The 922,746-nt window shown below is 46.0% G+C and carries 737 protein-coding genes, 4 tRNA genes, 1 other RNA gene, 1 pseudogene and 1 riboswitch (1 of these 744 cut by a window edge); of the genes and pseudogenes, 365 read left to right on the top strand and 378 right to left on the bottom strand.

Features of this window, described 5'->3' with window-relative positions; all coding sequences use genetic code 11:
* The first annotated feature begins 295 nt into the window (after positions 1 to 295).
* A complete protein-coding gene (locus tag IEY13_RS18115) occupies positions 296 to 3,571 on the top strand; it encodes a SusC/RagA family TonB-linked outer membrane protein (RefSeq protein WP_188954703.1) in 3,276 nt (1,091 codons plus the stop codon).
* Between the two features lie 11 nt (positions 3,572 to 3,582).
* On the top strand, positions 3,583 to 5,592 hold the full coding sequence (locus tag IEY13_RS18110; RefSeq protein ID WP_188954701.1) for a RagB/SusD family nutrient uptake outer membrane protein: 2,010 nt from the start codon (positions 3,583 to 3,585) through the stop codon (positions 5,590 to 5,592).
* 103 nt (positions 5,593 to 5,695) lie between these two features.
* On the opposite strand, the gene IEY13_RS18105 is transcribed toward IEY13_RS18110, so the two are convergent.
* Positions 5,696 to 6,778, bottom strand: coding sequence for an AI-2E family transporter (locus tag IEY13_RS18105; RefSeq protein WP_188954699.1), 1,083 nt, complete (start codon positions 6,776 to 6,778; stop codon positions 5,696 to 5,698).
* Positions 6,779 to 7,439: 661 nt separating this feature from the next.
* Positions 7,440 to 9,827, bottom strand: a complete 2,388-nt coding sequence (locus IEY13_RS18100) for an ABC transporter permease (protein ID WP_188954696.1) — start codon at positions 9,825 to 9,827, stop codon at positions 7,440 to 7,442.
* A 446-nt stretch (positions 9,828 to 10,273) separates the two neighbouring features.
* On the opposite strand from IEY13_RS18100, the gene galA reads away from it, so the two are divergent.
* The 3 genes from galA (at position 10,274) to IEY13_RS18085 (ending at position 16,275) form a co-directional block, all read left to right on the top strand.
* Complete coding sequence (galA, locus tag IEY13_RS18095) at positions 10,274 to 13,045, top strand: beta-galactosidase GalA (protein ID WP_229687908.1); 2,772 nt, start codon at positions 10,274 to 10,276, stop codon at positions 13,043 to 13,045.
* Between the two features lie 128 nt (positions 13,046 to 13,173).
* The gene (locus IEY13_RS18090; protein ID WP_188954694.1) at positions 13,174 to 15,768 is read left to right on the top strand and encodes an alpha-L-arabinofuranosidase family protein; all 2,595 of its coding nucleotides are present in this window, start codon (positions 13,174 to 13,176) and stop codon (positions 15,766 to 15,768) included.
* 78 nt (positions 15,769 to 15,846) lie between these two features.
* The gene (locus IEY13_RS18085) at positions 15,847 to 16,275 is read left to right on the top strand and encodes a hypothetical protein (protein WP_188954692.1); all 429 of its coding nucleotides are present in this window, start codon (positions 15,847 to 15,849) and stop codon (positions 16,273 to 16,275) included.
* Positions 16,276 to 16,348: 73 nt separating this feature from the next.
* Here the strand turns inward: IEY13_RS18085 and IEY13_RS18080 are convergent, their stop codons facing one another.
* Positions 16,349 to 17,098 carry an SDR family oxidoreductase gene (locus tag IEY13_RS18080; RefSeq protein ID WP_188954689.1) on the bottom strand — a complete coding sequence of 250 codons (750 nt, stop codon included), beginning with the start codon at positions 17,096 to 17,098 and terminating at the stop codon, positions 16,349 to 16,351.
* A gap of 60 nt (positions 17,099 to 17,158) precedes the next feature.
* Between IEY13_RS18080 and IEY13_RS18075 the strand changes: the two genes are divergently transcribed.
* Complete coding sequence (locus IEY13_RS18075; RefSeq protein WP_229687907.1) at positions 17,159 to 17,623, top strand: winged helix-turn-helix transcriptional regulator; 465 nt, start codon at positions 17,159 to 17,161, stop codon at positions 17,621 to 17,623.
* Between the two features lie 32 nt (positions 17,624 to 17,655).
* On the opposite strand, the gene IEY13_RS18070 is transcribed toward IEY13_RS18075, so the two are convergent.
* Together IEY13_RS18070 and IEY13_RS18065 are read right to left on the bottom strand one after the other, a co-directional pair.
* Positions 17,656 to 18,417, bottom strand: coding sequence for an SOS response-associated peptidase (locus IEY13_RS18070; protein WP_188954687.1), 762 nt, complete (start codon positions 18,415 to 18,417; stop codon positions 17,656 to 17,658).
* Positions 18,336 to 18,920, bottom strand: a complete 585-nt coding sequence (locus IEY13_RS18065) for a hypothetical protein (protein ID WP_188954686.1) — start codon at positions 18,918 to 18,920, stop codon at positions 18,336 to 18,338. The genes IEY13_RS18070 and IEY13_RS18065 overlap by 82 nt, the downstream gene beginning before the upstream one ends.
* Before the next feature lie 350 nt (positions 18,921 to 19,270).
* Between IEY13_RS18065 and IEY13_RS18060 the strand changes: the two genes are divergently transcribed.
* The 13 genes from IEY13_RS18060 (at position 19,271) to IEY13_RS18000 (ending at position 41,156) form a co-directional block, all read left to right on the top strand.
* Positions 19,271 to 19,480 carry a hypothetical protein gene (locus IEY13_RS18060; protein ID WP_188954684.1) on the top strand — a complete coding sequence of 70 codons (210 nt, stop codon included), beginning with the start codon at positions 19,271 to 19,273 and terminating at the stop codon, positions 19,478 to 19,480.
* A gap of 137 nt (positions 19,481 to 19,617) precedes the next feature.
* Entirely contained in the window at positions 19,618 to 20,058 is a 441-nt protein-coding gene (locus IEY13_RS18055; protein ID WP_188954682.1) for an SRPBCC family protein, read from the top strand.
* A 102-nt stretch (positions 20,059 to 20,160) separates the two neighbouring features.
* On the top strand, positions 20,161 to 22,068 hold the full coding sequence (locus IEY13_RS18050) for a glycoside hydrolase family 43 protein (RefSeq protein WP_188954679.1): 1,908 nt from the start codon (positions 20,161 to 20,163) through the stop codon (positions 22,066 to 22,068).
* Positions 22,069 to 22,376: 308 nt separating this feature from the next.
* Complete coding sequence (locus tag IEY13_RS18045; RefSeq protein WP_188954678.1) at positions 22,377 to 23,549, top strand: glycoside hydrolase family 88/105 protein; 1,173 nt, start codon at positions 22,377 to 22,379, stop codon at positions 23,547 to 23,549.
* 5 nt (positions 23,550 to 23,554) lie between these two features.
* The gene (locus IEY13_RS18040) at positions 23,555 to 25,594 is read left to right on the top strand and encodes a DUF2264 domain-containing protein (protein WP_188954676.1); all 2,040 of its coding nucleotides are present in this window, start codon (positions 23,555 to 23,557) and stop codon (positions 25,592 to 25,594) included.
* A gap of 135 nt (positions 25,595 to 25,729) precedes the next feature.
* Positions 25,730 to 26,596, top strand: coding sequence for a glycoside hydrolase family 16 protein (locus IEY13_RS18035; RefSeq protein WP_188954674.1), 867 nt, complete (start codon positions 25,730 to 25,732; stop codon positions 26,594 to 26,596).
* Positions 26,597 to 26,616: 20 nt separating this feature from the next.
* Complete coding sequence (locus IEY13_RS18030; RefSeq protein WP_188954672.1) at positions 26,617 to 30,735, top strand: hybrid sensor histidine kinase/response regulator transcription factor; 4,119 nt, start codon at positions 26,617 to 26,619, stop codon at positions 30,733 to 30,735.
* A 12-nt stretch (positions 30,736 to 30,747) separates the two neighbouring features.
* Positions 30,748 to 31,350, top strand: coding sequence for an RNA polymerase sigma factor (locus IEY13_RS18025; protein WP_188955039.1), 603 nt, complete (start codon positions 30,748 to 30,750; stop codon positions 31,348 to 31,350).
* 176 nt (positions 31,351 to 31,526) lie between these two features.
* On the top strand, positions 31,527 to 32,531 hold the full coding sequence (locus IEY13_RS18020) for a FecR family protein (RefSeq protein ID WP_188954670.1): 1,005 nt from the start codon (positions 31,527 to 31,529) through the stop codon (positions 32,529 to 32,531).
* A gap of 37 nt (positions 32,532 to 32,568) precedes the next feature.
* Positions 32,569 to 36,204 (top strand): SusC/RagA family TonB-linked outer membrane protein, encoded by a 3,636-nt coding sequence (locus tag IEY13_RS18015; protein WP_188954668.1) that lies wholly within the window; start codon positions 32,569 to 32,571, stop codon positions 36,202 to 36,204.
* A 10-nt stretch (positions 36,205 to 36,214) separates the two neighbouring features.
* Positions 36,215 to 37,639, top strand: a complete 1,425-nt coding sequence (locus tag IEY13_RS18010; protein ID WP_188954666.1) for a RagB/SusD family nutrient uptake outer membrane protein — start codon at positions 36,215 to 36,217, stop codon at positions 37,637 to 37,639.
* Positions 37,640 to 37,730: 91 nt separating this feature from the next.
* Positions 37,731 to 39,701: a TlpA family protein disulfide reductase gene (locus IEY13_RS18005; protein WP_188954664.1), complete on the top strand. Its 1,971-nt coding sequence runs from the start codon at positions 37,731 to 37,733 to the stop codon at positions 39,699 to 39,701.
* An 18-nt stretch (positions 39,702 to 39,719) separates the two neighbouring features.
* Positions 39,720 to 41,156 carry an alpha/beta hydrolase family protein gene (locus IEY13_RS18000; RefSeq protein ID WP_188954662.1) on the top strand — a complete coding sequence of 479 codons (1,437 nt, stop codon included), beginning with the start codon at positions 39,720 to 39,722 and terminating at the stop codon, positions 41,154 to 41,156.
* Positions 41,157 to 41,292: 136 nt separating this feature from the next.
* Here the strand turns inward: IEY13_RS18000 and IEY13_RS17995 are convergent, their stop codons facing one another.
* Positions 41,293 to 43,338 (bottom strand): ATP-binding protein, encoded by a 2,046-nt coding sequence (locus IEY13_RS17995; RefSeq protein WP_188954660.1) that lies wholly within the window; start codon positions 43,336 to 43,338, stop codon positions 41,293 to 41,295.
* A 168-nt stretch (positions 43,339 to 43,506) separates the two neighbouring features.
* Between IEY13_RS17995 and IEY13_RS17990 the strand changes: the two genes are divergently transcribed.
* From IEY13_RS17990 to IEY13_RS17945, 10 genes are all read left to right on the top strand, one after another.
* Complete coding sequence (locus tag IEY13_RS17990; protein WP_188954658.1) at positions 43,507 to 47,568, top strand: hybrid sensor histidine kinase/response regulator transcription factor; 4,062 nt, start codon at positions 43,507 to 43,509, stop codon at positions 47,566 to 47,568.
* Between the two features lie 216 nt (positions 47,569 to 47,784).
* Positions 47,785 to 50,658, top strand: a complete 2,874-nt coding sequence (locus IEY13_RS17985) for a glycoside hydrolase family 31 protein (RefSeq protein ID WP_188954656.1) — start codon at positions 47,785 to 47,787, stop codon at positions 50,656 to 50,658.
* 55 nt (positions 50,659 to 50,713) lie between these two features.
* Positions 50,714 to 53,875, top strand: coding sequence for a SusC/RagA family TonB-linked outer membrane protein (locus IEY13_RS17980; RefSeq protein WP_188954654.1), 3,162 nt, complete (start codon positions 50,714 to 50,716; stop codon positions 53,873 to 53,875).
* Positions 53,876 to 53,888: 13 nt separating this feature from the next.
* Positions 53,889 to 55,517, top strand: coding sequence for a RagB/SusD family nutrient uptake outer membrane protein (locus IEY13_RS17975; RefSeq protein WP_229687905.1), 1,629 nt, complete (start codon positions 53,889 to 53,891; stop codon positions 55,515 to 55,517).
* 31 nt (positions 55,518 to 55,548) lie between these two features.
* The gene (locus IEY13_RS17970; protein ID WP_188954652.1) at positions 55,549 to 56,775 is read left to right on the top strand and encodes a glycan-binding surface protein; all 1,227 of its coding nucleotides are present in this window, start codon (positions 55,549 to 55,551) and stop codon (positions 56,773 to 56,775) included.
* Between the two features lie 16 nt (positions 56,776 to 56,791).
* Positions 56,792 to 58,930, top strand: a complete 2,139-nt coding sequence (locus tag IEY13_RS17965) for a beta propeller repeat protein (protein WP_188954650.1) — start codon at positions 56,792 to 56,794, stop codon at positions 58,928 to 58,930.
* Positions 58,931 to 59,141: 211 nt separating this feature from the next.
* Positions 59,142 to 59,993: an endonuclease/exonuclease/phosphatase family protein gene (locus IEY13_RS17960; protein WP_188954648.1), complete on the top strand. Its 852-nt coding sequence runs from the start codon at positions 59,142 to 59,144 to the stop codon at positions 59,991 to 59,993.
* A gap of 203 nt (positions 59,994 to 60,196) precedes the next feature.
* Positions 60,197 to 61,867: a peptidase domain-containing ABC transporter gene (locus tag IEY13_RS17955; RefSeq protein WP_188954647.1), complete on the top strand. Its 1,671-nt coding sequence runs from the start codon at positions 60,197 to 60,199 to the stop codon at positions 61,865 to 61,867.
* 5 nt (positions 61,868 to 61,872) lie between these two features.
* Positions 61,873 to 63,237 (top strand): HlyD family secretion protein, encoded by a 1,365-nt coding sequence (locus tag IEY13_RS17950; protein WP_188954645.1) that lies wholly within the window; start codon positions 61,873 to 61,875, stop codon positions 63,235 to 63,237.
* A complete protein-coding gene (locus IEY13_RS17945; protein WP_188954643.1) occupies positions 63,238 to 64,632 on the top strand; it encodes a TolC family protein in 1,395 nt (464 codons plus the stop codon).
* Positions 64,633 to 64,731: 99 nt separating this feature from the next.
* On the opposite strand, the gene IEY13_RS17940 is transcribed toward IEY13_RS17945, so the two are convergent.
* The 6 genes from IEY13_RS17940 to IEY13_RS17915 all read right to left on the bottom strand — a co-directional run bounded on the left by IEY13_RS17940 (position 64,732) and on the right by IEY13_RS17915 (position 68,807).
* Positions 64,732 to 65,541 carry a helix-turn-helix domain-containing protein gene (locus IEY13_RS17940; protein WP_188954641.1) on the bottom strand — a complete coding sequence of 270 codons (810 nt, stop codon included), beginning with the start codon at positions 65,539 to 65,541 and terminating at the stop codon, positions 64,732 to 64,734.
* 44 nt (positions 65,542 to 65,585) lie between these two features.
* The gene (locus IEY13_RS17935) at positions 65,586 to 66,557 is read right to left on the bottom strand and encodes an aldo/keto reductase (protein ID WP_188954639.1); all 972 of its coding nucleotides are present in this window, start codon (positions 66,555 to 66,557) and stop codon (positions 65,586 to 65,588) included.
* Between the two features lie 97 nt (positions 66,558 to 66,654).
* Entirely contained in the window at positions 66,655 to 67,020 is a 366-nt protein-coding gene (locus IEY13_RS17930; protein WP_188954637.1) for a rhodanese-like domain-containing protein, read from the bottom strand.
* Positions 67,021 to 67,026: 6 nt separating this feature from the next.
* Positions 67,027 to 67,335, bottom strand: a complete 309-nt coding sequence (locus IEY13_RS17925; protein WP_188954634.1) for a DUF3817 domain-containing protein — start codon at positions 67,333 to 67,335, stop codon at positions 67,027 to 67,029.
* 3 nt (positions 67,336 to 67,338) lie between these two features.
* Positions 67,339 to 67,809, bottom strand: coding sequence for a hypothetical protein (locus tag IEY13_RS17920; RefSeq protein ID WP_188954623.1), 471 nt, complete (start codon positions 67,807 to 67,809; stop codon positions 67,339 to 67,341).
* Between the two features lie 74 nt (positions 67,810 to 67,883).
* Positions 67,884 to 68,807: a helix-turn-helix domain-containing protein gene (locus IEY13_RS17915; protein WP_188954622.1), complete on the bottom strand. Its 924-nt coding sequence runs from the start codon at positions 68,805 to 68,807 to the stop codon at positions 67,884 to 67,886.
* 78 nt (positions 68,808 to 68,885) lie between these two features.
* On the opposite strand from IEY13_RS17915, the gene IEY13_RS17910 reads away from it, so the two are divergent.
* From IEY13_RS17910 to IEY13_RS17900, 3 genes are all read left to right on the top strand, one after another.
* Positions 68,886 to 69,434 (top strand): lipocalin family protein, encoded by a 549-nt coding sequence (locus IEY13_RS17910; protein ID WP_188954619.1) that lies wholly within the window; start codon positions 68,886 to 68,888, stop codon positions 69,432 to 69,434.
* A gap of 151 nt (positions 69,435 to 69,585) precedes the next feature.
* Positions 69,586 to 70,728: a TlpA disulfide reductase family protein gene (locus IEY13_RS17905; protein WP_188954618.1), complete on the top strand. Its 1,143-nt coding sequence runs from the start codon at positions 69,586 to 69,588 to the stop codon at positions 70,726 to 70,728.
* A 9-nt stretch (positions 70,729 to 70,737) separates the two neighbouring features.
* Positions 70,738 to 72,399, top strand: coding sequence for a trypsin-like peptidase domain-containing protein (locus IEY13_RS17900; RefSeq protein WP_188954617.1), 1,662 nt, complete (start codon positions 70,738 to 70,740; stop codon positions 72,397 to 72,399).
* A 176-nt stretch (positions 72,400 to 72,575) separates the two neighbouring features.
* On the opposite strand, the gene IEY13_RS17895 is transcribed toward IEY13_RS17900, so the two are convergent.
* Both IEY13_RS17895 and susR read right to left on the bottom strand, forming a co-directional pair.
* The gene (locus IEY13_RS17895) at positions 72,576 to 74,798 is read right to left on the bottom strand and encodes a glycoside hydrolase family 3 C-terminal domain-containing protein (protein WP_188954615.1); all 2,223 of its coding nucleotides are present in this window, start codon (positions 74,796 to 74,798) and stop codon (positions 72,576 to 72,578) included.
* Between the two features lie 157 nt (positions 74,799 to 74,955).
* Positions 74,956 to 76,587, bottom strand: coding sequence for a SusR family glycan utilization regulator (susR, locus tag IEY13_RS17890; protein WP_188954613.1), 1,632 nt, complete (start codon positions 76,585 to 76,587; stop codon positions 74,956 to 74,958).
* Between the two features lie 125 nt (positions 76,588 to 76,712).
* On the opposite strand from susR, the gene IEY13_RS17885 reads away from it, so the two are divergent.
* Positions 76,713 to 77,099: a hypothetical protein gene (locus tag IEY13_RS17885; protein ID WP_188954611.1), complete on the top strand. Its 387-nt coding sequence runs from the start codon at positions 76,713 to 76,715 to the stop codon at positions 77,097 to 77,099.
* A gap of 121 nt (positions 77,100 to 77,220) precedes the next feature.
* Here the strand turns inward: IEY13_RS17885 and IEY13_RS17880 are convergent, their stop codons facing one another.
* A complete protein-coding gene (locus tag IEY13_RS17880; protein WP_188954610.1) occupies positions 77,221 to 77,595 on the bottom strand; it encodes a hypothetical protein in 375 nt (124 codons plus the stop codon).
* A gap of 126 nt (positions 77,596 to 77,721) precedes the next feature.
* On the opposite strand from IEY13_RS17880, the gene IEY13_RS17875 reads away from it, so the two are divergent.
* Positions 77,722 to 78,735 carry an alpha/beta hydrolase gene (locus tag IEY13_RS17875; protein WP_188954608.1) on the top strand — a complete coding sequence of 338 codons (1,014 nt, stop codon included), beginning with the start codon at positions 77,722 to 77,724 and terminating at the stop codon, positions 78,733 to 78,735.
* A 4-nt stretch (positions 78,736 to 78,739) separates the two neighbouring features.
* Here the strand turns inward: IEY13_RS17875 and IEY13_RS17870 are convergent, their stop codons facing one another.
* Positions 78,740 to 79,468: an ankyrin repeat domain-containing protein gene (locus IEY13_RS17870; protein ID WP_188954606.1), complete on the bottom strand. Its 729-nt coding sequence runs from the start codon at positions 79,466 to 79,468 to the stop codon at positions 78,740 to 78,742.
* 268 nt (positions 79,469 to 79,736) lie between these two features.
* Between IEY13_RS17870 and IEY13_RS17865 the strand changes: the two genes are divergently transcribed.
* Both IEY13_RS17865 and IEY13_RS17860 read left to right on the top strand, forming a co-directional pair.
* Complete coding sequence (locus IEY13_RS17865) at positions 79,737 to 82,712, top strand: SusC/RagA family TonB-linked outer membrane protein (RefSeq protein ID WP_188954604.1); 2,976 nt, start codon at positions 79,737 to 79,739, stop codon at positions 82,710 to 82,712.
* Between the two features lie 21 nt (positions 82,713 to 82,733).
* On the top strand, positions 82,734 to 84,380 hold the full coding sequence (locus IEY13_RS17860; RefSeq protein WP_188954602.1) for a RagB/SusD family nutrient uptake outer membrane protein: 1,647 nt from the start codon (positions 82,734 to 82,736) through the stop codon (positions 84,378 to 84,380).
* Between the two features lie 86 nt (positions 84,381 to 84,466).
* Here the strand turns inward: IEY13_RS17860 and IEY13_RS17855 are convergent, their stop codons facing one another.
* The 5 genes from IEY13_RS17855 to IEY13_RS17835 all read right to left on the bottom strand — a co-directional run bounded on the left by IEY13_RS17855 (position 84,467) and on the right by IEY13_RS17835 (position 91,249).
* On the bottom strand, positions 84,467 to 84,955 hold the full coding sequence (locus IEY13_RS17855; protein WP_188954600.1) for an SRPBCC family protein: 489 nt from the start codon (positions 84,953 to 84,955) through the stop codon (positions 84,467 to 84,469).
* 118 nt (positions 84,956 to 85,073) lie between these two features.
* Positions 85,074 to 88,268, bottom strand: coding sequence for an error-prone DNA polymerase (locus IEY13_RS17850; RefSeq protein WP_188954598.1), 3,195 nt, complete (start codon positions 88,266 to 88,268; stop codon positions 85,074 to 85,076).
* Positions 88,269 to 88,383: 115 nt separating this feature from the next.
* The gene (locus IEY13_RS17845; RefSeq protein ID WP_188954596.1) at positions 88,384 to 88,965 is read right to left on the bottom strand and encodes an LOG family protein; all 582 of its coding nucleotides are present in this window, start codon (positions 88,963 to 88,965) and stop codon (positions 88,384 to 88,386) included.
* 45 nt (positions 88,966 to 89,010) lie between these two features.
* On the bottom strand, positions 89,011 to 90,513 hold the full coding sequence (locus IEY13_RS17840) for a Y-family DNA polymerase (RefSeq protein WP_188954594.1): 1,503 nt from the start codon (positions 90,511 to 90,513) through the stop codon (positions 89,011 to 89,013).
* Position 90,514: 1 nt separating this feature from the next.
* On the bottom strand, positions 90,515 to 91,249 hold the full coding sequence (locus tag IEY13_RS17835; protein WP_188954592.1) for an ImuA family protein: 735 nt from the start codon (positions 91,247 to 91,249) through the stop codon (positions 90,515 to 90,517).
* Positions 91,250 to 91,500: 251 nt separating this feature from the next.
* Here IEY13_RS17835 and IEY13_RS17830 point away from each other — a divergent pair, with 251 nt between their 5' ends.
* Positions 91,501 to 95,070 (top strand): response regulator, encoded by a 3,570-nt coding sequence (locus tag IEY13_RS17830; protein ID WP_188954590.1) that lies wholly within the window; start codon positions 91,501 to 91,503, stop codon positions 95,068 to 95,070.
* 25 nt (positions 95,071 to 95,095) lie between these two features.
* Here the strand turns inward: IEY13_RS17830 and IEY13_RS17825 are convergent, their stop codons facing one another.
* From IEY13_RS17825 to IEY13_RS17815, 3 genes are all read right to left on the bottom strand, one after another.
* The gene (locus tag IEY13_RS17825; RefSeq protein WP_188954588.1) at positions 95,096 to 96,598 is read right to left on the bottom strand and encodes a choice-of-anchor I family protein; all 1,503 of its coding nucleotides are present in this window, start codon (positions 96,596 to 96,598) and stop codon (positions 95,096 to 95,098) included.
* Between the two features lie 71 nt (positions 96,599 to 96,669).
* Positions 96,670 to 97,152 carry a hypothetical protein gene (locus tag IEY13_RS17820; protein ID WP_188954586.1) on the bottom strand — a complete coding sequence of 161 codons (483 nt, stop codon included), beginning with the start codon at positions 97,150 to 97,152 and terminating at the stop codon, positions 96,670 to 96,672.
* Positions 97,153 to 97,216: 64 nt separating this feature from the next.
* Positions 97,217 to 98,107, bottom strand: a complete 891-nt coding sequence (locus IEY13_RS17815; protein ID WP_188954584.1) for a DJ-1/PfpI family protein — start codon at positions 98,105 to 98,107, stop codon at positions 97,217 to 97,219.
* Positions 98,108 to 98,355: 248 nt separating this feature from the next.
* Here IEY13_RS17815 and IEY13_RS17810 point away from each other — a divergent pair, with 248 nt between their 5' ends.
* Entirely contained in the window at positions 98,356 to 98,880 is a 525-nt protein-coding gene (locus tag IEY13_RS17810) for a TetR/AcrR family transcriptional regulator (RefSeq protein WP_188954582.1), read from the top strand.
* A 5-nt stretch (positions 98,881 to 98,885) separates the two neighbouring features.
* Positions 98,886 to 99,290: a nuclear transport factor 2 family protein gene (locus IEY13_RS17805; RefSeq protein WP_188954580.1), complete on the top strand. Its 405-nt coding sequence runs from the start codon at positions 98,886 to 98,888 to the stop codon at positions 99,288 to 99,290.
* A 251-nt stretch (positions 99,291 to 99,541) separates the two neighbouring features.
* Here the strand turns inward: IEY13_RS17805 and IEY13_RS17800 are convergent, their stop codons facing one another.
* The 9 genes from IEY13_RS17800 to IEY13_RS17760 form a co-directional block, all read right to left on the bottom strand.
* Complete coding sequence (locus tag IEY13_RS17800) at positions 99,542 to 100,333, bottom strand: glucose 1-dehydrogenase (RefSeq protein ID WP_188954578.1); 792 nt, start codon at positions 100,331 to 100,333, stop codon at positions 99,542 to 99,544.
* A gap of 303 nt (positions 100,334 to 100,636) precedes the next feature.
* Complete coding sequence (locus tag IEY13_RS17795) at positions 100,637 to 100,822, bottom strand: hypothetical protein (protein ID WP_188954576.1); 186 nt, start codon at positions 100,820 to 100,822, stop codon at positions 100,637 to 100,639.
* Positions 100,819 to 101,073, bottom strand: a complete 255-nt coding sequence (locus IEY13_RS17790) for a hypothetical protein (RefSeq protein ID WP_229687904.1) — start codon at positions 101,071 to 101,073, stop codon at positions 100,819 to 100,821. The genes IEY13_RS17795 and IEY13_RS17790 overlap by 4 nt, the downstream gene beginning before the upstream one ends.
* A complete protein-coding gene (locus IEY13_RS17785) occupies positions 101,060 to 101,467 on the bottom strand; it encodes a DUF5675 family protein (protein WP_188954574.1) in 408 nt (135 codons plus the stop codon). Before IEY13_RS17785 ends, IEY13_RS17790 begins: the two co-directional genes overlap by 14 nt.
* A gap of 12 nt (positions 101,468 to 101,479) precedes the next feature.
* Positions 101,480 to 102,100, bottom strand: a complete 621-nt coding sequence (locus tag IEY13_RS17780) for a hypothetical protein (RefSeq protein WP_188954572.1) — start codon at positions 102,098 to 102,100, stop codon at positions 101,480 to 101,482.
* An 876-nt stretch (positions 102,101 to 102,976) separates the two neighbouring features.
* The gene (locus IEY13_RS17775) at positions 102,977 to 104,236 is read right to left on the bottom strand and encodes a hypothetical protein (protein ID WP_188954570.1); all 1,260 of its coding nucleotides are present in this window, start codon (positions 104,234 to 104,236) and stop codon (positions 102,977 to 102,979) included.
* Between the two features lie 436 nt (positions 104,237 to 104,672).
* Complete coding sequence (locus tag IEY13_RS17770; protein ID WP_188954568.1) at positions 104,673 to 105,872, bottom strand: hypothetical protein; 1,200 nt, start codon at positions 105,870 to 105,872, stop codon at positions 104,673 to 104,675.
* Positions 105,873 to 106,277: 405 nt separating this feature from the next.
* Positions 106,278 to 107,903 carry a chaperonin GroEL gene (gene groL, locus IEY13_RS17765; protein ID WP_188954566.1) on the bottom strand — a complete coding sequence of 542 codons (1,626 nt, stop codon included), beginning with the start codon at positions 107,901 to 107,903 and terminating at the stop codon, positions 106,278 to 106,280.
* Positions 107,904 to 107,943: 40 nt separating this feature from the next.
* A complete protein-coding gene (locus IEY13_RS17760) occupies positions 107,944 to 108,225 on the bottom strand; it encodes a co-chaperone GroES (protein ID WP_188954564.1) in 282 nt (93 codons plus the stop codon).
* A 1,037-nt stretch (positions 108,226 to 109,262) separates the two neighbouring features.
* Between IEY13_RS17760 and IEY13_RS17755 the strand changes: the two genes are divergently transcribed.
* Together IEY13_RS17755 and IEY13_RS17750 are read left to right on the top strand one after the other, a co-directional pair.
* Positions 109,263 to 109,625, top strand: a complete 363-nt coding sequence (locus IEY13_RS17755; protein WP_188954562.1) for a response regulator — start codon at positions 109,263 to 109,265, stop codon at positions 109,623 to 109,625.
* A gap of 589 nt (positions 109,626 to 110,214) precedes the next feature.
* Positions 110,215 to 111,237 carry an LLM class flavin-dependent oxidoreductase gene (locus tag IEY13_RS17750; RefSeq protein WP_188954560.1) on the top strand — a complete coding sequence of 341 codons (1,023 nt, stop codon included), beginning with the start codon at positions 110,215 to 110,217 and terminating at the stop codon, positions 111,235 to 111,237.
* Between the two features lie 43 nt (positions 111,238 to 111,280).
* On the opposite strand, the gene IEY13_RS17745 is transcribed toward IEY13_RS17750, so the two are convergent.
* Positions 111,281 to 111,823 (bottom strand): hypothetical protein, encoded by a 543-nt coding sequence (locus IEY13_RS17745; RefSeq protein ID WP_188954558.1) that lies wholly within the window; start codon positions 111,821 to 111,823, stop codon positions 111,281 to 111,283.
* Between the two features lie 105 nt (positions 111,824 to 111,928).
* On the opposite strand from IEY13_RS17745, the gene IEY13_RS17740 reads away from it, so the two are divergent.
* The gene (locus IEY13_RS17740) at positions 111,929 to 114,259 is read left to right on the top strand and encodes a T9SS type A sorting domain-containing protein (RefSeq protein WP_188954556.1); all 2,331 of its coding nucleotides are present in this window, start codon (positions 111,929 to 111,931) and stop codon (positions 114,257 to 114,259) included.
* Between the two features lie 6 nt (positions 114,260 to 114,265).
* Here IEY13_RS17740 and IEY13_RS17735 read toward each other — a convergent pair whose 3' ends face one another.
* Positions 114,266 to 116,923 carry a S8 family peptidase gene (locus IEY13_RS17735; RefSeq protein ID WP_188954554.1) on the bottom strand — a complete coding sequence of 886 codons (2,658 nt, stop codon included), beginning with the start codon at positions 116,921 to 116,923 and terminating at the stop codon, positions 114,266 to 114,268.
* 95 nt (positions 116,924 to 117,018) lie between these two features.
* Between IEY13_RS17735 and IEY13_RS17730 the strand changes: the two genes are divergently transcribed.
* A complete protein-coding gene (locus tag IEY13_RS17730; RefSeq protein ID WP_188954552.1) occupies positions 117,019 to 117,825 on the top strand; it encodes a M57 family metalloprotease in 807 nt (268 codons plus the stop codon).
* A 146-nt stretch (positions 117,826 to 117,971) separates the two neighbouring features.
* The gene (locus IEY13_RS17725; protein ID WP_188954550.1) at positions 117,972 to 118,595 is read left to right on the top strand and encodes a trimeric intracellular cation channel family protein; all 624 of its coding nucleotides are present in this window, start codon (positions 117,972 to 117,974) and stop codon (positions 118,593 to 118,595) included.
* Here the strand turns inward: IEY13_RS17725 and IEY13_RS17720 are convergent.
* From IEY13_RS17720 to IEY13_RS17685, 8 genes are all read right to left on the bottom strand, one after another.
* Positions 118,576 to 119,043 carry a DUF6265 family protein gene (locus tag IEY13_RS17720; protein ID WP_188954548.1) on the bottom strand — a complete coding sequence of 156 codons (468 nt, stop codon included), beginning with the start codon at positions 119,041 to 119,043 and terminating at the stop codon, positions 118,576 to 118,578. The genes IEY13_RS17725 and IEY13_RS17720 overlap by 20 nt on opposite strands.
* Positions 119,044 to 119,050: 7 nt before the next feature.
* Positions 119,051 to 119,650 carry a DUF4230 domain-containing protein gene (locus tag IEY13_RS17715; RefSeq protein WP_188954547.1) on the bottom strand — a complete coding sequence of 200 codons (600 nt, stop codon included), beginning with the start codon at positions 119,648 to 119,650 and terminating at the stop codon, positions 119,051 to 119,053.
* A 124-nt stretch (positions 119,651 to 119,774) separates the two neighbouring features.
* Positions 119,775 to 119,975 carry a hypothetical protein gene (locus IEY13_RS17710; protein ID WP_188954545.1) on the bottom strand — a complete coding sequence of 67 codons (201 nt, stop codon included), beginning with the start codon at positions 119,973 to 119,975 and terminating at the stop codon, positions 119,775 to 119,777.
* 67 nt (positions 119,976 to 120,042) lie between these two features.
* Positions 120,043 to 120,627, bottom strand: coding sequence for a hypothetical protein (locus IEY13_RS17705; protein WP_188954543.1), 585 nt, complete (start codon positions 120,625 to 120,627; stop codon positions 120,043 to 120,045).
* Between the two features lie 3 nt (positions 120,628 to 120,630).
* Positions 120,631 to 127,146, bottom strand: coding sequence for a SpvB/TcaC N-terminal domain-containing protein (locus IEY13_RS17700; protein ID WP_188954540.1), 6,516 nt, complete (start codon positions 127,144 to 127,146; stop codon positions 120,631 to 120,633).
* Positions 127,147 to 127,196: 50 nt separating this feature from the next.
* The gene (locus IEY13_RS17695) at positions 127,197 to 127,652 is read right to left on the bottom strand and encodes a T9SS type A sorting domain-containing protein (RefSeq protein ID WP_188954538.1); all 456 of its coding nucleotides are present in this window, start codon (positions 127,650 to 127,652) and stop codon (positions 127,197 to 127,199) included.
* A 147-nt stretch (positions 127,653 to 127,799) separates the two neighbouring features.
* Positions 127,800 to 128,552 carry a LytR/AlgR family response regulator transcription factor gene (locus tag IEY13_RS17690; RefSeq protein WP_188954536.1) on the bottom strand — a complete coding sequence of 251 codons (753 nt, stop codon included), beginning with the start codon at positions 128,550 to 128,552 and terminating at the stop codon, positions 127,800 to 127,802.
* On the bottom strand, positions 128,549 to 130,381 hold the full coding sequence (locus IEY13_RS17685; protein WP_188954534.1) for a tetratricopeptide repeat-containing sensor histidine kinase: 1,833 nt from the start codon (positions 130,379 to 130,381) through the stop codon (positions 128,549 to 128,551). The genes IEY13_RS17690 and IEY13_RS17685 overlap by 4 nt, the downstream gene beginning before the upstream one ends.
* Positions 130,382 to 130,529: 148 nt before the next feature.
* On the opposite strand from IEY13_RS17685, the gene IEY13_RS17680 reads away from it, so the two are divergent.
* The 6 genes from IEY13_RS17680 to IEY13_RS17655 all read left to right on the top strand — a co-directional run bounded on the left by IEY13_RS17680 (position 130,530) and on the right by IEY13_RS17655 (position 138,674).
* Positions 130,530 to 131,702 (top strand): vWA domain-containing protein, encoded by a 1,173-nt coding sequence (locus IEY13_RS17680; RefSeq protein ID WP_188954532.1) that lies wholly within the window; start codon positions 130,530 to 130,532, stop codon positions 131,700 to 131,702.
* 427 nt (positions 131,703 to 132,129) lie between these two features.
* A complete protein-coding gene (locus tag IEY13_RS17675) occupies positions 132,130 to 135,165 on the top strand; it encodes a SusC/RagA family TonB-linked outer membrane protein (RefSeq protein WP_188954531.1) in 3,036 nt (1,011 codons plus the stop codon).
* Positions 135,166 to 135,176: 11 nt separating this feature from the next.
* Complete coding sequence (locus IEY13_RS17670) at positions 135,177 to 136,706, top strand: RagB/SusD family nutrient uptake outer membrane protein (RefSeq protein ID WP_188954528.1); 1,530 nt, start codon at positions 135,177 to 135,179, stop codon at positions 136,704 to 136,706.
* Positions 136,707 to 136,734: 28 nt separating this feature from the next.
* The gene (locus tag IEY13_RS17665; RefSeq protein WP_188954526.1) at positions 136,735 to 137,739 is read left to right on the top strand and encodes a TlpA disulfide reductase family protein; all 1,005 of its coding nucleotides are present in this window, start codon (positions 136,735 to 136,737) and stop codon (positions 137,737 to 137,739) included.
* A 129-nt stretch (positions 137,740 to 137,868) separates the two neighbouring features.
* The gene (locus IEY13_RS17660) at positions 137,869 to 138,300 is read left to right on the top strand and encodes a MarR family winged helix-turn-helix transcriptional regulator (RefSeq protein ID WP_188954524.1); all 432 of its coding nucleotides are present in this window, start codon (positions 137,869 to 137,871) and stop codon (positions 138,298 to 138,300) included.
* 17 nt (positions 138,301 to 138,317) lie between these two features.
* Entirely contained in the window at positions 138,318 to 138,674 is a 357-nt protein-coding gene (locus tag IEY13_RS17655; RefSeq protein ID WP_188954523.1) for a GIY-YIG nuclease family protein, read from the top strand.
* Positions 138,675 to 138,751: 77 nt separating this feature from the next.
* Here IEY13_RS17655 and IEY13_RS17650 read toward each other — a convergent pair whose 3' ends face one another.
* Both IEY13_RS17650 and IEY13_RS17645 read right to left on the bottom strand, forming a co-directional pair.
* Entirely contained in the window at positions 138,752 to 140,089 is a 1,338-nt protein-coding gene (locus tag IEY13_RS17650) for an ABC1 kinase family protein (protein ID WP_188954521.1), read from the bottom strand.
* A 7-nt stretch (positions 140,090 to 140,096) separates the two neighbouring features.
* Positions 140,097 to 140,723, bottom strand: coding sequence for a TetR family transcriptional regulator C-terminal domain-containing protein (locus IEY13_RS17645; RefSeq protein WP_188954519.1), 627 nt, complete (start codon positions 140,721 to 140,723; stop codon positions 140,097 to 140,099).
* Between the two features lie 195 nt (positions 140,724 to 140,918).
* On the opposite strand from IEY13_RS17645, the gene IEY13_RS17640 reads away from it, so the two are divergent.
* On the top strand, positions 140,919 to 141,872 hold the full coding sequence (locus tag IEY13_RS17640) for a phytanoyl-CoA dioxygenase family protein (protein ID WP_188954517.1): 954 nt from the start codon (positions 140,919 to 140,921) through the stop codon (positions 141,870 to 141,872).
* 63 nt (positions 141,873 to 141,935) lie between these two features.
* On the opposite strand, the gene IEY13_RS17635 is transcribed toward IEY13_RS17640, so the two are convergent.
* Both IEY13_RS17635 and IEY13_RS17630 read right to left on the bottom strand, forming a co-directional pair.
* Entirely contained in the window at positions 141,936 to 142,328 is a 393-nt protein-coding gene (locus IEY13_RS17635; RefSeq protein WP_188954515.1) for a DoxX family protein, read from the bottom strand.
* 212 nt (positions 142,329 to 142,540) lie between these two features.
* Positions 142,541 to 146,185 (bottom strand): hypothetical protein, encoded by a 3,645-nt coding sequence (locus IEY13_RS17630; protein WP_188954514.1) that lies wholly within the window; start codon positions 146,183 to 146,185, stop codon positions 142,541 to 142,543.
* A gap of 398 nt (positions 146,186 to 146,583) precedes the next feature.
* Here IEY13_RS17630 and IEY13_RS17625 point away from each other — a divergent pair, with 398 nt between their 5' ends.
* The gene (locus IEY13_RS17625; protein ID WP_188954513.1) at positions 146,584 to 147,504 is read left to right on the top strand and encodes a DUF1684 domain-containing protein; all 921 of its coding nucleotides are present in this window, start codon (positions 146,584 to 146,586) and stop codon (positions 147,502 to 147,504) included.
* A 10-nt stretch (positions 147,505 to 147,514) separates the two neighbouring features.
* On the opposite strand, the gene IEY13_RS17620 is transcribed toward IEY13_RS17625, so the two are convergent.
* On the bottom strand, positions 147,515 to 149,440 hold the full coding sequence (locus tag IEY13_RS17620; protein ID WP_188954509.1) for an LTA synthase family protein: 1,926 nt from the start codon (positions 149,438 to 149,440) through the stop codon (positions 147,515 to 147,517).
* Between the two features lie 148 nt (positions 149,441 to 149,588).
* On the bottom strand, positions 149,589 to 150,602 hold the full coding sequence (locus tag IEY13_RS17615; RefSeq protein ID WP_188954507.1) for an alpha/beta fold hydrolase: 1,014 nt from the start codon (positions 150,600 to 150,602) through the stop codon (positions 149,589 to 149,591).
* A 351-nt stretch (positions 150,603 to 150,953) separates the two neighbouring features.
* Between IEY13_RS17615 and IEY13_RS17610 the strand changes: the two genes are divergently transcribed.
* The 7 genes from IEY13_RS17610 (at position 150,954) to IEY13_RS17580 (ending at position 163,317) form a co-directional block, all read left to right on the top strand.
* Positions 150,954 to 151,424, top strand: coding sequence for a GAF domain-containing protein (locus tag IEY13_RS17610; protein WP_188954504.1), 471 nt, complete (start codon positions 150,954 to 150,956; stop codon positions 151,422 to 151,424).
* A 143-nt stretch (positions 151,425 to 151,567) separates the two neighbouring features.
* Entirely contained in the window at positions 151,568 to 153,241 is a 1,674-nt protein-coding gene (locus IEY13_RS17605; RefSeq protein WP_188954501.1) for a GH39 family glycosyl hydrolase, read from the top strand.
* A gap of 202 nt (positions 153,242 to 153,443) precedes the next feature.
* A riboswitch (cobalamin riboswitch) is annotated at positions 153,444 to 153,650 on the top strand.
* A gap of 232 nt (positions 153,651 to 153,882) precedes the next feature.
* Positions 153,883 to 155,355: a PKD-like domain-containing protein gene (locus tag IEY13_RS17600; RefSeq protein ID WP_188954499.1), complete on the top strand. Its 1,473-nt coding sequence runs from the start codon at positions 153,883 to 153,885 to the stop codon at positions 155,353 to 155,355.
* Between the two features lie 50 nt (positions 155,356 to 155,405).
* A complete protein-coding gene (locus tag IEY13_RS17595; RefSeq protein WP_188954497.1) occupies positions 155,406 to 156,335 on the top strand; it encodes a DUF4465 domain-containing protein in 930 nt (309 codons plus the stop codon).
* Between the two features lie 68 nt (positions 156,336 to 156,403).
* Positions 156,404 to 157,927: a hypothetical protein gene (locus IEY13_RS17590; protein WP_188954495.1), complete on the top strand. Its 1,524-nt coding sequence runs from the start codon at positions 156,404 to 156,406 to the stop codon at positions 157,925 to 157,927.
* A 164-nt stretch (positions 157,928 to 158,091) separates the two neighbouring features.
* A complete protein-coding gene (locus tag IEY13_RS17585; RefSeq protein WP_188954493.1) occupies positions 158,092 to 161,322 on the top strand; it encodes a SusC/RagA family TonB-linked outer membrane protein in 3,231 nt (1,076 codons plus the stop codon).
* Between the two features lie 12 nt (positions 161,323 to 161,334).
* Positions 161,335 to 163,317 carry a RagB/SusD family nutrient uptake outer membrane protein gene (locus IEY13_RS17580; protein WP_188954491.1) on the top strand — a complete coding sequence of 661 codons (1,983 nt, stop codon included), beginning with the start codon at positions 161,335 to 161,337 and terminating at the stop codon, positions 163,315 to 163,317.
* Between the two features lie 150 nt (positions 163,318 to 163,467).
* Here IEY13_RS17580 and IEY13_RS17575 read toward each other — a convergent pair whose 3' ends face one another.
* Both IEY13_RS17575 and IEY13_RS17570 read right to left on the bottom strand, forming a co-directional pair.
* Positions 163,468 to 163,926 carry a MaoC family dehydratase gene (locus IEY13_RS17575; RefSeq protein ID WP_188954489.1) on the bottom strand — a complete coding sequence of 153 codons (459 nt, stop codon included), beginning with the start codon at positions 163,924 to 163,926 and terminating at the stop codon, positions 163,468 to 163,470.
* Positions 163,927 to 164,044: 118 nt separating this feature from the next.
* Positions 164,045 to 164,329, bottom strand: a complete 285-nt coding sequence (locus IEY13_RS17570) for a carboxypeptidase-like regulatory domain-containing protein (RefSeq protein WP_188954487.1) — start codon at positions 164,327 to 164,329, stop codon at positions 164,045 to 164,047.
* A gap of 104 nt (positions 164,330 to 164,433) precedes the next feature.
* Here IEY13_RS17570 and IEY13_RS17565 point away from each other — a divergent pair, with 104 nt between their 5' ends.
* Both IEY13_RS17565 and IEY13_RS17560 read left to right on the top strand, forming a co-directional pair.
* Positions 164,434 to 164,607, top strand: coding sequence for a hypothetical protein (locus tag IEY13_RS17565; RefSeq protein WP_188954485.1), 174 nt, complete (start codon positions 164,434 to 164,436; stop codon positions 164,605 to 164,607).
* A 127-nt stretch (positions 164,608 to 164,734) separates the two neighbouring features.
* Entirely contained in the window at positions 164,735 to 165,508 is a 774-nt protein-coding gene (locus IEY13_RS17560; RefSeq protein ID WP_188954482.1) for a class I SAM-dependent methyltransferase, read from the top strand.
* Between the two features lie 94 nt (positions 165,509 to 165,602).
* Here the strand turns inward: IEY13_RS17560 and IEY13_RS17555 are convergent, their stop codons facing one another.
* The gene (locus IEY13_RS17555) at positions 165,603 to 168,782 is read right to left on the bottom strand and encodes a glycoside hydrolase family 2 TIM barrel-domain containing protein (RefSeq protein WP_188954480.1); all 3,180 of its coding nucleotides are present in this window, start codon (positions 168,780 to 168,782) and stop codon (positions 165,603 to 165,605) included.
* A 939-nt stretch (positions 168,783 to 169,721) separates the two neighbouring features.
* Between IEY13_RS17555 and IEY13_RS17550 the strand changes: the two genes are divergently transcribed.
* From IEY13_RS17550 to IEY13_RS17515, 8 genes are read left to right on the top strand one after another with little or no spacing between them, the layout of a single operon-like run.
* Entirely contained in the window at positions 169,722 to 170,192 is a 471-nt protein-coding gene (locus IEY13_RS17550; RefSeq protein WP_188954478.1) for a UCP032817 domain-containing protein, read from the top strand.
* A 2-nt stretch (positions 170,193 to 170,194) separates the two neighbouring features.
* Entirely contained in the window at positions 170,195 to 171,130 is a 936-nt protein-coding gene (locus IEY13_RS17545) for a hypothetical protein (RefSeq protein WP_188954475.1), read from the top strand.
* Between the two features lie 3 nt (positions 171,131 to 171,133).
* On the top strand, positions 171,134 to 173,233 hold the full coding sequence (locus IEY13_RS17540; RefSeq protein ID WP_188954473.1) for a TonB-dependent receptor domain-containing protein: 2,100 nt from the start codon (positions 171,134 to 171,136) through the stop codon (positions 173,231 to 173,233).
* A gap of 12 nt (positions 173,234 to 173,245) precedes the next feature.
* A complete protein-coding gene (locus IEY13_RS17535; RefSeq protein ID WP_188954471.1) occupies positions 173,246 to 174,430 on the top strand; it encodes a DUF4374 domain-containing protein in 1,185 nt (394 codons plus the stop codon).
* A 35-nt stretch (positions 174,431 to 174,465) separates the two neighbouring features.
* On the top strand, positions 174,466 to 176,652 hold the full coding sequence (locus IEY13_RS17530) for an outer membrane beta-barrel protein (protein ID WP_188954469.1): 2,187 nt from the start codon (positions 174,466 to 174,468) through the stop codon (positions 176,650 to 176,652).
* Complete coding sequence (locus tag IEY13_RS17525; RefSeq protein ID WP_188954467.1) at positions 176,649 to 178,079, top strand: ABC transporter permease; 1,431 nt, start codon at positions 176,649 to 176,651, stop codon at positions 178,077 to 178,079. The genes IEY13_RS17530 and IEY13_RS17525 overlap by 4 nt, the downstream gene beginning before the upstream one ends.
* Before the next feature lie 6 nt (positions 178,080 to 178,085).
* Positions 178,086 to 179,510, top strand: a complete 1,425-nt coding sequence (locus IEY13_RS17520) for a DUF3526 domain-containing protein (RefSeq protein WP_188954465.1) — start codon at positions 178,086 to 178,088, stop codon at positions 179,508 to 179,510.
* Positions 179,503 to 180,864, top strand: a complete 1,362-nt coding sequence (locus IEY13_RS17515) for an MATE family efflux transporter (protein WP_188954463.1) — start codon at positions 179,503 to 179,505, stop codon at positions 180,862 to 180,864. The genes IEY13_RS17520 and IEY13_RS17515 overlap by 8 nt, the downstream gene beginning before the upstream one ends.
* On the opposite strand, the gene IEY13_RS17510 is transcribed toward IEY13_RS17515, so the two are convergent.
* Positions 180,821 to 181,426, bottom strand: coding sequence for a class I SAM-dependent methyltransferase (locus tag IEY13_RS17510; RefSeq protein WP_188954461.1), 606 nt, complete (start codon positions 181,424 to 181,426; stop codon positions 180,821 to 180,823). The genes IEY13_RS17515 and IEY13_RS17510 overlap by 44 nt on opposite strands.
* Positions 181,427 to 181,568: 142 nt before the next feature.
* Between IEY13_RS17510 and IEY13_RS17505 the strand changes: the two genes are divergently transcribed.
* Positions 181,569 to 182,696, top strand: a complete 1,128-nt coding sequence (locus IEY13_RS17505) for a hypothetical protein (RefSeq protein ID WP_188954459.1) — start codon at positions 181,569 to 181,571, stop codon at positions 182,694 to 182,696.
* 35 nt (positions 182,697 to 182,731) lie between these two features.
* Here the strand turns inward: IEY13_RS17505 and IEY13_RS17500 are convergent, their stop codons facing one another.
* Positions 182,732 to 184,150 (bottom strand): DNA/RNA non-specific endonuclease, encoded by a 1,419-nt coding sequence (locus IEY13_RS17500; protein WP_188954457.1) that lies wholly within the window; start codon positions 184,148 to 184,150, stop codon positions 182,732 to 182,734.
* Between the two features lie 240 nt (positions 184,151 to 184,390).
* On the opposite strand from IEY13_RS17500, the gene IEY13_RS17495 reads away from it, so the two are divergent.
* Positions 184,391 to 184,705, top strand: coding sequence for a hypothetical protein (locus tag IEY13_RS17495; protein ID WP_188954455.1), 315 nt, complete (start codon positions 184,391 to 184,393; stop codon positions 184,703 to 184,705).
* Between the two features lie 109 nt (positions 184,706 to 184,814).
* Here IEY13_RS17495 and IEY13_RS17490 read toward each other — a convergent pair whose 3' ends face one another.
* Positions 184,815 to 185,261 carry an SRPBCC family protein gene (locus tag IEY13_RS17490; protein WP_188954453.1) on the bottom strand — a complete coding sequence of 149 codons (447 nt, stop codon included), beginning with the start codon at positions 185,259 to 185,261 and terminating at the stop codon, positions 184,815 to 184,817.
* 113 nt (positions 185,262 to 185,374) lie between these two features.
* Between IEY13_RS17490 and IEY13_RS17485 the strand changes: the two genes are divergently transcribed.
* The 6 genes from IEY13_RS17485 (at position 185,375) to IEY13_RS17460 (ending at position 189,981) form a co-directional block, all read left to right on the top strand.
* Entirely contained in the window at positions 185,375 to 186,346 is a 972-nt protein-coding gene (locus IEY13_RS17485; RefSeq protein WP_188954451.1) for a GlxA family transcriptional regulator, read from the top strand.
* Positions 186,347 to 187,215: 869 nt separating this feature from the next.
* The gene (locus tag IEY13_RS17480) at positions 187,216 to 188,007 is read left to right on the top strand and encodes an SDR family oxidoreductase (RefSeq protein ID WP_188954449.1); all 792 of its coding nucleotides are present in this window, start codon (positions 187,216 to 187,218) and stop codon (positions 188,005 to 188,007) included.
* A gap of 11 nt (positions 188,008 to 188,018) precedes the next feature.
* Positions 188,019 to 188,363, top strand: coding sequence for a DoxX family protein (locus tag IEY13_RS17475; protein ID WP_188954447.1), 345 nt, complete (start codon positions 188,019 to 188,021; stop codon positions 188,361 to 188,363).
* Positions 188,364 to 188,376: 13 nt separating this feature from the next.
* On the top strand, positions 188,377 to 189,285 hold the full coding sequence (locus tag IEY13_RS17470; protein ID WP_188954445.1) for a helix-turn-helix domain-containing protein: 909 nt from the start codon (positions 188,377 to 188,379) through the stop codon (positions 189,283 to 189,285).
* A gap of 22 nt (positions 189,286 to 189,307) precedes the next feature.
* Positions 189,308 to 189,730, top strand: coding sequence for an ankyrin repeat domain-containing protein (locus tag IEY13_RS17465; RefSeq protein ID WP_188954443.1), 423 nt, complete (start codon positions 189,308 to 189,310; stop codon positions 189,728 to 189,730).
* Between the two features lie 107 nt (positions 189,731 to 189,837).
* Positions 189,838 to 189,981: a helix-turn-helix transcriptional regulator gene (locus IEY13_RS17460; RefSeq protein WP_229687903.1), complete on the top strand. Its 144-nt coding sequence runs from the start codon at positions 189,838 to 189,840 to the stop codon at positions 189,979 to 189,981.
* A gap of 32 nt (positions 189,982 to 190,013) precedes the next feature.
* Here the strand turns inward: IEY13_RS17460 and IEY13_RS17455 are convergent, their stop codons facing one another.
* Entirely contained in the window at positions 190,014 to 190,823 is an 810-nt protein-coding gene (locus tag IEY13_RS17455) for a DUF6193 family natural product biosynthesis protein (protein WP_188954441.1), read from the bottom strand.
* Between the two features lie 109 nt (positions 190,824 to 190,932).
* Between IEY13_RS17455 and IEY13_RS17450 the strand changes: the two genes are divergently transcribed.
* Both IEY13_RS17450 and IEY13_RS17445 read left to right on the top strand, forming a co-directional pair.
* Positions 190,933 to 191,229 carry a hypothetical protein gene (locus IEY13_RS17450; protein ID WP_188954439.1) on the top strand — a complete coding sequence of 99 codons (297 nt, stop codon included), beginning with the start codon at positions 190,933 to 190,935 and terminating at the stop codon, positions 191,227 to 191,229.
* Positions 191,230 to 191,251: 22 nt separating this feature from the next.
* Positions 191,252 to 191,866 (top strand): pyridoxamine 5'-phosphate oxidase family protein, encoded by a 615-nt coding sequence (locus tag IEY13_RS17445; RefSeq protein WP_188954437.1) that lies wholly within the window; start codon positions 191,252 to 191,254, stop codon positions 191,864 to 191,866.
* A gap of 28 nt (positions 191,867 to 191,894) precedes the next feature.
* On the opposite strand, the gene IEY13_RS17440 is transcribed toward IEY13_RS17445, so the two are convergent.
* Both IEY13_RS17440 and IEY13_RS17435 read right to left on the bottom strand, forming a co-directional pair.
* Positions 191,895 to 192,239, bottom strand: a complete 345-nt coding sequence (locus IEY13_RS17440) for a TfoX/Sxy family protein (protein ID WP_188954435.1) — start codon at positions 192,237 to 192,239, stop codon at positions 191,895 to 191,897.
* 126 nt (positions 192,240 to 192,365) lie between these two features.
* On the bottom strand, positions 192,366 to 192,974 hold the full coding sequence (locus IEY13_RS17435; RefSeq protein ID WP_188954433.1) for a hypothetical protein: 609 nt from the start codon (positions 192,972 to 192,974) through the stop codon (positions 192,366 to 192,368).
* Between the two features lie 160 nt (positions 192,975 to 193,134).
* Between IEY13_RS17435 and IEY13_RS17430 the strand changes: the two genes are divergently transcribed.
* The 8 genes from IEY13_RS17430 to IEY13_RS17395 all read left to right on the top strand — a co-directional run bounded on the left by IEY13_RS17430 (position 193,135) and on the right by IEY13_RS17395 (position 202,056).
* Positions 193,135 to 194,169 carry a sensor histidine kinase gene (locus IEY13_RS17430; protein ID WP_188954430.1) on the top strand — a complete coding sequence of 345 codons (1,035 nt, stop codon included), beginning with the start codon at positions 193,135 to 193,137 and terminating at the stop codon, positions 194,167 to 194,169.
* The gene (locus IEY13_RS17425) at positions 194,147 to 194,884 is read left to right on the top strand and encodes a LytR/AlgR family response regulator transcription factor (RefSeq protein ID WP_188954428.1); all 738 of its coding nucleotides are present in this window, start codon (positions 194,147 to 194,149) and stop codon (positions 194,882 to 194,884) included. Before IEY13_RS17430 ends, IEY13_RS17425 begins: the two co-directional genes overlap by 23 nt.
* A 106-nt stretch (positions 194,885 to 194,990) precedes the next feature.
* Positions 194,991 to 197,360: a TonB-dependent receptor gene (locus IEY13_RS17420; RefSeq protein ID WP_229687902.1), complete on the top strand. Its 2,370-nt coding sequence runs from the start codon at positions 194,991 to 194,993 to the stop codon at positions 197,358 to 197,360.
* Between the two features lie 167 nt (positions 197,361 to 197,527).
* Complete coding sequence (locus IEY13_RS17415) at positions 197,528 to 197,752, top strand: hypothetical protein (RefSeq protein WP_188954426.1); 225 nt, start codon at positions 197,528 to 197,530, stop codon at positions 197,750 to 197,752.
* A 96-nt stretch (positions 197,753 to 197,848) separates the two neighbouring features.
* Positions 197,849 to 199,027: a winged helix-turn-helix domain-containing protein gene (locus IEY13_RS17410; protein WP_188954424.1), complete on the top strand. Its 1,179-nt coding sequence runs from the start codon at positions 197,849 to 197,851 to the stop codon at positions 199,025 to 199,027.
* Between the two features lie 131 nt (positions 199,028 to 199,158).
* Positions 199,159 to 200,019 carry a COG1470 family protein gene (locus IEY13_RS17405; RefSeq protein ID WP_188954422.1) on the top strand — a complete coding sequence of 287 codons (861 nt, stop codon included), beginning with the start codon at positions 199,159 to 199,161 and terminating at the stop codon, positions 200,017 to 200,019.
* Positions 200,020 to 200,072: 53 nt separating this feature from the next.
* A complete protein-coding gene (locus IEY13_RS17400; RefSeq protein ID WP_188954420.1) occupies positions 200,073 to 201,089 on the top strand; it encodes an ABC transporter ATP-binding protein in 1,017 nt (338 codons plus the stop codon).
* Positions 201,034 to 202,056: an ABC transporter permease gene (locus IEY13_RS17395; RefSeq protein WP_188954418.1), complete on the top strand. Its 1,023-nt coding sequence runs from the start codon at positions 201,034 to 201,036 to the stop codon at positions 202,054 to 202,056. Before IEY13_RS17400 ends, IEY13_RS17395 begins: the two co-directional genes overlap by 56 nt.
* Before the next feature lie 62 nt (positions 202,057 to 202,118).
* On the opposite strand, the gene IEY13_RS17390 is transcribed toward IEY13_RS17395, so the two are convergent.
* The 3 genes from IEY13_RS17390 to IEY13_RS17380 all read right to left on the bottom strand — a co-directional run bounded on the left by IEY13_RS17390 (position 202,119) and on the right by IEY13_RS17380 (position 206,298).
* A complete protein-coding gene (locus tag IEY13_RS17390) occupies positions 202,119 to 203,978 on the bottom strand; it encodes a PAS domain S-box protein (protein WP_188954416.1) in 1,860 nt (619 codons plus the stop codon).
* A 277-nt stretch (positions 203,979 to 204,255) separates the two neighbouring features.
* A complete protein-coding gene (locus IEY13_RS17385; RefSeq protein WP_188954414.1) occupies positions 204,256 to 204,726 on the bottom strand; it encodes an Hsp20/alpha crystallin family protein in 471 nt (156 codons plus the stop codon).
* A gap of 150 nt (positions 204,727 to 204,876) precedes the next feature.
* On the bottom strand, positions 204,877 to 206,298 hold the full coding sequence (locus IEY13_RS17380; RefSeq protein WP_188954412.1) for an SDR family oxidoreductase: 1,422 nt from the start codon (positions 206,296 to 206,298) through the stop codon (positions 204,877 to 204,879).
* 305 nt (positions 206,299 to 206,603) lie between these two features.
* On the opposite strand from IEY13_RS17380, the gene IEY13_RS17375 reads away from it, so the two are divergent.
* Complete coding sequence (locus tag IEY13_RS17375; protein ID WP_188954410.1) at positions 206,604 to 207,026, top strand: response regulator; 423 nt, start codon at positions 206,604 to 206,606, stop codon at positions 207,024 to 207,026.
* Between the two features lie 98 nt (positions 207,027 to 207,124).
* Here the strand turns inward: IEY13_RS17375 and IEY13_RS17370 are convergent, their stop codons facing one another.
* Positions 207,125 to 209,089 carry an OmpA family protein gene (locus tag IEY13_RS17370; RefSeq protein ID WP_188954408.1) on the bottom strand — a complete coding sequence of 655 codons (1,965 nt, stop codon included), beginning with the start codon at positions 209,087 to 209,089 and terminating at the stop codon, positions 207,125 to 207,127.
* 225 nt (positions 209,090 to 209,314) lie between these two features.
* Here IEY13_RS17370 and IEY13_RS17365 point away from each other — a divergent pair, with 225 nt between their 5' ends.
* From IEY13_RS17365 to IEY13_RS17295, 15 genes are all read left to right on the top strand, one after another.
* Positions 209,315 to 210,751 carry a T9SS type B sorting domain-containing protein gene (locus tag IEY13_RS17365; protein ID WP_188954406.1) on the top strand — a complete coding sequence of 479 codons (1,437 nt, stop codon included), beginning with the start codon at positions 209,315 to 209,317 and terminating at the stop codon, positions 210,749 to 210,751.
* A 23-nt stretch (positions 210,752 to 210,774) separates the two neighbouring features.
* Entirely contained in the window at positions 210,775 to 211,578 is an 804-nt protein-coding gene (locus IEY13_RS17360) for a polysaccharide biosynthesis/export family protein (protein WP_188954404.1), read from the top strand.
* An 11-nt stretch (positions 211,579 to 211,589) separates the two neighbouring features.
* Positions 211,590 to 213,959, top strand: coding sequence for a GumC family protein (locus tag IEY13_RS17355; protein WP_188954402.1), 2,370 nt, complete (start codon positions 211,590 to 211,592; stop codon positions 213,957 to 213,959).
* An 84-nt stretch (positions 213,960 to 214,043) separates the two neighbouring features.
* Positions 214,044 to 214,571, top strand: a complete 528-nt coding sequence (locus IEY13_RS17350) for a UpxY family transcription antiterminator (RefSeq protein WP_188954400.1) — start codon at positions 214,044 to 214,046, stop codon at positions 214,569 to 214,571.
* A 10-nt stretch (positions 214,572 to 214,581) separates the two neighbouring features.
* The gene (locus IEY13_RS17345; protein ID WP_188954398.1) at positions 214,582 to 215,910 is read left to right on the top strand and encodes a flippase; all 1,329 of its coding nucleotides are present in this window, start codon (positions 214,582 to 214,584) and stop codon (positions 215,908 to 215,910) included.
* Between the two features lie 8 nt (positions 215,911 to 215,918).
* A complete protein-coding gene (locus IEY13_RS17340) occupies positions 215,919 to 216,530 on the top strand; it encodes an acyltransferase (protein ID WP_188954396.1) in 612 nt (203 codons plus the stop codon).
* Positions 216,527 to 217,897, top strand: a complete 1,371-nt coding sequence (locus tag IEY13_RS17335; RefSeq protein WP_188954394.1) for a hypothetical protein — start codon at positions 216,527 to 216,529, stop codon at positions 217,895 to 217,897. The genes IEY13_RS17340 and IEY13_RS17335 overlap by 4 nt, the downstream gene beginning before the upstream one ends.
* Positions 217,894 to 218,649 (top strand): glycosyltransferase family 2 protein, encoded by a 756-nt coding sequence (locus tag IEY13_RS17330; RefSeq protein ID WP_188954392.1) that lies wholly within the window; start codon positions 217,894 to 217,896, stop codon positions 218,647 to 218,649. The genes IEY13_RS17335 and IEY13_RS17330 overlap by 4 nt, the downstream gene beginning before the upstream one ends.
* A 17-nt stretch (positions 218,650 to 218,666) precedes the next feature.
* On the top strand, positions 218,667 to 219,737 hold the full coding sequence (locus IEY13_RS17325; RefSeq protein ID WP_188954390.1) for a glycosyltransferase family 4 protein: 1,071 nt from the start codon (positions 218,667 to 218,669) through the stop codon (positions 219,735 to 219,737).
* On the top strand, positions 219,721 to 220,251 hold the full coding sequence (locus IEY13_RS17320; RefSeq protein ID WP_229687901.1) for a serine acetyltransferase: 531 nt from the start codon (positions 219,721 to 219,723) through the stop codon (positions 220,249 to 220,251). Before IEY13_RS17325 ends, IEY13_RS17320 begins: the two co-directional genes overlap by 17 nt.
* 3 nt (positions 220,252 to 220,254) lie before the next feature.
* Positions 220,255 to 221,331 (top strand): glycosyltransferase family 4 protein, encoded by a 1,077-nt coding sequence (locus tag IEY13_RS17315; protein WP_188954388.1) that lies wholly within the window; start codon positions 220,255 to 220,257, stop codon positions 221,329 to 221,331.
* Between the two features lie 55 nt (positions 221,332 to 221,386).
* Entirely contained in the window at positions 221,387 to 222,172 is a 786-nt protein-coding gene (locus IEY13_RS17310; RefSeq protein ID WP_188954387.1) for a WecB/TagA/CpsF family glycosyltransferase, read from the top strand.
* Positions 222,173 to 222,188: 16 nt separating this feature from the next.
* Complete coding sequence (locus IEY13_RS17305) at positions 222,189 to 223,559, top strand: undecaprenyl-phosphate glucose phosphotransferase (protein WP_188954385.1); 1,371 nt, start codon at positions 222,189 to 222,191, stop codon at positions 223,557 to 223,559.
* The gene (locus IEY13_RS17300; protein WP_188954383.1) at positions 223,549 to 224,199 is read left to right on the top strand and encodes an acyltransferase; all 651 of its coding nucleotides are present in this window, start codon (positions 223,549 to 223,551) and stop codon (positions 224,197 to 224,199) included. Before IEY13_RS17305 ends, IEY13_RS17300 begins: the two co-directional genes overlap by 11 nt.
* Positions 224,200 to 224,351: 152 nt before the next feature.
* Entirely contained in the window at positions 224,352 to 224,885 is a 534-nt protein-coding gene (locus tag IEY13_RS17295) for a YciE/YciF ferroxidase family protein (RefSeq protein ID WP_188954381.1), read from the top strand.
* 120 nt (positions 224,886 to 225,005) lie between these two features.
* Here IEY13_RS17295 and IEY13_RS17290 read toward each other — a convergent pair whose 3' ends face one another.
* Positions 225,006 to 225,704, bottom strand: a complete 699-nt coding sequence (locus IEY13_RS17290; RefSeq protein WP_188954379.1) for a response regulator transcription factor — start codon at positions 225,702 to 225,704, stop codon at positions 225,006 to 225,008.
* On the bottom strand, positions 225,704 to 227,062 hold the full coding sequence (locus IEY13_RS17285) for a sensor histidine kinase (RefSeq protein ID WP_188954377.1): 1,359 nt from the start codon (positions 227,060 to 227,062) through the stop codon (positions 225,704 to 225,706). Before IEY13_RS17285 ends, IEY13_RS17290 begins: the two co-directional genes overlap by 1 nt.
* Before the next feature lie 251 nt (positions 227,063 to 227,313).
* On the opposite strand from IEY13_RS17285, the gene IEY13_RS17280 reads away from it, so the two are divergent.
* On the top strand, positions 227,314 to 228,033 hold the full coding sequence (locus tag IEY13_RS17280; RefSeq protein ID WP_188954375.1) for a peroxiredoxin family protein: 720 nt from the start codon (positions 227,314 to 227,316) through the stop codon (positions 228,031 to 228,033).
* 72 nt (positions 228,034 to 228,105) lie between these two features.
* Here IEY13_RS17280 and IEY13_RS17275 read toward each other — a convergent pair whose 3' ends face one another.
* The 4 genes from IEY13_RS17275 to IEY13_RS17260 all read right to left on the bottom strand — a co-directional run bounded on the left by IEY13_RS17275 (position 228,106) and on the right by IEY13_RS17260 (position 232,621).
* Positions 228,106 to 228,927 (bottom strand): SDR family NAD(P)-dependent oxidoreductase, encoded by an 822-nt coding sequence (locus IEY13_RS17275; RefSeq protein ID WP_188954373.1) that lies wholly within the window; start codon positions 228,925 to 228,927, stop codon positions 228,106 to 228,108.
* 111 nt (positions 228,928 to 229,038) lie between these two features.
* Complete coding sequence (locus tag IEY13_RS17270; RefSeq protein WP_188954371.1) at positions 229,039 to 230,526, bottom strand: L-dopachrome tautomerase-related protein; 1,488 nt, start codon at positions 230,524 to 230,526, stop codon at positions 229,039 to 229,041.
* Positions 230,527 to 230,537: 11 nt separating this feature from the next.
* Complete coding sequence (locus tag IEY13_RS17265; protein ID WP_188954369.1) at positions 230,538 to 231,662, bottom strand: L-dopachrome tautomerase-related protein; 1,125 nt, start codon at positions 231,660 to 231,662, stop codon at positions 230,538 to 230,540.
* Positions 231,663 to 231,685: 23 nt separating this feature from the next.
* Complete coding sequence (locus IEY13_RS17260) at positions 231,686 to 232,621, bottom strand: NADP-dependent oxidoreductase (protein ID WP_188954367.1); 936 nt, start codon at positions 232,619 to 232,621, stop codon at positions 231,686 to 231,688.
* Between the two features lie 83 nt (positions 232,622 to 232,704).
* Between IEY13_RS17260 and IEY13_RS17255 the strand changes: the two genes are divergently transcribed.
* Positions 232,705 to 233,562 carry a helix-turn-helix domain-containing protein gene (locus IEY13_RS17255; RefSeq protein WP_188954366.1) on the top strand — a complete coding sequence of 286 codons (858 nt, stop codon included), beginning with the start codon at positions 232,705 to 232,707 and terminating at the stop codon, positions 233,560 to 233,562.
* A gap of 42 nt (positions 233,563 to 233,604) precedes the next feature.
* Here IEY13_RS17255 and IEY13_RS17250 read toward each other — a convergent pair whose 3' ends face one another.
* The 4 genes from IEY13_RS17250 to IEY13_RS17240 form a co-directional block, all read right to left on the bottom strand.
* A complete protein-coding gene (locus tag IEY13_RS17250) occupies positions 233,605 to 234,093 on the bottom strand; it encodes a hypothetical protein (RefSeq protein WP_188954364.1) in 489 nt (162 codons plus the stop codon).
* A 2-nt stretch (positions 234,094 to 234,095) separates the two neighbouring features.
* Positions 234,096 to 235,352 (bottom strand): AAA family ATPase, encoded by a 1,257-nt coding sequence (locus tag IEY13_RS17245; protein WP_188954362.1) that lies wholly within the window; start codon positions 235,350 to 235,352, stop codon positions 234,096 to 234,098.
* A gap of 229 nt (positions 235,353 to 235,581) precedes the next feature.
* Positions 235,582 to 235,746, bottom strand: coding sequence for a DoxX family protein (locus tag IEY13_RS30510; protein WP_505661241.1), 165 nt, complete (start codon positions 235,744 to 235,746; stop codon positions 235,582 to 235,584).
* The gene (locus IEY13_RS17240; protein ID WP_188954360.1) at positions 235,676 to 235,900 is read right to left on the bottom strand and encodes a hypothetical protein; all 225 of its coding nucleotides are present in this window, start codon (positions 235,898 to 235,900) and stop codon (positions 235,676 to 235,678) included. The genes IEY13_RS30510 and IEY13_RS17240 overlap by 71 nt, the downstream gene beginning before the upstream one ends.
* 186 nt (positions 235,901 to 236,086) lie before the next feature.
* On the opposite strand from IEY13_RS17240, the gene IEY13_RS17235 reads away from it, so the two are divergent.
* Together IEY13_RS17235 and IEY13_RS17230 are read left to right on the top strand one after the other, a co-directional pair.
* Positions 236,087 to 236,476, top strand: coding sequence for a VOC family protein (locus IEY13_RS17235; RefSeq protein ID WP_188954358.1), 390 nt, complete (start codon positions 236,087 to 236,089; stop codon positions 236,474 to 236,476).
* A gap of 39 nt (positions 236,477 to 236,515) precedes the next feature.
* Positions 236,516 to 237,292, top strand: coding sequence for an SDR family NAD(P)-dependent oxidoreductase (locus tag IEY13_RS17230; protein ID WP_188954356.1), 777 nt, complete (start codon positions 236,516 to 236,518; stop codon positions 237,290 to 237,292).
* Between the two features lie 93 nt (positions 237,293 to 237,385).
* Here the strand turns inward: IEY13_RS17230 and IEY13_RS17225 are convergent, their stop codons facing one another.
* Positions 237,386 to 238,555 carry an alpha/beta hydrolase-fold protein gene (locus IEY13_RS17225; protein ID WP_188954354.1) on the bottom strand — a complete coding sequence of 390 codons (1,170 nt, stop codon included), beginning with the start codon at positions 238,553 to 238,555 and terminating at the stop codon, positions 237,386 to 237,388.
* A gap of 80 nt (positions 238,556 to 238,635) precedes the next feature.
* Positions 238,636 to 239,751 carry an alpha/beta hydrolase-fold protein gene (locus IEY13_RS17220; protein WP_188954352.1) on the bottom strand — a complete coding sequence of 372 codons (1,116 nt, stop codon included), beginning with the start codon at positions 239,749 to 239,751 and terminating at the stop codon, positions 238,636 to 238,638.
* 414 nt (positions 239,752 to 240,165) lie between these two features.
* On the opposite strand from IEY13_RS17220, the gene IEY13_RS17215 reads away from it, so the two are divergent.
* Together IEY13_RS17215 and IEY13_RS17210 are read left to right on the top strand one after the other, a co-directional pair.
* Positions 240,166 to 243,285 (top strand): SusC/RagA family TonB-linked outer membrane protein, encoded by a 3,120-nt coding sequence (locus tag IEY13_RS17215; protein WP_188954350.1) that lies wholly within the window; start codon positions 240,166 to 240,168, stop codon positions 243,283 to 243,285.
* A gap of 10 nt (positions 243,286 to 243,295) precedes the next feature.
* Positions 243,296 to 245,254 (top strand): RagB/SusD family nutrient uptake outer membrane protein, encoded by a 1,959-nt coding sequence (locus IEY13_RS17210; protein WP_188954348.1) that lies wholly within the window; start codon positions 243,296 to 243,298, stop codon positions 245,252 to 245,254.
* 134 nt (positions 245,255 to 245,388) lie between these two features.
* Here IEY13_RS17210 and IEY13_RS17205 read toward each other — a convergent pair whose 3' ends face one another.
* The 6 genes from IEY13_RS17205 to IEY13_RS17180 form a co-directional block, all read right to left on the bottom strand.
* Positions 245,389 to 247,881: a glycoside hydrolase family 95 protein gene (locus tag IEY13_RS17205; protein ID WP_188954346.1), complete on the bottom strand. Its 2,493-nt coding sequence runs from the start codon at positions 247,879 to 247,881 to the stop codon at positions 245,389 to 245,391.
* Positions 247,882 to 247,908: 27 nt separating this feature from the next.
* Complete coding sequence (locus tag IEY13_RS17200) at positions 247,909 to 249,015, bottom strand: glycoside hydrolase family 43 protein (RefSeq protein ID WP_188954344.1); 1,107 nt, start codon at positions 249,013 to 249,015, stop codon at positions 247,909 to 247,911.
* 112 nt (positions 249,016 to 249,127) lie between these two features.
* Complete coding sequence (locus IEY13_RS17195) at positions 249,128 to 251,734, bottom strand: beta-glucosidase (RefSeq protein WP_188954342.1); 2,607 nt, start codon at positions 251,732 to 251,734, stop codon at positions 249,128 to 249,130.
* Positions 251,735 to 251,776: 42 nt separating this feature from the next.
* Entirely contained in the window at positions 251,777 to 254,293 is a 2,517-nt protein-coding gene (locus IEY13_RS17190) for a glycoside hydrolase family 9 protein (protein ID WP_188954340.1), read from the bottom strand.
* Positions 254,294 to 254,308: 15 nt separating this feature from the next.
* Entirely contained in the window at positions 254,309 to 255,448 is a 1,140-nt protein-coding gene (locus IEY13_RS17185) for an endo-1,4-beta-xylanase (RefSeq protein WP_188954338.1), read from the bottom strand.
* 12 nt (positions 255,449 to 255,460) lie between these two features.
* Positions 255,461 to 258,013: a glycosyl hydrolase 115 family protein gene (locus IEY13_RS17180; protein WP_188954336.1), complete on the bottom strand. Its 2,553-nt coding sequence runs from the start codon at positions 258,011 to 258,013 to the stop codon at positions 255,461 to 255,463.
* A gap of 293 nt (positions 258,014 to 258,306) precedes the next feature.
* Between IEY13_RS17180 and IEY13_RS17175 the strand changes: the two genes are divergently transcribed.
* Both IEY13_RS17175 and IEY13_RS17170 read left to right on the top strand, forming a co-directional pair.
* Complete coding sequence (locus tag IEY13_RS17175; protein ID WP_188954334.1) at positions 258,307 to 260,220, top strand: alpha/beta hydrolase-fold protein; 1,914 nt, start codon at positions 258,307 to 258,309, stop codon at positions 260,218 to 260,220.
* Positions 260,221 to 260,225: 5 nt separating this feature from the next.
* On the top strand, positions 260,226 to 261,566 hold the full coding sequence (locus IEY13_RS17170; protein WP_188954332.1) for a family 43 glycosylhydrolase: 1,341 nt from the start codon (positions 260,226 to 260,228) through the stop codon (positions 261,564 to 261,566).
* 21 nt (positions 261,567 to 261,587) lie between these two features.
* On the opposite strand, the gene IEY13_RS17165 is transcribed toward IEY13_RS17170, so the two are convergent.
* Both IEY13_RS17165 and IEY13_RS17160 read right to left on the bottom strand, forming a co-directional pair.
* Positions 261,588 to 263,891: an outer membrane beta-barrel family protein gene (locus tag IEY13_RS17165; protein ID WP_188954330.1), complete on the bottom strand. Its 2,304-nt coding sequence runs from the start codon at positions 263,889 to 263,891 to the stop codon at positions 261,588 to 261,590.
* A 79-nt stretch (positions 263,892 to 263,970) separates the two neighbouring features.
* Entirely contained in the window at positions 263,971 to 265,164 is a 1,194-nt protein-coding gene (locus IEY13_RS17160; protein ID WP_188954328.1) for a helix-turn-helix domain-containing protein, read from the bottom strand.
* A 229-nt stretch (positions 265,165 to 265,393) separates the two neighbouring features.
* On the opposite strand from IEY13_RS17160, the gene IEY13_RS17155 reads away from it, so the two are divergent.
* Positions 265,394 to 266,641 (top strand): AAA family ATPase, encoded by a 1,248-nt coding sequence (locus IEY13_RS17155; protein ID WP_188954325.1) that lies wholly within the window; start codon positions 265,394 to 265,396, stop codon positions 266,639 to 266,641.
* On the top strand, positions 266,631 to 267,320 hold the full coding sequence (locus tag IEY13_RS17150; RefSeq protein WP_188954323.1) for an RloB family protein: 690 nt from the start codon (positions 266,631 to 266,633) through the stop codon (positions 267,318 to 267,320). The genes IEY13_RS17155 and IEY13_RS17150 overlap by 11 nt, the downstream gene beginning before the upstream one ends.
* 96 nt (positions 267,321 to 267,416) lie before the next feature.
* Here the strand turns inward: IEY13_RS17150 and IEY13_RS17145 are convergent, their stop codons facing one another.
* From IEY13_RS17145 to IEY13_RS17095, 11 genes are all read right to left on the bottom strand, one after another.
* Positions 267,417 to 270,032 carry a glycoside hydrolase family 31 protein gene (locus tag IEY13_RS17145; protein WP_188954321.1) on the bottom strand — a complete coding sequence of 872 codons (2,616 nt, stop codon included), beginning with the start codon at positions 270,030 to 270,032 and terminating at the stop codon, positions 267,417 to 267,419.
* 12 nt (positions 270,033 to 270,044) lie between these two features.
* Positions 270,045 to 271,982 carry a glycoside hydrolase family 97 protein gene (locus IEY13_RS17140; RefSeq protein WP_229687900.1) on the bottom strand — a complete coding sequence of 646 codons (1,938 nt, stop codon included), beginning with the start codon at positions 271,980 to 271,982 and terminating at the stop codon, positions 270,045 to 270,047.
* A 183-nt stretch (positions 271,983 to 272,165) separates the two neighbouring features.
* Positions 272,166 to 274,202, bottom strand: a complete 2,037-nt coding sequence (locus IEY13_RS17135) for an NPCBM/NEW2 domain-containing protein (protein ID WP_188954319.1) — start codon at positions 274,200 to 274,202, stop codon at positions 272,166 to 272,168.
* 43 nt (positions 274,203 to 274,245) lie between these two features.
* On the bottom strand, positions 274,246 to 275,622 hold the full coding sequence (locus tag IEY13_RS17130; protein ID WP_188954317.1) for a glycoside hydrolase family 43 protein: 1,377 nt from the start codon (positions 275,620 to 275,622) through the stop codon (positions 274,246 to 274,248).
* Between the two features lie 21 nt (positions 275,623 to 275,643).
* Complete coding sequence (locus IEY13_RS17125; protein WP_188954315.1) at positions 275,644 to 277,419, bottom strand: family 43 glycosylhydrolase; 1,776 nt, start codon at positions 277,417 to 277,419, stop codon at positions 275,644 to 275,646.
* Between the two features lie 248 nt (positions 277,420 to 277,667).
* Positions 277,668 to 280,280 (bottom strand): xylan 1,4-beta-xylosidase, encoded by a 2,613-nt coding sequence (gene xyl3A, locus IEY13_RS17120; protein ID WP_188954313.1) that lies wholly within the window; start codon positions 280,278 to 280,280, stop codon positions 277,668 to 277,670.
* Between the two features lie 23 nt (positions 280,281 to 280,303).
* A complete protein-coding gene (locus tag IEY13_RS17115; protein ID WP_188954311.1) occupies positions 280,304 to 281,914 on the bottom strand; it encodes a RagB/SusD family nutrient uptake outer membrane protein in 1,611 nt (536 codons plus the stop codon).
* A 20-nt stretch (positions 281,915 to 281,934) separates the two neighbouring features.
* A complete protein-coding gene (locus tag IEY13_RS17110; protein WP_229687899.1) occupies positions 281,935 to 285,300 on the bottom strand; it encodes a TonB-dependent receptor in 3,366 nt (1,121 codons plus the stop codon).
* A gap of 37 nt (positions 285,301 to 285,337) precedes the next feature.
* Positions 285,338 to 286,435: a FecR family protein gene (locus IEY13_RS17105; protein WP_188954309.1), complete on the bottom strand. Its 1,098-nt coding sequence runs from the start codon at positions 286,433 to 286,435 to the stop codon at positions 285,338 to 285,340.
* Positions 286,436 to 286,505: 70 nt separating this feature from the next.
* A complete protein-coding gene (locus tag IEY13_RS17100; protein ID WP_188954307.1) occupies positions 286,506 to 287,081 on the bottom strand; it encodes an NAD(P)H-dependent oxidoreductase in 576 nt (191 codons plus the stop codon).
* Positions 287,082 to 287,144: 63 nt separating this feature from the next.
* Entirely contained in the window at positions 287,145 to 287,966 is an 822-nt protein-coding gene (locus IEY13_RS17095) for a helix-turn-helix domain-containing protein (protein ID WP_188954305.1), read from the bottom strand.
* Positions 287,967 to 288,307: 341 nt separating this feature from the next.
* Here IEY13_RS17095 and IEY13_RS17090 point away from each other — a divergent pair, with 341 nt between their 5' ends.
* On the top strand, positions 288,308 to 288,763 hold the full coding sequence (locus IEY13_RS17090) for a hypothetical protein (RefSeq protein ID WP_188954303.1): 456 nt from the start codon (positions 288,308 to 288,310) through the stop codon (positions 288,761 to 288,763).
* 103 nt (positions 288,764 to 288,866) lie between these two features.
* Here IEY13_RS17090 and IEY13_RS17085 read toward each other — a convergent pair whose 3' ends face one another.
* Positions 288,867 to 289,607: an SDR family oxidoreductase gene (locus IEY13_RS17085; protein ID WP_188954301.1), complete on the bottom strand. Its 741-nt coding sequence runs from the start codon at positions 289,605 to 289,607 to the stop codon at positions 288,867 to 288,869.
* A 141-nt stretch (positions 289,608 to 289,748) separates the two neighbouring features.
* On the opposite strand from IEY13_RS17085, the gene IEY13_RS17080 reads away from it, so the two are divergent.
* Positions 289,749 to 291,254 carry an aminotransferase-like domain-containing protein gene (locus IEY13_RS17080; RefSeq protein WP_188954299.1) on the top strand — a complete coding sequence of 502 codons (1,506 nt, stop codon included), beginning with the start codon at positions 289,749 to 289,751 and terminating at the stop codon, positions 291,252 to 291,254.
* Between the two features lie 173 nt (positions 291,255 to 291,427).
* Here IEY13_RS17080 and IEY13_RS17075 read toward each other — a convergent pair whose 3' ends face one another.
* The 9 genes from IEY13_RS17075 to IEY13_RS17035 all read right to left on the bottom strand — a co-directional run bounded on the left by IEY13_RS17075 (position 291,428) and on the right by IEY13_RS17035 (position 304,081).
* Positions 291,428 to 292,294: a DUF6615 family protein gene (locus IEY13_RS17075; protein WP_188954297.1), complete on the bottom strand. Its 867-nt coding sequence runs from the start codon at positions 292,292 to 292,294 to the stop codon at positions 291,428 to 291,430.
* Positions 292,295 to 292,454: 160 nt separating this feature from the next.
* On the bottom strand, positions 292,455 to 294,068 hold the full coding sequence (locus IEY13_RS17070; protein ID WP_188954295.1) for a DndE family protein: 1,614 nt from the start codon (positions 294,066 to 294,068) through the stop codon (positions 292,455 to 292,457).
* Complete coding sequence (locus IEY13_RS17065; protein ID WP_188954293.1) at positions 294,058 to 296,160, bottom strand: DNA sulfur modification protein DndD; 2,103 nt, start codon at positions 296,158 to 296,160, stop codon at positions 294,058 to 294,060. The genes IEY13_RS17070 and IEY13_RS17065 overlap by 11 nt, the downstream gene beginning before the upstream one ends.
* Entirely contained in the window at positions 296,147 to 296,344 is a 198-nt protein-coding gene (locus IEY13_RS17060; RefSeq protein WP_188954291.1) for a hypothetical protein, read from the bottom strand. The genes IEY13_RS17065 and IEY13_RS17060 overlap by 14 nt, the downstream gene beginning before the upstream one ends.
* Positions 296,341 to 298,305, bottom strand: coding sequence for a hypothetical protein (locus IEY13_RS17055; protein WP_188954289.1), 1,965 nt, complete (start codon positions 298,303 to 298,305; stop codon positions 296,341 to 296,343). The genes IEY13_RS17060 and IEY13_RS17055 overlap by 4 nt, the downstream gene beginning before the upstream one ends.
* A gap of 264 nt (positions 298,306 to 298,569) precedes the next feature.
* Positions 298,570 to 299,880 (bottom strand): GntP family permease, encoded by a 1,311-nt coding sequence (locus IEY13_RS17050; RefSeq protein WP_188954287.1) that lies wholly within the window; start codon positions 299,878 to 299,880, stop codon positions 298,570 to 298,572.
* Between the two features lie 15 nt (positions 299,881 to 299,895).
* Positions 299,896 to 300,732 carry a fumarylacetoacetate hydrolase family protein gene (locus IEY13_RS17045; RefSeq protein ID WP_188954285.1) on the bottom strand — a complete coding sequence of 279 codons (837 nt, stop codon included), beginning with the start codon at positions 300,730 to 300,732 and terminating at the stop codon, positions 299,896 to 299,898.
* A gap of 34 nt (positions 300,733 to 300,766) precedes the next feature.
* Positions 300,767 to 302,485 carry an IlvD/Edd family dehydratase gene (locus tag IEY13_RS17040; RefSeq protein WP_188954283.1) on the bottom strand — a complete coding sequence of 573 codons (1,719 nt, stop codon included), beginning with the start codon at positions 302,483 to 302,485 and terminating at the stop codon, positions 300,767 to 300,769.
* A 12-nt stretch (positions 302,486 to 302,497) separates the two neighbouring features.
* Positions 302,498 to 304,081: an aldehyde dehydrogenase (NADP(+)) gene (locus IEY13_RS17035; RefSeq protein WP_188954281.1), complete on the bottom strand. Its 1,584-nt coding sequence runs from the start codon at positions 304,079 to 304,081 to the stop codon at positions 302,498 to 302,500.
* Between the two features lie 141 nt (positions 304,082 to 304,222).
* On the opposite strand from IEY13_RS17035, the gene IEY13_RS17030 reads away from it, so the two are divergent.
* From IEY13_RS17030 to IEY13_RS17010, 5 genes are read left to right on the top strand one after another with little or no spacing between them, the layout of a single operon-like run.
* Positions 304,223 to 305,110 (top strand): AraC family transcriptional regulator, encoded by an 888-nt coding sequence (locus tag IEY13_RS17030; RefSeq protein ID WP_188954280.1) that lies wholly within the window; start codon positions 304,223 to 304,225, stop codon positions 305,108 to 305,110.
* A 9-nt stretch (positions 305,111 to 305,119) separates the two neighbouring features.
* A complete protein-coding gene (locus IEY13_RS17025) occupies positions 305,120 to 306,646 on the top strand; it encodes a gluconokinase (protein WP_188954278.1) in 1,527 nt (508 codons plus the stop codon).
* A gap of 43 nt (positions 306,647 to 306,689) precedes the next feature.
* Positions 306,690 to 307,859: a bile acid:sodium symporter family protein gene (locus IEY13_RS17020; protein WP_229687898.1), complete on the top strand. Its 1,170-nt coding sequence runs from the start codon at positions 306,690 to 306,692 to the stop codon at positions 307,857 to 307,859.
* The gene (locus tag IEY13_RS17015) at positions 307,813 to 308,757 is read left to right on the top strand and encodes an RraA family protein (RefSeq protein WP_188954276.1); all 945 of its coding nucleotides are present in this window, start codon (positions 307,813 to 307,815) and stop codon (positions 308,755 to 308,757) included. The genes IEY13_RS17020 and IEY13_RS17015 overlap by 47 nt, the downstream gene beginning before the upstream one ends.
* A gap of 29 nt (positions 308,758 to 308,786) precedes the next feature.
* Entirely contained in the window at positions 308,787 to 310,067 is a 1,281-nt protein-coding gene (locus IEY13_RS17010) for a mandelate racemase/muconate lactonizing enzyme family protein (RefSeq protein WP_188954274.1), read from the top strand.
* An 84-nt stretch (positions 310,068 to 310,151) separates the two neighbouring features.
* Here IEY13_RS17010 and IEY13_RS17005 read toward each other — a convergent pair whose 3' ends face one another.
* The 3 genes from IEY13_RS17005 to IEY13_RS16995 all read right to left on the bottom strand — a co-directional run bounded on the left by IEY13_RS17005 (position 310,152) and on the right by IEY13_RS16995 (position 315,567).
* Positions 310,152 to 311,717 carry a SusD/RagB family nutrient-binding outer membrane lipoprotein gene (locus IEY13_RS17005; RefSeq protein ID WP_188954272.1) on the bottom strand — a complete coding sequence of 522 codons (1,566 nt, stop codon included), beginning with the start codon at positions 311,715 to 311,717 and terminating at the stop codon, positions 310,152 to 310,154.
* A 10-nt stretch (positions 311,718 to 311,727) separates the two neighbouring features.
* The gene (locus tag IEY13_RS17000; protein ID WP_188954270.1) at positions 311,728 to 314,859 is read right to left on the bottom strand and encodes a SusC/RagA family TonB-linked outer membrane protein; all 3,132 of its coding nucleotides are present in this window, start codon (positions 314,857 to 314,859) and stop codon (positions 311,728 to 311,730) included.
* 120 nt (positions 314,860 to 314,979) lie between these two features.
* Positions 314,980 to 315,567 carry an RNA polymerase sigma factor gene (locus IEY13_RS16995; RefSeq protein WP_188954267.1) on the bottom strand — a complete coding sequence of 196 codons (588 nt, stop codon included), beginning with the start codon at positions 315,565 to 315,567 and terminating at the stop codon, positions 314,980 to 314,982.
* A 158-nt stretch (positions 315,568 to 315,725) separates the two neighbouring features.
* Here IEY13_RS16995 and IEY13_RS16990 point away from each other — a divergent pair, with 158 nt between their 5' ends.
* From IEY13_RS16990 to IEY13_RS16945, 10 genes are all read left to right on the top strand, one after another.
* Positions 315,726 to 319,964: a hybrid sensor histidine kinase/response regulator transcription factor gene (locus tag IEY13_RS16990; protein WP_188954265.1), complete on the top strand. Its 4,239-nt coding sequence runs from the start codon at positions 315,726 to 315,728 to the stop codon at positions 319,962 to 319,964.
* A gap of 121 nt (positions 319,965 to 320,085) precedes the next feature.
* Entirely contained in the window at positions 320,086 to 320,997 is a 912-nt protein-coding gene (locus IEY13_RS16985) for a sialate O-acetylesterase (protein WP_229687897.1), read from the top strand.
* A gap of 32 nt (positions 320,998 to 321,029) precedes the next feature.
* Complete coding sequence (locus IEY13_RS16980) at positions 321,030 to 322,775, top strand: glycoside hydrolase family 43 protein (RefSeq protein WP_229687896.1); 1,746 nt, start codon at positions 321,030 to 321,032, stop codon at positions 322,773 to 322,775.
* A gap of 313 nt (positions 322,776 to 323,088) precedes the next feature.
* On the top strand, positions 323,089 to 326,220 hold the full coding sequence (locus tag IEY13_RS16975; RefSeq protein WP_188954263.1) for a SusC/RagA family TonB-linked outer membrane protein: 3,132 nt from the start codon (positions 323,089 to 323,091) through the stop codon (positions 326,218 to 326,220).
* A gap of 12 nt (positions 326,221 to 326,232) precedes the next feature.
* The gene (locus IEY13_RS16970) at positions 326,233 to 328,128 is read left to right on the top strand and encodes a RagB/SusD family nutrient uptake outer membrane protein (RefSeq protein ID WP_188954261.1); all 1,896 of its coding nucleotides are present in this window, start codon (positions 326,233 to 326,235) and stop codon (positions 328,126 to 328,128) included.
* Between the two features lie 21 nt (positions 328,129 to 328,149).
* On the top strand, positions 328,150 to 331,005 hold the full coding sequence (locus IEY13_RS16965) for a SusC/RagA family TonB-linked outer membrane protein (protein ID WP_188954259.1): 2,856 nt from the start codon (positions 328,150 to 328,152) through the stop codon (positions 331,003 to 331,005).
* Between the two features lie 23 nt (positions 331,006 to 331,028).
* Entirely contained in the window at positions 331,029 to 332,801 is a 1,773-nt protein-coding gene (locus IEY13_RS16960) for a RagB/SusD family nutrient uptake outer membrane protein (protein ID WP_188954257.1), read from the top strand.
* Between the two features lie 32 nt (positions 332,802 to 332,833).
* Positions 332,834 to 333,880: a DUF5627 domain-containing protein gene (locus tag IEY13_RS16955; protein WP_229687895.1), complete on the top strand. Its 1,047-nt coding sequence runs from the start codon at positions 332,834 to 332,836 to the stop codon at positions 333,878 to 333,880.
* A 4-nt stretch (positions 333,881 to 333,884) separates the two neighbouring features.
* On the top strand, positions 333,885 to 335,258 hold the full coding sequence (locus IEY13_RS16950) for a glycoside hydrolase family 43 protein (protein WP_188954255.1): 1,374 nt from the start codon (positions 333,885 to 333,887) through the stop codon (positions 335,256 to 335,258).
* A 240-nt stretch (positions 335,259 to 335,498) separates the two neighbouring features.
* Positions 335,499 to 336,035 carry a hypothetical protein gene (locus tag IEY13_RS16945; RefSeq protein ID WP_188954253.1) on the top strand — a complete coding sequence of 179 codons (537 nt, stop codon included), beginning with the start codon at positions 335,499 to 335,501 and terminating at the stop codon, positions 336,033 to 336,035.
* A gap of 98 nt (positions 336,036 to 336,133) precedes the next feature.
* Here the strand turns inward: IEY13_RS16945 and IEY13_RS16940 are convergent, their stop codons facing one another.
* On the bottom strand, positions 336,134 to 337,621 hold the full coding sequence (locus tag IEY13_RS16940) for a DUF5106 domain-containing protein (protein ID WP_188954251.1): 1,488 nt from the start codon (positions 337,619 to 337,621) through the stop codon (positions 336,134 to 336,136).
* Positions 337,622 to 337,954: 333 nt separating this feature from the next.
* Between IEY13_RS16940 and rbp the strand changes: the two genes are divergently transcribed.
* The gene (gene rbp, locus IEY13_RS16935; RefSeq protein ID WP_188954249.1) at positions 337,955 to 338,251 is read left to right on the top strand and encodes an RNA-binding regulator; all 297 of its coding nucleotides are present in this window, start codon (positions 337,955 to 337,957) and stop codon (positions 338,249 to 338,251) included.
* A gap of 141 nt (positions 338,252 to 338,392) precedes the next feature.
* Positions 338,393 to 338,695, top strand: coding sequence for a hypothetical protein (locus IEY13_RS16930; RefSeq protein WP_188954247.1), 303 nt, complete (start codon positions 338,393 to 338,395; stop codon positions 338,693 to 338,695).
* A gap of 87 nt (positions 338,696 to 338,782) precedes the next feature.
* Here the strand turns inward: IEY13_RS16930 and IEY13_RS16925 are convergent, their stop codons facing one another.
* The 8 genes from IEY13_RS16925 to IEY13_RS16890 form a co-directional block, all read right to left on the bottom strand.
* Positions 338,783 to 339,766, bottom strand: coding sequence for a transketolase family protein (locus IEY13_RS16925; protein ID WP_188954245.1), 984 nt, complete (start codon positions 339,764 to 339,766; stop codon positions 338,783 to 338,785).
* Between the two features lie 20 nt (positions 339,767 to 339,786).
* Complete coding sequence (locus IEY13_RS16920; RefSeq protein WP_188954243.1) at positions 339,787 to 340,644, bottom strand: transketolase; 858 nt, start codon at positions 340,642 to 340,644, stop codon at positions 339,787 to 339,789.
* Positions 340,645 to 340,669: 25 nt separating this feature from the next.
* Complete coding sequence (gene fsa, locus IEY13_RS16915) at positions 340,670 to 341,320, bottom strand: fructose-6-phosphate aldolase (protein ID WP_116734558.1); 651 nt, start codon at positions 341,318 to 341,320, stop codon at positions 340,670 to 340,672.
* A 347-nt stretch (positions 341,321 to 341,667) separates the two neighbouring features.
* Positions 341,668 to 342,867 (bottom strand): glycoside hydrolase, encoded by a 1,200-nt coding sequence (locus tag IEY13_RS16910; protein WP_188954241.1) that lies wholly within the window; start codon positions 342,865 to 342,867, stop codon positions 341,668 to 341,670.
* Positions 342,868 to 343,131: 264 nt separating this feature from the next.
* Positions 343,132 to 345,186, bottom strand: a complete 2,055-nt coding sequence (locus IEY13_RS16905; RefSeq protein WP_188954239.1) for a trypsin-like peptidase domain-containing protein — start codon at positions 345,184 to 345,186, stop codon at positions 343,132 to 343,134.
* 68 nt (positions 345,187 to 345,254) lie between these two features.
* On the bottom strand, positions 345,255 to 346,835 hold the full coding sequence (locus IEY13_RS16900) for a glycoside hydrolase family 43 protein (protein WP_188954237.1): 1,581 nt from the start codon (positions 346,833 to 346,835) through the stop codon (positions 345,255 to 345,257).
* A gap of 36 nt (positions 346,836 to 346,871) precedes the next feature.
* Entirely contained in the window at positions 346,872 to 347,915 is a 1,044-nt protein-coding gene (locus IEY13_RS16895; RefSeq protein WP_188954236.1) for a LacI family DNA-binding transcriptional regulator, read from the bottom strand.
* A 203-nt stretch (positions 347,916 to 348,118) separates the two neighbouring features.
* Positions 348,119 to 349,150 (bottom strand): LacI family DNA-binding transcriptional regulator, encoded by a 1,032-nt coding sequence (locus tag IEY13_RS16890; RefSeq protein WP_188954234.1) that lies wholly within the window; start codon positions 349,148 to 349,150, stop codon positions 348,119 to 348,121.
* A 255-nt stretch (positions 349,151 to 349,405) separates the two neighbouring features.
* On the opposite strand from IEY13_RS16890, the gene IEY13_RS16885 reads away from it, so the two are divergent.
* Positions 349,406 to 353,560 (top strand): hybrid sensor histidine kinase/response regulator transcription factor, encoded by a 4,155-nt coding sequence (locus IEY13_RS16885; protein WP_188954232.1) that lies wholly within the window; start codon positions 349,406 to 349,408, stop codon positions 353,558 to 353,560.
* Positions 353,561 to 353,585: 25 nt separating this feature from the next.
* Here the strand turns inward: IEY13_RS16885 and IEY13_RS16880 are convergent, their stop codons facing one another.
* On the bottom strand, positions 353,586 to 354,659 hold the full coding sequence (locus IEY13_RS16880) for a LacI family DNA-binding transcriptional regulator (RefSeq protein WP_188954230.1): 1,074 nt from the start codon (positions 354,657 to 354,659) through the stop codon (positions 353,586 to 353,588).
* A 1,282-nt stretch (positions 354,660 to 355,941) separates the two neighbouring features.
* On the opposite strand from IEY13_RS16880, the gene IEY13_RS16875 reads away from it, so the two are divergent.
* The 9 genes from IEY13_RS16875 (at position 355,942) to IEY13_RS16835 (ending at position 376,119) form a co-directional block, all read left to right on the top strand.
* A complete protein-coding gene (locus IEY13_RS16875; protein WP_188954228.1) occupies positions 355,942 to 357,261 on the top strand; it encodes a tyrosinase family protein in 1,320 nt (439 codons plus the stop codon).
* A gap of 9 nt (positions 357,262 to 357,270) precedes the next feature.
* Entirely contained in the window at positions 357,271 to 358,272 is a 1,002-nt protein-coding gene (locus tag IEY13_RS16870) for a HEAT repeat domain-containing protein (RefSeq protein WP_188954226.1), read from the top strand.
* Positions 358,273 to 358,294: 22 nt separating this feature from the next.
* On the top strand, positions 358,295 to 359,854 hold the full coding sequence (locus tag IEY13_RS16865; protein ID WP_188954224.1) for an SCO family protein: 1,560 nt from the start codon (positions 358,295 to 358,297) through the stop codon (positions 359,852 to 359,854).
* Positions 359,855 to 359,869: 15 nt separating this feature from the next.
* A complete protein-coding gene (locus IEY13_RS16860) occupies positions 359,870 to 360,853 on the top strand; it encodes a PKD domain-containing protein (RefSeq protein WP_188954222.1) in 984 nt (327 codons plus the stop codon).
* Positions 360,854 to 360,886: 33 nt separating this feature from the next.
* Positions 360,887 to 364,297 (top strand): DUF6603 domain-containing protein, encoded by a 3,411-nt coding sequence (locus tag IEY13_RS16855; protein ID WP_188954220.1) that lies wholly within the window; start codon positions 360,887 to 360,889, stop codon positions 364,295 to 364,297.
* Positions 364,294 to 367,683, top strand: coding sequence for a hypothetical protein (locus IEY13_RS16850; protein WP_188954218.1), 3,390 nt, complete (start codon positions 364,294 to 364,296; stop codon positions 367,681 to 367,683). Before IEY13_RS16855 ends, IEY13_RS16850 begins: the two co-directional genes overlap by 4 nt.
* A gap of 17 nt (positions 367,684 to 367,700) precedes the next feature.
* A complete protein-coding gene (locus IEY13_RS16845; protein WP_188954216.1) occupies positions 367,701 to 373,313 on the top strand; it encodes a hypothetical protein in 5,613 nt (1,870 codons plus the stop codon).
* Between the two features lie 21 nt (positions 373,314 to 373,334).
* Complete coding sequence (locus tag IEY13_RS16840; protein WP_188954214.1) at positions 373,335 to 375,209, top strand: hypothetical protein; 1,875 nt, start codon at positions 373,335 to 373,337, stop codon at positions 375,207 to 375,209.
* A 106-nt stretch (positions 375,210 to 375,315) separates the two neighbouring features.
* Complete coding sequence (locus IEY13_RS16835; protein WP_188954212.1) at positions 375,316 to 376,119, top strand: nuclear transport factor 2 family protein; 804 nt, start codon at positions 375,316 to 375,318, stop codon at positions 376,117 to 376,119.
* Between the two features lie 56 nt (positions 376,120 to 376,175).
* Here IEY13_RS16835 and IEY13_RS16830 read toward each other — a convergent pair whose 3' ends face one another.
* Together IEY13_RS16830 and IEY13_RS16825 are read right to left on the bottom strand one after the other, a co-directional pair.
* Entirely contained in the window at positions 376,176 to 377,159 is a 984-nt protein-coding gene (locus IEY13_RS16830; protein ID WP_188954210.1) for a ParA family protein, read from the bottom strand.
* A complete protein-coding gene (locus tag IEY13_RS16825) occupies positions 377,159 to 378,358 on the bottom strand; it encodes an RNA/DNA-binding domain-containing protein (protein ID WP_188954208.1) in 1,200 nt (399 codons plus the stop codon). The genes IEY13_RS16830 and IEY13_RS16825 overlap by 1 nt, the downstream gene beginning before the upstream one ends.
* Positions 378,359 to 378,461: 103 nt before the next feature.
* On the opposite strand from IEY13_RS16825, the gene IEY13_RS16820 reads away from it, so the two are divergent.
* The 12 genes from IEY13_RS16820 (at position 378,462) to IEY13_RS16765 (ending at position 394,592) form a co-directional block, all read left to right on the top strand.
* Positions 378,462 to 379,445 (top strand): aldo/keto reductase, encoded by a 984-nt coding sequence (locus IEY13_RS16820; RefSeq protein WP_188954206.1) that lies wholly within the window; start codon positions 378,462 to 378,464, stop codon positions 379,443 to 379,445.
* A gap of 149 nt (positions 379,446 to 379,594) precedes the next feature.
* Positions 379,595 to 380,206: an RNA polymerase sigma factor gene (locus tag IEY13_RS16815; RefSeq protein WP_188954204.1), complete on the top strand. Its 612-nt coding sequence runs from the start codon at positions 379,595 to 379,597 to the stop codon at positions 380,204 to 380,206.
* 54 nt (positions 380,207 to 380,260) lie between these two features.
* On the top strand, positions 380,261 to 381,427 hold the full coding sequence (locus tag IEY13_RS16810; RefSeq protein WP_188954202.1) for a FecR family protein: 1,167 nt from the start codon (positions 380,261 to 380,263) through the stop codon (positions 381,425 to 381,427).
* Positions 381,428 to 381,642: 215 nt separating this feature from the next.
* Positions 381,643 to 385,017: a SusC/RagA family TonB-linked outer membrane protein gene (locus tag IEY13_RS16805; protein ID WP_188954200.1), complete on the top strand. Its 3,375-nt coding sequence runs from the start codon at positions 381,643 to 381,645 to the stop codon at positions 385,015 to 385,017.
* A gap of 23 nt (positions 385,018 to 385,040) precedes the next feature.
* Entirely contained in the window at positions 385,041 to 386,438 is a 1,398-nt protein-coding gene (locus IEY13_RS16800; RefSeq protein ID WP_188954197.1) for a RagB/SusD family nutrient uptake outer membrane protein, read from the top strand.
* Positions 386,439 to 386,455: 17 nt separating this feature from the next.
* Entirely contained in the window at positions 386,456 to 387,580 is a 1,125-nt protein-coding gene (locus IEY13_RS16795; RefSeq protein WP_188954195.1) for a TlpA disulfide reductase family protein, read from the top strand.
* A gap of 221 nt (positions 387,581 to 387,801) precedes the next feature.
* Positions 387,802 to 388,005, top strand: coding sequence for a hypothetical protein (locus tag IEY13_RS16790; RefSeq protein WP_188954193.1), 204 nt, complete (start codon positions 387,802 to 387,804; stop codon positions 388,003 to 388,005).
* Between the two features lie 159 nt (positions 388,006 to 388,164).
* Entirely contained in the window at positions 388,165 to 389,523 is a 1,359-nt protein-coding gene (locus IEY13_RS16785; RefSeq protein ID WP_188954191.1) for a glycosyltransferase, read from the top strand.
* A 73-nt stretch (positions 389,524 to 389,596) separates the two neighbouring features.
* A complete protein-coding gene (locus tag IEY13_RS16780) occupies positions 389,597 to 390,202 on the top strand; it encodes a GNAT family N-acetyltransferase (RefSeq protein ID WP_188954189.1) in 606 nt (201 codons plus the stop codon).
* Positions 390,203 to 390,274: 72 nt separating this feature from the next.
* Entirely contained in the window at positions 390,275 to 390,682 is a 408-nt protein-coding gene (locus IEY13_RS16775; RefSeq protein WP_188954187.1) for a hypothetical protein, read from the top strand.
* A gap of 136 nt (positions 390,683 to 390,818) precedes the next feature.
* Complete coding sequence (locus tag IEY13_RS16770) at positions 390,819 to 393,932, top strand: sensor histidine kinase (RefSeq protein WP_188954185.1); 3,114 nt, start codon at positions 390,819 to 390,821, stop codon at positions 393,930 to 393,932.
* 18 nt (positions 393,933 to 393,950) lie between these two features.
* Positions 393,951 to 394,592 (top strand): response regulator, encoded by a 642-nt coding sequence (locus IEY13_RS16765; protein ID WP_188954183.1) that lies wholly within the window; start codon positions 393,951 to 393,953, stop codon positions 394,590 to 394,592.
* A gap of 67 nt (positions 394,593 to 394,659) precedes the next feature.
* Here the strand turns inward: IEY13_RS16765 and IEY13_RS16760 are convergent, their stop codons facing one another.
* Positions 394,660 to 395,121 carry a cupin domain-containing protein gene (locus IEY13_RS16760; protein ID WP_188954181.1) on the bottom strand — a complete coding sequence of 154 codons (462 nt, stop codon included), beginning with the start codon at positions 395,119 to 395,121 and terminating at the stop codon, positions 394,660 to 394,662.
* 58 nt (positions 395,122 to 395,179) lie between these two features.
* Positions 395,180 to 395,410 carry a hypothetical protein gene (locus tag IEY13_RS16755; protein WP_188954179.1) on the bottom strand — a complete coding sequence of 77 codons (231 nt, stop codon included), beginning with the start codon at positions 395,408 to 395,410 and terminating at the stop codon, positions 395,180 to 395,182.
* Between the two features lie 201 nt (positions 395,411 to 395,611).
* Here IEY13_RS16755 and IEY13_RS16750 point away from each other — a divergent pair, with 201 nt between their 5' ends.
* Together IEY13_RS16750 and IEY13_RS16745 are read left to right on the top strand one after the other, a co-directional pair.
* Positions 395,612 to 396,481: a glycoside hydrolase family 16 protein gene (locus tag IEY13_RS16750; RefSeq protein ID WP_188954177.1), complete on the top strand. Its 870-nt coding sequence runs from the start codon at positions 395,612 to 395,614 to the stop codon at positions 396,479 to 396,481.
* Positions 396,482 to 396,657: 176 nt separating this feature from the next.
* Positions 396,658 to 397,317 carry an isochorismatase family protein gene (locus tag IEY13_RS16745; protein WP_188954175.1) on the top strand — a complete coding sequence of 220 codons (660 nt, stop codon included), beginning with the start codon at positions 396,658 to 396,660 and terminating at the stop codon, positions 397,315 to 397,317.
* A 61-nt stretch (positions 397,318 to 397,378) separates the two neighbouring features.
* On the opposite strand, the gene IEY13_RS16740 is transcribed toward IEY13_RS16745, so the two are convergent.
* Positions 397,379 to 397,978, bottom strand: a complete 600-nt coding sequence (locus IEY13_RS16740; RefSeq protein ID WP_188954173.1) for a diheme cytochrome c-553 — start codon at positions 397,976 to 397,978, stop codon at positions 397,379 to 397,381.
* Positions 397,979 to 398,167: 189 nt separating this feature from the next.
* Here IEY13_RS16740 and IEY13_RS16735 point away from each other — a divergent pair, with 189 nt between their 5' ends.
* On the top strand, positions 398,168 to 398,935 hold the full coding sequence (locus tag IEY13_RS16735) for a DUF5602 domain-containing protein (protein ID WP_188954171.1): 768 nt from the start codon (positions 398,168 to 398,170) through the stop codon (positions 398,933 to 398,935).
* Positions 398,936 to 398,945: 10 nt separating this feature from the next.
* The gene (locus IEY13_RS16730) at positions 398,946 to 399,476 is read left to right on the top strand and encodes an isoprenylcysteine carboxylmethyltransferase family protein (protein WP_188954169.1); all 531 of its coding nucleotides are present in this window, start codon (positions 398,946 to 398,948) and stop codon (positions 399,474 to 399,476) included.
* Positions 399,477 to 399,555: 79 nt separating this feature from the next.
* Here the strand turns inward: IEY13_RS16730 and IEY13_RS16725 are convergent, their stop codons facing one another.
* The 3 genes from IEY13_RS16725 to IEY13_RS16715 form a co-directional block, all read right to left on the bottom strand.
* A complete protein-coding gene (locus IEY13_RS16725) occupies positions 399,556 to 400,176 on the bottom strand; it encodes a hypothetical protein (protein WP_188954167.1) in 621 nt (206 codons plus the stop codon).
* 896 nt (positions 400,177 to 401,072) lie between these two features.
* Positions 401,073 to 401,333, bottom strand: a complete 261-nt coding sequence (locus IEY13_RS16720) for a hypothetical protein (protein WP_188954165.1) — start codon at positions 401,331 to 401,333, stop codon at positions 401,073 to 401,075.
* 476 nt (positions 401,334 to 401,809) lie between these two features.
* Positions 401,810 to 402,022 carry a SymE family type I addiction module toxin gene (locus IEY13_RS16715; RefSeq protein WP_188954154.1) on the bottom strand — a complete coding sequence of 71 codons (213 nt, stop codon included), beginning with the start codon at positions 402,020 to 402,022 and terminating at the stop codon, positions 401,810 to 401,812.
* A 686-nt stretch (positions 402,023 to 402,708) separates the two neighbouring features.
* On the opposite strand from IEY13_RS16715, the gene IEY13_RS16710 reads away from it, so the two are divergent.
* Positions 402,709 to 403,620, top strand: a complete 912-nt coding sequence (locus tag IEY13_RS16710; RefSeq protein WP_188954152.1) for a DUF4747 family protein — start codon at positions 402,709 to 402,711, stop codon at positions 403,618 to 403,620.
* On the top strand, positions 403,613 to 404,251 hold the full coding sequence (locus tag IEY13_RS16705) for a hypothetical protein (RefSeq protein WP_188954150.1): 639 nt from the start codon (positions 403,613 to 403,615) through the stop codon (positions 404,249 to 404,251). The genes IEY13_RS16710 and IEY13_RS16705 overlap by 8 nt, the downstream gene beginning before the upstream one ends.
* Before the next feature lie 167 nt (positions 404,252 to 404,418).
* On the opposite strand, the gene drmB is transcribed toward IEY13_RS16705, so the two are convergent.
* The 8 genes from drmB to IEY13_RS16665 all read right to left on the bottom strand — a co-directional run bounded on the left by drmB (position 404,419) and on the right by IEY13_RS16665 (position 419,912).
* Positions 404,419 to 406,626 carry an MrfA Zn-binding domain-containing protein gene (gene drmB / locus IEY13_RS16700; protein ID WP_188954147.1) on the bottom strand — a complete coding sequence of 736 codons (2,208 nt, stop codon included), beginning with the start codon at positions 406,624 to 406,626 and terminating at the stop codon, positions 404,419 to 404,421.
* Between the two features lie 7 nt (positions 406,627 to 406,633).
* A complete protein-coding gene (locus IEY13_RS16695) occupies positions 406,634 to 410,830 on the bottom strand; it encodes a helicase-related protein (protein WP_188954145.1) in 4,197 nt (1,398 codons plus the stop codon).
* Complete coding sequence (locus IEY13_RS16690) at positions 410,827 to 413,262, bottom strand: hypothetical protein (protein WP_188954143.1); 2,436 nt, start codon at positions 413,260 to 413,262, stop codon at positions 410,827 to 410,829. The genes IEY13_RS16695 and IEY13_RS16690 overlap by 4 nt, the downstream gene beginning before the upstream one ends.
* A gap of 16 nt (positions 413,263 to 413,278) precedes the next feature.
* Positions 413,279 to 415,000: a DNA cytosine methyltransferase gene (locus tag IEY13_RS16685; protein ID WP_188954141.1), complete on the bottom strand. Its 1,722-nt coding sequence runs from the start codon at positions 414,998 to 415,000 to the stop codon at positions 413,279 to 413,281.
* Positions 415,000 to 415,506, bottom strand: a complete 507-nt coding sequence (locus IEY13_RS16680) for a hypothetical protein (protein WP_188954139.1) — start codon at positions 415,504 to 415,506, stop codon at positions 415,000 to 415,002. The genes IEY13_RS16685 and IEY13_RS16680 overlap by 1 nt, the downstream gene beginning before the upstream one ends.
* 129 nt (positions 415,507 to 415,635) lie before the next feature.
* Positions 415,636 to 417,750 carry a DUF262 domain-containing protein gene (locus IEY13_RS16675; protein WP_188954138.1) on the bottom strand — a complete coding sequence of 705 codons (2,115 nt, stop codon included), beginning with the start codon at positions 417,748 to 417,750 and terminating at the stop codon, positions 415,636 to 415,638.
* A gap of 405 nt (positions 417,751 to 418,155) precedes the next feature.
* On the bottom strand, positions 418,156 to 418,602 hold the full coding sequence (locus IEY13_RS16670; protein WP_188954136.1) for a hypothetical protein: 447 nt from the start codon (positions 418,600 to 418,602) through the stop codon (positions 418,156 to 418,158).
* A 71-nt stretch (positions 418,603 to 418,673) separates the two neighbouring features.
* Complete coding sequence (locus IEY13_RS16665; protein ID WP_188954134.1) at positions 418,674 to 419,912, bottom strand: serine hydrolase domain-containing protein; 1,239 nt, start codon at positions 419,910 to 419,912, stop codon at positions 418,674 to 418,676.
* A 126-nt stretch (positions 419,913 to 420,038) separates the two neighbouring features.
* Between IEY13_RS16665 and IEY13_RS16660 the strand changes: the two genes are divergently transcribed.
* The 3 genes from IEY13_RS16660 to IEY13_RS16650 all read left to right on the top strand — a co-directional run bounded on the left by IEY13_RS16660 (position 420,039) and on the right by IEY13_RS16650 (position 421,548).
* Positions 420,039 to 420,500: an Lrp/AsnC family transcriptional regulator gene (locus tag IEY13_RS16660; protein ID WP_188954132.1), complete on the top strand. Its 462-nt coding sequence runs from the start codon at positions 420,039 to 420,041 to the stop codon at positions 420,498 to 420,500.
* A 106-nt stretch (positions 420,501 to 420,606) separates the two neighbouring features.
* Entirely contained in the window at positions 420,607 to 421,143 is a 537-nt protein-coding gene (locus IEY13_RS16655) for a hypothetical protein (protein WP_188954130.1), read from the top strand.
* Positions 421,144 to 421,152: 9 nt separating this feature from the next.
* Positions 421,153 to 421,548 (top strand): hypothetical protein, encoded by a 396-nt coding sequence (locus tag IEY13_RS16650; RefSeq protein ID WP_188954128.1) that lies wholly within the window; start codon positions 421,153 to 421,155, stop codon positions 421,546 to 421,548.
* Between the two features lie 94 nt (positions 421,549 to 421,642).
* Here IEY13_RS16650 and IEY13_RS16645 read toward each other — a convergent pair whose 3' ends face one another.
* Positions 421,643 to 422,518: a helix-turn-helix domain-containing protein gene (locus IEY13_RS16645; protein ID WP_188954126.1), complete on the bottom strand. Its 876-nt coding sequence runs from the start codon at positions 422,516 to 422,518 to the stop codon at positions 421,643 to 421,645.
* A 257-nt stretch (positions 422,519 to 422,775) separates the two neighbouring features.
* Between IEY13_RS16645 and IEY13_RS16640 the strand changes: the two genes are divergently transcribed.
* From IEY13_RS16640 to IEY13_RS16630, 3 genes are all read left to right on the top strand, one after another.
* Positions 422,776 to 425,838 (top strand): SusC/RagA family TonB-linked outer membrane protein, encoded by a 3,063-nt coding sequence (locus tag IEY13_RS16640; protein WP_188954124.1) that lies wholly within the window; start codon positions 422,776 to 422,778, stop codon positions 425,836 to 425,838.
* Between the two features lie 33 nt (positions 425,839 to 425,871).
* Positions 425,872 to 427,476 carry a RagB/SusD family nutrient uptake outer membrane protein gene (locus tag IEY13_RS16635; RefSeq protein WP_229687894.1) on the top strand — a complete coding sequence of 535 codons (1,605 nt, stop codon included), beginning with the start codon at positions 425,872 to 425,874 and terminating at the stop codon, positions 427,474 to 427,476.
* A 105-nt stretch (positions 427,477 to 427,581) separates the two neighbouring features.
* Positions 427,582 to 427,944 (top strand): L-rhamnose mutarotase, encoded by a 363-nt coding sequence (locus IEY13_RS16630; protein WP_188954121.1) that lies wholly within the window; start codon positions 427,582 to 427,584, stop codon positions 427,942 to 427,944.
* 51 nt (positions 427,945 to 427,995) lie between these two features.
* Here IEY13_RS16630 and IEY13_RS16625 read toward each other — a convergent pair whose 3' ends face one another.
* Positions 427,996 to 428,907, bottom strand: a complete 912-nt coding sequence (locus IEY13_RS16625; RefSeq protein WP_188954119.1) for a helix-turn-helix domain-containing protein — start codon at positions 428,905 to 428,907, stop codon at positions 427,996 to 427,998.
* 42 nt (positions 428,908 to 428,949) lie between these two features.
* Positions 428,950 to 431,355, bottom strand: coding sequence for a TonB-dependent receptor (locus IEY13_RS16620; protein ID WP_188954117.1), 2,406 nt, complete (start codon positions 431,353 to 431,355; stop codon positions 428,950 to 428,952).
* Positions 431,356 to 431,593: 238 nt separating this feature from the next.
* Between IEY13_RS16620 and IEY13_RS16615 the strand changes: the two genes are divergently transcribed.
* Entirely contained in the window at positions 431,594 to 433,240 is a 1,647-nt protein-coding gene (locus tag IEY13_RS16615) for an alpha-L-fucosidase (protein WP_188954115.1), read from the top strand.
* Between the two features lie 106 nt (positions 433,241 to 433,346).
* Here IEY13_RS16615 and IEY13_RS16610 read toward each other — a convergent pair whose 3' ends face one another.
* The 3 genes from IEY13_RS16610 to IEY13_RS16600 form a co-directional block, all read right to left on the bottom strand.
* Positions 433,347 to 434,327 (bottom strand): MBL fold metallo-hydrolase, encoded by a 981-nt coding sequence (locus tag IEY13_RS16610; RefSeq protein ID WP_188954113.1) that lies wholly within the window; start codon positions 434,325 to 434,327, stop codon positions 433,347 to 433,349.
* 83 nt (positions 434,328 to 434,410) lie between these two features.
* Positions 434,411 to 434,980 carry a Crp/Fnr family transcriptional regulator gene (locus tag IEY13_RS16605; protein WP_188954111.1) on the bottom strand — a complete coding sequence of 190 codons (570 nt, stop codon included), beginning with the start codon at positions 434,978 to 434,980 and terminating at the stop codon, positions 434,411 to 434,413.
* A gap of 33 nt (positions 434,981 to 435,013) precedes the next feature.
* On the bottom strand, positions 435,014 to 435,823 hold the full coding sequence (locus IEY13_RS16600; RefSeq protein WP_188954109.1) for a hypothetical protein: 810 nt from the start codon (positions 435,821 to 435,823) through the stop codon (positions 435,014 to 435,016).
* A gap of 251 nt (positions 435,824 to 436,074) precedes the next feature.
* Here IEY13_RS16600 and IEY13_RS16595 point away from each other — a divergent pair, with 251 nt between their 5' ends.
* Entirely contained in the window at positions 436,075 to 436,320 is a 246-nt protein-coding gene (locus IEY13_RS16595; protein ID WP_188954107.1) for a PAS domain-containing protein, read from the top strand.
* Positions 436,321 to 436,406: 86 nt separating this feature from the next.
* Positions 436,407 to 437,348, top strand: a complete 942-nt coding sequence (locus IEY13_RS16590) for a PAS domain S-box protein (protein WP_188954105.1) — start codon at positions 436,407 to 436,409, stop codon at positions 437,346 to 437,348.
* 40 nt (positions 437,349 to 437,388) lie between these two features.
* Here IEY13_RS16590 and IEY13_RS16585 read toward each other — a convergent pair whose 3' ends face one another.
* The 8 genes from IEY13_RS16585 to IEY13_RS16550 form a co-directional block, all read right to left on the bottom strand.
* Positions 437,389 to 437,727 carry an avidin-fold protein gene (locus IEY13_RS16585; RefSeq protein WP_188954103.1) on the bottom strand — a complete coding sequence of 113 codons (339 nt, stop codon included), beginning with the start codon at positions 437,725 to 437,727 and terminating at the stop codon, positions 437,389 to 437,391.
* A 65-nt stretch (positions 437,728 to 437,792) separates the two neighbouring features.
* Positions 437,793 to 440,762 carry a glycoside hydrolase family 98 domain-containing protein gene (locus IEY13_RS16580; RefSeq protein ID WP_188954101.1) on the bottom strand — a complete coding sequence of 990 codons (2,970 nt, stop codon included), beginning with the start codon at positions 440,760 to 440,762 and terminating at the stop codon, positions 437,793 to 437,795.
* Positions 440,763 to 440,805: 43 nt separating this feature from the next.
* The gene (locus tag IEY13_RS16575; protein ID WP_188954099.1) at positions 440,806 to 442,311 is read right to left on the bottom strand and encodes a carbohydrate-binding protein; all 1,506 of its coding nucleotides are present in this window, start codon (positions 442,309 to 442,311) and stop codon (positions 440,806 to 440,808) included.
* Positions 442,312 to 442,565: 254 nt separating this feature from the next.
* Complete coding sequence (locus IEY13_RS16570; protein WP_188954097.1) at positions 442,566 to 443,483, bottom strand: NAD-dependent epimerase/dehydratase family protein; 918 nt, start codon at positions 443,481 to 443,483, stop codon at positions 442,566 to 442,568.
* A 57-nt stretch (positions 443,484 to 443,540) separates the two neighbouring features.
* Entirely contained in the window at positions 443,541 to 444,128 is a 588-nt protein-coding gene (locus tag IEY13_RS16565) for a Crp/Fnr family transcriptional regulator (RefSeq protein ID WP_188954095.1), read from the bottom strand.
* A 112-nt stretch (positions 444,129 to 444,240) separates the two neighbouring features.
* A complete protein-coding gene (locus IEY13_RS16560; protein ID WP_188954093.1) occupies positions 444,241 to 447,606 on the bottom strand; it encodes a hypothetical protein in 3,366 nt (1,121 codons plus the stop codon).
* Positions 447,607 to 447,728: 122 nt separating this feature from the next.
* The gene (locus IEY13_RS16555) at positions 447,729 to 448,637 is read right to left on the bottom strand and encodes an SMP-30/gluconolactonase/LRE family protein (protein WP_188954091.1); all 909 of its coding nucleotides are present in this window, start codon (positions 448,635 to 448,637) and stop codon (positions 447,729 to 447,731) included.
* 29 nt (positions 448,638 to 448,666) lie between these two features.
* The gene (locus IEY13_RS16550; protein WP_188954089.1) at positions 448,667 to 449,824 is read right to left on the bottom strand and encodes a substrate-binding domain-containing protein; all 1,158 of its coding nucleotides are present in this window, start codon (positions 449,822 to 449,824) and stop codon (positions 448,667 to 448,669) included.
* 209 nt (positions 449,825 to 450,033) lie between these two features.
* Between IEY13_RS16550 and IEY13_RS16545 the strand changes: the two genes are divergently transcribed.
* From IEY13_RS16545 to IEY13_RS16520, 6 genes are all read left to right on the top strand, one after another.
* On the top strand, positions 450,034 to 453,066 hold the full coding sequence (locus IEY13_RS16545) for a SusC/RagA family TonB-linked outer membrane protein (RefSeq protein WP_229687893.1): 3,033 nt from the start codon (positions 450,034 to 450,036) through the stop codon (positions 453,064 to 453,066).
* 35 nt (positions 453,067 to 453,101) lie between these two features.
* Entirely contained in the window at positions 453,102 to 454,586 is a 1,485-nt protein-coding gene (locus tag IEY13_RS16540; protein WP_188954087.1) for a RagB/SusD family nutrient uptake outer membrane protein, read from the top strand.
* A 10-nt stretch (positions 454,587 to 454,596) separates the two neighbouring features.
* A complete protein-coding gene (locus tag IEY13_RS16535) occupies positions 454,597 to 456,870 on the top strand; it encodes an FAD-dependent oxidoreductase (RefSeq protein WP_188954085.1) in 2,274 nt (757 codons plus the stop codon).
* Between the two features lie 95 nt (positions 456,871 to 456,965).
* Positions 456,966 to 458,720, top strand: a complete 1,755-nt coding sequence (locus tag IEY13_RS16530) for a sodium:solute symporter family protein (RefSeq protein ID WP_188954083.1) — start codon at positions 456,966 to 456,968, stop codon at positions 458,718 to 458,720.
* A complete protein-coding gene (locus IEY13_RS16525) occupies positions 458,717 to 461,527 on the top strand; it encodes a sugar-binding domain-containing protein (RefSeq protein WP_188954081.1) in 2,811 nt (936 codons plus the stop codon). The genes IEY13_RS16530 and IEY13_RS16525 overlap by 4 nt, the downstream gene beginning before the upstream one ends.
* A 74-nt stretch (positions 461,528 to 461,601) precedes the next feature.
* Positions 461,602 to 462,699, top strand: coding sequence for a TlpA disulfide reductase family protein (locus IEY13_RS16520; protein ID WP_188954078.1), 1,098 nt, complete (start codon positions 461,602 to 461,604; stop codon positions 462,697 to 462,699).
* Positions 462,700 to 462,797: 98 nt separating this feature from the next.
* On the opposite strand, the gene IEY13_RS16515 is transcribed toward IEY13_RS16520, so the two are convergent.
* The 4 genes from IEY13_RS16515 to IEY13_RS16500 all read right to left on the bottom strand — a co-directional run bounded on the left by IEY13_RS16515 (position 462,798) and on the right by IEY13_RS16500 (position 466,122).
* Positions 462,798 to 464,096, bottom strand: coding sequence for a ComEC/Rec2 family competence protein (locus IEY13_RS16515; protein ID WP_188954076.1), 1,299 nt, complete (start codon positions 464,094 to 464,096; stop codon positions 462,798 to 462,800).
* A 219-nt stretch (positions 464,097 to 464,315) separates the two neighbouring features.
* A complete protein-coding gene (locus IEY13_RS16510; protein WP_188954075.1) occupies positions 464,316 to 465,569 on the bottom strand; it encodes a hypothetical protein in 1,254 nt (417 codons plus the stop codon).
* 61 nt (positions 465,570 to 465,630) lie between these two features.
* Positions 465,631 to 465,701: transfer RNA gene (locus IEY13_RS16505), tRNA-Cys, on the bottom strand.
* Between the two features lie 118 nt (positions 465,702 to 465,819).
* Positions 465,820 to 466,122: a hypothetical protein gene (locus IEY13_RS16500; RefSeq protein WP_188954073.1), complete on the bottom strand. Its 303-nt coding sequence runs from the start codon at positions 466,120 to 466,122 to the stop codon at positions 465,820 to 465,822.
* Positions 466,123 to 466,757: 635 nt separating this feature from the next.
* Here IEY13_RS16500 and IEY13_RS16495 point away from each other — a divergent pair.
* The 4 genes from IEY13_RS16495 (at position 466,758) to IEY13_RS16480 (ending at position 472,257) form a co-directional block, all read left to right on the top strand.
* Positions 466,758 to 467,327, top strand: a complete 570-nt coding sequence (locus IEY13_RS16495) for a hypothetical protein (protein WP_188954071.1) — start codon at positions 466,758 to 466,760, stop codon at positions 467,325 to 467,327.
* A gap of 310 nt (positions 467,328 to 467,637) precedes the next feature.
* Positions 467,638 to 468,459, top strand: coding sequence for an alpha/beta fold hydrolase (locus tag IEY13_RS16490; protein WP_188954069.1), 822 nt, complete (start codon positions 467,638 to 467,640; stop codon positions 468,457 to 468,459).
* 145 nt (positions 468,460 to 468,604) lie between these two features.
* Entirely contained in the window at positions 468,605 to 469,972 is a 1,368-nt protein-coding gene (locus IEY13_RS16485; protein ID WP_188954067.1) for a sigma-54-dependent transcriptional regulator, read from the top strand.
* Positions 469,973 to 470,016: 44 nt separating this feature from the next.
* Positions 470,017 to 472,257, top strand: coding sequence for a tetratricopeptide repeat-containing sensor histidine kinase (locus tag IEY13_RS16480; RefSeq protein ID WP_188954065.1), 2,241 nt, complete (start codon positions 470,017 to 470,019; stop codon positions 472,255 to 472,257).
* Positions 472,258 to 472,259: 2 nt separating this feature from the next.
* On the opposite strand, the gene IEY13_RS16475 is transcribed toward IEY13_RS16480, so the two are convergent.
* Positions 472,260 to 472,841: a PAS domain-containing protein gene (locus tag IEY13_RS16475; RefSeq protein WP_188954063.1), complete on the bottom strand. Its 582-nt coding sequence runs from the start codon at positions 472,839 to 472,841 to the stop codon at positions 472,260 to 472,262.
* Positions 472,831 to 473,172, bottom strand: a complete 342-nt coding sequence (locus IEY13_RS16470; RefSeq protein ID WP_188954061.1) for a hypothetical protein — start codon at positions 473,170 to 473,172, stop codon at positions 472,831 to 472,833. The genes IEY13_RS16475 and IEY13_RS16470 overlap by 11 nt, the downstream gene beginning before the upstream one ends.
* A 179-nt stretch (positions 473,173 to 473,351) precedes the next feature.
* Here IEY13_RS16470 and IEY13_RS16465 point away from each other — a divergent pair, with 179 nt between their 5' ends.
* The 3 genes from IEY13_RS16465 to IEY13_RS16455 all read left to right on the top strand — a co-directional run bounded on the left by IEY13_RS16465 (position 473,352) and on the right by IEY13_RS16455 (position 474,929).
* The gene (locus IEY13_RS16465; RefSeq protein ID WP_188954058.1) at positions 473,352 to 473,720 is read left to right on the top strand and encodes a hypothetical protein; all 369 of its coding nucleotides are present in this window, start codon (positions 473,352 to 473,354) and stop codon (positions 473,718 to 473,720) included.
* Positions 473,721 to 473,841: 121 nt separating this feature from the next.
* Complete coding sequence (locus tag IEY13_RS16460; protein ID WP_188954056.1) at positions 473,842 to 474,558, top strand: glycosyltransferase family 2 protein; 717 nt, start codon at positions 473,842 to 473,844, stop codon at positions 474,556 to 474,558.
* Between the two features lie 8 nt (positions 474,559 to 474,566).
* A complete protein-coding gene (locus tag IEY13_RS16455) occupies positions 474,567 to 474,929 on the top strand; it encodes a DUF2304 domain-containing protein (RefSeq protein ID WP_188954054.1) in 363 nt (120 codons plus the stop codon).
* Here IEY13_RS16455 and IEY13_RS16450 read toward each other — a convergent pair whose 3' ends face one another.
* Positions 474,930 to 476,882: a tetratricopeptide repeat protein gene (locus IEY13_RS16450; protein WP_188954051.1), complete on the bottom strand. Its 1,953-nt coding sequence runs from the start codon at positions 476,880 to 476,882 to the stop codon at positions 474,930 to 474,932.
* Positions 476,883 to 476,996: 114 nt separating this feature from the next.
* Between IEY13_RS16450 and IEY13_RS16445 the strand changes: the two genes are divergently transcribed.
* Positions 476,997 to 478,373 (top strand): T9SS type A sorting domain-containing protein, encoded by a 1,377-nt coding sequence (locus IEY13_RS16445; protein ID WP_188954049.1) that lies wholly within the window; start codon positions 476,997 to 476,999, stop codon positions 478,371 to 478,373.
* Positions 478,374 to 478,402: 29 nt separating this feature from the next.
* Positions 478,403 to 480,706, top strand: coding sequence for a phage tail-like protein (locus tag IEY13_RS30370; RefSeq protein ID WP_308421168.1), 2,304 nt, complete (start codon positions 478,403 to 478,405; stop codon positions 480,704 to 480,706).
* A gap of 69 nt (positions 480,707 to 480,775) precedes the next feature.
* On the opposite strand, the gene IEY13_RS16435 is transcribed toward IEY13_RS30370, so the two are convergent.
* From IEY13_RS16435 to IEY13_RS16415, 5 genes are read right to left on the bottom strand one after another with little or no spacing between them, the layout of a single operon-like run.
* Complete coding sequence (locus IEY13_RS16435; RefSeq protein ID WP_188954047.1) at positions 480,776 to 481,384, bottom strand: phage tail protein; 609 nt, start codon at positions 481,382 to 481,384, stop codon at positions 480,776 to 480,778.
* A gap of 27 nt (positions 481,385 to 481,411) precedes the next feature.
* Positions 481,412 to 482,032 (bottom strand): phage tail protein, encoded by a 621-nt coding sequence (locus IEY13_RS16430; RefSeq protein ID WP_188954045.1) that lies wholly within the window; start codon positions 482,030 to 482,032, stop codon positions 481,412 to 481,414.
* Between the two features lie 34 nt (positions 482,033 to 482,066).
* Positions 482,067 to 482,669, bottom strand: a complete 603-nt coding sequence (locus tag IEY13_RS16425; RefSeq protein ID WP_188954043.1) for a phage tail protein — start codon at positions 482,667 to 482,669, stop codon at positions 482,067 to 482,069.
* A gap of 34 nt (positions 482,670 to 482,703) precedes the next feature.
* Entirely contained in the window at positions 482,704 to 483,630 is a 927-nt protein-coding gene (locus IEY13_RS16420; RefSeq protein ID WP_188954041.1) for a methionyl-tRNA formyltransferase, read from the bottom strand.
* A 2-nt stretch (positions 483,631 to 483,632) separates the two neighbouring features.
* Complete coding sequence (locus IEY13_RS16415; protein ID WP_188954039.1) at positions 483,633 to 484,721, bottom strand: ABC transporter substrate-binding protein; 1,089 nt, start codon at positions 484,719 to 484,721, stop codon at positions 483,633 to 483,635.
* Between the two features lie 238 nt (positions 484,722 to 484,959).
* Here IEY13_RS16415 and cysC point away from each other — a divergent pair, with 238 nt between their 5' ends.
* Entirely contained in the window at positions 484,960 to 485,517 is a 558-nt protein-coding gene (gene cysC, locus IEY13_RS16410) for an adenylyl-sulfate kinase (protein ID WP_188954037.1), read from the top strand.
* Here cysC and IEY13_RS16405 read toward each other — a convergent pair.
* The 3 genes from IEY13_RS16405 to IEY13_RS16395 form a co-directional block, all read right to left on the bottom strand.
* Positions 485,479 to 486,435 carry a sulfotransferase family protein gene (locus IEY13_RS16405; RefSeq protein WP_188954035.1) on the bottom strand — a complete coding sequence of 319 codons (957 nt, stop codon included), beginning with the start codon at positions 486,433 to 486,435 and terminating at the stop codon, positions 485,479 to 485,481. The genes cysC and IEY13_RS16405 overlap by 39 nt on opposite strands.
* A gap of 17 nt (positions 486,436 to 486,452) precedes the next feature.
* On the bottom strand, positions 486,453 to 487,139 hold the full coding sequence (locus IEY13_RS16400) for an aspartyl/asparaginyl beta-hydroxylase domain-containing protein (RefSeq protein WP_188954033.1): 687 nt from the start codon (positions 487,137 to 487,139) through the stop codon (positions 486,453 to 486,455).
* Between the two features lie 68 nt (positions 487,140 to 487,207).
* The gene (locus tag IEY13_RS16395) at positions 487,208 to 488,521 is read right to left on the bottom strand and encodes a hypothetical protein (protein WP_188954031.1); all 1,314 of its coding nucleotides are present in this window, start codon (positions 488,519 to 488,521) and stop codon (positions 487,208 to 487,210) included.
* Positions 488,522 to 488,669: 148 nt separating this feature from the next.
* On the opposite strand from IEY13_RS16395, the gene IEY13_RS16390 reads away from it, so the two are divergent.
* Entirely contained in the window at positions 488,670 to 489,071 is a 402-nt protein-coding gene (locus tag IEY13_RS16390; RefSeq protein WP_188954029.1) for a hypothetical protein, read from the top strand.
* Here IEY13_RS16390 and mobA read toward each other — a convergent pair.
* From mobA to IEY13_RS16360, 6 genes are read right to left on the bottom strand one after another with little or no spacing between them, the layout of a single operon-like run.
* Entirely contained in the window at positions 489,040 to 489,669 is a 630-nt protein-coding gene (gene mobA / locus IEY13_RS16385) for a molybdenum cofactor guanylyltransferase (RefSeq protein ID WP_188954027.1), read from the bottom strand. The genes IEY13_RS16390 and mobA overlap by 32 nt on opposite strands.
* A 6-nt stretch (positions 489,670 to 489,675) precedes the next feature.
* The gene (gene moaCB / locus IEY13_RS16380; protein WP_188954025.1) at positions 489,676 to 490,590 is read right to left on the bottom strand and encodes a bifunctional molybdenum cofactor biosynthesis protein MoaC/MoaB; all 915 of its coding nucleotides are present in this window, start codon (positions 490,588 to 490,590) and stop codon (positions 489,676 to 489,678) included.
* Positions 490,587 to 491,024 (bottom strand): molybdenum cofactor biosynthesis protein MoaE, encoded by a 438-nt coding sequence (locus IEY13_RS16375; RefSeq protein ID WP_188954023.1) that lies wholly within the window; start codon positions 491,022 to 491,024, stop codon positions 490,587 to 490,589. Before IEY13_RS16375 ends, moaCB begins: the two co-directional genes overlap by 4 nt.
* Before the next feature lie 17 nt (positions 491,025 to 491,041).
* A complete protein-coding gene (locus IEY13_RS16370) occupies positions 491,042 to 491,272 on the bottom strand; it encodes a MoaD/ThiS family protein (RefSeq protein WP_188954021.1) in 231 nt (76 codons plus the stop codon).
* A 10-nt stretch (positions 491,273 to 491,282) separates the two neighbouring features.
* Positions 491,283 to 491,798, bottom strand: a complete 516-nt coding sequence (locus IEY13_RS16365; protein WP_188954020.1) for a molybdopterin-binding protein — start codon at positions 491,796 to 491,798, stop codon at positions 491,283 to 491,285.
* A 47-nt stretch (positions 491,799 to 491,845) separates the two neighbouring features.
* Positions 491,846 to 493,042 carry a molybdopterin molybdotransferase MoeA gene (locus tag IEY13_RS16360; protein ID WP_188954018.1) on the bottom strand — a complete coding sequence of 399 codons (1,197 nt, stop codon included), beginning with the start codon at positions 493,040 to 493,042 and terminating at the stop codon, positions 491,846 to 491,848.
* 386 nt (positions 493,043 to 493,428) lie between these two features.
* On the opposite strand from IEY13_RS16360, the gene IEY13_RS16355 reads away from it, so the two are divergent.
* The 6 genes from IEY13_RS16355 to IEY13_RS16330 all read left to right on the top strand — a co-directional run bounded on the left by IEY13_RS16355 (position 493,429) and on the right by IEY13_RS16330 (position 501,687).
* On the top strand, positions 493,429 to 494,739 hold the full coding sequence (locus IEY13_RS16355) for a NarK family nitrate/nitrite MFS transporter (RefSeq protein WP_188954015.1): 1,311 nt from the start codon (positions 493,429 to 493,431) through the stop codon (positions 494,737 to 494,739).
* Between the two features lie 9 nt (positions 494,740 to 494,748).
* Complete coding sequence (locus IEY13_RS16350; RefSeq protein ID WP_188954014.1) at positions 494,749 to 498,246, top strand: nitrate reductase; 3,498 nt, start codon at positions 494,749 to 494,751, stop codon at positions 498,244 to 498,246.
* Positions 498,243 to 499,712, top strand: coding sequence for a rubredoxin (locus tag IEY13_RS16345; RefSeq protein ID WP_188954012.1), 1,470 nt, complete (start codon positions 498,243 to 498,245; stop codon positions 499,710 to 499,712). The genes IEY13_RS16350 and IEY13_RS16345 overlap by 4 nt, the downstream gene beginning before the upstream one ends.
* A gap of 62 nt (positions 499,713 to 499,774) precedes the next feature.
* Positions 499,775 to 500,314: a hypothetical protein gene (locus tag IEY13_RS16340; protein WP_188954010.1), complete on the top strand. Its 540-nt coding sequence runs from the start codon at positions 499,775 to 499,777 to the stop codon at positions 500,312 to 500,314.
* Positions 500,315 to 500,365: 51 nt separating this feature from the next.
* Positions 500,366 to 500,863, top strand: coding sequence for a hypothetical protein (locus IEY13_RS16335; RefSeq protein WP_188954008.1), 498 nt, complete (start codon positions 500,366 to 500,368; stop codon positions 500,861 to 500,863).
* Positions 500,860 to 501,687 (top strand): tetratricopeptide repeat protein, encoded by an 828-nt coding sequence (locus IEY13_RS16330; protein WP_188954006.1) that lies wholly within the window; start codon positions 500,860 to 500,862, stop codon positions 501,685 to 501,687. The genes IEY13_RS16335 and IEY13_RS16330 overlap by 4 nt, the downstream gene beginning before the upstream one ends.
* 117 nt (positions 501,688 to 501,804) lie before the next feature.
* On the opposite strand, the gene IEY13_RS16325 is transcribed toward IEY13_RS16330, so the two are convergent.
* The 4 genes from IEY13_RS16325 to IEY13_RS16310 all read right to left on the bottom strand — a co-directional run bounded on the left by IEY13_RS16325 (position 501,805) and on the right by IEY13_RS16310 (position 505,002).
* Complete coding sequence (locus IEY13_RS16325) at positions 501,805 to 501,993, bottom strand: DUF3606 domain-containing protein (RefSeq protein ID WP_188954004.1); 189 nt, start codon at positions 501,991 to 501,993, stop codon at positions 501,805 to 501,807.
* A gap of 82 nt (positions 501,994 to 502,075) precedes the next feature.
* A complete protein-coding gene (locus tag IEY13_RS16320; RefSeq protein ID WP_188954002.1) occupies positions 502,076 to 503,305 on the bottom strand; it encodes a metallophosphoesterase in 1,230 nt (409 codons plus the stop codon).
* A 26-nt stretch (positions 503,306 to 503,331) separates the two neighbouring features.
* Complete coding sequence (locus IEY13_RS16315) at positions 503,332 to 503,559, bottom strand: hypothetical protein (protein ID WP_188954000.1); 228 nt, start codon at positions 503,557 to 503,559, stop codon at positions 503,332 to 503,334.
* Positions 503,560 to 503,643: 84 nt separating this feature from the next.
* The gene (locus IEY13_RS16310) at positions 503,644 to 505,002 is read right to left on the bottom strand and encodes an MATE family efflux transporter (protein WP_188953998.1); all 1,359 of its coding nucleotides are present in this window, start codon (positions 505,000 to 505,002) and stop codon (positions 503,644 to 503,646) included.
* 97 nt (positions 505,003 to 505,099) lie between these two features.
* Between IEY13_RS16310 and IEY13_RS16305 the strand changes: the two genes are divergently transcribed.
* The 9 genes from IEY13_RS16305 (at position 505,100) to rnpB (ending at position 515,060) form a co-directional block, all read left to right on the top strand.
* A complete protein-coding gene (locus IEY13_RS16305; protein WP_188953996.1) occupies positions 505,100 to 505,921 on the top strand; it encodes a DUF3822 family protein in 822 nt (273 codons plus the stop codon).
* Complete coding sequence (gene rsmD, locus IEY13_RS16300) at positions 505,918 to 506,478, top strand: 16S rRNA (guanine(966)-N(2))-methyltransferase RsmD (protein ID WP_188953994.1); 561 nt, start codon at positions 505,918 to 505,920, stop codon at positions 506,476 to 506,478. Before IEY13_RS16305 ends, rsmD begins: the two co-directional genes overlap by 4 nt.
* A complete protein-coding gene (locus tag IEY13_RS16295; RefSeq protein ID WP_188953992.1) occupies positions 506,456 to 507,025 on the top strand; it encodes a 5-formyltetrahydrofolate cyclo-ligase in 570 nt (189 codons plus the stop codon). The genes rsmD and IEY13_RS16295 overlap by 23 nt, the downstream gene beginning before the upstream one ends.
* A gap of 10 nt (positions 507,026 to 507,035) precedes the next feature.
* Positions 507,036 to 508,094 (top strand): tetraacyldisaccharide 4'-kinase, encoded by a 1,059-nt coding sequence (gene lpxK, locus IEY13_RS16290; RefSeq protein ID WP_229687892.1) that lies wholly within the window; start codon positions 507,036 to 507,038, stop codon positions 508,092 to 508,094.
* Positions 508,091 to 510,787, top strand: a complete 2,697-nt coding sequence (gene rnr, locus IEY13_RS16285; RefSeq protein WP_188953988.1) for a ribonuclease R — start codon at positions 508,091 to 508,093, stop codon at positions 510,785 to 510,787. The genes lpxK and rnr overlap by 4 nt, the downstream gene beginning before the upstream one ends.
* Before the next feature lie 69 nt (positions 510,788 to 510,856).
* Positions 510,857 to 511,822 (top strand): polyprenyl synthetase family protein, encoded by a 966-nt coding sequence (locus tag IEY13_RS16280; RefSeq protein ID WP_188953986.1) that lies wholly within the window; start codon positions 510,857 to 510,859, stop codon positions 511,820 to 511,822.
* A 15-nt stretch (positions 511,823 to 511,837) separates the two neighbouring features.
* Positions 511,838 to 513,562, top strand: coding sequence for an amino acid permease (locus IEY13_RS16275; protein WP_188953985.1), 1,725 nt, complete (start codon positions 511,838 to 511,840; stop codon positions 513,560 to 513,562).
* A gap of 96 nt (positions 513,563 to 513,658) precedes the next feature.
* Positions 513,659 to 514,687, top strand: a complete 1,029-nt coding sequence (locus tag IEY13_RS16270; protein WP_188953983.1) for a Smr/MutS family protein — start codon at positions 513,659 to 513,661, stop codon at positions 514,685 to 514,687.
* Positions 514,688 to 514,712: 25 nt separating this feature from the next.
* An RNA gene (gene rnpB, locus IEY13_RS16265) (RNase P RNA component class A) lies at positions 514,713 to 515,060 on the top strand.
* On the opposite strand, the gene IEY13_RS16260 is transcribed toward rnpB, so the two are convergent.
* Both IEY13_RS16260 and IEY13_RS16255 read right to left on the bottom strand, forming a co-directional pair.
* Positions 515,057 to 517,303 (bottom strand): bifunctional alpha,alpha-trehalose-phosphate synthase (UDP-forming)/trehalose-phosphatase, encoded by a 2,247-nt coding sequence (locus IEY13_RS16260; protein WP_188953981.1) that lies wholly within the window; start codon positions 517,301 to 517,303, stop codon positions 515,057 to 515,059. The genes rnpB and IEY13_RS16260 overlap by 4 nt on opposite strands.
* A 127-nt stretch (positions 517,304 to 517,430) precedes the next feature.
* Complete coding sequence (locus IEY13_RS16255; protein WP_188953979.1) at positions 517,431 to 517,841, bottom strand: NUDIX hydrolase; 411 nt, start codon at positions 517,839 to 517,841, stop codon at positions 517,431 to 517,433.
* Between the two features lie 62 nt (positions 517,842 to 517,903).
* Between IEY13_RS16255 and pyrE the strand changes: the two genes are divergently transcribed.
* Together pyrE and IEY13_RS16245 are read left to right on the top strand one after the other, a co-directional pair.
* Complete coding sequence (gene pyrE / locus IEY13_RS16250; RefSeq protein ID WP_188953977.1) at positions 517,904 to 518,536, top strand: orotate phosphoribosyltransferase; 633 nt, start codon at positions 517,904 to 517,906, stop codon at positions 518,534 to 518,536.
* 95 nt (positions 518,537 to 518,631) lie between these two features.
* Positions 518,632 to 519,042, top strand: a complete 411-nt coding sequence (locus IEY13_RS16245) for a heavy-metal-associated domain-containing protein (RefSeq protein WP_188953974.1) — start codon at positions 518,632 to 518,634, stop codon at positions 519,040 to 519,042.
* Positions 519,043 to 519,125: 83 nt separating this feature from the next.
* Here the strand turns inward: IEY13_RS16245 and IEY13_RS16240 are convergent, their stop codons facing one another.
* Complete coding sequence (locus IEY13_RS16240; protein ID WP_188953972.1) at positions 519,126 to 519,587, bottom strand: LEA/WHy family protein; 462 nt, start codon at positions 519,585 to 519,587, stop codon at positions 519,126 to 519,128.
* Positions 519,588 to 519,785: 198 nt separating this feature from the next.
* Between IEY13_RS16240 and IEY13_RS16235 the strand changes: the two genes are divergently transcribed.
* On the top strand, positions 519,786 to 520,391 hold the full coding sequence (locus tag IEY13_RS16235; RefSeq protein WP_188953970.1) for a WbqC family protein: 606 nt from the start codon (positions 519,786 to 519,788) through the stop codon (positions 520,389 to 520,391).
* 67 nt (positions 520,392 to 520,458) lie between these two features.
* On the top strand, positions 520,459 to 521,499 hold the full coding sequence (locus IEY13_RS16230) for a PorP/SprF family type IX secretion system membrane protein (RefSeq protein WP_188953968.1): 1,041 nt from the start codon (positions 520,459 to 520,461) through the stop codon (positions 521,497 to 521,499).
* Positions 521,500 to 521,550: 51 nt separating this feature from the next.
* Here IEY13_RS16230 and IEY13_RS16225 read toward each other — a convergent pair whose 3' ends face one another.
* From IEY13_RS16225 to IEY13_RS16205, 5 genes are all read right to left on the bottom strand, one after another.
* On the bottom strand, positions 521,551 to 523,605 hold the full coding sequence (locus IEY13_RS16225; RefSeq protein WP_188953966.1) for a M56 family metallopeptidase: 2,055 nt from the start codon (positions 523,603 to 523,605) through the stop codon (positions 521,551 to 521,553).
* A 12-nt stretch (positions 523,606 to 523,617) separates the two neighbouring features.
* Positions 523,618 to 524,007 (bottom strand): BlaI/MecI/CopY family transcriptional regulator, encoded by a 390-nt coding sequence (locus IEY13_RS16220; protein WP_188953964.1) that lies wholly within the window; start codon positions 524,005 to 524,007, stop codon positions 523,618 to 523,620.
* Between the two features lie 114 nt (positions 524,008 to 524,121).
* The gene (locus tag IEY13_RS16215; RefSeq protein ID WP_188953962.1) at positions 524,122 to 526,308 is read right to left on the bottom strand and encodes a sodium-translocating pyrophosphatase; all 2,187 of its coding nucleotides are present in this window, start codon (positions 526,306 to 526,308) and stop codon (positions 524,122 to 524,124) included.
* Between the two features lie 237 nt (positions 526,309 to 526,545).
* Entirely contained in the window at positions 526,546 to 528,048 is a 1,503-nt protein-coding gene (locus tag IEY13_RS16210) for an NAD(P)H-hydrate dehydratase (protein ID WP_188953960.1), read from the bottom strand.
* A gap of 36 nt (positions 528,049 to 528,084) precedes the next feature.
* On the bottom strand, positions 528,085 to 529,245 hold the full coding sequence (locus IEY13_RS16205) for a serine hydrolase domain-containing protein (protein ID WP_188953958.1): 1,161 nt from the start codon (positions 529,243 to 529,245) through the stop codon (positions 528,085 to 528,087).
* 135 nt (positions 529,246 to 529,380) lie between these two features.
* Between IEY13_RS16205 and IEY13_RS16200 the strand changes: the two genes are divergently transcribed.
* Positions 529,381 to 530,547, top strand: a complete 1,167-nt coding sequence (locus IEY13_RS16200) for a putative sugar nucleotidyl transferase (RefSeq protein ID WP_188953956.1) — start codon at positions 529,381 to 529,383, stop codon at positions 530,545 to 530,547.
* A gap of 61 nt (positions 530,548 to 530,608) precedes the next feature.
* Here the strand turns inward: IEY13_RS16200 and IEY13_RS16195 are convergent, their stop codons facing one another.
* The 3 genes from IEY13_RS16195 to IEY13_RS16185 form a co-directional block, all read right to left on the bottom strand.
* On the bottom strand, positions 530,609 to 531,973 hold the full coding sequence (locus IEY13_RS16195) for a DUF3526 domain-containing protein (protein ID WP_188953954.1): 1,365 nt from the start codon (positions 531,971 to 531,973) through the stop codon (positions 530,609 to 530,611).
* Between the two features lie 3 nt (positions 531,974 to 531,976).
* Positions 531,977 to 533,419 carry a DUF3526 domain-containing protein gene (locus IEY13_RS16190; protein WP_229687891.1) on the bottom strand — a complete coding sequence of 481 codons (1,443 nt, stop codon included), beginning with the start codon at positions 533,417 to 533,419 and terminating at the stop codon, positions 531,977 to 531,979.
* Positions 533,420 to 533,488: 69 nt separating this feature from the next.
* Positions 533,489 to 534,193 (bottom strand): ABC transporter ATP-binding protein, encoded by a 705-nt coding sequence (locus IEY13_RS16185; protein ID WP_188953952.1) that lies wholly within the window; start codon positions 534,191 to 534,193, stop codon positions 533,489 to 533,491.
* 186 nt (positions 534,194 to 534,379) lie between these two features.
* Between IEY13_RS16185 and IEY13_RS16180 the strand changes: the two genes are divergently transcribed.
* The 3 genes from IEY13_RS16180 (at position 534,380) to lepA (ending at position 537,554) form a co-directional block, all read left to right on the top strand.
* Complete coding sequence (locus tag IEY13_RS16180) at positions 534,380 to 534,613, top strand: hypothetical protein (protein ID WP_188953951.1); 234 nt, start codon at positions 534,380 to 534,382, stop codon at positions 534,611 to 534,613.
* A 167-nt stretch (positions 534,614 to 534,780) separates the two neighbouring features.
* On the top strand, positions 534,781 to 535,545 hold the full coding sequence (gene tpiA, locus IEY13_RS16175) for a triose-phosphate isomerase (protein ID WP_188953948.1): 765 nt from the start codon (positions 534,781 to 534,783) through the stop codon (positions 535,543 to 535,545).
* 224 nt (positions 535,546 to 535,769) lie between these two features.
* Entirely contained in the window at positions 535,770 to 537,554 is a 1,785-nt protein-coding gene (lepA, locus tag IEY13_RS16170) for a translation elongation factor 4 (RefSeq protein ID WP_188953946.1), read from the top strand.
* 113 nt (positions 537,555 to 537,667) lie between these two features.
* Here lepA and IEY13_RS16165 read toward each other — a convergent pair whose 3' ends face one another.
* The 12 genes from IEY13_RS16165 to IEY13_RS16110 form a co-directional block, all read right to left on the bottom strand.
* Entirely contained in the window at positions 537,668 to 538,183 is a 516-nt protein-coding gene (locus IEY13_RS16165; protein WP_188953944.1) for a DinB family protein, read from the bottom strand.
* A gap of 94 nt (positions 538,184 to 538,277) precedes the next feature.
* Positions 538,278 to 539,327 (bottom strand): hypothetical protein, encoded by a 1,050-nt coding sequence (locus IEY13_RS16160; protein WP_188953942.1) that lies wholly within the window; start codon positions 539,325 to 539,327, stop codon positions 538,278 to 538,280.
* A gap of 62 nt (positions 539,328 to 539,389) precedes the next feature.
* Positions 539,390 to 539,944, bottom strand: coding sequence for a D-glycero-alpha-D-manno-heptose-1,7-bisphosphate 7-phosphatase (locus IEY13_RS16155; protein ID WP_188953940.1), 555 nt, complete (start codon positions 539,942 to 539,944; stop codon positions 539,390 to 539,392).
* Positions 539,941 to 540,633: a nucleotidyltransferase family protein gene (locus IEY13_RS16150; protein WP_188953939.1), complete on the bottom strand. Its 693-nt coding sequence runs from the start codon at positions 540,631 to 540,633 to the stop codon at positions 539,941 to 539,943. Before IEY13_RS16150 ends, IEY13_RS16155 begins: the two co-directional genes overlap by 4 nt.
* Positions 540,630 to 541,211 carry a D-sedoheptulose-7-phosphate isomerase gene (locus IEY13_RS16145; RefSeq protein ID WP_188953937.1) on the bottom strand — a complete coding sequence of 194 codons (582 nt, stop codon included), beginning with the start codon at positions 541,209 to 541,211 and terminating at the stop codon, positions 540,630 to 540,632. Before IEY13_RS16145 ends, IEY13_RS16150 begins: the two co-directional genes overlap by 4 nt.
* 22 nt (positions 541,212 to 541,233) lie before the next feature.
* Entirely contained in the window at positions 541,234 to 542,391 is a 1,158-nt protein-coding gene (locus IEY13_RS16140) for a glycosyltransferase (RefSeq protein ID WP_188953935.1), read from the bottom strand.
* Between the two features lie 8 nt (positions 542,392 to 542,399).
* Positions 542,400 to 543,344: a glycosyltransferase family 2 protein gene (locus tag IEY13_RS16135; protein ID WP_188953933.1), complete on the bottom strand. Its 945-nt coding sequence runs from the start codon at positions 543,342 to 543,344 to the stop codon at positions 542,400 to 542,402.
* Positions 543,345 to 543,362: 18 nt separating this feature from the next.
* Positions 543,363 to 543,872 carry a DUF4199 domain-containing protein gene (locus tag IEY13_RS16130; protein ID WP_188953930.1) on the bottom strand — a complete coding sequence of 170 codons (510 nt, stop codon included), beginning with the start codon at positions 543,870 to 543,872 and terminating at the stop codon, positions 543,363 to 543,365.
* Positions 543,873 to 543,882: 10 nt separating this feature from the next.
* Positions 543,883 to 545,154: a dihydroorotase gene (locus tag IEY13_RS16125; protein ID WP_188953928.1), complete on the bottom strand. Its 1,272-nt coding sequence runs from the start codon at positions 545,152 to 545,154 to the stop codon at positions 543,883 to 543,885.
* 87 nt (positions 545,155 to 545,241) lie between these two features.
* Positions 545,242 to 546,123, bottom strand: a complete 882-nt coding sequence (locus tag IEY13_RS16120; RefSeq protein WP_229687890.1) for an MBL fold metallo-hydrolase — start codon at positions 546,121 to 546,123, stop codon at positions 545,242 to 545,244.
* Positions 546,123 to 546,767, bottom strand: coding sequence for a class I SAM-dependent methyltransferase (locus IEY13_RS16115; protein ID WP_188953926.1), 645 nt, complete (start codon positions 546,765 to 546,767; stop codon positions 546,123 to 546,125). The genes IEY13_RS16120 and IEY13_RS16115 overlap by 1 nt, the downstream gene beginning before the upstream one ends.
* A gap of 81 nt (positions 546,768 to 546,848) precedes the next feature.
* A complete protein-coding gene (locus tag IEY13_RS16110; protein ID WP_188953924.1) occupies positions 546,849 to 548,087 on the bottom strand; it encodes a dicarboxylate/amino acid:cation symporter in 1,239 nt (412 codons plus the stop codon).
* Positions 548,088 to 548,333: 246 nt separating this feature from the next.
* On the opposite strand from IEY13_RS16110, the gene IEY13_RS16105 reads away from it, so the two are divergent.
* The 8 genes from IEY13_RS16105 to IEY13_RS16070 all read left to right on the top strand — a co-directional run bounded on the left by IEY13_RS16105 (position 548,334) and on the right by IEY13_RS16070 (position 559,911).
* Entirely contained in the window at positions 548,334 to 549,731 is a 1,398-nt protein-coding gene (locus tag IEY13_RS16105; RefSeq protein ID WP_188953921.1) for a sensor histidine kinase, read from the top strand.
* 112 nt (positions 549,732 to 549,843) lie between these two features.
* Positions 549,844 to 550,332 carry a MarR family winged helix-turn-helix transcriptional regulator gene (locus tag IEY13_RS16100; protein ID WP_188953919.1) on the top strand — a complete coding sequence of 163 codons (489 nt, stop codon included), beginning with the start codon at positions 549,844 to 549,846 and terminating at the stop codon, positions 550,330 to 550,332.
* An 81-nt stretch (positions 550,333 to 550,413) separates the two neighbouring features.
* Complete coding sequence (hutH, locus tag IEY13_RS16095; protein ID WP_188953917.1) at positions 550,414 to 551,970, top strand: histidine ammonia-lyase; 1,557 nt, start codon at positions 550,414 to 550,416, stop codon at positions 551,968 to 551,970.
* An 11-nt stretch (positions 551,971 to 551,981) separates the two neighbouring features.
* On the top strand, positions 551,982 to 553,646 hold the full coding sequence (gene hutU / locus IEY13_RS16090) for a urocanate hydratase (RefSeq protein ID WP_188953915.1): 1,665 nt from the start codon (positions 551,982 to 551,984) through the stop codon (positions 553,644 to 553,646).
* Positions 553,647 to 553,709: 63 nt separating this feature from the next.
* On the top strand, positions 553,710 to 554,252 hold the full coding sequence (locus IEY13_RS16085; RefSeq protein ID WP_188953913.1) for a GNAT family N-acetyltransferase: 543 nt from the start codon (positions 553,710 to 553,712) through the stop codon (positions 554,250 to 554,252).
* 145 nt (positions 554,253 to 554,397) lie between these two features.
* On the top strand, positions 554,398 to 554,865 hold the full coding sequence (locus IEY13_RS16080; RefSeq protein ID WP_188953911.1) for a hypothetical protein: 468 nt from the start codon (positions 554,398 to 554,400) through the stop codon (positions 554,863 to 554,865).
* Between the two features lie 78 nt (positions 554,866 to 554,943).
* Positions 554,944 to 557,349, top strand: coding sequence for a glycoside hydrolase family 2 TIM barrel-domain containing protein (locus IEY13_RS16075; RefSeq protein ID WP_188953909.1), 2,406 nt, complete (start codon positions 554,944 to 554,946; stop codon positions 557,347 to 557,349).
* Positions 557,350 to 557,559: 210 nt separating this feature from the next.
* Entirely contained in the window at positions 557,560 to 559,911 is a 2,352-nt protein-coding gene (locus IEY13_RS16070) for a TonB-dependent receptor (protein ID WP_188953907.1), read from the top strand.
* A gap of 119 nt (positions 559,912 to 560,030) precedes the next feature.
* Here the strand turns inward: IEY13_RS16070 and IEY13_RS16065 are convergent, their stop codons facing one another.
* Positions 560,031 to 560,918, bottom strand: coding sequence for a hypothetical protein (locus IEY13_RS16065; protein ID WP_188953905.1), 888 nt, complete (start codon positions 560,916 to 560,918; stop codon positions 560,031 to 560,033).
* A 160-nt stretch (positions 560,919 to 561,078) separates the two neighbouring features.
* Between IEY13_RS16065 and IEY13_RS16060 the strand changes: the two genes are divergently transcribed.
* Complete coding sequence (locus IEY13_RS16060) at positions 561,079 to 562,398, top strand: hypothetical protein (protein WP_188953903.1); 1,320 nt, start codon at positions 561,079 to 561,081, stop codon at positions 562,396 to 562,398.
* A gap of 55 nt (positions 562,399 to 562,453) precedes the next feature.
* Here the strand turns inward: IEY13_RS16060 and IEY13_RS16055 are convergent, their stop codons facing one another.
* The 6 genes from IEY13_RS16055 to IEY13_RS16030 all read right to left on the bottom strand — a co-directional run bounded on the left by IEY13_RS16055 (position 562,454) and on the right by IEY13_RS16030 (position 569,813).
* Positions 562,454 to 565,027 (bottom strand): TonB-dependent receptor domain-containing protein, encoded by a 2,574-nt coding sequence (locus tag IEY13_RS16055; RefSeq protein WP_188953901.1) that lies wholly within the window; start codon positions 565,025 to 565,027, stop codon positions 562,454 to 562,456.
* A 141-nt stretch (positions 565,028 to 565,168) separates the two neighbouring features.
* Positions 565,169 to 565,804, bottom strand: coding sequence for a nitroreductase family protein (locus IEY13_RS16050; RefSeq protein WP_188953899.1), 636 nt, complete (start codon positions 565,802 to 565,804; stop codon positions 565,169 to 565,171).
* A 31-nt stretch (positions 565,805 to 565,835) separates the two neighbouring features.
* Positions 565,836 to 566,723: a helix-turn-helix domain-containing protein gene (locus IEY13_RS16045; RefSeq protein WP_188953897.1), complete on the bottom strand. Its 888-nt coding sequence runs from the start codon at positions 566,721 to 566,723 to the stop codon at positions 565,836 to 565,838.
* A gap of 424 nt (positions 566,724 to 567,147) precedes the next feature.
* Positions 567,148 to 567,606 carry an OsmC family protein gene (locus tag IEY13_RS16040; protein ID WP_188953895.1) on the bottom strand — a complete coding sequence of 153 codons (459 nt, stop codon included), beginning with the start codon at positions 567,604 to 567,606 and terminating at the stop codon, positions 567,148 to 567,150.
* A 108-nt stretch (positions 567,607 to 567,714) separates the two neighbouring features.
* Positions 567,715 to 568,584 carry a hypothetical protein gene (locus IEY13_RS16035; RefSeq protein ID WP_188953893.1) on the bottom strand — a complete coding sequence of 290 codons (870 nt, stop codon included), beginning with the start codon at positions 568,582 to 568,584 and terminating at the stop codon, positions 567,715 to 567,717.
* A 59-nt stretch (positions 568,585 to 568,643) separates the two neighbouring features.
* Positions 568,644 to 569,813 (bottom strand): iron-containing alcohol dehydrogenase, encoded by a 1,170-nt coding sequence (locus tag IEY13_RS16030; RefSeq protein WP_188953891.1) that lies wholly within the window; start codon positions 569,811 to 569,813, stop codon positions 568,644 to 568,646.
* Positions 569,814 to 570,006: 193 nt separating this feature from the next.
* Here IEY13_RS16030 and IEY13_RS16025 point away from each other — a divergent pair, with 193 nt between their 5' ends.
* Positions 570,007 to 571,626 carry an ATP-dependent nuclease gene (locus IEY13_RS16025; RefSeq protein WP_188953889.1) on the top strand — a complete coding sequence of 540 codons (1,620 nt, stop codon included), beginning with the start codon at positions 570,007 to 570,009 and terminating at the stop codon, positions 571,624 to 571,626.
* A gap of 151 nt (positions 571,627 to 571,777) precedes the next feature.
* Here the strand turns inward: IEY13_RS16025 and IEY13_RS16020 are convergent, their stop codons facing one another.
* The gene (locus IEY13_RS16020) at positions 571,778 to 573,685 is read right to left on the bottom strand and encodes a hypothetical protein (protein WP_188953887.1); all 1,908 of its coding nucleotides are present in this window, start codon (positions 573,683 to 573,685) and stop codon (positions 571,778 to 571,780) included.
* Between the two features lie 2 nt (positions 573,686 to 573,687).
* Complete coding sequence (locus IEY13_RS16015) at positions 573,688 to 574,911, bottom strand: AAA family ATPase (protein WP_188953885.1); 1,224 nt, start codon at positions 574,909 to 574,911, stop codon at positions 573,688 to 573,690.
* Positions 574,912 to 575,426: 515 nt separating this feature from the next.
* On the opposite strand from IEY13_RS16015, the gene IEY13_RS16010 reads away from it, so the two are divergent.
* Both IEY13_RS16010 and IEY13_RS16005 read left to right on the top strand, forming a co-directional pair.
* The gene (locus IEY13_RS16010; protein ID WP_188953883.1) at positions 575,427 to 575,930 is read left to right on the top strand and encodes a hypothetical protein; all 504 of its coding nucleotides are present in this window, start codon (positions 575,427 to 575,429) and stop codon (positions 575,928 to 575,930) included.
* A 479-nt stretch (positions 575,931 to 576,409) separates the two neighbouring features.
* Positions 576,410 to 577,165, top strand: coding sequence for a hypothetical protein (locus IEY13_RS16005; RefSeq protein ID WP_188953881.1), 756 nt, complete (start codon positions 576,410 to 576,412; stop codon positions 577,163 to 577,165).
* Positions 577,166 to 577,259: 94 nt separating this feature from the next.
* On the opposite strand, the gene IEY13_RS16000 is transcribed toward IEY13_RS16005, so the two are convergent.
* Positions 577,260 to 577,937: a YceI family protein gene (locus IEY13_RS16000; RefSeq protein ID WP_188953880.1), complete on the bottom strand. Its 678-nt coding sequence runs from the start codon at positions 577,935 to 577,937 to the stop codon at positions 577,260 to 577,262.
* 143 nt (positions 577,938 to 578,080) lie between these two features.
* Here IEY13_RS16000 and IEY13_RS15995 point away from each other — a divergent pair, with 143 nt between their 5' ends.
* Both IEY13_RS15995 and IEY13_RS15990 read left to right on the top strand, forming a co-directional pair.
* Positions 578,081 to 578,965, top strand: coding sequence for a helix-turn-helix domain-containing protein (locus IEY13_RS15995; RefSeq protein ID WP_188953878.1), 885 nt, complete (start codon positions 578,081 to 578,083; stop codon positions 578,963 to 578,965).
* Positions 578,966 to 579,848: 883 nt separating this feature from the next.
* On the top strand, positions 579,849 to 580,283 hold the full coding sequence (locus IEY13_RS15990) for a hypothetical protein (protein ID WP_188953875.1): 435 nt from the start codon (positions 579,849 to 579,851) through the stop codon (positions 580,281 to 580,283).
* Positions 580,284 to 580,407: 124 nt separating this feature from the next.
* Here IEY13_RS15990 and IEY13_RS15985 read toward each other — a convergent pair whose 3' ends face one another.
* The 3 genes from IEY13_RS15985 to IEY13_RS15975 all read right to left on the bottom strand — a co-directional run bounded on the left by IEY13_RS15985 (position 580,408) and on the right by IEY13_RS15975 (position 582,745).
* Positions 580,408 to 581,343, bottom strand: coding sequence for an ADP-ribosylglycohydrolase family protein (locus tag IEY13_RS15985; protein ID WP_188953873.1), 936 nt, complete (start codon positions 581,341 to 581,343; stop codon positions 580,408 to 580,410).
* 41 nt (positions 581,344 to 581,384) lie between these two features.
* On the bottom strand, positions 581,385 to 581,795 hold the full coding sequence (locus IEY13_RS15980; protein WP_188953871.1) for a hypothetical protein: 411 nt from the start codon (positions 581,793 to 581,795) through the stop codon (positions 581,385 to 581,387).
* 509 nt (positions 581,796 to 582,304) lie between these two features.
* The gene (locus tag IEY13_RS15975) at positions 582,305 to 582,745 is read right to left on the bottom strand and encodes a hypothetical protein (RefSeq protein ID WP_188953869.1); all 441 of its coding nucleotides are present in this window, start codon (positions 582,743 to 582,745) and stop codon (positions 582,305 to 582,307) included.
* A 391-nt stretch (positions 582,746 to 583,136) separates the two neighbouring features.
* Here IEY13_RS15975 and IEY13_RS15970 point away from each other — a divergent pair, with 391 nt between their 5' ends.
* Together IEY13_RS15970 and IEY13_RS15965 are read left to right on the top strand one after the other, a co-directional pair.
* Positions 583,137 to 585,683: a TonB-dependent receptor gene (locus tag IEY13_RS15970; RefSeq protein WP_188953867.1), complete on the top strand. Its 2,547-nt coding sequence runs from the start codon at positions 583,137 to 583,139 to the stop codon at positions 585,681 to 585,683.
* 147 nt (positions 585,684 to 585,830) lie between these two features.
* Positions 585,831 to 586,790, top strand: a complete 960-nt coding sequence (locus IEY13_RS15965; RefSeq protein ID WP_188953865.1) for a hypothetical protein — start codon at positions 585,831 to 585,833, stop codon at positions 586,788 to 586,790.
* 59 nt (positions 586,791 to 586,849) lie between these two features.
* Here IEY13_RS15965 and IEY13_RS15960 read toward each other — a convergent pair whose 3' ends face one another.
* Together IEY13_RS15960 and IEY13_RS15955 are read right to left on the bottom strand one after the other, a co-directional pair.
* Positions 586,850 to 588,688 (bottom strand): family 2A encapsulin nanocompartment cargo protein cysteine desulfurase, encoded by a 1,839-nt coding sequence (locus IEY13_RS15960; protein WP_188953863.1) that lies wholly within the window; start codon positions 588,686 to 588,688, stop codon positions 586,850 to 586,852.
* Entirely contained in the window at positions 588,672 to 589,592 is a 921-nt protein-coding gene (locus tag IEY13_RS15955) for a family 2A encapsulin nanocompartment shell protein (RefSeq protein WP_188953861.1), read from the bottom strand. The genes IEY13_RS15960 and IEY13_RS15955 overlap by 17 nt, the downstream gene beginning before the upstream one ends.
* 144 nt (positions 589,593 to 589,736) lie before the next feature.
* On the opposite strand from IEY13_RS15955, the gene IEY13_RS15950 reads away from it, so the two are divergent.
* From IEY13_RS15950 to IEY13_RS15905, 10 genes are all read left to right on the top strand, one after another.
* Positions 589,737 to 590,186 carry a DUF4395 domain-containing protein gene (locus tag IEY13_RS15950; protein ID WP_188953860.1) on the top strand — a complete coding sequence of 150 codons (450 nt, stop codon included), beginning with the start codon at positions 589,737 to 589,739 and terminating at the stop codon, positions 590,184 to 590,186.
* A gap of 15 nt (positions 590,187 to 590,201) precedes the next feature.
* On the top strand, positions 590,202 to 591,230 hold the full coding sequence (locus tag IEY13_RS15945) for a methionine ABC transporter ATP-binding protein (RefSeq protein ID WP_188953857.1): 1,029 nt from the start codon (positions 590,202 to 590,204) through the stop codon (positions 591,228 to 591,230).
* Positions 591,223 to 591,876, top strand: coding sequence for a methionine ABC transporter permease MetI (gene metI / locus IEY13_RS15940; protein WP_188953855.1), 654 nt, complete (start codon positions 591,223 to 591,225; stop codon positions 591,874 to 591,876). The genes IEY13_RS15945 and metI overlap by 8 nt, the downstream gene beginning before the upstream one ends.
* A gap of 18 nt (positions 591,877 to 591,894) precedes the next feature.
* Positions 591,895 to 592,701 (top strand): methionine ABC transporter substrate-binding lipoprotein MetQ, encoded by an 807-nt coding sequence (gene metQ, locus IEY13_RS15935; RefSeq protein ID WP_188953853.1) that lies wholly within the window; start codon positions 591,895 to 591,897, stop codon positions 592,699 to 592,701.
* A 70-nt stretch (positions 592,702 to 592,771) separates the two neighbouring features.
* The gene (locus tag IEY13_RS15930) at positions 592,772 to 593,167 is read left to right on the top strand and encodes an acyl-CoA thioesterase (RefSeq protein WP_188953851.1); all 396 of its coding nucleotides are present in this window, start codon (positions 592,772 to 592,774) and stop codon (positions 593,165 to 593,167) included.
* A 103-nt stretch (positions 593,168 to 593,270) separates the two neighbouring features.
* Entirely contained in the window at positions 593,271 to 593,780 is a 510-nt protein-coding gene (locus IEY13_RS15925) for a hypothetical protein (RefSeq protein ID WP_188953849.1), read from the top strand.
* The gene (locus IEY13_RS15920; RefSeq protein ID WP_188953847.1) at positions 593,777 to 594,124 is read left to right on the top strand and encodes a DUF6717 family protein; all 348 of its coding nucleotides are present in this window, start codon (positions 593,777 to 593,779) and stop codon (positions 594,122 to 594,124) included. The genes IEY13_RS15925 and IEY13_RS15920 overlap by 4 nt, the downstream gene beginning before the upstream one ends.
* Positions 594,125 to 594,146: 22 nt before the next feature.
* Entirely contained in the window at positions 594,147 to 594,509 is a 363-nt protein-coding gene (locus IEY13_RS15915; protein WP_188953845.1) for a hypothetical protein, read from the top strand.
* A 21-nt stretch (positions 594,510 to 594,530) separates the two neighbouring features.
* Positions 594,531 to 595,622 (top strand): toxin-antitoxin system YwqK family antitoxin, encoded by a 1,092-nt coding sequence (locus tag IEY13_RS15910; RefSeq protein ID WP_188953843.1) that lies wholly within the window; start codon positions 594,531 to 594,533, stop codon positions 595,620 to 595,622.
* A 218-nt stretch (positions 595,623 to 595,840) separates the two neighbouring features.
* Complete coding sequence (locus IEY13_RS15905; protein ID WP_188953841.1) at positions 595,841 to 597,190, top strand: amidohydrolase family protein; 1,350 nt, start codon at positions 595,841 to 595,843, stop codon at positions 597,188 to 597,190.
* Positions 597,191 to 597,268: 78 nt separating this feature from the next.
* Here the strand turns inward: IEY13_RS15905 and IEY13_RS15900 are convergent, their stop codons facing one another.
* The 6 genes from IEY13_RS15900 to IEY13_RS15875 all read right to left on the bottom strand — a co-directional run bounded on the left by IEY13_RS15900 (position 597,269) and on the right by IEY13_RS15875 (position 604,836).
* Positions 597,269 to 597,838 (bottom strand): DUF6620 family protein, encoded by a 570-nt coding sequence (locus tag IEY13_RS15900; protein ID WP_188953839.1) that lies wholly within the window; start codon positions 597,836 to 597,838, stop codon positions 597,269 to 597,271.
* 25 nt (positions 597,839 to 597,863) lie between these two features.
* Positions 597,864 to 598,760 (bottom strand): hypothetical protein, encoded by an 897-nt coding sequence (locus tag IEY13_RS15895; RefSeq protein ID WP_188953837.1) that lies wholly within the window; start codon positions 598,758 to 598,760, stop codon positions 597,864 to 597,866.
* A gap of 20 nt (positions 598,761 to 598,780) precedes the next feature.
* The gene (locus IEY13_RS15890; RefSeq protein WP_188953835.1) at positions 598,781 to 599,023 is read right to left on the bottom strand and encodes a hypothetical protein; all 243 of its coding nucleotides are present in this window, start codon (positions 599,021 to 599,023) and stop codon (positions 598,781 to 598,783) included.
* Positions 599,024 to 599,025: 2 nt separating this feature from the next.
* Positions 599,026 to 599,994, bottom strand: coding sequence for an SPFH domain-containing protein (locus IEY13_RS15885; protein ID WP_188953833.1), 969 nt, complete (start codon positions 599,992 to 599,994; stop codon positions 599,026 to 599,028).
* Positions 599,995 to 600,083: 89 nt separating this feature from the next.
* A complete protein-coding gene (locus IEY13_RS15880) occupies positions 600,084 to 601,715 on the bottom strand; it encodes a SusD/RagB family nutrient-binding outer membrane lipoprotein (RefSeq protein WP_188953831.1) in 1,632 nt (543 codons plus the stop codon).
* Positions 601,716 to 601,743: 28 nt separating this feature from the next.
* The gene (locus IEY13_RS15875) at positions 601,744 to 604,836 is read right to left on the bottom strand and encodes a SusC/RagA family TonB-linked outer membrane protein (RefSeq protein WP_188953829.1); all 3,093 of its coding nucleotides are present in this window, start codon (positions 604,834 to 604,836) and stop codon (positions 601,744 to 601,746) included.
* Between the two features lie 469 nt (positions 604,837 to 605,305).
* Here IEY13_RS15875 and IEY13_RS15870 point away from each other — a divergent pair, with 469 nt between their 5' ends.
* Positions 605,306 to 607,702: an ABC transporter permease gene (locus IEY13_RS15870; protein WP_188953827.1), complete on the top strand. Its 2,397-nt coding sequence runs from the start codon at positions 605,306 to 605,308 to the stop codon at positions 607,700 to 607,702.
* Between the two features lie 75 nt (positions 607,703 to 607,777).
* Here the strand turns inward: IEY13_RS15870 and IEY13_RS15865 are convergent, their stop codons facing one another.
* A complete protein-coding gene (locus IEY13_RS15865; protein ID WP_229687889.1) occupies positions 607,778 to 609,076 on the bottom strand; it encodes a BamA/TamA family outer membrane protein in 1,299 nt (432 codons plus the stop codon).
* Positions 609,077 to 609,187: 111 nt separating this feature from the next.
* Between IEY13_RS15865 and IEY13_RS15860 the strand changes: the two genes are divergently transcribed.
* From IEY13_RS15860 to eutC, 5 genes are read left to right on the top strand one after another with little or no spacing between them, the layout of a single operon-like run.
* Positions 609,188 to 609,430, top strand: a complete 243-nt coding sequence (locus IEY13_RS15860; protein WP_188953825.1) for a DUF6965 family protein — start codon at positions 609,188 to 609,190, stop codon at positions 609,428 to 609,430.
* Positions 609,431 to 609,486: 56 nt separating this feature from the next.
* Positions 609,487 to 610,002 carry an O-acetyl-ADP-ribose deacetylase gene (locus tag IEY13_RS15855; RefSeq protein WP_188953823.1) on the top strand — a complete coding sequence of 172 codons (516 nt, stop codon included), beginning with the start codon at positions 609,487 to 609,489 and terminating at the stop codon, positions 610,000 to 610,002.
* Between the two features lie 48 nt (positions 610,003 to 610,050).
* On the top strand, positions 610,051 to 611,361 hold the full coding sequence (eat, locus tag IEY13_RS15850) for an ethanolamine permease (RefSeq protein ID WP_188953821.1): 1,311 nt from the start codon (positions 610,051 to 610,053) through the stop codon (positions 611,359 to 611,361).
* Entirely contained in the window at positions 611,358 to 612,734 is a 1,377-nt protein-coding gene (locus tag IEY13_RS15845) for an ethanolamine ammonia-lyase subunit EutB (protein WP_188953818.1), read from the top strand. Before eat ends, IEY13_RS15845 begins: the two co-directional genes overlap by 4 nt.
* Before the next feature lie 9 nt (positions 612,735 to 612,743).
* On the top strand, positions 612,744 to 613,505 hold the full coding sequence (gene eutC, locus IEY13_RS15840; RefSeq protein ID WP_188953816.1) for an ethanolamine ammonia-lyase subunit EutC: 762 nt from the start codon (positions 612,744 to 612,746) through the stop codon (positions 613,503 to 613,505).
* A 5-nt stretch (positions 613,506 to 613,510) separates the two neighbouring features.
* Here the strand turns inward: eutC and egtD are convergent, their stop codons facing one another.
* The 5 genes from egtD to IEY13_RS15815 form a co-directional block, all read right to left on the bottom strand.
* Positions 613,511 to 614,506: an L-histidine N(alpha)-methyltransferase gene (gene egtD / locus IEY13_RS15835; RefSeq protein ID WP_188953814.1), complete on the bottom strand. Its 996-nt coding sequence runs from the start codon at positions 614,504 to 614,506 to the stop codon at positions 613,511 to 613,513.
* A gap of 24 nt (positions 614,507 to 614,530) precedes the next feature.
* Positions 614,531 to 615,682: an ergothioneine biosynthesis protein EgtB gene (egtB, locus tag IEY13_RS15830; RefSeq protein WP_188953812.1), complete on the bottom strand. Its 1,152-nt coding sequence runs from the start codon at positions 615,680 to 615,682 to the stop codon at positions 614,531 to 614,533.
* A 9-nt stretch (positions 615,683 to 615,691) separates the two neighbouring features.
* On the bottom strand, positions 615,692 to 617,269 hold the full coding sequence (locus tag IEY13_RS15825) for an ABC transporter permease/substrate-binding protein (RefSeq protein ID WP_188953810.1): 1,578 nt from the start codon (positions 617,267 to 617,269) through the stop codon (positions 615,692 to 615,694).
* Complete coding sequence (locus IEY13_RS15820; RefSeq protein WP_188953808.1) at positions 617,269 to 618,234, bottom strand: ABC transporter ATP-binding protein; 966 nt, start codon at positions 618,232 to 618,234, stop codon at positions 617,269 to 617,271. The genes IEY13_RS15825 and IEY13_RS15820 overlap by 1 nt, the downstream gene beginning before the upstream one ends.
* Positions 618,235 to 618,309: 75 nt before the next feature.
* The gene (locus tag IEY13_RS15815; RefSeq protein WP_229687888.1) at positions 618,310 to 619,749 is read right to left on the bottom strand and encodes a mercuric reductase; all 1,440 of its coding nucleotides are present in this window, start codon (positions 619,747 to 619,749) and stop codon (positions 618,310 to 618,312) included.
* A 61-nt stretch (positions 619,750 to 619,810) separates the two neighbouring features.
* Between IEY13_RS15815 and IEY13_RS15810 the strand changes: the two genes are divergently transcribed.
* Complete coding sequence (locus tag IEY13_RS15810; protein WP_188953806.1) at positions 619,811 to 620,311, top strand: DinB family protein; 501 nt, start codon at positions 619,811 to 619,813, stop codon at positions 620,309 to 620,311.
* On the opposite strand, the gene IEY13_RS15805 is transcribed toward IEY13_RS15810, so the two are convergent.
* Complete coding sequence (locus tag IEY13_RS15805; RefSeq protein WP_188953804.1) at positions 620,291 to 621,298, bottom strand: App1 family protein phosphatidate phosphatase; 1,008 nt, start codon at positions 621,296 to 621,298, stop codon at positions 620,291 to 620,293. The two genes, IEY13_RS15810 and IEY13_RS15805, sit on opposite strands and share 21 nt — an antisense overlap.
* Positions 621,299 to 621,366: 68 nt before the next feature.
* Here IEY13_RS15805 and IEY13_RS15800 point away from each other — a divergent pair, with 68 nt between their 5' ends.
* The 3 genes from IEY13_RS15800 to IEY13_RS15790 all read left to right on the top strand — a co-directional run bounded on the left by IEY13_RS15800 (position 621,367) and on the right by IEY13_RS15790 (position 624,429).
* Complete coding sequence (locus IEY13_RS15800) at positions 621,367 to 622,254, top strand: diacylglycerol/lipid kinase family protein (RefSeq protein WP_188953802.1); 888 nt, start codon at positions 621,367 to 621,369, stop codon at positions 622,252 to 622,254.
* Positions 622,255 to 622,287: 33 nt separating this feature from the next.
* The gene (locus IEY13_RS15795) at positions 622,288 to 622,731 is read left to right on the top strand and encodes a c-type cytochrome (protein WP_188953800.1); all 444 of its coding nucleotides are present in this window, start codon (positions 622,288 to 622,290) and stop codon (positions 622,729 to 622,731) included.
* Between the two features lie 126 nt (positions 622,732 to 622,857).
* Positions 622,858 to 624,429, top strand: coding sequence for a sensor histidine kinase (locus IEY13_RS15790; protein WP_188953798.1), 1,572 nt, complete (start codon positions 622,858 to 622,860; stop codon positions 624,427 to 624,429).
* On the opposite strand, the gene IEY13_RS15785 is transcribed toward IEY13_RS15790, so the two are convergent.
* The 3 genes from IEY13_RS15785 to gyrA all read right to left on the bottom strand — a co-directional run bounded on the left by IEY13_RS15785 (position 624,416) and on the right by gyrA (position 628,976).
* A complete protein-coding gene (locus tag IEY13_RS15785) occupies positions 624,416 to 624,844 on the bottom strand; it encodes a response regulator (RefSeq protein WP_188953796.1) in 429 nt (142 codons plus the stop codon). The two genes, IEY13_RS15790 and IEY13_RS15785, sit on opposite strands and share 14 nt — an antisense overlap.
* A 189-nt stretch (positions 624,845 to 625,033) precedes the next feature.
* Positions 625,034 to 626,338, bottom strand: a complete 1,305-nt coding sequence (locus tag IEY13_RS15780; protein WP_188953794.1) for a hypothetical protein — start codon at positions 626,336 to 626,338, stop codon at positions 625,034 to 625,036.
* Positions 626,339 to 626,372: 34 nt separating this feature from the next.
* Positions 626,373 to 628,976 (bottom strand): DNA gyrase subunit A, encoded by a 2,604-nt coding sequence (gene gyrA / locus IEY13_RS15775; protein ID WP_188953792.1) that lies wholly within the window; start codon positions 628,974 to 628,976, stop codon positions 626,373 to 626,375.
* A 127-nt stretch (positions 628,977 to 629,103) separates the two neighbouring features.
* Here gyrA and IEY13_RS15770 point away from each other — a divergent pair, with 127 nt between their 5' ends.
* Positions 629,104 to 630,531, top strand: a complete 1,428-nt coding sequence (locus IEY13_RS15770) for a hypothetical protein (protein WP_188953790.1) — start codon at positions 629,104 to 629,106, stop codon at positions 630,529 to 630,531.
* A 49-nt stretch (positions 630,532 to 630,580) separates the two neighbouring features.
* The gene (locus tag IEY13_RS15765; protein WP_188953789.1) at positions 630,581 to 631,915 is read left to right on the top strand and encodes a saccharopine dehydrogenase C-terminal domain-containing protein; all 1,335 of its coding nucleotides are present in this window, start codon (positions 630,581 to 630,583) and stop codon (positions 631,913 to 631,915) included.
* Positions 631,916 to 631,958: 43 nt separating this feature from the next.
* Here IEY13_RS15765 and IEY13_RS15760 read toward each other — a convergent pair whose 3' ends face one another.
* Both IEY13_RS15760 and IEY13_RS15755 read right to left on the bottom strand, forming a co-directional pair.
* Positions 631,959 to 632,651, bottom strand: coding sequence for an SIR2 family NAD-dependent protein deacylase (locus IEY13_RS15760; RefSeq protein ID WP_188953787.1), 693 nt, complete (start codon positions 632,649 to 632,651; stop codon positions 631,959 to 631,961).
* A 33-nt stretch (positions 632,652 to 632,684) separates the two neighbouring features.
* Entirely contained in the window at positions 632,685 to 633,599 is a 915-nt protein-coding gene (locus IEY13_RS15755; RefSeq protein ID WP_188953785.1) for a DUF4349 domain-containing protein, read from the bottom strand.
* 157 nt (positions 633,600 to 633,756) lie between these two features.
* On the opposite strand from IEY13_RS15755, the gene IEY13_RS15750 reads away from it, so the two are divergent.
* Positions 633,757 to 634,959: an ATP-grasp domain-containing protein gene (locus IEY13_RS15750; protein WP_188953783.1), complete on the top strand. Its 1,203-nt coding sequence runs from the start codon at positions 633,757 to 633,759 to the stop codon at positions 634,957 to 634,959.
* On the opposite strand, the gene IEY13_RS15745 is transcribed toward IEY13_RS15750, so the two are convergent.
* Entirely contained in the window at positions 634,956 to 635,354 is a 399-nt protein-coding gene (locus IEY13_RS15745; RefSeq protein ID WP_188953781.1) for a hypothetical protein, read from the bottom strand. The genes IEY13_RS15750 and IEY13_RS15745 overlap by 4 nt on opposite strands.
* A 143-nt stretch (positions 635,355 to 635,497) precedes the next feature.
* On the opposite strand from IEY13_RS15745, the gene IEY13_RS15740 reads away from it, so the two are divergent.
* Genes IEY13_RS15740 through IEY13_RS15730 form a run of 3 tightly spaced genes read left to right on the top strand, consistent with a single transcriptional unit; the run spans position 635,498 to position 640,372 of the window.
* Positions 635,498 to 636,859 (top strand): glycoside hydrolase family 88/105 protein, encoded by a 1,362-nt coding sequence (locus IEY13_RS15740; protein WP_188953779.1) that lies wholly within the window; start codon positions 635,498 to 635,500, stop codon positions 636,857 to 636,859.
* A gap of 9 nt (positions 636,860 to 636,868) precedes the next feature.
* Complete coding sequence (locus IEY13_RS15735) at positions 636,869 to 638,248, top strand: beta-propeller domain-containing protein (RefSeq protein ID WP_188953777.1); 1,380 nt, start codon at positions 636,869 to 636,871, stop codon at positions 638,246 to 638,248.
* 30 nt (positions 638,249 to 638,278) lie between these two features.
* Positions 638,279 to 640,372: a beta-galactosidase gene (locus IEY13_RS15730; protein WP_188953775.1), complete on the top strand. Its 2,094-nt coding sequence runs from the start codon at positions 638,279 to 638,281 to the stop codon at positions 640,370 to 640,372.
* Between the two features lie 48 nt (positions 640,373 to 640,420).
* On the opposite strand, the gene IEY13_RS15725 is transcribed toward IEY13_RS15730, so the two are convergent.
* The 3 genes from IEY13_RS15725 to clpB all read right to left on the bottom strand — a co-directional run bounded on the left by IEY13_RS15725 (position 640,421) and on the right by clpB (position 644,785).
* Positions 640,421 to 640,807 carry an iron chaperone gene (locus IEY13_RS15725; RefSeq protein ID WP_188953773.1) on the bottom strand — a complete coding sequence of 129 codons (387 nt, stop codon included), beginning with the start codon at positions 640,805 to 640,807 and terminating at the stop codon, positions 640,421 to 640,423.
* A gap of 147 nt (positions 640,808 to 640,954) precedes the next feature.
* Positions 640,955 to 641,554 carry a hypothetical protein gene (locus tag IEY13_RS15720; RefSeq protein ID WP_188953771.1) on the bottom strand — a complete coding sequence of 200 codons (600 nt, stop codon included), beginning with the start codon at positions 641,552 to 641,554 and terminating at the stop codon, positions 640,955 to 640,957.
* 639 nt (positions 641,555 to 642,193) lie between these two features.
* Positions 642,194 to 644,785, bottom strand: coding sequence for an ATP-dependent chaperone ClpB (gene clpB / locus IEY13_RS15715; protein ID WP_188953769.1), 2,592 nt, complete (start codon positions 644,783 to 644,785; stop codon positions 642,194 to 642,196).
* 98 nt (positions 644,786 to 644,883) lie between these two features.
* Between clpB and IEY13_RS15710 the strand changes: the two genes are divergently transcribed.
* The gene (locus IEY13_RS15710) at positions 644,884 to 645,921 is read left to right on the top strand and encodes a serine hydrolase domain-containing protein (RefSeq protein WP_188953767.1); all 1,038 of its coding nucleotides are present in this window, start codon (positions 644,884 to 644,886) and stop codon (positions 645,919 to 645,921) included.
* Between the two features lie 20 nt (positions 645,922 to 645,941).
* Here IEY13_RS15710 and IEY13_RS15705 read toward each other — a convergent pair whose 3' ends face one another.
* Both IEY13_RS15705 and IEY13_RS15700 read right to left on the bottom strand, forming a co-directional pair.
* Positions 645,942 to 646,457 carry a UpxY family transcription antiterminator gene (locus IEY13_RS15705; RefSeq protein WP_188953765.1) on the bottom strand — a complete coding sequence of 172 codons (516 nt, stop codon included), beginning with the start codon at positions 646,455 to 646,457 and terminating at the stop codon, positions 645,942 to 645,944.
* Between the two features lie 82 nt (positions 646,458 to 646,539).
* The gene (locus IEY13_RS15700; protein WP_229687887.1) at positions 646,540 to 648,594 is read right to left on the bottom strand and encodes a carboxy terminal-processing peptidase; all 2,055 of its coding nucleotides are present in this window, start codon (positions 648,592 to 648,594) and stop codon (positions 646,540 to 646,542) included.
* 281 nt (positions 648,595 to 648,875) lie between these two features.
* On the opposite strand from IEY13_RS15700, the gene IEY13_RS15695 reads away from it, so the two are divergent.
* From IEY13_RS15695 to IEY13_RS15685, 3 genes are all read left to right on the top strand, one after another.
* Positions 648,876 to 648,952 (top strand) — tRNA-His (locus tag IEY13_RS15695).
* An 87-nt stretch (positions 648,953 to 649,039) separates the two neighbouring features.
* Positions 649,040 to 649,639 carry a DUF445 domain-containing protein gene (locus IEY13_RS15690; protein ID WP_188953762.1) on the top strand — a complete coding sequence of 200 codons (600 nt, stop codon included), beginning with the start codon at positions 649,040 to 649,042 and terminating at the stop codon, positions 649,637 to 649,639.
* Positions 649,640 to 649,726: 87 nt separating this feature from the next.
* Positions 649,727 to 652,417, top strand: a complete 2,691-nt coding sequence (locus IEY13_RS15685) for a TonB-dependent receptor (protein ID WP_188953760.1) — start codon at positions 649,727 to 649,729, stop codon at positions 652,415 to 652,417.
* Positions 652,418 to 652,627: 210 nt separating this feature from the next.
* Here IEY13_RS15685 and IEY13_RS15680 read toward each other — a convergent pair whose 3' ends face one another.
* The 4 genes from IEY13_RS15680 to IEY13_RS15665 form a co-directional block, all read right to left on the bottom strand.
* On the bottom strand, positions 652,628 to 653,389 hold the full coding sequence (locus tag IEY13_RS15680) for a tetratricopeptide repeat protein (protein ID WP_188953758.1): 762 nt from the start codon (positions 653,387 to 653,389) through the stop codon (positions 652,628 to 652,630).
* Positions 653,390 to 653,481: 92 nt separating this feature from the next.
* Entirely contained in the window at positions 653,482 to 653,835 is a 354-nt protein-coding gene (gene folB / locus IEY13_RS15675; RefSeq protein WP_188953756.1) for a dihydroneopterin aldolase, read from the bottom strand.
* Positions 653,836 to 653,929: 94 nt separating this feature from the next.
* Positions 653,930 to 654,883 carry a thioredoxin-disulfide reductase gene (trxB, locus tag IEY13_RS15670; RefSeq protein WP_188953754.1) on the bottom strand — a complete coding sequence of 318 codons (954 nt, stop codon included), beginning with the start codon at positions 654,881 to 654,883 and terminating at the stop codon, positions 653,930 to 653,932.
* 86 nt (positions 654,884 to 654,969) lie between these two features.
* Entirely contained in the window at positions 654,970 to 655,827 is an 858-nt protein-coding gene (locus IEY13_RS15665; RefSeq protein ID WP_076380665.1) for a sigma-70 family RNA polymerase sigma factor, read from the bottom strand.
* Positions 655,828 to 656,118: 291 nt separating this feature from the next.
* Between IEY13_RS15665 and IEY13_RS15660 the strand changes: the two genes are divergently transcribed.
* Complete coding sequence (locus tag IEY13_RS15660) at positions 656,119 to 657,135, top strand: threonine aldolase family protein (RefSeq protein ID WP_188953752.1); 1,017 nt, start codon at positions 656,119 to 656,121, stop codon at positions 657,133 to 657,135.
* A gap of 40 nt (positions 657,136 to 657,175) precedes the next feature.
* Entirely contained in the window at positions 657,176 to 658,831 is a 1,656-nt protein-coding gene (gene pgi / locus IEY13_RS15655; protein WP_188953750.1) for a glucose-6-phosphate isomerase, read from the top strand.
* Positions 658,832 to 658,907: 76 nt separating this feature from the next.
* On the opposite strand, the gene IEY13_RS15650 is transcribed toward pgi, so the two are convergent.
* Positions 658,908 to 659,339, bottom strand: coding sequence for a DUF3276 family protein (locus IEY13_RS15650; RefSeq protein WP_188953748.1), 432 nt, complete (start codon positions 659,337 to 659,339; stop codon positions 658,908 to 658,910).
* Between the two features lie 123 nt (positions 659,340 to 659,462).
* Positions 659,463 to 661,373 carry an ABC transporter ATP-binding protein gene (locus IEY13_RS15645; RefSeq protein ID WP_229687885.1) on the bottom strand — a complete coding sequence of 637 codons (1,911 nt, stop codon included), beginning with the start codon at positions 661,371 to 661,373 and terminating at the stop codon, positions 659,463 to 659,465.
* A 62-nt stretch (positions 661,374 to 661,435) separates the two neighbouring features.
* Between IEY13_RS15645 and IEY13_RS15640 the strand changes: the two genes are divergently transcribed.
* From IEY13_RS15640 to IEY13_RS15625, 4 genes are all read left to right on the top strand, one after another.
* The gene (locus IEY13_RS15640; RefSeq protein ID WP_188953746.1) at positions 661,436 to 661,855 is read left to right on the top strand and encodes an SRPBCC family protein; all 420 of its coding nucleotides are present in this window, start codon (positions 661,436 to 661,438) and stop codon (positions 661,853 to 661,855) included.
* 184 nt (positions 661,856 to 662,039) lie between these two features.
* Positions 662,040 to 663,452 carry an aldehyde dehydrogenase family protein gene (locus tag IEY13_RS15635; RefSeq protein WP_188953744.1) on the top strand — a complete coding sequence of 471 codons (1,413 nt, stop codon included), beginning with the start codon at positions 662,040 to 662,042 and terminating at the stop codon, positions 663,450 to 663,452.
* 73 nt (positions 663,453 to 663,525) lie between these two features.
* A complete protein-coding gene (locus IEY13_RS15630; protein WP_188953742.1) occupies positions 663,526 to 664,329 on the top strand; it encodes an AraC family transcriptional regulator in 804 nt (267 codons plus the stop codon).
* A gap of 58 nt (positions 664,330 to 664,387) precedes the next feature.
* Entirely contained in the window at positions 664,388 to 664,846 is a 459-nt protein-coding gene (locus IEY13_RS15625) for a DUF1569 domain-containing protein (RefSeq protein ID WP_188953740.1), read from the top strand.
* Between the two features lie 55 nt (positions 664,847 to 664,901).
* Here IEY13_RS15625 and IEY13_RS15620 read toward each other — a convergent pair whose 3' ends face one another.
* Positions 664,902 to 665,840, bottom strand: a complete 939-nt coding sequence (locus tag IEY13_RS15620; protein ID WP_188953738.1) for a hypothetical protein — start codon at positions 665,838 to 665,840, stop codon at positions 664,902 to 664,904.
* A 124-nt stretch (positions 665,841 to 665,964) separates the two neighbouring features.
* Here IEY13_RS15620 and IEY13_RS15615 point away from each other — a divergent pair.
* Both IEY13_RS15615 and IEY13_RS15610 read left to right on the top strand, forming a co-directional pair.
* Positions 665,965 to 666,049, top strand: a tRNA-Ser gene (locus IEY13_RS15615).
* A gap of 633 nt (positions 666,050 to 666,682) precedes the next feature.
* Positions 666,683 to 670,456, top strand: a complete 3,774-nt coding sequence (locus tag IEY13_RS15610; protein WP_188953736.1) for an nSTAND3 domain-containing NTPase — start codon at positions 666,683 to 666,685, stop codon at positions 670,454 to 670,456.
* Positions 670,457 to 670,610: 154 nt separating this feature from the next.
* On the opposite strand, the gene IEY13_RS15605 is transcribed toward IEY13_RS15610, so the two are convergent.
* The gene (locus tag IEY13_RS15605; RefSeq protein ID WP_188953734.1) at positions 670,611 to 671,036 is read right to left on the bottom strand and encodes a helix-turn-helix transcriptional regulator; all 426 of its coding nucleotides are present in this window, start codon (positions 671,034 to 671,036) and stop codon (positions 670,611 to 670,613) included.
* Between the two features lie 340 nt (positions 671,037 to 671,376).
* Here IEY13_RS15605 and IEY13_RS15600 point away from each other — a divergent pair, with 340 nt between their 5' ends.
* From IEY13_RS15600 to IEY13_RS15590, 3 genes are all read left to right on the top strand, one after another.
* Positions 671,377 to 671,937 (top strand): RNA polymerase sigma factor, encoded by a 561-nt coding sequence (locus tag IEY13_RS15600; RefSeq protein ID WP_188953732.1) that lies wholly within the window; start codon positions 671,377 to 671,379, stop codon positions 671,935 to 671,937.
* A 290-nt stretch (positions 671,938 to 672,227) separates the two neighbouring features.
* On the top strand, positions 672,228 to 672,590 hold the full coding sequence (locus IEY13_RS15595) for a hypothetical protein (protein ID WP_188953730.1): 363 nt from the start codon (positions 672,228 to 672,230) through the stop codon (positions 672,588 to 672,590).
* A gap of 2 nt (positions 672,591 to 672,592) precedes the next feature.
* Positions 672,593 to 672,805, top strand: a complete 213-nt coding sequence (locus IEY13_RS15590) for a hypothetical protein (protein ID WP_188953728.1) — start codon at positions 672,593 to 672,595, stop codon at positions 672,803 to 672,805.
* A gap of 4 nt (positions 672,806 to 672,809) precedes the next feature.
* Here the strand turns inward: IEY13_RS15590 and IEY13_RS15585 are convergent, their stop codons facing one another.
* The gene (locus IEY13_RS15585) at positions 672,810 to 674,195 is read right to left on the bottom strand and encodes a hypothetical protein (RefSeq protein WP_188953726.1); all 1,386 of its coding nucleotides are present in this window, start codon (positions 674,193 to 674,195) and stop codon (positions 672,810 to 672,812) included.
* An 8-nt stretch (positions 674,196 to 674,203) separates the two neighbouring features.
* Positions 674,204 to 674,992: a hypothetical protein gene (locus tag IEY13_RS15580; RefSeq protein ID WP_188953724.1), complete on the bottom strand. Its 789-nt coding sequence runs from the start codon at positions 674,990 to 674,992 to the stop codon at positions 674,204 to 674,206.
* 321 nt (positions 674,993 to 675,313) lie between these two features.
* On the opposite strand from IEY13_RS15580, the gene IEY13_RS15575 reads away from it, so the two are divergent.
* The 4 genes from IEY13_RS15575 to IEY13_RS15560 all read left to right on the top strand — a co-directional run bounded on the left by IEY13_RS15575 (position 675,314) and on the right by IEY13_RS15560 (position 682,727).
* On the top strand, positions 675,314 to 676,045 hold the full coding sequence (locus IEY13_RS15575; RefSeq protein WP_188953722.1) for an ImuA family protein: 732 nt from the start codon (positions 675,314 to 675,316) through the stop codon (positions 676,043 to 676,045).
* A 2-nt stretch (positions 676,046 to 676,047) separates the two neighbouring features.
* Positions 676,048 to 677,547, top strand: coding sequence for a Y-family DNA polymerase (locus IEY13_RS15570; RefSeq protein ID WP_188953720.1), 1,500 nt, complete (start codon positions 676,048 to 676,050; stop codon positions 677,545 to 677,547).
* Between the two features lie 15 nt (positions 677,548 to 677,562).
* Positions 677,563 to 680,787, top strand: a complete 3,225-nt coding sequence (locus tag IEY13_RS15565; RefSeq protein WP_188953718.1) for an error-prone DNA polymerase — start codon at positions 677,563 to 677,565, stop codon at positions 680,785 to 680,787.
* A gap of 674 nt (positions 680,788 to 681,461) precedes the next feature.
* Positions 681,462 to 682,727, top strand: a complete 1,266-nt coding sequence (locus IEY13_RS15560) for a hypothetical protein (protein ID WP_188953716.1) — start codon at positions 681,462 to 681,464, stop codon at positions 682,725 to 682,727.
* Between the two features lie 35 nt (positions 682,728 to 682,762).
* Here the strand turns inward: IEY13_RS15560 and IEY13_RS15555 are convergent, their stop codons facing one another.
* Positions 682,763 to 683,182 (bottom strand): hypothetical protein, encoded by a 420-nt coding sequence (locus tag IEY13_RS15555; protein ID WP_188953714.1) that lies wholly within the window; start codon positions 683,180 to 683,182, stop codon positions 682,763 to 682,765.
* 475 nt (positions 683,183 to 683,657) lie between these two features.
* Between IEY13_RS15555 and IEY13_RS15550 the strand changes: the two genes are divergently transcribed.
* Genes IEY13_RS15550 through IEY13_RS15535 form a run of 4 tightly spaced genes read left to right on the top strand, consistent with a single transcriptional unit; the run spans position 683,658 to position 685,120 of the window.
* On the top strand, positions 683,658 to 684,278 hold the full coding sequence (locus IEY13_RS15550) for a hypothetical protein (protein ID WP_188953713.1): 621 nt from the start codon (positions 683,658 to 683,660) through the stop codon (positions 684,276 to 684,278).
* 11 nt (positions 684,279 to 684,289) lie between these two features.
* The gene (locus IEY13_RS15545; protein WP_188953711.1) at positions 684,290 to 684,697 is read left to right on the top strand and encodes a DUF5675 family protein; all 408 of its coding nucleotides are present in this window, start codon (positions 684,290 to 684,292) and stop codon (positions 684,695 to 684,697) included.
* A complete protein-coding gene (locus IEY13_RS15540; protein ID WP_229687884.1) occupies positions 684,684 to 684,932 on the top strand; it encodes a hypothetical protein in 249 nt (82 codons plus the stop codon). Before IEY13_RS15545 ends, IEY13_RS15540 begins: the two co-directional genes overlap by 14 nt.
* Before the next feature lie 2 nt (positions 684,933 to 684,934).
* Entirely contained in the window at positions 684,935 to 685,120 is a 186-nt protein-coding gene (locus IEY13_RS15535) for a hypothetical protein (protein WP_188953709.1), read from the top strand.
* 218 nt (positions 685,121 to 685,338) lie between these two features.
* On the opposite strand, the gene IEY13_RS15530 is transcribed toward IEY13_RS15535, so the two are convergent.
* From IEY13_RS15530 to IEY13_RS15520, 3 genes are all read right to left on the bottom strand, one after another.
* Positions 685,339 to 685,740 (bottom strand): pentapeptide repeat-containing protein, encoded by a 402-nt coding sequence (locus IEY13_RS15530; protein ID WP_188953707.1) that lies wholly within the window; start codon positions 685,738 to 685,740, stop codon positions 685,339 to 685,341.
* 89 nt (positions 685,741 to 685,829) lie between these two features.
* Positions 685,830 to 686,153 carry a nuclear transport factor 2-like protein gene (locus tag IEY13_RS15525; RefSeq protein WP_188953705.1) on the bottom strand — a complete coding sequence of 108 codons (324 nt, stop codon included), beginning with the start codon at positions 686,151 to 686,153 and terminating at the stop codon, positions 685,830 to 685,832.
* A 23-nt stretch (positions 686,154 to 686,176) separates the two neighbouring features.
* Entirely contained in the window at positions 686,177 to 686,959 is a 783-nt protein-coding gene (locus IEY13_RS15520) for an SDR family oxidoreductase (RefSeq protein WP_188953703.1), read from the bottom strand.
* Positions 686,960 to 687,105: 146 nt separating this feature from the next.
* Here IEY13_RS15520 and dinB point away from each other — a divergent pair, with 146 nt between their 5' ends.
* A complete protein-coding gene (gene dinB, locus IEY13_RS15515) occupies positions 687,106 to 688,179 on the top strand; it encodes a DNA polymerase IV (protein ID WP_188953701.1) in 1,074 nt (357 codons plus the stop codon).
* A gap of 38 nt (positions 688,180 to 688,217) precedes the next feature.
* Here dinB and IEY13_RS15510 read toward each other — a convergent pair whose 3' ends face one another.
* On the bottom strand, positions 688,218 to 688,940 hold the full coding sequence (locus IEY13_RS15510; RefSeq protein ID WP_188953699.1) for a LytR/AlgR family response regulator transcription factor: 723 nt from the start codon (positions 688,938 to 688,940) through the stop codon (positions 688,218 to 688,220).
* Position 688,941: 1 nt separating this feature from the next.
* Entirely contained in the window at positions 688,942 to 689,688 is a 747-nt protein-coding gene (locus IEY13_RS15505) for a sensor histidine kinase (protein WP_229687883.1), read from the bottom strand.
* A 654-nt stretch (positions 689,689 to 690,342) separates the two neighbouring features.
* Here IEY13_RS15505 and IEY13_RS15500 point away from each other — a divergent pair.
* Positions 690,343 to 692,718 (top strand): TonB-dependent receptor, encoded by a 2,376-nt coding sequence (locus tag IEY13_RS15500; protein WP_188953695.1) that lies wholly within the window; start codon positions 690,343 to 690,345, stop codon positions 692,716 to 692,718.
* A 31-nt stretch (positions 692,719 to 692,749) separates the two neighbouring features.
* On the top strand, positions 692,750 to 693,571 hold the full coding sequence (locus tag IEY13_RS15495; protein WP_188953693.1) for a DUF4249 domain-containing protein: 822 nt from the start codon (positions 692,750 to 692,752) through the stop codon (positions 693,569 to 693,571).
* A 76-nt stretch (positions 693,572 to 693,647) separates the two neighbouring features.
* Here IEY13_RS15495 and IEY13_RS15490 read toward each other — a convergent pair whose 3' ends face one another.
* Both IEY13_RS15490 and IEY13_RS15485 read right to left on the bottom strand, forming a co-directional pair.
* Complete coding sequence (locus IEY13_RS15490) at positions 693,648 to 694,400, bottom strand: LytR/AlgR family response regulator transcription factor (RefSeq protein ID WP_188953691.1); 753 nt, start codon at positions 694,398 to 694,400, stop codon at positions 693,648 to 693,650.
* A 4-nt stretch (positions 694,401 to 694,404) separates the two neighbouring features.
* Positions 694,405 to 695,421: a sensor histidine kinase gene (locus IEY13_RS15485; RefSeq protein WP_188953689.1), complete on the bottom strand. Its 1,017-nt coding sequence runs from the start codon at positions 695,419 to 695,421 to the stop codon at positions 694,405 to 694,407.
* 158 nt (positions 695,422 to 695,579) lie between these two features.
* Between IEY13_RS15485 and IEY13_RS15480 the strand changes: the two genes are divergently transcribed.
* The gene (locus IEY13_RS15480) at positions 695,580 to 696,485 is read left to right on the top strand and encodes a DUF6268 family outer membrane beta-barrel protein (RefSeq protein WP_188953687.1); all 906 of its coding nucleotides are present in this window, start codon (positions 695,580 to 695,582) and stop codon (positions 696,483 to 696,485) included.
* A 144-nt stretch (positions 696,486 to 696,629) separates the two neighbouring features.
* Here IEY13_RS15480 and IEY13_RS15475 read toward each other — a convergent pair whose 3' ends face one another.
* Positions 696,630 to 697,052, bottom strand: coding sequence for a winged helix-turn-helix transcriptional regulator (locus tag IEY13_RS15475; RefSeq protein WP_188953686.1), 423 nt, complete (start codon positions 697,050 to 697,052; stop codon positions 696,630 to 696,632).
* 129 nt (positions 697,053 to 697,181) lie between these two features.
* On the opposite strand from IEY13_RS15475, the gene IEY13_RS15470 reads away from it, so the two are divergent.
* On the top strand, positions 697,182 to 698,291 hold the full coding sequence (locus tag IEY13_RS15470; RefSeq protein WP_188953684.1) for an alkene reductase: 1,110 nt from the start codon (positions 697,182 to 697,184) through the stop codon (positions 698,289 to 698,291).
* Between the two features lie 57 nt (positions 698,292 to 698,348).
* Here the strand turns inward: IEY13_RS15470 and IEY13_RS15465 are convergent, their stop codons facing one another.
* Positions 698,349 to 698,759 carry a winged helix-turn-helix transcriptional regulator gene (locus IEY13_RS15465; RefSeq protein ID WP_188953682.1) on the bottom strand — a complete coding sequence of 137 codons (411 nt, stop codon included), beginning with the start codon at positions 698,757 to 698,759 and terminating at the stop codon, positions 698,349 to 698,351.
* A gap of 100 nt (positions 698,760 to 698,859) precedes the next feature.
* Between IEY13_RS15465 and IEY13_RS15460 the strand changes: the two genes are divergently transcribed.
* From IEY13_RS15460 to IEY13_RS15445, 4 genes are all read left to right on the top strand, one after another.
* Positions 698,860 to 699,297 (top strand): nuclear transport factor 2 family protein, encoded by a 438-nt coding sequence (locus tag IEY13_RS15460; RefSeq protein ID WP_188953680.1) that lies wholly within the window; start codon positions 698,860 to 698,862, stop codon positions 699,295 to 699,297.
* 19 nt (positions 699,298 to 699,316) lie between these two features.
* Positions 699,317 to 700,192 (top strand): NmrA family NAD(P)-binding protein, encoded by an 876-nt coding sequence (locus IEY13_RS15455; RefSeq protein WP_188953678.1) that lies wholly within the window; start codon positions 699,317 to 699,319, stop codon positions 700,190 to 700,192.
* 80 nt (positions 700,193 to 700,272) lie between these two features.
* Positions 700,273 to 701,625, top strand: a complete 1,353-nt coding sequence (locus tag IEY13_RS15450) for a serine hydrolase domain-containing protein (protein ID WP_188953676.1) — start codon at positions 700,273 to 700,275, stop codon at positions 701,623 to 701,625.
* A 33-nt stretch (positions 701,626 to 701,658) separates the two neighbouring features.
* Positions 701,659 to 702,492 carry an alpha/beta hydrolase gene (locus IEY13_RS15445; protein ID WP_188953674.1) on the top strand — a complete coding sequence of 278 codons (834 nt, stop codon included), beginning with the start codon at positions 701,659 to 701,661 and terminating at the stop codon, positions 702,490 to 702,492.
* A 21-nt stretch (positions 702,493 to 702,513) separates the two neighbouring features.
* Here the strand turns inward: IEY13_RS15445 and IEY13_RS15440 are convergent, their stop codons facing one another.
* From IEY13_RS15440 to IEY13_RS15430, 3 genes are all read right to left on the bottom strand, one after another.
* Positions 702,514 to 703,329: an alpha/beta fold hydrolase gene (locus tag IEY13_RS15440; RefSeq protein ID WP_229687882.1), complete on the bottom strand. Its 816-nt coding sequence runs from the start codon at positions 703,327 to 703,329 to the stop codon at positions 702,514 to 702,516.
* Between the two features lie 198 nt (positions 703,330 to 703,527).
* A complete protein-coding gene (locus IEY13_RS15435) occupies positions 703,528 to 704,085 on the bottom strand; it encodes a dihydrofolate reductase family protein (RefSeq protein WP_229687881.1) in 558 nt (185 codons plus the stop codon).
* Positions 704,086 to 704,338: 253 nt separating this feature from the next.
* Entirely contained in the window at positions 704,339 to 704,578 is a 240-nt protein-coding gene (locus tag IEY13_RS15430) for an FUSC family protein (RefSeq protein WP_188953671.1), read from the bottom strand.
* Positions 704,579 to 704,802: 224 nt separating this feature from the next.
* Between IEY13_RS15430 and IEY13_RS15425 the strand changes: the two genes are divergently transcribed.
* From IEY13_RS15425 to IEY13_RS15415, 3 genes are all read left to right on the top strand, one after another.
* Positions 704,803 to 705,825, top strand: a complete 1,023-nt coding sequence (locus IEY13_RS15425) for an LLM class flavin-dependent oxidoreductase (RefSeq protein ID WP_188953669.1) — start codon at positions 704,803 to 704,805, stop codon at positions 705,823 to 705,825.
* A gap of 216 nt (positions 705,826 to 706,041) precedes the next feature.
* Positions 706,042 to 706,629 carry a Crp/Fnr family transcriptional regulator gene (locus IEY13_RS15420; RefSeq protein WP_188953667.1) on the top strand — a complete coding sequence of 196 codons (588 nt, stop codon included), beginning with the start codon at positions 706,042 to 706,044 and terminating at the stop codon, positions 706,627 to 706,629.
* Positions 706,630 to 706,690: 61 nt separating this feature from the next.
* The gene (locus tag IEY13_RS15415) at positions 706,691 to 707,053 is read left to right on the top strand and encodes a DUF4406 domain-containing protein (protein WP_188953665.1); all 363 of its coding nucleotides are present in this window, start codon (positions 706,691 to 706,693) and stop codon (positions 707,051 to 707,053) included.
* A 60-nt stretch (positions 707,054 to 707,113) separates the two neighbouring features.
* On the opposite strand, the gene IEY13_RS15410 is transcribed toward IEY13_RS15415, so the two are convergent.
* The 3 genes from IEY13_RS15410 to IEY13_RS15400 all read right to left on the bottom strand — a co-directional run bounded on the left by IEY13_RS15410 (position 707,114) and on the right by IEY13_RS15400 (position 710,738).
* Positions 707,114 to 708,535: a hypothetical protein gene (locus tag IEY13_RS15410; protein ID WP_188953663.1), complete on the bottom strand. Its 1,422-nt coding sequence runs from the start codon at positions 708,533 to 708,535 to the stop codon at positions 707,114 to 707,116.
* Positions 708,536 to 708,670: 135 nt separating this feature from the next.
* The gene (locus IEY13_RS15405) at positions 708,671 to 710,047 is read right to left on the bottom strand and encodes a hypothetical protein (protein WP_188953661.1); all 1,377 of its coding nucleotides are present in this window, start codon (positions 710,045 to 710,047) and stop codon (positions 708,671 to 708,673) included.
* A gap of 4 nt (positions 710,048 to 710,051) precedes the next feature.
* On the bottom strand, positions 710,052 to 710,738 hold the full coding sequence (locus IEY13_RS15400) for a hypothetical protein (RefSeq protein ID WP_188953659.1): 687 nt from the start codon (positions 710,736 to 710,738) through the stop codon (positions 710,052 to 710,054).
* A gap of 133 nt (positions 710,739 to 710,871) precedes the next feature.
* Here IEY13_RS15400 and IEY13_RS15395 point away from each other — a divergent pair, with 133 nt between their 5' ends.
* From IEY13_RS15395 to IEY13_RS15385, 3 genes are all read left to right on the top strand, one after another.
* Positions 710,872 to 711,252, top strand: a complete 381-nt coding sequence (locus tag IEY13_RS15395; protein WP_188953657.1) for a DoxX family membrane protein — start codon at positions 710,872 to 710,874, stop codon at positions 711,250 to 711,252.
* A gap of 18 nt (positions 711,253 to 711,270) precedes the next feature.
* Positions 711,271 to 711,585 (top strand): ArsR/SmtB family transcription factor, encoded by a 315-nt coding sequence (locus IEY13_RS15390; protein WP_188953655.1) that lies wholly within the window; start codon positions 711,271 to 711,273, stop codon positions 711,583 to 711,585.
* 517 nt (positions 711,586 to 712,102) lie between these two features.
* A complete protein-coding gene (locus tag IEY13_RS15385) occupies positions 712,103 to 712,837 on the top strand; it encodes a helix-turn-helix transcriptional regulator (protein ID WP_188953653.1) in 735 nt (244 codons plus the stop codon).
* 21 nt (positions 712,838 to 712,858) lie between these two features.
* On the opposite strand, the gene IEY13_RS15380 is transcribed toward IEY13_RS15385, so the two are convergent.
* The 3 genes from IEY13_RS15380 to IEY13_RS15370 all read right to left on the bottom strand — a co-directional run bounded on the left by IEY13_RS15380 (position 712,859) and on the right by IEY13_RS15370 (position 716,775).
* Positions 712,859 to 713,227 (bottom strand): hypothetical protein, encoded by a 369-nt coding sequence (locus IEY13_RS15380; protein ID WP_188953651.1) that lies wholly within the window; start codon positions 713,225 to 713,227, stop codon positions 712,859 to 712,861.
* 229 nt (positions 713,228 to 713,456) lie between these two features.
* Positions 713,457 to 715,106, bottom strand: a complete 1,650-nt coding sequence (locus IEY13_RS15375) for a polysaccharide lyase (RefSeq protein ID WP_188953649.1) — start codon at positions 715,104 to 715,106, stop codon at positions 713,457 to 713,459.
* A 241-nt stretch (positions 715,107 to 715,347) separates the two neighbouring features.
* On the bottom strand, positions 715,348 to 716,775 hold the full coding sequence (locus IEY13_RS15370) for a S41 family peptidase (RefSeq protein WP_188953647.1): 1,428 nt from the start codon (positions 716,773 to 716,775) through the stop codon (positions 715,348 to 715,350).
* Positions 716,776 to 716,857: 82 nt separating this feature from the next.
* On the opposite strand from IEY13_RS15370, the gene IEY13_RS15365 reads away from it, so the two are divergent.
* The 4 genes from IEY13_RS15365 to IEY13_RS15350 all read left to right on the top strand — a co-directional run bounded on the left by IEY13_RS15365 (position 716,858) and on the right by IEY13_RS15350 (position 719,837).
* On the top strand, positions 716,858 to 717,307 hold the full coding sequence (locus IEY13_RS15365) for a GNAT family N-acetyltransferase (RefSeq protein ID WP_188953645.1): 450 nt from the start codon (positions 716,858 to 716,860) through the stop codon (positions 717,305 to 717,307).
* 84 nt (positions 717,308 to 717,391) lie between these two features.
* Entirely contained in the window at positions 717,392 to 718,168 is a 777-nt protein-coding gene (locus IEY13_RS15360; protein ID WP_188953643.1) for a 4-hydroxy-tetrahydrodipicolinate reductase, read from the top strand.
* A gap of 105 nt (positions 718,169 to 718,273) precedes the next feature.
* Positions 718,274 to 718,870 (top strand): Crp/Fnr family transcriptional regulator, encoded by a 597-nt coding sequence (locus tag IEY13_RS15355; protein ID WP_188953642.1) that lies wholly within the window; start codon positions 718,274 to 718,276, stop codon positions 718,868 to 718,870.
* A 73-nt stretch (positions 718,871 to 718,943) separates the two neighbouring features.
* Complete coding sequence (locus IEY13_RS15350) at positions 718,944 to 719,837, top strand: DMT family transporter (protein ID WP_188953640.1); 894 nt, start codon at positions 718,944 to 718,946, stop codon at positions 719,835 to 719,837.
* Positions 719,838 to 719,895: 58 nt separating this feature from the next.
* Here IEY13_RS15350 and IEY13_RS15345 read toward each other — a convergent pair whose 3' ends face one another.
* Positions 719,896 to 721,275, bottom strand: a complete 1,380-nt coding sequence (locus IEY13_RS15345; protein WP_188953638.1) for a hypothetical protein — start codon at positions 721,273 to 721,275, stop codon at positions 719,896 to 719,898.
* Between the two features lie 197 nt (positions 721,276 to 721,472).
* On the opposite strand from IEY13_RS15345, the gene IEY13_RS15340 reads away from it, so the two are divergent.
* Both IEY13_RS15340 and IEY13_RS15335 read left to right on the top strand, forming a co-directional pair.
* The gene (locus IEY13_RS15340) at positions 721,473 to 722,255 is read left to right on the top strand and encodes a transglutaminase-like domain-containing protein (RefSeq protein ID WP_188953636.1); all 783 of its coding nucleotides are present in this window, start codon (positions 721,473 to 721,475) and stop codon (positions 722,253 to 722,255) included.
* Positions 722,256 to 722,368: 113 nt separating this feature from the next.
* Entirely contained in the window at positions 722,369 to 723,181 is an 813-nt protein-coding gene (locus IEY13_RS15335; RefSeq protein WP_188953634.1) for an RtcB family protein, read from the top strand.
* Positions 723,182 to 723,277: 96 nt separating this feature from the next.
* Here IEY13_RS15335 and IEY13_RS15330 read toward each other — a convergent pair whose 3' ends face one another.
* The 5 genes from IEY13_RS15330 to IEY13_RS15310 form a co-directional block, all read right to left on the bottom strand.
* Positions 723,278 to 726,586 (bottom strand): gliding motility-associated C-terminal domain-containing protein, encoded by a 3,309-nt coding sequence (locus IEY13_RS15330; protein ID WP_188953632.1) that lies wholly within the window; start codon positions 726,584 to 726,586, stop codon positions 723,278 to 723,280.
* The gene (locus IEY13_RS15325) at positions 726,586 to 735,534 is read right to left on the bottom strand and encodes a DUF8696 domain-containing protein (RefSeq protein ID WP_188953630.1); all 8,949 of its coding nucleotides are present in this window, start codon (positions 735,532 to 735,534) and stop codon (positions 726,586 to 726,588) included. Before IEY13_RS15325 ends, IEY13_RS15330 begins: the two co-directional genes overlap by 1 nt.
* A 127-nt stretch (positions 735,535 to 735,661) precedes the next feature.
* Positions 735,662 to 736,477 carry a helix-turn-helix domain-containing protein gene (locus IEY13_RS15320; protein ID WP_188953628.1) on the bottom strand — a complete coding sequence of 272 codons (816 nt, stop codon included), beginning with the start codon at positions 736,475 to 736,477 and terminating at the stop codon, positions 735,662 to 735,664.
* 227 nt (positions 736,478 to 736,704) lie between these two features.
* Positions 736,705 to 737,508 carry a helix-turn-helix domain-containing protein gene (locus IEY13_RS15315; RefSeq protein ID WP_188953626.1) on the bottom strand — a complete coding sequence of 268 codons (804 nt, stop codon included), beginning with the start codon at positions 737,506 to 737,508 and terminating at the stop codon, positions 736,705 to 736,707.
* A 22-nt stretch (positions 737,509 to 737,530) separates the two neighbouring features.
* Positions 737,531 to 738,559: an SDR family NAD(P)-dependent oxidoreductase gene (locus tag IEY13_RS15310; protein WP_188953624.1), complete on the bottom strand. Its 1,029-nt coding sequence runs from the start codon at positions 738,557 to 738,559 to the stop codon at positions 737,531 to 737,533.
* A gap of 155 nt (positions 738,560 to 738,714) precedes the next feature.
* Between IEY13_RS15310 and IEY13_RS15305 the strand changes: the two genes are divergently transcribed.
* From IEY13_RS15305 to IEY13_RS15295, 3 genes are all read left to right on the top strand, one after another.
* A complete protein-coding gene (locus IEY13_RS15305) occupies positions 738,715 to 739,485 on the top strand; it encodes a hypothetical protein (protein WP_188953622.1) in 771 nt (256 codons plus the stop codon).
* A 221-nt stretch (positions 739,486 to 739,706) separates the two neighbouring features.
* Positions 739,707 to 740,966 carry a DUF1028 domain-containing protein gene (locus IEY13_RS15300; protein WP_188953620.1) on the top strand — a complete coding sequence of 420 codons (1,260 nt, stop codon included), beginning with the start codon at positions 739,707 to 739,709 and terminating at the stop codon, positions 740,964 to 740,966.
* A 33-nt stretch (positions 740,967 to 740,999) separates the two neighbouring features.
* A tRNA-Ser gene (locus IEY13_RS15295) sits at positions 741,000 to 741,084 on the top strand.
* Positions 741,085 to 741,259: 175 nt separating this feature from the next.
* On the opposite strand, the gene IEY13_RS15290 is transcribed toward IEY13_RS15295, so the two are convergent.
* The 5 genes from IEY13_RS15290 to IEY13_RS15270 all read right to left on the bottom strand — a co-directional run bounded on the left by IEY13_RS15290 (position 741,260) and on the right by IEY13_RS15270 (position 745,936).
* Positions 741,260 to 742,147 carry a leucine-rich repeat domain-containing protein gene (locus IEY13_RS15290; RefSeq protein ID WP_188953618.1) on the bottom strand — a complete coding sequence of 296 codons (888 nt, stop codon included), beginning with the start codon at positions 742,145 to 742,147 and terminating at the stop codon, positions 741,260 to 741,262.
* A gap of 346 nt (positions 742,148 to 742,493) precedes the next feature.
* Positions 742,494 to 742,916, bottom strand: a complete 423-nt coding sequence (locus IEY13_RS15285; protein WP_188953616.1) for an SRPBCC family protein — start codon at positions 742,914 to 742,916, stop codon at positions 742,494 to 742,496.
* Between the two features lie 114 nt (positions 742,917 to 743,030).
* Positions 743,031 to 743,726: a LytR/AlgR family response regulator transcription factor gene (locus IEY13_RS15280; protein WP_188953614.1), complete on the bottom strand. Its 696-nt coding sequence runs from the start codon at positions 743,724 to 743,726 to the stop codon at positions 743,031 to 743,033.
* The gene (locus IEY13_RS15275; protein WP_188953612.1) at positions 743,723 to 744,922 is read right to left on the bottom strand and encodes a TlpA disulfide reductase family protein; all 1,200 of its coding nucleotides are present in this window, start codon (positions 744,920 to 744,922) and stop codon (positions 743,723 to 743,725) included. Before IEY13_RS15275 ends, IEY13_RS15280 begins: the two co-directional genes overlap by 4 nt.
* 6 nt (positions 744,923 to 744,928) lie before the next feature.
* Complete coding sequence (locus tag IEY13_RS15270; protein ID WP_188953610.1) at positions 744,929 to 745,936, bottom strand: sensor histidine kinase; 1,008 nt, start codon at positions 745,934 to 745,936, stop codon at positions 744,929 to 744,931.
* A gap of 384 nt (positions 745,937 to 746,320) precedes the next feature.
* Between IEY13_RS15270 and IEY13_RS15265 the strand changes: the two genes are divergently transcribed.
* Entirely contained in the window at positions 746,321 to 746,938 is a 618-nt protein-coding gene (locus IEY13_RS15265; protein WP_229687880.1) for a hypothetical protein, read from the top strand.
* Between the two features lie 4 nt (positions 746,939 to 746,942).
* On the opposite strand, the gene IEY13_RS15260 is transcribed toward IEY13_RS15265, so the two are convergent.
* Complete coding sequence (locus IEY13_RS15260; protein ID WP_188953606.1) at positions 746,943 to 748,238, bottom strand: hypothetical protein; 1,296 nt, start codon at positions 748,236 to 748,238, stop codon at positions 746,943 to 746,945.
* Positions 748,239 to 748,411: 173 nt separating this feature from the next.
* Between IEY13_RS15260 and IEY13_RS15255 the strand changes: the two genes are divergently transcribed.
* The 4 genes from IEY13_RS15255 (at position 748,412) to IEY13_RS15240 (ending at position 751,764) form a co-directional block, all read left to right on the top strand.
* Positions 748,412 to 749,434, top strand: coding sequence for a sensor histidine kinase (locus IEY13_RS15255; RefSeq protein WP_188953603.1), 1,023 nt, complete (start codon positions 748,412 to 748,414; stop codon positions 749,432 to 749,434).
* Complete coding sequence (locus tag IEY13_RS15250; protein WP_188953601.1) at positions 749,428 to 750,147, top strand: LytR/AlgR family response regulator transcription factor; 720 nt, start codon at positions 749,428 to 749,430, stop codon at positions 750,145 to 750,147. Before IEY13_RS15255 ends, IEY13_RS15250 begins: the two co-directional genes overlap by 7 nt.
* Positions 750,148 to 750,307: 160 nt before the next feature.
* Positions 750,308 to 750,736, top strand: a complete 429-nt coding sequence (locus tag IEY13_RS15245) for an HIT family protein (RefSeq protein ID WP_188953599.1) — start codon at positions 750,308 to 750,310, stop codon at positions 750,734 to 750,736.
* Positions 750,737 to 750,792: 56 nt separating this feature from the next.
* Entirely contained in the window at positions 750,793 to 751,764 is a 972-nt protein-coding gene (locus IEY13_RS15240) for an SAM-dependent methyltransferase (protein WP_188953597.1), read from the top strand.
* Positions 751,765 to 751,814: 50 nt separating this feature from the next.
* On the opposite strand, the gene IEY13_RS15235 is transcribed toward IEY13_RS15240, so the two are convergent.
* Together IEY13_RS15235 and IEY13_RS15230 are read right to left on the bottom strand one after the other, a co-directional pair.
* Positions 751,815 to 752,264, bottom strand: coding sequence for a nucleoside deaminase (locus IEY13_RS15235; protein WP_188953595.1), 450 nt, complete (start codon positions 752,262 to 752,264; stop codon positions 751,815 to 751,817).
* 62 nt (positions 752,265 to 752,326) lie between these two features.
* Positions 752,327 to 753,262 (bottom strand): hypothetical protein, encoded by a 936-nt coding sequence (locus IEY13_RS15230; RefSeq protein ID WP_188953593.1) that lies wholly within the window; start codon positions 753,260 to 753,262, stop codon positions 752,327 to 752,329.
* A gap of 174 nt (positions 753,263 to 753,436) precedes the next feature.
* On the opposite strand from IEY13_RS15230, the gene IEY13_RS15225 reads away from it, so the two are divergent.
* Positions 753,437 to 754,138 carry a hypothetical protein gene (locus IEY13_RS15225; RefSeq protein ID WP_188953591.1) on the top strand — a complete coding sequence of 234 codons (702 nt, stop codon included), beginning with the start codon at positions 753,437 to 753,439 and terminating at the stop codon, positions 754,136 to 754,138.
* Here IEY13_RS15225 and IEY13_RS15220 read toward each other — a convergent pair.
* Positions 754,101 to 754,640, bottom strand: coding sequence for a GNAT family N-acetyltransferase (locus tag IEY13_RS15220; RefSeq protein WP_188953589.1), 540 nt, complete (start codon positions 754,638 to 754,640; stop codon positions 754,101 to 754,103). The two genes, IEY13_RS15225 and IEY13_RS15220, sit on opposite strands and share 38 nt — an antisense overlap.
* A gap of 2 nt (positions 754,641 to 754,642) precedes the next feature.
* Positions 754,643 to 755,248, bottom strand: a complete 606-nt coding sequence (locus tag IEY13_RS15215) for an FMN-binding negative transcriptional regulator (RefSeq protein ID WP_188953587.1) — start codon at positions 755,246 to 755,248, stop codon at positions 754,643 to 754,645.
* Positions 755,249 to 755,301: 53 nt separating this feature from the next.
* Here IEY13_RS15215 and IEY13_RS15210 point away from each other — a divergent pair, with 53 nt between their 5' ends.
* The 4 genes from IEY13_RS15210 to IEY13_RS15195 are packed head-to-tail and all read left to right on the top strand — an operon-like array spanning position 755,302 to position 759,287.
* Complete coding sequence (locus IEY13_RS15210) at positions 755,302 to 756,777, top strand: aminotransferase-like domain-containing protein (RefSeq protein ID WP_188953585.1); 1,476 nt, start codon at positions 755,302 to 755,304, stop codon at positions 756,775 to 756,777.
* Between the two features lie 53 nt (positions 756,778 to 756,830).
* Positions 756,831 to 757,484, top strand: coding sequence for a hypothetical protein (locus IEY13_RS15205; protein WP_188953582.1), 654 nt, complete (start codon positions 756,831 to 756,833; stop codon positions 757,482 to 757,484).
* 36 nt (positions 757,485 to 757,520) lie between these two features.
* Positions 757,521 to 758,408 (top strand): subclass B3 metallo-beta-lactamase, encoded by an 888-nt coding sequence (bla, locus tag IEY13_RS15200; RefSeq protein ID WP_188953580.1) that lies wholly within the window; start codon positions 757,521 to 757,523, stop codon positions 758,406 to 758,408.
* Between the two features lie 33 nt (positions 758,409 to 758,441).
* Entirely contained in the window at positions 758,442 to 759,287 is an 846-nt protein-coding gene (locus tag IEY13_RS15195; RefSeq protein ID WP_188953578.1) for an NAD(P)-dependent oxidoreductase, read from the top strand.
* Between the two features lie 71 nt (positions 759,288 to 759,358).
* Here IEY13_RS15195 and abc-f read toward each other — a convergent pair whose 3' ends face one another.
* The 3 genes from abc-f to IEY13_RS15180 form a co-directional block, all read right to left on the bottom strand.
* Positions 759,359 to 760,948 (bottom strand): ribosomal protection-like ABC-F family protein, encoded by a 1,590-nt coding sequence (gene abc-f, locus IEY13_RS15190; RefSeq protein ID WP_188953576.1) that lies wholly within the window; start codon positions 760,946 to 760,948, stop codon positions 759,359 to 759,361.
* Between the two features lie 134 nt (positions 760,949 to 761,082).
* A complete protein-coding gene (locus IEY13_RS15185; protein WP_188953574.1) occupies positions 761,083 to 762,096 on the bottom strand; it encodes a zinc-binding alcohol dehydrogenase family protein in 1,014 nt (337 codons plus the stop codon).
* A gap of 24 nt (positions 762,097 to 762,120) precedes the next feature.
* Positions 762,121 to 763,011 (bottom strand): helix-turn-helix domain-containing protein, encoded by an 891-nt coding sequence (locus tag IEY13_RS15180; RefSeq protein WP_188953572.1) that lies wholly within the window; start codon positions 763,009 to 763,011, stop codon positions 762,121 to 762,123.
* Positions 763,012 to 763,211: 200 nt separating this feature from the next.
* Here IEY13_RS15180 and IEY13_RS15175 point away from each other — a divergent pair, with 200 nt between their 5' ends.
* Both IEY13_RS15175 and IEY13_RS15170 read left to right on the top strand, forming a co-directional pair.
* The gene (locus IEY13_RS15175) at positions 763,212 to 763,826 is read left to right on the top strand and encodes a DUF6773 family protein (RefSeq protein ID WP_188953570.1); all 615 of its coding nucleotides are present in this window, start codon (positions 763,212 to 763,214) and stop codon (positions 763,824 to 763,826) included.
* A gap of 177 nt (positions 763,827 to 764,003) precedes the next feature.
* On the top strand, positions 764,004 to 764,621 hold the full coding sequence (locus IEY13_RS15170) for a hypothetical protein (protein WP_188953568.1): 618 nt from the start codon (positions 764,004 to 764,006) through the stop codon (positions 764,619 to 764,621).
* On the opposite strand, the gene dctA is transcribed toward IEY13_RS15170, so the two are convergent.
* From dctA to IEY13_RS15150, 4 genes are all read right to left on the bottom strand, one after another.
* Positions 764,589 to 765,869 (bottom strand): C4-dicarboxylate transporter DctA, encoded by a 1,281-nt coding sequence (gene dctA / locus IEY13_RS15165; RefSeq protein ID WP_188953566.1) that lies wholly within the window; start codon positions 765,867 to 765,869, stop codon positions 764,589 to 764,591. The two genes, IEY13_RS15170 and dctA, sit on opposite strands and share 33 nt — an antisense overlap.
* Before the next feature lie 18 nt (positions 765,870 to 765,887).
* The gene (locus IEY13_RS15160; RefSeq protein ID WP_188953564.1) at positions 765,888 to 766,664 is read right to left on the bottom strand and encodes a patatin-like phospholipase family protein; all 777 of its coding nucleotides are present in this window, start codon (positions 766,662 to 766,664) and stop codon (positions 765,888 to 765,890) included.
* 161 nt (positions 766,665 to 766,825) lie between these two features.
* Positions 766,826 to 768,451, bottom strand: a complete 1,626-nt coding sequence (locus tag IEY13_RS15155) for a carboxylesterase/lipase family protein (protein WP_188953562.1) — start codon at positions 768,449 to 768,451, stop codon at positions 766,826 to 766,828.
* A gap of 124 nt (positions 768,452 to 768,575) precedes the next feature.
* Positions 768,576 to 769,838 carry a glycoside hydrolase family 27 protein gene (locus tag IEY13_RS15150; RefSeq protein WP_229687878.1) on the bottom strand — a complete coding sequence of 421 codons (1,263 nt, stop codon included), beginning with the start codon at positions 769,836 to 769,838 and terminating at the stop codon, positions 768,576 to 768,578.
* 234 nt (positions 769,839 to 770,072) lie between these two features.
* Between IEY13_RS15150 and IEY13_RS15145 the strand changes: the two genes are divergently transcribed.
* Positions 770,073 to 770,978, top strand: a complete 906-nt coding sequence (locus IEY13_RS15145; RefSeq protein WP_188953560.1) for an alpha/beta fold hydrolase — start codon at positions 770,073 to 770,075, stop codon at positions 770,976 to 770,978.
* 47 nt (positions 770,979 to 771,025) lie between these two features.
* Here IEY13_RS15145 and IEY13_RS15140 read toward each other — a convergent pair whose 3' ends face one another.
* The 3 genes from IEY13_RS15140 to IEY13_RS15130 form a co-directional block, all read right to left on the bottom strand.
* On the bottom strand, positions 771,026 to 772,072 hold the full coding sequence (locus tag IEY13_RS15140; RefSeq protein WP_229687877.1) for an LLM class flavin-dependent oxidoreductase: 1,047 nt from the start codon (positions 772,070 to 772,072) through the stop codon (positions 771,026 to 771,028).
* A 512-nt stretch (positions 772,073 to 772,584) separates the two neighbouring features.
* Positions 772,585 to 773,151: a hypothetical protein gene (locus IEY13_RS15135; RefSeq protein WP_188953558.1), complete on the bottom strand. Its 567-nt coding sequence runs from the start codon at positions 773,149 to 773,151 to the stop codon at positions 772,585 to 772,587.
* A 648-nt stretch (positions 773,152 to 773,799) separates the two neighbouring features.
* Positions 773,800 to 774,120: a hypothetical protein gene (locus tag IEY13_RS15130; protein ID WP_188953556.1), complete on the bottom strand. Its 321-nt coding sequence runs from the start codon at positions 774,118 to 774,120 to the stop codon at positions 773,800 to 773,802.
* 511 nt (positions 774,121 to 774,631) lie between these two features.
* On the opposite strand from IEY13_RS15130, the gene IEY13_RS15125 reads away from it, so the two are divergent.
* A complete protein-coding gene (locus IEY13_RS15125) occupies positions 774,632 to 775,087 on the top strand; it encodes a hypothetical protein (protein WP_188953554.1) in 456 nt (151 codons plus the stop codon).
* 263 nt (positions 775,088 to 775,350) lie between these two features.
* On the opposite strand, the gene IEY13_RS15120 is transcribed toward IEY13_RS15125, so the two are convergent.
* The 9 genes from IEY13_RS15120 to IEY13_RS15080 all read right to left on the bottom strand — a co-directional run bounded on the left by IEY13_RS15120 (position 775,351) and on the right by IEY13_RS15080 (position 797,038).
* The gene (locus IEY13_RS15120; RefSeq protein WP_188953552.1) at positions 775,351 to 775,665 is read right to left on the bottom strand and encodes a hypothetical protein; all 315 of its coding nucleotides are present in this window, start codon (positions 775,663 to 775,665) and stop codon (positions 775,351 to 775,353) included.
* Positions 775,666 to 775,669: 4 nt separating this feature from the next.
* Positions 775,670 to 783,328 (bottom strand): RHS repeat-associated core domain-containing protein, encoded by a 7,659-nt coding sequence (locus IEY13_RS15115; protein WP_188953550.1) that lies wholly within the window; start codon positions 783,326 to 783,328, stop codon positions 775,670 to 775,672.
* Between the two features lie 11 nt (positions 783,329 to 783,339).
* The gene (locus IEY13_RS15110; protein ID WP_188953548.1) at positions 783,340 to 784,185 is read right to left on the bottom strand and encodes a hypothetical protein; all 846 of its coding nucleotides are present in this window, start codon (positions 784,183 to 784,185) and stop codon (positions 783,340 to 783,342) included.
* Positions 784,186 to 784,193: 8 nt separating this feature from the next.
* Positions 784,194 to 791,042: a hypothetical protein gene (locus tag IEY13_RS15105; RefSeq protein ID WP_188953546.1), complete on the bottom strand. Its 6,849-nt coding sequence runs from the start codon at positions 791,040 to 791,042 to the stop codon at positions 784,194 to 784,196.
* A 24-nt stretch (positions 791,043 to 791,066) separates the two neighbouring features.
* On the bottom strand, positions 791,067 to 792,170 hold the full coding sequence (locus IEY13_RS15100; protein WP_188953544.1) for a hypothetical protein: 1,104 nt from the start codon (positions 792,168 to 792,170) through the stop codon (positions 791,067 to 791,069).
* 10 nt (positions 792,171 to 792,180) lie between these two features.
* On the bottom strand, positions 792,181 to 794,595 hold the full coding sequence (locus tag IEY13_RS15095) for an OmpH family outer membrane protein (RefSeq protein WP_188953542.1): 2,415 nt from the start codon (positions 794,593 to 794,595) through the stop codon (positions 792,181 to 792,183).
* A 1,011-nt stretch (positions 794,596 to 795,606) separates the two neighbouring features.
* A complete protein-coding gene (locus IEY13_RS15090) occupies positions 795,607 to 795,891 on the bottom strand; it encodes a hypothetical protein (protein ID WP_188953540.1) in 285 nt (94 codons plus the stop codon).
* Positions 795,892 to 796,007: 116 nt separating this feature from the next.
* The gene (locus tag IEY13_RS15085; protein ID WP_188953538.1) at positions 796,008 to 796,463 is read right to left on the bottom strand and encodes a hypothetical protein; all 456 of its coding nucleotides are present in this window, start codon (positions 796,461 to 796,463) and stop codon (positions 796,008 to 796,010) included.
* A 293-nt stretch (positions 796,464 to 796,756) separates the two neighbouring features.
* On the bottom strand, positions 796,757 to 797,038 hold the full coding sequence (locus IEY13_RS15080) for a hypothetical protein (protein WP_188953536.1): 282 nt from the start codon (positions 797,036 to 797,038) through the stop codon (positions 796,757 to 796,759).
* Between the two features lie 200 nt (positions 797,039 to 797,238).
* On the opposite strand from IEY13_RS15080, the gene IEY13_RS15075 reads away from it, so the two are divergent.
* The gene (locus IEY13_RS15075) at positions 797,239 to 797,568 is read left to right on the top strand and encodes a hypothetical protein (protein ID WP_188953534.1); all 330 of its coding nucleotides are present in this window, start codon (positions 797,239 to 797,241) and stop codon (positions 797,566 to 797,568) included.
* Positions 797,569 to 797,750: 182 nt separating this feature from the next.
* Positions 797,751 to 798,083 (top strand): hypothetical protein, encoded by a 333-nt coding sequence (locus IEY13_RS15070; RefSeq protein ID WP_188953532.1) that lies wholly within the window; start codon positions 797,751 to 797,753, stop codon positions 798,081 to 798,083.
* A gap of 53 nt (positions 798,084 to 798,136) precedes the next feature.
* Here the strand turns inward: IEY13_RS15070 and IEY13_RS15065 are convergent, their stop codons facing one another.
* The 3 genes from IEY13_RS15065 to IEY13_RS15055 all read right to left on the bottom strand — a co-directional run bounded on the left by IEY13_RS15065 (position 798,137) and on the right by IEY13_RS15055 (position 800,911).
* Positions 798,137 to 799,270, bottom strand: coding sequence for a hypothetical protein (locus IEY13_RS15065; RefSeq protein ID WP_188953530.1), 1,134 nt, complete (start codon positions 799,268 to 799,270; stop codon positions 798,137 to 798,139).
* On the bottom strand, positions 799,267 to 799,896 hold the full coding sequence (locus tag IEY13_RS15060) for an ABC transporter ATP-binding protein (RefSeq protein WP_188953528.1): 630 nt from the start codon (positions 799,894 to 799,896) through the stop codon (positions 799,267 to 799,269). Before IEY13_RS15060 ends, IEY13_RS15065 begins: the two co-directional genes overlap by 4 nt.
* A 148-nt stretch (positions 799,897 to 800,044) precedes the next feature.
* On the bottom strand, positions 800,045 to 800,911 hold the full coding sequence (locus IEY13_RS15055) for a DUF4382 domain-containing protein (RefSeq protein WP_188953526.1): 867 nt from the start codon (positions 800,909 to 800,911) through the stop codon (positions 800,045 to 800,047).
* Positions 800,912 to 801,098: 187 nt separating this feature from the next.
* Between IEY13_RS15055 and IEY13_RS15050 the strand changes: the two genes are divergently transcribed.
* Entirely contained in the window at positions 801,099 to 801,566 is a 468-nt protein-coding gene (locus IEY13_RS15050; RefSeq protein ID WP_188953524.1) for a DoxX family protein, read from the top strand.
* 3 nt (positions 801,567 to 801,569) lie between these two features.
* Here the strand turns inward: IEY13_RS15050 and pyrR are convergent, their stop codons facing one another.
* Positions 801,570 to 802,091: a bifunctional pyr operon transcriptional regulator/uracil phosphoribosyltransferase PyrR gene (gene pyrR, locus IEY13_RS15045; protein WP_188953522.1), complete on the bottom strand. Its 522-nt coding sequence runs from the start codon at positions 802,089 to 802,091 to the stop codon at positions 801,570 to 801,572.
* Positions 802,092 to 802,186: 95 nt separating this feature from the next.
* Between pyrR and bamJ the strand changes: the two genes are divergently transcribed.
* Positions 802,187 to 802,936, top strand: coding sequence for a BamJ family beta-barrel-assembly machinery protein (gene bamJ / locus IEY13_RS15040; protein WP_188953520.1), 750 nt, complete (start codon positions 802,187 to 802,189; stop codon positions 802,934 to 802,936).
* A 129-nt stretch (positions 802,937 to 803,065) separates the two neighbouring features.
* Here the strand turns inward: bamJ and pruA are convergent, their stop codons facing one another.
* Positions 803,066 to 804,697 (bottom strand): L-glutamate gamma-semialdehyde dehydrogenase, encoded by a 1,632-nt coding sequence (pruA, locus tag IEY13_RS15035; protein ID WP_188953518.1) that lies wholly within the window; start codon positions 804,695 to 804,697, stop codon positions 803,066 to 803,068.
* 45 nt (positions 804,698 to 804,742) lie between these two features.
* Here pruA and IEY13_RS15030 point away from each other — a divergent pair, with 45 nt between their 5' ends.
* Positions 804,743 to 805,732 carry a hypothetical protein gene (locus IEY13_RS15030; protein WP_188953516.1) on the top strand — a complete coding sequence of 330 codons (990 nt, stop codon included), beginning with the start codon at positions 804,743 to 804,745 and terminating at the stop codon, positions 805,730 to 805,732.
* Positions 805,733 to 805,737: 5 nt separating this feature from the next.
* Here the strand turns inward: IEY13_RS15030 and prfB are convergent.
* The 4 genes from prfB to IEY13_RS15010 form a co-directional block, all read right to left on the bottom strand.
* A protein-coding gene (prfB, locus tag IEY13_RS15025; protein ID WP_188953515.1) for a peptide chain release factor 2 occupies positions 805,738 to 806,830 on the bottom strand; the annotation gives its coding sequence in 2 pieces (ribosomal slippage) (positions 805,738 to 806,781 and positions 806,783 to 806,830; 1,092 coding nt in all).
* A 173-nt stretch (positions 806,831 to 807,003) separates the two neighbouring features.
* Positions 807,004 to 809,463: a TonB-dependent receptor gene (locus IEY13_RS15020; RefSeq protein WP_188953513.1), complete on the bottom strand. Its 2,460-nt coding sequence runs from the start codon at positions 809,461 to 809,463 to the stop codon at positions 807,004 to 807,006.
* A 250-nt stretch (positions 809,464 to 809,713) separates the two neighbouring features.
* Complete coding sequence (locus IEY13_RS15015; RefSeq protein WP_188953512.1) at positions 809,714 to 810,901, bottom strand: prolipoprotein diacylglyceryl transferase; 1,188 nt, start codon at positions 810,899 to 810,901, stop codon at positions 809,714 to 809,716.
* 160 nt (positions 810,902 to 811,061) lie between these two features.
* Entirely contained in the window at positions 811,062 to 811,475 is a 414-nt protein-coding gene (locus IEY13_RS15010; RefSeq protein WP_188953510.1) for a BrxA/BrxB family bacilliredoxin, read from the bottom strand.
* A 237-nt stretch (positions 811,476 to 811,712) separates the two neighbouring features.
* Between IEY13_RS15010 and IEY13_RS15005 the strand changes: the two genes are divergently transcribed.
* The 5 genes and pseudogenes from IEY13_RS15005 to IEY13_RS14985 all read left to right on the top strand — a co-directional run bounded on the left by IEY13_RS15005 (position 811,713) and on the right by IEY13_RS14985 (position 815,101).
* On the top strand, positions 811,713 to 812,129 hold the full coding sequence (locus IEY13_RS15005) for an Hsp20/alpha crystallin family protein (protein ID WP_188953508.1): 417 nt from the start codon (positions 811,713 to 811,715) through the stop codon (positions 812,127 to 812,129).
* Between the two features lie 138 nt (positions 812,130 to 812,267).
* Positions 812,268 to 813,125: a TraB/GumN family protein gene (locus IEY13_RS15000; RefSeq protein ID WP_188953506.1), complete on the top strand. Its 858-nt coding sequence runs from the start codon at positions 812,268 to 812,270 to the stop codon at positions 813,123 to 813,125.
* 8 nt (positions 813,126 to 813,133) lie between these two features.
* Positions 813,134 to 813,541 (top strand): annotated as a pseudogene (locus IEY13_RS14995) (RNA polymerase sigma factor); the annotation flags it as partial.
* Between the two features lie 96 nt (positions 813,542 to 813,637).
* A complete protein-coding gene (locus tag IEY13_RS14990; RefSeq protein ID WP_188953502.1) occupies positions 813,638 to 814,291 on the top strand; it encodes a hypothetical protein in 654 nt (217 codons plus the stop codon).
* Positions 814,292 to 814,333: 42 nt separating this feature from the next.
* A complete protein-coding gene (locus IEY13_RS14985) occupies positions 814,334 to 815,101 on the top strand; it encodes a tetratricopeptide repeat protein (RefSeq protein ID WP_188953499.1) in 768 nt (255 codons plus the stop codon).
* A gap of 35 nt (positions 815,102 to 815,136) precedes the next feature.
* Here IEY13_RS14985 and IEY13_RS14980 read toward each other — a convergent pair whose 3' ends face one another.
* From IEY13_RS14980 to thrS, 5 genes are all read right to left on the bottom strand, one after another.
* Positions 815,137 to 816,564, bottom strand: coding sequence for a type III PLP-dependent enzyme domain-containing protein (locus IEY13_RS14980; protein ID WP_188953497.1), 1,428 nt, complete (start codon positions 816,562 to 816,564; stop codon positions 815,137 to 815,139).
* 132 nt (positions 816,565 to 816,696) lie between these two features.
* Complete coding sequence (gene rplT / locus IEY13_RS14975; RefSeq protein WP_146836414.1) at positions 816,697 to 817,041, bottom strand: 50S ribosomal protein L20; 345 nt, start codon at positions 817,039 to 817,041, stop codon at positions 816,697 to 816,699.
* 47 nt (positions 817,042 to 817,088) lie between these two features.
* On the bottom strand, positions 817,089 to 817,286 hold the full coding sequence (gene rpmI, locus IEY13_RS14970; RefSeq protein WP_146836409.1) for a 50S ribosomal protein L35: 198 nt from the start codon (positions 817,284 to 817,286) through the stop codon (positions 817,089 to 817,091).
* A 255-nt stretch (positions 817,287 to 817,541) separates the two neighbouring features.
* Positions 817,542 to 818,132, bottom strand: a complete 591-nt coding sequence (gene infC, locus IEY13_RS14965) for a translation initiation factor IF-3 (RefSeq protein WP_188953495.1) — start codon at positions 818,130 to 818,132, stop codon at positions 817,542 to 817,544.
* A 48-nt stretch (positions 818,133 to 818,180) separates the two neighbouring features.
* Positions 818,181 to 820,112 (bottom strand): threonine--tRNA ligase, encoded by a 1,932-nt coding sequence (gene thrS / locus IEY13_RS14960; RefSeq protein ID WP_188953493.1) that lies wholly within the window; start codon positions 820,110 to 820,112, stop codon positions 818,181 to 818,183.
* Between the two features lie 101 nt (positions 820,113 to 820,213).
* Here thrS and IEY13_RS14955 point away from each other — a divergent pair, with 101 nt between their 5' ends.
* A complete protein-coding gene (locus IEY13_RS14955; RefSeq protein ID WP_188953491.1) occupies positions 820,214 to 821,257 on the top strand; it encodes a hypothetical protein in 1,044 nt (347 codons plus the stop codon).
* A 151-nt stretch (positions 821,258 to 821,408) separates the two neighbouring features.
* On the opposite strand, the gene IEY13_RS14950 is transcribed toward IEY13_RS14955, so the two are convergent.
* From IEY13_RS14950 to IEY13_RS14870, 17 genes are all read right to left on the bottom strand, one after another.
* Complete coding sequence (locus tag IEY13_RS14950; RefSeq protein WP_188953489.1) at positions 821,409 to 822,689, bottom strand: alpha/beta fold hydrolase; 1,281 nt, start codon at positions 822,687 to 822,689, stop codon at positions 821,409 to 821,411.
* Between the two features lie 218 nt (positions 822,690 to 822,907).
* On the bottom strand, positions 822,908 to 823,519 hold the full coding sequence (locus IEY13_RS14945; RefSeq protein ID WP_188953487.1) for a DUF3347 domain-containing protein: 612 nt from the start codon (positions 823,517 to 823,519) through the stop codon (positions 822,908 to 822,910).
* Positions 823,520 to 823,540: 21 nt separating this feature from the next.
* Positions 823,541 to 824,488, bottom strand: a complete 948-nt coding sequence (locus IEY13_RS14940) for a DUF475 domain-containing protein (RefSeq protein WP_188953484.1) — start codon at positions 824,486 to 824,488, stop codon at positions 823,541 to 823,543.
* A gap of 26 nt (positions 824,489 to 824,514) precedes the next feature.
* On the bottom strand, positions 824,515 to 826,020 hold the full coding sequence (locus tag IEY13_RS14935; RefSeq protein WP_188953482.1) for a helix-hairpin-helix domain-containing protein: 1,506 nt from the start codon (positions 826,018 to 826,020) through the stop codon (positions 824,515 to 824,517).
* Positions 826,021 to 826,039: 19 nt separating this feature from the next.
* Positions 826,040 to 827,449 carry a PP2C family serine/threonine-protein phosphatase gene (locus tag IEY13_RS14930; RefSeq protein WP_188953480.1) on the bottom strand — a complete coding sequence of 470 codons (1,410 nt, stop codon included), beginning with the start codon at positions 827,447 to 827,449 and terminating at the stop codon, positions 826,040 to 826,042.
* 14 nt (positions 827,450 to 827,463) lie between these two features.
* Positions 827,464 to 828,519: a TerY-C metal binding domain-containing protein gene (locus tag IEY13_RS14925; protein ID WP_188953478.1), complete on the bottom strand. Its 1,056-nt coding sequence runs from the start codon at positions 828,517 to 828,519 to the stop codon at positions 827,464 to 827,466.
* A 23-nt stretch (positions 828,520 to 828,542) separates the two neighbouring features.
* Entirely contained in the window at positions 828,543 to 828,860 is a 318-nt protein-coding gene (locus IEY13_RS14920; protein WP_188953476.1) for a hypothetical protein, read from the bottom strand.
* A 38-nt stretch (positions 828,861 to 828,898) separates the two neighbouring features.
* On the bottom strand, positions 828,899 to 829,534 hold the full coding sequence (locus tag IEY13_RS14915; RefSeq protein ID WP_188953474.1) for a vWA domain-containing protein: 636 nt from the start codon (positions 829,532 to 829,534) through the stop codon (positions 828,899 to 828,901).
* A gap of 14 nt (positions 829,535 to 829,548) precedes the next feature.
* Complete coding sequence (locus IEY13_RS14910) at positions 829,549 to 830,187, bottom strand: vWA domain-containing protein (protein ID WP_188953472.1); 639 nt, start codon at positions 830,185 to 830,187, stop codon at positions 829,549 to 829,551.
* A 31-nt stretch (positions 830,188 to 830,218) separates the two neighbouring features.
* Positions 830,219 to 831,178, bottom strand: coding sequence for a hypothetical protein (locus IEY13_RS14905; RefSeq protein WP_188953470.1), 960 nt, complete (start codon positions 831,176 to 831,178; stop codon positions 830,219 to 830,221).
* Between the two features lie 8 nt (positions 831,179 to 831,186).
* Complete coding sequence (locus IEY13_RS14900; protein WP_188953468.1) at positions 831,187 to 832,290, bottom strand: toxic anion resistance protein; 1,104 nt, start codon at positions 832,288 to 832,290, stop codon at positions 831,187 to 831,189.
* A 24-nt stretch (positions 832,291 to 832,314) separates the two neighbouring features.
* Complete coding sequence (locus tag IEY13_RS14895; RefSeq protein ID WP_188953465.1) at positions 832,315 to 832,929, bottom strand: TerD family protein; 615 nt, start codon at positions 832,927 to 832,929, stop codon at positions 832,315 to 832,317.
* A 10-nt stretch (positions 832,930 to 832,939) separates the two neighbouring features.
* Positions 832,940 to 833,494, bottom strand: a complete 555-nt coding sequence (locus IEY13_RS14890; protein WP_188953463.1) for a TerD family protein — start codon at positions 833,492 to 833,494, stop codon at positions 832,940 to 832,942.
* Positions 833,484 to 834,329 (bottom strand): phosphoribosyltransferase family protein, encoded by an 846-nt coding sequence (locus IEY13_RS14885; RefSeq protein WP_229687876.1) that lies wholly within the window; start codon positions 834,327 to 834,329, stop codon positions 833,484 to 833,486. Before IEY13_RS14885 ends, IEY13_RS14890 begins: the two co-directional genes overlap by 11 nt.
* Positions 834,329 to 835,027: an HAD family hydrolase gene (locus tag IEY13_RS14880; protein ID WP_188953461.1), complete on the bottom strand. Its 699-nt coding sequence runs from the start codon at positions 835,025 to 835,027 to the stop codon at positions 834,329 to 834,331. Before IEY13_RS14880 ends, IEY13_RS14885 begins: the two co-directional genes overlap by 1 nt.
* A 23-nt stretch (positions 835,028 to 835,050) precedes the next feature.
* Positions 835,051 to 835,734: a TerD family protein gene (locus tag IEY13_RS14875; protein WP_188953459.1), complete on the bottom strand. Its 684-nt coding sequence runs from the start codon at positions 835,732 to 835,734 to the stop codon at positions 835,051 to 835,053.
* 18 nt (positions 835,735 to 835,752) lie between these two features.
* Positions 835,753 to 836,328, bottom strand: a complete 576-nt coding sequence (locus IEY13_RS14870) for a TerD family protein (protein ID WP_188953457.1) — start codon at positions 836,326 to 836,328, stop codon at positions 835,753 to 835,755.
* A 197-nt stretch (positions 836,329 to 836,525) separates the two neighbouring features.
* Here IEY13_RS14870 and IEY13_RS14865 point away from each other — a divergent pair, with 197 nt between their 5' ends.
* A complete protein-coding gene (locus IEY13_RS14865; protein ID WP_188953455.1) occupies positions 836,526 to 838,469 on the top strand; it encodes an ABC-F family ATP-binding cassette domain-containing protein in 1,944 nt (647 codons plus the stop codon).
* Positions 838,470 to 838,544: 75 nt separating this feature from the next.
* On the opposite strand, the gene IEY13_RS14860 is transcribed toward IEY13_RS14865, so the two are convergent.
* The 3 genes from IEY13_RS14860 to hutI are packed head-to-tail and all read right to left on the bottom strand — an operon-like array spanning position 838,545 to position 842,890.
* On the bottom strand, positions 838,545 to 839,618 hold the full coding sequence (locus IEY13_RS14860; RefSeq protein WP_188953453.1) for an arginase family protein: 1,074 nt from the start codon (positions 839,616 to 839,618) through the stop codon (positions 838,545 to 838,547).
* A gap of 18 nt (positions 839,619 to 839,636) precedes the next feature.
* The gene (locus tag IEY13_RS14855) at positions 839,637 to 841,661 is read right to left on the bottom strand and encodes a site-specific recombinase (RefSeq protein WP_188953451.1); all 2,025 of its coding nucleotides are present in this window, start codon (positions 841,659 to 841,661) and stop codon (positions 839,637 to 839,639) included.
* A complete protein-coding gene (gene hutI / locus IEY13_RS14850) occupies positions 841,652 to 842,890 on the bottom strand; it encodes an imidazolonepropionase (RefSeq protein ID WP_188953449.1) in 1,239 nt (412 codons plus the stop codon). Before hutI ends, IEY13_RS14855 begins: the two co-directional genes overlap by 10 nt.
* A 72-nt stretch (positions 842,891 to 842,962) precedes the next feature.
* Between hutI and IEY13_RS14845 the strand changes: the two genes are divergently transcribed.
* Entirely contained in the window at positions 842,963 to 845,218 is a 2,256-nt protein-coding gene (locus IEY13_RS14845; protein ID WP_188953447.1) for a patatin-like phospholipase family protein, read from the top strand.
* A gap of 24 nt (positions 845,219 to 845,242) precedes the next feature.
* Here the strand turns inward: IEY13_RS14845 and IEY13_RS14840 are convergent, their stop codons facing one another.
* The 3 genes from IEY13_RS14840 to IEY13_RS14830 all read right to left on the bottom strand — a co-directional run bounded on the left by IEY13_RS14840 (position 845,243) and on the right by IEY13_RS14830 (position 847,997).
* Positions 845,243 to 846,484 (bottom strand): DEAD/DEAH box helicase, encoded by a 1,242-nt coding sequence (locus tag IEY13_RS14840; RefSeq protein ID WP_188953445.1) that lies wholly within the window; start codon positions 846,482 to 846,484, stop codon positions 845,243 to 845,245.
* Between the two features lie 81 nt (positions 846,485 to 846,565).
* Positions 846,566 to 846,910: a DUF6686 family protein gene (locus tag IEY13_RS14835; RefSeq protein ID WP_188953443.1), complete on the bottom strand. Its 345-nt coding sequence runs from the start codon at positions 846,908 to 846,910 to the stop codon at positions 846,566 to 846,568.
* Positions 846,911 to 847,007: 97 nt separating this feature from the next.
* Positions 847,008 to 847,997, bottom strand: coding sequence for a helix-turn-helix domain-containing protein (locus IEY13_RS14830; protein WP_188953441.1), 990 nt, complete (start codon positions 847,995 to 847,997; stop codon positions 847,008 to 847,010).
* Positions 847,998 to 848,199: 202 nt separating this feature from the next.
* On the opposite strand from IEY13_RS14830, the gene IEY13_RS14825 reads away from it, so the two are divergent.
* The 6 genes from IEY13_RS14825 to IEY13_RS14800 all read left to right on the top strand — a co-directional run bounded on the left by IEY13_RS14825 (position 848,200) and on the right by IEY13_RS14800 (position 854,619).
* Complete coding sequence (locus IEY13_RS14825) at positions 848,200 to 850,371, top strand: TonB-dependent receptor plug domain-containing protein (RefSeq protein WP_188953439.1); 2,172 nt, start codon at positions 848,200 to 848,202, stop codon at positions 850,369 to 850,371.
* Complete coding sequence (locus IEY13_RS14820; protein ID WP_188953437.1) at positions 850,371 to 851,024, top strand: HmuY family protein; 654 nt, start codon at positions 850,371 to 850,373, stop codon at positions 851,022 to 851,024. Before IEY13_RS14825 ends, IEY13_RS14820 begins: the two co-directional genes overlap by 1 nt.
* Positions 851,025 to 851,140: 116 nt before the next feature.
* On the top strand, positions 851,141 to 851,869 hold the full coding sequence (locus IEY13_RS14815; RefSeq protein ID WP_188953435.1) for an HmuY family protein: 729 nt from the start codon (positions 851,141 to 851,143) through the stop codon (positions 851,867 to 851,869).
* Between the two features lie 24 nt (positions 851,870 to 851,893).
* Positions 851,894 to 852,862: a hypothetical protein gene (locus tag IEY13_RS14810; protein WP_188953432.1), complete on the top strand. Its 969-nt coding sequence runs from the start codon at positions 851,894 to 851,896 to the stop codon at positions 852,860 to 852,862.
* A gap of 125 nt (positions 852,863 to 852,987) precedes the next feature.
* Complete coding sequence (locus tag IEY13_RS14805) at positions 852,988 to 853,584, top strand: hypothetical protein (RefSeq protein ID WP_188953430.1); 597 nt, start codon at positions 852,988 to 852,990, stop codon at positions 853,582 to 853,584.
* 99 nt (positions 853,585 to 853,683) lie between these two features.
* Positions 853,684 to 854,619, top strand: a complete 936-nt coding sequence (locus IEY13_RS14800) for an SGBP N-terminal domain-containing protein (protein WP_188953428.1) — start codon at positions 853,684 to 853,686, stop codon at positions 854,617 to 854,619.
* An 88-nt stretch (positions 854,620 to 854,707) separates the two neighbouring features.
* Here IEY13_RS14800 and IEY13_RS14795 read toward each other — a convergent pair whose 3' ends face one another.
* Complete coding sequence (locus tag IEY13_RS14795) at positions 854,708 to 855,031, bottom strand: hypothetical protein (RefSeq protein WP_188953426.1); 324 nt, start codon at positions 855,029 to 855,031, stop codon at positions 854,708 to 854,710.
* 304 nt (positions 855,032 to 855,335) lie between these two features.
* On the opposite strand from IEY13_RS14795, the gene IEY13_RS14790 reads away from it, so the two are divergent.
* From IEY13_RS14790 to IEY13_RS14740, 11 genes are all read left to right on the top strand, one after another.
* Complete coding sequence (locus IEY13_RS14790; protein WP_188953424.1) at positions 855,336 to 855,734, top strand: response regulator; 399 nt, start codon at positions 855,336 to 855,338, stop codon at positions 855,732 to 855,734.
* Between the two features lie 530 nt (positions 855,735 to 856,264).
* On the top strand, positions 856,265 to 856,648 hold the full coding sequence (locus IEY13_RS14785) for an Imm44 family immunity protein (protein WP_188953422.1): 384 nt from the start codon (positions 856,265 to 856,267) through the stop codon (positions 856,646 to 856,648).
* Between the two features lie 83 nt (positions 856,649 to 856,731).
* Positions 856,732 to 857,115, top strand: a complete 384-nt coding sequence (locus IEY13_RS30505) for an Imm44 family immunity protein (protein ID WP_505661240.1) — start codon at positions 856,732 to 856,734, stop codon at positions 857,113 to 857,115.
* A 52-nt stretch (positions 857,116 to 857,167) separates the two neighbouring features.
* Positions 857,168 to 857,545: an Imm44 family immunity protein gene (locus IEY13_RS14775; protein ID WP_188953418.1), complete on the top strand. Its 378-nt coding sequence runs from the start codon at positions 857,168 to 857,170 to the stop codon at positions 857,543 to 857,545.
* 82 nt (positions 857,546 to 857,627) lie between these two features.
* Positions 857,628 to 858,011, top strand: coding sequence for an Imm44 family immunity protein (locus IEY13_RS14770; RefSeq protein WP_188953416.1), 384 nt, complete (start codon positions 857,628 to 857,630; stop codon positions 858,009 to 858,011).
* A gap of 824 nt (positions 858,012 to 858,835) precedes the next feature.
* Complete coding sequence (locus tag IEY13_RS14765) at positions 858,836 to 860,086, top strand: hypothetical protein (RefSeq protein WP_188953414.1); 1,251 nt, start codon at positions 858,836 to 858,838, stop codon at positions 860,084 to 860,086.
* Positions 860,087 to 860,340: 254 nt separating this feature from the next.
* On the top strand, positions 860,341 to 860,634 hold the full coding sequence (locus IEY13_RS14760; RefSeq protein ID WP_188953412.1) for a hypothetical protein: 294 nt from the start codon (positions 860,341 to 860,343) through the stop codon (positions 860,632 to 860,634).
* A 298-nt stretch (positions 860,635 to 860,932) separates the two neighbouring features.
* Positions 860,933 to 861,553 (top strand): hypothetical protein, encoded by a 621-nt coding sequence (locus tag IEY13_RS14755; protein WP_188953410.1) that lies wholly within the window; start codon positions 860,933 to 860,935, stop codon positions 861,551 to 861,553.
* Positions 861,554 to 861,564: 11 nt separating this feature from the next.
* The gene (locus tag IEY13_RS14750; protein WP_188953408.1) at positions 861,565 to 861,972 is read left to right on the top strand and encodes a DUF5675 family protein; all 408 of its coding nucleotides are present in this window, start codon (positions 861,565 to 861,567) and stop codon (positions 861,970 to 861,972) included.
* Positions 861,959 to 862,207 (top strand): hypothetical protein, encoded by a 249-nt coding sequence (locus IEY13_RS14745; protein ID WP_229687875.1) that lies wholly within the window; start codon positions 861,959 to 861,961, stop codon positions 862,205 to 862,207. The genes IEY13_RS14750 and IEY13_RS14745 overlap by 14 nt, the downstream gene beginning before the upstream one ends.
* 2 nt (positions 862,208 to 862,209) lie before the next feature.
* Entirely contained in the window at positions 862,210 to 862,395 is a 186-nt protein-coding gene (locus IEY13_RS14740) for a hypothetical protein (RefSeq protein WP_188953406.1), read from the top strand.
* Between the two features lie 63 nt (positions 862,396 to 862,458).
* On the opposite strand, the gene IEY13_RS14735 is transcribed toward IEY13_RS14740, so the two are convergent.
* The 4 genes from IEY13_RS14735 to IEY13_RS14720 form a co-directional block, all read right to left on the bottom strand.
* Positions 862,459 to 862,830: a co-chaperone GroES gene (locus IEY13_RS14735; RefSeq protein ID WP_188953404.1), complete on the bottom strand. Its 372-nt coding sequence runs from the start codon at positions 862,828 to 862,830 to the stop codon at positions 862,459 to 862,461.
* A 35-nt stretch (positions 862,831 to 862,865) separates the two neighbouring features.
* Entirely contained in the window at positions 862,866 to 863,687 is an 822-nt protein-coding gene (locus IEY13_RS14730) for a universal stress protein (RefSeq protein ID WP_188953403.1), read from the bottom strand.
* Between the two features lie 68 nt (positions 863,688 to 863,755).
* Positions 863,756 to 863,956, bottom strand: a complete 201-nt coding sequence (locus tag IEY13_RS14725) for a hypothetical protein (protein ID WP_188953401.1) — start codon at positions 863,954 to 863,956, stop codon at positions 863,756 to 863,758.
* A gap of 128 nt (positions 863,957 to 864,084) precedes the next feature.
* Complete coding sequence (locus IEY13_RS14720) at positions 864,085 to 864,303, bottom strand: helix-turn-helix domain-containing protein (protein WP_188953399.1); 219 nt, start codon at positions 864,301 to 864,303, stop codon at positions 864,085 to 864,087.
* A 330-nt stretch (positions 864,304 to 864,633) separates the two neighbouring features.
* On the opposite strand from IEY13_RS14720, the gene IEY13_RS14715 reads away from it, so the two are divergent.
* The gene (locus IEY13_RS14715; RefSeq protein ID WP_188953397.1) at positions 864,634 to 864,852 is read left to right on the top strand and encodes a hypothetical protein; all 219 of its coding nucleotides are present in this window, start codon (positions 864,634 to 864,636) and stop codon (positions 864,850 to 864,852) included.
* A gap of 221 nt (positions 864,853 to 865,073) precedes the next feature.
* On the top strand, positions 865,074 to 867,380 hold the full coding sequence (locus tag IEY13_RS14710) for an ABC transporter permease (protein WP_188953395.1): 2,307 nt from the start codon (positions 865,074 to 865,076) through the stop codon (positions 867,378 to 867,380).
* Between the two features lie 49 nt (positions 867,381 to 867,429).
* Here IEY13_RS14710 and IEY13_RS14705 read toward each other — a convergent pair whose 3' ends face one another.
* Positions 867,430 to 867,816 carry a hypothetical protein gene (locus IEY13_RS14705; protein ID WP_188953393.1) on the bottom strand — a complete coding sequence of 129 codons (387 nt, stop codon included), beginning with the start codon at positions 867,814 to 867,816 and terminating at the stop codon, positions 867,430 to 867,432.
* A gap of 110 nt (positions 867,817 to 867,926) precedes the next feature.
* On the bottom strand, positions 867,927 to 868,388 hold the full coding sequence (locus tag IEY13_RS14700) for a hypothetical protein (protein WP_188953391.1): 462 nt from the start codon (positions 868,386 to 868,388) through the stop codon (positions 867,927 to 867,929).
* Positions 868,389 to 868,565: 177 nt separating this feature from the next.
* On the opposite strand from IEY13_RS14700, the gene IEY13_RS14695 reads away from it, so the two are divergent.
* Positions 868,566 to 868,937, top strand: a complete 372-nt coding sequence (locus IEY13_RS14695; RefSeq protein WP_188953389.1) for a SpoIIAA family protein — start codon at positions 868,566 to 868,568, stop codon at positions 868,935 to 868,937.
* 30 nt (positions 868,938 to 868,967) lie between these two features.
* Here the strand turns inward: IEY13_RS14695 and IEY13_RS14690 are convergent, their stop codons facing one another.
* Positions 868,968 to 870,176: a PepSY-associated TM helix domain-containing protein gene (locus tag IEY13_RS14690; protein WP_188953387.1), complete on the bottom strand. Its 1,209-nt coding sequence runs from the start codon at positions 870,174 to 870,176 to the stop codon at positions 868,968 to 868,970.
* A 73-nt stretch (positions 870,177 to 870,249) separates the two neighbouring features.
* The gene (locus IEY13_RS14685; RefSeq protein WP_188953384.1) at positions 870,250 to 870,981 is read right to left on the bottom strand and encodes a DUF4197 domain-containing protein; all 732 of its coding nucleotides are present in this window, start codon (positions 870,979 to 870,981) and stop codon (positions 870,250 to 870,252) included.
* Between the two features lie 100 nt (positions 870,982 to 871,081).
* Between IEY13_RS14685 and IEY13_RS14680 the strand changes: the two genes are divergently transcribed.
* A complete protein-coding gene (locus IEY13_RS14680; protein WP_188953382.1) occupies positions 871,082 to 871,645 on the top strand; it encodes a GNAT family N-acetyltransferase in 564 nt (187 codons plus the stop codon).
* On the opposite strand, the gene IEY13_RS14675 is transcribed toward IEY13_RS14680, so the two are convergent.
* On the bottom strand, positions 871,642 to 872,475 hold the full coding sequence (locus IEY13_RS14675) for a helix-turn-helix domain-containing protein (protein ID WP_188953380.1): 834 nt from the start codon (positions 872,473 to 872,475) through the stop codon (positions 871,642 to 871,644). The two genes, IEY13_RS14680 and IEY13_RS14675, sit on opposite strands and share 4 nt — an antisense overlap.
* Before the next feature lie 159 nt (positions 872,476 to 872,634).
* The gene (locus tag IEY13_RS14670) at positions 872,635 to 872,940 is read right to left on the bottom strand and encodes a hypothetical protein (RefSeq protein WP_188953378.1); all 306 of its coding nucleotides are present in this window, start codon (positions 872,938 to 872,940) and stop codon (positions 872,635 to 872,637) included.
* A gap of 194 nt (positions 872,941 to 873,134) precedes the next feature.
* Here IEY13_RS14670 and IEY13_RS14665 point away from each other — a divergent pair, with 194 nt between their 5' ends.
* The 5 genes from IEY13_RS14665 (at position 873,135) to IEY13_RS14645 (ending at position 876,481) form a co-directional block, all read left to right on the top strand.
* Positions 873,135 to 874,073, top strand: a complete 939-nt coding sequence (locus tag IEY13_RS14665; protein ID WP_188953377.1) for a ring-cleaving dioxygenase — start codon at positions 873,135 to 873,137, stop codon at positions 874,071 to 874,073.
* Between the two features lie 51 nt (positions 874,074 to 874,124).
* Positions 874,125 to 874,751 (top strand): alpha/beta hydrolase, encoded by a 627-nt coding sequence (locus IEY13_RS14660; RefSeq protein WP_188953375.1) that lies wholly within the window; start codon positions 874,125 to 874,127, stop codon positions 874,749 to 874,751.
* 43 nt (positions 874,752 to 874,794) lie between these two features.
* Positions 874,795 to 875,382 carry a Crp/Fnr family transcriptional regulator gene (locus IEY13_RS14655; protein ID WP_188953373.1) on the top strand — a complete coding sequence of 196 codons (588 nt, stop codon included), beginning with the start codon at positions 874,795 to 874,797 and terminating at the stop codon, positions 875,380 to 875,382.
* A gap of 75 nt (positions 875,383 to 875,457) precedes the next feature.
* The gene (locus IEY13_RS14650; protein WP_188953371.1) at positions 875,458 to 876,174 is read left to right on the top strand and encodes a pirin family protein; all 717 of its coding nucleotides are present in this window, start codon (positions 875,458 to 875,460) and stop codon (positions 876,172 to 876,174) included.
* Between the two features lies 1 nt (position 876,175).
* Positions 876,176 to 876,481 (top strand): hypothetical protein, encoded by a 306-nt coding sequence (locus tag IEY13_RS14645; RefSeq protein WP_188953369.1) that lies wholly within the window; start codon positions 876,176 to 876,178, stop codon positions 876,479 to 876,481.
* Here the strand turns inward: IEY13_RS14645 and IEY13_RS14640 are convergent.
* From IEY13_RS14640 to IEY13_RS14600, 9 genes are all read right to left on the bottom strand, one after another.
* Positions 876,470 to 877,774, bottom strand: a complete 1,305-nt coding sequence (locus IEY13_RS14640) for a sensor histidine kinase (protein WP_188953367.1) — start codon at positions 877,772 to 877,774, stop codon at positions 876,470 to 876,472. The two genes, IEY13_RS14645 and IEY13_RS14640, sit on opposite strands and share 12 nt — an antisense overlap.
* Positions 877,775 to 877,849: 75 nt before the next feature.
* On the bottom strand, positions 877,850 to 878,281 hold the full coding sequence (locus IEY13_RS14635; protein ID WP_188953365.1) for a hypothetical protein: 432 nt from the start codon (positions 878,279 to 878,281) through the stop codon (positions 877,850 to 877,852).
* Between the two features lie 61 nt (positions 878,282 to 878,342).
* A complete protein-coding gene (locus IEY13_RS14630; protein ID WP_188953363.1) occupies positions 878,343 to 880,889 on the bottom strand; it encodes a polynucleotide kinase-phosphatase in 2,547 nt (848 codons plus the stop codon).
* Position 880,890: 1 nt separating this feature from the next.
* Positions 880,891 to 882,297 carry a 3' terminal RNA ribose 2'-O-methyltransferase Hen1 gene (locus IEY13_RS14625; RefSeq protein WP_188953361.1) on the bottom strand — a complete coding sequence of 469 codons (1,407 nt, stop codon included), beginning with the start codon at positions 882,295 to 882,297 and terminating at the stop codon, positions 880,891 to 880,893.
* Between the two features lie 160 nt (positions 882,298 to 882,457).
* Entirely contained in the window at positions 882,458 to 883,189 is a 732-nt protein-coding gene (locus IEY13_RS14620) for a DUF4397 domain-containing protein (protein ID WP_188953359.1), read from the bottom strand.
* Between the two features lie 324 nt (positions 883,190 to 883,513).
* Positions 883,514 to 884,326 carry a ferritin-like domain-containing protein gene (locus IEY13_RS14615; RefSeq protein WP_188953357.1) on the bottom strand — a complete coding sequence of 271 codons (813 nt, stop codon included), beginning with the start codon at positions 884,324 to 884,326 and terminating at the stop codon, positions 883,514 to 883,516.
* 32 nt (positions 884,327 to 884,358) lie between these two features.
* A complete protein-coding gene (locus tag IEY13_RS14610) occupies positions 884,359 to 885,060 on the bottom strand; it encodes a ferritin-like domain-containing protein (RefSeq protein WP_188953355.1) in 702 nt (233 codons plus the stop codon).
* 191 nt (positions 885,061 to 885,251) lie between these two features.
* Complete coding sequence (locus IEY13_RS14605) at positions 885,252 to 886,421, bottom strand: MFS transporter (protein WP_229687874.1); 1,170 nt, start codon at positions 886,419 to 886,421, stop codon at positions 885,252 to 885,254.
* 83 nt (positions 886,422 to 886,504) lie between these two features.
* Positions 886,505 to 887,200: a hypothetical protein gene (locus IEY13_RS14600; RefSeq protein ID WP_188953353.1), complete on the bottom strand. Its 696-nt coding sequence runs from the start codon at positions 887,198 to 887,200 to the stop codon at positions 886,505 to 886,507.
* 249 nt (positions 887,201 to 887,449) lie between these two features.
* Here IEY13_RS14600 and IEY13_RS14595 point away from each other — a divergent pair, with 249 nt between their 5' ends.
* A complete protein-coding gene (locus tag IEY13_RS14595; protein WP_188953351.1) occupies positions 887,450 to 889,219 on the top strand; it encodes a peptidoglycan D,D-transpeptidase FtsI family protein in 1,770 nt (589 codons plus the stop codon).
* A 336-nt stretch (positions 889,220 to 889,555) separates the two neighbouring features.
* On the opposite strand, the gene IEY13_RS14590 is transcribed toward IEY13_RS14595, so the two are convergent.
* A complete protein-coding gene (locus IEY13_RS14590; RefSeq protein ID WP_188953349.1) occupies positions 889,556 to 890,203 on the bottom strand; it encodes a hypothetical protein in 648 nt (215 codons plus the stop codon).
* Positions 890,204 to 890,697: 494 nt separating this feature from the next.
* On the opposite strand from IEY13_RS14590, the gene IEY13_RS14585 reads away from it, so the two are divergent.
* From IEY13_RS14585 to IEY13_RS14575, 3 genes are all read left to right on the top strand, one after another.
* Positions 890,698 to 891,384: a hypothetical protein gene (locus IEY13_RS14585; protein ID WP_188953347.1), complete on the top strand. Its 687-nt coding sequence runs from the start codon at positions 890,698 to 890,700 to the stop codon at positions 891,382 to 891,384.
* Positions 891,385 to 891,478: 94 nt separating this feature from the next.
* Entirely contained in the window at positions 891,479 to 891,862 is a 384-nt protein-coding gene (locus IEY13_RS14580; protein ID WP_188953345.1) for a hypothetical protein, read from the top strand.
* A gap of 136 nt (positions 891,863 to 891,998) precedes the next feature.
* Complete coding sequence (locus tag IEY13_RS14575) at positions 891,999 to 892,523, top strand: hypothetical protein (RefSeq protein ID WP_188953343.1); 525 nt, start codon at positions 891,999 to 892,001, stop codon at positions 892,521 to 892,523.
* Positions 892,524 to 892,599: 76 nt separating this feature from the next.
* On the opposite strand, the gene IEY13_RS14570 is transcribed toward IEY13_RS14575, so the two are convergent.
* The 19 genes from IEY13_RS14570 to IEY13_RS14480 form a co-directional block, all read right to left on the bottom strand.
* A complete protein-coding gene (locus IEY13_RS14570) occupies positions 892,600 to 893,025 on the bottom strand; it encodes a hypothetical protein (RefSeq protein WP_188953341.1) in 426 nt (141 codons plus the stop codon).
* A gap of 160 nt (positions 893,026 to 893,185) precedes the next feature.
* Positions 893,186 to 894,856 (bottom strand): AIPR family protein, encoded by a 1,671-nt coding sequence (locus IEY13_RS14565; RefSeq protein WP_188953339.1) that lies wholly within the window; start codon positions 894,854 to 894,856, stop codon positions 893,186 to 893,188.
* Positions 894,857 to 895,063: 207 nt separating this feature from the next.
* The gene (locus tag IEY13_RS14560) at positions 895,064 to 895,354 is read right to left on the bottom strand and encodes a DNA-binding protein (protein WP_188953337.1); all 291 of its coding nucleotides are present in this window, start codon (positions 895,352 to 895,354) and stop codon (positions 895,064 to 895,066) included.
* Positions 895,355 to 895,508: 154 nt separating this feature from the next.
* Positions 895,509 to 895,691, bottom strand: a complete 183-nt coding sequence (locus tag IEY13_RS14555; RefSeq protein WP_188953335.1) for a hypothetical protein — start codon at positions 895,689 to 895,691, stop codon at positions 895,509 to 895,511.
* Between the two features lie 325 nt (positions 895,692 to 896,016).
* Positions 896,017 to 896,919: a hypothetical protein gene (locus IEY13_RS14550; protein ID WP_188953333.1), complete on the bottom strand. Its 903-nt coding sequence runs from the start codon at positions 896,917 to 896,919 to the stop codon at positions 896,017 to 896,019.
* 11 nt (positions 896,920 to 896,930) lie between these two features.
* A complete protein-coding gene (locus IEY13_RS14545; protein ID WP_188953331.1) occupies positions 896,931 to 897,200 on the bottom strand; it encodes a hypothetical protein in 270 nt (89 codons plus the stop codon).
* 22 nt (positions 897,201 to 897,222) lie between these two features.
* Positions 897,223 to 898,095 (bottom strand): conjugative transposon protein TraN, encoded by an 873-nt coding sequence (gene traN / locus IEY13_RS14540; RefSeq protein ID WP_188953329.1) that lies wholly within the window; start codon positions 898,093 to 898,095, stop codon positions 897,223 to 897,225.
* A 29-nt stretch (positions 898,096 to 898,124) separates the two neighbouring features.
* Complete coding sequence (traM, locus tag IEY13_RS14535) at positions 898,125 to 899,474, bottom strand: conjugative transposon protein TraM (RefSeq protein ID WP_188953327.1); 1,350 nt, start codon at positions 899,472 to 899,474, stop codon at positions 898,125 to 898,127.
* Positions 899,475 to 899,478: 4 nt separating this feature from the next.
* Positions 899,479 to 899,943: a hypothetical protein gene (locus tag IEY13_RS14530; protein ID WP_188953325.1), complete on the bottom strand. Its 465-nt coding sequence runs from the start codon at positions 899,941 to 899,943 to the stop codon at positions 899,479 to 899,481.
* A gap of 18 nt (positions 899,944 to 899,961) precedes the next feature.
* Positions 899,962 to 900,579, bottom strand: a complete 618-nt coding sequence (traK, locus tag IEY13_RS14525) for a conjugative transposon protein TraK (RefSeq protein WP_188953323.1) — start codon at positions 900,577 to 900,579, stop codon at positions 899,962 to 899,964.
* A gap of 11 nt (positions 900,580 to 900,590) precedes the next feature.
* The gene (gene traJ / locus IEY13_RS14520; protein WP_188953321.1) at positions 900,591 to 901,859 is read right to left on the bottom strand and encodes a conjugative transposon protein TraJ; all 1,269 of its coding nucleotides are present in this window, start codon (positions 901,857 to 901,859) and stop codon (positions 900,591 to 900,593) included.
* Positions 901,860 to 901,892: 33 nt separating this feature from the next.
* Positions 901,893 to 902,519 (bottom strand): TerB family tellurite resistance protein, encoded by a 627-nt coding sequence (locus tag IEY13_RS14515; protein ID WP_188953319.1) that lies wholly within the window; start codon positions 902,517 to 902,519, stop codon positions 901,893 to 901,895.
* An 11-nt stretch (positions 902,520 to 902,530) separates the two neighbouring features.
* Entirely contained in the window at positions 902,531 to 902,929 is a 399-nt protein-coding gene (locus tag IEY13_RS14510; protein WP_188953318.1) for a hypothetical protein, read from the bottom strand.
* A 31-nt stretch (positions 902,930 to 902,960) separates the two neighbouring features.
* Positions 902,961 to 903,605, bottom strand: coding sequence for a hypothetical protein (locus IEY13_RS14505; protein WP_188953315.1), 645 nt, complete (start codon positions 903,603 to 903,605; stop codon positions 902,961 to 902,963).
* 13 nt (positions 903,606 to 903,618) lie between these two features.
* Positions 903,619 to 904,302 carry a conjugal transfer protein TraI gene (locus tag IEY13_RS14500; protein ID WP_188953313.1) on the bottom strand — a complete coding sequence of 228 codons (684 nt, stop codon included), beginning with the start codon at positions 904,300 to 904,302 and terminating at the stop codon, positions 903,619 to 903,621.
* A 31-nt stretch (positions 904,303 to 904,333) separates the two neighbouring features.
* On the bottom strand, positions 904,334 to 906,799 hold the full coding sequence (locus IEY13_RS14495) for a TraG family conjugative transposon ATPase (RefSeq protein WP_188953311.1): 2,466 nt from the start codon (positions 906,797 to 906,799) through the stop codon (positions 904,334 to 904,336).
* Between the two features lie 30 nt (positions 906,800 to 906,829).
* On the bottom strand, positions 906,830 to 907,156 hold the full coding sequence (locus IEY13_RS14490; protein WP_188953309.1) for a DUF4133 domain-containing protein: 327 nt from the start codon (positions 907,154 to 907,156) through the stop codon (positions 906,830 to 906,832).
* Between the two features lie 11 nt (positions 907,157 to 907,167).
* The gene (locus tag IEY13_RS14485) at positions 907,168 to 907,464 is read right to left on the bottom strand and encodes a DUF4134 domain-containing protein (protein WP_229687873.1); all 297 of its coding nucleotides are present in this window, start codon (positions 907,462 to 907,464) and stop codon (positions 907,168 to 907,170) included.
* 185 nt (positions 907,465 to 907,649) lie between these two features.
* Positions 907,650 to 908,108 carry a hypothetical protein gene (locus tag IEY13_RS14480; protein ID WP_188953305.1) on the bottom strand — a complete coding sequence of 153 codons (459 nt, stop codon included), beginning with the start codon at positions 908,106 to 908,108 and terminating at the stop codon, positions 907,650 to 907,652.
* Positions 908,109 to 908,416: 308 nt separating this feature from the next.
* Here IEY13_RS14480 and IEY13_RS14475 point away from each other — a divergent pair, with 308 nt between their 5' ends.
* The 3 genes from IEY13_RS14475 to IEY13_RS14465 all read left to right on the top strand — a co-directional run bounded on the left by IEY13_RS14475 (position 908,417) and on the right by IEY13_RS14465 (position 911,553).
* Positions 908,417 to 909,784, top strand: a complete 1,368-nt coding sequence (locus IEY13_RS14475) for a caspase family protein (RefSeq protein WP_188953304.1) — start codon at positions 908,417 to 908,419, stop codon at positions 909,782 to 909,784.
* 78 nt (positions 909,785 to 909,862) lie between these two features.
* A complete protein-coding gene (locus tag IEY13_RS14470) occupies positions 909,863 to 910,735 on the top strand; it encodes a putative phage abortive infection protein (RefSeq protein ID WP_188953302.1) in 873 nt (290 codons plus the stop codon).
* 20 nt (positions 910,736 to 910,755) lie between these two features.
* Positions 910,756 to 911,553 carry a TIGR02391 family protein gene (locus tag IEY13_RS14465; RefSeq protein ID WP_188953300.1) on the top strand — a complete coding sequence of 266 codons (798 nt, stop codon included), beginning with the start codon at positions 910,756 to 910,758 and terminating at the stop codon, positions 911,551 to 911,553.
* Between the two features lie 78 nt (positions 911,554 to 911,631).
* Here the strand turns inward: IEY13_RS14465 and IEY13_RS14460 are convergent, their stop codons facing one another.
* Both IEY13_RS14460 and IEY13_RS14455 read right to left on the bottom strand, forming a co-directional pair.
* A complete protein-coding gene (locus IEY13_RS14460; RefSeq protein WP_188953298.1) occupies positions 911,632 to 913,128 on the bottom strand; it encodes a P-loop NTPase fold protein in 1,497 nt (498 codons plus the stop codon).
* A gap of 21 nt (positions 913,129 to 913,149) precedes the next feature.
* Entirely contained in the window at positions 913,150 to 913,893 is a 744-nt protein-coding gene (locus tag IEY13_RS14455) for an RteC domain-containing protein (RefSeq protein WP_188953296.1), read from the bottom strand.
* A gap of 321 nt (positions 913,894 to 914,214) precedes the next feature.
* On the opposite strand from IEY13_RS14455, the gene IEY13_RS14450 reads away from it, so the two are divergent.
* Positions 914,215 to 914,775, top strand: a complete 561-nt coding sequence (locus IEY13_RS14450) for a hypothetical protein (RefSeq protein ID WP_188953294.1) — start codon at positions 914,215 to 914,217, stop codon at positions 914,773 to 914,775.
* Here the strand turns inward: IEY13_RS14450 and IEY13_RS14445 are convergent.
* Positions 914,767 to 915,738 carry a helix-turn-helix domain-containing protein gene (locus IEY13_RS14445; protein WP_188953292.1) on the bottom strand — a complete coding sequence of 324 codons (972 nt, stop codon included), beginning with the start codon at positions 915,736 to 915,738 and terminating at the stop codon, positions 914,767 to 914,769. The two genes, IEY13_RS14450 and IEY13_RS14445, sit on opposite strands and share 9 nt — an antisense overlap.
* Positions 915,739 to 915,981: 243 nt before the next feature.
* The gene (locus IEY13_RS14440) at positions 915,982 to 916,533 is read right to left on the bottom strand and encodes a hypothetical protein (RefSeq protein ID WP_188953290.1); all 552 of its coding nucleotides are present in this window, start codon (positions 916,531 to 916,533) and stop codon (positions 915,982 to 915,984) included.
* 499 nt (positions 916,534 to 917,032) lie between these two features.
* Here IEY13_RS14440 and IEY13_RS14435 point away from each other — a divergent pair, with 499 nt between their 5' ends.
* The 6 genes from IEY13_RS14435 to IEY13_RS14410 all read left to right on the top strand — a co-directional run.
* A complete protein-coding gene (locus IEY13_RS14435; RefSeq protein ID WP_188953288.1) occupies positions 917,033 to 917,233 on the top strand; it encodes a hypothetical protein in 201 nt (66 codons plus the stop codon).
* 45 nt (positions 917,234 to 917,278) lie between these two features.
* Positions 917,279 to 917,755: a J domain-containing protein gene (locus IEY13_RS14430; protein ID WP_188953286.1), complete on the top strand. Its 477-nt coding sequence runs from the start codon at positions 917,279 to 917,281 to the stop codon at positions 917,753 to 917,755.
* A gap of 47 nt (positions 917,756 to 917,802) precedes the next feature.
* The gene (locus tag IEY13_RS14425; protein ID WP_188953284.1) at positions 917,803 to 918,237 is read left to right on the top strand and encodes a DUF6908 domain-containing protein; all 435 of its coding nucleotides are present in this window, start codon (positions 917,803 to 917,805) and stop codon (positions 918,235 to 918,237) included.
* Between the two features lie 159 nt (positions 918,238 to 918,396).
* Entirely contained in the window at positions 918,397 to 920,949 is a 2,553-nt protein-coding gene (locus tag IEY13_RS14420) for a KAP family P-loop NTPase fold protein (protein WP_188953282.1), read from the top strand.
* A 719-nt stretch (positions 920,950 to 921,668) separates the two neighbouring features.
* Positions 921,669 to 922,064: a plasmid mobilization protein gene (locus IEY13_RS14415; protein ID WP_188953280.1), complete on the top strand. Its 396-nt coding sequence runs from the start codon at positions 921,669 to 921,671 to the stop codon at positions 922,062 to 922,064.
* Positions 922,049 to 922,746: the 5' end (the start) of a relaxase/mobilization nuclease domain-containing protein gene (locus tag IEY13_RS14410; RefSeq protein ID WP_188953278.1), read on the top strand. The gene runs 700 nt beyond the window's last position; 698 of the gene's 1,398 nt are visible here — the first part of the coding sequence; its start codon is at positions 922,049 to 922,051; the stop codon falls past the right edge of the window. The genes IEY13_RS14415 and IEY13_RS14410 overlap by 16 nt, the downstream gene beginning before the upstream one ends.

Genomic DNA, 922,746 nt, shown 5'->3' with positions numbered 1-922,746 from the left:
GGGCACCCTGTTATGTGCTGTAAATTATAGGTTTACCCCCCTTAATTAGCAAATTTACCCCCCACGGATTTACCCCCTTCGCGCCTACTTTGCAGTAGCGCTGCAAGCTGCTCTTTTAAGGGGTGCCTGCAGATTTACCGCCAAAATAATTGCCGTATGTGTTGTATAAGAAGCTTTGCGTATTTACCAAGATTACCTGCGTTGTGTACTTCTGCTGATTATTTGCAATCGGCGTCAATTATTAAACGTCTGTTTAAAAGAGTGTAACCGTTCTTCTGCCATTAAAAAAACAATTATGCTTAAAAATCTGTCCTGTAAACAAAATGGGGCTGCGCTGCTAAAAGCCGGCGGGTTCATTTTGTTTTGCTTTCTGTTAACCCTGCCTCAATTCGTGCTTGCGCAAAACGCAAAAGTGAATGGCAAGGTGTTAGACTCGCTCGGCAACGGAATTGCCGATGTAACGGTACAAGTAAAAGGCAAAACTGCCAATGCAATAACCAACTCGTCTGGTAGTTTCTCTATTCAGGCAACTGCGGGCGCAGTTTTGGTAATTACGCACATAAACTACGCCAGCCAGGAAGTTACCGTTACCGGTAGCGATCTTATTACAGTAAGCCTGAAATCTACCGCATCTGCTTTAAACGATGTGGTGGTAGTAGGGTATGGTTCTATGAAAAAGAAAGACCTTACCGGTTCGGTGGTACAGGTACGTCCGGAGCGCCTGGCCAATGAAAACCCTAACACTGTGCAGGACATCCTGCGCGGTACGCCTGGTTTGCAGGTTGGGTACGACCCCTCCGCAAAAGGTGGTGGTAGCATGCAGATCCGTGGTCAGCGTTCTCTTTATACTGCTGGTGGGCATAACGATCCACTGATTATTCTGGATGGTATGCTGTTTTATGGTGAATTATCGGAGATTAACCCCGATGATATCAGCCAGATTGATGTATTGAAAGATGCATCTGCTGCAGCGGTGTATGGTTCAAGAGCAGCTACCGGTGTTATTATTATCACTACCAAAAAAGGTAAAATTGGCAAGCCGGTGGTAAACATCAGTGCCAACTACGGCGCTACCACTAAAAGTGCTTACCGCGAGGTGTTTGGGCCTGATGCCTATATAAAATACCGTGAAGACTGGTATAAAAAAGATTCCTATGGTATTAACCCTACCACTGGCAATTACGAAGCCTACCAGGCTTCTACCAACGCAGGTAAATATGGCTTTTATGATAACCCGGCAAACCTGGGTAAATACGGCGTAACGCTGGATCAGTGGCGCGCTTATACCCCTAATACCGCCGGCGAATCGGATGCCAGCATTTATGCCAAACGCCTTGGCCTGGAAGCAGATGTGCTGAACAACTACCTGGCGGGTAATACTTTTGACTGGTACAAGCACACCTTCCGCACTGGTATTAACCAGGATTATAATATGAGCATTTCAGGCGCCAGCGACAAAATGAATTATTATATGTCTGCCGGTTACCTGCGTAACGAAGGTGCTGTACAATATGATAATTATAAAGCCGCACGTGCCAACCTGAAACTGGAAGGCAAAGTGAATAAGTTTCTGGAAATTGGTGCCAACATTAACTTCCAGAATCGTAGCGATGGTGCACTTACACCCGGCCTGGGATTAAACTACTGGGATGCAAACCAGATTCGCAATGCGCCGTACAGCCAATACCGCGATGCCAATGGAAGACTGGTACAGTACCCCGTACATGCCGGTCAGCAGAGAGGCGTTAACTACGATTTTGACAGGCAATATCTGGAACTGGAAAAAGGCTTTACCGTACTAAACTCTATGTTCAATGCAAAAGTAAAACTGCCTTTTAACATCACTTACCAGTTTAGCGCATCACCACGTTACCAGTGGTTCTACAACCGCTACTTTATGTCTGCTGCATTACCTAACTCCGCAGCAGTAAACAGAGGGGTTGACCGCGAAACAGCCAAGAACTTTGACTGGTCGCTCAATAACACCATTACCATGGATCAAACCTTTGCCGGAAAGCACCGTGTAACGGTTACCCTGGTACAGGAGGCGGAAGAACGCCAGTATTGGCAGGAGCGCATTGAAGCGCGTAATATTCAGCCATCTGATGCATTGGGTTTTCATAATATTGGCAGTGGTACAAAAGAGAATAATACTATCAGTTCCAACGATACCCGCCAAACGGCTACCGGTTTACTGGCAAGAGCGTTTTATTCTTACGACAGCCGGTATATGTTAACAGCCTCTTTGCGTCGTGACGGTTATTCTGCTTTCGGACAAAACAATCCATACGCAACCTTCCCATCACTGGCTGTTGCGTGGAACTTTACCAATGAAGACTTTTTTAAGTGGAAAAACGTAATGAGCTCCGGTAAGCTGCGCCTCTCATGGGGTGAAAATGGTAACCGTGCGCTGGCCGATCCGTATATTTCACTGGCAAACCTCAGCTCTGGTTTAGGTGCTACTATGGGTTATATTACAGGTGCTACTATGAACGAGGTGAAGTACCTGATTGTAGACCGTATGTCTAACCCCAACTTACAGTGGGAGAAAACACAATCCACCAACCTGGCTTTGGATTATGGTTTCCTGAACGACCGTATTACAGGTTCTCTGGAATTCTATACCATGAAAACGCACGACATGATTATGACGCAGCGTTTGCCCGATATTACCGGATTTCCAAGCATTACCACCAACCTGGGTGAGGTGCAGAACAGAGGTTTTGAATTTTCTATCAGTTCTGCCAATATTCAGAACAGAAATTTCAGATGGAATACGTCACTCAGCCTTTCTTACAACGTAAACAAAGTAAAACACCTGTACTACCAGTTTGAAACCACGCTTGATGCACAGGGTAATATTACAGGAACCAAAGAGATTGATGATCAAACCAACGGCTGGTTTATTGGTCAGCCTGTCAGCGCCATCTGGAGCCACCGTACCAACGGTATCTGGCAAGCAAATGAAGTAGACGAAGCTAAACGTTACAATCAGAAACCAGGCGATCCTAAAGTAGTAAACAGTTATACTGCCGATGATCAGGTAAACGCCAATGGAACCATAACGCCTGTGTATAACAACAACGACAGGCAGTTTCTGGGTCAGACAGCACCTCCGCTTAACTGGCAGTTGCGTAACGATTTTACCGTGTTTAAAAACTGGAATATCGGTGTTAACATCTATTCCTACATGGGGCATAAAAGTCTGGACGGTAACTACCTGAACAACGATAACGGTGGTTCCTTAATCACTTATGGCTTTAATACTTTTGCCAAACCCTACTGGACTCCGGAAAACCCAAGTAATAAGTATGCAAGGCTGGATGCTGTTACACCATCAGGTGCTAACGCAAGCAGACTGTATAACCGCAACTTTATCCGTTTAGAAGGTATTTCATTTGGTTATACATTCCCTAAAGACAAGATTTCTAAATTCGATATATCTAATGTGAAGATATACGGCTCTATACGTAACGTAGCGGTATGGCAAAAAGAGTGGGAGTATGGCGATCCTGAAACAGGCGGCCTGGCAACCCGTATTTTTCAACTGGGTCTGAATGTTAACTTTTAAAATCAAGGGCAATGAATTTATCTAAATATAGCAGCATAAGGTCGTTATCGGTAGTAGCTGTATCAGCCGTTTTGGGCGGGTTACTGTTAGGAGGGTGTAAAAAAAGCTTTCTGGAGCCCGATCCGTTGTCTTTTTTCGAGCCTACCACCACTTTTACCACTGAGCCAGGTTTAAGAGCAGCTTTGGCTATCTGCGACCGCCATCTGCGTTCGTACTGGACCAATACTTCTTCTAATACCAACTCTGTGGTAATAGGTACAGAATACATGATGTCTGATGTAGCTGTTTATGGTAAAAGTGATGTGGATGGTAACAACGTAAATTTCAACTTTGCAGATGGATTAACACCTACAGGTGGTGCAGGAGGTCCGGGAGGAAATGATGGTAACTACATTAATCATTACTGGGATGAAACATATAACGGTATTAAGTATGCCAATACCATTCTTACCTATGCCGATAGAGTAGCGGGTTTAAATGAGACTACCAAAAATCTGTATAAAGGCAGTGCTTACTTTCACCGTGCCTACCGTTACCTGGCGTTGGTTTTTCAGTACGGTAACGTGCCGCTGATTACCAAAATTATTGAGGTGCCCAAGTTGAATTACAAAAGCACTAAAAAGGCTGCCATTCTGGAAATGATTACCAAAGACATGGAGTTGGCGGTAGAGTGGGTGCCTGAGCAGAAAAACATGACTCAGGTAGGTTCTGTAAATAAAGGAGCCTGCCGCATGCTGCTGGCCAAATGTTATCTCGCTACCGGTCAGTGGCAAAAAGCCAAAGACCAGCTGGATATCATTATCAACCAGTCTGGCTATTCCTTAATGCAAAATACTTTTGGCACCTTCTATCCAGGCGGCGAAGCCAGAACCTGGAATGTTACCCGTAACGTAATCTGGGATTTACACCGTTGCGAAAACAAGCTGATACCAGCCAATACAGAGGTAATTATGGGTATGCCTAACCGTGGTGCCCAATCAAACATTGCCTTTGCTACCATGCGTATTTTTGGGCCTTTATACAATTCCGGCAACCTGAAAGCGCCGGATGGTATTAATGGATTAGACCTGTATGCACGCAACAGCAGCAATTACCGGGCTGATCTGGATTTTGGCCGGGCACTGGGCCGCGGTATCGGAACCATCCGTCCTACGCCTTTTGCAGAGCATGCACTGTGGAATGTAAACGGTGTGGAAGATAGCATAGATCTGCGCCATAACGGAGCTTCAGGCAACTGGGTGAATATGACATCGCTGCGTTATATTACCAATACTACTTCTTACCGTGGTCAGAACCTGGTATTAAGACACCCAACAACAAACGCACTTTTATGTGCTGATACCATCCGTAGCTGGTTCAACTGGCCACATTATAAACTGTTTATAACAGATGTGGTAGCAGAAGCTGCTTTGGGTACCAACGCGTATCAGGGTGCTTCTACCGGCAGTGTTGCCGATTGGTACCTGTATCGTTTGGCAGAAGCGTATCTGCTGCGCGCAGAAGCTAAGTTTTATCTGGGTGATGCTACCGCAAAAGATGATGTAAATGAAATAAGAAAAAGAGCAAAGTGTGGCCAGCTATATACTTCCAATGTTACCATTGGCGATATTATGGATGAGCGTGCCCGCGAGCTTTACCTGGAAGAGTGGCGCCGTACCGAGCTGTGCCGTGTTTCTCATTGCCTGGCGTTAAGCGGCAAGCCTGACGAATGGGGTAATGTATACAGCGTAGATACGTACGACAAAGCTTCCGGAACTGACCTGGCTGGTGGTAGCTACTGGTACAAACGTGTTGTGTTGCGTGGCGGGTTGTATAACATAGGTGGCGTAAACTCTAACAACAGGTTGTTAAACTATAAAATAGATAAGCGTAACCTGCTGTGGCCTATTCCTAACGATGTTATTACAGCCAACAACAGAGGCGTGCTGTTTCAAAACTATGGTTATCCCGGATACAATGCTGCTACAGCTATGTGGGATAAGTGGGAAGATGCAGTGGCAGATGAAGATAAAACCAACTAATAGCTGATATAGCTTTTAATAGACATGCCCCGCTGCTGTTTTAGCACGCGGGGCATGTTTGTTTTTATACCATATTATAGCCTGCAGCAACTCTGCAATAGCATCAGGCATCTGCCGGCTGCTGCCTTTTCTTTTTATCATCTTGTTTCTTTTCCTGCCCCATAAGGTAAGCATACGGTTGTAGGGCAGGTACATGATCGCAGATAATTTTAAGCATTCCCATCAGGGGTATCGCCAGTATCATTCCGGGTATACCCCATATAAACTCACCCGCCACCAGCCCCACAATGGTGGCCATAGGGTTAATATTCACTTCTGCACCCACCACCAGTGGTTCCAGCAGGTACGATTGTATAAATTGCACCAGTGCATACGTTACCAGTATACCAATAATCAGATTAGTACCACCGCCCTGCACCAGCGCCATCAACAGGGTTACTGCCGTGCCTGTAAGGTTACCCACAAAAGGTACTATTTCCAACAGGCCACAAAGTATGGCAAAAAACAGGGCATTTTTTACTCCGGCAATGGAAAAGCCAATGCCATACATTACCCACAGCATTGCAATCATCAGCGCCAGCCCGCCCAGGTATTTCTGAATTACCTGCTGTACTTCCTGTATAGTTACTATTGCGGCTGCCTGCGAGCTTTGGGGCACCAGGCGTATAATAAATCCTTTTATCCGCCCCCTGAAGTGCATAAAAAGAAAAATATATACAAACACCAGCAACAGGTTAGTGAGAAAAGAGCCCAACCCGCTTATTATCCCGGTTATTATACTGGCAGCTTTACCCGAAGAGCCAGACTGCTGCTCCTTCAGCATCTGCTGCTGCTTTTCAGGTGAAATGCCATATTCAGTAGCTATATACGTACGCAACTCCTGATAACGCCGCGCTATTTCCTGCTCCAGCTTACCGGCATTTTCCGCAATATCCGATACCTGCCAGCTGATAAACAGCACGATACCCGCCAGCGCCAAAGCCAGCAACAGCATAGAACACAAAATGCTTACAACCGGCGGCCAGCCGTTCCGCTGCAACCACCTGGCAACAGGCAGCAACAACATAGCCAATAGCCCGGCAAAACAAATGGGAACAAAAAAGGGCTTACCTGCCACCAGAATGGCAATCAGCAGCACAGGAATGGCAAGTACAGCAGCGGCTTTGAGTATTTTTATAGATTGCATACTTACCGGGCTTCAATAAGTATACCTGATTTATGGAGCGGTGTAGTAAGTTGTTTTGCGCTGAATATTATCTCCTTTGACGGTATTTCTGTTGCTCTAACGTTTTTTCTGCTAACGTAACTGATAGTTTGGTTACTGTAAACCTGATGCTTGTTAACCGGAATGGAAATTTGGTTAACGAAATTCTCTTTTCGGTTACTGTACATGATAATCTGGTTACTGCGAACGTCGTATTTGTTAACCGAAACGGAAATTTGGTTAACAAACTTTTCATATCCGTTAATGTGAATGATAATTTGGTTTACTTAAACCATTTGTTGGTTGACGGGAACGGGAATTTGGTTAACAAAATTCTCATGTTGGTTACTGTAATTGGTATGTGTGTTAACCAAATTGGAATTTTGGTTAACGAAAATTCCATGTGCAGTAACGGAATTGACGCCTATAGTAACCAGAATGCCGTGTACAGTAACGGAAATACCATGCACAGTAACCGGATTAGTAATTTGAAAACTGTTCAGGCAGCTGAAAGTATTCCTATTTCTGTCTCCGGAACACTGAGGGCTTTTTAATATTCTCCGGTTCTGTTACGGCACAACGAAGGTGTTACCAGTTTTATATTTATTGGCATTTAAACTAACCATGATGCCGGTTACATTCACTACTCCGCCCGCAAACTCTTCAAAGGCGATAAAATCGCTGCCTTAAACGACCGGTACCCCGCCGTAAACACCGCTATCCCCACACTACACAACATCGCCGTTACAAATATCCCCGGCCCTATAGATATCCGGTAACTAAACTCCTGCAGATATCTGTTCATCACCCACCACGCCACAGGCACTGCTATTACAAACGCAATACACAGCAGCACCGCCAGCTCACGCCCAAACATCCAGAGTATATCTGCCAGGTGCGCGCCCAGCACTTTTCTTACGCCAATCTCTTTGTTCTTCTGCGCGGCCATAAAAGCAATCAGGCCATATAACCCCAGGCAGCCTATGAAAATGGCTATTAAAGAGAATATCTGTACAAACCGCAGCATAATGGTATCCAGCTCGTAAAACTTTGCAAGGCGGTCATCTAAAAACTCATATTTATACAGGTGGTTGGGAAAAGTTTCCGACCATATTTTGTCTATGGCCGCGAGGGTATTGTGTGCAGAGGCCATGTTAAGATTGATGGCGCAGTTGCGGTAATATTTCGGGCTTAGCACCAACGCTACCGGTTCCATAGTGCTGCGGAGGGAGTGGTTGTTGAAGTCTTTCACTACGCCGGTAATGGGTGCTGTATACACGTCACCGTTTAGTATGGCTACCTGGCCTATGGCTTCGCGGGCGTTGGTAAAGCCCAGTTTTTTTACCGCATTTTCGTTCAGAATAATGCCGGAGAGGGTATCGTTGCTAAGGAAGTTGCCGCCAGCTATAAAATGCAAACCAAATACAGTAGCGTATTGCTGGTCTACCTCTTTCATGTTAACACTCCAGTTGCGGTTTTTGGCTTCGCCATTCAGGCGTAGGCCGGTATAGTTGTTAGAGGAGGAGGCAGGCGCCTGTACGCAAAGGCTGATGTTTTTTACGCCGCTCAGTTGCTGTATGCGGGTGCGCAACGTGTGCTGCTTGTCTTTATCTGTAGGGGGCAGCGGCACCATTACAATGCCATTTTTGTGAAAACCCATGTCGGCAGTGGTGTTGTAGCGCATCTGGCTCATAATTACCAGACTGCCTATAATCAACATCTGGCTGATGCCAAACTGGGCTATCACCAGCACACGCCGCAGCGGAAAGCCGCCGATATGTTTCTGAGTAAGCTTGCCTTTTAAGGCAGCTACCGGCTGAAAGCGGGTGAGTACAATAGCGGGGTAGAAGCCGGAACAAAAAATAACCACAATCAGCAACAATACCATAAACAACAGCAACGATGGGTGTTGCAGCATGCTTAAGGACATGCGCAGACCAAACAGCCGGTTCATCAGTGGCATACTCAGCTGCGCCAGCCCATAAGCCAGCAGGGCAGCAAAGCAGCAGATAAGTGCTGTTTCTGTCATAAACTGGCGGAACAGTTGTACGCGGGTGCTGCCCAGTACTTTTCTTACACCTACTTCCCGTGCACGTTTCAGGGCCTGGGCGGTGGCCAGGTTTATAAAGTTTACACAGGCAGTAACAATTAGTAAAATACCTATCAGCGATAGGGCCCAAAGGTATTTGCGGTTGGTATAGCCATCATATGTAGTATTAAAATGAATATCAGATAAGGGCTGCAGCACAAACGTACAGGTCTTTACATCTTCTTCATCCATGTATTTTTTTATCAGCAGGGGGTAAGCCTTATTTACCTGCGCAGCGGTGATGCCGGGTTTCAGGCGTACAAAAAAGTTCATGGAGCTGCGTACGCTGCCCCAGCTGCTATCGCTGGATAGCCAGGCGCTTTTCTCGCGCATGCTTGCATACGAAAGGTAAATCTCCTGCTTGCGGTCGGTATTAGAAGGTATGTTCTCCAGTATGCCGGTAATGGTAAAGTTGGTTCTGTTGTCGTAACGTATCACCTTGCCAATGGCATCTTCGGTACCAAAGTATTTCTGCGCCAGTTGCCGGGTAATAACAGCCGTATGGGGGCTGCTGATGACGGTATTTTTATCACCCTTCCAAAGCGGAAAGTGGAATATGTCAAAAAAGGCGGGTTGCGCGTACGCTACGCCGGAGGCTTCTTCAAACTTAATTCCTGCACGGTCAGGCAGGGAAATCAACGCATCCTGGTACGTATTTACCATTGCTGCTTTTTCTGCAAAATCAAATTCATGCGTAAAGGCTTTGCCCAGAGGCTGGGGTACGCCAGACTGGTATTCGGTTACATCGGTAGTGTAAATGCTTACAGTGCGGTAAATGCGGTCCCTGTCGGGATGAAAATTGTCAAACTGCAACTGGTGGCTTACCACAGTATAAATCAGCAATGCACAGGCTATGCCCAGCGATAAGCCGCCTATATTAATGGTGGTGTAGGATGCGTTTTGCTTTAGGTTGCGCCAGGCAATGGCAAAATAGTTTCCCATTATAGTTGCAGTTTTGAGTTTGCTGTTGACTTACAACCGGCAAATCGGCTACCAAATAACAGGGGGCTGATAAACAAAGGGTTAGGGTGAAAGTGCGAGGGGAAGGTGTACGTTTTTGTTACAAACATGTCCGGTTTTATGGCAAAGGCGGGGAAATGCAGGGTTGAAGAATGGGGTATGGTACTGTTGAAAAGGGGAACGAATAAGTGATAGTGTAAACATAGGTTAACAACCATCCCGTTTTTTAAATAGTTGATAATGGGGCAAGGTTAGGCTTTATGTCAGACTGCTCCGTTTTTAACCAGAAACAGAGTATATAAATAAGATCATTGAAACGTAAAAACGGGGGAAGGCAAACGAAAAAAATGATAAAAATTTAGCCGATTGTTGTAGAATATCAGCCGCCTGCCTTTGAATACGGGAAAAAAGCGGAATTTACCGGTACTATGCCTGTTAATATGAATCGCCTTGCCAATGTTGCCCTCCTGTGTATATGCCTTATTTCCTGTGCCTTTGGTCAGGAAAAGCCTGCCGGAAGAGAAAAACTACTGCTGGATGATGATTGGAAATTTGCTTTTGGGCACCCTTCCGACCCCGTGAAAGATTTTGGTTTTGCCACCAGCTATTTTTCTTACCTGGCCAAAGCAGGGTATGGGGATGGACCGGCAGACCCGGCTTTTGACGACAGGCCCTGGCGCCAGCTACAACTGCCACACGATTGGGCGGCAGAGCAGGATGTAGACCCTGCAGGTAGCTTTAGCCATGGTTTTAAAAAAATAGGCCGCGCTTTTCCGGAGCGCTCCATCGGCTGGTACCGCAAAACCTTCCCCATTCCGGCTGCTGATAAAGGCCGCCGTATAGCCATTCTGTTCGATGGCGTTTTCCGCAATGCGCAGGTATTCATCAATGGGCATTATCTGGGCACCGAACCCAGCGGTTATCTGAGCTTTGAATACGATATCACCGATTATCTGGAATATGGCGGCGAAAACGTAATTACTGTACGTGCCGATGCCACTATGGAGGAAGGGTGGTTTTACGAAGGGGCAGGCATTTACCGCCATGTATGGTTGCAGAAATATGCGCCCCTGCATCTGGAACAGAACGGACTGGTAGTAACCACTGCCGTACAGCCACGGCAGGCAGTGGTGCAGGTGGGGCTGGCTATCCGCAACCAGCATACTATTCCGCAGACATACACGCTCAAAACCCGGTTATACAACGCAGCGGGTGCATTGGTGCAGCAAAAAAAAATAGCTGCTGCTAAAGTGGGGGCGTTGGCGGCGGCTCAACAACAGGTTACCCTGCAGGTGCCTCAGCCCAGGCTATGGAGTCCCGATGCTCCGTATTTGTATACACTGGAAACCATTGTGGAGACTAACGGGAAAGAAACCGATAAGCTGAGTACCGCAGTGGGTATCCGTACCATCCGTTTCGATGCCAGAGAAGGATTGTTTATTAACAACAAGGCTGTAAAGCTAAAAGGCACAAATAACCATCAGGATCATGCAGGCGTAGGCGTAGCAGTACCGGATGCTTTGCTGGAATATCGCCTGAAGGCATTAAAGCAAATGGGCGTCAATGCTTACCGTTGCTCGCACCATCCGCCTGCACCGGAGTTACTGGACCTGTGCGATAAACTGGGCATACTGGTGATAGATGAAAACCGGCTGATGGGTACTACCGGCCAGCCAATGAGCGAGCTGAAGCGCATGCTGATACGCGATAGAAATCACCCCTCGGTGTTCTGCTGGTCAATAGGCAATGAAGAATGGCGTATCGAAAACAACCAGATAGGGGCCACCATAGCGCAAACTATGCAGGCTTATGTAAAAAGCATGGATAGTACCCGCCCGGTAACAGCCGGTATCAGCGGTGGCTTCCGCAGCGGCATCAGCAATGTGCTGGAGGTGATGGGGTATAACTATATGGGCAACGGAGATATTGAAGCACACCACCGCCAGTTTCCGCAGCAGCCTGCCATGGGCACAGAAGAGGGGTCTACCTTTTCTACCCGGGGCATTTATACTACCGACACCGCGCAGCAACATATTGCAGCCTACGATAAAAAGCCACGCCCTTCGTTTTTCAGTATTGAAGAGGGGTGGAATTTTTATGCAGACCGGCCTTATCTGGCAGGGCTGTTTATATGGACGGGGTTTGACTATCGCGGAGAGCCTACGCCTTATGGCTGGCCCTCGGTGAATTCTTATTTCGGTATGATGGACATCTGCGGCTTTCCCAAAGACAATTACTATTACCTCAAAAGCTGGTGGCGGGATACACCCGTTATTCATCTGCTGCCACACTGGAACCGTCAGGGGCAGGAGGGCAAACCCACAGATGTATGGGTATACAGCAATTGTGAAGAGGTGGAGCTGCTGCTGAACGGTGTTAGCAAAGGCCGCAAAACCATGAAGCGCAACGGCCATCTGGAATGGCAGCTGCCCTACCAGCCAGGCATGTTACAGGCAGTAGGGTATAACAAAGGGCAGCAAACCATTACAGAAACCATACATACTTCCGGCCAGCCTGCGCGGCTGGCTTTGGAGGCACACAACAGCCAATTAAAAGCAGATGGGAGAGATATAGCTGTACTAACAGTATCTGCCACCGATAATAATGGCTACCCGGTGCCTGATGCGGCTAATGAAGTGGTGTTTACCATAACCGGCCCCGGTAAAATAATAGGCGTGGGCAATGGCAATCCATCCTCTCGGGAAAAAGAGCAGTTTATAGAGGAACAGATAAACCTGCCGTTGAAAGCCGAAGCACGCACAGAAAATAAGCAGGATACCAGCTACCGTTTTCAGGGAAGTTTTGATTTACCCGGCAGTTTTACCGGCGATAGTGTGGTATTCATTTACAAAAGCATAGGCGTTACCCAAACCATCCGCATCAACAACCAGGTAGTTGCCACAGAGTTGCCGCAACAACTAAAAGGCAATCGCTTCAGTATACAAAGGCAGTTGCTTAAACCGGGCAGCAATACCGTGGTAATTACCGGCAGGGCAATTGTTAAAAAACACGATTGGGATGTGGTAAATACCGACCCCGGTATTATTCAACTGGTAATACCCGCAAACCCCTGGCAACGGAAACTGTTTAGTGGAAAAGCACAGGTAATTGTACAAAGTACCGGTGGTACAGGAAGTATTCAGTTGCAGGCGGCTTCACCCGGTTTGCAGAATATAACATTGCATATTTCAGCCCGGTAACTTCGGATAATAAGGCCCTGGAATCCCCTGCAAAACAGGGGGAGTTACAGTTGTGGTTTACTTTCATCCGGAAGAGAATTGTCAATGTTTATAACAGAAGTGTTATCTTGACACCCAATTTGCTTCAGATGAAAAAATTGCTATTATCTATCGGTGCTGCCATTGCGCTTGGGCAATACGCTTTTGCCAGCCCTTACCCGCCGGCCAACGAGCCTGATTCCGTGTATTTGTTCTCTTATGCCACCGGCAAAAACGGTAACCATAACGGGTTGCATTTTGCGTGGAGTGCCGATAAAAACCATTGGTTTCCCATCGGCAATGAGTTTGGTTTTGTAAAAAGTGATTATGGTCGCTGGGGATCGGAAAAAAGGATGATTACGCCTTATCTGATTCCGGGACATGATGGCGGCTGGCAGTGTGTGTGGACGCTCAACGAAACAGAAGCCCGTTTTGCGCACGTAGCCTCGCCCGATCTGGTATACTGGGCCCGGCAGGATTATCCCGGTGTAAACCTGGGCAAACGTTGTAACGGGCCGGTAATTGCCTGGAACAATCAACAGGGTGTATATACCATTACCTACTCAGGTGATGATGGTAAATATTACCAGGTAGTCAGTAAAAACTTTGATACCTACAGTGCTGCACGCGAAGTGCCTGCCTCGGCCTATATCAACAACAGCGTTACTATTGAACTGCCTGGAGGCAAAGGTACCGGACAGGTGTATAAAGTGGCCTGGCCTGTTGCTAACAAACTCATCGAAACCTGGCAGGGCATGCAATACCGCGCCCAGTTAAATGCTGAAACCACTAAACAGGATTCTGTACGTTTTGCCGGCTTAAAGCCCATAGAAGCAGGCTTTACCATTCAGGCAGGCAATAGCAAACCTATCAGCGATCTGTTGCTGGGTATCTTTTTTGAAGACATCAACTATGCGGCAGACGGTGGCCTGTATGCCGAACTGATTCAGAACCGCGATTTTGAATATGTAGTAAGCGATAAGCAGGGAAGGGATACCAGCTGGAACAGCAGGCACTCCTGGAAGGCTAAAGGGGCAGGCGCTTCTTTCCGCATAGATACCCTGCGTCCCATTCACGCCAACAACCCGCACTACGCTGTTTTACAGGGCGCTGATGCCACACTGGTAAACAGCGGCTTTGACGGTATTACCGTTGCCAAAGGCGAGTCTTATAACCTTTCTTTCTTTGCCCGTAGTGAAAAGCGCACCAAAGTTCAGGTGCGCCTGGTTACCGGTGGGCAGGTGTTGGCACAGGCTACCGTAGACGTTTCAGGCGGCAACAAATGGAGCACCGTAAAAGTGAAGTTTACCGCTACAGCTGCCGCAGCATCGGCAGAGCTGGAACTGCAACCGCAGAGTGCCGGCGAAGTAGCATTTGATATGGTATCGCTTTTTCCCGTAAACACTTTTAAAAACAGACCCAACGGTTTACGGAACGATCTGGCTACGGTTATTGCAGATATACACCCACGTTTTGTTCGTTTTCCTGGTGGTTGCGTTGCACATGGCGATGGACTGGATAATATCTACCGCTGGAAGTACACCATAGGCCCGCTGGAAGCGCGTAAACCTATGCGCAACCTCTGGAACTACCACCAGACAGGCGGTCTGGGGTATTTTGAATATTTCCGTTTTTGTGAAGATATTGGTGCAGAGCCATTGCCCGTACAGGCTGCTGGCGTTCCCTGCCAGAACTCTGCTACTTTACCGGGTGTAGGTGGTGGCCAGCAGGGCGGCCTTTCTCCGGAAGAAATGGATGAGTATATTCAGGACATTCTGGATCTGATTGAATATGCCAATGGCGATGTAAATACTACCTGGGGTAAAAAACGCGCGGAAGCAGGACATCCGAAACCTTTTAACCTCAAGTACATAGGCATAGGCAACGAAGACCTGATTTCTGATGTGTTTGAAGCGCGCTTTACACAGATTTACAATGTAGTAAAAGCCAAACACCCCGAAGTGACTATAATAGGTACCGTAGGACCCTTCTCTGAAGGTACAGACTACGTGGAAGGCTGGGATATTGCTAAGAAACTGAAGGTGCCAATGGTAGATGAACACTACTACCAACCTCCGGGATGGTTTATTAATAACCAGGACTACTACGACAGGTACGATCGTAATGCTTCTAAGGTATACCTGGGCGAATATGCAGCACACCTGCCCGGCCGCCCCAATAACCTGGAAACGGCACTGGCAGAAGCGTTATACCTAACAGCGCTGGAGCGTAATGGCGACGTAGTAAGCATGGCTTCTTATGCACCGTTACTGGCTAAAGAAGGCCGTACACAATGGACGCCCGATCTCATTTACTTTAACAATACTACCGTTAAACCAACAGTAGGCTACGAGGTGCAAAAACTGTTTGGGGTAAACGCCGGTACAAAATACCTGCCTGCCACCATCCGTTTATCGGATAACAGAGATGCAGTTGCCAAAAGAGTAGCCATTTCGGTGGTGCAGGATGCTGCCAGTGGTGATGTTATTGTGAAGCTGGTTAACCTGCTGCCGGTGCCTGTAAAAGCTACTACTGCCTTACAGGGCCTTCGCGTGAAAAATACTACAGCGGTAAAAACAGTACTTACCGGCCACCCGGCAGATAAAAATGCCCGCCCGGTTACAGGAACCTGTGCAGTAAATGAGAATTTTGCAGAAGAATTGCCTGCTTACTCCTTTATCGTTATCCGTATTCAGGCGCAGTAGATCAAAGAATATAAGCTGTTCAGGGTGAAAATCTTATCATCCTGAACAGCAAATGATAGAATTCCTATATTTGTTGTTATGGGTAACACTTTTGAAAGCATTTTGACAGACCTTCAACTGTTTGTTGAAGAAACACAACCATCTATTCCACGGGTGCTGACTTCCGGTAAAAACATGGCCAACTGGTCAGACGGTCGTTTAAAAGCCATCAGTCAGCTGGTGATTAATGCCGTAATTATTCCCCGTTCAGAATTTGAAATGCGTCTGGAAAGAATTCAGCATCATATCGAAGGCGATCTGAACAGAGAGTCTGTGGTAAAAACGCTGTCTTACTATTTTGAAGACCAGTCAGCTATGGAAGAAGTAATTAAGCAACTGACTACCTATTATAAAGTGCAGTTGAATGCCGCAGATGTAATTAAAGATATGAGCGGTTATGGTGGTAGCGGCCAGGAAACCATTGGTTTTCTACTCATCACCATTGTAGAAACCCACATTTTACAATAGCTTTTACAGTATAAACAACAAAGCAGAAGGTAGCAACCGCCGCCTTCTGCTTTGTTGTTTGCGGTACTGCTGCTTAGGCAACACCGTTTAAAGCGTGTAGCGCCTGCTCGGGCGATTGTCTGTCCAGCGCAAATATCTGTGCAGTGGCACCTACGTGTATTTCCCATTTATTGTTTTCCAATGCATTTACCAGATCGCCTGCTACCTGTGCAGCAGGTATACCGTTTTCCAGTCCGCCTATTTCTTTAGAAAACTCCGTAGCAACCAGCGGCGGCATTAGTTCAAATACTTTTACAGTACTGTCTTTCAGCGATAAACGTAGTAACCGGGTATAGGCATGTACCGCAGCTTTGCTGGCGCTATAAGTAGGAGTGCGCATACCAGGCGCAATGGCTACAATAGAAGTTACGTTTACTACTGCGGCAGCCTCCTGTTTGCGCAGTTGTGGCAGCAGTTGCTCAGTAAGGCGCACCAGGGAGAGGTAGTTGGTATTCATTTCCAGCGCTGCCTTTTCTGCTACGCCGGTAGCATCGGCCACGCTGGTTTCATAGCTGCTGGCATATCCCGCATTATTAATCAGTATGTTCAGTTGCGGAAACTCGTCAGCCAGTCTGGTAGCCAGCTGTGTGGTTTGTGCGGCATCTGTAACATCATACGCAATAGCAGTTACGTTATTCAGTTTAGCTGCCGCTGCTTCCAGCCGGTTTTTATCGCGGCCCGTGATAATAACATGATTTCCTTTCTCAGAAAGCTGTTGCGCTATTTCAAATCCAATACCCATGCTACCTCCGGTAATCAGTACTGTGTTGTTAGTCGTTTTCATTTGACTTGATTTATCTGTATATTTGTTATTGCAATTTGCAAGAACAAAGTTATAGGGTTCTTGCAAATTGCAATAGCTTTTAACGAAATGTTTTTTGGAGATAGTTTTATGAAACCTATTCAGAAGAGATCGGATTGCCCTGTGAGTAGTGGGCTGGACGTGTTTGGTGACAAGTGGACACTGCTGATACTGCGGGATATGATGTTTTTCGGCAAAACGTCGTTTAGTGAGTTTTTATGTTCCAGCGAAAAAATAGCCTCTAATATATTAACCGACCGCCTGAATCTGTTGCACCAGGAAGGCTTTGTAACCAAGCATCCTGCACCGGAAAACAAAAGCAAGTTTTTGTACACGCTTACAGACAAAGCCATAGATCTGGTGCCCGTGATAACTGAAATATCTTTATGGGGCATCCAGCACACCAACGCCAAAGATGTTATGCAGATTGCAGAAAAAATGAAGAAGAATAAAACACGGGCAATAAAGGAAATACAGGATCAACTGCGTGCTGCAGCCAATCAATAAAGCCGTACAGCCAGCATCGGAGCCGGTGTACATTACACCGCCAGTTCAGGAAGGTTCTGCCAGGTGTAAGGTGCTGTTTTGTCCAGATCATCGGGCCTGGGCTTGCGTGAACGGATAGTATATACCGGGTAATATTCCAGTGCCGCATCGGGCAATTGATAATCCAGCATAGCCTGTATCTGTTCATCGTTCAAATCAGGTTGTAACCATTGCAGCTCCAGGGCCTGCGGTAAAAACAAAGGCATGCGTCCCGTATTAGGCCCATCGTTGTGAATTTGCTTCATTACGTTATTGGCACTGCGGGTAATAATGGTAAACGTGCCAGTCATTTCTCCGGTTTCCACCTCCGGAAAAGGAGAATGGTGAAAGAGGCCGGGCAGGCAAAATACCGGGCGTTCTCTCAGTTGAATGTGGTAAGGTATTTTGTTTTTAAACCCGGCAACCCCCCGGTGCTCATAAATACCCGTTACCGGAATAAGGCAGCGGTTTTGCCGTATCCGCCGCCAGAATGAGCGGTGATCGTTTACTACTTTTTCGCTCTGTGCATTGCACATAAATGACCGGCCTTTTTTTACATCCTCCACCGTACGGAAGTAATCCGGAATAACACCCCATTCAAAAGGTTTTACCACCAGTTGGTTGTTACTGTTTGTAATAACAGGGAAGGGCGCGTAGGCTTGCGCCTGCACATGATCGGAAGTAAAATCGACATTTACCTCCGGATCAATGGTGAGTCCTGGAAAATAATCCTGTAGCTTTCGTATGTTGCTGGTAAAGGAAATGTCGTAGCACATGGTCTGGTTGTTTCAAGAACAGTCAGGCGTTCCTCCCGCTTTCGCTGTCCGTGTTTAAAAGTAACGAAAAGCTCGCCAAAACGTAATTCCAATGTGGCTTTTACCGTAGTGTTGCTTGCGGGACGCCAGTTGGTTTCATTGTCAATATAGGTTTTAGCCGCATTAATAAGTCTTTTGTTATTCTTAAGCTCTTTATCAATACCCTTATCGGTAAAGGCGGCGTATAGCCCATATTCTGAATACGGCTGACACATCTCCTGCAACTTGGCAAGATGTTTTGGATGCTGCATATCAATAATGGCAGCCCATTTATCGCCTGAAATGCTGTTCAGGTGTCTTCTGGCCTGGTCCAGCGTAGGATAATCCGTCAGTAACAGGGGCAGTTTTTCCGAATCAGGAAGCTTGCCCCGGTAATACTGCTGGGCCACCAGATACCGCACCTGTTTGGCGGCAAAGCCGGGTATCATCTCCGGCATAAACTTAACAAGGGGGTTGTAATGCATACGCTCTCAATTTTGAAAAAGATATTGAATGCTAAAACGGTAATCAAAAATACTAATTAAATTAGTTTTTAGCCGCTGAGGCGTGTATTTAGTTGCCTACAGGCTTATCTGCTGTAAACCAGTGTATTAGCAAAAAGGGAGAACTGTAACCGTTACAGCTTTGATTTGCGCGGGGGGAGGAGTTGAAAGGCGTAACCATTGGCAGTAAGCTTCCGGTATCGGGTAGCCCGGCTTTTATTTTATCGGGCCCCTGTATGCAAAAGGTTCTATATCATAAAAGAGCATTATGCCGCAGCATTCTAATGCAGATAGCTGTAAATTGCATGCCCGATTATTCAAAGCAATAGCGTATGTCAGCGAAACTGGAAGCACATTTTGAAAACAGGATTTATTTTTTTGTGATAGAGAAAAAGGAACCGAATGAATTAACCGTAAACCTGTACGGCACCCAATACACGTTTGAAAAAACAGATAAAGGGTGGATGAACAAAAAAGGTAACCGGATGAACATGGTGCCGGGGCTGATAAAAGCCGTGGTTAACACGGCGTATTCGCTGTAGGAAAGGTTCAGGCGATGTAGCTGTAAATGCTAAGGCATATTTTTTCTGTCGCTTTTGCACCCTTTTAATGTCCTTTCTGCACATGCTTCTTCCAACACAACCGGCGTAGGTTTGTTAGTACAATAAACTATGCAGCCATGGAAAGAAAGCAATTCATTACTACTATTCAGGCCAGCCCGGAAAAAATCTGGCAGGTGCTATGGGGTAAAGACACCTATCCGCAGTGGACAAGGGTGTTTTCTGAGGGTTCCAGAGCAGAAACCGACTGGCAAAAGGGCAGTCGCGTACTTTTTCTGGATAATAACGGCGATGGAATGATAGCGCTTATAAGGGATGCGGTGCCTAACGAATATATGTCTATTGAACACCAGGGCGAAATTATAGATGGTAAGGAAGATACAGAGAGCGCAAAGGTGAAAGAATGGGCAGGGGCGCAGGAAAATTACCGGCTTACACCCAACGGAAATAGTACACAGCTGGTGGTGGAAATGGATATGGCACCCGACTTTGAAAAGATGTTTACGGAAATAATGCCAAAGGCACTGGCGCTGGTAAAAGAAATAGCCGAAAAACAATAATGTTAAAAAGCCGCTCTTTCGGGCGGCTTTGTTATTTTGCCCTCTTTAAATGTGGAATTGCCCCCCGTGTTTCCGGGCGGAATAACAGTATTTAGCAATATCATGAAAAAAGCTTTTCTTTCTTTTTGCAGCTTGTTTGCCGCCATCAGCTTGTCGGTGGCACAACCCAAAACCTCCGCTTACCTGTTTGCCTATTTTACCGGTAACAGAATAGAAGAAGAGGCCATCTGTTTTGCATTGAGCAACGATGGATATCATTTTAAAGCCCTTAACTACGGCAAACCAATAATTGCCTCGGAAACCATCAGTTCGTCTGGTGGTGTGCGCGACCCGCATATTCTCCGGGGTGCCGATGGCAAAACCTTTTACATGGTAGCCACAGATATGGTAAGCGGCAAAGGCTGGAACTCTAACCGCGCCATGGTGCTGCTTAAATCCACCGATCTGATTCAGTGGACTTCTTCCGTAGTAAACATTCAAAAACAGTTTCCGGGTAATGAAGATTTGCAGCGGGTATGGGCCCCCCAAAGCATTTACGATAGTAAGGTGGGCAAATACATGATTTACTGGAGTATGAAACATGGCAACGGGCCGGATATTATTTATTATGCCTATGCCAATGACGATTTTACCGGGCTGGCTACCACGCCACGCCAGTTGTTTTTCAGTCCCACCAACAATGCCTGTATAGATGGTGATATTGTGGAAAAAGACGGTAAGTTTTACCTGTTCTTTAAAACAGAAGATAGCTCGCCTGGTATTAAAGTAGCAGTATCTGACAGCCTTACCGGCGGTTATAAACTGCGTGATAAATATGTACAGCAGACCCCGGAAGCGGTGGAAGGTGCAGGTACGTTTAAACTGAATAACAGCAATGAATACATTCTGATGTACGATGTGTATATGAAAGGCCGTTATCAGTTTACTAAAACCACCGATCTGGAGCATTTTTCTGTAATAGATCAGGATGTTACCATGGATTTTCATCCACGCCATGGTACGGTTATGCCCATTACTTCAAAAGAAGCTGACCGCTTAACCCAAAAATGGGGCGCTGAAGCACTTGCTAAAAAGCCTAAAGGCTGGCATAACCCCGTATTACCCGGTTTTTATGCCGATCCCGACATTATTTACTCTAATAAAACAAAACGTTTTTATCTGTATCCTACCAGTGATGGATTTACAGATTGGTCTGGTACGTATTTCAAAACCTTTTCTTCTGCCAACCTTACCGACTGGAAGGATGAAGGCATTATTCTGGATTTGAAAAAAGACGTAAGCTGGGCCAACCGCAACGCATGGGCGCCTTGTATTGCAGAAAAGAAAACAGCAGACGGATACAAATACTATTACTACTACACCGCTGCCCAAAAAGTGGGCGTGGCAGTATCTGATAACCCTGCCGGCCCTTTTGCCGATATAGGTAAACCACTGGTAGCTGATAAGCCGGAAGGTGTTAAAGGCGGTCAGGTTATTGACCCCGATGTATTTACCGATCCGGTGAGTGGTAAAAGCTATTTATACTGGGGTAATGGTTTTATGGCGGTGGCAGAACTGAATGAGGATATGATTTCCTTAAAACCAGGCACCACCAAAGTAATTACACCCGACCACACTTTCCGCGAGGGTACTACCGTATTTCTGAGAAATGGTAAATACTATTTTCTGTGGAGTGAAGATGATACCCGCAGCGTGGACTATAAAGTAAGATATGGTACCTCCGGCACCCCCGATGGTGCTATTCAGGTGCCTGCACAAAACCTGGTAATAGCTAAAGACACAGCTGCCGGTATTTATGCAACCGGGCATAACTCTATTATTCAGATACCTGGTAAAGACGAATGGTATATTGTATACCACCGCTTCCATTATCCGGACGGCATTAAAATGGGACGTGCCGCCGGATATAACAGGGAAGTTTGTATAGACAGATTACTGTTTGATAAAGAAGGTAATATTATTCAGATTATACCTACCCATAAAGGCATTAAGCCGGTTAAAGTAAAATAAGCTTTACACGGGTATATTTTCAGCCAGCTTTTCCGGCATTTTCCAGGTAACCGGCCAGTCCGGTATCCGCGGAAACTGATTGACGAAAAGGCTGGCTGTTTCTTTTCGCAGCAACGCATACCAGTGTTGCTGCCATTATATGGCCGGGAGGTTGTAGATAAGTACCAGACTCATCAGCCGGAAAGGGGGTAAATTCGTAGTTTAACCCCCATTTTGTACGAATTTACCCCGCCATGGTGCGGGTAATCCACTTAGTTTTGTACAGGTTAACATAGGGTTAACTTAGAGCGAGATTAAACAACCAGCCCATGATTCCGATTGATTTGTCAGTTTACAATGCCCGCTTGTACCGGGTGGCCGCTTTTGTATTGTGCCTGGCCAGCTTTTCTGCCTGTAGCACCCATCGCCGGGCTGCACAAACCAACAACTTATCCCGTAAAGAAGTATTGCAACAACTGGAATTGGCCAACGATTATTGGCAACAGCGGAACCCGGAGCCGGGAAAAGCGTTCTGGGATGTGGCAGCTTACCATACCGGCAACATGGCCGCCTGGGAAATAACCGGTAAAAAGGAATATCTGGCGTATTCTGAAAAATGGGCAGAGCATAATTTATGGATGGGCGCCCGTTCCACCAATAAAGCTGCCTGGAAATACAAATACGGCGAAACGGACGATTATGTGCTTTTTGGCGATTGGCAGGTATGTTTTCAAACCTATGCCGATTTGTACCAGGTTAAAAAAGACGAAAAACGCATTGCCCGCGCCCGTGAGGTAATGGAATATGAAATGAGTACCCCAAATAATGATTACTGGTGGTGGGCAGATGGATTATACATGGTAATGCCGGTGATGGTAAAAATGTATCATATTACCGGCAACCAAGAGTATCTGAACAAGTTGTATACTTATTACGCTTATGCCGATTCGGTAATGTATGATAAAGAAGAAGGCCTGTATTACCGCGATGGAAAATATATTTACCCCAAACACAAAAGCGTAAACGGTAAAAAAGACTTCTGGGCCCGTGGTGATGGTTGGGTGCTGGCAGCGCTGGCTAAAACCCTGAAAGACCTGCCCAAAAACGATGCACACCGTCAGTTATATATTGACCGTTATACCCGATTGGCAGAAGCCGTGAAAAATAGTCAGCAGGCTGATGGTCACTGGACACGCAGCATGTTGGATACTGCCCATGCGCCCGGGTACGAAACCAGCGGTACTGCATTTTTTACCTACGGTTTATTATGGGGCATTAACAATGGTTACCTGGATGCGGCTACTTATGCACCGGTAGCCCAAAAAGCATGGCAATACCTTACTAAAGTAGCCCTGCAGCCAGATGGCAAGGTTAGCTATGTACAACCAATTGGCGAAAGAGCAATCCCCGGCCAGGTAGTAGACCGCAATTCTACCACTGGCTTTGGCGTAGGCGCCTTTTTACTGGCAGGCAGTGAAATGTATCGTTACCTTTCTAAATAACAGCCATGAAAAAATATATACTCAGTTGCGGGCTGTTGTTAACAGTGCTGGCAACAAGGGCACAGGATAGTGTTTGGATGCAACACAAGCGTGTGGCCAATCAGCCACTGTTTACCGTTGAAAATCCGGATTATACTGCCAGCCCCTTTACCGGCATGACCCGCAAACACTGGAAAGATGCAGCCCTGTATCTGCTCTCAGGCGCTTTCAGTTATATTGATTCGCCGGACGATCCTATGCAGTTTCCCAAACAGCCGGGTAAAAGCTACCCGCGCAATCAGGGTGGGGTAGTTACTGAAAAGCTGGAAGGTTTATGCCGCACGCTGTTTGTGGCAGCTCCGTTGCTGAAAGAAAACCCGGAGTTGATAGTGCATGGTATTAAAGTGGGAGATTACTACCGCAAACAACTGGTAAAACTAATAACACCCGGTAACGATTCGTATGTAAAACCACGCAGCAGTACCACCGGCCCCACGCAAACATTGGTGGAGTTTGGTGGCCTGGCAGTATCGCTGTTTACTATTCCCGAAGTACTCTGGGAGCCTTTAACGGCAGAGCAAAAAGAAACGCTGGCACGCACCATGATCAGTTATGGCGATGGACCAACCGTGGGATCGAACTGGAAGTTCTTCAACATTTTTGTCCTCAGCTTTTTTAAAGACAAAGGCTATACGGTAAACGAAAAACTGCTGAAAGAATATATAGAAAAAAGTCTGGAGCATTACCGGGGAGATGGCTGGTATAATGATGCGCCTGCCTATGATTACTACAGCATGTGGGCGTTTCAGATGTATGGCACTTTATGGTCTAAGTTCTTTGGCGATAAGTATTATCCTGCTTACGCAAAACAGTTCCGGGCTAACTTCAGCGATCTCAAGGGCAATTATCCTTACATGTTCAGCCGCGTTGGCGAAATGATTATGTGGGGAAGAAGCATAGCCTACCGGATGGGCGCTATTGTGCCTTTTCCGCTGATGGGGCTGGAAAAAGATGCGGCTGTAAATTATGGCTGGATGCGCAGGATTGCATCTGGCGTATTGTTACAGTTTTTACGCAATCCTTCTTTCCTGGAAGATAATATACCTGCCATTGGTTTTTATGGCGCTTTTGAACCTGCCGTACAATCGTATAGTTGCCGGGGCAGTGTGTTCTGGATGGCTAAAGCTTTTCTGGGCTTACTGGTGCCCGGAGAGAGCGATTTCTGGACGGCTACAGAGAACGAAGGTGCCTGGCAGAAGGAGTTGAAGAAAGGGCAGGTGTATAACAAATTACAGGATTCTTCTCATATTCTTATTACCGACTACCCCAATATAGGCGCTGCCGAATTGCGTGCCTGGTGCCATGTAAAAGCAGTAGGTGCATGGGAGCAGTTCCGCAGCAGCGAAAACTACAACCGTTTATCGTACAACAGCGCCTTTCCGTGGCAGGCAGATGGCCCCAGGGGTGAGGTAGCTATGAATTATGTATTCCTGAACGATAAAAAAGAATGGGAGCCGGCACGTTTATTTACGTACAAAAAGTTTGAAAACGGCATTTATTACCGGGATGTGGAAATGGAAACCCGCAAAAATATCCGTTTACAGCTGGCTGACATGCCGCTTCCCAACGGTATACTGCGGGTTGATAAAAACAGCAGCGATGCTGATGCAGCGGTAAGACTGGGGCATTACGCACTGCCTGCGGTAAAAGGTGCCATAAAAACCACTACCCGAAAAGTAAAAGGTTACACGGCAACTATTATCAATAACGGCGTGTACCAGCTGGCTATGGTGCCGCTGAAAGGTTGGACGAAAGCGGAAGCTGTAGCTGCTACCGGCCTGCATCCTGTGGCACAGGAAAGTACGGTAATAAATACTGCAGCTGACTTTAAAGCCAGTCCGAAACCTGACCAGGCCATCTATGTAACTTTGTTGTTGTGGAAGAAAGCCGGGGAGGCATGGACGGATAACGAGCTGCTACCCGTTAAAAAATTAACCGTTTCAGCAGACGCAGGTACAGTAACAGTAATATTGGCAGATAAAAGTGTTAAACAAATAAAATATTAATCCGCTCAGACGGAATTACCCCCTTTATTATCCGGGTTTACCCCTGTTGTGGCAAAATACCCCTCTCTAATTTCGGAAGGCGGCTACAAAAGCGTAGCACATAACAGACCGGAAACCAGGAGATAAAGTTTTTACATGATACAGTGGAGAAGTATTCTGATTGCGATAACCTTTTTACCGGTGGCAGCCTGCCGTATTGCAGGTAACCCGGCCACCACACCCCAAACCCTTACAAAAGAAGATGGGGCGTACCGTTTAGTATGGGCTGATGAGTTTAATAACAACGGGCGCCCCGATTCTTCCAGATGGAAGTATGAGCATGGATTTGTACGCAATAACGAGTTGCAGTGGTACCAGCCGGACAATGCTTTTTGCGAAAACGGTAATCTGGTAATAGAAGCCCGGAGAGAGGATAGGGCGAATCCGGTGTTTGAGACGGGGAGCAAACGCTGGCAGAAAAGCAGGCCGCGTATTGAATATACATCCTCGTGTTTAATTACCGAAGATAAAGCCAGCTGGCAGTATGGCCGTTTTGAAATGAGAGGACGTATAGATATCAGTCAGGGTATATGGCCCGCCTGGTGGACACTGGGGGTAGATAAACCCTGGCCCGCCAATGGTGAAATTGACATAATGGAGTTTTACAAAGGCCGTTTGCTGGCAAACATTGCCTGCCAGGGCGGTAATGGTGGCGCAGAATGGTATAGTAATACTTTTTCTGTGGATTCGCTGGGAGGTAAAACGTGGGCAGAAAAGTTTCATGTGTGGAGAATGGATTGGACAAAAGAATATATTGCACTGTATGTAGATGGTCAGTTGCTGAATAAGGTAACTGCGGAGAAGCTTATAAATAAGAATGGTTCTGATTTTAATCCGTTTCACCAGCCGCACTATATGCTGCTTGATCTTGCCATAGGAGGCATTAACGGCGGCGATCCTTCTGCAACCACATTTCCCAAAAGGTTTGAGATAGACTATGTAAGAGTGTATCAGAAAGAATAATAGTTTAATTGCCTGCTTATATGAAGAATGCTTGCCTGTTACTTGTTGGATACTGTTTACAGACTTTGTTACTGTATGCACAACCCGGTGTGCCGTTAACAGAACTGGGTATTGAGAATGGCATGAGTAACAATTCTGTTACCAGTATTTATCAGGACAGAAGAGGCTTTATCTGGATTGGTACCAATGATGGCCTGAACCGTTACGACGGTTATGCGTTTAAAATTTTCCGCAACACTTTTGGTGATAGCACCTCTCTTTTATCCAACCGCATTAATTGTATTACGGCTGATAAGTCAGAACGGCTGTGGATTGGTACCAAGGAGGGGTTATGTGTGTACAGGCAGGATAGCGCATTATTCCGGTTACCCAAATACCGTGATAAGCTAAGTAACCAGCTGCTTCCTTTTAATATTATTATCAGCGACATTAAAGTACGTACCGATAATGCAGTGTATGTGGCCACCGCCGGACGGGGCCTTGTAGTGTTTGACAATGGCCGCAAAGAAGGGCGGCAGGTACTGTTGAAAGAGCGTAACAAAACCACTGGTAAATACAATGTGCAGGCCATAGCCGGAGAAAATATGGCAGCGGCCTGGCTGTTTGTTACCGGGCAGGGCTTGTGTGTGTATAAAGGTGATAACGTGCTGGTGGTAGATAGCAGCCTGCGTTATGCCAACAGCATGGTGCTGGACCGCAATGGTAGTTTATGGATAGGAGCAGAAAACGGCTTGCACCGGTTTGATATAAGAACAGGCAGGTATACCGCTTTTTACAACGAGGCTTCCGGTGTACTCAACAGCAATGTGGTGATGAGCGTGTTTCTGGACAAAGACCAGCAGTTATGGGTGCAGACTGACGGAGGCGGTATCGCCATACTGGATCCCGCCACAGGTATATGGAACAAAGGCCGGAGCGATACGCTTAACGCCGGTTTGTCCAGCAGGGCTATGACGGTGGTGCAGCAGGACCGCGAGGGGCGTATGTGGATAGGCAGCCTGCGGGGCGGTATTCACTTATGGGATAACAATAAACCGGTGTTTGTAAATAAAAGTCACGACCCGGATGCCAGCAAAGGCCCGGTGAGCGATTTTATGCTGAGTTTTTATGAAGATGCAGAAAAGAATATATGGGTAGGTACCGATGGTAACGGTATCAGTATCTGGAACAGGCAAACCAACCGGTTCAGCCACATGAGTCATTCTGCCGCCCCTGGCTCACTCGGTGCCAACTTTGTAACCGGTATTACCGGCGATAAAGAGGGAAATATATGGGTGGGTACGTTCGGTGGCGGGGTAAACCGTTACAGAGGTAACGGCCGCTTTGAATACTACCCTTTATACAACAGCGAAGCGGAAGATAAAAACGTATGGCGCATTTACCAGGACAAAGATGGGGATGTGTGGGCCAGTACGGTGCGTAATGGCCGGTTATACCTGCTGGATAAGACGTTGAACCGGTTTGTACTGTTTGATAGATTTATTTACGATGTAATTGCCTTGTATGAAGATAAGGCCGGTCAGTTATGGGCTGGTAATTTTAACGAGTTAATACGTATAGAAAAAAAGGCGAAGAAGTATACCCGCTATGTAATTGGTAAACCAGTGCGTGCCATGGCAGAAGATGCCAACAACGATTTGTGGGTAGGAACAGAAGGCGGCGGATTACTGTTGTTCGACCGTAAGAGCGGCACCATTAAAGAAAGACTTACCGAAAAGGAAGGGTTAAGTAATAACGCAGTACTGAATATCCTTACCGACCACGCCCAGCATTTCTGGATAGCTACGTATAATGGTATAGGAGAGTTTGATCCGGTTACCCGGGTGTTTACAAACTACTATCAGGCCGATGGGTTGCCAGGTAACGAATGGAATTATAATGCTGCCCTGAAGCTGCATAACGGAGAACTGCTGTTTGGTGGTATTAACGGCTTTACGGTACTGAACCCTGAGCAGATGAAGGAACGTACTGCCGAAGCTCCCGTATACCTTACCGGTATGCAGGTAAACGGCTCGCCGCTGGATGGCTTCAGGGGATCGCTTACCCTGCCTTTTCACCAGGCTACCATTGCCTTTGATTATGTGGCGCTGGAATACTCTGTACCCGGTAAAATACAATACGCTTATTACCTGGAAGGCTGGGATAAAGACTGGAACTACGTGCATAAACGCCGGTCTGGCAACTACTCCCATTTAACAGAAGGCACTTATCGGTTGCTGGTAAAAGCTACCAACGGGGCAGGCGAATGGGGTAAAGAAACGCAGGTGCTGGAAATTGTGGTGCTGCCGCCCTGGTACCGCAGCTGGTGGGCATATATGTTATATGTACTGGTGGTTTCCGGTGGTATATATCTGGTGCATACCTATAAAAAAAGGCAGGAGTGGTTAAAGTATGAAGTACAGGTTGAAAAAATCAACGCCAGGAATGAAAGAGAACGGGCACAGAAAGAGATATTGATTGCAGAAAAAGAGCGACAGATTGCGGATAACCAGCGGCAGATATCCGAACAGGAAAAAGAACTGGCGCTGAAAGAGAGGGAGATAAACGAGAAGCGCGTATCCTTCTTTACCAATATAGCGCACGAATTCCGGTCGCCTTTAACGTTAATTATAAACCCGGTTCAGTCGCTGCTGAACACAGAAGATTCTGAAGGTATAAGAGATGAGTTGCAGGTAGTACAGCGCAACGCCAAACGTATGCTGGGACTGGTAGATCAGTTGTTGCTTTTCCGCAAAGCGGAAAGCGAAGCAGGTTCACTGGCAGTATCACGCATATCTGTAATAGACCTGTGCAGGGAGGTGTATCAGTATTTTGTGCATGAGGCCAGAAGTAAAAAGCTGGAGTATGTATTTGAAGCCGTGGGGGAGAAGCCGGAGTTATATGCTGACAGGGAGAAGATTGAAGTATCGTTATACAATCTTATCTCCAACGCGCTCAAGTACACGCCTGCCGGCGGCCGCGTGGTGGTGGCGGTAAGGGAAGAGGGGGGATACATTTGCTTATCGGTACAGGATACCGGTTATGGTTTTACACCGGAAATAGGAGCGCGTATTTTTGATAAGTTTTACCGTGCCGAAGGCAACGATATTACTTCCAAACCCGGCTTTGGCATTGGTTTGTATCTGGTAAAATATTTTACAGAGTTACAGCATGGCAGGGTTACCTGGCAAAGCGAATCTGGCAAAGGCTCTTGTTTTACACTAAGTTTCCTTACCGGCAAAGAACATTTTGCTGCTGCAGATATGGTGGTGGAAACTACGCCGGTTACCGCTGCGGCCGTGTTACCTGAAAAACCACAGCCGGTAGCAAAAGCATCTGCCAAACAAGCGGCTTTGCCCGCGCTGGCCAGTAGTAAGCCGGTAATGCTGGTAGTGGATGATGATGCAGAAATGCGCAGGTATATACAGGATATGTTTGCTGAAGAGTGTATTACCTATGAAGCAGAGAATGGTACCATAGGCTTTGAAATGGCCAGACAACTGGTGCCGGATATTATCGTAAGCGATATTGTAATGCCGGGTATATCTGGGGTTACCTTTTGTAAAATGATACGGGCCGAAAGAAGCCTGGCGCATATACCACTGCTGTTGTTAACAGCTACCAGCTCTGCCGATACACAATTGCAGAGTGCCGAGGGGGGAGCCGATGATTATGTAATTAAGCCTTTTTCTGCCGAGTTGCTGCGGGCAAGGGTAGGCGTACTATTACGTAACCGCAGTCAGGTGCAGCAGTATCTGTTTGATGAGGTTACCCATCATATTAATAATGGCCGCATTTCTGCAGAAGATAAAGCACTGATAGAACGTTGTGCAGCTATTATAGAAGAACATCTGGACGATGCGGGCTTTACCATTGAAGTGCTGGCGAAAGAAATGGGTATGAGTACTTCTAATCTGTATAAAAAAATAAAGGCCGCCACCAATTACTCCACCAACGGCTTTGTAAGGTTTGTACGGCTACGGAAAGCTGCCATGTTGCTGATTGACAGTCACCTGAATATTAATGAAATTGCTTTTGTGGTAGGCATCAGTGATATTAAGTATTTCCGGGAGCAGTTTCACCGGCAGTTTGGCGTAAATCCATCGGAGTATATGAAGAAGTACCGGCGTAGCCTGGGCAGGCATTTTAAAATGCAATAGCCGGTATGTACTATCTTTACCCTCCTGGAAAAGAACGATCAACTATTATGGCAGGCTTTCTTAAACGGTGATAAACAATCGTTTGAGGAAATCTATGCCTTTTATTATCGTAATCTGTATGAATATGGAATGCGGAAGCTGGATAATGAAGAGGTGGTAAAAGATGCTATCCAGGACTTGTTTGTAAAACTCTGGCTGCGGCGTGGTACCATCAGCGTTACAGATAATATTAAGTATTATCTGCTGGCTTCCCTTAAACATCTGCTTATTAACGCAGGTATGCAAAAAGCCCGTACTCCTGTAGAAAGTATAGATGAGCCGGGCATTTTTACCCTTCATTTTACCACACAGGATGGTGGCGAACGCGCCAACCAACCCGATCCACGGTTGCTGGATGCCTTAAACCAGCTTACCGGCCGGCAAAAGGAAGTGCTTTATCTCCGCTATTTTGAAGAAATGAGCTATGAGCAGATTGCTGAACTGATGGATATATCGGTTAAAGGTATTTATAAGCTCAATTACCGTGCGCTGGATGCATTGAAAGAGCTGATGCAGTTACCCAAAAAGGATATTTTATTGTTGCTGGCCGCCTGCCGTATCTGGCTTTTTTCATAAGCCCCCTCTCTTATTAAATATCGGCTTTGTAAATCCTATCTTCCTGTGAAATGCCTGGTTAGGTATTGTATTTTAAAATATATACGTGTTTCTTAAAAAAAGTAGAAAAGCCGTGGGGTAAAAAACTTCCCTTTTCTGTTTACAGGTATAAGGGCACGTTTAAAACTGCAAGTTGAGTGGAGAAGTACAACAGTTATACTACCGCTGAGTTTTTAGAAAGCAATGCTTTTATAGCGCATATCCGGCATCCGCATACGCCGGAGGCTGAGCAATGGGCAGAATGGCTGAAAGGCAATCCTGCCAGCGCTGCTGCTTATCTGGAAGCTGCTGCTTACCTGCGCGCCGTATATACTGCGGAGCGTATTGTGCCTTCTGCAGAATCGCAGGCTTTGGTGCTGGAGGGAATAAGAGAAAGTATAGCTGATGCCGAAAGAAAACAAGGGAATATTACCCGCCTGCGTTTTTTAGCAATAGCAGCGGCTGCCTGTGTAACCCTGGTATGTACAGGGGCCTGGTATTTTAACTCCAAAGTAACCGTTACCACCCGGCTGGCCGAAAGAAAGCAAGTGACTTTACCCGATAATAGTGTCGTTACCCTTAACGCCAACTCTACGCTGAGTTATTACCGTGCGTTTACCTGGCATAAGCGGGAAGTATGGTTAACCGGTGAGGGATTGTTTAAAGTAACATCCGGCAGCGTGGCGGCAGGTAAGGCTGGCGAACGTTTTACTGCGTATGTGAGCAATTTACAGGTGCAGGTACTGGGTACTACATTTAATATTAAAGAACGCCGCAAACAGGTAGCCATATCGCTGCTGGAAGGGCGCGTACAGGTAAGCGGCAATGGGCAGCAACAGCCGGTGATACTGAACAAAGGACAGGTGATTAAGTTTGGTGAAGGGGTTGCTGAAACAACCGTGATACCCAAATTGACCAATCAGCCGCAGGCATGGGCAGATGGTAAAATTATTGCCACCGGCATGAGTGTGCAGGATATTATTGACAACTACGAAGATACTTACGGATACCGCATTGTATTAGACAATCCGGAATTCGCCAAAAAGACTATAGACGGTACTATTTCCATAGGAACAGATGATAATCTGTTGTTCATGTTGGCCAACATTCTGAATGCCGATATAGAAAGACAGGGAAACGTGATATACCTGCGATCGAGGTAATCACCTGCCCAAACTGCTGATTTAAAAAGAAAAAAGTATGACAAGAACAACTGTTTATGTACTCCGGTTGTGTATGCTGCTATTGTTTGTTGAAACGGTAGCAACACAGTCAGTAACGGCCCAGGCGCAGCAGGAGAAGAAAATTACCCTGAAGCAGGCACTGGAAGCGGTAGAGAAAAAGTTCGGGACCAAATTTGCTTATGAGCACAGTCTGCTCGACAAAAAATTTACCACCACACAGGCGCTTGAAGGCGCAACGGCAGCGGAAGTATTGAAGAATATTCTGTACCCCAACAATCTTATCTTTTTATATGTAAGCAATAACGCTTATTCCATTGTAAGCAGAAGCGCCAGCTTCTTCAATAATAATAACAACCAACCTGCTGAGGCAGTTAAGGAGGCAGTTACCAGTGCCGGACAACAGAGCCCGGAGAAGTTTACTTTAAGAGGTATGGTTACCGACCTGAATGGTGCAGCTTTACCTTTCGTAGATATATGGGTAAAAGGCACTAACAATGGAGGTCAAACCAATGATAAAGGTGATTTTCTGATTGCCAATGTTGCAGTATCTGATTCTCTGGTGTTTACTTATGTTGGGTTTACACCGCAGCGGGTGGCTGTTAAGGCCATTGACAAAATGGTGGTGCAAATGCTGCCCGATAGCAAAAGTTCTTTAAGCGAAGTAATTGTAGTAAGCACCGGTTTACAGCAATTGCCTAAAGAAAGAGCTACCGGTTCTTTTGCTACCGTCAGTTCAAAAGAACTGGAAAAAATACCGGTTCCTAACGTAATACAGCGTTTGGAAGGTTTGGTGCCTGGTGTTAAGATTAATGTACTGTCTGGTGACCGGAGCTTTATTTATGGAGGTGGTAACACAAAAAGTTTGCAAAGTGTTACCCGTACGGTGGGAACCAACGACTATACTACAACTATCCGGGGTACGGGCACATTAGGTGGAGAAAACTATCCGCTAACAGTAGTGGATGGTGCCATTACAGATTTGGATATCTCTGCTTTTAACCCCAATGATATAGAAAACATTACTTTTCTGAAAGATGCTGCCGCTGCGTCTATATGGGGCGTGCGTGGTGCCAATGGCGTTATTGTTATTACTACCAAAAAAGGACGCGCAAACCAGGTTCCGGCTATTTCTTTTCAGGCAGGGTTTAATATTGCAGAGAGGCCGGATTTGAATTATCTGCGCGTAATGAATGCTGCACAGATGATTGATTACGAAACCGAATTGGTAAACCGTAATCTGTTAACCAGCGCAGCCCTGTCTAACAATGTGTTTAGTTATAACCTTTACCCGCATCAGGGTGGTGCACTTGCCCTGATGTTGAAAGCAGGAACCATTACCCAGGCAGCCTACAACAAGTCTATCGATTCGCTGAAAAGCATCGATAACCGTTCACAAATAGGGCAGTATCTTTTACAGGCATCCAGAAACCAGCAATACAATCTTTCTGTAAGTGGTGGTAACGCCTATTCCAACTATTACTATTCTGCATCCTATAGCAGAGAAGAGCCAAACATTAAAAGAACTATTGGTGAAAGGTTAACACTTACCCTGAATAACAGCTGGAAGTTGTTTAAGGTAGCTACGCTTACTACCAGTTTTAAAGGTTCCTTTTTTAAGTATGCTAATAATGGTATTGATATTAATACATTGTATGGCTTAAGCTCTCCTTATGTGTTAATGCCGTATGAACAACTGGTAGATAATAATGGGAACAGCATTGCCCGAAACAGGTATAATCCGGATTTTATTAATTCATTAATGCCGGGCAGACCTTCCTGGAAATATGATTATCTGCAGGAGCAACGCCTGAGAGATAATGTGCAGAAGGATAATAACTATGTAGTAAACGTTGAATTGAAAGTACCGGTATACAGAGGTCTTTCCGGCTCTGTTATGTATACCAATGAGCGTTCTTTCGGAGAGTTAAGAGAGTATCAGGATCCGCAGTCTTTTCGCATGCGTGAATTGTTAAATCAGTTTACGCCAATAAATTCAGCCACTAACTCACTCAACTTTACCAGTAGCTATGGTGCATTGGGGATCGTAAATACCACAACCAATAACTACGCCGTGCGTGGGCAGTTGGCTTATGACCGTACTATTAACCAGCGTCACCAGATTAACGCTATTGCAGGCACCGAATTAAGACAATCTCAGATAGGTCAGGGTGCTTTCACGTTGTGGGGGTACGATATGGCTACCGGCAATGCTCCGCAGATGAACATTAATAGTTCGTATGAGGGGCTTACCGGTCCTGCAAATTATAATCCGGGAGGCTCTCCAAACCAATCAGACAAAAGACGCCGTTTCCTTTCTTATTTTTCCAATGTAGCTTATACACTGGATGGTAAGTATTCATTATCGGGTAGTTTGCGGTACGATGACTATAATAACTTTGGACTGGACAGAAAGTACCGTGCCACTCCTATGTGGTCTACAGGTGCAAAATGGGATTTGTACAAGGAAAAATTTATGCAGAGCACTACGGGTTGGTTAAGCACCCTTAGTGTAAGAGCTACTTACGGTGTTACCGGGAATATTGGTTCCGGAACACCTTATACCAATCTCTCAGTCAGCCCTTCCGACTGGCAAACCGGTTTACCTTATACCAGCCTTACTGCATTGGCCAATCCTCAGTTAAAATGGGAAAAAACATATGTGACTAACCTGGGGGTTGATTTCGGTTTTTTGAACAATAAACTGGGTGGTTCAGTAGAATATTATGTAAAAAATGGCCGGGATATTCTTTATGACTTACCTATAAACGCTGCTTACTCAGGCAATCTGACTGTATTAAACAGGAATACAGCTTCTATGTATAATAAGGGGGTAGATATGAGTTTGCGTGCTCAGGTGTATAATGATAGCAAATGGACGGTAAGTGTTACAGGTACTTTTGCTTATAATACCAGCAAGATTACTGACGCCAGAATGGATTCTACCCTGTACTCAGCATTCAGCTACAACTACCTGCCCAACGGCATCCGCTTTCTTAACGGATATCCTATGGATAAACTGATGGTTTACAGGAATGCAGGGTTGAGCGCTACCGGCATGACCAGAATTTACAATAAGAATGGTGATACGGTTGCTATTCATCAGGCAGCTTATCTGGCAGATATGAAGTATGCCGGCCGTACAGTTGCTCCTTACTTTGGTAGCTTTAATACATCTGTACGTTACAAACGGCTTACCTTATATGCATTGTTTACTTACCAGTTTGGAAACGTGTTTATGAAACCTGCTATAGGCACTTATTTTTACAGCACTTACAGGCAGGTGTATGATGTAAGCGGCATTATTGCCAACCGCTGGAAGAAGCCGGGTGATGAAGCTATTACAAACGTTCCGGGTATTGGAACGCCCAGCTATTCTTCTTACAGCGTAAGCCGCTTCCAGAATTCTGATGCTAATGTGCTGCCAGCTGATTATATCCGTTTCAGAGAGGTATCGCTTACCTATCAGTTGCCCGAAGCACTGCTTGGTAATATTGCTAAAGGCCTGAGCTTTACAGCAACGGTTCGCAACCTGGGCTTACTGTGGAGGGCGAATAAGGAAGGGTATGATCCTGATTTTCTGGCCTCTCCGGCAAGAACCAGCTCGCTGCCCGCTGCCAGATCGTACAACTTTTCTTTAAATGTTAACTTCTAATCCTGCAAATATGAGAACAATCAATGGTGTAAAACTCGCAGGCTTATCACTGATATTTCTTACCGCCTGTAGCAAGTATACTGATATTAAAACGCAGGGCGCGCTGGTGAATGGCAAACTGGATAACTATTCGCTGCTACTGAATTCTACAAGCAATTTCGCAGCAGGCCCGTCTATTTGCGATTATGCATCGGACGATATACAACTGGTAGATGGAAGCAACCAGCAGAAAGAGCTGGCTGCCAACACGCTGTCGTACGATTATTACATGAATGCTTATACCTGGCAGCCAACCATCTATGCTATTGCCTCCGCAAATTATCAGGACTATACCTGGTCTAATTTGTATAACTCGGTAACCATTGCCAATATTATTGTGAATGAAGTGCCTACTGTAGATGATGCTACACCGGCGCAGCAGGAGCCGGTAATTGCGCAGGCATTGGTGCATAGGGCAGATGCATATTTGTCTTTGGTAAATGTATATTCCAAACCCTATAACCGCACTACTGCCGGTGCAGATTTGGGTGTGCCGTTGGTATTGGTGCAAACCACTACGCAGCCCTTGGTACGTGCATCGGTACAGACTGTTTATGATCAGATTCTCTCTGATCTGAGAAGGGCTATTCCATCATTACCACCTACGCAGAACTTCAGCTTTATACCTTCCAAAGCCTCCGGCTATGGTGTATTGGCCCGGTGCTTTTTCTATATGAATATGTACGACAGTGCGGCCCGTTATGCGGATAGTGCGCTGGCTTATAAAGCTACAGTACTGGATTTAAGTACAGTTACGGATCCTGCTATGTCTTACCCGCAATATTTTAATAACCCGGAGATTCTGCTGGCAAAGCAGGCGCGCGGTTATAGCGGTACCACATACGGTCCGGCCACTTTTCGTTTAAGTGATACGTTGCTGCATGTGCTGGGAGATGATGATCAGCGTTATAATCTATATACTACCACACCCGAAAACATTTCCTTTGATTATACCGATGCAGGTGGCCGCTTCTTTTTTATGGAGGGTAATGTCAGTAACTATAACAACCGGAACGTGGGCGTTACAGTACCTGAAATGATGTTGATTAAAGCAGAGTACTTAGCCCGTACAGGTAGCGCTAATGCAGCTATGGATCTGGTAAATCAGCTACGCATTAAGCGTATCAAACAAGGTAGTTATGTAGCGTTAACTGCTACCAATGCAGATGATGCGCTGGTAAAGGTGATACAGGAAAGACAGCGTGAGTTTTTCTGCCGTATGCTGCGTTGGTGGGATCTGCGTCGACTTAACAGCGAAGCACGTTTCCAGACTACTATTACCAGAAGATTCAATGGAACCACGTATACTTTAGCGCGGAACAGCAACCGGTATGTATTTCCTATATCGGAATATAACCGCAGGCTGAACCCGGAAATAGAACAGAATCCCCGTTAGTTTCCAATATCCTGAAGCCCGTTATCGGGTTGGTTTTCTCATGTAGCCGCCGGTTGTAGTATACGGCCGGCGGTTTTTTATACGAGTTGATATGAAAAGAATTGCAAGTATATTAATGTGTTTCTCTGCGGTGGCGGGGTTGGGTCAGTCGGGCAGGTTTAATATTGAACCGCAGCGTCCGGTGGGTGGTAGTAAAATTACCATCGAATATCATCCGGATACGGTTTTGCAGAAATCGGCTTTTGTAAAAGGTGATATTTACATGTACGATACCTTGTATCGCTGGCATACGTATGACCTGCCTATGAAAAAAGTAAACGATACTACCTGGCAGGCTGAATGGCAGGTGCCGGGCGATGCCGGTTTTACTGCCTACCGTTTTACAGATGGTACTTATTATGATAACAATTACGATAATGGCTTTTTCTGGATGATTTATACGCCGCAAGGGCCTATGGCCGGTGGGGCAGAAGCAGGGTACGGTTTACTGCGTTCTCCTTCTTATGGTTTGTCAGTGCCTGGATATTTTCAAAACTATACCATCAGCGATACAGCTACCTATATGTGGCTGAGCAACGAAATACTGCGTCATGCTGCCAATGCACGTCCGCGGCTGGTGTTGCCGTACCTGCAGGCGGGTCAGCGTTTTAAAGGAGAGGAGTATGCTGCTGCTACCGCACGTAAAGCGGCTAACATACTGGGTACCTATCCTGAGGCAAATGAGAAGCTGCTGCTGAAAGTGATGCTGATGTTGCAACGTTTTGCAAAGGATACTACAGCGGCCGATTCTGTGGCGGCAGTAATATTGAAAAAGTATCCTGATGGTGCCATTGCCAGAATGCGTGCTTATAAAGAAGTGTTTGCCGATCGTAACAGCGAAAATATCCTGAATAAAAGCGTGAAATTTTTACAGAACTATCCTGTTCAGGATTCCCTGTATGATGGTAACATCATGCTGGGTATTGATTACGATAAATTGTACCGTGCTTTGTTTGCCATTGCTATTGCGGGGCAGAAAATGGATACAGTAATACAGTTTATAGGTACTGCACCCGTAGATCGTTTAGGTGAAGTGTATTATAAAGGAGTAGACATTCCTTATGATGCCTGGAAAACGGTGCCTGCTAAACAGGTATATCCACTGGCTGCGGCGGTTATGCAACGGCTGGAGTATTTTAAAACGCATCAGCCACGCAGTCATTGGTACTACACACCACAGGAATGGCCGGTGTATCTGGAAAGTTTGTTTAAATCGGATTTTTATGTTCAGGCGGCTATAGAACTGGAAATGGGCAATGTAGATGCTGCACTGAAATATGCTGCTACGGCGCAACAGTATTATCAATACAGCCGTGCAGTAGTAAATGATGTACAGGTACAGGCACTGGAAAAGAAGGGTGATATACAACAAATGCATGAAGTGCTGATACAGGGTATCCGGTTAAACCAGGCTACAGGAGGCATGATCAGCAGATTAAAGAAAAGCTATCTGGAGAAGCATCCGGGCGCTAATGCTCAGGAAGTGGATAAATACCTGGAATCGTTGAAAGATGCACATACACTGGAATTGATGCGTGAAGAACTGGCGAAAAACAAGCTGAATATACCGGCGGCTGATTTTACATTGCCTGAGATGAATGCAGGTAACGTAAGCCTGTCTTCTCTGAAAGGGAAAGTGGTAGTGCTGGATTTCTGGGCCACCTGGTGTGCGCCTTGCAAGGCAGGCATGGCAGGTATGAAAATGGCTATGGAGAAGTTTGCCAAAGACCCCAACGTAGTATTCTTTTACGTAGATACACAGGAACATGTTGCGGATTATAAAGACAAGGTGAAAGCGTTTCTGAAGCAGATGAACTATAACAACTTCCGTGTACTGTTTGATAATGGTGAAGAAACCTATGCTAAGTATGCCAAACAAATACGTACATCCGGTATACCTTTTAAAGTGGTAATTAACCCTAAGGGAGAGCTGGTATTTGCCAATGTAGGTTATATGGGTAGCCCAACCGGCCTGGCTGATGAAATAAGCATGATGGTAGAAATGGCGCGTAAAGCTGATTAATACAAGCAAAGACAGGATATGAAAAAGATACTTATTACCGCTGTAATGGCAGTTTGTATAATAAATGGCAGGGCTCAACAGCCTCCGGTTAAAAAGGGCAGTAAAAGCAGCAAGCCTGCTACAGCAGATAGCATACACTGGCAGGGGCAGATTGGTGCTAAGCGCATACTGCTTACAGCCGTTCCAAAGCAGGGCGGGTTAAAAGCAGCGTGGTTTACCTCTCCCGAAAACAGTATCTGGCAGCTAAAGGCCGATACCTTGTACAAAAAAGGCGATACGCTTATAGTACAGGGGCCTTTGTACTTCGGTACTTTTTATGTAAAACGTTCCGCAGATGGTAAGGAACTGAATGGTTACCTGCTGAAAGATACGGTACGCAAGCCACTGGTGCTCACCAGCGTTAGCGCTATGCAGCCGTTGGTATTGCCGCAAACGCCTAAGGCTCCGTTTACCTATACCAGCGGGAATGTGCAGTATTACAATGCAGACAGCAGCATCCATTTTGGTGGAACACTAACGATACCTAAGGAGGGTGCAAAGCATCCGGCTGTGGTGATTGTATCCGGTACCGGGCAGCAGGATAGAGATGGAAACATGGCAGGGCATCCTATGTTTGCAGTAATAGCTGATTACTTGTCTCGCAACGGCATTGCGGTGCTGCGGGTAGATGACCGTGGGGTGAATGAAACTACTGGGAACTATTTTAATACCACCACCCGTGAGTTTGCAGCAGATGCACTGGCGGGTATCCGTTACCTGCAGGGGCGTAAGGAAATTGATGCTGCTAAAACCGGGTTGATCGGGCATAGTGAAGGCGGCGCAGCTGCCAGCATAGCCGCCTCAGAATCGAAGGATGTGGCTTTTATTATCAGTTTATCCGGCGTTGGTATTACAGGTATGAAAGCATTGCTGTTGCAGAACGAAGCCATTGTAAACAGCTCGCCTATTACGGCAGTGAATAAGCAACGTTTTAATAAGGTAAATAAAGTTTTGTTTGAGATTGTATATGAAAACGCCAGCGATACCGCATTGGAGCAGCGCATGCGTACAGCTTACCGGCAATGGCAGGCTGACGACAGCGCCTTCATTGCGCCGCTGGATAAAAAACAAACAGATCATTTCTTTTACCCGTTTGAGAGGTACCTGAGCCAGGCTACAGGCCCCTGGTACCGTGGGTTTATGACTTACGAGCCTTCTCAGGTATTTCCGTTGATTAAAGTGCCGGTACTGGCCATTAATGGCGATAGGGACATTATTTCGCTGGCTACTCCTAATCTGGAAGGTTTTCAGCGTTATGTACCTGCAGGCTTGATACAGACCTGGCAGGTGCCGGGCCTTAACCACCTGTACCAGCATTGCGTTACGTGTGCTACCAATGAGTACAGTGAACTGAGCGAAACCTTTGCACCGGAGGTACTTGAACGGATGAAGCAGTTTATTCTTTCTGTGAAATAACCGGGTTAACTGGTATGGCAACAGCCCCTGAAAGCCGCAAATTTTCAGGGGCTGTTTTATCAGGAGTGTACCCCAAAGCGGGCACGCCTAACCTAAAGCAGAAGCCAGGAATACAGGGTAGCCGGGCAGGCGGAGATTATTCTGCCACAGCATTGTCTGGCAGGGTTACGCAAAAGATGCTGCCTTTGCCGGGTTCGCTTTCAAAGCTGATGCGTCCGCCGTGCGCTTCCACAATTTGTTTAGAAATGCTGAGACCCATACCAAAGGATTCTTCCCCATTGGTGCCTCTGCGTTGTGCGCGGGTAAACATATCAAAAACTTTGCCCTGCATCTCGCTGGAGATGCCTAATCCGGTATCAATTACCTGTATTAATACTTCGCCGGGGCGCTTTTCCATACGTACGGTAATAGTGGCGTTGCGGGAGCTGAATTTGATGGCGTTGGTAATAAGGTTGGTGAATACACGCCAGATGCTCTCCTGATTCAACAGCAGGGTGGCAGGTATAGTTTGCAGCTGTAGTTTCTGGGTTTTAGCCTGGGCTTTGTGCATCAGCATTTCTACACAGTAGTGTAGTAGCTGCTCCATATCTACCGGAGACTTTTCCAGGTTCTGCCGGGCATTGGTATGCAGCAGATCGGTTACCAATTGTAATGAATTGTTGCCGGAAGTTTTCAGCATTTCCAGCAGCTGGCGATCACTTTCGCTGCGGTTGGGTTCTTCCAGCATTACATCGGCAATGGCGGTCATGTTATTAATGGGGTTACGCAGGTCGTGCGCTACCATTTTCAGCAGTTTTTTGTTTTCTTCCTGGCTTTGTTTCAGGGCATTAAGTGCGCTGCGCATATGGCCGTTGAAACTGGTAAGCTTTTTAATCTGATAGCGGGAACGTTTCAGGTAATAAAAGATAACCACCGTAAGGCCAATGGCCATTAGCAGAAATACCACAGCAGCTGTCAGCCAGGCGGTTTTTATCTGTCCGTTTTTCTGCAACAGGGTTAGCTGAAAAGCATGCTCCTGATCTTTCATAGACTCTGTTAAGTCGGTATGCTTCAGGGCGCTCCGTACCAGCGCCATAGAATCATCAAACGCGCGGTAGCGTTTCATGTATTCGTAGGCTTTAGGTATATCGCCTTTCTTTTCGTAATATTTCCATTTCAGGTTTATCCATTTGCCAATTACCTGGTCGGCTTCCAGGCTTTTACCGCGTTGGGTAAGTATGTCTTTTTCCAGCTGGGTAAGCAGCGAATCGGCCTGGGCAAACTTTTCCTGTTTTAAAAACAGATCCGTTAATTTATTCCTGGCGGTTTGTGCATCTTCAATAGCACGGCCGGGGCGGTCGTTAATACGGATACTCTCCCGCAGGTGTTTCTCCGCTTCGGCAAAGTTGTGCAGGCTTATATAATTGCCTCCTATATTTCCCTCTACCACACCACGGGCTACGGCTATGTCATTCTCCCGGCCGGTAAAGTACTTTTCCCGGCTGGCAATGCTTTGCAGTGCGTGCTGGTAGTACACAATGGCACTGTCTGGCTGTTTGGCCCTTTCGTAACAGAGTGCAATGGTATTCATTAACCCCTGCGGAATAATAAAGCTCTGGTAAAAATTATCACTGATGGGGCAATGCATAATTTCTTCATACGCTCTTTTGGCAAAGGGTATGGCTTTCAGAAATTCCTCCTGCTGGTAGCATATCTTGGCCAGGCAACCATCAAACTCACTCAGGCTACAGTTGTCCAGTTCCTGCTCGGCAAATTTTCTACCATCAAAATACACCTTAAATGCCTGTACATATTTCTTTTCCAGTAGTAACAGACTGCCTTTCTTTACCTGCGTTTGTGTATACTCAAAGGGGTATTGCTTTTCTGCTCCCTTCAGCACCATTTCCATACTATCCACACATGCCCAGCGGGCGGTAATGTCCCGCTGGTAATCGGTATAATAACTGCCTTTCAGATTGTACTTTTTCCACAGATCGGTGGTGCCGGGGTTGGAGAGCGTAGCGTAAGAAGAATCCAGCCAGTGAATAGCCTGTTGCATTTGTCCTTCTCGTAACCGGCGAGTGGTTTGCTCACAAACACTATCTGCCCATGCCGGATGCCCGGTGGTGGCAGTATTGTGTGAATGACAAGCCTGGAAAACCGGTAGAAAACCAGTTGCCAGGAGCAGGTAAAGAGTTCGCATAGTACGGAATCAAAAACAAGGATACCTGTAAATATAACACCTTTACCGGATATGTATCTCATTATCCGGTAAAAATCAGTCCGTTAGAGCCGGACTTTGTGGTTTAACCGCCAGTAAGTAATTTCATAAGGTTTGTATTATGCCATTACTAACGGGAGAATTCTCAATATGCGATCTGCTATTATTGCCATTATCTGCTGTTGCAGCTACCTTAACACCGTGTATAGCCAACCGGCTGCTGCGGCTATCCGTTTTATGCATGCCGGTATTGAAAACGGGCTTTCTCATAATCAGGTAAATGTTATTTACAAAGATGAGGACGGTTTTGTATGGGTAGGCACCCAGGAGGGGCTGAACCGGTACGATGGTTATGCGTTTACCATATACCGCCACCGGCAGAATGATACATTATCGTTACAGGATGATATGATTACCGGCCTCTACGGCGGCCCGGAACACACGCTATGGGTGTATACGGTAGCAGGCCTGCAGGTAATGAACAGCCGCACCCGCTGCTTTTATGCCGGAACAGATAGCCTGCTGCGTGCCTGGCAGCTGCCGGCAGGTGTAAAAGCAGTAGTGCGTGCAGGCGATGCCTGGTGTTTTATTTATCCGCAGCAGGTATATATACGCAAAGCAGGAAAGGTAACCGCCTATACTCCACAGGAAGCCGCAGTAAAGGGTACGGTGATAGATGGAGCGGCGGTGGATAAAGAAAACCAGCTATGGCTGGTATACCATAACGGCCGTATACAACGTGTGGATGTGGGGGCTGCAAAGCTGCTGCATACCTCGCCGGCCTTGCCTGCACGCCCGCAGAATGCCATTGGCTATTCGTTGTATACCGATAATGCCATGCATTGCTGGCTGTATTGCATGGGCGATAATACGGGATTGCTGGAATACATACCCGCCACACAGAAGAGCCGTTTATACAACACGCGGAGTAGTAACAGCCCCATCAGCAGCGATCTGGTAACCGGGGTAACGGAAAACGAAGGATATATATGGATAAGTACCGACCATGGCGGCGTTAACATCGTAAACCGCCGTACTGGTGTGGTACAGGTGCTCACCAGCCAGGAAGGCGATATACATAGTCTGGCGCAAAACTCTATTACCTGTTTGTACAAAGATGATAATGGTATTGTATGGGTGGGCACTTATAAAAACGGGTTCTGTTATTATAAAAAAGGCGCGTTGCCTTTCAGCCTGTACCGGTATAACCCGCTTACCCGTACCGGACTGCCTTTTAATGATGTAAACAATTTTGTAGAAGACCCTAAAGGAAATATATGGATAGCTACCAACGGCAGCGGGTTACTCTATTTTAACCGTGCGGAGGAAAGTTTTCAAACCTTCCGGCGCGCGCAGGGGCTTAGTGCAGATGTGGTGGTAGGTTTATGTCGCGATGCTGCAGGGCGACTATGGGCCGGCACTTATATGGGCGGGCTGAACAGGATTACGCCACAGGGCATACAGCATTTTACACATGCTGCGGGCGATAGCACCACCCTCTGCGATAACCGGGTGTTTACCGTATTTGAAGATAGCAGGCGCAGACTATGGATAGGCACTATGGCAGGGCTGGATTGTTATAGCGAAGCCAGCGGGCATTTTGTGCATTATGGCAATTACCTGCAGCAGCAGGTGGGGGAGCAATATGTATCGTGTGTGGCAGAAAGCAGTACGGGTGAAATATGGGTGGGCACCACCAAAGGCATTGCTATATTCAACCCGGGTACACAACAGTGGCGTACCCTTACGGTAGCCAATAGCGCATTGGTATTTAATGATATTCATGATATATACCGGGATGCAAAAGGCAATATGTGGATAGCTACAAGGGGAGGGGTAAGTATGATAAGCCAGGACGCGCAGCGTTTTACCAATATTACCACACGCGATGGTTTGCCCGATAATGCCGTGGTAAAAATACTGGGTGACAGTGAAGGGCGTATGTGGATGAGTACTGTACGCGGGCTGGCGCGGGTAACCTGTGTACCGGATGACAAAGGGTGGACGCCGCAGGTAACAGTGTATGATGCGGGAGATGGCTTACAGAGTACGGCCTTTAATAAATATGCTGCTATGCGTGCCCGCTCGGGAGAACTGTTTTTTGGTGGGCCGGGCGGTTTTAATGTAATTGACCCTGTGGCGGTGCGTACGGGGTATGAAACGGTGCCGGTAGCAGTTACCGGTATTACCGCCACTGACCGTAAGGGAAACCTGGAAGCCAACCCTGCCTGGCAGTCAGCCGTAGCGTTGCCTTACCGGCAAAACACCGTCACACTCAGTTTTTCTGCACTGGCCTATGGCAACCCTGCCCATTACCGCTACCGGTACCGGCTGGCGGGGTTGCAGCAGGAGTGGATGGAGCCGCTGGATAAAGGGCGCAGTGTAAGCTTTGCCAGCCTGGAACCCGGCACTTATGTATTTGAGGTAATGGCTGCCGGTAATGATGGGGCATGGAGTAAAGTGCCTGCTCGTGTGCAATTAACCATATTGCCGCCCTTCTGGCGAACGGGTTGGGCGTATCTGCTGTACGTGATGGTGGGCATAGCGGTGCTGGTTATGGCACGCAGCTATATTATCCGCCGTACCCGTGCACGTATGTCGCTGGCTGCCGCCCGGCGGGATGCAGACCGGGTAAGGCAGCTGAATGAAATGAAGATTAAGTTCTTTACCAATATCAGCCACGAATTACGTACCCCTATATCACTCATATTATCTCCACTGGAACATCTGCTGCAGCAGACCGATAAAAAAATGCAGCAGGCACAGGTAGAAATGATGCAGCGTAATGCCAGGCGTTTGCTGCATCTGGTAAACCAGTTGCTCGATTTCCGGAAGATGGAGTTGAGTGAGTTGCATCTGCATCTGGTGGAAGAGAATATCATTCCCTTTCTGGAAAGTACGGTGAATTCATTTCTGGATTTATCGGTACAGAAACATATCCGTCTCTGTTTTCATACCACCCAGCCCCAACTGGTAATGGCGTTTGACCGGGATAAGGTGGAGCGGATACTGTTTAACCTGCTTTCCAATGCGTTTAAGTTTACCGCTGCGGGCGGTACTATTGAAGTGGTAGTAAGTGTGGTTGCCGGTGATGGGGGTAACTGTTTACAAATAGCCGTAAAGGACAATGGTATAGGCATTAGCACAGCGGCGCAGCAGCACATATTTGCTCCTTTTTACCAGGCAGGTCTACCTGCAGGTATGGTAAATCAGGGGGCTGGCATAGGGCTGTCTATTTCCAAAGAGTTTATGCATTTGCATGGCGGGGATATTCAGTTACAAAGCCAGCCAGGGCAGGGCAGTTGTTTTACCCTGCAGTTTCCGGTAAAGGTGCGGGAGGCGGAACTACCTGTTGTAATAGCAGAGGAAAAAGAAGAGGCCGAACCGGCAACGCCCACTCAAAAGCCTGCTCGTGCGCGGGTAACCGTGCTGCTGGTAGAAGACAATGAAGACTTCCGGTTTTATTTAAAGGATAACCTGATGAGCCATTACGAGGTGATAGTGGCGGATAACGGAAAAACAGGCTGGCAAAAAGCATTGCAGGTACATCCGGATATTATTATCAGCGATATCAGTATGCCGGTAATGGATGGTATAACCCTGTGCCGCAAGCTGAAGGCCGATGAACGAACAGCGGGTATACCGGTGTTATTAATGACCGCCCTTACCAATGAGGAGTTTCAGCTAAAAGGGTGGGACACGGGTGCCGATGGTTACCTGGTAAAACCCTTCAGCTGCGAAGTACTGCATTCGCGTATCCGCAACCTGCTGGAGCAGCAGGTACGGATGCAGAAAAAGTGGCAGAAACAGGTAACGGCGGTTCCGGCAGCTATAGCCGTGGAAACACCGGATGAAAAACTGGTGCGGGAGGCGCTGGAGTTGATAGAAAACCATATAGGTGATGCCTCTTTTTCGGTAGAGGAACTAAGCCGGGGGCTACGCATGAGCCGGGTAGGTTTGTACAAACGTTTATATAGCCTTACCGGAAAAGCGCCGCTGGATTTTATACGGAGTGTGCGGGTACAGCGCGCAGCCATGCTCCTGGAAAAGACGGATAAAACCATAGCCGAGATAGCCTATGAGGTAGGTTTTAACGACCCCAAATACTTCTCCCGCTACTTTAAATCCGTATACCAGCTTACCCCTTCAGGGTATATGGCGCAATTCAGAAAGGGGGGAGTAGGGAGTGTGGAGTTGGAAGTTGGGAGTTGATAATGGGTGTTTTAGCGTGGGCTGCCTTTTGAATTTTGGCTTTTACCTTTTGACTTTTGAATTGGGTACCAGTCGATTAGAAAAAACGTCCTCCCCAAACCGGTTAACATTTGACCCCCTATTTATAAACAAACCACGCCGCTGGTTGCCTGAAAAGGCAGGTATTTTAGCAACCGGATACGACAGATTGTAAACAGTTGCCAAATGAATTGCCTGATGAGGAAACATTGCCTGCGTGCCTGGGCTTTTACTGCCTGCCTGGGATGGATACAGTTATATGCACAGGAAAAAGGAACCTGGAAAAAAGACGATCAACAAACAGTATGGGTTACGCCGGTTGCCAATGAAGCTGGCGGGGGCAGGCTGGTACGGGTACAATTATACCAGCCACAGATTGTGCGGGTTACAGTATACCCCGGAACTACCGTTACGCCAGACAGCAGCCTGAGTGTAGTGGCGGCTGCGCAGGTACGAAAAACTTTCACCACCGAAGAAAAAGGAGACAGTATATATATACATGCCGCCCCCCTGCATGTAGCTATAAGCCTGCGCACCGGAAGACTGGCCTACACAACAGGCCGGGGAGGGGTGTTGCAGGAGGTAACGGAAGGAAAGCGTTTTCAGCCACAAGTGGCGGATGGATTACCCTGTTATGCAGTTACCAACCGCTTTGCCGTTCAGCCGGATGATGCCTGGTACGGGCTGGGCCAGCACCAGGACGATCAGTTTAACTACCGCCACCGGCAGGTGCGTTTTTTTCAGAACAATACTTCCGTTGCCGTGCCCTTTCTGCTTTCCCGCAACAACTATGGTGTGCTGTGGGATCATTACGCTTTATCTACCGTAGGTGATATCCGCCCTTTTCGCCCTTTGGGCGATCTGAGGTTGTTTAATGCTGCGGGTAAGGAGGGATGGCTTACACAGACGTATGCCAACAACCCGGCTCGTCCGGAGGAGCTGGTGTACACCAGTGCCGTATCGGATATTAATATTGCCTTCCTGGGTGATTCAAAAGCGGCTTTTCCGGCAGCCTTTCGCCCCGATAAAGGCCTTGTAGTATACACCGGAGCGTTTGCCTCTGGTTTTACGGGGCTGCACAAGTTTGATTTTACCTATGCCGGGTATGTAAAAATGTGGGTGGATGGAAAACTGGTGCTCGATCGCTGGCGCCAGGCCTGGAACCCCGGCGCGGGTGTGGTGGAACTGCCATTGGAGAAGGATAAGAAGTATGATGTACGTATAGAATGGTTACCCGATGGCGGGGAATCGTACTTTACCTGCCGCTGGCTGCCACCCGTACCAGATGAAGAACAGAACCAGTTTGCTTTTACGTCGGAGGCAGCACATGCCATTGACTACTATTTTATTGCCGGTGAAAATATGGATAGTGTAATTGCCGGTTACCGCCGCCTTACCGGTAAGGCAACGCTGATGCCCGAATGGGCGTTTGGCTTCTGGCAAAGCCGCGAGCGGTACCGTACACAGGCAGAGCTGCTGGATGCGGTAAAGGAATTCCGGCGCAGGCGTATTCCGCTGGATAACATTGTGCAGGATTGGAGTTACTGGCGGGAAAAGGAGTGGGGCAGTCAGGATTTTGACCCCGCACGTTTTCCGGAACCGGATAGCATGATAGCACAGCTGCACCGCGATTATAAAACCCAGATAATGATATCGGTATGGCCAAAGTTTTATACCGGCATACCTGCCTACAATCAGTTTGAACGCAAAGGCTGGCTGTATGGGCGTAATGTGGCGGATAGTGTGCGCGACTGGATAGCACAGGGCTATGTAAGCACTTTTTACGATGCTTTTAACGCCAGTGCCCGCAAAGGCTTCTGGAATTTGTTACAGCAGAAAATATATAGCAAAGGCATAGATGCCTGGTGGATGGACGCCAGCGAGCCGGATATATTATCCAATGTGAGTCCGCAAAAACGCATTGCCCAGATGACACCTACCGCGCTGGGGCCGGCGGCGCTATGGCTGAACGCCTACCCGCTGGAAAATGCGCGCGGTATTTATGAAGGGCAGCGTGGCACCGGTGATAATAAACGGGTGCTGTTGCTTACCCGTTCCGGCTATGCTGGTTCGCAACGGTATGGGGCTGTAATATGGAGTGGAGATATAGCCAGCCGGTGGACGGATATGAAAGCACAGATAAGCGCAGGTATCAACTTCAGCATGAGTGGATTGCCATACTGGACAATGGACATTGGTGGCTTTTCAGTAGAAAAACGCTTTGAGCGCCCGAAAGAAGCTGACCAGGAAGAGTGGCGCGAATTGCAGACCCGCTGGTATCAGTTTGGTGCGTTTGTGCCTTTGTTCCGCGTACATGGGCAGTTGCCTTTCAGAGAAATATATAACATAGCGCCGGAAACACATGCAGCTTATCACAGCATGCTATATTACAATAAACTCCGCTACCGTTTACTGCCCTACATCTATTCTCTTGCCGGAAAAGCGTACTGGCAGGATTATACGCTGATGCGTGGGCTGGTAATGGATTTTAGCGCAGATACAGCTGTGAATAATATTGGCGATCAGTTTATGCTGGGGCCTTCTGTACTGGTAAACCCGGTGTATGAATACAAAGCAAGAAAACGCCGTTTGTATCTGCCTGCTGGTACCGGTTGGTATAATTGGTATACCGGACAATACGAAAATGGTGGCAGGCATATAGAAACCGATGCCCCCTATGAAAAAATGCCGCTGTATGTAAAAGCGGGTGCTATACTGCCAACAGGACCTGAACGCCAGTATGTGGCTGAGAAGAAAGTGGATACGTTGCGGGTATATGTATATGGCGGTGCCGATGGCAGTTTTACCCTGTATGAGGATGAGGGGCGCGATTATTCCTACGAGAAAGGAAGCTATAGCGAAATTCCTTTCACCTACCAGGAAAGCAGCCATACCCTTACCATTGGTAAACGAACGGGAAGTTTTACGGGAATGTTGCCAAAGCGTACTGTTCAGGTGGTATATATAGATAAGGCACATCCGCAGGGTATTGCAGATAAAGTAAACATCCTAAAAACCATTGCCTATACCGGGGCTGCCTTACAGGTGCCTCTTATGCATAAAACTTTGTAACACAGTAACCGGCTGCCTGCGGGCAGCTTATTTCAGAAAATACACTCGTTTGCATATGAAAAAAGAAAAGCCAATACGAAAGGCAGCGTGGCTGCTGCTACTGCTTATTAATTCTGTTAACCTGTTGTTGGCACAAGCCGGCAATACCAGCCGCACTATTACCGGCACAGTTACTTCTAAAGGCGTACCGCTTTCTAATGTAACTGTATTTGTTAAAGGGGCCGTTGGTGCTGGTAATGCTACTATCAGCGATGGCAAAGGCGCCTTTTCTATTCGCGCAACCGATGGCAATGTACTGGTGTTTTCCAGTATGGGCTATCTGAGCATAGAAGTGAAGGTAACGCCTGGTATGAGCAGCACTACCGTACAGCTTACGGAAGACCCCGCCACACTTACCGATGTGGTGGTGGTAGGTTATGGCACGCAGAAGAAAACTGACCTTAGCAGTGCGCAGACTACGGTTACCGCCAAAGACATTTCAAGAACGGTAAACACTACGTTTGACCAGGCTTTACAGGGCCGGTCGCCCAACGTATATGTAACCAATAACAGCGGTCAGCCTGGTGCTGCCACGTCAGTGGTTATACGCGGGCTGGGCTCATTAACCGGTTCTACCCAGCCACTCTATGTAATAGATGGCGTACAGTACAAGCCGGATAATATGGCCGATGATCCTAACAACCGTCCGCAGGGTTTTGCCAACCTGCTCAGCTCCCTCAACCCCGATGATATAGAAACCATCAACATTCTGCAGGGGCCTTCTGCTACCAGTATTTATGGTTCAGTAGGTGCCAACGGTGTAGTACTGGTTACTACCAAAAGAGGTAAGGCAGGCGAAACGAAAATTAATCTGAACTCTTTACTAACGTTGCAGGACAGACCTAACCGTATTGAAGTGATGGATTTGCCTGCTTATGCGCGTTATCGTAATGATGTACAGGCGGTAGGCGGCCCCGCTGCTGATCCGGAGTTTAAAGATCCTGCTGTGCTTGGGCCTGGTACCGATTGGCAGCATGAACTTTTCCGCAGAACCTTGCTCAACAAACAAAGTCTTTCGCTGAGTGGCGGTAATGATAAAAGTACTTTTTACCTGTCTGGCGAATACTTTAACCAGGAAGGTATTGCACCTGGCTCTGGTTTTAAAAGAGGTGCCTTCCGCATAAACCTGGATAATAACGCGCGCAAATGGTTGAAGGTTGGTACTAATCTCAGTGTAAGCCTTACCAATGAAAGGGTTAACACCACCAATGCCGGTGTTATTGATCTGGCTATCCGCCAGTCGCCCGCCGTGGCAGTAAAAAATGCAGATGGTAGCTGGGGCGGCCCGGCTGTTACGCAGTTTGCTTTTTCTAACCCTATAGCGCTGGCCAGTATAAACAATGACTATAACAAAGCACTCGCGGCTATCGGTGGTATATATGCCAATGTAAATGTTACGAAAGATTTAGAGGTGCATGCCGATTTCAATGGTAATTATCAGTACCGCAATAATTATATTTTTCACCCCTCTTATAAGTTTGGTGGCTTTGTAAACGCAACCAGCAACTCCAGCCGCACGGCTTCCAATAACTACTGGTGGGGGTTGAACGCCCGTGTGCAGTACAGCAAATGGTTTAACGGACACTTTATACAAGCCATGGTAGCACATGAGGCACAGCGTTATGGCAGTGAAAACCTGCATGGCTACCGTAAAGATTTTGTTACCAATACTGTACAGGAGCTGAGCGGTGGTGATGCAGAGTCTGCAGTAAATAACAGTGCCAAAAGCAGAGGCAGCAGGGAAAGCTATTTTGGCAGGTTGAACTATACGCTGAAAGACCGTTATATACTGCAGGGTACTTACCGCAGGGATGGCTCTTCAGTATTTGGTTCTGAAAACCGCTGGGGTGGCTTCCCTTCTGTGTCAGCTGCCTGGCGTTTAAGTAAAGAAGACTTTTTCAACCAGTCTGTAAAAGCTGTGAACGATGCCAAACTGCGGGTAGAATACGGTGTTACCGGCAACTCCAATGCGCAGGGGTACTTTGCAGTGCTGCAAACCATTCCTACCGCCTTTGGATCCGGCTTTCTATCGCAGAACTTTTCTAACCCTGCTATGCAGTGGGAAGAGGCCAAAACCTTTAACGTAGGGCTGGATGTAAGTTTATGGAACAACCGTGTTCAGATAACCGCTGATGCCTATATCAAGAACATATCCAGACTGCTTACAATAAGCCCATACTCTTATTTTTACGGTGGTGATATTGCCTACTCGCCCGGGTACCTCAGCTGGCCTACCACCAACGGTGGGTCTATGCGTAATAAGGGCATCGGCATTTCCGTTAACACCGTCAACGTAAGCAATAAGCAGTTTGTATGGAAAAGTACGGTGAATTTTTCTATGGACAGAAATAAGATCACAGCCCTTTCGGCTCCCATCAACATCAGCTACAACACTACCCAGGCGCAGTTTACATCACGCGTAGGTGAGCCTGCCAGTATGATGACAGGTTATATAGCGGAAGGATTGTTTCAGAATCTGGCAGATATACGCAGACATCCATCGCAGGCTGCGTCTAAAGCAGTTTCCCCTACACAGGGTAGCTGGGTAGGAGATATTAAGTTTAAAAACCAGAACAACGATAACGTAATTGATGCGGCAGACCGTGTGGTAATTGGTAACCCATGGCCTAAATGGACATTTGGTTTTAACAACGCGTTTAACTACAAAAACTTCGATCTGAATATATTCATTACCGGATCGGTAGGGAACGATCTGTTGAACTACGAGCGTTATATGAATGAGATACCGTTTAACTCCGGCACTTTCGCCAACTATTTTTCTTCCATTACCAACTATGCGCGGCCAACCAGCATAAATGTTAACGACAGCAGCACCGTTACCCTGCGTAACCCCGGCCATAACATACCGCGTATGGCACCCGGCGACCCCAACGGTAACAACCGTATGAGTCAGTGGTTTGTGGAAAGTGGCAGCTACCTGCGTGTAAAAAACATTGCACTGGGCTACAACCTGCCCGCTAAACTGATTAGTCCGCTTACGCTGAAAAGTCTGCGCGTGGCTGTGAACGTACAAAACCTGTTTACCATTACCGGCTATAAAGGCTACGACCCTGAGGTGGGTATGGTAAACTATGGTGGTACTACCATGTCGGGGCTGGATAACGGCCGTTACCCCAACACCCGTATGTATTCTTTTAACCTGATTGCTGAGTTTTAACTGTTTAAAGCGCATGACAATGAAATCATCTATTACCTGTATACTAACGTTGGCTGCTTTGCTGGTAGCCGGCTGTAACAAAGACTTTCTGAATAATCCGCCTATAGACCAGGTTACCTCCGACAACTTTTATAAAACGGATGAGGAGGTAATTGCAGGTACGGCGGCACTGTACAATATCGTATGGTTTGATTATAACGACAAAGCTTTTCTGTCCTTTGGGGAAGCCCGTGGCGGCAACCTTAATTCTAACGACCGTACTGCGTATATTCAGTTTAGCGTACCCTCTACTGATCAGAATACATTACTGGCAGGGTATAAATCGTTTTACAAAATTGTTGCACAGAGTAACCTTACCATGTACAATATAGAAAACGCACAGGGAAGCACTGTAAGTGATGCTGTAAAAAAGCAGGCTTATGCAGAGTGCCGGTTTATGCGTGCCATGGCCTACTACTATCTGGTAAGCAACTGGGGCGCAGTACCTATTATGTACAACCCGCTTACCCAGCTGGGTAAGGTAACGCACCGCAATACTATTGAAGATGTGTGGAAGTTTATTATACGCGATCTGCGTTATGCGGCAGATAACCTGCCGGCTACACCGGCTTACAGCCAGAAAGGCCGCATCAGCAAATACACAGCAGAAGGAGAGCTGGCCAAGATGTACCTTACCAGAAGTGGTTACGGACAAACCGGCACCCGTTTACAAAAAGATCTGGATAGTGCTAAATACTATGCTGCGGATGTATGTAATAACAGCGGCCTGCGGTTGCTGGACAATTATGCTGATCTGTTCAGAAGCGCTACCAACAATGCCTCCAGCGTAAACGACGAAACCCTTTTTGCACTGCTATGGATGGACATAAGAGTGCCGTGGGGGGTAAACAACTCCTTCCAGGCATATATGGCCTTCAGTACCGATATTACCCAAACAGGTGATGGCTGGGGGGCTGCACAGGGCGGTTCTGCCGACCTGGTAAAATATTATGTAGCCAACCCCAACGACTCGCTGCGGCGCAAAGAAACGCTGATGTTTGAGGGAGATTATTATCCCGACCTGAACAAGAAGAACGGTGGCACACGTGTTACCAATAATACTATTGCCAATGTAAAAAAATATATAATCGGATCGCCGGAGGATAACAATAAGAGAGGCGACTTTATGACGGCATATATTAACACCTATATGCTGCGGCTGGCGGAGGTATATCTTATTTATGCAGATGCTATTCTGGGGAATAATGCCACTACTTCCGATGCCGAGGCGCTGAAGTATTACAATGCCGTACGCACACGCGCAGGTATGCCGGAAAAAGCAGCTATTACCTTCGGTGATATTTTTCAGGAGAAACGGGTAGAGCTGGCTTTTGAAGGCAATGCCTGGTATGATATACTACGTTGGTGGTATTTTAACAAAACGGCTGCCAGTAACTATGTACTGGGGCAGGATAAAGCCAATTATACCGTTACGTATAATGCTGGCTCTACCCAGCCACGCAGGTGGACGTTTGCCAGCACGGCGCAGTATTTCGGCTTTACCGATCAAACGGTATACCTGCCCCTGCCGGAAGAAGAGCTGGGCTCTACACCAACGCTATCACAAGCACCGGTAGCTTTTGATTTCAGTGTGCTGCCATAATCTGTTTTATTAACCGGATAAATGATGAATCATGAAACGCATATATTATTCTATACTGATGGTATTATTGCTGGCTGCCGGTCAGTATGCCTGTAAAAAGGAAGAAGGCGCCCCTTTTATAAGCAAAGTTGCGCTGGTAGATTCTCTGAAACGGGATAGCGGCATTACAGCCGTATTGCCCGGTACGCTGCTGCGTATAACGGGTGGTGGGTTTACAGATGTACAACAGGTGTTTTTTAATGATGTGGCTGCGCCTATTAACCCGGCGTTGAACACTTCAACCTCTCTGATAATTCCGGTTCCGGCCAGTACGCCCACCGGAGCAGATGGCACCATAGTGCCCAATATACTGAAGGTGGTAACCCCGAATGGAGTTGCAGAGTACAAGTTTCAGATTCTGGCACCACCGCCAGCGGTTATTGCTACCAGTAACGACAATGCTGCCGCAGGCAAAACCATTGTAATTACCGGTACCAATTTTTATAAGCTCAGCGCAGTAAGCTTTGGTGCTACGGCTGCTACTTCTTATACCTACACGGTTACTGCTATTACTGCTGTGGTACCCGTGTTAAGTGGTGCAGTGCCGCTGATTGTGCGTGGTGAGTATGGAGCAGATACCACCTCATGGACGTTTAACAATGCAGCCCAGCCGGGCGTTGGCTTTATGGCCAATTTTGATGTGGGCAGCAGTTACAGAGGCTGGCAGCAGTGGGGGGGCATCAGTACAGATGGCAGCGCTACGTGGTACAATCAGTTTCCCGGCCATACCGGTGATTTTATTGTAGTAAACCCTTCCAGTGCCATAACACCGGGCAATAACGCGTGGTGGGGCGATAACCGCGCAGTAATGGTTGCCGGAAGCCCCTGGGTGGCTGCTGCCAATGCGGCTGCCCCGGCGGCAAATTATGCCCTCAGATTTGAAATTTCTGTGCCGCCTTCTACGCCATGGACACAGGGTGCTATTATGATTGTGCCTAATGGCAACTTTAATTACATGGCGCGTTATGCACCATCCGAAACGGCACCCAACGGTACCTTTAGTACCAATGGCTGGCAAACGGTGGTAATACCGCTGAGTGCCTTCCGTAAGGGAACGGGTAGTTACAACGCTTCCGGTGAGCCGCCTATATCTATCAGCGATCTTGCAGGTGCCGGTGCCAATGGTTCTTTACAGCTGATGCTGTATAACGATGGGGAGGAAGATATTACCACCTTCCGTGCTGCATTTGATAATGTACGTATTGTTAACATGAATTAAACTATAACAATAGCTGATGCGTGTGCGTATAAGCATATTTTTTTATAACATACTATTGTTGCTGATGGCAGGAAACATGCCTGCTACAGCACAGTCTTATGTTTGGAGGAACGTAAAAACAGGGGCCGGTGGTTTTGTCACCGGCCTTATTTATCATACCAGGGAAAAAGGTTTGTTATATGCCCGTACCGATGTAGGTGGCGCTTACCGGTGGGATACCACTTACCGCAGCTGGGTGGCACTTACAGATGGTTTTAGTAACGAAACGTATTCGGGTATATTAAGCCTGGCAACAGATCCTTCTGATGCCAACCTGGTATATATAGCTACCGGCCTGTATACGCAACCCTGGGCAGGCAAGGCGGCATTGTTTGCCAGTACCAACCGTGGGCAAACCTGGCAGCAATACGATTTACCTTTTCAACTGGGCGGTAATGAAGATGGCAGGCAAACAGGAGAGCGGTTACAGGTTGATCCGCATAACAACCGCATCCTTTATCTGGGCACCAGCAAAGATGGCTTATGGAAGAGTACCGATTATGGCGTTAGCTGGGATAAGCTGAAGGGGTTTCCGGTACCAACGGGTAAAGGCGGAGTAGGCTTTGTATTGCCAGATGAGCAAAGCGGTACGGCAGGCAAGGCTACTCCGGTATTGTATGCCGGATGTTTGCAAACGGGGGCAGGTTTGTACCGCAGCAATAATGCAGGAAAAAGCTGGCAATTAGTGCCGGGACAGCCAACCGGCCTTATGCCCCAGCGGGCAGTGCTGTGTGGCAACGGTAATCTGGTTATCACCTTTTCAGATCAGCCCGGCCCCAACGATATTAAAAAAGGAGCGGTGTTTCAGTTTAATACACATACGGGTATATGGAGGCAGCTGCCCGTACCGGAGGGGATGGGCGGCTATGCAGGTGTTGCAGCCAGTGTTACAGGCGATACTTTGCTGGTAAGTACATTAGACCGTTGGGCACCGCATGATGAGGTATACCTGAGCACAGATGGTGGTAACACCTGGAAAGGATTGCTGGAAAAAGCGGGTTACAACTGTGCTTCATTTCCTTATGCGGCTTCCTTAACCCCACACTGGATTGGTGCGGTGGCTATGAATCCTTTTAATAGTGAAGAAGCATGGTTTGTTACCGGTTATGGTGTATTTCATAACAGCAGCGTGTTTGCCGTTACAAACGGGCCGCTGCAATGGGATTTTGATAATGAAGGATTGGAAGAACTGGTAGTATCTGATCTGGCTTGTCCCCCGCAGGGCGTACCCCTGTTAAGTACCGTGTGGGATCTGGATGGCTTCCGGCACCCAAGTCCTGATGTTTCTCCCCCGGCAGGTACTTTTGCACCTAAGCAGGGAGGTAGTTTTAGTATAGACTTTGCGCAGCAGCAACCAGCCTATGTGGTAAGGGCTTTTCACAATAGTAAAGGAAATTATGGCGCTGTTTCTAAAGATGGCGGTGTCAGCTGGCAAAGCTTCACCGCTTATCCGTCCGGAACCACCGGTGCAGGCACCCTTGCCGTAACTGCTGATGCGGGTGTGCTGGTATGGAGTCCGGCAGCAGCAGAGATGCACCGCTCTGTTAACGGAGGAAACAGCTGGCAGGTTTGCCGGAATGTACCTGCTAAGCTAAAGCCTGTTTGCGACCGTGTAAATGCCGGCAGGGTATACGCTTATGATGCTTTGCAAGGCGTATTCTATTACAGCATGGATACAGCAGCTACCTTTGTACGCAGCAAGGCTGTGGTGCCGCAACTGCCTTCGTATCAGTTGGGGCAGGCTCAACTGAAAGCCACACCAGGCAGGGAAGGGGATATCTGGTGCACGGCAGGGCCCGAAGGTTTACATCATTCTACTGATGGTGGCTTCCGGTTCAGTAAAAACGAAACTATGCAGGAAGCTTATAAAATAGCGTTAGGTAAGCAGGCTCCGGGGGCAGACTACCCTGCTGTTTACGTGGTAGGAAAGGCGTTTGGCCAGTATGGCTTTTTTCGCTCCACCGATGGCGGGCAAAGCTGGTTGCGTATTAACAGTGATAATAACCAGTATCTGGGTATAAGAGCTATAGCAGCAGATGCAAATGTGTTTGGAAGGGTGTATATTGGAACCAGCGGCAGGGGTATTGTATATGGTGATGAATATACCGGCAAATAATCTGGCGGTAACACAGAGATAACATTGGCTGAAGATATTTGCCGGGTTGCCGCACCTGTTGCCTGGAAGATTTTTTAGTAGTCGCTGAAACTACTATCATGCGGGCGTATCTTTTTGACGTTTGTCATTACAGATCGCCCGTTTTTGTGTATGCTGTTAATAATGGCTTAACATTTTACCGGTAACTTGCGTGCACAGAACAGATATGTACATGAACAGAAGAAGTTTGTTTTTAATGGCTGTGGCCACTATGTTGGTTACCCTGGCGGGAGCCCAGCAATACACGGTAGGTACTTATAACCTGCGCTTTGCCAATACGGAAGATAGTGGTAACCTTTGGACGGATCGCGCCCCGATAGTGGCTAACCTGATCCGTTTTCACGAATATGATATTTTAGGTACGCAGGAAGCACTGGAAGGCCAGCTGGAAGATCTGAGCCGTTTATTACCGCAGTATTCGCGGTATGGTGTTGGGCGTAATGATGGTAAAATAGCTGGTGAGCATTCTGCTATCTTTTATAAAACAGATAAGTTTCAATTACTGAATAAAGGCGATTTCTGGCTGTCGCAAACTCCTGATACGCCTTCGCTGGGATGGGATGCCACCTGCTGTAACCGTCTTTGCAGCTGGGTGCAGCTGAAGGATAAGAAAAGTGGGAAAATATTTTATTTCTTTAATGCTCATTACGATCATCAGGGCAAAATTGCGAGAGAAGAAAGCAGCCGTTTGATTCTGCAGAAAATGAAGACTATTGCCGGTAAAACCCCTGCGTTGTTTACGGGCGATTTAAATGGTGGCCATAGTACCGACTGTTACACCATACTGGAAAACTCAGGTTATCTGAAAGATGTGTATCATCAAACTAACAATCGTTATGTAAACAACGGCAGCTTTAACGGTTTTAAAAACAAGATCATCAGCAAAGAACTGATTGATCATGTTTTTGCCACACAGTCTTTTACCGTACAGCAATACGCTGTATTAACGGATACTTATTACGGCAGGTTCCCCTCAGATCATTTTCCTGTAAGAGCGAAGGTTACGTTGGGGAAAAACAAATAAATATATTCCATAATATCAACACAATCTATATGTTAGCGCATCTCCGGATGCGCTTTTTTGTTGTATATTGTTAAAGTATTACAAAATAATCCGTATAAAACAATGGGTTAGAATGAATTCTAATCTCATTCTAATGCCATTCACAGCACTTCTTAAACTGCTGAGATTATTTTGCCGACCATAGAGGAACTATATAAAAAGATATGGCAACAGACAAAATTTCGATCAGTAAATCCTTCAGCCGGTTTTACAACCTTCTCCGGTTAGACAAAAAGGATGTTTCTGCTGTGTACATGCTGGCCATACTGGCTGGTTTGCTGCAGCTTTCCGTACCCCTGGGAGTTCAAACCATTATTAGTTTTGTAATGGCAGGTTCGTTTTCCACTTCCATAGCGGTGCTTATTATTATGGTAGTACTTGGTGTGTTCATTAACGGACTGCTGCAGGTACGCCAGTTACAGGTGATAGAGAAAATGCAGCAGAAGATATTTCTGCGGTACTCGTTTGAGTTCAGCGACCGTTTACCCAAGCTGAACATTGAAAAAATGGACAATTATTACCTGCCGGAACTGGTAAACCGTTTTTTTGATACGGTTTCGTTACAGAAAGGGCTGGAAAAACTGTTGCTGGATTTACCGGCTGCTGTAATTCAGGTAATGTTCGGTTTAATGCTGCTGGCATTTTACCATCCTGTATTTATTGCTTTTGGTGCATTGCTGCTGATTATCGTAATTATCATTCTCCGCACCACTTCACCACGTGGCTTAAGCTCTGCTTTAAAAGCCAGCGATTACAAGTACCATGTAGCGGCCTGGCTGGAAGAAACGGCGCGTGTAATACGCACGTTTAAGTTTGCAAAAAGCACTACCATGCACATTGAAAAAACAGATAAGCTGGTAAGCGGCTATCTGGATTCGCGCACGCAGTACTTCCGCGTATTGCTTACGCAGTTCTGGAGCCTTATCAGTTTTAAGGTAATTATTACCGCCGCAATGCTGATAGTAGGTGCCATGCTACTGGTAAATCAGCAGATTAATATTGGTCAGTTTATCGCTGCCGACATCGTAATTATTACCATTATTGGTTCTGTAGAAAAGATTATTCTGAGTCTGGATAAGGTATATGATGCCCTGGTTTCCGTTGAAAAACTGGGTAAAGTAACCAATGCAGAAATGGAAGAGAGCGGTTCTATTATACTGGCCGATAGTAAAGAAGGGGTAGCAGTATCTTTTGTAAATGCCGGTTTTTCTTACCCCAACGGCAGCAAGGCTTTACAGGATATCTCCTTATCGGTACCTGCTGGCAGCGTAGTGCATGTGGCGGGTAGCAGTGGCTCGGGTAAGAGTACCTTACTGCGCCTGCTTACCGGTAACTATAAAAGCTTTAGTGGCAGTGTGCTGATTGAGGATGTGCCGGTGGGTAATTACCAGTTGGACAGCCTGCGCGCTCAAACCGGTATTCTGCTGAGCAGTCAGGATATTTTCCATGGCACTTTACTGGAGAATATTACCCTGGGTAACAAGATTCCTATGGATGAAATTACCACTCTGGCTAATAAAACAGGGCTGGAGCATTTTGTACGCTCGCATAAAGATGGCTACGATATGGTGCTGGACCCTACGGGTAACCGCCTTTCTAATCATGTAAAGCAGAACATTCTGCTGGTACGGGCACTGCTGGGCAAACACCGGCTGCTGCTGCTGGAAGAACCTTTTGAACACCTGGATACGTCCTGCCGCGAGTGTATGATTGATCTGGTGAAATCGGAATCCAACGCTACCGTATTTATCGCATCGGAAGATGAGCGGCTAAGCTCCCGCTGCGATATTGTTATTGATCTGAATAAAGGAACCATTCAAAAGAATTCTGCCTAGATTTTATGGAGAAGTTTATTGATACCAACATAGAAGAAGCATTGCCGGATACCCGATGGACGGCATTTAAAAGAATATACCGCATACAACACAAAAACAATGTAAAACAGTGGCTGCTGGGGGTACTGATAGTACTTATAGTAGTATTGTTTTTACCCTGGACACAGAATATCCGCGCCAAAGGCACGGTAACCACACTGCGCCAGGAGCACCGTCCGCAGGAGGTGAATACCCTTATTGCCGGCCGCATAGAAAAGTGGTATGTAAAAGAAGGTGATTTTGTAAAGGCGGGTGATACCCTGCTGCAACTGGGGGAGGTGAAGGTAGACTATTTTGATCCGGAACTGTTAGCACGTACCCAGCAGCAGATTGTAGCCAAACAGCAAAGTATTGCCGGCTACAAGGGTAAAGCCGGTACGGCAGAAACGCAGGCAAGGGCCCTGAATGAAGCACGGGAACTGAAACTGCAATCTCTCGATAACAAATTGCAGCAACAGCAGCTGAAGGTAGTGAGTGATAGTACCGACCTGATTGCTGTAGAGAACGAGCTGACGGTATACAAACGTCAGATTGGTGCAGCACAGCTGATGCTGGATAGCGGTTCTATTTCGCTGGTTGATTTTGAAAAGCGTAAAGTGGGTTATCAGAATGCGCTGGCCAAACGCATCAGCAGCGAAAACAAACTGATGCAGAGCCGCCAGGAACTGATTGCCCTGCGTATTGAAAAAAACAGCGTGGTACAGGATTACACAGATAAAATATCCAAAGCGGAAGGTGATAGATTCTCCTCTCTCAGTAGTGTAGCTACTACCGAAGCCGATGTGGCCAAGTTACAGAACGTATATGCCAGTTACGACATCCGTAACAAATTGTACTATATTCTTGCTCCGCAGAACGGCCAGGTTACCAAAGCCCGCAAAGAGGGTATTGGCGAGATGGTGAAGGAAGGCGATATGATTGTGGAAGTAGTACCCAATAATGTACAATACGCGGTGGAAATGTATGTAGAGCCTATGGATTTGCCACTGATGTCTATAGGCCAGAAAGTGCGCTTTGTATTTGACGGTTTTCCCGCGATAGTGTTCAGCGGGTGGCCTTCCAGCAGTTACGGAACTTTTGGGGGCAAAGTGGCTGCCGTAGAAACTTCTGTAAGTTATAACGGCAAGTTTCGTGTGCTGGTACAGGAAGATACTACAGACCGCCATTGGCCGGAGTTACTGCGTATGGGCGGCGGCGCCAGTGGTATTGCACTGCTGAAAGATGTGCCGGTGTATTATGAGTTATGGCGGAACATAAACGGATTCCCGCCTGAGTATTACAAACCCGTACCCGCTACCGACAAGGGCGGCAGTGGCAAAAAGGAGAAATAAATGAAACAATACAGGATATTATTGATACTACTGCTGCTGGCAGTAAGCACGCTTCGCGTAACCGCGCAGCAGCTGTTTACGCCGGAGGCGTTTATTGAATGGGTTAAACAATACCACCCGGTAGCACGACAGGCCGGCTTACAGGTGGAGAAAGCGGAGGCGGAGCTTACGAGCGCCCGTGGCGGATTCGACCCCACGGCGGGCCTGGCTGCCAGCCACAAAACCTTTAACGGCACCAACTATTACTATTATACAAACCCTGAACTAAAGATACCTACACCCATTGGTATTGACGTAAAAACAGGCCTGGAGAACAACGGTGGTACTTATATCACTGATGAAGCATCCAAAGGCAAAACCAGCTATCTGGGGGTGGAAGTGCCCCTGGGTAAGGGTTTACTGATGGATAAGCGACGGGCTGTTTTACGGCAGGCAAAAATATACCGCAGCCAGAGCGAGCAGGAGCGGCTGAGCATGATTAACGATCTGCTTTTTGATGCTTATGTAAGTTACTGGCAATGGGCCGGCGCCTACCAGCAATACAGTATATATACAAAGTATATTGAGGTGGCTGGTAATCGTCTGCGCTTGCTTCGCAATGCTTACGCCAACGGCGATAAGGCTATGATGGACACACTGGAAGCCTATACCCAGATACAGGGCTACCAGATGCAACAGGCAGATGCCCTGCTTAAACTGACCAATGCTTCGCTGGATTTGAGCAACTACCTGTGGCTGAAGAACGACACAGCTGTATTGCTGCCCGAAGACTACCGGCCAGATACGGTGCAGTTTACCGTAGAAAGGCCTATGCCTGGCATGGAAGATCTGGTAAGCCAGGCTATGGCTAAAAACCCCGACCTGCGTATTTACGACTTTAAGTTGCAAAGCCTGGAAGTAGAACGCCGCCTGAAGTTTCAGAGCTTGTTGCCTTACGTTACTGTTAAAGCCAACCTGCTGAACAAGAATTATTATGTGCTGAAAGATGTTAGCGGCACCATGCTGGAGAACAACTATAAATGGGGTATTGATGTAAAAATACCGCTGCTTTTTCGCGAAGGCCGTGGCGAGTACCGGAAAGCAAAACTGAAAATACAGGAAACCCATCTGCAGTTTGATAATAAACGCTGGCAGGTTGCCAACAAAGTACGCTCTTACTACAACGAATATGTGCTGTTGCAACAACAGCTGCAAACCACCGGAAGTATGTACCGCAACTATTCTGCCTTACTGCGTAATGAAGAACTGAAGTTTTCGCAGGGGGAGAGCAGTTTGTTTGTAATAAACAGCCGGGAAAGCAAACTGATTGAGTTATTGCAGAAGCAGAACGAACTGAGGGTAAAATACCTGAAAGCGGCTTATGCAGTAACATGGTCTGCGGGTTTGTTGCAGTAGAAACTGTTTTGTTACCTGAAACGGGCCACTTCAAATTAGTATTGAAGTGGCCCGTTTTGGTTTACAGATGTTCTGCTTATACTAAGCCGTTACTGATTCTTATATATAGTCGGAAGGGGCTTTGCCAAACATCTTTTTAAAAGAATGGGAAAAGTGGGAGAGGCTTTCAAAACCTAAGTCCAGATAAATGGCAGATGGCTTTTTGTGTTTGGTTTCTATCAGGTGTCTGGCTTCCAATAGCCGTTTTTCCTGTAGCCATTGCCGGGGAGAAGTATTGAATGTTTTTTTGAAGTCGCGTTTAAAGGCGGCCAGACTTCTGCCGGTAAGCTGTGCAAACTTCTCTACCGGTATGTTGTAGTGGTAGTTGCTGAGCATAAACTTTTCCAGATTTATTTTGTGGTGTTCAGAGAAGTCGAACAGCAGGTTGCGGAGTTGCGGCATGGTGTGCAACAGCAGCTTTACCCCTTCTTTCACCTTTAGCATGCCCATGGCGGTGGTAAGCTTTTCTTTAGGGTTGCGTACATAGGGTATAATGGATTGGAAATACCCGTGCAGAAAATCGTTAGGTGGAATAAGAATGTTGGGAGAACCAATGTACTTTTCAGTTACCTCAATCTGTTCCTCCAGGGCGATGGTTCTGAGAAAATCCTCCTGTAAGGTAATTACAATGGTTTCATAATCCTCATCGGGCAATGGTGTTTTGGTAATCTGCCCCAGCTGGTTTTTACCCACCAGCAGCATTTGCCCCCGGCGCATAGAAATGGTTTGGTTAGTGGTTTCAAACGTAAACTGTCCCGATACCTGCATTACCAGGGTATTGTGTGCCAGAAAGGCCACGGTATCCCTGCGCATGGTAGAGAGGTAAGAGAAAAAGATAACTCCCGGGATGATTTCGTTTGGATGCGTCATTACATAAAGTTAGAGTAAAGGGGGCTTATACAGCCCCCGTATATCTATCGGTGCAGGTAAGTACTACCCAGTATAGCGCCCGGCGCAAAATGGGTATTCAATGTATTCAGTTCATTTGCGGTGAAGGTAATTTCCATTGCCTGGGTGTTTTCGGGTAAGCGTGCTCTGCGGCTCATGCTTACCAGCGGCATAATATGGTTGCCCTGTGCGTTTACCCAGGCAATAGCCAGTTGAGTGGGGGTATAACCTTTGTCTTTTGCCATTTGTTGTAATACCTCCACCTTCTCCAGGTTCTTTACCAGATTATCGCCCTGAAAACGGGAGAAGTGGTTCTGGTAGGCATCTGCTGCCAGCGGGGCTTTCATATTACCGGTTAGTAAACCCTCTGCGGTATTGGCAAAAGCCACTACACCTATACCCAGTTCTGCTGCGGTAGGTAGCAGGTCGCTTTCTATCTGCCGGTCGGCTAAGGAGTAGCCTATCTCCAATGCGGTTAAGGGGTGAAGGCTATGCGCCTGGCGTAGTTGTGCTGCGGTAATTTCCGACACACCCAGATGGCGCACTTTACCTTCTTTAATAAGGTCGGCAATAGTACCAATGATATCCTCCATGGGAACGCTGTTGTCCATGCGGCAGGGCTGATACAGATCAATATAGTCTGTGCCCAGGCGTACCAGTGAATAGTTGATAAAGTTTTTGATGGCGATAGGGCGGAGGTCTAACCCCAGCATCTGGCTGCCGTAGAAAATGCCACCAAACTTAACGCTGATAAAAGCATCTTCGCGTCTGCCTTTAATGGCTTTGCCTACCAGCAGTTCGTTATGGCCGGCCCCGTAGAAATCACCGGTGTTAAGAAAGTTAATACCGGTGTCCAGTGCCATCTGAATTGTGGCGATGCTTTCGTTTTCGTCGCTGGCCTTACTGCCCCAAACGGGAGACATGCGCATACAGCCCAGTCCCAGTTTAGATACCAGCGGGCCATTATTACCCAATGCTATCTTTGTTATTGTTGTCATAACTGCTGTTTTATGATAACAAAGGTCGTTGGTACCAGTGCAGGCACCATGTTCTTTACGGCTCAAATTACTTGTCTATACGGCTCACTCTGAAGTGCTAATGCTGTTTTACAGAAAGCGCCTCCTGTAAATCTGTCCACGCGCCACCATTGAATACGTGCTTAAAGCCCTTTTCTTTCAGAATATCCGCCACTTTTACGCTGCGTAAACCGTGGGAGCAGCAGGTGATATAGGTTTTGCTGCTGTCCAGTAACCGGTAGTCTTCCCGTATGCGGCCCAGCGATATGTTTACCGCGCCGGGAATGTGTGCTCCGGAAAATTCCTTTTCTGTTCGTACATCCAGTATAATGGCTCCGTTTGCTACCAGTTGCGGCAGACTGGCCGATACTTTGTGTTTACTCCAGGCCGTAATGGCTGCATAGGTCAGTACCAGTAAAACGGCAATAATAAGTATGGTTTTCATGTGTAGTTACAGGGGTAGTTTGCTTAAATAACGTTTGTCCATATAAAAAGTACCAAAGGGTATAAAGCAAGCCAGCAGCAGTTTACCGGTAAAGCCTGTAAACTGCCATTGTCTTTCTATGCCTACGCCAATGGCATTGATTACAAACAATACAAACAAGGCACCATGCACCGGCCCCAGCAGTTGTACCGCTAAGGGGGTGTTGCCAAAATGTTTTAAAGGAACTGCTATGCCTGCCAGCAGTAATAACGAAGTGCCTTCTGCATAAGATAGCAGCCGGAGGCGACCGAGTGATGAAGTGAGATAATGTTTCATATATTATCGGATAAGAGGTCTGTGTGCCAATGGTGAAAAAGGCCAGGGGATTGCTATAACCACAACAACAAAAGCTATCAGGTACCAGGTAAGCAGGGTTTTATGCTTATGCGCATCAGCAGCCTGGCGTTTAGCAAGCGCAGAGCCAAAGGTAACCACCACTACAGCGGCCAGCATTAACAGCGCATGTATCAGCCCAAAGAACAGAAAATCCGGCTGATGCACAGCGGAGGAAGTATGTTGCCGGAAGTAAGCGGTTACGGGGCTTTGAAAGTATAGCACCATGCCCAGCATAAACTGTATGTGTACAATAGTAGCAGTGAGGTGCCGGGCGGTATTGTCTGTTTTACTGAAAGCTGTTTGCATATAACACCCGCGGGCAGCCCGGTAAAGGGTATATACCAGACTTACTACTACCAGCCATCGAAAAAGAGAATGTGCGTAGAGCAGAAAAATAAACCCGGAGAATTGCATGAACCATGTGTTTTGATTACAGGTGCAAAGCTCGTACACGCTGCTTCAAACGGGTAGCACATAGAAATCCATTATCAGGATATTTCAATCTTCTTCCGGTAGGCGCCCGGCGTAAGGCCGGTTTTCTTTTTAAACAGCCGGGTAAAATAAGAAGCATCCCATATACCTATGGCAGCTGCTACCTGTGCCACGCCCGCCTGTGTCTGGCTAAGCAGTATCTGGGCTTCCAGTATCAGTGTATCATCTATCCATGCGGCAGAAGACTTGCCTGTTACTGCTTTCACCGCTTTGTTCAGGTGGTTGGGAGATATGTGCAGCATGGCTGCGTATTCTGCCACACGGTGCTCCTGACGTATTTGTTTGGATAGCTTTTCCAGAAACTGCCGGGTAATATGGGCAGCAGCCGTTTGCCCTAAGGCGGCATGCGGCGGGTAAACTGTTTTTATTTCCAGTAAGGCTGTAAGCAGGTATGCCTGTAAAAGAGATTGCTGTTGCAGACCCTGCTGCTGGTAGGCTGTGTTAAGGCGGCTAAACAAATGTTCCAGATCGGGCTGGCGGGTGGTGGGTATATCAACAAAAGGGGAGCTGTATATACGCAGAAAGTCCAGCTGCTGTTGCAGATCGGTCTGTGCCAGCAGCCCGGCAAAAAACTGGTTGCTGAATATGCAGATGTATCCTTTGTTGTAAATATCCCGGTGCCAGGCATCAAAGGCAATTACCTGCCCCGCAGCTATGGTAAGCATCTGGCCGGACAGCAGGGTGTAGTGCTGATTGTTTACCTGCATATCGGCCCGTCCTTCTGTAAAATATAACAGAATATGGGTAGAAGAGCGGGTGGGGGGTACTGCCCGGTGTACATGCCGGTACATATCCTCAATCCGCATAATCATAAAATCGGCATAGCCGGGTTTTAGGAAGGGGTTCATTTCAGCAGCGGGAATGAACTCCGATATAAAAGCGGGGGTACTGTAAAACGGAATGGTTTCCTGCTGCTGCATGTTATGGTTGTTTTTGTTTCAAAATTACGTAGCTATCAGGCATAGCTTTTGAAATGCTTACAGCTAAACACGAAACTTATGAAAAATGCAAACAAAGTAGCTATAGCTGCTGCGGTAGGTGTGGGAGCATTGATAGTGCTGGGTGCTACCTCCTGTGTGTCTATACCGGAAGGTGCAGCAGCAGTATCGCCTTTTGATAGTGAAAAGTATCTGGGTAAGTGGTATGAGATAGCCCGGCTGGATTTTAAGTATGAGCGCAATCTTACCAATGTTACCGCCACCTATACCCTGAATGAAAACGGCAGTATACGGGTTGATAACCGGGGATTTGATACTACTAAAAACGACTGGAAGCAAAGCATAGGCAAGGCGAAGTTTGTAAAGGGTAAAAATGTTGGGCGTTTGAAGGTATCGTTCTTCGGGCCGTTTTACTCCGGTTATAATGTAATAGCCATAGATCCTGAATACAAGTACGCGCTGGTTATGGGCGATAACCTGAAATACATGTGGCTGTTATCCCGCGAAAAAGACATGCCCCAAGCGGTGAAAGCGGATTATCTGGCAAAAGCAAAGGTAGTGGGGTATGATACAGAAGCACTGGTGTGGACACGGCATGATAAGGAATAGCGGGACAATTTTACTATTCAGTCTGTTTGGCCGGGCCACTTTTGCCCCGGCAGCAGAAATAGATGAAAACCGCTATTTAAAGTTCATTAACAATTGGTTTGTCGGGTTTTTCCCAATTTCATAGCCGGTATAAACCCGAAAAACCAATATCATGAAATGGAATTTGCTGGCGTTGATTGCTTTAGCACCCGCCGTAGCCGGTGCGCAATCTGCCCCCTTTAGTATTACCGGTAAAATAGGAAACCTGGGTAAGCCCTGTAAAGTGTACATTGACTATATGGACAATGGCCAGGGCAAGGAAGATTCTGCCGATGTAGTAAACGGTGTGTTTACCATAAAAGGCACCGTTGCCGGTATTGTATCTTCCCGTATGTCGCTGGACCATGAAGGCAAAGGCAAGCCGTTTTCAATTTACAGCCCCGATGCCGATGTGGTGTACTTCGATTTTGGCCAGGAGAACATGCAGTTTACTTCTGCCGACTCCATCATCAACGCCAAAGTAACGGGTTCCAAGGTATATGATGCGTTTGTAGCCTATAATAAAGAGATTGGCGGTTCTTTTATAGAGATGATCCGCAAGCATAATGCGATATACAAAGAAGCCTCACCGGAAGATAAAAAAGATCCGGCCTTTATAGAGGCGTTGAATAAGGATATGGAAGAGGCACGCCGCACACACGCGGAGAATCAACTGGCATTTGCAAAGGCGCATCCTACCTCTTACTTTGCGCTGGAGGCACTGGTAGATGCTGCGGGTTATAAAATGGATGTAGCAGTAATTGAGCCGTTGTTCAATGCCTTGTCTGACGACCTTAAAAATCTGGACAATGGTAAAGCCATGGCACAGCGTATAGCATCTGTACGTTTGGTAGCTACCGGCAAACCTGCCCCCACATTTACTCAAAACGATATAAACGGTAATCCTCTGGCGCTGAGTTCTCTGAAAGGGAAGGTGGTGCTGCTGGATTTCTGGGCCAGCTGGTGCAGCCCCTGCCGTGCAGAAAACCCGAACATGCTAAAGCAGTATAAGCTGTATAAAGACAAAGGTTTTGAAATACTGAGCGTATCGCTGGATAGTGATAAAAAGCCCTGGTTACAGGCCATTGAAAAAGATGGTTTGCCCTGGTTGCATGTATCTGACCTGAAAGGCTGGAATAATGAAGTAGGCCGTTTATACGGTGTAAGAGGCGTACCTGCCTGTTACCTGATAGATACCGAAGGCAATATTATTGCTACCGATGTAAGAGGCGAGAAACTAAATGCAAAACTGGCTGAAATATTTGCCAACAAATAACAGCCACACATGCCTGTAAAATATTCTTTTCTGCTGCCGGTGTTTACCGCACTGGCACCGCTTTGCAGCGCTCAAACAGCGCCGCAACTGCAAAAGGCGGTGCAGCAGACTGTACAAAAAGTAACCCCTGCGTGTGTAAAGCTGCAATGGTACGATACGCTTACCCACGAAGCCCGTGGCGTAGGCAGTGGCGTAATTGTTACCGCAGAAGGGCATATTCTTACTGCTGCCCATATTACCGACCCCGGCAAAACCTATAAGGTTACGTTTGCCAATGGTAGCGAAGCCATTGCCGTAGCGCTGGGTAAAATTGTGTTTCAGGATGATACGCGTTTGCCGGATGTGGCTATGATGAAAATGGTTACGCCTGGTACCTGGGCGTTTGCGCCTATGGGGCAGAGCGCTGCCCTGCATACGGGCGATCCGTGTGTAAGCATTGCCTGGCCGGAATCGTTAAACCAGCCGAAACCCATGGTGCGTTTTGGAAGGGTGCTGGAAACGGCAACTGAACTGGGGTTTATCAGAACTTCTGCCATTATGGAGCCGGGCGATAGTGGAGGCCCGTTGTTTGATTGCGAGGGTAATGTAATAGGGTTGCATACTGCTATATTGCCTGCGGAAGACTGGAATATGGAAATTCCGGTAAACTGGTACCGGAAATACTGGCAGGCACTGCAAACCGGGGAGTACTTCCGGGAGTGGCCAGCCACCGTTTCTGATACTACTTACAAAGGTGGTAAGGCTACCACCACCTGGGCCAGCCAGCAGCAGGTGGCAAGCCAGGCACATGCTATCTGGGGCATTACCGGTGGCTACTGCCATAATATTACCAGTACTATTGATACCGCCACACGCAGTGTGTATGGCATGTTGCTGAAGATAAAAGGCAAGTCTTATATAATAAGCAAAAGCTCCATGGTAGCGGATAAGCCGGTATTGCAATACAACCGGAAATCGGTGTTGCTGAATGTAATAAAACGCGACCGGGAGAATGATCTGGTGTTGCTGCAATGCAATGCTGTTTTGCCGGGCGGTTACCCTCTTTCATCTGCCGTAGCGGCTAACGATTCCATAGCTGTTGCTGATATGGGCGGCTTTTTAGTTTCTCCACGCACAGATTCCCAAGTGGTAATCAGCGTTACAGGTAGCCAGGCAGTATCTATGCCTAAACAATGGAGTACCGGATACTTTGGTGCTTCTGTTGCCTACCGTAAAGGGCCTGTTACGGTTACACTGGTACGTGGTGGCTCACCTGCTGCTGCAATGAACCTGCAAAAAGGTGATGAAGTAAAGCGTATAAACGGATTAACGCTGGACAGTGCAGCCGCTTATGGCGAACAGATGAGCCGCTACTGGCCAGGTGATACACTTACAGTGGATTATCTGCGTGCAGGAAAAGAATACTCCGGTAAAGCGGTATTAACAGAACGTCCTGTTTTTGCAGCCACTCACCCGGTAGATATGTTTCCGGGTGGTAAAAGCAGCCGCAGGGATGGTTTTAAGCAGGTGTTTATGCACGATGCCATTCTTACCCCCGAACAATGTGGCGGGCCGGTGTATGATATGGGAGGCCACTTCAGAGGGCTGAACATTGCCCGTTATGGCAGAACATCGGTATTTGCCTTACCAGCAGTATTGGTAAATCAGTTTGTTCAGGAAGCGCTTCGCTAAAGCCAGAACCCTGCACATTGTGAAACCGGGGTACAACCGATAAAAGTATAGCACGTGTTCGGTGTAGGTTCGGTACCGGTTCGTACATAAAGCGTTCAAATTACCAATAGCATACAAAAAAGAAACCCCGGCAACGCACTCGCCGGGGTTCTTTTATTAAAGCTGACAGGGATATTCTATTGCAGGGTAAAAGCTACTTTACTTTTTACGTCTGCGGAAGAAGCACCAATTACAGCTTCAAACTCGCCAGCTTCTGCCACCCAGTCGTGTTTGGCAGTATCAAAGAAGCTTAAAGCATTTTTGCCAATGGTAAAGCGTACTGTTTTTTCTTCACCGGGCTCCAGGCTTATTTTTTCAAAGCCTTTTAATTCTTTAACCGGGCGCGGTACAGACGATTTAACATCGCTTATGTACAGCTGTACGGTTTCTGCGCCAGCGCGTTTGCCGGTATTTTTAACGGTAACAGCAAAACTGATGCTGTCGGCCGCAGTTATTGATTTTTTATCAGCCGTTACTTTGCCGTACTGGAAAGTGGTATAGCTTAAGCCGTATCCAAAAGCAAACAGGGGTTTAATCTGCTGCTTTTCGTGCCAGCGGTAGCCGGTAAAAATACCTTCGTTATAAGTCTCTTCTTTCGTACCAGGAAATTCGCCTTTGGCGTGTGCTGCCACATCTTCCAATTTAACAGGGAAGGAGAAAGGCAGTTTGCCGGATGGGTTAACATCACCGGTTAACACGGCTGCCAGTGCATTGCCGGTTTCGGTGCCCAAAAACCAGCCTTGTACAATACCCGCTACTTCGTTAGCCCAGGGCATTGCTACGGCGTTGCCGGATATATTTACTACCACCAGGTTTTTGTTTACTTTGGCCAGTTCGCGTATTACGGTATCTTGTCCGTAAGGCAGGCCCAGACTTTTGCGGTCGTTTCCTTCGCTATCCTGAAAATCGCTTTTGTTTAAGCCGCCTATAAAAATTACTACGTCTGCATTTTTTGCTACGGTGCGGGCTTCCTCCAGCAATTCGGCTTTAGAACGTTTTTCTGCCAGGTTCTGCCCGGTAACCACACCGTTGTAGTTGCCACTGGCATCGCCTACGTAACCGCGGGCAAATACTATCTCTGCCTGTGTGCCTATTCTCTTCTTCAGGCCATCCAGCGGACTTACTTCATATCTGGCTTTAAGAGATGAGCTGCCACCGCCTACTGTCATCATTTTCAATGCATTCTCACCAATAACCGCTATTTTTTTAACGCTACCTACCTGCAAAGGCAGTACGTTGTTTTTGTTTTGTAATAGTACAATACCTTCTGTAGCAATGCGGCGGCCTGCCAGTGCATGCGCTTCTGTGCCAAAGCTGCCGAAAGGTCTGTTTTTATTCATGGTAGTAAGAAAAGACAGGCGCAGAATGCGGCTTACTTTCTCATCCAGCTCTTTGGTGCCAACTTCGCCGGTTTGAATCAGGTGCTGGTAGGGCTTAGCCAGGTAGTACGCATCGTAAGCGTTGCTTTTACCCCAGCTTAAACCGTTTGTCCACGAGCCAAATTCCATATCCAGTCCATTAAAAATAGCCTGTCTGGTATCGTGTACACCACCCCAGTCACTTACTACCACGCCTTCAAACCCCCATTCTTTACGCAGAATATCGTTCAGCAGGTATTGGTTATGGCAGCAATGCTCCCCTTTGTATTTGTTATAAGAGCCCATGATGGCCCAGGCCTGTCCTTCCTGTACAGCGGCCTTAAAGGCAGGCAGATAAATTTCGTATAAGGTGCGGTCATCTACATTCACATTTACACCGTGGCGCTCGGTTTCCTGGTTGTTAAGCGCAAAGTGCTTAACGCAGGCGGCTACACCGTTGCTTTGTACACCTTTAATATAAGGCACCACCATTTTACCGGCCAGGAAGGGATCTTCACCCATGTATTCAAAATTGCGGCCGTTTAAAGGCGTGCGGTACATGTTTACACCAGGGCCCAGTAATATGTTTTTGTTACGGTAACGGGCTTCCTCACCAATGCTGGTACCGTACAGCAGGGCCATATCCTTGTTCCAGGTGGCTGCCAGGCAGGTAAGGGCGGGAAAGGCAATACAGCTGTCGTTTGTCCAGCCGGCTTGCGACCATTCATCCCACAACACCTCGGGGCGTATGCCGTGGGGGCCATCAGTTGTCCAGTTTTCCGGTATTCCCAGGCGGGGTACGCCGGGCGAACTGAACTTAGATTGTGCATGAATCATGGCTATTTTTTCTTCCAGCGTCATGCGGGAGAGGGCGTCAGCTACTCTTTTGGTAATAGGCTGACTGTCGTCGAGATACACGGGAACATCCGTTTTTTGCTGGGCGTAGGCGCCTGGCATCGCAATAGCGAGCAGGGCGGCAAGCGTACTTTTTCTGCTGAACATATTCCGTAATTCTATTAAGTGGCAGTAAAGCTAGCTTGCTGTGTGGCTGGATGTTTTAATTGGGAGTAGAAAGTAGTAGGTTGGGTGTTTAGGTGATTGAAAAATAATGTGTTACGATTTGTAAGGCCGTCAAAAAAGTAGTGAAGCTGTAGTGTTATCAGGCCGTTTTTTCGCCCGAAATACCCGCTTTCATCACTTGTTTTTCAAATTCATCCCGCGGTACGGCAGCTTTGTTACGGGCTTTGGTGCGGTAGTTATAAATGGTGCTAACGGAGTAGCGGAGAAAGTCGGCTATTTTATTGCTATCCGTAATGCCCAGGCGTATCAAGGCAAAAATGCGCAGTTCGGTATTCAGCAGTTCACCGGGTTTCAGCGTTACCTGTTCTTCGGGTAACAGCAGGCTGTTAAAGTGGCGCACAAAATCAGGATACAGGTGCAGAAATATATGATCAAAATGCCGGTACAACTCCTCCAGCTCCGTATCCACCAGGGTGGTACTGCGCAGCATTTCAAATAATTCATCCATTTTTTTGCCGGTAGCCTTCTGGTTTAACGTTTTACGGTAAGTCTCCAGTTTGCTGATGTAGGCAGAGCACAGATCGAAAAAGCGGGCAATGTATTCTTCTTTAATATGATTGGCCTCAGACAGCTGACTGTTTCTTTCCTGCAACTGGGCATTTTTCTGAATAATGTCTTTGTTCAGTAAAGCCAGCTGTTTGCTGCCGGCGTCAATTTCCTCTTTCAGCCGCTGCATTTTTTTCATTTGCCGGTATACATATACTACCGCTGCCAGCAAAAAGAACGACAGAAGGCTTATGGCCAGCAGGTACTGCTGCAGTTGTTGGCGCCTCAGCGTTTCCCTTTCCTGGTAGGCGGTACTTACCACGGTTAAAAACTCAGCCATTTGCCTGCTGCGGAACTGCACCCTGGCAAACAAGGCATCTTCAATTGCGCTGCGGGTGTAGCGGTAGGCGCGGTCAACATCGCCCGTGGCATAGCAGAGCAGGGCCAGGTTTAACAGAGAGGCATGGTCTTTTACGGCAGCCCGGGTGTCAGACAGGGCAGAGAGGGCATAATAATATATCTGTGCAGCTGTATCCCGCCGTTGCCGGTACATACTACCCAACAGGTAAGGCACCATGGGGTGGTACCAGTCGTTCTGTGGTAAGGTATGTAACAACCGGCGTAGTACTGTTTCGGCCCCGGCGGTTTTTCCGCTGTAAATATCCTGTTCTGCTTTCAGCACCTTCCAGGCAGTGCCGGAAGTATCCAGCACCTGAATCAGCGAGTCGCGGTACAGGTGTATCTGCCGCGCGTAAGCATCTGTATAGCCGTTGGTGGCATAGTGCTCGTAAAAACGCATCCAGGCTTCGTAATATTCTGCATATAGATAGGCAGGAAGGTCTTTTTTCTGTATCCCGTTCAGTAACTGTTCCGATTCCCGGTATTTGCCCAGCGAGGAATACAGAATGGCCAGCCGCAGGTGTGCTGATTGTTGTTCAGGCTTGTTATGTGTAGCCTCTGCCAGTTGCAGGCTTTGTTTTACATAGTAAATGGCAGAATCCAGATTGTATTTTGAAAAATTGAGGTACAGCAGTTGCAGCCGGTTAAAGCCGGTGTCAACAGCAGCGTCCCGGATATGGGCAATGCGGCTTTCCCGGTTGTGAATGTATGCTGCTTTGTTGCGGATGGCTTCATCCAGTTCGTGTAAAATGCTGTCACGGCCGGCATCGGCGTACAGGTTACCAGCCTGAAGCGTAAACAGAAGCACCAGCAAACAAGTTTTCAATCCGTTAATTTTCAGCATGGCGGCAAAGATAGAATTACGGGTTATTCCGGCAATACTGACGACGATTAAACAGGAGGGTGATGCCCGTCATTTTACAGGCCCTGAAACTGATGTTAGTTTGCTGTATGAAAGTTAGCAGCATCAACATCAGACATTGGAACAGTGCTTACAGCGATTGGACACGCGCTTTACGTTTTTACAAGGAAGAAACGGTTATTCTGCGGCACCGTTTGCAGGATATTGCTTCTAAAAACACATGGCAGGATATATTGTCGCAAGTAGAACATTTTGAAAATCAGTTTGTGCTGCATACTGAAGCTATTGAAAAACTGCTGCACAACATCCGCCAGAATGTAGTGGCCATTGGCAAAGAAGCGGAGAATTATGTGGGCTTTATCGACAACAAACTATCTGCACAACTTAGTAAACTGGAAGATCAGTACATAACCGAAGAACGTTTATGGCTGGAACTCCGGCAATCATTTCACCGTTTCTGCGCCGAATGGATGTAAAAACGGGAACAGCCTGATGCACCTGTGGGCAACGATTTCGTTGCCCTTTTTTTGGCGTACCGGTCGCTGATCACCGGTTGCAGAACGTGTTCCCGCTAATAAATTCGGTATCGGGTTATTGTCAATGTGCCTGCAAGTGTGCGTCAAACGCTTCTTTCATCACGTTAAACTCTGTCTGTAGTTTTTCCATGTCTTTTTCCAGTGTATAAAAACGTGTATGCCAGTGTGGGTGCCTCAGCGCCTGCACCGGCGTTTTAATTTCCTGCCACAGATCGGTAATGTCGTGTCGCAGCAGTTCCATCAGCTGATCTTTAAACAAAAAGCGCTGATGAAAATATTCTGCCGTTTCCAGGAACGATTTACTGATGTCCTGCTGCAGATAATGGGTTAACCGGCTTTTGAGCAGATTGTTCTCCTGCCTGAGCATATCCAATACTGCCTGCCATTTTCTGATGGCCCCTGTTGCTTCTTCTGTAGGTGTGTGTTGTTGTGTCATATGGAGAAACCCAAAATAACAGCCATTCCCGCCGGATAAAGCTGACCGGCATCAGCCGGTAGCCTGATTCTTGTCAACCTGCTCATATTCCCTTATTTTTAAATCTATTATCAACTGCAATGCCGTATGCGTACAATTACCTTAGCCCGTAAACCATGGTTCCCTGTTTTTAGCATGATGTTCCTTTTATGCCCCGCAGGGGAGGGCAAAGCGCAGTCAACCGCCGGCATTACCCCCATACCAGATACCTCGTATACAAACTACAGTGCCTATATAAAAACCCGCAAGGGTAACCCGGAAATAGTGCCGGTACCCGAACTGAAAAGCAGGGCGGTGAAGGAAAAAAGAGAAGTTACCTATGCCACCACTGGCAGCCGGGTGCTGAAACTGGATGTGTTTTACCCGGCAAAAAAGGCAAAGCAACCCCGCACAGCGGTAATTATTATACATGGCGGTGGCTGGCGCAGTGGCAACCGTACCCAGCACCACCCGCTGGCACAGCACCTGGCTGCACTGGGGTATGTTTGTTTTACGCCGGAATACCGGCTTAGTACCGAGGCTTTGTTTCCCGCAGCTGTGTACGATGTTAAAGCAGCCATCCGCTGGGTAAGAAAGCAGGCAGCGGATTACCGTATTGATACCAGCCGCATTTCCATTATGGGCTTTTCTGCCGGGGGCGAGCTGGCAGCTTTTGCAGGTACTACTGCCGGAGATACGGCTTATGAAGGCAACGGTGGAAATGCAGCAGTCTCTTCCCGTGTAAATGCTATTATTAGCCTGGATGGTACCTTGTCCTTTGTACATCCGGAAAGCGGAGAGGGGGATGATAGCAAAAAGCCTTCCGCAGCCACTTACTGGTTTGGCTATACTAAAAAGGAAAATCCGGAGTTGTGGAAACAAGCTTCGCCGCTTACCCATGCGGGTAAAACCACACCGCCTACACTGTTTATTAACAGCGGGGTAGATCGTATGCACGCCGGCAGAAACGATTATATCAGCATTCTTAACCAGTATGGTACCTATACCGAGGTACATACGTTTGAAAAATCGCCCCACGGCTTTCCATTGTTTCATCCCTGGTTTGAGCCCATGGTAACTTATATAGATGGCTTTTTGCAAAAGGTGTTTCCGGTGCATTAATCTGTTAAGGGGTTACCTGTGCGTTTATCCAGTCTGCCAATGCATGGTTGCCTGCTGTTTGCGCATGGTCTGCCGCAGTATTGCCGTACAGGTCTTTCATCTGCATGTCTGCACCCGCATCCAGCAACAGCTGTATTTTGTTCATACAATCTTCCAATACCCCGGCGCGGCTAAATAAGCCGCTTTGTGCAAGTAACATCAGCGGGGTTTCACCGCTTGTGCTGGCAGCGTTTACATTCAGTCCCAATTGTATACAATAGCTTACCAATGGCAGCGGCTGCAAAATTACGCTGTGCAGCAAAGAGTGTTTTCGTATGCCTTTCTGATGCATATCCAGCCCCAGCGAAAGCAGGTAGCGCAAATCTTCCACTTCTCTAACGCCGTGCAGGCAGGTTTCTCCATAATCACTTTTTACATCTGTATCTGCCCCATACTCAATTAACATCCGCAGGGCTTCTCCGCGGGCATGAAAAATGGGTGTTGAACCTTCATAAGTTTCCCGTACGTTGGGGTTAGCCCCGTGCGTAAGCAGCAACTGTAAAATGGGTAGCTGCTGCCCGCCCGGATGATACAATACGTAAAAAACAATCGGGTTACCCATTTCGTCCTGCATGTTGGGGTTGGCACCTGCTTCCAGCAGTGCCTGTACTTCGGAGGTTGCGTTATAAACGATGGTGTTCCATAGATTTTTTGCATTTCTATGGTGTGCTGCATTTTTTAATACCCTGAGCATAAGTTGTACGGAATAAAATATAAATGCAATAATAAGCTTGTTAATCAATGAGATATTACTCTGAACAAAATGAACAGGAGGCTCATGGCATCGATTGCGTAATACGCTGTTGCACTATAATAGATATTTTATATTTTTCGGGAACAAACGCATTTTCATGCAAACGATTGTCACCCAGGAAGATTGCTTGTTGTACTGCTTTTGATTGTTATGCTTTACTGTCTTGCCTGGCTACCTGAATAGAAATTCACAACAAAACCAATTCGATATGAGAAATGCTATGCCATTGCTGAAGTGCATAATGCTTTCACAACTCCTGCTTTTTGCTGTAGTACACAGGGCCCATGCCCAAAACACCAGAGTAACAGGAACCGTAAAAGACGATAAGGGAACTTTGCTGAGCGGGGTAACCGTGCGGGTTAAAAACGGTAACGGCGTTACGGCCACCAACGGTAGCGGAGCTTACACCCTGGCGGTGCCCGATGTAAACAGTACGCTGTTATTCACCTTTATAGGCTACGATACGCTGGAGCAGCCGCTGAACGGCCGCAGGCAGCTGGATGTTAGCCTGGTACCTTCAGACAGGTCGCTGGAGCAGGTAATTGTGGTAGGGTACGGTTCTGTTCGCAAACGCGATCTTACCGGCTCCGTAATTTCTGTAAAAACAGAAGATATTACCAAAGTGGCCTCTGCCAGCCCTATGGAAGCCTTACAGGGTAAGGTTTCGGGGGTAGATGTGGTACGTACCAGCGGCGGCGCGGGTGCCAATGTAAGGGTAACTGTAAGGGGCAACCGTTCTATTGCAGCAGGTAATAACCCGCTTTATATAGTAGATGGTATACAGTACGCCAACTTTGAAGATATTAACCCCGGCGATATTGCTTCCATGGAGTTTTTAAAAGATGCGGCTTCTACAGCCATTTATGGTTCCCGCGGTGCCAACGGGGTTATAATTATCACCACCCGCAAAGGGGCATCCGGTAAAGTAAGGGTAAACGGAAGCGCGTATTATGGTATAAGCAGCCTGGCCGGTTATCCTAAACCTATGACGGGAACGCAATACGCCGATTTAAAAAGACAGGCTTACCGTACCATTGGTACCTGGAATTCTGTGGCAGATGATAATAAGGTATTTACCAGTGCTGCCGACCTGGAAGCGGTACAAAAAGGTGCGTCGTATTACTGGCCGGATTTACTGGTTGATAAGGGGTCGCAACAAAACTACAGTGTAGGCCTGGCAGCGGGAACAGATAAAACCAAAGTATTCCTTTCGTTTGGTTTTTTCCGCGAAAAAGGTATTTATTATAACGATTATTCCAATCGTTATAACGTGCGCCTGAATGTAGATCAAAGCCTGGCTAAAAACTTTACCGTAGGCTTACAAAGCCAGCTGGCTTATTACGATCAGAACCTGCGTGATGATGGTATATTAAACGTGGGCAACAAAATTATTCCTTACTTCAATCCTTATAACGCAGATGGCAGCCTGGCCCGGTTTCCCGGTAATGGCAACCAGGTAAACCCACTACTCAGTAATGAAGACGGTGCCTTTATTAATCAGAACAATATTACCCGCCTGCTGTCTGTTGCGTATGCTGAGTGGAAGCCGGTTACCGGTCTTAGCCTGCGCTCTAACCTGGGTATTACTACCGCCAGTACCCGTAATGGCAGGTTTGAAAATGCCAATACCCTTAGCCGGGCGTTATCCACCGGTTCTTCTGCTTCTATTACCAACAGTTCCGGTGTAAACGTGCTTTGGGAAAACATTCTTACTTATCAAAAGCAGTTTGGCGAACATAGTTTAACGGCTACCGGTGTAACCAGCTACCAGTCTAACAAACTGGATCAGTCCACCGCTTCCGCCACCGGGCAGTTACTGGCCAATCAGTTGTGGTATGCTTTACAAAACAACCCTGCCAACGTAAAAAACAGCAGCAGTTATGTAGGGCAGCGCCTGATATCGGGTACGGCACGTATTAACTATAGCTACAAAGGCCGTTACCTGTTAACTGCTACCACACGGGCAGATGCTGCTTCTGTACTTTCTCCCCAAAACCGTTGGGCGTACTTTCCATCGGTAGCAGCGGGCTGGCGCATTTCTGATGAAAGCTTTATGAGCACACAGCATGTAATTACCGAACTGAAGCTGAGAGCCAGTTACGGCCTGGCAGGCAATGCGGCTGTAAATCCATACCAAACGCAAAGCGCGCTGATGCTGATACCTTTTGCTTTTAACGATATAACCACACTGGCTTACGGTTTACACCCCACTATCGGAAATACAGATCTGAAATGGGAACTGACCAATTCTGCTAACATAGGTATCGACTTTGGTTTGTGGAAAGACCGGTTAACGGGAAGTCTGGAAGCGTACGATTCCAGAACACGCGATCTGTTGCTGTATATGCAACTGCCCGGTTCTACCGGCGCACAGCGTACACTGGCTAACGTGGGCAAAACCAGTAACAAGGGTTTAGAAGCGCAGATACGGTCGGTTAACATTCAGTCTAACCTGTTTCAGTGGAGCACGCAGGTTACTTTTCAAACCAATAAGGAACGAATTGAGTTTCTGCCCGGTAATACCAACGATATAGCCAACCGCTGGTTTATCGGCCACCCGGTAAACTCGTTTTATGATTACGAGAAAACCGGCATCTGGCAAACCAAAGATGCAGCGCAGGCAGCAACCTATGGGTATAAGCCAGGCGAAATTCGTGTGGCAGACCTGTTGGCAGATGGTAAAATTACCATTGCTGACCGGCGTGTGCTGGGCTCTGCCGTGCCTAAGTATACTATTGGCCTGAATAACGATTTTAAAATAGGTGATTTTGATATTAACATATTTGTGTTTGCACGGCGCGGACAAATGTTTGTATCGCAGTATGCATTGAAGTTTGAACCCAATGGTATTGAAAACGGTGCAGTGGTAGATTACTGGACGCCTGAAAACCCTACCAACGAGTATCCAAGGCCTAATGTAAACATCAGCCGTTCCTCTATGCCATTTGCCACCACACTGGGATATAAAGATGGTTCGTTTGTTAAAATAAGAAATGCCACCATTGGCTACACATTGCCTGCCGGGCTTACCAAAAGAATGCACCTGGGGCGTGTACGGGTGTATGTTAGCGGCCGCAACTTCCTTACTGTTTCTAAAGTTAAAAATTACGATCCGGAAGGGGAGGGCTCGTTCGACAGGCCTCTTACCAAATTATTCCTCGGCGGTATCAACATCGATCTGTAAACACCTTTCTTAATTATTGTTATGAAAAAGAATCCATTCATATATATCGCAGTTTTAGTAAGCTGTTTTACAGTTTGCTCTTGTAATAAAAAGCTGGAAGAATACAACCCCAGCGGCCTTACTGCCAATACGGTGTATACCAAAGCAGTGGGTTTTGAAACGCTGGTAAATGCCGCGTACACCTATAACCGCAGCTGGTATGGTAAAGAAGAAGGTTACCAGGTTTCTGAAATGGGTACCGATATATGGACAAGCGGCACGGGCGATGTGTATACGCAACTTACACAGTACAACAACCTGCAGGCAGATGCTGCGCCTTTGTTATGGTTATGGAATAATATGTATGCCGGCGTTAACCTTTGCAATACCGGTTTGTTTTACCTGCCGCAGGTGACCGACCTGGCAGATGCGCAGAAAAAAATAAGGGAAGCGGAATTGCGCTTTTTGCGTGCTTTTTATTACTGGCATATTGTAGAGCATTGGGGCAGTGTGCATTTTGCCACCGAGCCTACTTTTACTGCCAGCACTATTGCCAACCGTACACCGGTTGAAACCTTTTACAAACAAATACTGGAAGATCTGGCTTTTGCTGTAACCAACCTGCCACCCACTACTACCGATTATGGAAGGGCAACCGTACCGGTGGCAAAAGCCTTTCTGGCCAGAATTTATCTTACCCGTGGCATGAACCAGGAAGCCTTTACTATGGCAGATGATGTAATTAAAAATTACGGATACACACTGGTACCGCGTTATGTGGATTTATGGAATATGGGCAACCTGAAAAATAAGGAAGTAATATGGGCAGTGGATTACTCCACCAACCTCTCTAACAATGATATTGCCATTCCGGATATCTTTCCTACCGGGCATACCAGAGGCTCTAATAACGGGCACCTGATGTTTCTGATGGTGTACGATCAGGTAAATACCCAGGCGCTTACAAGAGATATACCTAACGGTCGCCCTTTTAACCGGTATATGCCTACCAAAGCTTATCTTAACCTGTTTAACCAGACTATAGATTCGCGTTTTGCCGGTTCTTTCCAAACGGTATGGTATGCCAATAAAACAGGGGGCGTTTTTAAAGTAGGAGATACGGTGGCTTATTGCCCCAATGGCATTATTCCCCCTGCGCAAAAGAACCCTAAAACGTACCTGTACGATCTGGATAGTGTATACCTGCCCACCGGTATTCCCCGCCAGCGTAAGTTTTACGCTTCTCTTTCCAAGTTTAAAGATTCTACGCGTACCAGTGTACCGGAAGCACAAAGTGCAAGAGATGTATTCCTTATCCGACTGGCTGAAATGTATCTGATTGCAGCGGAGGCAAAACTGAAACAGAACGATGCTGCTACTGCCGCCACTTACATTAATGTGGTACGCACCAGAGCCGCTTTACCCGGCCAAACCGCTGCCATGCAAATAGGCGCTGCACAGGTAACGCTGGATTTTATACTGGATGAAAGAGCGCGTGAACTGGGAGGGGAACAACTGCGTTGGTTTGATTTAAAGCGTACCAATCAGCTACAGGCACGTATACAGGCTATGAACCCCGATGCTAAGCAGTATTTTCAACCTTATCATACTGTGCGGCCTATACCACAATCGCAGATTGATGCGGTAACTAATAAAGCAGAGTTTACCCAAAATGACGGGTATAACTAACCATAAGTTGTAAAAGAGAAGCCATCTCTCTGCTGTTACAGGCACAGGAGATGGCTTTTTTATTTTTACAGCTACATGGAAAGTGTTTATTGCTGGCTGAAAATCTGATCCAGATTTTCCATTGCAGAAGCAAAGCCTTCCTGAAAGCCCATTTCCACAATGGCTTTAAGCCCCTCTTCGGTTGCAAAAGAAACTTCTATTACTACTTTAGTACCGGCTGCTTCGCCATAAAAGGTGTTTGTCCAGTGCATAGCCGGTATTATATCATTGGTAACGCCGTTTTCATCACTAAACAGGGCAATGCTGTCAAAGCTTTTTCCCGGAACAATGTTTTTAAACTCCACCTTGCACCAGTTTTTATCGCCTTCCGGGCCTGCCATAGCATACAGCCAGGTGCCGCCGTTTACAAACTCCAGTGTTTTTGTTTGTGCCTGGTAAGGTTTGGGTGCCCACCACTGGTCTAACAGTTCCTTTTCTGTCCATGCGCGCCAAACCTGTTCTGGCGTTGCGTTAAAATACCGGGTAACGGTCAGCTTTTTACCAAAGGCATCTTTTTCAATGTTCAGCTTGTTCATCGTTATACTGATTTGGTTTCGTAATAGCATTACTGCAACTATCCGGTTGCGAATATAAAAGAAACCGTTTGGTTGCAAAATTAAATTTCTGCGTTGTTCTTCCGGGCTGTACCGGAAACTAATGAAAGTTACGGCCTCCATAAAAGATACTTTCCTGCCGTACCTGTTTCACCTCCGATGCAGGTGTGGTAGTAGAGGAAGCGGTGGAGCCTGCACTTTCATTACCAGGCACCATTTGGCGTAACAGCTTGTTACCATTATAGCAGCACTTTACTACAATGTGTATCACTTCGCCTTCTTTCTGTACCCGCCCATCTATCAATAGCAGACGCGATTGTACTATCTCTCTCCGGTACTGATTAAACAGTTTCTGAAACACTACCAGGTTTAAGGTGCCGGTTTCATCTTCCAGGGTAATAAAACATACCCCTTCGGCGGTGCCGGGTCTTTGGCGCACCAGTACCAGGCCTGCTACTTTTACAAAAGCGCCATCTGGTAAATCGGGTATGCGGCTGGCGGGCAGTACGCGCAGCATCTGTAGCTTTTCGCGTATAAAGCTTAGGGGGTGCGCTTTCAGGCTCAGGGTAGTGCTGGCATAATCCTGTATTACATGTTCCGCAGGGGTTATTTCAGGTAGTTGAATGTTGTTTTCGTAGCTGCTGTTGCCGGGCTGGGCGGCAAACATATTTACAGGGGTATCCTGTAATGCGGCTACTTCCCACAGGGCTTTGCGGCGGTCCATGCCCATGCTGCGGAAGGCATCTGCATCGGCCAGCTTCTCCAATGCGGTTAAGGGTATGCCGGCATGGTATAATTGGGTAAGGCTGGTATAGGGTTGGGTGCGTGCCTGCACCAGCAGGTTCATTTCTTCTTCTTTTAATCCTTTTACCTGGCGGAAGCCGAGACGCAGTGCACAGTAGTTGCCTGTTTTTTCTTCCAGTGTATTGTTCCAGTGCGAAAGGTTTACGTCAGCGGGCCTTACGGTAACGCCGTGGCTTCTGGCATCAGATACCAGTTGTGCAGGCTGGTAAAAGCCCATAGGCATACTGTTAAGAATAGCGCAGGTAAACACATCCGGATAATAACATTTCAGGTAGCAGGATACGTATACCAGCAGGGCAAAGCTGGCCGCATGGCTTTCCGGAAAGCCGTAGCTGCCAAAGCCTTCCAGCTGTTTAAAAATACGTTCTGCAAAGTCTTTTTCATAACCGTTCTTCAGCATGCCGTTGATCAGTTTATCGCGGAACATGGTTACCTGACCGGTTGCTTTAAATGTGGCCATCGATTTGCGGAGGGCATCTGCTTCAGCCGGGGTAAAGCCGCCAGCTACAATAGCTATTTTCATGGCCTGCTCCTGAAACAGCGGAACGCCTTTGGTTTTAGATAGTATGGCTTCCAGCTCTTTAGAGGGGTAGGTAACTTCTTCCTCATTGTTACGGCGGCGCAGGTAAGGATGCACCATATCGCCTTGTATGGGGCCGGGCCTTACTATAGCCACTTCAATAACCAGATCGTAAAAGGTTTTGGGCCTCAGTCGTGGCAGCATGCTTTGCTGGGCACGGCTTTCAATCTGAAATACACCTATGGTATCTGCATGGCTTATCATTTCATATACCTTAGTATCATCCTGTGGTATGTTGGCCAGTGTAAAGTGCTTATCATGGTGTTGCCGGGCCAGGTCAAAGGCTTTGCGCAAACAGGTAAGCATGCCCAGTGCCAGTACATCAATTTTTAAAAAACGTAATGCATCTATATCGTCTTTGTTCCATTCAATACAGGTGCGGTTTTCCATACGGGCATTCATAATAGGGCACAGATGGCTTAGTTGTCCCTGGGTAATTACAAAGCCGCCGGTATGTTGCCCCAGCTGTCGGGGAAAGCCTTTCAGCTGCGCCGTTAGCTCCAGTATTTTCATCAGATGCTTATCAGCAGGGTGAAAGCCTTGTTCGCTACGTTGGTTACCGGCTCTCCATTCCTCCGTTAATTCCCATGAGCTGGAAGAGAGGCGGGAAAGCGCATCGCCGGATAGGCCCATGGCCTTGCCTACATCGCGTATAGCGCCTTTGGTATGCAGTTGCGTTACGGTGGCCACAATAGCGGCCCGGTCGCGCCCGTATTTCTCATAAATGTATTGTATCACTTCTTCCCGGCGCTCATGTTCAAAATCCACATCAATATCCGGCGGCTCGTTGCGGGCACTGGATATAAACCTTTCAAACAACAAATCAAATTTAGAAGGGTCTACACTGGTAATGCCCAGACAAAAACATACGGTGGAGTTGGCGGCCGAGCCACGGCCCTGGCACAGAATATTACGGCTGCGGGCAAAGCGCACAATATCGTATACGGTAAGAAAGTAAGCCGCAAAATTCATCTCTTCCATAAAGCGGAGTTCGTACCGGATGTTGTGCTGAATTTTATCCGGTACGTTTTCTCCGTAAAAATCCCTTGCTCCTTCCCAGGTAAGCTTTTCCAGCTCCTGCTGCGGGGTGCGGCCACCGGTAGTTATTTCTTCGGGGTATACGTAAGTAAGGCTATCGAGATTAAACTGGCAGGCTTCGGCTATTTCCTGTGTACGCCGCAGTGCATCGGGGTACTGGCGAAACAAACGCTCCATTTCGGCAATGAGTTTAATATGCCTTTCTGCATTGGGGTACAGGCGGTAGCCTGCATTATGAATGGTGCATTTTTCCCGTACGCAGGTAAGTATATCCTGTAACTGCCTTCTGGCAGGGTGGTGGTAATACACATCGTTGGTAGCTACCATGGGTATTTGCAGGCTGGTACCTAATTGCTGCAACCGGTGCAGGCGTTTACCATCCCGGCCCTGATAATTGCGGCTGGCAGCCAGATACAGCTGTTTGCCCAGTGCTTCGCGGTATTCGGTTACTGATTTCTCAAACTGGCTGCACAGCTCATATTGCGGGTTCAGGTCTGCCGGGGCTACAGCTGCAAACAGCAGGTCTGTGGCATGTTCGTATACATCGGCTTTGTATAAAAGGCAATCGCCTTTTTCTGCACGCAGGTTGCCAACGCTCAGCAGGGTACTCAGCTGTTCCCAGCCACGTTGGGTAGTGGGCCATGCCAGCAGATCGGGGCCGTTTTGTAACTGCAGGCGGCAACCGGGCAGCAGACGTATGTTGTTTTCTTTGGCGGCCACATGCGCCCTTACCACACCTGCCAGGGTATTGCGGTCTGTAACCGCTATTGCGCGGTAGCCCAGGCTGGCTGCCTGCTGTACCAGTTCTTCGGGGTGCGATGCGCCCTGTAAAAAGCTGAAATTGGTGGTAACCTGTAAATCTGTGTATCCCATACCTTATCTGTTATTGATAAATAGTACAGGGAGTAAGAAGTAAGTATGAAAGCTAATAAGTTTAGTAAAGGTAGGGTAAACCTGTATACGGTAAAAAATAAAGTGCAGCTTTTGGCTACACTTTCTCTTTCGTAATCCATTTACCGGTGGTGGGGGGGTGGTAGTTGTGCATCATTTGCAGCAGCGTTTCTATATCATCGCTCACCAGCAGCATCTGCTGATTTACCGGTTTCAGAAAGCCTTTGTTTACCATTGTTTGTATCATGGTAATCAAATCGTTATAAAAGCCATCTGTATTTAAAATGCCAATGGGTTTACCATGCAGGCCCAGTTGTGCCCAGGTAAGCATTTCAAAAAACTCTTCCATGGTACCAAAGCCGCCGGGCAGGGTAATCACCCCATCGCAAAGGCTTTCCATTTTCGTTTTTCTTTCGTGCATGGTGTTTACCAGTATCAGCTCTGTAAGGTGGCTGTGGGCAATTTCCTTCTCCTGCAAAAAATGGGGCAGTACACCTATTACTTCGCCCTGGTGCTCCAGTGCACCGTTGGCTACGGCACCCATTAACCCTACATGCGCCCCACCGTATACCAGCCCTATGTTCTTTTGCGCCAGTGTTTTACCCAGTAAAAAGGCCTGCTGTTCAAATACCGCATCAGCCCCAAAGCTGGAGCCGCAGAATACACTGATTCTTTTCATATTGTTGTTTTAAAAAACGGGAATAAGCCGGCAAAACTAACTGATTTAAGAGAAGTAGCCATGCAGGTACCACTGGTGTAGCGACTGGCCGGTGTAATGCCCGCTTCTGAACAGCCAGTACCGCTGCCCGCTGTTATCTTCCACACAATAATAATCGCGGTGTTCGCCCTCCTGCAGCCACCATTCCTGTTCAATTCTTTCCGGCCCGTCTGCTTTTACAATGTTATGTACCACGCCTTTGTAACGGAATAACATGGGCGGATAATCGGGCACGGGGGCAGAAACTATAATGGGTATGGGCTGTGGCAACAGGCGCACCGGGCGTTGCAGTTGCTGTGGCCATGGGCTTTGCGGCTGCTGCCACAGGTGGCTGGCGGGTTGTATACTGCGTTCGGGCCAGTAATGTTCTGCCGGCAGGTACCGTTTAATGGCATCATTACCCAGCTTGCCGGCAATACGGTCCAGCAGTTCTGCTATATGTGTTTGCTGTTGTTTGTTACGGGCACCCCATAACTGTTCCTGTGCAGAAAATACCGGCGCTGTTTCCGGCGCTTCCAGGGTAAACAGTTCAATGCCCGGCCCGGGCTCAAACTGCGGTATTTTCATTTGCAGCAGCTTTAGCAAATGGGGGGCATGGTGGCTGGGGCGAAAGGTGTTTATCTGCAGGGTTGCTACCTTGCCATCACTACGGTACCCTTTAAATACCGCGCAGCGTATACCTGCTTCTGCTTTGGCCAGGCGGGCACACAGCTGTTGCAGCAGGCGGCCGGCAGCAATAGATACAGCAGCTGCTCCGTTTACAGGTTCCGGACAGGGCAGGCGCTCCTGCCAGCTAATGGGTGGCTGAAGGGGCAGCAGCAGTTCCATTTCCAGGCCCAGTGCCCTATCCAGCATGTGCAGTAACTCCTGCCCAAACCGGCGGCGCAGGGCGGCACGCGGCAGCTGCATAAAGCTGCCGGTATGGGTAAGCCCCAGCTTATGTAGTTTTTGTACCAGTGGGGTGCTTATGCGTAGTGCAGCAGGTGGCAGCGGCATCAGGGCCTGTGCCTGTTTACCGGGTTTAACCAGCGTGCTGGTAGCGGCGTAGCGGGAGAGGGCCCAGGCTGCACCGGGCGTATCTGCTATGGCAGCTTTTACATGGTAGCCACCACGGGTAAGCCGTTTCAGTATCTCTTCCAGGTAGGCACGTTCGCCACCCCACAGATGGGGGCAGCCGCTTACATCTAACAGCAGGCCATCGGGTAAATCCAATGCCGCTACGGGGGTAAAACGAATGCACCAGTCGCCCAGCGCCTGTAACCGCTCCTGCGCCATTTCCGGTTGGTGCTCCAGCACTTCCAGTGCAGGTTCTGCGGCGCGGGCATCGGCCACTACCATACCGGTACGTATGCCTCTGGCTTCTGCGGCGGGGCTGGCGGCCGTAATTACCTGGCGGCCCCGCTCCGGCGTTGCTAATACAAAAGCCTGATGCTGCAGGCGCGGATTGCGCAGCGTTATACAATCGGTAAGTAAATGCGAAAACCATATTGCTGCATACCGGCCGGCCATGTTATACAATTTTACGTATGGGTGTAGCGGCTGCACCGGTGGCAGCAGCAGGCATTACTTCCGCAAAGCGGTTATGCCGCCATTCCAGCTGCCACTGGCCGGGTTTACCATTGCGTATTTTATCCAGCTGCACTGTAAAACGTGGAAAGCCAATACCCGGTAACTGATTGTAGCTGCTGCTGGCTGCCGGGTGTATATGCCAGCGGGCAATACTGGCCAGGGTATTCAGTTGCCGGGGCTGCTGCCGTATAATAAAACCGGTTACCTGGCTTTGTTCCACTGCCAGCTGCAGGCGGCGGGAGGCAGTAAAATCCAGTTCGCTCACCTCGGCTATCACCCCCGCCAGCCCTTCGCACTTCAGTGCCTCTTCCATTACCCATATACGCTCTTTTTCTGCAGGCGCCTCTATAAATACTACCTGATGTGGCAGCAGGCCAAAGGGCAGCAAAGCGGGGGGAAACACCTGCCGCCGGGCACTTATCCAGAGGCACAAAGCCTTTTCTGCGGCCAGAAAAGAGGCTATGCCGGTAATAAAACCACAGGTTGCAGCTGTGCTTTCGGGGCTGTTGCTTATAAACTCATGCACGGCGCCCACCGGAAAGGTATGGCCGGGAAAAGCCCTGTTTACCGGGCCCAGCGGCACACGCACGGTATTATCACCGGCAGGTTTGTACCCCTGCAGGGGCAGCAGCGATTTTTGCAGCTGATGGATAATATCGGCTTTTGACTGGGACATCCGGATTTTTGAATACTAATAATATTAGTAAAGGTAAAGGGTTTTTATCATAACCCACCGGATGTTTTATTTACAGCAAAAATCAATATCCCCATCCTTTCCCTTAAGGCGCTTTTAAGCATTTATGTACGGGCTTAGGAATACATTAAACCGGTATGTTTTATTAATGGGCAATTAATTACCGGCATACACAGTCCCTGCAAAGCCTTGCTAACTTTACCACAGCGGGTGTAAATACCTGTTTTGTCAAAATGAAAAACAATGTAACAGATGTTTCGGAGCAGGAGCGGTTAGCGGCACTACGCAGCTATCAGATACTGGATTCTGCATCTGAAACTGACTTCGATTGCTTTACCCAGATGGCTGCACTGTTATGTGATGCGCCGGTAGCTTTTTTATCCCTGGCCGATAAGGACAGAATATGGATGAAATCGAACACGGGTTCAGACATACGCGAGTTGCCCCGTAAAGCTTCTTATTGCGAACATACCATACAGGCAGATGGTTTGTTTTGTGTAGAGAACGTAAAGGAAGATCCACGGTTTATGCATACGCCTTTTGCCAGGGAGGTACCTTATCCTTTTTATGCCGGTTATCCGCTTATTGACAGAAATGGTTTTCGTTTAGGCGCTTTGTGCGTGCTGGATCATGTGCCGCGTAAGCTGAGCGATAAACAGCGGAAGGGCCTGCAGATGCTGGCAGAAAAAGCGGCAGAAGCCATAATGGAGCGCCGGAAGAAAAGTGAAGACCGGTATTTTGAAAGCCTGTTTCTGTTATCGAACGATTTGCTGTGTATTGCCGGGGTAGATGGGTATTTTAAAAGGGTAAACCCGGCTTTTACCACGGTGCTGGGCTGGGAAGAGGAATACCTGCTGGAACATGCTATTATTTCTATGATTCACCCGGAAGATGTAGACAAAACCAAAGCTGAATTTGCGAATATATATGAAGGAAGGCCTACGGTACATTTTACCAACCGGTATATGGCCAGCAACGGCAGTTATGTATATCTGGAATGGGTTACCACTACCGAAAAAGAAACGGGTAATATTTATGCTATTGCCCGCGATGTATCGGCCGAGGTACTGCGCGATCAGAAACTGCGTTCGAGCGAGCAGCGGTTCCGCGATTTTTTTGAAAGCTCTTCGGGGCTTATGTGTACGCACGACCTCAGCGGCCGCTTTTTATCGCTGAATACAGCAGGCGCTGCCACATTGGGTTTTGACAGGGATGAACTGCTGAAGAGTTCTTTGTTTGATATTATACCCGGAGAGCGGCATGAGGCGCTGGGCCTGTACCTGCACGAGATACAGGAGCGTGGACAGGCCAGCGGTATAATGCAAACCATACATAAAAGTGGTTATAAAAAAATATGGCTGTTTCATAACGTACTGGCCTGGACGCCCGAGGGCGATGCTTATGTAATTGGCAATGCTACAGACATTACTACTTCCTATTACCTGGAAGAAGATCTGAAGCGGGTGAAGGAAATGATGGAGCAAAGCAGCAGCCTGGCAGGTGTAGGGGCGTGGGAAGTGAACCTGGTAAAACGTTCTGTTTTCTGGAGCGATGAAATACGCCGTATGCACAAAACGCCGGCTGGTTTTACGCCCGATTTCCAAACCACCCTGCTGTTGTATAAAGAAGGGCCGGGCCGCGATAAAATTATAGCGGCTGCCACCCGTGCCATACAAACCGGGCAAAGCTGGGATATGGAGGCGGAAGCGGTAACCGCCACAGGCGAAGTGTTATGGGTAAGAACCATAGGGCATGCTGAGTTTAAAGATGGGGTTTGCTACCGCATTTACGGTGCATTGCAGAATATTGACAGCCGTAAGCAGATTGAACTGGAAAACGAACGGCAGCGGCGGGAGCTGAGTCGTGCCAAACGCCTGGCAGAAAGCGCCAGCAAAGCCAAATCGGAGTTCCTGGCCAATATGAGCCACGAAATACGTACGCCGTTAAATGGTATTATAGGTTTTACAGATCTGGTGTTGAAAACCCAGCTGAACGAGTCGCAACAGCAATACCTGTCTATTGTAAACCAGAGCGCCAATTCGCTGCTGAGTATTATTAATGATATTCTTGATTTTTCAAAAATAGAAGCCGGCAAGCTGGAGCTGAGCGTAGAGCGGTGCGATATGTTTTTGATGATGAGCCAGGCGGCAGATGTAATAGCCTACCAGGCCCAGCAAAAGAAACTGGAAGTATTGCTGAATGTACAGCCCGATTTGCCCCGGTTTATTTATGCCGATGCCGTACGTTTAAAACAGATACTGGTAAACCTGTTGGGTAATGCGGTGAAGTTTACGGCTAAAGGCGAAATAGAACTGAAGATTTACCCGCTGGAACAATTGCCCGACCATTGCACCCGTTTCCGCTTTGAAGTGCGGGATACCGGTATTGGCATTCATGCCGATAAGCAGCATAAGATATATGAGGCCTTTTTGCAGGAAGATGCTTCTACTACCAAAAAGTACGGCGGTACAGGGCTGGGCCTTACCATCAGCAACCGCCTGCTGGCCTTAATGGGTAGTACGCTGCAACTGGAAAGCGTGCCAGGCAAGGGCAGCACTTTTTACTTTGATATAGTGCTGGAAGCAGAGGCGGGCGAGGTAATGAGCAGTGTTAACCTGGATAATATACGTAACGTATTAATTGTGGATGATAATGCCAGCAACCGCCTTATTTTAAAACAGATGCTGATGCTGAAGCAGGTAGCTTCGCGCGAGGCTGCCAATGGGTTTGAAGCCTTGCAGCTGCTGGCAGCAGGGGAGCAGTTTGATGCCATACTGATGGATTATCATATGCCTTATATGAATGGGCTGGAAACCATACGTAAAATAAAAGAAGCGTTTTTTGAAACAGCAGGCAGTATTCCGTTAATGCTGCTGCACAGCTCTTCTGACGATGAAACCATGGGCAAAGCCTGCCAGGAACTGGGTGTACAGCAGCGGTTGGTAAAACCGGTAAAAATGCAGGATTTGTACCAGGCGCTTGCAGCCCTTACGGCAGATGTGCAGGTAACTGCACGCCCGGCGGTTGTGGTACACGAAAACGAAAAAATACAACAACCATTTAAAGTACTGATAGCGGAAGACAATGCTATTAACATGCTGCTGGCCCGTACGGTAGTGCATCGCATTGCGCCACATGCCTCTATACGGGAGGCTGCTACAGGTACTGAAGCGGTAGCTTTGTATGCACAGGAAGCACCGGATATTATACTGATGGATATACAGATGCCCGAAATGAACGGCTATGAGGCCACTTTAAAAATAAGGCAGCTACAACAGCAGCATACCCCTATTGTAGCACTTACCGCTGCTAATGTTGTGGGCGAGCGGGAGCGTTGCCTGGAAACCGGCATGGATGAGTATGTTACCAAGCCTTTTGTGGAAGAAGAAATAAGAGAAGTGTTTAACCGCCTGCTGATAGCGGAAAAAGAAACCACCGTTGCCGATCCGTTTGAGGGCCACCTGAATATGGAACAATTGCGCATGTATACCGGCGATGATGAAACATTTACCAGAGAGTTGCTGCAGGTAGCATCGGAAGAGCTGGAAAAGGCAGCAGTAAAACTGGTAATTGGCAACAGTAATCAGAATGTAAAGGTGCTGAAAGAAACCGGGCATAAACTGTATGGTACCGCAGTAAGTTCCGGCATGGAAACACTGGCGGTACTGGCCAGAAAAATTGAACAGCTTACACCGGGTGAGGTAGATACTACTGCACAACTGGTGCATGAAGCGCTGGAAGAAATTAACTCGGTAGTGCGGGTAATACAGCATTATGCTGAAAACAAAACCCCGGCTGCTTAGGCCGGGGTTTGCCCTAAAAGGGTTATTAAAGGGTTTTGGCTGAATATACTTTTACCACACCATCATCTTCACTGCTTATAATAAGCAGGCTTTTGCCGGTAGGGCTGTTTTTAGCTGGTACAAACAGTACACCTTCCGGTGCATCGCCACACTTCAGCAATTGCTGAAATACGGGGGCAGCCGGGTTGGTTACATCATATACCGCAACTGCGTCTGCTCTTTCCATACCAATAAAGGCTACTTGCTTATTACCCATCTGGCCAATAGCAATGCCTTCCGGTTCTACACCTTTATCATCGCTGCGGTTATCATCATAATACTTAGCAGCATTACATTTTACTTCCAGTTCGTTTTTGCTGTCAAACACCAGTGCGCCGGTATTGCCATTCCATACGCTGAACGAGCGTGCGCCGAATGAGTACAGTGTTTCATATTTACCATCTCCATTTACATCGCCCAGGGTTTTGGTAACGTTCAGTCTGCCCAGTTTAGGGTCTTTCTGCAGGTTGGCAGCGTCAGGGAATGCAGTGGCATCCAGTGTAAGGTTTTTAATGCGGTCCGCTTCTTTAAAGCCGTCATACTCGCGTACATCGCCTTCGTTAACGGTAAACAGGTAAGGAATGTTGCCGCTTTGTAACACGGCAATTGCATCGGGTTGGTACATGCCTTTAATGTTCCAGTTGGCAAAAGCAACAGCATCATCTTTATCAGATACATCTATAGCATTACCGGCTGCGTTATAATCTTTAAAGCCCAGCGGGAATATATCCGTAGCTTTTTTAGTAGTCAGGTCAATTTTAGCAATGGCGTTGTTTTCCTGTAAGGTAACCCATGCTGTTTTAGAATCGGCCGATACGGTAATGTATTCAGGCTCTATATCACTTGCAAAGGTTGCGTTTTTGCCAAATATGCGCAGGCCCTTTTGCATCAGCGCTTCCTGCTGGGCGGCAAAACCGGCAAAATCAACATTTACCACACTGTAATCGTTGTTTACGCTTATTACCGATACAGAACCTATGGGGTCAATGTTGTAAGCGGCATTGGGTTCCCCTTCATTAGCGGTAAGTATATATTCCCCATTGGGGCTAAAAGTTACCATATCGGGTAAAGCACCGGTAGCAATGGTTTTAATTTCGCTGTAATCGCTTGTTTTGTACACGGTTACTTTACCGGCCGCTTGTTTATCTGCCGCTTCAATGGCAGCAGCCAGTTTGCCATCGTGTATGCTAAGGCTGTTTACAGCACCACCGGTAATGGCAATAGATTTAATTACGCTCATTTTAGCGGGGTCGGCCATATCCAGTACGTCTATCTTGTTTACGCCGCCGTTGTTTACCACAAACAGTCTTTTGGTAGCGGGGTCGTAAGCGCTTATTTCAGCAGCACCGGCTTCGCCAATGTCAATGGAGCCTATTTCGGCAAAAGTGGAAGGATCTTCATTCAGAATAGTTTCGGAAGCACCGTCTTTTTTAGAGCAGGATGCCAGCACCGCCACCAGGGCAAGCGGTAAAAGATATTTTCTTTTCATGTCTTCAGCGCCTTTTTTAAGCGCATGCAAGAGTAGTTTGCCTGTGTAAACGCAATGTAAACAGAAGGTGTCTAAATTGTTAAGCGCAGTTGCTGCAGTTGCTGGGTATAATCGTACTGCAAATCTTCATGCATGCCGCTGATGGCTTTTTCGGCCTTGTTGTATTGCTGCAGGTACATATTGCGTATTACCGTGTTGGCTTTGGGCAGTATGCGGGCTTCCTTCATTTTACTGCAAAAATACAGGGCCAGTTCTGCCTCTACCTGTTTGCTGGCCGCGTACCGCATGTGTTTACCTACCACCCTGGTAACACGGCGCAGGTTTTTTTTCAGTATATACTGGCTGGTGGTGGTAATAGCTGCAAACTCTTCATCTATATCTGCTTTTACAGATTGGATGTAACCATCTATATCATCTGCTTCAAACAGCAGAAAGGTAAGCAGCTCTTTGTTTTCCTGTTTAAACTTTGCCAGCCGCAGACACAACTCAATCAATTCTTTGGCAGGTACATTTTTCAGTTCCGTCTTCAGTTCCTGTATAGCCGCAGTTCTCATGCTGCTAAAATAAGGCTTCCCCCTTATAAGTATAAAAAAGCCCGTTGGTGTAACGGGCTTTTGTTTATGCGGTTATTCTGTAATACGTATTTCTTTCCCAGAAGCGGTGCCGGGCTATGGCGGCAATCAGCTCGTTGGCCAGGGTATCTGTATCTTCTGCCAGTAGTATACCGGGTGGCATTTGTTCTGCACTGCCCTTAACAGGCAGCTGTTTGCAAAAATACGTTGCTTCCAGCACGGGCAGGGCTTGCGCGTGGGCGGCAATGGCTTTACAATGCTTGTATATGTCGTTTAAAAAATGCAGGGCATAAGGCATCTGCTGTAAGGCTTGTACACTTCTTTCTCCGCCGGGTACATACACTGCATCGTAAAATGCGGCGGTGGCATGCTGAAAACTGTGGTCTGCGCCAATAGGCAGGTCGTCTTCGGTTAATATGCTTCCGTGTACCGGGGCAATAATTTCCACAACCGCTCCGGCGGCGGTAAGGGCTTTTTTCATAGCCAGCACCTGTTTGCCGTTTACACCTGCTGCGGCCAGTATGGCTACCCGGCGGCTGCGTATGTGCAGCGGAATGGTATAAATGCTGGTTAATGCCTCATCGCTCAGCAGTGGCTCATCGCCCTCTTCGCCGTTATCGCTTTCGCGCAGGCTAACTACCGGTGCTGTATGCTTTTGCAGTTGCTGTATGCGGCAGGCATAGGCTACACTGTCTGCCAGTTCTTTATTTACTTCTGCCAGCATCTGCAGCATGTTCTCCCGCATAGGGGCAGAGGCGCACTGTTCCAGTCTGCGGCTTAATTCTTCTACAATCTGCTGTTTTTCTGTTGCTGATTCGCTTTTGCAGTACTGTTTGGCCTGGCTGAATTGTTCATAAAATCCGGTATGGATGTTATGAGCAGCCTGTGGTAAGGATAAGGATTTGGCGCGTTTTCGCGCCGGCTTCTTAGATGCCATAAGGTATATTTTTTCAAGGTTGCTATACCAGAATAAAATATCATGCCAGGAGTTTGAGCGTTTAAAATGGGGGACAAAAAATTTGTGAAGGAAGCTTCAGCCGGTTTGGTGGAAATGCCAGGAGGATTGTATAGGGTGGGCAATATACGGACTGGAAATGGTCAACAGCATTAGTTGGAATAAAAACGGACAGACTTGTCTGTTTTTGAAATTAATCTTTACATTTGCTTTCGTAAAGAGCGATGAATATGAGCACTCCTAAAAAAAGAATAATTGAAACAGCATCACTTTTGTTTCATCAGCAGGGTTACAACAGTACCGGTATTAATCAGATCATCAGCGAAGCCAACGTTGCCAAATCGAGTTTTTATGAGCACTTTAAATCAAAGGACGATCTGTGTATTGCTTTCCTGAATGCACGACACGATTATTGGTTTGCTGAATTAAATGCGTATTGTGCAAAATCAAAAAGCACTAAAAAGCGAATATTAAGCGCCTTCGATTTTATTCAACATATGAATGAAAAGGAGAATTTCAGGGGATGCAGTTTTTTAAATACACTGTCTGAAATATCCAGAGAGCAGGGCGCTATACTTGCTGTTATACAGGCACACAAAAACGACCTTAGAGCATTCTTTGAAAAGGAAGTGGGAGAGAAGTTGTTATCAGAACATATCTATCTGTTGTTTGAAAGTTCAATTATAGAAAGCCAGCTTTTTCAATCAAACGAGCTGGTAGAGAAAGCAAAAAAAATTGTAAACACTTTAATTTAAAAAACATGGAACAGAAACATCCTTTGCCTCCATTTACATTGGAAACGGCATTACAGAAAATTCAAATGGCCGAAGATGCCTGGAATAGCAGAAACCCCGAAAAAATAGCATTGGCTTATACCATTGACAGCGAGTGGCGGAATAGAAACGTGTTTGTGAATGGCAGGGAAGAGATTGTGAAATTTTTGACCGGCAAATGGGAAAAAGAGTTTGACTATAAACTTAAAAAGGAATACTGGGCGCATACCGATAACAGAATTGCTGTGAGGTTTGAATATGAGTATAGAAACAAAGAGGGTAAATGGTTTAGAGCTTACGGTAACGAAAACTGGGAGTTTGATGAAAACGGTTTAATGCAAAAGCGGTACGCCAGTATTAATGATCTGGAAATTAATGAGGAAGACCGGTAATTGTAATGGATGAGGAGATGGGAGGTATATTAAAAAAAAATAGGCCTGAGTCTTAGACAAGACAGGCCGTTGCTAACCTATGAAAAACACCTAGTTTATAATAAGGTAATAATAATTTTTTTGTTAGTGAAGCACTATTGCTGTGCTTTCTGATGTAAATGTAGATAAAATTTCCATATTGCCAAACAAAAATTTCATTACTAAGCTTATTTTAAGCTGCTTTTTTGTATATTATATTAACAGGTATGGTTTTACACATTACCATAACTGTTTGATTGTCCTCCGTCAATAGCCAGGGTTTGTCCGTTTACGTAACTGGCATCATCACTTAGCAGAAAACATACTACCCTGGCCACCTCTTCCGGCAGTCCCAGTCTTTTAGATGGGTTGGCCTGTGCGTATTCTGTTTCAGCCGCTTTGGGGTCTGCAGGGTTTACCTGTTTAAACGCGCCTGCTACCATGGGGGTAAGTATAGCACCCGGTGCAATAGCATTGGTGTTAATGCCATAACGTGCATACTCCAGTGCAGCGTTTTTGGTAATGCCCGATACGGCGTGTTTGGTAGCCACATAGGGGGTTTGGTTCATTACCCCTCTTATACCACCTACTGAGGCCACGTTTACAATACGGCCATACTGCTTTTGCTGCATATGCGGTATTACGTGCTTCAGGCCAAAGTATACGCCCATCAGGTTTATATCAATTACCTTTTTAAATACTTCCAGATCGTACTCTGTTAACGGCGCCTGTTTGCCTTCTATACCAGCGTTGTTATATAAGCCGTCTATAGTGCCAAAAGCTTTCAGCGTGGCATTTACATAGCTTTTTACATCTTCTTCGTTACTTACATCGGCTTTAACCGTAATCACCTCCGCATCTGCATATTGCTGCTGAATACCGGCCGCAGCCTGTTTCAGTGCATCTTCATTGTAATCTACCAGGCAAAGCCTTGCACCGCGTGCAGCGGCTTCCAGTGCTGTTGCCAGTCCTAATCCCATACCTGCGCCTGTAATAATAATTGCTTTCTGTGCCAATGGTTTCATAATTCATCTTTTTAATTGATTAGCAATGTGGTTATAACACTAAGGCAAACAAATTGTTTTGCTTATAGGGTAATACAAAGTTACTTTAACAGGGGTAGGGTATATTGGTCAGATGGCGTACATAATTGGTCAGATTGCGGCTTGTTGGGTAAGCGGGCTTTTTATTGCCCATGGCAGCAGCCATCAGACAACCTTATTTTCCAAAGCGGCTGTAACCCAAAAGGGCTTCCTATGTTCTGTTTACATAGTGAAGCCCTTATAACTTGTTTTTGTTTAATAAATAATGGTTTGCTTAACGGCATGTTACCTGAACCACTTGCTCAGCAACTTCTTTATCAGTAAACCTACTATCACACTCACTACCGAGCCAACAGTGGCCAGTATTATAGTTTTAGTAAGGTCGCCACTGTTAAAGCTGGTTGCCACTGTGCAGATAATGCCACCTGTTATACCGGCATTTGCGCCGAAGGTTGGTATCTGCTGGCTCATACTTCATCGGCGGTTTTAGGGTTATCGTCTGTAGTGGTAATGGTAAGCTGGCTAATGGCTCCGGTTATGCTACCTGCCAGTGTAAGGTAACCGGCTATGGTGGTGGCAACCGCGGGTAAGTCCGCCGCATTGGCCATAATAGCACCACCCGTAGCAGCCAGTACCAGGCCTATGTTGCGCAGCTTTTTAAAGAAGGGCGGGGTGGGGGCCTGTGCCCGTTGTACAAAACTGATTAATTTATTTGAGTTCATTTTTTACAATTTGAATGGTTAAAGAATGTTGTTTGTTTAGCGCCGCGTAAACTTGCTGTAGCACCGTGTTAAATGCCATGCGGCTTCTATCGCCACAGCCGGGGCCGGTTAGTTTGCTTACCGGGGCAATGCAGCCTTGCAGTTCACGTATTGCGTTGTTGGCCGGGTGTATCAGAATTAAACTTCTGTTGGGTACATTTTTCAATAACAAACATTTGCCATGGTTGGGGCTAAGCCTTTTTGCCAGCGGATACTCACCCTCGGGTATACAGGATACCCGGGGTTCGTTATCGCGCCATGGAAGTTCAATTGTGTAACACACCAGCTGGTTATCCAGCATCAGCAGGCCATTGGTGCCGTTGCTGTAGTAGGTGCGGTGCAGTTTTATTTCCATAGTATTCAGGTTTTAACCAGCAAATACAATGGTTTCAATAGCTGCCATTTCACCTATTTCTTCCTTACCGTCAAAGTAGCGCGCTGTGTATTCGCGTATTTCGGGTTGCAGTGCTACTGCCAGCGGTCGGGTATCAATAAACGGCGGGGTTTTATCGTGGCCCAGCCTTTCCCATCCATGACTGCCTTTGGGGCGGCTGTATATCACAATGCTTTTCATACCCTGCAGGTTAAAGCCCACATCTACCTGCCCGGGAAAAGCCCGGAGGGTAATGGTAGGGCGCAGATCTTTAGGATCAATAACCGATACCGAACCCACAATACCCAATACCCCGCCCAGTGCTTCTGTGTAATTGACATGTGCTTTTATTTGCTGGGCATATCTGGCAATTATTGCCAGGTCTGTTTTACGGCTTATTTTTTTAGCACTGATAGCTTCTTCCAGCTCGCGCTTTTTAACTTCAACAAGGTCAACCGTAGTTTTGTAGTTGATGGCTGCTGTTTGTATTATGGTTACGCCTGCCGGGTCTACACCCACCTGAGGGCCCACAATAACAATTTTATCGTTTACGTTTCCGCACCATACACCTGCTTCCGCATCTGTTTGAGGAATGAAATATGCATGTTTTTTCATACTATTTAATTTTTTTGAATGTTTGAATAATTGCAGTGGCGGTTTGTTATCCCCTCCGGGGCTTTATCTGTTTTGCTGCGCAGTAACCGGTTAAACAGATGAGCCTTTTGGGGCGAACGGCCGTTCCTTTTTGTTTGCCGCTGTTGACAGTGTAAAATTGCAGCACGCAAAAAAGTTTTCAAAACATGTAATACACATGTAACGCCCTCAAACGCAGTGCTGGTAAGGGAAAATAGTTTTAAGAAACTTTTTTTTCAATGCCCGGAATTAACCGGATATATGTAGTGTGCTGGTTGTTAATTATTTGCAGGCGTGTGTTTTTCGCTGGCGTTACATGTCTGGTACATGTTTTTTTATGAAACCTATATAGACAAGGGGCTGTAGCCGGTGTTTTTTTGAAATTGCCGAATGTATAGTTGAAATATATATCTGTTTTTAACGCTTTTTTGCTTGTAGCAGGACAAAAAAAACTTCTCCGATTGGCGGGGAAGTTGTCGGACGAAAACTTACAACAGTAAAATAGAGTGCTACAACTGTCGAACGAAAATTTACAACTATAAAATGCCGGGCTACAACTGTCTAACGAAAACTTACAACTGTAAAATTCCGTTCTATAACTATCGAACGAAAATTGATAACTGTAAAATCTGGTGCTACAACTGTAGAACGAAAAATTACAGTTATAAAATGCCGGACTACAACTATCGCACGAAAATTTACAACTATAACATACAGCGCTACAGCTGTAAAACCAGTATTTACAGCTGTAGATTGCGGGCTTACAGTTGTAAATTCCCGTTCTACAGTTATAATAATCAGCCTCACACAAGAGTAGTGTGTTTTTAATATCGCTTTTTCGGGTATGGAATATGCCGGTTATTGTTTGGTTTTGGTGTTGGCTTTTCTTTTATTAATAGCAATTGTATCCGTTTTCTTTTTAGACGGTCTTACACCTTTTTCCGGTACTTTTAGCAATTGCGCCATGCACCTGTTAAAGTATGCTTTCAGTTCATCTTTTACCTGCCAGGGTATTTCAATGCTTCTTATTAGTTTTTCAACACTATTAAAAGAAGGTGCAGGCGTATTTTTAGTGGAAATATAGCCTGTTATAACCCGTATAATGTGCGTAGTAATTTCTTCACTGTAAAAACCTGCTTCTATAGATATTCTGGTATGCCAGCAAAGAAAGGCAAGGTCTTTAGCAATTTGTAAACGTATTTTTTCATCAGCCTCATGGTTGCATAGCACCAGAAACTCCTTTTGTTCCTGTAGCCAATCAGTAAAAAAGCTTGCTACATGCCGTTCTTCTGCATTATAACTTTCCCTTACTGCAGTATGGGTGGTTATCCATACTTCTTCGCGGTATTGCTGATGCCAGTTTTTTATCTGCTGGTGTTTGGCGGCTTCATCTGCAAAAGCGTCCAATGCTTTTTTGCCCATTACAGAAATGTATTCTAAAAAAGCCTGGCTGTTTACATTCATGCTAAGTGCAATGCCATACAACTCATCATAGCTGCCTTTGCGCTGGTGCCATAGTTTTACCCTTCCCAGTAATTGAAACGCATATGTAACGCGGTGGTAGGTGTTGTTGCCTTTTCCGGGGTGTTTAATTACTTCCCATGCGGGGTGTAAAAGTGCCTTTAACAGACCGTTTTGGTTGTGCGCCTGTAGTAGTTTATGGTAGGCACGCTTCATGGTAGTAATATATTTCTCAATAATTATATCGGGCATTTTACTGCCGGCAGGGTGCAGTTGTTTAAAATGGGTATCTAAAAAATTATATACCTCAATTATTGCATCTAAAGCAGGCTGGTATACTGTTTTTAGCTCCGGGTGTATTTTAATATACCTGTAAGCTATGTCCAGCAGTGTATTTTCAGCACACCAGCTGCGTTGCAGGGTACTGTTTCCGGTAGCATCAGTGCCATAACATATAAGGCACGAAAATTCGTGAATGAGGTTGTGGCACTGTTGTTTTACATCATTTACCCGGCTTTCCAGTTGCCCGTTTTGAAACAGAAGAGGAATGTTGTCTGGATGCAGATCGTGTTGCAGTAATAGAAACAGATTAGGCAGCGCACCTGTGTATAGTGCATAAGGCTGCTGAGCTGGTTGAGGCAGCAATTCAGTTTTCATGGTATTTTCTTTTATCGTTAGAGTTAAAAAAACGGATTTGGTTGGGGTGCCGCCAGTTTGTTTCCGGGGTGTGGTAGTTGTTTAAGTGGGTTCATAGTTACGGTTTAATATAAATATTTAGTTTATAGAATAACGGAAACCTGCTTATTTACCGGGGTGGGGGAAAAGTGAAACGAATTTAATTTTCCATATTAAAATGAAAAGTTAAAGCATAGGGTATTTATTTACAGATAGCCTGGTTAGCCTCTGTTCATTTTGTTCAGGGTGTTTATTCGTGGATCAGGTGAGATATATTTGATGCGCAGTTGCCTTGGTTGTTAGCTTACATGCACATAACCGAAGCCGCTAATAGGTTTGCGTTAACATATAGATGTAGCCCGGTAAGTTTCTACTGCCGGGCTTTTAAAAACAGAAGAAATGTATCTTATATTATATGCTATTCCCTGAATTTATTTACAATTTCAGTGTGGTCTTTTTTTGCGTTTAACATAGCAAATAATGTAGCAAACTTCTGTGCAAAACTAACCCAGTTGGCAAGTGGTGTATGTTCCTGGCCTGTAAGGGCGCGTAATTCCAGTATAATTCCGTCTGCACGGTGGCCTAAGGTGCTTTCTCCAACTTTATCGTATCCAAACGCAGTTCCTGCATCGTTTCTGGTTTCACTCCATACAAAGTCTGTTCCCGTTAAAAGCTTATTCAGCCATTGTAATACGGTAATATCCTGCTGGTCATCTATGCTTCTTCCGGTAACTGCTGAACCGGGCAACTGGTGTTTAATAAGCTTTGTATCACCTGGCACCTTTGCTGTAGTTAATACATCGTTGATGAAAGCTTGTTTGCTTGCAAAAAAGGAAACTTTAGACACTGCCGCTCCAAGGTCTGTTCTGCTTAAAATACTTACAGGAATTTTAGCAGTCCGGCCGTTCAGGTATTCAACACGGTCAGCTGAATTTGCTAAGTCTGAAATCTGGAGGGCAACCAAAGCTACTACACTTTTATAATTCGCCCCCCTCATACTTATACCTTCAGCCCGCGTAGCAAGGGCTTCGTCTGTTCCTTCGCTTTTATCGTCACCGGCAGGATAAAGTATTTTTATCAATTCGCTGATGCGACTGAGCCTTAAACCACCTGTTACGTGAAAATTACCTTCTATTTCGTCTTCTTCATTTTCAATTGAAATGTTTTGGCCATTAGACCAATTGCCAGGGTGAATAAGGTCGTTAGCAGCATGTGCAGAAACCTCGGCTATTTTTACAGGTATTTGCTCTGGATTGGTAGTTTCGTCTATAGCCTTAACTATATATTCAGGAGTCCATAATCTATCCAATTTACTGTCAGGTGTCAGTTTCCAACCCGCTGCCTGATGCAATGCTTCCCCTTTTGCTAATGCCCTGTAATGTGGATTAGTGCTTTTTCTCTCTTTTATACGCTTACCTACTACCTCAATTTCAAAGCCTACTTTTTTTTGAGTAACGGGTTTGTAAGAAGATGCTTTGGCTGCAAGCAATTGTAGTGGATTATATGGTAATTGGGTTTTATCTTTTTGCTGTTGAATTAATACCAGGGGATTAAGAGATTTTTTTTCTGTTGATGTTTGTGGTGGTGTTTTACTTTCAGCGGTATGATTAGATTTCATACGATTAATTGTTGTTTCTCTAAATATAATGAGTTATTCTCATTGTTTTGGTAATATATACCTTATGTTGTAAGGCAATCGCATTGTGCTGGAAGAAGAGGTAAAATCAATAATTCTACTTACGTATAGCCAAAAAACATATACAGCTGATATTTCCATGTCGTAGCATTATTGTTATACATTCGAGCTCTCAACCTATGAAACCACCGTATTTGTTTTGCTGCATACAAAATAAATTGTTTTGCTATCTACGTAATTCCCCTTTTTTATTAGTGCCTTCCCCGTTTGAAAATCCGTACAAAAAAGGCATAACAGCAATGTTATGCCTTTACCTAAACAAAGAACACATTTACCTGAAACAAAAAGGCCGGCCTATAGGCCAGCCCTGTACAGCTGCTTTTAAGTTTAATAATCCATTGCCGGCATTAGGGGTGCCGCAGCTACTTTTTCTTTGGGCTTATCTGCTACCACACATTCTGTAGTAAGCACCATACCTGCAATAGAAGCGGCATTTTCAATAGCCACCCGGGCTACTTTGGTAGGGTCTATTACACCTGCTTCCAGCAACGGTTCATACACACTGGTGCGGGCGTTAAAGCCGTAGTCGGCTTTACCTTCCCTTACTTTTTGTATTACCACGCTGCCTTCTTCCATGCCGCCGTTGCGTACAATCTGGCGCAGGGGCTCTTCCAGGGCACGCTGCACTATATGTATACCGGTGGTTTCATCTTCATTAACGCCGCGCAGTTCGCTTATGGCTTTCTGCGCGCGTATAAAGGCCACGCCACCACCGGGTATAATACCTTCTTCCACTGCAGCTCTGGTGGCATTCAGCGCATCATCTACCCGGTCTTTTTTCTCTTTCATTTCCACTTCAGTGGCAGCGCCCACATACAACACCGCCACACCACCGCTTAGTTTTGCCAGCCGCTCCCGCAGCTTTTCGCGGTCGTAGTCAGAGTTGCTGTTTTCTATCTGGTTTTTCAGCTGATTCACGCGTGCTGTAATAGCCTCTTTATCCCCGTTACCGCCTATTATGGTAGTATTGTCTTTATCTATTACTACTGAGGCGGCGGTACCAAGGTAGGTTACATCGGCGTTTTCCAGTTTATAACCCTGCTCTTCACTAATAACAGTGCCTTTTGTAAGTACGGCTATATCCTGCAGCATTTCTTTGCGCCTGTCGCCAAAGCCAGGTGCTTTAACCGCTACCACTTTTAATACCCCTCTTATGCGGTTTACCACCAGTGTTGCCAGTGCCTCGCCGTCAATATCTTCCGCAATAATCAGCAGCGGCCTGCCCGTTTGCGATGTTTTTTCCAGAATGCCTACCAGATCTTTCATGGCCGATAGTTTTCTGTCGCATAGCAATATATAAGGCTGCTGCAGTTCTGCCTGCATTTTATCGGTGTTGGTAACAAAGTAGGGTGATATATAACCTTTGTCAAACTGCATACCTTCCACTACTTCCACCGTGGTGGCGGTGCCTCTGGCTTCTTCCACTGTAATAACACCTTCGGTGCCTACTTTGGCAAATGCCTCTGCTATCAGCTTACCAATAGCTTCATCGCTGTTGGCAGATATAGTGGCTACCTGTTCAATTTTTTTATGCGAGGTATCTACCGGTAGCGACTGGCTTTGCAAGCTTTCCACCACTGCCTTTACGGCCTTATCCATACCTCTTTTTATATCCATGGGGTTGGCTCCGGCAGCTACGTTTTTAAGGCCTTCGTTTACCAGTATCTGTGCCAGCACGGTAGCGGTGGTAGTGCCATCGCCTGCAATGTCGGCTGTTTTAGAGGCTACCTGTTTTACCATTTGTGCCCCCATATTTTCAATGGCATCTTCCAGCTCAATTTCTTTGGCTACGCTAACGCCATCCTTGGTTACCGCCGGTGCGCCGTATTTCTTTTCCAATACCACATTGCGCCCTTTGGGGCCTAACGTAACTTTTACAGCATTAGCAAGGGTATCTACCCCTTTTTTCATTTTGCTTCTTGCATCTGTTTCAAAAAAAAGCTGCTTTGACATAATGATTGTTTTTAAAAATGCTACAATAACAATTGCGTTTTTACACTATAGCCAGTATATCAGATTCGCGCATAATAAGCACCTGTTCGCCCTCAAACTGAAATTCGGTGCCTGCGTACTTGCCGTATAAAATACGGTCGCCCTGTTTAACGGTAACAGGCTCATCTTTTTTACCTGGCCCTGCTGCCAGTACAATGCCCCGTTGTGGTTTTTCTTTGGCAGTGTCGGGTATAATAATGCCGCCGGCTGTTTTGTCTTCTGCGGGTGCTGGCTTTACAATAACCCTGTCGTGTAATGGTTTTACCTGATTGTTGTTTGCCATTTTACTTATTTGAAAGATGAAATAAAAACATTGATTAGCTATACAGCCGTGTCCGGACAAACGGCTGTAAAAAATCGCTCTCAAGCCTTGTGCCAGTACAGGTTTCTGTACATTCTGACATTTTGTGGTTTGAAAATTTGTCACCCTCGCTGACGAAAATTCATCCCCCTTTTGCAGACCACTATACTTCTTCAAAAAAAATAAACCGGTGTTTTTTTTTACGCTATCAGCGTTTTGTTGTTGTTGTTGCGTTTGTTATTAGCGGGTCTTCGATTGTGCATTGCCTTACAGGCACCTGCTAAGGCAGGTTGCCAGAGCTGTCTCATAAATACATGAGGCAGCTTTTTGGTTTCTGTTAGCAAAGCTGCTGTTAAGCTGGGGTTTATTACCCGCAGTTAAAGGCTACATGTTTACGTTAGCTTTTTATGTTATAGTTGTTAAGTATGTGTTTGCATCCGGGTAAAGAAAGGGTAACACATAAATGGTAAATACGGGGATGATTATTATGGGTAAATAAACTGAAGGCCTGTACTTTTTTAATAACAGGTAAAGGCATACCCAGCGATGTATGGTATATAAGTTCCTTTGCGCACTGTATTAAATGTTGCACGTCTAGTTGCACGTTGTTTAATGATAGCAGGTTGTTTTGGGCTATAAGGGCTGTGTGTAAATTGCATGTAAACATGTTGGGTTTGCCGGTGTTAAACTGGTACTGTTGTATAAAAGCGTAGGTGTTGCCTGTTAACCCGTTAAAGGGGTTTAGTAGTAGGCTCCGCGTTTGCCTGATTAGCTTTTCAATTTGTAGCATAGCGGTTTATTTGTAATGTGTATCGGCTTGTTGCAAAAGTTATTCCAGGGTAGTTGGGTTGATAAAAAAGAGAGGGGTTAATGGCTGTTCCGGTATTTTTTTTGTTGAAATAAATATTGTGTAAATTTAAACAGTTTTATTTCCTCCGAATAGAGGGAATCAGCGGAGGATACTCGTATAGTTTTAATTATCAGTAGTTAATACCATTTGAGGTAAAATTTTTGATAGTATGGAATCGGGTAAATCTGAAGACGCTCTGGAAGTACTGCTTGCTGACGATGACAGAGAGGATATTATATTTTTTTCTGATGCTATTAATGAGGCATTTGAGGGCATTACTTTGAGAACAGTTGAAAACGGCCTTCTGCTGATGCAGTTGTTACAAAAGTACATGCCAGATATTCTGTTTTTAGATGCGCATATGCCTTGTATGGATGGTAAGGAATGCATAAAATCCATAAGGGCCGATAAAAGGTTTGACGCGTTGCCTGTTATTATTTACAGCGGTATGGACATGCCGGATATAATATCGGGCTTTTACCGGGCCGGTCCCATAATTACGTTATTAAGCCCGCAACAATGGATGAGTTGAAAAGAGCGTTGTCAGAAATATTCAGTATGGCTCTTCAAAGCAAAATTGTATAGATAAATTCCTGAAGCCTGGTAATTGTTTGTCCGTTACATTATTGAGATAGTGAAAAAGGTTACGGGAGGTCTATTAAAAAAAATAGGCCTGAGTCTTAGACAAGACAGGCCGTTGCTAACCTATGAAAAACACCTAGTTTATAATAAGGTAAAATGATCTTTTTGTTGTGAAGCACTATTGCTGTGCTTGCTGATGTAAACTTACGGTAAAATTTATTTACACCAAATTTTTCTGTTGCTTATAAGCTGATTTTAATAGCTGCTATAGCGTTCGCCGATGAAAACCTTTAGGTGGCTATGTCGTATTAAAAAAACATTGAATGAAAAGTAATACCCTTTGGTGTGTATGGCCGCTGTATAACCGGTTACAGGATGCCATAAAAATGAGGATGAATCCAAATGGTTGTGGCAATTCAAAAAAATAGGTAGTGGCGCTCTTATTTTATACCGTGATGTTAAAACAAATCGAAATTTGTCGATATATGGTTATCTTTGTTCCGACAGGTTATTAAAGATCATCAGACAAATCCGGTTAAATGGAAGGAATTCAATCAAATGGCGTAGCCTGGTCGGTATTAGACCTGGCTACCGTGCTGGAAGGGAAAACACCCGCAGATACTTTTCCCAACAGTCTGCGTCTGGCACAGCTGGCCGAGCGGTTGGGGTATACCCGTTACTGGCTGGCAGAACACCATAATATGGTGGGCGTTGCCAGCTCTGCCACATCCATACTTATTGGTTATATAGCAGGCGGTACACAGCATATTCGTGTTGGCAGCGGTGGTATTATGCTGCCTAACCATGCCCCGTTGGCGGTGGCAGAGCAGTTTGGCACCCTGGCATCGTTGTATCCGCAGCGGATAGATCTGGGGCTGGGGCGCGCGCCGGGTACCGATCAGGTTACGGCCCGGGCTTTACGGGGCGAAAATATGCATGCGAGTCATAATTTTCCGGGCGATATACAGAAGCTGCAACGCTTTTTTTCTGCTGATAACAGCAGCGCCCAGGTAAGGGCTATACCGGGCGAGGGGCTGGATATACCTATCTGGATTTTAGGTTCCAGCACCGATAGCGCTATGCTGGCAGCGGCCCTGGGTTTGCCGTATGCTTTTGCCAGCCATTTTGCCCCCACGCATTTTACGCAGGCTATTGAGCTGTACCGCAAAAACTTCCGCCCATCGCAATGGTTACAGCAGCCTTATGTAATGGCATGTGTAAACGTGGTAGCGGCTGATACTGATGAGCAGGCGCGTTACCTGATGACCTCACTGCTGCAGTTTTTTATGGGAGTGGTTACCGGTGAACGCAGAAGATTGCCAGAGCCGGTGGAAAACATGGATGCTATGTGGAACGATCAGCTGGAAGCAGCGGTAAACCATATGCTGGCTTACTCTTTTGTAGGCAGCCCGGCCCGGTTAGAAGAGGAATTGTTTTCGTTTCTGCAGCAAACAGGTGTGCAGGAAATTATGGCTACGGCGCATATTTACAATCAGGAAGCAAGATTACATTCTTACGAGCTGTTTGCACAGGTTATTCAAAACCTGCAGCAACGGTTATAAATTAACTTTATTAAAAGGGGCTGCTTAACAGGCAGCCTCTTTTTTATTTTACAGTGGGTGGTATGTTGTTATGGTGTGTATCCAGCACACCATGCAGCCGGTGCTGGTACAGCATAAAGTTATCTTCGGCCGTGGTAGCCATCGCATCATATTCCGGCTTGCTGCCAAACAGGTCATCTCCCTTCATCTGATGAAATAAGGTAAAGCAGGCACGTTGTACTTCACTACAGCACTCCAGCAGGCCTTCCAGTTCAAAACGGCTACCCGTATATTTCCATTGTAACAAGGCTTTGCGCTGCTCTGTTTTGCTGGTAAGGGCCAGTATAGCATCCAGCTTTCTGCTATCGTTACTATGGCATTGCAGCCAGTTGCGCGTAATTACGCCGGGCAGGCTATCAGCATCTGCATGCAGGCTGTCTAACACACTTACCGGCAGGTATCGGGCCTGTTTTATATAGTATACCATGGTGCCCAGCTTGCCGGTTACCCATTGCAGCGAGTCGGCAGGGGTAAGGTTGTGTTGCTGCGCGTATGTACCTGTAGTTAACAGGCAGCTTAGTAAAAGGCAGGGTAGTAATTGTTTCATATTTCTGTTGCTGTACTTAAAAATAACCCATTACCCGCATTTTAAACCTATACTAAGGTTCGGGTGTTCAATTTGTGGTACTTTCACGCCTGTACCTTATATGTTATGAATAAATCCGTGCTGTTTTTTCCGCTTTTACTGGCTTTGTTTACGCGGTGCCAGGCCCAGAATACCGCTGGCGCCGATGGCTTTATATATGGTAAAATACCTGTTGACTCTACCCGCTGGTACCAGTTAAATACTGCCGGCAGCGGACTGGCGCCTTTGTTTAACGGTATTACCGATGAAGTGGTAAATACCGGCCATGGTAAAGTGCTGGACAGGTGGGAGGCCTGGTACCCCTTGCTGGAGGGTGAGGAGATACATATAGACAGCATTAAGTTTTTTGACGGGGAAGGCAGTAATGCGGATAAGCCTATGACTTTGTGGGTGGTTACGGAAGACTGGCAGCGCATACAGATTGCTACATTTACCGGAGGCACCTACAAACGCTGGGTAGGTCCTTACCCCGAACGTACCGGGGGCAGTAATCAGTTTCAGCTGAACAATACCATTCACAACCCCCGTTATCTGATCATAAATACCTGGTGGGCTTACCCATCTGAAATAGAACTGTATGGCCGCTATAAGCCTGCCACGCAGGTACAAACACCTTATACACGCCGCAACGTGGCTATGAAGCAGGGCTTTGGGGTAAATGCGTTTGAATGGAATGTGGTAAACCCCACCAACCCCATGGTAATTGATGAAACCCGCATGAAAATGCTGAAGGGCTTTGGCGGCTTCAGACATTATATGGACTGGGACAGGATAGAAGCCAGCCAGGGCAGTTATACTTTTAACCCCTGCAACCAGGGCGGCTGGAATTATGATACTATTTATGCACGTTGTAAAGCGGAAGGTATAGAGGTGCTGGGCGATCTGAAACAGATAAGCTCGTGGCTGATGAATACCTGGCCTGCGGACCAGCGTAACTGGGAAAATGTACCGGTTGCGTATAACGCTGATTTTAGTAATCCCGCATCGTATATAGCACAGGCAAGGGCAGGCTTTCAGTACGCAGCGCGTTATGGCCGTAATAAATTGGTACCGGACGAGCTGTTGCATATAAACAGCACCCCACGGTGGACCAACGACCCGCCTAACCAGAAGCGGAAGGGGCTGAATTATGTTACCTATATTGAATGTGATAACGAGCGCAATAAATGGTGGCTGGGCCGTAAGGCATACCAGACCGGCCGGGAATATGCTGCCAACCTTTCTGCCTTTTACGATGGACATAAACATACACTGGGGCAGGATGCGGGGGTTAAAACCGCCGACCCTTCCATGCAGGTAGTAATGGCTGGCCTGGCAGGGCCTGAAACGGATTATGTACGTGGTATGATTGACTGGTGTAAAGAGTTCAGAGGCTATAAAAGCGATGGCCGGGTTAATCTTTGCTGGGATGTAATTAACTATCATTACTACGCAGGCAATGCCACCGGTATGCAGCAGCCTACCCGGGGTGTAGCGCCTGAAATGTCTGAAGCGGCGGTAAGCGCGCAGCGTTTTTTGCAGTTAGCGCACGATTACTGTTACGATATGCCGGTATGGGTTACAGAAGCCGGATATGATATTAACAGCGGCAGCCCTTACCATGCGGTGCCTATAGGCAGTAAAACTACTTACCATACACAGGCCGACTGGATATTGCGCACTACGCTGCTGTATAACCGCCTTGGTATAGAAAGGGTGTTTTTTTACCAGATGTATGATGATAATGCGCAAAACCCATCGCAATACGCATCTTCCGGCCTGGTGAATGATAATTTTACCCGCCGCCCTGCTGCGGACTATCTTACTCAGGTAAAAAAGCTGCTGGGTAATTATACCTATCAGGAAACCATTAGTGCCAGCCCGCTGGCAGACAGGTATAGCCTGAATGGAAAAGATGCTTATGCTTTAATGATGCCCACACAGAATAACAGCACGCTTAGTTACGAGCTGGATATGGGCGATGCTACCGGCGCAGCTATATACACCCCCACCGTTGGTAAAGATACCATGGTGCCCAAACAGGTTACCGTAGCAAACGGCAAACTGTATATACAGGTAACTGAAACACCGGTGTTTGTAATACCTACCGGTAAAAGTGCGGTAAAGGGGGTAGTGGATGGCGTGGTAAGTACTGCCAGAAATCTGCTGGCTGCGTTACAGATATATCCCAACCCCGTAACAGACGATTTGCTGGTGCAGCTGAACAATACCGTTAGCGGCGCTGTACAGATAGGTGTATACGACTTTGCGGGTAAACTGCTTAAAAAAGCTTCTTTTAATAAAACGGCCCGGGCATTTACGGGCAGCTTAGATATGTCTGCCCTGCCGGCAGGTATGTACCTGATTGAGGTGATACAAAACAACGAAAAAGCAGGCAGAAGCATCTGGAAGCAATAGTTGCTTTTACCTGCCGGTAGTTATTAGTATGCGCCTGGTAGCTATATGCTTTTTGCTTTCCTGTATGGTAAGTATATACATGCCTGCCGGTAATGGAGGGGTATACAGCAGTTCCAGCTGGTTGTTGATGTTTTGTGTAAACACACGGCGCCCCTGCATATTAAAAAGTGTTACCGATTTATTGAATGGGTTATTGCTGAGTAGCCGCAATGGCTCTGTAGCAGTTACCGGATTGGGAAATAACAGATAATCATCTGTTTTATTCCAATAGTATACGGTAGAAGAATCGCTGTAAATACGGTGGCCTTGTGTGGTGGTAAGCAGGCAGCGGTAAGTGTTTAACCCGCTGAACAGCGCAGTGTCTCTTATGCTGTATTGCATATTGCCGTTTACTGCATAGGTGTTTAATAGTTGCCAGCCATTGGCATTGTGTTTTTCAAAGCCAATACTATCTATCTGATACAGGCTGCCCAAACGGGCGGTAACTGCTGCGGTAGCAGGCGGCAGCAGATCGGCCACCAGGCTGTAAAAATAACAACCTACCCCCTGGTTACGTATATCAATAGTATAACTTTTGCCTCCTGTATACTGCGTACCTGTTACAGGGGCTATTGCATAAAAGGCACTGGCGCCCCGGGGTGGGTGCAGTATTATATGATTGGCGGTTACAGCGGGTTGTATCTCCTGCATCTGTTTTCCTGCCAGCCTGAATATTTTGTAGTAAGCAGCGCCTGCTTTCTCCGGCCAGTATAACAACAGCGAATCTGCACACTGAAAGCCAACAGCGGGGTATTGCTGATTGCCCAGCAAAAATGTATCTGAGTAAAAAATGCGCTGGCCTATCTGCATACGGGCAACGGCGGCGGTAAGCGTGTCCGGGGCATGCCAGGTAATATAAGGGGCCTGCAAGGTAACATCGGGTTTAATAGTATGCCATTCTTTACTGCCTGTATATTGTATAGATAACTGGCCGGTGCTTTCTGCTCCGTAGTATTCCCAGCTGAAATGCTGTATAACATCTGAGGGCCAGTAGCTGTTACGGTTGGGGGATAGCCAGGTAAACTGCTGTGCGCTATCCCATTGCCATGCAACAGCATAAGGTTGCCTGCTTTGTATTTTATAACCGGTAACCAGTATACGGTAGGTGCCGGCGGCAGGTGTGCTTATGGCAACCTGCTCGGTTACGTTAAGGCTATCCCGTGCCGGTGTAGCGGGTAGTTGCAGAGAGTCTTTATGTGGTGCGTGGTGTAATACCAGTGGCTGCAGGCGTTGGCTGCTACCGGGGGCTATTACTTCTATATCCACATCGTTTACCAGCGCAGTGGCAGCATTGGGTGCAGCCGCTGTATCGTTCCATGCCAGCGTAATACGCAGGTTGCGTGCTGCTGCGGGTACCTGCAACGTAAAAGTATCCGTATGCCCGGCATAGGATATACCTTGTACATACTGGTGTTGCAGAATGGTGCGCACTGCTTTAAACGTATTAAGCGCACCGTAGCCGGAAGTATAATCGGGGCCGGGCTGTAACAGATCTGTAGCGCTGTTAATAAGTGCAGCTTTTACCAGCGCGGCGGCTGGTAGCTGGCCATTGTGTGTAACACGCCAGGCATCCTGCAGCAGTAACACACTGCCTGTTACCAGTGCTGCTGCGCCGGAACTGCCTTCATCGCCATAAGCTACCAGCTGTGGAAATATACGTCCATCATAAGCCGGGCCGCGCGAGCTGGCGGCAGGTACGGCAAACAATGCATCCAGTGCGCCAACGGCAATGCTGTTTTTAGCCATTTTAAAACTGCCGGTGCTGTTGGCAACATAGGGCAGGCCATGGTAGTGGCCGCCCAACGCTGTATCTCTACCGGCATTGCCGGCAGAAAATACGTGCATCAGCACTGTATCCTGCCAGGTGCCTGCATCGTAAGCAGCGGCATCTGCACCGTAATAGTTTTCTATACCCACACCGTAGGAGTGGTTTTGGGCAGTAATGTGAAATTGTTTATAAGCTTCCTCATCGGGTAGCATGCTGGTATAGTCTGCTCCGGATAAGGTGGCTCCGGGGGCTGCCCCCATACCCGTATAATAACTATTACCGGCGCCTGCAATGGTAGTGGCTATTATACCTGCGTGTGCAGAGGTGGTAGCGGCTTGTATGCCGGTGTGTAATATGCGGTTGGCAAAATCTATATCGCTGGTATCAAACATTTGCTCTTTTACAGATACGGTAAGGCCTGTTGCAGAAAGAAACGGGTAAGCTGCATGCGTTTTTTCTATACGGTTGAACACCATATTATAATTGCGTACAACACCTTCTTCCTGCGGTGCGCGTTTACGGCTGTCTGCAAAGCGTACAAAGGGTAGAGGTAGGGTGTGTTGTATAATAAAAGAATCGGTAGCTGTAGTAACATAGAGGCCGTACTTTGATAAACGATTTATAATATGTAAGTGCTTGTTGTGTGCCTGTGCAAACTGTAAAAATGCCGCAGTGTCTGATACGCTTAACAGCCAGGTGGCAGGTGGGGTGTGGGTATAAATGCTTGTGCGCAGCTTGTAGGGTAGTTTGTGAAAGTGAGTAGTATCAATGGTTGTAAGCTTATAAGCAGGGTGTTGTGCCAGTGTGTAAAAACAGGAGTGTAAAAAAAGGAGTGTATAAGTAAAGGCTTTTTTCATCAGGTGTATTTGTTTGATAAAAATAAATAAAAAAACATGTTAAATATTGCAATTGCCGTATTTGTGAAGTAAATTAGTTGAAATATAATCTACATATGAGAAAACACTTGCTCCTCGCGCTGTGCATCGGCGCGTTCGCTACCTCTTGTCAGAAAAAGGACGCTGACAACACCAACACAGACAATGTAAGCACGGCTACGCTTGCAAAAATCAAGACACTGGGTTTTGGAACCGACGGGGTTAGAAAAGTAGAAAACGGTTACCTGGTAGAGGGGGACATTGTACTAACAGATGAGCTGCTTAACGGCAACAACGAAAACAAGTTGCTGCGTGTGGCTACGGATGAACAGTACAGAACTACCAACCTGGTGTCTAAACCAAGAAACATCAGAGTAAAAGTGAGTAACCTGGGCAATGCCTTTATTGTAGGTACAGATACGGCGCTTGCGCGGTATAATGCCCTGGGCCTGGAGCTTACATTTACGCGTATTACCACCGGTACGGCTGATATTAATATTACCGGTTTTTATCAGGGGCCAAGCGGTGGTTATATTACGCTGGGTTCAGCTGGTTTTCCTACCGGTTCGGGCAACCCCTATAACAGTATTCTTATGAATACACACCCTCAGGCGTATGGCAGCAGTCCCAACATATTGTATGTGGGCTCTGTAATACAGCATGAGATAGGCCATTGCATTGGCTTCCGCCATACAGACTTTGCCAACAGAAGCTACAGCTGTGGTGGTGCTGCGGTTAATGAGGGCGCCAGTAACGTAGGTGCTATTCATATACCGGGTACGCCTACCGGCCCCGATCCTAATTCGTGGATGCTGGCTTGTAGCAACGGCGGCAACCGCACTTTCAACGCAAATGATAAAATTGCGTTGTATTACCTGTATTAACAGTTAAGCGCATTTTTTGTATGCTGCTGCCAAAGTCCTTATGGCAGCTGGCACCGTCATGTCCCCCCGGACAGATGTAACAAAGCCCTGGCCCGCAAGCCGGGGCTTTGTGTAAGTGTATATATTTGCCGGTAAATAAACCCGTTTTGAGTTACACGTATATTATTGAAGTGGTAGGTACCATTGCATTTGCAGTGTCCGGAGCCGTTTCGGCCATTAACAGGCGCTACGATTTGCTGGGCGTGCTGATGATGGCATTTGTTACCGCTATTGGCGGAGGAACCCTTAGAGATGTATTGATAGGTAATACCCCGGTTACCTGGCTGCGCGATATGAATACGCCTGCCATTATTCTGGCCACCGGCTTTGCCACCATTTTATTTCGCAGGCACATTAAAAACTTTCAGAATACCCTGTTGATATTCGATGCCCTTGGGTTAGGCTTTTTTACCATCATCGGTATACAAAAAGGACTTGCTATTCAGCTGCACCCGGCCATAGGCGTGGCATTGGGTACTATTACCGGATGTTTTGGCGGCGTGTTAAGAGATGTGCTGCTAAATACCCCACCAGCATTGTTTCATAAAGAAGTTTATGCCACAGCCTGTATTGTGGGAGGGAGTTTTTATTGCATTGCGCTGCGTTTTCTGCCCGCTCAGATGGCAGAATCACTTTCGATAGTACTTATTCTTACCATTCGCATACTGGCCGTAAAACTGCACTGGAAACTGCCCTCAATAGGCCCGGATATTACGGAAGACGGCGCATAGGAAAGCTGCGTGTTTGATAAATGCCTTTCAGTGTTCCTGAGATTTCTGCAACTGCTGAGTCAGGGTTTATCAGTTGGTAGCTGATCTGTTGAGGAAAGTCGTGTGTTTTATTCTCAAATATCAGCTTGCCGGCTGTTATTCCGGCTTGTGTAAACTGTACCGGCTGCTCATTGTTTTGCCCTTGCACCACGGGAATATAATAAAGCCGCCTGTTGCGCCAGACAATGGTGGTTTGTTCCAGTAAAACAGTATCGGTACCTTTTAACCAGTAACTGCGGCCTGCAAAAGTGCTATCGTTAAGCTGCTTCCATTCTTCTGTTTGAATGCGTTTTCCGGCCTGTTGCTGCCAGCTGCCCAGTAGCCAGCGGGCCTGCTGTATGCCGGTTTGTGCAGGCGTTATGCGAAAGCAGCAACAGGTAAGCAGTGTTATGAATAAAACTGGTTTCATGCGTTGGTTATTTTTGGTATTGGGAAGGAGTAGGCATACCCGTAATTTCAATACGCACCGGCAGCCCGGTAAGCTTTTGCAGCTGATACTCCTGATCGGTTAATGCTTTGGTGCTTAATGTGGCTTTAATGGCCGGCAGGTATTGTTCCAGCGCTTTCTGATCCAGGTGTTTAATAATCTCCTTTTCGTCAATATTCACGGCCGGGTTTACAGAGGCGTCTTTTACCTGTTTCAGGCTGGCCATATCCAGGCTTACGTAAGTAATTTGTAAAGGCGCCTGTACCAGTACCGATTCAGCAGTGCGGGTAATGCAGGTGTGAATAGAATCGGAGAGGTCTATATGAAAGCCCATGCGGCCACTTACAGTAGTAATAACAGATTCTTTGGTGGTAAACCACTTCATATAAGTGCGCTCTTTGGTCTGCAGATCGTTCAGGGTAAAATCCTGCTCCCATATAACCAGTTTGTTTACCCCGCGCAGCTGTTGCAGGGTTACATTATACTGACTGGTTTCTGTGCTGTCTGTGCAGCCCTTGCGGGTAAAAAGGTAAAGGGCGGCGGCAGCAAACAGTACTGCCAGCAATAAGTATCTTTTTCTAACGTGCATATGCCTGTCTTAATTCTGTTAAACTACGCAAATATCGTATATCAGCGGCAAGGCACAGGCACCAGTAACAGGGAAAAAAATTCCCCCTTCGTTTGTAAGGGGGAATTTTAACTTATTGGTTCACTTATTTTTTCGGTTTTTCTTTTTCCTCTTCCGGCACTTCATCATCGTCCATTTCTTCTGCCGCCTTTTTTACCAGCGAAGAAACAGGGCCTTCCATATGCTCCTGCGGATCGGTAGTATGCAGCGTTTCCGGATCGGGCTGCACCGCAGCGTCCTTATTATCTTTTTGTTGCTCTTTTTTGTCGTTCAGGTTCTGTGTCATAGGTAACAGCTTTTAGTTCAATACCTATGCTTACAAAACCGTGCCAGTTGCTGTTTTTTAAGTGCCGTTACGGTGCGGTACTATCTGCCGCAGGCCTGCCTTTATACAACAGGTTAAAGCCGGTAAGTAAACGGCTGAACCCGTTGTTCATTTTCCGGTAAAATGCATCATCATATATATCCGGCCAGGGGGCTACCATTTTAAAATCTTTTATGGTATCGCCCTGTGTTTTTATACCACTGAAAGTAGTTGTGCGGTATATGCCCTGCTGCCCCCGGCCCCGGTAAGGGTAATTAATGCTGGCAATAAGCGTATCGCCCCGGAAGTAATAACTACCCAGCATACGGTAGCGGTTGTATATCTCTTCCCGGTTTACGGCTAAATACCGGTTCAATTCATCCTGCTGCTGAAAGCCTATATGCCCTATGCCTATTACCGTGCCGTTGGGCAGAAAAACAAATGGCCGTGATAAAAATGTGCAGGATGTGTTGTTGCTGCAGGCCTGTTGCCAGGCGCTATCCATACAGGTATATACCCCGTTCAGTGCTTCGTTAGCCAGCGGCTTTTGGGGCAGGGATGGTTTTTCCAGATGCCCGAAACTGGTGCATCCGGAAAAAACAATACCTGTTATGGCACTTATAAAACCTCTCATATGCTAATAAAATAAGTAATTAGAGTTAAAGCCTCCGGAATAAAAATACGATTGGGAAGGCAGCTGATGATCGTAAAAATACGCGGTTTGCACTACGTTTCTATGTATCCAGTTTTGAATGTTGTGCAAACGTGTTTCGCTGTTATGGCCGTAAAAAAATGCCTGCCCTTTGTAAATAACCCCACCATACATAGTGCCGCCACGGAGTGTGGTGTTTAATTCGCCCGCAGGGTTATAGGTACCCAGGGTAGGGTGGCCGAAATCAAGGTTAGGATGTTTCTCGCTTTCCTGCGCCTGTCCGGTCATCATACTACCACCCAGTGCCAGTGTAATTTCATCGTTTACTTTATACGTAGCCAGCAGCCCGCCGGTGCGGTAACGGTCTTCACCATCGCCCAGAAAATCTTCATCTACCCTCAGGGTAAAATCTCCTATCAGTAACGAAGGCGCGGCAACGTTTTGTTTGGATGTGCCGGTAAAGTAGTTAACGCTCCATCCGGCGCCGTAAGTAGTATGGCCATCAAAATATCCGGCAGAAGCTCCCCAGTTCCAGTAATTGCTGCTGCCTACACTTTCGCCCAGGCTGCTTACGCCGGAGTTAAAGCCCATACCAACGCTGGCAGAATAAGCAAAATCGCCAATTACGCCGCTTGCATTTAAACTTATGCCGCTGGTAACACCGCTGGAGCCAAAGCCTATCATAGGAGAAACGCTGAGATTGAAATGTTCTGACTGATACAGCGGCATGGCCGGGAATAGCTTGTTTAGTTGCCCCACACCGGCACCAAAGAAGGCGCCGCCCACCGTAGTAATACTGCCGCCACCTAAAAAGCCACCTATGGCACCGGATACAGCACTCATGGCTATCTGCCCGAAATTCATATTGCCTTTGTTCATCACCAGGTCTACGGCTACATTCACAGCAGCGTATATTAACGGCACAAACCATACAATTTCGCCGTTAGGATCGGTATAACGTAAAGGGTTGTTAAGGGCATATGCAAAGCGGTTAAAGCCCTGTGTATTGCCATTGCCCATTACATATGGGTCGGGGCTTAGCATGCGGCCGGTTACAGGGTCGTACAGCCGCGCATTCATGTTAATAAGGTTTATAACCGGTATATGTTCATGTCCGGTATAACCGCGCATTAGCCAGTTGGGTACTGCTGCCACATTTGCATACTGCCATGTTTGGGCATTGCGGTTTCTGCCCCATGCATCAAAATTCTGTTGCGCTGCTATGGTACCGTTTTCGCTGGTAACGGTAAGTATGCTGCCCAGATAATCGGTATATACGGTATAAGCATGGCCGTTAACAATCATAGCGCAGAGGCCATTGCCACCTCCAACGTATACTACTTCATTAACAGTGCCGTTGGCTAAGGTTTGTTTTTCGTAAGCGCCCAGGTACAAACGGGTTTGGGTTTGTGCACCGGCATTCAGTACCATTCTGGTGCGCTCATTATCTACCCCGTAAGTAAAATCGGCTATTGCACCATTCTGTTCCAGATGCAGCGGCCGCTGAAAGCTGGTATACGTAGCCGTAAGCCCTGCCGCAGCTGTATTTACAGCGGAACTGAGCGGGCTTATATAGGCAATGGCATTGGGTTTGGCAGATTGATATACATAAGTACCTACATCGCTTTTCTCCTGTATGTTGCCTTTGGTGGAATTGTTAGTGCCATCATAAGTAATAGAAAACTGCTGGGTGCCGTTTACCGTTGCACTGGTAAGCCGGTCAACAGCATCGTACGTGAAGGTTTCTGTAATACCGGCTATATCATCTCTGCGTGAAGTAAGGTTGCCGTTCTGCGCATGGAAGGTGAAATTCAGATCCTGCACACCGGGTGTATAATAACGTGCCGGCAGGCTTTTGTTATAGGTAATGGTACTGGTGCGCCCATCGGCAAGTGTGTATTGTACCGGTTGCCCTGTTCCGTTAACCGCCTGGGCATTATACAGTACTTTGCTGCCCCAGGTAAGTTGTGTAACCATACCCGCTGTATTGTAGGCGCTTTGTATAGTTACATTGTTGGGGTAGGTTACTGATAACTGTTTGCCGGCGGGGTTATACTGGTACGTGGTAGTAAACGTGCCGGAACCGGGTACTGTTTGTGTTTTTCCGGTAAGACGGCGGTAACCATCGTAGGTATAAGTTTCTGTGCCGGCAGGGCCTGCAATACTCTGGATTTCTTTGTTCAGGTTACTGTTGTTATACGTGTAACTATAAGCACCCTCTTTGGTGGTGCGTACGGAAACGCGTTCCAGATCGTCATAACTGATATGGGTTATATCGCCATTGGCATCTGTTTGCCGGGTAAGGTGGCTGAGTGCATCGTATTCATAAGTAATAGTGCCGGTGTTGGGTTCTGTTTTACTGGTTTCCCGGCCGTAGGCGTCAAAACCGGAGGATGATACTGCCTGGCCGTTAAGTTGTACAGACTGCTCTTTACCCAGGCTGTTGTAGGTATAGGATAAAGTGCCGCCATTGTCTGTGGCATTTACCAGCAGGCCCGTAGCATCGGTAGTGCGGCTGGATGGCTGCCCGGCTGCATTGGTAACCGTTACCGTAGTTTGGCCATTACCAGCCTGATAATACGTGTAGCTGGCAGCACTGTTGGGTGTGGTTACCGTGAGTTGCCGGTTAAGATGATCGTAGCTGGTGGTGGTAAGCTGCGGGGTTTCTGAACTGTAATACGGCAGCGCCTTTTCGGTAACACGGCCTCTGGCATCGTATTTAGTGGTGGTGGTAGCCCATTGGTTGCTCCAGCCCAGCGACTGACTTTTAATTGCTCTTCCATACACATCATACCACACTTTTACATCCGGGGCCACACCGTCCGGAAAATCTGTTAGTGCATAGTATAACTGTGCGCCCGCAACGTCCCAGCCGGTGGAATGCGTAATCTGGTGCCCCAGTGGCGTAGTGGTTTTAGAAAGCACACCAAACCCATTGTACTCATAAACGGTGGTTAATGTGCCCGAAGCAGCATCACCTTCAACTTCTGTAACGGGTTTACCCCAGTATGCGTGGTAGGTAGCCTTTTTAGTACTGATAATACTTCCGGTTTGCATAACATGTTGCTCCGGAAAACGATGCGAGGCATCGAAAGTAATAGTACTGGTAACCGTTGCTTTTCCGGCAACAGCAGAGGTGGTGCCGGTACAGTTGCCATAACTATCGTAACTATAGGTAACCGTAGCGGCAAGCGGTGTTGAGGCCCAGGTGGTTTTAGAGGCCAGCAGCCCACGGTCTGCCGTATAACTCATGGTGGTTTGCTGTGTAATAGCAGCAGCGCCTGAGCGGGTACGGGTTTCCTGTACGGTAACCGGCTGTAAAGGGGTAAGCGCGGGGCCGGCCTGTGTATACGTGGTGCTGGTAGCAATGGTTTCTATGGCTGATACGGAACCGCCGCTCCAGGCGCCTTTGGTTTGTGTTTGACTGGTTATGTTACCATGTGCATCATACACCCATGCCGTTTTCCTGGCAGCAAGTGATTGCATGTCTATAGTAGTGGAATATTCCTGTTCTGTTTTATACCTGCTTAAGGGGTAGTAGCGGGTACTGCCGTTGGCCAGGGTGGTAACCGTGTATTTGTTTTGTACTTCCTGTACCTGCAGGTTATTAATCCACGTTTTGTCAGTAGCTGGCAACATCAGCGCTACGTTCTGGTTCAGCTCGCTGGTGGTTTCTGATTTGCTATCGGTAGTGGTATTGCTTACCGTAACCCCTTTAAAGCCCAGAAAGCCTTTGCTGCGGTGTACAATGGCATCCTGGTACAGATACGAATCGGTTTGCACACCGCCAATACCATTGGGTTTGGTGAGTGATTTTACAACGGTTATAGGCAGGCTTACCGTGTTATACGGGTACCACATAGTGTTGCCCGGGGTGCGCGTGTATACGGTAGTGCCCCCGTTGGCCAGTGTATTGTAGTTAAAGGTGGTTACATTGCCAAAGCCATCTGTTACTGTTTGCAGGCGGCTGGTATTGCCGTTGCCGGCTATGCCGGAAAAGTAACAGACAATGTATCCCGTACCGTTTAAAGATTGTATGATTTCTGTTTTGCCATCGCCATCAAAATCGCCTGTTTCCATAGGCATTCTGAAATTGCTGGCCATTCCGCTCAACCAGGATGTTTTGTAAGTGTATTTGGGATATAGATTTTCTACCTCCTGATAATTATAGTGTACAATATAAGCAGGAGAGCTTTCGCCCGGATCAACAGGTAAACGCATGGGCTGCGGCAATTCCGGGTTTACGCCGTAACAATAAATATCGTTGGAGTAGCCTGCTATCTGTGCATCGGGCCAGGAGTTTACAAACCACGCATAGTCTGATGGGCATAACTCGGTAGTAGAGTAAATATAAGAGGTGCTGTAGGTAAGCCCCTTCATGTAATACACTTCCTGCCGGGGCGAATAGCTGGTTTGTGTGCCGCCGGGTATGGGAATAACTACCGGGTATTCGTATGCGTGCAATATATCGGTAATGCCATCGCCATTGTAATCAGCAGCAATAACGCGGTCGGGCCAGGCACTGGTAAAATTGGTAGTACGTTGCAGTGGCACGTTGCCGGTTAAAAAGCCGGTACCGGTGCTGTAATAAATGGTGGCGGTAGAGCTGCCGTTGTATATGCTTAAAATATCTGTTTTTTTATCGCCGTTAAAATCGCCCAGTTGGTACATGCGTGAAGTGCTGTAGGTAAGCTGCATGGTTTGCAGCAGCTGGCTGGCAGCGTATAAATAACCAGTGGTGGCAGAAACGCGGTATATAGAAAAGATGGTGGAATAGGTATCTTTAATTACCAGCAGTTCCTGTTTGCCATCGCCATCATAGTCAATTGGGTAAATGGCTTTTGCATCTTTCAACTGATCGGTAAGGCCCAGTATTTCGGCATTGGATTCCCCCGCTGTCATATTCACTACAAAGCTTTTATACACATAATCGTATATAGGGGTGCGGCGGTAAATATACCAGCCGTTGAAAATATTAAACCTGCGCTCAATGGTTTCGCCCGATTGATACTGGCGGCCCAGCACATGAATAATATCCACGCTGCCATCCCCATCAAAATCGCCCTGGATAGAGGAGTTGGCATCTTTTAGTGTAAAGTTGTAAGTGCCCATGTAATCGTTGGGTACAGGCAGGGTAGTAGTGGTGCGCGATACAGCAGTGCCGGAGGGTGTAAATTTGTCAACGCTCAGATTATCTACATAATACATCCCATTGTTGTGCCAATCGCCCCTGGAATCCTGAAAGTTGTTCAGGTTTTTACCAATACGCAGCATATCGTCAATACCATCTCCGTCCAGATCGGAATTCATATATACAAAAGGGTGGTTTTCATCATTCCCTTTCAGATAGTTGTTGGCATTGTAGCTGGTTTGTAGTTCGTATTTTGATGTGGCCAGCGCGTAAGGGGAAGATGGAACACCGGCATTGGTAATGAGATTGTAGTAAGAAGAGGTAACGTCTTTAATTTCATTATCCTGCACATTATACTGCAGATTGGCTACCACAAGATCAGACTTACCATCGCCATTAAAATCGCCGGGTGTAAGTGTCCAGTTATGCGATCCGCCCTGTACAGGGTAGTTGCTTTGCAGGGCGGTGGCATTTTCTTCCTGCGACAGCTGTCCGTAATTGAAACGGGTAATAACCGATTGGTTATCGGTACCAAACAATTCTGCGGCGGTAAGGTAGTTGCGGCCCAGCTGCGTATCGTACTGAAAGGTTATTTTCTGCTGCTGCACGTTATTCAGCAGAATACTTATCTGCGATAACAGGCGGGAGTTGATAATCTTATGGCCATTGATGAAAGTGATGTTGGGGTTAGCCTTTGTGGTATAAGTAAACCTTACAATGGTATTGCTGTAAGCTATTTCGTACAGGGCCAGTTCTGCATCGTACCGGGAATAAGTATAATCAATTTTATTGCCGTTTACATCTGTAATGGATGATACCAGCCAGCTTATGTTGGCACCGGCTGCAATTTTATCATCTGCTTTTTTACCGTATTCTACCGTGCTGCCATCTTTACGGGTTACTTTCCACCAGTCCGGATTGCCGGTAGTACCACCGAAAGATTCTATGCGTGCCTGATTTTCTGTCTGGGTTTTGTATTGCGTGGCGTTAGCACCGTTGGTGCCGGATACAGGCATCAGTAACTGCCCGTCTACAAAAAAGTTATCATCAGCCGTCATTTTAAACGGCTCTGTTCTGCCATTGAAAAACCTGCTTTGGTTTACACGGGTAATAAGGCTTAACCCTTCCAGGTTCCAGCCCCATCCGGCTTGTCCGTCTCCTGCCTGCGAGCTGTATGCCAGTGCAAGAGAGGGTTGCATACCTGCAACGCCGGCAGGTACGGGAACAGGTATTTTATACGTGGCTGCTCCGGCTGGCGATACAGAGGCTTCGCCTTTTATGGAGCCTACAGGTTTGCTTTGGTCGGGCTGTGCAAGCAGTACCGTTGCGTGCAGCAGCACGCAACACAACAGGTGTATTTTCTTTCTCATACAGAAGTAAGGCTGGTGCTGGAATAATAAGGTGAGTAGGCGGTTAACGCTTATAGTTTAATTATTTTTTTACGTACAGTAAAGTCTTTATCTGTAACAACAATGTAATACAGGCCGGCAATGAAGGTGCTGATATCTACCGGTACCATACTGCCGCTGGCGTTGTATTGCTTCAGCAGCCTGCCATTGTTATCGAAAAGACGTACCACCGCATTGTTTAGTGGTTTTACAAAGCTAATGCGAAACAAACCGGTGGTAGGGTTGGGGTACAACGCTTCAACCAGTTGCACTTCGGTAGTTTCCTTTGTAGCAGCAGCTGTGTCTGTTGTTTGCGGGCCTGCCAGCCTGCCGCCCGAAGGGGCATTGTTACATACATATTCCCTTTTAATAAGGTTGCCCGCAGCATCGTATGTATACTGCAAACCACATTGACCGGAGGGTATGTTTTGCGCCTGTGAACAGATGGAAAAAAAGAATAGACAAGCAGTGAGTAGAGGTTGCTTCATGGTGTAGGCCGGGTGTTTTAGTTAACAATGTGCTTTTAAGAGAAAGCTAATGTCTGTATTTTTAATGATACAAACCTCAATAAAATATCATGTTTTTTACAAACGGTAGGCAGAAAGGGATAACTGATTGAAAATCATTAAACGTTTTTAAAAGGCTTTCAGCAGTAAATCTTTATAGGCAGGAGACACCTCTATTTCGCTGCCATCGTTCAAACATACGTACCCGCCGCTGCCTTTATGATATGATTTTACGTAATGTATATTGATGATGTGTGATTTATGTACGCGTATAAAAGGATGGGTTAGTATTTCTGCAAAATGTTTGAGAAAGCGGCATACCATTTTTTTATGGCCGCTGGTTAAGTATACATCTGTAAAGTTGCCGTTGCCTTTCAGTCTTACAATTTCTTCCATTCTTACCACATCAAACCCGTCTACTGTAGGCAGTATTACCTGTTGCCGCGCAGGATTGTCTTCCCGCGCATTCTCCATAATAATCTGGTTGCGGTTTAGCAGCTGCTGGTTGTGTAGTTGCTGCTGCACCTTATTTACAGCCACAATCAGTTCTTCAATACTTACAGGTTTTAACAGATAATAGGCTGCACTCTGATTAAGTGCTTTAAGCGAATATTCTGAAAAAGCGGTTACAAAAATAGTTTCAAAACGCAGGTTCTGGCAGCCTTCCAGTACATCAAAGGCATTACCAAAGGGCATTTCCACATCCAGAAATACCAGCTGCGGTGTAAGTTGGTGCAATACTTCAATAGCTTCACGACTGTTGCGTGCAGTGCCGGTAACCTGCACCTGCGGGCAAAATTTCTGCAGATAGCTTTGCAGTGCTGCTATAGCAGCGGCCTCATCTTCTACAATAACGGCAGTAATTTTCTCAAACAGTGTCATATCTTATCTAATAAAACCAGTTGAAGTATAATGCGTGTTCCTGATAGTGCGTCTCCGGTAATTTCTTCCATAATAAGCCGGATATTTACCGGATAAAGATCGTTTAATAACTGTATTCTTTCACGGGTATTATTCAGGCCTCTGCTTTCATGCGCCCGTTGATTCACTGTTTTCAGTCGCTGGCTTTCTGTTAAGCCAATACCATCATCTTCTATTACCACTTTCAGTTCTTTACCGGCTTTGCTGAAATGCACTTTTAGTAAACCTTTGGTGGCCTTGTACCGGAGCCCGTGCCATATGGCATTTTCCAGATGCGGTTGTAACAGCATATTGGGTATTACAACCGCATCTGTATCCAATGCTTCATCTGTGGTAAGCTGCCAGGTAAACCGGTTGCTGAAGCGCAGGTGTTCCAGGTTCAGGTATTCTTCCAGCTGTGCTATTTCTACACTGAGTGGTACAAAGTCTTTATGCGAATGTTCCATTACCGTACGCATTAAACCGGAATAAGTGGTCAGATACTTGTTGGCCGCCAGTTCGTTATTTTCTGCTATGTACTGGTTAACACTGTTGAGGCTGTTGAATATAAAATGCGGATTCATTTCGCGGCGCAGCGATTGCAGGGCTATTTTTTTGTTTTTGGTACGGATGGCGTAGAGGGAGCGGATAATAAAACCCAGCAATACCAGCATGGCTATTACGGAACCTATAAGAATGGCGTTGAGTGTATTTTTTCGTGTAATAAGTTCCTGCTGCAGTTGTTTTTCTTGCTCCAGATCTTTAATACGCCCTTCGGTAAGCTCAAACAAATGTGCATCTACCAGTGAGCTGTCAGTTTGCAGTAAAGTATCCAGATGATTTAAAAAGTACTCGTACCGCGCCAGCACTGCGGTGGGGTTTTGTTGTGCCTTGTAATAAGCTGCCAGTTGTAACAGGCAGTCTTTTGCTGCCAGAGTGTTGCGGTTGCGGAGTGCCAGCTGATAAGCAGCTTCCTGTAACGCATGTGCCTTTTCGGGTTCATGATTGCGGGCGTATAGCCGGGCCAGCTGCTGTAGCTGGTTAATCTGCAGGCCGGTATCGTTCTGGTTTCTGGCTTTTGCCAGTATGGTTTCTGCCAGCTGTATGGCGGTGTCTATTTCGTTTACATTACTAACCGCATCATTCATTTTTTTACTGATGTCGGCAATGTCGCGCGTGTCTTTACTTTTTTCCACCGCCTGTTTAAAGCTGTTTACCGCGGCGGGTGTATTGTTTTGCAGCAACTGGCTTTCTCCCAGTTTTTTATAAGCGTCTACCACCTCCCGGGTTCTGCCTTCTTTTTCAAAAATGCGTATGTTAGACCGGGAGTATTCTATTTGCGCCTGCGGGTTATTGTTGTTGCGCAGGCGGTTGGCATCGTTTTCATTTACCTGTTCCTGGTTTCTGTTGCGTGCCGCCCTGCCTGCCTGCTCGTAGTTGCCAATAGCTTGCTGTAGCTTATTTTGTTGCTCCTGTATTTTGGCCAGTTCGCGGCTGCTGGCGGCAGCCTCATCCGGCATTTTCAGCCGCATATAAATGGCCACGGCTTTTTTCTGGTTTTCTTCTGCGCGGGCATAATCGCCTTTACCGGCCAGTTCTTTTGCCAGCACCTCGTATTGCTTTGCGGTAGCCAGCTCGTTACCGGAAGAGAGGGAGCTGCTTAATGCTTTGGCGGCCTTACTTACCTTCAGCTTTGGGTTGGCTTTTTTTTCAACACTGTAATCAAGTGTGTCTTTCTGCTCCTGTGCAGCAACCTGCCCTGCGGTAAGCATCAGCACAAGTAAAACAGGTATATAACGGCTACGGCCCATGTTCACGTAATTTCTACTGTAAAATACCGGTTTTTGTGTGGCAATTCCCAGTGTTTCACCCTGCCGGAACGGGGTTTTACCCAGTGGGCCGGTAGCGGGCCGGTTTTGAGGATACTTTCACAGGGTAAATATTCAAAAAACGATAGTTATGAAAAAGACGCTATGCACCGGCCTGTTGTTTTGTACTGCCAGCCTGCTGTTTGCCAGATGCGCTTTGCGCGGCAATAATCCGCAGGAGAAGGAACCTGTAATGGCTTATACCGCCACACCTGCTGCGGATAATACCCGGGTGCAGGTGGCCCTGCTCCTGGACACTTCTAATAGTATGGACGGATTGATTGAACAAGCCAAATCGCGGTTATGGAATATTGTAAACACACTAACCACTTTAAAATATAACGGCCAAACGCCCGTAATTGAAATTTCGCTGTATGAATATGGTAATGACGGCCTGGCGCAGAAAGACAATTACATACGCCAGGTAACACCTATGACTACTGATCTTGATTTGATTTCGGAGAAATTGTTTGCCTTGCGCACCAACGGCGGCCAGGAATATTGCGGGGCAGTAATTTCAGAAGCCACCGGCAAGTTAACATGGGGTAAGGGGCAGGCCGATATGAAACTGATGTATATAGCCGGCAATGAACCTTTTAACCAGGGCGGTGTGAATTATAAAGAAGCGGTAAGCGGAGCACTTGCTAAAAACATCTATGTTAATACAATTTATTGCGGGTCAGGTTTGGAAGGCATTGAAGGCTTTTGGAAAGATGGTGCAGAGCGGGGGCAGGGTAAATACTTTACTATAGATTCTGATGTAAAAGTTCGTTTTATTGAAACACCTTATGATAAGCAGATTTCTGATTGCAACGAGCGTATTAACAGTACCTATATTGCTTATGGTGCAGTGGGCAGGCAAAAACAAATGAATCAGTTACAGCAGGATGCCAATGCAAAGCAATTGTCAACCGCCAACGCCGTGGAACGTTCTGTTTCCAAGTCTAAGAAAATATACAAAAACGACAGCTGGGATTTGGTAGATCGCGTAAAAGCAGATTCTACTGCTGTATCTGCTATGCGTACGGAGGAACTGCCTGCGGAACTGAAAGGCAAAACAAAGTCTGAGATAAAAATAATTATCGCTCAGAAAAGTCAGGAACGGGATAGTACCCAAAAACAGATGGCTGTGCTGGCTAAAAAACGCCAGGCTTACATTGATGAAGAAATGAAGAAAACAAAGAATAATGATGATATAGGAGAGGCCATTAAAACATCTATTTACACAGTGGCCAAAGTAAAAGGCTACACGGTAGAACAATAATCAACCCTGAACGCAGGCAACCGGGGGGAGGCCTGAAATTACAAAGCTGTCTCCATCTTTTTTAAAACGTGGGAGACAGCTTTGTTTGTTATAGAAAATGTAAGGAATTCATAATAATATTATCCCGTTCGCTTTGTGAAACCCGATAAGGCTTCTATATTTGTCTACTGTTTATATGGGGTATTATATTGTGTCATCCGAAAAACCAACGTTATGAATGCTCGAAAACTGCTTATGATTACTTACAGTATGCCTGTTTATCAACCGGTTTACTGTTGCTGTTAGCCTTTCTGCTTCGTTTTTTCTTTCCGTTATTGCCTCCATACAAAAGAATAGTGTTTGCATTGCGTCTGTTTTTGTAACAGACTAATCTGCTACGGGTTTCCCGTACCGGCAAACTATTGTACATCAATTTAATTAAACAGATATGAAGCAACATCTGCGGATGTGGTTACTGGCAATGGTATGTTTGCCATGGTATGGTATTTCTCAAAGTGTTCCCTCTACTATTAATTCTGTATTGCACGGCAGGGTAACAGACGCTAAAAGAGGGGTGCCCCTGGAAGGCGTAAGTATTAGTATAAAAAATACAACCCACAATGTACTTACAGGCCCGGATGGACGGTTTAATTTCCGTACCGGGCAAAAGCTGCCGTATACATTGGTGGTAAGCAATATAGGGTACAAAACGCTTACCCTTACTGTTGAAACGGAGGATGTAGCTATACAGCTGGAAGAGGCTGCAGGCCAGCTGGACGATGTGGTGGTAACGGGTGTGGCAGAAGGAACCAGCCGTAAAAAGCTGTCTTTTGCTTTAACCAAAGTAAGCACCGAACAACTGAATACTGTGCCTGCCACAGATGCTTCTCAATCGCTTCGTGGCAAAGTGGCCGGTTTGCAGATTGACCAGGCAGCAGGCAATGCCGGTGCTACTGTATACCTGCGTGGCGCCAAGTCTATCAATGGTAATATTGCGCCACTGCTGGTGATTGATGGTTTTGTAACGGCACTGTCTCTGGCAGATCTGAACCCGCAGGATATAGAATCTATTGAAGTGGTGAAGGGGGCTGCCGCATCTGCATTGTATGGCACCAGGGGAGAAGGGGGCGTAATACAAGTAATTACTAAAAAAGGCAAGGGGCTGAACCGTATCAGCATTACTGTTGACAATGAATACGGTGTTAGTAATGTACAGCGCACACCACCCACCTCGCAATATCATTTTTATAAAGTAAACGCCGATGGTTCTTTTGTATTAAGCTCCGGCAATAACCGCACGCTGGATTTGCAGAGCAACGGATTTTCTCTCAATCAGCATCGTTATACAAAGTATAACGATAATGTCGGCAACATGCTTAGTAATAACCCTTACTATACCAACTTCGTTTCTTTGTCTACTGCGGGTGACAAGTATAGCCTGTATATCTCTTTTCAGAATCAGTCAAAGGGCAGTGTAGCTGGCCCCATTGCATCCGATACACGCAGAACTGCGTTGTTGAACATAGGGTATAAACCCGTTAAAAACCTGGAAGCGGAAGTAACAGTGCAGTACTTTAATACCAATACACCTTCTGCTTCTCTGGCTTCCAGCGGTGCCGGTTCTGTGCTGTACTCCGCTTTGCTGTATGAGCCCTTTATTGACCTTACGGAGCGCCAGGCAGACGGACGTTATGCTTTTAAACCGTATGGTTTTGACATACAAAAGTTTAATGTAGGTAATCCTTTTTATCAGCTCAGCTACCGGGAGTATGCCAGAAGCAACAATAACTATCTGGTAGGTGGTAAGCTGCGGTATCGCTTTTCTCAGAAATTCTCTGCTGAGCTTAACGGCTCATTTCAGAACGAATATGGAGAAGCGGAAGACTATTATCCTGTGGGCTACCAAACCCTTACGCCTGAAATTAACCGCAATAACGGGTATTATGGGCTGAGCAACAGCAGGGTATCTTCTAAAAACGGGCAGATTCAGCTGAACTATAATGACCGGGCAGGTGATTTTGATTTTGGGGTAAATCTGAAATCGGTATATGAGGAAACATTGGTAAAAGACCTGAGTGCTTCTGGTTATAACCTGAGTGCGCCGGTTAAAAGCCTGGATGTGGTAGAGGCAGCTACCCGTTCTTCCTCTTCTTCCTGGAGCCAACTGGTAAACTATGGCTATTTTCTGAACCTGAAAAGCGTATGGAAAAATAAGGTGTTTCTGGATGTGCTGGGCCGTATAGATTTGAGTTCGCGTTTTGGTGCCGATGTAGGCGCTGCATTTTTTCCGCGCGCTTCCGTGGCCTATCGTGTTACGGAAGATGTACACCTGGGTGCTGTTACCGATTTAAAATTGAGGGCTGCCTATGGTAAAGCAGGCAGCCTGCCGGGCTTTGGTGCCAAAGAAAGCCGTGTTACGCTTACCAGTTCGGGCGGTGTAAGTTATACGCGTAAAGACAATACCGACCTTACCCGTGCCGTAACCTCCGAGTTGGAAGTGGGGTTTGATGCGGTGTTGTTTAAGAGAATTAATATTCAGGCCAACTATGCCAGAGCCACCAGTAAGAACGATTTTATACTGGTACCTGCTTTTCCACCTACCAGCGGCACAGCAGGCATCTGGGATAACCTGGGCGAAGTTAAATCCAGCTCTGTTGAACTGGAGATAAACGGTAACCTGGTAAACCGGGGTAAGTTTTCGTGGAATGCAGGGGCAACCTTCAGCCGGGTAAGGAGTAAGATTACTTCTCTGGGAGATGTGCCGGAGTTTACCTCTGGTGATTTTAGAAAGGCGGCTGGCATAAGCCCTTATTCTTATTATGGTTACAGTATCTTAACCAGTTTGTCGCAGTTGGAAACGGATAAGAATGGTTTTGTATCTAATGCTGCAGGAGGCACTTTAAGGCCTGAATATTTTGCAGTAAATAAACTGGGCTTTGTGGTGCTGAAGAGCCAGCAGGGTACCGCAGCCGAAGCGCCGGTATTTTATCAGAATGCCGCTACCGGTAACAACAAAGTAATTGGTGATGCACAGGCTGACTTTCTGGTGGGTTTTACCAATACACTTACGTGGGGGCCTTTATCCTTGTATACGGTGCTTGACTGGAAGCAGGGTGGGCAGAAGTACAACGAAACCGTAAATTATCTCACCTATCAGTATCGTTCTGTATTTACCGATAAAGCTGTTGCTGCGGGGTTGCCCCTGCCTTTTGTTACCGGGGTGTTTAACGCCCAGCAAACCACGGACTACTGGCTGGAAAACAGTGGCTATGTAGCACTGCGCGAAGTATCGCTGGGTTGGCAGCTACCTGTACAGAAACTGCGCGTTGCCAGCGTGGTAAAAGGCGCAAAGCTGAGCTTTATTGCACGTAACCTGTATACGTGGACAAACTTTACCGGTGTAACGCCAGAGGGCTGGGATATTGATTTTTACGCTTATCCCACCTTCCGCACATTCAGTGGCCGGCTTACCCTTAATTTTTAAACCGTATGTACATGAAAAGAATAGTTTTTTTTATACTGACGATATCTCTGTTGGGCAGCTGTAAAAAGACCACGTTTGATGATCCTTCTTCTTTTACCAATGATGAGGCTAATGCCCTTATAAGAGATCTGGGATATAAACTGGTTACCAGCAGCGTACAAACTACGTTTGCTACCACCACCAGTTCGGCAGGTACCCATTTCAGCCTGCTGGCAGACCAGACAACCAACACCAATGGCAACTCTTCGTGGTGGGATTTTGCCAATGAGCCCCGGCTGCGGCTGAACAACAATGCCTCTTACCGCGGTGCTGTTACCTGGAATACCTTTTATAACAACTTTTACCAGGCCAATCTGGATGCTACTATTGCGCTGGATATTATCAACGTGCAAAAAAAGACTATTCTGGATAACCTGGGTAACGACCGTACAAAGGACTGCGAAATAGCCGCTTACTTTTCCAAAGGGGTAGCACAGGGCTATCTGGGGGTAATATTTGACCGTGGATTGATTGTAGATGAAGCCAACCTGAATACGCGCAGCTTCCCGCATTCTTACAAAGCGCTTATTGCCAACAGCCTGCGGCTGATTGATACTTCTATTAAACTGGCGGAAGCCTGGCCATCGCTTAAATTCGATTTCCTTACCGGTGTATCTGTCAGCCGCGAAAACTTTATTCAGCTGGCTAATTCACTGGCAGCACGTATTTTGTCTTCACTGCCGCGGGATAAACAAGAGGCTGCGGCGCTGGGAGCAGAACACTGGAATAAGGTGATTGCTTATGCAGACAAAGGGATTAAAACGGATTATACCATTACCACGGTAACGGGAGGCTACTACAATCAGCTGGTAACTAATCTGGTGCAACGCAATACAGACGGCTCCGGCTGGCTGGCGCCGGATATTAAGATTGCTTACCTGGCAGATAATACCGGTAATACGCCTTCGTTTTATCCGGCAACCGGCGTATTGCCGCCCATTACCTCTAACGACAAGCGTTTTGCGCAATACTTTGGTTATACGGCCAGTTTTGGTATTATGCTGGAATCGCGCGGAAGAGGGCTTTTTACCAACTACTACCGCATACGCTGGTACAACAGCCGCAATACATTGAATACGCCCGGTGCCATCAATCCTTACTTTTTGTATGAAGAGATACGGCTGCTAACGGCGGAAGCTAAATTATGGCTGAAAGATTATACAGGTGCGGCAGCAGCATTAAACAATGCTACTGCCCAGCGTATTGCCAAAGGCGAATTACCGCCGGTTGCAGCTACAGAAGATGCTTTGCGTAAAGCACTGCATTATGAGTATGCTATTGAAATTGATGGTGCCGGCGGAGCTTTTGTGCCATTTACATTTATGCGGCGCAACAACCTGCTGATTGGCGGTACACCTACTGAATATCCGCTGCCACAGTTACAGCTGGAGCTGGCTAAAACCACTGTGTATTCGTTTGGAGGTAAAGCCTTTTTTAATGAGAAGGGAAGTTTTGGAGAGGTAGCTACCGCTGCCAATGAGGGCTGGAAATTATCGGAATAATAAATCTGTTCATGCTTTAATCTGATGTATGCAAAAGTTATTATCTGTTTTAATAGGTGCAACCGCACTATTGTACACTGTAAACCTGCGGGCAAATGATGGTAAGACTGCCGTTAGCATAAAGGGAGAGGCAAGCCTGGCCAATAACAGTAAAATTTACCTGCAGCGCTACTATAATAAGATGTTTTTTGTAATTGACTCTGCTGTAGTAAGAAACGGCTCTTTTTCTTTTACCAGCCGTTTAGAATTGCCAGAGTTGTACGGTGTTACGGATGATACCACCGGAATGTCTTCTTTATTTGTTTTTATTGAGCAGGGGAATGAGCTGTTTATCCGTTACGATACTGCAAGGGGAGGGCGTAATGCTGTAATTACAGGATCGCCGGCTACTGACCGTTACAAAGCCTACCTGCAGAATGCCCGCAATGTGAAAATTGAGGAATATATTAAAGAGCAACCTGCCTCTATTGTATCGGCTTTTGTGTTATACCGCTATTATTCGCCCTCGCTGTCTGCGGAAGATATAGAGCGTTATACCAGCCTGCTGGCTCCCGCTTTATTGCACACCCAGTACGTAAAACTATTGAAGGATTTGCCTGCTACATTACGCGCCAGGGCTATTGGCTCTCAGGCGCCGGATTTTGCGCTGCCTGCGCCGGATGGTAAAATCATCCGGCTTTCTGATCAGTTGGGTAAATATCTGCTGATTGATTTCTGGGCTGCCTGGTGTGGCCCCTGCCGTCGGGAGAACCCTAATGTGGTTAGGGTTTATAATAAGTATAAAGACAAAGGATTTTCTGTACTGGGCGTATCGCTGGATAATAATAAAGATGCATGGGTAAAAGCAATAGCAAAGGATGAACTGGCATGGCCGCAGGTATCTGACCTGCAGTTCTGGAACAGCGAGCCTGCCATGCTCTACGTCATCCGCGGAATACCGGGCAATGTATTGTTAGACCCGTCAGGTAAAATCATAGCCAGAAACCTGAGAGGGGAAGAGCTGGAGAAGAAGATAGCTTCGTTGGTAAACTAATACTGCAAAGCGTGCGTTTCTGTACAGGGAAACGTACGCTTTTACTCAACTAAATAATTTCCGGAAAAATTATTTGCCGCATTACTCAAAACAATACTTTTGCTGTTAAATAGTTGAGTAGTCAAGTATATGTCAACAATAAACGAGTCTTTATTATTGCTCATTAATCTGGCAAAAGCGCAAACAACAGTGTCGCGACGGTTTGACAGGTTGAGTGCCCATGGAATCGGGTTCAGCGATTTTGTGATTTTGTATTTGCTAAACAACGCGGCTGACGGCCGTATGAGAAGGGTAGACCTGGCGGAAAAGACGGGGTTTACTGCATCTGGCGTTACCCGTTTGTTGAGCCCTTTGGAAAAAGTTGGCCTGGTTACAAGAGAAGTGAATGAAAGAGATGCCCGGGTAAGTTACGTGCTGATTACAGCTGCGGGCAAAAGAGTGTATGAGGAAGCGGTGGTAACCGCGGAGTATACGGCAAAAGATATTTTACAGGTTACGAAAACAAAATCACTGAAAGCCATTACAGAACTACTGGCTGATCTTGGAGGCAATATTCAATAATTTATTACGGTAACTACATGGACAAATTGTTACGGAAACAGTTGGCAGAGGCAGCAAAGAATAATAAACCTGTGATGGGGGTGTTAGTACTGAAAAATACTTTAACAGGAAAGCAGTACGTTGAGGGATCGCTGAATACAGATGCGCTGGTGAACAGATTACGTTTTTCGCTAAACAGTGGTTTGTTGAAAAACGAAGCCTTGCAGAATGATTGGAGGGAACTGGGCGAAAGCCGGTTTGTTTTTGAAGTGGTATTTGTTGTAAAAAGGGATGATGGGTTGTATACCAATTATGCAAAAGAAGTACAGAAAGCCACTACAGCAGTAATTGCGCAGGAGATTATAAACGGTGGTCTTTTGTATAATGAAGTGTAATGAAATAGCCGCCTTGCCGGTAAATAAAGAAAAGCTGCATAAAGCAGGTCTGCTTCATGCAGCTGTATAAAATAGGTTTAAACTTTTTCTGCGTGCAAAGTCTGCATCATGCTCTTTATCCGTTCTTCGCTGGTAATAATCTTTGCTTTTAAATCGCTGAGTATAGAATATAAACCAAAGTACGTACGGTTTATATACAGAGAGTGCCGGGAGCCCCTTGCTACCTTGGAATCTCTTACTTCTTTCAGGTTATACAGATAATCCATATAGGCATAGATTTCTGTAAAATAAGACTCATCTCCAAAATCGAATTCCGCTACGGTAAAGGGTAGCGTTAACAGGTTTATCATCTGCTGGAAAAGACCGGAAAAGAAGATGATTTCTTTTTCGGTATCGCTGGGGTGAATCATTTCCAGATTGGTATAGATTTCCTTTCTTCTGGCCTCATCCTTCAATACCTCTTTATTGGTAAGCAGGAAGTAGTTTACATAAAAATCTTCCGGAATTTCTTTAATACAGCCAAAGTCAAATACAGCTACCGTGCCATCGTCACGCATCAGAAAATTGCCAGGATGCGGATCGGCATGTACTTTTTTAAGCGCATGCACCTGAAACTGATAAAAATCCCACAAAGCCTGTCCTATTTTGTCGCGTACTTCCTGTGATGGGTTACGTTCCAGAAACTCCTTAAGATGGTAGCCCGAAAGCCAGTCCATGGTAATAATACGTTCGCTGGAAAGCGCTGGATAATATACGGGAAATACCAGGTTGGCAATAGGGGCGCATTGGGCAGATACTTCCATAGAGCGTTGCAGCTCCAGTTTATAATCTGTTTCTTCCAGCAGTTTGCCTTCTATTTCATCAAAGTATTTATCCATATCCACTTCGTTCATACCTACAATACGTATGGCGAAGGGTTTAACAATACGGAGGTCTGATTTTACACTGTTGGCAACACCCGGGTACTGAATTTTTACGGCCAGTTCTTTATTCCATTTTACTGCCTTGTGTACCTGGCCGATAGAAGCGGCGTTGCGGGCCTGCATTTCAAACTGATCGTACAGTTCGGTGGGAGTTTTACCCAGTGTTTTTACAAAAGTATTTACCACCAACGGGCCGGAGAGGGGTGGGGCGCTGTATTGCGATAAAGCAAAACGTTCGGTATACGCTTTGGGTAACATGCCCTTATCCATACTCAGCATCTGCGCTACTTTTAATGCGCTGCCTTTCAGGTTGCTGAGGGTATCGTATATATCTTCTGCATTATCTGCATGCAACTGCTCCTTACTAACGGAAGGGTCCATCAGTTTGCGGGTATAGTGTTTCAGATAATTGGTGCCTACTTTAAATCCTGTGCTTACAAACCTGCCGGCACGTTCTACTTTGCCGGTAGGAATGTTGGTTTGTTCTTTCATCGTGTGCTTATTTCCCTGCAAACATAAATTTCCCAAAATCTACTATACTGTCCAGCGTGTTAGAACTGGTTAACTGAAAGCTCAGGTTTACTGCTTTTTCAATAGCAGCATCTGTCATTTCAAAACGTTCACTGTGATCTTTAATCCAGTAGCGCAGTACAAACAGGGCCTGTAGCCAGAACCCGTGTACATACTGATCGGAAATGAATTTGCGTTCTTTTATTTCGCCAGTCTGATAACCTTCTTTTACCAGGCTGCGGATATAATCGTAAAATGCTGCCCGGAAAAATTCCAATTTATCAATATGCAGGCCCGGTACCAGGTACTGATCTTTCTGCTGCAGTATGTAGCTTCTGTTTTCGCGCAGTTGCTGCACCCACATAAAATAGAACGTCAGTAACTTTTCCCGGGCGGAGTAATTGCGGTAAGTTTCATCTCCTTTTACTTTTTCCAGCGTAGCTTCAAAAAAGGAGCGCCAGATGTCTTTTTCCAGCGCATCGAAGCTGGAGTAGCTGTCGTAGAATTCAGTTTCCGGTACATTCAGTTGCTGGCAGAAAGCATATACAGAAACGGGGCGTTTTCCGTTTTCCAGCCAATATTTTTTATAAGCCTCGCGTACGGTTTGTTTATCCATGATCAGACAGGTTAATGGTTAAAATTTAACCCTATCAAATTTACCCCATAAACGCAGTATTTGATAGTATTATTTGTATGTGCGGTGTTAAGGAAAGGCTAAATGGACAATGGGCAGGGTGTTTTGAGAAAACAAGTTTACCGGTTGCTTTTTATGGTTTTTCAGTAATTTTCATACCTATAATTAACCTTTGCTATGATTAACTGCTCTTTTCTGCCTGTATTTTACCAGCACCACCTGCACCGGAAAGAACGTAAACCAGCCCCGGAGTTTGACAATTATTCAACAGTGGAAGATATCTGGATGAATCTTTATGGGCTGGGAAAGTTTGAAACTTACCAGTTTGTGTATGAAAAGTGTACCAGCGAAGCTCATTTGCAGGAATGGCTGATACAACTGAAAGGTGCAGCGCAGATAACTGCTTCTGCAAAAGCTTTTGAGGATTGGCTGCAGGGCGCTGATAATAAGGCAGATAATAACCATAGTGCGTCGGCTTTACTTACAGAAGCACAGCACCAGAGCTGGCAAAAGCAGGGTTATTTAAAAATAAGCGATCTGGTTGCGCAGGAGTTGTGCGATGCAGTTGCTGAGCTTATTTGTGATACCATGGAGGTAGATCTTTCCAGACCGGAAACCTGGTATAACCCGCATGCGGGCTGGCACGGCCTTATGCTGCAGTTGTACCAGCATGAAAGTATACAGGCCATAAGAACACATCCTGCTGTTAAACAGGTTTTTGCTGAGTTGTACGGTACCACGCATTTGATTGCCCGGACAGAAAAAGTGAGTTTTAACCCACCTGAAACGGATACCTGGAAATTTGCACATGGAAAACTGCATTGGGATATTGACTTTAATACCGGCGAGTTGTTTTATATACAGGGACTGATTTACCTGAACGATGTACCTGAAAACAGAGGCCCTTTACAGCTGGTGCCTGGTTTTCAACACCGGTTTGAGGATTTTATGAAAACATGGCCGGATTTTCAACGGGCGCATGAAGAAATGCAACGTTTGGTGAACCCTGTACCCGTGCCTGGCAAAAAGGGTGATATTGTGCTGTGGCAACAGACTTTGCCACATGCGGCCAGTGCCAATCATTCTACGGTGCCGCGCTTTGTTCAGTATCTGAGTTTTTCTAAACTGTAATATTTGCTACCGGGCCGGAGTGAAAGGCGGTAACTGTCCACCCCGGCACTCAGTAGCACGTACTTATGCTGCTGCTTTTTGCCAGCTGGCGGTATACAGTTTTCTAAACATAATATAGGTAATACTGATAGCGGTAAACGCCACTACAGCATCAATGGCGGCTGCAAAACCCAATACTGCAATTTTTGAGAAAAAGGCGAATGCAATATCAAAGAAAATGCCTGCAAACACCCATTCTTTTAAACGCAGTAATTTACCCGGGGTAAGCAATACTACCACGCCCGTAAGTTTACATACGCCCAGTATATAGATAAAGTGAGCTGGGTAGCCCAGTTGTTGTGTAATACCCCATACCAGCGGGTTGCGTGTAAGTTCAAAAAAGCCGCTGGCACCAAACCATAAAGAGATAAAAATTGCGCCTGACCAGTAGATTGCTTTTGTAGTTTGTAAGTTCATAACGTTGGTTTTTGTGTTAGTGATAGCACAAAGTTGGCGTAGAACAAGCCGGGCGCAAGCTGCCAGGTTGCCGAAGCGGACAGGATAAGGGGGCAAACGGACATTCTTACGGACTAATCTGATGTAACAATGACCTCCTTTCTATTGTAATAAAAAAGCCCCGAAAACAGGGACGTTTTGGGGCATTGTCTGATCAGAGTGCGTATGCTTATCTACTGGGCATATTTATACTCTGCCGATTTCAGAATTTGTCTGTTATGATCTCTGATATTTTTTAACCGTTGAAAGTTGTCATATTCGTAGTACACGGGTACACTCCTGGCATCAGTAACACTGGTAATGCCGGTGAGAGGTTTTAGTGTATAACTTATCATTTGGGCGCTATAAGGATAAAAGCGCACATCATCTATCTGGCCATTAAGTGTTATTGTGTAGCTGCCATTATTTACCGTTATTTCATTTTGTATAAGCTGCCAGGTGCCTCCGCTTTTTAACCGGTAAGAAAGTATGTATTTTCCGTCACCAACCCCGGTAAGCGTTTTCTGATAGCTGCCATTGAAGGCAAATCTTCCTGTGTAAGCATCTGCAACCAGACCGCTGAAATTGGATTCTTCAAATCCTTCAAACCAGATTTGTGTATAATCTGCATTCTTGACTTCGGCTAACGGTTGCTTTAGGTGATTGCCCCATATATACGATACCGGCATTCCCTGAGCAAAGGATTGACGTAACAGCCGGTTTGTATTGTCGTAATAAAAATTAATACGCTCTTTATACGAGGTGTTTTTTACAAAAACATCATTTTGTATTATAGAAGGTGTGAATGTGGCAAGTGGCGCTGTAATTTCCATGAACTGAATTTGTTTAACCAATGGTTTGTTGGCATAAAACACCTGCAGAACTCCATTATAATAACGGCTGGCACCCTGCGGTGTTACTTTTTCCATATAGGTTTCAACAGGCTCAATTACATGTTTGTCTTGCATTTGTTTAATGCCGGCCACTGTTAAATCTTCCGGATTGTCAGCAATGTTCGTATAATCCTGTGCATATTTAATATGCGAATGCACAACATTACCTTTTGAATCTCCGGTGGTTTTCTTTATTAACTGATAATGTTCATTTACCTTGTCGTATGTGTAAGTTTCGTATTGGTTAAATATCTGATTACCATCATCGTCGTATAAATAGCTGTTTTTTGTGGTTAAAGCATTCCGGTATACGGGGATAGAAAACTGGTGGGCATACATCTGATATACCCTCGCTCCACGAGGTGCAGGCAAATAAGGGCCATAACCCATTTGGAATAAAAACTGCCAGATTCTGCTGGTTCTATCCCGGTTGTAGATATAGAACGTACTGCTTACCGGTTTCAGTCCCCCCTCTTTTTTTCTGAATATTTTTTCCTCAATTAAATCACCGCGCCCACCGCCAATAGAAGGTATGGATGGTATTATACAATTGGGCATACCAGTTTGAGGTAAAACGTTGGAATAGGCTATTATGGTATTAAGGTTAAGATTACCGGTAGCATTATAAGTATACTCTGTGGTACCGTTCAGATCGTTATTTTCACTTTCCGAAATGGTTACATTTTTATAGCCAAAATAAGGAGCATTGGTGCCATTTGAAAACGGGTAAATAGACTGCCCGAAGCGTTTAAAAAAACCATTGCTATAAACGGCAACTTCTGTGTTATGCATTTCCATCCAATGGTCTGTTCCGGCTTGCGATATATAAATCGGAAGGTCGTCTTCATTACCACCAGAGTAGGTGTATTTTTTAATATTGGTTTTACCACTCAAGGGGTCGTAATTCGATATTTTGTTTACGCGCAGCCCTCCGGAATAACGCGTTCTGGTTACATAACTGCTGGTGCTGGACACTTGTTTTATATACACCTGCATCCGTATCTGCAGGCTATTATAAAAATCCTGAGATGCAGGATCTAAAACTACTTTATAAGTTCTTCCACCAACCAGGCGAATGGATGAATCTATGGATGAGGTATTGGTAGTAAATATCCGGATACGCTTCAACACCATATTGTTCTCGTATACCACTGCACTTAATTCATAGTGAGATGGATAGCTTACAGTAGCACTAACCATATTGAAGATGTAAAGTTTTTTGTCGTTCCATCCTGAGGCGGCTGTAAAACTACCATCTGCGTTCATAAACCCGGAAGAGTTCATGATAGCCGATCCTGATGCCTTATAGTAATTCTGAGAGGCATCCTGGTAGGTTGTTACAAGTTCTGTAAAGGGGAATTGATTGGTTTCGTAGGTGAACGTAGTCGTGCCCCCCGTGGGGTGGGTGATGGATGTTAATATTCCTGATTGCATTACGTTTGGGTTAGCCTCACGATTGGCGCCTTCAAAAGAAATTTCCTGCGAATTCAGATTAACAGTTCCTGGAGGCGTTAAGCGGTAATTATATGCTCCATTATAATATCCCCAATGGTCTATAGAGTATGACAGTTTATCAGGAAGTTGTATTTGTTCATTATAGGCATATCTGGTAGTTTTAACGGCTCCGCCAACTGCATCTGTTTCGGTAATGCCATTTAGTTTCAGCCTTTTATCTATAACTCCTGCCGGATAGCCTGGTAGGAACATAAAGGTGGAATTTGATAGGTATCCTGCCTCAGCTGTTGAACTTGAATTGAAATAGGCATTATTAAGTAGCTGAACTTTCCGCTGCAGTTCGTCAGATTTGTTATATATCTCAATGCTGGTTAGTCGTTTGCTGTTATCAAGATCCTGCCGGTCATTGTTATAAATAAACCGGATACTGCCATCTGAAAAACTGATGGACGATAGATTTACCTGATCATAAACAGAGTAGTTGGTGGTGATAATTCTTCTTGATGGAGGCACATTGGGCGATGAAGTACCTGCTACCCATTCAACTTCTGAAACCGAAGGCAGTGGATGAATAAAAGATTGCATTGGCTTATCGTAATTGAAGTTGATCTCTCCATGAACTGCTGATACAATTTTTGTCAGGTGCCAGGTATTCAAAGACTGGTTGGTGCGATTACTTATATAATAAGGGTCGTTGCCTCCGGTATTTGTGTAATTGAATTGCCGAAAGGTAAAGTAATATATGGTGCCCTTTTCATCTGTTACCTTCCAGTCAGGATAAGTTCCGGTATTGGTAGTTATCAGTTCAATCTTCAACGAACCGTCTCCTAGTACTACAGGCTTAAATTCGTTATTAAAAACAAAATTGTAACTTCTTTCACCAATATTTATCATATACAAATCAGAAGCAAAATCTGGCGGACGTTCATCTCCGATATTGAAAAAGTTACCGTAGTGCCGCATTACTCCTTTATAAGGTAGTGTCATCCCATAATACAACAATCCCTCTGGTGAGTCACCTACTATGGATAAATCTCCGCCCCACAGATAATAGTGATCACCAAAACTGGCTATCGGATTGCGTGAGCTTGTTGTAGCATCCGGCGCATCAGGCATGTCTGCTGCATAAGTTGGAAATCCGGCAGGAAAGTCCGGACGTTCTCTTTCACTACTTATAATAGTGCCGCCAGCACTTAATGCCCAGCCAAGACCTACTTCACTGGCGTCTTCTTTTACTTTTATACCAGAGGCGTGGTATTTTAACGAAATAGGAAAGCTGATATCTCCTTCTTCAATTGTAAAAACAGGATAGCTGATGCTGGGTACCCCTGAAAAATTGTTCACAGGTATCAGTCCGAATTTACCCAATGCACTTACCTCAGGTGAAGGTGGTGTTAGTACTTTAAGCTGAGGAGCAGTTTGTGCAGAAGCTAAAACTGATACTAATATAGCAGCAGCCAATGAAAATAAGCCGAAAACGCGACGGATCATGGTTTAAATCAGGTTTAGGATGTGGAGTTACGAAAGTACTTATTTATATAAAATTAAATGCTGCTCTCAGCTGTATTTCAATTATTTACCTACAGCTTGTACTATAGAGGCGTAGCAAAACGGGGTCATTTCGGGTTATAAAAGCGCGGAGTTTCTGTCGGTATCTCCAGCATCAGATCTTTCGCATGGTTTGTTTTAACAAAGGTGCAATCTGCCTGCCCCCAGAACATTTTTTAGCTATGTGTTGTTGCAGTATTTCTTTTGCCTTCATACCGGTATGTGTTCTTGCTTCAAAAATAACAAATGCATCTGCGGAAGTTGTGTTTTGTTATTGCGTCTGTACTTTTTTGAGGTACGGGCCCGTGTTACTATATTTGTCTACTTATAAAGTAGGGTTTATGAAACAAACTGCTTCGCACCAGCTGATAAAACATTTATTACTGCTTCCGGCTCTTGGGATGGTTACACATGCACTTGCACAGGATAACGAGGTTACCACCTACCGGCAGGAAGTAGAAGCATGGCATCAGAACAGAGAGGATGAGTTAAAAAAGAAAGATGGCTGGTTAAGTCTGGTGGGGTTGTACTGGTTGAAGGAGGGGAGTAATTCGTTTGGCGCAGATAGTAGCAATGCCATCGTTTTTCCAAAAAACTTTCCGGAACGGCAGGGAGGAAGCTATATGCTGGATAAGGGGAAGATTGCTTTTCATCTGAATAATGCAGCCATAAAGGTTAGCGGTTATAATGGCACAGACAGGGTTATCACCGTTGGTGAGGCAGACAGGCAACCCGTTCGTTTTGCTATAGATGGCTTTCAGTGGATTATTATCAGGCGACAGGATAAATATGGCCTGCGTGTATGGGATACCAATAGCCCTGCCGTAAAGCAGTTTACAGGCGTACCCCGGTTTCCGGTTGATACGGCATGGAGGATACCTGCGCGTTTTATAGCTGCTGAAAGTGAGGGTGGCCCCATATTGTTTAAAAACAAAATAGGGCAGTCTTTTGAGAACAAAGCAGTAGGTAAAATTGCATTCAGCTATAAGGGAGCACCTTATACGCTTGATATCATCAGTGCCTCACGCGAAGGCTATTTCATTGTATTTGGCGATAAAACCAGTGGTGAGCAAACCTACGCTTCGGGCCGCTTTATTACTGTTGATAAGGCAGATGACGCGGGTAATACTTATATAGACTTTAACCGGGCCATTAATCCACCCTGTGTATTTACTGAATATGCTACCTGTCCGTTACCACCACAGTCTAACGTATTACCGGTAGCTATTCTGGCAGGTGAAAAGGATTATCATATTCATTAAGCACTACAGGTTATTTAACTGCCATACTATTGTTTCTGATATGCGTGGTGTATTGCTGCAGATAGGCTTTTAGCTGGCGTTCCATGCCAGTGCTGATACTATCGCCAGGCTGGTTTAACAGATTGCGCTGCAATAGAGAATCCGCTTGTATATTATACAGGCCGATTCCTTTTTTACCATCGAATGAGTACAGGTAGTTGCCTTGCGCTATGTTATAGCAACTGTTGGTATAATATACCGCGAAAGATGGATGCTGGTAAATATCATTACCCAGTGCAAAGAACGGTTTCTGATATCCCAGAAGGTGCAGTAGGGTGGGTACTATGTCTGACTGTGATAGAGTAGCAGTTTCTTCCTTTTTTCCAATACTGCCGGAGGGATCGAATATTAATACGGGAATCTGGTATTGCCCTGCCAGATTGCTGTAGAAAGGATGATTTGACATGCCGGTATGATCTGCTGCAAAAACAAAAACGGTATTTGTATACCAGGGCTCGTTTCGGATGCTATTGAAGAATAGTCGCAGGCTGTAATCTGTGTATTGTATAGCCCGGCTGAGCGGATTATTGCCATCACCCTTAAATTGCTTTTCGTATTTAGCCGGAATGGCAAACGGATGGTGCGAATTAAGGGTAAATATAGCTGTATGGAAGGGCTGTGGAAAGCCGCTCATTTTTTTACCTGCAAACTGTAGAAAAGCTTCATCCCATATACCCCAGTTGCCATCATAATCCTGCTCGTTATGGTACTCGCTTCTGCCATAATAATCGTGGTAGCCTGCCTGACTGGCAAACGCATCAAAATTAAAGGAACCATTATTGGCTCCGTGGAAAAAAGCTGTATAGTAATTTTCATCTCTTAATATACCAGCCAGCCCTTTGTAATTGTTACCTGCATACACGGAATTAGTAAAAGGGGCATCTGAAAGGCTGGGTATAGATGCCAGAATAGCTGGAATTCCCTGTATACTTTGTTTGCCGTTTGACCATGCGTTGCTGAAAAACAGACTTTCTTTTGCCAGAGAATCCAAAAACGGCGTATAGGTAACCGCGCTGCCTGCGTTGCCGGTAAACTCTTTACTAAAGCTTTCCAAAGCAATAACCACCACGTTACGTTTTTGAAAGCGGTTGCCCGCCACTTTTACGGGCTGGTGAACGGGGGAGTAGAATTGGTTGGTTGCTTCAGGCGTATAATAAGCCAGATTGGGCAAGCCCTGCGCTCCGATAGATTTGGCAAAGGTAAAAGGCGTGTTAAGCACCAGTGGAATGTTTTGGGCGCTGGCAAATTTACCGGCATCGGTAATGCTGATAGGTATCAGCGCCAGCCAGCCCCTGAAGTTAAGCAACATTAAGCCCATCCAAACCACCAGCGTCAGTAGCGTTCCCGTAATGCGGCCCGCTTTATGCCGCGCAGGCATTATAGGAAAGCGGGCTATATAATTACGGGCAAACCGTCGGATTACGTATACCATCGCCAGAAAGAAAACCGCCAGATACCAGTAGTTTTTCAGGAAAGCAGGTACCAGGGTAAGGAAATTGTCTGATTTGCCTCCAAAGTGGAAGATATCTGCTGTAAGGCGTTTGTGAGAAAAATCAAAGAAAGCAATATCAAATACACTCAGCGCAATACCGGCAGCATTAAAAACAATAAACAGCAACAATGCAATACGCATGTGTGTTTTTTGCCAGGCAGCGTTTACCGGAATACACATCCATACAATAAACAAAGCATTTTGTACGGCAAGTGCTGAAAGATCAAAATAGGCGCCTCCGCAATACACCCGTAGAAAGTCTTTCACCGACAAATGGGAGAAAGTAGTATGATAGTATACATGAAAAACAATACGGCAGGCCAGAAAAAGGGTCAGTACAAAAACAGAACTGAAAAAAAACAACCGGCTTTTTTGAGCAGCGGTTGCAGCTATCTCTTTAACCATACTGTAGGGGTATAAAACGAATTAGCAGAACAAAAACCTGCTTTCGCCGCGCAAAGTTAGTATTCTATGGATTAGTAACAATAACTTAATGCAGGTGTATGGTAATAAGCCGCCTATCCGATGTAGAAAGCGGCTTATTATCACCTTTTTAACGGGCCAGCTGGTCTGCTTCCTCTATGGCAGCAGCAAATGCTACCGGAGCTTCCTGCGGAGGATTATGACCTACGCCGCCCGTAAGTGTATGGTGTACATATTTTCCGGTAAACCTGGCAGCGTAGGCTGAAGGGTCGGGGTGCGGGGCGCCATTGGCATCGCCTTCCAGGGTAACGGTGGGAACGGTAATTGCCGGGCCTGTAGCCAGTTTTTTCTCCAGCGCGTCGTATTGCTTTTCTCCGGCAGCCAGTCCCAGGCGCCAGCGGTAATTGTGTATTACAATTGCCACATGGTCAGGATTAGTAAAAGCGGTGGCAGAAAGGGCAAAAGTGCTATCTGTGAATTGCCAGGCAGGAGAGGCTGTTTGCCAGATAAGGCGGGCAAAATCACTGGTGTTAGCCTGGTAGCCTTCCTCACCGCGTGGTGTGGCAAAGTAAAACTGGTACCACCAGCTCAGTTCTGCTTTAGGGTTCAGCGGCGCTTTGTTTGCCTGCTGACTACCGATAAGGTAGCCACTTACCGATACCAATGCTTTACAGCGCTCCGGCCACAGGGCGGCAATAATATCCGCGGTACGCGCACCCCAGTCAAAGCCACCAATCACTGCTTTTTCTATATGCAGTGCATCCATCAGTGCAATAATATCAGCAGCCAGCGCCGCCTGCTGGCCGTTACGCATGGTATTTTTATTCAGAAAACGGGTAGTGCCATACCCCCGCAGATAAGGTACTATTACATGGTAGCCTTTAGCGGCCAGCAGGCCTGAAACCTGTGTGTAGCTGTGAATATCATAAGGCCATCCGTGTAGCAAAATAACAGGTTGACCGCTGGCTGGCCCCAGTTCTGCATATCCTATGTTTAATACACCGGCATTTATTTGTTTAGGGTGGCTGAAGGCATTGGCTGTTTCTGTAGCATTGGCCCAGGCACTATCTGTCAGCGAGGCTTTGGCTTTAGTATTTACGATGCTTACATAGCTAAGGACGACGGTTAATAAGAGCGCTTTCATGACTCAGGCATTTTGTGTTAGTGATAGCACAAAATTGGGGGGCGCTTCTCCGCTAACAAGGTGTAAAATGGTTGAACCGGACATACTCGTGGCTAAACCCGGCAACAGGGTAATTGAAGTTTCCGGTTTGTTTACTTATTGGCACTTTGCTCAAGGCTGTTAACACCCGTATAGGTTATTGAGGCGTCATCTGGTACCTGGTTATCCGGGTTGTCTGCATTTGCTTCATTGGAGGTGTCTCTTCCATAGCATCTTCCGCCAGAAGTTAATGCTGCTTTAAGGTACAATTAAGTGTTTTATCAGCCCTGTGTTTAAACACCTGACTACATTTGAAACAGAAAATATTCAACGATGACTGGTGTGCCTAAAGTGAAATTACAGCTGAACAGGAATAAAGAGATCAGCAAATGCCTGGAGTTACTTGCAGCGGAATGCGACATACCTGTTGCTGTTTTAACAGTATTGGGTGAGCGGGTTGGTTATGTGAAAGAGAATACCGGTTTCCCTGCTGATGTGTGTGATATATTTATGTCATTTCTGTCCCGTACCGCGCCTGAGTTGTATATGATGTATAATCTTGTGTGGACGGCGGAGCAAGAACAGGCTGGTGCACCTGTATATGCAAAATTTTACGCCGGGCTGCCGTTGGTTACCACTTCAGGCTTGTTTCTGGGTAGTATATGTGTAATGGATGCTCAGCCACGCAAGCTATCGGCAGAGCAACAGAATTTGTTGATGCAGATAGCAGATAAGTTGTTATCTATGGTGGTAATAAATAATCCGGTTAGTGCATCCGGTGTAGCTTCTGTATCTTATAATTAAATGGAAATGTGCCTCACTGGGCTGGGGTATTGGTTAATTTTGTAGTGCTACTCATATATTTAAAACTTCATCTGTCATTGTAAGGGCATACGGCTATATTTGTTACAGTAACACTTATTCTTGTCCATAGAAATGCATGTCCGATGAAGATAAAACCAATGCTTTTTCTTTGCTGTTTTGCTACCCTGTCTGTATGTGCCCAGCAGCCAACTGTATCCATTGAAGTAGATGCCGGCAGGCAAAAGGGGGCGTTGAAACCCATCTGGGCCTGGTTTGGCTACGATGAGCCCAACTATACGTATATGAAAGATGGCAGAAAGCTGCTGTCTGAGCTGGCTGCTTTAAGTCCGGTTCCGGTATATGTGCGTGCGCACAATCTGATGAATACCGGCGATGGAACGGCAGCCTTAAAATGGGGGTCAACCAATATGTATACGGAAGATAAGGATGGCAATCCCATATATAGCTGGAACATTGTGGATTCCATTTTCGACACTTACATTAACCGCAAAATGAAGCCTCTTGCACAAATTGGCTTTATGCCTGAGGCATTGTCTACCAACCCCACGCCCTACCGCCATTACTGGAAGCCCGGTGTTAATTACAAGGAAATATGCACAGGCTGGGCCTATCCGCCCAAGGACTATGATAAATGGGAAGAGCTCATTTTTCAATGGGTTACCCATTGTATTCAGCGTTATGGCAAAAAAGAAGTAGAAAGCTGGTATTGGGAGCTTTGGAACGAAGCTGATGGTTATTATCTGATGGTGGAAGACAAAGTAAAAGTGTATTGTAAAATGTACGATTATGCTTCTGCCGCAGTAAAAAGAGCTTTACCCACTGCTAAAATGGGCGGGCCGCACGCAACAGGCGGAGCCGGTGAGTTTATGCGTAAGTTTATTGTGCATTGCCTGACAGAGAAAAACGAGGCTACCGGAAAAATTGGCGCACCTATTGATTTTCTCGCATTTCACGCAAAAGGTTATCCTAAGTTTATTGATAACCGGGTGCGGATGGGAATGAGTAATCAGCTGAAAGATGTAAACAGGCATCTTAAAATTATTTCGTCTTTTCCGGAGCTGAAAAACATTCCTGTTATTATAGGCGAGTCTGACCCGGAGGGATGTGCTGCCTGCGGTATGAAAACAGATCCGCAGAATGCCTATCGCAATGGTACTATGTATTCCAGCTACACGGCTGCTTCTATTCCCCGCATTCTGGATTTGGACGAGCAGTATGGTACTAATATTATAGGAGCAGTAAACTGGTCTTTCGAGTTTGAAAACCAACCCTGGTTTTATGGCTTCCGCGAGCTTGCTACCAATGGGGTTGACAAGCCTGTGCTGAATGTATTTCGTATGCTGGGCATGATGACGGGCAACAGGGTAGAGGTGTCTGGAAATATGGCTTACAATGCAAAAACGATTATTGATTCCGGAGTAAGAGGAGCTGCTACAGATGTAAACGCACTGGCCTCACGGGATAAGAAGTCTATGGGCGTAATGCTCTGGAATTATCACGATGAGGATGTTGCCGGAAATACAGCGGAAGTGGAATTGTTATTAAAGAATATACCGGCCCGTAAAGCTACTTTGCACCATTATCGTATTGATCAGGAACATAGCAACTCTTACGAAGTATGGAAAAAAATGGGTTCTCCACAATCGCCTACTGAGCAGCAGTATGCTGAGCTGGAAAAAGCCGGGCAGTTGCAGTTATTGTCTGCTCCCGAAAAAATAAGCATACAAAATGGAGCGCTGAAAATGAACATACAGCTGCCCCGTCAGGGCGTATCTTTTATCCGGCTTACTTATTAATAAAGAACAGGGCTACGTTTTCGCAAATGCAGCCTGGGTATTCGGTTAATCTTACAGATGTACGGGATAACTAGTTAAATAATATATGTTTTTAACCGGGGCTGAATAGCCCCGGTTACTTTTAAAGCCAGCGTTCTCTCCGGACGCTTTTTTGTTTTCGCCATGGTTTGGGCACAACTTTCCCGCTTATCAATAATTTATATTACATTCGCCGCGCAATGGTTCTTAACATACATTTCACAATGTTAGGATTAATAGGGAATCAGGTGTAAATCCTGAGCAGTCCCGCTACTGTAAGTTCTGTAACAACACTTTAGCATCTACTCGCCACTGTTTTTAGTGAATAAAAATGGGAAGGCCGCTAAAAGTGAGAACAAGCCAGGAGACCTGCCACTGCAGATAAATTGTAAGCTTTCGCGGATGAGGCTTGGAATAGCAGAAACTGAACTGAAATTTATTTCAGGCTCTATTTGTTTTCATGCATCATGGGTAAAGCGGTATCAGAGACCATAAGCTAATGCCTGCAAGGCCTGGCAATGGCTGGTATTGTTTTGCGCAGTAGTGGGTAACGCCGCTAATGCTGCTGTTGAATGCTGTAAGCTTCATTGGATAGGTTAACTGAATAAGCCGAAATAAAACATATGAAAATATATATATTTTTACAACTGTTCACTGTTTTTATTGTACTTGTGTTCTCCTGTAAAAAAGATCAGTATCTGGCTCCTGATATATCCGGAGTAAATGCAGATACCATTGTATTGAATATAGGGGATAAAACAGTGCTTGCGCCTAATATCACTAACCTGAGAGGCAACAGTTACACCTGGCTGGTGAATGGTAAAGAGGTTGCTGCCGGTAAGGTAAATTATACCTTTGAGGCAACTAAGTCAGGCAATTTTGAAGTTACTTTTAAAGTAGATAATAAGGGCGGCTCTGCTAAGCAATCGTATCAGATACAGGTACAAGCTCCTGTTATTATAACATTAAACAATGCCTTCACCGTGCCACTGAGTGAAGTATTGGAAATTATGCCCGAAGTAACGGGCCCTGCGGGGGCTGACTATGTTTACGAGTGGTTAATAGGTGATTCCATAATAAGCAAAAACCGTGCGATCAGTTTTATTTCACCTGCATCGGGTGCTTATGCGGTAACATTTCGCGTAACTGCCGGCAAGCAGGTGGCAACGGCTACCAGTAATATTACGGTAGTGGCGGCGCAGTATGTAAAAAATGCGTATACGGTATTGGAATACGCACCGGCACCGGGAAAGTTTCATAACTGGTCTGTTATAGGAGATAAGGAGCTGTGGGATTTAGGATTTGAACATCCCCTCGCGTACAATGATTTTTTAGCCAAAGCAACTGCTTTAAGAAAGGGAGATTTGTATGCTTCTCTTTTCCTGGGCTCATGGGGTGGCAGTGCTACCTTTCAATTTGACCACACCGTGGTAAATGCACCTGGTAAAACAGATCTGGAATTAACAGCTACTTACTCCAACCGCGATTTGCCGGCGATATATGTGGCATACGATCGCAATAAGAACGGAAAGCCGGATGAGGACGAATGGTATGAGATTAAGAATACGGATTACGGCCTGGAAGATACCGCTTCCTATGAGCTCACCTTTACGTACCTGAAAACTGAAACGGATAGCAGGAGAGTATATACTTACTACAATTGGATAGACAATAAATCAGAACCGGCCCAGGGTGAGATTCTTACCAATAAAACCTTCAACAGTTCTAAAACTCCAGATGGCAACCTTTCTACCAGAGGCTTTTTTCCGGGCTGTTATATGGATATTAATACAAAGCAGATGGTATTACTGAACGGATGGAAGGAATCTTTTTCGCGCAAAGGAAAACGTATTACCAGAGACCTTACAGGTGCCAACCCTTTTTCGCAGAAGCTGAACATTGATATTGACATGGCGGTAAATGAAAAAGGCGAAGCTGTTCAGTTACCAGGTATCAACTTTATAAAAATCCGTAAAGTGGTTTATCCATACGTACAGGATTTTATAAACAATGGCGGTAAGTTAATGGATTACAATATGGAAGAAGGACGCATGTTACAGGTGGGGGCTATTGTAGACAGAAATCTTAAAAGTTAAGCGGAAAGCCGGGCTCATCCCTATATATACACTCATTAAAATTAGCACTAATGAAAAAAACACTTTTTAGTAAAACACTACTGGTTGCAGGCATTGCCGCCGTGTTGGTTACCTCTTGTTCTAAACAGAACGATTTACCGGCTACACAGGCTGAAGCTGTGCCAACCGCAGAAAAGCTGGCTAAAGCACTGGCAATTACTTATACAATTACTTTTGAAGGCATAAGCCGCAGTTATATGGCAGATACCAGTTCGTATGGAGATAATACCTATTCTTCCTACGGTGGTACTCAGATAGCACCTTATGTTCATTCTCCCAGTAACCTCAGGTTTGCTATCAAAGGCGCCGGAGGCGCTTCTCCTGTAAACTATTGGGATGGAGGCTTTGTGGTTTCTGACTGGAATTACAAATCCAACATTCCCGGAAAAACAGGCGATTGGTGGTATTCCTACCTAAACCAGTGCAGCGTTTATTCTGGTACGCATGGCGCTAAAAACGGCGGTTATGGCGGTAGCAGCAATTTTGCTGTAATGTTTGGTTATGTAGACTTTTATAATACTTCCTATGCAACACGCCCTACACTTAATTTTACCACCGGCAGTGGTGTGGTTGAAGGTATGTATGTGTGTCTTTCTTCTTACACTTATGGGGTAATTCAGAACGGCAATGCATTTGGTTCGTCTGGTGTGGCTACGCCGCTTAAAGATATTGCTAACGGAACAGGTTATCTTAAACTACTGGCTTATGGTTTTAATGGCAGCACGGCTACCAATGGTGGTGCTCCGGTTACCATTTATCTGGCAAGGTATGTCAATCACTTACCGGTATCAGGTCCGTTAACAGCATGGACTTATTTTGACTTGTCTGCTTTAGGTACTGTTACACGTGTTGAGTTTAACATGGAAGGTAACGATTCCGGTACTTACGGGCTTAATACGCCTGCCTACGTTTGCATGGACAATGTTGAAGTAACACTGTAATTGTAAACTCAATAAATGCCCGGCTTTTTTTGCTATCCTTCATTAGTGGAATGAATCAATTTAATAAAATGAAATATCAACATATTTTTACGGGTTTTCTAACCTTTGTTGTACTGTTAATAAGTAGCTGTGGAAAAAAAGATGCAGAACTGCCGGAAGCGGCCCCTGCTATATCAGGCATAGAAGCGGAATATTACGTAGTAGTGAGGGACTCTATACAATTAACCCCTGTTATCGCCAGCAGGGTAGACTCTATCGTATGGGTGGTTAACGGTGTAAGGGTTGCCAATGCATTACAATACACCTTTCAGGCACCTGTAAATCCCGCCGTACATAGTGTTATTATCATGGCATATAATTCCGGCAACGTATTTCAGAAAGTGGTGCAGATTACCACCGGCAGGTACCGGAATTGGGAAATAAAAGCGCATGCCGTTTTAACCCTGCAGGCATCTTCAAAGTTTGCCGGTAAGAATGATGTGAAATGGGAAGTGTTGTCTGCACCATCGCATCTGTACCGGTTGTGGCCCGGTAAAGATACTGCGCAGTTTATTGCTATGGAAAGAGGCGCCTACCAGCTCCTTGTTTCTTCCGCAGAGCTGACAGATACGCTGCTGGTAACAGTGCGGCAACCTGTACAGGCTCCTTCGCCGTATATTTCAAAAGTATTTGACTATTTGCCTGCGCCCGGTCAGTTTGTAAACGAGCTGCCCAGGTATGATGTGGGCGATACCTACGAAACAATGGTGGGCAAAGTAAACAAACAGCTGGCAGGAGAGAATCCGGTTATGATTACGTTAGGAGGATGGGGTGGTTATGTGGTAGTAGGTTTTGACCACACTATTGTAAACGTTGCCGGTAAACGGGATTTTCGCATTCAGGGAAATGCATTTGGAGCAGCTGCTAACCCACGCCCCAACGCACCTTTCGGCGGCAGCTGTGAGCCGGGAATTGTAATGGTGGCGTACGATAGGAATAAAAATGGTAAGCCCGATGAGGATGAGTGGTATGAGATAAAAGGCAGTGGCAGTTTTTCGGCAGAAAGCGAGCCCTGGTATAGTGCTGCCGTTAGCAATAAAAGTGATGTACGCACGTTCCGTAATTATGAAATGACATATAATCGCCCGGCAACGGAAATGCCGGACAGCGCACCTGTCAATAGTTTTACCCGTATCAGCAACTACATAAGCTGGGCAGATAATCAGGGCCAGCAGGGGTACAAGATAAAAAATGCTTTTCATGCCCAGAGTTATTACCCGCTATGGGTAAAGGATAACGCTATTACATACAAAGGTATACGCCTGGCTAACAATGCAATTGATGAAAGTAAGCAGGGTAGCTACTACGTATTATATGCTTTCCGGTATGGATATGTAGATAACTATCCTAACGGGCATGATAATTCCGGTATTGATATTGACTGGGCTATAGATAAAAATGGCAATAAGGTAAATCTGCCGGGTATAGACTTTGTAAAGGTGTATAACGGAACAGATCAGGAAAATGGGTGGCTGGGAGAAGCTTCTACCGAAATTGGAAGAGGGGAAGACTTACATCTGCTGAAAGCAGATATCGCTACCGTACATCCTTAACAGATCATAACAGTAAACTACACCAAAGGTGATTTACGGCTAAAATGTTTTCTGACGGGTATTAATTCACCCCCTTTTTTTGATGAATTCACCCCTCCCGGCAAAGTAGTATCCGCCCTACTTTACAAGCGACTAATTCAGAACACTTTAAACAATTGCTAATTATGAAGAGAGTACATCCTGTGTGCCTGGAATACAGTGCCATAGCCCGGAGGCCTATACTTCGTTTGTTGCCTGAAATCACCTGTTTCCTTATTTTTTTGTTGTTGAGTGTTGGTGCCTATGCCCAAACAAATGTAGTAACCGGTAAAGTACTGGATACTGCCGGTAATGGTGTGCCGGACGTGTCTGTGCTGATTAAAAACACCAGTACCGGTGCCACTACTAATGCTGCCGGATGGTTTAGCATAAAGGCAGCTAAAGGGGCCGTGCTTGTTTTTTCCTCTGTTGGATATGTTGATAAAGAGGTAGCTGTAAATGCAGAAGACCTGGGCAACATTTCACTTTCGCGGGTAGTGGCAGACCTGGCAGATGTGGTGGTGGTGGGTTTTGGTACCCAGCGCAAAGTAAACATGACTGGTTCGGTGGGTACGGTAACTGCTAAGGCGCTGGCAGATCGTCCGGTTCGTAACGCCGCACAGGCATTGCAGGGTTTGGTTACCGGCCTTAACATTTCTCAGAACAATGGATCGCTGGAAAGTAACCCCAGTATCAATATCCGGGGTATAGGTACTATTGGTACCTCATCGTCCAGTCCGCTTATTCTGGTAGATGGTATGGAAGGTTCGCTGAATGCTATTAACCCGCAGGATATTGAAAGCATTTCCGTGTTAAAAGATGCTTCCGCCTCTGCTGTATATGGTTCAAGGGCGGCTTTTGGTGTAATATTAATTACCACCAAAAAAGGCAAACAGGGTAAGGCCCGTTTAAACTACAACAACAGCCTCCGCTCGGCTGGCCCGTTGTTACTGCCCAAACAAATGGATTCCTACACTTTTGCGTTGTTTTTTAACGATGCCAATTTAAACAGCGGCAGTAGTGCCTTTTTTAGTCCGGAGCAGTTGCAGCGTATTAAAGATTACCAGGCCGGTACGTTAAAAGAAAGTATTATACCCAACCCCAATAACCCCAGCCGTTGGGCAGATGGATATGCGTATGGTAACGCCAACGTAGATTGGTATAAGGCCATGTACAAAAGCAATAGCTTTGCGCAGGAGCATAACCTCAGCCTGAACGGCGGTAACGATCGCTTCAGCTATTACCTTTCGGGTAACTATATGCATCAGGATGGATTAATGCGTTTTAATACCGACTGGTACGATAGGTATGGTGTTACAGCCAAAATAAACGGTAAAATTTCAGACGAGGTTGCTGTAAACTATACTAACCGGTTTATTTTTGAAGGTTACCAGCGCCCCGCTGCGTTAACCAACGGCTTTTATAATGATCTGGGCCGTCAGGGATGGCCTACTTTGCCGCTGTACGATCCGAATGGATTCCTGTACAGTTCGCCATCACCTGCCTTAAGCATGGCAGAAGGTGGGGTAGATAAAAATCAGCGCGACTGGAATTATCAGCAGCTGCAACTGGTATTTGAACCTGTTAAAGGCTGGAGAACCTTTGGTGAGTTTAACTACCGGGCCAGAACCGATTTCCGTAACTGGAATACACAGCGTACTTATAATCATGATGTAAATGGCAACCCATATGTGTACGGTCAGAACTCTGAAGTATATGAATATGGCTATAAGGAAAACTACTACAATACCAACATTTACAGTGAGTATAATAAACGTTATGGGGCGCATAACGGTAAAGTAATGGCTGGCTTTCAGTCTGAGCTTACCAAATACAGAGATTTGAGTGCTACCCGCCAGGGCATTATTGTGCCAGGTAGTCCAACCATTAATACTACTTCAGGTGTAAACCCTTTAGGTGTAGCAGTGCCACCCACAGTCTCCGGCCAGTATCAGAACTGGGGTATACAGGGCTTCTTTGGCCGTATTAACTACGACTTTGATGGTAAGTACCTGTTTGAAGCCAATGCGCGGTACGATGGTTCTTCCCGGTTCCGTTCCGATTCACGCTGGGGGCTTTTCCCATCTGTTTCCGTTGGCTGGAACATAGCACGTGAATCTTTTATCAGAAACCTTTGGAGCGAGATAAATACCTTAAAGCTCAGGGCTTCTTATGGCGAACTGGGTAACCAGAACACCAATGTATGGTATCCTACGTATTTAACCTTGCCGGTGGGTACTGCTTCAGGCAGCTGGTTAATAAACGGTCAGCGTCCTAACACTGCCGGAGCGCCCGATGCATTAGTAAGTTCTACACTTACCTGGGAAACTATTAAAACCCTGAACATAGGGTTGGATTTCAGTTTGTTTAACAGCCGGTTAAGTGGTTCGTTTGAAGTGTTTCAACGCAAAACCATCGACATGGTTGGCCCGGCTCCTCAATTACCCGCAACGTTGGGGGTAGCTACGCCAAGTACAAACAACACCAATCTCACTACCCGTGGCTTTGAATCTGAAATTACCTGGTCTGATAATCTGAAAAACGGCCTTAAATACTCATTCCGTTTCCTGTTGTCCGATTATCAGACTACTGTAGATGCTTATCCGGCTAACAGAACCAATGCACTCAGTACTTATCGTACCGGCCAGAAGCTGGGTGAGATATGGGGTTTAACTACCATAGGCATTGCTAAGAGCAAGGCGGAAATGGATGCACACCTGCAAAAGCTGAATGGTGGGCAGAATGTACTGGGCAGCCAGTGGGATGCCGGAGATATTATGTATGCAGATGTTAATGGAGATGGTAAATTAGATAAGGGTAATTCCACCCTTTCTAATCCGGGCGATTTACGGGTAATTGGAAACAGTACCCCCAGGTATACGCTGGGCTTTGATGCCAGTGCTAACTGGAAAGGCTTTGATGTAAGGGCATTTTTTCAGGGTGTGATGAAGCGCGATTACTGGCAGGGCAGCTACTTCTTCTGGGGTACTACCGATCAGATATGGTGGTCAACCGGTTTTGTGGAACATACCGATTACTTCCGCGCCAACGCTGATCATCCACTGGGCCAGAACCTCAATTCTTATTATCCCCGCGCGCTTTTTAATAGTCCTAAAAACCGCGAGGCACAAACACGTTATCTGCAGAATGCTTCCTATCTCCGTTTAAAAAACCTGCAGATAGGATATAGCTTACCCGCTTCGCTGCTTGATAAACTGCATATTCAAAACCTGCGCATATACCTGTCGGGCGAGAATTTGCTTACGCGTACCAAAACTGCTAAAATGTTTGATCCTGAAACCATTGATGGTGGATCTGATGGCAGTGTGTATCCATTACAAAAAACAATTGCAGGTGGCATAAGTGTAACTTTCTAAACTTAATTAACTATGTACTCTATTATAAAAAATGTGGCGATAGGTGCGTGCCTTGTAGCAGTGGTAGTGCTTACAGGTGGCTGTAGAAAAATGCTGGAGCAGCAACCCCCTTCTCAGATTATACCGGAAAACTACCTGAACGATGAATCGCACCTGGCTGCCTATGCCATTGGCAGGTACGGTATTTTGCCTTCTCATGGCGGCTGGTCTTTTGGTACGTTTGGTATAGATGGTAATACGGATAATATGGCTACGCCTTTTATTGATACCCGTTATGTACCCGGCCAATGGCTGGTAGGGGCTGAGGGAGGTGACTGGAACTTTTACAACATCTACCAGATGAATTATTTTTTCCAGGATGTGCTGCCTAAGTGGAATGCGGGAAGTATTACCGGTACCCCGGCCAATATAGCCCACTACGTAGGTGAAATGTACTTTCTGCGTGCTTATGAATATTTTGGTAAGCTACAGGCGCTGGGCGATTTTCCTATACTTAAAACCACCCTGCCCGATAACGAAGCCCTGTTAATAGCGGCCAGTGAAAGAAAACCCAGAACAGAAGTAGCCCGTTTTATATTGTCCGATCTGGATTCGGCTATCAATCTGCTACTAACCACTTCACCTGCCGGTAAAAACCGTATTTCCAAAGCGTGTGCTCAATTACTTAAATCACGTGTGGCCTTGTACGAAGGTACCTGGTTAAAATACTTTAAAGGCACTGCATTTGTACCCAATGGACCGGGTTGGCCGGGAAAGGATAAGAGCTATAACGCCAGCTATCAGTTTCCATCGGGCAGTATAGATGGTGAAATTGAATTCTTCCTGGGTGAGGCTATGGCTGCTGCAAAAGCAGTGGCAGATGCCGTACCATTGGTAGCTAATACAGGTATTATAGAATCATCTGGTAACGAAAACCCTTACTTCAGCATGTTCAGTGCTGTTAACATGTCTGGCTATAGCGAGGTGCTTTTGTGGCGTCAGTATGCCACCGGCCTGGTTACCCATAACGTGCCCGTGTATGCGCAGCTGGGTAACTATGCGGTAGGTTTATCGCGTGGTATGGTAGAAAGCTTTCTTATGGCAAATGGCTTACCTATATACGCTGCCGGAAGTAATTATAAGGGAGATGATTCCATTGGTTCTGTAAGAGAGGGAAGAGATGGAAGACTGGTGTTGTTTTTAAAGCAACCCGGCCAGCGCAACATTCTGCTTAATCCTAATGCCGGTACCCATGGTACTGCTGTTGAGCCTATACCGCAAATATGGTTGTCCAGCGTGGAAAATAAATATTCCACTGGTTATGCCATCAGAAAAGGTTTGAGTTATGATGGGGCACAAACACTGAATAATGGCGCATTTACCGGCAGTATCACCTTTCGCGCAACAGAAGCTTACCTCAATTATATGGAAGCAGTTGTGGAAAAAACAGGATCGCTGGATGCCACTGCTACCGATTACTGGCAGAAAATACGTGCCCGTGCACAGGTAAGCACCGATGTAGCCCAAACCATTGCTGCTACAGATGTAAGTAAGGAAACGCTTGATTGGGGTGCATATTCTGCCAACCATTTAATTGATGCAACACTGTACAATATCAGGCGCGAACGCAGAAACGAGCTTATGGCAGAGGGCCTGCGTTTAATGGATCTGAAACGCTGGCGTGCAATGGATCAGTTAATCAGCACTCCCTATCACCTGGATGGCTTTAAACTCTGGGGCCCCATGCAAAACTGGTATACTGCTTCACAACTGGTATATGGCGCCGGTAATGCAGATGCGGTGGTTTCAGACCCTGCACGCAGCGTTTATCTGCGCCCCTACGAAATACGTGACAATGCATTGGGATATAATGGTATGAAATGGCATATGGCGCATTATTTAAGCCCGATTGCTAACCAGCATTTCACCGTTTCAGCAGGGAATACTGATCTTACTACTTCGCCTATCTATCAAAACCCCGGCTGGCCGCTACAGGCAGGGCAGGGGCCGCGTTAGTATAATATGTTTTTAAACAGCAAAGGCGTCTTCGATTATTCGGAGACGCCTTTGCTGTTTAATGTTATCCGGGCTGATAGTAGCCTGAATGTATATAACGGGGCTGCAGTGTTTGCCCCATTACTTCCAATACGAATGGCTTTTATTATCTTAAGCAAAATGATACAGGAATATTACATCGCCGGTATAGGCGGGCTTTTTCTGGTCTTTTATCATCAGGGTTGCTTCAATTACCACCTTAACTGTTCCCCGCAGATTCAATATGTTCTTAAGTTTTGCCTTTAACTGCACTTCGTTATTTACCAGAACTGCCTGGCCAAACTTCAGATTTTCTACGCCGTAGTTAATTTCCATTTTAATATTGCGCACGTCTGCAATCTGCTTCCACAAGTAGGGAATTAACGACAGGGTTAAATAACCATGGGCAATGGTAGATTTAAAAGGCTCTTCTTTTGCAGCTCTTTCTTCGTCTACGTGTATCCACTGGTGATCCAGCGTTGCATCGGCAAATCTGTTGATCTGATCCTGGTTTATAGTATGCCAGTCAGAAACTCCCAATTCTTTGCCCACATACGACTGATACTCTTCGAAATTGTTGATTACTACCATATTTGATATTGTCCAGGGGCCCAAGATAGTGTTATTTGAATAAACGAGGCAGATTCCGACCCTTAAATATCAATTGGTTAGCCAGCGAATAAGGCATAGTTACCGAAAAAACCGGCCGTTAGAGGCCTTTTTTCTTCAACGCTACATTGTATTCGTTCTCATTTTCGGAAAGGCTGACTTCCTGCTGCTGGTAGCCATCCAGGCTAAAAACCAATACGGCATCAGGGGCTGTTACCGGAATATAATATACACCATCCTGCTGGGTGCCTGAATAATAATCGCTCCCTTTTATCAGTATCTGCACACCTTCCAAACGTACACCTTCGCAGGTAACCACACCGGTAATGGTTCGTCTGGTATGCTGCGGATGTATTTGCGTGTTAGCCAGCATAACAGAAAACATCAGTAGGTATAAGTATTTAAGCGGCATATTTTGAGGAATAATTAAAGTCTAGTAAATTAGTAGGTAAATATAAGCGTTTAATTTTAACACCGGTTAAATATCTTATGTACTTATTATCCGATACTGAAACTACCGGGCTGGCAACAATTTATGTAGTCTGGCTGGCTATATCATTCATACTAATGATGCTGTTTGTATACATTGCTGCCAGAAAAAGGCGTAGCTGGCTGGCTGTACGAAGAAAGACCTTATGGCTGGAGGAAGATTTTATTCCTTAAAGCCATTGATAAAGGCAGTAGCTTCTATAACATCGTCAATGAGAATGTTTTCATAAAATGCCGTATATCCTTACTGCCCTGGGGCATTTTAGTTACTTTCGCCATTTGTTTACCAACAGTTACAGGGATGGTTGTACCAATAAATAATGCTTCCGCTGCCAGCAGATTTTCTAACCGCGCAGCTAACTATGCTAAATACAGACCCGGTTACCCCGAAGAGTTATTCCGTTATATAGAACAGGCTATGGCGTTGCAGCCGCAATCTGGTATTGTAGATATAGGATCCGGTACCGGTTTGTTTGCGGAGCCTTTGTTACAGAATGGATATAGTGTAGTGTGTATAGAGCCTAATGAGGAAATGCGCAAGGCAGGAGAAGACAGGCTGAAGAAGTATCCTTCTTTTCAGAGTATACAATCTACCGCAGAAGATACAAAGCTGGCGGAAAACAGTGCAGACCTTATTACAGTTGCCCAAACGTTTCATTGGCTTGACCCTGTTGCTGCCCGTGTGGAGTGCCGCCGGATTCTTAAACCCGATGGTCATGTAATTCTGGCCTGGAACCGGGAAACCCGCAAAACAGAATTTGAACAGAAGTATAACGATCTGCGGGGTAAATACCGTTTGGGCGATAATGGGCCTTTGCAGATTGATCCCGTACTGATAAGTGCTTTTTTTGCACCCGGCGTACCGGAGTCAAAAGTATTTGCCAATAAGCAGCAGCTGGATTTTGAAGCCTTGAAGGGGCAGTTACTGTCAAAGTCATATATACCATTGCCGGGGCATGAGGAATATGACGACATGATTTCTGAGCTGATAAAATTGTTTGTGCTGTATAATGAAAATGGATTAGTAACCATTCACTACGAAACGCTCATGTACTGGGGCCAGCCCGGTTTATAAAAGTTATATAATTAAAACGGCCTTATATCAGTAGTACGCCTGGCGTAAACCAGGCGTACGGTTGTTGAATGATAATGAAGCGGTTAACAGCTATCTATTTGCCGTTTAAGTTAATGGTATAAGTAAAGGCTGTATTATCGCTCCATACCAGAAACTCATCTAACGGCCTTGGCCCGCAACTGTTAGAGCCTACGCCCAGCGTTTTGGCCGAAAGGCAGAACACGGTGGCTTTGCTTGCGGGTAAATCAATTTTATATTCAACCGGAAACATTTGCTCATCGGTATGCGGCAGTGCAGAAAACTGCATGTGGTTTTCATCTGCCTGCAGCAATACCGATGGTTTGCCTGTGCCGCTTAGCTTTGCCCAGCGTACCTCTTCATGGTTGCCTCTTTCCATCGGCTTTTCGTATTCATATTGCTGGTTCACATTCAGTGTATACAAGCCTAGTTCTGCGGCTGCTTTTCTGTCTGCATAGTTTTCAAAAGGCCCACGTCCAAAATATTGTACTTCATCCAGCTTTTTATCAAACATAAACCTTACACCAATTCGCGCCAGGTTTATGCGCCATCCGGTAAACTGTACTTTGTTTTCTACCTGTATGCTACCATTGCCCTGTACCAGGTAAACAGCTGTATGGTACGCATTAAAGCCTTCTTTGCCCGCCGCGCGAATCACAGAAGTTATCTTTACTGCTCCCGTACCTACAGCTTCTACCTTACAACTAATCAGCGAATCGGTAAGGGTTTGTACGCCAAACCGGTTCCAGGTTTTGTGTGCCCACATATCATCTGTCTGATGCGCAGCACGCGACAGGTAAATTTTAGGGGCACCGCCTTCCGCTAACAGGTTTGTGCCATTTTTTACCAACTGCGTAAGTAACCCGGTTCTTTTATCTAACTGCACTGCAAACCCATTGCCTGTTATGGTAACCAGTGTTCCGGTCTGGCTCATTTTTACTGCCGGCAGCGATGTTTTGGCCAGCATCAGCGGCAGGGTATTAACGGGCAGCGTAAACTGCTCCGAAGCCACTTCAAAACCTTTTGCAGCCCATGTAGTAGCAGTCCGTTGTTTATACGCAACGCGTAAAAAGTACTCAGCGCCGGGCGTAAACTGTTCAATCTTCAGGGGAAGGTTTACGTTCCGCTCACTACGGGCTTCTATACGGGGCAGGGCAAAATCTCCCTTTGCTATTTCTATCCCGTTTTCTGTCAGGCTCCAGTAAGCTTCAAAATCATCCAGTGCTATAAACTGGTATTTGTTTTTAATCCGGATGGTTCCGTTTAAAGGGTTAATCAGTTCTGTGCCTATCCACTGAAATGCTTTTTTCATTTCCGGATAATGGGGCTTTACCTGGTTGCCTTCCACGGCACGGTCGTAGGATATAACACCTTTGTGAATAAAGTAATGATCGTTAGGTACCTCTCCAAAACCGCCACCAAAAGCCAGAATAGAATGGTCGGGCGTGCGGTTGTTAAGCAATGCCTGATCCTGAAACTCCCAGATAGCGCCGCCCAGTATTTCCGGGTTTTTATCAAACACTTCAGCGTATTCTGCCAGCGAGCCCATAGAGTTAAACATGGCATGTACAAACTCGCAGATGTAAAAAGGCTTTGTCAGTTCCTGGTTCTGCGCCACTTTTGCATAGTCCTGTGCAGTGCCATACATTCTGCCATCTAAATCTGCCGGGTTGTTTTTTCCTGTTCCAAAACGTTCGTAGTGAACAGGGCGGCTGCCATCCAATGCTTTTACCGCATTCATAGCCGCTACAAAATTGGGATTCTCGCCCCAGCCACATTCATTGCCCAGCGACCAGATGATTACAGAAGCGTGATTTTTAAAGTTTTCAATATTGGCAATGTTCCGGTCTACAATAGCTGCTTTAATGGTAGGCTCATTTTCAAAACGCCTGTCGTAACCATGGCATTCCACGTTGGCTTCAGCTACCAGCCATATGCCCCATTCATCGCACAGTTCGTACCAGCGCGGATCATCACAATAATGGCTGGTACGTATATGGTTACAGTTGCCCTGCTTTATCACCTGCAGGTCGCGTATCATCTGTTCTTCCGTTACAGCATGGCCTACATCGCTCCAGTGTTCGTGGCGGTTAACACCTTTTAATTTAATGGGCACACCGTTTACGGTAAACACACGTCCTTTAATTTCTACTTTTCTAAAGCCCACTTTGGTAGAAATAATTTCACCCTCAGCACTGGTTAATACCAACGTATATAAATAAGGTGTTTCAGCCGTCCATTTGGCAGGGTTGGTTACCGGAAATTGTATACTCAGCTGTTCTTCCGCTTCTGCCCGCAACGCTTTTGAAGTTACATTGCCTTTTGCCACCACGCTGCCCTCTTTATTATACAATACAGCAGTTATGGCCTGGTCTTTACCTGTAGCGGTGCCGTAGTTTTTAGTGTTTACCAGCACCTCCACAGTGGCGTCTTTATAATTGTTATCCAGGTTCTGTTTTACAAAAAAGTCACGCATGTGCACCTGCGGACTGCTCCAGAGGGTTACGTTGCGGAAAATGCCATGCAGGCGCCACATATCCTGATCTTCCAGCCACGTGCCTGAGCTGTATTGATATACTTCCACCGCAATAGTATTAGAGCCGGCTTTGGCATACTTTGTAATATCAAACTCCGCAGCATTTCTGCTGTTTACGCTAAAACCAACCTTCTGGCCGTTAATCCATACAAAAAAGGCACAGTCCACGCCATCAAAGGTTACAAACAGGCGGCGGCCATCCCAGTCTGCCGGTACTTCAAAATTTCGCCGGTAGCAACCCACCGGGTTACGTTCTTTATAAGCCGTATAGCTTTTGTCCGGCTCGCTCATCAGCCTGGGATAATCCTTTTTAACCGTGTATCCATAGTTCCGGTAAAAAGGGGTACCATACCCATGTACTTCCCAGTTAGAGGGTACGGGTATTTCTTTCCAGGCAGATACATCGTAGTCTGCCTTGTAAAAATCTACCGGTCGCTTTTCGGGGCTGGGTACCCAGTTAAACTTCCACTTGCCATTCAGGCTGCGGCACCAGGAAGAAGCCAGCCTTTTGCCTGCCAGTGCTTCCTGCAGGTTAGCGTAGGGCATTAATGTGGCGTGATAACGTTCTTTGTTTATACCCAGCAATTCGGGGTTCTCAATTTCAGCGGGGTAGTCAACGCCTGCTTTCAACGTGGTGGTGGGCTGGGCATAAGCCGTATGCAATAACAAACCGGCAGAAAATGCAAACAGAAAATAACTTTTGATGAGTTGGTTTTTCATTCTTAAATGGAATCGTTAGAACTGTAAGATATTGTTTGCCCTAAATTACGGTAAGAACCGGAATATAGCTGGCAAACGTTATTTGTAACGTAATTGCAAATAATTTTTTCTTTTGAATAAAGAATTTATATTTGCAATAACAGTGCAAATGTAAAATTTGAAACTAACGCCTTCATATCGCCCGAAAATTGCCATACTGCTGTTGTTGCTATATACCTTTATAGCAACACCGGTGCGTCTCTGGCACCATCATCCGGCAACGCAATCCCAGGCGTGCAACAGTCAGGAAAAAAAAGAGGGCAATAGTTTACATAAAGCCGGGCACGGGCATTGCAGCATCTGCGACCATCAATATGCGGTGTATCATAATGATGCTTCAATAGCCGCTCCGGTAAGGCCTGCATTATTTTCCCTTCTTTTTTTAACTGCTCCGGCACCGGGCGTTTACAGGCTGGCAGCCAGCAGCGCTAACAAGGGGCCACCTGCTGTGTAATATCGTTTTCTTATCAGTTCCATTTTACTTCCACCATTGCATGTAAGGCGGCTGTATGCTGTTGTGTGTATCTGATTACAGGTACACATAAAAAAACAGTGCAGTTGTCTGTTTGCCGGGCATAACACAATGTGCTAATGCCGGCAGTAGCAAACGTAGCAGTGTGTTTATTACTTCCACATATCCTTATGGCATAGGGGGTAGCCTTGCTATACAAAATATTGTTGCAACAACCGGCGTTGCCGAAAACCGGAAACAGAGTAGGCATCATTCATTAAAACAATTTTTATGCAAAACATCTCTAAAGAGGCTTTGATTGCTTCTATCCTTACAGAAAGAACAGTAGGCGGTAGCACACACTGCAGCAACTGCGGTCACTGCACATCAACACTGTAATGTATCCGGGGCAGCGGGCTATCCGCTGCCCTTTTTCTAAAAAAAACTGTATGCAAACGATATTGCTGGAAGAGATACTGAGCTATCAGAACGAAAACATTCTGTCCCGCTTTACCGATATGTTCGCCGTATCGGATAGTGAAGCGGAGGATATATTTACCGAAACCAAAAAGTTTCTGTTTGTGTGCCGGGAGCAGGGCATGTTTATACCAGACGAGCTGTTAATAGTAGATGAAATGTGGCACAACTTCATACTGTTTACAAAAGATTACCAGCATTTCTGTGCTACTTACTTTGGCCATTATATACATCATCTGCCAGCATCCAGGCAGGAGAAAGTGCAGCAAAGGCTGAAATCCGAAACCGATCCGGAGCAGGCTGCCAGTGAGTTTAACCAGCGGCTGTCGGTGGTTATAGCCACGGTGTACGATAAGCTGGGGCAGGACACGGTAATCAAGTGGTTTCGCCAGTATCCCCAACAGTTCAGTAAAGACATTATCAAAAGCTTAAGGCGTAATTAGCTATGAGTATTTTTCCCAAACGTACTGTGCGCAACAGCACCGTTACTATTCACTGGAATTATAATACATCGGGTTTAACCAGCCGGCATATTTACCCTTTTGTGCGCATAGGCGTACAGGCGCCGGATGGCACGGTAACTATGCTGATGGAAAAGCATATTCTGGCCCTGCCGCCTGTTATGCTGCCACCTGCAGAAGCGGGCCCGGTTACGCAGAAAAACCTTTACCTGAATAAAAACACCCCACTGCTGGTACTGGCAGATTATCTCAGCGGTGCACATTCCAGAGAAACGCTGGTAAACATATTGCAGCATATACAAAACGGCCGGCATTACTATTTTACCTATACTATACCTGCAGATGCACCGCTGGGCAAATACACTTTGTTATCTGAACTGTATAATGAAGGGCAGGTGAAATATTCTAAAACAGCAGCAGACGATTGTTTCTGGGTAGAATCTGTTACAGTAAGCAATGTAGTGTATGAAGATGGTGCAGGCAGCGCACTGCTGCAGAATCAATGCCCCGAACCTGTTCCGGTGCGTGTGGTTCAATATCATCCGGGGCATGCTTTACTGCCGCAAAATGTAACTGCCTTTGAATTGCCTGCACGGGCAAAGCATACTGTTTCCTTTGCTTCCATGCCTGCGTTTCTGCTGTATAACGAAGAGCGTGTTTGCATACCGCTTGTACCACAGGGCGAGCCGGTGGTATTACGCAACCAGCAGTGGATAAGTGTAAGTAAAAATACGGGCAGCGAACCCGCTGTTTACCTTATGGCAAGGGAGGGCGATGCGGCTATTACTTTAACCGGTGTTTGCCTGCAGTTATGGAATGCGGCGGATGGGTTAACAGCCAGGCATACCCTGCAACGTATAAACGGCGATGCCTATGATGAAATGCTTTTAAACGGATTGTTACACGAACTAAACCCCTGATAATTGCGGAAGCTTATTCTTATATTATTGTTATTACCGCTGTATGCAACAAGCCAGCAGGAGGCAGAGAAAACGCATGAATTATCGGAAGTGCGTGTATTGCATACCGGCGCTGCCACTGCGCTCCGGCAATCTGTACAGCAGGTTACGGTGGTAGATGCAAAAAAATACTATAGCCGCCCTTCCGGTGCTATAGATATTCTGGGGCAGGCATCGGGCATACGTATCCGCCAGGATGGTGGCCTGGGCAGCCGGGCCGATTTTGCTGTTAACGGCATTTCGGGCAAACAGGTAAAGTTGTTTATTGATGGTATTCCTGCCTCTTATTTCGGGGCTGGTGCCTCACTTAATACATTACCGGTAAATACGATAGACCGGCTGGAAATTTATAAAGGAGTTGTACCCGTGCATTTAGGGGCAGATGCATTGGGCGGCGCCATTAATATAGTAACGCGGCAGCAGTTGAGCAATTACCTGGAAGCAACCTATGCGCTCAGCTCTTTTCATACACAGCGCGTTACGGTTAACGCCCGCTACCGCTTGCCACGTAATGTGTTTGTTAACACCACTGCGTTTTATAATTACAGCAGGAATAATTATGGCATTACAGCGGAAGTGCCTAACCAGTTTGGTAACCCGGTGCAGCAGAAAGTAAAACGTTTTCACGACCGGTTCAGCAATTACTATACCGCCGTAGAACTGGGTATTACCGGTAAAAAATGGGCCGACCTTGCAAGCCTTACCCTTAATGCCTCCGGCATAGGGCAGCAGGTACAGCATAATGTGGTAATGACACAGCCGTACGGAAAAGTTACCTATGCAGAGCAGGTATGGAACAGTTTTTTCAAATACAACAAATACCAGGTGCTTCCCGGGGTAGATGTGCAGTTGTTTGGTGGGGCAGGGTATACCAGGGGGCATTTTATAGATACTTCTTTCAATGCCTATGCCTGGGATGGCACTGTTGTAAACCGGCGCAGCTATGGTGGCGAAATATCTTCCTCGCGTAATAACCTGCTACTGCACACCATCAATAGCGTGGCGCGCCTGTTATTATCTTATACGCCCGATACACTTACCCGTATCAGTTTTAATGTCACCGGCACCAGTTTTCATCGTAAGGGAGAAGATACGGTGGCGGCTGCGTTCTATGGACAGGATTTCTATACTTCTCCTACCCGTATGCATAAGCTGGTTACCGGTATATCGGCAGAACGCCATACCCCGCAGCGGAAGTGGACTTCGCTTACTGCCATAAAATGGTATTACTATTCAGCCACCGGTTTTACGGTAGAAAATGCTGTGTTGCAAACGGCATCTAACCGTATGGGGCAGTGGGGGGCAGCGCAAAGTTTTCGCCATGTATTCAACCCCTCGCTTGCCGCAAGGTTTTCGTATGAATATGCTACGCGTTTGCCGGATGAACTGGAAGTATTTGGCGATTATGCGTTAACCAAAGCCAGTCCCGGTTTACAGCCGGAAAAAAGTCATAACCTTAACCTGAGTGCCCAATACACCCGTAGCCATGTGCGGGCAGAAGTAACCGGTTTTTACCGCCGTTTGCAGGATATTATCTATCTCAGAACTTCACAGTTTTTTGCCAAATACCAGAATCTTTTACAGGCGCAGATTACCGGAATAGAAGGGGAGTGTACCCTGCAGCCCTGGCCATTGCTGCAGTTTACGGGTAATGCCACCTGGCAGCGTATTCTTAATAAATCACGTGGCAGCAGTTCCGGTACTACTGACGACCGGTATTATAACCTGCAACTACCCAATATGCCGTGGCTTATGGGTAATGCAGGCCTGCAGTATACGCAGCCCCATTTGTTCAGGCGGGGCAATACACTTACCTGCTGGTATAACGCCGCTTACGTACATCGTTTTTATCTCTATTGGGCTAACGACGGGCGGGCCGATCAAAAAGCAACCATACCTGGTCAATATATTCAGCAGGCAGGCCTTAGCTATACGTGGTTGCACAACCGGTATACAGCCAGCTGCGAAATGCAAAACCTGGCCAATGCCCGGGCTTACGACAATTTTAATGTGCAAAAGCCGGGGCGTTCTATTCACCTGAAACTAAAAGTATTTATCCCATAAACATATACAATCATGTATTACTCTTTTATGCGTTTTCGCAAACATCCTGTATCCCTGGCGCTGATGATAGCGGTAGCCATGGCTTCCTGCTCCAAAAACAACAGCACTTCCACTGTTACCGGCGAAGTACATTATGCTGTTTCCAATGTAGCAGGGGCTTACCCCAGCCAAACCACTTATGTACAGGGGCTGGCCAATCTTAACATCAGCCAGCTCAGCAATGCCAATGCTGCTGAATCGCCCAACTTTGCTTCGCAGTGGACATATGATGATGCAGTATACCTTACTTCTTTTGGTGCACCTGCTACTATTACCAAATACACCTTCGATGCTACGGGCAAAGCAGTAGTAGCCGGTAAACTGGTGGTGCCGGGGGCCAACACTTTTTCTTCGGTGGAGTTTGTAAGCAAAACAGAAGCCTATGCCTCTGTAGGCGGCGGGCTGGCCAGAATTGTAAAGTTTAACCCCACTGCGCTGCAAACCACCGGCGAAATCAATCTCTCGGCTTTTGCCAAACCTGGCGCTGCCTCTGTGTATTATCTGGGTATGAAGGCGAGAGATGGCAAGCTGTTTCTGGGCATACAGTATTTCAATGCCAGCTTTAACCCCCTTGCAGATTCTGCTTTTGTGGGCGTAATTGATCTGGCCGCCGGCAAAACGGAAAAACTGCTGGCAGATGCGCGCACCAGTAATATATTCCTGGCAGGTTCTTCTGTAAGTGGTTTTGCTACCGATGCAGCCGGGGATTTGTACATACAGGGGCAGGGGTCGGGTGCAGCTCCCAGCGGCATCCTTCGTATACGCAAAGGAGCCACCAGTTTCGATGCTGATTATTTTTTCAATCTTAAAGCCGCTACCGGTAAAGATTGCTCCGGTTTATATATCCTCAACAACCAGGCATTTACCACCCGTATAGAAGATGCTACAGATGCCTATGAAACCAAAGGCCCCAACTTCCGCTATTACCGGATAGATCTGGCAGGTAAAACCTCACTGGGCGATCTGAGTGCCAGTCTGCCAAAAATATATGGCTCTTCCACTTCCATTATGCGTGCGTTTGATGCCGCTACGGTAAGTTTTGTGGTATCGTCCGATAAAGAAAACAGCATTTATACTTATAACGTGGCTGATGGCAGCGTAGCCCGCAAAATAACCCTGAGCGCAGGCATGTGCACCGGGTTTGATAAAGTGAATTAATCTGTTGTAAGGTTATTGAAACAATGGTAGCAACTATGTGCATTGGATTTGTTTGCAAAAGAACTTTTACGCAGGCGGTATATACGGCTGCAATACTACTGTCAGGTGGTGTTGCAGCCTGTAGCACCGTGCAGGCACAGGAAATGACTGGCGATACGTTACAGGGCGTAAAGGTTACTGCCGGGCGGCGGTTGCTGGAAGCTAAAAAAGGAAAACTGGTGTTAAACGTAGATAAAAGCACTGCTGCGGCAGGCAGCTCTGCGTTTGATGTGCTGCAACGGGCACCTGGCATAAGCGTAGATCAGAACGATCATATTCTGCTGAAGGGTGCCGGAGGTGTAAACGTACTGCTGGATGGAAAAATGACATACATGAGCGCGCAGCAGCTGGCAAACGTATTAAAGGGCATGCCTGCTGAAAATATTGCCAGTATTGAAATTATTACCATGCCGGGTGCAGAGTTTGATGCGGCAGGCAATGCTGGTGTTATCAATATTATTACTAAAAAAAGTAACCGGCCAGGGTATGCTGTTCAGCTGAGCAGTTCACTGGGCGCAGGGCATTACCTGTTGCATAACCAGCAGATAACAGGTAATCTGCGTTTGCAAAAGATGAATTTCTTTGGTACACTCGGCTACAACCAGCGCAAAACGTTTAATACCCGCAGCGCTGGCAATTCCTTTGAAACTGATACGGACACGGTATATCTAAGCCGGCTATCGCTGGAACCCTGGTTAAGCAGGTTTTATACCTATAAGGCAGGGGCGGACTGGTATATCAGTAATAAGCACCAATTAGGGTTTTTATACAACGGTTCGCTGGACGACTGGAGTAAAGATGCCGGCGCCACAACGTTGCTGAGCAGCGGCGGTAAAACCATACAAACTATTGAAAACAGAAGTGTAGCCATAGAGCCGTACTACAACAATGCCTTTAACCTGAACTATGCTTACAAATACGATACAACGGGCAAAAAAATAAGTGTTGACGCTGATTATATTTCTTACCGCAACCATTCAGATGGTTTTCTGGCCAATCAGTCTTACAACAGTAATGGCATGCCGGATGATGTATATCAGGAGCTGCGGTTCAGGCAACCCAGTTATATTAAAATACGTTCGGTAAAGGCCGATGCAGACTGGCCAATGCCGGTTGCACACTTTAAGGCGGGGGTAAAACACGCGGCAGTTGCTATAGACAATCAGTTCCGGTACGATTCGTTGCTGAACCATGCTTATACACCTGCCGAAAGCCTTAGCGACTATTTTCAGTATACCGAACGTATATCGGCAGCCTATGCTTCTGCAGAACGTTCATTTGGCAAAACTGCTATTGCAATGGGTGTACGTGTGGAGCATACTTATACAAAGGGGCAGGCCATACACGCAGGTATTACCACGGAGCGTAATTATACCAATCTCTTTCCTTCCTTTTCGGTGGAGCAGCCATTCCATAACCGGCATTCCCTGTCATTTTCGCTCAGTCGCCGCATTAACCGGCCTTCCTATGCAGAGCTGAATCCGGTAAGGTGGTATGCAGATAAATATTCTTACTATACCGGCAACCCCACGCTACGGCCAGAACTAACCTGGTTGTTTGCCTTGTCGTATACGCTTATGAATAAATACACCGCAACACTCAGTTATAACCGGCTTAACCATTTTATTTCCCAAACAGTAGTTACAGACAATGTTACTGGCACCGTAGCCCGCCAAAACGCCAATTTCAGCCACCAGAACCGGTGGGATTTGCTTTTGCTGGCCCCCCTGCGCGTTGCAACTTTCTGGAACCTTACTGCCACGGCCAATCCCAGTTACACAGCTTACCCGGTAATGCAGAAGCGTGGTGCGCTGCAAAAAAGCAGAATAGCACTGGCCCTGGGGCTAAACCAGGTGTTTACGCTGCCGGCAGGCATAGTGCTGGAACTGAATGGCAGATACAGCAGTGGCGAGCTTACCGGTATATTCTTTACCAGCAGTTACGGTATGCTGGATGGTGGTATTAAAAAGTCTTTTCTCAAAAACCGGTTCGATCTCAAATTGTCCTTTTCAGATGCATTTCATACCAACCGTTTTAAGGGCTATTCCGTCAGCGATCTTTCTTTTTATAACTACCATTTTATTTCCGATACCCGCCGTGTTTTTATAACTGCGGTATACCGGCTGGGTGGTAAAGTAAACGGCGTACAAAACCGCCTTACCGATGAACAAAAAAGACTATGATGGCATTACAAAAATTATATCCGCTCAAAGCCCTTGCGCACAAAGAAATGATTACGGTGTGGCGCGATAATACTTTTCGCGCAGCTGCTATAGTACTTAGCCTGTTGCTGCTGGCTGCCGCGCTAACCGGTATACAACAGTACCGGCAGGAAGCGCAGGAGCGGGAGGCGGCTGCACAGCAGTTCAGGCAGCAATGGTTACAGCAGCATCCCAAACATCCGCATATAGCCGCACACTTTGGCAATTTTGCAGTAATGCCGCTTACAGCGCTCAGTTTGTTTGATCAGGGGTTGAATGCCTATACCGGTAAAGTAGTGTATCTGGAGCCGCATAAACAAAATGAGTTTTCGTTTAAGCCTTCGGAAGAACAGGATGGTACCGCCCGGTTTGGCGGGCTGTCTATGGCTTTGTTGCTGCAATGGTTGTTTCCATTGATGATTGTGTTCAGTTGCTTTAATGCCTTTACGGCCGAGCGGGAATCGGGCAATCTTAAACTGCTGTACAGCCAGGGTGTATCGTTTACACTGCTGTTTACCGGCAAGTTTGCCGGGCGCATGGTATTAATACTGCTGTTATTGCTGCCCTGCATACTGCTGCTGGCCGGGGCCTGTTTGTTTATACCCACTGCACAGCCAATGGCGGCAAGGGTGCTGCTGCTGGTACTGTTATATACAGGTTATCTGGCTTTGTGTGTTGCCTTGTCTCTGCTGGTATCTGCCCATGCAGGCAATGGCAGAACCGCTGTATTAAGCCTGTTGCTGCTATGGATGGTAAGTACTATTCTGCTGCCCAAATGGGCGGCCAGCGCCGGTAATAACCTGTACCCACTGCCTGATAAATATGAGTTTGCGGCTGCCATACGTGCCGATATTATCCAGGGCATTGATGGCCATAACCCCCAGAATGCACGTGCACTGGCATTGAGAAAGCAGCTGTTGCAACAGTACGGGGTAGATACCATCAGCAAACTGCCTTTTAATTTTGAAGGGTATGTTATGCAGGCGGGAGAGGAGTATAGCAGTAAGGTATATGATGTGCATTTTGCCCGTTTGCAGCACACACTGGCATTACAGAACCGGTTTACACAATGGGCAGGCATCATTAACCCTTATCTGGCGGTGCATCAGCTATCTATGGCTTTATGCGGAACTGATTATTACAGCCATCTGCATTTTCAGCAACAGGCAGAAGCTTACCGCAGATATTTTGTACAGCAGATGAACGGCGATATGAAGGATCATTCTGTATTGGGCGATTGGGATTATAAAGCCAGCGCAACGGTGTTTAACAACGTAAGGCCTTTTAGTTACACACCGCCGTCGGTTGCCGTTGCGCTCCGGCCTTATGCCACAGGGGCTTGTTCCTTCCTTATCTGGTTTATCATTCTGCTGGGAGTGGTAAGCTCTGGCAATCACACAAAATTGTAAAGTAGCATGCGCAGCACCTTCGCCGTTTTTATGCATGAATGTATTTTGTTTGGCAGAAACCGCCTGCAGGTATGGGGTGTGTTGTTTTTTATAGTTATTGGCGGCTATAGCATCAGCTATGGGCATGCGGAAATAGCCAGAGAAAACAGCAGGCGGCAAGCCGTGGCCGATTCTATACGGCAAACGCAGTTGGCACATGTAGCTGCACTGCAGGCAGACACCTTGCAGCCTGCCGGAAAGTACCGGTACGAAACAGCTGCCCTTCCTTCACTGGTACGGTTTAGCTTCCATTTTCTTGCCGCACGTAAGCCGTTGCCCCTGGCCTCGCTGGCGCTGGGGCAGCTGGATGTAACGGCTCCTTATTACCTGCTCAATGCCCAAAGCCTGTATATACAAACCCTTAAAGGCGAAATAGCCAATCCCTTTCAACTGAAGGCCGGTAATTTTGATCTGGCTTTTGTACTTGTATATCTGTTACCATTGCTTATTATAGCCCTGTGTTTTGATGTGTTGTCTGCTGAAAAAGAGGCTGGTATACTGCCACTGTTGCGGATGGGGCGTTACCCGCCTGGTAGCGTGGTGCTTGTTAAGTTTTCCTTCAGATGGCTGTTAGCTTGCGCGGTAGTGGCAATACTTTCGCTGGCGGCCTTTTTAACCGCACCTATACCGTTGCTGGGTATGAGTGCTGTGTTGTGGATGTTTATTGTTTGCGTTTATTGTTTGCTGTGGCATGCGCTGCTGTTGCTTATTGTTTCCTTTAACCGTTCTTCGGCGCTTAATGCTATGTTATCACTGGGGGTATGGGTGCTGCTGGTGGTAGTAGTACCTGTAACTATACAGGCGCAAAGTAAGTTAAGGGGCGCTTCTTCACTATCGCTCTCTACGCTTATGCGCAGCCGTAATATGGAAGAAAGCAGTACGGCCATGCAGCAGGCGCTGAATCAGTTTTACCAGTATTACCCGCACCTTATACCTGCTGATAGTACACGGCCGGCCTTCTATTATTTTCAGGGGTATTCTGCGTTTTTATATAATACCGATAGAGAGGCGCAACAGCAGGTTGCTGCCTGGTACCAGGCCATACGCAACAGGGCACAGCGTACTGAACGGTTGCTGTTTATAAGCCCGGCCGCCAATACGTTTTTGTTGTTGAACCATTTGGCAGGTACCGATGTGCAGGCGGGGCTGGCTTTTCAGCAACAGGTGGCAGCCTTTCACCGGCAGGTGTTCTGGTTTGCCAATAATGCCCTGTTTCAAAACCGGTATATGAACGCAGCAGACTATGCCCGTATACCTGTATTTGAACCACCGGTAATGCAGGTGCAACCAGGTTGGGTGGCTGGTCGCCTGCTGCAGATGTTGCTGATGGCAGGCGCTTGTGTAGTTGTTGCCCTTTATCAGTTGCAGGAAAAAAAGCTTACACATGCGTAACCATAACACCGCCCTGCTGCTGCAGGGTAACCTGCGTACACTGCTGGTAAAGCTGTCTTTACCAGGTATTGCCGGTATGCTGCTTATAGCCCTTAACGGTTTAATGGATGCCTTTTTTGTTTCGCGGCTGGTGGGGCAGGCTGCTTTTGCAGGGGTTACCCTGGCGTTGCCGTTACTGGTGTTAAACAGCGCCGTAACCAGTATGTTATCATCCGGTGCTGCTTTATTGTACAGCCGTCAGCTGGGGCGGTTAGAGCATGGGGTATATGGGCGTGTATTACTGTACCAGCTGCTGTGTATGGCCGTTGTTGCAGCAGCCTGCCTGGCATTGCTGGGGTGCGTTGCGGCAAAGCCGGTGTTGTATAGTTCAGGCGGCAGGGCAGATGTATTGCAGCACGCAACCCTGTTTTACAAAATCAGCTGTGCCGGTTGTTTTCCTTCCGTAATGGGGTTATGCATTTCCGGCCTGTTGCGCGCAGGCGGGCAGTTTAAAAAGGTAATGGTTATTACAGGTGTTACCGTGTTGCTTAATCTGGTGCTGCATCCTTTGCTGATACAGTGGCTGGGAATGGGTACGGGGGGCGCTGCTGTAGCATCTGTCATTTCCATGAGTGTATACATGCTGTTAACATTGCGCTTGTTCCTGCGTTTGCATCCGGCTGCTATTACAAATATCCGTTTGCAATGGCATGCTATGAAGGAGATATTACTAACCGGCCTGCCCGCCCTGCTTATGCAGCTGAATGGCCTTTTACGGCAGTTTGTACTGTTCAGGCTGGTAATGTTAACCGCGGCTAACATTCAGCAGTTTACTTTTTTTGCAGCAGTATACCGTTTGTTCTCGTTTGCAGCTATACCTGCTATGGGCGTGTTGCAGGCATTGCAACCTGTGCTGGGGGCCAGTTACGGAGCAGGTAATTATACACGGGTAAAAAAGGCAAAAAGCGTGTTTTGTACCGGCCTGGTAGTATTAATGGTAATTACTGCTATACCGGGTTTACTGTGGCCGCAGCAACTGTTGCTGTTGTTGCTGGATAAGGCTACGCTGCAACAGGCACCGCTATGGTGTTTTCGCCTGGTGTTGCTGGTATTGCCGCTGATGCCCTTTGCCTCTACCGGTATTGTGTTATTGCAGGCTACCGGCCAGCGTAAAACTGCTACGGCCATTACCGGCACCCGGGAGGTATTGTTGTTTCTTCCGCTTATTTATACAGCTACCGCACAGTGGGGGTATGCGGGGGTATTTTACGGTTTGTTTGCAGAAAATGTATTGTATAGTGGTGCGGTATGGCTTCTTGCCCGTTATGCCTTTACAGGCGCTTTGCGCAAACAGCAAAAATATGCCAGTGCTTAATTTTGCCGTTTGCTGCCGGTGCCTCTTTTTCAATCTCCCGCTGCCATGTTATTTCAAACCCGCTCAGCAGCGCATCTACCTCCCGGCGGGAATGTGTGGTTACATCCGGTCTTTCTTTCCATGAATCGTTTACACCAAAAAAATGGCCACAGAAATAACCACCTGGCTGCAATGCCTGCACTATCTGCTGCCAGGTGCGGGCAAAGGCAGCACCGGTACAGAACGGTAGCGAAAAGCTGGCATTAATCAGTTGCCAGTTGTTTGCCGGCAGTTGCATGTTTTCAAAACTGCTGTGCAGCACCTGCACCGGTGCGCCTGCCAAACGCTGCTGTAACAGGGCCAGGCTACCTGCATCTTTGTCTACAGCCGTAACCTGCCAGCCCCGTTGCAGTAATGCGGCCGTATCTATGCCCGCACCGCTGCCCAGGTCAAGCGCATGGCCCGGCGTTTTTTGTTGGCCCTCCCATAAAGCTAATGCCTGCAGCAAGGTTTCTGCCGGGGGCATCGTTTGCAGGCCGGTAAGTACATTGTGTTTTGTCCAGTGGGTTTCATTCGCTTGCATGTGGTAGAGGAGTGCTTATGCTACATAAATGTAAGTGTTTGGTACAATGTTGTTGCATATTTGTGTGTGCTTTTTAACAAAAGCGATGCTAAAAAAGGGGCTATTTTTAACCTTCTGTTTTAACTTAACGAATCCCGCATCTATGAAAATACTATTCTCCGCTCTTTTGTCTGCATTATGCATCAGTTCGCTTACAGCACAGCATAGCAATACCTGGTATATGTATTACAACGGCGATTCTTCTCTTACTGGTTATAAAGATGCCAGGGGCAATGTAATGATAACGCCTCAGTTTTCCGGCTTAACCTATGCCCACCGGTTTGATGATATTATAGCCGTTACTGTAGAAACCAAAGGCATGTGGAACAGCTACTATCTTACTAAAAGCGGGCGCATTACCGGAACAGACAGTTTGTATATATATGACAACACGTCTGATTGTGAATGTGAAGGCTTTATCCGCTTTCATGATAAAAAAACAGACCGTGCCGGATTGTTCAACAGCAGAGGACAGGTGGCTGTGCCTGCACAGTACAATGCCTTGTCAAACGTAAAAAACGGTATGTTGTCGGGTTTGATGGATGCAAAAAAGGAATACTGGGATAATGATGCTACCAAACATGCGCATGAACACTTTTCGTGGAAGGGGGGCAGAGAAGTATTGCTGGATACATTAAATAACGTACTGATCGCAGCATTTACCAGCGGCCATACACTCAATTTTTATTCTCTGCAAAAGCACCGCACGCCTTCCACGGATAAAAGGAGAAAGAATTTCAAAGCAACTGATGGGTTGTATTACTCTTTTCTGGACTATGAGCAGGAATTTAATGCCTGGTTTGCAGACAGTTTAATGCCCGGCCTGAACCAGGCGCGCCTGACTGCTACAGCGCAGGATAGCATTGTTTGGTTTGGTGCAGATGGTTGGGAAAAAACGGAACGGGTTGCTTTTATAAGTAAAAATTTTGCAGTACTGCAGACTGCGTTACAAAAGGCAAACAGCCATCCTGCCCAATTATCTGTTTTTAAAGAGCGGCTGAACCCGTATTTATATGAAGGGCCTGAATGGCAGCAGTATTTTGATAACTGTGGCAACGCAAAAGAATGGAGGTATCCTGTTATGCAGCTGGTATACAGTTATACTATTGATGGTAATACGGTGCAGAATCATTTTGATTTCCTGCGTACGGAGAGCGGTTACCGTTTGATAGGGGTGAGTATACCACCAACGAAGGAATTCGCTGGTATCTATAGTATAAGCATTAAATAATCCTGTATTTACACAAAAACACTGTAATGCCTGGCCTATAATGTAGTGTTATCAGGATCTTCGTCTTCTGAAAAAACTTCTTCCATTGTATCTCCAAAATCGCCCAGGTCATATTTTGTAAACCCTGCACTCTCAAACTCGGCTTTTACTTTTTTAATAATAGTTTTGATAGGTGTGTCTGCCGGCTGGTTTAGTATCAGCAATGTTATCTTACCGAGTAAAGCGTTATCATCCAGTTTCCTTATTTTGGAGGGAGGGTTTTCCGCTATTACAGTTTGCGCCTGCTCCAGTATTTTCATTCTCCTGCTTCTTGCTATGGTCTTTTTTGCGCGTTCCTTTTGCCGCGAGGTATAGTTGCCACTTTCCGGATCAGATCCTATTCTTGCCGGGTTTCTGATACCACGAGGGTCTTCGGCATTATGTCCCTGTTTGTAAGTACGGTCTATTAATTTGCTGTTATGCGTTATCGTATGCCCGCTAAAAGGCACCTTACTGGTAAAATACTCCCTGTTCACATTATGTGGAACTACTGCTGCCACAGGAACAGCCGTAGTTTTATCGCTCCTTTTCCTTTTTTTACTTGCTTTCGGTTTAATTTGGGGCACCGAAGCATCAATTTCTACTTTAGGGTTCCAGTTTGTAGGCATTCTCCTGGGCACTGTTACCAATACCCCCTTTGTCAGGTTCCTGTTATGTTCAGGTAAATTCAACACCGTTAATGCCCCCCTTTCTACAAGAACATCAATGGGAAACTTTAGTTTGTCATCTGCGTAATCCAGTGCAATATTGGCTTTTACTGTGTACCCCTCTGCCAGCCACGCAGAGGCCGGCACCTCCACATCTCTCCGGTATGCTTCTTCATTAAACTGCGCATTCTGAGGGGCCAGGTTAGCGGCTTCGTACGCTTCGGCCTTCTGATCATCGTCAAAAAATTCATCGGCAATAAGGTGTCCGGTGTCTATGGTTTTTTCCGATAAATCGTGGCTTGATGCCAGCTTTTCCCAACGTGCCAGTGCTCCCACATCTTTATAATCTCCAGTGGCACTTCCCCTTTTGGTACTGCTTTGCGCACTGAGTGTGGCGGTAGCCATCCGGGCGCGGTCAAATTGTGCTGATCCTTTCCGCGGTACTTTTTTAAATTCGTTCGGCAGCGCATACACGCCCTTAAAGGGCTTCTTTTTTAGTACTTCAAGTATGGTGTCTTCATTGCTGTCAGGAGTCAGGGTGAGATCGCTCACTTTCCGTTGTAAAACGGAGTTGTCATTAGCTGAAGCAGACTGCCTGCTGCTATATGTTAATTGTGTTGCAAGAAGTTGCAGGGGATTATAGCCCGTTACAGCAACGGCAGTGTGTGCAGATTTCTCTTTCAATAGTTGTACAGGATTAATGGAGTAACCCGTTTTGCCGGCAATTCCCTGTTGCTGCTGAATAGGTTGTTGTTGGGCTGTTTTCATTTAAGGAGGTTTGCTGTTCAAAAAATAGTAATAAAAATTAAGATAATCAAAAATTGCATGTTTGATGCCTTTTGAGCCGTTATAAATAGCCAGATGGGGTTATATACAATAAAGGGAATTCACATTTTATCCACTCCTTTATCTCAGGGGGCTGGATAAAATGGTGATATTCTGTGTGCTGCATATTTTCATTTCAAAGCAAAGCCTGCTACTTTTACCACCTCAAAAAACGGTAACAGCATGCATAAATACTACTACAGAAAAGCGTATAATTCAGGCGAAGCGTTAATTGAATTTTACAAAGGCACGGAGAGTGATGGCATATTAAGTAACGTATTTAACGCCCTCAGTAGTGTACGGCCTACCATCAGTAACATATGTGAACTGTGGAAAAACAATGAAATGATTGTGGATGTTAACAGCGATCTGGGACATTTTCTGCTTCAGAAAGATGTGCATAACCACTCCCGCATCGTGTTTCGCAGAAACGCGGGAAGTATAGATAAAATAGACCAGTTACTGGCAGCTAACCCCATGTTTGAGCGGGCTTGCTAGATAAAATACCTGTATAATATTTTAACATGCCCTGAAACCTGCCGGCGCAGATTTTCAGGGCATATTGTACATAAAGCCTGCCTGTCGGTAGCTTTTCCTCAAAGGTTTCCTAGTTCCAGTTGTCTATTTTTATATCGTAAGGATCAGGATTTCCCTCGCCTGTTTCTACCAGTTGCTTCAGGCTCATCAGAAAAATAGCCCATTTGGTGCTGCAGTGGTGCATAAACTCATTGGGCGTTTGCCAGTTCAGGTGGCTAAAAAGCACTATCACATATTCACCGTCTGGTTTTAGCTCAAACCGTATCTTAGTTCCCTGCCATTCTTCCGGGCCATCCACCACTTCCCATACAACCAGTACGGGTGCCTGCAATTCAATTACTTTCATATCAAAACCGCCTGCTCCAAAACGAAATTGAATGGTGTTGCCCACTGCATTGCCTTCACCGGTAGTGTTATTCGTCCACCAGCCGGCAAGCCCGTTACGGCTGGTTAGTGCCGCATACACCTGCTCTGCAGAGGATGTTTTTACGCCTATTCTGTGTAAGATATTTGCCATAAGTGCTATTTTTTTGTCAAACTTACCGGTAACTATCTTAGCATACACAGTACCATATAGACAATATGAGGGGGCTATATGGACAGCCATATTGCGCTATCTTTAAAGGTATTATGAAGCATATTACCATTCTGGTACCCGATGGCGAAAATAATATCAGCAGCATAGCCGGTGCATATAAAATACTCACCCGGGCAAACAGCTATTGGAAGGAAAACCGGCATTGCACACCGTATCATATTCAGTTGGCTGGCATATCGCCCAGCGTGGATTTTCATGGGGGCCTGTTTTCAGTAAAGCCACACGTACATATTGCAGATATAGCCCAAACTCACCTGGTTATTATTCCCTCTCTCAATCACAACTATAAGGCCGCTTTAGCGGGCAACCAACCGGTAATAGAATGGCTGAAAGTGCAGTATGCCAACGGGGCAGAACTGGCCAGTGTGTGTACCGGTGCATTTTTGCTGGCAGCAACCGGGTTATTGAATGGTAAAACCTGCAGCACCCACTGGGCCTTTGCCGGCACGTTTGGTAATCTGTATCCGGAAGTGGATGTGCAGAAAGATAAGCTGATAACGGACGAGAGTGGCATTTATACCAATGGCGGCGCCTATAGCTTTCTCCACCTGATTATTTACCTGGTAGAGAAATACTTTGACCGCGAAACTGCCATTTTCTGCTCCAAAGTGTTTCAGATTGAAATAGACAGACACAGCCAGCAGCCTTTTATTATTTTTAAAGGGCAGAAGGAGCATGCGGATGAAGTAATAAAACAGGCGCAGGACTACATAGAAACCCATTTCCGGGATATGATTTCCATTGAAGCGCTGGCATCCCGCTTTGCCGTTGGCAGGCGCAACTTTGACCGGCGGTTTATTAAAGCCACTGGCAATACCCCTATAGAATACGCACAGCGCGTTAAGGTAGAGGCCGCCAAAAAAGCATTTGAAACCAGCCGCAAAACTATTGCCGAGGTAATGTACGATGTGGGATATACTGATGTAAAAGCCTTCAGGGAAGTGTTTAAACGCGTTACAGGGGTGCCGCCTCTGGATTACCGGATGAAGTATCATAGGCCCTGAGCGGGTAGCTGACGCGGGTATTTGTGCTACATACATGGCATTTGTATAGTCCACCCGGAGTGCGCGGTACAACAGGCGCAACCCTGTGTATGTACTGTACAAGGGCTTGTATAGTCCACCCGGAGTGCGCGGTACAACAAGCGCAACCCTGTGTATGTACTGTACAAGGGCTTGTATAGTCCACCCGGAGTGCGCGGTACAACAAGCGCAACCCTGTGTATGTACTGTACAAGGGCTTGTATAGTCCACCCGGAGTGCGCGGTACAACAAGCGCAACCCCATGTATGTACTGTACAAGGGCTTGTATAGTCCACCCGGAGTGCGCGGTACAACAAGCACAACCCCGTGTATGTACTGTACAAGGGCTTGTATAGTCCACCCGGAGTGCGCGGTACAACAAGCACAACCCCGTGTATGTACTGTACAAAGGGTTGTATAGTACACCCGGAGCGCGCGGTACAACAAGCGCAACCCCATGTAAGTGTTGCATAGCAGAAAGAAAGTACTCCCTGGCTGTGTTGTACAACTATACAAATGTGTTGTACGTTCAGCATTTTGCAAACGCTTGTTGTATGTATAGCAGGCGGACAGCTGGCTACGCTAACAATTTTGCTACCCGAAACTCCTGTACGGCCATCGGGTGACACCCGCAGTATTGCAAACAGCTACTGAAGAAACATCTTTGCCTCTGCAAAGTTCACTCTTCCTGAACAATCGCTACACACCACCCGTAACGGAGTAAAAGCAGTTCTTTCTGTTTTACTTACAAAAGCCATTCTGAATACTCCCTTTTCACTACAATATTCCGCCTTTCGCCTACATCCGTCCTCCGGCAGCCACCGATTTTTGTGCTATCAAAATCATTCATCATGCATCTTCAAAACAACACTATCCTCATTACCGGCGGCACCAGTGGTTTCGGTTATGGGTTTGCCGCCCGGTTTATTGCGCTGGGCAACACCGTAATCATTACCGGCCGCAATGCCGAAAAGCTGAGAGAAACCCGGCAGAAACTGCCGGCAGTACATATTATACAAAGTGATGTAAGAAACCCGGAAGATATTGCCCGCCTGTACCGGCAGGTTACCCATCAGTTTCCTGCATTAAACATACTCATTAACAATGCAGGAGAAATGCGTAAGCTGATTATGCAGCAGCCGGAGCAGGCTACAGACCTTACCCGCGAAATAGAGATTAACCTCATGGGCCCTATACGCATGACGGAGCAGTTTCTGCCACACCTCAAACGACAAAAAAATGCAGCCATACTCAATGTAACCTCCGGTATTGCGCTTATGCCCATGCCACTAACGCCGGTGTATAGCGCCAGTAAAGCGGGGCTACGCTTCTTTACCCAGGCCTTACGCGTACAGTTAAAAAACACAGGAGTAAAGGTGTTTGAACTGGTGGCACCCGGCTCGCCCACACCTTTGAATGATCAGTTTAAAGAGGTGGATGGTTTTAACCCGAAAATGCTGATGCCAGCGGATAAGATTATAGATCAAGCCCTTAAAGGCATGAAAAAGGATACTTACGAAATTTACCCCGGCCTTTTTAAGGTACTCAGGTATGTAATAAGGTTTTTTCCCGGTGCTATGCTTTCCTTTGCAGGTAAAATGGGGGCGCAGCAAATGTACGCACAGCCATCTCTTAACCGCTAAACTAATTACTTATGAAAATAGTAAGCATTGTATTATTGCTGGTATCGGCATTTCTGAGTCTGAAACATGGTTGGGATGCTTTTCAGCCACCTACGCCGCAGCAGGCTAAAATGATGGCTGATCTGGGAATTACCAAAAGCTTTGTGCCTGTGGTAGGGGCGCTGTCCATTGCCGTTGGCCTGTTGCTGCTTTTTCCGCAAACGTTTTTTGTGGCCAATGTGTTGAATGCGGTTATCATTCTGCTGATTATGGCTTTTAGCTTACGGGCAGGTAATGTAAAAACAGCGCTGATTGAAATTCCTTTTCTATGTCTGCCACTGCTGCTGATATGGCTAAAGTATCCCTTTAAATTTTAATTACCTTTAAGCAATGGCCCATAGCACACCATACAGAATACAGTCGATAACGGAGGTACACCGGCTACTGGGCCTGCCCAAACCGCAGCATCCGTTAATTGGTATTATTGATTTGAAGGGGATGAAAGATGATCCGGACATACGCGCCGTTACGTTCGACTTTTATGTGGTATCGTTGAAAAGGGGATGCGATGGTCTTTTATACGGCCAGCAGAAATACGATTTTGATGAGGGGTTGATGGGCTTTACGGCACCCGGTCAGATACTGCGCGGAGAAGATAGCGGGGTGCCTGTACAGCTGGAAGGTTGGATGCTGTTTATTCATCCTGATTTTTTATGGAATACCTCACTGGCCAAAAAGATAAGGCAGTATGAATTTTTTGGTTATGCAGCCAATGAAGCCCTCTTTCTGTCAGACAAAGAGGAAAACATTATCAACGGTATTGCAGACAATATCAGAAATGAATACTATGCCAATATTGACAAATTCAGCCAGGAAGTAATTGTGGCACAGCTGGAACTGTTGTTTACCTATGCAAAGCGGTTTTACGAGCGCCAGTTTATTACCCGCAAAATTACCAACAGCAAAATACTCAGCCGGGTAGAGGAGGTTCTTACCGGTTACTTTAACCAGGAAGATTTGATTTCCAGAGGCCTGCCTTCCGTGCAGTACATTGCAGACCAGCTGAATATTTCTGCCAAATACCTGGGTAGTTTATTGAAACAATTAACCGGGTTAAGCACACAACAGCACATTCACGAAAAGCTGATTGAAAAGGCCAAAGAAAAGCTAAGTACTACGGAATTGAGCATCAGCGAAATTGCCTATGAGCTGGGGTTTGAGCATTCCCAGTCGTTCAGCAAACTATTCAAAAGCAAAACCAGCCAAAGCCCGCAGGAGTTTCGGGCGGCGTTTGGTTAAGAGGGCTTGCCCATAATATTAAATGGAAAAGTATCAAATACATAAAGCTGCATTGGAATCTGATTACGACTATGCAATGCAACTTATCGGGTTAAATACAAACCTGGATGAACTTGACAATAACGGACATACCCCTTTACATTGGGCTGTATTCAGAGGAGATATTGATTTTGTGAAACTTTTACTGGAAGCCGGGGCGAATCCTAATGTTATTTCCGCCGATGGTGTAACTCCCCAATGGAGGGCAAGAGATTTTGGCCTAACCGAAATTGATCAGTTGTTAGCAGACTACGAGGGTAAGATCCTTACAAATCATAATTTTGACCACGCTTGCTTTTCCATTTTTAATGGTATGATAAATCAACCGCTTCCGGCAGAAGACACCGGAGAAGCCGGGTTAAAAGAATCTGCCGAAAAGAGAAGGTGGTGGCAGTTTTGGAAGTAAAACTTTTTTAACTTGAAAGAAGCCGCTAGCCCTAAAATTCACCCATTCTGCGGTATTGAACTGGCCTTATGTTTCAGATACCTTTGTAGCATGAGCATTCCAGAATTGTGAGCTACTCCAGAATAGCACTGGACTTGTTCATTAGCAAAGAAACCGTACGCAGCCACATTAAGAATATTTATCAGAAGCAGGCGGTAAATAGCAAGGCTGAGGCCCTGAAGGTTGCCAATACCAATAAATGGCTGCATTAGTGGTTTAATTAGCCTCAAGTTATTATAAAGCATTATTGCTGGCCATGCTTCCTGATAGGTTTTATACCCGGAGGCAATAGACTCTTCACCAGTTGCAGAGCGGTTGTAGCATTTCCTTCCCCTACATATTGAGTACGGTTTATAATAACTACAAATATCTCACCCTCATCGGGGGGAAGGGTAATTGCCTGTGCTTTACTCTTCTCTAAAGAAAAGGCGTAATTTTCATAAGCTTTGGGGGTAACATCGGGCATTCCTTCGCTATCAAAAGGAAATTCGGCACATCTGCTGAAACGTAAGGTGTACAGACTTGTATAGGGGCACAACTGACTAAGGACTTCATCCTGTGCCGCCAGGTGAAAGAAAGTTTGCAGTTCCGGAAATTCTCCATCCGAACAATAAAAATCCCACCTTTTTTCTACCTGTTTAGCAGCCTCTTTAAAAGTGGAATTATCATAGGGCGCAATAAAGGGAAACTGATCAACCAGATCGTCTGGGCTGCATTCGCTACTCAGCCAGAGGTCAATAGTCTGTGCAACAGGAACCAGGTGGCTTATGTATCCCTCCGCAAGGCATAACCCGTTCTGCCAAAACTCAAACAGGTAAAGCCTTCTTTCCCGTTTCATGTATACCTGCACAAATCTGTTGCCGTAACTGGCAATGGCCATTGGCATAGCCAGATGCATAACAAGTTCTTCCGGAACGCACCGATAAGCTGATTGAATGTTTTGCAACGCATTATCCAATGCCGGAGTTATTCCACCCGCCTCTGTAATGTCCGGGTAAGGGGATGGTTGTGGGGTATCATTTTTTTGCTTTTTGAAAAAGGAAAAGAGTCCCATTTAGTGCTGTTAAGTTTAGATGCGCCAGCGCAATTTATTGGTAAATAAACTGATATGGGAATTTCTTTACGCCAGAGCTATAATAATATTTATACCATCGATTATTTAAATGATTTTACTGGTTAAATTATTGATGGGAGATTTGATGGGAATAAGTGTGTTTATTACTAAAACTGTTTTTATGAGTATTCAGGATAACAAAGCGCCTAATCGAAAAAAGCAGCAGTCTTCCACAGAGCGAGTGGAACAAAAAGCTGATGAACCAATATCTGATAAGGTAGTAATCGCTGATGAGTGCGGCGATTCACTATGGAATGACGTTTTAGCCCAACAACCGGATTTGTCAGAAATTATAAGGAAATCAGGTACGGTGGATGCTGAAAAAGAAGCCGGAGATCGGCAATAACAGAACAAAAATTTTTAAGGCAATGAATTATGCATCACTGGCATTTACAGATGCGGTAAGGGAAATGCAGGAGAAACTGGGCAGCCGTAAAAGCTATGCACGGATGGAGCAAAGGAGTTATGTAGATGGCCTTACGGAAAATGAGGTGGGGTTTATTGCGGCCAGGGATAGTTTTTATATGGCCACTATTGGTGAGAATGGCTACCCTTATATACAACACCGGGGCGGCCCCAAAGGCTTTATTAAAGTACTGGACAAAAAACGACTGGGCATTGTTGATTACAAAGGAAATGCGCAATATATAACAGTGGGCAATCTGGCAACCAACAACCATGTGGCGCTGATTATGATAGATTATCCAACAAGAACAAGATTTAAACTGTATGCCAGCGCCAGGGTAGTAGAACTCAACGATGATCCTGCACTTTATGCGCAGCTTGATATGGAGGAGTATCAGTCGCGCCCGGAAAGAATGATGGTATTTGATGTAGATGCCTACGACTGGAATTGCCCACAACACATTACGCCCCGGTATACCCGCGAAGAAGTAGACAAAGCTTTCGCATCACAAAGCGAATACATTTTACAATTGGAGGCAGAGATAAAAAAGCTACAGGAGCAATTGCGTACTGGTTAATAATAGCAAGGAGTAAAACACTAATCAGTCACTTACGTTTGCTGGCTTTTGCCCGGGGATTAAATTCCAGACACTGTTTTATCCAGAATACGAAGTCCTTTTTATTACGTATGGCATCCGGGCTTATATATCCATACCCTTTGTATTCTCTGTTTTTCATCTGCATAACGCGGAAACCACTTTTTTCTGCAAAAACATCCTGAAGGGCAGGGTCAAATCGTACCATCATTTCGTCTCCACTTACACTTACGCACATTTTTCCATTTATCATAAAGGTGAGGCCCCGGAACATTTCTTTTTCTTCTATCTGAAGGCCGGGTACGGTAATCAGATACTCCCGTATTCTATCAGCCAGATGTATGTCGTATGCCATGTTTGCGTATTTTAATAGATAAACTAGCTGAAGTTTTAGTATGCTCAATATACTAATGCCCGCAGAGAACTACTCTTTTCCTGCGCTTATTTTTGTCACGCCAGATGGTTTAACGTTATGCGTATTCTAAATTAACGGGCGATTTTGCGTCATCAAACGGGTGTATTCGTCTATATTTTTTCTGTCTATCAATGGCACTTCGTGCCTTTGCTTCACCAAAAAGTTGGTTATTAGCTGATAAGTGACAACATCGCTGTTTATATTACTAAATGGCTCTGTTTCCATATAATAACAGCTCAGGCAGATATTTAAAGCCGATACTATTTGTCCTCCTTTATCATAAAATACTATGGCATCCCGATAAAAAGGTGCGCATAGAAATCTCGGTACCGTTATTACTTCTGTCTGTAGAATAGCTTTAATAGTCATAAGCTTTTCATCGTTTGACGAAATGGTGCTTGTTTTCTGGGCTGACTGGTGGAATTTGCCATTTTCATCTAACAGGTATTGAGTATAATTTAAACGTTTATTTAGTTCCTCTAACCGGGCTTTATATTCGGGAGTAAGTGTCATTCCGTCCGAACTTTCGGCCTTCAGCAGATTAAATTCTTTTCTAAGAATTATCTGATTATCCTCATATTCTATTCCTCTTTGAAAAGAATAGGTTTCCACATAATCAAATTCCAGGCTATTGATAAACTCAGGGCTTGGGGTATAAGTATAAGGAGAGTCCATACCATAAAGATAAAAAGTGGATTGCGTAAATACAAACACTTGCACCTTTCGCGAGGGATTGTCTGGATTACATCGGCACACTCAGCCCACTCGTCGCACGGGTGGGCTGTTTTGCAGGGTATTTTCCGCACCGGGTTGAATATGCTATTTTTGCAGGAATATGCGCATATCTTCCAGGCAATTGGTAAACATACTGTTGCACGTACTGTTTACATCGTTAATAATGATGGTAGCCATTTTTGTGATGCCGCTGAAAGATGCGGGTACGGCGGCGGCTCCCAATTTCTACAATGTGCCGGCTTTTCTTATGACATCGCTTACTACGGTTGCCTGTTATGCCAGCGCTTATTTTTTGTACCCACGCTTTCTGTTAAAACGCAGGTTAAGTATTTATCTGATACTCACCTTATCTATCAGCTTGCTCATTGCCCTGGCCACCGGGCTGGCCAGCTATTTATTAACCGATATTCCCGTGCCCGTAATATGGGCACATATTGTGGTGAAATTTTTTATTGTGGTGTTTGTAATGGGTACCGGTACGGCTTATCGGTTTATTATGGATGTAATGAAGGAAGACCGGAAGCTGCGCGAAGGCATGGCCATGGAATTGTCTTTTCTCCGCTCGCAGGTAAGCCCCCATTTTATGTTCAATACGCTCAACAGCATGGTGGCGCTGGCCCGTAAAAAAAGTGACAAGCTGGAACCGGCGCTGATGGAACTGAGCAATCTGATGCATTATATGCTGTACGATTCTGATCAGGAAAAAGTACACCTGGCCAATGAGATTAACTATATCCAGAGTTATATAGACCTGCAGACGCTACGCTTTGGTCATAAGGTAAGCATACTGTTTAATGTGCACAACCCGGCGCGGCAAAACTCCTGTATAGAGCCTATGCTGCTGATTCCTTTGATTGAAAATGCTTTTAAACACGGCATTGGCGATATTGAAGAGCCGGAAATTGATATGCAGCTGGATATTACCCGCAACTGGCTTACCTTAACGGTAAAGAACAAATACAATCCACACACCATAGCTATTAAAGATAAAACCCCGGGCATTGGTCTGGTAAATCTGCAGCGGCGGCTGAAGCTGCTGTACCCTGGCAAACATCAGGTGAGTGTGGATAAAAGCGGGGTGTACTATAAGGCTACCTTAAAACTACAATTACATGATCAGATGCCTGGCTGTTGATGATGAATTACTATCGCTGGAATTGCTGGAAGATAATATCCGCCGCATTCCTTTTCTGCAACTGGCCGGGCTTTGCAGCAGTGCTTATGAAGCCATGGAGATTATGCATAAGGAGCAGATAGACCTTGTGTTTCTGGATATTCAAATGGGCGGCATCAGCGGAACACAGTTTGTACAGGGTTTGTCGGGTATGGCCAGCAAACCCATGATTATTTTTGTTACTGCCTATAAAAAATATGCGCTGGAAGGCTTTGAGCTGGATGTGTTGGATTACCTGGTAAAGCCTGTTGCATTTGAACGTTTTTTAAAAGCGGTAAACAAAGCAGCGGCCGTGCATGCTTTACAGCAAACGCAGGCTGCTCCCGTACCCGCATTACCGGTAGCCTCAGACTACTTTTTCGTAAACGTGGGGTATGATCTGATGCGCATTGAGGTAGATCAGGTGTGTTATATTGAGGGGCTGAAAGATTATATCAAAATATTTGTTACAGGCTCAGATACCCCTGTAATTACGCGCCTTTCTATGAAAGCCATTGCAGAGCGCCTGCCAGCTGCCCGTTTTAACAGGGTGCACAAATCGTTTATTATAGCCATCGATAAAATCAGTTCTATCCGCAAAAACCGCATTTATATAGGGCAGCATATTATACCTGTGAGCGATTCGCACCGTACGGAATTGTTTACCCTCATCGAATCCCGGAATCTGAAAGGATAAAGTCGCCACAGTTGCCCTATACGTCGCACAGTTGAGGTCATTGGTATACTCTGTTTTTTACGCTACTGCAGAAGCAGCAATTTTAGCATCCAACATCAATTACAATATGAAAAGGATCATTGCTGTTCTCTGCATCAGCCTGCCGGCTCTGACTATGCTATATGCGCAGCAGCCGGTACAAACCGTAAAAGGGGTTATTACCGATAAAGCTTCGGAACGTCCGCTGGTAAATGTATCTGTGCTCATACCCGGCACAAGCCTCGGCACCAAAACAGATTCTCTGGGGCGCTACAGCCTGCCTGCCGTGCCACTGGGCAGGCATCAGCTTAGTTTTAGTATAGTAGGATATAAAACTATCACTATTCCCGAAGTACTGGTAACCGCAGGCAAACAGGTGGTGTTGGATGTGCCGCTGGATGAGGCCATCAGTGCACTGAATGGTGTTACGGTAACCTCACGCACGCGAAAAGGCATGGCAGCCAATGAATTTGCCGGCAGCAGCGCCCGTTCATTCAGCATGGAGGAGGTTACACGATATGCCGGTGGCCGGAACGATCCTGCGCGTCTGGCCAGTAACTTTGCGGGGGTAGCCACTACCAACGATTCCCGTAACGATATTGTGGTACGGGGCAATTCGCCCACCGCAGTACTCTGGCGTATGGAAGGCGTGCCTATCCCCAGCCCCAATCACTTTTCCACGCTGGGTACTACCGGTAGCGCAGTAAGTGCGTTAAATACCAATGCACTGAAGAATTCTGATTTTTATACCGGTGCTTTTCCCGCAGAGTTTGGTAACGCTACCGGTGCGGTATTCGATATATCGTTACGCAATGGTAATAAAGACAAGCTGGAAAAAACCATTCAGCTGAATATGTTCAGTGGTTTGGAAGCTATGCTGGAAGGGCCTCTGAGCAGGAATAAAAACGGCAGTTCTTTTCTGGTAGGATACCGTTATTCGTTTGCGCAGATAGGGCAATCCCTGGGCCTGGATGTAGGTACCTCGGCAGTACCCCGTTATCAGGATTTTACCTTTCACTTCAACTTTGCCAAATCTAAGCTGGGCAGGTTCAGCATCTTTGGCCTGGGTGCCACCAGTGGTATTGATTTTATAGGAGCGGATATAGACTCTACTGATTTGTTCGCCAATAAAAATGAAGACAGTTATTTTAAATCGCGTATTGGACTCATAGGTGTAAAACATACGCTGGATATAGGACGTAACAGCTACCTGCGCACCGTAGTGTCGTATTCCCACGTAAAAAGCGAGGGCGATACTTACCGCTACTATGAAGGTGCCCATGAGCGAACGTATTTAACGGAACAATCTACAACCAACACCGGCCTGCGTGTCAGTTCTTTCATCAACAGCAAAATGAACAATCGTTTTACTGTGCGGGGTGGCCTGCTGGCAGAACAGATTGGTCTGAATACTTTTCTAAGAACCAGAGACGGCAGACCTGACTGGGAAACCATACGTGATTATAACGGGCATTCGTGGCTGTTACAACCTTTTGTACAGGGCAAATACCGGTTTACAGAAAAGCTATCGCTTAATACCGGTCTGCATGGCATTTACTACGCGCTTAACAGCAGCAGTGCGCTGGAGCCCCGCGCCTCGGTAAACTATGCCATAGCCGGCAATAAGAGCATCACATTCAGTTACGGCCTGCACCACAAGCAGCAACCCCTGCCTGTATATATGTATCAGGAACGGCAGCCCGATGGCAGCTATAACCAACAGAACCGCGAACTGGGCTTTACAAAAGCGCATCATTATGTGCTGGGGTACGACTGGAGTTTTGCCCGCGACTGGCGACTGAAAGCGGAAGCTTATTACCAGTCTGTTTCAAACGCACCGGTGGAACAAATACCTACGGGCTTTTCTGTACTCAACAGCGGCGCCGACTTTACGTTTCCGGAAAAAGCGGGACTGGTAAACAAAGGCACCGCCAGTAACAGAGGGGTTGAGCTTACCGTAGAAAAGTTTTTCAGCCGTGGGTTTTATTTGCTGGCTACCGGCTCTCTGTTTGATGCCAAATACAAAGGCAGCGACCAGATAGAACGCAATTCCACTTTCAATAACAAAAATGTATTGAACGTACTCGTTGGCCGTGAGTGGAAAATAGGCTATCAGGGCCATAACTCCTTTACCATAGATATTAAATGCAGCCGTAGCGGTGGGCGTTACTACACACCGGTTGATCTTGACCGGTCTATTGCCTTACAAAAAGAAGTATTGGATGAAACCCGGTATAACAGCGAACAGCTGAAAAGCTATTTCCGCTTAGATACCCGCTTTGGCTTCCGCTTAAACAACCCCGGTAAACACCGCTCACACACCATTTATCTGGATTTGCAGAATGTGACCAATAACGAAAACATTTTTGTGCAACGATACAACCAGGTAACCAGGAAGGTAGGGGCCGTCAATCAGATAGGCTTCTTTCCCGATATTTTATACAGACTTCAATTTTAAAAAACAGCATGGCCTGCCCGGTAAAGCAGGTCATGCTGAGCTTTTGCCAACAAGATATACAGCTGCCTGTTCCTTTATCGCATGTATACCGGTTTTTATCTGGTACCTGCGCCATTTGGTAGAATTTCACCGGGCATTGGTTTGCAAAGGCATAGTTTAGTGATTATATGAAGAGTATTCTGCTTTTTATTACCAATATACAACATTATCACGATCGTATGAATGTAACCCCCGTACTGGATGAGCTGGTAGGGGAAGACTGCTGGTTTGTTGATTTGTCAGATACAGACAAAGTATTGCGTGTAGAAGCGGATGCAGATAAAGAACCGTTTATAATAGTGGCTCTGGAAAAACTGGGCTTTTGCTGCAACCGGTTTGTGCATGACTGTTGATGAATGCTGTCATTTCTGTTCAGGTGACTGTTGAGCAGATTGTTTACAACGGCTGGTTTGTATTACAGTAATTCATACATTGTTTATCTTAGGCCTATGAATCAGCTTATTCTTTCTCCCGGTCAGGTCCGCAAAATTATATTGCATGCTACAGGCCTCGCTAAGCGTGTGTCGTTTGGAAAAGGTGCTGACGCGGTATATAATTTAATTAATCACCTGGGCTTTGTGCAGATAGATGCGAATTATGTAGTGGAGCGTGCGCATCATCTTATTATTGCGGCACGTGTACCTGATTATAAAAAGGAATGGCTGGAAGAACTGCAGGCCGATGGCCGCATCTTCGAATTTTTCATTTCCGATTCTGCTTACATGCCCATGGAGGATTATCGTTTTTCTTTACCTGTGAAGGAAGGCTTCCGGCTAAAAAGAACTGCTTTAACAACAGCCGAAATAAACCTGATGAAAAGCGTGCTGGACAGGATAGAACGCGATGGCCCGTTAACTGTTAAGGATTTTGACAATGACAGACAGGAAGCCAGTTCGGGGTGGTGGGATTGGCGTCCGTCCAAAGTAGCTCTGGAAAGGTTATACATGGATGGGAGACTGATGGTTACCCGGAAACAGAATTTCAGTAAAATATACGACCTGCCTTTAAACCTGTTGTCATCTGACATAGATACTACTATGCCCACACCGGAACAATTTGCCAGGCATATCATCAGGCGTTGCTTACAGAGCATGGGAGTAGCTTACCTGAAAGAGATAAGCTGGCGTGCCCGAAGGGTAAAGGATCACCTGGTGAAACAGGAAATGCAGAAGATGGTAGAAGAAGGTGCTGTTTGTGAGGTTTCCATTGAAGGATTGAAAACAGCTCCTTTGTACATGCTGCCTGCTTATAAAAACAAAAAAATTGAGCTAAAAGAGGACGTGTTCATTTTATCGCCCTTTGATCCTTTGAATGTTTTCAGGCACCGGCTAAAAGACTTTTTTAATTTCGATTACCAGGTAGAATGTTTTGTTCCGGAACCTAAACGCAAATATGGATATTTTTCATTGCCCGTATTAGCAGGTGATACCTTTATAGCCCGCATGGATTCCAAAGCCGACCGGAAAAAAGGCATTTTAACCATCCATAACCTCCACTTTGAACCGCTAAAGCTGAATAAAGAACAAATAGCCCAAACCAGAGAGGCTATTAAAACTTTTGCCGCCTTTAACAACTGCCAGGGCATTGTGATTACCAGATGCAACAATAAACAGTTCTCCCTTCTCTAAAAATATTTCAACATCTTTTTTGCATTTTTCTCATTTTTTATAAATTAGCGCGCCGGTTTTTTAAAACCCCGGCCACATTTTACTAAGCATTCTTTGAAGCAATTATTATATAAATTTTAGTTGTAAGGATTATGTTTACTAAATCACTTTTTACCCGTGTACGCAACCGGCGTTTTGTTATTGTATTGGCGCTTGCCGCTTTTTTTAATGGTCAGTCTGGCTTGTTGCAAGCCCGGCAAACTTCTCCCACTTCCGGGCCATCGGCCTTTACAGCAAGGCTGGTGAATATTGAGGCCGCCACCAGTGAGGTATTTCGTTATTCCACTACACTCCGTAACGGAACAAGCCAGGCGGGTTTGTACGAACTACAGGCCGTATTACCCGAGGGGTGGATGATTACCTATCGGGTTGAAGGCAGCCAGGTTACTTCTGTAAGCATGGACGCTGGAAAGGTGCAGGATATTTCTATTGAAATAAATGTACCTGCAGGCACCAAACCGGATAAATATAAAATACCGGTTAAAGCTGTGTCTGGTGTTGAAAGCCTGTTGCTTAATCTGGAAGCGGTAGTAAAGGGTACCTACAGCCTGGAGCTGACTACGCCTACCGGCCGCCTTACCGATGAAGTAACCTCGGGCAGCCGCAAAGAAATTCACCTGTTGGTAAAGAACACCGGTTCACTTCCGCTGAAAGAGCTGGAGCTTTCTTCACAACTTCCGGCTAACTGGGAGTGTACTTTTGAACCTGCCCGCGTGCAACAACTGGATGCGGGTAAAACCGCTGACATTACCGCCAGGGTACAGGTACCTGATAAAACCATTGCGGGCGATTATGCAGCTACGTTCAGTGCCAGAAATACCAACAGCAATGCACAGGCGGCATTTCGCATGGTAGTAAACACCTCGCTGCTTTCCGGCTGGGCAGGGGTGCTGGTGATACTGTTGGCTGCGGGTCTGGTGTACTATCTGGTACGCAAATATGGCAGGCGTTAACCCGCAGACGGTACATTTTCGTTTCAACAGATTTAAACAGGAAGATGGAACAAATGAATGACGTTATCATAGCACTGGAAGGTGTTACCAAATGTTATGGTACCCTGAAAGCCGTAGATGACCTGCACCTGCACATTCATAAAGGGGAAATTTTTGGTTTGCTGGGCCCCAACGGTGCCGGCAAAACCACCACTATATTAATGATGCTGGGGCTTACAGAACCTACAGCAGGCAGTGTGCAGGTATGCGGTTATAATGCTACCATGCAGCCTATTCCGGTTAAAAATAAAGTAGGTTATATGCCGGATAGTGTGGGTTTTTATGATGGTATGACTGCCCTGGAAAACCTGGTGTATATAGGACGGTTGAACGGGGTGCCGGAAAGTGAGGTGCAAAGCCGCGCGCGCGTGGTGATGGAGCAGGTAGGCCTTGGAGCAGATATGCATAAAAAAACAGCCACCTACAGCCGCGGGATGAAACAGCGGCTGGGCCTGGCAGATGTGCTGATTAAGCAGCCGGAGGTGATTATACTGGATGAGCCTACGTTGGGCATTGACCCCACCGGTATACGTGATTTTCTGCAGCTGATTAAACAACTTAGCATACAGCAGGGGCTTACCGTGTTGCTATCCTCTCACCATCTGCATCACGTGCAGCAGGTGTGCGACCGCGTGGGCATTTTTGTAAACGGCAGAATGCTGGCAGAAGGCGATATTGATTCGCTTTCCGGCAACCTGTATAACCGCGAAGGTTATGCTACCCATATTACCGTGGAAGAGGCAGTGGTGGATACACCAGCACTGAGTTGCGCACTGCAACAGCTGGATGCGGTGCAGCAGGTTACAGTAGAGGGCAGGCAAATTACCATCAGCAGCACCAGTGATGTTACACCCATACTGGTACGATGGATGGTAGAAAAGGGATATGGCATTACAGGCGTGCAGAAAAAAGAGTACGGACTGGATGATATTTATCAGAAATATTTTGATAACAATTTAACGGGAAATACAGCCGATGAAAAGTCTCGTCGTTTCTTTCAGAAATCTTTCTTTAAAAGGCATAAGAACTAACAGCGGAGGGCAGGCGCAGCTATCTCCCTTTCAGGTAATGGTGCATAAGGAGGTGGCAGACCATATACGCAGCTGGCGTTTTATTGTGCTGCTTGCACTGATTGTATTAACCTTTATTACCTCTATGTATGTATCGCTGCGTAACATTAAACCGGCGGTAAGTAATATCAGCGATCCGGATCATTTATTCCTGTACCTGAAACTGCTTACCACCACCGATAATACAATTCCGCCTTTTCATGTATTCATTAGCTTTCTGGGTCCGTTGCTGGGGATTAGTCTGGGCTTTGATGCTATAAATGCAGAAAAAAACAATGGCACCCTGATACGGCTGATGGCGCAGCCGGTATACCGGGATAATCTGCTGCTGTCAAAATTTACCGGTGCGATGGTTATAATAGCTACGCTGTTTATAAGCCTGTGCCTGCTGATGCTGGGTGGCGGGTTGTTGTTAACCGGTGTTCGCATTGAACCGCAGGAACTGTTACGGATTGCCACCTTTATTGTGTTTACCATTGTGTATGTATCGTTCTGGCTGGCCCTGGCCATTCTGTTATCCATACAGTTTAAGCAGGCTGCTACCTCAGCGCTTACTGCAATTGGCGTCTGGCTGTTTTTTACCGTGTTTTATCCTATCGTAGTAAACCTGGTAATAAGGGCATTTTTGCCGGATCCTTCATTTTTATCCCGTGATGAAATTGCGGGTTATAACGAAATGATATTAAATATACTGCGGGTGGCGCCGGGACAGTTGTATGCAGATGCAACTACTACATTGCTGATGCCGTCTGTACGCAGCCTGGGGCCACTGACGATGGAGCAGCTGGCAGGCGCGATACCAACACCACTGCCTTTTAAAGAAAGCCTGTTGATTGTATGGCCGCAGGTAAGCGGGTTGCTGGCGGCAACGGTAGTGTGCTTTGCTTTTTCATATTACCTGTTTATGCGGCGTGAAATAAGAAGTTAGTGCAATTATATTACTGCCTTTAACATCAGTCGTCAATCCTGGCTGATGTTAAAGGCAAAATGCTATACGGGTAGTATAATTTTAATCTGCGCACCTTCTCCTGGTATGCCTTCCGCTTCTACCATACCCCCGTGGCGCGCCGCAATGCGGGCACACAGCGCCAGACCAAGGCCGGTGCCTTCATATTCATCTCTGGAACGCAGGCGGGTGTATAAACCAAAAATCTTTGTTGCATCGGCAGAGGAAAAGCCTATGCCATTATCCTTAATGCAAATGGCGTTATATAATTTACCGGTAATCAGGTTGCGTTCTGTTATATCAGTGGCACTGAGTACTGATGTGCTGATGGTGATTTGCGGTGGTACACCTGTGCGGGAGAATTTAATGGCATTACCCACGATGTTGTAAAAAAGCTGATAGAGTAATACAGGAGCTCCATGCACTACCGGCAGGGTATCTTTGCAGTGAATAGTGCCTTGTTTATTAGCGAGTGCAACTTCCAGGTCATCCACTACTTCCGTCAATGTAGTATTGAGGTTTACCGGCTCGTGTTCGTACACCTCTGCCGTGAAGGAAGAGTAGCTTAACACGCCATCAATAAGGTTGTTCATGCGTTTTACCGCACGGTCAATTTTTTCCAGATGCTGATCTGCCCGGTTATAAGCAGCCTGCTGCAGGTCGCCGCGCAACATGCCGGCATAGATGCCCACCTTACGCAGCGGTTCTTTTAAATCATGACTTACCGTATGTGCAAACTGCCCCAGTTCCTGGTTGGAACGGTGCAATGCGGCATTGGCATTGTTCAGTTCACTGGTTCTTAATTGTACGCGGGCTTCCAGTACTTCTACCGAGCGTTTTTGGGTATCTATATTATGCGCAGTGCCCACAAAACCATCAAAGGTGCCATTAATCATGCGGGGCTCCGCAGTAAACAAAAACCATTCGTATAAGCCCGTATTGCGGTTGAGTAATCTGCATTCTATTTTATAAGGGGCCTTGTTTTCATAAGCAGTTTGCACGGTATGTGTAAGTTTTGCCAGATCGTGCGTGTGTACATGGGTTTGCCAGAGATGACGGTCAATAGCCGAAAAGTGCTCAAAGCCCAGCCAGGTAAGCATTGCTTTGTTGGCGTAATCAACCTGGGAAGATTTATCGGTAAGCCATATCCACAGGGGAGCAGTGTCTGCCAGCGCCCTGAATCTTTCCTCACCACGCTTCTGATCGTCAATATCCGTAAGCGTTCCCATCCACTGTTCTATCTCGCCCTTTCCATTACAGATAGGGGTGGCGCGGGAAACAAACCAGCGGTAGCTGCCATCTTTTCCACGTAGGGGGTGAATGATTTCAAAAGGTTCATTTGTTTTCCACGCTTTTTCTACAAATCGGGTAGCGTACTCCAGGTAATCGGGGTGATGTACCTTTTGCCAGCCCCAACCCTGCATATCCTTGGCAGTTAAACCAGTGTATTCCGTCCACCGGTCGTTATACCAATACACCCAGCCATTGGCATCGGCCATCCAGGCAAGGTTCTGAATGGTATTGGCCAGTGTGCGGAATTTCAATTCACTTTCACGCGCGCTGGCCTCGGCCATTTTTTGTTCCGTTATGTCTTTGGTAACTGCTATCTGTAAATAAGTGCCATCCGGCAATACCAGCGGTGCCGCATAGGTTTCCAGGTGCCTTACGGTTCCTTTACGGCCGGTTACTTTATAATCCCAGGTACGGGCTTCACCTGCACATACAGCGGTATGATTGCGTTTCCAGAGTTCTACATAGTCCGTGGCTATAAAGTCGTAAACAAGTGCCCCAATAATACCTTCGGTACTGTCAGCTTCCAGAAACTTCAGGCCGGCACGGTTGATATACTGTACATATCCCGATCCGGATACTATTTTTACGCACTCCGGAGATAAATCCATCATAGAAAAAACGGATAGCTGGCTGATTGCTGCAAGGTAATCTGATTCCACTGGTTGAGGTTGAGTTATAATTCACCCGTAAGTTATCAATCTGAGTGCCAATGCTGTATATGTTCCTGTAAGTGATTTTGCAGTGCCCTTCTCTGCCTAACAGGAGACAGAAGCGTAAATCCGTGGCGTTTATTCCCCATAATGTGGCAGCTACCTGACAGGCGGCAGCGGACAGCATAAAAAAAGGTGGAACACAGCGTATTCCACCTTCCCACAAAGCAAAAAGGAGTTACTGAATTTCAATGGTTTTAGCTACCTGTTTTGCTTTTTCATGTTTAGGTACACGAAGACAGAGGATGCCGTCTTTATATTCCGCCTGGATGCCATTCACATCTACAGAATCATCTAAGGTAAAAGTGCGCTGGAAAGTGCGGCGCTGATACTCTGTACGTCTCCACTGGTTCTTGTCGTTTTCTTCTGTTTGTTCGTCCTGGTGGTCGTAGCTTACCGTAAGCAGATTGCCGTTTACATTCACTTTGAATGATTCCTTTCTGCATCCGGGTGCTATTACCTCAAGGTTATAGCTTTCGTTGTTTTCCCGTACGTTTACAGGCACCACATCACTTTGAAACGTACGGCCGGCATGGAAGAAGTTGTCATCAAAGAACCTGTGTAAACTGTTTTGGAAGATGTTGTCAACAACATTTCCAAAAGTGGCAGGTGTGTTACCATTCTGTCTTTTTGCAATTGTAGTTGTCATAAAAACCTCCTGTTTTTTTGGGATCTATACACATAGAAAATGCCAGTTGGAAATATCAGAAAAAATGACATTTATTCTGGTCATATTTTCAGTATTCCGCTGTTGCTTTGCTGAAAAAAAGTCATGGTATTCCCTGCCTGCACTGCCACTTTAGTCTGATGCAATTTTTCGCAGCATACCCCTGAATATAAAATAATGAAAGGGCAGCATAGCTAACCAATATAACCTGCCGGGAAGGCCTACGGGGCGAAAGGTGGCCTGTTGGCGTACCACGCCCGTATCGGATATTGTAAATTCGAGCCACGCTTCTCCCGGCAGTTTCATTTCGGCATAAAGCAACAACCTTCGTGTAGTGCGGTCTGCATAAAGCACCCGCCAGAAGTCCAGGCTTTCGCCGGGGCCTATGGTATTTTTGTGCCTGCGGCCGCGTTTAAGCCCTACACCTCCAAAAAGCCGGTCTAAAAAGCCCCGGAAGCTCCATAGCCAGTCTGCGTAATACCATCCCGCATTACCACCAATAGCGAAGATTTTATCAAGCGCCTGTTGGGTGTTATTCGTTTTCATTTCCTGAAGGTCTGTAAAGCAGCCATGCTCCGGCACCTTTACATGAAACGAAAGACTTTTAAAACGGGCGCCTGAACTAAGTGCATCTTTCCAGGTAGACAGTACCATGTCCTGCTCTATTTTGTCAAACGCCATTCTGATAGCTTCCCGATAACTGATAAGGGTGATGTTCAACGTTGTACTCAGGTTATTGGGTTGTGCAACGGTTTCTACCTTCATACTATCTACCAGGTTACGGGCAAGCGGGTAAGAGGTAGACGTAACAAAATACAGCCAGTAGGAAGAGAGCCGCGGCGTCATTACCGGTACGGTAAAAATATATCTTTTCAGCCCTCTTTCTTCTGCATACATCTCCAGCATTTCTTTGTAGGTAAGCTTATCCGGCCCGTACAAATCGTAGGTATTGCCCAGGGTTTCGCTGCGCAGCAAAACACCGGTTAAAAAGTCCACCACGTTTCTGATGGCAATGGGCTGGGTATGGGTTTTAAGCCAGGCAGGCGCTATCATAACCGGTAATTTCTCTGCCAGGTCGCGTATTATTTCAAACGAAGCACTGCCCGAGCCTACAATAATGCCGGCACGTAAAACCGTTACCGGCGCAGGGCCGCTTTTTAATACATCCTCCACCTGTTTGCGGGAGGAGAGGTGTTGCGATAGCTGGTGGGCATTGGCAATACCACCCAGGTAAATAATCTGCTGCACACGGGTGTTGTGCAGGGCCTGAATAAAATGCTCCGCAGAGTCTTTTTCTTTTTCTGCAAAATTGCCCTGCCCGCTCATGGAGTGTACCAGGTAATAAGCAGCATCTATATCTGCAGGTATCGTATCCGGCGGAACAGGCATTAGCAGGTCTGCCTCCACAGCGTGTAACAGATGGCTTTTATAAGCTTCTTTGTTTAAGCGGGAAGTTTCCCGTACCAGGCAATATACCTGATGCCCTTTTCCTAACAGAATTGGCAGTAACCGCCTGCCCACATAGCCGGTGGCGCCTGTTAACAGAATTTTCATAGTGGTACCGTTACGTTCGTTAAATAAACCATAACCATACCAGTTAAAACAACTGCAGAGCAGCCACTTTTACAAACTGCCGTAAATATTACCGGTATCCGCTGGCAAATACGGGGCGCGGGGGTATTTATTCCCCAATAACCTGTAAAATCCATACATACAGCCTTGTACATTCCGGCAACTTTTTTGTTTAAGAAAAAGATCAAAAAACCTAAACGCGTTTTTTTGCATTGCAATGAAGCTGAATAAGATGTTTTCAGTGCAGACAGGTATAGGATTTATTTTGACATTGTAAATGGACGAAGATGACAACCAGTGTTAACAACAACCCGCCTTTACAGGTAGTTCTTGCTGATGATGACGCCGAAGATTGCCTGATATTTTCTGACGCGATAAAGGAACTGCGTATAGTAGTAGATCTGGCTACCGTAAGTAATGGTGAATTACTGATGCAGCTGTTGAATAAATACATTCCGGATTTATTATTTCTCGATATTCACATGCCCTGCAAAGATGGAAAACAATGCATAAGGGAAATAAGAGCCAATCCGGCACTGGATAAACTTCCGGTGATTGTATATAGCGGAATGGGACAGCAGGATACTATAGCTTACTTCTTCCGCGAGGGAGCTAATCATTTTTTACTCAAACCTACTACCATGGACGATTTAAAATATGCCCTTGAAATTATATTCAACAATTTTTCAGGTATTAATTACCGGGCGTAGAGATTATTAACAGGCCTGTGCTAACAAGGGGCTTGCATTTACGACAGCCCCTTGTTAGCACAGGCCTGCAAGGTATAAGACCCGGCAGGATTAGCTCCCTATCTCCCCTGAATAATATCTATAATCACCGTTCTGTTGTAAAAGCGCTCTTCCGGCAGCTGGTTACCAAATGGCGACATAATTTTATCTTGTCCAAACCCATAATACTCAAACTTCACACCTTTTCTTCCTTTTGCATTTAACGCGGCTTCCAGTAAGTGCCTTGCTTCGTTTACGCGGTTGTTAGATAAAGAGCGGTTGCGGATTTCGTTGCCAATAATATCTGTATGGCCGTGAATAATTACGGTGGAACTATCTGTTACCAGGGGCGCTATTGTATTTTCCAGAAATTGCCGGTTGCCTGTTAGCGCTTTAAAGCTGTTAAAATCGAACAATACGGCATAGCGTGTGCCTGCTGCGGATGCAGGTACAGGTGGCAGGCTTAGCCGGGTGGTTTTATGTATGGCCTGGCCGTTGCGGGTAGTACCGCCCATTTCAATAATATACATACCCTGGCGGGCATCTCCCGGAAGGGCGGATACCGGTAACAGAATGGTGTCTTGTTTATAAGGCCCATAATGCATGGCTGTGCCGTTGTTAGTTACATCCATCCACCAGGATTGTAACTGATCTCCCGCGCCGGCAGCGGTAAACAGTACCGATGGTTCAGTAGCACGTGCTTCCGCACTGCTGCTGTTGAATGGCTGCATTAATTCAGGGGAGCTGCTGGCAATATCCACCCTGCGGTCGTCTTGCTGGCGAAGTGCCGGAGTACGGTTGTTACCGGATTGAACCGAAGTGATGAACATTTCACTGTCAGCGCCGGTGATAATTCTGGCAGCATCAATACCAAAGCTGGTAACCAGATACCTTTTTATCTGCGCAGCCATTGCAGCGCCATCGCCCACCCTGGTAGCTTTACCGGCAGATAGGGTAATAGTGCTTTGCGGGTAATTGCGCATGCGTGACCCCAGTATATTCAACAGTTGGTAATAAACATCCAGCTGCCTTTGCGCCCGGCTGTTATACCAGTTTACAGGGCGCCCCGCTTGCAGCTGACTTTCTTTAAAATTAAGTGCCGCTGATGCGGTTAACTGAACATAACGTTGTGGTATAGCGGTACTACCCGCATTAAAAAAGATGGAATGGCACAAGGGGAATATTTCATTGGCCGCCTCCTCATTACTATTAGCAATACTCTGCGCCGAAAATTGTATGTCCTTTACATAGATGCGCAAGGTGTCTTTCATGCCACTGCCATTTCCTGCCGTACCGGCATCGTTAGATGGTATAGCAGAGGCATTGGGAATAACACGTTTATGAGTGGAGAACTTAACGGCAAGCCCCGTACGTACAGTATAGATACTCCATGACTCTGTACGCCTGGGCCGGTTGTTGAAGTTGGTTTGAAAAGAGGCGAAGGGAGAAAGCGACACCTGATTAATGCTGCTTTTTTTGGATATGGGTATATCAATACCCAGGCCTCCCTGTGCACCCCAGTTAAATTTTCGCAGATCGCTCCAGTCGCCCCGGGCTTCATATTTTCCACCTTCCTGATAAAAAAACTCTTTGGTAGTATTGATGCTTACCAAAGGCCCCGCAAAAATATAAAAGGCGGAAGAGAAAGGCGCCAGCCGCAAGGACGGCTCTATATTCAGATACCGCAATACGGTATACAGGAAGGCCTTTTCATTGCCAGGGGTAATAACGCCGTCGAAAGACGAACTCCGGTTGCTAAATGCCACGTTCAGCATGGTGCCCAGTGTTTTGTTAGGCCTGTATTCGGCTAAAAATGAAAAGTAAAGCCGCAGGCCATCCCCGTTATGAAAGGGGGCAGAGGTAGTTACGGTTTCGTTTAAACGCTGCGTGGTGCCACGGTAATAGTTAAAGTTGCCACCTATGGATTGGCCTATCCACCACGAAGAGGGCATTCTTTTAATAGTGTCTTTAGACAATGATTGCGAACGCAGGTTGCCGGACAATAAATAAAGCGTAATAAAAGATAAAGTGTAAATAGTTTTCATGTATCAGGTTTGCTTACCGCAAAATTATGTTAACACTATTGCGGAGTGTTACACGTTTTTGGAAAAATGTTACATCTGTTTATTATTTAAGTAAAATGTGTAACTATTTTAGTTAAACGTGTAATAATTGTGATTAAGGGTATGTGTACTTTTGTAATTGTAATGAAACCGTTCCGGAATTTGTACCTGATAAAACACTTAACCTTCTTCATGCTTCTCCCATCCATGTCATATCAACTGTTTGCCCAGAATGAATGCGGCGGCTACTGGGGAGATCCTCTGGTAAATATCAGCTTTGGAGCAGGCAGTAATCCGGGGCCGGCGCTGGCAGTAGCTACTTCTGTATATACGTATACTACATCTGACTGCCCAGGTGATGGTTCTTATACTGTAAGAAATAAAAGCGAAAGTTGCTTTTATAACGACTGGCACACCGTGCAGCAGGATCATACCGGTGATAAAGACGGTTATTTCCTGTTGCTGAATACCTCTTTTGTTCCCAATGATTTTTATCTGGATACTGTGCGTGAGTTATGTGCCGCTACCACCTACCAGTTTGCGGCATGGGTACTAAACATAATAACGCCCGCCATTTGCGATTCCAACGGCGTAAAGCCCAACATCAATTTCAGGGTGGAGAAAACAGACGGCACAGTGCTGTATAGTTTTTACACCCGGGATATCGAGCCCAATTCATTACCCACCTGGAAGCAGTATGGATTTACTTTTTCTTCTTCGGAACACAATGTGGTATTGCGCATGAGTAATGTAAATGCCGGGGGCTGCGGGGGCGATTTTGCTATTGATGATATTACCCTGCGCCCTTGCATGGCACATGTTACCATACAGCTGCTTGACCCTGATAATCTGCCGGAAAATACCGGATATCGTTGTAAAAATACGGATACATCGCTCACCTTTTATAGCAGCTTTGATGCTGTTTATACAAACCCGGCACATGTGTGGCAAGTCAGCAGCGACAGTGCAAAAACATGGCTCACTATTCCCGGAGCCAATGCATCGGTTTTTACGCAACACTTTACTGCGGGTGAAGAAAATGCCCTGTATTTATATCGGTTTCTGGTGGGTGCCAAAAGTAACGTGGCTGTTCCTGCCTGCCTGGTGCAATCCAATGTAGATTCTGTACAGCTGGTAACTACCCCGGTGGTAAATGCAGGTGCAGATAAAAATATGGTACGCGGCGGTTATGTACAGCTGGAAGGAAGCGTAGACGCCACGGCAATACAACAGTACTGGACCCCAACTGTATTTGTGGCTGACGCCTCTTTGCTGCTGGCAACTGTAAACCCGGTGGAGAGTACTCTGTTTACACTGCATGCAGTATCAGTGTATGGATGCGGTGTGGCCACAGATGACGCACTGGTAACCGTTGTAGCCCCACCCGACATTCCCAATGCATTTTCTCCCAACCACGACGGCATTAATGATACCTGGGTTATCAAAGACCTTGCAGCATTTCCATCCGTAGAAGTAACCGTATTCAACCGGTATGGGCAGAAAGTGTTTGTGAGCAAGGGATATGGAGTGCCGTGGAATGGCCTGTATAACGGCCGTAGCCTGCCTACAGGAACCTATTACTATATTATTGATCTTAAAACAAAAGCCCCGGTGTGGAACGGGGCTGTAACCATACTTAAATAAAGCATAAAAAGTTTAATAGTTATATGACCCATTTGCATAAACAAAAGCTACCCCGGTTTTTTCCCGTTGTGTTAATCCTGTTGCTGGTTGTAGCCAACGGATGTGTCAATACCCGGAAAGCAACCTATTTTGCGGAGCAGCAGGATGAAATACTGAATGTATCCAATGCTGCACCTGCTACCACCATTACCGAAAATGATCTGCTCAGCATTACCGTAAGCAGTTTAAGTAACGACGCCTCTGCCATTTTTAACGCCTCCAATAATGCAGGCATGGCTACCCTTAATCAAACAGAAAATGTATTGCAGCCCAGTGGATATCTGGTAAATAAGGATGGAGATATTAAGTTTCCTTTCCTGGGTAAACTAAAAGTAGCCGGCATGTCTGAAATGCAGCTGGAAGAAATGATTACAAAAACATTGTCCGATAAAAAGCTGTTACTCGATCCCATTGTAACGGTGCGGCATCTCAATTTTAAAGTAACCGTACTGGGCGAGGTAAGCCATCCTTCTGTATTAAAAATTGCCAGTGAAAAGATATCGCTTTTAGAAGCCCTGGGCCTGGCGGGCGACCTTACCATTTATGCCAAACGGGATAATATTCTGCTGATACGGGAAGAAAAAAATACGCGGATAGTACAGCGTATTAACCTGAATGAAAGCAGCTTTCTTACCTCTCCCTATTATTACCTCAAATCTAATGATATCATTTATGCAGAGCCCAACAAAGCCAAATTATCCTCTACCGGAAGAACGCAGCAAATGCTGCCCATTATTTTAGGTAGTCTTACTTTCCTGGCAATTATTGTTGACCGTTTTGGCAGATAACCTATTACACTATGCACATTACCAACCATACCGCAACAGAGCCCGGTAGCGCTAAAAACATTGTTACTTTTAACCAGCTATGGCAGCGCTATATCAGCTACTGGCCGCTGTTTATTCTGCTACTGGTGCTGGCTGTGGCAGCAGCCCGGTTTTATACCTGGTATGCCATACCTGTTTATGAAAGCAATGCCAAAATATTGATCAATGATGAAAAAAAGGGAGCGGAAGACTCTAAAGACCGGGAGGTATTTAACAGCCTCAACAACAAAAAGATCATTGAAAATGAAATGGAGGTTGTGCAGTCAAGAACACTGATTGATATTGTAGCCAGAAAAAACCTGTTAAACGTGCCGGTGTTTGAAAAGCAGCGGTTTCAGATGGTTTCGGCTTACACTACCTCGCCCGTAAAAATAGACAACAAAGATTCGCTGGTTGGCAGAGAAGCCAGAGAAATACCTTTTACCGTTAACCGGGAGGTTACCCGCGTAAAGGTAGCAGGTAAAGACTATGCGTTAAATGAATGGGTGCGTACGCCGTATGGCACCCTGCGGTTTGTACCCAATACCAGCTATACAGGCCGCGGCAATAACAGGCAGTTTTACTTTACGGTGGCCAATCCCAGAAGAATAACTACCGATATACAGGAGAGGTTGCTGGTATTATCTTCCAGCAAATTGTCTTCCATTTTAATACTTACTTTTAAAGATGCAGTACCCTCGCGTGGAGAAGATGTGTTGAATGAGCTGATTAACCAATACAACCGGTCTATCCTTTTTGATAAAAGCGAGCTGGCAAAGAATACACTGGCCTTTGTAAACAACCGTATAAGTACAGTTACTGCCGATTTAAACGGCATTGAGCAAAGAAGTCAGCAATACAAATCGGGCAACAGCGCCATTGACATTAGTACACAGGGCAGGTTGTACCTGGAAAACGTAAGCACCAACGATCAGAAATTAAGTGAGATTAATATTCAGCTGGCGGTACTGGATGAAGTACAGGCCTTTGCACTGAATAACAATAACCGCGGTGCCATTGTACCTTCTACCCTGGGAGTGGGAGATGCCATGCTTACCCAATTGGTGAGCAAATTATCGGAAAGCGAAATGGAGTATGAAAGATTGCGGGCAACAGAAGGCCCCAATTTTCCCACAGTACTGGCTTTAAGCGGTCAGATTGCACAATTAAGGCAAACCATTATGCTTAATATCCGCAACCAGCGTACCAGTTTGCAGGTAAGCAAAACCAACCTCAGTGGCACCAATAGTAACTATTCAAGAACGCTGCAGGCCATACCTGAAAAGGAAAAGGAACTGATTGAGATTAACCGGGAAAAAGGCATTAAATACAACACCTACGCCTTTCTGTTGCAGAAGCGGGAAGAAACCGCACTGGCTTATTCTTCTGTAGCACCCGACAACAGGCTGGTAGATAACGCGCAGTCGTCAATTAAGCCGGTGAGCCCACATAACAAACAAATTTATGCCGGCTTTATACTGGTAGCCCTGCTGGCAGGCATAGCCGTTATTACCGCAAAAGATAGCTTCAGCAACAAGGTATTATACCGGCAGGAAATAGAAATCCTCACCAGACGGCCTATAGTAGGTGAGGTTATTTATGATAAATCTAAAAAGCCGTTTGTAGTGGGAAATGGCAAAGAAACCTTTATTGCAGAGCAGTTCAGGCAGTTACGTGTATCGCTTTCGATGCTGAAGAAAGATACAAAGAAGAAAAAGATACTCATTACCTCCAGTGTTGCCGGGGAAGGAAAAAGCTTTATATCCTTAAACCTGGCACTGACAGTGGCTTTAACCAGCAAAAAAGTTGCCCTGCTGGAGCTGGATCTTATTCATGCAAGCATCAGCGATAAATTCGGAATTAAAGACAATACCGGCATTACCGATTATCTGATGGGCAATGCCGGCGTAACAGATATTATTACACCCAGCCAGGTAAACGAACACCTTTTTATTCTTTCCGCAGGCACCACCGTTACTAACCCATCCGAATTACTTGCCAATGGAAAAATAGAAAATTTAATAGCCACACTGGAAGATGATTTTGATTACATTATTGTAGATACCGGCCCTGTAAACCTGGTTACAGACGCCTACATTCTTTCTCCGTTATGTGATATTACCCTGTATGTGGTAAGGCACAACTATACCGCGAAGGTGTTTGTGCAACGTATAGACGGTAACAATAAAATAAACAGACTTCATAACATAGGGGTAGTTTTTAACGGTATAAAAGCACGGGGATTTGGCACCAAAGGCTATGGCTTTGGCTATGGCTATGGGTATGCTTATAACGAAAAACGGCCTAAAACAATCAGAAGTTTCAGTAGTAAGCGCTTAGCCAATCCGGGCGCTGCTCAATAAACAACATCCATATTTCTCATTTCTACCGGCCATACATACTGATGTAACCGGATGGGCGGAGCCATTTGTTAAACAAAACAAAGCATGGAAACAAAAAATACCTGGTATGTTGTATACACTCGTTCCAGATGGGAAAAGAAAGTGTCAGCGTTGTTTACCAAAAAAGGAATTGAGAATTATTGCCCGCTGAACAGGGTGCTGAAGCAATGGGCCGACCGTAGAAAGATGGTAGAAGAGCCCTTGTTTCCTTCCTATGTTTTTGTACATACCAGCCTGCATACGCATTTATCTATTCAACAGACGGAAGGCGTGGTAGACTTTGTGTACTGGCTGGGAACACCCGCTGTGGTAAAGGACGAAGAGATTGCAGCTATCCGCCAATACCTGAATAATTCTTACACACTAAGTCTGGAAAAAACAGATGTGAACATTAATGATACCGTACGTATTACCAGTGGTGCCCTTATACAGCAGGAGGGGAGTGTGCTGGAAATACAGAACAATACCATTAAAATTCTATTGCCCTCGCTGGGGTACGCCATCATAGCTGTAAAAACAGGGCAGATAGAAAAAATAACTGCTCCCGCAAAAGTACAGGGGCTTTCCTCTTAAAAATACCTGCATGCGCGCAAACGTACTCGTTAAAAATATCGCTTCACAAGGGGTGATGCAGCTGGCTAACCTGGTAATGCCTTTTCTTACCCTGCCGTATCTTACCAAAATAATAGGGCCGGATAAATTCGGGGTCATTAACTATTGCACAGCCATCGTTACCTACTTCGTGCTCATTGTTAACTTCAGTTTTGATATGCAGGCTTCCAGGGCGGTTGCACAAAACTCCGGCGATGCGTACTTTATCAACCGGCTTTTCAGCAATGTGCTGTACACCAAAATAATGCTGTTCTTATTTTGTTCCGCGGTGTTTGGGGTGTTACTATGGCAGCTGCCGCAGTTGCAACACGAGCGGCAGGTGGCGTTATATTCCTTTGCTATACTTATAGGTTGGGTATTTACGCCTAACTGGCTTTACCAGGGCAAGCAACAGCTAAGCAAAGTGGCATTGTTTAATCTGGGGGCCAAAATACTGTTTACCGCCGCGGTTTTTATGTTCATCCATCACAAACAGCAATATATATGGCAGCCTTTGCTGTTAAGTATTTCTCAGATTGCTGCGGGTGTGTTCTCTTTTGTTTTTGCGGTGCGCACCTTTCAGATAAAGCTGGTTGCACCAAACTGGAAAAACATGGTGAAAGTATTAAAGGAGGGGAGCAATCTGTTCTTTTCCATGATTACCATTAACCTGTATTCCAATACCACTATTATTATCCTTGGCATTTTTGTAACTGTTACGCAGGTAGGTTACTATTCAGCGGCCTACCGGCTTATTATAACGGCCATCAGCTTATTATCTATACCATTAACGCAGGCACTATATCCTTTTATATCCGCCTCTTTTGGTATCAACCGTAATAAGGGCATCAGCGATCTGCAGAGTATTATGCCCGTGGGTTTACTATTCAGTTTTATGTACAGCCTGGTTTTCTTTATCATGGCCCCTTTTATCATTCCTCTTTTTTACGGGCCACAGTTTTTACCGGCTGTACCTGTTTTCAGAATGCTCAGCTTTGTGCCGTTTCTGGTAAGTGTTAACTCGTTTTTAGGGGTGCAGGCCTTGCTAAACCTGCAGCTGGATAAACAGTTTTTTCGCATTACCCTTACCAGCGCAGTGCTGGGCCTTGTAACAGCCGTGGCGCTGGGGCATTTTATAGGTATAAGGGGCGGAGCCATCTCCTGGCTGGTGGCTGAATGCTGTAACTGTTTGTTTTTCTACCTCACCCTCAAGAAAATGTCTATCCATCTTTTTAAAGCCGAATTCTTCCGCTATTCCTATTTCAAACTGGTAACCATAAAGGCTATCGGCCACCTTACCAAAAACGTTTCCCTCAAATAAATGTACCTATGTCTACATTACTACTATTGTTGAAAGCACCGGGCAGGTGGCTGCAATATATACGGAATTACGTAGCGATTAAACGCGGCCGTATTGTATATACACAGTTTCCGGAAATACACGGCCTGCTGATTGTAAACAACAACGGTTACTGTCAGCTGGGCTATGGGGTTACTTTCCGCAGCAGCCCGTATTCCAATTATGTGGGACTGTCTAAAAAATGCTCGCTCTTTATCGGGCCCGGGGCCAGACTGGTAATAGGCAATCATGCAGGGCTGTCCGGTACCACCATCTACTGCGCCAATGCCATTACTATAGGCCATCATGTAAACTTTGGCGGTAATGTGTGCATCTGGGATACAGATTTTCATCCTCTTGGTTTTGAAGACAGGCGTGCGCATGTGGAATCCAGTATTAACACCGTTCCGGTTACCATAGGAGATGATGTATTTGTGGGAGCCAATACCTTAATACTAAAAGGCGTAACCATTGGCCACCGCAGCGTAATTGGCGCCGGTAGCGTGGTAACCAAAAGCATACCCGATGATGAAGTGTGGGCAGGTAACCCCGCCCGCTTTATAAAAAAAATGGTGTTAATGCATAAACTGGCCGCGGTATGATAGGGGTAATATTGTTTCTGCTGGCCTTGTACCTGTTTTTCAATGCCGCCAAACGTTACCTGTGCGTGTGCATCCTGTTCACCATAGCTACTGCGGGTTTTCAGCTGCTTCCGGTATACCTGTTTGTAATGCCGCCTGTTGGCATTACAAAGCCGTACGATTGGCTGCTGTTATTTTGTGCAGCCTTATTGCTGCTATCGCCCGGCGTGTTTATTCAAAACCGTGCATGGAGCAGCTATCGTAATATTCTTCTGTTTGCAGTGGCGCTTCTTTTTTTGCTGGCATACAGTATTTTTTACCGGAGGGTAGAACCGCTCATCAGCATGCGGGTATGGCGTAATTATATCTTCTTTCTGGTGCTGTTTCCTTTTGTACAGCTTTCGTTACAGGATCTGCTGAAAATATTCCGGTGGGTGATCTACGCCACAACAGTGGCTTCGCTGGTGTATTGCGTGCAGCCGTTTGTAGGGCAGGGGTTGCTGAATATGGTAGGCAGTGACCTGGTATATACCAATGACGAAGGATACCCCACGCGGTACTACAATCTGCCTGTATTTATTTTCCCGGTGTTCTTCTTCTTTTTCTTTTCCAAAGCCACTTTTGGGCTGTGGGGTAAACACCTGCTTTTGGGCATCAATATGCTGGCAATACTATTGTCGCAGCACCGTAACCTGCTTCTGTCCATTCTGTGTTGTTATGCACTGCATCTGTTTCTGAGTAAAAAAGTAAAGCCTGCGCGGCTGCTGTTATATGCCGGTATAGTGGTGCTGGCTTTTAATATTGTAAAAACCCTTCCGCAAAGCCGCTTTTCAGAAGGGTTTAAAGACTTGTCGGGTGCTGCTATGAGTGTGTCGCCCATTACCCTGAATGCCCTGGAGGCAAACGAACTTTCTACTACCGAGTTCCGGTGGTACCTGTTTGTGGAACGGCTGCAGTATGTATTGGCCAACCCCGTAACCACCTGGCTGGGCATTGGCCTCTTAACGGAAGATTCGCGGCAAACGCGCCTGTTGCGTTTTAATATCGGCCTGCCCGATGACAACAATGGCGTAAAACAGGTAGATACGGGAGACATCATCTGGTCGGTAATGATACTTCAGTTTGGTATTGCCGGTATTGTATTTTTTATTTTGTATTACCTGGCATTCCTGATAAAATTTCTGGCTTTTAAAACCGAGCCTGTTGTACAGATTGGTATTTTGTTTATTGTAGTGCTGTTTATTACCTCCTTTTATGGTACAGCCATACTGCAGCCTTATACCACCTGCATGCTCATGCTGTTTGCCGCCTATGCTTACGGCCTGCGGCAGGTAGCCCCCGCAGCGCCCTCTTTTACTTATCCGCTTACCGCACCATCCTACATATGAAAGTATCTATTATTACGCCCTCGTATAACCAGGGGCAGTTTATCGAGAGAACCATACAGTCTGTATTACAACAGTCTTATGCTAACATTGAATACATTATTATGGACGGCGGGTCTACCGACAATACTATGGAAATAGTAAACAGGTATAAAGACAGAATCCATATCGTGTTTCATGGAAAAGACAAAGGGCAGTCAGATGCCATTAACAGAGGCTTCCGGCTGGCTACCGGCAGTCTGGTGGGCTGGATTAATTCCGATGATATTTTATACCCCGACTGCGTGGAAAAAATAGTCAGCCTGGTCAATAGCCACCCCGACGGCAGCATTTATTACCCGGCCATGATAGACCTTATCGATAGCAGGGATGAAAAAACGGGCGAAATAAAAAAGGTTATCAAAGATAAAGATACGCTGGTGCAGCATGATTACTGTGTGGTGCAGCAGGGATCTTTTTACCGCTCTGAACTGGTGAACAAAGTAAACTTTCTGGATGAGAACAAGCACTACTGCATGGATCTGGATTTGTGGCTGAAACTGCTGGATGAAGGGAAGATTTACTATTACGATGAGCGTGCGCTGGCCGCTTTCCGGCTGTGGGAGAATTCTAAAACCACCACCGGCGGGCTCCGTTTTTTCAGAGATATCCGGAAAACCCTGCAACTACACCAGATGCGCGCATTCTCTCCCAATAACCTGCGGCTGCAGTGGTACATGTGTAAAGCCGCTATCAAAAAAATGATCCGTTCCTGAAATTTTAACCGACAACTATGAAACTGGTTCATTGCCTTTTTACCATGGAGTCTGGCGGCGCACAGGTGCTTACCGTAGGGCTGCTTAATGAAATGTGTATACACCATGAAGTGGTGTTGATTATTGTGAATGACTGGAATGTGGAATTATTGAAACAACTGCATCCTTCCATTAAAATTCATTATCTGCACCGCAAGGAGGGTAGTCGCAGCTGGAAGCCGTTTATACGGTTAAACCTGTTGCTGATGAAGTATAATGCCGATATTATTCATTGCCACGAGCCCAATATGGCAGGTATTATCCGGTGGAGAAAAAAGGCGAAGCTGTTTTACACCGTGCACGATATGGGCATACCGGTTACCTGGCATAATAAATACGATTGCCTTATTGCTATTTCTGAAGCGGTATACCTGGAAGTGGTTGCCCAATGCATTACACCGCCTGTTATACAAATTGATAACGGTATACCGGTGGCTTTGTTCCGCAGGCGAACAGATTATGAAGCAGTTACCAGCAAACCTGTGCGGCTGGTACAGCTGAGCAGGCTGCAGCACGAAAAAAAAGGGCAGGATATTCTGCTCAAAAGCCTGCAATATATTATTCAGCAATATGGGTGTACCAACTGGACGCTGGATTTTATTGGCGCCGGTGTTTCAGAATCCTATCTGCGGCAACTGACGGGCCAAATGCAGCTGCAGAACAAAGTGCGCCTGGTGGGAGAGAAAGACAGGGAATGGATACTCAACCATCTTTGCGATTATCATATACTGATACAGCCTTCGCGGTATGAGGGGTTTGGGCTAACCATTGTAGAAGGACTGGTGGCAGGGCTGCCCGTACTGGCATCCGATATAGACGGGCCTAAAAACATCATTGACGTTATTGATGCAGGTTTGCTGTTTGAAAATGGAAATATAACAGATTGCGGCAATCAGCTATACAAACTAATACAGCTATGGCAGCAGGGACGAGCAGGGGCTGCTATGCAGGCTTCCCTGCCACATATAGAGGCCAGATACGCCATTACTGCCTGTGCAACGCGATATATGAACGCCTACCAAAATGCCGTACATGCAGCAGGCGCTTAACCCATACCAGCCCACTGGGTTTATCCACTATATAAAGCAGGACTACATAGCCAATAAAGGAAATACCACAGGGGCTATTATTATGATCCTCTTTAGAACAGCCGCCTATTGCCACGGCCGCAGATACCTGAAAATACTCTGTTGGCCCTATCTCTTTTTTTACAAACACTTTACCCGTATGTTCTTTTCGCTGGAGTTGCCCTGCACCATCAACATCGGGCCGGGGCTGCGGATTTATCATGGTATTGGGCTGATTGTGCATGAAGCGGTAGTGATAGGTAAACACTGTGTATTACGCCAGTCAACCACCATTGGCAATGCCAAAGCAGGAGGGGGGAGCCCACACATAGGCGACTATGTAGAAGTGGGATGCAATGTGTGTATTATAGGAGATGTATACGTGGGCAATGAAGTGGTAATAGGTGCTGGCTCTGTGATAGTAAAAGACATTCCTTCCGGTGTGGTTGTGGCTGGTAACCCCGGCCGTATTATTAAAACTATTAAAACACTATAAATTATGAATGTATTAATAACAGCGCCCAGCTTAGACGTGAATAAAAACGTAAGCGGCATAGCAGCGGTAGTCAATACCATTATTGACAACAACAAATCAAATACGTATGTGCATTTTCTGGAAGGTAGGGAAGATGGCGCCACAGGCATACTTAACCGTGTACTGACCATTGGCAAAAGCTATTTTCAGCTGGCTAATATCTTGTACAAACAGCAAATAAACCTGGTGCACCTGAATCTGCCCCTGAATCCGCCCTCCATTATCAGAGAGTTTCTGGCGTTTTCCATTGTACGGTTATTTGGAAAAAAAGTATTGCTGCATTTGCATGGAGGCCGGTTTCTATTACAAAAGCCCGTTAACCCAATGCTTAAAGCAATGATACAAAGCATGTATGTACGTTCGCACAGCATTGTATGTTTAAGCAGCCTGGAAAAAGAATCCCTCAAAAAAGAATATGCTTTAAACGAGGTGATGGTGCTGGAGAATACTGTGGATGCATCGTTTGGAAAATTAGAAAGGCAAATCCGTACCAGCCAGCAGTTAACCGTTCTTTTTATGGGCCGCCTGCATGCATCAAAGGGTATTGAGATAATCCTGGAGGCTGTGAGAATGCTGGCGATAAAAGGAACTACCGGTGTGCAGTTTATATTCTGCGGTATGGGGCCGCTGCTGCCCGATGTATTGCAGATGGAGCAGGCCTATCCTGATCAGGTAACCTATATGGGCATTGTAAGCGGAGCGCAGAAAACTGATATATTAATGAAGGCACAGGTATTTATACTACCTTCTTTATATGGAGAAGGGCTGCCGGTGGCATTACTGGAAGCGATGGCGGCAGGGCTGGTACCAGTTGTTACCAGTGATGGTTCTATGGGCAGTGTGGTTACCACCAATGAAACCGGCATTCTGGTGGAGAAAAACAATTCCGCACCTTTGGTACGTGCCCTGGAGCTGCTGCACCGCCAGCCGGCAGAGTTAAAACGGATGGCCCTCAACGCAAGGGCTGCCACCCTCGATAGGTTTTCTGTGCAAAAATATGTATACAGTTTAAATCAGCTGTATAGTAAGTCTGTTGCATAAAATATGCTGCTACACAAGCCGGCATTCTTTTTCTATACCTTATAAATACTTTATTATGCTTGCCAGAAAACACATTCTGTCTATCAATGTTTCTGTTGGTACCCAGCAGGATTTTGTAGATGAAATATTTCAGTTCAGCGATCTCAAACAATCTGCCTATATCTGTTTTGCCAATGTGCATATGCTGGTAGAGGCCTATAACTCCCATACGTTTAACAATGTGGTCAATAGTGCCGATATAGTAGCGCCGGATGGCTTTCCGGTTGCCAAAAGCTTTGGGCTCATGTATGGCATTAAACAGGGGCGTATTGATGGAACGGGGGTAATGAGGCGCGTATTAAGCGCCTGCCTGTTGCGCCAGAAAAAAGTATTCTTCTATGGCGGCACACAGCGAATGCTGAATAGTGCCGTTGTTTACCTGAAGCTCAACTATCCGGGCCTGCAGGTAGCGGGTATGTTTTCACCCCCCTTCAGGCAGCTGGAACCTACGGAAAAGAAAGACGTAACAGATGCTATCCGTTTGTCGGGTGCTGACTTTGTGTTTGTGGTGCTGGGCTGTCCCAAACAGGAGGCCTGGATGCATGAAATGAAGGGAGAGTTTCCTGCTGTAATGCTGGGTATAGGCGGGGCCCTTCCTATGATATTGGGCATGCAGCAGCGGGCGCCGGTTTGGGTGCAGCAGATAGGATTTGAATGGCTGTGCCGTCTGATGCAGGAACCCGGCAGACTGTTTCAGCGGTATACCTTCACCAACAGCAAATTCCTGTATCTGCTGGCAGCAGAACTTTGCAGGATTCAGTTACGGAAAATACGACCAACTGTCTGGCCTAAAATCAATTAAAATGACTACACCTTTTGTGAAAAATCTAAAATTGATTTTAATGCTGGTGGATCTGGTGTTGGTCAATCTTACCTTTTCTTTGCTTTCTGTCTGGTACAGTCTTTATTATCCGGCGCATATTCCGGTTTTCAACCAATTTGCCATACTTAATCTGGTTTGGTTATCAGCTGCCATGGTATGTAATATTTACGATGAGAAATATATACTGTCGCCTGCTTCCCGGCTCAACTGTTCCGGAAAGTCATGGGTGGTATTCTTTCTGTTTTTTTCCCTTATCAGTGTTTATTTCTTCCGCCAGGCATGGCCCCTTCCCGCTATCCTGGCAGCGCTGTTGCTGCTGCATCTGGTATTGTTTGCTGGCCGGCTAGCCAGCGGTATTGTTTTTAACTTCTACAGAAGCAAACATTTTCATGCCCATAAAATACTGATAGTAGGCTATAACGAGCTATCTGTTCAGCTGGTAACGCGACTGGAGGCTGATAACATCAACAAAAAAATTGTGGGCTATTGTGAAGATGAGTCCGGCGTGCATGAATTATCCCGGTATCCTATACTGGGCAACCGGCACCATGTGATGGAAGTGTGCATGCAATATGGCATCACCGAAATATATGCCACGGTAACGCCGGACAATACAGCCTATGTGGAAGCACTGGCGAGACAGGCCGAACAGCATTGTGTGCGCTTTAAAATAGTGCCCAACATGGGGGTATATATGAATAAACATACAGAAGTGCAATACCTGCAGGAGATACCGGTTATTTCATTGCAGAAAGAGCCTCTACAGCATGTGAATAATCGTATTATCAAGCGCCTGTTTGATATCGTATTCAGCCTGCTGGTTCTGATTATGGTTATTTCCTGGCTTATTCCGCTGGTAGCGGTGTTTATATGGCTGGAAACACGAGGCAAAATCATCTTTCTTCAGAAAAGAAGCGGAGCCAACAATATCCCCTTCCATATCCGCAAATTCAGAAGCATGCATGTGAATGACGGCTCAGACCATATACAGGCACAGAAAAATGATGAACGTATTACACGTATTGGCAGGCTTTTACGCAGTACCAGTCTGGATGAGTTTCCGCAGTTTTTAAATGTATTGAGGGGCGATATGAGCATTGTAGGCCCCAGGCCGCATATGCTGAAGCATACAGACGAGTATTCGCAACTGATTGAAAAATACATGGTGCGGCAGTTTATTAAGCCCGGTATTACCGGCTGGGCGCAGGTACACGGATACAGAGGCGAAACTAAAAACATCCGCCAGATGCAAAAGCGGATTGAATACGATATCTGGTATGTAGAAAACTGGAGTTTGAAAACCGATGTTAACATTATTTGTAAAACAGTATACAATGTATTAAAGGGGGAGGAGAATGCCTGCTAACAATATTTTCAGAATGTACCGGGTATGCAGGCAGGCAGATGCCAGCTTCTGGCTGGTATTGTTTTATTTTCTGAAGCATAAAATACAGTACGGTAAAAATATTCTGATGCACAGAAGAGTGATTATTAAAGGCGTACAGAATATTACCAGCAACACCATACTGCAAATAGGGCTGGGCAATGCCCGGTTTGTTCACAACAAAGATGTTACCTATCTCAATATCCGCGGCACCCTGTTCTTTAAAGGAAACCACACTATAGGAAGGGGCTGCCGTTTTGATATTGCAGAAAATGCCACCGTTATCATTGGGCAAAACGGATACATCAACGCCATGAGCACTTTTGTAATCAGCCATAAACTGGTTATCGGAAGCGATTGTGTGATATCGTGGAACTGTCAGTTTCTGGATGAAGACTTTCACCATATCCAATACGAAGGTAAAAACAGTAAGCCCGCTGAAATAATTGTGGGTGACCATGTGTGGATAGGCTGTGATGTGAAGATTTATAAAGGTACGGTGATACCCAACGGGTGTGTTATAGCTGCCGGTTCCATTGTACGGGGTGTTTTTACCCAGGAAAACAGTCTGATAGGAGGTAACCCCGCCAAAGTGATCCGGAGCCCTGTTCAATGGGAATAGCAGCTACTTTATTCCGATGAATGCCCTTTCAGATACCCATTCAGCGGAACATGGGTATTAATAGTAATGTAAATGCCTTCTAAAAACGCGGTAAAGGCACGGAATGATTTTACTGATAATACCGGTGAACAATCATACATTAAAATTATACTATGGAAAACACAGAAACCGGGGTACATTCTAAACTGGAGGTATTCTTTAACACCATGTTACGGGAAATGTACTGGGGCGAAACCCATCTGGTAGCAGTGCTGGCTACCATGCGTGACGAAGCAACCACGGATGCCTTAAAAGAATGTTTCTCAACACACCTTCACCAGACCAATACACATATACAGCGTCTTGACGAAGTATTTAACTTACTTCAACAACCTGCACAGCCCGAACTTTGCGTAGGGCTACAGGGCATATTTGATGAAGGCTGGCAGGTAATTGACGAAACGGAAGCAGGAACTGCTCAGCGTGATGTGGCTTTAATTATCGCCGCCCAGAAAGTGGAGCATTACGAAATGGCCTGTTATGGTAGTCTTGCACAACTTGCGCGCACCATGGATCAGGACGAGCTTGCTGATTTGCTGGAAGAAACGCTGGAGGAAGAAAAAGATACCGATGCACTTTTAACAGATATTGCAGAACAAGGCATTAACTACCAGGCCAGTAAAGAACCGGTTGACGTACCTGAATAAAAGAAAACAGTAGCCAGAACGGTTAGTATAAAAGCGGATGCTTCCGGAAACGAAAGCATCCGCTTTTTTTAATAGCATATTGTTGAATTTCTGCGGGAGGTATTAGTTGCGGTAGCGTGCTTAACGCATTTCATGCTCTATCAGTGAATAGCCATGCCCTCTGGTATTGATAATTTCAATGGAAGAATCTTCCCTGAAAAACTTCCGTAGGCGTGTAATATATACATCCATACTCCGGGCGGTGAGTGAATTATCTTCTCCCCATAGTTTAATAAGCGCAAGCTTTCTGTCCAGCAGCTGATTCTTTTGTTGAACCAGCAGCAGCAAAAGATCAGCTTCCCGTTGCGATAGCGTGTGTACTTCCGCGCCATTGGAAAGCTCCAGATACTGATGCCGGAAAGTAAACCTGCCTACCTGCATATTTGCGGGGCGGAATTCTCCTGGTTTACCCACCTTGCGGCGTACCAGCGCCTTTAACCGCAGAATAAGCTCTTCCATACTGAAAGGCTTTTTCATATAGTCATCAACCCCCAGTTCAAAACCTTTTACCACATCTTCCGCCTGTGTTCTGGCCGTAAGCGCAATCAGCGGAATATCTTCATCAACAACACGAATCTCGGAAATAAGGGAGAAGCCATCTTTGCGGGGCATCATGATATCTATTACGCACACATCCGGCCGGAATGTTTTGAACATATCCCAGCCCTCCACGCCATTTTTAGCAGTCTCCAATAGAAAGCCTCTCTTTTCCAGAGATTCCTTAATAATCGCAGCCAGTATCTGCTCATCTTCTACCAATAGAACTCTTATGTTTTCCATTATTGATAAAATGTTAGCGTGAATGTAGTGCCTTTACCCGGTTTACTGGCTACTTCAATATTACCGTTCAGGTCTGTAACCAGTTGTTTAATGTAGGTGAGGCCAATGCCGTATCCCTTTATATCATGCAGATCGCCGGTGGGTACCCGGTAAAACTTATCAAAAATGTAAGGCAAAGACTCACGCGGAATACCCATGCCCTGATCACTCACCTCCAGCTGCCACTTTTTATCGCCACGCCTGGCAGCAATGCCGATTACAGGTTGCTGCGGAGAATACTTAATAGCGTTATCCAGCAGGTTGGTAAGAATAATGCCCAGCATAACGGGGTCTGTAACTATAGGGAAGGGGGCCTCGTCAGCCATGATGGTTATAGAAGCATTGTTTACCTGACTAAACCGTAATTGTGCCTGGTGTAAAACAGGAACAAGATCTATCGTTTCGGTTACCGGCAACCGCCTGCCTTGTTCCGACCGGCTAAAATCCAAAATCCGTTCAATATTGTTATCCAGATCTTCAATAACAAGGGTGTTGATGCCCAGGTAGCGCTTCAGCGATGCTTCATCGCCGGCTGCCCCAAAGCTTGACAACGCTTCGTTAGACGATTTGAGAATGGTTAACGGCGTGCGCAGTTCATGAACCACGTTATTGATGAAATCCGTTTTCATGCCGTCCAGCTGCATTTGTCTTTTGATAATACGCCCCATATAATACAAACTGCCTGCTGATAAAACAATGAGTAAGGTGGATACCAGTGCAGGAAGAAAGTTCATTTTTAAAAAAAAAGCATTCCTGTTTTTCAATTCCGCCTTTACAATAACGGGCTCTTTGTTTAAAGTTACGGTAGCTTCTATTCCTCCCGGAAGCAGGCTTCTTCCGCTCCGTTCTATAGTAAGTATAAACGCTTCTGTAATACCATTTCGTAACAACTCCTTCTCAAAAAAATGGTTCAGCTTTTCCAGACTAAGCGCTTTGTTACTGCGTTGAGAAAACAGGCGGGCCACCAACGTTCTTACACCCGGAAGCTGATCTTCATTTATTTCTACCGTATTCAGCTGCATGGTATATGTAGGCTGCCGTGGCCTGACTGCTGAATCCCGGGCTGCAGCGCGCATAACGTTCGCCTTTTGCGTCATCATAAAAGTAAGCGTTGGTTTTTTATCGGCCAGAGAGGCAGGCAGGGTATCCTGGCCGAGCAAACAACTGTCAATGCTCTGCCTTAGCGATAGGGTAGCTGTTTGGTTAAAGTTGGATCTGGCTGTTTTATAATTAAAATAAACCCAGTAAAGCTGGCAGATAATAATACCCCCGGCCGTAAACGCTGCAATGAAAAATATATAACGTAATCTTTTTTTCATCCCTATACCATTTTAGTGATGGTTGTACAAAAGTCGTTATCTCCTCACAACGAAAGACCATCTGCTGAATATATAGTGTTAACTCCGGTTAACACAGAAAATAACCATTGAAAATCTGTTTGTTAGCACAAGTGTTAACGGCAATTAGTATTCCCGCTTCCACAGTTAACATTCAACGGAAAAGAGGTTGCTAGCTTTGTTATCACAATACAGGGAACCACTAATTACACAACTATCAAAACAATAATTTTATGAAAAAAGTACATTCTATCATCATTGCATTCCTTTTCAGCGTAAGCGCTTTCTATAATGCCAATGCGCAGGCTACCGGACAAAAAATAACCATGTCCAAAACTCCCACCTTTATAATGCCGGATGGCAGCGTGCTGCCAGCTGATAAACTGGACAGTGTTTCCAGATCCTGGGGCGATGGCAATATGACGTTTATGAAAAAAACAGCAGACGACGAAAAAGGCATTATATACCTGGTAAGGGAAACAGCACAAATGAAGGAGGAAAGCCGCAGGCGGCAGGAGGCAAGCAAACTGGCGTATGATGCTATGCTCAATAAACCCGCGCCGGATTTTGAACTGAAAGATTTACAGGGCAATAGCTGGAGTTTAAAAGCACTGCGTGGTAAAGTAGTGGTACTGAATTTTTGGTTCACTACCTGCGCGCCCTGTATTCAGGAAATGCCCGACCTGAATGAACTGGTAAAGACTTATGAGAACAGGAATGTAGTATTCCTGGGCCTTACATTTAACGATGCAGCCAGAGTGAACCGGTTTTTACAGAATCATAGCTTTACTTATACGTTATTACCTGGTTCCGGTGAGGTGGATAAGAAATACCACATTGCCTCATGGCCTATCAGCATTGTTATAGATAAGGAAGGCAATATTCAAAAGCTGGTGAGTTCTATGCCCAATATAAGGGAAGAGTTGGCGGGTGCAATTGATGCGTTGCGGTAACAACCTGTGTAAATAAAACAAAGCGCACCGGATTCAAAATCCGGTGCGCTTTGTTGCAGCCTATGTAATGTACTAACCATGCGCAGCCACAGCCACCTCTTCCCAGTCTTTCCAGGTATCCAGTTTTTCTTTATACACACGCTGTGTTTTGGTATATCCTAATTTACCCAGGAACAAACGTAGTGGCGGATTTACTGCATCTACCAGTTTAAGTATGGCGGGTACTGTAGCTTCCGGCTTGCCATAGTCTTCAGGTAACAAGCCTTCTGCGGTAGCCAGGCCCGATTTAATACCATCGTATGCAGCTATTGCTTTGCTTTGTACGGCAGAGGCACCACCAAAATCGGTAGTATAACCATTCGGTTCTAGCAGGGTTACATGAATGCCAAACTCAGCCACCTCGCTGGCCAGTGCCTCGCTTAAGCCTTCTACGGCAAACTTGGTGGCGTTGTATATACCGAGTGTAGGCAGCGTCCACACACCCAGTACGCTGGATAGCTGTATAATATGTCCATGCTTCTGTTTGCGGAAAATGGGCAGCGCCGCCTGTGTAATCCAAAGGGTACCAAACACGTTGGCGTTGAAAATATCTATGGTTTCCTGCTCACTTACTTCTTCAATAGCACCAAACACGCCGTAACCTGCGTTGTTGATTACCACATCCAGACTGCCGAAGTAATCGTATGCCTGGTTTACCGCGGCAATGCCTGCTTCACGGTTGGTAATGTCTAAGGCAATAGGCAAAAAGTTATCGCCATACGTATCAGCCAGACTTCGCAGGCTGGCAATGTTGCGGGAGGTGGCGGCTACCTTATCGCCACGTTTTAAAAAAGCTTCTGCCCACAGTTTACCAAAGCCTCTGGATGCACCGGTTATAAAGATTGTCTTGCTCATAAATGAATATTTTTGATTGTTTTGATAAGTCAAAGTTGAGGCGATTACAGCCGGGGAAATAGTCCGTTTACCGGAAAGAATAGTACAGAACTACGCAACCTGCGTTTGATGCTATTTATAAGGTACGCCCGCTGCCAGTGGTTTAAAACGGTAAATGTAAAAAGGCGCTTTGGCTTTGTTTTGTCCTTTGTTAAACACAGCCCCCAGGTGTACCTGCGCGGCTGAAACATACATATAACCATCAGCCGCATTATAGCTAACGCCATCGGGCCACAGCAGGTTATCGTCCGCCACCAGCAGGTGTGCACTGCGGTCTTTCGCCAGTATAACAGTAACGCTGTTGGTTTCCATACTGGTAAGATATAGGTTACCCTCCACGTCTATACTCAAGCCTCCGTTATTGGGTTTAGTGGCGTATGTTTCTACCAGGGTATCCAGTGCGCTGGTAGTAAGCTGCGTATTTAACAGGTGCTCCATGCGCACGCGGTATAAGTTTTTGCCGTTCAGCGGTGCATAATACAGCCACTCAAAACTGGCATCAGCCGTAATGCCATCGCAGCCCACCAGCAGGTCTTTATGGTTTACCGACAGGTGTTTGCCGCTGATGATAGTGGGCGTGTTTTCCGGCCGGGTAGTGCGTGTGCCCTGCAACACACGGCGTGCTGCTCCTGTTTTCATATCCACTATAATCAGTGAAGCTTTGCTGCCATCGCCACCGTTGCCAATGCCTTCATCGGCTATTACAAATACACCATGCCGGGTATCTACCACCATATCATTGGGCTGCGATTCGGGTACCAGCGCCGTAGCGGGCAGGTAATAAATGCGCTCCAGTTGATCGGTACGCGTGTTCCATCCCACCAGTTTGGGGGTAATGTTATTGCGCTGCCCCATATCCAGCATCCAGATAATGCCATTGGCATCATTGCGAATACCCAATATACTGCTCAGGTACTGATCGTCGGTACTGCGGGGCGTGTTCCAGGCCAGGTTGGGGAAAGGTGTGCTGCGTTTGTTTTCCGCATCGTATTTCATTACCCGTATATCGGGGTTAAAAAACGGGTGGTGGCTATACACCAGCTCGCCACGGGGCGTAAAGCTGATGTTGCCTACGGCATTGCTTACGGTGGCAAACATTTCAGGCCGGGTTGTATGGCCGTTCCATGTGGCAGTATCTTTTGTGGTAGCAGTGGCGGTATAATAGTTATCTGTACCAGCCAGCCAATCCATGCGGGCGGGGGCAAAAAAATCAATATCCAGCGTACCATCTTCCAGAGCTGTAAAGCTGTGCGGCACATTGGCGGGTATAATAATGCCTTCTCCGGCTTTTACAATTATCTCTTTACCGCCTATAGATACGCTTACGCTGCCTTTGGTGATGAGGGAGTATTGCTCGTTCAAATGCTGGTGCATGGGCACCACCGCACCTTTCTGATAGGTAAAATAACCAATGGTGCCCGCTTCGCCGGAGATGGTGCTGCGGGTAAGCAGCGCGTTAACCTGTTTAACAGGCAAGGCGTTTAATTTAAAATGCTGTACATCCTGGGCAAAGGAGGGCAGGGCAAGTGCAATAACACCTGCGACTAGTAAATTTTTCATGAGAGGGGCTTTTAGATTTTTAACCGGTAAATGTGGAAAGGGCGTTGTATTTTATCCGTACCCTTATGAAACCAGGGCATGCACTGTATCTGGGAGGTGGAGATATACAGGTAGCCATCGGGGGAAATGCTGTAGCTATCCGGCCAGATAAGCCGTGCGGTATCCGTAACCAGGGTCTGAATTTTGAGATCGGGCGTAATTTTTACAATGCTGCTCTTTTCCAGATCGCCCAGATACAGGTTGCCTTTGTTATCGAAGATCATTCCGTCTGTGGTAACAAAATGCCCCAGGTCTTTTACACTGTCTGCAATAGTTTGTAACGGTGTTTGAAAGTTGCGGAGCAGAGCGGTGCTTATCCGGTATAGTTTGTCATCTGTAAGCGGTTTGTAATACAACCATTGGTTGTCAGGCGTAAGTGCAATACCATCGGAGTTTACTTTCAGCACGTTGCCATCACCTTTCTGCAGCTCTGTGCCCAGGGGGGAAAAATGGTATGCAGTGTCTGACAGTACAGAGGTATGGTTACCCATTACAAAACGGGATTCACCGGTATTAGTGTTCAACACCACAATACCACCATTGGACGAACTTGTCATATATGCAAATCCGTTTTGATTATCTATACGGATATCATTCAGGTACACATCTGCACCTGCCACATTTTGCGGGAAGCGGTAAATACGTTCAATACGGTTATTAGCCAGATTTATCTTTACCACTTTGTTGCTCCGCTGATACACTGCTCCCAGGCCAATACCAGCCGCATCTACTACCCACAGGTTGCCTTTATCGTCCGTTACCACGCTCTGCACGCATACAAATTTGTTTTGCCCGTTTTCACCTTTGGTAAAGCTGTTCCAGCTGCTATCCGGGTAAGGCAAGGCTTTACCATTTACTACTTCCACAACGGAATAAGCATGTTGATCCAGCCAGTAGGGGTAATTGGTAAACACGCGCCCATGGGTGCTTACGGCAACACCTGTTAACTGGTAGGTGCTATCTGCAAAAACTGCTTCCAGGGTGGGTGCGGTAATGCTATCTGCCTTATTGCTGTTATCGCTTTTATCTGCGGCGGGGTTGCCGGAACAGCCTGCTACTAATAACGCCAGTGTTATGGCTGCTATGTAATTTTTCATATCATTAAAATATAAGGTGAGGATTAAAGGGTTACTACTACTTTGCCTATGGTGCGGCCGCTTTCTAGCTGCAGGTGCGCATTGGCCATTTCTGTAAAAGGATACGTGTTAGATACATGCGCTTTTAAAATACCTTTCTCCAGCAAAAGAGCCAGTTGTTGCATGTCGGCACCATTGGATTGCACCAGCATAAAATAACCATGTACCCCTTTGGCCTTTGCTTTTTCAGTAACTGTTTCATTCAATCCCGTAGGAATACTGATGACGGTGCCGCCCTTTTTCGTTACCAGCAGCGAGTGTTCAATGGTATCGCCACCAATGGTATCCAATACAAAATCAAACTCTTCCGGGTGGCTGGCCCAGTCGTACGTGGTATAGTCAATATGTGCATCTGCACCGGATGCCAGTACAAACGCCTTGTTGCGGGCAGAGGAAGTACCTGTTACGTGTGCGCCCAGGTGTTTGGCCAGCTGTACCGCAAAATGCCCTACACCACCCGCCGCCGCATGCACCAGTACTTTTTGCGCAGCCTGTACTTTAGCGTTGTGTACCATAGCCTGCCAGGCGGTTAATGCCGCAAGGGTAGCAGCCGCAGCCTCTTCGAAGGAAATATTGTCTGGTTTCAAAGCCAGGTGTGCTGCCGGTGCCGCCACATATTCTGCATAGGCTCTGCCATGGCCGGGAAAGTTGACCATGCCAAACACCGCATCGCCGGGTTTAAAAGCTTCCGATCTGGATGCTGTTACCACGCCGGAAATATCCCAGCCCAATATCAACGGATTCTGATCTTTCAAACGTCCGTATACGCCTTTGCCGGCGCGACTTTTTACATCCACCGGGTTAATGCTGATGGCTTTTACCTGAATCAGTACTTCTCCTTCCTGAATAACTGGCTTTTCTACTTCTTCCAACTGCAGCTGGCTAACGGGGCCGGGGCTGCTTACAACTATCGCTTTCATAACTGATCTTGTTTGATATAGCAAAACTATACCTGCCTGAATTATGGATTTTGGTATAACTTTGCCATAAACCGGTAAATGTTATGAAGCGCGAGAATTTGCATGAACCCTTTTCCATTGAGTACAAAACCTTGGAGGAGGGCCCGTGCGCAGGGCATAAACACAGTTTTTTTGAGCTGGTATATATAGTGGAAGGCACCGGCATACAGTGCATTAACCAGAACCAGTTTGCCTACCATCCCGGCCACATGTTTCTGATTACGCCGGAAGATTGCCATTCTTTTGATGTACAAACCACCACCACCTTTTTCTATTTGCGGTTTAATGATATTTACATACGCGAATCGGGCATTCTTACCAGTAACATTCAAAAGCTGGAGTTTATTTTACAGAACGCCAACCACAAGCCGGGCTGCATTTTAAAAAACATTGTGGACAAACAGGTGGTGAAACCGTTGGTAGACGCCATCATTAGAGAATATGAAAGCCGCGACATTTACAACCAGGAATTGATTCAGCAGTATGTAAACACGCTGATTGTACTGGTGGCCCGTAACATTGCCAAGTTTCTGCACCTGGAGTTAAGTGGCAATACCGACCAAAAGGCCGCCAACATCCTCAACTTTATACAGGCCAATATTTATTACCCCGATAAACTCCGCGCCGAGTACCTGTGTAATCATTTCAATGTATCTATTAATTACCTGGGCAAATATTTCAAGCAACATACCGGGAGTACGCTGCAGAAATACATTACCCAATACCGTCAAACATTAATAGAGCACCGCCTGACACACAGCGATAAACGTCTGGGAGAGATTGTAAACGAGTTTGGCTTTACGGATGAAAGCCATTTGAATAAGTTTTTCCGGAATAACAGAGGCGTAAGTCCCAAAGCTTTCAGGCTGGAGCGGGTGGCGGGGACGGCGGGAAAGATTTAATATAGAATAGAACTCCATCCTCAAATCTCCTTTATTATCTCCCTAATCCAGTATAATCCTGGTTTGCAAATCCAGTCGGAAATCGTAGGTCTGGAAGAATTCCTGTCGTTCAGAGTGTCGTATAATGTGGAAGTTGGGATGGCTTCTTACTTTTATGGCCGCATACGCCTTTTTATGCCTGAAACGGCTCAGGTCGTGAGATTGCTTTAATAAATTAATTGTGTCAGTAAGCTGTTGAATTGATTTGCTGATTCTGCTGTTTTGGCGTTCTTTTAATTCAACTAGATATAAGTGAATGTTTGTAGTCAGCATCCCATCGAAGCGACCGGTTTCCTCAAGCTCGTAAGATTGTAAGACGCAATTATCGATAGCTGTGAAAACAACTGGTATTTGTTGTCGGTTTTCAACTTCTGCCGTCCATGTTTCAGGATTAATAGTCTTTGTAAAGGCTCTTCCGCCTGCTGCGTCGCATATGCCAAACTGTGCATCAGTAATTGGCGGTTCCTGACATTCCCGTTTGAAAAAATTCATACTTACAACTCTTCTTCTATTTCTAAAAGTTGATCAAATAAGATGTTTCCCAGGTTAAGCTGAGCGTTTAAATAGTTTTCATCTGAGGGTACTCCGTATGAAAACTTCAGCTTCCTGATCGTGCCGTCCTTTTCAGACAGCTCGTAAATATTTACGGTGTCTGATGTAATCAGGGATTCTAAAGGAACAATATGGTTAAGCCGGGTTGTCAGCATCTGAGACTTTTCCGGCGTAATTTCTTCCGACAACCTATGGGCTTGAATGGCCAGTGAAAGATACATAATTATGTATGGGCTATGTGTTGTCAGTATCAGTTTGCTATCCGGTTGTAAATTGTTGAACTTTAAAAGGCTGTAAAGCATCTGCTGCTGTGAGCTCGGGAACAAATTCTGTTCGGGTTCTTCCACAATATTGACAAAAGAAGTGTATTGCGAAGATCGTGAAATCAATTCCAGGGAAGCCTGTTTCACATCCTCCGAAAGGTTGGGATTTGTTAGGATATCTTCGATCTGCTGCCGCATTCTTTTCTCGTCCTCAATACTGGTATTCTTTTTACTGCGATCGCTGGAGTAATTTTCAGGATTAGCAAGATATTGGCTTACCAGATAAAGAGGCACAAGCGACTGAAAACCGCTGGAAGAATTTGATAAACTGACTTTGTAATCTGCCCCGATTATGTGAGAGGTTTTTTCTATGTTGTCGTATTTGAATTGAGTATCGTTTATGGGGAGATCAATTCTTCCATTAAGATTCCTTAACGCATTACTGAATTCGTCTGCGAAAGTGTATAATGTTCTGGGAAGTCCCTTCAGGGAATTTACGTTACTGACAGCACTTACGAAATTACGTTCTGCAGGAACATACATGATTTTGGGAAGATGATAGGAGGGTATGTCAACAATGCTTGTCTCCAGATTCCCATTTGCAAAATGAAACCGGTACGCCTCTCCGATATATTCTATTTCAGTATCTTCCTTTAAGTACTCATCAATATTCTGATAAGCCAGCTTATCGCGAAAAGCGTTTATCTGAGAAAGGTTTACTCGTATACCACTTCTGGCTTTTGTATCAGACACCGCCTGAAGCCTGAAAGTGTCTTTCTCCAGCCAGGTAAAAAACGAAATGAGTTTGGCAACAGTGCTTTTACCTGCGCCCTGGTTACCAGTAAAAACAGTTACACGGTTTACTTCTATCCAACCATCGTTATCAAGAACCCCGTCTTTGATAGGGCCAAAATTCCTTATTCGTATTCTACTCATTTGATAAATTCTCCCTTTTAGCGCCGTCTTATTGCAAAAATATCCCAAAGAAGGGAAAAGTCCCTCAGATTATCGTCTCTATTCTGCTTTTGAGGCTTGTTTCTATTCTTTTTGGCAAGTATTAAGGAATGATATCTGCCTCGCCATGTTATAGCTTAATATTCCTGTTCGTTTTCTACGCATTTACCACCAGATACCACTGTGCTCTTCATGGCGGCGGGCTTGATTTTTACCTAAGTAAATACGTCCAGGCAATAAAAAACAACTGCAAGGGAATTCTAAACCAAAGATAGGAGAGCCCATAACCATCGTAAGTTCCCTTTTCATAGTTCACCCGCTTTACCGAAGCGTATATGTTGGCCGGAAGCGTCAGCAGAAAAAACAGAATCAGCAACCACGCCGTAATCTGTTGCAGCCGGGGAATAAGAAGGCCTATAGCTGCCGCTATTTTTTGGCAAATTCCTGCCGTTCAGTCCGGAAGAAAAAAGATCCCAGTCGGTATCCGTCATGGTAACCAGCTTTTCAAAGTATTGGCGTATCTGCTGCATATGTGTGCTGGCCTGTTTTACGGAAGGGGTTGAATAAAAATTGCCGCCAGGGCGATACCTGCCGGCAATGTCCGCTAATTCTGTAATATATTTTATCGGAAAATGTCTCATCAAAATAAATGCCAGTGAAATGGTTGGCTGACAATTGCGCAGACCTGCGTATCTTAGGAAAAAACCTGGTGAACTATGGCCGGCAACAACACAACTACTGTGCGCCCGTTTTTAACGGTAAAGGATGGGAAGAAGGCAGTGGAGTTTTATACAGCCGCCTTTGGAGCGGTGGAAACCAAAAGGTTTGCATTGCCAGAACAGAAAATTTCCTCCGTAATTGACATAGAAAGTGCCACCTTTTATGTAGCGGATGAAGAGCCGCATAATGGCAACCTGAGCCCGGATGCTGCCGCTCATAACCCTGTACGTATAATACTGCAAACGGAACGGGCCGATGAATTGTTTGATAAAGCGGTTCAACTGGGTGCCACCGAAATTTGCCCGATGACTACGGAAGACGATTGGCGTATTGGTAAGCTGAAAGATCCGTTTGGGCACGTGTGGGAAATTGGTTACACGCTGTAGCTGTTTAAAACTGGTCTATTCATTGCAGAACACTCTGCTATGAAAACACTACAAAATAAAGTGGCTTTTATTACCGGCGCTGATTCCGGTATAGGCCGCGCTACCGCCATTGCTTACGCCGCTGCAGGCGCAAAAGTTGCTATCACTTATCGTTCTGATGAAGAAGGGGCGTTAGATACACAAAAAAGCATGGAGCAATACGGTGTTCAGTCAGTGGTACTGCACCTGGATGTTACAGAAGAAAAACAGGTTACGGAAGTATTGGATCGCGTGGTGGCAGAACTGGGCGGCCTTGATATACTGGTGAACAACGCGGCTGTAAACGGTTCCGGTATTCCGGTAGGGGAGATGAGTACGGAAACGTTTGATACCACCATGAAAACCAATGTCTATGGTATATTCTTTACCTGCAGATGGTTTATACAGTATCTTAGAAAGAATAACAGCAAGGGTAAAATCATTAATATCTCCTCCATTCACGAAGCAGTGGTTGCCCCTGGTAATGCTGATTACAACGCATCAAAGGGAGCATTAAAAGGCTTTACGCAAACGCTGGCCCTTGAGCTGGCTGAAACGGGTACTACTGTTAATAACATTGCGCCGGGTATGATTTTAACGCCTATGAATCAAAAGGCAATTGATGATAAGGAGCAACTGGAAAAGGCCACACAAAACATTCCTCTGAAAAGAGCCGGCCAGCCTGAAGAGATAGCACAGCTCGCGGTGTTTCTGGCTTCTGAGGCAGCCGATTATGTTACCGGATCAACTTATGTTATGGATGGCGGGCTGATGTTACAGTTGGGCCAGGGGGCCTGATAACAAGGCTGATATTTTTAAGCAAAGATGCCGGCTCAAAAAAGAGGCGGCATCTTTGCGTTTAAGCGAACCTCAACTGCGTCAGCATTTTTGTTATCTGAACAACAAAGGAGCAAACTGATGCAGGCTGCGCCGCCAGGTAAGCCATTCGTGGGCTGTTTTGGGCGATTCGTAATACACATGTTTAATACCCTGCTTATCCAGCATAGCCCGGAAAGCGCCTACCGATGCAGGAAAAGGAACTGGTTCACGCGTACCCAGCCCCAGCCAGAATACTTTTAATTGTTTGTTTACCGCTGCACCATCTTTAAATTTTCCACCCAGGAACTGATTAACATCAATGGCATTGGAATCAGGATAGTTAGATGTGCCGCTAAAGCCACCGTAATAAGCAAATTTGTCGGTATGGTTCATGGCAATACGCATGGTTTGGTTAGCACCCATGGAAAGCCCTGCAATGGCCCGGTTTTCTTTATTGGCCAGGGTACGGAAGCGGCTATCGATCATGGGAATCACCTCTTTAATAAGTACGTCTTCAAAAATGGAAGCACCTTGCCGGGCAGGGGCGGTACTGGTACTGTCTGTTGGTTTAAATGCGTAACCGTTATCCATCACTATCAGCATGGGCTTAGCTTTCTGCTGCGCAATCAGGTTATCCAGAATCAGATTGGCCTTGCCCTGTGTGGCCCATCCGGTTTCATCTTCAAAACTGCCGTGCTGCAGGTACAGCACCGGAAAGCGCGAGGTGTTGCTGGTATAGTAAGCAGCAGGCGTGTAAACAAAACATCTGCGCCAGGTTTGGGTTAATGAAGAATAATAGATGTTTTCTGAAACCAGGCCATGTGGCACATCCTCCAGGGCGTAAAACGCCTCATCAGGTGCGGGTATTTCTATGCCACTACCCAATCTTCCGGCACCATAAAAATAACGGCTGGCAGGGTCAGGTATAGCAGCGCCGTCTATAATCAGCTGGTAATAATGAAACCCTTCATCCTGCGGAAGAGATTCGCCCGTCCAAACACCTTTTTCATCTTTAGCAAGGTCGTATTTTTTGCCGCCTATATCCAGTTGCACTTTGTTGGCCAGCGGAGCGGCAATGCTAACCCGTACATGGCCTGTGGTGTTTACCTGCGGGTAAAGCTTGCCGGGCTGATTACTTTCGGCTGGCCTGAATGCTGTTGGGGTAACGGGCACTGTCTGGGCCTTACCATAGTGGCATAGCAGGGCGGCCGATACAGCTATAATGGCTATTCTGTGGTTCATTGTTATACATTGTGTAATACTGTTACCACTGGTACACGTACACTAGTACGCGCCAGAGGTAACAGTATCATTAAAACAGATTATTTAAATAACTGCGGAGCTAACTCCAGCAGGCTTCTGCGCCAGGTAAGAAACTCATGTGCAGTTTTGTCTGATACATAAGATACGGCATTATAGCCCGCTGCTTTCAGTTCAGCAGTGGCATTTTTAACGCCTTCCGGACGTTCTTTGCTGCCGCAGCTGAGGAAAATCAATTTGGGTTTGGGCTTGTCTTTCAGTTCCTCTGTTTTGTATATGCCACCGCTCAGCAGTGCATAGTATCCAAATACTTCCGGCTTGTTCAACGTTATCTGATGGGTTTCCATGCCACCCATAGAAAGACCTGCCATGGCACGGTTATCCCGGTTGGCAAGGGTTTGAAAATGCGTGTCTACATACGGTATCAGTTCTCCGGTAAGCACGGTTTGAAACGTGTCAATTTTAAAGTCTCTGATGCCGCCCCATTTTATTTCATTCGTCATGCCATAGGTCATTACAATAATAAACGGCTTTATTTTCCCTTCCGCAATCAGGTTATCCATAATCAGGTTTGCGCGGCCCTGGTTGCTCCAGGCAGTTTCATCCTCGCCCCAGCCGTGCTGCAGGTATAATACCGGATAACGGGTATTGCCTTTACCATACCCCGGCGGTGTATATACAAAAGCTCTGCGTGAGGTGTTGGTGATTGCAGAGGGGAAAAGAATCTGCTGTACGTTACCGTGGGGTACATTTTTCAGTGCATAAAAGTCCTGATCCGGTGCCGGAATTTCTATACCGCTTTCCCAACGGGTAGAGCCGTAATAGTTCAACGCTCCGGGATCGTTAAATACACCGCCGTCAATAGTAAGGTGGTAATAATGGAATCCCTCATCCATAGCACCGGCAGTGGTACCGGTAAAATAGCCGTCGGCACCCTTGGTAAGCCGGGTGCCTCCCTGGCCGCCCAGGCCAAGGCTCACTTTAACACTATCGGCCTGCGGCGCATGCACGCGAAAACGGGCATACCCCTGCGAGTTTACCTGCGGATAGGCTTTACCTGGCTGATTTAAAGGAGAAGGTTTGAAATCGTCTTTTACTTCTCCGGTTGTGGTTTGTGCATGTGACAGTCCGCAGATACACGCGGCTGAAAAAGCAATCGTAATGCATTTCAGGTTCATGGTTATAGTATTTAAATGGCTGCAATTTTGCGCGGTGTTTTAAGCGCCGGCAGATAAAGTTATTGCCATTTTCCGAATTTTATGTAATCGATTGAAAAATTACTACATTTACTCCGTGGATGTAATTTTCAGGTATTCAATCCAGAGGTTGCCGCCATCTGTTTGTTCTTGCCATGGAAAGAAAGATTGCTTGTTGGTATCATAACTAATTGTAAAACAGTATTATAATTTCTCTTTCTCCATCTTCCTTTCGGTGGCCAAAATAAGCTGAACCAGAAGCCGGATCTTAAATCAATTCATTTTCATAATTGTTGCCTGACCATTCAAAAGGGCCGAAATAGAAACTTTTTATGAAATCGATTGTAATTTTATTCCTGCTTCCTATTTATCTGTAAATTTTTAACGCCAAAAACTATGCGTATTTCAGAGTCAAGTCTGCTGAAGGATGTACATCCTTACAAATGGCCTTACTGGTTTAAGTATTCTTTTGTAGGGCTGGTTTTATTTGCCTTTATCTTCTCTGCTGCTTATGCACAAAATGCAACAAAAATTACCGGACAGGTAAAAAATGAAAGCGGGCAGCCGGTGCCACAGGCCTCCGTAATGGTAAAAGGAGGTTCCGGAGGGGTTTCTGCCGATGATAATGGAAACTTTGTAATTACCGTTTCGCCCAATGCTACCCTGGTGGTTTCTTCTGTAGGGTACAATTCATTAGATGTACCGGTAAACAACCGTACATCTATTGCAGTTACTTTAACCGCAGTGGCGGGTGCCACCAATGAGGTAATTGTAATTGGTTACGGCAGCCAGCGCAAGAAAGATGTAACGGGCTCCGTTGCTTCTATTGCCGGCGATAAGGTAACGGAAATTCCGGCACCCAACGTGGCCCGTGCCCTACAGGGGCGTGTGGCAGGTGTGGTAATGGCACAAACCTCTACCAAGCCGGGTTCAGACATGCAAATCCGCATCCGTGGTACCCGTTCCCTCAATGCCTCCAATGATCCTTTGATTGTACTGGATGGTATTCCGTTCAGCGGTTCTATCAGTGATATCGATCCTAACAGTATCAAGAGCATCGACATTCTGAAAGATGCATCGTCCACTGCCATCTATGGTTCCCGCGGTGCCAATGGCGTAGTGTTAATCACTACCAATAAAGGTGCACAGGGGCAGAAAGCACGCCTTAGCTACAGCGGCTTTTACGGTGCCAAAACTGTGTTTGGTAAATATCCTATGATGACCGGGCCTGAGTTTGTGGCGCTGCGTAAAGCTTCGGCAGCGAACGGACTTACCTTTAACAATACCATTGATGAGGCTGACTCTATTAATACCGACTGGCAGGATCTGCTGTACAGAACCGGCTGGATTACCAACCAGAGTATAGACATTTCCGGTGGTGCTGAAAAAGGCAACTACAGCGTTGGTTTAGGTTATTTTAAAGAGCAGGGCGTTATTCCCACGCAGTATTACGAAAGATATACTATCCGCACCTCGCTGGAGCAACGTGTGGGCGGTCTGCTGCGTGTTGGGTTAACTACCAATACCAACTATTCCAATAACCACAATACCAACCTCAGCCCCGGAAGCGCTATAGCCCTTTCGCCTATTCTTAACCCACGCAACCCCGATGGCAGCTGGAAATCTATTGTTACCCAAAACACATCCGGTGCACAATGGGTATACACCCGCCAGCGCCTGGAATCATTGGGCGATCAGTATATAGATCTGGCAAGAGCATTAAGCTCCTATAACTCTATTTATGCCGAAGTGAAAATTCCTGGTGTGGAAGGTTTGAAATACCGCGCCAATGTGGGTTTAAACTACCGTCAGAACAACTACGGCAGCTATACCGGCCAGGGCGTTTTCAGCGGTGTGGCTACTACACTTTCTTCTGCCAACATCAACAACACACATACAGTTAACTGGGCTATTGAAAACCTGCTTACCTATGATCGCGTTTTTGCCGGCAAGCATAAAATCAACGCTGTGGGCCTGTATTCTTCCCAGCAAACTACTTCCTGGTACTCTTCTGCCTCTGCACAGGATATACCGGCAGATGCCTTCCAGTTCTACAACCTGGGCCGTGCCAACGTAAACCCCATTATCAACCCCGCCAACCAGAACTATACACAAAGTGGTCTGTTGTCGTTTATGGGGCGCGCCATTTATTCTTATGATGATAAGTATATGATCAGTGCCACCTATCGTTCAGATGGTTCTTCTGTACTGGCTACCGGTCACAAATGGCATGCGTATCCTGCGGTTTCTGCAGGCTGGAATATCAACAACGAGTCGTTCATGAAAAACAGTATGTTTGATGCGTTGAAGCTGCGTGTAGGGTATGGTCAAACCTCTAACCAGTCTATCAACCCTTATCAAACACTGGGTTTGTTAAACACGGCTCCGTATAACTTTGGTTCTACCTATGCCACAGGTATGTATGTAACACAACTGCCTAACCCACGACTGGGCTGGGAGTTTTCCAAAACATGGAACTATGGTGTAGACTTCAGCCTGTTAAAGAACCGCCTGAGCGGTACATTGGAATACTATGTACAGAATACCGATAATGTATTGCTGAGTGTAAACCTGCCACCAACATCCGGTGTGGGTAGTTATACCGCCAACATTGGCGCTACGCAAAACAAGGGTATGGAACTTACCTTAAACGGCATTATCCTGGATAACCTGAATGGCTGGACCTGGGAAGCAGGTGTAAACATTTATGGTAACCGTAACAAACTGGTAAGCCTGGCATCCGGACAAACCAAAGACGAAGGTAACCTGTGGTTTACCGGTCACCCGATAGATGCTATTTTCGATTATAAGAAAATAGGTCTGTGGAATGCGGCTGACAGTGCCCAGGAAAAAATGAATATACTGGAGCCAGGTGGTAAAGTGGGTATGATTAAAGTAGAATACTTAGGTGATCGCAACCCGGATGGCACCCCTACACGCGCTATAGGTGCGGCAGACCGCCAGGTAATGAATATTCAGAGCAACTTTGAAGGTGGTTTTAACACCCGCGTAGCTTATAAAAACTTTGAACTGAGTGTAATCGGCGCTTTCAAAAGCGGCGGTATTTTAACCAGTGCTTTATACGGTTCTACCGGTTACCTCAACAACCTCAACTCCAGATCGGGCAACAACGTACGTGTGGATTACTGGACGCCCACCAATACCGGCGCCAAATATCCACGTCCGGGTGGTGTAGGTGGTGATAACCCTAAATACGGCAGCACACTGGGTTATTTCAGCGCTTCCTATATGAAAATCCGTACTATTACCCTGGGCTACAACTTCTCACAAAAGTGGTTGAAAAGCGCGGGTATCAGCAGAATGAGAGCGTACTGCACGTTTGAAAATCCGTTTGTATTCTTCTCTCCGTATAAGAATGAATCCGGTATGGATCCTGAGCCTAACTCACTGGGTGATCAGAACGTAGCGGTAGCTGGTGTACGCCGTATGCTGATTGTAGGTACCAATACACCTGCCACACGTAGTTATCTGGTTGGTTTAAATGTAACGTTCTAAAAATTGCGATATGAATAAGATTGTATCTAAAATAAGTATAGGTGCCTGCGCAGTGGCGATAGTGCTGGCAGGATGCTCCAAAATTCTGGAAGAAACGCCCCGCAGTATTTTTACTCCTGATTATTTTAAAACTACCAATGGGGTAATGGGTGGCTTAACATCTTTATATGCACACCTGCGTACCATATATGGAAACGGTTATTTTTTAAACAACGGCGAAACCGGTACGGACGAAGCCACCTGGGGGCAGAGCGGTTCCAGCGGCAGCTCCTTTCAGGCGCACGACTTTTCTTTTCCGGGCGTAAGGCCAACGCCCACGCTGAACGATGCGGGGGCTGCCTGGTTTCAAACGTTCCCCTATATCAATACAGCTAACGGGGTAATTGAAAATGCTACTGCCGCCGGTGTTTCAGCTGCGCTGATAGCGGAGGCCAGGTTTTTCAGGGCTTTTGATTACTTTTTGCTGGTGCAGACTTTTGGAGGGGTTCCGCTGGATCTGGGTGCCGGTGAGTTGAAGTTTAATACCTCCACCGTTCGTACCTCTAAGCGCAACACCGTTCCGGAAGTGTATACCAAAGCCATATTTCCTGATCTGGATTCTGCTGTACGCAACCTGCCCACCGCTGCCCGTGTAACCGGAGCGTTAACCCAGACAACAGCAAGGCTGTTTCTGGCCAAGGCTTACCTTACGTATGCGTGGTGGCTGGAAAATCCCAATAACATACCTACTTATCCGGCAACCAGCCGCACCGATCCTAACGGACATAATGCGCAGTGGTACTACCAGGCTGCTTATGATGTGGCTACAGCCGCTATTGCTGCACCAGGTGCCTATGGCTTACAACCTACTTTTTATGATGTAAATGTGGGTTCTAACGACCGCAATAGTGAAATTCTGTTGTATGCGGATCATACGCAGAACAGTGAGCTGTACAACGGTGGTAGCCTTACTTACAGCAACGGCAGCAACACTGATAATTTTTCCGGCTGGTTTCTTACCTGGAACTATACGGCCATCAGCAGTGCCACCACTCCGGCATGGACACCAACCGTAAACTCTGTTCAGCGCGAGGCTGCACAGGCGCTGGGCCGTCCATGGGTGCGTATGGCACCGCCCATTGGCGTGTTTACCAACACCTTTGCAGATAAAACAAACGATTCCCGTTACGATGGTACTTTTACTACTACCTATCGTGGTAACTGGGCAAAAGCAGGCATTACCAATGCAACGCTCTACAATGCCAACGCCCTGCCGGTAAGCAATGGTGGTGCTATACTTACCTTTCTGGATGCCGATCCGGCGCAGGCTATTGATTACAGTAATGCTGTTTATAAAAGCAGTGTAGGCGCAGGTGTACTACCCGGCCGTGCTGATTTTGTAATAGCCCCCAGCGGTATTAACCGTATTGTGTATCCGGGTTTATGGAAACTGGGCCCTTACCGCACGGATAATGGAACCGGCCTGGGCCAGCCTAACGCGGGCAGCACCAGACCTTATAACATTGCCAAGTTCAGCGAGCTGTATCTGATTGCAGCTGAAGCGGCAGTGAAAGGGGCAGTTACTACCTCCGGCAAATCTGCCAGAGAGCTGATTAATGTATTACGTGCAAGAGCAGGTAAGTGGAGATGGAGCAACAATGGCAACGCAGCCAAAGTGGAAGATCACAGTGCAGATATGACTGCTGCCACACCTGCTACCATTACTATCGATTATATTCTGGCAGAACGTTCCCGTGAGTTTTACGGAGAAGGTTACCGCTGGTACGATCTGGTGCGTACACAGAAATGGCAGGAGATAGGCGGTACATTTACCATTGGTGGCCCTAACTATAGCGATCACACGCCGGTAACTTTTACCCGTACTATCGATAGCAAGTATTACCTGCGTCCTATTCCACAGGGGCAGTTTGATGCTATGGAAATGTCGGCCAGTGAAAAAGCTTCTTACCAGAATCCTGGTTATGAATAACAGATTTGGTTGAATAACAGTTTTTTTAATTTCGCAGAAGCACAGACGCCCCATTCCTGGGGCGTCTTTTTCTATAGGTATAAGCTTACGATAAAAGCAACTGCCTGGCAATAGAAAAGCCGCCTCGCATGATTTTAACGTGCCGTCAATGTATAGCGTTTCCCTTTTTGTGTAGGTATATCGTATAAAAAAGTAGGTACTAATTCCGGTGCGGTAATAGTTGCTCTGGCAGATATAACCGGTGTTGCCACCTCTTCTGTATAAAAGAAGGCATTGGTATTATTGCCCCTGGCGGCAGCAGGTGTTTTACCGCCTGCCATAGCAAGTGGATTGGGTACGCGTAACCGCAGGTTGCCACCCAGGTTAGATTGTATAATTACCCTGACTATTTTTCCATCCTTCCACTGCATATCCACTATTTCAAAACCACCTCTGGCGCGTAAACCGCTTATGCTACCGGCAGGTTTCCAAATTTCGGGTAAAGCAGGCAACAGGTGTATAGCGCCATCTGCACTTTGCATCAGCATTTCTGTAATGCCTGATGTGCAGCCAAAATTGCCATCTATCTGAAAAGGTGGGTGAGCATCAAACAGGTTGTTGTAAGTGCCACCACCGTCAGGGTTTGCGCCCAGCGGAGTAAGCTGATTCTGTATAAGCTGGTAGGCATGGTTGCCATCCAGCATACGTGCCCACCAGTTTATTTTCCAGCCCATGCTCCATCCGGTAGATACATCGCCGCGTTGTACCAGCGTGTTTCTGGCAGCGCTGTATAACTGCGGGGTGCGGTAGGGTGATATCTGGGCAGATGGATACAGACCATACAGGTGGGAGATGTGGCGGTGCCTGTCGTTAGGGCTGTCCGCATCTTCCAGCCATTCCTGCAGCTGGCTGTGCTGTCCTATATGCATAGGCGCAAGCTGGCTGCGCATGCGGCGCAGGGTATCGGCAAAGGCCGCATCTTTATTCAGAATGGCTGCGGCGCGTATGGTAGCGCTGAACAGATCAAACACCAGCTGATTATCCATAGTTGTACCGGCGTCTATACTGGAGCCTTCATGTGCTTTGGGGCCGTTTTCGGGCGAGGTGCCGGGGGCTGCTACCAGCCAGTGGTATCTGGGGTGCATGACCAGAAAATCAGTATAAAAAGTAGCTGCGCTTTTCAAAGCCGGATAAGCCTGCGCCAGAAAGGTTTTATCGCCGTTGTACAGGTAATGCTCCCACAGGTGTTGGGTTGTCCAGGCAGCACCGGCATTCCAGATGCCCCAGAAAGCGCCGTCTACCGGGCCGGTAATGCGCCATATATCGGTATTGTGGTGCGCTACCCAGCCGCGTGCGCCATACATGGTGGTGGCAGTGCTGCGGCCGGTTTCAGACAGTTCTTTTACCATGTTTAAAAAAGGCTCATGCAGTTCCGGCAGGTTGGTTTTCTCCGCGGGCCAGTAGTTCATTTCTGCATTAATATTCAGCGTGTATTTGCTATCCCATGGCGGTGATAATTTATCATTCCAGATGCCTTGCAGGTTGGCAGGTTGCCCGCCGGGTTGTGAGCTGCAAATGAGCAGGTAGCGCCCGTACTGGTAATACAGGGTTACCAGGTTAGCATCGTTGGTGTTGCGAAAGTTTTTCAGTTGTTCATCTGTAGGCAGTGCGGGCGCGGTGCTGCTGCCCAGCTGAAACTTTACCCGGTTAAAATAACGCTGGTAGGCTGCTATGTGGTCGCGTTTAATGGCTGCATAAGGTTTGCGTATTACTTTATCCAGCCAGCTTTGCGCCAGTTTGTTTTCATCACCACTGATATTGTTATAGCGGATAAAATTGGTGGCGATAGAAATGTAAATGGTAGCGGCATTGGCATTTGTAATGGTAATACTGCTGTCTGTCTGCACCAGGGCACCACCTTCCGGCACCAGGCGAAAAAGGCTGCTGAATTGAACCTTTCCTATTACGCCTTCATGGTCGCCGGTGGTGCCTGTTAACTGCAACTGTCCGCCCGCCTGTGTGCTGATGCGTTGCTTTTTATGCGGCGAGGTGCAGGAGGCAGTAAAGCTGAGGCTGGCTTGTTTGCTGGCGGTCAGGCGCAGCACCAGTATCCTGTCTGCCAGTGAGGCTATTACTTCGCGTGTATAGGTTACACCATTTACCGTGTAGCTGGTTTTGGCAACAGCCTTTTCTATGTCCAGCTCCCGCTGGTAGTTGCTGTATGCCTCATGCCCGTTAAATTTCAGTAACAGATTGCCGGCAGGCTGAAAGCGCTGACCAAAGGAGCGACTGCTGAAGAAAGTTTTATTGGTCAGTTGCTCCGCTTCTTTGTACTTACCGGAAAAGATAAGTTGCCTTATTTCGGGCAATGCGGCCAGTGCTTCGGGGCTGTTGTTCTGGTTGGGGCTGCCCGACCAGATAGTATGTTCGTTCAGTTGTATCGTTTCTTTTTCCACGTTGCCATATACCATGGCGCCCAGGCGGCCATTGCCCACCGGTAGTGCATTCTCCCATACATTACCGGAAGGTTGGGTATACCATAGTTTTAACGGTGCTGTGTTTGTATTGGTAGGTGCTGCTGATTGCGCATTGGCCGCCGTAGCAGCTGCTGCCAGCAGGTAAGCACACCACAATCGGTATCTGTTCATAATACTATTAATAATGGTTATCCTGATTTATTTTCTTTTCTGCGGCACCACCCATTGCTCTGTCCACGTAGGGTTGTGCATGTAAAACCTTCCATCATGGTAGTAAACAGGCTCAATGCCCATTTGCGGCAGCGTTTCCCACGGCTCCAGGGTTTTGCTGTAAGGGTAGGGGCGCTGCTCATACATCAGGTAATGGCAGCTGCTCCACAGTTGGCCATCAGGGCCGGTAAACAGGGCATTGTGGCCTGTTTCACAGTAGGGATCTTCCGTGTCCTGAAACTGCAGGTGACTGTATCCGCCACCGGCAGCCAGTTGGGGGCGGTAGCCTTTTTTGCGCGTGCCGAAGATGGGCTGGTCGCTTACCAGTTTCCAGGGGCCTAAGGGAGTGGGGGCTTTCAGCAGGCCTACTTCATAGCCTCTTGTCCAGGTGCTGAAGAACATAAAGTACATGTCCTCTTTCTTTATTACAAACGGGCCTTCTATGCCGCCCTGCATCCAATCCGGGTAGCCGGGTTCTCTTTTATCCAGAAACTTCTGAATGCTGCCCTTTAATTTGCCCGTTGGCAAATCTATCGGTGCCTGAAACAGTCCGTTGCCGCTGCAATAGAGATAGGTTTGCCCATCCTCATCTTCAAACAAAGTAGCATCGTTGTTATACTGTGGTGTTAAGGGGCCGTTTACCAGCTTATAGGGGCCGGTAACATGGTCTGCCGAAAACAGCCATACACTGTGTGTTTTCATGCCCTTGGGGTCGTCGGCTGTTACTTTGCCGCTGTTAACGGTAAGCCAGTATTTGTTTTGTATAAAATGAATTTCCGGCGCCCAGAAACGGCCGTTGTAGGGGCAATCCGCAGGCAGCTTAGCGCCATCAATCAGCCAGGAATGCTGTTTCCAGTGTATCATATCGTCAGATTCCAGCAGCCTTACGCCAGGGTTGGGGCCCGTCCATACCGGGTTGCTTGTACCTGTGCAATACCATTTGCTGCCCACCTTTATTATAAAATGATCGCGCATGGAAAGCGCGGTATCACGTGTAATGGGGTTGGTATAGCGGAAGGCAGCAGCGGTATCTGTTTGGGCACTGCTGTATTGCAGTGTAAATAACAAACAGGCAGATAGCCAGATTTTATTCATGCGTTTTGATTCTGGTGTTAATGGCATGCCGCAACGGCAGCTGAGCTGTCGTTGAGTACGACAGCATCAGCATTATTGCCGCTGGCAGAATATGTTTTATCATCCGGTATGTTTATAATGCAATACTTGTTTGTTGTGGAGTGCCTGATGTTGTGGCGGTGCCGGGCTGGCTGCCACCAACTGCTATTATTACCTTGCCTTTTATGGTTTCCGGTTTGCCGTTGTTGTCCATCAGGGCCAGTTGTTCCGGAGTAACGGTAAAAGTCACTGTTTTGCTTTTTCCTTTTTTCAGTGCAATGCGCTGAAATCCTTTTAAAGAACGCAACGGTGCATCCTTACCGGGCACCGTAGTGTACAGCTGTACTACCTCTTCACCATCGCGGCTGCCTGTGTTGGTTACTTTCACCTCAATGGTGTATTTGCTTTTGCCGGTAACGCGCAGGTTTTCGTAACTAAAGCGGGTATAGCTTAACCCATAACCAAAGCCGTATAAAGGCTTACCGGTAAAGTAACGGTAAGTGCGGTTGTGCATGGTATAATCGGTAAAGCCGGGCAGGTCTGCATCGTTGGCGTAAAAAGTAACGGGCAGGCGGCCTGCGGGGTTGTAATCGCCAAACAACACATCTGCAATGGCAGTGCCGGCGCTTTGTCCGCCATACCAGGCGTTAACAATAGCCGGTATATTTGCTGCCTCCCACGGTATGGCAATGGCGCTACCGGTCATCATTACAAACACTACCGGTTTGCCGGTGGCCTGTAATGCCTGCAGTAACTCCGTCTGTACTTTGGGTAAGGCAATAGAGGTTCTGTCGCCACCATTAAAACCGGGGTAGTCTACACGCATTTCTTCCCCTTCCAGCTGTGGAGATATACCGCCGGCGTATACAATAGCATCTGCATCTTTCAGGCGGCTGGCCAGTGCGGCAAAATCTGTTCTGGTAAAATGGCCGGCTTTCAGTTTCACGTTGGCCTTGCCTTCTGCCTGGTAATACTCTACCACCAGTTTGTAGGTGGTGCCTGCTTCTGTATTCAGTTTATACGTGCGTGCGCCCCAGCGGTTGCGTGTCCATGCGTTAATTACTTCTTTGCCATCTACCAGAAAGCGGTAGCCATCATCTGCATCCAGTTCAAAAGACATGCTGCCGGTGGTGTTGGCAGTAAATTCAGTGGTATAACGTGCTGAAAAATGATAGCCTTTCAGGGTGTCTATAATCAGCTGCCCTTCCTGCCAGTTGTTATCCAGTGCAGGCTCTGTGCGGGTAGCCAGTGGCTGGCCCTTCAGTTCTGTGTTGTTGTAATACTCAGCATAAAAGCCCTGTTTACCCTGCCAGTGGTACTGGCTGGCTACATCGGCATATTGCAGTAAGGTATCGTTGGTAAAGTTTACGGCTTTTTCATATACCACCTGTACGTTGGGGCCTACCTTATCGCGTATGCCCTGCAATAAGGTTACGGTTGTAGAGGGGATGCCGTTGTAGTTGCCTAGCACTGCAATGGCATTATCGGCATTGGGGCCTACTACGGCAATCTTTTTCAGCTGTTTGCTCAGCGGCAGTGTGTTGTTCTGGTTGCGCAGCAGCACTACACTCTGCCGGGCCATTTGCAGCGCATGTGCCTTATGGGCGGCGCTTTCCAGTACCGAAGCAGGCGTTTGTGCAAAGGATACCATTTCTTTCGGATCAAACATACCCAGCTGAAAGCGGATCATAAACAGGCGTTTTACCGATACGTCAATCTGTTTTTCGGCAATGAGGCCATTCTTTACCGCTTTTACCAGCGACAAATACGCATCTGTACCACATTCCACATCGGTGCCGTGTAATACGGCATCGGCAGAAGCGTCTTCCGCTGTTTTATGGGTTTTATGGTTTTTGAAAAAGTCGTCTATCGCCCAGCAATCAGAGGTTACATAGCCATTAAACTGCCAGCGGTTACGCAGTATATCAATCATCAGCTGATCACTGCCACAGCAGGGTTGCGATTTAAAGGCGTTATACGCACACATTACACCCGCTACATTGGTTTGGGTAATCAGTTGTTTAAATGCGGGCAGATAGGTATTCCACAGGTCGTAATCGGTAGGCGATATATTGTCCACATGGCGGGAAGGTTCGGGGCCGCTGTGTACCGCATAGTGCTTGGCACAGGCAGCTGCTTTCAGGTACTTCGGATCGTTACCCTGCAACCCGCGAACAAAGGCAGCACCCATCATCGCGGTTAAAAAGGGATCTTCGCCGTAAGTTTCCTGCCCGCGGCCCCAGCGGGGATCGCGGAAGATGTTGATGTTAGGCGTCCAGTAGGTGAGGCCTACATAACGCTGCCCTTCCCTGCCATCCTGCTGCGCTTTGTTAAAGACGGCCCTGCCTTCCAGTGCCGAGTAATCTGCCATGCGTTTGATGGAGTTGGTATCAAACGTAGCCGCCATGCCAATGGCCTGCGGGTATACGGTAACACGGTAAGGCGTGCGCGCTACGCCATGCAGCACTTCATTCCACCAGTCGTAAGCAGGTATGCCCAGCCGGGATATGGCCGGTGCGGTGTTTAACATCTGCGCTACTTTTTCTTCCAGTGTTAAACGGCCCACCAGGTCATCCACGCGCTTTTCAAAAGATAGCGCGGTGTTCTGAAAGGGATAGCTGTTTTGTGCCAGGCAGGCAGGCCCCCAGGCGCAGGCGCCAATGAACAGGGGCATAACAAACATCTTCGCAATCAATCGCATATTAATCATTATTATCAGTTCTGAAAAAGGAGGCAGGTGGGGTTAAGGCGTGCTGGTATGCAATAACTGGTTCACTGCGTTTACCAGCAGAATATAACTGGCGCCAAGCCCTACCACATATTCATTTTCGCCCCATAAAAACGGCCAGTCTTCTTTGTTTTCCGGAAAGTCGGGCGGTATAATCAATACGCCCGGTACAATGCCCCCTGCTATAAATGTAAAGTTGGCGCGGTTGTTACCATACGCTACTTTTTTAGATTCGGTACCCACGGCAGATACCAGTGATATATCTGAGCCGGGGTGCGTGCCATACAGGTAATGCAGGCTTTTATACACAGCCTCAGCACCGATAATATCGGGGAAGGCGCGGTGTAAATAATAATTGGTTAATCCAAAGTTGATAACCGCACCGCTGCCTGCCCAGCCACCGCCGGTTACAGGTACCCCGTAAGGGTTTTGTGTGCTCATTTTATCCAGCACCTGCTGCTTATAATTGGTAACCAGTTCTTTTACACGTACATGGTAAGCAGCATCCAGATAGGGCAGGGCCTGTATACAAAGCCTTGCACGGCGGTTGAACTGCTGTGCTATTTCTGCAAAATGAGCGGCCAGTGTATCTGCATACTTTTGTTTACCGGTAGCTATGCGCAGTTCCAGTGCTGCCTGCATTCTCTCATCCGGCAGCGGGCCGCCGGTGGTATTGCCGTGGTTAAATACATGCGGCGGATGTGTCTGCTCTTCTTCCCATACCTCCACTGCTTTTTGCAGGCATTGCGCCGCCAGTGTATCGTTATAACCTTTCAAAGCACGGCTGGCTGCTGCCAGTGCAGCAATAGAACCATAGTTTAAAGCAGTAGAACGGTTGGTAAAAGCCCAGCGGTCATCGGGCCTGCCGCTGAATGCGCCTTCTGTCTGGTGCGGGCCCAGTGTGGGTTTGTAAATCAGGTTATCTGTTTTGGTAACCGCATCGCCCAGGTGTGTGTATTCTTCCAGGTGTGCCTCCACTATACCGTTAATGGCATGGCCCACGGCATTGAATTGCGCCAGCAACTGTAAGGTACCATGTTCTATCTGTTGCAGCATATCGGGTTTGCCATCGGGGCGGTGCAGCTCTACATAGCGGATGGTCTGATCAACCAGTGTTTCATCGCGCATGGGGTGGAACAGTTCCCAGGCATGTACCAGATCGGTTACGGTGCCGTATACCGTTTGGGTGCGTATGTCAAAATCACCCGCATCGTACCAGCCGCCTACATTCAGGCCGGGTATATGTTCCAGGGGTTTAAAGCGGGTGTCGGTAGTAGGGCCCTGGGCATACAAATCAAAATGTACCAGATTGGTAGGTGCCTGCAAAGCATCATCCAGGTGAGAGGCGCCGTGCCATATACGGTAGGCTTCCTTCACTGTTACGTGATCCATCTGCTCCGGCATAAATATATCCTGTGTGGCGTGCCAGGCAGTCTGGTATACCTGCTTATCAATACGGAAGGGCTTTGTTTGCGTGGTGCCGTATTGTATAATATATACACCGGTGTCTTTTACAGATGAGAAGTTGAAGGTATAATACTGGTAACGCAGGTAGTTACCCCAGCGCTGTACCGGTGCAGTATACTTTTGGGTAATGGTACCGTTATCTTCTATGCGCAGCAGGGTAGCGTTGGCAAGCGCCTTGCTGTTTTTATCCAGTTCAATCGCTGCTATCTTCTGCTGATCAGGATGGTAGCCTACCTGTGAATGTGCTACTACCGGCGGGCGTGTCCAGCCGGCCTGGGTATTGGCCGTTACATGCCATTCCAGCACCGTACCGGTTTTACCTGCGGGCAGCAGGCTGCGTACCACAAACCAGCCGTTCTGGGCTTTGTTGCGGCCATCATATAGCTGTAAGGGTGTCTGGCTTTCTATGCGTACCCGGCGGTGCGCATCTTCAGGTGCCAGCACCAGCCTGTTACCCTGTGCCAGTGGCATGGGCGCGGTGCGTCCGTTGCTCAGGGCCATGTGGCTGGTAGGGTATAAGGGAAACACGCCTGCTTTTCCATCCGCTATATAGGTTTTGGAAAAATAGGCGGAGGGTAAAAACTCCAGGTTAAAACCGGCGCGTCCGGCCAGTGCAGCGGGTAAAGCTTTATCCAGTAACACGCGTATTACCACGCCCTCTGCTTCGGGCTTTACTTCAATGGCATAATCAAAATTAAAGGCAGGGTAACGCAGCCAGGCACGTACGGTATTGGTTGGTTTATCCGTTTCGCGGCGTATAAACTGCGGTATAGAATCCCATTGCTCCGGAGTGGCATCCAGGCGCACATCGCCATTGGTGGCAGTGCGTACTTCGTGGTGTATCAGTTCTATGCCTGCCAGCTTTTCATCGCCAAACAGCCCGTAGTGACTATTAAAAACAAATACATTCAGTCCGGGTTTGTACAGGTAGCCTGCATCTGTAAGCCTGAGTGCGCTTTTGTCCGTTTGCTGCGCACGCAGGCAAAAGGGGCTGAGCCCCAATGCCAGCGACAGTAAGCGTATGGCTTTGCCGGTACCGGTGGATAAATATTTAGCGGAGTACATGAATCGTGTTTTCTGTTAGTGGTGAATAGCGGTGTGTTTTTTAGTATCAATTACCCTGTAAAAAGCCGGTTTGGGTTGCAACTTCCTGTCAAACAAAAGGGGATAATTGGTTCTGCCACGTACCGGAAAATCGTTCAGCCACGATTGGCCATCATCAACACCCCAGAAGGTTACGCGGGTAACCTTGTTTTTATACTGTAAAAACAGGCGGAACAGCGCATCGTAGCTGTCTGCCAGTTTATTTTGCATCGAGTCTGGCAGGCCCTCGCGGTAAGGGTTTATTTTATCGTTATAGGTAGCACTCTGGTTTACATCTGCGCCCACAATGCCACGGGGGCTGGGCAGCACACTCAAATCCAGCTCGGTAAACATGACTTCTATACCCAGTGCACCAAACTCCTGTATACTCTTTTCAATCTGATCCAGCGGCAGGTGCTCCACGCTCCAGTGGCCCTGAATGCCTACGCCATCAATACGTACACCGGCAGCCTGTATTTTTTTAATCAGGGCAATGGCACCCGCTCTTTTGGCAGGTTGTTCTATATTGTAATCGTTATAATACAGGCGGGTGTGCGGGGCAGCCTGTTGTGCCAGTTTAAAAGCCTCTACCACAAAATCATCACCCAGCTTTTGCTGAAAAACAGATTTGCGCATGGTGCCATCTTCGTTCAATGCTTCATTCACCACATCCCAGCTATATACTTTGCCATCATAGCGCCCTGCTACGGTGGTAATATGGTCGCGCATAAACTGCCGTACAGAGTCTGCGCTGTTCATATGGCGCATAAAAGCAGGCAGCTGGCTGTGCCAGATAAGTGTGTGCGCGTTTACTTTAATGTTGTGCTTTTGCGCGTAGGCCACCAGCTTATCTGCTTCGTCAAAATAATACCGGTTCCATTCCGGGTGCATCAGTGCTGCTTTCATCATGTTCTCCGGGGTGGCTGCATCAAACTGCTGCGGCACCAGCCGGGCAGCGGCGGTATCTCTTTCCGCTACCTGGCGGTTGTTAAGGGCAGTGCCAATGGCAAAGTCTTTTTTAAACACCTCCCGCAGGGCAGGCTGGTTATTGGCGTTCTGTGCTTTTTTACTGCCGGCACAGCCCGCAAGGGTCAGCGACAGCAGAGAGGCTGTTACAAGGGAATATCTGGTTGTCATATAATCAGTTTATTATTTATCTGATAAAGTGTCTGGCGGTGGCAGATAGCCTTCTGTGCGGCCGGCAGTTTCTACCACCAGTTTCTGTAATACAACGCCTGCATCCAGCATCCAGTACCGCACCACGTGCTTGCCGGGGGCGGCCAGGTAATGGCGGCTTTGTTTTACAATATTGTTATTGGCTACCCAGGCATTCCAGGCGCCGGTATTGTCTTCTTTATTCAGGCCCAGTATCTGCGGTGCTTCGTCATCAATAGAAACGGCAAAGCGTAACCCGGTGGGCGAGTGGTGAATGTTTAATGTAGGGGAGAACCAGGTGCGGAGGGTAACACTGTCTTTACCGGTGGTATGTATTTCGTACTCCAGGTGCGGACTGTTGGCCTGCAGGTTTACCGATGTAGTTACCGGAAAAGTGGTAATACCATCTCCGTTTTTACCAATGTTGGGTATGGTTTTCCATTGCACCTTATTGCCGGCTACCGCGCGGGTGTAGCGCGTTGCGCTTATGGCTACATAACCGTCTTTTTCTGTATACACTGCTTTACCGGTTGATGCTGCGGGTGGTGTATACAGCGGTTGCGCTTTAAATACGGCGTTAGTGGCGGTGGCGCTGTCGGCCGCAACATAACTGAGCGCAGGCATAGTATTGCGGCGGGGCTCCTGCCAGGAGCGGTAACCTATATGCGTCTGATCCATCATGTGGTTCCATTTGCCACCGGCTATTTCTGTATTGTATTTTACGGAAAGCAGGGAGTCGGCCAGGTAAAACTCTTTTGTGCGCTCTGCCCACTGATTCGCCAGTATGTTTTTCTGCGCGGCCAGCTGTTTGTTCATGGCTACGGCATAGTAAAGCTGGTGCAGGTTTTCCAGCGCCTGTACGGGGTGCAGTACCAGCTGAAAATACGCATCCTTATCTGTGGCAGGTAACTGGTTATTGATGGCTTCTGCTTTCATGCGCAGCGTTGTCCATTCCTGCACCACCTGTGCAAACTCGTTACGTACGGTAAGGCTGTAAGTACTGGCATCCAGTAACTCCGGCTTTCTGCGGCTGGCATACCGTGCGTAGGTGTTTAATACTTCCGCAATGGCAGGTGCCTGCTGCGGGCCAAACTGCTGTGCGGCCCATTGGGTATAAAACTGTTCTATATTGTTTTCGTTCCACTTACCGGTGTTGTACGCATAATCCAGAAAAAAGGATATGGGCAGTTCCATGGGTTTCAGATCGCCCACGTTTACAATCCATATCTGATCAACGCCGTGCGCATAGGCCAGGTGCATCTGCTCCCATACACGGCTAATATTATTGGTGTTAAGCCATTTGTAATTACGTGGGCCACCTACATAATCAAAGTGGTAGTAAATGCCATAGCCACCGGCTCTTTTGGGTTCGCCGGGTTGGGGCAGGCGGCGTATGTTGCCCCAGTTATCATCGCACAGTAAAAGGGTAACATCATCCGGCACACGCATACCTTCATCGTAATAGTCCTGCACTTCTTTGTACAAGGCCCATAGCTGTGGTGTTTGTGTGGCGGGTTTACCGGTTACGGTAGTGATAATGTTTCGCTGATCGGTTACAATGCGTTCCAGCAGTTCAGTGGCAGTGCCTTTGGTCATAGGCATATCCCCATCGCCACGCATACCCAGGGTAACAATGCTTTCATGGGTGCCCATGTTTTCAATACCCTTTGTCCAGAACTGTTTCAGCCCGGCTTCATTTTTTGTATAATCCCATTCGCCTTTACCATAGCGTTTCCATTCCTGTTGCGCACGCTGCATGGGCTCGTGGTGCGAGGTGCCCATTACAATGCCCCATTTGTCTGCCATAATGGGGTTAAGGGTATCATCATCGTTAAAAGCATTGCCCCACATGGCGGGCCACAGGTAATTGCCTTTCAGGCGCAGCAGCAGTTCAAACATTTTCTCATATACCAGGTGGTTTACACCGCCAAACTTTTCACGCGTCCATCCGGAAAAAGCCGGGGCTTCATCGTTGATAAAAATGCCCCTGTACTTTACAGAAGGGGAAGGGAAGTGGTAGCTGCCTTTGGTAATATAAGCAGCTGTTTTCTTTTGCACCGGCGCATCGGCCCACCAGTACCAGGGCGATACACCCAGCTGGCGGCTTAATTCAAACACGCCATACGCTGCACCGCGTTTATCGCTGCCGGCAATTACCAGCGTATGGCTGTTTTTATCTGTTATGGTTTGCACCTGAAAAGCTTCCCACTGCCCTTTCAAATCGTTCAATACTACTTTTTTTTGCGTGCTTAATTGTTGTAAGGCTTTGCAACCGTTAATGGTGCCTACTATAATCAGGTTTTTAGATGCTGTTGTGCGGGTGTGCACCAGTTCCGGTTTTTTACCGGTTACCAGTTCAATATCCTGCTGTAACAGGCTGGCAGCTTTTTGTACCAGCCAGTCGTCCTGCGCATCGGTATAAATAGCGGGCATGTTAGCGGCAGTAATGGCAAAAGCGCCGGGCTGCTGCCGGGTGGTTACAAACTGCTGTGCAGTGGCGCACAGGGCTGTACATAAAAGAGAAGAGAATACAATCAATCGTTTCATGCTGGCAATCTGTTTACATGTTGCTGGTTATCTTATCCCGAAGCGTAAAGGGCAGTATGCATGCCGGTAAAGCGTAGTAGCATTTCTAATGGCTTGCACACAATCGTTTATATCCTTTCTGAGGGCTAATTTAGACGAATTTTGAATAAATTATGTAATCGATTGCAAAAATCGGGAAAAGTCCTATTATTGTCGGGCGAAAGCCGGTAACTCACTCTTCTGCACCTGCCTGTGCCGGCTTGCCATATCATTTGTTTCTATTATAAACTTTGATCATAAATACGTTCATCATCATGAAACGGCTAACGCTTACGATTGCTGGTTTTTGTATCGCCTTTATTACCGGGCATACACAAGTTGTAAAACATGCCCCGCAGGGCTTTGATGTGCTGCAAACGGCTATTGCACACGGAAAAATCGATACCATTCAATATGCTTCCAAAACCGTGGGCACCACGCGCCGGGCGTTGATTTATACGCCGCCCGGTTACTCTAAAAAAACGAAGTACCCCGTACTGTACCTGCTACATGGTATTGGCGGCGATGAAAAGGAATGGCTCAACGGTGGCACTCCGCAGATTATACTGGATAACCTGTATGCACAGGGCAAGCTTTCACCCATGATAGTAGTGCTGCCCAACGGCCGGGCCATGAAGGATGACCGGCCTACCGGCAATATTATGGCACAGGATAAGGTGCAGGCTTTTGCCACGTTTGAGCAGGATTTGTTAAACGACCTTATCCCTTATGTAGAAAAACAATTTCCGGTATTGACCAACCGCGAAAACCGTGCTATTGCCGGTTTATCTATGGGCGGCGGTCAATCCCTCAACTTTGGTTTGGGCAATCTGGATAAGTTTGCCTGGGTAGGCGGTTTTTCTTCTGCCCCCAATACTAAAAAGCCGGAACTGCTGGTGCCTGATCCGGAAAAGGCCCGCCAGCAATTGAAGTTGTTATGGATATCCTGCGGCGATAATGATAACCTTATTACTTTCAGCAAACGCACACACGATTACCTGTACGAAAACAAGGTGCCGCATGTGTATTATATTGAACCCGGCGTGCACGATTTTAAAGTATGGAAAAACGGGCTGTATATGTTCTCGCAGTTTCTGTTTAAACCCGTAGATCCTTCTGTTTTTACGCAGTATACGCTGCTGGGTACACCTGCCACCACCAATGTACGCAACGCCCGGTATCCACAGATACTGCCGGATAACCGCGTAGTGTTTCGCCTGAAAGCGCCGGAAGCGCAGCGGGTTCAGGTTGATCTGGGCAGGAAATACGATATGGCTAAAGATACCGGCGGTTACTGGACGGTAACCACCGATTCAATCAGTGAAGGTTTTCATTATTATTCGCTGCTGATAGATGGAGTAGCGGTGGCCGATCCGGCCAGCGAAACTTTTTACGGCATGGGCCGCATGGCTGCAGGTATTGAAATACCTTTTGCCGGTGGCGCTTATTATGCCACTAAGGATGTGCCGCATGGCGGGGTACGTATGCACCGCTATTTTTCTATGGTTACCAACTCCTGGCGCCGCATGTTTATTTATACGCCGCCGGGGTATGATAATGCTGCAGGCCAGCAATACCCGGTATTGTACCTGCTGCACGGCGGCGGGGAAGATGAGCGCGGCTGGAGTACCCAGGGGAAAACAGATCTGATACTGGATAACCTGATTGCCGCAGGCGAAGCAAAACCCATGCTGGTGGTAATGATGGATGGCAACGTAGGTACCGGTGGTTTTAACGAGATGGCGCTGAAAGCATTTGAGAATGAACTGAAGAATGTAGTGATACCCACGGTGGAAAGCAACTACCGTGCTTCTAAAGAAGCCAGTCGGCGGGCGCTGGCAGGTTTATCTATGGGCGGTTTGCAAACCCTGTACGCAGGTGTAAGCAATACCAGCCTGTTTAATTACCTGGGCGTGTTCAGCTCCGGCTGGTTTGGCGGCCAGCAACCGGTGGCAGAGCAGCAATATGCTTTTATGAAAGAGAATGCCACTACCATTAACAATAACCTGAAACAGTTTTGGATAGCCATGGGCGGCAAGGAAGATATTGCCTGGAACAATTGCCAGAATATGATGAAAAAGCTGGATGAGCTGCATGTACGCTATACATACAGTGAATACCCCGGCGGCCACACCTGGCCGGTATGGCGCAATAACCTGTATCAGTTTGCCAAACTGTTGTTTAAATAAAACATATGAAAAAACAATTCTTATCTATACTGTTGCCTTTACTGGCCGGTGCCGGTGCGCAGGCTCAGAACCCTTTTATCACCAACCAGTTTACAGCCGATCCTTCTGCACGGGTGTTCAACAACCGGGTATATGTATACCCTTCGCACGATATTAAATGCGGGCCGGGCCAGGGCCGCCCCAACTGGTTTTGTATGGAAGATTATCATGTATTTTCTTCTGACAACCTTACAGACTGGACAGACCACGGCGTAATTGTGAGCCAGGATAAAACCAACTGGACAGCGCCCACCGCTTACAGCATGTGGGCACCGGACTGTGTATACCGCAACGGCAAATACTATTTCTATTTCCCGGCCCCCGCCAAAGACACCACCAAAGGCAGAGGCTTTTCCATTGGCGTAGCCATAGCCGATAAACCGGAGGGCCCCTTTACACCACAGCCGGAGCCGATGGCTAACGTACGCGGTATCGATCCCAATGTATTTATTGATAAAGATGGGCAGGCTTATATGTACTGGGCACAGGGCAACCTGTACATGGCCAAACTGAAGGAGAATATGCTGGAGCTGGATGGTGAGCCGGTAGTAATAGCCAATATGCCCACACAGGGCCTGAAAGAAGGGCCGTGGCTGTTTGAGCGTGGTGGCAAATACTATCTGACTTATCCGCATGTGCGCAACAAAACAGAAAGCCTGGAATATGCTATGGGCAATACCCCTATGGGGCCGTTTACGGTTACCGGTGTTATTATGGATGAATCGCCTACCGGCTGCTGGACCAACCACCAGTCTATCATGGAATACAACAAACAGTGGTACCTGTTTTATCATAATAACGATTTGTCACCACGTTTCGATAAAAACAGGTCTATCCGTATAGACAGCCTGTTCTTTGAACCGGATGGAACCATCCGCAAAGTGATACCCACGCTACGCGGCGCAGGCCTTACCAAGGCCACCAACCCCATACAGATTGACCGTTACAGCCACATCAGCCCTGGCGGTGCCAGCATAGCCTTTCTGGATACCACCAACACATTCGGTGGCTGGAAAACCGTTTTTCAAAATACGGATGGCTGGGTGCAATACAACAGCGTTGATTTTGGCAGCCAACCGCTCAAAACCTTACAGGCCCGTGTGGTATCTGCAACCGGTGCTACCTTACAGGTACGGCTGAACAGTGTAAAGGGGCCGGTAGTTGCAGAAGTACCTGTAAAAAGCGGCAACCAGTGGCAGGTAGTAACTGCGCCCGTAAAAGGCAAACCGGCAGGCGTACAAAACCTGGTGGTTACCTTAAAAGGGCAGGGCAGTTGCGAGGTGGACTGGCTGCAGCTGGCGTTATAAGCAGGGGTGTTGCACACGGTGCTACTTGCCGCTACGGCCTTTTTCATCGCTGTTGCCGGTTTCGCGGTCCTGCGTTTGCTGCACTTTGGTATTGCCAAAGCGCCAGTTAAACCGCAGGCTGATGCGCCGGCTTTCCCAGGTGCTGTAATTGGTATATTGTAAACTGCCGAAGTTAACGGTGGTAATATTACGCTGGGTAAGAAAGATATCGCTGACCGATATACCAACGCTTCCCTTATTATTAAATAACTTACGGCTAAGCCCCAGGCTTACATTGGCATTACTTCCCTGGTGATAAATTAAGTTTGTTACCGGGGAAGCATACCGGGCGCTCAGCTGCAGTTGTAGTTTGGCGGGAAGCGTAAAACGCTGGCTGGTACTGGCGGTATAGCTCCATTGCCCAATATTCAGCATACCCCCCAAAAGCTGCCCGCTGAAATGATTGTAAAAGCCCGAGGCTTTGTTTACCATCGTCCACCATTTGCGGATGGTTATGGGGTAATTCAGGTTTATATCCCAGTTGTTCATGGTACCTGCATTCTGTGTGGTCTGGTATGTAATATCTCCTTTACGGTACTGTACGGGGTTGAAATAATTGCCGGTATGGGTATACGCTGCGGTGAGGGTGAATTTTTCTTTGCAGGTATAGCTGAGTTCTATGTTGGTATTCTTCTGCGCCTGCAACAACGGGTTGCCCGTTTGGTAATGGTAGGGGTCGGTTTGATAGGTGAAGGGTTGCAAATCGGTGTAGTCCGGTCTTTTAATGCGTTGGTTCAGCGATAGCCGCAGGTGCTGACCTGCTAAAGGCTGCCAGCTGAGGTATATAGCAGGTAACCAGTTGGTATAAGCAGAATCCGGCCGCTGAAAATGTGTGCCTGCTGCATCGGTGCCGGTTCCTTTTACGTGGGTTTGCTCCAGCCGTATGCCCAATTGCCAGCCCCATTTGCGGTAGTTTTTAGAAAGGTTGGCATACGCGCTGTTCACTTTTTCCCGGTATACAAAATAGTCATTGCCCGGTACATCGCTTTGGGTAAATCGGTTGTCGGTATTTACGGCTGACAGCTTTACGCCGCCTTCCAGTTTCCATTTGTTTTTCCAGTTGTGTGTGTAATCTGCTTTGGCAGTGGTAATGGTGATGACCGTATGTGTGATGTATTGCAAATGTCTTTGTGCATCTGTGGCTATCCGGCTGGTATCTTCTTTGGTATAACCCGCCCGGTCAACATCTACTGTAAACTCATTACCGGTAGTATCGGCATAGCGGTAGTTGATGTTGAAGGTTGTCCAGTACCGCTTGTTGGGGTTATAAGCGTAAGTGTTGGTTTGCTGTCGGGCTATTTGTGAGGTGGTTTCATAACTGCCTTTATTGGTGCTTACTTCCCGCTCTATCAGCCCGCCAATGGTTTGCCGGCTGTTGAGGTGATATTCCGCTGTTAAACGTACTACCGGGTCGCGCCATTTGTCCAGGGTGGTGTTCTGCTGTGCCAGCAGGTTGCTGTTTAGCATCGTTTCTTTGTTATACCGGGTTTGATAGGCGCCGTAATGCCAGCCCAGGTAGGTACTCACTGCCAGTTTGGGGGTGCCGTAGTTGAACAGGCCGGATACATCGCCCATGTTATGAACGCCCTGCGAGGTAGAGGCATCCAGGTTGCCCGTTAACCCGCGTATTACATGCTGCCGGGTTTTAATATTCAGCAGCGCAGTATTACCGGTTACGTCGTATCTGGCAGAGGGGTTGCTCATTACCTCCAACTGGCTAAGAGAGGCGGCAGGCATGGATTTAAGCAGTTTTACCAGGTCGCGGCTGCTTAAACGTACCGGTTTATCGTTAATCATTACCTGTACCGCCTCTTTGCCACTCAGGGCAATAGCATCTTCGTTATCTGAAATGGTTAACCCAGGCGCCAGCCTTATCACATCCAGCGCGTTATCGGCCAGTTTCAGCACCTGGCTGTTAATACTAATAGTAGTGCGGTCGGTGCCTTGCTGCACAAAGGGTAACCTGGTTTTTACCGTTACGCCGCCCAGCATATTGGCTTGCGGGGTAAGTACCATACGGCCCAGGTTGCCTGTGGGGTTGGTAATCCGGCGCAGCTGGTAGCCGGTATGTTGTATTTCCAGGTAGGTATTGGCCTGCTGCGGCAGCTGAAAATAACCCGCAGTATTGGTGCGGGTGGTATGCTGCACCGCCGAATCGGCGTTTGTACACAGCCGCAGGGTTACAGCCGGCAGCGGCTGATTTTTCTCATCTGTTACGGTGCCGCTTAGCTGTGCCTGCACTGCCAGGCTACCTAAAAGTGCTATTCCAAACAACCCAAATTTCATAGTGTGATTTTGGGTAGCAAGGTATTGTTGCGGGCATGCGCCATCGCTTCAATATATGATTTGACACCACAAGTTGCTGTTATTGGCCGGGTTGGGCCGCTCCGGGGTAGTCGCCCGGCGTTTTACCGGTTACTTTTTTAAAGGCCCGGTTAAAGGTGGATTTGGAATTGAACCCCGCTTCATAGGCAATCACCAGCAGATTCAGGTGCCGGTGTTCCCCGCTTTGCATCAGGCGAATGGTTTCCTGCACGCGGTAATAATTGATAAAGTCGTTGAAGTTCTGCTGAAAACAGGTATTGATTACTTTGCTCAGCAGCGAGGCATTGGTGTTCATTTTACGGGCCAGCTGGGTCAGGGTCAGTTCCGGGTCAGTATACACTTTTTCCGCCTCCACCAGTTGTAGTACCTGTAGCTTCCAGTCGTTCATCCAGGCCGGCGCTTCCTCCGGCTGGTCATTCACCGCCGCCAGCGGATACTCCAGCAGCAGGGGAGCCCGGTATTCCAGCAGCAGCTGCGGCTGAAAATTGAGTTTGATATACGGCACGGGCCCGGTATTGTACCCGGTAATGGCCATATAATACACCATCAGCGCAAAGGCAAAAAAGTAATACCAGGAGCGGACATAATGCAGGTTGATGAACAGTGATAAAATCTGTTCACTCAGCAGCAACAGGGTAAGCATGCAAAACACATACAAAAAATTGCGCAGCCACTTAAAACCCGCCTCCCAGGCAAACGAAAACTCGTACTGGCTAAAGGCAATGTACTGCCGGTAATAGCGTATGGCGAAAATGAGGTAGGTGAGCAAACTGAGCGACCATACCAGACTATACCAGCTGTCAAAATCGGGGTCGCTGTAGCCGTTCATCAGGTAATAGTCTTTCACTATCCATTTATCGGTAACAGCCACCACCAAACTCCACAATATATACAGGCCGCCGGGTAAAAAATGCAGCCAATCTTTCCGCGTCATCCGGTACCCGTTATTGGTAAGGCTTTTCAGATACAGGTACAGCAGCGGCCCAAAAAACAGCGCGTGTATAAAGGGCGTGTAAAACAGCACATCGCGGTAAGGCTGTGTATCGTACCAGCCGGCAAAACCAGCCATCCAGGGAAAAATAAACAGGGCCGATAAAAACAGAAATGTACCTAAGAGCCTGTCTGCCAGACGCTCCTGCTTTATGCCCCTTTTCCAGAAAAGGAAGGCATATACCACCAGGTGTGTGAAAAAGATAAGCAGTAAAGAGCTGCGCAGGCCAAACTGGAAGTACATGAATATTGGTTGAATGGGTAAGTAATATACAAGTAAAAGGAATGGGTTTGTTGTCGGGTATAAGTCATGTGATTAAAATTCCAGTTTTTGCGCATTTTCTTCATTAAACATGACCTGGTGCGCTGTTTAGTGAAAAAATGACGTGTTTTGCGCGTTTTTCCGTGATATTTTATTACGCAACGTGATAAAATATCACACTTAGGATTAATTTAGCACAAAACGTGATGGAATGCTGGTGTACTTCAAGGTGAAGAATTTCAAAAGTGTAAAAGAACCTGTTGTAATAAACTTTAATGCTGCCGGTATCAGCGAGCATACTGATTCTAATATTTTTCAGGAGGCTGGGATGGATTTGTTGCGTTCTATCGTACTATACGGCCATAACGCGAGTGGTAAGTCTAAAATAATAGATGCGTTGTTGTTTTATAAAACCTGGATAGCAGATTCAGTAAACGAGTCCTTATCTGAAAAACTTTTTCCTCAGCCGTTTGCTTTAAGCACGGAAACTGAAAAGTTACCGAGTTTATTTGAAGCTGAATTTATACTCAATGGCATCCGTTATCGGTATGGGTTTGAGCTGGATTCTGAAAAGGTACATAAGGAATGGCTGCTGGAGGCAAAAAGCCCCAATGGAAAAGATTATCCGGTGTTTTTACGCATAGGGCAGGAGTTTGAAATTGATGAAAAACGCTTTCCTGATGGTGAAGACTTAGTAAAGAAAACCCGATCCAACGCATTGTTTCTGACCGTTGGCTCACAGTGGAATGTGGAGAAGGCTTTGGAGATTGTTCATTGGTTTAAAAAAATGGCTGTTATTTCAGGACTGGATGATCAGTCCACTTCCCGCAAAACGCTGGAATACCTGCAAAATCCTGTTCATGCAGCTAAAATTAAAGAGCTGATTAAACGGGCTGATTTGGGGATAGAAGATTTGTTTGCATCCGAAGACGATGGAGTAATAAATGCAGCCAAACAGAATGATCTATTTAGAGCCAGAATAGAGCCACGTGTTGAAACAAGGCACCTGAAATACAATAAGCAGGGCGAAGTGGAAGGTTATACTTCATTCCTGTTACACAAGGATGAATCAGCAGGCACTAACAAATACTTTAATCTTATTGGAAGTATACTGTTTGCAATAGAAAGCGATGCAGTAATAGTAATAGATGAGTTTGATGCCAGGTTACATACCTTGTTAAGTAAAGCCATTATAAGGTTATTTAATTCGGATAAGGCTAAATTTAAAGCCCAGCTTTTTGTTTCCAGTCATGATACTGCTTTATTGGATAGAGTTTTACTGAGGCGGGATCAGATTTATTTTGTTTCCAAAGATGAAAAAGGAGCTTCCAGTGTAACTGCATTGGTGGAATATAAGCCCCGCAAAGAAAGCCCATATGATAAGAGCTATCTGGAAGGAAAGTATGGAGCGATACCGTTTATTGAAGAATTTGAATCCTTATTAAGCAATGCCAAATAAGAAGGAGTCTTTTTTTGCCGATTTTCTAAAGGGCCTGGAGAAAGATAAAATTGATTCCGGGAAGTCTGTAGAAACTATTGAGCAGCGACGTTATTTTTTAATAGTCACAGAAGGTAAGAATACAGAGCCTTTGTACTTTGAGCATTTCAGGCAGCTACTGCCGAGGCACATGATGGAAACGATTGTGATAACGGGGCAGGGGAGAAATACCATTGAAATTGTTGAAACGGCTATTGCAAAGCGTGACGAAAGAAGCAGGAGTGCGTCAAAACCCGCTTTTGATGAAGTATGGGCAGTTTTTGATAAGGATGATTTTACTGATAAGGATTTTGATACTGCAGTGTCTATGGCCCAAAATGCGAACATTGAACCTGGTTACTCTAATGAGTGCTTCGAGTTTTGGTATGTGCTGCATTTTCAATACCAGAATAATGCTTTGCATAGAAACCAGTATACCGATATATTGAGTGATCAGTTAGGCCGGAAGTATGGCAAAGGCAAGGCAGATGCTATAGCAATGATCAAACTCATTTCAGAAAAGGGTAATGTGGCGCAGGCCATTAAATACGGATATATGCTGGAACGTGAACATACAGGTAAAAATCCCGCAAAAAAGAATCCTTATACAAGGATATACTTGCTGGTAGAAAAACTACTTGCTTATGTAGAGCAGCACTAAGGACGAAACATCGCGCCTTCCTGATTTCCGGTAAGAACGATGTTTCATCTGATAGCACAGCTAAATTTTAATACCATACCTCATCCCTGATTCTGCTTATTTAGTCTTTACCTTCATTTCTTTTCCTGTATATACAATAGTCTTATCAGGTGCATTTGTTGTTAATGCGCCATGCCCCTGCGTTTCATTCACCCAAACAATATTAAAAACCTGCTTTTGCAACATATCAGGGTAGCTGCCCTTCCGTTTACCAATGGTCAATGTTTGCTGCCGGTTGTTCCAATGAAAGGGTATTACGGTGTAAGCGCCCTTTTCGTATGCATAGCCATCACCGGCATCGCTATACAGCTGAAAGTTGCCATCGGCACCGGTGTATATTCTTATCTCTACTGTGTCGGTGGCGTTGGGTTGTGTGTACTGTAAAGGTTTGCCTATGGGCACAATAGAGCCTGCTTTTATGTACAGCGGAATTTTATCTGCCGGGGCATCGGTGTTAACGGTTTGTCCGCCCTGGTAACGCTGGCCGCTCCAGAAGTTATACCAGGGCTGGCCTTTGGGCAGGTATACGTTCCAGGTGTTTACGCCTGGCGCGCTAACCGGTGCTACCAGAAAGGCGTTGCCAAACATATATTGGTAAGGCTGTGCCACGGCTTTTTCATCCCGGGCAAAATCCATTACCAGCGGGCGCATCATGGTGTAGGCATTTTTATGTACCTGCCATGCGGCGGAATACATGTAAGGCATCAGGCGGTAGCGCAGTTGCAGCATGGTGCGCATGCGGCTTTCTGTTACGTTGCCGTATTTCCAGGGTTCTGTTTCGGTTTGATAGCCGTGTATGCGGAAGATGGAATTAAAGCAGCCCCACTGAAACCAGCGGGTGAGTATATCGTGATAAGTGGTATCGGTATACTGATGGCGGCCGGGGCGGAAGAAGCCGCCGATGTCGGTTGTCCAGTAAGGCATGCCGGTAAGGTGATAGTTGAGGCCGGCTACTATCTGGCGTTTATAGGTATCCCAGTCCCAGCCAATATCACCGCTCCAGTTAATGGTACCGTAGCGTTGCTGGCCGGCAAAGGCAGATCGGGTGAGTATGGTTACGCGTTTGGTGGTATCTGTGTTGCGCTGGCCTTCGTACACGGCTTTGCTTACAAACAGGGGGTAGGTGAGGCGGTAAAAGTTGCCTGGGCCAAAATACGTTTGTTTACCGGCGAGCGCATCGTTTTCCGGTTCGGTGGCATCCATCCACCAGCTGTCCACTCCTTTGCTGTACAGGTTGGTGTTTAACGCATTCCAGTGTGTTTTAGCGGCTGCGGGGTTAAACATATCTACCCAGGGGCTGTTGGGTATGTACAGGTTCTGTGCCACGTAAGGCTTTGCCACGTCCGACTTTTTATCCAGGTTCTCCCATACAGATATGTTAAAGCGGGCATGCAGGTTATGCAGCTGTTGTATAAACTGCTCGGGTTGCGGGTAATGGGTTTCATCAAACTTAGGTACGCCCCAGCCGTATTTGCCCCAGTATTGCCAGTCCTGCACAATTACATCCATAGGCAGCTTGCGGTTGCGAAACTCCTGTACGGTTTTTACCAGGTGCTCACCGCTGGTATACCGCTCCCGGCATTGCCAGAAGCCATAGGCCCACAGAGGCAGCATAGGTACTTCACCTGTAAGCTGGCGGTAACCGGCTATTACTTCATCCGCATTTTTGCCGGTGAATACAATATAGTCGAGCGACCGGGCATGTGGTGAGCGGAATACGGTTTCGTTATCCGCCGGGCGGAAAGATAGCTGTGGTGTATTGCTGGCTTTGCATACCACCTGTACGGTGTGGGTACCGGCGTTGAGTTTTACTATTTTGCTTACGGCTGGTGGCAGCCAAAGGTTAGATTGATTGATACACGCAGCACCATCTACAATTACCAGGTGGCGGTTATCCATATCTCCCAAATCCAGCATCAGGGTATAATCTCCATCCTGCGGTACGGTAAAACTACCGGTGTATACACTTTGCTGTTGCGATATGCGTTGGGTGCCGGTGGTGGTAGTTACCTCGGCCTCTTTTTTGCCACCGGTGGCAGTATCTTTTTTCTGTAAGGCTATGGCGTTGTCTGCCGGGTTAAACCAGGTAAGCCCGTACTGATGCCATAACAGCCCATATCCTTTGCTGGAGTACAGAAAGGGTATGGCTATTTGTGTGTTTACCTGTATCAGTTTGCGGGTTGTGTTTCTGAGGTTGTAATGCCCATCCTGAAACTGCCCCAGGCCAAACAGGTATTCATTTTCGGATGTGGCAAAACCCTGCTGTGCCCGGTAACAGGGCTCGCCGTCAACGGAGTCTGCCAGCAGTTTTCTGCTGTTAGCGGTTTCGCTCAGCAGCAGCTTTCCGTTTTTATCGCGAAAGCTGAGTATGCCGGTGCGTTTGTGAAAGCTTACCCGCGCCTCTGCGGTGCTAACCAGCAGTGTGCTGTCTGTTTCCCGGCAGGTAAAGCCTGGTACCGGCTGCGGGTTCTGCAACACAAACTGCTGCTTTTCGGCAGGCAGTTCCTTTAGCCATTGTACGCGTATGGCTTTGGTAGTAAGGGGTGTAAGGCTCAGGTTGCCTTCTGTCAGCGCTATTACTACTTTATCTTTTGTGATAGTGTGGCTGCGGTAGGTTTGGCTGCACAGTGCAGCGGGTACCATACCCAGTAATACTACGGTTATCCATTTCATACGGCGCCAGGTTTATTGTATGGGTGTTAACACGGCCGCAAAACCGCCGCGGCGCAGCAGCTTTACGTTCAGCTTGCCGGTGCTGTCTGTTACAGAATACGTGGTGCTGAAATCTTTATCATGTTTGCCATCTGCTATCAGCGTAACCTGGTAGCGCGTGTTGCCGGGTAAAAAGGTAAGGGGCAGGCTTTTTCTTTTCTCCTTCAGCTCTGCGTTAACACCGGCTATGTACCAGTTGTTGCCTTTGCGGCGCGCCAGGGTCACTTCTTTACCGGGGTAGCCATCCACCAATCTGGTTTCATCCCAGGTGTTGGGTACCTGCTGTAAAAAGTTTTTGGGTGCATCGGGCAGTTGGTAATAGCCCTCTGGTCTGTCTGCCAGGTGTTGCATGCCGCTTTCAAACAGAACACTCAAAGCCAGCTCATGCCCGTAGGAGGTAATATGCGGGTATTGGGAATTGGTAAAGGTTACCGGCGTATAATCCATGGGGCCTATTACGTTGCGCGTAAAGGGCAGTATGGTGTTGTGCTCTGGTGCGGTGTAGGTAAACTCCGGGCCGTTGTTGTACCATTCAGCGCCGCGTACGGCTTCGTAGGTCATCAGGTGGGGGTAGGTTCTTGACCAGCCGCGGGGCACTATACAACCGTGAAAGTATACCATCATTTCAAATTGCGCAGCATCATCCAGTATATCCAGGTAATAGCGGATCATATCCTGCTTTTCACTTTCAAAAAAATCAATCTTTACACCGGCTACGCCCAGTTGCTTCAGTTTGGTAAACTCTGCTACGCGGTTCTCATGGGTAAGCATCCGGTCTTTAGGCGTAGCACTTACCCAGGTATGGTCTCCGCCGGAGTTATACCACATCAGTGGCTTTATGCCTTTGGATTTGATATAGGTAAGCGCATCTTCCAGCTTGCCGCCATTGCCCATGGCATCCCATTCCCAATCCAGCAGGGTGTAGGGCCAGTGCATGGTAGCAGCCAGATCGGCAAAGCGGCATACGGTGTTGTAATCTTTGGTGCCGTGATTGTCTGACCAATAGTTCCACGAAACCATTCCCGGTTTTACCCATGCGGTATTGGGTAGCACAGAGGCAGGGGCCACATCTTCCACCAGGGTAGAGGCTACCACATCGGCCAGGCTGCCCATTATAACCACACGCCAGGGCGATTTCCAGGGCAGGCTTATGGTGGGGGCAGATTCACCCTTACCTCTGCCATCCTTAGGGTCGGGAAAAGTGATTTTGTAGCTCGCTTTATCTGCCAGGTTGCTGAGTTTAGAGCCGCAGTAGCTGCGGTTTACATCCGATTCGTGCAGTAAAAACCAGCAGGCGCTGTCGCCGGTATTAAACAGGGCCGGGTAACACCATTCCTGTTGCTGCACTTTGTCGTTGCTCATAGCGGTATACAGGCCTTCATTGGCCGGGTTCCACTTTTCCATCCAGCGGGTGGTTTCCGGTGCTATGGTATAGGCGGTAAGCTCATCGTTTACGGTAAAGCTGCCCTGTTTTTCCGGCAGCTCGTAGCGGAAGGCTATGCCATCGTTATAAGCTCTTACAATCAGGTTTAATCTGTTTTTGGCAGCGTTATCAAAAGTCAGTACCACTTCGTTGGCGGTATTGCTGCGGTTGAGTTTTTTGCCATGCAGGGCAGTGTACTGCTCACGAATAACCGTGGGTTTGCCTGCCTTTATAAAGCGGAGTGCTTTTGCGTAGTCCTGGTTGTTTAACACCAGGCCCAGATCAATACGGGGTATGGCTTCCGTGGTTTTGCCGTTGGCAGTGTACCGCACTTTCAGGTAACCGGCTTCGGGGCTGCTGCCTGCAGGGGCCATCAGTTGTACGCTTATTTTCTGGTCAGGCGAGGTAATGGTGGCCTGTTGTGCTTTTATGGTGCCATTAGCTAACAGGGCAACACATATCGCAAGCCATCGCATATTTCTTTTCATATTGCTATTGGTATTAACAGTAAGTGCTTCCCATTGTGTTGTGGATGTATCTGTAACACAACGGGAAACACTCAAAAGTAATCGTCTGCTTTTCGTAGCTATAGTAACAAAACAGACTTTATTTTATACAAATCCGTTATCTGCACTACAATTTCACCGGCAGCGCTGTTGCCGGGCTGGCGGTTATTTCACGCCAGTAAATTTATACAGCAATACACCATGAGCGGGTACTTTAACAGGCAGGGCCCCGCTACGGGTATCCATACGGGTTACGTTCTGCTGCCGCCACAGGTCGCGCACCTGTTGTTTGCCGGTAATGCCCAGTTTGTCAAAAGCTTTATAATTCAATACAGCGCTGTCCAGCCCAAAGTTGCAGAAGCCTACGGCGCGGCTGCCATCCTCCAGTTGCTTCACGTATATGCGCAGGTCGCCAATGGTTTGTACGCAGGTGGCCTGTTTTCCCAGTGGGTCCTGGTCTATGGCTATTACTTCATCGTTGGTTAACAGGTTTAGCGTAAAGTCGTCCAGCTTTTCCATATCGCAGCCTATCAGCAGCGGGGCACTGAACAGGCTCCACAGGCTCAGGTGCAGGTATTGCTCATCGGGCTTTAGCTTGCTGGGGTGTGGGTTGCCCCAGCCTACGGTGCCTACTACCAGCATATCGGGGTCGTTCCAGTTACCGGGGCGTGCCCATGCGGCGGCTTTGTCCTGCGCCAGGGCTATTTCTTTTACACTGGCCCAGGTATCGGTTATATCGTTGGTGGTGCGCCAGCAGCTGCCGTTAACGCTGTCGCCCCATTTCCATACGTCTGACATACCGTACTGGCACAGGCTGAACACAATATCTCTCGGTTGCTGTTGCAGATAACTGCCCATCAGCTCAAAGGGGCGTTTGGCAGTAGCCAGTTCGTTGCCGCCCCGGTAGGAGAGGGAGGATACTTTATAAGGATCATTATCTTTCATACCATTGATTACGCCGCCGTAGCTGCACCAGTCGTACTTCAGGTAATCAAAGCCCCATGTAGCATAGCTTTCGGCATCCTGCTTTTCATAGCCATAGCTGCCGGCACAGCCGCCGCAGGTCCACGGGCCGGGGCTGGAATACAGGCCTATTTTCATACCAGCATGGTGTACATAATCTGCCAGCGACTTCATATTGCCAAAGCGTACATTGGGTACTATGTTGCCGTTGTCGTCGCGCAGTTTACCGCGTAAGGTGGAGTCTTTTGAGTCGCGGTGGTTTTGCCAGAAATCATCTATGTTAATATACGTCCAGCCGTGGTTTACCAGGCCGCTTTTAACCATGGCATCTGCGGCGCGTTTTACTTTATCGGCCGATACTTCACCGGCAAAACAGTTCCAGCTGTTCCAGCCCATGGGCGGGGTTAGCGCTACTTTGTCGCCACATACAATGCGCAGCTGCTTTGTGGTTTTGCCTTTGGCGTTTTGTGCGCCCAGGGTTACGGTGTAGCTGCCTTGTGTGGCAAGGGTGCCGGTAATAATACCGGTGTTGCCATCCAGTTGCAGGCCTGCAGGTAATCCCTTAGCGGTAAACGTCATAGGCCTGTTACCCGTAGCAGCTATGCGGTATTGAAAAGGCGAGCCGGGGCGTACACCGGTTACCGTGCTGCCGTTAATACGTGGTGTGGCCGGTGCTTTGGGTGTAAGTATATAAGGCACGGTGGCAATGGGGTTCCAGGTTTTGGTGCCCGCCACATCGGTGGTGGTTATGCTGGCATCGGCCCAGTTGGCATGGTCGTAATAGTTGCCGTTGCCTCCATCTGCTACCACCAGCTCCATCTTTTGTACGCCGCTAAGCGGTACGGAGCAGGGTTTGGCAGCATCGCCCAAACGCATTACACCGCTCGTCCATAACTTTTTACCATCGCCGTACACTTCAAACACCACTGCCGGTTCGTGGCCTTTTATTTCATCATCAATACCTACCTGTGCGGTAAACAAACTGGCTTTGCCGTGCAGCAGCACAGACAAAGAACTTACGGCATGGGTACCAAAACCACGGGTAAAGGTTTTGCCCGCAATGGTGATGGTTTTGCCATCTATCGACTTGTTTTTGCCAGGTACGCCATAGCCCTGTGTGGCCGCGCTCAGGTCTAACTGATCCAGCCATACGGTTTGGGCACAGAGGGTACCTGTAAAAAGAGAAAAGGCAAGCATGCCGGTAAAGGCATAAGATTTTTTAGAACAGAATAGATTCATGAGGCTGGTTATCGTTTAGTAAAATCAGGATATTATCAGGTTTTTATCTGGCAGGGTTAAACTGCCACCAGTCAAAATGGAAAAGGTCTTTTTCGCCTTTAAAAACAAAGTACAGGTCGTGTATGCCTTTGATGTTCTTTACGGGAATGGTAATGGTTTTCCATATATCTCCTTCACCGGAGGCAGTAATGTTAGCTGTACCCAGTAAAGGGCCATCCGGCTTATCGGCATGTATTTCTATTTTACCGCCATACAAGGCTGCTACGTTAACATCGGCAGAGGAAGCACCTTTGGAAAAGTCTGCCCCCTGCACCTTCACATAGTCACCATTGTGGATGGATGATACAAATATCCGGTCCTGTATTTTCCGGCCTTTGTTCCAGGGCGATTCTCTTTCCCACTCGGTGGCTTTATCGGTGGTTACGCCTTCGCTATAGGCGATGGTTTCGGCTTGTACCTGCTGGTAGGGGTTAAGGGTGCCTACCTGTTTAACGCCATCGGCCAACCAGAAGGGCAGCTTTTGTATAGTGCCATCGGCATTAAAAGTAAGCGTAGCCAAACATACAGAACGGCGTTCTGCATGTTTCTTCATCGTTTGCTTCAGCAACGCATAGTTAAAACCGAATACATACCACTGGCCTTTGTATTCAATAATGCCGGGATGGTTGCCGCTGGAACGCGGGTCGCCATCCATAATAGAACCTTTATATTCCCAGGGGCCGGTGGGGGTGTTGCTCATGGCATAACCCATACCTTCCGGGCAGCAGGTAGAGGCGTAGGCCATATAGTATTTACCGTTGCGGGTAAAAGCCCAGGGGCCTTCCTGATAATGAAAGGGATCGGGCTGGCCTTTTACTTTGGCTATCGAGCTGTCTTTTACAATGCCTCCGCTGTATGATATCATGTCTGCATTCAGCTTTACATAATACAGGTTGGGGTTGCCCCAGTACAGGTAGGCCTGTCCATCTTTGTCTATCAGTACCGTGGGGTCAATATCATCCGTGCTGTTTTTTATCAGTGGTTTGCCTATGGGGTCTTTAAACGGGCCGTAGGGGTTGTCGGCCACCAGTACGCCTATGCCCCCGCCGTTGGGCACGGGACAGTACAGGTAAAACTTACCGTTGCGTTCCACACACTGCGGGGCCCAGGCGCCGTTATCGGTATGCACCCAGGAAAAGTCTTTTAACGAGGCTACTTCGCCATGGTCTGTCCAGTTCACCATATCTACTGAAGTATACAGCAGCCAGTTTTTCATTACAAAGCCGAAGGCATTGTTTTCATCATGACCGGTGTAGAGAAATACGGTATCGTGATACACCAGCGGCGCAGGGTCGGCCGTATGCCGGGTTTGTATAATCGGGTTTTGAGCATGGGCGGCGGCTGTCAGCAACAGCATGCCCGCAAGCAATGTTCTTTTCATACGCATAGAATAATGGATGGTTTATTTGGCGGCAAACTGCCATTCTTTCCACTGAAACAGGTTGCCACTGCCGCCAGTGAATACGAAATATACATCGTGTACGCCGCTGATGCGGTTAATGCGGGTGGCAATGTTTTTCCAGCTTTGCGGCCCTCCGGTGTTGTGTACCTGGCATTTGCCTGCCAGCGGGCCGGTAAGGCTGTCCAGGTGTATTTCAATAGCACCGCCCTGCGTATCGCTGGCTACGGTGGCCGTAAACAGGCCTGCGCCCTTTTTAAAATCTACGTTGCGTACTTTAATATAGTCGCCTTTATTAATATCGGTTACCACTACACTGTTGCCGTTGGTGGTAGTTTCCACGCCTTCTTCCCAGGCAATGGTGGCAGCGCTGTGGCGTATAAAGGGGTTTAAATTACCGGTGCCGGTGGTAAGGCCGCTGGTGGGTGCAACCCTGCGCACACTGCCATCGGTGTTAAACTGTAGTTCATCTACACAAACGGAGCGGGTAAAACCGCCACCGCCGGCCAAGGCGCCGTTGTGGTAAAACAACCAGGTTTTGCCTTTGTAATCTACCACGCCTGGGTGGTTGGTAAAGGCGCCGCCTTTTTTAATTACGTCCATTACCGTATCGCGATACGTCCACGGTCCGGTGGCAGTGGGTGCGGTGGAATAGGCCAGGTGTTCGGGCACACCACCAGCGGGGTAAAACAGATAATACTGTTGTTGGCGCTTGTACAGCCAGGGGCCTTCTTCGTAAGTAGTAAAACGTTTTTCGGTGCTGTTTACGGTGCCTTTTATTTTACGGGCAAAGGCTTCTTTTTTATCGGCGGCAACGGGCTGCAGGCCGGTAGTGGCATCGTAGCTGATCATATCGCTGTTCAGCTTCGCGCTCCACAGTTCCGTGCCTTCGGCGCCCCAGGTTAACCAGGGTTGTTTGGCATCATCTGTAATAACGGTGGGGTTTATATTGCCCTCGCCGCAATGTTCGGTAATCAGCGGTTTGCCCAGCACATCGGTAAAGGGGCCAATGGCTTTATCGCCAACGGCTACGCCTATTACTTTGCGGTGGGTATTCTTTTCTATGGCGCTTACATACCAGTAGTATTGGTTGCCGGTGGGGCTTTTAATACTGTGAGATGCCAGGCCGTCTATCTTTTCTGCCCAGGCAAAAGTGTGGTGGGCGTTGTGTATCCGCAGTTTAAAAGCTTCCTCAGTCAGCGGTACTTTTACGATGCCCGTGCCTTTATCGTACGATAGCATATCGTTGTTCAGCTTTACATAGTACAGGTGCGGGTTGCCCCAGTACAGGTAAGCCTGCCCATCCTCATCTATAAACACAGCGGGGTCAATATATCCCCAGCCGCCGGTTACCAGCGGGGCGCCCAGCGCATCGGTAAAAGGGCCCTCGGGCCGGTCACTAACGGCAACGCCTATGCTCATGCCTTTGCCTTTGGCGTTTACGGGTACGTACCAGTAAAATTTGCCGTTGCGGTAAATGCAATGGCCTGCCCAGGCATCTTTATCAGCCCAGGCAAAGGTGTTAAGGGAAAGGGGTACGCCTCTGTCAGTCCAGTTCACCATATCGGTGGTGGAATACGCATGCCAGTCCTTCATCACAAACCAGGTGGCTTTGTCCTCATCGTGCCCGGTGTACAGGAACAGAGTGTCTTTATACACCAGCGGTGCCGGGTCGGCGGTATAAATGGTCTGGATAATGGGGTTCTGGGCTTGTGCAGCGGTAGCGGCGGCGGTAAGGGCCAGGCCGGCCAGCGAAATACGGCAAAACAGTTGCTTCATCAGATATCGTTCGGTTTGGTAAGTCAGATACATCACTGGCAATTTCCGGGTGCAGGCAGGGGGTGTCCGGATCATCAGGATGGCAGGCATTGGTATAATAACCCCTGCAAAAATAGCCCGGCAGCCTGGCTGGCGGATGGAACATTTGTTGAATTTACTATCCCGTATGTTTAATTATGGGTGGGGAGGAATGTAAAAAAGCCTGAAGCACTTTGTTCAGCGCTTCAGGCTTTGGGTATCTGTTATTATCAGGGAAGGCTCACTTGCAGCACCTGCAGGTCTTTTTCGGCAGAGCTGTTGCCGTACCAGAGTTCGTATGCCCCCGGCGCAGCCGCCACTTCCTGTGTGTTGTTATCATAAAACGCAAAGGCGGTGCGTGGCAACATCAGCTTTACCTGCGTGTTACCGCCTGCGGGCAGGGTAACGCGTTTAAAGCTTCTGAGCGTTTTTAACGGGCCGGTGGTATCGGCCAGTTTGCGTACATATACCTGCAGCACTTCGGTGCCGCTGCGCTTGCCGGTATTGGTTACGGGTATGGTCAGTGGCAGACTATCCTGCTGCAGGCCTGCCCAGTTGCCGGCAGTGGCTTTGCCAATGGTAAAGCTGGTATAGCTGAGGCCATACCCAAACGGAAACAGCGCATCGTTCATAAAACGGTAGGTGCGGCCTTTCATGGAGTAATCTTCAAAATCGGGCAGCTGGGCTACGTTTTTGTAAAAGGTAACAGGCAGTTTACCGCCGGGGTTGTAATCACCAAACAGCACATCGGCTACGGCCTGTCCGCCGCTTTCGCCGCCGTACCATGCCTGTAATATGGCATCGCAGCTGGTGGTTTCGGGCACCAGGGCCATGGCGCTGCCACTGCAGTTTACGAATATTACTTTTTTACCGGCTGCTTTTAATGCTTTCAGGCAGTTGCGCTGCACCAGGGGCAGTTCAATATCCGTACGGTCGCCGCCTTTAAAGCCGGGGTAAGATACCGGCATTTCCTCGCCTTCCAGCAGGGTAGACAGGCCGCCTGCAAACACTACGGTGTTAATGCCTTTGAGTTTGCTGATGAGGCCGGAGTAATCAATATCCACTTCCTTTCCAAAATCAAACTCCAGGTTGGCCTGCCAGTTGTTTAACTGGGCATAGCGTATTTCTATGTTATACTGCTTTCCTTTTTCTACCTGGTAGGGTATGCGGGAAGGCAGGGTGCGCCAGTTGTTGTAACGCGCGGCAGACTTGCCGTTTACCAGCAGTTCAAAATAGCCGGTTGCGCCGCATTTAAACACAATTTCTTCTGTACGGGTGGCGGTAAACACGGCCTCGTAGGTGGCGGAGAAAGATTCCAGGTGTACGCCGCTGGCAAACTCATGCTGACCGGCCGTGGTAAGCTTGAACGGATGGCTCAACTGCTGGCTGATCACCGCATCGCCTTTGCGTTCGCGGTTGTTCCAGTACGTAGCTTTAAAACCGCTTTTGCCATCGGCCTTTGCTTCGGCAAAATAGCTTTCGGTTACTTTGTTCTCCACCAGGTCGCAGGCTTTATCGTACACCACATTGGCGGCACCTGCCTTGCTTTGTATGCCCTGGAGTATGGTAATGGTTCGTACCGGTGTGCCGTTGTAGTTGCCCCACAGCATGGGCGCGTTATCGGCGTTGGGGCCTATAACGGCTATGCGGCCGGCGGTTTTGGCCAGCGGCAGGGCCTGCTGTTTGTTCTGCAGCAGCGTCATAGACTTTTGGGCCATTTCCAGCGCCAGCTGGCGGTGTGCGGCATTGTTTACCACCTCCATGGGTATGTTGGCCCAGGGCACCAGCGCATCATCATCCATATCGCCCAGCTCAAAGCGGGCGGCCAGTATCCGCAGCAGGTGTTTGTTTACTTCCTGTTCGTTAATCAGTCCCTTTGCTACGGCATCGGGTATCTGCTGGTAGGCATAACCTTCCCATACACATTCCACATCGGTGCCGGCCAGCGCACCTTTGGCGGCGGCGTGTACGGCATCGGAAGATACTTTGTGGCTGCTATAGAAATCGGTAATAGCACCGCAGTCAGATACTACCAGGTGTTTAAAGCCCCACTGATCGCGCAGTATGGTTTGCAGCAGGCGGCTGTTGCCGCAGCAGGGCTCATCATCCAGCCGCTGGTAGGCGCACATTACCTGGCGCACATCGGCTTCCTGCACCAGCTGTTTAAAAGCGGGCAGGTAGGTATCCCATAAATCGCGCGGGGTAACCTTGTTCAGGTTCAGCTCGTGGCGGCTCCATTCGGGGCCGGAGTGTACGGCGTAGTGCTTGGCGCAGGCCAGCAGCTTGCGGTACTTCGCATCTTCCGGGCCCTGCAAACCTTTTACCACGGCCACGCCCATGCGGGAGGTGAGGTAGGGATCTTCGCCATAGGTTTCCTGTCCGCGACCCCACCGGGGATCGCGGAAAATGTTGACATTGGGCGTCCATACAGACAGCCCCAGGAAACGTTTGCTCTGCTTCCCCATCCGCAGTGCATGGTGATATTTTGCGCGGGTTTCATCGGATGCCGCATCAAATATGTGGTATACCAGTGAGTCGTCAAACGAGGCAGCCATGCCCACCGGTTCCGGAAACACCGTAACACTATCGTTATTGGCCAGGCCATGCAAAGCCTCACTCCACCAGCTAAAGCGTTTAATACCCAGCCGGGGTATGGGTTTCGATTCATCCATCATCAGGTTGGCCTTTTCTTCCAGCGTAAGCCGCGTAACCAGATCGGCCGCCCTTTGCTGCGGGGTTAAGGCTGCATCCTGCCAGGGCTGCTTTTGGGCAGCCCCGGTAAGTGATAACAGCAATAATCCTGTGCATCCGTAATACCTTCTTACTAATCTGTATACATTCATTCCTGCTGCTTTAATCGGTAGTATTACCGGTTCATATCATTCCCTTTCAGGTTTTTGTTGTTGTCCAGTTCCGCCTGCGGAAAAGGGTAGTAGGTGGCGCGCGGCGTCCAGCCCAGTGCTTTCAGCGGCTCTAACCATTTAGCATCGGCCAGGCCCCATCTCAGCAGGTCAAAATACCGCAGGTATTCACCGCAAAGTTCAACATAACGCTCGTGTTGTATAATATTTTTGATATTGTTTAAGCGAATGCCGTTAATGGTAGTGTCTTTCGCCAGCAGCCCATCTACATCGGGTATGGTGCCGGGTGAGTGCTGGTACCACAGCTGCGGCTGCTCGGTGGGTACTACTTTGTTGGCGCGGGCCCTTACCATGTTAATATAAGGCTTGGCGCCGTTGGCATCACCGGTTTCGTTCAGGCATTCCGCATACATCAGCAGCACATCTGCATAGCGCAGCAGGCGGTCGTTAATACCATCGTCAAAATCGGCTGTCTGCACATCGGGGCAGTATTTGCGGGTGCCGTAGAAATCTTTGTTGGTTGCCAGATGCGCCATCCAGTAGGCATAGTCGGTAACCTTACCATCTATCTGTGTATAGGTAGCGCCGTTATCGCACCAGAGGGTCATGTATTTACGGGGATCACCAGGCTCAAACTCGTTATAGGTTTTCTTGTTGGGCGCCAGGTTCCACCAGGCACCGCCGGTACCATCGTACATACCTATTTCCTGCCAGCGCCAGCTACAGCTCATATCATCACCCAGCCATCCGGGGCCGTTCTGCATCTGCACTTCAAAAACTGATTCGGCATTGTTTTCGGTAGCTTCCAGGCTGTTATCCCTGAAGTTATCTACCAGGCGGTATTCCTTGCTGTCAATCACTTTCTTCAGTTCATCCCTGGCCTTATCAAACTCTGCGGTTTTACCTGCTTCCAGTATAGGGCGGTACATATAGGCTTTTGCCAGGTAAGCCTGTGCAGCGCCTTTGGTAGCACGGCCGGTAAAGGCAGCGTTGGCGTACATGGCACTGCGCAGGGGCAGCAGCTCGGCGGCCTGCTTAAAATCGTCAATAATGCGGGCGTATATTTTACCGGCGGTGCTGTTGGTAGGGTAGTAGTCCGCATCGCCCGCCACGGGCTTTTCAATCAGCGGCACGGTTTCGCCAAACATCATACACAGGTGCATGTAATGCAGGCCGCGCAAAAAATGCGCTTCGCCCAGCATTCTGTTTTTTACACCGGCATCAATGGTGCCGGTAAAGTTTTCAATACCCTGCAGGGCGGTGTTGGCGGCAAACACCCCGTTAAAAAAATCTTTCCAGCTGCTCAGGGCCATACCATCGCTGGATGGGGTGTTGTAGGTATCCTGATACATGGGCTCCCATTTAAACGTATGGGTAAAATCATCACCAGGGGCCAGCAGCTCGTAGTATAACGACCGGGCGTAGCCGCCCTGCACCTTGCCTATAATGGCCTGGTAAGCGGGTATAATGGCGGCTTCCAGCTCTGCCACGTTTTTATAATACGTACCTATTGATATTTCCTGTGGGTTGGTTAAATCCATATCGGGCTTACACCCGCCGCCCATAAAAGTGAGGCAGGTAAATGCGGCGGCTATGATTGTTGTGTTCCTTTTCATATAATGGCTTTTAAGCAGTGTTAGAATGTAAACATGGCTCCAAAGAAATACTCTTTGGTGTTGGGGAAGGTAACGCCCCAGGGTACCTGTGCATCAATACCTCTGTTCAGGTTGTACTTACCGTTGCCCTGTCCGTTGTCGGAGGCCACTTCGGGGTCGTAACCGGTGTATTTGGTAATGGTGATGAGGTTTTTGGCACCGGCATAAAAGCGCAGGTTATCTATCTTCATCCAGTTCAGCGCCTGTTTGGGTAAGCTAAACCCAATGGTAAGGGCCTTCATACGCAGGTAAGAACCACTTTCTACAAAACGGCTGCTGGCGCGCAGGTTCTGGTTAGGATCGCCCAGTACAGCGCGGGGCATACTGGTGTTGGTGTTGCGCGGGTAAATAGTGGTTACGCCGCTTACCGGGTTTTTAAACACCAGCTCTTCTGCACGGTAACGGTTAAGGGTGGTAGCAAAGTTGTTGTAGTAGTGGTACATGCCTTCACCCCAGTATTTACTGTTGTTGTAAATATCGTTGCCATAGCTGCCCTGCCATATCATAGAAAAGTCGAACGTACCAAAGCCGGTCTGGTAGCTGGCATCTGCATTAAAGCCATAGCTGAATTTAGGAATGGGGTTACCTATAAAGGTTTTGTCTGCCGCGTTCAGCGCGCCATCGGGTGTAATATCCTTAAAGCGCACATCGCCCAGCTGTGCGTTGGGTGCAAAAGATTTATCCTGCTGCAGTTGTTCTTTATTGGTGTACAGGCCATCCGTTTGGTAGCCCCAGAACTGGCCAATGGCATAACCTACTGCGGTGCGGGTTACGTTTTCGTTACCGGGGTTAACGCCGCCGCCCAGTATTTCGTTACCATTACCCAGGCTTAACACGCGGTTTTTAACGGTGGAGATATTGGCTGCTACGGAATAGCTGATCTTTTTTAACGACTTGCGGTAAGCGGCTGCAAACTCCAGCCCTTTGTTGCTGATGCTGCCGGCGTTAAGGGTAGGAAAGTTATCTATATAACCGGCGGTGTACGAAATAGGTACGTTCACCAGCATGCCCTGTGTTTTTTTGTTGTAGTAATCTACCGTAATGGTTAACTGGTTGTTGAACATAGAAAGGTCTATACCTATATCGGTAGAGTGCTGACTTTCCCATTTTACATTGGGGTTGGAAGGCGTGGCAGGTATAGCGCCGGTTACTTTTACGTTGTTGAGGTAATACCAAACGTGATCGAAGCTAACGGTGCTCTGGTACTGGTAGGGACTGATATCGGAGTTACCCAGCAAACCATAGCTGCCGCGCAGTTTTAAATCGCTGATGAAGTTTACACCGCGAAAGAACTTTTCCTGACTGATACGCCATGCGGCAGAGAACGACGGGAAGTTGCCGTAGCGGTTGTTGGCGCTGAAGTTGGCCGACCCATCTCTGCGGAAGTTGGCGGTAAGCATGTACTTGCTGGCGTAGCTATAGTTGATACGGCCGAGTATGGAGTACATGGCTGACTGGCCCACACCGGAGCCGATGATTTTAGAATCGGGGTTCTGCGCCAGACCCAGTATCAGTAAATCCGGACTGGGCAGCGCACGCGCACCGGCGTTTACAGCTTTGTAGCGGGAATGCTCGCTGGTGATACCTGCCAGGGCGCTGATGTTATGCTTGCCAATGATTTTATCGTAGGTAAGTGTATTCTCGTACAGGTAACGGTTGTTTTGTGCGGTGGAAATACTCAGCTCGTCTGGCGTGTGGTTCTGGTACTGGCCCACAGAGTAAGCAGAGATATAGTTCTGCGTTCTGCTGCGGTAAAAATCAATACCCATGTTAAACTTGTAACGCAGGCCGGGTATAATTTCATAAATAGCCCACAGGTTACCGTTTACTGCGAAGTTATCGCTGTTGTTGCTGTTGAGGTAAGCGTTGGCCAGCGCGCTGGCTACGTCTGTACCATTGCCTGCACCTGCAAAACCGGTGGAGCTGCCGGGTGCGTAAATGGGCAGGGTGCTGCTCCAGCGCTGTGCATCTATAATATTCTTATTGCTCCAGTCGCGCGTGTTATAGCTGATGAGCACGGTTTCACCTACTTTCAGTTTGCCTTTGGTAAGGTCGCTTATAAACTGCACACCATAGTTTTTATAGCCATCCTGTATCAGCACCGGCTTATCGTTGGAGTAAGTACCGTTGATGCGGAAACGGGCCTGTTCTGAGCCACCGCTGATGGCCAGGTTGTGCTTCTGATAATTACCTGTGCGCAGCAGGGCATCTACCATGTTATAGCCCTGACCTATTTCAGCAGGCTTGGACAGCGCAGGCAGGTAATCGGTTCTGGATGGGTTTTGGTTATACATTTCCTCGTTAATCAGCTCAGCCAGTTGCTGACCGTTGAGCAATGGAATATTGCGGCTCATTTTTTTGATGGCGTCCAGGCCGTTGTAATCAAATTTAACCGCGCCGGAGGTACCTCTTTTGGTAGTAATCAATATTACCCCGTTGGCACCCCTGGCGCCATAGATGGCACAGGAAGCAGCATCTTTCAAAATCTGTACGCTGGCAATGTTGTTCTCATCCGGCACCGCGCCGCCAATCATACCATCTACCACATACAGCGGATCGGTATTGTTGATGGAACCCACACCGCGTATTCTTATTTTATCGCCGGTAATCTGCACGCCGGGCACCTCGCTCTGTAATATGGCCTGAAAGCCGCCGGGTGTTTTTATCAGCTCTTTGGGGGCTACGGTGGCAATAGAGGAGGAGAGGTCAACCTTCTTCTGCGTACCGTAACCAATTACAATGACATCTGTAAGGTCGCCGGAGGCAGCTGTTAACACCACATCAATCTGCTGTTTGCCATCCACACCCACTTCCAGTGGTTTCATACCTACGTAGGATATTACCAGTGTACCGGTGAGTGCATCCAGATCTAACAGAAAGCGACCCTCTTTATCGGTAGTTACCTGGCGGCTGGTATTTTTCAGCTGCACGGTAGCGCCTTCCAGCGGCTCGCCTTTGCTGTTGCTTACCTTACCGCGTACAGGGGTAGGCGCGGGTGCAGCCTGTTCTGCACCCTGCTGTGCTTCGGGGGTAATTACAATCAGTTCGCTGCTTAAAAACTTCCAGCTGAGGCCGGTGTTGTGCAGCAGCTTATCCAGCGCTTCTTTTACCGGGGCATTGGTAACATGAATGGTTACCTTTTCGTTTTTGCTCAGCATTTCATCTTTGTACACAAAACGGTAACCGGACTGCTCCCGGATATCGTTTATAATTTTTACCATTTCGGTGTTGGTATATTTCAGCGTAACTGTACGCTGTGGCTTTTTTCCTGCAACGGACTGTGCCGTTAAAGTCAGCAGCAGTAGTGTAAACAGCTGCAGTGCAAGAAAACGGGTTACTCGTTTCATAGCAATCGTTTTAGTAAAAAGGTGAGATAATATGGCGTTATTGAATATCCTGGGGTTTGTAAATAAGCACGGTGTCTTTGTCTTTTTTATACCGGAAATTGCCGCTCAGCCGCAATGCTTCCAGCACCTGAGGCAGCGTTTCATTTGTAAAATCGCCGGTATAGGTACCCTGCTTCAGTTGTTCATCTTCTATAACAATGCGCACTTTAAACCAATGCTCCATACGGGCGGCTGCGCCTTCCAGCGTTTCCTGCTTAAAGCTGAGGCCGGTGCCGGTAAACAAATGCTCCACCGCTGCCGTATCGTACAACTCATTATCCAGGCTGTTGATCCAGTAGAGCGATCGGGGGCCTGCTTTTTTAGGGTTGTTGTCTTTAGGTGCCGTGCTGTTTACCACCACCAGCTTGTTGCCCGGCTTCAGCCGTATTCTGCTTTCGGGGTTTACTTTTAACGATACCTCTACGGCACCGCTTACCAGCACGGTTTCCGCCGTTTTTTCATTTCTGTAACTTCTTACATTAAAAGCGGTACCCAGTACCTTAATATCCATGTTGCTGGTATGTATTTCCATAGGGTGGGCCGCATCTTTTGCCACATCAAAATAGGCTTCGCCCGTAAGCCATACCGTTCTTTTACCGGTGTTGGCAGCAGCATTCCAGGTAAGCTTACTATCTGCATTCAGCCATACTTTGGTGCCATCCGGCAGCTGAATAAACTTTTTGGTGCCGTGTGCCGCCGTTACCGTTTGCTGGGTGGCATGGGGTTTCCGTTGCAGCAAACGGCTGCCGGTAACATATACCAGCAGGGCGCAGGCGGCTATACTGCCGGTGATGGCCGTCCATTTAAACATGCGCCGCCGTTTGCCCGGTTGCGGGTGGGCATTTTCAGCCACCGGCTGCAGCATTTGCACGCTCAGCTTGTGCAGGTGCCTTTCAAAGGCCGCATCTGCATCAGGCACTGCTGTAACGGGTGAACGGAAATGCCAGGTTTGCCGTATGCGGGAAAGCTCGGCCTCCAGCTCGGGATATTGTAAAAGCAGTTGTGTTAATTCCGTTTGTTCTGCTGCTGTAGCCTGATTGTCAATTGACTGCATGGCCAGCAGCAGAAAACGATCGTAGTGTAAGGGCAAGCTCATGTGGTGTAAGACACAAAAGAGCTTGCAGGAATACCAAAGGAGGTGAAAATATTTTTTAAATAGTTATTTCTTAGTTTATAAAGATGGATTTGATTTGTGTTGCCCAGTTGTCAAGGTTTTCGGGCATGGGGCGGTCGGCCTTGTCTAAAAAGGAATGTTGTACTATCTCTAACCCTGAGTAGGAATAAATGCCTTTGTCAGATGTTAACAGCAGCGCCTTATCCATTCCAATGGCTTCATACTCTGCCTTTGATTTTCCATGTGTATTGATAATTACAGCTTGTTTACCGGTAAGTAGTCCTTTTTGAATACCATTGTCATAACGGTAGGCAAAACCATAGCTGAAAACGCGATCGATAAACCCCTTCATAATAGCGGGCAGTCCCGTCCACCAGATAGGGTGTATAAAAGTGATGCAGTCTGCCCAGCGGATAAATTCCTGTTCCTGTTTTACATCATCCGCTACTATTCCGTTTCGCTGTCCTGCCATGTCTTCCAGCGATAATACGGGGTTAAAACCCAGCAGGTACAGATCTCTTACTACCACCTCGTGGTTGCCCGCTTCCAGATGTTGCACCAGAACATTTTTTAAATGACTGTTGAGACTGTTGGGATTGGGATGGGCATAAATGATTAAATGTTTCATAACTTTCTGTTTATGAAACAAAAGTAAAATGCAGCCGTTGGCCCAAATTGTAAGAAAACGAAATCAGGTGATGGGATTGCAGATATCCTGCTGAAATTTTAAATAGTTGGTAGGGCTAAGATTGATGTAGTGTTTAAAGTCTTTTATCAGTTGACTTTGGTCGTAATAGCCGCACTCAGCCACAATTTCAAACCAATCTACTTTTGCATTTCCCGAAGCCAGGGTTTGAATCAGGTTTACTGCTTCTAAAAACCTGGTAAACCGGTTATGTTCTTTGGCAGAATAACCAAAATGCTTTTTATGGTTGAGTTGTGTATTGCGCTCCGTTTGCTTATTTTCCTGAGCGATGGATTTTATACGATCTAAAGAGCGCTCTCCGAAGCTGGCCAATTGCCCGGCAATTTTATTCCGATATGCCAGGTAAGGTTCACAGAAGGTAAGAATGTGATTCACCTTCCCGTTAACATCACTTATTTTGCTGAGTTGGTGCCATAAGATACTAAAACAATCTTCTTCCAGCTGCGCCGCAGGATTCATTGGAACGTGCTCAGGAATAGACGCATGGCGGAAGAAGCGATAAAAGGCATCGTGTTTAAAGTTAACAGTCAGTATTTCAGCACCCGGAGGTAAGGTATACTCAAAAGCTTGTTTTACCGGCCCTATAACAAGGTATTTATCTACAGGAATACGGCTGTTTTCTTTTGAAAGCAACCAGGGCGTTGCTCCGAAACTAAAGATGAGGATGGTTTGATAGGAGGGTAGCAGTGTTTTGTTCATACTTTCACCTGTTTTATTCTCCGCAAAGTATACATGCGTATACACCTCTTCAAATTTTGCCGGAACAGCTATTCTGAAGTTGTTGTATTCAGTATTGTTTTCAGTCATAAGTGATTTACGGGAGCCAAGTTATAAAAAAAGGCGGTAATCTCTGCCCCGTTTATCTGGCAGTTCCGGAGAATCGTACAGCTGTCGCGGCGAGTGGTACATATGTCGCGGAGCGTGGGATAGCTGTCGCGTTCAACCAGACGTGCGTCGCGGCGGTTGGTACAACTGTCTGAGCGGTTCAGCCATACGTCCCGTTCAACCAACCGTGCGGCTGAGCGGGTCAGCCATACGTCGCGATGAGTCAGACGCACGGATGAGCCGCCGCGACGTATGGCGCACTGAGTGGGATAGCTGTCTGACTGATTCAGCCGTGTGTCGCGATGAGTGGGACACACGGCTGAATGAACGCGACAACTTCCCCGATTTCCGGGGAATATGTGGGGATGATCGCCACAGATGCTAAACTGATCGTCACATATGTGGGGATGAATCCCACATATGCCAGAATGATCGCCACACGTGTGGGGACGATCCCCACATATGCTGAACTCATCGCCACATATGTGGGGATGAGTCCCACATATGCCAGAATGATCGCCACACGTGTGGGGACGATCCCCACATATGCTAAACTGATCGCCACATATGTGGGGATGAATCCCACACATGCCAGAATGATCGCCACACGTGTGGGAATGATCCCCACACATGCTAACGGTGGCTATTCAGTAAAATGTGTCAGTGAGGTTGAAAAAGCACAAAACACGTATATCTCATACACTCCCTATGCAGTATCTATGCTGTATGTATGCTCCATCTATGCATTATCCATGCACCATCAGGGGAGTTGCCTGTAACCATCAAAGCCACCACCATTTGTATGGCAGTGGCTTTGTTCCATAAAACAGTGCTCCAAACAAGCTGTATCCCAAAAACTCCCTGTATTTTGCTGTGCGGTGTTTAATTATTCGCCCAATCCTCAAAGCGAAGGTTACCTGCAATAAAGCTTCCGGCAGGCACCAGGGCGGCTTTGGGTATTGTATGTACAAAATAGCGGTTCTCGTCATTCGCAACCACCGTTTTGTTATCGGCTTTCGCTTTTAAATAGGTTTTTACAAATTCCGGCATCGGGGCGCGGTCAGGCCCTGCAATTTCAACGGTATTGTTAAGCGGCGCTTCTACAGCAGCCTTGGCCAGATAAGCCACCACATCTTCCGCCGCTATTGGCTGGTAGTCGAGCGTAGAAATATGTACTTCGTTATCCTTCGTACCAAAGCCCACCAGCGTGGTGATATGTTCATGAAACTGTGTGGCGCGAACGATGGTGAAGGGGATGCCAGACTGTTTAATAGTATCTTCCTGTTCTTTTTTTGCCTGCAGGTAGCCAATATAGGGGGCCACATCTGTACCTACTATGGATAAAATCAGGTGATGTTTTACACCAGCAGCCTTTTCCGCCGCCGCCAGGTTTTCACCGGCTTTGCGGAAGAAGTGAATAGCTACTTCATCGTCCGGTGTGGGGGAGTTGGAAACGTCTATAACCACTTCTGTGTCTTTTAATGCCTCTGCCAGCCCTTTCCCTGTTAGTATATCCACGCCGGTTGATGGTGACCCGGCTTTTACATTATGTCCTGCCTTGCTTAATTTATTAACCAATTGCCTGCCTATCAGGCCTGTACCACCAATAACCAGAATTTTCATAATTTCAGTTTTATATTTTATGGTTCCATACGCGTGCTTTGCATTTTTATCACCTCCCTGCAATGTTTCGCTTTGGAGCCCGCTTTGTTTTGTAAAATTAGAAGCATTCCAGACGGCCATGGCCATCCAGTAATTACATTTATGCCAGTCCAGACTTTACCTTTTCACTCACTAATACCTATAGACCGGAAAGCTGCCACCCCCATTTTTCAGCAATTAACCAACGGGTTAATGCAGCTGATAAAAGCAGGCACCTTACAACCTGGTGTACCCTTACCCTCCAGCAGGGATATGGCAACCCTGATGAAGCTGAACCGGACTACGGTAGTAGCCGCTTATGATGAGCTGAGAATACAGGGGTGGATTGAAGCCATCGCGCGTAAAGGTTTTGCTATATCGGGCAAATTGCCGGTGTTACATCCCCAATCATTTCACGCACACCAGCACTCACCAGTAAAGGCTGCTGATACCCCCGGCTTTTATAAAATAATATCTCATGAAGCACCTGTGCAAATGCAGCGTAAGGTATACGATCTGGTAGTAGGAGATGGATACCCGGATGCGCGTATTGCCCCGCTACAGTTACTGATTAACAAGTACAGGGCTTTGCAGAACAGGCATTATAAACATATGGCCGTTATTAACGAACTGCCTGCCGGGTCGGCTTTGCTTAGAAGCGAACTTGCCACCTTTTTATCGCAAACACGCGGGCTAAATATAGCTGCCGACAATATTCTGCTAAGCAGAGGGGCACAGGCTGCTATTTACCTGGCGGCGCAGATGATAGTGAAGCCCGGTAGCAGGGTTATTGTTGGAGTGCTTAACTACTCTAAAGCGAATAAAGTATTTGAGCAACTGGGCGCCACACTGGTGAAGGTAAACATGGATGAAAACGGAATAGATGTAGACAGGATTGAAGAAATTTGCAAAACAGACCCGCCAAACCTGCTTTACATTATTCCACACCACCATCACCCCACCACCGTTACTTTAAGCCCGGAGCGAAGAATTAAACTGCTCAACATCATCCGCACTTATCGACTGCCGGTTATTGAGGATGATTATGACTATGACTTTCATTACGAGAATAGCCCCATTTTGCCGTTGGCAAGCGCAGACCATGACGGATTGGTACTATACATTGGCTCCATTACAAAAATGCTGTCGCTTACCATAAGGTGCGGTTTTCTGGTGGCTGGTACAGACCTGATATGGCAGGCCGGTAAACTAAAAGAACTGATGGAGCTACGTAGCGACCTTTTGATGGAAGATGCCATAGGTTACCTTTTTAAAACAGGGGAGATGCAAAGGCACATTGCCCGATCTGTAAAGCTGTACAAGGCACGGAGAGATACTTTTTGTAATATGTTGGAGAGCAGATTATCTCACATACTCCGGTTTACCAATCCACCCGGAGGTATGGCGGTATGGGCATTGTTTAACCCGGAATTTTCGCTACCGGTTATTTCAAAAGCCCTTGCCAGCCAAGGCATATATCTGAATGATGGCAGTTTGTATAACCAGGGGAATGCGGCAGTGAATGGTGTGCGGTTGGGTTTTGCTGCTATGAATGAGGAGGAAATGGAAATATTTGTTTTAAAGGTGGCTGAGTGTACTTCCAAAATATCTGGCGCAGCCAACATGTAAATGCAAGCATAAATGCATATTATGCGAATGCCGGAAACAGGGGGTACCCCTTGCGATATTATATAAAATGAAGCAAATATTAGTCTTGTACAGGTGGGCAGGGGCTGCCGGTCTTTGAAATCTTATAGTCTCATAAAAAAAGGTGTTAAATGATGAGTTGCTGGAGTCTATGTTCATCGCACTAATAAAATCCGTGTCTTGCGTCTTTTTTGTGGGATGATGATACGATACCTTGGATTAAATGGTCTAACTGGGTCGTCAAATGCTACTTCTACATAGTCTATTTCTGGTTTAATCTCTATGCCTGAGATGCGTGGAAGTGGAGTTAAATTATCCCATCGTTCAAGAATATTCAACTCTTCATATGAATAAAAATGTGGGTCATTTTCCAGTTGATAATAGCGCCATTGTTCGAAAGGTAAGATAGTTTCCTGCAAAAGAATAGCTACAAATAGATAGAGTGGTAAGGCATTTTCGGGGTGTAGATCCTGAAACGTAGGAGTCTTCCATCTATGTGTGCCGGTCTTCGTGTCAAAATGATAATACTTTTCATAAAGATATTGTGCACTGCAAATTGAACATCCATTAGAAGTAAGCTCATCGTAATTATTAGGCCATTTATTATTATTATACTTCCAATCATCAGAATAATTGTAAAGGAGATAAATGGGGAATGCTTTATGCATTTTTGCATATGCAATTAGCGATTCGATTTGCATATTGCCGGCAGATGTATGATTAAGTTCATATCGGAGATTTTCTTTTACAATCTTCGCTTGACAGGGAGCAAGAATATATCCTCTTGGAGTTTCTATAGCAAATTCCAAATCGTTGCCGTTGGATTTTTCATCACGAGCCTCCCATAATTCAAAAGGAAGTCTGCGAGACCGGAATTGGTAATATAGTTGGAAGACAAGATTTTGGGTCAGCGTTACCTCAAATATTTTACCACGGCTATTGCTTCTTGTAAAGGCAATGCGTCGCCAAGTTTCAATCGAATAATCCCGCAACCAACTAATTATAACTTCTCTATCCGTCATATACGATTAAAGTATTCTTTAAAGTAATAGAACCGCTATTAATCAGTTTGCTACGCACAAAAAATATACACGATGACCGGATGTATTTTTATGCTTTTTTAAAGAAAATTAGCATTTGAGAAGTTTTCTCGAATCTAAAATAAAATTTCACCAATCTTGCTCATTTTAAGTTTTGTAAAGTCTGCCAGAACTGATTGATCTTTATTACTTGAGGCTCTGCAATGTTAATTACTGCTTTTTGCGACTCCAGATTGCTAATAACTTCCCGCAACTTTTGCTTACTTCTAGGTGTTCCGATAAATGCCTCTATCAATTTGTAATCCTTATTGTTGATATTCAGACAAACTGGTATTTTAATTTGAGATGCGAAATCAAAGTTTTTTGTTTTGTAATCTTCCACTCCTTGAGTAAGCATGATTACCACTACTCCCTTAGATCTTAAGATTCTAAGTATATCTTCTAAAGCTTTGCTAGCATTCTTATTTTTAAGGTAAACATGAGCTTCGTCTATAACTATGACAAATCTTAAAGGTTTTATTCTGTCTTCAGAAGGCTCAGTGTCGTTGGTCGAACTGAATTCTGCAAGTAGATATTTTAGAGTTAGAAATACACATAATTGTCTTAACGTGTCGGAAAGCTCAAGTGGAAGATTGATATAGAGGCTTTGCTCATATATTTTCTCATAAGACAATCCAGAAGACTGAAATATGTTTGTAGCAAGATCGGAGATTATTGCATCGAGGCTATCAGGTGATCGTTCGTTTTCCTCATTATAATCTTGAAGAGCATTGAAGACATCGGCTAAAGTAGGATGTAGTTCATTCTGATTAGAGTCAATTAAATTTTTATTTTGTAGTCTATCAAAGCAATTTGTTATTATAGTTTGGAGAATATGTTTCTGACTTGCTCCAAGCTGGGTAGCAATAGTACAAATAAAATCCACGAAAGATTTAATGTTGAAAGCTCTTGCTCTTTCATCTTTCAAATTAACAAAGCTCAAAGGGTTTAACTCAAACGGAGCTTTGGTTAAATCTATCATTTTGCAATGTGTTGATTCGAAAAAAGACTTCAATCTTGTTGGATCCCCCTCGCCCTTGTAATCAAAAAAGATGAATTTTAATTCATGTTTAGTTTTTAAAGAAATTTGATACAATATATCCTTTACTAGCTCTGTTTTTCCCGATCCAACCATGCCAGCTATAGCAATGTTACAACTGTCGAATTCCTTCAAGTCATTTATACGAACTTTGACATCTGTATTGTCATCACTTTGTCCAAGAGTAAGCTCAATAACACTATTGTAAGAAGGTATTTCCCTTTTATTCTTGCTAGACATCACAAATGGACTATTTTCAGAAACTAATTCTAGTCCATTTTTCACCATCAGCATAAGATAAATAACATGAAAGCCGCTGGCCATATTTTTTCTTTCCAAATCTTGATTTATCTTTTCAAGGCCGAAATCCAAGTGTTTTTTAAACATTTTAACAAACTCATCCTCGGAAAGATTCATATTGTAATGTTGATCTAAAAGAGCTTTATAAATAGGGGAATATGACTTTTCATCTGAAGAAGTCCCGAATAAAGCCCGGTCGTCTCTCCATTCTTTTCCATCTGATGAGAAAACAGTTTCTTCGTCAATTAAAAATCGTTTATTTAGTTGTAAACTATAATTAAATGCAATCCTAGCAATAATTCCATCTGACTTAAAGCTGTATAGTGATGTCAAGCTATCAATAATGTCGGAATTTCGCTTACTTATTTTAATTCTCATAGCTTTGAAAATAACCTTGTTTAAATCTAGTTTTATTGTTAATGTTTTCAAGAAGAAAAGCCCTTGCGACATTCTCCTTTACTAGCTTATAGCGAGATGGTGGAATTTCGTTATTTGTCGCCATTAGGATCACTTGACTCGCTAAGTGAGGATAGTAATGTAACAACGTATGCTTGATATGCTCATCATCTAATCTTCCTAGGGGAGTGTCAATGAATATAGGATATTCTTGTATGGAAAGAGATAAAATCGCCTTGATAAGACTTGATATGTATATTTGTTTCTCCCCTTGAGATAAGGACTCCTTAGTTCTGATTTCGCCTTCCTTATTGAACAGTACTATTCTTAAGCCGTCGTTTCCGGGAAGTGGCTCCGCTTTTACAGCAGCTATAAAGTTGCCATAACTTCCCGTATTAAGTTTATGCATGAGCTTTTTCATTTCATCAAAAATTAACTGCTCTAGCAACGAACATTTTTTCTTTTTTTGTTCAGATACAAAATTTTCAATTGCTCTGATATAATAGTTTGCTTTATCTAATTTTTTCTTTTTTTGTTCGGATACACTTATTCTTTTTAAAAGAACTTGTAATGATTGATTAAGCTTTTCGTTGTCTCTTTTTAAACTATCCCTTTGATTTTGTAGTGCACCTTTTTCTTCTACTAGCTTTTCGAGCTTTCGCTCTGCATCAGATTTTTTTGTTGAATATTCGACTACTTCCTCGTCTTCAAGATTGGATTCTGTGTTTCTGATTGTTTTTTCTGTAGAATATATGTCTTCTTTTATACTATTAAAACTATCTATCGTCTGAGCAATTACATCCTTTGATTGTTTTCTTATATAATGATAGGTGTGAAACAATAAATCTTTCTCTGATTTACTAAAGTCGTGTTCGAATTCCACCTCCTCTGTTTTGTCAGATTCTCCAAAGATATCTTCTACAATATTCTTGGCCTTTTCTGCATAAAACATTTTCTTAGAAAATGAAATATCTCCATCGTAAGGAAAGGGAGCATTATTGAAAAGCCTTTCGATTAATTCATTATTTTTCTCAATAAGCTCCCTGTTTTTATCCTTGATAATTGAATCTTCATCCTGTTTATTCAAATGTTCAATAACTTCTTCAAGTTTACCAGCAGCAATAGTAAAAGGAATAATCTCACTCAGTTCATTAAATTTCTCTTCCAAATCTTTCTGCTTTCTATAAAGCTCATCCTTTTTTTTATAAAGCTCATCCAAGCTTGATGTGCTTGTATTTTTACTAATGTTCTTAATTAAAAAACTCTCGTAGCTTGAAATTTCACTTTTAAATTTTGAGATCTCATTTTCTTTAAAAACAATATCTGTTTCCAGTTGGTCAATCTTTTCAGTATTTAAATCAACACCTTTTTCAGTTGTAATAATTTGTTGCCTTACTTGTGAATTTGCACTATCCTTTCTCAAAGTATCAGTATATGTATTTAGGTCGCTAATTAGGCTCTCATATATGTCAAGTCCTAATATTTTTCCGAGAGCATCATTTAATACATTTCCTTCTTCGCGAGTTGACAATTCTGCCCAGCTAGCAATTTTCTCTGCATCAAAAAAAACGAACTTTGCTGCCTCAAGTGGGATTACGTAGTCGTTAATAAAATGAATCTTATCCTCTGCGGTGTGAAATAACTGCTTGTCAAAGTTTTCAATTTCAATATGAAAATCGTCTGCAGTTGTATTTATATCAAACTCCCTTTTTACAATAAGTTTGTAATTAGAATTTGATTGAGTAGATTCGATTTCTGGAAGCTCTATATCACTCATATGAATTTGAACTGAGAACTTATTAATTCGTTCTTTATTTGCATCCCAGTTCAATGAATTTTTTAAGAATTTAGCATAATTACCTTCTTTTTGAATTTCATGTTTAAAATTTTCATCAATTTTGGCAATGTCTTCTCCAAACAAACACCAAACTAGCGAAAGAAGAAAATTGGTTTTTCCGTAACCATTTTTTCCGCCTATTAACACGATATTCCTCTCATTTTCAGGGCAAACATCAATACAATTCTCACCGTAATATTGGCGAAAATTAGTTAATATAATTTTATTTATTTTCATTCTCTATAGCATTGTCTATCTCTTTATCAATATTGTGTTGAACCAAGGCGTTTCTTTTTAATAGCTTTTTTGTTTTTTCTGCTTCAAGCAGCTTCTGTATTGACATAAAACTTACTTTATTCTCAATACAATGTTTTTCCAACTCATCTGCATATTGTTTCCGAATGGTCTTAATGTGGCTCATATTTTTAATTTATTGTCAGAAGTAATAACAATATCTCCTTGGGTGACTTTTTTTTCAAACAAGGCTTTTACGGATTTAGGATGATAATTAAACTTCTGAACAAAAAAATCTACTACTCTTTCAATATCTAATCCGTCCATGTTTTTTAGTACCGAGTTTCTGAAATGTGAACCCGCCACTCTTTTGTATTTTTCTACGTCTTGATATTCCTTATTCTTTAATCCTACAAACTCACCAGGAAAGAACTTAAATCGAATGTTTCCTTCTAGATCAAGATTAGACTTTACGTTATATTCGCTCGTGTCTCTGTATTTGCAAACAAACTCTGCTATCTCAGAAATATGCTTCGGTTCATCTTCCCCTTGCAAATAGTTCTCAACTAAATCGCGTATTGTACCGCCTCTCAAATCTTCGCGTTCATTTTCCCATTTTTTCAGTCCATAAGTGCTGCTTCTGCCGATATAAATGAATAGAGATTTTTCTTTTTGAAGTGAGCTTCTAATACTCTGCTCGCTAAATTGCAAATAAGGATATTTTGCATTGATTTCGTTGGTGATAACCTCGACCTTGGTCATTTGATTGAGATCTTCCAGTATCTCCACAATGTAGTGAGAGGGCGTCTTTTTTCTATTTGATTCTAAGATCAAATACCCGTCTGTGTCGACAGCTAGGTTAAATTCGTTAAATAGAATGGATTCACAAATTACTGATAGATCTTGCAAATTTACTTCAGCTATTCCCTTTACAAACTGGGATATATAACCTAAGAAATAAAGACAACAATCCTCTGTTAGCCGTCCATTTTTAAGTTCATTTACTGAGTTTACGAAATTTAGAAAATCAAAAGATTCAAAAGTCTCTTTTGAAATTAATAGCGGACATTGCAGTCTTTTTTCATTTGACAACTTGTTTTTTGTGGAAAGAACATCTTTATCTCCGAATAATATATGTGTACGCTCAAAAAGAAGTGAAAATATGAAGGAGTAAAAATATATTGTAAAATCTACCTGTTCAGTTTCATTAACACGATCAAAGTCTTCTTTATTCAGCAATATAAATTTCAGTTCAGAGTCGATCTTATAGCTAAATAAATCTTCGACTCTTATATTCAGTATAAAATCGAAATAAGATGTCATCAATTCTTCAAATGAGACTTTAATTTGTCTTGCCCTTTCTTTTGTTATATTTAATTCTTTCGCCACATCTTCAAGGCTTCTTTGTTTTCTATTTGTATATAGATGATAAAAGATTTCTTTTTCGTTATTTTTCAACAGCAGTCCCAACTTTATAAGCAAATCTATTAGCTTAAATAAAAGAATCTTGTTATCAGAATCAAAGACGGACTCGATCGCGGTGTCGATTTCGCTAGGAATATTTTCAAAACTTGTTTTAACCACAAGTTTTGTATACTCTTTGCTTAATTGACTATTGTCTAGAGTTTGTAAAGTAGTTATGAAATCGGAAACATGATCCCTAAAACGGATTAACTCCCCAGTTGATTTCTCGCCTATGTTTCTTATGTGATTAAAATTAAATACTGGTGAAAATATTGACTGAATCAGATCACTTATTATTAGATTTCCATCAAAAAAATTAATTATCCCGTTTCTAGCCCTAACAGAAAGCTTAGAGAAAAGATATCCAACGTGCCTATTTAATGAGGCCTTTTTGAAAGGATTAAATCCTGCAATAATTTCAATTCTTGAATCTTTTGTTACTAATTCGGCTGAGATATTTTCATTAGTTGAATAATTGAGATGCTTGTGACAGATGTTAATTAATTCATTCTCTGTTCGTATCCCGCATTTACGCGTCTTGGTGAATTCACCACCTTCTTGATAAAATTTTAAAATTTTATGAAGACTATCCAAGCCTAAATCTAAACAGATGTTTACAGCACGAACAGTCATCTTTTCCTTATCGGCAAGTTCAACAAGTGTTATATCACTTTTCGGGTTCATATTTAGGGCAGGATTTTCTTTTTAAATACCTTGAATTTTTTGAGCAATTATTCCGCGATCAAGATGTTTAAAAATTAAAATACCCAAAAAAATGGATCGAACAAAAAATATTTAAATGACAGTAAATATGCTATATGAAACTTAATAATAACATATTGATTCAGTGTCGCGAGCTGGTATTTACACATAGTGTTTTGTAATCTAATAGAGGTATTGTTATAGCTTAGATGAATAAGTGCTTTACAAATTTGAGCTTGGTTCCACTTACCCCACCACCAACTCCAACACCAACACCCCAACCAACCCCAACACCGAAATCATCGTTTCCATCACCGTCCACGACAAAAAAGTCTGCTTCAAAGTCAAATTAAAAAACTCCTTGAACATCCAAAACCCCGAATCATTCACATGCGAGCCAAACACGCTACCCGTACCCACGGCCAGCACCATCAGCTCCGGGGAAGCCACCCCGGAAAATACCAACGGAGCCACCACACCCGCCGCAGTAATCCCTGCCACGGTAGCAGAACCAATAGCCACCCGCAGTATCGCGGTAATTAACCATCCAAACAACAGCGGCGGCATTTCCCATCTGGCACACAGCGCCGCGATATGCTTATCCGTACCACTATCCTGTAATACCTGCTTAAACACGCCACCCGCGCAGATAATAAACAGTATTACAGCAATTCCCCCAATAGCCTCATTCACCCATTTAACAGTAGCAGCCAAAGGCTGTTTAGCGGCATTGCCAAAGTAGGCAATAGCCAGCAGCACAGATATCAGTAAGGCAATGGTAGCATCACCGGTAAAGTCTAATACCCGCCTTAAAAGATGATCATCCAGCAGGTGATCTGCCAGTAATTTGGCGGTAATCAACCCTACAGGCAATAACCCAATCAAAAAGCTGGGTAGAACACCCGGCAGTGGCTGTTGCGGGTCATCCTTCGTTAAAAAAACAGACTCTGTTTTTACGGGTATGTTCTTCAGTAAACGGCCGAGTAATGGCCCTGCAACTACCACCACCGGCAGCGTAATAACTAACCCATACACCAGCGTTTTACCCATGTTTGCATGAAAGGCGTTTACCAGAAACACCGGGCTGGGGTGGGGCGGTAAAAAGCAATGCGTGGTGGAGAGGGCGGCGGCCATAGGCATAGCCACATACAGCAGCGGCAACCTGGCGCGGTAGGCTACGGAAAACACCAGGGGTACCAGTATCATAAACCCGGCGTTGTAATACAAGGGTATGCCAATGAGAAAGCCGGTGAGCAACAGCACCCACTGTATATTACGCTTGCCAAAAGCACCGATAAGGGTGGTGGTAATGCGGGTTACGGCGCCGCCTGCTTCCAGTATTTTACCCAGGGCGGCGCCCAGGCAAATAACCAGGGCCAGGCCGCTGAGGGTGTTGCCTACGCCGCGTTCTACGGAGCGGATCAGTTGCTCCGGGTGCATGCCCAGGCACAGGCCGGAAAGCAGGGCCACTATGAGCAATGATAAAAAGGGGCCGAGCTTTTTCCAGGTAAGGTATACCTGCAGGGCTACTGCACCCAGTATAACAAGCCATTCCATATTGCGGTGTTTGGGTTATGCTACAGTGTTGGTAAGCGTTCCTATGCCATCTATGGCAATGCTTATTTCATCGCCGCTTTGCAGCGTAAAATCGTTGCCGGGTACAATGCCGGTGCCGGTCATAATAAGACATCCGTGGGGGAAGCTGCTTTCCCGGTATACAAAGCTTACCAGTTCTTCGGGGGTGCGTTTCATCTGCGCCAGTTCCACATCGCCGGTAAAAGCGGGTTGGCCGTTGCGGGCTATGGTAAGGCGTATGAGTGCCTGCGCAGGCAGGGGCTGGTTGGTAACGTATATACAGGGGCCCAGGGCGGCACAACCATCGTAGGTTTTGGCCTGGGGCAGGTACAGCGGGTTTTCGCCTTCTATGCTGCGGCTGCTCATATCGTTGCCAATGGTGTAGCCGATGATTTTGCCGTTGCTGGTTACTACCAGCGTAAGCTCCGGTTCGGGTACATCCCAGGTACTATCCTTACGTATGCGTACGGGCTGGCCGGGGCCGCTTACACGGGCGGGAGTGCTTTTAAAAAACACTTCGGGTCGTTCGGCATGGTACACCTTTTCGTAAAAGTCGCCGCCACCGCTGGCCTTGCTTTCTTCCTGGCGGCCTACTTTGCTGCGCCAGTAGGTAACGCCGCAGGCCCATAGTTCCTGCCGGGGGCCTATGGGGGGCAGCAGTTCGTTAGCGGGTATGGCGGGTGCTGCAGTGGCCTGGCCGCTGGTGATGAGCTGGGTAAGGGTGTGGTATAATTGATCGTTGTTAATAAAAGCTTCCCAATCGGTAACGGGCAGGGTATATGTTTTTCCTTCGGCTTCCAGCAGTGCGCCGGATTGTGTTTTGTAAACCTTCATATTGCAATCGTGTGTTTGGTGTGAGCAGTTATTGTTAATGTGAATCGCGGGTGACTTCCGATCCGGAGCTGCCCTGCAGAAAATCGAGATCGGCCCCTTTATCGGCGCCCATTACGTGCTGTATGTACAGGCTTACGTAACCTCTGCTGGCGGCCGGTGGGGGCGCTGCCCATGCCTGCCTTCGCTGTTCCAGCTCTTCCTCGCTCACATGCAGGTGCAGTAATCTTTTGGCTACGTTCAGCTCTATCATATCGCCGTTTTGTACCAGCGCCAGGTTGCCGCCAATGGCACTTTCGGGCGATACATGCAGTACAGCGGTGCCATAGGCGGTGCCGCTCATTCTGCCATCGGATATACGTACCATATCGCGGATGCCTTTTTCCAGTATCTTTTTGGGCAGGGCCATATTGCCTACTTCGGGCATGCCGGGGTAGCCTACGGGGCCTACGTATTTTAATACCATCACGCAGGTTTCATCTATATCCAGGTTAGGATCGTCAATGCGGGCGTGATAATCTTCAATGCTTTCAAATACTACGGCGCGGCCGGTATGTTGCATAAGGGCAGGGGTGGCGGCGCTGGGTTTGATAACGGCGCCGTTCTGCGCCAGGTTGCCTTTTACCACTACAATGCCGGCTTCTGGCTTCAGGGGCTCCTTTATGGAGGAGATAACACCTGCATCGTGACACTCGCAGGAGCCTTTGACATTATCGTGGTGATTTTTACCGGTTACGGTGATGACGTTTTTGTGCAGCAGATCCTTCAGTTCGTTGAGTATTACGGGCAGGCCGCCTGCGTAAAAGAAGTCTTCCATTAAAAACTGACCGGAAGGCATCAGGTTCAGCAGCAGGGGTATTTTGCTGCCCAGGGTATCAAAGTCGTCCAGATGCAGATCAACCCCTATACGTCCGGCAATAGCCATCAGGTGTATTACAAAGTTGGAAGAGCCGCCTACGGCGGAGTTGACCATAATAGCATTTTCAAACGCCTCGCGGGTGAGTATTTTGTCAATGGTAAGGTTATCCTTCACCATTTGCACAATGCGCCTGCCGCTCAGCTGCGCCATTACTTTTTTGCGGCTGTCGGCTGCGGGTATGGCGGCAGCGCCACTGAGTGTTAAGCCCAGTGCTTCTACCATACAGGCCATGGTGCTGGCGGTGCCCATCGTCATACAATGCCCTATACTGCGGCTCATACAACTTTCGGCATATTCACAGTCCTCCTGCGTCATGGCGCCGGTTTTCATGTCCTCATCAAACTTCCATACATGCGTACCGCTGCCTATCAGCTGGCCTTTGTAACGGCCGTTTAACATGGGGCCGCCGGGTACTACTATGGTAGGCAGGCCCACGCTGGCAGCGCCCATTACGGTAGAAGGTGTGGTTTTATCGCAGCCGGTCAGCAGTACCACACCATCTATGGGGTTGCCGCGTATGCTTTCCTCCGCATCCATACTGGCCAGGTTGCGGAACAGCATGGCCGTGGGTTTCAGGAGGGTTTCGCCCAGGCTCATGATAGGAAACTCTACGGGAAAGCCGCCTGCTTCCAGCACGCCTTTCTTCACGGCTTCGGCATGGTCGCGGAAGTGGGCATTACACGGGGTAAGCTCACTGAACGTGTTGCATATACCTATTACGGGCCTGCCATCAAACATATCGGTAGGCATGCCCTGGTTCTTCATCCAGCTGCGGTAAATGATACCGTCTTTGTCTTTGCGTCCAAACCAGTCCTGGCTTCTAAATCTGCTGCTCATCTTGTTTACAAATTATTGTTGGGTAAAGGCCCTGCGGCCGTTGACCATGCGGGTAATATTCAGGGGGTTGCCTTCCTGTAGTGCTGCAGGCAACAGGGCATCGGGCATGTTCTGGTAACATACGGGCCGCACAAAGCGGTATATAGCGGCGGTACCTACGGAGGTGCTGCTGCTGTTGGTTGTGGCAGGGAAGGGGCCGCCATGCACCATGGCGCTGTTTACTTCCACACCGGTGGGGAAACCGTTGATCACCACCCGGCCTGCTTTCTGTTCCAGTATATCTATCAGTGCTGCCCATTCCGGCAGTTCTTCTGCCGTGCCGTGTACGGTTACGGTTAACTGGCCGGGCAGGGAGGCGGCCAGGGCCAGCATTTCCTCCCGCGTGGTTACGGGTACTGCTATAGAGGCGGGGCCAAAAACTTCCTCCCGCAGCAGGGGCTGGGTGGTGAATTGGTGGCTGGTAGTGGTAAGCAGTACCGGCGTGGCTACATTACTATCTGTACCCTGTGGCAGTTTGCCATTGGCCAGGGTGCTTACGGCCTCCAGCGCCAGCCGTTCCTGCACACCTGCCTGGTAAGCGTTATACATATATGCGGCCAGCATAACGCCGCCGGTGATATTGGAGAAGGCATTACTGAGCTGCCCGTTAAAATCTGCCGCCTGCTGCGGATACAGCAGCATACCGGGGCTGGTACAAAACTGCCCTACACCCATGGCTACCGAAGCGCTGTAGGCCTCTGCAATAGCAGCGCCTTTTTGCTGTGCGGCGGCGGGCAATACAAACACGGGGTTGGTGCTGCCCATTTCCGCAAATACGGGTATCGGCTCCGGCCGCTGAACGGCTTTATCGTAAATGGCTTTGCCGCCTTTGAACGATCCGGTAAAGGCTACGGCTTTTACCAGCGGGTGCGTTACCAGCTGCTCACCGGTGGTAATACCACTATCGTACAACAGGGAGAACACCCCATCGGGCATGCCCGTGCTTTGCGCCGCGCGTTGCAGGGCTTTGCCTGCCAGGGCAGAAGTGGCGGGGTGGGCGGGATGTGCTTTTACAATAACGGTACAACCGGCAGCGAGTGCCGAAGCGGTATCGCCACCGGCTACTGAAAACGCAAGGGGAAAATTGCCTGCGCCGAATACGGCTACAGGGCCCAGCGGTATGTTGATGTAACGGAGGTCTGGTTTGGGCAGGGGCTTTCTATCCGGCAGGGCGGTTTCAATACGCGCATCTACCCACGAGCCTTCTGCCACCAGTGCAGCAAACATACGCAGCTGGCCGGTGGTACGGGCCCGTTCGCCTTCCAGGCGGGCGCGGGGTAAAGCGGTTTCCTGCATGCAGGTAGTGATGAGTTCATCGCCGCAGTTTTCCAGCTCGGTGGCTATGGCTTCCAGAAAAGCGGCTTTGCGGGCGGGCGGTAGTTTGCGGTACACGGCAAAGGCGGCGGTGGCTTTTACCGCGGCATGGTTTACTTCTTCTGCCGTGGCTTTGGCAAAGCTTACGGCATTGCTTTCTTTTCCCGAAGGGTTAATAGAATAAAATACATCTTTACTGTCTCCTGATTCTTCGTAGCCGATTATGTGTTTTTCTAACCGCATCTTGTAAGGTAGTTTAACTGTTACCCGGAGCAAGGTATTAACATCCCTTGCCTGAAACTACCAAAAAAAACCGGTGTAGCATTTTATACAGTGAGTTAATAATTTTTGACTTTCTTTAGGTGGTAATAAAATTGCTGCCAGATGTATCAGTTTCACTACCAGCAGGGCGCTGCCGGCAGGTTAGATGCTTTTCCGCACATTCTGGAGATATATGCCAAAAAGAACACCGCCATACAACTGCAGTCTTTTCCGCAACAGGTAGCCAGTGGCCTGTGCATTTATTATATACAGGAGGGAAAGTTTGAATGGTTTGTAAATGGTAAGCATTATTTCCTGTTTCCCGGCGATACCGTACTGGTACTGCCCGGTGATACTATTGGCAACGATAAGGGTATACTGGAGTTGGGTTGTATCTGGTGCCTGCAGCTGAATATACCCCAGCTGAAACAGGGTGAGCTGCAGCCCGGTGCCTGGAGCGGACTTAGTGCTACAGAGTGTGCTGCCGTTGGCAAGCTGCTGCACCTGAAAAGTACAGCCGTGCTAAGCCGTATGAGCGAGGCGGGGCGTATACTCAGCTGCCTGTTTTACGAAATACACCACCTGGAGCTGGCTTATGTTACCCGCGTAAACCAGCTGATAGATGAACTGATTGTGGCCGTTACCCGGCAGCTGACGCGGCAATGCCTGCCTGCGCGCGATTTCAGCAGCATATTTATGAAACTGGAAGATGCGCTGCGGAAAGATTTATCGCACCAGTGGACGGTGGAAGAAATGGCGGCCATTGCCGGCATGGGCACCACCTTATTTACCGAAAAGGTAAAAGGCTTTACGGGTTTTACACCCATTAACTACCTCATTAATATCCGCATTTCGGAAGCTACGCGACTGCTGAAACGCAGGGAGGTAAGCATTACGGATATTGCGCTGGACACGGGTTTTTACTCCAGCCAGCATTTCAGTACCACTTTTAAAAAACTAACCGGTTACACACCGGGCGAGTTTAGAAAAAACAATACCTATACCGAGTAAATAACAGATATGAAGTGCATTATTACCATAGAGCTGGGCACAAATGCGGTACGCATTTTTGCGTTTGACCTGAACGGTGCAGTAATAGGCAGTATGAAAGGATTTTACCCCACGTTCTATTCGCAAACCGATTACAGCGAGCAGGATCCGGAGCAGATATTTATTACCATGCTGTATGTGCTGAAGAACCTGATGAATGAAATTATACATGCGCGTAAATATACTGTGGCTTCTATCTGTTTCAGTTCCAGCATGCACAGCCTGCTGGTGGTAGATAAAAACGGGGTGCCGCTGGGCAACGCCTTTACCTGGGCCGATAACCGCGCTAAAAAGGAGGCGCGGGAAATTAACGCCTCGCCACTGGCCGATACTATGTATGCCAGCACGGGTACGCCTTTGCACCCGATGAGCCCGCTGTTAAAAATTGCCTGGCTGCGCCATAACGATCCGCAGAAGTTTCAGCAGGCGGGTAAGTTTTTATCGGTAAAGTCGTACGTGATATACCAGCTTACCGGTGCCTACCTGATTGATTACAGCCTGGCCTGCGCCACGGGTATGATGGATATACATACGGCAGACTGGGCGGCCGATGCGCTGCAATACGCAGGCATTAGCCGGGAGCAGCTGCCGCAGCTGGTGAGTGTGTTTGCGGGTGCGGGTAACCTGAAAAAAGCCTATCAGAATTCACTGGGCCTTACGGATGATACACGCATACTGGTAGGCAGCAGCGATGGCTGTATGGCCACGCTGGGGGCAGGCATCTGGAACAGTGATAAGGCTACCATTACCATTGAAGACAGCAGTGCCGTACGCATAGCGGGCAACCACATATTGCAGGATGAAAAGAAGCGGGTGTTTAACTACCTGCTTACCGATAACTGTTTTATCAGCGGTGGCCCCAGCAACAGCGGCAGCGGCATATTTGAATGGTTTGTAAAACAGTTTGGCGACAGCACCGGGGCGTATGATATGGATACCTGCCTGAACACCCTGCTGGAAGAAGCCACCAAAGTACCACCGGGCTCGGAGGGACTGTTGTTTTTGCCTTACCTGCTGGGGGAGCGTGCGCCTATATGGAACCCCGATGCACGGGGCAGCTTTTTTGGCATACACATTAAACACGAAAAACAACATTTTATACGGGCTACTATTGAAGGTATTTTGTATGAGATATACAGCATTGGCCGTCTGCTGATGGAACACCGGGATATTAAAGGGCTGAGCGTAAACGGCAGCTTTGCCACTATACCGTTTTGCTCGCAGATGATTGCAGATATGTACAATGTGCCGGTATATGTAACCAAGCACAGCAACAGTGTTAGCGTGGGTGCTTTTTTGCTGGCGGCTACAGAAATGGGCATCTTCCGAACGCTGGATGAAGCAGCGGCGCAGGTAGAGCCAGATAAAACCTACCTGCCGCAGGAACAGCACCACCAAACCTATATGAAGTATTATGATATTTTTGAAAGGCTGAGCTATAAACTAAGCGATGAGTTTGCGCGCATTGCAGAACTGCAGGCTAACCGAACGCCATAACCGCTGAAAGCCACCTTTCGCTTCCTGTTATAAAACCATTGTTATGTTATTGAACAACAAACCGCTTTACAAGGGCGGGTTGGTGATGGCTATCGCCTGTGCCTGCCTGTACCTGTTCCTTACCCTTCGTGGCTTACATTCAACAGCAGGCTGGTGCCTGGTGCTGTGTTTATTAAGTACCGCTGTAGCCGTAAGGGGCCACCGGTTGCTGCGGGGGTTCTCGTACACCATTACCATACTGGCCGCCGTGTGCATGGCGCTGTATTACCCGCAGTATTTTGTGTACGTGGGTAGCTTTCGCTTATCGGGCCTTACCATACCGCTGTTGCAACTGATTATGTTTGGCATGGGTACGGAGTTAAGTATGAACGATTTTTCGGAGGTAATGAAAAGCCCTAAAAAAGTAATGGTGGGCATGGTGGGGCATTTTACCATTATGCCCTTTCTGGGCTTTGGTATTGCGCATCTCTTTAACTTTCCCGGCGAGGTGGCAGCAGGTATTATACTCATTGGCTGCTCGCCCAGCGGACTGGCCTCCAATGTAATGGCTTACCTGGCCAAAGCCAACCTGGCGCTGAGTGTATGCGTTACCGCGTTATCAACCCTGCTGGCGCCGGTGTTAACGCCGCTGCTGATGAAGCTGCTGGGCGGCACTTATATTGAAGTGCATTTCTGGGCCATGCTGTGGGATATTGCGAAGATTGTACTGCTGCCCATTGCAGCGGGTTTGCTGTTTAACTACTTTCTCTATGGCCGCTTTCCGTGGCTGGATAAAGCCATGCCTTTTGTATCTATGGCGGGCATCATGTTTATCATTATCATATTCATTGCCGCGGGGCGCGATCACCTGTTGCAGGTAGGCGCGCTGCTGTTGCTGGCGGTGTTTATGCACAACGCGGGCGGCTTTTTTATAGGCTACTGGCTATCGCGCCTGCTGGGCTTTCCGGAACGGGATTGCCGCACCATTTCCATTGAAGTAGGCATGCAGAACGGGGGACTGGCCAGCGGCCTGGCTTTGAGCATGGGCAAGATGGCTACCGTGGGGCTGGCGCCTGCCATATTCAGCTCTATGATGAATGTTACCGGCTCGGCACTGGCCAGCTGGTGGCATTACCGCCTGCCCGAAGAAGCACATACCGATCATTCACCAGATAACAATACCCACTATGAACCAATTGCTACTGCGGATAACCGTGCTGGCTATAACGGTTAGCAGCTACCGCGCTGCTGCACAGGAGGTGCAGATAAGCCGTAATGAATTAATAGCCTTAACACCGGAATGGAAGGGCGCGCGCTTTGCAGATGGCCGCCCCCGCGTATCAGACACGCTGCTGCAACGGATGAAGCAGGTAAGTGTGGAAGAAGCCTGGGCCGTAATGAAGAATGCCGGTTACGGCTACCAGGTAGCGGAAACTTGGCAGGTGCTGCAGCCGGATAGTGTGCTGGTAGGCCGCGCCGTTACCGCCACGTTTATGCCTGCACGGCCGGATGTATGGAAGGCCATTGACAGCCTAGGCAAACAGCAGGGCAAACGCGGGCAGAACACCTGGCCGGTAGACCTGCTGGTGAAGGGCGATGTATACGTGGCCGATCAGTTTGGCGCACACCGCAACGGGCCTACCATTGGCGATAATGTAGGCAACGCCATTTTTGCCCGCAGCGGTAATGGTATTGTATACGATGGTGCCCTGCGGGATATAGAAGGGCTGAAGGAGATACCCGGCTTTACGGCTTTTTACACCAGTTACGACCCATCGTACCACAACCCGCCGGGCGATCTGAACACCATGATTACCGCCATTAACCGCCCCACGCGTATTCGCACCGTAACCGTAATGCCGGGTGATGTGGTGCTGGGCAAGCTGGGCGTGGTGGTGTTTGTGCCGCCGCACCTGGCGGAGAAAGTATGCACCACCAGTGAGATAGTACGCCTGCGCGACATGTTTGGCCACGAGCGCCTGCGGGAAGGGAAGTACACGGCAGGGCAGATTGATACGCGGTGGACAGATGAGATTGAAAAGGATTTCAGCCGCTGGATAAACGACCACATCAGCGAGCTGCCCGTGCCCAAAGCCACCATACAGCAGTTTCTGAAAGACCGTACCTGGTAACACCATTCTACACTTAAAAACTTGCATATATGAACAATCATCACTCAAGAAGATCCTTTCTTTCCAAAGCCGCACTGGCCACAGCTATGGCGCCGCTGGCATCTCTCGCGGGCTTTGGCGCCAGCTATGAAAAAGCCATTGGTGAAGCACCTAAAAACTCATCGCCCTCCGATTTAAAAATTACCGAGGTAAAATGCGGTTATATTAAAGGCAGCCTGTTTGTAAAAATTTACACCAACCAGGATATATGGGGTTGCGGCGAAGGGGTGGATGCGGTGCCCGGCACCTACCACCTGGTAAAGAACTTTGGCCTGCGGTTAAAGAACCAGAACCCCCTGAATGTATACCGCCTGTTTGAGAACATACGCCGCCAGGGCTTTTTCCAGGGCGCACAGGCGGGCATGTATGTGGCCGTACTCAGTGCCATAGAAACAGCGCTGTGGGATTTGGCAGGCAAGGCCCTGAACGTACCCGTGTACCAGCTGCTGGGCGGTAAGTTTCGTGATAAAATACGGGTGTACTGCGATACGGCCCTGTACCAGCGCAACCTGCCGCAGCCCAAAGATTTTGCAGAGGCAGCTATGAAAGCCAAGGGCATGGGCTTTAACGCCATTAAGTTTGATCTGGATCAGTTTAACGACCCCAACAAATACGATATGTATAACTGGACGGCCAGCCCCGGCGAACTGCAGCGCATGTATGAGCAGATAGCCGCCGTACGCGAAGCCGTAGGCCCCAAAACAGATATACTGGTAGATATGCACGGCCGCTACGATGCCGTAACCGGGCAGGCCATAAGCAAACGGCTGGAACCGCTAAACCTGTTATGGCTGGAAGAGCCCATACCTGCGGAAAACATAGAAGCCTATAAACTGATAACCGAAGCTACCAGCACCCCCATTGCCGCCGGAGAAAACCTGTACCTGGCCCACGGCTTTCGCCGCCTGCTGGAAATAGGCGGGGTAGATATTGTAATGCCCGACCTGCAGAAATGCGGGGGACTTGGAGAGGGGCAGCGTATTGCCAACCTGGCTAACCTGTATTATACGCCGTTTGCGCCGCACATGGTAGCATCTTTCCTGGGCTGTATGGCTTCCTGCCACGTATGTGCTTCGGTGCCTAATTTTCTGATACTGGAATGGCAGAGTTATTTTCATACTGACCCCATGTTTAAAGAGATTGTGCATTATGATGGCGAATGGGTGAAGGACAGCTTTATTACCCTGAGCGAAAAGCCGGGCATAGGGGTGGATATTAACGAAGCTGCGATGAAGAAGTACGCCGTGCCGGGTGTGCCGTTTTTTGAATAAGATCATTAAAAAAGGCCGCATCAAAAGATACGGCCTTATCTACAATCCACCCTGTCACCTCTGGCAGGGTTCTTTCACAACAATTTATGGGTTCTGATCCCAGAATATACGGGTAAGCAAATCATCCTTTCCACCCATGCTTGTTACTGCATTCAGGTAGTTGGTGGGGTTTTTAGCTGATTCATCGTTGGGGTAAGGGTAACGCCTTACAAAGCCGCCCTGCAGGTTGTTATTGTACCGGTTGGGGCTGAGTGTGGGGTAACCGCTTCTTCTGAAGTTGGCAAACCCTTCTGCACCGTTGCTGATAGAAGCTATCCAGTACTGCGTGTTAATCAGCTCCAGTGCATTGGCATCGGTATACGCCACGCCTGTTTGCGCCAGGTAGTTATCCTGCATAGTGGCGGGTACGGCCGGTACCGGTGTATTGGGGTAGCGCTCATAATCGTTCATATTGGCTTTAACACCTGCTTCGTAATACTGGCGTGCCGTTAATGCGCCGTTCAACCCGGTTAGCCAGCCGCGGAATGCTGCCTCTGCCAGCAGCAGCTGGGTTTGTGCATAGCTTACAAAAAAGTTAGGCGCAGTGGCACTGCCCAGTACCGAGAAGTTAAGCTGGGAATAGTTTTGCCCTGTACCCAGCGTACCGCGGTAACCGGGGTAGTTGGGTACGGTTAAGTGATCGTACCCCACCGGAAAACCAAACTGATTGGCGGTAGTGGTGTCGGGCGTTAAGGTGAGTACCTGGTTGGGATCGGAATATTTACCGGATATGTATTTCAACCGCGGATCGTGCGTGGCTTTCAGCCGGTTAATAAACGGCTCGGCCATGTAATAGAAATAGGGGTTAAGCGTACGCGGGTTGGTGTTAATGCCGTTTACATACACCGATGTGTAGGTTACCAGTGCATTATCGCTGTTGCTTTGCATTACCCCGGCGTTAAAGGCTTCCTGTACAATGCTTTTGGCTTTGTTCTGATCTATTTTAGAATAGCGCATACCTATACGCAGCAGCAAGCTGTTACCCAGTCTTTTCCATTTATCTACCTGTGCGGCGGTGCTGCCGGCTTTGCCATACAGCAAATCTTCCCCCACCAGTTCACCTGCGGGGTTCAGTGCTGCAATGGCTGCTTTTATGTTGGTATACAGGCCCTCATATATCACTTCATCCTTATCGTATTCCGGGTAAAAGTTGGCTTCCAGGTAAGCCCGGCCTGCCTTGGTGTAAGGCACATCGCCGTAGGTATCTACCAGCGTCATATAAATATAGTTCTTCCATATAATGGTCATGTTTGCCAGGTTGGTGCGGGCAGCATCGCCTTTGGTAAGTGCCGTTACCTGCTCCAGCATTTTAATGGGGCCGGGGTAGTTGTCGTTCCAGCGGGTAATGTTGAACGTGTTGTTATCATCGTTCAGGTTAAAGCCTGAGGTAGCGCCGGTGTTGTACGCATTTACAAACTGCTGCACAATGGTCTGGTCGCCCTCCCACGAGCCGGGGCTGGTAAGCCGCTGTGCATTGGTAAAAAGCAATGCCGGGTTGGTGCTGGTTAACCCGTAGGGGTTGGTGTTTATTTTACCAAAGTCTTTATCGCAGCCCGTGTTGAGTAAACAAATGGCTGGCAGCAACGCTATCAATCGATTCAATTTTTTCATGCAAACAATTTTAGAATTTCACATTCAGGTTAATACCATAGTTGCGCGTGGTAGGCAGCGTGGTTTGTTCGTAACCCACACGGTTATCGCCGGAGGAAGCAAATGCTTCCGGATCCAGATCGGGCAGGTACTTTTTAATAATTAACACGTTGCGGCAGGTGGCAGAAAGCATAAGACCTTTTATGAATTTGAGGCGGTCGCCCACAACCCGGGTAAGATCGTAACTGAGCGTGATGTTGCGCAGTTTAACAAAATCGCCCTTGAACAAAAACGGATCGGCAATTTGCTGGTTACGGTATTGTGTATAGAAGGTTTGCGGATCAACTGCTTTGCTGTTGGTAGTACCATCTGCCAGTACACCGTTAAACACCACGCCACCATTGCGGCCCACCAGCGATGCTTTGGTATGGCCCTGGCGCAGGCCGTTAAGCGCGGTGGAAGAGAGTATTTTGCCCCCTGCTTTATAATCGATATGTATTAACAGGCTCAGGTTTTTGTAACGGAAAGTGTTGTTCCACCCACCGGTAGCTTTGGGTAGTGCGCTGCCAAACAATACATCGGCCCCGGTGCTGGCCTGTAAGCCACCTTCGGAGTTTAATACAATCTGCCCCTTCTCGTTTCTGAGATAGGTTTTAGCTGCCAGCTGGTTCAGCGGTTTACCCACCTCGTACACCAGCGAGCCTATAAACTCGTTACCGCCAAAAGTGCTTACCACCTGCCGTTGCTGGCCCGGTGTAAGCGCCAGTACTTTGGTGCTGTTGATAGCCGTATTGAACTGGCTGCTCCAGGTGAAGTTTTTGTTGCGTACAGGCACCAGCTCCAGCATAAACTCCAGACCGCGGTTTTGCAGCGAGCCCAGGTTTAAAGGCGTACCCTCATAACCGGAGGAGTTGGAAATGGCTACCGTAATAATCTGATCTCTCGTTTGCTTATCGTAGGCCGCCACATCCAGGTTAACGCGGTTGTTAAACATTTTCAGTTCCAGCCCTATTTCTTTTTCATGCACGCTAAACGGCTTCAGCAGCGGGTTGGGGCTGTTTAAACCCGGTATATTGCCCAGGCTAAGCCCGTTAAAGGTATTGGGTAAAATGCCGTAGGTAAGTAAACCCGTATAAGCGCCAATACCATTGGCACTGCCCACCCTGGCGTAACTGGCGCGCAGTTTACCATAGTTTAACCAGGGCTGGTTTTTAGTAAGTTCAGAAAATACAAAGCTACCGCTGAAGCTGGGGTAGAAGTAGCTGTTGTTTTGCGGGTTAAGCACGGTAAACCAATCGTTACGGCCGGTGATGTTTAAAAACAGCATGTTTTTATAACCCAGCTCAGCAAAAGCGTAGAGGCTGTTTACCTGCTCGCGGTAATAATCGTGGCGGGTAAGGTTATCGGGATCTGATTTGGTTAACCCGTTTTCAAAAGAATACAGATCGCGTACAATAAAGTCTACCACGCTGAGTACGGAGTTGCGGTTGAGTACAGTGTAAATGTTACCACCCGCACTAAGATCTACCGTAAAGTTTTTAAACGCATGGTTGGCCCCAACGAGAAAGTCGGAGTTCATTTGCCGTGCGGTGCCCTGGGCTATACTGTAGTTGCCGTTAAAGCCCGTGCCCGCCGAGTTAAGCGGCGTAGAGCTACCAGTGCCGGTGGGGCGGTTACGCTCCAGCAGGTTTACACCATAATCCATATTTACACGGCCCTGCGCGTACAGCCATTTGGTAATATCGTACCGCAGTGTGGCCGTACCCAGTATTCTATCCCGCTTGTTAATAATAAACTGGCGGGGCATGAGAAAATAGGGGTTGATAAGCGTGGTTTGAAAGCCGGAGGTTTGTGTTTCAGTACCGGTTGGCGTTACTGCTTTTTCCTTCAGCACATCCAACCCTATGGAGCTGGACATACGGTACAGAAAGTTAGGTGCCCCATCGCCCTGCGCGCCTACCTGCGGCGGGTTATTGTTTACCTCGTTGGTATAGTTGATGTTTACCTGCAGCTGCAGCTTATCGCTCAGCTTATGGTTTACACCCAGGTTAAATATGCGCTTTTTATAATCGTTATTGGGAGAGATGCCCTGCACATTCTGGTTGCTATAGGAAGCACGGAAACTGCTTTGGCCATTGCCACCGGATAATGCCAGTGTGTTAATAACAGAGCGGCCGGTTCTGTAAAACTCTTTTATACGGTTGGGGTGCGGCACATAGGGCCTTAATACACCATCAAACTGCGGGGTGGGTAAGCCATCGTATTTAGCGCCCCAGCCAAACTGACCGGTGCTGATGGCTTCGCCCTGTGTGGTGGGCTTTTTACCAGCCTGGCCCTGACCATATTCGTACTGGAAATCAGTAAAGTCCAGTACCTGGTCTGCCGAGTAGTTAAGGTTGTATTCCACGCCCAGGCCTTTGGCTTTGCTGCCGTTTTTGGTGGTAATAATAATAGCGCCATTGGCTGCGCGGCTGCCGTAGAGGGCCGCAGCAGTAGCGCCTTTTAACACCGTCATGCTTTCAATATCATCCGGGTTAATCTGCTGCATGTTATCGCCCAGGTCAATAGAGTTATTACCATCTGCACCGCGTGCCCCCTGATCCATCGGCAGGCCGTTAATAACAATCAGCGGTGAGTTGGTAGCGCCTGCAAAGGCACTCTGGCCGCGCAAACGTATTTTGGTGCTGGCACCCGTACCGGCTGTGGGTGGCGAAATGTCCAGCCCCGCCACCTTGCCTTCCAGCGCGCCCATTACATTGGTGGTGCGGTTCTGCTTCATTTCATCCACCTTAACGGTTTCGGCAGAGTAGCCCAGCTTTTTGGCCTGCCGTTTCATGCCCAGGGCTACTACTATTACGTTTTCCAGGTTATCTGCCACATCCCCCAGTAGCTGTACGTTTACCGTGGTGCGCCCGTTCAGCGCTACTTCCTGTGTGGCAAAGCCTACAAAGGATACCGTTAATACATCGCTGCCCTTGGCGGCAATGGTAAAACGTCCATCCTCATTGGTAGTTACTTTTTTGCCGGAACCCTTAACGGTTACTGTTGCGGAGGCAACCGCCTTACCCGTTGAATCTGTTACTTTGCCCGTGACGTTCTGGGCCGCTGCCAGTGTAGAAAACAGCACAGCAAGCAGTAGTGTTAGTAAGTCTTTTTTGTTCATATTGCAAGCCTTTGTTAGTTAAATGCACTTTAAACACAAAGTGTAGAGAGTACAATAATAACCGCTTTCACCTGCGTAAACTTCCAATAACAACCGCTGTACGATTCTGTACAAATTACTTTACTCTTCATCCCGGCAAAGCGGAACGGCCAGCTGAAACGCTGGTAACGATTGCAATAACTTTTTCATACCTATTACTACCTGATTACGTACCGTAGGCAGCGAAAGCCCCAGTACATCTGCGGTTTCCTGATACGTAAGCCCTTCCAGCTTTACCAGCTGAAAAATGAGGCGGCATTTGGGAGGCAGGCTGTTTACAGCCTGATTTATTTTGCGCACGGCCTCGCCGGATATAAAAATATCTTCCGGGTGCTGCCAGGTAATGCTGCTGTAAAATGCAAAATCGTCAATGGTATAATAGATATGACGGCTGTTTCTGTTAACGTGGTTGATAGATAAGTTGCGGATAAGCGTAAAAAGCCATGCTTTAATGTTATCGATTTCAGATAGCTGTTGCGCCTGCTGCCATAGTTTAATAAAAGCATCGGAAACAATCTCTTCCGCAGCTTCGTGGCTTTTTACAAAAGAATAACTGAAACGGAACAGGGAGGGGAACAATAACTTGTATAAACCCTCGTAGGCCTTCATATCGTTATTGCAGGCAATACGTTGCTGAAGCTTTTTAATAGTGGAATAGTCATTCATCATGGCAGCATATCCACCAAAGATAACCGGTTTTATGTAATCGGTTACATTGTGTTGAAATTATTTCAAAACGGTGGTTTAAACATGCCGTTTATCAGATATTCCCTATATTAGCAATCGATTGCAAGAAATGTGGCCTATCAACCACTTTTCCCTTGTATATGAAATGTTTAATAATGATTGCTTTTCGTCTGTTTCTGTTGTTTTTGTTGGTTGTGGGCAACGCTGAAAGTTTTGCCCGGCAGGATAGTCTGCATTTTATCAACTTCAGCAGTAAAGATGGTTTGCCTTCGGATAATATAAATGTAATACTGAAAGACAGATGGGGGTATATGTGGTTTGGCACCGATGATGGGCTGGCCCGCTACGATGGCTCACACTTTACCATTTACAGCCATAACCCGGCAGATACCACTTCTATACGTTCCAATTCTATACTGGAGTTGTATGAAGATGCAAAGGGTACACTGTGGATAGGCACCCATAAAGGCCTTTCGCAATACAACCGCAGTAAGGACGCTTTCATCAACAGCCCGGTTACCCGCGGGGCTTCGGTACGCACGATCTGCGCCGACCATGCAGGTAACCTGTGGCTGGGTGGTTACTCCGGTTTGTTCCGGTACACACCCGCCACACAGCACAGCCGGTATTACCGGTTTGAAGACAGTGCGCAAACCCACCTTACCGCAGGTATGTTTTTAAGCCTGTATGAAGACAGCCGCCAACGTTTATGGGTTGGCAGTAACGAAGGCCTGTACCAGTATGAGCTTGCCACCGACGCCTTTCGTTTGCATACCGGCGGTGCATCCCCCGCAGCCGCCAGGCAGCTGGCTATTAAAAGCATAAGTGAAGACCGCAAAGGCAATATATGGTTTGGCACTATAGACGGCGGCATTAATGTATTACCCGCAGGCAGCAACACTTTTTACAACTACAGCACCAATGCCCCGGCCGGTAAAGCCCTTTGCAGCAACCGCATTTATAAAGTAACGCACGATGCCGATGGCCGCGTATGGGTAGGCACTGAAAAAGGACTGGATATATTATACCCTGCTACCGGCATGGTGGAGCATGTAACCGGCAATGCGCGTAACCAGTACAGTTTGCAGGGCAGCTCGGTAAGAACCATTTATATTGATGCCAAAGGCATTTACTGGGTAGGCGCTTTTCAGAGCGGTGTAAACAAATACGACCGTAACCTTACCGCCTTTCACCTGGTACGCAGCAATCCTTTTGATCCCTATGGGCTCAGCGCACCCAAGGTTACCTCTTTTGCACCCGGTGCAGATGGTACTGTGTATATAGGTACAGATGCCGGCGGGCTTAACCTGTTTAACATACGCACCGGCCTGTTTACCCGTATACCCATAGGGCGGCAGCCCTTAACAGTACTGGCGCTGGAAAGGGTGCAGCACGAATTGTGGATAGGCACATATATGCAGGGCATTTATGTACTGAACACCCTTAGTGGCGCTGTACGCCATTATTCAGCAGATGATGGCGTTTCAGGCCTGGTGAGCGATGAGGTGTTTTGTTTACATAAAGACAGGCAGGGCAATGTATGGATAGGCACCAATGGCAAAGGGGTACAGGTGTATGTGCCCGGTAAACGTGTGTTTGTGGCCATGAAAGATTATATCAGCGGCGCCACGGGCGATAAGGCGGCCGACAAAAGTTTTATACGCGATATACAGGAGGATGCTGAAGGCAGGATATGGATTGCAGCGCCGGGCAGGGGAGTGGATATGTATGACCCCGTTGCGCGCACGTTTCGCATGTACGGCCGCTGGCAAACCAAAGACCTGCCTGTAGATGAGGTGCAGACACTGCTGCCTGGCAAAGCCGGTGTAATATGGGCCGGCACCGGTGGCCGCGGACTGCTGCGGCTGGATTATAAAAAAGACAGTTTTGCCGTATATACCGCAAGGGAAGGGCTGGCGAATAATGTAATTGCCAGAATACTGGCCGATAGTGCAGGCACCCTGTGGCTGAGTACCAACAAAGGCATCAGCGCTTTTGACCCGGTTACGCTTACCTGTAAAAACTTTACCGCTGATAACGGTTTACAGCAGAGCGCTTTTGCACGCGGCTCGGGCCTGGTTACCAGTGACGGCAATTTCTTCTTCGGCGGGCTGAATGGCTTTAACTATTTTGCCCCGGCTTCGCTGCACTACAACCACCATATACCTGCTGTGGTATTTACCGGTTTAAAGGTAGATAACAACGAGGTGGTGCCGGGTGAGCACAGCGCCATCAGCACTAATATTGCCATAGCGCAGGAAATACGGCTGAAGTACAAACAAAACTTTTCGGTAGGCTTTACCGTGCTGGATTTTACCAGCCCCAACGAATGCCGTTACCAGTACCAGCTACAGGGTTTTGACAAAAGCTGGAACGCCATTGGCAGCGGTAAAACGGCCGTGTTTACCAATCTTGACCCTGGTGAGTATACGCTGCTGGTAAAAGCCTACAGCCCCAACAGTAACTGGGTTACACAACCCGCTTCTATAAAAATATTTATTAAACCTCCCTTATGGCGTACGGGCTATGCCTGGGCAGCCTATTTATTGTTAGCAGCCTGTATACTCTGGGGCATACGCTACCGCGGCATACAACGGCTGCACCGGAAATATGCCGCCGAACAGGAACGCCGGCGGGTAAGGCAGCTGATAGAAGAGGAGCGGAAAGAAGCAGAACGGCAGCGCGCGTTTGATGAGGTAAAAATTAAGTTTCTTACCAACCTGAGCCATGAATTCCGCACCCCGCTTTCGCTGATAGCCGGGCCGGTACAGGCGCTGCTGGAAGATGAGGCAGACCCTGCCAGAAAAAGCCAGCTGAGCATGGTACGCCGTAACACCCGCAGGCTGCTGAACCTGGTAAACCAGCTGCTGGATTTTCGCAACCCCGAAGCGCAGGAACTGAGGCTGCATCAGGAGCCGGGGGATATAGTAAGCTTTCTGCAGGAAGCAGCAGAGTCGTTCCGCGACCTGGCAGACCGCCGCCACATCCGCTTTCATTTTCATACAGACCTGCAAACCTGGTATACACAGTTTGATAAGGATAAGATGGAACGCGTATTGTTTAACCTGCTGGGCAATGCCTTTAAGTTTACCGGTGAAAACGGAGTAGTAACGCTGCACCTGCAACCGCAGCCTGACAACGCCGGTATAACGTTTACTGTAACCGATAACGGCATTGGCATGACGGAGGAAGAACAGCGCCACATATTCGACCGCTTTTACCAGGGCGAAACACGCCCCGATATTATGAATCAGGGTAGCGGTATAGGTTTGTCTATTACCCGCGATTTTGTACAACTGCATGGCGGCACCGTAGCGGTGCATAGTGCGCATGGTAAGGGTAGTACGTTTACAGTAAAGCTGCCCCTGCAACAACAGCAGCCGGTAACGCCCGCACAGTCCACACCAGCTGCACCACAGCAGCAGGAAGAACCTGCATCAACGGGGTTACAGCATTCCGGAACGCCTGCACCATCACAACAACCTGTATTGCCAAATGCTTTGATGCAACAGGCACCAACGCCCACCACTGAAACCGTGCAGCCAGCGGAACAGGTAGCGCCAGCGGCTGACACAGCACAGCTACCGGAGCTGAACATACCCGAAGGCGAACGCCTTACCGTACTGCTGGTAGAAGACAGCGAAGACTACCGAAGCTTTTTGAAAAGTCAGCTGAGCCGTTACTACAAAGTAGTAGAAGCGGCAGACGGCCGGGAAGGCTGGCAAAAAGCGTTACAGTGCCACCCACAGGTAATTGTGAGTGATATTAATATGCCGCATATAGATGGTATTACCCTGAGTAAGAAAATAAGGGGAGATAAACGTACAGCACATATACCCATTATACTGCTTACAGCACTTACGGGTGATGCGAATCAGCTACAGGGGTTACAGACAGGCGCGAGTGATTATTTAACCAAGCCCTTTAGCCCCGGTATACTGGTGGTTAAAATACGCAACCTGGCAACACTGAACCAGCGTTTAAAAGATACGTATACCAAACGGGTTGAGGTGGGTACGCAACCGGCACAGGTAGAGAGTGAGAATGAAAAGCTGCTGGTTAAAGTTACCCGGTATATAGAGGAGCATATTGAAGATGAAAACCTATCGGTAGAGCAGCTGGCCAAACACCTGTTCATGAGCAGGGCTACCCTGTACAATAAACTGATGGAGCTTACGGGCGAAACACCGGTGGAATATATACGCTCTGTACGGCTGGGCAAGGCAGCGGCATTGCTGGAAACAAGTGATATGCGGGTGGCGGAAATAGGGTATGCTGTGGGCTTTGTAACGCCTAACTATTTTGCGCGGGCGTTTAAGGCAAAATATCAGATGTCGCCCACGGAATACATTGCTCAGAAAAGAAAACCGGCGAATTAGGATGTATTGGCGGTATATCATTGAACATCAAAGGGTGTTTGACATTTGTGCTATTCTTTTCATCATTTGTTGTCCTCCGTTGGGCAGGTGCCTGTGTAGTTTTGGCTTTAATAATTGCTACATGCCAAAATTACTTACCACTGCTGCCATTACCTGCTGTATGGCGCTGATCAATGCCCTGCCCGCAACCACTTACGCCCAGGCACGCGATACGGGTTTTCATATTTATCTGTGTCTGGGTCAGTCGAACATGGAGGGCAATGCCCGTTTTGAACCACAGGATACTACGGTAGACAGCCGCTTTCAGGTAATGGCAGCGGTAGATTTTCCGGCCCTGAACAGAACCATGGGTAACTGGTATACGGCAAAGCCACCGCTGTGCCGCAGCAGAACGGGCCTTACCCCGGCAGATTACTTTGGCCGCGAAATGCTGGCGCACCTGCCCGCACATAACCGTGTAGGCGTAATTAACGTAGCGGTAGGCGGCTGTAAAATTGAACTGTTTGATAAGGATAACTATAGCAGTTATGTGGCCGCTGCACCGGACTGGTTAAAGAACACCGCCAGAGAGTACGAAGGCAACCCGTATGCACGCCTGGTTGCAATGGCAAAGCTGGCGCAGCAGGATGGGGTTATAAAAGGTATTCTGCTGCACCAGGGCGAATCAAACACCAATGATAGTACCTGGCCTGCCAAAGTAAATATGGTATATGAAAATCTGTTACACGATCTGGGGCTGAACGCCGCACAGGTGCCATTGCTGGCTGGTGAAGTAGTACATAAAGAACAGAATGGTGTTTGCGCCGGTATGAACGGTATTATAGCCACGCTGCCACAGGTAATACCTACGGCGCACGTCATCTCCTCCAAAGGATGCGCGGTTGCCGGTGACCGTTTACATTTTAGTGCAGAAGGTACCCGCACACTGGGCGCACGTTATGCAGCCACTATGCTGTCGCTGCTGGGTTATACCAGCACCCATACCACCGCCACAGGGCCGGTTACCGGGTATACCAACCCGGCGCACCGGTAATGCCATTGAATTACCAATAAGAATACATAATAATGATGCAATTTTCAGTTACCACCCCTGGGGGAAGAAGAGCTTCCACCTACGCGCTTTTACTGAGCATGCTGCTGGGCTCCGGCGCAACTGCACAGGCACAGAAAGCGCAGCCCGCTAAAAACCAGCCTGTGTTTACACAGTTTGTGTATCAGGGCAATGATCAGGTTTATAAAGATTATCCGCTGAAAGAAGGGGAGTTTTACAGTCCCGTTTTACAGGGCTGCTACCCCGACCCCAGTATCACCCGCAAGGGCAACGATTATTACCTCGTCAACTCCTCTTTTGCCATGGTGCCGGGTGTACCTATTTTCCACTCCAACGATCTGGTAAACTGGAAACAGATAGGCCACGTGCTGGACAGGCCTTCGCAGCTGAAGGTAGAAAAGTCTGGCATATCCGCAGGTATTTATGCGCCGGATATTAAGTACAATGCCCATAACAATACTTTTTACATGATTACCACACAAATTGCCGCCGGCATTGGCAATATGGTGGTGAAAACACAGGATCCTGCCAAAGGCTGGAGCGACCCTATTAAATTAAAATTTGATGGTATAGACCCTTCGCTGTTTTTTGATGACAATGGCAAGGCTTATCTGGTACACAACGATGCGCCGCCCAAAGCGCTGTACAACGGTCACCGCGTTATTAAACTGTGGGAGTACGATCTGGAAAAGGATGCGGTAGTACCCGGCAGTGATAAAATTATAGTAGACGGAGGCGTGGATATTACGCAAAAGCCTATCTGGATTGAAGGCCCGCATATGTATAAAAAGAACGGACGTTATTACCTGATGTGTGCAGAAGGTGGTACCGGCGGCTGGCACAGTGAAGTGATATTTGTGAGCAACGACCCCAAAGGCCCGTTTGTGCCCGCCAATAACAACCCCATACTTACCCAACGTTATTTTCCCAAAGACAGGGCGAATAAGGTAGACTGGGCAGGCCATGCAGACCTGGTGGAAGGCCATAACGGCAAATACTACGCTGTGTTCCTCGCAGTGCGCCCGAACGATAAAAACCGCGTGAATACCGGCCGGGAAACCTTTATGCTGCCCGTGGACTGGAGTGGCGAATACCCGGTGTTTGAAAACGGACTGGTACCCTTAAAGCCTGCTATTAAAATGCCTGAAGGCGTGGTGAATCAGAATGGCCAGAACGGTTACCTGCCCGGTGGCAACTTTACCTTTACCGATGATTTAACGGCCGCCAAACCCGATTTCAGATGGATTGGCGTAAGGGGTGCGCGCGAAAACTTCATCAGCAACAACAAAGAAGGCCTGCGTATCAATCCCTTCCCGGTAACCATTAAGGCTACCGAACCTACCTCCACATTGTTTTACCGCCAGCAACACGCCAGTTTTGAGGCTACGGTTAAACTTAGCTATGCACCACGTTCAGAAAAGGAACTGGCAGGCGTGGTTTGTTACCAGAAAGAAACCTATAACTACGTGTTTGGTATTACTACCAAAGGCAGCGACCGTTATATAGTGCTGGAAAGAACCGCTAATGGCCAGTCTGCTGTAGTGGGCAGTGAAAAAATTACCGCCCGTGGTGATGTACGTTTACGTGTAACGGCTAAAGGCGATGCCTATACCTTCAGCTATTCCACGGATGAAAAAGAATATAAGGCCGTAGGCGGTACCGTTTCCGGCGACATATTATCTACCGATGTGGCGGGCGGTTTTACCGGTGCGCTCATAGGGTTGTATGCTACCTCGGCCAACGATGTGGTGATACCGTAATACACCTGTATACCTTGCAACAGGTTGATGATCAGTCAAACAGCGTTACGCCCCGGTGTTTACGGCTGTTTGGCTGTTATTCATAGACATCTGTGCTAGTTTTTTAGCGATTTGAAACATGCCCCGCCTGGCAACAGCGATACTTTTGTTTACGCTGTATAAAGCAGCCCGCTGTACTTACTAAACGATTGCAATATGAAACCGAAACAATGCTTATGTATGGACGCGCCGCGTCCTGTTGCCATTTTTGCCACCGGTTGTAATTACCGGACACTCTTTCTTAAACCACATTCAGAACTTTAAAAAGCTCATCATGATTTTCAGATTGCCGCTGCTGAAGGGGCTACGTATGTGCTTACTGGTACTGTCAGCCCTGCTATGCTGCTGTGCCGGGTTTGCACAAACCGCCCGCATTATTAAAGGAACCGTTTACGATGCCCAGAACCTACCCCTGGCAGATGCCACCGTGCGGGTAAAGGGAAAGGGCGCCGCTGTTAAAACCAATAGAGAAGGAAAATTCACCATATCTGTACCTGCCGGTAAACAGGTGCTGGAAATAAGCCATGTAGGCAAATCCACCCTGGAAATGACTGCCGACAACCAGGAAAACCTGGTAGTATCGCTCAAAGATGCTGCTGCCAACCTGGAAGATGTAATTGTGGTAGGCTACGGCCAGCAGAAGAAAGCCAGTGTGGTAGGCGCTATCAGCCAAACCACCGGTAAAGTGCTGGAGCGTACCGGCGGCGTAAGCAACCTGGGTATGGCTTTAACCGGTAACCTGCCCGGCCTGGTTACCACGGCCTCCACCGGTATGCCCGGTGCAGAAACGCCGCAGATACTGATTCGTGCCCAAACCACCTGGAACAACAGCTCACCGCTGATACTGGTAGATGGGGTGGAACGCCCCGGCGCACTGGGTGCTATTGATATAGCTTCGGTTGAAAGTATTTCTATTTTAAAAGACGCCTCTGCCACGGCTGTGTACGGTGTAAAGGGTGCCAACGGCGTTGTATTAATCACTACCAAAAAGGGTAAAGAGGGCAAGGCCAGCATCCGCATACGTTCTAACGTTACGGTAAAAACCGCTTCCAAACTGCCTGCTAAATTAGATGCGTATGATGCACTGTTACTCAAAAACCAGGTAATTGAACGCGAACTGCCCAGCACACCCAGTGGATGGACAGCTTATAAGCCACTGGCCATTATAGACAAATACCGCAATCCGCTGAATGCCGCAGAGTGGGACAGATACCCCAACGTAGACTGGCAGAAGGAACTGTTTAAAAGCAATACCAAAAGTTACAACACCAGCGCCAGCGTATCCGGCGGCTCTAAGTTTGTTACCTATTTCGCGGGTGTAGATTATACGTATGAAGGTGATTTGTTCAGAACCTTTCAAAACGGCAGGGGCTACCAGAGTGGCTACGGTTACAGCCGTACCAACGTACGCAGCAACCTGGATTTTAACCTCACCAGAAGCACTAAGTTTACCACACGCATATTTGGTTCCAACGGTGTACGTAAAGTGCCCTGGGGCGCTGCGGATGGCGATGCATCCTACTGGTCATCTGCCTACCGCTCTTCACCGGAAGCCATGCGCCCGGTGTATTCCGATGGTACGTTTGGCTTTTACTCACCCCGCAATGCAGATGTGCCTAACTCTGTTTACAACCTGGCAGTATCCGGCCTGGAAAAAAGAACCAGCACACAGCTTACTACCGACTTTGTATTGCAGCAGGAGCTGAATATGATTACCAAAGGGCTGAGTGCCAGAGGCAGCATATCACTGGATAACACCTTTGCTGAGAACGGCCGTGGTATTAACGATTTATACAATGGCCCGCAGCGTAAATGGATTGACCCGGAAACCGGCAACGTAGTGTACGAGCAACCCATAAACGCCGGCACCCAGCTGGATTATACGGATATGGTGCGCTGGTCAATTGCTGCCGGTGCGGTAGACAAAGGTGCTACTTACCGCCGCCTTAACTACATGCTGCAGCTGAACTATGCACGTAAATTCGGCAGGCATGATGTATCTGCGCTGGCATTGCTGCAGCGCGAAAAATATGCTACCGGCAGCGAGTTTTACCGCTTTCGGGAAGATTGGGTTTTCCGCCTTACGTATAACTACAATACCAAATACTTTTTTGAAGCCAACGGCGCTTATAACGGTTCTGAAAAATTCGGGCCATCGCATCGTTTTGCTTTCTTCCCTTCCTTTTCCGGTGGCTGGATGCTGAGCAACGAAGCTTTTGTGAAAGACCATCTGCCGTTTGTAGATCAGCTGAAGCTGCGTGCTTCGTGGGGTAAGGTGGGTGATGATAACGTAAGCGGCCGCTGGCTGTACAGAGATCAGTGGAGCTTTGGCGGCAACGCACAAATGGGCAGCCCCATTGTGAACACCCCCTATACCTTTTACAACATTACCCAGCTGGGCAACCCCAATATTAGCTGGGAAACGGTGGAAAAGCGTAACCTGGGCGTAGAGTACAGCATACTGGACGGCAAAATTGCGGGCAGTGTGGATGTGTTTAAAGATGAAAGACGCGACGTTATAATAGATGGCGGCGCACGCGCCATACCTACCTACTTTGGTGTGGCAGCCCCCAAGGCCAACCTGGGTCGCGTATCCGGAAAAGGCTATGAGGCAGAACTGCGTTTAAGCCATACATTCCGTGGCGGCTTTCATGTATGGGCTAATACCAACTTTACCCATGCAGTAAACAAAGTCATCTTCCGCGATGATCCGGAATTGTTACCGGCATATCAGCAACAGGCCGGATGGGCACTGGGGCAAAACCGCTCATTCCTGGACAATGGCTTTATACAAAGCTGGGATGATATTTATGGCAGCACCCAGCGCAATGCCAACAACAACGCCAAGTTTGCAGGCGACTATAACATCGTTGACTACAATGGCGATGGTATTATTGATGGTTACGACCAGGCGCCTTACCAATACAGCAGCTCGCCACAGAATACTTACAGCACCAGCATAGGAGCGGAGTGGAAAGGCTTTAGCCTGTTCCTGCAGTTTTACGGTGTAAACAACGTAACCCGTTTTGTTGACTTTCCCACCTTTAACACCTACTCCGGCTCTAACGTAGCGTTTGTGGAAGGTACTTACTGGACAAAGGCTGACGGCGGACAAATTCCGCTGCCCCGTTACAGCACGCTGATACCTGCGGGTGGCAACGGTACCCGTTACCTGTTTGATGGCTCTTACCTGCGTTTAAAAAATGCGGAGGTGGGTTACACCTTCAGCGGTAAAGGCATCAGTCGCCTGGGTGTAAAAACCTGCAGACTGTATGTGAACGGTAACAACCTGGCTTTATGGACAAAGATGCCGGACGACCGGGAGAGCAACTTCTCTGGCAGTGCTGCCTTTGGTGCTTACCCTACTATGAAACGCTATAACGTAGGTGTTGACATTAACTTATAAACTATAAGTACCATGAAAAAGTTTTTTACAACGATATGTTTGCCCTGCACGCTTTTGTTTGCCATAGCAGCAGGTTTGGGTTCCTGTAACAAATACCTGGATAAATCGCCCCTTACCGATATCAGCGATAAACAGGCCTTTAAAGATTTCCGCAACTTCCAGGGCTTTACAGAAGAGCTGTACAGCGCTATTCCTTTGCTCACGGGCATAGGATCGCACAACAACTGGAACTTTGGTGATGAAGATATGTGGGAGCCTACGGAAACCAGGGTACTGGCGTATAATATAGACCAGGGCGATTACTGGGGCTGGAACACAGCCATCTTTGGCTCCTGGTTTAAAAATGGCGGTAACCCCGCCAGCCAGGTACGTGGCGATAAGGGTAACCTGTGGGGTTTATCGTGGTATGCCATTCGTAAAGCCAACATTGGCATTGCCAACCTGGCGCTGCTGAACGAGGCTACCGATGAGGAGAAGAACCTGATTGCCGGGCAGCTGTATTTTTTCCGCGGCTGGTACCATTTTATGCTGATGCAGTATTGGGGCGGGCTGCCTTATATAGATCAGGTATTGCCTACCGATCAGTCACCCAAACTACCGCGCTTAACCTACCAGGCTACCGCAGAAAAAGTAGCAGCCGATTTACAGAAGGCGGCAGATCTGCTGCCGGTTGATTGGGATGCAACCACGACCGGCGCACAAACCACCGGTAACAACAACTTCCGCATCAACAAAATTATGGCGCTGTGTTTTCTGGGTAAAAACCTGTTGTATGCCGGCAGCCCGTTAATGAACCGCGAATCAACCGGTAACAGCAGCTACAACGCAGACTACTGCAAAAAAGCAGCAGAGGTATTTGGCCAGGCTTTAACGCTGATAGAAACTACCAAACGTTACGAGCTGGCTAATTTTGCCAACTACTCACAGCTGTTTTACACGTTTAACCAGAACGGTAAAATACCCGGTTTAAAAGAAGCCATTTTTATGGAAAACCTGGCAGAAGCCGCAGGCCGCTGGCGCTGGAACCAGGTGAACGATTACCGCCCCATGACCATTAACGGCTCGGGCATTAAAGTGTACCCCACCGCCAACTATGTAGATTACTATGGTATGGCCAACGGTTTGCCTATTACTGACCCTGCAACTGCCGATGCAGAAAGCGGTTACACCCCGGAATACCCGTGGAGAAACAGAGACCCGCGTTTTTATAACGACATTATGATTGATGGCGAAAAATGCGTAAACAACGCCAGCAACGTAGGCAATAACCAGTACCGCCAGTACGCCAGTTTATACACCGGTGGCTTATTCCGTACCGATAACTCTACCAAAGCAGTGTTTACGGGTTATATGAACTCCAAACTGTGCTCTAAACTTACCAACGACTGGGAAGGCTACCGCGAAAACAACACGTTTGTGTTAAGCCTGCTGCGCCTTTCAGACGTGTACCTGCTGTATGCCGAAGCTGCATCGGAAGGCAACAATTCACCTACCGGCAAAGCCACCAACTACAGCAAAACAGCGGTAGATGCGGTGAACTTTGTAAGAGACCGGCCAGGGCTGGGTGTAGGCCATGTGGCTGCAAAATTCTTAGGCTCGCAGGATGCATTCAGAAGCGAATACCGCCGCGAGCGCGCCGTAGAGCTGGCGTTTGAAGGCCACCGCTTTAACGATCTGCGCCGCTGGCTGCTGTTAACCGAGCGCCCTTACACACAAAAAAAGGGTATTGAGTTTGACCGCGCCACACCCAATGGTGAAATATATGAAAGCCCCAGAACCGCACGTGTAGCCAATTTCCGCGAAAGGGTGCTGTTTGAAAGACAACTGGGACAAAGACATTACTGGTTTCCGTTCCTGATAAGCGATGTAAATATGTATCCGGAATTTAAGCAGAATCCAGGTTGGTAAACTTCAAAACGAACTGTTACAATGAACATTAAACATATAAGGGCCTGCTGCGTACTGTTTACGGCTTCTATGCTGCATGCAGCGGCAGTACAGGCGCAGGCAGGTAAAGACAGCCTTGTAAACGTGGCTTTTAAAACAGTGGCACGGGAAGATTTACCGGGCGCTGTAAGCTCCGTTAACGTAACTGAATTATTACAAAAAAACTATGCAACTTATAGCCTGGATAACCTGCAAAGCCTGGTAGGCGGCTATACCGGTAATATATGGGGCCAGGCTCCGCTGATACTGATTGATGGCGTGCCCCGCCGCGCTACAGATGTGCGCCCGGTGGAAATTGAAACTATTACCGTACTAAAAGGTGCCAGCTCCGTAGTATTGTATGGCAGCAATGCCGCCAAAGGGGTAGTGTTAATTACCACCAAACGCGGTACTGTAAAGCCTTTAAGCATTGATGTAAGGGCCAACAGCGGCTGGTTCTTTCCCAAAGCCTATCCCTCTTACCTTAAAGCAGCCGATTATATGACGCTGTATAACGAGGCCAGCCGTAACGATGGTATTGCCGAACGTTACACGCAGGATCAGATTAATGCAACTGCTGCCGGTACCAACCCGTACCGCTATCCGGATGTGGATTTCTTTAACTCCGCCTACCTGAAAAAGGCGTATACCCGGCAGGATGTTACTACCGAAATATCCGGCGGTAATGATTTTGCGCGCTACTATACCAACTTTGGTGCATCGTACAACAACAGCATCATGAATTTTGGCGAGCAGAAAAAGAATAATGATTTCAACTTTAATATCCGCGCCAATGTAGATATGAACCTTACCAGCTGGCTTACTGCCAATACCGATGCAGTAGCCATTTTCAACAACAGCTACACAGGCAGGGGCAATTTCTGGGGGGCTTCTGCAACTATGCGCCCCAACTGGTTTTCGCCGTTTATACCCATCAGCATGTTCAGTGCGGGCAACGCCGGTTTAAAAACCATTGCCGATAACAGCAACCATCTTATTGACGGGCAATATCTTTTGGGTGGCTTATCTACCGACCAAACCAATGCGTTTGCAGATAACCTGGCTGCAGGTTATATTAAAACCCGTAACCGAACCCTTATGTACAATGTAGGGGCTACGGCCGACCTGGGTAGTGCGGTAAAAGGATTGAAGTTTAAAACTGCGTATAGCATGGATTATACCTCCTTATACTCCGAAGCTTACCAGTTAACTTATGCTACGTATGAGCCTACCTGGGCTACGGTAGATGGAAAGGATGTAATTACCTCGTTGCGTAAATACAACAACGACCTCAGCTCTACCAACGAATATGTAGGCCAGACGGCATATACACAAACCATGAGCTTACGTTCGCAGTTTAACTACGACCGTACTTTCGGCGGTAATCACCATGTTACCGGTACCTTACTGGGCTGGTGGTACCTTACCCAGTTTTCCAGCGATGCAGATAATAACGGCGGCAGCACTTATCACCCTATACGCAATACCAACCTGGGCTTTCAGGCGGGTTACAATTTTAAAAAGCGTTACTATGTGGATTTCTCAGCAGCGGCCGTGCATTCTGCCAAAATGCCTCCGGGTAAACGCAATGCACTGTCACCCACGGTTACCGTGGGCTGGCGCATCAGCGATGAGGCTTTCTTTAAAAACAAAGTGGCTTTTGTGGACAATCTGAAGCTGAACGCTTCTTATGCCAGCATTAAGCAGGATCTGGATATTACCGGTTTGCGGCCAGATGGTACTACACCTACCGATTACTATCTGTATCAGGGGTATTATGGCAATAATGGTCAGCTCGGTGGCTGGTATCCATGGCGCGATGGCGCTTCCGGTGGCTTTACCTCCATCTCTGGTCAGGGTACCAATCCGGATTTCACATTTGTACGCAGAAACGAATTCAGAGCCGGTTTGGAAGCTTCTTTATTAAAAGGCGCTGTTACCCTGGATGTAAACTATTTCCGCCAGCACACCAATGGCCTGCTTACCAGAGGGGTGCTTACCTATCCATCGTGGTTCAGCGGTAACGGCGATTTTCGCCCGTGGCTGAATTACAATAATGACAGACGCACCGGTGTGGACTTTGCTGTAAACCTGAACCGCAAGGTGGGAGAGGTGCAGTATTCCCTTGGCGTAACCGGTATGGTGTTTAACTCACAGGCCGTACGCCGTGATGAAATTTATCTGGATGCATACCAGAACCGCGCCGGCAAAGCACTGGATGCCTACTGGGGTTACATCAGCGATGGCTTTTTTCAGGACCAGGCAGATATTAACAGCCATGCCCGCCAAACCTTTGGCGGTACGTTAAAGCCTGGTGATATTAAATACAGAGATGTTAACAACGATGGCGTGGTAGATAATAAAGATCAGGTAAACCTGGGCCGTAACGGCTGGGCTGCCAACCCTTTCAATTATGGTATTAACCTTACCGTTAAATGGAGGCATTTTACGCTGTTTGCACTGGCCAGCGGACAAACCGGTGGTATTGGTTTTAAGAACAGCAGTTACTACTGGGTAAGAGGCACCGGCAAGTTTTCAGATGCGGTATGGGGCCGCTGGACAGAAGCCACCAAAAACACGGCTGACTACCCACGCCTTACCACTACTGCCGGTAACAACAACTACCAGAACTCTACTTTCTGGATGTATAAAACCAATCGTTTTAACCTGAGCCGGGTACAGCTTACGTACGACTTCAATAACGATCTGTTTAAGAATTCTGTTATCCATGGCCTGAGTGTATACGTACTGGGCGATAACCTGCTGGTAGTATCGAAAGAGCGTAAGCTGATGGAAACAAATATTGGAACCGCCCCGCAATACCGCTTTTACAACCTGGGTATACGGGCTTCTTTTTAACCAATTAACAAAGCACAGGCTATATGAAACTATATTGGGCTATACTGGGGGCAGCGGTACTTACCGGAACAGGCTGCAAAAAAATGCTTACCCCCGATGAGGAGAACCTTAAAAATGTAGAGCAGATGTATACAGACCCGAACTATGCACAGGGTTTTCTGATGAATGCGTACCGGAGTATACCTGCTTATTACGATAACAGCGAATATGCTACTGACGATGCGGTTACCAACCAGCGCAACGATGGTTACCTGCAAATGGCTACCGGCTCGTGGACGGCAGCGAACAGCCCGGTATCGGTATGGAACCAATCGTACGGCGCCCTGCAATATGTAAACCTGTTTCTGGCTAATGCCGATAAGGTAAACTGGGCCGCAGATGCGGAGGCGGCGCTGCTGTTTAAAATGCGCATGAAAGGCGAGGCCTATGGCCTGCGTGCGCTGTATATGTACTTTCTGCTGCGCAACCATGGTGGTTTTACTGCCGATGGTCAACTGATGGGGGTGCCCATTATTACTGAAATGCAAACAGCAGCATCCGGTAACTACAACATGCCCCGTGCTACTTTTGCGGCATGTATACAGCAGATTAATAAAGACCTGGACAGTGCAGAAGCCAACCTGCCGCTGGAATACGCTGACCTGGGTAATGTAAACCAGATACCAGACAAATTTAAAGTGGCTACACAAAAAACCGCAGTGTACAACCGTGTAATGGGCCAGTACTCACGCCAGCTGTTTAACGGACTTATTGCCAAAGCCTTCCGCGCCAGAACGGCGCTGCTGGCGGCCAGTCCTGCTTTTCAGCATGCCTCTAACCCAGGTACCTGGGCTAACGCAGCAGACCTGGCCGGCGCAGTAATTGATTACAAGGGCGGCGTAAACGCCCTGCCTGCCAACGGTTATACCTACTACGCCAACGCAGCAGAAATTGATGGGCTTAGCGGTGGTAACAACCCTTCTGAAATCATCTGGCGCGAGAACATACAAACCGGCAACAGCGACCAGGAAGCGGCACATTATCCACCTACATTGTTTGGTAACGGGTATATGAACCCTACACAAAACCTGGTAGATGCTTTTCCTATGGCCAATGGTTACCCCATCGACCATAACAGCAGCCAGTTTGATGCGGCTAACCCGTATAAAAGCAGAGATCCGCGCATGACGGCGTATATCATCTACAACGGCGCCACCGCAGGGGTAAGCAACTCCGTTATACTTACCGGCAGCAATTCCGGCACCGATAACGGTATTAACGTACGGGAAACCAGTACCCGCACCGGTTATTATATGAAAAAACGTTTGCGTATGGATGTAAACCGTAACCCGGCTTCCATCAGCGGCAAAAACCGTTACAACCCGCGCATCCGTTATACAGAAATATACCTGGCGTACGCCGAGGCTGCCAATGAAGCCTGGGGACCTACGGGTAGTGGCAGCCGCAGTTATTCTGCCTACGACATCATCAAAAGAATACGCAACCGTGCAGGTGTGGGTACCGGCAATGGTGATGCTTACCTGGAAGAGTGCAAAGGCGATCAGGTTAAAATGCGGGAACTGATACGCAACGAGCGCCGCCTGGAGCTGAGCTTTGAAAGCTTCCGCTTCTGGGATCTGCGCCGCTGGAAAGCACCGCTGAACGAAACTGCGCGCGGCATGAACGTAAACGGTACCACCTATACGCCGTTGAACGTAGAGCTACGCACGTACCAGGATTTTATGTACTATGGCCCTATACCTTTTTCAGAGGTGCTGAAGTACAACAACCTGGTGCAGAACAAGGGATGGCAGTAATCGTTTTCATTCAACAGTAATTGTAATAATATATGAATATGTATAAACCTTTTGCATGGCTGGCGGTTGCCGCAGGGGCACTGTCCGGCTGCAACAAGAACCAGGATATTACCCAGCCGGATTTTACTTACCAGACGGTATATTTTGCCTCACAGTTTCCTGCCAGAACAGTGGTGCTGGGTGAAGACCTGATTATAGACAACTCGCTGGACAATGAGCATAAAGTGAGTATTAAAGCCACCCTGGGCGGCACCAGAGATAACCAGAAAAATGTGGCCATAGATTTTGATGTGGATGCCTCACTGCTCAACAATCTGTACTACAGTGCTGCCGGTGCCAGAGTGCAGGCTATGCCTGCCAACTACTATACCCTGGCCTCCAATAAAATCAACATCACCCCCGGAAATATTCTCGGGGGGGTGGAGGTACAACTGACGGATGCGTTTTTTGCCGATCCGCTGGCATTAACCAATACCTACGCTATACCACTGCTGATGAAGAATGTGCAGGGTGCTGATTCTATACTGCGCGGCACCGCATCGGTAGCCAACCCCAACCGTTGTATTGATGGTAACTGGATTATTAAACCACGCGACTTTGTTATTTATACCGTGAAGTATGTAAACCCCTGGCACGGCAATTACCTGCGCCGCGGGGTGGATGTGGTTACCGGCAAGCCGGGCAACAGCGCACTGGATGGTACCATTACCCGCAGAAAGCAATATGTGGAGCAGGATGAAGTAAAAGCTACCACCACCAGATCACTACGCAGTGTGGAGCTGCCACTGGTGTTTAAAAACACCGCCGGGCAGAACGTAAATATGAACGTACTGCTGAGCTTCGATGCTAAAAACGAAAACTGTACCGTGTCTGCCTCCGGCAGCGGCTACACCGCCACCGGCACCGGTAAGTTTATAAAGAAAGGAGAGAAGAACAGCTGGGGCGCGAAAGACCGTGATGCACTGTATCTGGAGTACACCATTGATCATCCCATAGCACAGATCGTATCTAAAGACACCCTTGTAATGCGCGACCGGGGCATTGTACCGGAATACCTGACTCCTGTAGTGAAGCAATAACAATATGAAAAAACTATTTTCTGTAACCGCTGCCCTGTGCTGCTCCCTCTGGAGCGCACAGGCGCAGAACAACCCGGTTATTCAAACCCATTACACGCCCGACCCTGCACCCATGGTACGGAAGGATAGCGTATACCTGTACACCGGCGATGATATACCGGGCTACCCGTTTTATTACATGACCAAATGGCGCGTATATTCCACCGCCGATATGGTTAACTGGACAGACCATGGCTCGCCCATATCCCTGGAGTCGTTTTCCTGGGCCGTAGACCGCGCCTGGGCCGCACAGTGTATTGAGCGCAACGGTAAGTTTTACTGGTACATCTGCGCACAATCGAAAGACAACAACATGGCCATTGGCGTAGCCGTAGGCGATTCGCCCACCGGCCCTTTTAAAGATGCCCTGGGCAAACCACTTATTGCCACCCCCAACTGGAGTAATATTGACCCCACGGTACATATAGACAGCGATGGACAGGCTTACCTGTACTGGGGCAACGGCCACCTGTATTATGTAAAGCTGAATGAGGATATGATATCCTACACCGGCGATATTACAGAAGTACCCCAAACCGCTGAATCCTTCGGTGGCGTAAGAGGTGGTACCAACAACCAGGACGTTTATATTGAAGGCCCCTGGTTTTACAAACGCAACCAGCAGTACTACATGATGTACGCCGGCATGGAAAACCGCACGGAATGTTTATCCTACGCCACCAGCCAAAGCCCCACCGGGCCCTGGCAATACAAAGGCAAAATAATGAGCAAACAGCCCACCAACAGTTTTACCAACCACGGCGGCATCATCGACTTTAAAGGCAAATCGTACCTGTTCTATCACAATGCCCTGCTCAAAGGCGGCGGCAGCTACGGCCGTTCCACTGCCATAGAATCTTTTACCTATAATGCAGACGGTACCATTCCCGCCATCAGCATTTCCGCCGAAGGCCCCGCACCGGCAGGTGTTATTAACCCTTACAAAAGGGTAGAAGCCGAAACCATTGCCAAAGCTGAAAACTGCAGCACCAGCCAGGACGAGCAAACCGGCGTATATGTATCAGACATCCGCACCGGCGGCTATTTACGCATACGCGCGGTTGACTTTGGCAAAACCGCACCCACCAGCTTTACCGCATCCCTGGCAGCAGGGTTAGCCGGTGGCATACTGGAAGTGCATGTTGATAGTGTTGGTGGTACTAAGCTCGCCAGCATCATTGTGCCGCGTACCGGAGGCTGGCAAAGCTTCAAAACCTTTACGGAAAAAGTAACGGCACCGGTTACCGGCGTGCATGATGTGTTCTTTGCTTTTAAAGGGCAAAACATTACTGCCGGGCGTAAGCTGTATAATTTTGATTACTGGAAGTTTGAGCGGTGAATACTTTGAGTAGTAGTAACCGCCAATGCGCTGAATACAAGCCGACTATCTCTACTGCCAGCATACTTTTACAATAATTTACAAGGTTTACATTAAAATTTACTACCCCGCTCTCTCACGCTAAATAGATCAGGGTAGCTTCGCTTTATCAACTTTACCAGAATACGGTAAATGAAGAAACCCCTTAAACTGATCTGATTTACCGGAAGATGGATCTATTTTAATTAAACCTATACAAATATGAAAAAAGCTATTTATGCGCTGGCCTTATTGCTGGTGGTAGCAGGTGGATTGGTATTTGCCAACCGGGAAAGCAAAAAAGACACTGCCCCCAAAGCCACCCCCAGGCCGCTCACTGCCGCCGAAAGGGAAGCCGAATTAAAAAAATGGGAAGCTACCCCTGCAGGCATCAGGTACAAACAATGGGAAGCATCTCCAATAGGTATAAAAGTACTTTCCGATGCCGCTACAATAAGGAAGCACATAAACGCCTCTGAGAACATGGAGGCTGTGGTAACCTCGTTTTCCCTTCCGCCAGGATCAAGATTAGGTTTTGGTGTGATGGCCAGGATTGATGGTGCGGATTATATTGTAACATTTGAGCCGGAAAAATCTCAACTGGAGCCATTGCAAAGCCTCAAAGTGGACGACAAACTAATTATAAAAGGTCATGTTGTTTCATTCGCGCCCAAGTACTCCTATGCAATAGTAGCGGTGGAGTATGCAGAACGGGATGGTAAAATGATTTTTAAGCATGCCCCCCGTAAAGGCTGCTGAGGAAGTACGTAACCGCTACAATAGCAGAATGCCAAATCACCACAGCGAAAAGCCGCCTCAGTAATGTGGGCGGCTTTTTTATTCAATGCCGGTTACTTTTACCGTACCTGATTCGCTTGTTTATTCATCTTCGCCTGCATCACCTGGTCAAACTGCTCTAAAGAAAGTTTTTTCCCTATGATATGCTTATCCCTGTCCAGCAGGTAAAGGGTGGGAGTCTGGAATACATCATACAGTTGCCGGTAATTGGCTCTGCCTGCTTTGGCATCTTCTTCTTTATCTGCTTTTGGCTGATAAGCATGCACCCATCCGGTAAGGTGATGGGTAGTGATATACTTCTTCCACTCATCCAATACTTTCTCATCCACATTCACCGCATATAACCCTATGCCCTGGTTTTTCCATTTGTGCTGGTAAATAGAATCAATTCGGGGTATCATTTCTTTACAATGGCCGCAGTTGGGATCCCAGAATACCAGAAAGGTAAACGGGGCGTTAATGGAATATATAGCTGCCTGTTTACCGGCAGTGTCTAACAGGTTCAGGGGAGCGGCGGCTTCGCCAATCTGATTGGCCATCAGGCTGTAGGCACGGTCAAATATGTATTGCTTTTGCCGGGTGCTCAGCCAGGTGGTGTCGCCTTTGGAAAAGTATTCGTTAAACAGGAATATAAACACCTTGTCATGCCCCATTATTTCGGGGTTAATATACTTGTCGGTAAAGCGCCCCAGCAGGTATTTAAACATATCCTTACCGGCACGGGAGGCCAGCAGCAGATAGTTTACTTCACTAATCAGGGTATCGGCGTCGGGTACCACATAATAACGGAAATAGTGTTCTATTTTATCTTCAAAAAAGGCGGGAGGTGTATGCAAAAGGCGGTTATCGTGCAACGGTACCTGATCCCAGTAATGGGCTTTAATGTAACGGGCAGCAAACAGGGAATCTTTACGGCCGTCTGGCAAAACAGGTGTGGGCGGAGGCTGGGGCATTTTTAAGCTTTGCAAAAACATCGTGAACATCGATTCCGGGTATTGCTGCTCAATTGTTTCCCGGTAATCAAACAACGCTTTGTATAACTTTTCCCACTCCGAATGGTAACGGATAGAATCAGCTGCATTCGTTGCCCCTTTCCACCGCGCCTGCAATGCTTTTAAACGCGGCGTATTTTCCTGAACATAATTGTTGTATTGCAAAAAGGGTATGTTATCCGCAGAGCCTTTAATAACCAGCTTTTCCGGATGGGCAGTATCAGCTTTCACAGAAAAATGCTGTTGATCGCCTACCAGAAATTCAAAAGAGTGGTTTTTCAGAGGAGGTGAAACATAGTAGAATCCGCCTGTTAGTTTGGTAGTTCCTTTAAACAGTCCCTTGCTGTTTTCATCCAGCCAGGCAGAGTCTATCAGCTGAGCGTATTTGCCATAATAACTGTGCAGATGTACCCAGCAGTTTTTAAGCGGGGACAGGGTTATAGAAATCTGGTAACCATCGGGTTCTTCCGGCGCAACGTTGTTTTTTGCCTGCGCCTGGGTAAGGGAAAAGCCCAGCATCAGCAGAAACAAAAACACGCGGGGGTTATTTGCCATTGAATTGTTGTTTTTGATAAATAAACAGGACAGATGTTTTGGTATTGCATGAAGATGCAAAAAAGAGGTTATTTACATTGTTAACACATTTCAAATGCAGGAGGCCGGTGCGGGAGTTTTATAAATAAAGAAGTAAACTTTCTCTTCCTTTTAGTTCGCCATAAATGAATTGGTTTTCTTAGCTTAAAAAATAAATGTTGTTTTATGGAATTAAAGACTACCTTCGGGGAGTTATAATTTTTTGAGCCTCGCATCGACATCATCTTCACACTCCTCTAAGTAGTATATAGCTGGTCAATCATTGCTTCTCTCACTTACTTTTAATGTTTTATTATGAAAATTTATGTTTCTAATCTGGACTTTAATGTTCAGAATGAAGAGTTAGCAGATTGTTTTGCTACTTATGGTACCGTTACTTCAGCAAATGTTATTAACGACAAGACAACCGGCCGCTCAAGAGGTTTTGGTTTTGTGGAAATGACCGATAATGAAGAAGCTAAAACAGCTATCAGTAATCTGGATGGCTCTACCTATAATGGCCGGCAGTTAAGAGCTGCTGAGGCATTAGACAAACCTGAAAGGTCTTTTAATAAAGGCAGTTTCAGAAGCGAAAGCAGCAATAGATGGTAAACTTTATATAGTGTAACCGGGAATCCTGAATGTTTACTATAGCATTCAGGATTATTTTTTTTAAGAAGTGCTGTTTCACGCTCTTCTTTTATCAATCCTATACCCGTAAACACTTTATGAATTATTATAACTAATTTAAAAATGAGCAATTCAATAACTGTTATCTACCCCGGTGAAGAGCCGGAAGCTATTCTACTGAATTACGATATTGAATTAACGGGTAAGCGGCAAACCATTACCTGCTATATTGTTAATGAAGGTGTAGCGCAACCTGTATGGCTGCAGCTTAAGAAGTTCAGTATTCCATCGCTGAAGGAAGCAAAAGGTTATTTACCGGTATTTGAGCAGGCAAATAACAACAACAATATAGATACCTCTCTTTTTATAGATCATGTATACCGGCAAATTATGGGGCAGGAAAAGCTGGTCATATCTGAAGGGTAAAGCATCTCTGTAGAGCTAAAAAAGGCCGCCTCATAAAAAATATGGAGCGGCCTTTTGGTTATTGGTCTACTGGTTTGCACAAAGTGCTTATACAAACGCGGCAGTGCCTGCGCGTTGTTTTTTCAGCTGTAATACTTTCTGGGCTGCTTTTACAATGTGAGCAGCATCCAGGCCGTATTTCTTCATCAGTTCGGCGGGTTTACCGCTTTCGCCAAAGGAGTCGTTAACGGCTACGTAGCGCATAGGTACGGGGTCGTGGGTAATCAGCAGCTGGGCAATGCTATCGCCCAGGCCGCCCAGTCTGTTGTGCTCTTCGGCGCTCACCACGCAGCGGGTTTTGGCTACCGATTTCAGAACGGCTTCTTCATCCAGTGGTTTAATGGTGTGTATGTTGATGATTTCGGCATCAATACCCATTTCGGCCAGTTGTTCGCCGGCCTGTATGGCTTCCCATACCAGGTGGCCGGTGGCGAATATGCTTACGTCTGCACCTTCGTTTACCATCCATGCCTTGCCTATCTCAAATTTTTGATCGGGTGCGGTGAAGATGGGTACTACCGGGCGGCCAAAGCGCAGGTATACCGGGCCTTCGTACTCGGCAATGGCTTCGGTGGCGGCTTTGGTCTGGTTGTAATCGCAGGGGTTAATCACCGTCATGCCGGGCAACATTTTCATCAGGCCAATGTCTTCCAGTATCTGGTGGGTGGCACCGTCTTCACCCAGGGTAAGGCCTGCGTGGGAGGCGCATATTTTTACGTTCTTGTTGCTGTAGGCAATGCTCTGGCGTATCTGGTCGTACACACGGCCGGTGCTGAAGTTGGCAAAGGTACCGGTAAAGGGTATGCTGCCGCCAATGGTCATGCCGGCGGCTATGCCCATCATGTTGGCTTCGGCAATGCCTACCTGTGTAAAGCGTTCCGGAAACTCTTTAATAAAGGCCTCCATTTTCAGTGATCCAATCAGGTCGGCGCAAAGCGCTACCACGTTGGGGTTTTTACGGCCTGCTTCCAGCAGTCCGGCGCCAAAGCCGGAGCGGGTATCTTTAGACTCCGTATAGGTATATTTTTTCATCTTGTTTGTTTCGTGGTTGATTAATAGTCCTGTAAGGTGCTGCTCAGTTCGCTCAGTGCCTGCTCTGTTTGGGCATCGTTAGGGGCGGTGCCGTGCCATTTGTGGGTGCCCATCATAAAGCTTACGCCGTGGCCCATGTTGGTTTTCATCAGCAGGGCAATAGGTTTACCCTGGCCCGTACGGGTTTTGGCAAACTCCAGCGTTGTTACCAGTTCATCCATATTGTTGCCGTTGGCTTCCAGTACATCCCAGCCAAAAGCAGCCCATTTGGCACGCAGATCGCCCAGCGATAATACCTGCTCTGTGGAGCCGTCTATCTGCTGACCGTTTACGTCTATGGTCATAATCAGGTTGTCTACCTTTTTAGCAGGGGCAAACAAAGCCGCTTCCCATATTTGTCCTTCCTGTAATTCACCATCGCCATGCAGGGAGAATACCAGTGAGTTATCGCCCAAACGCTTTTTGGTAAGCGCCGCGCCAATAGCTACGGAAAGGCCCTGACCCAGCGATCCGCTGCTCATACGTACACCCGGTAAATGCTCATGCGTAGTAGGGTGCCCCTGCAGGCGGGAGTTGAGTTTGCGGAAGGTAGCCAGCTCGCTCACATCAAAGTAACCGCTGCGTGCCAGTACGGAATAAAAAACGGGTGAGATATGGCCGTTGGAAAGAAAGAACAAATCTTCTCCGTTACCATTCATATTAAAGCTGGCATCATGCTTCATGATGCGGAAATACAAGGCTACCAGAAAATCGGTACAGCCCAGTGAACCACCGGGGTGGCCACTCTGGCATCCGTGTACCATGCGCACAATATCGCGGCGTACCTGCCCGGCAATATTTTCCAGTTCTGCAATGCTATAGTTATTTGTTATATTCATACAAGTGTTTTAAAAATAGAATGGTTTACATTTTGGCTGCATCTTCTAAAAACTTCGCCAGGCCAATATCTGTTAACGGATGCTTCAGCAGGCCCAGAATGGGGTCGAGCGGGCAGGTACAAACATGCGCACCTGCAGCAGCACACTGTATAATATGGTTGGCGCTGCGGATAGAAGCCGCCAGTATTTCAGTTTTAAAACCCTGTACGCGGAAGATGCCGGCAATTTCTTCAATCAGCTGCACACCATCCCAACCGCTGTCATCAATACGGCCCAGGAAAGGAGAGAGGTAGGTAGCCCCTGCTTTGGCAGCCAGTATTGCCTGCCCGGCAGAGAATATCAGGGTACAGTTGGTTTTAATACCATTATCGGTAAACCATTTAATGGCTTTAATACCATCTTTAATCATAGGCACTTTAACCACAATGTTGGGGTGCAGGGCAGCCAGTACTTTACCTTCTTCAACAATACCTTCAAAATCGGTGGAAAGCACTTCTGCAGAAATATCTCCATCTACCAGCTCGCAAATAGCTTTGTAATGGTTAAGAATGGCATCCTTGCCTTTAATACCTTCTTTGGCCATCAGTGAGGGGTTGGTAGTTACGCCGTCTAAAATACCCAGCGCTGCTGCCTCTTTAATCTGGTTCAAATTGGCAGTGTCAATGAAAAACTTCATGTACGTGTGGTTTTAATATAATAAGTGGTTGTGGTTCATGATTGGATGGTCAAGCGTTCTGACTATTGCTGTGACACATAAGTGTCATAGTGACGAATATACGAACAGAACAAATAGTATTTTCAGACACCCATATATTTTTTACATTAACACCTGTAAGTTTACTGTTGCGTTGTACATAACGTTAGTTTACTTGTACAATACAAAGAAAGTGATTGCAGTTTAGTGAAAGAGGAAGAAAAAAGCGAAAAAAATAATCAGAGAAACCCTTAAACACGATCGGGATTAACAGAGGGTCCGGATTAAAAAACAGGCCGTATCACACTGCTGATACGACCTGCATATTTTTATTGGGAAACAAGGGTGGTTACACTGGAAGGTTGCAGGTTAATGCCAAAACTACTTCCCGATACCGTGAACGGTGCGGCAGTAAGGTTGGCGCTGCTGGTGGTATAGTAACGGTTAAAACCGGTTACAGAAGCACCATTGAGTGTAAAGGGCTGATACGTAACTGCATTGTTCTGGTTAACAATTACAATTACCACTCTGCTTCCGCTTTTGTAAGCCGTAACATATACACCGGCGGTGGGGTTGGCCGTACAGGCTATTTTGGTATAACCCGGCCTTACGTATCTGGCGTACTGCGCCATTACATAACCCAGCTTGGTAATGTTGCTGCTCTCATCAATAGGGCCGTAAAAGCGGCGGATGTACCACCATACATAGGCTACCCAGCCGGCAGTCATACAATCGTGTATTTCTTTGGCCGCTGTCATAGCATTACCCCAGTCGTTACCGCTGATGGAGGAGTTGGTGTAGTGTTCTGTCATCCAAACCGACTTGCCAATATTGCCCAGGTTATAGGGCGTGGCGCCATAAATATGCCCGCACACAAAAGATGTTTTTGCTTTGGCGGTAGCATTACTTAAATAGGTGTTGAAGTACGATTGCTGCATATTAAAAGGTTCCGGAGCCATGATAGGCGCGCCGCAGTTATCGCCCTGTGCTGCCACAAAATTGGCAACTTCTGTAGCAGTAGCACCCATCCAGCCAGAGGCGGAATAGTTAGGCTCGTTCCACGGGCTGATGGCATAAACGCCGCCCACAGAGCTGGTGTACGAACTCAGGTGCGCTGCATAAGCGCCGTAAGAGCTGGTTTTCAGTTTCAGGCCATCCATCATAGAGGCAGGTGCATTCCACGCGGTAGCTATTACTTTGGCGCCAAAACTTTTGGCCGCATCAATGGTAGGCTTTTCCGCAGCAAACTGTCCGCTGCTGGTGGGTACCATTACCCGTAATATACTCATACCAATACCGCTGGTGGCGGAAAAGGCTTTGGTACGCTGGTCGCTGGTAAGGTCGCCAATCCAGATAGGAATACTGGCGCCGCCAAAACCCTGAATGGTTTGCTGAACAGTACCTGCTTCAATAGCAGCGGTACCTTTGGTGGTGTTTACATTGGCTTCGGCAAGCTCTTTGTTTTTGGAACAGGCCGTAAACAGCAAGCTGAATGCCAGCAGCGATGTACTGATTTTCACAGTAGTCATTTGTGTTGTCATTTGATTTTTAATAATTAAGTGATTTCATGAAGTAAAGGCATGGCTTTTACAGCCACCCTTTACGTAGGGGAGCGCTTTTTCATGTATAGCAATCGTTTAACAGTTTTTCATAAAAGCACTAGTGGAGTGTATTATGGCAATCGGCTTTTATGGCTGTTATATCGTGTCAAAATACGGTGGCATGGGTGCTACCAATGGTTGGTATGTTTAAAAAAGCAGCACAAATGTTTAAATGCACATTTTTGTATGCTTTTACGGTGTGGCTACAAATGTAGCTGCCCATATATGCGCAGCTGTATGCACCTGTATGTAATATACACCCGCGGGTAACTGAAAGTGAAGGGTATGGCTGCTCTCACCTGGTTGAAAACTTACCGGCACCTGCTTACCAATGCTGTTAAAACACAATACCTTTTTTACCACAGGGTTACCCGGCAAAGTAAAATGCAGATAGTTGCCGGCCGGGTTGGGGTACAGGCGTAGGTTACCATATACCGGGCGGCGTGTTTTACCGTAACATTCTGCAATGCCAATACCCGCGGCAGTGGCCAGGTTGTTATTGAGTTGTTGAATGGCACGCCAGCCCTGCGCCTGTACAAACAGCGTAGAAGGAGCTTCTTTACCCCGGTTGGCTGCACGGTAAAGTGTTAGCCGGGCCGCGGGATGAATATGGGGAATGTAACCGATAAAGAAATTGCCCCGCAATGCTATGGCTGAATCCGGTGTAAGCGTAACCATACCGGTATGCAGTTGTGAAAGGGGTATATTTTGCTCGTACACCACCCGGCCGGGCAGTGCATCACCTTCCCATACCGTAAGCGTAATATAATCAGCGGCATCAGCAACAGAAACTGCGGCAATATTCAGATACATGGCAGACACCAGCAGGTAGCCGGGCGATAAAAACTGCTCCGCCAGCGGTGTAGCCGCAGAAAAAGGCAATCCTGTAACAGGATTGATAAGCACACTGCTGTCTGTTTTTTCAAAAGGCAATAGGTTCCAGGCATCACCGCAGGCAGTGCTGTCAAAGCCATAGGGGTCGTAACCGTCCATAGCTGTTATACCAGTACCGGTTGCATCCAGCCATGCCTGCAGGGGGTTGCTGGTAACATTGCCGGCTTTCCAGGCGCTGGCCATCTTAAAAAAGTAATCATAACCGCCCCGGCCACAGGTAGCATCACCACCGGTAAGCGTGCCTACAACCCGGTGCTGTTTGTTAAACAGCGGCGCGCCGGACGATCCTGGTTGTGTTACCCCCACATCCCAGCTGCATTGCCAAAAGGCATTGGGGGCATAAGCGCTGCCATAATCCGCTGTGGGTACCGCTTGCCAGGTAAGTGCTATTTGTTTGGGGCGGCCCCAGGGGTGGTGAAGGGTAGCGGCAGGTGTGGCCGGTGCACTGTCAGTAACATCCCAGCCTGCATAATACGGTTTATAGGCGGCAGGTGGCGTTGTATTCAGCAACAGCAATGCAGCATCGCTGCCTTCCTGCGCCGCTACCAGGCTGCTGCCTGAAATGGATTGCAGGGTACCGGTTTCTGTTCCGCCGCAGGTAGTGTACTCGTAGTTGAAAACAAACACCGCTTCCTGCGCATGCTGCTGCGTAAAAATAACGTGGTATGCAGTGAGCACGTAGGGCGTACTGCTGCGGCTGGTATTGGCAAGCAGGGTGCCGGTACACAAAGCACCGTCAGCAATTATTTTACATACGGCTCGTTTTTCTGTTTGCCAGTAAATACCGCTGGCGCAGTTTACCTGCTCTTCGCAGGAAGGTGGCGTATACTTAAAGGTTGTTGTTGCCAGTATGTTCAACCGGTCGTGATACACAGCGGCTACCGTAAGGGTTCCGTAATTTTTTACTGTGGCAGGTACATTCAGTTCGAATACCATTTTATCACCGGCTATGGGGGGTAATGTAAGCAGGCTGTTGCCCTGTAAACTGGCTGCGGTGTAAGGGCCCTGTATCTGTTTATAAGCAGGGTTGTATAGGTACAGTTGTACACCGGGCGCCAGTTGCAGGTGTTGTAAAGTGGCATATAGGGAGTAAGCCCCTGCGGAACTTAGGGCCAACCGCCATACCCGGCCGGCAGCCGTTTGGCTCCATACGCCGGCATTTTGTGGTGTAAGGCGGGTTACGTATTTATCTGCAAAATAACAAGGCTGTTTGTGCAATTGAATACCGGCAGCAACGGGCATGGTTCGCTTATACACTGCCACCGCGCATCGGCTCAGTGGTTGCCAGGTGAGGTTATCAGGCAGGCTAAGTTGCCGGCTGGCAGGTATACCGGTGGCTTTTGCTACCGGCATACCCACTGTTAGCAGGCATATGCATGCAATGTAAAAAGCCTGTTTCATAGCGCGGATCAACGGGCCTGTTATTGCTTTTTAAAGGTATTGCCGTCTTTGCTGGTGCTGATGCGGTAATAATCAAAATCTGCATAGCCACCCGCTTCTTTGGTGGCGTAGGTAAACAGTCCAAAACGGTAACCCATAAAATGCGGAATGGTATACGCCATAGTAAGGGGTGTGCCAATGGGCTGCCAGGTGTTGCCATCCAGGCTGTAATAAAAATATCCTTTATCTGCTTTCTCTTTAAAATCGCAGGCAGCTTTCAGGTATACTACGGGTTGGTTTAAAGGTACGCTGGCCGCTTCTTCCGGTTTGCCGTTGCCGGCATTCATCATTACCAAACGGCGGCTGCCATCAACATCTACTTTAACACCCACCCAGCCATAGTTCTTCTGCAGCAGCGTAAGGCCTGCGCAGTCACCGGCTTTCAGCTTGCTTACATCTACTGCGGTAACAGCGGCGCACTCAGGGCCAAAGGTGCGCTGGGTAAGGGTATTACGGGCCAGCAGCAAGGTACTATCAATACGGCCGGTGGTAAGGCGTAAATAGCCTTTACGTTGCGTGAGCGACCATAAACTGTTATCCGGATTGTGGTTCCATTGCCAGGGCAGTGCCAGCGGGCGCTTGCCATTGTTAAACTCATCGCTGCATACAATACCTGGGTTATAACCTCTGGAGGCGGGCAGCGGCAGGCTGTCCGTTACTTTCCCATTTACACCAATCACCGGCCATCCATCCTGCCAGGTAACGGGTACCAGGTAGGGTATACGGCCTACCGCACCATAATCGCGAAACAGGTAGCTGTACCAGTTACCCTCCGGGGTGCTGATGAGGCCACCCTGCGCCACACCCTTATCCTGAAAAGCCACGCGGCCTTCATAAGGGCCGGTAATGGCATCTGCCCGGTGTACCACCACAGTGCGCATACCGCCTTTGGGCCAGGTGATATTGAAAAGGTAATATTTGTTATTTACTTTAAACAGCTGCGAACCTTCTGCACCCAGGCCAATATTGGGGCCGGCAGGGGCGCTGGCATTTTCTATCAGTACGCGGGTGGTATTGGGTTTAACGCCGGAAAGGTCTGCTTCCAGCTCGGCCAGCATCAGGCGGCCGTTACCGTATACCATGTAAATGCGTCCGTCGTCATCAAAAAACAGGGAGTGATCGTGCAGGGCGGGGGCAAACGAAATGGCTTTCCACGGCCCTTTTTCAATATCTTTTGTGGTATAAATGTAGGTTCTGTTGGGTGGGTTGGCAAACGTGGTAACGTAGTACATGCCGTTGTGGTAACGCAGGCTGCTGGCCCAGGAGCCTTTGCCGTATACGCTTTTGCCTTTGTTCAGCATTAGTTCGTCAATCGTGCTCAGGGTATCGTAGGCATAACCGGTCAGCTCCCAGTTTATCAGATCTTTCGATTTCATAATGGGCAATCCCGGGCTCATATGCATCGTAGTGCTGCTCATGTAATAGGTATTGCCTTTGCGTAGTATAGCCATATCAGGCACATCCGCAAATATAACCGGGTTAGTGGCGGTTTGTGCGGTGGTGCCGGTTGCAGAAAGTAACAGTAACAGGGTGGTGGTTAATGAAGAACACAATCGTTTCATGTTGTAAAGCGTAATTAATTTTCAAATATTTCCGGTTCAATCAGGTGTCTGTGGTGTAGTGCGTACCGAGGAGCCGCGTACCACCAGCCCCGAGCGCACTATAATGGTATTGGTTTGTTCCAGGTTGCCAATGCCTTTTATGTGGTTAATCAAGTTGCGGGCGGCAATTTCGCCCATATCCTCACCGGGATAATTAATGGTAGTTAAAGCAGGCTCAATCAGTTCGCCAATGGCATCGTTGTTAAAGCCTACAATGGCAATGTCGTTGGGTATGGCCACCCCTTTCTCCCGCAGGGCACGCATGCATACGGCGGCCATAAAATCGTTGGTAATAAAGGCCCCATCGGGCATGGGGCTCATATTCAGTATTTTCAGAGCGGCTTCTGCACCGGCTTTGCGGGTAAGGTCGCCCACTATCAGCAGGTCTTCTTCAAAAGCCAGTCCGTTATCAAACAGCGCATCGCGGTAGCCTTTGTAACGCTGGCTGTACACGTTTCTGTTGAGGCTGGAGGTTACATGCACTATCCGTTTGCAACCCTGCTCAATCAGGTGTTGGGTGGCTATATAACCGCATTTGGCATTGTCTATCACCACCACGGTTTTATGCCCGTCCTGCTCCACACGGTCGAAAAACAACACCGGCACACCGCGGTCAAAAAAAGGCTGAAAATGCTCCAGATTACTGGTATCAAAGCTCAGCGAGGCTATCAGCCCGTCTACCCGTTTGTTAAACAGGTTTTTAACGTTGGCCGCCTCGCGGGTGCCACTTTCAGAGGAGTGGGCAATGATGATATCGAAACCTTCAGATGCAGTTACTTTTTCTATGCCTGCCAGTACAGAGGTAATAAAGTTACTGTTCAATTCATGTACCAGTACACCAATGGTTTTGGTTTGTTTGTTGCGCAGATTGCTGGCAAAAGGATTGGTGCGAAAACTGGTTTGCGCCACAAAATCATCAATCATCTTCTTGGTTTTCTTGTTTACCCCCGGATGATCCTGAAGTGCACGGCTAACGGTGGAAGCGGAGATGTTCAGTTGTCTGGCAATATCATAAATCGTAGTCTCTTTTCCTTTTTTCATACAATCGATTACATAGCTATAGCAGAATATAACAATGTGAATTTCTGCAATTTTTATTGAAATCGATTGAAAGAATGCAGAAATATTCTAATTTACACCTGTTGACCCGGTACACTCAGACCGGACTTAAGCAGATATAAGCAACCGTTACACAAAAGGGAGTGATTCTTCACCCCCTTTCTTTTTATAACAAGTATATCCGACTAAAACAACGATGACTCCCGTATTATCAATTGCGAACGCACCACAATACGGCTGGCATTGGTAATACTGGTATTACCCTCCAGGTGGTCAATCAGGTTACGTGCTGCAATCTGTCCCATTTCAATACCGGGGTATTGTATGGTAGTTAACTGCGGGCGCACCAGGCGGCACACATTATCATCGTTAAAGCCTACAATGGCTATATCTTCCGGCACACGCAGCCCTTCATCCTGCAGCGCCCGCATACATATAGCGGCTGCAAAATCGTTGGTCACAAAAACCGCATCGGGGCGGGGGCTCATACGCAAAATGGCTTTAGCTGCTTCCAGGCCCCCCTGCTCATCCAGCTCGTTCAGCACAATCAGGTCGTTGTTTACCCGCATGCCGTTCTCCTGCAGTGCCTGCACGTACCCCTGGTAGCGTTGTGCATATACATTCCTTTTCAGGCTGCCGGTTACCAGGGCAATGTTGCGGCAACCGCGTGCTATCAGGTGGCTGGTAGCTTCGTAACCGCAGCGGGTATTGTCAATCACCACCATGGTACTGTTGGGGTGGTCTTCCGTACGGTCAAAAAACACCAGCGGAATATTCCGGGTCTGAAACGGCTGAAAGTGGGAGAGGTCTTTGGTATCCATAGCCAGAGAGGCAATTACCCCATCTACCCGTTTATTAAAAAAGTTGCGGGCGTTGGCCGCTTCCTTTACCGCACTTTCGGCCGAGTAACCAATAATTACATCGTACCCTGCTTCCGCCGCCACATTGCCAATGCCGGCGAGTACCGAGGTAATAAAATGGCTTTTCAGTTCGTGTACTATTACCCCAATGGTGTGGGTGCGCTGCGTGCGCAGGTTTACCGCGTAATTGTTACGCCGGTAGCCCAGGGCTTCGGCAGCGTCGGCTATTTTCTGGCGCGTGGCCTTGTTTATAATAGGGTTGTTCTGTAAACCACGGCTTACCGTGGAGGTGGCTATACCCAGGTGGCTGGCAATATCATAAATAGTTACCTCCGGTGTAATGGCTTCTTTTTTCATCAGCATGCGTTAATGTATTACAGAAATAGTCAATCGTTTGCCCGCTAAAATTAGCCGAACAGCCCCCGGAGGCATGCGCCCTTTGTTGAAATAAGTAGCACAAATGTTCAATTTGCACATTTGTGCAAGCGTTTTTCGTGCTAAAAAACATGGGTTTGCCGGTGGGCAGCCACCGTCGGCCTGCCAAACAGCCTTTCGCGTTTCTCCAAATTACCGTACATTCATACAGACTTTTGGTGTACTTAATGATTGCTTATGCGCGTATATCTTATCCGTTTTCTGCTCTGTCTGCTGGTAATCACCACGACTACCAGGGCAAAGGCACAGGAAAACCCCATCAATTTCACTTCACTTACCGCTCAAAACGGGTTGAGTTACAATACTGTAAACGCTATTTTAAAAGACAGATACGGCTGGATGTGGTTTGCCACCGACGATGGCCTTAACCGGTTCGATGGCACCCGGTTTACCGTATACCGGCATAAAGCGGGCGATACCACCAGCCTGCCGGATAATAATATTACCTGTTTGTTTGAGGATAGGGCGGGCAACCTGTGGGTAGGCAGCGGCCGCGGCTCGGTAAGTATGTATAACCGGAAAAAGGATGTGTTTGTATCGGTAAAAAGCTTCCGCGGGGCAGATGCAGCGCTGGACAACTGCATCAAAAGCCTGTGCGATGATTATACCGGCAAAATATGGGTAGCTAATTTCTCCGGCCTTCACCTGATGGATCCTGCTGCGCGCACCGTAACCACGCTGCCCCTGGTTACCCTGGAGGGCACCACCCCGGCAGAAAAACTGGTGGTGAGTGTACTGGAAGACCAGCAGAAACGCATGTGGATAGGCACCAACCACGGCCTGTACCTGTACCACCGGCAGCAAAACCGCTTTCAGCGTTTTGCGCATAATGCCAACCGGCCGGGCAGCCTTATCAGCGATAAAATCCATTGCATGGCGCAGGATAACAACGGCCGCCTGTGGGTAGGTACCGATGCTGGTGCCGGCATGCTGGTGCCGCAACGCGATAGCTTTATTAATTACCGTCAGCATATTCCCGGCGCGCCGGACTGCAATATTGTATACACCATGGGGGCCGACCCTAACGGCGATATATGGATGGGCACCGAAAACGGCCTTACCATACTGCAATCCGCCACCGGCCATATGCGCCGCCTGGTACCCGATGTGCGCAATGTGTACAGCCTCAGTAACAAAGCCATACGGGCAGTGTATATTGACAGGCAGGGCATTTACTGGCTGGGCTGCTACCTGGGTGGCATCAGCAAATACGATAAAAACCTGAACCTGTTTCAGCTGCGCCGCAGCAATGTGTTTGATGCGCAGGGCCTCAGCGCCCCGCTGGTTACCTCTTTTGAAGCTGCCCCCGATGGCGATGTGTTTGTAGGTACCGATGGCGGCGGGCTGAACCTGTACCACCGCAAAACGGGACTGTTTACCCATATCAACGGCGGCAGCACGGGCCTGAGCGATAAGCTGCCCATTTTAACCATGGAAAAAGAAGCGGGCGGTGCGCTGTGGCTGGGCACGTTTAGTAAAGGACTGTTCCGTTATAACCCCGCCACCGGCAGCAGTGAGCATTTCAGCAAAGGCAACGGTAAAAACGCCCTCAGCTGTGATGATATATTCTCGCTGCGGGCCGATAGCCGCGGCTGGCTGTGGATAGGCACCAACGGCGGCGGGGCAGATGTGTACGATACCCGCACCCGCACCATGGTGTACCGCTATACCAGCAAACCCAAAGGAACAGCAGAGCGCTTTCTGCCGCTGAACGGTTATATACGCGGTATTGAGGAAGACTGGCAGGGGCATATATGGATGGGCAGCTGCGGTACCGGCCTGGTAAAACTGAACCCCGCTACCGGCAAATGCGATTTATATAACAGCAGCAACAGCGATCTGCCCTCGGCCGATGTGCGGTGTATGCTGTACGATAGCAAAGGCAGCCTGTGGGTAGGCACCGGCAACGGGTTAAGCCGTTTTGATACCGTTACCCGCCGGTTTATTACCTGGAACGAAAAGCAGGGAATGGCCAATACCGTGGTACACGATATTATTGAGGCGGAAAATAACCTGCTGTGGGTAAGCACCAACAACGGCATCAGCAGCTTCAATACCGTTACCGGCCGTTTTACCAATTACATGCATTACAACGGCGTGCAAAACAACAACTTTGTCATGCGCTCGGGCATACGCCTGGCAGATGGCGAGATATTCTTTGGCGGGCTGGATGGCTTTAACTCCTTTTACCCCGGCAACCTCCGGCAAAACCACAACGTACCTTCCGTGGTATTGACCGATCTGCATGTGGCCAACCAAACCATCACCCCATCCGACAAAGGGCCTATACAGGAGCATATATCCACCACCAGCCATATACGCCTGCGGTACGGACAAAACTTTTCACTCGGCTTTGCCGCGCTGGACTATACCTCGCCGGAGCAAAACCGCTACGCCTACCGCCTGGAAGGGTTTGATAAAGACTGGATAGATGCCGGTGCGGGCCAGACCGCTTTTTATACCAATATTGATCCCGGCGATTATGTGTTTCATGTAAAAGCCTGTAACAACGATGGCGTATGGAATGCCACCGGGGCCACCGTACGCATACATATTGCCCCGCCGTTCTGGCGTACCGGGTATGCCTGGCTGCTGTATGCGGCGCTGATAGCCGGCATACTGCTGTATAGCCGCTACCGCACACTGAATAAAATGCACCGGAAGTTTGCGGCCGAACAGGAGAAACTGCTGGCCCGCCAGCAGCTGGAACAGGAGCGGAAAGAGGCGGAGGTAGCCCGCGAGCTGGATCAGCTGAAGATTAAGTTTTTAACCAACCTGAGCCATGAGTTCCGCACACCTATCTCGTTGATTATGGGGCCGGTAGACAATCTGCTTGGTAAAAAACAGGATGAAGCAGCCGCCGGTCAGCTGGGCATGATTAAACGCAACGCCCGCCGTTTGCTCAACCTGGTAAACCAACTGCTGGACTTTCGCCGCCTGGAGGAGCAGGAGCTTACCCTGCATGCCCTGCCCGGAGAAATCATCGGCTTTGTGCGCGAGGTGTTTGATTCTTTTACCGATATGGCCACGCGCAAAAAAATCCGCTACCAGCTGCATTGCGATGTACCGGCATTGTTTGTAGCGTTCGATCATAATAAACTGGAGCGCATTCTTTTCAACCTGCTTTCCAACGCCTTTAAGTTTACCCAGGCAGCCGGCACTATACAACTGAGCGTACAGGCTACTGAACAGGCAACCGATACCGGCACTACCACCTGGCTTACCCTGCAGGTAACTGATACGGGTATTGGCATTGCAGAAGAAAAGCAGGAGCGCATATTTGAACGCTATTTTCAAAGCAATACCGCCACCGCCATCCTTAGCCAGGGCAGCGGCATAGGCCTTTCCATTACCAAAGAGTTTGTGCAGATGCACGGTGGCACCATTGCCGTTAACAGCACACCCGGTGCAGGCACCACGTTTACCATACAACTGCCTTTTGCCGTAACGCAGCCGCTGTTTGCAGCCACGCCGGAGCAGCCCGCCTTACCCGAAGCAGAAGCACTGCCGGCAGAACCTGCCACTGCCACAGAACAGCCGCATGAAGCAGGAGAGAAGGTTACCCTGCTGCTGGTAGAGGATAATGACGATTTCCGTTTTTACTTGAAAGATAACCTGCGCAGCAGCTACCATGTAATAGAAGCTGCCAATGGTAAAGAGGGCTGGCAGAAAGCGCTGGCCCAACACCCGCAGCTGATAGTAAGTGATATTAATATGCCTGTAATGGATGGCCTGCAGCTGAGCCGTAAAATACGGGGCGATAAACGCACCACGCATATACCCGTAATACTGCTTACCGCCCTGCCCGGTGAGGAAAACGAGCTGAAGGGCCTGGAAACCGGCGCCAGCGATTACCTTACCAAACCGTTTAATGTGGAGCTGTTGCATGCCCGCATACACAACCAGCTGCAGATGAGCCGCCGCCTGAAAGATACTTTTACCAAACAGATAAAAGTAACCGGGCCGGAAGTGGAAATAAGCTCAGACGATGCAGGCTTTTTGCAAAGGGTGCAGTTGTATATAGAAGAGAACCTGAACGATACCGCCCTATCCGTAGAAGCGCTGAGCAAACACCTGGGCCTCAGCAGAAGCACGCTGTACAGTAAAATGATGGAACTCACCGGCAACTCACCGGTGGAATATATACGCAATGTAAAACTGGATAAGGCCGCTGTGCTGCTGGAAAAAAGCGATATGAACATAGCGCAGATTGCTTACTCCACCGGCTTTACCACGCCCAACTATTTTACAAGGGCATTTAAAGCGCGGTTTAAAATACAGCCATCGGAATACCTGCAGCAGAAACGCAAACAGGCTGCCCACTCCGCATAACGGGTGTGGGTATAAGCGGGTTGGATCAGGCTTTGGCTGCCGACTTTTTGCTGCTGCTTCTGGCAGCGGCAGCGGGTTTGCGGCGGGTACTCTGGCGTATAATAATGTTGCTTTTTATCACCAGCTTTTCATCTGCCACCACCTCTGTATTGCCACCGGCAGCTTTGCTAAAGTATAGGTTGGCCGCCTGCTTACCCAGCTCTTTGCTTTGCTGGTCAACAGTGGTTAACGTAGGGCGCAGCAGTTCCGTAAAACTTTCATTGGCAAAACCCAGTATGGCCAGCTGTTGCGGCACTTCTATGTTCATGCTTTCTGCCAGTTGTAATACGGCCAGGGCCTGCATATCTGATACGGTCATAATCGCATCCGGGCGATCTTTCTCGCTCAGCAGTTCTGTAGCGGCCTGTACCGTCAGCTCGCGGCTGAGGGCGTTTTCCACCACGTAGTTGAAAGGAATGCTCAGTTTGGCCTCTTTAATCCCTTTTATATAGCCATCTTTCCGGTCTTTAAACACCGGCAGGTGCCAGGGGCCGCCAATAAAGGCAATCTTCTTATACTTTTCGCTTATCAGGTGTTTCACCGCCGTGTAAGCCGCCTCTGCGTTATCGCTGATTACTTTGTAGCCGGGTGTTTTATCCAGATACCGATCGAACTGAATAATCTCTATGCCACTTTCCCGCGCCGCATCCAGGTGTTCGCTGCTCTGGGTTTCTTCCGAAACGGAAATAAGAATGCAATCCACATTCTGGCGTATCAGTGTATCCACCGCCTTGCGCTCCTGCGCAAACGATTCGTGGCTCTGGCAAATAATAAGGCTATAGTTGTTGGCAAAACAGGCTTCTTCAATACCTGCAATGGCCTCGCTGAAAAAGCTTTGGGTAATGTGCGGAATAATAACACCCATGGTTTTGGAGGAGCCCTGGCGCAGGTTGGCGGCATGGCTGTTGTGGCGGTAATTGAGTTCTGCCGCTTTCTTTTTCACCTTTTCCCTTACACTTACACTTACCAGCGGATGATCGTTCAATGCCCGCGACACGTAGCTGGCACTCATGCCCAGTTCTTCTGCAATATGGTAAATCGTTGCTCTTTTTCCGCTCATCTTACGGCCAAATTACATAAATTATTGCTATTGCTGTATGGTTTGCGTCCGCAATTGGCTAAAACACTTTTCCCGTAAGCATTACAGGCGAATTGTGCATTACAGCCATATCCAGCCTTTGTCCGCGTTGTTTACCTTATCATTTCTGCGTCCTTTTACGGTGCAATCGGGCAACGGTGCAGAACGGCCGCTCAGCCGCGGATCACTTACCCTGCTTAACCGGATTACTGCGCAGGAACAGGAACAGTAAGCAGCGGTTTACCAGCACCCACCCGTCAGGCATGTTATTACTTACAAGGCATTTTTACAGCTGTGCATCAGGCATGCGTGTTGCGCACATGGGGTTGGTGTAGTCCACCCGGGCAGCGCGGCACAACAAGCGCAACCCTGTGTGTGTACGCTACAAGGGTTGGTACAGTCCACCCGGGCTGCACGGCACAACAAGCGCAACCCTGCGTGTGTACGCTACAAGGGTTGGTACAGTCCACCCGGGCTGCACGGAACAACAAGCGCAACCCTGCGTCTGTACGCTACAAGGGTTGGTACAGTCCACCCGGGCTGCACGGCACAACAAGCGCAACCCTGCGTGTGTACGCTACAAGGGTTGGTACAGTCCACCCGGGCAGCGCGGCACAACAAGCGCAACCCTGCGTGTGTACGCTACAAGGGTTGGTATAGTCCACCCGGGCTGCGCGGCACAACAAGCGCAACCCTGCGTGTGTACGCTACAAGGGTTGGTATAGTCCACCCGGGCTGCGCGGCACAACTATACAAAGGCCTTGTAAGCAACTGCCGGAACCGGAATTTTTATTACAACACATTCTAAATGAAACAAAATGGCCAGAAAACAGCAGGAATACCAGAGTGATATTGTGTTGACTTACCAGCGTAAGTACTATGTTGTCAGCAATAAGGCAGGTAAACATACAGATACCCCCCGGAAGAGCGGATAGATCTCTAGTGATTTATCACTAGAGCCGGTAAACATGTCTGGTCTGCCGCCGGATATCCACTTTTTACATTAACTGCATTTTAAATATATAAGCGCCTTTTCAGCCAACAGCTTACCAGGTATAATTTCGTTTATTTTACAATATATAATATTATCATTTACGTTAAACGAAGTGCCAACATCTTAATGGCGCCTGATTTTAATTATAATTAACCCGAACCAGTTTCTACTTTTATACCAATACCATGTGAGAACAGAGCGGCCATGACAAACAGCAGATAGCCAGTGGTGGAAAGCATTGAATGGATCATTTCAAAACTTTACAGCGCTATGGGTAGCATAACCAAAAAAGACCAGACAGCCAATACAGCCCTGGACAGGGCGAGGCGGATAGCCATACATCCGCCGCCTGATCCGGTAATAACAGGGCCTTTTGCCATTACTATTAACGAGTCGGCCACCGGCAATGCTTACGTGGGCTATAGCCCATGCGCCTGCAGCATACGTGTTACCAATACACCGGCAGCGGATGTGCAGGTAACGCTGCAGAACAGAAATACGGCTGCCGGAGGGCAGGTACAATTTCGCACTACTTATGCAGGTGCAGCACAGGATACTTTATCGCTTACATTGCCTGCGGGCGGTGCAGCTGTTACCTTTTTTATAGGGGGCAAACCGGGCTTTGCCAGTACGCAGGACCAGGATGGCGGTATTGCAGTGTTGGCAAATGGCACCAGTACCCGCCTGCACGAAAAAACGCTCATGGTAAGGGTACGCAAAAATGCCAATACCCTTACTGCAGAGGAGCGCGACCGCTTTTTATATGCTTTCAGCGATTTAAACAGGAGATCGGGCGGCAATTTATACGAACCCTTTCTCGATAGTCATGATTTAGCAGCCGACCCTGAAATACACAGGCGTCCGGCCTTTTTACCCTGGCACCGGGCTTTTATATTAGACCTGGAAAGAAGCCTGCAGGAGATAGACCCCAGCGTAGCCCTGCCTTACTGGAAATTTGATGAACCTGCCCCCAATGTATTTACGCCCGATTTTATGGGCGGTGAGCCTATTAATGCTGGCAGGGTAACTATTAACGAAACCAATCCGTTACGTGTATGGTCAGCCAGGGGCAGTACGGGTATTGCGCGCAGACCTCTGTTTACTACAGCCACCAGCGGCGGTATTGTAATGGCAGAGGCCGATGTAATGACGCTGGGCGCCACTTTTACTGATTTCCGTATCATGGAGAACGACCCGCACGGCGCTGCCCATGTTAGTTTCGAAGGAACTATAACAGATCCTGGCACCGCCAGCGGCGATCCTTTGTTTTTTATGCTGCATTGTAATGTAGACAGGCTATGGGCCAAATGGCAAATGCTGCGCAACCTGTTTACAGCCACTGATGTAAACGCCTATGCGCCTACGCCTACCACACGCCCTATTGGTGATGCGCCCGGCGATACCATGTGGCCCTGGAACGGAGTTACCGGTAGCCCGAGACCTTCCAGCGCGCCGGGTGGTGCTATGCCGCAGCTGGCCTTTACTTCCAAACCCTCACCACAGGTAACCGTAGGAGAAACGATCGATTACCTGGGTAAAACACAGGGCAACAGTAACTTTTTTAATTACGATGATCTGCCATTTGTATAACTGAATACTATGAACGACCCACAGGAATACCTCAACCGTTTACAGCAGGAGTTAAAAGACGCGGAAGCGAAATACGCGCTGCTGCTGGAAAATTTTAAAACGGCAACGGACAGCGCTGCTTTGCAAAAGGCGCTGGAAGCCATTCCGTTTATAAAAGATGCTCAGGCGGTACAAAAAGCAATGGCATTGTTTAACGATAAACAGGAGCAGCCTGTAGTGCGCAGGCTGGCCCTGCAAAAAATAACAGGAGCCATTGGAGATAACAAAACCTATGTGGAAAATATACTGGCGGTACTGAATGATGAAACAGCCCCTGCTGAATTGCGAAAGAGTGTGTTGACGGCGCTGCAAACGCTGGACTTTTCTTCAAATGCCATGATAGCCAAACGAAGCGATTTTAAAGTAGTACTACGTAAACTGCTGGACGATGATGACCCCGAACTGAAAGCCATGAGCGCTGAAAAACTGGCGCTGCAAAAAGATGAATATGTACAACGCCGGTTGCTGAAAGGGCTGCAGGAGAAAGATGAATCGCTGGTATCGGCTGCCAAAGCCATACAGCTGCTGGCTTATGATGCACATGCCAATTATTATCCGGTAGTGCGTAGTATACTTAGTAATGAAGCTACAGACAGCATTACTAAGGTAGAGGCCATTCATGCACTGGCTTTTGACCAGGAATCGAAACCCCTGCTGCAAAACCTGATGCAGAATAAAACCCAGCTGAAACAGATACGTGTAAGCAGTGCTACTGCTATGGAACTGGGCCATGTAAATGATTTTATTGCCGCAGCCAAACGTATTGTTTTAGACGAAGACGACTATGATGATATAAGAATAGCCTGCCTCAGCAGCCTGGCACACCAGCCGGATAAGGATGAGGTGTTTAACGATGACCAGTTTGTGCAGAAAATAAGCCTGGCTAAAAACCTCACCGGCATTAAAAACCTGAAAAAGATGTCTGAGTTGTACCTGGGTAAAGCCAGAACCTTCCGGCAAAACAAAAAATAATTCATCTTATAAAGCTCATTGTATGCTCACAAACCGGGTTACCGCTATTACCAGGCTTACAGCGCAAAGTACAGAGGAAGAAATTGCTGCTGTTATCAACCTGGTAAAACAAAAGCCGGCTTACAGGCGCAGGTTGTTGCCATACCTGCCGCAGCAGCACCCGGTATACACCGGCAGGGGCACCAGTGAAGTAAAAAGAATAAGAGGCTATTTGCTTGCGTGCTTTTTGCATACCGGTTTACCGGCCAGAGCATTGCCCTTTGTACTGGAAGTGCTGGAAACAGAATCGCATGCCTACCTGCTGGCAGGTGCAGCCAGGGCGTTGCGCGGCCTGCCTGCGCCACAGCCCCAGCTGGCGCCCTACATGCTTAAAGCAGCGTATGCCCTGCGTTTTACCAATGATGTGGTAGATTTTACTACCTGGTACCAGGCATACTTACCGCTGCAGCAAACCACGGCTTTGCACGAGGTATTGCAAACTTTCCGGTGGATGGGCAGCGCCGCTCTCAGTGTAAGGGAAGATCTTAGCCAGTTAAGCAAAGATGTGCTGGTAGATGCGCCGCTGGCAACCATGATGCAGCAAACAATAACCGGCATTGAAAAATCACAACAGGTATATCGCAATACCTGTTGTGGCCAGGTACCGGTCACCCGGCCATTACTGTCTTTTGGGAACCGTAAAAAAAGAGCAGCCCGGTTAGCAGCCATTACCCTGAGCGACCAGGAGGAGAAAGAAATATTGTTTACAGATTTCTTTTCCGGCAAACCCACCGTGGTAACCTTTTTTTATACCCGTTGCGATAACCCCGAAAAATGTTCCTTAACCATTACCCGGCTGGGGCAGTTACAAAAAGCATTACAGCAGGCAGGTATGGCCGGGCAGGTAAACATAGCCGCTATCAGTTATGATGCAGGGTACGATACTGCTTTACGTATGAAAGTGTATTGCCACGAACGTGGTTTTATTACGGATGAATATAACCGTGCATTCCGGGTAACTGCCGGTATGCCGGTGTTGCAGCAATATTTTAATGCAGGGGTTAATTATGTGGGTTCTATTGTTAACCATCATGCCGTTGAATTGTACGTGCTTGATGCAGATGGCGCCATAGCCGCCGGTGTGCGTCAGCAGCAATGGCAGCCACAGCAGGTAATAACCTTACTGCAGCAGGTGCAAACCCGTAAACAGGGATATGCTGCAAAGGGCAAAGCCCTACTGGCGCCGTTACTTTCTTTTTTTATAGTGTTCTTTCCCAAATGCCCTTTGTGTATGGCCGCTTACCTCAGTGTGCTGGGCATTACCAATATGCACCTGCTGCAATGGAGCATGCGGCTGCAACCGGTACTGGTAGCCCTGCTGGCGGTTAACCTGCTGGTATTGTACCGGGGCGTTAAAACAAGAAACGGCTGGCTGCCTTTTTACATAAGCCTGGCCGGTTTTACCGGTATTGTAGTGCTGGTGCTGGGTTTAAAAATGGCCGCGGCAGCATATCCTTCCATAGCCTTACTGCTGGCAGGTGCCCTGCTTAACAGTTTGCCGCATGCTGTATTTATAAAACTAAAACGCATTCTTCATTACTAAACAATTGTATGTTATATGGCCGTTCGTAAAACAGAAACCAGAATACCGTTAAACATGCAGGCTGCCGACCTGGGGCAGGCAACAGTGGCTGCCGACAGCCGGTGTGCGCTTGTTTCGTATGTGCCCAACCCGCTGGCCATTAACCGCGAAAACGTATACGTGGTGTTTGTTACAGATACGGGCCTGGCAACCGCCGCCGATAGCTATGAATGGACGTTTAGTGAAGGAGGCGGCGCCCCACAGGTGCAGACCACACAGGTAGGGGAAATGGCTTTTACCCCCACAATACCCGGCACGCTTACAATTACAGTACGTATTTTAAACAGCGCCAGTACCGCACAGGCCACGCTTACGTTGCAGCAGGTGGTAGTGCCTGCCAATGCTGAACTGGAATCTTTGCTGGTGCAGGCAACAGACGATAGCGGACCCGCCATGGGAAGCCCCGATGTATTACGGGAAATGATTAATGAACACAGCATCTATTACCAGGCCGTTACCCCGCAAACAGCCGACCCTGGCGATGGTTACCAGCGCCTGGTGTTTAGCCTGGCCTACGATGGGGCTGCACGTAAAACAGCACAGCAGCGCAAACAGCATATGGAACAACTGGCGTTATCGCTCAACACCGGGGCCGCCGATTTTGCCACGCTTTGTACCACGGGCGCCGGGGTTTGTGCCGTAAGGCCGCTTTTGCTATCCATGACTATACCCGGCATGATTACCTGGACACTGCTGCCGGAAGATACGCGGCAACGGGCTGTAGCAACAGACGGCCTGCTGCAGTCGCTTACTGCACTGGACGAAAGCAAACGTATAGACCTGTTTAACATCGTACGCTTTCCCAAAAGCAATATTGTGTACTGCGGCCGTGTGCTGGAAGCCTTACGGAATGCCTATTTCAATACCACGTCGTTCAACGATATATTAACCGGCATGTCCGGTGCCAGATCGCAATGGATAATAGGGCAATACCGGCAGGGCCCTGTTATCCGTAACTAAAAATTGTATTTAACAATGTAAACACCCATTCGTATGCCTGATGCACTGCAATCTGTATTAACCCAGGTAGGCATGGCCATAGCCCCGCTTCGTGCCGTAAAAACACCGGCACAGGCAGTTGAACTGTTTCGCAAACTGGGTTATGAAATGCCGTCTAACGCTTTTGGCAATGCCTTAACCGATCTGGCATCGCAAAGCACCGAAGTGGTGAATGCCATAGAACAGTTAACCACCGCCAGCGGCGATACGGCTGTAATAGCAGCAGTAGCTAAATTGATGGGCCGGCTGGGCACTACCACCAAATCCATAGTTGATCTGCTGAACGTGGTAAAAACCAATCCTTCGGTAGCTGCCTTGCCAGGCATTAACGACCTGCCCCGGCGGTTAACTGATTATCTGATACTGGATTATTTTGACCGCTTAAAGCCCGATGTACACGGCTTGTTATTCGTGCTGGGCTTAATAGAACACGAAAACAGTGCCGCACCCGGCGTACCCACCCGCCTGGTAAACTGGAACAGGTTGGGGTTACTGTTTACCAAACCTTCCCAGTTGTTTAATGATGTATACCAATGGAACAGCAATCTGGATACAGACAAACTGCTTACCCGCATGGAAGCACTGATGCGTGCCGTTACCTTGCCCGGCGGTATTTATCCGCAGTCAGACTCCACGCGTTTGCTACTGGGCAATACATCCACGGATTTAAAAGAATTACGCTTTCCCTTTTTTCAGGCCGGGCTTACACCCGAAACCTATGCCCAGTTTGGCATTACGTTTTCGCCGGCGGAAGCGCAGGGGGGCAAGAAAAAAGGCATAGCCTTACTGCCTTACCTGATGGGCACCGCCAATTTCAACTTTAGTGTATGCGACCGTGGCGAGCTGGTGTTTAAGTCTACAGCTGATATAAAAGGCGTAGGAGTTGTAATACGCCCGCCCTTTAATGCAGAAGGCCTGTTAAACCTGGCAGCAGCTTTTAAAGCATCGGTACAGATACATGAAAAGCCCGTCAAATCGCAGGAGATAGTGCTGCTGGGCTCACCCGGTGCTACGCGCCTGGCCGTGCAGGGGCTGGGCTTTACCACTTTTATACAAAATGCGGGCGGTAAGCTGGATGTAGGTTTTGAAGGAGAAATAGAAGCCATTCGCCTGGTAGTAACCGGGGGCGATGGAGATGGCTTTTTACAAAAAATACTATCGGGCCTGAATGTGCAGGCTGAAGCCTCTATGGCATTTGGTTATTCGTTGCTGGGTGGTTTTTATTTCAGGGGCGGCGCCAGGCTGGCGATGGATTTTGATTTGCATGTAGACCTGGGGCCTTTGCATATTAAAAGCCTGAGCCTGGCACTGGAACCCAAAAACGATAAAATTCAGTTACAGGCAGGCGCCACCGTATCGCTGGAACTGGGGCCGCTGAAGGCAGTAGTGGAAAACATTGGCCTGCAAACCAACCTGGCCTTTAAACAGGGCAACCTGGGGCCTGCCGATTTGCAGGTAGGCTTTAAGCCACCTAACGGTGTAGGCCTGTCTATAGATGCAGCTGTAGTAAAAGGTGGCGGCTACCTGTATTTCGATTTTGATAAAGAAGAATACGCCGGTGTGCTGGAACTGTCTATTGCCAGCATTGTAACGGTAAAAGCCATTGGCCTTATTACCACCCGCATGCCGGATGGCTCTAAAGGTTTCTCCCTGCTTATTATAATTACGGCAGAGTTTGGCACCGGCATACAGCTGGGCTTTGGCTTTACCCTGCTGGGCGTAGGCGGCTTACTGGGCCTTAACCGCACCATGCTGCTTGAACCTATAGGGGCAGGCATACGCACCGGGGGCATTAACAGCATTATGTTTCCGCCCGATCCGGTAGCCAATGCACCGCGCATTATCAGCGACCTTAAATCGTATTTCCCGCCCCAGGAAGGAAAGTTTCTGCTGGGCCCTATGGTTAAAATAGGCTGGGGTACCCCTACCTTAATAAGCCTGGCATTTGGTATTATTATAGAAATACCCGGCAATATAGCCATAGTAGGCGTGCTGCGTATTGCATTGCCCGAAGAGCGTGCGCCATTGATTGTGATAAATGTGGGTTTTATAGGGGCGCTGGAGTTTGATAAAAAACGCATCTGGTTTTTTGCAGCGCTGTTTGAATCGCGCATACTGTTTATGACCCTGGAAGGGGAGATGGGGCTGCTGATGGACTTTAGCGATCATCCAGAGTTTGTGTTAAGCGTAGGCGGCTTTCATCCGCAGTTTAACCCGCCGCCATTGCCCTTTCCCAATCCGCGCCGTATTCATATTGATGTGCTGCGTACTTCTTTTGCCCGCATATCTGTAGAAAATTACTTTGCCATCACTTCCAATACCGTACAGTTTGGTGCCCGTGCCGAATTGTATTTTGGCACCGGTATATTCAACCTCAGTGGCAATTTCAGCTTTGATGCACTGTTTCAGTTTTCGCCCTTTCATTTTATTATCAGTATATCGTTTTCGGTAGAGCTGAAAGTGTTTGGTGCAGGCCTGTTCAGTATCTCACTGCGGCTGCAGCTGTCTGGCCCTGCACCGTGGAATGCCAAAGGCAGCGGCACACTGTCCATTGACCTGTGGTTGTTTTCTATTGACATTACGGTTGACTTTGATATTACCTGGGGCGATGCAGAAAACAACAAAATGCCTGCTATCAACGCCATACCGTTGCTGGTGGCAGAGTTTAACAAACTGGATAACTGGAAGGCCGCGCTGCCTGCCAATGCCAACCTGTTTGTTTCGTTGCGCAAAACAGATACCGCTGCCGAAACACTGGTACTGCACCCGCTGGGCAGTTTGCAGATAAGCCAGCGTGCCATACCGCTGAATATACCTATAGATAAGGTAGGCAACAACGCCGTGGCAGATGCGCACTTGTTCAGCGTAAAAGCCAACATGCCCAACCTGCAGTCCGCTGCGGCGGCCCCGCGCGAAAAGTTTGCCATAGCCCAGTACCAGAACCTGAGTGATGCAGAAAAGCTGTCGCGCCCTTCCTTCCAGGATTTTGATGCAGGGGTGGAGCTGGTGTTTTCCGGCAAACAAATAGGTGCCTCCAAAGTAGTAAAGCGCGTGGTACGTTATGAAGTGAAGCTGATGGATGGGGATGATAAATACCATTCCTTCAAATGGTTTAAAAATGTAGGCGTACTCTTCTCCCATTGGTTGAAAGGGGGCGCTATTACGCAATGTACCTTATCATTTGCCTATCAAAAAAACCTGGTGCCTACCGCCATTGACCAGCGTGTTAAAGTAGGGCAGCCGGGCTATACCGTAGCCGGTGTTAACAATAATAAACCCCTGAGCACCGCACAGGCTTTTGATTCTGAAGCACAGGCAAGGGCCTGGATGAACACACAAATACTTTCTAACCCGGCGCTGGCTGAAGAAATTCATGTCATCCCCACATTCGAAGCTGTACTATGAGCATAGCAACCTATTCCTTCCTGCCTTATCTGCGGCAGGGCATTGCCAACAACCTGCAGTCCAACGGTGAGGCGCGTGCGCGTTTTACCGTAAAACTTACCGTAGATGGCGATGGAACCGCTGCACCGGTAGAGGACAAGCAGATTGAAGTATACGGCCCGGGGGATATCATAGGCATAGATGCCCGCTCGGTAGTAAAAACCGACCCACATAACCGCGTAACCAATTTTGAGGCAAACTACCTGCCCTATATTGATTTTTATGATGAAGACATGCCCTGGCGTTATACACCTGTACCGGCCAGCGGACAGCGGTTAAACCCCTGGATAACGCTGCTGGTGCTGGCAGCCGGTGAGTTTGATGATGGCACCGCTGCCGGTAAGCCCCTGCCTTATATAACCCTGAAGCCCGGTGTGGATAAAAGCAAATGCTTTCCTAAAGCCGGTCAGTTATGGTCGTGGGCGCACGTGCACTATAACGGCGACCTTAGCAATGCAGCAGATAAAATCATTACAGACAATGCCGGTGAGGTAGATGCCGCACTGGACAAGCTGCAGCAGCAACTGAAACAAAACCCCGACCTGGCCTATTCGCGGTTGTTATGTCCGCGTAAATTAAAGCCCGGTACTTCTTATCATGCTTTTGTAATACCCTCTTACGAAAGCGGCCGGCTGGCCGGGCTGGGGGGCAGTGCGGCCGATATAGCCAATGCAAAACTGGCAATAGCCTGGGAAGGCACGGCTGTTGATTTTCCCTATTATTACCGCTGGCAGTTCAGCACCGGATCCACCGGCGATTTTGAATACCTGGTACGCCTGCTGAAGCCCAAAGTGGCAGACAGCCGCGTGGGCCGCCGGGTAATGGATATGACTAAGCCCGGTGCCAATATTACCTGGAAGGAAGATGCTGACCACCCGCTGGGCGGCATACTGCGCCTGGGGGGCGCTTTAAAAGTGCCGGAAGAATCGCTTACCCCGCAGGAGATACAGAAACAGAACACCTTTGATAAATGGGCAGTTAACAGCGCCCCTAACCAGCATCCTTTTCAGCAACAGCTGACCGGGCTGCTAAACCTGGCCGATGATTATCACCTGAAGCCTTCTCCTGCAGCCAACACCGATGCTTTCAACAACAGCGGTTTACCGGTTGACCCGAATACCGATGCTGACCCGTTGATAACACCGCCCATTTATGGCCGCTGGCATGCCATGGTAGAAAGGGTATATACTGACCGTGATGGCAACCGCATTGATCAGAATTACAACTGGCTTACCGAGTTGAACCTGGATCCACGTTTTCGCGTACCGGCACATTTTGGTACCCGCGTGGTACAGGAAAACCAGGAAGACTATATGAAAGCCGCATGGGATCAGATAGGCGAGGTGTTAAAAGCCAATAACCAGATACGCTATGGTCAGTTTGCCATAGCAGCAGGCTCCGCTTTACACACCAAACATTTTGTGCCCGGTACTGCCGCCGCTGCTGCCAAAAACATGATGCTTACCGCGCCGCTGCAGAAGCGGGTGTTAAACGATAATGCTACGGTGTTTTACGCCCTTAAACAAAGCACCCTGCCCGATACCTTACTATCGCCTCCCATGCGCCGCATAGCAAGGCCGCGCGGCAGGCTGGCTACACATCTGAACAAACAGCTGCCTGCCGGTGAAAAGCTGCGGCTGGAAACCCTGGTAAACAAAGTCAACGAGGGAGAATTGTTGCCGGCGCCTCCTAAAACCAAACCAGCGGGCCAGCCCGGTATAGATACCTTTACCGGTTCCATACAGCCCAAAGTACCTGCGGTTATACTGGCTATATTAAAGCAATACAGCTGGCTGCCCTGGGCCTTACTGGCTTTGGCAGTGCTGATAGTACTGCTGCTGCAGTTTTTTGCCGTAACAGGCCCGGCCTACACAGTAGGTATAACTATAGCCGTAATACTGGTATGGCTGTGGTACCTGCTTACCAGCTGGCAAAAAAACAACAAAGCTGCCGATGCCCTGCAACCGGAAAACCAGACACCCGAATCAGTGGATGATTATGGTAAAAGCCCGGACTTTCATTTGTCGTACCCCGGTGAAAACTTCACACCCGCTGTTAGTGGCACGGTAGATAACGACAATGCCACGCGTTTTAAAAATTCACTGAAAGATATGTTTGTGTTACTGCAATGGGAGCAGGCACAGGTACCCAAAGAGGTAAAACCCATTACGCTGGATTTGCCGGTGGTAACAGGTGTAATACTGGAGCAGCTGAAGCCGGAGAAAACCATACCGGCATGGACATGGCAGCATGTGTTTATTCCACCCTGGATTAAGGCGCAACTGGTAAACGAAGGTTTTACAGAAGCGATGGCCTACCCCAAACTGAACAAACCGATGTACCAGGATTTAAAGAAAATATCGGAAGAACTGTTTTTGCCCAATATAGAACTGATAGCGCAGAACAGCATTACCCTGCTGGAAACGAATCAGGCATTTATTGAATCGTACATGGTGGGGCTTAACCACGAATTTGCGCGTGAGCTGTTGTGGCGCGAATATCCTACCGACCAGCGTGGCAGTTATTTCAGGCAGTTCTGGGATCCGTCCGGCGCACTGGCCCAGGCTGACCTGGCCGGCAAAACAGAAGAAGAGCAGCGTGAGGCATTCTATGATATTCCCAAACTGCACGAGTGGCGGCGCAGCAGCAAACTGGGCGATCATGACCATCGTCAGCAACCGGGCCAGCCAGCCAAAGAAGAAGTAGTACTGGTGATACGGGGCGAGTTGTTAAAGAAGTACCCCACTGCCGTTATTTACGCCCATAAAGCAGCATGGACCATCAATACACAAACAGGCCTGCCCGATCCATCCCTGCCCCGCAGCTTACATATTCCGGCAGAAGGAGATGCGGTAAACCCCAACCCGGCAGTAGTACGTACGCCCTTATATTCAGCCAAGGCCGATCCGGATATCTATTTCTTCGGTTTCGACCTTACTGTACCCGAAGCCAGGGGAGAGGGCAACCCGCAGCAGCCGGTACTGAATAATGCCGGGTGGTTTTTTGTTATTAAAGAACGCCCCGGTGAGCCCCGCTTTGGGTTGGACGTTCCTGCCGCCGATACAGGCGGAAAGGCACTGGTAACCTGGAACGATCTGGACTGGAATAAAGTAGTGCCTGGCGAAGATGGGGTAATTGATGTGCTGAGCCTGCCTGCACCGGTAAGCCTGCCAGCCACCCATACTTTTCCTGCCGATACCGAAGGCGATGAAAATAAAAAGCAGTTTAACGAAGACAAGCTGGTGAAATGGGATAGTAATGTAGATGCTGCCAACCTGGCTTATATATTATACCAGGTACCTATGATGGTGTGCGTGCATGCTTCAGAAATGTTATTACAAAAATAATTATAACGCATTTATATATGTCAGATTTTCAACAAAGCCGCACCCACCTCGCCGCAGGCAGAGCCGCCAGTGAAAATGCCCGGCAGGAATTGTTTGTTTCGGGCCAGCGCCTGCAATTGCTGGAAAAAGAACGTACGGCGCTGGAAAGGCAGAAAGGAGACAACCATGCAGATTACCAGCAACGCCGCAAAGAGCTGGACAAACAGATTGCTGCCGAAAAAACAAAACATACCCAGCTACAGCAGACTTATACAGGTGCCCGCGAACAACTGGCCGGTTTTGAAAAAAACTTTCAACTGTTTATTGACCCGCGTAAAGAACTGCAGGAACATTTTGCCAACAACACCCCATTCCTGCTGTTTCCGCTGCGCATAGAAACCCGTTTTAAAACCACCGGCAACCAGCCGCAGTTATGGGTACGCGTGTATCCTGATGAATGCCTGGTAGACAGTTTTGAGCCCCTGCTATCGCGCAAGGAAGTAAACAATGCGGCCTATTTCTGGGCGGCGTATTACAGCGCCGGTAAACCGGCTGATCCTGCCAACCCCGATGCTGCCACTATAGACCAGCAAAAAGCTGCCTGGCGTTTACTGGTAAATGCCCATGGCGATGGAAGAGCCGCCTGGATTACCCGGCAGCTGGTGCCGGACGAGGCTGGCAGTGTATTCCCGGTAAGAGGCGTTAATACGTTTATACTGGTAATTGCCACCGAAAACTGGGATGCCACCCAACACGATATTATTACCGGGTTATTCAAGCAATTATGGCTGGCCGATGGTAATGACACGCTTATTACACAGGCAAAAACAGATTTTAATACCGCCAACCCCACACTGGATGCTGATACCATTATCCGCACCTACGGGCCGGTTAACTTTACCGAAAAACTGCCGCTGGGGTTAACCAAAGCAACGGCCAACCTGCAGTTTGCCATTGTACTGTTTGCCGGCCTGGAAGCTAAAACAGGGAAGGAGCATGCCTGGACGCAGCCTACCAAAGTAAACCTGTTGCCCGAAAAACTGGCCGTGATACGCTATAAAGGCAATACCGCCATGGAGCCGGTGTTTGGTAACACAATTCCTTATCCTTTACACACCAGTCCCGACCCCTCCACCGGTGCCGATGACCAGCTGACGCAAAATGCGCAGCACGACCTGGAGTTTGCTGAAGAAATTAAATGGGTGGCCGATTTTGACAGAGCTGTTGCCATAGGTATGGGTTTTAGAATAAACCTGGCGCCGGATGAAGTAAACGGCTTTTCGCGCCTGCTGGTATTAGGCGTAAAACTGAGTGCCGATGCCGAAGCGGGCAAAGCACAACTGCAGGATTTGCTCAATCACCATTACTTCACCCAAAAAGGCCTCAGTCTGCTGCCGCAGGGTACACCCACCAATAATACCGGCTCAGCCGATTCGGGTGTTACCAGTAAAGACACGCCCGACCAAACCTTTGATTTGTATTTTAAACAAAAGCCCGGTTTTACAGAAACAGCTACCCCGGCACAGAAGAAAGATGGCCAGTGGCTGAGCGAATGGCTGGGGCTGGATTATGACCTGTTTAAAAAAGTATTGAACAGCGATGGTAACGACCAGCGCGATGCTTTTAACATGAACCTGGCCTTGTGGCCGGCCACCATGGGGTACGTGATGAAGTCGGTAATAGAAAATGGTTTTTCAGAAGATACCATCAGCTACACCCGCGATTTTTTCAACAGCTTTGTCAGTGGCCGCGGCCCCGTGCCGGCCATACGTATAGGCAACCAGCCCTATGGTATATTACCCGTAACCCCCTTCAGGCGGCTTACCTGGATGAACGAAAAAAACAATACCGTGGCGGGCATTAACAACAATGCTTACCCTGCCTTTATCAGCAATCTGTACCGGTTGCTGGTGAAAATGGATATATACTGGGCCAGCCATTTACAGGGTGCTGTAGCGCAGGTAACCTCGCAGCAGGGGCAGCCTTACCAAACCTTGCTGGATGTAATAGGGCTGCATCCCAACTCGGTAGAGTTTCACCGCAGGTATATGCAAAGCCTTACCTCGGTGGCGAATGCCATGAGCCTGGTAAAAGCAGGCTTCAGAGATCAGTCTGACCTGGATAATTACTTTATGCAAACCTTTAGCCAGGAGATGCAATATAACGGGGTGCGCTTGCCTGGTATGCTTACCATGCTGGGCCTGCCCTGGCAAAAGCCGGTGAAGCACCTGGTAGATGATGTGCCTTTATCGGAAATAAATCCCATACACTCGTATACCGCAGACAACAGGAATTATATTAAAGCGCTTATAGATCAGGTACACCAGTCGCACAATGCCCTGCGCACCGGGGCAGGCCTTACCAAAAGGCCCGAAGCTGAACTATACCGTTTATTGAAATATGCGCTGGAACTGGGTTATCACGAAAGCAGCCTTGCCGCCGCCGTATCGGTAAACGCCGTGCCGGCAGCCCGCCTGGCCACCATACAGGCAGAACAGCCTTACATACACCAGCAATGGAAAGGCGCCCTTACCGAAAGCCGGTATGCACTTTTGTATGAAACTATGCCGCAGTTATCGCCGGCAAAAAACGTATCCGAATTTGTACGCGATTCTTTGCAGCTGCCCCTGATACCTTTTTACTCCCGCTACCTGGCCGGTCAGCTACAGGCGCTGGAACAACTGAAAGATGCATCTACCGCCCGGCTGGAACGCGCACTGGTAGAGCATGTAGACTGCTGCTCGTACCGCCTGGATGCCTGGAAAACAGGCATGCTTACACTGGGCATGTCGCGCCTGCGTAACAACAGTGCCGATACACCACCCGCACAGCGCCGCACCGGTATTTACCTGGGCGCCTACGGCTGGCTGGAAAATGTGCGCCCCGAAAAAAACAAAGTACTTACCCATAAAGAAGTGCCTGCCGATATGGTGGGTGAGTTTAACCCCGATGGTAAAAAAACATTTGTAACCGATGCTGCCAACGAAGGCTATATACATGCCCCATCGTTAAACCAGGGCGTAACCGCTGCTGTATTGCGCAACGGGTATATATCGCATGGCAAACCCGATGGCAGTAATGTGCTGGCCGTAAATCTTACTTCAGAGCGTATACGCCTGGCCTTATCGGTAATAGAAGGTATACAGGGTGGCCAGAGCCTGGCAGCCTTACTGGGCTATCGACTGGAACGGGCTTTGCACGACCGGGAAGACCTGAAAGCCAAAAGTATTGACAGCTATATATACCTGCTGCGTAAATTTTTTCCGCTCGGTGCCAACCACATCAAAGAAACCAACACCGCCAATAATACGGACCCTTCGGTAGATGCAGCTACCATACCGGTTACTGCCATTGAGGCCCGTAACGTAATACACGGGGTAAACCTGTGCAACCATGTAAAAAAGCAAACCACTGCCGCCGGTAAAAAGTACCCGTTTGGCCTGGCCCTGCCTGCTACCGAAGCCGTAATTGCCAATGCCATTACCACAGCAGTCAATGGCATTATGGATGTGGCCGATGCAGTAGCCGACCTGGGAATGGCGGAAAGTGTACACCAGGTAGTGCTGGGTAATTACAACCGTGCAGCCGGTGTACTGGATGCCTACAGCAAAGGTAATTACCCGCAGCAGCCCGATGTAATACGCACGCCCCGCAGCGGTGTTACCTTAAACCACCGGGTAGGCATTCCGTTTACCTATATAGCCACGGCGGCAGGCGGCACCCCACGCTCACAGTCAGAGCCTTCTGTAAACCAGTGGCTCACTACTATGCTACCGCCACTAAACCAGGTAGTATGCCATTGTTCGTATATCAGCCGTGCCACCGGTGCCACCATAGCCACCACTGTATCGTTACAGCAACTGAGTATACAGCCCATTGATTTGTTATACATACTGCCCGCTACAGATACCCGTTCGCTAACTGAGATAGACGACCGGTTAACACATTACCTGTTTACCACGGCCGATCCGCGGCTGGATACCACTATTACCATCAGCTATACCCAGGCGCCCGCCACACCGGGTACCCTTTCCCTGTTTCAGCTGATACCGCTGGTAAAAAGCCTGCGTGCTTTACTGGTAGGTACTGCACCCCTTACACCTGGCGATGTGGCACTGCCCAACGAGGCCAGCAAAAAGGATATGCCACCGGCACAACTGCCCGCCCAGCGTGTACAGGATTTGTTAACAGGGTTAAAAAACCTGGTGCAGGCTGCTACCATGCCCGGTGGGGTAATCAGTTACCTGCGTGCGTTGCCCGACCGTGCTACCGCTTCAGAAGCTGACATAACGGCTATCAGAAACCAGGCACCTGCTACCATCACCCGTTTTGCGGCCTTGCTTTCCGGCCTGGGTAACTATGGTATTCCGCAAACCGGTACCGGTGCCTTGTATACCCGCGTACAACAATGGTTTACCAGTATTAAAGAAAAGCTACAGGCCTTCCGCAACCGCTGGCAGCAGCAGGCAGATGAATATAACACACTGGCCGCCGGCGATACCACACTGCTGAAAACGCTGCAGGCTATGGAAAGGCTGGTGTCTGTTACACCCACACCACCGGAAACCATTACCCTGGCAGATGTGGAAGTGAAAAAATTATTGTTTGATGCCGCATTTGTAAAACTGAAAAATGCCATTGATAATAATCAGGACGCTATTACCACACTGCTGGCCGATGTACAGGCCATACACCTGGCCGACTACGATGTAATTGCACTGGATATAGATGCAGAATTACGCGGCATACCCATGTTTATATACGAGCTGCAAGCGAGAGCCAAAGCATTAACCGATGACCTGGAAACACAACGCATACCACAGGTAGAAGCATTATTATCAGCACTGGCGGCAGTGCCGGCCGCTGATAAAGCCACCCACCTGCAGAATGCCGCCCGCCTTATACTGGGCGATGATTTTACCATGGTACCGCGCTATGAGCTGCCCGCTGCACAGCAGGCCGAAATCAATAATAGCTGGAATGCTACCGGCACCCTGTTAGATTACAGTATTACTACCGGTAAACGAACCAACCCGCAGGAAGACTGGCTGCATGGCATAGCCAGGGTACACGAAAAAATGAAACACCTGGAAAACTGCATCCTGCTACGCGAAGCCTTTGGCGGTAATGAGGATGATCTGTATATCCATCCTGTACAACTGCCGTTTAAAACAGAAAAGTATCACTGGCTGGCATTGCCTTTTCCGGAAGCAGACTGTAACCTGGAAGAAAGTAATATACTGCTGTACACCGCCTTCACTGCCACAACCACCGGCGCGCCCACAGAAATATGTGGTATACTGGCAGATGAATGGACAGAGTTGATACCGGCCCGGGAAGAAACCACGGGTATTACTTTTCACTACGACCGTCCCGACTCGGAAGCACCGCAAACACTGCTGCTGGTAACCCCTTCGCAATTTACCGGTAACTGGCAGTGGGATGACCTTACCGATTCGCTGTTGTATGCACTGGACGCAGCCAGATCGCGCGGGGTAGAGCCGGCGCATATTGACAATACCTTTCTGGCAGGCCTGCTGCCTGCTGTAATAGGGGCAGAAAGCCTGCATCCCTATTCTATTGTGCTGGACAATCCTGTTCATTATACTACCATAAACCAGGTGAACAATAACAATACACCTATCGGATAAATATGCCTAAACAACAACGCCATGTTAGTACCAGTAGAAAGCAAACTGATAGAGATAAATAAAGCACAGGCCTTTCCCATAACCCTTGCGTGGAGCAGGCTGGAAGGCAGACCCCGCAGCAATAAATTTGACCGCGCGCTGAAAGCCGAAGTACGCGATGCCCTATGGATGCTTACCAAACAATGGCAGATGGGCGAGTTTGCCGGCGACGATGCCGGTTCGCCCGTTACCTGTAAAATAAGCACCAGTACGGCAACCGTAAATAAATACCAGGCCGGCAGCCAGCCGGTACAGCCTTTTGATAAAGAAGTGCCTTTTGAAGCACTGGTAGAACAAAGGCCACTGCCTTTCAGCACCCTGGAACAGGATATATCGCTGGATCTGCGCCTGGTAATGGGCCGGCGCTGGATACAGCTGCTGAAAAACAAAGGGGTACTGGCAGCCACCCGGCAGTTCTTTCTCGATCATTACGGTATTCAGCAGCCCATACCCGATGAAAGCGGTGCTACCATTTGTGCCCATGCCGAAGTGTGGCAACAATTTGCCGCCGTGGCAGGCCGCATGGTAGATGGTGCGCGACTGTACGCTGACTTTACCGCTGCCACCCATTATTACAACCTGCCTGATTTTCCGCTGCCCGCCGATACAGGTACCTTTGATGAAATAGAGGCCACGTTTACCGCCTGGTATAAAGACCTGTTTTACCAGCCAGCCGATGCCGCCAACAACGCCTGGCAGCCACAGCAGCTGGAATACCAGTTTGCCATTGCCGCCGGTACACCTGCCGGCGAAAAGGTAATGCATGCAGAAGAATATTATCACGGGCATTTAGACTGGTATAATGTAGATATCAACCGCAACGTGCCTGCGCTGGACCAACTGCCCGGTAACCCGGCCCCGCCGCCACCGGTAGTAAATACACAGTCCATGATTCCCGCACCGGTAGTATTTGATGGTATGCCCAATACCCGCTGGTGGGCCTTTGAAGATGGCAAAACCAATTTCAGTTATATTACCCCCGATACCACCGACCTGGCCAAACTGCTGCTGGTAGAATTTGGCCTGGTATACGCCAACGACTGGTACCTGATACCTTACCGTTTACCCGTAGGTTCTTTAACCACCATTAAAGGCCTTACCGTTACCAATTCGTTTGGCGAAACCTTCTGGATAGAAGCTGCCGGCAGAGGAGATGATAATGACTGGCAGCGCTGGAACATGTTTTCTCTGAAAGTAGACAGCGATACTCCTGTAGCTGCCGATACCGATTTGTTATTGCTGCCTTCGGTAGCCAAAATACAGGAAGGCAAACCCACCGAAGAAATAGTACTGATAAGAGATGAAATGGCCAACATGGTATGGGCAGTAGAAACCGTGGTGCCGCTGCCTTCGGGTTATAGCAAACGGGGCGCCGAAACCGCCGGTGAATTCCACGGCTTTTTACAAAAACTGGTAACCGATGCCGTAGGCCCGGTAGTTACACCGGCACCTGTTACAGATGGAGACGAAGCAGCCCGTATACGTTACCAGGTAATGAACACGATACCCGAAAACTGGATACCTTTTGTACCCGCCCATACAGCAGGCAGCCACCAGGAAGTGCAGCTGCAACGTGCTGCCATGCCACGTATACTGGAAGGCGATACGGCCAAACCAGATAAAATAAGGCCCCGCACCGCGCTGTTGCAACCAGGCCTGAAAGACAAACTGCCTTACTTTATACAGGAAGCAGAAGTGCCGCGCGCAGGCGTAAGGGTAACCCAATCGTTCCAGCGCACGCGTTGGACAGATGGTCGTGTATTTGTATGGTACGGCGTACGCAAAACCACCGGCCGCGGAGAGGGTAGCAGCGGCCTTGGTTTTGACCGGATAGTAGACAGACCGGTGGAAAAATAACAGGATGCCGGAAAATATTTATCCATAACAGCCTCCTTTTATCCCTGCATACGACCTTGTAGCGGAAAGCTCACGCCCGCGTGTTATTTTTTTCAAACTTGTACCTATGAAAAAGAATACGCTGCTACTACACTGCTTGCTGTTAAGTCTGTTTTTGTCAACTGGTATACATGCGTTTGCCCAGGAAACAGATGCGGAAATTGCTGCCATCATCCAGCACCAGGATAGCCTTTTCTGGCAGGCTTACAATAGCTGCGACACCGCAGCCATGGGCCGCATCTTTTCGGAAGATGTGGAATTTTATCATGATAAAGGCGGCCTTACCGTGGGCTTGCCAGCACTGATGACTTCCATGGGCTCCGGAATGTGCAGCGGCACCAGGGACTTTAATCTGAGAAGAGAAGCGGTAACAGGCACTGTTAAGGTATATCCTTTAAGGAAGAATAAGGAAGTATATGGCGCCATCATTAGCGGTGAGCATGTATTTTATATTACTAAAACGGGGAAGAAAGAGTTTCTGGATGGGCATGCCATTTTTTCTAACGTATGGCGCAGAACAAACGGCAGATGGCACATGGCAAGGGTGTTCAGTTACGATCATGGGCCTGCTACCTATGTAAACAAGCGTGTGGCGGTGTCTGTTCCTGACAATGTATTGAAAGCGTATGTGGGTTCCTATGTTGGGCCGCAAAGTACCATCACCATAACAGCAGGCAGCAATGTACTGTATATGCTTGTACGGGATAAGTCTTATCCACTGTATGCAGAGAATGAAAACCTGTTCTTTTCCAAAGACCGCGATCTTACGTTTGAGTTTGTAAAAACAGGCGCCGGGGTAAACCAATTGCTGATTCGGGAGCATGATGAGGTGGTGGAAACGGCTGAGAAAAAGCCGGCAGCAACACTTTAATAGCTGCAACGGTTCGCAAAGCTATTCTGATGGATAGAAAGTAGATAGAATTGCTTTTACAATTGCTTAATCTTCTCTAAAATATTATCGGTGAGTGTATAAAAATCCTGATAACTACCTCTTACAGCGCCCAGATGCGCTCCAATTGCGCCATCAGCAGGCTTTAATAGAAAAATAGGCTTTCGTACCTCCATGGCCATTGGAATCAAACTATGATAATGCTTCAGTTGCGATAAGCACCAGGGATCAGCTTCAATTGCAGGTAGCACCTCCAACGGACGCTTCAATACAAACTCCTGGAAAATACCAGGAATCCGGTTCAGCCATTTCAAATAAGATTTCACAGGCCGCCTTTCTTTAATTCCGTGCTGCATTACTACATACCCCAATGGTTGAACGTTTCCTGCTGGTAGCAATAAATCAGGATCCGGATTTCTGCCGGAGCGATCAAGCCATTCTTCCTTCCATTTGGCAAGCTGATTTCCCAGGTTTTTTAAACCCTGCAGGGAAAATAAGTCTGCCGCCATTGGTACTACTACATAATCAGCTGCTATTAACGTAGCCCGGTTTATTGCTCCAAAATTGGGGCCGATATCTATAATCGTATAGTCTGCCTGCCAACGTTCACCGGCTTCCTTAATAATCCGGTAAAAAGAGGAAACTATTCTAAACGCCGCCTCATCACGGTTAACACACTGCCCCCAACCGAAACTTAATTTATCTTCAAATAACGACAACTCCAGATCTCCGGGAATTAATCCTATCTGCTCGTTTATCTCCTCAATATGTGCGGGCTTTATATCTCCGATACCTCTGTTCAAAGGCTTTATGCTTTCTAATATTGTGGGCCGCGCTCCCTCTGTATCATATATCTCCTGCAAACGTTCGTCATTCAGAAACATAGAAGTGAGATTGGTCTGCGGATCAAGATCAACAGCCAGACATCTATATCCTCTTACCGCGAGCATATTTGTTATATGGTAAACCAAAGTGGTTTTACCAACGCCTCCCTTGTTATTAAAAAAAGCAATTACTTCCATTACAACTTTTTATAAACGATTACACCAAAACTGGTCGCTTCATGGATAATAAAGGTTGGTTCCGGAGAACCATTTTTCTGCAATGCAGCCTTTGCCCTTTTTACCCCTACATTAAACCTGTTTATAAAACCTAATGTTTTAACGGCTTCCGCAAGGGTAGGGTTTCTGTAGTCATTGGTATTGGGAAAATTTTCAGGCCGGGCATTACCATACAAGCCTCCCGGATTAGTTATTTCTATCCGATCATCAAATTCATAAAATTTAATGGGCGCATTAGATTCATAGTCTCTATGTACAATGGCGTTGTATAGCAATTCCTGAATGGCGCTTGCAGGATAAGCTTCTTCATAATCTTCACCCAGCTTTCGCTGAACACGCCTGGCTATCTGAGTCTTTACAAAATCGTTAATTACTCTTAACTGCGTAGTCAAATCACCTTCAAATCTTACTTCGGTTTCAAAATCACTTACTTCATCGTTGCCCTTAAATTTTACATACTGAATATATGCGCCAGGCAGATAAAAGAGAGGATTTGTTCCAAACATCAGGATGCCGGCATTGGTTGGTGCGTCCGACCGTAAATCGTAAAATTTGAGAGAAGCAACCTGTTGTTTCAACTCCCGGCCATTGGCGGCCAGAATTTCAGGGTCTATAGCAGACGGTAAGTAAGTTAACTTCAAAATATCGATACTCAGGTCGCTTAAAGAGCTACCCAATGTAGGCTGTACATCATAAGTTTTAGCATATACCGAGCGCTTCTCGCTAAGAATTCGCTCCTCTGCTTCATTTGCCACACCTTTTCGCTGACCTATACGAATACAAACCTTGCCTTTAAAACGCACCGGAGGCACTGGTGAAGGTTGTACTTCTACCACAGCTAAATCACCCTGCGGAAATGAAAATTTCTTAACAACCATTGCAGGAGGTGGCACCATTCTGCCATCAGTTCTAAAATCCATTAACTGTTGCAGCAGTTGTTCGGTTATTGGCGTTAATTCACCTGTTTTAGGATTTCCAAATGTACCATTATCAGCTACCCCAATAATCAAATACCCTGGTTGCCCTGTTGCACCCAAATCATTTGCAAAGGAACAAATTGCTTCACCAAACTTGTTTGTATCATTGACTGAGATGGTTTTCTCAACCCTCTCATTTTCAAGCTGCGGAAGTAAGGCAAGTAGCTGTTCATCTGTAATCATATAATAAACAGGGTCTATGTGTTTAATGCTCAAAGTTACGCAATAATATCTTTTTGTCCGCCTTTATTGCCTTGCCCTATCTTAGCCTCTGAAAAAGGAATGTATGAAATACAGAAGTTTTAAAGGCGAAGCCGTTTCTGAAGTTGGTTTGGGAACCTGGCAATTAGGAAGTGCAGACTGGGGTAACGTGGATAGTGATAACGCACATGCCATACTGCAGGCGTATGTAGATGCAGGTGGTAACTTTATAGATACGGCCGATGTATACGGTATGGGCGTAAGTGAACGGTTTATTGGCGATTTTTTAAAACACACCGATAAAAAGCTGTACGTAGCTACCAAACTGGGCCGCCGGCACGATAGCCCCAACGGCTGGCCGCAAAACTTTACCTACGATGCCATCAGAAGGCATGTGGAAGACTCACTGACACACCTGGGCGTAGATCAGCTGTTTCTGGAGCAACTACATTGCATACCTACGGAAGAATTGCGCAAAGGAGAGGTGTTTGATCATTTGCGTAAACTGCAAAGCGAGGGCCTGATACAACATTTCGGTGTAAGTGTGGAAACCGCAGAAGAAGCCCATATTTGCCTGACGCATAGCGATGTGGCCTCGTTACAGATTATATTCAACCTGTTCCGCCAGCACCTGGCAGATGATTTCTTTAGCACGGCCCAACAGCAGGGCGTAGCGTTGATTGCCCGTGTGCCGCTGGCAAGTGGCCTGCTCACCGGCAAGTTTAACCTGGATACTACTTTTGGCACTACAGACCATAGAAACTATAATGCAGATGGCAATGCCTTTAATGTGGGCGAAACGTTTTCCGGCCTGCCATTTAAAGAAGGTGTGAAACTGGCAGAGGAAATTGAAAACATACTTCCCGCAGGCAACCTGGCCACCCAGGCCATCCGCTGGATATTAGACCACCCGGCCATTACCACCGTTATACCCGGCGCTACCCGGCCCGATCAGGTACAGGGCAACGTAGCAGCCAGTGCACTGCCCGCATTGGATGCGCAAACCATGCAGCAGCTACGCACGCTGTATAACAATGATATTTTGCCCAGGGTAAGAGGCGCTGTTTAAGTGAACATACACAATCACCCTCATTGCATAGCCGGAAGCGGAATGATAAAGCTAAATTACCATGCCCGCAATAGATACCGCTACGCAAGTAAAGACAAGCACTTGTAAGTAAATTGGAAATAAGCACAGAAAGCTGCATTTTGCAGTAATTGCAATCCATTTCTCCATATAATGAAGGCCAGTTACTGCTGCAGGTAGCCGCCGGCAATGAAACTGCTTTTGCTGCATTGGTAGATCGTTTCTGGAAAAACGTGTATCTGCATGCACTGGCCTATACCCGCAGTCCGCAAAGGGCCGAAGAGGTTACGCAGGATGTTTTTTTGCATGTATGGCATAAGCGGCACGCACTGCGTGAGGTGGAGCAGTTTGCGGCCTGGCTGCACGTAGTGGCGCGCAACAGTATTATCAATGCTATGCGTAAAAAGCTTATTCAGTTGGCGCATTGGGAGGCCGCAGAGCAGGAAAGTCCGGATTTGCTGGAGACTTTATTGGTACCCGACAGGCAAATGGAGTACCGGGAAGCCTATCAGTTATTACTAAAAGGCATACAGTTGCTACCGGAAAAGCGGAGGGAGGTATTTACCATGAGCCGTATAGAAGGTCGTAGTAACCCGGAAATTGCGGCTATTCTTGATATTCACCCTGTTACTGTGTCGCAATATCTTGCCAAATCACTGGTATTTCTGCGTACTTACCTGGCAGAGAACCAGTTAGATGCCATTCAGATCATCATTTTACTAGCTGCATCTACCGCTTCCTGAATTTTTTTTCGCGCGCTACTTATCAGATCAACAAATCCTGTGTCAGTATAGGTGATGGAACAAGACCAATTCTCCTTACTGCTTCATGAATACCTCTCCGGCACCATCAGTGCAGAGCGGGCAGGTGAGTTATTATCCGCTATGGAAGATGCCGCTGCCATGGAGCGGCTGCAATCCATTATTACCGATCAGCTTAATAATGGCGTATTTAATCAGAACCTGGCATTACCACAAACACACGGCAGAATACAGGCTAAGCTACAGGAAGCGATAGCGGCACCGCCTGCGCGCAGGATACGCCTCTGGCAAAGGATGTCAGCTATAGCGGCTGTACTGTTGGTGGCCGTTGGAATAGGAATATGGCTAACGGGCCGTAAAACACCCCATTACCATGCACAGCATATTCCGCAGCACATACAGCCGGGAAAGCAAGGGGCTATACTTACATTGGCCAATGGTAAACAAATACTGCTGGATAGCATGGGTAATGGTACCGTGGCCATGCAAAATGGCACAGAGGTGCGGCTGCACAATGGACAGCTCCATTATAAGGCTGCCGCTGCACAAAATGAGGCGGTTGCTTTTAATACCGTATCTACACCGCGGGGGCGGCAGTTTCATCTGGTGTTGCCGGATGGGTCGATGGTGTGGCTGAATGCTGCCAGTACGGTTACTTTTCCTGCGGCTTTTACAGGCGCTCAGCGGATAGTAAAGATAACAGGGGAGGCCTATTTTGAAGTGGCGGCAGATGCTCACCGGCCCTTCATGGTACAGTCAAAAGACAGCTCCTTTACACAGGTACTGGGTACGCGTTTTAATATCAATGCCTATCCCGAAGAAAGCTATACCACTACTACTTTATTAGAGGGGAGTGTAAAAACAGGTAATCATAAAACAGCAATGATCCTGCAACCGGGGGAGCAGGCGGCTATACATTTGTCAGCTACACAGCCGGTATTAGTAAAGCGGGCTGATATAGAGCAGGTGATGGCCTGGAAGAACGGTTATTTTGATTTTAACAACCTGCCGCTTGAGCAGGTAATGCGTCAGCTGGCGCGCTGGTACAACCTGGAAATTGTTTACGAAAAGGGAGTGCCGGATATTCACTTTGGCGGTAAGCTTAGCAGGAATGTAAGTTTTGAAGGATTAATAAAAGGCCTGGAAAAAGCGGGACTGCGTTTTCGTATGCACGGAGAACGTACACTTGTTATTCTGCCTTAATATAGGTAATGCATGATCAAAAAGAACCAGGAGTGTCTCGAACACACTCCCGGTAAAGTAGCTGGCTGATCGGCATCTCGGTCGTGTAAACTTTGATTTGATAACCAAACTAAATGCAATTTATGCAAAAAAATGCTTTGGGTTACCGGAGCGGCATGCGCCTGCTATGCAGGTACCGGCCCCACCGAAGCCTCACTTTTAAAATGCTGTTAGTAATGAAACTAACCCTCGTATTCTTAACTGCTGCTTTTTTACACGTACACGCAACCGGTATTACGCAGCATGTAACACTTGCTGCAAAGCAACTACCGTTAAAAGATGTTTTTACGGCTATTGAAAAGCAAACCGGCTTTGTGGTGTTTTACAACGAAAACGATTTAAAAGGCACATCACCTGTATCCTTACAGGCAAACCATTTGCTGCTGCCTGATTTTCTGAATCTGGTGTTACGCAATCAACCCCTTGGTTTCAATATAGAAGACAAAACAATTATGTTGTACAGGAAGCATGCTTCATCGTTGCCACAGGCTTTACCGGCAGCGTTGCAACCTGTGCAAATACCTGTAACCGGTACGGTATTGGGTGCTGGTGGTATGCCGCTGGCAGGCGCAGGCGTAAAAATAAAAGGTAGCGCCGCCGGCGTAGCTGCCGATGAAAATGGAAGGTTTGTTATTGAAGCCGATGAAAAAGCTGTTTTGCTGATCAGCTATGTGGGATATGCAGAGCAGGAAGTAGCTGTTAACGGCCGTGCATCGCTGCAGATAGTACTCAGGCAGCAGAATAATGCACTGGATGAAACGGTGGTAATTGGTTACGGTACGCAAAACAGGCGGTATGTAACCGGCGCTATCAGTAAAGTAAGTAATATAAAGGCGGAGGAAAATATCACCTCCAATGTATTTAGTGCCTTGCAGGGCAGAGTGGCAGGCCTGATGGTTAAAAACTCAGAAGGAACGGCCGGTGCCATGCCTACTTTCAGCATCAGGGGTGTACAAACTACCAATGTGCTTAGCGCCAATCCGCTGATTGTGGTAGATGGTATGATTGTAGATGCAGGGCAGTCTGTTAATGCCAGTAATAACCAGAACTTTAATCTGAGTAATATCAATCCTCAGGATATAGAATCGGTAGAGGTATTAAAAGATGCTTCCTCCGCTGCTATCTACGGAGCGCGTGGTGCGCAGGGGGTGATCCTTATCACCACTAAAAAAGGAAAGTTTAACAGCAAGCCGGTAGTAAATATAAATACCTATTATGGGCTTACCAGCTCTACGGTAGGCTATCGGGCGCTGAATGTAGCGGAATACGGGGAAGTATTTAAAGAAGCCAGAAACAATAGAATCAAAGATATTGATCTGGCTATAGCAGGTGGTGGGCTAACGCCGGCGCAAATAACCCAGCTGCAGAATGAAAGGCAGCTGGTAAACAACGAAATCAATTCATTGACTATGGGCACGCCTGCCGGTATGGCAGATAATAACTGGCTTAACAAGGTTACGCCTGGCCATGCCGTTACTTCCAACGTACAGGCCAGTGTAGCCGGTGGCAATCAACAAACCAGCTATTACGTTTCTTTCGGTAAATATGCAGAAGAAAATGCAGTAGGTACAGGTAAGTATACCCGCTATTCGGGCAAGCTGGCACTAACGCAAAAAGTAAATGACTGGCTTAAGCTGGTAGCAGATATCAACATATCTAAAACCCAACGTGCCAATTTTTCTTACCCCCTTGCTGTTGCCCTTGCGGCACGCCCGGATACGCCAGACTCTATCCGTTTAAATGCAGATGGCAGCTATGGATGGTGGTTTGGCAGGCAAAACCATCCCTATGGAGAAACGAATGCTGCTTCCAATGCGGAAGACATTTGGAACTATATGGGAAACTTTCAGGCAGAAATAGCATTGACGCGTGACCTTAGTTTCCGATCCACGCTTTCCGGTGTACAAAACCAAAGTAGCCTTATTAATTTCTATAGCCCCATTTCCTATAATGGTGCAGGCTTTAAAGGAATGAACAGTAACTCCGGCAACTCCGGGCTGCAATACACGTTCAACAATACGTTCACCTATAAGCTGCATGTAAGTAAGCTGGCAGGCGATGTATTGCTGGGCCAGGAATATTACGATAACAAAAAAACTACTACTGCCTTTTCTTTAACCGGCTTTCCGGTCAGTTCCGGATTATGGAGCCCTGGTAATGCATCCGCTTATAGCAATGCTGACATAGCCGGCAACCGCGTATATGAAGAAAATGGCGAATCTTATTTCATGCGTACCAATCTTAGCTGGAATCGTAAATACCTGCTGAATGCAAGTCTTCGCAGAGATGCTTCCTCCAAGCTGCCGGTTAACAATCGCCATTCCTGGTTTCCTGCACTTTCTGCCGGATGGATCGTTTCTGATGAAGCATTTTTGTCCTCTTTCAAGCCGCTTAGCTTGTTAAAGCTGAAGGCGGGATACGGTGTTACAGGCAATATACGGCCACTGGGCTATTTTGATTTTGCCAATCTGGCTACTGTTAATACTTATCTTGGCCAGCCGGCTTTATCGTTAAGTACCGTTATGGGCAATCCTGATCTGCGGTGGGAAAGAACCAAACAATTTGATATTGGTGTGGAAACAAGATGGCTGAAAGATCAACTGTTGCTTTCGCTTGAGTTTTATCATAAAAAAACAGATGGGTTGATTACTACGCTGCCGCTGCCTTATTCTACCGGAGGGTTTACTACGCAGAAGGTGAACATAGGCACGGTGCTCAACAAAGGGGTGGATATAGACCTTTCTTATGCCAGCAAGGTGCGCACGTCCGGTGGTTTTCAATGGAACGCGGGTGTGGTGCTTAATATCAACCAGAATAAGCTGCTGGCGCTGCGCGATAGTGTACTTACCTATGGGCTTTATTATGGTGGCGGTCCCATCAGTTATGTAAAAAGAGGCGAGTCCATCGGCTCCTTGTTGTTATACCGCTCGCTGGGTGTGGATCCCAATACGGGAGATATGGTGTATAACGACAGAAATCATGATGGTATTATCAATCAGCAGGATCAGGAATACATTACCATGGCACAGCCTAAACTCACCGGGGGTATTCACGGTGGTGCTTCCTTCAAAGGTTTTTCATTGCAGGCGCAAATGGCTTTCAGCATCGGCAGTAAAATATACAACATGGCCGATCAGCTCAACCGTACATTCAATATCGACGGATATGGCATCATGTCTAACAAAATAGAATGGGTAAACGACAGATGGCGCAGGCCGGGCGACAACAGTTACTACCCCCGTGCTGTAGTGGGCGCACATGGAGCCGGCAAAACCACCGATTGGAATACACGTCCTTCCACGCATTATTTATTCAGTGGTTCTTATTTGCGTTGTACCAACCTCACTGCCAGTTATACCTTACCAGCGGCTTTGTTAAAAACCATTCAGGTAAATGGAGTAAGAATCTATGCTTCTGTACAAAACCTGTTTATCATTAAAGATAAGCGCCTGAAGAGCAGTGATCCGGAAGTAGGGCTGCAAACCGGTATTCAGTATAATACCGTGCCTGTACCGCGTACGGTAGCTTTCGGTATTGATATCAGCCTATAATCTTTCCTCCAAAACAATTCATTATGCGTTTTATACAATCTCTTTATATCGCACCCATACTGGTCGCAGCTATCTGCCTTACGGCATGCAGCAAAAAACTGGACGATCCACGCCCCGACACATCTATCGGAAAAGACCAGGTAACGCCCGGAGATATTCCCTTATTAATCAACGGCATGTATAAGAAGCTCACCGGTGGGTTTTATGCGCAGCCTTATGTGGTATTTGATGTGTATAGTGATGATATTATCTCACGGCAGGGTGGTGTTGCCAACTTATTCAACCCGGTATCTTATGATGATAATAATCCCTTAATAGAAGATGGCTTTGGCAATATGCGCTATTATTCGGCGGCTTTCAGTGCTATAGGCGACGCTAATTTTATTATTAACTATATCCGCAGTAATAACCTTACCGCTTTAAATACTTACCTGGGCGAGGCATTAGCAGTGCGTGCGTATGGCTATCAAAAGCTGGGAGAGGCTTATGGGGGTGTGGTTATCACATTGGGCATGGGACAAGAGGCTATTCAGCGAAAACAAAATACGGAGAACGAGGTATTTGAAAGGGTAGAAACGGATTTGAAAGAGGCGATTCCTTTATTGAGTTCTTTTGCTTCTGCGGATATAATGTCAAAGGAAGCGGCTACCCTGTTGCTGGCCAGGTTGTACCTGAACAGGAAAAGAACGGATGAAGCCGGGCAGCTGGCCACCCAGGTAATAAATGCACCCGCACTTGTATTAAGCAGTAATAGTTTTTTGAACAGTTTTCTGTTTAACAATACAGGTAACAGAGAGCTGCTGTTCAGGATAACGGAAGGCCCGGTGCCTACTGCTTACGACCGTAGCGGATTGTTTACTTACTACAGCCCTGGCACTCCCTTTAAAGGACCATCCGGCGGCACAGGCAATGGACAAACCTGGCTTGATCCGGTATTGGCCGCGTCTTATGAAGCCGGAGATATCCGCAAAAAAGCATTGCTGAATCAGTATTCATCGCTGGCGGGTGGTACCGTTACCTTTTTAATGAAGTTTTCTGCCGATACATTGCAGTCAGCCGCCAGTACTTTTTATGTATACCCTTTAATACGGCTAAGCGAAGCTTACCTGATAGCAGCAGAGGTGGCTGCTCAAAAAGGTGTGGTAGATGTAACCTATTACAACACATTGCGGCAGGCAAGAAACGCTACGCTCAAAAGCAATGCTGATTTTGGTTCTGCACCATTATTCCTGGAAGAGATAGAAAAAGAGCGTCGCCGTGAATTTGTGGGCGAGGGGCTTCGCTGGCAGGATATGCGTCGCTACAACAAGGCATTGCCCTTCCTTACTGCCAAAGGGAAGGATTCTACGCGCTTTTATCTGCCTTTTGCAACTACCGAAAGGTCAAGAAATCCATTACTGGAACAAAATAAAGGGTATTAACAGTATAAATATAATGTATGAAGAGAGGAATAACAGGGCTGTTAGTGGCGCTGCCGTTTATGGGCATGGCGCAGTCATTTACCTACCATATTAAAGCAACGCTGAAGCAGGCAGAAGCTAATTCGGTGCTGCGAATGACTTATATATTAGGTGATAAAAATGTGGTGGAAGATTCTGCAACCGCAAACAGTGGTGTATTTGTGCTCACCGGTAAAGTGGAAAAGCCGGTGAAAGCGCGTCTGGTGCTGGACCATACCGGAACAGAAGGCAGGAAAGGAAGAGATGTGTATGAGATATACCTGGAACCGGGCAATATTCTTATAACCGGCAAAGACTCTGTAAGATATGCTACTATCACAGCGGGTAAAGTAAATGCAGATCACGAAACGCTGAAAGTGTCATTGAAAACAATGGATGCTGAAATAGCCCATATGGCAGAACGCTATAAGCAGCTACAGGGGCAGGCTGTAAAAGATACGCTGGAAGTGGCAGCGGTAGACAGTGGCTGGAATGTGATCAATCAAAAAATGGATGATATACGCAAAGCCTTTATTGTAAACCATCCCGCATCGGCGGTAAGTCTGGATGTGTTAAAAATGTATGCGGGGCCTATGCCAGACTATACAAAGGTAATGGCATTGATGAACACGTTATCGCCTGCCATACGTAATTCAGCAGACGGAAAGGCGTATCTGGCCAAATTGAATAAAACGCTTACTACCAGTATCGGGCAAACGGCGCCAGACTTTGTTCAGGCTGATACAGCCGGGCACCCCGTTCATCTATCTTCTTTCAGAGGCAAATATGTACTGCTGGACTTCTGGGCTTCCTGGTGCGGACCATGCAGGGCTGAAAATCCGAATGTAGTAAAGGCATATGAAAAATATAAAAGCAAGAACTTTACTATTGTGGGTGTATCGCTCGACAATGCATCCACTGCTTCAAAATGGCTGGCAGCCATTCATGCGGATGACTTAAACTGGACCCAGCTTTCCGATTTAAAAGGCTGGCAGAATGAAGTGGCAAAGCTATACTCTGTAGAAGGCATTCCGCAGAATTTCTTAATTGATCCTTCCGGTAAGATCATTGCCCAAAATTTACGTGGCGATGAGTTGGCTAAGCGGTTAGCAACGCTGCTCTGATACGATAAAGAAGCTGTCTCCTGAATAATGAGGCAGCTTTTTTATTTAAAAAACAGGGCACTCTGTAGACTATTGTTATTCCGGAAACCAGGCCACAACCGCCCCCCCCCAATGGCGGGGTGCATATCTAACCATTATCCCTCAATCTGGTCCCCTTTCTGCACTCCTTTGGGGATTTTCACCCGCTGTAAACGCCGGTAGCTTTGCAATAAATAAAAGCTATGGAAGCAAAAGCACAACTGGAAAAAATACACTCAGAAATACGCCACCTGCTGGCAACACTGCTCTCTCAAACCACGGAGCAGCCTTGTACACTCAAAATTATACTCACAGACGGGGCAAACAATACTTCAGAAGGTTGCCTGAAACTGAATCAGCCGTCCCCATTCGGTAAAGGAGATTATCAACGTAATCATTGGATTTAGCATCCTTGTTTGTTAAACCGGTATTTGAAAAGTTAATGACCCGTCATTACGGCATCCGCTAAACAGGGGATGCTTTATACCACATTCGGTGATAGTCAGCTCCAAAGCCTCAGGCTAGTTTTGCATCAATAATCTGAATAAAAAATTAAATATACGTTTATGGACAACGAATTAAAAATGCTGCTGAAAGGCCGCAAGATATTATTTGCTACCGTACCGGCAGATGGGCATATTAACCCGCTTACAGGCCTTGCTAAGTTTTTGAAAGAAGATATGGAATGTGATGTACGCTGGTACACCTCTGCTATATATAGGGAAAAAATAAGCAGGCTGGGTATTTCCCATTACGCTTTTGTAACCGCAAAGGAAATTACCGCTGAAAACGTGAATGAAGTGCTGGTTGACAGAGAACGGATTACCGATCCTATCAAAAAGCTGAATTATGATATGATCCATATTTTCGGCGAACGCGGCCCCGAGTATTATCAGGATCTGGAGAATATACACAAAACATTCCCTTTTGAATTAATGATTGCCGATAACCTGTTCACCGGTATACCCTTTGTAAAAAACCTGATGCATATACCGGTAGTGGCCATTGGCATCATTCCTTTAATTGAAAAGTCGGTAGATGTGGCTCCTTATGGCAGTGCGCTGTATCCGCCTAAAACAGATGAGGAGTTTGCCAGCAACCTTAAAATGTACGATTCCTTTAGTGAGATGATGCACGAATCCTGCAAGGTTTTCAGGGCTATTCTCAATACTTATGGCTTGCAAACGTCTGAAGGCTCTATTGCAGATATACTGCTGCGCGAGGCAGATGCTTACCTGCAGATAGGGGTGCCTTCTTTTGAATATCCCAGAAAGGAGATGGGAAAGAACATAGAGTTTATTGGTGCGCTGATGCCGCATGTTAAAAAAGGAAGCCAGGCCACCTGGACAGATGAACGCCTGCATACGTATAAAAAAATAGTACTGGTTACCCAGGGCACGGTAGAACGGGATATTAATAAAATACTGGTGCCTACATTAGAAGCCTTTGCCGGTACAGATACGCTGGTGGTGGCCACCACCGGTGGTAACGGCACAGAAGCATTACGCAAACGGTTTAATGCCCCTAATGTAATTATAGAAGATTATATCCCTTTTCAGGATATAATGCCTTACGCCAGCGCTTTTGTAACCAATGGCGGTTACAGCGGCACGTTGCTGGGCATTAAACACCGGTTGCCGCTGGTGGCCGCAGGGGTACATGAAGGCAAAAACGAGGTATGTGCGCGCATTGGCTATTTTGAATATGGTATTAACCTGCAAACAGAAACGCCCTCAGCTGAAGCTATCCGCAACGCGGTTAACGAGGTAATAGAAAATGGTAAATACCGCAACAACGTAGCCAGGTTGCTGGACGAGATGGATTTATACCCCTCACAGGCTTTGTGTGCTAAAGCCATAGCCCGGTTGTTGTACAGGTCGCCTGCTGCCGCCTCTAAAGTACCCGGATTATTCAGTGCTGTTTAATTCCTCTCTTACTCCTCTCATCCATACAATACAGCCTTTACTTGAAAAAGTAGGGGCTGTTAATTTAATATATATGATAAAAGCTGAAAAAGCAGATGAACCATGGGTTATTGATTTGTTGTGTGCCTCTTTTGACCAAAACCCAGGTGTAAATGAGGTGGTGAACCCATCCCCCAACCGGTTAAAAAACATCCGCCGTTTAATCACCTATGCGGTTAAGCAGTGTAACCGGTACGGACAAATATGGTTATCAGATGATAAGTGCGGATGCGTGTTAATTCTGTACCCCTTCCTCAAAAAACCTTCGCTGCTGAATGTGTGGGCCGATGTCAGGCTGGCTATTACTGCAATAGGACTCAAACGGGTAAAAAGAGTACTAAAACGGGAAAGGCTCATCCGTGAAAAACAGGTGAAAGGTGAAGTAGGCTATGTGTGGTTTATAGGTGTACACCCTTCGGCCCAGGGTAAGGGTACAGGTGGCCAATTGCTGAAAGAGGTAACGGAGCATATTCACAGGCAGCAGTTATTCATCATTCTCGAAACCAACAGCAATACCCTACAGTGGTATGCGCATCGCAACTTTATCAAGTATGATGAGTTGCAGCTGAGCTATCAGCTGCATTTTATGGTATATGTGCATCCGGTAGCGCATTCCGGCCATCATCACCTGCATTGGTAGTCCATTCCACAGGTTTGGTTATTGTTACCCATGCCGCAGCCATCTAGTTTTGTACTATAAATAATTACAGATATGAATAGAAAGTTAATCAGCATGGCCATTGTTATTTTCTGCCTGCTGGCATCACAACGTACTAATGCACAATTTCTGGCAGACACCGCTTTAAAGGCTTCCGAAGGCCCATCCTGTAAAAGCCTGGCAGTGATTGCAAAGTTGCATCCTGTTATGGTTGCTGCTAACAATGATACCGGGGTATTTACCGGGCATAATGCGGGCAACAGCGTGTACTTTAATATGGAGGAGGTGAAAAGCGTTTGCCCGTATTTAATAAAAACAGAGGTGAAAAATATGCGGTGGGGAAAGAACAATTACAAAACCGTTACGGTAGAAAGTATTGATATGCAGCGGCTGGCCCTATTGCTGTTCAGCGCAATACAGGAGCTTCAGCAGATTGTAAAACCGGGTTATTCCGCCTTGTAGTTGCCCGCTGTCCGGGCATCCATGCCAGAAAAAGTATACGGCATATACCCGAATTTGGGGATATGGTTTGTGGTTTACCGGTGGGGCCATCCGTGAAATTATAGGTAAATTTGCACATACCTTGTAAATCACAACCATGTACAAAAGGGGCTTCCTTATTGCGTTGATATCGCTGTTTTCAACCCTGCCGCCGGTGATGGCCTCCGCCGGAGCACCTGATATTTTTTTCAAAAAAATAGGGGTGGAGCAGGGGCTTTCGCACCGCAAGGTCAACTGCATACTGCAGGATAGCCGGGGTTTTCTCTGGTTTGGAACAGACGATGGGCTTAGCCGGTACGATGGCCGGTATTTTGTTCAGTTTCGCCACCAGCACCATAGCAAGGGTAGTATTTCAGGCAATATTATCAGTGATATTTATGAGGATAAAGCGGGATTGATCTGGATTGCCACCAGGGATGGGGGAATGACGCGGTATGATTACCGGCAGTCGGCAGCAAAACAATTCAAACAGTATCGGTACAACCTGCATGATGCCAAAGGCATACCGGAAAATACCATTCATACAATAGTGGAGGATCGTTTTGGCTTCCTGTGGCTTGGCACCAGCAGTCACTTTGTAATCCGGTTTAATAAAAGTACGGAGCGCTTTGATGCACCGGTACAAAAAGGGCCACGTTGTGTATATGCACTGGCTATTACGCATGAGGATACTCTGCTGGTGGGCCGTGCGGGTGGTGGGTTGCTGAAGGTACATACACGCACACTTGCCGCAGTGGAAAATCCGCGGTATGATGATTTGTATGCCAAACTGCCGCATGTAACCATTACCCGTATTTTTCAGGATACGCGTAAAAACTTCTGGCTGGGCTCATGGGATAAAGCGGTGTACCTGCTCAACCCCCAAACCCATGCAGAAACGGTTATTGAAAAACAATTCCGCAACGCAGGAATACCACCGGATGATTATGTGTCTTTTGAAGAAGATGGAAATGGCCGCATCTGGATGGCTGGTAAAAATACCGGGCTGGTGCTGTATAATCCCGTTACAGGGGCTATTGTACGCTTTCAGCACGATTACCTGAAAGAAGGAAGCCTGGCAGACGATCATGTGAACGATGTATACCGCGATAGAGATGGCATACTATGGGTGGCCACTAACAACGGTATCAGTATGTATAATCCGCTTTTTATGCCTTTTGTACAGCATTATTTACCCAAAGCGGAGGCGGATATTATTACGTATGACTTTTTCAGGCTGGAGAACGGACAGTTGCTCATAGGCACCAGTAATGGCATTTATTGTAAGGATGAACAAAAAGGTACGTTGGAGCATATACCGCTCCATTACAAAGGCCAGCGGCTTGCTGTTACCAGATTTTACAGAGATGTGGATGGTAGCTTTTATATAGGAACCGATTACACGCTTTTCCGGTTCGATACAGATAAGCGAACGTTATGGCCGTTACCCAATACAGATGCTGATCCGGTTATGAAAAAACTGATCAGCTCCCGGGTAGTATCTGTTGTACGCGATACGCTGAATGGGCATCCGGTGCTATGGGTATCGCCCTACGGGCATTTTCTTACCTATTACGATCTGCAGGAGCAGCGATGGGTATCCAGATCAGATACTTCTAAGGCCATCCTGAAAAAGTATAATATTAAAGACAACCTTATCCGCAAAATGGTCCGGGATAGGGAAGGCAACCTGTTACTGGCTACTTTTAAAACGGGTTTGGGTCTGTTTGGCAACAACCAGCCTGCCATAAAATATTTTATTAATGATACAGAGGATAAATACTCACTAACCAGCAACGATGTGTTTGACATACAGGAGGATGATAGCGGTAACTTCTGGGTAAGTACCTTTGGGGGAGGGGTAAATTTTTACAACAACCACAAACATCAGTTTTTACATCTTTCCGAATCCAGCAACCTGACCGAAGGCATGCAGCTGGATAAGTACAATAACCTATGGATGCTTTGTAACGGACATATTCACAAGTACGATCCCAAAGCGCGGGTGTACAGTTGTTATGATGTTCCCCGGCTGCAATCAACCGGTGGTGTATCCGGTTATATTTTCAGGGATAACAAAGGGGCTTTTTACGCAGCAGGTGTAAACTACTATGTAACCTTCACTCCTGAGGCGGTGGCGAAAATACAGCCCGATCCTGTCATCTATTTTACTGACTTCCGTGTACACAACAATTCCGTCAGCGAACATATTTATCAGGAAAAGATTAAACTGCGGTATTCGGAAAATCAGATTGCTATTGAGTATGCAGCGCCTGAGTACAGCGGTGATAACCTGCAGTACGCCTATATGCTGGAAGGGTTTGATAAAGACTGGGTAGTGGCTGGCAAGCGCAATACGGCGGAATATGCCAACCTGAAAGGGGGTACTTACCGGTTTAAGGTAAGGGCTACCAACTGGAAAGGGTCGTTTACTGAAAAACAAAGTGAACTGGCTATTATTATCACGCCGCCTTTCTGGCAGCAGCTCTGGTTTATGATGCTGGTGGCCCTTTTTATTGGCGGGGTTATTTATCTGGTGTATCGGTATCGCATTAACGTGCTGCTGAAGCAGCAAAGCATCCGTAACGGTATTGCACAGGACCTGCACGATCAGGTAGGCTCTACTTTAAGCAGTATTACATTGTATAGCGAGGTAGCCAGAAAACACCAGCAACATGGCGATCAGCAACAGTTGAACCAGATACTGGACATCATCAGCCATACAGCAAACGAAACAGTACTGGAAATGGGCGATATTGTATGGGCCATTAATCCGCGGAACGATCATCTGGAAAGCGTATTCAACCGCATCAGGCAGTATGCCGAACCGCTTTGTGCCGTTCAGAACATTGATTGTAAACTCAGGTACGACCAAAGCATAGCCGCATTAACGGTAGATATGCGGGTGCGGAAAAACCTGTACCTGTTAATTAAGGAAGGCGTTAACAATGCCATCAAACATGCGCAATGCCGCCATCTGAAGGTTTCCGTGCTTAAAAAAGGCGATTTGCTGGAATTGGTGATTGCAGATGATGGCATTGGCTTTAACTTTCAGCAAACGCTTTCCGCCAAAAACCTTAGTATGAGCGGCAACGGCATCAGAAATATCTGCAGCCGGGCAGAAGAACTGAAAGCAACAATAGCAGTGGATAGTCAATCCGGAAAGGGCACCAGTATACGCATTTGTTTGCCTATGAGCCGCTGCCGTTCGTTGAAACATCCCTTACAATAATGTCAAAATAAATGTATCATGAGTATTAAAGTAGTCATCTTCGATGATAACAAAAATATCCGCAACAGCATCATCATGCTGCTGAATACCGATCCTGAATTTGAACTGGTAGGTACATTTACCGATGCAGAAAACTGCGTGGAAGATGTACTGGCCTGTAATCCGGATGTGGTGCTGATGGATATAGAAATGCCCGGTGTAAATGGAATTGAAGCCGTAAGAAAGCTGCGGAAAGAAGTGCCGCATATTTCTGTGATTATCCAAACCGTTTTTGAAGATGAAGACCGCATCTTCGATTCCCTCAAGGCCGGCGCTTCCGGCTACATACTAAAAAGCTGTTTGAAAGATTTGGGTAACGCCATCCGCGAAACGGTTGCCGGTGGATCGCCTATGACGCCCTGGGTGGCGCGCAAGGTGCTGAATATGATTTATACCTCTAAAGAAACCAAACGCGAACCCGCTCCGCAATACAACCTTACCGTAAAGGAAAAAGAAGTGTTAACCCATATTGTAAATGGCCTCAGCTATAAAATGATTGCGGCCGAAATGACCATCAGCTACGAAACGGTAAGAAGCCATGTTAAAAAGATTTATGAAAAGCTGCATGTAGCCTCCCTTACCGAGGTGGTAGCCAAAGCCATCAATCAGCAGATTGTTTAATACAAATAGCCGCCACCACCGCTGCATGTTTACAGCGGTGGCAGCAGCACCATAACCAGCCATATGCTTATGCTAATGTAAAGGCCGCACCTGGCCTTTTTATGGTTTCATCTCCTATAGCGGAGGAAAGTGTATTAAATAACGCCATATCTGTTGTTGCAGCTGGCATGCCTTCTTCCACCATACCGGGTATTCCCACCGCCTTTACTACCTCCGCAAAGCCCGCAGGCGCAAAAATGGTAATTATTTTTGCAGGTTTATCGCCCAATGCCTGCAGGGCATGGGGCATACCTTTGGGAATGGTATATCCTTCGCCCGCCTTAAGATGTAGGGTGCCCTGTTCGGTTACAATGTTCAGTTCGCCCTCCACAACAAACTCGGTTTCTGCATACTGGTGGTGAATATGCGGTGGTGTTCTAATGCCAGGCGGCACATGCCCGGCAATAAAATCATAGGCACCATCAGTGTCGGTGCCGGTGGCAATCAGTTTGCGATGAATGCCTAACAGCCAGAAATTACTATTCATCATTTTTTAAAGCCAAAAGTCGTACTTGCTTCTGCTTATCGCTATCCCCAAAAGCGGGCAGTTACTGTACTATTATAACATGCGGCATAAATAAAATCTCTGCCGTATCGCCATGGGTGGCATATTCGGTGTCCTGTATTTTAACAGCTATTTTATGCTCGCATCCTGCTGCTGTAAAATCCTGTAGGGCCTCATTTATCTTCCTGCATAGCTTGCCTATATTCAGCGCTTCCTGGTTAGCTGCTGCGTCTGTTTTGGGTTCCATGTTTATGGTCAATGTTACTTTTCTCATGTTTACGCTTTTTGCAAAGAACGCTTAAACATACCTTGGGTAAAATAACTGAAAGCGGTGAACCATCTCCCCGAAAGCGAAACACTTTTTTGGTGAGTGGCTTACTAAATAAGGTGATTGTACAGCCAATGTTTATGTGCTTCTTTTGTGCCGTCAAAACATCCTGCAGGTGTAAGGCATTCACCAAAAAAGTAAAAGTATATGATTAAGTATTATGGATTAAAAAACATAGCCTTCATGGCTTTCATACCTGCTGTATTATATTCCTGCCGTAAAGATGCGGGTGTTAACAGCAACACGCCTGAAACCGTTTCTGCGCTTTCTGCACAGCAGCAGTCTGCTTCTGCCGCCTCCCGGGCAGGTTATCAGCTGGTGTGGGCCGATGAGTTTGATGGCGGGCTGGATAGTACCAAGTGGACTGTCAGCACCGGCAACCTCAACATCCGTCATGAATTACAGGCTTATGCCAGGGCCAATGTGAACGTGAGAAACGGTTTTTTGAGTTTGCTGGCAGAAAAAAAGACCACCGATGGGCAGGCATTCACTTCCGGTAAAATTACCACTGCCGATAAGTTTACCACCCGTTACGGCCGCATTGAGGCCAGAATTAAACTGCCAGCAGTGCCGGGGCTGGCTGCCGAATTCAGTCTGCTGGGCTTGTCGCCTGCAGGCTGGGCTCCTGAAAGCGGGGAGATAGATGTTATGCAGCATATCAATCGTGATAACCGTGTACTCGGCGGTATACAGTGGGAGAATAGCGGTCATGCTATTTACCGCGGCAACTCACCCGATGGCTATTACTTCGATTATCATGTGTATGCGGTGGAATGGGATCCGCAGGAGATAAGATGGTATGTAGATGGCAAGCAATACTTCAAAGCCAATATTACCGATGGTGTCAACAGTACCGAAGAATTTCACAAACCGTTTTACATCAATTTAAACCTCGCAGTAGGCGGCGATCTGGCGGGTATGACGGTTGACCGTAACCTGCCCACCAGTATGGTGGTGGATTATGTAAGGGTGTATACCTTGTCACCCTCTGCATCGCGCAATCATATTACTGCCTAACCATTGTCCATACCCCTGTTCGTGTGTTAAAGCGGCCTTCTCTCCGAAGGTCGCTTTTTTTGCGCACGTGTGTAGCTGCTGATGGCTCACCATATTCGGTTAGCGGTGGCTCAGGTTTGGTGATTGTTTGCAGGCTCCATTTCATCAACCTTTGGGTGAAGAAAAATACATACACTATGAGTAAAATTCAATCGCAACCGAACAGCCTGGTTAATCTTGCCAATCCCGCAGATACAGCCTTTCTCTTCATCGACCATCAAGCTGGCTTCTTACAAACCATCACGCACATTTCATTGGCTGAGCTGCGGAAAAACGTAAGTACCCTGGCAAAGCTTGCACATACCATTCAGGCGCCTGCTATCGTTACCGGTATAGACCCTTCCGGCGCCAGTGGCCCTGTTATGCCCGAAATATTGAGGGAAGCCCCCAAAGCCATATTTATTGAAAGAGATTTTGAAATAAATGTATGGGATAACGAAGCTTTTGTAAAAGCGGTAAAGGCAACCGGTAAGCGAACACTGGTGATAAGTGGTATATGGACGAGTGTTTGTGCCACCTTTCCCGCACTATCTGCCCTGGACGATGGGTATACGGTTTATGCGGTGGCCGATGCCTGTGGCGATATTACCTTGCAGGCCCACGAAGCCGCTGTTTTGCGCTGGCAGCAGGCAGGCATTATTCCCGTAAGTGTAAACAGCATTGCGGCCGAAATGCAGCAAACCTGGAACAGAAAGGATGCCGGTACCTTCCGGGATATGTATGCAGGCATAAGCCCGCATTACCAGGCCCTGATAGAATCGCTGGAAGGGGTTACTGCAGATAAAAGCTGCTTCTGATTTTTCAGGCTTGTTAATACGCAACGGGCGGGCCAATGCCCGCCTGTTTGCGTATAGCTATCTACCGTGCCACCGCTGGTATACGTGCAGGCACGGTATTGTTTACCGGTTTGGTTGATTGTAAATAATAAAACATAGCCCGCACATCCGCTTCCTGTATGCCGCCCCAGTTATTCCACGGCATGGCGGGCATCATAGGCTGTGGCATTTCAAGCCCTTTTATTTTTGCATGCTTCAGGCCGTTGCCAAATTGTGCTTCTGTCCAGTTGCCTATACCTGTTGTATCTGAGGTAAGGTTGGCCGCAAAACTTATTCCCCATGGCCCCATTGCAGCCGTAAGATCACTGTTTACCACCACGCCACCCTCCTGAATAAACGCTTTTTGAAATTCAGGTATAGCACGTGTGGAGGGAAAGCCCGATAACATGGTTTGCGTATCTACCACCAGCCCATCAGGCGTCATCGTTTTGGGTGAATGGCAATCTCCACAGCCTAAAATAGTTACCAGGTATCTGCCCCTTGCAATAAGGCTGTCTCTGTTGCCGTAATACTTTGTTGCCTCTATGTTACCAATGGTATGGGTACAGGAAGTAACCGAGTAGCCCATAATGGCTAAGGCCGAAAACACCACGTGTATTTGTTTTGATTTTTTCTGCTTCATACATCCTTTTAACAGCTGCAAAGAAACAGCCAGCCCCAACCTTGTACAATCGCCAAATACAGCCCGCTTATCCCCAAAAGTGGGTAGTAGTTTAGGTTACAGCAGCCTTTTTAGGTGAGGTGTTATACCGTATTCGGGTATAGTGGTATTTACCTGCGTTAAGGAGTTTTGCAACTTAATAAATACGTTATGATTTTTACACGAATTACATCCGCAAAGCAGTTGTTAATGCTGCTAACCCTTCCACTGGCCATCGTCTCCTGCAGTAAGGATAACAATGAGCAGGCGCCAGCGCAGAAAATTACTTACGGGGCATTTGTAAAAGTAGGCAACGGACAGGCACGCAGTTATGTGATCAGTAACCCTGATGGTACACCGGGTAAAATAGGGTTAACCTTTACAGAAGGCGCGCTGGAAGGGCTGCCCTCGCACAACACACCTTTTAAACTACCTATGCCTGCCGGTAACCCAACATTAGTCAATCACATTTCGCTGGATTATTCCATTCATGGCCACGGGCCGGAGGGCATATATGATGTGCCGCACTTTGATATACACTTTTATATGCTTTCTGAAAAGGAAGTAGATGCCATTACCCTGGATGACCCTAAAATAGACATACTGCCACCCGCGCAGCACATCCCTAAAAATTATGTTCCGGGCGCTAACGAACCTAAAATGGGCAAACATTGGGCAGATACCACTGCGCATGAGTGGCACGGGCATGATTTTACTTCCACCTTTATTTATGGCTCGTATAACGGCAGGTTCCATTTTCTGGAACCGATGGTAGCTTTCAGCTATCTTAAAACCAAACCGAACGAAACTTTTGCTATTGAGCAACAGCCTAAGGTGCAACAAACAGGCAGCTACCCGCAAAAGTATACCATTGCCTGGGAGAAAGATGATAAGATATATAACATTTCGCTGAATACACTCACGTTACGTCAGCCCTAAATCCGTACACATGATAACCACTTATCCCGCTTACTTTTTTTATCTGCTGGCTTTGCTGCGGGTACTCTCTCTATTCATTTCCAGGCGTAATGAAGTGAGATTGCGCAGGGTAGGGGCCAGAGAATTTGGCGGTAAAAACTCAATGGGGTTGATCATCACCCATATTGGCTTGTACATCGCCTGTTTGGCAGATGTATGTATTACAGGCAACTTTCTCAAAGGCTGGGCAGGTGGGGCAGGCCTGGTTTTATATGCTTTTTCTATCGGCATTTTATACTATGTCATTCTATCCCTGGGTAAGGTTTGGACTATGAAATTGCTTATCGGGCCTGCATGGTATCATTCCGTACACCGGGGGTTCCTGTTCAGGTGGGTAAGGCATCCCAACTATTACCTGAACCTGCTGCCCGAGTTGCTGGGCATTGTATTGATTTGCCAAACCTGGATAGCTTTCTTTTTATTTCCTGTATACCTGGTAATGTTGGGCAACCGCATTACGCTGGAGGAAGAGGTGATGAAAGCACATTTTGATACTTACTAATCTGAGGCGGGCTTGCCTATGTTTAACAAAAAAAGCAGGAGTAATTACACTCCTGCCTTTTCATTTGTTGTATACCGCCTTAACCGGCAAATACAATGGTTTCAATAGCGCTCATTTCGCCAATGTCCTCTTTGCCGTCAAAATAGCGCGCACAATATTCCCGTACCTCGGGCTGGTTAGCAACCTGCAGTGCACGGGTATCAATAAACGGAGGCTTTTTGTCGTTACCCAGCTTCTCCCATCCGTTGGTGCCTTTAATGCGGCTGTATACGGTTATGCTCTTCATGGTTTGCAGGTTAAAACTCACCTCTACCTGGCCGGGAAAAGCACGCAGGCTAATGGTGGGGCGCAGGTCTTTGGGGTCTATAACCAATGTAGAACCTACAATACCCAATGCGCAGCCCAAAGCCTCTGTGTAATCTTTATGGGTTTTCATGCGTCCGGCCCATTGAACAATTAACGCCAGGTCTGTTTTGCGGCTCTGTTTTTTTGCAGCCACGGCCTCTTCCAGCTCGCGCTTTTTGGTATCTACCAGTTCTACTGCTGTTTTGTAATTGATGGCGGCGGTTTGTATTTCTGTAACGCCTGCTGCATCTACACCCAGCTGAGGGCAAATAATCGGCGCCTTTTCGTTAATCGTTCCACTCCATACACCTGCCTGTGCATCACCTTTAGGAACGTAATAGCTATATATTTTCATAATTGTTTTGTTTTTGTTTGAATGATGAAATGTTAGCGGCTTTGTATTTTCCTTTCCGGGCCTTATCTGTTTTGCTGCGCAGTAACCGGTTAAACAGATAAAGCCTTTTAAGGGCGAACGGCCGTTCATTTTGTTTGCCGCTGCTAACGATGTAAAATTGCAACAGGGCCAAAAGCTTTCCAAAGGGGAAGTTCCCGGGAAGTGGCCTCAAACGCAGTGGTGGCGCGGAAAAATAGTTGTAAAGTTGCTGCCTTTGCACAGCTAAAAACGTGCATCATATATGTATGGTGCTGATTAATAATTATTTGCGTGGGTGTTGTTTTGCAGAGGACTTCCCCTGCACTTCCCCTTTTTTTCTGAAAGGCTTACCAGCAAAGGGCTGTAGAAGGCATAAAATGAAAACGCCTACACGTATAGTTGAATTAAATATGTGTTTTCCGGCTTTTTCTGGCCTTTTTTACCAGTAAATCTACTTCCCCGGCAATCGGGTAAGCTGTCGCACTGAGTGAGACAGTTGTCGCATTCAGTCAGACGCACGTCTCACTCATCGGGATAGCTGTCGCACTCAGTGCGATAGCTATCTCATTCAGCCAGACAGTCGTCGCACTCAGTACTACGTGCGTCTCATTCCGCCAGCCGTACGTCCCGTTCAATGCACCGTACGGCTCAACCGGTGCGATAGACGTATCACCCAATGCGCCATACGTCGCACTCATTCGTACACAAGTACCATTGGGTGCGACGTATGTACGAATGAGCGGGATAGCTGTATCACTCACCGCAACAGTGATCGTATTCATTCACGCATAAGAAAAACCCACAACCACGGGTATGGTGATGGGTTTATACAATCATCTGTGCGGTGAGTGTGTTGTTACAACCAAACGGATAGCAGATTATCTGCTGCGCGGTTTGGTTTTGCCCTTTGCCACCGCTGGGCTGGCATCTTTGGGTTTACGTTTTACCGGCGGCGCACACTTTATAGGATATTTAAATAGTAGTTTAAGGCTGCGGGTAAGGTGTATTTCCAGCTCTTCCCTTGTTTTATACGGTATTTCAGAGCCATGTATCATTTTTTCTATCGTTTTTGCAGAGGGTACAGGCGCATTTTTAGTGGAAATAATATCTGCTAGCGCCAGTGCAATGGGTTTAAGCACATTGGTTTTATAATAGCCCACTTCGGCGGCAGGGCCCCGTAGGGCGATACGTCAATTTTCATAGTTGTATGTTTTAAATGGTTGGATTAATGAATGAAGTGTGGCTGAATAACTGCCGTTTTGCTAACGGCTTTCGGCAGCGGATTAACTGGTTGCATAGTGGTGTGTTGTTAATGTTGATATATAGAATAAGAATAACCTTACTGTTTTATATACTTGGGGGTGCGGTTGATTACACTAATTTAGATACCGATAATGAAACGATTAGTTAAAGCGTGGCGTAGTTATTTACATAGGGGCGTTAAAGGCTGTTCATTTTGTTCAGGGTGGTTTTTTACGTGGCTTTACCTGCGTTTTGAGGCAGCTTTGCTACCGGTAGCCACCCACGTGCGCAACAGTAGGGCGGGGGAGAAATAAAAAACACCTGCTCAACAGGGCTAAGCAGGTGTTACGGGTGTATGGCACCGGGGCAATGGCTAGCCCCTCATTTTTATATCATCTGCCAAAGGGGCTTTCTTTATTACCAGGCGCTCATGCTCTACGACTACCACAATGGTTTCGCCCACCTTAAACCCGGCATTTTGCAGCCAGTTACCGCTGAGGTTAATAAAGGGTACCTGCCGGTGGCTGCAACCATAGTTAACCGGTTTAAACTTGTAAGCAACTTTCAGCTGCCGCTGCGGGCGCATGGTGATTAGTTTAGCCGTCGTAGTGGTGTGGTTTTTAATCCTAGGTAATGTATTTTACCTGGTGCGGCAGTTGTATAATACAAGCACCGTCACTACCCGTATATGCTTTGTTTTACCTATTTTACATAACAGATGCGGTAACTGACTGTAAATTAGTTAGTAGCATACCGGTAACCTACCAAAAATGGTTGTATGCTACCAGGGTTTATTGGTACGTTACCAGGTAAACAGGCACGGAACCAATTGTTAATAATCAATATATTTACCCCAATGAGAACTACCTAAATGCCGGAAACAAAACATCAGGGAAGAGCCATCAAGCGCCTTCGTGAAATTTTGAACGTAAAACAGGATAACATTGAGCTGGCCCTAAACATCAGCTAGCAGAGCGTAAGCGAGCTGGAAACCAAAGAAACGCTGGAGCCGGAGATTTTGGATAAGATAGCGAAGGAACTGGGCGTACCTGTGGAGGTGATTAAGAATTTTAATATGGAACTGGTAAATGCATAGAAGAACCACGATTGCTTGTTTTATTTTATACAATAATCCAAGCATTATTAGATGGCATGTAGCTAAAAGTTTTGAAATAATAATTGTTGTAACCAACTATTATTTACTGGCTGAGTGAATGAAATTTTTAGACAGTTAACTATTGAACATAAATAACAGTATATTTAGTCTAAAAAATGGCTGACGAAGCTCCAAAAAAGAAACCCAAAGAAGTACCATTTATATTTTACGGCGTTAATATTAAGGTTAGATCAGAAAACCCCAATAAAGAAGAGCTATACACCAATTTAATAGAAAAAATATTTCGACTACCTCGCATTGATGTCGCGAAAGATAAGGCGATGGCAATAAAAAACCTAGATCGCGTCGAGTTGCCATTTAACGAACAAAAATATTTGGCTTTTGAAGGCGTGTTAACGAGATACTCTCTTCTTGAGAACAATGAATGGTTTGATGAGGAAAATAAAGAGGTCACGACTTTCAACCAAATACCTCAGGGACTAAACCCAGGAGCAATACTCACCAACTTTATTTTCATCCCAGAAATACATAAGTTCTATTTTGATGCGAAGGCGGGCGGAGTTTCACTAAATAACGTTGTTGCTTTTTTTAAAATTGCGATCTCAAAAGTGATGGATTTTACCGGACACCTTGATGGGCAAAATTATGATGTGAGTATAATCTCAGAAACTGATCAGATTACTAAAATCATAAATGCTCCTCGTGTCAAAAAGCTCACAATATCAGTTTCATATACAAACGACGATATCGGCGGGGATGCAATGGATGAAATCGACAGACAACTAAAGAATTCGAATATCGGCCGTGCTAAATTAAATCTATCACCTGACAACACAGGCTCAATCAACACAGAAACAAATTTTGTCAAGGGCTTCTTGGAGCTGGCATCGGAGAATGGAAATGCAACCGCAACAATAATAAACGAACAGGGCAAGAAAGAAAAAATTGACACAGAACAATATCCTAGAAAAATAACCGTAAAAATAAATGATGGACAAGAAAAAGGATTGATTAAAGTCTTATTTGAGAAAATGATGCAGTACTATAGAAGCGCAACAAATGAGTGACAATAACGACTTTTCCACAGAAGCCCAATCGATAAAAGCCACACACAAAACAAGCTTTTCGGGCTTATGGGCAATATTAAATGAACGAAAAACGTTTTATAGATGGTACTATATAGTTGGGTACTGTCTTGCATCGCTTTTTGCCCTTCTCGTTTTCTGTAAGAATAAGAATTGCTATAGTGATTTGATCAATCTAATAGATACAACCTTGTCTGTATTTCCTTCCTTATGTGGCTTTTCCCTTAGCGGATTTGCTATTGTAATTAATATGGGAAATCAAGATTCATGGAAAGATACCGCTAGGTATGATGGAAAATACAGTTTTTACCAACATGCTATTGCTGTTTTTTCAATATGTGTGCTGTTTCAAGTTTTAGTAGTTATTTCCTCTTTCTGTATTAGACTGCTAGATAAAACTAAGATAAACCAAATAGAGCTACCTGAATGCTTGATTAATCTTATAAATTTCTCAACATTACTTGCAGTATTATTAACGGCAATTACGGCATTAATAATGGTTTTTTTCTTAGTAATTAGCTTATTCTCTGCTGGACAATATATAGACAGCAAATCTGCCATCAAAAGATTTGCTGCGGACATTGAAAGCCGAACAAAAAGCGGTAGCGTGTAACTTTTAACTAATAAAACTAATCATTGTCTAGGTTTAAAGGGGGGGAAGGGTACCTCTACTTTGCATTTTAAACTATCCCGAATTATGACAATAAATGCTTAATTCGAATAGATAACTTAACCCCTTTTCCACTCAAAGTTAAAGCCTATGAGTAGAGAGATGAAGCACTAAACGAGATGTTTAAAATACCCAAATTCAGGATCAACTAGCATTCTTCTATCGAGGGCAAGGTTTCTTTCTTCACACGCAGTTTCCGACACTAATGTGCAGGAAAAGCATGCGGATAAATTAAGGTTAAACAAGCCTTGTCCTTCATCTTCCCAACACAGGGGGTCCGATGAACAATCCATTGCTCTTTTCATAGCCTTTTGGATTAGAACTTTGATACGTTCCGCCTGTGCTTGCCAAATAAGTCCGCCCATGCTCCCTTCTGCCCCCTCAGCTGTATATATTAATGCACCCGACATGTCAGGAGAAATATACAGCCGCTCTTTTAGACTAGCTGTAGGATAGCCGCAAGAAAATTCAAGCTCACGCATTATTAGATGCGTATATGTGTGAATTAGTAGCAAGCGTGCTCCATTTCGCTGGATTTTGTAGCGAATTGAGTTTCCATTGAAACCACCACTGGCAGGCATTAATCTCCTTATACGATCAGACAGTGTGGAAATATGTTCATTTGTCCATTTTTCAATAGCGTATTTGTTAAACTCAAAGAAAATACCTTCACCGAAGTTCTCAACAGCTGGCATAATAAATACATCATCTGGAGCATTTGAAAATATGTTTTTACTTCCAGAGTCGATTACATTTCCAGAAACAACTATACGTTCCTTAGGTTTAACTCTATTGAAATCTAACTGAACGGAAGTGATTTTTAATTCTTCTACTTTTGTTATCTTTTGAAAAAGATTTTCCAATCCGCCATCTAATTCAATATCAGAGAAATTTAACCCTTTCGAATTATAAGAGCTATTATTACAAAATACATCATACTCTTCTTTTTTATATATCTCCTGAAGGTCGTCATTCTCCTGACCTTCAGAAAGGAGAATGCCATCAACAAAAACAGCCTTTAAGTCTCTGATAATGTCCTCCGGATTTGATGCATTAGGATAGTATTCTCCAATAAACTCCCTGTCAATTCGCCTCTCGGCCCAGTCTGATTTTCTTTTATTAGGATCCGGGCTAGCTTCAAATTTTATCTCGCATATTTTTAAAAGACGTTCAATCTCCGGAGTAATTCCCTTTAACAAAGTAACGGGAATATAAATACTACTGAAAGTATTCGCAAAGTATACGTTGTTACCTGTTGCCAGTGCAACTTTCATTCTTGTTCTATGGCCAGCTGTATCGTAGCAATTAGAATCATAAGGGATTGAGTTTTTGTCTTCTTTATCCAGTGAAATCTCCCATGGTTTATGGCCAGGGCAGTTGGGCTCCAGATTATTTATACCTTCTAAGTTGACTTTAGGGTTAGAGGCATCTCCGCTTCCCGTATGACAATTAAGGCATTCAATGAAGATACTGGCATATCCCTCAGATTTATTCTTACTCTCACTCCATTTTAATACTGGATGACTGCAACAATCTTCAATATCTGTAAATAATTTTGTTGTTTTTTCATTACCATGCGACTTCTTTTGTTCATTCTTCCACCTTAGAAATTTAGGCCATGGAATATCTGACAGATGCCCATTTTCACAAATAAGTAATAGATTAACCTGACTGAGTATTTTACAAGCATTGATTTCTTCAGCTATTTTACTTTTATTCGTAACTTTTATCTTATGGGAATAGTGACTGTTGGCGTCACGTGGAGGTGCAAAAAACTTTAAATCGTATTTTCTTTTCTCCCAATCTCTTTTCCATTCATGATAAGGTTTAAATGTTCCTTTATCATTTCGAAACCACTTAGGAAAGTGAGTAGCAGGTATCGCAAAATCCTCCGCTTTCTTTTCATTCCCTTTATCAGCTAGCTTTTTAATTACCGGATTGCTTTTTTTATTTAGACTATTGAAACTTTCATTCAATGTTAGTTGCGGAATGGCAGCCAAACATAGCAAGTTTGGCAGGTTCTTTTCTATCTTAAGAAACTTAATAAACCTTTCATCATCTACCAAATCAATTCCAATATTATTGCTTAAATCCCTTTTTGCCTCTATGTACCAATTTTCAGGAATAATAGCACCACTATTAACCATTTCCTTTATTCTGGCATTTGATGCTTTAATAAATGGCCAATGAGTTATATCAGATATTAATATGTAGTTACCAAATGCCGTTGTAATAACAGCTCCCACACCCGCATTTGTTGAGAGCAATTTATATCGGCTGATAGCCTGATTGTATTGTTGTTGTTGCTGTATTTCCATAAGTTGTTTATTTAGGGTTTATGTGTATAACAGCTTCAGGATCCACGACTCTTAACGATTGGGGTATTCGCCAAAGCTCAGTTTCTACGTTGTCTTGATATTCATCTATGTCAACGTATAATTGCCGCTGTGGTTTGTCTCCTCTGGTCTGTTGCGCTTTATTATTAAACACTAAAGTTTCTTTTGCATCTGAAGCCTTCTTGGCTTCTGTCAGCCACTCGTTTAATGCCTGATCCATGAGTAACTGAATGTTACCTAAGTTTTCTTCTGTTATAATTTGCCTAACGTCATATTCAATATCCGTATCCTCCCGCATTAGACGTTCTCTATTTCTGAAATATTTCAATAGGATTTCCAAAGTAGCTGTTCTTTCTTTTTCAGAAGGAGGAATATTGGCATCTGTTCGCTCAACGAACTGTTTAAAGGTATGCCGTATAATTGTTGCTATATAAAGCGGCAGATAGCGCTGTAATGCCTTCTTTGTGAATGGAGTAATTGAAATTGGCTCAACGTAGCTATACATTTTCTCATGAAATTCTATGAATTTTTCATAATGTGAGATATCTCTTGATCTGAAGGGATGGTGAACGGTGATAACCAATCCATCCTTATCTCTCGCAACACGACTGCTGGCTTGTATATATTCCGCGATATTCCTTGGCATGCAGTTTATTATCATGCTATTGAATCGGGAAATATCTATGCCTACAGATATCATGTTTGTTGCAATTACGAAATCAGGAGGCGTTTGTCCCTTTTCAGGATCGTTATCATTCCCATGAGCTAATCTTCTTTCTGACGACCAGGGTGTACCTATTTTAAGCATTTCTTCCACAACCTCTTCACCCGACAATCTTCCTGTTAACTCCCCCGTATGGAAAGATGAATCATACGTATAGAAACAGTGCATGAGTTTATCAGGTCGCAAAACTTTATTAAAAACACGCCTGGTTTCTTTTATTAGATAGGTAAATACCTGTGATTCAGTTTTACCAACTTCTCTCAGGCTGTTAAAGTAAGTAAGTACCGTATGATAATAGTCCATTACCCTTGTTAGATGTGGAGTATATTTATTTACATCAGTGGGGTAATTATCTCCAAGTTGTTGAATTTCAAAAATAGCCCTATGCGTAAATATTATAGCAGCTAATCGTAACTGCATCCACATTTGAGTACGGCCAGTGGGCAAGATGCCAATATATTTCCTCTTTGATATATAAAGTGGGGAGTGTTTGTTTGCTGTATCTATTTCTCTTTTATAAAATGCAAAAAAAGAATCATCACAATTAACGCCGGGTTTGGGGAATAAATTTACTTTTCTATCGAAAAGGGCCATAATCTGAAGAGCTGTGTTTCTGGTAGTAGCTGTTGATGAAATTATTTTTGCTCTTATAGGAATTCCATTTACGTATCTGGTACATAATTGGTCTATTGCACACTCAAATAATGCTACTGCAGATCCAAGAGGCCCCATCATGAGATGGAGCTCGTCCTGAATAATGAGGTCAGGTGGCAGATAACCTTCTTTTGGCTTACCCTTTTCCCAATTACCTTTTCCAAAAAGACGTCTTGAGTCAGAATTTCTTTTGCCCTCGTTATTTGATACCTTATGTGCAATCTGCGCAAATTTGTCAACTGTTCCAAAAAGCAAGGCGGGAGGGTGTTGGTAAATCTCCTCATCACACATACTAACAGGGATAGGCCCTTGATCCTCCCGCTTTTCAAGCGGAGTTGAAAATGCACACTTGTGAGTAGGATCTGAACATAGCAATAATATTCGACCATAGAAATAAACCTCATCTTTGTTCTCAACAGGTTCGGAGTACATCACCGGATTCAAATCAAGCCCACACCACGGACACTTGTTTAGCTGAATTTTTGATTTTATAGACCTTCCTTCTTCCTGGGCTCTTTTCAATTTCTTGTATTCCTCCCAAAGTGAATCATCACCATCCTTTAGTTTATTTGGCAATGAACCCTTTCCTACGTAAAGCCCGATATAAATAGGTTCTTCACCTAAGCCATAACAGCCCCAACGTCGTATTAACTCCAGGGCCATTATAAGAAGAGTAGCCCTCTGAAATTGTTGGGCTGTCAACAATCTTAGAGTGTAACGCATAATTACGGCCGTACCCCCACCTTCATTTCCATATCTTTTCCTGCGGTATAGTATAGTGAGCGATATTAACCCAAGATAGGCTTCGGTCTTTCCTCCACCGGTGGGAAACCATACCAGATCAACCCATTCATTCCTCATCTTCCAATGAGGATCATTATCAAGCTGAAAAACGCCATCGATGTTTAATAAAATAAACGCTAATTGAAAAGGACGCCATGCAGCTTTTTCATTTGGAGAAAAAAGTTCTTCTTCAGCATGGTCACGATAGAATGATTCAAAAAAACCTTCAAAACCCTCATTTTCCAAATAACCACGCACCCTATTCTTTTTTACACTGTGCCATAACTGCATAAACATGGCAGTGTTCATTAACCGGAATAGCTTCAGATGATCTGGGTTATTAGAAAGATGCCTAATGTTAACTCTAATTCTCGATTCGTCTTTCTTACAATTTTCTCTAATCCTTTCGGATATTTCAGAATGTTCTAAATCCTGTTGCCTCCCAATCCATAAACTATATTCATCAATAAATTTGTTTAGTCCTGAAATGACCTCTTGGTCATTAACATTTGATAAGCCAGACAGCCATTTAAATTGAAAAAATGCAGCATTTTCAAATATGGGAGTAGGTATTGGTGTATCGCTAATTCCTTTATTTGAATCTCTATGTCTTGGGGTAGAATCAATGTCTGGAGTCTCACACTCAGGAATATACTCGGTAGAAACAATCTGGCGATGCTCCTTAATATTCCATTTTACTGAGCATCCATGCCCTATGCCATAATCTTTATATTGCCTATAGATAAACTTATTTAAATCTTCTTCGCTAAAATTCTGATCGTTTTTTAACGATAGGTCACGATAAGGTAGCATGTATTTGCTACTCACGCTGATTTCAACACCGAAGAAGCATCGTTTATTTACTTCTTCGCTTGCCATACTAAAAAAGTTTCTACCCTTTTTTGTATCGGTTTGATCATAATGTTTAGAAGTATTTACTAACTGAACTTTCATGAAAACTCTGTCATCATCTTCATTTTTGCTGTATTGAAGATTGACAGATAAAGACGCCCATTTCCCCTTAGCATAATCTTTCCTGTAGATATTTCTAAGAGAGTCATATTTCGTATGACTATAAATTTGTTTTGCAGTTACTATCTCAGGCAAAAGGGGCTGTACGTTTATACAAAAGGGCTCACTTCGCCATACCCCATAACCAGCAGTATCATAAACTCCAATCAAGTCAAGAATATGCTGTAAAGAGTTTTCTATACGTTCTATCTCCTTTAGCTTTGCTATTAGCTTAACGCCTTCAGGCGATGTCGGCTTTATTCTTCTCCTTAAGTCGTCAAATAGAGTTTCTTTCAGGCTATCCAGTGATTTATGATTCCCCCTTTCTCCTGTTTTTAACCTGTCACAGTGTTGACGCTTCACTTCATAAATCCTTGATTTAACTGTGCCTACATCCGTTGAGTCACCAGAATAACTTATAAAAGAACACTCTGCTTCGGTTTTTTGTATTTTTATATTGGTGCGTATCACATCATCAGGAGGAAGACTTTGCAAAAAAGAATTAAAAACATCCACCTCCTGTTCTAGTCGTACTCCGATGTTCCTCTCCTTATCCTTTAAATCTATTTTTGTATAATATCTTCCCGAAACAACAAGATTTAAATCACTATCAGTAAGCACCTGTTTATTCAGGCAAACAGTCATCCCCATACTGTTAGGGTACATCTGATTAAGACTTTGTTGTTCTGGCGGCATCACTTCGTCATCATCATCATCACTTTCTGACTCAACTTCTTCCCTTGAATTGGATGTAGTAAAACTGTCAGAAAGTTCGTCTTTAGAATTGACGTTTTCTGTATGTAATTCTCCTTTGGTATCATCAACTGGAAATAATATTCCAGTACTATAAATACCTCCAGGAATAATATTTAGCAATTCTGAGGATAATTCTCTTTTTTTATCAAACTCGCAATGTGATTCAGATAGATCAGAGAATCGAATTCCAATGGCTCCCGGACCAATTGTCTGCTCCCTAATAAACAACTCCAGTCCTTTTCTTTTTTCCTCAATCATGGCAGTTCAACGGATTTTATGGTTTTCAGACGGATATTTTCTTTGAGAAGTGCAACTAATGCTTTAAGTTCAATAAATACGTTTTCCTCTGTTATACCATTCTCTTCGAGATCATGTTCGATCAAAAAATGGCCTAATTTAGTATCATCCCAATCAAACTCTTCGTTAAACATTCCTTCATTAAACATTTCTGACAGTAGCTTATTCATCTTCCGGGTGCTATGTCTTTTGCTTGACTTTTCCGTTGCACTTTTTTTAAGCTTCAAACGATAATAATTTGGAGGTAATTCCAAAAAGTTGCAAATCGCCCTAAAATGCCTTCGCTTCCTTGGAATTAGAAGTTCGCTTTGAGGAGCCAGCCAGTTAGTTTTGAAATATTGATAATTTACAAACCTTTCATCGCCAGTCAGCTTAGCAACATTTTCATATAATACCTCATCATTCAAATCCTGCCTCTTTCGAGCTAATAACACCTTCCATAGAACTTGGCTTTGATTTCTTACATCATACATTTTTTTTATCCTTTCAAGTTCAGATTCCTCATCTGGTCTAATAGTAAATAGAGCCGATGAAGTATGCAGTTCCTCTAATGGCTGTACTTTCAGGTCTTTGTCCTCTATGGTCAGCGCATCCGCCCTGATTACACTATAGGAAAGTTCCCCTGGCCGGCATATAATTAAAGGTTTGGATGGATAAAGAGCAACATGACTGTTATCAGCGTAAATTAAGTTTATCGTAATAGAAGGGTCACTGTAATCATGCTCTTGTTCATCAATGTCAGAAAAAGAGAACTCATCATCCTGAGTAGATTGAGGAACTATGTCAAATTCTTCATCCAGATACTTGCTGCGAAATTTATTCTTAGTCCTCCTTTTTAGTTCATACTCATATTCTTTAATACACTGCTCGTATCTTTTACGAAATAACGATGTAATAAAAGCTGCCTGAAAATGAACTCCTGGCTTAAAATCATTTTCTATGATATTAGGAAAGATATTGAAAGGATATTTACCTGTGTCTTTGTAGTTAAACGTCAATATATAATTAGACTTCACATCACCGTCTTTAATAGCTTTCCATGAGTACAACCTAAATCCTACAGCAGGCAAAAAGATTCGGAATTCCTTTTCGAAAGGGTCATTTTTAGTTAAAGATGCCGGAACGATAATTGCTATCGGGCCTTTATTCTGCACATTTTTCAAAATTTCACTTCTCTCAGTATTCCACACTTCAACAATTTTATACAACAGCTCCGAAACCAAAGCCTTCAATTCAAACCGATCTTCGTCTGTAAGATTCGTAACCGCTTCTATAACCTCTGTATTAAAAAAGTTGTTTTCATAGTTGTTGTTAAAAAGGTTTTCTAATATGATATTAGCAGTGCGAATGGTGATGGATACCATGAATATATTAAATACATGAATAGATTTTAAGTGAGGAATCTCTAAAGCATTAGCTAACTTTACGAATCGATCCACTTGAATGCCGCAATCTCCCATCCAAGAAATCTTTTGACTATTTCTTTCAGAGTTCAATAAGTAGTGTAATTCCTTTTCATTAAAAATAAATGAACCTTTTTTAGGAATTTCATTTTTAGGGAAGCTAAAATGGTTTTGGTAGATCTGTGTACATTTGTGAATCAACTGCTTTAAACGAAAAGTCCTCTTTCCAAAAGAAATTACAATAAAATATTCTATAGGAATACCCTGTCTCTTAAATTGTTCAAGTTGATTCCTTGTACAGTTACCGAAAATAGATCGCCCAGCACAATCATAAAGCACTATGGTTTTAATTTTTTTAAAAAAACTGATTGATTGCAGGTTCTTTATCGCTTTGGAAAAACTTTCCGTATTGGATATAATATAAGAAAGCCGGCCTTCTTTAACTTTATCAATGGAGGTTGTATAAAAGGATTCTTCAATGGAATTCGCATCCTGTATTAGTGTATTCAAAAGAACATTAGGTGAAAGGGTTTTATCAATATCTGATAGTTCACCAAGAAATTTTTTCTCCCTTTTAAAATATTCCTTTTGCTCCAACCACATCCTGAGCGCTTTATTGCCTTTAACTGCTGAAGCATTGGGAGGTAGACTTTGGTTAGCAATTCTAACTGTCAGAGCCCTTATTCGGCTTGATATATAGTCATTTTGTTCAGTGTCTTGAGCAAGCGAACGATAAAAAAGCTTAACAGCAAGGTATTCCAGTATTAAATCTTCTAAATTGGGTGATACCAATGGAAGATGAACGTGCAAACATTCAACATCGAAGCCCGTCGTATTTTCTAGCAAAAAATCAATTACTTTATCAAAATATACTAGAATATTTCGAAAAGAACCCTTTTCTGCATCCTGCATATGCAGGAATACGTGCTCGAAACCACTGTTAGGGGCTGCAATTAGTTGCTTAATATTTTTTTCATATACTGGGATCATATGGCTTCATTTTAACTCAGGAATTGGCTACGGAACATATCTTATTAATTGCATATAATGCCAATATCTGCTTTTTGGGAACTATGGGCTTCATGAAAATCTTTTCATCTTCTAGTTTATGATCTGGATCATCAAAATCGATCGACTCAATTAGGGAAGTAACTGTCGTAATAAGCTCTACAGGCGTATAAAAACCATCTATTCCTTTCTGCTCTTCATGCATTGCCTGCAAGAGCTTTTTGTCCGGTATCTTTTTTGAAAAGCCGTTATTTATCAGTTTAATGAAATGAGTGCCTTTTTCAAATGTTTCTATTAAGCTCTCTATTTCTCTGTAATAGCCATCGGGGTATTTGCGGCAAGGAAATCCATTACCATTTCCATATTGTACAGATGTAATCCATTTATTGGCATTTCTGGAAGTTTTCAAATCCCTCTTTTTCATAATATCATAATTAGAAAGAGTTACTGTAATGTTGCCATATTTAAATGGGTGACGTCTGAATAGCGCACCTTCCTTTTTGACAGGTGGGCTGTCAAATATTCTGGGTTGAAAGCTATTAAGATTAGGGACTTCATCTAGATTTAACTTAGTATTGATTAATGGCCTTTTAATTTTGGGAAGAGTTAATGCAGACCTTACTGTACGAGCAAGCGCGCTACTTACAGACGGGCACACCGCATTGCCTACTAATCTACATTTTGCATTTTCTCCTCCAATGAACTGATATGTGATAGGAAAGCTCATAAGGCTTGCTGATTCACGAACAGTAGGAGTACGATATTCTCCATCTCCAACGCGTTTATATTCTGATTTGTAAATAATGGCTTCCCTTGAAGTTCCTATCTTAGTGGCCGTTATTGTCCTGCTAGGTTTGTTTTCATTTTCGGGGAATGACATTTTACCCATATATGGGTGGTTGATCTTTTGGAATTGAGAATTACGCCATTCTGATTCGTAAAGGCCGGTATCGTAGAAGTGGTCTGTTAAATCTGAGATATTTATGCTTATATGTTCATATAATGGATCAACTATAATTCGACTTCCCTTTTTGCTGTTTGGGGGAGGAAAGCTTCTCTTAATTTTACCTAATACAATATGCTCCTTCAATTTCATACTACTATTTTTCGGAGCATATTGGTGTTTAGGCAAGACAAAACCTCCTTTATCAATAATTTCTCCGGCAACAGCTCTGATTCTCTGTTGAGGAGACCCAAAATCTGCAGAGTTTAATGTTGCGTGATTCTGTGATAAGGACAAAGCTATCTCGCGTGGGTTTATCCTTTGCTTTTTAGCCCATTCTGAAAGTTCAAGATCATTAAACGTATAATCTTTGGCTATGTGATCTATAGATTGAACCACATTTTCCATAAACCATGCCTTTAACTGTGATTTTTTCTTGTGTTTTTTAATGGCAACTATTCTTAAAAATGCCTTGGTTAGCCTTATCCCTAGAGATTTGTCAGCTTTACCGGAGTTATTCGATAATGAAAAACTAACGCATGGAGGGCTCCCTAATATTACATCAGTGTCAGGCAGCTTTTCAATGAGTTCAATGTTGTTTTCAAAATCAAGAATATTCTGGTTGTTGCCTTTTCCGGCTCCGAAGTTAAAATTATATGTATCAACCGCAGGCCGCCAGTTATCATACCCGGCAATAATTTCAAATCCTTGTTGCCTAAACCCTTCGGAAAAACCGCCGGCGCCACAAAAAAAATCAATGACAGTAAGCTTATTCATTAATATCCAATAATTAAAATTCCTTTTAATGGTAAACTAAGCCTATTACTTGCGTATAGAGTATCAAAAAAATTGACCACTGTTTCGAAATCCTTTTTAAAAATGTAAAGGTTTCTAACTGCTATACACAAATATTCGACGTCGTGCATCATACAAGCCTGAAATAAATCCTTCAAAAACTGAAAATTGGTAACACCACGTCCTGCCTCGATTTCTATGACGGTTTTTGTCGTTGAATTATAACCATCTGCATCAAAACTCTTTTCTAGTGAGCCATTCCTGCCAAATAACACCGGCACCTTAATTTTTTCTATGTGTTTCTTCCCCGTCTCTACTTTAAAGCCTAGTTCTTGTAGTCCACCCCTAAGTTTTTCTAGTACCTCATTGCTTGATAGTGTGAAATTTTGAGAATCTATGTTATTCAAATTTCTTTCGAAATCAGATACTATCCCTCTCAAATGATCAGGAGCCGAATGAGACTTGGGAAAATACTGCCAGTTTATCATTTATCCTCAATCTTTTAATTTTTGAACGTCAAAATAGGAACCGATACCATTGTCTGATTAACTCCTTTATTTTATCCTATTTAGGTGCCACAATCTTACTTAAATATAACAAGTCACTTTTACCAGAATTTAGTTTCCGCCCATATTAAATGTTGTGTACCATTCGCTATATATGTTATATATTCTGGTAACTACCGCATTCAAATAACTTGTTACCATTTCCCGATCATCCCTGTATACACGCGCTGTAATATCTTTCCAATATTCCCAGTCATTACTGCAAATAAAACTGTCCTTATGAGCATCTTCCAATCTCTCTTTTGGAGATTTCCCATTTCCTTCACTTCGATTTTGTTCTAATGCCAGAGCTCTTAAATTCCCGATGGTGTTATTCCAATGCCTAATATTTGGATCAACATTTTGCTTACCATATACCCATTCGGAGGGATATATGTGATCCCAATCCCAAGGTACATTTGTATCTTCCAAACTCTCAAACCTATCATAATCCTCAAACTGTTCTCGTATATAATCTCTTTGCGCAAATATTAATAAAGAACGATTCCAAATTAGTTTGCTAATAAAATTACTCCACATATCATTTATCCGGTCTCTTATAGCGTCAGAACTTAAATCCTTATAATAACTCAAATTTATATAAGTGTGGTAAAGTTCATCCTCTTCTTCTGGAAGTAAATTATGCCATTCAACTTTTTTCTCTGTGACTTCATTTCTTAAAAACGAGAACAACATACCGGGGTCAACCAAATAGGGCATAAAAGGTGCGTTCGCCATATTCTTTCTGCTAAACAATTCCTTCGTCCAAAACTTTTCTTCATTTATATGTGGCCACACCTGCCGTACGTACTTTTTAACATCTTTGCAAAACCAGCCGATAGCCATAATGCCACCTATCATGGCCCTTTGTTCATCCTTAGAGGGCTTTTCTGGATTAGATTTTAGCCACCATAACAATATTAATAGTAAGTCTGGATTACCATTGACTATATTTCGTATTAGGATGGGAGGGACATTAACACCTACAGCCCCCCCTTGTAAAATATCGAAAGCTTTATCAAACAGCAGCTTTATAGGACTATTTTCTATCTCCTCGCCAATTAGATTTTGCATCTTTCCCTTTAAAGATGTTTTAGCAATTCGGCTTCTAAATTCATTTACGCTCATGGCGGCCGGATAGTCCCCATTGGTTATTTCGCTATAAGCTATCCGTGAGACAATTGAAACGACAAGAGAAGAAAGAATAAAAGTTCTGCCAATATGCTCTATAAGCCTTTTTGAATCCGGAAATATCGATTTATAGATAGAGTAAATTAACTCTTCGCCACCGATATGCGTTCCTGACGAATTTAATCTAACAAATAGTGTCGGATTTTCTCCCGATTCATTTTCATCACTATCATTTTGCAACACTTTACTTTCTATGACTATTGCAGGAACTTTGAAGTCTACTAATCTTTTAATACCATTAAAAAATACATCGACATCGGATGAGTCTAACGCTCTTTGTAATTTCACTAAATAATCCTCGTCCGAGTCCTTGGATTTTATAATTTTAGTTGGTAACAAATTCTCACACTTTAAAAACAAATGTTCTTTCCAGGAGTGATCATTAGACACAACTGCCTCTAAAAGAAAAGAGAGAGGAACAGATATGTCACAGTCATACGGAAATACATTTTTTAAATCGAATTTGGTATATCCACCTTCAGAATTGGATTCGTGTTTTCTTAATAGGAACAGAGCTTTTCTTTTTTCACTAACGGTTAATGCTGATTTATTATCTTTCCTTTGATACCCCCAAGGATGAGAACGAGTAATTAATCGGGGAACGAACCGCTGGTTAAGCGTTTTTACCTGAGGAGCTAAATCTATCCAAAGCGAAGGAACATTTCTTAATGACCAAAACCGCTCATTTTGATTAGATGTCCATGGGTTATAGAATCCCAGTGCTATTGCTGTTGCACGTTGTTGACCATCTAATAAATAAAGACTTTTGCCAGTTTGAGAAAGCAAAAACGAACCAATAGGAAATCCTCTCAATAAAGAATCCCATAATTCTTCAATTTGGTTAGGACGCCATACAAAAGTTCGTTGAAGCGTAGGAAGCTCAACGTTGGATGTGTGATTATTCAGTTGCCAAAATGCAATATCTTTTATGCTAAAAAAAGTATCAAAACTATTCTGGCATGCTGCTTTATTTTCTAAATCAGGATTAAGTAGCATTTTTTACAGACAAGGTTGGAACTAAATTAGTTTTTTTTAGCAAAAAAAACAACTATACAATATTATTCTGATATTTATCATATCTTTTAAAATAGCTTCTTGCATATCCATTAAATGTATATGCCTCAACTCCCAAGCTGCTGCACCCTATACCTCGCGGCCTGCAAACTCATCTTATTCTTAAACACCCTCGAAAAATGCGGCAGGTTATGAAATCCCGTAGCCTCCGTTATTTCCGTAAGCGATAGCTGCGTAATCATCCGCAGTTATTGCGGCCGCTCGCCCGTAAGCTTCATAAACAGGCGGCTTAAATAGTCCGGGGGGTAATTGGTCATATCGGCCAGCTTTTTTACCGTAATGGCCTGGTTCAGGTTCAGGTTAATATAGCCCAGCAGGTCTACTATTTTAGCGGGTATGCCGTTGGTTACATCCTGATTGCCCTGTTGCAGGCCTATAAACCGCGCTACCAGCTGCAGCAGTATGCCCTGTGTTTCTATAAACAGGGCGTAGGGTTGTTCTGTTCTTCATACTCTTTATAATAAGTGTTTTTTCGTGCACCATGGGTTTGTCGCTGCGGTTTATTTTGCGGTGCGGGTTTATCTCCAGCAGCCGCTCAAAGCCTGCTATATCCATGTCGTTGGTGGGTGTTTTAAATATGGTACGGTGGTTATGAAACAGCGAAATGCTGTTGGCGGCACCTTCAAAAAAATGAATAAAGTATTGGCCCATGCCACCGGGACAATGCAGGTTGCAAAGGGTAAAGCCGGGTATCAGATACATATAACCTGCCCCCAGCAGCCAGTGCTCTTTGCCATTGGTTATATCGCCACATCCCGGATCTATACAATACAAGCGATGAGTAGATTTTTATAGTTCTAACACTTATCAAGGCGTACCTCTGAAATAAGGTAATGCACCGGGCATTACGGCCCGGTGATGCTAGTGTGTGCGTTTCCCGCTTTTATTTCAGCCCCCCGCCTGAATAACTCATCCATAACAGACACATAGAACCTGAACAGATTTTTATCGCTCAGGCTGGTGTTGGTAAATATAATTACAGCTACCTCTTTGGAAAGGTCTGACAGCATTTCTGTTTTTACACCGGGGTCGGTACCGCCATGGCCAATTCTTGTTGCACCTTGTTTAGTGGCCCAGAATAATCCGGAATTGAGTTTTTGAATGTTTACGTTCTCCGGCTTGTTAGCAGGGGTAAACTGATACCTGGTTATTTCTGCAACGGATTCCTTACGCAGTATACGTTTGCCGTTATATTCACCGTTGTTGAGCATAGCTATAAAAAAGCGGGACAGTTCATTTACAGAGCTTCTTACGCCACCATCGGGGTAGGTGGTAAGGCCATACAGCGGTATCTTTTTAAGGGTATCATTTTGCATATCGTAATGGCTGGAATGGTTTTTAACATCAATCTCCCGAAAAAACCAGCCCGTGTGTTTCATGCCAAGGGGGGTGAAGATGTGCTGCCTGCTGTATTGGTTCAGCTGCTCTCCGGTAACACGCTCTATAATATAGCCCGCCAGTGCTGTTGCTATATTGCTGTACTCGCGGTAAGTGCCGGGTTTATGATGGAGGAAATTATCCTTTGCATAAAACCTGCCCTGCGGAAGAAAATAATCCTGCAGAAATTTTTCTAATGGTTCAGGCGGGTCGCCACCATAAAAATAAGTACTGTCGTAAACTGGGGCTCTGTCTGTTATGCCGGATGTATGTGTTGCAATGTGGCGCAAGGTAATTTTGTCATCCGGAAAGTCTGGGTTACGCACCTGAAAGGGCAGGTAATGGTTAATATCTTCATCGAGCGACAGTTTACCCGCCTCAACCGCCTTCATCAGGCAAACACCCGTAAACACTTTGCCGATAGAGCCCAGGTTAATGATGGTGTTGGTTGTAAAAGGCCGGCCGCTTTCTTTGTCTGCAAAACCATAGCCCTTACTCCACACTACTTTTTTATCTACTATCAGCGCCGCTGCCAGGCCCACCATACCGGATTGCCTTATTCGGTTACCGATAAAAGTATCAATTCCCATCATGGTATTTTGGGTGATTGGCGTTGGCTTCTGGCTGCTCACCGGCTGCAGATAAAAGCACATAATAGTTAGCAATAGTAGTGCGTTTACAGATGTGGCGGATACTTTCTTTATCATAATTTGTAGCAATGTGGTTGGTGTGTTTAAGGGTTCAAAATTAGGCCGGCACAACTGCACATTTTGACTAAATTGCCTTTATAGATGCACAATATTTGTGTGAGTGTTAGCTAAAACGGGTAAAATATGCAGGGAGTGGATGAGCTTGATGCAGTACTGCTCAATTATCTTCAGAAAGACAATCAGATGACGGCACAGCAGCTGGGTGCGCTGGTTAATTTAAGCACCAGTGCGGTGCAAAGGCGTTTGCAAAGGCTAAGGCGCGACAAGGTAATAGTGGCCGATGTATCCGTTGTTTCTCCTTCGGCGGTTGGTTTGGGAATGTCCTGCGTGGTAGAGGTTTCTTTACACCTGGGTAATTCTGCCATGGTAGACCGGTTTAAACATCTGATTCTGGCATGCCCGCAGGTAATGCAATGTTATTACGTGGCAGGCATCTACGATTTTGTGATTATTGTTAATGCCAGAAGTATGAAGGATTACGAAGAGTTTTCGAAAAAATACTTCATGGACAATCCGGATGTGAAACAGTTTTACACGCATGTGGTAATTGACAATGTAAAAGTGGGGTATGGTGTTGAGCTTTAAAAATACCAGAAAACCAGTAGAAAAAAAACGACAAAAGTTGGTATTTCCTAAGTAGGAAACTTCTGATAACTTTGTTGCATTATCCATTCCTGAAATAAACAACGCTATGAAAACATTCCTGACGCCACTTTGTATGGTAATTACTGTGCTCTGCCTGAACGCTTGTTCAAAAGATAAAGGCGGAGGCGATTCTCCTTCCACCGGCGATTATTTCTTCAGGGCTGCTGTTGGTGGCAGAAAAGTAGATTTCCACACTGTTAACTTCCAGGGCGGGGGTAATGATAACCGCTGGGAGCATATTGTGGTTGGCGGGTATGAAGAATCTTATCCCACTTCCGGCGGACCTGTGCCGCCTTCTCTGGACTTTGAAATATGGCGACTGGGCGGCAATATTGGCCCGGGTACGTATGTTACACCTGCGGAACCCAATATGATAGCACGTTACGCTGTGCAGCAACCGGATGGAACTTTGCTTTATAATACTTCTAACTCAGATGATGTTTTTACTGTGAAAATAGAAGCCATCAGCAAAGACGGTATTAAGGGTTCATTCTCCGGCACGGTGCGCAATCTGGCGGGGCAGGCTATCAGCATAACAGACGGTTCTTTTAATCTTCCTTACGAAACTTTGATAAACCCATAAACAAGTTTTATGAAAAGATCTGTAGTTGTAATGCTGCTTTTGTTGATGACGTTACTGGCAAAAGCTGATCAGTTGGCCACGCTAACGCCGGAACAGGCAGAGAAAGCGGTAACCTATCTGAAAAAGGAATCTGTTGTGGTGTTATGGTGCAGTTGTTGCAAGGACGATCCGTTGCGAAGGGTTACGGTTAAGGAGGTGTTTAGGAAGGCTTTGCAGGACGGGAAACACTATTCTGTGGTACTAAAAGGGCGTGACGAAAACGGAAAAGAAATTGAAGAATACCTTGATCTGGCCTATGTATTCGTGAAAAAGAAGTCGGAAGGACACTCATTGGGTAAATTACTTAAATTTAAGTGTGATCCTTGTGTGCCTCCCTTTTATTGGGATGCACCAGCTGCAGGATGACATGGGTAATTGTGATTAACTAAATGACAACGGCTTATTTGACTAGCAGGAAAGAAGAGGCAGCTAAACATGCGGCTTCCACACCAGACTGACCTCAACTCCCAAACTGCTGCTCCCGATACCGCGCCGGCGGCAAACTCGTCTTATTCTTAAACACCCTCGAAAAATGGGGCAGGTTATCAAACCCCGTAGCCTCCGCAATCTCCGTCAACGATAGCTGCGTAGTCACCAGCAGGTATTGCGCCCTTTCAATACGCTTGGTGTGTATGTAACTGAGTGGCCGCTCGCCGGTAAGCTTCATAAACAGGCGGCTTAAATAGTCCGGGTGGTAATTGGTCATATCGGCCAGCTTCTTTACGGTAATGGCCTGGTTAAGGTTCAGGTTAATATAGCCCAGCAGGTCTACTATTTTAGCGGGTATGCCGTTGGTTACATCCTGCTTGCCTTGTTGCAGGCCTATAAACCGTGCTACCAGCTGCAGCAGTATGCCCTGTGTTTCTATAAACAGCGCGTAGGGTTGCTGGTTGTTCAGTGCTTCATACTCTTTGTAGTAAATGTTTTTTTCGTACACCATAGGGTTGTCGCTGCGGTTTATTTTGCGGTGCGGGTTTATCTCCAGCAGGCGTTTAAAGCCTGCTATATCCATGTCGTTGGCGGGTGTTTTAAATATGGTGCGGTGGTTATGAAACAGCGAAATGCTGTTAGCGGCATCTTCAAAAAAATGTATAAAGTATTGGCCCATGTTACTGGCGCAATGCAGGTTGCAAAGGGTAAAGCCGGGTATCAGATACATATAACCTGGCTCCAGCAGCCAGTGCTCTTTGCCATTGGTTATATCGCCACATCCCTGATCTATATAATACAAACGATAGTAGGGGCTGAGTACGTTTTTATAGTTCCAACGCTTATCAAGGCTTACGTAGTCAATGTTCAGCAGGGGAAAGGTATGTTTGAGTATTCTGCGGCTCATAATGGCAATGTCGGATTTATATAATACAAAGTCGAATCCGGTCAAAGATATTCATTTGCCTATTTCTAGCTTTGATTTACGATTGTAAGAATTCATACTATCCCGTTTTATTCACTAACATGCTGAATGTTGCCATATGAGTACGCAAAGAAAATAAGAACCATTTACAGGAGCCAGCTCCACGAAAGCATCGTATAGATGTCTTTACCTAAGGCATGCAGCTATTGTATGCCCATTACAAACTTCAAACAACAATTATGTTACCCTGTTTAATGAGTGGCGCACCGCTCAAACGCGTGCTTATTGCCACAATTGTCAGTTTTTGCTGTTATATACTGCCCGCAGCGGCGTTTCAAACGGGCAGCAGAACCATTACCGGCGAGGTACACGCTACAGACGGGCGGCCTGTTGCCGGTGCGGTGGTAGCCGCCAAGCTCAGCAAATCCAGCACGGTATGTACCGATCAGGGTACGTTTACCCTGGTATTAAACGCCGGCGAAAAGCAGCTGGTAATTACGGCGCTGGGCTACCATACCAAAGAGGTGGCGTTAACAGCCGCAGGTACGTATGCTATTAGCCTGGAGGCCGCAGTAGATTCGTTAAACGATGTGGTGGTGGTAGGTTATGCCACGCAGAAAAAGGTAAACCTTACCGGTTCGGTAGCTACCATATCCACAAAAGATGTGGAAAACAGGCCTATTACCCAAACGTCTCAGGCACTGGCGGGTCTGGCGCCGGGCGTAGTGGTATCGCAAGGTGCAGGCCAGCCCGGCAATAACGGGGCAGATATTGTGATACGTGGTGTTGGTAGCTATGGTGCCGGTGGCGGCCCGCTGGTACTGGTAGATGGGTTGGCTACTTCTATTAACGATGTAGACCCTAACAACATTGCCAGCATTTCTGTATTAAAAGATGCGGCTTCGGCTTCCATCTACGGTAGCCGTGCAGCCAACGGGGTTATATTGATTGAGACCAAACGCGGCAAAAGCGGTAAGCTGCAGGTAAACTACAACGGTTATGTGGGCTGGCAAAAAGCCACGGAACTGCCGGATTTTGTGCCTTCGTGGGAGTATGCTACGCTACGCAACGAGGCCAATAAAAATGCGGGCTACAGCAATGTATATACCGATGCGGAAATTGAAAAGTTCCGCAACCAGAGCGATCCTGATAACTACCCCAACGTACCGCATTACAACAACCTGCTTACTTCGGGCTCCGGTTTCCAGAGCAACCATGCCCTTTCGTTTATGGGTGGTAACGAGCGCAACCGCTACAACTTTGCCGTAAGCTATCTTACACAGGATGGTATTGTAACGCAGAACGGATATAAGAAATATAATTTTCTGCTGAATGATGATGGTAAGCTTTCTGATAACCTGATGTTGAAGGTAAGTCTGCAGGGCTACAGCGCCTCTCAAAATTCACCCCGCCAGTATGATGGGGGTATGAACAGCATGATTAACTATGCCCTGCGGGAAGGCCCTGTATATGCCGGCAGAAAAAGTGACGGCACCTATGGCTACCAGGATAACTACGGCCACGAAGCCTGGCTGGCCAGCGGCGCTTTTTACAAAGGCAGCAACAAATACTTCCTGGGTAGCAGTGAGCTGATATGGCAGCCGCTGAAAGGCCTTAGCCTGAGCGGTAAAGCAGGTTATAACTTCTGGGATTATTACAACAAAGATTATGCGGCAGACTTTCAGTTTGATGCCAATAAATATGTAGGCCCCAACAACCTTACAGTTACCTCAGGCCAGGGCGCACAGTTAACGCTGCAGGCGCTGGCTACGTACAACTACACCATAAAAGATCATGCTTTTACAGTACTGGCAGGTGCTTCGCAGGAAAAATACAACGATAACTACCTGCGTGCTTTCAGAAAAGACTTTCCTACCGCGCTGCTGTACGAGCTGAATGCAGGCTCTGCCACGGGTATGACCAACGAGGGCTCTGCCACCGAGTGGGCTATCCGCAGTTACTTTGGCAGGTTGAACTATGCTTACAAGGGTAAATACCTGCTGGAAGCCAACCTGCGGGGTGATGGTACTTCGCGCTTTCCTTCTGCAGGCAGATGGGGGTATTTCCCTTCTTTCTCCGCCGGCTGGCGTATTTCAGAAGAGACTTTTGTTAAAAACAACCTGTACTGGGTAAACAACCTGAAGCTGCGCGCCAGCTGGGGTAAGCTGGGTAACCAGAACGTAGGCACCTATCCTTATCAGAACCTGATTAGCCTGGGGCAGAACTATACCTTTGGCGGCGTACTTACCTCCGGTGCTGCTACCACCCGTTTAAGCAACGCAGCTATTACCTGGGAAAGTACCCAAACCACCGATATAGGGTTTGACCTGAGTATACTCAACGGCAGGCTGGGTATGGTGTTTGACTGGTTTGATAAAAAAACTACCGGGGTACTGTACACGGTAGCTACGGCTTCGGTACTGGGCCTGTCTACCTCACCGGTAAACATTGGCTCGGTTAAAAATACCGGCTTTGAAGTATCGGTAAACTACAACCAGAACATAGGGCCGGTTAAGCTGGGCATAGCGCCTAACTTCTCCTATACCCGTAACCGCGTTACCTCGCTGGCGAACGGCCTGCGGAACGATTTGGGCAGCAACCTGTTTGTAGGTCAGCCGATAGGCGTAATTTATGGCTATGAGGCAGACGGACTGTTTGTGGATAATAATGACATTACTAAATACGCATCCCAACCCTATGCGGCCGAGCCGGGTTTTGTACGCTATAAAGATATCAGCGGCCCGGACGGCAAACCCGATGGTAAGGTGGATGCCACTTACGACAGAAAAGTAATTGGCAACACCATACCTAAATACACGTATGGCCTTACCCTTACTGCCAGCTACAAAGGCTTTGATTTTTATATGCTGGCCCAGGGCCTGGGCGGCTACCAGAAACAGATAGGTAGTTACGCAGCGTTTGGCTTTTACAACGGCGGACAAATACAGCGCTGGCAGGCAGATAACCGCTGGACGGCAGACAACCCTAACCCCAATGCGGCTTACCCTAAGTTGACCGCGTTAAACGGCGGCAGTGGCACCATTATGTCATCAACCTACTGGAACCGCGATGCCAGCTTTGTACGCCTGAAAAGCCTGCAGGTGGGTTACACCTTACCGGAGGCACTTACGCGCCGCGCTAAGCTGAGCCGGTTACGTTTGTATTTCAGCGGACAAAACCTGTTTAGCCTGAATCATTTTTACAAAGGATGGGATCCGGAAATGAATATGTCCACCGGCGATGGGTCGCAGTTTTACCCGCTTACGCGTGTACTTACTTTCGGCCTCAATGCTACTTTTTAACGGATGCTATTGGTTTAACAAAACATGATTACCATGAAAAAATATATAAGTGTACTGGCTATTGTGGCGGCCTGCAGTACCGGTTGCAAAAAAGCTTTTCTGGATAAACAGCCGCTGGATGCCATTTCCGATGCCACTTTCTGGAAAACAGAAAAAGATGCCACTCTGGCTTTAACCGGCTGCTATAACATAGGCGCGGGCTGGACAGGCGAAACCTTCTGGATGCCGCGGGATATGATACATCTGGATATGATGGCGGGCCTGGGTTCTGAAAAAGAACTGATACCCGACCATGTAACAGATGGCACGCTTACTTCGGCCTACTGGCTTATCAATAACGTATGGGCCAACTCTTATAAGAAAATTGCCACCTGCAATAACTTTCTCGATCATATCGATGGCATTGCCATGGATGCCACTAAAAAAGCCATGATGGCAGCAGAAGTACGCACCATACGCGCTTACGAACTGTTTAACATGGCGCTGTATTACGGTGCGGTGCCTTTGCCCAAACACCTGCTTACCGTTGCAGAAGCCAACAGCATTACCCGCACGCCGCAGGCAGAAGTATGGGCTTTTGTGGAGAAAGACCTGCAGGATAACAATGCCGCTTTACCGCTTACCCGCATTGCGGCTGAAAACGGACGTATGACGCGTGGTGCAGCGCTGGCCATACTGGGCCGCGTGCAGATGGCTATGAAAAAATGGACAGCAGCTGCTGCTACTTACAAAACCATTATAGACAATGGCACGTACGTAATTGATCAGAACGGCTACCGGCAGTTGTTTATGCAGGTGGGGGAGAACAGTAAGGAAATTATCATGGCCTCGCAGTTTATAGAAGATACCTACGGGCATGTAACGCCGCAGTACCTGTATCCCGAGGCCTTTGGCGGCTGGCACCAGTATTCGCCTTATAACGAGCTGGTACAAAGCTTTGAATGTAAAGATGGTAAAACCATCAGCGAATCGCCTTTGTACGATAAAAACAATCCGTACGATAACCGCGACCCCCGGCTGGATTATACCATTATGATTAACAACCGCACGCGGTTTAAAGGCAATCTGTTTGTAAGCACACCCGGCTCTAACTCGCCGGACAGAATGAACAAATACAACTGGAGCGGCTATTGCATTAACAAGTATATGGATAGCACTTTCTCCGGCAACCTGATGAACTATGGCGGCAACTTTTCGCTCATCCGTTATCCGGAGGTGCTGCTGAGTTATCTGGAAGCGAAAATGGAAGCGGGCGACCCGATAGATCAGGCGTTACTGGATGCTACTATTAACCTGGTGCGGGGTCGTGCTACGGTGAACATGCCACCCGTTACGGCAACAGCTGCCACCACACTGCGCCCCATTGTACGCCGCGAGCGTTTGGTGGAGATGGCTTTTGAAGGGCTGCATTACTACGATATTCTGCGCTGGGGCACCGCTGCTACCGAACTGAACAGACAGTTTACCGGCATGAAGCTTACCAACGACCCGGCTAATTATAAAGACTACCCGGTAGATGCCAACGGCTTTTTTATTTACCAGCGGAGAAACTTTGTAGCGGGCAGAAATGAACTGTGGCCCGTACCACAATCGCAATGGGATATTAACCCGGCGTTGGGGCAGAACACGGGGTATTAGTCTGATTTGTATAAAACAAAGTAGTTTTTTTAGAAGAACTGAAAGGGCGCAGCGGTTATCTTCGTTCTGCACTAAACCCATTTACTCAGCAGCAGCTTCAGGCATATGAAAAGGTATATACTGGCATTGGATTTAAAAGATGACCCGGCACTGATACAGGAGTATGAGCAATGGCACCGTGCAGAAAACGGATGGCCCGAAATAACCCAAAGCATACAGGAGGCCGGTATTACCGGTATGGAAATTTACCGTACGGGTAACCGGTTAGTTATGATCATGGATACAGACGACCGCTTTTCTTTTGAAAAGAAAGAGGATATGGATGTTAACAACCCTGTGGTACAGCAGTGGGAACAGCTGATGTGGAAATTTCAGCAACCGCTGCCCTGGGCTAAAGAAGGGCAGAAGTGGGTACTGATGAACCGCATTTATCATTTGCAGGCAGAAAGTATTAGTACCGATAAATAGCAACAGGTTAAAAAAACAGCCGGGACATTTTCCCGGCTGTTTTAGTACCTATCAGTTGAACAGGGCCCTGAACTCTAACGGACTTTGCCGGGTTTTTTGTTTAAATAATTTGCTGAACGACTGCATGTGTTCAAAACCCAGTTCATAGGCAATTTCGCTTACAGATAACCGGGTAGTCGATAATTTTTCCTTGGCCTTTTCGATGAGTTTGTCGTGAATGTGCTGCTGTGTGCTCTGGCCGGTCAACGCTTTCAGCAACCCTCTTAAATAACCGGGTGACACGTTGAGCGCTTCTGATATCAACTGCACGGTGGGAAGTCCTTTTATAGCCAGATCATCACTATTGAAGTAATCCAGAAGCAGTTTATTCAACTTGTCCAGCAACTGGTGGCTGCTTTTTTCCCGGGTAATGAATTGCCGGTTGTAAAACCGGTCCGCATAGCTCAGTAAATTTTCCAGATGCGAAATCATGATCTGCTTGCTGAACTTATCAATATTGGAGTGATACTCCAGGCGTATATTATCAAAGATGCCGTTAATAAGGGCCTGTTCTTTTTCGGAAAGGAATAAAGCTTCATTCACCGCATAGTCAAAAAATTCGTACTGCCTTATTTTCTCTGCCAAAGGGGTGTTCCAGAAAAAGTCGGGATGTATAAACATCATCCAGCCTTTGGGTTGCGGATCGGAAACATCTCTTGTTCCCAGCAATTGGTTGGGTGCCATAAAAGCCATCATGCCTGCTTCAAAATCGTATTGCTGATGTCCGTACGGTATTTTATTACAATTCGTTTTGATGGAAATAGTATATAAATCCAGCAGCACTCTTACGCCAGGATTTCCTACTGCCCGGGGATTCATGTCTTCGCAATTCACAATACTGATGAGCGGATGTGCAGGCGGTGGCAGCTGCTGCGCCTTATGTCCCTCGGCAATAGAACTGATACGTATAATATTGTTATTCATTGTTATCTATTTTACTGCTGATGCTACAAATGATGGCTGAAATTACAACTCTACCCTTACACCGAAGGTGGGAAACACGCCCAGCCCTACGTTAGATACCTGGCCGGTATTGGGTACAAATACTTCTGCATTCAGGTTAAACCGGTTATTGATATTCACCAGATCAACAAAGGCAGAAAAAAGGCCCCATCTGGTAGGTATATTATAGTCTGCTCTTACATCCAGGCTAAAAAAATCAGGTAGTCTTTTGCCGTTCACCGCGGTTATTTCCTGTGAAGCCCTCATATAAGCGGGATTGTTCAATACATTCTGATGTACGATATAATCATCGGTAGGGCGGCCGGTGCTGTAGCGGAATTTACCGGAAAAAATCCATTTGTTATTGGGCTTGTAACTACCCATTACACTGATGGTATGCGGTATGCTGAAATTATGGTTGTAAGTGCCCCTGCCATCGTGGTCGTCTCTTTTGCTGTGTATATAGGAATAGCTGATTTGTCCATAGTAGTTTTTCGACAACCTTTTGGTGAGGCTGATATCCCCGCCATAAGCAGTTCCACTGCCATTGTTGGTGATAAGGCTTTGGTTTCTGTTGGGTTGTACTGCCACATCGTTAAACTGCTTATGCCAGCCTTCGGCTACAAATTTCAAATCACCTGAAAACTGAATTTTATAGCCCAGAATGGATTGAATAGCGCGCTCGTTTTTTAGTTGATTGCCGGCTGACTGACCTGCGATATCGGCATAGGCGGCATCTGTGTAGTAAATACCTGAAGCAAAATTGATGCTTTGCCGGTCATTGATAGTAAGGCTGCCGCTTAACCGGGGCGAAAGAGTATGTTGTTGGGTAAAACCGGTATAGTCGTACCGTACACCGGGGTTAAGGGTAAGCGCATGGGTAACCTGCCAGGATAAGGTTACATAACCAGATCCATTAAAAGCATTGTCATCAAAAACCGAATTGTAATAAGCGGGGGTTACCACCTGAAAATGATGCGTTGAATTGAGCGGAATATCATTGGTGCGGTAGCTATACAGTGTATCGGTATGGCTGAGTGTTCTTGCATAATCAAGGTTTACCAGCATGGCATCCACGCCGGCTTTTAAGGTTACGCTGTTAAAGCGCCTGGTATAAATAGAGCGATAGCCTATTTCCTGCTGATCGTTTTTGATGGTTCTCAGGTTTGCCTCGTATATGCCGTGTTTCGGGTCTATCACTTCTCCGCCTGTTGTAAGAGAAGGCGTATACCTGCCAAAGCGGTTATCTACCGTAGATGACCGGTAGTATAACACATTGTTCAGATAGCTGCCGGAGTTAAGCAGCGTACGCAAATTGAGGCCTGCCAGCGCTTTGCTGCCCCTGTGATTAAATAACATGGTGCCGCCGCTGTTATCCTCATTCAGGTTTATGCCGGGTTCCACGTCATCAATAGTTCTGTAGGGCCGCTCGGGGTTATACATGGCAATCACAGACAGCTTGTTCTTTTCGTTGAGTTGGGTAGTGGTTTTGATTAAATAATCTCCAAAGGAAATAGCCGTACGTTGCTCGTTCAGCATATTAATCAGCACTGCAAAATTCTGGTAACGGGCAGAGGCAAAAACACTTGTTTTTTTAGAAACAGGGCCATCTGCCATCAGGGTTGCCCCTAATAAATCAAACTGACCGCTGAACGACCAGCTTGCTTTGTTGCCTTCCTTTACGCCCAATGCAAGCATGGAAGAAGACCTTCGCCCGTACGTTGCATCAAAACCGCCATTTTGAAAAGTGACATTGTCTATTACCCTGGGTGCAAAAATGCTGAACCGCCCACCATTGGGATCGTTAAACCCGGAGGCGTAACCTTCTGCCTCCAGGTGCGATAGATCGAACATAGGAATATCGTCTACCATATAAATGTTATCCCGCGTACCCTGCCCGCGCGCTGCAATAGCAGAAAATTGCGAGCCACTGCTTACCACCCCCGGCAGGCTGGATAAGGCGCGCATAATATCCCCCTGTGCGCCGGGGTTTCTGAAAATTTCCTCTCTGGAATAGGAAAAGGTAGAAACAGGGGTAAGCGGATTTCTTTCACTGCTGAATCTATTGGCTCTTACAACCACCTCATTCATTTTTCCTGCTTCTTCCAACAGTTCTATTTCCGAATAGTAGGTTTTGTTGGCCACGATTGTTATTTCACTGATCAATTTGGTTTGAAAGCCAATATGCGTAATGGTTACCGCATAGCTGCCAGGTGTTATGCCGTTGATAGTAAATTCCCCGCCCGAACCTGTAGTAGCTCCGGACTGCGTTGCAGCCATGTAAACACTGGCGCCTGTAATGGGTTGCTTGGTAGCGTGATCGATAATTTTTCCTTTAAAATTACCTGTTGACTGAGCTATTGCCATGGTAGTGCCCATACAGGAAGCCAGTACAATAAGCAGCATGTTCAGGTTACTGTTGAATGTCATGTTGTATCTTTTAGTCGATACAAAAATGAAGTCATATGAAAAGGTTCCTTTATCCTAAACGCCTTTTGTTGTAGCCGAAAGTGCCGGTGATGCGTTGACTACCCCGGAACCCATCGGATGATAAAAAGCCAGTGTCGGATATATATAATACAAAGTCGAATCCGGTCAAAGATGTTTCATTACAGACAGCTAGTTTTGAGCAACGATTGTATACAACAAACCACCAACAACAGCAACCATGGATAGAAGAATGTTACTGAAACAGCTGGGAATGGCTGTACCTGCTTACCTGTTAGCTACCAAAGGCAATGCCATGGGCCTGTTAGACGGCTCTGACGGATATATGGCAAAAGGCCGCTTTCAACCCACCTGGAACTCGCTGCAGGGCTACCAGGTACCGGAGTGGTATAAGAAAGCCAAGTTTGGTATATGGGCACACTGGGGGCCACAGTGCGAACCGGAATATGGCGATTGGTATGCACGCGGCATGTATGAAGAAGGAAGCGACCAGTACAACTATCATGTTAAAAAATATGGCCATCCCTCTAAGTTTGGGTTTAAAGATGTAATAAACCAGTGGAAGGCAGACGAGTGGCACCCGGAAGAACTGGTGAACTTTTATAAAAGGGTAGGGGCAAAATACTTTTTTGCCATGGCCAACCACCACGATAACCTGGATTTGTGGAACAGCAAACACCACTACTGGAATTCCGTAAACCTGGGCCCTAAAAAAGACATCATTGGCGGCTGGGCCAAAGCCGCTAAAGCAGCGGGCCTGCCGTTTGGCGTAAGCGTGCATGCGGCCCACGCATGGACATGGTATGAAACCGCACAGCTGGCTGATAAAAAAGGCCCTTTGCAGGGCGTACCGTACGATGGCAAACTTACCAAAGCAGACGGCAAAGGCCTGTGGTGGGAAGGGCTTGATCCGCAGGATTTATATACTCAGAACCACCCTTTAAGCAGTACAGAAAACAACCTGAATATTCATGCGCAGTGGCACTGGGGCAACGGCGTGGCATTACCCTCCAAAGCCTACTGCGAACTGTTTTACAAAAGAACCATTGAGCTGATTGATAAATACGAACCGGAGCTGATTTACTTTGATGATACGGTATTGCCTTTTCATCCTATTAACGATATAGGCCTGAAAATAACAGCCCACCATTACAACAAAAGCATACAACGCAACAATGGACGGCTGGATGCAGTAGTGTTTGGTAAAATACTGGATGAAATGCAGCGCCAATGCCTGGTATGGGATATTGAACGCGGCCAGAGCAATGTAATAGAACCCTTTACCTGGCAAACCGACACCTGCCTAGGCAACTGGCACTACGATAAACGTGTGTACGACCATAAAGGCTATAAAAGCGCCCGCACCGTGGTACAAACCCTGGTAGATGTGGTGAGCAAAAACGGCAACTTTTTATTAAACGTACCGGTTAAAGGCAACGGCAGCATTGATGAGCAGGAGCGCGCCATACTGGAAGAGGTAGCCGCCTGGATGCAGGTAAACAGTGAATGTATTTACGATACCACCCCGTGGAAAGTACTGGGCGAAGGGCCTGCCATGGAAAACGCAGCGCCTTTATCGGCCCAGGGCTTTAACGAAGGCAAAGGCAAACGCATGGACGCAACCGACATCCGTTTTACACTGAAAGGTAAAACCCTGTACGCCGTGCTGATGGGCTGGCCGGAAGAGGGTGTGGCACGTATTAAAAGCTTAAGTGCCGGTAACCCCTTATGGCCGGGAGATATCAACAAAGTGCAGCTGGTGGGTGGCGCGGAGCTTACACACAAACGCAGCAGTACAGAACTGTTAGTAAACCTACCCGATCAAAAAACGGCGCAGCCGTACGCGGTGGTGTTGAAAATAGTATAAGTAGTTTTCTCCCGATTTGTTTATATCGGCTAAACCGAGACAGAATAACGGCCGCCCTCTTTTATAAGCAGGACGGCCGTTTTATTAAAAGCCACCAGGTGGCTTACTATTCATTCACAGTTAGCGCGCTGTAATTAGCCTGTATCCATTCATAATGGTTACCGGAGGCTTTCAGATGACCAATACCCGGAAAAGAGAGGTGTGGCGCTGCAATCCAGTATCCATTTTTAGCTGCCTCTTCAAATGCCTTTTTACGGGTAGCCTTAGCGCCTGCCAGATCCACATCAAAATCAATGGTAATGCCGGGGTTGGCAAACTGTACTGCGCCTGCATGTACTATATCGCCCCAGAACAGCAGCTTTTGTCCTTTGCTTTCCAGTATATAAAAACATTCGCCGGGTGTATGCCCAAAGGAAGGGGCAGATGACAGGCCGGGAAACAGCTGACTACCTGGTTGAAAGGTTTTCACTTTTCCTGCCTTTTGATAGGGGGCTATTGCTGCCTGAGCGCCATCAAAAAAGGGTTGAGCACGTTTATTGGCGGTTTGTTTGTTAGCTGCATTGAGCCAGAAATCTGCCTCCGGCTGGCTGATGTACACGGTTGCGTTGGGAAATGCCCTATTACCATCCTTCACCAGTCCGCCAACATGGTCGGCGTGCAAATGGGTAGGCAGTACAATGGTAATATCCTCCGGGTGTATACCCACTGCCAGCAGGTTTTGCTGCAGTTTGCCCAGCGATGGCCCGAAAAAGCTACCGCATCCCGCATCAATCAATATCAGCTGTCCGGCGCTCTTTACCACAAAAGCAGTAATGGATGTTTCCACCACGCTGTCCAGAAAGTTCTGATGCAGCAGCTTATCCAGCTCGCCGGGCTTAGCTTCGTGCAGTAACGTATGGAGGTTTAATGGAAGGGTTCCGTCTGATATTGCTATTACCTCGGCTTCGCCTATGGGCATGCGGTAATAGCCTGGCTGGGAGGGTAGGGCAGCACCTGGTTGCTGGGCATTGGCAGCATAGAAACCGATCAGGAGTATGCATACCAGCATACATCTTCTAAAGCCTGGTAAATTAGTTTGTGTCATCATCTTTTAATTTTAACACAAACTTCGGCCATGCTTATGGCGGCACAGGGCACAAAACGCACTTTAAAACTGTGACTTTTGTGCCGTTATTTCCGGTACAAACGGCTTATAGTTTCCCGCGATACCCCGAGGTAGGAGGCGATGATGGTTTTAGATATACGGCTATATAACTGCGGGTACTGCTCAACAAAGTTTTCAAAGCGTTCTTTAGGACTGCCCATCAGCATCAGTTGCATCCGCTTTTGTATGGCCACATACCCCAGCGCACCTTTCTCCGCCACATAATGTTCGTACTTCCACAGTTCACGGCCCAGCTTCATCCGGTTGTCGTGTGATAAAGCCAGCAGCTCACAATCTTCCAGGCATTCTATCGCTGTTGCTGCCGGAACGCCTTTGGTAAAAGCCTCCCGTTCAGATATCCACCAGTTTTCAGCAGCAAAGCTATAGGTAAACTCTTTACCGGTATCGGGGTGCGTGATATAGGAACGCAGGCAGCCTTTCAGTACAAAGTATTCATGCTTTACCAGATCGCCTTCCCGTACCAGCATATTATGCTTCTTATACTTTACGGCAGTAAAATGGCTTAGGATATACTCAAACTCTTCATCGGTAAGCTTACTCACAGATTCGATATGTACTCTAAGGGGATGCAACATATACGCAAATATAATATCACCCGGATTCGCAAATTAAAAAGAGGTGCGTTCCACAACAGACCTGATGACTCCATCCAGTTCATCAACCGATTTTTCCAGACTTATCAAAAGTGGCTCTTCAATATTGTGGTTGCGGGTATGACTGATTAAGCTGGTAATACCTTTGATATTTAATAAGGGGGCCCTTACCAGGTGTGACTGTATAAATGCTATTTCACGCAAACGGCGATGTTGCTCCTGTTCTAAACGCCTCTGTTCCAGAAGACGCCTGTTTAACTCCTTTTGCACTTCCAGGCTTCGTTTAATATTGGTAAGCAGCATGCGGATCAATAAAATTACCACCACATCTATAAACAGAAAATTGACAGAAAAAACAATCCAGCTGTAAAGGCTGATATGGTAAGTAATGTATGCGCCGGGGCTGATGAACAGATAAACGGAAAACAAAAGAAAAACAGCCACATTGGTAAGCAGCCCTGCATAGGAAATTTTTCCGGGAAAGAAGAGCACCATAAAAATGCTGCATGTAAACAGATACATACACCCCAGCTCAGGCTTATGCAAACAGCATGCGGCTGCTATAGCAAAAGCTGCCAGAACAACTGCAAACGCAATTTTCCGGAAAAAAAGGCTGATCGAACGCTGTAATACAATCAGGTTTATAGCTGCTAAAAAGCAGGTATTAGCCACAATAATATTCACCTCTCCATGCTCACGCTCATAAAAACCCATTACCAGCGTAACCAATACACTTACGGGTATTATCCATGTTATAACAAATGCGAACAGGTTGTTTTGCCAGTATTCAAAAACATCATGTGTACTATTTCTCCCGTTGCGCATGGATTTCCAGACAAAAAATCTATAGCGTCTTATTGCGGTTAGACAGTGTTCTCTGAGCGTTGCCATAAGAAGTGGAAATTGAGCTCAAATTAAGCAATGCCACCGTTAACAACCTAAATTAAGATGATGTAGATGCGGGGCTCAAAAAATTGTAACTTAGTGAGGATAGACTTTGTTTTTGTCAGCGGTACTCACAAAAACAGTCTTTACTTAAAAGCTATGCCATTTGTATATTTAACTAAATCCTGCTTATGGGGTACATTGCCAGTAGCCTGTTACAGATACCGCCTTTTATAATGGCTGCCTTTGATAATATTTCGGAAGGGGTGTTATGGGTAAACACCCGCGCAGAAATTATAGCAGTAAATAAGGCCTGTTGCAACGTTTTAGGGATGCCGGAGAAAGAACTGCTGGGTAATCCGCTGTATGATTTAATGGATACTGCCTACAGGCAGCAAAGAGCACACTCCTTTCAAGACGGGCCTTTGCAGGTATAAGGCAGAGCAACACCCTGGAAGGAGCGGTGCAATCGCTGGCAAGAATCATTATCAGGTTTTCAGGATGGAATGCAATAGAAATACGCATGCCTGATATAAAGGGAAAAGAAATGGTAATGGCCAGTGGTTTTCAAAAACGCAGCGGCCCGGTACAGGCCACTTTTTTTAAAAAGACCACCAGGGAGGTGCAGGTAGATGAATTAAGATTGTGGTTTGAGCAACACCGGATGATGCCGGTTTGCCTGAATACGGCTAAAACCATGGAAACCTGTGGCAATGGAAAGCTGATTGTAGCCGGCAATCACTTTAAAACGGTACTGGCCGTTCCGGTGGTTGATAAAGAAGATAACTCATTTATTGCAGCCATTTTTCTGCTGGACACCAAAGAACATCCCAGAAACAATGACATTAAAATTATACTCAGCCATATCTCAGCCCTGTTGGGGGGTGCCCTGCATAAAAAAGCCATACAGCAGGAATTACTCAATGTGTTTAATCACTCAGCAGATCTTATTGCCGTACAGGATATGGACGGGCGGTTTATTTCAGTAAACGCTGCCTGTAACAACATACTGGGCTATAGTGAGGCAGTGCTGTTACAAAAGCGACTGACCGATCTGGTACATCCGGATGACCACGGGTTAACCAGCAGCGCTTTTGAGTTATTAAAACAGCAGGAGCAACTTACTTATGAAAACAGAATACAGTCAGCAGACGCACGCTATAAACTCATTGAGTGGGTAGCCGTTTCAGACGTAACAATAGGCAAAGTATTTTCCATAGGCCGCGACAAAACAGATCTGTCCCATACGCGTGAAAAGCTGCGTAAAATATCCTGGTCGCACAGTCATATTATCCGGTCTCCGCTGGCTAATATCATCGGTATGTTACATCTGATACAGCAGGAAAAACTTACTTATGATGAAAAAACAGCTTCTTACCTTCAGTTACTGGAACAACAGGCGCAGGAGATGGATACTGCCATCAGAAATGCCGTATATGACGACGATACTGCGCAGCAGCTGTGAGCGGCCGCCCTGTATAAATGCTGGAATAGCCGGATTGGCACTACTGTTCCTCAATAATAGAATGCCCCTTTGACTGATCGCCCGAAGTCCATTCCCAAACTTCATGCAGCCGTATTTTACCGTTTGCCATTATTTCGGGAGTTGATTTACAGATGCCCGTCATCAATTCATGCTTATCATTTACCTGATGGTAGCGCATGTCTATACCGCCGTTTTCATCCACCAAACCAATCAGGTGTCCGGATATAATTTTACCACCTGAATATTCAGCGGTGAGAATATTGCCCTCCTGTTTGTAGTAAAACACCGTTTCCGATGAGGTTTCACCATTTTCGGTATTGCTAACCGGCTTAAATATCTTCTGATGATAATGGATCATGTAGCAAAATAATAAAAAGCTGCCTCCTGTTTTGCAGAAGGCAGCTTTTTTTACACAAACGATTGTTACTGCTTAACCAACGGCAGCGATGCATGCGCGCCACTGTTGTTAGCCACATTTATAAAATAGAGACCGGGAGGCAGCTGCCCCACATTCAGTTGTTCTGCATTGCTTTTAATACGCCTGGTTTGCACAGGCTTGCCTGTGGCATCGCACAGCATCAGCTGATCGCCTGCTTTCCAGCGGCTGCCTAAACGTACGGTTACCTGGTGTTGGGCAGGGTTGGGGAATACTTCCACACCCACTTCTTTACCGGTAAGCTTTTGCGATATATCCGTACCGGCGGGGGCATTCATGAGGGTACTGAGGCCGGTGGTGCAGTTAGCCGCAGTGCCGCCCACTACTTCTATATAATCCACATTGGGTAAACCGCTGGTGCCGGTGGCTTCCAGCCTTATATCGCGCGTACCGGAGGCGGCACTGGCATATACGGTAACCGTGCCCCAGCTTGTCCACGAACCGGTAGATGGAAAACTTACATGGGTAGCTACCACCGCACCGTTTATAAGCAGATTGGCGGCTCTGGTATCAATAGAAGCATAGCGGAAAGTAAACGATTTGGTACCGCTGGCTGCAAAGTTCAGTTTCCAGTTAACACCATTACCTATGGCATTATCGGTGTTGGCAAAACCCGCGCCGGTGTAACCTCCGTTATTGGTATCTACCGTGCCGTTTACACTGCAGAAGCCGGTGGTATTTTCCTGTATAATATTGCCACCGCTGCCGGCAGGTACAATTACCATGTTATCAAAGTACACATTCTGCGGTGCAGCTGCACTGGCGCGGTATTCAATTACATTGTTGCCCGCATTCAGGGTAATGTTCTGCGTTTGTACCGCCCATGCACTCAGGCTATCGGTTTGGGTAAACACGGGTGTAGCCACCAGGCTGCCATTTACATACAGCCCTATGGTGTTTACATTACCACCGGTTACGCTGTAGCGGGTACGTAGCTGGTAAGTGCCTGCATAGGCCAGGTTAACAGTATCACGTATGCTGGCGGCCGCGTTGCTGCCGAAACGCAGGTAGCCCTGGCCGGTATAGTTACGCACAGCACCGCTAACACCATTGGCCGTATTACCATTAATGCTTTTGAAATCAAAATGCTCCGCCTCATGTTGCAGCGGGCCTGCATATACCGCCGGGGCAGTGGGTGCATTCAGTACCGCCGGGGTGTAGGCGGTAAGCCTGCCGGTGGCCGTACCGGCACAGTTGATTACAATATCCAGCGCGCCATTGTGCTGCACCGTTAGCGTAAACACACCGCCCGACCAGCCGGATGTTACCGTGCTGGCCTGATGGCTAGCCCTGTCAGTATAAGACCAGGTAGGCTGTGTGCTGGCGCCATATACGCGTATGATGTCTGTTTTTAAACCGGTATTAAGTACGTTATCATAATTGTTCAGATACACATTCAGGCGGTTGCTGTACTCTTTAATAACACCGGCGGAATATTGGGAATAGCTCAGCTCCATATTGGTGCAGGTGTTGTACTTAAAGGGAATAGAGGCCGTGGCAGTTTGATTGGTTTTGTAGGGATTATACGTAACCCAGCCATTCTCGTGCCTGCCCGCATACAGTGTACCGGTGTATTCTGAGGGGAACAGCGTGTTGAACTCTGTTACTTTAGAGGTAACAGAGGGCCAGCGTGTAGCATAGTCCGACTTGTTTACCTTAACAGCAAAAGAATTGGCATCCGTATCATCCAGCTGGTATACAATAGGCACAGCCGGGTAGCGACCCGTTTTTTTGAAGAAGCTTTTGTTGAATTCATAGTTGCCATCGCTATCCATACGGTACAGCCCTTCAAACAGCGTTTGCGGGGTGCTGTACTGATCCTGATTACTGCCGCTGCTGAGGTTGGCAATGAGTACCACTTTGGTGCGGTCTATCACTTCGCGGCGGCCGGGTATACGCATATTGCCATCCAGTATTTTCCGGAACAGATCTACGTTCACATTATGAAACTGCGGATAAAACTCCCAGCGGCGGGTAGTAAACCCATCAGGCGTGGTACCGGTGCTGAGCTCGCGCGAAGATTGCGTCATAATCAGCTCGGGCCCGTCTATCACGGTTTGCCCGGTAAACATAATGTGCTCCAGGTGGGGTGCTATGCCTGTAGCAGGCGTAAAGTTGGCGTGCGTACCGCTGGAATCTGTCCAGCCGGTTTCATCATAACGGATACCGTACTGGCCGGCATAGCCGGATACATAAGCACCCAGGCAGGTGCTCTCCATATCATGCTGATAGCTTTGCTGCGTATACTTTTCGCACAGTATATAGTTTTCGGTATAGTTACGGCAGGCCGCAGCAAAAGCAGCGTTTCGCTTCAACATACCAATAGGGTTGATGTTGGGGTTCCACTGGTTGGGGCACCAGCTTACGGCCAGATAACCACCATAGCGGTTGCTCAGCTGCAGCAGGTTAGCAAAAAGATTAATACGATCTGCCCAGGGCGGGGAAATAGCATCGTAACTACCACTGGAAGGGGGTTGCAGACTGCCATCGTACCCCCAGAACTGCTCGGCATAGTTAAAGCCAATGAAGTTGGGATAATCGCGGTAAAACTCCTCATACACCGTAAGATCGGATTGGGAGAAGTGCTGAAAGCCGCCACTGCTCTGTTGTATCATAGCCCATACCCGGTTTTCGGCACATACACGCAACCAGCTTTTGGCAATTTCATACCCATACTCGGCCTGCAGCCATTTACTGGTAAGCCGGTCGTGATTAATGGAAATAGAAATATTAAATACTACATAAGGGCGTATATCTGCCGGCACCATATTGATGATCTTTTGCGGATCGGCCTGGTTCCAGGAATCGATATGGATAAACCACGCAGGCTGCTGCGGCGAGATAGGGCGGCGCAGCGGGGCTGACTGCCCCTGTGCCGCATACTGCAGCACCACAAAGGAGAGCAGGAGCAGCCAGGCAAAGCACTGCCTGCCCCTGTTGAATAAAGGAGATTTCATTGTCAAGCTTTAGGCGTTAGAAATGATTGTGTATAGAAAAGTGTTAGTGTTTGAGAAAGGATTGGCTGGCCTTTTTACTGCCTGCGTTGGTTAGCTGTATGTAATACATACCTGGGGGCAGAGAAGCTATATTCAATTGTTCCTGATTGCTTTTCAGCACCCGGCTTTGCAGTGTTTTGCCCTGCGCATTATACAAGGTAATACGATCACCCGCTTTCCAGTACTTACCTGTTTTAATGGTAACAGCATGGCTGGCGGGGTTGGGGTATACCGAGAGGCGCAGATCAGCGTTCGCTTTTACACCCACGCTATCCTGAGCCACAGCAATAGTGTTGGCGGTAAGGCTGGTGGTGCAGGCAGCGCCGGTGCCCTGTGTTACTGCCAGGTGATCTATATTGGCCAAACCGCTGCTGCCGGTAGCTTCCAGCCGAACATCGGCAACACCTGCACTTACAGCGGCGTTAACCGTTACCGTAGCCCAGGTACTCCAGGAGCCGGTGGCAGGAAAAGAGATGCTGGCAACCACGCTTACCCCGTTAATCAGCAACCTGGCTGGCCTGCTGTCTATACACGCATAGCGGAAGGTAAAGGTTTGTGTACCTGCACCGGCAAAGTTTACACGCCAGCTAACGCCATTACCTGCTGCATTATTGGTGTTGGCAAAACCACTACCTGTATAGCCAGGATAGTTATTATCTATAGTGCCGTTGACACTACAAAACCCTACGCTGTTTTCTTCAAGTACACTGCCTAAAGAAAAACGTTTGGCAAAATTCCATATCTCCAGGCTGGTGTTTACGCCGTTAATACTATCCAGCGAATACCAGTGGCCTTTGCCCGCCAGGGTAATAAGTACTACCTCAGACTGTTGCAGGCCCGGACCCCAGTAGCGTTTGGTAGCTACAGAATTGGGTTTATTGGCAGGGTAGGGCTGGGTTATCTGCGGTGTAGCGGGGCATTGGTTACGGGTAATCCAGCCATTGAGATAGTTGCCCAGGTTGGGATAAGTAACCACATCATCTGCATCGCCATGTACATGAATAATGGGAACAGGGCGGGAACTGTTGTAATTGCCACCACCCCATAAAGGATAGCCCGATACCGGCGCAAAAGCCGCTATCTTACCGGCTATTTGTGTAGCGGCATGATACGTCATCATACCACCCATAGAAAAGCCGGATAGATACACCCGGTTGCGGTCAATAGCATACCGCCGGTGCATAGTGTCAATAATAGCGGAAATGAAATTAATATCCGTAGTGCCGCTGATATCCCACTGCAGGTTAATACCGCTGGGGAACACTACTACAAACCTTGCCGTATCGGCAATAGGTTCCCATTTACTGGCATTACGCTGGTAATCGGCACTCTGGCCGGAGCCATGCATGGAAATAACCAAAGGCCGGTTCTGCGGCAGGTTAGCCGGCACATATAAAAGCATACTGCGGGTGGTGGAACCTACCGGTATGGTTACCTGTGCGGTAACATTGGTGCATAACAAACAAAGAACCAGTAAAGCGCATACGCTCTGGAGGTAAAAGTGTTTCATTGGAATTGATTTTGGTGTTGATGATTAGTGTATTATGGCATGTGTTTTTAGGATAGAGTGCAAGCAGTTTATTAGCAATCGATGGATGTAAAATTACTGTTGCACGGGGGCAGCGTGTGCGACAGATGTATAATTTACTAGCAGAAATGTTTAGAATTTGAATGCCCTGCAAAGCGATATGCAGAAAGAAACCTGAGTGCCAGACAAAAAAAGCCAGCGATGGTGAAATCGCTGGCTTGAATAATAAAAGTTACTTATTGCCTTACCATCGCTCTTATTCCCTCCGTATAACTGGTAGGCGTAACTCCGAACCGCTGTTCAAACTTGCTGCTGTCAAACACATAATCCCGGTCGTACTGATAAGCCATTTCCGCTAACTCTTTTACTACGGGTACAAAAAGGCCGATCACGCGCATCAGCATTCGGGAAAAATGGTAGTAGCGCGGCTGCACTTTCATTTCAGCAGCTATTTTTTCAATAAAATCTTTGCCCGTAAGTCTTTCAGGAGAAGTAGGCAGATGCCATACCTGGCCAAAAGCATCTGCCGTATTACCCAACATCGCTGTTGCCCGGGCCGCGTCCGGGGTATAGGTAAAACTGTGTATTTTAGAACTGTCTATTTGCCAGAAGGCTTTTTTCCCTTTCCGGTATTCTTCCACTACCATAATGCCAAGAGGGCTGTTAGCCGCTGTGGGGCCATAGAAATCTGCACTCCTGGCAATTAATGCTTTCAGGCCGCGTTCGCGTATGGCGCTGAACAGCATGGCATGCAGCTGCGCCCTTACTTTTCCTTTTTCGCTGCGTGGCGCTATGGCAGAGGTTTCGGTCATGTGTGGAATGGCAGTATCAGCATACATATATACATTGTCCAGAAATACAAGGCGGGCCTGGTGTTTCAGGCAGGCATTAATCACATTCGCCATCACTACCGGCCAATCGCGCTGCCATACTTTACGACTGTATTCCAGACCGGCAACCAGATACACCACTTCAGAGCCTGCCACTGCTTTATCTGCTTCTTCCCGTATAGTAAGATTGGCAGCTACCAGTTCATCAGTGCCGTTTACCTGCCTGGGGTTACGGGATACAAGGCGGATACGATGGGTATAAGCTTTCAAGTCTTTTGCCAGTGGGGTGCCTATAGCGCCACCTGCGCCCAGTATAGTTTGCATGGTTATGTATTTGAAGCAAATGTATTACCGCGGCCAGGCTGAAAACAATGACCCTGGTTAAGATTTTCCGGCGCTCATTAATCGTTTTCTGATACGACTGAGACTTTCGGGAGCAATGCCCAGGTACTGGGCTATATAGCGCTGAGGTACGCGCTGCAGAATGTCCGGCTGCTCCTCCATAAGCGTAATAAATTGCTTTTCGGGCGAAAAGGAGAGTAGCGCCTGGGTTCGCTTGATACTTTTGGCGGCAATACGCTCTACCAGTTTGTTAAAGAAGGTATTCATGGCAGGAGATTCCTGTAGCAGCGTTACCACATCTGTACAGCGGCTGATAAGGCAGGTGGTTTCGGTAAGGGCTTTAATAGAAGATGCCGACCGTGTTTGCTGCGAAAAGCTTTCCAGGTCGGTAACAAAATCATTTTCAAAGGTAAAGTTGCAGGTACGCTCATTGCCTGCTTCGTCAATATAAAACTGGTGCAAAGCGCCTTCTACTACAAAAAACACCTCGTGCGCTACCTCTCCGGTGCGGAGCAATATACTGTTGCGCCTGAAAATGCGTTTTTGAAAAAAGGACAGTATGTAGGCAGCCTCTTCGTCCGTTACTGTTACATCCTTTCTTAATGCAGTAATGAGTTGCTCCGCCATGGCGATTGATTATTGGTTAATCCGGAGGCAATATACAACTGACACCGCAAATCAGTCCCAGACGATTCAACAGGCAGACACGATAATATATCAGGATAAGTAACCGGCGTAATCATTTGCCCAACTGGTAATAACCCGAAAAAATAAACGGAGGCAGTATGATACCAGAACTTATCTCCAGTATACGCAGTTCCAACGGAAGCCCTCTGCCATATCGGTATTTAAGTACGTTTACATATTTTTTAGATTCCTGCTTCATAAATACCAGCCGGTAAACATAAATGGAGAAGCCTGCCGCACCTATTAACCTGATAACTTCCGGATGATCAATACTGCGGGTTTTACGCAGGGCCGCTAACAGGTTTTGCACCTGTGGTTCGCTATGATACTGAAGTGCATTAATAATAGCTTCCGTATCACTACCGGCATTGAGTGAGGTAGTCAGTTGCAGGTTTTCCCCAAATGCCTTTTGTACTGTAGCGGGTAATTCCTGCCATGAGGGATAGTGCGAAGGAGAGGTTATCTCCACTTTGTCAGACTTCAGCGTTCTTGCGTCAACACCCGTTGTAAACGTGTCACCATCGCCGGTTTCATGTTTTTCCGGAAAATGATCAATCATGCTTTGTACAAGGGCTGCCTGTTCGTTAATACTGGCGTCGCCCAGGGATTGTAATACGGCTATAAGCTCATTCATATTCTCCTTATCACCTGACGAATAAAACCGTTTTTTCAGGCGTTGCCTGGTAGTGTCAATCCATACGAGCAAGTCGCCCCATTTTTGCAGGTCATGGGGAGCTATGTTGTTATTCCTATCCAGTTCTGTTTTAATCCTATTCCACACACGAAACAATACTGTGGTAATAATGCTGGCCGTGCCGGGCTGTGGTTCAAAATCTCCTACATCATATTTTAATGCCCGTGAGTCACTTTTAAGCGCCGTCAGATTTTCAGGAATCATATCCAGCTTATCCATATTAAGCCGGCCATGTACCTGCGCCTTTTCTTTATCTTCCCGGGTAGCATATTTTTCAATAGCACTGATAAGATGATCGCTGAAAAAGAAGTTATGCTTCGATATCTGTTTTTCATCCGTCTCCAGCTCTACAATGGCTTTGGTACGCGGATCAATCAGTCCTACACGTACACGATGTGCATCAACGCCGGGTAATACAAAGTAGTCTGCACTTTGCAGCCCCTTTGAGTTTTTATTGGTACCGGTTATTGATCTGATATCTGCCAGACCCATATTTTTGTTACTGCCTTTCCAACCCGTTGTTGGAAAACTGTCACCGGAAAGATGCTTTGTAAAGCTGGATACCTCTCCATTACGGGTTCGCAGGTTGCGGTTCTGATTCTGATCGCCCACGCTGGCATCAATCTCTAATCTGCCCGGTGCATTCTGCTGTTTCGATCCGGCCATCTTATCTCCATCGGGCACCTTAGCCAATGCCTCAGCAGCTATATAAAAGTCACCTCCGATAATCAACTCAGCCTTCCTGTCATTAGCAATTGTTTTCAGCGTTTTAAGCGGACCTTCCAGTTCTTTAAATATTTTCTGTCTGTCAAACTCATTACCATATGGGGTGGTGTGTACAGCCGCCAGCCATATTTCCTGCTGTGGCTGCTGTGGTAACGGTATTGCGTTTTTTCTGGTAAGACGATGAACAATAATCGGCCTGTAATCAAGGTATCCCTCTGTTTGCTGCTGAGATCCGGATGGCAGTTTCTTTCTTTTTTCCGGTTTCATCCATTCAATAGTATCATCTGCGTAAGCCCTGTTGCTTACGGTTTTTGTACGTTGAACACCTACATAAAAATAGCCTTTATGGTCAAACTTCTGTTTATCATATACCAGCGGGTAATATTCCCTTTGCGTACCCTGGCCCTCTTTATTCATAGCAGCCATCTGGGGGCCTTGCGCCACGCCATATTTATGTTGCGTAACCCTATCCACTTCGCTGGTAAAAGACAGAATACCGCGGTTCATTTCGTTCAGCAGCATAAAGTCAAGATTCAACTGATTGTTTGCGAGCAGGGAAGTAAGGTGCGATACAATTGCATATTTATTCAGTTCCTTATCCAGGTATACCGCCAGATTCATATCGTCTGTACGGTACTCCTCCGAACCCTTCCGGTTAATTAAGGCATTCAAGGCCTTGCTAAGGTTGCCAAGCGCCTGGTGTAAAGGATTGGTAGCATTTTCCAGCTGAAAAGTACTCAACGCTTTAATCACCTGTCTTAGTTCTTTTACACGGCTAATCAGGTGCAGCAAGGCAGGCTCGTCACCATCCGGCGGAAGTGAGGCATTCTGAAATGACTGCAGCAGGGTAGTGATAAAGCCGTAGTTATTTTTTAATTGATGAACCACCTCATTAGCACGCAGCTGATTTAATAATTTATCAATGGCATTGAACGTTTTTTTCTGATCGTCGCCCAGTATCTTCTGATAGTTTTCCAGAGCTTCTATCACTTCAACTCTATACAGTGGCGCAATGCGGTATTTGCCAGCTTCCCTTACAAAAAAACGATCAGTAAAATTTTTATTCATCTTGCGTACAAAAGCAAAAACAGCTTTTATCTGTTCCCTGGTAAGCAGGGGGCTGGCCACGCTTTCCAGTTGCTCCGTATTCAGTTTCCACATTTCAAACATTACCTCTGTTTCCTGCGCGGTTACAGCGTCCAGGCCTGGGTTATTACCCTGCATCTTGTTTCCAACACTCCCGATAAGTTCATTCACCATTCCCTTTCTGGTATTATGGCGTCCACCGCCAATGACCCGGAAGTCCGCCCGGTCTCTGTTATTGATTACGTTGGAAAAGCCATGCAGATTCCAGATTAAACCTCTCAGCAGGGGTTGTGGAGCGGGCATATTTTTATTTACAGTTGCAGGATCAATTTCAACGTATCCATCGGTGTCTTTGGCCCGTTGCATGCGTGCATGCTGCCGGTCCAGTTGTGCCAGCAAAGGGTTTTTCAGCTGTATATTTATTTTAGTAACGATCTCCGATCTCAAAGTACCAACAATTTCCAGCCCTGGCGTTAACCGGTAACGTTCAAATGCATCGCCAAAAAAAGCGGCAATAGCTTCTTCAGCTACCTGCGCTTCTCCTTTTTTGTCATCATCATCCATTAAACATCCTCTTAATGCCGCCAGTGCCGGATTAAACATAGCAGGCAAATCGGGGTAGCGGGCCGCCGCGTTTTCCAGCACCGGAATCACAATTTGTTCCAGCACAGCACGGCTGAAATCTGAAATAAGCTGTGTCGCTGCCCCGGAAGTAACTACTGTTTGCTTTAACAGTTGCAGCGGATTGTGAGTGCCTTTGCTTTCCGTAATTCTGAGAAAGGGATTGTGTTTAACAGGCTTTGTTTCTGTCTCTTCGCCCGCAGTAAGCATTTGCAGGGGATTAGCACTTACGATACCGCTTGTATGGGTGGCATTTTCGGTATTAGTATGTTGTGGCGAAGGTGTTTTCATAACAGGCAAATAGGTAGCTGTATAAACAAATATAAGTTACCCTGACTATTTTTCAATTGTTCCGCAGTTTGGCTACGCAATGCCCCGATCTCACTACGCCGGGGAGCTGAGATTCACAGGCTTTATTCTATTCCCTTTACCTGCATGGGAATGGTATAAACCGCGGTTGAAGCAGTAATAAAGAGGTCTGAATGGTTTTTTCCGCCAAAACACACATTACTTGTCCATGGCTCTTTTACCTCAATATGACCAATCTTTACGCCTTCGGGATTAAAAATGGTAACACCATTACCTGCCAGATAAAAATTACCCCTGCTGTCAAGCGTAATACCATCAGCACCCTGGTTAATGATCTGTGTCTGATCGCCGAGATCACCGTTTTTGCCAATGGAGTAACGATATACTTTGTTACGCTGAATATCTGCAACATATAAATATTTACCATCTGCTGAGCCTACGATACCATTGGGTTTAGCTACATCTTCCGCCACCACTCTTACGCTGACCTTTTTACCAGGGGGCAGGTAATAGACTTTCTGTCCTTCCATTTCAGGCTTTTTCCTTGTCCAGTAATCCCGCTGATAATAGGGATCTGTAAAATAGATGCCACCTTTAGCATCAACCCAAAGATCATTAGGCCCGTTCAGTTTTCTGCCATCTACAGTGGATAGCAATACTTTTACTTTTTTATTTTTACTAACACACCATAACTCATTGTTTTCATCCGCACAAACCAACAGCTGGCCATGTTTATCAAAATAGGTTCCATTTGCGCGGCCGGCGTTATCCATAAACAAAGAAAGGTTTCCGTTTGTGTCGTATTTCCAGATCTGATTGTTCGGTTGATCCGTAAAATAAATATCGCCTTTTGCATTTACCGCCGGCCCTTCCGTAAAGGTAAACTGGCGGGAGATGAGTTGTAAACTATCCTGGTTGAACAGCTGGGCACTGACCTGCAATGAAGTGAGCGAAAAAAGCAGTACGTATAGAAAAGAAAAGCATAGCCTGACTAAGTAATATAGATGATTCATTTTATGATTTATTATTTTAATTTTCGCGTTCACCTCACCGATGATTGCCGTACCACCAGTTTGGCAGGCAGTATCCGGTGTACAGGCTTGTATTTGCCAAACCCTTTGGTAATATGGTCTATCAGCAGCCGCATAGCCACCCGGCCCATTTCCTGAATAGGTTGTTCTATGGTGGTCAATGCCGGCTCTACATGGGCCGAGAAAGGGTTGTTACTGAAGCCGGCAATGCCCAGTTGCTGCGGCACCTGTATTTGTAAAGACTTAGCTGCAAAAAGGGTATGGGTGGTGCAGATGTCGTTAAGGCAAAAAATAGCATCCGGCCGGTCACGCATCTTCAACAGCTTTTGGGCACATTGGGTGGCATGGCGCCCCGTAAGGTTGTAAGGCAGTATGTATTTCTCCTGCACGGGAATGCGGTATTTTTTTAGTGCATCCAGATAGCCATTCAGCCGGTTCTGGCTCAGCAGCAGACTGGGAGGGCCGCCTATGTGTGCTATTTTTTTGTATCCGTTTTTAATCAGATGCTCCACGCCTTTATAAGCGCCTTCATAATCATTCACCGTTACCCGCGAGGTGTTCATGGCTTCGCAGATGCGGTTGAAAAACACCACGGGAATGTTGTGCTGCTCCAGCGACCGGAAATGATCGTACTGCTTTGTTTCTTTGGTCATGGAGGCAATAACCCCCTCCACGCGGCCTGATAACAATACATCCACATTGGCCTTTTCTGTACCTGCCGACTCCTGCGACTGGCAGATGATGACATTGTAACCTGCCTCCGCAGCCACTTCCTGTGCAGCTATAATGAGGGCAGGAAAGTAATAGTTCACAAATTCGGGTACCAGTATGCCGATGGTATTGCTCTTTTTGTTCACCAGGCTTTGCGCCATGTAGTTGGGGTGGTAGTTGAGCTTTTGCGCCATTTCCAGCACCGCCTTGCGCGTTTGGGCATTGATATCGCTGTGTGCCTGCAGGGCCCGGGACACGGTAGACTTAGAGATGTTGAGGGCCGTGGCAATATCCCGGATGGTAGGCATGGCCTGCTGTTTTTCAGCAACAGGCGCAGCGGCTGCTTCCGGCAGGGTAAAATATACATGGCAGTCTTTACAATGATAGCGTTGACGGCCTCTTACAATGCCTGCTTTGGTAATAGCATGCACCTGTTTGCATTGAGCGCATTTAATCATGCCGGTAGATAGTATTGGTTTTGGTTACAAAGAAAACAGCAATCCTGCAATACGCATGTATCGGGAACGATACCGCAAACGTTCCCGGTAGAACCTGTGGTCTCAGCTGCATACAGCGGTATAAATTCTTTCTAATATTGGCAAATAAGATTGCAGACATGCCTGTGCTTATGCGTTTCTTCTAATGCTTATGTAAAAAATATTGCCATATGAATGTAATGAAATTAAGGGAACTGACGACAGTTCCTCTGGTAACCCTTTTGCTTCTTTGCTGCTCCTTTTTTGCTCAGGCCCAAAACGGCAACCAGATTGTAGAAGGGCAGGTGTCCGATGCAAGCCATATTCCGCTTTCCGGGGCCAGCGTTACGGTTAAGGGCACCCCGCAGGTTACTACCACCAATGCCGAAGGCCGGTTCAGGCTGGCTGGGGTATTGCCCACTGCAGTACTGGTAATCACTTACAAGGGTTATAAAAGCCTGGAAGTGCCCGTGAATAACCAACGCACGCTCACTATTACCCTGGAGGTAGATGTAAATAAACTGGACGATGTGGTAGTGGTAGGGTATGGCACCCAACGCAAAGCCGCCACCACCGGCGCTATAGCCAGTGTTAAATCGGCCGATATTACCCAAACGCCGGTAGTGAATGTGGCCCAGGGGCTGCAGGCGCGGGTATCGGGTGTACAGATTACCCAGAACAATGCGGCGCCGGGGGGCAGCATCAGTGTGCGTATCCGGGGCACCAACTCCATCAACGGCTCTTCCGAACCTTTGTACATAGTAGATGGTATACAGATAAGCAATGAGGCCAGCGTAACGGATGCCAGTCCGCTATCAACCATCAACCCCAACGACATAGAATCGGTAGAGGTACTGAAAGATGCATCAGCCACAGCTATTTACGGTGCGCGTGGCGCCAATGGTGTGGTCATTATATCCACCAGGCGGGGTAAGAACGGGCCTACAAGGGTACAGCTGGAAACCTACCAGGGTATTCAGCAGGTAACAAAAACCATTGACATGCTCAATGCTGCCGGCTTTGCCAAACTGGAAAACGAAGTGTACAATGCTGCCATCTACATCAACCCCGATTCGCTGGGCAAGGGTATAGACTGGCAGGATCTGCTTTTCCGCGATGCCATTATACAAAACTACCAGCTATCCGTATCGGGTGGCAGTGAGAAAACACAGTTCAGTATAAGCGGCAACTATTTTAACCAGGATGGCATCATTATCAATTCCAATTTTAAAAGATATTCACTGCGCCTCAACATCGATCATAAAATCAGTGATCGCTTTCGCATGGGAGCCACCGTATTGGGCAGTTACTCTATCAACAATACCATCCCCACCGGTGCTACCGGGCTAGACGGCCTGGCTACTGCCAGTATTGTAGGGGCAGCTTTAGGCGCTCCGCCCACGTTGCAGCCTTACCGGGAAGATGGCAGCATTTATCCTTTCTCCGACCAGTTTAATGGCCGTTACCGCGAAGTAGTAAATCCGCTGGGCATGGCTGAGGTACTGAATCAGAAGGCTATTAAACGCAACATGGCCAACCTTTATGCCGAAGCTAAAATTACAGCGGGGTTAACCTACCGGGCCTCTTTCAATGCTGATCTTTCTTCCACCCTGGCAGACAGATATTCACCGCTATACATTCTCGGCAGTCTGGAAAAAAATTCCAGTTCCGGCAGTGCTTACAAGGGTAACAGTAATGGTACGGCATTGCTGCATGAAAGTATTCTTACCTGGCAGCGCAACCTGGGCGAACATTCCCTGAAAGTGACGGGTGTATGGGGTACGCAAAAAAATACGGGTAACTCCAACAGCATTGAGGCCAGCGGTTTTCCTAACGATGTAACTACCAACGAAGCCATTGGCCTGGCGGTAAACAGAACGGTGGGCAGCTACCGTACCGAAGAAAGGCTGGACAGCTATATGGGCCGCCTGAACTATGGCTTTAAAAACCGGTATTTTATAGATGTAACCATGCGTTATGATGGTGCTTCTAAATTTGGCGAGAACAATAAATATGGTTTCTTTCCTGCAGTGTCTGCGGCCTGGCGCATTATTGACGAACCCTTACTGCAGCGGCAGGATTTTTTCAGCGATCTGAAACTGCGGGGCAGCTATGGCGTAACAGGTAATGCAGCCGCTATCGGGCCCTACAACTCACTGGCTCTGGTGGGCTCCGGAAGCAACTACCAGTTCAATCACATTTATACCATAGGGGTAAGCCCAACGGGTATACCCAATAAAGACCTGCGTTGGGAGAAATCAACCCAGCTGGATGTCGGCGTAGATCTTTCGATACTCAACAACCGCCTCTCTTTTATTGCGGATTATTACCACAAACGTACCGACGACCTGTTGTTTGTGCGCAACCTTCCTTACTCATCCGGCTACCAGTCAGTAACAGGCAACTTCGCCAGTATTGAAAATAAGGGACTGGAGCTGAGTGTAAGTGCCCGTATATTAGAAAAGGCAGTGAAGTGGACGGTAAATGGCAACATTACCTTCAACCGCAACAAGCTCATTAACCTGGCGGATAATGTTAAAGAGTATGTGGTAAACAACTATGTGGTGCTGCAAACCGGTCAGCCGCTGGGTATTTATAAAACCTATGTATTCGATGGCATTTACCAAACGGGGGAAACCATTATGGAAGGTTCGGGCAGCCGCACCGGTGGGGTAAAGGTAGCCGATGTGGTAAAAGATGGCCGCATTACAGCCGATGACCAGGTGATTACCGGTAATGCCAACCCCAGCTTCATTTTTGGCTTCTCTACCAACTTATCTTACCGGAAGTTCGATTTCAGTGCTTTTGTTTCCGGAGTACAGGGCAACGACCTGTACAACCTTAGCCGCTATACTTTCGAAAATCCATTGGGGCAACGCAATGTGGTGGCAGGTATGAGCAACCGCTGGTCGCCCACGAATGCTGCCAATGAATATGTAAGTGGTTACCAGGGCGGGCGTTTGCCTATTACCAACCGCTTTGTGGAAGATGGTTCTTTTGTACGGGTAAAGAACATTACCCTGGGGTATACACTGCCACGCATAAAAGGGGTAAGCAACATACGGGTATACCTCAGCGGCAACAACCTGTTTACGTTTACCCGTTATAGTGGGTACGACCCGGAAGTGAACGCCTTTGGCGGTTCTAACACGCAGGTAGGTATTGACAACCTGGTATATCCCATGTCGCGCAGCTACCTGGCTGGTGTACAGTTTACCTTCTGATCGTACTCCTTATTATCACCCCACAAAACCATGTTATGAAACCATTCAAAATATATTTCCTGGTTGCTTCCCTGGCGGTACTAACTTCCTGCAGCAAACTTACCGAGAAGCCCTATTCTTCCATTTTTACCGATCAGTTTTACCAAACAGCATCGGATGCCGAAGCAGCTTTAACGGCTGCGTACAGCCCCATATCGGGCCTGTACAATACAGCAGCTGTCTGCGCTTCTGACTGGAGCGCCGATCAAACGTATCCACGCCCGGTAGTAGGCCGTAATACGCTTACGCTGTTTAACTACGACGCCAACTACACCACGCAAAAGAGTTTCAGCCGCCTGTTTGAATCGCCCCAGCAGATATGGGAAAGCAGCTACCAGGGCATTGAAAAAGTGAACTGGGTATTGGAGAAAGTACCTAACACCCCAATGGATGTGGCGCGCCGCGATCAGATTATGGGGGAAGCTTATTTTCTGCGGGCTTTTTACCACTGGACGCTCACCAAAAACTTTGGAGACGTGATACTGAAAACGACGGCCAGCACCAGCCTTACCAATGCCGTGGTAGCCAAGAGCACACAGGCAGATATATACAAACAGATATTTGCCGACCTGGATAAGGCCGTAGATGCCTTACCCGGTTACAGCAATGCCTTGCAAAAAGGCAGAACCTGTAAAGAAGTGGCCCTGCTGTTGTATGCCAAAGCAGCGTTGTACAACGGCAACTGGGCGCTGGCCTTTGAAAAAGCAAAGGCAGTGATAGACTCGAAAAAGTATACGCTGATGGGAGAGGTAACCGACCTGTACCATATAGCCAGAGAAGATGCAGCCAGGCAGGAAAACATGTGGGCTTTTGAATGCGAAAGCGCCACACCGGGCCTCAGCAGCCAGCTGATGAGCCTGTACGGCCCCAGAAACAGCGATGGCCCCGCTTATGGCACTTCTACTTTCGGCTCTGCTTTTGCCTACCAGGCTTTCTTTGATTCGTTTGACCCTGCCGATGCCAGGCGCAAACTGCTGGACACGAATTATGTAAACAAATCGGGGCAGGTTATCCGCCAGAAAGATATCACACCCATTACGCCTAAAGGGGTATTGGTTAAAAAGTATATGGATGCCAACTCAGTGGGCATCAGCAGCACTATCAATGTGCCCATTTTCCGGTATGCTGATGCGTTTCTGATTGCTGCAGAAGCAGAGGCCCGGCAGAATGGCGCTACTAAGGTAGCTTATGATCTGATGCATGAGATACGCTTTCGCGCGCATGTGAATGACCTGCCGCAAGGCTTATCGAAAGACGGGTTTATAGAAGCGGTTTTGCAGGAGCGTTCCTGGGAGTTTTTTGGAGAAGGTGACCGCTGGTACGATCTTACCCGCACCGGCAAATTCCTTACCGTTATTCCCGCTGCCGTAAATGATGTATATCCCGTGCGTACGCCACAGCCCAAACACAAATACTTTCCTATACCGCAGGATGAGATCAATGCCAATGCATCTGTACAACAAAACGATCCCTGGAAATAATTGATATTATATGATGAAAGCATCGGAAAGCACCGGAAGAACATTGCATACCCTACACCTTACTGCCGACCTGGCTATTACCGGTGGTGGCCTGTCAGGCGTATGCTGCGCCATTACAGCGGCACGGGAAGGGTTGCAGGTGGTATTGTTGCAGGATCGTCCTGTACTGGGCGGTAACGCTTCCAGCGAAGTGCGGCTGTGGGTACTGGGTGCCACCTCCCATATGGGCAATAACAACCGGTGGGCACGCGAAGGCGGTGTAATAGATGAGTTGTTACTGGAGAATGCACACCGCAACCCGGATGGCAACGCCCTGTTCTTTGATACCTTACTGCTGGAGAAAGTGCTGCAGGAAAAGAACATTACCCTTTGCCTGAATACAGCCGTATACGATCTGGATAAAAAAGATGCCGATACCATTGCGTGCATACGGGCCTTCTGCAGCCAGAACAGCACGCGGTATGAAGTAACTGCCCCCATATATTGCGATGCTTCGGGCGATGGCATACTGGGCTTTTTATCAGGTGCTGCCTTTCGCATGGGCGCGGAGCCGCGGGAAGAGTTTGGAGAGGCTTTTGCACCGGATGCAGCCTATGGCGGCTTGCTGGGTCACTCCCTGTATTTTTATTCAAAAGATGCGGGCAGGCCGGTGGCTTATCATCCGCCTTCTTTTGCCCTTACAGATATTACGAAGATTCCGCGGTTCCGGAACTTCCATCCCAAAGACTTCGGCTGCCGCCTGTGGTGGATAGAATATGGCGGCAGGCTGGATACCGTGCATGAGGCGGAAACCATTAAAATGGAATTATGGAAGGTGGTATATGGTGTATGGAACCACATTAAGAACTCCGGCCAGTTTCCGGAAGCCGCCAACCTTACCCTGGAGTGGGTGGGCACCATTCCCGGCAAGCGGGAAAGCCGCCGCTTTGAAGGTTACCATATGCTTACACAGCAGGACATTGTGGAGCAACGGCCCTTTGAAGATGCAGTAGCCTTTGGCGGCTGGTCGGTAGACCTGCACCCGGCAGATGGGGTGTTTAGTGAAAAGCCGGGTTGTAACCAATGGCATGGCAAAGGGGTTTACCCCATTCCGTACCGTTGTTATGTAAGCCGCAATATTACCAACCTGTTTCTGGCAGGCCGCCTTATCAGTGCTTCGCATGTGGCTTTCGGCTCCTCCCGTGTAATGGCCACCTGCGCACACGGCGCACAGGCAGTGGGCATGGCCGCAGCACTTTGTAAGCAATATAATGTTACGCCTAAGCAGGTGGGCGAAGCATATATAACGGAATTACAGCAACGACTGCTGAAAACCGGGCAGCACATTCCTGGCGTGGTGCTGAATGATGCAGCAGACCTGACGCAGCAGGCCACCCTTACCGCCAGCAGTACCTTGCTGCTGGATGAAATTCCGGCTGCGGATATATGGAAGCCCTTGCAATATTCAGCCGCCCAGATGCTGCCGGTACAGCAGGGCCCCATGCCCGTGCTAACGTTTACCGTAAGGGCACAACAGGCCACTGAGCTTACCGTGGAATTGCGCCGGAGCAGCAAGGTGGTAAACCATACGCCGGATACAACGCTGTATACCGAAACCTATACTTTGCAGGAAGGAGAGCAGGTGCTTTCTTTTGATGCCGGTGTGCATTTTGAGGAAGACTGCTATGCTTTTGTACACTTTATACAAAATGAGCGGGTGCTGCTGCAGTACAGCAACAAGCGCGTTACCGGCCTGTTGTCGGTGTTTAACAAAGCCAACCCGGCAGTATCCAATTATGGGAAGCAGGAACCGGCTGCCGGGTTGGGCTTTGACACTTTTGAGTTCTGGTGCCCGGAGCGCCGCCCGGAAGGGCAGAACATAGCCATGACCATTACGCCTGGTTTGGCAGCTTATGCTACCACTCACTTGCAAAACGGATTGCAACGGCCCGTGAGCAGCACCAATGCATGGGTAGCAGCTTATGAAGATCGCAGCCCGGAGTTAACGCTTTCGTGGAACCAGCCCACTACCATTCACCGTATGGTTTTAAGTTTCGATGCTGACTATGACAATCCGTTAGAGAATGTATTGATTCTGCAACCGGAAACGGTAATGCCGTTTTGCGTAAACAGGGTAGAAGTGCGGAACAGCAACCAGGAGGTGGTGGGGGTTATAGAAGGCAATTACCTGAGCCAGCGCACATTGGTTTTTGATAAGCCGGTGGTAACCCAGCAGCTGAAACTAAGCTTATACAACAGCATGGCGGAAAGCCCTGTTTCGCTGTTTGAAGTACGTTGTTATTAACCAGCAGAATTAAACGATATTAGGGTTGCTGTTTACAAAGCCCTCTGCAAACACCTGAATTACTAACGATGCCTGAGCAATTATAAAACCTGAGTATGAGTACGTCTTTAGATACGCTTGTTATTGTTGTGTTCTCTGCCTTTATTCTCTGTATGGGCATGTTGTTTGCCCGTACGGGACGCAACATCAAATCTTTTTTTGCCGGCGGGGAAGCCGTACCCTGGTTTATTGGCGGCCTTTCGCTGTTTATGAGTTTCTTTTCTGCAGGCACCTTTGTAGCCTGGGGTTCTATTGCTTACAAATATGGATGGGTATCGGTAACTATTCAATGGACCATGGCCTTCGGCGCTTTAATAGCCGGCCTGTTTATTGCGCCGCGCTGGAAGCGTACAGGTAGCCTTACGGCCGCAGCATTTATTCAGCAGCGGCTTGGCAGCAGTGTACACAAGCTGTATGTATACATTTTTATGGCAGTTTCGCTGTTTATAAAAGGGGCGGTGTTGTATCCTGTTGCCAGGTTGATCAGTGTATCACTCGGCTTTCCGTTAATGCCTGCTACCGTTGTACTGGGTATTATGATGATTGCCTATACTGCAGTGGGTGGCTTATGGGCCGTAATGGTAACGGACATTCTACAGTTTGTGGTATTGACAGCGGCGGTGCTGATAATACTGCCTTTATCGCTGCAAAAAGTGGGTGGGTTTAGCGCTTTTACAACGCAGGCACCGGATGCTTTCTTCAACGTATTAAATGGCGAATACACCATCGGTTTTGTTATGGCGTTTGCCTTGTACCATATTTTTTATATTGGCGGCAACTGGACATTTGTACAACGGTATACCAGTGTAGACAGTGCCCGATCGGCTAAAAAGGTGGCATTGCTGTTTGCATTGCTGTATCTGATAAGTCCGGTCATATGGATGCTGCCACCTATGATTTACAAAGTAATTAATCCCGGTTTGCAGGGGTTGGATACGGAGAATGCTTACCTGCGCATTTGCCAGCTGGTATTACCTCCCGGCCTGATGGGGCTGATGCTTACAGGCATGTATTTTTCTACTTCTGCCACAGCCAATACCACACTGAACGTGGTATCTGCTGTGTTTACGAATGATGTATACAAAACAGCTATAAACCCGAACGCCAGCGAACGGCAACTGATGAAGGTAGCCCGCCTTTCTTCCTGGTTCTTTGGTGCCTTTATGATTTTTATTGCGTTAATAGTACCCTCTATTGGTGGTATGGTAGAAGTGGTGTTAAGCATAGCCGCTGTAACAGCTGGCCCGCTGCTGGCACCGCCTATATGGGCCTTGTATTCAAAACGGCTTTCCGGTACGGCGGCCTTCTGCATCAGCATTGTTACCCTTGGCCTGAATATAGTGTGTAAGCTGATATTACCCTATACCATTGCCTTTAAACTAAGCCGTGCGCAGGAAATGGTGCTGGGTGTGGGCCTGCCGCTGTTGCTACTGCTTTTAAATGAATGGTACCAGCGCAACAGGCTGGCAGCCTGTACCGACTATACCCGCTATATAGGGGAACAGCGGGAGGCTACAAAAGAAGCACAGAGCATTGACCCGCAAGAGGCTTATGCCATAAAAAAGCAGAATCATTTTGGCCTGCAGGTGATAGCCTTTTCCCTGCTGTTTACGGCCCTGATGCTGTTTGGACTAAGCTTTATAGCTACCACCGGCCGCACGCTTACTGCAGGCATTGCTGTGGCCATATTGTTTGCAGCCATCATACCCCTGCTGGCAGCCCGCCGCTCTAAACAACGGCTGGCGCAGGAAGCAATACGCCTGCATCAACCCCAAAACATATCTACACCCGTTACAACCATTGTATCATGACCAAATACTATATATACACATTGCTTTGTTTGCAGCTTGCCTTTTCTGTGCAGGCGCAGACAGCCGGAGAAGATACCTTATCCTTAAACAGCGCCTGGCATTTTAAAACAGACCCAAACAATACCGGTGAAAACAAAGGCTGGTACCAGCCAGCTTTGGAAATTGCCGGCTGGGAAACCATGCAAGTGCCAGGTAACTGGGATACGCATAATGAATATGCCCACTATGCCGGTAAAGCCTGGTATAGAAGGCCATTGACAGTACCGGCCGGCTGGAAGGGAAAGCTGGTTCGCCTGCAGTTTGAAGCAGTGTTTCATAACAGTAAGGTATGGCTGAATGGCAAACTGCTGGGGGAGAGCCACAGCGGCTTTCTGCCCTTTGAATTTGATGTATCGGCAGCCCTGAATTATGGCGGCACCAATACGGTAGTGGTGTGTGCCGATAACAGCTACCGCCGCGGAGCTATCTGGAACTGGGGTGGTATACGCCGCCCGGTGTTTCTGGTGGCGGGGAATGCGGTAATAACAGAGCGGCAATGGATTGCACCGGTAGTGAATCTGAAAAACAAAACGGCAAACGTTACCGTGAAGGTGCTGCTGAAGAATACCGGTACTACCGCAGAAAACATGCGCGGCGAAGTGGTATTGACAAGCCCAGACGGATTGCGCCGGGTACTGCCCTTTACAGCCGCTGTACCAGCCAGTAATACGAAAGAAGTGCTGGTAACAGCTACACTGGCAGGTAAAGACTTTCATTTATGGGGAGTGGATGCCCCGTACCTGTACCATTGTACCGTTAGCCTGTACAGCGGACAGAACAAAGTACATGAGCTTACCAACCGTTTTGGCCTGCGTAAAATAGAATTGAACAATGCTACCTATACTTTTCTGCTGAATGGCGAGCCATTACGCCCCATGGGCTTTAACCTGGTGCCTGACGACCGCACCACCGGCAACACCTTGCCCTTATGGCGCATTAAAGAAGATATAGACCTGATGAAGGAGCTTGGCGCAAACATGGCCCGCTTATCGCATCTGCCCCTGCCGCCTGAGGCGATGGATTACCTGGATGAAAAAGGCATGCTGATATTTGATGAAATATCGCTGTGGGGGCTTGATCCACTGGCAGACAAACAACAACCCTTACCCCGCAAATGGCTGCAACAACTGATGGATCGCGACTATAATCACCCCTGTGTCATTGGCTGGTGCGTAGGCAACGAGATAAGCCAATACCCTACGGTGCTGGAATATGTAAAGGATGCCATTGATTACGTACACCGTACCGATAGCTTGCACCTGGGTGTGGTAGTATCGCACATGAGTGACCGGGAAAATGACCCGATACAATACGGCGATCTTGGCCTGATTAACAAATATGGGTCTTCCATAGGTATGCTGGCAGATCGCATTCACGAACTGTACCCTTCCAAAATATTGTTTTATACAGAGTATGGTTATGGCCAGCTGGGTGAAACACTGGATACCGATGCGCCGGCCAAAGCGATGCTGGACTCCTTGCGTTTTAAGCCGTACCTGATTGGGGGCTCGCTGTGGACTTTTAACGACTACCGCAGCAACTATGCCGGTACCAAAGAGCACTCAGAAAATCGCTCATGGGGCATTGTGGATGTGTACCGTCAAAAAAAACGGGCTTATTATTCCTTTCGTAAAGAATATGCGCCAGTGAGGGAAATGCAGCTAAGAGAAGCGAGAACCACATCTGCTACGCTGGTAATTACCCCGCGCAAAAAGCTGGATTTGCCTGCTTATACACTACGCAACTACCTGGTAGCCTGGAAAGCGATAGATACTGCACAAAAAATACTGGATGGCGGCATTGTATCGCTGCCCGTTATACAACCAGGCGATGCTGCCCTCAGCTTCCCGCTGCAATGGACGCCCAATCCGGCTATTGCGGCCCTGCACATTGAATTACTTTCGCCTTTACAATACTCCGTCTACGATACTCTCGTTAACCTGCAGAAACCAGCTGCGCCCACAGTAGTATATGCTACGGGCGTACGTACTGAAATGAACAATCTTACACCCCATACGGGTTCCATACGTATTGTATTTACTAAAAATCCACTGACAAAGTGGTATAAGGTAAGGTATGGCAAAGGCAATCTTACACAGGAAACAGCACCTACCATCAATCATTTTGCAGACATACCGCATCTGGATTTTTATGAAACGTATCAATACCAGGTAGTGGCAATGAATGATGCGGGCGAAACCCGTTCTCCTGTGCAGACAGTGAAAATTGGTTACGGGGTTGCGCCTCCGCTGATCTATTACACGGAGCCGGCTGACAGTGGCTTTTTTGTAGGCTACGCTTCTAATGCTGACGACTATCTGTACCGTATTCAATACACTACCATTAAAGGTGACTATAGTAATGCACGCACTTTGCAATCACAAACAAAAGGGGTATTGTGGGTGCCCGGGCTGGAGAATGGCAAAATTTATTATTTCCGGATGCAATTGATGAAACACAACGCTTATATGAGTGAGTGGTCGGAAGAGATCTCTATTACACCCGATGGCGGACTGTTGCCCAAAGCGCCCGTTGTGCGTGGCCTGCTAAGGAACAGCACGCAGGCTTTGGTATTCTTTACGCCTGTTAAGAAAGCAACAGGGTATATAATACAGTACCGGCAGGGTAGTAGAGCCTGGAAAGAGATGCATGTGAACAAAGGCACTACCGGGGTAGTCCTGCTCAGCGGGCTTAACGGGGCAGACGCTCCTGAATGCCGTGTTGCAGTGGAGAGCAGTGCAGGCAGGTCAGCTTTTAATCTGCAGTAGTAATCTTTTCTCATTATTGTTAAAGTGCTGTAAATACAGCACTTTTTTATTTTTAATAAATTAATATTGCTGACATGAGAATAACCCCACCAACTCTTTTACTGCTGCTTGTATTCGGGTGCAAACCAAAAACGGATAAGATAAAAATTACAGGCTATATAAAAAACATACCAGCGAGTCAGGTGTATCTGACAGACGCCTATCATTGGGAGCATATTCTGGATTCTGCTGAATATAAAAACGGAGAATTTCATTTTGAACTGGACGATACAAAATATAAAGAACCCTTTACAGCAAGCATATATATACCCGATACCAACCTTAAAAAGAATAATGGAATATTCTTTATTAATCCTATCACCTCCACAACAAAAGACACATTTTCAAACAATGGAATATTTCTGGTACACGGCAACAATATAATAAAGGGAGATTATTCTTCGAAACTAAAAAGAGTGTCCCTTACACCTACCTCAGAAAGCGTACTATATTTTGACCCCGTAATCAGCCGGTTAGGCTTGGGGTACTATAAAGAAAGGGGTAGCTGGTATGAGTATATGGAAGACCTGATAGCAAGGCATAGCGGCTCTTACTTTCTTGTTCATAAAATGTATGAATACAGAGATTCTTTTACTCCGGCAGAAATTAATGTTCTGTTAAGCCTGTTTAACGAAGATGTATGGAAATCGCCCACGGCCAGCAAACTGAAAAGCTATGCTAACAACGTTGTTCCACCGGGATATGCTTACCCGGATATGGAGCTGGTAAAGCCCGATAATACAGTGGGTAAACTGTTTGAGCGAAAAGGGAAACTGACCATGCTGGTGTTCTGGGCAAGCTGGTGCGGCCCCTGCAGGCAGGAAATTCCACTTATTAAGCAGATACATGACCGCTACTCATCCGCGGGTCTGGTAATTAAAAGCATATCTCTGGATGAAAATAAAGAGCATTGGATAGAAGCGCTGACAGAAGAAACAATGCGGTGGGAGCAATTTGCGCTTCCCTATCATACAGCTGCTACCATAAAAGCACAGTACAGAATTTCAGCAGTTCCGCTGGTGGTGTTTCTTGATGAAAATAATAGAGCTTTAAAATCATTTACAGGTTACCGGGACACCAATACTAAAGACTATGAAGAACTGATAAATCAATATATGCCAACGAAAGACTAAGATGTGTGCTGCCACAATACCTTACAACAGACATACAGAAGCATGCCTGTTGTAAAGGCGGCCTACTTAATTATTTATGCAAATCAGGAGCCGGGTAACTACAACTCATACAAATCCCAAACCCGGCCTTCCGAAACTGCCTCCTTCATCTGCGCCATGATTATTTTATCTCCATCACACCTTAGATTAATCATGCCATACTTAACCTCATCCGTTTTTACATTGGTAGAACGCGCCAGTTCTGTTGAAAACACCAGCGGCCTTTCTGCCCTGGAATATTTACCGGCACAGCCAATAGCATCTGCTCTGGGGTGAGAATAGCTTTCGTTATCGCCAGATGATATAACGGTAGCCAGCGGGTTAACTTTTGCCATGTAAGCAGTTGTAAACTCAGATGCTCCGTGATGGCAGGATTTTGCCACATCTACCTCAAAGGGGTTTTCGCCTCCATAGTGTTCCAGCAAATGATCTTCCGCCGGTATATTAAGGTCGCCGCCGAACAAAAAGCTTTTGCTGCCGTAAGTAATTTTTAACACAATACTATGGCCGTTAATGGTATGCGATTCATCATCAAAATACTTATAAGCAATGGCATTGTTAACAACAGATGTAACAGGCCCCAGTACCTCAATGGTAAACGGCAGTGCATTAATAGTAACCCCTGCTATTTTCCCCTTATAGTCTAATCGCATGAAGTTGCCCAGCCGCCCCTGTGCGCTGGCATTGTTAACTGCCGATACAAATTTCTCCAGCAAATCCAGCATGCCGCCGTTTTCTTTAAGTGCATTCAGTTCGTCCAGGGTATCAAAAGAAGTTGTCAGATACTTTGTCTTTCCTGCCTTTTCCGTCCGGCCCAGCCCCGATGTATAATCATCCGGAAAGTTTACTTTTTCCTTATTAAACTTGGCAATACCATTGTGGTAAATGGTTCCGAATGTATAATGCTCATCGTTGATGATATCAATCAGGCCATTATAGTGATCCTTATCGAAGTGGCTTATAAACACATAATCAAAGTGAACGGTGGTATTGTTATTGAACTGATATTTATACTGCCATTTACTAAGGTATCTGCTCAGGTTATCTGATGGTCCGCCATCTATCAGTATCTTTTTGCCATCCGCGTCACTCCCCACTTCAATCAATGCCCCATCTCCCTGACCAACATCAACATAAAAGCACTTAAAGCCCGGACTATCACCCAGGTGGCGTTCTTCTATCCATCCTTCAATACCAAACGCGGCAACCTTCTGCCACCCTGGCTGCGTTTCTTCCAGTAGCCTTACATAAGAACCCATTAAAATGGTATTGTTTTTTGTTTTGCCTTTCCCTTCCGGAGACAGGTTTTTAAATGTTTCTGCATAGACGGCGCAGACCACTTTGTAAATATTTCCCATAGTAGTTTTTATGTAGGTTAAGATAAATATTTTATAATTACTTAAACATTAAAAGATAGCATGAAGGTGCAGATTGCTATATGCTTGTCTGTTTAGCCTGTTAATAGGATTTTCATAGTACGTGATTATGGACCGGCAATAGCAGGCATTTCCGGTTCCATCACCTTTACCTGCAAAAAGTCATCCCATTGTCCTCCATAGGGTTATCTGAGAGTAATGTTATTTGGGGGAATGCCGCAACACATCCATATTAAGTATGTCGGGCAGGTCATCGATGTCTATCGTGTCGTTTTCTTTATACGCATCGGGGAATTTCCGCTCTGAAAGAATGGGATGCTTTTCATCGGCGCTGGTAAACATACTAATCTTCATGTTATCGCCACCTTTAATACCAGCTTTGGCGGTGGTGATCCAGCCTCCACCCATAAAGGCTTCGAGAAACTGATAGCAATCTTCGCAGATTCTAAGTTTATGAGAGTGAACGTGAATCATAAGTAATTTCGGAATGCCTGTATCCCCCAGTTCGTCTGTCACTGCTGCGGCAATAGTACCCCCAAAGTCGGGCAGACGTTCTGCCTGTAATATCATGTCCCGTTCACTATGATACCTGCCACCCGCTGTTTGTTTGGAATCTTTGGTATTGTATTTATTACCTCCGGATATAATTCTTCCTAACGCATACATATCGTTCAGATCAATATCTGTGTAATGCTTAAAGTCTGCGCTTCTGGCATGCTTGAGCGCGTTGAAGGAAAGGGGGGAACTTAAAATTTTTCCGGCATCATCATAATAGAGTGTCCAGCTGATCGATACGGAATTGCCCCTGAAAGCGGTAGAGCTTAGGGAGCCGTCATGCAGTTGCTGGTGTTCGGTTTTCCCGTCTACTGCCACGGGATCTGTTCCGCCACCGAAATCAATATTGAAGTTATTCCCCATAAGCCATGGCCTGTCTTTCGGCGCTGTTTCCGCCGTAAGTGGTAATCCCAGATTGTTAGGGATGGTATGGTGCAGATTAATAGGGGAGCCGAGGTTTTGTTTCTTTGCCGGCGGTTGCGGTTTAGAAAAATCCTGGTTGCCAATGCGGTATATCCATACAGAGCCATTTTTCATATTTTCATAATCTACCGCAAGACCATTCTGAAGATGCGCCTGTACTTCTGCGAGGTTGGCAATGGTGTAGGGGCCGTGGTTGCCATAAGTTGACATAACCTCCCATCCGGTGTTAACTGAATTTACCGTTCCGGCTGTTTTTTGAATAACCTGAGTGGATGGATAGATGGCAGCTACCGTTGATTGCCGGCTGGCAAGCAATTGCATCGGATTAAAGCGTGATTGCTTTATTAAACCTTCTGCTAATAATTGTAACGGATTGCAGGTCGTTTGGTGCAGGAATCCGTTGGATGGGGAGAGAGCGGGAGAATTGTCTCCGCTTCTGCTGGATAGTGTTGCTGTTTGGGGAACGGATGTTTTCATGGCAGGTTGTTAAGATAGATAAAAACAAAAAAGGATTACAATATTTGTAATCCTTTTTTTGAGGTCCCGAGCGGATTCGAACCGCTGTGGAAGCTTTTGCAGAGCTCTGCCTAGCCTCTCGGCCACAGGACCATCGTTGTTGTTTGGGATGGCAAAAATAGGGGAAAGTGTTGAATTACAAAATATTATTCCAAAAATATTTCAAAAAATATCAGCCAAAACAAAGTAATATACCGGCCGGCTAGGGTATTCATAACTTCCCGTAGCATATTTTACGCGCTTTTGAAAGTTTATGCATTTGCCCGCCCAACTCTCTGATCATTTCCGCCAACTTTCCGGGCATTTCAGGCAACTCTCCGGGCAAATCAGACAACTCTCTGAAACGTTCAGGCAACTTTCTGGTCATTTCAGGCAACTCTCTGAAACGCTCAGGCAACTTTCTGGCCATTTCAGGCAACTCTCCGGAATGCTCCGCCAACTCTCCGGACAAATCAGAGAGTTGGCGGAAAGGCCGGTAGAGCTCTCCGGCCGCTCCGGAGAGTTGTCCGGGCAAATGGGAGAGCTTTCTGAGCATTTCCGCCAGCTCGCCGGAGAAAAAATAAAGTCGGCATTTCCCACTGATTCATAAACAGAACCTAATTGTAAGGCACCTGTTTGTTAGCTAAATCATTCTGATCTCATCCATACCTTATCTTGTAAAAGCTAACGCTTATTATAAAAAAGCAATTACTTACTTATGAAGAAGTTGTTTTTATATCTACTTATTTCAATAATGCTATGCCCTGCCAGTGCAGGTCTTGCTCAACAATCAGCCGCCCGTATTACGCCCGCCACATCCCCGTATGTCAATGGCAAGCCGGCTCAAATGCTAAAGAGGCAGTTATTCATATAAAAGCCACCAATGCGGCTTTACAGGAAATAATTTTATGGCAAGCCAACTCAAACGACATTCACTTCTCCCAACAGAAATGGGAGCAAACTGACAAAAGAAGAGGCCGCCAGCCAAACTGTAACTCTACCTTACCCTACCAATGGCTTCCGGACGTTTTATGTAAATCTTGTATATCCTCATCCCCATGGGAGCACCTATACAGAGAGCACGTGCATATTTGTACTGGATCAGAAAAAAATATTATTGCAATAATTATATTATTAACTTTAGAACATAACCAAATAAAAATATATTATATGCTAAGGGTGCTTACCGTTAGAGGCGACTACAACATGCCTCTAAAGAATGTACTGGTGTTAGGCTGCATAGATTTACGCTTAACAGACGAAACCATGGCCTTTTTAAACAACGATAACCTGCAAAACAGATTTGATTTTTTTACCATGGCCGGCACATCCGTAACAACACAGGTAGCCAGCTATCCATCCGATTATAATCCTGACGTTTTAAAACACTACTCCAACTTCACGCATTGGAAAGATACTTTTTTTGATCATGTGCAGGCAGCTATTGACCTGCATCAGATAATGGATGTGTATATTATTGAACATAGAGATTGCGGCGCCTACAAAATATTCCTGAAAGATGGCAGCTTTGGGCCGGGAAAAGAAGACGAGGAAGAAGAAGCACACCGCAAGTATGCCAGCGCACTGGCCGAAAAGTTAGAGCAATATACAACCAGATACCTGGACCACACCGGTAGCATTAAAACAGCAAAACTGAAAGCACATGCGTTTTTGATTGATTTGCGCGGCGATGTAAAACTCCTTTATACTAAGCCGGACGAAGAAAAAGCTAAAAAATAACTGTCAAATACCAAACAAAGTGGGAAAACTAAATCCAGTTGCCCGCTACACTGTTCTACTTATAATTTCCACTACCATATTTTTTAGAATATACCCGATAAATATACTGCTCCATTCCATCACCTACAATTGAATGGAGCAGACGTTTTCAGCAGCATAATGCCAACCTTACTCATAAATTCACGGCATACCGTAAATTTCAAAAAGCAAAAAGCACCTCAAACAACTGATAATCAGCAAAATAAAAGCCGGCACAGCTTTAGCCAACTATATGCTGCAAACATTAACCACTATCAAAACCACAACACAAATGAGCACACTAAAACTGAAAGACGGAACAGAACTGTATTACAAAGACTGGGGTACGGGCCAACCGATTGTATTTCACCATGGCTGGCCGCTGAGCAGCGACGACTGGGATGCGCAAATGGTGTTTTTTCAGCAACAGGGCTTCCGTGTTATTGCACACGACCGCAGGGGGCATGGCCGCTCTGCACAAACCGCTACCGGGCACGAAATGGAAACTTACGCATCGGATGTAGCACAGCTGGCAGAGGCGCTGGATTTAAAAAATGCTATACACGTTGGCCATTCCACCGGCGGCGGCGAGGTAATACGCTATGTTAACAAATACGGTAAAGGCCGCGTGGCAAAAGCGGTTCTGGTAAGCGCTGTAACGCCATTTATGGTGCAGAACGCAGCCAACCCGGAGGGGGTGCCAATGCAGGTTTTTGATGATATACGCGCGCAGACCGCTACCAACAGGCAGCAATACTTTAAAGATTTTTCGTTACCATTTTACGGCTATAACCGCGAAGGCGCCAATGTAAAAGAGGGCGTACGCGAAAACTGGTGGAGACAGGGGATGATGGGCAGTATACTGGCCCATTACGAATGCATTAAAGCCTTTTCTGAAACTGATTTTACGGAAGATCTGAGCAGCGTTGATATACCGGTACTGGTACTGCATGGCGAGGATGATCAGATTGTACCTTACAAAACCACTGCAGTAAAAGCCGCTCAGCTGCTGAAAAAGGGTACGTTAATTACCTATCCGGGTTTTCCACATGGTATGCCTACCACAGAGGCAGCTACTATTAATAAAGACATTCTTGCTTTCATAAAAGGCTAATGCCGGCACATAATGTTACCATTAATTATCCCCTCCACGCAGGCAAAGCCGGCAGGAGGGGATAATATCATTTATAACAGCACGCTATTTTCTAATTTCCGCAAAGCATTCCGTTATTTTCGCATGTAGAGGATGAGTGGTTACCATGAAAAAGAAAAGAATATTCATAGTTGAAGACGAGTTTATAGTAGCAAACGATCTGCGGGATATGCTGCTGGGCGGCGGGTATGAGGTGTGTGGTATAGCGGCTTCTGTGGAACAGGCACGAAAAATGATTCCGGAAAAAGAGCCGGATTGGGTGCTGGTAGATATTATGCTGAAAACTGAAACTACTGGCATTACGCTGGGTAAAGAACTGCTGGCGCAAAAAATTCCTTTTCTGTATATCTCCGCTAACACCAATCAGCAAATGCTGGAAGCAGCAAAAGCAACCCAGCCATACGGCTTTCTGGTAAAGCCATTCCGCGAGCGGGATTTGTTTGTAATGCTGGATATTGCCGCCTACCGGTATGATGTGGAAACGGGTAAAATTAAAGCCAGAGATACGGCTAAAAACAGCCTGTTACAAGTAGATACCGGCATTATTGGCAACAGTGCCGCCCTTACTGCTGCATTGGAAAAAGTACATTCCGTGGCTGGCACCAATACCTCGGTATTACTGATGGGCGAAAGCGGAACCGGTAAAGAACGGTTTGCACAGGCCGTACACAAGTTATCTGCAAGGCGCAACAAACCCTTTGTAACCGTAAACTGTGCAGCTTTACCGGTTTCGCTGATTGAATCGGAGTTATTCGGACACGAACGCGGAGCCTTTACCGGAGCCAGCCAGAAGAGAATGGGTAAATTTGAGCAGGCAAACAACGGCACCATTTTTCTGGACGAAATAGGGGAGCTGCCACCGGAAGCCCAGATAAAGCTGCTGCGGGTATTACAGGAGCGGGAAATAGAGCGGCTGGGCAACAGTGCCGTAGTAAAAGTAGATGTAAGGGTAATAGCCGCCACCAACCGCAATCTGGAAAAAGAAGTAGCTACCGGCCGGTTCCGGCTAGACCTCTATTACCGTTTAAATATATTTCCTATAGAATTGCCCCCCCTGCGCAACCGTAAAGCAGACATTCCCTTACTGGCGCAACATTTTCTTACCCAATACTGCCAGAGTGTACAAAAACATATTAGCGGCATAACCCAACATGCAATGGCTAAACTGCAGGCGTATGAATGGCCGGGCAATATACGCGAGCTGGAGCATGTGATAGAACGTTCGGTAATACTAGCACAAACAGATGCTATAACAGAAATTGAACTTCCTTCAGATGCAGATATGGTATCAACCCCAGGCTCCGGGCCGCTGGAAACACTGGAAGAAATGGAAAGAAACCATATACTGAAAGCGTTGAAACTAAGCAGCGGCCGTGTATCCGGCAAATCCGGGGCCGCAGAAATGCTGGGTATACTGCCACAAACCCTGTACTCTAAAATGAAGAAACTGGGCATACAAACCCGTTACCAATAATGGCCCGGAGTTGCAACTTTACTAACACAACAAACCTGCTGCACATGAGCTGTTTATCAACCCCAGGCAACCGCCTTACCTTGTTTATATGTATAGTGGCACTGATTTGCAGTTGCACCCACAGTAATAATACCACGCCCGGTAGCAAAAAACCGAACCAGAAACAGGCACAGGACAGCATTGCTATATTATTGCAACGGGCCGATTCGGCAATTATGAAAATAGGGGAGTTTGGCCCCGATCTGGAATACGGTATAGCACAGGCAACGCAGGCAGAGCAAATCAGTAACAACATTGGATATGAAAAAGGCGTGGGCAGGTCTATTCTGGTGCAAGCGAAGGCTTATATGGAATTGAAGCAGTTTGATAAAGGGGTAGCGTTGTGCCGCAGGGCCATGAACATATTTAAGGAATGGGGCACGCCCGACGACCAGGCAGCGTGTTTAATATTATCAGCAGCGGGCGTAGACGGAAGCCATAAGAAACTGGATGAGAAGATGGCTTATTATGAAAAAGCCGCAGCCATTTACCGCTCCGGCGGTAACAGGTTAAAAGAAGCTGAAACCAAACAACTGATTGCCGATTTCTACGGCAATGATGAACAGTTAGATAAGGCACTGGCCATTATGAACGAGGTGATGAGTATTTATAAAGAGATACGGTATGAGCGGCTACAGGAAGCCTATACTTTATTAGGATCTATTCACCTGGGAATGAGCAATGTTGTAGAAGGACGCCGAAACCTGCTGTTAGCTGTAAAAACTGCAGAAGCACTCAGAGACTCATCCAATTTTATGGCAACGGTGTATAACAGGCTGGGCTTTTCCTATGTAAGGGTTAACGACCATAAATCAGCAGAAAGCTATTTTGAAAAAGCATATGCCATTGCAGAGGCTGCACATGATACAACCGCCGTTACTATTCTTATTAATAATATAGCAGATACCAAAGCAAAATTAGGACGCAACCGCGAGTCGAATGAGTTTCTGGAAAAATCACTCCGGAAATATCCCGTTAAAAATGATGAAGAAAGGCTGGCAATTACCGCTGTAATCTTCCTCAGCAATTATCTGGAACTGGACGACCTGAAGCATGCAGAAATCCATTACAACCAACTGCTGAACGTATATAAAATGGTAGATGAAGATGACCCTGGTTATCAGTTTATAAAACCTTCCCTGATCTTATACCTGCAGGCTGCCGGCCAATACGCGCAAACCTATCCCTACCTGGAAGCTTATAAAAAAGGAATAAAGTATGGCAAAGACTTTAAGCGCTCATCCAAACTGGAATTACTGTATGCCATTTCCGATTCTGCCATGGGCAGATACCCTTCCTCCCTCAGCCATTTCCGGCTACACAAAGTTTTTTCAGATTCGTTGTTAACCGTTGAAAAAAGCAAACAGCTGGAAGAGTTGCTGCTACAGTATGAAACAGAGAAAAAAGATAAAAACATTATTCTGCTGCAAAGCCGGGAGCAGGCACAGGAAACACGGTTAAAAGAAGAAAAGAACATCCGTTACCTGGTAATAGGCGGCTCGTTTATGCTGTTGCTGTTTTTAATTCTGCTATACAACCGTTACCGGTTAAAACAGAAAAGCAACCGGAAACTGCAAAAGCAGCAACAGGAAATTAACGAACAGAACGAACTGCTGAAAAAACTGGTAACAGATAAAGAATGGTTATTGAAGGAGATTCATCACCGCGTTAAAAACAATCTGCAGATTGCTATTAGTTTACTTAACACCCAAAGCCGCCACCTGGAAAACGAAGATGCCATTGCTGCTATCCGCAACAGTCAGCGGAGAATGTACGCCATGTCATTAATTCACCAACGACTGTATCAATCTGACAATCTGGGTAGTATAGACATGAGTTGGTACATTTCAGAACTAATGGAATTTTTAAAAGACAGTTTTGAAATACGGGATACTATTAAGTTCTCGGTGGATTGCGATGCTATTGCGCTGGACGTGGTGCAGGCCATTCCATTGGGTTTGATATTAAATGAAGCCATTACAAACAGCATTAAATATGCTTTTACAGATGGACGCAAAGGACATGTACATGTGGCTTTGAAAATACTGGACGAGGCCCTGTGCCTGCTTTCTATTTCCGATAATGGCGTAGGCATGCACTCCGGCAACGCCGCTTCCGGTTCGTTAGGTATGAACCTGATGCGCGGATTGGCTGAACAGGTAGATGGAGAGTTTAACCTGGAAAGCAGCCAGACAGGTGTTGCCATTCATATAAAAATGGCGTACAAAAGCCGCCTTCCTGGTTAGCATTAAGCGGGCAGTATTACTTTAAACAGAGCGCCCTGGCCGGGTACCCCTTCTGCTTCAATACTGCCACCATGCGCAGCATTGGCTTCGTGCAATTCGCGGGTTCTTTGCTGTACGCGAAACTCCAGCGCTTCCACAGAGCGTTTTTGCATATCAATATTACTGGCTGTGCCCACAAAACCGTCAAATAACCCGTTAATATGCCGGGGCACTGTGGTAAAGGCAAACCATTCATACTCCTGAGTGTGGCAGCTGCGAACCCTGCATTCTATGTTATAGGCGGCTTTATTCTCGTATGCCTGCTGCACTATCTTAGCAAGCAGATGCTGATCGGCAACATGCACAAACGTACTCCATACCTCGCGGCTTATAGCAGTATGCTGCTGAAAACCCAGCCAGGCAAGCATGGCTTTATTGGCATACTTTACTTTACCCGCTTTATCTGTAAGCCATATCCATAAAGGGGCTTCTTCAGCCAGTGTATGAAAACGGAATTCGCTTTCTATGGCGCTGGCCTCTGCACCCTTCTGCCCTGTAACATCTCTGGTAACCGCCAGCTGCATAGTAGTACCATCAGGCAGCACCAGCGGTGCAGCATAGGTTTCCAGATGCCTTACCGTTCCCTTTAAGCCGGTTTACCTTATAATCCCAGGTACGGGCTTCCCCTGCACACACGGCTATGTGGTTACCCCTCCATTGTTCTACATACTCCTGCGCAATAAAGTCGTACACCAGGGCACCAATAATACCTTCTGCACTTTCAGCCTCTACGAAGTTTAAACCTGCACGGTTAATATATTGTACATGGCCTGAGCCGGAAATGATTTTAATACACTCAGGAGACAAATCCATCATGGATAAGGCAGACAGCTGGCTGATAGCATCAGGATAGTTCACGTTCACTTGGTCGATCATGTAACAGGTAATAGTTTTTAAGAAGCGGGTTGTGCATACTGGCGCAATAGCAATGTCAATATATTCCTCCCTTCATTAAAAAGCCGTTTCCCCATACATGGGGCATATATTACACAGTTCTGCTAAAATCTGCAGCACCGGTTTGAAAGCTAAGTAGTTAATTTGCATAAACGCCTCTTATGAAACAGTTTATAACCCGTTTACTATTATGTACCGGCCTTACCGCATGTAGTAACCCTGCAAAGAAAACCACCGCACCTACAGAAACAAAGTTCAATAAAACCCAATGGGCCATACAGGAAGACGGGCAATATCCCTGGCGCGAACAAATGTTGCAGTATTTAATAGACAGCGTGCGCCTGCACGGCCTTAACATTACACAGGTAACCAATCTGCTGGGTCAGCCGGATTACACCAATAACGGACATCTTTATTACAGGGTTGGCCTTAAAACATTTCCTGGAATCCCCTTTCCCGTAGGGGTAAGAACACTGGTAATTAAACTGGGAAAGGATAGTACCGTAGAATGGCGAAAAATGCATAACTGATGGAACAAAAAAGCTATTCAAACGTATGATAGCAACTGACAACAACAAATGGAAAAGTAATATTATTATGCTTTATTGTTTAGTATACCGTAGATTTACTTTGTTGTAACAATACTTGTCAATGAAGCTTACCACACCAAACCTGCTGATTATAATACCCTGCTTTAACGAAGCGGATTCGCTGCCCATACTATTACCCCAATTAAAACAACTGCAACTGCCTGGCTATCAGGTTTCTGTGGCAGTGGTGAACGATGCTTCGCGGGATGCTACTGTAGCAGTTGCCCGCAAAGAAGCAGTAACGGTGCTGGATTTGCCGGTAAACCTGGGAATTGGCGGCGCTATGCAAACCGGCTTCCGGTATGCACATGCACACCATTTTGATCTGGCGCTGCAGCTGGATGGAGACGGGCAGCACCCGCCTGCCGAAATAGCCAAGCTGTTACACTGCTACGAGCAAAGCAATTCCAATGTGGTAATAGGCTCCCGGTTTATAAGGAAAGAAGGCTTTCAAAGCTCACAGGCGCGCCGCGTAGGTATCAAATACTTTCACTGGCTTAACAGGCTGTTTACGGGTAATTCTGTATACGACTCTACTTCCGGCTTCCGCTTACTGGATAAAAAAGCCATTGCAAGGGCAGCAGCCTTTTACCCCGATGAATATCCCGAGCCAGAATCGCTGGTGTTTTTTGCAAAGGCAGGCCTGAAGATTGCCGAAACCCCGGTGGTAATGAAATACCGGGAAACAGGCCAATCCAGCATACGCAGCTTTACCAGCATATACTATATGGTTAAAGTAACTATTTCTATGTTTTTTTCTTTTATTCGCAGCTATTAAAAGGCACTATGGCAAGGGTACAGATTATTACTATTATTATAGACCTTCTTTTTGTAATGTATATATCCTCTCTTATTATTAAAGGCAAGCTACGGGAAGAATACGCCATAGTATGGATAATCTGTACGGCACTGCTTACCATTTTCTCTTTCTGGCGCGATGGGCTGGAGGTGATGGCCAGACTGGTAGGTGTATATGCCGCCCCCAACCTGGTGTTTACAGTGTTGATATTTTTAATAATGATTTATCTGTTGCATTTGAGTGTAGCCAACTCCCGGCTACATAAACATATTACTACGCTGGCACAGGAACTGGCTTTGTTAAAGGAAAAACTGGCCAGCGAACAGGAGAAGGAGAAAAAAGAGCAATAATTACCGCCCTTTCAGCCGCCGCGCTTCAGCCAGATTACCTTTGAGCAACTGGTTATCCGGATTGTAAACAAGTCCCTTTTCCCCGGCCGCTATGGCTTTATCATACTGTTGCAAACGGTTCCAGGCTGCGCATATATTATTATAAGCCAGATCGTAATCAGGTTTAATTTTTAATGCCGCTTCTGCCGTTTCAATACATTTATTAAAATCGCCGGTATTATAATAAGCCAGGCTCTGGTTAAGCAATCCTGCCGCATCGGCCCCGGGTGTAGAAGCAGGTTTTGCAGCAGCTGGCTGCGTTGGCGTTGGCTGCTGTTTCTTTTCCCGGATAGCACTGCGCAGCTGCAATAAAGGCTCCAGACTGGGGCTTAGCTGCAGACCTTTATCTGCCAGAATAGCGGCTTCATCCAGCCGCCCCTGCTTTAACAGCATATTGCCGTACAGCGAGTAGGTTACCGGCGCAGCAGCATTCAGTGCCAGCGACTTTTTAAAGTATTCTTCTGCAACAACCGGATTGCCGGTGTATTGTTTGGATACCCCCAGGTTGGTATAGGCATAGGAATAGGTGGGCCACAGCTCCGTGGTTTTAATAAAACAACGTTCCGCTTCGGCAAAGTTACCTTCTGCCATCAGAGCAACTCCATAATTCATCCAGGCACGGCCATTACCGGGTGCTTTTACCGTAGCTTCTTTCCACAATAACTTTTCGGTACTCCATATGGCGTTGCGTTGCCGGGTAGCAAAGGCATGTGCCGTTAAAAACAATACACCTGCGGCTATTACAGGCCATTTTAATCTGGCAAACCGTGCATCATCAGGCGTAAACAGAAAATTACGGAGAAGGGTTGCTGCAGCAATAAACAGTCCTATATATGCAAAAAAAGTGCGGTGATCGTTCAAAACTTCTGCAAACGGCATAAGACTGGTAGGGGCAAGGGATAGCAAAAACCAGGCTATACCAAAAGCAACAGCACGTGTGCGCTGTTGCCTGAGCGCCCATACAAATACCGCCACCAGCGCCGCAATAAATAGCAAGCCTGCAAAAACACGATCGTCAGTAATGCTGCTTACTACCGTCCAGTCAGTATCGGCCACCAGATTAGCGGGCAGTAAAAAGTTGTAGAAATAATGAAATAACACCGCAGGCTGCGTAAGTATGTAATGCCAGCGGTCGTAACCACCGGGTGTCCATGTTTTGGCAGTCATGGAGCGTACAAATAAAAACATAGCCATAGTAATAACGAAAGGCACCACCATGACTTTAACACTGCTAAAAATAGTTTTTATGAATTGTGACCGGTTTCCGGATAAAGATTCCTGTGGTTGCTGAAATAATAAATGATAAAAAAATAAAATTGGAACAAACATTATTGTATGCTCTTTTGTTAGCAACCCAGCCAGCACAGGCAGCAGGTACAAATAATACCGGCGGCTAAATGCTGAGTAAAAATAAATAACAAAACCAGCCACCATTAATAACACCGACAATAAATCTGAACGGGCAATTATATAATTAACTGTTTCTGCATTTGCTGCATGCAACAAAAACCAGGCAGTGGTAAAAAGTGCTATATACCGGTTTTCCGTTACCTCACTTCCCTGTTGCAATAAATAACGGAACAAATAATAACACAAAACACCTAATAATAAGAAAAACAAAAAACTGCTTACGTGAAACATAAAAGGCGTTGGACTTGTCTGTCCTGACAAATAAAAGTCAACAGCCAGCGTAGTTACCAGCAAAGGACGGTAGCTCTGATTGGCAGGGAGCGTACTCATTGCAGATGCATCGGTAAAAAAAACAGGAATATTTTTAATTTCTCTTATACTAAGATTGTTACTGATGGTATGACTATCATCAAAATGAAACGCATTGTGAAAATGATTAGCGTAAACAGCAAGCGTAATGGAACAAATAATCAGTAAAATAAACACTTCAGTACTTCTTTTCATGTATCAGCAATTGGTATAAACAATTCAGCTGTAATGATACAATGAAAAATATTGTGTTCAATTAATATAAATAACATAATTTTAAACTTTAACTAACCTTATTGCAGAATTAACATGAGCTCTAAACTTCTTGCCATAGCCTTGTCTGTTTTTGCCTTACATACAGGTAAAAACACTAAAGCACAGGGACTTATAGTTGGTAACGGTGCAAACATTGTTGTTGATGGAACTGCCAGTATTGTGGTAAACAACGGCAGCTTCAGCAACTCAGGCAACCTGGTTGCCGGGGCCGGCACCTTTGCTTTTACCGGCAATACCGCCAGCATCATTACCGGCACAACCAATTCCACCTTTTACAATTTCCTTATTAACAAAACAGGCAGCACTATTTCCCTCAACCGTAATGCAAACGTTACCAATGCACTTACGATGACAAACGGGAATATAGACCTGAACGGCTTTGATCTCAGTCTGGGCACTACCGGTGTTATTAACAACGAACGGCCTGCCTCACGCGTAACCGGCCCCGCAGGCGGTTATCTGATCCGTTCTCAGGTGCTGAATACTCCCAACCGTGTAAACCCCGGAAATATAGGCATGGAAATTACCAGCGCCGGCAGTCCGGGTTTAACCACTATTAAACGTGGGCACCGTGCTGTAGAACTGGATAGCGTTGTGGGTATCAGGCGGTTTTATGATGTAACTTCCGCTTCCAGCACTGCCGGCAACAATACTATCCGCTTTCACTACTTTGAGGAGGAACTGGCGGGTATTGCCGAAAACGAACTGGCCATTTACTCGGTAAACCCATCCGCCCCCAGGGGTGAACTGGAAACTACCAGCGTTACTTACCCCACTGAAAATTATGTGGAAATTACCAATGCCTCATTGCTCGGGCAGTTTATACCAGCCAGTAAAATAGCAGATCCTGCACGTTCTTCCTATTTTACCGTTGTAGCGGTTAACAGCAGGGCGTTATTGAGCTGGGGCACTTTGTATGAGCTGAATACCGACCATTTTGAACTGGAAAGATCGGTAAACGGTGATGCATTTGTTCGCTTTGCCAATGTAACAGCGGCTGGCACTACCACCATTGCTAACGACTATACCTATACCGATCCTGAACTACTGAGTGGCCCTTACCATGGTACAAGTCCACGATACTATCGTTATAAAACAGTATTTAAAGACGGCAGCTACCGTTATTCCAATATTATCTCTATAGCACCGGATGGATACCCCAATCACATCCTGAGCGTACACCCCAACCCAACCTCCGGGCCGGTAACCGTACGTTTCAGCAGCTTCAGAAATCAGAAAGTAACACTACAGGTTGTGGATAATCTGGGCAGTGTAGTGGCACAGAAAGAAATGAATGCGATGATAGGAGCCAACATGATCAGTTGCGACATCAGCCACGTAATACGCGGTATTTACTATGTACGCCTGATCAACATTGAAAACCGGGCTTATAAAATTCTTAAGCAATAATCAAAGTCAACACTCTTATTTTGAAAAACATGCAACTAAAACGAGCGCTTCTATGCCTGTTACTGGCAGGACCCGCCGTTGCCCAAGCGCAAAGCGTAGGGGTAAACGGTGATGGCTCCACGCCCGACAACAGTGCCATGCTGGACATCAAGAGCACCCAGAAAGGTCTTTTGATTCCGCGTATGCTTGCCACGCAGCGACTTGCCATTGCCAACCCTGCTGCAGGCTTGCTGATTTACCAGACCGATGGAACGGTTGGTTTTTACTTTAACAAAGGAACAGCGGCAGCGCCCGACTGGTCGTTTCTGGGAGCCATGGGCCCCGCAGGCGCCAAAGGCTCTAACGCCCTTATACGCACCACGGCAGAACCTGCTGGCGTAAATTGCGGCACAGGCGGTTCCAAAGTAGAAGTAGGTACCGACAACAACAACAACGGTGTGCTGGATGCGAATGAAATTATTATTAACCTCACCATTTACATCTGTAATGGTACACCCGGCCCCACCGGTCCTACAGGAGCCACTGGTGCCACCGGTGCAACGGGTGCTACCGGACCTCAGGGTATTCAGGGCATCCAGGGCGCTACAGGTGCGGCTGGCCCGCAGGGCATACCCGGACTTCCGGGTGTTGCAGGCGCAACAGGCCCCACTGGAGCAACCGGTGCACCAGGGATACAAGGTATCCAGGGTGTAACTGGAGCAACGGGAGCCACTGGCCCTCAGGGACCACAAGGTATCCAAGGCATTCAGGGTGTAACGGGTGCTACCGGTGCCACAGGTGCAACAGGCCCACAGGGGCCGCAAGGAATCCAGGGTATTCAAGGCGTAACAGGCGCTACGGGTAATACCGGAGCTACTGGTGCAACAGGTGCAACCGGGCCTCAGGGTCCACAAGGAATCCAGGGCATTCAGGGGGTAACGGGTGCTACGGGCGACACCGGTGCTACTGGTGCTACAGGTAATACAGGAGCCACTGGCGCTACCGGACCTACCGGTGCAACAGGAGCTACGGGCGATACCGGCGCAACAGGACCTCAGGGACCACAAGGTATTCAGGGCATTCAGGGCGTAACCGGAGATACCGGTGCCACAGGCGCCACAGGTAATACAGGTGCCACTGGTGCTACAGGACCTACCGGCGCAACAGGAGATACCGGACCTACCGGCCCTCAGGGACCACAAGGTATTCAGGGCATTCAGGGTGTAACCGGAGATACAGGTGCCACAGGCGCTACAGGTAATACAGGTGCCACTGGTGCTACAGGACCTACCGGCGCAACAGGAGATACCGGACCTACCGGCCCTCAGGGACCACAAGGTATCCAGGGCGTTCAGGGCGCAACTGGTGCCACAGGTAATACAGGAACTACTGGCGCAACCGGCGTTACAGGACCAACCGGCGCAACGGGCGATACAGGACCTACAGGTCCTCAGGGACCACAAGGTATTCAGGGCGTAACCGGAGCCACGGGTGCAACAGGCCCAACCGGCGCGACGGGCGATACAGGACCAACAGGCCCTCAGGGACCACAAGGCATCCAGGGCATTCAGGGTATAACCGGAGATACAGGTGCAACAGGTGCAACAGGTGCCACCGGCACTACAGGCGCAACCGGAAGCGGCATCTCCAATGGTACTACCGGCGCTCAGATTATTCTGACCAGCGCAGTAGCACCATACTCCCCCGGAGTACCCCAAACAATGACCGGAGACGTTACGATAAATTCCTCAGCTGTAACCACAATTTCTAGCAATGCCGTAACCAACGCAAAAATTGCTGATGGCGCAGTAACAGTGGGAAAAATCGGAACTACATCAGGCACCGCCGGTTCAACCACTTACTTGAGAGGTGACGGTACCTGGTCCACGCCTTCTGGTGGGGGCGGGGGCGCAGTAGGTGTAATTGCAACCAATTCAAATACTACTTATAGCATCCCTACCGGAGGTTCGACAGTAACCCCTGGAACAATTACCTTCGACAGCTATCCGGCAATACCCGGCGTTACTACTACCGGCACTTTTAATGGCACTACTTATACAGCTGCCGTAGCCGGATTATATGTGGTAACCGCAGGCATTGTAACCGTGTCAGGTACCACCAACGTATCTGTAAGGCCGGGTATCAGAGTAGGTACCAACACCATTGCCTGGGGCACTACAGTAAGCAGCCTTAACTATCCATCTACTTCCGTTTGTACGGGCATGGTAACTATGGCTTGCTGGCTGGATGCAGGTAGCACGGTAACTATTCTTGGTGCAAACGTAAACACAACTGTTGCAGCACCGGTAACATCAGATGGAACTACCAGACTTTCGATAATAAAGGTTTTCTGATTGAAACAGTAACAATAAAAAAAGCATGGTAAGTTTTACCATGCTTTTTTTATTGTACACCTTACGTTGTTAGTTTCTGGAAGGATAAATTCCCAGTACGCAAATAATAAAATTAACGGCTGTATAAGGCTGAATATTATTGTGCGGAAGAGAGCTACCTGCCACACCAACGGTTACGGTAGGCAAAGGACCAGCAAAGCTGTTAATGGTAACCGCATTTGCTGCCATTGCAACAGGTGTAGCACTGCCGGGCGTAGCGTACAATGGCAGGTTATTGTCTGTACCATAAAGTGAACCCGCAGGAGTAGTGCCATTACCGCCGGTATTGGTTCCGGACAAGGTAACAGTTGCCGCAGGCGTAACCGTTTCGGTTTGAATAGTTGGCGTATGCGTGTGCGCAGGAAGCTGCGATTGCAGTAAAGTTACCCCCTCAGTACCGCTTACCTGCCCAAGGATATAATTGCTTAAGCCAGTTCCCTGACCTGCGCCCACCACCGACCTGCTGCTAATATTTGGCAGGAGAAAGGAAGTCTGCCCATCCCCGCCATAAGTAGTACCTATTATAGTATATAATGCCTGATAGTCGCTGAGACTAAGCTGCTGCCCCTGACAAAGCATCCAGCCTGCAGGTGCGAAGGTTCCTCCGAACATGCGTATTTCTCCAATAGTTCCGTCCATATAAAATAGGTTTAATGAGATGAATAATTAGTTTCTGCTGGGAAATACCCCCTGCACGCAAATAATATAATTTAAAACAGCCAGCGGCTGCAGATTGGAGTGCGCCTGAGTGGCACCTGCGGTACCTATAGTTACACCGGGTACACCTGACACCAGATTAGATACAGTAACGGAATTTGGAGCCATTGCCACTTTAGTAGAACCAGATGGTGCAAAGAAAACAATATTTCCACTGGAATCATCCGTAGCTGACAATGCGTTAGCGGGATTGGTAGTGTTACCTGAGCTGGAAGAGCCGTTAAGGGTTATACTTACAGCCGGACTACCTGTGCCCTGTGTTACCGCAACTGCGTGTGTATGCTGAGGCATTTCAGAGGTGATAAGTGTATGGTTTTCTTCACCACCTATTTGCCCGAGTGTAAAGGTTAAACCCAGCGATTGTGATGTACCTGTTCCCACAGGAATGCGACCTCTTAAATCGGGTAATTTAAAGTTAGTAGATCCGTTACCGCCATAAACAGTACCCAATAAAGCAAACAATGCCTGATTGGTAGAAAGATTCATGGTCTGGCCTGCGCATAACGCCCAGTATTTAGGAGCATAATTGCCGGCAAAGCAACGTATCTCTGCCATAGTTCCATCTTGCATGCTTAATATTTTTACTAGTTGTTGGTAATGAATATTAGTTACGTGCCGGAAAGTTACCGGTCATGCAAATAATATAGTTAAGTGTAAGGTAAGGCTGCATATTATTATGCGGTGTAGTACCACCGGTAGCTGCAAGTGTAACTGAAGTAAGTTTGGAAGCAGCTACATTGGTTACATCTAAAGAGGTTGTAGCCATAGCTACCGGGGTGGAAGTATCAGTAGTGAACAAACCCAGACCGCCGTCTGTACCAATATAATTGCCACCTGGCGTTACACTGTCGCCAGAGTTAGAACCATACAACGTAGCTGTTCCCGAACCGGGTGATGACAGCGAAACAGGAGAGGAGTGGTTGTGCGCAGCCATTTCTCCGGACAAAATGGTTACGTTGACGCTACCGCCCTGCTGACCAACAACATAAGGAGACAAGCCGGGCGCCTGGCCAACACCAATAGCTGTTCTGCCCGAAAAATCAGGCAATCCGAAAGTACTTGTTCCATTGCCACCAAAGTTGCTTCCTAAAATAGCATATAAAGCGGTGTACCTGTTGAGGGGGAGTAACTGCCCCTGACAAAAGGCCCAGCTTCTGGGGGCAAAGCCCGCTGCAAACAATCTTATTTCACCGACTGTTCCGTCCATAATGTTTAATTTTATAAATGAAGAATGAGGTTGACTAAATAAATCTTTCACCAGGCTGCCAGCCCAGCTGTGCCAGCTTGCTACCCGATAAATAACCTTCCCTTACCTGCGCTATAGTAATGCGCAAGTACTGACGGTCGCTGGCAGACACAATAAGACCATAAATCAAATCTGCATGCACAATAGTACCGGGCAACACATTTTCCTGAGGGTTATTTACCTCAACCGGTAACACTTCCAGCACCCGCACAGGGGTATTGCGGAAAGTGGTATCGGCGCCGCCATACTTAGGATTGCAGGCATTGATCAGTTGTTGAATATCCAGCGCAGACTGATTCCACTGAATGGTTCGGGCCGGTATATCAGGAGCCTTAAAAAACAAAGCATCTGAATTTTCGGCTACTGTATCAGACAATGGCCTTTCGGCTAATCTGGCGGGAAGTTGCTGCATCATAGCTGCTGCAAGATGCCCCAGCCGCTCACAATGTATACCGTAGGTTTCTCCCGGCATAAACGGCAGGGTGTTAATGAACAACACAGGTCCGGAATCTATATCACCGGTCATTTTATGTATGGTAATACCACCTTCTTTTTCGCCATTCCGGAGTTGCCAGAAAACCGGATCAGCCCCTTTATACTTCGGCAATAATCCAAAATGAAAATTCAAACAACCATGGGCGGGACAAGACAATATTTCATCGGGCAACAGCCATGGAAAAGTAAGTGCAGTTATTACAGCAGCACCGGTTTCTATCGTCAGTTCTTTTAATACAGACACCAGGTTCTTTTTGGTTACCACATGGGTTTTATGTGCCGGAATACCTGCCTGTTGCAGCACGGGCAACAAAACATGGGCCGAACGGCCTGGTATTACTACAGCGGCAAGCATACCCTTGCTCTGTAAGAAGAGGGCAGAGGGTATAGCAAGTGTATCAGCGTTGCAAAGCAGAATAGTTGTCATAATTATACGCAGAGATAAGGGTTGGTCCAACCGAAGTTTATTTCACTTACCAATGATTGCATCTGTTGGTATTCCATAACAAATGAAGGCAACGTATCAACCACCGCAACCTCTTTTTCCTGCGTTCCCGCTTTGATAGTACTGCGAAGCATTACTATTTCGTAAGAAGAATCAGCGGCCAGCGTTTCTTCGCTATCACCTTTACGTAAACCGGTAAAATGTTGTGCAAGCTGCCTGTTCAGATCTCCGCCGGCCGCAGCCGCTTTTGCGAGTACCGCGCCCGTTTCATAACCCAGCTGATAAAAGGAACGTACAGGGGCTATCATATCATCATTCAACGATGCTATACTGGAGTATAAGGTAATATCTTCCGGAAGAGCTTCCAGGGGTTCCATAAGAAAAGGCAGTCCTATAATAGCAGTTCTTTTATGCCAGCCCCTGGCAATACATTCTTTCAGAAACAAAGTAGTTTCTGCGCCGCAAAAAGTAGCAAAAATAAAATCAGGCTGATACTGCTCCATAAAGGGAAATACCACCGACACATCGGACAATTGCCCCGCAGGAGGCATCGGGCAAACAGAAAACGACCAGTCAGCATTGGCATCAGCCGCAACCATTCCCTCATGAAACATCTGAGAAAATGAATAGCCTGAATCGTACACCGCACTTACATACATCCCTTTTTTACCAAAGGTTTCCACACCCCATTTGCCGATAGCCCAGGCATGCTGCCAGAGATGTAAGGAATTAATATAAGTATATTCGTTTAAATGTTCTACACGTGGAATGTGGGCACCCAGATCATTTACAATGAATGGCATTTTCTTTTTCTTAAACTGCTCCGCCACCTCATCTGCCACCTTCTGTGATACCACGCCGGACACCACATCTACATCGTGATAGTTAAAGAAACGACTAACAGCTTCTTCCGTTTGCTTAACGCCACCCTGACCAATAAATTCTTTTACAATGCTGAGGGTAATATTGCTGGTGTTTTGGGCAAAACCTTCTTTAATGCCACGCTCAACATCTTTACTTATGGGCAATATAGAAGATGTTGGCAGCAGCAGCCCCAATGAAACGCTTGTCATAATATGTAGGTGTTGTTTTACTTAACGACAGTTAACATTTTATGTACAACAACATTACTGGGGACACGGAATGTATGCTGTACAGTGTTTTAAATAGTACGGTAAACTAACGCATGGCAATCAATTTTCTACAGTTTCCAAATCTAAAACAATTCCGTTTATAACTGCAATTATTTAAGGTCAAATCATAAATAAATATTCTATTATTGCCGGTGTTACACAACAACAATATGCATATATGTTATTGATTCAGATGACAGGATTGTCAGGCGCCGGAAAATCTACACTGGCAAACAGGGTAAAACAACTGTTACAGCAGGAAGGCATTGAGGTAAGTGTAGTGGATGGAGACGAATACCGGAAAACACTGTGTGCCGATCTGGGTTTTTCGAAGGAAGACCGCTGTGAAAATATAAGAAGACTGGGAAGGGTAGCGGATGCCCTTTGCAGAAAAGGCGCTGTTGCCATTATTGCAGCCATAAATCCTTACCAACAGGTGCGGGAAGAAATGACCAATAGGTATAACGCCAGAACCGTATTTATTCAATGCCCCATACCGGTATTAATAGAGCGGGACACTAAGGGGCTTTACAAACGTGCCTTACAGGCACAGAATACCCCAGGCAGCATTTCTAACCTTACAGGCATCAACGACACTTACGAAGCACCTTCTGCCCCGGATCTGATGCTGGATACATCGCGGCTTACTGCACATACAGCCGCAGAACAGCTTACCGCCTTTATAAAACAACAACTGCTACTGCGGCACCCGCAACAGCTCCAGCGCCTGATATAACTGAAACGCTTTTTCCATATAAGGTGCAATTTTACTTTCATCCGGAGCCAACCCCTGAAAGTTTTTTTCGGGCTCTTTGGCATCATAGACGCAACGCTCCTGAAAAGCCTGCCTGTCAGCCTGCTGCAATGAAGTATGTGTAAGTGTATATACTTTTTCTGCTACTGTTGCCAGCCCTTCATTGTAATTAATGAGATAAGCATTGCTGTCTGACAAATGAATCTGCTTCATTTTAGTATAATACTGCTCCAGCACTGCCGCCATATAACCATTGGGATTGAGATGAAAGTCTTCCGGCAGGTTACCCAGTGTAAACACCTCTTTTTCAATAACACCTGGTACCGCATGCATACCCCTTTTTTTCTCCTGCGAAAAAATAACTTCATCGGGGCGCCTGTACAAAAGAATGAAAGGGATGCCAGGATAGAGCGCCCTCCATTGTTCATAAAAGAACAGATGCCAGCTATCAGACTTAATAAACAGCCGCGTTTCATTACCCACCCGCTTTTGCCCGTAAAAAGAAATGGCATGTGGTAAAAGTGCAGACAAATCCTTGCCTGTACCTGCATATTTTGCCCGCAGCAACTCATCAAAAAACGGCACTTCAGACAACACCACATGACGTTTATCAATGCCCAGCAATTGCGACAGCAGGGTAGAGCCACAGCGGGATACGTGAAATATAATAGCAGAAGGCTGTAATGTATTGGGCAGGCTCCATTCCGGCAGAATGTCGCAGGAACTTACACTGCGTTTAAGCTTACTGTTTTCCGGGAGTGATCTGCACTTGTGAATCGTTTCATCAAAAAACGGTTCGGTATAAGGCTCCGTTCCCGTGTACATCCAATGTGCAGTTTCCTGTTCGCGTAACTTATAAGGCAGCCAGCTGCTGAGTGCTATATCGGGTGTAATATGCATAAAGGAAAATAAAATTATTATTGCGCCTGCAACTGTGCTTCCAGCGAAGCAATCATAGCTTTGGCAGTATCTGTATTATGTGTTTTTAATGCTGCTATCATAGCCAGTTTCGTAGCCACATCCTGCAAATCCGGCGCTTCGTTCTTATCTGAACGTGCAAAAAGTGCTTTTACCCAATCGTTCACCACGCAGTCAATTACGAGGTGAATGCGATCCGTAACACCATGGTTGGCAACACTGTGTGTAATGTTTGCATTGAGGTACCAGCATTGCCCCTCCTGCATAGGCACCAGATCATCTTCACATAAAAAGCGCACCTGTGCATTGGTAAATACAGGCACATGCAGCCTGGCTTCACCTTTTTCAAAACACAACTCAAAATCCCGGTGCGGTTTAATAACAGCACCACTTTGCAGGTTCAGCAACCGAACTGACATAATATCGCATTGCAAAGAGGCGGTAAATGCCTTTATACCCGGACACTGCGCCATCAACGGCGTATCGTTGTACTGCTGGTTATCCTGCATGATATCCGGCACACTATTATCGGTAATGCCACCGGGCGAACGTAGTGAAGTAACATTCCAGTTTCCGGTATAATGATAGGTGTTAAGATGGGGTATCCAGGTATGAGTAAGTTGCTGCACCTCCTGTTGTATGGATGTTATATCAGCAGTCAGTGGCAGTTGGGCAAAGCGAATCATAGTGCATCAGGTTATATAAAGTTTCCAAATATAATAAAATAGTTTAGTATAATGAAAACACCTGATTATTATTGCAATATGCCGTGGTGCCAGGTTTTAAAAACAAAAGGTATACTATCTGCCTTTACTTGTTTGCGTTGCTCATCCAATATCGCCATTACTTTGCGGAACACTGTTTCCGGAATACTATCATGCGCACTGCCGGTAATGTACACTTTGCAGCCGGTATTAAACCGCAGTTGTGCCAACAGCATATGGGTATTGGGCAGTGCATTGTCAATAGCTTCAGACAGCTTTACAGTATCATATAGCGGTATGGCAGTAGCAAACTGCAGGTCAGGCTTTTGAGCAGTATCCCGCCCCGCTGAAATAGTTTTACGTGCAGTTGGGGGATAACCGTTTTGCGGTACAAATATGCGAAAGTGAAGATACCGGCTGATACTGTCTTTCTTGTTAAATATGCTTTTCTGCATGGGCTTTGCATCCCCGTTACCGGCAACCAACATAGTAATTACATCATAATCATCAGGATGCTTAATAAACTTTCTAAGGCTTTCGTTCATCATGCCATTCTGAAACAGGGAAAGTTGTGGTGTCATTTCAGCCAGTTCTATATCAGGCAGCAACTCTAACCTGGCAGCAGTATCGTTCGTATATAGATACACAGGGCCATAATGCGCCATCTTTTCTGCCATTATCTCTTTTACTTTAGCCAGATTAGATTGCAGCTCCTGCTTTTGATACTGCGCTACAGCAGCAAAGTCAGGGTCTTTACGGAGAAACCAGTCTTTACCACAGGTACGCACCAGCGCCAGTATAGCAAAGACCAGACTTACCGGAAAAAACCAGCTCTGGCCTTTCCGGTTTTTTATTACAGCCTGTTCTACCTGGGCTGCCGCCGCGCTATAAGGCACGTCGTTTTTAGAAGGATAGCCCTGTAACACTTCCTTTTTATTCATTTTACCGGTAAGCACTTCGGTAAACAAGCTGAATACAGCCGCATCTTCCCGTGAATTAAACACACTCCCGCTCCAGGAAAGCAGCCAGGTTACTTTGTGGCCATTACGCAGCTTTAACTGCAAAGAGGGTGGGGTACGCTTCCAGCTGCCGCCTTCGGCCTTTTCGATGGACGCGTAATTGATTCTTCCAAACCAGTCAGAAGTAATTCCTTCGTCATCTACCGTAATTTCATCGCGCGCCCGGCTTTTGCGGGCAAACAGGTAAAAAGCCGGTACCAGGGGAACCAGTACTATACACAGTACCACTAAACTGTCACGGATGTTGAGGGTGCTTACGAGTACTCCTGTCAGTACAGGGGATAATGCAGCCAGCCATAAATACTTAAACCCATGGGTATTTTGGAAACGGAACCGGTATTTCATAGTGCATTGGGCGCTTTACAGCGGCTAATATAGCAATTCTATAGCCTTATATATTGAGGTTCACCGCTATTTGTTAAATAAAATGCAAGTTCATGCCCCGGAAATTTCTAGCATATGTTTTGCATTTCTGATACAATAAACCATTTGTATGACTAAACTATCTATGCTGTCACTGCTGTTTGTGATGCTTTTTGCTACCAGCTGCAAAAAAGAGTATTATACTGAAAATGTGCCTAATTATACCGTAGTTACTACTGTTACGCCTAACCAATGGGAATACAATTCGGGAGACAGAACCTATAACGCTGTAATTCAGATGCCGGAAATTAACGATGTGGTATTTGAAAACGATGGGGTAGTGGTTTCTGCAATGTTTGGCCAGAATACCTACGATGCTTTGCCGCAGGTGTACGAAGGCTATAGCTACACGTATTTTTATCAGCCGGGATATCTGACTATTTCTTATCAGAGTACCGACCCGTCTGTTACACCAGGCAGGCCCACTGGTAACATCACTTTCAAGATTGTACTGATACCATCGCAGCAATAGCAACCACATCTTCCGGAGTATTACAGTTGATAAAACAGCTGTGTAAATGCTCCGGAATAGCAATATATTCTGTATGCAGCATCGCCAGCGCCTGGTGCATGCTGCTTTTTTTTAGCCCTCCGTTTTGCACCTGCTGTAATAATATGCCAAGCCCTTTGGAGGTATAGATACCACATAACGGTTGCGCCTGTTGCTGATTACCATACACAACAGCCGTTGCAGCAGTATATAAAGCTGCCTGAGTACACAGGTATTGCAAGGCTTCCGTTTGCATTAATATCATATCACAGGCCATCACCAGCCAATCTGCATCAGGAAAAGCGAGATGAGCACTTAATATACCTTTCAGAGGGCCGTAAACAGGCAACACATCATTATCCATTAAAAGATTGCCTGCCTCTGCCGTTAAACCCGCTTTTTGCTGTAAAGAGTATTCCGCCATCTGACTGGCATTCACTGCATACAAAACAGAGCAAGTTACCGTATGTAACAGCCGGGAGGCATGTTGCGCCCAGCTATGGCCCGCCAGCGTTTTCAGGCCTTTGTCGTGTCCCATACGACTGCTTTGTCCGCCACACAACACCAATCCCTTCATCATACCTTGTCAGCTTTGATCGTGATGAAATCCTCTGGCTACCTTAAACAGATGCAGTACCTGCGGAAACAGCGCCTGCATGGTTTCCACCGCGCCCCGGGTAGAGCCAGGCAACGTAATAATCAGCGTATCATTCAAAAAACCAGCTACGCCCCGGCTCATCATGGCATAAGGGGTTCTTTCCTGCCCGTAAGCGCGGGCAGTTTCCATCAGCCCCGGCACCTCACGCGTAAGCAACGGCCTTATAGCATCAGGCGTTACATCCCTGGGAGAAAGTCCCGTACCGCCGGTAAACAACACCAGCCGGTAACCATCGTTACTCAGCTGTAATGCCGTACGCTGTATGGTATCCGGTTCATCGGGAATAATGCCATAAAAACCAACGGTCAGCGCGTGCTGTTCCAGCTGCTCAATAACCGCTTTGCCGGCAGTATCTTCTTTGGTTTGCGCAGACACGCTATCTGAACATACTACTACAGCACAACTAATACCTGCAGCAGACTGTCTACGACCAGATTTCCCACCTTCTTTAGACAATAATTTTACACTGCTGATTTCGATATCAGGATCTACCGGCTTCAGCATGTCGTATAAGGTTAATGCTGCTATGGTAGCTCCATGCATGGCTTCCACTTCCACGCCGGTACGGTAAATAGTATGCACCTCGGCTTGTATTACAATCTCAGTTACTCCCAACTCATACCTCACCGCTGTAAACTCCACTGGCAGGGGGTGACAATCCGGTATTACATCACTCGTTTTTTTAACAGCAAACAAGGCTGCTGCGCGGGCAAACTCCAGTACATCACCTTTCGGTATTTGTTTGTGTCTGATGGCCTGAATGGTTTCCGGACGGGATACCCGCACAGTAGCCGTAGCTATTGCTTTACGAAGGCTATAATTTTTATGGGTGATACTGATCATGCAGGCTGATTCACTTTCCACTGGCTTTCGCCGTTACAGAATATTTCACGCCCCCATACAGGCAGCGTATTTTTAATTTCTTCCACCATTTCGCCGCAGGCATCTGTAGCAGCCTGTCGGTGCGGGGCGGAAGCAAATACAAATAAACAGATTTCACCAGCTGCTACTTTACCAAGGCTATGGTATACATGCAGGCAGGTGAGATTGTGTTTTTCAAACAATTGCTCCCGTATGGCATGCATACGGCTATAAGCCATTTCCTCATAAGTAGTATATTCAATGGCGCTTACTGTAGTATCGCCCACCTGATCGGCCCGTACCTGGCCCAGAAAAATGTTATGGGCACCAATACCGGTTTTGCTGCTGTGCTGCTCAATGGAACGGGCGATAAAGGCAGCATCTATTGGCCCCTGTACAAAAATGTTCTTTTTCATATGTTTTGTGTCGTTAATTATCCGCCGGAAAAGGGAGGAAGGAGCGCTACCTGCGCACCATCCGGCAGTGGTATATGGCTGTTAACTATTTGCTGGTTTACGGCTATACAATAACGCATCTGCTGCAATGCAGGATACCGGTTGTGCAGCCATTGCTGCAAAGCTTCAGTAGTATCCGGCCCTTCGGCCTGCAGACCTGTTCCTGTAACTTCACTTATTTTTCCAAATGCCACTATTTCTATTGCCATTTTCACTGTTTTATTGAACACTAATCACACGTATTTCACGCAATCCTTTCACAAACCTCCTGCCGGTATTGGCATCACTGGTGCATAATACTGCAATATGGTCGTGCATCTGAGGCAATGCCACTCCGTTTTTAGCCGTAAGCAGCCAGGTATTGGCACCGGCAGGGGAGTTGAATAATTCGTTCCAACTGAACACCACCGTATACCCGTCTGTAGCAACAAACGAAAGATAATAGGTACTCCATAACTTTGGGCTGGAAGTAAGGAGACTATCCAACCGCAGCAAATCTTTCAACAGAACACCCTTAAGTCCGTGCAAAGTATCTTTAGGCACACCGTTATGGTTACGGATTACTACATCGGGCAGCGCAGCAGCAGATAATTTTTGCAGCTGTGCCGCAGTAATAATGCCTGCGTGCTTACCGGACACCGTAACAGTGATAGTGTCTGAAACAGTAATGGAATGCTGCCCTGCTGCTGACTGACAGGAGAGAACGGTTAAAAAAAGAATAAACACTAAACGCATAGTATTGGCAATTTAGGTAAACAACCTGTAAAACAAACGGGTGTGTATTAATAAGGTAAACGATCTGGCAACAAATGCACCTTTACCAGATCGCCCGGCGAATACGCTGTTGTATCTTCTTCCAGTACCAGGAGGCAATTGGCCGTATGAAAAGAAGAAAGACGATACGATTCCTGTGCCATACAGGGCGTTACCTCTTCTGTGTTGCATATCGCTTTCATAAAACAGGTAAGGCCCGGCTTTTTAACCACCCGGGCTGTAAGTCTTCGCTGCACCTGTTGCAGGCGCGTGTTACACAGGCCTGCCATTTGCTCTATAGCAGGCCATACATACTCATAAAAACAGGTAAGCACAGCCGCAGGGTTGCCGGGTAATCCAAACAGCAGCGTTTGGCCGCTACGGGCAAACAGTAATGGCTTGCCGGGCTTTTGTTTTACTTTATGAAACAAAAACTGCGTGCCGCAGGCATGAAGTGCTTCTGCCACATAATCATAATCGCCCGTGCTTACCCCACCGGTTATTAAAACAACATCGCTCTGTATAACAGCCGTATTTATTGCCTGTATAGTCTGGTGAAGATTGTCTGGCACGTGCAACACCTGCTGTACCTGCACAGGCAAATGCTGCAAGGCCGCCCGCAGGCTCCAGGAATTAGCTTCATACACCTGGCCGTATAATAATGGTGCGCCCGGCTGCACCAGCTCGCTGCCTGTAATAATAAGTGTAACGCGCACCTTGCGATGCACCGGCACTTCATACACGCCCATATTGGCCAGAAAACCAACAGAGCCGGAATGCAGGTAGCTGCCTGCCTCCAACGCCAGCTGGCCGGCGGCCACCTCACTGCCTCTGAGGCGTACGTTGGCACCGGGTGCCAACCTTTCATCCTGAATAAAAAGCCGGGCCTGGTGCAAAACCGTTTTCTCCTGCATTACCACCGTATCTGCGCCGGGGGGCAGCGCAGCACCGGTATATATGCGGACGGCATATTGAGGGGATAATGGCTCCTGTTCCGCAAAACCTGCCGGTATGCGACCATGCACCTCCAGCGGCAGCTGCTGCCAGCACTGCCAGGTAAAGGCATAACCATCCATAGCGCTCTGATGGAAGCCCGGAACATCTGCCGGTGCATGTACAGGCAGGGCTAATACCCGGCCGGATGCTTCCGACAAAGGCACTGTTTCGTACGGCACGGGGGCAGCCAGTTCCTGAATATTTTTTTTTGCAGCTGTAACACTTACCATAGTAAAGCAGTTATTAACACATCAGAATTAAAAACAGCATCAGAATTATTTCAACAAAATTTATTACCTAAATCATGCTTTGTATTGGAAAATTAAACATTCAATCCTATATTTATGACATAAATCACGATTAAAGTTTTAAATATTCACAAATACCTGTACAAAACATTACATAGGTTTATTTATAATATTAAAAACTGCCGGTTTCCGGAAACTGGAAAAACGTGAAAGAAAACTGCTGAAGAGAAAGATTCTGTGCGGGGAAACTCCCCCTTACAGCTGTAGCCGCCGGGCTGCCACCTGGTTAAGCGTAGCTATGTGTGTTTTTGCCTGAGATTGCCTGCCATGTGTACCATTACTCATTTACCACCATTAAAAATGTTGTTATGTCTGGTACAAACAATGCAAAACCGCTTAGTTCCTTGCCACTGTTTACTATGAAAGGCGTTCAGGTGCGCTCGTTTCATATTACCTGGCTTATGTTTTTTGTATGCTTTTTCGGCTGGTTTGGACTGGCCCCGTTAATGCCCGCCATAAGGGCCGATCTGGGGCTTACCAAAAGCCAGATAGGTAATATCATTATTGCTTCCGTTTCGTCTACCATTGTCGCCCGCCTTATAATAGGCAAACTCTGCGATACCTGGGGCCCCCGCAAAACCGCCGTGCGGCTGCTGATAGTGGGCTCGCTACCCGTGTTTCTGGTAGGCCTGGCACACGATTACGCTACCTTTTTACTGTTTCGCCTGGCTATTGGCGTAATAGGTGCTTCGTTTGTAATTACCCAGTTTCACACCTCTATGATGTTTGCACCCAATATTAAAGGCACCGCCAACGCTGTAGCGGGCGGCTGGGGTAACCTGGGGGGCGGTGTAACCAATATGGTGATGCCGCTGATATTTGCCACCATTGTAGGCATGGGCTATACCGATAAACAGGCATGGCGTTATGCCATGATACTGCCGGGCATAATGATGCTGGCAGTGGCCTGGCTGTACTGGAAGTACACCAAAGACACGCCTGCAGGTAACTACGATGAGACCGGTTACCAGCCGGAGAAAGATAAAAGCGACTGGAAAGTACTGGCCGACTGGCGTATATGGGCACTGGTACTGGCTTATGCCATGTGTTTTGGTATGGAAATAACCTTCGACAACGTTGCCGCACTGCATTTTACCGACACCTTTCAGCTGCCGCAGGAAAGGGCAGGCTTCTGGGCCGGCATATTCGGCTTTATGAACCTGTTTGCCCGCGCACTGGGTGGTGTAATGAGTGATAAAGTGGGCGTACGTTTTGGTATGCGCGGAAAAGGACTACTGCTGGCTTTTGTACTATTACTGGAAGGTATTGGCCTGCTGTTTTTTGCACAGGCAGGCAGCTTTGTAATGGCAATCAGCTGCATGCTGCTGTTTGCCTTGTTTTTGAAAATGGCCAATGGCGCTACCTATGGTATAGTACCCTTTCTGCACCCTAAAAACGTAGGGCTGGTGAGCGGCGTTGTGGGTGCGGGAGGCAACCTGGGCGGTATGTTCTTCGGGTTTCTGTTTAAATCCAGTTCCATCACCTATATACAGGCCTTCAGCTATATTGGTTATATCGTAATTGCCGTATCACTGATTATACTGATTACCCGGTTTAAGAGAAAAGAAGTTACCGAAACCTACACGCCGGCAGAACGCGCGCTGGCACTTACTGAATAAATAACACTTATGCCGGAAACATTTAAAACCACCTGTTGCTATTGTGGCGTAGGCTGCGGCGTGCTGGTGCATAAACAGCAGAATGGGAAAATATGGGTGGAAGGAGACAAGGATCATCCCGTTAACAAAGGCATGCTTTGCAGTAAAGGCATGAACCTGCACTATACGGTGATGGATACCAGCGACCGGCTGTTGTACCCGGAAGTAAGATATAACAAATACAGCCCCCGGCAGCGGGCTACCTGGGAGGAAGCCCTGAACAGAACAGCTGCCGCGTTTGCAGCCATTATACAGCGGTTCGGGCCTGAAGCAGTGGCGTTTTATGCTTCGGGCCAGTGCCTTACCGAAGAGTATTATGTAGTAAACAAGCTGATAAAAGGTTTTATAGGCAGCAATAACCTGGATACCAATTCCCGCCTGTGTATGAGCAGTGCAGTGGCGGCATATAAACTGGCACTGGGCGAAGATATTGTACCGGGCTGTTATGATGATATAGAACTCACCGACTGCATTTTTATAGCCGGAGCCAACCCTGCATGGTGCCATCCTATTTTATGGCGCCGTATTGAAGCTGCCAAAGCAGCCCGGCCCGATCTGGTGATTATTGTAAGCGACCCACGCGTTACCCAAACATGCGCGCTGGCTACGGTACACCTGCAGGTAACACCGGGAACCGATATAGTACTGCACCATGCCATAGGAAGGCTGTTACTGGAACAGGGGATGACAGATTTTAGTTTTATACGCGACCATACCGAAGGCTTTGACGCATACCAGAAAGCCGTGATGCAACGTTCTGTTGCGGAAGCAGCACTGATCTGCGGTATAGCAGAAGCAGACCTGATACAGGCCGCCGGATATATCGGCCGCTCAGAACGCTTTATGACCCTATGGACAATGGGCCTGAACCAAAGCGCCATTGGCGTACATAAAAACCTGAGCCTGATAAATCTGCACCTGATAACCGGTACCATAGGTAAACCCGGCTGCGGCCCCTTTTCGCTTACTGGCCAGCCCAATGCTATGGGTGGCAGGGAAGTGGGCGGCCTTGCCAATCTGCTGCCTGCCCACCGCGACCTTGGCAACCCACAGCACCGCAAAGAGGTGCAGGAATTCTGGGGTGGCACCACTATAGAAGAAAACCCCGGCCTTACCGCCACACAAATGTTTGAAGGCCTGCGCAACGGCACCCTCAAAGCCATCTGGATTATGGGCACCAACCCACTGGTGAGTATGCCCGATGTAAGGATGGCCGAGGAGGGATTACGCAACGCCCGTTTTGTGGTAGTGCAGGAAGTATCGAACAAACCCGAAACACTGGCTTACGCCGATGTGGTACTGCCCGCCGCCGCGTGGACGGAAAAGGAGGGCACCATGACGAACGCCGAACGCCGCATCAGCTACCTGCCCCGGTTAACCACGCCACCTGGTGAAGCGTTACCGGATGCAGAAATACTCTGCCGTTTTGCACAGAAGATGGGCTACCACGGCTTTGATTATAAGAATATGGAAGAGATATATCGTGAGCATGCCCGGCTTACGGCAGGTACCCATATAGATATTACCCCACTTACTTATGACACCATACGCCACCACCGCACCATTCAGTGGCCTTATACAGAAGAGGGCGCAGCCACCGGCACCAAAAGACTGTTTACCGATCAGCAATTTTATACGCCTTCGGGCCGTGCCCGTATTCATGCATTTGGTGATGACAATGTATCTGAACCCGTAACGCCCGATTACCCGCTGGTGCTTACCACCGGCCGTATACGCGATCACTGGCATACGATGAGTAAAACCGGTAAGGTAAACAAACTGAAACAACACATCAGCAGCCCCTTTCTGGAAATGCATCCGCACGATGCAGCAGAGCGGGATATACAGATGGACGATGTAGTGGAGATTACCAACCGCCTGGGTAGCGTACAGGTAAAAGTGAAAATAACAGACAGCGTTAAGAAAGGGCTGGTATTTTTACCCATGCACTGGGGCAAGCTGTTTGGCAACGATCTCAGCAGGGCCAACAACCTTACTCATACGCTGCTTGATCCCATATCCAAACAGCCCGACTTTAAATTCTCCGCCGTACAGGTAACCCGCTATCACAAGCCTTATCAGCATATTATTGTGGTAGGCGCAGGGGCAGGGGCGCATGCTTTTGCCCGCGCTTACCGGCAACTGAACACCAACGACCGCATTACCGTATTCAGCCGCGAAAATCAGCCGTTCTACAACCGCGTAATGCTGCCCGATTATGTAAGCGGCACCCAGCAGTGGCAACAGCTGGTAAAAATGACGGATGAAGAGGAAACTCTGTTGGACATACAGTTGCACCGCGGTATAAGCATAGCTGCCATAGACCGGGAAACAAAAACCATTACAGACAGCCGGGGCCAAACCCACCATTACGATGTATTGTTGATAGCTACCGGCAGCAGCCCTGCGCTACTGCGCGATACCCCAACGCTAAAAGGCATTTTTACCATGCGCAGCCGCGACGATGCAGAAGCCTTTATACGCCACCTGCAACCGGCAAAGGGTAAGGTACTTATCGTAGGCGGGGGACTGCTGGGTATTGAAATGGCAGCATCGCTGACAGAGATAGGTATAGAAGTCGCAGTGCTGCAACGCTCATCGCGCCTGATGGACAGGCAACTGGATACACTGGGTAGCACCCTGCTGCACCAGGAACTGGCTGAGCGGAATATAGAAGTATGGTATAACGACGAGATAGAGCGTTTTATGGGTACCACCCGTTTAACAGGCATTAAGCTGAAAAGCGGCCGCACCGTGGATTGTCAGGCCGTGTTACTATCAATAGGCACTGTACCTAATATTGAACTGGCCAAGGCAGCCGGGCTGGAATGCAAAAGGGGAGTAGTGGTAAATCAGTACCTGCAAACCAATGATGAAAATATATTTGCCATTGGTGAAATAGCAGAGTTTAATGGCACCCTGTATGGTATAACCGCTGCCGCGGAACAGCAGGCAGAAATACTGGCCGGTTACCTGAATGGCGATATATCCCGCTATTACGAAGGCAGTTTGTTTATGAATATTCTAAAACTGCACGGAGCCGATATTTGCTCGCTAGGCACCGTAGAAGCCCCTAACGATCCTGCGTATGAAGAGGTGGTGTTTATAGATAAAGCCAAACGCTATTATAAAAAATGTGTAATACACAATGACCGGCTTATCGGCGCTATACTGATAGGCGATCGGAGTGAGTTTCTGGAGTTCCGCGACCTGATACAGCAGAAGATTGAATTAAGTGATAAACGCATGCAATTACTACGCTCCGGTAAAAAAGCAGAACCTGTACTGGGCAAACTCATCTGCTCGTGCGGCAATGTAGGCGAAGGTAACATTTGCCAGAAAATACAGGAAGGCCATCAGGAACTGAAAGCCCTGTGCCAGGCCACTGGCGCAGGCATGGGATGCGGCAGCTGCCGCAGTGAAGTGGCAGCCATTCTTTCACGCGAAATGCAACCGGTAACGGCATGATAAAACGACATCAGACCATAGTAATGAATTTTAACGGCGGCATTGTATCGCCCGGTTATCTGCTGAATATACTGGACATTACCGAAGCATATCAAATAACCGATGTTTCGTTTAACCTGCGGCAACAGCTGTGTATTGAAGTACCGGTAAGCGCTGTAAAAGCTTTTCTGCAGGATTGTAAAAAGCAACACATAGAAGCTGCCCCGCAAAAACAATTGTCGCCCAACATTTTCAGTTCTTACGTATCAACCGATATTTTTTGTGAAGACACCTGGGTAACAGAGGGCGTGTATAAAGACGTGCTAGCCCTGCTGGCACCATCTGTACGCCGGTCTAAGGTAAACATCTGCAACCCCGGCCAGAGTTTTGTACCGCTGTATACCGGCCATATTAACTGGATAGCCGCTGCGGAAACGCATTACTGGCATTTATACCTGCGCTTTCCTGGCACAGACATGCTATACCACTGGCCCGAACTGGTATACACCAACGACCTGGCCACTGTTACCATAGCGCTGGAGCAGCAAAGCCAGAAACCTGCTAATCAGGCACTGATGGCGGCACGGGACGGGGCAGGCCTGTACCAGAAACTGCGGAAGCAACTGGAATACATTGCACAACCAGCCCAAACCACACCAGTTACACCTGCCTTTCACCTGCCTTATTACGAAGGCTTTAACCGGTACGGCAGCCATTACTGGCTGGGCATTTACCGGCGGGATGAACTGTTTCCCGTACCTTTTTTACAGGAAATAGCACGCCTGTGCCTCAACAGCCGTATTGGCGAACTGCATGCCACGCCCTGGAAATCTATCATTATTAAAAACATTCAGCCCGCGCAACGTCCTCAGTGGGATAGCATTCTGGGCCGCTACCGCATAAACGTACGCCATGCAGCCAACGAATTAAACTGGTGGGTGGAAGATGGTAATGAAGATGCCCTGGTAGTAAAGCGCCACGTAATACGTTATTTTGATAAAGAAGATGTACGCACCTACGGCCTGTGCTTTGGCGTACTGATAAAAAATGCAACGCCCGCCTATGGCTCTGTGCTTATACGCCAAAAGGAAGGGCAGACAAGAATGAGCCTGAAATCGCAGGTACGCTATGACATTTATTACTCGGAAGATTTTAACCCCAATGCCGGCAACTATATACTCTTCCGCGAAGCAGTAGCCAAAGACCATCTGGGGCCTTATCTGGTATCCATCAGTAAGCTGTTTTACGAGCAGGCGGCCAGCCGTCAGCACCTACCGGAAGCGGCTGTTGAAACACCGCCTTCTATACAGGAAGTGAACCGGCGGGTAGTATACCAATGCAACTGCTGCACCACCATTTACGACCCCCAAACCGGCGATCCGCAGCAGGGCATAGCAGCACATACCCCTTTTGAGCAATTGCCCGCGGATTACAGTTGTTACACCTGCATGGCACCCGTAGAACAACTGAGTGAAGTGTTGGTGTAAAAACGTTATCTTCAACCTGCTGTGCGGGTATATATTAACCAGCCCGCACAAACCAACACACCATGCAACTGTTTATTAAAAACCTAAGTATCTGCCTGTCGGGTATCAATGCTATAATACTGGTGTCTTGCAATAACACCTCTACGCAGCAGCCAGCAGATACCATACATTTGGTTACTCCCGCAGTTACTGCACAGGATAGCCTTAATAAAAGCATTATAGTTACCTATCATGACACTACTATTACTTATTTAATTGAGGGTATTAGCTCAGAAGGCAGCGAAGCCATTGCCGATTACCACCAGGGAAAAATTAAGGAAGCCAGATGGACAGTGTATGGTGAAACCGGGCGTAGTAAAATTAATTATGTATTTATTAATAACACCGTAAATGCAGAGGAGATAAGATATACTTATAAAAAGCCGATTATGGAGGTAAATGATAAAGATATTGCAATAGAAAGCAAACAATCTTACGTTATAAACCTTCCCGGCCCAATAGACAGTACCACTGCTGGTAAAGAACAGGTGGAATTGTTTAATGTATTTAAACAAAATGTTGCGCTGACACTGCAGACCATGCAAACTGCTGTTCAACACTAACCATCGGATTAATATTATAATCACTTTGATTTTGTTATAACTAAACCCTATATGAATTACACATTACCGCTGATTCTGCTGCTTGTAACATTCTCCTTAAAGGTAAACGCCCAGCAAACCTTCACCCGCCAGGTAGGCGAACTACATTACGACAGCGCAAGGGACGATCCTGAATTTAAAATTTGTGATACCTTACGCGTACTGGAATACTATAACACACGTTCTTACTACCTGGATCATAAAAAAGAAATCAATAACTATTTACTGGAAGGCTTTAATACCCGACCGGAATGGGAAGATCAGAGCGGATATATTACAGTGCGTTTTATTATTAACTGCAAGGGCGAAACGGGCTGCTTTCGTTTATTTCAATTAGATAGTGCTTACCAGCCCATTACGTTTAAAAAAGCACTGGCAGATGCACTTCACCAACTGGTGGAAACCATCAGCGGCTGGGAGCCGGCAAAATTGCGCGGCACGCCGTATGACAGCTATCAGTACATCACCTTCCACTTAAGAAAAGGAAAAATTATAAGCATAGCCCCATGAGTATACGTAGCATACTTCTATGCCTGGCACTTTACGCCTGTATAAACACGGGCTACACGCAGATAAACTGCCTCGCTTTCACCGATAGCGCGCATAAAAAAGCCTGTGAATTGTATAACCGGGCAGATAGTTTTGCGCAGGGCTCTTTTAAAAGCCAACTGTACATGGACAGCGCTATACGCATATGCCCTGATTTTTCCTACGCATGGCGGGAACTGGGCGTGCCTTATCTGAAACGGGGCGACTTTTATACCTGGCGAAAATATATTGACAAAGCAGTAGCGCTAAACCCGTCCACCTACCTTATTATCCGCGGCTGGTGCAGATTTAAGTTTGTAAGAGATTACGAAGGTGCACTGCAAGACCTGCAAAATGTAGATACCTTACCTAAATACATTTTACCCCGTTCGGGTGATGGTTATTGGAATGTGTATACCATGGCGGCGCTTTGCCAACAACAACTAGGCAATTACGCCGAAGCACTGAACTATTTTAACCTGGCATTGGATACGGTAGTTGTAAAATACGGCTACCACCAGACGGATATGTTCGGTTATTTATACCGGGCGGTTTTAAAAATACAAACCGGCGACTACAATAGCGCTCTGGAAGATCTTGACCTGCAGGAAAAACGCTGTAACAACTATATGGAAACAGCTTATTACAAAGGGCTGGCCTGGCAGGGTATGCATAACCAGGAAAAGGCTTCGCAGTACTTTAAGGAAGCCAACCGCCTGTATACAGAAGGTTACCACTTTAGCGACCCTTATTGTGAAATGCCCCAGGCAGTTTATATTTCCGACATTAAAAACAAGCTGAATTAAAAGCTATTCCGGGGCTTAAAATGCATAAAGTGCTGAAAAGTATACTCCAGGGCATAAAAAACCATCCTTTAAGGATGGTAATAGCAACGGCCAGGTTTTATAGAGGATTCAAATGCTTTAAGCAATATACTTATGCCTTTTCAGCCACTGCTCCACATCTTCCGCTTTACCGGTTGATTCGCTTACTGCAATTTTTAAGTTGATTACAGAAACACCAAACTTACTGGTCCAATAGTTTAAGTCTTTAGATTGATGGATGTTAATACGTACGTTCTTTGAAGAACCTGTTTGCAGATTTTCTGGCATGGCAATCGATTTAGTTGGGTTTACTAACTACAGCAAGTTAGTAATTTTTTGAAACAAGCTAAAAAAATCACATCTGTTTTTTTTATCTTGTTTTACGCAATGTTATAACTGTAATTTCCGGATGAATACCTACCCGCCCGGGAAAACCTAAAAATCCGAAGCCCCGGTTTACATACAGCACCTGTTCTTTGTTATGGTAAGCACCTGCCCATTGTTTATACATGTATTTAATAGGGCTCCATTTAAAGCCAAAAATTTCGATACCAAACTGCATTCCATGGGTATGCCCGCTCAAAGTAAGTTGTATGGGCTGCGGCCATGTTATTACTTCGTGCTGCCAGTGCGAGGGGTCGTGAGAGAGGAGTACCGTAAACGCATCACCAGCAACGCCGTTCATTGCCTTCCGCAGGTCGCCATGTTTTACAAAGCCCCCCTTACCCCAGTTTTCAACGCCGGCCACAGTAAGCGTTTGGCCATTCTTTTCCAGCGTAATATGTTCATTCATCAGCAGGCGAAAGCCCATTTGCTGGTGTATCTGCTTCAGCTGCTCCAGATTCGCTGCTTTTTCGCCGGGCGTGTTCCAGCGTATGTAATCGCCATAATCATGGTTGCCCAGCACAGAATATTTGCCCCCGCTGGCCTGCAGCGCAGCAAACGTGCTTATCCAGGGCATCATCTCGGAAGATTTGTTGTTTACCAGATCGCCCGTAAATACAATTATATTGCTCTGCTGCTTATTGGCCAGCGCAATACCCTGTGCAACACGTTTGGTATTCACCAGGCTGCCGGAATGAATATCGGAAAGATGGGTAATGGTAAAGCCATTAAAAGCCTCAGGGAGATCATTAAACGAAAGTGTAATATTATGTACCTGATAACGGTATTTACCGCGCCACATGCCATAAATAATAGCGAAAAACGGTATAACCGCCAGGCCTATAGCCACCTCACTTACTTCTTTGTTACGGGGTACGGCTTGCGGGGCATGATGCAGCCAGTTTACCAGCGCGCGTATAATGCGCGTAATATCTTCCACCAGTAACACCGGCAGCGCCAGCAGTTTGGGTACAATGGAAAGAATAACCAGCCCCACCAGCCATTTTACTTTCTGGGAAGCGCTGAAATCGATACGGGGGGAGAGGGCGCCATACAGAATAGAAAGCACAATAGCCGCATCTGCCAGCCAGTACGCTGCAACTATACATTGCTGGGTAAGACTGCCAAAACCGGCTGTAGCTGTAAGGATCGCCTGTAGAAAATAAAAGTCAATGGCAAACCATATCACCGTTATCGATACCAGGCGATTCATCATATACGCTGCATTAAGCAGGTAAATTATTAAAAATTGGGATACAAACGCTTAATACGCTCAATCCAGTTCTGCAGACCTTCTGCAGTAATTTTAGAACCGAAATTGGGAAGATGAAAGCGTACTGTCATTTGCCGGGCATTTTTAATAAAGATAAAATTGCCACCAACGTATACGCTGTAGCCCTCTAATGCGGCTGGTGTTTCTACCTTGTCAAAGCGACGGGTAGCGGTTATTTCTTCGAAATCAGTTATCACACATACGTTTTCCATTCCCCAAAAATAGGGATAAAATATTCAAAATAATTGTATTATACCCGGGAAAAAAAGTACAAAAACGTGCTAAATGCGTTTATGTTTCCATTTTCCGCTCATCATATACCAGAACGAAGGCGTAAAAATGGTAATCCAGTACACACATTCACTCGCCCAACCCCACACAATAGACAACTGCATCTTTTCCAGCACAATATATACGTACGTTACATATACTATGATAGCCAGCGATTCAGAAAACAGGTTCATTTTACTGTTGCCGGTACCTACCACCGAGTTAAGCCATACGGTAGCAATGCTCTGCAATATCATAGCGGCCGATACCACACGTACTACAGGTATGGCTGCCGCAATAAAATCAGGCCCCTGCCCATATACTTTTAACAACAAACCCGGCATCAGATTCAGCAGAATAAAAATGATAACGGCAAAACTGATACTCAGGCGCGCTATTTTCCACACCAGCTCAATAACACGGTTCTGAAGCCCCTGACCAATAATATTGCTGACCATGGCATTACTGGTAGCAGCAAGCGACCAGGTAACACAGCCAAACAACCCGAATATATTACGCATGGCGTTGGAAATGGCCAGGTCACGCTCGCCATGATGCTCAATCAGTATATAAAAAAACTCCCAGGCAGCAATACTCAGGGCATATTGCAGAATAAGCGGGGCTGATTGTTGTAAAATCAACGAGTTTACCGCCTTTGAAAACGGCTTTTTCTGAAACAACTGCAGTTTCCGGATAATGCCATTGTTTCTCATTACTGCAAAAATTACCACCAAACCACCTGCTTCTGCGGCCACGCTGGCGTAAGCAGCTCCGTCAAACCCCAATGCTGGTAAACCCCAATGCCCGTAAATAAGCCCATAATCAAGAAAGATATTAATCAGTGTTTCGGCCAGCGTACCTATTACCAGAAACCTGCTTTGGTTAATACCCACCAGCAGCGCGTTGCGCATCTGATAAATATACAGGAAGGGAAGCCCCCATATGCGGATGTAAAGAAACCGCACTGCCATATCCACATGTTCCTGATTATGAAGCGTCATCCGCAATATAAAAGGAGCCACCAGGTAGGTAATAATAATACCTGCCAGCGCCAGCCCCATAGCAATACGCACACCCTGTTGAAAAAGCCCGCCAATTTCCTCCGGACGATTTTCGCCTGCCCGGCGGGCAATCAGTGCCTGCAACCCATTGTTTAAACCGCCGCCCACTACAGCAAACATGAGATAATATACGCCGGTAATACCGGCTACCGCCAGCGATTGCCGGTCAAGCCCGCCCAGAAAAATATTATTGGTAATAAAATTAATCTGCGGAACCACCATGGAGGCGGCTATAGGCAATGCAATGCTGAAAATCTGCCGGTTTGTAATCGACACCTGTAAACCGGCTGTGTTGTTCGTGCTGCTCATAACGGGAAGCCGCAAAGTTAATTAATACCCTGCAACCAGGGTTAAGGGAGTTGGCAGTCAACGGCTTTTTAGTATCATTGCAATTTATTTGGAGAAAATGGTACAGAAAACCTTTGGTATATACAACCCCGAAACCGCCACCGGAGCAGAGCAGTTTTATCTGGAACTGGGTAAAAGCCATGTGGCTACCTGGCTGAAAGACAGCAACAGCAATGTAATCTCCGCATTTGAATTGTTTGAGTACGACGCAGAAATGTCTCCTGTTTTTGCCAACGTATTGCGCGATGTGAAGCTGGTATCTAAAATAATGAAGGATTACCACCCACAGGTGCAGGTAATCTGGGAAAACAGTGAATGTTTACTGGTGCCGGCCAATTATTACCACGAACAGGTTTCTACCCAGTATCTGAATATTGTATTTGGTAACGCCCTGCATGCAGATGTATCGGGCCATACGCATACAGCTACCAGAACCGCCGCTGTATTCCGCGTACCGCGTGCCTGGAAAGAAGCCGTGGTAATGACTTACCCCAACGCTACTTTTGAACACAAATACCTGGGCTTATTTAACAGCTTCAATTACGACCGTCAGGGATTATATGCTTTCTTTTACCGAAACCATTTTATACTGGTAGTGGTAAAACAGCGGAAAGTGCAACTGATGCAGACTTTTAATTACCAGACGCCGGAAGATGTATTATATTATATACTCAATACCTGCAACCAGTACGGGATGGATTATGAGAGCACGCCGGTAAGGGTATCAGGCCTGATTGACTTTAAATCGAGCCTGTACGAAGAAATGGTAAAATACCTGCCGGATGTGGCAGTAGATTCCCTGCCTGGTAACAGGTTGGGGGGTGCTTTTACCGAACAACCGGTACATTTTTTTGTACCTTTTTTTAAAACAACTACATGAGGATTATTTCCGGAAAATGGGGGGGCAGAAGAATAAACCCACCCGCTAATATGCCACACACACGGCCAACCACGGATATTGCCAAGGAAGGCCTGTTTAATATATTACAACACCGCATAGACTTTGAAGGCGCCAATACGCTGGATTTGTTTGGCGGCACCGGCAGCATCAGCTACGAACTGGCCAGCCGCGGAGCCGATAAACAGATTATAGTAGAGAAAGACCCGCAGATGCATGCTTTTATTAAAAAGAACACCGAAATGCTGGGCATGCCCAACTGCCAGGTAATTAAAATGGAGGTGTTTAGTTTTTTAGCTACCTGCAGCGGACAGTTTGATTTTATATTTGCCGGCCCGCCTTATGCGCTGGGTACCATTGACGAGCTGCCTAAAATTATTGTACAGAAAAAACTGATTGCACCAGGTGGTTTTTTTGTACTGGAGCATACGCCCCGCAACGCTTACGAAAAATTTGCAGGTTTTAGTTTTGTGCGCAACTACGGCAGTACTTTGTTTTCCTTTTTTGAAAATACGGATGACCAAACAGCAACTTCGTAAACTATACCGCGAAAAAAGGGCGGCTATCTCTTCGCACGAAAAGCTGAAGCTGGATGATCTGTTGCTGATTCAGTTTCAGCGGCTGGCGTTTGAAGAAGTAGAAACCCTGCTAACCTACTGGCCCATGCCCAGCCAGGCAGAGCCCAATACCCACCTGTTTACCGGCTATCTGCGCCATACCATACCAGGCCTGCAAATGGCCTACACCATCAGCAATTTTGCAGATTACAGCATGGAAGCCTATGCTATAGATGAAGACACGGTATACCTGGCCAATGAATGGGGTATTACAGAACCTGTAAACGGCACGCAGATAGAACCGGAAAGCATTGATCTGGTATTTGTACCCATGCTGGTATGTGATGAAGCCGGTTACCGCGCCGGGTATGGAAAAGGGTTTTATGACCGTTATCTGGCCCGCTGCCGGCCGGAGGTTTTAAAGGTGGGTTTCAGTTATTTTGAGCCTGTTGAAAAAATCATTGATACTCAGCCTTTTGATGTATCTTTAGATTATTGCGTTACACCCGCAACCATTTATGAATTTTAATGCATTTTTTTTGAAATCATTTCGTGTTCTCTTACTGCCGTTTGCATTGTTATACGGCCTGGCGGTTACCATTCGCAATTTCCTTTACAATAAAAAATATCTCCGTTCCGCAGAATTTGGCTTACCACTTATTTGCATAGGCAATGTAGCGGTGGGTGGCACTGGTAAATCGCCCATGGTGGAGTATCTGGTGCATCTGTTACGGAACAAATACAAAGTAGCTACGCTAAGCCGGGGTTACAAACGCAAAACCAAAGGTTATGCACTGGCAGGCGACCAAACCACTGCACTGGATATTGGCGATGAGCCTATGCAGTTTCACCTGAAATTTCCAGATATTACGGTAGCAGTAGGTGAGGAGCGTATTGTAGCTATTCCGCAATTGCTGCACGACCGCCCGGAAACACAGGTAATACTGCTGGATGATGCTTTTCAGCACCGCCCGGTAAATGCAGGTATGAACATTATGCTTACCGATTACAACAATTTGTTTACAAGAGATTATTTTCTGCCTACCGGCGATCTGCGCGATCAGCGCAGCAGCTATAAAAGGGCGCAGATTATTGTGGTAACCAAATGCCCGGCCAACCTGTCTGAGCTGGAAAGAGACCGGTTATTACTGGAAATAGCACCGCTGCCGCACCAGCAGGTATATTTTACTACTATTGAATACGGCACTCCCTATCACATTATCAATCGTAACGCGCATAATCTGGCCGCGGAAGATGAGGTATTGCTGGTATGTGGCATTGCCAATCCCAAACCATTAAAACAGTATCTGAACGAGCAGGTAGCTACCTATGACCTGCTTGACTATAACGATCATCATATCTTTAGAATTGACGATTTGAAAGACATCCGTAAAAAGTACGAACAGCTTACCGGTAACAGGAAAATAATCCTTACCACAGAAAAAGATGCCGTTCGTCTGCTTAAATTTAAAAACGAACTGGACAGGCTCCCCCTCTATGTTTTGCCGGTTAGGCATGGTTTTTTGTTTAATGGAACGGATCAGTTTAACAGCCAGATGATTCATTTTATTGAAAACTATCAATTGCACACTGCATGAGTGGAAAAAAACACAAGAGTAAAAACAAACACCACAAGGGAAAATCTTCTTCCTCCCAACCAACCTATAGCACCCAGGGAACCCTTGATATTACCCGTTCCGGAATTGGCTATGTAGTAATAGCCGATGGCAGCGGAGACGTACTGGTACGTCCCGGCGACTTTAACAACGCCATGCATGGCGATACAGTAGCCGTAAAAGTAACCCGCGAAAACCTGAACAGCCGCCGTAAGGAAGGCCGGGTGATAGAAGTATTACAACGCAAACAAACCGAATTTATAGGCACCCTGCAACTGGCGCCCAATTTTGCCTTTTTTATACCGGACAGCGAAAAACCGATGCCTGATTTTTATGTACCGCTGGATAAAGTGAACGGTGCAAAAGATAAAGACAAGGTAATTGTGAAGATGGAAAAATGGGGCAAGGATGATAAAAAGCCCGTAGGTGCTGTAGTAACTGTAATTGATGCTACTGACGCCAATGATATGGCTATGAAAGAGCTGCTGGCAGAAGCTGGCTTCCCCTTATCCTTTCCACAGGTGGTGATGGATGAAACCGCACAACTGCCGGAACTGATTGCCGAAGCGGAAGTAGCACGGCGCAAAGATTTCCGCGATACACTCACCATTACCATTGACCCGGTAGACGCAAAGGATTTTGATGATGCTATATCATTACGCGTAATTAAAAAGGGCTTGTATGAAGTGGGGGTGCATATAGCAGATGTAAGCCACTATGTAAAGCCCGGCACCGCACTGGATGATGAGGCTTATAAAAGGGCCACATCTGTATACCTGCCAGACAGGGTAAACCCTATGCTGCCGGAAAAGATAAGCAACGAGCTTTGCTCACTGCGCCCGAAGGAAGACAAACTGAGTTTTGCAGCGGTATTTGAAATGACCGATAAAGGCAAGGTGAAAAAATACTGGCTGGGTAAAACCATTATCCATTCCAACCACCGTTTTACGTACGAAGATGTACAGGAAATGATTGAAGGAGCAGACGGTATTTACAAAGAGGAACTGCTGCTGCTGAATGGCCTGGCCCGCCAGTTACGTGCAGAGCGCTTTGGCAAAGGCGCTATCAATTTTTCATCACAGGAAGTACGCTTTAAACTGGACGAGAACGGCAAGCCTATAGGCATTGTAGTAAAGGAAAGTAAAGAAGCACATCAGCTGATTGAAGAGTTTATGCTGCTGGCAAACCGCACCGTGGCAGAACATGTGGCTAAAATTAAAGTAAACAAAGAGCCACTGCCTTTTCCCTACCGCGTACACGACCAGCCAGATGAGCAAAAGCTGGCACCCTTTATTGCATTTGCGCGCAAGTTTGGCCATAAGTTCGATATCAGCAGTCCTAAAAGAATCGCTGAAAGCTTTAACCAGATGCTGGGCGATGTACAAGGCAAACCGGAGCAGCATGTACTGGAGCAACTGGGCATACGCACCATGGCAAAAGCCATTTATACCACAGAAAACATAGGCCACTACGGCCTTGCTTTTGAATATTATTGTCATTTTACCTCACCCATCCGCCGCTATCCCGATGTACTGGTACACCGCGAATTAGAGCAGGTATTGGCAGGCCATCCGCATGCCGATAAAAAGATGGAGGAAAAGTGCAAGCAAAGCAGCGACCGCGAACGGGCAGCTATGGAATGTGAGCGCGCCGGAAACAAATACAAACAGGTAGAGTATATGAGAGACTACCTGGGCGAAGAGTTTGACGGTGTTATCAGCGGGGTATCCAGCTTTGGCTTTTGGGTAGAAACGGTGGCGCATAAATGTGAGGGCCTGGTAAGTGTTGCCAGCCTTAGCGATTATGACGATTTCCGCCTAAACGAAGCAGACTATGCTTTGTATGGCCAGCGTAGTGGCCGGGGCTTCCGTATGGGGGATAAGGTGAAGATAAAAGTGATAGCCGCCAATCTGGATAAAAGACAACTGGATTACGAATGGGTGAAAGAGGGCGCTGACACCATTGATAAGGCTTTTGAAGCCAGAGGCAACAACAACGGTAACGGTAACCATAACCGTAAAGATAAAGCCAAAGGCAAGGATAAGTTTAAGGGCAAAAAGAAAGATGCTCCTTACCAACACACAGCACCATCTGTGCCTCCGGTTATTGTGCCTCAGGCACCTGTACCGGTAACGCCTGTTGTGCCTGTGCCCGAAGCACCGGCCCCGGCAGTAAAACCTGCTACAGTAACAACACCTGCGGCAAAGCCTGGCAGGTCTGTACCTACAGCTGTGCCTGTTACTGCTAAAAAACAAGCAAAAACTACTGCTGCCGCACCGGCAAAACCGGTGGAGGCTAAAGCAAAAGAAAAAGCTGATGCGGTAGCTGCCAAAGGCAAAGTAAAAGACGTTGCAAAAAAAGAGGGTAAAAAAACGGCTGCTAAAAAAGCAGTTTCAACCAAAGAAACAGCCAAAGCCGGCAAGGTAACCCCAGCGCCTAAAACCGGTAAAAAGGCCCCTGCGCCAATACAGGAAGCATCGGCTGTTGCAAAAAACAAAGACAAAAAAGCAAGTGTAAAAGCCAGCCCTGCAAAGGCGGCAGATAGCAAAAAAGAAAAAGCAGATAACAAAGCCAAACCCGCTGCAAAAACAGCGAAGAAGAAAGGAGCTAAAACCACACAGCCAAAAAATAAAAAGAACAAGCCAGGTACTCAATTATCGGACACCGCAGATTAAACACAGGAAGTTTAATGTGTTTAGTTATTGCTGAATTGAATACTTTTGAGTTTTGACTTTAATTTCTATATGCATTCATTTAAAGAACTGGTGGGCATATTTGCTGAAAAATTCAATGTGCCCCACTTTCCTGCACAACCCGCCACATTGTACGAACCGGGTATTTATTTTCTAGGCATTGCAGGTAAGCGGATACGACCCGTATTATGTTTGATGGGCAATGAGTTGTTTGATGAAATACACGCCGATGCGTATCATGTAGCAACCGCCATTGAACTGTTCCACAACTTTACTTTATTACACGATGATATTATGGACAAAGCTCCGCTAAGGCGGGGCTTTGCTACTGTACATACTAAGTATAATGAGAATACTGCATTGCTTACCGGCGATGTAATGCTGATTGTAGCGTATGAGTACCTGGCAAAAGTAAGCCCGCAAATGCTGCCCCGTATTATGCATTTGTTTAACCGCACCGCACGTGAAGTATGTGAGGGGCAACAATGGGATATGGACTTTGAGAAGCGGGATAACGTAACGCTGGAAGAATATATTCACATGATTCAGCTGAAAACATCTGTATTGCTGGCTGCCAGCCTGAAAACAGGCGCCATACTGGGTGGAGCCAGTGAGGGCAATTGCCTGCACATGTACGAGTTTGGCCGTAACCTGGGCATAGCTTTTCAGATACAGGATGATTATCTGGATGCTTTTGGCGATCCGGAGAAGTTTGGAAAGGAGCCGGGAGGTGATATTCGTCAGAATAAAAAAACCTTTCTGCTGCTGCGCGCGCTGGAAGTAGCTAACCCGCAACAGAAACAGGAGTTATTACGCCTGATGCAGGAAAACCCGGAAGATAAAGTAGAAAAAGTATTGGCTATCTTCAGGGAATGCCAGGTAGATGCGTGGGCCCGTACGCTGAAACAGTCTTATCTGGAAAAAGCACATCAGGAACTGGAAGCAGTAGCAGTAACCGGAACCAGAAAACAACCACTGCTGGAACTGGCCGATTTTCTGGTAGCAAGGGAACATTAATACAAAACAACTGACATGAGTAATTCGATCTTCCGCAAAAAAAGCATTAGCGTAATCATGAAAGACGCGGCCGAGGGGCTGGACGACGGGCACGGCACCGGCGGACTGAAAAAAATCCTGGGCGTTCGCGATCTTACTTTCATGGGTATTGCAGCGGTAGTGGGCGCAGGTATCTTCAGCACCATCGGCGGTGCGGCATACCATGGTGGCCCCGGCATTTCGCTGCTTTTTATTATTACAGCTGTTACCTGCGGATTTTCGGCTTTATGTTATGCTGAATTTGCCAGCCGTGTACCCATTGCAGGCAGCGCTTATACTTACTCTTATGTTACGTTTGGCGAGCTGGTTGCCTGGATTATAGGCTGGGCACTGATTCTGGAATATGCTATTGGAAATATTGTAGTAGCCATATCGTGGAGCGGCTACTTTAACAACCTGCTGGTTCATATATTTCATATTCACCTGCCAGACTGGATGCTGATTGATGGCACTACTGCCTCTGAAGCATTCCGCGAGGCTTCAGCCGCGCTGGCAAAAGGTGGTATTACCGATGCAGCAGTGCTGAGCAAGTATCAGTTTGCCGTAAAGGCCTGGAATGAGGCGCCGTTAATAGGCAATACACACGTTTTTTTTAACCTGCCTGCTTTTATTATTGTAGGGCTGATTACCTGGCTGGCTTATGTAGGCATACGTGAGAGTAAGCAAACCACCAACTACATGGTAATTTTCAAAATTGCCGTAATCATATTTGTAATAGTGGCGGGGGCCTTTTTTGTAGATACCAATAACTGGCGTCCATTTATGCCCAATGGTTTTAAAGGGGTATTGGAAGGTGTATCTGCCGTGTTCTACGCCTACATTGGTTTTGATGCCATTTCTACCACCGCAGAAGAATGCCGTAATCCGCAAAGAGATATGCCCAAGGCTATGATTTACTCCCTGCTTATTTGCACAGGTCTGTATATTTTAATAGCATTGGTACTTACCGGTATAGAAAACTACAGCGCTTTTAAAGATGTGAATGATCCGCTGGCGTTTGTATTTGCCAACCGTGCACCATGGATTGAAAAAGTAATTTCAGTAAGCGCGGTTATAGCCACCACTTCGGTATTGCTGGTTTTTCAGTTGGGGCAGCCCCGTATATGGATGAGCATGAGCCGCGACGGACTTTTACCTAAGCGTTTTCAAAAAGTACATCCCCGTTTTCATACACCTTCTTTCGCCACTATTATAACTGGTATACTGGTAGCCGTGCCCTCGCTGTTTTTGCAGAGCGGGCTTATGACCGATCTTACCAGCATAGGTACACTGTTTGCGTTTGTACTGGTAGCGGGTGGCGTTTTGCTGCTGCCTCCCCAGCCCAAAGCGCCCGGCAAGTTTCAACTGCCATATATTAACGGACAATTTATTGTGCCCATCCTTACCGGTTTGTTTATTTATGGTTTCCGGGAAAGGCTGGAAAATGCATTTCACAATCTGGGCAGTGCCGCACAGGATCATCAGGAAATTCTGTTTCTGTTGTTTGTACTGATAGCCGTAATACTGGCAGTATTAACGCTGCTGAAAAAGTTCTCACTCATTCCCATACTGGGCGTTGTATCCTGCCTTTACCTGATGATAGAAATACCTACCAAAAGCTGGTATATGTTTCTGGTTTGGATGGTGCTGGGCCTGGCTATTTATTTTTTATATGGGTATCGCAACAGCAGACTGCATACAGCATTGAAAGTTCAGAAGTGAAAATTCAAAAATCAAAAATAGCTACCCCGTCATACTGTTCCGTCTGCCATTCGAATTTTGACTTTTGATTTTTGAGTTTTGGCTTAATTTTGCAGTATGAAATACCAGGTAGGAGACGAGATATTAGTATTACATAGCAACGAAGAGGGGAAGGTAATTGAAATTATAAACGATAAGATGGTGCTGATTGAGGTAAGAGGCGTAAAGTTTCCTGCCTATATGGATCAGATCGATTTCCCCTATTTTCATCGTTTTACCAAAAAGAAAACAGCGCCGGAAGCACCTAAACCGGCAAAACAATATGTAGATCAGGTACCTAAAGAAAAACCAACACCTAATCAGATAAAAGTGCAGGATGGTGTATGGCTTTCCTTCATACCCAAATTTTCTTACGATGAATTTGATGATGAGGTAGTGGATTATCTGAAAGTGTATCTGGTAAACAAAACGGGTACTGCCTTCGCCTTTCATTACAAACAGCTTGTTTTTGGCAATGCCAATTTTGAGCTGAAAAGCGAAAGCCCGGCGTTTAAAGACTTTTATCTGCACGATGTGCCTTTTGGCGATCTGAGCGATAACCCGCATTTCCATTTTGAATTCTCCCTGCTTACGCCTGATAAAAAGAAGGCAGAGTTTTACGAAACAGAAGTAAAACTGAAAGGCAAACAGGTATTCCAGCGTATTGAAGAGATGAAGGATAAGAATGAACCTACGTTCTCTTATCAGTTGTTTAAGGAATACCCGGAAAGACTGGAAGAAGATAAGTTTGAATTAAGCCCCTTACTGGCCAAAGGCTATAAAATATATGAAGCCAACAAAATAAGGCAGAACCTGCCACCCGCACGCAGCGTGGTAGACCTTCATATTGAAAAGCTCACCAACGAGTGGCAGAAGATGAGCAATCTGGAAATCATCAGTCTGCAGATGAAGGAATTTGAAAAGTGGTACGAACTGGCGTTGGCTCATCACCAACCTACATTGGTGGTGATACATGGAGTAGGCAGCGGCCGCCTGCGGGATGAAATTCATGATCTGCTGAAAGTTCGCAGCTCGGTAAAAACCTTCATTAACCAGTACGATGCCCGGTTTGGCTACGGCGCTACAGAGATATTCTTCCAATACTAGTCAACGAATTGTATATTTGATTTAACTACAAACCCGAGCTATCGTGCCACACCCTGGTGTGGTAAGGAAAGTCCGGACAGCACAGGGCAATCTACCGGTTAAGAGCCGGGTTCCGGGTAACCGGAAACAGCAAGTGCCACAGAAAATAACCGCCTGTAACAGGGTAAGGGTGAAAATGTGAGGTAAGAGCTCACACCGGGCTATGGTAACATAGCCCGGGGGTAAACCTTAGGTGCTGTAATGCCATGTATAGGTTCGTTCGAGGGCGGCCCGTCCGAAGAACCAGGGTAGGCAGCAACAGCTGAACAGTAATGTTCTTCGCAGATAAATGATAGTTTAGAAACAGAATCCGGCTTATGAGGTTTGTAGTTATTTTTTTGTATTCATATAAGGTGGTAACCACTGCAGCTGCAATACCTTATCCAGCATTTTGCTGATAAACAGTCTGCCAGGCAGGCCCTTCAAAAACGCCCGTACTTCCTGTACACCTTCAAGGTAAAACCTTGCAGCAGATATATTGCTGTTTACCTTAATGGTAATAACATCATCCTTCATTACCTTAAACATATCTTCATCTGTATTGTCATCGCCAATAGCTGCTATAAAATCGTAGTTATCGTAATGCAGGTAATATTGCGCCGCTTTACCCTTGTTAATTTCACTGTTCTTAATCTCTACCACCTTATTACCTGGCATCAGATGCAGGCCCAGATCGGCCACCATATAACGCAGATTGTTCATCATTTCACTGGCACGCATATCGCCCAGCTCTTTTTCGGCTTTGCGGTAATGCCATACCAACGAGTAAGATTTCTCTTCTATAAATGCACCCGGTGTTCTTTCTGTATAAGTATTCAGAATAGGCAATATGCTTTGCTTCCACATATTACGCAGTCCCTTGGTTTCCTGCCAGGGGGCGCCGTACATTTTATGCCATACACCATGTTCGCCCACCAGATCTACCTTCATATGTCCAAACCATTCTTCCAGTGTGGTATAGTTACGGCCGCTGATAATTACTACCCGGTTATGGTCGTCTTTGGTAAGTTCCTCCAGTATGGAATAAAGTTCTTTATCCGGCTTAGCCATGTTTATATTGGTATTAAAATCGGTAAGTGTACCGTCATAATCCAGTAACAACAGGCGTTTATGCGCTCTGGCATACTTACGCTTAATATAATTTAATGTCTTATTACCAATATGCCTTGCCTGTAAAGACTGCTGCATGCGCTTCGTTTCCTCTAATCGTTCCATAAATATCTTTACCCAGTGGTTTACGTTGTATTTACTTACCAGGCTGCGCATTTGTGTCATGCGCTTTACCTGTTCGTCTGTTGACATATTGAGCGCCTCAACAATAGATTCGCTCATCTGGTTAATGTTATTAGGGTTGACTATTATGGCATCAATCAGTTCTTTGCTGGCTCCGGCCATCTCACTCAATATCAGCACCCCATCGTTATTGCTACGGCTGGCCACATACTCTTTACATACCAGGTTCATACCATCACGCATAGGGGTAACCAGGCATACATCAGCAAAACTGTAAAGGGCAGACAGCATTTCAATAGGGAAGGAGCGGTAGAAATAGTTTACCGGTGTCCATACATTAGTACGGAAGCGGGCATTGATATTACCCACCATTTTATCAATTTCATCCCGTAATTCTTTATACTGCCCCACGGTATCGCGTGAGGGTACCACAATCATATACAGCGATACTTTTTCCTTGTACTCAGGATGATTCTGCAAAAAGCAATCAAAAGCCTGCAGGCGCTGTAAAATACCTTTACTGTAATCCAGACGATCAATAGAAAGAATTAAACGGGTATTACCAAAAGACTCCTGTAAATGTGTAATATTATCTCTTACCGCCTGCTCTTCTCCAATCTTTTCAAACTTTTCCGCATCAATGCCCATGGGGAACGATTCCACCACTACGGAGCGGTTATGCACTGTAAGAACATTAGAAGATGATTTTACCTGCAGAATACGCGTAGCAGAAGAAAGAAAATGCCGCGCATCGTCGTAGGTATGAAACCCAACCAGATCAGCCCCCAGCATTCCCTGTAATAACTCTGAACGCCAGGGTATTAAACGGAATAATTCGTAAGAAGGAAAGGGGATATGCTGAAAAAAGCCGATGGTAATATCAGGCAAAGCCGCTCTGATAAGACCGGGTAATAATAATAGCTGGTAATCGTGAATCCAGATAGTATCGCCAGGCTCAGCTACCTGTAATACCGCTTGCTTAAATTTTTCGTTTACCTGCTGATAAGAGAGCCAGTATTTATCATCATACCGCGCATAGGGCGACATATAATGGAAAATAGGCCATAGAATTTCGTTAGAAAACCCCTCGTAAAAAAGAGCGATTTCATCCTTCGTCAAAAACACCGGACTTAACCGCATCTCCTTTAACTGACTGGTAACCTGCTTTGCCTGCTCATCTGCCACCTCTGTTCCTGGCCAGCCAATCCATACGTTATTTCCGTTCTTATATACAGAGCTTAATCCTGTAGCCAATCCGCCTTCGCTGGGTTTCAACTGCAGGCCCTGTTCTGAAGCGTCAATTTTAATAGGTAACCGGTTTGATACAATGATGGTTTTACTCATAGTCCTCCTTCGTTTGCAAAAACAGTTCCGTTTTCACAAAAATAAAAATGATAAAAAAGGGGTATGTTGATTGAAAACCAGCTTATTGCAAGCTCTGCGGTTATAGATAATAAGGGGTTTGCGTAAACTACGCTGTTTCATGCCCGCTGCGGGCTACGATCTCTGCAATATTAGCATAAGTATTCTGTAAATAGGTTTTTAAAGCAGCTTTATTTGCCCATTCAATTTTTTCAATATCCTCTTCTGTCTGAGGAACAAGCTGTTGTACGCCCGGAGCCAACATTTTAAACCAATGGGTTTCTTTTTCTATTTCCACACCATCCTGCTCATAAGTGTGGAGCGTAATCCCCAGACTGTCGCCCAGTATCACCTGCTTCAGTCCGGTTTCTTCTTCTACCTCTCTTACCGCACAGGCAGCAATGGACTCTCCATCATCCTGTTTTCCCTTGGGTAAATCCCACTTTCCCCTTCTGTAAATCATCAGTAAATCTCCCTGGTCATTGGTAACAAGACCGCCTGCGGCAATTATTTTTTTCATCAGGTAAATGGTTTTCTGCAAATTAACGCGAATTTCGTGCTACTTGTTTTGAAAATAACGTTATGACATCCAACGAAAAAGCGGTAGCAGAGAAATTATTACAGTCAGGAGCGGTTAAGTTGAACCCAACAGAACCCTATACCTGGGCCAGCGGCTGGAAAAGCCCTATTTATTGTGATAACAGAAGAGTACTGAGTTTCCCTTTTATAAGAGATTTTGTAAAAAGCGAGTTGTGCAATGTAGTGTTTGAAAAATATCCGGAAGCGGAAGTGGTAGCAGGCGTAGCCACAGCAGGTATTCCCTGGGGCGCTATGATTGCTGATCAGCTGAAGCTGCCTTATATTTATGTACGCCCCAAACCCAAAGAGCATGGACTGGGTAACCAGATTGAAGGTTTTTATGAGCAGGGGCAGCAGGTAGTGGTAGTAGAAGATCTTATTTCTACCGGAAAAAGCAGCCTGCAGGTAGTGGATGTGCTTAAAAACGCAGGTTTGCAAACTACCGGTATGGTTTCCATCTTTAACTATGGTTTTGCAGCTGCGGTGGAAAATTTTGAAAAAGCAGGCGTTAACTTACATTCCCTTACCAACTACGGCGCACTGATACAACTGGCACTGGAAAAAGGCACCGTGCCAGCGGAAATGGAAGCACTGCTGCTGGATTGGCGTAACAACCCGGGAGCCTGGGGCAAGTAGTACCCGGGAGTTTTGAATTTTGTGTTTTGAATTTTGTGTTTTGAATTTTGACTTGCCCGATTCCTGTTTTCTGATTGACCTTAAAAGAAAGTAATATGAAAAAAATGGTTTCCCTGTTTGCGGCCGGCTTAATGCTGTTAGCAGTTAAAGCAAACGCACAGGAAAAAAAAGCAGAATGGATTACCCTGAAAGTTCCGCAGCTGAAATGCTGGGAATGTAAAGACAGGCTGGAAAAATACCTCACCCGCGAAAAAGGTCCGAACAGCGATGCAGGTATTGTTAAATGGCAGATTGTAATGGGTGCCGGAACTATACGTATTCAATACATGCCATCCCGCATTACTCCTGATTATATTAAAACCGCTATTAACAATGCAGGTTTTGATGCAGACGAAACCAAAGCCACAGAAGATTCTTACAAAACGTTGCCACCAGTTTGCAAACGCCCTGAAGAGGGTGGTGGACCACAGAAAGGCAAGCCTTGTAATATTCCTCCGCAGCAATAATGCTGATAGCTATTAAATAAAAAACGCCTGAACAGAGTTATTAAAAAATACCTGTTCAGGCGTTACTATTTTACACAAGGCCGTTAAAACAATGGTATCTTATACTTACCGGTAAAATCAAAAGGCACATTTACAAAAATGCCGCCTTTGCCCACACGGGTTTTTCCTTTTACTGTTATTTGTACGTCGTTACCAAATAAGGCAGACATACCACCTTTCAGCAGGCTGCGCATATCTACATCCATACGGGTAGGTATGGTAAACTCCGCCTTCCTGTCAATATGCATCATGGTATCCAGTACGTATTTCCCTATATAGCCGGTGTCTACAAACACATCACACTCCACATGTTTCAGGTTTACGCCAAAGCTGTTGGGATTATAATAAACCATATTCAGTAGTACAGTACTACGGTCCATGCTCATATTCTCCAGCTTAACGTTGTTAATACCCCGGTATTCAAAACCTGCCGGCTTTTTACATGCAGTAGCAGCCATTATTAGTATCAGCAGCGCTGCCAGCATACCCTTTGTAATTGTTTTCACACGTGAATGTTTAACTGCAAAGTAATATTAACCTGTTTATTCTGTTGCCTTACTGATGTTTAAATTGGCCAAACAAATGTTATTTGTTGCGGGGATAAGGCAGCTGGCGGCCCTTACAGGTGTCTGGTATTTTCTGAATGGCCGTTTCCGGTTAAAAACCACTGTACAACAATAAATAAGCACTGTATCTTTGCGGCCATGCAAACAACGCTAGTAATTGACAACCAGTATTTTCCTTGTATCAGCTACCTGAAAATGTTGTGTGCATACCCATTAGTTCAACTGGAGTACTACGAAAACTATCAGAAGAACAGTTTCCGCAACCGCTGTATTATAGCCGGCAGCAATGGGCTTATTAACTTATCTGTTCCGCTGGTAAATGGCCGCGATCAGAAGATACCTTATCGCCTGCTCGAAATAGACTACAGCCAGAACTGGCAGATGCAGCAATGGCGTACCATAACTTCCTGCTACCGCAAAGCCCCTTTTTTTGAATACTATGCCCATACCGTAGAAGCGCTGATTTTTCAACAGCACACGCTGCTATTTGAAAAAAACCGCAGCATACTGGAATGGCTGTTAAAAGTATTTAAGCTATCTGTTACATTAGAAAACACCGGTACTTATATACCAGTTTACCCGCAAAACGTAACAGATGCCCGCAATAGCCTGCAGCCTAAAAATTATCAGCAACATGCTGCAAACCAATCTCCCTATTTTCAAATGTTCCAGGACAGGATAGGTTTTCACCCTAATATAAGTGTGTTGGATTTACTTTTTTGCGCTGGCCCTCATGCATTATAGGCGTATTCAGCCCCGGTCCCTGATTTAAGGGAATAGTATACGTTTTTACATGAGGTACTTTTAAAATATGAAAAGCCTATTGGCTGCCGCATTGGCATTGTCATGTTCATTCATGCAGGTGCAGGCACAGCAGCGTCCCCAATACACCCAGTACATACTGAACAGCTACATTATCAATCCTGCCGTGGCGGGTATTGAAAACTATGTTGATGTAAAACTTAGCCACCGTCATCAGTGGGTAGGTATCAACGGAGCACCAGTGACTTCCTATGTTACCGTACATGGTCCTTTACAACGAAGTGATTACGACAAACAAACCATTACCAGTACACATATGTCGGGCGAAAACCCGCGCGGCAGAAACTACTGGTCGGAATATGAGGCACCACCAGCACACGGTGGAGCAGGTTTAACAATCATCAACGACCGTACTGGCCCTATGAACCGCTTTTCCGGCTATGGAACGTTAACCTATCATATTGGTCTGTCTCCAAAAACCAATTTAAGCGGTGGTATTTCCGCAGGTTTTCAATCCTTACGTTTAAACGCAGCCAAACTTGATTTTGGCGAGCAATATCCTATAGACCCTACCGTTTCGGGCAGTGGTTATGTTAACCGCATCCGTCCGGATTTTAATGCGGGTTTATGGTTGTATTCTGCGCGCTACTTTGCTGGTGTATCTGCTATGAACATTATTCCGCAGGGTGTAGGTTTTAACAATGGCGGTCTTAATGGCAACCGTGTAACCTTGCTGGGCAAACAATTACCGCACCTTTTTGTAACCGGTGGTTATATGCTGTTTTTAACAGAAGAAATAAGCTTATTGCCCTCCGCTATGTTAAAATGGATTTCCCCAACGCCGTTGAGTGTGGATGTAAATGCAAAACTGCAATGGCAGGATGTATTATGGACAGGTTTAAACTACCGCTTTAAAGATGGCTTTGGTGCAATGGTAGGTATGAACATTAACCCTAAAATCAACATCAGTTATTCTTACGACTATATTACTTCTAAATTGAACAATGTAAGCAGCGGTACGCATGAAATACTGGTAGGTTTTGCACTGGGTAATTCCTATGGCGACTGGTGTCCGCGCAACATCTGGTAATAATCAATCCGTTTCCTGTACCTGATTTACTGAAAACAAATACATCTCCAATTAATCCTTTTCCAATTCAGTTGCGGCTGCAATGTCAGTTGTAATTTCTTTATCACCGTAAGCGGTTTCTTCCTGTGCAGGCTTTTTATGGTCAACCTTGTGTTTTACCATAGTTACACCGGTAGTAATAATAACGTGAAATTGTTTGCGTCCTTCTTTTCCGGTAACAATGGTAGTAACGGAATCAGCAGATGCCATACTAAGTTTGTCGGCTGATCTGTGTATCTGTTCCACTACCAGTGGTTTAAACACGGCCCAATGGCCTTTATCCTGCATATCATTAGAGGCTTCAGCCTGCTCACGGTGTTTACGGCTTTGCTGCCAAAGTTCCCGGTAAAACCTGCGTAGCACATTTACTGAATCTGTATTGTTTTTTGCGAGGGCTATGTTCACTAGTACCTGCTGATTAAGACTATCGTTTCCGCTTTGCAGAAAACGCTCTAACACCATGGCTGCAGTAGGGGGTGCAGGCCTTGGCATTTCTTCCACAGGCTGTAACATCATCAGCCGCGGCGGCTGATGAGATACACGAAAACCGGTTACCCGCCTTACTGTATCTTCCGGTTCCGGTAAACGGGGGGGCCTCACTCTTGACTGCATAGACGCAAAAACAGCAAACACAGGCAGGTATTGCATACGCCGCTGCCGGTGTACATTCATTTTTCTTCCGGTAACAACTACTTGCTGCCTGTCAGACCAGGTGGCCACCGCTCTGGTAACTACCGGCGCATCTGCCCCTATAGTGCGTTCCGCAACGGGTACTATAATAGCTTCAGTTGGCTCATCAGCTGGCTTTTCCGTCAGCACCAGAGTTTGTAATGTATCGGTAATTGCTGCATGCTGGCTGGCTACCGGCCGGTCAACTGCCATTGAAACACTTACCACCTTTACTGTATTGGTTACTGTTCCCGAAGCCGGTTTCTTCTTTTCTTCAGCCAGAAAAAATACGGGATTAAATAAAGGATTATTTACAGCCAGGCTTACCGGTTCAATTTCCACCGGCTGCGCCTTTTTATCTTTACCAGCAACAGCAGAACGGTTAGCAGAGGGCGCCAGCCAGGCAGCACCACTCAACAAAAAGGTCATTAACATCAGCGCTACCAGATGACGTTTATAATCGAAGCTTTTTTCCTGTTTGTTCAACATCCGCTTAACCCGGGGTAACAAGTCTTTTTTATCACCCGCAGCCGGCATAGCCAAAACCGGTTGCTGTTGCAACCGGGCAATATTCAGCAACGCCTCTGCATACATAGCAGGGTTATACTGGTACTGCAATACCCAGTCATCACAACTATTCTCTCTCTCTTTGCGGATAACAGAACTCAGCAAACGGGTAAAAGGATTAAAGAACAGTATAATTTCCACTACCGTCTGCAGCAGGTTTACAAGATAATCGGCCCGGCGTATATGTGCCAGTTCATGCAGTATTACTGCTTCCATCTGCTCGGCAGCAAGGTGGTTAATACTGGCTACCGGAATTAAAATAATGGGCTTCAGAAACCCTATGGTAAGCGGGCTTTTTACCAGTGCAGACAGGTAAATAGATACCTTATTCTTAATACCCAGCTGAGCAGATACTTTTTGTACAAATAACCGCCAGTCAATATCCGTTTTAAGCAGGCCGTTATAACGTATCTGTTGTGTTTGCCGGTAACTGGCAATCCACTTAAAAGCCAGAAATACCAGTAAACATAAATACGCCACAGATAAAAAGGGTAACAACTGCTCTGCTTTCAGCAGAAAACCGGTAAGGCTGTTTCTGAATCCGGTATTGGTATGTGTAATATAAAACGAGGTATTACCAGGCAATTGAAATGCTTCCATTTCACGCACAGCCGATATACAACGTTGATAATAAAAACGGAAAGTAACCACAAACCAGGCAAAACCTGTAAACTGTGCCCACACTGCTATACGGTATTTTACAGCAGACGATGTTTTCAATACACCGTGCAATACCGTTACAATCAACCAGATCAGCGCTACCTGCCAGAAACTGTTGGCAATAGCATATCCCAGCGCCTGTAAAAAAGGAGAGTGGTACAGTGCCTGCATATCGTAATAAGTTTACTGCTTTTTTAAATCGTCCAGCAAACGCTGAATTTCATCCAGTTCCTCCGGTGAAGGGGCGGTATTACTATTGCCCAGCGCCTGCATTACCAGCTGACTGGTAGAGCCGCCAAACAGCGTATTCACCATTTTGCCCAGCAATTGTTTCTGGGTATTATCCCGGGTAATACTAGCCTGGTAAATATGGGTTTTGCTGGAATCATCGCGCACTACAGTGCCTTTTTCAAACATAATCTGCATTAATTTGAGGGTAGTAGTATAACCGCTTTCTTTATACTGGCTTAATTCCTCATGCACCTCGCGCACTGTTGCCTGCCCACGGTTCCAGAGTATTTGCAGTATCTCCAGTTCCCCTTCTGTTGGTTTTGTGCTTTTTACGTTTCCCATGTTACGAACTATTTCGTATCAAATATAAAAGAATTTCTATTTAACAAATGTTAAAACAGGTGGGCCGGTAACAAAAAAGGCGTGAGAAAATCACGCCTTTTAATAAAATAATCGCTAAGAGGGCCGTACAGGATGATGTTTTATGACCACCGGCTTTTTTACAACCGTATCTCCTCCACGGGTATGATGAATCTGCGCCAGAGTAGGAGCAATTACCAGGGACACTATGGACATGAGTTTAATGAGAATATTCATACTGGGGCCGGAGGTATCTTTAAACGGATCACCTACCGTATCGCCCGTTACAGAAGCTTTGTGCGGTTCAGACTTTTTATAATAGGTCTGACCGTTTATATCCACGCCTTTTTCAAAGCTTTTCTTTGCATTATCCCACGCACCGCCGGCATTGTTCTGAAACATACCCATTAACACACCACTCACGGTAGCACCTGCCAGAAAACCACCCAACGCTTCAGGCCCTGCCAGAAAGCCGATAATCAACGGAGATATGATGGCAATAGCCCCAGGCAGCATCATTTTTTTAATAGAAGCGTTGGTAGATATGGCCACACATTTTTCATATTCCGGTTTGGCAGTCCCTTCCATAATACCCGGTATCTGCTTAAACTGGCGGCGCACTTCCTCAACCATAGCCATGGCAGCCTCGCCCACCGCGCGTATAGCCAGTGAAGAAAAAATAAACGGAATCATACCGCCTACAAATAAACAGGCCAGTACATCTGCCTTGTAAATATCAATACCCGAAATACCGGCTACTCCCACAAAGGCTGCAAACAGCGCCAGTGCAGTAAGGGCAGCAGAAGCAATGGCATACCCCTTTCCGGTGGCAGCGGTAGTGTTACCTACCGCATCCAGTATATCTGTTTTTTCACGTACTTCTTTGGGCAGCTCGCTCATTTCCGCAATACCGCCTGCGTTATCTGCAATAGGGCCGAATGCGTCAATAGCCAGTTGCATAGCAGTGGTAGCCATCATACCCGCAGCAGCAATAGCAACCCCATATAAACCGGCGCAGGCATAAGAACCCCATATGCCTCCGGCCAGTACCAGTATAGGCAGCAATGTACTTTCCATACCAACCGCAAGCCCACCAATTACATTGGTAGCATGCCCGGTAGCAGATTGCCGTATAATGCTCATTACAGGCCTTTTGCCCATAGCCGTATAATACTCTGTAATAATACTCATGAGCGTACCTACCAGTAAACCCACGCCTATAGCACCCAGTACCCCCCATTTGGTAAACTCAAAAGAACGCAGCACCATCGTTTCCGGCAGCAACCAGGCAACCAGGCCAATACAGGCAATAGCAGTAAGTATAATTGAACCCCAGTTACCCATATTCAGCGCTTTTTGTACCGCCGTAGTGCTGATACCGGCTGAATCACTTATTCTTACAAAAAAAGTTCCCAGTATAGAAAAGATTATACCGGAACCGGCAATCAGCATAGGTAATAAAATAGGGGCAAAGCCTCCGAAATTATCAGAAGATATGGTTTCCTGTCCCAATACCATCGTTGCCAATACAGTTGCCACGTACGAGCCGAACAAATCGGCCCCCATTCCTGCTACATCACCCACATTGTCACCTACGTTATCAGCAATAGTTGCAGGGTTACGTGGGTCGTCTTCCGGTATGCCAGCCTCCACTTTACCAACCAGATCTGCCCCCACATCGGCAGCTTTGGTATAAATACCACCACCCACCCGGGCAAACAGCGCAATAGATTCAGCCCCCAGCGAAAAACCAGTTAGTACCTCAATGGTCCTCACCATTTCTTCAGAATTGGCTGCCGCTTCGGGTGCAAACAGGTGTTTAAATATAAGATACAGACTACCCAGCCCCAGCACAGCCAAACCGGCTACACCCAGCCCCATTACAGAGCCACCGGTAAACGATACATTCAATGCTTTGGATAAACTGGTACGGGCGGCATGCGCGGTTCGCACATTGGCCCGGGTAGCTATTTTCATACCTATATAACCGGCGGCAGCACTGCTTACCGCGCCTATAACAAATGCAACCGAAATAAGCCAGTTACTGGCGGGGTTAGTCTGCGCCATTACGCCCAGCAGCAGGGCAACCACTACTACAAAATAGGAAAGCACTTTCCATTCAGCCTTTAAAAAAGCCATGGCGCCCTCGGCAATATACCGGCTTATCTGCACCATCTGGTCGCTGCCAGCTTCCTGGCGGCTAACCCATTTAAATTTTATAAATGTGTAAAGTAGTCCAACAATGCCCATTACAGGCACCAGATAAAATAAGGTTTGTTCCATGAGCAAGTAATCAGTAATGTGAATGAATTGGTGTTAAAGAAGGAAGATAACGAAAAAACGAGGGAAAACCGCTGAAAACGATAGCGTTCACCGATAAAAACCTCAAAGAAATGTGAAAAGGTCTTTAAGGGTTTTTTAATCTTTTAATTCTTTTTTAATTTCGCCATATCGGAAACGATAAATTAACTATCCATAGGGGTATGGATTGTTTATGAAGGGTTACAAAGAGGCTTATTCCTAAGCCTCTTTTTCGTGTAGTACCATCAACTGCCGGAAAGCCGCCCCAAACGTGTCCGTTACATCTCCCGGCAGCAAACTTTCCATAGATTGTTTTTCCAGAGCCAGATCGGCCGCAAGCCCATGCAGATATACACCTAATACAGCTGCCGTAAAGCCGTTTTTATATTGTGCCAGCAATCCGGTTATTATTCCGGTAAGCACGTCCCCGCTGCCGCCGGTAGCCATTCCGGCATTTCCGGTGGTATTAAAATAGCCGCGTCCCTGCCAGGCAACCAACGTATGGTGGCCCTTTACAATAATTACCAGCGGCAGCGTGGCAGAAATCTGTAGCGCTTTTTCCAGGCGTTGCATTTCATTTTCATGCGGGCCAAACAACCGGTCAAATTCTTTGGGGTGGGGGGTAAGTACACTTCCGGCAGGTATGCGCTTTAACCACTCCGTATGCGTACTTATTATATTTAAGGCATCAGCATCCAGCACCAGCGGCCGCCCGTTTGCCCAGGTAAGCAGGCTGTCCAGCAACTGCACCGCCACCTCATTGGTGCCCAAACCCGGCCCAATGCCCCACACAGCATACCGTTGTACATCTTCCTCGTGTAATGCAGTAATACTCATGGCTTCCGGCACGCTGCTTTGTAATATTGTATATCCGCTCCGGGGCACATGTACCGTTAACAACCCAATGCCCGACCGCAGGCAGGCACGGGCTGCCAGCACCGCTGCACCTGTTTTTCCTTCGCTGCCTGCCACCAGCAGGGCATGGCCAAAGCTGCCTTTATGGCTAAAAGCTTTACGGGGCCGGTACAACGCAGCAGCATCTTCCGGCAGTGTAATCTGCCAGTTACTCTCTGCTTTTTCTGCAAAGCCTTCCTGCAGCCCAATATTCAGCACACTTACTTCACCTGTAAAAGGTTCATTTTCTGCCAGCAGCAAACAGAGCTTCCACGCTTGAAAGGTATAGGTGTAAGCAGCACGTATAATGGTATTGCCTTTAGAGGAAGCCTGTATATACATTCCACTGGGTACATCTATGGCTACAACTGTTGCGCGCGACTGATTAATATGTTGTACCAACAGTGCCGGTAAGCCAGACAGCGGACGGTTAAGCCCAGAGCCGTACAGGGCATCAATAACCACGCACCCGGGTGGTAATTCCGGAAAAAAACTCTTGTCCTGTATAAAATGAATCTGATTGGTAACGCCATGCAGGCGCTGAAGATTTGTTTGAAAGTCCGGTGTACCTGGCGCGCCAAATTCCAGTATATAAACCTGCACATGCCAGCCTTTACCAGTAAGCATACGCGCTATAGCCAGCCCATCACCACCGTTATTGCCTTTGCCACAGAAAATAAACAGTGTACGGGGCTGAGGAAACTTTACAGTTAACGCTGCTACACATGCTTCAGAAGCTGTTTCCATCAGGTCAATTGACCGGATACCTTTTTGTGCAATGGTAAATGCATCCCATTGCTGAATCTGCGGGGCGGATAATAGTTTCATCTGCTTTACTGTATAAAACAGTAAAATACACAAAACTTATTCCTCCAGCTTCGTGTCATCCGTTCCGCCGGTAAAAATATTAGCCATGCGCTTGCTCTGGTAAATATTACGGTTGTACCGGTTACCCAGTACTATAATAACCGCTGTGTCTTTAACCAGCCGGGTGAAAGAAGTATTGGTGCCATGCCACTTACCATTGTGGTAAATAATAGTATCGGCGGGGTTGGTAAACAGGCGCCAGCCCAGGCCATAGTTATGCATGGAACGGCGCTCGTTGCTTTGCGGTATAAAAGCAGTATCCAGCGTAGATTGCTTTACAAAACGATGCTCATACAACGCTTTATCCCATAAATACATATCCTGTACGGTACTGTAAATATTCTTATCGCCATAGGTGCAATCCAGGTGATCCATCGGGTAGGGGCGGTTTCCAATATAGGTGGGTACATACTGGCTGGTATCTTTAATAGAAAATACAAAGCTGTGCGTCATTCCCAACGGCGTAAACACGCTGTCCTTCATATATTGCGGGTACGCCATGCCGGTAATCTTTTCAATAATCATTGCCAGCAGCACATAATTGGTATTACAGTAATGAAAATTGCGGTTGGGCGTATTATCCAGCCTTGGTTTATGCGCCACCATAAAATTCAGCACATCCACATTGGTAGCCTTTGTTTTTTTGTTCCAGCACGAATCGAAGAAGTATAGGTAATTAGGTAAACCGCTGCGGTGGCAAAGCAGCATACGAACCGTAATACCATGATAAGGTAATTCCGGGAAAAAATGCTGTAAAGTATCATCCAGCGCCAGTCTTCCCTGCTCCCAAAGCCGCATTACGGTAGTACCTGTAAATGTTTTGGAAACAGAAGCCAGGTGAAAAGGAGTATTGGCGCTGATGGGTTCTTTGGTACGGAAATCTGCATAACCGCGGTAATCTTCAAAAACCACCTCACCATTTTTGGCAACCAGAACACTGCCGTTAAAGGCAGGCCCCAATATGCTATGATACGCTGCTTCCACACGGCCGCGGTAGTATTCTTTCTGAGCCGGGGTAAGCCCGGCAAAATGAAAATCAGACTCCACCGGTGCTCCAACAGCTTCTTCTTTATCGCTACTTCCGGCCTGCGAGCAAGCCGTGAAAAAACCGGGTAAAAAAAAGATGAATAAGTATAAAAATTTATATGCTGACCTCATGTAATGCTCACTTAATCATTGGTTATACGAAATTCGTGCCTTAACAGGCTATCCATGCTACACACCCTTATAAAAGGGGTGCAAAAATAGGAGAATTGGCGGCATATATTTACTTTACAACTACAAACAACAGCAATGGCAATAGTTCTATACGATCCGGCAGACAGAGAAAGTTTTTCGCCCCTTACGCAAACCCGCGCTGTGGGCGCGTTCAGAATGGGTATGCTTACCATGCAGCAGCGCTGGCAGTTGTGGAGCAATCAACCCGTTTTTTTATTCACAGCCGGTTATTTACAAAATCTGTATCCTGCTATTGAAGAAGGTGCCCATATATGGGTAGATGCCGGGGTGCTGCCAGATGAAAAATTACTGCATGCCATTCTGCACCTGCCATACGGCCAGGCTATACAGGATACACAGGGTATTATCGCCTGCCATATCAATGTAAACCAGCAACCATTTTCACTGGCAAATCTATCACCCCAATTTACCCATGTGCAAACCATTCAGGCCGCCAACCGTTTACAGTTTGCCTGGGATTTGTTCAGACAAAATGATGAACAGGCCAGAAAAGACTATAACCTGCTAACTGCCGGTAAAACCTCTGCAGCATTATCCCATACCAATCAGCTGATACGGCCCGATCTCATATTTGTGGAAGAAGGCGCTAACATTGAATTTGCTACATTAAACGCCTCCACCGGCCCCATTTATATATCCCGCAACGCCGTAGTAATGGAGGGCTCCTTTCTGCGTGGTCCGTTATGTATTGGCGAAAACAGCGTAATTAAAATGGGAGCCAGAATTTACGGAGCCACTACCATTGGCCCCAACTGCACCGTTGGCGGCGAGGTTAAAAATGCCATTCTGTTCGGCTACAGCAATAAAGCCCACGATGGCTACCTAGGCGATGCAGTAATAGGCGAGTGGTGTAACCTTGGTGCGGGCACCAGCAACAGCAATGTAAAAAATACCGGAGGCGAAGTAAAAATATGGCATCATTCCACCGGCAAGTTTGTGCTGGCCGGTTTTAAATGCGGTATGGTTATGGGCGATTATACCCGCACAGCCATCAATACCTCTATTAATACCGGCACGGTTATCGGCACCTGCTGTAACGTTTTTGGAGATGGGCTAACACCTAAAGTGCTGGCGCCTTTTACCTGGGGCACCAAAGGCATCAGCCGTTACGAATTTGAAAAAGCACTGCTGGATGTAAACAACTGGAAAAAAATGAAACACGCAGCATTATCCGCCCAGGAAACCGCTGTGCTAAAGCATATATTTGAAACAGTACAATAAAGTTTACCGGTAAAAACACAGGCACCGGAGCATTATCAAACTGTTCCGGCGCTTTCATCCTTTATCCCTGAAAAGTATAGGCGGCCCCCTTACGGCGGAATATTACCACACCTGTTGCACCCAATATCAGAGTAAATACTAACAGCGGCATCATAGCAAAAAGCGGTACCATGGCAGCAGTTGCCTTAAAATAACGGGGTACATGCTGCGCCCAGTTTTCAGCACTAACCGCCCCGTCTGTAAATATACGGGGGTAAAAATGCAGTTTAGTACTTTCATGAAACGCTGCTGTACTATCCAGAAACTGCTGCTGCTGTTGCAAGCCTGTGCCTGCAATATCTGTTAGTGCCAGCTGTGCCTGCATGGGAGCAATCCAGCACGCAAACTTCTCTGCCAGTTGCTGGCGTTGCCTTAACTTGTTTTGCATGGCTTTACTATCCCCGGCCGCTTCATCGTCTCCCGCCTGTTGCATAGCATAATACCACATATAGTTAAATTTGGGGCTATTCCATACATACCTGCTAAACTGCGGGTAGTGTTTAAAAAAAGGCTCCATGGTTTTGTCTTTATCCGCATCCCATTTGGTATGATAGCCATCCCGCTGCTTCAGAAAAGTGCTGTAAGCCTCCTGTACCGGATAACGGGCGGTAAGATAACTATTTACCATAGCAGGCCCCAGCAGGCATAATAACACCCAGCAACTCAGCAGCAGCAATGCACTTATGGCACTGCTATAACGCAGCGCTATGATAAGAAAACTAACCGCAAACCAGAATACGATATACAATACCGATGTAACACTAAACATCAGCAGTTTACTATTCAATGGAACAGGCACAATTACCACCGCTAACGCCAGCAATATCAACAGTAAACCCAACACTACTATCAGGCGAATGCTCAGCTTTTGTACAATAAACCGCATAGCGCTGCCAGCCTGTATGCGCACCAACGGCCATGTACCTTCTTCTGCTTCCTGAGACAGTACATTAAAGTTGAAAGCAATAATCAGCAGGGGAAACAAAAACAAAATTACAAAGCTCAGATCCAGATTGCCGGTAAGCTGATTATAAGGGTTAAAAAGCCCCGTATCATAACGCTGCCCTTCCAACCCGCGAACAGTTAGGTATTGAATAGAATTGTTTATATCCTGCTGGCCAATAGCCAGTGCGGCCAGCGGATCTGGTTTATTAATATACGCAAAACGCAGGTAATACATCAGTAAACCAAACTGATCCGGCACGTTTTTTACGTTGCGCTCAATCTGTGCCTGCTGCAACTGCGTTACCGCTTCCACAGCAGCCTGCTGCTTTTGCAAAAACCGGCTTCCTATATACAGGCTTATAACGCCGGTTACCAGAAACAGGGTTATAGCTATTAAAACAGACCTGCTTCTTATAAAATTGCTGAATGCCAATAGGTACATATGCTACAATACTTTTGCTGAGGCAGCGGTGAAATAAATAAATGCAAACGAAAATAAAAACCAGATAACAATTGCCGCTACTGCAGGTAGCTGTTGTTGGGTTATTGCCTGAACAGACTGATGCGTATACCGGAAATCAGGAAATGCTGTCCAGTGTTCTTTTCCAATACTCAATGGTTTGGCATCCTTTGCAGGGGCTGTATTGCTGATGTGTTCCATCTGCAGCTCATTCATGGTTTGTGCCAGTTGGTACCGGTAAGCCTCTGCATGGTTCTGAAAATGGCGGTATGCAGTAAAATCGGTGCCACTCAACGCCATGCTTATATTTTTTACGCCAATAAAAGGATTGATAAAAGCAGCATAGTTGCTGATGGCGTTTTGCCTGGTGTATGTATTATACAAACCTTTCAGGTGTTGGTTGTATACCTCTGCACTCAGGCGTTCACCCTCGCGCATCTGAAAGCCTCCATAGTTAAAAGGCAGCTGTTGTATAGAATCTGCATGATGCGCCTTTAATACCGAATCTTTCAGGCGGGCAAAATGTGCATCCTTCGGGTTATGGCTATCGCCAATTTTCAGCATATCTTCCTCTACGGCTGTTTCAAATTCAAACTTACCCGGTGCCGGATAAACGGCACTGCCCACTGCCTGCAATGTTTTGGGCAACACTATAGCCATCAGCAGCCATATACCCAGCAACTTTAACAAAGCAGCACGGCTACCGGTACTGGAAGCAGAAACGCAAATAGCAACTGTGCTTACCACCCACAGGTAACCCATACATACCAATAGCAGCCATAAGCCGCGTGTTATTACAAAACCATCTGCAGGTAGTTGTTGCTGCAACATCATCTGTACAAACGCTGCCACCGCAACGGGTAGCAGAAACAACACAGACAAAACAAACAGCCCCAGGCTATTACCCCATATTACCGCACCCAATCCGGTTCCCTGGCTCAATACAATTTTTAAAGTACCATTTTCCTTTTGCCGGGCTACTGTATGAAAGCCAAGAAAAAACAAAACCAACGGCAGCAACAGTTGCACCAGCACCGATAAACTTATTTCTCCAAACCGTAATAACCCGGTACTAAAACCTGCTTCGCTGAAGTTGACCGTGTTTTGCTTATGTGCTTCCAGAAACACCGCATTCCCTGTGTAACTTTCCATACCATAATCAAACATGCTTAACGGATGTTTTAAGCGGAATGCAAAGCTGCCAAAATGCGCCATCCGGTGCGGATGCTTATCCGGGTTGGCTTCCCAGCTTTGCCGGGCCTGTTGTTGCAATTGTGTGCGTAGCGTATTCTGAGTAGTATAGGTACTATAACCGGTAAAAGCTGCAAATACAACCAGTAGTAACCATACCGCATAAATAGTCACCAGCATTCTGCTGCGGAAAGTGATCTTTAAAAAATGACCGGCAATTATTTTTATCTCATTCATGTACTTCTTTTAAAAAATGTAGGTAGCGTATCTACATATTTAATTTCATGTGTTGTTGAAGGGGTACTGTTAAATAGTTTCCAGATACAATTGCTGCAATTCTGTAGCAGAGATACCGCTGGTATGTACAGTATGTACCAGGCTGCCCTGCTTCATAATACCTATACGCGAGCCCAGGTTTACCGCATTAAAAATGTCGTGTGTAGCCATAAAAATGGTTTTACCCGCAGCTGCCAGCTCTTTGCAAATAGCAGTAAACTCAGCCGTAGCCCTGGGGTCCAGGCCGCTGGTAGGCTCATCCATAAAAATAACCGTTGCATTTTTGGCAAGCGCAATGGCAATAGCTACCTTCTGGCGCATACCCTTACTATAAGCCGCTAATCGTTTGCTATTTGCTTCCTGCTGTAAACCCGCTTTCTGTAAAAAAGCAGCCAGTTCCTGTTTACTGTAAGTAAAACCAGCCAGCCGGCTGAAAAAATCCAGGTTTTCAATACCACTGAGGTTGCCGTACAGTTGTACCACCTCTGGTATATAGGCAATATGCTGCCGGGTAGCATTACTATTGGGCCGCACTTCTATACCGTTTATCAGTGCTTTACCCTCACTGGCCTCCAGAAATCCGAGGAATAAATTAATGGTAGTGGTTTTACCTGCACCATTCTGGCCCAGCAGACAAAAAATTTCACCGGTGTCGATGCTTAAAGATAACTGTCGCAACGCGGTGTATTCCTGGTATTGTTTGGTAAGCTGTACCGCTTCTAAAATTACTGGCATAGATGTATGAATAATTGCAGTATGCCCATAGCACGAACCGGCAGTATGCTGGTTCTGCTATATTACATACAGATTGTGTGAACAGATAAGATAATGGGGTTATAAAAAAGACTACGCTAAAAGGGGAGAGCCACGTGTATTACACTGCAGCAGTAAAGCAGGCACAACACCCGCTGTAAAACCAGTATGATGCTGTATGTATATTACCTGAACGTTCGTACGGCATACGTCCTCCGTAGCTATATATGGGGTATAGGTATGCCCGCAGATACTACAGCCATGGCCGGATTTCACAATTTTATCACCCGGCATTTTATTTTTAAAGCAGGTGGAAGAACTGTCTCCCGTGTGGTGATGCCAGAACGCTACCGGGGTTGCAATAAACCCGTACAGCAGCAACATACCCGTTGCCAGAAGTAGCTGTAATCTGCGTTGTAGTTTCACCGTTTCGTTTGTAACAATGTTGCAAATGTAATATTTTATCCTGCACACCCCATTATTTTTATGTAACCCGTTTTACACCAGCTGTAGCATAAGGCCAATATTTAGTTACTTTTGGCCCTTACATTGATCTATAAATAGTTAATATGAGAAAGCAGATAGCTGCAGCGAACTGGAAAATGAATCTGACCCTGCAACAGGGCGAGGCTTTATTAGATGGCATACTGGGTAAAGTATCCGCACCGGGCAGTAACCAACAGGTGATTTTTGCAGTACCCTTTCCATATCTGGCCTCCGCACAGCAAAAAATAGCGGGTAAACAGCAGGTATTTATTGCCGCACAAAACTGCTACAACAAAAAAGCAGGCGCTTATACCGGCGAAACTTCTGTAGAAATGCTGCAATCACTGGGCATTCAGTGGGTAGTTCTGGGCCACTCTGAAAGAAGAGAGTATTTTGGAGAATCTGACCAGTTTCTGGCAGAAAAAGTAAATATTGTACTGGAAACCGGCCTGCAACCTATTTTCTGCTGCGGCGAGCCTTTACAAATACGCGAGCAAAACACGCAGAACGATTATGTAGGCGCACAACTGAAAGCTTCTTTATATCACCTGAGTGCAGAGCAGGTTCAGAAAGTGGTTATTGCTTACGAACCCATCTGGGCAATCGGCACCGGCAAAACAGCTACCAGCGCACAGGCGCAGGAAATGCACGCTTTTATCCGTGCAGAACTGGCTAAGCAATACGGCGCAGAAGTAGCCAACAACATTTCTATCCTGTACGGTGGTAGCGTAAAAGCAGCCAATGCACAGGAAATTTTTGGCCAGCCCGATGTAGATGGGGGCCTGGTAGGTGGCGCATCTCTGGTTGTAGATGAGTTTGTAGCCATTATTGAAGCGCTGAAGAAGTGAGTTTACAGTTGGGAGTTTGAAGTTGGGAGTTAAGAAATAACAGCTTTATCCATACAGAAAGGAGTCCATAGTTAATTGCTATGGACTTTTTTTATGTCTGCTTTTACTCCCGGGTGCGGCTAAAGGCAAAAAATTCAAAATAAGCTGTTTAACTCAAAACTTCCGGCTTACAACTGCCAACTTCAAACTCCTAACTCCAAACTATCCACTATCTTTGCCGCCATATGAAGCATATCCGGAATTTTTGCATTATTGCGCATATTGACCATGGGAAAAGTACCCTGGCGGATCGTTTACTGGAACACACCAAAACCATCGGTGCGCGCGACATGATGAACCAGGTACTGGATGATATGGACCTGGAGCGCGAAAAAGGCATTACTATTAAGAGTAAGGCCATTCAAATGGAATACATCATCAAAGGCGAAAAATATACACTTAACCTGATTGATACTCCCGGCCACGTTGACTTCAGCTATGAAGTAAGCCGTGCGCTGGCTGCCTGCGAAGGCGCTTTATTACTGGTAGATGCCTCACAGGGCATTCAGGCACAAACCATCAGTAACCTGTACCTGGCTATAGGCAATGATCTGGAAATTATACCCGTTATCAACAAAATTGATATGGACGGCGCTATGATTCCCGAGGTAAAAGACCAGATAATTGAACTTATCGGCTGTAAAGACGAAGATATTCTCCTTGCCAGCGGTAAAAGCGGTATTGGTATTGAAGAAATTCTGGAAGCAGTAGTAGCGCGCATTCCTGCACCGGAAGGTAATGCAGAAGAACCGCTGCAGGCGCTGATTTTCGATAGCGTGTTCAACAGTTTCCGTGGTATTATTGCCTATTTCCGTATTTACAACGGCGTTATCCGTAAAGGCGACAAGGTTCGCTTTGTGGCTACCGGAGCTGAGTACGAGGCGGCAGAAATTGGGGTACTGAAGCTGGGACTGGAACCGCGTAATGAGGTAAAAGCCGGCGATGTGGGTTACATTATTACCGGTATAAAAAATGCCAAAGACGTAAAAGTAGGGGATACCATTACCCTCACTTCCCGCCCGGGTGAAGCTATTCAGGGTTTTGAGGAAGTAAAGCCAATGGTATTTGCCGGTATCTTCCCCGTTGTAACAGAGGATTTTGAAGAACTGCGCGACTGCATGGAAAAACTGCAGCTGAACGATGCTTCTCTTACCTACGAAATTGAAACTTCACAGGCATTAGGCTTTGGTTTCCGATGCGGATTCCTGGGCCTGCTGCACATGGAAATTATACAGGAACGTCTGGAGCGCGAGTTTAACCAAACCGTAATCACCACCGTTCCCAACGTAAGCTTCATTGCTTATACCACCCGTGATGAAAAAATCATCGTAAACAACCCGGCCGAAATGCCCGATCCTGTAAAAATTGACAGAATTGAAGAGCCTTTCATCCGCGCACAGATTATTACGTTACCGGATTATATTGGCAATATCATGACGCTTTGCCTGGGTAAACGTGGTATTCTTTTAAACCAGAGTTACCTTACCGCTACCAGGGTAGAACTGGTATTTGAAATGCCGTTAACAGAAATCGTATTCGACTTCTACGATAAGCTGAAAAGTGGAACCCGTGGATATGCTTCCTTCGATTATACACCTATTGGTTACCGTGAAGCGGATATTGTGAAGATGGATATTCTGCTGAACAACGATAAAGTGGATGCATTAAGCGCCCTTATTCACCGCAGCCGTGCACAGGACTTCGGCCGTAAGCTGTGCGAAAAGCTGAAAGAATTGTTACCCCGTCAGCAGTTTATGATTGCCATTCAGGCGGCAGTAGGTGCTAAAATTATTGCGCGCGAAACCATCAGCGCTATGCGTAAAGATGTTACTGCCAAGTGTTATGGTGGTGATATCAGCCGTAAGCGTAAACTGTTGGAAAAACAGAAAGAGGGTAAAAAGCGTATGCGCCAGATTGGTAACGTAGAAATACCACAGGAAGCCTTCCTGGCGGTGTTGAAACTGGATTAATGTCTCTTTTCCATAAGATATAAAAGCTCTGCAAAACGCAGGGCTTTTTTTATGGGTGTACCATAAAAAATGCACCCCGTAAGGAGTGCATTCAAGTATGTGCGAATTCATTATTAGTTCCTGTTCCAGAAAGCTGGCGGCTCTATACCCAGGCTGCGCAGGTACACATAACCCTGAGCACGGTGGTGAATTTCGTTATCAATAAAGTACAGGATAGTTGAAAACACCTGGCCTTCATAAGCACCAAAGGCAACTACGGTTTCCTGAAAGCGGGCTTCGCTTATCCGGGCAAACCAGTTGATAATTTCTTCTGTAGCTAAATCCCACTGCTCCAGCAGGTAAGCTTTGTTTTTCTGCTCAGGAGTAAAAGTGTGTTCAGAAAAACCATTGTTTTCCCACTTATCGGTAACAATACCTTTAATACCAGGTGCGCCAATATCCAGTAATTCCTTCATCATGTCTGCAAAGGTGCGCATGGTGCCTACACGGTAGGTAAACAGAATATCTTCCGGAAAAGCTTCAATTACCCGGCGGGTAAGACGGCGGTGTCCCACCCACTCGTTCAGCAGGTTTTCTGCGTTTACAAACGTTTTTACTTCGGTAGCGGTGTCAGCGTGTTGCATAGTCATATTCGTTGGTTTTTATTTGTTATCGCTTTGATACAACAAAGTAAAAACCGGCCACTGACAACCCTATGGCAGTCCGTTTTCTGCCTGTAAAAAATTAGTTAGCACCTTCCTGTGTAGGGTCGGCACGCTGACTTTTCTGTAATTTCTTTTTCTGCTCCGAGGGCTTTTTAGCAGGGGCAGGGGGCTGGTCGCGCTGCATGTTTTTAATCGACTGCTCATCCAGCATGCGTTCGTTCGATTTTCCCTGGTAATCTTTCAGCGGCATAGGTATAGGCGCCTCGCCGTCCTGCAGTTTAAAATTAAATACCTTGTCCACATACTCCCAGCGTCCATTGTTCCATTTAAACGCTTCAAAATCACCATCGGGTACCAGGTTCCGGTGGTCGGTATTGCCATTCAGGCTTACCAGATGCTCAAATACAATCATGTCCATGCTTTCATCATAGTTCATGCGTGCGCGTGCATCTTTTTTATACTCCAGGCAAAAGCGGGTAACCGGCTGCTTAGGTTTAATTTCATCGTTCTTATAGGCAAACACCCTGGCGCCAAAACGGGGCTGTCCTGTGCGGTCAAACGTAAGCACGTCAATCCATTTACGGGTGGTTTTGCCGTTATGATCGTCCAGTCCCAGCAAGGTGTAAAACTTACGATCATTAAAGGTTTTCAGCACCATCTTATAATAGATAGCACCAATCCAGTTCAGGTTAGTACGTACCGAATCGAAGGGGTTATCGGTGTAATCCGACATATCAATCAGCGGAAACAATTTCAGGCTGCCATCGGGTGTGTTCATCTGAATAGCACCACGCTGCCGGTGAAAATCTTCTCCTCTTTCAAACTGCCAGGTAATTATACGAAAAGCGCTGTCCGGCGCATACAGGCGCGAAACATGCCGGATAGAATCAAAAGGATAATCAAAGGAGTAAGGCACTTTTAACGTCTGTACCAGCCGGCGTATAAACATACTGTCTGCCGCAAAACGGCGGGTGGCAGTGCTGTCCAGTATCATTTTACGGCCCAGTACTTTAAGCGTATCTTCTGCTGCTGCTAACTGCTTCCGGCTTTCGGGCGTAAGGTGTTGGGCAAAGGCAGTTCCTGTGCTTAACAGAAACAGAAATGCCGCTAAATACAAAAAATGTTTCATGCAATGCCTAAGTTACAAGGTTAAACGAAAACAGAGGTAGTTATGGTATACAGCTGCCTATTTTAGGCTTTTGTTAGCGCCTCCAGGTGGGTGGCATAAGCAGCCAGGCTGTTAAACCGCTCATCTACCAATGGGTGTGGAAAGGGTGTTTCCGGGTTGGTGGTTGCCAGAAATACGGTATGTGCTATACCAGCGTTTCTGCCAAACTGCATATCCGTTAACTTATTGCCCACCATTACACTTCTGGTAAAATCAATCTGCGGAAAATCTGCTTTTGCCTGATGGGCCATGCCGGGGTTGGGTTTCCGGTTAAAAGCATCAGCATCCAGGTCAGGCGCAAAATAAATTTTATCCAGCCGTCCGCCGTTATTCACAATTTCCGTTACCATATAGCTATGAATACCCGCCAGGTCAGCCTCAGTCATACGGCCTTTTCCTATGCCTTTCTGGTTGGTCACCAGCACAATAGTGCCAAACAAGCGGCTAAACACCGGCATAGCCTGTAGCACACCATCGTAAAAACTAAATTCCCCTACATGCAGAATATAGTCGTTGTCTTTTTCGGGGTTAATTACACCATCCCTGTCTAAAAATAAAGTCCAGCTTTTATCAATCATGCCAGTTCTGTTTGGGCCCGCCGGTAGTCTTCCGGTATGCCAATATCTATAAAATAAGCGTCCTGGGCCAGCCCGTACATACTCCGTTGCGGGTACAAAGCTTCCAGATAGTCTTTTTCAAAGGAAAATTTTGCGGGTAGGTTTTCCGCTGTAAAAGCCGGTACATTCAGCGCAAACATGCCTGCATTAATCAGGCCCTGCTCGTAGTACTGTTTTTCCTTAAAGCTGGTAATACGTCCATCTGTAGCTGTTTCCACCACACCAAACCGGTCAAACTGCTGCATCGGTTTCAGCAGCAGTGTACAGGCGCCTGCCTTGCTGGTATGAAACTGATCCAGTGCCGGTATATCTCCCTTAAACAGCGTATCGCCATTGGTTACCAGCACCGTGTGTGTTTGTACCTGTTTGCAGGCGTTGGCAATGGCCCCTCCGGTACCTAACGGCTCATCTTCTGTGGCAATTACATAAGCGCTTTCCGGTAAGGTGGCTTTCAGAAAATCCAGAAAATAATCGTGTTTATACCCCAGGGCAAATACAAAGCGCGTTATACCCTGCGCCTGTAACCACTGAATTACATAATGCAAAAAGGGGCGGCCGTTTACAGGCGCCATGCATTTGGGCAGTTCAGGCACTTCGCTGCGCAGGCGGGTACCCAGGCCACCCGCCAGTATTATAGCTTCTGTAATCATGCAGTAAAAAGATTGGCTTCTACCAATTGGCAGATAATATGGCCTATCAGAATATGACACTCCTGTATACGCGGTGTGTCGGAAGAAGGTACGTTAAACAGATAATCGCTCAGCTCTTTCATAGCGCCACCTGCTGCTCCGGTAAATCCTATCGTAATAACGCCCATGCTTCTGGCTACTTCCAGTGCTTTTACCACGTTGGCAGAATTACCTGAGGTGCTGAAACCAATCAGCACATCGCCTTTATGCGCAATACCCTCTACCAACCGGGCATAAATAACATCGTAGCTATAATCGTTGGCCACCGCAGTCAGGTACGATGTATTGCAATGCAATGCTTCTGCCGGCAGTGCTTTCCGGTTTTTATAAAAACGTCCTGAAAATTCCGCTGCCAGGTGCTGTGCATCTGCTGCGCTGCCGCCGTTACCGCAAAACAATACTTTATTGCCGTTGGCAAAAGACCGGGTAATAGCATCCACCGAAGCAGCAATTACCGACAGTATTTTTTCATCGGCAAGCAGCTGTTGCTTAACATCTATTGAAGCCTGTATTAACGATTGTATCTGGTTAGTGCTCATGCTGCAAATGTAGGTATCCGGCTTACAAATTGCGAATGGTATCCGTTAATACTTTCCAGCTGTATTTCTTCTTTTCCTCCCGTAAACCAGGCATATAAAAGGCGGCGCCGGTACGGTACAACTCTTCAATATGATTGGCTACCGATTCTGCATCCGGGCTGGCAACCACACCCACTTTACCATCGGGCACCATATCCGCCAGGCCACCTACATTGGTAACCAGCATAGGTACTTCAAAATGATAGGCGAGGGGGGTAACGCCACTCTGTGTAGCTTCCCGGTAGGGTTGTATTACAAAATCAGCGGCACTTAAGTAGTACTTCACCTCGCTGTCGGTAATAAAGCTCGTACGCAGCTCCAGCACATCTGCTATACCCAGGCGGGCAATCTGTTCGTGGTAAGCTTCTTCATCTTTGTAAAACTCACCGGCTACAACCAGCCGTATATCAGCGCTGCTGATTGTTTTTTGTGTATCGCCGCAGGTAATAGCTGCTTGCCTGTTTTTCAGCACAGCCATAGCATCCAGCAGAATATCCAGCCCTTTGTAGCGACGGATAAACCCAAAAAACAATATTATAGGTGCCTCTGCAGGTAACCCCAGCTGTTTGCGTGCAGCTGTTTTATCTACTGCAGCACCAAAATTATCATACAGCGGGTGTACCACCTGTTGCGCAGGCTTTTGTGTAAACAACCGCAGGTCTTTCATTACCTTTTCACTCATGGTAACAAAAGCGTCAATAGGTTTTACAAAGTAAGCCGTGAAGGGCTTATCACCCGGGCGCTTTTCATGCGGCAATACGTTATCCGCTATGCAAACTACTTTGGTATGTTTATTCTTTTTAACCTGGCGCAGTATAGTGCCCAGGCATGGCCCCATAAAAGGCAGCCAATACCTTACCACAATAATATCCGGCTTCAGTTTACGCAGTTCATTGCCTACCTGTAACCAGTTCAGTGGATTCACTGAGTTAATACATACTTTAATGTTGAGGTCGGTAGGGGCAGGTTCAGAAGAATACTGGGTAGTACCGGGAAACAGAAAGCCCGGATACTGCAGGCTGAACGTATAAATGGCAGTATCAAAACCATCGGCCATAAACTGGCGCGCCAGCCTTTCGTTAAAAGAAGCCAGCCCGCCGCGTAATGGGTGGGCCGGACCTATAATTACAGCTTTTTGCATATAAGGGGTTACAATCCCAGTTTCTTTTCTATCAGATAAATATTACGCTCCGGTGAGTTGCGGCTGATTAACTCAGCCACAAAACCAGCCAGAAACAACTGCATACCTATTACCATAGCACTCATGCCCAGATAAAAAGCAGGGCGGGTAGTAAGGAAAAACGTTGCAGGCTCCATCAGCTTGCTTACAATCAGGTAAACGCTGCACACAAAACCAAGCAGAAAGCAAAGGGTACCATACAATCCGAAAAAGTGCATGGGCCTTTTACCAAACTTGCTGATGAAGGTAATAGTAGCCAGATCCAGAAAGCCGTTAATAAAACGCTCCCAGCCAAACTTGGTAGTACCGTATTTACGTGCCCGGTGTTCTACTACTTTTTCGCCAATTTTCCTGAAGCCGGCCCATTTGGCCAGTACCGGAATATAGCGATGCATTTCACCATATACTTCAATACTCTTAATTACCTTTTTGCGGTAAGCCTTCAGTCCACAGTTAAAATCGTTCAGTTTAATACCACTGCTTCTGCGGGCTGCAGCGTTAAACAACTTGGAAGGGATGTTCTTGGTAAGCGTATTATCAAAGCGCTTCTTCTTCCAGCCGCTTACCAGGTCGTACTTGTCTTCCAGTATCATCCGGCGCAGTTCCGGTATTTCATCCGGCGAATCCTGCAGGTCAGCATCCATGGTAATTACCACATCACCATGCGCCGCTTTAAAACCTTCGTTCAAAGCTGCAGATTTGCCGTAGTTCCGCTGAAAACGGATACCCTTAATATGTGGATTTTTCTCACTCAGGTTTTCAATAACTTCCCAGCTGTTATCCGTGCTGCCATCATCTACCAATATCACTTCGTACGTCCAGCCATTGCTGGTAATAACGCGTGCTATCCAGTCGGTCAGCTCCGGTAACGATTCATCTTCGTTAAACAGTGGTACTATAATAGATAAGTCCATAGTTGGTTACCCTAACGTTTAATTAAAAGGCGTAACGGGATTTTTCTTTGCAGCCCCGGCACCAATAGCAGCGCCGATAGCACCTACAATACCATATCCTATAATGATACCGCCAATGGCAAAAGGCATCAGAAACTTACTGGTCATACCTACCGCCTGCTCAATCTGCTCATCACTCATAGTACCCTGCTTTTCCAATGCTTTGCGGGTTTCAGTTGCCGCTACATCTGCTATTTCAGGAAAAATAAGTTTAATAGAAAGTACAGTATAAATTACAGAGATAACAATGATAACTGCAGTGGTTTTAAAACCATGGGCAAACACGTTACCAAAGGTTACATTGCCTTTCATTTGGTTGGCGTAGATAATGCCGCTGCCTGCTACACCACCTAACAGTACCAGATAAGGTATCCATCCCAGCACTTTGTTACCCATTTGACCAGTCAGATAAATGGCAATGCCGTAAACAATCAGAATCAGTGATAAGATAAGACCTTTTACTACCGGGGTAATTACTTTGGGTTCCATAGTTATTAAATTAAAGAGTGTGCAATTGTCCTTTGTATATAGTACCGGCTACTTTACCTGTAAGTTCCTTTCCTAAGTAAGGGCTGTTGGCAGATTTGCTTTTGTTAGCTGCCTGGGTAAAAGTAAACGATGCCTTTGGCTGAAACAGGGTAAACGATGCAGCAGCACCTTTTTCAATAGTACTGGTGCTTACACCAAATATACGTGCTGCATTACCGCCAAACAACGCAGCCACCTGCGCGGCTGTCAGTTCCGGAATGGCTGTTTGTACAGCAGCATATGCAGTCTGTAACGAAATCATACCTGATTTGGCATATTCAAACTCACAGGTTTTATGATCCCAGTTCTGAGGCAGGTGGTGCGAGGCAATATTGTCTACCACACCTTCCAGCACAGCAGCACGTAACGCCATCATATCACTGCGTAAACGCAGGGGAGGGGTTACTTTCAGGTTGGTATCGTAATCCTGCAGATCTTCATCGCAGAAAGTAAGGTGATAAGGGGTAACACTACAGCTAACCTGCAGGCCTTCCGCTTTGGCTTTCTTAATCAGTTCAATGCCTTTGGCAGTAGACACACCGGTAAAATGCAGCTTGCTATCGGTGTATTTCAGCAGTTCCAGATCGCGCTGAATCAGCAGTTCCTCACCAATAGCAGGAATACCGGGCAGGCCCATACGGGTTGAAACGATGCCCTCGTGCATTAAACCGTATTTACTGATGCTTTCATCAACCGGCACCTGTATAACCACACCGTCAAACGCTTTTACGTATAAAAGCGCCTTCAGTAACAGACCGGGACTTTGTATCGGGTGAATACCATCTGAAAAAGCTACCGCACCGCTGTTGTACATATCGTACATTTCGGCCAGTTCCTTTCCTTCGGCATTACGGGTAACCGTACCCAACGGACGAATGCTCACCGGCAGGGAAGCAGAACCCTGTACAATATACTGTACCTGTGTTTTGTTGCTTACCACGGGCTGCGTATTGGGCAAGGTAAACACCTGGGTGTACCCACCTGCAGCAGCAGCTGCAGCGCCACTTTCCAGGGTTTCGCGGTATTCCAGTCCCGGATCGCAGAAATGCGAAAACACATCTACCCATCCCGGCGAAACCGTTAAGCCTTCTTTTTCTATAATAGTAACAGAATGGTCAATTCCTGTAGTAATGGCTTTTTCAATATTCACCACTAAGCCGTTGTCAATTAAAATATCCTGGTTAGTTCCGTTGAAGGAAGATGCCGGATCTGCAATAAAAGCCTGCCTGAGTAAAATCTTCATGAGAGATTGAAAATTTTCCGCAATATAGGCCGATTAATTCAATACCCACCGATTCCTGTTATAAGCGGTTGGTTTATAACAGGAATTTTAACGGTTAACCGGATAGCTGTTTAAGATATCGTACTGTGTTACACCTGGCAATATCCGGTATACCGGAATGGAAATGCCATAATGCTTACACAGCTCCCGGATGCGGTTATCAATTACATCGGCTGAATAGCGTGATGAAAAATGCCCCAATACCAGCTTTTCCAGCTTAATATTGGCCACCATTTCCAGTACCTGCTCCAATGTACTGTGTTTATGCGCTGTAGGCTTTTCCTTTATTGCTCCTTCTGATTCCAGAAAAGTAGCCTCATGTATCAGCACCGGAATACCATCCCACAGGCCCCAGTCTTCCACAGGCGTATCGCCGGAATACCCCAGCAGTGGCTGGCTAACCTCTATGCTCACTGCTTCCCGCCCATGTTCCTGTATCAGCCGCTTAATATCCTCACCCGGCAAATGCAGCAGCTCCGGCTTCAGCTTCTGTTTTACCTGGGTAACCGTATAACCAAAGCTTTTCATCAGTTCCGGCGCCACCACTACATGCCCGTTGCGGTGTGCTTTTACCACCACATCATCCTTAATATATGTTGCGGATGGTGCTATTAATGGCTGCCATACCGTACCAGACACATGGGGATCAAACTTTACCGAAAAAGCTTCCATGGCAGGGAAAGAAGTACAATCACGCGGGTAATAAATAACCGGATAACCCGGCCGCGCATTCAGCTGGTTCAGTTGCAGTAAGCCCGTCAGATGGTCGCGGTCGGCATGTGAAATAAATACATGGTTTATTTTACGGGCTTTCTGTAACAGGGCTGCGCTAACACCGTCTCCGGCATCCAGCAATAACCCCAGTTCCTCCACAAAATACCAGGTTGCAAACAGGGCGGTGGAATAGCCCGAAATAGTCAGGGGTATCATTATTCCTCTACCTCCGCTTCTTTACGTAGTACAATCGCTATTACACGGGGTATATCTGCCCGGTTGTTTTCATCAAAATATTCTTCAATAAACACTACCGAAAGCCCGCAGGCCTGGGCAGCTTTTGTAAAATCTGAAATATGGTGCGTATAACACTGTACCACCTGGCGGCCCTCTGCCGTATCAAAGCGGGCTTTACTGCCAGCATATTGTTTAAACGGATGCAACTCGCCAATGTACACATGCCCACCGGGATGCAGCGATTCCGATGCCTTTTTCAGTACCGGCTGCAGCTGCTCAATATGTTCCAGTACCAGACTAAAAGTAACCAGCTCGTACAACCGCTCACGAAAAGTCCACGGTTCCAGAATATCTGCCTGGTAAAAGCTTACGCCAAAAGAAGTTACTTTTTCCCGGGCTTTGGCCAGCATAGCTTCCGAAAAATCAACCGCCGTAACACAGCCATTGGTTTTCTCTGCCAGCCAAACCGTATTCTTCCCCGTACCGCAGCCAATTTCCAGGCAGGTACTGAAAGGAATGCCGCTGAGTACTTCGCGCAGTACCCCCGCTTCCAGATCGCGTGTTTTGTTATCGTTGGTATCGTATTGTACAGCCCAGCTATTATATGCCTGTTGTATACTCATATAGTTCAGGTTTAGGTAAGTATGTGTCTAAGAGTCTAATATACAGGTTTTTCCGTTTTAACAGTACAAATACTATCACCATCAGGCAGCCGCTTCCACCTCCTCCGGCTTCAGCCGCATAAAGCGCCCTACCAGCATGGCCGAAGCCGTATCGCCCGTTACGTTCAGCAGCGTAGCCATAGGGTCTACCAGTGTACCAATTATCATTACCGCAGGCAAAGCTTCCGGCGGAAACTGGTACACACTCATCACCAGCAGTTCGCCAATATAACCGCCGTTAGGTATGCCACCTTCTACCATGCTTACCACTACAGATATGCCCAGGGCCAGCGCCAGGGTGTCCACACCGCTCAGCGGTTTGTTAAACATGGCAAATACTACGGCAATCTTAATCATGGAAGAAATGGAGGAGCCTTCTTTATGCAGGGTGGCGCCCAGTGGCACCACAATATTCCGCACGGCAGCAGGTATTTTCATGCGGGCAGCCGCTTCCAGGTTGGCGGGTATGCTGGCCACACTGCTACAGGTACCTACCGCTGTAAGGCTGGGTACCAGGTTGTTTTTCCAGTACAGGCGTACCCCTTCTTTACCACGTGCTATAAAAGCGTACAACGTAAAAAAAATCAGGTAGTATAACAAACCCAGTACATAGTACAGGCCCAGCGACCGTGCATAAGTACCAAACAACTGCGGCCCTACCGTGCCCACCTGGTAGGCAAAATATGCACCCAGGCCCACGGGGGCCAGCTTCATAATATAGGTAAGCAGTTGTTTCATTACTTCGTTACCCGACAGCAGAAACTGCCGGAAGGCCACACCCTTATCGCCCGCCTGCCGGGCAGCAAAGCCCGTAAGCAGTGAAAATATAATCAGCGGAAGCATGCTTTTGCGCGAAAGCAGTTCGTAAAACTCACTTACGGTAAACAGCTGGGTAAGCTGGGTACCTAAGTCCGTCACCTCACCATGTACCGGTATGTCACCCGCTTTACCCACCACCTGGTGTACCGGAAAAACATACACCCCCAGCAATGTAAACACGGCCGCTACCAATGCGGTGCCGGTAAAAACCAGCAGCATTACAGCAAACAACCTGCCCAGCCGGCTGCTACCCTCTACCGCCGCCACAGCCGAGCTTATGGCAAAAAACACCAGTGGAATAACGGCCATAAACAGCAGGTTAATAAAAATATCGCCTATGGGTTTTAACAGGCCGGTATCCGGCCCCAGCCACAGCCCCGCAATGGTACCTGCGGCAATGCCACCCATCAGCCACAGTATGCTGCTGTAATTGCGCAGAAAAGATCGTGTGCCCTCGCTCATACGTTAAAGTGTTACTACGAATATATCAATCCGCCTTCATAATACCCTGTAGCAGCACATCTGCCCGCTGCCATAATACCGGGTTAACAGGTAGCAATAAACCCCAAACGGTTATATTTTAATCGTTTATTATTGGCAATATCCCCTTTATACCCCTATATTCGTAACAGGACACACTGCTTGTCTCTCTAAAATCCACTGCCTGCGGAAACTGTTTCGTATCCCTTATTTTGTAAAACACAGTGAATGGTTGAAATTGGCGTAACCGGTAAAAGACGTATTACCAGCCCCCAGGAAGAAGAAGGCAAACAAAGATGGCATATTGTACAATTAATCTGTGGATATACCGGCATTCTGGTAGTGGTATATGGTCTGTTGTTCTATGCTGTATCGCGCGAGTGGCTGATACTGGCCCCTGCTATAGGCTTTTGCGTACTCTTTTTCAGTGTTAAATGGTTTACCGGTAAAGAAAACTACCGGCTTACGGGTTTTCTGCTGCAGATAGTGTACTGCCTGGTAATGCTGTATTACGGCATTATTCTGGGCAATGTGGCCCAGGTACAGTACCTCTCTATTTTTATGATCAGTATTTCAGCGCTGTTGTTCCGGCCCGATGATAAAAAACTCATCTATGGCAGCGCCCTGCTACCGGTAGTATGCCTTACTTTTCTGGAACTGAATTATTCAAACGACTGGATACGCCCGCTGTTTTTTTCCTACCAGCAGGAGCAGATATTCCGCTGGCTCATTCTTTTTGTGGTAATACTGCTGAATTTTATACTGCTGAGTATGCACCAGCAAAAACTGGTGGGTATGCTGCGTAAATCGCGCGAGTTGTTTTATCAGCTCGATATCAGTCACCAGGAGTTACTCATGCACTCAGAAAGTCTGGAGCAGCAGGTGCTGTTACGTACAGAAGAACTCAACAAACTGATAGTGCAGCTGCAGGGTGCCAACCGCCTTAAAACCGCCTTTTTACAGGAAAACAATCACGAGGTAAGAAACCCCGTTAACAGCATTCTCGGCTTTACAGAGCGGCTGTTAAAGCATAAAAAAGCCCCGTTTTTAACCCCGTTGGAAGAGCAGGAACTGATAGAATGTATTTATAGCAGCGGCCAGCACCTGCGCAACGTGGTAAGCAATGTACTGGACTATTCCCGCCTGGAAGCAGGCCGCGAACTGCATTTATATTACGAGGAATTTGATGTACGTGAATGGCTGCAAAAATCGGTACTGGTATATGGCGTAATGGCCCGCGAAAGAAAAATAAACATTCACCAGCGGGTAGATGAAAATGTACCGGCTACCATTAAAACCGATAAAACCCGTATTACCCAGGTATTCTTTAACCTTATGGGCAACGCGTTTCAGTTTACGCCACGCAATAAAAGCATTTACATACACTGCTGGGTAGAAGACAATCGTCTGATGCTGAAAATACGCGATGAAGGCACCGGCATAGCAGCCGGCCGCATAGGCAGTATTTTTAATGAATACGAAACTGCCTACCACAAAGGAGGTGCGGGCCTGGGCCTGGGTATTGTAAGAAAACTGCTGGATTTGCTGGAAGGTGATATTGAAGTAAGCAGTGTGGAAGGGGAGGGCAGCATATTCCGCATCAATATTCCCTTGCAACCACGTTAATTTTCATATAGCATCTGCCATATTATTCTGCCGCACTGTTTTAACAACGTGCGGCATTTTTCATTCCGGGGAATGTAGTATCTTCGATTTATATAAGCACTTATATAATTACATGAATTTCTATCAATCACTCGGAGTACTGGTGTTTGGCAGCCGCCTCAAAAGGCTTAGCGATGCCTTCCTAAGCGATGTTAACCGTATTTACAAATCGCACGACATTCCTTTTGAAGCCTCGTGGTTTCCGGTATTCTATCTGTTGTCGCAACAGGAAGCCGTAAGCATCAGCGATATTGCCACACAGCTGGAGGTAAGCCACAGCGCTGCCAGCCAGCTGGTAAGCAGCCTTCAGGAGAAGAAGATACTTAAAACCGCCACCACGCCCGATGACGCGCGTAAAAAGCTGGTAACCTTTAGCCCCAAAGGCAGAAAAATACTGGCGCAGGTATTACCGGTCTGGACTGCCCTGCAGCAGGCCATGGAGCAGCTGATACAGGAAGGAGAACACAGCAAACACCTGCTCAGTGCTATTACCGATATAGAAAACCGGCTGGAACAAACGCCGCTGCTCAGTCGTATCGAAACGCATCTGCAAAGTCCTTAAGCCTGCATTCACCCCAGGCATATAAACTATATTCCCCAACAGCCGGTTGGCACCGGCCCATATATAAATACTACCACAGCTATGAACTTTCATTACGGAACCGACCGCCTTACAGTAGCCCATACCCTGGCCATAGCCAAACGGCAGCTGAAAGGCATATTACACGATAGTGCCCGCCAGGCCATTGCCGCCAGCGAAGCGCATGTGCAGAAGATTGTAGACCAGCAAACCACCGTATACGGTATTAACACAGGCTTTGGCATTCTGGCCAATACCAGCATCAGCGCAGAAGACACACGCACACTGCAATACAAAATATTACAGAGCCATAGCGTAGGGGTAGGCAACCCCATACCCACCGAAGTGGCTAAAATTATGCTTATAACCAAAGTGCATGCACTGGCCCAGGGCTTTTCCGGCGCACAGCTGAGTACACTGGAGCGGATGATATGGCATATTGACAACGATATTATACCTGTAGTGCCCGAGAAAGGTTCCGTAGGCGCCTCCGGAGATCTGGCGCCGCTGTCGCACCTGTGTCTGCCCCTGATAGGGCTGGGTGAGGTGATAGTAAACGGTGAAATTAAACCCACCCGCGAAGTACTGCAGCAATACAACCTGGCTCCTGTACAACTGGGCCCTAAAGAAGGTCTGGCGCTGATTAACGGCACCCAGTTTATTCTGTCGTTTGCGGTAAAAGCGGTGGAGCGTATGCACTACGCGCTTGAAGCAGCCGATATTATAGGGGCTATGAGCCTGGAAGCCCTTACCGGCACCAGCGCACCGTTTGATGAAAGGCTGCACCAATTGCGCCCTTATACCGGCAATCAGCTGGTAGCCCAACGCCTGCGCCTGCTGCTGGGCAACAGCGATATTATGCAAAGCCATATTGACTGTGGCCGCGTGCAGGACCCATACTCTCTGCGCTGCATGCCACAGGTGCATGGTGCCAGCCGAACCGCCTGGCTGCACCTGAAAGAGCTTACTGAAACCGAGTTGAACTCCGTTACCGATAACCCTATCATTTTCTCCGCCCACGATACCATCAGCGGCGGTAACTTTCATGGTCAACCCATGGCGCTACCGCTGGATTACTGCTGCTTTGCTGCCGCAGAAGCCGGTAACATCAGCGACCGCCGCAGCTACCTGCTGCTGGAAGGTAAATGGGGGTTGCCCGTACTGCTGATGAACAACGTGGGCCTTAACAGCGGGTTTATGATACCGCAGTACACCACCGCTGCACTGGTAACCGAAAATAAAACCCTTTGTTTCCCCGCCAGCGCAGACAGCATTCCCACCTCACTGGGCCAGGAAGACCATGTAAGCATGGGCAGCATCAGCGGCCGAAAGCTGAACACTGTACTGGACAATCTGGAATACATTCTGGCTATTGAACTTATGAGCGCCTGCCAGGCAATTGAATTCCGCCGCCCGCTCAAAAGCAGCGCTATACTGGAAGCTGCTCACGGCTACGTACGCAGTTTTGTATCCTTTGCAGAAGAAGACCGCATTTTTGCAGTGGATATTCTTAAAATACGGCAAATGCTCAGCGATTTCTCCTTTGTACAACATGTAAACACCTGGGCCACTCAACAGGGCGTTACTTTAAACGAACAATACCCCGCCTTCTCATTATAAAACCAACTGTTATGAATCAGAATACCTACAAAAACTACGATGTAGAAAAATATAAAACACCCACCGGAACACAGTTAAACTGTAAAGGCTGGGTACAGGAAGCAGCCCTGCGCATGCTGCTGAACAACCTGAACCCCGAGGTAGCCGAGCGTCCGGACGATCTGATCGTATACGGAGGCCGTGGTAAAGCTGCACGTAACTTTGAAGCACTGGACAATATTATTGCCGGGTTGAAAAAACTGGAAGCCAATGAAACGTTACTGATACAAAGCGGCAAACCCATAGGCATACTGCAAACGCATACCGATGCGCCACGTGTACTGTTAAGCAACTCGCAGCTGGTGCCTAACTGGGCCAACTGGCAGCATTTTGATGAGCTGGAAAGAAAAGGACTGATGATGTACGGACAAATGACTGCCGGCTCCTGGATTTATATAGGCTCGCAGGGTATTGTACAGGGCACGTACGAAACCTTTGCCGCCGTAGCCCGCAAACACTTTAACGGTACCCTTAAAGGCACCCTGAGTGTTACCGCCGGTTTAGGCGGCATGGGCGGCGCACAACCGCTGAGCGTTACCATGAACGAAGGTGTTTGTCTGGTGGCAGAAGTAGAGGAGTGGCGTATAGATAAAAGGCTGGAAACAAAATACCTGGACATTAAATATACCAATATTGACGAAGCTATTGATGCTGCCGTACAGGCCAAAGCCGAAGGTAAAGCCCTGAGCATTGGCGTGCTGTGTAACGCCATACACCTGCTACAACGCCTGATTGAAAGAAACATAGCTGTTGATGCGCTTACCGACCAAACCAGCGCCCACGACCCGTTGATAGGGTATATTCCGCACACTTTAGACAATGCAGCAGCCAACGAATTACGCCAGACAGATAAAGACAAATACCTGGCACTGGCATATGATAGTATGAAACTACATGTAGAGCTGATGCTTACCCTGCAGCAGAAGGGCGCTGTTACGTTTGACTATGGTAACAACCTGCGCGCCCGCGCTAAAGAGCATGGCGTGCAAAACGCGTTCGATTTTCCCGGCTTTGTACCCGCATACATACGCCCGCTGTTCTGCGAAGGCAAGGGCCCGTTCCGTTGGGCAGCCCTCAGCGGCGACCCGGCAGACATAGCCGTAACCGATGAACTGATAGCCAACCTGTTTCCTGAAAATGAAAGCCTGCAACGCTGGTTAAAACTGGCCAAAGAAAAAATAGCTTTCCAGGGCCTGCCTGCACGCATCTGCTGGCTGGGCCAGGGCGAAAGGGAAAAAGCAGGTCTGGCCTTTAACGACCTGGTGCGCACCGGCAAAGTAAAAGCTCCCATAGTAATAGGCCGCGACCATCTGGACACCGGCTCTGTAGCCAGCCCCAACCGCGAAACAGAAGCCATGAAAGACGGCAGCGATGCTGTAGCCGACTGGCCTATCCTGAACGCACTGGTAAACACCGCTGGCGGCGCCAGCTGGGTGAGTCTGCACCACGGCGGCGGGGTAGGAATGGGGTACAGTATTCACGCAGGTATGGTAATAGTGGCGGACGGTACCGATGAAGCCGAAGCACGTTTAGCGCGTGTATTACGGAATGATCCGGGTATGGGTGTTATAAGACATGCTGATGCCGGGTATGAAGAGGCCATTGAAACTGCGAAAGCGCATCAGCTGGGTATATAGTTATTTTTACCAATCCTGCATCTTATACAATTGCAGGATTGGTTATTTTTCCGGAAACAAGCTATGTTTTCAGACAATATGAATAATACCTTTCCGCTACTTTACACCCACCGGCTTCTGCTACGTCAGCTAAACGCCGACGATATACCGGCACTGCTGAAATATGTAAACAATCCCCTCATCACAGATAACATCCTCAACTTCCCATATCCTTACCAGGAATACCATGCGGTGCATCGCCTCAGTTACGTGTACCAGGGCTTTGTAAAGAGAAGCCATTATGTATTCGCAATCATATGGCGGGAGGGGGAACCGGAGGAACTGATAGGAGAGGTAAGTCTTCATTTAGAACAAGGCTCCACAGCACAGCTCGGTTATTGGATAGGGCAACCTTACTGGAACAAAGGTATAGCTACAGAGGCAGTAAATGCTATCATTCGCTTCGGATTTGAAAAATTGGGAATAACAGAAATATTTGCAGAGTGCCACATAGATAACAAGGGATCGGAGCAGGTAATGATCCGCAATGGAATGCATAAAATAACAGAGCAGAACCATATGCTAAAATACATAATCAGTAATTCGCTTACTCACGTACAACAATAATCAACCCGCTATGTATTTTATTTTCTGCCTCTTCATGAGCCTGTTTCTCCCGGGCATTGTAGCTGTTATTATATATTTTATCACCCGACCGTTAATACGGAGATGGGAAGAATCAGGAAGGTTTACCGCGAAACAATACATCCGTATGCAGCAACTCATTGGTGCCGCTTTAATACTATTGGCAATTTGGACTTCCTATTCTGCTGCTTTTCCGGGAAGAAGCTTTTATGCAAGTGAGTTTAAAATGGTAACAGGCGTTGAATTACCGGCCTCCGCCCAGGTCAATGCTACTGCATTCGTTGAGCCCGACCTGCATGGTCACGAATGCATAGCTGCAAAATTTACGCTATTCCCCCCTGATTATAAATCACTCCTGCAAACAATGGAACATAAAACCGAAATGGCAGTCAACGTCCCCCCGCAAGACTGCTCTACTCTGCGTACAATACTGAGAGATACCACTGTAGATAAAATCAACTACGGCTTCCGCCGCAAAAATCAAGGGGCTTCGCATCACACGCTGTATATCGGTTTCTATGCCAACGATACATCGGTAGTGATACATCATTGCAATAGTTACTCCACAATGCCAGTTTCCTTCATACGCCGATAACATAGCCTCGCCCACAGCCAGCCAGCCTCATTTGTACTAAAAATAAGTAATTTAAATGCCGGATTAAATTACCTGAATATGAAACGATTGCAGATATGGCTTTGCTTACTGGGCATGATTCCTTTTGCATTACTGGCGCAACGGCAGGATGAACTGTTTAACACAGGGTGGAAATTCCACCGCGGCGATGTGCCGGAAGCGGCAGCTACCAGCTATAACGATGCAGACTGGCAAAGCCTTGTTTTACCACACGACTGGAGCATAGAATCACCCTTCAGCGAAGAATGGGCCAGTGCTACCGGGTATTTGCCGGGAGGCATCGGCTGGTATCGGAAAGCGTTTACCCTGCCCGAAGGCTTTGCAGGCAAAAAGGTTTTTATAGCTTTTGATGGAGTATATAACAACAGTGAGGTATGGATTAACGGCCATTACCTGGGCAAGCGGCCGAATGGCTTTGTAGCGTTTGAATATGAACTGACACCTTACCTGAACAAAACCGGCAGTAACACCATAGCCGTTAAAGCAGATCATACAAAATTTGCCGATTCCCGTTGGTACACCGGTTCGGGTATTTACAGGGATGTGCATTTATATGCAGTAAATCCCGTACACATTCCTCAATGGGGTGTAATGTTTACAGCTACCAACATTACAGCCAGGCAGGCGAAAGCACGTGTTCAGGTGAATGTGAACGGGCCTGCAACCGGAGCGGAGGTAAGGGCAGTGCTGATGGATGCTTATGGAAACCGCAAAGGCACCGCCCGGCAAAAGCTGGTGTTTAATAACGGGGATAGTGCTACAAAGGCTGATTTGTTATTTACCGTTCCCACCCCAGCTTTATGGAGCCCCGAATCACCCAGCTTATATACGCTTTCCGTTCAGTTGCTGGTAAACGGCAAACCAACAGATACCTGGAAAGAGGAGGTAGGCATACGTGATATCCGTTTTACTGCAGACAGTGGCTTTTTTCTGAATGGTAAAAACACCAAACTGAAAGGCGTATGTATACATGATGATGCCGGGGTACTGGGCGTAGCAGTACCACAGGAGGTATGGATACGCAGACTGGCTTTGCTGAAAGCAGGTGGCTGTAACTCTATACGAATGAGCCATAACCCGCATGCTGCCTATCTGTATAAACTCTGCGATCAGATGGGCTTTCTGGTAATGGAAGAAGCTTTTGACGAATGGGAGCTGGGCAAAAACAAATGGATTAAGGGCTGGAACAAAGGCTCACCCGGTAAAGATGGCTATCATGAATACTTTGCCAATTGGGCAGAGCAGGATATTGCATCCATGGTATTACGTACCCGCAACAGTCCGTCTATCATTATGTGGAGCATTGGCAATGAAATAGATTACCCTAACGACCCTTATTCGCACGAGGTATTAAGTACCGGCCGCAACCCGCAGATATACGGTAAAGGTTATCTGCCCGATCATCCGCCGGCAGCACAACTGGGAACGCTTTCTGCCCGGCTGGTAAAAGCAGTAAAACAGCTGGATACCACACGCCCGGTAACCGCCGCACTGGCAGGGGTGGTAATGTCTAACACCACTACGTATCCGGACAATCTGGATCTGGTAGGGTATAATTATCAGGAATACCGCTATGCTGAAGATCATGCTGCTTACCCCCACCGCATTATTTATGGTAGTGAAAACGGTATGCAACTGAATAACTGGAATGCGGTTGACAGCAACCGTTATATCAGCGCGCAGTACCTGTGGACGGGCATTGACTATATGGGCGAAGCAGGCTTGTGGCCCACCCGCAGCAACGGTGCCGGTTTAGTTAACCTGGGTGGCTTTGCCAAACCAGAATACTGGTTCCGGAAAAGCCTGTGGAGCAGTGAACCTGTGTTATACATTGGCAGTGCCAACGTAAGCAGAAGCAATGAAAGCGGCAACTGGACACACAAACTCGCAGAGCCGGTTTGGAACAAACGCACAGCCGACTCCATCAGTGTTCGCTGCTTTACCAATTGTGAGGAGGTGGAACTGTTTGTAAACAACCGCTCTTTGGGCCGTCAGCAACTGGCCTCCGCCACTAACAGAATACTTACCTGGAACCTGGTGTATGAACCGGGTACTGTTACCGCTAAAGGTTACCGGCAGGGCAAACAGGTAAGCTCCGCCGCCCTGCAAACTACCGGTGCGCCGGCGGGAATAAAAGCAGAAGTATACCAACACCTGATGATTCCGAAACAGGGTAGCCTGCAGCAAATAGCCGTTAGCTTAGTTGACGCAGATGGCCATGTGTTATACGCACCAGGCAACGCCATTACCGTAACGGTTAGCGGCAGCGCCACCTTAAAAGGAATTGAAAACAGCAATTTATCAGATACCAGCCTGTATAAAGCAAACAGCAAAAAAGTAGCCAACGGCCCGTTGATGGTATATGTAAAGCCACCGGAGGATGGAAGCAATTACACCGTAACCTTTACCGCTGAAGGTATACCAGCCAAAACACTGGAATTGTAACGGAAGTAGCCAGATGCACAGCATATATGCCGGGATGCCCTGGCAGAAAGTAGTAAATACATTATTGAAAAAAGAAAAAGCCGCTTCATTTATTTTGTGAAGCGGCTTTTTTCATGCTTGCACAGCACTCACATTCTTGTAACATTTTCCGCTTTGCGTAACACTCTATACTTGTAACAGGCCCAATTTCGCGCAAATTTCCACCTCATTATGAAGCAACTGATCTGCTTATTGCTGATGGCTTTTCCTTTTTTAGCATTCAGCAAAGCCATCGACCCTGAATCCGGCACCATTAAGGGCCAGGTAACCACCAGCGATAACAAACCTGCCTCTTTTGTACATGTTGTTATAAAGGGTACCCGCAAAAACGTAATTACCGAAGACAATGGTTCTTTCCTTTTCTCTAAAATAGCACCGGGTACTTATCAACTGGAAGTATCGTTGGTAGGTTATGAAACACTGCGCCAGCAGGTAGTGGTAGAAAAAGATAAAATTACTGCTGTTGCCGTTCAACTTACCGTATCTAACACACAGCTGGAAGAGGTAACTGTTACCAACGCCAGAAACAAGTTTGCAGATAAAACCAGCGAGCAGGTGGCCAGAATGCCACTGCGCAATCTGGAAAACCCGCAGGTGTATAACGTAGTAGATCGTCAGCTGATACAGGAGCAGATGGCTACAGAACGTACCGAGCTGTTCCGTAACATACCGGGTGCTGTACCTAACTTTTCTGCAGGCGGCTCGCAAGGGTTTAGCATGCGTGGTTTTACTACCACTATTGGTATGCGCAATGGAATGGCCACCAGTGCTATTGTTCCCCTTAATCCTATTATTATTGAGCGTGTGGAAGCTATTAAGGGCCCGGCAGGCACACTGTTTGGCAGCAACCGTAACACTACTTTTGGTGGTGTATATAACTATGTAACCAAAAAGCCCTATGCCGATTTTGGTGCAGAAATTAGTGCTACCGGAGGTAGCTTTGAATTCAGCAGATTAACAGCTGATGTAAATACACCTTTGAATAAAGATAAAACCCTGTTGCTGCGCGTTAACGCCGGTCTGCAATCTGAAGGTTCTTTCCAGGATCAGGGCTTTGGTAAAATACAAACCTTCGCGCCTTCTTTTACCTATCTGGCCAGCGACCGCCTCAAGTTTACTATTGATGCAGAATTTACCAGAGGCAACTATACCACGTCCGCCTTTGCTATTCCTGTTGCTGCTATAAACAATGTTACTGTACGTAACTTTAAAGACCTGCCATTAGGTTATAAATCATCCTACATCAACAACAGCATTGATATCAGCAATGGTATAGACAACATTCAGTTTCAAATGGAATACAAACTGAGTGACCAATGGAAATCTCAGACCAACTATCTGTACTCCAACGGCTTTTACAAGCATTTATACTGGACAACGTTCAATATGCTTACCGATTCCACCTTTTCCCGTTCTGTAAGAAACCAAACACCTGAAACCTTCGGTAATACAGAACTTCAGCAAAACTTTATAGGTGATTTTCATATCGGATCTCTGCGCAACAGAATGGTAATTGGTATTGACTATAACTATAATTACAACGAACTTTATCGCGCTACCGTAACCTACGATACGGTAAATATCCGCAGACCACTAAATGGCATTAATACAGACCGGATTGATGCACTCTCTTCTCAGGCAGGTTATAACGCTACCACCACCAAAACGGTAAACGCCAGCGCCTATATATCAGATGCCATCAATATCACACCTGAATTGATTGCTATGGCCAGTGTACGGGTAGACAGGTATAGCACCGACGGCACTTTTACACAAAGAACAGGTCTTTACGGTGGTGCCTATAAACAAACTTCTGTATCACCCAAGTTTGGCCTGGTATATCAGTTACTGCACAACAAACTAACCCTGTTTGGTAACTACATGAATGGCTTTGTAAACCAGGGCCCGGCATCACAGCCAGACGGCAGTATTCTTATATTAAAGCCACAATACGGTAATCAATGGGAAGGTGGGGTAAAGTTTGCACTGCTGAATAATAAAATCAGTGGCGGTGTAAGCTATTATAATATAGACGTTACCAATTCTACCCGTACAGAGTCAATAAACAACATGAACTTTACTGTGCAGGACGGCACTCAACGTAGCAGAGGGGTAGAAGTTGAATTAATTGCTAATCCGGTGGCAGGTTTGAACATTGTGGCTGGCTATGCGTACAATAAAAATGATTACACTAAAGCAAGCGCAGCATTACAGGGCAAGCAGGTAATTTACAGCCCTAACAATGTGGGCAATATCTGGGCAAGCTATGTTATTACCAAAGGCAGCGTAAAAGGTCTGGGCTTTGGTGCTGGCGGCAATTATGTAGGAGAGTGCTGGTTTGAAGCATCCAATACCATTAAAATGCCTTCTTACACACTAGTGGGTGCTACGGTATTCTTTGACCAGAAAAGCTACCGTATTGCACTGAAAGGTAATAACCTTACAGACCAGAAATACTGGAACAATAACGGCACACCGCAAAAGCCCATAAACTTCCTGGCGAGTGTAACGTTTAAGTTTTAATTCTTATATTATTTTATGAGAAAGCGGGTGTGTCATAGATTGATACGCCCGCTTTTTTTGCTTTCTGATAACGAAACAACTACAGTATCCGGGACTGGCAGCTAACTTTATACGCTTACTTAATTAATTATAATCTTCCGTTGTTTCGCTATCCGCTTGCCACTTTTGAATACAAATTCCAATTGCATGGCATACTCTCCCGTCAAACGGCTTTTCTGCGGTATCATAAACTGATATTTAAGTCCGTACTGCCCCAGATCAGCCGCATTAAATTCATCATGTGTGGCATAATTCAGTTCCTGTCTTAACTCTTCCAGTGAAGTATACTTCGGATTATTTAAACCGGTAAAACGGTCAAACTCTTCCAGCAACTCATCAGCTTCTGTAACACAGGTATCGAGCGTTTCTGTTTTCCTGCCCTTCTGCCAAAGGCTAAGCGTTAAAACCTTCACCGAATCATCCTTCATAGCGCTAAAACCCGGTACAAGTTTTATCAGATCAGAAGTATGGGCCTTGTAAAAAGAGTCTATAATAATCAGGTTATATTTTTCGCCTTTTGACAATGTACTTACCGAATCCAGCCGCTCATCTATAAAAAAGAAATCAGTAGCTACCAGTTCCGCCTTCTCATCTTCACAACCTACATAGGAGCAAAACAACTCACTCAACTGATCCTGTACATGCTGATTACCTACTGTAAACAGTGTCATTGCCAATATTAACAAGCAGCTGATGCCAAAGGCCCTCCACCTTTCCTGCGGCCTGCTGCGGAAATATTTAATAGCGGTAGCAAAAGCGGCTACCCAGGCAACCAGCAGTACAAAGTTGTTCAGCCATATAAACGTCTTTATATCCGGCATAAGGGCCAGTATCATAGACAGAAAAATGAAAACGCTGGCAACGGCTATCAACATTTTGGCTATTCCTTTCCGCTGTTCCGCCAGGATGGCAATAAAAAACCCGGCGAGAAATACAATGGGAAAAAACAGAAGTAACAGTCTGGTCATAAAAGACGGAAGTTATAAATTCTACCCGCAAGAATAAGGTTTTCCCAGGTAGAAATTATCTACAGCATATTGGCAAACGGCTTGCCTTTCAGGCAAGAGATTTTACTTTATAATCGTTAACGGATATAACTTGCATGCGTATTCACCTAAACTCAAAATAATGAAAAACAAACTACGACTTTTTTCACTACTGGTATTGCCTGCCGCATTTGCTTACGGCCAATCGCCCTACAGCCTTTACGATGTAACGCAAAAGGGATCCAGTACCGACAAGTTTATCACCGTAGAAACCCCTGCTGGCGGAGCAATGTTTACCGGCAGACAAATAGGTACCGGGTATGGCTTTAACTATCCCTATGGAGCGGTATTTTACGCAAAAACAGATGCCAGCTATCCCGATAATGTTTATTTCTACTCAGGCTACCACGGCACCAACTCTACAGCTGGCAGCGGCACAAACACCTTTTATGTGAGAGCAGATGGCCAGGGATACTTTGCCAAAAGACTGGGTATTGGAATAGCGGCGCCGTCTGTGGCGCTTGATGTAGCAGGTAGTGGACGCTTCAGCACCAATGTAACTGCCTACACTGCTACCCCCCTGGGTGCTACCAGCTATCAAACCGGCAACTTTCAGGCTGCGGTGCAGACTATTCAGTACGATGGCGGAGCAAGACCCGGATACGGGTTTCATGCCCTGGGCCGGTTTGCAACCTACTTATATGCAGATGGCGGACTGAGCCTGAAACTGAAAAGTGATGCGGGTACGGAAGCAACTGTATTAACTACTGCTAACATGGGAACAGAAGGTAATTTTGCGCGGGCAGGCGTTCAGCCTCCTGCAAACATGAGTACTCTTACCAGCCGCACTTTTCTGGGCTCTATAAATGGGCAGCTAGATGCACCCGTAGGAGATAATACCGTTTGGTGGAACATCATTAACGTGCGGCACCGAAATGGTGAATCCGATGGCAACCGTTATGGAATGCAATTGATAAATGGCATGACCAACTATAATAATCACCTTTACTTCAGAACGCAGTTTCAGGATAACTGGAGCGATTGGAAACAGATATGGCACAACGGCAATCTTAACCCCGCCAATTATTTTCCTGTTGCAGGTGGTAACATTACAGGTGACGTGAAAATAGGGGCTATTAATAATCCCAAAAATCTGGCAGTTGATGGCAATATCAAAACCCGTAAGATAACCGTAACACAAACCAACTGGCCCGATTATGTATTCGATTCTGCTTACCGCTTATCTCCGCTGACGCAGGTAGAGGCTTACATACAAGCCAATAAACATTTACCGGAAGTACCCGCTGCCACCACCGTGGAAAAAGAAGGGGTAGAACTGGCAGCCAATCAGGCACTGTTACTGAAAAAGATAGAAGAATTAACCCTGTATATTATTCAGCAGAATAAGGATATGGAAACGCTGAAAAAGCAGGTGAGTGATCTGCAACAGAAAATAAAGTAAAAAAGCCGGGTGTGCCTTACTCAAACACACCCGGCTTTATCTGCAAAAGCAGCCGTTAAAACTTAATAGCCACACTACCTACAAACTGCCTTGGCATCTGGGGGCGTATGCTGGAGCTACCGGTCCAGATATCTTCATCCAGCAGGTTGTTTACCCGCATGGTTAAAGAGTAGTTATTACGGTCGTAAGATATTTTGGCGTTTACCAGCGTGTAAGCCGGTACATAAAAAGCACCATCTGGTTTCAGGTTCATGGCCCAGGTTCTACCTACATAGTTACCACCTGCTCCAATACTGAAGTTGTTCAGGAAGGTTTTTTCTTTGAAATGATAATGCAGCCATATGTTACCCTGATGGTAAGGGCCGGCAGTTATAGGGCGCAGGCCATCTACCGATGCATCGGCACGTACATATTTACTGTTATTATAGGCATAACCTAACATAACGTTAAACTGAGGCGTGGGATTACCCAGTATTTCTGCCTCAAAACCTTTGCTTTTTTGCGTACCATCCTGTATGCTGAAGAAGATGTTGTTGGGGTTGTTGCGTACAATATCATTAACCGTGATATTATAGTAGCTGAAAGTACCGGTAAAGTTGCCATTGAACAGCGCATATTTTACACCGGTTTCCCATTGGTAAGACTGCTCAGGTTTAAAAGCGCTTCCCTTTTCATCTGTACCATTTACATTACGGAAGCCGGTTTGGTAGTTGGCAAATACACTCAATTTGTTGGCCACCGGCTGGTACACCACGCCAAATTTAGGCGCCAGTGCATTCTGATTAAAACCTTCTGTCCATTCATCGTTAATACCATCATAGCGACCTTTAGCCACAAAGCGGTCAAAGCGTAAACCGGCGTTCAGAAACAGGTTACCGGTAAGATTCAGCACATCGTTTACAAAAGCACTGTAAATATTGTTTTTGGTTCCGTAATCGTATGTGCCAATCTGTTTGGTTTCAAACAGATTATCCAACCGGTTTTTCTCAAAATCGTAGTAGTTAGGAGCATTGCCTTTCAGCTTCACTACATCAAAAAAGTTTTCGAAAGGCACCGTAAACAGGGTACCGTTAAAGTTGCGCCAGTACGAGCTGCTGTTGTAGTGGTAATAATCCAGCCCAATTACCATTCTGTTGCGCAGCTGACCAATATGAAAATCGCCTGTAAAGTTCTGCTGAATCTGATGGGTGCTGAGCGATGACTCAAACTTGCGGGAGTTACGGCCCAGATAATCCGCACCCGGTGTACCAAAGCTGATGTTACCGGTAGGCAGACTGGTAAGCAAAGCCTGAACCACATTGGGCAGTAAGATAAAACGGCCTTCGTAGCCTTCGTCACTGCCGGATACATACAGCGCTGAAGTAGTAGAAGTCCACTGCGGACTCAGCTTATAAGTAACCGTTGCATTCAGATTCATGGCCTGGCTGTTGGCAGTCATGTTCTTGTTCATAAATGACCGGAACCTGTCCAGCCCAAACTCGTTTACATTCTCTGTACCAAACGCCTCTTTCACCGTAGAAGGCATCTGGTTTACAATAGCGTTGATATTGGCAGCAGGCAAACCCATTCCACTCAATATCTGTGCGGTGTATTGCTTTACAGCACTGGGTAACAACGTGAATATAACGCCCATGCTGCCACCGGCTGTTTTAGTGCTGTATATTTCACTGCTCAGGTCAATCTTTACCTTATCGTTCAGCTTATAGGTAAAAGCAGGTGCCAGTAGCGTGTTTTTATAATAACCACCATTATCGGTAAAATTGCCCTGATTGCTGGTAGCCACGTTTAACCTGGCCAGAAAGGTTTTCTCTTTGTTGATGGGCATGTTGGCATCCAAACCCAGGCGCTGAAAGTTATACGAACCCGCAGCGGCATCTACCGCCACGCTGAATTCTTCGTAAGGCTTTTTGGTTACGCGGTTAATTAAACCACCGTAAGAGGTTATCACACTTCCAAACAGGGTAGCAGAGGGCCCTTTAATTACTTCAATTTTAGAAAGGTTCTGCACGTCAGAAGGCATTACCACATTAGAAGCCAATCCGTTTAATGCACGTACTTCGGTGCTGAATCCGCGGCTTACATAAGTAACGCCACCATACATTAAACTGCCCGGCCAGCCGTCGTTGCTTTTATTAATACCCGGCGCATTACGCACCACATCATCCATATTGTATATTTTCTGCTGGGTAATAAGCGTGCTGCTAATGCCGGTATATACCTGCGCATTCTCCATATTGTTCAGCGGCATTTTACCTACATAATCACTCTGGCGGGCAATTACCGGTTTAACGCCGATAATCTTTACCTCATCCATCGTGTGGGTGGTATGCACTACCTGCAGGCTTAGCGCCTGTTCAGCCCCGTTTAGGGTAACCTGCTGTGTATATAACACTTCTCCCAGGTAACTAACTGAAAGGGTGTAAGTACCATAGGCCAGCTTACTGAAACGGAAATAGCCGGTATCATTACCAACAATAGTCAATTTCTTTTCTGCAATACTGATAACGGGAAATGCAACTGCCATTCCTGATTTGGTTTTTACACTACCGGAGATAACGCCCTCCTGGGCAAACATAGCAGTAGTGCACAGGCAGGCGAGTAACAGTGCCCATAGCTTTTTTGGTAACATCTTGTGTTATTATTTAAAGGGTTAGGGCGCAAAGGTGGGGGCAGAAGGGGGCGGAGGAGAAACGCAAACAGGAAGAAAGTTTACGATATTGGAAATAAAACAAATCCCCCGCCAGTTTCCACCAGACGGGGAAAGTTTTAACTAATCCACATATATCACAAACTCATCCATCTGGTTTCGCACTTTTTTCATCGGTGCCAGCCAGTCTTTCTCCGCATCGCGATATCCCAGATACAGCAGGGTTACGCTTTTCAATCCCTTCGCATGCAAGTCTAACACTTCATCTACCATAGCATTGTCAAAGCCTTCTGCAGGAGTACTGTCAATACGCAGTTCTGCAGCCTGTGCCATAGCCATAGCAAAAGCAATGTAACTCTGGCGGGCAGTATGAATAAAGTTTTCTTCTGCGGTCTGGTTCAGGTAAATGCCTTTTATTTTATCAGTGTAGCTGCTAAAGCGCCCTTGTGGCAATCCTCTTTCCTCCGTCATGCGGTCGTAAATGGTATCAATACGCTCGCTGGTATAATTATTCCACGCGGCAAAAACCAGTACGTGCGAGCAATCGCGCATTACTTCGGGATTGAGTGCGTACGCGCTCAGTTTTTCTTTAATAGCCTGATTGGTTACCACCAGCACCCTAAACTGTTGTAAACCGCTGGAGGTAGGGGCCAGCCGTGCTGCTTCCAGTATTTTATTCAGGTCTTCATCCTTTACTTTCTTAGCGGGGTCGTACGCTTTGGCAGCGTAACGCCAATTCAAATCATCTAACAGCGCCATATTTTTTTACTTTTAAATTTTCACTTTTTACTTAATTCAATGAGTTCCGATACTCCACAGGCGTTTTACCCACCTGCTTTTTAAATAACCGCGAAAAGTAAGGAAGGTTCTCAAAACCCAGACTATAGGCGATTTCAGAAACCGTTTTACCGGTGCCTGCCAGAACGTTTTTAGCCTCGTTTATCAGAAACAGGTGTATCAGTTCCTGTGCGGTTTTACCGGTTTCTGTTTTCAGCAGATCGCTCAGGTACCGGGGGCTTACATGCAGGTGATCTGCCATGCATTTTACGGAAGGTGTACCCTGCTTTTCCATTTCACCGCTTTCCATATACTCGTTCAGCAAACGATTAAAACGGGTAACCGTATGGCCTGATAACTCAGCCCGGTTCAAAAACTGCCGTTTGTAGTATCGTTGAGAGTATTTCAGTATTGCATCCAGATGCGTGAGAATGATCTGTCGGGTGTACTCATCCTGATTGTTATGATACTCGGTTTCAATTTTCTCAAACAGATCCCAGATAGCTTTTTCTTCGGAGGGTGAGAGGTGCAGTGCCTCGTTTATCTCATATTCAAAATAATGATACTTCTTAATCTCGCTGTGCAGAGGGTGACCAAACAGGTAATCTTCCCGTATGTAAATGGAAAAACCACCTTCTTCCAACTCCACATCCTTCATTATCACCTGCTGTTGCGGCTTTACAAAGTATAGTGAACCACCATTATTATCATAACGCGTACGGCCATAAGTAATACTGCCCGACTTCATCTTCTTCATACTGATGATATAGAAATCGCCCGTAAACACCCTTGTGCCGGTGCCGCAGCTGCCATTACAGCGTACTACACCCAGCATGGGGTTTTCCGGCGGCGGATAGCCCTGATTCCGTAACAGATGATCCAGTTGCTCATAATGCTCCATAACACCTCGTTTTTGCGATTACGGCAGTAATCAGAGCAAAATTACAGGAATAGCCGGGGAGGGGCGTTATACAAAACTGCGGGATGGTGATACTTTTTTACGCAGAAGCATTAAGCCGTATAGAAAAGAATGCAATAGGTGTAAACTAAAAAACACTGCCTGCAACCGCACCTTTATGTTGTTACAGGCAGCATATAATCTGGTATCAGTGAATACGATTAGCCTTTACCCTCATTTTTAGAATGCGCTGGGTAACAAGCATTAAAAAACTACCAAAGCCAAAAACCAGCAGGCTTAGCCCGGCCCAGAAAGCCATGCCCGGATCTGTTGTCAATGAATCCATATATAGTATAATAAACTGTGAGGTAATACTGTTTTAACAGCAGTTTCTACATCAGCGCTAAAATTGATTGCTGTTACACTATCAGGCCTGAACCGGCACTTCGCTTTGTACGATAATTACCGGATGAAAATGAATGGCCGACTTTACAGAGTTGGAAATAAGACAGGCTTTTTCAGACTTTACCAATACTTTTTCCGCCTTATCGCGTGCATTTTCTTCTGTAATCACCACTTCCGGCGTTAAAGTAATTTCACTGATCATATACTTACCATCCACCATTGCCAGCTTACCTGTACCGTGAGAGGTAAACGATACATACTCCAGATTAAAGTTTTCGGCAATAGCCAGAAAGGTGGTCATAAGACAACTGTTTACTGCTGCTACCAGCAGATGCTCCGGCGACCAGATACCGGCCATGCCTTTGGCAAATTCCGGCGGAGTAGCCACCTCCACCGTTTTATTCAATGCAGAAGATTGCATAATTCCCTTTCTGTCGTGCTGCCAGGTAACGGTTACATCGTATACATGTTCAACTGCCATAGTAGATTGTTTTATGGCGTAAAACTAGCTGGCACGCCGCCGGCGGGGAATGACGGCAGGCAGGCGGAAGGCTGATTGTGGTTGTGATGCCGTATGGTACCGGATAAACTAAATAGTGGCCGTGTGTACCCTGCTTATTTTTTCCAGATGCGTTACGCAGGGAGTAAACTCCTGTTTTGCGCCAATAACTATCCCAAATGGAGTAGGCTTACAAAGTTCTTCTGTTGTAACAGACAGTTGAGCGCCGTTAACCAACAAAATGCCGTCACTCACAACACACTGCACACCGTTCAGTTGAAAATGAGCATGGTTAAATGTTAAACCCGCCTCTTCTTTGTTATACTGTAGCTGTAGCAGTTCCGTATCAGCCTGTGTAACAGTAAGTGTTTCTCCGCTTATACGGCAGTCTATATTATCCGCAACGTAATTGACTATATTCCTGTTCAGGTTCAGCAGCAACTCATTATAATCATTATACAGCATCAGGCTAAAGCTGATGCGTTTATCCAGTATGTTTATGGCCAACAGCTTTGTTTCGTCTACGGTTAGCGGGTACAGATTGTTGCCGCCATTATAAGTGTAGGAAGTGTTATTAACACTATGAATTATTGATTCTATAGTATGGGTAAAGTCATAGTTGACATAAAACATAATATGTCCCAATGTTACCGACAGGCTGTTTGTAGCAGCAGTGAGCGGCTTTATTACCGCTTTACTTTTTTGTAAATTATAAGGAGCATTAATAGCAGCTTCCAACTGCTTCTGAGTAAGAATACCCGCCCGCAGCTGTCGCCAGTGCTGAGTGCATAACAATACGGTAGCAGCCGCTTCAACCCTGCCATAACGGGTACCGGCATTTTCTCTGGTGTGGTAATAACCTGTAATCAGCTGCCCGCATATAACGCAGCCATGCCCGCACCGTTTGGCTATCTTCCGTTGATCGGTAGTACGAAAGTAAGCGCCAGGCATTTGTTCCATAACCATTCTATTTATTATAAAAATAGTAAAATTGAAACAATAGCCTGACGCACTAATAATTATGAACCGTTATAACTCAATTCTACAATCTCCTTCACCTTATCGGGTGTAACAATACCATTTTCGCCCAGTTTAACCCATCCACGGGCCTCAAAACGCTTTACTATAATATCTGCCGTTTGCGCATAATCAGGAGTGTGATTAGCCAGCTTTCTATCCATACCCATTATATCCAGAAACTCCTCCGTTTTGCGGATAGCCTCCCGGGCAATCGTTTCTGTATCATCACCCTGAATATTCCATACCCTGCGGCCGTATTGCGCCAGCTTTTCCTTCTTAGCACTAAACAGCACTTTGTACAGGTTAGGGGCAATAATAGCCAGCGTACGGGCATGATCTATGCCATATAGCGCGGTCAATTCATGGCCAATCATATGCGTAGCCCAGTCGGTTGGTACACCTTTCTGGATCAATCCGTTCAGCGCCATGGTGCAACTCCACATAAAGTTGGCCGCCAGGGTGTAGTTGTCTGGCTGCTCCACCACCTTAGGGCCTATCTCCACCAGGGTTTGCAGAATACCTTCTGAAAAACGATCCTGTAAATACGCATCAGCAGGGTAGGTGAGGTACTGCTCCATCACATGCGTAAATGCATCTACCACGCCATTCTGGAGTTGCCTTTTCGGCAGAGATATAATCACTTTAGGGTCGCAGATAGAAAACACCGGAAACAATGCCGGGCCGCCAAAAGGCAGTTTCTCCTGCGTAGCCGCAATGGTAACTACCGATCCGGAATTCATTTCACTACCCGTAGCCGGAATCGTGAGCACCGAACCAAAAGGCACTGCATTTTCGCGGATTGACATTCGCTTGTACAGAATCTCTTTGGTATCGCCCTCAAAATGCACCGCCGCTGAAATAAACTTAGCCCCGTCAATAACCGAACCACCACCCACAGCCAGAATAAAATCCAGCTTTTCGCTGCGGATCAGTTCCACCGCTTTCATCAGTGTTTCATAATGCGGGTTGGCTTCAATACCCCCAAATTCCGTAACCGTAAAACCTTCCAGCGCCGCTTTCACCTGCTCATAAATCCCGTTCTTAAAAATACTGCCACCGCCATATACCATAATAACCCGCGCCTGCTTAGGCACCAGGTCTTTCAGTTTAGCAATCTGTCCCTCGCCGAATACTAACCGCGTAGGGTTATATAACTCAAAATTGTTCATAGACGGATGATTTTGTTTTACGGTGCAAAGTTAAGGGGTGCGGAGGAGCGGGGAATGATAGGAATGTGGGGGATTTTGATACGGAAGTACGGAATAAAACAACCAAGCTAGATTTACGAAATTTAGATCAACCTAAAGGCTCTACCTATAAATCCAATTCGTAATTTTATCTTAGCTTCTATACTCTAAACAAATGCATATAAAGTCTTTGCAACTCAATAACTTCAGATGTTTTACTGAAGCACATTTGGATTTTTCTAAGGGAATAAACATCATAACTGGTGTGAATAACTCGGGAAAATCATCAATAATTAAAGCAATTTATCGATTACAACAAGAATATAGTATAGATCAATCCGACATTAGAATAAATGAATCCTATCTGGAAATCCTTCTAAATATTAAGGATATTTCGGTAGAAGACCATGCAACATTTTCACATACAAAGCAAATGCTCAATTCAAAAACAGAACACGCTTATGTAAAATTCTCTATTTCTATATTTGGCAGCTCATCTAGCATGATAACAGAACAAGAAACCCAATCTCCTTTGACTTTAAAAGATTACAACTCTGTAAATAATAATGAACGTCCGTTCACACGAGAATTTATTTCACTGCCAAACTCTGAAGAAAAGCAAAATCTCTTTTATCCGTTTTTTGCCAAAAGAAAGAGAAACTATTCAGGAACTCAATTCGGCAAAACAAACACATTTGCGATTTATGAAGATTTTCAAAACTTAGCTGCGAAAGTATTAAAAACATCCAACAATTATAGGTTTAGAGAAAAGTTTCAAACTCTATGTAAGGAATTGATGGGCTTCGATATAGCAATTATTCCAGGAGAAAACAATGAATCAAAACTTGGTATATATGCAGGAAACAACAAAACTATTCCGATTGAGTCAATGGGAGAAGGCGTTATCAATATACTTGGGCTAATAATAATACTATTAACAGAAGAAGGTAAAGTCTTCTTAATTGAAGAATTAGAAAACGACCTGCACCCTCAAGTATTGAAAAAGCTCCTAAATTTAATAGTTGAAAAATCAGCAAGAAATCAATTCATCATATCCACGCATTCTAATATAACTCTTAAATATCTTGGATCCGTTCCGGATTCAAAAATTTTCTGCATCGAAGCTATTGAACATAACGATCAATTCCATAATTTAAACACATCAGTAATTAAGGCAATTGACAATTCCGTTTCAGAAAGAAAAAAGGTGCTAGAGTTGTTAGGCTATGACTTTCATGATTTTGAAATGTATTCTGCCTATATTATATTTGAGGAATCAACAGCCGAAAGATTTTTCCGAGAATACCTGATCCCATTCTATTTTCCCAACCTAAAAGGCAAAATCAGAACCATAGCTTCTCAAGGAGCCGCCGATGTAGAATCAAAATTTAAAGACTTAAACAATCTGTTTCTATTCCTACATACCAGTTCTATATATGAGAATCGGGTTTGGGTAATAACAGACGGGGACTCTGCAGGCTTAAATGCAATTGAAAAACTAAAAGAAAGATACAAAAGTTGGAATCCAGAACATTTTATCAATTTAAAAAACAATTGCTTAGAAGACTATTATCCATCACCATTCCAAAACCATATAGATAAAATTAGGGCAGAAAAAGACCGCCTCAAAAGGCAAACAAAAAAGGGAGAATTGGTAGAAAAAGTATTAGAATGGCTCACTAACCCAGACTCAGAAAAATCAGAATATAAGCAGAAAATATCCGAATTCATTGAAATTATAGCAAACATCTCCGAGTCTCTTGAACAACAACGTACCCAAAAACCAAAACTCTAGCAACCCGACAGTTAAAAACTTATTTCCTAGAAACAACCCATCACCCCCGATTAAAAGTTTACACTCTTATATTTTAGTACTGTCCCCAATAAAATAATTAACCATACAGATTAAATAGCAAATCAGCTAACTCACACCAATCAAAAGATATCTAACTATCCGTAGTCCCCGATTTATAAACTGCGACTTTTTTCCCTCCTTCTTTTTCTATCTTTATATATAGATTCAGCTCATTCAGTATAACATCTTCAAGGTCTGACTGAGATTTCACTACCTTACCGCATCTTTTCTTTAATTCAGACAAAGACAATCTTTTATTCAAAGCAACAATATCTAAAATCATTAGCTCTGCTTCTGAGAACTTCCCGACATCGCCAGCTACGGGACTCTCATTATTATTATTCGAATCATCCTTCTCTGTAAAACTATCTTCAGTAAGAGAAGGTCCTACAAAACGGACAAAAGTGTGAGTACTATCCGAAGAATCACTTGTTTCTAAAGTGAAATCTTTTATAATAGCAGCAAATCCATCAATCAAAATCCTAGTATTCGCAATATTATCACCCAAACCTTTCATTAAAGTTTTGGGTAAACTGGCAGCACCATAAACAGTCCCCCAAATACACAACGCGGCTCCCAAGTTTGAAATCAACTCACTTTCTAGATTGTCAATAAAATGTGACAAATCTCGTCCCGAAGTAAACAATATCCCTAAAACTCTTAGCACCTCGTTGTCAATACTTGTAATATTAAATCCATCCCTCAAAGACTCAAAAGATTTCATCAGACGAAGCAGATATTTTCTTTCCTCAGAATCATCAAAGTCTGCTATATTTTTCTTGAAATGATTTGCCAACTCAATTAACACACCTCTTCTGTCGCTAAAAAACGCATCAACATTTACAATACCGTCGAAGCGCAAAAAAAATAGTACAGTTTCTTTAAGATATTCACCTTCAACAAAACCAAAATCTGTATTTAATATAATACCAACACCTCTGCTATCGCTTTTCGTAAATCTTATGATATTAGAACAGAACAGGTTACTATCCTTAAATTTATCAATCTCGCCCTCAATTGAGCTATTTAAATCAGACAAAGCTCTATCCAATTTTTCAATATAGCTAACAGGAAATCTGCTATTATACTTAGCCTTAATCGCTAATTCAAGTCTTTTAATTAAAAGAGAAACAGGCAATTCTTTCAGCTGGCCTACAACCAGTCCCTGTATCAAAAGTTCAAAAACTGAAACACCTAAAACACTCAGAGATTTTACTCTATCAATATCTTCAGTGGACATATTTGAAGACAACAATATTGTAGTCTCTAAGGTTTCTACTTTTTGCCACTTGGCATAAAATTCAGAGGTTAGAATAAAAAGCGAATCCTTATCTACTTCATTAGCCCCATTTAATCTGTTTACATAAATAGCAAGTTTATTATTCAGCTCACGCAATAACTTACTTATATCCATCCAGCTTGCAGGTAAAGAATTCAGGCAACCTATCAAACCGCCCAAAACAGCACCAAACATTCGATCTACAAATCGTTCATTATAAAAATAGGCCTCTGTGAGATTATTATTCTCTTTAGGATAAAAAAAATCGGGGATATTCTCTATTGATATAAAGTCCTTGGCAACTTGCGAATTCGTCTTTGCATAATCAACATATTTAGCCTCAATACTTTTTAACGATCTAGCAAAAACCTCATCCAGCTCCTGTTGGGCCCGAAATAGCACCTTAAAGGAAGCGACAAGAAAAATAGTTCTATTAATAGCTTTATATCTAAATCCATGATTATCTAGCCTACAATCAAATTCACCTAAATCCAAATCAACTTCCAACAATAAAGGGACCCCTTCATCCCAATCATTTTTTTTTAAATGAAAAACCGGCAAATCAAACCCCAAGAGAAATTTAGGATTGGGGCTCAGCAAACATACACTAGATCTTTTATAACTAAATCCTCTATTATTATAAAAAACGGCAGGAGATATCGAAAGTGTAGTAAAAACACTATTGAAATCATTAGAGTTAAATGGAATATATGTTTTCATATCTAAAAAGGCAAATCACCTAATGTACTTTTCTTTTTTTCGTCGTGAAATTCAAATAATGCCCGATCAACCCCTTCAATGAAGGGAGATAATTTATTTGAGTAAGAAATAAACAAATCTCTGTAACTCCTCGTCAACGCCACATACAGCGGATTTCTCTCTGTCTCTCCAACTACAGAACATTTTGGAACAAATGTCACTTCAAACTGCAATCCCTTTGCACTATGATAAGTCATAAGCTTAGGGTTGTCAGTTTTGAAGTTCAAACTAATTGTATCATTTCCGTCAATGCGATATTTAGCCTCTACACCCCATCCTGTTTTATCGAAATAATCTTTGGCTTTTTTTACATCTTGATTATTGGGAAAAAGAACACCTACATCAGTATATTTCTGTGCAGTAACAACTTCTCTAATATAGGAAAGTTCATCCTCAAAATTTGAGCACTCAATCAACCTCGGCTTACTTACACCTTCCTTTTTACAACGATCAACGAGAGGGTCCGTTGACAAAGTAACCTGCTCTGCAACCTTGGCTATTTTCTTTGGAAGCCTATGATTAATCACCAAATTTTCCATTGGAATTCCAGTCAACACCTGAATCTCTTCCATGGTTAATAACTGTCCTTTCCTGTCTAAGTACTTATACAACTGTTGTGCAGAATCTCCAAAAAGAATAAAGTTCTTTTTGGCCGCTTTTCGTAATTCCTTTAACTCATCTATATCGAAGTCCTGCACCTCATCAACAATAATATATTCAGCTCTAGGCTTCATCCGATGCTCCCACTCCCAATGGTATAAAACCTTTGCCCCATCAATACCAATTGTGTTAATACCATCTTCGATAAACTGCTTTAATGCTTTGGTAAACACAATTACAAGATAATCTTTGTTCCCCTGTTCGGCCAATTCTTTTGCACGCCAAAGTGCCAATACTGTTTTCCCGCTCCCTGCACATCCTTTAACGATAAAAGAACTATTTAGGTTTCTTCTTACAATTCTGATCTGATAGTCATCAAGTTCCGACTCGTTAATATACCAAGACTCCTTTGCCATATATAATAACATTAATCGAATAGCTGTTGAGAAAACAGGCAGCCAATCTTTTATTACAAAAAAAGCATAATTTAAACTTTTTCTCACAAACACATTCACAAGAATCAATATTTCATCATCGAACAATTCTATTTTTAGCCAACTTAATAACTTGAAACGAATTAAACCCATGTAAAATCAAGCAAACATTACTCTTCACATTTCCATTAAATCTATTAGTATAAGCATAGAATACCATAACCTGACACCACACTTCACTTAAAATTGGCTACAAATAATTACCCTTCAAAAAGAAAGACATTTGCTTATCTCTATCAAATATTGGCCAATCTTAATGTAAATACACTTGATATTGTGGTGAATTATGGATACATATCTGCTTTTAGATGAAAAACAATAGCTTCAACCCTCCCAATACAAGTATGCTTCGGGGTGCAACCCATACTTGTCTTTTTTACCATTGGACTATCAGCCTCCAGAATCAGGGCTCTTGCAACTTTGACGATAAAGCCTGTGTAATATTAACGGACAAGAGGGTTCTAGTGAAATAGAATGTTTTTTCAATTTCTCACTACCAGTTACTTATACCAACTTAAATTTGATTCCTATTATGATGATTTTAAACGAGCTATGCGTTTTACCGTCAAATTGAAACAATAACCCCTTAAAGCATACCCCAAGCATATATGCATAACAAATATTGGCTTTTTCTACTGATACTAACAACCAGCTGTGCCAGTCGCGTAGCGAATGTTTATCACGCTACAGCAGCAGAAAAACGAATGCTGCGTAAAAACTGGCAATTACAGCTACTACGGCAGGAAAATAACACCGTTTACCGCTACACAGATAGCAGCACCCGTTACCAGGTTTTTTTCCTGTACGAGGGCGGTGAAGCGTATGTAAAAATAAGCGGCCCCCTTTTTATAAAAAGTAGCACAGGAAAGCACTATAACACCTATTTCTTATTAAAGCAGAACAATACCATAAAATTTCACAATCCGCTGTTGATCGAGTGGCAGCAAGAATCGCCGGATGAGCTGTGCAACACCCCGGAAGGTGCTGCTATCACCAGTGCTTTTCATACCTGCGGCACCTGGCATTATAACAACGATACCTTGTCAGTGGTAGCCAATACCAACACCGGTTCGCCTGCAGATACACTGATTGTATTAAAAGCTGTACGCTAAAACAGGGGCAAACGCTCCTTTGTTTTTTAGCAACCGTCACCCGCTTTCATTCTGCCAAACCGCAGCTGCAACACCAGTTCTTATCTTCCGCTGCCATACCATATTGCCCGTGCCTGCTCAGGCATCAGCCATTTTTTTCAGATAATCTGAGAGATTATGGGATAATTCCACGTTTCCAGGTGTATATACAACTACGAAAAACATTGTCTAACCAAACAACATTACTTATGAGCGCTTTGCGAAAAGTTAAACTACTGATTTCCTGCACCTTACTTCTTTTAGGGTTGGCGGCAGCTATTTACGGAATGGAGTTAAACAGTAACAAAATTCAGTTAACAGACCAGATTACTCTGACTAGTCATCACCCTATCTATTTACAATTTTACTATCTCGGGGTGGCAATGAGTTGCCTGCTCTGTGGTGCATTGATTCTGATGTCTGTAAAAGAATAAAAAGACATCTACCTAAACAACTTAAGAATGAAAAAAGTAAAACACCTGCTGGTGATAGCAGGCCTCCTGTCTATGGTAGCCTGTAACAAAGAACAATCATCAGCTGACAACACAGATAAACCAACGGTAGCAAGCTTATTTGAAAAATATAATTTCAGAAAGGTTGGCGACCCTGCCGATTCGGGGCTGGAAGTACGGGAAGTAACGTTGGAAGCCGCCAATCTGGAGGAACTGGAAACTACCTTGCAGGCTATTGATGCGGTGAGAAGTACCCCTGAACAAACGAAGGCACAGGAAGCGGCATTCCTTAAGCAGTTTCACGCCCAATATGGTACAAGTGTACGTGATTCCGTAAACAATCACAGTCCTTTTTATTGGGATCAGGCCAATAACAAGGGGTTCTCTTACGTACGTTGCATGAAATCATCCGGGCCAGACAATTCCGGAATACGATTGTTAGATGTAACGAACAATGTGAACTGGCGGTTAAGCCATGGAAACGTTTCGTATGTTTTTACCAACGACGTAGAACAAGGCAATTGGAATGAAGGCGGCTTAATACCAGGTTCAGGAGTGAAAGCTGCCGACAATAAGACAGTTTTTGAAATTGGACACGGTTACGGAGTTGTAGCCTGTAAACGAGAGTTCCTATATCGTATTACCGTGAAAGTAGAAACACCGGTTTTTGGTGCAGAACCGGGCTATGTGGTGAGAGGAACTGCTTTTTTTAACGTAGGCCCTTTTATTGAAAGTTATGAACATGGCACGATTGAAATTAACTAAGTAACAGTAATAGCAATGTTTTTCTGTATTGTACAGGCTGCTTTTGGGGCAGCCTGTCTCTTTGTTAATACACCCCTTGCCATACATTTTTGTTTTAACAACCATCCCCCGCTTTCATTCTGCCAAACCGCAGCTGCAGCACCAGATCTACCTTATTGGAAATAACCCCATCTTTCACCGCACTTAATATTCCTTCGGAGTGGTAGTTGATGCCCCATTGTGTTCTGTCAATCGTCAGATTCGCCTGAACAATCAGCGTATCATTCTGCACATGCCATACAAACGGAACAGTCAGCGGTTGCGATACGCCTTTCAGAGACAGGTTACCGGTAATATTGGCGGGTACAAACGGAGTGCTGCCGCTAACCGCGAAGGTAGCAGTGGGGAAACGGCCGGTAGCAAAAAAATCGTCCGATTTCAGGTGTTGGTCTAAATCTTTACCTCCGTTTTCATCAGGCAAATCGGTGCTGCGGATGCTGTTCATGTCTATCACAAATCGTCCGCCCGTGATCAGCTGAAAGTTACCGGTCTGTAGAGTGCCACCCAGCAACCCAATGGTACCCTGGTGACCACCACCGGTTATATACGAGGCTTTCCACTGTATTTCACTGGCTTGCGGCAGTAGCTGCCAGGCCGAATTTCCTGCAGGCTGACCAGATAAGGATTTCGTTTTGTGATGATCAACAGGTGCTGCCGGTGCTTTGCGTGTAGCCTTTAGCACCACAAAACCGCCAAGGAGTATGGTGGCGGATAAAATCATAATTTTATACATAACCGATGTTTTGCCCAAACTTAAAAAGCCGGGCAGACTTACCGGTTCAATGGGCGGTAAAAAGACTGTAAACGGGTTGTAAAATCTTTGTAAATGAACAGGTTACAGTATTTCCGCTGAAAGGAACTGCCTAATTTCACAATATGATGTATCGGCGACATTTAATAGTAATACTGGCTTTGTTTGCCACCTTTTGTTACAGCAACGGGTATGGCCGTACTGCACGGTCGCCATTCGGCAACGCAGCGGCAGGTATTATTATGCGGCAGATTGGTCATCAGTTACTGCTGGCGGCTGGCGACGACACCTCACGGGTACTACCCGTGCAGCAGGTAGCAGACAATGAATTTCGCATCAGTTTTGAAAGTCCGTTCTCTTTTCACCCTGATACGCTGATAGCCATTGTAAGCCGCAACCTGGCAACCGGCGGCACCCTGCCTGCCCAATATGTGGTAAATGTATTGGCCTGCAATAACCGTGAAGTGGTTTACGGTTTTGCCAAAGGGGTCAGCAACATGCCATCACCCTGCAGCAACCGCAAACAGCCTGCTGACTGCTATCAGATACAAATTCTCTTTTCCGAACCACCGGCGCGGGTACAAAACAAAATGCTCTGGGGCGCCGGCGCTTCCCTGATAGCACTTACCGGCCTTGGTATGTGGTACAAACGGAGACAAAAACAGCCCGCACACGTAGCTGACACTCCCGAAGCCGCTTCCACAGAAGCTCCGGTAAGCATAGGCGCTTACGCTTTTTATCCAGAACAGCAACGCCTGCAATATCAGCAACAGGAAATACCACTAACCAGCAAAGAAAGCAAGCTGTTGGGCATATTTGCCAGACACTTAAATCAACTGATCAGCCGCGATCAGTTACAAAAAGAAGGATGGGAGGAAGAAGGGGTAATAACAGGACGCAGCCTGGATATGTATGTTTCTAAACTCCGCAAGCATCTGCAGCAGGATATTCAGGTAAAGCTGGTAAACGTACACGGCAGAGGTTACCGGCTGGAAGTAACAGCAGAATAATTTCCGGCACCTCTGAAATTTTTCCGCGCACATGTGCCAACAAACTACGCGCAACTGACAACAAACCGGGCAGATGTGATCACTGTTGAGCACACCTGATATTATTTTGCGAACGTGTCAAATATTACTCCGCACATCTGATAATAAATCGCGCAGATGTGCAACGCTTTCGGGTACATCTGCGCTTTTTTCCCGCACATGTAACAATTGTCGCTGCACACTTGCCTGCCGCCGGAAAAGAACTATCCCGCCACAGAAAACACTTCCTCAACAATCGGGGAAGACTGCCCGGCCATAGAAAATACTTCCTCAACAATCGGGGAAGTTTACCCGGTCGAAGAAAACACTTCCCCGCTAACCGGGGAAGACTGCCCGGCCACAGAAAACACTTCCTCCGTAATCGGGGAAGTTTGCCCAGTCGCAGAAAATACTTCCCCGCTAATCGGGGAAGACTGCCCGGCCACAGAAAACACTTCCTCCGTAATCGGGGAAGTTTACCCAGTCGCAGAAAACACTTCCTCAGTAATCAGGGAAGTTTACCCAGCCGCAGAAAACACTTCCTCAATAATCGGGGAAAATTCCCCGGTAGCAGGGTTTGACTTTCCTGGCGCAGAATAATCTTCCTCAACAATCGGGGAAGTATTCCCGGTGGCTGAAAAAGCTATCAGGTGATGAAAAAAGCTCACCGGCCACCAATGTTCTTTATACCAAACACACGCAACATGCACCGCAACCGCACAGAAGCTGTTCATTAACGAACAGTGTACACTTCACAAGGCCCCATACTTACATCTGACAACCAATCACTTATCACTGGCATGGCGTATTGGCATTCCGTTGGACTTATCTATTCTATAAACGCAAAAACATTAAACTTACTATTATGAAAAAGTTCATCATCGCCGCCATCACCGTAATTACCTTAGCAAGCACTGCCTTTGCAGCAGACAACAACGATAAAGCAACCAGCTTATTTAAAGCCGCTTACCCAGGCGCCACCAACGTACATTACAAAACAACAGGAGAGCTGGTGAGCATCAGCTTTGTATCGGACAGTACACGTATGCAGGCTTTTTATAACACATCAGGTGAGCAGGTAGCCATAAGCCGGGAAATAAGCACTCAAAGCCTGCCGCTGCGCGCGCAACGCTACATTACAGAAAAGTTCAGTGATTATACCACTAAAGAAGTAATTGAAATGGACCACAGCACCGAGGGCACCAACTATTACGTATCACTGGTAAATGGCAACCAGAAAGTAATTGCACAGGTGAGTGTTGGGGGAGAAGTGAGTGTGTTTAAGAAATCAGGTAGATAATATACACGGGCAAAAGCTACAAGGTGGATGAATCAGGTAACTGGTGCATCCACTTTTTTCTTTAGAACCATTCATCCGGTAAAAGTGAGGTATAGTAAGTCATTTCAATATTCTCCATTACGGATCACTTTTGTTTTGAAAAAATGGAACTACCAAACTTCTCTGTCTGTAGCAACCATTGCTCCGGAATAGTTGCTGCACCAGCACTTAACACTACAACACTGCCAATGATAGCACCAATAGTATCTCTGTCGCCCAGTCCACTGATGCCCTTCCAGATAGCTTCGGAATAAGAGCCTGAATTATTGGCTATACACCATATCGCAAAAGGAACGGTGTCCTGTGCTGTCAATCGCAGTCCGTTTCCTAAAACAGCAACAATGGTTCTGATATCGTAATCCGCGGGTAGGGTAGCTGCTTTTTTTATCAGCCGCTTTACCTCACTTTCCGGTGTATGACTTATTACAAAATCATATAGTGTTGCCGGTGGCAATCTCTCTCTATTAATACCTTTCCTGGCACAGATACATGCAGCCAGCGCTACACTAATGGCACCAGCAACAGCCTCACTATGATAATGCGTAACCTCAGCCGCCAGCCGGGCCTGCTCAATCACCTGCCTGGTATCGTTATAAAAGTAAGCCCCTATGAGTCCCGAACGCATAGCAGCTCCATTACCCATAGAACCCATACCATCAAACACATTGCTGCTTACCTGCTTCCAATGCTGCCCTTCAGCAATACCCCGTAAAATAGAGTGAGCGGTACCGCCATAACCACGGTAGTTATCCAGCAGATAATTATCTGCAAATTCCTTAGCCAGCGCATTCTGATCAATGTGGCCATAGGCCGATAATACATTGTATATACCAATACCCATAACGGTATCATCGGTATACAACCAATCACCTGGCTGCAATCTTCTTTCCTGTATACGGGCATTTATTTCTGCTTCGGGGCCAAAAAAGGTTTCTCCCAAAGCATCGCCTACAGAAAGACCTGTAAGAGATATACCCGCAAGGTTGATAGGTGTAATAGCAGTCATTTCAGATTTATCCAACCAATAGTTTATCAATATTATTAATACTCATAAAGTAAAAACTATTCTTCCGCAAAACAAATCCTGGGGTGCCATTTCCATACACTGGCAACAGGCCTCCCATAGGCTAAGGCTGGTTGCCATCGGGGTGTTTTCTTAAACAGCTCCGCTATATATTTTTTCACCCCCTCTCTGATGGGAGCCTGAATTTCCACAGCCGTTACAACGCCCAAACTGTCCACAGAAACATTGGCTGTAAAATGAAAAGCTTCTGGCGGTACACTGTCTATATCAACTCTCATAAGTGTATCAATAATCGTATCTGCAAAACGGCGAAAAGCCAATTGACCACCCGGGAAAACTGCCTCCGTTTGTGAAGTTCGCGCGGGTTTATTTTGTGCAGAAGTGTTGCAGGCAGAAGCGCACAGTGCAACGGTAATGGCGCATATATAAAAGCGGCGAAAGCGGGTCATTGGGTTTTGTTTTGTAAATTAAGTAATCAACACTATTACCCGCTGCATTTTTGTTACCTTTAACTACCCACCTTTAAAATATTACCGTGAAAGCATTCATTACCTTGCCCGTTATTCTGTTGCTACTGTCAGTAGCAGCCTGCGAGGCCCCGGAAGCATCTGATAAAACGCTCGATTTCGTCAGTTTTCAGTTAACCACTCCATCAGGCTGGGCGAAAATTTCACAAAAAAAGGTACAGACAGTTATATAGGCGGTTTAACCAATGGGCAGGACACACTTTGGTTTGATCATGGCATGTACGATGTGGGGTTTCCTGTGGATGATGAAGATTTACGCACGCAGTAGAAGATACTGTAAACGGTATAGAAGCTTTTATTGCCAGCACAGATACTCCCGCTACAGGTATAGCAGCTGCATTTCAAAAAGTGTATGCAGGTATACTTACCAAAGAAGAACGTGCTTATCTAAAACAAAAAAACCGGTGATATCACCGGTTTTTTATTTCTATTTACATATCTGATAAATATTCCAGACGCAATCTCCACCACCGGATGGTTTCCAACAGGTCGGAAACAAGTGCTTCGCCAGGTTTAGGCTGAATGGATGTTTCTATAATTCCATCCGATAAACTTACCTGATATTCGCACACCTGTATTAATCTTTCGCGGAAGCTGCATTTATCCAGCGCATCCGAAAAGCCGGCGTAGGGACTTAAATCCACTTTAAACATTTCCATAAACACTTCTGCGTACTTCTCAACATCATTGCGATGGGCCTGATTAGCAGGATCTGAGAGATTCAATGCCAGGTAAGAGTAATTATTGGTGGCATATAGCATTACAATAAAAACGCAGAAGTCTTCAGGCGTTGAGCGCCAATGCTTTTTAACGTAATATTCAGCTTCGGATTCAACAAGCAATTCGTCCGTTTGTGCATGATTCGTGTTCATAAGGCTCCAATATTTACAGTAATAAAAAACTATCATCGTCCGGCTAACCGGTTACGGATTCTCATAATATATTGGATAATGGAAAGGAACGATTGCCTTTCATAGGTTGACGGTATATTAAAGATAATGTAATTATTTACATACCGGTGGAGATTATTTACCGGATTCTTAGTACACTATCTATCAGCAAATTACAACTTATTATTTCTAAAGTCGTCATATTTCTTTTGAACTATCAACAGGATAACTATATTTGTCTACACATACAGTAGACTAATGATCTCCAACCTCAACACATACCGCTCTTTTATCTGCTGCTGTTGTTGCAGCTGTAAAACCGTGTGTTGATTCTATAAATCACCTGTTCACCAAACCAATCAAAAACATTCTTATGAGAAGGACATTACATTTAGTAATGCTTATGCTGCTATCAACAGCTACAACTTTTGCCCAGCAAACGATTACAGGAACCGTTAAAACGGCAGAAGGAAAACCGGTTGCCAATGCCACTGTACAAATTAAAGGATCTAAAACCTACGCCGTGGCTGACAGCACCGGCAGGTTCAGTATTACATCGGCCAAAGAACCGCCTTATATTTTACGCATCAGCAGTGTGGGCTACAAACAGCTGGAAGCCGTTGTTACCAACACGCAGGCCAGCCCTTTGTTTACGCTGATACATGATAACCGGCTTACAGAAGTGGTAATCACCTCCCGCCGCCGTAGTGAAACCGCACAGGACGTACCCATTCCTATTTCTGTGGTAGGTGGGGCACAGGCCGCAGATGCAGGTGCTTTTAACGTAAACCGCCTGAAAGAGCTGGTACCTACCGTACAGCTGTATTCTTCCAACCCGCGTAACACTACATTAAACATACGCGGACTGGGTTCTACCTTTGGCCTTACCAACGATGGTATTGACCCCGGTGTAGGCTTTTATGTGGATGGTGTGTATTATGCGCGCCCTGCCGCTACCACGCTTGACTTTATAGATATAGAACAGATAGAGGTATTGCGCGGCCCACAGGGTACGCTGTTTGGTAAAAACACTACCGCAGGTGCATTTAACATTACCACCAAAGGGCCTTCCTTTAAATCCGGTGCCAGTGCCGAGTTAAGCTATGGCAACTTTGGGTTTATACAGGCCAAGGCTTCGGTAACAGGCCCTTTAAGCCGCAAACTGGCAGGCAGAATATCCTTCTCCGGTACCCAGCGTGATGGGGTAATTTATAATACCGCCAGCCAGAAATATATCAACGATCTGAACAACCTGGGGGTACGTGGCCAGTTACTGTTTACCCCTACAGATAAAATCAAAATTACGCTGGCAGGCGATGCCTCTCAGCAACGTCCGGAAGGGTATGCACAGGTGGTAGCCGGTATAGTACCTACTAAAAGAGCAGCTTACCGCCAGTTCAGACAGATTATTGCAGATCTGAATTACAAACTGCCCAGCGAGAATGCTTTTGACCGCCTGGTAGACCATAACACCACCTGGCGCTCCGGCAACAAGCTGGGTGGCGTATCGCTGAACATTGATGCCAAAATAGGAGAGGGTACCTTAACCTCTACTACCGCCTGGCGTTACTGGAACTGGGACCCATCTAACGACCGCGACTTTACCGGCCTGGCAGTACTGTCACTATCACAAGCCACTTCCAAACACAAGCAATGGACGCAGGAACTGCGCTATGCAGGTAATGTATCTAAAAACGTAAGTGGTGTAATAGGTGCTTTCGCTATCAGCCAGGATTTGCTGACAGATCCCTTCCATGTGGAAGAATCCGGCAATGCCCAATGGCGTTTTTCGCAGGATGATACTACTTCGTTATGGAAAACACCGGGACTGTTTGACGGCTATGGCATTAAAACCTATTCCAGACTCAAAACCTTTGGTGGTGCTGTGTTTGCGCAGGCAGACTGGGCTATTACCGATAAGTTACACCTGTTGCCGGGCATCCGTTACAACTACGATAAAAAGGAAGTGGATTACAACCGCCAAACCTACGGAGGCCTGCAAACTACCGACCCCAAACTGGTGGCACTTAAAAACAAGGTATATAGCAACCAGGCCTTTAATACCAACGTGGACGAAAGCAATTTTTCTGGTCAGTTAACGCTTGCCTATAAAGCCAGCAAACACCTGAATGCCTTTGCCACTTACTCCACCAGCTACAAACCCATTGGCGTAAACCTGGGTGGTCTGCCTACTTCCGGCGGAAAGGTTATGACAGAGCTGGCCCGTATTAACCCCGAGTATGTAAAACATGCAGAAGTAGGTATTAAAACATCACCCACTGAAAACATAACCGCCAACCTTACCTTCCACCATACCGATATTAAAGACTACCAGACGCAGGTACAAACTGCCGAAGTAGGCGTAAACCGCGGCTACCTGGCCAATGCAGAAAAAGTGCGTGTACTGGGTGTGGAACTGGATGCGAACGCCAGACTGAGCGATTATGTGAATATATACACCGCCGTAGCCTATACAGATGGCAAATATGTATCGTTTAAAAATGCACCCGTACCACTGGAAGAAACCGGCTCGCCCAGCGCCTTTAAAGATATATCGGGCGGCAGACTGCCAGGTATTTCCAAATGGGCAGGCTCGCTGGGTGGTGAACTTACTTCTAAAACCGGATCGCTGTTCGGCCAGTCGGGCCGCTTTTTCCTGGGAGCAGATGCTTATTACCGTTCTGAATTTTCCTCCAGTCCTTCACCTTCTGCCTACCTGAACATAGATGGCTATGCGCTGCTGAATGCCAGACTGGGCTTTAAGGCGTATGAAGGCTTTACCATTTTCGTATGGGGCCGTAACATTCTGGATAAGAATTACTACGAGCAACTGCTGCCTGCAGCTGGCAATGCCGGGCATTATGCAGCCGTACTGGGCGATCAGCGTACGTATGGTATTACCTTACGGTACTCCTTATAATACGGTTTGCTACCTTTGATCGCCACAAAAAAGGGCGCTTTCTGTACAGGGAAGCGCCCTTTTTTATTTCTCCGGCAAATTCAACATCTTTGAGGCAATTGATATTCCTGCAATGGAAGAATAAATAATAACTCTTAAACCTTTGAAATGAAAAGAAAAACGCTCTCTTTATGCCTGTTGTTATGGGCAGCACAATCAACCGCCCAGACTACGATTGACCAGAACGGGGTAAAAACCTCTGTAACTGACTTATTAGCAGCTAATGCCACACAGCCCATGCGTTATGAAGTAGCCACGGTATGCTACAACTCTTTTCACTGGCAAAACGGAGGTAGCATAGTAGTTGAACTGTTTCAACAATTTTATCAACCATCCTATGCCCGGTATCTGGTGGAAATAGGATATGGAACCGGCGCCAACAGTGGAACCCCTCAGTTAAAGCTAACTGAAACCTCCGGTTTTATGGCTGCCCGTATTATACTGGGTAACCCTTCTGATTTATCTACCAGCTACGGAGGCTATGTAAACCGTGTACTTCCTGTTTACTGCGACGTTGCCAACTACAGCAACTGCAGGGTTAAAATCACCTATCTGCAAACACCCGCCGATCCTTTAGTGAGCTTTAATCAGATAAAAGTGAACACTGCACCAACGGGTACAACCACTCCTGCATTTAACCCGCCTCAATTGTCAGACCTGCCGGTTGCATCCAATAAGCTGCTTACTATTACAGGGGAAGGCAACCATTACATCTCTAATGGCAACGTAGGTATAGGCACAACTGACCCGAAAGAAAAGCTATCAGTAAAAGGTGCTATCATGGCACATAAGATTCGTGTTACACAACTCGGATGGTCAGACTATGTATTTGATTCTTCGTACCAGTTAAAACCATTGCCGCAGGTTGAAAAGTATATTCAGCATAACAAGCATCTGCCGGAAGTTCCTTCTGCCGAAGAAGTAAAAAAGGAGGGAATAGAGGTGGGCGAAAGTCAGGCCATGCTGCTTAAAAAGATTGAAGAACTTACGCTCTATATTATTGAGCAGCATAAAAAGCAGGAAGCGCTGGAAAAGCGGGTAATGGAACTGGAAACAAAGGTTAAATAACCAAAGCGATGCTCGCCGACCAATAAAAAGAAAGCGCCGCAGTTAAGGCGGCGTTTCCATTATTTAACCAATCGCCAGAGTGTGCTCACTAATCTGTCCACATCTTCACAGGTGTTATAAAACGCCAGCGAAGGGCGAACAGAGGTTTCCACGCCCATTCTGCGCAGAATAGGCTGTGCACAGTGATGGCCGGTTCTTACCGCTATCCCTTCCTTGTTCAACGCTTTGCCCACCTCGTCATTGGAATGACCTTTCAGGTTAAAAGACAGTACGCTGGCTTTGTCTGGCGCAGTACCAATCAGGCGCAGGCCCGGTATCTGCTTCATATGATACGTAGCGTATTCCAGCAGCCAGTGTTCGTACTGGTTAATAGCAGGCAGGCCAATTTTAGTAACATAATCAATAGCCGCACCCAGCCCCACTGCATCCGCTATATTTCCGGTACCGGCTTCAAAACGGTTAGGAGCGGGGTGGTATTGAATTTCTTCAAACGTTACGTCTTTAATCATGTTACCGCCGCCTTGCCAGGGTTCTGTGGCATTGAGCAGGTGCTCTTTGCCGTATAACACCCCTATGCCGGTAGGGCCAAACACTTTATGGCCGGAGAAGGCAAACCAGTCTGCATCCAGCGCCTGTACATTCACAGGGATGTGCGATACGGATTGCGCACCATCTACCAGTACTTTAGCTCCGGCAGCATGTGCCATAGCAATGATCTGCTGAGCGGGCGTAACCGTACCCAATGCATTGGACACCTGTGTAAAGGCCACCAGCCGGGTTTTAGGCGTTAACAGTTTTGCATAGGCATCCAGCAATATCTGGCCATCATCATCAACCGGAATCACTTTCAGGGTTAAGCCTTTTTTATCAGCCAGCCTTTTCCAGGGTACTATGTTGGCGTGGTGTTCCAGGTGACTCACAATAATTTCATCACCCGGTGCCAGATGCTGTTCGCCCCAGCTTTGGGCCACCAGATTTATGGCTTCTGTGGCACCCCTTACAAAAATGATTTCGTTGGCAGAACGTGCACCCAGAAAAGCCCTTACTTTTTCGCGCGCCGCCTCATAGGCATCTGTAGCGCGGGCTGCCAGTTCATGTGCCGCACGGTGTATGTTAGAATTTTCGTGCTGGTAAAAGCTGGAAATTCTGTCAATTACCAGTTGCGGTTTTTGCGTGGTAGCGGCGTTATCCAGCCATACCAGCGATTTTCCGTTTACCTTTTCTTTCACCAGAATGGGAAAGTCGTTACGGATAGCATAGGCATCAAAAGCCGGTCCGCCAAACGCATGTTTCAGCTGCGAAGGCTGCACACCACTGGTAGTACCATAGTTGGCAAACTGCTGCTCATTCAAAAAGTAAAAAGAGGGCGGAGGCGTGGGTGCAGCTGCAAGCGGAAAACTAACCGGCACACGTGGCTGGCTACTGTGCTGTTGCTGAAAAAACGGAGGCAGATCAAACTGAAACGGGTTTTCCCATTCACCTGAATGAGGTGCCTTAGCTGCTCCAGGCGTGATGTTGCGCAGATTGTTATCCGGAAAACTGGTAGCGGGTTCTTTGATATTGAAACTATTACCCTGCTGCAGGTAGGAGGGCGATGCGCCGCTGCCTGCTACCGCAACCGGCGCGCGGCCGGCACCAGTTGCATACTGTTGCTGAGGAGCCTTACCCGCAACAGCCGTATAACCGGAAGAAGCGGCACCCGCATCCTCCCAGAACACGGGCAGCTGTATGCTATTGGCCAGTGTTTCTGCCATGCCTGATGCAATAGGGTGATCTTCCGGTTGTAGCGACACCGCACCGGGAGCCTCGCCAGGCAGGGCCCGGAAAAAGGCATTGGCCAGTTGCTGCAATTGTGCAACATCCGGCAGGCCGGGTGGCTGGTTAGTATTTGTACTCATAGTAATTACCTATTTCTACATCATCCAATACAGCAATAGCATCATCTACCAGCACAGCCAGTGAACAATACAGCGATACCAGGTAGGAGGCGATAGCACGGTCGTTAATGCCCATAAACCTTACCGATAAGCCCGGTGTTTGCTCACCCTGTAAACCGGGTTGAAACAGGCCTATTACACCCTGGCGCGATTCACCGGTACGCAACAGAATAACTTTGGTTTTACCGTTTTCAATGGGCAGTTTATCAGATGGAATAAGCGGAATGCCCCTCCAGGTAAGAAACTGCGAACCAAATAAAGAAACCGTAGGCGGGGGCACACCACGGCGGGTGCATTCCCTGCCAAAAGCAGCAATAGCCAGCGGGTGTAACAGAAAAAAGCCAGGCTCTTTCCACACACGGGAAATGAGCTCATCCAGATCGTCAGGAGCGGGGCCGCCTTTGCGTGTTTTAATACGTTGTTCCGGTGCTACGCTGTGCAGCAGACCATAGCTGCGGTTGTTGATTAATTCGCTTTCCTGTCTTTCTTTAATGGTTTCAATGGCCAGACGTAGCTGCTCTGAAATCTGATTATAAGGTTTGCTGTACAAATCAGACACCCGGGTATGCACATCTACAATGGTTTGTACTGCAGCCAGGTTATACTCGCGCGGGTCTTCCACATAATCCACAAAGGTTTGCGGCAGTATCTTTTCGTCTCTGGTAGAACAGTCTACTTCAATCTGCGTAGCGTTTTTTACTTTGTTTAAACGGAATACGCCCGACTCTACCGGTACCCAATGCAGCAGTTGTGTTAACCACCGGGGTGAAATGGTAATCATCTGGGGGGCGGTTCTGGTTGCAATTGCAAGTTGCCTCGCGGCTACGTCGCCCAAAGCAGTCTGTTGTGTTTTTTCTGTTGCCATAGTTTTGTTGAGTGAGTGAGGTAATAGTAGTCTCTACAAAGAAACATTAACAACTCCTATTAACCAACCTTTTTGGTAGGGTAATGTAAATTATTTAGCTTTGTCTCAGAAACAACCGGTTAGCGGTGCTTTTACAGAATACACATGAACCAGACAAAAGGACTTTATTTAGATGAGCACGTGGTACGGGTAGTGGCGGCACAGGTAAGTATAGCAACCATAGTAATACTGCTGACGGGCTGGCTGGTTCCTGCCCTGTTGCTGGTGGCTGATTTTGCCATACGGGCATTCAGCACCCGCACCTCACCATTGGCTTTTGCAGCAAAAGCACTGGTTAAAAGTGCAGGCTGGGCAGCAAAGCCGGTATTTGCGCCTCCTAAAAAGTTTGCTGCACTGCTGGGCTTTGTGTTTTCACTTACTATATCTGTATTGCTGTTATTACAAGTTCCGGTAGCAGCCAATATAACAGCAGGTGTGTTGTTGTTTTGCGCCGTACTGGAATCGGCCTTTAAAATATGTTTAGGGTGTTATACGTACAACTGGCTGATACTGCCTTTGGTAAACGCCTTTCAAAAGAACAACCAGCACCCTTAATTCAAGCATCTCTGAATGATTGTTATTCAAAATTTATCCAAACAGTTCCGTCATAAGAATCAGGTATATCAGGCTTTAGATAAGGTAAGTCTGGATATTGCTGAAGGGGATATTGTAGGAATTATAGGAAGGTCCGGCGCCGGAAAGAGTACATTGATACGCTGCGTAAACATGCTGGAACGCCCCGATGAGGGCGCGGTGATGATACACGGCAGAAACCTGGCCACCTGCACGCCGAAGCAGCTGGCCGATGAAAGGAAGAAAATAGGGATGATATTCCAGCATTTTAACCTGCTTTCTTCCAGAACTGTTTTTGATAATGTAGCCCTGCCACTGGAGCTGGATAAAACCGACAAGGCCACTATTCACCGTAAAGTAACTGCATTACTGGAAGTGGTAGGGCTACAAAACAAAGCAGACGAATACCCCAGGAGTTTATCGGGCGGCCAGAAACAACGTGTAGCTATTGCACGGGCATTGGCCAACGACCCGCATTTGCTGTTGTGTGATGAGGCTACCAGCGCGCTGGACCCGGAAACCACACAGAGTATACTACAGCTACTGCGCGATATTAACCGCCGCCTGAATATTACCATACTGCTGATTACGCACGAAATGCATGTGGTAAAATCTATCTGTAATCATGTAGCTGTTATTGACCAGGGTAAACTGGTAGCACAGGGCACACTGGAAACCCTGCTGAAAGAAAGTCAGCACCCGGTTATTCAGCAGTTCATACACACCCAGGCCATGAGTTTACCACCAGATATTTACAACACGCTGCAACCGGAATATACGCCAGGCCTGCATCCGCTGGTAGAAATTGAGCTGGAGGGCAATGTGGCCTTTGACAGTCTGGTAAACACTTTTCATAGTCAGTATCATTTACCTTATAAGCTGATTAAGGCAGATATTGAATACCTGGGCAGCACCAACTTTGGCCGGGTACTATTACACCTGCAGGGTACAGACGATAGTAACCGCAATGCACTGTTGTACCTGAACAGCCATCACATCAAAAATACAATCAGAGGATATGCCTGATACCACACTTTCCCTGTTACTGAAGGGACTGGGGGAAACCGTTTTTATGACGTTTGTATCCGGCTTCTTTGGCTTTGCCCTGGGGTTACCTGCCGGAATATTCCTGTACCTTACGCGTAAAGGACAATTGCTGGAGCATGTGCTGTATAACCGCATACTATCTGTAACCATAAACATATTCCGGTCTATTCCTTTTATCATTCTTATTGTATGGATGATACCGTTTACCCGGATACTTGTTGGCACTTCTATAGGCATGGCTGCCGCGCTTGTTCCGCTGAGCATTGGCGCTGCGCCTTTTATTGCGCGACTGGTAGAGAACAGCTTGCTGGAAGTACCGGGCGGACTGGTAGAAACTGCCAGAGCCATGGGTGCTACACCCGTGCAGATTGTAACCAAAGTATTACTGCCCGAAGCATTGCCTTCGCTGATTAACGCTGCCGCTATTACGCTGATTGCCCTGGTAGGCTATTCTGCTATGGGAGGCGCCGTAGGAGCAGGGGGGCTGGGACAAATAGGTTACCAGTACGGTTATGTAGGTTATGATGCTTTTATTATGAACAGCGTATTAGTGCTGCTGGTAGCCCTGGTATTTGCTATACAGGCCACAGGCGACCGTCTTTCCCGAAAATTCAATCACCGGTAAATAAAACCTTTATCTGTTATGAAACTACTATCGTATATCGCTGTTGTTGCTGCCTTTGTTACCGCCACATCCTGTGGTAACAACACTAAAAATGATCCGCATTACCTGAAAGTGGGCGTTACCTCCGGCCCGGAAAAGGCCATTGCAGAAGCCGCCCGGAAAGAAGCCAAAGAAAAGTATGGACTGGAAGTGGAGCTGGTGGCATTTAACGACTATGTGGTACCGAATGAAGCCCTTAGTCACGGTGATATAGATGTAAACGCCTTTCAGCACATACCTTACCTGGAAGCACAAGCCAGACAACGTGGGTACAAACTGGCCGTGGTAGGCAAAACTTTTGTGTACCCGATAGTAGCCTACTCTAAAAAGATTAAAACCACCGCAGAACTGCTTAACGGCAGCACCATTGCCATACCTAACGACCCCAGCAATGAAGGCCGGGCACTGCTGCTGTTGCAGAAAAACGGCCTGATAACCCTGAAAGAGGGGGTAGGCCTGTTGCCAAGACTTACGGATATCACCGCCAACCCCAAAGCGCTGAAAATACTGGAAATTGAAGCGCCGCAATTACCGCGTGTGCTGGACGATAAAGAAGTTACCCTGGCCATTATCAATAACAACTTTGCCGCACAGGCAGGGCTGGACCCGGAAAAAGAAGGCATATTTATAGAGGACAAAGAATCGCCCTATGTAAACGTAATTGCCGCACGGGAAGACAATAAAGACCAGGAAAAAGTACAGCAGTTTGTAAAAGCTTACCAGAGCGAAGCGGTGGTAAAGGCCGCCAGAGAAGTATTTAAAGGCGGGGCGGTTAAAGGCTGGTAAAACATGTTGGTTACGGCTGCACGTTTAACTGAGGCATACGTTAAATTGCAGCCGTAAAAACGACCAACAGATGAACTTTTATACCAGAAAATGGGTAAAACCCGAAGACCTGAATGCACATGGCACCTTATTCGGCGGTAGTTTGCTCCGCTGGATTGACGAGGAAGCTGCTATTTACTCTATTATTCAGCTGGGCACCAACCGTTGCGTAACCAAATACATGAGTGAAATTAACTTTATCAGCAGCGCCAAACAGGGAGATATTATAGAACTGGGCATTAAAGCCGTACATTTTGGCCGCACCTCTCTTACGCTTACCTGCGAGGTACGTAATAAAATTACCCGCAAAAGCATTCTTACCATTGAAAAGATTGTGTTTGTAAGCGTGGATGAAAACGGCGCTCCATGGCCCCATGGCAGAACCAAAATTACCTATACCGACGAGCGTTTACGCGAGGAAGAATAACCGGTTAACACATTATTCAGCCATACCCCTTATTATGCGGCGCAACCGAAAGAAGAGGTTTATTTTCGGCGCACGATAAGCAGTATTTCAACCCGAACATTTTATGAGCAAGAAATTAGTTTCTATAGTAGCCCTTTGTTTTTTGATAGCCTGTGATACATCTTCTGAAAGCAAGGCTAAAGCGCTGGTGCAGGAAGATATGAGAACCTATCTGCCGGATTATAACAGTTATGACCCCATAGATTTCAGCAAACTGGACAGCGCTTTTACCAGCAGTAACCAGCCCGAATTTGAAGCCAACAATGCATTACTGAAAACCTACCAGCAACGGATGGAGGAGTATACTAACCAGCTGAAAGCATATCTGGAGAACAAAATTACCCGCGAACAATCGGAATATTATAACAACCTGCTAAAGCTAACCAAAGACAGCGCCCGCCAGTGTATGGCCCGTAACAGCGAATTAATGCAGGACCTGGCACCCGTTTTTTCCGGTTACCGGATGCAACATACCTTTAAAGCACAGAATGCCGCTGGCAGCAAAACCATGCACCATGTGGTATACTATTTAGATTCGAATATTACCCGTATCATTAACCGTAGAGAACTATGAAACAATTATTCCGTTTTTACAAAACCCCGGAAGACAAATGGTATATTGACCTGCCGGAATGGACAGGCCCCATCAGCGCACTGGAAATGGTGGAAGGCGCAGATGACATGCTGGATAAAGCCAGCAACAATACCAACGAATGTTTTCTGGAATTAAGCGATACTGATTTTGAAGGAGCCGACAGCATACAACTGATAGAAAACCTCCGCGATTCCATCGGCGGTGGCTATTATTATATGGAAACCTACAAAGGCGAAACCATTAACCACAGAATGTGGCTGTGCGAGGTAACTGAATTTGTATTCGGCGGATTGCCGGAAACGATTTACATAAGTTACCGGTAAGTTCAGGTAAAACGTACTAAAAATGATCATCGACAGCCATATACCAAACAAAGATTTTTGTTCAGCCCTGGAGTATTTGCTTACCCGGCTGTTGAGAAGTAGCAGTTTGCCGGAATGTAAAGGCTTTTGGTGTGATGGAGTATCTGCTCATTTGCCAGATAAATACTATCAGCCTTCGCATGTATCTTTCTCAAAACAATTGATATTTAAAGCTTTTTCAGGCAAAACAGGACAGGAGGAGTATGAATTGATTCTGAACCTTAGCTCGCAGGCTGTTCTGACTTACACCCGGCAAGCTGAAATGAGCGAACACCTTCCTGATGCAAACGCTGAAAATACATTTGATATAGACGTGGATAAGCGTCGCATGTGGCTGGCCATCTAACATAATAATTAAACTTTTCCTATGCGCCTGACAACATACACTTTCACTGCATTTACACTTTTACTATGTGGAGTCACCCACGCACAGGTAGCCCTTAACAGCGCCAATATTAAAAACTATGCCCCTTCACTTACCGGCGCAGGAGCATCCGGCGAATGGAATATCAGCGCTAAAAAGCTGAACGGATACGAGTTTGACGCCCGGTGGGGCCAGTCAAGCATCAGCCGCGGAGGTACGCTGCTGGGACTAAACGGCAACACTATTATGTTATATAACGCGGATGCTATAAAGGACTTTATTGGTTTGAACGACAAGGGCGAAACGCTGTATTCCGTTACCAAAAGAGGAAGTACTACCTATAACTCTATTAAGGTTGATGGCACCATGGAAGCCCGCAAAGTAAAAGTAGATCAGCCCGGATGGTCTGATTTTGTATTTGCACCTTCTTACCGGTTAAAACCTTTGCCGGAAGTAGCCAGCTATATTCAGCAGCATAACCGTTTACCGGATGTACCGGCCGCAGATTCTGTAGCACGCCACGGTACCGATGTAGCTGCCACACAGGCACTGCTGCTGCAAAAGATTGAAGAACTGACTTTGTATATTATAGCACAGGATAAAAGAATTGGGAAGCTGGAAGCGGAAAGAAGCGGCCAGCCGGCCGCATATGAAGCAAAGCAACAGGTAGCAGACACCTTTACTACCACCGGTTATGTAATAAAGGATACAAGCGTATTTCTGGGATACAATTACACCATCACTTTTATTCATAAAACCAACCCTGCGCTTTTTCTGCGTAAAGTTTATCAGGATTCCACCTATGCCACGCCGCTAGGTTGGTTTTACTGTGTAAATGAAACCATGAACGGCCCTTACGAGTTTTACCTTACGGGCGGCCTTACCAGTAAAGGGAGAATGAACATGGGTAAAGAGGAAGGAGGAAAGTTGATTTATAATGCCGATGGGAAACTACTTCAGAAAGGTTTTTACAAGGCGGGCATTAAAACAGGCACCTGGGAGTATTACGACAAAACAGGCGCGCTATACCAGTTAAAGGCGTATGATGCAAACGGCAACCTGCTGAAAACAACGGAAGTTGGCCCCACGCACTAATTTTAAAAGCCATCTGCATTATACTACAGTTTGCCAGGGCCATAAAAATTTCAGCAATATCTTTTACGGCAGGCACCTTTACCGCTTCACCATGGTTTTCTTCCTGCATCAAGCCTTACAGCCAGGATAATTATATTTTATCAGGAAAGTAGCCTTATCCCTGAAATTCAGCAAGATAATTGCAGGGGAGTGGTACAACCTTATAATCTGATAATTTTATGCAAATCAGGCACCTTTTTCTGGCGGCAGTACTTGTTACCGGCCAGATATATGCACAAAACACCCTGGTATTCCGCCACGCCAATATTGTTAATGGCAACCGCGATGAAGTACAAACCAATCAGACACTGGTAGTGCAGGATGGAATTATTGTAAGTCAACATACAGAAGCAGCGGAGTTACCTAAAGATGCCACCTATATTGACCTTTCCGGCAAATACCTGATACCCACCCTGTATAACATGCATGGGCACCTGGGCATTATAAAAGACACCACCAACGCTGCTGCCAATTATACAGCCGCCAATGTACGTAACCAGTTGCTACGCTACCAGCACTATGGCGTAAGCACGGTACTTTCTATGGGTACAGAACAGGCGCTGTTGCTGCCGTTACGCGACTCTTCCCGCGCCGGATTAATACCCGGTGCTACTATTTATTCTGCACTTTATGGCTTTGGGGTAGCTGGCGGTGCGCCACCGGTAGCCATGGGCATGAGCAGCGTATTTCGCCCCGAAACAGCTGGGCAGGCACAGAAGCAGGTAGATTCGCTGGCGGCGCTGAAACCGGATGTAATTAAAATATGGGTAGATGATTTTGGAGGCAGCATGCCCAAAATGAAGCCGGAAATATATACTGCTATTGTGCAACAGGCACATGCCAGAGGCATACGGGTAGCTGCGCATGTGTACTACCTGGAAGATGCCCGCAAACTGGTGCAACTGGGACTGGATATTATAGCACACAGCATTCGTGATAAAGAAGTGGATGAAGCTTTTATAGCACTGATGAAGCAACGGAAGGTGGTGTATATACCTACACTTTCGCTGGATGAATTTGCTTACGCATACGAGCAAACACCCGCCTGGGTAAATGATCCGTTTTTCCGTGCCTCGCTGGAACCCGGCGTGTATGAAATGGTTACCAGTACTGCGTATAAGCAGAAAGTAATGAACGACCCTAAAACACCCAGGGAGAAAGCAGCCCTGAAAATAGCCATGCGTAACCTGTTAAAGCTGTACCGTGCAGGCGTTGCCACTGCACTGGGAACCGATTCCGGCGCTTTGCCTATACGGCCGCAGGGCTTTTCAGAACACCAGGAAATGGAACTGATGGTGCAGGCCGGACTTACGCCTGGTGAGGTAATAGGCATAGCAACCCTGAACGGTGCGCGGCTGCTGGGGTTAGCCAACAAACAAGGGAGTATTGAAACCGGTAAGGAAGCAGATTTTGTGATACTGAATGCCAACCCGCTTACGGATATTAAAAATACCCGGAAAATTAACGCGGTTTACCGCAAAGGGCAGAAGGTAAGTAGCGGCCCCATTGGTACTGTAGCTGGCATTTAAAGCAATACATAAAAAAGGCAGCAGCCCATGCAAAACATCTGCATAGACTGCTGCCTTTACAGTAAAGGTTAATCCTTCTTAAAACTCAATATCGTCAGCCACATTACCACCCTGTTCTTCTGCAAAACGTGCGGCGTATTCGTCTTTCTTCTCCTGGCGGTATTGCAGGTACTGGTTCATGGTTTCATAACCTTCCTGCTGCATTACCTGCGACCACTGCATGGCCACCTGCTGAAAATCGCCCAGGGAAATACCATAGTTTTCCAGTATCCATTGCGCCCCGTCTAAGCCGGCTTCGTAAGCTGCCTCGCGGGCACCATTCAGCTCTTCGTAAAAATAGCGGTCAGCAGCCAGTTGCTGCAGATTGCCCTGGTCAGCGGCGGCAGCTGCTGCCTTCAGCGAACCCAGTTTAGGATGCTGATCGGCCTGGGCAAAATAATTGCCCATTTGGGTGGCTACTACAAACTCGCCATCTTCCTGCATGCGCTTTACCCATAAATCATTTACTTCTTCCCATACCGGTTGCTCTATACCCAGTGCCTTACATACATCTTCCACCGGCACATTATTGGCCAAACGGGCATTGGCGGCGGAATAGTCGTACAGGCTTATGCCATGGATAGGCTCTAATAACGGATTGTTTGTCATAGTAACGCTGTTAATAGTGAATAGATTATTGATAGTGCGTTGTAATGGCACGGTAAAACTTTTCGTGGTGTTCGCGCAGATCTGGTAACAGATTATTCAGTTCATCAAAAACAGACCTATGGTACTCTTCCATCAGCTGCGGCGCTTTTACAACGGCTTCCTGCCGCTGCTCTTCCAGCCGGGCTATGGCCTGTTGTTTTTCCTTTATTATCTGGTTGTTTTTTTCGTGAATCAGTGAAAGCTGCAGTTCGTGCGCCTGCATATACAAATCGCGTTCGCGTTGCTGATAAAACTGCTGCTGCTCCAGCACGGGGCGCGAACGTTGTTCTGCCAGTTTACGCGCCGTATCTTCCAGCTGGCGGGCGCTGGTGCCGGGGTTAAATATGTTTTGCGTTTGGCAGAAGGTGCAGGTAATATATACCGTGTAATAATACACCTGGTTTATTGCCAGCTTTGCACCACATTGTTTGCAATAAACCTTTTCTTTTTCGGCATGATACTGTTGAAGATGCGATTGAAAAACTGTTTCGTAATCCTGCCATTCTGCGCGCTCTATGGCGGCAGATTCACTGGCATACAGCTGTTCTTCCCACTGTAGTATTTTTGCCTGGCAACGGTTGCGCCATTCATAAACCATAGAAGAAAAGCCAGCTAAGGAAGACTGCGTGCAATGCCTGTAAAACACAGGCATAATCTGTGTTTCTTCTACCTCCTTCACCTTTTCGCGCAGCTTTTGCACCTGCCCGCGTGTGGCTGCTAAAAACCGGCTGTAAGCCTGCCCGTAAATAGTATCGTTGCGGCGTATGTTCACCGCTTCCTGCTCAAAGCCATTCAACAGTTCCTGTGCACGTTGGGTAAGTTTAACCAGAAAGGCATCCAGCCGTTGTTCCGTAGCTTCCAGGTGTTGTTGCAATTCTTGCATAAAGGTTATCAGGTGTAAGGTTATCGGGAATTGTCTTCTTTGTTGATATACCGGCCATTGGTAAGCGTAGTTTCAATAAACGCATGTCCGCAATAGGCGCAGTGGGTAAGTCCGTCGTTTTTAGTACGGCTGGCCCCGCAATTGGGGCAGGCCGCCTGCTGCGCGCCGGCTGCGTGTATTTCCGCCTCACCACCATAACTCTTTTGTGTAAGCGCGGTCTGCTTCATACGTTCAATAAAACTCATCGGTTTATCCTCTTTCATGGTCACAGGTTTTGTAACAATTCTGCTTTTTTAGCTTTGTATTCCGCCTCATCAATCAGCTGACTATCGAACAACTGTTTCAATCTGGTGAGTTTGCCGGCAATATCATCAGCAGGTGCAACGGGAGTGGGGGCAGAACTGCCTGCAGCCTGTGTTTGTGCAACTTGCTGCAACAACATACCCATAGCCGCACCCTGTTGCGCACCATCATTAATAGCGGTTCCCGGTTGTCCAATAGCGTTGGCGGTATTAAAGCGGGCATACTTATCCATGTCCGTTACCATGTTCATACCCGTTACTTTATCAAAGTATTGCAGCACCTCTTCCGGCAGGTTTACACTACTTACGGTAAACTCTGTAACCTCTACACCCAGCGCCTCAAAATAAGGTGCTATTAAAGGGCGTATTTTCAAATTCACACTTTCCAGGTTACCAGCTATATCTAAAACAGGAATGCCCGATTGCGCCAGTGCCTGGCCAAAACGGGGTGAGATATAATCCCGCAAGGCTATCTGCAGTTCGCCCACCGAAAGTACCGGATACGTACCTGCATATTCTTTAAAAAAGGTAGCTACATCCTTTATGCGTATATTATAAGTACCGAAAGCACGTATGCGTACCTGGCCAAACTGCGTATCGCGCATAATTACCGGCGCTGCCGTACCCCATTTAAGCGCAACAAACTGTTTGGTAGAAAAGAAATATACATCGGCCTTGAAAGGGCTTTCAAAGCCATATTTCCAGCCTTTCAGGCGGGATAACACCGGAACATTGGCGCTGGTGAGGGTATGTAAACCCGGTTCAAAAACATCGGCCAGTTTGCCTTCATTCAGCAGAAGCGCTTTTTCAGATTCGCGCACGGTAAGCTTTGCGCCGTTCTTTATTTCAGCATCTTCATCGGGAAACTTCCACATCATAAGGTCTGGACGGTGCTCAATCCAGGATATCACCTCTATAAATGGTATTTTCATGGCGCTACATAATCAAATATTGTGCAATATATTTCAAAAAACAAAAACGCCTGATGGGGAATCAGGCGTTTTACGTTTATATAACACAGCTATGGCTTTTTATCCCACCATAACTTTGTGCCTCCCACATCGGGCCCACCCAAAGTAGCTGCGGCACGGCCATAACCTACGGGATCACTATCCTTAAATTTATTGCAGATAGGTAAGCGCCGTATAAATGCGGTAGTAGAAATAGTACCGCTGCTCTGGTTATTAATTACCGGAAACAGTTTAGGGTATCCCGTGCGGCGAAACTCGCTCCAGGCTTCCTGCCCGTCAGGATACAGCGCTATCCATTTCTGGGTAATAATCTTTTCCAGCTTTACCTCGTTAGCAGCAGCCTCATCCCACCGGATGGTAACCTTACTGAGGTAGGGGCTGGTGGCATCTATATTATTCTGACCTGCCACCACTGCTTTAGGGTCCACATAAGGTTTGGCTGTAAGTGTACTATTGGTAATATACGCAGCGGCAGAACCGGCAGCCCATTCTTCAAAAGACTTTTCAATGCCCGATTCGTAATTTATCTGCGCAGTACCCGCATGCGCCCAGCCCAGGAGTGCCGCTTCTGCTTTCAGCAGCCATGTTTCAGATGCGGTTGCCAGTTTGGCCATGCCGGCACTGGCACTGAAATAATCGCCCGCAGCTGCTTTGGCAGCGGGTTTTGAATAGTTCCGGTACCGGTCGTTATCAACCAGGGTAATACCATTGCGTATACCAATGTATTGCCCTTCTACGGCAGCATCGGTAGCAGGCAGCATGTAATGCGGCAGGCGCGGATCGTTATAACCACCCAGTATAGCACCTAATGGTGCGCCGGAACGGCAATCGCCCCAGGAATAAATGATATCGTAAATAGGGTGGGCAGAACCCAGGTTAATAAACGCATTATCATCGTTCAGCTCAATGGTACCACCATTGGCCGGGTCCATCGCCTTTTCACCCTGTAGCTTTGCTTTGGCAGCATCTGCATATCGTATACGCAATGCCAGGCGCAAACGCAGGGTGTTGGCCAGCTTTATCCATTGCGTTACATCACCCTGATATACTACATCCGCACCATTCATGGCTTTGGTATCACCCGTATTGGCAGCGGCTTTCAGATATACCAGTGCAGAATCCAGGGTAGAGAAAAAAGCGTTGTAAGCATCCTGCTGCGAATCGTAATCTACCGACAAATCTGCATTGGGTTTGCCGTAACGGGTAAAAATTACCGGGCCATGCACATCAGATACCTTATGGGTAATAATTACCTTTAATACGGCTACCATGCCCCGGCAATGGTTAAAGGCAGTACCCGGATAAGCCAGTGTACCGTTTTCAAAATTCACGGCTTTTTGCAAACCATCATCCAGCTGGTTTACCATAATGCGTTCGTTCCAGCCATCCTTCATAAAATAGTTGGTGTTATTATCGCCGCCATAGGTAGTGGGCGACATAAAATAACCGCTGTACACATCGGCATTCAGGTTCTGCTGCAGCTGATAAATCCAGTTGGTTTGGTTAATGAGATTCTTTTGCAGTTCTTTCAGCGGGCCTATTACCTTGGTAAAGTCAGCATTCAGTATCTGATCGTTTACACCGGAAAGACTGGTATTGTATTCCTCAAAATTTTTGGTACATGCTGCTGTAAGCAATGCTACAGCAGTGACTATATGTAGGAGAATTCTGTTGTTTTTCATCTTTACTACTTTTAAGCGGATAAAGCAATTACAAACCACATTTAACACTGATGCCAATGCTGCGGTAAGCTGGCATTCCAAACACATCAATACCCACACCGCCAGGATATACGCCAGACACCTGTTCCGGATCAAACGGTGCGCTCTTTTTAAAGAAGAACAGGTTACTGCCTATAACGCCCACAGTAACATCTCTGAATACTTTGCCGTTCAGCGCTGTTTTATAGGTAAGCGCTACTTCCCGTAACCGCACTGCGGTAGCGCTATACATATAAGCTTCGTGTATTACGTTTTTGCCGCCGCCGCTGATGGCGTTGTAATAGTTTTGTGCAGTGGTGGTACCCTTCCAGCTCTGGCCCGCGCCGTTTACGGCATTAGTTACCTCAACACCACCGGCATCGCGCGCATCCGCCGTGCGTTTACTTACGCCCATAGCATCGTAATACGGTTCGGACAAACTGAGCACCTTACCACCAAACTTACCATCTACCAGTACATTCAGGGTAAACTTGTGGTAATTGAAACTGTTGTTCCAGCCCATAATCCACCGTGGGTTGGGGTTGCCCAGATACAGGTTGGTTTCATCACGCTGCGGTGCGCCGTTGGCATCTACAATAATCTGCCCGCTGGCATTGCGCTTATAGGTATTGCCATAAATATCGCCAAACGAGCCGCCCTGTTTTACATAGTTTAACGCACCACCATCCAGCGTGTACTTCACATTCGGATCAACCGATACCTCGGAAGGAAACAGCTGTTTAATGGTGTTTTTATTGCGGGTAAAATTGAGGCCGGTGTTCCAGGTAAAATGTTTTTGCGAAACCACTTTGTAACCCAGCACCAGCTCAATACCTGCGTTTTGTATATTACCCGCGCTGATATCGCCTTTGGTACCTGCTGCCACACCACCTATAATAGATACATCTTTAAAAAACTGGTGGGTGATGTTGGATTTATACCATGTAACATCTAACGTAAAACGGTTGTTGAACAAGCGCCATTCTGTACCTACTTCCACCGATTTATTCAGTTCGGGCCGCAGATATAAACCTCCGGCTTTAACCGGCGCGCCATCGGGACTTACATATGTACCGGCGTCTATATTGGGCTGGGGGTTGGTGCGGTTGTCTTCAATACCATTACCCACGGTAGCGTAAGAAGCACGCAGTTTGGCAAAGTTTACCACAGCGGGTAGATTAAATACATCGCTCAGTACTGCGTTGGCACCGGCTGAATAGTAGTTATAGGTTTGCCGCGGTGTAAAGGTGAGGGTAGAAGACCATTCCTGCCTGTCCGTCAGATCCAGAAACAGCTTATTCTGATAACCCAGCTGCACGCTGGCAAATACAGACTGTGTTTGAATACGGTGGTTTTCTATTTTATAATGCCGGCCGTTATCGTTGGTGCCAGGGAAAATAAGATTGCTCTGGGCAAAGATATTCGGGTAAGAAAGGAAGGCATTTTCCAGCGTGGTGTTTATTCTTTTTATATCCTGTATAGAAGCACCGGCAGTGAAGCTAAAACTGAGGTTTTTACTCAGGTCTTTATTGCCAATCAGCAACAGATCGCTATACAGGGTTCGGGAATCAATTTTATTATTATATACTTTACCATTGGTACCGCTGATAACCGATAGGGTAGTGGCATATATATCACGCTCAGCCTCGGAATAATAGTAGTTGTAGTTACCGCGCCCCTGTATAGCCAGCCAGCTGTTAAGCTTATAGTTAAGTGAGGCAGATACATAAGCGTTTTTGTTGTGGGTGGTAATGGCATTGCGGTTGAGAATCCAGTAAGGATTCTGCTGCTCATCGGTACCGGTGTACCCTTTATCCAGATGCAGGTTCCACCAGTTTTGCGCATTCAGATAACGGGAAGAAGAAAAATACTCGTAATTATTGGCATAATCGGCAAAGTTAAGTCCACGTGGAAACAGGTACAGCCCTGTTAACGGGTTAAAATATGTACCCGGTACCATTCTGTTTTTTACCTTTTGCAGCGAGCCCATAAAATTAGCATCCAGTGTAAGCCGGTTATCCAGCAGCTTGCTGGAATTGCGGTAGTTTACGTTATGCTGATCGAACTGGCTGGTAGGCACAATGCCTTTGTTGCTGGTATTGGAATAAGAAAACAGGTTGCTGGCTTTTTCGCTGCCCGAGGTAAAGCTTACGTTGTTAATAAAGGTAGTACCGGTGCGGAAGAAATCTTTTACATGATCTGTACTGCCCCCTTTAGCGCCCCAGCTTTCGCGGCTACCCATGTTGGTAGCGGTGGTAGGCGTGGTTTGCAGATAACTGTTTTGCAGCTGAGGCAATACATACGCCTTATCAAACGTAACACTGCCGGAATAATCTACTTTGCTGATGCCGCTGCGGCCTTTACGGGTGGTTACCAGCACCACACCGTTACTACCGGCGCTGCCATACAGGGCTGCGGCACTGGCCCCTTTTAAAAAGTTAATACTTTCAATATCATCGGGGTTAAGGGTACTGAGGATATCGCCATTGTCGGGCATGGTAGCATAAATATCTACCTTAACGCCTCCGGTTGGGTTTACCACCGGTAACCCGTCAATTACAAACAGCGGCTGACTGTTACGGGTAGATTTATCGCCCCGCATGGTAATACGCACCGCACCGCCCACGCCGCCGGAGGTGCGGTTAATCTGTACACCGGCCACCTTACCGTTAAGGCTGTTGATAAGGTTGGGCGTTTTAACCGCCGTAAGCTCTTCGCCCTTTACGGTTTGGGTAGAATAGGTGAGGGTGCGGGCCTGCCGGGTTAACCCCAGCGCGGTAACCACTACGGCACCTAACTCCGCATTATCGCGGCTTAGCTGCACCGATACGGTGGGGGTACCGGCAGCAACAGGTACCGTAAGCGTGGTGTAGCCGATATAAGACACTTCCAGCGTAAAAGTACCGGGTGGCCCCTGAATACTAAACACACCTTTTACATCGGTTACCACTGAGGTGGCTGTTCCTTTAACCGAAACAGTTGCCCCTGCAAGAGGCACATTGCTGGAATCTCCCGTAACCGAACCGGTTACAGTGCGCGTTTGCGCAAACAGGCAGCCGGCACTGAGCAGCAGCATACCTGCCATAATAAGGCATTTCATCATGTAGCACTATTTTAGGTAAGTAGAAGACACAAAGTGGAGCGGCGTTCATAGCAGCAGTTTCGGTTTATCTCATGTTTTGCGTATACAATGTAAACAAAATAAGCAGTAAGTAAAAGCCCTTTATTAAGTGTATAAAAAACGCTGAATGGGTTTAGTACTGATACTGAGCACATATGCTTTTTTAAAAATGAATGCTATTACACTTTTTTGTGTAAGCCGGCAAAGTGTTCCTGCATATATACCGTAAGGTTACCACCCGGCTGCCTGTATAAGTTTACACATTAACTGCGTATATTGCTACAGGGGTAGCCACTGTAACAACCGGGTAGCACGGCAATACGTTATAAGCGTACAAATACTGTTCACTATCGTACAGAACAGCTATTTGCATTCACACTAATCACATGTTTTACAAACAATTAGCCGCTGGCACCTGCTTTGAAGCGTGTAAACATGTAAAACGGCTTTTATGCTTAAGAACTACTTTCTGATTGCCTGGCGCAATCTTCGTACACATAAAACCTACGCTGTAATTAACCTGGCAGGCCTGGCGGTAGCACTGGCAGCTTTTGGTATGATTGCCTTATATATACTGGATGAATACAGTTACGACCGCTACCATACCCGTGCCAACAGCATTGTACGGGTAACCCAGCACACCCGGTGGAACGGCAATGAGTTACACCAGGCAACCGTATCTGCCCCGTTTGCCCCTGCACTGCAGGCCGCTTTTCCGGAAATAGAAGCGGCGGTACGTATAGATATGGAAGGAGGGGGTGTTATTACCGCCGGCAGCAAAAAGCTGCAACAGGGGAATATTATTTATGCCGATAAAAGCCTGTTTACTATATTCAGCTATACATTTCTGGAAGGGGATGCCACCACCGCGCTGGCAGCGCCGCAAAGCATAGTGGTAGACCGCAGCACCGCCCAACGCTTATTTGGCAGCCCGGAAAAAGCCATTGGACAAACCATTTATTTTGACAACAACTACCCCAACACTATTACCGGTGTAATAGATGATGTACCTGCCAACAGCCACCTGCGCTTCAGCGCCGTACGCTCTTTTAACCAGGGCTATACCGAAGGCTGGCAAAACTTTCATATTTACACCTACTTACTGCTTAAAAAAGGAGTACAGATTAACCAGCTGCAGGCAAAAATGCCCGCTTTTGCCCAGGCTACCATTCAGTCATTGATGAAGGTGAAAGATTACAGCATAGCGTTACAGCCGCTGACCGATATACACCTGCACTCTGCTTTAAGCTTTGAGGCGGGCCGCAATGGCAGCATTAACCGCGTATATATGTTTATGGTAATAGCAGGCCTGATACTGCTGATTGCCATGATTAATTATATGAACCTGACCACCGCCCGCGCTGCTACCCGTGTAAAAGAAATTGGTGTGCGTAAGGTATCAGGAAGCAGCCGTACACACCTTATAGGTATGCTGATTACCGAGGCGTTGCTGGCAACGATGCTGGCAGCGGTACTGGCTATAATACTGGCGAAAGCACTGATGCCCTGGTTTAATGCCCTGAGTGGAAAAGAGCTGAACATATGGCGGTTTGGTACGGCTAACACTATACTTATTCTGTTTGGTTTTTCGGCCATTACGGGCCTCATAAGCGGGCTGTATCCTGCCTTATTTCTCTCTGCTTTTAAAACCGTACCGGCATTAAAAGGGCAAATGGGCGGTGTGGCAGCCGGGGTACGATTCCGCAAGGCACTGGTGGTATTTCAGTTTGCGGTAACGGTAGTAATGATTTCCTGTTCTGCTATTATTTACAGGCAGTTGCAGTTTGCCCTGCACCAGAACCTGGGTTTTAATAAAGAACAGGTGGTTACTTTTCATATCAACAGCAAACAGGTGCGCAGCCAGGTAGCTGCCATTAAAAGCAGGCTGCTGCAAAACACCGTGATAGAAGGAGTGGCTGCCTGCGGCAACCCCATAGGTAACAACGACCTGGGTGGTTTAGGTTACCGTTTTGAAAAGGAAGATGGCAGTTTTACCACCGCTACCGTTGCCGCGCAGGAGTTGATGGCAGATGCAGACTACCTGCCCACTATGGATATTAAGCTGCTTTACGGGCGCAATTTTGCAACCGGCGGAGGTGCCGATAAATATACGGCTGCGCTGATTAATGAAACCATGCAAAAGAAACTGGGCATAGCCAACCCCGTAGGCAAAAGAATACAATTTGCTATAAATGATGCCGGCAGCACGGATGAACGTACGATAGTAGGCGTGGTGAAAGATTTTAACACCTACTCACTCCAGCACAAAGTAGAACCACTGGTAATGGTAATGCCCCCGGTAAGCAATATGGAAGACAACCTGTATGTTAAAATAGCGCGGGGCAGGGAGCAGGAGGGACTGGCCTGGCTGGATGAGGTATATAAACAGTTTGACGCCACCGGTACTACGGAGTATCATTTTCTGGACGATAATTTTGCACGCCAGTACGAAACGGAACAAAAGCAGGGCAGCATAGCAGCCAGCTTTACCTTACTGGCCATATTTATTGCCTGCCTGGGCCTGTTTGGCCTGGCCACTTTTACCGCCGCACAACGCACCAAAGAAATGGGTATAAGAAAAGTACTGGGTGCAGATACCAGCACCATACTCCGGCTTTTTTCGCGCGATTTTATATGGCTGGTGGCACTGGCCTCGCTGATTGCGGTACCCTTTGCCTGGATGTTTATGCATAACTGGCTGCAGGGTTTTGCCTACCGCACCACTATACAATGGTGGTTGTTTGCCGGTTCGGGATTAATAGTGGCCGTTATAGCCCTTGTTACCATCAGTTTTCAGGCGGCAAAAGTGGCATTCAGTAACCCTGTTAAATCGCTCCGGAATGAATAAGCCCTGGTTACACAAAGGCGTTTTCTGCCTTACCCAGGCCAGGGATGTAAATAGCTGTTTACGGCTGGGGGAGGGCTAAAACGCCTCGTTTAACCCCAGAAAAAAGCCGCGGGAACCAAAGCGGCCCCAGCCATAATCGAGACACAGGTTGGTTCGGGTGGTTTTGTTAAACAGCACCCGAAGGCCGAGACCGCCACCAGGCTGCCATTTTTCAAATATGCGGGTGCCCGATTCATCGTTAGCTGTTTGTAAATGCCCAAAAACAACGCCACTTAAAAACTGATTGCGCAGTATAGGAAAACGATATTCCACCTCGCTGTAATTGTATTGTGTGCCTTTGAAATACTGCACTACATACCCCCGGCCGCTTCTGGCGCTCATATCTTTAGCCGTACCCGGCAACTCCAGATAAGGTATATTACCTGAAATAAGGTAGGCCCCCCAGTTCCATAAAGCCACTACATGCTCAGGACTACGGCGCGATAAGCTGATGTACTTACGTATGTCAGAATTGGCCTGCAGCGCACTGCGGGAGCTGCCCATCCACCGCTGGTTCAGGCGCAACCCCACATCGGCATACATGCCATGAAACGCGCGGTTCTGATTATCGCGGGTAGTATACTGAATGTTAAACAACAAGCCGTTGGCCATATAATGCCCGGTTTCAAAACCATGCCGGCCGCTGTATATTTTATAAGGTGTTAACGCGGTATCTCTTTCTGTTATTCTGCGCCGGATATCGAACGATACACCCAGCCCGGCAAACAGGTTTTTCTTAATTTCTTTATACACCTTCTCTCTGAAATTGTAAAACTGTGCATTTAAAGCCCGGGGACTACGACCTGGATTGTTAAGAATATAATCCATACCATTACCTATAGCAGGCGCTTCTGCTATGCCCAGCCCGTAATCTGGCGTAACTGTTTTAGCAGCTACCAGACTGCCCTGGAAATTCCATTTGTTGCCGGGTGTATAAATGTTGTGGCTGATATAAAAGTAAATAATTCCCTTGGTGGTAATAGAAGCAGAGCTGGCCGCTACCGACAAGTAGGTATTGGGATCGGACCCCAGCTTGCGGCCTGCCACCGCCTTAATACCCAGCTGCGCACCAATACTGGGGTTGGCGGCTATATTGGGAACGATAATAATACCGGATGATTTTTTATTGACTTTAGGACGGCCGGGATGAAAGATGTTCCGCGCCAGATCGCTGATATCGTAATGCCCGGAAATATCTTCCCCGGCAGGCAGCGGCTTGGGGGCCACACCATACTTTGCTGAATCTGTTTTTAAACTATCTGCAATAACAGGCTCCTGGGCAAGGATAACCAGGTAGCAACCACTTAACAATAAAGAGAGCAGGATACGTAACACGATGTTCTGTTTTCAGGTGTAATTTGACAGGTTTACAAGGGAGCATTGACAAATATTACACCAACCCGGCGGCTGTTACGGCAGCTGTAAAAAATATGTATATTTGGTTCTATGGCAATTACTCCCGTATCAGTTGAAGCAGTGCAGGAACTGCATGATTACTTTTCGGCCAATGAAAGCCGTATTCCTACATCGCTGCATATTACCAAAGCAGAGCTGGTAAATGATGCCCCGTGGCTTATTAATGAATGCTTTGCCATGTTATCTGACGAGGCTATTCCCGAAAGAATCAGAAACATGCGGTTGGACATGCTAAAAAGAATACGCGCTGCCATGGAAGCAAAGGAGGAATAGCGGCTTATTTTATTATAATTATCAGCGCCCTATATAAGGCCACAAACATACCCACCATGCCTACCAGAATATCCTTGATTAAAGGCGACATTACCCGCATACAGGCAGATGCTATTGTTAACGCTGCCAACTCCTCCTTACTGGGTGGCGGTGGTGTAGATGGTGCCATACACAGAGCCGGTGGTCCGGCCATTCTGGAAGAATGCCGGCAGATACGCAACCGGCAGGGGGGATGCGCCACCGGAGAAGCAGTAATTACCACTGCCGGCAAACTACCCGCACGTTTTGTGATACATACCGTTGGCCCCGTTTGGAACAAAGGCAATAACACCGAAGAAGCACTGCTGGCCAGTTGCTACCGTAACAGCTTACAACTGGCATTGGACAATGGTGTTAACACCATCGCCTTTCCCAATATAAGCACCGGCATTTATCATTTTCCAAAAGATAAGGCAGCAGCCATTGCCCTGGAAACGGTAAGGGGTTTTACAAATACAAACGCTGGTATCAGCGAGGTGATTTTTGTATGTTTTGACGACGAAAACTTTCAGTTATACCAAAAAGAACTGTAATGTGAATTGCAGGCAGAATACATTATATTCACTGTAATATAATATAACATGCCGGCAACTGCTAATACTTCGCTCAAAAAAGCGCTAAAACCCATTCATATCTGGGCCATTGCTGTTGGTTTGGTAATATCCGGAGAGTATTTTGGCTGGAATTACGGTTGGGGTGCAGCAGGTACTATAGGCTTTTTAATAGCCACACTGCTGGTTACCCTTTTCTACATCTGCTTTATTTTCAGTTTTACAGAGCTTACTACGGCCATTCCGCATGCCGGTGGCCCGTTTGCTTATGCATTAAGGGCGCTGGGCCCGTTGGGCGGGATGATAGCAGGTTATGCCTCTCTTATCGAATTTTTGTTTGCCGCGCCCGCCATAGCTTTTGCACTGGGCAGTTATATTCATTTTCTGTATCCCGCCGTTCCGGTACTGTATACGGCCATCGCTTCTTACCTGGTATTTACTACCATTAACCTGGCAGGTATTAAAGAATCTGCCCTGTTTTCTGTAATAGTAACCTTATTGGCGGTGGCAGAATTACTTATTTATCTGGGTATTGTTGCACCTGCCTTCAGCATCAGCAACTTTTTGTACCAGGCGCTGCCGGTTAAATGGAGTGGTTTGTTTGCAGCGCTGCCTTTTGCTATATGGTTATACGTATGTATTGAGGGGGTGGCTATGGTAGCAGAAGAAGTAAGAGATATAAAAAAAGATATACCACGCGGTTACATATCTGCCATTGTTACCCTTACCGTGCTGGCACTGGCGGTAATGATATTTACCGGGGGCGTTACGCAATGGCAGCAGCTGAGCGCTATTGATTACCCATTGCCCGAAGCAATAGGTATTGTGCTGGGCAAAAACAGCAGCATTACCCGTTTATTTGCCGGTATCGGGCTGTTTGGGCTTATCGCATCCTTTCATAGTATCATCATCAGTTACTCGCGCCAGTTATATGCACTGGGTAGAAGTGGCTATTTACCTGCCCTGCTGGGAAGGCTGAACCCACGGTTTCAGACGCCACATATTGCTTTGTTTGCCGGTGGCTTACTGGGCGTTACAGCGCTTGCCTGTTTTGATACCGGCAAGCTGGTAATTTTATCTACCCTGGGGGCCGTGGTAATGTATATTACCAGTATGGTAAGCCTGTTTGTGTTACGCAACAAAGCCCCGCAGCTTAACCGGCCATATGTAGCGCCTTTTTACCCGTGGATGCCGGGCATAGCGCTGGTACTGGCCTGTGTATTCTGTATTACCATCATTTACTTTTACCCCTGGCTAAGCCTGTTGTTTTTTGCTGGTATGACAGCTGTAATAATTGTATTTTACATAACCGGCCAGCATAAGGTACCCGTAACCATATGAGCTTTGCGCATACCATACAACAACATACTTACCGTTTTAATACGCTGGCAGAGTTGCTGGCCAAAGCCACACCACTGCGAAGCGGTGATGTACTGGCCGGACTGGCTGCCGGCAGTTACAAAGAGCGCGTAGCGGCACAGCTGGCACTGGCAGATGTACCGCTTACAACTTTTTTACAACAGGCCCTGGTGCCTTATGAAACAGATGAAGTAACCCGGCTGATTTTAGATACGCATGATACAACTGCCTTTGCACCGGTAAGCAGTTTTACCGTAGGTCAGTTGCGTGACTGGTTACTGAGCGACTATGCGGATACAGCAACCCTGCGGCAGCTGGCCAGAGGATTAACCCCCGAAATGGTAGCTGCTGTAAGCAAGCTGATGCGTAACCAGGACCTGATAAGTGTGGCAGCGAAATGTGAAGTAGTAACCCGTTTCAGAAACACCATTGGCCTGAAAGGCCACCTGGCAGTGCGGCTGCAACCCAACGACCCTACGGATAATATGCAGGGTATTGCAGCATCTATACTGGACGGATTGTTATACGGAAGCGGCGATGCTGTAATAGGCATTAACCCGGCCACCGACAGCCCGGAAATAACCGCCTCGCTGCTACGGATGCTGGATCAGTTGCGTATACGGTTTCAGATACCCACACAAAGTTGTGTACTATGCCATGTTACCACCACCCTGCAAATGGTAGAGCAGGGTATGCCGGTAGACCTGGCTTTTCAATCCATAGGAGGCACCGAAAAAACCAACAGCAGTTTTGGTATTACCCTGGCCCTGTTACAGGAAGCCAATGAAGCTACCCGTAGTTTGCAACGGGGCACCATTGGTAACCAGGTAATGTATTTTGAAACGGGCCAGGGCAGCGCCCTTTCTGCCAACGCCCACCACGGGGTAGACCAGCAAACCTGCGAGGTACGGGCTTATGCCGTGGCAAGACATTTTGATCCTTTTCTGGTAAATACAGTAGTGGGCTTTATTGGTCCGGAATACCTGTACGATGGTAAACAGATTACACGTGCCGCACTGGAAGATCATTTCTGCGGTAAGCTGATGGGTTTGCCCATGGGGGTAGATGTGTGCTACACCAACCACGCAGAAGCCGACCAGGATGATATGGACAACCTGCTTACCCTGCTGGGTGTGGCTGGCTGTAACTACATTATGGGAGTGCCAGGTGCAGATGATATTATGCTTAATTATCAGTCCACTTCTTTTCACGATGCCCTATACATAAGAAAAGTACTGGGCCTGCAGCCCGCTCCGGAGTTTGCAGCCTGGCTGCGGCAACAGGGCATCATGAACCAACAGGGACATATTTTACCCGTAACACCCGGCCACAAATTGTTACAGCAACCGTTTTAATACCCGTGTATGAGTGATATTATTCATGAAGATGCCTGGCAGCAACTGAAAGCTTTTACGCATGCGCGGATTGCGCTGGGCCGCACCGGCACAGCTGTTCCTTTACAGGAACAACTTCATTTTCGCATGGCACATGCGCTGGCACGCGATGCGGTACATACCCCGTTACAAACCCATTTGCTTGCAGAGGCGCTGGCCCCGCTGAAACTACCTTTACTACAATTACATAGCCAGGCGGGCAGCAGAGAGGAGTATCTGCAACATCCCGATATGGGCAGGAAGTTATCGCTGCCATCTGCCGCATTGTTACAACAACACACAACAGGTACCACAGATATAGCTTTGATGGTGGGTGATGGGCTTTCTGCCATAGCAGTGCAGCAACATGCCCCGGCACTGCTGCATACCCTGGTGCCGCTACTACGTAACCAGGGTTTTACGTTATCGCCACTTGCTATTATTGAGCAGGCCCGTGTAGGCATTAGTGATGAAACGGCTTATTTGCTAAAAGCCAGACTGGCCTTATTACTGATTGGAGAGAGGCCGGGCTTAAGCGCCGCGGACAGCCTGGGAGTATACATGACGTATAACCCCAGACCCGGACTTACTGATGAAGCAAGAAACTGTATTTCTAACATACGACCGGCGGGATTGCCACCGGCCGAAGCGGCACATAAAATTCACTATCTGGTGCAGCAGGCATTTTTACGGCAATTGACCGGCGTGCAGCTGAAAGACAATTACCCATCTGCTGCACTGCCGGAAAAGTAAGCTGATTATACTTTCCACAAACAATCTGCAAACCAGTTTTTGGTATCTCTGAAATCGGCCACGGGAGTAAAACCTGCCGAAAAAGCCAGCTGCTGTATTTCCTGAGGCGTGTATTTCTGAGATATCTCCATATAAATACATTCATCTCTTTCAAACTCCACTGTAACAGTATTACCTATACGCACTTTCTGGTTGGCCAGGCTTACCAGATAACTTTTACAGGCACCGGTAGCAGGGTCGTAACTGGCATAATGATCGAACAGGCGCAGTTTGAAATCTGCATTCAGTTCGCGGTTAATACGATGCAGCAGGTTAAGATTAAAAGCGCGGGTAATGCCCTGGCTATCGCTATAGGCATCCAGAATAACAGCAGGATGTTTTTTAAGATCAAAGCCAATCATCAGCAAATCGCCTTCTTTCAACTGCCTTCTCAGCTGGCGGCAGAAGTTAAGCGCCTGGCGGGTATCAAAATTGCCGATATTAGCACCCATAAATAACACCAGCTTGTTTTTATTACTCAATTCAGAAGCCTGATGCAGCATGCGCATATACTCGCCATGCAACCCCCTTACCTGCAAACCCGGCAAAGTCTGGGGCAGTTTGTTTTCCAGTTCAGAAATAATGCTTCCGGATATATCTACCGGGTAATAGGTAAAATCGGTACCGGTCTGTATCATTTCCTGTAACAGGTAAACAGATTTGGTAGCATCGCCCGCCCCCAGTTCAATTACATCGTAAGAGGGCAGCAGTGCGTTAATAGTACTGGTAATAGCACCCCGTTGCCGCTTTAATATCTCCATTTCGCAACGGGTAGGGTAATACTCCGGACATTGCATAATCTGCTGAAACAGCTTATCACCATTAGCATCGTAGAAATATTTCGAGTCCAGCCGTTTGGGGCTGCCTGTTAATCCTTCAATTACATCCTGTAAAAACTGATTCCGGTAAACCGTTAGCACCTGGGTGTTTGACTGTTCTGCCAAAAGGGTGTTTGTTTGCATAGCGTAGGTCTTTTAAAGTGTATATTATCTGGCAAGCCTTATGCCGGTAAACTGCCAGCGCAGGTGCGGATGAAAAAAATTGCGGTAAGTAATGCGACTATGGCCGGGCGGCGTAACTTCAGAGGCCCCGCGCAATACCATCTGGCTAACCATAAACTTACCGTTGTATTCGCCTATAGCACCTGGCGCTTTTACAAAGCCGGGGTAGGGCAGGTAGGCGCTTTCTGTCCATTCCCAACGCTGCCCCCAGTTAAACTGCTGCGCTGCAATTTCCCATTCAAACTCGGTAGGCAGGCGCATACCCTTCCAGGCTGCATAAGCCGCCGCCTCGTAATAACTTACATGGGCTACGGGCTCATTCATAGCCAGCGGCTGCAAGCCTTCCCAGGTATAGTACATCCACTGCCCGTTTAACTGATGCCAGTAAAGTGGCGCCTGTACCTGATGGTTGCGCACCCAATCCCAGCCCTCTGCATGCCAGTACCGGAAATCGTTATAGCCACCACTTTCAATAAATGCCAGATAGCCGGCATTGGTTTCCGGGGCAGATTGAATGGTAAAATTCTGCAGGTATACTTTATGGCGGGCATGCTCGTTATCAAAACAAAATCCGTTACCGGCATAGCCTATTTCATATACGCCTTCTTTTACAGATATGCCTGTTTTAGGTTCGGCCGCCACAGAAGCTGCCCCCTGCGGCCGGTTGCCGTAGGCAGGCATTAAAGGGTTGTGCCCCAGTATATACTTAATATCGGTATATAATAATTCCTGATGCTGCTCTTCATGGTTCAGCCCTAATATCAGCAGTTGCTGCAGTTCTTCGCTCAGCTCTTCCAGCAGCCATTGCTCCATAGCGGCATCTACATAATTACGGTAACTGTAAATATCTTCTACCGAAGGGCGGCTGAGGTTACCACGATCGGTACGTATTACTCTTTTGCCTACCGACTCGTAATAGCTGTTAAACACAAAGTTGTAATCTGCATCAAATACCTGGTAGCCGGCGCAATGAGGCACCAGCAAAAAGGTTTCGAAAAACCAGGTGGTATGCCCCAGGTGCCATTTGGGCGGGCTAACATCTACCACAGGTTGCACTACATAATCTTCTGTTTTAAGAGGCTGACAAATGGTAACGCTAAGGTCGCGCACCTTTTTGTACTCGTTTAATAGTTGCATAAAATCTCGTTATAAGCGCGGTTGTGTGTTGATATACGTTTTTAGCTGCGATATGGAATGCACCTGCAAAGCCTCACTCTGTTCGCGCCGCATCATTAATGCGTAGGTATTATTAAAGCCAACCGGCTTTAACCACTGTAAACCATACCGTTGCAAAAACTCTGCTTTTACATGTGCATAAACCTTTTCCGGGTAAGCAATCAGGCTGTCCGTTACCGCCGGAGGAGCCTGTAACAATACCAGTAATCCGGTACCGGTATATTCCGGATACAAATCAATCTGCCGGTTTACCAATGCATCAAAACAGATTTTAGTACCCCCCAGGCCGGTTTTTGTTACAACTTCCAGGCCGGTATGGCCTTCCAGCAGTTGTTTGTACAAGGCAGCCAGCACATACCCATCGCCAAACATTTTGGCCCCTATAACAATGCGCCCGTTTCTGCCTCCCTGCGGTTGTTTATACAAACCTTGTGCTGCCAGAAAATCTTTAGCCACCTTTTCGGGGCTTTCTCCATTATAATCTACCCGGTAATTAAGCGCCGTCATTACTGAATCATTAATTCTGCCAGCCACCAGGTTCAAAGCCGGCTCCAGCTGCGGGTATTGCTGCAGCACTTTGGTATGCACCAGGGGCGCTGCGTAGTAAGGGGGGAAGATATGTTTATCATCTTCCAGGGCCACCAGATTGTACGCTTTTACCCGGCCATCGGTGGTACTGCCACTGATAACATCCAGCGTTTTACCGGCAATAGCCTTGTACATAATCATATCATTAATAACTACGGTAGACACCTGCATGCCGTAAACCTGCTGTAAACCCAGATATCCATCGTGCCTGCCCATAAATTCGGGTGTAAAACCTGCCAGCAGTTTATGGCTGCGTGTTGCCGGCAACCAGTAAATAAGCGATCCGGCCAGCAACGCCACCAGCATTACCGCCGCCGCCCGTTTCATTTTACGGATATTGAGGCGCTGCAGCAGATGCAATACCGCATCGCACAGCAAAGCCAGCAGCGCGGCAGGTATGGCACCCGCCAGTATCATGTTGGTATTATTAAGTGCTATACCACCAAATATAAACTCGCCCAAACCGCCCGCTGCTATATAGGCTGCCAGCGTGGCTACCCCCACAGTAATCACTGCCGCGGTACGTATGCCCGCCAGTATTACCGGCATGGCCAGCGGCAGCTGTACTTTTGTGAGTATTTGTTTGGGAGTCATACCCAGGGCCCGGGCAGCCTCCACTATAGCAGGGTCAATACCGGTAATGCCTGTATACGTGTTGCGTATGATGGGTAACAGCGCATATAAAAACAGCGCTACAATGGCCGGTTTGGCACCAATGCCCAGTAAAGGAATCATAAAACCCAGCAGCGCAATACTGGGTACGGTTTGCAGTACCCCGGCAATACCCAGCACTATACCGGCCATGTTTTTACGCCGGCTTATCCAGATGCCCAGCAATACACCCGCTGTTACGGCTATAAGCAGGGCGCTAACCGTAAGGCCTATATGCACCAGTGTTTGTTGCAGCAGTTTACCGGACTGCTGTTGTATAAAAACCCACAAAGAAGGCTGATCGTTCATTATTTGTGTTGTAAAGCTTTTTTGTACTGGTTCATGGCCTCTGGTAAATTTACCCGGTTTATCATTTTCTGCTTTCCGGCACAGTGGGTAGTAACCAGTTCTGTACCAGTTGATAATAACTCCATTACCTGCCAGCAATCGGCTGTAGCGGGCAGGGTAGCGGTAGCTGCATTATTATCAGGTGTATAATCGGGCAGCCAGGGGCATAGTTTCTCTATACGTATAACGCGGAATTCCAGTAAAGTGCGGTGGGGGTTACAAAAGGTACGCACAAAGTCGCCGGCCGGCTTAAAAAGCAATTCTGCAGGCGTGCCCAACTGCACAATACGGCCACTATCCATCAGGCAAATGCGGTTGCCCAGCATAAAAGCTTCTTCAATATCATGCGTTACCATAATAATAGTGCGCGCACCTGCTTCTTCCAGCCCCATAAAGTCTTCCCGCACCTGCAGCCGTGTAACAGGGTCCAGCGCCCCGAAGGGTTCATCCATCAGTAACAGGGGCGGATCGGCTACCAGTGCGCGGGCAATGCCTACCCGCTGCTGCTGCCCCCCGCTGAGCATAGCGGGATATTTTGCTGCAAACCTGTCTGGCGAAAGTTGTAACCGCTCCATCAAGGTATAAGTAGCCTCGCGTATACGATGGCGGGGCCAGCCTGAAAGCGTGGGCACCACCCCTATATTTTCTTCTACAGTATAATGCGGAAACAATCCGTTCTGCTGCATTACGTAGCCTGTTTTACGGCGCAACCGGGTAGCATTGGCTGCTGTAAGCGTTTCTTTTCCAATACTTATGGTACCACTATCGGGTTGTATAAGCCCGTTTATCATTTTAAGCGTGGTAGTTTTACCGCACCCGCTGGTGCCCAGCAGCACCATTATTTCGCCATCATTAACAGTAAATGATACATCATTTACTGCTTTATAGGAATGAAAACTTTTTGATATGCCTGCTAATTCAACCATGTAATTTGTGCGTTCGGATGATGTATTGTAGAAAATGCTACCCAAAGTCTTATCCTGTAAGATACGTAAGGCAGATTATTTCCCCTGCTGCATAAACAGGTTATTAAGCGATTCTGCATATAAAGGATGCGCTATCATCATATAACGGATATCTTCTCTTGTGAACCCGGCCAACATAGCCATTTGTAATACGGTAATGGTTTCTCCGGCCTGTTCTCCTATAATAGCTGCCCCCAGTATATGATCGGTTTCGCTGTGTACAACTGCCTTCATAATGCCTTTGGTAAACCCGGTTTCTATACCTCTGGCCACGCGGGTCATAGGTAAGGTAAACACGGTAATGGGAATGCCTTTTTCCCGTGCTTCCCGCTCGGTAATACCTACACGGCCCAGTTGCGGATCGGTAAACATACAATACGGCACAATACGACCTTCTATATTCAATCCTTTGTTTTCCAGCAAATTGCGGAGAATGACTACATAATCGTTATAGGCTACATGGGTAAACGCCGGGCCTCCTTTAATATCTCCCAAAGCATAGATGCCCGGAACGTTGGTTTGCAAATAAGCATCAACCTGTATAAAACCCTTATTATCAATAAGTAATCCCGCATTTTCTACCTTTAGTTTATCGGCATTCGATTTTCGCCCGGTAGCCACCAGTAAGTGGGTTCCGGTAAGCGTTTCCGGTAATTTGTTTTTATGCAGATGCACTACAACATCTTCATTCATCTGCCGCTCTATGCGGTCAATAGAAACGTTTGTATGTACGGTAATGCCCTCCTGCTGAAGTATGCCGTGAATACATTCACTGATATCAGCATCCTCCTTGTACAGCAGCGCGGGAGATTTTTCTAAAACAGTAACCTTACTTCCCAGCCGGTGAAACAGTTGGGCCATTTCCAGCGCAATGTAGCTGCCTCCCAGAATAATCAGATGCTGAGGTAGCTGGTTCAGTTGCAGCAATTCTTTAGAAGTAAGGTAAGGTACTTCCGCAAGCCCGGGTATATCCGGAATAGCAGGCCGGCAACCAGCATTGATATATATCTTTTCTGCGTAGTAAAGTTCTCTTCCGCCGGTGGGTAATTGCACTTCTACGGTATTGGGTCCGGTAAAAGCCGCCTCACCATATACCAGTTGCAGCCCTTCTGTAGCTTTTATACCCGCCTCCGAACCATCGCGGAAACGCTGTACCACTTCGTTCTTCTTTTTCCAGATGGCTTCGTAGTCAACAGTCATGCCCGGGGCAAATACATGCCATTGCGCGCTGTTACGTACCCGGTCGGCAATGGTAGCATGGCCTATCAGCGTTTTGGTGGGGGTACAGCCTTCATTTACACAGGTACCGCCTACATGTTCTTTTTCAATCAGCACTGTTTTATATCCCGCTGAGGCCAGCTTTTTAGAAAGGGGGGTACCTGCCTGTCCGCTGCCGATAACAATCGCATCCACTGTATTCATTCTTATTACCTTATGGTGAGTTGATAGTGTGGTGTATGCGGGCTCAAATAACATACCAGCAGAATTTACCTATGGCTGGCATTATTTTATAAGTAAACCTGCAAAAAAGAATACTATGAGCACCAGATCAACAACCGCTGCCAGCCACGCAGCCATTCTATCCTCGTTAAAACATTTACTGAACGGTGGCAACGCCCATGTTAGCGTAGAAAAAGCATTTGAAAATATTGAACAGAAGTATAGGGGAGTGGTACCCGAAGGACTTCCCTACAGCTTATGGCAACTGGCGGAACATATCCGTATTACACAATGGGACATACTGGAGTTTTGCCGTAACCCCAGCCATCAATCGCCTCAATGGCCCGATGAATACTGGCCTGAAAAACCGGAACCAGCCAGCAATAGCGAGTGGGATAAAACTTTACGCACCATTAATGCCGACCGCAAAGCTTTTATTGAGTTGCTGGAAACGCCTGATATAGACCTGTTTACGCCATTTGCCCATGCTGACAATAATCAGAACATGATAAGGGAAGCCATGTTAATTGCCGACCATACTGCGTACCATACCGGAGAAGCTGTGGTAATAAGAAGGTTATTGGGTATTTGGAATTAAGCCAATTTCTCTGGAATGGGCTATGGCTGTTTTGCTTTCTCTGAAAAGGCAACAGGGAATACCCGCCTGCTGCAGGGGCTGCAATAATGCTTCGGTAGCCGTATTGTTTTTTTCCACTACCGAACGGATATAGATGGCTTTTATACGACCCGGAAAATGGCCGGCTACCGAAGCATAAATAACAGGATCCTGCTGAGAGTTATCGCCCAGCAACAAAAAAGACTGCTCCGGAAAAGCTTCCATTACCCGCACTATACGGGCAAACTTTCCCTGATGGCGCGTTCTGCCGGTTTTCCATAATTCATTCCATCGCTTCAGCTGATTCAATAAAAGTATGCCCTGCGGCATTTTTTGCACCTGCAGAAACTGCCGCAGGTAGCTGTATAAATTCCATTCGCTGCTGGAGATGTAAAAGAAAGGGTTGGGATTAGCACCGGTGTTTTGTGCAAATTGTAACAACTGATAGTGTCTGGCCACATCGTCAAACGCCTTCCGGGTTTCTGCATTGTTACCCAATAGGGTAACCAGCCGCTTTAAACGGGTGGCTGAATAAGATACCAGAAAAGTATCATCTATATCTGAAATAATTCCCAGTTGTGTAATATGCGGCACCGTTAGCCTGCCCTGGCAACGGGCCAGTTCCTCTGTTCCGTTATAACAAATTACCGTTACGGCATGCTCGCCTGCGGGCACACTGCTGTCTGCGCTCCACTCCAGCCTGAAAAAGCCATCTGTTTCTGTAACACCACTTACACTGGCAGTACCCCATTGCAACCGTACCTGCATACCCGCCACCGGCTTTTGGAAAAACAATCCCAGCAGCATACGTATATTGCGCCAGATGGTGTTTTTATGGGGCTTCTGGTCGGTGCTTATACTAAGTACATGACCATATATATGCAGTTGCTGTGCATGCCCAAACCCACGATACACCTTAATGGCAATGCCTTCTTTCAGCCCCAGTTGTTTCAATAGCCATCTTTTCATCAGCTTATCCGTTTCTGGTATGATGTTCGTCTAAAAACCATACCGGCATTCTATGTAAAGCCCCAAACATGCAACTACTTTTTATTGTTAATCCGGCCGCAGGCTCCGGTCAAAAAAATACTGCATCACTTATTCAGGAATGGCTGAATAAGGTTAACCCTGGTTATGCTACCCATATTCATGAGTTGCCCTCTGAGGGAGATTGTGTTGGCGATATTGAGGCGCTGGTAAAAACGCACCAGCCGCAACGCGTAATTGTTGCAGGTGGCGATGGCACCGTTAAAATGCTGGCGGGTATTCTGGCAGGCACCCATATACCACTGTCCATATTACCCACGGGCTCCGCAAACGGAATGGCAGCAGAATTGGGATTGCCTGTAAACCTGACTGCCGCCCTGGAGCTGGCAGTATATGGAAAGCCACGTGCCACCGATTTAATTAAAGTAAATAATGAATGGTGTATTCACCTGAGTGACATTGGTTTAAACGCTTTATTGTTACAATATTTTGAAGAGATACCGCAACGCGGAATGCTTGGATATGCGCGTGCGCTTTTTACCATGTTACGACAGCGGCCAAAATGGAAACGGTTAAAACTGCTGATTGAAGCAGATGGCAAAACCTTTAACCGCAAAGCACTGATGGCTATTATTGCCAACGCCACCAAATATGGTACGGGCGCCATTGTTAACCCGCAGGGGAAAATAAACGACGGCCGGTTTGAACTGGTGATTATAAGAAAACTGCCGTTGGGAGAAATTATAAAAATGCTGATTACCCGCAAACCGTTTAATCCCTGGAATATAGAAATTATAGCTTGTAAGAAGCTAATAATCAACACAAAAACTCCGGGACCATTCCAGATAGATGGCGAATTCAGAGGGCCTGAAAGTAGGGTAGAGGCAGAAATTGTACCGGGCACTCTCCTGCTGGTATACCCGGATGCTCCGGCATAATCCTTGAAACAATCATCTTAAAATGAAAAACCTATGAAATTATCCATGCTTTTATCCGCTGCTCTGGTAGTTGCTACAGTATCCTGTCGCCAGTCTGGCAATTCCACCGGTACAGCTACTGCTACCGACAACCTTATTAACAACGCACAAACCGCCACAAATGAGGTTTTGGCTGGTGCGCAGCTGATTACGAAATCAGATTGTTTTACCTGCCATGCAGTAGACAGTGTGGTAACCGGTCCGGCTTTTAAAACGATTGCCCAAAAATATCAGCATATTGAAGGAAATGTAAACAAGCTTTCCAACAGTATTATAGACGGCAGTAAAGGCATCTGGGGCCCGGTAGAAATGACACCACATCCGTATGTTTCCACTGCAGATGCGCAGGAAATGGTACGTTATATTTTTTCGCTCGATAGCACACATACAACTGATACTACGGGTACTTATGGCAATCTGAAGTCTAAACCCCGGTAAATAAGCGGTACTGTTACTATATTTGTGTCATCCGTTACCCGTCCAATTATCCTGTAGAACAACCAGTTTTTGAAATCCATTATCCGGTGGTTTACCAGCCTTAATTGTACTTATTAAGCTGAAAGGATGACATTACTGTTGAAACGTTTCGCAGATATATCCATTGCGAAAAAACTCTATTTTACTGTAGGTATTATGGCCCTGTTAATAGGGCTGGAACTGTTTGCCTTGTTTTTTTCTGTAAGCACGCTGTCTGCCTTGCGTGGTTATGTGGGTGGCGAGGGCTTGTGGAGTAAAGGACAGAAAGATGCGGTTTACTACCTGTTATTATATGGAGTAAACCGCCAGGAGGCAGATTATATCCAATATAAAAAGAACCTGGAAATTCCGCTTAATGATGGTGTTGCCCGCCGGGAAATGATGAAACCGAAACCCGACAGAAAGCTTATACACGAATCTTTTCGCAAAGGCGGCGTACATGAAGATGATATTGACGGCATGGTGAACCTGATGCGGCGATTTCATGACAATTATTACATCAGTAAAGCCGTAGCAGCCTGGGAAGCTGCCGAAGCCGCCCTTACGGAATTGATTCAGATTGGCGATCAATTGCACACAGAAATAAACCGACCCAGGCCGGATGAAAAAGTAATTCACAATCTGCTGGTTAGAATTGAGCCTATTAACCGGGGAATTACTGAAAAGGAAAACGAGTTTTCCTACGCGCTGGGGGCAGGTTCCCGATGGCTGGAAAATTTTGTACTGAAGCTGCTGTTTGGTATAGCCCTTACGGTAGAAATATCGGGTTTGCTGCTGGCCATTTATGTTAACCGGGGCATTAAAAAAGGCCTGAATGGCATACTGGTAGCTGCACGCGCCTTTACCAAAGGCCAATGGGGTAAGCGCGCGGCAGTGTACGCCAGGGATGAAATTGGAGCTGTTGCCATTGCTTATAACGCCATGGCAGAAAAGCTGGAACACCACATTCGCGATACTGAGGTAAAAAATAAAGAACTGGAACAGCTGGCCTACGTAGCCAGCCACGACTTACAGGAACCGTTACGTACTATGACCAGCCTGGTGGAACTGTTTAAAACCGAGTACGGAGAAAACATGGATGAAACCGAGGCACAGTATCTGGATTTTATCAGCGACGCTGCTACCCGTATGCAGCACCTTACCAAAGCATTGCTGGATTACAGCCGCATTGGCCGGGATAAACATACCGAAATAACCGACTGTAACAAACTGGTAGCGGAAGTGCTTTCTGACTTACAAACGCTGTTACATGAAAAACTGGCCCATGTTGCCGTAGCGCCTTTGCCTGTATTATTAGTGTATCCGGTAGAGCTAAAGCTGTTGTTTCAGAATCTGATTTCCAATGCAGTTAAGTTTCAGGCTCCGGATAGTATTCCTATGATTTCTATAGAGGCTGAGAAACAGGATGCCGGATGGCTGTTCTCGGTAAAAGACAACGGAATTGGGATTCCACCGGAATATCGGGAAAAAATATTCGTTATTTTCCAACGCCTGCATTCCCGGACACATTACGAAGGAACCGGCATTGGCCTGGCGCATTGTACCAAAATTGCAGCGTTGCACAACGGTACCATCTGGGTAGAATCTGCCGTAGGCGCCGGCAGCACTTTTTATTTTACCATCCAACTGGAGAATACAGAATCAATTACACCGCTTTAAGAAACAAATGCGGAAACAGCTGCAGCATAATGTCATTCATTTTATCCCGGCTCAGCGGCTTTGTTTTGAAGGAAGCTATTTCAGGAATACACAATGCTTTTTCTTCGTCGTCCGGATTTGTGGAGGTGGTTAACATAACAATCGGGCTGTTGTGCGTAATTGTGTGCGGCAGTTTCCGGAATTCCTCTATAAATTCCCAGCCGTTCATACAAGGCATGTTTATATCCAGAAAAATCAGATCCGGTGCAGCATTACCCTCGCTAAAATTGTTTTTCAGATAGTCCAGCGCCAGTATGGCGTTTTCACGGATGGTAATTTTATCTGCGCAGTCCATTTTTCTTAGCAGAAAGGAATTGATGAAGTTTACAGCAGCATCATCGTCAACCAGCAAAATGTTGTTTAATTTTTGCTTCATAGAAAACAGTTTCTAACCAACAGATGTTAAATACAGATTCTATAGCAATTTAAAACGCACCATCCGGGTTGCCATATTCATTTTGTTCACGCCACACTCCTTTGTTCAAGCTTAAATAATTACCCATAATTAGCATTATGTTAAGTTGATGTTTACAAAAATGCCCCGTTGCTCACGGGGCATTTTTGTTTATTTGTACATTCCGTGCTCGGAATCGTATTGCTTGTATTTAGCATCATACTTATCGTAGTCAGGAACGCTCTTGCCTCTCGCCTTATCTCTCTTCCACTGATACAGGTTTGCAAGAAAATCTACGCTTTTAGATAAACAGGATGTTTCTACTTTTTCACGCTCAGTTTTAGCTTTCAGAATGTTGTAAGCTTTTTCCATCCAGTCAATGGATTTATCAGCCAGTGCTGTTTGTTGTTTTACAACTTCTTCACGTTTTGCTTTCAGTGCAGCGCCTTCGCCACGTAAAGCATAAAACTGATCTTCCAGTGCGTTAAACTGCTGATACAGCAATACACCTGCGTTGAATGCATAAACACCGTTCTGCTCGCTGGCGAAAGCTTTACCAAAAGCTTCAGAAGCCATCCATTTTACGTTGTTCTGCTCTGCGCTGTCCAGTTTGCTTAATTCCTCTTTAGGAACGTTGGCAAAATATTCAGCGTAAGTAATATATTCTTTACCGGTAAGCTTACCTGCGCCATCTGCTTCTTTATACTTGGAAAGCATTTGTGTAAGGCTGGCGTTCTTGGTCATGAACTCCATTTCGTAAGCATTCCACAGCTGGCTTTCGTTGGGATATAACTCCTTAGATAAAGCCAGGTATTTGTTGAATTCAGCTGCATCTTTAGCGTCCAGTGCAGCATTCAGCAGATAACGGTAAATTTCAACGAAGTCTTTACCACCAATTTTTTCTGCGGCGAATTTTTTGTAGTAATGAAGTGCACGCTCGGTATTTTTAGCGTTTTGTGCAGCATAACCCGCGTAAACTACTGTAAAGGTGTCGATATTCTGTTTGTTGTTGCCCAGGCCATTTTTAGAAATAAAATCGCCCATGTCTTCTGCAACAACAAAATCTTTCAGTGCTTCATCCCATTTGCTTTCCTGGAATGCTTTACGGCCCTCATTAAATTTAGAAGAGTATACAATGCTTACAGCACGCATACCGTTTTCTTCCTTCAGCGCTTTTAAAGTAGGATCTTTAGCAGCGTATTTTTTAATAGCATCGTAAGTTTGCTCACCTGCATCAGGATATTTGCCTTTCAGGCTGCTATCAAAGTATACTTCCGCATAAATTTTAGCCTTCAGTAACAAAGCTGCCGGGTTTTCAGAAGCCTTAGGATCAGCAAAGGTTTTGTCTATTTCCTTTTTGGCATCTTCATATTTGCTCAGCAATAACAACTTGTTCGGCTCATCCAGTTTCTGAGCCACTACAGCCTTGCCAGCAACCATCATACTTACTGCTAACAGTAGGTTTTTCATGTTCATAAACACATCATTTTTTTAATGTTGGGTATTTCTTTTAATTCTCGGTCGTTGCTTCTTCCTCTCCGCTTTCCGGTGCCTGATTTTCTCCTGCCCCGTTTGATTCTGTTCCTGCCTCTGTTGCGCCTTCCACGTTTTCTGCATTTTCTTCTGCCGGCTCTTCCTGCTCTTCAATTTTTGAAATAGCAGCAATTTCGTCGGTATCACTCATACGGATCAATTTAACCCCCTGAGTGGCACGGCCTGCTTCTTTAATGCTGGAAATAGCGGTACGGAGCGTAATACCCGATTTACAGGTAATAATAAGATCTTCTTTCTCTTCCACATCAACAATCCCCACAAGATGACCGGTTTTTTCGGTGATACTGATGGTTTTCACGCCTTTTCCGCCTCTGTTGGTAATGCGGTATTCATCAACCGGGGTTCTTTTACCAAACCCTTTTTCACTTACCACCAGAACGGTTTTTGTAGTGTCCTCCTTATTGACACATATCATGCCAATCACCTCATCCGTTTCGTCGTCTACTTCTATACCCTGAACACCAATTGCACCGCGGCCGGTAGAACGTACTTTCTCTTCGGGGAAGCGGATAGCACGACCACTTTTCACCGCCATCATAATTTCACTGGTACCGTTGGTCATTTTAGCTTCCAGCAGCTGATCGCCTTCCACAATGCTGATGGCGTTAACACCATTCGCTCTCGGGCGGCTGAACTCTTCCAGTAAAGTTTTCTTAATAATACCCTTTTTGGTGCAAAGGATAATGTAATGGCTGTTTACGAAATCTTTATCATTCAGATTCTTCACATTAATAATGGTTCTCACCTTATCATCTGTAGGTATCTGAATCAGGTTCTGGATAGCACGTCCTTTACCTGTTTTATCACCTTCCGGAATTTCGTACACCTTCAGCCAGTAACAACGTCCTTTTTCGGTAAAGAACATCATGGCATCGTGTGTAGAAGCTACAAACAGGTGCTCTACATAATCTTCCTGGCGGGTTTTGCTGCCTACGGCACCACGGCCGCCACGGCGCTGCTGCCTGTATTCAGTAGCGGAAGTACGTTTAATATAACCCAGGTGAGAAATGGTAATTACCACGTTTTCTTCTTCAATCAGGTCCTCAATACGCATTTCATCTGCCATGTATTGAATCTCTGTTTTACGTGGATCGCCAAATTTCTCTTTAACTTCCAGTAATTCGGTTTTGATAAGATCGTAACGCAGAGCTTCGCTGGCCAGTAATTCTTCCAGGCGGTTAATAATCTGCATCAGATTGTCGTATTCTTCCTTAATCTTATCTCTTTCCATACCGGTAAGGCGCTGTAAACGCAGTTCCAGTATCGCTTTGGCCTGAATTTCATCAATGCCCCAGCCGGCGTTAATTAATCCATCCTTCGCCACTTCCGGAGTAGATGAATTACGGATTAACGCAATTACCTCATCCAGGTGATCCAGCGCAATCAGGTAGCCCTGTAAAATATGAGCACGCTCACGTGCCTTTTTCAGTTCATATTTCGCTCTTCTGATAATAACCTCCATTCTGAACTCAACGAACTCAGAAATCAGATCGCGCAGGTTCAGAATTTTCGGGCGGCCTCTTACAATAGCCACGTTGTTAATACCGTAGCTGGTTTGCAGTTCGGTATATTTAAACAGCTGGTTAATAACCACCTGTGCCACCGCCTCGCGCTTAAGGGTAACCACCACACGCGTACCTTCACGCATGTTACTTTCGTTATTCACGTGGGCTATGCCCTCTACAATCTTTTCAGTTACCAGCTGGCCAATACGGTCGGTAAGTGCATCGCGGTTTACCTGGTAAGGCACATCCGTTATAATGATTTGTTCACGGCCGCTGTCTTTGGTTTCCACATTGCATTTACCACGCAGTACCACCCGGCCACGGCCGGTTAAAAAGCCCTGCCTAACGCCTTCCATACCAAAAATGATCCCACCGGTAGGAAAATCAGGCGCTTTTACATATTGTATCAGGTCTTCCGCTGTAATATCACGGTTTTCAATATAGGCCACACAACCATCTACCACCTCGCTCAGGTTATGGGGCAGCATGTTGGTAGCCATACCTACCGCAATACCGCTACTGCCGTTTACCAGCAGGTTAGGAATACGGGTAGGCAACACAGTAGGTTCTTCCAGAGAATCGTCAAAGTTCGGCTGAAAATCAACGGTTTCTTTTTCAATATCCACCAGCATACTTTCAGCCACCTTTTCCAGCCTGGCCTCCGTATAACGCATGGCAGCCGCATCATCGCCATCCTGGTTACCAAAGTTACCCTGTCCGTCAATCAGCGTGTACCGCAGGCTCCATTCCTGCGCCATACGCACCAGCGTATCGTAAATAGCACTATCGCCGTGAGGGTGGTATTTACCCATTACCTCACCCACAATACGGGCCGATTTTTTATAGGGTTTGTTACTGTGGTTTCCCAGTTCATTCATGGCAAATAATACGCGGCGGTGTACCGGTTTAAAGCCATCCCTTACATCAGGTAACGCACGGCCCACGATTACACTCATGGAGTAGTCAATGTAAGCCGTTTTCATTTGTTCCTCAATATTCACAAGGATAATACGGTCATTATCGCTTGTTTCCTGTGGCAATAAATTCTCTTCCATTATTGAATGTGTTCCTCTGTGTTTTGTATTTACAAACCGATCGGCGAAGATAGTTATTTTTTATGTTAACTGATTCTTCACAATAAAAGGCACAACAAGTGCATTATATATAGCAAATAGGATGATTATGAGCACTTACCGCCTTTTAAGAAACAATAAGGAAGCCGGCCCTTTTACCCGGGAACAGCTGATTGGAATGGGCTTAAAAGCATACGATCTGGTGTGGGTAGATGGCAAAAGTGCTGCCTGGCGATACCCCTCTGAAATTCCTGAACTGGCGGCTTATGCCCCGGCAGTGGAAGAACAACCGTTTGACCGGTTTTACCGCCGCAGCCCCGCCCCGGCTCAACCTGCCCCCAAAAGCAAACCACGCTTCAGAATAAAGGCAGACTGGCGTAAAGTGGAGGATGCACCTGTTGTGCCGCAATCGTCTGCCCCGGCAGATGTACCACCAGCCGCTCCCCTGTACAACCAGGCTGCCACGGCAGATGAAGCAACAGTTGCCCCTTTGCGCAATCCGGCTCCCCCCGCTGTTCAGCCACAAGCATCACCAGCCGTTTCCACACCCGTTACCAATAATAACGCAACTACACCATCAGCCGCTGCAACAGCAGCTGATACCCGGGTAATTCCGGAAACCAGATATAGTGAATCGCTGGATAGCATTAAAGAACGATATTCTAATACGGTTTTACAGCGGAATACCACCAGGAAAGGAAATATGCTGCGTTACGCAGCAGTAGTTGGTCTTTTTCCGGTGTTGGCTGCGGGCATCTGGATAGGCACCAGCTGGAGTAACCGTAATAAACTGGAAAACGTACCGGCAGAAACGGCTGCCACCGTAACCGGGGTGCCGCAGTCATCCGCACCGGCTTCTGCAACCGCAGACGGCTCATCGCCTGAAACTGCTCCGGTAGAAGAAACAGCTCCGGTACATACGCTGGAACGCTCAGAAACTCCTGGTAACGGTCAGCCCGCACAGGAAGAAACCACACCAGCGCCGCCGCCCAGACAAATAATGGTTAAAAACGAAGCGAAACCGGTACAGCCATCTAAAAACAATAACCGTGTGGGGCAAGCCGCTGCTACCGTTAATACACCGCTGGTTCGTACGGCTGTTAACAAAACAACTATGCCTGCTGCCCAATCAACAGTTTTGCGCCCGGTAGCAGAAAACAAGCAACCCGCAATAGTAAACACGCCAGCACCGGCACCATCACAAGCTTATGAAAATACAGCCACTGCCAGCAAAAACAAGATTAACGACTATGTGGCCGTAAAAGAAGAATATGAACAGGTGAATGAAAACAGCCGTCAGGTAAAACTGCGTGTACACAATAAAAGCAGCATTCCGCTGGACCTGGTAGTGGTTGATCTGCAATACTACGATGCAAGCGGACGCTTTAAAAAGGGAGAAACGCTGTATGTAAACAATCTCTCCGCACGGGATGAAATAACCCTGGATGCGCCTGCTGCCCAAAACAACCAGCGGGTTAATTACAAAGTTTCGTTGTTAAGTATAGAGAAAAAAGGAATTTATCTGATAGCGGAATAAGGCTTTCCAAACACGTATCTTTAGTGTTGCCCGATTACAAAGCATTCAGATGAAGCATATTTTACTCTTTGGAGCCGGAAAATCAGCAACAGTACTTATTGAATACCTGATACAGCTGGCTATACATAATCAATGGAAAATAACCATAGCCGATAGCAATGCGGCATCCATTGCAGAAAAAACAGCAGGCGCGCCCTCTTCGGTGCAAGGCTTGGTAGTAGCACTTGAAAGCGAAGACCAACGTACATTATTGATACAGCAGGCAGATCTGGTCATTTCTCTCATGCCTCCCTCGCTTCATTTTCTGATAGCGCAGGATTGCCTGGCTGCAGGCAAACACCTGCTTACTGCATCGTACGCAGATGTACAAATGCAAACGCTGGCACCGGCGGTTAAGCAAAAAGGTATCCTTTTTCTGAATGAAATGGGGCTTGACCCGGGAATTGACCATATGAGTGCCATGCGGCTGATTCATCAGATTCAAGCTGAGGGCGGTGTAATAACCTCTTTTCTGTCTCACTGTGGTGGCCTGGTAGCGCCCGAAAGCGACAATAATCCGTGGCATTATAAAATAAGCTGGAATCCACGCAATGTGATAATGGCCGGCAAAGCCGGTGCGGTATATCTGGAAAACGGGCAGGAAAAGCACAAAACCTACGCACAGCTGTTTGAAAATAACCATCTGGTATCTGTGCCGGAACTGGCAGACTATGCCTGCTACCCCAATCGTGATTCATTGACGTACAGAAGTTTATATCAGCTATCTGAAACTAAAACCTTTATCAGAACCACCCTCCGGCACCCGGATTTTTGTATAGGATGGCGTTATCTCATCAGTTTACATTTGACTGATGAAGAGAAAGTATATGAGACAAACAATCTGTCACTACAGGCATTTTTTGCACAACATACCGAACGTTTTTTTGGCAAAACCTCTCATTTACCTGAAGCCTCTACCCTTGTTAAGCAACAGTTGGAATATCTTGGCTTTTCTGAAGATACACTGATAAACAAAGGCTTATGTAGCGCAGCTGATATTCTTCAATGGGTACTGGAAAATAAACTGGCGTTACAGCCACACGATAAGGATATGATAATTATGGTGCATGAGATAGTTTATACCCTACATCAGCAAACCCATCAGGTACAAAGCAGCCTTATTGTTAAAGGTACCAATGCCGTGCATACTGCCATGGCCCGCACCGTAGGTTTGCCATTGGGAATTGCCGCTAAACTGGTGCTGGAAGGCGCTATTTCAGAAACAGGATTGCATATACCTACTTCTCCGGCTTTTTATATACCAGTATTGCAGGAGCTGGAAGCCATGGGGATTTGTTTTACAGAAAGGAACAGCAGCTATAAAACAACAGGCATATCCGGATAAATAAGCACCAGCTTATTACCCGGATATGCTGAAAATACAACTACTATAATTTAGCCAGATGCTCTTTTAGTATTCCGATACCTGTGGTTGCCGGAGCCTCTATTTTAATGAGGTTAGCGCGCCGGGCAGATATTTCCGGGATTACTTTATCTAGCAGAAATAAGGGAATACCCGCTCTGGTTTCTTCTACCAGCCCTGCAGCGGGGTAAACCACCAAAGAAGTACCAATCACCACCAGAATGTCGGCGTTCTGAACAATGTCTGCCGCAACGTTAATCAACGGCACTGCTTCTCCAAACCAAACAATGTTTGGACGTAGCTGCGCACCATCCGCAGCTTTATCACCCAGGTGAATATCGTCTCTTATTTCGTAAATCAGTTTGCTATCAGCCACACTGCGCATTTCCAGTATTTTACCGTGAAGGTGCAACACATTGCGGCTGCCCGCCCGCTCATGCAGGTCATCAATGTTCTGCGTTATAATATGAACATCATATTGGTCTTGCAGTTCTGCAAGACCAATATGCGCCGCGTTCGGCTGCGCTTTAATAATCTCTCTCCGCCGGAAGTTGTAAAAGTCCAGCACCAGTTGTGGATTACGCCTGAAGGCTTCCGGTGTAGCCACCTCTTTTACATCATGCCCCTCCCAAAGGCCATCACTATCCCGGAAGGTTCTTAAGCCGCTTTCTGCACTAATGCCCGCTCCTGTTAATACTACCAGCGTTTTCTTTGTCATATCATCGGTTATTAAAGGGCCTGAATATACCGTTTATACCGGTTGGTTCCCTTTCTGGCCACCCCACTTTTTTTTGTATATCACCCAAACAACCGCACCCAACACCGCCAGAGGCCACATACCTATAAAAAACAACAGAACATTACCTAAAACAGATGCGCCGCTTTCCAGCTCCTGCAGCAATCTGGTCCAATAGCCAGGCTTCTTCCCCTCTTCCAGGGCAGTTGCCATACCATAATATTTCAGGTGTATAGTACTGTAAGCAGCCTCATTTTCCAGATAATTAATTCTGCCCTGTGCCGATTCAATATTTACCTGCAGGTTATTCAGCTCCTGCTGAATGGTTAGTACATCTTTCATTTTACCGGCTTTTCCCATCAGCTCCATATACCGTTCCCTTACCAGTTTCTTAGTTTCATTACGGGCTTTGGTATCCAATACCTCTGCGGTAACTTCTGTAGCAGATACTTCTTTATTTTTTACCACCACACCCTTGCCTGTAAAGCTGTTCAGCACCTGTTCAAACTGTTGTACCGGCACCTTAATAGTAACATCATTTTCAACACCAGCGCCACTGCCTGTCTGCTTTTCCTGCGAAATATAAGCACCAAACTGTACCAGTTGCCGGTGAAGGGCGTTATCAAAGCTGTCATAATTGTTTACCTGCAGGGTAATATCAGCGGTTCTAATCATCTTCTTATCCCATGTGGCCAATCCGTATGCCGTCGGTGCAGCAGCCGGGGCATTCCCTTGCAACACATCTTGCATAGTAGTGTCCGATATATTGGACAATGTATCGCCGGAAGCTGGTATAGGTTCTGAAGCACCCGCATATACATCCGGAGCAACCACTGCTGCGGAATCTGCTAAAGCTTCTTTGTTAGCACCGGAACTGCACGACAAGGCCAGCACGGCTATTACAGCCATGAAATAAATATGAATTTTCATAAATAAAAATAGTTTGGAGTACTGAGGAAGTAAATGTTTCGGTTTTTGCAGGCCTGCAACATTTATATCTCGCAAGGCTGTTTTGTAACCGCTGGCATTTGTTAAAGAAAATTAAATTCAGAAATGTTATACCTTCCCTCCTTCTAACAGTACCGGCATGATACGTGAATACAGGGAATGGTTTAACCAACGTTTTACCCCGCAGCAATATCAACAATACCTTCAGGCATTAAACAGCGGCTATCCGGGTGCTATTGAGTTCAGGGTAGCGGAAACGCCGGTATTTGTAGGCAAAGCTTTTAAAAACAAAATGCTCAGCGCCTGTGAATCGGTTATTGATGCCATAACAGGCGCCGATTTTCAAACGCTTACCCAACAATCTGTTCCGGAGCGGTGGCGTATACCTGGTGCACAACCCTTTTCACACTTTATGGTGTTTGATTTTGGCGCCTGCATTGGTGCAGATGGCGCACCTGAGCCGCAACTGATAGAAATGCAGGGGTTTCCCAGCCTGTTCGGCTTTCAAACCTATATGGCCAATGCTGCACGCGAAACGTATGGCATTCCGCAACAACTTACCACCTACCTCAACGGGTTTACAGAAGCAACCTACCTGCAGCAGCTTAAACAGATCATCATAGGCGACTATGCCCCTGAACAGGTGATACTGCTGGATTTGTTTCCGCACAAACAAAAAACACGGATTGACTTTTACTGTACCCAAACCTATACCGGTGTAACTCCGGTTTGCCTGACCCAACTGTACAAGCAAGGCCGCCGTTTATTTTATAATAACGAGGCAGGCACACCCGTTCCGGTATCACGCATTTACAACCGCCTTATTTTTGATGAGCTGGAACAGCAAACGCCGGATATAAGACTAAAAGGAGATTTACTGAAAGAAGAGCTGGACGTGGAGTGGATACCGCATCCGGATTGGTTTTACCGCGTAAGTAAATTCACGCTTCCATTTCTGCAGCATCCTTATATACCTGCTACCACGTTTCTCAGTAATATGCCCGATATGCCGGAGCATCTGGAACAATATGTATTAAAGCCGCTGTTCTCCTTTTCGGGCAAAGGCGTGGAAATAGATGTAACTCCGGAAAAAATTGCGGCTATTAAAGACCGGGAAAACTGGATACTTCAGAAGAAAGTAGCATATGCCCCTGTAATAGCTACACCCGATGGACCGGCCACAACAGAAATACGCATTTTTTACTTTTGGGAGGCAGGCAAACCTCGCCCGGTAGCCACACATAACCTGGCCCGTTTAAGCAAAGGAAAAATGATAGGCGTAAGTTATAACAGCCAGGAAACCTGGGTAGGCGGCAGCCTGGCTTTTTTTGAAGAAGATTAGTCTTTCTTTTGAGCAGGAAGTACCATTTTAGGTAAAAGCGTCATCAGCATGATCACTGCTGCCAGAAAAGGTGCTACATAAATGCCGGATTTCTTTTCAGGACACTCTCCCATCAGGCAGGAAGTCATCAGCATAAAATTACGTGCAGCCCATGAAATACCAATTGCAGCAATAATTACATTGGTACGCTTGGCCCATATGCGGGGAATAGAAAAAAGCAGTACAGAAACAGCAGCCAGTGAAATAGTCATTACACCCGGACGACCAAAACGGGTTGCACCAGTGTACATACCTGTATAAGTTTCCTGCAGGCTGGGTATATGAATCCATGGCAAAAAGCAGGCTCCCATTAACGCCAATGCTGCTACTATTCCTATTGTCTGCGAGTATTTCATTGTTTCAAAACTTGGCGGCAAAAGTAAGGCAAACAATTGTAAGGCAGCAGCCCGGCAGTAAAAAAGCCTATGCCGTAACAGGAAAGTACAGGATGCTACACCGGAATCAAATAGATAGTATTGTTTAACACAAAAATTGCCGGATGAAACAACGAATTGCTCTGCCCATAACTGCATTCTTCTGCAGCCTTTCAGTGGCAGCCACGCAGGCCCAGTATGTAAGCGGAAAAGGAAATGATGTCACCTCGCCTCTTCACTTAACAAAACCAGATTATGTAACGCCGTATGGCGAAACCACTACCGCCTCGGTAAAAGTGGTGTTAGATCGTGTACATCACTATCTGGACTCTGTTACGCCCGCACACCTGATAGATAAAACCAGTAAAACGGTATTATCAGATTTGTCTGCTGCTAATGCCAACAGCATTTTTCAGCCGGGCGATTTCCGGTTGCTGAGCTACGAGTGGGGTGTTACCTATACCGGTATGCTGGAAGCAGCTGCTGCCACGGGAGACAATAAATACAGCCAATACACACTCAGCCGTATCAACTTTATTGGTAATGTGGTAAATCAATACCAAACATACCTGCAGCAAAACAAGGAAGCTAGTACCCCCGTTCGCTCCGTGCTGCAACCACACGCGCTGGACGATGCAGGCTCACTCGCGGCGTCTATGATTAAAGCCCTGCGTGCCGGAGCCAATGCTGCACATGTACGCCCTATGGTTGATAATTTCCTCAACTATATTCTGAACAAAGAGTTTCGTTTGAAAGATGGTACGCTGGCCCGCAACCGGCCCCAGCCCAACACGCTATGGCTGGATGATTTGTATATGAGCCTGCCGGCAATAGTGCAAATGGGTGTATTAACAGGCAGCAGCAAATACTACGATGAAGCAGTGAAGCAATACCGCCTGTTTGCAGGTCGCATGTTTAACAAAGAAAAGGGATTGTATATGCACGGATGGGTGCAGGATATGAATCCGCATCCACAGTTTCACTGGGCACGTGCCAATGGCTGGGCTATACTAACCAAAATAGAACTGCTGGATGCATTGCCTGCCAGCCATCCCGGCCGCGGTTTTATTCTGGAACAGCTAAAACAACATGCGGCGGGCCTGGCTGCCAGGCAGGATAAAACCGGCTTCTGGCATCAGCTGCTGGATCGTAACGATTCTTATCTGGAAACCTCTGCCACTGCTATATACGCCTACTGCATAGCCCGTGCTGTTAACAAAGGCTGGCTTAATGCCAAAGCCTACGGTCCTATGGCCTTACTGGCATGGAATGCGGTAACTACACAGGTTACCGATAAAGGGCAGGTGCAAAACACCTGCGTGGGCACCGGCATGGGCTTCGATCCTGCTTTTTATTACTACCGGCCTGTAAGCAATTTTGCTGCGCATGGCTATGGCCCCGTGTTACTGGCAGGCGCAGAAATGTACCGTCTGTTACAACAACATCCTTTTGAAATCAACGACAGCGCTGTTCAAATGACCCGATAAACAAACTTCATGAACAAGACTATACTGGCATCTTTACTAGGCAGTTGTTTGTTGCTGCAAACACAGGCACAGATAGGCAAACGCTTTCCCTCCGAGCGAAAAGTGGTAAACGATCCGGTTACGGGTACTCCACTGGTATTCCTTACCAGCACTCCTGCCGGCGATTCCAAAATATATCAGACCCATAACCAATGGACGTCAGACGGGCAATGGCTCATCTTCCGCTCCGGCCGTGTTAAAGGAGAAGCCATGGCCGTAAACGAGCAAACAGGTGATATTGTGCAGGTAACAGAAGGCGGCTATACCGGCATGCTGAACGTGGCCCGCAAAAGCATGAAGCTTTATTTTATGCGCGAACCGCTGCCCCCTGCCGGCCAGGAGCCTAAAGCAAGAAAAGACCGGAAGGAAACCATTGCGGTAGAAATAGTAGAAGTAGATCTGGCCAGCTTGTTTGCTGATAGTAAAGCCAACAAAGTACAGCCCGCCAGCGTGTATCAGCGTGTGTGCGGCACCCCACCTCCGGAAATAGGTGCGGGTGGCGATATGGCGCTGGATGGAGATGAAACCCGCGTATATTTTCGCATTAACCGCACAGAGGCTGCTAAGCACCTGAAGCCGGGCACCCACATAGAAGAAGCATTTGGCCCCAGGCATATGGGCGCAGGCCCTGCGGGAATAGCCGCTATGGATTTGCGTACGGGTGAGGTTAAGCATGTTATTTCCGTTCCATTTCAGGTAGGCCATATACAAACCAACCCGTGGGTGCCGGGCGAAATTGTTTTTTGCTGGGAAACCGGTGGTAAATCGCCACAACGTATGTGGACCGTACAGGCAGATGGCAGCGGCCTTCGCCCCATCTATCCTGAATCAGACTTTGAATGGATAACACACGAAGCCGTTATCAGCAAAGATGAAGTGGCATTTGCTATTATGGGGCACCGTAAAATAAAAGGCATACAACAGGATACAATACCGGGTACAGATGTACACGGCGCAAACCCCGGGCAGGAAAATGGCTGGGGCAATTCCGGCACCCGTGAAAAACCTACCGGACTGGCTATTGTAAACCTGCGTACCCGCGAAGTGCAGATAGCCGGGCAAACCGCTTCGGGCAGCGGCCTGTGGCATGTAAGCGGCTCACCCGATGGCAGATGGGCTGTGGGCGACGATTTTGCCCGGAATGTATATCTGATAGACAGGCACACACATGAAATGATGCTGTTATCCACTGGCCATAAAACCATCGCAGCAGACCACCCGCACCCTACCATGAGTCCGGACGGCACCCGCATACAAATACAATCTGCCATGCTTTCTGCCGATAATCGCTCTATGAACATCTGCATTATACCGTTGCCTGCTGAATGGCTGAAAAGAAAGTATGAATAACTGTATCTTGCCGCCGTTAAATACAACCGTATGAAATGTTTGCAACCTTTACTCGCAGGTTTGCTGGCTGCTGTAGCACTACCGGCGACTGCGCAAAACCCTGACCGCTTCTTTAACCCTAACGACCTCATGACCATTGGTTCTTATTATTATCCCGAACAATGGCCGCGCGCGTACTGGGAAAGAGATCTGAAAAAAATGGGAGAAGTAGGCTTTGAGTTTACTCATTTTGGCGAGTTTGCCTGGTCTTTCATAGAACCGGAAGAAGGTAAGTTCGACTTCAGCTGGCTGGATGAAGCGGTGGCACTGGCTGCCAAAAACAACATTAAGGTAATTATGTGTACCTCCACACCTACCCCACCTGCCTGGCTGGCCCACAAGCATCCGGAAATACTGATGGTAAATGCAGAGGGGCGCACCATGCAACATGGCTCGCGCCAGCAAATCAGCTGGAGCAGCCCTGTTTACCGCGAATACGTACGTAAAATGGTAAACGCCATTGGCGAACATTATGGCAAAGATGCGCGCATCTGGGGCTGGCAGCTGGATAACGAACCTTCTCACTATGGCAGATACGATTACAGCCCCGCCGCACAGGTTTCCTTCCGCAAATGGTTACAGCATAAGTACGTTTCTATAGACTCGCTGAATGCTGCCTGGGGCACCGCTTTCTGGAGTATACGCTATAATAATTTTGAGCAGATATTGATTCCGAACGACAAAGAGTTAATAGCCCAGCCGGCACCCGCAGCAGTATTAGATTTTAAACGTTTTTCAGCGGAAGAAGCCAATGATTTTCTGGGCATGCAATACCAGATACTGCGTAAATACATATCGCCCAATCAGTGGATTACCACCAACCTCATGCCCGAGCATGTAGATGTAGATGCTACCAAAATCAACAGTCTTGATTTTCTTACCTATACCAAATACCTGGTAGCAGGCTTTGATACCGGTACCGGCAAACAGGGCTTCCGCCTGGGTTCAGCCAGCAGCATTGGCTTTTCTAACGATCTGTTCCGCAGCATTAACGGTATGTCAGGTGTAATGGAGTTACAACCTGGCCAGGTAAACTGGGGCAGGTTTAATCCGCAGCCGCTGCCCGGCGCCGTTCGTATGTGGATATGGCATGCCTTTGCAGGTGGTAATAAATTTGTATGTAACTACCGCTTTAAACAACCCCTTACAGGCGGCGAACAATATCATTACGGCATTATCAGTACAGATGGTGTAACAGTCAGCACCAGCGGCCAGGAATACATCAAAGTCATCAACGAAATCAAATCGTTGCGCGCGCATTACAGGCCAAAGGAAACGGCACCAGACAGTTATCAAAAACGCCAGGCAGCACTGCTGTACAATCCCGACAACCGCTGGGAAATGGATAACCAGCCACAGACAGATCAGTGGAACAGCCTCAACCATATTAAACGGTATTATACCGCGTTAAAGCAACTGGGCGCACCTGTAGATGTAATTACCGAGGAAAAAGACTTTGCAAAGTATCCCGTACTGGTAGCACCAGCGTATCAGCTGTTAGATGAAAAACTGGTACAACGCTGGCAGGAGTATGTAACCAATGGCGGCCATCTCATTCTCAGCAGCCGTACCGGGCAAAAAAACAGGAACGGCAATTTATGGGAAATGCCCTGGGCCGGCCCTATCTTATCGTTAATAGGTGGTAAAATAAGCTTCTACGATCAGTTGCCAACAACAGTTACCGGTACCATTCAGAGCAACAACCGCACTTATACCTGGAATAACTGGGCCGATGTATTGGTTGCCAATGCAGGTACCACGGTATTGGCCACTTACAGCAATCAGTATTACGCAGGCCAGGCAGCTGTTATTACCCGTAAAACGGGTAAAGGATCGGTTACTTATATAGGACCTGATACCGATGATGGTGCGCTGGAAAAAGCGGTATTACAAAAAATATACAATCAGGCAGGTATTACCACCACCGATTTACCTGAAGGAGTAATGATTGATTGGAGAGATGGATTCTGGGTAGCAGTTAACTATTCTGATAAACCTTACACCCTACAAATACCCGCAGGAAAGCAGTTGCTCATTGGCAGTAAAACGGTACCTGTTGCGGGCGTAGCCGTATGGCAGGAATAATATAACATTGCCAGGGTGTTTACCTTTACTATCAACACCCTGGCAATATCATTTCTTCTTCTTTTGTTGCTTATGCACCTCTTCTATCCGGTAGTTCACCATGCGGGTAATTAAATTCAGCGGCATAGGTTTATCCAGCGGAAACTGTACCGATCCCTTGCCTGTTACATAATGCGCCAACTCTTCTTCAAACGCTTTAATACCCGTAGGGGCAGGATAAAATCCGATATGCGCTTTAAACGCAGCAAAATGTACCAGATTGGCCTTCCCGTATATAAAAGTAGGTATGGCGTATTTAATGGCTTCTGTAGCATCCGGCACAATAGCCCGGATGGTATCACGCACCAGCTGTAATACCTCCTGCACATCAGGAGTAAAACCTTTGATATAACCATCTATTGTTTGCGGGGCAGTGCTATCCGTTTTGTTTTGCATAACCGGTATTTTATGGCCTATACAAAGCTAACACAGCACCGTTACTCCAGACAGGGGCGAACACGCCAAAAGAGAGGGCAATATGCGCTATAAATCCGTTGGTGTACGGTAATAAATCAGGCGGCGGATACGGGTGCAGCCTCTGCCTTACCAGAACAGTATTTCTCCAGGCGCTGGTTTTTCACGCCCGCTAACGGGCTCTAAAATATAAAGAACAATCCCTTGCTGCTGCTGCTGTTCAAGCTTAATAGCACCAGCATAAGCAGGAAATGAAAGCGGTTTGGCTACCACCTTCCACAAACAGCCCGTTCCGGCAGAACGCACCTGCTTATGTAATAAACTCAAAGGCCGTTCTGTACGCAACCAGGCAAACACACCTGTTTCTGTTACCTTTAGTGAGTTGATAACCTGTATAGAAGTACCCAATACCTTGTCTCTTACCTTAGCCACACTGCGCTCAATAGTTTCTTCTATAGCCTCTATGCCAAAACGCACCAACATTTCAGCTGCTGATAACACTTCATACGGCTCGCTTACAGGCTGCTGCCCCAGCGTAACCCATAAAGGACGCGAGGTAAAAAAAAGACGAAACTGCAGATCGCTGTTTTCAGCAACACGGTATGCCAGTTCAAACGGAACTTCTGAACGGGTATTCAGCTGTTGCAGATTCATTTTCCAGCCGGCAAATACCTGCTGCACCATCTGCTGTTCGGTTCTGAATGCTGATAAAATATTATTAACGGTCATCGTCAGGTAAAAGGGTAAGGTATTCAGAGGCTTATCGTTGCAAAAGTAAAAAAACTCAATAAGATATACATAAACACCCCTAACATCAGGGAGGTATAAAAGCCTGTTTTTTTGTGGTTTACAGGCAGGGATATGTTTGCGTTTAAATAAAATTAACACAGGCTTCCATAAAAAAGCATCCTTTGCGCTGCTTACAAAGGATGCAAATGCCTTGTATCCGGAATAATCTGAAAGCTCGCCACACCAGTCCCATAACGTAGAAACAACAGCAAAACATCTGTTGCACGTTTTATCACTAAATATCCGATGTTATTTCTTAACTGCTATGTAGCTAAGAACAGCAACAACAACAGCAAAGGCCAGGGTAATCATCAGGCCTTTTAAAAATTGGGTTTTCCTTCTGGATGCAGTAGTGGTTGGCATAACATATATTTAATTACATAAATATACATTTTTTACAACAACCCCCTAATAAAAGGTGTATTTAATTTACATCTTTCACCCTATAAACAGCACCAGGAACATAATATGTCCTTTTCAGGCACATAAGTATCAAAATCCTCCCCTGCATACATGCAAAAAAGGCATCCCGTTTTTACACAGAATGCCTTGTCCACAAAACGCACACAGCTACACTACTTATTCATTTCTAAAAACCACCACGCCGTCAAATACATCTACCAGCACCGGTACCGCTTTATCCACTTCACCGGCCAGTATCTTTTTACTTAATCCGTTGATGATTTCCTTTTGTATCAGCCTTTTCAGCGGCCTTGCCCCAAACTGAGGGTCAAAACCATTCTCGCTGAGGAAGTCAAGCAGGTATTCGCTGAAATTAAGCGTAATACCATTATTGGCTACCAGGTGTTTCAGGTGTTGCAGCTGAATACGGATAATTCCTTTTATCTCGCTGCGCAGCAACGGCTGGAACATGATAATCTCATCTACCCGGTTTAAAAACTCAGGGCGAATGGTTTGCCGCAACAGATTCATCAGCTCTGTTTTGGTTTTCTCAATCACATTCTCTTTATTCTGCTCATTAACCCCTTCAAAGTTCTCCTGTATTATATGGCTGCCTATATTGCTGGTCATAATAACAATGGTGTTCTTAAAGTTCACCACCCGCCCCTTGTTATCCGTAAGGCGGCCATCATCCAGCACCTGCAGCAGAATGTTCCATACATCCGGATGCGCTTTTTCTATTTCATCCAGCAATACCACACTGTAGGGTTTGCGGCGTACTGCTTCGGTAAGCTGTCCGCCTTCATCATATCCTACATACCCCGGAGGCGCTCCCACCAAACGGCTTACCGCATGCTTCTCCTGGTATTCACTCATATCAATCCGCGTCATCATGTTATCATCATCAAACAGATATTCCGCCAAAGCTTTTGCCAGCTCTGTTTTACCCACACCAGTAGTACCCAGGAAAATAAAGGAGCCAATGGGTTTACGTGGGTCATTCAATCCCGCACGGCTGCGGCGTACCGCATCTGCCACTGCGGCAATGGCTTCTTCCTGCCCTACCACACGTTTATGCAGCTCTTCTTCCAGGTTCAGCAGTTTTTCACGCTCGCTCTGCAGCATTTTGCTTACAGGTATGCCGGTAGCTTTGGCAATGGCTTCTGCTATATCTTCCGCATCTACCTCTTCCTTCAGCAATCTTCTTTCGCTTATAGCATCCAGTTGCTGTGTTGCTTCCGTAATTACCTGCTCCTGCTCTTTTACCTTGCCATAACGTATCTCTGCTACCTTGCCAAACTCACCATCTCTTTCTGCACGTTCCGCCTCTACTTTTAAAGATTCAATAGTAGCTTTCGCCGCCTGTATCCTTTCTACAATTTCTTTTTCCTGGCTCCATTTGGCTTTCAGCGTATCACGCTGTACAGATAACAGAGATATATCCTGAGCCAGCTCCTTCAGCTTTACTTCATCATTCTCCCGCTTAATAGCCTCTCTTTCAATTTCCAGCTGGCGAATGCGTCTTTCCAGCTCATCCAGCTCCTCCGGCATGCTGTTCATTTCCAGCCGCAGGCGTGCCGCACTTTCATCAATCAGGTCTATGGCTTTATCGGGCAAAAAGCGGTCGGTTATATACCGGTTACTCAATTCCACGGCAGCAATAATAGCCTGGTCTTTAATACGCACATGGTGGTGCGTTTCATATCTGTCTTTAATACCTCTTAGTATACTAATAGCGTCTTCCACACCTGGCTCACTTACCATTACTTTCTGAAAGCGCCTTTCCAGTGCTTTATCTTTCTCAAAGTATTTCTGGTATTCATTCAGCGTGGTAGCGCCAATGGCTCTCAGTTCCCCCCTTGCCAGCGCAGGTTTCAGTATATTGGCAGCGTCCATAGCTCCCTCACCACCACCGGCACCCACCAGGGTATGTATTTCATCTATAAAAAGAATAATTTCTCCATCGCTCTCCGCCACATCTTTTACTACGCCTTTCAAACGCTCTTCAAACTCCCCTTTGTATTTGGCACCTGCTATCAGCTGGCCCATATCCAAGGCAAATATGATTTTGCTTTTCAGGTTCTCCGGCACATCGCCATTTACTATACGCATAGCCAGCCCCTCAGCAATAGCGGTTTTACCCACCCCAGGCTCACCCACCAGTATCGGGTTGTTTTTGGTACGGCGCGACAAAATGTGCAGCGTACGACGTATTTCCTCATCCCTTCCTATCACCGGGTCCAGCTTACCCTGGCTACCCAGTTCATTCAGATTCTTCGCATACTTCTGTAAAGCATTGTATTGCTGCGAAGCGGTTTGCGAGTTAACCGTAGCGCCCTTTCTTAAATCCTTAATAGCTGCTACCAGCCCCTTTTCGGTAAGCCCCGCATCTTTCAGCAGCTTGGCAGTATCATCATTGCCATGCAATACCCCCAGCAACAAATGCTCTACGCTTATAAATTCATCTCCAAACTGCTTCAATGAAGAATTAGCACGCAGCAGCGCATTGTTTAAATCGCGGCTGATGCTTTGGGCCGCATCTCCGGAAGTTTTAGGTAACTTTTTCAGGCTTTCTGCCAGCTTACCTTCCACGTAACCAATGTTTACGTTGTTCTTTTTTAATAGGTACTCAACAGGACTGTCCTGGTCGGCCAGCAGCACCTGCAATATATGGTTGGTTTCAATATTCGGATTACCATTGTTAAATGCCTGTTGCTGTGCCGCCTGTATGACCTCCTGAGCTTTGATAGTGTAATTGTTCAGATTCATATAGTTGATTGTTTTCCTTTTTTCTTCTTTTCGCTTGCTAAATCACGCAATTACATATTATCTTCAAAACACAATCCAACCTGTTCAAACAAGTAATTATGACATTCTTTTCCCGTTTTTCCTGCAATAAGGTCAGTTTACTGGCTTCTTTTCTGCTATTAATGCAGTTTTCTTTTGCGCAATCTGATTTTTCAGCGGTAGATAGTAAAATAGCCCAGTATCAGAAACAGCTGGGAAACGATATAGTTGTACTGGTGAGTAAAGACAATAAAGTAATATATCAGAAAGCCATAGGCAAAGAATTCACACCCGTTACGCCGGTAGATATAGATGCCTCCAGCCAATGGCTTACAGCAGCCCTGGTAATGACTTTTGTACAGGAAGGCAAATTGAATCTGGACGATCCGGTAAGTAAATACCTGCCCATTTTTGCCAAATACATGAAAAGCTATGTAACCATTCGCCAGTGTCTCAATCATACCACGGGTATTGCAGGAGAAAAAGCATTAATCAGGCGCCTAAAAAGCTTTACCAATCTGGAGGAAGAAGTAAACGAAATAGCCTCAAAAAAAGAGATAGAAGCGCAGCCAGGTGCAGCATTCGTTTATAACAACCAGAATTTAAATATAGCAGGCCGTGTGCTGGAAGTAATCAGCAGGAAGTCTTTTGAACGGCTTATGACAGATCGCATACTTCGCCCGCTGGGCATGAAGAATACGGCTTTTAATAATGAGAAGGCAGTAAACCCCTCCCTGGGTGCCGTATCTACTGCTACGGACTATTTGCACTTTTTGCAAATGTTGCTGAACAAAGGCACTTATGCAGGAAAACAGATTCTTACAGAAACCTCCGTTCAGGAAATGCTCAGCCCTTCCATAAATGCGTCTATTATAAAATACAGCCCCAAGCTTACAGAAGGTTTCCTGTACGCACGTGGCTGCTGGATACAGGCGTCTGATTCTGACGAAAAACCCGCTACCTTCTGTAGCCCATCGCTAACAGGTACCTGGCCAGTTATTGATACTATTAATAACTATGCCTGTATTATTCTGGCAAAACGTGCCAATATAGATATTAAAAAAGAGGTATACCAGGAAATAAAAACCGCCATAGACAATGCTATAGCGGCTAAGTAAGTTTATTATAAAAACAAGTGCTAGATAAGCTCCAGGTGATCAATGGGAAACTCAACCATGATTACCTGGCCCAGGCTTTCCATATTTACATATACCTTTTTCTTGCCAGAGGTGCGCAGTACTGTTCCCGTCTGTTCTGCAAAAACCCCGTGTTTAATTTTAATACGGGTGTCTTTGTCAAATGATTCCAGCGCCTGCACAGTAAGTACGGCATCTTTTTCTAACAGAAAAGACTTGATGGTGTCAATTTCCACATCACGTATTACAGCGGGCTTGCTTAGATAATACACAAAGTTGAGTACACCATCTGTCTGCAAAACACGGAGGCGATCCTGCTCAGCAATACGCACAAAAACATACGACTTAAACAGCGGGTCCTCAATCATTTTTTTACGGTCGCTCCACTGCCGTTGCACTTTCTGTAACGGGCACCAACTCTCAATACCTTTTTTTTCTAATACGGTATTGATCTTTTTCTCCCACCGGGGCTTGGTATAAACGGCATACCACTTCTTATCAGAGTCCTCTGTTTTCATGTACTCAAGGGTTAACGATTCTACAGTTTTGTTATCGTTTGGTCATGGCGGGCTCACTTTTGCAGGCCCGCCACTTTATTAATCAGGGTTTTTCTGTTTTAGCAACCTGCTGGCGCGAGTTGGCCATATCGCTAACAATACGCGCCGTCTCGTCAATATAAATATCCGTTTTCAGCCGCTTCAGCCACTCCTGGTAGCGTTCACCTTTGGCTTTATCCGGGTTATTATAATACTTGTCTTTGTCAGCCTTTGTAACCTGCACATTCAGTTCATGGGCTTTTGTCAGCTTCACCGCAGTATCACTCAGCTTACTCATGCTTCTGGCTGTTGCCTGGTCTGCTTTAAACTGGGTTATATTCAAACTCACTTCTTTATTCGCATTTGCATTTATCCACTCCGCACTTTTACGGATGGCGTTAAACGAATTGCTTTTTTGCACCCGCTGTAAAGATGCCTGTTTAACAGCATCCAGTTCCTGGTCTTCATTCCACAGGCTGTAATCCAGTTTCTGAATCTGATCCCACTGCAGGGCAGAAGTATAATCTTTCTCTCTGAATTTCTGATACTCAAACAAATCGGGAAGTACAACGTCAGAAGCCACCCCTTTCAACTGGGTAGAACCTCCGTTAATACGGTAAAACTTCTCAAAAGTCAGTTTCAGTGCGCCATACTCTGTACGTCCGCTAAACATATCTACGGGTTTTCCCAGCGGAAGGTTTTTCTGAACGGTACCTTTTCCAAAAGTAGAGGTGCTGCCCACAATAATACCACGCTTATAATCCTGAATGGCTGCTGCAAATATTTCAGATGCAGAAGCACTCAGTTCATTTACCATTACCGCCAGCGGGCCATCATACAATTGTTTGTCTGTCTCCACAGGCAAAATAGAAGGCTTTCCATCGCGGTCTTTTACCTGCACTACAGGGCCTTTTTTAATAAACAGGCCTACCATCTGTACTACCTCATATAAAGAGCCGCCTCCATTAGAACGCAAATCCAGCACAATACCATCCACGTTCTCGGCCTTCAGCTTCACCACCTCAGCAGCAACATCTGCCGCACAGCGCGATCCGTTGGCTCTCTCAAAATCTGCATAAAACTCAGGCAGATAAATGTAACCAATTTTCTTAGCGCCGGAATTCAGTACCACGCTACGGGCAAAAGCCTCGTCCTGTACAATCTCATCTCTTATCAGCGCTACCACTTTTATAGTACCATCCGGGCGCTTTAAGGTAAGTCTTACCTCTGTACCCTTATTACCTCTTATCAGCCTTACAGCATCATCCACATCCAAACCTGTAATATCTACCGGTTCTGCACTGCCCTGTGCTACTTTAATAATCAGGTCATTTACGTTTACCTGGCCGCTTTTCCAACAGGGGCTGCCGGGTATAACGCTTATTACCTTTACCCCACCGGCATCTTCCGCTCTCAGTTGCGCTCCTATTCCATAAAAGCGGTTGCTCATTTCTTCATCAAAAGCTCTTTTTTCAATCGGAGGCAGATAATTCGTATGCGGATCCATACTTCCTGTAATAGTATTTACAAACAGGTTAAATTGCTCATCCTGTGTAAGGCGCTTTTTCAAACGGTTGAAATTTCTGTCCATCAATTTCACCACCTTTCCCCGTGCTTCTTTCTCCAACTGAGCGTCTGACTTGCTATGGATAGAATCCGTAGCCTTACTTTTCGAGCGTTGCTCCTCCAGGTTTACATACCCATCCAGTGTAAGATATTTCAAACGTTTACGCCAGTTTTCAGCACGCGCCGTTTCATTTGCTACATAATCCAGCGAATCTGCTTCCAGCTGTACCTTTTCATTTACTGTAAAATCAAAAGGTTTGGCCATCACCTGCTTGTACAGTGTAGTAACCTCCCCCATTCTTTTGGTATAAATATCCCCGGCTGCTATAAAAAAGGCCAGCGGAGCGCCATGAATTTCATCATCAATAGTGGTTTGAAATTTCTGAAGCGATTGGATGTCAGAAGCCAGGAATACATTCTTTTCAGGATCAAGGCTTTCTATATATTTTTTGAAAATCTCTCTGGAGAAAGAGTCATCAATTACTTTAGGATCGTAATGTTTCTGTTCCAGTATATAGCCAACGGTTGCGAGCAGCTGTTGGCGACGTGCCATGGCTGTTTCATCTTCCCCTCTATACTTAAAAGCCCAAAAACCTAAGCCGCATAATACAATTATGATAAATGGCAGTACTTTTCTACTCATCATGATTCTTAAAATTTTGCTACTCATGCACATCAAAAATAATGTAAAACTTTATCGAAGCCTATACATCTACGAGTATTAACGTTGTTTTGCGCGTGTTTTTGATGGGCGGTAAAAATATTTTTGAAAAAAATTTGATAGACTCTTGGTTGATATTCAATTATTTCTATCTTTGCACTCCAATCGAAACGGAGGGTATAGCTCAGTTGGTTAGAGCGTCAGTTTGTGGCACTGAAGGCCGTGGGTTCGAGCCCCATTATCCTCCCCAAAAAACCTTGTAACGGTGTAAACTATTACAAGGTTTTTTTATTTTCTGATGTTAACATTATTGTTTTACACCTCAACCTCAACTCCTATGACGTACTGGTACTGGCTTATACCCGTAATAGCCGCTTTCAGCGGATGGTTGTGTATCCGTGTGGTGGTATATCTTCTCTTTTTTCCTGTACAACCTAAAGTATTACTGGGCTTTCGCTGGCAGGGCCTGCTGGCAGCCAGTCATCAGCGTATAGCCGCTGCTATAGGCAACCTGGTTAGCCGTGAGTTTACTTTTGCTGCCCTGGAGCAGCAGCTTACACAACCTGCCACTATTCAAAAGCTAATGCCGGCTGTAGAAATACACATAGATACTTTTTTACGCGAAAAACTGCCCAGGGCCATGCCTATGCTGGGTATGCTGATAGGCGACCGCACCATTCAGCAACTGAAAGATATATTTATGGCTGAGTTGCAAACCTTGCTGCCCATAGTTATTCAACAATACGTACAGGCACTTGAAAAAGATGTGGACGCCGGGGCAATAATTCAGCAAAAAATCAACGCCCTCTCTCTGGCGCAGCTGGAAGAGCATTTATACAGGCCCGCAGCCAACCGTTTATACCATCTGGCATGGGTAGGTGCTATTATTGGTTTTGTTACCGGTATGCTGCAGCTGGGTATTATATGGATTGCCTAAATTCTTCATCAGGCGGCCGAATACAACACTTCCCTGCTTTTTTATGCACAATGTTAGCCGAGTTTTACGTTTGAATAGACTGATTATATGAAAAAGAGATTGTTGCAGGTGTTGTTTGCCATCGCCTGTTTTTACAGCACAGCAAACGCACAGCGCCCCGCGGGGGCAGGTGGTCGTGGTGGACAGAACATGAATGCAGGCCATTTGTATGGAAAGATAGTAGACAGCAAAACCAATAAAGGTGTAGATGGTGCTACCGTACAGTTAATAGCCCCTAAGTTTGATACGGTTACCCGTAAAATGAAAGATGCCATTGCAGGCACTGTACTTACACAAAACAATGGAGATTTCAGCCTCGAAAGCCTGCCTGTATTTGGCAAGTTTACTTTACGTGTAAGCGCACTGGGTTATACGGATTATAACGCGCCCGTTTCTTTCGATCTTAAAATGCCCAACCGTGGTGCTGATGGTGCTGCCGGTTCAGGTGGTGGCGAAGGCGGCGGCGCAGATCGTATGCAACAGATGCTGAGCATGGTTGATAAAGACCTGGGCAATATTAAACTTACCGCTGCAGAAGCCAACCTGGGTAACGTAACCGTTACAGCTACCTCCAAACAGTTTTTTGAAATGGGGGTTGACCGTAAAATCTTCAACGTAGATAAAAACCTGGTAAGCTCTGGCCAAACGGCAACAGAGGTAATGAAACAGATTCCTTCTGTTAATGTGGATATAGATGGTAACGTTACCTTACGTAACTCCAGCCCGCAGCTGTTTGTAGATGGGCGCCCCACTACCCTTACGCTCGACCAGATTCCTTCTGACATCATTGATAAAGTAGAACTGATTACCAACCCCTCTGCCAAGTACGATGCCAGCAGCGGCGGCGGTGGCATTCTCAATATTGTATTAAAGAAGAACAAAAAAAGCGGTTATAACGGTGGCCTGCGTGCCGGTGTGGATTCCCGTGGCAAATTCAACGGCGGTGGCGATATCAACTACCGCCAGGGTAAAATCAATTTCACCCTTAACGGCATGTATAACCAGCGCCGTTCAAAAACCACCGCTTATACCGATCGTTTAAACATCAGCGATGATCCTACTTTTGTTACACAGGAAACCAAAGGTGTAAGCGACAGTCGTTTTATGTTTATCCGTCCGGGGCTTGATTTCTTTATCGATAACAGAAACACGTTAAGTATTAACGCCAACTTTGTAAACGGTAAGTTTTCAAACGATCAGCCTTCCCGTATAGATTCTCTGCGCAACAATGCCGGTTTCGCTTACAGCGATGTAACCAGCACCAGCACCTCCAGCTTTAATAACCCAGGTGGCCAGATCAGCTTTAAACACAATTTTGCCAAAAGCGGGCACAGCATTTCTGCCGATGCCAACTACAACAGTGGCACCAGCAAAAACACAAGCAACCTGTCTACGGCTACTACCAATGCAACACTGGGTAAGTTAACACCGGTTACACAAAGAACAGAAAGCAACGGCTATAACCGTTTCTGGACCTTCCAGACCGATTACGAAAACCCACTTACAGAAAATACAAAACTGGAAGCTGGTGTGCGTGCAGCCATCCGTAATTACTGGAACGATAACAATCAGCTGCGTTACGATTATACCACCCGCGAGTATATTCTCAATCCCATTGCCAGCAATGAGTACAAGTTTAACGATCAGGTGTATGCCGCATATGCTACGTATAGCTTTAAAGCCGGTACCCAATGGAACTATCAGTTAGGTTTACGTGCAGAAAGCAGTAACTATACCGGTACGCTGATGGATAAAGACACCTCTTTCAATGTGAAGTTTCCGCTCAGCCTGTTCCCTACGGCGTTTGTTACCTATAAACTGAACGATAAGCAGGATATCCAGTTTAACTATACCCGAAAAGTAAACCGCCCCAGCTTTTTTCAGCTTACGCCGGTGGTGGACTATAGCGATCCGCAAAACCTCAGCGTAGGTAATGCCAACATGAAGCCTGAGTTTACCAACTCGCTGGAAGTAAACTACAACAACGCCTATAAGCGCAATGCCAACTTCCTGGTGAGTGGTTATTTCCGCTATGCTACCAATTTAATTACCAGCTATCAGTATAGAGATATCAACCAGCAAACAGGTGACAGCGCCGTTTACAACACCTATGTAAACGCCAACAACAGCATCACCTACGGTCTGGAACTGACCAATCGTATTACCATAGCCAAAATATGGGATATGAGTCTGAACCTGAACGTGTACAATTCTAAAATCAATAACGATAACCTGAAGGATGCAGCGGCCAGCAACCAACGCGTAAGCTGGTTTACTAAAATGAACAACAACTTCAAGTTGCCTAAAAACTTCTCCATACAGTTCTCAGGCGATTATCAGGCTAAAACCGTATTACCCCCAGGCGGCGGTGGTGGCGGTGGCGGACGTCGTGGCGGCGGTGGTGGTGGCGGCTGGAACCAGGGGCCCAGCGGTACCTCACAGGGTTATATCAAACCCCGTTACAGCTTCGATCTGGCTATCCGGAAAGACTGGACCTGGAAAGGCGGCAACAGTGCTTCTGTAACCCTGAGCATGAACGATATTTTCAGAACACAGTTATACAGCAGCTACAACGAATCTGCCTTCATGATTCAGAACTCAGAAAGAAGACGCGATCCCCAGATTCTTCGTTTGAACCTCAGCTACCGCTTTGGTAAATTCGATGCCACCCTGTTTAAACGCAAAAACAACAAAGCAGAACAAGGCGGCGGAATGGATATGATGGGAGGAGGGAGTTAGTTGGGAGTTATTAGTTGGAAGTTGGGAGTTTACATTTAGTAGAAAGTTAGAAGTAGAGAGTTAGTAGTTTTATAATAAAAGAGGCCGTATCAGGATTTCTGATACGGCCTCTTTTATTGTGTATCCTATAAGTAAGTTCAAAACATCAAATTCACCATTTCAACTCATTCCCTTAACTCCCAACTTCCAACTAATAACTCCCAACTGAACTTACAACATCCCATCCAGCATCACCTTACCCTCCGCTTTCAGCGCTGCATCATCCGGGGTGCGTACGGGTAACTTCAACAGTCTGTTCAGCACTTCAATGGCTTTAGCGGGTTTGTTATCCTGCTTATAGGCTTTCGCCAGGTCCATGTAGTTTTGTACGTAATAAGGTTCGGCTACGCGGCATTTTTCCATATAAGCAATGGCAGAATCCATGGTAGCAGGTTGTATACCGCCGCCGTAAATGGTTTTGGCGGCAACCTTCTTCAGCCAGCTGGTATTTATCATATCCAGATTCCATTTGCCTGCCATATAGTTGGCTCTGCCGTGGTTGGGGTTAATGGCAAGCGCTTTGTCTGCGTACTCTTTTGTCTGGCGTATAAACTGCACGGTTCTTTTGTTCTCCAGGTCCAGCTCTGCCATTTTAGAAGAGGCTAGCGATAATACATAGCTGGCCTGTGCCTCACCCGGTTTTGCCTGGTAGGCCTGTGTGGCAAACTTCAGTGCCTGTTCATAATAAGGCTGGCGCGCTTTTACGTCTTTCAGCCTCGCCCCCAGCGAGCAGTTCAGCTCTGCAGCTTTAGCTACTGCCGGAAAATAGGTACTGTCTGCCAGTGCCAGCGTTTTATACTTCTCCAGCGCCGCGTCTTCTTTCAATTGCTTCTCAAAATTCTCCGCTTCCTTCATGGTAAGCGCCACATCCTGCGCTGTTGCGCGCAACAACAGCAAACTTAAACAGGCCAGAAATAATTGCTTTTTTATCATAACCGTTATCTTAAGTAAAAATTCAAAAGTAAAAAGGCAAAATGTATAACGCTCCCCATTTTTACTTTTGAATTTTGATTTTTGAATTCGAATTATCTTTTAAGAGAAAACTCCACACTTACACTGCCCGAAAAATTCACCACCGGCAAATGCTGCTTGGTAAGGCTTACATGTACGTGCTGTACCAGCGGAAATTGCTGCATAATATCATCTGCTATATGATATACAATGGTTTCCAGCAGGGCCGTAGGCACTTTCATGCGTTCGGCAATTACCTGGTAAATACGGGTATAATCTACCGTGTCGGCAATGCGGGTAATGGGCAGGCTGGCTGGCTCATAATCTACCCGCGCATTTACTTCAAATGCGTTACCGGCAATGGTTTCTTCGGCATACAGGCCGTGCGTGGAAAAGAAGCGTAGCTTCTGAAGATGTATGGTGAGCATATAAAACTAAAAAGGCTGCCGGCAAGATAAGAATTTACCCATTGCCCGCAGCCTCAAAATATGTGTACTTGTACTCGTTTGCTTAAGCCGGTTATTATACCAGGCCTTTTTCGCTTAAATAGCGTTCTGCATCCAGTGCAGCCATACAACCACTGCCCGCAGCGGTTACTGCCTGTCTGTATATTTTATCCTGTACATCACCCGCAGCAAATACGCCTTCTACTTTCGTTTTAGAAGTACCAGGGGTAGTAATCAGGTAATCCGCTTCGTCCATATCCAGCCAGCCTTTAAAAATGCCGCTGTTAGGCTGGTGTCCAATAGCCACAAAAAAAGCGCTTACCGGCACCGTCTGCTGTTCGCCGCTTACATTGTTTTTAATGGTAACACCTTCTACTTTAGCACCGCCGGTTACTTCTACGGTTTCAGAATTCCAGTACACTTTAATGTTAGGCGTGGCTTTCACACGGTCCTGCATTACTTTACTGGCTTTCATACCATCTTCGCCCTTACGTACAATCATGTGTACATTAGAAGCCAGTTTGCTCAGGTATATCGCTTCTTCGCAGGCAGTATCTCCGGCGCCTACAATAGCCACCTCTTTGCCTCTGAAGAAGAAACCATCGCACACCGCACAGGCACTTACACCATAGCCGTTTAAACGCTGCTCGCTTTCCAGGCCCAGCCATTTGGCCGATGCGCCGGTGGCAATAATTACCGCGTCTGCTTCAATCAGTTTCTCGTCATCAATCCAAACCTTATGCACCGGTCCGCTAAAGTCCACTTTGGTAGCCAGTCCGTAACGGATGTCCGCACCCATACGTACCGCCTGCTTTTCAAAGTTTACCATCATTTCAGGGCCCTGTACACCTTCGGGGTAACCAGGATAGTTCTCCACTTCTGTGGTAATGGTCAGTTGTCCACCTGGCTGAATGCCCTGATACAACACCGGCTTCATATTGGCACGGGCTGCATAAATGGCTGCAGTATAGCCGGCAGGCCCCGATCCAACAATCAGGCAATGCACCTTCTCTACCGTTTCTTTTTCCATTTTGTAATTTTCTTATTTGCGGGGCAAAAATATACCCTTTGCACCATCTGTGCAAAGGGTATATTCTTAAAGAAAGCTAAATTGGCTTATCCTAAGTATGCCTTTAAAGCATTGCTATAGCGTGCTTTCTGCAGGCGTTTAATGGCTCTTTCCTTAATCTGGCGTATACGCTCCTTGGTAAGGTCGTACTTTTGACCAATCTGCTCAATGGTAACACCATTTTCGCCGTCCAGTCCAAAATACGCATTAACAATCTCAGCTTCCCGGGGACTTAATGATTTCAGTACGCGACGGATTTCTTCTCTCAGCGAGTCTTTCATCACGTCGTCATCTGTATCATCACTGCCTTCCAGCAGGTCACCCATCGCTACGTCTTCTGCTTCGTGTACAGGAGCGTCAAGGGAGGTGTGGCGGGTGTTGCTCTGGAAAATGTTGTTGATTTCAGTCTCACTCATTTCCAGAATTTCTGCCAGTTCTTCGGTAGAAGGTTCTCTTTCGTGCTCCTGCTCAAAGGCCATGTAAGCCTTATTTGCTTTGTTGTAAGTGCCAATTTTGTTTTGCGGCAGGCGGACTAATCTACCCTGCTCTGCCAACGCCTGTAAAATGGATTGGCGAATCCACCATACCGCGTAAGAAATGAATTTGAAACCTTTTGTTTCGTCAAAGCGTTGAGCCGCTTTAATTAAGCCGAGGTTGCCCTCGTTAATAAGATCACTGAGCGATAAACCCTGGTGCTGGTATTGTTTAGCAACGGATACCACAAATCGTAGGTTCGCCTGCACCAGCTTGTCCAAAGCTCTCTGATCACCCATTTTGATGCGCTGAGCGAGAGTGGTCTCTTCCTCAGGAGTAATCATCGGAATCTTCGAGATTTCCTGAAGATACTTTTCTACCGCTTGCGAATCACGATTGGTGATCTGGGTGGCAATTTTAAGCTGCCTCATATTGTATATTACTTGTTTTTATAAAACGTTTGTCAGACGTAAATTGTTATTCTAACCTTTGCAGTAAATCCGTTAAGATATTCAAAAAAGAAAGAACAAAACGTTTGCAAAGGTATACGTTATCAACGGAATATACACGCAATTGTTGAAAAATTGGGACGTTTTTACAAATATTTACCACAAATACCCTATATTAAGGGACAAAACACCCTTATTTTGCGCACGCGTCAGTGAGTTAATCTCTGATTTTCTGCATGTTAAATCTGTTTTGAAATATTTACCTTCGTCCGCATGATGGATTATAGATCAGACACGGTAACACGCCCTACAGCAGGTATGTTACAGGCAATGATGGAAGCAAAAACCGGGGATGATGTATTTGGCGAAGATCCCACGGTCAATATCCTCGAAACCAAAGCCGCCACCCTGTTCGGCATGGAAGCCGCTATTTTTTGCCCCAGCGGAACCATGACCAACCAGATAGCTATTAAATGCCATACCCAACCGGGCGATGAGGTTATCTGCGATCGTCTTTCTCATATTTACCAGTTTGAAGGCGGGGGCATTGCCTCTAATTCCGGCGCATCGGTACGGCTGCTCAATGGTAACAACGGCCGCTTAACGGCAGACCACGTAAAGGAAGGCATTAACAACCCGCTGGATATTCATAAAGCAGTTTCCCGGCTGGTTTCGCTGGAAAACACCGCCAACTTTGGCGGAGGCACCTGCTACAATTTCGCTGACATAGTGGCCATAAAAGCCGTTTGCCAGGCACATAATCTGTCATTACATCTCGATGGAGCGCGTTTATTTAACGCCCTTGTGGCAAAAAATGAAACGCCTGCACAATATGGTGAGGTATTTGACAGTATATCTATCTGTCTCAGCAAAGGACTGGGTGCCCCCGTGGGCAGCCTGTTACTGGGTACAAAAACATTTGTTCAAAAAGCGCGGCGTGTACGCAAAGCTATGGGCGGCGGCATGCGGCAGGCAGGTATTCTGGCAGCAGCAGGCGTTTATGCGCTGGAACACCATGTACAGCGGCTGGCGGCCGATCACCTGCATGCACAGCAACTGGCAGCGGCCTGGAAACAGAAAGATTTTACAGGTGAAATACTGCCGGTAGAAACCAATATTGTGATTTTTGAAGTGAAGGGAAGATACACAGCACCGCAGCTGGTTGCATTACTGAAAGAGAAAAACATTCTTGCCATAGCCATTTCATCCACCCATATTCGTATGGTGTTACACCTGGATATTCAGTCGCACATGATTGAAGAAACCCTGGCCGTAATTCATGCGTTATAAACTTAGCAGTAAAACCGAAAAAAGATTAAAAACAAAGAATATGCTTCCAAAAGTAAATCCTACGAATACCCAGGCCTGGCTGTTGCTGAGAAGACATTATGAAGAAGAAATGCAGCGCATGCACCTGCGTGACCTGTTTACACAGGATACGGACCGCTTTCAGAAATTCTCAGTCACCCTCGGAGACATATTGTTTGACTACTCTAAAAACCTCATCACTCCCAAAACCCAGCATCTGTTGCTGCAACTGGCAGAAGACGTAAGTTTAAAAGAGGCCATCACCAGCCTGTTTGCAGGTGAACTGATTAACGAAACAGAAGGCCGTGCTGTACTGCACACCGCACTGCGTAACTTTTCGGGCGCCCCTGTGCTCAGCGAAGGCAAAGATGTAATGCCCGATGTACAGCGTGTACAACAGCAGATGAAAGACTTCTGTGCCAACGTACACAGTGGAAAATGGAAAGGCTATACCGGCAAAAAAATTAAATACATTGTCAACATTGGTATCGGCGGCAGCGATCTGGGCCCGGTAATGGTAACCGAAGCGCTGAAGCCTTATCAGGTTAAAGACATTCAAACCTTTTACGTAAGTAACGTAGATGGTACGCATATAGCAGAAACACTGAAAAAGGTAAAGCCCGAAGAAACGCTGTTTCTCATTGCTTCCAAAACGTTTACCACGCAGGAAACCATGACCAACGCACTCACCGCCCGTCAGTGGTTTCTGGATGCTGCCAAAGAAGAATCGCATATAGCCAAACACTTTGCCGCATTAAGCACCAACGAAAAAGAGGTGGTTAAATTCGGTATCGATCCTAAGAATATGTTTGAGTTCTGGGATTGGGTTGGCGGCCGCTATTCTTTATGGAGTGCTATTGGTTTATCCATTGCCCTTACCATAGGCTACGACAATTTTGAACTGCTGCTGAAAGGCGCTTATGAAGTAGATGAGCATTTCAAAAACACATCGTTCGATAAAAACATTCCCGTAATTATGGCGCTTATTGGCGTATGGTACGGCAACTTTATGGGCGCACAGTCCGAAGCCATTTTACCATACGATCAGTACATGCACCGCTTTGCTGCTTACTTTCAGCAGGGTAACATGGAAAGCAATGGCAAAAGCGTAGACCGTAACGGCAATGAAGTAAACTATACCACCGGCCCGGTTATCTGGGGCGAGCCTGGTACCAACGGCCAGCATGCGTTTTACCAGCTGATACACCAGGGCAAGCTGTTGATACCGTGCGATTTTATTGCACCGGCTATCAGCCACAACCCTATTGGCGATCATCATGTAAAACTGCTGAGTAACTTTTTTGCACAAACCGAAGCGCTTATGAACGGCAAAACCGAGAAAGAGGCGAAGGAAGAACTGCAGAACGCAGGCAAATCGGATGAGGAGTGTAAGAAACTGGTACCGTTTAAAACCTTTGATGGTAATAAACCCACCAACAGCTTCCTGGTAAAACAAATTACTCCGTTTACCCTGGGCTCGCTGATTGCTTTGTACGAGCATAAGATATTTGTACAGGGTGTTATCTGGAATATCTTCAGCTTCGACCAGTGGGGTGTGGAACTGGGTAAGCAACTGGCAAACAAAATTCTGCCTGAGTTAATTACCGATGAAGCTGTTAACTCGCACGATAGCAGCACCAACGGTTTAATCAACGCCTTCAAGCAACTGAGAAAGTAACCAATAAAAAAGCTCCCGGAAAAACCGGGAGCTTTATAATAACAAAGTAAGCTGCGTTGTTGGAACTTGGGGATTGCTACCATTTATCAACCACTTCATCTGTTGCACTGGCGGTGGCTGCTACTACTTCCGTAGTTACGCTGGCAACATTAATTACGGCAACAACAGGTACTTCTTCACCTGCTTCTACCATCTCTCCTGCCTCACCATCTTCTGCGTACTCATGATTGTAAGCGTCAAAATCAAAATCAGGCATTAAATCTGTTTTCACGTAATCAACTGCTTCACCTAATGCTTTGATGAACTTGTTAAAATCTTCTTTATACAAAAAGATTTTGTGTCTGTCGTAGCCATCATCATTAAAGCGTTTTCTGCTTTCTGTAATGGTTAAATAGTAATCGTTACCGCGGGTTGCTCTTACATCAAAAAAATAGGTTCTGCGCTTACCTGCCCTGATACGTTTGCTATAAACGCTTTCAAGTTTCTTGTCATTATTTTCGTACGCCACAGTGAAAAAGGTTTTGGTTAACAATCCATTTTTAAGTTAATACAAATATAGGATTGTTTTCAAATTGCCAAAATTTTGCAACATAAACTTGTAAACTTCTTTATTTAACTCATCATGCAGCGTTTACGCTTCTCCCCTCTCGTTACTCACCTGTAATCGGTACAACTCTGCGTAATATCCGTTTAATAATAATAATTCCTCATGTGTTCCCTTTTCTATAATTGTACCTTCTTCCAGTACAATTACCTGGTCAAAATTAAGGGCTGTAAAAATGCGGTGCGTAATCAGAATAGCCGTTTTTTGATGTAAAAAACGATATAAGTTATTGATAATCTCATTTTCGGTACGCGCATCCACGGCGCTCAGGCAATCATCAAACACCAGCACCGGCGAATCTTTAACCAGTGCCCGGGCAATAGATACCCGTTGTTTTTGCCCCCCACTTAAGGTAACACCCCGCTCCCCAACCATGGTTTCATATCCCTTTTCCAGCCGTTTAATTTCATTGTCCACGCTGGCGTAACGGGCACTTTGCTCCAGTAATTCCTGCGAAGCGGCTTCCTGCAGCCCAAAACCAATATTGTTGCCAATGGTATCGCTAAACAAAAAAACGTCCTGTGGCACATAACTTATCTGCTCACGCAACTGCTGCACCTTCATTTTTTGCAGTGGCACACCGCCTACGGTAATACTGCCTTCATCTGCATCATAAAAACGCAGCAGCAGTTGCGCCACGGTAGTTTTACCACTGCCGGTTTTACCCAGCAGCAATACTTTCTGCCCTTCTTTTACTTCCAGGTTAAAATGGCGTAACGCTTTAATACCTGTATTGGTATAGGTAAAAGATACATTGTTAAAAACAATATCCCCCTTTAAAGGGGTGGCAGTGGCGGCAGGTGCATCCTGTATCACCGGCTCCGTTTGCAAAAACTCGTTCAGGCGCTTTTGCGAGGCCGCGGCCCGCTGCATCATGCTGGCCACAGAACCTATGGCACTTACCGGAAAAGTAAGCATGTTTATATACATCACAAACTCTACAATCAAACCAATGTTCCGTTCCGGATCGCGCAAAGCCATCTGGCCGCCCACCAGCACCGTAATTAACGTGCTCAGCCCAATCATCAGCGTCATGCTGGGAAAATATACCGCCTCCACCTTAGCCAGGCTTACCGCATTTTTCCGGTAGGCTTCGCTGTTGGCGCTAAAAAAGCCCAGCATAGCTTTCTCCTGCACAAAAGATTTAATAACGCGTATACCTGAGTATGATTCCTGTGCATTGGTAGTTAAATCGCTCAGCAGCCCCTGCACCTTTTCGCTCTTTTTATGAATAACCGTGTTTACTATATATATAGTAACCGCCAGTATGGGCAAAGGCGCCAGTACAATCAGCGATAAATGAACATCTTTCCTGAACATGTTTACCACGCAAAGCGATATCAGCGATACCAGGTTAATCAGGTACATAATAGCCGGCCCGGTATACATGCGCACCCGGCTCACATCTTCCGTCATACGGTTCATAAGATCGCCCGTGTTATGCGTTTTATAAAACCCTGCATCCAGTTTCTGGTAATGGCTGTATACTTCATTCTTCTGATCGTACTCTATATGCCGGCTCATTACTATAATAGTCTGCCGCATAAAAAACATCAATACGCCACGCGCCAGCGCCAGCAGCAGAATGGTAACGCTGCAAACCACCACCAGCTTGCCAAAGTTCATGGTGTTTACCCAGCCAATAAACCAGTTTACCAGCCCATCATGCTCGCGCACACTGTGCGCTACCGGTTTGGCGCCGGGCAGCATTTCCTGCAGCTTGTTTACCACATAGCCGGTAATTTCAGGTGCCAGTACCTGAAAGTAGTTGGAGAGGATAACAAAAAAAATCCCTGCTATAAAACGGTAGCGATATTTCCAGAAGTATTTATTTACTGCCTTCAGATGCTTCAATGCCAGTACAATTTGTACAAAATTAATACTATCTGCCCATGCCTGGTCCTGATTATACCTGCATTTGTCCTTTTCACCCACCATACCATGCTGTAAGCCTTGCTATGTTTGCATTGTAATACACAATAACAAATAAAACAAGATATATGAGCACACCTGTTACCATTACCGTAAGCGCCCTGGTAAATGCACCGGTTGAAAAAGTATGGGATGTATGGTTTACACCCGAACATATTACCCAATGGAACGCTGCCTCTGATGACTGGCATACACCCACTGCTACGGTTAACCTGCGCACCGGCGGCACCTTTACCTCCCGTATGGAAGCAAAAGACGGCAGCTTTGGTTTCGACTTCTCTGGTACTTACGATGTGGTAAAAACACATGAACACGTAAGCATTACCATGGGTGATGGCCGTAAGTGGACGGTTGACTTCACAGCCCAGGGCGATAGCACCCTGGTAACAGAAGCCTTTGAAGCCGAAAGCACCAACCCCATAGAAATGCAACGGGGCGGCTGGCAGGCTATACTGGATAACTTTAAAAACTACACCGAAAGCTTATAACTACCGGGGCGGCTGCAAAGCCGCCTCTTTTATTTCTTCCCACCCGCATCCCCCCGTCCTTTACCACTCCCCTGCCCCTGAACTTTACAGCAAACCAAACTTGAACTTTGCAACAAACCTGCCCGCCGGTATTGTAACGAGCTTTGTACCAGCAAACAATTACAAAACCATAAAAACAGGTTGTATGAAAACGATAGACAAGATTTACATCAACGGCGCATTTGTAACGCCACACGGCACAGAGGTATTTGATTTAATTAACCCCACCACCAACCAGGTAAGCGGCCAGGTAGTGCTGGGCGATGCTACAGACGCACAGCAGGCAATAGGTGCTGCCAAAGCCGCCTTTCCCGCTTTTTCCCAAACCACCAAACAGCAGCGCATCACCTACCTGCAACAACTGCACCATGCCGTTGCCCGCAGAAAAGAGGAAATGATACAAACCATGATTGACGAATATGGCGGCACCCGCGCCTTCGCCACCATGAGCTTTGGCTTTACCCTGCAATCCTTTCTGCATACCATAGAAGTACTGGAAGCCTTCCCCTTTGAAAGGGCCACCGGCCGCTCCACCGTGCGCCTGGAAGCCCTGGGCGTAGCAGGTATTATTACCCCCTGGAATGCCAGCAACAGTTTTGTAGCCAGCAAACTGGCCACCGCTATTGCCGCCGGTTGCACCACCGTAGTAAAACCCAGCGAAATGAGCGCCCGCCAAACACAATTACTTACCGAAGCTATACACGAAGCCGGTTTACCCGCCGGTGTATATAATATGGTAAACGGCCTGGGCCATGTGGTAGGTGCCGAAATAAGCCGCAGTAAAGACGTAGCCAAAATTTCCTTTACCGGCTCTACCATGGTAGGCAAAAGCATTGCACGCGAAGCCACCGAAACCATGAAGCGTGTTACGCTGGAGCTGGGCGGCAAATCGCCCAATATTCTGCTGGACGATGCTGATTTCAGCAAAGCCATACCCAAAGCCATACAGGTAGCTTACATGAACAACGGCCAGGCCTGTATTGCCGGTTCGCGCCTGCTGGTGCCCGAAAGCAGGCTGGAAGAAGTAAAAGCCCTGGTAAAAGAAGCAGTAAACCATGTGAAAGTAGGCAACCCCTCCGATGCCGATACGCTGGTAGGCCCCATGGTAAGCCGCAAACAATACGATCGTGTGCAGCAATACATACAGCTGGGTATAGAAGCAGGTGCCGAATTACTGGCGGGCGGCGCCGGCCACCCCGAAGGGCTGGAAGCAGGCAACTTTGTAAAACCTACGGTGTTTGCCGGTGTAACCAATGATATGCGCATAGCACGGGAGGAAATATTCGGTCCTGTACTGTCAATCATCACCTACCGTACCGATGAGGAAGCTATTGAAATAGCCAACGATACCGATTATGGTTTGCATGCCTACATTAGTTCTGCCAGTACAGAACGGGCCCGCAAAATGGCCACACGCATCAACGCCGGCCGTGTAGCCATTAACGATTTCAGTCACGACCCCATGGCCCCCTTCGGAGGCTTTAAGCAATCTGGTATAGGCCGCGAGTATGGTGTATATGGGCTGGAAGCGTATCTGGAACCTAAAACCATTCTGTAACCACACAGCACCTTCCGCCGCAGTTTTACAGCTGCGGCTTTTGCTTTACTTTTAAATACGGAACCAACTATACATGACGCAGCCACCCACACAACGGTTACCCATTCAACACCACTGTTATTATTCCCGCAGCCGGGAAGGCGAACAGTTTGTACCCGAACACTCCTTTGGTATGATACTGTCGGGCTCTTTTACCCTCAACGATGGTGCGCATACCACAGAGTTTGCAGAAGGCGATCTGTATTTCTGCACCCGCAACCAGCTGGTTAAGTTTGTAAAAACACCCGCACCCAATGGCGATTTCCGCTCCCTCTCTATCCTGCTTGATCAGGAAACCTTACGCGCATTCAGTATAGAGCAGCAATATGCCCCGCAGAAAGCAACCGCCCCCACCGCTTATCTGGCCCTATCTGGCAGCAGCCCGTTAAAAGCTTTTATGGAATCGCTGAAAGCCTACGAGCAGCTATTTGCCAACCCTGCCAGCGAAGCCCTGCTGAAAGTAAAACAGCGGGAGGCACTGTTGTTGCTATTACAGGTAGCACCGCAGCTGAAACAGGTGTTGTTCGATTTTTCTGAACCCGGCAAAATAGATCTGGAAGGGTTTATGAACCGCAACTATCACTTTAATGTAGAGCTGAAACGCTTTGCCTACCTTACCGGCCGCAGCCTGAGTACGTTTAAGCGCGACTTTGAAAAAACATTCAACACCACGCCCAGCCGCTGGCTGCTGCAGAAGCGGTTGCAGGAAGCCTATTACCTGATTAAAGAAAAAAGAAGAGCCGTATCAGACATCTATCTCGATCTGGGGTTTGAAGATCTTTCGCACTTTTCCTATGCTTTCAAAAAGCAATACGGGGTAGCCCCTTCGCTGGTATAGTCATTTTCGTTTTATTAAATGCGCCGAATAACTTCTCTTTGCAGTAAATAATTCATCCATGGCATTCCCGGATATATTTACCAAAGAAGTAACCGATAGTGTGATACAGCGCATAAACCTGCTTACCCCCGAAAAGCAACCGCAGTGGGGTAAAATGAATGCCTCGCAAATGCTGGCCCATTGCAGCGTGGCCTACGAAATGATTTATGAAAACAAGCACCCCAAACCCAGCTTTGTAATGAAGTTTGTGCTGCGGAAGTTTGTAAAAAAGTCAGTTACCAACGATGTGCCTTATGCGCGCAACCTGCGTACGGCCCCTCAGTTTCTGGTAAGCAATATCAAAGATTTTGCAAAAGAAAAAATACGCCTTATCCAGTACCTGCAACAAACCCAGCAGCTGGGCGGCGCACATTTCCACAACCGCGAATCACATTCCTTCGGCCCGCTTACGCAGGAAGAATGGAATAATATGTTATACAAACATCTGGATCACCACCTGCGTCAGTTTGGTGTATAGCTTTTCTACCGCTGCCGGCATGGGTAACACGCCGGCAGCAGTTTTTTATTTCCGTTTACTTTGGCTTTATCACATACACACCGTTCGGCTCGTTATTCAGCACATTAAAATCATACAACAGAAAACTGGCTGTAACCTTATTATGATACGCTTCCGGTACCTGTAGCCAGTGCAAAAAGCTGGTACGCTCACCGTTAAAACCCGTTTTCTGTTTTCCGTTAGCCCGTAAAGCCATCTCCTCACCATTGGGCGCAATCCGGTACAACATCGTTGTCATAAATTCCGTAGGCAGCAGCGGCATGTAAGCAGCCGTAGCATACACATACTCCTTCTTCACCCGCACCACCGTAATACCGGTATCCTGCAACGCATACATAGGTGGGTGTTTTATAGGAAAGGTATTCAGTTGATGCTCCACGCCCTCCATTCTATCATCCATAAAAGCATTGGTGGGTATATATACCACCGTCCACTTCCCGTTCTCTTTTATAAAAACCGGGTAACGCTCATCTGTATACTCACGACCATAAATAACCGCCTCAGCCTGCTCGTAGCGCGCGCCAAACTCCTGTTTCCAGTCCGTTCCGGCAGCGGTAAGGTCCAGCACGCCAGTAAAAGCTTCTTTAACAGGCGATGGTGCTGCAAAATCATACACACCGGTACTATCTGCCGCGTACTGTGTACCCATAGCTATATTGCGGCCTACCATAGTATCCAGCCGGTACAGCTCATTACCAGCTGCATTCAGTTTAATAACCCCTTCGGGATGCCTTACCAGAAAATAATTGCCTGCCGCACTATACAGCACTTCGGTATATACTTCCGGTACCAGTTTTTTAACCAGATGGCGCTCTGTGGTAAAAGAATCACTCAGCTGCCGGTAGCCGGTAGTATCTACCGGTTTAAAAACTGTTCTGATATCAAAAGCCGTATACGCCTGGCAAACTAAAAACACAATCAGCAGCAGTATGGAGGAGAGCAGTAATATTTTCATAGTTCGCATTTCTACTGTAAAATACAGCAAAGGTGCAACACCAGCCACCCTAACCAATTGAAAATTATAGAGATAAATTGTAAAAAATTTGGCGGTTCAAATCCGTTGCCCTTATTTTGCACCCGGAGAGATGGCAGAGCGGTCGAATGCGGCGGTCTTGAAAACCGTTGACTGTTACAGGTCCGGGGGTTCGAATCCCTCTCTCTCCGCTCTAAGGGCGAATATTCATTATTTGAATATTTGCCTTTTTCATTTATATGGATTCTTATTTCGTATAAATAATCGCAAATCTTGTTATCAACTCTCCTCTACTTCCAGCCAACCTTTGTTAAAAAGCGGTAAAATCGGAGGTTCAATAATCTTATTTTAAATCTTCATTCTTGTTTTGAAATTCGTTTAGCCCTAACTCCGAAGAGTTCGATGCAACTAAATCTGGATTAATTTATTTATGGAAATATATCAGACAATTAACCGAAAATAAATACCTTTCTAGTGACGGTTGCTAACAGGCTGCGCAGAGTAACCTTAATTCATTGCGGCATAAAAACTAAAATTACCCTCATGAACAAGCTTTTAAAGTTTGCGATTATTATTCTGTCTTGTGTGACACTTTACTTTTCTGTACAATGGTACATCCATGAGAAAAGCTATGAACCTATGATATCTATAATTGCTAATATCATAGCACTCCTTGGTCTGTTCGCAGAAAAAAAGGTTACCAATTTTATTACGCGAGATATTGACAACAATTCCGATATAGATATTGACACAAGAACTGAAGGAAATGTAACAACGGAGCGAATTAAAAATTCGAAAATCAGAATAAAATCCAGATAGTAACAATGTGTAACATCACTAAATGGTTCCGGTCTATTGTCAATGTTAAAGTACAGGATATTTCCAATTCACCGGTTACTGTGTCAGTTACAAGGAGACGGCAGAAGATCAAACTGAAAAAAAAGTGGTTTGATGAACACTTTAAAAGATCTTTTGATCAAGAAATTCAATCAAAGTATAATGCATGGCTATATCAAACAAACAGATTTGAAAGAGAGGAACTGCTTAATATACTTAATTTTGCCGGATACCTACAAACTGGTTTAAAACTTATAGAGAGCGCCAAGGAAGCATTAGAAGCATTCAACAAAAAATATCAGACTTTCTTAATCATAATAGACAGAGAAGGGATAAAGATTACTAATAAGCAGCATCCATTTACCAGCAATACGGCAGCATTATTTGAAGCAAGTAGCAGCTTACAAGTTCAACTTCAATTGGCTGCAACCCAATTGAACAGGAAAGGCTATGACTTACTGAATCACAAAGCCTCCCTGAAACCACTGGATTATCTGGTAATTGGTGATGCCGATTTAGGAGGGTCTGCTTTTCTCGACAAGCAGCTTGTAACCAACCGTTTCCTGTTATCTGATTTACGCAGTCTGCATTCCAAAGCCTTGTCTGATCTGGAGCAGTGGAATAAGTGGGTACATCGATTCCATCAACAAGCTAACTATAAAATCATCTCCGGCAACGCAGGAACAGGTAAAACAAACACATCAGCCTACCTGGCAGAACAACTGCATAAATCTGGCGAGTTCGTAATTTTCCTAAAAGCTTGGCAGTTTAGCGGGGATAACACTGTTTTGGAAAACGTATTTTTTCGGTTGTTAGAGGTGCCACCAGGATACACTTTAAGGGAGTTTTTGGAAAAACTGCAGACTTTTTCAAAAAATAGAAAAAAGAGATGCTTTATCATCATCGATGCCTTAAATGAAACAACAAGGTCTACTACTGGTTTTAGTAAAATTTGGCATTATAACCTGCAGTCATTCATAAATGATATATCTCAGTTTTCTAACGTGTATTTTATATGCACACTAAGAACGTCCTATATTAAACAAATTTGGCACGACGAGCAACCTTATATATCTATGTTACAGGGATTTGATAATGAAGCTGATATCAAAGATGCATGTCTACGATATTTTTCTCATTACCGGATTTCCCCTCAAAATTTCAATGAGGCTGATCTGACTCCTTTCCAAGTGCCATTATTTTTAGACCTATTTTGCAGAATGGCAAATGGAGACAGGCTAAGATCTCATAACATAATGCTTGATGCAAGCTCCTATGCATCTGTATTTAAACAATATGTGGCACGATTAGTCAACGAGGTACAGCAAAAGAGAGAGCTAGCTACACAAAATCCTATTCGTGAAGGCTTATATAATAGTGGACAATTATTTTGGACAGAGCCCCAAGGTTTGGCAAAATTGGATGAGTTCGTTATAGCTTTTGATAAAACAGCTAATATTCAAACCCATATTTCCATAGCCTTCGCGATGCTCGACGGGAATCTTATATTTATCAGGGATGCTTCAGGCCGATCTCAAGAGATTGTCAGACATACACAACAGGAGGTAGGCGGTTATCTTTTAGCTAGTTGGCTGACTGAAACCTATCCTAATGCCAACGACCTTATCAATAGTCCGCTGTTCCAGAAAAACCTCCTTCGCTCATCCCGTAATCCACATCAACTTAGGCTTGATATCATCAAATTTCTGGTCGCCTTAAAGCCCGATATCATTACTGCTATTGATGATGAAGATATTGTGCATTCGGCTTGGTGGTTCCTATATAATGGTTATCAATCGGTAGATGGCGTCCTACCTAGTTATCTGCTGAAACACTGGGCTAATCTCGATATCATGGAGCAAATACTGTCTACCAGTAAACGATATTGGCTGGACACAAGCAATCAGTTTAATTTTAACTATATCGCTTCCATGCTGATGAGGCTCAGGGCTTGGGACCTTGATCTAACTTGGAACTTACATATTTACAAGAATGCAGATGCTTTCTATCAAATGGTTGAGCATAGCATAGAGATTATCAGAAATGGGGAAGCGAGTGAAGAAAGAATTCATCTTTGGGCGAGGCATGTAGCTTTTATCAGCGTCACCAACATCCGAAAACTTCGCGAGCTAACGGCTGTTTTTTTGCTCGAATATGGGAAACAATATCCTACAAAGTTGGCGGACCTGACTGTAGAATATTTTAACCTTGCAGATAGCTACATCACTCAGACACTTACTCAGTGTATATATGGCGTTGCACTTATTCTACAAAATGATACGAATTTTATAAATGACCACCTAAAATCGATTGCACAACGTCTTTATATGCTGCAATTTGACCCTGATTCGAAAAATGCAGTATTCGATTATATTATAACGGACTCTATCAAACACCTGCTGGATCTGGCTATACATAAAAAGGTATGGGAGCCAGAAGCAACGATTGCTGGTCGTATTAGAGAATATAAAACTGCTGAGCCTTCGCAGTGGCCCATTGCCAATGAAAGGACTCGCGAATTTATTGATGAACATTCAAGCTATTCTGATTTGCCCGAACCAATTAAAATGGATTTTAGCATCTACACCATTCCTCGCCTTTTTAATAACCATGAACGGCAAGGCGAAGGAATTGTACAGGTTTATACAAGGATTATCGATTTAGGCTTCGAGCATACTATACAGGCGGGTAGCCGCAGTGTACTATTGGAAGACTTCTATCATGGAAGCTCTCTGGATAAAGAATTAGGACGAGTAGACCGACTAGGAAAAAAATATTGCTGGCGAGCTTTTTTCGACTATGCAGGCTATTTACTTCAAAACGGTGAACTGAGTGTATTCGGACATAAAGACGAAGGATTACAGTACTCCAGGCTATCGGATATTGACTATGACATATCTTTACCAAAGACAAATTATAAAATTAGGAAGCGCCTGTACAAAGAAAATCTGCTGGCTCAACATTCTACTGATAAAGAGTGGTATAATCAGGTGGTGATCGACTCCATTCAGCCCCTGATCATTCAGAATCTAGAAGCAGACACCTATGTAATGGTGAATGGCGATATTTCGCAAAAATTAGATGAGAGCTACAATGTCCGATCCTCTTTAATGGTTGACGCATTTTTTATTCGAAAAAATGACAATACTCATTATTTAAAGGCCATTATTAAAGAACGTGTATTTGAGTGGACCAACGACATGGAGATTAGGGACAACCTTCGACATGTTTATTTTGGTGAATTATACTGGGCCGACACAATGCCTACCGCAAGACCTTACGACTTCAGCATCCCTAATGGCGAGATAGAAGTAGTACAACACATAGTGGAAATAGAAGAAGCGATGCTTGGAATTTATGATTTTGACCAAGTTGGTCAAATAGTGGATCAAGAGTTGCGTTATCATTACAATTTTGAAACGCTTCCGGTGGTGGCTTATTTTTTATGGGAATCACCGAGCGATATATTCCCCGGGCAAAGTGATTATTTCCCCTCTGTTGATATGGGCAAACAGCTGTTCCTGAAAGCCAATCCCCTTACCTGCCAAATTTTAGATGCAGACTTAAAAGCATGTTATCAGTCCATAGATTTAGAAGAAGAGCATTTTGATAACACGTTCAATTATATGCGAAAGGATTTATTAGACAAATACATGTTAGACAATAACCTCGCTCTTTTATATCGAGTAAAACAGCATTCTTATGACACAGATAGGATGCATAATCGCAAAATGAAATATTTCCTCTACGAACAACAATAACGCTTAGGAATACCAGAAGCTATACTTCTTGATATAATTTCTCCTCAGCTTTATTGCCTCTTTACACAGCACTCCACAGAATAGCATAATTTTTAAATAAAAAAGCTGCCATTTATTGATGAGGCAGCTTTTTATATTTCTTACTGTTTAGATACTACTTTGATTTTTCAGCAAGCACTCTTTCTAACAAAGCTATCTTTTCGTCCTTCTCCTTTAATAAAGCTGCATTCAACCGCTTCACTTCTTCCATTGATTCCAGCCATTTGTCCAGAGCATTGAAGGTACAACCAGTAGCGATACCTCCATTTACTTCCGCCTCATAGGTATTATTGCTCTGAATATTATAAATGGTAGCCTCTTCGTTAAAATCTCTTATAACCTCAACCGGCACCCCTAAAACCTTTGCTATCCGTTCCAGCTGCTCTGGCTCTAAGGTTTCTCTGGTTTCCAGCACGCTCACGCTTTGCTGGCTAATGTTTAACTCTAGGGCAATGTTGTCCTGCTTTACATGCAATATTTCACGAAGGCGTTTGATGGCTCTTCCCTGATGTGTTTTTTCTGGCATAGTAGAAGTTCTCATTGAGGCAAATATATTGATTATTAACTATTGGTAACGTACTATAAAACCATTGGTAACATACAACCCATACCTGGTAACGCACAACCTGCACCTGGTAACCCACACACAACATTTGTATAATACCAAAGCCTGATAAGCTAATTTACAGCCTGTTAGCGTATCTGTTAACTAAAATATGTAAAACACGGCATATGCTGCCTGGTGCCATAGTTGTATTTTACAATTTATAGCTTGTAAAATACAAGCTGTTTTAATCCGTACCCTATTATATCCATTATCCACAAACCATTATTTAAACCGTATACCGGGCCATAAACAGCCGGGTGTTAAACAGTTAATTATGATTGAAGTGGATAATGCAGTATTGAAACGACTGTTTTTAGAAATAGCCGCCGGCAGCGGCCATGCCTTTGAACAATTTTACCGCCAAACCCAGCAATGGGTGTTAGTGCGCCTGTTTAAACATACCGGATGCCGCGAAAAAGCAAAAGACGCTACGCAGGGCTTTTACGCACTTATGTGGGAGAAAAGAAACAGATTGCCCGAAGTGGAAAACCCAAAAGGATTTATAACCACCTGCCTGCAACGACACGCAATAAATATTTACCGTAAAGAAAAGCTTATACCTCAGCAAAAAACACAGCTGATTATACTTACCAAAGAAGAAGGCAGCAACTGCACGCAGGAAACCATTGCCGCCAGGCAACTGGAAGCATTGATTGAGCGGGCAACCAATACCCTGCCGCCCAGGCAGCAAAACATATACAGGTTGCGCCAGTATGATAAACATGATTATCAGCAAATAGGCGCGTTAACAGGCCTTACCCCCGAAAGCTGCTACACCTATCATTATATGGCCTTAAAGCAAATAAGAACCCTTCTAAAGGAATATTATAATTAGTTAAAACAACAGGTATGAGCGAAAAGACTAAAGAAGAACTACTGGAGGAATTGTATCATGACGTAACGCTGTTTTTTCTGGATAACGAGCATGAAAAAGCAATGGATCAACTATGGGAATGATTTTCGGCCTTTGTATACTTCCGTGGTGAGGTTTTAAACGGAAAAGAAGTAGCTGATTCGCTTTCCGTTTATGAGCAGCTTAAACACATGCTTTCCTCTTTATACATCACCGCACAAAAAACTGCTCCACTCATTCAAAAACAACAGCCAGATAATAGTAATTAAATTATGGAAACCGTAAATATTACCATTGATATTCCTGACAGCTTTATTAAAGACTGTGAACTTTACAATATTTCAGAGCATGTAATGCTACAGCTTTTTGTAACGCAGTTATCTACAGTATGCACCATATTGAACGGCAATGAGAAGATACTGATCGGTCAAACCACAAAAGTATTCAAAGACTTTCTGGAGACTACCATAACCATACCTTCAACCCATAAAAAGAAAAACAAGGTAATGGCCCGCTTGATGCAGAACATAATTGCTATGGCAGTTACAGAAACAATAGAATGGTCTGATGAAAAATACATTCAACTGATAAATGACGGGTGCAAAAAGCTAATGATAATCAATAAAAGCAGATAGGAATGAATATAACGTTTGAAATTTTTACTACAGCGGAAAGCTATGTAATGATGGAATTGTACAACAGGAAGCTGGAAGATGTGCTACAACACTTTGTGAATAATGTATCTGTAGAGCAGTATAAAACCACCACGGATACGCATATTAAAAATGCCACGCTTGCATTTTGTAAGTTGGTGGAGGCTTATAGGCTGGTGGAGATGCAAGCGAATTAAAAACTCACTTTATTCCATACTGAAATATAAGATGATAAAAAATCTTCTCCTTAAATCCGTTTTTATGTATACTCTTATAATAGCAATACGGAGTTTCCTGAAAAACGCATTCTTGCCATGAGCCTACAATATAACCATTTCCTTGATCGGTGATAAGCTTTCTATATCGTTCAGTAATATCCCGTCTGGTATGGTTAATGATAAAAATGTAAGCCTCACCTTCAAAATCAGTTAAATATTTCGTTGTTTGCTGAATAATATTCTTTTTATCACTATTCCACCACCCCTTAAATTCCACAACAATTCTTCCAAATGAAGTTTGAAGCTTTAAATCAATAAATCCATTTTCTTTAAGCACCTCCCTATCTGGAAACCACTTTAATGCAGAAAACCAAGTGTCAAACCAGTTCCTGAAATCAGCCTCTTTTTGTTGTTTAGCAATTAAATTCTTTATTGGCAATTCATCCATTCCATTCAAAAGCAATTTATGAACCCCCAAAACAAACTCATTGACAAATGAATCTTTTCTTACAACTTGCTTATCATCTTCTTTTTGAAAGACGTCTTCCGAAATCAAATTTGCTACCCTCGCAGCATAATTAGCCAGGTCCTGCAAAACGAAAAAATCATGTAATTTAACACTAAAGATATCCGGATCTGACCACCATGAACAGCTAAGCGTCTTTCTATTAAACTCAACCCTATAGTAATCATTACCGGTTAAACGTGTAAGTCTTTTATCGAATTGAAAATCAAATATTTTTTCATTCCATAATCTTACTATTTCAATAGCAGCCGCTTTCGATCTCTTAAGTACCTCTTTAAGTATTTTCCTTTCCGTACCATTTAATAACAAATGAAGCAAAGACTTTTTAAAAGCCGGATAATTAATAAAAGGGCCATCTTGGGCAATCAGATAGGTCTTTAACTCAAAATTCGAATCAACAGGCAAGGCCTGAACTTTCTTCACTATATCTTTAAATTGTTTAAAAATAAAAAGCAAACCATATTCCACACACGCCAGAACCTCTGCCTCACCAATTACGTCCTTATCAGTTGCAATCTGCACATGCCTTATTGCCGTGTGGATAGCCAGATATTGTTCCCTCAATAAATTTTCTGTAATAGCTATTTCATCCCCCGGCTGATTGGGCACATTAACTTGAATACTAAAATTCTGCTTTTCAATGTTCACATTCCCCCTTTTTTCACCATTAAGTTTAGAAAGGAAAATATGATTATAGTCTTGATACTGTATCAGCAAAGCCTTAAAATAAACAGCAGGCGACCATCCACTTCCCCTCTGCTTAATTAGAAAAAAATCAGCTCTTGCAAAAGCTGGATAGTTTAACGACTCAAAAAATACGTCTTTTAAATTCAATGAAACCATAAGACAATTTAGGGAGCTTTAAACTTAACAAGTAACCTAATTAAAAGACAAGTTGTATAAAGATATGCTTCAACTTCCGCATCAATAAACTGATGCCTATTTTCGCTCGCATGACGACCATATTCATTCCCATATTCTATATATGCGGCTAATATTTTGCGCCAGTGATCTGAAAGGCCAATTGACCTCATCAGAGTCGGCTTATTATCAATAAGAGTAGAATTGTTTTTTAAAAGCCCCCTTACTAAACCTTCAATACATCGGTAACAATTTTCTATTACACCATTTTTAATTTGTTTTTGATAGCATTCTAAAGCTAATCGCAAATCCTTTTCCTCATTGGGATACCTACTTAATGATGTCATGGAAAATTCTACGAGTTCAATATCAAGTAATTTTTCTCCCTCAGGAAAAAATGCTCCTGATTTGTAATGAATTCCAAGGCTTACTGATGCCTTTCCCATAATTTCTGTTATCTTCTTATCAAAAATTCCCAACATCTCTACATCTTTACTATAATAGTGCCTTAATAAGGTTAGAATCTTTAGTGTATTTAGAAAGTCCTTTGGCAAAAGATCGTTCAGATAAGTCTTTACAGGATAAAAAATGGATCTGTTTTGGTCACGAACATCGTTAGGATTCAGGCCGAGTTCTAAACAAACCCAGTCATATAACTTATCATAATCAGGTAACTTATTGAACAGTTGAATAAAATAACCACACCTTTGAACGAATGCGCCTTGTTCTTCCTCTTTAGTAGGGACTATGGAAAAATTAGAATTGAATTGATTAAGCATTGCAGAGTAATAAGTTATAAATCTACCAAAATTCTCTCATTAAAGTTCTTCGCTGATATTGTTTGAAGAGCACATGCAATACTTCATCAATATGTATTACCTTGACAAAAAGCTGTAGAAAATTTTAAGCCTCCACACTTGGCAGTTCATGCTAATTTATTTAGTACGTTTGTTTTGCCGTTTTATAAATCCATATCCTAACCAATGGCATCGCCAGTCCTGGCCAGGCCATTTTTTGCCAAATGCTATTGGAAGGGGTATTAAACGGCAGCAAACGCAGTAAAAAGCTGCGTTTCGGTTTTTCAACTGATCCAATTTGTTATGGCACTAAAGGCAGACATTATAGCGCAACTCAAAAAAGAACTACTACAGCTACAGGGCATCAAGCTGAGTGGTGAGTTTTCTGCCGTGCAACTGCCCCCTGCCATTAACCAGGCTTTTCCGCAACACACCTTCCCTACCGGCGCAGTACATGAGTTTATAAGCCATCACCCGGAAGATTTTGCGGCTACCATTGGGTTTATCAACACCATACTACAGGCATTAATGGCGCACGGTGGGCCATGTATGTGGATCAGTAGCCGCAGGCAAACCTTTCCGCCCGGCCTGGCTGTGTTTGGTATACAGCCAGAGCGTATTGTTTTTGTAGATGTGCAAACACAGCGGGATGTGCTGTGGGCTACCGAAGAATGCCTGAAATGCGAAAAGCTGGCCGCCGTGGTTAGTGATTTAAAAGAAGTGTCCTTTGTACAATCCCGCAAAATGCAGCTGGCTGTTGAGGCCAGCCGGGTTACCGGCTTTATCTTAAGGCATCAGCCTAAACTTACTGAAACTACCGCCAGCGTTGCCCGCTGGCGTATTAAACCACTGGCCACTCCTAAAGATGAACTGATACCTGGCCTGGGCTTTGCCAGCTGGCAGGTTACGCTTGAAAAAATAAGAAACGGAGTGCCCGGAAGCTGGCAGGTAATAAACGATCCTGACGGCATCATGCTTTACAACCCCCAAACAATTACTGAGAAGAATGAACAGCAGATTAGAAAAATTGTGTAAGCATGCAACAACGTTTTGTATCCATCTGGTTCTGTTACCTGAAAACGGACTGGTTTGTGCGGCGCCACCAAAACCTGAAAGATATACCCTTTGTATTGGCAGAGGTAAGCCATGGCCGTAAAGTAATAACGGCCATAAACCCACTGGCGCAGAAGGAAGGCATTGCCGTAGGCATGGTGGTGGCCGATGCCCGGGCAAGCGTGCCGCAACTACAGGCAGTAGATGATGTACCGGGGCTGAACGAAAAGCTATTACATGCAATTGGCCAGTGGTGCGATAGGTTTACACCTGTGGTAGCCGTAGATGCCCCGCATGGGCTGCTGCTTAACGTAACCGGCTGCGCCCACCTGTGGGGTGGCGAAACGCCCTACCTGAAAGAGATACAACGCCGGTTTAAAGAATATGGTTACCACACCCGCATGGCTATAGCCGATACCCCCGGCGCTGCATGGGCCGTAGCACGCTACGGCAACAAAAGCATGGTACAAAGCGGTAAGCAATCCGATGCGTTAATGGACCTGCCACCAGCCGCCCTGCGGCTATCAGTGCCCATACTGGAAAAACTGCACAAACTGGGCTTTAGAAATATAAAAGGCTTTATGCACATGCAACGCAGTGCCCTGCGCAGGCGGTTTGGCAAAGAACTGTTATTGCAGTTAGATAAAGCACTGGGGCATGAGTTGGAAACACTGCTACCTATATTACCACCTGCGGAATATACGGAGCGCCTGCCCTGCCTTGAACCTATACGCACACAGGCAGGTATTGAAATAGCGATACAAAAGCTGCTGGATCAGCTGTGTACCCGCCTGCAAAAAGAAGGCAAGGGTATACGCAATGCAACACTGAAAGGCTACCGGGTAGATGGCCATATGGTAAGCACTGCTGTTTCTACTGTGCTTCCTTCTGTAAACACGCACCATTTATTCCGGTTGTTTGAACTGAAAATACCGGAACTGGAGCCTGATTTGGGTATTGAAATGTTTACCCTGGAAGCCACCGCCCTGGAAGATTTACAGGCGCAGCAGGAAACCCTGTTTGAAATTACGGGCAACCTGGCAGATAAAGAACTGGCCGAACTGGTAGACCGTATCAGCAGCAAACTACCCTCTGCCCGCATACACCGCTACCTACCGGTAGAAGGTTACTGGCCGGAGCAATCGATACAGGCCACCCCTAAACTAACCGGCGAACCCACTACCGCCTGGCGTACTGATAAACAGCGCCCGGTGGAGTTACTGAACACACCGCGCCGTATTGAGGTTACTGCCCCTATACCAGACTACCCTCCTATGCTGTTTACCTATATGGGCGCTTTGCATAAGGTAACCAAGGCAGACGGGCCGGAGCGTATAGAACGGGCCTGGTGGATGGATCGTGGCTATCACCGCGATTACTATGCAATAGAGGATGAACAGGGCCGACGCTACTGGATATACCGGTTAGGCCACTATGATAATACACAGCCGCCAGGCTGGTTTTTACACGGCTATTTTGCTTAAAAGAAGGGAGGGTGTATGTATACGGAGTTGCAGGTAACTTCTAATTTCAGTTTTTTACGGGGCGCATCGCACCCCGATGAATTAATGTACCACGCCAGAGATCTGGGTTATAAAAGCCTGGCTATTACCGACCGTAATACCCTGGCCGGTATAGTGCGCGCGCACAGCGCCGCCAAAGATGCAGGTATACGGTTAATTGTTGGCTGCTATCTGCAATTGCAGGATGGCCCTCCCCTGCTGGCTTACCCTACTGATAAAGCTGCCTACGCCCGGCTATCGGCCTTACTTACCGTAGGCAACCTGCGGGCTGAAAAAGGACATTGTGAACTGTACCGTAAAGATGTATACCAGCATAAAGCAGGGCTGATATTTATAACCCTACCACCTGCCACACTAAACAAACGGTTTGATTTTGATAAGGAATACAAAAGCCACCTGGCCGATTATAAAAACCACCTGGGCAGTGCCCTATATTTAGCTGTAAGCCGTTATTATGAAGGCAACGATACCAAGCGCATATATGGTCTGGCGCACCTGGCTGAGCAAATGGGCGTACCGCTGATAGCCACTAACGATGTGTATTATCACGAACCCTACCGCAGAGAATTGCAGGATGTACTTACCTGCATACGTGAAAAATGCACCATTTATACAGCCGGTTACCGCCTGTTTCAAAATGCAGAAAGGCACCTGAAAACACCGCAGGAAATGATGCGCCTGTTCCGCCGTTTTCCGGAAGCCATTGCCAACACACAAAAAGTAGCTGCCGCCTGCCGCTTTTCGCTGAATGAACTGAAATATGAATACCCCAGAGAAATAACCCCCAAGGGCCGTACACCTTTGGAAGAAATAACCTTTCTGGCCTGGCAGGGTGCCAAAGAAATGTATGGCAACGTAATACCCGACAGAATCACCGCCAACATAAACCACGAACTGGCTTTTATTAAAGAAATGAACTATGCCTGTTACTTTCTTACCGTATACGATATTGTACGCTTTGCACGTAGCAAAGGCATCCTTTGCCAGGGCCGTGGCTCCGCCGCCAACTCTACCATCTGCTATGTGCTGGGCATTACTTCGGTAGACCCTACCAAGTTTGATCTGCTGTTTGAGCGCTTTATATCTTCTGCCCGCAATGAGCCGCCGGATATTGATGTGGACTTTGAACACGAACGGCGCGAGGAGGTAATACAATACATCTACAATAAATACGGGCGCGACCGCGCCGCTATTGTTGCCACCGTAACGCAGCAAAGGCAGAAAGGCGCTATAAGAGATGTGGGCAAAGCCATGGGCCTTTCAAAAGATATTATCGACCGCCTCAGCAGTTCAATATGGGAGTATTCAAAGGAGTGGTTTAACGAGCAGCGCGTGGCAGAACAGGGTTTAAACCCGTACGATCAGCACCTGATGAAGGTGTTAGAACTTACGGGCCAGATGCTGGCTTTTCCCCGCCAGCTGGGCCAGCACACCGGCGGCTTTATTATAACAGAAGGCAAACTGAGCGATTTATGCCCGGTAATTAACGCCCGCATGGAAAACCGCACCAACATTGAATGGAACAAAGAGGATATTGAAGAATTGAAGTTTTTAAAGGTAGATGTACTGGCGCTGGGCATGCTTACCTGCATACGCAAAGCGTTTGACCTGGTAAGAGATCACCACGGCAAACAATATACACTGGCCAGCGTGCCGCAGGACGATCCCGTGGTATATGATATGATAAGCGCTGCCGATACAATTGGTGTGTTTCAGATTGAAAGCCGTGCCCAGCAATCTATGCTACCACGTATGAAGCCTCGTAATTTTTACGATCTGGTTATTGAGGTAGCCATTGTACGCCCCGGCCCTATTCAGGGCAACATGGTACACCCCTATTTGCGCAGGCGCAATGGCGAAGAGCCGGTTACCTTTCCTTCCAAAGAACTGGAAGGCATACTGGGCCGCACACTGGGTGTGCCGCTGTTTCAGGAGCAGGCTATGAAAATAGCTATTATAGCAGCAGGCTTTACACCGGCAGCCGCCGATCAGCTAAGGCGCAGCATGGCCACCTTTCGCAATAACGGGCAGGTAAGTATGTTTGAGCATCAGCTGATACAGGGCATGGTAAAGAATGGTTATACAGAAGATTATGCCCGCTCGGTATTTAAACAGCTGGAAGGTTTTGGCAGCTACGGCTTTCCTGAAAGTCATGCGGCAAGCTTTGCCTTGCTGGTATACATATCCAGCTGGCTGAAATGTTATTACCCCGATGTGTTTTGCTGTGCCATACTCAACAGCTTGCCCATGGGCTTTTACCAGCCTTCGCAGCTGGTGATTGATGCCCGCAGCCATGGCGTAGAAGTGCGCCCGGCAGATGTAAACCTATCACAATGGAACAATACACTGGAAGAGAAAACCGGTAAATACTGCGCACTACGCCTGGGCTTCCGGCAAATAAACGGCATACGCCAGGAAGATATGGAAAGCCTGCTAAAAGGCAGAATGCAACCCTATACCACGTTACACGCCCTGCGGGATGCAGGCGTACAGCAGGCTACTATTGAAAAACTGGCAGATGCCGATGCCTTCCGGTCCATGGGGCTGGATCGCCGCCAGGCGCTGTGGGAAGCCAGTGCCATGGCCGACAGGCCGGTAGGCATATTTACCGGCCAGGCAAGTGAAAGCAGTTATGAACAGGCACCAGAGCTACCGTTAATGACAGATTCGGAACACGTAGTGCAGGACTACGGCACTACCTCCCTATCCGTAAAAGGCCACCCCATTGGCTTTTTACGGGAAAAGCTTTCATTGCTGCGCATATGCTCAGCCAAAGAACTACCCACGCTGCCACACGGCGCTTACTTGAAAGTAGCAGGCCTGGTGTTAGTTCGCCAGCGGCCGGGCACTGCCAAAGGTGTATGTTTTATAACACTGGAAGATGAAACCGGCGTAGTAAACCTGGTAGTGTTTGCGAAGCTGTTTGATAAATACCGCAAAGAAATATTGCAAAGCCGCCTGCTGATGGTGGAAGGCAGGTTGCAAAAAGAAGGTGCCGTTATTCATGTAATTGTAAGCAGGTGCCATAACCTGTCTCCCATGCTGCGCCAGCTTACCGCAGCGCAAAACGAAAACCTGCCTGTACTTACTTTGTCACGTGGGGATGAAAAGGATGGGATATTTATACCCGCTGGCAGAGAAATGGGTACGGGTAGCATAAGAGATGAAGTAAAACTGCCGGATGCACGAAACTTTAAATAAAACCGGCCATTAAATGCAATAACTATAAGGCATTGCTAACATATAAGCTGCCAGGCAGTAAACACCGCCCGACACTCTATACATCTAAATCAACATAACATTAGCAACAAAGCCCGTTCAGCCTGGGCCTTAGCTAATTTCAGCAGCCAACAGATAGATATCTGCCAGCATGCTATAACGCTAAAGTAATGCAGAACTCATTTGAAAATACACACTGAATAAAATGAACAAGCGTACAAAATAAAATGCCAGACAGTAAATACTGCCCGGCACACCCTTGCAATAAAACCCATAAAACGGAAAGCCTGGTTACAATCAGGCTTTATTAAATTAAAAAAATCACAATAGATAAACATCCACCGTATTAACCCTAAACGAAAATAAGGCAGAACCGAATTGCAAAACCACCCTGAACAAAATGAACAAGCCTGAACAACGTATATGTAAATAACAAAACCATTTTTTAACTATTCTTTTACATATGTCAATATAAATTAGTAGTGCCGATTCCCCAGGGCACTACTTTAGATAAGATCAGGTTTCCGCTATTCTATAAAACAATACTTTATAAAAAACGCACTATGAACCCAGATTAAATGCTGCCACGCTACCGTAGTAATACGGCAGAAACCAAATCTTATTAATCATTAATCCCTACCATAAAAAGAAGTGCTATGAAAATTGACACGCTGCCTCACTCAGCTCAACCACCGTATGCAGAACGCTCTAATGCCCTGCCCAACCTGTTTTTAATGTTAAGCTACCAACTACCACCAGAAAAAGTACCCAACCTTAAAAGCACCGGCCAGTTTGAAGCATGGGTAACAGACATTGAAGCCCACTGTAATAGCTTTACCATTGAACTGCTTACATTTTCATATTCCGAAGCAGACACTTCCGTTAAACATAGCCTGCAAAAAAGCTGGTGCGCCGTTAATGCCCTGCTGGATATAGTATGGAACTATATTAAAAAGCACCCCGAACTAAAGGCCGATTACCAGCCCATACTAAACGCTTTTATTCAGGTATACGATTATCTGGATACGCATTTTAAACACTTGTACCCGGCTGGCAGTAAAATGCCAGACATTATTATACATAAAAACATACCGGTTATGAGAAGCGGCTATCAGAATCTGATGAAGGCCCATAACAATAACGGATTATTACAAGCGCTGTTGCACCCTGTTTGGGAAGTAATTAAACACCCCGGAAAAGGTAACAACACTTTTCACCGTGTTACGTATGCCTTTCAGTTACTGGGCCGTGTTAAACTATGGCACCAGGCCAAAGGCACCTACGAGCAGTTGTATAATATAGCCCTTTGTATGAATACCAACTGCCCGGCCTTTTTGCAATACCTGAGTGGAATGGGTAAAAACGAGCTGGAACTATATGGAGATGCACGCAGCAAACAAAACTTTTTAGATAGCTGGCATGCCCGGCACCGCGAAGCACTCTGGCTGTGCAAACAAAGCAAATTACAGGAAGGCTATAATGCAGAAGAGCAGCATGTGGCAGTATGGTTAACGAACTGGCTACAGGAGCAAAAGGAGTTTCTGGAACTGGCAAAAAATCAAATGGACGAAAAAGAGCGCCTTAAACTGGCGCACGATCTGGCTTTTCTTTGCTGGCATACAAAAATACAAGTAAAAGTAGGCTTTTACACATCGCCATTTGTGCAACCGGTGATAACTGCATTAGCGGATATTATTTGTACAGAAAATGCAAGTATTCCCTCCTTTCAAAGTTTGGAAAGATTAATAAAATGCACTGAGATACCCTACGAGACAAAGGATGAATTGGCTGAATATTATTCAAGTTCTCTTAAAGAACTATTTAAAGTGCCTGAGAAAGGTGTAAGACCTAAAATTGTTAAGGTTAAAGCAAAAAGAACGAATAAGCCGAAGCCTAAAACAAACGCCCCGGCCAAAAAATAAACTGCTGTTTTGCAGGCCACATAATATAGGATGCACTAAATAGTAAATAAACCCACCGCTATAAATATGGCGGTGGGTTTTGCATTTGTAGTAATCACCCCTGAAAATGCCTGGAGCAGTTTAGCAGATTTAGCGGAAAGTTTAGCAACTGTGGGGATCATCCCCACATATGTGGCGTTCAGTTTAGCAGCTGTGGGGATCATCCCCACATATGTGGCGATCAGTTTAGCAGCTGTGGGGATCGTCCCCACATATGTGGCGATCAGTCCCACAGCTATGGGGATCATCCCCACATATGTGGCGATCAGTTTAGCAGCTGTGGGGATCATCCCCACATATGTGGCGTTCAGTTTAGCAGCTATGGGGATCGTCCCCACATATGTGGCGATCAGTCCCACAGCTATGGGGATCATCCCCACATATGTGGCGATCAGTCCCACACGTGTGGGGATCATCCCCACAGTACTTTTTTCCGTAAAAAAAGCACAAAAAGCCCTCAAAACACATAATTAATTCAATAATATATGCACACGTTTTCAAAATGCACCCTCTACAGCCCTTTCGTAGTAAGGGTTTCAGAAAAAAAGGTGAAGTGCAGGTGAATCGCCCCCATTTTTTGCACCCTTGCAAGTAACTAACAACCAGCGCAGTACATATATAAGGCCCATTTCCGCGCACAAAATGCACACAACTTTTTTACTATTTTTCCGCGCCACCACTGCGTTTGAGTGCGTTTCACGTGAAGTTCACCTTTGGAAAAATTTTGGCCCCGTTGCAACTTTACATCGTCAACAGCGGCAAACAAAAGAACGGCCGTTCGCCCCGAAAAAGCTTTACCTGTTTAACCGGTTACTGCGCAGAAAAACAGGCAAAGCTTAGGAAGGGTTAAAAAAACCGCTGACTCATTATTCATTCAACAAGTAAACAGTCATGAAAGTATATACCTATTTCGTTCCTACAATAGATGCCCAGGCAGGTAACTGGGCCGGAACGGTTAACGAAAAAGCGCCCACCATTTGCCCTCAATTGGGTGTTGATGCAGCAGGCGTAACAGAAATACAAACCGCAGCCATTAACTACAAAACAGCAGTGGAATTAGTGGAACTGAAAAAGCGCGAACTGGAAGAAGCCGTAGCGGCCAAAAACATAAGCCGCAAAGTAGATATAGCGGTTATTGCCAGGTATGCACAGCAAATGAAAGCCCACGTAAATTACACAGAGGCATTGGGCGGTGCATTGGGCATTGTAGGTACGGTAAGCGTAATTGACCCCAAAGACCTGCGCCCTACGCTTAGCCTGCGTCAGTTTCCCGGTCAGGTAGAAGTAAGCTTTAATCTGCAAACGATGAAAAGCATTACCATATACAGCCGCCTGAAAGGCACCAATGGATGGGATAAACTGGGCAATGATAAAACTCCGCCCTTCATTGATACCCGTCCGTTACAGGAGCCGTTTAAGCCTGAGATACGCGAATACAGTGCGCGCTATTTTGACGGCAAAGAAGATATAGGCGAGATGGCAGCTATTGAAACCATTGTATTTGGTGGCTAAAACAAAATACCATGGAACTAATACTGCACCGCACCTACTACAGCAACGGCACCAATGGCCTGCTGATGCTGAATAATCAACTGTTGTGTTACACAATTGAACTTCCATGGCGCGATAACGAACCCCGGGTATCCTGTATACCCGAGGGTGAGTATCCGCTGGTAAAAAGACTTAGCCCCAACCATGGTGAATGTTTGTTATTGAAAAACATTCCCAACAGAAGTTTAATTCTGATACACCCGGCCAACAACGCAATACGTGAACTGCAAGGCTGCATTGCCCCGGTAAGCAAACTCACCGGCCCCGGCTGTGGAGATAAAAGCCGCCTGGCATTCCGGCCACTGCTACAGCAGGTATACGCCGCGTTACAACAAAAACATTCTGTAACCATTCAAATTGTAAAAAATGAACTCCAATAAATTAATCAGCATTGTACAAAGGGCACAAGCCCCTACTCCACCCTTTTTTAAAAAGCTGCGCAACATAGGCCTGGTACTGGCCGCTACGGGTGGCGCTATTATGGCCAATGCGGCAGACTTACCGGCAGTGGCAGGCACCATAGCCAGTTACCTTACTCTGGCGGGTAGCATAACCGGTGCCATCAGCCAGCTTACCATTACCACCACAGACGATAACAGCAAAAACATCGATTAATTATGAGCCAGCAAATTCCAAGCTTCGGAGCCAATGCCGGTATTACCGGTGGTATCATTTGCACAGTGGCAACCAGCTTCAGCAGCAGCGACCTTGTAAAATCAGCCGCAATGGCCGCCATTGGCGGTGTGGTGAGTGTGATTGTAGGTTTGCTGATGAAGAAGTTGCTGAGTAAGTGGTTCAGGTAACACTTTTACAATAACGAATACGCTAAAATCCTCTGCTGCGAAGCAGGGGATTTTTTACGTGATAAATAGAGCGTGATTGGTTCCGTTCACGCTCACTGTTAATTTATCCGGTCACTTTCAGGTAATGAATTCAGCACCAGAGTACTTCCCGGAAATGCTCCGGACACCTCTGCGGAAAGAACGCTTAAAATTGCACCCCGCCCTTTGTAGGAAAATCATTACTTATCGTAAGCACTCAACAGATCTGTCACCAAAATACCGTTGATACGCATGCCGCTTAAATTACAGTCAGTTATAGCAACATCACTTAAATCACAATTGCTGAAGCTGCTGTTATTCAGGTCGCAATTTTCAAACTTCACGGGTCGCTGTTTGAAGGCAGGATCGTAAGCTGGATGGTCCTCCGGTGGCCCGCCAATATTATGAATATAAGCGCCTCCTATCTGGGCACCTTCAATTTCAAGGTCGCTCAGGTTAGCATTTATAATTTTGCAATGGGTCATACTCACATCGTTTAACAAAAGAGCATTCATCATCACCGTTTGAAAAGAAGAACCATTCAACTTAGACATTTGCACGTCTAAAGTTTTATCCTCATTAATGATCGCTAATTTTTCCATCGGCTCGCATTTATAAGGCAATTTATAAATACAATAACGGTTAAAAGCGGGCAAATGCGACAAATTAAGGTCGCATTTGCGACAACTTATTATCCGGTCACTTTCAGGTACTGTATTTCCCCGTCCATGATATTGAAGTGAAATTTCAGCACCGCCGGACTTCCCGGAAATGTTCCGGAAACCTCTGCGGCAAGAACGCTTGCTGTACCGTTTTCGGTGTATGCAAGCGGCTTCATTACAGACCGGTATTTTTCATTTGTTTCAGCGATAAGATCTTGAATGGCAATCCGCCCTTTATAGGGCTTGCCTTCGTCAATCATTTCGCCCGTTTCAGAAAAACAGGCGGCAAAAGCCACATTGTCCAGATTGTTTTGTGCCTGCACCAGGTCTTCTACTATTTTTGGCAGTTTCATGTGTGTATACTTTTAAAGGGTTATTAAATGGTGGGCACCGTTCCACCGTCGATAACAAAATTGGTTCCTGTTAAGTAGCTGGCTCTGGGTGAAACCAAAAAGCCAACCAATTCAGCAACCTCTTCCGGTTCGGCGGGCCTGCCATAAGGTATTCCACCCAATGCATCCATAACACCTTGCTGCGCTTCTTCTACCGTACTGTTTGAATTTCTGGCAATCTCACCCAGCCAGGCTATCGATGCTGTTGTATTAATCCATCCTGGCGAAACAGTCAGCACGCGTACACCTTTGGGCGTAACCTCATTCGATAAACTTTTACTGTAATTAATTAACCCCGCTTTTGCAGCTGCGTACGGCAAGGTAGAATCGTATAGTGGCAATTTGCCCTGGATGGAAGCGATGTGAATAATAACCCCCGTTTTCCTGGCAATCATTTGGGGTAAAAATCCACTGTCAAGCCTTACAGGTGCCAGCAAATTGGCTTGCAGGGTAGATATCCAATCCTCATCAGTCAATACTGAAAAACCACCGGCGGGTGTTGAGGAAGCGCCAAGATTGTTTACAAGTATATCCAACCTGCCGTAGGTTGACAGCACCTGGCTGATTAGTTTTTGCGCATCGTGTGCCTTGCTTAAATCGGAAGCAATAAAATGCAGGCTGCTGTTTTCTTTTTCGGGCGCATTCCTTGCAGTTACAATTACCGTTGCACCAGCTTGTAACAACCTTTCTGCAATGGCCTTTCCTGCTCCTTTTGTACCTCCTGTTACCAGGGCAATTTTGTCTGATAGTTCGTTTTGATAATCCATTTTACATGCTTTGTACAAATGTCTGAAGTACGTTCGTTCCTTACAAGTACGGAGTTACGATTCGCATAGGGATCAATTTTTCCCTATCATCCAGATTTGGATATAGGCTAATTTTGCGCTATGTATGAGAGGAACTTCAGCCTGATATGACGCAGCGAAAGATTATTCATATTGACATGGATGCATTTTATGCATCGGTAGAACAGCGGGATAATCCGTTGTTAAAAGGCAAGGCCATTGCAGTGGGTGGTTTGCCTGAGCAGCGGGGTGTTGTTGCTACAGCCAGCTATGAGGCACGGAAGTTTGGCGTACGGTCGGCTATGGCAATGAAGCGGGCTGTTCAGCTGTGTCCGGGCCTGGTTATTGTAACACCCCGGTTTGCGGTGTATAAGGAAGTATCCCGGCAGGTCAGGTCTATTTTTGAGCGGTATACAGACTTAATAGAACCGCTTTCGCTGGATGAGGCCTACCTGGATGTTACTGAAAATAAACAACAGATTGTTTCAGCAATCGCCATCGCCCAACAGATAAAATCTGCCGTCCGGGATGAACTGCAACTGACAGCATCAGCCGGGGTGTCTATCAATAAATTTGTGGCCAAAATAGCTTCGGGCATGAACAAACCAGACGGACTTACTTTTATTGCTCCGGACAAAGTAACTGCGTTTATCGAAAACCTGCCTGTGGAGGACTTTCATGGCGTTGGCAAGGTTACCGCAGATAAGATGAATGCCTTACACCTGTTTACAGGAGCTGATCTTAAAAAGCTGGACGAAGCAGAACTGACAAAACTGTTTGGTAAACACGGGCACTTCTTTTATAAAATTGTCCGTGGCATTGATGACCGGCCTGTAGAACCCAATCGTGAAATAAAGTCTGTTAGTGCAGAAGATACGTTTATAACGGATCTCAGCAATATTATGGAGCTAAAGGAGCAGATAGAACGCATTTCTGCCATTGTGTCCAGCCGCCTGGAACAAAACAAGTATAAAGGCCGCACTATCACTTTAAAAATCAGGTATAGCAATTTCAGGTTGCTTACCCGAAGTTATTCGCATCCTGTCTCCATCTCGGATAGGGAAACTATTGCAGCTACCGCCTTCCAGTTGCTTGTAAAATCGGGGTTGGATAATGTCAAAATCCGGCTATTGGGTGTGGGCGTTTCCAATATCACAGAGCTGGACGGTGCAGCTGGCAATGCCCAGCTTTCGTTATTTTAACAATCCCTGCCCCGCTTCTCACAAGGTGCCTGAAGTGATTACTTAGTCAAAATTCTCCTGGTTACAAATTCATCAAAAAAGAAATCTCTGTAAATATTGCCAATGGGTATTTCATTTTTCCCCATATACACGGTATTGTTATCTACGGAATCTATATGGTTTACATTGATTATATAAGATTTGCTGACTCTCACAAAGAAATTCTTTGGAATTAAATCGTAAATAGTTTTAATATTCATCAGCGTAATCACCTTTTGGTTCTCCAGATGAATAACCACATAATCCTTTAAGCCCTCTATAAAAATAATATCGCTAAAATGTACTTTGTAAATCCGGCGTTCTGCTCTTACGAAAATATAGTCGTCACTTATATTTTCAATATTACTGTTTATATTATCCGTATGGAATAATCTGCAATACGTCTGTGCTTTTTCAACGGCTTTTTGAAAGCGTTCTAATTTTACAGGCTTTATTAAATAGTCAATAGCATCCACTTCATAACTCTCAGAAGCAAATTCATGATAAGCGGTGGTAAACACCACTAACGTTTTTTTGGGTATCGTTCTGGCAAATTCAATTCCATTCACTCCCGGCATTTGAATATCCAGAAATACTAAATCAACAGCATTTTTTGCCAGAAATTCTCTGGTAGCATCTGCTCCGTTAAAGGAAGCTATAGATTCCAGATTTTCTGTTTGCCCAACCAGCTTTTCAATAGCTTTTCTTGCCAATGGCTCGTCATCTACTATTATGCAGTTCATGCTATAATTTTAAAGTTAAGGTAACGCTGTATGTTTCTGAATTGTCTTCTATTTTCAAATCATGAGAAGCAGGAAACAGCAGCTCCAGTCTTCTTTTAATATTGGCCAGGCCTAATCCCCCTGATTTATTAACTGCTTTTACAGCGGGTTTTGAGTTTATGCATTTGAAAAAAAGCTCCGTACGGCGAACATCGAAAAAAAAGTTTACATAAGATAATTTCGCTGTGTCATTATTATGCTTCACAGCATTTTCAACAAACGAAATAAACAATAAGGGAGGAACCTGTACGCCACTCAACTCCCCTTCTTTGGATACTAAAAAACTAAAGTTATCCCGTCTCACTTTTTCCAGGTTTAAAAAGTCCTCTAAAAAATGAATTTCTGAAGTTAATAACACTTTATCTCTCGAACTGTCATAAAGCTGATACCGAAGCAGATCGCTTAGCTTCATCAAAACCTGCGAAGCTTTTTTAGGGTCGTCTTCAATTAAAACATTCGCATTGTTGAGCATATTAAACAGAAAATGCGGATTGATCTGATTTTTGAGTTGCTCCAGTTCGGCATTGGTTTTTGCCAGGTCCAGATCATGAATCAGTTGAGCATCAGCTATCCACTGCTGAAATAATTTAACTGCCGCTGATGCAACAATAAGCACCATTACCATAAACGAAAAGGTCAGAAAGCTGATACTATCATCTTCATAAGGTAGTAAGCCGGGTTTTAAAAAACGGCAAACCGCTTCATGCATGTAATACGTAAGAATCATACCCGAAAACACAAAAACACCATAACTCAGGTATTTTTTCCTGAACAAAAACCGGGGAACAAAAAAATACATGTTACTATAGGCCAATACAATCATCTGAAAAAAAATAACCAGCCGGTTATAGGTTTCATAAGGCTCTATATAATCCGGCGGACTGTAATACAAAACAACCATGCAAAACAGTATTAACAACAAATGCCTTTGAACCCGGTTTTTACCGGAAATAATCAACTGAAGCATACCATTGGCATTGGTAGTTTTTATGTGCAAGGCTTTATCCATAATCCCATTTAAATTTTCCGGTAAATATAGCGGTACGTAACAAACACAAAACTTAAATATACCAAAGCACGGTTATTATATACCAAAGCAAGCAACTTGATTCACTCAGCTACTTCCCGTGCACTTCCCATTTCAGCTCATGTGTATAAACGGTATTGCACAACGTGAATAGACAACTCAATACTTCAACATCCGGCTATTGCTTCGCTGAAGTATTAACGTGCCATTTACTTACCAGATACTCAAGCTGCTTTGCTATATAAAGTAAGGCATTTGGTATATATAAAATATGCGGGTACAACAAAAATATAGTTTAGCCGAAAATTGAAACATTTAAACTCCAATCATTCATAAATGAAAAGCAGCATCCTATCCTTACTGGTACTCTTTTTTGCTTTTGTGGGCCGTGCCTATTCGCAGGAGAAAGTTACCCTTAGTGGCACTATATCCAATAAGTCCAATACCGAAACACTTATTGGCGTAACTATCAGCATTCCGGAGGTGAAAGTAAGTATTACCACCAATTCCTACGGATTTTATACTACTACAGTACCCAAAGGCACTTACACCATTATCATAAGCCACGTGGGTTTTGATAATATAGAAGAAACCATAACGCTGACTGAAAACACAAAAAGGAATTTTGGGATGACAGAAAGCAGTAAAACATTGGGTGACGTGGTAATTAAAACCCATACAACCAAAGAAAGCATCCGTAAACCGGAAATGAGCACCAATAAACTGTCCATTGCCACCATAAAAAAGATGCCCGCTGTTTTGGGTGAAGTAGATGTATTAAAATCCATTTTACAGCTTCCAGGTGTTACCAATGCGCAGGAAGGTGCTTCAGGATTTAACGTAAGAGGTGGTTCTGTTGATGGAAACCTGGTACTGCTTGATGAAGCGGTTGTTTATAACACCTCGCATGTATTCGGGTTCTTTTCAGTTTTTAATGCGGATGTAATTAAAGACCTGAAACTCTACAAGGGAGGCATTCCCGCTCATTTTGGAGGACGTGTATCATCCGTTCTGGATATTTATCAGAAAGAAGGGAACAACAAGGAGTATCATGTAAACGGGGGTATCGGATTGGTATCAAGCCGGTTGCTTGTGGAAGGCCCTATTGCTAAAGAAAAAAGCTCTTTTGTAGTTGCGGGAAGAGGCTCTTATGCACATCTTTTTCTGAAACTGGCAAACGAACCCAATTCAGCCTACTTCTACGATCTGAACACCAAGTTTAACTATAAATTCAACGACAAAAACAATGTTTTTGTATCAGGGTATTTTGGTAACGATAATCTGAATTTTAATAACAGTTTCATAAACAGCTACGGCAACAAGCTTTTTAACTTACGGTGGAACCATATATTCTCAGACAAAATCTTCTCTAATGCATCTGCTATTTATAGTGATTACAACTACCAGATTAAAGTAAAAACCGTTGGTATTGACTGGCAGGCAAACGTAAAGAACTACAATGTTAAATACCATTTCAAACACTATCTTTCCAATAACCTTACTTTAAACTATGGTGTAAATTCCATTTACTACAGTTTTAACCCCGGAACCATCAGGCCATTTGGAGAAGGTTCAGCTATCAACCCAGACCAGTTGGCCAAAAAATATGCTTTTGAAAATGCAGCATATATCAGCACGGAACAAAACCTTTCTGAAAAATTATCGCTGAATTATGGACTTCGCTATAGCAACTTTCAAAGATTAGGCGCGCAGGAAGTGTACACCTATGCCAATAATCAGCCGGTTGTTTTTAATAAGGAGTTTCATATTTATGAATCGGCTACTTCAACAGGAACCATAAACTATAGTAAAAACAAAAAGATAGCAGGCTTTGGCAACCTGGAGCCAAGACTAGCCATTGCTTATGCACTGAATACCAACCAATCCATCAAGGCCAGTTACACCAGAATGAGCCAATATGTTCATTTAATTTCCAATACTGCCTCTGCCACTCCGCTTGATATATGGGCACCTACAGACCAATACCTTAAACCGGAAATTGCAGACCAGGTAGCATTGGGATACTTTCACAATCTTAAAGGCGATACCTATTCTCTGGAGGCTGAAACATTCTATAAAAAAATAAAAAACAAAGCTGACTATATTGACGGTGCAGATTTACTGGGAATTGATGCTGTAGAAACAGTGCTGTTAAATGGGGAAGCAAGAGCGTATGGTTTAGAAATGATGCTGAAGAAAAATACAGGCAAGCTAACGGGCTGGGTTTCGTACACGCTTTCTAAAGCAGAACAAAGAACACCAGGACGAAATGCCGAGGAACCGGGCATCAATAACGGCAAATGGTACAGGGCTAATTACGATAAATTGCATAACCTGGCTGTTACCGGCGCTTATACTTTTAATCCCAAATGGTCAATCGGGGCTATTTTCAATTTCCAGACTGGTAAGGCAGCCACATTTCCCAATGGAAAATATCAATATCACGGCATTACGGTTGCGGGTTACGGCGCAAGAAATGCCAATTCCTTATCTGCCTACCACCGCTTAGATGTATCTGCAACTTACACACCTAAACCCAACAAGAAAAAAGGATGGCAGGGTGAATGGAATTTCAGCATCTACAACCTTTACAACAGAAGTAACGCCGCATCATACGCTTTCAGGCAGAATGAAGATATGGGCATAAATGAAACCAGGAGAACCTCCATTTTCGGCATTATTCCCAGCGTAACCTACAACTTCAAATTTTAGCAGCCTCTCACCTACTTATAAAATATATTATATGAAACTACTACAAAAAATTATAGTTCTATCCGTTGTGCTGTTTGTGGCAGGATGCGAGAAGGCTGTTCATGCAGATCTTACAACGGCCTCACCAAGGCTGGTTATAGATGCGTCTATAAACTGGAAAAAAAATACAGCAGGCAATAATCAAAAGATTGTATTGTCTACAACAACAGGTTATTACAGCCCTCAATTTCCGGGCGTTTCAGGAGCAGTTATTACTGTAACAAACCCGTTAAATACAGTTTTTGAATTTATAGAAACGCCCGGCACAGGACAATATGTTTGCAACAATTTCATCCCTGTTATTGGCCAAACTTACAACTTAAAAATTGTTTTAAACGGCGAAACCTATACTGCATCAGAAACATTCACGTCTGTTCCCAAAATTGAAGATACTATTGAACAGAACAACAAAGGAGGTGAAGCTGGTGATGAAATTGAAATTACATTTTCCTATAAGGATGATGCCAGCCAGGCAAATGCTTATTTAAACAGTATTAGCCAGCCGCACACGCCCTTTCCCGAACTTGAAGTAGAAGATGATGAACATACCAATGGCAATATAATGCAGGAGTCCTACTCGCATGAAAAGCTAAAAGCCGGAGACCAGATAGACATAAAACTATACGGAATTTCGAAAAGCTATTACAACTACATGTTCAAATTAATACTGGCTTCCGGCAACGATGGCAACCCCTTCCCCGCAACACCAGGTGAGGTACGCGGTAATATTATCAATCAAACGAATAGCCAAAACTATGCGCTGGGCTATTTCAGACTGGCAGAAATGGATACCAAAATATATACGATTAAGTAATATACCCGTTCTATAAGCTTTAAAAGAGGAGGAATTGGCAATAGTTCCTCCTCTTTTGTAATGGAATACTAAACACTTATTTACTAATCAGCTTAATGTATACCACCGCTTTCAGCAGCGCTTCTTTTCTGTGGCGTGAAATAGGGAGCTGTTTGCCATCAATAAATACCCTGCCGCCGGATATAGCATCTATTTTATGGGTATTAATGAGAAAAGATTGATGAATTCTGAAGAAGGAATCTTTAGGCAGCATCTCCTCTAAAGAAATCATAGTTTGATGGATAATGAAAGTCTTTTCTTTGAAATGTAGTTTCAGATAATTCTGCATGCCTTCCACAAATAGAATATCCTGCCAGCTTATTCGCTGAAAGGTATCTCCCTGCCGGATATACATATCGGAATCGTTGCCTTCTTTAGTGTTTTGTAATACCAAACGGGATTGGTATATGCCCAGCGCCTTGTTGGCCGCCTGAAAAAAACGCTGAAACTCCAGGGGTTTCATCAGGTAATCCACAACATTCAACCGGAAGCCTTCCAATGCATGTTCTGAGTAAGCGGTGGTTAAAATAGCAAGCGGCGCTTTATCCAGCGACTGCAAAAATTCAAGTCCGGAAAGCATCGGCATATTGATGTCCAGAAACATAAGATCAATATCTTTCGTTTTTAAAATCTCTGTTGCTTTCATGGCAGAAGTACAGGTATCTGCCACCTCTAAAAAATTCAGCTGGTTAATAAAATTAATAACCCCTTTTATTGCAATTGGCTCATCATCAACCACCAGGCACTTTAATACCGGGCCGCTTGTTTGTTTTGATACTACTTCCGCCATATACTTATAATTCAACCGTAAGTTTAGTGTAATAAGTTGTTTCAGTATCCCTGACAGCAAGGCTATAATTCCCGCTGTAAAGAATGTCTAAACGTTTCTTCACGTTCACCAGTCCCATTCCCGAAACGGGGTCTTTCTCCTTTTGAATGTTCGATTTTGAGTTTTCCACCTCCAAACAAACTGCATTACCCTTTTGCTTAAAAACGATGTTTACATACCCCATTTCAGATATACCCCGGGCCACGTGTTTAAAGGCATTCTCAATAAAGGTAATCAACAACAGCGGGGGAAACGCTTTCAGGCTATCCGCAACCTCCCATGTACATTGAATGGCGAGTTCATTTCCCCATCTTACCTTTTCAATCTCAATAAAGTCTTTTAAAAACTGAATCTCCTGTGCTATGCTTACTTTACTGTTTTTATCGCTATCCAGCTGATAACGCAATATTTTGGAATACCGTATCAGCAGCGAAGATGCTAAAGTAACATCCTCCTGCATTAATATATTAATATGGTTCAACACATTAAACATAAAATGCGGGCTGATCTGTTGTTGAAGAATTTGTAGCTGAGATGCAACCAACGCTTCGTGCAGTTTCATGCTCTCTTCATGAAATCTCAATCCGCAAAATCCAAAATTTACAAATAAAGCAACCAAAAGGGCATTGATATACATAATACTGTAAAGATTGCGCCCCAGTAACAAGTTTGACGGTGGAAAAAAACCATTGTTTTCCAGGTAAAGAAAGCCATGAAGAATAGCAGGTATAAACAATGCTGAGATAGCAGATACCAGAAAAAACTGCCCGGCAAACAAAAGCATTCTCCGTTGCCGCATTGCTTTCTGCAACAGGCTTTTGCTTAAAAAAGTGGTAAAGGGATATAAACATGCCATCATACACAATGCAAGTAAACCACCTTCTGCCATTGATGAATACGGTATATACCGGAACCAGAAAACCATGGTCAGGAATAGCCAGATCAGCATCACAAACCGATCATAATTTTTCAAAAGTGTCATACTGCAAAGTTAGCAGGAATAAAGTATAGCCCTGTTACCAGGCGTCAAAGGCAAACGGCAATCCGTCAATACTATTTCCATCCCGCAGCCATTCAATTCAACTTTGTTTTAATGGCGCTACCAACGTCTGCATTCATCCAAACATTTATTCAACAACTATGAGGTCATTATTTATTGGTGTGTTTATGATAGGTATTACTTATACCAAAAGCAATGCACAGGCATTTTTCAAAACCGCGTATTTCGCAGAATCAGCTTATCAGATGACAGAAGGCGAGTCCAGTCAGCGAATAGGAAATAGCAGGGGCTCGGCCATCATCTATGAAGGTGGTGTTAACATTCCCTTATACAAAAAACTAAACGAATTAAACCGGCCAACAATGTGGTCTGTTGCCGTTGGGGGAACCTATGTAAATCTTAATAATAAAAACTTTACAGAACCGCTTGTGATTAACGAGGTGTTGAATGTAGGGGTAAGTGTGGTTTACCTGCGCCCCCTGAATAACCGGTGGTCGCTACGCACCGGTATAGGTGGCGGCATTTTCATGCCCACCAGCCATCTGTCACAAATAAAGTTCAAAAATGTGCTGGGAAGTGTGAGTGCTGTATTTATCCGCCATTTAAAACCCAATCTTGATTTGGGAGGCGGCCTTGCCCTTAATAATTCTTTTGGATTCCCTATGCTGTTTCCTGCTTTTTACGTGAACTGGAAAACGGCAGGACGCTATTCCATACAGGCTTCGTTGCGCGATGGTCTTGAAATATCAGCAGGCTATAATGTCAACCCCAATGTAAAACTGAGTCTGGTGATGGAGGTAAACGGCCAGATGGCTTTACTGGAACAGGATGGAAAAGATAAAATATTTACGCATCAATATGTAGTGTTCGGCCTTCGCCCTGAAATAAAGTTAGATAAACACATCACCATCCCCCTCACATTTGGCGTAAATGCTACGCGCACCGCACAAATAACCGATAGAAGCTTGAAAACCATATTTCAGGATAAAGGCTATTCATTCAGGGGCGCGCTCTATGGCGCAGCGGGAATTCAGGTTAGATTTTAAATGGTTGCGGATGACAAGTTTATAGTAGATTATTTAATGAAAGCAATAGCTAACCAGCATTGTTTCCTCCAATAAAATTAATTTGTATTTCAGACAAGTCAATATCTAATATCCAATCAGAAGGTACGTCTGTATTGCTATGCCTTATCCAATCTTCCGCTCTACCGCCATATTCGCATAAATCTGGCAGGTCGATTTTGAAATTTCGCCAATCTTAGGCGCATCTTTAATAACATTCTCCAGAAAGCTGCGATTAGCATCGCCCCATTGGTTCATAGCATCAATAATGGGCATTAACGACCAGCCAATCTCCGTAAGCGAGTACTCCACTTTAGGCGGCAATTGCGGGTAGGTTTTCTTTATTATTATGCCATGGCCCTCCAATTCGTTCAGTTGCACAGTCAACACCCTGCGCGTAGCGCCGGGAAATAAGCGAAGAATCTCGCTTGGGCGCTTTATATTCATCGAAATAGCACGAAGCATAGCTGGCTTCCACTTGCCGTTCAGCACTTCCCTGGTCAGATGCAGTCCGCAATCTACTGCAAGAGGAGTTTTTCTTTCGTACATACCCTGTTCACTTTATTCAAATTTAGGTATTGTATTTCTATTACTGTATGGGATAAAATTATCCCTATGGAATTAGTTTGCCCCATATTGCAATCCTTTAGTATATGTACGAGGTTTGCTTAAAAAGCAATGGAAAAGACAGTACAACCTCTGTTAGAGGAATTTCAGCTAGGCGATTTGAGATTGAAAAACCGGATGGTAATGGCCTCATTAACACGCGCACGTGCCAACAACGCAGGCCTGGTGCCCACCCCATTAATGGCCAGGTATTATGCACAACGCGCCCAGGCAGGCTTACTTTTGAGTGAAGGTACCTGGGTGAGCGCTAAGGCTATTGGTTTTATAAATGTACCGGGCATTTATACGCAGGAGCAAATAGAGGGCTGGAAACTGGTAACCAAAGCCGTACATGACAAAGGCGGCTTAATCTTCTTACAATTAGGGCATATTGGTGCTGCATCGCATCCCGATTTTTTTGATGGTGAACTACCTGCCGGTCCTTCCGCCATTAATCCGAAAACCCATTCTTATACGCCCCAAGGCTTTAAAGAAACCGTAACGCCCCGCGCCTTTACTATAGCTGACATTAAACAAACGGTACTGGAGTTTAAGCAGGCAGCCCAGAATGCGAAGGAAGCAGGGTTTGATGGCGTTGAGGTACATGCGCAGGCGGGTATGTTAATTCCTCAGTTTTTAAGCCTGGCCACTAACCACCGTACCGATGCGTATGGCGGCAGTATTGAAAACCGGGCACGTATTGTATTTGAAATACTGGATGCTGTTATGGAAGTATGGAACAGCACAAGGGTAGCTATTAAGTTTACGCCGGTGGCGTACAGCCATGTAGGCATTGTTACGCCGGATGAAGAAACGATACCCATGTTTCAGTACATTCTTAAAAAGCTAAACGATTATAATCTGGCTTATCTGCATATTGTCGGGCCTGCGGAATCTTTAACAGGCACACCGGTAGAAGCCTTGCAGCATAACTATTTCAGCCATTTCCGTAACCATTACACCGGCAGGCTGATGGCCAACCTGGGCTTTACGCAGGAAAGCGGGAATGCCATTTTGAAAGAAGGCACCGCAGATCTGGTTTCTTTTGGTTCCGCCTTCGTTGCCAACCCTGATTTACCCATGCGCTTTAAGTATCATTTACCACTGTCGGAAATGGATCGGGATACGCTGTATAGCGGTGATGAAAATGGATACACCGATTACCCTGAAGCTAAAATATAGCAGGCATAAACATACAATAATGGCCGGTGCAGCCGCCGGCCATTTACGGTACAATTGCTAATCACCTGACTGCTTCTTTTCCGCAAACAAACGTACCACGTGCTTCTCCCAGGTTACTGACCAGTTCAGCAGTGCTTCCAACGGCTGGGCAAGGCTTTCGCCAAAAGGTGTTAAAAAATACTCTACCCGTGGCGGCACTTCCGGGTAAACAGTGCGGTCAATCATGCCATACCCCATCAACGTTTTTAAAGTCTGGGTAAGCATTTTAGGCGAAATACCTGCTATCTGTTTCTGTAATTCGCTGTTACGCTTTGTACCCTGCATCAAAGCCATCAACACCAGCAGTGTCCATTTATCTGCAATTAAACTCAGTGCCTGGTGTAGTATACAGGTTTCATCCAGGTTGTTTTTTACTTCCAGCGATGCCTTTAACAAATTAATTGCACTTTTTTTTTCGTCTGCCAACATAAGCGGGGTTCAATTTCTACCCAAAGGTAAGTATTACACCTTCGGGTAACCTCTTTTTTCGCATAAACACCGCGGCTAGATTTGCTTCAAAATAACCACTATGAGTAATCAGAATGAACAAATCATCCACGGGTTTCTGCAGTCTTTTAACAAGGGCGGTGATGCAGTAGCGGCGCTGTTTGACGAAGAAGCAATTATTGAATTTCCTTATGCGCATTCATTAGGCACACCCGGTAAACTACCCAAAGCAGCGTATCATCAATATCTGAACAATGCGTTACCCAACATGCCCGGCCTGCAATTCAGCCAGGTGCAGATTTTCGATACCGTCAGCGGCAACATGGCGTGGGCAGAGTTTCATGGCGAAGCCACCATTCCTTCTACCGGCGTACACTACCAGCAGGACTATGTAGCACGCTTTACTTTCCGCAACGGCAAAATTATCCATTATAAAGAATACTGGAACGTAGCACCGGGGCTGGAAGCCTTTGGCGGCAAACACAAAACACAAGAACAATTCACCCATCAAACTAAATAAACATTTAATTAATATTCTTATGAAAATAGCAATTGGAGCAGCTACCGGCAACATAGGCAGCAAAGTAGCCACCCTGCTGGCACAGCAGGGGCATGAAACCATTTTATTAGGCAGAAGCGCCGAAAAACTACAGGCGCTGGCCATACCCAATGCTGTAATAGCTACAGCAGATATTGCTGATGCAACAGCGATAACAGCCGCCACACAAAACGTTGATGCCCTTTTCTGGCTTGTTCCACCCGGCACTACTGCACAAAGCTTTCAAACCTGGTATCAGGATATAGCTGCAGCAGGCGCAGCAGCAGTAACAGCCAATTATATACCCAGGGTAGTAACCGTTTCGTGCATTGGTGCGGGCGCAGCACCCGACCTGGGCACTGTAACGTATGCAGCCTACCTGGAAGAAGCATTTAATAACACCTCAGCCAGTGTGGTACATTTACGCCCCGGTTATTTTATGGACAACTTTTTATTACAGCAAGCCGCAATAGAACAGGGCTACTTCACATTCCCTTATGCCCCCGACCACGACATTCCGTTTATCAGCAGCGAAGACATTGCTGCAGTGGCAGCCGGCTATCTGGCAGATAACAACTGGAGTGGCAAATGGACGCGTAACCTGATGGGCCCCGCCAACATTACGCCGGAACAAGCGGCCGGTATATTTACAGAGGCCCTGGGCAAACCAGTGGTTTATCAACGGCAAAGCAATGAAGAACTGCAAAACCAACTACAGGCGTTTGGGCTAAACAAGGTTATGACCCATGAAATTATGCATCTGTACGCAGCCCTGGGCGATACCGACGGCGTATATGCTACCCCACGTACGGCAGAGGCGTATACTCCTACTACCCTGCGGCAATTTATTCAAAACCGCCTGTTAACCCAATCATAATGGGTTAACGGGTTGCGGGTACAGGATTTGAGCACTTATTTTCAGTAAATTAGTTCAAAAAAGACCGGTATTTGCCACATATGAATAAACGTATCTTAACCATTGCAGGCCTTCTGATTGCTATAGCCTCTTATGCACAAACCCGTGAAATAGAAAAAAAGCTCGATAACCTGCTGGCCAGCTATTTCACCGCATCGCAACCCGGCTGCCAGTTACTGGTAGCCAGGCACGGTCAGGTCATTTACCAGAAAGCAACAGGCAGCGCTGATCTGGAATTAAATGTTCCGCTGAGCAGCAACATGGTTTTTAACCTGGCTTCTATCACCAAGCAGTTTACAGCCGTGGCTATTTTGCAGCTACAGGAAAAGGGTAAACTTTCCGTGTACGACAGTTTACAAAAATATATTCCAGACTTCCCTTCAAAAGGACACAAGATTACCATTGAACATTTACTTACGCATACCTCAGGCATTAAAGACTACTTGCAGCTTAACTATTCAGCCAGGAATATGGAGCGGTGGGATTTTACGCCTCAGGAACTGATCGACAGCTTTAAAAACCAGCCACTGAGCTTTACACCCGGTACCAGATATTCTTACAGCAATTCAGGTTATTACCTGTTAGGGTACATTATTGAAAAAGTAACGGCCACCCCCTATCAAAACTATATACTGGATAGTCTGCTACATCCACTGGGTCTTACGCATACCGCTTTTGACATCAATGGCAATATTATTCCAGGCAGGGTGCATGGCTATTCTAAAGAAGGTACGCGTTTTAAAAATACCGACTATTGGAGCCCGACTATTGAATACGCGGCTGGAGGCCTGATTTCCAATGTAGCCGATTTGCTTACATGGCACAAAGCCCTTTATGCTTACCAGGTGCTGAAAAAAGAAACCTTACAAAAAGCATTTACGCCTTTTAAACTGGCCGATGGCACCTCAACAGACTATGGGTACGGTTGGTACGTAAAAACAAGCAACAATATTCAATCAATAGAACATCAGGGCGGCATGATTGGGTTTAAGACCAATGAAATATATTACCCTGCCGAAGACGTGTTTATCGCCATTTTGTGTAACAGCGATGCCGTTGGCATAGATGAATTGTCTGCCGATATATCGGCTATCGCAATCGGAAAGCCATTGCAGAACGATGTAAAAGTAGCCCCGGAAATTCTTGAAAAATATGTAGGTTCCTATAAGTTATCTATAGACACCAACAGAACCATCACCATACAAAAAGCCAATGACCGGCTCATTGCCATCATTTCACCAACACAAAAACCGCCTTTGCTTTTTACATCAGACACCCATTTTGAATTTAAAAACATGCTGGGCATCAGCGGCGATTTTGTAGTGGAAGCAGGAAAGGTTGCGAAATTCTATATTAACCAGAATGGACGTTATGAATGGATAAAAACGAAATAACACAACCTGTTTCGTATTATTTTAGCAGTATTCATGCGCAAAATGATTGTACAGATACTTGTTATACTCACCGCACTCTATATCGCTGTATGCGTACTGCTGTATTTTTACCAGGAGAAACTGATTTTCTTCCCGGAGCAACTCCACAAAGACTATCGCTTTCGCTTTAACCAACCGTTTGAAGAAATAAACATTGCCACGCCAGACGGCGCAACGCTCAACGGTTTGTTGTTTACCACCGGTGGCCCCGCAAAAGGTCTGATTTTCTATTTACATGGCAATGCAGGGTCCCTCGCATCCTGGGGCGATGTAGCACCCACCTATACCGCATTGGGATACGATGTGTTTATAGCTGATTACCGGGGCTATGGCAAAAGCGAAGGCACTATAAGCAGCCAGGCGCAACTGTTTCAGGATGTACAAACCGCGTACGACACTTTGAAAAACCGTTATGCTGAAAAGGATATAACGGTACTCGGCCACTCCATAGGCACCGGTCTTGCCGCCCACCTGGCTGCCACCAACCAGCCCAGACAGTTAATTTTACTGGCGCCTTATTACAGCCTTACCGATATGATGCGCCATAAATATCCGGTAGTACCCACCTTTATCTTAAAATATAAGCTTGCCACCTGCCAGTATCTACCCCATTGCAAAATGCCTGTTATCATTTTTCATGGCGATAAAGACGAAGTGATATACTATGGATCATCTGTTAAGTTGAAGCAAAGTTTCAAACAGCAGGACACGCTGATTACCTTATACGGCCAGGGACACAATGGCATAACAGAAAACCCGGAATATCAAACGCATATAAAAAGAATACTGGATCCTTTTAGTTGTCAGGTACCACAATCCCCGTTATAATAACACGTTTGGGCAGGCTATTTATTGCAGAAAACTATCCAGATAAGCGCATATTATTTTCGTCTGCTTCATCAGGCTTACATGGCTTTGATTGGGCACAATGGCCAGCTGCGATTTGGGCATGGGCTGCATATCAGCAGCAACTCCCCCGCCTAACAGTTTGTATGTTTTGGCCAGCTCTACCTTATCCATGCCATCATTGTCGCCCGATATAATCAATACGGGGGCAGTTATTTTAGCTATGTTTTCGTCACCCAGATTAAATGGTTCTCCGGCGTGGGCCATCATCTGTTCCAGAAACGGTATCCATTTTGTTTTATCCGGCGCTACCGCATCATAGGCCGTTTGCAGTGGTGAATTGGCAAAAAACTCCGGCTTCATTTTTTTGAATACACTGCTTATTTCAGGCACCCAACCTTCACTTTTATACACAGAAGAAATGATAACCAGATTCCTTAGCCGTGCAGGGCTTTGAATAGCAAACTGATAAGCAACCTGGCCACCAAAGCTATACCCTACTATATCCGCACTATCCACTTTCAGGTAATCCATTACTTTTTCCACATCGCTGGCTAAAGTAGCACGGGATAATTTTCTATCAGAATAAGGTGTATGGCCATGCCCCTGCATTTCTATAGCAATTACTTTTCTTGTTTTTGCCAATTCAGGTATCAGCTGGCTCCAGTTCATTTCAATAGTATAATAAGCGCCATGTAACAAAACAATAGGCTTACCCTCACCGTATACTTCATAATACACCTGAATACCGTTGGCGGGCGCGTACCCACTGGCGGCAGGTTTAATTTGTTGTGCATTGGATGTAGATGCTGCGGTCATAATAATTGCAATTAGTAGTAATTTAAAAACATTTCTTGTGTTGAACCTGGTTTTCATAAAGCTGCTCAGATTTGATTGGTGAGTGACCATACAAAAATGGGGGGCTTTTCAGAATTCTATACAGTGCAACAAAGACATCTTTAGGGGGAAAATAAGACAAACGCCCTTATGTAAAGGCGTAACGCTTTCCTATAGCAATTACCGCTTCACATAATGATGCGCCACACATCCCGATTTAAAAACAATCGTATCAGCCAGCTGTAAATTCAGCTTTTCCTGAAGACTACCTGCATCCAGCAGCCGCCTTCCACTGCCCACTATTACCGGATGAATTACCAGTTGAAACTCATCAATAAGGCCTGCTGTTATCAGTTCCGGAAGCATACTTACACTGTCTACTGAAATCTTTTTGCCGGGTTGTTGCTTCAATGCCTGTAGTGCTTCTGCCGGGTTACTGCGGATAATCTGTGTTTGTTCGTCTGCACTGTCCAGTGTGCGCGAAACCACCACTCTGTTAATGGATATCAGTTTTTCGGCAAACCGGTTTTCAGCTGCCGTTCCAGACCGGGCTTTTGCCACCTCCTCCCAATAGGGAAACATCATCTGATAAATAACGCGGCCGTAGAAAATCAGGTCAACATCATCCATTGTGCCTGTAAAGTAATCCATCAGCGCTTCATCAGGATTACCTATCGTATGATCGCAATAGCCATCCAGGCTGATGTTCATGCAAAACGTAGTGGTTCTCATTTTCATAGCTATAAAAGTAACGGATGTATTCACCTTTACAGGGGCGGTATACGACAATTATAAGGGCTTTTAAGTCAATAAGGCATCGAAAGTTGTAATTTCAGGGTATACTACCATGTCAAAAAAGAAAGATAAAAAGAAGGAAAAGCGCAGAGAGAAAAAGAAGAAAAAGAAATGCTGCGAAAAATATCTCCGTGGCAAGCAATGTGGCAGCTGTCCGCTCCGGTAATCAGAAGCCGGCAATGGGTGCCGGCAATGCTTATTTCAGGTTCCTTTCTTTCAGCAGTCTCTCCAACTCCGCATATTTAGCCTTATTCTTAGCTGCTACAGGTATATATATCACCGGAAGAAAAGTGAGTAAACCAAAGCCATTTCTAACCGTACTGTAAACAGCCACGCCAATTAAAAAACCAAAGATAGCTGCATCGTACACCCTGGTGGTTTTGCTTTTTTTAGCTTCCTGCAGCAACGCTTCGTTGCCTAATTCTTCAGGTTTCATATCTGTAATATTTTAAAGTAGTGCGTATTGTTTGCTTTTCCTGTCCAAATTACGTGTAAAAAAAGCGTTAAAACACTTCTGCACAGAAAACTACACCATAGTGTAGCCGGTTACCATACCCATATCAGCAGCATCTGATCCTAAGCCTGCACCTGCCAGGCAACCGCGCTACAACGGTAATCATTATCTTTACCATGGATATTTAACACATGAAAGGAGGCGTTATGAAGAAAATAGGATTTTTATCATTCGGGCATTGGTCCAATCATCCGGCCTATAAAACGCGCACAGCGGGCGATACACTGCTTCAGTCCATAGATCTGGCTGTTGCTGCGGAAGAAATAGGGTTAGATGGTGCGTATTTTAGGGTACACCATTTTGCAGCGCAACTGGCATCCCCTTTTCCATTGTTATCGGCTATCGGCGCCAGAACAAGTACCATTGAAATTGGCACCGGCGTAATTGATATGCGGTACGAAAATCCGATGTACATGGTGGAAGATGCAGGGGCGGCAGATTTAATTTCGCGGGGGCGGTTGCAACTGGGCGTTAGCAGAGGGTCGCCGGAACAGGTAATAGATGGCTGGCGCTACTTTGGTTACGAACCGGCCGCGGGAGAAACGGATGCCGAAATGGGCCGCCGTAAAACACTGGAGTTTCTGGACAAACTGAAAGGAGGAGGTTTTGCTACCCCTAACCCCTACCCTATGTTTCCCAACCCACCGGGTTTGTTAAGGCTGGAACCACATTCGCCCGGACTGCGGGAACGCATCTGGTGGGGTGCTGCTTCTAATGCCACAGCAATATGGGCTGCCGAAAACGGAATGCACCTGCAGAGCAGTACGCTTAAATTTGATGAAGGCGGTAAACCTTTTCATATACAGCAGGCAGAGCAGATACGGCTGTACAAAGAAGCCTGGAAAAAAGCAGGGCACCAGCGGGAGCCGCGTGTATCGGTTAGCCGGTCTATTTTTGCGCTGGTAAACGATCAGGATAGGCTTTACTTTGGGCAGGAAGCTAACAGAACCGACAAAATAGGCTACATAGAAAGCGATAAACGCGCCATTTTTGGAAGAAGTTATGCTGCTGAACCCGATCAGCTGATAAAAGAACTGGCTGAGGACGAAGCTATTCAGGAAGCAGACACGGTTCTTTTGGCCATACCCAATACTTTAGGCGTTGAGTACAATGTTCATGTGCTTTCGTCTATTCTACAACATGTTGCACCAGGCTTAGGTTGGCGTTAAAAAGTACTAACCAACCCGCAATAACGGATAAATCAGGCAACAGACAGCCTGCTTCCCGCAAAGGAGCAGGCTGTTTGCTGAGCGGTAATGCTGCTCCATTCAGCAGCGCATACAAATTACTGAGTGGCGTAGCCGCTACATTCTCCATGTTGTGTGAACGCGCAGCTTCATCCCGTCAGAAATGCTTTAGTTATCTTTGCTGTCATTCATCATTACATGAGCATACATACTCCCATTCTACATAATTTACAAAAACACATAACGCTAACAAAAGCAGAAGAAGATCATTTTATCTCCATTCTTACTTATAAAGAAATCCCTAAAAAAACAACCCTGCTGGCCGAAGGTCAGGCCTGTAACCAACTCAGTTACGTTCACTCCGGTGCATTACGGTCCTATTGCCTTGACGAGAGCGGTAAAGAGTCTACTATTATGTTTGCTATGGCAGACTGGTGGCTTACAGATATGTATTGCTTTCTGAACGAAAAACCCAGTATGACGTTTATTGAAACACTGGAAGACAGCGTTGTATTCAGCATCAGCAAACTGCATTTTGATCAGTTATTCCATACCATTTCCGGCTTTGAACGCTTTTTTCGCATACTGATGCAAAACGCCTATACAAGGGAGCAACTGCGCACCATAGAAAACCTGACGCTAAAGGCAGAAGAGCGCTATTATCGTTTTCTGAATAAATACCCGCAAATGGCAGGTAAACTAACGCAGAAACAAATTGCCTCTTACCTGGGCATTACGCCGGAGTTTTTAAGCAACATCCGTAAAAAACAGCTGGGCAAACAATAACTTAAACTACTTTAAGCCTAAAGTGCGCAATTCTGTCTTTTTTCGCAGAAATCAAACGTTCATGTTAATACTTATAGCCGGCCCCTATCGCAGCGGAACCAATGATGATGCTGTACTGATGAAACAAAACCTGGAAAAGCTGGAATCTGTTGCCTTGCCCTTGTTCAGAAAAGGACATATACCTTTTATAGGTGAATGGATGGCCCTGCCGTTAATTAAGCTGGCCGGCTCTCAACAACCTGGCGATAAAGCGTGGGAAGAAATTCAATACCCCATAGCACACCGCATGCTGGAAAAATGCGATGCAGTACTGCGGCTGGAAGGCGCTTCTAAAGGGGCAGATGAAGATGTAAAAAAAGCCCGTGAGCGTGGGTTGCCTGTGTATTACAGTCTGGAGGAAGTGCCGGAGGCATCAGCCCGGTAACATTATAAAAAGCACGCTGTTCCGCAAACGCGAAACAGCGTGTTTTTTTACAATGCATTGTTATTTCTTCTTTTGTTGCTGGCTGGCTATATATGCCGCCCAGCCCGTGGTATCAATATTTCCCTGTATTGACCATGCAAAATCCAGCAGCAACTGGTTTTTAAACAATGAGTCGTTTACGCTTACATAACTGTTACCCACATACGGTGTATTAGAATTATTGCTATTGAACAATGAATCAGGATTAGCCGTGGCCATTCTGTGGCAACTCATACAGTTGGTTCTGACACCTGCGTAAGAATACACTTTTTCACCTTTTGCAGTAGCGATGTAACTGATGGAATCGTTAAATACGCCGGGCCCAAAGCCAGCTTCCAGGTAAGGGTTAAAAGCATAGTTAGGCTTTCCGGTTACATTGGTTCCGGAATAAGGTTCTTTGGGGTTAACCATGTAGTAAGCTACCGTCATAGCATAATGCCTGGCAGCGCCTTTTAAGGCTGCAGGGCGCAATGCGGCTATAGCTGGCGAGCTGGGCGCCGGTGGATTATCCGCATCCGGTGCCCACCAGAACGATTGCCAGGTCCAGTTGGTTATTTCGCGTGTACCCACGTGCATGGCCACCAGTATTACCACATCGCCTGCTTTGGCATCCCATTTATTACCGCTGTTTTCAGTAAACTGCTTATTAAAGTAATAAGCATCTTCCGCATTCAGCCGGTAATGTATAAAATCGTTCAGCGGGTAAGTATTGCTATCCTTTATGGTGTTGGTAATATCTACATTAACATAGGTACCCCAGTCTTTTTCGTGATAAGACGCCAGCGAGTCAATAGGCCCATGCCAGGTGGCTATGCTAAACACCTTCTGGCCAGAGGTAGCTGGCAGCAATTTAAATACCGGCTTAATGGTAATGGCGTTGTTGGGAAAAAACGGAATTTGCGTACGTTGCTGTGTGGCAAATGCCTTCAGGGCAGTAGCCATAAATATCTTCTGTTGTATGGCAAAGCTGGAAGCAGCGGGGCTGTAAGAAACGGACTCGTGTATGCTATCGTTTATAGACTGCTGCACCTGCAGGGCACTTCCAAAATGTGTTAACTGATGTGGAATTTTAAGATTGGTTCTGTTTGAACGCTTTAGAGGTATGCCCTTGATAGAGTCAATCATTTCTTCCGGGCTAAGCCAGGTTTCGTACACCCGCAACGGAATACTATCGCCTTTTGTGTTTTCAGCAGTAAACGACGTAATACCCGTCCAGATGCCCCAGCCATGCAGATAAATACTATCGTCTTTCGACTCGCTGATCCATTTGTTCAGCGTAGTGGAATCCTGCGGAAACTGAAACCCCGGAATAGCCAAAGATGCAGGAAAATCAACCGGCTTAACAGCATCGTAAGTAAACTCAGGTTTATCACCACTATCATTACCTGTGCAGGCTGTGGCACAGAGCATTAATCCCAGAACGGGATAAATAAGGTTTTTCATTTTGTTGAATTGTTTAGGAAAGATCATAAACATTCCGTAACAATTCATCCCGGTTTTCCGGTATATTAAAGCATTTACAATAGCCGGAAACTGGCCCCTTACATAGAAAGCAGTTTCCGGCACCTTACCGGTTTTCTATTGAAACATACCCGCCGACCTGCCGAATTCTCTGGCGCAGGCAGAAAGGTCAGGCAATGTTATCATATATACATAGTGCATATTACCCTGCTGGTGGTATCTGCATACCCAGCAACTTTGATGGTAGTAATACATAACACCGTTGCTATCCTCAGCAAGTATTCTGGCGCCTTCTTTCAGCAGGCTTTCACGAACATCCTGTATAGAAGTTTTTAAACTGCTGTTTTTAAGGCTGTATAAGCCACCACGTGCTGTTTCCGTTGGGCTGGCATCTTTGTCGGCAGTATCCTTAATGTTATAGAGCCGGCAATCAGGTTTGTCACTGCTAAAACTCAGTTCTGGTGTTAGTTCCAGCGAAAAAAAGTTTTCATTCCATACCAGAAAATCTGTAACCTCGTATGCAGTGGGTAACCGTAGCTGAAGCGTACCGGCTTTTACCGTCCGCTGGGGCTGGTTGTAAGTGCCACCGGCATTGTAAGCTTCCAGGCTTATGGCACCGACTGTATCTGTAGTGGCGCTCCTGAAAGGGCCTACATAGGGTGAAATATCTTTTAACTCCGTTTGTCCGCTGCTGACCATATTATAGTATACATTACCGGCCTGTATGCTGTTGCTTAACGCATATCCTGAAATGCCCGTTTTCTTTTCCTGCCAGTCATAGTAAGCCGATGTGTTCAGTTGCAGCATACCTTCTTTCAGCAGCGGATGCAGGCTCTCCTTCTTCAGAGAATCATTCCGGTTAAAGGCTTCTTTATAAATGGTGAATGCTGCTGTAAGATCTTTATTCTGTTTATCTATTGCTTCGTAGCTACCTGTTTGCGTTTTTACCACCAGGTATCTGTCTGCAGGCAGCGCCAATGCCAGGCCCTCTAACTTAACTTTCACCTGGCTGGTGTTATCGGCAGCAGCAGGCATGGTAACCGGCGGATGCTTTTTAACAGCATCTGCTATGTATTCCTGCAACTTTTTTCTGCTGGCATCTACCTTTTCAAGAAAGGCGGTTTTATCATCAGCCACTCTTTTACATACAATAAAAGCAATGTTACGGCTGTTGTGGTACACCAGTATCTTTAACTCGCCTCCTACTATTCTGGCTTCAATATGCCGTTCTTTTGAAGGTTCGCCCTCTTCCTGCAGCAGAGAATTGCCCAGCGGCCGTTCAGGCATCTTAGATGAATAGGTGTCGTAATACCATAAGGCTTTCTTATCCTCATCATACAGTATATGATCCAGATTGGAAAACTGGTCTAACGCCACTTCAAAAAAAAGTCCTGTTTTCATCAGCGGTTTTACTCTTTCAATTTTCCAGTACGATTCACCGGCAAACAGCATTATCGGAGTCAACACGAGCAGGCTTACTATCAGTTTTTTCATAGCGTTATTTGCGAATATCAGGGTTGTTGAAATAATTATATTCTTCAGCATGAAATGCAGGATCAATGCCATTGTAAATGGTAAGAACACCATTACAGCCATCCTGGGCTACACCATTGCGCGTGTGTCCGGATTTGTTTTCAAATTTTTCGTTTTCTATCGTTAGCCTGATAGTATATGGCGCCTTTTTCCATACATATACATTGCCTTCAAAAGAATCTTCTTTTACCTTTCTCTCCTTGCCAAACTGTTGGGTAAGCGCTTTTTTAAGGTTCAGCACATCTTCATCTTTAAAAACACCGGCTTTCGCTTTGCCTTTCGGTCCATCGTTTCCCAGTTCCGCAACCACAATCAGCGGGGTGCCGGTTTTATCTACTATAAAACGGGGCGATTGCAGCGGTATTGAAAGGCAGGATACCACTGGCTGTATCTCTTCCTGCTCCCAGTTAATACTATATTCCGGTTCTATAACCGTCATAACAGTGTCCGGCAATTTCTCACCATACAGTTTAATACTATAGTTTTCATTTGCCTTTATCTCATATTGCTGAAACAACATGTTTTTAGAGGAAAAAATATCGTGCGGCTTCTGCTTCAGTAAATCCAAAAGAGAAAGTGTCTGGCCTTTGGTGGAGCATCCGGTAAGCATTACAAGGCATAGTGCAAAACAAACGGTATAGGTTATACGCATGAAGTTTGGGTTTTAAGGAATATGAACGCACCAGGGTAGCAAAATTAGTGCCACCGGAATAATAATTTTGAGAAACCAACCAGTTGCACATACATTTACAACCAGTTGATTGCACCACATAAACAAACAAAATATGAAAGCTAAAATTCTTTTTGTGTTATGCCTCCTCTCCGGCCTTATGTATATCAATGCAGGCCTGGATAAATTTTTCCATTACATGCCTATGCCTAAAGACATGCCTGAAAAAATGGTAAAAGCAGGTATGGCCTTTATGGAAATAGGCTGGCTGATGCCGCTGGTGGGTGCAATAGAAGTACTGGGGGGCGCTTTGCTGATTTTTAAAAGAACGCGCGCGCTGGGTGCATTGGTTATATTACCCATATTAGCGGGCATTCTGCTGACTAATATTACCATGGCGCCATCCGGACTGCCTATTGTAGCCGTGTTGATAGCTATTGAACTCTGGGTTATTGCTGATAATTGGGAAAAATACCTGCCCATGGTAAAAGCCTGATAACAAAATAAGATTTGTATGAGAAGAGATATTTTTCAGGCCATTGCCGACCCTACACGCAGGGCTATTATTGCTTTAATTGCGGTACAGGCAATGACACCTAATGCCATAGCAGAGCATTTTGATTCAACCAGACAGGCCGTATCCAAACATCTGAAAATACTAACGGAGTGCGAGCTGATTAAACAGGAGCATCAGGGCCGGGAAATATACTACCAGCTTGAAATAGAGAAGATGAAGGAGATAGATAAGTGGCTGGAACAATTCAGACAAATATGGGAAAGCCGCTTTCAGCAGCTGGATCAGCTATTGGCCACCATTCAAAAAAAATAATGATGCAACACAATCTGCAGTTTGATTTATAGCCGACAAATGAGCTGCTATCGGAGCTGAACAAATAAAAGCATATACAACAAAGCCCGCGAAACAGATCGTGGGCTTTTACTTTATTCACCTCCGTTGTGGGGGCTATAGTTTTGTACTTGCCTGTACTTTTTTAAGCTCAGCAACTTCTTTCAGATTTAACCTCACGGCATAAACCCGTTGTTCTTAGCTAAAGCTCCCTGGTGTAAAGCGCCTTCGGAACTTGCGCCCTATAGATGACCTGCATGCCTGACACACAAAAAACCCGCCGGGCAAAGCCGGCGGGCAGGTATCGTCCGTTATTATTAAGGGTTAATAGGGCTGTTAATAAGTTTTCAACAGTACGGACTAGCAACGGCTTTTCAGGGGATAAATCCGCAGGGTTCTACCCCATTTGAAGCATATTGCCGCACAAAAGTAAATTGAAGTATCTTTGTTTAAACTGCGACTTTTCACAGTTGACTGGTATTTCTAAATTTAATCCTGCATGCCCCATCAATCCGACCCTGCCTACGGCCAATATAGCCGTATGTTCATCAGTGACGTACCTGCCGGCCCCGCGGGTGCGGTGCCAAGGCCCGAACTGCTGCGTTTTGCCGAGGAAGCCATTTACATTTATTCGTTTGCCGAAAGCCGGATGGTATATGCCAATGGCTGGAAAGAGGTACTGGGCTATGAAGACGCCGAAGTAAGTCTTATACAGTTGGTGAATGCCACCACCCCTGAATTTGCCCCTTTCTCAAACGACCTGAACGACAAAGCCATCCAGTTTTTACACAGTAAATCTGAAAACCTGGAGCAATACAGTTTTTCCATAGAGCTGAAGAAGTTTCACAAACTGGGCCATACCGTACCGCTGCTTTGGCGGGTAGGTGTATACAAAACCATGGGAGGAAAAGTAGTGGAAGTTATTGGCCGTGCCCAGGTAAACCATGCGCTGAAGTTTGGCAAGGTGATGAAATACGCTACCTATGGGCCAGCGGACAAGGTGGAATTTGAAGAAGAACTGAACAAAATTCTGTTTCAACACCCCGCCGTAAGCGAACGCGAAAAAGAAGCCCTTGCGCTGGCCTCGCAAGGATATTCGTTTAAAGAAATTGCCGCCCTGCTGAACATATCAGAATCGGCCGTGGAGAAACGGATACGGCCGATGTATAAGCGGTTTGATTGTAAGAGCCTGAGCCACCTGGTGAAGTTTGGGATAGAGAATGGGATAATATAAAGTATATGCCTGCATTTACTATTACCTTCCACAAGTGTCTATTTGCATTTTTGAGATAAGTAAAGAGTCTATTGGTTTGTCTAATAAAATCCTTGCAACTTGGGGATCAGGAGGATAATATTTCAATAAAAATTTATCACCAACTACGGGTTGCGGCTTTTGAGTACTGATTGAAGCAGAATTTTTATAAGTCACCTGGTTGACACAATACTGATAGTCCGCATCCGGCCCCCCTTCTGCCGGGTAAGATATCCGGTAAACTGTGGCTATAGTAAATCGCCTATTTGATCTTAATTTACCATCATCAAAAACGTATCTTTTTACTGCTAAAAAAAACATCAAACAAACCATTAAAACTGCTGCAATTCTGTTAACCCAAACCATTGCCATAGACCTGTTTTGTTATCAAATATATCCTGTTACATAACAATTCAATAACCGAATTCCCATGTTCCCCTATTCAAACTGTTTTAAGGCCTCACGTGAAATACTTTTTGTGAAACCAACCAGTTGATTGCGCCAGATAAATAAACGTTGGATGAGCTGTTGCTGGAATTGAATAAACAAAAAAGCCCCTCCCTAAACAGGGAACGGCTTATACCTAATATAACAAAAACTATTATTTCGCGCCTTCTGCGGGCGTTACACGCCTGATATCAACTACACTGTTCAGATACACTTCAATGTTGCTGTAACCACCACCGTTGGCGGCAATTTTGGGTGCATCGCTGGCATCTTTGGGGTTAAGGCCATGTGCCTTTTCCCAGCTGTCTGGAATACCGTCGTTATCACTGTCTTTATAAGGCGTGCCTTTGTATTCCGGATAACCGCCTACCTGGCTGATGTCTGATATAATGCCTTGCTTATAAGAATCTACCGGCAGCCTGCGTTTAATAAACTCGCCACCTTTAGGAGGCTGTGCATTTTCACTGTATACAATTTTGCCGGTTCTCACCTCTTCCACTACACGGGTATCTACGGGGTCGCGCTTAGGTAAAATAGCCCCTGCGTTAGCCAGTACGTAGCTGTAAGCATCTTTTGTATCTATCATGGCCAGTTTGGCAATAGGAAAGGGTGTGTTTACGCGAATGCTGTCGAGATATTTTCCTGCATCGGGCATATCTTCAATCTGTACACCACCGTTCCAGTTGTCTTTCGTTACTGCTTCATTGCCTTCTACAATATTGCCATGTACATAGGCTTTACCGTATACCGATTTTTTATCGGGGCTGCGGCCCGATTCAGGCTTCAGAATGCGGTAACTGATAGGCTTACCTGCCGGTGTAATAGGTCCGGGCTTATAATAGTTGTTGATGAAGTTGTAAAGTGACTTATGATCGCCGCCATCTGCAGAGCGGTTCCACCAGTTGAAGATGACGTTGTTTACAAAACCAAAATCACCATCCATACCTACCGAAGGGTTGCGGGCAATGTTATTGGCCCACAGGTTACGCATAAACGTGCTGTTATGGCCGCCAATAGTGCTGCCAAAAGCATGGTTATAGGTATCCAGCGCTTCTGAAAAAATAGAGTTTTGAATGGTAATGTTTACCACGGGCAGTTTGGCTTGCTTTTGCCCATGGCGGTCGTACACGTGGCGGTAAATGCTCATGTTTTCATCCAGGCCCCAGCTGGCAGATACGTGGTCGATAATAATATTACCTACCGGGTTACCCCCCAGCCCATCATCACGGCGTAACACATTGGTAGCCCCTCTGCGAAAACGCATATAACGTACAATTACATCGTGCGTATCAATCCAAACTGATTCGCCTGCTATACAAACCCCATCGCCCGGTGCAGTTTGCCCGGCTATAGTAACATAAGGTGCACGAATGCTTACCGGTGTTTTCAGCTGAATAATACCTGCTACGTTAAACACTATAATACGTGGCCCGCCCTGCTCACACGCTTCGCGAAAGCTGCCGGGGCCACTATCGGCCAGTGTGGTTACCACAAACACTTTACCGCCTCTGCCACCGGTGGTATAAGCACCGCCGCCTTCTGCACCGGGAAAAGCAGGCAGACTTGCCTGTGGCAGATCAGATGGGTTGGCTGCCCATGGTATATACGGCTTGCCGTTCTTTTCATCTCTTTCAATAACAGGTAATGCTTTTTTCCAGGCTTCGTCGGATAGCTTTTTAGAGGCACCCAAAGCAGAATCGCCTTTCGCTTCCAGATCATGCGGAATGGTAGGATACTGTGCCTGTGCAGTAATTGCCATCATGGCGCTGCAAATGCCCACAGCCATCATTACACGTTTGTTCATGTATTGTTATTATTTAAAGTCAGAAAGTTATCCTGTTACGGGCCTGGCAAATAGCCCCGGCAAGCTGTTATAGTTATAAAAGCAGTTTCCGCAATCGTGAATAAGTACACCGTAAAATTAGGCAGGCATAGAAAGGTTACAATGTCACATTTTTTTATACTGATGGATTATCTTACTTTTTGTAAAACGGCGGTGCGGCTGCTTTTAATAACCTAATAATTCCGGCATTTCACCTCATAACTTACTTTCCCCGCTGCCGTATGTGCTGAAGCACTACCTCCATTGTGGCATCCTTCTCAGAAGCACCCGCCTGTACCGGAACATCCGGTAACGTACCGTGTCCGTAGTTTTTATCTGCAGCAACCGCATTGTAATAGCCCTGTAATGGCACTGTCAGCTGCAGGCGGGTAGGCGCAAGGGAAGTATGCGGCATCATGCCGCTGCTATTGCCCTGGTAGCCCCCACCTGTTTCCTCACCAAAGAATACAGCCTTATGATGATGAGACAATATAGCTGCCACATCTGCGCAGGATGACATACAGAATCCGTTTATCAGCACATATACCCTGCCCTTATAATTATGGGGGGCCGGCCGTTGTACTTTATAAAAATCAAATTCTCTTGTCAATCTTCCTTTCAGCCAAAGCCATTCACCGTTTTTATATACAGGCTTCCGGTAAAACAGTTTCACAATCCCCTTTACCTCCCTGGCTATGGAGTCTGTTACCACAATCCTGTCCCAGTAGCGGAATGCGGTATCAAAAAAGTACCTGCAAAACAAGGCTGCATTCGCATCAGACCCACCGGTGTTATCGCGCAAATCCACCACCAGATCAGGAATATGCTGTTCCTCCAACGTAGTAAACGTTTTCTTCATAAAGCTGCTGAATTTCTGCCCCGCCGCTTTTATATCTGACGCAGCAAAACTGTGTACCGTTAAAAAGCCGGTGTTGTTTTGCACCGTAAACGCAAGCTGCTTTTCAGGAACAGGCTCTTTTAAAAACCCATTCCCCGCAAGAGCAGTGTAGCTTTTGCCAGCCATGGTGTACCTGTATTTAATGCCCCCGAGCCGTACTTCTATTTTATAACTATCTGTTAGTTGTATCAGATTACGGTAAAGCAAAGGAAACAGATGGTACACAGCACGGGCAGGTAAAGTCTCGTTATACCCATCCGTAGCAATAGCAGGCAGTATTTCCGCCAGCAGGCTATCCACCGGCCTGCCATTGATGGCCACTATTTCACTACCCATATGTATGGTGCTGTCTCCTGAAAAGTTTCTGCTGATATAAAGATGGCCATTTATTAACTCCACCTGTAAAGGCAGCAGATCCGGCAGCTGATTTAACGAATCGGTATACGATTGTGGCAGGCTTACATCGGTATGCAAACATCTTACGCGGGCAATAAACGGCTTTAGCTTCCTGTATACCTCCAGCTCTGACAAAGAATCAGTAATAGTACTTTTCAATGAATCAACATACCGGTCAAATACTGCCTTCTGCGTGTACCGGTAAGTACCCGGATGTTTCCATACCAGCTCCTGATAAGTGTCTGATAACAGTTGCTGAATGGCCGGGGCGCTGAACATTGGCGTATGAGATGCTTGGGCTAACGCGTAATTGTTCAGCAATAATAAGGTTAAAAAGTAAAGCAGTATAGGTCGCATTTTTCTTATTTGGAGCATAAATTAGCGCATTAAACAGGTGTAATACCCGAAAAATTTGTTAATAAGTATCAGCGGCAGATTTATGATAACCATAGAAAAATATACAGACGCCAGAAGAGATGAAATACTGGAAACCTGGGAGCAGTCCGTTCGTGCTACGCATCATTTTGTAACACCAGAAGATCTGGAAGAGATCAAAGAACTGGTACACACTATCGACTTCAAACAGTTGCAGGTGTTTTGTCTTATACAAAACGGTAAGCTTGCCGGGTTTATAGGTGTAGCAGCATATAAAATAGAAATGCTGTTTCTGCATCCGCACCATATAGGCAAGGGTTATGGTAAAAAGCTGCTGCAATATGCTATACACCAGCTGGCAGCAGACAAGGTAGATGTAAACGAACAGAACCTGCATGCGGTAAATTTCTATCGCTATGCAGGCTTTGAGGTGTATGAAAGAACAGAAAAAGATGATCAGGGGAAAAGCTATCCGCTACTACGCATGCAGTTAAAGTATGCCGCTGCACTGTAAACAAAGTGTTATCAATAGCCGAGAAAGCCGCGCCAATGGCCGCAGGAATTGTATTATAAGCCTCTGCCCCCTATCTTAGCGGCTATGAAGAAAATAAGAGCAGGCTTGCTCGGCTTTGGAAAAACAGGTAGTCTGGTAGCAAAAGAGCTACTGAACGATGCCCGTTTCAGCCTTAGCTGGGTAATCAGGAAGTCGGGTCATGAAACTGAGAAATTTGCCAGCAGGTTGTTGAACTTCAGTCACAACGCTGCCCCGTTTTTTGCGGCAGATAAAATTGGTAACAGTTTTCACGACGATCATCCTGTAGACGTAATTATTGATTTCTCCGGACCTTCAGGGCTTTCATTGTACAAAAAACCCGCTGAAAAGGGTATCAAAATTGTTTCGGCCATATCTAAGTATGAGCCCTCACAAATTAAACAGATACAGGAGTATGCCCATCAAACGGCCATCGTACACTCCCCTAACATTACACTGGGCGCTAATTTTCTGATAGTAGCTTCCCGCTTACTACGGATAATAGCACCACATGCAGATGTGGAAATTGTAGAGTCGCATTTTAAAGGCAAACCCGAAATATCCGGCACCGCCCTTAAAATGGCAGATGCACTGGGTTTGCAGGAAGATAAGGTACACTCCTTACGCGCAGGTGGTATAGTAGGTAAACATGAAGTGGTGTTTGGGTTGCCCAATCAAACCATACGACTTATACACGAAAGCATTAACCGCTCCGCGTTTGGGCAGGGTGCCATTTTTGCAGCGTTATGGCTGCAGGATAAACGCAGAGGCTTATTTTCTATGGAAAATATATTTGCCAATATTCTGGGCGATTCTTCCTCGCAGGAATTTGCTATGGATTAGCAGCATTGCTGTAAAGCATATGTACAAAAAAGTGGCTGTACCCATACCGGATACAGCCACTTTGTATTTTGGGCCGTATAATACCGCTATCCTATATTTAACAGCATGAACAGGACCGCAATACTCAGCAGCTTTTTTAAGGCTACACAACCTTACTATACCCTGGAGCCCGGTACCATTGCTGCAATGGAAAAACTGATACGCCTGAAGGAAGTACCTGCAGGCACTCACTATCTGCAGGCTGGTGAGGCCCCTGTGTTTATCTCTTATATTTATCAGGGCCTGTTCTCCTACTATCACCAGTTTGAGAATGGCGATACTGTTATTAAAAAGTTCTTTGCAGAAAACAGCTTCATGGCTTCAACCAGTGCATTGGTACTGCAAACAGGCAGCAAATATTCCATAGAAGCACTGGAAAAAAGTATAGTGGCTGAATTCAGCTTTCGTGAATTCAAGCACCTGATGCACAAACATCAGGACCTTGCCTTTTTCTGGATCAGCTATCTGGAAACAAACTGGGTGGCTGGTAAAGAAGACAGTGAAATAACCCATAAATATCTTACTGCACAGGCCCGCTATCAGCACTTTCTGCTTACCGAACCGCATATTGCCCGCCGTTTACAACAGCAGCAGATTGCGGCTTATCTGGGCATTACCCCCACACAGCTCAGCCGTATAAAAAAGGCTATACCTAAAAAATAACAACTACCGCTCAACATATGTAAAGCGCCCCTGCCCACATCCGCTTCAATTTTGCGCGGTTAAACCGAAGCATATGAAGAAGCTGAAAGGAATTGTTTACATAGCCGTTGGCGCTGCCAGTTATGGCATACTGGCCACTTTTGTAAAAGTGGCCGGCAAAGAAGGATACACTACCGCCCTTATAACCTTTGCACAGTATATAACCGGTTTTGTGGTGCTGGCCCTGGCAGATACATTACGTAAAAAGCAACTACCCGCCTCCGCTACCCCACCGGGCAAAAACGAAACATGGAAGCTGATTGCAGGTGGCACCTGCCTGGGCTTAACCAGTACATTTTACTACTTATCGGTACAATACCTGCCGGTATCCGTTTCTATCATTCTGTTAATGCAAACGGTGTGGATAGGCATACTGGCCGATTGTATCCGCAGCAGGCAATTGCCCCGTGCAGGCCAGTTAGCCGTAATAGCTATTGTACTAACCGGCACAGCACTGGCTACCGGCCTTACCCATGCAGAGGCACAATGGAACCTGAAAGGTTGTGTATACGGACTGCTGGCAGCGGTATGTTATACCGGATCAATGTACGCTGCCAACCACATTGCCCCGCAACAGCCTTTGTTTTACCGGAGTAAACTGTTGGTACTGGGTGGCATGCTGGCAGTTATCGCCTTCTGGAATATCCATATTATACAGGAGTTTCAGGCGGGTGTGTTTACATGGGGCCTGCTGCTGGGTTTGTTTGGTACCATACTGCCGCCGCTGTTATTCAGTAAAGGCTTTCCTTCCGTTGGGCTGGGCCTGGGCAGTATATTGGCTGCAATAGAAATACCCATATCTATTGCAACGGCACATTGGGTATTGCACGAAGCCGTAAGTGGCCTGCAGATAGTGGGGTGTATTATTATTCTGGCGGGTATTGCCGCACAACACCTGCGTATTCCGGCATTATATAGAAAGCATTAAACCTGGCTGTTTAGCCGTTATTGTAAAAAACAAAGCCCGCTTGCTGCGGGCTTCTGTATTATTTTTTTGCTTCCAGTACTTTAATTCTGTCTTTCATTTCCTGCATATCCTTGTTCTGTTGAATGATATACAAGGTAAGCTCCTCTATCTTCTTCAGCAGCAAAGCCTGATTATCGCCAATATCTACTCCGTTTTTGTTTACCGCTTCCGCAGACGGCACGTCCGGCAGGTGTTTGTTTTGCTGAATGTATTGCGCTACCTGGTGCAGCGGTTTTAACTGATAAGATGAGTCGAATACATAGTCGGGCCAATTGGTTTGTGTAACCGTTATTTTGCGTGTTTTAATGTTACCGTTCACATTCAAATCGCTTTGGGCGTTGGTCTCGCCAATAGTCACCTTTCCGGAAAATGCTCCCGTGCCTCTCACATCCAGTTTATAAACAGGTGTCATTGTTCCTATTCCTACATTGCCATCGTCTTTAAATGTTACCCTGTTAGCGCACATTCCGCCGGTAGTACATCCCAGGTTGTCGTACGACCAGAACTGCAGGCTATTTCCATAGGCCCCTGCCATATTAAAAATAACCCATCTGCTTGCAGCACCGTTTTCGGTTTTGGCCGGGTTTCGTAATTCTATACGCCCACCGGTATTCGGATCAGAAATATTCGACACAATTTCGCCCCTTATCATGGCATTACCGTTTACATCCAGCTGCGATTGCGGATTTTCATTATTTAACCCTATAAAGCCGTTGCTTCTGCGAATAAATAAAGGTGCTCCTAAAGCAGTTCCCGCATCCGTCCATCTGACAACCCGGAAGTCAAAGCCAGTATTGCCGGTGCCGGTTTCGGAATTACTTATCCCCAAACTCCATCTGTTCAGATTACTGGTATTACGGATGATATAAGGAGATGCGCCAGCCGCATTCGAACTGCTTATTGTTCCATTTACATCCAGCTTATAAGCAGGAGCATTGGTGCCCACTCCCACATTTCCATCTGCCCGTACATACAACAACGAATTAGCTCCCGCACCACTCACTTCAGGAGCAGTTACATTGTTCACCACATTCAACGCATAATAGCTGGGGCTGTTACCTTTAACACCAAACGACGGACCGTAATACTCCCCTGCCAGAAAAGCAGCAGTTGTGTTGGTATTGCCGGCAGAATATAAATGCAATTTATAGATAGGCGACCCACTGCCCATACCTATATTACCATTAGGCAACAGCACTACCGAAGCGGTGTTGTTAGCAAAAAGAGATAAGGGGTGATTAGTAGTGGTACCCAATACAACGCCCGAACTTCCATAACTGTACATAGAAGACACCGTGCCATTGCCTAATATAATTGATCTGTCGGTGGTATTGCCCTGTGCAGTTACCTGCTGAAGAGTTGGTATTATTTGGCCATTAACAACGGGGGATAACAACAATCCTGCTGATAAAAATCCAGTATTTTCTTTGCATAAAGGTTTAGTGTTGAAATATACCCGCAAGATAAAACAAAACGCCAGCCCCTTACGAAACAACGTGTAAAGAAAAAACCGGCAACGCTAAAAACAGCGCAGCCCTTATTAAAATGGCTGCACAGCAAAAGTTGATATAACTTTAGCGGATAATACACCACCACATGCTGTTACAGGCTTCCTGTTCTTTTGAAATGTTTACCGAAACACCCGCCACCAGCATTTTTATGCTGCGCCCTCAAAGTGGGGCTGCACAGCTTATTCGCCAGCAATCTTTTATTACTCACCCGCAAGTGCCGGTTACCGAATATGTGGATAGTTACGGCAATCTCTGCCAGCGCCTGATTATACCCGCCGGCACATTTACGCTGGAAAGCAGTGTTACAGCAGAATGCAGCGATACGTTTGATGTACACAGAAATGCATGGTACTCTCCGGTTGAAACGCTGCCAGACCGTGTGTTGCAGTTTCTGCTCCCCTCCCGATACTGCGAGTCTGATAAGTTTACCAGCCTGGCTACCGAAATTACAGCCGGATTATCGGCAGGCTATGCGCAGGTAGAAGGTATTTGTAAATGGATACACCAGAACTTTACACGCCGGTACGGCGTTACCAACAGCTCCACTTCTGCATGGGATATGCTGCAAAACCGTACAGGCGTTTGCCGCGACTATACACATGTAGCCATAGCACTTTGCCGCAACCTGGATATTCCTGCCCGCATGGTTGCAGGATACCTCCATAATTTAGAACCCATGGATTTGCATGCCTGGTTTGAAGCCTGGGTGGGCGATCGCTGGTATACGTTTGACGCACTGCTGCCCGAATCTACCGGCGCCCGCATTATAATGGCCTACGGCAGAGATGCCGCTGATGTGGCATTTGCCAGCCATTTTGGAAATGTACTGCTGCAAAAAATGGAGGTGAGTGTAAAGCAAACAGTTTAATGATTACTTTTGCACTACCGGGAATACTTCCGGCTGCTGACATCTCTGCACGGGGCAGATGTTCCTACCAAAGCCCCACGAACTAATCTTTTTTTTATTGAAAATGAAGGACAATGAAATCTATTGGATTTTATTGCGATGCTTCCCGCATAGAACAAAATGCGCTGGAGCAGTTGCAGCAGTATGCTGGCAGGCCGTTTATTGAACATATTAACGCTTACCCCGATATACATTACTGCCAGGAAAAAGCCCTGCCCGTGGGCGTAGCGTTTGTAACAAAAGGCTGGTGTTACCCACTGATAACGGGAAAGGATATAGGATGCGGTGTTATGTACCTGCGGATAGAAAAAGCAGACTGGTTAAAGCCGTTTGATAAAAGCAAACACTATACGGCACTTCAGTTTGCACAGCAGCAAATGACCGATGAAGGGCTGGGTGGCGGCAACCACTTCCTTTCTGTAGAGGAAGATGACAGCCATGTGTACATTATCTGCCATACCGGAACACGTAACAGGGGCATAGCGTTGTACCAGGAATGTGTGTCGCTAACCCGGAACTACGAAAGGGAAGCCGGCACCCCATCAGACTGCGTGCCGCAGGAATATCTGCCGGAGGCATTCTGTAATTACTATAATGCGGTGCTGGAATATGGTTATGCCAGAAGAAAGACCTTCTGTTTTAAAACGCTGGCATTTCTGCAACAGGCAGGTTATATCCGTTACCGCAGGCAGGAAATGAAAGAGGGGTATCTGAAGCACAACTACCTGCCTCTTCCGGAGCATGGCAGCTTACACGGCACTGAATACCAGCTGGAGGACTCCGTTCATAACCATCTCCGTTTTAACAACGGGCAGGTGATACACAGAAAAGGCAGTACCGAAATACTGCCCGGCAAAACAGTGGTGATACACAAACCCGGCCGGTAGTTACGGTAAAGTATACGGAGATTTAAAAATAAAGCGGGGGCTGCATTACAGCTCCCGCTTTTATCCGGCCATACAACCGTATTTAACACAGGCGGTTTATCGTATAATAGTTAACGAGCCTGTAAGCTTGCTATGCCCGTTTTTAAAATCAATAACATAGTAATAAGTACCCGCAGGCAAAACCTTGCCATTACTGGTTCCGTTCCACCTTACTGCATATCCGGCCGAAGTAAACACCTGTTGCCCGTAGCGGTTAAACACAGTTACAGAACAGCCGGTATAACGATCCAGATTGGTAATGTCCCAGGTATCATGTATCCCATCGCCGTTAGGACTAAATACATTGGGTACAATTACAGGCCGCAATACTTTTACCGTCGTAAAATCGCTGGCACTGCAGCCACCTTCACGCGCAGTAGCCGTAATGGTAAAAGTATTATCCTCCCGTGCAATATACAGGGGGCGCAACACCGCAGCGTTGTTCAATTCTGTTGCGGGCGACCATTCAAATGTTACCCGTACAGAATCGTTGGTAACAGGCTGAAAGGTAACAGGCGTTCCTTCGTTTACCGTAAAAGAAGGGCCGGCATCTACCACCGGCTGTACATATACCGTTACTACTTTTTCCTTTACACCAGAAACACAACCCTGCATACTGGTTACCAGTAACCCCACCGTATAATTCCCCGGAGCAGCATATCTTTTCACCGGGTTGCGCACAGCAGCAACGTCCCCATCCCCAAACACCCAGCTCCAGCGGCTAACCGTACTGCCGGGCGCCGTGCTGGCATCAGTAAAACGATTATCCGTTCCGGCACATACTGTTTCCGGTGCCACGGTAAATGCGGCTTCAGGCTTATCATAAAAAGCTGTCAGCAGCTGGCTTTTACCGGCTGCACATCCATACTCAGAGGTAGCTGTAACGCTTACAGTATAATTACCTTTGGTAGTATAGGTATGCGTGGGGGAAGCAACGGCAGACACAGCACTGCCATCCCCAAAATTCCATTGCCACGTCAGCGGAGCATCTCCCGCAATGGTTGAGGTATTGGTAAATACCGCCTTTCCTTCCGGCATACAAACCACAGCGGGCAACTGAAAACCAGCCACCGGTAATGGTTCTACCGCAATGGTTTGTGTGGTATCCCTGCTTACACAACCCTTATCGCTGGTTACAGACAGCTTTACCACATACTTACCGGGTGCGGCATACAGCCTGGAAGCGGGCGCGCCATTCCCCACAGCAGCTTTGGTACCATCACCGTAATCCCAGTTCCAGGTGGCAATAGTTCCGGTGGCAATAACAGAAGCATCTGTAAACAGCGCAGCCTGTTTATCGCATATATGTGCTGTGGTTGTAAACGCTACTTTGGGAACGCTGTAAACGGTAACTGCAAAACCAGTATCAGCTACGCAACCTTCTGCTGTTACCACATTCAACTGCACAGTATGCGGGCCGGCGGTAGCGTATTGCTTAAACACGCTGTCTTTATCTGCAATTGTTCCATCTTCAAAAGCCCATTTCCACCGCTCTATAGAATATCCCTCCGTTGTAACAGTATCTGCTGCAAACAGCAGGGAGTCTGCCGTGCAACCGGTGCGTGGCCAGGCAACACGTACATGCGGTGTTTCTTTTACAGTAAAGCCGGTATAAATGGTTTCCTGGTGGCTGCAATTATCTATATAGGGGCTGTAAGCAGTAACCGGCAGTAAAAACACACCAGTGGTATCGAAACGAAATATGCCCGGCAACTTATACCGGTAATAGGTTACCCCGTTTACGGCCACTGTTTCTGTTAATACGGGCAACGGCTGCGTAAGATCTGTATACGGTGTTACACCGGGCAGTTCACTTAGCCGCCATATCAGCTGTGTGGGCTGGTACCGCATCAGCACCGAAAACTCCATGGGCGTATTGCGGCAGGTAAATGGATGTGCCTGTGCGGCCGCCCCCTCCACGTTGTGTACATGCAGTAAAGCACTCAGGTTATTGATAGAAGTGCCTGCATTGTAGCCGTAGCTTTCTGCATAACCCAGCCCATAGGTAACGGCAGTAAAGGCAGAATCGCTCTGCACAATACACTGTTCCCGTGAAGCTACCCACCGTTTTACCACTACCGTGTAACCGGTATCCTGCGGGTGGGTATACGTATGCGTAAAATCGGCCTGCCCGTCAATACGCAGCGATGGGAAACCCTTATTAGGTATAATAAGCGTAAGATAATTGGTATGAATACTTTCCTGTGTATTCCGGTAAAAGCCAATTCTTTTAATGCCCTGCTCTATCGGGCTCAGGTAAATCATTTCCGGATCGCCCTCCCCGCCTGCCAGGCAACCGCCGGATATAAACTGGGCTACCAGTATGGGCTTATCCGCCTCTATATAATCTGCTTTACTGCTTTCAAAAGTATAGCTCATAGAAGCAGCATCGTAATTGGTAAGTGTTTGTTTGTTCAGCTTAACCACGGTGGCTGCATCCCGTACAATAATTTTATAGATATTGGTCATGAAGGTAGAAGCCATTACTGAAGAGGATGTGGGTGCAGTAAAATACCGTCTGCCCCAGGCTTCGTAAGGAAACACCTGCTGCATATCATTATCGCCCCCCAGCGTTCCGCCCGAACAGGGGTTTCGGGTACGGCTGCTGCCGGAAAAAAAGCCGATGGGGTAACAGTTACCATCATCATTAGCCACCGAATGTACCGTGGTGCCTGTAAGTTCATACCCCTCGCCCATACCCATACCCGCGCCTACCACCTGATAAATATCTCCTCTGTTAAGCGTGGCATAATAGGTAACACCGGGCAGTTTGCCATCTCTGGTGGGTACTGTGGGCGTAATAGCTACTTTGGTATCATCATGCTGCGCCACCACATAACAGAAGGAAAAACAATCATCTTCAAAAGTTTGACGGCTGTTAAGTGATATATAGCTGTATCCCCAGGTTTCTACGGGCATAAGCATAGTAGCCGCAGAAGAGACAGATCCATAAATATGTGCATAGGCAACAATAGGTACATTGCTTTTTATATGAACAGATACATGAAAAAGTCCATCTCCTCCGTTGCCCCCAAAGCTGGGCGGATAGTCAAACAACCGGCAGTCGTATCGCCCTCTGTCTTTAGGCATGGTGTCTGATACAATTACGGTGTTGGCAGGTACCAGGTAGGTTTTAGAAAAGCCGTCTGTTCTGCCACGCACCGTTACCGTTACCTCAGCAGCCTGTTCTGCACTAAAATACAGCACCATTTGCTGGCTGTTATCGCCATAAGGATATTCCATAAACTGGTGCAGGCCGTACCCCGTCCAGAATTCCTTTCCTCTGTTCGAAAGGCCCTGTGCTGCCAGCCTTCCGGCCAGCAGCAACAGCAGCACCGTAAACCCTGTCATTCTTCCGCTGCGCATTATCGTATCAGGTTTATCGTTCCTTTTTTTGTTTGTGCGGTACCATCTATCAGCACCAGCTGACATACATATATATATACTCCAGATGGCTGTGGCCTGCCTTTGTACCTGCCATCCCATCCGATATTGGTATCACGGGTTTCAAACACCTTTTCTCCCCACTGGTTAAAGATGGCAAAGCGCAATTCGCGTATAGCAGCACCATATATATTTATTACATCGTTCACTCCATCTCCGTTGGGAGAAAAGGAATTGGGTATAAATACCTTATCCTGCAGTGTAAGCGCTGTTGCACTGTTTACGGTATCCTGGCAGGCTGAGCTGCCTTTTGCTTTTACCCAAATACGTACCTCCTGGCCCGGCCGGAGTGGTGTAATACTATGGGTATGCCCGGTACTGCCCGAAGAAGGCGACGTCCAATTGGTTCCATCTGCAGACACTTCATAACTTACCGCGCCAGGCACTTCCTGCCAGCGGAAGCGGATATAATTGAAGCTTACAGAATCTGCCGTTACCACCGGCTGTACCAGCTTAGCCAACACCGCCGCTGTAGCTTTTTCGCGTGGCGAGGCGCAACCATTTTTAACAGCCGTAACGTATACCTGAACCAGCTGCGCAACATTACTGATGGTATAGCTGGTACCCTCCTGTATTTTATTGCCGCCCGCGGCTGCATCGTACCATTCATATACAATACCCGCTTCCGGATGGGCTATGGTAAGCACCGCACCGGTGCCTGCACATACTACCAGCGAATCGTTTTCAAAATTCAGCGCAGCAAATGCATCTGCTTTTACAGGTTTTATAGTATCGGCAATACAACCATCATTACTGATAGCGGTAAACTTCACCATATAAGTACCTGGTGCTGTAAACTGCTTTACCGTATCTTTTGCAGCGGAGCCGGTATTATCATCAAAATTCCATTGCCAGCGGTTAACCGGCACTCCGTTGGTGGTAACGGCCGTTCCGGTAAAATGCGCCTTATCGTTCAGGCAACCAGACCAGGCGGTGGTAAAATCCACAGCAGGCTTACCTATTACCGTTACCTCCAGCATTACACGTGAAGTATTGTCGCAGCTCTCCAGATCGGGATGCTGGTATTCGGCAGGTATATAATACACACCGGTGTTGCTGATCACAAAATCATGATTCAGCGAATAATGATACAACATACGCCCGTTTACCAGTGCAGAATCTTCAGGTACGGGATTTACCTGTATGCTGTCTGCCTGCGGCGTAACGTTCTGCACCTCACTCAGCTTCCAGGTAATGGAATGGGGTTTTACCGGTATAGCTATATGCAAACGGAACGGTGTGCCCACGCAGGTATAACTGCTGGTACGGCCCGAAGTATCGTACACATTGGTAAAGCCCGGCAGGGAGTTCAGGTTTCTTACCAGGGTACCTGCGTTATAACCATAACTTTCCACACTACCCTGCCCGTAGGTAATAGCGGTAAAAGCAGAATCGCTGCGCACGGTAACCTGTGCCTCTGCCGCATCCCATCTTTTCACTACTACGGTGTATCCGGCGCGGTTAGGATGTGCATAAGTATAATCAAACACCTTGCTGCCATCTACCGTAAGTGTATTCAATCCGCCATCCGGTATCACCAGAGTAAGGTAGTTCACTTTAATGTTCTCTTTGGTATTGCGGTAAAAATAAACTTCCTTAATACCCTGCTCCACCGGGCTCAGGTAAAACATTTCCGGATCGCCTACACCTGCAGCACCACACCTGCCTTCCGATGGCATATACTGCGCCACTATCACCGGTTGGTCAGCCTCTATATAATCGGCAACATCAGAAACGTATTCATAATAGATATTGTTAATTAAATCTGTTAACACACTGCCATTCCGTTTTACTACGGTAGCAGCATCTTTTACCACCACCCGGAATATATTGGGGTTGTTTTGAGTGGGGTTTGAAGACACAGCAGTGGGTGCGGTAAGATATTTACGGCCCCATGCCTGCGAAGGAAAGTTCTGCTGCATCATATTATCTCCCCCGCCGCCACTACTTATATCGCAGGAGATGGAAGTACGGCCACTACCGGAAAATACAGCCACCGGATAACACCTGCCGCCCGCATTTTTTACCGAGCGCACATGGCTGCCCGTAAGATCGTACCCGATAAGATAAGGACCGGCCTGACGCTCCAGGGCACCTAATACCTGATACACTTCGCCTTTATTCAGCAATACTGTAAAGGGGGTACCCGCCGTACGGCCGCCCAGTGTTGGGGTGGAAGGCGTTATTTCCACTGCTGTACTATCATGACTGGCTACTACATAAAACCAGGAATAACTGTCTACATCATCAAAAATCTGCTGCGAATTCACAGAATAATAATCATATCCGTAAGTACCCACCGGCAGCAAAAGGGTAGCACCCGAATTGGCGCTGCCATAAATATGGGCGTATGCCACAATAGGTACATCGCTTTCAATACTGATACCTCTGTCGTACTTTCCTTCCTCCATCAGGCGGGCATCTGCCACACCCGATTTGGGTATAAGATCGCTGGTGATAACCGTGTTAGCAGGAATATCATATTGTTTTACCCAGGGTGTGCCGTTAATACGTACCGTTACATGGGCCGCCTGCCGTGCACTCAGATATAACAGCATCTCCTGCGAGTTATTGCCTTTAAAATAACTGTGATTGCCATAGGCCACCCAAAAACGGGTGCCGCTGTTAGAGCTGTCGCCGGCTATCCACGCATCATCTTTCGGAACCGCCTCTGTACTGTCTGCCAAACCGGTAAACCGGCCCAGATAGTTCAGCTGTTGCTGCTTCATTACATTAAACACAATATCTGCCCTGTCTTTCGCATCGGTAACCCACGCACCGTCTGCCTTTGTTCTTCCCAGGTGTATGCGCGTCTCCGGATCAATAAAACCTCTCCAGGGGTCCAGATAATGCTGTTCTACCGCATACCCTTCTGCACCAGTACCTGTTACTTCAGCATCGGTATAAAAATACATATAAGCAGCACCCGCAGGCAATGCCGGCGGTACCACACCTGAATACCTTCTTACGTTTACCTGCTGCGGCGCAGTGGCACCCCATTGAATAGTATATACAGTATCTGTGCCCAGCAGAAAAGTCTGTCTGCCGCCAGGTACTGGCACAGCCGGTACAGCAGTAGCCACCGGAGGCAGTGCCGCCGGCATAAACTCATAAGCCCCCAGATCAGGCACACCGGCGGTAAGCGTAACCGGTCGCGGCTGATTGTTAAAATCATGATCGTTACCTGTTAACTGTATTCCGCGCCCATGCATGGCCCATACACCTGCATCCTGTATAGCCGGATGCAGATCTGCATCGCTTACAAAAGCAGGTTTATATACAAGGCTGTTGAAATCCTGATCAGTACCCTTTATCCATTCCTGAAGGGTATTATAAGAAGTGCCGCCTACGGTACCTAAGCTGTTACCCGCAGTGTACAGCAGGTTATAATCGCCACCATACAATTCTTTAAACGAACTGTATACAGCCTGTCCTGAACCGGTATTGGATATAATATTATTTATGAAAGTGGCAGCACCTACCCAGGTAGACCAGTACTGTGTACTCACCGCATAGTTTTCTCCCGTACCCGTTGCAGTACTGTGTACAGAGTTATTCTCATAACGCACCGGTGAGCCTGAATTGTAAATACCATAGGCATTGGTGCCGCTGCTATGTATGATGATTACGTTATTCCGCGCCAGCGTATTGCGGCTATCCTGTATCTGCAATCCGTACACATCGCCGGTATTGCTGCCAGCTGCTACAATGCTGTTGGCTTCTACCTGCACCGGATGGGTAACATCTGCCGTACAGGACGACAGGGATATGCCATATACCGTGGTGTTAGTATTGCTGATACTGATTTTATTGCTGTTTACCAGCAGCGAACTATCACAGTTATCCAGGTAAATACCATAGGCTGGCATGTTTTGAACAGCCCCCAGGCTTACGCTATCGCGCGTTACCACCAGGTGGCTTGCGTAAGAGGCATAAATACCTGCACGGTATGCGCCGCCTATCTGGTTACTGTCAATAACCACCTGTGGCAGCTTTGCATCGTAATTACCTGTAAGGCAAATACCCATAGCGCCGTTCTGCACGGTATTACCCTTAATAACAGCGCCTGCACCGGTATAACCACTTATATATAAGGCAGCCATATCCTCAGAGGTGGCAGTAGTAGCCGGGGCTGAAATGATACAGTTAAGAATGCTATCGGCCGAAGCATTATGCGCCAGCTGTACTACGCGGCCGTATGAAGTATTGGTATTCTGCAGGGTAAGCTCCCGCCAGGTAATATAAGAAGCGCTATCCAGCTGTAATGTATAATTATCTGTAGCGTCTGCCACGTCATTCGTAAGCAGTACGGAAGCTGCCAGGCCATTGGCTGCACGGAAAGTAACCCGGCTGGTGTCAGAAGCGCCGTAAATGTGGTGCATCCGTATTTTTTCACGGTATACACCCGGTTTTACTTCAAACGTAACAGCACCGGCAATACCACATTCCATAGCTGCAACAGCAGCAGTAAATGATGAAAAATTGCCGCTGCCCGTATGATCAATGGTATATACGCCCGCGGGCAATGCGGCATTCAGCTGCATTTGCATGGGTACTGAATATACCGTATCTGTGCCGCAGGTTACTGCGCAGCGGAAATAATCGCTGTGCAGTACCTCTGCCTGGTATTCAGGAACATATTGCTTTGCGCCCACGTTGCTCCAGGCTGCGGTGCCACCGGCACTCTTCTGCCACTGGTAAGTTTGTCCGCCACCGCTGCTGTTATCCTTCAGGCTCAGTTCCACCTTTGCGCCCATACAAACACCCGAGGCCGGGGTTAATACAGTACTGCCTGCAGCCGGTGGTGCCGTACAGGGCTGAATAGAAAACTCATACGCGCCAATATCGGGCGTGGTGGCATTTCTGGCTGTGCCCAGTATATCCGCAGTTATACCGGCAGCACTGCCGGTATTGTCCATGGCAGCAATAGCGGGCTGAAAATTGCCTGTAGCAGGCCGGCTGTAAACAGGATCTATGTTCAGCGTATGCGCCTCCTGCCCCAGCGCCGTTTGCCAGTTGGCCAATGTAGTATAGCTGTTACCGTTATACATGCCAAGGCTGTTACCCAAAGCAGGGCTGTTTACATAGTAGTCGTTATTGTTCAGCTGCCAGTCTTCCGCGCTGCCTTCCAGCTGTATGGCCCTTTTTTCCCCTTTGGCATTGCGGGTAACCGTAACTATATTATTACGCCATTCCACGCCGGATGCAAAAGAAAGATAGAAGCCGGTGGTAGCCGCGTTGGCACCGCTTGCCGCATCATCCAGTGCAATGGTATTGTGCAGGAATTTTACATAATCAGCCCCCAGGTCTTTCATACCATACATATCGCCCTTACCGGTAAAATTGTACACCAGATTGTTGGCAACCACCATTTCTTTTCCGGCCTCAGCGCTTCCGTAGCGGATAACCACACCTGTAGCAGCAGCGGGAATATTGGTGTTGCCACCAAAAGGATTAAAAAAGCGGTTACCGTTTATAAGCAGGCTTTTATTGCCCGACTCACTAACCACCCCTTCAAAGTCAGATACATCGTAACGGGCAGGGCGTGATATATGGTTATACGCTACTGTGGTATTTTCAGTATAAGCCAGGTGTACACCCGTAGCATAAAAATCACGGATATCGCTATTAGTAACCCTGTTATGCAACACAGGGCTGTTGTCATTGCCCACTATAGAAACCCCGTAATAGCCGCCGCTAATGTTGTTGTGATCAAACAGATTATCATCGCAAAGAGCAGCGCCATAACCGGAAATGCTTTCTGCGCTGGCATTGATAACAATGCCTCCAAAATGATCGTCAGAGCCACGGAAAGGAATGTTAATACGACAGCGGCGCACCGTATTACTGTCGGCATTATTCAGCAACTGCACGCCGTAGCCGTTACTACCCGGGCCATCTGCATCTATAGTAAGACTGTCGAATATAAAATGATCAGCATCATTCAGTTTAATCACGGCCCGCTCCTCTGAGTTGCCGGATGAGAAATGCAACGTATTGCCGTTACCACTAAAGGTAATGGTAGCTTTGCCCGACGCACCCGGTACAGGCTCCAGCACTAACTGCTCCTCGTACGGACCGCTACCAGGTGTTACATTAAACACCACCGCATCATCCACCCCGCAACCCAGTGCGGCTTTGGCATCATTAAAGCTGCTGAAATCTGCAGCACCGTTTTTATTAATTACATAAGTACCGCCAGCCAGTGATGTACGCACCGTAAGCCTTACGGTATCAGAATAACTGCTTACGCCCCCGCACATGACCATAACGCGGTACCATGCCTGCGCTGTAGCGCGGATAGCAGTATCTGCTGCCGGCAATGCTGCTCCCAGGTTGGTAAACGGCCCTGCTGCACTGGTAGCCGTTTGCCACTGAAACAACTGACTGGTACCGGTGGTATTACCGGTCAGCTGCATCATTACCAATGTATTGGCACAAACGGTGTCTTTACTCATTTTTACATGTCCGGCTACCGGTGGCGTAGCACACGGCGGCGGCGTAAACTCGTAAGCGCCCGGGTCGGGTGCAGAGGTACTGCGCGCAACGCCATTCCTGTCTGCCGGCACTTCTGTTACCGGAACACCGGTGTTATCCAGCGCTGCATTGGCAGGGCGTAGATTACCGGTTTCGGGTTGTATGTAAAACGGATTTACCGACACTGAAGCAGGGTCTGAACCGGTAGCCAACCGCCAGTCGGAAAGATTGGGGTAAAAACCGTTACCTGCACGGCCGGTAAAAGTAGTACCGCCCGTGCCAGGGAATATAAACAGATTGTTATAGTCTGATGCAGTACCGGGTGCAGCATCAGTATAATATAAAGCCGTTTTGTTACCAGGGCCCGTTCGGCTGATGGTGACTATATTATTACGGAACTGTATATTTTCATTACCCGACTCCTGATAATAGCCCATGAGGTCGGAACCAAAGTTGGCAGCCGGATCGCTACCATCCAGCAACAGTGTGTTGTGATAAAAAAATACACTGGAAGAGCCTTTGTTTACAAGCGCTTTTACGCCGCCTTTATCTGCCAGTCCGTACAGCACATTGTTGCTGACCATATTATCCAGACCAGCCAAAGCTTTTACCTGGTTTAATACAATACCATTTACCTGTGCATTGCGTGTAGTTACACCACCCAGCAAATGGGTAATGGTGTTGGCGTTAATCTGTAAACGGGTATTCAGGTCTGTAACCAGTATACCATAAATATCTGCATCTCCGTTACGCATGCCACGGGCAAACAGGTTATTTTCCACCGTAGTCATAAACGAACCACGTATAAACATACCGTACTTATAAAAGCCGCTGATGCGGTTGTTGCGGAAGGTGTTGCGTCCGTTAGCCACCGTAGAACTGCCGGCAAGTACTATACCGCTGTAGCCACCACTGATGGTGTTACCGGCAATAGTATTGCCATCGCATAAAGCGCCGATATCCGGCATCAGTTCTGCATCAGAATTATTGATAATTATACCTGCATAATTTTGCAAACCGGAAGCAGAATCTACCTGAATGGTACAGCGGCTGATGATGTTGGAGTCTGCATTGTTTTTAATGTGTATACCGTAACCATAGTCCCCTCCTGCCTGAATTACCAGGCTGTCAAATACGATGTGATCCGCACCATCCAGTTTAATAACCGCACGCTCTGCATTGTTATACGAATTAAACTGCAGTGTTTCTCCATTACCGGAAAAGGTAACCGTACGTGTGGCCGATGCACCAGGAATACGCTGCATTATCAACTGCTCGTTATATGGCCCGCTTCCCGGTGCCACGTTAAACTGCACGTTGCCGCTGATGCCACATCTGATGAGATTATAGGCATCATTAAAAGAAGTAACGGTATTGGTACCGGATGGCGCATTTTTATTAATAGTGAAAATTCCTTTTACAAACAAAGGAGAAGTTACCTGTACCGGAGCAGAGTAAGCAAAAGCGCCACCCGTTTTGCAGGTAACCTGTACACGGTACCAGGTAGAAGAATCCTGCGTGGCGCTGAAGCCCGGCGTGGTAGCGCGCGGTATATCTTTCCATGCCGTGTTATCGCGTGATGATTGCCACTGGTAGGCCAGCCCGGATGCCACGGTAGCGCCTTGCGGCGAAAGTATAAAAGCCTGCTCCATACACACATTTGCAGCCGTAGCTATTGCCGTACCAGCCACCGGCGTTCCGGTGCAGGGCGGCGCAGCTGTCCAGTTTAACAGCACGTTGGGTCTGGATGTAGCTTCGCCACTATGTATAACCGCTGGTGCATTACACAGGCTGCCCTGGCCATACGCCGTATAGGTATGCGATGCGTTGAAGCCCAACGCTGTACTCATTAATACACGCGGATTATTGCTGCTATACCAGGTACTGGCATTATCTGCCGCACCATTACATACTTCAATTACCAGGTTATCGGTACCGTTCCAGAAAAATGGGGTAAGAAATGTAAAAGTATTGATGCCTGTAACGGGATTATAATCCAACGGACCATACACCACACTGGTACCTGTTACCCAGCTATTCAGGTTTAGTTCGTTTGCGGTGGTAGTGCCTATCTTAATACTGTACTGTTCTATAGCCATATGCGTATTGCCGGGGTCATCATCACGCCCGGTTACAATAAAAGAAACCGCATTGATATTACCCGGCCCCATACCTGCCGCCGTCATTTCCGAAGCCCGGTAAAGATACTGCGCGCGGCTGCCTCCGGCCCAGTCCTGCAATGGACAGGGATAATCCCACGACTCATTATTACCTGAGCCAGCACCTACCGGTATCAGTACCTGAGCCGGTAATTGGGTAACTATAAATAATGAAAAGAAAAGAATAAACAGGGCAGGCTTCCTGTATATAACAGAAAACCATCTCGTTTTCAAAGCAGTCATTTTGTATAGCGGTTTTAATCAATGTAATAGCAGGCGGTACAGCCCGCAAACGTTTGCGGGCAAAAATGGACAGATCAAAACTTCTTTTATAGTACTTTTATGTAAATATTTAGCACTTTCAGGAATACGCGCACAACACTTCCTGGCGAAACTGCAAGGGCGTCATACCTGTTTTCTTCAAAAAGAAACGGCTGAAATAAGATTTATCAAACCCCAGTTCCTGCGCTATTTCTGTAACACTTTTACTGGTATTTACCAGCAGCTTGCGGGCTTCGGTATGTTTACGCATATCAATCAGCTGTAAAACACTTTTCCCCAACACACGGGTGGTAATATAATTTAATGAACGAAGCGACATGTTCAGCTGGCGGGAGTAAAAATCGACTTTATGATTTTCTGAAAAATGTTCTTCCAGCAAACGCAGAAACTCTTTACAGATGTGATAATCCTTGTCGTTAAAATGGCTATTTCTCGCAATACTTTTTCTTACCAGATCTATTTTTGCCAGCAACGACAGTAACAGATACTGAATGCTTTTGGCATCAATGTTATCAGATACATATTCGCACAAAATCATTTTAAAAAGTTGCGTAACCGTACCTTCCAATGCAAATGCTGCAAGCGGAAGCTTACACGAATCGAAAAATCCCGAAAAAAGATCAATGTTATTAGCGGGTAAAAATTCAACTTTAAAACGGATAACAAAACCGCGGGCCTTTTCATCAGGCTCAAACCTTTCTCTTACCCCCTGTGGCAGATAAATAATGAGCGGTACATCGGACTGACCGCCGTAAAAAAAAGTATTTGCCCTTGCCCCACCTTCTTTTAATAAAATCAGCTCCACATAATCTTTCTCGCCACTATGCAAAGCAGATGTATGGGCATACCTTTCCCCGTAAGGTGTTAGTTCACCAGCTTCAAATAATTTGTTCATTGGTTAGATTGGTTTCTCTCAATATGACCGACAGCTGTGTGTACCTGCATACCATTCCCATCCCGCCTGGTCAGGGCAGGTGTATGATTGTTATCATTAGCTGAATGGTAATTTTTGCCGGCACGGCAACAGACAATCAGCAGTTATGTTCTGTATTGTAAAGTTTAGTGAAAAAACAGTAAAAATAAATAGTAATATTTATCTAATTTTTGAGATAAACAGGCCGTTTATAATGCGGAAGGTGCGTAGCCAAACTTTTTTTTGAATGCAAAAGAAAAATGTGACAGATTTTCAAAGCCTACTTCGAAATATACATCTACCGGTTTTCTTTTTTGTTCCGATAACTGATAATGAGCCAATTGCAACCGCTTTTGGGTAAGCCATTTCTGCGGTGTAGTATTAAACACCTTTCTGAAATCGCGGTTAAACGCAGAGAGACTACGCCCACAGAGATAGCCGAATTGTTCCAGCGGCAGGTTAAACATGAAATGTTTTTCCATAAATTCTGCCAGGTTAATTTTACCCGGCTTTTCAAAATAAGACAGCAGCCCGTCTGTTGCCGGGTCCGTTGCCCGCAACACAGTAATAGCTTCCTCTATCTTCAGTGCTGCGATATCCGGAGGCAAGGCTTCCTGTAATTTGAACCACGGAAGTAAAGATGCCATACAACTCTCCAACAGCGGATGCCCGGTAAAAACATGCACTTGCGGCAGTAACAATCCAGTTACCGCAGGCATGCGTTTTTCATAATATCGTTGTAATCTTTCCGTAGTGAGATGCATAGCTACCGCTTTGTGCGAACGCCCGCCTGTGGACCGGTTAATAATGGCAGCCAGCATGTTCCGGGGAATTAAAAAGATAGATTCCCCGGAAAACAGATGCTCCCTGTCTGCCATTACAATACGCGTTTCACCGCACATCAGCCATACCAGAATATGATGCTCAAACATCACCTCTGTACGAAATTCCTTTCCCTCAAAACTGGAAAGTTTAATTTCCGGAGTCAGATATTGTGTAGTATACTCAACCATGATGCTGCTGTAAAATAACCCATTACAAAAACCTGCCGGCCGCAAAGGTAACACCTGTAAACTGTTCGCTGAGCGTCCATAATTGTTGGGCATTCATTTTATCCAGTGCGTACGGCTTTACACCGCGCAGCGTGGAAGGTTCTGAAATAATATGTTCTATGTTGCCCGTATCCAGCTGCGCCACATTTGCATCTTCACAATACACGCCCCCAACCGTGTTCAGCAGCGGACTGGTAGCACACCATAGGGTGGTTGCCGCGCCCTGTGCTACCGTTTTCAACTTACGCTCCACTTCCGGAAAAATATTACCCGTAGCGTCATGTGTACCCATCTGCTGAAAAAGTTCCATCGGTGCTTCCCGGCCCAGATCGGTATGGTTTACCGAGCCAGGGTGAAGGGAATAAGCCCGCACGCCATACCTGGCCCCCAGGGCATCCAGATGCACGGCAAACAGAATATTAGCTGTTTTGCTTTGCCCGTATCCCTGCAATGTTTCATAAGTGCGGTGTTCAAAATTCGGATCTTCAAAATGGAACGGTGCAATCTGATGTCCGAAAGACGACACATTGACAACTCTTGCCCCTTGCGCCTGCAGCAAGGCAGGCCAGAGTTGGGCCGTAAGCTGAAAATGCCCCAGATGGTTGGTTGACAGCTGCGATTCATAACCGCGGCTATCGCGCCGCAACGGTACCCACATAATACCTGCATTGTTTATCAGCATATGAAGCGGCTTACCGGTTTGGATAAACGTTTCCGCAAAAGCATCTATCGAAGCCGGTTCCATTAAATCCATCTGCACAATTCTTACTCCCGGCAATCCTTTTAAACCAGCTGCTGCCTTAGCCACATCCCGCGCAGGCACCCATACTTCCGCGCCTGCCTTTACCAGCGTAATAACAGTTTCCAATCCAATACCTGCATAACCACCGGTTACCACCGCCAGTTTTCCTGTAAGATCAATATTACCTGCTACTTCCGTAGCAGTAGAAGCTGCATGAAAACCAGATTGCAGCGGCTGCTGTAATTCACCATCATAATTAGTCTCAATCATAACATATATTATTATGCAACAAAGCTAGCCCCAGCCAGGAGAGGTGATTTTGTTAAGAATTCCATATTTGCTTTGTTTAAAATGCCGCATTGCCCGCTTTTTAATAACTTGTCAGCAACTATAGCACTCCACACATTTTTACAACCTGAACTGTTATGAAACCGCTGCTTTCCTTCATTTTTTTGTGCGTACTGCCCATCGCCTGCCAAAATTCAACACATCCGCCAGCACCTGTCAAAAACGATACGCCTGCTGCTGTTTTACCCTACTTTAAGCCTGGTATGGAACAATTCGAAACGCGCCAATCATATATAGATACATTTTCAGAAAACGCACATCGTTTCCGGCTGACTTTTGACACAGCAACCTTTAGCGCAACAGTGGAAAAACGATCAGCTAACGGCACATGGCAATTACAGTTTCTGGTGGAACAGGTGGGCAATAGTTATACTTACGACCACAACACGGATGTAAACGGAGACGGCTTTACAGATTTCCGTCTGCATTACAGATCGTGGACTGACTATGTGTACTTATTCCACCCTGAAAAGGAAAGATATTCTGATTCAGTCATCGCGCCCTTTTTTCAAAACCAACAACTGCTGGATAGCAGCAAAAAGCTGTACAGGGGACATCTATACGCCAGACATAATGATGGCTATTCAGCCATATATACATATCACGGATACCAGCCCTGGTATTACTACATACTTAGATTTTCACCCGTGCCGGGCGACCTGACTACCCTGGGCAAAGTGGAACTGTATAAATGCGTACGGGGTAACCTGGATACCGTAGTCAAAATAAGGAATATTCCATTCAACCACCGTCAGGCCAACGAATTCTACTTTAACGACAGTGCATTCTGGGCTAGAAATTACCGGTCTTTGCTAAAAACCCAAAGAATACCTCTCCCCGATCTATAGCGGAAGAACGCCCTTTGCCGTACACATTCCGTGATTTTTCACACCCGCACAGGCTGGGGAAAAGCGCCGGAAGATGCTTGGTTAGTGAACAGAAAGGAGCATTTCGTTGCCGGACATACGGACATCAGTACACAAAAGCGAACATTATTAACAGAATTTCATCTCAAAGCGTAACTTTTTCCGTTCCATCACGTATCACTGTGCACCAAAGCTGATTTTTCATGCGCAAAATGTTTCTGCCTGCCGCTCTCGCTCTCCTTATAACCAGTAAAGGTTTCGCGCAAAACCTGCCCAGTCTTTTGTTGAACCGCAACATTAACGCAACGTTCAGCATCACTGCTTTTGACCCCGTTGCGCGTGAATGGGGCATTGCCGTGGCAACCAATAATGTGTACGTTGGTAACTCAACATGTTATATCGAAGCCGGAACCGGCGCGTTCTCTGTTATTGCAGAAACAGAACCCACCTACGGCATTAACGGATTACGCCTGTTGCAACAAGGCAGCTCCATTGAGCAGGCTATCCGTTACACAAAAGAAAAGGATTCCCTGGCAGACTACCGGCAGGTGGCTGGTATAGACAGTGCCGGAAACGTATACGCTTTTACCGGCTCCTCGTTACGCTACTGGAAAGGAGTGAATACGCACCATGCAGGAAAGAACTATGTGGTAATGGGCAATCAGCTGGCGCAGGGCACACTTACAGCTATGGCTACCACTTTTGAAAACACCAGCGGCACACTGGCCACCCGCCTGCTGACTGCATTGATGGCCGGGGAGGCAGCCGGAGGACAAATTACCGGCAAACAAAGCGCCGCCCTGCTGGTAAAAGGTTCCGGAAACGAATGGTATAATCAGATTGACCTTAGGGTGGACCACTCTGCCACCCCATTTACCGATCTGGAGCGACTGCTGCAATATCATTATGGACGCATTACGCTTAACCAGGCCCTTTACGCTTTGCAACATCAGCAGCCACAAAGGGGCAAAACATTATTACAAACCGCAGAAAAACAAACAAAGGGCTGGTATGGCATCTATTCCCGCATAACAAAGGCTTATTTGCTGCTGAACGATACGCTACAGGCAATCCGCACCATCAAAGCGGCTGTTAAAGCTGAACCCCGTTGGACGGAAAACCTGCCTGCCTTTTACTGCCTCTACCCTAAAGACAGCTTTTTTGCCGCTACCTACCCGGAAAGCAGCTTTACCCTAACCGACTGGAACAGCGCTATAAGTATGCTAAATAACCTTCAACAACCAGAACCCGCCATTAGGCTTGCGCAGGAAATAACCAGCCGCTATCCCCACTCCTCCCATACCTGGTACTTACTCGCCTGTAGCTGGCAGCAGCTGCATCAGCCAGAAAAAGCACAGGCCGCCAACACCCGCGCCCTTCGGGAAGACCCTGAAAACGCTGACGCCAGGCGTCTGCAACCCGCACTAACACCGCTTTATAAAAAAAAGTTCACCAACAATTAGCAAATTCGGTTACAACACCTTTATTTTGCGCCCGGAGAGATGGCAGAGCGGTCGAATGCGGCGGTCTTGAAAACCGTTGACTGTTACAGGTCCGGGGGTTCGAATCCCTCTCTCTCCGCTTAAAGCTCACAGAAATGTGAGCTTTTTTGTTTTATGTCACCGGTCTGTTGTAGCTGGAGAATTGTAGGATCAAGACGGTTTTCCCAGGTCGGCGAAGAACGGCAAGTCGACCTCAGTAACCTTGCCCTGGAATAGCTCGTCGTAGAAGTAGGTCGCTGGGTGTAAATGCCTTGTTAGCCACAGTAGTTCTTAATTATTCTTTCAGCCTCAATTTTATATTCGTCATACTTTTTCTCAAATAGCCTTATTTTATCCTGTGCCTTTTCTTCATGTAGACTAATGCTTCTTGTTCCTTTGCCAAGGAAATAAACATAACCGCTGCTTGTGATTGAATATTTTTTAAGTTTAGCATTACTAAAATCGCAAAGAAATGTGTTTGCCTGGGCTACTTCAAGAAAGGCAAAATCTTTTGTTGAAAAAGTAGATAAACTCGTAATAATTTTTTTCAACCTTTTCAATTGAAGTATTGGTAAAAGAGCAGGAAATTCTGTTTTGTTGATGATGAATCCTAACGCAAGAACCTCCAGATTTTCAGTACCTTTTAAAAAATCAAAGTTTTCAATCGGCTGACTCCAATCAAGAGTTCCATCAATTTGTAAATACCTTAAACTTTTAAGGCCTTTAAGTCCATCAAAGTTTGAAACTCTACGAAGATTTTCCAACTGTAATGATTTAAGCTTTGTCAGATCTGACAAAGGTTTCAAGTCTGAAAAACCTGAAACATATTCAAGTATTAATTCTTCTATATTAACCAAGTCTCCAATAAACTCAATATCACTTGCTCTAAAAAAGGAAACTCTTAATCGTTTTATATTTGTCAATTTTCGAATTGCATGAACTTGTTCTTTACTGGGATCGTGAAGTGTCAGTTCTTCAAGATTTGGACAGTCAAAAACTTGTAGCCAATGTGCTGTGTTCTGGTGTTTGCTTATTGTAAGAATTTTTACTTCGTCTTTATTTGGAATCATAAAATCAGCAATAAATGCAAACCTTTCTCTATTTGGAATTATTGTCCAATAATCGGCTGTCCTGTCCAAAAAATCTCCAAAGTGATGTTTCATTCTTTATTTAGTATTGCTTATTACTATTGTAGGTAACAATTTCACTTCGGCTATTATACGCTACTTTTAACGAAAAAAGTTTTTGTAAGCTGTATTAATAAGCATAAAGGGGAAATTATATTCCCCTTAGTCAGAACATTTCGGATTTAAGACTATTTCTGGCATTTTCCTATTTAATTAGGACGCAAAACTGTCGATTTTACGTAAATCTTTGGCAAAAAGTGTCATAAATTGTACACTGCTCTCGGCAGAAACATAAAAACGCCTTCAAATCATTTGATCTGAAGGCGTTTTTATGTTTGAATATAACTACTGCGGTTGAATATTTAGCGGTTGATTGTTTTGTCTATGCCGACTCAACAATGTTTTTGAATGATTGTAAAATTGGGTTTTCTTCGCCTTGTGGTTCTTCCTGAACAGCGCCTGGTCTATTGTCTTCTTGTATAATGTCAAGTTTTGTCTGACCATTTTCTGCTGTCAAAACATAGTTCATAATAAAATAATTTTCAGGCTTGTCTTCAAGGTCGGGCCTTGGTGCAAACAAACTATATTTTATAAGCTCATTTGGCCTGACTTCTAAAACATTACCCCATTGTTTAAAAATCTGCCCCTCCCATTCTGTTACGAATTCTATGCTACTGCCAACTTCCCAGGTTGTAATTAAGTCGCTACCAAATTGCCAAAGTTTTACCTTTTCTGGTTTTGTCAAGGCATCCCAAACTTTGTAAAGAGAAGCATTTAGTTTTATTGTTGAAATGTTTATTGCCATATTTATAGTTTTTTTGTTTGTCAGCTATGTTTAGAAGTCTGTTTGTTTTTGTTATGAATGTCGTAATTTCTGCCTGAATGTTTTGGTTACTCGGTGTTTTTTGGGTCACTTATACTAAATATGAACATTATAACCTGTAGTACCCAATAGTTGCAGCAATTCCTCTGCAGATAACATCGACAACGGAATTTTTGCATCGCTAATACTTACCTGATGCTTTTCTATTTTTTCAATTTTTGCCAATGCTATAATGTACGATTTATGAACACGCACAAACTGTCTCACAGGCAGTTTGCTTTGCAGTACGGTCAGCGTTGTGCGGGTTAATATACGCTTATCATTTATATAAAGGCTTACATAATTGTCTTCGCCGCGGGCGTAAAGCAAGTCGGCAAGTGGTAAAGCCAGCCAGCTATGTCCATCTTTAACAAACAGGTTTTCGGGAGCCGCGGGAGGCTGCATGCGGCTTTCGGCTAACTGGGTGGCCTGTAAAAACCTGCTGAAGTTAATAGGCTTCAGCAGGTAATCTGTGGCTGCCAGTTCAAAGCCTTTAAGAGCATGTTCGGGGTAGGCGGTGGTGAAAACTACCTGTACCCGGTGCTTTACCATTTCGGCAAATTCCAGTCCCGAAAGACCCGGCATGGAAATATCTGCAAATACCACATCTACATGATTACTTTTGATATAGTTAAACGCTTCCGAAGCACTTAAAAATGTAGCACACAGGTTTACAGATGGTATCTTTTCCGCATGGTTACGGATGATATCCAGCGCTACCGGTTCGTCATCAATGGCAATTGCCTTTATCATTTCAATATTTCTTGTAGTTTCTCCCGCAATTCGGCGAGGTTTAAGCCCCTGGCTACGATGATGCCGTCAGGATCAATCAAAAAGCTTTGTGGAATGGCGCGTACGCTATACAACTTAACTACACTGTTATCCCAATGCTTCAGGTCCGATACCTGTGTCCAGGTTAACTGATCGTCTTTTATAGCTTTCAGCCATAATTTTTTTCCAGCCTGCTCATCCAAAGAAACACCAAGAATGGTAAAATTCCTGTCTTTAAAATCATTATAAAGCCGCACAAGTTCCGGATTGGCGGCGCGGCAGGGTGCACACCACGATGCCCAGAAATCTATCAAAACATATTTACCGTTAAACGAAGATAAGCTAACCGGCTTGCCTTCGGTATCGCTCTGGGTAAAACCGGGCGCTTTTGTGCCGGGTAATATGTTTTCCCGGTCGGTTAAAAATCTGGCAAATTCCCTGCCCGCCGAAGTATTTCTAACCTCTGCTGAGAGTCGGTTAAACATAGGCTCAATCACAAAAACATCGGGAAAGGAACCTGCATACATTATCAGGGATTGCAGGGCAATATAGCTGTTGGGGTTATCGGTAATAAACTTTTTATAAACAGGCCTGGTTGCGGCACCTAAACTGTCTAACCGCGTAACAAGTGCACGTATCTGTATCGAATCAGCTTCAGATATAGGCAAACGCGAAGTGTTATCGTTAGTGCTGATTATAAAACCACGCGAGCGTAGTTGCTGGCTGATGGCCTTGCGTTCATCATCGATAGCTTTCAATAGTCCTTTTAAACTTTCATTATCGTTGTTCATACCCGAACCCGGGAATACGCCGTTTTGTACCAGCTTTTCAGTTTTTAAATTGATAGTATCCGGATGCAGGTATATTTTCATAGCATCGATGCTGGCACCTTTGGCCGACGATTTCATCAATTGCTGTATCCCCAACTGATTATGGTCGCTAACAAGCGTAGCGTGTAAAGGCCTTTCTACAGTACCTGCAAAAGTATATGTACCGTTTTTGTTATCTGCCGAATCTAATATCCGTTTACCATCAAACTGGTAAGCCAGGTATAGCTTAACATTGGGGTTAGCTTGTTGGATTTGTACATTTAAAACAAAAGCTCCCTTCTCTTTTATTTGGGCAATAGTCAGGCAGGGCAGTAGTAAAACTGCCAGAAATGTTGCTATCTTTTTCATGATATACTAATTGTTGAGTTGCAGTTGAAACGTGGTATGGTATTGAGTGCTGCTACTGGTTTGTTTAACATGATATTTGCCGGGATAGAGCAGGCTTAACCTTTTCAGGGTGTTTTTAATACCAGTATTGTTGCCGGTAATTTCAATAGGTTTGGCTACAATACTGTTTCCGGCTGCCATATTAAGTGTAGTGTCATCAATACTGATTTTAATTTCTACAAAACAAGGCTCATCCATGCTGATGCCATATTTAAAAGCATTTTCTATAAAGGGTACCAATACCAGTGGGGCAATTTGCAGTGCAGGCACTTGTTGCGGCAAAACAATGTTAACCTTAATGCTATCCTTTTGCGGCAGGCGTGCTTGTTGCAGTTTGAGGTAATGTGCTATAAAATCAATTTCATTTTGCAGAGGTACAGTGTTTTGGTGTATGCCACTTATGGTATAGCGCATCATTTCCGATAGTTCGTCTATCCCTTCGGCAGTTTGCCCGGCCTTCTCCCTGAGTGCCGTTCCGTAAAGATAATTAAGGCAATTGAACAGGAAGTGTGGGTTTAATTGTGCCTTCAGGGCATCCAATTCGTGCCTGGATTGGCTTAGCTGGATATCTTTTTTTATTGAGCAGGCGTAAAAGTAGTTACGTATCAGCGCGTAAACGAAAATATATCCAGCCGTGAATACCACGGGGGCTATCGTATTTAACTTTACAACAGGATCAATTTTATCGCGCAGCCATAGGTATGCAATAACCATAAATGCGGCAGACAACAGGCAGCCTGAGATAAACCAAAAGAGATTATGCTTTTTAAAGAGATACTGGTAGCAAATCTCGGCAAGCAGGGTAAGTTCGGCGGCTATTATGACATCCTTGTTAATCAAATGCCTTGCAAAATAATGCGATATCGGTTCAGTTTGGTCGTGCCTGTGCAGGAAGTTGAAGAAGAGCAGCACCGTAAGTAGTAACCCTAAATGGATAAGCCACCCTTCCAGAAATAATTTAACCTTAGCATTCATGTATCTTCCTTTTTTCACAAAAGTATAAAGCCCATTTGGTGCTATGTAGTTTAAGGGGTGAAGCGCAGGAAATATGTGGTATAACCCGAACGCAGCTGGCCTATTTTCAACAAATCCTTTGCAAAAAGGGTCGAAAGTTGTAACCTGATCACTGCCACAAAAATTGAAAAGCCTTCAAGTCGTTAAATTTGAAGGCTTGATAATTAGAGTCATCGGGGCCACCAGGCAATACCGACGTTCTTTTTCTTTAAGTAGCTGCATCCTGGCAGTTTCCGAAGGCCAACATAAATTACAGGCATTTGCTTATATTAGAAGTTCAATTAACTAATAACGGCCATGTTAAATAGAATTTTGTTTCCCCTTATTCTGATTTCCTTAACCATAATGTCTTCTACAGCACAAGAAGTGGTATTACATCCGGGTTCCGTCAATCTGTCACACGTTACAGTTGAACAATCAGATTACAAAGGTAAAAGCGCGCTTAAAGTACAGGCGGCAGGTGATAGTGAAAAAATGCTTGCGATACTAAAAGAAATTGATTTTCACAATGGAACCATAGAAGCAATGATTTCTGGCCAACCTTCGGAAAATGCCAGCGAAAGTGCACGCGGGTTTGTGGGAATAGCTTTCCGCGTTTCTCCTGAGGCCGCCAAAATGGAAGTGTTTTATTTACGCCCTACAAATGGACGTGCCGATGATCAGATAAGAAGGAATCATTCTACTCAATATATCTCTGTGCCCGGTTATCCCTGGGAAAAATTAAGAAAAGAATCACCGGGAAAATACGAATCATATGCAGATATGGAATCTGCTGAATGGATTAAAGTAAAAATTGAAGTCAGAAATGATACGGCAAAACTTTACTTAAATGGAGCACAGCAACCTGCGTTGATTGTAAATGATTTGAAGCAGAACAAAGACCAACGTGGCAGCATTGGTCTCTGGGTGGGGCCGGGCACGTTAGCTTACTTTGCAGATTTTAAAGTGACAAAGGAAGATTAATATTCTACTGCATTTCGCGCAATAGAGCATGTAAACTATCCGTTTTCACCAATCGCCAGTTTTCGTTTAATACAATCTTCCAGCCATTGCCTTGCACAATATTATCCTTTACATATAAACTATCGTTTACCGGCAGCGTAATCACCTTCCAGTTTTTCATCAGCACTCCCCCACTTGTTACCAGCAGCTTTCCCCAAACATCTTTTATTTCTGCGGTAGGGTATACCGTGCCCAGTTCTCCTAAATCAAACAAATTGCCGGGATTAAAAACAATATTCATCTTCACCAGGTGGATGTTCAATACCGGTTGATGCGTAAAGAGCCGGGTATAAACAGCAACCTGCCGCAGCCTGTCGGTTTCCTTCTTTTTTTCAACCCGTATAATACTATCACCATAATACTGCTTTGCCAGTCTGTTTAATGCCGGGATAGAAGTTTTTGCGGGTAAAGGCACCTTGTAATATTTGCTGATTAAAGCAGGAAATGAAGCACCTGCATCTACATGCTGCGTCCACCCTGGCGCTTTCTCATAAAGCAGATACCCGTAAACAGCACCGGTAATATAAGCCATACTGCGGATCAGCGAAAGCTGAGCAGCCGCACTATCAATTACCCGATACAGATGTGGCAGCATACCTGCCGGCGTTCTGCCCAGCAGCATACCGGTATATTCAGCCAGCCCTTCATTCATTTCCAGTATACGTTCATTACCAAAAGTTGCGGCAAACAACTGCTGCCGTTTTTTGCGAAAAAGCAGCGCATGTGCCAGATGGGCTGAGCGCTGGTTAACCGGTTTGGCCAAGGCTGCTTTCAGGGCCTGTAGTTCCAGCAGAAAATAAATACGCCCATTGATAGTTGCCAGGTGGTCTGCCGTGGGGCTTGCAGCAGGCAAGCCCAATGTAGCCTGAATGCAGTGAAAGCACTCATGCAGCATAAGGTTAAGCCGCTCATCTCTGTCAGCCGGTAATGGCCATAACATTACCGCCCACAACCTCCCCTGCCAGCTTACAGAGGTATTGGCCACCATTACCTCCTGGGGCAACTGCCCTTTGTAAACACCTTCCTCCAGTAGCGTAAATGCCCCCGCGCTATCGGGCATATTGGCATAGGTGGTTCTTGTTTGCGGGTTTACCAGTAATATGGGGCCATAAAGTGGTTTTTTCCAGATAACATTTTGCCTGGCAGCAGCCTCTGCCTCCCCAAAATACCGGGCTGCAAGGCTTGCTGTGGCATCTACAGACTGTGCGGTTCCGCGGCTGGTAACGGATAGAAGCAGTAACAACCCAACAATCACTTTCATACTTTTTTTTCGAAAATTAAACACCGGCATTGGTGGCATGGTATTGTTTTATACCAAAGGATGCATTTATCTGAGTATAGGAAACAGCAGACCACTATCTACCGTTAATCCTGTAAACCGGGCACTTACTATAATAGCAAAACAAGCAATTGCTGTTTTTCTTAAATTGGTTTATGCGAAGGTTGTTACTGCATGGGGGCTTCTGGCTGTGCTTCTTTTTTATCTGGAACCAGGTGATGTATTTCTATATCAGTGATAAGGGCAACCGCCTGTACTTTTCGCTACTGGATGTAAGCATGATAGCCTGCTGCTTTTACGGCGTATATGCCTATCTGATGCCCCGGTATTTTAAGCATAAGAACGTTGCCAGGCTGGTGTTGCTATTTTTTTTATGGCTGGTGTTGCTGGCAGGCGGATATGCTTTTCTTATGAAGCTGTTTCTAAACCACATGCTGGTTCCCATTCACTTTACTTTTTCATGGAACTATACCGACTTGCAATACAATCGGTTCTGGATTGCTTTAATTGGTTTGCCGGGTGGTGTTTTTTTAAAGCTGGCACTTGACCGCGCAAATACCCGGCGCAAACTTACCGAAATGGAAAAAGACAATGCGCTGGCAGAACTCACTTACCTCAAAGCGCAGCTTAACCCTCACTTTTTATTCAATTCGCTCAATAGCCTTTATACACAGCTGGACTTTGATGTACCACAGGCCAAAACCACACTGGTTACCATAGCCGACTTATTACGATACCAGTTGTATGAATGCAATGCAGATTTTGTTCCCTTATCTAAAGAACTAACACATCTGGAAAACTACTGCAACCTTCAACGGATACGTACAGAAGCTACCACCTTTTTGCATATTGCAGCTGAAAGCGGGGAATTACAAATTGCACCATTGCTGCTGATGCCTTTTGTAGAAAATGCTTTTAAGCATGTGTCGGATGATGATAACAGGGAAAACAGTATACATATTGACATTCAGCTTACCGGTAATCAGCTGCATTTTTGCTGTATAAACACAGCGGCTACGCCCGGCCCCTCATCTGCTTTGCGCAATAACCAGGGCATTGGCTTACAGAATGTAAAACAACGGCTGGAACTGTTATATCCCGATAAATACGAACTTGCTGTAAAGGAATATGACAATAATTTTCTGATAAGGCTGACTATAACTTTAAGCCCATGTTAAACTGTATTATTGTAGAAGACGAACCATTAATGCGGAGGCTGATTGAGGAGTACATATCCAAAATTCCCTTTTTACATCTGGTAGCAACAGCACGCAACCCGGTTATTGCCAGTGCTATACTACAAACAGAAGCAGTTGATCTTATTTTTCTGGATATTAAAATGCCGCAAATGAGTGGCATTGACTTTTTACAACAGCATTCTGTTTTTCAGCAGGTAATTTTTATAACCGCTTACCCGGAATATGCCTTGCAGGGCTTCGAATTGAATGTGACTGACTACCTGATGAAACCGGTTACTTTTGAACGCTTTTATAAAGCCTGTGAAAAGGCAAAAGCTAAAATAAGCGGAACCGCTACCGTAAAAAACAACCGGGAACAGCCCGGTTATATTTATGTAAGATGTAATAACTGTTTAGAGAAAATAGCACTTGCAGATATACTGTATGTGGAAGCTATGTTAAACTACGTGCAGATTGTTACCGCTAAACAAAAGTATATTGTATACTCCAGCCTGAAAGCAGTTAACGAAAGCCTGCCAGACAATGCCTTTTTAAAAATACATAAATCGTACATTGTAGCCTTAGCCCATATTACTACTATAAGCGCCTCTCAGGTTAAGATTGCCGGGCGCCTCCTGCCCATAAGCCGCAGAAGCCAGCAAGCGCTCAGGCAACACCTGGCAACAGTACAACAGCATAACAACAACCCCTGATTTTTGTCTGCACAAGGCTGCCCCCTGCCATTCTATTTTAACCTTTGGCAGAAAAGCTGAAAAGTTGTAGTTTGGTGTCCGCTAAGGGAAATAATCAGTTGAGATTGTTTCCTTTTTTTGTGCCAAAAGCGCTACCCTTTATTATTTAAGAATATCTCATATGACTCCTAACAACGCCTGCATGTATTGCAGCAAAGATCAGCGACTGACAGATGTATTGATGGAAATCTGCGAACTGGATGCGTCCATTCTCTATCTTTTTAAAGAGCAAACCTACCCCGGCAGATGCGTGGTAGCTTATAAAAAAGAGCATAAAGATGAGATTTTTGAACTTACTGAAGCAGAACGTAACAGCTTTATGAACGATGTGGCCAGAGTAGCAAAAGCTGTGAAAACCGCATTTAATGCCGGCAAAATTAACTACGGAGCCTACGGCGACAAAATGCCGCACATTCATTTTCACCTTGTTCCCAAACAGGAAGACAAACCCAAATGGGGCAGCACCTTTGATATGCAGCCCGACGAAAAAGTGTTTCTTACACCCGAAGGTTATACTGACGTAATTGAAAAGATAAAAGCACATTTATAACAGCTATAATGCTGCTATGGAAAAGGACAAATCCTTATATTACAGAAAAAACGCCATTGTTAAAGTCAAAAGAAGAATTAAGAGCCTTGCTGCTGCAATTCAGCAAAGCCATTATAAGACCCGAAAGCTTTCATGAGGAATTGGCACCTGCTATAATGGGCTGCTCCGATTTGTTAACAACCCATTTTGCTTTGCGTGAGGAAGGTGCAAGAACACATATTAAAACAGCCTATGGAAACGCCATAGGAACTTTCTGGGCAGCAAGATGCACCCGCGAAGTATTGAGGACGCAACGGTTTTCAAGAGCCCTGTATACTGCCATAGCCAATGCACTGAGCCGGCATAAAAAGCCCGTTCATGTGCTATATGCAGGAACCGGCCCGTATGCCACACTGGCTTTACCTGCCATGATGCTGTTTACACCAGATGAAGTACAGTTTACTTTTTTGGAAATTAACCCCGAAAGTATTGAAGTGCTAAACCAGGTGATTGATACGCTGGAGTTACACGCTTACGTACAAGAGATTCACCAATGCGATGCTACACAATGGCAGGTTCCCAACCCCGCAATAGATATTGTTATCAGCGAAACGATGTATAAAGCACTTAAAGCCGAGCCGCAGGTAGCCATTATGCTCAACCTGGCAAGTCAGCTGCCGGCAGACACCGTTTTTTTACCGGAAGAAATTACCGTATCGCTCAGCAAATGGAATAACAAAGACAGTGAGCCGGAGAAATTAGCCGAACTCATCCGCTTTAATAAAGCCTTCATGCAATCCGTTATTCATAACTGCCCCGATAAAAACTGGGTCTTTCACAAAAAGCCGGTTCAGGTAAACCTGCTGGAAGATGAACAGCTTTATTACACTACCGATATACGGGTAAGCGAGGGGAATGATTTAACCTGGAATGAAAGCTCTCTGAACCTTCCGGAAAAAGTGAAAATTGCAGACACCAAAGGTATCAGAAACCTGCATTGCCAATATCACTTACCGGGCACGCCAGGCTTTCAAACCACAGAAGTTTAACGGCTAAGGTTTTACAGGCGTCACAGCCTCTACTACGTTTACTTACTCTTTTACGCTTGCTTTCTTTTTAACATGGCCATACAAGCTTCTTCCAGCACCCCTCCCCTTACCTTTATCTGCACAGGCCATCTGGCAATTTTGTCTGTAGTAAGTAAAGGCAAATCGGGGTTAGTGGCGCCTATCTGCCCGGCACGGGCGCCAAATATTACTTCTGCAATTTTAGTTTCGCGCAGCAGGTAGGCACACATAAAACAGGGTTCAACACTAGTATACATTTGGCAGCCACTAAGCTCTTTTGTACCCAGCACCTCTGTAGCCTTTATTAAAGCAATAATTTCTGCATGCGCTACCAGTGCCGGATATTCTTCCGAAGATTCTATGCCTTCTGCAATAACCTCATTATCCTTTATCACAACCGCTCCCACTGCTGTTTTGCCACGTTCCTTTGCTATAGAAGCCAGTTCCAGGCAACGCTTCATCCACATTTCATCGTTTTCCACTACCATTTCATTATTAAAACTTCGTTTGTAACAAACCTGCCGTTTTATAAAACAGCCTGTTATTATTCCAGCTTTATACCTTCAATAAGCCCTGTAATTTCATCTATACTAAACAAATTATTGCCCAACATGGCAATATGTACAATAAGACCATTTTCAATCTGATCAGCTGAAATCTTTTGCTCTTTTAAATACAACTTCTTTTCTTCACTGGTAAAGCAAAGCCACTCTACCGGTTTGCCTAAGAATTTGCCACCGGATTTAACTGCATTATCGTTAGTGAAATCATATTCCCCATAGAAGTATGATGGATGGTGTCCGGTATAAATTGTAAGACTGAGCCAATTGGTATCAGCAATGTCTTTTATTTTCTGAAACTTCAATACCTCAAAGTCATACTTCTTGTCTTTGGTTACTACAAACCCCTCCGGCAAAGCAATTACAAACTTTTTGTTACCGCCAAAGATGGGCCATGTTTCGGTTCTGGCTTTAAAATTTATCCGCCGCTCTCCTTTTAATAACGATGCAAATACCTTCTCCGTTAATTGCTGAAACGCAGCTTTATTTTTATATGCTTCCGGGTTAATGAAAGCGTTGATAGAAAAAACAGCATTGTCCTGCGTTTTTACATACAGCGTGTTTATTAATATAGCACTTTCGGTAGAATCATACCCACCAGGTGTTACCAACACAGATAACAGGGAGTCTTTATTGGTGAGGACTTTACTCTTACTTTCTGCCTCGTTGCCGTTGGCCAGTGTTTCCGGCAGACTGTTATTACTTGTTACGTACAACTCCCTTGCAAAAAACACCAGCCTTTGCTGGCCCAGATCAAAAACAATACGCGTTTCCCTGTTCGCATTAGCATCCGCAGCCATAATGTTGGTGGCACGCGCAATATTCTCTGCTTTATCGGGAAAAAGGAAACTTGCTTTTCCATTTAAGATGGATAGCTTGTTAGTAAGGGGCAGATTAGCTATATCCTGTGCTGCGCCCAAAATAGAGCAACATAAAAAACAGGAAAAGAAAATGGCCTTGGTTGTAATATAACAGGTTGGGTTTTGGTTGCTTTTACATATAGGTTTAAAACTAAGAAAAACCAGTAATTGAAAACTCAGGCCCCTATGAATATATTTGATGTAAATTGTAACAGAACCCTAATCGCACTTAATATGTCCAACGACTTTATTTTATTCCAGCAGTTTACCGATATAGAAGCGGCGGAAGACTTTGCAGCCGAATTAAGAAACAACAACATTGAATACCATCTGGTAGATCACGACAACGACATTAACGTTAAAGTATACAATTACAACACCATCCAGATTCCTATTGGCGTTAATATCCGGCAGCAGGATTTTGCAAAAGCCGATGAAGTACTCACCCGTTATTACGAAGCGCAGATCAACAATATTGACCGGTCGTACTATCTGTTTTTCGCAACCGACCAGGAACTGAAGGTTATTTTAAATAACCCTTTTGACTGGGGGCGGCTGGATTACCTGCTGGCTGCACATATTCTGAAAGAACGGGGCATAGCCGTTACCCACGAGGCAATGCAGCAGGCAAAAGAAGAAAAGCTGAAAGAACTAACCCAAAAAGAGCCCGCCAGCGAATGGGTAATAGCAGCCGGTTATACATTAGCAGTGCTGGTGCCCTTTATAGCCATATATTTTAACAAACCAGGCCTGGGTTTTATATTGCCTGTTGCGCCGCTTATGGCGGGCCTTTCTATCTATTACAACAGAAAGATACTGCCGAACGGAGAGCGGTTTTATGTGCATCCTGAAAAGGATAGAAAACACGCTAAAAACATAATCCTGCTTAACCTGATTATCACAGTACTTTATCTTGTTTACTGCTTTTATCAATAGCATACACAAAATTCAGCTTAGGCAGCTCACCAAAATAAGCCACTTCCTGCTCAGCAACTTTCACGCCCCCTATACGGCCCACTGCAATCTGCGAGCGTATGTTGTTGCTGCCTACATGTAAGTACACGCGGTCAACAAACTGAAATATATAATCCAGCATAAGGGCTTTAACCGCAGGGTTGAAGCCCTTACCCCACCAGGCCGTTCCGTAAAAGGTATACCCTATAAGTATACTGTTATCGTCCGCGTTGTAGTCGTAAAAACGCGTACATCCTGCTACCTGGCCGGTGGTTTTGTCCATAATTTTAAAAGCGCCGCCACTGGCCATGGCGCCCTCAAAAAATACCTGAAACACCTCTCTTTTCCAGCGGTCTTTGCTGGGGTGCTGCGCCCATACAGCGGGGTCGGCAGCTACGGCATACACGGCTTCAAAATCGCTTTGCTGCAAAGGCAACAGCAATACCCTTTCGTTTTCTAATACAGGCTGAATGCTAAAGTTCATAATTACAGTTTTTTAATATACAAGGCAAGGTCGCGCTCAGTACCAATGCTGCTCTGCTCCAGCTGTGCTACAATGCTCCTGCGCTCTTCTCCGGTTTTGTTCTGGCTCAGCTTCTGCTGGCCCTGCAACGCTGTAACCTCCAGCTCAAACGCCACAATGCCCTGTAGCATACCGGTTTTAAACTTATCATTCAGGCTATCCCATTGGGTACGATAGCTTTTTTCGTAATGGTCAATCATCCGCTCCAGCAGCGTCAGCTTCTGCGCATCCGTTTCCAGTATACGGGCCGTTCCATACGCATGTACCGCAATATAATCCCAGGTGGGTACACTCTCGCGCTTATGGTAATGCGTAGGTGAAATATAGGCATGGGGCTGTGAAAATATTACCAGCGATAACTGGCTGGCAATAACAGCAGCCTGCGTGTTGGCTTTGGCAAAATGCGACTGCAACAACAGCTTATCTCCACTATCGTCTATGGTAAAGGGCAAATGCGTTGCTACAGGCTTTTCACCTACGAACGAAACAATGGTAGCAAAACTATATTGTTTCATAAAAGCAATTTTATCTGCTTCGCTATCCATTTTATACATGTTTGGCGTATACATAACATCAAAACTAGCCGGCAATGGGATTACCTTTGTAGTCCAATAGCAACAAAATGAGTAGTCCGGTTATAGCCCAGCTTTTTCAGGAAATTCAATTAATCCCCGCCGCGGAACGAGCCATTTACCTGCAACTGGCAGATGCCCTTCAGCTGCTGATAAAAAACGGCCACCTTACAGCGGGTCAGCAACTGCCCGGCACACGGGAGGCAGCCGCCTGGCTAAGCCTGAACCGGATTACCGTAAACAAGGCATATGAAGAGCTACAGATGCAAGGCTGGCTGATAAGTGCCATAGGCAAAGGAACATTTGTTGCTGCACAGCTACCCACGCTGGCCCCCTCTATACTAAAACCTGCCGGCACCGCGCATACCACAGCCGGCTTTTCCATTACGCAAAAGCCATGGCTTACAGATGCACCTATTTACCCCAACACCCGTCTGCATTTGGATGATGGCTTTCCCGATCCGCAGCTGGCTCCGCTGGCAGAACTGTACCGTGCCTGGCGCAGCCAGCTTACCCGCAGCAGTAGCCTTTACCCAAAGTTTGGCAGTTACAGCCACCCCAGCGGACCAGACTATTACAAAACCGCACTGGCAACACACCTGAATGAAACCAGAGGCTTAAAAACAACGCCCGGTAATATACTCTCCGTACGTGGCACCGTTATGGGTATTCATCTGGTATGTACCGGACTTATCAACGCCGGAGATGTGGTGGTATCGGGCATTCCGGGCTGGCGCCGGGCCGAACAGAACTTTCTGCATGCCGGCGCCACACATATAGGCATTGGGGTGGATGAACAGGGGCTGATAGTAGAAGAGCTGGAAAAAATATGCAGAAATACCAGGGTAAGAATGGTGTATGTAACCTCTCACCACCACTACCCCACCACGGTATCATTGCACATTAACAGACGGCTGGCCCTGCTTCAGCTGGCGCAGGAACATGGCTTTATTATATTTGAAGATGACTACGATTATGATTTCCATTATAAACACCGCCCGCTGCAGCCACTGGCCAGCGCAGATGAAAACGGAATGGTTATCTACTGCGGCTCCTTCAGCAAATCGTTTTCTCCCGCTTTTCGCATGGGTTACCTTACAGCCCCTGCCAATGTAATTGAACATCTGGCGCGGGTACGTGCCATGATGGATAGGCAGGGCGACCATGTTCTGGACAATGCCATGGCAGAACTGCTGCACACCGGCACCATACAACGCTACCTGCGTAAAGCTACTGCCGCTTACAAAGAGCGGCGCGATGTATTTTGTAAACTATTAAGCCAGGAACTGTCTGGCGCAGTTGAATTTGCCATACCGGAAGGCGGCATGAGTGTATGGACGCGCTTTGAAAAGAGTATTCAACCGGAACAGCTGGCTGCAAAAGCGCTTGCCAGGGGGCTTTACATGTCCGATGGCAAAGCACATCAATACCCCGGCATATGCCCCAATGCGGTACGGCTGGGCTTTGCCTCTTCCACACCACAACAGCTGGAAGAAAGTGTACTGCTGCTGAAAAAGCTATTGTAAACATGCATTAAATGCAGCCGCAGAAACCTTATTTTGCAGTATAAACCCTTAACATGGCGCTCTTTCCCAAACGTTATATTATCGTGCTCAGTACCGGCATTATATGCATAGGCCTGTTATTGTGCAGTTGTAACAATACCACCACTGTTACCAATACAAGTACAGCAGATACGGCTGTACGTAACACAACTGCCACCACCGCCTCTCCGGCTCCGGATACTGCCGGTTTACAGCAACGGGTAACAGAACTGTATCAATGGCATGAAAAAACATGGGATATACTAAGTGATTTTCCACCCAAACAAACCCACCCTTCCGACTCATTGTACTCAGGCATTGACTGGGAAATTCATGAGAAAAATGTAGCACTGCTGCACAGCAGCGGTTTGTTTACCCGCGGGTTTTTTGATACTTACCAGGCCGAAGCAGAACAAATGGATAAGGAAATGAGTAGTGGTGCTGTTGACTATTACGTAGGTGAAATTGGCCCTTATTTCGATGCCAGCCCCTGGTGCAACTGTCAGGATTTTCCATCGGGCAGTATGCAACTGCATATAACCCTGGAAAACACACAGCCGGAGAACGGAGAATGGTCTTTCAGCTGGAAATGGGAATCGCTGGAGTATCACATGAAGGCAAAGAAAGAAAACGGTGTGTGGAAGTTCAGTTATCTGGAAGGTTTTCGTGCCAACCCTCCGCATTCATAAATGCGAAATCAGGTATATTAGCGTTCAATTCTATCTATGTTTACAAATACGCTAAAAAACATCCTGCTGCCGGCCGCCGCGCTGGCAGTAACCACCACCATTGCACAGGCGCAAACCGTAAAAGAGCCTGTAGTAGATAACCCCGAATGGGCGCAGCCCTACCAGCCTTACCGTATTGCAGGCAACCTGTATTACGTAGGTACGTATGACCTGTGTGCTTACCTGATAACAACGCCACAGGGGCATATACTTATCAATACCGGCCTTGCCGCTTCTGATACATTAATTAAAGCTGGTGTTGAAAAGCTGGGCTTTGCCTTTAAAGATATAAAGGTACTGCTTACCACCCAGGCGCATTACGACCACCTGGGCGCTATGGCCTCTGTTAAAAAACAAACCGGCGCGCGTATGATGGTTGACTATAAAGATGCAGCAGTGCTGAAGGACGGCGGCAGCTCTGACTACGCTTTTGGTGGCGATGGCAGCTCTTTTGCACCGGTACAGCCAGACCGGATACTGCACGATAAAGACACCATATCGCTGGGCGGCACTACCCTTGCTATGCTGCACCATCCCGGCCATACCAAAGGCTCCTGCAGCTATCTGCTGAATGTAAAAGACCAACATAAAACCTGGCGTGTACTCATTGCCAATATGCCCACTATTGTTACGGAAAAGGATTTTCATCATCTGGACGCCTATCCTGAAATTGCTGCCGACTATGCATATACATTAAAAAGTATGAAAGCACTGCGGTTTGACCTTTGGGTTTCTTCTCATGCCAGCCAGTTTGATATGCATACCAAACATAAACCCGGCGATGCCTATAACCCGCAGGCATTCAGTGGCAGAAAGGATTATGATGAACGCTTACGGAAACTGCAGGCAGAATACGATAAAAAGGTAGCAGGCAAAAAACAGTAGGTTACTGAACTTTGTACATCTAAAGCAAATACCATGAGCGGAAACAAGAGAATAGGATGGATTGGATTGGGAAACATGGGGCACCCTATGGCAAAGAACCTGGAAAAAGCAGGCTTTACCCTGGCTGTTTACAACCGTAGTATAGAGAAAACGGCTGACTTTGCCGCCACATCGAGGGTATACGACACCGTTGCAGAGCTGGTGCAGAACAGCGATATTGTATTTACCATGCTTACTAACGATGCTGCGGTAACGGAGGTGTACGCCTCTGTTGAGCAGGAGCATATTGCGGGCAAGTTATTTATTGACATGAGTACCGTTTCGCAATCGCTTACCCTGCAACTGAGTAAAAACCTGGCTGCGCAGAAAGCCGCTTTTATAGACGCTCCGGTAGCAGGCAGCACCACGCCCGCCCGCGAAGGCACACTGATTATTATGGCAGGCGGCAGCGCAGCAGATATAGCAACCGCACAACCTTACCTGGATAAGCTGGGCAAACAAACCAAACACCTGGGAGAAAACGGTAAGGGCATTGCAGCAAAACTTTCCATTAACTACTTTTTATCTATTCTGTATCAGGGTCTCGCAGAAACGGTACTGCTGGCAGAAAAGCTGGGTATTGAACGGAAGGATATGCTGGAAGTGATTAACGAAAGTGCCAGCGGCAGCGGTGCCACAAAAGTGAAAACGCCTTTGCTGGTAGCAGAACAGTACGCCCCGGCTTTCGCGCTGGACCTGATGTTAAAAGATATTAAACTTGCCAGAGATGCCGGAGCAGATTATCCGCTGCTACAGGCAGTGCTTCCGGCTTATCAGAAGGCACATGAAGCCGGACTGGGGCAGCAGGATGTGATTGGGATTATTCAATCACTGGCCTGATAAAAAAGAGCAGGTGGCCCCTTAGTTCCATCTGCTCTTTTTATATAACATCTCCTGTATTTTCAAAGGCACTACTGCAATACCAGCGAAATACCTGCATTTATCTGCTTTGTAAACCACGCATCGTGCGACACCACTATCAGCGTACCTTCATAAGCTTCCATAGCTGCGGTAAGTATATCTATGTTTTGTATATCCAGGTTGTTGGTAGGCTCATCCAGTATAATTATATCCGGTGGGCGGCTGCTGATGGTCATTATACAAAGCAGTAACCGCATTCTTTCGCCACCGCTGAGTGCGCTGCCCGGTTTATCCCAATCCTCTTTGGTAAACAGAAAGCGGCTTAACCGGCTTTTTATTTCATGCTCCTGCAGGCCGCTGTCGTTATACGTTTGTGCCTGCGCATATACCGTAAGGCCAGGTTGTATCAGCGAGTAATCCTGATCAATGTATACCGTTTTCATCTCTGTCCTTTCTATAGTGCCGGAAGTGGGTGTCAGCTGCCCCAGCAATAACCGCAACAGTGTGGTTTTACCCGATCCATTCTGCCCCTTTACGGCTATACGTTCGCCACTGCGTATTTCTATGTGTAGTGGTTGCTTCCATAAATAGCGCCCACCAAACTGCATATTCACCTCTCTGGCGGTAACCAGCAGTTTGCCACGGTGCACACCGGAATACGCAAACGCCAGCTTCATGGTATCGGCAACCGGCAATTCCTTTCTCAGTTGTTGCAGGTTCTCTGCCAGCGCTCCCGTTTTTTCCTCATGTACATCTTTCATACGGGCGGTGCTTTTCTCGGCATTGTTACGGAAAGTGTTCATCGCAATAGTAGGCAGCCCCTCCTTTTCCTGTTTTCGTTTACCACGGGCATCCAGCTTCTGCTGCCTTTCTATCGCCTCCCGCTCCACCTCCTTCGCCTTACGCAAGGCTTTCTCTGCACTCTTCACTTCCCATTGCAGGGCATTTTTTTCCAGCTCTTTCTGAGCAGCATAAAAATCATAATTGCCACCGTACACAGTAATGCCCTTGCGGCTCAGCTCGTAAATAACGGGCAGCATGTTCAGCAATGCTTTATCATGGCTTACCACCACTATAGTTTGCCTGGCCTCTTGTATATAATTGTATAGTAATTGCCGGCTGTGTGCATCCAGGTGGTTAGTAGGCTCGTCTAATAATACAATTTCTGGTTCGTGTATCAGAATACCAGCCAGCAATACTTTGGTACGCTGTCCACCGCTGAGTGCAGCCATAGGTTGGTTCAGCACTACGTGATCAAGCCCCCAGTAGCTAAGCGCTTCTTTACAACGCTCCTCTACTGTCCAGTCATCGTTCAGTTGTGTCAGATGCACCTCACTTACATCGCCTTCCAGTATCTGCTGCAACGCATGTAGTTTCTGGTGTACCTGCAACGCTTCTGCCACAGTTTGGTTGTTATACCATTCTGCCAGTTGAGGTATATAATAAGGCGTAGCATCTGCCTTAATTACCCCTGCAGCAGGCAAAAGGCGGCCGGCCATCAGCTGTAGCAAAGTAGATTTGCCCGCACCATTGTTGCCAATAACAGCAGCCTTATCGTACCTGTGAATAACGAGATCAATGCCGGAAAACAATAGAGTTCTGTCGGGATGGGTGTAGGTAACCCCCTGAAGTAAAAGCATAATTTCTTTCTGTAGAAGTGAAAAATGGCGGCGCCCTGGTGGGAACCGGTATTATATTTCGCTAAAAAGAAATTAATCCTACATGAGTATATCTGCTTGAATGAAGGGTACAAAGATAGGGCAAAGCCACCAGATTATAATCTGATGGCTATTTTACCAATGGTTTTTCCGCTTTCCAGTAAACGATGCGCCTGTTTCAGGTTCTCTGCCGTTAAACCGGTGAGCGTTTGCTGAAGCGTGTGTTGCAGCGTTCCGTTGTCAATCAACGCCGCTACATTATTCAGTATATGATGTTGTTCCGCTATATCCTCTGTATGCCAGCTACTGCGCGTAAACATAAACTCCCAGGAAAAAGAAACACTTTTGTTCTTCAGCTTATTCAGCAGCACAGGCTGCCCGCTGCCCGTAATAGAAGCAATATGGCCCTGTGGTTTAATCAGCTCTGCCATAGCATCCCAATAGCCATTGGTATCTACAAAATCCAGAATAAAGTCCACATGTGTAAAACCGGCTTTGTGTACTTCATTCACCAGATCTTTATGGTTTACTACATGGTCTGCCCCCATCGTTTTAACCCAGTCTGCCGTTTCCGGGCGGGAAGCAGTGGCTATAACGGTAAGGCCCACTATCTTTTTTGCCAGCTGAATGGCAATAGAACCCACGCCACCGGCACCGCCAATAATCAATACCGCCTTGCCCTTGTCTTTTACCGGGCTTACCCGGATACGATCGAACAGAATTTCCCAGGCAGTTAACGCCGTTAGCGGTACAGAAGCAGCCTCCACATCATTTAATGTTTCCGGCTTTCTGCCCACTATACGTTCATCTACCAGTTGATATTCTGCATTGCTGCCGGCTTTGGTAATATCACCTGCGTAATACACCTTGTCGCCGGTTTTAAAAAGCGTAACCTGGTCGCCCACGGCTTCTACCACACCGGCGGCATCCCATCCCAGAATTTTTGGGGTATCCAGCACCGTATCCTTAGCACTGTTCTGGCGTATTTTAAAATCAACCGGGTTTACGGCTATTGCATGTATCTTAATCAGCAATTCCCTGCCCGAAGGCTGTGGCTTAGGGGCTTCAAATTCAATAAAGCTGTCTGCCGCATCAATGGGTAACGATGTTTTTATTCCTACTGCTTTCATATCCTGTCTGTGTTTTATAATCAATTAATTCAATTGCATTTTCTTAAACTCCAGTGGCTTCATACCTACCTGCTTTTTAAACAACCGGGTAAAGTAAGAGGTGTTTTCAAACCCCAGCTGATAAGCCACATCCGAAATATTATGGCTATCGCTTTTCAGCAGGTTTTTAGCTTCTGCTATCAGAAAAAGATGAATCAGGTCCATGGCTGTTTTGCCGGTTTCCTGCTTCAGCAGATCGCTCAGGTAACGGGGCGATAAATGCAACGCTTCTGCCAGCGCATTTACAGAAGGCAGCCCCTGGTTTTGCAGGCTGCCCGCCTGCATATAAGCCGCCAGCGCTGCGTTAAAGCGGGATACTGTTTTACCGGAAAGCTCTGTGCGGTTAATAAACTGGCGCTTGTAAAAACGCTGGGCATACATAAGAATAGATGCCAGATGCCCCAGCATAATTTCGCGGCTAAACTCATCTGTATTATTACTGTATTCTATCTTAATTTTCTCGTACAACTCCCATATAATCTCCTCCTCTTTGGGCGAAAGGTGCAGGGCCTCGTTTACCTCATAATCGAAGTAGCCGTACTTTTTAATGGTATTGTGCAACTCGTGGCCATTCAGAAAATCCTCGTGTATAAATATCAGAAAGCCATCTTCTTCCAGCTCCAGCCCTTTCATTTCAATAATCTGCCGGGGTTTTACAAACATCATAGACCCATTGGCATGGTCGTAGGGTGTGCGGCCGTACATAATTACGCCCGCCTTCAGCTTCTTCAGCCCTATCACATAACAATCGCTGGTAAACTCCCTGTCGCCCAACGTACAATTATTCATACAATGTACCAGGCTCAGCAGCGGATGCTCCGGCAGTGGAAGGCCATTGGCCCGGTGCAGCTCGCTCAATGTTTTATAATGTTGCATACCTTCAAAATTAAAACGATTACCTACACAAAGCTACCGGGTAGTAACCGCCCGGAATAGTCCGTTTTAGCGAAAGAATGACACAAAATGCAGTTTTAAGGCTTTGCTGTTCTGCTGGTAATGTTAAATATAGCCCAAAGTCAGATAAATGCCACAACGTGTCGTTTTCCTGCACATATTAAATACATTTGCAGATAATTATGTACGAGATTCTCACAGGCAGCGTAATCATTAGCCTGTTACACGCCATTATACCCAACCACTGGCTTCCGGTTATAGCTATTGGCCGCAGAGAGCAATGGACTTCCCGGGAGGTAACCCGCGTAACGCTGCTGGCGGCACTTTCCCACGCACTTAGTACGGTAGCGCTGGGTATTCTGCTGGGTTATATGGGTAAAAGTCTTTCCGGCATTGAGGAGTTTACACATATTGCCGCGCCGGTAATTTTAATTGTTATGGGCATTTTTTTCAGCTACCGCCATCATAAGCACAAGCATTTTCATTTGCACGATGAAGAGGTAAAACAGAAGCACACCAAAAAGCGCATTATCATAGCCTTGTCTATAGCCATGTTTTTCTCTCCCTGTATGGAGATAGAAGCTTATTTTTTGCTGGCCGGTGCACAGGGCATCTGGCTGCTGTTTAGCCTGGCATTATTGTATACGCTTATTACCACCACCGGCATGGTATTGCTGGTACGCTTGGCCTACAGCGGCCTGCTGAAATTAAACTGGCACACACTGGAGCATAATGCCGGTATGATTACGGGCGTTACCCTTATTATCACCGGTATTCTCAGTTTCTTTTTACATTAATGGCCTTGTAAACGAATACCCCGCTGTAATCACCAGTAAAACAGGTGATTACAGCGGTTTGTTTTTTTGGCAACTCCCCTGGTTTAAGGCCCCGCCCCTGAAGCAGCTTTTGATGCTGCATATTATTATACGATTAATTTTATAAAAATTTGTATCCCCTAACCAAATGCCATTATCATGATTTTCGGATCAACCTATTCAGGACACGTAAAAACACAGAACCATCAGTGGGTGGAATCTAAAGTGGTTGCTTTTTTCATTCCTATTGCCATTCCCTCATCCTTTCTGGTTACAGAGGTAACTGTTGCGGGTAGAAGAGGTATTGAACTGAACATAGTACCCGTAAGCGTTACCGCTATTTTATTGCGTGCCATAGTAACCGTAATTGCCTTTTTTGCTGTAGCTGCCAGTGCAGCCAATGTAACAAACCTGCCCTGGTTAATTCCGGTAGCGCTGGCATCGCTGGTGGCATTTTATTATGCCTGGTTTGTATACGGTAAAACCCAACCGGAAGAAATGCTGGTACGGGAAGCTTTTTACCGTACTACCGGTTTTTCGGTGTTGCCCGAGTGGCTGCGTAATGCACAGCTTACCAGCTTTTACAGCTCGCTGTATCAGCACTATCAGCAAAACCTGAAAGACAGGGAAATCAGCAGTCTGGATGAAAATGCACTGTACCGCTTACTGGCTTTCCGCAGTGTGGAAAGAATATGGCACAAACGCCAGGAGCCACATGCAGATGTTGCGTTGGCACAGGAGCTGTTATTGCCTGGTTTCACTTTCGTGAAGAAGTAAGTCTTTTTTATCACCGGCTATTGCCAGTTGGTAGGCCTGCCCGTCAAATTCATTTTCACTTTTTGCAATTACAACAGCAGCAATACCATTGCCTATCATATTGGTAATAGCCCGTGCTTCACTCATAAACCGGTCTACCCCCAGCAGTATAGCTACATTTTCTACCGGCATAATATGCATAGCCGATAAGGTAGAACTAAGTACTATAAACCCACTGCCAGTAACCCCGGCCGCCCCCTTACTCATTACCATCAGCACGGCCATAGCTGTCAGCTGCTGCTCAAAACCCATAGGCACCTGAAACACCTGGGTAAGAAACACCAGTGCTACTGCCAGATAAATGGAAGTTCCATCCAGATTAAAGGAATAACCTGTAGGAATTACCAGGCCCACTACCGACCGCGAGCAACCGAATTTTTCCATTTTACTAATCATAGCCGGTAGCACAGACTCGGAGGAGGAAGTGCCCAGCACCACCAGTATTTCTTCGCGGATAAATTTAAGATACTGCCACAAACTGAAACGATAGTACCGGCAGATAGCATTGAGCACACCAAAGATGAAGAAGATACAGGTAAGATATACCGTAAGCATAATTTTACCCATGGGCAGTAAAGTATGCAGGCCGTAAGTACCAATAGTATAAGCCATGCCGCCAAAAGCTCCAATGGGCGCCACTTTCATTACCACCTTCATCATATTAAACAGCACCTGCGCTATTTTTTCAAAGGTGGCTATAAGGGAGGCACCGGTACTACCCAGCTTGCTTACCCCAAAACCAAACAGAATGGCAAAAAACAGAATCTGCAGTATATCGCCTTTGGTAAAAGATTCAAAAACATTGTGCGGCACGATGTGCGTAAGAAACTCAGCCCAGTTAATTTTTTCAGCAGTGGCAATACCCGGAATAGTTTTACCGCCCGTGGTGGGTACTACGCCTTTGCCCGGTTGCATCAGGTTAGCGGTAACCAACCCTATAATAATGGCTATGGTGGTAACTACTTCAAAATACAGGATGGCTTTGCCGCCTACCCTGCCTACCTTTTTTACATCGCTCATACGGGCAATACCCAGCACAATGGTAAAAAAGATAACCGGTACAATCAGCATGCTGATCATGTTAATGAACGTGCTGCTCAGTAGTTTAGCGTAAGGCGCAAAACCGGGAAAAAAGAAGCCGCAGGCTATGCCGGCAAGTATGGCAATAATCACCTGCACAGTCAGGTGAGAGAAGATAGTTTTGATCATGCAGGTAAATATAACTATTTACACCGGTGCAGTCTGCAACAGCCCGCGGGTATATTCCAGTCCTATGTTGTAAATAGCTTCAAACTTTTTAAAGTCAAACACCCGGTATTCCAGCAACGCTCTGGGCTCAATATACCAGGTACACAATCCGGCGCTGGCTGCCACGGGGGCGTTAATGGCCATGTTTAACGTACGTTCTACATTGGCTCTTATACCGGCAGCCGCATTCCAGGGCGCTATCGGGTTTACGTGCACACCTATAATCTGCTCATAATCAGGCAGCAGCGGTTCTACAGGCAGGTTGCCGCTTAAACCGCCATCTACATAGGGAATGCCTTCTATTTCAACCGGTGGCAATAAAATAGGAATGCTGGATGCCGCCAGAATAGCAGGAATAACCGGCCCTTTGCTGAAAACCGCCCGTTGCCCGTTCTGAAAATTGGTGGCGGTGATATGGAAGGGTAAACGCATCTGCTCAAAAGTGGTGCTTCGCAAATACCGCTTTAACAGGTCTTCTACCGATTTAAGCGACATGATACCCGCAGGCCAGTTTTTCAGCTGCATGCTCAACTCCATTTTATTCTGCCGGGCAATGGCATAGGCTTCATCGGCACTATACCCATCGCAGATAAAAGCCGCTATAATAGAACCGGAACTGGTAGCCGCAATGGCTTCAGGAAAAATATTTCGCTCTTCAAAGGCTTTCAGCACCCCCAAATGGGCATATCCCCTTGCGCCGCCTCCCGAAAGAACAAACGGATAGCGCCCTTCCGGGATAGTATAAGGTTGTTTCATGGTATTGGTTGTAAACAGTTTATTTGTCGTTTTTTAGGGGATATTCACCGATTAATACACTAATAAGCAACTTTACGAAAAACTACTGTTTGCGTAAAGTGCCTGGTTTTATTTTTATAGTTAAAAGATGCCCGCACTTTGCAAAAGGTGCGGGTAATTTTTTATTTGCCCGTCATCTGCTGCTTATCCAGCCACTGATACCGTAAAAAAAGCGCCTCCGGCTCAGTTTTCACCTGCGATTGTACATTCAGGTGCATTACGGGTGAGGGTTTGCCCGGCACCACCGCAGGCCATACGGCATAGTTACTGGTAGCAGGTGTAGGATTACCTGTTTTGATAAAATTGACAAAATAAGCCTGCATAGTACGCGATACGGTATAATCGTCCGCCGTCCATGCATATACTTTATTAGAAGCCAGGTTACCCATAGCATATTCTATTTCTGCGGAGTGAACGGCCCCGGTAGCAGCAGGTGGTTTAGCCGCCGCGGTTGCCTTCTGTACACCTCCCGCCAGGCCTGGTGTAGCATTGCCCATTTCGGGCGTCATAGCCGGGCGTGGTTTTGCGTAGTAATAACGATACACCGGTTTCTGCGCTGTTTTACTGTGTACATCCACCCACTTCCAGGTACTCCACGCAATAAAGCGATCGCCCGCCAGTGCCGTAGCTGCTGCTTCTACCGCAGCATCGTCAGCTGCCGGATAATGCAGAAAAGCGTTGTCTGCTTCTGCGCCGTATAAACGCTGCAATGCCTGCTTATAGGCAGCCACGTTGGGCTTTTCGTTACCCAGTACCATGCGGTAATTCATTTCTTCATTATTCCACCCCGCCAGCAGCGGCACCTGTGCCTGCTTGCCGGAGGCATAAATAGCAAAAGGATTTTCCGGAAAAAAATAGCCATCTATAGTAGGAGAAAAACGATAAGGGCCAAACTTCATAGAAACGTTCAGCAACGAATCTGCACACATATTACGCAAAGCCGTTAACGAGGTAACGCCTGCGCTTTGCGCAAACTGTTTGCCCGCATCTTCGCCCTGCTGCAAAGGCACAGCAGATAAAGCCCCCAGTATAGAACCACTTTCGCCAATAGCGCCTGCCAGCAGATTTTTAGATAAGGGAGAAGCCATTTGCGCACTTACAGAAATAGAACCGGCAGACTCGCCGGCTATGGTAATTTTAGCGGCATCGCCGCCAAATACATTGATGTTTTTTTTAACCCATTGCAGTGCAGCAGCCTGGTCTAACAACCCGTAATTACCCGATGCCTTGTAAGGCGCTTCCGCACTCAGCTCAGCATGGGCCAGAAAACCAAACACACCCAGCCGGTAATTAACGGTAACTGCTACTATACCATGCTGTGCCATGCTTTCGCCATCGTACCGGGGTTCCGAGGCATCGCCGGCAATAAATCCACCACCGTAAAAGTATACCAGCACCGGATAAGGCCCTTTACCCGCAGGCGCCCACACGTTCAGGTATAAACAATCTTCACTCATACCCTCAGAACGGGAATTCATGTCGCCAAATACATTGGCCTGCATAGGCTTTGCTTCAAAATGGCCGGCTTTGCGTATACCTGCCCAGGGTTTTACAGGTTGCGGCGCTTTCCACCGCAGTTTGCCTACAGGCGGCGCAGCAAAGGGAATGCCTTTGAATGAGCGGATGCCGCTCTTCTCCCGCACACCTTCCACCATGCCGGTGGCTGTGGTTATTTGTATGGGAGCCGATTGGGAAAATAACAGAGAAGCAGGGGCAAGCAAAACGATAGCGAGGTAGAGTTTTTTCATGTCGTTGGTTTACGTGAGCAACACTACAAATGTAATACCCCGCCACCCCACCACCAATAAAAAAGCGCCCCGTTAAAAAGGAGCGCCATTCCTCTACCCTTGCACTTTCCTGATGCTTATAATTTTAGGGTTGAAGCCGGAATACCAGCACATCGCGCGGCGGAATTACTGCATGTAATGTTTGCGCAGTGCTGCCTTGCAGCTTCTTTGTCCATACATTGTATAATGTATAGCCAGTGGCTGCGGCATTTAGTTCATACCCAAAGTCCGGGTCTTTTACAGGCCTCTGTTTCCAATGGTAATCTACCGTTGCCGGCAGTTTTGAACGGTTTAAAAAACATACCGCCCACTCCCCTTTGCTTAACGGCCGGAACCAGATTTCGAGACTGTCTTTTTTAACACCGCGAAAGCCCTGTACGCCCATCGTATCCTGACTGATAGCTATTACCGCTTTATTGGTAAGTACCTCACGGGTAGCAGCTGACATGCTACGCAGATCATTACCTGCAATCAGTGGTGCAGCCAGCATAGCCCACATAGTAAAATGCGCGCGGTCTTCACCCGGTGTTAACGCTCCGTTACCAATCTCCAGCATATCAGGATCGTTCCAGTGGCCGGGGCCGGCATACTTACGCAATCCTTCCTGCTTATCCAGTATCTGCATTACCCCAAACGACTTCCAGGTGCCATGGTCTTCTATACAATCAAAACAATTATAAATATCTCCGGTGGTACGCCACAGGTGCCCTACGTTTTGCCCCCAGGCCCAGGGCTGATCGTTACCCCATTCACAAATACTCAGCACCACCGGGCGGCCTGCCCTTTTCAACGCAGCAGTAATGGTTTTATAAGCACCTTCTGCTTTCAGCCCTTCGGTATTACACCAATCGTATTTCAGGTAATCCACACCCCAGGAAGCATAGGTAAGCGCATCCTGAAACTCGTACCCCCTGCTGCCGGGGCGGCCACCGCAGGTTTGCGAGCCCGCATCGGAATACACACCCAGCTTTAACCCCTTTGCATGTATATAATCAGCCAGCGCCTTCATACCAGATGGGAAACGTTTAGCATCCGGATGAATAAAACCCAGGCTGTCTCTATCGCCATGCCAGCAGTCATCAATATTAATATAGGTATAACCAGCTTCCTTCATACCAGAAGCCACCATGGCATCGGCCATTTGTTTAATCAGGTCTTCACTTACATTGCAGGCAAACTTGTTCCAGCTGTTCCAGCCCATTGGCGGCGTTAAAGCCAGCCCCGGATATTTGGTATAATCCTGTACATAATTATTACCCTGCGCATACGCCATATTACCGGTAACCATGCCCAGCAGCAGCGCCATGCCTGTGTTTTTCCATTTTTTACCTGTTCGTAACAGCTTCATACCGGCAGCTTGTTTTTAGTGTATCAAAAATAGAAGGCAACCGCTTTGTATACTGATACATTGTTAACCAATCGCCGTATTATTTAAGCTGTTGATGCCCCATTTAAACCCCAACCCTTACCCACTGTTGACATTTTGATGCGTTTGGCGTTTGAATGCTGTAACTGTTTGCCCTGGTATGCTTTTTTAAGCGCTTGCAGCATATTTATCCGTAACACATAAAACCAATTTGTTATGAGCTTTATTAAAATCATCAGTCCTGTAGAAAAAGAAGAAGTACATATACATTATGAAGATTTAGGCACCGGGCAGCCCATTGTGTTTATACATGGATGGCCGCTGTGTGGCGATATGTGGGAATACCAGGTAACGGAGTTGGTAAAAGAAGGTTTCCGTTGCATTACCTACGACAGAAGAGGTTTTGGTAAATCGTCCCGTCCGCTTACCGGTTACGACTATGATACACTTACCAGTGATTTATATGCCCTTATTACACAACTGGACCTGCAGAACGTGGTATTGGTTGGCTTTTCTATGGGCGGTGGCGAAGTAGCCCGGTATTTTGGCAAATACGGCGGCGAACGCATAGCCAAAGCCGTACTGATAAGCGCTGTTACCCCCTATATGCTGAAAACGGCCGATAACCCCGACGGAGTAAATAAAGCAGTATTTGACGAAATGCTGGACGAAATGAAAAAAGACCGCATTAATTTTCTGGACGACTTTGGCAAAAAGTTCTTTGGCGTAACGTTGCTGAACCATCCCGTAAGCACCCCTATGCTGGAGCACTACCGCACACTGGCAGCACTGGCTTCGCCCATTGCTACACAACAATGCGCCATTTCATTTTCCACTACCGATTTCAGGCAGGATATAAAAGCCATTAACGTGCCTACTCTGATTATACATGGAGATAACGATAAAACAGTGCCTATTGAAGCCAGTGGAAACTGTACTGCCAACCTGCTGCCGGATGCGCAGTATGTGGTATACGCCGGCGAGCCGCATGGATTGTTTTTTACCAACAAGGATATTCTGAATAAAGATCTTACCGGTTTTATTGTTTCAGGCGTAGCCCCCGGAGAACCTGCGTTGCAGCCGGTGGGTGCCTTTAACAATATCGTAGGGGAAAGGGTCTGAAGCCCAATGAAAAGTCCGGCACTGGTGCCGGACTTTCTTTTTATAGCTTATGCCGTAGCGCTTCTTACTGCCGGAGCCACCTCCTTACCAAACAACTCAATAGACCGCAGCAGCTTTTCGTGCGGAATATCCCCTGCAATAGTCTGCGCCAGAAAACGGGTGTTTTTAAACAGCCCATGTACATACAATATCTTATCAACAATCTGTTGCGGACTACCTACAAACAAAGGCCCATCCGGCAAACGCATGTATTCATATTGTTCCCGGGTAATAGGCTGCCAGCCTCTTTCTTTCCCAATACGGTTCATCATTTTGCTATAGGTAGGCCAGAACTCATCTGCCGCCTGCTCTGCATCTTCCGCAATATACATATGCCCGTTAGCTGCCAGCTGCAATAACTCTACGTTATGCCCTGCTTTTTCCGCCGCATTGCGAAACAACTCAATAAAAGGCACAAACTGCGCAGGCTTACCGCCCAGCATAGCCACCGTCATAGGCAGGTTAAGCGTACCCGCCCTTACTGCCGATGCAGGCGTGCCGCCTACGGCAATCCATACCGGCAACTGATCCTGCAGGGTGCGGGGGTAAATACCCTGGTTGTGTAAAGGAGCACGAAACTGCCCCTTCCAGGAAATCTTTTCTTCCTTAATAATCTGCAACAGCATATCCAGCTTCTCCGTAAACAGTTCATCATACTCGTTCAGGTGATAGCCAAACAACGGAAACGATTCAATAAACGAGCCCCTGCCCGCCATTATCTCCGCCCGCCCGTTAGACACCAGATCTAACGTAGCAAAATTCTGATACGTACGTACCGGATCGGCCGAACTGAGTACGGTAACCGAACTGGACAATTTTATATGTTTGGTAACCGCGGCAATAGCTGCCAGTGCTACTTCAGGTGCAGAGATAACATAATCCGGGCGGTGATGCTCGCCCAGCGCAAATACATCCAACCCCACCTCATCGGCCAATTTTGCCTCTGCTATCAGCTCCTGCATACGCAGATGAGCGTTAATGGCATTACCGGAAAGCCCGTCGGGGGTAACCTCACCAAAGGTACTGATGCCTAACTCCATAGCTTCTTTGTTCATAGGGTGAAGTTAGCGCAAAACATGGATAGCTGGCGGGGGTGGTATACTGTGGGGAAGCGAAGGATTCCCAATAGAAGCCACGATAAGTTTCCTCTTCTTATTCTTGCCTGTTACCTACGCTTGTTTTATAAATTGCTCAAGACAAATGCTGCTGTTTGCTTTTCCCACCATCTGTTTTCAATTATTTACCAGTAGCAAGTAAGCATTCGGCCAGTTATATATAGTCTATTCCATGGACGCAGTATAAGTACTGCAGACAAGTAAATTCGCTGCCCCTACTGCTTAGACTACACAACGATGCTTCTGAATAGTTTTATACCCGCACCCAAGAAATAAAAAAAGGGCTCCCCGCCCTCTCTATTCTTAACATGCCCCTACCAAAGACAAAGCCATCCCAATTACGGAATGGTTTTGTTTGTTTTTTCATTCAGGTGACGTTCTGTACACTACCCAAATCCTTTACCGAATCTTCTCAATACCCTTTAAAAATGGTGTAGACGTTGCAGTGTACACTATCCTGCTCCCCTAATAGCATCCCATATTTCCAAATATCGAGAATACGTATCATTTTTATTATATATCAAGCATTCTTCAAAAAGAGTAAAATACTCTTGCAATGCAATCTGCACAGAATTAATCCAACTTTGCTCATTAATCGAAATTTCACTAAAAAACTTATCTCTACGTTTTTTAACATAACCATCACTAACAGGGTAAAATGAAAGACGGATTTCTTGTTCGTCTTTTCTTTGCAAAAGAATAGAACGCCCCGCAGTTGTCTTCAAAAAGAGACCATTTGAGTCGACTTGATCAAACCAGTCACACTGCCCTCCCTTTAACCAATAAAGAGAATTAAGTAAGAAGTTGGTAACTTTTATTAAAAACTCAAAGTCAGACACATGCAATATTGTGCAGTATTCATCTATAACAATTTCAATACCCCCAAATGAATTCCAGAAATTTTCTACCTCGTAATCTTCCGAGTCCATAGCATGATGTCCGTTCAAAATATCATTCACATACACTTCTCTACCCTGAGCAGATAGATAAAGAAGTAACACTTTTATTTCATTATTCATATTAGCGCTGTTTTATAAAAATCATTTCATGTATAGACTCTACTGTTGTTTCTCCTACGAAATACCCAATAGGTCCTCCAACTGCACCAGCCAAAAGAGCCGCTGGGCCGGTTTCAGAAAAAGCTGCAGCGCTATAAAATGCAAATTGTCCTGCTACAGACTTGAACCCGAGGCATCTTTTCCTAAAAAGACCTTATGTATCTAAAGTATATCTGTTAGTGCTATAGCGATTACGTTGGTATTTCCCGCATTCCAGGCAACGATATTTCTGAATAGTCTTATACCATCCCTTTTTTATGCAAACTCCCCGACAATATTTACATGTTAACATGGGCAGGTGACAAAGTGTACACGAAGGTTTTTAAAACTCAATAAAAACAGGCTTCCCGGTCCAACAATCTATAAAACACATTAAGGTATGCCATTATTGTAACAGCAAAAAAAATGAGCTGATTGATTTTCAGCTCATTTACGAATTTATTAATCACGCAGGTGACGTTCCGTACACTACCGCCTGCGCTATCCAAAGGCCAAGCCATCCCAATTAAGGAATGGCTTATTTGTTTTATTTAATCAGGTAACGTTTTGTACATTACCCATTACTTCAATTGCTTTTTTGCTTTTTCGCTGATTATAGGAATCTTTGAACTAGCCAGTAAATTTAATTTGAGCAAGATCAGAATCAATTGTACCCAAAGCATGTATGCACTTCCGCGCTAGCGAATATGACTCATCATAATTTAAATATTCCAACTTTAAAAAAACTGCATTATAGAGAGCCCCCACACTATCTATTGATTTTAAATCTTGCAGTATTAAGACAATATCCTCGTGCTTAAAATGCCAATCTTCGCCGAGTAATCGACACAAAATGCCTACATATTTAGCACTAAACAATTGGAATATGAAGCCTAACAACAACGCATATTCAATTCCATCAGCACTTTTTTCATCATACGCTTTTTCCAATTCGGTTAAGATATAAATTGGCATTTCATGAAGACCTATCGGGTATTTTTCAAAAAAAACTTTTCACTTATTTGATGAAGAGATAACTCTAAAATCAGTTTTCGTTCTTCTATTTTCATGGTTTTTTGGGAACTTTTTTAAAACTCATAATATTTTTATTAACCTTTTCTAAAGCCTTCCCTGTCCCAGTATATCATTATATCAATAATGGCGTCCAAATGCCATCCCCGATAAATTTGCAGGAAAACAGGCTGAAAGTAAATACCGATGTCTAAAACGGAAGTCATTGGGCCAGCTTATACGGAGTATACCGGGCCAACGATAACGGAGCCATTGGGCCAACTGCTGAATCCCTCTTTTAAAACGGAGGTCGCTGGGCCAAAATAAAGATCCCTGCCACCAAAAACGGAGGTCACCGGGCCAGACCGCTGGCCCCGTTAAGTCAAAACGGAGGTCATTGGGCCACTTTCTATGATTGTAATAGCCTTGTATCCACAAAATAAAGTGGTACATGGTGGGTCAAAGAATCAATATCATGGAAGTACGTACGTTAATCTCTTTGAAACAGAAAGGCTGGAGCAACCGTAAAATAGCTGACTACGTTAAGGTCAACCGCAAGACCGTAGACAGTTACATGGCACGTTTTAAAAGCCTTGAACTGACATGCGAAGTATTATTACAGCTGGAAGATGCAGATCTGGCAGAACTGTTTACCGAAGACAGCCAGACAGAAAAAGAGCGCTATGAAGCACTGGCAGGTCACTTCAATCACTTTGAAAAAGAATTACTAAAGCCCGGCTGTACCCTCGGAGCTTTGCACCAGGAGTATCTTCTGCAGCATCCTGATGGCTATCGTTATACGCAGTTTTGCTGGCATATACGGCAATGTAACAAAAGAACAAAGCCTGGTGGCAAGCTTTTCAAAAGTAATGGAGACGCTATGCTGATTGTTGAATGGGAGGTGTAAAACTAAGCCCCCCTCATTTACGTGCTTTTATTTTGAAGCAGGGTTATTCATTAGCTGTTCCAAAAATAACAATCCGATCTTATGATAAGCACTAGCAATCCAGAGATTTCCCCTGTGTAAAGGAGAAATAAAATGCCAAGCCTTTCTAAATAGCTCCTTCTATACAGCGTTTTTATTTTTGAGGCAGGGCTAATATACAAACAAGCCATCCCAATTACGGAATGGCTTTGTTTGTTTTATTCATTCAGGTGACGTTCTTTATACTACACCATGCCAGCTATAAATTCATTTAGCTTGCGTTTCAAAAATTCCAAAGTTGTAAAATCATTCACACAGTGAAATCTAATTAACCTAGCCCAGTCCAAATCCTCACTCATTCCATAATGTTTGTTTATAAACCCTTTGAAGTTATTAAAAAAATCATTTACTGCCTCGTAGCTTTGGGAATGATTGGAACAAGCAGCCCTATAACCTAGTATTACTAAGCTAAAATCTTCAACGTTGTTTACAAAAAACATTCCCGGCCTTTCAACTACAGCCTGTATGAAATTTATAAACCTTTCAAAATCTTCATTCATAATATCAGTTAACTTTTTTTGCATTCTTCATAAGTTCTTCTCCACTCACCCTAACCTGACCTTTACTGGTAAAAATAAAGCCTTCAACATCCCTCATATAATCGGCCTTTAAGATTCCATTAGGATGAAAATTGTCGTATATCCTAACTTCCTCGCCTACCGTTACCTCAATATACCTATGAAGGCCATTGTCAGATAAGCTTTGCCGTGGGAACCCAATGTAATTATCTTTTCCTATATTCATTTCAAATACTTCAGCATTACCACCAGCTTTTTTTATGATTTTACCAAAATCTTGTATAAATGCTTTGGCATACTCGACACATTTACCAAATTCACCAATAAATTTTCCTGACTTTATTGCCTCAAATGAACCGAATCCTGCTGTCTTATATCCTCCACCAATTAGGCTCCACACAGGAGTTAATCCTTTTAATGCGTAGTATCCGTCAATCAATGCAAAAACAGTTTCAGAAACACCAACCAGCTTTTTGCCAATTTCTGCAGTTTTAGACTGTGCCCTTGCTCCATTAAATGCCATGGACCATTGATTATCACCTTTATAATGTTCAAGAATCGTAGGATCAACCTGCAAAAGACTTCCTAGATATTCGTAATCATCAGTCTGATTTCTTCCCAATCCAAATAAATATTTGGTAACAGAGGCAAGAGGCAACTTATTTTCCGAGGCATTGAAAGAGGACTGATTAGGCAAATTCGTCCCCTTCATAAAAGGCTTGATTTGAACCCCATCAACTAATCCACCAAGAGCCTGATTATGCACAAAAAACGTATGGTTTCTGTCACCATTTTCAATAATCTGAGTAGAAATAGTGATAGTTGTAAAGCTTTTACCACTTGCATCTAAATTATCCTGAATATTGTAATAAAAATGAATTTCGTCATTACCATCTGGATCTATATAGTTAGCAGGATTTCCTTTAGCAAATTGATAAGATGAAAAAGCAGGTTTAATTATTTTATCTACACTAAACCATCTACCAACCCTTGAATCATAGATCCTTGCACCAAAATCAACATTATTTCCCTCACCCTTCACCTCATTATCATTCTCCTTCCCATTAAACCCATATCTATACCCACCAGCGTTATAACTTCTTCCAGGCTGCAACATCCCAAACGGATAATAATCCTGCGCACTCACCACATCAGCAGTATAACTACTTAATGTGCTACCACTTCCCACCTGCACTCTTCTATCCGACACTGTAGCCAGCACATTCCCTAAATGGTTGCTTAATTCAAAGAGCTTCTCTCCTCTCGTAAAGGTACGTAAAGCACCGTATGCAATTCCGCCCGCCATGGGTATTTCCTGCTTGGCAACGGTAAGCTGCTTTTGCAGCCCCAGGCGGCTGCTACCGTACAAATGGGTTTCTGTTTGAAGAAACGCTCCGGTACCTGCTTTTTCATACACTGCCATTACATTGCCAGAGGCATCTCTTACATACAAGGTGGTTTTTCCATCGGCAATTTTGCTTACGCGGTTACCAGCAGCATCGTAACTGTAATATATGAAATTATTGCCCTTTTTAATATTGTCAATTTTTCCATATACCGTCCACTGTATGTTATCTAATCCAGCGCTGACATCTTTTACCAGATTACCAATGGAGTCATACGCATAGTTACCAGCAGCCTGGCTTTCCAGGTCGGTGGTATACAATGTGGTGGTTGGTACGCTATCATATACATAATTCAACCGGTTTGTACCAGAACCATAGTTGTAGCGCAGCTTATCCATGTTCTCTGTTTGCCCGCTGCTGGTGCGGTAACCGTTACGCAGATAGCTGGTAATGTTACTATTAGGGTCGTAGGCAATATGCTCTTTGTAGTCTTCTGTACTAATGGGGCTGAATGTGCCTGTGGCGGTATTAAGACCATTAAACACGTTCATGCGCAATAGCCTGTTCAGCTGATCGTAGCGGTAATTGTATACTTTGGCATCACCCAACTGCGGCACACTTACAGCCATTGCAGCTATGTTACCATTATACAATGGGGAGGCATTGGCACCCAGGGCATCCAGTATACCGGTTGCACCGGAAGGTGCAGCAATGGCACGGTAATCACCGGGGTAATAATGTAAACTGAACCCATAGGCATCACCGGCTACCGTGGCAGGTTCTGCTTCTGAAAGCAGCCCGCCAGCGTTTCCACCACTACGGCAAACGGCCAGGCTGGCATCCAGATGGGTATCGAACTCATCGTTATCCGGCGATTCAAATCCTTCTGTAAATTCGATGGTGCCACGGGCCACATATTGCGGCGGCTGGTTAATAATACGGGAAGAGACTACCAGACTTTCCGGTGCGGTGCCCCCGATACAGCCAGTAGCACTTACATTGTTGTTAATCCCTTTCAGCCAGCCTTGTAAGGTGTAGGTATAATCTACCCCCTGCACCTGCTGTTGCCCCAGTATGGTACGGGCCAGCGGGCCATGTTCGTAATACTGATAAGCTGCCTCCCGGTCCCATATCAAACTATCACGGCTGGTAAATACTTCTGTAATACGGTTTTCGGCATCGTATTCATAACGGTGATAAAACGCATCGCTTCGTTTGGGCTGGTACTGAACGCCGTTTACCTTTCCACTGATTAAATCATACTGATAGGCAATCAGTTTGTAGCCGTCTGCATTGTTATCATATACACCGCTGTAATTCTGCAACAATGTATCTACATTTCCGTGTACATCGTAACTGTAATAAGTGGCGTTATAATCCGCAACATCGGTACTCAGCTTACGGGTATAAGTATAGCTTACCCGGTTACGCAGGTTGTGCTGGTTTTGCAGATAGCTGCTCAGGTATGCGTTGGAGGCTGTCTGATCCAGATCGTACACCGTACCGGTTATCTGCGAACGGGTGCCACCGGTAGTTATGAGCCAGTTTTCCAGCGCTACAGCGTTCTGGCTGGTGGACTGCGACATGGCTGTGGCATTTACCTTTTGCCCCACCTCGGTAATACGGCCCAGGCTATCATAACGTGTATAACTGTATTGGTTACCGGTATAAAACTGCTGTGCATTCTGGCTTACGGCCAAACGCCCCAGGCGGTCGTACCAGAAAGCAGACTTACCGGCATCCGGTGTTTTTTGCGTTACTACCTGGTTTAAACTGTTGTAGTTGTAACGGGTTACAAAAGTATGGCCGGGCACTTTTTTAGTACCGGCTGCCCGGGCAGTAGCAATCCGGCTGACCGCTGCTGCGCTAAAATCGGGTTTTACGCCTTTGGGTGGCACCGTTTTAACCAGGTTACCCGCCATATCATAATAATACAGTGTATAATGATATTCTTTTACCGTGTCTGCTACCGTAAACTGCTCCTGAGTGCGGGTGGCCAGGCAACGGGCACGGTAAGCAGCTTCAAAATCGGCCAGCAGCTTTTCGGTGCGGGCAGCATAAATGGTGGCTGCCATAGCTGTTGCCTGGTTAAGCGTTTGCTGGCAGGGTGACTGTGGCAAAAACACGCCGGCAGTATCGTTTAACGGCAGGGTAGCGCGGCAAATAACAGTGGCGGTTACATCAAAATCTCCACTGGCCGCCAACGGACAAGGTGCAGCTTTGGCTGCACCGGCATATTCCCGCCATTTGTATTCAAAGCCGGTACGGTAATTTACAAACCTGGCAAACAGCTCATTACACGCGGCTTTTGTGCTGTCTATATCGCCCGTTACATAAGGCGCATCTTTGTAAGGTGCAGTAGTAAAATAGTTCTGAAATTCTGTTTTCAATGCCTGCAATTCGCCACAGGTAACACAGCTGGCTGTTTTTAGGTAGCCGCACTTCAAAAACTCAGGAAGTGGCACCTGCCCACCCAACGGATAGGCTATACTGGTATCTCTGCATCCATTACCGGGTACAGCTGCTGCTGCCGTAGGGTCTACACGGCAGGAAGGACATTCGGGGCAGGTACTCTTCAATTGGCCGCAATGCTGTAATCCTGCATACAATGCAACAGATATAGTATCGCCGTAATTTTTCTTACGTAATGAATCGTTCAGCGCTTTTAAAGTAGATGGATTGCCATTGGCCTGTAACAACTTCTGAAACATATTGCAGGTACAGGTATCTACTGTAGTAGTATACGTTTTTGTTATTACCGGCCCCTGACCGTATGCACGCGGATAGTCGATGGAATAAGGGTTACCAAACAAATCCGGTGTTGTTATTCCGTATTTCAGCAGCGCTTTTTTAATCACCGCCTCAAATGAGCGGGCAGCCCCATCGTTTGGCGTGCCCGGCGCTACCGTAGAAGCGCCATAAGGGTTAGCGGCGTCAGTACCCCGCTGGCATACCATCAGCATGCTATCGGTTACTTCTTTTAAAAATGCCTGCTGGTTGGTAAGGGTAAGGGCATTTACTGCTTTGCTCTGCAGCAGGTGTGCCTTCCATTGCTCTATATATCCCTCGCACTGGCTATTATAAAACTTCTTAACCGAATCCTGCAGGTTAATAGCTGGTGCGGCCCCATGGGTAGCCGGCAACCAGCTTTGCCAGTTGTTTTGCAGCACCAGATTCGATTCACTGGCAAACCGCAGGGTGTACTTTTCGTGAATAAGGGTAGCAGCGTTGGTTACAGGTGCAGCACTATCCAGCCACACGTTTACCATAGAATCGCGCACAGCGCTGTATAACCCTTTGAAGGTACTCCATACAGCATCTTTTTCTGCGGAAGTTAAGGTGGTCATAGTTGGAGCAACGCCTGCATTACGGAAGCAGCTGTTGCGGCCTGCTGTATCCGTATAGGAACTACACATTATGGCGCTGTAGGCCGATTGCCACAGACTGCCGGTATAGTACCCCCTATCGGTTACCTTTTGATTCATTGCCGCTTTACTTTTTCCGGTATTGACTACCCGGAAAAACGGATCGGTGGCAATGGTACCAAAGCTGGCAGCATTGAGTGCAAAGCCCCTGTTCACAGCTATATCGTAACTGGTAATAGAATTAAACTCATCTATCCAGTCATATGCAGGCTTCAAAAATTCTTCTGCTTTACGCAGTTTAGGATATTCCGGATGGTAGTACAGTAAAGCGTTGGCCCAGCTATAGGTAAAACGCTCTGCAAATACCGAATCTGGCATAGTAGCCAACAAGGTGTAACGCGCATTTGCATTGGGATGAATGGTGTTGTCTCTTACACCGGCAACATCCATATAAAATGAAGAATCGCCCTGCGCATTCACCGGCAGTTTGTAAAACGGTTGAGGCTTGCCAACGGAGGAGAAAATATTGTACCGGTTATACATGGAAACATCGGGGCCTGCAGGCTGGTTTTTAACTGCATACTGCCCCGAATAAGGAATCATATCGCTGAGCATGATGCTGCGTATGATATTCAGTTTCTGCGATACGTTTGCGCATAACTGCCTGCAGGATGCAGAATCGCTGCTGTATGCCACCCGTATCAGTGAATCGGATGGCAGGGCCCCATCATATTCTCTTATATATTTCTGTTTATATTGGGTAAAGGTTCCCAGCGAGTCTAAACATGCCTGGCAGGTAACAGCAGGCTTGCTAACGTTACAGCCGGAAATGTTTTGCATAACCGCAAACACAGAGTCAATCAGTTGCTGTTCATTTTTACACAACGCTTTTTGCAGGTACAGTGCCTGGTATTTACGCATTGTACTATCGCTGAGTGTAAGCGTTTTACGAATGGAATAGGAACCCGGCTCCAGCCGTTGCATAAACGCAATATTCACCAGCCCGGGTGCTGTGGTATTAGGGTTATCATCTAATGTAGCCTGTATATTGTTGAACGTTCTTATTACCGGCGGCGCATCGCCCGATTCATCGGTAATGGCAATTTCCAGGTTGTACATGCAGTCGTAGCTCAACGGAGTAGAACCGTATACGGGGCAGGCTGCAAGTAACAGCGACTGGGGCGACAGATTGTAGCTGAAATTATAATTACCTGCTGCCGGTACCAGAATACTGTTAACCGATTCAACACTGTTATTCTTTACCGTATTGGTAGCAGCATTGAGTAAGTTTCGCGTAATAAGCGTACCTGCCTGGTTGGGGTAATCGGCCTGGGTAAGGTTTAATGCAGTGGTGTTTTCAGGTGCTTCTCCGGCAAGTGCGGTGGCTACGGTACGGCCATGCATGTCTACATAACTCACGCTCATTTGCCCATTGGCATCGCGCACCATGTTTTTAAAATAGTGACTGAAAATACCTGCCTCTGTACCAAACAGCCCATCCAGCTCTTCCTGGGCGGGTGTACCATAATAATATTTGGTTTCGTGCCCGCTGCCCATTCTGAAGGCTTTGCCTACACCGCTTTGCGCCTGTATGCGGCCGGTGTTATCCGGTGTGTAACGGGTAACGGTGTAAGGGTATTCCTCCGCATCCGGCAACTGCCTGGAGCCGGTGGTGTTTAATACACTGTAATATTTTGATGCAGCACTGGCAGCGGCATTCAATCCCGGTGTAACGCTGGAGGGTGTGCTGCCGGTAGTAAGATCGAACAACTCAGCCGGATCTTTACTTTCAGACTGATTGTTAAACAGGTTCAGGTTTCTGGTATAAGCTATAGCCTTGTTAATACCCGGTACCGGTAGTATCTGCACCGCCGGGCGCCCCGCACCATCGTAAAAAGTTTCGGCGCTGATTACATTGTTGTTTACATTATCTTTTGTAACCGTTTGTCTGCCCCGCAGCGATCCATCATAATATTGTACTACCGATTTACGCTTGCCTTCCTCAGCAAATGAGGTAGTAGCCTGCCAGTTTAAACTATCGCCATGGCCATTATAGCTGTGGGTTTTCACGAACGACCATGCTCCATCTTCCCTTCTGCCTGCTTTGTTATTTACAGCCCGTACGCGGTAAAAAAGCTTACCTACTCCATTATATAAAAGTGGTATGGCATATTTCAGGGTGTTTACCGGCAGATCTATTCGGGTAGCGTTGTTCCGGAACACCAGACTGCTGTCCAGCACCCCATTCTTTTTGTAGCTGTCTTCAAACTGATTTTCCAGCCAGGTCCATTCCAGCTGCGACCCGTTTTCACCCGTATTCAGCGGTATAGACCATTCAACCTTTAGCTCGCCTGAAGATTCCGTAAAAGATTCAAACTTAGGCTTATTAGTGGTTACAAGATTGTAATAACTGGTAACGCGCATTTCATTATCCAGCCGTACCAGACTCAGCACGCTTACACCATTAGAGAGTGTGGCAGGGGAAGGCGTTACGCTTTTTACAACCACGTTTACATAGTCCAGATTCTCAAAACTGAGGTAGCTTTTGGCATTGAACTGCGTACCCGATGCCTTGCTATAAGAAACAGCAAGTGTTTTTGCGGGCAACAGAATATTGTTTCCGGAGCCATCTTTATAAGTAACCTCCACATTCACGCTTACCGTGAAATTATCTGGTATATAGGCATTGGTTTCCTCTATCAGAGAAAGCATTACCAGGTTTCTGGTGGAATGCTTTTCTACCCCGGTATACTGTTGTAACAGCGGAGCATTAGCAGCAAGCCCAGCCCCGGTAAGTGTAACTATCTGCGGGCTTTTTGCTACTCCCCATTCCTGCGCGCGCAATGGCTGCCCTATACCGGCAAGCAGCAGACAGAAAAGACAGCAGGCCAGCCTTAGCCTGTGTTTAAAAAAAAGGTATTGATTGATGGTCATATCCATTAGGGTTAGAATAGCGTAAGGGAATAATCTTTAAAAGCATCTGTGGGATGAAACTCACCGGAAACCCCGCGGGCTATCCGGCTACTCAGTGTTACCGGCAGCGGTTGATGGCTGTGGTGGGTAACAGACTGATAGCGGAAGATATCTGTACGTTTTCTGATCAGGTAATATCCTCCTTCAGTTACCACCAGCCGGTTTTCGTTATCCGGCTGATGCCGTAGTATTTCATACTCCGCAGGTTGCAGTGGTACCAGTTCGCGGGCAGTTTGCACCACCTGCACCGGTTGCCCGGTTTGCAGCTGGTATTGTACCTGAATCTCCTGCCTGGGCAAAGCACTCACCGGTAAGCAGGAACGGCTCTGCAGCACCAATCCTGCCAGCGCTTGCTGCTCCACAGATTGTGCTTGCACGGTAAACGCGCCTGCCAGCTTTTGCACCGATGAATCAGCCATTAAAAAACCAGATACCTTCTGTAGCTGCGCAGTAAGATTTTGTTTTCCACTGTACAGCATCATCTTCCGGGCCTGATTGCTTACCAGCAGCATCAAACTGTCATTTACCAGCTGTTCCACCTCACCATAACGGATATAACTACCGCTGCTATCCAGATAAAAAGCGGCTTCCTGTATAACCGTATCCGCACTGTTACCAGGCATATTTATATGGCTGTATACCTGAACCACCGCCTGCAGTGGTAGCATTTTATACTGGTTGCATATGGTAACAAACTGCCGGTATTGCAGCAGGGTATCTGTATGCTGTGCAGGCAACAGCAGCGGCATTGCCCATATCAGGCAGCCACATAGCAGCAACCGTTTATTATATTGAATAAATTGTGTTATCTTTTTCATGCTACCTGCTATTGAAAACTGTTGATACTTTTTTGTTTGGAACTACGCGTTTCCTGAATGGTTTTAATGCCTCTTTCGGTTTCGGCCTTGGTACGTATTAAGGTACCCTCCTCATCATACTCATAAAAGCTGGCATAGTTATTTTCATCCAGCTGCGCCAGCAAGCGCAGGTTAACAGGATCATACACATAACTTTTCATATTGCTGTTGTACGGATGAATGCGTAAATCATCGAACCAGACAGCATTGGCTGAGTTGTTTATGAGTGCAATATCCATAGAGCTGGCACCAGCAGGAAGCGTAAAATCGCCCTCAATTTTTTGCCAGCCATCTATAACCGGCCCAACAGGCATAATAGACTTTACCAGAGAAACTCTATCATATCTGATATCTACATAACTGCAATTTTCCTGCGCATTGGCACAGCTGCTTTTAACCCACGCGCTCAATAACATTTTTTTACCCGGCGGGATATTCAGTTGTGGGTTAATCATGTCATTACTACCAGCAATAGCCGTTAGTGCAGAACAGCCACTTTGTGTGGTAAGATCTTTATAGTTGACCACATTAGCGTTTACAAAACCCATTGAAAAAATATCGTTTTCAACCAGATCTGTACATTCCGGTCTGATAACACCACCGTCATTGTTACAACTGAAATTGTAGGAACCATTGATATTCAGCGACATTTTATAGATACCTTTTTCCAGGCAATACCGATAGCTGGCACCACTGGCCGATGAACTGCCCGTTACAAGTGTTCCCGGCTGCTCTATACCCTCAAGATCTTCTATAATCAGGCTGCTCAGCATACTTCTCAGAATTTTCCCATTTTTACTTAACTGTACCGTATAGCTGCCTTTGGTTTGTATATTCACATATTGCGTAGCCAGTACACTGTAAGAGTAATTCTTAGTCCATCCGTTGCTGGTATTCTGTTGCGGCACGCCGCCACAATACACTCTTATTTCCGGGAAATTATCCGTAGCCTGGGCAGTGATACTGAAATGTGACTTTGACAATACGGTTACATTGCAACCTTCGTTTACCAGAGAAAGCCTGTTTGCCGTGCCCATAGCCAGTGGTGTTGTACCTGCAACATCAGCGTTTAAAAAGAAAGTCTGCACCGAAGAGTTGTTGGGCTCTACTTCTTTTACCTTTTTTCCGGTATGTGCACTGAAACCTGCACCTGCGCTGTCTACAATACGGGGATTGGCATCCCTCGTGTTTAGTTTACATACGGTTACTCCCGGTACAAGTAATTCGCTATACGTGGCATCTTCAAATCCATCGTACCATACTTCATGCAAACGGGCGTTATTGGCAATGGCTACCGGCAATGACTTATTATAACCGTACAACGCAGCAGTATAAATATTCAATGCATTGCGGTTTTCAATTTCTGCGCCTTTGTTGTTAACGCGGGTAATTTCGGTATTCCATACCCATTTGGCAGAAGCCGTATCTGGCAAAAGCTTACCGGAATTAAATGACCAGTAAGGTGAAAACTGCTGTAGAAAACCATACCCCGTAATATCTGTACTATCCGTTGTAACAGCGTCACTCTTTCTGTCTCCATAAAACACTTTACTGCGTGCAGCTACAAAATTGCCCAGCAACCCTCTTGTATAGGGGTTAACCGTCTTTTCTATATATCCGTTGCAATCAGGCTGTTCATAAATAATACAGTTGGCGTTGTCAACTACAGTGCGGTACCTTTTGAAGGTTTCAAAATCAGTCTGCCATCTTTCCCTGAATTCCACTGCGCCTGCGGCTATTACCTTATCGTTGCCAACCACAGATAAATAAGCGTTATTTCCGGAAGTAACAACCGGTAGCTTCATAGTAGCATAGGTTGCGGCTGACTGCGACAACAGATTGCGCTTTCCACTTCTCACAATTTTGACACCTACATTGTTACGGGTAACCGGTTTGCCACTGGCATCCAGAAAAACCAGATCAGGAGTAGCAGTAAGAGAGGTATTGTTTTTATTACGATCAAATGCCCAGATACGGGTAAGTTTACCCGAAGGCGTAATCATTTCACAAACATTGGTAGCTAGTTTGCCGGTGTCACTTACGTATAATTCGTCACCACTCTCCATAACATTCTGTATAGTGGTTGCGCTGGTTATTTTACCATCCAGAAAGTTTACCCCTTTCTGCCACGCACCTACATTTCTATACGCAGGCCCCATACCACTATATGCCCACCACGCGGGTACGCTGGTATTAAATACAGGCAAATCAAATTCATTATTGGTGCGACTGACCAGCACCTCGCCGGTTTCAGCATCGTAATACAGATTTTTGGTGGAGGCCTGGCTACCCTTATCAATAACTACCGTGCTGTCCAGTACGCAACGGTAATTAACAACCTTGGTGGTGGTTACAGCCCGGTATGTATTTTCACTGTTGCCTGTTACCGGCCATATAAATGGCAACCATATAGGAAGAATTACCGGAAACAGATCTACCTGAGCCTGCACTTCAAAACTGTTGCTCTTCACGCTAAACTCACGCACGTCTGTCATCAGCTCTACATCAATACCCATATTTCCCTGGCGGATAAGCGCACTGCTATCGCCATACACAAAATCAAACTGTTCAGCAAAGCCTTTTTCACCGGTATTTTTGAAGTAGTTAGCGGTGTAATGAACAGGGTTGGTGCTATCATTAGCAGCAAAAGAGGTTTTAGATTTAAGCTGCCCATGCATATCGTTGGTAGCAACCAAAAATCCTTGCGATAAAGCCCGGTAGTCGTTGGCATACTTATGAAAGAAACTAAGCACAGAAGATTCGTGCAACTGTTTATCTGCCGAAGGCTCCAGTGCTGTATGGCTGTAATATACCGGGTAATCTTTTGCGGTATAAAACTCTGTAACCTGTTTACCTACCCCCGACCGCGAAAGTTTGTTTTTATTACTGTCCAGAATATTATTGATAGAAGTAACAGTAACCTTACTATACCCTACCGATGGTGCAGGGAAAAAGGCATCCAGTACAGGCAGCTCTACAGACCCGTAAGAGGCTGGCCCAAGCGGCAGCCTATTAGCAACCTGCGCAATGGTTTGTAATGGATTTTCTTCACTGCCCTGCCCTGGTTCGTAAGAGGCTACACCGCTGCTGATAGTTCTTGTTTTTCCGTTTACCACTTCGGTGGTAGTATAATCGTAGCGCTGGCCATAAATGGTATTGTACTGCCGGGTCATTGCCTGCCAGTTATCTTTCAGGCGAACTGCTTTTACCCGGTTGCCACCACCGTATTTAACCCCATCAGGATCGTTAAGCCGCACAAATGATTTTTCTACTGTAACATACCTTGCCTTGCTATCGCCCCTCAGCGTGTTCAGCGGATTGGTAAAGGCATTTTTTAAACCACTCAACATGCCGGTTAACATAGCGCCCACCTGCTGTAGTCCGGTACCTTCTGATACATCATAGCCCGGAAAGGCCTGCCCCGGCAACTGCTCGCGCAGAAACTCTACAGCAGCCAACGAAAGTGGGCTAATACCATCCACGGTATTCATTTGCACCCATATAATACGGGAGTCGGCACTGTACACACCATAATTACTGAAAGTAGTATAGGCGGGCACCATTTCTTCCCTCTTAGGCATTTTAACCAGCAGCTTTACCGCCAGTTGTTTAACACCATCAAGATATTTGGCCATTACATCAGTAGTACCACTACACGCCTCAGGCACACGTATAAAAAGAAAATTGTTTTCGTTTACTTCACCATCGCCATTTACTTCATATAAACGGGAGGAAAAAGCAGTGGCATCTTTACCAAAACCTACTATCGTCATCATATCCATAGCACGCCTGTTCTGCACAAAAGCATAATCATCACTTTCATATTCCACCTCTATTTGTCCACCGGAAGGTAGCAGTATCTTTTTCAACGCCCAGGCACCCGCGTTATTATGAATAGTAGATTTTAACAGGGTATCCTGTAAAGAATAGGGATAATCTCTGTTAGGCAACGACTGCGGGTTCTGACTGCGCGGCTTATAATTTCCCCAACGATCTGTTCCGTTCAGTTCGTAGGCCGGATTACCCGTACTGCCGTTTACATACGAGAATATATATTTGTCTTTGTTGCCTACGGTAGTTTGGCCGTTATAGGCAAACAATATGCTGTCCAGCGTTAGCTTACCTGTACCCGCAGGGTTGTTGGGGGTTTTGGCACACAAGGTTTGGCTGTAACGGAAAAATACCGATTTTACTGCTTTGGCAGCACTACCATTTAGTGCCAGATCGGCTTTGTTATAAAGATCGATACGGTCGAGCTTTTGAACCGTAACAGTATCGTTAACGTCTACCCCGCCCAAATAACTTACCGCGCCTTTACCATCCAGTCTTTTATTACTAAGTGTAAAAACGGCCACCATAGTTTTAGATTCAATAGAATGCAGATACCAGGATTCCCTTTCACCGTAAGACACCAGGCCCTTGTCATCCTTATCCTCACTTAACAGCCCCCTGTTATAGTTAGCCTGCTGTGTAGCAGATAGCGGTGTACGCCACTTATGAAAAACAGGCTTCCCCGCCTTCATCATACAGGAGTAGTTAAATTTTACGGCTGTACCCAAATCATCATCAGAAATGCCATCGCCGGTAATATCTGTATAATCAGGAGATAAGATGCCCGATAATAAAAAGGAATGTGCATGTGCAGGCGTTTGGGATGTTTGTACATAGCCATCCTTTTTAGTATTATTGAGTAAAGACGAACCGATGCCCATATAGCCGGCTTCTGTTATAAGTACCGTATCGCCCTGCGACTGATCGCTTACAGAAAAAGTAAAATCTTTCTGCATGTGGTTATAAGCCGGAATACCATATACATATCTTTTCCCATCCGGTTCCAGCACATCAATTTCAGATAAATGATGCTTTTTCCGGTATCCGCCCACACGTGGAATGAGTGTGCCGGACAGGGTATTTCCTATACCAGGTAAATAAGATTTAATAGCGGTATCTAACCCGGCAACGCTGGCTTCCTCCGCCGTAAGAAAACTGATTACCTGCGACCGCTTTTTACGGCTAAGGTCTGCTTGTTTAATGTTTTTAACACCGAGAGAAACCCCTTCTTTAGAATAGCGGATTAACTGTGGCTCAATGGTTGGCGACCTATCGCTTCCTGCCATAGCAAAACGCACCAGATCTGCATTGCCTATTCCTTCGTATTGCGAGGCCCTGATAACACTTTTTTCAGCAGGGTTTTTGAAATATACGTTCTCCCCCACTTCCCAGGGGGCAGAAAAACGTGTTACATCTTTTAGTTTATTACCCTGATTCCATTCACCTATGGAAGAAGGTGTTTTTACAATATTTACATTGGCACCAAAATGGCCCGGAATACCAATATCCACACCTATAGACAAACTTTTATCTTTAGTAGTGGTAAGGTTATCCCGCACATAACCTATATCGTTCCGGTAAGCCCTTATGCTTCCACCTGTGCCTTCTCCCTGAATAGAAAAAACATCATATGAATATTGTGGAGCCGATATAATAGGGGTAGTACTGGTAACCTCCTTATCGTTAAGGCGGGTAAAATCCATTACAGCATTGGGGTTGTTAACCGCCTGCTGGTAATACAGATACCCCACCATAGGTTTATACATAACCCTGTTTTCAGGCGCAACCTCTGCTTTTTGACGATACAACTCCCATTCAGTTGAACCATAAATACCCAAAAGGCCGGCACCTGCCTGAAAACGCCCTGCATAGTTTTCGTTGGTTACCGGCAAACGTAAAGCCGGTGTGTAACTGGGACGCGCAAAAGAGATGTTATTACTGTGCAGGGTTGCAGCATTAGTGGAAGAATAATGATCGTTAATTACTTTGAAAGTGCATTCGGAAGTTTCTTTGATGTATTTTTTATCTACCTGCCGGTTAACACTCATCTGTTCGCTGATCTGAATATCTTTAATACCTGAACGCGAATTATAGCTGGTAGAAGCAGTCAGTCCCAGCGTAGCAGATCTGTCTTTCAAAAATGCAGATCCGGATAGCGATATATTGGGCGAAATGGTAGTTCCGTAGCGTGAACTGATGTTGCCACTCACTCCCATTCCCAGCCGTAACGACCCTGCAGAATCTCCCGTACTTTTTTCTCCCAGCCTGGCAAGCCGGAACCCGAGGCCCGCTTTTAACCCCAGTTCCAGTGAGGGGCCGAGATAATTATTATAAGTCATACCCAGGCTATACCCCATTGAAATAGACAGCGCCTCGGCCCCCTTTATACCTGTTATTTCCAGATTGGGGCCTACGCTTGCTCCCCAGGTGATATTGGGCTTCATGTTCTGCTCCTGTATCAGTGTATCTTCTCCGTTAAAATCATCCGGCACCCCGCGGGTGTTGCGGTTAATGTTACCCGGGTTAATATTCCAGCCAAGGCCTACCCAGCTGGCATCCTGCTCCATACCCACACTGCCATCGTAAAAAATGTTTACCGGGTAACCACCCACATCCATCAACGGAATATTATACGAGAAATCCCCGGTAAACAGGTTGACCATATTATCGGTACTTACCGATTTAAAAGAGGACATTTCGGGCTGGCTGGGTCCATCTATAAAGGAAGTTGCCGCTTGCTCACGTGGTTTTTCTGCGGTAGTTTCTTCAGGTGCTGCCGCCACCGTATAATATGGCGTTGGGGCAGCAGTTATATTACCTGTAGCACGTGGTGCAGGGTTATAAACGGCATAGTAACGGCTTTGCCGCATAGCAGCATCCATAGTACGTGCAGCTACATATACCGGCATTACAAAGGATGTATACAGTAGCACTGCCATAAAACAGGCAACGGTTCGGGTGTATTTAAGCGCCAGGAGTTGAATCATAACCGTGTATTATCTGATGATGTTTTACTTTGTTTTTTGTTGAATATAGAAAGCTGCTGTATAGCGCTGCCTGGTTTGGGTGGTTAATTGCAACCGGTATACGGTATTGGCCCGGAACGTTTTATTCAAAGGCAACCACCAGGCATTATCGCCATAGTTTACCTGCTGTTCCACTTCCTGTATTACCTTTCCATCGGCCCCCACAAACTGTAGTGTTGCCTTATACGCTGTATCAAACGAATAATAGTGTATTCCTATTTTTTCACCAGGCAGCGCGGTAATCCCTATGGCCTCTTCTTCTTTTTTTAACACTACCAGGCTGGCGCTTTCGAGCTCTGCTTCTGTTTTTTGTCCGCCTTTTACCCAAAAACTCCACACCTCACTCTGCGATATTACCTGCCGGTTATTGCGGGCAATAACGGCCCAGGCATACCATCGGCTGGTATCCAGCGCATGGGCCGAGGCCGGGTAAACGCTCATAACATTGCTGAGATTTCCCTCAGTATACACAGGCATATTCTGCTGTATAGCCTGTTCAGGCGATTGCCCTGCCAGCACCGGTGCCACTACCAAATCGTAGGTAAGCGCACGGAACAGCGATAAGGGGGCCGGCGGCAGCCAGGTAAATTGCGGATATAAAACCATTATGCTGTCTTTATCTGCAGGGGTATTAAGCACCGGAGGGCTCAGCGGCTGTACTTCCAGGTGAATACAATCTTCCGTAAGCGGCTCCCAGGCATCGCCTTTCCAGCGGCCTACGGTATAACAAACCGTGTAACTGCCAACAGGTATAAAACCATCGGGTCGCAGGTCGTTATTAAAAGCAGGCGACAGATACCGGTAGCTGACCGGTTCAAAATCGGCATACCGCAACTGCGTAGTTCCCTTAGGCGCATGCACCATTTTACCCGCACCCGTCATTACCGGATTATTGTCCGGCGCGGCTGATACGGTAATATTTACTTCCACATCATACGCCACATCGCCGGCATTTACCAGCAGCAGATTCCATAGCTGTGTTTTTTGTATAACCCCTACCGGAGGCACCTGTACCGTTATACCCAGCTGCGCCCGCAGGTAGCCTGAAAACAGTAAGCAAAAACCCAAAAGCATCTTTTTACAAGTCATATTGAAGATGTTAGAATATTCTGAAAAAACTAAATCTGCCGGTATTGTTCGCTACCAGCCGCCTGTTGGCGCCAGGAATAAACCCTTTGTCTGCCATAAGTTGTATTTCGCCCAGTTTTTTAATAACTACCGAAACCATTGACTTATAGCCGAATTGTTTAATGTTATACTGTGTCTGATAATTGTATTTAACGCCCACACCCGCTTTTAGCCATTGCAGAATGGTATACTGCATTTCGTTATCCCAGGTATACAGATTGTAATCGCTTCCCAGTGCTATGGCTGCGGTTGACCGGCAGGTGAGCTTTTGGTAAAACAACTGCTGCGTAGCCTGCAGGTTGGTAGTATTGGCATATACAAAACCGCTGTCGGCCTGTTTATTATAAAAACGTGTATACATGGCTGTAGAAGTCATACCCACTCCTTTTACATTGTAGTAATGGCTCAGATTGGCCACCATTGTATAAAACAGATTTTCGGTATACGCACCATTACCCAGGCTGGTAAGCTGCGAACTGGGGTAATATCCCGCCATCATAACCGGCCAGCGCGGAACGCGCAGGGTAGCCTGAACACTTTTAAACACAATATTGTTTTGATACCCTGTGTTAGCAGCAGGGTTGCTATAGTCATTCTTTTTCAGAGAAGCCGTTACCAGTAACCTGTTGCGTAAAAAAGGCTGATCTGCTTTTACCATCCATGCTTTTTGCTGCATACCGGTGGTAATAAGACTGAACGACTGAAACGCAGCGCCATACACTTTGTAAAAAGCCTGAACTCTGGTACCGGTGGCTTTAACAGCCGTTTGCACTTTTAGCGAGTACGCCTCATTGGTATGTTCGCTGAAGCGGGTAACGCCGGAAAACAGATTATTCTTTTGAACACCAGCCTGATGGTAATAAGGCAGGGACGACTTAGCCAGCTCTGCGGTTAGCAGGGTGGCCTCTCCCAGTTTGTAATTACCTTCCAGCGAAAAACCCATTAAACGATAATCCGGTTGTGTTACCTGCCCCCCGCTGTTACCGCTGCTGTTGTATAATTGCTTTTTACCCGTGTACCAGGTAAGAATGATGTTATTACCATTCATCTGCCCCCTGCCTACCCTTACCAGGTACAGATGTTGTGGCGGGGCAGCAGCATTTTTAACAATGAAATCGCGGAAACGGTAATCAATGGTACCCGCTGCCACAGCCAGATACCAGGAGGGATTATACTCCAGTCTTACCCCATTAATACTTACATTTTTGGCAGTTAGTTCTGAATAATTCACTACTGTGCGGCCGATACTAAAACTTTTTACCGCCCATAAAAACCGGTACCCCGGTGGCAGCGCACTGTCTGGTATCTGCCTGGCCTGCACCTCCCGTTGCATTTCGTTTGCGGAAGCAAGGCGGCTTACCTGCATACGTTCATTCTGCTGCTGTATGGCCAGCCACTGTTTACCCTCCCGCGCAGCCTTTTCCAGCCTGGGCAACTGCTGCTGCAGAGAATCTACCAGTTTTTTTACCTCCTGATACTTTTTGCGGAAAGCACTGTCTTCTGCCGGTGATGGCGGTAGATTTACAGGAGGTTGGTTATAATTCCCTGACGGACTGCGCTTTTTCAGGTAATCCGGCAGCGGCAGCTGACCGGGTATGGATGGCTTTTGCAGGCCGGGTAACTCCCATTGCTCAAAATTCCATATCGTATCTACATTAACCGGGTTGCGCGCCGCCCACAGTTCCCGCTCACGTATGTTAATAAGGCGTTGCAGCGTTTCTGAACTTTGCAACCATTGCATCATCTGTAATTTTTCCAGCTGAACCTGCTCCAGCTGATGCTGCAAACGATTCACCGAATCAAATGGCAGCGAGGGGCTGGGCCAGGCATTCAATACCTGTTGCAACCGGTTATGATAATCACCTGAGTTCCAGTTCATACTCACATCGGTAAACTGGCGGGTAAAGGCAGAATTACTGAACCGGTTGGTGAGGTATATGCGAACAGGCAGCTGGTTTTTATACACCACATCCCAGTAGGTTTGCAGGGTATGGTAGTAAATATCCTGCTCAGCGTATGGCGTATCTATATAAGACCGGTAATCTACATTGTATAAAATGTTGCCGTGGATGGTAAAAGCAGGTGTTTTCAGGTTGGCCATTGCCTGCGCCCCCTCCGAACCGGGCGAAGGTGCTTTCAGCACGTAAGAACTATAACCGGGTTTGCCAATCTGCCGGGTAAACGCCATAGCTTGTGCAGTTGCCGCAACAGTATCTGCCGCGCTAACCAGCGTATCCTTAGTTTGTAAACGAAAAGTCCGTGGAGTGAGATACCGGGAAGCAGGCACCGGAACCACCTTACCCGCAGGGGTGGAATATTGCCCGTAGAGCAACGGTGTTGCCATCAGAAGCAGCCAGAGCAGGCATAGTTTTGCAGGGCGTTCCACGCGGTTTAGGTTTAAGGTTGTTGAGTGTTCTGATGCAAAGAAAGCTTTTTATTGCGAACTGAACCAGCAATACCCGTATATAAATACTTTATTATTCATCAACACCTGAAACAGTATAGTGTGCTGCCTATTCAACGGTAGGCAAAAGTGCCATTAAACAAACCGGAAATCTCCAGGTTATGATTAATATAAACAGATTATATTACCATTTGGCTACAAATTTATTACCGTACGGCAACTTACAACAGGTTGGTATTGTTGTATCGCGCAGCGCGGGAGTACTTACCCACCCCTTGTAGCGTCCATACATAGGGGTGCGCTTGTTGTGTCGCGCACTCCGGGTGGACTATACAAACCCTTGTAGCGTACACACACAGGGGTGCGCTTGTTGTATCGCGCACTCCGGGTGGACTATACAAACCCTTGTAGCGTACACACACAGGGGTGCGCTTGTTGTGTCGCGCACTCCGGGTGGACTATACAAACCCTTGTAGCGTACACACACAAGGGTGCGCTTGTTGTGTCGCGCACTCCGGGTGGACTATACAAACCCTTGTAGCGTACACACACAAGGGTGCGCTTGTTGTGTCGTGCACTCCGGGTGGACTATACAAACCCTTGTAGCGCACACACACAAGGGTGCGCTTGTTGTATCGCGCACTCCGGGTGGACTATAGGAGCCCTTGTAGCGTACACACACAAGGGTGCGTTTGTTGTACCGCGCACTCCGGGTGGACTATACCAACCCCGTGTATGCAGCACGGAGGTATGTTACACAGCTGTAAAAGTGCCTTGTAAGAGGTACTGTGCCGGGCGACCAGACTGTAGCAGGTTGTTGATTGCTATGCCTGTTACCCGTGTAATACCTGTTGAAAAATGGGAAAGTGATCTGCTGCCGGCCAGCCGTACTGTACCCGTGCCCAGGTGCATTTAAGAACAAGGTACGCATTACGTAAACGTCAGGGTAAAAGGCCGCCGGTGAGTGCAGTAAATACTGCGCCGGAAATAGGTTTACACGCCCCTGCCATCAGGCTTGCAGCGTGTGAATACACATAGCGGGTATCTGCCGGCAGTAAGTATCGCATATGAACCTGAAAATTTTTCTCCTGTAAATGCATGTGTAAAGTTCATTCCACTGGTTACACAAACAATTCCCGCAGACTTCAGGTAATAGACAAGTTTTTGCATGTCATAAATTGCATTTACGTTCTCATTCACAAATTCACGCACAGATGACCAGTCGCCATAAGCAGCATTTTGTTCTTTAAAAGTTCCGAATATTCTTGTATCTGACATAATTACCATCCAGTTTAAGCTCACGATCTGTAAACCCATCGCAGGATACCAACAAAAAAACTACAGACAACAACAGATATTTCATAATGCAATATTGTTATAATTTAATACAACAGCTATGTTATTCTAATCAGGTAACCATCATGATGGATAATTATAATCAGTTTAAGAGAATACGATATTATAATATGATCACCAGGCTGGAAAAAATCCATCTTAAACATATCTTCATAATAACTCACGAACTGATCAAAGTTATCCAGCTCGAACTCCGCTGCTTTCTTTATTGCCAATAATTCGTCAGAAATATAAATCCATCTGCCCTTTTCGAAGCCGTATCCATTTTCGCTAAAAACAATTTTTCTGAAATCGTCTTTACCAAAGTCAATTCTTCCCCATTCAAATTCTTCCCAATTCATAATCGGCCTCACTTCGACATTTAATCCCTTACCTTTAGCATACTCGATTAACTCATCGGGCAAAAAATGAAACGGTTCATGAATGTCCCGATTCAATACTTCAGTTGCCAGTCTAGTCTTAATTACAGACAGATCCAGTTCAATAAAGCTCATATAAACCAACTTTAGATATAAGCGCCATTGTTTGAATCAGGATTTAAAAAATTTGAGTATTAAGCCCTTTATCTTACCTTTGCTCTTCTTTATCGCTCTCTCGGAGCGGAGAGAAACAAAGGAAGTGCGCAAGACTTGTTTAAAACTAAAGCATAAGATCCGAAATGCCAGAGTAATACTGAGGGCTCACCGGATTAACCATGTCATTTTGAAACAAGCAGCCTTCCTTTTTTTATTTCTGATACTGCTGTAACCTAATCCCCTGACGACACATCTTTCATCTTACGATAAGATTAACCGATCTTGCTTAGCAGGCTGATGAATGCCATGAAAAGACCACAAAAATGAATAAATACATAAAGCCATCCAGGCGCCGTAAGTAAAACCGCCAGGAACGGTCTGCTATCAATTAATTCTTTATTTCTTATCCATATTATAGCAATAGTTGTTTCTACTGCAATAAATGCCCAAACCAGAAAAGCGAGGCCCCCAAACATGATGTCTACATCGGTAAACTGATACGTAAACAAGTCTATCATGGAACAAATCAGAAACGCATAAATAAGCACATTCATAAGTCGGTATCACATTTTAGGGCGGGTTCGGTAACCAAGATAGTCATATCGGGTAGTTTTCAACCAATAATCGCGTTTTGTTGCAAAACGGCAACATTTTCCCCAAAAAACAGCTGAAAAGCCCGCTTGAAACCCTAACAATGCCCCCCGTTCTGCTTTTGGACGCATTTTTGTTTTACTGCTGTTAAAATGTACAAGCTATGAAAATAAAACATCTCTTACCTGCACTCACACTTTTACTGCTGTTTTCTTTTGGCGCACAGGCCAATGGCTTAAGCAACCGCGAAATAAGAGATCGCGTGGAAGCCATGACGGCGGAAGAAAAACAACAACGCGCTGAAGTAATTAAAATGCGCGTAGAGGAAATTAAAAACATGGACAAATCGAACCTCACTACCGCTGAAAAAAAGGAACTGAAAGCTGAAATGAAAATGATGCGCAAAGAAGCCAAAGCTGTTGGCGGTGGCGGCATCTATATTTCATTGGCCGGTATTCTGATTATCATTCTGGTGCTGATTCTGATTCTGTAGAAATTCAAGCATATTACAGGCATTTGCCTGCTCTGAAGAGGTTGCCCCCATATACAAAGGCAGCCTCTTTTTGTTTATATCATCTATGTAAATATATTTCTTTTCACTTTGTTTCTGCCGCAGCATTTCCGGTCGGCTTTTTGTCTTACTGATATTGTTGTTAACGAGAAAATCCATACACTATGAAACGCAAACACCTGTTACCTGCATTAGCTGTACTCCTATGTACCAGCACGTTTACCGCACAAGCTTCCGGCCTCAGCAACCGCGAAATGAGAGAGCATGCGGCAGCTATGTCGCCCACTGAAAAAGAAGCACGCGCCGAAGAAATTAAAGCACGTGTGGAAGAAATTAAACATACAGATAAATACAAGCTTACCACTGCGGAACGCAAAGCCATGAAGGAAGAAATGAAAATGATGCGCAAGGAAGCCAAAGCTATGGGCGGTGGTGGCGTATATATTTCACTGGCGGGTATTTTGATTATTGTGTTGCTGCTGATATTAATACTGTAGTACCTATATACCACTTTTTTAAAAGCCCCTTACCTGCACAGGAAGGGGCTTTTTTATACCACGTGTGCCCCCGCACCGGTAGCAGGCTGATAACGGTAATACCCATAATAATAGATGCCCCCGGCGGCAGCCATAAACAGCACACTCATACCCAGCCACTGGCTGTAAATAACCAGCAGTATCTGCAACCCAAACAAGCCAGCCAGTACTTTCAGGTATTCTCCGGGGGTAAACGCCCGCAGAAAAGAAAGGCTGTGCATCAGCAATACCGTGCTGTAGGCAACGCCGGCAATACGGCAGGCATCGGCAACGTGTAATTGTAACGGTGTAAGTGCTGCAAGCGTAACCAGTTCCGGTAGCAGCAATACGGCATATAACACTGCATAGTCCAGCCAGCGGCGCAGCAGCGATACAGGTAAGGAGCGGTAAAACTGCAACTCTGTTTCTTCCAGCTCGCGCATACGGTAAATAATCATTCCGTTTACCAGTACGCCGAAGTTGAAAAACAAAAACGGGAAGCTGATATCATATACCTCCGCATTGTTGTTACGTGCCACCAGATACAATACCCCACAGCTATATATCTTAATACCCGCCCACAGTAGTTTTTGCGTACGCGCCACCTGCAGCAGTAATATTGCGGGGTAAGAAAGTGTTATATGATGCGTCCAACTAACCTTACCGGCTACATGGTTATTATACAGATGACTGAGATAATACACCAGCCTGCCTGCCGCTGCTACACACATGGCCACCGCTGCCCCCAAAGTAATAACAGTGTTTATTATAAGCCCCTGCCCTGCCCCCACATACACCACCCATACCATATATACCAACACGGGAAAAAACAGTGCTGCAACCACCCCCAGCCACAACCACCACTGTTTGCGCAGCGGAAGGCTGCGGAGTATATACAGAAAACTATAGGCAGGCCGTTGCAGCGCCCCCGTTATAAAGGCTACGCCCTTACGCAGATAAAGCGCCCATGCCGCCAGAACCGGCAGCAAAAATAAGCGGTGCGCCAGCATGCCTTTGGCAAGGGAGTAATGGTATTCAAAAATACCCGCTCCATCTACCATATTCACCACCCCAAACATAATTACAAACACAAAAAAGAACACGCCTGTATTTTCTTTGTAAAAAGGCAGCACCAACGATTTTATCAGCAGCCATAAAGGTTGTTTCATGCTAAACGGAGTTGACTGTTATACACTTCATATACTGTTACCGGCAAGGCTACGCTATCGTCCAGCTGCTGGTGCGAGCTCATCAGAAACAGGGTTCCCGCTTGCTGCTGCATACGCAGTATCCATTCGCACAACACTTTTACAGAAGTGGTATCCAGCGTAATAAGCGGTTCATCCAGTACCATTACCGGCGTGTTACTGCAAAGTGCCAGAACCAGCGATAGTTTTTTGGTCATACCCGCAGAATAAGTACCCACCGGCAGGTGTATCCACCCCTGCATATCCAATGCTGCTAACAGGGGTTCTGCCTGGCTCCAGGGCAACCGGCGCACATTCAGGTATAGCTTCAGCAACTGGGTGCCCGTAAGAAAAGAGGGGTATTGCGGCTCTGCCTCAGCCCAGCTTACCTGCCGCCTGTATGGCACCGGCTGCCCGTGCAGACTTGTCTGTTGAAAAAAAATATCTCCTTCAAAAGGAATAATACCTGCCACCATTTTAAGCAGGGTGGTTTTGCCTGAGCCGTTGCCCCCCTTAATCCAGTACAGGCCACTGTGCAATTGCAGCTCCGGTATATCCAGTATAGTGCGGGTATGATATGCTTTTTTTACATGCCTGAATTGAATCATGTGTTGTGTTTAACAGTTAACGGAATAACGTAACAAACACATTAGTGCAGCGGAAAGGCAAAATATTACAACAGATGCCTGTACATACATAAAAAAGGCCGCCCCGCTAACAGGGCAGCCCGGAAGATGGGGGGGGAAATTATGTTGGTTATTTGCGTAGCTGAATTGTTTTCAGGTTTTTATCATCACCCATTCCTAATTCTATATTGGTTATGGTAGTATCCTGGTAGCCGTTGGAAGCATTTACAAATACCGAATAGGTACCCGCAGGCAAACCACGCACCTTAAACCGGCCATCTTTTTCAGGCAGCGCATAGGCGGTATCGCTATTATTGAATACACTGATTACCGGATAAGCGTCCTGCGGTTTTACATAACCAGATAAGGAGGCAGTGGTTTTCTGAATAAACCAACGCAACCTTGGGTTTAAATAGAAGGTGTTATTACGTACGGTAATAATAGAGCGTTGTACATCAAAGTCCAGCCACAGGCGGTATTTGCCGGAAGCTATTTTCTCCCACTCGTTCCCCTTCAGGCTCAGCGTAATAGTAGCGGAGGTTCTGTTTCCAGGCAGCAACAGCGGATAGGTGCTGTTGTCTTTTACCAGACTGTTGCGGGAACCAATTTCAATCTTAATCTTTTTCACCTTACCCTCGGGTATCATACCTGTTGCCAGCAGAGTATCCAGCCCGTTGCGGAGCGACAATATATCGTATACCCCCGCGCGCATCTGCAGCGTTTCCCAGCTACGGCAACTATCATCACGCTGGTTCCAGTTGTTCCAGTTATTCATGTCTTTATCACAGGTATCTACCAGCACCTGTACCGACTGAATATCCACATATACATGGTCAAAATAGCCCGGGTCATCCGTAAGATACAGGGCCACAGACTGTTTACCGGCCGGTACCGGCTGGTCATTGGCAGACGAATCGTTTTTAGAACAGCTTACCAGTACAATGGCAGCGGTGGCAGCGGCGGTTATACCGGTTGCCAGTAGATGCTTCATTTTCATATGAGACGTATTTAGCGTAAAAATGAATCATCAGGCGTTTTGTTATTTGAATGCTAAAAATTCAAGAACTATGCCATTGGAAGGGAAAAAACCTTAAAATATCGGTGTTTAAGCATTGCTTATTTAACAGTAAAGGGGCAACCATTTCGTGCGCAGGAACGTTTTAATTGTATAAAACTGTACAATTATGAACCTTTTACATCAACTGCGACACGAAACCTCGCTGAATCAGCCCAAATGGCTGGTGATACCGAGAATATTACTGGGTGGGATGCTGTTTATTAAGGGGATTACTTTTGTAGGAGACAGCAGCCATCTGGAATCACTGATTGAAAACAGCCGGCTGGCCGGTAGCTTTACGCCGGTACTGGCGGGTATTATTGCATGGACGCACCTGATAGGTGGTTTGTTTATATTAACCGGGCTGGCCACAAGAGCTATGTGCCTGTTACAGATACCTATATTACTGGGTGCGGTGCTTTTTGTAAACCTGCCCAACTTTACGCTGGATAACAGCGCTGAACTGTGGTTGAGCATGGTTGCACTGGTAATGCTGATTGGCTTTGTAATTGAAGGCAGCGGTAAAATATCGGCGGATGAATATTTCCGTACTTATTATAAAGCCGGCTACCATAAAGTAAAAGTAGATGTGTAGTGCTTATACAAGCACTACTTCATCTTTAGGATCTTTTTCGCTCCAGTATACTTTTACTTTATCAGAAGCAAAAGTGTCTATGGCGCGTCCGATATAGTCGGCATGAATAGGCAGTTCACGGCTGAAACGGCGGTCTATCAGTACACACAGTTCCACTTTGGCCGGGCGTCCAAAATCCAGCAACGCATCCAGCGAGGCACGTATGGTACGTCCGGTCCATAGTACATCATCTATCAGCACTACGTTTTTGTTTTCTATGCTAAAAGGAATGTTGGTAGCATTGGCCACATGCAACTCCTTGCGTATATCATCCCGGTAAAAAGTAATATCCAGTTTGCCATAAGGCACCTCAGCAGTACCCAGTAACCCGCGTAACTCCGCCACAATTCTGTCACTCAGAAAAATGCCTCTGGGCTGTAGGCCAATAATCACCGTATTTTCCAGTTGAAGATGGTTTTCCAGAATCTGGCAGGCCAGTCTTTTTACCGTTAATGCTACCTGTTGAGCCGTTAAGATAGATTTCAAAATAAATTCCGCTGTTTAAGGCACTAAAATAAAGCATTCCGGTGAATGATGAATACTGTATCTTAGGCGGGCTTATTTAAAAGTTATTGAAACGGATGAAAAAAATAATTGTAACCTTTAGCGCTCTGGCCGCTGTTACCGGCGCTTTTGCCCAGACTAAAACAACCAAACCAGCTACCGGTGTTAAAAAAACAGTAGTAAAACCGGCTGCTACCGGCACACAAAATATTACCGATAGCTTCAGTTACGCCATTGCTATGAGTACCGCCAGCTTTTTTAAAGACAAAGGCGTTAATCAGGTAAATATGGCCATGGTGCAGAAAGCGTTTGACGATGTGATGAAGAAGAACAAAGCTGCCCTTACTCCTGAACAAATGAATAAGGTGATTATGGACCGTATGCAAACCATTCAGCGCGATAAAACTTCTGTAGCGCGTAAAGAAGGTATTGCATTTCTGGCTGCCAACAAAACCAAGCCCGGTGTGGTTACTACCCCCAGTGGCCTGCAATATCAGATTCTGAAACAAGGCGATGGCCCTAAGCCAAAAGCTACCGATAAAGTAAAAGTGCATTACCATGGTATGCTGATTGACGGTACTGTATTTGACAGTTCTGTGGACCGCGGCCAACCTATAAGCCTGGGCTTAAGCAATGTAATTGCCGGCTGGACCGAAGCTTTACAGTTAATGCCTGTAGGCAGCAAATGGAAACTGTTTATACCTTCTGAACTGGGTTATGGCGATAGAGACGCGGGTCCGGTAATTAAAGGTGGTTCTACCCTGATATTTGATGTGGAATTACTGGCTATTGAAGCACCGGATGCTGCCGGCAGCCCGCAGGAGTAGTGAGTAGTGAATTGAGAGTTGAGAGTTTGAAGTTGGGAGTTTTTACTTTTTACTTTTGAATTTTCACTTTCCCGATACAAAAAGGGAAGCAATTATCAAGTTGCTTCCCTTTTTTATTCAAACGGCTTATTAGTCCTCTGCCAGGAACGGATATTTATAATCCACCGGAGGATTGAATGTTTCTTTAATAGTACGTGCGCTTAACCAGCGGTACAGGTTCAGCTGACTGCCTGCTTTATCGTTGGTGCCGCTGGCACGGGCACCACCAAAAGGCTGCTGCCCTACTACCGCACCGGTAGGCTTATCGTTAATATAAAAGTTACCGGCAGAGTTACGCAGTGCAGCCGTAGCTTTTACCACAGCTTCTCTGTCCTGCGCCAGTATTGAACCGGTAAGTGCATAAGGAGAGGTAGTATCTACCAGGTTTAACACCTTATCAAAATCATCCACCTCATATACATACAGGGTAAGTACCGGGCCAAAGATTTCTTCGGTCATAGTAGCATAACGCGGGTCTTTTACTTCAATAACCGTAGGGCTTACAAAATAACCTTCCGATTTGTCGTAAGTGCCACCTACCAGAATGGTGGCTTTTTTATCTTCTTTTGCCCTGTCTATATAACCGGTAATTTTATTAAAGCTCTTTTCGTCAATTACCGCATTAATAAAGTTGCCAAAGTTTTCTACCGTACCTATTTTAAAGGTGTTTACAGTAGCTACCAGTTTGTTTTTGATAGCGGTAGCCAGGTTAGAAGGTATGTAGGCTCTGGACGCCGCAGAACATTTCTGGCCCTGAAACTCAAAAGCACCTCTTGCCAATGCAGTAACGGCCACATCCACATCGGCACTCTTGTGCACCAGCACAAAATCTTTACCGCCGGTTTCGCCTACAATACGTGGGTAGGTTTTGTATTTAGAGATGTTTTTACCAATGGTTTCCCAGATGGTGTTGAACACACCTGTAGAACCGGTAAAGTGTACACCTGCAAAATCAGGGTGTGTAAAACAAGCCTTGCCTAAAGCAGGTCCGTTTACATATACCAGGTTAATTACGCCATCGGGCAAACCGGCTTCTTTCAAGATACGCATAAACATCTGCGCAGAATATATCTGGGTGTCAGCCGCTTTCCATACCACCACATTGCCGCACATAGCAGCACTGGTAGGCAGGTTACCACCAATAGCAGTAAAGTTAAACGGCGTAATAGCCAGTACAAACCCTTCCAGCGGGCGCCATTCCAGCCTGTTGTGAATGCCTGGTGCAGAAGCGGGCTGCTGGCGGTAAATCTCGCTCAGGTAATGCACGTTAAAACGCAGAAAGTCTATCAGTTCACAGGCAGCATCAATCTCTGCCTGGTAAGCATTCTTACTCTGGCCCAGCATGGTGGTGCCGTTGATATACGCCCGGTATTTGGTAGCGAGCAAGTCGGCTGCTTTTAAAAAGATATGCGCCCTGTCTTCCCATGGCATGTTGGCCCAGGCTTCTTTTGCCTTCAGCGCAGCATCAATAGCCTGCTGTACATGCTTTTCATCGCCCATGTGAAAATGGCCCAGCACATGTGCAGTTTCGTGAGGAGGACGGATGGCTATTTTTTTACCGGTTTTAATAGCGCGGCCGCCAATGTACATCGGAATTTCCAGAGGCTTTTTCTTCAGATCGGCCAGTGCTTTCTTCAGCGTGGCACGCTCAGGCGAGCCGGGCGCGTAGTTCTGCACAGGCTCGTTGGCCGGCAACGGGTAATTAAAATATCCCAGATTCATAGCTAAAAATTTTGCACAAACCTAAGAAATAAAGTTTCTTGCACTATGCGTTATTTCTCCAGGTTTTGTTTAACAGTGTTGAAGCAGGTGGTATACGTGAGCCAAAGCCGCAGGAAAGAAACCGCCAGGGCAGAGCAAATACTTACTGATATTGAAAAAAAGCTGGGCGGCAGCTTTGTACCCGCCACGCGCCGTAAGGTAATAGTAAGCTATGCTATTTACAACCCCATGATCTGCGATGTGTTTGCAGGATTACATGGGCGCAACACTACCCTTGCTGAAAAAGAAAGACTGGTGCACTACTTTATATGCAGCTCGCTGTTTGATGATTTTACTGATTATGGTGGTATTACCACAGAACAGCTGGCTGCCGTTTCTTTTACACCGGAAAACTATGAGGCACATACTTTTGACGAAAAAGCCTTTCGCCAATCGCACCTGTTGTTAAAAAACTATGTGCAGGATAAAGATGCCTATCTGAATATTGCCCGCAGCCTGTTTGATGCCCAGATAGCCTCGCAACAGCAACACCAGAGTGCCCTGCCGGATGAAACCATTCAGCAGATTACGTTTATGAAAGGAGGCTATGCCGTGCTGCTATGCAGGCATTATCTGGATATACAAGCTTCGGAAGCTGAAGAGGAATGCTGGTACCGCATAGGCAGCATTATACAACTAACCAACGACCTGTATGATATTTATAAAGACCTGCAGGACGAAATAGCCACGCTACCCAACCGCATGACCAACGCTTACACCTTTGAGCAGTTTTTTGCCGCACAGGTTACGCAACTGAAAGCATACATTGCCGCCCTGCCCTGTTCGCAAAGCCGCAAACAAACCTTTTCTATTTGCCTGGCAGGTATCTGCGCCTTTGGTTTTGTAGCTATTGAGCAGCTGAAACAATTACAGGGCAATGCACTGCAGCTACCCGATCTGAAACAGCTGGAACGGAAACAGCTGATTGTGGATATGGAGAAAAAAATAAACCGGAAACGCTGGTTCCGGTTTACTTACAAATATGGGAAGCTGTAAACAGCTTAGGCTTCTTCTTCCTTGGCGCTCATCAGATAGGCTTTAATAAAGCCATCCAGCTCGCCATCCATTACAGGCTGCACGTTACCCACTTCATAATCCGTACGGTGATCTTTAATCATCTTATACGGGTGAAATACATAACTCCGTATCTGGCTGCCCCACTCAATTTTCTTTTTGCTGGCATTGGTAGCGTTCTTGGCCTCCTCGCGGCGGCGCAGTTCTTCCTCGTACAAACGGCTCTTCAGCATTTTCAAAGCCAGTTCGCGGTTTTCGCCCTGTGTACGTGCCTGCTGACATTCCACAATAATACCACTGGGTAAGTGTTTCAAACGCACCGCGGTTTCTACCTTGTTTACGTTCTGGCCACCTTTACCACCACTGCGGTAAAACTCCCATTCCAATTCGGCGGGGTTTACGGCAATTTCAATACTATCGTCAATCAGCGGGTACACAAATACAGAAGCAAAAGAAGTATGCCTGCGGGCATTACTGTCGAAAGGTGATATACGCACCAGCCGGTGTACCCCGCTTTCGGCTTTCAGAAAGCCGTAGGCAAAAGGCCCGTCAAACTGTAACGTAGCGGCTTTAATACCGGCACCATCGCCTTCCTGGTAATCCAGTTCAGATACCTTCCAGCCCTGCTTATCACCATACATGCGGTACATGCGTAATAACATCTCTGCCCAGTCCTGGCTTTCGGTACCGCCAGCACCCGGGTTAATCTGCAATACGGCCGGCAGTTCATCTTCCGGCTGGTTAAGCGTGCTTTTAAACTCCGTGTCTTCAATCTCTTTCAGTGCCTGCTCGTAAGAGGCACGGGTTTCTTCTTCTGTAGCATCTCCCCCTTTCCAGAAATCGAATAACACTGCAAAATCTTCCACTGCCGCCTCTACCTGCCGGTACAGCTTCAGCCAGAATTCATTTACCTTAATTTCTTTCATAATAGCCGTGGCACGCTGGTTATCGTCCCAAAAGCCCGGCGAGAGTGAGAGCTGACGGTCGTTATCTATTTTGGCAATACGATTATCGACGTCAAAGAAACCTCCTCAGGACACTAACACGGTCCCTCATATCCTTAATTTGTTCAACTGTCATAGGGCGGCAATATACATAAAAAACAAAAGCCCTGATAGACATCAGGGCCGTTACTATATAATGCACATGAGAAACTTAAATCAATTTTTTGTGGTTGATAACCGATAAGGTGAAGATGTTGCACGTTCCGGAAATAAAAATGTCAAATCTGGATGAGCGGTATCAAAAGATTGTTAATTGTCGCCCTTCACCCGGTTTTGTTCATCGCCTGCTCCGCCTCTTTTACGCTGCTGCGCCGCCTGCCCCTTGCTAAAACGATACGTGAAACTCACATTCACCACACGGTTATCCCATTGGTTATAGATATTTATATCTACATTCTGATAACGGCTGTAACCTCTGAAAGCCTGTACGTTTAAAAAGTCGCGAATGTTGAGTCGCAGGCTGCCTTTTTTATTCATTATCTGTTTGCTCACCGCAAAGTTCAGCGCTCCCATGGGTTTGGAAACAATCACCCCTTCTACGGCACTGCTGCGGAAAAAGCCACTCAGTTCCAGGTTCCAGGTTTTACCAATCTGAAACTGGTTAGAGATATTGGTCATAAAGGCATTGCCATTTACTTCCAGGTAACCATTATTTACCACCCCACTAAAGCGGCTGTGGTTGGCCTGCGCATAAATATTGGCCTTCCACCATTTGGTTACCGGCATATTAGCGCTTATGCTTGCGGTATACACTTTGGTTTTGGCTATGTTGCTTTTGGTTTGGTAGGTAGTAGTAATACTATCTACCTGTTCCAGCACATCCATGATGATATCATTGGTTTGTGAATAGCCGATACCAGAGGTAAGAAAGCTGTTCCAGGTATGGTTCAACTCAATATTATGACTAAACTGCGGACGCAGACTGGGATTGCCTTTTTCAAACGTATACTTGTCCAGGAAATAATAAAACGGGTTCATATCCTCATAATCGGGCCGCTGTATTCTTCTGCCATAGCTTAACGCAAACTGGTTTTTCCCGTTAGCGGTATAACCAATATAGGCAGTAGGAAACAGCTGGGTATAGTTTCTGTTAAACACTTCGCCGGTAGTCAGCTGCTCGCCTCTGGCATTGGTATTCTCTACCCGCACCCCCAGCTGGGCACTCCATTTTTTGCTCAGCGGTCTGCTATAATTGGCGTATGCAGCATTAATGTTTTCGCGGTACACAAAGTGGTTACTACGGCCTTTATCGGTATCCCAGTTGCCCGTGGCAAGGTTCTGTACGGTATAACGGGCATCGTTATCTGTTTTTACCACACTGGTTTTTACACCGGCTTCCAGCTTCGATTTGTCTTTCATAGGGTGTGTATAATCTGCCTTGGCGCTGTAGATGCGGATATCAGAAGGCAAAGCTCCGTTCATATATTCATCTGCCCGGGTTTTGCTCCATCCCCCGTTGTAGAATATATTACGGAAATACTGATTGTTCTCGCCCTTGTATTGCAGATAATCCACATCGGCTGTAAATTCTCTTCCGGTTGAATCGAACTGATGCCGCAGGTTAACGTTTGCGCCCAGATTGTTAAAGTGTCCTTTATCATTATAATCTGCCACGGTAATGCTGTCTACCTGTACTGCGCCCGGTTTGGTTATCTGGGTAACATTGTCGTTATCACTTACCCGTGGGTTAAAGAAACCCGTTACTACACCACCAATAGTAGTTTTGGAGGTAAGGTAGTAGTCCACCCCTGCCTTAAAATTATGGCTCTGGTTGTTGCGCTTCATAACGGTACGCTGGGTAAACACAGACATAATTTCTTCTGTAGACTGGTTGCGGAAATTGCGGGTAATACGGGTATCCTGCTGGTTTTTATTCCAGTAATGGCTATAGTTGCCAAACAGGTTAACCTTACCGGTGCGGTAATTGAGATTGATACTGTTGTTGCTTTTAGGCCTTAACCCCATGCCCGCCCCCAGGGTTACGCTGCCATTGAAGCCGGTTATTTTCGTTTTTTTAGTACGCAGGTTAATTACCCCTGAGTTACCAGCCGCATCGTACCGTGCGGGGGGATTGGTCATAATCTCCACCTGATCCAGATTGGAAGACGGCATATTCTTCAGAATATTTACCAGGTCAGTTCCGCTTAAATAAGTAGGCTTGCCATCTACCAGCACCAGTACACCTGCCTTTCCTTTCAGGCTTATGTTACCGTCTTTATCCACCGTAATACCGGGCGATTTTTCCAGCACATCCAGCGCGCTTAATCCGGCATTGGTGGGCGATGCATCTACATTCACAATGGTTTTATCCAGTTTCTGCTCTATCAGTTGCTTCTTAGCGGTAACGGTAACGCCTTCCAGAGCTGCTTTTGCCAGCTCCGGCTGTATATCCGCCACCTGTAGCTGCTGCGTGGCTTTGGTTACAGTAATAAGCGGCGAATAGCGTTTTTCGTAGCCTACCGCTTCTACCGCTACCAGGTAGCTGCCGGGTACCACACCGGCTATGGTGTATACACCTGCTTTATCCGAAACAGCTGTTTTAATAAGGCTGGAGTCTTTTGCCTTCAGTAATTGCACAGTAGCTGCCTCTAAAGGGTGCTGTTTGCCCAGCACCCTGCCACTAAGGCTGCCCGCGGGCACTTGCGCCTGTAATACCTGCCGGGCAGATAAAACAAGCAGTAAAAGGAATATTGGAGTAAATTTTCTCACGGTAATATGTTTGGAAGTGGTTGTCATTAATTACAGGTCTAAAATAGGTACTATGTTTTACACAGTACAATGCTTTACTTCGAACGGTTGCTATTACTGATGAATGGCGCGCACATTCACCGGCACTACTACGTGTAAAGCCCCGTTCTGTTACACGGATGGGATAAACGGTTATAAACCGGGATAGCGGGAATTACCGGGCACAAAAAAGCCCCCTTACGGAGGCTTTTGAAAAATATCAGCTGTTTTATCAGCCATTCACCTGCCTGGGCGGCGGCGAATTAAGGAATTTGCTTTTTTGTAATTGTGGGGCCAGCAGATACAGGGCTATACCAGCCAGCATAAGGCAGGTAGAAATAATCTCTGCCTGTGTAGGGTGAAAACCAAAGAAATTCTGTGGCGTGTTCACCCGTATTTTTTCAATCAGAAAACGCTCCAGCCCATTCACAAATAAATAAGCGGCAAACAAACGTCCGGCAACCTTTACACGCTTGCGTAACGACCATAACAGGAAAAACAAAGCCAGGCTCATAATAATCTCATACAATGGCGTAGGATACACTGGCTGTGGCAAATGCGTGCAATAGTCATCCCAGGTACAACCCGGTAAAGGAACCCCCTCTTTGTTTACGTTATGCGCATAATCGTAAGCCCATGCCCAATCGGGTATAAAGCTGAAAGGCCTGGGTTTGGTGTTTACAATACCCCAATCCCCATCGCCCGCTACCTGGCAACCTACACGGCCCAAACCGTACGATAACATCAGCACCGGCCCAAAGGCATCCGCAGCATGAATAATGTTTACATTATGCTTACGCAGAAACACCACAATAGCTATGGTAGCACAAATAAGCCCCCCGTAAAAAGTAAGCCCGCTAGGCGCCAGCAGGTTACCAATAGGGTCTTGTATAAACCGATCCCAGTTTTCCAGGTTATCAAAAACTTTAGCACCCAGAAAGCCGAATATTGCCGCCAGAATGGTAATATCTCCTACCCGGTCGCTCGGCCATATTCTCATATCCTTCTCCATCGGCTTCGGCATTTTAGCCTTGTTCTTATCCCACCACTTCAGGCCGGCAAAAAACAAACCCAATACCATACCGGCAGGAATACTACCGGCAGAAGAGAAGATAAAAGCCTGCGGATCTTTTAACGCACCTTCGGTAAACAGTACGCCCAGTATTTTATAACCGAATACAAAGCCGAGTATAAAGTTAACAAGCAGCTCTGTAGCAGAAGCAGGTTTACCTACTATCACCTTCGTGTCTTCATAAGTAAGCAATCCTTCTTTCTCTTTGCGCTTTAATTCCTTCATCAATACCCATGCAGATATGAAAAAAGCAATGGCTACAAAAAAGCCGAAGGAGTTGATGACTTTAAGGGCCTCAATTTCGATACCGAACAGTTCTTTAAAGAGATAGTATAAGTTAGGATACATCCGTAATAGGTTTCAATGCGTTGCAATGTTAGAGAAAAATGCGGTATCAGCCTTACAAAGCTGGCAGCAAATAAAAATCCCCCTGAAGAATCAGGGGGAACTATTTACTAACCCATCCATGATGAAAGCCTTGCGGCTAACATCGAGGCTCTTTAGCGGCTTAACAATAATGATTGAAAGCGGCGATTAAATTATGTGCTATTGCCTGTGCCGGTCTGCCTTCAATCTGGTGGCGCTCTATAAAGTGCACCAGTTGGCCATCTTTAAATAAAGCGATGGCGGGTGAAGACGGTGGGTAAGGCAATAAATGCTCTCTTAACTTTTTAACAGCGTCTACATCAAAACCTGCAAAGCTGGTAGTAAGTCTGTCAGGACGCTTTTCTGTATTACTTACTGCCATCAGTACACCGGGTCTTGCACTGCCTGCGGAACAACCGCATACAGAGTTAATCATTACCAGGGTAGTACCTGCTGCTTTTATAGTGGTATCTACTTCGTCAGGAGTTACCATTTCATCAAAACCGTTATCTGTTAATTCTGCCTTCATTGGCAGTACTATTTCTGCTGGATACATCTCGCTTATTCCTCCTTTTCCTTTGTTAGGATAACAAAATTACGTGAAAACATCGTTCCGTAAAAACCTTTTTTATGACATTTTGACCTTTTCACAGATCAATAACAGACAAAAAGGCACAAAACTACTACAAATCTTGCCATTTTGTACGGAATAAGGCCCAAAAAACGGCATGGAACGCCATTTGAACTACTTGTTCCGGAACAACAAATTCAAAAAACTAAAAAAGGAATAATTATGACACTGGTAAAACACAACTACAGAAATCTGGGAAATCTTTTTGATGAGTTCTTTACTTCTTTCCCTGCTAACAATGCACACACTAACAACGTACCTCCGGTAAACATTTACGAAAATAACAACGGTTACCAGGTACAACTGATTGCTCCGGGTTTAAACAAGAGCGATTTTAAAATTAATGTGGAGAAAGGTCTTTTAACTATCAGCTATGAAAAGAAAGCGGAGCAGGAACAGAAAGAACAAAAAACACATCGCCGTGAATTCAGCATATCCAGCTTCAAAAGAAGTTTTACTGTAGACGATCTTATTAATGTGGATGGCATACAGGCTAAGTATGAAAATGGTGTACTGGAACTGCTGCTTCCTAAAAAAGAAGAAGTAAAAGTAACGCCTAAAGAAATTGCGATTAACTAATTGGTTAGATAAGGATAGTTTCATAAGAGTTGGTTTTGGTTTAGTACCCTGTGTATTCACACAGGGTTTTTTATTTTTAGCCTGTAATGTTTTGCCCTGCCGCTATACTAATGTATAAAACCATACCTTTCGTGTGATATGAAATACCTGATACCTATTATAGCCTTCTTTATCTCCGGCGTATGTCTGGCGCAAAAGCCCACTGAAAAAACACTGCTGTGGAAGATAAGCGGAAAAGGCATCCACTCCGCCTCTTATTTGTATGGCACCCACCACCTGGTGTGTCAGGATCAGCTGAAAATAGATTCTGCTATTAAAAAAGCATTCCGCAGCACCCAACAATTGTATCTGGAGCTGGATATGGACGATCCCACCATGGCACTGGAAGCATTGAAATACATGCCTATGAAAAACAAACAGTCGCTCAGTGATTTTTTATCGCCTAAAGATTACGACTCGGTGGCCACGCTGTTTCAAAAGCGCACCGGCATTCCCATGCTGCTGTTTAAATCGTCCAAACCTATATTACTGGCCTCCATGTTATACCCTGCTATGATGCAGTGCAAACCCGAAGGCTGGGAAACCGTATTTATGATGATGGCCAAAGAACTGAACATGCCGGTGAACGGGCTGGAAACAATCGCCTTTCAAATGAGCATCTTCGATTCTATTCCCTATAAAGCACAGGCAGAAAGCCTGAAAGAAATGCTGTACAACTTCGATAGTCTGCAACGCACCAATACCAAACTGGTAAACATGTATCAGAATAAAGACCTGGATAAACTGCAGCAGGAAGTAGTGGAAGATAAAGACCTGGGCAAATACGCACCTGTATTATTATACAACCGAAACGCCAACTGGGTACCCAAAATAGCTGCACAGGCTAAACAGCAACCCACCTTTTTTGCAGTAGGCGCCGGACACCTCGGTGGCAACAAAGGCGTTATTGCCCTGCTGCGCAAACAAGGTTACACCGTTACTCCCGTTATGTATTAATTATAAGTATGCCCGAATCCGCTGAATTTATTGCGCTGCTTTCACAACACCGGAACATTATACATAAGGTTTGTAACCTGTATATGGATAACAGTGAGCAGCGGGAAGATCTTTTTCAGGAAATAACCTTACAGGCATGGAAAAGTTACCCGCACTTTAAAGGCGATGCCCGCTTCAGCACCTGGCTGTACCGGGTGGCGCTGAACACCGCTATTACTTATTTTAAAAAGGAACAACGCAGAAGCGCTGTGGTACTGGCCACCAACTTTCCGGAAACTTCCGATACGCCAGACCCGGTGCAGGAACAACTGATGGCCATGTATAAAGCCATTGCTACCCTTTCTAAAATTGACAAGGCACTGGTAATGCTATACCTGGAAGATTACAGCTACCAGGAAATTGGCGATATGCTGGGCATTACTGCCAACAACGTAGCCGTAAAAATGAACCGCGTGAAAAGCCGTTTGAAAGAAGAAAGTAAAAAACATTACGAACCTGCTCAATAGGTGTATATGGAACTGGATGATCTGAAACAACAACTAAAACAGAAACTGTCGCAGCCCGCCACAGAATATTCTGAAACAGATATAGCCCTGTTATTAAAAGGGCAGGCGCAATCCGTGCTGGATAAATTGAAACGCAGCCTGTGGCTGGAGATTATATTTTCCATTGTGTTTACTATTGCTTTTATAGCAGTTGCTTTATCTAAAGCCGGGTTTGTAATGCGGGCATATTTTGGCTCTTTCCTCATTATTACCGTGGGCTTCGGGCTGTTTCAATACTATCTGGTAAAATACATTGACAAAACAGCAACCGCTCCGCTGCCGGTAAAAGAAAATCTTTCGGTTATAAACGCAATACTCAGCCGTTATGTAAAAAGAGTATACTGGCTAAGCATGCTGCTGCTGCCATTGTGTTTGTTTTATAGTTTGTGGCTGCACCAGATTGAATACAGCCGGCTGCACGCAGATGTTGCTGAGCGTATATTCAGCCCTAAAACTACTACTGTATGGCTGAAAGCACTGGCAGCTGTTGCCTTGTTATCTATACCGCAACATTTTTTTACCCGCTGGTACCTGCATAAATTATATGGCGTTTACCTGCAAAAGCTACGTGGTTATATACAGGAACTGCAACAACCTGAAGAAAAAGTAGCGGGCTTATGAGGAGGTTTGACAGGATTATATTTTATTTACGGAAAAAACACAATGTTTTTCGATGAATCCTGGACCCAATACTACTCCCTTGTTGTTGTTCTTCAGATTTTATGCATTCTGCACTGCCTGAAAACCGGCAGGAAGGAATGGATTTATCTGCTGATTTTTCTGCCGCTGGTAGGATGCATTGTTTATTTTGTCCGGGAAATTATGCCGGGTTTTTCCGCAGGTAACGCAGCGGAAAATGTGCAACGTACGCTATTTCCCAACTTCAAAAGCCGTGAGCTGGAACACCGCCTGCGCGTGGCAGATACCGATGCCAACCGTATGATGCTGGCCGATGAGTATGCCCGTCAGAAACAATATGGCAGGGCCATAGAACTTACCAATGCCTGCGCACAGGGCCTGTGGGCTAACGATCCGGATTTGTTGTTTCGCCTGGGCAAATTGTATTTTCACAACGCACAGTACGCCGAAAGCTTAGCCAGCTTTAATAAAGCCCTTCCTTTGCGTAATCCCGGCTTCAGCAAATCTGACGATGAACTGATTTATGCAAGAGTACTGGAAGCTACCGGCAACACTACACAGGCAGAAGAAGAATATAAAAAAGTGATACGCGTGCACCACTCCATGGAAGCCCGCTACCATTATGGCAAACTGCTGCAACGCCTGAAACGCAATGGAGAAGCGGTTAGCCAGTTTCAGGCTGTGCTGAACGAGAAAGACCTGCACCCTAAATACGTTCGCAGAATGAATTACCAATGGATACAACAATGTAAAAGAGAACTGAGTGCCCATAAAAAAGCCGCCACTGTATAACAGTTGCGGCTTTTTTTACTTTATCCTTTTTACTTCTACATATAACCCAGAATCTTTAACATGCTTTGGGCGCTTTGCTCTTTGGCATACACCCAGTCAACCAGCTTACCGTTTTTATCATGCCCTACAATAATGTGTTTGGGCGATGGAATAAGGCAGTGTTTAATACCACCATAACCACTGATCTGATCCTGATAAGCACCGGTATGAAAGAAGCCTACATACAGCGGTTCCTTGTTGGGCGAATCGCCTTTATTGCTGGCATGTTCCAGCTTGGGCAGAAATACCTCGTTAATATGCTCTTCAGAATCGTAGTAATCGTGGCTGTCACAGGTAATACCCCCTAAAACGACTCGTTGGTAATCATTATCCCATTTATTCACCGGCAGCATCAGAAATTTCTCTCCAATACCCCAGGTATCCGGCAGGGTGGTAATGAATGAAGAGTCGATCATATACCAGATTTCCCGATCGTTCTGTTGCTTCTGGGCTATTACGCTGTAAATATGCGCCATGCTCTCCCCTACAGTAAAGGAACCGAATTCGGTATAGATATTCGGCATAGGAACGCCTGCTTTTTTACAGGTCTTTTTAATATTGCCTACAATTTCATTAATCATGAACTGGTAGTCATATTCAAAACCTAAAGAGTGCTTAATGGGAAAACCACCACCTATGTTAATAGAATCCAGCTCAGGACAAATCTTCTTCAGCTGGCAGTACAGGTTGATGATTTTGTTCAGCTCACTCCAATAGTAAATATCGTCTTTAATACCCTTGTTCAGAAAAATGTGCAGCATTTTCAGCTGAAACTTGTCTTCGTAGCCTTCAATATTATCTACGTAAAACTCCAGAATATCCCTTTGGCGTATGCCCAGGCGGGAGGTATAGAACGGGAAGTTAGGTTCTTCCTCCGCAGCAACACGTATACCCAGTTTAAAGGGCTGTTTTACGCTGCGTTTGTAGGCATCCAGTTCTTCCTTATTATCCAGTACGGGAATTACATTTTTAAATCCGCTGTTGATAAGCTTGGCAATACGCGAAGTGTATGACTTTTGCTTGAATCCGTTACAGATGATAAAGGTTTCCTTGTTTATTTTACGGCGGGCGTACAACTTATTAATAATCTCAATGTCGTACGCAAAGGATGTTTCCAGGTGAATCTCATGCTTCAGCGCCTCTTCCACTACAAAGGAAAAGTGGGAGCTTTTAGTACAATAGCAATAGAAATACTTGCCTTCGTACTTGTGCTTCTTCATAGCATTCTCGAACATGCTTTTGGCCTTGTTAATCTGCATACCAATTTTAGGCAGGTAGGTAAGCTTCATAGGCGTACCGTGCTTTTCAATCAGTGCTTTCAGATCTAAGCCATTAAATTCAAGATAGCCATCGCTGCTTGTATTAAAACCTTCCTGCGGAAAGTGGAAAGTTTGTTTCACCAGGTCGGTGTACGTATTGTTCATCCTCTAGTGTCGTTGTACTTTTTAAGTAAAGGAAATCCTATAACGGTGCAAAAATAGTTTTTTGACAATATAACTATACAAAAAAAACCGGAAGTATATACCTCCGGTCTTTTTTTGTTGCTATAGCGACAATTATTTTACAGAATCGATCAGCGCTTTAAAGCTTGCAGGCTCGTTCATAGCCAGGTCAGCCAGCACTTTACGGTTCAGTTCAATACCTTTTTTGTTTAACTTATCAATAAACTTGCTGTAAGTTAAACCTTCTGCTCTTACTGCAGCGTTGATACGGGCGATCCACAGCTGACGGTATTCGCGTTTTTTCAGTTTACGGCCTACATAGCTGTAGGTCATACCCTTTTCTACAATGTTTTTGGCAACTGTATATACATTTTTACGTTTACCGTAAAAACCTTTGGCTTGTTTAAGAATTCTCTTTCTTCTTGCCCTTGATGCTACCGCATTTACTGAACGTGGCATATTAAAATCAGATTGAAGTAATTAACAGATAATTTTTAAAGTCGATCTTATTTCAGACGTAATAAACGCATAACGAAATCTTTGTTAGGCGCTCCAACAATTGCTTTCTGGCCTAAAGCTCTTTTGCGTTTGTTAGATTTTTTAGTTAAGATGTGACGTTTAAAAGGTCTCTGATAAGAGATTTCTCCTGTTGCTGTTACCTTAAAGCGTTTTTTTGCGCTTGAGTTGGTTTTAACCTTTGGCATATCAATAATCTGGTAAGATTACACCCTGCTGGCGTTCCCGAACAGACGGGACTCTTGTTGAGCCATATGGGTAATGGTTCCCTTTTGGGGTTGCAAAGGTAACAGAAAATAAATGAGATTTCAAAATTTACTACCAGCGAGAAGGTGTATATTACAATTCTTGATGCAATGTAAATAACCGGGCAGTTTTTACTGTCGAAAGTTAAAAAAGAAAAAGCGCCCTATAAAGGCGCTTTTTCACTATTAATGAGGTAGTTATGCTTTGGCACCCGCAGCAGGCTTTTTAGAACCTTTAGGGGCAAACATTACCAGCATTCTTTTTCCTTCCATTTTAGGCATGCCTTCCAGTACACCTACTTCGGTTAAACGCTCAGCAAACTTCAGCAGCAACAGCTCGCCTCTGTCTTTAAACATAATAGCGCGGCCTTTAAACTGAACGTAAGCTTTTACCTTGTTGCCATCTTTCAGGAATTTTTCGGCATGTTTCGATTTAAAATCGAAATCGTGATCATCCGTACCAGGCGTAAAGCGGATTTCTTTTACCTCGCTCTGCTTGGCATTTGCCTTCATTTCCTTTTCCTTACGCTTTTTCTCGTAAAGGAATTTTTTATAATCGATCACTTTACATACGGGAGGATCGGCATTCGGCGAAATTTCCACCAGGTCTAACTCCTGCTGCTGCGCTATCTTACGCGCCTCTTCCAGCGGATACACACCTACTGTAACATTATCACCAACCAAACGAACCTGAGGTACCCTGATTCTCTCGTTGATACGATGTTCGGGCTCTGGTTGTCTGTTCATCCTGGGGTTAAACCTTCCTCCCCCTCTATTTGGTAAAGCCATTCATTGTTGTTTAGTAAAAAATGATTTTCAACCTCTAAATTAAACTATTTATGCTTTTCTTTCAGCAATTTCCTCTTTCACGGTGTTAATAAACTCTTCCACGGTTACGCTTCCGGTATCACCTACCCCCTGTCTGCGGATAGATAAACGCCCTTCGGCCACCTCTTTCTCACCAATCACCAGCATGTACGGCACGCGGCTCAGCTCAGCTTCACGGATTTTTTTACCAATCTTTTCGCTGCGGTCGTCAATGTCTACTCTAACGCGCGCCTTGCGTAATTGTTGCATTACCTCCTGCGCGTAGGGTAAAAATTTATCGCTGATAGGCAGAATTTTCACCTGCTGCGGCGCTAACCATACGGGGAATTTACCAGCGTAATGCTCTAACAGAAAGCCGATAAACCTTTCGTGCGTACCCAGTGGTGCACGGTGAATAATCAGCGGGGTTTCCGGCGAATTGTCTTTATTGGTAAACTCCAGTTTAAAGCGGCGGCCCTGCGCAAAATCTACCTGGTTGGTGGCCAGGGTAAACTCGCGGCCTATCGCACTCCATATCTGTACATCAATTTTAGGACCGTAAAACGCGCCTTCATCCTGCACTTCAATAAACGGCGTGCCGGTTTCCTGCAATACTTCACGCACCATCTGCTCGGTTTCCAGCCACAGTTCCGGCTCGTTAATGTATTTCTGACCCAGTTTGGCAGGATCGTGCAGGCTCAAACGCATCACGTACTTGTCAATACCAAAAATGTTGAAATACTTCACGTACATATCGTTCACCGCCTTAAACTCCTGCGCAAACTGCTCTTTGGTACAGTAAATATGCGCATCGTTCATGTGCAGGCAGCGTACCCGCATCAGCCCAAACAACTCACCACTCTGCTCGTAACGGTAACAGGTACCATATTCCGCCAGGCGTAACGGCATGTCTTTATAGCTTCTCTGCTCTGCACTGAATATTTTGTGGTGGTGCGGGCAGTTCATGGCCTTCAGGTAATATTTGGTACCGTCCATTTCCATGGCCGGGAACATACTATCTGCATAATAAGGCAGGTGACCGCTGGTCAGGTACATGCTCTCTTTTGCCAGGTGCGGGGTTACTACCCTTTTGTAGCCGGCATCTTCTTCCGTTTCCTTAGCCAGCTTTTCCAGCTCTTCAATAATAATGGTACCATTAGGCAACCACAGCGGTAAACCCGGGCCCACATCATCATCCATGGTATAAATACCCAGTTCTTTACCCAGTTTACGGTGGTCGCGTTTTTTGGCCTCTTCCAGCATCAGCAGGTACTCATCCAGTTCCTTCTGTGTGGGAAAAGTAACACCATATATACGGGTAAGCTGTTTGTTGTTTTCGTTGCCTTTCCAGTACGCACCGGCAATATTGGTAAGCTTGATAGCTTTGATAGCGCCGGTGGCAGGAATATGGGGCCCACGGCACAGATCGGTAAACTGCCCTTGTGTGTAAAAGCTTATTTTGCCATCTTCCAGGTTGCCCAGCAGGTCCAGCTTGTATTCATCGCCCTTTTCTGTAAAGTATGCAATGGCTTCTGCCTTGGGCATTTCTTTACGTACATAGGCGTTGTTTTGCTTAGCCAGTTCGTTCATCTTCTTTTCCAGCCCGGCCAGGTCTTCTTCAGATATTTTACGGTCGCCCAGATCAATATCATAATAAAAACCTTTGTCCAACGCAGGTCCTACCCAGAACTTAGCGCCGGGAAACAGGCTTTCCACCGCTTCCGCCATCAGGTGGGCAGAAGAGTGCCAGAACGTTGATTTGCCATCCGTGTCGTCCCACGTCAGAAACTTCACGTTTGCGTCTGCAGTAAGGGGCCTTGTGGCGTCCCATACCTGGCCATCGACATTCGCGGCCAACACTTTTCTGGCCAGTCCTTCACTAATGGACCTGGCAATGTCTAACGCAGTACTGCCACTTTCATATTGGCGCACTGCTCCGTCCGGGAAAGTAATATTTATCATAAAAGGGACACAAAAGTAGTATTTTTCATGTTTTAACGCTTCCTTACGCTGTTGTACTATCTTACATTATTACATTTGTTTTTATGAGGTACAAGGTTTTTATGCTTTCATTGCTTGCGCTACCTGCCTTTAGCACCGCCCAGAACCTCACTGGTATATGGAAAGGGTATTTTGTGCAGGGCTTCGGAGCGCTGAAACAGCAATATAAATATGAGGTTCAGATTAAAGAGGAACCTGATAAAGCCCTGAAAGGGGTTACTTACTCTTATAAGGATGTTACGTTTTACGGCAAGGCCAGTTTGCAGGGCATTTTTATGGATAAAACCGCCAACGTGCTTATCCGCGAAAACAAAATGCTGGAGGTGAAAACCCTGGATGGCAGTGGTGCCTGTGCTATGACCTGTTATCTTACCTGGCGCAAAGAAGGTAAAGAGGAATTTCTGGAAGGCACTTACACATCGGAAAGCGTAGCAGATAAAAGCCCCTGCGGCTCGGGGAAAGTATACCTGAAACGATCGCCGGAGTCTGATTTTTACAAAGAAGACTTTCTGGTAAATGGCAAACAGAATGCGAAACCGGGCATGAAAATAAAACCCGGTGCAGAAGCCAACCTGATGCCGAACGACAATGCCCGCCTGCAAAACAGCAGCAAAAAAACAACGCCACCGGTTACACCTAAAAAACCTGTGGACAGCGCGCTGGTAATTGTGCCACGCAATAAAACAACAGATTCTTTAAAAGTTCAGCCGCCGGTGGTAATGGCTCCCCCTGTACGGCAGGTGCCCGTGCCCCCCATTCTGAAACAAAGGGAAAGCAAAACAGAAAAAACACTGCTAGTGCATTCTCCGGAGATTACTGTTAAGCTGTACGACAACGGAGAAATAGACAACGATACTGTAACAGTATACCACAACAACGAAGCAGTGCTGTTTAAAAAGCGGTTGGCCTACGAACCACTTGTGGTAAATATTCACGCTACACCGCAGGACCGTGTGCATGAGTTGGTAATGGTAGCAGACAATCTGGGTACCGTGCCACCTAATACGGCGCTGATGGTAATTACCTGTGGCGATAAACGGTATGAACTATCGCTGTCATCGGACCTGAAAAAGAACGCGAAGATTGTAATACAGTACGAGCCTTAATAAAGGAAAAGCCGTCTCAAAAGTAATTTGCGACGGCTTTTTCTTTATTGTTGCTTTCCGGGTAATTAATCGTCAATCACCGAAAAGATTAACTGAAATACGTTACATGAGGCTGGTAACTTACAACCTGAGTAAACGCTGAAATTGACTCTTACTGTTTTTCAAAAAAGTCAAGCACTACTTTATTGAATGAAGCTGCGTTTTCTGTGGGATAGTAATGCGTTTCCTTAGGAGCGATAAGCAGAGTACTTCCCATAATATGTGTTGCAATCTGTTTTGTATGCTCCGGCTTTGTAACATCCTTCTCTCCTGCCACCACTAATACCGGGCAATGGATTGTATTTAAATCATCAAAAGAGTGCCTTGGTTCAGTCAACAGCATATTAATCAGCCGTCTCCTGTTGTTTGCCCGGGAAGTGGTGTCGTTCTTAAGTTCTTTTAACTGATGATCCAATTCTTTGAACACCCATTTTTCAACCACTGTATCGTCTATAAAAACGTTCGCTCCCATTGTCACCAGTTTCTTTACTTTGGCAGGATATTTCATAGCCATAATCAGGCCTGTATTGCCGCCATCACTCCAGCCAACTATATGTGCACTGTCTATATGTAAATAATCCAGCAAGGCATTCATATCAGACGCAAACTGGTCGTAGGTATACATCTTGCCATCATCACCTGATTTTCCCTGTCCGCGTGTATCAACTGCAATCACTTTATACTTTTTAGCAAATGCCGGTATCTGTGCATAAAAGGAGCTGATCGACTGAGAATTACCGTGCAACAGGAGCAAGGGCGCTCCTTCTCCATATGTTTCGTAGTATATATTTATACCGTTAACCGGTGCATATCTGCCCACGACGTTATTTGCACCTAAAACCGGTGCAGTTTTAAATGCAGCGCCATCCACTTTGAGCGCTTTTTTACCGTGAAAGAATGTGTCACTTGCCAGCGTCAATTTAAAGGCTGTATTCATATTAAAGCCGGCCCAGTTTCGCAGAGAATCTTCTTCAAAATCGCCGTTAGGAAGAAGAATTTCTTCAAACTGATCTTTAGTATTCTCTATCCACAAACGGAAATAGTCAAAATAAAAAATACCACGTCGTGAAAAGAGTCCACCGAAGGCCAGGTTAACAGCCCCTTTATCAACTTTGCCGTTTATAGTGTAAACAGCCCAGTTGCCGGAACGAATGGGTTTGTCCATCATGTTGTAAAAAAAGCCCGTTTTCTTATCCGCTTTATCAACCCTTGCCCATAACTCCGCTTCTGCTGTGGAGTCAATCAGCTCTACTTTCACGGCGGCTTCCAGTTTAAATTTTTTACCGGTAAAATCAGCAACTTTTACTTGCCTGGTAAACGCGTCCCAGTCGTTACGCGATTGAGCATGAAGGGATAAAGGGCAAATAAACAGGAGGCAGGTTAACAATTTCATATCAGGTTTTGAGATAGTTGTAAAACGATGTAAATGGGCTTTAAATTACCAAAATACGAAAGTTGAGTAAAAATCAAACATGCCTTAATAGTGCTGGTATAAGCTTACATAAATAAAGTGTGAAGGAGCTTTATACTGACGGTACAAAAAATAAAGAAGCCGCCTCATTTATATATGAGACAGCTTCTTTTTTATGCCATTTCCAGGCTGCTATGTAACTATTTCTGTCTGAAATCCAGCGAATCCTGCACCTCACCACAATTCAGCATACCTGCTTTATACTTCGGATGCTTTTTACCCAGATAAGGGTTTTCCACTTTGTTCTCACTGGCAATCCAGAAGGCTTCTTCTGTATCGTTAAACGCCATAGGGCATTTTACGTGGTACACCACTGCCTTATCGTACTTTACCGTTCTTGCCAGGTTGTACAGGTTTTCAGACAGGTTGTAAAACGAACGTCTTTTTTCCTCAATACCTGCTGCTGAAATAACAGTACCGGCTTCCGCAGCAATACTTTCTGCAAAAGAGCGGGCGGTAGCTACAATCATAGTATCCCCTTTCAGTTCGCTAAAAGGTATTTTTTCTGCACTGGCTGCCAGTACAGCAGCGGCTTTGGCAGTGCTGGCCGTATCCCACTCTACAAAAGCGTTTTGCAGGCTGTAATAGTTTTCCAGTAACGTGTTAAAGGCCTGGTTAAATGTTTCGCTGTTTTTGCTAATGGCCAGTGGCTGCTGTTTGGGCGGCTCTGGTTTGTCTTCCTTTTTCAGCAAAAACCAGGCAGCCACACCTGCTGCCACCAGCACCAATACTACTATCAATCCTTTTTTCATCCGGTACTTTTTTAGAATAGTTTATTTATGATCCTCTCCTGTTACTGTCTTTTTAGGAAAGTTAAACAGAATAGAGGTGAGCATAGGTACAATAAAGATGCCTACTGTTAACAATGAAGTAATAATATCGGCAGTATGGCCACCCAGAAACTGCGCCAGCGGCGTGCCTTCGTAAAAATGCTCGTACAGCGATAAAATGAGTTTAATACCCAGAATAGCAATTACAATAAAGGCTGCTGTTTCCAGAAAATGGTAACGCTCCATCAGCTTAACAAAGGTTTGCGCTACAAAACGCATAGCCAGAATACCAATAAACACACCTATACAAACCAGCAGAATGTTAGGGGTAAAGGCTACCGCTGCAAACACGTTATCGATAGAGAAAGCCATATCCATTACTTCTACCAGAATAATGGTAGACCAGAAGGGCCCTATTTTGTTCTGGAAGAATTTATAAATGGCGTTGTCTGATTTGCTTACTTCGCCTTCTTTATCATGATGCTCCGTTTTACGGGTTAACGCATATAACTGATACAGGATATAAATACCCGCCAGTGCGCGGAAGCTCCACAGCATATAAATGTTTACAGTGGCATCGGCTTTAATAGCCCACAGCAGTCCGCCCAGGCTTAGTATTTTAAATACAGCAGCACCTTTTTCGCCATAGCCCACTTTATCTTTAAACTGATCAACCACCAGCCACAGCAGGTATAAGCCGCCCAGTGGTTTCAGCCACCAGATGCCTATTAAAAAGGCAGCAAATAACATGGCAAAGCCACGGAAAATATAAGCGCCCCAGATACCATATTTTAATGCTTTGTTGCGGTCTTTTTCAGGCAGGTCCATTACCATAGTAGCCAGCACAGCCGCATTGTCAACTGACAACAGGCTTTCTATAATAACCAGGTTACCAATAATTGCCAGCGAAGGCAAAGGGTTGTCAATAATCTGTTGTACCAGTTCGTTCATGTTAGTTATAATTATTAAGAATAAACTTATTTATTGGCCATAGTAATCAGCACTACCCTGCCGCCCTCTTCTTTCGATAGCAGCAGTCTTTTACCATCTGTAATTTCTACCATAGCCCCCAAAGGCACTTCCGCGTCGTTGGTTAAATCTTTCAGAGAATCCAGTTTCTGGTTTACCAGCACCCATTTTCCCTGGTAAAAGGTAAAGTATCCTACCGGAACTTTTTGTTCCGCCGTTAATTTTTCGTTGCGCACCACGTTTCTGTTTACATGCCACTGAAACAGGTACTGGTTGTTATACACCATTAAACGGTGATTTTCCGGCCGCCATACAGCAGGTTTAAACTGATAATACAGGTCTAACACCGGCAGCGTGCCTTTATGCGCCGTTCCGCAGAACGGGCAGCGGGGCCGGCTGGTATTATCAAACACATACCATTTCTGGTCGCAGGCAGTATTACTGCAGGGCTGCATCAGATCGGTGGTTTTAAGTATTGCCTGCTCCCACATTTCAGCAGGCGGGCGTTGTGCCGGATCGTGCAGGCCGGTAACAAAAGCCTGGTCGAACAACGCTTTCAGGTAAGGCCCGGTTACGCTATAAGGAATACGCGTTACATCGGCCCAGGGCAATTCTTTCGGGTTCAGCTGGCTTATATTGGGGCGGTTAGTGGCATCGGTAGGATGCTCAATAAACATGGCCTTTTTACCCATCGACAGCAGATCGTCTTTTTCCGGCTCCAGGTGGTGTACTTTACCCCCTTTTAACGGGTGGCGGTACAGCAGGTACATGTAAATCATTACCGCCAGCGCATGCAGGTCGGTAACCCGGCTGGGCAGCACCCGGTTCAGGTCTTTTACATGCAGGTGCTTGGTGGCAAGCACTTCCGGCGCAATAAAGTCTGCCGTGCCTATTACATCGGGCGGAAACAGGCCCGGTACTACCAGGCCATCAATATCTATAATAGCAGCCGATTTACTCACCGGGTCTACCAGTACGTTTTTATAAGAAAGGTCAGAATGCGCCAGCCCGGCGGAGTGCAGGCGTTTTACGCCACGGCTTATGTTGAGGCATACCTGAAAGTAACTGAGCCAGTTACCCAGTTCCGACTCATCCAGGCGCAGTGCAAACTGTTTGTTGCGGAATTTGGGCGAGGCAAACCATTTGCCCTCTTTTTCCTTGCCTTTAATAAGATCGCTGGTGGCGTAGCCTTTTTTGAAAAAGAAGTTGGAGTGGTAGGCAGGCACCACTATACCCGTTTTACGGCCTTCTTCCACCATATCGGTAGGCCAGCAATACAGGTCTTTATAATAATCCCCGCCTTCGCGGTTAAAAAAGCTGTCGTAATACTGGGTTACAATTTTACGCAGGCGTTCTTTGGAAACAGCATCCTGCTCATCACGGTAAAAAGCCACCACATACGATTTGTCGGGGCTGAAATACACGTCTTTCATACCGCCCCGCATAGGCTCGCCTGTATCTACATACTGGTAAACTTTTCCGGGTGTTATTACTGAAGAAACGTTTTTAGTCATATCCTGTGCAAACTGCAATTTAAAAAACTATAGCCAGTGTTCTGTCGTCATGGTTTCCGGCACTCCAGAAATCCATCCAGGCCGACAGTTCTTCTGCTACCTGCGTATTGTCCGGGCTCAGCTCCACCTTTTTGCCATCCTCATTCTCCCCTGCCAGGTCCCGTATCAGTTCCTGCCATTTCTCCGGCTTTTCCAGTGCTGCCTCCGTAACAAACTTAGGGTCGAAGATACCATCTGTCATTAAAAACAAATGCGAAAAATCGTCCACCACCTTACAGCCAAAACGGGTATAAAACAATTCGTTTTTAAAAATCTCCGGCATGGTAATAAAGCGGGTACCGCCGCCAAACTCGCCCACATCCAGGCGGTTCATCAACATTGCCGCGGTCTGGTCTGTATTTACCAGTCCTATTACCCCATCACCCACACTAAAGGAAAGTACAGCGTATCCAAAAGCAAACTGTTTCAGCAACACAAACAACAGGGTGCTGTGCAGGTCTTTCAGCGCCACCTCTTTTGTATGCGCAAACGCTTCCAGCTGCTTATGTGCATACAGGGCGGCTTTGCCCAGGTGTGTATAAATCTGCTGGTTCAGCTTTTTCTGTGTATCTGCTCCGGTACCATGGTTATACTCCTGCAACAGCAGTTCCAGCTCAGGCAAGCCATCGCCGGTAAGTGCGGGGGTAAAGTAATTTACTACCGCATTTACCGCCAGTTTAGCGCCCTGCCTGGCCAGCGGGGCGCTGCCCGCACCGTCTGCCACGGCTATCACGCTCCAGCCGGTCTGGCCAAAATGGCCGTAAGCAATATCATCATCCCGGAAGCCACCGGTATTGGCATGCGAGCGGCCTCTTTTAGAGGCAGCTACTAACAGCTTTCCGCCCAGTGGTGCCGTAAAAGCAATATCATCTTCTTTCCAGTACAAATCAGTAGCATCACTGCCCAGGTTTTTCCAGAGCAGCCGGGGGTTGGGGTTAATTACCAGCGGAATACTTTTTTCGTGTGGTTCCGCTTCCTCCGGCTCCTGTTGCAGGCGGTAACGTAACACCAGCTTTCTATCGCCGTGTGCCGTTGGTGTGCCTGTAATGCTGCCCGTTTCTGCATCGTACTGCAAACCGGTATCTTCCAGACCGTTCAGTTCAATCACCTCCATATCTACCCAGCCCTGCTGGTCGCGGTCAATCACCGCTTCATAAGGCTTGCCCGCTGTGGCGTTAGGTATGGTAAAAGGCTGTTCCTGTATGGTAGTAATCCGGTTAAAGAGTTGCCATTTATCCATCAGCATATTTTGATAAGTCAGTATTTCAGTAACTGCTTTGCTGTTTACCTCATCCTGGCAAAACTGCTGTAGCAGCTTGTTCCGGGCTTCGGTAACCGGCAGGTTGCCATTGGCAAAAAGCTGCTCCAGGTACTGTTGAGTTGCATTCATTACGTATTGTGCTTTTAACCCTGTGTTCTGTTCACATCAAAACCTTCTTCGCCGGATGAGGTATAGCGGCCCTGGTTACCGCACGATGGGCAACGGCTCACTTCTTCATCGCCAATACAGTGTACCTGACCACAGCCGCACACCGCAAAAGCAGTCTGGTTGCCACAGCAGGGGCAGGTAGGCACGCCTATCAGCTCGCTGGTATTAATAGAAAACTGTTGCTGTATATTATCTGATAATTCGTGATAAGCTTCCGTTACCGAAAAAGCACCCACCAGGCGGTAAGCCCTGGTTTGCAGGTCCAGGCCCGAAAAAGCGGCAGGCTGTACCACCTTCCGGTATTTCATCAGATAGGGGCGCTGTGTATGCTGGCATTTACCGGCCAGCACTACAAAATTGCTATCTGCATACTGTGCAGGCGGGGGCGCTTTGGTAAGGTCTATTTTAGAAAGGGTATCGCCATCGGTTTTAGCCAGTTCAAAGCCGCTGCCGCTGTTTTCCACGCTTTCGCTGGTGGTTTTAATAGAAGCAGTAATCCACCTGAAAAACTGCTTGTATGTATCCGCATTGCTGTTGTTAAACAACAGTACATGATCGGTAATTTCGCGCAGTACAGGGGTATCCGCTTCTGCACCCATGGCAATGGCCACCAGGTTTACACTGCTGCGCCATTGCTGCTGCCATTCCTGTATGGCAGCATTGGTTTCATCGGTAGGTACCCCATCGGTGAACATAAAAATCAAAGGTTTCCAGTCCCCTTTTTGCTCGTAGGTGGTTTTTACCTGGTTTTTACGCAGCTCAAACATCAGCTGCCCCAGGCCTTTGCTCAGCGCCGTACCGCCGCCTACAGGAAAACGCGGCGGGTAAAAATGAATCAGCTCCTGCAAAGGCACCAGTGTTTTGGCCTGTCCGGCAAATACAATCACCGATATCCAGGCCGTTTCAATGGCATAAGGGTCTGCCTTCAGCTCGCGTATAATCCGGGCCATGCCTTCTTCTACCAGCTGAACAGGCTCTCCCACCATCGATTCAGATACGTCTATCAGAAAGTATATGGGTAATCTTCTCATGGTTATATGTTCACCGGCAGCGGTTACTGCCTGTTATTAAATTGGGCTACTACCTCCTGTGTAATGTCTTTTCCTTTAAAATTGGTGCCCAGCGAGCCAATAGTGTAAATAGGCCCCCAGGGTAAGCCCCACCAGCCTAGTACTGCCGACAGTACAGAATATTTTGCGCCGTATTTAATGGCCTTTTCGCCGGCAGGAATGTAGTAAATGTTGGTAGGTCTTTTAAACGTTGCCACTACTATAGAAACTGTATACTGGAAAATAACGAAGCGGGCTCCGTTGGCTACCTGGTTGTTCAGTTCTTCAATAGGCATGTCGCCGAAGTTTTTAATTTTTGCCATGTCTGTAAGGGTTTAGTGTTTTTTTTATTGATTTGGTTTTAAATAACAAGGTTGAGTTCAGCAGGAGGTGCAGGAAGGGTTAATGATTCTACGGTGCCCATGCTTTTGTTGCCCTGTTCAATGGTATCAGATACCCATTTAAAAAACTGCTTCAGCGTAGAGCTGTCTGCAGTAGCCAGGTGCACCACATGTTGGGTTAGTTCTTTCAGCATGCTGTCATCTGCCAGATGGCCGGCCGCACAGGCCACCACCGCAGCAAAATTGAGCGATTGTATTTTGGGTATCATTTCACGGTACAGCTGTATATCAGAAGGTTTGCCATCGGTAAACAGAAACAGCAGCGGGCGCCAGTCGCCCTTCTGCTCCGTAGTACCTTTGCGTACTTCGCGGCCCACTTTTTCGTACAGCAATTGCAGGGCCTGCCCGGTGTGGGTAGGGCCACTTTGCGGACAAACAATCTCTGGCAGCTGAAAGCTTACCAGCTCTGTCAACGGCACTACTTCTTTTACTTCACGGTCAAACGTAACAATACTTAACCACAGCGAGTCCAGTGCCTGCGGGTCCATACGCAGGGTGTTCATCATACCGCTGAGGGCGTTGTTCAATGCCTGAATAGGCTCTCCAAACATAGAGCCTGAGGTATCCAGCAAAAGGTATACAGGTAATCTTCTCATTGGTAATAATTGGCTTACACTACAATATTTAATTCGGCAGGCGGTGGCGGCAGTTCATCCAGGCCGGTTACCTCTTTACCGGTATCTTCAATGCGGGTAGAGGAAACACCGATAGAAGCAGATACCCAGGTAAAAAACTGGCCTATGCTGTTGGTATCAACCGTATCCAGCCTTACCACATTAGGGGTTACCTGTTTCAGCACCGCACTGTCTGCCCCATTACCGGCCGCACAGGCAACGGTAAAAGCGGTTTTGCGTTTCTGAAACTCTGGCAGTGCAGTATTCCAGTCGTCGGTAGGCACGCCATCCGTCATAATAAACACCAGCGGTTTCCAGTCGCCCTTCTGCTCGGCAGTAGTAAGCGCCACTTCCCGGTCAATACACGAAGCTACCAGCCGCAAAGCCTGCCCAAACGCGGTAGTACCGGAGGCAGTAATAGAAGGCATCTGAAAGGAAGACAGGTCTGTAAGCGGTACCAGTTGCCGGGCGGTACTATCAAAAGTAATAACGCTTAGCCAGGCAGTTTCAATAGCCTGTGGGTTCTGCCGCAGGCTGTTGAGCATTACCTGTACCCCGTTTTTAACGGCCTCAATGGGCGCCCCGTTCATAGAACCGGAGGTGTCCAGCAACAGATACACAGGAAGTCGTCTCATAATTTCTTTTTTATAGCGCCGGCAGCAGACCTTACAGTCCGTCTGTGTTCAGCATCGTTTTTAAAATATTCGCCTGCACATCAAAATTGTTGGTTTCCAGAAAATCAATGTCGGCTATTTTGGAATGATATTCTTCCAGCAGCTTCTGAATTTCTGCCGGCAGCTGTTTCTTTCTGTCGTCAATACTCTGTTCCAGGGCTTCGTTGCCGGCGGCCAGCTCCTGTATAAACCTTGCTTTTTTAGAAATGGGTTCTGCCAGCTCCACCCCTTCCAGCTGTGCCGGTTCCAGAAACAGCAGCAGGTTGCGCACGGGGTAATACAGAAAAAACCTGTCCAGGTCGTTCATCTTATACAACTCCAGCGTTTGCTGGCGGCACCGCAATCCCCCCATCCACTGGTTGCCAAAACGATGCTTGCATTGCAGCCCCATCAGCTTTTTATGAATAATACCGTAACCATTCTGGTACACCTCATCGGGGTGAAAACGAATCAGCGTTTCCAGCAGGGTTAGCGGTATTTCTGTAAAGTATTCCTGCGCGTACGTTTCCGAAAACTTTGCAATGTCTTTAGGAAAAGGGATATCCGTACTTAAATCTGCCAGGTTCTGGTACAGATTACTGATACTGCTGCTGATTTTCTGTACCTGACCGGCCCGCTCCCGCTCGTACTGCTGCTCTTCAAACAGCTCCGTTTGCAGGCGGGTAATCATGCTCCTGTTCAGCTCCATTTCCTCAAAAATGAGTACTACATTCTTTTCGTTCTTCTTTTTTACTTTCCGCAACAGTTCTAAAACCGACTCGGTAAACTGCAGGTGAAAGAGGTCGAGCTTGTGCATATCCAGTTCCGGGTTCGATTCAAACAACCGGTGAATTACCTGGGTACGCAGGTATATCCTGTAAACAATCTCGTCTTCAAAAAAGGCTGACATTAACTGTAGCCTGCCAATGACGTGATTAGATTCATTCAATATCTGCTTCCGCTCTTCCTCCATCCTACACACTATTTAATAGCTGTTACGTTCTTTTTCAGCTCTGCTTCCAGGCTTTGCAGTTCGTTGTTTAATACCTTACGGTTTTGTGTACCCTCATCGTGAATACGTTTTACTTCGTTCAGCGTTTCTATCAGTGAGGAAGTGGTTTTCTTCAGGGTTTCGATAGATACTACTGTTTTCTCATTTTCCCTGGCCACTTCAATACTGTTCTGCTTCAGCAACTCGGCATTCTTCTGCAGAATGGTGTTGGTAGTATCCGATACTTTTTTCTGTATCTCCACATTGGCTTTCTGCCTTTGCAGCGCTACCGCTATTGTCAGCTGGTTTTTCCACACCGGTATGGTGGTAGATACAATAGACTGCGCCTTTTCGGCAATAGCCGTGTTGTTGTTTTGTACCACCCGTATCTGCGCCAGCGACTGCAGCATAATAAAGCGTACAATTTTCATATCGGCCAAACGCTTGTCTAACCGTATTACAAACTCACGCATATCTGCAATCTGGTAGTCCTGATAGTTACCGGGGTTGGCTTCCATCTGAGCCAGCTGTTCGCTCAGCTCTTTGTGCTTTAACAAACCAGATATGATCAGATCTTCCATTTGCTTACCGTACGTTACATTGCTGTCAAACATCGTTTGTAACGAACTGTTGTCTTTAATAGCATTCAGCCTGCCCGCCTTAATCTGGTTGGTAATTTTGTCTACGTTGTTCACTACCGTATCATACTTCTGAAACATCTTTTTCACATCTACCACCAGCCGCTTCAGCAACGGAATACCCGATATAAAACGCTTAAAACCGGTTTGCTCCAGTTCATCCACATCAATATAGTTCAGCTCGGTAAGCAGGTTGTTAATCAGCTCGCCTACTTCGCCGGAATTATAGGTACGTACAGAACTCAGAAACTGGTTGCTGTACTTCTCCATCGTATTCTGGGTATCAGCTCCATAGTTCAGAATAGAATTGGAGTCGGCCGGGTTTAACCCCTTACTCAGCTCACTCAGTCGCTTCGCTTCTTCGGCAGTAACCAGCGACAGATCAACGTTGCCATCTTTATCTATTCTCGGCGCTGTTGCATTGGTTGCAACAGGAAGGTTGGAATTTGTTTCCATCAACAGGCTTTTTAGGTTGGATTGTTATAAATAGTTCTGAGAAACCGTTGCTACGGTCTGCTCCAGATTTGTATCTTTTGTGGGCTCGCCAATGGCATTAAACTTCCACTCCCCGTTCTTTTTATAAAACACACCCATTACCATAGAAACGTGGCCGGCAAAACCAGGCCCGTTGGCTATATCGTAAGTGGCAAATACTTCCGTTACGCGGGAAGGGGTGCCTTCGTAAATACGGATAGAAGCAAAAGGGATATTGGCAAAATCGTGCCCGCGAAAGCTGTTCAGCACAAATGCTGCATAGCTGATGTCGGACTGTAAACCGGCAAAGTTCAGTGTAATTACTTCATTGTCCAGCCCGTCGTTTCCATTCAAATCGCCCGTAAGGTCGTCGCCGCTGTGCTTTACCGCCCTGTCTTTCGATATCAGGTTTCTGAAATATACTACGTCTACCAGTTGTTTATTGTCGTTATACAGCGCGCAGCTGCCATCCAGGTCTACCGCTTCCTTAGATTTGCTTAAACCAAAGAAGCCCTTTTTTTCAATAGCGCCCCAGTTAATACCAACACATACGTTCTGCAGTTTGCTGCCATCACTCTTTGCCAGGTTAATGCGCTGTCCTTTCTGTAAATTAATTGCCATAACGTATTGCTTAGTTGTATTTGTTTAAATAATCCTGTAAACCACCTTTCATACCAATGCCTACCGCTTCAAACTTCCACTCGTTGTTACGCTTGTAAATACGGCCAAACTCTACCGCAGTTTCAATAGAAAAATCTTCTTCCAGCTCGTACTTCAGAATGTTGTTGTTGGTAGCAGCATCAAATACGCGGATAAAAGAGTTTCTTACCTGTCCAAAATTCTGCCTTCTCGCTTCTGCTTCGTGAATGGTTACCACCACGCAGATTTCGCTTACAGAAGCATCAATCTTCGTCAGGTCAATCTTAATCTGCTCATCATCACCATCACCTGCACCAGTAAGGTTATCGCCGGTATGCTCTACCGCGCCATCAGGAGATTTGAGGTTATTATAGAAAACAAAATGCGCATCCGATAAAATCTTCTTGTTCTCACCCAGAATAAACACAGAAGTATCCAGGTCAAAACTGCTGCCCGAAGCACTGTTATTGGTATCCCATCCCAGGCCGATGGTAAACTTTGGAACACTAATTACTTCACGTTGTCCTTTTTGCAGATTAATTGCCATTGTGTATCAGTTTAAAATTGTTGGTATAAATATAATCCCTGATGCAGTGCAGGTTAGGCAGGTATGCCTCTACCATATGGTAGCTGTTGCCCAGGGCCATGTTGTACAGGTTATGCACAAACTCATCCGTCCGGTTCTGTAGAAATATGCGGAAAGGGGCAGATTCGTAGTTGAGTATATATTTTACAATACGGGTATTGATAAAAAAGTGCCTGCTTTCAATAATAGGCTCCAGATCAAAAATATCCTTTACCTCAAAATAATTAAGGTGGTTTTCGATATTCGGATGAATATCAGGATTAGTGAGCTCTGCAAAGTACAGCAAGCCCATATCGTTATTCAGCTGGTACTCCTGCACCATTTTCAGTATCATACGCTCGTGGCTGCCCGTAATGCGTATATCATCCAGAAACAGCACGGTTTTATCTTCCAGAAAAGCCCGGTCAATATGAAACGAGTCCTGCCCTATCAGCTGCATACGTTCCTCTGCATTCAGCGCGCCGTAATCTTCCTTGTAACTGGTTTTGCGGTGTACTTTGGTTTCCTGTACCACAGGCAGGTCGTTTTCGGCCAGCCAGCGGTTCAGCTCAAATACAAAATAGTTTTTCAGTGCAAAGGTGGCGGTGGGTATAAAGGCATACGGACTGGGCGCTACCACCAGCTGTTTGTTTAATACGCCGGTTTTCAGGTACTGCTCAATAAACGCCTGTGCCAGCTGCGCGCCAAACCTGCGTGCAGCCCAGCCACAGCCAAACTTAAAGCGGCTGTACTCCGCCGGTTCAAAGGCAAACCGGTCGTGTGTTTGTATTTTGTGTAGGGAAAAAGTAAAAAACATCAGTTCATGAGATTGGAGATGGTTAAATGATTAGAGTTGATGAGCAAAGAGTGTATACCGGCCGCCTGCGCGCCCTGTATATCGGCCAGTGGGTTATCGCCTATATGAATAATTTCATGTGCCGCAATGCCCGCCTGTAACTGATGTTCTCCTGCCTTCTGAATCATCTGCACAAAAAATGCCTGATTGGGTTTAGACATGCCCCACTCATCGGAATATAACTGAAAATTAAAATAGCGGTCCAGCTGAATATGCTGTAACACCTGCCGCAACGTACTGCCTTTTATAAAACCGGTGTTGCTGAGAATATTGAGTGTGCACCCACCCTGCTCACATAGGGTTTGCAGCGCGGGTAGGGTATCTGCACTATATACACCGGGCATATAGTTAAATACCAGTTGTTCCATTTCCCGGTACAGCGCAGCAGTATCTATCTGTTGCAGGTAACCGGGAACAGGGTTGAGCAGCGAAATCACCATCAGGTACATTTCTTCCGCGTCAATATTGTTCCCGGTTTTCTCGTTAATGGCGTTGCACATCAGATCAACCTGTCTGAAAATGGCTTTCACTTCTTCCAGCGTTTTTTGCATACTGTTCAGGTGCCTGTGAAAATACACTGCCCGCTCCGCTTTAAAAGCAGGATTGGATCTGATTAACGTAAGCCACAAATCAAACGAATAGTGTTTATAAACAGGCATACCAGAGCAATAGTTAGAAACGCTTAAGAATTATACGCATATTTTTTCAGTATTTCAATAAAACTGTCGCCCGGATGAGGTTCGCCCAATGCGCGGAATTTCCAGGAACCATCTTTCCGGTACACTTCTGCAAACACCATGGAAGACATATTGTTGAAAGCTGCTTCGCCAGACAGGCTAAAGCGCGCAATTTCTTTGCCCGATTTATCTACCGCGCGTATAAAAGCATTATCAACCATACCAAAGTGCTGGTTCTTCTGCCTGCCCTGGTAAATGGTTACCAGAAACAGAATACGGTCGTACCGCGCATCCAGATCGTTCAGTTTTACAATAATCTGTTCATCATCGCCATCACCCGCACCGGTTCTGTTATCGCCGGTTAACCATATATGGCCCGAAGGGTGCTTCATAGAGTTGAAGAAGATAACATCTCCTTCATACAAACCCACCGTTCTGCCACCGGTAGTAGTTACGGAACGGCCCAGGTTAGCTACTTTGCCATTGCTATCGAGCAGAAAGGCTACTGCATCCAGATCAAACTCTTCTTCTTTCTGGCCGCCAAACAGCTTGCCCAGAAAGCCGCCGCCACCGTTTTTCTGCTTCATATCCCAGCCCAGGCCTATGGTTACTGTAGATAAGTCAAAGCTGTCGCCGCTATCGTTTTTTCTCAGGTCAATGGTCTGACCTTTTACCAGGCTGATTGCCATATGTGTGTGGAGTTTAGGTTACTTGATAATTTGTCCTTTGAAATACTTGCTCAGGAAGAAAGAAAGATCTTCGTTGTAGCCGATGCCCGAAGCTTCAAAACGCCACTTGTTATCTTTCTTATACAAACGGCCGAACTCTACGCCGGTTTCAATAGAAAAATCTTCTCCCAGCTCGTATTTCGCAATCTCGGTGTTGCCGGAATCATCCACAATACGGATGTAAGATTTACGTACCTGACCAAAATTCTGCCTGCGGGCAGCCGCATCGTGAATGGTTACCACAAAAAGAATTTCTTCTATACGGGCATCTACTTTGGTAAGGTCAATATTAATGGTTTCATCATCTCCATCGGCACTGTTGCCTCCGGTAGGGTCATCGCCGGTATGATGCACGGCACCATCCGGTGAATCGGTGTTTCCGTAAAACACAAAAAATTCGTCCTGAGGAATCAAACGGTTCCCGTCAATCATAAAAGCAGAAGCATCCAGATCAAAAGAAGCTCCGGTACCTTCATTCGGATTCCATCCCAGTCCTACGCTTATTTTCGACAGCCCGATGTCAATTCGCTGTCCTTTTTGCAGATTAATGGCCATACGATTGGTTTAATAGTGGTTTATTCAGGTTTAAGGCAATTAATAATCAACAGGTTATTACCAATGAAAATAAAGAATATTTCTAAAGCACCCCTCGTTTTTTATCAAAAAACTGTTAGCACAGCAATATAGAAGGATGATTGCAGCTTTCCGCATCTTTTCTGTTAGCTTTGCGGCAATTTTATTCGATTTACGGTATGCTAATAGGACTTAATAACGTCACATTTGAGTTTGGAGCGCGTGTAATAGTTGCAGATGCCACCTGGCATATTCATCCGGGAGACAGAATTGGCCTGATTGGCTATAACGGAACCGGAAAGTCTACCATGCTTAAACTGCTGGTAGGCCAATACACCCCTTCGGTAGGAACAGTAGAAAAAGGACGTGGCGTAACCATTGGTTACCTGCATCAGGATCTGCTGAGTTTTGATACCCACGACTCTATACTGGAAGTGGCCATGGGCGCTTTTGAGCGTGTAAAACAGCTGGAAAAAGAAATTGAAGAACTGGGTCAGCAGCTGGAAGCCACCGGCGATGAAAAGCTGCTGGAACAATATACCGATAAACTGCACGAGCTGGAAGTGCTGGGTGGCTATACCATTCACCACCGTACCGAGGAAGTGCTGCACGGCCTGGGCTTTACCAACGCCGATATCAACCGCCCTTATAAAGAATTCAGTGGTGGCTGGCGTATGCGCGTGCTGTTAGCCAAAATGATTCTGCAGGCGCCGGATGTACTGCTGCTGGATGAACCTACCAACCACCTTGACTTACCTTCTATTGAATGGCTGGAAAAATACCTGACCCATTACCAGGGTAGTGTGGTAATTGTGAGCCACGATAAATACTTCCTCAACCGCATGGTAAACAAAATTGTAGACCTGTACCAGCAGGAACTGCATATTTACAGCGGCAACTACGATTACTACGAAAAGGAAAAGGTAATTCGTGTGGAAATGCAGCAGCGTGCCTACGAAAACCAGCAGGACTATATACGCCAGCAGGAACGTTTTATTGAGCGCTTTAAGGCTAAAGCCAGTAAGGCTGCCGCCGCACAAAGTGCCATGAAGCGCCTGGATAAAATTGACCGTATTGAACAGGTGGAAATTGAAAGGCCCAACCTGCGCATTAACTTTCAGATTGACAAGCAGCCGGGAAAGGTGCTGGTTGACCTGAAAGGCGTAGATAAGCAGTTTGGCGAAAACATCATTATATCCGGTGCGGTGGCCGAAATTGAAAGGGGCGATAAAATTGCCCTGATTGGTGCCAACGGTAAAGGTAAATCTACCGTACTGCGCATTATAGCCGGTACAGAAAGCTACACCGGTGAGCGCGTATGGGGGCATAACGTAGAATCCAGCTTCTACGCCCAGCACCAGCTGGAGGCTTTAGACCTGAACAATACTATACTGGAAGAAATGCAAACCGCCCGCAGCGGAAAAACCGAAATGGAGTTACGCTCCCTGCTGGGTTGTTTTCTGTTTGGTGGCGATGATACCGATAAACGTATTAAAGTATTAAGCGGTGGTGAAAAAGCAAGAGTAGCACTGGCCAAGGTAATTGTAAGTAAAGCCAACTTTCTGATGTTGGACGAACCTACCAACCACCTGGACATGCATAGCGTGGAACTGCTGGCAGACGCCCTGAACAAATACGAGGGCAGCCTGATTTTTGTAAGCCACGACCGTTTCTTCATTTCCCGCGCGGCCAACAAAATATGGGAAATTATAGACCACGAGATTAAGGAGTTTAAAGGCACCTATACCGAGTATATGGAGTGGAAAGAGCGTATGGCCAAACAGCAACGCGCTCAGGAAAAAGAATCTGGCAACGCAGCAAAAGACACTGCTAAAAATGCACCCGCCGCCCCTGCCCCCAAAGCTGCCAAACCAGCCCTGGACCAGGATCAGAAAAAAGAGCAGCAGCGCATTCAGAAACAGTTCAGCAAAGCAGAGCAGGATTTGGCCAGAATACAAACCGAAGCCAGAAAACTGGAAGCCGATATGGGCAATCCTGACTTTTACTCCGATAAAAACAAGTTTTCCGCACTGGAAAAACAATACAAAGAAGTACAGCAGAAATTAACCGCCGCTAATAAGGAATATGAAACCTTGTTTGAGAAGGTGGCCAGTATGGAATAGCAGCTGTTTATAATTGAATTGATATAGCAAAACAGCCTCTGAATAATTTCAGAGGCTGTTTTGTTTAAATACAATCTATTCTTCCGGTGCTCCGTTCAGCACCGCTTCGCGGCTTTTTACAAAGTCAGATACCAGGTAGCTGATCAGTTTACCGGTAGAATCATCCCTTCTGCCATCTGCCAGTTGGGTAGCACCCTCACAAATGTGCAGGTAAGCTACTTTGGTATCCATGGCAGCATAGTGTACATACTGCCGCGCGTGTAAAGGCTGTATACCTGCGGGCGTTACGGCGCTGGCCAGGGTTTGTTCAATACTGTCCAGATCCAGTTCTATGCCACAATAAGTATCTTCAGTAAAAGCAGCTGCGTGGGCAATGGCCTGTAAAAAAGTATACTTCTCATGCAGAAAAATGTCTTCATAAGTAATCACATCCATAAAAGGATTGTTTACAATATCCACCCATGTATTCTGCGTAAGATAATTTTCGTGTAGCCCCAGCATACAGTATTTCTCCAGATAGCCATCTTCCTCGGCATAGCGGAAAGCATTGCCGCTGTGCCTGCCCTCGGCCGGGCGGTAGTCTGCATGTGCATCCAGGTTAATAGCATTGATTTGAGCAATAGGCAGTAAGCCGGATTTGTGCAGCCCTTTGGCAGCGCCCTTTATACATGGGTAAGCGTTGTTATGCCCACCTCCTATTATAATAGGTATTTTACCGCACTGGGTAATCAGTTTTACAATATTCTCTACCTCATCATCAATAGTACGCACCGCGTGGCGGCAGGCTTCTATCTTTTCATCGGGCGTAAGCGCATTGCCCTCTATCAGATTGCTGATATCCGAAAAATCAAAATGGCCCAGCACCATTACCTCTTCGCCATTTAAAAAGTCATTGCTCTGAATGTTCAGAAAAGCACGTAAAAACGGCAGCCAGGCAGTATCTGCACCACCCGCTCCCAAATTGGCTTTTACCCCAATATCTTCCGGAACGCCTACCACAATATACGTGGCATCGTTGCCTAATAATGAAGCTTCTATGTTAGTAATATCCCTTAATACCTGTACACATTCCCCCAGCTTTGTTTCAAACTTTCTGATTCTTGTAATAGCTAAAATGTCATCCTTTTTGTAAAGCTTCAAGTGTTGCATAGTTTTCGTTTTACTGGCTTAAGCAATGTTTGCACCGCCGCCCTTGCGGGGCCGGATAAAGTCTAAAGGGTACTTTTTAAAATAGCGCCACAATATCCTTATAAATTCCGGATAATCCTTCAATTGAATACCGCGCGATTTTACGGCAACTATAAAGGCCAGCGAAAAGCTTACCATAAAGTTTACAAACCCTATAGCCAGTACACCGGCTATTACCTCCAGCAAAAAGCGCCAGTGCAGGTGCTGAATGCCTATGCCATAAGCACCTATGGCTACGTTGCCTGCCGAAATGGTGATGTGCCGTATATCGAACGGAATACCAAACAGCTTTACTATAATGCCCGACATGCCCAGGAAAAAGCCCAGGATAATATTACCGGTAAGGCTACCGGCATGGTGTTCTATATAATGCGCCAGTTTTGCCAACCGGTCTGCCGCCATGGTGCGCCGCATACCCGGGTGCATCTGCAAACGCTCTGCCACCCGGCTGTACTGTATCTTATTCTGAATAAACCCGGCTATTAACCCGCTGATAAACAAAAACACACCGGTGTTGGCAGCGTATAGTAATGAAAGGCTTTTCCAGGGGTGCTGATCGTTCAGCAGCTTCATGGCTGCGGCCCCCTCTGCCAGCGGATGGCCAAAACAGAGATCGAATATCCACGCTATACCATAGGTAACCGGAAATACCACAATCAGGTTGCCAAAAAAAGAAGCAAACTGACTACGCACTACACGCGCTACCGTAACAGCCAGGTTGTAAAGGTTGGGCTGTTCATTCCTCCGCGTATCCAGCGAGCCCGCTACTGCACTGGCCGTAAACGCGGGTTGCTTGGTAGCCAGGGTACTGCCGGTTTCTTCAATAGCTACAAACCCCAGGCTGTAGTTAACACTATAAGCCACGCCAGACCATACAGGCAAAAAGTGCAGCTTACCCAGCAGGTTTTTAAACAACACTATCAGGCATACTATTAACCCGCCCCACATGGCGCTGGCTATCATTTTATAATACTGCGTGCGGGTGGTGGTAATATACTTATCGCCTTTGGTGCTTTTATGCTCGGCTATCTGGTAAGCTATGTATCCAAAGCTTTGCGAGAATAATTCGCGGATGCTGTTTTTTCGTTTTTCATAACGCACTTCCAGCCTCAGCACATCTACCAACCGGTCTGTATTCAGGTTTTTACTGTTGTCCAGTATCTCCGCCAGCATTTTCATCCGCTCCAGGCAATACGTCATCACCAGCGTCATATAACTCAGTGCAAGGCTGGCACCACGTACCGCCTGCTGCTCCCGTATGTATTGTGCCACCTGTATACACTCTTCCAGCAACCGGTTTAAATCGCCCACGCCCGCCAGTCCGTATTCTTCCGGTATCCGGTGTTCCTCTTTGGTATTCAGCTGGTGAATAATGTGGTTTTGCCGTATAAACGGGTTTTGCTGCTGTAGTTCTTCCGGTAACAGCCGCGCCACTTCCGGCTCCATAGAAAGGTTGGCTACCTTATAAGAAAGAATAGTAAGGGCTTTGGTTATCTGCTGCTGTAAAGCAACAGATTGCTGATCTACGGTAATGTTCAGCAGTTCAAAAAACATCTTCCACGCATTACGGTCAATCGCTTCCACCCACAAATAATCCGTAGGCAGGTAAAAGATGCGGTTTATGATATACGTAAACTCATTCTCCTTTGGCAATGCAGGCAGCAGCTTATGGCTTAACCGCGAAGAAAACTCCTGTACAAAACCTCTGGACAGCAGCATGCCGCTATCTGTAAGCGCAGGCACAAAATCGGTATGGGCAAGCACCGTGGCAATGGCAACATGCAGGTTATTCAGTAATAACGGGTTTTCCTGCAATTGCATTATCAGCTTTTGCAGCCGCACTTCCGCACCGGGCATACGCTTTAGCTTACGGGGGCGCACCTGGTTAAAAAGATCTACCAGAAAACCCAGGCACATTTCCTCCTGCCCGTACACCAGTGTAAGCCTGTTTTCCAGGCTGGCGGTAAATAAATTATCTGCCGGTTGTTTCTTTTTTATGCCCATATATTCCCCCCTACCATTACTTTTTCAATCAGATTGTCTCCGAACGAATACGGCAGATATGCCAGCGAGGGTAAGGGTTGGGTTATAATCAGGTTGGCCAGTTTACCAACGGTAATGGAACCAACTTCATGTTCCAGCTGCATGGCATAGGCGCCATTAATGGTAGCAGCATTCAGTGCTTCTTCGGGCAGCATTTTCATTTGAATACAGCTCATAGCCACTACCAGGTTCATGTTACCGGAGGGGCTGGAGCCCGGGTTGTAATCGCTGGCAAGCGCCACCGCGCAACCAGCGCTGATCAGTTGCCGGGCAGGCTGAAAAGCCATGCGCAGAAAAAAGGCAGCAGAGGGCAGCAGTGTACCTATGGTATTGCTGCCGGCCAATGTTTGAATAGCAGCATCATCCATGGTTTCCAGATGGTCAACACTAACAGCGCCCAGCTGAACACCTGCCTGTACACCGCCTGATAAACTTAACTGATTGGCGTGTATTTTAGGCAGCAAACCATGTTTTATACCGGCTTCGCACACACGTATGGTTTGCGCGGCAGAGAAAAAGCCGTTTTCGCAAAACACATCTATATAATCTGCCAGTTGCTCTGCGGCAATGGCCGGTAACATTTCCTGTATAATCAGGTCAACATAACCATCTGTATTTCCTTTGTATTCTTCCGGTACAGCGTGTGCGCCCAAAAAAGTGGCTTTTACAGGTATGGGCGATTGCTGTTTTAACCGGCGTATTACCCGCAGCATTTTTAATTCATCTGCCACCGTTAAACCATAGCCACTTTTAATTTCAATAGCGGCAGTGCCTTGTTGTATCAGCTTGTGTAAGCGCTGCCATGCACTTTCAAACAATTCTTCTTCGGTAGTTTGCCGTAACCGGCGTGCAGAGTTTACAATACCACCGCCTTTGGCAGCAATTTCTGCATAACTCAGGCCCTTTATCTTATCCACAAACTCGTCTTCTCTGGTAGCAGCAAATACTATATGGGTATGGCTGTCGCACCAGCCAGGCAGCACGGCGCCCCCTTTGGCGTCTATTATGTTTTCTCCGGGTGCGGCCTCCCATTGCTGCATGCTTCCCATGCCGGCAATTCTGCCGCCGGTAACACGCAGCCATACATTTTCCAATACCGGTAAAACCGCCAGCGCCTCCCCTTTTAATAAAGGATATTCGTTGCGTACATTTACCAGTTTGCCTATGTTTATTATCAACGCATTACTCATGTGGCAATATTACAAAAGCATTCGGGGCTTTGGCATATTTTTACGTTTAAATTCAGTAGTTTAGGTTACTTTATGCACTACTACCGCCCAATACTTTTTATCATCCTATGTGTACCAATTTTTGCTGCATCCCAGCCCAAACAACGTACAAGACCACAGCTGGGTATAACCCTCAGCGGTGGCGGTGCCAAAGGGCTTGCACATATAGGCATTCTTAAAGCCATTGATTCCGCAGGTTTAAAAATAGACTATGTTACCGGAACCAGCATGGGCAGCATCATTGGCGGCCTGTACGCCTCGGGCTATACCGCTGATACCATAGAAAAAATAGCCCGTTGTGTTAACTGGGATCTGATGCTTTCCAACTCCGCCTCGCTGCACTCTATGGGTATGGAAGAAAAAGAGGAATATGATAAGTATGCGGTGGAGTTACCCTGGGTAAATAATGGGTTCCGCCTCCCCAGTGGTATGCTGGAATCGGAAGAACTGTGGTTAAAATTCAGCGAATTTTTCTTCCCCGTTTATAACATCAAAGATTTTTTAAAGCTGCCAAAAAAATTCCGCTGTATTGCCACAGATGTTTCCAGCGGGCAGGCGGTGGCGCTGGACAAAGGCGAAATAGTTTCGGCAGTGCGCTCCAGTATGGCCATACCCAGCGTGTTTACTGCAGTAGAATACCAGGGGCGTAAACTGGTAGATGGGGGTATTGTGCGCAACTTTCCGGTACATGATGCACTTGATATGGGGGCTGATATTGTTATTGGCAGCAACGTATCGGGTGGCTTACTTCCCAAAGAGAAGATCAACAACGTATTTCAGATACTGTTACAGATTGCTTTTTTCCGGGAAGATGAGAACACCAATAAGGAAAAACAGTTGTGTCAGGTATATATAAACCACCCGTTGGAAAACTACAGTATGGGTAGCTTTAGTTCTTCAAACGATATTATTGATGAGGGCATTGAAACCGGACGGCAGATGTATCCGGTGTTTAAACGCATGGCCGACTCACTCAACCGCCTGTATGGCCCGGAAAAAGAAAAGGTAAAGCCCCTCCCCGCTGTGCGTGAGGTAAAAATTACTGATTATGCCATTGAAGGCCTGCAGCGTACCAACCGTTATTTTTTCCTGAGCCTGATGCAGTTTGTGCGCAACCGGTGGTACACGCCTGAATCGCTGAACGAGCATATACGGGTGGCATTTGGTACCCGTTATTATCAGAAAATAATTTACCGTCTGGAACCTCTAACAGATACTACCGCTAAAATTATATTTACCGCACAGGAGCATCCGCTTACGTTTGCCAAACTGGGTATACATTATAACACCTTCAGCGGTATCAGCCTTATTGGCAACCTTACCTCGCGCGACTTTTTTGTACCGTTCTCCCGCTCCCGCAGCCTGGTATCTGTAAATGTGGGTGAAAACATGCGCATACGCGGGGAGCATCTGCAATACCTTGACCGTTTAAACCAGGTATCGCTAAATGCCCTGGTACAGTTAGAACAGATAGGTTTTAACACGTATAATACCAACAGCATACGCGATGGTGTATACCAGCAACTGTACTTTAAAGCAGAATCTAACTTATCGGTAGCACTGGCCAGAAAGATGTCCTTAGGGGTAGGTCATCGTTTTGAAGCATTCACTTATACGCCCTCCATATCCACCAATAACGTGCTGGAGGTAAAAGGCAACAATCAGCAGAACAATACCTACGCATTCTTTAAATACAATACACTCAGCAATAATGTATACCCCCGTAAAGGCATCCGCCTTCATCTGGAAGCAGGCAGGGTATATTCCGCCGACCCACGGGTAAACTTTTACCGCAATGGTAAAGAACAAAGCAATGATACGCTCGGTTTCAGCTTCGGTGCCTTCGCCCGCACTACCTTCCTGTTCGATCATTATGTACCCATATCACAACGTGTAACGTTGATTGAACATATACAGGCGGGCTTTAACTTCATGGATAAAATGGGCCCGTTGAACGCTTATTACGTAGGCGGCTTAAGCAATGAATTCCGCAATCAGATATTATTTGCAGGCCTGAACGAAGGCACCCGTTATTCCAGCAGTGTGGCCAATGTACAGCTGGGTGTACGGTATCAGATGTTCAGCAGCATCTTCCTCACCGGCCGCGCCAATCTGCTGTATCATGATATTGTTACCTCCAACGCCCGCAGTAACCGCGCAGGCTACCTGTCTGGCTACTCGCTTACATTTGGCTATAACTTCCTGTTAGGCCCGCTGGAAATAAGCGCCATGTATTCAGAACAGTCGAAGAAGGTAATACCCTATGTAAACCTGGGCATACCGTTTTAAACGGCATTCCCGGGTTCTGTTGTATTATTTCTTCTTTTTTTTGCGGGCTTTTTCGGCGGCTTTGGCATCTTCTTCCAGCAGCAGCTTCCAGTTATCGTTGGGTACCTCTTCTGAAAAACGGATGGTTTGTTTGTAATCCGATTTTTCGATCTGCATTTCTTCAATAGGTTTGCCCAAATACTTCTGAATGGCAGCCAGTACCGGCTTTTCCTCTGTGCTACAGAAAGAAACTGCCTGACCTTTCTGTACGCCACGGCCGGTACGGCCTACACGGTGTACATAGTTTTCCGGCTCGTCCGGCAGGTCGTAGTTAACCACGTAGTCTACATTGGGAATATCAATACCGCGGGCGTTTACATCTGTGGTAATCAGTATTTTTACATCGCCGTTTTTAAACTCATTCATTACCTGCAAACGGTCGCGCTGTTCCTTTCCACCGTGCATGGTAAGGGTGGCTATGCCTACTCTTTCCATAGCAGCAGCTACACGCTCTGCACGCACTTTGGTACGCACAAATACCAGCATTTTACTATCCGGAAACTCTTTGGCTATGCGTTCCAGAAAAAAGCGCTTGTCGTCCATTTCAATATACGCCACAGCATGACTCACATTTTTAGAAACCGGGTCTTGTGGCGATATCTGTATGCGGATAGGATTACGTACCAGCGAGTAAGCAATCTCTTTAATTTCTGTATTAATGGTGGCAGAAAAAAACAACGTCTGGTGTGGATGGCGTATATGACGCAGTACATCGCGGATATCTTTAATAAAACCCAGGTCCAGCATATGGTCTGCTTCGTCCAGTACCAGGGTACGCAGCTGGCTCAGGTCCATTTTTTCCTGGTGTATCAGATCAAACATACGGCCTGGCGTGGCAATAACCACGTCTGCCCCCTTTTCCAGTTGCTTAATCTGCGCTTCCTGTTCTACCCCACCAAAAATGCCTATAATATTTAAGCGCAGGTGTTTGCCTATTTCACGGAAAGCGCCTGCAATCTGCACGGCCAGTTCGCGCGTGGGTACCATTACCAGGCATTTTACCTGGTACTTATACACCCGGTTCAACCGGTCATCATCCAGCAGGTGTAACAGCGGAATAGCAAAAGCAGCTGTTTTACCGGTACCCGTTTGGGCAATGGCCAGTACATCATCTCCCTTTAATATCGGCGGAATGGCTTTGAATTGAATATCGGTAGGTCGCTTAAACTCCAGCTCAGCCAAACGTGCCTTAATGGCTTCGGAAATATTATACTGCTCAAACTTCATCCTGCAAAGGTAACTAACACCGGCAAGCCTGCATAATACCATTTGTACTTCTGTAAAGGAAGGGAAACAATGCTAAACAACTTAGTGCCGGGGGCCATTACTGGTTAACAACCGCATTAACTGCAATGCCTGTAGTTCAGAATCTGCCGCGTCAATCATAGTGCATAGTTCATGCACTTCATCCAGGCTCATATACAGGGCCAGACTCATATAAGGCATCGGAATATAAATTTCCCGTATATGCGGCACTTCTGTATGCCGGTAGTTATGCGCGTAGGCTTCCAGCACACGCTGAAAGTCGGGCAGTACATGCTGCGGCAGTGTAAGCAAAAAATTGCCGTAAGCAATATGCAGGTTATCGCATGCGTGGCAAAGGCTTATATAGCCTGTATTTTCTTTTAAACATAAATATCTGTAACTGCACATACCGGTAGTTTTCATTTTGCAACAACAGCCATAAAGGTGCAACAGCCCACACATCCTTTACGGAATAAAAACTACCTGATATGGAAAATAGCCCAACCTACTGTTTATCTTCTTTGGGCGGATAACCAAAAAACTTTTTAAAGGCGCGGGTAAAATGTACGGAGTATTTATACCCCATGTAATCCGCCACTTCTGCCACCGATCTGCCATCGGCCAGCATTTCACGGGCCTTGTTCATCTTAATATTTTGCAGGTAACCAAACACCGTGTTGCCAAACACCTCTTTAAAGTGTTTTTTCAGATACGCTTCATTGGTACCTACCTGATGCGCCAGATCTATCAGCGAACAGGGACTATCCAGGTTGGTGAGTATAATATGCTGTGCCTGGTACATGCGCTCCACTTCTTCCTTCTTCAGTTGTTTGCCTTTGGTGGCGGCAGAGCGGGTAGCCCCACCGGTTACCTGCTCGTAATGCTCCAGCTGGTAAGCCATCAGCTCCAGCGTTTTGCTTTTTACAAACAGTTCCTTATACCGGCCCTCCAGCGGGCAGTGTAACATCTGCTTTAATATATCGCAGAAATTACGCGATAAAGGCAGGTTTACATGGCTCATAGATACAGGAGCATTTTTTACCATGGCGTTCTGCACCACCTGGTAAAATGGATGTGCCTCCGGCAGGTACTGCATAAAAAGCTCCGGGCTCAGGCCCAACTCATAAATCTCCAGCTTTTCTTCGGGCCACCAGTTCAGGTGTACTTCCTGGTTGTTCAGGAACAAATAATTATATTCCTGCCCCCCAAAAGAAGCCAGTTGCTGCTTTCCGTTGTTAACAGTATAACTTTTAATGCCGCTGATGGTATAGCTGCATTGAATAAAGGGTTTCTGATTCTGAATAACTACCTGTCCCTGCTCTTTCGATTGTATATGATAATACCCCAGACTAATGCCCGGACTTACCAGTTCATGCACAATGCCCTGATGCAGCTCTTTATTTACCTCTCTCTTCTTTTCAGCAAAGCCGGTGTCTCCCTTATCTATATCAAAGGCACAATACATCGCGTGATTATCATTGGTTCGGCGGTTCATTTGTCATAAAAATGTAAAACAATATTACCTCTATAGTGCGTGGTACCCACCATCCAATGAAGAAATTCATTGTCGAAATGAGGAAATACCCGGGCAACGCCCCTGTTTAAGACGATAAGTATTTCCTGCCGGGTAGGTATTTTTCCCGCTATGGTAGGAACAGCGGAGGAACTTTGCAGCCAGAAAATCAGTGTCACTTACCATGAGCTACCTCTGCCAGTTCTGCTATAGGTACGGTGTTTTTATAGCCTGTCTGTTGCCTGCCGCACTGTTTGCGCAAACACAGCAGCGCCGGCAAACCACGCCTGACACTGTAAAAACGCTACAGGCAGTGCAGGTGCAAACTGCCGCCACCACACAGCACAAAGCGGATAATGTAATTACGCTAAGCCAGGTAGCTATGCCTTCCGCTGTTATTGACCGCAAAACCATTTCGCTCATGGGCAGCCGCCGGCTGGATGAAGTGATGCGGGAGCAAACAGGCGTAGCTATTGTAAGCAACCTGGGGGCAGGCAACCGCTCTGTGGGTGTACAGATGCAGGGCTTTAGTTCTGAATATGTTACTATATTAATAGATGGCCAGCCTATGGCCGGCCGCAACAGCGGCAACCTGGATCTGTCGCGCATAAGCATTACCCATATTGAACGCATTGAAATTATTAAAGGCGCTTCCTCCAGCCTGTATGGCAGCGAGGCCATGGGCGGCGTTATTAATATTATTACCCGGCAGCATGTAACACAGCCGCAGGCCACGGTAAGCCTTACGGCAGGTACCAATAAAACCGCGGATATTTCTGCAGAAACAGAAACCAGCTTTGCACGCAACAAGGGGGTATTGTTTGCATCGGGTAGTTATTATACCACCGGTGGCTTTAATGTAAACCCTTATCTGGAAAAAGGCAGCCAAACTGCTCCCCCCTATCATAGCCTGTCGTTAATGGCCCGCGGGCGTTATCAGCTCTGGCCCTCAGGTACACTGCACATAAGCGCCCGTTATGCAAACAGGCGCTCCACCATGACGCGTGACTACGGGGTAACGCCTGGCAGCGACCGGTTAAATGAAAATGACCTGAACGTGATGGCCGCGCTGGAAAGCCGCCTTACAGGCCGTACACGCATGATTGCCCGTTATTACCTTACCCGCTACCATTCCAATCAGCTGATAGCGCAGATTAACGGTAACCATACTGTACAGCAGGATCGCTTTAACGAAAACATTCACCGGGCAGAGTGGCAGGTATCCCACCAGGCCATCAGCAACCAGCTTTCGTTCATTGGCGGCACAGGTGGCGAATACCAGCATGTGCATTCTACCGTGCAAGGCAGCAGCGGTAATATGTATAACTATTTTGCCTACGCACAGGCCAACTATACCCCCCTACCCCAGCTGGGCATTATTGCCGGTGCCAGGTACGATGGCAACAACCTGTACGGTGGCAGGGTAAACCCCAGCCTGGGCGTACGGTATACACCTGTTACATGGCTTACCCTCCGTTCTTCTGCGGGTTCCGGCTACCGGCCTCCGGGTTACCGCCAGCTGTATCAGGTATTTACCAATATGATGCAGGGGTATACCGTAGTGGGTGCCAATGTGTTTGCCCAAAGCATTCAACAGCTGAAAGCATCGGGGCTGGTACAGCAGGTATGGCCGGTTGCAGCAGACATACAAAACCTGCGGGCAGAAACCTCCACCTCTGTCAATGCCGGCTTCAGCGTACGCCCGCTGCCCCGCACCCAAGTAAGCGTTAACCTGTTTTATAACCATATACGCAACCTTATTAACACGCAGCAGGTGGGCATTAAAACCAATGGTTCGCAGCTGTATTCTTATATAAATGTAGCGCGTGCCTATACCAAAGGCCTGGAGGCCGGTATAGAAACCAGGCCTGGTGGTGGCTTTACAATAGCGGCTGGTTACCAGCTGCTGTACACCGGCGACCTTGCGGTAAAAGATTCTATACAGCAACGTTCGCCCCGGTACGATAGTGTGCGCAGCTTTCCCTTACCACGGGCCTCTGCCGTAAAAGATTACTTTGGTTTGCCAAACCGCAGCCGGCACATGGCCAACGTGCAGGTGTTTTATCAGCTGAAACCCTGGGGCCTTTACCTTTCTGCCCGTGCTACCTGGCGCGGTAAATACGGCTTTCTGGATACAGACAACAATGGTTTTATTGATCCCTACGATGTATTTGTAAAGGGCTATACCCTTGTAAACGCCTCGCTGCAGAAAAAGCTGTTACAAAACAGGCTTACGCTGCAACTGACGCTGGATAATATTACCAACTATACCGATTACCTGATGCCTGCCCAGCCGGGGCGCATGTTACTGGCCGGTGTTTGCTGGTGCTTTAAAAAAGATAAAACGCAAGAATAATGAGAATACTTACTGTGGCCGTATTGCTGGGCCTGTGCTGCTCCTGTACTAAAAACAACAACGCAACGGATGCGCCGGATGTGGTGAGTGTGGTAATAAAAGACCTGCCCGGCGATACCGCTGCCCGTATGGGCACCGGCGGAAGCATGTCTTTCAAAACCGTGTATTTTAATCTGGATTCCGGCAAAGCCGTAACCATTACCGATGCAGATAAAGCCACCACTAAATGGGACCTTGCTTTTACCGGCCCTTATAATTCAGAAGTATATGTAAACTACGGTGGCTACCAATACAACCCCGGTTACGGAGGCCCCGGAAAGGGGGCAGTGCTTCAGATAGAAAAGCCTTACCAGGAAGTAACTACGGCGCCTTCCGATGCAGACTTCAGCAAAACCACGCTTACTAAAATAGGCTGGGAATCGGGCAGCAACGGCGGATGGTTCTTTTACTCTATGGATAACCATATTGCGGTTCCCATTAAAAACAGAACGTTTGTAATACGCACAGCCACCGGCAAGTACGCCAAACTGGAATTACTGAATGTATACAAAGGCAACCCGCCTGTGGTAACAGATTTGTACTGGCCTTCTCCCTACCTCAACTTCCGCTATTTTATACAGGCAGATGGCAGCAGAAGCCTGCGTACGCAATAAACATTCATACATATTTTTATTTTATTCCTTTTATGGTAGCTATTTCTCCAATTATGATGAAGCGCTACCACGAGATTTGCTACAGATTAACAACACATTAACGGCCTGCATTTACCATGAAGAAATTAAGCATACAAACATTCTACCTCTTTATATCGCTGGCACTCTTAACAGCCTGTTCTAAAAACAGCACTGAAGATGTACCTGAACCTGAGCCACCCGTTGCTGACACTATGTTTAACCGGCTGATTACCGTTCTGAATTTTGGGGAAGCCCTGGCAGAAGGGTCGCAGCCGCTGGACCCTCAATTGCCCATTTATTACAGCCTGGAACAAAACCAGCCTGCACCCGCCACCTATAAACAAACCAACCGCTGGGATATAAGCTTTAATGGCACCTACCGCAGCTTTATGGGCGGCAACAACAGCATTACAGGTAATCTGGGTGCAGGCGGCCCCGGCAAAGGCGGCATTCTTATTCTGGCTAAAAATTTTGAAGAGGTAACCACTATTACCGCTGATGCAGATTTCAGAACCGGCAGCGGCCTGATAGGCACAGACGATTCCGGCGCATTCGGGCAGGGACTGGGCTACTATCTGTACGATTTTGATGGTACCATTAAGGGAGATGGCAGTTACAACAGCCAGCACATAGCCTGGGTAATACAGAGCGGACGTACCGTAGTAGTAAGAACCGCCAGAGGCAACTATGCTAAAATTAAGATGCTGAGCATTTATAAAGATGCACTGAACCCGAAAGACTGGAAGCGCGATGCACCGCACCCCTACTTCAGCTTCCAATACGTACTGGCCAAAGCCGGAAGCAAAACTTTTGACATTAAATAGTTCATTCTTTACCACTTTATAACAATGAAAATATTTTCGCTGATGCTGATTTCCCTGCTTACGCTGGGAACCATAACTTCCTGTACCAAAACGGAAGCCCTTACGCCACTTCCGCAAAACCGGATACTGGAATATAAGGTTACCAATTTACCGGATACGGTTATTTACGGTTCTATAGATAATATTGATAACAGCATTACGGTATATGTACCTTATTATTTTAGTCTTTCAGTAATTGAGCCGGAAGTAAAACTATCTGCCGGTGCTAAACTTAGTACAGAAACCTTACCGGTAAGTATTACAGATACTACCACCACCTACCAGGTACAGGGGGCAGATGGCAGCAGCAGAATATACAAACTACGCATTATACAGCAAAACCCTGCTTCACTTACAACCTATTGGCCTGCCTCTGTAGAAGAAGAACCTATAGGCTACCCTAACACTGCAATGCCGTTGATAGCGGGCAATTTTAACAGCCGCGATCTTAGTACAGCAACCATTACACTCACCGCAGCTTCCACCGGCAAAAGCGTAAATGTACCAACCGAATCCGCATCGGTTATTATGTATAACGGCGAGGAAGATTATCTTTTAGACGGCCTTATTTTACCAGCTGATATAGACACCGGCTTTTATACAGTAACCGTTCGCTTTTTAGGCAACCAGGCCACTGTAAACAGAAATATTCATGTAATTCATAAGCAACCTGTTATTTCTGTTACCACCAAAACAGTTACGCAGGGTGGTACTATCAGCTACGATGCCTTTGAGAGTATTTTATTGGGCCTTACAAAGGCCAGTGCCACACTAAACGGAGTTACTTACAACCTTCCCATAGAAAAAGCTACATTAACACAGGTAACACTGCGCATTCCTGACAGCTTTCCGGCGGGAGACTACAGCGGATCTACCAGGCCCAGACTTATATTGGAGTTTGCTGACTGGGCAAACATTTCCCGCTCCGTTCCCTTAATTGTGAATCCTAAATAGTGATTATATATACCGCAAAAACATCAGAAGCTAACACCCATTACCCCTGTTATTGTTATGTGTTTTCAACAACAGGGTAGCAACAGGAAACACATGTAAAAGTTAACCAATTAAAATCTATTCAAATGAAACTAACACGCATTCTCCAATCCGCAATGGCACTTACTGCAACCGCAATGGTAGCAGTATCCTGCCAGAAAAATTCAGAAACACCGGCGTCTTCCCTGCAACTGCCTAACCAGGTTGCGGCTGTAAGCGGCATTGTTACCACAGATACAATCTATGGCAACTGGGGTTATCCTGCCACTCCTTCCACCTACGGCACCATTAAAGTGCAGCTGGGTGGTACAGACTCTATTGCACTTACCAGCTTCAACAATTCCTTTGTACAGGCTTCAGGCAGCTACCAGTTGTATTACCTGCGTACAACCACCATTGCATTCTCTGCACTTTCTACCAGCGATTTTGTTAATCCTCCCGGTGCTCCCTCCGGCAGCATTGGCTTAAACACCGGTGGCACCACACCAAACGGCTGGTACAACTATAACCCATCCAGCCCGGGAAACCCTTTGCTGGTTAGCAACTTTTACATTGCTGCAGTTAATACCTCACCTTTAGGTGGCACTAACTACGCATTTTATTTCCGTTATGCAGGTGGTGATGGAACAGGTTCTCCCAACAGAGGAAAATATATCATTACCAAAGGAGTTTTAAACCCATAATCGTTTCTTTATTTAAATAGCTTCTGAAAAGGAAGGGCCGGTGTTGTTCCGGCCTCTTCTTTCTTTTCATATCTGTAAAATCCGTTAGAATTTAAAAGCATGTTACGTTTCACTACTTTACTGGCAACAGGCATATTTATGCTTGCATCCGCATCCTGTAAAAAAGAATATACCGCGTTTCCTTATGTGCAGATAGAACGCTTTGTTGTGGAAGACAGTGCCGGCAATGCGCTTAAAGCCAGCATTATTAACAACGAAATTATTGTTTACTGGCCTCCCTTTCAGTCCACTCCCGATTCTGTAACTCCTGTTATTGTAGTTTCAGAACGTGCTTCCATAACCCCTGCATCGGGCACAAAAGTGCCATTTAACCCAGGTACCCTATATACCGTAAAGGCAGAGGATGGCAGCACACAAACATTCCGCCTTAAACCAGCCATTAATCAGCCACCCCTTACCAATCTTCGTATGGCTGGCAGTTCGTACCGCATTAACACCATTGTGGGCCTGTTTGGAGAATTTATAGTACCAGACACATCCGTTACCAGACTATACCTTATTAACAAGGATAATAGGGAAATACCCCTTCCCGTTTCGCAGATAACAAAAATAAATACAGCACTGGTGTATGTTAACATACCCGTATCTAACACAATAGATACCGGCACCTACCAGTTAAAACTTATTAATAACAACCGCACCGGCATAGCAGGTCCGTTCCGGTTGCTACCCCCATCACTAATAGTAACAGACTTTACTTTTCCGCAAAATGGTAGTACTGTTAAAAAAGGCAACGTGTTTACCTTGCAGGTAGCAGGAAGCTCTGAAAAATATTACTCCGGCAAATTTGCCTACGCCATTTTCCGGGCGGCAAATGGCACTAATATCAGTATTAATGTAAGTACGCAAACCAACAATGAAGTCAGCTTTGTTATTCCCGCAGATTTTCCGGCAGGCGCTCTGCAGCAGGTGATAATAGTAAGCACAGACAACAGTTTTGCTACTTTAAAACCCAGCATTTCTATTACAGAATAAACAACGGCACAACCATAATTCCTGAGTAAAAAGGGCACCTTATTTATTTATAAGGCGCCCTTTTTTGTTTGTATTGCCGGTTACTAAGCTAATTGGCCTGTGCTGTACCCCACTCCATCGCTTTTACATTATACAGCAATTTCCAGGCTTCTGCCTTTACCAGTTTTCCATCCAGATACCAGTATTTATACAGCAGAAACAGGTTGCGTAGTTTCCGCACGGTCTGCGATACCTTTTCCTTGTCAAAGGCAACCGGTACATATACCCGGGGTATTTCATTTTCATCCATTGTGTACAAAAAAGCCAGATATTCAATGCCACGGCTACTGCCGGTAAACTGAATTTCGGTGTTTACAACCGTAAGTAAAGCATCGAAGGTGAATGCCAGTTCTGTAAGTTGATTCGCGTCCATACAAAAAGTGATTTCTATCCGGCAACAATGTTAGAATGAATAAGCCGGGTGTTTGCTGACGGGCATCAGCAGTCCTGCTGATTCTGATAATTGCCCTATCAATCCATTTTTGCTTTTTTATTCATTAAATCAACCTGAATAGCAATAGAAGCAGCATTATAATATTAGAACTACTTTGTTCCACAACAGGAATGTTTTGTTCCTCTGATTCAATTTCCATTTGTAAAAACAGTGAAAGCTGCAAATAGTTGTTGTTTCATCCTATTGTATACTACATTATTGGGCAACGCTAAAAAAGCAGCACATGTTAAAACATCACCTAATTCTTTGCGCCGATGACGACGCAGACGATCAAGTATTATTTAGTGAAGCCATTCAAATGGCCATACCCGCTGGTAACTACCAGGTTGAATTTGCCAAAAATGGCATCGAAGTTTTAACAAAGTTGTCCGGCATGCCAATTCCAACAATTCTTTTTCTTGATTTGAATATGCCTCAAATGGACGGCCTAAGCTGTTTGAAAGATATCAGGTCAGACAGGAAATACGACAATATGCCAATAGTAATACTTTCTACCGGACACCGGGAAGAAGACATTTCAGCAGCTTTTAAATCAGACGCTGATAATTACGCTGTTAAACCAATATGCATAAAGGATTTGGCAACACTACTCGCTACCTGCTTACAGAAATTCTTTTACTAACCTTCCCAACAGGCTATCAGAAGATTTTGCACCTTCAGGAAGCGCCCCCCATCTCTGTTCAAATACCTGTGGGAGTATTATGTATAAGCAAAAAAGCCACCCGGTGGGTGGCCTGTATTGTACTTCTTTACTTTGAGATATTACTTTGACTTTTCAGCCAGCACTCTTTCCAGCAAGGCAATCTTTTCATTTTAGGGCCACTGGCGCTTCAAACCCCCAGGGCCCCATGAGCAATATGCACTAAGAGCAGCAGTAACCGGGTCATACCCTGTTTACCAATGGGGCCATAAAAAAGCAGTAAATACGATTATATTGCATAAGGGAGATGTGTGGAAGTATGGTACAACAGTAAAAAAGATCAGGCAAACACGTTATTCACAAAAAGAATTGGCAGGTATTGTTGCTGGCCTTGATTACGATGTAGAATTCAGAGGTGGTTCAGACGCCGTATTACTAATAGAGAAAATGAAGATTATTAGTTATGTACTTACATACGGTACACTCCCTCCCGGAAATAAAATGGTACGTTAATGAAAATAGTCTTTATTGGGGAATACAACTCAGAAACCCGCCTGGATACAGTAGCACACAGGTACAGGGACGTTTTTATAGATTATTTTGCTGATCGGGGCTATGGCGAAGGGATCATTCAATTTTGCCTTTGTTCTGTATGCAGACCCAAAGAGCTGGAACTTAAACAACGTGTCAGAATGGATCACAAGGAAAAAACTTTCTACTGTGATATTGTGTATGATTACGATTACTGGGTTTCTGCTGATACCGTAGGCCGTGAAGCGGATTTCTTTACCGGTTTCCGACAAATTATTCCATTTCTGGAAAAGCGTAAATACAATGGGTTTGATGTCCCGGCTTTCAAAAAAGATCTCGAAAGTCTTCTGGCTGAATATATCTGATTTTTATGTACCAAAGTATTTTAGTAATGCCATCTCAAACGGTGAGATGGCATTACTAATTGCTATTGCGAAATGTTAAGTCAATGAAAGTTGTTTTTATCGCAGAGTTGGACTCAGAAGCAAGATTTGATACTGTCTTTGACAGGTATACGGTCGTAATTTCCGATTTCTTTTCCGACAAATATTACGGGGAAGGAATACCCAAGATGTGCCTATGCCCGGTATGCCGACCCAGTTACCTACAATTGAAACAGCGCGTAAGAATGGATCACAAGGACAAAATTTTCTATTGTGACATTATGTACAATTTTGAGTATTGGGTATCCGCCGATACTGTCGGACGTGAAGCAGATTTTTTCACAGGATTTCGGCAGATTATTCCTTTCCTGGAAAAGCGGAAGTACAAGGACTTTGACGTTGCAGCGTTTAAAATGGATATGGAAGCTTTTCTGAGCGAATATATCTAGTTAATTGCAATTAAAGCATGCATGGATACCGATATGATAAAATTCCATAATAATGAAGATCAGTATTACGGGCGAATACAGTACCGATACCGGATTTAAATCAGTTCTTCTTCGATATGACGATGCTATCAAAGAGTATTTTGCATCAAGGAATTACGGTGAAGGAATTATTTGGATCTCCTTTTGTCCTGTATGTCGTCCAGTGCAATTGAAACAACGTGTAAGAATGGATCATAAGGAGAAGGTTTTCGATTGTGATATAATGTATAATTACAACTATTGGCTTAAAGCAGATGTTGTTAGTCAGGAAATAGATTTTTTCACCGGATTCAGGCAGATAATCCCCTTTCTGGAAAAGAGAAAGATCAAGGATTTCAATGTTGAGGCCTTCAAAGCTGACCTTGAAGCTTTCCTTAGTGAATATATCTGACGATCAATTTTTCTTTAATGACTTCAAACTGTGGGCTCTTTACTGCGACGGCATTTTTTACTATTGCAGATTATCTTTAAGTATGAAAGTAGTATTTATTGCAGAACTGGACGCAGAAGCAAGGTTTGAGACAGTATTATACAGATATATGGACGTTATGTCGGAATACTTTTCAGACAAAAATTACGGTGAAGGTATTCCCAAGATATGTCTTTGCCCTGTATGCCGCCCCAGTTACCTGCAATTGAAACAACGCGTAAGAATGGATCACAAGAATAAAATCTTCTATTGTGACATTATGTACAATTTCGAGTATTGGGTGTCTGCAGATACTGTTGGGCGGGAAGCAGACTTTTTCACAGGATTTCGCCAGATTATTCCTTTCCTGGAAAAGCGAAAGTATAAGAACTTCGATGTTGCCGCATTTGAAAGGGATATGGAAGCTTTTCTGAGCGAATATATCTGACCTTTATTTTTCTTTATTGATTTGAAAATGCCGTCTCAGTTTAGGGACGGCATTTTCAATATGGTAGCAATGCTTAAATAATGAAGGTAGCTTTTATTGCAGAAACGCACACAGAGGCAAGATTTGAAAATGTGCTGTATAAATATATGGACGTGATATCCGAATTAAATTGCAATAGCTATAAGGCACTGCTAACATATAAACTGCCAGAAAGTAAACACCGCCCGACACTCTATACATATATCAGTAACACTAGCAACAAAGCCCGTTCACCCTGGGCCTTAGCTAATTTCAGCAGCCAACAGATAGATATATGCCAGCATGCTATAACGCTAAAGTAATGCAGAACTCATTTAAATACACACTGAATAAAATGAACAAGCGTACAAAATAAAATGCCAGACAGTAAATACTGCCCGGCACACCCTTGCAATAAAACCCATAAAACGGAAAGCCTGGTTACAATCAGGCTTTATTAAATTAAAAAAATCACAATAGATAAACATCCACCGTATTAACCCTAAACGAAAATAAGGCAGAACCGAATTGCAAAACCACCCTGAACAAAATGAACAAGCCGGAACAACGTATATGTAAATAACAAAACCATTCTTTAACTATTCTTTTACATATGGCAATATAAATTAGTAGTGCCAATTCCCCAGGGCACTACTTTAGATAAGATCAGGTTTCCGCTATTCTATAAAACAATACTTTATAAAAAACGCACTATGAACCCAGATTAAATGCTGCCACGCTACCGTAGTAATACGGCAGATACCAAATCTTATTAATCATTAATCCCTACCATAAAAAGAAGTGCTATGAAAATTGACACGCTGCCTCACTCAGCTCAACCACCGTATGCAGAACGCTCTAATGCCCTGCCCAACCTGTTTTTAATGTTAAGCTACCAGCTACCACCAGAAAAAGTACCCAACCTTAAAAGCACCGGCCAGTTTGAAGCATGGGTAACAGACATTGAAGCCCACTGTAATAGCTTTACCATTGAACTGCTTACATTTTCATATTCCGAAGCAGATACTTCCGTTAAACATAGCCTGCAAAAAAGCTGGTGCGCCGTTAATGCCCTGCTGGATATAGTATGGAACTATATTAAAAAGCACCCCGAACTAAAGGCCGATTACCAGCCTATACTAAACGCTTTTATTCAGGTATACGATTATCTGGATACGCATTTTAAACACTTGTACCCGGCTGGCAGTAAAATGCCAGACATTATTGTACATAAAAATATACCGGTTATGAGAAGCGGGTACCAGACTTTATTAAAAGCGCATAATAACAACGGGCTGTTAAAAGCGCTTTTACACCCCGTATGGGAAGTAATTAAACATCCCGGAAAAGGCAACAATACCTTTCACCGTGTTATGTATGCCTTTCAGTTACTGGGCCGTGTTAAACTATGGCACCAGACCAAAGGCACTTATGAGCAGCTATACAATATTGCCCTTTGCATGAATACCAATTGCCCGGCCTTTTTGCAATACCTGGGCGGTATGGGTAAAAACACGCTGGAGGTTTATGGTGATGCGCGCAGCAAACAAAACTTTTTAGATAGCTGGCATGCCCAGCACCGCGAAGCACTATGGTTATGCAAACAAACCAAATTACAGGAAGGCTATAACACAGAAGAGCAGCATGTAGCAGTATGGTTAACAAACTGGTTGCAGGAACAAAAGGAATATGTACAACTGGCAGATGAAGAAATGGACGAAAAAGAACGTCTTGAACTGGCGCATGACCTTGCTTTTCTATGCTGGCACACCAAAGTATCAGCAGAAATGGGCTTTTACAAATCAAAAATGGTACGCCCCATTATTCGCGTACTGGTTAACTTTATTTCCACTAAAAATGCACCGGTGCCGTCTTTTCAATCGCTTGTAACCATGATTAAGGGCGATGAAATACCCTGGCAAACAAAGGATGAACTGGCTGATTATTTTGCCCGGTGCATTAATCATGTATTTAAAATGCCCGAAAAAGGTATACGGCCCATAAAATCTAAACCTAAAACAAAGCCTGCACACGCCGCAAAAGCCAAAAGGAAATAAAATACCGCTGTTGCAAAAAGCGGTAATAATAAAGTACAATACTAATTACACTGGTTATAAAATAAATCCATCGTCATATTTATGGCGATGGATTTTGCATATATAGGAATGATATTTACATATGTGGCGGCAATATTCACAGCTATAAAATTCATCCCTACAGCTATGGGGATGAATTTTATAGCTGTGGCGATGATCGCTACACATGTAGCGGCCCTGTTACATATGTAAAACTCATCGCTACAGCTATAGCGATGAAATTTATAGCTATAGCGATGGCCCAGATAGCTGTGGCGGCCAGTTTTACATATGTAAATTTCATCCCCATAGCTATAAAACTGAATCTGGCTTCTATAAAATTCATCCCCATAATACCTGGTTTCCCTATCTCAGCCCAAAAACCGGCAAAAACACATACACTTTTTCTACAATACAATCATGTATTTTCATTTTCAGCCCTCTGTAACCCTTTGCCAGTAATACTTTCAGAAAAAAAAGGGAAGTGGAGGGGAACTGCCGGCCTATCAGCCACCCTTGCAAAATACTAACAGCCAATAAAATACATATATCAGCAGGTTTTTTCCGGCATAAACAAACAGCAAATTTATTTTTTATTTCCCTTACCAGCACTGCATTTGAGCCCGTTTGCCGGCAACTTCCCTTTTTGTAAACATTTGGCGCATCACCAATTTTACATTGTCAACAGCGGCAAACAAAAAGGAACGGCCGTTCGCCCTTAAATAAGCTTTACCTGTTTAACCGGTTACTGCGCAGCAAAGCAGGCAAGGCTTATGAAGGGATTTTAGGTTACCGCTTTTATTAAACATTTTTATTAAATAATAAGTCATGAAAGCATATTCATATTTTGTTCCATCCATTGATGCACAAGCCAGTGTATGGGCAGGAACCGTAAACGAAACAGCCCCCGTTATTGGCCCCCAGTTAGGCTTAACAGCAGCAGAAGTAACGGAGCTGCAAACAGCCGCCACCAATTACAAAGTGGCAGTGGAAACGGTAGAAACCAAAAAACGCGAACTGGAAGAGGCAGTTGCCAGAAAAAACGAGAGCCGGAAAACCGATGTGCAGGTAATTGCCAGATTTGCCGGTTTTATGAAAAAGCACAAAAACTACACAGAGTCGCTGGGTAGCGCTATGGGCATAGTAGGTTCTGTAACCATCATAAACCCTAAAGATCTGAAACCGCTTCTCTCACTCAGATCTTTTCCAGGACGTGTAGAAGTAGGCTTTAATCTGCAGCTGATGAAAAGCATTACCATATACTCGCGGCTTAAGGGTACTAATGGCTGGGAAAAACTGGGTAACGATAAAAGTTCTCCCTTTATTGATACCCGCCCTTTACAAGTACCTCACCAGCCCGAAATGCGCGAATATGCAGGCAGGTACTTTGATGGAAAAGAGGACATAGGGCAAATGAGTGCTATTGAAACCATTGCATTTGGTGGCTAAAACAAAATACCATGGAACTAATACTGCACCGCACCTACTACAGCACCGGCACCAATGGCCTGCTGATGCTGAATAACCAACTGGTGTGTTATACAATTGAACTTCCATGGCGCGATAACGAACCCCGGGTATCCTGTATACCCGAGGGTGAGTATCCGCTGGTAAAAAGGCTTAGCCCCAACCATGGCGAATGTTTGTTATTGAAAAACGTTCCCAACAGAAGTTTAATTCTGATACACACGGCCAACAACGCCATACGTGAACTGCAAGGCTGCATTGCCCCTGTAAGCAAGCTTACCGGACCCGGCTGTGGAGATAAAAGCCGCCTGGCATTCCGGCCACTGCTACAGCTGGTATACGCCGCGTTACAACAAAAACATTCTGTAACCATTAAAATTGTAAAAAATGAACTCCAATAAATTAATCAGCATTGTACAAAGGGCACAGGCCCCTACTCCACCCTTTTTTAAAAAGCTGCGCAACATAGGCCTGGTACTGGCCGCTACGGGTGGCGCTATTATGGCCAATGCGGCAGACTTACCGGCAGTGGCAGGCACCATAGCCAGTTACCTTACCCTGGCGGGTAGCATAACCGGGGCCATAAGCCAGCTTACCATTACCACCACAAACGATAACACTAAAAACAAAGATTGAGTATGAGCCAGCACATTCCCAGCTTTGGAGCCCATGCAGGTATTACCGGTGGCATTATCTGTACAGTAGCAACCAGCTTTAGCAGTACCGACCTTTTAAAATCAGCCTTAATGGCCGCCGTTGGCGGTGTGGTGAGTGTGATTGTAGGTTTGCTGATGAAGAAGCTGTTAAGCAAGTGGTTCAGGTAATAATATTGCAATAAACAGCAAACTAAAATCCCCTGCTGCAAAGCGGGGGATTTTTTATTAGCATCAGATATCTTCTTCCCGCTCCAGCATTAATATAGCATTCTGCGGAACGATATAATATTTATCGCCTTCATACACTATTTCCGTAGCGCCACTTAACAGAAAAATAGCCAGATCGCCTTCACGCGCCTGTAGCGGTATGTATTTTACCTGTTCGTCTGCCCCTTTCCACGATTCATCTTCTACAGGTACAGGAATGGCGTAACCGGGTCCGGCTTTAATTACATATCCCTGCTGCACCTTTTCTTTTTCCTGTACACCGGGTGGCAGATATAAACCACTGTCGGTACGCTCATTTTGTTTAGAGGGCCGTATAAGTAACCGGTCGCCTATAACAATCAGCTTTTTAAACTTGTTATCCGTTGTAAGCATCATACCCGTAAAAATTGGGGCACAAAGTAACGGAAACCTTACAAATCGTGTACAAACAACAGTGGAATATCTGAGCGGTACGTAATTTCCCGGCTAATGCTCTGGTGAAAAAGATCGCCCCAGAAACTGCGGTGCCGGGGCAGGCTAACTATCAGCGAAGCGCCACGCTGGTGTGCAAAACGGATGATAGATTTACCTTCCTCTGCCCCATTATTGTAATGGTATTCCGGATTAAACTGCTCCAGCCTGAAATGGAGTTCTTTAATTTCCACGTACGATTCAGGCCCAAATTCCTTTTCCTGCTGATCGATGTTTAAAACATCCAGCTTTCCGCCCAGCATACTAAACCACTTATGCAGTTCATTATAAGAAGCATCGTTCAGCTCGCGCAGGTCGGTAGCAAACACGGTATGCTTAACAGGTTGTATAACTGCTGTTTCCGGTACTACCAGTACCGGGCAGGATACTTTTTCGGGTATGGAAACGGCATTGCTGCTGCCTTCGGTTTGCTGGCGTTTTGCGCCAATACCCATTACCACCAGATCAATGTTTTCCTTTACACAAAGTTCATTCAGCACATCCTGCATACGGGCATTTTCAACCTGCAGGTCAATAGCCGTATCTGCATGCGCCTCCCCTTCCAGCCGGTTGGCCAGTTCCAGCAGCATATCTGTATACTCTCTATCCAGCTCTTCGCTGGATATACCGGGCTCTGTAGTTACCAGCACAGGCGCCATAGCCTGGTAGGCATGAAACAGAATAATTCTTTTAACAGGAAGGTTTCGCGACAAACTACAGGCATATTTAGCGGCATGAAATGCGGCATCGGTAAAATCTGTTAAAATAAGAAGCGTAAGCATGGTGTTTTTATTTACTGCTCTAATATATTGTTTTTGCTTTCAGAAACTACTATTTCCGGGCAGGTTATTTACCTCCATTTTCCGGGGCTTTTTTCAGTTGTTTCTTTTTGTGTAAGCCCCGGTTTCAGCTTCATGCTGTGGGTTATATTGGCAACAGTAACATCAACAGACTGCTTTTTAGTGGTTTGTTGTGCCATAACAGCAGTACAGGTAAGGCAGCACAGTGTACAGGCTACCAGAAACAAACGGAATAGCTTTGCTTTTTGCATAACAGATATTTATGGGTGTATAATAAAACAGCCACTAATATCGCGCAAATAGTGCGGGCCGGCATTGATGATTTCGGGTAATTTCTTGTCAGTTTACACGTTTATATACAGGCACAAAAAAAGCCCGCTCAGGGCTTCTTCACCGGTTCCAGCAAATCGTGGGGCGATACTTCCAGAAACCTGGCAATGGCATACAATTCATCCAGCCGGGGCTGCCGGTTATTGGTACACCACGATGAAACGGTCTGGGGATTAATACCCAGATACTCCGCCAGTGCTTTGCTGGATGTACGCTTTAAAGCAATGGTGGCCTTTATGCGGTTATATATTACTACCTCTTTTGGCATAAGGCTAAGATAAAAAGGTCTAACGACTTGATTCATAGGCAAAAATGCGCATATTATTATAATTATATAAACTATGGTAGAATAAAAAACACAGCAAACATCAAAAACACACACATACATACGAGCAGAAAAACAGAAAAAATACACGGTACATCGAATTAATGCACTTGTGTTGGCATACCAGCACGTTACACCTGGCAATTATTTTTTTGCCATCTGCTGTTATGAAACTGCCTGTTGAACCATTCATTATACGCAGCCCGTTTTTGGGCTGCAACCCTGCTGCATAAGAGGCCTTGCCTGAAAGACGGGCCTTTTGTATTACTATATATGGAAAAAGAACGGACAGAACGGGAAAAAACGAAATTACTCTGGGCATTTGTACCTGCTGCTGTTGCAGCCATCTGGGCTATTGGCTATACCTTCCGGGTATGGCCGGCGCTGGTACAGGAACGGCATCACCACCCACTAAAACAGATAGATACCACCGTGCGGCAGCGGGATTCCCTGCCAGATTCGCTGGTACCTTATTCTACCCCAGGGCAGTAAACACGCTACGGCAGCGTACACCGGGTGTATTAAAAGCGGACAGTACCACAACAGCGCCGCACCCATAACAAACTGTAAAACAGCCTGTTGAACAATGGGCATTCATTTGGCGTGTTCCTATATCTTTAACACTACCCAATAACGTACTGCCCATGTTTGCAAGCTACTTTAAAATCGCCTGGCGCAATTTGTGGAAAAACAAAAGCTATACCCTCATAAATATGGCAGGGTTAATAACAGGTATTACCTGTTGCCTGTTTATAGGGCTTTACATTTTGCATGAAGTAAGTTTTGACAGGTTTCAGCAAAAGGGCGACCGGCTGGTACGCGTTATTATGGAGTACGGATATGAAGGCAAAACAGAAAAAGATAACTATACCAGCACCAAAGTAATGCCCGTGTTTGCGCGCACTTTTGCGGAAGTGGAAACGGGAGTGCGTATGGAACTGACTGATATGATTGCCCATGCAGGAGGCAAAGAGGTAGAAGAAAAGAACATACTGTTTGCAGATTCTACTTTCTTCCGCATGTTTTCTTTTCCGGTATTACAGGGCGATACAGCCACGGCCCTGAACGGCCCGTATAAAGTATTGCTTACAGCATCCACTGCGCGCAAGTACTTTGGCAATACCAACCCCATTGGCCAGGTGGTAGAACTGGGCGTTAACAAAGAAATTTATCAGGTAACCGGTATACTGGCCGATTGCCCTTCCAATTCGCAGATACCGTTTAACATGGTTGTTTCATTTTCTTCTAACGGCCAGATACAGGAAAACACCTATTGGAACGCCAATTACACCACCTACCTGTTACTGAAGAATAACAAGCTGCGCAATCAGCTACAGGCTAAGATTCCGGGTTTTATGAAAAAAGAGATGGGGCAGATGAATGATCCGGGCGCTATGCTTACCTACCACCTGGAGCCGTTTAACAGCATTCACCTGCACAGTACCTATAACGGTTTTGTACCCGGTACCAGTATTACCTATATCTATATTATTGCAGCCGTGGCATTGCTGCTGCTGTGTATTGCCTGCTTTACCTACATTAACCTGAGCACAGCCCGCTCTGCCGAAAGAAGCCGCGAGGTAGGCATACGCAAAGTATCCGGTGCAGGCAAGCAACAGATTGTATGGCAGTTTCTGATTGAATCGGTAATACTATGCCTGGCAGCACTGCTTATAAGCGCAGGTATGATATACCTGCTTATGCCTGCCTTCAATCAGCTAACCGGTAGCCAGCTACAGGCTTCTGCGCTGTTTACGCCTTCTATTATCATTTACGCTTTATCGCTGGTGGTAGTTACCGGTTTGCTGGCAGGCAGTTATCCGGCTTTTATACTTTCTGCTTTTCAACCGGTAAAAGTGCTGAAGGGTTTTAACCCTAAAACAGCAGGCTCCTGGCTGCGCCCCACCCTTATAGTGTTTCAGTTTGTAATATCTATTGTACTTATCATTTCCACTTTTGTGGTGCAGCAGCAGCTGCATTATATACAAAACACCAATCTGGGTTATAACCGCGATCAGATAGTGGTGTTACCTATGGACAGGCAGGTACGCAAATCTATGAGTGTATTAAAAACAGCGCTACTGGCATCGCCCGATGTACGCAGTGTAAGTGCTGCCACCAACGCCCCTACACAAATAGGCGGTGGGTATACTGCACAAACCAACGAAATGCAGGCTAAAGGTGGTGGCTTAAGTGTAACCGGCATTATTGTAGATGAAGACTACCTTACAACCACCGGCATTAAACTGGTAGCAGGCAGAAATTTTACACAGGCAGAAGCGTTTGATACCAATGCACGCATGCATTTAATGCTGAATGAAACCGCCGTAGCAGCCCTGGGCTGGACGCCCGAACAAGCTATTAACAAGCCGCTGTATATGAATAACGATCAGCCGGGCCGTGTGCAGGCAGTAATTAAAGACTTTCATTTTTCTACCCTGCATAACCCCATAGGCCCGCTGGTGTTTTTTAACGATGTGTACCGGTATACGCTGCTGGTTAAAATAAGCGGCGCTAACGTTTCGCAAACCATTGCCCACCTGCAAAAGGTTTGGAAAAGTCAGTTCAGACACCGCCCGTTTAACTATCATTTTCTGGATGAGGACTACAACAACATGTACCAGGCAGAATTGCGCACCGGCCGCATTGTAAATACATTTTCTGTAATAGCCCTGGTACTGGCTTGCATGGGTTTGCTGGGGCTGTCGTCTTATACCGTATACCAGCGCACCAAAGAAATAGGCATACGCAAGGTACTGGGCGCCACGCTTACAGATATTACCGCGCTGTTATCGAAAGATTTTCTGAAGCTGGTGCTGATAGCGATAGTTACCGCTACGCCTATTGCCTGGTATGCCATGCATAAATGGCTGCAGCAATACGTATACCGCATTCACATAAGCTGGTGGGTGTTTGCACTGGCAGGTGCAGGCGCGTTAGTGGTTACACTGCTTACGGTTAGTTCACAAACCATTAAAGCCGGGCGGCAGAACCCCGTTAAAACATTAAAAGCAGAATAAAGGCCCGCCTTAATGGCCAGCCTCGGTATTTTGCATTTGCAGGAAATATTTAATTAAACGGAACCGCTTTTTTAGCGGAGACAACACTGTCTACAATAAAAACGCTTACCCCGCGCCAGGGCAGCGTATGCAGGTATTCTTTATAATGCAACTCCAGAAAAGCACCTGCATTGTTATTGAGTATTTCTGCTACTTTAGGGTCGGTAACAGAAAACATAAACTCGTTAGATTGAATATTGCCCTGCACCGGGCTGCGTATACCGGATTGAATAAGCCTGCCTTCCCAGGTTTTAAATACATATCCTTTGCGCACAAAATAGTTCATAGTGCCTGCTTTGGTGCCATCGCCAAACACAAAATAGTAACGGTAATAAAAAACGCCGGTAATAACCAATACTATCACCAGCACCAGAATGGTAATTATCTTTTTGCTCATATAAAAACAGCGGGGTGTTTATCAGCCTGCCATGGTGCTTTCAAATATAGAACAATAAAAACAGCCGCTGAAAACAGCGGCCGCTTTTCTACTATCTATAAAAAACCATCTTAACCACGTCTGTCTCTTCTGCCATCCCCTCTGCGGTTGTCGTTTCTGCGGTCGTTATCCCAACGGTCGTTACCACGGCGGTCATCACGGTCGCGGTTGTTAAAGCGGTCGTTGGCGCGGGCGTAGTAAGTTCTGTTTTCGTTATGGTGCATGTAAGGCAACTGCTGACCACGTATGCTGATTACCCTTCTGTTGCGGAAATCGAAATTGCGGAACCGGGGAGGCAGCTGCTGCGCCCTGCGCCAGTTATTACCTTCATGAACGATGTACACCTTTTCGCGAACAGAATAATAACAATCCGCATCAGGTATATAGTAATAGTCTGCCTGATCCTGGTTAACCACCCAGGCGGGTTGTGAGCCGATATTGATATTTACATTGAACCGTACCTGAGCCTGCGCGGAATAACCAAACACCAGGCTGGAAAGTACTACGGCTGAGAGAACGATTACCTTTTTCATATTGTTTGTTTTATACCTGATATATTTCAAACCGGATACCCGTATTTGTTAAAGCCTTTTTTCAGCTGCTTACCGGCAGTATTTAGCGGCGAAAAGGCAATGATTTGCGGCCATCAGCAAAAACAGTTGTTCGTTTTTTGGTCAGACTTTTGATACTGTTAACAAAAACAGGAACCTATGATTGAAATTCTTACCGACGTACCCGATAATGTAGCCGGTTTTCGTGCAGTAGGCGAAGTAACCGGCGACGATTTTAAAACCGTTGTTTTTCCGGTGGTAGACCAGGCGGTGATACGCCACGGGGAGTTAAACTATCTTATGATTATTGATACGCCATTGAGCAACTGGACCTATGGCGCCTGGGTGCAGGATGCCCTGCTGGGTGTGCAGGAACTTACCAAATGGAACAGGGCTGCTATTGTTACCGATTCGGAGGGTATTAACCGCTTTACCGATATCTTCAGCATTCTGGTACCAGGTGTATTTAAAGGCTTTTTACCAGAGGAACTGCCACAGGCCGTTAACTGGGTGGCTACAGGAAACAAATAATTATTGCCGGGAGTGGTAGCAACAACTGTATCAGGAAACTGCTGCAGGCTGTAAGGCTGCTACTCCCGGTTCTCTTTTAGCCGGTTGCAGTGGCGCTTTCTTTTTTACTTTCTTTTTACGGCCCAGATAAATGAACAAGCCGGTTACCGGCAGCGATGCTGCAAACAGGCTTACAAAAAATGCCAGTATTTTAGTGGGCCATCCGTAAATACTGCCCGTATGTATAGGGTATACCAAACGCCTTACTTTATTGCCCTGGCTAAGTTTACCATAAGGCAGCGTTTGCAGTTGTGCACCAGTACCTGCATCAAACCATACGGTGCTGGCTTTATTGGAAACAACCGCTTCCTCATCGTATTTTACTACTGCTATAGCCACACTATCGGCCGCCGGCAGGGTAATAAAGGTTTTACCATGGAAAGGATATACTTTATCAGTGGCTTTGTATACGCTTTGGTACAGGCCCGGCACCTGACTGTTTTTTGCGGTTAGTGGCGCTTTATTTACTACTACCGGTGCTTTTGGTTTTTTACCATCGGCCAGGGTGTAAATAAGGTTATTTACCCACTCGTAACTCCACACCAGGCCGGTAACGGATATAGCTATCAGGAAGAAAGAAGTGTAGAATCCAAAAACGGCATGTATATCCCAGTTTACTCTTTTAAAAGAACCATCCCATTTTATGCTGAAGCGTTGTTTAGCAGCATTTTTATTGGCAGGCCACCAGATAACCATGCCGCTGATGGTGAGAATAACAAACATGCTGCAGGAAATGCCGGTGATTATTTTTCCGGTGCTGCCCGCCAGCAGGTAGCGGTGCAGATTGGTTACTACGGAAAAAAAGCGGTCTTCAATTTTGCCCTTGCCCAGTACTTTACCGGTATAAGGATTTACAAAAACGTATTGCTGTTCCAGACGTTTGCCGTTGCCCAGCATTACCATGGTACTACGGTCAGCTGCGGGTTCCAGCCTTACCTGCCGCACCGGAGCGCCGGGATATTCTTTTTGCGCAATAGCCATCAATGCATCTACCGTAAAACGGGTTTCTTCCGGCTTTGCCTCCACTACCATCTGCTTCCGGTATATAACCGGTTCCAGTTCTTCTTCAAACACCAGTATACAACCCGTAAGTGCTACTACCAGTACCACCAGGCCCGAGGCAAGCCCCAGCCACAAATGCACCTGACCTATCAGTTTTTTAAAAGTAAAAGCCGGTTTCTTTTTCCTGGGGGAAGGCATAGTACGGGTATTTACCGGCAAAAATACCCGTACGCCTTTCCACAGATTTGCGAATTCGGGAAAAACTACCCGGCTATCTGGTTTGCGCCTGGCTGCTGCCAAACACTTTTTTCAGAATATCTGTAACACGTGCCGTTGGGTTGGTACGTATCTGCTGCTCTTCCTGGGCAACCTGAAAAAATATACCATCAATGGCTTTGCCGGTTACATAAGCTGACAAATCGGTATTTACCGGTGTTTTGGCAAACTTGTTATACACCGTAAACATATCTGCCCAGTATTTGGTAGCGCTTACCTTGCTAAGGGCGCTGTTGATAGTGGGCTTAAATGCATCTGTAAGTGCGGCAGTGGTTTTGCCTTTAAAATAGTTGGTAGCAGCGTTATTACCCCCCTTAAGAATGCCCAGCGCATCGGTAATAGTCATTTGTTTAATGGCATTTACAAAAATGGGGGTGGCAGATTTGGCGGCTTCTTCCGCAGCGCGGTTTAACGATAACACAGCTTTATCTACCGTGCTGCCCAGGCCCAGGCTACGCAGGGTGCTTTCTACCTTCTGCGCCTCGGGCGGTAACAGTATTTTAATAGCTGCATTGGCAAAATAGCCATCTATAGCAGATAATTTGTTACTGCTGTTTTGTGTACCAATGGTCAATGCTTCTTTTAAGCCGGCCACAATCTGATCGGTGGTAAGGCTACCGGTAGTAGCTCCGGTGGCGGGCCAGTTATTGGCAATCTTGCGGGCAGTATCGCAGCCGGATAAAGATAAACAGGCCAGTGCCAGTACCGGCAAATAAATACGTTTCATAGTCTGGTGAGTTTTTGTATACAGTCTGTCCATTTACAGGGGGGCAAATATAATGCCCTATACCCCATCTCATACCAACAGAACAGGTGTATATTTAAGGATGCTGGAACTATCTTTTACGCCATTTCCCCAATTAACCACGCCACGGCTGCTGCTGCGGCAGCAAACGGTGGCAGACAAACACGATCTTTTCTACCTCCGCTCCCACCCCGGAATCATGCACTTTATACCCCGTCCGTTGCACCAGAACCTGGATGATACCCTGCAGTTTATTGAAATGCTGAATACCGGCATTGCCAACCGCGAGCTGATACACTGGGTAATTACGCTGGCGCAACAGCCCGAACGGGTAATTGGCTGTATTGGTTTTGTGCGGATGAAAAAAGAACATTACCGGTCGGAAGTAGGCTATCTGTTACACGATGGCTACCGCGGGCAGGGTATTATGCAGGAAGCACTGCAGGCAGTGCTGCATTACGGTTTTAACACCATGGGGCTGCACTCTGTAGAGGCGGTAATTGACCCGGCCAATACCGCTTCTGCCGCGGTGCTGGAAAAAGGGGGCTTTACCCGCGAAGGCTATTTCAGGGAAGACTTTTTTTACAATGGTAAGTTTTACGATACCGCTTTTTATTCGCTGCTGGCCCGGGAACATCGCCCCTAAAACAAACCGTTCTTCAGTGCATAGGCTACCGCCTCGGCGCTGCTGGTAGTGGCTGTTTTTTTCAGCAGGTTCTGGCGGTGATTATCTACCGTGTTTTTGGCAATGTCCAGCTGCGCGGCAATCTGCTTACTGCTAAGCCCCTGCGCCATCAGCCGCAGTACATCCAGCTCACGGCCGCTTAACCGGCATACAGTAATAGTATCCAGTGCCTGCACCTCACTTTGTGGTACGTTGGAAAAGAACAGCTGGTTGTTTGCCTCACTGCTGTCCAGTATGGTCATACGTACGGTATTATCCTGTTTAAGATGTGTAATATCGGTTACCAGATGCAGTATACAGGCTATCATACCATCATGCGCATACTCCCATTCAATATACTGAAACATGACCCACCGGTACACCTGCGGCAAATAAGGATTACGCATGCGGAAATACATATGCGGGCGTATATAGTTCTTCTTTTCGTGCGGCAAGGCCACCAGAAACTCATAAATCAGCTTTACGTACGACATTACATACGGTGCATCATCCGGGTGCAGCAGCTGCAGGTATTCTTCCGGGTTTTTGTTAAGCCAGTAGCCTGCGGGGTGGCCGGTAAAATGCTCCGACATGCCCCCCATGGTTCCAATGGAAAGCTTATTGGCTATATACCATGTAAACGTACCTACGGCAAACTGCGGAATGGCTTCTATGCGCGCACTCAGCAAGGGAGGTATACCCTCCATCTTTGTTAAATCGCCTTTCAAGATCGCTTCCTTTAATTCATGAATAGTATATACCGGCTGAATCTGTTGAATATCCTGAAACACGTCAGGTGTCTTTTTCTTCATAAGCGTACAGTTCTCTCAAATCTACATAATTAAGCTGATGAAGAGGATATATGCTGAGAACAGCGCCCGGCTACGCGCCGGGGCTGTTTAAGGTGTTTTATACCAGGGTATTTACACGGACTATAATGAAGGTGATAGTAAGCGCATACTGCCTGGTAATTAATGGTAACCGGGCTTTTTGTCTGCGGTATGTGCTGTTGCAGCTGTTTGCCGTATAGGGCCGGTAGCCCCCTTCTGTCCTGCAAGAGCAGTGGCTTTTCCCCACCCGTCTGCTGTTTTGGGGCCGAATAAAGCACCGGTAGTTTTATCCAGATAGTAATCGTCCACCGCACCCTGTGTGGCAGCTGGCACGCCCGTACCCGATAGTATCCGCGAACCGGGGGCTCCGGTATCGCCTTTTTTAAAGGCGCCGTAAACAATCCAGAGTAATAGAATAGCTATACCATAGAGCAGGCCACTTTTCATAGCAGTATAACATTTATTGGTTTTAAACGGTTGTTGATCATGAACAGGCAACAAAAGTAGCCTGCCCCCCCTGCCGTTACAATAGTGATTTATAACTATTGACCTGTTTTCATTTTTCTTGTTCTACATTAAGTGTACAGGGCTGTATGCCGTAGTAATTTTGACTTATCAAACAACGCAAAAAAGTAAAGATTATGGAAAATAGAATTAAAGGCATACACCACATAACTGCGATAGCAGGAGATGCCGTAAAGAACTACGATTTTTATACCCGTGTACTGGGTTTAAGACTGGTAAAGAAAACAGTAAACTTTGACGATCCCAATACATACCACTTTTATTATGGCGATGAAAACGGTACCCCCGGCACCATTCTTACTTTCTTTCCCTGGGGTGGTCAGATATCCAAAGGTAAAAGAGGTACACACCAGGCCACAGAAATTGGTTACTCTGTACCTGTAGGTAGCCTGGAGTTCTGGCAAAAACGTTTGGAAGACAACAACGTGATTTATAACAAACCTGCCGAAAAATTCGGCCAGAAATACCTCACCTTCCTGGATCCTGACGGACTGAAGTTTGAACTGGTGGAAGTAAAAGACGATAACCGCAAACCATGGGTTACTGCTGAAGTGCCTGAGGCTTATGCTACCCGCGGTTTTCACCACATTACCATTACCGCTGAAAAAGCAGAGCCTACTGCGTACATTTTAACCAAAGTGTTTGGTTACGAGCTGAAACAGACCGAAGTTAACCGCTTCCGTTATGTAACAGATGCTGTAGAGCAGGCAGCTATAGTAGATATAGTGGAAGTACCCGGCGAGGCTTCCGGCCAGGTAGCGGGTGGTAGCGTACACCACGTAGCCTTCCGCGTAAGCGATGAAGCTACCTTAATGTACTTCCGCGAAAAAGTACTGGCGCTGGGCTTACACATTACAGAAAAGATAGACCGTAACTACTTCTACTCTCTGTACTTCCGTGAACCTGGTGGGGTATTGTTTGAAATTGCTACGGACAATCCGGGCTTTGCTACCGACGAAACAGTGGCAGAACTGGGTAGCGGTTTAAAACTGCCCGCTCAGTACGAGGCTTACCGTTCTGAAATTGAAAAAGTACTTCCTAAACTGGAAGCATAAACTGTACAGCGCCCATGTAGTATGGGCGCTTTTTTAAAAAGCGAGGTTTTTATGTACACACACAATCAGCAACAGATTATACTGGCAGGCACTCCTATAGAAAAAGCTTCCAAAGCAGTGATATTAATACATGGCCGGGGCGCTTCTGCTGAAGACATTATTACACTGGAACAACACCTGCACCTGGAAGGTATGGCCATTTTTGCACCACAGGCTGCCCAATACAGCTGGTACCCGTTCAGCTTTATGGCGCCGGTGGAAAAAAACCAGCCGGCACTGGATAGCGCACTGGACATGATTGGTAACCTGGTTAAAGAGATTGAAGCTAAAGGCATACCGGCAGACCGTATTTACTTTGCAGGCTTTTCGCAGGGCGCCTGTCTTACCCTGGAGTATGTTGCCCGCAATGCCAAACGCTACGGTGGCGTAATAGCATTTACCGGTGGACTGCCAGGCGAAACACTGGCGTTGGATAATTATTCAGGCAGCTTTGCAGAAACACCCGTATTTATTGGCACCGGCGACCCCGATGCGCATGTACCCGTTACCAGAGTGCAGCAAACAGTAGAACAACTGCAAAAACAGCAGGCCAATGTATTGCTTAAAATATACAAAGGCCGCCAGCATACTATCAGCGGCGATGAAATAGAACAGGCCAACAAGCACGTATTAGCATAGCCCCCTTTTTTGGTTACAGCAGAGGAAGCCCTATCTTTATTGCATGGCGGCTTCCTCTCTTATTGTAAAAAATGTTTGCAATCACATTACGTTAACTCCTGCAGAACAGGAGTATTTTGTTTCGTTACTACAGCCCATGGAGCTGAAACGCAAACAGGTATTATTAAAAGAAGGAGAAATATGCCGTTTTTCTGCCTTTGTTACCGAAGGTTGCCTGCGTGGTTATTCCGTAGACAATAATGGTTACGAACACGTACTCAGTTTTGCCCCTGCCAACTGGTGGATGGCAGATATGTACAGCCTTATAAGCCAGAAGCCCGGCATACTGTATATAGATGCACTGGAGGATACCAGCATACTTACACTTTCTAAAATACACCAGCAAACACTGTATAAAGAGGTGCCTGCGTTTGAACGCTTCTTTCGCATTATTACCGAAAACTCGCTGGTGGCTTATCAGCAGCGGCTGCTGGATAACCTGAGCCTTACCGCAGAAGACCGGTATAACAGTTTTTGTAAAAGGTACCCCTCCCTCATCAATGCCCTGCCCTCCAAGCAGGTAGCCAGCTATATTGGGGTAACACCTGAGTTCTTCAGCAAAATGCGCAACAAACTGCTGCGCAAACAATAACCCCGCTTTTTTCTTAATCTGGATTAACCCGTGCCCGCTTTTGCAGTGGTAATTTTACCCTATAAACACAAAACAATGGCACAATCAGTTTTACATACAGCAGCATCCAGAGGCGTGGCCGATCATGGCTGGCTTAAAAGCTATCAGACCTTCAGTTTTTCCGGTTATTTCAATCCTGAAAGAATGCGGTTTGGTGCCTTACGTGTACTGAACGATGATATTGTAGCAGGCAGCAAAGGCTTTGGCGATCACCCGCATGATAACATGGAAATTATTTCTATTCCCCTGTCGGGCGAGTTAAAGCACCAGGACAGTATGGGCAATGCTGCCGTAATACGCGAAGGGGAAATTCAGGTAATGAGTGCCGGTACGGGTATTTATCATACCGAATACAATAACCTGCCACAGGAACCAGCCTGTTTTCTGCAGATATGGCTGTTTCCCAACCAACGGAACGTTACCCCACGGTACCATCAACTGTCTTATAAAGAGCTGGCAGTACCCAATCAGTGGCAGCAACTGCTTTCCCCCAATCCAAACGATGAAGGTGTATGGATTTATCAGGATGCCTGGTTTAACAAAGGTGTATTTGATGCGGGTACCACCACCTCTTATACCCTTAAAAAGCCTGGTAACGGTGTATACGTATTTGTAATTGATGGTGAAGTGGAGGTAAACAACCAGCCGCTGCATGCGCGGGATGGGTTGGGTATATGGGATACAGATGCCATTACCGTTAACATAAGCAGTAAAGCAGATATTTTATTAATGGAAGTTCCAATGACGCTGTAATATGAAAAAGACTGAAATTTTGATTATAGGTACCCACCCGGATATTGTAAAAACCATTGTTCGCCTTATCAACAACCGCGAAGACTGGAACGGTACAGGCGTATTGAGTGCTGCGGAAGCCATCAACGCTTTTGAAGCCACACCTTTTACAGTGGTATTGTTTGGCGGGGGCATTACAGAGCAGGAAGAGCAGGAACTAACCACCCATTTTACGGCGCGGCATGCCAGCGTAATCTGTATAAGACATTATGGAGGTGGCAGCGGATTGCTGTATGGCGAAATTCAGCAGGCTTTACTAAGCAATTAACTCACAGGGCAGCGTAACATAAAAAACGCTGCCCTTACCTAATACGCTGGTAAAGGATATATCTCCCCCCTGCATCTGCACAAACTCGCGGCACAGGGCCAGGCCCAGACCGCTACCACGTTCGTTACCGGTGCCATAGGTAGATTTTACGTTGAGTGAGAATATTTCGCGTTGTTTATTAATGGCAATACCTATACCATCATCCTTCACCGAAATCATACAAAGGCCGTTGTGCGCCATGGCCTTTACTTCAATAACCGTATTGCTGTTCGAGAATTTTACCGCATTGTTCAGCAGGTTACGCATTACCAGTTGCAGCATATCCCCATCTGCATTTACAATAATTCCGGGGTCTATACTTACTTCCAGCAAAATAGATTTACGGTGGGCTACCAGGCGAAACAATTCAATAACAGGCAGCAGCTCTTTCTGTAGCAAAAGCGGATGAATCTGCATTTTATGCCCGCCAATCTGCTTACGCGCCCAGCTGAGTACATTGGTTACCAGCTCCTGGGTATTGGTAATGGTTTTCAGCAAATGTTCTTCCAGCGCTTTACGCTCTTCCTGCCCCAGTGAAGCTTCACCCAGCATACTGAAGTATTGCTGTATAGAAGCCAGCGGCCCGCGCAGATCGTGAGAAATAATAGACAACAGTTTGTCTTTTTCGCCGTTCAACTGTTTAAAAGCTTCTGCTTTTTCTTCGGCAAGTTGTTTCTGGCAGTTGTAATTACGCAGTATCTGCGAAGTGCCTACATACAACAATATCACCAGCATTACATAAGCTACCAGATTGTCCAGAAACATATCGTGGGTAGAGCGGTAGGGATTGTGTATGGCTTCAGGATGCAGATATTCCCACACCGCCAGGCTTACAACTATTATCAGATTCATAGCCAGGCAAAATGGCCAGTACTTTCTGTCAGAAATACAGATGACCATAAAAAGGGAAATAACAAACAACAGCAGGCACGGACCTGCAATGCCCGATTTATACACGTAATCAACCGCAGAAAGTATATTAATGATGATAATGGTAAGCCACACAGCCAGCTTCAACCGGCGTTTTACCCGGCTTAGGTAATACATAAACAGCTGCGCCACCAGTACCCCTGCTGTTATTATGGCCGAAACCGGTAAATGTATGTACAAAGAAAACGGCAGTTCTATACACAGCAGTAAAAAAGCAATCAGAGAGAATGCATGGAATATTCTGCTTTCCAGAGAAAAGGTTTCGGGGTTGCCGGTAGCTTTATGCCAGAATTTACCTACCGCGCTGGAAACAACACTTGCCATTAACTATATCTATTCCGGTAAAAGAAGGGTTTTGATGCGCAAAGATAATTAGCTACAGGTGAATAGTGTTAATTTTTATTGTTTCAACAGCAGCTTGCTGAACTTTTCCAGCTCGCCGGTTTCCAATGCAGAAAGCGGTTCGTTGTTATCGTATTTGGCTTTTAAAAACAGTACTCTTTTGTGTTGCGGATACTTTGCCAGTATATTGGCAATCAACTGCCCGGGACGCTCATCCTTTTCCACCACCGGTGCGGGAACAGGAATAGTGGATTTAAAACGTGTGGGCATTTTTAATATCACCGCTTCCAGCGTTGCCAGCCAGCCACTGGGTATTTCTTCTATTTTACGGGCTTTTGCCAGTAAACCTTCCAGCTGCTTTTTGCTCAGGCTGCCCCGTTCTTCATACTGGTGCAGCAGACTCATAAAAAATAAAGCGTCAGGACGGGCCCGGTAACAGGTATCCAGTACTTTCTCTATCACATCCACATCCGACTTTCTTTTATCCATCGTATCCCGGTTTGAGCCGCAATATAAAAAAAGCCCCGGAAAGGGGCTTTGAACAAAGCATTTATAAACGGGGATCTACTGCTTCACTCTCCAGGGCCAGCACCCCAAATACAGCAGCATGTACATGGCGCAAGGGTTGCCCGGCCACAAAACTTTCCAGTGCCTCTACCCCCAGCGCAAACTCCCGCAAAGCCAGTGAACGTTTGGCCTGCAATCCCCTTTTTTTCAAACGGGAAAGATGGGCTGCATGGGTATACTCCGGCCCGTATATAATGCGCAGGTATTCTGTACCGCGTATTTTAAGGGCGGGTTGTACCAGCCCTTTTGCGCCCTGCGTAACATACTGTTCGGGTTTTACCACCATCCCTTCCCCACCAGCTGCTGTTAAACCCATCCACCAGGCTGTTGCGGCGTTTCTGCTGTTTTCATCCGCCAGATCAGCCAGTATCCATGAGGTGGCAATCATAGGGTTGTTTTCACCGCCGCAATAACGGGCAATGGTATTCATATGCCATTCATGCGTTTGGTTAAACCAGGTGTTACCCGCGGTAGCCAGCAGGTGAAACGGTGCCAGCTGATAATCGTCCAGTGTTTTCACTTCCCGGCAGTAGCGGCCGTAAGCAGCCGTAAACTTTTCCGCCATAGCATGGCGTTCGGTATAGGCAGATAACAGGCCCGGAATACCTGGCACCGCTGTTGCCTGTTGCAAAGCAGCCACAGCCTGTGCAAGACCATTACGCGCAGCAGCCCCTGTAGCGGCATACTGTTGCTGTAACAGCACCTGTGCCTTGGCATTCCATGGCATCAGTTCCGCATCCATACACACCCAGTCGGTACTAAACTCCTCCCAGAAACCCCGGTTGGTTAACACCTGCTGAATCCGCAGCAAAAACGCCTGTTCTGTAACATCATCGTTAAAAAACTTTCTGCCCGTACGGGTATAGCAAATACCTATGCCGGGTGTGGTAATACCAAAACGTTTTTTTACCACTTCATTACTGCGGCACACAATAACCACCGCCCTGGACCCCATATGTTTTTCCTGGCATATCACTTTCTGCACACCCTGTTCGCTGAAGTAACGCCATGCCTCTTCGGGATGTTCCAGATAATCCGGCAACGGACTTGTTTCTGCAGGCGACATAGTGGGCGGCAGATATATAAGCCAGCGTGGGTCTACCGCAAAACGGCTCATTACTTCCAGTGCCGCCGCGCTGTTGCCTTCCCTTACGGTAATGTTCTGCATCAGCCGCGTTTGTATCAACTGTTTGCCTGTAAGCGTTTCCAGATCGGGCAGCGCATCCTGCTGTTGCTGCAACGAACCCTCCAAAGCCGCAGGATATAGAAACGGGCGTTTAGGCTGCACATAGGTTTGTAAAGCAGGTACACTTACCAGCTCTTTTTCCGGATACCGTAATGCGGTAAGCTTTCCGCCAAACACGCAGCCGGTATCTATATCAATAGTATTGTTCAGCCATTCACATTCCGGTACCGGTGTATGCCCGTATACTACCATGGCTTTGCCACGGTATTCAGCAGCCCAGTTATAGCGCACCGGTAAACCAAACTCATCCGTTTCGCCGGTAGTTTCGCCATACAAACAAAACTCACGCACAGCACCGGCACCACGTCCCTGCATATTTTCTTTTAACCCGGCATGAGCTACCACCAGCTTGCCATGATCTAATACATAGTGACTGATAAGCCCATCCAGAAAACTCATCAGCCGGGTTTTCCATTCCGGCGTTATGCCTTCCAGCTGCGCGGCAGTTACTTCCAGCCCGTGCTGTAACTGTACGTTTTTACCCTGCAGCCATTTCAGCAATTTCATATCGTGGTTGCCCGGCACACACAGCGCCATCCCCTCCTGCACCGCCTGCATAACCATACGTAATACAGATGGCGAGTCAGGCCCCCTGTCTACCAGATCGCCCAGAAACAACAGCCTTCTGCCCTGCTGCACCACCACCCGGCAGGCAGCCTTATCTACAGTATGCCCCAGACTTTCCAATAACTGGCATAACTCTTCATAACAACCATGTATATCTCCAATAATATCAAACGGGCCGCTATCTGCCGTACGATTGTTCCATAAAGGCACGCGTTCTACACCCGTAAGCGCATCTACCTGTTCCGGTGTTTTCCATTCCAGCACTTTTTTAAAACCTTCCAGCCGCAGCCTGCCCAGTCCACGTTTCAGCTGGGTGCAATGGTTCAGAATTACATGCGGCGGCAGATTACGGTCTGCACGCTGCCGGTTGCGTTCCATACATACCTGTACGGGCATATTCAATACCAGTGCAACGGGCATAACATAATATTCTCTGGCCAGCTGTACCAGACGCTTCCGGTCCTCTGGCCGTATATTGGTGGCATCTACCACAGTAAGCAGTCCCCGCTTCAAACGCTTACCTACTATAAAATACAACAGATCAAACGCATCAGCAGAGGCATCCATACTGTTTTCATTATTACTCACTATGCCCCGGCAGGCATCACTGCTTACTATTTCGGTGGGGCTAAACCACTGGCGTGCAAAACTACTTTTGCCCGATCCGGATGCTCCGGCCAGTATTACAAGGCTTAATTCCGGTATTTGTATTTTCATATCAGTTTTGGGGTTGTTGTGTAAAAACAGCCAGTTGGGTAGGCGCACCATACTGCGCTTCTTCCTGGCCCAATGGCTCAACAGAACAGGTATAGCCATACGTTTCGCAAATACCGGCACACCAGGCAGCAAACTGCGCCCGTGTCCACTCAAAGCGGTGGTCGCTATGGCGCATTACGGTATCATCCTCTGTAAACCGGCGGTTCCATTCTTTGTTAGGTGTGGTTATCAGCACGCGCGCAGGAGCCATGCTACCAAATATATTTTTCTGTAAAGTATCCAGCCTGCTTTCTTCCAGGTGTTCAATTACTTCCACCAGCACTACGGCTTCAAAACCATCCAGCCGCCTGTCGCGGTAGGTTACCGAACTTTGTAACAGGGTAAGCCGGTTGCGCTGCCGCTCAGGCATCCGGTCTGTTTTCAGCTTATCCGCAGCTATCTGCAAACTGCGTACAGAAACATCGGCCCCGGCAATACGGGTAAACTGTGCATGCTTCATCAGCAGTTTCAGCAACTTTCCTTCTCCACAGCCCATATCCAGTACAGTACCTACACCCAGCGCCAGCAAACGGTCGCAAACAGTTTGCAAACGCACATCGTGCAGCCGCACTTTGGGCACCTCTTCCGGCACCACGCCCTCTGTTTCTGCTGCGGTTGCTGCCTGCTCCTCCTGTAATAACTGATCCAGCGCATTACTCATCAACGCTGTCTGGTGCTTCAGGTAACGCCGTACTATCAATTGCTTCATCGGATGCTGTTCCAGCCAGCCTGTGCCCTTATCCAGCAGCTTTTGTACTTCTTCACTGTTAACCCAATAGTGCTTATCATTATCCATTACCGGTATTAACACATATAAATGCGCCAGCATGGTTTGCAGGGTAACAGCCGCATGGGTAAGCGTTACCGTAAAATAGCGGCTTTGCCCCCAGACAGGAAACTGCTCGTCCAGCATATGCTGCGTGGCCTCCACCTGGTACCCCAGCGGCACAAAAAGGTTTTCCAGCAGCTCCTTCCCACCCTTTACCGGCACTACCGCCAGCGTTATAGTTAATGGCAAAGGTTCGTTTACCAGTTCCGGTTTGTCTTTACATTTTCCGTTCAGTGCCGAACTGAAAGCTTTTGCTATAGCAGTACTCATCAGCGAGGCAGAAACATAAGGCCGGTCGTTTACATACTGCTCCAGTGCAAAAGCATCCGGGGCAGCTGCACCTGCATCACCCCGTACCAGTGCTACCGGATCAATATCCAGCAACAAGGCGCATGTGCAACAGGTATCGGTAGCCTCCGTATAAAAAATGTGGGCATCGCCGTTTTTTACAGAAACCGATTGCCACTTTGCCGGATGCTTATGCAGCATATAGCCCAGGTCTGTGGCAGGAAAACGGTTTGTAGAAATAGTCAGTAACATCTGTTTGTAATACTTTACGCAAATATGCTACCGCTACTACGCACCCTACATGCGTAGCAATAAAAAAGGCCCAAAGTTTTTGCTTTGGGCCTTTAGCCTGTTTATAGTTATAGTTGTAAGCAATAATTATGGCAACCTTGCGGGGTTGCAGCGGTATATGTTACCTTAAATTACCATTAGTAATAACGCTAAGCTTTACTTGCCGGGCGGTATCTGTTGCACCAGGAAAACCTTTCAATAACACGGTGTATACATCAGACGCTTTTGCACGAACGGTAACATCGCCCTGAATAGTTCCACCATTAGCAGCAGCAATGCGTACCACACCACTATCGACAGCTACAAACTCCGAAATTTTACCAAAACGTGCTGAAGGATCCGTAGAAACAGTCTGGCCACCGGAAGTAATAGTTACCGCAGGAGCAGCAGAATCTGGTATCGCGTTTACAAAACGTATGTACGCTTTAGAAGTGCTGGCAGTAAGATTATCGTAATTATCACGTACCAGCAGATTACGGTAAGTACCTGCTGCACCGGCCACTACCAGCGTATAGTATTTACCTACAATTAAACTGTCGGTTTTTTCGGCCAGTGTGGTATTGCCTGTGGCATCATAAGAGCGTACGGCAGTCACTCCTGAAGGAACCGTAAGGTATGCACCGGTATAGACGCTGTAGCCCAGCGCCTGACTTACCAGGTTTTGGCCCGATAGTGTAATACCTATACCGTTTTTATCTGACAGGTTAAAAGCCATGAACCCGGAAACATTCTGGTTACCAGGATTAAAATCATTTGATTTGGAACAGGCAACCAATGACATACCTATCACTACTGCGCAACCCGCCGCTATCATTCCCCTGCTAACAGAAGATAAAATTCCTCTTTTCATCATAGTTGTTTCTTTTTACAACGGAGAATACGTAGGAAAAGTACCGGGTGTTAGGAAGAATCGGCAAAAACAGGTGATTTTTTACTTTTTGCCCTTTTTTCTTAGGATTTCGTTAACGAAAACGTCGGGTTCAGGAAAATACATGAGCCAGATAAAATACAGTAAAGCAGTTGTAAAAACGATGGGATGGCATAAAGGGTTGCTACAGCAGTTGTGTTCACTAACTATTGGCGGCAATTTACTATGAACAAGGGTTTTAGCATTTTTTATTTACGAAAAAAGGAATTGCCTCCTGTACTGATAAAGACCCGTGCAGGAGGCAATTATTTATTTCTTTATGAATGGGTTTACAATGGCCAGCACCTGTGTGGCAGTCAATGGCTCGTCAAAACTTTCACTGGCAGCATTGGCACTTACAATCTGTGCAATATTCACGCCTGCCTGTGTAGTTAGTTCTTCTCCATCGTAGCTGGCCTGCACAGCAGAGCCTATACCACCGGTATCTTTGCCGGTAATCCAAGGCTTTACATTGGCACCGCGGTTTTTACGCATATAGCGTATGTGCGAAGCGTGGCGCGCCTCTACAGAATGTATTTGTAAGGCAGCCGTAAGTACGCCGTTATTGCTGATCAGCTCTGCTGCCCTTCCTTTATAAGCCCGCACACCTGTATCTTCAAAGGTTTGTGCTACAGCCAGAAAGGTGTCATAATTGGTAAACACATTTCCAAAAGCGCCACCCGCAGTAAAATCAAAAGTAGGTTTGCTTACCGCCGTTCCGCCCAGCGAGCTGATAGCGGTTTTGAGAAAAGCTACGTGTGCGTTTTCATGATCGCGGATGGTATTAATGGCACCTACCGCAGGTGTACCGGCAGGCACTACGCCCGATGAGGCACCCATGGTATAAAATTCAGCTTCCAGGTATTCCAGCGTAAGCGCATAGTTTAATACACCTGCTATACCGGTAGTAGTTTGCCCGTATGCCTTTTTAAACATACTGCCCAGCGCCAGCGGAATGGCAGCCAGCGCCACTTTGCCACCAAAGGAAGCAAAACTGCGCATGGCATTTCTGCGGGTATCCAGCCTGTCGTATACCTCAGGATCAGTCTTTTCTATCTCGGTAAGAATGTTATGAATGTTCATGATAATTGGTTTTCCTTGTGAAATAAAAAGTATCAGGAAGTGGGCAGATTACCCGCATATAAAACAGATTTCAGATAGGCTTTGGCAACGCCTAAAACCTCAGCAGGAGATTTGGATACGTCCAGCCCGTTGGCATCTACCACGGTATTGTCGGCAAACGATCCGTTGCTGATAAGATCTCGTATTAATGCTGCATGGCGTGCTTCTACCGATACAATTTTACCCGCCAGCACCAGGTTATCTGCACTGGTAATCAGCTGACCAGCACCATTGTATGCGGCCACGCCCAGGTCTTCAAATGCTTTGGCTGTAGCCAGTACGCTGTCGCGGGTGCCGAAATTGATAGCAGAAAAATTCACTTCCAGCCCCGGAATAGCATTACCGCTTAATACCGTTTTAAAAAAGTTACGATGCGCAATTTCATGATCGCGTATATCTGTCAGCAGTGCCTGTTCAGTAGCGCTCATGCCACTGTACGGACTGGCAATTACCTGTGTATAAAAGGCTGCTTCCAGCTGTTCCAGCGCATAGGCATAGTTGAGTATACCTATATCGCCCGACCCCAGATTAATTGCGCCTTCCGGTACATCATTCTTGTCTTTACTACAGGCCACCACGGTAACGGCAGAAGCAGCCAGTCCCACATAGGACAAAAACTTTCTGCGACCGATCATATTGGGCAATACATCGCCCGTACCGCCTGTTTCAGGCAGTGTTGGATTTCCATTGTTCATGTTAAACCAGTTTGATTTACTTAAAAAGTCCTTGTCTTACATCAGGGGTGTGTACTCTAATGGCGCGCATTAGCCTGATCACTTGTTATCACATACGAGAGCAGTTTTCAATCGGTTTTGAAAATTTTATATTTTTTTTAAATGAAAAAAGCCGGCTATTCAGCCGGCCTTCCTGTAAAATAGCTTTTTATTTAAGCAGCAACACCTTCTGCACGCTTTGCCGAGTAACTGGTAAACCACCACAGCAACAGTACGCCTGCAAGTGCCATTACCACGCCTACCAGCAGAGAAGAGGCAAGGCCTAACCCGGCAGCAATAGGTAACCCTCCCAGAAAAGCACCCAGCGCGTTGCCCAGATTAAAGGAAGCCTGCGTGGCCGCAGCCCCCAGCATAGCCGCATCTCCCGCTGTACGTATCATCAGCATCTGAATAGGTGTACCCAGCGAAAAGGTAATTACACCGGTAACAAAAGTCATAATCAAAGCCATGGTGGCATTAGAGGCTATAAAATAATTTACCACCAAACATACGGCTATCGCTATCAGGCTTATCATACAGGCCGTAGCTGCCGAAGTTGCATCACACAGCTTCCCTCCCAGCAGATTCCCAACCACCATACCTAAACCGGCTAAAATCATAATGTAAGGAACCATCTCCTTATTAAAACCAGCCACATCCGTCATAATAGGTGATATATAGCTGATCCACGCAAACAAGCCTCCCGTGCCAATGGAAGTAATGGCTATCAGAAACCAGGCGGGTGCTGTTTTAAAAAAGCTCAGTTCCGCTTTGAGTGAAGTGGTACGCGCCGGTTCCATTACAGGCAGCCACAGCTGAAGAAACAGAATGGTAAGTAAACCTATACCTGCTATCATACCAAAGGTAAAACGCCAGGAATAATAATGGCCCAGCCAGGTACCCACCGGCACCGCTGCTACGTTAGCCACGGTAAGCCCCGCAAACATAATAGATACCGCCAGCGCCTCTTTACCCTTATCTGCCAGCTTGCTGGCCACTACCGAGCCTACCCCAAAAAAGGCACCGTGCGGCAGGCCGCTCAGCAACCTTGCCACAAACATCCAGTTACGGTCTGGCGCAAAAGCAGATAAACCATTAAAAACCACAAACATGCCCATCAGAAACAACAACACCTTTTTAGGTGGATATTTGCCGGCAGCAGCTACCAGCAATGGCGCACCTATTACCACACCCAGCGCATATGCTGAAATAAGATAACCAGCCTGGGGAATGGTAATATGAAAATCTCCGGCCACATCCTGCAACAAACCCATCATCACAAATTCTGTGGTACCTATACTCAGCCCGCCTAAAGAAAGGGGAATCAGACTCTTTTTAATCATCCTGGTTGAAATAAGGCGCAAATGTACCGCACCCTTCGTCACAACCCGCTGTTAGAACATTATATTTTACCAACAGCTGCCGCTTATCGCCAGCCAATCATTTGCCCGCGGGGCCCTACCATTACAATGCGGTTGGTACTCATACCTTCCTCTCCGTTCATGCCCTTATTGCCATCAAAAGGCTTCTTTGCATCTTTTTTCAAACCTTTCAGCGACTTGCTTTTACCCGGTTTTCCACCACGGCCACCGCTGCCGCCGTAATTAGAAAAAGTCATACAACGGCTATTTACAAAAGGCATAGCCGTTTCATCCACATATACGCGTATATATCCTGCATTACCGCCATCGCCCCCATCACCACCATCGCCACCGCAGGTATTTTTAAATGAGCCTTTCTTCTTTCCGTCATTGCCCGCACCACCATCGCCGCCATCGCCACCGTCAGATACAAACTTGATATGCCCCTGCCGTGGATTTACAAAAAAGCGCATTACCGATTTTTCATTACCAGGTACCGTAACCACAAAACGCAGAATTACCGAATCACCGGTTTCCAACCCCGACATCTCAATCATCAGGTCCGGCCCTCTTACTCCCTTTTTACCGGTAACCCCTTTGCGCCTGCCACCAAACAGTCTGGAAAAAAATGTTTTCTCCTTTGCATCAATGCCATTATCTGCCTTGGGAGGTTTGTACCCCGCCCACTGACGCATATTTACTTTTCTGAAATCAATTTCCGGATTGGGAACGGAATCTCTTTTCTGAGCATGTAATGCCATTACAGGAAATAACAACAGGGAGCATAAAACAGGAAAGCGCGGCTTCATTACAGATATTGTTGATTAGTGGTCAGGGTGGTTTGCCTGGGCAAACCGGACGGACTCAAAAATAGGCAATTTAAAATCAGTAACAGCACTATACGCCCCAACGTGTCAAGTTATCTACAATCGGGCTTCGGATGACTACTCCCGGGCCACATTCCCCTAACTTCGTCCGCACACACCTCTGAAAGAAAATCAGCAGGATGCATGAGAAGGGACAGTATGAAAAAAACATTCATTTTAATTGGCATTATAATATTGCAATGGCTTTCTTTTAACCATACGTTCAGCCAGAGTTATACCTTTCCCATTACCGACCTGCCCCTACATACCCAACACAACCTGAACGATACCATATGTGCATTGCATATATTGCCGCAGCGGGGTAGCATTTACGACCGCCGGGGCCGCACGCTGGTTTCCGACTCCATACTGTACGACCTGATGGTACGACCGGGCAAAGTGAAAAAGCAGGATGCGGCCATTATCTGCAGCCTGCTGAAGATAACCCCTAAAGAATACCAGGACAGGCTGAGATACGCCCTTAACTGGCAGGACCCCTGGCAGCCGGACGGCAAAAAAACACGCGATCGCCCGGCCCCTTTCAAAGGCATGTTAAGCAGAGAACTTACGCGCCACCTGCTGAAACAACTGCCCGCACTGCAGCCAGCCTTTAGTTTACAGAAAAGAGCCGTAAGGCACTACCCTTTCAATACGGCCGCTCACCTGTTAGGCTACGTAAAAGCCCCGGGCACAGGCGAAACAGGTATGGAAGAAAGCTTTGACAATATACTCCGTGGCGTAACCGGCCTGCAGTTTAGAATATGCGACCATGTGCATGAACCTACCCGGCCATGGATGGCAGGTCAGACAGATGTACTGGCAGAGAAGGGAAATGATATTTACACCACACTGGATATTCCGCTGCAATTGCTGGGCGAAAAACTGATGAAAGGAAAGCGGGGCAGCATAGTAGCTATAGACCCTGAAACCGGCGGTATTCTGGCCATGGTAAGCAGCCCCGGTTACAGCCCGGCCGAACTGGCGCTGCATCGCAATACCCTATACCCGGCATTGGCACAACATAAAGACAAACCCTTTATGAACCGGGCCATCGCCAGCTACAATGCCCCAGGCTCTGTTTTTAAAGTAGTACAGGCACTTATAGGACTACAATCTGGTGTAATTGATCCGCAGGACAAGTTTACCTGTAAGGGAGGCTATACCCTTTGCGGCCTTCCCGCCCGGCCCAAATGCCATGTAACGGGTGTGCATAAGCCCAATCTGGTACAGGCACTCACCATTAGTTGCAACGGTTACTTTGCAGATATGTTCCGTAAAACGGTGGGGCTTATTCCAAAGTCGGGCCTGGCAGATTGGGCAGCCAGCGTACGCAGGTTTGGATTTGGTGCCCGCACAGGCATAGAACTGCCCGGTGAAAAAGCAGGTATTGTACCCGATACAGCATTGTATAACAGAAAATATCCCAGAGGCTGGAACGGATGTACCATTTTATCCAATGCCATTGGCCAGGGTGAAGTAGGTACTACCGTGTTGCAGCTGGCCAACGCTATGTCTATCATCGCAGGCAAAGGCTGGTTTTATACCCCGCACCTTACAGATAGCATTTCAGGCATAAAAAACAGCAGCTACCAGGCAACCCATTTAAAAACACAGGCGTTTGACCTGGCAGACAGCCTCTGGAATCTGGTACACCAGGGCATGTACGATGCAGTACACTCCAAAACCGGCACTGCTTACAGCGCCCGCGTACCTGGCCTGGACATATGCGGCAAAACCGGCACCGTAGAAAATGGAAACGGCCAGAAAGACCACTCTGTTTTTGCCGCATTCGCACCGCGATACCGCCCGCGTATAGCTATTGTATGTATGATTGAAAACGGAGGTTTTGGCGCAGAAGTGGCTGCCCCTGTTGTAAGCAGGATGATACGGGAATATCTGGCCGGAAGCCGGTAAGAACAATAATCACCTTATCTGTTCCAGCTTATCAATAACCTGTTTGTACAGTTCCGGCTTATACTCATCCAGCCATAAGTAACTGTTTAATATCTCCACATCCATTGCCTGCTGCATAACACTTGTACACGCAGCTGTAGGTTATGATAGAAGGCATCATTAAAATTCTCATTTTCCTTATAAGATCTGGTTAATGAGGGGGTGTATTCAGGAAAATACGAACGCCTTTCTCTGGCAGTTTTTCGTGGCGTACCATAAAGTCTCAACAAAATCATCATTACTATACAAAATCCAAAGAAAACTTGCAGCAGGGTCGATTCCATTATAAACTTGTTTTTACCAGCCCCCTTCCATTTTCCATTCCATATCAATGCTTGCGAGATCTACATCGGGGTAATTAATTTCATCAATTCTGACTTCTCTTCTTGCAGGATCCAGAATAAGCCAAAGCGTATCATCTATTTCAGTAAGGTTATCGCTTATACTTTCTTTCAGTTTTGCCTGTAAATAATAGCTATACTGCAACCCACTGGAAAATCCCTCAGACATTCCACTTCCGGAAGAAGTTATTTTAAAAACTTCCTTTCTAAAATTAAGTAGATTGTTGAAAAGCCAATGAATGTGTCCTGTTTTATACAAAATGCTATCGCTTACTCCAGGGTATAGAGAACTTATTTTGGAAGTAATCCTATCCAATAGTTCTTTATTGGCTTCTTCATTCCTGTCATGCAAAAACTCTCCCTGCAACAAGTATTGAAGGTTAGTTAATTGACTTAAGTATTGAGTTCTGTTTAGTCGATGCTTTTCAGATGAATACACTGTCTGAATCAGTGGATTTACATTGTCTTTAGTTAGTTTAAAAGCTTTTTGCAGTGCCTCTATCTGTAAACGTCTGATATTAGCCGGTTTGGTATTTATTCTTTCTGGCGAAGCCCACAAGTGATTGTAGTCAAGATATTTGTTCAATAAATCCTTTGCATTCATAATAGGCTCTAAGATACCTATAGAAAGTGAGAGGTACACAGCCCCTCAGGATATATAAGCAAAAAAGGCAGCCTATTGCTAGACCACCTTAAAGCTTGTCGGGACGACTGGATTACGCCAATGGTCGCAATTATCTGAATGTCAATTATTTGCAAATCAGGTTTGAAGCTCACTCACGGATTTTCTCACGAGATTTTGAGGTCAAAGAACCCTGTAAAAGTACTATATTTATTGGTTGAATAGTGCCCAAATTTGTGTGATTTGAATTAGAATAAAACAGTTATATAGTTTTCTATCCGAACATTGGATTGCACCACTTACTTCTCCTTTTTGACGTTTTTGTCATCCTTGAAAAAAATAGTGAAACAAATAAAATTACATAGCCCTCATCTTAGAGCAAGTATTTGAATTATATTTATCTCTCTTATAGTGGTCTTTTACCAAACAAGATCAAGCTATGTTAAGTTGTATCCTATTTTTACGATAGAGTAATTATGCCCGAAACAAAAATTCAGAAAATCTGGAAAGACCCAGTTTGGAGTAAAGTAATTTCCGCACTTATCATTACGTCGGGAACTGTTGTTTACAGTTATATTATTTCTAAGTCTAAAGACATTACGTTCATAAGTTCTTTTAATGACTTTTGGAATTCTCCAATCAAACTATGGATTGTTGTAGTAGCCTTTATTGTCTATTTAGTAATTGTATGGATCAAAAAATATTATCAGGGCAAGAAGAACCAGCGTTTTGTTTACGATGATAAGACATTAGCACTTGATACGCATTTGTTTGATAAAATCAGAAAAGATTTACTGCCACAAGATGGTACAATTTATTGGTTAAGGCATAATAATTTCGCGGGCTTTAGTTTTAACGATGAATATCTCAATCAATTAGACAATATTGAATACGAAGCCAGAAAATCAGATTTTGAGTTTTTAAATCCTGAATTGGAGATTTTAAAGAACGATCTGATTAGAGAAATAAATACATTCACATCTTTGATTGCTGTTAATACATTTCCTACTCATAATGGCCGACAAACAGTACCTCCTGAATGGGAAGAACAACAATCAGAAAGATTTTGGAATGTTGTAAACGAAATTCACAAAAATAAAGATAGAGTTTGCGAAAGTTATGATAAGTTGATAACATCGGGAAGACGCATATTGAAGGTATAAAGAGATAGTGTAGCATTGTCGTTTGTAAGACTATAATTTTATGAAAAGGCTGTAGTTTGCATCATTCGCCCAAAAAACACAAACAATATATATTATGGGAATAACATTATTCGTTGAAAAACTCAATGAAGATAAATCAATGGGCTATACGACAAACCATGCCATGATGCTTGAAAATGCAAGCAGGGTTAGGATTAAAAATATAGAAAATACAGACGACATTGTTGGGTTAGTGTTTCAAGCCGGTAGGTATGTTGCGACCATTTTAACAGATATAAATAATGAAGTCGGCATGATGTTCATTGATCTAAAGAAGGACAGGCAAAAAGCGATACAAATGTCTACTCAGTTTGTCGGCGAGGCAAAAGAACTATTTATGAAAAATTTTGAAGCAGTCTCCAAAAATTATGAGGAAAATTACAATCTAATAGAATTGGTGCAGGACAATTCGTTTGCTCCAAATATTATAGCTAATTAGCTGTTGTTAATTAGCTATTACGACAAGTCTCATTGGCGTAAAAACAAAGAGTGTTCAGTCAGGATTACCTTTCCGTGAGATTAATCTTATTTTTTTTAAACAAAGAGAGAAGAGCATTTTTAAATCTTCAATTCAAATGGCACAAGAGCTTACTCCCACAGAGCAATGGTTGTTTACAGAATTGAATAATTTTGCAGACAGATACTTTGAGCAGGAAAACCGAACAGGTGCATTTGTGACAAAGTCTATACTAGGATTGATTGCAGATTATGGTGACAGACAAGGTTATGACGTATGTGTAGGTGGCTTTGCTGATAGATACGAAAAAGGCTGGCTCTTCGATTTGGTTTGGTATAAGGAAGACGAAAGGAGAAATTTAAAATCAATTGAGTTAGCGCTTGAGGTCGAACAAGCTTACGGCATTAAACATATAAAATATGATTTCGAAAAACTTCTTGTTTCAAATGCAAAAATAAATTGCATGATCTGTCTTGCAGGTAACCTTCCTATACAAGAAGTAATAACTTATTTTGAAATGGCTGTTGCAGCTTACGAAGGCTTGAGATTAGGTTCTAGATTTTTTATTTTAATCTGGGATGACTATAATGATGGCAGCTTTATTCACCATATTATTGAAAAAAGTAATTTTAAAGCTATTTGAATTTAAAACACTGACGGGCAGGTTTTATTTTCCCATTATTGCAATGCTAAATTTTGGATGCTATTCGATTAGTATTTCATTCTAGAAATGATGTTCCAAGTTCCCGTACCTTTCGAAGAATGTATTTCGATATCTCAGAAAACTCATTAGAATCATCTTTCGATGTTGCTGTATAATATGTATGTCCTTTAAAAACCATGTACATATTTGTTCCATTTTGATTGCCGATTCCAACAACTAATCCATCTTTTGTCTTAATTATTGTAAAGCCCTGATATACACTCTTTATCCAATTTGCGGCACCGCCGTCTCCAAACTCCTGTATTACGTCATGAAATATTTTGATTCGTCCATTTGTATAAAAATCATCACGTCCAATGGGAGACTCCCCTTTAACTAGTCTGTACCCTGTCGGCAGTTGAGCAAAAGCAGATGTTATTATGAATAGGAGTATCAAAATTGTAATGCTGAGTCGGAAAATATGTTGCTTTTTTCTCATCATCTTAGTTTATAAATCTATTTGAGATCCATGATTTTTTGTTTCTAGAAAAACATGGTTTTAAACCACTTGTCATGTGGCGCTATTCCTTTTTTTACGAACAACAAGCTGGCAATGTATTCATTATCAAGCTAGTGTTAATGAAATATTTATCACATATAGGTTAATTCAATTGACCTTTTAACTGTCTGCATTTTGTGAAATTTCTAAAAACTTGATGCACCAGTGAGTTAGGAAACGATTCTTCCATTTTGTCTTTTGTCTGTAGAGCAACTTGATCAATTATTGAAGGAAGTGTTGTTGTAAAATACATATTGAAATCAAAATTAGGATCAAGTAAAACTTGCTGCCCCACTTTTGAGAAGACAATATTTAATATGAACCTATTTGAATGAATATAACAACTTTTAACACGGCCCGATGAAGCTTGCTCCTTCAATTTTAGATTATTAGTCACTTCTCTCATTATTCTAACAGCCCGCCATGCTTGTGTTGCAGAGACTGACGAGTTGATTATATCAGTATATGGTTGTTTTGAAATATCTTCCCAAAGCTTACCGACCTCCCTCTTTGCCTGCACTGCTAGATTAATGTCAGCTTTTGCACAAGCTAATGCCGTTATCACTTCTTCAACATAACAGTTTGTTTCGTCTTGTTTAATTGCATCATCTGACCTTTTAAGATGATAAGTAATTCCATCAAGAGCAAATTCAGTTTTAAGTCTGTCTTGTTCAGGGTCAAGTGAAACGAAATCCTTTTTGTCAATTCTGTTTTGAGTATTTGTTTTTTTCGTTACGTTTAATCCAAAATCTGCTGGACAGTTTTCCAGAGATATTATTTTGATAAAGACGTTCAATTTACTTATCTGATCTGGATTTATTTCGTAAGCGTTTCCGATACTACCTACGGTCTGTGCGCCATTTACAATTTTTAAATCTTCTGCAACGAAAATCCCAACAGCTCTATCTCCGCCTCCAACAGGTTTCTTGTTTAAAGTTTGACACAAAGCGGTAATTCCATTGTTGTAGAAATAAAAATTTTCAGGTTCCCTTAATGCGGTCTCTCGTATGTCTTCATTTACTTCGCTAAAACCAATAAAGTCTCTGATATTGTCTGAAAAAAGTCGTCCACGATTTTCGCTCCACAGTTGTGCTAAGTCATTACCATTAATGGTTCCATAGATGGCACTATAGGGTTCTTCAACTTTCCCCCAGTTTGAAAGTACTAAATCTGCTTTAATAGGCTGGCCGTCTAATATTCCAACAAGAGATTTATGTGCTTGTTTAAGTGAGAATCTGTTAAAAATAGCCAGTTCAGATGGGTCGTTTAATTCAGAAAGCAAATCATCAATAATTCGTCTATTATGTTCTGAAAAAGTATCTTGTCCCGTATAAGTTAAAACAATTTTTATTTTTACGAGAGGGTCTTCTAAAGCTTCAATCACTTCGGCTTCTTTAGCTTGTACCTTTGCATTAAATCTATCAAACTTCAAATCAATTAAGTCTGCAACTCCATTTTTAAATCTTGATGTTTCTCCTGTATCAGGTTCTCCTCCTCCGTTTTTTATCCATTTAGACTGTACAAGCCAAAGCTCTTTGTTTCTTCTGTCGAAGTAAATGGCATCGATGCCATTATCATCAAATCCGTCAACAATCGCAGCTGCTGCCGACACTTCGTCTAGTTGTGCTAATATTTGAAGAGTATATGCAGCATAGGCTCTTGTTAAGAAAAAATTTTCTTTATCCTCATCATTTCTTGCATCTGAAATGTCAATTTTATCTGAATAAAGTTCAGTCAGTTTGGCTTTCAGATGATTAACATGTAGTTTGCTCATTTTTAGGTTAATTATTCAGTATTGTTTAAGCATTTCCTGTAGCTATCAAATATACGCAGGTCTAGTTATAAAACAAACCATGCCTAACCCCAAGAAAGATAAAATGCACCCACCTTTTTTAGAATTACATTAATCTTCTGAATGTTTTTAGGTATTAGTTAGTCTCAAAAGCATTAAACACGAATGTATACATTTTATATACCTGCACTAAAATCTTCTTTTAATAGAAATCTTTAATTCCTCCATCAACTTAACAACATCAGCATACTCATAAAGTGCTAATCCTGTCAATAACGAATATGGAAGCATGCCATTATTTCGCATAGTCTGTAATGTCCCAGCAGATATTTCACCTAGCATATCTCGTACCTGATACGTTTTCAGCCATCGCCGGGGTGGTGTGGTTTTGACTTCTTCCAGTAAATTTTTTATTTCAGCCAGCAGGTCTGCTTTGAATTGCTCCAAATCCTGCTTAGTCACTATATCAATCGAACCCATAAAATTTGCCTATTAGTCCGATGTAAAGTCATCGGGTGAAAAGAAAGGGAACAAAGCTGCCGCAGCAGCCTCATTCCCATATTATCCCAACCTGTCACCTTATCGCTGGCGGGTTGCACTCCTGCATTGCCCGCTTCCTTTTCAGGTAAACATCTTAATTCCTGTGAAACGGGCTGGTATGGACGATCTCCGCCTCAAACAAGTCCAGCAATTCAAAAAGGCTGTTTGCCTGTAACAAAAGCCTGTTGCCATATATAGCCAGAAACTTTTCTACATCTGCCAGCTTTACTTTCATTATGATGTACTGGCTATTATCAATTAGCAGGAAGTATCGCATAACGGCAGATTAGAGGTTAACAAATTGTGCAAATACACCTGACTACCTAATATCGGATGAAAAGATGGAACGTACCGGATATATCCGAATGCGTTCAGCTCCTTCATGCACTTGTGGTAAGAATTGCGCTGCACCTTTGCTGCCTGCATAACCTCCCTGCGTGTGATATAGACAGGGTTACGGAAACTGTTTAAATTCCAGCACTGGAACAGCGCCATATATACAGATATGTGCATGCTGGTAATTCTATCATCCCGTCCAATGGCTGTATAAAAGCCGGTGAGTTGTGTAACATACATAACGCTCACTTTTAAAAATTAGAAAATCACCGCGCTAATTCGTCATCGCGTTTTTTGCCGGAAGGAGCGCCGGATGGCACAAACACCTTATCAGCCTCTTTGCTGAATACCGTTTTTTCCTCCCTTTCCTTCGCTTTCTCCGGCTTGTTTTCGTGGTACTGTAGTGTTTTATTTTCCGGTTCAGCAGTCACCCAGCGGGGCTTATAAATGGGCACAGTGTCTTTTTCGTTATGAACAGTAGCTACCGCATAGTCCATCTGGTCTTTAACAGTATCATAGCACTGGTAAGCAAACTTCATGGTAACACCGGTGCCGTTTACAGGTTGGCCGGATTCAAGCATGTTCGGTTTAACACCTTCAAACCTGCCTATTAAAGTATAATTGCTGCGCTCCGCCTCCGGCTTCTGCTTATCCAGCTGCACGTTATTGGCAAAAGCCTTTTCTGCATCGGCATAATTACCATGCTCAGAAATCACTTTAATATCATTGTGGGAAGTTTGCCTGTCCGTTTTGCCGGGGTGCGCCACCACTTCATACTGGTTAACCTTATCCTGAACGGTAACCGTATCCTGAACATGAACATAAATCGGCCTATCAGACATGAGTACATCTACCATTAAGGGTACTCTGCTTTTATCAAACCGTTCTACAATATTGCTTTGGCTGATCTGCTCCGTTAACTCGTTCTTCTGTATAGACTGATCTACACGAAACTGCGCGTTAGCCATAGAGTTATGTTCATACTCACCCGTATAACTGGAATGCTTCTGAACGTTTTCCCGCGCAGCATCCTCCGTTTTAAAACATTCCAAATCCCACCGCCGCAGTAATGGTTCATCGCCGGGATATACTACATACTGATTGCCTTTTGCCTGCTCCTTATCCAGAAAGTCTTTTATCTGTTTTAAATCCTCTTTCACAAATTCCATCGCACACGGTTTTAATGATTACGATTCTTTCTGAAAACATTCTTCACTGCGCTATCCAATGCCTGTAACATCTTATCAATCGTACAATACACAAACTGTTCATCGCCTATTGAGTTTTCAAAACAGTATTGCTTTGCATCGTATATAGCAGAAAAACATATCAGGTCATTTTTTGCCAGACGCGGCTGTGCTGCATCATAAGCCACCCAATGCTTACCGTCTGTGCGCTGTTCATCCAGAAAGACTTCGATAAATATGGTTTCCTCATATACAAAATCCATAACACAACTTTTACGGTAAACACTATGGCTGTAATAGCCTTGTTTTAAGAACAGCCGAACCTTTTATAGTCAGTTCCAGAAGTCTGCTGCTGTTTTTTTCGCCCAGCTGAATAATCAAACGCTGTTCGGCAGGTATGGTAAATTGCGGAAACCCTATTTCTATAGTACGGGACGTTTTACCCTCCACAATAATTTCCTTTTCTGAAAAAACAGGCTGTAACTCCGTTTCCTGTTGTGTTGTACGCTTCGCTTTTTTCTTATCCTTTAAAAAGAAACGGATAAACGAGGGCTGGTAATCCAGTAGAGAGTGGTTACTTACCTCCAAAGCAAACCACATCACCTTATCTTTTACATATATGCTTTTCAGCGCAGCGGCCACTTTGTTTGCTTCTGTCTTCTTATTAAGAAATGTGGGCGCATGTTTGGCGCTTTCTGCATCCGCTTGCAGGGTTTCATCACTGGCAGGCGCACCCGACAATTGTGCCGGAACCCTGTCAGGCCATGCAGTAAACGGAGCAATACTATCCGGCAGGAAAGAGAGATTTAAAACAGGTGGATATTCCGCATAAACAACGCGGAAAGAGTATAGCCGCCCATCGCCGGTAATAACACTCAGGTTGGTTTCCGGTATACTGTTTTGCGCTGATTTTACCTGTAAAACGTTTTCAACACCTTTTGCCTTTTGTGCCAGCAGAAACTTACTGCCCCTGTCCACACTCTTTATATTAAAGGGGAAGACGAGATTTGTTGTTTTATTGTAAGTAACCGGCAAATCCATTGCAGGAATTTCCCGGAAAATGGGCAGGCTATTAATCCCCTGCGCTGTTACGCTAAAAAAGGCTGATAGAAATAGCAAAGCCATCACAAACCTGTTACGCACTGTTTTCCTTTTCATACTTTGTTATTTTATGATTGGTAAATACTTTACTTGTTGTTATTGTCACGGAGCAATACACGGTAACCTGCTTTAATAGTTACCCGCACCAGCTTTACTTTTTTACTCAGTAAGTTTTTGGTAGCATCTATACCAGCAGAAGCTGCCTGTACTGCCAGTGAAGGATCTAAGGAAGTAAGACCGATCCCCTGTATAGTCTGATCTGTGGATTGTTTGGCAACGTCCCGTGAAATAGCGCCGGGCATATACATACCCTCCATGCCGTCCATATCAAATACAGATAAGGCCACAGGCAGAATACTATTCCTATAGGCAATGGATTTAATGGTAACAGTCAGGCGCTCCCCAATCAGCGCAGCAGCGCCATAAACAAAGGTGCCCGCCGGTATCAGCAGCCCGTTAATATAAATGTCAGTAGCAAGGCGCAGCTTTATAGTAGAGCCTGAAACTATGGTCTGCGTGGAATGTACCACAGCTTCTACCGCAGTCTTCCCTTCACCCTCATTACTAAGGTCGTCTTCCAGTGAATAAAAGGCATTTCCCTTTTCCACTATGTTAACAGCAAATACAGCGCTATCCGCATTTTGTGCTGTATCTGGCAGAGAGATAGCAGTTGCTTTACCTTCCAATAAAGAAACAGGCTGGCGTTGTTGGAGAGTAACAGGAAAAACCTGCGCCTTATGCGCTACAGATGTTTTCCTGATTTTCTCCTGCATCCTTTCCGGGTGCTGTATATCCAGAATCTTTTCCAGCATACCATTGAGCTGGTTTATTTCCGGGTCTTCTTCTTTGCCCTGTCCCATAACCTGCATCATGCTTTCCAGCCGGTCAATATCGGCAGAAGTCATTCCTGCCTGCGGCTGACTGATACCGGCGGGCACTGGTGCAGTTACTTTGGGTGTATCCTTTACAGATTGTTCCAGCTGGCTGTTAAGCTGGGCAATTTTCCGGTAAACTTTCGCCTCATTGTCATTTTTATAACCCGGTAACCCATAGGGTGACGGGTCATAGGACAAACGGGAACCAGTGACAGCGCTGGTGCCCACAGGGGTATCGGTTAACAGTTCTGCATTACGCTGTTTAAAATAAGGGTCAGTTTTTACCTGCGCTTTCCATTGCGCAGAATCCTTTGCTGCCTGCTCATAGAAGCTAAGTTTATTCCAGCTTTTCTGCTCTTTCAGTTTCGCGTCAGGGAGTGTCATGTTAATACCCTTATGCGCCTGTTCATTTTGTGCAACCGCTTTGGCTGGTGCAATAATGCCCAATGACCATAATACAAATGTGAATAAAGGAAAGGCCACCAGCGGGAAAGCCAGCAGGAATTTCTTCTGACGTTCAGCCTTTGTATTCATGGCCTGCGATGTATTCTGTGTTTGCATACATTTATTTTTTTGATGTTTGAAATAACCGGATAGCAGTCTTTACACTATCCATTAAGCCCGGTCTGCTGTTGGTAATACTGTCAAAAACCTTTCTGCCAGCTTTTGTTCCGGAAAGGCTGTCCATGTAGTGCTGAAAGGAAAGCATCCTTTTAACCGGTAGCGGTAACGGCTCCGTATTGCTTGTTTTGGGCTGATTAGCCGGTACAGGTATAGTAATGGCGGTAACCTTTATAGTCCTGCGCGGCATGTTAAAAGCACTGATAATTACATAGGCACTGCTGCTGCCGAAGAGCAGACAGAATGCCACCAGCAACAGGGTAAGTTTGCGCCTGCTGAAACCGGCTGTTTTGGCTTGCAGGAAATCTGCATACAACCGCTGCCGCCGCTGTATCGCCAGCGATACTTTTTCCCATGCACAGGTCAATACAGCAGCATTGCTGCGGCGGCGTTTGAATAGCTTCCACATAACAAAGGATTTTAATAGTTAGCGTGTTTCCAGTTTCAGGTCTTCATTACGCAGGGTGTTCCAGCGTTCGATCAGGAAACCATGCGGGTTATTATCAGACCGGCTCACATCACGCGCATATCCTTCTGTGACTAAAGCGCGGTATAGTGTACTGGTAGTGCGGATAATTTTCTGTGTAGCGTAACAGCGGAAGTAATACGGGTAAGCACTCAGGTTTACCTCCACACTATCTACTGTTATCCGCTGGCTAATATTGGCAGATATAAGATTAGAGTAATAGTTATTCTCCCGCAGGTTCTCATACTGTTTACGTGCGGAGCCATCGGCCAGATACAGTGCTTTTGTTACATTTTCCTGTATCACTTTTTCGTCCGGGTCAAGCGTAAAGAAAGAGGTGTGAAACGTTTTTACATGGTCGCGTACCTCCACTGCCACATTATCTTTCTTATCTCCGGCAACAGCTTCCAATATTTTACCATTCGCCAGCACATAGATTTTATTCTGTGTAATGGCCGCTAACTGATACCCTTTGTAAAGCGAAAAGCCACAAAGCAGTATACAAGCCACTACCACCACCATCATAAAAACCCTTACTGCCCTGAAAGCGCTATCTATATTTTTGAATTTTGTAAACATGACCGAAGTTTTTAGCTGATTTTACCACCTGTTTGATCGCCCTTTAGTTTATCCCATAGGTATGCGCCAGCCATACCGGCACCACGTCCTGCATTCTCATACATACTGCCGCCGTTGTTACCGCCTAACTTCTGGCTTAACTGCGCAGCACCATTTTCGGCCATGTTGCTGACATTGTTAATGGCACCAATGGCAGCGCCACCGGCAGCTATTGCTCCAGCGCCAGCCATAGCAACAGCACCGCCAGCCGCTTTGGTTACGGAACCGGTTAAATTGTCGCGGCCATCTACATGGATGATTTGCCCGGCAATAGTGGGCACGGCTAAATAGCCAAAAATGCCTATTATCATAAAAATCAAATAGCCTGCATCTGTTCTGCTGAAAAAAGTATCGCCCGTCTGGCTAACCTGTGAAATATCAATCTTCAACATATTCTCCTGAATCTTCCCGATCACAGCGCCGAAGATGTTAGCCACGGGCAACCACAGAAACACATTGAGATAGCGGGCCAGCCACTGTTTAAGCGTATGTTGAAAGCCATCGAAAATACTGATGCCAAAAACCAGCGGGCCTATGATCGCCAGCAGAACCAGGTTAAACGTTCGCATGGTATTTATGCAGAGAGAGGCGGCAGCAAAAAGCACTTGCAACACTTCCGACATTAAGGCTTTTATAGCATTGCGGAAGTTATACGATGCCTTTGCCATAGCGAAACGCACATCGTTGCCAATACTGGCAAAAATGCCATCACTGGCACTGCCTTCGGTATCTTCCGGGTGGGTATACTTATACCATTTATCAATATCACCCTGTCCGTTTTCCCCTACATACATATCGTAGAAGTCACTGTTTTTTACAGCCTCTTCCTTCTGCTTCAATAACTCCGTAATAGCCTTGTCTGAGTTTTCCACCATCGCGGCTGTTCCGGTTACGGTAGGCTTCATTACCGTTCCTATGATGTTAAGCACGGCTGGAAACATTGCTATAGCAGCACCTACCACGAAAGGCCGGAATAAAGGATAGAAGTCTATGCTTTCCGCATTGGCAATATGCCGCCATACACGGGAAGCGATATACCACAACGCGGCAAAGCCTCCAATACCCCTGCCTACCGCGATTAGCTGCTCGCATAGCGGCATCATTTCCTCCTGTAGCTGGTCAAGTACAGTATGCAGGCTTTTAATATCACCTGCCAGACTGCCATCATCCTGCGCATGGGAAATAAAAGGCAAAACCATCCCCACTATCATGCAGAGCATGATTCGTACACTCACTTTCATATCTGATTTTGTTTATTGCCCTTCCGGGTGTAATTAATTGGTTACATCGTATAACTTTTGCAAACGGCTGACTTCGCTTTGCTGCTTTGCACGCTGCACCGCCAGCACACCGGTAGTTTTGTTGAAATGCCGCAGGAACGTTAGCTTATCCTGCATATCATCATAGATGCCATCAATTGCCTTTAAACGTTCATCGTCTGACATACGTAACTGTCCTGCGGTAATGACGGTAGCCAGATCATCCAGATTTTTCAGCGATTTCTTGAAAAGGTTATCATAAACCTTATCGAGATATACCATTTCACCGTCATTGAACAGGTTACTTTGCTTAAATATGCCCGATGCCGATTTATACTCTTTTACAATACTGACCTGAAAAGCTATAATGTCAGCCACTTTACGGTACTTCTGAACAGTAGGGCTTACTTTTAATAAGCCATCCAAAAAAACTTCATGCAGGCTAAAGTTTCCCTGTGACAGATCACGTATAGTATTATAACCGCCGCTCACTATATCATATCCCTTTTTCATATCCGTTAAAATCTGCTTTAGCTGCGACAGCTTTTCCACGTTCAACAACAACTGCTGCACTTCAAATGACTGCGCGTGCGTTCTGCAAAAGCATAGGCCCATACATAGCAGCATTAAGAGTTTACGCATAGCCGGAGGATTTAATTTACTGGTGTTACGGGCACCGGTTTTATTTTGAAAATCTTTTTCACTTCTTCAATATCAGTAAGGCGCTTGCTTCTTTTCAGAACCAAAGAATCAAAGTCCTTTTCAAACTTCTTTATCCGGTTAGCATACCCCCGCATGATCGTATACATGCGGGTTAATGCTGATAGTAGTTCCTCTTCCGGTATCGGCTGTTTGGGAGCCAGCAGTTCTTTTACCTTTTCTATATACTGGTTTCCCTCTTTGGTCATATCCGCAAAAACAGAAACGATATAGCTATTTTCAGCATCTGTAAACATGCCTGCATCTTTTGACTTTTTAATAACTGCCGCCTGAATACCATTGATATAGTTACAGGCATCCACAATACCTGTCATCATATTTCCTTTGTTCATAATAAGTGGTTTGCTGAATTAAGAAATAAGGTTATAAACCAGTGCCCAAAAGGGATTGCAGCTTTTTACTATCCATGTATTCCTTTTGCCGCTGCGCTATCAGAATGCGGGCACCGCCGCCGAAGTGCTGCATGAACACATATATATCCTGCATATCCCGGCACACAGCACTCATTCTTTGCATCCTTTCATCGTCTTTCAACTCCAACTGTCCGTTTGTGGAAAGGTTGGTAAGTTCATCCATATTGTCCGAACACCTGTCCAGAACAACGGCAAGTACTTTCTGCATATACTGCTTATCCGCTGCACTCAACCATTCGTTAGGAAGCACTTCATTTTTTATGCTGCTGTATATCCGCATGATATTCGTCTGTAAGGCCACGGCATTGCTGGCTGCTGCATACTGCTGAACAGCGGGGCTTACAGTTTTAAGTGAACTGAAATAACCGTTATGCTGGTTGTAATCACCGGATTTAATGGAACCGATAGCGCCTAAGCCATTTTTGGCAATATCATAGCCCTTTTCCAACACCTTCATATATGCCTGATAGGCTGCTATCTGTGCCAGAGAATATTTGGTCTGCGTTTTTTTCTGTTTAAACCATTCCGCAAACGTCTGTGCCTGTAAGGCAGCGGCACATAACAGCAGCGCTGCCACTAGAAAGCTCCTTTTCATACACGTATATCTTTTATGGGGTGGTTAAACCGTATAGCTTTTTAAGCGTGATGGCATCCTGTAAATCCTTAGCCCGCCTGATACTCACCAGCGCATTTTCAGAATTAAAAAGCTTTAGATCGCTGTAGTTCTGTTCTACAGCAGCAGCGCAGGTGTTTATCATTTCCAACCGCTTTGCATCGGTCATTTGCGTACTGAAAGAATTGATTACAAGGGAAAGCTGGTCTATGTTTTTCACGGTGGCATCGAGAATGCCACTATATACCTTTTCCATATAGGTAAGTTCATCCGTAGTAAAATGCCCATCCTGCCGTATGATATTCCACGCCTTACTGTATTCCTGCACAATCTTAACCTGCATGCTGGTAATATCCTTTATGCGGTAGTAGTAGGTAATAATGCTTTTTACCTTGTACAACTCCTGAAAATAATCTGCATACAATGTGCGCTGCTTATCTACCCAGCCTGATATTTCATTCAGCTTTAATTGCGACATGGTATTCTCCACTGCTTTCTGCGCGTTTTGCAGCCAGATAGTTTCATTTTGCAGGCGCTGTACCTGTAAGTCCACCGCCTTTATCACTTTTTTTACGCCCGCCTTTATAATCTCCGCAACGGCAAGCTGTGCATGCGCTTTCTCCAATGGAGCCACTGCGGCCATTCCTGCTATTACAATCAGCAGTAATACCTTTTTCATGTAACTACGTTTTTAATGGATGATGTAATGTTTAGCGCTTACTTCTCATTTCAGCGGCCAGCATGGCAATACCTTTCTGAATGCTGCCATATTTGGCTGCATACTGCACCACCTTTACCTTTTCGCTTTCTTCTGTAGAATAGGCCAGATACTCTTCTGTGGATACTTCTGTCCGGTATACCCTAGACAACTGGCCGCCAAGAGAAATAAACACCTCTTTGTATTTACGTGAAGGGTCGTTTGCTTTATTAACAGACAATACCAGCGCTTTTTCTTTTTCTGTAAGCCCCAGCAATTCCTGAATCTGCGCAAACTTGTTCTGGTATTTCGATTGGTCTAACAGTATCTTACAATCACTGTTATTAATGATGGCCTGCTTTACAATGGGAGAAGAAATAATATCCTCCACCTCCTGAGTAACCACCATCGCTTCCCCGAAATACTTACGAACCGTTTTAAAGAGGTACTTGATATACTCCGCAAATCCCTCTTTCATTAACGCCTTCCAAGCTTCTTCTATCAGAATCATTTTGCGTACACCTTTCAGTTTACGCATCTTGTTAATGAAGACGGACATACAAATCAGCGTGGCTACCGGAAACAAAATCGGGTGATCTTTAATTGCATCCAGCTCGTAGATTACCAGCCGCTGTTGCAGTACGTCCAGATTTTCGGTAGCGTTCAGCAGGTAATCAAATTCGCCGCCACTGTGATAAGGACGCAGAACATAAAGGAAGTTGTCTATGTCAAAATCCTTTTCCTTTACTCTTTCTAGTTTCAGCACTTCCACAAAGTCTTTTCGGAGGAAGTCATAAAAACTATTGAAGCAGGGAAAAATGCTACTGTCCTTATCCAGCTTATCGTAATACAGTTGCAGGGCATTGGAGAGCGCCACATATTCACTGCGGGTAAACGGTTCCGTATCCTTTTTCCATAAGGCCAGCAGCAGCGCTTTGATGCTTTCCTTCTTTTCCGTATCCAGACTGTCGCCGTCACCTATAAAGAAAGGGTTAAACTTTATAGGATTCTTTTCATCGTAAGTAAAGTAGTAGCCATCTACCAGATCACAAAGCCCCTTATAGGAATGCCCAACGTCAACAAGTACAATATGCGCTCCCTGTTCGTAGTAGCTGCGCACCATGTGGTTTGTGAAAAAGCTTTTACCGGAACCGGACGGGCCAAGAATAAACTTATTCCGATTGGTACAGATACCCTTTGCTATAGGCTCGTCTGATATATCCACATGCACCGGCCTGCCGGTTAACCGATCACCCATACGAAGACCTACCGGACTGATAGAGGAACAGTAGTTACTTTCCAGATTGAGAAAGCATGCTGCCTGCTCCGCAAACGTGTCGAATGTATCATTAAGCGGAAAATCACCTGCATTACCGGGAATACCTGCCCAGAATATCTGCGCTGCACCGGCGGTTTCCTGCTTTGCCACAGCATCCATCTGCGCCAGCGCGGAGGATACAATGTTTTTCAGGTCTTTTAACTCCGCTTCATTATCCGTCCACACCAACACGTTAAAATGTGCTTTCACCGGCAACCGCTGTTCGCTGATAGCTTCATTCAGAAAAGCATTTACTGCATCCCGTGATATAGCATTTTCCCGTGAATAAGCAGCCAGCGACTGCAAACGCAGCCGTTTACTTTCCAGCTTTTTGATAGTCTTTGCGCTGTCTTCAATAAACAGGTACTGGCTATATATATGATTACATGGCAGCAGCTGTCCTAATGTAGAGGCAAAGCCTATAGAAAACTTAGTCCGGTCTGTGGAATACTTATCGTAGTTAATCCGTGAGCCGCACATGGCAGGTAAATCCTCACCGGCAGAAAGCGTGTAAAGCTGTGCATGCTGATCGCCCACACGCAGGCCATGCTTCAATTCCATATCCTTTACTAAAAAGGAATCGTCCCTTTCAGAAAGGAAGCAATACTTTTCAATCAATCCTATCTTCCTGTCCTGACTTAACAGATCATCATTACCCAACCGCTTTAACTTGATAAACCCGGTATCTTCCAGTATCCGTTTAAATTGCCCCACACTGTCCAGAAAATCTTGCAGCATTACCGCGTTGATAGTTTGCTCAGGAGCCAGTGACGGTCTTATCAGGTTGGAAAAAAGGGAACTGCCAACTTTCCTGCCGTCAGGCTTTTTGGTAAGCAGTATATAACAGGTATGATCGAGGTAGGGCCGCTCATTAAAATAAAACTCACTGCTGCGGCTTAAAAAGCTGGTATCCTCTTTTGTAAAATCTGCCTTATGCTTTGATTGTATAAACCAGTCCTGCTTTTGAAAAACTGTGAACTTCGGCAGCACCTTTATAGCCTTTATAATACCCTGATGCAGCGTTTCATAATCTTCATTGGAGAGAGAAAATATTTCAGGCAGGCTGCATTCAAAGGCTACGGTAATATCCCCCTGTTTAGACACAATGCAATCATGTTCTATGTCCATAATGGGTAGCACATCTTTTAACCACTTTTCCATCTTTCACATTTTGCTGTTTCATTAATCAAATTAGCTGTTCACCGGTGCTTTCTTAAAAACCTTTCTGTCATTACATTTTATCAGCGTGGGTATGCTTCTTTTGGCAACCTGTTTCATCATACCATGCTCACCATATTTGCCGCTTAACTTATACACCCGTGCGAAAAGGAAACCACCTGCTGCCACTGCAATGCCGATACAGATAAAGGAGGGCACGCCGATAATGTAGAGTATGGCGAACAGCACCAGTAACGCCACAATGCCACCGCCGAGATACCAGATATACTGCGCACGTAATCCCTTAAACTCAATACTCTTATTGACACCCTTGTTAATTACATAGACACTGTTTGCCATACTCACTTTTTTTACTGGATGCCAAAAAAGGATTTTAATACAGTAGCCACGATAACCAGAAACACACAGCTACCAAACCATGCCGCAGCAACAGAACCCGTTTCGGGCGCTCCATTGCTCCATTTCTGGTATACACGAACAGCGCCGATCAGGCCAAGCACACCACCCACTGCATACATGAGGTCACAGCCCACACCAAAGTAGCCGCGCACCTTTTCATTTGCTTCCTGAATACCGGCAGAACCATCCTGCGCATACACAGCCATGCTGCTTACAGCCAACACGGCAGTCATTGATGCCCATAGCATCGCCCTTTTGCTTTTTTTAAAGCAATTCACAACACACATTTTCATACTCACCTTGCTTTTTTGTTATGGAATTTTTACAAGAAGAAATTTGAGAAGGGATAAAAAAGGCTTCACCCGCTGCTACTACTCACACGCACTTGTTTTTCCTGCTCCACTTCACAGCAGGCGAAGCCATTACGCTGCCATCATTGCCACAATTCACTTACCTCTATATCGTTCAGATGAACAGCGCAACTATTTTCAAGTGTTACTACGATTAGGGCACTGATGCCTTCCCGCAAATCAGTACCAGCCATGCCGGGGTATTTGGCTAATATCTGTTTAACACCGCTTTGTAATTCTTCTTTGCTCATGCTGTCTTTACCGGCAGCATCGGCAAATGCCTGTAACTCGTCTACCAGATTTTGCGCCGCTACAACCAACGGAGCAGGTGTAGCCGGTGGCTGATCGTCAGCAGGTGCCGCCGACTGCTTACTGTCTTCATTATGGGCTTTCCCCTGCGGTTTATGGGTTTGTGGCTTTTCCTTACCACCGAGTAGCGGCTTTCCCGTTTTCTTTGCATACAGCAATAAGACTGCTGCATAATAAATACCCAATAGAACAAAGGAAGCTATCAGATATGTTTGCCATGTAACACTAATCATACTCACTTTTTTAACTAATTGAATACACCTGCAAAATAGACTGAGACAAAGGTGTTTCTGTGGAAGTGAAGTAGAAGGCGAATCGAAGTATTGCAATCTGTTTTAGTATGGCAAATGCCATACATTTGAATTTTCTGCAATATACATAGTTCACTTCCCCTTTAATAAACAAGAATGGTAGAAGTGGATTGAATTAAAATCGAATATTAAGACAAGAAATACTGAAAAAAAATATAGAAAAACCTCCATAGGAACAGAGGTATGGTGTATTTCTATGTATCTTCAGAATGTTTTCAATTTTACGCCTGATGCATTATAAACTAATTGGGATTGCAATCAATGAATATGATGACCCAATCTTAAACACAATTAATAATTGTACGAATGACTTACAAACTATTATTGCCATCTTAACTTCTCAATATCTGATTGATGATTTTGAACTGCTATCAGGGAAAGAGCAGACAACACAAAACTTTATTTATCATTATCTTTTCGATACAATCACAAACTCACTTAAAGAAGACTGTATAATAATAATTTATGCTGGTCATGGTGAATATATCCAAAAGTTAAACACAACTTACTGGCAAACCTCAGATTCTAAAGCAACCGATTCAACAACTTGGTTTAATCTTGATAATCTTCTGAAATTTATGAAAGCTTCAGAAGCATCACATATAAGCTTAATATCTGATAGCTGTTTTTCAGGAACCCTCCTTCAAGATAATTACAGAGGAGGTGGGATTAAAGCAATAGAAAATTTCATTTCCAGAGAATTGTTGGCTTCGGGTGGAAATGAAAAAGTAAGTGATGGGGCTTTGGGAGGCCACAGTCCTTTTTCTGAAACTCTATGCTCAGCCTTAAAGGATAACATAGAAAACGAACTGCCGTTTTCTAATCTAGCGGGAATAGTTGTGAGGAATTTTGATGAAAAAAGAAAGCAGACACCTGTTTATGGGTCTTTTATTAATGCAGGCCATCAAGGAGGTTCTTTAATTTTACGATTAAAGAATAAGTCGAAACAGGAAAAAGAAGTCGATAGCAGCTTGTCGGATGTAAAGGATATTACAATTCCTCTAAACCTACAATTACCTTACAAAATCAATTATTCCTGCACTATCCCATTTTTTCAGGAAAACAGTATTTTTAATTATCAGTTTGTAAATAATTATGTGCAACAGATAGCTTATCAAGCTATCAATAATGCACGAAAATCGCTCCATCAACATCAAGAGGAACTTTCGCCTCGGAATGAAACTGAACAATTTGACCTATTTATCGGATATACAATTCAGTTCAAAAGTGATCTATTTTTGAGTCTTTCCATATCCGTGGAAACTTATTTTGGGTATAGACCAACAAATCAAATTTACACACTCAACTTTTCCTTTAAGCCGGAGCTGAAGCTATCTATTTCAGACCTTATAGATTATACAAGCTATCCCAGTTTCAAAGATTTCTTATCTGAACTCATAATGCAATATGCGAGCGATGAAACTCAGCAGGACATTCTTTTAAGACACGCTGAGTTTGTAAATCCTTATGAGGCAGACTTTATGATGAATGCAGACTATATCACATTTGTATTTACTAATGAACTTCCACGTGCAGTGATGTCGTACTCTTTCTTTGAAGTGCCGCTATCTGCTTTAATGCTTAAAGTAGGAATTTAAAAGTCGAAAATTCAATCTACCAGAGTAACATACTTTTTTGAGTTCAGTTTAACCACACATTTACAGATAACTAACAACATGGCTACATCAAATAATGATTTAAGGGAAAATCAATTAGAGCTAGATAAAAAACGTATAGAGAAAAATATTTCTCTCTTCAATTTTCTTGCTTGGACTTGCATCCTATTGGGGCTTGCATTTCTTATATGGGGAGCAAATGTTTTCGGCATAGTTTCCGAAAAAGCTTTCAAGAATGAAATACAATGGGAAAAACTTGGAAATTATAGTGGGGGCATAGTTACGAGTATTTGGTCGCTAGGTGGCTTGTTTTTTATTTATGTAGCCTTCTTAGGTCAAAAGACGCAAATGATTTATCAGGAAATCCAACTTGAAAGACAGAAGATTGAAATCGAAGGTCAATCGGCTGAATTTGACAGGCAGCGCTTTGAAACCACTTTTTTCAACCTACTCGGTTTACATAATCAAATAGTTGAAAATATTAGTGCGCCCGGAAGTATTAGAGGTTATACAGTTTTACACAAACCAAAAGGTAGAGAGTGTTTAACTACGCACTCCAATGTTTTTAGAACAGTGTTGGAGGGGGTTAAGAAGGAAGGAGTAATAACGGATGACTTATTACTTGTGCAACATTCTTACTCTGCTTATTTTAAAACAGAAGAACACGAATTAGGCCATTATTTTAGAAACATTTATCATATAGCAAAGTTCATTCAACAGTCAAATGTTAAAGAAAAAAAACTATATACAGGAATTTTATTAGCCCAATTATCTTCTCCGGAATTATACCTGCTTTTTTATAACGGACTAAGTGAATACGGCGGAAAGTTAAAAACATTGATAGAGGAACTTGGCCTGCTTAATAATCTTAATAAGGAACTTATTTTTGAGCAATCGCATCTCAATCTATACAAGGACGCTGCCTATTTGTAAAAGGGAAAAAATTAATATACATGACTTTAAGACGACCACCTCTATCTACCGAACAACTTGAAGCAATTTGCCAGACTATAGCTGATACAAATGTAGGGTTAACCGGAAGTGAGATAGGGAAATTGCTTGCGGATTGGCACATTCCAGACGTCAACCCTGATATGACTAAATGGAAACGCCTATTTAATGCTTTTGTTTCTTGGCAAAATAGAAATCAATGTTCCAATAATATTTTAGATTTTTTAAAGAGCGCACTTCATCCTATAAAATACATTGGCAAAGAAGATGTATTTGAACACAGACGTCACGAAGTGAATAAAAGGCTATCCTTTATCGGTGTAGAAATATCTGAAAAAGGGACATTGCGAGAGGTTAACAAATCTCATACAATCACAGAAGCAGAGGAACGGGCCAGTCGTTTTAAGTATAAGCTAACGGCAAGAAATACTCATGCCGAAATATTCAATTATTGTGAAAATGAAATATTAGATGAGAATTATTTTCACACCGTTTTTGAAAGCGTAAAGAGTATTGCTGACAGACTCAGGTCACTAACTGGTTTATATGCTGATGGGAATGAACTTGCAGATGTCGCTTTCTCAACAAGAAATCCACTTGTTAGAATTAATCTGCTTAACAATGATACCGAAAGGAGCGAGCATTTGGGACTGATGAATATTATTAAAGGGCTATTTGGATACATTAGAAATCCAACTGCACATACTCCGAGATTAAGATTTGTGATTTCAGAAGACGATGCGTTAGATATTTTAACTACGGTTTCAATGGTTCATAAAAGGCTTGACAGAGTAATCTAACAATAGGACAAGTCACTCTTTAGAAGGCAACCTGTCTTTTCAATATTCAATAATTTATCCTTGAAATATATAATTGGTCTACTTTAAATATCCTAGATTGTGCAATGCGTGAATACTTTTGTTTAATAGATTCCAAAATAGCGATAAGTCAGCCCAGAATATATCGGTTTCTGAGCCATTTTCAGGGGAGCTTTTAATACTTACTTGCTTAATGTAATCTGTATTAAAATCTTCTTGATAGTCTATCTTATAATTTTTCCCTTCAAATGTTAGCTCGAAAATTTTTTTTCTGGAAAAGTGATGCTGACTTTCATTGCACAAAATGAAGAAAAAGCCAACTATGTTATTGTCATAATTTTCAAACTGGGTATTTTCATTTTGGCATTTTTCAAAACAAGATGCCATGTTTGCAAAATCACCGAACATATCTCTCAGGATTCTAAGCTGAACTATCAAGCTTAACTTCAATACACTTACATTGGGAGCTTCCCGGCTGAAGCGTATGGTGTCTTCTGTATAAAGAATTGTTTTTCCATACATTTTCATTATTGTCCTAAGATTTATCCAGCCTTTATTTATCATTAATATTGAAATCTCTTTAAGGAATTCATTTCCAAATACTAATGTCCTTCTTAATTGTATGTTATAACTGTTTAGCTCTTTTGAGTATAGGAAAGTACTGAAAACCTTCTGTAATATTTCAGAAACGGCAAGTCTACTATCAAAATGAAAAATGTCGGAGCTGTAAAATTTATCAATATACCCCATGAAATCAACAAGGCTTCCATGCCTATGAGAGAAGATATTCCTTATGTTATTTATGTCACAAACAATAACTACTTTATCGAATCCAAATTTATTATTAATACCAGTTTTAGATGCCGTTTCAAAATGTGCTGCAAATACATTCAATATCCTAAAAATATGCTCTGGATCAAGCCGGTCTAGGTCATCAACTATTAAGACCGTTTTCTTCTCGCGACCATCTTCTGTTCCTAGCTTCGCCTTCTGTAAAATTATTGAGCTAATACATTTAGTGATAAGATCATTTTCATACAAGCCCCCTTCTTTGTCTTCTAGCGTTTCTAAATATTCTGCAAGCCGCTCTAACCCTTCATGCTCTTCATTTTTCCGGTATTTTTCAATTTCATCATACAATTCTTTTAAACCGGTGTAGTATTCGTTAATTTCTTTTCCGACTTTAGGAATCATTTTTATAATTCCAGCCAATACCTTAACGGGATTTTTTAATACAAACCATGGTAGCGCTTGCAAAAAAGCGAAGTCCATCTTTTGTACTTCAACGCCACTTTTTAATAGCTCAAAAATTAAATCATATTTAATGTAGCTGAAAATATCTTCATTTGAAGCGATTGAATAATTTACAGGGTACAATTTATAAACATCGTATTCTTCTTTTGCATCAATTTGATTAAAATAATCGTTAAGAAAAGTTGTTTTTCCGCTACCATACCTGCCTGAAAAAATAATACGTTCGTTATCTATATCTTCAATATGGCTTTTGAAATCGCTTATTGAATATTGAAATACCTCTTTAAAATAATTGCTGATCATTGGTGAAAAAATTAGCAGTGGTTAATAGTTTTCAATATTACGAATCATTTTTTGAAGTAACCTCTTAACATTATCCCTTGTTTCCATATCGACCTTATCACTGTACTTTAGTAAGCTGGTTGGAGAAAAGGCATGTGATTGTTTATTGGCAATACCGGGTACAATCAGTTCAAAGAAGCTCTTATAGGTGTGATTAATCACTCCCTCCGCATCCACCAGCGACCGCAGAAATACATACAACTCCTTTGCACGGTAGGAAGTCTGCACATAGCCTTTTCCTTTCTGGAAAGCTGCATGCAACACATTACCCGTTTTCTCTTCTTTTGTGGTATTGTTTTGCAGGTTGTAGATGGCCTCATTTATATCTGCTGCCAGTAATTCGTTAGCCAGCAGCCTTGCTATCAGTAAATCATAGCCGGTACTGAATGATAAATCACTGCACAGGTACTGCACTTCCATAGAATAATGTTCGTCCTGCCTGCCCCTGATAAAATACTTATCATCCATAGCAGTAGAACCGCTGCGGTAGTATTCAAAAAAGGCCAGATGGCTTGCAAAGAAGGTATCTATTTCCTGTAACTCCGCATGCAGAAACTTTAGCTTTGCTTCCATGCTACCGGCAGGCTTTCTACTTTCCATGCGGTAGCATTTTACATGGTACATCATTAAACTGCAAAACACTGGTTTTACTTCTTTGAAAAATACAATTTCCTCCTGTTCACTTTTAAATGGTTGTTCTGTAATGTTTGTCCGTAATAGCTCCATAGAACTGCGCACAGCTTTGATGCTGCGCTCCTGTGCTTTTAATACATATTGTTCGTCTTGCTGAATGATAGCCAGTTCCTCAGTTAGTTTACTATGGAGCTGTTGAAAAAAGGGCGCTTTACACTTTCCATAATCACACACGTTTGAGTTTTCACAAATTAGTTCGCCTGAGAATTATCAAAGATGGTGCTAACACCCCGGAAGGGCAGGCTATAATGGTGCAGGAATATTCAGCGAATGGTGAATTTTTCCCTGCATACTAATCTTACGGTATTTTCGTATATTACAATACCGGTATTCTTCACCATTAAAAGCTAATTTATGAACAGGTACAACGAAGGATATTACGAATCCGATACCGAAGCGCTGGCACGGCGGCAAACAGCATGGTTAATAGTGGCGTTTAAATACATTGGTATCTTTCTTTTCAGATGCCTCGTTTACAGCAGTTCACTGGTGGCTGCTTTCTATATCATGCAGCATAAGACATTTTACCTACAGGCAAGCAGGCTGGGAAAGCTGGCCTATCTTATCATAGGAGCCTATCTGATTACCTGTGTATTATATCTGCTTAAAGGGCTTATGATCGCCCTGAAAGCCAACCGAAAACCTGTCTGGTATCTGTTATGGGCAGTGTGTTTTACGTTTGTATGCCTGCTGCCTATGGTGGCTATATACTTTTTACTGGAAATGTCATTGGGGCCTGCACCGATGGGCAGAGGCACTGTTGAGCATTACCAGCTGTGGAGTGCCGCAGCAGCACTGGCAGCAGGGATATTGATTTACAGCCAGTACGATTTAGGTAAGGATAAAACGCTAAAGCTTACTGCATGGGCTTACCAGATCGGTTTGAATTTAGGGCGCGGCACCTCTTCACATTAGTTCCTTACCGGGCAATACTCCGCGATTTCTACGCCATTCAGAAGGGGTAATCCCCACATTGTCCTTAAATACCGGGTCAAAAGATGCAGCATTCTTAAACCCGGTTCTTACCGCTATTTCATTAACTGTCAACTGCGGTTCACTCAGCAGAAGCAGCTTTGCTGTTTTCATGCGCTCATACTGGAGGTACTGGCCCGGTGGAATGGAAAATACCTTTACAAAGTCCGTTTTCAGGTCGCGGGAATTGGTGCCCACCATCCGCGCTAGGTTGGGTATGGTAATATGCCGGGTAATATCCAGCCTGATTAACTCCCTTGCCTCATACATGCGTTCAATCTTATACTCCGGCAAGTCCTGTGCCTTGCCCTCCATGACGGTCTGAAACAGCGATTCCACGGCTTTGCCTGCTGCCAGTCTGTCTGCCGGGTGATGGCGTAGGTATTCAATAGCATCCAGCAGCGTAGCACTGCTGTTCATGGTGGTATTCAACAGAAACCGGTTCTTTCCTTCCTGTAAACCGGCCAGAAAACGGTCTAACTGCTTTACCTGTAGATTCAGCCGCTTAATAAAATCCATTGTCAGCGACATATCGAATACAAAATACTCCCGGCCCTTCCGGATAGAAAATAAACTGTCTATATAGGGCACCTGCGCAAAAAGAAACTGCCCCTGTTTAAAATAGATTTCCCCCGTTTCACAGGTATAGCGCATGTTCTGCTTCAACAGGACTTTAAAACCAATCAAAGGGCCATCACGGTGTATATATAGTGCATGGTCTTCCTTTGCAGTATAGGCACTGAGCCAAAAGGAATAATCCGAAGTCTGGTACTTCTGGTAGAAGACGTTAGCAAAGGGTTCTTCCGCATGCAGTGCCAGACTGCCCGGAATTTTTAAATAGCCTAAACGTTCGGGTACGACAGCAACAAAATTTAACTGCCCACGGGTCGTTGATGTTATGGTCATAGCAGAGATTATTCGTTCATCCAATCAGTTCGACAGCATAGTGCCCCTAACGGGGATTATCCAATGGGGGGAATAAACGCTAATACAACTATATATAAATGAATATACTAATATTTTTATTGCGTCAGCCTGACGTTAGGAACAAATTAACACGGTACTGTAATCAGAAGGTAAAACTGCTGAAAGGTGCCCGTTGCAGAAGTAAATAAATAGGAAGTATTGGCCAAAGTCTTGTAAATCAAATTAAACAGACTTTTTGAAAACCTGCGAATAATAAGAAAGATGAAGGTTATGCAGGTCTACTCCGCATTCTATACAATAGTCCACCATAAAATCCCGGTCGAACATGCGTATATCATAACCGCTTATGCCATCGGCATGCGGATTTTCAAAAGGAAACAGGGTACCGCCGTTTAATACGGGAATTTCGGACAAGCCGGTAGCTTCAATTTCCCGGAGCCGTTGCCCTCGTTCATAAGCCAGAAAATAACAAAAGCCATCATCCAGCCGGTGCGCCACCTGTATAAAAAGCGTATCCAGTTCCTGCGACAATACACGGCCCCAACTGTACAGCTTTTTGAAAGAATTATGTTGGATGCAGTACCAGTCTTCCGCGCTTTGGCTCACAACCAGGTAGTCCGGTTCGCTATCCGTTCCCGCCAGCAGGTCTTCCTTTTCGATGGCTGCTGATTTTATTAAGGTACTTTCCTTTATCCCGGTCAGTTCCTGCAACAGCAGTAAGAGCTTATCGCCCTGTATTGTCTTCACATGAAAATGTAAATCAAACTGCCTCATAGATAAGCCGCTTTTGGATTAAAAATGTAAACGTTGGTACCTATCATAAAATATCATGCCTTTTTAAAACGGGCTATCCCAAAATAGGGCCTTTTTCCTTCCAAAGGGGTTAAAATAAAGATGTATAACAGGAGCTTTTCTCTTTGGGCAACATCGTTGTGTCACTCCCTTTTACGCCTGCTTCTTTACGCTGCTTTTCTTTTTATGCCAGATGGTCACCTGCGGTGGCTGCTCATTCGCAAACCGTGGCCGCAAAGATACTATGCCGCTGGTGGCAAAGTCTAGGACTGCGCTGCGGCAAGCCTCCGCTGGCGGGGTTTTGAAAAAAAAATCTCCAATGCTATGAGAGCCGCTGCGCGGCATTGATGCGTGGCGCAATAGTATTTTTTTTCCAAAATCCTAGACGTTTCCCACCATCGGCTTAGGGCTGGTCGCTATCGGTATGTGAATGAGGCGTAGCCGAATGATTCACAATTATTCAAACCTAAAAAGTAGCGTTATGACCAGTCAAAATTTTAACAACGTAATGGCCCTTTCATGGGAGATACAGCGTAACAAAAAGTATAAACGTTCCCGCGCCCTGTTATGTGCATGGGCAATTTATCTGAATGAAGATATTATGGTTTTTCGTCTGGTACGCAAGCACAGACACAGGCAGAACATAGCCAATCCCCAAAGGCTCACACTGTTTAAAAACTAATCTCCCCGCGCCATTCCATTCACTTCATTATTAAAAAATATTACTATGAAATACTTTACTGAATGCACCACCGTAGAAGAAGTAAAAGCACAGTATAAAAAGCTGGCTAAAGAAAACCACCCCGATGCAGGCGGCGATACTGCCACCATGCAGGCCATTAATACAGAATATGCCTATGCCTGTGCCCGCATTGCCAAAGGTGCCGGCATGACAGATGCAGAAGCAGACGAAGAAATCAGACTGTCCGAAGAATACCGCCAGATAGTAGAAGCTATTATAAACCTGCCCGGCATTGTCATTGAACTGGTAGGGCGCTGGCTGTGGGCAAGTGGTAATACTTTCCCTGTGCGCAAAGAATTAAAAGAGGCGGGCCTCACATACCACGGCCAAAAGAAAGTGTGGTACTACAGCCCGGACGAATATCATGGCCGGGGCACCAATAAAAGTTTGGAAGAAATAAAAGCCAAGTACGGCAGCGAGCAGATTACCTCACACAACAAGAACAAAGCATTAAAAAGATAACCCGTTATGCAGGCGCTACGCTGCATAACAAGGGTAGCACTTTTTTTATGAAAATGTTGAATCTGAAAGCTACAGATATATTCTGCCAGTTACTTGATAGCATGGCAGGTAAAGAAACCATCACCTTTACCACGGCAGAGTTTATGCCGCTGGTATTAGAATGCTTTGGTGTAAATATTAACGCACCGGCAGGCGATGCAAGGCTGTACAGCCTTGCCCATTATTACGAGGAAAAAGGCCGGAAGCTGTTTGACCCCTGTATGCACTTTATAGTGGTAGACTTGCGGCATATTTTAAACAGGCCGCAGATGGTGGCCATTTTCCCGTACCAGATCCGGCAGGATAACACCGGGTTTTATCAGGAAAGCATTACCATAAAATCCGGCAGGCTGGCTGCCATTGACAAGGTAATGCAAAGAGATCACACGCTTTTTGCCGCGCAGTGGCTGGTGAATATTCAGCGGCAGGGATTTTTGGAATGACGCATATTTTATAGGTAGCTACCACGAGAGCACCAGAAGCAGCCAACATACTAGGCTGCTTCTATTGCTTACAATACCGTCCTAAAAAGAGAAGATTATACTGTGTTTTCTTATATTTGGCTAATAATCAACATGAAACCCACTGTATAAGACCGCTGTATGAGAGAATTTTTTAAAATTCCCTACCTCAAAACGTTTAAAGAAAGAGGTTGGAAAGTTCTGTTTTTGTTTTGTACCGCTTTAGTTCTTTATAAAACATTCCGGAAGCAATACGACACTTACATAGTTGATAATTTATTATCACACATACCTGACGAGGACGCTACAATTAGTGTCATTGCTCTCTTGTCTTTACTATTTGCAGGTTGGACTTTATATAGTAAATTTTTTGAAAGAAGGCTTATCCCAACTTTGACCTCCTTTCTACTATGGATTGCAATTTCAGTTTGTTATTGGGCTGATATTAGAAACGATACCAATTACCATTTTTACACTTTCGCCCCAGCTTTTTTTAGTCGCTTTTACTTGACTGACGTTCTTTATATTCATGTTCTTCTATGGCTATCGGATTTTAGGGCATATAGGAAGTCTTTGCAAAAGGCGGCTTATGGAGCATTTATTCATGATACTCCATTTCAAAAAGATAAAAAATCAGTATCTACTGATGACTCTACACTTAAAGAATTGATTAACGCTATTAATAATTCCGCAGGAGAAGGTAGTTTTTCGATTGGCGTTTTTGGGAAATGGGGACAAGGGAAAACTAATCTTTTAATGCGCTTACAGGAGGGGCTTGGAGCTGAAAGAAAAAATACAATTATTGAGTTTAATCCTTGGAAAGCTGCTTCAGCAGATAAGATTTTGGAGGACTTCTTTGAAACACTTTCCAAATCGCTAAAGCCTTACAGCAGCTCTGCTGCATCCCAACTAAAAAAATACGCACAAAAAACTTTAGGAAGAAGTAAGGAGTTAACATTTCATGCTACAGAAGCATTGCTTGATGAAATCATTCCTGATAGCCCTTTGAGTGAACGATATAACGAAATAAACGAATCTATACGTTTAACTGGTCGGCGGTATATTGTGTTTATTGACGATGTAGACAGGTTAAGTGGTGCAGAAATAGCGCAAGTATTTCGTATTATTAGAAATACCGCCAGTTTCAACAACGTTTTTTTTGTTGTGGCTATGGATCATCACTATGTAGTTGAGGCATTGGCAAACACAAAGCTATTTACAAAAGAAACCGAGTATTTGAAGAAAATATTCCAATTCGTTATCCCTCTACCACCTAGGCCACCAATGGTATATGTAGAGGAATTTGAAAAACTACTATTGGAAGACAATTGGTCTGAGAAAGAAAGGGAAAATTTACTGGAAGGCCTAATAATGTTGAGAGATGTAGCGAAGGTGTCATCTGAATTATCAATACATGTATTATTCGAGCATTACGTTGATAATTTTAGAGATGTTAAAAGACTGGTTAACTCATTCAAAATAAGTTATAGACTAATTGGCGACAGCGTTTATTTTTTAGATCTACTTATGTTAGAACTGTTGAAGAACAGACATTACTCCGTATATGAATGCATACTTAATAGAAAACTCATAACACAAAACCAACAAGATTATCAATATTGGAACGTCCATAGTATCAATTGGGAAAAGCTAAAAAGTCAATTTAATATTCATGAAATTGATTCGCAAATTGTATTTGATACGGTGAAGTTCATCCTTACGAAAAACGACAAAAAGCCTACTTCACAATTTGCAAGAGTAAACAACTATTTTCTGTACGCTTCATTCCAGTTATTTAATCTCATATCTCCTAAGCTATTTAGAGATCTTATTGGACAAGATATGACTATGATTAAGTTAACTTTTGACAATTGGATTCAGGATGGAAAAAGTGATAGTTTATATGAAATACTAGACCAGTACGATACTTTTGAGTCCAAAGAGGAATACTTGAAAATTCTTCGAGTTTACCTGATGCCCGGTCAAAAAGACGGTTCGTTTACTAACCGTGCAATTCATCTGATAAAAGATCGAGCAAAATATTTGACGTTATTTGAGTCCGAACAAGATTTCCGGAAAGAACTTGAATTGATTTTAAATGACGGAAAATTGGGTAAGTATAGTAGAGCTCAACTTGCTCATGATTTACTTCAAGAGCTAATATATAGTGATAAATCAGAGAATGTTTTTACAAAAAATCATCTTCAGAGAATAATTTATAACCTATTCTCAGCATACCTCAATGAGCATCTAGGATATAGTCATGAAGCTGCCGATTTCCATTTATTAAATCTTGATTCCAGAGGAAAAGACCGTAGAGTGCAACTTTATTCACTGGCAAATGACGCATTGCTTCGACATCTGCACAGTTCACAACAGAATATGGAAGCCTATCTTAGATCAATAATACGATCTCATTCATTGCCGAATATTGACGGAGAGTTTGCATTAGCCCCTTTCACGCCAGACATATTTGGATCGTGGGAAAAATTTGAAGAATCTTTGAAAAAATATACTGTGGATGATCCAGATTTGAAGCGCTTGTATAATCATACCATAGCTGGAATAGAAGCCTATAAAAGTGGACGCGACAGATTTGTTGTTTCAGACAAATCTGAACAAAGATGGTTACTGCATCACCTGCGAGATAATGATCAGTATTCAAAGTTGCTACCTAATGATAAAGATAAATAGATGGTGTAGCAAACCAACTATCCCTTTTCGCGTCAAAAGAACAATTATCCCTTCCTTTAATTGCTTTAAAAACTCATAAAAATAGCAGCATCTATATAAGCTAGTCCTTATTGCACACATCTTGTCTGACATTGCTTTGCGGGGTATTTTTAATGCTTCTTTCAACTGAATTGTGTAATAGAAAATGAAGCGTATGTTATTCAGCAAATCATTGTGGGCAGCTTTTATCAGTGATAAATGCCCACCAGCAAAACCAGAAAAAGGGGCACCGTCCGGCAGTCATTTACCGCCCCCAGCCATCCCTTTACCACAGATCAGCAGCAAATCATTCCCCGGCTTTTACGGGATGGCTACTTTACCCGACTGTCACAATAGTACAGGGAAACAGGGCTGGACAATACAAAGGAAGCCTTATAACAATTTTTCCTAACCACAGATCACGGCAGCGGCAGCAGTTGCAATCTTCTGCACTCAGGGGCATGCTCACCTGCAGGCAGCAGGATAAAGCCCGGCAGGAGTACATGGCCCATCATCACCGGTGCGGGAGTTTCACGTTGCCTACACTGCCACGGGCGAGGTGTACAATTGTCGGACAAGTCACGACAATTGACCTCGCCCCCTGATGCCTCCAAAGTCGGCGGGGGAAGCGCAGCCGCTCCGTGCTGCTTTAAAGGAGAGCAGCGTACCGCTGCCTGTATCTGAAAATGTGTAGCAAGATTATGAAGCAGATTGAAAAAAGCAAGTACACGCGCCGCGTCACTATCCGGTTCAAACCGGAAGAGTTTCAGCAGATAGAAACAGCCTGTAATGAGTCTGTTTACCGCAAACTCAGCGAGTATGCACGCCGCGTTTTGTTAGGTAAACCGGTTACCATCAACTACCGTAACCAGTCCACTGACCAGTTACTAATGGTACTGAATCTGATTAAAACAGAGTTGAGTGCCATAGGCAACAACTTCAATCAGTCAGTACATAAACTGCACACACTGGATACTGTACCGGAGGTAAAAACATGGGCGGTAATGAACGAAGCCACTAAGAAAATACTGATGCAGAAAGTGGAAGAAATACGTATCAAGCTTATCCAAATCTATGAAGCATGCGACCGGAAATAAAATACCCCGACAGCTTAAAACGTGCGGTAAACTACAACGAAAAGAAAGTGCAAAGCGGTAAGGCCGTCTTACTGGATGCAGTCAATTTTTTAAAAAAGCCGGATGAACTCAATATCCATGAAAAGCTAAACCGCTTTCAAGACCTGATGGTTTTAAACGACCGGGCCGAAAAAAAGCTGATTCATTTATCACTCAATTTCCATCCGTCTGAAACGGAAAAACTCACACCTGAGTTTTTAAAAACGCTCAGTCAGGAATACATGGAAAAGCTGGGTTTTGGTAAACAACCGTTCCTTGTTTACCAGCATTTTGATGCCGGACATCCGCATGTACATATTGTATCTACACTTATCCGGGAAGATGGCACGCGCATTACTACGCATAATCAGGCAAAGGATATTTCAGAACCGGTGCGTAAGGAAATGGAGGAAAAATACGGGCTGGTCAAAGCAGATAAAAAGCAAAATGCCCAGCAGCAGGAGCAGCTATTATCCGTCAGTGCGCAAAAGGTGCAGTATGGAAAATCAGAAACGCTGCGCAGTATTACTAATGTATTAGACCATGTAATTGATAAATACAAATACACTTCCCTGCATGAATTAAACGCGGTGCTGAAAGGATATAATGTTATGGCAGACCGGGGGCCGGAAGGTTCACGCGTCTATAAAAACAAAGGGCTTTA

The sequence above is a fragment of the Filimonas zeae genome (assembly GCF_014641615.1).
Lineage (GTDB): Bacteria > Bacteroidota > Bacteroidia > Chitinophagales > Chitinophagaceae > Filimonas > Filimonas zeae.
The sequence above is the reverse complement of the archived record's forward strand: the minus strand, read 5'-3'. Positions and strand labels throughout refer to the sequence as shown.

Coding starts and splice junctions, on each gene's coding strand:
- IEY13_RS17615 (WP_188954507.1), bottom strand. CDS start 150,602: ATGAAAGCGCTCTTATTAACCGTCGTCCTTAGCTATGTAAGCATCGTA.
- egtB (WP_188953812.1), bottom strand. CDS start 615,682: ATGCAACTATTAAACGAGTACAAAAAGGTGCGCGACCTTAGCGTTACC.
- IEY13_RS17335 (WP_188954394.1), top strand. CDS start 216,527: ATGATAGGGGTAATATTGTTTCTGCTGGCCTTGTACCTGTTTTTCAAT.
- IEY13_RS17105 (WP_188954309.1), bottom strand. CDS start 286,435: ATGAGCTTGCCCTTACACTACGATCGTTTTCTGCTGCTGGCCATGCAG.
- IEY13_RS14660 (WP_188953375.1), top strand. CDS start 874,125: ATGTACACACACAATCAGCAACAGATTATACTGGCAGGCACTCCTATA.
- IEY13_RS16875 (WP_188954228.1), top strand. CDS start 355,942: ATGGGTAGCATAACCAAAAAAGACCAGACAGCCAATACAGCCCTGGAC.
- IEY13_RS14755 (WP_188953410.1), top strand. CDS start 860,933: ATGAAAGCATATTCATATTTTGTTCCATCCATTGATGCACAAGCCAGT.
- IEY13_RS17150 (WP_188954323.1), top strand. CDS start 266,631: ATGCCAAATAAGAAGGAGTCTTTTTTTGCCGATTTTCTAAAGGGCCTG.
- IEY13_RS16025 (WP_188953889.1), top strand. CDS start 570,007: ATGCATATAAAGTCTTTGCAACTCAATAACTTCAGATGTTTTACTGAA.
- IEY13_RS15785 (WP_188953796.1), bottom strand. CDS start 624,844: ATGAAGCAAAAATTAAACAACATTTTGCTGGTTGACGATGATGCTGCT.
- IEY13_RS16115 (WP_188953926.1), bottom strand. CDS start 546,767: ATGAGTATACAACAGGCATATAATAGCTGGGCTGTACAATACGATACC.
- IEY13_RS16110 (WP_188953924.1), bottom strand. CDS start 548,087: ATGAGCGAGGGCACACGATCTTTTCTGCGCAATTACAGCAGCATACTG.
- pgi (WP_188953750.1), top strand. CDS start 657,176: ATGCTTCCAAAAGTAAATCCTACGAATACCCAGGCCTGGCTGTTGCTG.
- IEY13_RS15180 (WP_188953572.1), bottom strand. CDS start 763,011: ATGCAACATTATAAAACATTGAGCGAGCTGCACCGGGCCAATGGCCTT.
- IEY13_RS16195 (WP_188953954.1), bottom strand. CDS start 531,973: ATGTACCTATTGGCATTCAGCAATTTTATAAGAAGCAGGTCTGTTTTA.
- IEY13_RS15875 (WP_188953829.1), bottom strand. CDS start 604,836: ATGATGAAATGCCTTATTATGGCAGGTATGCTGCTGCTCAGTGCCGGC.
- IEY13_RS15390 (WP_188953655.1), top strand. CDS start 711,271: ATGAGAAGAGATATTTTTCAGGCCATTGCCGACCCTACACGCAGGGCT.
- IEY13_RS15270 (WP_188953610.1), bottom strand. CDS start 745,936: ATGAATGCTAAGGTTAAATTATTTCTGGAAGGGTGGCTTATCCATTTA.
- IEY13_RS17390 (WP_188954416.1), bottom strand. CDS start 203,978: ATGATGGATTTATCTCCGGAGTGCGTAAAAATAGTATCCGGATCGGGA.
- IEY13_RS16560 (WP_188954093.1), bottom strand. CDS start 447,606: ATGAAAACACCTTCGCCACAACATACTAATACCGAAAATGCCACCCAT.
- IEY13_RS15575 (WP_188953722.1), top strand. CDS start 675,314: ATGGCACTAAAGGCAGACATTATAGCGCAACTCAAAAAAGAACTACTA.
- IEY13_RS15480 (WP_188953687.1), top strand. CDS start 695,580: ATGAGGTCATTATTTATTGGTGTGTTTATGATAGGTATTACTTATACC.
- IEY13_RS15070 (WP_188953532.1), top strand. CDS start 797,751: ATGAAACGCAAACACCTGTTACCTGCATTAGCTGTACTCCTATGTACC.
- IEY13_RS14500 (WP_188953313.1), bottom strand. CDS start 904,302: ATGAAAAAGGTATTACTGCTGATTGTAATAGCAGGAATGGCCGCAGTG.
- IEY13_RS16800 (WP_188954197.1), top strand. CDS start 385,041: ATGCGTTTTATACAATCTCTTTATATCGCACCCATACTGGTCGCAGCT.
- IEY13_RS14680 (WP_188953382.1), top strand. CDS start 871,082: ATGCTGGAACTATCTTTTACGCCATTTCCCCAATTAACCACGCCACGG.
- IEY13_RS16820 (WP_188954206.1), top strand. CDS start 378,462: ATGAAATACAGAAGTTTTAAAGGCGAAGCCGTTTCTGAAGTTGGTTTG.
- IEY13_RS14705 (WP_188953393.1), bottom strand. CDS start 867,816: ATGAGCAAAAAGATAATTACCATTCTGGTGCTGGTGATAGTATTGGTT.
- IEY13_RS17710 (WP_188954545.1), bottom strand. CDS start 119,975: ATGACACAGAACCTGAACGACAAAAAAGAGCAACAAAAAGATAATAAG.
- IEY13_RS17145 (WP_188954321.1), bottom strand. CDS start 270,032: ATGAAATGGATAACCGTAGTATTACTGGGTATGGTACCCGCTGCACTG.
- IEY13_RS16230 (WP_188953968.1), top strand. CDS start 520,459: ATGAAAAGCCTATTGGCTGCCGCATTGGCATTGTCATGTTCATTCATG.
- bla (WP_188953580.1), top strand. CDS start 757,521: ATGTTTACAAATACGCTAAAAAACATCCTGCTGCCGGCCGCCGCGCTG.
- IEY13_RS16865 (WP_188954224.1), top strand. CDS start 358,295: ATGCTCACAAACCGGGTTACCGCTATTACCAGGCTTACAGCGCAAAGT.
- IEY13_RS15375 (WP_188953649.1), bottom strand. CDS start 715,106: ATGAACAAACGTGTAATGATGGCTGTGGGCATTTGCAGCGCCATGATG.
- IEY13_RS17535 (WP_188954471.1), top strand. CDS start 173,246: ATGTATTACTCTTTTATGCGTTTTCGCAAACATCCTGTATCCCTGGCG.
- IEY13_RS17505 (WP_188954459.1), top strand. CDS start 181,569: ATGAAAATACTATTCTCCGCTCTTTTGTCTGCATTATGCATCAGTTCG.
- IEY13_RS15750 (WP_188953783.1), top strand. CDS start 633,757: ATGATACGTGAATACAGGGAATGGTTTAACCAACGTTTTACCCCGCAG.
- IEY13_RS17155 (WP_188954325.1), top strand. CDS start 265,394: ATGCTGGTGTACTTCAAGGTGAAGAATTTCAAAAGTGTAAAAGAACCT.
- IEY13_RS16080 (WP_188953911.1), top strand. CDS start 554,398: ATGCAGCAACTCATTGGTGCCGCTTTAATACTATTGGCAATTTGGACT.
- IEY13_RS17580 (WP_188954491.1), top strand. CDS start 161,335: ATGTACTCTATTATAAAAAATGTGGCGATAGGTGCGTGCCTTGTAGCA.
- IEY13_RS14840 (WP_188953445.1), bottom strand. CDS start 846,484: ATGAAGTTTGAGCAGTATAATATTTCCGAAGCCATTAAGGCACGTTTG.
- IEY13_RS17500 (WP_188954457.1), bottom strand. CDS start 184,150: ATGAAAACAGCCCAACAACAACCTATTCAGCAGCAACAGGGAATTGCC.
- IEY13_RS18105 (WP_188954699.1), bottom strand. CDS start 6,778: ATGCAATCTATAAAAATACTCAAAGCCGCTGCTGTACTTGCCATTCCT.
- IEY13_RS14745 (WP_229687875.1), top strand. CDS start 861,959: ATGAACTCCAATAAATTAATCAGCATTGTACAAAGGGCACAGGCCCCT.
- IEY13_RS17915 (WP_188954622.1), bottom strand. CDS start 68,807: ATGCAGCAGCAGGAAACCATTCCGTTTTACAGTACCCCCGCTTTTATA.
- IEY13_RS15780 (WP_188953794.1), bottom strand. CDS start 626,338: ATGAACATGAAAAACCTACTGTTAGCAGTAAGTATGATGGTTGCTGGC.
- folB (WP_188953756.1), bottom strand. CDS start 653,835: ATGCTCACCATACATCTTCAGAAGCTACGCTTCTTTTCCACGCACGGC.
- IEY13_RS17600 (WP_188954499.1), top strand. CDS start 153,883: ATGAAAATATATATATTTTTACAACTGTTCACTGTTTTTATTGTACTT.
- lepA (WP_188953946.1), top strand. CDS start 535,770: ATGAAGCATATCCGGAATTTTTGCATTATTGCGCATATTGACCATGGG.
- IEY13_RS17810 (WP_188954582.1), top strand. CDS start 98,356: ATGAGCACTCCTAAAAAAAGAATAATTGAAACAGCATCACTTTTGTTT.
- IEY13_RS14810 (WP_188953432.1), top strand. CDS start 851,894: ATGAAAATATTTTCGCTGATGCTGATTTCCCTGCTTACGCTGGGAACC.
- IEY13_RS17450 (WP_188954439.1), top strand. CDS start 190,933: ATGATTTTACTGGTTAAATTATTGATGGGAGATTTGATGGGAATAAGT.
- IEY13_RS18080 (WP_188954689.1), bottom strand. CDS start 17,098: ATGAAAACGACTAACAACACAGTACTGATTACCGGAGGTAGCATGGGT.
- IEY13_RS16015 (WP_188953885.1), bottom strand. CDS start 574,911: ATGGGTTTAATTCGTTTCAAGTTATTAAGTTGGCTAAAAATAGAATTG.
- IEY13_RS17260 (WP_188954367.1), bottom strand. CDS start 232,621: ATGAAAGCGATAGTTGTAAGCAGCCCCGGCCCCGTTAGCCAGCTGCAG.
- IEY13_RS15880 (WP_188953831.1), bottom strand. CDS start 601,715: ATGAAAAACAACAGAATTCTCCTACATATAGTCACTGCTGTAGCATTG.
- IEY13_RS14930 (WP_188953480.1), bottom strand. CDS start 827,449: ATGAATGCAACTCAACAGTACCTGGAGCAGCTTTTTGCCAATGGCAAC.
- IEY13_RS18010 (WP_188954666.1), top strand. CDS start 36,215: ATGAGAACAATCAATGGTGTAAAACTCGCAGGCTTATCACTGATATTT.
- IEY13_RS15600 (WP_188953732.1), top strand. CDS start 671,377: ATGATTGAAGTGGATAATGCAGTATTGAAACGACTGTTTTTAGAAATA.
- IEY13_RS16615 (WP_188954115.1), top strand. CDS start 431,594: ATGGATAGAAGAATGTTACTGAAACAGCTGGGAATGGCTGTACCTGCT.
- IEY13_RS16235 (WP_188953970.1), top strand. CDS start 519,786: ATGCAAACAACGCTAGTAATTGACAACCAGTATTTTCCTTGTATCAGC.
- IEY13_RS16000 (WP_188953880.1), bottom strand. CDS start 577,937: ATGTATAAAATTATGATTTTATCCGCCACCATACTCCTTGGCGGTTTT.
- IEY13_RS15560 (WP_188953716.1), top strand. CDS start 681,462: ATGAAAATTGACACGCTGCCTCACTCAGCTCAACCACCGTATGCAGAA.
- IEY13_RS15435 (WP_229687881.1), bottom strand. CDS start 704,085: ATGAAAATGAGAACCACTACGTTTTGCATGAACATCAGCCTGGATGGC.
- IEY13_RS16900 (WP_188954237.1), bottom strand. CDS start 346,835: ATGAAACGATTGTGTTCTTCATTAACCACCACCCTGTTACTGTTACTT.
- IEY13_RS16850 (WP_188954218.1), top strand. CDS start 364,294: ATGAGCATAGCAACCTATTCCTTCCTGCCTTATCTGCGGCAGGGCATT.
- IEY13_RS17770 (WP_188954568.1), bottom strand. CDS start 105,872: ATGAAATCTAATCATACCGCTGAAAGTAAAACACCACCACAAACATCA.
- IEY13_RS16985 (WP_229687897.1), top strand. CDS start 320,086: ATGCCAAAATTACTTACCACTGCTGCCATTACCTGCTGTATGGCGCTG.
- IEY13_RS14665 (WP_188953377.1), top strand. CDS start 873,135: ATGGAAAATAGAATTAAAGGCATACACCACATAACTGCGATAGCAGGA.
- IEY13_RS15955 (WP_188953861.1), bottom strand. CDS start 589,592: ATGGCAACAGAAAAAACACAACAGACTGCTTTGGGCGACGTAGCCGCG.
- IEY13_RS17165 (WP_188954330.1), bottom strand. CDS start 263,891: ATGAAATTTGGGTTGTTTGGAATAGCACTTTTAGGTAGCCTGGCAGTG.
- IEY13_RS15440 (WP_229687882.1), bottom strand. CDS start 703,329: ATGACCGCAGCATCTACATCCAATGCACAACAAATTAAACCTGCCGCC.
- IEY13_RS18110 (WP_188954701.1), top strand. CDS start 3,583: ATGAATTTATCTAAATATAGCAGCATAAGGTCGTTATCGGTAGTAGCT.
- IEY13_RS15105 (WP_188953546.1), bottom strand. CDS start 791,042: ATGATTCAACTCCTGGCGCTTAAATACACCCGAACCGTTGCCTGTTTT.
- IEY13_RS16710 (WP_188954152.1), top strand. CDS start 402,709: ATGGCTGACGAAGCTCCAAAAAAGAAACCCAAAGAAGTACCATTTATA.
- IEY13_RS16140 (WP_188953935.1), bottom strand. CDS start 542,391: ATGCAAAAAGCTGTAATTATAGGTCCGGCCCACCCATTACGCGGCGGG.
- IEY13_RS17170 (WP_188954332.1), top strand. CDS start 260,226: ATGAAAAAACAATTCTTATCTATACTGTTGCCTTTACTGGCCGGTGCC.
- IEY13_RS17220 (WP_188954352.1), bottom strand. CDS start 239,751: ATGAACCTGAAATGCATTACGATTGCTTTTTCAGCCGCGTGTATCTGC.
- IEY13_RS16100 (WP_188953919.1), top strand. CDS start 549,844: ATGAATTTCTATCAATCACTCGGAGTACTGGTGTTTGGCAGCCGCCTC.
- IEY13_RS16610 (WP_188954113.1), bottom strand. CDS start 434,327: ATGATGACACAAACTAATTTACCAGGCTTTAGAAGATGTATGCTGGTA.
- IEY13_RS15710 (WP_188953767.1), top strand. CDS start 644,884: ATGACATTCTTTTCCCGTTTTTCCTGCAATAAGGTCAGTTTACTGGCT.
- IEY13_RS15570 (WP_188953720.1), top strand. CDS start 676,048: ATGCAACAACGTTTTGTATCCATCTGGTTCTGTTACCTGAAAACGGAC.
- IEY13_RS17950 (WP_188954645.1), top strand. CDS start 61,873: ATGGAGAAGTTTATTGATACCAACATAGAAGAAGCATTGCCGGATACC.
- IEY13_RS17750 (WP_188954560.1), top strand. CDS start 110,215: ATGGAAGGAATTCAATCAAATGGCGTAGCCTGGTCGGTATTAGACCTG.
- IEY13_RS16595 (WP_188954107.1), top strand. CDS start 436,075: ATGGGGTACATTGCCAGTAGCCTGTTACAGATACCGCCTTTTATAATG.
- IEY13_RS18115 (WP_188954703.1), top strand. CDS start 296: ATGCTTAAAAATCTGTCCTGTAAACAAAATGGGGCTGCGCTGCTAAAA.
- IEY13_RS15400 (WP_188953659.1), bottom strand. CDS start 710,738: ATGCGTATAACCTATACCGTTTGTTTTGCACTATGCCTTGTAATGCTT.
- IEY13_RS15495 (WP_188953693.1), top strand. CDS start 692,750: ATGAAACTACTACAAAAAATTATAGTTCTATCCGTTGTGCTGTTTGTG.
- IEY13_RS17130 (WP_188954317.1), bottom strand. CDS start 275,622: ATGAAAAGAACATTGCTTGCGGGCATGCTGTTGCTGACAGCCGCCGCC.
- IEY13_RS16975 (WP_188954263.1), top strand. CDS start 323,089: ATGATTTTCAGATTGCCGCTGCTGAAGGGGCTACGTATGTGCTTACTG.
- IEY13_RS16890 (WP_188954234.1), bottom strand. CDS start 349,150: ATGAAAAAAGAAGCCATTACACCGGAGGTAACTATTTATGATATTGCC.
- IEY13_RS17840 (WP_188954594.1), bottom strand. CDS start 90,513: ATGGCCGGCCGGTATGCAGCAATATGGTTTTCGCATTTACTTACCGAT.
- IEY13_RS16335 (WP_188954008.1), top strand. CDS start 500,366: ATGAATTACACATTACCGCTGATTCTGCTGCTTGTAACATTCTCCTTA.
- IEY13_RS17665 (WP_188954526.1), top strand. CDS start 136,735: ATGCAAAAGTTATTATCTGTTTTAATAGGTGCAACCGCACTATTGTAC.
- IEY13_RS15475 (WP_188953686.1), bottom strand. CDS start 697,052: ATGTACGAAAGAAAAACTCCTCTTGCAGTAGATTGCGGACTGCATCTG.
- IEY13_RS14870 (WP_188953457.1), bottom strand. CDS start 836,328: ATGGCCATTAATCTGCAAAAAGGACAGCGAATTGACATCGGGCTGTCG.
- IEY13_RS17660 (WP_188954524.1), top strand. CDS start 137,869: ATGTCAACAATAAACGAGTCTTTATTATTGCTCATTAATCTGGCAAAA.
- thrS (WP_188953493.1), bottom strand. CDS start 820,112: ATGATAAATATTACTTTCCCGGACGGAGCAGTGCGCCAATATGAAAGT.
- IEY13_RS17270 (WP_188954371.1), bottom strand. CDS start 230,526: ATGAAAAATTTACTAGTCGCAGGTGTTATTGCACTTGCCCTGCCCTCC.
- IEY13_RS17090 (WP_188954303.1), top strand. CDS start 288,308: ATGAACGCGACAACTTCCCCGATTTCCGGGGAATATGTGGGGATGATC.
- IEY13_RS16030 (WP_188953891.1), bottom strand. CDS start 569,813: ATGAACAATTTTGAGTTATATAACCCTACGCGGTTAGTATTCGGCGAG.
- IEY13_RS15895 (WP_188953837.1), bottom strand. CDS start 598,760: ATGCAAGAATTGCAACAACACCTGGAAGCTACGGAACAACGGCTGGAT.
- IEY13_RS17315 (WP_188954388.1), top strand. CDS start 220,255: ATGAATGTATTAATAACAGCGCCCAGCTTAGACGTGAATAAAAACGTA.
- IEY13_RS17020 (WP_229687898.1), top strand. CDS start 306,690: ATGTTATTGAACAACAAACCGCTTTACAAGGGCGGGTTGGTGATGGCT.
- IEY13_RS16245 (WP_188953974.1), top strand. CDS start 518,632: ATGAAAAAAATGGTTTCCCTGTTTGCGGCCGGCTTAATGCTGTTAGCA.
- IEY13_RS15680 (WP_188953758.1), bottom strand. CDS start 653,389: ATGATAAAAAAGCAATTATTTCTGGCCTGTTTAAGTTTGCTGTTGTTG.
- IEY13_RS17180 (WP_188954336.1), bottom strand. CDS start 258,013: ATGAAACGATTGATTGTATTCTCTTCTCTTTTATGTACAGCCCTGTGC.
- IEY13_RS16805 (WP_188954200.1), top strand. CDS start 381,643: ATGAAACTAACCCTCGTATTCTTAACTGCTGCTTTTTTACACGTACAC.
- IEY13_RS17285 (WP_188954377.1), bottom strand. CDS start 227,062: ATGAAAAAAAGATTACGTTATATATTTTTCATTGCAGCGTTTACGGCC.
- IEY13_RS16135 (WP_188953933.1), bottom strand. CDS start 543,344: ATGGACTTATCTATTATAGTACCACTGTTTAACGAAGATGAATCGTTA.
- IEY13_RS14730 (WP_188953403.1), bottom strand. CDS start 863,687: ATGCTTACGCTTCTTATTTTAACAGATTTTACCGATGCCGCATTTCAT.
- IEY13_RS17955 (WP_188954647.1), top strand. CDS start 60,197: ATGGCAACAGACAAAATTTCGATCAGTAAATCCTTCAGCCGGTTTTAC.
- IEY13_RS16535 (WP_188954085.1), top strand. CDS start 454,597: ATGATGAAAGCATCGGAAAGCACCGGAAGAACATTGCATACCCTACAC.
- IEY13_RS16555 (WP_188954091.1), bottom strand. CDS start 448,637: ATGAATCATCTATATTACTTAGTCAGGCTATGCTTTTCTTTTCTATAC.
- IEY13_RS14750 (WP_188953408.1), top strand. CDS start 861,565: ATGGAACTAATACTGCACCGCACCTACTACAGCACCGGCACCAATGGC.
- IEY13_RS15740 (WP_188953779.1), top strand. CDS start 635,498: ATGAAACAACGAATTGCTCTGCCCATAACTGCATTCTTCTGCAGCCTT.
- IEY13_RS16525 (WP_188954081.1), top strand. CDS start 458,717: ATGACCAAATACTATATATACACATTGCTTTGTTTGCAGCTTGCCTTT.
- IEY13_RS16190 (WP_229687891.1), bottom strand. CDS start 533,419: ATGAATGAGATAAAAATAATTGCCGGTCATTTTTTAAAGATCACTTTC.
- IEY13_RS16770 (WP_188954185.1), top strand. CDS start 390,819: ATGTACAAAAGGGGCTTCCTTATTGCGTTGATATCGCTGTTTTCAACC.
- IEY13_RS15410 (WP_188953663.1), bottom strand. CDS start 708,535: ATGAAAAACCTTATTTATCCCGTTCTGGGATTAATGCTCTGTGCCACA.
- IEY13_RS15525 (WP_188953705.1), bottom strand. CDS start 686,153: ATGAAACTGCCAAAAATAGTAGAAGACCTGGTGCAGGCACAAAACAAT.
- IEY13_RS16880 (WP_188954230.1), bottom strand. CDS start 354,659: ATGAGCGGAAAAAGAGCAACGATTTACCATATTGCAGAAGAACTGGGC.
- IEY13_RS14920 (WP_188953476.1), bottom strand. CDS start 828,860: ATGGCAAAAATTAAAAACTTCGGCGACATGCCTATTGAAGAACTGAAC.
- IEY13_RS17430 (WP_188954430.1), top strand. CDS start 193,135: ATGCGCATATCTTCCAGGCAATTGGTAAACATACTGTTGCACGTACTG.
- IEY13_RS17640 (WP_188954517.1), top strand. CDS start 140,919: ATGATTAACTGCTCTTTTCTGCCTGTATTTTACCAGCACCACCTGCAC.
- IEY13_RS15735 (WP_188953777.1), top strand. CDS start 636,869: ATGAACAAGACTATACTGGCATCTTTACTAGGCAGTTGTTTGTTGCTG.
- IEY13_RS15910 (WP_188953843.1), top strand. CDS start 594,531: ATGCGCCTGACAACATACACTTTCACTGCATTTACACTTTTACTATGT.
- IEY13_RS14800 (WP_188953428.1), top strand. CDS start 853,684: ATGTTACGTTTCACTACTTTACTGGCAACAGGCATATTTATGCTTGCA.
- IEY13_RS17405 (WP_188954422.1), top strand. CDS start 199,159: ATGTTTACTAAATCACTTTTTACCCGTGTACGCAACCGGCGTTTTGTT.
- IEY13_RS14710 (WP_188953395.1), top strand. CDS start 865,074: ATGGCAGGGTTAATAACAGGTATTACCTGTTGCCTGTTTATAGGGCTT.
- IEY13_RS14530 (WP_188953325.1), bottom strand. CDS start 899,943: ATGTGGAAGCTATTCAAACGCCGCCGCAGCAATGCTGCTGTATTGACC.
- IEY13_RS15870 (WP_188953827.1), top strand. CDS start 605,306: ATGCTTAAGAACTACTTTCTGATTGCCTGGCGCAATCTTCGTACACAT.
- IEY13_RS17520 (WP_188954465.1), top strand. CDS start 178,086: ATGCGCAGCACCTTCGCCGTTTTTATGCATGAATGTATTTTGTTTGGC.
- IEY13_RS18090 (WP_188954694.1), top strand. CDS start 13,174: ATGAAAAAATTGCTATTATCTATCGGTGCTGCCATTGCGCTTGGGCAA.
- IEY13_RS15205 (WP_188953582.1), top strand. CDS start 756,831: ATGGCGCTCTTTCCCAAACGTTATATTATCGTGCTCAGTACCGGCATT.
- IEY13_RS14955 (WP_188953491.1), top strand. CDS start 820,214: ATGCTTTCATTGCTTGCGCTACCTGCCTTTAGCACCGCCCAGAACCTC.
- IEY13_RS17400 (WP_188954420.1), top strand. CDS start 200,073: ATGAATGACGTTATCATAGCACTGGAAGGTGTTACCAAATGTTATGGT.
- IEY13_RS14865 (WP_188953455.1), top strand. CDS start 836,526: ATGCTAATAGGACTTAATAACGTCACATTTGAGTTTGGAGCGCGTGTA.
- IEY13_RS16570 (WP_188954097.1), bottom strand. CDS start 443,483: ATGCAAACTATACTGGGCGCAGGTGGCGCTATAGGCACCCCACTGGCA.
- IEY13_RS15110 (WP_188953548.1), bottom strand. CDS start 784,185: ATGAAAAAGATAACACAATTTATTCAATATAATAAACGGTTGCTGCTA.
- IEY13_RS17675 (WP_188954531.1), top strand. CDS start 132,130: ATGAAGCAACATCTGCGGATGTGGTTACTGGCAATGGTATGTTTGCCA.
- IEY13_RS16070 (WP_188953907.1), top strand. CDS start 557,560: ATGAAGCAACTGATCTGCTTATTGCTGATGGCTTTTCCTTTTTTAGCA.
- IEY13_RS15015 (WP_188953512.1), bottom strand. CDS start 810,901: ATGTATCCTAACTTATACTATCTCTTTAAAGAACTGTTCGGTATCGAA.
- IEY13_RS17900 (WP_188954617.1), top strand. CDS start 70,738: ATGCCTGTAAAATATTCTTTTCTGCTGCCGGTGTTTACCGCACTGGCA.
- IEY13_RS15210 (WP_188953585.1), top strand. CDS start 755,302: ATGAGTAGTCCGGTTATAGCCCAGCTTTTTCAGGAAATTCAATTAATC.
- IEY13_RS17375 (WP_188954410.1), top strand. CDS start 206,604: ATGACAACCAGTGTTAACAACAACCCGCCTTTACAGGTAGTTCTTGCT.
- IEY13_RS14430 (WP_188953286.1), top strand. CDS start 917,279: ATGAAATACTTTACTGAATGCACCACCGTAGAAGAAGTAAAAGCACAG.
- IEY13_RS15690 (WP_188953762.1), top strand. CDS start 649,040: ATGACGTACTGGTACTGGCTTATACCCGTAATAGCCGCTTTCAGCGGA.
- IEY13_RS17475 (WP_188954447.1), top strand. CDS start 188,019: ATGAAAATAGTAAGCATTGTATTATTGCTGGTATCGGCATTTCTGAGT.
- IEY13_RS14940 (WP_188953484.1), bottom strand. CDS start 824,488: ATGAACGAACTGGTACAACAGATTATTGACAACCCTTTGCCTTCGCTG.
- IEY13_RS16120 (WP_229687890.1), bottom strand. CDS start 546,123: ATGATACCCCTGACTATTTCGGGCTATTCCACCGCCCTGTTTGCAACC.
- IEY13_RS17040 (WP_188954283.1), bottom strand. CDS start 302,485: ATGAGCAGCAGATTTAGAAGCCAGGACTGGTTTGGACGCAAAGACAAA.
- IEY13_RS15745 (WP_188953781.1), bottom strand. CDS start 635,354: ATGAAATACTCGCAGACAATAGGAATAGTAGCAGCATTGGCGTTAATG.
- IEY13_RS16055 (WP_188953901.1), bottom strand. CDS start 565,027: ATGTTACCAAAAAAGCTATGGGCACTGTTACTCGCCTGCCTGTGCACT.
- IEY13_RS16065 (WP_188953905.1), bottom strand. CDS start 560,918: ATGACCAGACTGTTACTTCTGTTTTTTCCCATTGTATTTCTCGCCGGG.
- IEY13_RS15540 (WP_229687884.1), top strand. CDS start 684,684: ATGAACTCCAATAAATTAATCAGCATTGTACAAAGGGCACAAGCCCCT.
- IEY13_RS16480 (WP_188954065.1), top strand. CDS start 470,017: ATGAGCTGTTTATCAACCCCAGGCAACCGCCTTACCTTGTTTATATGT.
- egtD (WP_188953814.1), bottom strand. CDS start 614,506: ATGCAAACAAACACCCTTTTGGCAGAACAGTCAAACACCCAGGTGCTA.
- IEY13_RS16205 (WP_188953958.1), bottom strand. CDS start 529,245: ATGAGGTCAGCATATAAATTTTTATACTTATTCATCTTTTTTTTACCC.
- IEY13_RS17325 (WP_188954390.1), top strand. CDS start 218,667: ATGAAACTGGTTCATTGCCTTTTTACCATGGAGTCTGGCGGCGCACAG.
- IEY13_RS17635 (WP_188954515.1), bottom strand. CDS start 142,328: ATGAACTTACAAACTACAAAAGCAATCTACTGGTCAGGCGCAATTTTT.
- moaCB (WP_188954025.1), bottom strand. CDS start 490,590: ATGATCAGTATCACCCATAAAAATTATAGCCTTCGTAAAGCAATAGCT.
- IEY13_RS16035 (WP_188953893.1), bottom strand. CDS start 568,584: ATGGAACAAATGCCTGGCGCTTACTTTCGTACTACCGATCAACGGAAG.
- IEY13_RS17560 (WP_188954482.1), top strand. CDS start 164,735: ATGGTTGTACCAATAAATAATGCTTCCGCTGCCAGCAGATTTTCTAAC.
- IEY13_RS14845 (WP_188953447.1), top strand. CDS start 842,963: ATGCACTACTACCGCCCAATACTTTTTATCATCCTATGTGTACCAATT.
- IEY13_RS15790 (WP_188953798.1), top strand. CDS start 622,858: ATGACATTACTGTTGAAACGTTTCGCAGATATATCCATTGCGAAAAAA.
- trxB (WP_188953754.1), bottom strand. CDS start 654,883: ATGGAAAAAGAAACGGTAGAGAAGGTGCATTGCCTGATTGTTGGATCG.
- clpB (WP_188953769.1), bottom strand. CDS start 644,785: ATGAATCTGAACAATTACACTATCAAAGCTCAGGAGGTCATACAGGCG.
- IEY13_RS14570 (WP_188953341.1), bottom strand. CDS start 893,025: ATGATGAGAAAAAAGCAACATATTTTCCGACTCAGCATTACAATTTTG.
- IEY13_RS15125 (WP_188953554.1), top strand. CDS start 774,632: ATGGTGGGTCAAAGAATCAATATCATGGAAGTACGTACGTTAATCTCT.
- IEY13_RS16765 (WP_188954183.1), top strand. CDS start 393,951: ATGAGTATTAAAGTAGTCATCTTCGATGATAACAAAAATATCCGCAAC.
- IEY13_RS14690 (WP_188953387.1), bottom strand. CDS start 870,176: ATGCCTTCCCCCAGGAAAAAGAAACCGGCTTTTACTTTTAAAAAACTG.
- IEY13_RS15845 (WP_188953818.1), top strand. CDS start 611,358: ATGAGCTTTGCGCATACCATACAACAACATACTTACCGTTTTAATACG.
- IEY13_RS15620 (WP_188953738.1), bottom strand. CDS start 665,840: ATGAAAATATTACTGCTCTCCTCCATACTGCTGCTGATTGTGTTTTTA.
- IEY13_RS17630 (WP_188954514.1), bottom strand. CDS start 146,185: ATGATCCGTCGCGTTTTCGGCTTATTTTCATTGGCTGCTGCTATATTA.
- IEY13_RS17310 (WP_188954387.1), top strand. CDS start 221,387: ATGCTTGCCAGAAAACACATTCTGTCTATCAATGTTTCTGTTGGTACC.
- IEY13_RS14740 (WP_188953406.1), top strand. CDS start 862,210: ATGAGCCAGCACATTCCCAGCTTTGGAGCCCATGCAGGTATTACCGGT.
- IEY13_RS14575 (WP_188953343.1), top strand. CDS start 891,999: ATGGCACAAGAGCTTACTCCCACAGAGCAATGGTTGTTTACAGAATTG.
- IEY13_RS14695 (WP_188953389.1), top strand. CDS start 868,566: ATGATTGAAATTCTTACCGACGTACCCGATAATGTAGCCGGTTTTCGT.
- IEY13_RS15815 (WP_229687888.1), bottom strand. CDS start 619,749: ATGTTATTTGAGCCCGCATACACCACACTATCAACTCACCATAAGGTA.
- IEY13_RS16400 (WP_188954033.1), bottom strand. CDS start 487,139: ATGATTCGCTTTGCCCAACTGCCACTGACTGCTGATATAACATCCATA.
- IEY13_RS14475 (WP_188953304.1), top strand. CDS start 908,417: ATGCATTATAAACTAATTGGGATTGCAATCAATGAATATGATGACCCA.
- mobA (WP_188954027.1), bottom strand. CDS start 489,669: ATGATGAAGGGATTGGTGTTGTGTGGCGGACAAAGCAGTCGTATGGGA.
- IEY13_RS17340 (WP_188954396.1), top strand. CDS start 215,919: ATGTCTACATTACTACTATTGTTGAAAGCACCGGGCAGGTGGCTGCAA.
- IEY13_RS16955 (WP_229687895.1), top strand. CDS start 332,834: ATGAATATGTATAAACCTTTTGCATGGCTGGCGGTTGCCGCAGGGGCA.
- IEY13_RS17465 (WP_188954443.1), top strand. CDS start 189,308: ATGGAAAAGTATCAAATACATAAAGCTGCATTGGAATCTGATTACGAC.
- IEY13_RS17345 (WP_188954398.1), top strand. CDS start 214,582: ATGCGCGCAAACGTACTCGTTAAAAATATCGCTTCACAAGGGGTGATG.
- IEY13_RS16640 (WP_188954124.1), top strand. CDS start 422,776: ATGTTACCCTGTTTAATGAGTGGCGCACCGCTCAAACGCGTGCTTATT.
- IEY13_RS17295 (WP_188954381.1), top strand. CDS start 224,352: ATGGAAAACACAGAAACCGGGGTACATTCTAAACTGGAGGTATTCTTT.
- IEY13_RS16215 (WP_188953962.1), bottom strand. CDS start 526,308: ATGGAACAAACCTTATTTTATCTGGTGCCTGTAATGGGCATTGTTGGA.
- IEY13_RS15595 (WP_188953730.1), top strand. CDS start 672,228: ATGGAAACCGTAAATATTACCATTGATATTCCTGACAGCTTTATTAAA.
- IEY13_RS15300 (WP_188953620.1), top strand. CDS start 739,707: ATGCGCAAAATGTTTCTGCCTGCCGCTCTCGCTCTCCTTATAACCAGT.
- tpiA (WP_188953948.1), top strand. CDS start 534,781: ATGAGAAAGCAGATAGCTGCAGCGAACTGGAAAATGAATCTGACCCTG.
- IEY13_RS18055 (WP_188954682.1), top strand. CDS start 19,618: ATGGAAAGAAAGCAATTCATTACTACTATTCAGGCCAGCCCGGAAAAA.
- IEY13_RS16970 (WP_188954261.1), top strand. CDS start 326,233: ATGAAAAAGTTTTTTACAACGATATGTTTGCCCTGCACGCTTTTGTTT.
- IEY13_RS17420 (WP_229687902.1), top strand. CDS start 194,991: ATGAAAAGGATCATTGCTGTTCTCTGCATCAGCCTGCCGGCTCTGACT.
- IEY13_RS16855 (WP_188954220.1), top strand. CDS start 360,887: ATGCCTGATGCACTGCAATCTGTATTAACCCAGGTAGGCATGGCCATA.
- IEY13_RS14545 (WP_188953331.1), bottom strand. CDS start 897,200: ATGGATTTTGTATATGAGGAAACCATATTTATCGAAGTCTTTCTGGAT.
- IEY13_RS15415 (WP_188953665.1), top strand. CDS start 706,691: ATGTTAATACTTATAGCCGGCCCCTATCGCAGCGGAACCAATGATGAT.
- infC (WP_188953495.1), bottom strand. CDS start 818,132: ATGGCTTTACCAAATAGAGGGGGAGGAAGGTTTAACCCCAGGATGAAC.
- IEY13_RS16415 (WP_188954039.1), bottom strand. CDS start 484,721: ATGACAAGCGTTTCATTGGGGCTGCTGCTGCCAACATCTTCTATATTG.
- IEY13_RS15510 (WP_188953699.1), bottom strand. CDS start 688,940: ATGAACTGCATAATAGTAGATGACGAGCCATTGGCAAGAAAAGCTATT.
- IEY13_RS17300 (WP_188954383.1), top strand. CDS start 223,549: ATGCCTGCTAACAATATTTTCAGAATGTACCGGGTATGCAGGCAGGCA.
- IEY13_RS17435 (WP_188954433.1), bottom strand. CDS start 192,974: ATGGACTCTCCTTATACTTATACCCCAAGCCCTGAGTTTATCAATAGC.
- IEY13_RS17940 (WP_188954641.1), bottom strand. CDS start 65,541: ATGACGCATCCAAACGAAATCATCCCGGGAGTTATCTTTTTCTCTTAC.
- IEY13_RS15800 (WP_188953802.1), top strand. CDS start 621,367: ATGCAACTACTTTTTATTGTTAATCCGGCCGCAGGCTCCGGTCAAAAA.
- IEY13_RS17565 (WP_188954485.1), top strand. CDS start 164,434: ATGTACTTATTATCCGATACTGAAACTACCGGGCTGGCAACAATTTAT.
- IEY13_RS17610 (WP_188954504.1), top strand. CDS start 150,954: ATGACTGGTGTGCCTAAAGTGAAATTACAGCTGAACAGGAATAAAGAG.
- IEY13_RS15630 (WP_188953742.1), top strand. CDS start 663,526: ATGACGCAGCCACCCACACAACGGTTACCCATTCAACACCACTGTTAT.
- IEY13_RS17985 (WP_188954656.1), top strand. CDS start 47,785: ATGAGGAAACATTGCCTGCGTGCCTGGGCTTTTACTGCCTGCCTGGGA.
- IEY13_RS14785 (WP_188953422.1), top strand. CDS start 856,265: ATGAAAATAGTCTTTATTGGGGAATACAACTCAGAAACCCGCCTGGAT.
- IEY13_RS16600 (WP_188954109.1), bottom strand. CDS start 435,823: ATGCGCAACGGGAGAAATAGTACACATGATGTTTTTGAATACTGGCAA.
- IEY13_RS14555 (WP_188953335.1), bottom strand. CDS start 895,691: ATGCGATACTTCCTGCTAATTGATAATAGCCAGTACATCATAATGAAA.
- IEY13_RS15460 (WP_188953680.1), top strand. CDS start 698,860: ATGAGTAATCAGAATGAACAAATCATCCACGGGTTTCTGCAGTCTTTT.
- IEY13_RS16795 (WP_188954195.1), top strand. CDS start 386,456: ATGAAGAGAGGAATAACAGGGCTGTTAGTGGCGCTGCCGTTTATGGGC.
- IEY13_RS16775 (WP_188954187.1), top strand. CDS start 390,275: ATGAATAGAAAGTTAATCAGCATGGCCATTGTTATTTTCTGCCTGCTG.
- IEY13_RS15485 (WP_188953689.1), bottom strand. CDS start 695,421: ATGACACTTTTGAAAAATTATGATCGGTTTGTGATGCTGATCTGGCTA.
- traJ (WP_188953321.1), bottom strand. CDS start 901,859: ATGAAAGTGAGTGTACGAATCATGCTCTGCATGATAGTGGGGATGGTT.
- IEY13_RS16320 (WP_188954002.1), bottom strand. CDS start 503,305: ATGATGAATCGCCTGGTATCGATAACGGTGATATGGTTTGCCATTGAC.
- IEY13_RS15625 (WP_188953740.1), top strand. CDS start 664,388: ATGGCATTCCCGGATATATTTACCAAAGAAGTAACCGATAGTGTGATA.
- IEY13_RS16755 (WP_188954179.1), bottom strand. CDS start 395,410: ATGAGAAAAGTAACATTGACCATAAACATGGAACCCAAAACAGACGCA.
- IEY13_RS14675 (WP_188953380.1), bottom strand. CDS start 872,475: ATGAAGAAAAAGACACCTGACGTGTTTCAGGATATTCAACAGATTCAG.
- IEY13_RS18000 (WP_188954662.1), top strand. CDS start 39,720: ATGAAAAAGATACTTATTACCGCTGTAATGGCAGTTTGTATAATAAAT.
- IEY13_RS16295 (WP_188953992.1), top strand. CDS start 506,456: ATGACCAAACAGCAACTTCGTAAACTATACCGCGAAAAAAGGGCGGCT.
- IEY13_RS17700 (WP_188954540.1), bottom strand. CDS start 127,146: ATGAGAAAGAAAATACACCTGTTGTGTTGCGTGCTGCTGCACGCAACG.
- IEY13_RS17650 (WP_188954521.1), bottom strand. CDS start 140,089: ATGAAAGAACAAACCAACATTCCTACCGGCAAAGTAGAACGTGCCGGC.
- IEY13_RS14885 (WP_229687876.1), bottom strand. CDS start 834,329: ATGTTTTTTACTTTTTCCCTACACAAAATACAAACACACGACCGGTTT.
- IEY13_RS17385 (WP_188954414.1), bottom strand. CDS start 204,726: ATGACAACTACAATTGCAAAAAGACAGAATGGTAACACACCTGCCACT.
- IEY13_RS17525 (WP_188954467.1), top strand. CDS start 176,649: ATGATGGCATTACAAAAATTATATCCGCTCAAAGCCCTTGCGCACAAA.
- IEY13_RS17035 (WP_188954281.1), bottom strand. CDS start 304,081: ATGCGGTTAGAAAAACACATAATCGGCTACGAAGAATCAGGAGACAGT.
- IEY13_RS16465 (WP_188954058.1), top strand. CDS start 473,352: ATGAAACAGTTTATAACCCGTTTACTATTATGTACCGGCCTTACCGCA.
- IEY13_RS16940 (WP_188954251.1), bottom strand. CDS start 337,621: ATGGCAAATAACCCCCGCGTGTTTTTGTTTCTGCTGATGCTGGGCTTT.
- IEY13_RS15565 (WP_188953718.1), top strand. CDS start 677,563: ATGTATACGGAGTTGCAGGTAACTTCTAATTTCAGTTTTTTACGGGGC.
- IEY13_RS15420 (WP_188953667.1), top strand. CDS start 706,042: ATGAGCATACATACTCCCATTCTACATAATTTACAAAAACACATAACG.
- IEY13_RS17895 (WP_188954615.1), bottom strand. CDS start 74,798: ATGTTCAGCAGAAAAAGTACGCTTGCCGCCCTGCTCGCTATTGCGATG.
- IEY13_RS17990 (WP_188954658.1), top strand. CDS start 43,507: ATGCGATCTGCTATTATTGCCATTATCTGCTGTTGCAGCTACCTTAAC.
- IEY13_RS15140 (WP_229687877.1), bottom strand. CDS start 772,072: ATGAACAAAGAAGCTATGGAGTTAGGCATCAGTACCTTTGGTGAGGTT.
- metI (WP_188953855.1), top strand. CDS start 591,223: ATGCCTGATACCACACTTTCCCTGTTACTGAAGGGACTGGGGGAAACC.
- IEY13_RS17445 (WP_188954437.1), top strand. CDS start 191,252: ATGAATTATGCATCACTGGCATTTACAGATGCGGTAAGGGAAATGCAG.
- IEY13_RS15900 (WP_188953839.1), bottom strand. CDS start 597,838: ATGACAAACAATCCGTTATTAGAGCCTATCCATGGCATAAGCCTGTAC.
- IEY13_RS17455 (WP_188954441.1), bottom strand. CDS start 190,823: ATGGGACTCTTTTCCTTTTTCAAAAAGCAAAAAAATGATACCCCACAA.
- IEY13_RS17440 (WP_188954435.1), bottom strand. CDS start 192,239: ATGGCATACGACATACATCTGGCTGATAGAATACGGGAGTATCTGATT.
- IEY13_RS17820 (WP_188954586.1), bottom strand. CDS start 97,152: ATGAGAACTGCGGCTATACAGGAACTGAAGACGGAACTGAAAAATGTA.
- IEY13_RS17800 (WP_188954578.1), bottom strand. CDS start 100,333: ATGAAACCATTGGCACAGAAAGCAATTATTATTACAGGCGCAGGTATG.
- IEY13_RS16705 (WP_188954150.1), top strand. CDS start 403,613: ATGAGTGACAATAACGACTTTTCCACAGAAGCCCAATCGATAAAAGCC.
- IEY13_RS14480 (WP_188953305.1), bottom strand. CDS start 908,108: ATGATTAGTGTTACATGGCAAACATATCTGATAGCTTCCTTTGTTCTA.
- IEY13_RS15215 (WP_188953587.1), bottom strand. CDS start 755,248: ATGTATACGCCAAACATGTATAAAATGGATAGCGAAGCAGATAAAATT.
- IEY13_RS17575 (WP_188954489.1), bottom strand. CDS start 163,926: ATGGTAGTAATCAACAATTTCGAAGAGTATCAGTCGTATGTGGGCAAA.
- IEY13_RS15980 (WP_188953871.1), bottom strand. CDS start 581,795: ATGACCCGCTTTCGCCGCTTTTATATATGCGCCATTACCGTTGCACTG.
- IEY13_RS30370 (WP_308421168.1), top strand. CDS start 478,403: ATGCAACTAAAACGAGCGCTTCTATGCCTGTTACTGGCAGGACCCGCC.
- IEY13_RS17380 (WP_188954412.1), bottom strand. CDS start 206,298: ATGAAAATTCTGTTAACAGGCGCCACCGGCTATGTGGGCAGGCGGTTA.
- IEY13_RS14805 (WP_188953430.1), top strand. CDS start 852,988: ATGAAACTAACACGCATTCTCCAATCCGCAATGGCACTTACTGCAACC.
- IEY13_RS14790 (WP_188953424.1), top strand. CDS start 855,336: ATGTTAAAACATCACCTAATTCTTTGCGCCGATGACGACGCAGACGAT.
- hutH (WP_188953917.1), top strand. CDS start 550,414: ATGAACTTTCATTACGGAACCGACCGCCTTACAGTAGCCCATACCCTG.
- IEY13_RS17135 (WP_188954319.1), bottom strand. CDS start 274,202: ATGAATCTATTCTGTTCTAAAAAATCTTATGCCTTTACCGGCATGCTT.
- IEY13_RS16910 (WP_188954241.1), bottom strand. CDS start 342,867: ATGACTACTGTGAAAATCAGTACATCGCTGCTGGCATTCAGCTTGCTG.
- IEY13_RS17205 (WP_188954346.1), bottom strand. CDS start 247,881: ATGAACAGATACCGATTGTGGTGTGCTTACCTGCTGGCAGCAGCTGCT.
- IEY13_RS14560 (WP_188953337.1), bottom strand. CDS start 895,354: ATGGGTTCGATTGATATAGTGACTAAGCAGGATTTGGAGCAATTCAAA.
- IEY13_RS17870 (WP_188954606.1), bottom strand. CDS start 79,468: ATGCTCAGGGTATTAAAAAATGCAGCACACCATAGAAATGCAAAAAAT.
- IEY13_RS15685 (WP_188953760.1), top strand. CDS start 649,727: ATGAAAAAGAGATTGTTGCAGGTGTTGTTTGCCATCGCCTGTTTTTAC.
- IEY13_RS17905 (WP_188954618.1), top strand. CDS start 69,586: ATGAAATGGAATTTGCTGGCGTTGATTGCTTTAGCACCCGCCGTAGCC.
- IEY13_RS16225 (WP_188953966.1), bottom strand. CDS start 523,605: ATGCAGGCACTGTACCACTCTCCTTTTTTACAGGCGCTGGGATATGCT.
- IEY13_RS16930 (WP_188954247.1), top strand. CDS start 338,393: ATGAGCAATTCAATAACTGTTATCTACCCCGGTGAAGAGCCGGAAGCT.
- IEY13_RS17595 (WP_188954497.1), top strand. CDS start 155,406: ATGAAAAAAACACTTTTTAGTAAAACACTACTGGTTGCAGGCATTGCC.
- IEY13_RS15330 (WP_188953632.1), bottom strand. CDS start 726,586: ATGCGCAGCGGAAGAATGACAGGGTTTACGGTGCTGCTGTTGCTGCTG.
- IEY13_RS16220 (WP_188953964.1), bottom strand. CDS start 524,007: ATGGGAAACGTAAAAAGCACAAAACCAACAGAAGGGGAACTGGAGATA.
- IEY13_RS15225 (WP_188953591.1), top strand. CDS start 753,437: ATGTCCAACGACTTTATTTTATTCCAGCAGTTTACCGATATAGAAGCG.
- IEY13_RS17415 (WP_188954426.1), top strand. CDS start 197,528: ATGAAGAGTATTCTGCTTTTTATTACCAATATACAACATTATCACGAT.
- IEY13_RS16515 (WP_188954076.1), bottom strand. CDS start 464,096: ATGGGAAATATTTACAAAGTGGTCTGCGCCGTCTATGCAGAAACATTT.
- IEY13_RS15555 (WP_188953714.1), bottom strand. CDS start 683,182: ATGATCCCCACACGTGTGGGACTGATCGCCACATATGTGGGGATGATC.
- IEY13_RS16580 (WP_188954101.1), bottom strand. CDS start 440,762: ATGAAATCTCCTTTATTCAACAGGGGCAGGCAGTGCTTTGCCTGGCTG.
- IEY13_RS15005 (WP_188953508.1), top strand. CDS start 811,713: ATGACACTGGTAAAACACAACTACAGAAATCTGGGAAATCTTTTTGAT.
- IEY13_RS16490 (WP_188954069.1), top strand. CDS start 467,638: ATGAGCACACTAAAACTGAAAGACGGAACAGAACTGTATTACAAAGAC.
- IEY13_RS16680 (WP_188954139.1), bottom strand. CDS start 415,506: ATGATAAACTGGCAGTATTTTCCCAAGTCTCATTCGGCTCCTGATCAT.
- IEY13_RS16780 (WP_188954189.1), top strand. CDS start 389,597: ATGATAAAAGCTGAAAAAGCAGATGAACCATGGGTTATTGATTTGTTG.
- IEY13_RS16530 (WP_188954083.1), top strand. CDS start 456,966: ATGAGTACGTCTTTAGATACGCTTGTTATTGTTGTGTTCTCTGCCTTT.
- IEY13_RS15115 (WP_188953550.1), bottom strand. CDS start 783,328: ATGACCATCAATCAATACCTTTTTTTTAAACACAGGCTAAGGCTGGCC.
- IEY13_RS17215 (WP_188954350.1), top strand. CDS start 240,166: ATGCGTATTTCAGAGTCAAGTCTGCTGAAGGATGTACATCCTTACAAA.
- IEY13_RS17235 (WP_188954358.1), top strand. CDS start 236,087: ATGGCCGGCAACAACACAACTACTGTGCGCCCGTTTTTAACGGTAAAG.
- IEY13_RS16280 (WP_188953986.1), top strand. CDS start 510,857: ATGCATTCATTTAAAGAACTGGTGGGCATATTTGCTGAAAAATTCAAT.
- IEY13_RS16450 (WP_188954051.1), bottom strand. CDS start 476,882: ATGAAAAGAAGTACTGAAGTGTTTATTTTACTGATTATTTGTTCCATT.
- IEY13_RS16360 (WP_188954018.1), bottom strand. CDS start 493,042: ATGGTAAGTGTTACAGCTGCAAAAAAAAATATTCAGGAACTGGCTGCC.
- IEY13_RS16715 (WP_188954154.1), bottom strand. CDS start 402,022: ATGCGCCCGCAGCGGCAGCTGAAAGTTGCTTACAAGTTTAAACCGGTT.
- IEY13_RS15145 (WP_188953560.1), top strand. CDS start 770,073: ATGAGCTTTATTAAAATCATCAGTCCTGTAGAAAAAGAAGAAGTACAT.
- IEY13_RS15530 (WP_188953707.1), bottom strand. CDS start 685,740: ATGGAAAAATTAGCGATCATTAATGAGGATAAAACTTTAGACGTGCAA.
- IEY13_RS16045 (WP_188953897.1), bottom strand. CDS start 566,723: ATGGAGCATTATGAGCAACTGGATCATCTGTTACGGAATCAGGGCTAT.
- IEY13_RS17195 (WP_188954342.1), bottom strand. CDS start 251,734: ATGCGATTGATTGCGAAGATGTTTGTTATGCCCCTGTTCATTGGCGCC.
- IEY13_RS16790 (WP_188954193.1), top strand. CDS start 387,802: ATGGAAGCAAAAGCACAACTGGAAAAAATACACTCAGAAATACGCCAC.
- IEY13_RS14820 (WP_188953437.1), top strand. CDS start 850,371: ATGAGAATACTTACTGTGGCCGTATTGCTGGGCCTGTGCTGCTCCTGT.
- IEY13_RS18035 (WP_188954674.1), top strand. CDS start 25,730: ATGATACAGTGGAGAAGTATTCTGATTGCGATAACCTTTTTACCGGTG.
- IEY13_RS14715 (WP_188953397.1), top strand. CDS start 864,634: ATGGAAAAAGAACGGACAGAACGGGAAAAAACGAAATTACTCTGGGCA.
- IEY13_RS17005 (WP_188954272.1), bottom strand. CDS start 311,717: ATGAAAAAATTGAATCGATTGATAGCGTTGCTGCCAGCCATTTGTTTA.
- IEY13_RS15705 (WP_188953765.1), bottom strand. CDS start 646,457: ATGAAAACAGAGGACTCTGATAAGAAGTGGTATGCCGTTTATACCAAG.
- IEY13_RS17875 (WP_188954608.1), top strand. CDS start 77,722: ATGCGTACAATTACCTTAGCCCGTAAACCATGGTTCCCTGTTTTTAGC.
- IEY13_RS15370 (WP_188953647.1), bottom strand. CDS start 716,775: ATGCGACCTATACTGCTTTACTTTTTAACCTTATTATTGCTGAACAAT.
- IEY13_RS14835 (WP_188953443.1), bottom strand. CDS start 846,910: ATGTGCAGTTACAGATATTTATGTTTAAAAGAAAATACAGGCTATATA.
- IEY13_RS15425 (WP_188953669.1), top strand. CDS start 704,803: ATGAAGAAAATAGGATTTTTATCATTCGGGCATTGGTCCAATCATCCG.
- IEY13_RS14465 (WP_188953300.1), top strand. CDS start 910,756: ATGACTTTAAGACGACCACCTCTATCTACCGAACAACTTGAAGCAATT.
- IEY13_RS16325 (WP_188954004.1), bottom strand. CDS start 501,993: ATGCCAGAAAATCTGCAAACAGGTTCTTCAAAGAACGTACGTATTAAC.
- IEY13_RS17855 (WP_188954600.1), bottom strand. CDS start 84,955: ATGAACAAGCTGAACATTGAAAAAGATGCCTTTGGTAAAAAGCTGACC.
- IEY13_RS16390 (WP_188954029.1), top strand. CDS start 488,670: ATGACTAAACTATCTATGCTGTCACTGCTGTTTGTGATGCTTTTTGCT.
- IEY13_RS14435 (WP_188953288.1), top strand. CDS start 917,033: ATGACCAGTCAAAATTTTAACAACGTAATGGCCCTTTCATGGGAGATA.
- IEY13_RS17830 (WP_188954590.1), top strand. CDS start 91,501: ATGAAAAACAATGTAACAGATGTTTCGGAGCAGGAGCGGTTAGCGGCA.
- IEY13_RS16990 (WP_188954265.1), top strand. CDS start 315,726: ATGAAATGTTTAATAATGATTGCTTTTCGTCTGTTTCTGTTGTTTTTG.
- IEY13_RS15120 (WP_188953552.1), bottom strand. CDS start 775,665: ATGAATGAAGATTTTGAAAGGTTTATAAATTTCATACAGGCTGTAGTT.
- IEY13_RS14830 (WP_188953441.1), bottom strand. CDS start 847,997: ATGAACCGCCGAACCAATGATAATCACGCGATGTATTGTGCCTTTGAT.
- IEY13_RS17815 (WP_188954584.1), bottom strand. CDS start 98,107: ATGGCATCTAAGAAGCCGGCGCGAAAACGCGCCAAATCCTTATCCTTA.
- IEY13_RS17760 (WP_188954564.1), bottom strand. CDS start 108,225: ATGGCAAACAACAATCAGGTAAAACCATTACACGACAGGGTTATTGTA.
- IEY13_RS15535 (WP_188953709.1), top strand. CDS start 684,935: ATGAGCCAGCAAATTCCAAGCTTCGGAGCCAATGCCGGTATTACCGGT.
- abc-f (WP_188953576.1), bottom strand. CDS start 760,948: ATGCTTTTACTTCAGGGGGTTACCTACACCCATCCCGACAGAACTCTA.
- IEY13_RS16685 (WP_188954141.1), bottom strand. CDS start 415,000: ATGAATAAGCTTACTGTCATTGATTTTTTTTGTGGCGCCGGCGGTTTT.
- IEY13_RS17210 (WP_188954348.1), top strand. CDS start 243,296: ATGAATAAGATTGTATCTAAAATAAGTATAGGTGCCTGCGCAGTGGCG.
- IEY13_RS16965 (WP_188954259.1), top strand. CDS start 328,150: ATGAACATTAAACATATAAGGGCCTGCTGCGTACTGTTTACGGCTTCT.
- IEY13_RS16635 (WP_229687894.1), top strand. CDS start 425,872: ATGAAAAAATATATAAGTGTACTGGCTATTGTGGCGGCCTGCAGTACC.
- IEY13_RS17645 (WP_188954519.1), bottom strand. CDS start 140,723: ATGGATAAACAAACCGTACGCGAGGCTTATAAAAAATATTGGCTGGAA.
- IEY13_RS16005 (WP_188953881.1), top strand. CDS start 576,410: ATGAAAAAAGTAAAACACCTGCTGGTGATAGCAGGCCTCCTGTCTATG.
- bamJ (WP_188953520.1), top strand. CDS start 802,187: ATGAAAAAAATAATTGTAACCTTTAGCGCTCTGGCCGCTGTTACCGGC.
- IEY13_RS18065 (WP_188954686.1), bottom strand. CDS start 18,920: ATGCATTACAACCCCCTTGTTAAGTTTATGCCGGAGATGATACCCGGC.
- IEY13_RS17910 (WP_188954619.1), top strand. CDS start 68,886: ATGAAAAATGCAAACAAAGTAGCTATAGCTGCTGCGGTAGGTGTGGGA.
- IEY13_RS16840 (WP_188954214.1), top strand. CDS start 373,335: ATGTTAGTACCAGTAGAAAGCAAACTGATAGAGATAAATAAAGCACAG.
- IEY13_RS16825 (WP_188954208.1), bottom strand. CDS start 378,358: ATGATTACAGATGAACAGCTACTTGCCTTACTTCCGCAGCTTGAAAAT.
- IEY13_RS15305 (WP_188953622.1), top strand. CDS start 738,715: ATGAAACCGCTGCTTTCCTTCATTTTTTTGTGCGTACTGCCCATCGCC.
- IEY13_RS15755 (WP_188953785.1), bottom strand. CDS start 633,599: ATGAAAATTCATATTTATTTCATGGCTGTAATAGCCGTGCTGGCCTTG.
- IEY13_RS14985 (WP_188953499.1), top strand. CDS start 814,334: ATGTTTTTCGATGAATCCTGGACCCAATACTACTCCCTTGTTGTTGTT.
- IEY13_RS15925 (WP_188953849.1), top strand. CDS start 593,271: ATGAGCAAGAAATTAGTTTCTATAGTAGCCCTTTGTTTTTTGATAGCC.
- IEY13_RS14505 (WP_188953315.1), bottom strand. CDS start 903,605: ATGAAAAGGAGCTTTCTAGTGGCAGCGCTGCTGTTATGTGCCGCTGCC.
- dctA (WP_188953566.1), bottom strand. CDS start 765,869: ATGATCAAAACTATCTTCTCTCACCTGACTGTGCAGGTGATTATTGCC.
- IEY13_RS16210 (WP_188953960.1), bottom strand. CDS start 528,048: ATGAAACTATTATCCGCCCCGCAGATTCAGCAATGGGATGCATTTACC.
- IEY13_RS17780 (WP_188954572.1), bottom strand. CDS start 102,100: ATGAAAAAACATGCATATTTCATTCCTCAAACAGATGCGGAAGCAGGT.
- IEY13_RS17115 (WP_188954311.1), bottom strand. CDS start 281,914: ATGAAAAGGAACACAACAATCATAGCCGCCGCATTTACCTGCCTCACT.
- IEY13_RS16660 (WP_188954132.1), top strand. CDS start 420,039: ATGCAGGGAGTGGATGAGCTTGATGCAGTACTGCTCAATTATCTTCAG.
- IEY13_RS17365 (WP_188954406.1), top strand. CDS start 209,315: ATGTCATATCAACTGTTTGCCCAGAATGAATGCGGCGGCTACTGGGGA.
- IEY13_RS15080 (WP_188953536.1), bottom strand. CDS start 797,038: ATGAATGTGCTTATTTATGCGTTTCTGATTTGTTCCATGATAGACTTG.
- IEY13_RS14610 (WP_188953355.1), bottom strand. CDS start 885,060: ATGAACAATGGAAATCCAACACTGCCTGAAACAGGCGGTACGGGCGAT.
- IEY13_RS15065 (WP_188953530.1), bottom strand. CDS start 799,270: ATGAAACAACCTTTATGGCTGCTGATAAAATCGTTGGTGCTGCCTTTT.
- IEY13_RS17685 (WP_188954534.1), bottom strand. CDS start 130,381: ATGGGCCGTAGCCGTTATATACCTGTTTTACTTGTGCTGATGCTTACC.
- IEY13_RS17330 (WP_188954392.1), top strand. CDS start 217,894: ATGAAAGTATCTATTATTACGCCCTCGTATAACCAGGGGCAGTTTATC.
- IEY13_RS14425 (WP_188953284.1), top strand. CDS start 917,803: ATGAAAATGTTGAATCTGAAAGCTACAGATATATTCTGCCAGTTACTT.
- IEY13_RS16540 (WP_188954087.1), top strand. CDS start 453,102: ATGAAACCATTCAAAATATATTTCCTGGTTGCTTCCCTGGCGGTACTA.
- IEY13_RS15170 (WP_188953568.1), top strand. CDS start 764,004: ATGATTTTCGGATCAACCTATTCAGGACACGTAAAAACACAGAACCAT.
- IEY13_RS14600 (WP_188953353.1), bottom strand. CDS start 887,200: ATGGCATTACATGCTCAGAAAAGAGATTCCGTTCCCAATCCGGAAATT.
- IEY13_RS16550 (WP_188954089.1), bottom strand. CDS start 449,824: ATGATTAAATGCGCTCAATGCAAACAGGTGCATGCTATTACCAAAGCA.
- IEY13_RS15030 (WP_188953516.1), top strand. CDS start 804,743: ATGCGTTATTTCTCCAGGTTTTGTTTAACAGTGTTGAAGCAGGTGGTA.
- IEY13_RS16470 (WP_188954061.1), bottom strand. CDS start 473,172: ATGATCGACCAAGTGAACGTGAACTATCCTGATGCTATCAGCCAGCTG.
- IEY13_RS17025 (WP_188954278.1), top strand. CDS start 305,120: ATGAAGTGCATTATTACCATAGAGCTGGGCACAAATGCGGTACGCATT.
- fsa (WP_116734558.1), bottom strand. CDS start 341,320: ATGAAGTTTTTCATTGACACTGCCAATTTGAACCAGATTAAAGAGGCA.
- traK (WP_188953323.1), bottom strand. CDS start 900,579: ATGTTTACAAAATTCAAAAATATAGATAGCGCTTTCAGGGCAGTAAGG.
- IEY13_RS15635 (WP_188953744.1), top strand. CDS start 662,040: ATGAAAACGATAGACAAGATTTACATCAACGGCGCATTTGTAACGCCA.
- IEY13_RS16950 (WP_188954255.1), top strand. CDS start 333,885: ATGAAAAAACTATTTTCTGTAACCGCTGCCCTGTGCTGCTCCCTCTGG.
- IEY13_RS17590 (WP_188954495.1), top strand. CDS start 156,404: ATGAAATATCAACATATTTTTACGGGTTTTCTAACCTTTGTTGTACTG.
- IEY13_RS15720 (WP_188953771.1), bottom strand. CDS start 641,554: ATGACCGTTAATAATATTTTATCAGCATTCAGAACCGAACAGCAGATG.
- IEY13_RS14635 (WP_188953365.1), bottom strand. CDS start 878,281: ATGGATAAAAGAAAGTCGGATGTGGATGTGATAGAGAAAGTACTGGAT.
- IEY13_RS15380 (WP_188953651.1), bottom strand. CDS start 713,227: ATGGCAATGGTTTGGGTTAACAGAATTGCAGCAGTTTTAATGGTTTGT.
- IEY13_RS15860 (WP_188953825.1), top strand. CDS start 609,188: ATGGCAATTACTCCCGTATCAGTTGAAGCAGTGCAGGAACTGCATGAT.
- IEY13_RS15605 (WP_188953734.1), bottom strand. CDS start 671,036: ATGAGAACTTCTACTATGCCAGAAAAAACACATCAGGGAAGAGCCATC.
- IEY13_RS17230 (WP_188954356.1), top strand. CDS start 236,516: ATGAAAACACTACAAAATAAAGTGGCTTTTATTACCGGCGCTGATTCC.
- eutC (WP_188953816.1), top strand. CDS start 612,744: ATGAGTGATATTATTCATGAAGATGCCTGGCAGCAACTGAAAGCTTTT.
- IEY13_RS14945 (WP_188953487.1), bottom strand. CDS start 823,519: ATGAAAAAAGGATTGATAGTAGTATTGGTGCTGGTGGCAGCAGGTGTG.
- IEY13_RS15355 (WP_188953642.1), top strand. CDS start 718,274: ATGAACAGGACCGCAATACTCAGCAGCTTTTTTAAGGCTACACAACCT.
- IEY13_RS17070 (WP_188954295.1), bottom strand. CDS start 294,068: ATGAGAATTAAAATAAGTAAGCGAAATTCCGACATTATTGATAGCTTG.
- IEY13_RS14890 (WP_188953463.1), bottom strand. CDS start 833,494: ATGGCAATTAATCTGCAAAAAGGACAACGTGAAGTAATTAGTGTTCCA.
- IEY13_RS17980 (WP_188954654.1), top strand. CDS start 50,714: ATGAAAAAAGAAAAGCCAATACGAAAGGCAGCGTGGCTGCTGCTACTG.
- hutU (WP_188953915.1), top strand. CDS start 551,982: ATGAATCAGAATACCTACAAAAACTACGATGTAGAAAAATATAAAACA.
- IEY13_RS17530 (WP_188954469.1), top strand. CDS start 174,466: ATGTGCATTGGATTTGTTTGCAAAAGAACTTTTACGCAGGCGGTATAT.
- IEY13_RS15010 (WP_188953510.1), bottom strand. CDS start 811,475: ATGTATCCAGCAGAAATAGTACTGCCAATGAAGGCAGAATTAACAGAT.
- IEY13_RS16785 (WP_188954191.1), top strand. CDS start 388,165: ATGGACAACGAATTAAAAATGCTGCTGAAAGGCCGCAAGATATTATTT.
- IEY13_RS14875 (WP_188953459.1), bottom strand. CDS start 835,734: ATGGCAATCAGCCTGGTAAAAGGTCAGACCATTGACCTGAGAAAAAAC.
- IEY13_RS17720 (WP_188954548.1), bottom strand. CDS start 119,043: ATGAAACCAGTTTTATTCATAACACTGCTTACCTGTTGCTGCTTTCGC.
- IEY13_RS14935 (WP_188953482.1), bottom strand. CDS start 826,020: ATGACTAAAAACGTTTCTTCAGTAATAACACCCGGAAAAGTTTACCAG.
- IEY13_RS30505 (WP_505661240.1), top strand. CDS start 856,732: ATGAAAGTTGTTTTTATCGCAGAGTTGGACTCAGAAGCAAGATTTGAT.
- metQ (WP_188953853.1), top strand. CDS start 591,895: ATGAAACTACTATCGTATATCGCTGTTGTTGCTGCCTTTGTTACCGCC.
- IEY13_RS15465 (WP_188953682.1), bottom strand. CDS start 698,759: ATGTTGGCAGACGAAAAAAAAAGTGCAATTAATTTGTTAAAGGCATCG.
- IEY13_RS16445 (WP_188954049.1), top strand. CDS start 476,997: ATGAGCTCTAAACTTCTTGCCATAGCCTTGTCTGTTTTTGCCTTACAT.
- IEY13_RS14950 (WP_188953489.1), bottom strand. CDS start 822,689: ATGAAATTGTTAACCTGCCTCCTGTTTATTTGCCCTTTATCCCTTCAT.
- IEY13_RS17735 (WP_188954554.1), bottom strand. CDS start 116,923: ATGAAAAAAGCCTTTACTTATACACTCCTTTTTTTACACTCCTGTTTT.
- IEY13_RS16405 (WP_188954035.1), bottom strand. CDS start 486,435: ATGCATATTACACCCGATATAGCACTCAGCAGCTGGCTGCCTTATAAG.
- IEY13_RS17920 (WP_188954623.1), bottom strand. CDS start 67,809: ATGCAATTCTCCGGGTTTATTTTTCTGCTCTACGCACATTCTCTTTTT.
- IEY13_RS14815 (WP_188953435.1), top strand. CDS start 851,141: ATGAAGAAATTAAGCATACAAACATTCTACCTCTTTATATCGCTGGCA.
- IEY13_RS14685 (WP_188953384.1), bottom strand. CDS start 870,981: ATGAAACGTATTTATTTGCCGGTACTGGCACTGGCCTGTTTATCTTTA.
- IEY13_RS15450 (WP_188953676.1), top strand. CDS start 700,273: ATGAATAAACGTATCTTAACCATTGCAGGCCTTCTGATTGCTATAGCC.
- IEY13_RS16155 (WP_188953940.1), bottom strand. CDS start 539,944: ATGATTGATAAAAGCTGGACTTTATTTTTAGACAGGGATGGTGTAATT.
- IEY13_RS17880 (WP_188954610.1), bottom strand. CDS start 77,595: ATGACACAACAACACACACCTACAGAAGAAGCAACAGGGGCCATCAGA.
- IEY13_RS17395 (WP_188954418.1), top strand. CDS start 201,034: ATGAAAAGTCTCGTCGTTTCTTTCAGAAATCTTTCTTTAAAAGGCATA.
- IEY13_RS15810 (WP_188953806.1), top strand. CDS start 619,811: ATGAGCACCAGATCAACAACCGCTGCCAGCCACGCAGCCATTCTATCC.
- IEY13_RS15665 (WP_076380665.1), bottom strand. CDS start 655,827: ATGAGGCAGCTTAAAATTGCCACCCAGATCACCAATCGTGATTCGCAA.
- IEY13_RS16485 (WP_188954067.1), top strand. CDS start 468,605: ATGAAAAAGAAAAGAATATTCATAGTTGAAGACGAGTTTATAGTAGCA.
- gyrA (WP_188953792.1), bottom strand. CDS start 628,976: ATGGAAGAGAATTTATTGCCACAGGAAACAAGCGATAATGACCGTATT.
- IEY13_RS17730 (WP_188954552.1), top strand. CDS start 117,019: ATGAGAAAACACTTGCTCCTCGCGCTGTGCATCGGCGCGTTCGCTACC.
- IEY13_RS17715 (WP_188954547.1), bottom strand. CDS start 119,650: ATGCACGTTAGAAAAAGATACTTATTGCTGGCAGTACTGTTTGCTGCC.
- IEY13_RS14725 (WP_188953401.1), bottom strand. CDS start 863,956: ATGCAAAAAGCAAAGCTATTCCGTTTGTTTCTGGTAGCCTGTACACTG.
- IEY13_RS17835 (WP_188954592.1), bottom strand. CDS start 91,249: ATGTCCCAGTCAAAAGCCGATATTATCCATCAGCTGCAAAAATCGCTG.
- IEY13_RS17320 (WP_229687901.1), top strand. CDS start 219,721: ATGCAGCAGGCGCTTAACCCATACCAGCCCACTGGGTTTATCCACTAT.
- IEY13_RS16760 (WP_188954181.1), bottom strand. CDS start 395,121: ATGATGAATAGTAATTTCTGGCTGTTAGGCATTCATCGCAAACTGATT.
- groL (WP_188954566.1), bottom strand. CDS start 107,903: ATGTCAAAGCAGCTTTTTTTTGAAACAGATGCAAGAAGCAAAATGAAA.
- IEY13_RS18070 (WP_188954687.1), bottom strand. CDS start 18,417: ATGTGCTACGACATTTCCTTTACCAGCAACATACGAAAGCTACAGGAT.
- IEY13_RS17965 (WP_188954650.1), top strand. CDS start 56,792: ATGCGTGTGCGTATAAGCATATTTTTTTATAACATACTATTGTTGCTG.
- IEY13_RS14915 (WP_188953474.1), bottom strand. CDS start 829,534: ATGAGAAGATTACCTGTATACCTTTTGCTGGATACCTCAGGCTCTATG.
- IEY13_RS16510 (WP_188954075.1), bottom strand. CDS start 465,569: ATGAAAACATCCGTTCCCCAAACAGCAACACTATCCAGCAGAAGCGGA.
- IEY13_RS16350 (WP_188954014.1), top strand. CDS start 494,749: ATGCCGGAAACATTTAAAACCACCTGTTGCTATTGTGGCGTAGGCTGC.
- IEY13_RS14580 (WP_188953345.1), top strand. CDS start 891,479: ATGGGAATAACATTATTCGTTGAAAAACTCAATGAAGATAAATCAATG.
- IEY13_RS15085 (WP_188953538.1), bottom strand. CDS start 796,463: ATGAGCTTTATTGAACTGGATCTGTCTGTAATTAAGACTAGACTGGCA.
- IEY13_RS16545 (WP_229687893.1), top strand. CDS start 450,034: ATGAATGTAATGAAATTAAGGGAACTGACGACAGTTCCTCTGGTAACC.
- IEY13_RS14645 (WP_188953369.1), top strand. CDS start 876,176: ATGAAAAAGACTGAAATTTTGATTATAGGTACCCACCCGGATATTGTA.
- IEY13_RS14990 (WP_188953502.1), top strand. CDS start 813,638: ATGGAACTGGATGATCTGAAACAACAACTAAAACAGAAACTGTCGCAG.
- IEY13_RS16270 (WP_188953983.1), top strand. CDS start 513,659: ATGAAATACCAGGTAGGAGACGAGATATTAGTATTACATAGCAACGAA.
- IEY13_RS16845 (WP_188954216.1), top strand. CDS start 367,701: ATGTCAGATTTTCAACAAAGCCGCACCCACCTCGCCGCAGGCAGAGCC.
- IEY13_RS15950 (WP_188953860.1), top strand. CDS start 589,737: ATGAACCAGACAAAAGGACTTTATTTAGATGAGCACGTGGTACGGGTA.
- IEY13_RS16165 (WP_188953944.1), bottom strand. CDS start 538,183: ATGACTATGCAACACGCTGACACCGCTACCGAAGTAAAAACGTTTGTA.
- IEY13_RS15580 (WP_188953724.1), bottom strand. CDS start 674,992: ATGCTTAATCAATTCAATTCTAATTTTTCCATAGTCCCTACTAAAGAG.
- IEY13_RS17510 (WP_188954461.1), bottom strand. CDS start 181,426: ATGCAAGCGAATGAAACCCACTGGACAAAACACAATGTACTTACCGGC.
- traN (WP_188953329.1), bottom strand. CDS start 898,095: ATGAAAAGGAAAACAGTGCGTAACAGGTTTGTGATGGCTTTGCTATTT.
- IEY13_RS16650 (WP_188954128.1), top strand. CDS start 421,153: ATGAAAAGATCTGTAGTTGTAATGCTGCTTTTGTTGATGACGTTACTG.
- IEY13_RS17825 (WP_188954588.1), bottom strand. CDS start 96,598: ATGAAAAGAAAATATCTTTTACCGCTTGCCCTGGTGGCGGTGCTGGCA.
- IEY13_RS17570 (WP_188954487.1), bottom strand. CDS start 164,329: ATGTTTTCTGTTATGCTGGCTAACACGCAAATACATCCGCAGCATACC.
- IEY13_RS15150 (WP_229687878.1), bottom strand. CDS start 769,838: ATGAAGCTGTTACGAACAGGTAAAAAATGGAAAAACACAGGCATGGCG.
- IEY13_RS15660 (WP_188953752.1), top strand. CDS start 656,119: ATGATGGATTATAGATCAGACACGGTAACACGCCCTACAGCAGGTATG.
- IEY13_RS17865 (WP_188954604.1), top strand. CDS start 79,737: ATGAGAAATGCTATGCCATTGCTGAAGTGCATAATGCTTTCACAACTC.
- IEY13_RS16365 (WP_188954020.1), bottom strand. CDS start 491,798: ATGCGTTTAGTGTTTATTCTTTTTTTAACCGTTCTCTCCTGTCAGTCA.
- IEY13_RS16690 (WP_188954143.1), bottom strand. CDS start 413,262: ATGATCCCAGTATATGAAAAAAATATTAAGCAACTAATTGCAGCCCCT.
- IEY13_RS15335 (WP_188953634.1), top strand. CDS start 722,369: ATGAAATCTATTGGATTTTATTGCGATGCTTCCCGCATAGAACAAAAT.
- IEY13_RS17080 (WP_188954299.1), top strand. CDS start 289,749: ATGCCAGTCCAGACTTTACCTTTTCACTCACTAATACCTATAGACCGG.
- IEY13_RS15770 (WP_188953790.1), top strand. CDS start 629,104: ATGAGCACTTACCGCCTTTTAAGAAACAATAAGGAAGCCGGCCCTTTT.
- IEY13_RS16455 (WP_188954054.1), top strand. CDS start 474,567: ATGGCAAGGGTACAGATTATTACTATTATTATAGACCTTCTTTTTGTA.
- IEY13_RS16905 (WP_188954239.1), bottom strand. CDS start 345,186: ATGCCGGTAGCAAAAGCCACCGGTATACCTGCCAGCCGGCAACTTAGC.
- IEY13_RS16645 (WP_188954126.1), bottom strand. CDS start 422,518: ATGAGCCGCAGAATACTCAAACATACCTTTCCCCTGCTGAACATTGAC.
- IEY13_RS16050 (WP_188953899.1), bottom strand. CDS start 565,804: ATGGCGCTGTTAGATGATTTGAATTGGCGTTACGCTGCCAAAGCGTAC.
- IEY13_RS15500 (WP_188953695.1), top strand. CDS start 690,343: ATGAAAAGCAGCATCCTATCCTTACTGGTACTCTTTTTTGCTTTTGTG.
- rplT (WP_146836414.1), bottom strand. CDS start 817,041: ATGCCACGTTCAGTAAATGCGGTAGCATCAAGGGCAAGAAGAAAGAGA.
- IEY13_RS15585 (WP_188953726.1), bottom strand. CDS start 674,195: ATGGTTTCATTGAATTTAAAAGACGTATTTTTTGAGTCGTTAAACTAT.
- IEY13_RS17745 (WP_188954558.1), bottom strand. CDS start 111,823: ATGAAACAATTACTACCCTGCCTTTTACTAAGCTGCCTGTTAACTACA.
- IEY13_RS18040 (WP_188954676.1), top strand. CDS start 23,555: ATGAAAAAATATATACTCAGTTGCGGGCTGTTGTTAACAGTGCTGGCA.
- IEY13_RS15310 (WP_188953624.1), bottom strand. CDS start 738,559: ATGATTGAGACTAATTATGATGGTGAATTACAGCAGCCGCTGCAATCT.
- IEY13_RS14620 (WP_188953359.1), bottom strand. CDS start 883,189: ATGATGAAAAGAGGAATTTTATCTTCTGTTAGCAGGGGAATGATAGCG.
- IEY13_RS14895 (WP_188953465.1), bottom strand. CDS start 832,929: ATGGCAATTAATTTACAGAAAGGACAGCGCATTAACCTGGCAAAGAGT.
- IEY13_RS17190 (WP_188954340.1), bottom strand. CDS start 254,293: ATGTACTCCGCTAAATATTTATCCACCGGTACCGGCAAAGCCATACGC.
- IEY13_RS16020 (WP_188953887.1), bottom strand. CDS start 573,685: ATGAAAACATATATTCCATTTAACTCTAATGATTTCAATAGTGTTTTT.
- IEY13_RS17970 (WP_188954652.1), top strand. CDS start 55,549: ATGAAACGCATATATTATTCTATACTGATGGTATTATTGCTGGCTGCC.
- IEY13_RS16260 (WP_188953981.1), bottom strand. CDS start 517,303: ATGAGTAAAACCATCATTGTATCAAACCGGTTACCTATTAAAATTGAC.
- IEY13_RS17010 (WP_188954274.1), top strand. CDS start 308,787: ATGAACAATCATCACTCAAGAAGATCCTTTCTTTCCAAAGCCGCACTG.
- IEY13_RS16495 (WP_188954071.1), top strand. CDS start 466,758: ATGCTAAGGGTGCTTACCGTTAGAGGCGACTACAACATGCCTCTAAAG.
- IEY13_RS16150 (WP_188953939.1), bottom strand. CDS start 540,633: ATGATTACAGAAGCTATAATACTGGCGGGTGGCCTGGGTACCCGCCTG.
- IEY13_RS17790 (WP_229687904.1), bottom strand. CDS start 101,073: ATGAACTCAAATAAATTAATCAGTTTTGTACAACGGGCACAGGCCCCC.
- IEY13_RS14625 (WP_188953361.1), bottom strand. CDS start 882,297: ATGTTACTGACTATTTCTACAAACCGTTTTCCTGCCACAGACCTGGGC.
- IEY13_RS17485 (WP_188954451.1), top strand. CDS start 185,375: ATGAAGCATATTACCATTCTGGTACCCGATGGCGAAAATAATATCAGC.
- IEY13_RS16200 (WP_188953956.1), top strand. CDS start 529,381: ATGGCAATAGTTCTATACGATCCGGCAGACAGAGAAAGTTTTTCGCCC.
- IEY13_RS15520 (WP_188953703.1), bottom strand. CDS start 686,959: ATGGATTATCAAAACGAACTATCAGACAAAATTGCCCTGGTAACAGGA.
- IEY13_RS17755 (WP_188954562.1), top strand. CDS start 109,263: ATGGAATCGGGTAAATCTGAAGACGCTCTGGAAGTACTGCTTGCTGAC.
- IEY13_RS16125 (WP_188953928.1), bottom strand. CDS start 545,154: ATGAAGATTTTACTCAGGCAGGCTTTTATTGCAGATCCGGCATCTTCC.
- IEY13_RS16885 (WP_188954232.1), top strand. CDS start 349,406: ATGCGCGTATATCTTATCCGTTTTCTGCTCTGTCTGCTGGTAATCACC.
- IEY13_RS16735 (WP_188954171.1), top strand. CDS start 398,168: ATGATTTTTACACGAATTACATCCGCAAAGCAGTTGTTAATGCTGCTA.
- IEY13_RS15195 (WP_188953578.1), top strand. CDS start 758,442: ATGAGCGGAAACAAGAGAATAGGATGGATTGGATTGGGAAACATGGGG.
- IEY13_RS16835 (WP_188954212.1), top strand. CDS start 375,316: ATGAAAAAGAATACGCTGCTACTACACTGCTTGCTGTTAAGTCTGTTT.
- IEY13_RS17470 (WP_188954445.1), top strand. CDS start 188,377: ATGGCCCATAGCACACCATACAGAATACAGTCGATAACGGAGGTACAC.
- IEY13_RS14565 (WP_188953339.1), bottom strand. CDS start 894,856: ATGAGCAAACTACATGTTAATCATCTGAAAGCCAAACTGACTGAACTT.
- rsmD (WP_188953994.1), top strand. CDS start 505,918: ATGAGGATTATTTCCGGAAAATGGGGGGGCAGAAGAATAAACCCACCC.
- IEY13_RS14650 (WP_188953371.1), top strand. CDS start 875,458: ATGGCACAATCAGTTTTACATACAGCAGCATCCAGAGGCGTGGCCGAT.
- IEY13_RS16730 (WP_188954169.1), top strand. CDS start 398,946: ATGATAACCACTTATCCCGCTTACTTTTTTTATCTGCTGGCTTTGCTG.
- IEY13_RS17625 (WP_188954513.1), top strand. CDS start 146,584: ATGAAACAAACTGCTTCGCACCAGCTGATAAAACATTTATTACTGCTT.
- IEY13_RS15805 (WP_188953804.1), bottom strand. CDS start 621,298: ATGAAAAGATGGCTATTGAAACAACTGGGGCTGAAAGAAGGCATTGCC.
- IEY13_RS16830 (WP_188954210.1), bottom strand. CDS start 377,159: ATGGAAGTAATTGCTTTTTTTAATAACAAGGGAGGCGTTGGTAAAACC.
- IEY13_RS14640 (WP_188953367.1), bottom strand. CDS start 877,774: ATGGCAAGTGTTGTTTCCAGCGCGGTAGGTAAATTCTGGCATAAAGCT.
- IEY13_RS17995 (WP_188954660.1), bottom strand. CDS start 43,338: ATGCGAACTCTTTACCTGCTCCTGGCAACTGGTTTTCTACCGGTTTTC.
- IEY13_RS17290 (WP_188954379.1), bottom strand. CDS start 225,704: ATGGAAAACATAAGAGTTCTATTGGTAGAAGATGAGCAGATACTGGCT.
- IEY13_RS15255 (WP_188953603.1), top strand. CDS start 748,412: ATGCGAAGGTTGTTACTGCATGGGGGCTTCTGGCTGTGCTTCTTTTTT.
- rpmI (WP_146836409.1), bottom strand. CDS start 817,286: ATGCCAAAGGTTAAAACCAACTCAAGCGCAAAAAAACGCTTTAAGGTA.
- IEY13_RS17075 (WP_188954297.1), bottom strand. CDS start 292,294: ATGACGGATAGAGAAGTTATAATTAGTTGGTTGCGGGATTATTCGATT.
- IEY13_RS16425 (WP_188954043.1), bottom strand. CDS start 482,669: ATGGACGGAACAGTCGGTGAAATAAGATTGTTTGCAGCGGGCTTTGCC.
- IEY13_RS15470 (WP_188953684.1), top strand. CDS start 697,182: ATGGAAAAGACAGTACAACCTCTGTTAGAGGAATTTCAGCTAGGCGAT.
- IEY13_RS14630 (WP_188953363.1), bottom strand. CDS start 880,889: ATGAAAATACAAATACCGGAATTAAGCCTTGTAATACTGGCCGGAGCA.
- IEY13_RS14855 (WP_188953451.1), bottom strand. CDS start 841,661: ATGGGCATAAAAAAGAAACAACCGGCAGATAATTTATTTACCGCCAGC.
- IEY13_RS15490 (WP_188953691.1), bottom strand. CDS start 694,400: ATGGCGGAAGTAGTATCAAAACAAACAAGCGGCCCGGTATTAAAGTGC.
- IEY13_RS15350 (WP_188953640.1), top strand. CDS start 718,944: ATGAAGAAGCTGAAAGGAATTGTTTACATAGCCGTTGGCGCTGCCAGT.
- IEY13_RS15905 (WP_188953841.1), top strand. CDS start 595,841: ATGCAAATCAGGCACCTTTTTCTGGCGGCAGTACTTGTTACCGGCCAG.
- IEY13_RS15885 (WP_188953833.1), bottom strand. CDS start 599,994: ATGAAAATACCATTTATAGAGGTGATATCCTGGATTGAGCACCGTCCA.
- IEY13_RS17690 (WP_188954536.1), bottom strand. CDS start 128,552: ATGACACTGTTTGAGAAAATTACTGCCGTTATTGTAGAAGATGAGGCC.
- IEY13_RS17095 (WP_188954305.1), bottom strand. CDS start 287,966: ATGACTGAAAACAATACTGAATACAACAACTTCAGAATAGCTGTTCCG.
- IEY13_RS17175 (WP_188954334.1), top strand. CDS start 258,307: ATGAAACGGCTAACGCTTACGATTGCTGGTTTTTGTATCGCCTTTATT.
- IEY13_RS16310 (WP_188953998.1), bottom strand. CDS start 505,002: ATGAGCAGCACGAACAACACAGCCGGTTTACAGGTGTCGATTACAAAC.
- IEY13_RS15155 (WP_188953562.1), bottom strand. CDS start 768,451: ATGAAAAAACTCTACCTCGCTATCGTTTTGCTTGCCCCTGCTTCTCTG.
- IEY13_RS16395 (WP_188954031.1), bottom strand. CDS start 488,521: ATGAAATACCGGTTCCGTTTCCAAAATACCCATGGGTTTAAGTATTTA.
- IEY13_RS17585 (WP_188954493.1), top strand. CDS start 158,092: ATGAAGAGAGTACATCCTGTGTGCCTGGAATACAGTGCCATAGCCCGG.
- IEY13_RS15960 (WP_188953863.1), bottom strand. CDS start 588,688: ATGAGTACAAATACTAACCAGCCACCCGGCCTGCCGGATGTTGCACAA.
- IEY13_RS14420 (WP_188953282.1), top strand. CDS start 918,397: ATGAGAGAATTTTTTAAAATTCCCTACCTCAAAACGTTTAAAGAAAGA.
- IEY13_RS16375 (WP_188954023.1), bottom strand. CDS start 491,024: ATGAAAAAGAACATTTTTGTACAGGGGCCAATAGATGCTGCCTTTATC.
- IEY13_RS18050 (WP_188954679.1), top strand. CDS start 20,161: ATGAAAAAAGCTTTTCTTTCTTTTTGCAGCTTGTTTGCCGCCATCAGC.
- IEY13_RS17860 (WP_188954602.1), top strand. CDS start 82,734: ATGAAAAAGAATCCATTCATATATATCGCAGTTTTAGTAAGCTGTTTT.
- IEY13_RS15340 (WP_188953636.1), top strand. CDS start 721,473: ATGCTGTTACAGGCTTCCTGTTCTTTTGAAATGTTTACCGAAACACCC.
- IEY13_RS17605 (WP_188954501.1), top strand. CDS start 151,568: ATGAAGATAAAACCAATGCTTTTTCTTTGCTGTTTTGCTACCCTGTCT.
- IEY13_RS16995 (WP_188954267.1), bottom strand. CDS start 315,567: ATGATGAATGACTATTCCACTATTAAAAAGCTTCAGCAACGTATTGCC.
- IEY13_RS15185 (WP_188953574.1), bottom strand. CDS start 762,096: ATGAAAGCAGTAGGAATAAAAACATCGTTACCCATTGATGCGGCAGAC.
- IEY13_RS14590 (WP_188953349.1), bottom strand. CDS start 890,203: ATGAATGCAAAGGATTTATTGAACAAATATCTTGACTACAATCACTTG.
- IEY13_RS17935 (WP_188954639.1), bottom strand. CDS start 66,557: ATGACAACAATAACAAAGATAGCATTGGGTAATAATGGCCCGCTGGTA.
- IEY13_RS16575 (WP_188954099.1), bottom strand. CDS start 442,311: ATGAAACACTTTTACCTCCAGAGCGTATGCGCTTTACTGGTTCTTTGT.
- IEY13_RS17280 (WP_188954375.1), top strand. CDS start 227,314: ATGAAAAAAGTACATTCTATCATCATTGCATTCCTTTTCAGCGTAAGC.
- IEY13_RS14880 (WP_188953461.1), bottom strand. CDS start 835,027: ATGCCTGTTTATAAACACTATTCGTTTGATTTGTGGCTTACGTTAATC.
- IEY13_RS15945 (WP_188953857.1), top strand. CDS start 590,202: ATGATTGTTATTCAAAATTTATCCAAACAGTTCCGTCATAAGAATCAG.
- IEY13_RS15855 (WP_188953823.1), top strand. CDS start 609,487: ATGCCTACCAGAATATCCTTGATTAAAGGCGACATTACCCGCATACAG.
- IEY13_RS15385 (WP_188953653.1), top strand. CDS start 712,103: ATGCCCCATCAATCCGACCCTGCCTACGGCCAATATAGCCGTATGTTC.
- IEY13_RS16340 (WP_188954010.1), top strand. CDS start 499,775: ATGCAACTGTTTATTAAAAACCTAAGTATCTGCCTGTCGGGTATCAAT.
- IEY13_RS17490 (WP_188954453.1), bottom strand. CDS start 185,261: ATGGCAAATATCTTACACAGAATAGGCGTAAAAACATCCTCTGCAGAG.
- IEY13_RS15060 (WP_188953528.1), bottom strand. CDS start 799,896: ATGATTCAATTCAGGCATGTAAAAAAAGCATATCATACCCGCACTATA.
- IEY13_RS15360 (WP_188953643.1), top strand. CDS start 717,392: ATGAAGAAAATAAGAGCAGGCTTGCTCGGCTTTGGAAAAACAGGTAGT.
- IEY13_RS14445 (WP_188953292.1), bottom strand. CDS start 915,738: ATGACCATAACATCAACGACCCGTGGGCAGTTAAATTTTGTTGCTGTC.
- IEY13_RS17680 (WP_188954532.1), top strand. CDS start 130,530: ATGAAAAAGACGCTATGCACCGGCCTGTTGTTTTGTACTGCCAGCCTG.
- IEY13_RS18085 (WP_188954692.1), top strand. CDS start 15,847: ATGGGTAACACTTTTGAAAGCATTTTGACAGACCTTCAACTGTTTGTT.
- IEY13_RS17050 (WP_188954287.1), bottom strand. CDS start 299,880: ATGGAATGGCTTGTTATACTGGGTGCAGTAGCCCTGCAGGTATACCTT.
- IEY13_RS16435 (WP_188954047.1), bottom strand. CDS start 481,384: ATGGACGGAACTATTGGAGAAATACGCATGTTCGGAGGAACCTTCGCA.
- IEY13_RS17960 (WP_188954648.1), top strand. CDS start 59,142: ATGAACAGAAGAAGTTTGTTTTTAATGGCTGTGGCCACTATGTTGGTT.
- IEY13_RS14910 (WP_188953472.1), bottom strand. CDS start 830,187: ATGAGACGACTTCCTGTGTATCTGTTGCTGGACACCTCCGGTTCTATG.
- IEY13_RS15965 (WP_188953865.1), top strand. CDS start 585,831: ATGAAAAGAAAAACGCTCTCTTTATGCCTGTTGTTATGGGCAGCACAA.
- IEY13_RS16625 (WP_188954119.1), bottom strand. CDS start 428,907: ATGAATAACAATATTATACGTATCAGTTCTATTGCCGAGGGACATAAG.
- IEY13_RS16180 (WP_188953951.1), top strand. CDS start 534,380: ATGATGCTGTATGTATATTACCTGAACGTTCGTACGGCATACGTCCTC.
- IEY13_RS14595 (WP_188953351.1), top strand. CDS start 887,450: ATGAGAAGGGACAGTATGAAAAAAACATTCATTTTAATTGGCATTATA.
- IEY13_RS16980 (WP_229687896.1), top strand. CDS start 321,030: ATGATGCAATTTTCAGTTACCACCCCTGGGGGAAGAAGAGCTTCCACC.
- rbp (WP_188954249.1), top strand. CDS start 337,955: ATGAAAATTTATGTTTCTAATCTGGACTTTAATGTTCAGAATGAAGAG.
- IEY13_RS14440 (WP_188953290.1), bottom strand. CDS start 916,533: ATGAGGCAGTTTGATTTACATTTTCATGTGAAGACAATACAGGGCGAT.
- IEY13_RS17545 (WP_188954475.1), top strand. CDS start 170,195: ATGAGTATTTTTCCCAAACGTACTGTGCGCAACAGCACCGTTACTATT.
- IEY13_RS15545 (WP_188953711.1), top strand. CDS start 684,290: ATGGAACTAATACTGCACCGCACCTACTACAGCAACGGCACCAATGGC.
- IEY13_RS15890 (WP_188953835.1), bottom strand. CDS start 599,023: ATGAAAGAGGATAAACCGATGAGTTTTATTGAACGTATGAAGCAGACC.
- IEY13_RS17100 (WP_188954307.1), bottom strand. CDS start 287,081: ATGAAACATTTAATCATTTATGCCCATCCCAATCCCAACAGTCTCAAC.
- galA (WP_229687908.1), top strand. CDS start 10,274: ATGCCTGTTAATATGAATCGCCTTGCCAATGTTGCCCTCCTGTGTATA.
- IEY13_RS17550 (WP_188954478.1), top strand. CDS start 169,722: ATGCAAACGATATTGCTGGAAGAGATACTGAGCTATCAGAACGAAAAC.
- IEY13_RS16655 (WP_188954130.1), top strand. CDS start 420,607: ATGAAAACATTCCTGACGCCACTTTGTATGGTAATTACTGTGCTCTGC.
- IEY13_RS15760 (WP_188953787.1), bottom strand. CDS start 632,651: ATGACAAAGAAAACGCTGGTAGTATTAACAGGAGCGGGCATTAGTGCA.
- drmB (WP_188954147.1), bottom strand. CDS start 406,626: ATGGAAATACAGCAACAACAACAATACAATCAGGCTATCAGCCGATAT.
- IEY13_RS14615 (WP_188953357.1), bottom strand. CDS start 884,326: ATGAACATTCATAACATTCTTACCGAGATAGAAAAGACTGATCCTGAG.
- IEY13_RS14720 (WP_188953399.1), bottom strand. CDS start 864,303: ATGCCAAAAGAGGTAGTAATATATAACCGCATAAAGGCCACCATTGCT.
- IEY13_RS15455 (WP_188953678.1), top strand. CDS start 699,317: ATGAAAATAGCAATTGGAGCAGCTACCGGCAACATAGGCAGCAAAGTA.
- IEY13_RS17000 (WP_188954270.1), bottom strand. CDS start 314,859: ATGAACAAAAAAGACTTACTAACACTACTGCTTGCTGTGCTGTTTTCT.
- IEY13_RS15275 (WP_188953612.1), bottom strand. CDS start 744,922: ATGAAAAAGATAGCAACATTTCTGGCAGTTTTACTACTGCCCTGCCTG.
- IEY13_RS17275 (WP_188954373.1), bottom strand. CDS start 228,927: ATGAGCAAGACAATCTTTATAACCGGTGCATCCAGAGGCTTTGGTAAA.
- IEY13_RS16330 (WP_188954006.1), top strand. CDS start 500,860: ATGAGTATACGTAGCATACTTCTATGCCTGGCACTTTACGCCTGTATA.
- IEY13_RS16630 (WP_188954121.1), top strand. CDS start 427,582: ATGAAAAGGTATATACTGGCATTGGATTTAAAAGATGACCCGGCACTG.
- IEY13_RS15590 (WP_188953728.1), top strand. CDS start 672,593: ATGAATATAACGTTTGAAATTTTTACTACAGCGGAAAGCTATGTAATG.
- IEY13_RS16860 (WP_188954222.1), top strand. CDS start 359,870: ATGGCCGTTCGTAAAACAGAAACCAGAATACCGTTAAACATGCAGGCT.
- IEY13_RS16255 (WP_188953979.1), bottom strand. CDS start 517,841: ATGAAAAAAATAATTGCCGCAGGCGGTCTTGTTACCAATGACCAGGGA.
- IEY13_RS16520 (WP_188954078.1), top strand. CDS start 461,602: ATGAGAATAACCCCACCAACTCTTTTACTGCTGCTTGTATTCGGGTGC.
- IEY13_RS17425 (WP_188954428.1), top strand. CDS start 194,147: ATGATCAGATGCCTGGCTGTTGATGATGAATTACTATCGCTGGAATTG.
- IEY13_RS15975 (WP_188953869.1), bottom strand. CDS start 582,745: ATGAACACGAATCATGCACAAACGGACGAATTGCTTGTTGAATCCGAA.
- IEY13_RS14825 (WP_188953439.1), top strand. CDS start 848,200: ATGAGCTACCTCTGCCAGTTCTGCTATAGGTACGGTGTTTTTATAGCC.
- IEY13_RS17805 (WP_188954580.1), top strand. CDS start 98,886: ATGGAACAGAAACATCCTTTGCCTCCATTTACATTGGAAACGGCATTA.
- IEY13_RS15050 (WP_188953524.1), top strand. CDS start 801,099: ATGAACCTTTTACATCAACTGCGACACGAAACCTCGCTGAATCAGCCC.
- pyrE (WP_188953977.1), top strand. CDS start 517,904: ATGACATCCAACGAAAAAGCGGTAGCAGAGAAATTATTACAGTCAGGA.
- IEY13_RS17250 (WP_188954364.1), bottom strand. CDS start 234,093: ATGAATTTTTTCAAACGGGAATGTCAGGAACCGCCAATTACTGATGCA.
- IEY13_RS17015 (WP_188954276.1), top strand. CDS start 307,813: ATGAACCAATTGCTACTGCGGATAACCGTGCTGGCTATAACGGTTAGC.
- IEY13_RS14550 (WP_188953333.1), bottom strand. CDS start 896,919: ATGGAATTTGTGAAAGAGGATTTAAAACAGATAAAAGACTTTCTGGAT.
- IEY13_RS15795 (WP_188953800.1), top strand. CDS start 622,288: ATGAAATTATCCATGCTTTTATCCGCTGCTCTGGTAGTTGCTACAGTA.
- IEY13_RS16060 (WP_188953903.1), top strand. CDS start 561,079: ATGAAAAACAAACTACGACTTTTTTCACTACTGGTATTGCCTGCCGCA.
- IEY13_RS15000 (WP_188953506.1), top strand. CDS start 812,268: ATGAAATACCTGATACCTATTATAGCCTTCTTTATCTCCGGCGTATGT.
- rnr (WP_188953988.1), top strand. CDS start 508,091: ATGAGTGGAAAAAAACACAAGAGTAAAAACAAACACCACAAGGGAAAA.
- IEY13_RS16895 (WP_188954236.1), bottom strand. CDS start 347,915: ATGAAAAAAGGAAAAGAGACTACGATTTATGATATTGCCAGACAACTG.
- IEY13_RS14770 (WP_188953416.1), top strand. CDS start 857,628: ATGAAAGTAGTATTTATTGCAGAACTGGACGCAGAAGCAAGGTTTGAG.
- IEY13_RS16370 (WP_188954021.1), bottom strand. CDS start 491,272: ATGGCAATAGAAATAGTGGCATTTGGAAAAATAAGTGAAGTTACAGGA.
- IEY13_RS14775 (WP_188953418.1), top strand. CDS start 857,168: ATGAAGATCAGTATTACGGGCGAATACAGTACCGATACCGGATTTAAA.
- IEY13_RS16745 (WP_188954175.1), top strand. CDS start 396,658: ATGAGTAAAATTCAATCGCAACCGAACAGCCTGGTTAATCTTGCCAAT.
- IEY13_RS15260 (WP_188953606.1), bottom strand. CDS start 748,238: ATGAAAGTGATTGTTGGGTTGTTACTGCTTCTATCCGTTACCAGCCGC.
- IEY13_RS17775 (WP_188954570.1), bottom strand. CDS start 104,236: ATGAAAACTGAATTGCTGCCTCAACCAGCTCAGCAGCCTTATGCACTA.
- IEY13_RS15280 (WP_188953614.1), bottom strand. CDS start 743,726: ATGATAAAGGCAATTGCCATTGATGACGAACCGGTAGCGCTGGATATC.
- IEY13_RS17265 (WP_188954369.1), bottom strand. CDS start 231,662: ATGAAAAATTACATAGCAGCCATAACACTGGCGTTATTAGTAGCAGGC.
- IEY13_RS17410 (WP_188954424.1), top strand. CDS start 197,849: ATGAATCAGCTTATTCTTTCTCCCGGTCAGGTCCGCAAAATTATATTG.
- IEY13_RS14490 (WP_188953309.1), bottom strand. CDS start 907,156: ATGGCAAACAGTGTCTATGTAATTAACAAGGGTGTCAATAAGAGTATT.
- IEY13_RS15175 (WP_188953570.1), top strand. CDS start 763,212: ATGTACGAGATTCTCACAGGCAGCGTAATCATTAGCCTGTTACACGCC.
- IEY13_RS16075 (WP_188953909.1), top strand. CDS start 554,944: ATGAAACGATTGCAGATATGGCTTTGCTTACTGGGCATGATTCCTTTT.
- IEY13_RS18045 (WP_188954678.1), top strand. CDS start 22,377: ATGATTCCGATTGATTTGTCAGTTTACAATGCCCGCTTGTACCGGGTG.
- IEY13_RS14470 (WP_188953302.1), top strand. CDS start 909,863: ATGGCTACATCAAATAATGATTTAAGGGAAAATCAATTAGAGCTAGAT.
- IEY13_RS16870 (WP_188954226.1), top strand. CDS start 357,271: ATGAACGACCCACAGGAATACCTCAACCGTTTACAGCAGGAGTTAAAA.
- IEY13_RS16430 (WP_188954045.1), bottom strand. CDS start 482,032: ATGCAAGATGGAACTATGGCAGAGATACGTTGCTTTGCCGGCAATTAT.
- IEY13_RS14765 (WP_188953414.1), top strand. CDS start 858,836: ATGAAAATTGACACGCTGCCTCACTCAGCTCAACCACCGTATGCAGAA.
- IEY13_RS16585 (WP_188954103.1), bottom strand. CDS start 437,727: ATGATCCATTATCATCAGAAGATATTTAAGCCGGTTAGCAATACCGAA.
- IEY13_RS16145 (WP_188953937.1), bottom strand. CDS start 541,211: ATGAGCACTAACCAGATACAATCGTTAATACAGGCTTCAATAGATGTT.
- IEY13_RS16920 (WP_188954243.1), bottom strand. CDS start 340,644: ATGAATATAACAAATAACTATAGCATTGCAGAACTGGAAAATATTGCC.
- IEY13_RS15550 (WP_188953713.1), top strand. CDS start 683,658: ATGAAAGTATATACCTATTTCGTTCCTACAATAGATGCCCAGGCAGGT.
- IEY13_RS18030 (WP_188954672.1), top strand. CDS start 26,617: ATGAAGAATGCTTGCCTGTTACTTGTTGGATACTGTTTACAGACTTTG.
- IEY13_RS17355 (WP_188954402.1), top strand. CDS start 211,590: ATGCACATTACCAACCATACCGCAACAGAGCCCGGTAGCGCTAAAAAC.
- IEY13_RS15090 (WP_188953540.1), bottom strand. CDS start 795,891: ATGTCAGATACAAGAATATTCGGAACTTTTAAAGAACAAAATGCTGCT.
- cysC (WP_188954037.1), top strand. CDS start 484,960: ATGTTATTGATTCAGATGACAGGATTGTCAGGCGCCGGAAAATCTACA.
- IEY13_RS17065 (WP_188954293.1), bottom strand. CDS start 296,160: ATGAAAATAAATAAAATTATATTAACTAATTTTCGCCAATATTACGGT.
- IEY13_RS15315 (WP_188953626.1), bottom strand. CDS start 737,508: ATGGTTGAGTATACTACACAATATCTGACTCCGGAAATTAAACTTTCC.
- IEY13_RS15505 (WP_229687883.1), bottom strand. CDS start 689,688: ATGCATGAAGCGGTTTGCCGTTTTTTAAAACCCGGCTTACTACCTTAT.
- IEY13_RS17620 (WP_188954509.1), bottom strand. CDS start 149,440: ATGGTTAAAGAGATAGCTGCAACCGCTGCTCAAAAAAGCCGGTTGTTT.
- IEY13_RS17885 (WP_188954611.1), top strand. CDS start 76,713: ATGAAAGTTAGCAGCATCAACATCAGACATTGGAACAGTGCTTACAGC.
- IEY13_RS17140 (WP_229687900.1), bottom strand. CDS start 271,982: ATGAAAAGAAATATGCGATGGCTTGCGATATGTGTTGCCCTGTTAGCT.
- IEY13_RS15245 (WP_188953599.1), top strand. CDS start 750,308: ATGACTCCTAACAACGCCTGCATGTATTGCAGCAAAGATCAGCGACTG.
- IEY13_RS17370 (WP_188954408.1), bottom strand. CDS start 209,089: ATGAAAACTATTTACACTTTATCTTTTATTACGCTTTATTTATTGTCC.
- IEY13_RS17945 (WP_188954643.1), top strand. CDS start 63,238: ATGAAACAATACAGGATATTATTGATACTACTGCTGCTGGCAGTAAGC.
- IEY13_RS14795 (WP_188953426.1), bottom strand. CDS start 855,031: ATGGACGCGAATCAACTTACAGAACTGGCATTCACCTTCGATGCTTTA.
- IEY13_RS16040 (WP_188953895.1), bottom strand. CDS start 567,606: ATGGCAGTTGAACATGTATACGATGTAACCGTTACCTGGCAGCACGAC.
- IEY13_RS17200 (WP_188954344.1), bottom strand. CDS start 249,015: ATGAATAAAATCTGGCTATCTGCCTGTTTGTTATTTACACTGCAATAC.
- IEY13_RS17125 (WP_188954315.1), bottom strand. CDS start 277,419: ATGAAGCAACTGTTTTGCCGTATTTCGCTGGCCGGCCTGGCCCTTACC.
- IEY13_RS17255 (WP_188954366.1), top strand. CDS start 232,705: ATGAAGCGCGAGAATTTGCATGAACCCTTTTCCATTGAGTACAAAACC.
- IEY13_RS16925 (WP_188954245.1), bottom strand. CDS start 339,766: ATGAAAAAATATACCTATACGGAGTCTAAAGATACCCGCTCCGGCTTT.
- IEY13_RS17225 (WP_188954354.1), bottom strand. CDS start 238,555: ATGAACCACAGAATAGCCATTATAGCTGTATCGGCCGCCCTGCTATGC.
- IEY13_RS17695 (WP_188954538.1), bottom strand. CDS start 127,652: ATGAAGCAACCTCTACTCACTGCTTGTCTATTCTTTTTTTCCATCTGT.
- IEY13_RS14925 (WP_188953478.1), bottom strand. CDS start 828,519: ATGAGAAGATTACCCATATACTTTCTGATAGACGTATCTGAATCGATG.
- dinB (WP_188953701.1), top strand. CDS start 687,106: ATGACGCAGCGAAAGATTATTCATATTGACATGGATGCATTTTATGCA.
- IEY13_RS18005 (WP_188954664.1), top strand. CDS start 37,731: ATGAAAAGAATTGCAAGTATATTAATGTGTTTCTCTGCGGTGGCGGGG.
- IEY13_RS15730 (WP_188953775.1), top strand. CDS start 638,279: ATGAAATGTTTGCAACCTTTACTCGCAGGTTTGCTGGCTGCTGTAGCA.
- IEY13_RS15825 (WP_188953810.1), bottom strand. CDS start 617,269: ATGAACGATCAGCCTTCTTTGTGGGTTTTTATACAACAGCAGTCCGGT.
- IEY13_RS17495 (WP_188954455.1), top strand. CDS start 184,391: ATGCATAAATACTACTACAGAAAAGCGTATAATTCAGGCGAAGCGTTA.
- IEY13_RS14900 (WP_188953468.1), bottom strand. CDS start 832,290: ATGGAAACAAATTCCAACCTTCCTGTTGCAACCAATGCAACAGCGCCG.
- IEY13_RS16010 (WP_188953883.1), top strand. CDS start 575,427: ATGCATAACAAATATTGGCTTTTTCTACTGATACTAACAACCAGCTGT.
- IEY13_RS16740 (WP_188954173.1), bottom strand. CDS start 397,978: ATGAAGCAGAAAAAATCAAAACAAATACACGTGGTGTTTTCGGCCTTA.
- IEY13_RS17110 (WP_229687899.1), bottom strand. CDS start 285,300: ATGAAACGAGTAACCCGTTTTCTTGCACTGCAGCTGTTTACACTACTG.
- IEY13_RS15220 (WP_188953589.1), bottom strand. CDS start 754,640: ATGAACTTTAGCATTCAGCCTGTATTAGAAAACGAAAGGGTATTGCTG.
- IEY13_RS17655 (WP_188954523.1), top strand. CDS start 138,318: ATGGACAAATTGTTACGGAAACAGTTGGCAGAGGCAGCAAAGAATAAT.
- IEY13_RS15405 (WP_188953661.1), bottom strand. CDS start 710,047: ATGAAAAAACTGATAGTAAGCCTGCTCGTGTTGACTCCGATAATGCTG.
- IEY13_RS16945 (WP_188954253.1), top strand. CDS start 335,499: ATGAAAAAAGCTATTTATGCGCTGGCCTTATTGCTGGTGGTAGCAGGT.
- IEY13_RS15365 (WP_188953645.1), top strand. CDS start 716,858: ATGATAACCATAGAAAAATATACAGACGCCAGAAGAGATGAAATACTG.
- IEY13_RS15250 (WP_188953601.1), top strand. CDS start 749,428: ATGTTAAACTGTATTATTGTAGAAGACGAACCATTAATGCGGAGGCTG.
- IEY13_RS14655 (WP_188953373.1), top strand. CDS start 874,795: ATGGCGGCTTCCTCTCTTATTGTAAAAAATGTTTGCAATCACATTACG.
- IEY13_RS15445 (WP_188953674.1), top strand. CDS start 701,659: ATGCGCAAAATGATTGTACAGATACTTGTTATACTCACCGCACTCTAT.
- IEY13_RS17845 (WP_188954596.1), bottom strand. CDS start 88,965: ATGAAAAGAATCAGTGTATTCTGCGGCTCCAGCTTTGGGGCTGATGCG.
- IEY13_RS16105 (WP_188953921.1), top strand. CDS start 548,334: ATGGTTGAAATTGGCGTAACCGGTAAAAGACGTATTACCAGCCCCCAG.
- IEY13_RS15765 (WP_188953789.1), top strand. CDS start 630,581: ATGAAGCATATTTTACTCTTTGGAGCCGGAAAATCAGCAACAGTACTT.
- IEY13_RS15135 (WP_188953558.1), bottom strand. CDS start 773,151: ATGAATAATGAAATAAAAGTGTTACTTCTTTATCTATCTGCTCAGGGT.
- IEY13_RS15610 (WP_188953736.1), top strand. CDS start 666,683: ATGTGTAACATCACTAAATGGTTCCGGTCTATTGTCAATGTTAAAGTA.
- IEY13_RS17160 (WP_188954328.1), bottom strand. CDS start 265,164: ATGTACTTCCAGTTTGGCCTGCGCAGCTCTTTACTGCTTATCTTTTTC.
- IEY13_RS17785 (WP_188954574.1), bottom strand. CDS start 101,467: ATGGAAATAAAACTGCACCGCACCTACTACAGCAACGGCACCAATGGC.
- IEY13_RS16605 (WP_188954111.1), bottom strand. CDS start 434,980: ATGTTGCATCCCCTTAGAGTACATATCGAATCTGTGAGTAAGCTTACC.
- IEY13_RS14670 (WP_188953378.1), bottom strand. CDS start 872,940: ATGAAAAGTGGCCTGCTCTATGGTATAGCTATTCTATTACTCTGGATT.
- IEY13_RS16160 (WP_188953942.1), bottom strand. CDS start 539,327: ATGAAACATTTTTTGTATTTAGCGGCATTTCTGTTTCTGTTAAGCACA.
- IEY13_RS16345 (WP_188954012.1), top strand. CDS start 498,243: ATGATAAAACGACATCAGACCATAGTAATGAATTTTAACGGCGGCATT.
- IEY13_RS17555 (WP_188954480.1), bottom strand. CDS start 168,782: ATGAAAAACCAACTCATCAAAAGTTATTTTCTGTTTGCATTTTCTGCC.
- IEY13_RS16750 (WP_188954177.1), top strand. CDS start 395,612: ATGATTAAGTATTATGGATTAAAAAACATAGCCTTCATGGCTTTCATA.
- IEY13_RS17515 (WP_188954463.1), top strand. CDS start 179,503: ATGCGTAACCATAACACCGCCCTGCTGCTGCAGGGTAACCTGCGTACA.
- IEY13_RS14450 (WP_188953294.1), top strand. CDS start 914,215: ATGAACAGGTACAACGAAGGATATTACGAATCCGATACCGAAGCGCTG.
- IEY13_RS15995 (WP_188953878.1), top strand. CDS start 578,081: ATGATGTATCGGCGACATTTAATAGTAATACTGGCTTTGTTTGCCACC.
- IEY13_RS15285 (WP_188953616.1), bottom strand. CDS start 742,916: ATGGCAATAAACATTTCAACAATAAAACTAAATGCTTCTCTTTACAAA.
- IEY13_RS17240 (WP_188954360.1), bottom strand. CDS start 235,900: ATGCAGCAGATACGCCAATACTTTGAAAAGCTGGTTACCATGACGGAT.
- IEY13_RS17795 (WP_188954576.1), bottom strand. CDS start 100,822: ATGAGCCAGCAGATACCAACCTTCGGCGCAAATGCCGGTATAACAGGT.
- IEY13_RS17085 (WP_188954301.1), bottom strand. CDS start 289,607: ATGAAAATTCTGGTTATTGGTGGTACAGGCCTGATAGGCAGGCAATTG.
- IEY13_RS17740 (WP_188954556.1), top strand. CDS start 111,929: ATGAATAAATCCGTGCTGTTTTTTCCGCTTTTACTGGCTTTGTTTACG.
- IEY13_RS17350 (WP_188954400.1), top strand. CDS start 214,044: ATGGAAACAAAAAATACCTGGTATGTTGTATACACTCGTTCCAGATGG.
- IEY13_RS16695 (WP_188954145.1), bottom strand. CDS start 410,830: ATGATTGAGGAAAAAAGAAAAGGACTGGAGTTGTTTATTAGGGAGCAG.
- IEY13_RS16665 (WP_188954134.1), bottom strand. CDS start 419,912: ATGATAAAGAAAGTATCCGCCACATCTGTAAACGCACTACTATTGCTA.
- IEY13_RS17670 (WP_188954528.1), top strand. CDS start 135,177: ATGAAAAGAATAGTTTTTTTTATACTGACGATATCTCTGTTGGGCAGC.
- IEY13_RS17045 (WP_188954285.1), bottom strand. CDS start 300,732: ATGAAGGTTTACAAAACACAATCCGGCGCACTGCTGGAAGCCGAAGGA.
- IEY13_RS14415 (WP_188953280.1), top strand. CDS start 921,669: ATGAAGCAGATTGAAAAAAGCAAGTACACGCGCCGCGTCACTATCCGG.
- IEY13_RS14495 (WP_188953311.1), bottom strand. CDS start 906,799: ATGGAAAAGTGGTTAAAAGATGTGCTACCCATTATGGACATAGAACAT.
- IEY13_RS18015 (WP_188954668.1), top strand. CDS start 32,569: ATGACAAGAACAACTGTTTATGTACTCCGGTTGTGTATGCTGCTATTG.
- IEY13_RS17705 (WP_188954543.1), bottom strand. CDS start 120,627: ATGAGAGGTTTTATAAGTGCCATAACAGGTATTGTTTTTTCCGGATGC.
- IEY13_RS15320 (WP_188953628.1), bottom strand. CDS start 736,477: ATGAACAAATTATTTGAAGCTGGTGAACTAACACCTTACGGGGAAAGG.
- IEY13_RS16565 (WP_188954095.1), bottom strand. CDS start 444,128: ATGGCGGAGCAACTCATTACTGCATTAAGAAAGGATGTAACAGTAACG.
- IEY13_RS14860 (WP_188953453.1), bottom strand. CDS start 839,618: ATGCAACACTTGAAGCTTTACAAAAAGGATGACATTTTAGCTATTACA.
- IEY13_RS15930 (WP_188953851.1), top strand. CDS start 592,772: ATGAACTTTTATACCAGAAAATGGGTAAAACCCGAAGACCTGAATGCA.
- IEY13_RS17360 (WP_188954404.1), top strand. CDS start 210,775: ATGACCCATTTGCATAAACAAAAGCTACCCCGGTTTTTTCCCGTTGTG.
- IEY13_RS14460 (WP_188953298.1), bottom strand. CDS start 913,128: ATGATCAGCAATTATTTTAAAGAGGTATTTCAATATTCAATAAGCGAT.
- IEY13_RS18100 (WP_188954696.1), bottom strand. CDS start 9,827: ATGGGAAACTATTTTGCCATTGCCTGGCGCAACCTAAAGCAAAACGCA.
- IEY13_RS17975 (WP_229687905.1), top strand. CDS start 53,889: ATGACAATGAAATCATCTATTACCTGTATACTAACGTTGGCTGCTTTG.
- IEY13_RS17925 (WP_188954634.1), bottom strand. CDS start 67,335: ATGAAACATTATCTCACTTCATCACTCGGTCGCCTCCGGCTGCTATCT.
- IEY13_RS14510 (WP_188953318.1), bottom strand. CDS start 902,929: ATGAACAAAGGAAATATGATGACAGGTATTGTGGATGCCTGTAACTAT.
- IEY13_RS14760 (WP_188953412.1), top strand. CDS start 860,341: ATGAAATTTATAGCTATAGCGATGGCCCAGATAGCTGTGGCGGCCAGT.
- IEY13_RS18060 (WP_188954684.1), top strand. CDS start 19,271: ATGTCAGCGAAACTGGAAGCACATTTTGAAAACAGGATTTATTTTTTT.
- IEY13_RS15290 (WP_188953618.1), bottom strand. CDS start 742,147: ATGAAACATCACTTTGGAGATTTTTTGGACAGGACAGCCGATTATTGG.
- IEY13_RS15430 (WP_188953671.1), bottom strand. CDS start 704,578: ATGAAACCTGAAGAATTAGGCAACGAAGCGTTGCTGCAGGAAGCTAAA.
- IEY13_RS14455 (WP_188953296.1), bottom strand. CDS start 913,893: ATGGAGCTATTACGGACAAACATTACAGAACAACCATTTAAAAGTGAA.
- IEY13_RS16355 (WP_188954015.1), top strand. CDS start 493,429: ATGTCTGGTACAAACAATGCAAAACCGCTTAGTTCCTTGCCACTGTTT.
- IEY13_RS16460 (WP_188954056.1), top strand. CDS start 473,842: ATGAAGCTTACCACACCAAACCTGCTGATTATAATACCCTGCTTTAAC.
- IEY13_RS14700 (WP_188953391.1), bottom strand. CDS start 868,388: ATGAAAAAGGTAATCGTTCTCTCAGCCGTAGTACTTTCCAGCCTGGTG.
- IEY13_RS15055 (WP_188953526.1), bottom strand. CDS start 800,911: ATGAAAATGAAGCATCTACTGGCAACCGGTATAACCGCCGCTGCCACC.
- IEY13_RS16590 (WP_188954105.1), top strand. CDS start 436,407: ATGCCTGATATAAAGGGAAAAGAAATGGTAATGGCCAGTGGTTTTCAA.
- IEY13_RS16620 (WP_188954117.1), bottom strand. CDS start 431,355: ATGACATTCAACAGTAACCTGAACATGCTGCTTATTGTACTGGCTTCC.
- IEY13_RS17185 (WP_188954338.1), bottom strand. CDS start 255,448: ATGACAACCAGATATTCCCTTGTAACAGCCTCTCTGCTGTCGCTGACC.
- hutI (WP_188953449.1), bottom strand. CDS start 842,890: ATGAGTAATGCGTTGATAATAAACATAGGCAAACTGGTAAATGTACGC.
- xyl3A (WP_188954313.1), bottom strand. CDS start 280,280: ATGAATGTATACAGATTAGTAAGAAGGTATTACGGATGCACAGGATTA.
- IEY13_RS16305 (WP_188953996.1), top strand. CDS start 505,100: ATGGTACAGAAAACCTTTGGTATATACAACCCCGAAACCGCCACCGGA.
- IEY13_RS15075 (WP_188953534.1), top strand. CDS start 797,239: ATGAAAATAAAACATCTCTTACCTGCACTCACACTTTTACTGCTGTTT.
- IEY13_RS15990 (WP_188953875.1), top strand. CDS start 579,849: ATGAAAAAGTTCATCATCGCCGCCATCACCGTAATTACCTTAGCAAGC.
- eat (WP_188953821.1), top strand. CDS start 610,051: ATGCCGGCAACTGCTAATACTTCGCTCAAAAAAGCGCTAAAACCCATT.
- IEY13_RS15970 (WP_188953867.1), top strand. CDS start 583,137: ATGAGAAGGACATTACATTTAGTAATGCTTATGCTGCTATCAACAGCT.
- IEY13_RS14980 (WP_188953497.1), bottom strand. CDS start 816,564: ATGAACAATACGTACACCGACCTGGTGAAACAAACTTTCCACTTTCCG.
- traM (WP_188953327.1), bottom strand. CDS start 899,474: ATGCAAACACAGAATACATCGCAGGCCATGAATACAAAGGCTGAACGT.
- IEY13_RS16275 (WP_188953985.1), top strand. CDS start 511,838: ATGAGTAATTCGATCTTCCGCAAAAAAAGCATTAGCGTAATCATGAAA.
- IEY13_RS16810 (WP_188954202.1), top strand. CDS start 380,261: ATGGAACAAGACCAATTCTCCTTACTGCTTCATGAATACCTCTCCGGC.
- IEY13_RS16085 (WP_188953913.1), top strand. CDS start 553,710: ATGTTTTCAGACAATATGAATAATACCTTTCCGCTACTTTACACCCAC.
- IEY13_RS15265 (WP_229687880.1), top strand. CDS start 746,321: ATGTCTTCTACAGCACAAGAAGTGGTATTACATCCGGGTTCCGTCAAT.
- IEY13_RS17930 (WP_188954637.1), bottom strand. CDS start 67,020: ATGAAAACCATACTTATTATTGCCGTTTTACTGGTACTGACCTATGCA.
- IEY13_RS17055 (WP_188954289.1), bottom strand. CDS start 298,305: ATGAACCCGAAAAGTGATATAACACTTGTTGAACTTGCCGATAAGGAA.
- IEY13_RS16725 (WP_188954167.1), bottom strand. CDS start 400,176: ATGAAAATATATAGCTATTACGTTCCTAAAGGTGATGCACAGGCAGGT.
- IEY13_RS14515 (WP_188953319.1), bottom strand. CDS start 902,519: ATGCGTAAACTCTTAATGCTGCTATGTATGGGCCTATGCTTTTGCAGA.
- IEY13_RS16130 (WP_188953930.1), bottom strand. CDS start 543,872: ATGGAACCCAAAGTAATTACCCCGGTAGTAAAAGGTCTTATCTTATCA.
- IEY13_RS14585 (WP_188953347.1), top strand. CDS start 890,698: ATGCCCGAAACAAAAATTCAGAAAATCTGGAAAGACCCAGTTTGGAGT.
- IEY13_RS15640 (WP_188953746.1), top strand. CDS start 661,436: ATGAGCACACCTGTTACCATTACCGTAAGCGCCCTGGTAAATGCACCG.
- IEY13_RS15100 (WP_188953544.1), bottom strand. CDS start 792,170: ATGACTTGTAAAAAGATGCTTTTGGGTTTTTGCTTACTGTTTTCAGGC.
- IEY13_RS15700 (WP_229687887.1), bottom strand. CDS start 648,594: ATGGCACGTCGCCAACAGCTGCTCGCAACCGTTGGCTATATACTGGAA.
- IEY13_RS15920 (WP_188953847.1), top strand. CDS start 593,777: ATGAAACAATTATTCCGTTTTTACAAAACCCCGGAAGACAAATGGTAT.
- IEY13_RS17060 (WP_188954291.1), bottom strand. CDS start 296,344: ATGAGCCACATTAAGACCATTCGGAAACAATATGCAGATGAGTTGGAA.
- IEY13_RS15915 (WP_188953845.1), top strand. CDS start 594,147: ATGATCATCGACAGCCATATACCAAACAAAGATTTTTGTTCAGCCCTG.
- pruA (WP_188953518.1), bottom strand. CDS start 804,697: ATGAATCTGGGATATTTTAATTACCCGTTGCCGGCCAACGAGCCTGTG.
- IEY13_RS15160 (WP_188953564.1), bottom strand. CDS start 766,664: ATGAAACAACCTTATACTATCCCGGAAGGGCGCTATCCGTTTGTTCTT.
- IEY13_RS17030 (WP_188954280.1), top strand. CDS start 304,223: ATGTATCAGTTTCACTACCAGCAGGGCGCTGCCGGCAGGTTAGATGCT.
- IEY13_RS15395 (WP_188953657.1), top strand. CDS start 710,872: ATGAAAGCTAAAATTCTTTTTGTGTTATGCCTCCTCTCCGGCCTTATG.
- IEY13_RS17480 (WP_188954449.1), top strand. CDS start 187,216: ATGCATCTTCAAAACAACACTATCCTCATTACCGGCGGCACCAGTGGT.
- IEY13_RS14735 (WP_188953404.1), bottom strand. CDS start 862,830: ATGATGCTTACAACGGATAACAAGTTTAAAAAGCTGATTGTTATAGGC.
- IEY13_RS14905 (WP_188953470.1), bottom strand. CDS start 831,178: ATGGAGGAAGAGCGGAAGCAGATATTGAATGAATCTAATCACGTCATT.
- IEY13_RS14485 (WP_229687873.1), bottom strand. CDS start 907,464: ATGCTATGGGCATCAATGACTGCCGTGTTGGCTGTAAGCAGCATGGCT.
- IEY13_RS17850 (WP_188954598.1), bottom strand. CDS start 88,268: ATGGGATACACAGATTTACAGGTTACCACCAATTTCAGCTTTTTACAG.
- IEY13_RS17245 (WP_188954362.1), bottom strand. CDS start 235,352: ATGAGTAGAATACGAATAAGGAATTTTGGCCCTATCAAAGACGGGGTT.
- IEY13_RS15820 (WP_188953808.1), bottom strand. CDS start 618,234: ATGGTTGAATTAGCAGGCATATCAAAAAGTTTTCATTCCTATAAAGCA.
- IEY13_RS15645 (WP_229687885.1), bottom strand. CDS start 661,373: ATGGTGGGTGAAAAGGACAAATGCAGGTATAATCAGGACCAGGCATGG.
- IEY13_RS16960 (WP_188954257.1), top strand. CDS start 331,029: ATGAAACTATATTGGGCTATACTGGGGGCAGCGGTACTTACCGGAACA.
- IEY13_RS14605 (WP_229687874.1), bottom strand. CDS start 886,421: ATGATTAAAAAGAGTCTGATTCCCCTTTCTTTAGGCGGGCTGAGTATA.
- IEY13_RS16185 (WP_188953952.1), bottom strand. CDS start 534,193: ATGCCAGTAATTTTAGAAGCGGTACAGCTTACCAAACAATACCAGGAA.
- IEY13_RS16675 (WP_188954138.1), bottom strand. CDS start 417,750: ATGCTACTTAATCCTGATTTAGAAAATAAAGCAGCATGCCAGAATAGT.
- IEY13_RS15725 (WP_188953773.1), bottom strand. CDS start 640,807: ATGCAAAACAAAACGGATAGCACTGCCCCGCAAACAATAGATGGTTAT.
- IEY13_RS16420 (WP_188954041.1), bottom strand. CDS start 483,630: ATGACAACTATTCTGCTTTGCAACGCTGATACACTTGCTATACCCTCT.